This is a genomic window from Leeuwenhoekiella sp. H156 (genome assembly GCF_052218455.1).
GTDB classification, from domain to species: Bacteria; Bacteroidota; Bacteroidia; order Flavobacteriales; family Flavobacteriaceae; genus Leeuwenhoekiella; species Leeuwenhoekiella parthenopeia.
This window is the reverse complement of record NZ_CP197499.1, coordinates 3,441,200-4,363,945: the sequence shown is the minus strand read 5'-3', so window position 1 is coordinate 4,363,945 and position 922,746 is coordinate 3,441,200. Positions and strand designations below refer to the sequence as shown.

Annotated in this window: 742 protein-coding genes, 5 tRNA genes, 3 rRNA genes, 2 other RNA genes, 5 pseudogenes and 1 riboswitch (2 of these 758 only partly in view); of the genes and pseudogenes, 426 read left to right on the top strand and 331 right to left on the bottom strand. The window is 41.6% G+C overall.

The annotated features are described in order from the left end of the window. Positions 1-4,941 carry the 3' portion of a translocation/assembly module TamB domain-containing protein gene (locus ACSSS3_RS18355; RefSeq protein WP_442845864.1) on the top strand. 36 nt of this gene lie to the left of the window's left edge, so 4,941 of the gene's 4,977 nt are visible here — the last part of the coding sequence; its start codon lies off the left edge, out of view; its stop codon occupies positions 4,939-4,941. After that, positions 4,925-7,213, top strand: coding sequence for a translocation and assembly module lipoprotein TamL (gene tamL, locus ACSSS3_RS18350; RefSeq protein ID WP_442845863.1), 2,289 nt, complete (start codon positions 4,925-4,927; stop codon positions 7,211-7,213). Before ACSSS3_RS18355 ends, tamL begins: the two co-directional genes overlap by 17 nt. A 74-nt stretch (positions 7,214-7,287) precedes the next feature. Here the strand turns inward: tamL and ACSSS3_RS18345 are convergent, their stop codons facing one another. The 4 genes from ACSSS3_RS18345 to ACSSS3_RS18330 form a co-directional block, all read right to left on the bottom strand. Beyond that, positions 7,288-8,016, bottom strand: coding sequence for a phosphatase PAP2 family protein (locus ACSSS3_RS18345; RefSeq protein ID WP_442845862.1), 729 nt, complete (start codon positions 8,014-8,016; stop codon positions 7,288-7,290). Positions 8,017-8,123: 107 nt separating this feature from the next. Continuing rightward, on the bottom strand, positions 8,124-9,083 hold the full coding sequence (locus ACSSS3_RS18340; protein WP_442845861.1) for an ion channel: 960 nt from the start codon (positions 9,081-9,083) through the stop codon (positions 8,124-8,126). A gap of 270 nt (positions 9,084-9,353) precedes the next feature. Next, positions 9,354-9,533, bottom strand: a complete 180-nt coding sequence (locus ACSSS3_RS18335) for a YdeI/OmpD-associated family protein (RefSeq protein ID WP_442847440.1) — start codon at positions 9,531-9,533, stop codon at positions 9,354-9,356. A gap of 180 nt (positions 9,534-9,713) precedes the next feature. Further along, a complete protein-coding gene (locus ACSSS3_RS18330; RefSeq protein WP_442845860.1) occupies positions 9,714-10,064 on the bottom strand; it encodes a winged helix-turn-helix transcriptional regulator in 351 nt (116 codons plus the stop codon). Positions 10,065-10,170: 106 nt separating this feature from the next. Here ACSSS3_RS18330 and ACSSS3_RS18325 point away from each other — a divergent pair, with 106 nt between their 5' ends. The 4 genes and pseudogenes from ACSSS3_RS18325 (at position 10,171) to ACSSS3_RS18310 (ending at position 13,657) form a co-directional block, all read left to right on the top strand. Then, positions 10,171-10,800 (top strand): NAD(P)H-dependent oxidoreductase, encoded by a 630-nt coding sequence (locus tag ACSSS3_RS18325; protein WP_442845859.1) that lies wholly within the window; start codon positions 10,171-10,173, stop codon positions 10,798-10,800. A 2-nt stretch (positions 10,801-10,802) separates the two neighbouring features. After that, the gene (locus ACSSS3_RS18320; RefSeq protein WP_442845858.1) at positions 10,803-11,105 is read left to right on the top strand and encodes a putative quinol monooxygenase; all 303 of its coding nucleotides are present in this window, start codon (positions 10,803-10,805) and stop codon (positions 11,103-11,105) included. A gap of 626 nt (positions 11,106-11,731) precedes the next feature. Further along, a pseudogene (locus ACSSS3_RS18315) lies at positions 11,732-12,460 on the top strand (IS110 family transposase); the annotation flags it as partial. Positions 12,461-12,527: 67 nt separating this feature from the next. Next, a protein-coding gene (locus ACSSS3_RS18310) for an IS3 family transposase (RefSeq protein WP_442845689.1) occupies positions 12,528-13,657 on the top strand; the annotation gives its coding sequence in 2 pieces (ribosomal slippage) (positions 12,528-12,789 and positions 12,789-13,657; 1,131 coding nt in all). Here the strand turns inward: ACSSS3_RS18310 and ACSSS3_RS18305 are convergent. The 3 genes from ACSSS3_RS18305 to ACSSS3_RS18295 all read right to left on the bottom strand — a co-directional run bounded on the left by ACSSS3_RS18305 (position 13,635) and on the right by ACSSS3_RS18295 (position 16,678). Continuing rightward, positions 13,635-14,546 (bottom strand): lipoprotein N-acyltransferase Lnb domain-containing protein, encoded by a 912-nt coding sequence (locus ACSSS3_RS18305; protein WP_442845857.1) that lies wholly within the window; start codon positions 14,544-14,546, stop codon positions 13,635-13,637. The genes ACSSS3_RS18310 and ACSSS3_RS18305 overlap by 23 nt on opposite strands. 160 nt (positions 14,547-14,706) lie before the next feature. Next, positions 14,707-15,963: a redoxin domain-containing protein gene (locus tag ACSSS3_RS18300; RefSeq protein ID WP_442845856.1), complete on the bottom strand. Its 1,257-nt coding sequence runs from the start codon at positions 15,961-15,963 to the stop codon at positions 14,707-14,709. Between the two features lie 256 nt (positions 15,964-16,219). Next, positions 16,220-16,678, bottom strand: a complete 459-nt coding sequence (locus ACSSS3_RS18295) for a hypothetical protein (RefSeq protein WP_442845855.1) — start codon at positions 16,676-16,678, stop codon at positions 16,220-16,222. A 574-nt stretch (positions 16,679-17,252) separates the two neighbouring features. Here ACSSS3_RS18295 and ACSSS3_RS18290 point away from each other — a divergent pair. After that, complete coding sequence (locus tag ACSSS3_RS18290) at positions 17,253-17,516, top strand: hypothetical protein (RefSeq protein WP_442845854.1); 264 nt, start codon at positions 17,253-17,255, stop codon at positions 17,514-17,516. Between the two features lie 239 nt (positions 17,517-17,755). On the opposite strand, the gene ACSSS3_RS18285 is transcribed toward ACSSS3_RS18290, so the two are convergent. From ACSSS3_RS18285 to xerA, 5 genes are all read right to left on the bottom strand, one after another. Further along, entirely contained in the window at positions 17,756-18,337 is a 582-nt protein-coding gene (locus tag ACSSS3_RS18285) for a hypothetical protein (RefSeq protein WP_442845853.1), read from the bottom strand. A gap of 1,048 nt (positions 18,338-19,385) precedes the next feature. Next, on the bottom strand, positions 19,386-20,138 hold the full coding sequence (locus tag ACSSS3_RS18280; RefSeq protein WP_442845852.1) for a hypothetical protein: 753 nt from the start codon (positions 20,136-20,138) through the stop codon (positions 19,386-19,388). Positions 20,139-21,293: 1,155 nt separating this feature from the next. Beyond that, positions 21,294-21,887, bottom strand: a complete 594-nt coding sequence (locus ACSSS3_RS18275) for a hypothetical protein (protein WP_442845851.1) — start codon at positions 21,885-21,887, stop codon at positions 21,294-21,296. A 1,154-nt stretch (positions 21,888-23,041) separates the two neighbouring features. Then, the gene (locus tag ACSSS3_RS18270; protein ID WP_442845850.1) at positions 23,042-23,590 is read right to left on the bottom strand and encodes a hypothetical protein; all 549 of its coding nucleotides are present in this window, start codon (positions 23,588-23,590) and stop codon (positions 23,042-23,044) included. Next, positions 23,590-24,717: a site-specific tyrosine recombinase/integron integrase gene (gene xerA / locus ACSSS3_RS18265; protein WP_442845849.1), complete on the bottom strand. Its 1,128-nt coding sequence runs from the start codon at positions 24,715-24,717 to the stop codon at positions 23,590-23,592. The genes ACSSS3_RS18270 and xerA overlap by 1 nt, the downstream gene beginning before the upstream one ends. Positions 24,718-24,781: 64 nt before the next feature. Between xerA and ACSSS3_RS18260 the strand changes: the two genes are divergently transcribed. Continuing rightward, entirely contained in the window at positions 24,782-25,156 is a 375-nt protein-coding gene (locus ACSSS3_RS18260) for a hypothetical protein (RefSeq protein ID WP_442845848.1), read from the top strand. On the opposite strand, the gene cydB is transcribed toward ACSSS3_RS18260, so the two are convergent. Beyond that, a complete protein-coding gene (gene cydB, locus ACSSS3_RS18255) occupies positions 25,153-26,190 on the bottom strand; it encodes a cytochrome d ubiquinol oxidase subunit II (RefSeq protein ID WP_442845847.1) in 1,038 nt (345 codons plus the stop codon). The two genes, ACSSS3_RS18260 and cydB, sit on opposite strands and share 4 nt — an antisense overlap. A gap of 10 nt (positions 26,191-26,200) precedes the next feature. Beyond that, positions 26,201-27,583, bottom strand: coding sequence for a cytochrome ubiquinol oxidase subunit I (locus tag ACSSS3_RS18250; protein WP_442845846.1), 1,383 nt, complete (start codon positions 27,581-27,583; stop codon positions 26,201-26,203). A gap of 647 nt (positions 27,584-28,230) precedes the next feature. On the opposite strand from ACSSS3_RS18250, the gene ACSSS3_RS18245 reads away from it, so the two are divergent. Beyond that, on the top strand, positions 28,231-29,016 hold the full coding sequence (locus tag ACSSS3_RS18245; protein WP_442845845.1) for a transglutaminase family protein: 786 nt from the start codon (positions 28,231-28,233) through the stop codon (positions 29,014-29,016). A 5-nt stretch (positions 29,017-29,021) separates the two neighbouring features. Here the strand turns inward: ACSSS3_RS18245 and ACSSS3_RS18240 are convergent, their stop codons facing one another. Further along, a complete protein-coding gene (locus ACSSS3_RS18240; protein ID WP_442845844.1) occupies positions 29,022-30,362 on the bottom strand; it encodes an MBL fold metallo-hydrolase in 1,341 nt (446 codons plus the stop codon). 132 nt (positions 30,363-30,494) lie between these two features. On the opposite strand from ACSSS3_RS18240, the gene ACSSS3_RS18235 reads away from it, so the two are divergent. Then, on the top strand, positions 30,495-31,505 hold the full coding sequence (locus tag ACSSS3_RS18235) for a dipeptide epimerase (RefSeq protein WP_442845843.1): 1,011 nt from the start codon (positions 30,495-30,497) through the stop codon (positions 31,503-31,505). Then, the gene (locus ACSSS3_RS18230; RefSeq protein ID WP_442845842.1) at positions 31,502-32,554 is read left to right on the top strand and encodes an aminotransferase class I/II-fold pyridoxal phosphate-dependent enzyme; all 1,053 of its coding nucleotides are present in this window, start codon (positions 31,502-31,504) and stop codon (positions 32,552-32,554) included. Before ACSSS3_RS18235 ends, ACSSS3_RS18230 begins: the two co-directional genes overlap by 4 nt. Here ACSSS3_RS18230 and ACSSS3_RS18225 read toward each other — a convergent pair. The 3 genes from ACSSS3_RS18225 to ACSSS3_RS18215 form a co-directional block, all read right to left on the bottom strand. Further along, a complete protein-coding gene (locus ACSSS3_RS18225) occupies positions 32,551-34,035 on the bottom strand; it encodes a SusD/RagB family nutrient-binding outer membrane lipoprotein (RefSeq protein ID WP_442845841.1) in 1,485 nt (494 codons plus the stop codon). The genes ACSSS3_RS18230 and ACSSS3_RS18225 overlap by 4 nt on opposite strands. A 3-nt stretch (positions 34,036-34,038) precedes the next feature. Beyond that, positions 34,039-37,128: a SusC/RagA family TonB-linked outer membrane protein gene (locus ACSSS3_RS18220; protein WP_442845840.1), complete on the bottom strand. Its 3,090-nt coding sequence runs from the start codon at positions 37,126-37,128 to the stop codon at positions 34,039-34,041. A 139-nt stretch (positions 37,129-37,267) separates the two neighbouring features. Further along, the gene (locus ACSSS3_RS18215; protein WP_442845839.1) at positions 37,268-38,152 is read right to left on the bottom strand and encodes a sterol desaturase family protein; all 885 of its coding nucleotides are present in this window, start codon (positions 38,150-38,152) and stop codon (positions 37,268-37,270) included. Between the two features lie 114 nt (positions 38,153-38,266). Between ACSSS3_RS18215 and ACSSS3_RS18210 the strand changes: the two genes are divergently transcribed. Next, positions 38,267-39,220 (top strand): lipid A-modifier LpxR family protein, encoded by a 954-nt coding sequence (locus ACSSS3_RS18210; RefSeq protein WP_442845838.1) that lies wholly within the window; start codon positions 38,267-38,269, stop codon positions 39,218-39,220. 876 nt (positions 39,221-40,096) lie between these two features. Here the strand turns inward: ACSSS3_RS18210 and ACSSS3_RS18205 are convergent. After that, positions 40,097-41,812, bottom strand: a complete 1,716-nt coding sequence (locus ACSSS3_RS18205) for a SulP family inorganic anion transporter (protein WP_228229379.1) — start codon at positions 41,810-41,812, stop codon at positions 40,097-40,099. Between the two features lie 153 nt (positions 41,813-41,965). On the opposite strand from ACSSS3_RS18205, the gene tilS reads away from it, so the two are divergent. The 5 genes from tilS to ACSSS3_RS18180 all read left to right on the top strand — a co-directional run bounded on the left by tilS (position 41,966) and on the right by ACSSS3_RS18180 (position 49,877). After that, the gene (gene tilS, locus ACSSS3_RS18200) at positions 41,966-43,282 is read left to right on the top strand and encodes a tRNA lysidine(34) synthetase TilS (RefSeq protein WP_442845837.1); all 1,317 of its coding nucleotides are present in this window, start codon (positions 41,966-41,968) and stop codon (positions 43,280-43,282) included. Beyond that, positions 43,275-45,287: a cytochrome c biogenesis protein CcdA gene (locus ACSSS3_RS18195; protein ID WP_442845836.1), complete on the top strand. Its 2,013-nt coding sequence runs from the start codon at positions 43,275-43,277 to the stop codon at positions 45,285-45,287. The genes tilS and ACSSS3_RS18195 overlap by 8 nt, the downstream gene beginning before the upstream one ends. 16 nt (positions 45,288-45,303) lie before the next feature. Next, on the top strand, positions 45,304-47,151 hold the full coding sequence (locus ACSSS3_RS18190; protein WP_442845835.1) for a CocE/NonD family hydrolase: 1,848 nt from the start codon (positions 45,304-45,306) through the stop codon (positions 47,149-47,151). A 1-nt stretch (position 47,152) separates the two neighbouring features. Next, on the top strand, positions 47,153-48,979 hold the full coding sequence (locus tag ACSSS3_RS18185) for a DUF885 domain-containing protein (RefSeq protein ID WP_442845834.1): 1,827 nt from the start codon (positions 47,153-47,155) through the stop codon (positions 48,977-48,979). A 154-nt stretch (positions 48,980-49,133) separates the two neighbouring features. Then, the gene (locus tag ACSSS3_RS18180) at positions 49,134-49,877 is read left to right on the top strand and encodes a hypothetical protein (protein WP_442845833.1); all 744 of its coding nucleotides are present in this window, start codon (positions 49,134-49,136) and stop codon (positions 49,875-49,877) included. A gap of 779 nt (positions 49,878-50,656) precedes the next feature. Here the strand turns inward: ACSSS3_RS18180 and ACSSS3_RS18175 are convergent. Genes ACSSS3_RS18175 through ACSSS3_RS18155 form a run of 5 tightly spaced genes read right to left on the bottom strand, consistent with a single transcriptional unit; the run spans position 50,657 to position 60,564 of the window. Beyond that, positions 50,657-53,443 (bottom strand): alpha-amylase family glycosyl hydrolase, encoded by a 2,787-nt coding sequence (locus ACSSS3_RS18175; protein ID WP_442845832.1) that lies wholly within the window; start codon positions 53,441-53,443, stop codon positions 50,657-50,659. A 58-nt stretch (positions 53,444-53,501) separates the two neighbouring features. Next, entirely contained in the window at positions 53,502-54,938 is a 1,437-nt protein-coding gene (locus ACSSS3_RS18170; RefSeq protein WP_442845831.1) for a SusE domain-containing protein, read from the bottom strand. 5 nt (positions 54,939-54,943) lie between these two features. Then, positions 54,944-56,011, bottom strand: a complete 1,068-nt coding sequence (locus tag ACSSS3_RS18165) for a SusE domain-containing protein (RefSeq protein ID WP_442845830.1) — start codon at positions 56,009-56,011, stop codon at positions 54,944-54,946. Between the two features lie 19 nt (positions 56,012-56,030). After that, positions 56,031-57,635 carry a RagB/SusD family nutrient uptake outer membrane protein gene (locus tag ACSSS3_RS18160; protein WP_442845829.1) on the bottom strand — a complete coding sequence of 535 codons (1,605 nt, stop codon included), beginning with the start codon at positions 57,633-57,635 and terminating at the stop codon, positions 56,031-56,033. 10 nt (positions 57,636-57,645) lie between these two features. Continuing rightward, positions 57,646-60,564: a SusC/RagA family TonB-linked outer membrane protein gene (locus tag ACSSS3_RS18155; protein ID WP_442845828.1), complete on the bottom strand. Its 2,919-nt coding sequence runs from the start codon at positions 60,562-60,564 to the stop codon at positions 57,646-57,648. A 219-nt stretch (positions 60,565-60,783) separates the two neighbouring features. Between ACSSS3_RS18155 and ACSSS3_RS18150 the strand changes: the two genes are divergently transcribed. From ACSSS3_RS18150 to ACSSS3_RS18140, 3 genes are all read left to right on the top strand, one after another. Then, on the top strand, positions 60,784-61,809 hold the full coding sequence (locus ACSSS3_RS18150; RefSeq protein ID WP_442845827.1) for a LacI family DNA-binding transcriptional regulator: 1,026 nt from the start codon (positions 60,784-60,786) through the stop codon (positions 61,807-61,809). A 96-nt stretch (positions 61,810-61,905) separates the two neighbouring features. Further along, positions 61,906-63,759 carry a glycoside hydrolase family 13 protein gene (locus tag ACSSS3_RS18145; RefSeq protein WP_442845826.1) on the top strand — a complete coding sequence of 618 codons (1,854 nt, stop codon included), beginning with the start codon at positions 61,906-61,908 and terminating at the stop codon, positions 63,757-63,759. A 4-nt stretch (positions 63,760-63,763) separates the two neighbouring features. Then, positions 63,764-65,644 carry an alpha-amylase family glycosyl hydrolase gene (locus ACSSS3_RS18140; protein WP_442845825.1) on the top strand — a complete coding sequence of 627 codons (1,881 nt, stop codon included), beginning with the start codon at positions 63,764-63,766 and terminating at the stop codon, positions 65,642-65,644. Positions 65,645-65,655: 11 nt separating this feature from the next. Here ACSSS3_RS18140 and ACSSS3_RS18135 read toward each other — a convergent pair whose 3' ends face one another. After that, on the bottom strand, positions 65,656-66,510 hold the full coding sequence (locus ACSSS3_RS18135) for an MIP/aquaporin family protein (RefSeq protein ID WP_442845824.1): 855 nt from the start codon (positions 66,508-66,510) through the stop codon (positions 65,656-65,658). A 133-nt stretch (positions 66,511-66,643) separates the two neighbouring features. On the opposite strand from ACSSS3_RS18135, the gene ACSSS3_RS18130 reads away from it, so the two are divergent. Further along, positions 66,644-68,386, top strand: coding sequence for an FAD/NAD(P)-binding protein (locus ACSSS3_RS18130; protein WP_442845823.1), 1,743 nt, complete (start codon positions 66,644-66,646; stop codon positions 68,384-68,386). On the opposite strand, the gene ACSSS3_RS18125 is transcribed toward ACSSS3_RS18130, so the two are convergent. Beyond that, entirely contained in the window at positions 68,383-68,874 is a 492-nt protein-coding gene (locus ACSSS3_RS18125; protein ID WP_442845822.1) for a VOC family protein, read from the bottom strand. The genes ACSSS3_RS18130 and ACSSS3_RS18125 overlap by 4 nt on opposite strands. Positions 68,875-69,031: 157 nt before the next feature. Here ACSSS3_RS18125 and ACSSS3_RS18120 point away from each other — a divergent pair, with 157 nt between their 5' ends. The 4 genes from ACSSS3_RS18120 to ACSSS3_RS18105 all read left to right on the top strand — a co-directional run bounded on the left by ACSSS3_RS18120 (position 69,032) and on the right by ACSSS3_RS18105 (position 75,276). Next, positions 69,032-70,570 (top strand): YifB family Mg chelatase-like AAA ATPase, encoded by a 1,539-nt coding sequence (locus ACSSS3_RS18120; protein ID WP_442845821.1) that lies wholly within the window; start codon positions 69,032-69,034, stop codon positions 70,568-70,570. 13 nt (positions 70,571-70,583) lie between these two features. Further along, on the top strand, positions 70,584-71,153 hold the full coding sequence (locus tag ACSSS3_RS18115; RefSeq protein WP_442845820.1) for a hypothetical protein: 570 nt from the start codon (positions 70,584-70,586) through the stop codon (positions 71,151-71,153). A gap of 61 nt (positions 71,154-71,214) precedes the next feature. Then, a complete protein-coding gene (locus tag ACSSS3_RS18110) occupies positions 71,215-71,886 on the top strand; it encodes a hypothetical protein (RefSeq protein ID WP_442845819.1) in 672 nt (223 codons plus the stop codon). A 519-nt stretch (positions 71,887-72,405) separates the two neighbouring features. After that, complete coding sequence (locus tag ACSSS3_RS18105) at positions 72,406-75,276, top strand: M16 family metallopeptidase (protein WP_442845818.1); 2,871 nt, start codon at positions 72,406-72,408, stop codon at positions 75,274-75,276. A 601-nt stretch (positions 75,277-75,877) separates the two neighbouring features. Here ACSSS3_RS18105 and ACSSS3_RS18100 read toward each other — a convergent pair. After that, on the bottom strand, positions 75,878-76,306 hold the full coding sequence (locus ACSSS3_RS18100) for a lipocalin family protein (protein ID WP_442845817.1): 429 nt from the start codon (positions 76,304-76,306) through the stop codon (positions 75,878-75,880). Positions 76,307-76,500: 194 nt separating this feature from the next. Further along, positions 76,501-77,223 carry a hypothetical protein gene (locus tag ACSSS3_RS18095; protein ID WP_442845816.1) on the bottom strand — a complete coding sequence of 241 codons (723 nt, stop codon included), beginning with the start codon at positions 77,221-77,223 and terminating at the stop codon, positions 76,501-76,503. A gap of 227 nt (positions 77,224-77,450) precedes the next feature. Between ACSSS3_RS18095 and ACSSS3_RS18090 the strand changes: the two genes are divergently transcribed. From ACSSS3_RS18090 to ACSSS3_RS18060, 7 genes are read left to right on the top strand one after another with little or no spacing between them, the layout of a single operon-like run. Beyond that, a complete protein-coding gene (locus ACSSS3_RS18090; protein WP_442845815.1) occupies positions 77,451-78,569 on the top strand; it encodes a DUF2891 domain-containing protein in 1,119 nt (372 codons plus the stop codon). Continuing rightward, positions 78,569-79,792, top strand: a complete 1,224-nt coding sequence (locus ACSSS3_RS18085) for an Nramp family divalent metal transporter (protein WP_442845814.1) — start codon at positions 78,569-78,571, stop codon at positions 79,790-79,792. The genes ACSSS3_RS18090 and ACSSS3_RS18085 overlap by 1 nt, the downstream gene beginning before the upstream one ends. After that, positions 79,789-80,532: a 5-oxoprolinase subunit PxpA gene (gene pxpA / locus ACSSS3_RS18080; RefSeq protein ID WP_442845813.1), complete on the top strand. Its 744-nt coding sequence runs from the start codon at positions 79,789-79,791 to the stop codon at positions 80,530-80,532. Before ACSSS3_RS18085 ends, pxpA begins: the two co-directional genes overlap by 4 nt. Continuing rightward, a complete protein-coding gene (gene pxpB / locus ACSSS3_RS18075; RefSeq protein WP_442845812.1) occupies positions 80,529-81,257 on the top strand; it encodes a 5-oxoprolinase subunit PxpB in 729 nt (242 codons plus the stop codon). The genes pxpA and pxpB overlap by 4 nt, the downstream gene beginning before the upstream one ends. After that, positions 81,254-82,108 carry a biotin-dependent carboxyltransferase family protein gene (locus ACSSS3_RS18070; RefSeq protein ID WP_442845811.1) on the top strand — a complete coding sequence of 285 codons (855 nt, stop codon included), beginning with the start codon at positions 81,254-81,256 and terminating at the stop codon, positions 82,106-82,108. Before pxpB ends, ACSSS3_RS18070 begins: the two co-directional genes overlap by 4 nt. A gap of 57 nt (positions 82,109-82,165) precedes the next feature. Further along, positions 82,166-82,402: a hypothetical protein gene (locus ACSSS3_RS18065; protein ID WP_442845810.1), complete on the top strand. Its 237-nt coding sequence runs from the start codon at positions 82,166-82,168 to the stop codon at positions 82,400-82,402. Further along, positions 82,387-82,689 carry a type II toxin-antitoxin system RelE/ParE family toxin gene (locus ACSSS3_RS18060; protein WP_442845809.1) on the top strand — a complete coding sequence of 101 codons (303 nt, stop codon included), beginning with the start codon at positions 82,387-82,389 and terminating at the stop codon, positions 82,687-82,689. The genes ACSSS3_RS18065 and ACSSS3_RS18060 overlap by 16 nt, the downstream gene beginning before the upstream one ends. A gap of 51 nt (positions 82,690-82,740) precedes the next feature. On the opposite strand, the gene ACSSS3_RS18055 is transcribed toward ACSSS3_RS18060, so the two are convergent. Then, on the bottom strand, positions 82,741-84,192 hold the full coding sequence (locus ACSSS3_RS18055; RefSeq protein ID WP_442845808.1) for a serine hydrolase domain-containing protein: 1,452 nt from the start codon (positions 84,190-84,192) through the stop codon (positions 82,741-82,743). Between the two features lie 328 nt (positions 84,193-84,520). On the opposite strand from ACSSS3_RS18055, the gene ACSSS3_RS18050 reads away from it, so the two are divergent. Together ACSSS3_RS18050 and ACSSS3_RS18045 are read left to right on the top strand one after the other, a co-directional pair. Next, the gene (locus ACSSS3_RS18050) at positions 84,521-86,017 is read left to right on the top strand and encodes a SulP family inorganic anion transporter (RefSeq protein WP_442845807.1); all 1,497 of its coding nucleotides are present in this window, start codon (positions 84,521-84,523) and stop codon (positions 86,015-86,017) included. 333 nt (positions 86,018-86,350) lie between these two features. Next, positions 86,351-86,647 (top strand): STAS domain-containing protein, encoded by a 297-nt coding sequence (locus tag ACSSS3_RS18045; RefSeq protein WP_442845806.1) that lies wholly within the window; start codon positions 86,351-86,353, stop codon positions 86,645-86,647. Between the two features lie 23 nt (positions 86,648-86,670). Here ACSSS3_RS18045 and ACSSS3_RS18040 read toward each other — a convergent pair whose 3' ends face one another. The 10 genes from ACSSS3_RS18040 to ACSSS3_RS17995 form a co-directional block, all read right to left on the bottom strand. Further along, a complete protein-coding gene (locus ACSSS3_RS18040; RefSeq protein WP_442845805.1) occupies positions 86,671-87,537 on the bottom strand; it encodes a DUF5694 domain-containing protein in 867 nt (288 codons plus the stop codon). Positions 87,538-87,639: 102 nt separating this feature from the next. Next, on the bottom strand, positions 87,640-88,179 hold the full coding sequence (locus ACSSS3_RS18035) for a GNAT family N-acetyltransferase (protein ID WP_442845804.1): 540 nt from the start codon (positions 88,177-88,179) through the stop codon (positions 87,640-87,642). 26 nt (positions 88,180-88,205) lie between these two features. Continuing rightward, a complete protein-coding gene (locus tag ACSSS3_RS18030; RefSeq protein ID WP_189319461.1) occupies positions 88,206-88,526 on the bottom strand; it encodes a DUF6984 family protein in 321 nt (106 codons plus the stop codon). Then, positions 88,513-88,899, bottom strand: coding sequence for a hypothetical protein (locus ACSSS3_RS18025; RefSeq protein WP_442845803.1), 387 nt, complete (start codon positions 88,897-88,899; stop codon positions 88,513-88,515). Before ACSSS3_RS18025 ends, ACSSS3_RS18030 begins: the two co-directional genes overlap by 14 nt. Before the next feature lie 121 nt (positions 88,900-89,020). Next, positions 89,021-89,833 (bottom strand): metallophosphoesterase, encoded by an 813-nt coding sequence (locus ACSSS3_RS18020; protein WP_442845802.1) that lies wholly within the window; start codon positions 89,831-89,833, stop codon positions 89,021-89,023. 124 nt (positions 89,834-89,957) lie between these two features. Beyond that, positions 89,958-90,698, bottom strand: a complete 741-nt coding sequence (locus ACSSS3_RS18015; protein ID WP_442845801.1) for a DUF3307 domain-containing protein — start codon at positions 90,696-90,698, stop codon at positions 89,958-89,960. Beyond that, positions 90,699-91,292 carry a transcriptional regulator gene (locus ACSSS3_RS18010; RefSeq protein ID WP_442845800.1) on the bottom strand — a complete coding sequence of 198 codons (594 nt, stop codon included), beginning with the start codon at positions 91,290-91,292 and terminating at the stop codon, positions 90,699-90,701. Positions 91,293-91,791: 499 nt separating this feature from the next. Continuing rightward, positions 91,792-93,528 (bottom strand): gamma-glutamyltransferase, encoded by a 1,737-nt coding sequence (gene ggt / locus ACSSS3_RS18005; RefSeq protein WP_442845799.1) that lies wholly within the window; start codon positions 93,526-93,528, stop codon positions 91,792-91,794. After that, positions 93,525-94,145 (bottom strand): ACP phosphodiesterase, encoded by a 621-nt coding sequence (locus tag ACSSS3_RS18000; RefSeq protein ID WP_442845798.1) that lies wholly within the window; start codon positions 94,143-94,145, stop codon positions 93,525-93,527. The genes ggt and ACSSS3_RS18000 overlap by 4 nt, the downstream gene beginning before the upstream one ends. Positions 94,146-94,208: 63 nt before the next feature. Further along, the gene (locus tag ACSSS3_RS17995) at positions 94,209-94,844 is read right to left on the bottom strand and encodes an acyloxyacyl hydrolase (protein WP_442845797.1); all 636 of its coding nucleotides are present in this window, start codon (positions 94,842-94,844) and stop codon (positions 94,209-94,211) included. A gap of 153 nt (positions 94,845-94,997) precedes the next feature. Here ACSSS3_RS17995 and glmM point away from each other — a divergent pair, with 153 nt between their 5' ends. Further along, a complete protein-coding gene (glmM, locus tag ACSSS3_RS17990) occupies positions 94,998-96,386 on the top strand; it encodes a phosphoglucosamine mutase (RefSeq protein ID WP_442845796.1) in 1,389 nt (462 codons plus the stop codon). A 2,487-nt stretch (positions 96,387-98,873) separates the two neighbouring features. Here the strand turns inward: glmM and ACSSS3_RS17985 are convergent. Next, positions 98,874-99,743 carry a lysophospholipid acyltransferase family protein gene (locus ACSSS3_RS17985; RefSeq protein WP_442845795.1) on the bottom strand — a complete coding sequence of 290 codons (870 nt, stop codon included), beginning with the start codon at positions 99,741-99,743 and terminating at the stop codon, positions 98,874-98,876. A 133-nt stretch (positions 99,744-99,876) separates the two neighbouring features. Between ACSSS3_RS17985 and ACSSS3_RS17980 the strand changes: the two genes are divergently transcribed. Both ACSSS3_RS17980 and ACSSS3_RS17975 read left to right on the top strand, forming a co-directional pair. Beyond that, positions 99,877-100,527: a rhomboid family intramembrane serine protease gene (locus tag ACSSS3_RS17980; RefSeq protein ID WP_228231521.1), complete on the top strand. Its 651-nt coding sequence runs from the start codon at positions 99,877-99,879 to the stop codon at positions 100,525-100,527. 104 nt (positions 100,528-100,631) lie between these two features. Beyond that, a complete protein-coding gene (locus tag ACSSS3_RS17975; protein WP_442845794.1) occupies positions 100,632-101,318 on the top strand; it encodes an SIMPL domain-containing protein in 687 nt (228 codons plus the stop codon). Between the two features lie 42 nt (positions 101,319-101,360). Here ACSSS3_RS17975 and ACSSS3_RS17970 read toward each other — a convergent pair whose 3' ends face one another. Both ACSSS3_RS17970 and ACSSS3_RS17965 read right to left on the bottom strand, forming a co-directional pair. Next, positions 101,361-102,479 (bottom strand): GNAT family N-acetyltransferase, encoded by a 1,119-nt coding sequence (locus ACSSS3_RS17970; RefSeq protein WP_442845793.1) that lies wholly within the window; start codon positions 102,477-102,479, stop codon positions 101,361-101,363. A 35-nt stretch (positions 102,480-102,514) separates the two neighbouring features. Beyond that, positions 102,515-103,405, bottom strand: a complete 891-nt coding sequence (locus ACSSS3_RS17965; RefSeq protein ID WP_228231518.1) for a transporter — start codon at positions 103,403-103,405, stop codon at positions 102,515-102,517. Positions 103,406-103,638: 233 nt separating this feature from the next. On the opposite strand from ACSSS3_RS17965, the gene ACSSS3_RS17960 reads away from it, so the two are divergent. The 4 genes from ACSSS3_RS17960 to ACSSS3_RS17945 are packed head-to-tail and all read left to right on the top strand — an operon-like array spanning position 103,639 to position 109,151. Further along, a complete protein-coding gene (locus ACSSS3_RS17960; RefSeq protein WP_442845792.1) occupies positions 103,639-103,899 on the top strand; it encodes a DUF4834 family protein in 261 nt (86 codons plus the stop codon). 29 nt (positions 103,900-103,928) lie between these two features. Beyond that, entirely contained in the window at positions 103,929-106,367 is a 2,439-nt protein-coding gene (locus tag ACSSS3_RS17955) for a YfhO family protein (protein WP_442845791.1), read from the top strand. Between the two features lie 28 nt (positions 106,368-106,395). After that, complete coding sequence (locus tag ACSSS3_RS17950) at positions 106,396-107,679, top strand: glycosyl transferase family 1 (RefSeq protein ID WP_442845790.1); 1,284 nt, start codon at positions 106,396-106,398, stop codon at positions 107,677-107,679. Between the two features lie 2 nt (positions 107,680-107,681). After that, positions 107,682-109,151, top strand: coding sequence for an oligosaccharide flippase family protein (locus ACSSS3_RS17945; RefSeq protein ID WP_442845789.1), 1,470 nt, complete (start codon positions 107,682-107,684; stop codon positions 109,149-109,151). Positions 109,152-109,219: 68 nt separating this feature from the next. On the opposite strand, the gene ACSSS3_RS17940 is transcribed toward ACSSS3_RS17945, so the two are convergent. Continuing rightward, on the bottom strand, positions 109,220-110,542 hold the full coding sequence (locus ACSSS3_RS17940; RefSeq protein ID WP_442845788.1) for a hypothetical protein: 1,323 nt from the start codon (positions 110,540-110,542) through the stop codon (positions 109,220-109,222). A gap of 171 nt (positions 110,543-110,713) precedes the next feature. Here ACSSS3_RS17940 and ACSSS3_RS17935 point away from each other — a divergent pair, with 171 nt between their 5' ends. After that, positions 110,714-111,052, top strand: a complete 339-nt coding sequence (locus tag ACSSS3_RS17935) for a DUF4870 domain-containing protein (protein ID WP_228231529.1) — start codon at positions 110,714-110,716, stop codon at positions 111,050-111,052. Positions 111,053-111,119: 67 nt separating this feature from the next. Here ACSSS3_RS17935 and ACSSS3_RS17930 read toward each other — a convergent pair whose 3' ends face one another. Genes ACSSS3_RS17930 through ACSSS3_RS17920 form a run of 3 tightly spaced genes read right to left on the bottom strand, consistent with a single transcriptional unit; the run spans position 111,120 to position 113,887 of the window. After that, complete coding sequence (locus ACSSS3_RS17930; RefSeq protein ID WP_228231512.1) at positions 111,120-112,358, bottom strand: ammonium transporter; 1,239 nt, start codon at positions 112,356-112,358, stop codon at positions 111,120-111,122. A 29-nt stretch (positions 112,359-112,387) separates the two neighbouring features. Next, positions 112,388-112,726 (bottom strand): P-II family nitrogen regulator, encoded by a 339-nt coding sequence (locus ACSSS3_RS17925; RefSeq protein ID WP_442845787.1) that lies wholly within the window; start codon positions 112,724-112,726, stop codon positions 112,388-112,390. 18 nt (positions 112,727-112,744) lie between these two features. Beyond that, positions 112,745-113,887, bottom strand: coding sequence for a porin (locus tag ACSSS3_RS17920; RefSeq protein WP_442845786.1), 1,143 nt, complete (start codon positions 113,885-113,887; stop codon positions 112,745-112,747). A 473-nt stretch (positions 113,888-114,360) separates the two neighbouring features. On the opposite strand from ACSSS3_RS17920, the gene gltB reads away from it, so the two are divergent. The 3 genes from gltB to ACSSS3_RS17905 all read left to right on the top strand — a co-directional run bounded on the left by gltB (position 114,361) and on the right by ACSSS3_RS17905 (position 120,895). After that, entirely contained in the window at positions 114,361-118,869 is a 4,509-nt protein-coding gene (gene gltB, locus ACSSS3_RS17915; RefSeq protein WP_228231509.1) for a glutamate synthase large subunit, read from the top strand. 7 nt (positions 118,870-118,876) lie between these two features. Then, the gene (locus ACSSS3_RS17910) at positions 118,877-120,343 is read left to right on the top strand and encodes a glutamate synthase subunit beta (protein ID WP_442845785.1); all 1,467 of its coding nucleotides are present in this window, start codon (positions 118,877-118,879) and stop codon (positions 120,341-120,343) included. Between the two features lie 114 nt (positions 120,344-120,457). Beyond that, entirely contained in the window at positions 120,458-120,895 is a 438-nt protein-coding gene (locus ACSSS3_RS17905) for a hypothetical protein (protein WP_442845784.1), read from the top strand. Positions 120,896-121,028: 133 nt separating this feature from the next. On the opposite strand, the gene dnaN is transcribed toward ACSSS3_RS17905, so the two are convergent. From dnaN to ACSSS3_RS17885, 4 genes are all read right to left on the bottom strand, one after another. Then, the gene (dnaN, locus tag ACSSS3_RS17900) at positions 121,029-122,147 is read right to left on the bottom strand and encodes a DNA polymerase III subunit beta (RefSeq protein ID WP_228231506.1); all 1,119 of its coding nucleotides are present in this window, start codon (positions 122,145-122,147) and stop codon (positions 121,029-121,031) included. Between the two features lie 229 nt (positions 122,148-122,376). After that, positions 122,377-124,053: a gliding motility-associated ABC transporter substrate-binding protein GldG gene (gene gldG / locus ACSSS3_RS17895; protein ID WP_442845783.1), complete on the bottom strand. Its 1,677-nt coding sequence runs from the start codon at positions 124,051-124,053 to the stop codon at positions 122,377-122,379. Further along, entirely contained in the window at positions 124,054-124,773 is a 720-nt protein-coding gene (gene gldF, locus ACSSS3_RS17890; RefSeq protein ID WP_442845782.1) for a gliding motility-associated ABC transporter permease subunit GldF, read from the bottom strand. A gap of 15 nt (positions 124,774-124,788) precedes the next feature. Beyond that, complete coding sequence (locus tag ACSSS3_RS17885) at positions 124,789-125,754, bottom strand: Gfo/Idh/MocA family protein (protein WP_442845781.1); 966 nt, start codon at positions 125,752-125,754, stop codon at positions 124,789-124,791. 259 nt (positions 125,755-126,013) lie between these two features. On the opposite strand from ACSSS3_RS17885, the gene ACSSS3_RS17880 reads away from it, so the two are divergent. Next, the gene (locus tag ACSSS3_RS17880; RefSeq protein ID WP_442845780.1) at positions 126,014-126,655 is read left to right on the top strand and encodes a protein-L-isoaspartate(D-aspartate) O-methyltransferase; all 642 of its coding nucleotides are present in this window, start codon (positions 126,014-126,016) and stop codon (positions 126,653-126,655) included. Between the two features lie 210 nt (positions 126,656-126,865). Here ACSSS3_RS17880 and ACSSS3_RS17875 read toward each other — a convergent pair whose 3' ends face one another. The 3 genes from ACSSS3_RS17875 to ACSSS3_RS17865 all read right to left on the bottom strand — a co-directional run bounded on the left by ACSSS3_RS17875 (position 126,866) and on the right by ACSSS3_RS17865 (position 131,538). Next, a complete protein-coding gene (locus ACSSS3_RS17875) occupies positions 126,866-127,090 on the bottom strand; it encodes a hypothetical protein (RefSeq protein WP_442845779.1) in 225 nt (74 codons plus the stop codon). Positions 127,091-127,603: 513 nt separating this feature from the next. Next, the gene (locus ACSSS3_RS17870; protein WP_442845778.1) at positions 127,604-130,654 is read right to left on the bottom strand and encodes a WD40/YVTN/BNR-like repeat-containing protein; all 3,051 of its coding nucleotides are present in this window, start codon (positions 130,652-130,654) and stop codon (positions 127,604-127,606) included. Positions 130,655-130,821: 167 nt separating this feature from the next. Beyond that, positions 130,822-131,538 carry an outer membrane lipoprotein-sorting protein gene (locus ACSSS3_RS17865; RefSeq protein WP_442845777.1) on the bottom strand — a complete coding sequence of 239 codons (717 nt, stop codon included), beginning with the start codon at positions 131,536-131,538 and terminating at the stop codon, positions 130,822-130,824. Between the two features lie 246 nt (positions 131,539-131,784). Here ACSSS3_RS17865 and ACSSS3_RS17860 point away from each other — a divergent pair, with 246 nt between their 5' ends. Genes ACSSS3_RS17860 through ACSSS3_RS17850 form a run of 3 tightly spaced genes read left to right on the top strand, consistent with a single transcriptional unit; the run spans position 131,785 to position 134,529 of the window. Beyond that, on the top strand, positions 131,785-132,678 hold the full coding sequence (locus ACSSS3_RS17860; protein WP_442845776.1) for a DUF72 domain-containing protein: 894 nt from the start codon (positions 131,785-131,787) through the stop codon (positions 132,676-132,678). A gap of 12 nt (positions 132,679-132,690) precedes the next feature. Further along, positions 132,691-133,173, top strand: coding sequence for a gluconokinase (locus tag ACSSS3_RS17855; protein ID WP_442845775.1), 483 nt, complete (start codon positions 132,691-132,693; stop codon positions 133,171-133,173). Between the two features lie 9 nt (positions 133,174-133,182). Continuing rightward, the gene (locus tag ACSSS3_RS17850; RefSeq protein WP_442845774.1) at positions 133,183-134,529 is read left to right on the top strand and encodes a GntP family permease; all 1,347 of its coding nucleotides are present in this window, start codon (positions 133,183-133,185) and stop codon (positions 134,527-134,529) included. On the opposite strand, the gene ACSSS3_RS17845 is transcribed toward ACSSS3_RS17850, so the two are convergent. From ACSSS3_RS17845 to ACSSS3_RS17835, 3 genes are all read right to left on the bottom strand, one after another. Beyond that, on the bottom strand, positions 134,526-135,452 hold the full coding sequence (locus tag ACSSS3_RS17845; RefSeq protein ID WP_442845773.1) for a mechanosensitive ion channel family protein: 927 nt from the start codon (positions 135,450-135,452) through the stop codon (positions 134,526-134,528). The genes ACSSS3_RS17850 and ACSSS3_RS17845 overlap by 4 nt on opposite strands. 12 nt (positions 135,453-135,464) lie before the next feature. After that, complete coding sequence (locus tag ACSSS3_RS17840) at positions 135,465-136,553, bottom strand: endonuclease/exonuclease/phosphatase family protein (protein ID WP_442845772.1); 1,089 nt, start codon at positions 136,551-136,553, stop codon at positions 135,465-135,467. Between the two features lie 74 nt (positions 136,554-136,627). After that, positions 136,628-137,914 (bottom strand): mechanosensitive ion channel family protein, encoded by a 1,287-nt coding sequence (locus ACSSS3_RS17835; protein WP_442845771.1) that lies wholly within the window; start codon positions 137,912-137,914, stop codon positions 136,628-136,630. Between the two features lie 358 nt (positions 137,915-138,272). Here ACSSS3_RS17835 and ACSSS3_RS17830 point away from each other — a divergent pair, with 358 nt between their 5' ends. Both ACSSS3_RS17830 and ACSSS3_RS17825 read left to right on the top strand, forming a co-directional pair. Next, a complete protein-coding gene (locus tag ACSSS3_RS17830) occupies positions 138,273-138,542 on the top strand; it encodes a hypothetical protein (RefSeq protein WP_442845770.1) in 270 nt (89 codons plus the stop codon). Positions 138,543-138,879: 337 nt separating this feature from the next. After that, positions 138,880-138,953 (top strand) — tRNA-Arg (locus tag ACSSS3_RS17825). Between the two features lie 260 nt (positions 138,954-139,213). Here ACSSS3_RS17825 and ACSSS3_RS17820 read toward each other — a convergent pair. Continuing rightward, a complete protein-coding gene (locus ACSSS3_RS17820) occupies positions 139,214-143,149 on the bottom strand; it encodes a two-component regulator propeller domain-containing protein (protein WP_442845769.1) in 3,936 nt (1,311 codons plus the stop codon). 339 nt (positions 143,150-143,488) lie between these two features. Here ACSSS3_RS17820 and ACSSS3_RS17815 point away from each other — a divergent pair, with 339 nt between their 5' ends. The 5 genes from ACSSS3_RS17815 to ACSSS3_RS17795 are packed head-to-tail and all read left to right on the top strand — an operon-like array spanning position 143,489 to position 151,376. Beyond that, entirely contained in the window at positions 143,489-146,605 is a 3,117-nt protein-coding gene (locus tag ACSSS3_RS17815) for a SusC/RagA family TonB-linked outer membrane protein (protein ID WP_442845768.1), read from the top strand. A 29-nt stretch (positions 146,606-146,634) separates the two neighbouring features. Further along, entirely contained in the window at positions 146,635-148,170 is a 1,536-nt protein-coding gene (locus tag ACSSS3_RS17810) for a RagB/SusD family nutrient uptake outer membrane protein (protein ID WP_442845767.1), read from the top strand. 36 nt (positions 148,171-148,206) lie between these two features. Next, positions 148,207-149,280, top strand: a complete 1,074-nt coding sequence (locus ACSSS3_RS17805; RefSeq protein WP_442845766.1) for a glycoside hydrolase family 43 protein — start codon at positions 148,207-148,209, stop codon at positions 149,278-149,280. Positions 149,281-149,284: 4 nt separating this feature from the next. Continuing rightward, positions 149,285-150,310, top strand: a complete 1,026-nt coding sequence (locus tag ACSSS3_RS17800; RefSeq protein WP_442845765.1) for a glycoside hydrolase family 43 protein — start codon at positions 149,285-149,287, stop codon at positions 150,308-150,310. A gap of 4 nt (positions 150,311-150,314) precedes the next feature. Continuing rightward, positions 150,315-151,376: a cellulase family glycosylhydrolase gene (locus ACSSS3_RS17795; protein WP_442845764.1), complete on the top strand. Its 1,062-nt coding sequence runs from the start codon at positions 150,315-150,317 to the stop codon at positions 151,374-151,376. 538 nt (positions 151,377-151,914) lie between these two features. Here ACSSS3_RS17795 and ACSSS3_RS17790 read toward each other — a convergent pair. Continuing rightward, the gene (locus ACSSS3_RS17790) at positions 151,915-152,964 is read right to left on the bottom strand and encodes a hypothetical protein (RefSeq protein WP_442845763.1); all 1,050 of its coding nucleotides are present in this window, start codon (positions 152,962-152,964) and stop codon (positions 151,915-151,917) included. 683 nt (positions 152,965-153,647) lie between these two features. Between ACSSS3_RS17790 and fucP the strand changes: the two genes are divergently transcribed. Together fucP and ACSSS3_RS17780 are read left to right on the top strand one after the other, a co-directional pair. After that, a complete protein-coding gene (gene fucP, locus ACSSS3_RS17785; protein WP_442845762.1) occupies positions 153,648-154,967 on the top strand; it encodes an L-fucose:H+ symporter permease in 1,320 nt (439 codons plus the stop codon). 20 nt (positions 154,968-154,987) lie between these two features. Next, positions 154,988-157,033: a glycoside hydrolase domain-containing protein gene (locus tag ACSSS3_RS17780; RefSeq protein ID WP_442845761.1), complete on the top strand. Its 2,046-nt coding sequence runs from the start codon at positions 154,988-154,990 to the stop codon at positions 157,031-157,033. Between the two features lie 67 nt (positions 157,034-157,100). On the opposite strand, the gene ACSSS3_RS17775 is transcribed toward ACSSS3_RS17780, so the two are convergent. Both ACSSS3_RS17775 and ACSSS3_RS17770 read right to left on the bottom strand, forming a co-directional pair. Next, the gene (locus ACSSS3_RS17775) at positions 157,101-157,814 is read right to left on the bottom strand and encodes a gluconate 2-dehydrogenase subunit 3 family protein (RefSeq protein WP_442845760.1); all 714 of its coding nucleotides are present in this window, start codon (positions 157,812-157,814) and stop codon (positions 157,101-157,103) included. A 3-nt stretch (positions 157,815-157,817) separates the two neighbouring features. After that, on the bottom strand, positions 157,818-159,536 hold the full coding sequence (locus tag ACSSS3_RS17770; RefSeq protein WP_442845759.1) for a GMC family oxidoreductase: 1,719 nt from the start codon (positions 159,534-159,536) through the stop codon (positions 157,818-157,820). Positions 159,537-159,764: 228 nt separating this feature from the next. On the opposite strand from ACSSS3_RS17770, the gene ACSSS3_RS17765 reads away from it, so the two are divergent. The 17 genes from ACSSS3_RS17765 (at position 159,765) to ACSSS3_RS17685 (ending at position 187,729) form a co-directional block, all read left to right on the top strand. Then, entirely contained in the window at positions 159,765-162,779 is a 3,015-nt protein-coding gene (locus ACSSS3_RS17765; protein WP_442845758.1) for a SusC/RagA family TonB-linked outer membrane protein, read from the top strand. Positions 162,780-162,789: 10 nt separating this feature from the next. Then, the gene (locus ACSSS3_RS17760; RefSeq protein WP_442845757.1) at positions 162,790-164,409 is read left to right on the top strand and encodes a RagB/SusD family nutrient uptake outer membrane protein; all 1,620 of its coding nucleotides are present in this window, start codon (positions 162,790-162,792) and stop codon (positions 164,407-164,409) included. A gap of 10 nt (positions 164,410-164,419) precedes the next feature. After that, positions 164,420-165,220: a discoidin domain-containing protein gene (locus ACSSS3_RS17755; protein WP_442845756.1), complete on the top strand. Its 801-nt coding sequence runs from the start codon at positions 164,420-164,422 to the stop codon at positions 165,218-165,220. Between the two features lie 258 nt (positions 165,221-165,478). After that, on the top strand, positions 165,479-166,207 hold the full coding sequence (locus tag ACSSS3_RS17750; protein ID WP_442845755.1) for a GntR family transcriptional regulator: 729 nt from the start codon (positions 165,479-165,481) through the stop codon (positions 166,205-166,207). Between the two features lie 121 nt (positions 166,208-166,328). Next, the gene (locus tag ACSSS3_RS17745) at positions 166,329-168,125 is read left to right on the top strand and encodes a class I mannose-6-phosphate isomerase (RefSeq protein ID WP_442845754.1); all 1,797 of its coding nucleotides are present in this window, start codon (positions 166,329-166,331) and stop codon (positions 168,123-168,125) included. A 99-nt stretch (positions 168,126-168,224) separates the two neighbouring features. Then, positions 168,225-169,136 (top strand): ROK family protein, encoded by a 912-nt coding sequence (locus ACSSS3_RS17740; RefSeq protein ID WP_442845753.1) that lies wholly within the window; start codon positions 168,225-168,227, stop codon positions 169,134-169,136. Continuing rightward, positions 169,136-170,281 carry an MFS transporter gene (locus tag ACSSS3_RS17735; protein ID WP_442845752.1) on the top strand — a complete coding sequence of 382 codons (1,146 nt, stop codon included), beginning with the start codon at positions 169,136-169,138 and terminating at the stop codon, positions 170,279-170,281. The genes ACSSS3_RS17740 and ACSSS3_RS17735 overlap by 1 nt, the downstream gene beginning before the upstream one ends. Positions 170,282-170,284: 3 nt before the next feature. After that, positions 170,285-172,636, top strand: coding sequence for a GH92 family glycosyl hydrolase (locus ACSSS3_RS17730; protein ID WP_442845751.1), 2,352 nt, complete (start codon positions 170,285-170,287; stop codon positions 172,634-172,636). A 165-nt stretch (positions 172,637-172,801) separates the two neighbouring features. Continuing rightward, positions 172,802-175,888 carry a SusC/RagA family TonB-linked outer membrane protein gene (locus tag ACSSS3_RS17725; protein WP_442845750.1) on the top strand — a complete coding sequence of 1,029 codons (3,087 nt, stop codon included), beginning with the start codon at positions 172,802-172,804 and terminating at the stop codon, positions 175,886-175,888. A gap of 14 nt (positions 175,889-175,902) precedes the next feature. Next, positions 175,903-177,522, top strand: coding sequence for a RagB/SusD family nutrient uptake outer membrane protein (locus ACSSS3_RS17720; protein WP_442845749.1), 1,620 nt, complete (start codon positions 175,903-175,905; stop codon positions 177,520-177,522). Positions 177,523-177,560: 38 nt separating this feature from the next. Beyond that, positions 177,561-178,679, top strand: coding sequence for a SusE domain-containing protein (locus tag ACSSS3_RS17715; protein WP_442845748.1), 1,119 nt, complete (start codon positions 177,561-177,563; stop codon positions 178,677-178,679). 10 nt (positions 178,680-178,689) lie between these two features. Next, on the top strand, positions 178,690-179,859 hold the full coding sequence (locus ACSSS3_RS17710; RefSeq protein WP_442845747.1) for a glycoside hydrolase family 76 protein: 1,170 nt from the start codon (positions 178,690-178,692) through the stop codon (positions 179,857-179,859). Positions 179,860-180,018: 159 nt separating this feature from the next. Continuing rightward, positions 180,019-181,443, top strand: coding sequence for a glycoside hydrolase family 125 protein (locus ACSSS3_RS17705; protein ID WP_442847439.1), 1,425 nt, complete (start codon positions 180,019-180,021; stop codon positions 181,441-181,443). A gap of 12 nt (positions 181,444-181,455) precedes the next feature. Next, a complete protein-coding gene (locus ACSSS3_RS17700; protein ID WP_442845746.1) occupies positions 181,456-183,648 on the top strand; it encodes a GH92 family glycosyl hydrolase in 2,193 nt (730 codons plus the stop codon). Between the two features lie 15 nt (positions 183,649-183,663). After that, on the top strand, positions 183,664-185,610 hold the full coding sequence (locus ACSSS3_RS17695) for a glycoside hydrolase family 97 protein (protein WP_442845745.1): 1,947 nt from the start codon (positions 183,664-183,666) through the stop codon (positions 185,608-185,610). 29 nt (positions 185,611-185,639) lie between these two features. Beyond that, positions 185,640-186,461 carry an alpha/beta hydrolase gene (locus ACSSS3_RS17690; protein ID WP_442845744.1) on the top strand — a complete coding sequence of 274 codons (822 nt, stop codon included), beginning with the start codon at positions 185,640-185,642 and terminating at the stop codon, positions 186,459-186,461. Positions 186,462-186,586: 125 nt separating this feature from the next. Beyond that, complete coding sequence (locus ACSSS3_RS17685; RefSeq protein ID WP_442845743.1) at positions 186,587-187,729, top strand: ROK family protein; 1,143 nt, start codon at positions 186,587-186,589, stop codon at positions 187,727-187,729. A 53-nt stretch (positions 187,730-187,782) separates the two neighbouring features. Here the strand turns inward: ACSSS3_RS17685 and ACSSS3_RS17680 are convergent, their stop codons facing one another. The 17 genes from ACSSS3_RS17680 to ACSSS3_RS17600 form a co-directional block, all read right to left on the bottom strand. Beyond that, the gene (locus tag ACSSS3_RS17680) at positions 187,783-188,475 is read right to left on the bottom strand and encodes an SGNH/GDSL hydrolase family protein (protein ID WP_442845742.1); all 693 of its coding nucleotides are present in this window, start codon (positions 188,473-188,475) and stop codon (positions 187,783-187,785) included. A gap of 129 nt (positions 188,476-188,604) precedes the next feature. Continuing rightward, entirely contained in the window at positions 188,605-192,639 is a 4,035-nt protein-coding gene (locus tag ACSSS3_RS17675; protein WP_442845741.1) for an FG-GAP-like repeat-containing protein, read from the bottom strand. 16 nt (positions 192,640-192,655) lie between these two features. Beyond that, positions 192,656-194,971, bottom strand: a complete 2,316-nt coding sequence (locus ACSSS3_RS17670) for a GH92 family glycosyl hydrolase (protein ID WP_442845740.1) — start codon at positions 194,969-194,971, stop codon at positions 192,656-192,658. Between the two features lie 19 nt (positions 194,972-194,990). Beyond that, positions 194,991-197,297, bottom strand: coding sequence for a GH92 family glycosyl hydrolase (locus ACSSS3_RS17665; RefSeq protein ID WP_442845739.1), 2,307 nt, complete (start codon positions 197,295-197,297; stop codon positions 194,991-194,993). 54 nt (positions 197,298-197,351) lie between these two features. Continuing rightward, positions 197,352-198,323 (bottom strand): glycoside hydrolase family 43 protein, encoded by a 972-nt coding sequence (locus tag ACSSS3_RS17660; protein WP_442845738.1) that lies wholly within the window; start codon positions 198,321-198,323, stop codon positions 197,352-197,354. Positions 198,324-198,393: 70 nt separating this feature from the next. Continuing rightward, positions 198,394-199,515: an alkaline phosphatase gene (locus tag ACSSS3_RS17655; protein ID WP_442845737.1), complete on the bottom strand. Its 1,122-nt coding sequence runs from the start codon at positions 199,513-199,515 to the stop codon at positions 198,394-198,396. Between the two features lie 183 nt (positions 199,516-199,698). Continuing rightward, positions 199,699-201,147: a Gfo/Idh/MocA family protein gene (locus tag ACSSS3_RS17650; protein ID WP_442845736.1), complete on the bottom strand. Its 1,449-nt coding sequence runs from the start codon at positions 201,145-201,147 to the stop codon at positions 199,699-199,701. 12 nt (positions 201,148-201,159) lie between these two features. Next, a complete protein-coding gene (locus ACSSS3_RS17645; protein ID WP_442845735.1) occupies positions 201,160-203,436 on the bottom strand; it encodes a GH92 family glycosyl hydrolase in 2,277 nt (758 codons plus the stop codon). Between the two features lie 123 nt (positions 203,437-203,559). Next, positions 203,560-204,606 (bottom strand): Gfo/Idh/MocA family protein, encoded by a 1,047-nt coding sequence (locus tag ACSSS3_RS17640; protein ID WP_442845734.1) that lies wholly within the window; start codon positions 204,604-204,606, stop codon positions 203,560-203,562. Between the two features lie 499 nt (positions 204,607-205,105). Then, complete coding sequence (locus ACSSS3_RS17635; RefSeq protein ID WP_442845733.1) at positions 205,106-207,604, bottom strand: glutaminase domain-containing protein; 2,499 nt, start codon at positions 207,602-207,604, stop codon at positions 205,106-205,108. A 139-nt stretch (positions 207,605-207,743) separates the two neighbouring features. Next, a complete protein-coding gene (locus tag ACSSS3_RS17630) occupies positions 207,744-209,573 on the bottom strand; it encodes a discoidin domain-containing protein (protein ID WP_442845732.1) in 1,830 nt (609 codons plus the stop codon). Positions 209,574-209,631: 58 nt separating this feature from the next. Further along, on the bottom strand, positions 209,632-210,264 hold the full coding sequence (locus ACSSS3_RS17625) for a basic secretory protein-like protein (RefSeq protein ID WP_442845731.1): 633 nt from the start codon (positions 210,262-210,264) through the stop codon (positions 209,632-209,634). A gap of 32 nt (positions 210,265-210,296) precedes the next feature. Further along, complete coding sequence (locus tag ACSSS3_RS17620) at positions 210,297-212,102, bottom strand: RagB/SusD family nutrient uptake outer membrane protein (protein WP_442845730.1); 1,806 nt, start codon at positions 212,100-212,102, stop codon at positions 210,297-210,299. A gap of 56 nt (positions 212,103-212,158) precedes the next feature. Continuing rightward, positions 212,159-215,320: a SusC/RagA family TonB-linked outer membrane protein gene (locus ACSSS3_RS17615; protein ID WP_442845729.1), complete on the bottom strand. Its 3,162-nt coding sequence runs from the start codon at positions 215,318-215,320 to the stop codon at positions 212,159-212,161. Between the two features lie 221 nt (positions 215,321-215,541). Continuing rightward, the gene (locus ACSSS3_RS17610; protein ID WP_442845728.1) at positions 215,542-216,609 is read right to left on the bottom strand and encodes a LacI family DNA-binding transcriptional regulator; all 1,068 of its coding nucleotides are present in this window, start codon (positions 216,607-216,609) and stop codon (positions 215,542-215,544) included. Between the two features lie 820 nt (positions 216,610-217,429). Next, a complete protein-coding gene (locus ACSSS3_RS17605) occupies positions 217,430-218,659 on the bottom strand; it encodes an OmpP1/FadL family transporter (protein ID WP_442845727.1) in 1,230 nt (409 codons plus the stop codon). Continuing rightward, on the bottom strand, positions 218,646-219,959 hold the full coding sequence (locus ACSSS3_RS17600; protein ID WP_442845726.1) for a DUF4270 family protein: 1,314 nt from the start codon (positions 219,957-219,959) through the stop codon (positions 218,646-218,648). The genes ACSSS3_RS17605 and ACSSS3_RS17600 overlap by 14 nt, the downstream gene beginning before the upstream one ends. Before the next feature lie 227 nt (positions 219,960-220,186). On the opposite strand from ACSSS3_RS17600, the gene ACSSS3_RS17595 reads away from it, so the two are divergent. The 5 genes from ACSSS3_RS17595 to ACSSS3_RS17575 all read left to right on the top strand — a co-directional run bounded on the left by ACSSS3_RS17595 (position 220,187) and on the right by ACSSS3_RS17575 (position 224,218). Further along, positions 220,187-221,038 (top strand): hypothetical protein, encoded by an 852-nt coding sequence (locus tag ACSSS3_RS17595; RefSeq protein WP_442845725.1) that lies wholly within the window; start codon positions 220,187-220,189, stop codon positions 221,036-221,038. 5 nt (positions 221,039-221,043) lie between these two features. Continuing rightward, on the top strand, positions 221,044-222,036 hold the full coding sequence (locus ACSSS3_RS17590; RefSeq protein WP_442845724.1) for a Kelch repeat-containing protein: 993 nt from the start codon (positions 221,044-221,046) through the stop codon (positions 222,034-222,036). Positions 222,037-222,124: 88 nt separating this feature from the next. Next, positions 222,125-222,457, top strand: coding sequence for a DUF4907 domain-containing protein (locus tag ACSSS3_RS17585; RefSeq protein ID WP_442845723.1), 333 nt, complete (start codon positions 222,125-222,127; stop codon positions 222,455-222,457). Positions 222,458-222,470: 13 nt separating this feature from the next. Continuing rightward, positions 222,471-223,484 carry a sensor histidine kinase gene (locus tag ACSSS3_RS17580; protein WP_228230161.1) on the top strand — a complete coding sequence of 338 codons (1,014 nt, stop codon included), beginning with the start codon at positions 222,471-222,473 and terminating at the stop codon, positions 223,482-223,484. Continuing rightward, positions 223,484-224,218, top strand: coding sequence for a LytR/AlgR family response regulator transcription factor (locus ACSSS3_RS17575; protein WP_442845722.1), 735 nt, complete (start codon positions 223,484-223,486; stop codon positions 224,216-224,218). Before ACSSS3_RS17580 ends, ACSSS3_RS17575 begins: the two co-directional genes overlap by 1 nt. A gap of 12 nt (positions 224,219-224,230) precedes the next feature. Here the strand turns inward: ACSSS3_RS17575 and ACSSS3_RS17570 are convergent, their stop codons facing one another. The 4 genes from ACSSS3_RS17570 to ACSSS3_RS17555 all read right to left on the bottom strand — a co-directional run bounded on the left by ACSSS3_RS17570 (position 224,231) and on the right by ACSSS3_RS17555 (position 227,596). Continuing rightward, positions 224,231-224,875: a hypothetical protein gene (locus ACSSS3_RS17570; RefSeq protein WP_442845721.1), complete on the bottom strand. Its 645-nt coding sequence runs from the start codon at positions 224,873-224,875 to the stop codon at positions 224,231-224,233. Positions 224,876-224,980: 105 nt separating this feature from the next. Continuing rightward, positions 224,981-225,730 carry a dioxygenase family protein gene (locus tag ACSSS3_RS17565; RefSeq protein WP_442845720.1) on the bottom strand — a complete coding sequence of 250 codons (750 nt, stop codon included), beginning with the start codon at positions 225,728-225,730 and terminating at the stop codon, positions 224,981-224,983. 94 nt (positions 225,731-225,824) lie between these two features. Then, the gene (locus ACSSS3_RS17560; protein ID WP_442845719.1) at positions 225,825-226,514 is read right to left on the bottom strand and encodes a LytR/AlgR family response regulator transcription factor; all 690 of its coding nucleotides are present in this window, start codon (positions 226,512-226,514) and stop codon (positions 225,825-225,827) included. Further along, positions 226,511-227,596, bottom strand: coding sequence for a sensor histidine kinase (locus ACSSS3_RS17555; protein WP_442845718.1), 1,086 nt, complete (start codon positions 227,594-227,596; stop codon positions 226,511-226,513). The genes ACSSS3_RS17560 and ACSSS3_RS17555 overlap by 4 nt, the downstream gene beginning before the upstream one ends. Before the next feature lie 370 nt (positions 227,597-227,966). On the opposite strand from ACSSS3_RS17555, the gene ACSSS3_RS17550 reads away from it, so the two are divergent. From ACSSS3_RS17550 to ACSSS3_RS17540, 3 genes are all read left to right on the top strand, one after another. Then, complete coding sequence (locus ACSSS3_RS17550; RefSeq protein ID WP_228230155.1) at positions 227,967-228,917, top strand: hypothetical protein; 951 nt, start codon at positions 227,967-227,969, stop codon at positions 228,915-228,917. Between the two features lie 266 nt (positions 228,918-229,183). Then, complete coding sequence (locus ACSSS3_RS17545) at positions 229,184-229,363, top strand: adenylosuccinate synthetase (RefSeq protein WP_442845717.1); 180 nt, start codon at positions 229,184-229,186, stop codon at positions 229,361-229,363. Positions 229,364-229,419: 56 nt separating this feature from the next. Further along, a complete protein-coding gene (locus tag ACSSS3_RS17540) occupies positions 229,420-229,974 on the top strand; it encodes a toxin-antitoxin system YwqK family antitoxin (RefSeq protein ID WP_442845716.1) in 555 nt (184 codons plus the stop codon). A 202-nt stretch (positions 229,975-230,176) separates the two neighbouring features. Here the strand turns inward: ACSSS3_RS17540 and ACSSS3_RS17535 are convergent, their stop codons facing one another. Then, entirely contained in the window at positions 230,177-231,019 is an 843-nt protein-coding gene (locus ACSSS3_RS17535; protein ID WP_442845715.1) for a helix-turn-helix domain-containing protein, read from the bottom strand. Between the two features lie 195 nt (positions 231,020-231,214). Here ACSSS3_RS17535 and hxlB point away from each other — a divergent pair, with 195 nt between their 5' ends. Further along, positions 231,215-231,796: a 6-phospho-3-hexuloisomerase gene (gene hxlB / locus ACSSS3_RS17530; RefSeq protein ID WP_442845714.1), complete on the top strand. Its 582-nt coding sequence runs from the start codon at positions 231,215-231,217 to the stop codon at positions 231,794-231,796. A 24-nt stretch (positions 231,797-231,820) separates the two neighbouring features. Beyond that, on the top strand, positions 231,821-232,450 hold the full coding sequence (hxlA, locus tag ACSSS3_RS17525) for a 3-hexulose-6-phosphate synthase (RefSeq protein ID WP_442845713.1): 630 nt from the start codon (positions 231,821-231,823) through the stop codon (positions 232,448-232,450). A gap of 191 nt (positions 232,451-232,641) precedes the next feature. On the opposite strand, the gene ACSSS3_RS17520 is transcribed toward hxlA, so the two are convergent. Next, a complete protein-coding gene (locus ACSSS3_RS17520; protein ID WP_442845712.1) occupies positions 232,642-232,986 on the bottom strand; it encodes a DUF983 domain-containing protein in 345 nt (114 codons plus the stop codon). A gap of 93 nt (positions 232,987-233,079) precedes the next feature. Between ACSSS3_RS17520 and ACSSS3_RS17515 the strand changes: the two genes are divergently transcribed. Further along, positions 233,080-233,949, top strand: a complete 870-nt coding sequence (locus ACSSS3_RS17515) for a helix-turn-helix domain-containing protein (protein ID WP_442845711.1) — start codon at positions 233,080-233,082, stop codon at positions 233,947-233,949. A 107-nt stretch (positions 233,950-234,056) separates the two neighbouring features. On the opposite strand, the gene ACSSS3_RS17510 is transcribed toward ACSSS3_RS17515, so the two are convergent. From ACSSS3_RS17510 to ACSSS3_RS17490, 5 genes are all read right to left on the bottom strand, one after another. Then, positions 234,057-235,181 carry a PepSY-associated TM helix domain-containing protein gene (locus ACSSS3_RS17510; RefSeq protein WP_442845710.1) on the bottom strand — a complete coding sequence of 375 codons (1,125 nt, stop codon included), beginning with the start codon at positions 235,179-235,181 and terminating at the stop codon, positions 234,057-234,059. Between the two features lie 158 nt (positions 235,182-235,339). Beyond that, positions 235,340-237,760, bottom strand: a complete 2,421-nt coding sequence (locus tag ACSSS3_RS17505) for a TonB-dependent siderophore receptor (protein WP_442845709.1) — start codon at positions 237,758-237,760, stop codon at positions 235,340-235,342. A 200-nt stretch (positions 237,761-237,960) separates the two neighbouring features. Further along, positions 237,961-238,863, bottom strand: coding sequence for a cation diffusion facilitator family transporter (locus ACSSS3_RS17500; protein ID WP_442845708.1), 903 nt, complete (start codon positions 238,861-238,863; stop codon positions 237,961-237,963). 121 nt (positions 238,864-238,984) lie between these two features. Next, complete coding sequence (locus ACSSS3_RS17495) at positions 238,985-239,350, bottom strand: DUF2200 domain-containing protein (protein ID WP_442845707.1); 366 nt, start codon at positions 239,348-239,350, stop codon at positions 238,985-238,987. A gap of 58 nt (positions 239,351-239,408) precedes the next feature. After that, complete coding sequence (locus ACSSS3_RS17490; RefSeq protein ID WP_442845706.1) at positions 239,409-240,812, bottom strand: sulfatase; 1,404 nt, start codon at positions 240,810-240,812, stop codon at positions 239,409-239,411. Positions 240,813-241,069: 257 nt separating this feature from the next. Here ACSSS3_RS17490 and ACSSS3_RS17485 point away from each other — a divergent pair, with 257 nt between their 5' ends. The 3 genes from ACSSS3_RS17485 to ACSSS3_RS17475 all read left to right on the top strand — a co-directional run bounded on the left by ACSSS3_RS17485 (position 241,070) and on the right by ACSSS3_RS17475 (position 243,361). Beyond that, positions 241,070-241,843 carry a zinc-dependent peptidase gene (locus ACSSS3_RS17485; RefSeq protein WP_442845705.1) on the top strand — a complete coding sequence of 258 codons (774 nt, stop codon included), beginning with the start codon at positions 241,070-241,072 and terminating at the stop codon, positions 241,841-241,843. 159 nt (positions 241,844-242,002) lie between these two features. Then, positions 242,003-243,127 (top strand): formylglycine-generating enzyme family protein, encoded by a 1,125-nt coding sequence (locus tag ACSSS3_RS17480; RefSeq protein ID WP_442845704.1) that lies wholly within the window; start codon positions 242,003-242,005, stop codon positions 243,125-243,127. A 45-nt stretch (positions 243,128-243,172) separates the two neighbouring features. Continuing rightward, complete coding sequence (locus ACSSS3_RS17475) at positions 243,173-243,361, top strand: hypothetical protein (protein ID WP_442845703.1); 189 nt, start codon at positions 243,173-243,175, stop codon at positions 243,359-243,361. 191 nt (positions 243,362-243,552) lie between these two features. Here ACSSS3_RS17475 and ACSSS3_RS17470 read toward each other — a convergent pair whose 3' ends face one another. Continuing rightward, positions 243,553-243,801: a hypothetical protein gene (locus ACSSS3_RS17470; RefSeq protein ID WP_442845702.1), complete on the bottom strand. Its 249-nt coding sequence runs from the start codon at positions 243,799-243,801 to the stop codon at positions 243,553-243,555. A 686-nt stretch (positions 243,802-244,487) separates the two neighbouring features. Then, entirely contained in the window at positions 244,488-248,573 is a 4,086-nt protein-coding gene (locus tag ACSSS3_RS17465) for a hybrid sensor histidine kinase/response regulator transcription factor (RefSeq protein WP_442845701.1), read from the bottom strand. Between the two features lie 250 nt (positions 248,574-248,823). On the opposite strand from ACSSS3_RS17465, the gene ACSSS3_RS17460 reads away from it, so the two are divergent. The 13 genes from ACSSS3_RS17460 to ACSSS3_RS17400 all read left to right on the top strand — a co-directional run bounded on the left by ACSSS3_RS17460 (position 248,824) and on the right by ACSSS3_RS17400 (position 272,725). After that, a complete protein-coding gene (locus tag ACSSS3_RS17460) occupies positions 248,824-249,927 on the top strand; it encodes a glycoside hydrolase family 43 protein (RefSeq protein WP_442845700.1) in 1,104 nt (367 codons plus the stop codon). A 166-nt stretch (positions 249,928-250,093) separates the two neighbouring features. Then, complete coding sequence (locus tag ACSSS3_RS17455; protein WP_442845699.1) at positions 250,094-253,315, top strand: SusC/RagA family TonB-linked outer membrane protein; 3,222 nt, start codon at positions 250,094-250,096, stop codon at positions 253,313-253,315. A 15-nt stretch (positions 253,316-253,330) separates the two neighbouring features. Next, positions 253,331-255,283 carry a RagB/SusD family nutrient uptake outer membrane protein gene (locus tag ACSSS3_RS17450; protein WP_442845698.1) on the top strand — a complete coding sequence of 651 codons (1,953 nt, stop codon included), beginning with the start codon at positions 253,331-253,333 and terminating at the stop codon, positions 255,281-255,283. Positions 255,284-255,297: 14 nt separating this feature from the next. Next, positions 255,298-256,500, top strand: a complete 1,203-nt coding sequence (locus ACSSS3_RS17445) for a DUF5000 domain-containing lipoprotein (protein WP_442845697.1) — start codon at positions 255,298-255,300, stop codon at positions 256,498-256,500. Positions 256,501-256,509: 9 nt separating this feature from the next. Next, positions 256,510-257,733: a DUF4998 domain-containing protein gene (locus ACSSS3_RS17440; protein ID WP_442845696.1), complete on the top strand. Its 1,224-nt coding sequence runs from the start codon at positions 256,510-256,512 to the stop codon at positions 257,731-257,733. Between the two features lie 762 nt (positions 257,734-258,495). Further along, the gene (locus ACSSS3_RS17435) at positions 258,496-259,410 is read left to right on the top strand and encodes a hypothetical protein (RefSeq protein ID WP_442845695.1); all 915 of its coding nucleotides are present in this window, start codon (positions 258,496-258,498) and stop codon (positions 259,408-259,410) included. 134 nt (positions 259,411-259,544) lie between these two features. Then, positions 259,545-260,765 (top strand): hypothetical protein, encoded by a 1,221-nt coding sequence (locus tag ACSSS3_RS17430; RefSeq protein ID WP_442845694.1) that lies wholly within the window; start codon positions 259,545-259,547, stop codon positions 260,763-260,765. A gap of 325 nt (positions 260,766-261,090) precedes the next feature. Next, positions 261,091-261,897 carry a BNR-4 repeat-containing protein gene (locus ACSSS3_RS17425; protein WP_442847438.1) on the top strand — a complete coding sequence of 269 codons (807 nt, stop codon included), beginning with the start codon at positions 261,091-261,093 and terminating at the stop codon, positions 261,895-261,897. Then, positions 261,887-265,015 carry a glycoside hydrolase family 2 TIM barrel-domain containing protein gene (locus tag ACSSS3_RS17420; RefSeq protein WP_442845693.1) on the top strand — a complete coding sequence of 1,043 codons (3,129 nt, stop codon included), beginning with the start codon at positions 261,887-261,889 and terminating at the stop codon, positions 265,013-265,015. Before ACSSS3_RS17425 ends, ACSSS3_RS17420 begins: the two co-directional genes overlap by 11 nt. A 211-nt stretch (positions 265,016-265,226) precedes the next feature. Then, complete coding sequence (locus tag ACSSS3_RS17415) at positions 265,227-268,271, top strand: SusC/RagA family TonB-linked outer membrane protein (protein ID WP_442845692.1); 3,045 nt, start codon at positions 265,227-265,229, stop codon at positions 268,269-268,271. A 3-nt stretch (positions 268,272-268,274) separates the two neighbouring features. Then, positions 268,275-269,834: a RagB/SusD family nutrient uptake outer membrane protein gene (locus ACSSS3_RS17410; protein ID WP_442845691.1), complete on the top strand. Its 1,560-nt coding sequence runs from the start codon at positions 268,275-268,277 to the stop codon at positions 269,832-269,834. A 288-nt stretch (positions 269,835-270,122) separates the two neighbouring features. After that, the gene (locus ACSSS3_RS17405; RefSeq protein ID WP_442845690.1) at positions 270,123-271,172 is read left to right on the top strand and encodes a GntR family transcriptional regulator; all 1,050 of its coding nucleotides are present in this window, start codon (positions 270,123-270,125) and stop codon (positions 271,170-271,172) included. Positions 271,173-271,595: 423 nt separating this feature from the next. Then, positions 271,596-272,725 (top strand): IS3 family transposase gene (locus tag ACSSS3_RS17400; protein ID WP_442845689.1). Its coding sequence is split into 2 segments (ribosomal slippage): positions 271,596-271,857 and positions 271,857-272,725, totalling 1,131 coding nucleotides; the frame shifts between segments, so codons are not numbered across the junction. A 278-nt stretch (positions 272,726-273,003) separates the two neighbouring features. Here the strand turns inward: ACSSS3_RS17400 and ACSSS3_RS17395 are convergent. The 6 genes from ACSSS3_RS17395 to ACSSS3_RS17370 form a co-directional block, all read right to left on the bottom strand. After that, on the bottom strand, positions 273,004-276,501 hold the full coding sequence (locus ACSSS3_RS17395) for a family 78 glycoside hydrolase catalytic domain (RefSeq protein ID WP_442845688.1): 3,498 nt from the start codon (positions 276,499-276,501) through the stop codon (positions 273,004-273,006). Between the two features lie 163 nt (positions 276,502-276,664). Beyond that, positions 276,665-278,104: a glycoside hydrolase family 30 protein gene (locus ACSSS3_RS17390; RefSeq protein WP_442845687.1), complete on the bottom strand. Its 1,440-nt coding sequence runs from the start codon at positions 278,102-278,104 to the stop codon at positions 276,665-276,667. A 624-nt stretch (positions 278,105-278,728) separates the two neighbouring features. Continuing rightward, complete coding sequence (locus ACSSS3_RS17385) at positions 278,729-279,133, bottom strand: response regulator (protein WP_228230137.1); 405 nt, start codon at positions 279,131-279,133, stop codon at positions 278,729-278,731. Continuing rightward, the gene (locus ACSSS3_RS17380) at positions 279,126-281,327 is read right to left on the bottom strand and encodes a PAS domain S-box protein (protein WP_442845686.1); all 2,202 of its coding nucleotides are present in this window, start codon (positions 281,325-281,327) and stop codon (positions 279,126-279,128) included. Before ACSSS3_RS17380 ends, ACSSS3_RS17385 begins: the two co-directional genes overlap by 8 nt. Positions 281,328-281,825: 498 nt before the next feature. Beyond that, complete coding sequence (locus tag ACSSS3_RS17375; protein ID WP_442845685.1) at positions 281,826-282,695, bottom strand: helix-turn-helix domain-containing protein; 870 nt, start codon at positions 282,693-282,695, stop codon at positions 281,826-281,828. Positions 282,696-282,760: 65 nt separating this feature from the next. Beyond that, a complete protein-coding gene (locus ACSSS3_RS17370; RefSeq protein ID WP_442845684.1) occupies positions 282,761-283,501 on the bottom strand; it encodes an SDR family oxidoreductase in 741 nt (246 codons plus the stop codon). A 734-nt stretch (positions 283,502-284,235) separates the two neighbouring features. Between ACSSS3_RS17370 and ACSSS3_RS17365 the strand changes: the two genes are divergently transcribed. Further along, positions 284,236-284,760, top strand: a complete 525-nt coding sequence (locus tag ACSSS3_RS17365) for a BRCT domain-containing protein (RefSeq protein WP_442845683.1) — start codon at positions 284,236-284,238, stop codon at positions 284,758-284,760. A 311-nt stretch (positions 284,761-285,071) separates the two neighbouring features. On the opposite strand, the gene ACSSS3_RS17360 is transcribed toward ACSSS3_RS17365, so the two are convergent. The 4 genes from ACSSS3_RS17360 to ACSSS3_RS17345 form a co-directional block, all read right to left on the bottom strand. Beyond that, the gene (locus ACSSS3_RS17360) at positions 285,072-285,764 is read right to left on the bottom strand and encodes a hypothetical protein (protein WP_442845682.1); all 693 of its coding nucleotides are present in this window, start codon (positions 285,762-285,764) and stop codon (positions 285,072-285,074) included. Positions 285,765-285,997: 233 nt separating this feature from the next. Next, positions 285,998-286,513 carry a hypothetical protein gene (locus ACSSS3_RS17355; RefSeq protein ID WP_442845681.1) on the bottom strand — a complete coding sequence of 172 codons (516 nt, stop codon included), beginning with the start codon at positions 286,511-286,513 and terminating at the stop codon, positions 285,998-286,000. A gap of 820 nt (positions 286,514-287,333) precedes the next feature. Further along, positions 287,334-288,479: a DUF4932 domain-containing protein gene (locus tag ACSSS3_RS17350; RefSeq protein ID WP_442845680.1), complete on the bottom strand. Its 1,146-nt coding sequence runs from the start codon at positions 288,477-288,479 to the stop codon at positions 287,334-287,336. A 220-nt stretch (positions 288,480-288,699) separates the two neighbouring features. Continuing rightward, on the bottom strand, positions 288,700-288,873 hold the full coding sequence (locus ACSSS3_RS17345; RefSeq protein ID WP_442845679.1) for an adenylosuccinate synthetase: 174 nt from the start codon (positions 288,871-288,873) through the stop codon (positions 288,700-288,702). A gap of 196 nt (positions 288,874-289,069) precedes the next feature. Here ACSSS3_RS17345 and ACSSS3_RS17340 point away from each other — a divergent pair, with 196 nt between their 5' ends. Continuing rightward, on the top strand, positions 289,070-289,615 hold the full coding sequence (locus ACSSS3_RS17340; RefSeq protein WP_442845678.1) for a HipA family kinase: 546 nt from the start codon (positions 289,070-289,072) through the stop codon (positions 289,613-289,615). Between the two features lie 285 nt (positions 289,616-289,900). Further along, positions 289,901-290,761 (top strand): hypothetical protein, encoded by an 861-nt coding sequence (locus tag ACSSS3_RS17335; protein WP_442845677.1) that lies wholly within the window; start codon positions 289,901-289,903, stop codon positions 290,759-290,761. 525 nt (positions 290,762-291,286) lie between these two features. Here the strand turns inward: ACSSS3_RS17335 and ACSSS3_RS17330 are convergent. The 6 genes from ACSSS3_RS17330 to ACSSS3_RS17305 all read right to left on the bottom strand — a co-directional run bounded on the left by ACSSS3_RS17330 (position 291,287) and on the right by ACSSS3_RS17305 (position 296,271). Beyond that, complete coding sequence (locus tag ACSSS3_RS17330) at positions 291,287-292,183, bottom strand: NmrA family NAD(P)-binding protein (RefSeq protein ID WP_442845676.1); 897 nt, start codon at positions 292,181-292,183, stop codon at positions 291,287-291,289. Between the two features lie 11 nt (positions 292,184-292,194). After that, on the bottom strand, positions 292,195-293,121 hold the full coding sequence (locus ACSSS3_RS17325; protein WP_442845675.1) for an alpha/beta fold hydrolase: 927 nt from the start codon (positions 293,119-293,121) through the stop codon (positions 292,195-292,197). A 71-nt stretch (positions 293,122-293,192) separates the two neighbouring features. Beyond that, positions 293,193-293,756 carry a Crp/Fnr family transcriptional regulator gene (locus ACSSS3_RS17320; protein WP_442845674.1) on the bottom strand — a complete coding sequence of 188 codons (564 nt, stop codon included), beginning with the start codon at positions 293,754-293,756 and terminating at the stop codon, positions 293,193-293,195. Positions 293,757-294,499: 743 nt separating this feature from the next. Next, a complete protein-coding gene (locus ACSSS3_RS17315) occupies positions 294,500-294,679 on the bottom strand; it encodes a hypothetical protein (protein WP_442845673.1) in 180 nt (59 codons plus the stop codon). Positions 294,680-294,744: 65 nt separating this feature from the next. After that, positions 294,745-295,962 (bottom strand): site-specific integrase, encoded by a 1,218-nt coding sequence (locus ACSSS3_RS17310; RefSeq protein WP_442845672.1) that lies wholly within the window; start codon positions 295,960-295,962, stop codon positions 294,745-294,747. A 234-nt stretch (positions 295,963-296,196) separates the two neighbouring features. Next, positions 296,197-296,271 (bottom strand) — tRNA-Pro (locus ACSSS3_RS17305). 228 nt (positions 296,272-296,499) lie between these two features. Between ACSSS3_RS17305 and ACSSS3_RS17300 the strand changes: the two genes are divergently transcribed. Next, on the top strand, positions 296,500-296,943 hold the full coding sequence (locus tag ACSSS3_RS17300; RefSeq protein ID WP_228230110.1) for a hypothetical protein: 444 nt from the start codon (positions 296,500-296,502) through the stop codon (positions 296,941-296,943). A 4-nt stretch (positions 296,944-296,947) separates the two neighbouring features. Here ACSSS3_RS17300 and ACSSS3_RS17295 read toward each other — a convergent pair whose 3' ends face one another. After that, complete coding sequence (locus ACSSS3_RS17295) at positions 296,948-297,400, bottom strand: c-type cytochrome (RefSeq protein WP_442845671.1); 453 nt, start codon at positions 297,398-297,400, stop codon at positions 296,948-296,950. Next, positions 297,397-298,527, bottom strand: a complete 1,131-nt coding sequence (locus ACSSS3_RS17290; RefSeq protein ID WP_442845670.1) for a PQQ-dependent sugar dehydrogenase — start codon at positions 298,525-298,527, stop codon at positions 297,397-297,399. Before ACSSS3_RS17290 ends, ACSSS3_RS17295 begins: the two co-directional genes overlap by 4 nt. A 189-nt stretch (positions 298,528-298,716) precedes the next feature. On the opposite strand from ACSSS3_RS17290, the gene trxB reads away from it, so the two are divergent. Then, complete coding sequence (trxB, locus tag ACSSS3_RS17285; protein ID WP_228230107.1) at positions 298,717-299,673, top strand: thioredoxin-disulfide reductase; 957 nt, start codon at positions 298,717-298,719, stop codon at positions 299,671-299,673. Positions 299,674-299,747: 74 nt separating this feature from the next. Here trxB and ACSSS3_RS17280 read toward each other — a convergent pair whose 3' ends face one another. Further along, a complete protein-coding gene (locus ACSSS3_RS17280) occupies positions 299,748-300,080 on the bottom strand; it encodes a hypothetical protein (RefSeq protein ID WP_228230106.1) in 333 nt (110 codons plus the stop codon). Between the two features lie 74 nt (positions 300,081-300,154). Next, on the bottom strand, positions 300,155-301,234 hold the full coding sequence (gene aroB, locus ACSSS3_RS17275; RefSeq protein ID WP_442845669.1) for a 3-dehydroquinate synthase: 1,080 nt from the start codon (positions 301,232-301,234) through the stop codon (positions 300,155-300,157). Between the two features lie 89 nt (positions 301,235-301,323). On the opposite strand from aroB, the gene ACSSS3_RS17270 reads away from it, so the two are divergent. Continuing rightward, positions 301,324-302,496, top strand: coding sequence for a proline dehydrogenase family protein (locus ACSSS3_RS17270; RefSeq protein WP_228230104.1), 1,173 nt, complete (start codon positions 301,324-301,326; stop codon positions 302,494-302,496). 17 nt (positions 302,497-302,513) lie between these two features. On the opposite strand, the gene ACSSS3_RS17265 is transcribed toward ACSSS3_RS17270, so the two are convergent. The 5 genes from ACSSS3_RS17265 to ACSSS3_RS17245 all read right to left on the bottom strand — a co-directional run bounded on the left by ACSSS3_RS17265 (position 302,514) and on the right by ACSSS3_RS17245 (position 307,083). Then, entirely contained in the window at positions 302,514-302,897 is a 384-nt protein-coding gene (locus ACSSS3_RS17265) for a hypothetical protein (protein WP_442845668.1), read from the bottom strand. A 15-nt stretch (positions 302,898-302,912) separates the two neighbouring features. Beyond that, positions 302,913-304,109 (bottom strand): alanine dehydrogenase, encoded by a 1,197-nt coding sequence (locus ACSSS3_RS17260; RefSeq protein ID WP_228230102.1) that lies wholly within the window; start codon positions 304,107-304,109, stop codon positions 302,913-302,915. Between the two features lie 76 nt (positions 304,110-304,185). After that, entirely contained in the window at positions 304,186-304,758 is a 573-nt protein-coding gene (locus ACSSS3_RS17255) for a hypothetical protein (protein ID WP_442845667.1), read from the bottom strand. 350 nt (positions 304,759-305,108) lie between these two features. Next, a complete protein-coding gene (tsaE, locus tag ACSSS3_RS17250) occupies positions 305,109-305,516 on the bottom strand; it encodes a tRNA (adenosine(37)-N6)-threonylcarbamoyltransferase complex ATPase subunit type 1 TsaE (RefSeq protein ID WP_442845666.1) in 408 nt (135 codons plus the stop codon). A gap of 19 nt (positions 305,517-305,535) precedes the next feature. Then, entirely contained in the window at positions 305,536-307,083 is a 1,548-nt protein-coding gene (locus tag ACSSS3_RS17245) for a PglZ domain-containing protein (RefSeq protein WP_442845665.1), read from the bottom strand. Between the two features lie 78 nt (positions 307,084-307,161). Here ACSSS3_RS17245 and ACSSS3_RS17240 point away from each other — a divergent pair, with 78 nt between their 5' ends. The 11 genes from ACSSS3_RS17240 (at position 307,162) to ACSSS3_RS17190 (ending at position 318,365) form a co-directional block, all read left to right on the top strand. Next, entirely contained in the window at positions 307,162-308,391 is a 1,230-nt protein-coding gene (locus tag ACSSS3_RS17240; RefSeq protein ID WP_442845664.1) for an HD domain-containing protein, read from the top strand. 24 nt (positions 308,392-308,415) lie between these two features. Further along, positions 308,416-309,444, top strand: a complete 1,029-nt coding sequence (gene lpxD, locus ACSSS3_RS17235) for a UDP-3-O-(3-hydroxymyristoyl)glucosamine N-acyltransferase (RefSeq protein WP_442845663.1) — start codon at positions 308,416-308,418, stop codon at positions 309,442-309,444. Next, positions 309,434-310,843: a bifunctional UDP-3-O-[3-hydroxymyristoyl] N-acetylglucosamine deacetylase/3-hydroxyacyl-ACP dehydratase gene (locus ACSSS3_RS17230; RefSeq protein WP_442845662.1), complete on the top strand. Its 1,410-nt coding sequence runs from the start codon at positions 309,434-309,436 to the stop codon at positions 310,841-310,843. Before lpxD (ACSSS3_RS17235) ends, ACSSS3_RS17230 begins: the two co-directional genes overlap by 11 nt. A 4-nt stretch (positions 310,844-310,847) precedes the next feature. Continuing rightward, the gene (gene lpxA, locus ACSSS3_RS17225; RefSeq protein ID WP_228230095.1) at positions 310,848-311,633 is read left to right on the top strand and encodes an acyl-ACP--UDP-N-acetylglucosamine O-acyltransferase; all 786 of its coding nucleotides are present in this window, start codon (positions 310,848-310,850) and stop codon (positions 311,631-311,633) included. A gap of 44 nt (positions 311,634-311,677) precedes the next feature. Beyond that, entirely contained in the window at positions 311,678-312,244 is a 567-nt protein-coding gene (efp, locus tag ACSSS3_RS17220) for an elongation factor P (RefSeq protein ID WP_228230094.1), read from the top strand. 4 nt (positions 312,245-312,248) lie between these two features. Beyond that, positions 312,249-313,184, top strand: a complete 936-nt coding sequence (locus ACSSS3_RS17215; RefSeq protein ID WP_442845661.1) for a UDP-3-O-(3-hydroxymyristoyl)glucosamine N-acyltransferase — start codon at positions 312,249-312,251, stop codon at positions 313,182-313,184. Between the two features lies 1 nt (position 313,185). Then, complete coding sequence (locus ACSSS3_RS17210; protein ID WP_228230092.1) at positions 313,186-313,599, top strand: nuclear transport factor 2 family protein; 414 nt, start codon at positions 313,186-313,188, stop codon at positions 313,597-313,599. Positions 313,600-313,659: 60 nt separating this feature from the next. Continuing rightward, positions 313,660-314,532, top strand: coding sequence for a succinate--CoA ligase subunit alpha (sucD, locus tag ACSSS3_RS17205; RefSeq protein WP_228230091.1), 873 nt, complete (start codon positions 313,660-313,662; stop codon positions 314,530-314,532). 122 nt (positions 314,533-314,654) lie between these two features. Then, complete coding sequence (fabG, locus tag ACSSS3_RS17200; protein WP_442845660.1) at positions 314,655-315,401, top strand: 3-oxoacyl-[acyl-carrier-protein] reductase; 747 nt, start codon at positions 314,655-314,657, stop codon at positions 315,399-315,401. 20 nt (positions 315,402-315,421) lie between these two features. Beyond that, positions 315,422-317,461, top strand: a complete 2,040-nt coding sequence (locus ACSSS3_RS17195; RefSeq protein WP_442845659.1) for a VWA domain-containing protein — start codon at positions 315,422-315,424, stop codon at positions 317,459-317,461. A gap of 88 nt (positions 317,462-317,549) precedes the next feature. Further along, on the top strand, positions 317,550-318,365 hold the full coding sequence (locus ACSSS3_RS17190) for a prohibitin family protein (RefSeq protein WP_228230088.1): 816 nt from the start codon (positions 317,550-317,552) through the stop codon (positions 318,363-318,365). 48 nt (positions 318,366-318,413) lie between these two features. Here the strand turns inward: ACSSS3_RS17190 and ACSSS3_RS17185 are convergent, their stop codons facing one another. Together ACSSS3_RS17185 and ACSSS3_RS17180 are read right to left on the bottom strand one after the other, a co-directional pair. After that, positions 318,414-318,998 carry a hypothetical protein gene (locus ACSSS3_RS17185; RefSeq protein ID WP_442845658.1) on the bottom strand — a complete coding sequence of 195 codons (585 nt, stop codon included), beginning with the start codon at positions 318,996-318,998 and terminating at the stop codon, positions 318,414-318,416. Beyond that, positions 318,995-319,714 carry an OmpA family protein gene (locus ACSSS3_RS17180; protein WP_442845657.1) on the bottom strand — a complete coding sequence of 240 codons (720 nt, stop codon included), beginning with the start codon at positions 319,712-319,714 and terminating at the stop codon, positions 318,995-318,997. The genes ACSSS3_RS17185 and ACSSS3_RS17180 overlap by 4 nt, the downstream gene beginning before the upstream one ends. Before the next feature lie 275 nt (positions 319,715-319,989). On the opposite strand from ACSSS3_RS17180, the gene hisG reads away from it, so the two are divergent. From hisG to hisIE, 9 genes are all read left to right on the top strand, one after another. Continuing rightward, on the top strand, positions 319,990-320,850 hold the full coding sequence (gene hisG / locus ACSSS3_RS17175; protein WP_442845656.1) for an ATP phosphoribosyltransferase: 861 nt from the start codon (positions 319,990-319,992) through the stop codon (positions 320,848-320,850). 112 nt (positions 320,851-320,962) lie between these two features. After that, on the top strand, positions 320,963-322,255 hold the full coding sequence (gene hisD / locus ACSSS3_RS17170) for a histidinol dehydrogenase (RefSeq protein WP_442845655.1): 1,293 nt from the start codon (positions 320,963-320,965) through the stop codon (positions 322,253-322,255). Beyond that, on the top strand, positions 322,255-323,304 hold the full coding sequence (gene hisC, locus ACSSS3_RS17165) for a histidinol-phosphate transaminase (protein WP_442845654.1): 1,050 nt from the start codon (positions 322,255-322,257) through the stop codon (positions 323,302-323,304). The genes hisD and hisC overlap by 1 nt, the downstream gene beginning before the upstream one ends. Continuing rightward, positions 323,304-324,491, top strand: coding sequence for a bifunctional histidinol-phosphatase/imidazoleglycerol-phosphate dehydratase HisB (hisB, locus tag ACSSS3_RS17160; protein ID WP_442845653.1), 1,188 nt, complete (start codon positions 323,304-323,306; stop codon positions 324,489-324,491). Before hisC ends, hisB begins: the two co-directional genes overlap by 1 nt. 38 nt (positions 324,492-324,529) lie before the next feature. Further along, positions 324,530-325,165, top strand: a complete 636-nt coding sequence (gene hisH, locus ACSSS3_RS17155) for an imidazole glycerol phosphate synthase subunit HisH (protein ID WP_442845652.1) — start codon at positions 324,530-324,532, stop codon at positions 325,163-325,165. Positions 325,166-325,216: 51 nt separating this feature from the next. Continuing rightward, a complete protein-coding gene (locus ACSSS3_RS17150; RefSeq protein WP_442845651.1) occupies positions 325,217-325,609 on the top strand; it encodes a four helix bundle protein in 393 nt (130 codons plus the stop codon). A gap of 54 nt (positions 325,610-325,663) precedes the next feature. Next, positions 325,664-326,416 carry a 1-(5-phosphoribosyl)-5-[(5-phosphoribosylamino)methylideneamino]imidazole-4-carboxamide isomerase gene (gene hisA / locus ACSSS3_RS17145; RefSeq protein ID WP_442845650.1) on the top strand — a complete coding sequence of 251 codons (753 nt, stop codon included), beginning with the start codon at positions 325,664-325,666 and terminating at the stop codon, positions 326,414-326,416. 119 nt (positions 326,417-326,535) lie between these two features. Continuing rightward, the gene (hisF, locus tag ACSSS3_RS17140; protein ID WP_442845649.1) at positions 326,536-327,291 is read left to right on the top strand and encodes an imidazole glycerol phosphate synthase subunit HisF; all 756 of its coding nucleotides are present in this window, start codon (positions 326,536-326,538) and stop codon (positions 327,289-327,291) included. 30 nt (positions 327,292-327,321) lie between these two features. Continuing rightward, positions 327,322-327,915: a bifunctional phosphoribosyl-AMP cyclohydrolase/phosphoribosyl-ATP diphosphatase HisIE gene (hisIE, locus tag ACSSS3_RS17135; protein WP_228230077.1), complete on the top strand. Its 594-nt coding sequence runs from the start codon at positions 327,322-327,324 to the stop codon at positions 327,913-327,915. A gap of 3 nt (positions 327,916-327,918) precedes the next feature. Here the strand turns inward: hisIE and ACSSS3_RS17130 are convergent, their stop codons facing one another. Then, positions 327,919-329,322 (bottom strand): hypothetical protein, encoded by a 1,404-nt coding sequence (locus ACSSS3_RS17130; protein ID WP_442845648.1) that lies wholly within the window; start codon positions 329,320-329,322, stop codon positions 327,919-327,921. A 93-nt stretch (positions 329,323-329,415) separates the two neighbouring features. After that, positions 329,416-329,922, bottom strand: a complete 507-nt coding sequence (locus ACSSS3_RS17125) for a peroxiredoxin-like family protein (protein WP_442845647.1) — start codon at positions 329,920-329,922, stop codon at positions 329,416-329,418. Between the two features lie 240 nt (positions 329,923-330,162). Between ACSSS3_RS17125 and ACSSS3_RS17120 the strand changes: the two genes are divergently transcribed. Beyond that, positions 330,163-330,849 (top strand): C1q-like domain-containing protein, encoded by a 687-nt coding sequence (locus ACSSS3_RS17120; protein WP_442845646.1) that lies wholly within the window; start codon positions 330,163-330,165, stop codon positions 330,847-330,849. Here ACSSS3_RS17120 and recQ read toward each other — a convergent pair. Then, positions 330,846-332,966, bottom strand: coding sequence for a DNA helicase RecQ (gene recQ, locus ACSSS3_RS17115; RefSeq protein WP_442845645.1), 2,121 nt, complete (start codon positions 332,964-332,966; stop codon positions 330,846-330,848). The two genes, ACSSS3_RS17120 and recQ, sit on opposite strands and share 4 nt — an antisense overlap. 245 nt (positions 332,967-333,211) lie before the next feature. Here recQ and ACSSS3_RS17110 point away from each other — a divergent pair, with 245 nt between their 5' ends. The 3 genes from ACSSS3_RS17110 to ACSSS3_RS17100 all read left to right on the top strand — a co-directional run bounded on the left by ACSSS3_RS17110 (position 333,212) and on the right by ACSSS3_RS17100 (position 336,778). Further along, positions 333,212-334,099 carry a carbon-nitrogen hydrolase gene (locus tag ACSSS3_RS17110; protein ID WP_099644973.1) on the top strand — a complete coding sequence of 296 codons (888 nt, stop codon included), beginning with the start codon at positions 333,212-333,214 and terminating at the stop codon, positions 334,097-334,099. A gap of 3 nt (positions 334,100-334,102) precedes the next feature. Continuing rightward, positions 334,103-335,140: an agmatine deiminase family protein gene (locus tag ACSSS3_RS17105; protein ID WP_442845644.1), complete on the top strand. Its 1,038-nt coding sequence runs from the start codon at positions 334,103-334,105 to the stop codon at positions 335,138-335,140. A gap of 291 nt (positions 335,141-335,431) precedes the next feature. Continuing rightward, positions 335,432-336,778, top strand: a complete 1,347-nt coding sequence (locus tag ACSSS3_RS17100) for a DEAD/DEAH box helicase (protein WP_442845643.1) — start codon at positions 335,432-335,434, stop codon at positions 336,776-336,778. A 16-nt stretch (positions 336,779-336,794) separates the two neighbouring features. On the opposite strand, the gene ACSSS3_RS17095 is transcribed toward ACSSS3_RS17100, so the two are convergent. Genes ACSSS3_RS17095 through ACSSS3_RS17085 form a run of 3 tightly spaced genes read right to left on the bottom strand, consistent with a single transcriptional unit; the run spans position 336,795 to position 337,866 of the window. Beyond that, positions 336,795-337,166 carry a DUF2237 family protein gene (locus tag ACSSS3_RS17095; protein ID WP_442845642.1) on the bottom strand — a complete coding sequence of 124 codons (372 nt, stop codon included), beginning with the start codon at positions 337,164-337,166 and terminating at the stop codon, positions 336,795-336,797. 8 nt (positions 337,167-337,174) lie between these two features. Continuing rightward, on the bottom strand, positions 337,175-337,522 hold the full coding sequence (locus tag ACSSS3_RS17090; RefSeq protein ID WP_228230068.1) for a DoxX family protein: 348 nt from the start codon (positions 337,520-337,522) through the stop codon (positions 337,175-337,177). Next, positions 337,519-337,866: a DoxX family protein gene (locus tag ACSSS3_RS17085; protein WP_442845641.1), complete on the bottom strand. Its 348-nt coding sequence runs from the start codon at positions 337,864-337,866 to the stop codon at positions 337,519-337,521. Before ACSSS3_RS17085 ends, ACSSS3_RS17090 begins: the two co-directional genes overlap by 4 nt. Before the next feature lie 210 nt (positions 337,867-338,076). On the opposite strand from ACSSS3_RS17085, the gene ACSSS3_RS17080 reads away from it, so the two are divergent. Both ACSSS3_RS17080 and ACSSS3_RS17075 read left to right on the top strand, forming a co-directional pair. After that, complete coding sequence (locus ACSSS3_RS17080; RefSeq protein ID WP_442845640.1) at positions 338,077-339,339, top strand: NAD(P)/FAD-dependent oxidoreductase; 1,263 nt, start codon at positions 338,077-338,079, stop codon at positions 339,337-339,339. Between the two features lie 97 nt (positions 339,340-339,436). After that, a complete protein-coding gene (locus ACSSS3_RS17075) occupies positions 339,437-339,616 on the top strand; it encodes a hypothetical protein (protein ID WP_442845639.1) in 180 nt (59 codons plus the stop codon). A 25-nt stretch (positions 339,617-339,641) separates the two neighbouring features. Here ACSSS3_RS17075 and ACSSS3_RS17070 read toward each other — a convergent pair whose 3' ends face one another. Next, complete coding sequence (locus ACSSS3_RS17070; RefSeq protein ID WP_442845638.1) at positions 339,642-340,220, bottom strand: pseudouridine synthase; 579 nt, start codon at positions 340,218-340,220, stop codon at positions 339,642-339,644. A 127-nt stretch (positions 340,221-340,347) separates the two neighbouring features. Here ACSSS3_RS17070 and ACSSS3_RS17065 point away from each other — a divergent pair, with 127 nt between their 5' ends. The 3 genes from ACSSS3_RS17065 (at position 340,348) to ACSSS3_RS17055 (ending at position 343,932) form a co-directional block, all read left to right on the top strand. Next, entirely contained in the window at positions 340,348-340,917 is a 570-nt protein-coding gene (locus ACSSS3_RS17065) for a PepSY domain-containing protein (RefSeq protein WP_442845637.1), read from the top strand. Positions 340,918-340,934: 17 nt separating this feature from the next. Then, positions 340,935-341,978: an MBL fold metallo-hydrolase gene (locus tag ACSSS3_RS17060; protein ID WP_442845636.1), complete on the top strand. Its 1,044-nt coding sequence runs from the start codon at positions 340,935-340,937 to the stop codon at positions 341,976-341,978. 64 nt (positions 341,979-342,042) lie between these two features. Then, the gene (locus tag ACSSS3_RS17055) at positions 342,043-343,932 is read left to right on the top strand and encodes a hypothetical protein (RefSeq protein ID WP_442845635.1); all 1,890 of its coding nucleotides are present in this window, start codon (positions 342,043-342,045) and stop codon (positions 343,930-343,932) included. Between the two features lie 34 nt (positions 343,933-343,966). On the opposite strand, the gene ACSSS3_RS17050 is transcribed toward ACSSS3_RS17055, so the two are convergent. Further along, positions 343,967-345,010, bottom strand: coding sequence for a chemotaxis protein CheB (locus tag ACSSS3_RS17050; protein WP_442845634.1), 1,044 nt, complete (start codon positions 345,008-345,010; stop codon positions 343,967-343,969). Between the two features lie 284 nt (positions 345,011-345,294). Between ACSSS3_RS17050 and ACSSS3_RS17045 the strand changes: the two genes are divergently transcribed. The 3 genes from ACSSS3_RS17045 (at position 345,295) to ACSSS3_RS17035 (ending at position 347,800) form a co-directional block, all read left to right on the top strand. Beyond that, positions 345,295-345,744 (top strand): KTSC domain-containing protein, encoded by a 450-nt coding sequence (locus tag ACSSS3_RS17045; protein ID WP_228230059.1) that lies wholly within the window; start codon positions 345,295-345,297, stop codon positions 345,742-345,744. A 9-nt stretch (positions 345,745-345,753) separates the two neighbouring features. Next, positions 345,754-346,614 (top strand): DMT family transporter, encoded by an 861-nt coding sequence (locus ACSSS3_RS17040; protein ID WP_442845633.1) that lies wholly within the window; start codon positions 345,754-345,756, stop codon positions 346,612-346,614. Between the two features lie 130 nt (positions 346,615-346,744). After that, positions 346,745-347,800 (top strand): NAD(P)-dependent alcohol dehydrogenase, encoded by a 1,056-nt coding sequence (locus ACSSS3_RS17035; RefSeq protein ID WP_228230057.1) that lies wholly within the window; start codon positions 346,745-346,747, stop codon positions 347,798-347,800. Between the two features lie 74 nt (positions 347,801-347,874). On the opposite strand, the gene treS is transcribed toward ACSSS3_RS17035, so the two are convergent. Next, positions 347,875-351,183, bottom strand: a complete 3,309-nt coding sequence (gene treS, locus ACSSS3_RS17030) for a maltose alpha-D-glucosyltransferase (protein WP_442845632.1) — start codon at positions 351,181-351,183, stop codon at positions 347,875-347,877. A gap of 483 nt (positions 351,184-351,666) precedes the next feature. Here treS and ACSSS3_RS17025 point away from each other — a divergent pair, with 483 nt between their 5' ends. The 4 genes from ACSSS3_RS17025 to lpxD (ACSSS3_RS17010) all read left to right on the top strand — a co-directional run bounded on the left by ACSSS3_RS17025 (position 351,667) and on the right by lpxD (ACSSS3_RS17010) (position 356,179). Continuing rightward, positions 351,667-351,861 carry a cold-shock protein gene (locus tag ACSSS3_RS17025; RefSeq protein WP_228230166.1) on the top strand — a complete coding sequence of 65 codons (195 nt, stop codon included), beginning with the start codon at positions 351,667-351,669 and terminating at the stop codon, positions 351,859-351,861. Between the two features lie 105 nt (positions 351,862-351,966). After that, positions 351,967-352,533: a Crp/Fnr family transcriptional regulator gene (locus tag ACSSS3_RS17020; RefSeq protein ID WP_442845631.1), complete on the top strand. Its 567-nt coding sequence runs from the start codon at positions 351,967-351,969 to the stop codon at positions 352,531-352,533. A 108-nt stretch (positions 352,534-352,641) separates the two neighbouring features. Beyond that, entirely contained in the window at positions 352,642-354,957 is a 2,316-nt protein-coding gene (locus tag ACSSS3_RS17015; RefSeq protein ID WP_442845630.1) for a beta-glucosidase, read from the top strand. A gap of 229 nt (positions 354,958-355,186) precedes the next feature. Next, positions 355,187-356,179: a UDP-3-O-(3-hydroxymyristoyl)glucosamine N-acyltransferase gene (lpxD, locus tag ACSSS3_RS17010; RefSeq protein WP_442845629.1), complete on the top strand. Its 993-nt coding sequence runs from the start codon at positions 355,187-355,189 to the stop codon at positions 356,177-356,179. On the opposite strand, the gene ACSSS3_RS17005 is transcribed toward lpxD (ACSSS3_RS17010), so the two are convergent. From ACSSS3_RS17005 to ACSSS3_RS16995, 3 genes are all read right to left on the bottom strand, one after another. Beyond that, on the bottom strand, positions 356,176-357,078 hold the full coding sequence (locus ACSSS3_RS17005; RefSeq protein WP_442845628.1) for a DUF6268 family outer membrane beta-barrel protein: 903 nt from the start codon (positions 357,076-357,078) through the stop codon (positions 356,176-356,178). The genes lpxD (ACSSS3_RS17010) and ACSSS3_RS17005 overlap by 4 nt on opposite strands. Before the next feature lie 192 nt (positions 357,079-357,270). Next, positions 357,271-360,402 carry a VPS10 domain-containing protein gene (locus ACSSS3_RS17000; RefSeq protein ID WP_442845627.1) on the bottom strand — a complete coding sequence of 1,044 codons (3,132 nt, stop codon included), beginning with the start codon at positions 360,400-360,402 and terminating at the stop codon, positions 357,271-357,273. Positions 360,403-360,522: 120 nt separating this feature from the next. Continuing rightward, positions 360,523-360,801 carry a hypothetical protein gene (locus ACSSS3_RS16995; protein ID WP_442845626.1) on the bottom strand — a complete coding sequence of 93 codons (279 nt, stop codon included), beginning with the start codon at positions 360,799-360,801 and terminating at the stop codon, positions 360,523-360,525. 341 nt (positions 360,802-361,142) lie between these two features. Between ACSSS3_RS16995 and ACSSS3_RS16990 the strand changes: the two genes are divergently transcribed. The 12 genes from ACSSS3_RS16990 (at position 361,143) to ACSSS3_RS16935 (ending at position 374,977) form a co-directional block, all read left to right on the top strand. Beyond that, positions 361,143-361,679 carry an Hcp family type VI secretion system effector gene (locus tag ACSSS3_RS16990; protein WP_228230049.1) on the top strand — a complete coding sequence of 179 codons (537 nt, stop codon included), beginning with the start codon at positions 361,143-361,145 and terminating at the stop codon, positions 361,677-361,679. 131 nt (positions 361,680-361,810) lie between these two features. Further along, positions 361,811-363,373: a protein adenylyltransferase SelO gene (locus ACSSS3_RS16985; RefSeq protein ID WP_442845625.1), complete on the top strand. Its 1,563-nt coding sequence runs from the start codon at positions 361,811-361,813 to the stop codon at positions 363,371-363,373. Further along, positions 363,373-363,627 (top strand): peptide methionine sulfoxide reductase, encoded by a 255-nt coding sequence (locus ACSSS3_RS16980; RefSeq protein WP_442845624.1) that lies wholly within the window; start codon positions 363,373-363,375, stop codon positions 363,625-363,627. The genes ACSSS3_RS16985 and ACSSS3_RS16980 overlap by 1 nt, the downstream gene beginning before the upstream one ends. Beyond that, positions 363,620-364,126: a peptide-methionine (S)-S-oxide reductase gene (locus ACSSS3_RS16975; protein ID WP_228230046.1), complete on the top strand. Its 507-nt coding sequence runs from the start codon at positions 363,620-363,622 to the stop codon at positions 364,124-364,126. The genes ACSSS3_RS16980 and ACSSS3_RS16975 overlap by 8 nt, the downstream gene beginning before the upstream one ends. Before the next feature lie 98 nt (positions 364,127-364,224). After that, positions 364,225-364,896, top strand: coding sequence for an FAD-binding oxidoreductase (locus tag ACSSS3_RS16970; RefSeq protein WP_442845623.1), 672 nt, complete (start codon positions 364,225-364,227; stop codon positions 364,894-364,896). A gap of 118 nt (positions 364,897-365,014) precedes the next feature. Further along, positions 365,015-365,542 (top strand): hypothetical protein, encoded by a 528-nt coding sequence (locus ACSSS3_RS16965; RefSeq protein ID WP_228230044.1) that lies wholly within the window; start codon positions 365,015-365,017, stop codon positions 365,540-365,542. An 89-nt stretch (positions 365,543-365,631) separates the two neighbouring features. Further along, a complete protein-coding gene (locus ACSSS3_RS16960; protein ID WP_442845622.1) occupies positions 365,632-366,552 on the top strand; it encodes an EamA family transporter in 921 nt (306 codons plus the stop codon). 207 nt (positions 366,553-366,759) lie between these two features. After that, positions 366,760-369,567, top strand: a complete 2,808-nt coding sequence (locus ACSSS3_RS16955; protein ID WP_442845621.1) for a CHAT domain-containing protein — start codon at positions 366,760-366,762, stop codon at positions 369,565-369,567. Between the two features lie 43 nt (positions 369,568-369,610). After that, positions 369,611-370,363 (top strand): hypothetical protein, encoded by a 753-nt coding sequence (locus ACSSS3_RS16950; protein WP_442845620.1) that lies wholly within the window; start codon positions 369,611-369,613, stop codon positions 370,361-370,363. 172 nt (positions 370,364-370,535) lie between these two features. After that, entirely contained in the window at positions 370,536-373,418 is a 2,883-nt protein-coding gene (locus ACSSS3_RS16945) for a CHAT domain-containing protein (RefSeq protein ID WP_442845619.1), read from the top strand. Between the two features lie 9 nt (positions 373,419-373,427). Further along, entirely contained in the window at positions 373,428-374,165 is a 738-nt protein-coding gene (locus ACSSS3_RS16940; RefSeq protein WP_442845618.1) for a hypothetical protein, read from the top strand. Positions 374,166-374,230: 65 nt separating this feature from the next. Then, a complete protein-coding gene (locus ACSSS3_RS16935) occupies positions 374,231-374,977 on the top strand; it encodes a hypothetical protein (RefSeq protein ID WP_442845617.1) in 747 nt (248 codons plus the stop codon). On the opposite strand, the gene ACSSS3_RS16930 is transcribed toward ACSSS3_RS16935, so the two are convergent. Continuing rightward, positions 374,974-375,228, bottom strand: a complete 255-nt coding sequence (locus tag ACSSS3_RS16930; protein WP_442845616.1) for a hypothetical protein — start codon at positions 375,226-375,228, stop codon at positions 374,974-374,976. The two genes, ACSSS3_RS16935 and ACSSS3_RS16930, sit on opposite strands and share 4 nt — an antisense overlap. Before the next feature lie 52 nt (positions 375,229-375,280). On the opposite strand from ACSSS3_RS16930, the gene ACSSS3_RS16925 reads away from it, so the two are divergent. Both ACSSS3_RS16925 and ACSSS3_RS16920 read left to right on the top strand, forming a co-directional pair. Next, positions 375,281-376,294: a zinc-binding alcohol dehydrogenase family protein gene (locus ACSSS3_RS16925; RefSeq protein WP_442845615.1), complete on the top strand. Its 1,014-nt coding sequence runs from the start codon at positions 375,281-375,283 to the stop codon at positions 376,292-376,294. A gap of 21 nt (positions 376,295-376,315) precedes the next feature. Next, positions 376,316-377,077 carry a class I SAM-dependent methyltransferase gene (locus ACSSS3_RS16920; RefSeq protein ID WP_442845614.1) on the top strand — a complete coding sequence of 254 codons (762 nt, stop codon included), beginning with the start codon at positions 376,316-376,318 and terminating at the stop codon, positions 377,075-377,077. A gap of 263 nt (positions 377,078-377,340) precedes the next feature. On the opposite strand, the gene ACSSS3_RS16915 is transcribed toward ACSSS3_RS16920, so the two are convergent. Further along, complete coding sequence (locus ACSSS3_RS16915; protein ID WP_442845613.1) at positions 377,341-377,892, bottom strand: DUF4494 domain-containing protein; 552 nt, start codon at positions 377,890-377,892, stop codon at positions 377,341-377,343. A 193-nt stretch (positions 377,893-378,085) separates the two neighbouring features. On the opposite strand from ACSSS3_RS16915, the gene ACSSS3_RS16910 reads away from it, so the two are divergent. Beyond that, positions 378,086-378,685, top strand: coding sequence for a DUF6642 family protein (locus ACSSS3_RS16910; RefSeq protein WP_442845612.1), 600 nt, complete (start codon positions 378,086-378,088; stop codon positions 378,683-378,685). A gap of 529 nt (positions 378,686-379,214) precedes the next feature. Here the strand turns inward: ACSSS3_RS16910 and ACSSS3_RS16905 are convergent. Next, complete coding sequence (locus ACSSS3_RS16905) at positions 379,215-380,531, bottom strand: Na+/H+ antiporter NhaC family protein (RefSeq protein ID WP_442845611.1); 1,317 nt, start codon at positions 380,529-380,531, stop codon at positions 379,215-379,217. Between the two features lie 45 nt (positions 380,532-380,576). Continuing rightward, positions 380,577-380,674, bottom strand: a riboswitch (SAM-I-IV-variant riboswitch). Positions 380,675-380,901: 227 nt separating this feature from the next. Between ACSSS3_RS16905 and ACSSS3_RS16900 the strand changes: the two genes are divergently transcribed. From ACSSS3_RS16900 to ACSSS3_RS16885, 4 genes are all read left to right on the top strand, one after another. Further along, positions 380,902-381,375: a nucleoside deaminase gene (locus tag ACSSS3_RS16900; protein WP_442845610.1), complete on the top strand. Its 474-nt coding sequence runs from the start codon at positions 380,902-380,904 to the stop codon at positions 381,373-381,375. Positions 381,376-381,619: 244 nt separating this feature from the next. Next, on the top strand, positions 381,620-382,651 hold the full coding sequence (locus ACSSS3_RS16895) for a DNA cytosine methyltransferase (RefSeq protein WP_442847437.1): 1,032 nt from the start codon (positions 381,620-381,622) through the stop codon (positions 382,649-382,651). Next, complete coding sequence (locus tag ACSSS3_RS16890) at positions 382,648-383,856, top strand: hypothetical protein (RefSeq protein ID WP_442845609.1); 1,209 nt, start codon at positions 382,648-382,650, stop codon at positions 383,854-383,856. The genes ACSSS3_RS16895 and ACSSS3_RS16890 overlap by 4 nt, the downstream gene beginning before the upstream one ends. A 3-nt stretch (positions 383,857-383,859) precedes the next feature. After that, positions 383,860-387,516 carry an ORC-CDC6 family AAA ATPase gene (locus ACSSS3_RS16885; protein WP_442845608.1) on the top strand — a complete coding sequence of 1,219 codons (3,657 nt, stop codon included), beginning with the start codon at positions 383,860-383,862 and terminating at the stop codon, positions 387,514-387,516. Between the two features lie 1,418 nt (positions 387,517-388,934). On the opposite strand, the gene ACSSS3_RS16880 is transcribed toward ACSSS3_RS16885, so the two are convergent. The 5 genes from ACSSS3_RS16880 to ACSSS3_RS16860 form a co-directional block, all read right to left on the bottom strand. After that, the gene (locus tag ACSSS3_RS16880; RefSeq protein WP_442845607.1) at positions 388,935-389,489 is read right to left on the bottom strand and encodes a DUF4251 domain-containing protein; all 555 of its coding nucleotides are present in this window, start codon (positions 389,487-389,489) and stop codon (positions 388,935-388,937) included. A gap of 4 nt (positions 389,490-389,493) precedes the next feature. Then, a complete protein-coding gene (locus ACSSS3_RS16875; RefSeq protein ID WP_228229777.1) occupies positions 389,494-389,712 on the bottom strand; it encodes a hypothetical protein in 219 nt (72 codons plus the stop codon). A gap of 1 nt (position 389,713) precedes the next feature. Continuing rightward, a complete protein-coding gene (locus ACSSS3_RS16870; protein WP_442845606.1) occupies positions 389,714-390,568 on the bottom strand; it encodes a formate/nitrite transporter family protein in 855 nt (284 codons plus the stop codon). Between the two features lie 2 nt (positions 390,569-390,570). After that, on the bottom strand, positions 390,571-391,020 hold the full coding sequence (locus ACSSS3_RS16865) for a nucleoside deaminase (protein ID WP_442845605.1): 450 nt from the start codon (positions 391,018-391,020) through the stop codon (positions 390,571-390,573). A gap of 197 nt (positions 391,021-391,217) precedes the next feature. After that, entirely contained in the window at positions 391,218-393,185 is a 1,968-nt protein-coding gene (locus ACSSS3_RS16860) for an aconitate hydratase (protein WP_442845604.1), read from the bottom strand. Positions 393,186-393,406: 221 nt separating this feature from the next. On the opposite strand from ACSSS3_RS16860, the gene ACSSS3_RS16855 reads away from it, so the two are divergent. The 3 genes from ACSSS3_RS16855 to ACSSS3_RS16845 all read left to right on the top strand — a co-directional run bounded on the left by ACSSS3_RS16855 (position 393,407) and on the right by ACSSS3_RS16845 (position 395,284). Further along, entirely contained in the window at positions 393,407-394,384 is a 978-nt protein-coding gene (locus ACSSS3_RS16855) for a TerC family protein (RefSeq protein WP_442845603.1), read from the top strand. A gap of 102 nt (positions 394,385-394,486) precedes the next feature. Next, positions 394,487-394,792 carry a ribosome hibernation-promoting factor, HPF/YfiA family gene (hpf, locus tag ACSSS3_RS16850; protein WP_228229772.1) on the top strand — a complete coding sequence of 102 codons (306 nt, stop codon included), beginning with the start codon at positions 394,487-394,489 and terminating at the stop codon, positions 394,790-394,792. A gap of 9 nt (positions 394,793-394,801) precedes the next feature. Continuing rightward, complete coding sequence (locus ACSSS3_RS16845; RefSeq protein ID WP_442845602.1) at positions 394,802-395,284, top strand: arsenate reductase family protein; 483 nt, start codon at positions 394,802-394,804, stop codon at positions 395,282-395,284. A gap of 76 nt (positions 395,285-395,360) precedes the next feature. Here ACSSS3_RS16845 and ACSSS3_RS16840 read toward each other — a convergent pair whose 3' ends face one another. From ACSSS3_RS16840 to ACSSS3_RS16815, 6 genes are all read right to left on the bottom strand, one after another. Next, positions 395,361-395,729, bottom strand: a complete 369-nt coding sequence (locus ACSSS3_RS16840) for a hypothetical protein (RefSeq protein ID WP_442845601.1) — start codon at positions 395,727-395,729, stop codon at positions 395,361-395,363. Between the two features lie 3 nt (positions 395,730-395,732). Continuing rightward, positions 395,733-396,332 carry a nitroreductase family protein gene (locus ACSSS3_RS16835; RefSeq protein ID WP_228229769.1) on the bottom strand — a complete coding sequence of 200 codons (600 nt, stop codon included), beginning with the start codon at positions 396,330-396,332 and terminating at the stop codon, positions 395,733-395,735. A gap of 80 nt (positions 396,333-396,412) precedes the next feature. Then, positions 396,413-396,664, bottom strand: coding sequence for an acyl carrier protein (locus tag ACSSS3_RS16830; RefSeq protein WP_442845600.1), 252 nt, complete (start codon positions 396,662-396,664; stop codon positions 396,413-396,415). A gap of 85 nt (positions 396,665-396,749) precedes the next feature. After that, on the bottom strand, positions 396,750-398,024 hold the full coding sequence (locus ACSSS3_RS16825) for a beta-ketoacyl-[acyl-carrier-protein] synthase family protein (RefSeq protein WP_442845599.1): 1,275 nt from the start codon (positions 398,022-398,024) through the stop codon (positions 396,750-396,752). Beyond that, positions 398,011-398,466 (bottom strand): 3-hydroxyacyl-ACP dehydratase FabZ family protein, encoded by a 456-nt coding sequence (locus ACSSS3_RS16820; protein ID WP_442845598.1) that lies wholly within the window; start codon positions 398,464-398,466, stop codon positions 398,011-398,013. Before ACSSS3_RS16820 ends, ACSSS3_RS16825 begins: the two co-directional genes overlap by 14 nt. A gap of 3 nt (positions 398,467-398,469) precedes the next feature. Continuing rightward, positions 398,470-400,872 (bottom strand): zinc-dependent metalloprotease, encoded by a 2,403-nt coding sequence (locus tag ACSSS3_RS16815; protein ID WP_442845597.1) that lies wholly within the window; start codon positions 400,870-400,872, stop codon positions 398,470-398,472. Between the two features lie 197 nt (positions 400,873-401,069). Between ACSSS3_RS16815 and ACSSS3_RS16810 the strand changes: the two genes are divergently transcribed. The 6 genes from ACSSS3_RS16810 to ACSSS3_RS16785 all read left to right on the top strand — a co-directional run bounded on the left by ACSSS3_RS16810 (position 401,070) and on the right by ACSSS3_RS16785 (position 408,835). Then, the gene (locus ACSSS3_RS16810) at positions 401,070-402,542 is read left to right on the top strand and encodes a circularly permuted type 2 ATP-grasp protein (RefSeq protein WP_228229764.1); all 1,473 of its coding nucleotides are present in this window, start codon (positions 401,070-401,072) and stop codon (positions 402,540-402,542) included. A gap of 48 nt (positions 402,543-402,590) precedes the next feature. Further along, positions 402,591-403,538, top strand: coding sequence for an alpha-E domain-containing protein (locus ACSSS3_RS16805; RefSeq protein ID WP_442845596.1), 948 nt, complete (start codon positions 402,591-402,593; stop codon positions 403,536-403,538). A gap of 151 nt (positions 403,539-403,689) precedes the next feature. Next, entirely contained in the window at positions 403,690-404,682 is a 993-nt protein-coding gene (locus tag ACSSS3_RS16800) for a transglutaminase-like domain-containing protein (protein WP_228229762.1), read from the top strand. Between the two features lie 88 nt (positions 404,683-404,770). After that, complete coding sequence (gene prfB / locus ACSSS3_RS16795) at positions 404,771-405,877, top strand: peptide chain release factor 2 (protein ID WP_228229761.1); 1,107 nt, start codon at positions 404,771-404,773, stop codon at positions 405,875-405,877. A gap of 2 nt (positions 405,878-405,879) precedes the next feature. Beyond that, positions 405,880-406,224, top strand: a complete 345-nt coding sequence (arsC, locus tag ACSSS3_RS16790; RefSeq protein ID WP_442845595.1) for an arsenate reductase (glutaredoxin) — start codon at positions 405,880-405,882, stop codon at positions 406,222-406,224. 88 nt (positions 406,225-406,312) lie between these two features. Further along, positions 406,313-408,835 (top strand): TonB-dependent receptor domain-containing protein, encoded by a 2,523-nt coding sequence (locus ACSSS3_RS16785; RefSeq protein WP_442845594.1) that lies wholly within the window; start codon positions 406,313-406,315, stop codon positions 408,833-408,835. A gap of 151 nt (positions 408,836-408,986) precedes the next feature. Here the strand turns inward: ACSSS3_RS16785 and ACSSS3_RS16780 are convergent, their stop codons facing one another. Further along, on the bottom strand, positions 408,987-409,160 hold the full coding sequence (locus ACSSS3_RS16780; RefSeq protein WP_099645042.1) for a hypothetical protein: 174 nt from the start codon (positions 409,158-409,160) through the stop codon (positions 408,987-408,989). Positions 409,161-409,309: 149 nt separating this feature from the next. Here ACSSS3_RS16780 and fumC point away from each other — a divergent pair, with 149 nt between their 5' ends. Next, the gene (gene fumC, locus ACSSS3_RS16775) at positions 409,310-410,704 is read left to right on the top strand and encodes a class II fumarate hydratase (protein WP_442845593.1); all 1,395 of its coding nucleotides are present in this window, start codon (positions 409,310-409,312) and stop codon (positions 410,702-410,704) included. 203 nt (positions 410,705-410,907) lie between these two features. Beyond that, positions 410,908-411,135: a hypothetical protein gene (locus ACSSS3_RS16770; RefSeq protein ID WP_442845592.1), complete on the top strand. Its 228-nt coding sequence runs from the start codon at positions 410,908-410,910 to the stop codon at positions 411,133-411,135. Between the two features lie 141 nt (positions 411,136-411,276). Here the strand turns inward: ACSSS3_RS16770 and ACSSS3_RS16765 are convergent, their stop codons facing one another. Then, positions 411,277-412,422 (bottom strand): N(5)-(carboxyethyl)ornithine synthase, encoded by a 1,146-nt coding sequence (locus ACSSS3_RS16765; protein WP_442845591.1) that lies wholly within the window; start codon positions 412,420-412,422, stop codon positions 411,277-411,279. A gap of 553 nt (positions 412,423-412,975) precedes the next feature. Here ACSSS3_RS16765 and ACSSS3_RS16760 point away from each other — a divergent pair. Both ACSSS3_RS16760 and ACSSS3_RS16755 read left to right on the top strand, forming a co-directional pair. Next, positions 412,976-413,344 (top strand): DMT family protein, encoded by a 369-nt coding sequence (locus ACSSS3_RS16760; protein ID WP_442845590.1) that lies wholly within the window; start codon positions 412,976-412,978, stop codon positions 413,342-413,344. A gap of 5 nt (positions 413,345-413,349) precedes the next feature. Next, a complete protein-coding gene (locus tag ACSSS3_RS16755) occupies positions 413,350-413,907 on the top strand; it encodes a DUF4256 domain-containing protein (protein ID WP_442845589.1) in 558 nt (185 codons plus the stop codon). Between the two features lie 180 nt (positions 413,908-414,087). On the opposite strand, the gene ccsA is transcribed toward ACSSS3_RS16755, so the two are convergent. After that, entirely contained in the window at positions 414,088-417,333 is a 3,246-nt protein-coding gene (ccsA, locus tag ACSSS3_RS16750) for a cytochrome c biogenesis protein CcsA (protein ID WP_442845588.1), read from the bottom strand. A 113-nt stretch (positions 417,334-417,446) separates the two neighbouring features. On the opposite strand from ccsA, the gene ACSSS3_RS16745 reads away from it, so the two are divergent. Together ACSSS3_RS16745 and ACSSS3_RS16740 are read left to right on the top strand one after the other, a co-directional pair. Continuing rightward, positions 417,447-418,205, top strand: coding sequence for a Rossmann-like and DUF2520 domain-containing protein (locus ACSSS3_RS16745; RefSeq protein ID WP_442845587.1), 759 nt, complete (start codon positions 417,447-417,449; stop codon positions 418,203-418,205). After that, positions 418,195-418,728, top strand: a complete 534-nt coding sequence (locus ACSSS3_RS16740) for a KdsC family phosphatase (RefSeq protein WP_228229750.1) — start codon at positions 418,195-418,197, stop codon at positions 418,726-418,728. The genes ACSSS3_RS16745 and ACSSS3_RS16740 overlap by 11 nt, the downstream gene beginning before the upstream one ends. A gap of 4 nt (positions 418,729-418,732) precedes the next feature. Here the strand turns inward: ACSSS3_RS16740 and ACSSS3_RS16735 are convergent, their stop codons facing one another. The 5 genes from ACSSS3_RS16735 to ACSSS3_RS16715 form a co-directional block, all read right to left on the bottom strand. Further along, entirely contained in the window at positions 418,733-419,824 is a 1,092-nt protein-coding gene (locus ACSSS3_RS16735; protein ID WP_442845586.1) for a hypothetical protein, read from the bottom strand. A gap of 134 nt (positions 419,825-419,958) precedes the next feature. Beyond that, positions 419,959-420,477, bottom strand: coding sequence for a DinB family protein (locus ACSSS3_RS16730; protein WP_442845585.1), 519 nt, complete (start codon positions 420,475-420,477; stop codon positions 419,959-419,961). 1 nt (position 420,478) lies between these two features. After that, positions 420,479-423,064, bottom strand: coding sequence for a phosphoenolpyruvate carboxylase (locus ACSSS3_RS16725; protein ID WP_442845584.1), 2,586 nt, complete (start codon positions 423,062-423,064; stop codon positions 420,479-420,481). A gap of 85 nt (positions 423,065-423,149) precedes the next feature. Continuing rightward, positions 423,150-423,629 (bottom strand): Lrp/AsnC family transcriptional regulator, encoded by a 480-nt coding sequence (locus ACSSS3_RS16720; RefSeq protein ID WP_009780242.1) that lies wholly within the window; start codon positions 423,627-423,629, stop codon positions 423,150-423,152. Between the two features lie 67 nt (positions 423,630-423,696). Further along, complete coding sequence (locus ACSSS3_RS16715; RefSeq protein ID WP_442845583.1) at positions 423,697-424,860, bottom strand: M14 family zinc carboxypeptidase; 1,164 nt, start codon at positions 424,858-424,860, stop codon at positions 423,697-423,699. 290 nt (positions 424,861-425,150) lie between these two features. Here ACSSS3_RS16715 and ACSSS3_RS16710 point away from each other — a divergent pair, with 290 nt between their 5' ends. The 3 genes from ACSSS3_RS16710 to ACSSS3_RS16700 all read left to right on the top strand — a co-directional run bounded on the left by ACSSS3_RS16710 (position 425,151) and on the right by ACSSS3_RS16700 (position 428,018). Further along, on the top strand, positions 425,151-425,573 hold the full coding sequence (locus ACSSS3_RS16710; RefSeq protein ID WP_442847436.1) for a helix-turn-helix domain-containing protein: 423 nt from the start codon (positions 425,151-425,153) through the stop codon (positions 425,571-425,573). A gap of 39 nt (positions 425,574-425,612) precedes the next feature. Next, a complete protein-coding gene (locus ACSSS3_RS16705) occupies positions 425,613-425,990 on the top strand; it encodes a DNA topoisomerase IV (protein ID WP_442845582.1) in 378 nt (125 codons plus the stop codon). Between the two features lie 78 nt (positions 425,991-426,068). Continuing rightward, entirely contained in the window at positions 426,069-428,018 is a 1,950-nt protein-coding gene (locus tag ACSSS3_RS16700) for a tetratricopeptide repeat-containing sensor histidine kinase (RefSeq protein ID WP_442845581.1), read from the top strand. Here ACSSS3_RS16700 and ACSSS3_RS16695 read toward each other — a convergent pair. The 5 genes from ACSSS3_RS16695 to ACSSS3_RS16675 all read right to left on the bottom strand — a co-directional run bounded on the left by ACSSS3_RS16695 (position 428,015) and on the right by ACSSS3_RS16675 (position 436,108). Continuing rightward, entirely contained in the window at positions 428,015-430,081 is a 2,067-nt protein-coding gene (locus ACSSS3_RS16695; RefSeq protein WP_442845580.1) for a response regulator, read from the bottom strand. The two genes, ACSSS3_RS16700 and ACSSS3_RS16695, sit on opposite strands and share 4 nt — an antisense overlap. Before the next feature lie 152 nt (positions 430,082-430,233). Then, positions 430,234-430,686 carry a large conductance mechanosensitive channel protein MscL gene (mscL, locus tag ACSSS3_RS16690; protein WP_442845579.1) on the bottom strand — a complete coding sequence of 151 codons (453 nt, stop codon included), beginning with the start codon at positions 430,684-430,686 and terminating at the stop codon, positions 430,234-430,236. A 3-nt stretch (positions 430,687-430,689) separates the two neighbouring features. Further along, positions 430,690-433,329 (bottom strand): DNA gyrase/topoisomerase IV subunit A, encoded by a 2,640-nt coding sequence (locus ACSSS3_RS16685; RefSeq protein WP_228229741.1) that lies wholly within the window; start codon positions 433,327-433,329, stop codon positions 430,690-430,692. 35 nt (positions 433,330-433,364) lie between these two features. After that, positions 433,365-435,221, bottom strand: a complete 1,857-nt coding sequence (locus ACSSS3_RS16680) for a DNA topoisomerase IV subunit B (RefSeq protein WP_442845578.1) — start codon at positions 435,219-435,221, stop codon at positions 433,365-433,367. A gap of 209 nt (positions 435,222-435,430) precedes the next feature. After that, the gene (locus ACSSS3_RS16675) at positions 435,431-436,108 is read right to left on the bottom strand and encodes a DUF2461 domain-containing protein (RefSeq protein WP_442845577.1); all 678 of its coding nucleotides are present in this window, start codon (positions 436,106-436,108) and stop codon (positions 435,431-435,433) included. Positions 436,109-436,210: 102 nt separating this feature from the next. Between ACSSS3_RS16675 and ACSSS3_RS16670 the strand changes: the two genes are divergently transcribed. Further along, complete coding sequence (locus tag ACSSS3_RS16670) at positions 436,211-436,651, top strand: hypothetical protein (protein WP_442845576.1); 441 nt, start codon at positions 436,211-436,213, stop codon at positions 436,649-436,651. Here the strand turns inward: ACSSS3_RS16670 and corA are convergent. The 3 genes from corA to ACSSS3_RS16655 all read right to left on the bottom strand — a co-directional run bounded on the left by corA (position 436,646) and on the right by ACSSS3_RS16655 (position 439,317). Beyond that, entirely contained in the window at positions 436,646-437,761 is a 1,116-nt protein-coding gene (gene corA / locus ACSSS3_RS16665) for a magnesium/cobalt transporter CorA (RefSeq protein WP_228229737.1), read from the bottom strand. The genes ACSSS3_RS16670 and corA overlap by 6 nt on opposite strands. A gap of 75 nt (positions 437,762-437,836) precedes the next feature. Further along, positions 437,837-438,382: a type 1 glutamine amidotransferase domain-containing protein gene (locus ACSSS3_RS16660; protein ID WP_442845575.1), complete on the bottom strand. Its 546-nt coding sequence runs from the start codon at positions 438,380-438,382 to the stop codon at positions 437,837-437,839. A gap of 149 nt (positions 438,383-438,531) precedes the next feature. Continuing rightward, entirely contained in the window at positions 438,532-439,317 is a 786-nt protein-coding gene (locus ACSSS3_RS16655; RefSeq protein WP_442845574.1) for a tRNA pseudouridine(38-40) synthase TruA, read from the bottom strand. A 238-nt stretch (positions 439,318-439,555) separates the two neighbouring features. On the opposite strand from ACSSS3_RS16655, the gene epsC reads away from it, so the two are divergent. Genes epsC through ACSSS3_RS16640 form a run of 3 tightly spaced genes read left to right on the top strand, consistent with a single transcriptional unit; the run spans position 439,556 to position 442,077 of the window. Beyond that, positions 439,556-440,347, top strand: a complete 792-nt coding sequence (gene epsC / locus ACSSS3_RS16650) for a serine O-acetyltransferase EpsC (RefSeq protein ID WP_442845573.1) — start codon at positions 439,556-439,558, stop codon at positions 440,345-440,347. 19 nt (positions 440,348-440,366) lie between these two features. Beyond that, positions 440,367-441,251, top strand: coding sequence for a cysteine synthase CysM (gene cysM, locus ACSSS3_RS16645; RefSeq protein ID WP_442845572.1), 885 nt, complete (start codon positions 440,367-440,369; stop codon positions 441,249-441,251). Next, positions 441,244-442,077 (top strand): DUF1853 family protein, encoded by an 834-nt coding sequence (locus ACSSS3_RS16640; protein ID WP_442845571.1) that lies wholly within the window; start codon positions 441,244-441,246, stop codon positions 442,075-442,077. The genes cysM and ACSSS3_RS16640 overlap by 8 nt, the downstream gene beginning before the upstream one ends. 5 nt (positions 442,078-442,082) lie before the next feature. Here the strand turns inward: ACSSS3_RS16640 and ACSSS3_RS16635 are convergent, their stop codons facing one another. Continuing rightward, positions 442,083-442,547 carry a cold-shock protein gene (locus ACSSS3_RS16635; protein ID WP_228229731.1) on the bottom strand — a complete coding sequence of 155 codons (465 nt, stop codon included), beginning with the start codon at positions 442,545-442,547 and terminating at the stop codon, positions 442,083-442,085. Between the two features lie 318 nt (positions 442,548-442,865). On the opposite strand from ACSSS3_RS16635, the gene ACSSS3_RS16630 reads away from it, so the two are divergent. Genes ACSSS3_RS16630 through ACSSS3_RS16620 form a run of 3 tightly spaced genes read left to right on the top strand, consistent with a single transcriptional unit; the run spans position 442,866 to position 444,770 of the window. Then, complete coding sequence (locus tag ACSSS3_RS16630) at positions 442,866-443,471, top strand: hypothetical protein (RefSeq protein ID WP_442845570.1); 606 nt, start codon at positions 442,866-442,868, stop codon at positions 443,469-443,471. A 7-nt stretch (positions 443,472-443,478) separates the two neighbouring features. Next, positions 443,479-444,117 carry a hypothetical protein gene (locus ACSSS3_RS16625; protein WP_442845569.1) on the top strand — a complete coding sequence of 213 codons (639 nt, stop codon included), beginning with the start codon at positions 443,479-443,481 and terminating at the stop codon, positions 444,115-444,117. Between the two features lie 8 nt (positions 444,118-444,125). After that, a complete protein-coding gene (locus ACSSS3_RS16620; protein WP_442845568.1) occupies positions 444,126-444,770 on the top strand; it encodes a hypothetical protein in 645 nt (214 codons plus the stop codon). On the opposite strand, the gene ACSSS3_RS16615 is transcribed toward ACSSS3_RS16620, so the two are convergent. From ACSSS3_RS16615 to ACSSS3_RS16600, 4 genes are all read right to left on the bottom strand, one after another. Continuing rightward, a complete protein-coding gene (locus ACSSS3_RS16615) occupies positions 444,767-446,038 on the bottom strand; it encodes an MFS transporter (RefSeq protein ID WP_442845567.1) in 1,272 nt (423 codons plus the stop codon). The two genes, ACSSS3_RS16620 and ACSSS3_RS16615, sit on opposite strands and share 4 nt — an antisense overlap. A 107-nt stretch (positions 446,039-446,145) precedes the next feature. Then, complete coding sequence (locus tag ACSSS3_RS16610; protein WP_442845566.1) at positions 446,146-446,763, bottom strand: protein-tyrosine-phosphatase; 618 nt, start codon at positions 446,761-446,763, stop codon at positions 446,146-446,148. Positions 446,764-446,776: 13 nt separating this feature from the next. Further along, a complete protein-coding gene (locus tag ACSSS3_RS16605) occupies positions 446,777-447,238 on the bottom strand; it encodes a DUF6428 family protein (protein ID WP_442845565.1) in 462 nt (153 codons plus the stop codon). Positions 447,239-447,249: 11 nt separating this feature from the next. After that, the gene (locus ACSSS3_RS16600) at positions 447,250-447,585 is read right to left on the bottom strand and encodes an ArsR/SmtB family transcription factor (protein ID WP_442845564.1); all 336 of its coding nucleotides are present in this window, start codon (positions 447,583-447,585) and stop codon (positions 447,250-447,252) included. Positions 447,586-447,744: 159 nt separating this feature from the next. Between ACSSS3_RS16600 and ACSSS3_RS16595 the strand changes: the two genes are divergently transcribed. From ACSSS3_RS16595 to ACSSS3_RS16585, 3 genes are all read left to right on the top strand, one after another. Further along, positions 447,745-448,209, top strand: coding sequence for a ferritin-like domain-containing protein (locus tag ACSSS3_RS16595; RefSeq protein WP_228229723.1), 465 nt, complete (start codon positions 447,745-447,747; stop codon positions 448,207-448,209). Between the two features lie 141 nt (positions 448,210-448,350). After that, positions 448,351-449,541 carry a pyridoxal phosphate-dependent aminotransferase gene (locus ACSSS3_RS16590; RefSeq protein ID WP_442845563.1) on the top strand — a complete coding sequence of 397 codons (1,191 nt, stop codon included), beginning with the start codon at positions 448,351-448,353 and terminating at the stop codon, positions 449,539-449,541. 2 nt (positions 449,542-449,543) lie between these two features. Then, the gene (locus tag ACSSS3_RS16585; protein ID WP_442845562.1) at positions 449,544-450,698 is read left to right on the top strand and encodes a permease; all 1,155 of its coding nucleotides are present in this window, start codon (positions 449,544-449,546) and stop codon (positions 450,696-450,698) included. Here the strand turns inward: ACSSS3_RS16585 and ACSSS3_RS16580 are convergent. From ACSSS3_RS16580 to ACSSS3_RS16540, 9 genes are all read right to left on the bottom strand, one after another. Further along, positions 450,695-451,378 (bottom strand): hypothetical protein, encoded by a 684-nt coding sequence (locus tag ACSSS3_RS16580; protein WP_442845561.1) that lies wholly within the window; start codon positions 451,376-451,378, stop codon positions 450,695-450,697. The two genes, ACSSS3_RS16585 and ACSSS3_RS16580, sit on opposite strands and share 4 nt — an antisense overlap. A gap of 3 nt (positions 451,379-451,381) precedes the next feature. Then, positions 451,382-452,221, bottom strand: a complete 840-nt coding sequence (locus tag ACSSS3_RS16575) for a toll/interleukin-1 receptor domain-containing protein (RefSeq protein WP_442845560.1) — start codon at positions 452,219-452,221, stop codon at positions 451,382-451,384. Positions 452,222-452,238: 17 nt separating this feature from the next. Then, a complete protein-coding gene (locus ACSSS3_RS16570; protein WP_442845559.1) occupies positions 452,239-453,540 on the bottom strand; it encodes a toll/interleukin-1 receptor domain-containing protein in 1,302 nt (433 codons plus the stop codon). Positions 453,541-453,608: 68 nt separating this feature from the next. Next, positions 453,609-453,830, bottom strand: a complete 222-nt coding sequence (locus tag ACSSS3_RS16565) for a PGDYG domain-containing protein (protein WP_442845558.1) — start codon at positions 453,828-453,830, stop codon at positions 453,609-453,611. A gap of 71 nt (positions 453,831-453,901) precedes the next feature. Beyond that, positions 453,902-456,088 (bottom strand): caspase family protein, encoded by a 2,187-nt coding sequence (locus ACSSS3_RS16560; RefSeq protein WP_442845557.1) that lies wholly within the window; start codon positions 456,086-456,088, stop codon positions 453,902-453,904. A 6-nt stretch (positions 456,089-456,094) separates the two neighbouring features. After that, complete coding sequence (locus tag ACSSS3_RS16555; RefSeq protein WP_442845556.1) at positions 456,095-456,601, bottom strand: hypothetical protein; 507 nt, start codon at positions 456,599-456,601, stop codon at positions 456,095-456,097. A 53-nt stretch (positions 456,602-456,654) separates the two neighbouring features. Next, positions 456,655-458,655: a tetratricopeptide repeat protein gene (locus ACSSS3_RS16550; protein ID WP_442845555.1), complete on the bottom strand. Its 2,001-nt coding sequence runs from the start codon at positions 458,653-458,655 to the stop codon at positions 456,655-456,657. 273 nt (positions 458,656-458,928) lie between these two features. Then, complete coding sequence (locus ACSSS3_RS16545) at positions 458,929-461,391, bottom strand: zinc-dependent metalloprotease (protein WP_442845554.1); 2,463 nt, start codon at positions 461,389-461,391, stop codon at positions 458,929-458,931. A gap of 144 nt (positions 461,392-461,535) precedes the next feature. Further along, positions 461,536-462,492: an aldo/keto reductase gene (locus ACSSS3_RS16540; protein WP_442845553.1), complete on the bottom strand. Its 957-nt coding sequence runs from the start codon at positions 462,490-462,492 to the stop codon at positions 461,536-461,538. A gap of 184 nt (positions 462,493-462,676) precedes the next feature. On the opposite strand from ACSSS3_RS16540, the gene ACSSS3_RS16535 reads away from it, so the two are divergent. From ACSSS3_RS16535 to ACSSS3_RS16525, 3 genes are all read left to right on the top strand, one after another. After that, positions 462,677-463,825: a sensor histidine kinase gene (locus ACSSS3_RS16535; protein ID WP_442845552.1), complete on the top strand. Its 1,149-nt coding sequence runs from the start codon at positions 462,677-462,679 to the stop codon at positions 463,823-463,825. A gap of 130 nt (positions 463,826-463,955) precedes the next feature. Next, entirely contained in the window at positions 463,956-464,093 is a 138-nt protein-coding gene (locus ACSSS3_RS16530; RefSeq protein ID WP_228229710.1) for a hypothetical protein, read from the top strand. 11 nt (positions 464,094-464,104) lie between these two features. Beyond that, positions 464,105-464,404: a hypothetical protein gene (locus ACSSS3_RS16525; RefSeq protein WP_228229709.1), complete on the top strand. Its 300-nt coding sequence runs from the start codon at positions 464,105-464,107 to the stop codon at positions 464,402-464,404. Positions 464,405-464,557: 153 nt separating this feature from the next. Here the strand turns inward: ACSSS3_RS16525 and ACSSS3_RS16520 are convergent, their stop codons facing one another. Continuing rightward, entirely contained in the window at positions 464,558-466,879 is a 2,322-nt protein-coding gene (locus tag ACSSS3_RS16520) for an FdhF/YdeP family oxidoreductase (protein WP_442847435.1), read from the bottom strand. A 234-nt stretch (positions 466,880-467,113) separates the two neighbouring features. Between ACSSS3_RS16520 and ACSSS3_RS16515 the strand changes: the two genes are divergently transcribed. From ACSSS3_RS16515 to ACSSS3_RS16470, 10 genes are all read left to right on the top strand, one after another. Then, positions 467,114-468,289 (top strand): molybdopterin molybdotransferase MoeA, encoded by a 1,176-nt coding sequence (locus tag ACSSS3_RS16515; protein ID WP_442845551.1) that lies wholly within the window; start codon positions 467,114-467,116, stop codon positions 468,287-468,289. Between the two features lie 3 nt (positions 468,290-468,292). Then, positions 468,293-468,631, top strand: a complete 339-nt coding sequence (locus ACSSS3_RS16510) for a winged helix-turn-helix domain-containing protein (RefSeq protein ID WP_442845550.1) — start codon at positions 468,293-468,295, stop codon at positions 468,629-468,631. 6 nt (positions 468,632-468,637) lie between these two features. After that, positions 468,638-469,216 (top strand): molybdenum cofactor guanylyltransferase, encoded by a 579-nt coding sequence (mobA, locus tag ACSSS3_RS16505; RefSeq protein WP_442845549.1) that lies wholly within the window; start codon positions 468,638-468,640, stop codon positions 469,214-469,216. 1 nt (position 469,217) lies between these two features. Further along, positions 469,218-469,457 carry a MoaD/ThiS family protein gene (locus tag ACSSS3_RS16500; protein WP_442845548.1) on the top strand — a complete coding sequence of 80 codons (240 nt, stop codon included), beginning with the start codon at positions 469,218-469,220 and terminating at the stop codon, positions 469,455-469,457. 135 nt (positions 469,458-469,592) lie between these two features. Beyond that, on the top strand, positions 469,593-470,636 hold the full coding sequence (locus tag ACSSS3_RS16495; protein ID WP_442845547.1) for a ThiF family adenylyltransferase: 1,044 nt from the start codon (positions 469,593-469,595) through the stop codon (positions 470,634-470,636). A 347-nt stretch (positions 470,637-470,983) separates the two neighbouring features. Further along, positions 470,984-471,343, top strand: coding sequence for a four helix bundle protein (locus ACSSS3_RS16490; RefSeq protein WP_442845546.1), 360 nt, complete (start codon positions 470,984-470,986; stop codon positions 471,341-471,343). A 56-nt stretch (positions 471,344-471,399) separates the two neighbouring features. After that, on the top strand, positions 471,400-471,828 hold the full coding sequence (locus tag ACSSS3_RS16485; protein WP_442845545.1) for a molybdenum cofactor biosynthesis protein MoaE: 429 nt from the start codon (positions 471,400-471,402) through the stop codon (positions 471,826-471,828). Between the two features lie 204 nt (positions 471,829-472,032). Further along, the gene (moaCB, locus tag ACSSS3_RS16480; protein ID WP_442845544.1) at positions 472,033-472,950 is read left to right on the top strand and encodes a bifunctional molybdenum cofactor biosynthesis protein MoaC/MoaB; all 918 of its coding nucleotides are present in this window, start codon (positions 472,033-472,035) and stop codon (positions 472,948-472,950) included. Continuing rightward, complete coding sequence (moaA, locus tag ACSSS3_RS16475) at positions 472,943-473,950, top strand: GTP 3',8-cyclase MoaA (RefSeq protein WP_228229701.1); 1,008 nt, start codon at positions 472,943-472,945, stop codon at positions 473,948-473,950. The genes moaCB and moaA overlap by 8 nt, the downstream gene beginning before the upstream one ends. Before the next feature lie 92 nt (positions 473,951-474,042). Further along, positions 474,043-476,061, top strand: coding sequence for a tetratricopeptide repeat-containing sensor histidine kinase (locus tag ACSSS3_RS16470; protein ID WP_442845543.1), 2,019 nt, complete (start codon positions 474,043-474,045; stop codon positions 476,059-476,061). 165 nt (positions 476,062-476,226) lie between these two features. Here the strand turns inward: ACSSS3_RS16470 and ACSSS3_RS16465 are convergent, their stop codons facing one another. Next, positions 476,227-477,762 carry a glycogen synthase gene (locus ACSSS3_RS16465; protein ID WP_442845542.1) on the bottom strand — a complete coding sequence of 512 codons (1,536 nt, stop codon included), beginning with the start codon at positions 477,760-477,762 and terminating at the stop codon, positions 476,227-476,229. Between the two features lie 418 nt (positions 477,763-478,180). On the opposite strand from ACSSS3_RS16465, the gene ACSSS3_RS16460 reads away from it, so the two are divergent. Next, a complete protein-coding gene (locus ACSSS3_RS16460; RefSeq protein ID WP_442845541.1) occupies positions 478,181-480,046 on the top strand; it encodes a mechanosensitive ion channel domain-containing protein in 1,866 nt (621 codons plus the stop codon). A 1-nt stretch (position 480,047) separates the two neighbouring features. Here ACSSS3_RS16460 and ACSSS3_RS16455 read toward each other — a convergent pair whose 3' ends face one another. Continuing rightward, the gene (locus ACSSS3_RS16455; RefSeq protein WP_442845540.1) at positions 480,048-480,812 is read right to left on the bottom strand and encodes a YebC/PmpR family DNA-binding transcriptional regulator; all 765 of its coding nucleotides are present in this window, start codon (positions 480,810-480,812) and stop codon (positions 480,048-480,050) included. A gap of 129 nt (positions 480,813-480,941) precedes the next feature. Between ACSSS3_RS16455 and ACSSS3_RS16450 the strand changes: the two genes are divergently transcribed. Beyond that, on the top strand, positions 480,942-481,577 hold the full coding sequence (locus ACSSS3_RS16450) for a Crp/Fnr family transcriptional regulator (protein WP_442845539.1): 636 nt from the start codon (positions 480,942-480,944) through the stop codon (positions 481,575-481,577). On the opposite strand, the gene ACSSS3_RS16445 is transcribed toward ACSSS3_RS16450, so the two are convergent. Then, complete coding sequence (locus ACSSS3_RS16445) at positions 481,574-482,887, bottom strand: anthranilate synthase component I family protein (RefSeq protein WP_442845538.1); 1,314 nt, start codon at positions 482,885-482,887, stop codon at positions 481,574-481,576. The genes ACSSS3_RS16450 and ACSSS3_RS16445 overlap by 4 nt on opposite strands. 112 nt (positions 482,888-482,999) lie before the next feature. Beyond that, a complete protein-coding gene (locus ACSSS3_RS16440; protein WP_228229694.1) occupies positions 483,000-483,185 on the bottom strand; it encodes a CsbD family protein in 186 nt (61 codons plus the stop codon). A 116-nt stretch (positions 483,186-483,301) separates the two neighbouring features. Between ACSSS3_RS16440 and ACSSS3_RS16435 the strand changes: the two genes are divergently transcribed. Further along, on the top strand, positions 483,302-483,847 hold the full coding sequence (locus ACSSS3_RS16435) for a SixA phosphatase family protein (RefSeq protein ID WP_442845537.1): 546 nt from the start codon (positions 483,302-483,304) through the stop codon (positions 483,845-483,847). Here the strand turns inward: ACSSS3_RS16435 and ACSSS3_RS16430 are convergent. Continuing rightward, on the bottom strand, positions 483,844-484,584 hold the full coding sequence (locus tag ACSSS3_RS16430; protein WP_442845536.1) for a DUF6503 family protein: 741 nt from the start codon (positions 484,582-484,584) through the stop codon (positions 483,844-483,846). The genes ACSSS3_RS16435 and ACSSS3_RS16430 overlap by 4 nt on opposite strands. Before the next feature lie 297 nt (positions 484,585-484,881). Between ACSSS3_RS16430 and smpB the strand changes: the two genes are divergently transcribed. The 4 genes from smpB to ACSSS3_RS16410 all read left to right on the top strand — a co-directional run bounded on the left by smpB (position 484,882) and on the right by ACSSS3_RS16410 (position 489,975). Next, positions 484,882-485,346 carry an SsrA-binding protein SmpB gene (gene smpB, locus ACSSS3_RS16425; RefSeq protein WP_228229691.1) on the top strand — a complete coding sequence of 155 codons (465 nt, stop codon included), beginning with the start codon at positions 484,882-484,884 and terminating at the stop codon, positions 485,344-485,346. 83 nt (positions 485,347-485,429) lie between these two features. Beyond that, positions 485,430-487,898 (top strand): DUF5686 and carboxypeptidase regulatory-like domain-containing protein, encoded by a 2,469-nt coding sequence (locus tag ACSSS3_RS16420; protein WP_442845535.1) that lies wholly within the window; start codon positions 485,430-485,432, stop codon positions 487,896-487,898. Positions 487,899-487,978: 80 nt separating this feature from the next. Beyond that, positions 487,979-488,488 (top strand): DinB family protein, encoded by a 510-nt coding sequence (locus ACSSS3_RS16415; RefSeq protein ID WP_442845534.1) that lies wholly within the window; start codon positions 487,979-487,981, stop codon positions 488,486-488,488. Between the two features lie 62 nt (positions 488,489-488,550). Next, positions 488,551-489,975: an aldehyde dehydrogenase gene (locus ACSSS3_RS16410; protein WP_442845533.1), complete on the top strand. Its 1,425-nt coding sequence runs from the start codon at positions 488,551-488,553 to the stop codon at positions 489,973-489,975. Here ACSSS3_RS16410 and ACSSS3_RS16405 read toward each other — a convergent pair. From ACSSS3_RS16405 to ACSSS3_RS16390, 4 genes are all read right to left on the bottom strand, one after another. Next, positions 489,972-490,619 (bottom strand): response regulator, encoded by a 648-nt coding sequence (locus tag ACSSS3_RS16405; protein ID WP_442845532.1) that lies wholly within the window; start codon positions 490,617-490,619, stop codon positions 489,972-489,974. The genes ACSSS3_RS16410 and ACSSS3_RS16405 overlap by 4 nt on opposite strands. A 71-nt stretch (positions 490,620-490,690) precedes the next feature. Next, positions 490,691-491,485 (bottom strand): sensor histidine kinase, encoded by a 795-nt coding sequence (locus tag ACSSS3_RS16400; protein ID WP_228229686.1) that lies wholly within the window; start codon positions 491,483-491,485, stop codon positions 490,691-490,693. Positions 491,486-491,527: 42 nt separating this feature from the next. Next, a complete protein-coding gene (locus tag ACSSS3_RS16395) occupies positions 491,528-492,178 on the bottom strand; it encodes a hypothetical protein (protein WP_442845531.1) in 651 nt (216 codons plus the stop codon). A 43-nt stretch (positions 492,179-492,221) separates the two neighbouring features. Continuing rightward, positions 492,222-492,743: a hypothetical protein gene (locus ACSSS3_RS16390; RefSeq protein ID WP_442845530.1), complete on the bottom strand. Its 522-nt coding sequence runs from the start codon at positions 492,741-492,743 to the stop codon at positions 492,222-492,224. A 182-nt stretch (positions 492,744-492,925) separates the two neighbouring features. On the opposite strand from ACSSS3_RS16390, the gene ACSSS3_RS16385 reads away from it, so the two are divergent. The 18 genes from ACSSS3_RS16385 (at position 492,926) to ACSSS3_RS16300 (ending at position 520,737) form a co-directional block, all read left to right on the top strand. Next, positions 492,926-493,558: a DUF4255 domain-containing protein gene (locus ACSSS3_RS16385; RefSeq protein ID WP_442845529.1), complete on the top strand. Its 633-nt coding sequence runs from the start codon at positions 492,926-492,928 to the stop codon at positions 493,556-493,558. Beyond that, positions 493,558-494,409 (top strand): hypothetical protein, encoded by an 852-nt coding sequence (locus ACSSS3_RS16380; RefSeq protein WP_442845528.1) that lies wholly within the window; start codon positions 493,558-493,560, stop codon positions 494,407-494,409. Before ACSSS3_RS16385 ends, ACSSS3_RS16380 begins: the two co-directional genes overlap by 1 nt. 11 nt (positions 494,410-494,420) lie before the next feature. After that, the gene (locus ACSSS3_RS16375; protein WP_442845527.1) at positions 494,421-496,388 is read left to right on the top strand and encodes a phage tail sheath C-terminal domain-containing protein; all 1,968 of its coding nucleotides are present in this window, start codon (positions 494,421-494,423) and stop codon (positions 496,386-496,388) included. A 41-nt stretch (positions 496,389-496,429) separates the two neighbouring features. After that, a complete protein-coding gene (locus ACSSS3_RS16370; protein ID WP_228229680.1) occupies positions 496,430-496,867 on the top strand; it encodes a phage tail protein in 438 nt (145 codons plus the stop codon). Continuing rightward, the gene (locus tag ACSSS3_RS16365; RefSeq protein ID WP_442845526.1) at positions 496,867-497,298 is read left to right on the top strand and encodes a phage tail protein; all 432 of its coding nucleotides are present in this window, start codon (positions 496,867-496,869) and stop codon (positions 497,296-497,298) included. Before ACSSS3_RS16370 ends, ACSSS3_RS16365 begins: the two co-directional genes overlap by 1 nt. Positions 497,299-497,301: 3 nt before the next feature. Next, the gene (locus ACSSS3_RS16360; RefSeq protein ID WP_442845525.1) at positions 497,302-497,463 is read left to right on the top strand and encodes a DUF5908 family protein; all 162 of its coding nucleotides are present in this window, start codon (positions 497,302-497,304) and stop codon (positions 497,461-497,463) included. Next, on the top strand, positions 497,464-498,150 hold the full coding sequence (locus tag ACSSS3_RS16355; protein WP_442845524.1) for a CIS tube protein: 687 nt from the start codon (positions 497,464-497,466) through the stop codon (positions 498,148-498,150). 36 nt (positions 498,151-498,186) lie between these two features. Beyond that, a complete protein-coding gene (gene vgrG / locus ACSSS3_RS16350; RefSeq protein ID WP_442845523.1) occupies positions 498,187-499,935 on the top strand; it encodes a type VI secretion system tip protein VgrG in 1,749 nt (582 codons plus the stop codon). Positions 499,936-499,946: 11 nt separating this feature from the next. Then, positions 499,947-500,243 carry a PAAR domain-containing protein gene (locus ACSSS3_RS16345; protein WP_442845522.1) on the top strand — a complete coding sequence of 99 codons (297 nt, stop codon included), beginning with the start codon at positions 499,947-499,949 and terminating at the stop codon, positions 500,241-500,243. A gap of 140 nt (positions 500,244-500,383) precedes the next feature. Further along, positions 500,384-500,794 (top strand): GPW/gp25 family protein, encoded by a 411-nt coding sequence (locus ACSSS3_RS16340; protein WP_442845521.1) that lies wholly within the window; start codon positions 500,384-500,386, stop codon positions 500,792-500,794. Between the two features lie 5 nt (positions 500,795-500,799). Then, entirely contained in the window at positions 500,800-503,976 is a 3,177-nt protein-coding gene (locus tag ACSSS3_RS16335; RefSeq protein WP_442845520.1) for a baseplate J/gp47 family protein, read from the top strand. Next, entirely contained in the window at positions 503,970-506,702 is a 2,733-nt protein-coding gene (locus ACSSS3_RS16330) for a hypothetical protein (protein WP_442845519.1), read from the top strand. The genes ACSSS3_RS16335 and ACSSS3_RS16330 overlap by 7 nt, the downstream gene beginning before the upstream one ends. Before the next feature lie 12 nt (positions 506,703-506,714). Then, positions 506,715-511,937, top strand: a complete 5,223-nt coding sequence (locus ACSSS3_RS16325) for a hypothetical protein (RefSeq protein WP_442845518.1) — start codon at positions 506,715-506,717, stop codon at positions 511,935-511,937. Positions 511,938-511,940: 3 nt separating this feature from the next. Beyond that, positions 511,941-513,464 carry a contractile injection system tape measure protein gene (locus ACSSS3_RS16320; RefSeq protein ID WP_442845517.1) on the top strand — a complete coding sequence of 508 codons (1,524 nt, stop codon included), beginning with the start codon at positions 511,941-511,943 and terminating at the stop codon, positions 513,462-513,464. A 19-nt stretch (positions 513,465-513,483) separates the two neighbouring features. Next, entirely contained in the window at positions 513,484-518,004 is a 4,521-nt protein-coding gene (locus ACSSS3_RS16315) for an eCIS core domain-containing protein (RefSeq protein ID WP_442845516.1), read from the top strand. A 12-nt stretch (positions 518,005-518,016) separates the two neighbouring features. Continuing rightward, positions 518,017-518,844, top strand: coding sequence for an N-acetylmuramidase domain-containing protein (locus ACSSS3_RS16310; protein ID WP_442845515.1), 828 nt, complete (start codon positions 518,017-518,019; stop codon positions 518,842-518,844). Next, positions 518,837-520,156: an ATP-binding protein gene (locus ACSSS3_RS16305; protein ID WP_442845514.1), complete on the top strand. Its 1,320-nt coding sequence runs from the start codon at positions 518,837-518,839 to the stop codon at positions 520,154-520,156. Before ACSSS3_RS16310 ends, ACSSS3_RS16305 begins: the two co-directional genes overlap by 8 nt. 98 nt (positions 520,157-520,254) lie before the next feature. Further along, complete coding sequence (locus ACSSS3_RS16300) at positions 520,255-520,737, top strand: glutathione peroxidase (RefSeq protein WP_442845513.1); 483 nt, start codon at positions 520,255-520,257, stop codon at positions 520,735-520,737. A 16-nt stretch (positions 520,738-520,753) separates the two neighbouring features. Here the strand turns inward: ACSSS3_RS16300 and ACSSS3_RS16295 are convergent, their stop codons facing one another. From ACSSS3_RS16295 to ACSSS3_RS16280, 4 genes are all read right to left on the bottom strand, one after another. Then, complete coding sequence (locus tag ACSSS3_RS16295; protein ID WP_442845512.1) at positions 520,754-523,528, bottom strand: Npt1/Npt2 family nucleotide transporter; 2,775 nt, start codon at positions 523,526-523,528, stop codon at positions 520,754-520,756. Between the two features lie 58 nt (positions 523,529-523,586). Then, the gene (locus tag ACSSS3_RS16290) at positions 523,587-524,525 is read right to left on the bottom strand and encodes a serine hydrolase (RefSeq protein WP_228229664.1); all 939 of its coding nucleotides are present in this window, start codon (positions 524,523-524,525) and stop codon (positions 523,587-523,589) included. 157 nt (positions 524,526-524,682) lie between these two features. Next, positions 524,683-525,486 (bottom strand): lysophospholipid acyltransferase family protein, encoded by an 804-nt coding sequence (locus ACSSS3_RS16285; protein ID WP_228229663.1) that lies wholly within the window; start codon positions 525,484-525,486, stop codon positions 524,683-524,685. Between the two features lie 59 nt (positions 525,487-525,545). Further along, positions 525,546-526,193 (bottom strand): NUDIX hydrolase, encoded by a 648-nt coding sequence (locus ACSSS3_RS16280; RefSeq protein ID WP_442845511.1) that lies wholly within the window; start codon positions 526,191-526,193, stop codon positions 525,546-525,548. A 2-nt stretch (positions 526,194-526,195) separates the two neighbouring features. Between ACSSS3_RS16280 and ACSSS3_RS16275 the strand changes: the two genes are divergently transcribed. The 3 genes from ACSSS3_RS16275 to ACSSS3_RS16265 all read left to right on the top strand — a co-directional run bounded on the left by ACSSS3_RS16275 (position 526,196) and on the right by ACSSS3_RS16265 (position 528,346). Further along, positions 526,196-526,924 carry a peptidylprolyl isomerase gene (locus ACSSS3_RS16275; protein ID WP_442845510.1) on the top strand — a complete coding sequence of 243 codons (729 nt, stop codon included), beginning with the start codon at positions 526,196-526,198 and terminating at the stop codon, positions 526,922-526,924. A gap of 12 nt (positions 526,925-526,936) precedes the next feature. Then, the gene (locus ACSSS3_RS16270; RefSeq protein ID WP_442845509.1) at positions 526,937-527,740 is read left to right on the top strand and encodes a hypothetical protein; all 804 of its coding nucleotides are present in this window, start codon (positions 526,937-526,939) and stop codon (positions 527,738-527,740) included. Between the two features lie 468 nt (positions 527,741-528,208). Then, the gene (locus ACSSS3_RS16265) at positions 528,209-528,346 is read left to right on the top strand and encodes a hypothetical protein (protein ID WP_442845508.1); all 138 of its coding nucleotides are present in this window, start codon (positions 528,209-528,211) and stop codon (positions 528,344-528,346) included. A gap of 35 nt (positions 528,347-528,381) precedes the next feature. Here ACSSS3_RS16265 and ACSSS3_RS16260 read toward each other — a convergent pair whose 3' ends face one another. Genes ACSSS3_RS16260 through ACSSS3_RS16250 form a run of 3 tightly spaced genes read right to left on the bottom strand, consistent with a single transcriptional unit; the run spans position 528,382 to position 530,282 of the window. Continuing rightward, positions 528,382-528,924, bottom strand: a complete 543-nt coding sequence (locus ACSSS3_RS16260; RefSeq protein WP_442845507.1) for a pyridoxamine 5'-phosphate oxidase family protein — start codon at positions 528,922-528,924, stop codon at positions 528,382-528,384. A gap of 3 nt (positions 528,925-528,927) precedes the next feature. After that, positions 528,928-529,560, bottom strand: coding sequence for a trimeric intracellular cation channel family protein (locus tag ACSSS3_RS16255; protein WP_442845506.1), 633 nt, complete (start codon positions 529,558-529,560; stop codon positions 528,928-528,930). After that, positions 529,560-530,282 (bottom strand): RDD family protein, encoded by a 723-nt coding sequence (locus tag ACSSS3_RS16250; protein ID WP_442845505.1) that lies wholly within the window; start codon positions 530,280-530,282, stop codon positions 529,560-529,562. The genes ACSSS3_RS16255 and ACSSS3_RS16250 overlap by 1 nt, the downstream gene beginning before the upstream one ends. 171 nt (positions 530,283-530,453) lie before the next feature. Between ACSSS3_RS16250 and ACSSS3_RS16245 the strand changes: the two genes are divergently transcribed. The 22 genes from ACSSS3_RS16245 (at position 530,454) to rplT (ending at position 550,533) form a co-directional block, all read left to right on the top strand. Further along, a complete protein-coding gene (locus ACSSS3_RS16245; RefSeq protein WP_442845504.1) occupies positions 530,454-531,437 on the top strand; it encodes a stage II sporulation protein M in 984 nt (327 codons plus the stop codon). Further along, the gene (locus ACSSS3_RS16240) at positions 531,421-532,278 is read left to right on the top strand and encodes a hypothetical protein (protein ID WP_442845503.1); all 858 of its coding nucleotides are present in this window, start codon (positions 531,421-531,423) and stop codon (positions 532,276-532,278) included. The genes ACSSS3_RS16245 and ACSSS3_RS16240 overlap by 17 nt, the downstream gene beginning before the upstream one ends. Then, positions 532,278-533,030, top strand: a complete 753-nt coding sequence (locus ACSSS3_RS16235) for a DUF4129 domain-containing protein (protein ID WP_442845502.1) — start codon at positions 532,278-532,280, stop codon at positions 533,028-533,030. The genes ACSSS3_RS16240 and ACSSS3_RS16235 overlap by 1 nt, the downstream gene beginning before the upstream one ends. After that, positions 533,027-534,247 (top strand): DUF4350 domain-containing protein, encoded by a 1,221-nt coding sequence (locus tag ACSSS3_RS16230; RefSeq protein ID WP_442845501.1) that lies wholly within the window; start codon positions 533,027-533,029, stop codon positions 534,245-534,247. The genes ACSSS3_RS16235 and ACSSS3_RS16230 overlap by 4 nt, the downstream gene beginning before the upstream one ends. Further along, on the top strand, positions 534,247-535,332 hold the full coding sequence (locus tag ACSSS3_RS16225; protein ID WP_442845500.1) for an AAA family ATPase: 1,086 nt from the start codon (positions 534,247-534,249) through the stop codon (positions 535,330-535,332). The genes ACSSS3_RS16230 and ACSSS3_RS16225 overlap by 1 nt, the downstream gene beginning before the upstream one ends. Further along, positions 535,332-536,672: a DUF58 domain-containing protein gene (locus ACSSS3_RS16220; protein WP_442845499.1), complete on the top strand. Its 1,341-nt coding sequence runs from the start codon at positions 535,332-535,334 to the stop codon at positions 536,670-536,672. The genes ACSSS3_RS16225 and ACSSS3_RS16220 overlap by 1 nt, the downstream gene beginning before the upstream one ends. Before the next feature lie 173 nt (positions 536,673-536,845). Continuing rightward, positions 536,846-537,355, top strand: coding sequence for a hypothetical protein (locus ACSSS3_RS16215; RefSeq protein WP_442845498.1), 510 nt, complete (start codon positions 536,846-536,848; stop codon positions 537,353-537,355). Positions 537,356-537,581: 226 nt separating this feature from the next. Beyond that, positions 537,582-537,980: a hypothetical protein gene (locus ACSSS3_RS16210; RefSeq protein ID WP_442845497.1), complete on the top strand. Its 399-nt coding sequence runs from the start codon at positions 537,582-537,584 to the stop codon at positions 537,978-537,980. Between the two features lie 378 nt (positions 537,981-538,358). Continuing rightward, the gene (locus ACSSS3_RS16205) at positions 538,359-539,177 is read left to right on the top strand and encodes a hypothetical protein (protein WP_442845496.1); all 819 of its coding nucleotides are present in this window, start codon (positions 538,359-538,361) and stop codon (positions 539,175-539,177) included. A gap of 60 nt (positions 539,178-539,237) precedes the next feature. After that, the gene (locus ACSSS3_RS16200; RefSeq protein ID WP_442845495.1) at positions 539,238-539,504 is read left to right on the top strand and encodes a hypothetical protein; all 267 of its coding nucleotides are present in this window, start codon (positions 539,238-539,240) and stop codon (positions 539,502-539,504) included. Positions 539,505-539,664: 160 nt separating this feature from the next. Next, the gene (locus tag ACSSS3_RS16195; protein ID WP_442845494.1) at positions 539,665-540,234 is read left to right on the top strand and encodes a hypothetical protein; all 570 of its coding nucleotides are present in this window, start codon (positions 539,665-539,667) and stop codon (positions 540,232-540,234) included. Positions 540,235-540,238: 4 nt separating this feature from the next. Next, complete coding sequence (locus ACSSS3_RS16190; protein ID WP_442845493.1) at positions 540,239-540,793, top strand: hypothetical protein; 555 nt, start codon at positions 540,239-540,241, stop codon at positions 540,791-540,793. A 23-nt stretch (positions 540,794-540,816) separates the two neighbouring features. Continuing rightward, positions 540,817-541,200 (top strand): hypothetical protein, encoded by a 384-nt coding sequence (locus ACSSS3_RS16185; protein ID WP_442845492.1) that lies wholly within the window; start codon positions 540,817-540,819, stop codon positions 541,198-541,200. 188 nt (positions 541,201-541,388) lie between these two features. Further along, positions 541,389-541,970, top strand: a complete 582-nt coding sequence (locus ACSSS3_RS16180; protein WP_442845491.1) for an RDD family protein — start codon at positions 541,389-541,391, stop codon at positions 541,968-541,970. Positions 541,971-542,065: 95 nt separating this feature from the next. Continuing rightward, entirely contained in the window at positions 542,066-542,272 is a 207-nt protein-coding gene (locus ACSSS3_RS16175) for a (4Fe-4S)-binding protein (RefSeq protein ID WP_442845490.1), read from the top strand. Positions 542,273-542,276: 4 nt separating this feature from the next. Then, a complete protein-coding gene (locus ACSSS3_RS16170; protein ID WP_442845489.1) occupies positions 542,277-542,561 on the top strand; it encodes a GNAT family N-acetyltransferase in 285 nt (94 codons plus the stop codon). A gap of 114 nt (positions 542,562-542,675) precedes the next feature. Then, positions 542,676-544,244: a carboxylesterase/lipase family protein gene (locus tag ACSSS3_RS16165; RefSeq protein ID WP_442845488.1), complete on the top strand. Its 1,569-nt coding sequence runs from the start codon at positions 542,676-542,678 to the stop codon at positions 544,242-544,244. A gap of 211 nt (positions 544,245-544,455) precedes the next feature. Beyond that, on the top strand, positions 544,456-546,849 hold the full coding sequence (locus tag ACSSS3_RS16160; RefSeq protein ID WP_442845487.1) for an erythromycin esterase family protein: 2,394 nt from the start codon (positions 544,456-544,458) through the stop codon (positions 546,847-546,849). Positions 546,850-547,240: 391 nt separating this feature from the next. Next, on the top strand, positions 547,241-549,187 hold the full coding sequence (gene thrS / locus ACSSS3_RS16155; RefSeq protein ID WP_442845486.1) for a threonine--tRNA ligase: 1,947 nt from the start codon (positions 547,241-547,243) through the stop codon (positions 549,185-549,187). A 22-nt stretch (positions 549,188-549,209) separates the two neighbouring features. After that, a complete protein-coding gene (gene infC, locus ACSSS3_RS16150; protein WP_350355210.1) occupies positions 549,210-549,761 on the top strand; it encodes a translation initiation factor IF-3 in 552 nt (183 codons plus the stop codon). A gap of 124 nt (positions 549,762-549,885) precedes the next feature. Continuing rightward, the gene (gene rpmI, locus ACSSS3_RS16145; protein WP_009780460.1) at positions 549,886-550,083 is read left to right on the top strand and encodes a 50S ribosomal protein L35; all 198 of its coding nucleotides are present in this window, start codon (positions 549,886-549,888) and stop codon (positions 550,081-550,083) included. 105 nt (positions 550,084-550,188) lie between these two features. Next, positions 550,189-550,533, top strand: a complete 345-nt coding sequence (gene rplT, locus ACSSS3_RS16140) for a 50S ribosomal protein L20 (RefSeq protein WP_228230461.1) — start codon at positions 550,189-550,191, stop codon at positions 550,531-550,533. Positions 550,534-550,712: 179 nt separating this feature from the next. Here the strand turns inward: rplT and ACSSS3_RS16135 are convergent, their stop codons facing one another. The 3 genes from ACSSS3_RS16135 to guaA all read right to left on the bottom strand — a co-directional run bounded on the left by ACSSS3_RS16135 (position 550,713) and on the right by guaA (position 554,717). Continuing rightward, positions 550,713-551,117: an OsmC family protein gene (locus tag ACSSS3_RS16135; RefSeq protein WP_442845485.1), complete on the bottom strand. Its 405-nt coding sequence runs from the start codon at positions 551,115-551,117 to the stop codon at positions 550,713-550,715. 2 nt (positions 551,118-551,119) lie between these two features. Beyond that, the gene (locus ACSSS3_RS16130; RefSeq protein WP_442845484.1) at positions 551,120-553,099 is read right to left on the bottom strand and encodes a LysM peptidoglycan-binding domain-containing protein; all 1,980 of its coding nucleotides are present in this window, start codon (positions 553,097-553,099) and stop codon (positions 551,120-551,122) included. Between the two features lie 85 nt (positions 553,100-553,184). Further along, positions 553,185-554,717 (bottom strand): glutamine-hydrolyzing GMP synthase, encoded by a 1,533-nt coding sequence (gene guaA / locus ACSSS3_RS16125; RefSeq protein WP_442845483.1) that lies wholly within the window; start codon positions 554,715-554,717, stop codon positions 553,185-553,187. Positions 554,718-555,154: 437 nt separating this feature from the next. On the opposite strand from guaA, the gene ACSSS3_RS16120 reads away from it, so the two are divergent. Next, the gene (locus ACSSS3_RS16120; RefSeq protein ID WP_228230456.1) at positions 555,155-555,889 is read left to right on the top strand and encodes an XRE family transcriptional regulator; all 735 of its coding nucleotides are present in this window, start codon (positions 555,155-555,157) and stop codon (positions 555,887-555,889) included. 68 nt (positions 555,890-555,957) lie between these two features. Here the strand turns inward: ACSSS3_RS16120 and ACSSS3_RS16115 are convergent, their stop codons facing one another. From ACSSS3_RS16115 to ACSSS3_RS16095, 5 genes are all read right to left on the bottom strand, one after another. After that, positions 555,958-556,848, bottom strand: a complete 891-nt coding sequence (locus ACSSS3_RS16115; RefSeq protein ID WP_442845482.1) for an anti-sigma factor — start codon at positions 556,846-556,848, stop codon at positions 555,958-555,960. Positions 556,849-556,965: 117 nt separating this feature from the next. Then, positions 556,966-559,230, bottom strand: a complete 2,265-nt coding sequence (locus tag ACSSS3_RS16110) for an aconitate hydratase (RefSeq protein WP_442845481.1) — start codon at positions 559,228-559,230, stop codon at positions 556,966-556,968. 246 nt (positions 559,231-559,476) lie between these two features. Beyond that, on the bottom strand, positions 559,477-560,430 hold the full coding sequence (locus tag ACSSS3_RS16105; RefSeq protein ID WP_442845480.1) for an AAA family ATPase: 954 nt from the start codon (positions 560,428-560,430) through the stop codon (positions 559,477-559,479). Between the two features lie 4 nt (positions 560,431-560,434). Beyond that, positions 560,435-561,859 (bottom strand): peptidylprolyl isomerase, encoded by a 1,425-nt coding sequence (locus tag ACSSS3_RS16100; protein WP_350355209.1) that lies wholly within the window; start codon positions 561,857-561,859, stop codon positions 560,435-560,437. After that, complete coding sequence (locus ACSSS3_RS16095) at positions 561,843-562,754, bottom strand: peptidyl-prolyl cis-trans isomerase (protein WP_442845479.1); 912 nt, start codon at positions 562,752-562,754, stop codon at positions 561,843-561,845. The genes ACSSS3_RS16100 and ACSSS3_RS16095 overlap by 17 nt, the downstream gene beginning before the upstream one ends. Positions 562,755-563,009: 255 nt before the next feature. Between ACSSS3_RS16095 and ACSSS3_RS16090 the strand changes: the two genes are divergently transcribed. The 3 genes from ACSSS3_RS16090 to ACSSS3_RS16080 all read left to right on the top strand — a co-directional run bounded on the left by ACSSS3_RS16090 (position 563,010) and on the right by ACSSS3_RS16080 (position 564,389). Next, positions 563,010-563,456 carry an SRPBCC family protein gene (locus ACSSS3_RS16090; protein ID WP_442845478.1) on the top strand — a complete coding sequence of 149 codons (447 nt, stop codon included), beginning with the start codon at positions 563,010-563,012 and terminating at the stop codon, positions 563,454-563,456. A 2-nt stretch (positions 563,457-563,458) separates the two neighbouring features. Beyond that, positions 563,459-563,692 (top strand): hypothetical protein, encoded by a 234-nt coding sequence (locus ACSSS3_RS16085; RefSeq protein ID WP_442845477.1) that lies wholly within the window; start codon positions 563,459-563,461, stop codon positions 563,690-563,692. Positions 563,693-563,861: 169 nt separating this feature from the next. Then, on the top strand, positions 563,862-564,389 hold the full coding sequence (locus tag ACSSS3_RS16080) for an OmpH family outer membrane protein (protein ID WP_228230447.1): 528 nt from the start codon (positions 563,862-563,864) through the stop codon (positions 564,387-564,389). 136 nt (positions 564,390-564,525) lie between these two features. Here the strand turns inward: ACSSS3_RS16080 and guaB are convergent, their stop codons facing one another. Beyond that, positions 564,526-565,998, bottom strand: a complete 1,473-nt coding sequence (gene guaB / locus ACSSS3_RS16075; RefSeq protein ID WP_228230446.1) for an IMP dehydrogenase — start codon at positions 565,996-565,998, stop codon at positions 564,526-564,528. A 196-nt stretch (positions 565,999-566,194) separates the two neighbouring features. On the opposite strand from guaB, the gene ACSSS3_RS16070 reads away from it, so the two are divergent. The 4 genes from ACSSS3_RS16070 (at position 566,195) to ACSSS3_RS16055 (ending at position 572,413) form a co-directional block, all read left to right on the top strand. Next, positions 566,195-567,415, top strand: a complete 1,221-nt coding sequence (locus ACSSS3_RS16070; RefSeq protein WP_442845476.1) for a DUF4856 domain-containing protein — start codon at positions 566,195-566,197, stop codon at positions 567,413-567,415. Positions 567,416-567,502: 87 nt separating this feature from the next. Then, positions 567,503-568,627 carry an imelysin family protein gene (locus ACSSS3_RS16065; RefSeq protein ID WP_442845475.1) on the top strand — a complete coding sequence of 375 codons (1,125 nt, stop codon included), beginning with the start codon at positions 567,503-567,505 and terminating at the stop codon, positions 568,625-568,627. After that, entirely contained in the window at positions 568,627-569,976 is a 1,350-nt protein-coding gene (locus tag ACSSS3_RS16060; protein ID WP_442845474.1) for an HTTM domain-containing protein, read from the top strand. The genes ACSSS3_RS16065 and ACSSS3_RS16060 overlap by 1 nt, the downstream gene beginning before the upstream one ends. Beyond that, entirely contained in the window at positions 569,954-572,413 is a 2,460-nt protein-coding gene (locus tag ACSSS3_RS16055; protein WP_442845473.1) for a TonB-dependent receptor domain-containing protein, read from the top strand. Before ACSSS3_RS16060 ends, ACSSS3_RS16055 begins: the two co-directional genes overlap by 23 nt. A 95-nt stretch (positions 572,414-572,508) precedes the next feature. On the opposite strand, the gene ACSSS3_RS16050 is transcribed toward ACSSS3_RS16055, so the two are convergent. From ACSSS3_RS16050 to ACSSS3_RS16035, 4 genes are all read right to left on the bottom strand, one after another. Further along, positions 572,509-573,375 carry a hydroxymethylglutaryl-CoA lyase gene (locus ACSSS3_RS16050; RefSeq protein WP_442845472.1) on the bottom strand — a complete coding sequence of 289 codons (867 nt, stop codon included), beginning with the start codon at positions 573,373-573,375 and terminating at the stop codon, positions 572,509-572,511. Positions 573,376-573,515: 140 nt separating this feature from the next. After that, positions 573,516-575,465 carry a tetratricopeptide repeat-containing sensor histidine kinase gene (locus ACSSS3_RS16045; RefSeq protein ID WP_442845471.1) on the bottom strand — a complete coding sequence of 650 codons (1,950 nt, stop codon included), beginning with the start codon at positions 575,463-575,465 and terminating at the stop codon, positions 573,516-573,518. Between the two features lie 67 nt (positions 575,466-575,532). Continuing rightward, on the bottom strand, positions 575,533-576,549 hold the full coding sequence (locus ACSSS3_RS16040; protein ID WP_442845470.1) for a quinone-dependent dihydroorotate dehydrogenase: 1,017 nt from the start codon (positions 576,547-576,549) through the stop codon (positions 575,533-575,535). Between the two features lie 118 nt (positions 576,550-576,667). Then, positions 576,668-579,547 (bottom strand): TonB-dependent receptor, encoded by a 2,880-nt coding sequence (locus ACSSS3_RS16035; protein ID WP_442845469.1) that lies wholly within the window; start codon positions 579,545-579,547, stop codon positions 576,668-576,670. A 141-nt stretch (positions 579,548-579,688) separates the two neighbouring features. On the opposite strand from ACSSS3_RS16035, the gene pepT reads away from it, so the two are divergent. The 3 genes from pepT (at position 579,689) to ACSSS3_RS16020 (ending at position 582,261) form a co-directional block, all read left to right on the top strand. Then, complete coding sequence (gene pepT / locus ACSSS3_RS16030) at positions 579,689-580,921, top strand: peptidase T (RefSeq protein WP_442847434.1); 1,233 nt, start codon at positions 579,689-579,691, stop codon at positions 580,919-580,921. Positions 580,922-581,086: 165 nt separating this feature from the next. Continuing rightward, a complete protein-coding gene (locus ACSSS3_RS16025; RefSeq protein ID WP_442845468.1) occupies positions 581,087-581,674 on the top strand; it encodes a DUF3575 domain-containing protein in 588 nt (195 codons plus the stop codon). A gap of 107 nt (positions 581,675-581,781) precedes the next feature. Further along, positions 581,782-582,261, top strand: a complete 480-nt coding sequence (locus tag ACSSS3_RS16020; RefSeq protein ID WP_442845467.1) for an FKBP-type peptidyl-prolyl cis-trans isomerase — start codon at positions 581,782-581,784, stop codon at positions 582,259-582,261. Positions 582,262-582,341: 80 nt separating this feature from the next. Here the strand turns inward: ACSSS3_RS16020 and rocD are convergent, their stop codons facing one another. After that, positions 582,342-583,622, bottom strand: a complete 1,281-nt coding sequence (rocD, locus tag ACSSS3_RS16015; RefSeq protein WP_442845466.1) for an ornithine--oxo-acid transaminase — start codon at positions 583,620-583,622, stop codon at positions 582,342-582,344. 247 nt (positions 583,623-583,869) lie between these two features. Between rocD and rlmD the strand changes: the two genes are divergently transcribed. The 19 genes from rlmD (at position 583,870) to ACSSS3_RS15920 (ending at position 605,992) form a co-directional block, all read left to right on the top strand. Continuing rightward, a complete protein-coding gene (rlmD, locus tag ACSSS3_RS16010) occupies positions 583,870-585,282 on the top strand; it encodes a 23S rRNA (uracil(1939)-C(5))-methyltransferase RlmD (RefSeq protein ID WP_442845465.1) in 1,413 nt (470 codons plus the stop codon). Next, on the top strand, positions 585,282-585,776 hold the full coding sequence (locus ACSSS3_RS16005) for a DUF6452 family protein (protein ID WP_228230434.1): 495 nt from the start codon (positions 585,282-585,284) through the stop codon (positions 585,774-585,776). The genes rlmD and ACSSS3_RS16005 overlap by 1 nt, the downstream gene beginning before the upstream one ends. Then, positions 585,742-586,485 carry a DUF6048 family protein gene (locus ACSSS3_RS16000; RefSeq protein WP_228230433.1) on the top strand — a complete coding sequence of 248 codons (744 nt, stop codon included), beginning with the start codon at positions 585,742-585,744 and terminating at the stop codon, positions 586,483-586,485. The genes ACSSS3_RS16005 and ACSSS3_RS16000 overlap by 35 nt, the downstream gene beginning before the upstream one ends. A 12-nt stretch (positions 586,486-586,497) precedes the next feature. Continuing rightward, positions 586,498-587,406 carry a CPBP family intramembrane glutamic endopeptidase gene (locus ACSSS3_RS15995; protein WP_442845464.1) on the top strand — a complete coding sequence of 303 codons (909 nt, stop codon included), beginning with the start codon at positions 586,498-586,500 and terminating at the stop codon, positions 587,404-587,406. Between the two features lie 34 nt (positions 587,407-587,440). Next, on the top strand, positions 587,441-588,253 hold the full coding sequence (locus tag ACSSS3_RS15990) for a TrmH family RNA methyltransferase (RefSeq protein ID WP_442845463.1): 813 nt from the start codon (positions 587,441-587,443) through the stop codon (positions 588,251-588,253). A gap of 4 nt (positions 588,254-588,257) precedes the next feature. Continuing rightward, the gene (locus ACSSS3_RS15985) at positions 588,258-589,490 is read left to right on the top strand and encodes a M48 family metallopeptidase (RefSeq protein ID WP_442845462.1); all 1,233 of its coding nucleotides are present in this window, start codon (positions 588,258-588,260) and stop codon (positions 589,488-589,490) included. A gap of 82 nt (positions 589,491-589,572) precedes the next feature. Next, positions 589,573-591,789, top strand: a complete 2,217-nt coding sequence (locus ACSSS3_RS15980) for a RelA/SpoT family protein (protein WP_228230429.1) — start codon at positions 589,573-589,575, stop codon at positions 591,787-591,789. A 24-nt stretch (positions 591,790-591,813) separates the two neighbouring features. Continuing rightward, positions 591,814-592,302 carry a Fur family transcriptional regulator gene (locus ACSSS3_RS15975; RefSeq protein WP_442845461.1) on the top strand — a complete coding sequence of 163 codons (489 nt, stop codon included), beginning with the start codon at positions 591,814-591,816 and terminating at the stop codon, positions 592,300-592,302. Beyond that, positions 592,303-593,574 (top strand): adenylosuccinate synthase, encoded by a 1,272-nt coding sequence (locus tag ACSSS3_RS15970; protein WP_228230427.1) that lies wholly within the window; start codon positions 592,303-592,305, stop codon positions 593,572-593,574. A gap of 132 nt (positions 593,575-593,706) precedes the next feature. Continuing rightward, positions 593,707-594,759: a zinc-binding metallopeptidase family protein gene (locus tag ACSSS3_RS15965; protein WP_442845460.1), complete on the top strand. Its 1,053-nt coding sequence runs from the start codon at positions 593,707-593,709 to the stop codon at positions 594,757-594,759. A gap of 51 nt (positions 594,760-594,810) precedes the next feature. Next, positions 594,811-595,386: a CYTH domain-containing protein gene (locus ACSSS3_RS15960; RefSeq protein ID WP_442845459.1), complete on the top strand. Its 576-nt coding sequence runs from the start codon at positions 594,811-594,813 to the stop codon at positions 595,384-595,386. A 27-nt stretch (positions 595,387-595,413) separates the two neighbouring features. After that, positions 595,414-597,309, top strand: coding sequence for an OstA-like protein (locus tag ACSSS3_RS15955; RefSeq protein ID WP_442845458.1), 1,896 nt, complete (start codon positions 595,414-595,416; stop codon positions 597,307-597,309). Then, positions 597,299-598,489: an aspartate aminotransferase family protein gene (locus tag ACSSS3_RS15950; RefSeq protein WP_442845457.1), complete on the top strand. Its 1,191-nt coding sequence runs from the start codon at positions 597,299-597,301 to the stop codon at positions 598,487-598,489. Before ACSSS3_RS15955 ends, ACSSS3_RS15950 begins: the two co-directional genes overlap by 11 nt. Before the next feature lie 116 nt (positions 598,490-598,605). Further along, entirely contained in the window at positions 598,606-600,015 is a 1,410-nt protein-coding gene (locus ACSSS3_RS15945; protein ID WP_228230422.1) for a tetratricopeptide repeat protein, read from the top strand. A 104-nt stretch (positions 600,016-600,119) separates the two neighbouring features. Then, a complete protein-coding gene (locus ACSSS3_RS15940; protein ID WP_228230421.1) occupies positions 600,120-601,100 on the top strand; it encodes a DUF368 domain-containing protein in 981 nt (326 codons plus the stop codon). Further along, complete coding sequence (locus ACSSS3_RS15935; RefSeq protein ID WP_442845456.1) at positions 601,090-602,106, top strand: DUF368 domain-containing protein; 1,017 nt, start codon at positions 601,090-601,092, stop codon at positions 602,104-602,106. Before ACSSS3_RS15940 ends, ACSSS3_RS15935 begins: the two co-directional genes overlap by 11 nt. A 74-nt stretch (positions 602,107-602,180) precedes the next feature. Further along, positions 602,181-602,915, top strand: coding sequence for a shikimate dehydrogenase family protein (locus ACSSS3_RS15930; protein WP_434084781.1), 735 nt, complete (start codon positions 602,181-602,183; stop codon positions 602,913-602,915). A gap of 240 nt (positions 602,916-603,155) precedes the next feature. Then, positions 603,156-605,354 (top strand): DUF349 domain-containing protein, encoded by a 2,199-nt coding sequence (locus ACSSS3_RS15925; protein ID WP_442845455.1) that lies wholly within the window; start codon positions 603,156-603,158, stop codon positions 605,352-605,354. Positions 605,355-605,365: 11 nt separating this feature from the next. Next, positions 605,366-605,992, top strand: coding sequence for a class I SAM-dependent methyltransferase (locus ACSSS3_RS15920; RefSeq protein ID WP_442845454.1), 627 nt, complete (start codon positions 605,366-605,368; stop codon positions 605,990-605,992). A gap of 47 nt (positions 605,993-606,039) precedes the next feature. On the opposite strand, the gene ACSSS3_RS15915 is transcribed toward ACSSS3_RS15920, so the two are convergent. The 5 genes from ACSSS3_RS15915 to ACSSS3_RS15895 form a co-directional block, all read right to left on the bottom strand. Further along, entirely contained in the window at positions 606,040-607,056 is a 1,017-nt protein-coding gene (locus tag ACSSS3_RS15915; protein WP_442845453.1) for a hypothetical protein, read from the bottom strand. Positions 607,057-607,203: 147 nt separating this feature from the next. Next, positions 607,204-607,740 carry a 1-acyl-sn-glycerol-3-phosphate acyltransferase gene (locus ACSSS3_RS15910; RefSeq protein WP_442845452.1) on the bottom strand — a complete coding sequence of 179 codons (537 nt, stop codon included), beginning with the start codon at positions 607,738-607,740 and terminating at the stop codon, positions 607,204-607,206. After that, complete coding sequence (gene kdsB / locus ACSSS3_RS15905) at positions 607,740-608,492, bottom strand: 3-deoxy-manno-octulosonate cytidylyltransferase (protein ID WP_442845451.1); 753 nt, start codon at positions 608,490-608,492, stop codon at positions 607,740-607,742. Before kdsB ends, ACSSS3_RS15910 begins: the two co-directional genes overlap by 1 nt. Before the next feature lie 5 nt (positions 608,493-608,497). Continuing rightward, positions 608,498-609,067 carry a DUF4126 domain-containing protein gene (locus tag ACSSS3_RS15900; protein ID WP_442845450.1) on the bottom strand — a complete coding sequence of 190 codons (570 nt, stop codon included), beginning with the start codon at positions 609,065-609,067 and terminating at the stop codon, positions 608,498-608,500. 3 nt (positions 609,068-609,070) lie between these two features. Then, positions 609,071-610,504 (bottom strand): ATP-dependent DNA helicase, encoded by a 1,434-nt coding sequence (locus ACSSS3_RS15895; RefSeq protein ID WP_228230412.1) that lies wholly within the window; start codon positions 610,502-610,504, stop codon positions 609,071-609,073. A gap of 117 nt (positions 610,505-610,621) precedes the next feature. Between ACSSS3_RS15895 and ACSSS3_RS15890 the strand changes: the two genes are divergently transcribed. Genes ACSSS3_RS15890 through ACSSS3_RS15875 form a run of 4 tightly spaced genes read left to right on the top strand, consistent with a single transcriptional unit; the run spans position 610,622 to position 613,003 of the window. After that, a complete protein-coding gene (locus ACSSS3_RS15890) occupies positions 610,622-611,275 on the top strand; it encodes a hypothetical protein (protein WP_228230411.1) in 654 nt (217 codons plus the stop codon). Next, positions 611,268-612,059: a DUF3822 family protein gene (locus ACSSS3_RS15885; protein WP_442845449.1), complete on the top strand. Its 792-nt coding sequence runs from the start codon at positions 611,268-611,270 to the stop codon at positions 612,057-612,059. The genes ACSSS3_RS15890 and ACSSS3_RS15885 overlap by 8 nt, the downstream gene beginning before the upstream one ends. A 3-nt stretch (positions 612,060-612,062) precedes the next feature. Continuing rightward, positions 612,063-612,599 carry a 16S rRNA (guanine(966)-N(2))-methyltransferase RsmD gene (gene rsmD / locus ACSSS3_RS15880; protein WP_442845448.1) on the top strand — a complete coding sequence of 179 codons (537 nt, stop codon included), beginning with the start codon at positions 612,063-612,065 and terminating at the stop codon, positions 612,597-612,599. Between the two features lie 26 nt (positions 612,600-612,625). Then, positions 612,626-613,003: a hypothetical protein gene (locus ACSSS3_RS15875; protein WP_442845447.1), complete on the top strand. Its 378-nt coding sequence runs from the start codon at positions 612,626-612,628 to the stop codon at positions 613,001-613,003. Here ACSSS3_RS15875 and rnpB read toward each other — a convergent pair. Next, positions 613,004-613,324, bottom strand: an RNA gene (gene rnpB, locus ACSSS3_RS15870) — RNase P RNA component class A. Positions 613,325-613,495: 171 nt separating this feature from the next. On the opposite strand from rnpB, the pseudogene ACSSS3_RS15865 reads away from it, so the two are divergent. Together ACSSS3_RS15865 and ACSSS3_RS15860 are read left to right on the top strand one after the other, a co-directional pair. After that, a pseudogene (locus ACSSS3_RS15865) lies at positions 613,496-615,246 on the top strand (DNA polymerase III subunit gamma/tau). Then, entirely contained in the window at positions 615,246-615,827 is a 582-nt protein-coding gene (locus ACSSS3_RS15860) for a tRNA-(ms[2]io[6]A)-hydroxylase (protein ID WP_442845446.1), read from the top strand. Before ACSSS3_RS15865 ends, ACSSS3_RS15860 begins: the two are co-directional and overlap by 1 nt. A gap of 23 nt (positions 615,828-615,850) precedes the next feature. On the opposite strand, the gene ACSSS3_RS15855 is transcribed toward ACSSS3_RS15860, so the two are convergent. The 11 genes from ACSSS3_RS15855 to ACSSS3_RS15805 form a co-directional block, all read right to left on the bottom strand. Then, positions 615,851-616,393, bottom strand: coding sequence for a porin family protein (locus ACSSS3_RS15855; protein WP_442845445.1), 543 nt, complete (start codon positions 616,391-616,393; stop codon positions 615,851-615,853). Between the two features lie 72 nt (positions 616,394-616,465). After that, on the bottom strand, positions 616,466-617,365 hold the full coding sequence (locus ACSSS3_RS15850) for a Ppx/GppA phosphatase family protein (RefSeq protein ID WP_442845444.1): 900 nt from the start codon (positions 617,363-617,365) through the stop codon (positions 616,466-616,468). 3 nt (positions 617,366-617,368) lie between these two features. Then, positions 617,369-619,435 carry a polyphosphate kinase 1 gene (ppk1, locus tag ACSSS3_RS15845; protein WP_442845443.1) on the bottom strand — a complete coding sequence of 689 codons (2,067 nt, stop codon included), beginning with the start codon at positions 619,433-619,435 and terminating at the stop codon, positions 617,369-617,371. 17 nt (positions 619,436-619,452) lie between these two features. Further along, on the bottom strand, positions 619,453-619,938 hold the full coding sequence (locus ACSSS3_RS15840) for a SixA phosphatase family protein (RefSeq protein WP_442845442.1): 486 nt from the start codon (positions 619,936-619,938) through the stop codon (positions 619,453-619,455). Positions 619,939-619,949: 11 nt separating this feature from the next. Then, positions 619,950-620,594, bottom strand: coding sequence for a pyridoxamine 5'-phosphate oxidase (gene pdxH, locus ACSSS3_RS15835; RefSeq protein ID WP_442845441.1), 645 nt, complete (start codon positions 620,592-620,594; stop codon positions 619,950-619,952). A 143-nt stretch (positions 620,595-620,737) separates the two neighbouring features. Next, positions 620,738-621,652 carry a ribonuclease Z gene (locus tag ACSSS3_RS15830; RefSeq protein ID WP_442845440.1) on the bottom strand — a complete coding sequence of 305 codons (915 nt, stop codon included), beginning with the start codon at positions 621,650-621,652 and terminating at the stop codon, positions 620,738-620,740. Positions 621,653-621,730: 78 nt separating this feature from the next. Further along, positions 621,731-622,066 (bottom strand): ribonuclease Z, encoded by a 336-nt coding sequence (locus tag ACSSS3_RS15825; protein WP_442845439.1) that lies wholly within the window; start codon positions 622,064-622,066, stop codon positions 621,731-621,733. Beyond that, positions 622,063-622,995: an aspartate carbamoyltransferase catalytic subunit gene (locus tag ACSSS3_RS15820; RefSeq protein WP_442845438.1), complete on the bottom strand. Its 933-nt coding sequence runs from the start codon at positions 622,993-622,995 to the stop codon at positions 622,063-622,065. The genes ACSSS3_RS15825 and ACSSS3_RS15820 overlap by 4 nt, the downstream gene beginning before the upstream one ends. 25 nt (positions 622,996-623,020) lie before the next feature. Next, complete coding sequence (gene pyrR / locus ACSSS3_RS15815; RefSeq protein ID WP_442845437.1) at positions 623,021-623,560, bottom strand: bifunctional pyr operon transcriptional regulator/uracil phosphoribosyltransferase PyrR; 540 nt, start codon at positions 623,558-623,560, stop codon at positions 623,021-623,023. Positions 623,561-623,671: 111 nt separating this feature from the next. Then, a complete protein-coding gene (locus tag ACSSS3_RS15810; protein WP_442845436.1) occupies positions 623,672-623,824 on the bottom strand; it encodes a hypothetical protein in 153 nt (50 codons plus the stop codon). Next, positions 623,824-624,519 (bottom strand): DUF4294 domain-containing protein, encoded by a 696-nt coding sequence (locus ACSSS3_RS15805; protein WP_228230396.1) that lies wholly within the window; start codon positions 624,517-624,519, stop codon positions 623,824-623,826. The genes ACSSS3_RS15810 and ACSSS3_RS15805 overlap by 1 nt, the downstream gene beginning before the upstream one ends. A gap of 109 nt (positions 624,520-624,628) precedes the next feature. Here ACSSS3_RS15805 and ACSSS3_RS15800 point away from each other — a divergent pair, with 109 nt between their 5' ends. From ACSSS3_RS15800 to ACSSS3_RS15775, 6 genes are all read left to right on the top strand, one after another. Next, a complete protein-coding gene (locus tag ACSSS3_RS15800) occupies positions 624,629-625,714 on the top strand; it encodes a M42 family metallopeptidase (protein ID WP_442845435.1) in 1,086 nt (361 codons plus the stop codon). Between the two features lie 197 nt (positions 625,715-625,911). Beyond that, on the top strand, positions 625,912-626,988 hold the full coding sequence (locus ACSSS3_RS15795) for a DNA topoisomerase IB (protein ID WP_442845434.1): 1,077 nt from the start codon (positions 625,912-625,914) through the stop codon (positions 626,986-626,988). 105 nt (positions 626,989-627,093) lie between these two features. After that, positions 627,094-629,925, top strand: a complete 2,832-nt coding sequence (gene uvrA, locus ACSSS3_RS15790; RefSeq protein ID WP_442845433.1) for an excinuclease ABC subunit UvrA — start codon at positions 627,094-627,096, stop codon at positions 629,923-629,925. 28 nt (positions 629,926-629,953) lie between these two features. Then, on the top strand, positions 629,954-630,643 hold the full coding sequence (locus ACSSS3_RS15785) for a TIGR00730 family Rossman fold protein (protein WP_442845432.1): 690 nt from the start codon (positions 629,954-629,956) through the stop codon (positions 630,641-630,643). Positions 630,644-630,739: 96 nt separating this feature from the next. After that, positions 630,740-633,583 carry a metalloprotease gene (locus ACSSS3_RS15780; RefSeq protein WP_442845431.1) on the top strand — a complete coding sequence of 948 codons (2,844 nt, stop codon included), beginning with the start codon at positions 630,740-630,742 and terminating at the stop codon, positions 633,581-633,583. Positions 633,584-633,800: 217 nt separating this feature from the next. Then, positions 633,801-636,212, top strand: coding sequence for an alpha-ketoacid dehydrogenase subunit alpha/beta (locus ACSSS3_RS15775; RefSeq protein WP_442845430.1), 2,412 nt, complete (start codon positions 633,801-633,803; stop codon positions 636,210-636,212). On the opposite strand, the gene ACSSS3_RS15770 is transcribed toward ACSSS3_RS15775, so the two are convergent. The 8 genes from ACSSS3_RS15770 to ACSSS3_RS15735 all read right to left on the bottom strand — a co-directional run bounded on the left by ACSSS3_RS15770 (position 636,213) and on the right by ACSSS3_RS15735 (position 644,043). Continuing rightward, positions 636,213-637,754 (bottom strand): PH domain-containing protein, encoded by a 1,542-nt coding sequence (locus ACSSS3_RS15770; protein ID WP_442845429.1) that lies wholly within the window; start codon positions 637,752-637,754, stop codon positions 636,213-636,215. Next, the gene (locus tag ACSSS3_RS15765; RefSeq protein ID WP_442845428.1) at positions 637,738-638,259 is read right to left on the bottom strand and encodes a PH domain-containing protein; all 522 of its coding nucleotides are present in this window, start codon (positions 638,257-638,259) and stop codon (positions 637,738-637,740) included. Before ACSSS3_RS15765 ends, ACSSS3_RS15770 begins: the two co-directional genes overlap by 17 nt. A 143-nt stretch (positions 638,260-638,402) precedes the next feature. Then, positions 638,403-639,242, bottom strand: a complete 840-nt coding sequence (locus ACSSS3_RS15760) for a 1,4-dihydroxy-2-naphthoyl-CoA synthase (RefSeq protein WP_228230468.1) — start codon at positions 639,240-639,242, stop codon at positions 638,403-638,405. A gap of 38 nt (positions 639,243-639,280) precedes the next feature. Continuing rightward, a complete protein-coding gene (locus tag ACSSS3_RS15755; RefSeq protein ID WP_228230388.1) occupies positions 639,281-640,129 on the bottom strand; it encodes a CvfB family protein in 849 nt (282 codons plus the stop codon). A 133-nt stretch (positions 640,130-640,262) separates the two neighbouring features. Beyond that, positions 640,263-640,604: a DUF2853 family protein gene (locus ACSSS3_RS15750; RefSeq protein WP_228230387.1), complete on the bottom strand. Its 342-nt coding sequence runs from the start codon at positions 640,602-640,604 to the stop codon at positions 640,263-640,265. A 74-nt stretch (positions 640,605-640,678) separates the two neighbouring features. Beyond that, the gene (menD, locus tag ACSSS3_RS15745) at positions 640,679-642,397 is read right to left on the bottom strand and encodes a 2-succinyl-5-enolpyruvyl-6-hydroxy-3-cyclohexene-1-carboxylic-acid synthase (protein WP_442845427.1); all 1,719 of its coding nucleotides are present in this window, start codon (positions 642,395-642,397) and stop codon (positions 640,679-640,681) included. A gap of 103 nt (positions 642,398-642,500) precedes the next feature. Then, complete coding sequence (locus tag ACSSS3_RS15740; RefSeq protein ID WP_442845426.1) at positions 642,501-643,616, bottom strand: chorismate-binding protein; 1,116 nt, start codon at positions 643,614-643,616, stop codon at positions 642,501-642,503. Position 643,617: 1 nt separating this feature from the next. Continuing rightward, positions 643,618-644,043: a PaaI family thioesterase gene (locus tag ACSSS3_RS15735; RefSeq protein WP_228230384.1), complete on the bottom strand. Its 426-nt coding sequence runs from the start codon at positions 644,041-644,043 to the stop codon at positions 643,618-643,620. 104 nt (positions 644,044-644,147) lie between these two features. Between ACSSS3_RS15735 and ACSSS3_RS15730 the strand changes: the two genes are divergently transcribed. From ACSSS3_RS15730 to ACSSS3_RS15720, 3 genes are all read left to right on the top strand, one after another. Next, positions 644,148-644,816, top strand: coding sequence for an alpha/beta hydrolase (locus ACSSS3_RS15730; RefSeq protein WP_442845425.1), 669 nt, complete (start codon positions 644,148-644,150; stop codon positions 644,814-644,816). Between the two features lie 156 nt (positions 644,817-644,972). Further along, positions 644,973-645,704 carry a leucine-rich repeat domain-containing protein gene (locus ACSSS3_RS15725; protein ID WP_442845424.1) on the top strand — a complete coding sequence of 244 codons (732 nt, stop codon included), beginning with the start codon at positions 644,973-644,975 and terminating at the stop codon, positions 645,702-645,704. Positions 645,705-646,099: 395 nt separating this feature from the next. Next, a complete protein-coding gene (locus tag ACSSS3_RS15720) occupies positions 646,100-646,828 on the top strand; it encodes a Two component regulator three Y domain protein (protein WP_228230381.1) in 729 nt (242 codons plus the stop codon). Between the two features lie 86 nt (positions 646,829-646,914). Here the strand turns inward: ACSSS3_RS15720 and ACSSS3_RS15715 are convergent, their stop codons facing one another. Continuing rightward, complete coding sequence (locus ACSSS3_RS15715; RefSeq protein ID WP_442845423.1) at positions 646,915-647,922, bottom strand: hypothetical protein; 1,008 nt, start codon at positions 647,920-647,922, stop codon at positions 646,915-646,917. A gap of 180 nt (positions 647,923-648,102) precedes the next feature. On the opposite strand from ACSSS3_RS15715, the gene ACSSS3_RS15710 reads away from it, so the two are divergent. The 17 genes and pseudogenes from ACSSS3_RS15710 (at position 648,103) to ACSSS3_RS15630 (ending at position 668,566) form a co-directional block, all read left to right on the top strand. Beyond that, positions 648,103-648,606 (top strand): OmpH family outer membrane protein, encoded by a 504-nt coding sequence (locus ACSSS3_RS15710; RefSeq protein WP_442845422.1) that lies wholly within the window; start codon positions 648,103-648,105, stop codon positions 648,604-648,606. Between the two features lie 279 nt (positions 648,607-648,885). Then, positions 648,886-649,263, top strand: a complete 378-nt coding sequence (locus tag ACSSS3_RS15705; protein ID WP_228230378.1) for a hypothetical protein — start codon at positions 648,886-648,888, stop codon at positions 649,261-649,263. A 253-nt stretch (positions 649,264-649,516) separates the two neighbouring features. Beyond that, positions 649,517-649,981: a hypothetical protein gene (locus ACSSS3_RS15700; protein ID WP_442845421.1), complete on the top strand. Its 465-nt coding sequence runs from the start codon at positions 649,517-649,519 to the stop codon at positions 649,979-649,981. 73 nt (positions 649,982-650,054) lie between these two features. Further along, the gene (locus ACSSS3_RS15695; RefSeq protein ID WP_442845420.1) at positions 650,055-651,281 is read left to right on the top strand and encodes a hypothetical protein; all 1,227 of its coding nucleotides are present in this window, start codon (positions 650,055-650,057) and stop codon (positions 651,279-651,281) included. A 188-nt stretch (positions 651,282-651,469) separates the two neighbouring features. Beyond that, positions 651,470-652,027, top strand: a complete 558-nt coding sequence (locus ACSSS3_RS15690; protein WP_442845419.1) for a YeeE/YedE family protein — start codon at positions 651,470-651,472, stop codon at positions 652,025-652,027. Further along, a complete protein-coding gene (locus ACSSS3_RS15685; RefSeq protein ID WP_442845418.1) occupies positions 652,027-652,440 on the top strand; it encodes a DUF6691 family protein in 414 nt (137 codons plus the stop codon). The genes ACSSS3_RS15690 and ACSSS3_RS15685 overlap by 1 nt, the downstream gene beginning before the upstream one ends. Positions 652,441-652,555: 115 nt before the next feature. Beyond that, a complete protein-coding gene (gene udk, locus ACSSS3_RS15680; RefSeq protein ID WP_228230373.1) occupies positions 652,556-653,164 on the top strand; it encodes a uridine kinase in 609 nt (202 codons plus the stop codon). Positions 653,165-653,180: 16 nt separating this feature from the next. After that, entirely contained in the window at positions 653,181-653,516 is a 336-nt protein-coding gene (locus ACSSS3_RS15675; protein ID WP_442845417.1) for an FtsB family cell division protein, read from the top strand. Next, the gene (locus ACSSS3_RS15670) at positions 653,509-654,957 is read left to right on the top strand and encodes a methylmalonyl-CoA mutase subunit beta (RefSeq protein ID WP_442845416.1); all 1,449 of its coding nucleotides are present in this window, start codon (positions 653,509-653,511) and stop codon (positions 654,955-654,957) included. The genes ACSSS3_RS15675 and ACSSS3_RS15670 overlap by 8 nt, the downstream gene beginning before the upstream one ends. Then, positions 654,950-655,585, top strand: a complete 636-nt coding sequence (locus ACSSS3_RS15665; protein WP_442845415.1) for a hypothetical protein — start codon at positions 654,950-654,952, stop codon at positions 655,583-655,585. Before ACSSS3_RS15670 ends, ACSSS3_RS15665 begins: the two co-directional genes overlap by 8 nt. Positions 655,586-655,588: 3 nt before the next feature. Further along, positions 655,589-657,712: a methylmalonyl-CoA mutase gene (gene scpA / locus ACSSS3_RS15660; RefSeq protein WP_442845414.1), complete on the top strand. Its 2,124-nt coding sequence runs from the start codon at positions 655,589-655,591 to the stop codon at positions 657,710-657,712. A 188-nt stretch (positions 657,713-657,900) separates the two neighbouring features. After that, a complete protein-coding gene (locus tag ACSSS3_RS15655; RefSeq protein WP_442845413.1) occupies positions 657,901-659,826 on the top strand; it encodes a transglutaminase-like domain-containing protein in 1,926 nt (641 codons plus the stop codon). Between the two features lie 6 nt (positions 659,827-659,832). After that, positions 659,833-662,025, top strand: a complete 2,193-nt coding sequence (locus ACSSS3_RS15650; protein ID WP_442845412.1) for a hypothetical protein — start codon at positions 659,833-659,835, stop codon at positions 662,023-662,025. Positions 662,026-662,051: 26 nt separating this feature from the next. Next, positions 662,052-662,231 (top strand): annotated as a pseudogene (locus ACSSS3_RS15645) (hypothetical protein); the annotation flags it as partial. A 157-nt stretch (positions 662,232-662,388) separates the two neighbouring features. Beyond that, positions 662,389-664,629, top strand: a complete 2,241-nt coding sequence (locus tag ACSSS3_RS15640; RefSeq protein WP_442845411.1) for a TlpA family protein disulfide reductase — start codon at positions 662,389-662,391, stop codon at positions 664,627-664,629. Between the two features lie 85 nt (positions 664,630-664,714). After that, positions 664,715-665,596 carry an SDR family oxidoreductase gene (locus ACSSS3_RS15635; protein WP_442845410.1) on the top strand — a complete coding sequence of 294 codons (882 nt, stop codon included), beginning with the start codon at positions 664,715-664,717 and terminating at the stop codon, positions 665,594-665,596. A 129-nt stretch (positions 665,597-665,725) separates the two neighbouring features. Further along, complete coding sequence (locus ACSSS3_RS15630) at positions 665,726-668,566, top strand: M16 family metallopeptidase (RefSeq protein WP_442845409.1); 2,841 nt, start codon at positions 665,726-665,728, stop codon at positions 668,564-668,566. Between the two features lie 71 nt (positions 668,567-668,637). Here ACSSS3_RS15630 and ACSSS3_RS15625 read toward each other — a convergent pair whose 3' ends face one another. After that, a complete protein-coding gene (locus ACSSS3_RS15625; protein ID WP_442845408.1) occupies positions 668,638-669,810 on the bottom strand; it encodes a hypothetical protein in 1,173 nt (390 codons plus the stop codon). A 1-nt stretch (position 669,811) separates the two neighbouring features. After that, on the bottom strand, positions 669,812-670,624 hold the full coding sequence (locus ACSSS3_RS15620) for a hypothetical protein (protein ID WP_442845407.1): 813 nt from the start codon (positions 670,622-670,624) through the stop codon (positions 669,812-669,814). Between the two features lie 535 nt (positions 670,625-671,159). Between ACSSS3_RS15620 and ACSSS3_RS15615 the strand changes: the two genes are divergently transcribed. The 9 genes from ACSSS3_RS15615 (at position 671,160) to ACSSS3_RS15575 (ending at position 678,356) form a co-directional block, all read left to right on the top strand. Then, the gene (locus ACSSS3_RS15615) at positions 671,160-671,927 is read left to right on the top strand and encodes a ParA family protein (RefSeq protein WP_228231634.1); all 768 of its coding nucleotides are present in this window, start codon (positions 671,160-671,162) and stop codon (positions 671,925-671,927) included. Between the two features lie 2 nt (positions 671,928-671,929). Continuing rightward, positions 671,930-672,835, top strand: coding sequence for a ParB/RepB/Spo0J family partition protein (locus ACSSS3_RS15610; protein ID WP_228231633.1), 906 nt, complete (start codon positions 671,930-671,932; stop codon positions 672,833-672,835). Beyond that, positions 672,828-673,424 (top strand): DUF5683 domain-containing protein, encoded by a 597-nt coding sequence (locus tag ACSSS3_RS15605; RefSeq protein ID WP_228231632.1) that lies wholly within the window; start codon positions 672,828-672,830, stop codon positions 673,422-673,424. The genes ACSSS3_RS15610 and ACSSS3_RS15605 overlap by 8 nt, the downstream gene beginning before the upstream one ends. Before the next feature lie 2 nt (positions 673,425-673,426). After that, the gene (gene dapB / locus ACSSS3_RS15600; RefSeq protein ID WP_228231631.1) at positions 673,427-674,122 is read left to right on the top strand and encodes a 4-hydroxy-tetrahydrodipicolinate reductase; all 696 of its coding nucleotides are present in this window, start codon (positions 673,427-673,429) and stop codon (positions 674,120-674,122) included. A 110-nt stretch (positions 674,123-674,232) separates the two neighbouring features. Further along, complete coding sequence (lepB, locus tag ACSSS3_RS15595) at positions 674,233-675,807, top strand: signal peptidase I (RefSeq protein WP_442845406.1); 1,575 nt, start codon at positions 674,233-674,235, stop codon at positions 675,805-675,807. 130 nt (positions 675,808-675,937) lie between these two features. Then, positions 675,938-676,390 (top strand): FKBP-type peptidyl-prolyl cis-trans isomerase, encoded by a 453-nt coding sequence (locus ACSSS3_RS15590; RefSeq protein WP_442845405.1) that lies wholly within the window; start codon positions 675,938-675,940, stop codon positions 676,388-676,390. 153 nt (positions 676,391-676,543) lie between these two features. Then, positions 676,544-677,383 carry an OmpA/MotB family protein gene (locus ACSSS3_RS15585; RefSeq protein WP_228231628.1) on the top strand — a complete coding sequence of 280 codons (840 nt, stop codon included), beginning with the start codon at positions 676,544-676,546 and terminating at the stop codon, positions 677,381-677,383. 148 nt (positions 677,384-677,531) lie between these two features. Further along, a complete protein-coding gene (locus ACSSS3_RS15580) occupies positions 677,532-677,969 on the top strand; it encodes a hypothetical protein (RefSeq protein WP_442845404.1) in 438 nt (145 codons plus the stop codon). A 12-nt stretch (positions 677,970-677,981) separates the two neighbouring features. Then, complete coding sequence (locus ACSSS3_RS15575; RefSeq protein ID WP_442845403.1) at positions 677,982-678,356, top strand: hypothetical protein; 375 nt, start codon at positions 677,982-677,984, stop codon at positions 678,354-678,356. Between the two features lie 58 nt (positions 678,357-678,414). Here the strand turns inward: ACSSS3_RS15575 and ACSSS3_RS15570 are convergent, their stop codons facing one another. Continuing rightward, positions 678,415-679,158, bottom strand: coding sequence for an SDR family oxidoreductase (locus ACSSS3_RS15570; RefSeq protein WP_228231625.1), 744 nt, complete (start codon positions 679,156-679,158; stop codon positions 678,415-678,417). Positions 679,159-679,264: 106 nt separating this feature from the next. Then, positions 679,265-679,861 carry a Crp/Fnr family transcriptional regulator gene (locus ACSSS3_RS15565; RefSeq protein WP_442845402.1) on the bottom strand — a complete coding sequence of 199 codons (597 nt, stop codon included), beginning with the start codon at positions 679,859-679,861 and terminating at the stop codon, positions 679,265-679,267. Between the two features lie 129 nt (positions 679,862-679,990). Between ACSSS3_RS15565 and ACSSS3_RS15560 the strand changes: the two genes are divergently transcribed. The 3 genes from ACSSS3_RS15560 (at position 679,991) to ACSSS3_RS15550 (ending at position 685,711) form a co-directional block, all read left to right on the top strand. Next, entirely contained in the window at positions 679,991-681,790 is a 1,800-nt protein-coding gene (locus tag ACSSS3_RS15560; protein WP_442845401.1) for an SLC13 family permease, read from the top strand. 415 nt (positions 681,791-682,205) lie between these two features. Then, positions 682,206-684,719, top strand: coding sequence for a transglycosylase domain-containing protein (locus ACSSS3_RS15555; protein ID WP_442845400.1), 2,514 nt, complete (start codon positions 682,206-682,208; stop codon positions 684,717-684,719). Positions 684,720-684,844: 125 nt separating this feature from the next. Then, positions 684,845-685,711, top strand: a complete 867-nt coding sequence (locus ACSSS3_RS15550) for a sigma-70 family RNA polymerase sigma factor (protein WP_073097290.1) — start codon at positions 684,845-684,847, stop codon at positions 685,709-685,711. A 69-nt stretch (positions 685,712-685,780) separates the two neighbouring features. Here ACSSS3_RS15550 and ACSSS3_RS15545 read toward each other — a convergent pair whose 3' ends face one another. The 5 genes from ACSSS3_RS15545 to ACSSS3_RS15525 form a co-directional block, all read right to left on the bottom strand. Further along, positions 685,781-686,365: a type 1 periplasmic binding fold superfamily protein gene (locus ACSSS3_RS15545; RefSeq protein ID WP_442845399.1), complete on the bottom strand. Its 585-nt coding sequence runs from the start codon at positions 686,363-686,365 to the stop codon at positions 685,781-685,783. Positions 686,366-686,375: 10 nt separating this feature from the next. Continuing rightward, positions 686,376-688,784 carry a TonB-dependent receptor gene (locus ACSSS3_RS15540; protein ID WP_442845398.1) on the bottom strand — a complete coding sequence of 803 codons (2,409 nt, stop codon included), beginning with the start codon at positions 688,782-688,784 and terminating at the stop codon, positions 686,376-686,378. 107 nt (positions 688,785-688,891) lie between these two features. Next, entirely contained in the window at positions 688,892-689,212 is a 321-nt protein-coding gene (locus ACSSS3_RS15535) for a hypothetical protein (RefSeq protein ID WP_442845397.1), read from the bottom strand. Positions 689,213-689,221: 9 nt separating this feature from the next. Then, positions 689,222-689,911, bottom strand: coding sequence for a DUF2490 domain-containing protein (locus ACSSS3_RS15530; protein WP_442845396.1), 690 nt, complete (start codon positions 689,909-689,911; stop codon positions 689,222-689,224). A gap of 9 nt (positions 689,912-689,920) precedes the next feature. After that, positions 689,921-691,441, bottom strand: a complete 1,521-nt coding sequence (locus ACSSS3_RS15525; protein WP_442845395.1) for a DEAD/DEAH box helicase — start codon at positions 691,439-691,441, stop codon at positions 689,921-689,923. A gap of 264 nt (positions 691,442-691,705) precedes the next feature. Between ACSSS3_RS15525 and ACSSS3_RS15520 the strand changes: the two genes are divergently transcribed. Then, complete coding sequence (locus tag ACSSS3_RS15520; protein WP_442845394.1) at positions 691,706-692,086, top strand: hypothetical protein; 381 nt, start codon at positions 691,706-691,708, stop codon at positions 692,084-692,086. A 148-nt stretch (positions 692,087-692,234) separates the two neighbouring features. On the opposite strand, the gene ACSSS3_RS15515 is transcribed toward ACSSS3_RS15520, so the two are convergent. Next, complete coding sequence (locus ACSSS3_RS15515) at positions 692,235-692,954, bottom strand: SDR family oxidoreductase (RefSeq protein ID WP_442845393.1); 720 nt, start codon at positions 692,952-692,954, stop codon at positions 692,235-692,237. Between the two features lie 140 nt (positions 692,955-693,094). Here ACSSS3_RS15515 and ACSSS3_RS15510 point away from each other — a divergent pair, with 140 nt between their 5' ends. The 5 genes from ACSSS3_RS15510 (at position 693,095) to ACSSS3_RS15490 (ending at position 696,494) form a co-directional block, all read left to right on the top strand. Next, a complete protein-coding gene (locus ACSSS3_RS15510; RefSeq protein ID WP_228231641.1) occupies positions 693,095-693,712 on the top strand; it encodes a YqaA family protein in 618 nt (205 codons plus the stop codon). Position 693,713: 1 nt separating this feature from the next. Continuing rightward, entirely contained in the window at positions 693,714-693,995 is a 282-nt protein-coding gene (locus ACSSS3_RS15505) for a DUF3817 domain-containing protein (protein ID WP_228231614.1), read from the top strand. Between the two features lie 83 nt (positions 693,996-694,078). Continuing rightward, positions 694,079-694,687 (top strand): M15 family metallopeptidase, encoded by a 609-nt coding sequence (locus ACSSS3_RS15500; protein WP_442845392.1) that lies wholly within the window; start codon positions 694,079-694,081, stop codon positions 694,685-694,687. A gap of 204 nt (positions 694,688-694,891) precedes the next feature. Continuing rightward, positions 694,892-695,626: a ferritin-like domain-containing protein gene (locus ACSSS3_RS15495; RefSeq protein ID WP_442845391.1), complete on the top strand. Its 735-nt coding sequence runs from the start codon at positions 694,892-694,894 to the stop codon at positions 695,624-695,626. Positions 695,627-695,651: 25 nt separating this feature from the next. Then, entirely contained in the window at positions 695,652-696,494 is an 843-nt protein-coding gene (locus tag ACSSS3_RS15490) for a ferritin-like domain-containing protein (protein WP_442845390.1), read from the top strand. 71 nt (positions 696,495-696,565) lie between these two features. Here the strand turns inward: ACSSS3_RS15490 and yajC are convergent, their stop codons facing one another. The 3 genes from yajC to nusB form a co-directional block, all read right to left on the bottom strand. Continuing rightward, positions 696,566-696,862 carry a preprotein translocase subunit YajC gene (gene yajC / locus ACSSS3_RS15485; RefSeq protein WP_228231610.1) on the bottom strand — a complete coding sequence of 99 codons (297 nt, stop codon included), beginning with the start codon at positions 696,860-696,862 and terminating at the stop codon, positions 696,566-696,568. 9 nt (positions 696,863-696,871) lie between these two features. Continuing rightward, positions 696,872-697,336 (bottom strand): DUF1573 domain-containing protein, encoded by a 465-nt coding sequence (locus tag ACSSS3_RS15480; protein ID WP_442845389.1) that lies wholly within the window; start codon positions 697,334-697,336, stop codon positions 696,872-696,874. A 167-nt stretch (positions 697,337-697,503) separates the two neighbouring features. Further along, a complete protein-coding gene (gene nusB / locus ACSSS3_RS15475; protein ID WP_228231608.1) occupies positions 697,504-698,451 on the bottom strand; it encodes a transcription antitermination factor NusB in 948 nt (315 codons plus the stop codon). A gap of 366 nt (positions 698,452-698,817) precedes the next feature. Here nusB and ACSSS3_RS15470 point away from each other — a divergent pair, with 366 nt between their 5' ends. The 8 genes from ACSSS3_RS15470 to ACSSS3_RS15435 all read left to right on the top strand — a co-directional run bounded on the left by ACSSS3_RS15470 (position 698,818) and on the right by ACSSS3_RS15435 (position 707,375). Beyond that, positions 698,818-700,575, top strand: a complete 1,758-nt coding sequence (locus tag ACSSS3_RS15470; RefSeq protein WP_442845388.1) for an ABC transporter ATP-binding protein — start codon at positions 698,818-698,820, stop codon at positions 700,573-700,575. Between the two features lie 67 nt (positions 700,576-700,642). Continuing rightward, positions 700,643-701,014: a PUR family DNA/RNA-binding protein gene (locus ACSSS3_RS15465; protein WP_228231606.1), complete on the top strand. Its 372-nt coding sequence runs from the start codon at positions 700,643-700,645 to the stop codon at positions 701,012-701,014. A gap of 174 nt (positions 701,015-701,188) precedes the next feature. Then, positions 701,189-703,708 (top strand): M14 family metallopeptidase, encoded by a 2,520-nt coding sequence (locus ACSSS3_RS15460; RefSeq protein WP_442845387.1) that lies wholly within the window; start codon positions 701,189-701,191, stop codon positions 703,706-703,708. A gap of 152 nt (positions 703,709-703,860) precedes the next feature. After that, a complete protein-coding gene (locus ACSSS3_RS15455; RefSeq protein WP_442845386.1) occupies positions 703,861-704,601 on the top strand; it encodes a hypothetical protein in 741 nt (246 codons plus the stop codon). A 158-nt stretch (positions 704,602-704,759) separates the two neighbouring features. Further along, positions 704,760-705,272, top strand: a complete 513-nt coding sequence (locus ACSSS3_RS15450) for a TIR domain-containing protein (RefSeq protein ID WP_442845385.1) — start codon at positions 704,760-704,762, stop codon at positions 705,270-705,272. Positions 705,273-705,275: 3 nt separating this feature from the next. Beyond that, positions 705,276-706,160: a DUF4231 domain-containing protein gene (locus ACSSS3_RS15445; protein WP_442845384.1), complete on the top strand. Its 885-nt coding sequence runs from the start codon at positions 705,276-705,278 to the stop codon at positions 706,158-706,160. After that, positions 706,136-706,759 carry a toll/interleukin-1 receptor domain-containing protein gene (locus tag ACSSS3_RS15440; RefSeq protein WP_442845383.1) on the top strand — a complete coding sequence of 208 codons (624 nt, stop codon included), beginning with the start codon at positions 706,136-706,138 and terminating at the stop codon, positions 706,757-706,759. Before ACSSS3_RS15445 ends, ACSSS3_RS15440 begins: the two co-directional genes overlap by 25 nt. Positions 706,760-706,952: 193 nt before the next feature. Further along, positions 706,953-707,375 carry a hypothetical protein gene (locus tag ACSSS3_RS15435; RefSeq protein ID WP_442845382.1) on the top strand — a complete coding sequence of 141 codons (423 nt, stop codon included), beginning with the start codon at positions 706,953-706,955 and terminating at the stop codon, positions 707,373-707,375. 92 nt (positions 707,376-707,467) lie between these two features. On the opposite strand, the pseudogene ACSSS3_RS15430 reads toward ACSSS3_RS15435, so the two are convergent. Further along, positions 707,468-709,064: pseudogene (locus ACSSS3_RS15430) on the bottom strand (IS1182 family transposase). 233 nt (positions 709,065-709,297) lie between these two features. Here ACSSS3_RS15430 and ACSSS3_RS15425 point away from each other — a divergent pair. From ACSSS3_RS15425 to ACSSS3_RS15410, 4 genes are all read left to right on the top strand, one after another. After that, on the top strand, positions 709,298-709,813 hold the full coding sequence (locus ACSSS3_RS15425) for a hypothetical protein (RefSeq protein WP_442845381.1): 516 nt from the start codon (positions 709,298-709,300) through the stop codon (positions 709,811-709,813). Between the two features lie 245 nt (positions 709,814-710,058). Continuing rightward, the gene (locus ACSSS3_RS15420; RefSeq protein WP_442845380.1) at positions 710,059-711,198 is read left to right on the top strand and encodes a cytochrome-c peroxidase; all 1,140 of its coding nucleotides are present in this window, start codon (positions 710,059-710,061) and stop codon (positions 711,196-711,198) included. A gap of 163 nt (positions 711,199-711,361) precedes the next feature. Further along, a complete protein-coding gene (locus tag ACSSS3_RS15415) occupies positions 711,362-711,601 on the top strand; it encodes a hypothetical protein (protein WP_442845379.1) in 240 nt (79 codons plus the stop codon). Between the two features lie 9 nt (positions 711,602-711,610). Next, a complete protein-coding gene (locus tag ACSSS3_RS15410) occupies positions 711,611-711,964 on the top strand; it encodes an SMI1/KNR4 family protein (RefSeq protein ID WP_442847433.1) in 354 nt (117 codons plus the stop codon). 282 nt (positions 711,965-712,246) lie between these two features. Here the strand turns inward: ACSSS3_RS15410 and dnaK are convergent, their stop codons facing one another. Both dnaK and ACSSS3_RS15400 read right to left on the bottom strand, forming a co-directional pair. Beyond that, on the bottom strand, positions 712,247-714,163 hold the full coding sequence (gene dnaK / locus ACSSS3_RS15405) for a molecular chaperone DnaK (protein WP_228231801.1): 1,917 nt from the start codon (positions 714,161-714,163) through the stop codon (positions 712,247-712,249). A 341-nt stretch (positions 714,164-714,504) separates the two neighbouring features. Further along, positions 714,505-715,719, bottom strand: a pseudogene (locus ACSSS3_RS15400) (cystathionine gamma-synthase family protein). A 181-nt stretch (positions 715,720-715,900) separates the two neighbouring features. Here ACSSS3_RS15400 and ACSSS3_RS15395 point away from each other — a divergent pair. The 3 genes from ACSSS3_RS15395 (at position 715,901) to ACSSS3_RS15385 (ending at position 718,161) form a co-directional block, all read left to right on the top strand. Beyond that, a complete protein-coding gene (locus tag ACSSS3_RS15395; RefSeq protein ID WP_442845378.1) occupies positions 715,901-716,362 on the top strand; it encodes an Lrp/AsnC family transcriptional regulator in 462 nt (153 codons plus the stop codon). Positions 716,363-716,371: 9 nt separating this feature from the next. After that, a complete protein-coding gene (locus ACSSS3_RS15390; protein ID WP_442845377.1) occupies positions 716,372-717,061 on the top strand; it encodes a CPBP family intramembrane glutamic endopeptidase in 690 nt (229 codons plus the stop codon). 95 nt (positions 717,062-717,156) lie between these two features. Further along, complete coding sequence (locus ACSSS3_RS15385) at positions 717,157-718,161, top strand: alcohol dehydrogenase (protein ID WP_442845376.1); 1,005 nt, start codon at positions 717,157-717,159, stop codon at positions 718,159-718,161. A 351-nt stretch (positions 718,162-718,512) separates the two neighbouring features. Here the strand turns inward: ACSSS3_RS15385 and ACSSS3_RS15380 are convergent, their stop codons facing one another. Together ACSSS3_RS15380 and ACSSS3_RS15375 are read right to left on the bottom strand one after the other, a co-directional pair. Beyond that, entirely contained in the window at positions 718,513-719,793 is a 1,281-nt protein-coding gene (locus ACSSS3_RS15380) for a Y-family DNA polymerase (RefSeq protein WP_442845375.1), read from the bottom strand. Further along, positions 719,790-720,161: a S24 family peptidase gene (locus ACSSS3_RS15375; protein WP_442845374.1), complete on the bottom strand. Its 372-nt coding sequence runs from the start codon at positions 720,159-720,161 to the stop codon at positions 719,790-719,792. Before ACSSS3_RS15375 ends, ACSSS3_RS15380 begins: the two co-directional genes overlap by 4 nt. 116 nt (positions 720,162-720,277) lie before the next feature. On the opposite strand from ACSSS3_RS15375, the gene ACSSS3_RS15370 reads away from it, so the two are divergent. After that, entirely contained in the window at positions 720,278-721,711 is a 1,434-nt protein-coding gene (locus ACSSS3_RS15370; protein ID WP_442845373.1) for an L-serine ammonia-lyase, read from the top strand. Here ACSSS3_RS15370 and ACSSS3_RS15365 read toward each other — a convergent pair. Together ACSSS3_RS15365 and ACSSS3_RS15360 are read right to left on the bottom strand one after the other, a co-directional pair. Further along, positions 721,708-725,094: an ankyrin repeat domain-containing protein gene (locus ACSSS3_RS15365; RefSeq protein ID WP_442845372.1), complete on the bottom strand. Its 3,387-nt coding sequence runs from the start codon at positions 725,092-725,094 to the stop codon at positions 721,708-721,710. The genes ACSSS3_RS15370 and ACSSS3_RS15365 overlap by 4 nt on opposite strands. 86 nt (positions 725,095-725,180) lie before the next feature. Next, positions 725,181-725,630 (bottom strand): nuclear transport factor 2 family protein, encoded by a 450-nt coding sequence (locus ACSSS3_RS15360; RefSeq protein WP_228230762.1) that lies wholly within the window; start codon positions 725,628-725,630, stop codon positions 725,181-725,183. 69 nt (positions 725,631-725,699) lie between these two features. Here ACSSS3_RS15360 and panB point away from each other — a divergent pair, with 69 nt between their 5' ends. Then, positions 725,700-726,518: a 3-methyl-2-oxobutanoate hydroxymethyltransferase gene (gene panB / locus ACSSS3_RS15355; protein WP_442845371.1), complete on the top strand. Its 819-nt coding sequence runs from the start codon at positions 725,700-725,702 to the stop codon at positions 726,516-726,518. Positions 726,519-726,601: 83 nt separating this feature from the next. Beyond that, a complete protein-coding gene (locus tag ACSSS3_RS15350) occupies positions 726,602-727,306 on the top strand; it encodes an RluA family pseudouridine synthase (RefSeq protein WP_228230764.1) in 705 nt (234 codons plus the stop codon). A gap of 424 nt (positions 727,307-727,730) precedes the next feature. Here ACSSS3_RS15350 and ACSSS3_RS15345 read toward each other — a convergent pair whose 3' ends face one another. Together ACSSS3_RS15345 and ACSSS3_RS15340 are read right to left on the bottom strand one after the other, a co-directional pair. After that, positions 727,731-728,603 (bottom strand): DMT family transporter, encoded by an 873-nt coding sequence (locus tag ACSSS3_RS15345; protein ID WP_442845370.1) that lies wholly within the window; start codon positions 728,601-728,603, stop codon positions 727,731-727,733. A gap of 220 nt (positions 728,604-728,823) precedes the next feature. Beyond that, positions 728,824-730,386, bottom strand: a complete 1,563-nt coding sequence (locus ACSSS3_RS15340; protein ID WP_442845369.1) for a hypothetical protein — start codon at positions 730,384-730,386, stop codon at positions 728,824-728,826. A 127-nt stretch (positions 730,387-730,513) separates the two neighbouring features. Between ACSSS3_RS15340 and ACSSS3_RS15335 the strand changes: the two genes are divergently transcribed. From ACSSS3_RS15335 to ACSSS3_RS15280, 12 genes are all read left to right on the top strand, one after another. After that, positions 730,514-731,686, top strand: a complete 1,173-nt coding sequence (locus ACSSS3_RS15335; RefSeq protein WP_442845368.1) for a 2-isopropylmalate synthase — start codon at positions 730,514-730,516, stop codon at positions 731,684-731,686. A 192-nt stretch (positions 731,687-731,878) separates the two neighbouring features. Next, complete coding sequence (gene leuC / locus ACSSS3_RS15330; RefSeq protein ID WP_442845367.1) at positions 731,879-733,264, top strand: 3-isopropylmalate dehydratase large subunit; 1,386 nt, start codon at positions 731,879-731,881, stop codon at positions 733,262-733,264. A 1-nt stretch (position 733,265) separates the two neighbouring features. Beyond that, on the top strand, positions 733,266-733,850 hold the full coding sequence (leuD, locus tag ACSSS3_RS15325) for a 3-isopropylmalate dehydratase small subunit (RefSeq protein WP_442845366.1): 585 nt from the start codon (positions 733,266-733,268) through the stop codon (positions 733,848-733,850). Positions 733,851-734,067: 217 nt separating this feature from the next. Continuing rightward, the gene (leuB, locus tag ACSSS3_RS15320) at positions 734,068-735,183 is read left to right on the top strand and encodes a 3-isopropylmalate dehydrogenase (protein ID WP_442845365.1); all 1,116 of its coding nucleotides are present in this window, start codon (positions 734,068-734,070) and stop codon (positions 735,181-735,183) included. 358 nt (positions 735,184-735,541) lie between these two features. Next, positions 735,542-736,081 (top strand): DUF1697 domain-containing protein, encoded by a 540-nt coding sequence (locus tag ACSSS3_RS15315; RefSeq protein ID WP_442845364.1) that lies wholly within the window; start codon positions 735,542-735,544, stop codon positions 736,079-736,081. 415 nt (positions 736,082-736,496) lie between these two features. Continuing rightward, entirely contained in the window at positions 736,497-736,835 is a 339-nt protein-coding gene (locus tag ACSSS3_RS15310; RefSeq protein ID WP_442845363.1) for a hypothetical protein, read from the top strand. A gap of 241 nt (positions 736,836-737,076) precedes the next feature. Next, the gene (gene katG, locus ACSSS3_RS15305) at positions 737,077-739,371 is read left to right on the top strand and encodes a catalase/peroxidase HPI (protein ID WP_442845362.1); all 2,295 of its coding nucleotides are present in this window, start codon (positions 737,077-737,079) and stop codon (positions 739,369-739,371) included. Positions 739,372-739,602: 231 nt separating this feature from the next. Further along, complete coding sequence (locus ACSSS3_RS15300; RefSeq protein ID WP_442845361.1) at positions 739,603-739,833, top strand: putative signal transducing protein; 231 nt, start codon at positions 739,603-739,605, stop codon at positions 739,831-739,833. Between the two features lie 67 nt (positions 739,834-739,900). Continuing rightward, on the top strand, positions 739,901-740,737 hold the full coding sequence (locus ACSSS3_RS15295; RefSeq protein ID WP_442845360.1) for a hypothetical protein: 837 nt from the start codon (positions 739,901-739,903) through the stop codon (positions 740,735-740,737). A gap of 172 nt (positions 740,738-740,909) precedes the next feature. Then, positions 740,910-741,635 carry a phytanoyl-CoA dioxygenase family protein gene (locus ACSSS3_RS15290; protein ID WP_442845359.1) on the top strand — a complete coding sequence of 242 codons (726 nt, stop codon included), beginning with the start codon at positions 740,910-740,912 and terminating at the stop codon, positions 741,633-741,635. A 49-nt stretch (positions 741,636-741,684) separates the two neighbouring features. Continuing rightward, complete coding sequence (locus ACSSS3_RS15285; protein ID WP_442845358.1) at positions 741,685-742,092, top strand: hypothetical protein; 408 nt, start codon at positions 741,685-741,687, stop codon at positions 742,090-742,092. 168 nt (positions 742,093-742,260) lie between these two features. Continuing rightward, the gene (locus ACSSS3_RS15280) at positions 742,261-742,653 is read left to right on the top strand and encodes a DUF1398 domain-containing protein (RefSeq protein WP_442845357.1); all 393 of its coding nucleotides are present in this window, start codon (positions 742,261-742,263) and stop codon (positions 742,651-742,653) included. Between the two features lie 44 nt (positions 742,654-742,697). Here the strand turns inward: ACSSS3_RS15280 and ACSSS3_RS15275 are convergent, their stop codons facing one another. After that, positions 742,698-743,867, bottom strand: coding sequence for a hypothetical protein (locus ACSSS3_RS15275; RefSeq protein WP_442845356.1), 1,170 nt, complete (start codon positions 743,865-743,867; stop codon positions 742,698-742,700). A gap of 165 nt (positions 743,868-744,032) precedes the next feature. Here ACSSS3_RS15275 and ACSSS3_RS15270 point away from each other — a divergent pair, with 165 nt between their 5' ends. From ACSSS3_RS15270 to ACSSS3_RS15260, 3 genes are all read left to right on the top strand, one after another. Next, a complete protein-coding gene (locus ACSSS3_RS15270; RefSeq protein WP_442845355.1) occupies positions 744,033-744,251 on the top strand; it encodes a hypothetical protein in 219 nt (72 codons plus the stop codon). 100 nt (positions 744,252-744,351) lie between these two features. Further along, positions 744,352-744,564 (top strand): hypothetical protein, encoded by a 213-nt coding sequence (locus ACSSS3_RS15265; RefSeq protein WP_442845354.1) that lies wholly within the window; start codon positions 744,352-744,354, stop codon positions 744,562-744,564. A gap of 667 nt (positions 744,565-745,231) precedes the next feature. Continuing rightward, a complete protein-coding gene (locus ACSSS3_RS15260) occupies positions 745,232-745,552 on the top strand; it encodes a hypothetical protein (RefSeq protein WP_442845353.1) in 321 nt (106 codons plus the stop codon). 116 nt (positions 745,553-745,668) lie between these two features. On the opposite strand, the gene ACSSS3_RS15255 is transcribed toward ACSSS3_RS15260, so the two are convergent. From ACSSS3_RS15255 to ACSSS3_RS15245, 3 genes are all read right to left on the bottom strand, one after another. Beyond that, a tRNA-His gene (locus ACSSS3_RS15255) sits at positions 745,669-745,744 on the bottom strand. Positions 745,745-745,910: 166 nt separating this feature from the next. Next, positions 745,911-746,627 carry a bacillithiol biosynthesis deacetylase BshB1 gene (bshB1, locus tag ACSSS3_RS15250; protein WP_228230944.1) on the bottom strand — a complete coding sequence of 239 codons (717 nt, stop codon included), beginning with the start codon at positions 746,625-746,627 and terminating at the stop codon, positions 745,911-745,913. Positions 746,628-746,771: 144 nt separating this feature from the next. Then, entirely contained in the window at positions 746,772-747,947 is a 1,176-nt protein-coding gene (locus ACSSS3_RS15245; RefSeq protein ID WP_442845352.1) for a trans-sulfuration enzyme family protein, read from the bottom strand. A gap of 123 nt (positions 747,948-748,070) precedes the next feature. Between ACSSS3_RS15245 and ACSSS3_RS15240 the strand changes: the two genes are divergently transcribed. The 3 genes from ACSSS3_RS15240 to ACSSS3_RS15230 all read left to right on the top strand — a co-directional run bounded on the left by ACSSS3_RS15240 (position 748,071) and on the right by ACSSS3_RS15230 (position 750,771). Further along, positions 748,071-748,535: a GNAT family N-acetyltransferase gene (locus ACSSS3_RS15240; protein ID WP_442845351.1), complete on the top strand. Its 465-nt coding sequence runs from the start codon at positions 748,071-748,073 to the stop codon at positions 748,533-748,535. A 111-nt stretch (positions 748,536-748,646) separates the two neighbouring features. Continuing rightward, positions 748,647-749,447, top strand: coding sequence for an MBL fold metallo-hydrolase (locus ACSSS3_RS15235; protein WP_442845350.1), 801 nt, complete (start codon positions 748,647-748,649; stop codon positions 749,445-749,447). Between the two features lie 157 nt (positions 749,448-749,604). Beyond that, positions 749,605-750,771 carry a lactonase family protein gene (locus ACSSS3_RS15230; protein ID WP_442845349.1) on the top strand — a complete coding sequence of 389 codons (1,167 nt, stop codon included), beginning with the start codon at positions 749,605-749,607 and terminating at the stop codon, positions 750,769-750,771. Positions 750,772-750,803: 32 nt separating this feature from the next. Here the strand turns inward: ACSSS3_RS15230 and ACSSS3_RS15225 are convergent, their stop codons facing one another. The 5 genes from ACSSS3_RS15225 to ACSSS3_RS15205 all read right to left on the bottom strand — a co-directional run bounded on the left by ACSSS3_RS15225 (position 750,804) and on the right by ACSSS3_RS15205 (position 758,135). Then, complete coding sequence (locus ACSSS3_RS15225; protein ID WP_442845348.1) at positions 750,804-751,061, bottom strand: Txe/YoeB family addiction module toxin; 258 nt, start codon at positions 751,059-751,061, stop codon at positions 750,804-750,806. 4 nt (positions 751,062-751,065) lie between these two features. Then, positions 751,066-751,317: a type II toxin-antitoxin system Phd/YefM family antitoxin gene (locus ACSSS3_RS15220; RefSeq protein ID WP_442845347.1), complete on the bottom strand. Its 252-nt coding sequence runs from the start codon at positions 751,315-751,317 to the stop codon at positions 751,066-751,068. 238 nt (positions 751,318-751,555) lie between these two features. Continuing rightward, complete coding sequence (locus tag ACSSS3_RS15215) at positions 751,556-753,190, bottom strand: amidohydrolase (protein WP_442845346.1); 1,635 nt, start codon at positions 753,188-753,190, stop codon at positions 751,556-751,558. Between the two features lie 98 nt (positions 753,191-753,288). Continuing rightward, on the bottom strand, positions 753,289-755,040 hold the full coding sequence (locus ACSSS3_RS15210) for a TonB-dependent receptor (RefSeq protein WP_442845345.1): 1,752 nt from the start codon (positions 755,038-755,040) through the stop codon (positions 753,289-753,291). Between the two features lie 77 nt (positions 755,041-755,117). Continuing rightward, on the bottom strand, positions 755,118-758,135 hold the full coding sequence (locus ACSSS3_RS15205) for a tetratricopeptide repeat protein (protein ID WP_442845344.1): 3,018 nt from the start codon (positions 758,133-758,135) through the stop codon (positions 755,118-755,120). Positions 758,136-758,359: 224 nt separating this feature from the next. On the opposite strand from ACSSS3_RS15205, the gene ACSSS3_RS15200 reads away from it, so the two are divergent. Continuing rightward, the gene (locus tag ACSSS3_RS15200) at positions 758,360-759,043 is read left to right on the top strand and encodes a cell division ATP-binding protein FtsE (protein ID WP_228230953.1); all 684 of its coding nucleotides are present in this window, start codon (positions 758,360-758,362) and stop codon (positions 759,041-759,043) included. Between the two features lie 86 nt (positions 759,044-759,129). Here ACSSS3_RS15200 and ACSSS3_RS15195 read toward each other — a convergent pair whose 3' ends face one another. Then, a complete protein-coding gene (locus ACSSS3_RS15195; protein ID WP_442845343.1) occupies positions 759,130-760,233 on the bottom strand; it encodes a hypothetical protein in 1,104 nt (367 codons plus the stop codon). 61 nt (positions 760,234-760,294) lie between these two features. On the opposite strand from ACSSS3_RS15195, the gene ACSSS3_RS15190 reads away from it, so the two are divergent. Next, a complete protein-coding gene (locus ACSSS3_RS15190; protein ID WP_442845342.1) occupies positions 760,295-761,227 on the top strand; it encodes a glycosyltransferase family 2 protein in 933 nt (310 codons plus the stop codon). 105 nt (positions 761,228-761,332) lie between these two features. Continuing rightward, positions 761,333-761,851 (top strand): transposase, encoded by a 519-nt coding sequence (locus ACSSS3_RS15185; RefSeq protein WP_442845341.1) that lies wholly within the window; start codon positions 761,333-761,335, stop codon positions 761,849-761,851. A gap of 91 nt (positions 761,852-761,942) precedes the next feature. On the opposite strand, the gene ACSSS3_RS15180 is transcribed toward ACSSS3_RS15185, so the two are convergent. Further along, entirely contained in the window at positions 761,943-762,953 is a 1,011-nt protein-coding gene (locus tag ACSSS3_RS15180) for a glycosyltransferase (RefSeq protein WP_442845340.1), read from the bottom strand. Between the two features lie 111 nt (positions 762,954-763,064). On the opposite strand from ACSSS3_RS15180, the gene ACSSS3_RS15175 reads away from it, so the two are divergent. Beyond that, the gene (locus tag ACSSS3_RS15175) at positions 763,065-764,207 is read left to right on the top strand and encodes a glycosyltransferase family protein (RefSeq protein ID WP_442845339.1); all 1,143 of its coding nucleotides are present in this window, start codon (positions 763,065-763,067) and stop codon (positions 764,205-764,207) included. A gap of 2 nt (positions 764,208-764,209) precedes the next feature. On the opposite strand, the gene ACSSS3_RS15170 is transcribed toward ACSSS3_RS15175, so the two are convergent. Genes ACSSS3_RS15170 through ACSSS3_RS15160 form a run of 3 tightly spaced genes read right to left on the bottom strand, consistent with a single transcriptional unit; the run spans position 764,210 to position 767,560 of the window. Continuing rightward, positions 764,210-765,505 (bottom strand): O-antigen translocase, encoded by a 1,296-nt coding sequence (locus tag ACSSS3_RS15170; protein ID WP_442845338.1) that lies wholly within the window; start codon positions 765,503-765,505, stop codon positions 764,210-764,212. Beyond that, on the bottom strand, positions 765,498-766,601 hold the full coding sequence (locus tag ACSSS3_RS15165) for a DegT/DnrJ/EryC1/StrS family aminotransferase (protein ID WP_442845337.1): 1,104 nt from the start codon (positions 766,599-766,601) through the stop codon (positions 765,498-765,500). The genes ACSSS3_RS15170 and ACSSS3_RS15165 overlap by 8 nt, the downstream gene beginning before the upstream one ends. Further along, complete coding sequence (locus ACSSS3_RS15160) at positions 766,598-767,560, bottom strand: GNAT family N-acetyltransferase (RefSeq protein WP_442845336.1); 963 nt, start codon at positions 767,558-767,560, stop codon at positions 766,598-766,600. Before ACSSS3_RS15160 ends, ACSSS3_RS15165 begins: the two co-directional genes overlap by 4 nt. A 326-nt stretch (positions 767,561-767,886) precedes the next feature. Here ACSSS3_RS15160 and ACSSS3_RS15155 point away from each other — a divergent pair, with 326 nt between their 5' ends. Further along, positions 767,887-768,129, top strand: coding sequence for a hypothetical protein (locus ACSSS3_RS15155; RefSeq protein WP_442845335.1), 243 nt, complete (start codon positions 767,887-767,889; stop codon positions 768,127-768,129). Between the two features lie 329 nt (positions 768,130-768,458). Here ACSSS3_RS15155 and typA read toward each other — a convergent pair whose 3' ends face one another. Continuing rightward, a complete protein-coding gene (gene typA / locus ACSSS3_RS15150; RefSeq protein ID WP_228230964.1) occupies positions 768,459-770,255 on the bottom strand; it encodes a translational GTPase TypA in 1,797 nt (598 codons plus the stop codon). Positions 770,256-771,232: 977 nt separating this feature from the next. Between typA and kdsA the strand changes: the two genes are divergently transcribed. Both kdsA and ACSSS3_RS15140 read left to right on the top strand, forming a co-directional pair. Beyond that, entirely contained in the window at positions 771,233-772,048 is an 816-nt protein-coding gene (kdsA, locus tag ACSSS3_RS15145; RefSeq protein WP_228230965.1) for a 3-deoxy-8-phosphooctulonate synthase, read from the top strand. Between the two features lie 202 nt (positions 772,049-772,250). Continuing rightward, the gene (locus tag ACSSS3_RS15140) at positions 772,251-774,164 is read left to right on the top strand and encodes a redoxin domain-containing protein (RefSeq protein ID WP_442845334.1); all 1,914 of its coding nucleotides are present in this window, start codon (positions 772,251-772,253) and stop codon (positions 774,162-774,164) included. A 74-nt stretch (positions 774,165-774,238) separates the two neighbouring features. Here the strand turns inward: ACSSS3_RS15140 and ACSSS3_RS15135 are convergent, their stop codons facing one another. From ACSSS3_RS15135 to ACSSS3_RS15125, 3 genes are all read right to left on the bottom strand, one after another. Further along, a complete protein-coding gene (locus ACSSS3_RS15135) occupies positions 774,239-775,138 on the bottom strand; it encodes a hypothetical protein (protein WP_442845333.1) in 900 nt (299 codons plus the stop codon). Between the two features lie 17 nt (positions 775,139-775,155). Beyond that, on the bottom strand, positions 775,156-776,124 hold the full coding sequence (locus tag ACSSS3_RS15130; RefSeq protein WP_442845332.1) for a DUF6624 domain-containing protein: 969 nt from the start codon (positions 776,122-776,124) through the stop codon (positions 775,156-775,158). A gap of 102 nt (positions 776,125-776,226) precedes the next feature. Further along, positions 776,227-776,577 carry a DUF1801 domain-containing protein gene (locus ACSSS3_RS15125; protein WP_442845331.1) on the bottom strand — a complete coding sequence of 117 codons (351 nt, stop codon included), beginning with the start codon at positions 776,575-776,577 and terminating at the stop codon, positions 776,227-776,229. A 408-nt stretch (positions 776,578-776,985) separates the two neighbouring features. Between ACSSS3_RS15125 and ACSSS3_RS15120 the strand changes: the two genes are divergently transcribed. The 7 genes from ACSSS3_RS15120 (at position 776,986) to ACSSS3_RS15090 (ending at position 781,824) form a co-directional block, all read left to right on the top strand. Next, positions 776,986-777,648: a hypothetical protein gene (locus ACSSS3_RS15120; RefSeq protein WP_442845330.1), complete on the top strand. Its 663-nt coding sequence runs from the start codon at positions 776,986-776,988 to the stop codon at positions 777,646-777,648. A gap of 27 nt (positions 777,649-777,675) precedes the next feature. After that, entirely contained in the window at positions 777,676-777,975 is a 300-nt protein-coding gene (locus ACSSS3_RS15115) for a winged helix-turn-helix domain-containing protein (protein WP_442845329.1), read from the top strand. Beyond that, positions 777,968-778,477: a Coq4 family protein gene (locus ACSSS3_RS15110; protein ID WP_442845328.1), complete on the top strand. Its 510-nt coding sequence runs from the start codon at positions 777,968-777,970 to the stop codon at positions 778,475-778,477. Before ACSSS3_RS15115 ends, ACSSS3_RS15110 begins: the two co-directional genes overlap by 8 nt. A 10-nt stretch (positions 778,478-778,487) precedes the next feature. Beyond that, positions 778,488-779,864, top strand: coding sequence for a cell envelope integrity protein CreD (creD, locus tag ACSSS3_RS15105; RefSeq protein ID WP_442845327.1), 1,377 nt, complete (start codon positions 778,488-778,490; stop codon positions 779,862-779,864). A 27-nt stretch (positions 779,865-779,891) separates the two neighbouring features. Beyond that, positions 779,892-780,689 carry a DoxX family protein gene (locus ACSSS3_RS15100; RefSeq protein WP_442845326.1) on the top strand — a complete coding sequence of 266 codons (798 nt, stop codon included), beginning with the start codon at positions 779,892-779,894 and terminating at the stop codon, positions 780,687-780,689. Between the two features lie 102 nt (positions 780,690-780,791). Then, positions 780,792-781,469, top strand: a complete 678-nt coding sequence (locus ACSSS3_RS15095; RefSeq protein ID WP_442845325.1) for a DUF1361 domain-containing protein — start codon at positions 780,792-780,794, stop codon at positions 781,467-781,469. Beyond that, positions 781,453-781,824: a DUF2809 domain-containing protein gene (locus ACSSS3_RS15090; RefSeq protein WP_442845324.1), complete on the top strand. Its 372-nt coding sequence runs from the start codon at positions 781,453-781,455 to the stop codon at positions 781,822-781,824. Before ACSSS3_RS15095 ends, ACSSS3_RS15090 begins: the two co-directional genes overlap by 17 nt. A gap of 1,757 nt (positions 781,825-783,581) precedes the next feature. On the opposite strand, the gene ACSSS3_RS15085 is transcribed toward ACSSS3_RS15090, so the two are convergent. Then, entirely contained in the window at positions 783,582-784,787 is a 1,206-nt protein-coding gene (locus ACSSS3_RS15085; protein ID WP_442847432.1) for an NAD(P)-dependent oxidoreductase, read from the bottom strand. Positions 784,788-784,935: 148 nt separating this feature from the next. Here ACSSS3_RS15085 and ACSSS3_RS15080 point away from each other — a divergent pair, with 148 nt between their 5' ends. After that, positions 784,936-785,757: a GIN domain-containing protein gene (locus ACSSS3_RS15080; RefSeq protein ID WP_442845323.1), complete on the top strand. Its 822-nt coding sequence runs from the start codon at positions 784,936-784,938 to the stop codon at positions 785,755-785,757. Positions 785,758-785,865: 108 nt separating this feature from the next. Then, positions 785,866-786,267: a transfer-messenger RNA gene (ssrA, locus tag ACSSS3_RS15075) on the top strand. Between the two features lie 508 nt (positions 786,268-786,775). Here the strand turns inward: ssrA and ACSSS3_RS15070 are convergent. After that, positions 786,776-787,495 carry a hypothetical protein gene (locus tag ACSSS3_RS15070; protein ID WP_442845322.1) on the bottom strand — a complete coding sequence of 240 codons (720 nt, stop codon included), beginning with the start codon at positions 787,493-787,495 and terminating at the stop codon, positions 786,776-786,778. 708 nt (positions 787,496-788,203) lie between these two features. Here ACSSS3_RS15070 and ACSSS3_RS15065 point away from each other — a divergent pair. From ACSSS3_RS15065 to ACSSS3_RS15050, 4 genes are read left to right on the top strand one after another with little or no spacing between them, the layout of a single operon-like run. Further along, entirely contained in the window at positions 788,204-789,622 is a 1,419-nt protein-coding gene (locus ACSSS3_RS15065) for a hypothetical protein (RefSeq protein WP_228231744.1), read from the top strand. A 10-nt stretch (positions 789,623-789,632) separates the two neighbouring features. Continuing rightward, complete coding sequence (locus ACSSS3_RS15060) at positions 789,633-791,603, top strand: caspase family protein (RefSeq protein WP_442845321.1); 1,971 nt, start codon at positions 789,633-789,635, stop codon at positions 791,601-791,603. 39 nt (positions 791,604-791,642) lie between these two features. Beyond that, on the top strand, positions 791,643-793,184 hold the full coding sequence (locus ACSSS3_RS15055) for a trypsin-like peptidase domain-containing protein (protein WP_442845320.1): 1,542 nt from the start codon (positions 791,643-791,645) through the stop codon (positions 793,182-793,184). 24 nt (positions 793,185-793,208) lie between these two features. After that, a complete protein-coding gene (locus ACSSS3_RS15050) occupies positions 793,209-797,225 on the top strand; it encodes a caspase family protein (protein WP_442845319.1) in 4,017 nt (1,338 codons plus the stop codon). Between the two features lies 1 nt (position 797,226). Here ACSSS3_RS15050 and ACSSS3_RS15045 read toward each other — a convergent pair whose 3' ends face one another. The 4 genes from ACSSS3_RS15045 to ACSSS3_RS15030 are packed head-to-tail and all read right to left on the bottom strand — an operon-like array spanning position 797,227 to position 805,239. After that, positions 797,227-802,377 carry a caspase family protein gene (locus tag ACSSS3_RS15045; protein WP_442845318.1) on the bottom strand — a complete coding sequence of 1,717 codons (5,151 nt, stop codon included), beginning with the start codon at positions 802,375-802,377 and terminating at the stop codon, positions 797,227-797,229. Between the two features lie 24 nt (positions 802,378-802,401). Next, positions 802,402-803,172, bottom strand: a complete 771-nt coding sequence (locus ACSSS3_RS15040; protein WP_442845317.1) for a hypothetical protein — start codon at positions 803,170-803,172, stop codon at positions 802,402-802,404. Continuing rightward, on the bottom strand, positions 803,148-804,323 hold the full coding sequence (locus ACSSS3_RS15035; protein WP_442845316.1) for a CHASE2 domain-containing protein: 1,176 nt from the start codon (positions 804,321-804,323) through the stop codon (positions 803,148-803,150). The genes ACSSS3_RS15040 and ACSSS3_RS15035 overlap by 25 nt, the downstream gene beginning before the upstream one ends. A gap of 1 nt (position 804,324) precedes the next feature. Beyond that, a complete protein-coding gene (locus ACSSS3_RS15030; protein ID WP_228231737.1) occupies positions 804,325-805,239 on the bottom strand; it encodes a hypothetical protein in 915 nt (304 codons plus the stop codon). A 261-nt stretch (positions 805,240-805,500) separates the two neighbouring features. On the opposite strand from ACSSS3_RS15030, the gene ACSSS3_RS15025 reads away from it, so the two are divergent. Then, positions 805,501-807,405, top strand: coding sequence for a metallophosphoesterase family protein (locus ACSSS3_RS15025; protein WP_442845315.1), 1,905 nt, complete (start codon positions 805,501-805,503; stop codon positions 807,403-807,405). A gap of 486 nt (positions 807,406-807,891) precedes the next feature. On the opposite strand, the gene rrf is transcribed toward ACSSS3_RS15025, so the two are convergent. The 5 genes from rrf to ACSSS3_RS15000 all read right to left on the bottom strand — a co-directional run bounded on the left by rrf (position 807,892) and on the right by ACSSS3_RS15000 (position 813,282). Continuing rightward, positions 807,892-808,000: ribosomal RNA gene (gene rrf, locus ACSSS3_RS15020) — 5S ribosomal RNA — on the bottom strand. A gap of 223 nt (positions 808,001-808,223) precedes the next feature. Continuing rightward, positions 808,224-811,042 (bottom strand): 23S ribosomal RNA (locus ACSSS3_RS15015). Positions 811,043-811,269: 227 nt separating this feature from the next. Then, positions 811,270-811,343: transfer RNA gene (locus ACSSS3_RS15010), tRNA-Ala, on the bottom strand. Positions 811,344-811,545: 202 nt separating this feature from the next. Next, a tRNA-Ile gene (locus ACSSS3_RS15005) sits at positions 811,546-811,619 on the bottom strand. 135 nt (positions 811,620-811,754) lie between these two features. Further along, a 16S ribosomal RNA gene (locus ACSSS3_RS15000) occupies positions 811,755-813,282 on the bottom strand. The 16S, 23S and 5S rRNA genes sit together here with 2 tRNA genes alongside, the layout of an rRNA operon. Before the next feature lie 1,748 nt (positions 813,283-815,030). On the opposite strand from ACSSS3_RS15000, the gene ACSSS3_RS14995 reads away from it, so the two are divergent. The 5 genes from ACSSS3_RS14995 (at position 815,031) to ACSSS3_RS14975 (ending at position 818,660) form a co-directional block, all read left to right on the top strand. Then, on the top strand, positions 815,031-815,393 hold the full coding sequence (locus ACSSS3_RS14995) for a hypothetical protein (RefSeq protein ID WP_442845314.1): 363 nt from the start codon (positions 815,031-815,033) through the stop codon (positions 815,391-815,393). Between the two features lie 209 nt (positions 815,394-815,602). Next, on the top strand, positions 815,603-816,082 hold the full coding sequence (locus ACSSS3_RS14990; RefSeq protein ID WP_442845313.1) for a DUF6252 family protein: 480 nt from the start codon (positions 815,603-815,605) through the stop codon (positions 816,080-816,082). Between the two features lie 362 nt (positions 816,083-816,444). Next, positions 816,445-816,753 (top strand): hypothetical protein, encoded by a 309-nt coding sequence (locus ACSSS3_RS14985; protein WP_442845312.1) that lies wholly within the window; start codon positions 816,445-816,447, stop codon positions 816,751-816,753. Between the two features lie 1,072 nt (positions 816,754-817,825). Then, positions 817,826-818,161: a cyclic-phosphate processing receiver domain-containing protein gene (locus ACSSS3_RS14980; protein WP_442845311.1), complete on the top strand. Its 336-nt coding sequence runs from the start codon at positions 817,826-817,828 to the stop codon at positions 818,159-818,161. Between the two features lie 16 nt (positions 818,162-818,177). Next, entirely contained in the window at positions 818,178-818,660 is a 483-nt protein-coding gene (locus ACSSS3_RS14975; RefSeq protein ID WP_442845310.1) for a YqiA/YcfP family alpha/beta fold hydrolase, read from the top strand. 45 nt (positions 818,661-818,705) lie between these two features. On the opposite strand, the gene ACSSS3_RS14970 is transcribed toward ACSSS3_RS14975, so the two are convergent. The 14 genes from ACSSS3_RS14970 to ACSSS3_RS14905 form a co-directional block, all read right to left on the bottom strand. Then, the gene (locus ACSSS3_RS14970; protein WP_442845309.1) at positions 818,706-819,299 is read right to left on the bottom strand and encodes a hypothetical protein; all 594 of its coding nucleotides are present in this window, start codon (positions 819,297-819,299) and stop codon (positions 818,706-818,708) included. Between the two features lie 29 nt (positions 819,300-819,328). Then, the gene (locus tag ACSSS3_RS14965; protein ID WP_442845308.1) at positions 819,329-822,385 is read right to left on the bottom strand and encodes a type I restriction endonuclease subunit R; all 3,057 of its coding nucleotides are present in this window, start codon (positions 822,383-822,385) and stop codon (positions 819,329-819,331) included. Continuing rightward, a complete protein-coding gene (locus ACSSS3_RS14960; protein WP_442845307.1) occupies positions 822,378-824,318 on the bottom strand; it encodes a DUF262 domain-containing protein in 1,941 nt (646 codons plus the stop codon). Before ACSSS3_RS14960 ends, ACSSS3_RS14965 begins: the two co-directional genes overlap by 8 nt. A 4-nt stretch (positions 824,319-824,322) precedes the next feature. Beyond that, positions 824,323-825,762 carry a DUF262 domain-containing protein gene (locus ACSSS3_RS14955; protein WP_442845306.1) on the bottom strand — a complete coding sequence of 480 codons (1,440 nt, stop codon included), beginning with the start codon at positions 825,760-825,762 and terminating at the stop codon, positions 824,323-824,325. Next, positions 825,759-826,844, bottom strand: a complete 1,086-nt coding sequence (locus ACSSS3_RS14950) for a DUF4917 family protein (protein ID WP_442845305.1) — start codon at positions 826,842-826,844, stop codon at positions 825,759-825,761. The genes ACSSS3_RS14955 and ACSSS3_RS14950 overlap by 4 nt, the downstream gene beginning before the upstream one ends. A gap of 103 nt (positions 826,845-826,947) precedes the next feature. Beyond that, entirely contained in the window at positions 826,948-827,988 is a 1,041-nt protein-coding gene (locus ACSSS3_RS14945) for a toll/interleukin-1 receptor domain-containing protein (protein ID WP_442845304.1), read from the bottom strand. 2 nt (positions 827,989-827,990) lie between these two features. After that, positions 827,991-829,295: a restriction endonuclease subunit S gene (locus ACSSS3_RS14940; RefSeq protein WP_442845303.1), complete on the bottom strand. Its 1,305-nt coding sequence runs from the start codon at positions 829,293-829,295 to the stop codon at positions 827,991-827,993. A 2-nt stretch (positions 829,296-829,297) separates the two neighbouring features. Beyond that, the gene (locus ACSSS3_RS14935) at positions 829,298-831,766 is read right to left on the bottom strand and encodes a type I restriction-modification system subunit M (protein WP_442845302.1); all 2,469 of its coding nucleotides are present in this window, start codon (positions 831,764-831,766) and stop codon (positions 829,298-829,300) included. Beyond that, on the bottom strand, positions 831,766-832,071 hold the full coding sequence (locus tag ACSSS3_RS14930; protein ID WP_442845301.1) for a DUF6804 family protein: 306 nt from the start codon (positions 832,069-832,071) through the stop codon (positions 831,766-831,768). The genes ACSSS3_RS14935 and ACSSS3_RS14930 overlap by 1 nt, the downstream gene beginning before the upstream one ends. Positions 832,072-832,086: 15 nt before the next feature. Further along, a complete protein-coding gene (locus ACSSS3_RS14925; protein ID WP_442845300.1) occupies positions 832,087-832,422 on the bottom strand; it encodes a hypothetical protein in 336 nt (111 codons plus the stop codon). A gap of 121 nt (positions 832,423-832,543) precedes the next feature. Then, entirely contained in the window at positions 832,544-834,412 is a 1,869-nt protein-coding gene (locus tag ACSSS3_RS14920) for a sulfite exporter TauE/SafE family protein (RefSeq protein WP_442845299.1), read from the bottom strand. Further along, positions 834,399-835,301, bottom strand: coding sequence for a DUF4407 domain-containing protein (locus tag ACSSS3_RS14915; protein WP_442845298.1), 903 nt, complete (start codon positions 835,299-835,301; stop codon positions 834,399-834,401). The genes ACSSS3_RS14920 and ACSSS3_RS14915 overlap by 14 nt, the downstream gene beginning before the upstream one ends. Then, positions 835,298-836,563 carry a DUF4407 domain-containing protein gene (locus ACSSS3_RS14910; protein WP_442845297.1) on the bottom strand — a complete coding sequence of 422 codons (1,266 nt, stop codon included), beginning with the start codon at positions 836,561-836,563 and terminating at the stop codon, positions 835,298-835,300. Before ACSSS3_RS14910 ends, ACSSS3_RS14915 begins: the two co-directional genes overlap by 4 nt. Before the next feature lie 2 nt (positions 836,564-836,565). Continuing rightward, entirely contained in the window at positions 836,566-837,063 is a 498-nt protein-coding gene (locus tag ACSSS3_RS14905; protein WP_442845296.1) for a hypothetical protein, read from the bottom strand. A 1,329-nt stretch (positions 837,064-838,392) separates the two neighbouring features. Here ACSSS3_RS14905 and ACSSS3_RS14900 point away from each other — a divergent pair. Then, positions 838,393-839,553, top strand: a complete 1,161-nt coding sequence (locus ACSSS3_RS14900) for a hypothetical protein (protein WP_442845295.1) — start codon at positions 838,393-838,395, stop codon at positions 839,551-839,553. Positions 839,554-840,541: 988 nt separating this feature from the next. Here ACSSS3_RS14900 and ACSSS3_RS14895 read toward each other — a convergent pair. Continuing rightward, positions 840,542-841,549 carry a helix-turn-helix transcriptional regulator gene (locus ACSSS3_RS14895; RefSeq protein WP_442845294.1) on the bottom strand — a complete coding sequence of 336 codons (1,008 nt, stop codon included), beginning with the start codon at positions 841,547-841,549 and terminating at the stop codon, positions 840,542-840,544. A 260-nt stretch (positions 841,550-841,809) separates the two neighbouring features. On the opposite strand from ACSSS3_RS14895, the gene ACSSS3_RS14890 reads away from it, so the two are divergent. Both ACSSS3_RS14890 and ACSSS3_RS14885 read left to right on the top strand, forming a co-directional pair. Further along, entirely contained in the window at positions 841,810-843,213 is a 1,404-nt protein-coding gene (locus ACSSS3_RS14890) for an RtcB family protein (protein ID WP_442845293.1), read from the top strand. 197 nt (positions 843,214-843,410) lie between these two features. Then, positions 843,411-847,097, top strand: a complete 3,687-nt coding sequence (locus ACSSS3_RS14885; protein WP_442845292.1) for a DUF7948 domain-containing protein — start codon at positions 843,411-843,413, stop codon at positions 847,095-847,097. Positions 847,098-847,885: 788 nt separating this feature from the next. On the opposite strand, the gene ACSSS3_RS14880 is transcribed toward ACSSS3_RS14885, so the two are convergent. The 19 genes from ACSSS3_RS14880 to ilvD form a co-directional block, all read right to left on the bottom strand. Beyond that, positions 847,886-849,331: a TolC family protein gene (locus tag ACSSS3_RS14880; protein ID WP_442845291.1), complete on the bottom strand. Its 1,446-nt coding sequence runs from the start codon at positions 849,329-849,331 to the stop codon at positions 847,886-847,888. Next, positions 849,321-852,524 carry an efflux RND transporter permease subunit gene (locus tag ACSSS3_RS14875; RefSeq protein WP_442845290.1) on the bottom strand — a complete coding sequence of 1,068 codons (3,204 nt, stop codon included), beginning with the start codon at positions 852,522-852,524 and terminating at the stop codon, positions 849,321-849,323. The genes ACSSS3_RS14880 and ACSSS3_RS14875 overlap by 11 nt, the downstream gene beginning before the upstream one ends. 22 nt (positions 852,525-852,546) lie before the next feature. Beyond that, positions 852,547-853,629, bottom strand: coding sequence for an efflux RND transporter periplasmic adaptor subunit (locus ACSSS3_RS14870; protein ID WP_442845289.1), 1,083 nt, complete (start codon positions 853,627-853,629; stop codon positions 852,547-852,549). Positions 853,630-853,779: 150 nt separating this feature from the next. Beyond that, positions 853,780-854,166 carry a hypothetical protein gene (locus ACSSS3_RS14865; RefSeq protein WP_442845288.1) on the bottom strand — a complete coding sequence of 129 codons (387 nt, stop codon included), beginning with the start codon at positions 854,164-854,166 and terminating at the stop codon, positions 853,780-853,782. A 219-nt stretch (positions 854,167-854,385) separates the two neighbouring features. Then, positions 854,386-855,684, bottom strand: a complete 1,299-nt coding sequence (gene argH / locus ACSSS3_RS14860; RefSeq protein WP_442845287.1) for an argininosuccinate lyase — start codon at positions 855,682-855,684, stop codon at positions 854,386-854,388. Positions 855,685-855,867: 183 nt separating this feature from the next. After that, entirely contained in the window at positions 855,868-856,932 is a 1,065-nt protein-coding gene (locus ACSSS3_RS14855; RefSeq protein WP_442845286.1) for a M20 family metallo-hydrolase, read from the bottom strand. Then, positions 856,932-857,738, bottom strand: a complete 807-nt coding sequence (gene argB / locus ACSSS3_RS14850) for an acetylglutamate kinase (RefSeq protein WP_442845285.1) — start codon at positions 857,736-857,738, stop codon at positions 856,932-856,934. The genes ACSSS3_RS14855 and argB overlap by 1 nt, the downstream gene beginning before the upstream one ends. Next, complete coding sequence (locus ACSSS3_RS14845) at positions 857,728-858,723, bottom strand: N-acetylornithine carbamoyltransferase (RefSeq protein ID WP_442845284.1); 996 nt, start codon at positions 858,721-858,723, stop codon at positions 857,728-857,730. Before ACSSS3_RS14845 ends, argB begins: the two co-directional genes overlap by 11 nt. Positions 858,724-858,839: 116 nt before the next feature. After that, on the bottom strand, positions 858,840-859,973 hold the full coding sequence (locus ACSSS3_RS14840; RefSeq protein ID WP_442845283.1) for an aspartate aminotransferase family protein: 1,134 nt from the start codon (positions 859,971-859,973) through the stop codon (positions 858,840-858,842). After that, positions 859,973-860,773 (bottom strand): pyrroline-5-carboxylate reductase, encoded by an 801-nt coding sequence (gene proC / locus ACSSS3_RS14835; RefSeq protein WP_228230781.1) that lies wholly within the window; start codon positions 860,771-860,773, stop codon positions 859,973-859,975. Before proC ends, ACSSS3_RS14840 begins: the two co-directional genes overlap by 1 nt. A gap of 237 nt (positions 860,774-861,010) precedes the next feature. Beyond that, positions 861,011-861,988: an N-acetyl-gamma-glutamyl-phosphate reductase gene (argC, locus tag ACSSS3_RS14830; protein WP_442845282.1), complete on the bottom strand. Its 978-nt coding sequence runs from the start codon at positions 861,986-861,988 to the stop codon at positions 861,011-861,013. Continuing rightward, entirely contained in the window at positions 861,985-863,193 is a 1,209-nt protein-coding gene (gene argG, locus ACSSS3_RS14825) for an argininosuccinate synthase (protein WP_442847431.1), read from the bottom strand. Before argG ends, argC begins: the two co-directional genes overlap by 4 nt. An 83-nt stretch (positions 863,194-863,276) precedes the next feature. Continuing rightward, on the bottom strand, positions 863,277-863,933 hold the full coding sequence (locus ACSSS3_RS14820) for a GNAT family N-acetyltransferase (RefSeq protein WP_228230783.1): 657 nt from the start codon (positions 863,931-863,933) through the stop codon (positions 863,277-863,279). A gap of 389 nt (positions 863,934-864,322) precedes the next feature. Then, positions 864,323-865,918 (bottom strand): NADP-dependent glyceraldehyde-3-phosphate dehydrogenase, encoded by a 1,596-nt coding sequence (locus ACSSS3_RS14815; protein ID WP_442845281.1) that lies wholly within the window; start codon positions 865,916-865,918, stop codon positions 864,323-864,325. Positions 865,919-865,944: 26 nt separating this feature from the next. Beyond that, entirely contained in the window at positions 865,945-867,210 is a 1,266-nt protein-coding gene (ilvA, locus tag ACSSS3_RS14810; RefSeq protein WP_442845280.1) for a threonine ammonia-lyase IlvA, read from the bottom strand. Between the two features lie 77 nt (positions 867,211-867,287). After that, complete coding sequence (gene ilvC / locus ACSSS3_RS14805) at positions 867,288-868,784, bottom strand: ketol-acid reductoisomerase (protein WP_442845279.1); 1,497 nt, start codon at positions 868,782-868,784, stop codon at positions 867,288-867,290. A gap of 57 nt (positions 868,785-868,841) precedes the next feature. Further along, positions 868,842-869,369, bottom strand: a complete 528-nt coding sequence (ilvN, locus tag ACSSS3_RS14800) for an acetolactate synthase small subunit (protein ID WP_228230787.1) — start codon at positions 869,367-869,369, stop codon at positions 868,842-868,844. Between the two features lie 2 nt (positions 869,370-869,371). After that, positions 869,372-871,105, bottom strand: a complete 1,734-nt coding sequence (gene ilvB / locus ACSSS3_RS14795) for a biosynthetic-type acetolactate synthase large subunit (RefSeq protein WP_228230788.1) — start codon at positions 871,103-871,105, stop codon at positions 869,372-869,374. 7 nt (positions 871,106-871,112) lie between these two features. Then, a complete protein-coding gene (gene ilvD / locus ACSSS3_RS14790; RefSeq protein ID WP_442845278.1) occupies positions 871,113-872,795 on the bottom strand; it encodes a dihydroxy-acid dehydratase in 1,683 nt (560 codons plus the stop codon). A 461-nt stretch (positions 872,796-873,256) separates the two neighbouring features. Between ilvD and ACSSS3_RS14785 the strand changes: the two genes are divergently transcribed. Continuing rightward, positions 873,257-874,243 (top strand): aldo/keto reductase, encoded by a 987-nt coding sequence (locus ACSSS3_RS14785; RefSeq protein ID WP_442845277.1) that lies wholly within the window; start codon positions 873,257-873,259, stop codon positions 874,241-874,243. 146 nt (positions 874,244-874,389) lie between these two features. Here the strand turns inward: ACSSS3_RS14785 and ACSSS3_RS14780 are convergent, their stop codons facing one another. Further along, positions 874,390-874,863, bottom strand: coding sequence for a GNAT family N-acetyltransferase (locus ACSSS3_RS14780; protein ID WP_442845276.1), 474 nt, complete (start codon positions 874,861-874,863; stop codon positions 874,390-874,392). A 200-nt stretch (positions 874,864-875,063) separates the two neighbouring features. After that, positions 875,064-876,416 carry an NAD-dependent succinate-semialdehyde dehydrogenase gene (locus ACSSS3_RS14775; protein ID WP_442845275.1) on the bottom strand — a complete coding sequence of 451 codons (1,353 nt, stop codon included), beginning with the start codon at positions 876,414-876,416 and terminating at the stop codon, positions 875,064-875,066. Positions 876,417-876,633: 217 nt separating this feature from the next. Here ACSSS3_RS14775 and ACSSS3_RS14770 point away from each other — a divergent pair, with 217 nt between their 5' ends. Next, positions 876,634-877,041 (top strand): glyoxalase, encoded by a 408-nt coding sequence (locus ACSSS3_RS14770; RefSeq protein WP_442845274.1) that lies wholly within the window; start codon positions 876,634-876,636, stop codon positions 877,039-877,041. A 78-nt stretch (positions 877,042-877,119) separates the two neighbouring features. Here the strand turns inward: ACSSS3_RS14770 and ACSSS3_RS14765 are convergent, their stop codons facing one another. From ACSSS3_RS14765 to ACSSS3_RS14745, 5 genes are all read right to left on the bottom strand, one after another. After that, complete coding sequence (locus ACSSS3_RS14765) at positions 877,120-877,833, bottom strand: hypothetical protein (protein WP_442845273.1); 714 nt, start codon at positions 877,831-877,833, stop codon at positions 877,120-877,122. 276 nt (positions 877,834-878,109) lie between these two features. After that, on the bottom strand, positions 878,110-878,805 hold the full coding sequence (locus tag ACSSS3_RS14760) for a hypothetical protein (RefSeq protein ID WP_442845272.1): 696 nt from the start codon (positions 878,803-878,805) through the stop codon (positions 878,110-878,112). A 64-nt stretch (positions 878,806-878,869) separates the two neighbouring features. Then, on the bottom strand, positions 878,870-879,403 hold the full coding sequence (locus tag ACSSS3_RS14755; protein ID WP_442845271.1) for an NADAR family protein: 534 nt from the start codon (positions 879,401-879,403) through the stop codon (positions 878,870-878,872). Positions 879,404-879,890: 487 nt separating this feature from the next. Continuing rightward, the gene (ychF, locus tag ACSSS3_RS14750; RefSeq protein ID WP_442845270.1) at positions 879,891-880,985 is read right to left on the bottom strand and encodes a redox-regulated ATPase YchF; all 1,095 of its coding nucleotides are present in this window, start codon (positions 880,983-880,985) and stop codon (positions 879,891-879,893) included. Between the two features lie 300 nt (positions 880,986-881,285). Further along, on the bottom strand, positions 881,286-881,636 hold the full coding sequence (locus ACSSS3_RS14745; protein ID WP_228230797.1) for a 4Fe-4S dicluster domain-containing protein: 351 nt from the start codon (positions 881,634-881,636) through the stop codon (positions 881,286-881,288). A gap of 143 nt (positions 881,637-881,779) precedes the next feature. Here ACSSS3_RS14745 and ACSSS3_RS14740 point away from each other — a divergent pair, with 143 nt between their 5' ends. From ACSSS3_RS14740 to ACSSS3_RS14715, 6 genes are all read left to right on the top strand, one after another. Continuing rightward, the gene (locus ACSSS3_RS14740) at positions 881,780-882,838 is read left to right on the top strand and encodes an acyl-CoA reductase (protein ID WP_442845269.1); all 1,059 of its coding nucleotides are present in this window, start codon (positions 881,780-881,782) and stop codon (positions 882,836-882,838) included. Positions 882,839-883,022: 184 nt separating this feature from the next. Further along, positions 883,023-884,087: a 3-phosphoserine/phosphohydroxythreonine transaminase gene (serC, locus tag ACSSS3_RS14735; protein WP_442845268.1), complete on the top strand. Its 1,065-nt coding sequence runs from the start codon at positions 883,023-883,025 to the stop codon at positions 884,085-884,087. 29 nt (positions 884,088-884,116) lie between these two features. Next, a complete protein-coding gene (locus ACSSS3_RS14730) occupies positions 884,117-885,070 on the top strand; it encodes a D-2-hydroxyacid dehydrogenase (RefSeq protein WP_228230800.1) in 954 nt (317 codons plus the stop codon). Positions 885,071-885,188: 118 nt separating this feature from the next. Beyond that, a complete protein-coding gene (locus ACSSS3_RS14725) occupies positions 885,189-885,824 on the top strand; it encodes a DUF937 domain-containing protein (RefSeq protein WP_442845267.1) in 636 nt (211 codons plus the stop codon). Positions 885,825-885,914: 90 nt separating this feature from the next. Further along, positions 885,915-886,346 (top strand): DUF6146 family protein, encoded by a 432-nt coding sequence (locus ACSSS3_RS14720; protein ID WP_442845266.1) that lies wholly within the window; start codon positions 885,915-885,917, stop codon positions 886,344-886,346. A gap of 37 nt (positions 886,347-886,383) precedes the next feature. Then, positions 886,384-886,896 (top strand): DUF6787 family protein, encoded by a 513-nt coding sequence (locus ACSSS3_RS14715; RefSeq protein ID WP_442845265.1) that lies wholly within the window; start codon positions 886,384-886,386, stop codon positions 886,894-886,896. A 330-nt stretch (positions 886,897-887,226) separates the two neighbouring features. Here ACSSS3_RS14715 and ACSSS3_RS14710 read toward each other — a convergent pair whose 3' ends face one another. Continuing rightward, the gene (locus ACSSS3_RS14710) at positions 887,227-888,762 is read right to left on the bottom strand and encodes an NAD(P)H-hydrate dehydratase (RefSeq protein ID WP_442845264.1); all 1,536 of its coding nucleotides are present in this window, start codon (positions 888,760-888,762) and stop codon (positions 887,227-887,229) included. Between the two features lie 390 nt (positions 888,763-889,152). On the opposite strand from ACSSS3_RS14710, the gene thrA reads away from it, so the two are divergent. The 8 genes from thrA to ACSSS3_RS14670 all read left to right on the top strand — a co-directional run bounded on the left by thrA (position 889,153) and on the right by ACSSS3_RS14670 (position 901,436). After that, the gene (gene thrA / locus ACSSS3_RS14705; RefSeq protein ID WP_442845263.1) at positions 889,153-891,591 is read left to right on the top strand and encodes a bifunctional aspartate kinase/homoserine dehydrogenase I; all 2,439 of its coding nucleotides are present in this window, start codon (positions 889,153-889,155) and stop codon (positions 891,589-891,591) included. 98 nt (positions 891,592-891,689) lie between these two features. Continuing rightward, positions 891,690-892,619 carry a homoserine kinase gene (locus ACSSS3_RS14700; protein ID WP_442845262.1) on the top strand — a complete coding sequence of 310 codons (930 nt, stop codon included), beginning with the start codon at positions 891,690-891,692 and terminating at the stop codon, positions 892,617-892,619. 85 nt (positions 892,620-892,704) lie between these two features. Continuing rightward, positions 892,705-894,003 (top strand): threonine synthase, encoded by a 1,299-nt coding sequence (gene thrC, locus ACSSS3_RS14695; protein ID WP_442845261.1) that lies wholly within the window; start codon positions 892,705-892,707, stop codon positions 894,001-894,003. A gap of 53 nt (positions 894,004-894,056) precedes the next feature. Continuing rightward, the gene (gene gcvT, locus ACSSS3_RS14690) at positions 894,057-895,139 is read left to right on the top strand and encodes a glycine cleavage system aminomethyltransferase GcvT (protein ID WP_442845260.1); all 1,083 of its coding nucleotides are present in this window, start codon (positions 894,057-894,059) and stop codon (positions 895,137-895,139) included. Between the two features lie 12 nt (positions 895,140-895,151). Next, complete coding sequence (locus tag ACSSS3_RS14685; protein ID WP_442847430.1) at positions 895,152-895,985, top strand: sugar nucleotide-binding protein; 834 nt, start codon at positions 895,152-895,154, stop codon at positions 895,983-895,985. A gap of 10 nt (positions 895,986-895,995) precedes the next feature. After that, positions 895,996-897,069 (top strand): DUF3810 domain-containing protein, encoded by a 1,074-nt coding sequence (locus ACSSS3_RS14680; RefSeq protein ID WP_442845259.1) that lies wholly within the window; start codon positions 895,996-895,998, stop codon positions 897,067-897,069. A gap of 87 nt (positions 897,070-897,156) precedes the next feature. Beyond that, on the top strand, positions 897,157-900,135 hold the full coding sequence (locus tag ACSSS3_RS14675) for an amidohydrolase family protein (protein ID WP_442845258.1): 2,979 nt from the start codon (positions 897,157-897,159) through the stop codon (positions 900,133-900,135). A gap of 2 nt (positions 900,136-900,137) precedes the next feature. After that, a complete protein-coding gene (locus tag ACSSS3_RS14670; RefSeq protein ID WP_442845257.1) occupies positions 900,138-901,436 on the top strand; it encodes an amidohydrolase family protein in 1,299 nt (432 codons plus the stop codon). 78 nt (positions 901,437-901,514) lie between these two features. On the opposite strand, the gene ACSSS3_RS14665 is transcribed toward ACSSS3_RS14670, so the two are convergent. Together ACSSS3_RS14665 and gyrA are read right to left on the bottom strand one after the other, a co-directional pair. Beyond that, entirely contained in the window at positions 901,515-902,783 is a 1,269-nt protein-coding gene (locus tag ACSSS3_RS14665) for a tetratricopeptide repeat protein (protein WP_442845256.1), read from the bottom strand. 28 nt (positions 902,784-902,811) lie between these two features. Continuing rightward, positions 902,812-905,346 carry a DNA gyrase subunit A gene (gene gyrA, locus ACSSS3_RS14660; protein ID WP_442845255.1) on the bottom strand — a complete coding sequence of 845 codons (2,535 nt, stop codon included), beginning with the start codon at positions 905,344-905,346 and terminating at the stop codon, positions 902,812-902,814. A gap of 245 nt (positions 905,347-905,591) precedes the next feature. Here gyrA and ACSSS3_RS14655 point away from each other — a divergent pair, with 245 nt between their 5' ends. After that, a complete protein-coding gene (locus tag ACSSS3_RS14655; protein WP_442845254.1) occupies positions 905,592-908,138 on the top strand; it encodes an ATP-dependent Clp protease ATP-binding subunit in 2,547 nt (848 codons plus the stop codon). Between the two features lie 108 nt (positions 908,139-908,246). Further along, complete coding sequence (locus tag ACSSS3_RS14650) at positions 908,247-908,603, top strand: hypothetical protein (RefSeq protein WP_442845253.1); 357 nt, start codon at positions 908,247-908,249, stop codon at positions 908,601-908,603. Positions 908,604-908,634: 31 nt separating this feature from the next. On the opposite strand, the gene ACSSS3_RS14645 is transcribed toward ACSSS3_RS14650, so the two are convergent. The 3 genes from ACSSS3_RS14645 to msrA are packed head-to-tail and all read right to left on the bottom strand — an operon-like array spanning position 908,635 to position 910,163. Further along, positions 908,635-908,937, bottom strand: a complete 303-nt coding sequence (locus tag ACSSS3_RS14645) for a hypothetical protein (protein ID WP_442845252.1) — start codon at positions 908,935-908,937, stop codon at positions 908,635-908,637. A 43-nt stretch (positions 908,938-908,980) separates the two neighbouring features. Then, positions 908,981-909,580 carry a GTP cyclohydrolase I FolE gene (gene folE, locus ACSSS3_RS14640; RefSeq protein ID WP_442845251.1) on the bottom strand — a complete coding sequence of 200 codons (600 nt, stop codon included), beginning with the start codon at positions 909,578-909,580 and terminating at the stop codon, positions 908,981-908,983. Positions 909,581-909,611: 31 nt separating this feature from the next. Further along, positions 909,612-910,163: a peptide-methionine (S)-S-oxide reductase MsrA gene (gene msrA / locus ACSSS3_RS14635; protein ID WP_442845250.1), complete on the bottom strand. Its 552-nt coding sequence runs from the start codon at positions 910,161-910,163 to the stop codon at positions 909,612-909,614. A gap of 253 nt (positions 910,164-910,416) precedes the next feature. Here msrA and ACSSS3_RS14630 point away from each other — a divergent pair, with 253 nt between their 5' ends. From ACSSS3_RS14630 to ACSSS3_RS14600, 7 genes are all read left to right on the top strand, one after another. Beyond that, the gene (locus ACSSS3_RS14630) at positions 910,417-911,079 is read left to right on the top strand and encodes an ABC transporter ATP-binding protein (protein WP_228230821.1); all 663 of its coding nucleotides are present in this window, start codon (positions 910,417-910,419) and stop codon (positions 911,077-911,079) included. Further along, positions 911,060-911,851: a TIGR02757 family protein gene (locus tag ACSSS3_RS14625; RefSeq protein WP_442845249.1), complete on the top strand. Its 792-nt coding sequence runs from the start codon at positions 911,060-911,062 to the stop codon at positions 911,849-911,851. Before ACSSS3_RS14630 ends, ACSSS3_RS14625 begins: the two co-directional genes overlap by 20 nt. A gap of 106 nt (positions 911,852-911,957) precedes the next feature. After that, positions 911,958-913,166 carry a sensor histidine kinase gene (locus tag ACSSS3_RS14620; protein ID WP_228230823.1) on the top strand — a complete coding sequence of 403 codons (1,209 nt, stop codon included), beginning with the start codon at positions 911,958-911,960 and terminating at the stop codon, positions 913,164-913,166. A gap of 40 nt (positions 913,167-913,206) precedes the next feature. Next, positions 913,207-915,117: a BatA domain-containing protein gene (locus tag ACSSS3_RS14615; RefSeq protein ID WP_442845248.1), complete on the top strand. Its 1,911-nt coding sequence runs from the start codon at positions 913,207-913,209 to the stop codon at positions 915,115-915,117. Further along, a complete protein-coding gene (locus ACSSS3_RS14610) occupies positions 915,114-916,367 on the top strand; it encodes a dihydroorotase (RefSeq protein ID WP_442845247.1) in 1,254 nt (417 codons plus the stop codon). The genes ACSSS3_RS14615 and ACSSS3_RS14610 overlap by 4 nt, the downstream gene beginning before the upstream one ends. A gap of 3 nt (positions 916,368-916,370) precedes the next feature. Next, positions 916,371-916,700, top strand: a complete 330-nt coding sequence (locus tag ACSSS3_RS14605; protein WP_228230826.1) for a DUF4870 domain-containing protein — start codon at positions 916,371-916,373, stop codon at positions 916,698-916,700. A gap of 1 nt (position 916,701) precedes the next feature. Continuing rightward, a complete protein-coding gene (locus ACSSS3_RS14600) occupies positions 916,702-917,355 on the top strand; it encodes an alpha/beta hydrolase (protein WP_228230827.1) in 654 nt (217 codons plus the stop codon). Here ACSSS3_RS14600 and ACSSS3_RS14595 read toward each other — a convergent pair. Together ACSSS3_RS14595 and ACSSS3_RS14590 are read right to left on the bottom strand one after the other, a co-directional pair. Continuing rightward, positions 917,352-917,834: a hypothetical protein gene (locus ACSSS3_RS14595; protein ID WP_442845246.1), complete on the bottom strand. Its 483-nt coding sequence runs from the start codon at positions 917,832-917,834 to the stop codon at positions 917,352-917,354. The two genes, ACSSS3_RS14600 and ACSSS3_RS14595, sit on opposite strands and share 4 nt — an antisense overlap. A gap of 5 nt (positions 917,835-917,839) precedes the next feature. After that, positions 917,840-918,604, bottom strand: a complete 765-nt coding sequence (locus ACSSS3_RS14590) for an MBL fold metallo-hydrolase (protein ID WP_228230829.1) — start codon at positions 918,602-918,604, stop codon at positions 917,840-917,842. A gap of 109 nt (positions 918,605-918,713) precedes the next feature. Here ACSSS3_RS14590 and ACSSS3_RS14585 point away from each other — a divergent pair, with 109 nt between their 5' ends. Then, a complete protein-coding gene (locus tag ACSSS3_RS14585; RefSeq protein WP_228230830.1) occupies positions 918,714-920,174 on the top strand; it encodes a TonB-dependent receptor in 1,461 nt (486 codons plus the stop codon). Between the two features lie 37 nt (positions 920,175-920,211). On the opposite strand, the gene hisS is transcribed toward ACSSS3_RS14585, so the two are convergent. Next, the gene (gene hisS, locus ACSSS3_RS14580) at positions 920,212-921,585 is read right to left on the bottom strand and encodes a histidine--tRNA ligase (RefSeq protein WP_442845245.1); all 1,374 of its coding nucleotides are present in this window, start codon (positions 921,583-921,585) and stop codon (positions 920,212-920,214) included. Between the two features lie 155 nt (positions 921,586-921,740). Here hisS and ACSSS3_RS14575 point away from each other — a divergent pair, with 155 nt between their 5' ends. Beyond that, positions 921,741-922,746 carry the 5' portion of an ABC transporter permease gene (locus ACSSS3_RS14575; RefSeq protein ID WP_442845244.1) on the top strand. 236 nt of this gene lie beyond the right edge of the window, so only the first 1,006 of its 1,242 coding nucleotides appear in the window; its start codon is at positions 921,741-921,743; its stop codon lies beyond the right edge, outside the window.

Sequence of the window (922,746 nt, the reverse complement as noted above, 5' to 3'; positions counted from 1 at the left end):
CTGAAGATTATAGCTAAACTACTTGGGGTTTTAGTGCTTTTAATCCTTTTGCTCATCCTGTTTGTACGCAGTCCGTGGGGGCAGGGGATTTTGGTAGACAAGGCTGTAAACTACATCAAATCAAAAACCAATACCGAAGTTCAGATTGACAAGCTGTTTATAACGTTTAACGGAAATCTTTCCCTGGACGGTTTGTACCTTGAAGATAAGCAGGGCGATACCCTGGTTTACAGCAAACACCTGGAAGCCGATATTCCGCTGTGGTCTCTTATAAAAGGCGGTCCTCTGAGTATCGATGATGTAAGCTGGGAGGGACTCAAGGCAAATATCATTCGTAAGGATTCTGTTGCGGGATTTAACTATGAGTTTCTGGTTGATGCCTTTGCTTCAGACACCACAACGGTTCAACAAACACCACAGGATACCACAGCTTTTAAGCTGAATCTGGGTTCTTTCGATTTTGAAAATTTCGATTTAAAATTTCAGGATGATGTTGCCGGTATTGATGCCCGATTACGACTAGACCAATTGGAACTCGATGTCGATCAAACCGATTTGGATCAGTTTGTTTTTGATGTGGGAGATGTTCGCCTAAATAATACCAGCCTGTATTATAAGCAAACCAAACCCTTCCCGGAGCCTGAGGACACTACCGCGGCACCTATGCCTCAGATTAGCATAAGCAGTCTGACCCTAACTGATGTAAAAGTAGACTATGCTTCACTGCCAGATGGTATTAGCCTCAAGGCAGATGTGGGTAATCTCATTACTTCGGTTCCCCGTTTAAACCTAAAAGATCAAAATTACCGTATAGACGGTTTTTTACTGGAAAACAGTATCGTAAATCTCGACTTAAAAACGCAGCAGCCTTCTTCTGAAACGCCAGCAGAACCTGTTCCCTTTACCTGGCCCGAACTGGTGGTGAATGCTGAAAATTTAGAATTACACAATACCGATTTCACCTACACGCTCGATGGAGCGCAGGTTACCTCGGGTCAATTTAATCCTAATGCGGTTGCACTATCAAAGCTTAATTTTAAGGTTCCCAATCTGGATTTTAAAGACCAAAACCTGACCGCCATTGTTGCAGAGGCCAATTTTGAAGAAGCTTCGGGTCTTGATTTGAAGACCCTTAATTTTGAAGTCGAAGCAACTGATGAAAATTTAAATCTCAAGGGCTTAAATCTTCAGCTGAATGGAAACAAGCTTTCGGGATCTTCAAAACTTAGTTATCCTTCACTGGCAGATTTTATTGAAAATCCCGGAAATGCGCGCCTCAATCTCAATTTGGACCGAATCGTCGCAGATTTAAACACGATTTTTAAGTTTCAACCGGGGCTTCGGTCTAATGAATATCTTGCTAAACTGAGCAGACGCCCGGTTACCGGTAATCTTTCCGCAAGCGGAAACCTAAGCGCTCTTGATATTACCAGTGCTCAGGTTAACTGGGGTAATGCTACTAAAATACGCTTGCGGGGTACAGTTTATAACCTCACAAATCCTGAAGAATTAGCGTATAACTTCCCGGATTACCGCGTTAACAGTTCGAGAAGCGATTTGACCAAATTCTTAAATGAGGCCGAACTGGGTGTGAACCTGCCTCAGGAAGTAAAACTTACGGGTTCGCTTAAAGGAACAGACAGCAGACTTCTTACCAAAAGTGTCCTCCAAACCAGTGAGGGTGCTGTGACTTTAGATGGTAAGCTTAATTTTGAGAACGCGATTGAATTTGAGGGACAGGTGAGGGGTTCTCAAATAAGACTGGGTAATCTGCTTCAAAACGAGAGCCTGGGGCAGGTGAGCTTTAATCTGGATGCCCGTGGTTCGGGAGCTACACTTAACGATCTTGATGCGAGTCTTACCGCGCAAATAGACAGTCTGGATTACAATAACTATACGTTTAAAGACTTGAAGCTCGAGGGTGAGTTTAAAAACGGAAGCGGTGCGCTTACTTCATCCTATAAAGACCCCAATCTGAATATGAAGCTTAATGCCGATGTAGATCTGGATTCGGTTGCAAGCAGTGCGCGCGTTAACCTTGATTTAATTGGAGCAGATTTAAAAGATTTGGGTTTGGTAAAGCAAAACATAAAAGCTGCTTTTAATCTTCAGGCTAATTTTAAAGGAACTGCAACCGATTATGAGGTTCAGTCAAAAATAACCCGTGGTGTGGCGGTGTATGATGATGAGGCTTATCAACTGGGCGATCTTTCGGTAAACGCCTTTGTAAAGCCAGATACGACTTCGGTAGATATACAAAACCGAATTCTTCAGTTAGATCTGGAGTCTAATACCAGCCCCGGACATTTTCTTTCGGCAGTTCAGAATCATTTTAGACGTTATCTGGATACCAACCCCACTATGGATACCATTGCAGATCCTGTTCTGATACGTGTAAGGGGAACAGTTCACGAAGCGCCTATACTGAATGAAGTTTTTGTTCCCAATCTGCGCGAGCTCGATACCGTGCAAATTGCAATCAATTTTGACGAACTCAAGCGCGATCTCAATGCAGACATCAATTTACCCTACATCAATTATAACGGGTACACCATAGACAGTCTGGCATTTACGATGGATTCTGATGCTGAACATCTAAACTTTGACTTTGGGTTACGGGAATTAATAGCAGGCCCCGTTGATCTTCAAAATACCCGACTCGAAGGAGCCTTACAAAACAGCAAGCTCGCGCTTGATTTCAGTTCTATGCATAAAGAGGAGCGTCTGATGCATATCGCTTCAGAAATCGAATTACAGGATGACGTGGTAACCCTGCACATCTTACCCGATGAACTGATTCTGAATAAAAATTCCTGGGATGTCAACCCAAACAACCGGATTGCATTTAAGGAAAACAATACCGTTTTTACCGATTTTGTATTGAGTTACAACAACCAGCGGGTAGAAGCCGGCAATAATCTGCCCAGTTTGTCTAAAGAGCATCTGGGGGTACAATTTGATAATTTTAAACTTTCGACCCTAACCAGTTTCCTTAATCCTGATGAAAGTCTCGCAGATGGTAAATTAAGCGGAACCTTTGCCGTAGAAGAACCCACAACTTCCCCGGGAATGGTAACCGATCTTAAGATTGTAGATTTTGAGGTATTGGGGACCGATATGGGCGTACTTACCGCAAACGGAAAATCGATTAGCGCAACAGCCTACGATTTTGATCTGAGTGTAAAGGAAGGAGTTGCCGATCTGGACCTTACGGGAACCTATCGCACCAATGCTACCGCTGCGGAAATAGACCTGGATCTGGATATAAATTCCTTGCAGGTGAAAGCTTTGGAGAACTTTTCTTTAGGAGAAATCAGTAATGCTTCGGGTACGGTGAATGGTAAATTAAGTCTTACCGGTACCACTGCAGAACCCAATTATGAAGGAACCTTAAATTTTGATCAGGCCAAGTTTGAAGTTACCAAACTCAATGCGCCGTTTCTGTTAGCTGACGAAAGCATTAAGCTTGATAATACCGCTTTGTATTTTTCAGATTTCAAAATACAGGATGCCAGCTCCAATACCCTGGTTGTAAATGGGGAAGTGGGCACGGAAAGTTTTATCAATCCTACTTTTGATTTAAATATCAAAGCGACCAATTTTGAAGCGTTAAACTCAACCAAAGAAGATTTTGATCTGGTTTACGGAAGAGCGGTTTTTGATGCAGATGCCCGCGTAACCGGAGACCTCAATTTACCTGAAATTAAACTGGATCTTACCGTAAATCCCGAGACGAATCTCACCTATGTCTTACCACCTTCTGAAGTGCAGATCGAATCTAAGGACGGGGTAGTAATCTTTGTAAATAAAGAAAACCCAGATGCTATTCTTACCAATTCTGAAGAGGAATCCTATACCGTTTCGGGCTTTGGGGTAGATGCCAACCTGAGTATAGCAGAAGGAGCAACTTTTAATCTGGTTATTGATGAGCAAACCGGTGATAATTTTCAGGTTTCCGGTACGGGTGATTTTCAGTTTGATATGTATCCTAACGGAAGGATGACTCTGAGCGGGCGTTACGATGTCACAGACGGGCATTATGAGATGAGTTTGTATGGTTTGGTCAAGCGGCGGTTTGATTTGGCTCCCGATAGCCGCATAACCTGGTCCGGTGATCCTTTTGATGCAGATCTGGATATCAAGGCTTATTACAGCGTGGAAGCTTCAGCGAGCGGACTTATGGCCTCACAAACGAGTGGGGCAGACATCAGCACTCAGGGGCAATACCGTCAGGAAGTACCATTTAGGGTGTATATTAATATCAACGGCGAACTTATGCAGCCGGTTATTTCGTTTAATCTCGATATTCCGGAAGCCAGCCGTGGTGCGATAGGAGGACAGGTGTACAGCAGGGTGCAACAGCTTAATCAGCAGGAGAACGAACTCAATAAACAGGTTTTCTCATTACTTGTACTGAACCGATTTTTCCCCTCTGCATCCAGCGATGGTAGTGCGGGAGGTACTGCAACTATCGCACGGGATAACCTGAACGATGCGATTTCAGACCAGCTCAATCTGTTTTCAGATAAACTTTTGGGAGACACCGGTTTCGATTTAAATTTTGGTCTGGACAGCTACACCGACTATCAGGGAAGTTCTCCCAGCGAGCGAACGACATTGGATATCGCCGCACAGAAAAAACTATTTGACGACAGGGTGGTGGTAAGTGTAGGCAGCAATGTTGACCTGCAGGGCAGTAATACCAATGCAGATGGCGGCACGGCTCCGGTGGTGGGCAACGTAAGCATTGAGTATTTATTGACCGAAGACGGCCGTTACCGCCTAAGAGGCTATCGCCGCAGTCAGTTTGAGAATGTGGTTGACGGCCAAATCATCGTTAATGGTATTTCGCTTTTGTTTACGCAGGAGTTTAACAAGTTTACAGAGCTCTGGAAGTCGATGTTTCCGGCAAAAAAAGAAGAGGATGACGAGAAGAACTAATCATACACTACACTTATTGACACGGGTATCCGCTCTTCTGTTGCTGGGTTTGCTGCTTTACAGCTGCTCGGTTGAGCGCTTTATTCCGGAAGATAAATTTTTATACGTGGATCACCGGGTGGAGCTAACCCCAGATTCGGTAGTAAACGATATTGATAATATACAGCTTGACCTGGAGGCAGCGCTGCGACCAGATCCTGTGAGTGGTCTTTTGGGCGGTTATCCCGGTTTGTATTTTCATTACAAGGCCAGCCGTGAAAAGCCGGGTTTTATCAATCGCTTTCTCAATAAAAAATTCGGTCAGGAGCCGGTTTACGATACCGATGTACAGACCTATGAGATGGAACAAATTCTGTTGAACCGACTTGAAAATAAAGGTTTTTTCTACAGCGTGGCGACTTCAGAGATTGTGCGCGACACAACCCATAAGGAAGCCGAAGCCATTTACCGCTTGCGCATGTCAAAACCCTATCGGCTTAAAACCTATCAGCTGGATACCGATACGCTTCCGGTTTACAATTCCATTAAAAATTCTTTAACTGAAAGCCTCATCAAAAAGGATATGCGTTTTGATCTCAGTGCTATGAAAGCCGAACGTCAGCGTATAGACGGCTATCTCAAAGAACAGGGCTATTATAACTTCAACCCGGCATTTTTGATTTTTGAGACCGATACCAATCAATATAAAAACCGGCGCTTTGATCTGTATTTAAGGCTGAAAAAGGACGTACCTCCAAAATCGGTGATACCCTACAAGATTGCTAAAGTCAATGTCTATCCCAATAATACGGTAGAATTAGACAGTAGTGCTTTAGATACAACCCGCTTTGCTCAGAAGAGTTTTATTCAGGGCGAAACCTTTTTTAAACCGAAGCGTCTCGATCCTTTTATCCTGCTCGAAGAAGGCGATTTGTACAGTCCGTCAACCTCAAAATCCACCAGCCGTAGACTGGGTTCTATTGGTGCCTATAAGTTTGTGAACATTCGCTACAATGAGCTGGAAACCGATGCGGCAGATGACAGTCTGGGATTGCTGGAAGCCAATATTTTTCTTTCGCCCTTAAACAAACGTGCCGTGCGTGCTGAGGTAAAAGGGGTCACCAAATCCAACGGATTTACCGGTCCGGGACTGGGACTCACGTTTGTAAACCGCAATCTGTTTAAAGGCGGGGAGACGCTCAATATTTCCCTGGACGGAAGTTATGAAGTACAGGCAGGTGGCGCAGGCAATAATGCCGGGAGTTCGAGCATTCAATTGGGTTTAAACGGAACGCTGATTTTCCCCAGAATGTTATTTCCCGTTACCATCTCAAAAGACTATTTCAAATACGACATTCCCAAAACCAAGATGGAATTGGGCGTGGCTTATCTCAATCGCACCCAATTGTTTACGCTGGGTTCGGTGGAAGGGAAGTTTGGCTACGTATGGCAGGCCAATAAATACGTGACTCACGAGATCAATCCGGTAGCGATAAACTACGTTTCTTTGGCCAATACCACTCCAGAATTTGATGCCATTCTGGAGGCTAATCCTTTTTTACAAACCAGTTTTGAGCAGCAGTTTATTTCGGGTCTTACCTACTCGTTTATTTATAACGGGATGGTAGACGCGGGGAAAGCGCATCAGATTTATTTTAACGCCAATTTTGACACCGCCGGTAACAGCCTGAGCCTTATTGCAAGCGGAGACAAACCACAAAGTATTTTTGGCCTTGATTATGCGCAATACGCGCGTCTGGATGCCGATGTGCGGTATCATTTCAACTTCAGCAATCAAACCCTTGCAACACGGCTTTTTGCCGGTCTGGGTGTTCCTTATGGCAATTCTGAAGTGGTGCCGTACACCAAGCAGTACTTTTCGGGCGGACCCTATAGTGTACGGGCCTTTAGAACGCGCTCGCTGGGTCCCGGAACTTACGAGCCCGATAATGACAACAGTTACTATGATCAGACCGGTAATTTACGTTTAGAGGCCAATCTCGAATACCGCTTTCCGCTGATCAATGTGCTGAAGGGAGCCTTGTTTGTCGATGCCGGAAACGTTTGGAACACCACAGATAACGAGGCTTTAGATGGTGATACCTTTGGCAGTGATTTTATGAGTGAGCTGGGTATTGGAGGCGGTTTTGGGTTGCGTGTAGACATTCAGAGTTTTGTAATACGTCTGGATCTTGCAGCTCCTTTTCACGATCCCAGTTTGCAACAAGGCGAGCGCTGGTCGTGGGACGTGAGTAATCCGATTTTGAATTTTGCTATTGGTTATCCGTTTTAAGCTTTCGCGAAAGCTAAACATCAGGCATTAAAGCCTTTCAACTTATCAAGTAAACTAAGAGCCTTTTTAAAAGCTTATGTTTTAGGATCCCTGCGGAATAATTCGATTACATTAAAAAGCAGAATACAGAAAATTACCCAGATAAAACCGGCGATAAAGCCACCGGCGATGTCTGAAGGAAAATGCACACCCAGATAAATACGGCTTATACCGATGCTGAGAATAAAAAGCACCAGGGCAGTAATGCAGAGCGCTTTTAAAAACGTGTTCATCCTAAAACGGGTAACCAAATAGATGAGAAAGCCGTAAAAAGCCATTGCGCTCATTGCGTGTCCGCTGGGATAGCTAAGCGTTTCTACTGTAACCAGATGTTCTATACCGGGGCGTGCGCGGTCTATAAAGCGTTTTAAAATCACGTTTGAGATCGAAGCCAGGGCAAGTACCAGAACAATTTGCAAAACATACTTCCATTGCTTAAAAACAAAATACGATAAGATTGTGGCGATTACCAGAATAGACAGGTAACCGTACAGGTCGCCAATATCTGTGACGATAATGAAATAATTGGTAAGTGCAGGGTTGCGATACGAGAGAACAAACTCGGTAACGCGCGAATCCCAGGCGTTTAGGGTGTCAGACTCCAGCGTATCGGTAAGCTCAATAAACAGGTTGATGCCCAAAACAACAATGACTAAAGCCACAAGAATCGTGATGAGGTAGGGAAGACCGGGGTTGTACTGATGAAATTTATCGCGCAGCAGCCGGCCTAATTTGTAAATAAACTGAAGTAACGAATTTCTCATAGACACAATCTAAACAGCCGGAAGCATTAAGCGGATGAAAATACCAATTTTAGAATGCTATAGGTTTAATTTTATCTTAAGTTTTTCGATTTTGAAATTTGATCAGGTTACGAAGTGGTATTGAGTTCTGCGGTTTCAGACCTGCTAAGGCCACTCAGATCTACTGAAATCCTTCCGTTTTTGTGAGCCATTAAATACACGAATTTCTCTCCCCATTTGATTTCATCAAACTTATACGAAGAGCGGGAATAGACTGATTGCGAGAAGCTTTCGTCAAAAGCTTTAATGACTACAATGATCTCGATGTCACCCATCGCGAGTTCCTGCTTTTTAAATTTTATGAAGGGGCTGTCTCCGGAAATAGGGTGAACAATAGTCCAGACGGCAGGTAAAAATACCACCTTAGAGCGCTCCAGTTCGAGTTCATAGAAATCGCGCAGGCTTGAATTCTCACGCAAAATAGAGAGGGAAACTTGGGCTTCAATCTCAAGCAATTGATTCCCGTGCGGATTTGCCACCCGAAACATAAAGCCGTTGATGTCTTTGTAAGGCGCAACTACGGCGTGCTCGCTGTATTTAAGTTTTGCAGCCGGTTTTGAGAAGCGACCGTAAACCAGACCGGTAGCCAGAGCAAAACCCAATAGCCCCAACATAGACTCTATAGCGGCGACTACATTGGCCAGAATACCCAATGGCGCCACCTGCCCATAGCCTAAAGTTGTTATGGTTTGTGCACTGAAAAAGAAAGCTTCGGTAAAACGTTCAAATGGGGTGATGCCATTTATTCCGGTTAAATTTTCGGTACCGATGCCAACATAAATCGAGGCAAAGAGGAGGTTGGTACAGAAATAGGTGAGGCCCACAAGCAGCAAAAAGCGCGGCCAGGACATGGTAACCAGAGCGTGGAAAAAATTCAGTCTTTCTAAAAAAGGGACATTGTCTTTGTGAATATTGAAAGAACCATCCTTTTTAAGCACGCGGTAATGGCCGGAAGTGGCTTTTTCGCCCAGACCAAAGTCGTTGTATTCCTGTTTTTTATACGTTTCCGGGGGTTGCATTGCAGACATACCTTGGCTTTTAATCGCACTAAAATAGGGCTAAAATTTTTATTTGAAAATTAGGGCGTTCCAGCCAAAATGGGTAAAGGATGCGGGGCATGTTTTGGGAACTCAAAGCAAGATTAGAAAAAGGCATAAGAGCAGTTAGTGAAGAGTTGATTTACAGCTCATAAACGAAAAGGCTGCTCAATTCTGCGCTTTCGGAGGTTTAAATAAGCCTGATTTCTAAGAAGTAAGGGTTTGTAAAAAGCTCAGTACTGCCGGCTGAGGTTTTGTTTATTAACTTCCCGGCAACTTTTCTCCTTTTGCCGAAAGTTCAACAAGTTCCAAGATTCGATTAGTTCTTGTTTTTTCAGTTTTAGCAAGTTTAATCCACCTTAATACAAATCTTTTACTCGAAGGGTTGATCGAATTGAAAAATTCTAAAGCTTCATCGTTTTTTGAGAGTTCCTCGTGCAGTTTTGCATTCTGTTTTTTTTATTAAAGAAGGGTTTAAATCAATTCTAACGCACATTAACCTCCAATGTTTACCAACGGTCTAAAACTAGAAAACCGCTTAAAAGCAGCTAAAATTCTATAAGAATTAGAGTCTTTTGCAATGTCTAGCGGTGTTGGCTGAAGTGTGTATTTTCATTAGTTCTATTTATCAATTATCCTTTTTCTATGTTTTATACCCCATTCGGCAATAGTATGAGTCAAACTTTTAAGGGTTGAGCCGTATTCCGTTATTTCGTATTCCACAGTTACAGGTTGAGTGTCTAATACGTTTCTTATAATGAGTTGATTCATCTCCAGTTCCTTTAATTCTCGACTCAACATTCTGCCCGATATTCCTTTTACCTCTCGTAATAATTCAGAATAGCGCATTTTTTTATAGCAAAGACATGCGATAATAGATACTTTCCATTTGCCATTAAGTATATCCATTACATCGTGAATTGCTAAAATGGTTTGACTGCATTCTTTTATGAGTTCTTTTTCTGTTTCCATAATAAGTTACTTGGTTACTCGAATGTTACTATTACTTTTTGGCAGTAAGTTACAAAAGGTAACCATATAGACTTACTTTTGGCTCATCATTTTAAAGAAAATAGTAATGAAATTAATAGATGATTTGAATTGGCGGTATGCCACAAAAAAATTCAGTCCCAAAAGAGTTACAGATGATGATTTAGAACAAATAATTGAAGCAATTAATCTTTCTGCTTCTTCGACAGGTATACAACCCTATCGGCTGATAGTTGTAGATAATCCAAGCTTGAAAAAAGATTTGGCCGAAGGTTCATTTAATTCTCAAATTGCCGAAGCATCCCATCTTTTGGTATTTGCTGCCTTTGCGTCCATCAGAAAGGAAGATATCAGTGATTATATGGAGTTAATTTCCAAAGTAAGAGCTACACCTATTGAAGCATTAGCAAATTTTGAAAATGCCATCAGTAGCGTTCTTTTACCCCAAACTGATACTGATAACTTTATTTGGTCTGCTAAACAGGCATACATTGGTTTAGGAACTGCACTCATTGCTGCAGCCCAGTTAAAAATAGATTCTACCCCAATGGAAGGTTTTGATTCAGCAAAATTTGATGAACTATTAGGTCTGAAAGAAAGAAACCTCAAAAGTGTGGTAATTCTCGCTTTAGGCTACAGAGATGCAGAAAATGATTATTTGGCTGGCCTCAAAAAAGTACGATTACCGTTAGATGAATTTTTAACAAAAACAAATTAAACATGATTATTATAGCAGGAAATGTATATGTAAATCCGTTTGAAGTTGAAGCTTTTGTTTCAGAAGCTCGTACAACCATTCCTCTTGGGTTAAAAAACAAAGGGTGTATCTCAATTTCTTTTACTTTAGATGATAAAGATGCAGGAAGTATGCTCGTATTAGAACGCTGGAAAGACCAGGCATCATTAGATAAACACCTGGCTCAACCAGAAGTAGTTGCTCTTTTTACAAAATGGGGACCAAAAATGAGAAATGAGGTCAAAAAATACGATGCATTAAACGAAAGAGATCCAAGAGATAAATAAGCTTCTACCGAAGTTATGATATAGTAAACTTGCTGATATTTTAATGGAAAAAGATCTAAAAGTGCATTTTGCTTAATTAAGACTAAAGAAAATCAGAAAAGAGTAATTATCTCTAAACGTATTTGCTCTTAAAATAGAGGAGCAATTGACCTTTGATTTAATTAGAAATACTGACTGTAACTGGTCAGTATTTTTTTTGAGTAAATCCAAAAATTGAAGCCAAAAAGTAGAAATAGGGCAAGTTGTTTTTCTTTACTTTTTATTAGGTTTTTAGAGCCATTACCTAGAACGGGGGCCGCTATGGACAGCTGAGGATTTTATGTCCTAACTTTTCGGTTGAGAACTTACGTTAGCAATTCCGAGTGGATTCGGACGTAGTCTCCCGAAGCTTCGGGACGCCATAATTGCGGTTATACATCTTAAGTTTGATTCTCTTTAAATTAATAGTATAATCAGAAAGAACAAAGAGAGGATTAAGGTTAAGTTATACGGTGAAGCTTACGACTTCGTCAACATTGATAATCCCCTCTCTTTACTACTTCAAACACGTTCAGTTCTGTGAGGTTAGACCTCGTTTTCAAGTTGTTGTGATTTAGGTAGTATGCTCTTTCGTAAAATCAGTTCTTATGAATAAATATAAAGAAACTTTTGGAGTTGATATTAGTAAGGATGTCTTTGATGTTTATGGTAGTGTTTGTGGTCATTCTCAATTTAAGAATGATGAGCAGGGATTTAAATTATTTGTCAAGACACTAACTTCAGATTCTCTGGTAGTTATGGAAGCCACCGGCTATTACCACTATCGGCTTGCACAGTTTCTTTACAAAAACGGTGTTACCGTATCAGTAGTAAAACCTTTGTCAGTCAAACGTTTTATACAAATGAAGCTGGCCAAGGTAAAGACTGATAAGAGCGATGCTAAAGCTATTTGTAATTATGGGTTGTCTAACGAAGTACCGTTGTATAATGCCCTCAGCGATGTACAGGCAGAATGCCTGCAGCTGTTCAGACTTATGGATAGTTATCTAAAGAAGCGGACAGCCACCAAGAATAAACTTCACGGAGAGGAAGTGTTAGGTATTCCTTCGAAGTATGTTTACAGATCTTTAAAGCGTGATCTCAAACATTTAGACAAAGAGGTAAAAGGGATTGAAGACCGTCTACTAGATCTTGTAAAACAGGATCAGCAGCAGCAACTAACCTTATTGACCAGTATCCCTGGGATAGGGATCAAAACGGCCTTATTTTTAGTTGTGATCACAGATGGGTTCTCTAAGTTTGAAAGGGCTTCACAGCTTTGTAGTTATATAGGGATCACTCCAACAATACGGGAATCGGGAAGTAGTGTAAGGGGCATGTAAGTGTAAGCTTCCCCTAAAACCGAACTGTTTAGAAGTATAATAATTCTTAATTTTAAACAGTATGAGACGCAGTAAATTCACACCTACACAGATTGCAAAAATTTTAAAGGAGTTCGACAACGGTAAGAGTGTTGAAGAAATAAGCCGGGAATACGGTGTCAGCACCTCTGCCTTTTACAAATGGCGTACTAAATATGCTGGCATGAGCAGTAAAGAGCTCAAGCGTATCAAGGAGCTTGAGGCTGAAAATGCCCGCCTCAAGCAGATGTATGCTTCTTTGGCACTAGACCATCAAATGGCTAAAGAGGTCATTGAAAAAAAGCTTTAAAGCCCTGTCAAAAACGTATGATCGCCAAGGATCTCATTCACTATGGCATTAGCAGGGCGTGCCGTGTGCTTGATATGAGCAAGAGCGTTTACTATTATAAACCCTTACCTAAGGATGACACCCCTATAGAGAAAGCTCTCAGGAAAAAGGCGCAACAGCATTCAGAGGAAGGGTTTTGGAAAGCCTATTGGCGAATCCGTAATGAGGGAAAGCCTTGGAACCACAAGCGGGTACATCGCGTATATGTATCTTTAGGTCTTCCTTTAAGGAGAAAATCTAAAAAACGTCTGCCGCCGCGTATAGAGGAGCCTTTGGAGGTTCCTGAAGAATTAAACGATACCTGGAGTATTGATTTTGTAAGTGATGTCCTTGAAAATAAGAGGCGTTTTAGATCTTTTAATGTGATTGATGATTTTAACCGGGAGGCACTGCATATTGAAGTAGACTTTTCTTTAACCAGTAATCGGGTAGTCTGGGTACTCAATCACCTGATCAACCGCCGGGGAAAACCTAGCAGAATCAGAATGGATAACGGTCCAGAGTTCATAGCACACCTTACGGCTGAATGGAGTAAAATGCATAGTATTGATTTTAAATACATACAACCGGGCAAACCTACACAAAATGCTTTTGTAGAACGTTTTAATGGTTCCTACCGCAGAGGAGTCCTTAATAAATATATTTTTGAAAATATTGATCAGGTAAGGGCCCAAACTCAAATATGGATGGACGATTACAATAACTATCGCCCTCATGATTCACTGGGTAAAATATCACCGGTGCAATACGCAAAGCTTCATTCTATTGGGGCTAGCCCCAATAGAATGAAAAACAATAATTTTAAACAAGTTTTGGAAAATTAAGCAGTTCTAATCTAGGGAAGCTTACATTTACTTCTGGATGTTCTGAAAATATCCACATTAGTAGTAATATTAATCCAATAGTACCTATACATAAACTAAAAATTGTTTCTAATGGTTTATAGAATGTGAAAAGATAAATTATTAGTAAAATTGAAAATATTACAATCGGCGAAGTCCATTTATACAATTCACTTTCTTCTTTAGATTTCACATTGTTCAAAGATTTTCCTGACTTTACTAGCTTATGACCATTTATTGTAGAATTATTAATTTCTTGTTCTAAATACTTGGGAAGAAACATACTTTGAAATTTATTGCTTTTTTCATCTAATGATTTTCCTAACATCAAATTGGTTCCGAACCGAAGCCACGGTTTTGTTATGAGATGAGAATTTATTAAATCTCTGTTGCTTTTTTCTAAGTTCACTTTGGGAAATTTCACTCCATTTTCTATCAATAGATCACGAATTTCAGTAGAACAATTTTTTTCTATAAAAGAGTATGTGTAATATCTGTTTTCAGGTTTGTAAAGGAAGTTTAGTTTTTCTATTAATTCATTTTTTTGTTGCTTTTGAAGCTTTAATCTTTGTTCTGATACTTTTCTATTCTCATTTGAATAAATTTTGATGAAATTGTCGGTTTCTTGAATGCCTAATTGATATTTTAACCGACCAGTAACAAATTTTAAAGTAAAGTTTGGTGTATCAAAGTCAAACATTCCAAAATTGTATATAATATCTTTATCGTTATCTACAATTCTAATTGCTGAATGTCCGAAAACTGAATAAACTTCTTCGCCAGGAGAACAAGTCAAAATACTGATTTCAGGAGCATTTTGTGAAAAGCAAAATTGAGTTATTAAAAATATAAATATGATTATTTTCCTCAAATTTTCTCGTTTTAAAATTGGCTACAACGTCTCGGCTATGAGTAGTTGCGTGGGTTAGCACGAAACTTTGCAAGTACACACCAAACTGAAAATCCGCGAGGATTTTCAGAAGTAGGCGAGAACAAGCAATTACTGATAGCCATTGTTGTGCAAAGTTTTTTTAATTCAATCGAGATTCTAATTCAATTCTCACTTCCTCTGCTGTTGGGTCTTTAGCTAAAATAATTCCCTTTTCGTCAATTAGAAATATTCCACCTCCTCCGCCATCTACATTATATTTTTGCCATATATTATTTTGTTTATCCAGATCCACCAAGTTTTGCCAAGGCCATTTTTCTTTTTCAAGAAATCTGACCAATCTGTCAGTATTTTTTCTTTCGCCTGCAACTCCTATTATTATAAAGCCTTTGTCTTTAAACTCATCATATAGAGGAATCATCGTTCTGCTTTTAGCTATACAAGGTCCACACCAAGTTGCCCATAAATCTAATAATGCAATTTTTCCATCAATCTTATCGGAAAATTTGATTTCATTTCCATTTAAGTCAGGTGCAGAAAAATCCGTATATTTTTTTCCGACTTTAATGTTATCTATTGCATTTGTTAAGTTTGAAGCCAATTTATTGTAAGGATGATCAGGGTTTGCTTTTGAAAGTATTCGAAGATTATTTTTAGCCAAATTAATATCCATATTCTCTTTATCGTACATAAGGTTTTTTATAAAAAATGAATATGATACAATAGAGGGATTATTTTCTATGTATTCTTGCTGAAACTTTTTTTGCTCTTCGTAGATTGGTTTTAATTTGTTTTCTAATATTTCTGCTTTTGGACTTAAATGTTGATTGGCTTCCTTTAAATCATCAAGTTTTTCATAAATAATAATTTTTTCATCGTGGCTTTTGGTTTTTCTTAATTCTGCATAAAGTAATTTTGCCTTATCACTATGATATTGGTCATTTTCAAATAATAAACTTATACTATCTTGAAATGGTTTTATTCTTGAGTTGAATTTATTGTCATAATTTTCTTTATATTTTTTATATTCAGAATTTAACTCGCCACCAATAACTTGATTTTTGTCAAACTCTTCTTCAGAGTAAATAGTTAAATCAATTTTTTCATTGTTCAAAAATAATGGCATATATCTGCCTCCTTGATTTTTTGCTTCTCCCAAGAACAATTCAACAGATTCTGGGAAATCTAACTTTGTTTTATAATGAAATTTTCCATCTGTAACAGGTATTTCAATTATTGAATCAGAATCAAGGTATTGATCTGCTTTAATTAAAAGAATTGATTTTGTGTCGATTCCAACTGTTTTTCCGTTAATTTCAAGGAATTGGTCTTTTTCAGACGAACAATTGAAGAAAAATACAATTGTTAAGAACAGGATAAATTTTGTAATAAGTTTCATTATAGATTTCGGTTTTAAATTTTGCACAACGGCTCCGTATATAAAAAGTAGCGCTGAAAATAAGCTGTTACTTTTCGTATGAAACACAAGCCGAATTTTTAAACTTTACTATTTATCTTTTTTATTGGAAATCGTCAAATTTAAAAATTTGGCGACTTTCCAAAAATGCCCAAACCTTAGTGTTAGAAATGGCTTGCGCTATTTTTTATATACATTGTTACCACACGTTTTTTTCGCAATCTTGATAAGATTATGATTAAATTCCGTTTACTGAAAAATCAAAATAAGTTTCTTTTTCAATATCAATTTGAACTTGCCAAAAGCAGTTATATCCGTCATCAACATCAAACAGATGAGATTTCCATTCAATTTCTGTTTTTTGTTCTTTCGTATCTAAATTCGGAATAGGATTTTCAACGAAAGATTTACATAACGAATTTACGTAAATAATTTTTCGATTTTTTTTGTCTAAATAGGGTACAAGTTGGAAATAATAATCATCAATATTTTGATAAATTTCTTTCACGTCATATTCCGTCTTATTGTCCTCAATAATTTTAGGAATAATATTTTCCACTATGTCTATATCCGCTTGATTTGGTTTCCACATTTCCATTTCTCCATATCGAAACCATTCGCTTCCAGATTGATTTAGTAAAACGGCAACATTTTCAGATGTAGTTGTTTCTGCGCACGAAAAAACAGTAAAAATCAAAATTATAATGCTTAGACGAATGTTCATTTCAAATGTGTGGTAACGTTTAGGCTATAAATCGTTGCGGAAAAAATCCGCAGGATTTTTGGCTAAGGTGAAGATAGTAAAAGGTGTTGATTTTGCGTGATAAAAATCGGCAGCAATGCGTTTATAGCCCTTGTTGTGAACCGTTTATTAAAGCGCTGTCCAGAACTTCCAAATACACCAAAAATAAAAAAAACGAGTTTCATACGCGCGCTTGCGGTGCGCCTGTCAACGGGTGTACGCTTTTTTTGCATCCGGCAGGCAAGAAACCCCAAATGACCATCAGGAAAGGTGGCGTTGATTAGTCCGTCAACAGGTGATTTTAAGAGGCTTTAAAAGCGGGAAGGGTAACCAGGATTGAAATTAAAACCGACTTTATTCTGTCCGTTTTAAACAAGGAAATTGGGTTTAACAATCAGTTAGAGTAGTGGCAAGAGATTTGAGAATTGGACCGGAGTAATGGTTTACAACGTTTAGGCTATAAATCGTTGCGGAAAAAATCCGCAGGATTTTTGGCTCAGGTGAAGATAATAAAAGGTGTTGATTTTGCGTGAGAAAAATCGGCAGCAATGCGTTTATAGCCCTTGTTGTGAACCGTTTATTAAAGCGCCAACCGGAACTTCCAAATACACCAAAAGAAAAAAAAGCGAGGTTCATACGCGCGCTTGCAGTGCGCCTGTCAACGGGTGTACGCTTTTTTTTTGCATCGGTAGGAAAGAGACCACAAATGACCATCAGGAAAGTTGGCGTTGATCAGTCCGTCTACTGGCTTGAGGAAATCAAAACTCAAAGCGGGAAGGGTAATCAAGTTTGAAATTAAAACCGACTTTAATCTGTCCGTTTTAAACAAGGAAATTGGGTTTAACAATCAGTTAGAGTAGTGGCAAGAGATCTGAGAATTCGACCGGATCAATGGTTTACAACGGTTTTGTGTATGGCTCGTTGCGGAAAATCAGCTATGATTTTCCGCCGTAACCGAAAGATAGCAAATTGCAATGAATTCCGATTAGGAATTCAGCCGCAATGAGCTATACACGGTGTTGCCAACAGTATTTATTTTTTCCGATTATGAAATTCAGTCAGAATTTTTTGTTTTTCCAATTCCGAAAGTCCAAAATCAGGTATCAATTCAGGTCGAAAAGGTGGAATTCGGTCGTCAATCATTAAAACATTTTGAACCAAATATTCTCCAACTTTCAATTCATCTCCTAAACAACCAGATTGATAATAAACAGAATAAATCGTGTCATTAATCGCATTTGAAATCAGTTCAGCTTTGTTTTTGAAATTCTTTTTTCTTAATAATCCTTCGTAAGCAATTGCCTTTATATTTCCGTTTGGAAATTCCGTCAGTTTTAGAAGTTCAGATTCAGTTGCGTTTTCCATAATCCATTTACGGCTTTCAATTTCTTCAGGCATTGCTCTTCCGTTTCCTCCAATTCCGCTCGAAATTGATTTATATTTATACAGACTAATTGAATCTTTGATATTACTTTCAATTCCGTTCCAATTAAACGTCCAGCTTTTTTCGTAACCAGAAGTTAACACAGCAATAATTCCAATTCCGAGTATTGTCAGGATTGGAAATAATATCGAAAATCGACTTCGTTTGTTATTATTTCTGCGTTTTATCATATTGTTGGCAACGTTTAGGCTATAAATCGTTGCGGAAAAAATCCGCAGGATTTTTGGTTCAGGTGAAGATAGTAAAAGGCGTTGATTTTGCGTGATAAAAAATTGGCAGCAATGCGTTTATAGCCCTTGTTGTGAACCGTTTATTAAAGCGCTAACCGGAACTTCCAAATATGCCAAAAGAAAAAAAAGCGAGGTTCATACGTGCGCTTGCGGTATGCCTGTCAACGGGTGTACGCTTTTTTTACATCTGGCGGGCCAAAACCCTAAATGACCATCAGGAAAGTTGGCGTTGATCAGTCCGTCTACAGGCTTAAGTAAATCAAAACTTAAAGCAGGAAGGGCAACCAGGATTGAAATTAAAACCGACTTTAGTCTGTCCGTTTTAAGTAGGGATCTTGCGTTTAACAATAAGATAGAGTAGTGGCAAGAGATCTGAGAATTCGACCGGATCAATGGTTTACAACGTTTAGGCTATAAATCGTTGCGGAAAAAATCCGCAGGATTTTTGGCTCAGGTGAAGATAATAAAAGGTGTTGATTTTGCGTGAGAAAAATCGACAGCAATGCGTTTATAGCCCTTGTTGTGAACCGTTTATTAAAGCGCTGTTCAGAACTTCCAAATACACCAAAAAGAAAAAAAGCGAGGTTCATACGAGCGCTTGCGGTGCGCCTGTCAACGGGTGTACGCTTTTTTTGTCTCGGGCAGGCAAGAAACCCCAAATGACCATCAGGAAAGGTGGCGTTAATCAGTCCGTCTACAGGCTTAGGTAAATCAAAACTTAAAGCGGGAAGGGTAACTAGGATTTAAATTGAAACCGACTTTAATCTGTCCGTTTTAAACAAGGAAATTGGGTTTAACAATCAGTTAGAGTAGTGGCAAGAGATCTGAGAATTCGACCGGATTAATGGTTTACAACGGTTTCGGCTATGAGTAGTTGCGTGAACTAGCACTTAACTTTGCAAGTACACACCAAACTGAAAATTCGCGAGGATTTTCAGAGGTAGGTGAGAACAAGCAATTACTTATAGCCATTGTTGTAAAACGTTTTTTATTCAATTCCAATTACTATCGGAATTTGTGATTTAACTTCTTTTTCATTTACACAAGCTGGATACCAATCAGTAAATTCAATTAGCAATTCCTTAACTTGTTTTTGTGTTTCATCATTCAAGTTTCCGTAATCTCCAAAAAATCTAAATGGTTTATTTTCGATTTTTCCTTTTTCATTTATGATTACGAAAGCTCTTATTTTATTAGGCTTATAACCGTTAATCTTTTTTATTTTTTCAGTCAAAACTTTATGGTCAGATTTTAGTGAAGGCATTTTATCAGGTCGCAAGTAAACTCCATTTTCATTAGTTATTCCATAAAAGATTTTATTCTGCTCTAATGCCCATAGATATTCAGCAGATGATTTTTCAATTCCTTTGAATGATTTGAATTTTCCTTTAAATGTTATCTTCTTTAATGATTCTCCATTTTCATTAACCTTTTCAACTTTCATTTCATATTGTCCTCGTAATCCATCTGTTTTTTTAAATGGATTTTGATTTAATTTCAAGTCAACGTCAAGTACTTTGTATTTAGTTCCGATTTCGGGAACGTCTGTCCAATAATCATAGTTTGATTCTATGATGTTGAGATTATTGTCAATTTCAAAGGATATAGTGTGTCCAGTAAATCCAGTACTGTATTGATTTAGAATCTTAATATTTGAATTTTCTTTGAATTCTAAATTGAAGCTTTTGTATTTTTTTAATTCATTCGCTATGTTGTCAAATCGGTTGAATTCGTCTTTCATCTCATACTTCACAACGTTTTGGTCAATCGTAACCTTTTCTTGTCCGAAAGCAAATTTTGTAATTAAAATCAGTATGATAATTAGAATTCTCAATGTTCTTCTTAAATGTTTTACAACGTTTAGGCTATAAATCGTTGCGGAAAAAATCCGCAGGATTTTTGGCTAAGGTGAAGATAGTAAAAGGTGTTGATTTTGCGTGAGAAAAATCGGCAGCAATGCGTTTATAGCCCTTGTTGTGAACCGTTTATTAAAGCGCTAACCGGAACTTCCAAATACACCAAAAATAAAAAAAACGAGTTTCATACGCGCGCTTGCGGTGCGCCTGTCAACGGGTGTACGCTTTTTTTGCATCCGGCAGGCAAGAAACCCCAAATGACCATCAGGAAAGGTGGCGTTGATTAGTCCGTCAACAGGTGATTTTAAGAGGCTTTAAAAGCGGGAAGGGTAACCAGGATTGAAATTAAAACCGACTTTATTCTGTCCGTTTTAAACAAGGAAATTGGGTTTAACAATCAGTTAGAGTAGTGGCAAGAGATTTGAGAATTGGACCGGAGTAATGGTTTACAACGTTTAGGCTATAAATCGTTGCGGAAAAAATCCGCAGGATTTTTGGCTAAGGTGAAGATAGTAAAAGGTGTTGATTTTGCGTGATAAAAATCGGCAGCAATGCGTTTATAGCCCTTGTTGTGAACCGTTTATTAAAGCGCTGTCCAGAACTTCCAAATACACCAAAAATAAAAAAAACGAGTTTCATACGCGCGCTTGCGGTGCGCCTGTCAACGGGTGTACGCTTTTTTTGCATCCGGCAGGCAAGAAACCCCAAATGACCATCAGGAAAGGTGGCGTTGATTAGTCCGTCAACAGGTGATTTTAAGAGGCTTTAAAAGCGGGAAGGGTAACCAGGATTGAAATTAAAACCGACTTTATTCTGTCCGTTTTAAACAAGGAAATTGGGTTTAACAATCAGTTAGAGTAGTGGCAAGAGATTTGAGAATTGGACCGGAGTAATGGTTTACAACGGTCTCGGCTATGAGTAGTTGCGTGGTTTAGCACTTTACTTTGCAAGTACGCACCAAACTGAAAATCCGCAAGGATTTTCAGAAGTAGGCGAGAACGAGCAATTACTAATAGCCATTGTTGTGCGTTCGTTTTTTATTAGTTACATCCAATTTTTGGAACACATAACATTGGCGGCAAACCACCAAGTATTGAAATTCCAATTTTTTCAGATTCGTAATTAAAATATAATATCTCGTTTTCAATTCGTGTCGGTAATTCATCAGGCATTCCCATTCTGTAAATTATTGCTTTGTCCATATTTTCATTAATGAATGCAATATTGCTTATTCCACGCGGCGATTCCATTTCTCCAATTCCAATAATTTTAAAATTCGCAAGTACGTGATAGAAATTCTGATTATCCAAATCCATTAATTTACCCAAGTATGTAATTTCAGTTTTAGAATGTTCGTCAGTCAATATTTGCTTTTCCAAGATTTGTTTGTCAGAAATGAATTGTTTGTAAAAGTCTAATTCGGTTTGACCAAAATCATATTTTTCATTCAGTTCTTTTCCATTCATATTTTCATTAAAGACTAAAGTATCTAAAATTAAATCAGATTCAATTTTTTCCGTTTCTGTTTGATATTCCGCAATTCGGTTATTCCACGTGTCAATTTGTTTCTGTTTTTGATTACAACTAATCAACAGAATTAAAAAGAGAATTATATATATAAATTTTGTTTTCACGATAATTTTCTCAAATGACGCACAACGTTTAGGCTATAAATCGTTGCGGAAAAAATCCGCAGGATTTTTGGCTAAGGTGAAGATAGTAAAAGGTGTTGATTTTGCGTGATAAAAATCGGCAGCAATGCGTTTATAGCCCTTGTTGTGAACCGTTTATTAAAGCGCTGTCCAGAACTTCCAAATACACCAAAAATAAAAAAAACGAGTTTCATACGCGCGCTTGCGGTGCGCCTGTCAACGGGTGTACGCTTTTTTTGCATCCGGCAGGCAAGAAACCCCAAATGACCATCAGGAAAGGTGGCGTTGATTAGTCCGTCAACAGGTGATTTTAAGAGGCTTTAAAAGCGGGAAGGGTAACCAGGATTGAAATTAAAACCGACTTTATTCTGTCCGTTTTAAACAAGGAAATTGGGTTTAACAATCAGTTAGAGTAGTGGCAAGAGATTTGAGAATTGGACCGGAGTAATGGTTTACAACGTTTAGGCTATAAATCGTTGCGGAAAAAATCCGCAGGATTTTTGGCTAAGGTGAAGATAGTAAAAGGTGTTGATTTTGCGTGATAAAAATCGGCAGCAATGCGTTTATAGCCCTTGTTGTGAACCGTTTATTAAAGCGCTGTCCAGAACTTCCAAATACACCAAAAATAAAAAAAACGAGTTTCATACGCGCGCTTGCGGTGCGCCTGTCAACGGGTGTACGCTTTTTTTGCATCCGGCAGGCAAGAAACCCCAAATGACCATCAGGAAAGGTGGCGTTGATTAGTCCGTCAACAGGTGATTTTAAGAGGCTTTAAAAGCGGGAAGGGTAACCAGGATTGAAATTAAAACCGACTTTATTCTGTCCGTTTTAAACAAGGAAATTGGGTTTAACAATCAGTTAGAGTAGTGGCAAGAGATTTGAGAATTGGACCGGAGTAATGGTTTACAACGGCTCCGTATATAAAAAGTAGCGCTGAAAATAAGCTGTTACTTTTCGTATGAAACACAAGCCGAATTTTTAAACTTTACTATTTATCTTTTTTATTGGAAATCGTCAAATTTAAAAATTTGGCGACTTTCCAAAAATGCCCAAACCTTAGTGTTAGAAATGGCTTGCGCTATTTTTTATATACATTGTTACCACACGTTTTTTTCGCAATCTTGATAAGATTATGATTAAATTCCGTTTACTGAAAAATCAAAATAAGTTTCTTTTTCAATATCAATTTGAACTTGCCAAAAGCAGTTATATCCGTCATCAACATCAAACAGATGAGATTTCCATTCAATTTCTGTTTTTTGTTCTTTCGTATCTAAATTCGGAATAGGATTTTCAACGAAAGATTTACATAACGAATTTACGTAAATAATTTTTCGATTTTTTTTGTCTAAATAGGGTACAAGTTGGAAATAATAATCATCAATATTTTGATAAATTTCTTTCACGTCATATTCCGTCTTATTGTCCTCAATAATTTTAGGAATAATATTTTCCACTATGTCTATATCCGCTTGATTTGGTTTCCACATTTCCATTTCTCCATATCGAAACCATTCGCTTCCAGATTGATTTAGTAAAACGGCAACATTTTCAGATGTAGTTGTTTCTGCGCACGAAAAAACAGTAAAAATCAAAATTATAATGCTTAGACGAATGTTCATTTCAAATGTGTGGTAACGTACGTATAACACAACTGGTTGTGTTATATCTGTTTTATCAAGCACTAATCTAATGGATTTTTAATTGTTTTAAAAGTATTTGTTGCTACGTGCGTGTAGATTTCAGTAGTTTTAGTTGATTGATGCCCCAATAAAACCTGTATTTGTCTTAAATCTACACCGGCTTCCAGCAGGTGCGTAGCAAAGCTATGCCTTAATGTATGAGGGGTAACTTTGGTAGTGATTTTTGCTTTTTTGGCGGCATTTTTAATAATCTTTACTACTGCCTGACCGCTGTATTGCCCGCCGTTTTGACCTTCAAAAAGATATTCTTTCGGCTTAAATTGTTTGTAATACGTGCGTAAATCCAGTAACGCATTTTGAGATAAAATACTCAATCGGTCTTTATTGCCTTTGGCTTGCCTAATTTTAACGAGCATCCGCTTACTGTCTATATCTTCAATTTTTAGATTTAGCAATTCACTACGTCTTAACCCGGAACCATATAAAAGCGCTATTATACACTTATGTTTAATATTGTTAGTGTGTGCGATTAGGGAAAGAATTTCCTGTTTCGATACGACCTCAGGAAGTTTGTATTCCTTTCTGGGGCGTTCCAGTTCATAAAAGCGATTGGGCATTCCCAAAACCACCTCATAATAAAACTTGATCGCATTAATGCTTTGGTTTACGTAAGAGTTTGATTTTTTACGAGAAATAAGACGCTGCAAATACGCCCTTATATGACTTTCATTAAGGGTTTGCAATTCGTAATTCGGGTAATGATTAATAAACTTTTCAAACAGGTTTACGTAGGTGCGCACCGTATTACCGGCATAGCGTTTAAGTTCGAGTTTTAGTAAATACTCCTCGGGACAGCGTTGATAATTTTTGGGCAACGTACGCTTACGGTACCAGTCAACTTCGGGTAGATCCCCGCCCTTATTAAGTGGTCTGTTGGGTAGAAAACGATTATAATTGATAAATGCAACTCCTTTAAACGTGTTATAAATCTGTGCCAGATTAGCCGGGGTATTTGCAACATAGACCAGATTATGCACTTCACTCCATTTTGGGGAGTTGAGCGTTTTAATAAGAGCCTGTATGACCTTGTCGGGAACAAACTTGATCCCAATCATTTTTTGATTGTTGATCATCAGGTGATATAAGGTGATGGTCTTGCAGCTGCTCATAGTGCAATTTTACATGTTGTCATTACAATTAGCAGTATATTAGTCGCATAATATGCGTTTGTAAATGAATACTATACGACTATGTCCGGTATGTGATGAACCTCTAAAAGGGCGTACTGATAAAAAATTCTGTTCGGTGAAATGCAAGTCTATTCAGCAATACGAAAAGCGCCGGGAAAAAGACGTTTTCTTTTTGGAAGTTGACCGCCAGCTCAAACTAAACCGAAAGATTCTTAAGGCGCATAACCGCAGCGGCTATACTACGCTTGCCAAAATAGAATTACAAAGCGAAGGCTTCAATCCCAGGTTTTTTACCCACTACTGGAAAAACACGCAGGGCGATGTCTATCTCTTTGTTTACGACTACGGCTTTCTAGACCTTAAGAAAAACGGAAAGGAAAAATACCTTATCGTAGCGTGGCAGGAGTATATGCGTTAATAGCTGTGATCATCCAGTTGCACCTTGCCTCTAAAGGTTCGGTAGACAAAAAAAGTATAGCCCAGCACAAGCGGACCGCCAATAGCTACAAACAGCAACATAATGCCCAGCGATTTATCGGACGAAGCCGCCTCGTAAATATCCAGACTGTATTTAGGGTCCAGAGTTGAAAACAGCAGATTGGGATACAATTCTATGGCCACCAGAACCATAAGCAGGCTTACCGTAAGTGAGGAGAAGAAAAACGCCATTTTATAATTGCGCTTGCTGGCGAGGCGCGGTACATTGGCGATACTCATAAAGGTGAGCAGGGGCACGATAAACAGCGCGGGATTGCTCTTAAAATCATCAGACAGATGCGGAATGTACAATAGTGTATACAGGCTGGTAATGGCAAAACTTACCATAAAGAAGATCATGCCTTTCTTGAGCAGATAGGTAAGCTTGGCAAAAAGTCGGCCTTCGGTCTTTAGCAGTAAATAAATGGCACCATGCGCCATAAATAGTGTCAAAGTCGTAACACCGGTCATCAGCGCATACGGATTTAAAAATTCAAAAAAGCCCGATCCCGCGTACTCAAAATTGGGGCCTATAGCGATTCCCTGAAGCACATTGCCTAAAACGACTCCCAATAAAAACGCCAGCATAATGCTCGAAATGCTGTAGCACACATCCCAAAGCCTGCGCCACCATAACATCGGTTCTTTGCCACGAAATTCAATAGCAATCGCTCTAAATATGATAAAAACCAAAAATAGCATAAAGGGTACATAAAGCGACGAAAACAGGGTGGCATACATCACCGGAAAACCCGCAAAGAGCGCCCCGCCGCCAATCACCAGCCAAACTTCATTACCATCCCAAACCGGCCCCACGGCATTGAGCGCGATACGCCGGCTTTGTTCCTTTTTAAAAAACAGATGCCAGGCACCCGCGCCAAAATCGAAACCGTCTAAAATGGCATAGCCCGAAAAAAGTCCGCCTACAACCAAAAACCAACAGGTGGGGTAGTCTAATCCTAAAAATGTTTCCATAATCTGTTTTTTAACCGGTTACTGCTTTTGAAATTTCTTTAGTAAGCGGGCGGTTGTCGTCATCTTCCTCAGACTCCTCATAAGGGCCGTGCTTTATTTTTTTGTTCAGCAGGTACACAAACAGCACAAACAACAGGCTGTACACCAGCATAAACAGGATCAGCGAAAACAAAATCTGGTTGGCTGACACCGCCTGCGAAAAAGCCTGATCTGTGCGCAGCAGGCCATAAACCACCCAGGGCTGTCTGCCCATTTCGGCGGCAAACCAGCCTACCTGATTGGCGATCTGCGGAAGCAAAGCCGTAAACACAAATACCCACAACAACCAGCGCTTTTCAAATAGTTTTTTGCGCCACAATAAATAACAGCCATAAAGACTCAGGGCTATTAAAAACATACCAATGGCAATCATAAGATGGTAAAACTGAAACACCGCGTTAATTTGCGAAGGGCGATCTTCTTCAGGGAAGGCATTAAGCCCGGTTACCGGCGTTTCAAAGTTCTGATCTATCAAAAAGGAAAGTCCGCCGGGTATCGCCAGGCCGGTAACTTCCTGTTTTTCCTTATCTACCCAGCCGAAAAGATATAGATCTGCCGGAGCTTTCGTTTCAAAATGTCCCTCCAGCGCAGCAAGCTTTGCGGGCTGATTTTTGGCAACCCCGTCTGCACTTGCGTGACCGGCAACCAGCTGCCCAAGGGAAGTTATCGTGGCCACAATCAAGGTGATTTTAAAGGCTTTTTTGGAGATCGCCACATAACGCCCCTTTAAAATATAATAGGCGTGAACACTCAGTATCAAAAAAGCGCCTGCTAAAAAGGCACCGAGCCAAACGTGCATGATGCGCTCTACACTAGACGGATTGAAAACCATCGCCCAGAAATCGGTGATCTCAGCATGGGCATTCAGGCCTTCACCCACAATGTGATAGCCCGCCGGGGTTTGCTGCCAGCTGTTTGCCACCACGATCCAGATGGCGCTAAACATAGATCCCAGAAATACCCCAATGGTTGATACCAGATGCACCCAGGGCTTAACGCGGTTCCAGCCAAAAAGCAACACGCCCAGAAAACCGCTTTCGAGGGCAAAAGCAAAAATGCCTTCAGCTGCCAGTGCGCTGCCAAAAACATCACCCACATAGCGCGAGTAGGTCGCCCAGTTGGTACCAAATTCAAACTCCATCACAATTCCGGTAACCACCCCAATACCAAAAGTAAGCGCAAAGATTTTTGTCCAGAATTTGGCCAGAATGTGATACTGCTCTTTTTTGGTTTTGATAAACATACTTTCAAAAAAGACCATCAGCAGGCCAATCCCGATGCTTAGAGGCGGATAGATGTAATGAAAGGCAATGGTAAAGGCAAACTGGATTCGGGCAAGTAATTCGGTATCCATCTTTTACAGTTTTCGCAGCCGCGAAAGGATTAAAAACGCAGCCAGTTTAATATGCAAAACTACCTTTGGGCAGGCCCGAAGGCATTTTTAGTTTTTCGAATCAAAGCCAGATTTATTCCGCCTTAATTCACGAGTAAATTTACGACCCAAAAGCTTTATAAGCCCAGCAAGCACAAGGCTTTTAGTGTTAAATGTCTTTCATTTTAAAATGAAAATAAAACCGGAATAAAAACGTTTGTTTTCGGCTGTTTGATACGCTCCGAATCGTAAAAGATGAATCCCTGGCGCTACCTTTTCCGGTAGTTTACTATAAGCCTGCAAAAGTCCTGTTACCTCGTAAATAAATAAGAACACCTTGTCAGGATAAGGAGATTTTTTGAACTGAAAAATATGTGGGGTTGAATTTCCCTAACGGATGTAGAAGTTGGGATTGGAAGATCAACCAAACAAAACATGAATATGTTGTAGCGTGAAGGCTATTTTCTGTCTTTTATTCAATTAAAAGTCAGCTTTTAAGGAATGTGCTAATTATTTAAAATTAGTTGGATTTACCTTCCTAAAGCACCGCTTTTATTCGAAATTAGTACTGATTTATATCGATTTAAAAACCGAACCAACGCTTACTAATCCGGCTTTAATTTTTACCTATGCGTCTAAGAACAGGTTGTAATTTAAAATTTGAGATTGCCACGCCCACACCGTTTATTTTAATGTTGAGACCGCGTAGCGGAAGCCAGCAGTGGGTTGAACAACAGGAATATGAGATCGACCCGGGCACGCCGGTTTATGAATTTACAGATGATTACGGCAATCTTTGTCAGCGTTTAACGGCTCCCTGCGGTATGTTCTCAATCACGACTTCTTCCGTTGTCGTAACCTCAGATTATACGGATGAGGCTTATGGAGCCGAGTTTGTAGAAATTCAGAATTTACCCGATTCGGTGCTCAGTTACTTATTGCCCAGCAGGTATTGCGAGTCTGATTGTTTTAACGAACTGGCGGTGTCTATCACCCAGGGTGAGATCTTGGGATACAATCAGGTAGCCGCGATTACAAACTGGTTGCGGTCTAATATCAAATACATACCCGGCAGCAATAATGAGCCTTTATCAGCAATTCAGGTCAACACTAATGGATACGGGGTGTGCAGAGACCTCGCTCATTTGGGCATAGCCCTATGCCGAAGTCTCAGTATTCCGGCCCGGATTGTGGTTGGCTACCTATACAATTTACAGCCTATGGATATGCACGCCTGGTTTGAAGCCTACGTCGGAAACCGTTGGTACACTTTTGATGCCACGCAAATGGCTACCACCGGTGGTTATGTCATTCTCGGTCTGGGTAAAGATGCTGCAGATGTTGCCGTTTTTAACCAATTTGGGCCTTCAGTTTTCCCGATTGACCAGCAGGTTTGGGTTGAAAAAGTGGAATAGTAACCCTACTGAAAGTCTTTTACCGCGTCGCCCAGATCATAGACCCTAGCCTGAGTTAAAGCAGTCTCGAGCACGCTGCTACCGGCCGCACTGCGGTATCCACCTGCGCAATGCACCACAATGGGTTTATCAGTAGGGATTTCGCCGCTGCGTTCCCGCAATTCGTGAAGGGGGATGGTAAGCGCGTGATCAAAGAATGTTCCGGCTTCGGTCTCGCTGCGGTTTCTGATGTCAACTACGGTGTAGGCTTCCGGATTGGCTTTAAAGGCCTCCAAATCCAGTTTGGAAGAGCGTACTCCGGTAGGTTCCTGCAAAGTAATGACCCGCTTTACCTGACTTTCATAACCTATTTTAGCAATTCGGTTTAAAACCTCGTGAGCTGCTGCAGCATTAGCGACCACCACACTAAATTCTTCTTCAGGCTTCACAATGGCACCCAGCCAGGTTTCAAATTTATGAGCCTCCTTACCGGCCATAATGTTAATGCTGTTGCGCTTGTGTGCTTTTTTGTAAACGGCTTCATCGCGGGTATCAACAACCAAAGCATCGCCATTAACTTCGGTTTCAAACAGATTAAAGGGAATATCGGCTACAGCGCTTCTCAGGGAAGGGGCCCCTGTTTTGTTGAGATCTACGTTATAGCCGAAGTAATGCGGGATGAAAGGTTGTGAATCAAGCAACTGATTGATAAATGCTTCTTCTTCGTTCATTTTGAACGCCCAGTTGGTTTCCCGCTGTTCCCTTAAAGTACTGCTGGTTTGATCGGCACTCATACCTTTACCGCAGAGCGAGCCGGCACCGTGGGCAGGATAAACCATCGCCCCATCGGGCAGATTCTTAAATTTTGTGCTTATGGTCTGAAACATCGCTTTGGCCAGATCCCTGCGTTTCGCGGTCTGGTTTCCGGCTTTTTCACGCAGGTCAGGACGGCCTACATCCCCAATGAATAGGGTGTCACCGGTAAATAATGCGGTTTCGTCTTCCGTTTTTGCTACAATCGTAATGCTGTCCGGGCTGTGTCCCGGTGTATTTAAAGCGGTAAAAGCGATGCTTCCCATTTTAAAGTGATTACCTTCATCAAAATGCTGATGCGTATAGCCCGCACCGGTCTTTTCACTGTTATAAATCGTTGCACCGGTTTCTTTATGTATCTGCAGATGACTGCTGATGAAATCGGCATGAGGATGGGTCTCAAATACGGCTACGATCTGCGCATGGCGTTCTTCGGCAAAAGCATAGTATTGCGCAGGATCACGCTCAGGGTCAACCAAAGCTACTTTTCCTTCGCTTAAAATGGCATAGGAGAAATGGGCCAGTGGTTTATATTCAAATTGTTTAATAAGCATAGCTGAAATTTTATACGAAATTAAAAGCTTTAGGTTAGGATGGCTGTAACTTTTGATACAAAGGGAATTTACACGTATTGGACGATGTAAAATGCTATATATGCTTAATTTTAGCTCAAACAGCAAACCTTTATGCAACTTACTTTAAAAAAATACCAACTCCCTTTAAAGCATACGTTTACCATTTCCCGTGAATCTCATGATTTTCAGGACAGTCTGGTGGTTTGTCTTTCGCAGGATGGGAAGACCGGTTATGGGGAATCTACCTCCAACCCTTATTACCAGATCACTTTTGAAAGTATGCAGGCCGAAATAGAGGCGATTCGCACGGAACTTGAAGGCTTTGTTTTGGAAACGCCGGAAGCCTTCCACAGTTTTTTGGTGGAACGTAAACTGAGCAATTTTGCCATTTGCGCCCTGGACCTTGCGGCTCACGACCTCTACGGAAAGCTTCAGCACAAACCGCTTTTTGAATTGTGGGGAACCACTAACCAAAACTATCCCATAACCAACTATACCATTGGCCTGGCTTCCATAGAAAAGATGCTCGAGAAAATGCAGGAAATGCCCTGGCCTATTTATAAAATCAAACTGGGAACGCCCGATGATGTGCAAATCGTAAGCGAACTCCGTAAACATACCGATGCGGTTTTTCGGGTAGATGCCAACTGCGCCTGGGATGCGGCTACAGCAATCAAAAACGCCAAAGCCCTCAAAGAACTTGGGGTTGAATTTTTGGAACAACCCTTAAAAGCAGACGATTGGGACGGACTCCAAGCGCTTAAGGCTGAAAGCGTTTTGCCCATAATCGCTGACGAAAGCTGTATCGTTGAGGAAGATGTAAAGCGCTGCGCCGGTTATTTTGATGGCATCAACATCAAACTCACCAAGTGCGGCGGTCTTACCCCGGCACTTCGAATGATCAAAGAGGCCAAAAGTCTGGGCCTTAAAGTGATGGTGGGTTGCATGACCGAATCTACCGTGGGTATTTCGGCAATTGCCCAATTATTGCCCCAACTGGATTATGTGGATATGGATGGCGCGATGCTGTTGAAAGAAGATATCGCCACGGGGGTTCAAATTCTGGAAGGCGGAAAGGTAATTTTTCCGACAACCGGCGGCAGCGGAGTTGAATTGTTATGAGTTTTCTGCTGAATCACAATCCCGGTCGCGTGTTTACTCACGATGGTGTGGAGTACCGCTATTTTGGCGGAACTTCCTATCTGGGTTTGCAAACACATCCCGATTTTCTGAAGACATTTGCTGAAAACATTCTGCATTACGGAAGCAGTCACGGCGCTTCCCGCAACAGTAATGTACAGATCGGTCTTTACGAAAAAACCGAAAAGGTCCTTGCCCAATTTACGGGTGCCGAAGCCTGTTTGACCACATCGTCGGGGTTTATGGCAGGCCAGATTTTAAGGGATTATCTGGGGAGTGCGGGTTATGATTTATTTCACTTTCCCGGAAGTCACGCGGCGCTGCGAGTGGCTTCCGATTTTCAGTTTGAAGCACTTGAAGACTTACGGTTTTCCATTCTCAATTACCTCAAAAAGAAAACATCGAAACCGCCGGTTTTGTTATTTGACAGCATCTCTTTTTCATCAGATCATTTTCCCGATTATGCCTTTTTAAAAAGTCTGCCTTTAGATCAACTCATTTTGGTTGCAGATGATTCCCACGGCATAGGTGTGGTGAGCGAGGAGGGAAGCGGCTGCTATGCAAGTTTAAAGGCTTTAGGAGCCAAAGACGTGCTGGTTTGCGGTTCGCTGGCTAAGGCACTAGCCACTCCCGCAGGGTTTATTCTGGGCAGTTCAGATCGTATGGAAGCAATCAGACAACGCCCGGTTTTTGCCGGGGCGAGTCCGGCCAGTCCTGCGGCGGTTGCAACTTTAGGAAGTGCTGTAAAACACATTAGCCTTCAGCATCAAAAGCTAAAGGCTAACGTATCTTATTTTCTAAAAGATCTGAAAAACCCGGAGTTTTTTCAATTCAATCCGGGGCACGCCGGTTTCAATTTCAGTGACAGGCGTCTGGTTACTTATTTAAAAGATCATCAGATAATTGTAACTGATTTTGAATATGCGGGAGGAGGTGCTAACCGGCTCACCCGCATTGTGATTACTGCGCTTCATACCCGTGAAGATCTGGATCATCTGCTAGGAGTGTTGAAGCGGTATTTCAGCACTTAGTCCCTGTCCCACCAAACACCGGTATCAATCGTCTGCATAACCTTAGCGACTTCATCACCGTTGCGGGTCTGCTCTGATGAGGGATACTGAGCTCTACGCACCCAGCGTCCTGCAATATCAGGGTTTTGATCTACCGGAAGGCTTAGCCCGGGAAAAACAGCCGTACTAAAATCATAGCGACGCAAATCCACAAAAGATTCGGGATTGAGGAAGGTTGCGATAAACTTTTCGCGCATAATCAGGGCTAAAGTTAAATTCGAAGCTCCCACAGCTACTGAAGCATCAGCGAGGTAAGCAGTCTTGTCAGCAGCTGAAACGCCTACTTTATCCATATTAGCAGCGATACCTGCTAAATAAGCGTTATAGGCTGCTGTAGTACTTCCGGTTGAGGTAGGTGTTCCGCCATTCTGTAAAAAGCGCGCTTCGGCCTCTATAAACTTAAGTTCGCTGTAACTTCCTAAAATAATCGGAGCTGTTTGCGCCGAATAAAAATCTTCGGCTCCCAGATCGGCTGTTGCTGCGATACGCGGATCAACCTGATAAGCCCCACCGGTGCCGCTGATGGCTCCCAAATAATCAGTATCACTACTTCCAATACTTGAAATCAACGGAATACGCGGATCTTCATCAATTGTCGCAAATGGGAATTGGGTACCATCCATAGCGCTGATAAGCTGATCATTAAGTAAAACCGAAAAGTTACCGGTGTTGTTTGGCAAGACTACTCCTGCATACCAGGGATTGAAGTTTCGGGTATTGTATTCAAGTTCGTAATCATCTTCATTTGAGGTAAAAGAAGAAGAGAGGGCACTGAGTGCACCGCTTACTGCTGAATCCTGATCTACTTCAGTAAGGTGCAGGCTGTATTTGGCTTTAAGAAAATAAGCCGTTTTTAGCCATTTACTAAGATCACCGCCATAAATCAAATCATCACTGCCAACTGAGCTGTCGTTCTGTCCCAGCAATACGATTGCTTCATCAAGTAGGGTATTGATCTGCTCGTAAACAGCTTCCTGAGCATCAAGAGCCGGAGAAAAATCGCCCTCGCCTAGTGTTGCCTGAGAGGCGGGTACATCGCCCCAGTTATCTGTTGCCAGCCCCAGATTTGTAGCCTGGAGTACTTTTGCAATACCCTGATAGCCGGTGAGGTTTTGGCTTTCGGCAAGCTCAAGCATAGTCTGAATATCGGGAAGGGCTTGTAAGTAAATATTCGACCAGCCGCCTGCGAGCTGGGTTTCTTCCTGAGCATCGGTATTTTGCTGAAAATACGTTGCCAGTTGCTGTGAATACTGGCACATTCCTAAAGCAATATTGTAATGCGCAGAACTGGTATAATAAATAGACGTAGGCATTAAATCCTGTGGTGCCAGCTCCTCTAATCCGGATTTATTGGGGTCAATATTGTCTCCCAGGAACTCATCGCAACCGGTTAGCGAAAGCGCCGTTGCACATACCAGGGTATATCGTGTTAGTGTTTTCATCGTTTAGAAATTAAGATTTACAGAAAAGAGATAGGATCTCGTGTTCGGGATGTTGAGCCCGGCAAAGCCATAGGCATTGGTTCCGGCACTAAATTGGGAGCCCTCGGGATCATAGCCTTTATAGTCAGTAGTCAGAATAAGATTGTTTGCCGTAGCGCTAAAACTCACCCGGTCAAAAGGTAACTGATCTGTAATTTTAGAACCTAATTCATAACTGAGCGTGATGTTGCGCAAACGCCACCAGGACGCATCCTGTACCATAAGTTCGGGTGCCCGGTTAAAAGCGGTCGAGTTTCGGTAGTAGTCCTGATCTGCAAGCACAGGGATGTTATTTGGTGTTCCATCGGCCAAAACACCATCGATTATAATATCCTGGTATCGGGTTTCAGTAATAGCGATATTTCCGTTGCGAATACTGTTGCGCAGGCTGCTGTCATATAGATCACCTCCTTGCTTGCGTTCAAGCAATAACGACAGTGAAAGCCCTTTATAACTGAATGTATGCTGAATGCTACCGAGCCAATCTGGCATGGCATTGCCCAGAATTACCCGTTCGCCGGTATTTATGCTGGGTAGTCCGTTAGAACCGATAAGACGCTCCCCGTTTTCATTACGAGTCCAGTCGTAGCCATAAAGATCACCAATAGACCCTCCTTTTTCCAGTTTAGAAATAACTCCTGCAAAACCGGAGTCGGCAAAGATGATTTCATCAATTCCATCAGGAAGCGATAGAACCTCAGTATCTACTTTAGAAAAGTTGACCGTAAGATCCCAGTTGAAATTTTTAGTTTTAACCGGAGTAATGGTTATAAGGGCTTCAAGGCCTTTACTTTCTATTTCTCCTGCATTAAGTACAAAGGTGTTAAAGCCTGAAGATTGAGCTACAGGTACGGGTAAAATCTGATCAAAGCTGTTTTGTTTGTACAGTGTTAAATCAAGGCCCAGGCGATTCTGGAAAAAGCGAAGCTCAGTTCCTACCTCAAGACCCTTTGTACGTTCGGGTACCAGATTATCTGATGCACCGCCGCTCTCACGCGATACGCCATCAACAGTTCCGAACGGGAAATTTGTAGGTTGATCATAATACACTCCGGTATACGCAGGGGCATCTTTACCTACTTCGGCATAAGAAGCTCTGAATTTTGCGTAGCTGATAAAACCGGGCAAACTACCGGTATCTTTAAGTGTTTGTGATAGCACGTAACTCAAGCTTACCGATGGATAAAAAAAGCTTCGGTTTGCTTTAGGAAGTGTAGAGGACCAGTCATTACGTCCGGTAATATTCAGAAACAGGCTGTTTTTGTAATCCAGGCGGAGATCTCCAAAAAGACCTACAATACGGCGCTCAATACCCGTTATATCTTCAAAAAAGTTAGTAGCCGCAAAATAATTGTTTAGTCTTCCGCCCTCGGCAAGGCCTTCGCCGCGTTTGGTGTTTCGGTCCAGATCAATGATCGAAATCTGATTCCCTAGCAATAAGCTGGCATTAAAATCTTCGCTAAATGATTTTTGAAAATTCGCATAGAGGTTTGAAGTAATCTCGTTGTAATTGATGCCTTCGCGCACTATAAAACCATTTGTTGCACTACCTACGTCTACGTCTCCGGGTACATAACGATAGCGCTTGTCGTAGTAATTGTCAATCCCAAGCTGATACGAAACATTAAACCAGTCTGTAAACTCGTAGGCCAGCTTAGCGTTGGCCAGAATACGGTTCAATTCGCTGTTGAGGTAACTCTTTTCAGCAAAATAGCGGGGGTTATCGGTGGTGCCTACGGTATAGTTTTTTTCTTCACCGTTAGGCAATAAATAGTCGTTTACATCTATCGTGGGCGTCCAGTAGGATAGTGCGCTCATAACCGATTTGTCACCGCCATTCGCCAGATTTCCACCGGCATTGATATAGGTGATAGACGGCTGTATATTGAATTTATCGGTAATGTTGATAGTTCCGTTTAATTTGATGTTTTTACGCTCATAGTCGGTATTGGGAACGATTCCTTCTTCCTTGGAATAGCCTACAGAACCGTAAAGCGAAGCGTTTTCGCCTCCGGCGTTAATTCCTATGGTATTTTGAGAAACAAAACCTTTTCGGAACATATTTCTGAAGTTGTCGTAGTTACGGTCACCTGGTCCATATTCGGGGCCATAACTCCAAAAACCGAAAGTATATCCATCGGCATACGTATAGCCTGTGGGAGCATTTAGATTTTCGGTAGAAACAACTTCCTGAAAATATCCTTCGCGGTATTTATCCTGTGATTCGGGTGTTTTACCTACTTCGTTAAATCCTACCGTAGATTTTACGTCAAAACGCAAACCGTTTTGCGAACCTCTTTTTGTAGTGATCACGACCACTCCGTTAGCTCCGCGTAAACCATAAAGCGCAGTTGCAGCCGGACCTTTTAGAATACTTACGCTTTCGATGTTTTGCGGATTTAAGTCGGCACCGCGATTAGTAAATGAAAACTGTTCAGAACTTGAAGGAGCATTAGAGCCTGTACTGGGTAAAATGCTGCCGGTAGGTGCGTCGTTACTTATAGGAATTCCGTCTACTACAAAAAGAGGCTGGTTGTTTGCATTGGGATTGAGGGAAGTAATCCCCCTGATGATGATGTTTGAACCCCCTCCGGCAGCACCGCTGGTATTGGTGATGTTTACCCCCGCAACTTTACCCTGGAGACCGCCCAATACATCATTGTCGCTGTTACGGTTGAGCTCTTCGCTGTTTATTTCCTGCGCAGCGTAGCCTATGGCGCGCTTTTCTTTTTTAATTCCCAAAGCGTTAACAATGACCTCATTAAGCTGCTCGGTATCTTCCTGTAGTTGAACATCAATAACCGTATCACTGCCTACGGTGATGTTTTGGGTTTGCATACCCAAATACGAAAATTGAAGTACAGCGCCTTCTGAGGCATTTATACTGTACTTTCCGTCAAAGTCGGTTGTCGTTCCTTTGTTGGTGTTGGCAATTACGACCGAAACACCCGGAAAGGGATTGCCGTAACCATCAGTCACGGTTCCCGTAATAGCCTGTGCCTGGACCATTACAATGGAGAATAGGAACACTATTCCCAGTATTAGTTGTTTCATAAGATATTTTGTTTAGTTATACTAAAGTTCTTAAAAAAATACTAATACGCGCGTGTTTTGATGTAGTTTGTCGCTAAACTGGATAAAATAAAACCTTTAGTTGTTAAAATAGTAAATATTCTATGCCAGACTCCTAGGGTTATGAATCCCGTTGGGATGAAGAAAACGGATATTTAACCTGCCCGGCAAAATCTTCCGGAAACTGCTCATCTCCGTGAAAACCGATTTCGATGTCTTTTCCGCTATGCGGAACATAAGCGGTTTTAAACAGGTAATCCCAGATGCTGAGCGTAAGACCAAAATTCATCCCGTAACGATGCTGCGGTGGCAATTCTTTGGCGTGATGCCAAATATGCATCCGCGGATTGTTGAAAATATAGCCCAGCTTCCCGTAACTCCAGTCCAGATTGGCGTGATTGAGATGCCCTACAAATACGGCAAACATATGCACCACAAAAAACTGTTCGATCCCAAAGCCTATCATCGCCAGCGGAATGTACTGTATGCTTTTATAGACTAAAGTTTCCACAAAGTGGAAGCGAAACTGCGCAGCAAAACCCATTTCCTTCACGCAGTGATGTATCTGGTGAAATTTCCACAGCCAGGGCACCCGGTGTAAGAGTCGGTGCACATTCCATTGTATAAAATCGGCGATCACAAACATCAGCAGCAATTGCGCCCATACCGGAAGCGTGTTTACCTCAAAAGCTACGATATTGATGACGCCAAAAAGACCCAGAAAATCATTAAACAAAGCCACGCCCACGTTTGAAAGGGCATTGTAACCTATAAGCGAGAACAGGAAGAAATTGAACACCACATAAAAAGCGTCAAGCCAAAATCCTTTCCTGAAAACGGACTGCTTCTTCCGCCAGGGAATGACCACTTCTAAAGTAAAAACCAATAGCGAAAGCCCCAGCAACCAGTAGAAATAATTGGTCCAGCCCGGATTGGTGATTTCATCAACCAGATACTTGAAGTAACCGGTAAACGAATCGCTGATGATTTTTAAGTAGTCATTCATAAAACAAAGGTCGTAAGCATTTCAAAAGAATTACGTAACTAGCGTTACAAATTGAATGTTGCTTTTGAAGCATTTGTGAAATGTGTTATTGTGTCCCTATTTTAGATTCCCCTAATGAACCTTAGCCAAAGGATATTTTTCATTGCGGTCCTGCTTTTGAATTTTGTAGTAAAAGCTCAGGAAACCCCGGGTTATCGTTACGAAATCCTGCTGGGTCACGATAATGATTTTACCGTTTTTGGGGCACGTACAGACTGGCATTATACCTACGGCATTCACGCTGCGTTCAATTGGAAGCCTTTAAATGAAAATTTCCTTTCCAAAATTTTTCCGCAGAAAACAGCCTTCAGTCACGGGATAGGGGCTCACGTACAGGCTTATACGCCCGACTATGCCAGGACGTTTCAAATTGTACGAACCCGGCAGCCCTATGCCGGCTGGGGTTATTTTGATTTTGCGACCAATTATGCGTTTGAAAAGTCTTATGTGCAGTTTAAGCTCGATCTGGGTATTTTGGGACCGGCGGTTCAGGCCGGGGAAATTCAGAATTTTATACACGAGTATTTTTCGAAAGACATTTTTGTAGACAACTGGGAGAATCAGATTCCCAATACCTTTGGGATTAATATCCGGGCAGAATATGCTCAGGACTTAATTACTCAGGATTGGTTTAGTCTCTATGCACTCGGGCGCGCTTCGGCAGGTACGATCTTTAATTTTGCCGAAGCCGGACTTAATTTTCGTATCGGTAAATTTTTGCCCATTTCCCAATCTGTAGCCCGGCAGCAAAGTTTGTTCGGCAGGGGAGAAACCGAATTTTTCCTCGAAGCCGGGGTGAATATGCACTTTTCGGCCTATAATGCCACCATAGAAAAGGCCGATGCAAACGGGGTGAAAGTAGTACCTCAAGACCTCGTGAATCACAGTATTTTTAACGGGAATATCGGACTCTTTTTTGCCAGTAAACGCTATACGCTGGGGATGAAATGGAATTACACTGAAGGCGAAATCGAAGGCAACAAACCGCATCGCTTCATCATCGTCGCCGGTACGTATAAGTTTAATTAAGGGTTCCGGAGTTCCGTTTACAGTTTTCAGTCTCAGTCGGCAGCTTTTTCAAAATCAGAAAACGGAAAACTTTTAATAGAACGTAAGAGGTGAGTGGTAAGAGTTGAGAAGTTTTTGAATAATGCGATTCAACTATTTTTAACAGCTTAAGAAAACCGAAAACCGAAAACCGAAAACCGAAAACCGAAAACCGAAAACCGAAAATCGGGAAGTAAAAAGTAAGAGGTGAGAAGTGTTTGAATAATACGATTCAACGATTAAACTTTTTCACGATTAAACTTTTGTTTACAACTTTAGAAAACAGAAAACTTGTATTAAAAGTAAGAGGTGAGTGGTAAATGTTGAGCAAGTGTTTAAATAATGCGATTCAACGGTTAAACCTTTACACGATTCAACTATTTTTAACAGCTTAAGAAAACCGAAAACCGAAAACCGAAAACCGAAAACCGAAAACCGAAAACCGAAAATCGGGAAGTAAAAAGTAAGAGGTGAGAAGTGTTTGAATAATACGATTCAACGATTAAACTTTTTCACGATTAAACTTTTGTTTACAACTTTAGAAAACAGAAAACTTGTATTAAAAGTAAGAGGTGAGTGGTAAATGTTGAGCAAGTGTTTAAATAATGCGATTCAACGGTTAAACCTTTACACGATTCAACTATTTTTAACAGCTTAAGAAAACCGAAAACGGAAAACGGAAAACCGGGAAGTAAAAAGTAAGAGGTGAGTGGTAAGAGGTGAGAAGTGTTTGAACAATACGATTCAACGGTTAAACCTTTACACGATTCAACTTTTGTTTAAGATATTAGAAAACCGAAAACCGAAAACCGAAAACCGAAAACCGAAAACGGAAAACGGAAAACGGAAATTCCAAACTCAAAACGACTGCCGGGATACCCGGTCTTCAATTTCGGTGCGGGGGTGTATGCCATCAATAAACTCTACCGCCTCAACAACACGAACAAACAGATTTTCAGGACCCAGCATTTCGGTCACTCCGGTTTTAAAGAGAATATCCCGTGTAGGGCCTGTTGCGGCTGCAATCATCAATTGGATATCTTTTTCGCGAAGCTCTAAAATCAAATGCTTAAGAATATAAATCGCACTGCTGTCGATATAATTGATGGCTTCGGCATTGATGATTACGGTTTTTAGCTGAGGTCCCTTGCTCATAATGTGTTTATTGAGCTCGCTGTAGAAATAATCTTTATTGCCGAAAAATAACTGGGCGTCAAAGCGTACCACCAGAATATCCTTACGTTCAATGATGTCTGTTGCAAAACGGTTAACGTTTTTAAAATAGGTGGTGCCTTTAATCTGCCCCAAAACCGCCATATGTGGCTTTGAAGTTCGGTACACCATAAGCAGCAGGGAGAACAGCACGCCCAGAATAATTCCTTCCTGAATGCCCACGAACAGAGTAATCAAGAAGGTTACGATGAGCAGGGCAAACTCGTCTTTTTGATTTTTGTAGAGTTCTTTCGGGTATTTTAAATCGATCAGACTGGTGATTGCCAGCATAATGATTGAAGCGAGAATGGCATTAGGCAAATAGTAAAAAACCGGAGTTAGAAAGAGTAGGGTAAGCCCTACCAAAGCCGCACTAATTAATGCTGCCACGCCTGTTTTAGCCCCTGCCTGAAAATTAACCGCGGTACGGCTAAACCCCGCCGTGGTAGGATAACACTGAAAAAACGAGCCTACGATATTGCCGGTACCCAGCGCAATAAGCTCCTGATTTGGAACAAGCCTGCTGGTTTTCACTTTTTCTTCAAGGGCTTTGCCTATAGAAACCACTTCCATAAAGGCGATGAGCGCCATAGCCAGCGCCAGAGTGAAGAGTTGGCCCAGCTCAGACCAGGGAATTTCAGGCACCTGAAACCCGGGAAGCCCTTCAGGGATTTTACCTACCAATTGCAGACCATAATCGGTGATAGGCGTAAAATAAGCCAAAGCAATCCCCAGAATAACCACCACAATCGCTGTGGGAATCTGACTGTGTATGCGTTTGAGCAGGAGCATAATTCCAATTCCGCTGAGACCTACTACCACTGCCAGTGGATTGATCTGGTCTAGCTGCGAAAAAGTTTGTTTAAGAATGGGCAGGGTTTTGTTACTGCTTATGGAAATGCCCAGCAAATGCTTCAGCTGGCTGATCCCGATTATAAGTGCTGCGGCCGAGGTAAAGCCACTGATTACGGGGCGAGACAGAAAATTGACCAGAAACCCCATTTTCAGGAAACCCAGTAAAACCTGAATCGTTCCAATAAATAAGGATAGGAAAATTGCCATCGCGATGTAATTCTCAATCCCCGAAATCGAAAGCGCTCCCAGACCGGAAGCGATCAAAAGCGAGTCCATCGCCACCGGACCAATCGCGATTTGCCGCGAAGTTCCCATAATCGCATAGATGATTTGGGGAATCAGGGCAGCGTAAAGTCCGTAAACAGGAGGAAGGCCGGCGATCATCGCATAAGCCATACCTTGCGGAATAAGCATTATGCCTACCGTAAGCCCGGCAGAGATATCGCCGGAAAGATAGGTGCGTTTGTAGCGCGGCAGCCAGGTGAGTATGGGGAAGTAAGCTTTCAAATTTCGTTTTTTAAGACTGTAAAATTAACTGACGCCGGGCTGTTGACCGGTAACCTGAGTTACAAAGCTAAAAATAGCACTTTAGACTTAGAGCGCATAAATCCCAATTGCTAAATAAAAGTGCACCCGGCTAAAATTGTATATTTGGGGTCCATGAAAAAAGCTTTTGCCACGCTTATTGATTCCACGTTTTCGTTTTTGAAAGACAAACCCGTTTTGGTGGCGGTTAGTGGTGGTCTCGACAGCACGGTGCTTGCGCATCTGTGTCAGGAAACCGGGCTTGATTTTACCATTGCGCATTGCAATTTTAAGCTACGCGGAAGCGAAAGCGATGCCGATGCCGTTTTTGTATCGGAATTGGCTTCCGGCTTCTCCAAACCTGTTTTTATTCAGGCGTTTGATACCGAAGCCTTCGCAGCAGCGGAAAAGATTTCCATTCAAATGGCTGCGCGCGAACTGCGTTATTCCTGGTTTGAAGAGCTCTGCAACCGGCACGGTTTTGAATACATCCTGACGGCGCACCATGCGCAGGACGATCTGGAAACCTTCCTCATCAATCTGGGCAGGGGAACGGGCATCGACGGCCTAACCGGAATTCCGGAAACCAACAGGCGGGTAGTGCGGCCACTTTTAAACTTTTCGCGTGAGCAAATTAAAACCTATGCAGAAGAGCAAAGCATAAGTTGGCGCGAAGACAGCAGCAATGCTTCAGACAAGTACCTGCGCAATCACCTGCGGCATCACGCCATTCCGGCATTGACGGAAGCGAATGCCAATTTTTTAAACGGATTTCAAAATACACTGGCGCATCTTCGGGAATCTCAGGATTTACTTGAGGATTACACGGCCTTTTTATATTCGAAAATTGTAAATCAGTCTTTTAAAGGTTATGACCTGAGCATAACCGAATTGAAGAAAGTACCGCATACCAAAGCGGTTTTGTATCAATTGCTGAAGGGTTTTGGCTTTACCGCCTGGGACGACATTTATGCCCTGCTAGACGCGCAGTCCGGTAAATATGTGAGTTCGGGTGATTACCGGCTGATCAAAGACCGCGATGTTTTAATTCTTACCGAATTGAAAGCCGATACGCAGCAGGTTTATGAATTAGATTCTGAAGACAGCCTTTTGGCCCTGCCCGGTTTGACGCTCGTGCTGCAAAAGCCTGAAAATTTTGAGGATTGTAGTCCAAACGAGGCTATTTTTGACGCTAGCTTGCTTCACTATCCGCTTCGCGTGCGTAAATGGCAGGAAGGCGATGCGTTTTATCCCTTTGGGATGCAGGGCAAAAAGAAGAAGCTTAGTAAACTATTTAAAGATTTAAAATACTCTGCGGTTCAGAAAGAAGCCGTTTGGGTGGTGTGTTCCGGCGATGAAATCATCTGGGTTGTTAATGTACGCAGCGACGATCGTTTTAAAGTGACACAAGCTACCACCCGTTTTGTAAAAATAACTGCTCATTATGATTAAGCACATTACGTATCTTATTGCCTTTTTTTCTGTTTTAGCCATACAGGCTCAGGGTTTTGTACCCGGATCAGGAACACAGAATCCCGCTACCTGGGAGGCCAAAGTAAAACAACAGGATGCCACGCATTACCAATTGATTCTGGAGGCGCAGATAGAACCCGAATGGCACATCTACTCCCAGTTTACCGATCCTGCCGGGCCAATTCCCTTAGCCCTCGAGTTTCTAAAGGCCGGTGAAGATTTCACATTAGACGGTCCGGCTAAAGAAAGCGAAACCGAAGTGGTGTACAGCGATATTTTTGAGGTGGATGAAACTTTTTGGTCTGATACGGCCACAATAACTCAGGACATCACGCTAAAGAATGAAAATACCAAATTGGTCAAACTCATTCTGACCTATCAGGTGTGTAAGGAAGTATGCATCAACGAGGAGAAATACATTGTTTTTGATCTCGAAAACAAGAAAGGCACGGTGGTAGCCGATTTTAATGCTTTTGAATCTTTTGGCACCGCCAGCGAAGTCGAAAAGGAAGTAGACAAGATTGAGCCGGTTGAAAAAGTCGTGAAGCAGGAAGAGCAAAAAGACCTGTGGACGCTTTTTTTTGTAGCCTTTGCCTCGGGTTTTCTGGCGTTACTAACGCCCTGCGTCTTCCCGATGATACCAATGACGGTAAGCTTTTTTACCAAGCAAAGTAAAAATCTGGCCGTGGGTCGCCGCAATGCGATTTTATACGGAATCTTTATCGTGGTAATCTATGTTTTACTGGGCACCATCGTTACTGCGATTTTTGGCGCAGATGCCCTGAATGCACTTTCTACAAACGTCTGGTTTAACCTGATCTTTTTTGCATTGCTGGTGGTTTTTGCCATTTCTTTTTTCGGTGCTTTTGAGATTATGTTGCCCAACTCCTGGGCCAATGCCGTTGACCGTAAGGCAGATCGCGGCGGAATCATCGGTATATTTTTTATGGCACTGGCCCTGGCGATTGTTTCCTTCAGTTGTACGGGCCCTATCGTGGGTACGCTGCTGGTTCAGGCTGCTGCAGAAGGAGGTTTGGCGCCAATTATTGGTATGCTGGGCTTTTCGCTGGCCATTGCGATTCCGTTTGCGTTATTTGCCCTGTTTCCCGGTTTGCTGAATTCGCTACCGAAGTCCGGCGGATGGCTCAACTCGGTTAAAGTGGTTTTAGGCTTTTTAGAACTGGCGCTGGCTTTTAAATTTCTGTCGAATGCCGATTTGGTTTTACAGGCGCATATTTTGGAACGTGAAGTATTTCTGGCGATTTGGATTGCCCTGGGAATAGGATTGAGCCTGTATTTGTTTGGAAAACTTACCACAGCTCACGATTCACCATTACCTCATATTTCCACGGGAAGACTACTTCTGGGACTTTTTACGCTGACGTTTACGATTTACCTGGTTCCGGGTCTTTGGGGAGCTCCTTTAAAACTCATCAGCGGCTTTCCGCCTCCTATGAATTACAGCGAGTCGCCTTACGGCGTGGGGTATACCAAAGGAGGATCTGCCCTTCCGGACGGCGAGTTGCCCGAAGAGGCCGAGTTAGGACCCTATCAGCTTGTAACCTTTACCAATTATGAAGCCGGTTTGGCTTTCGCGAAAGCGGAAAACAAACCCGTACTACTCGATTTTACAGGAAAGGCCTGCGTAAACTGCCGCAAGATGGAAGAACGCGTTTGGGGTGAACCTCAGATTTTAGGGAAATTGCAACAGGATGTGGTGCTGATTTCACTGTTTGTAGATCTTAAGGAAAAATTACCGGAAGACGAACAGTACGTTAGTGAAACCACCGGAAAACGCATTCAGACGGTGGGCAATAAATGGAGTGATTTTCAAATTAGAAAATACCAGATCAACGCGCAGCCGTATTATGTGTTGCTTGATCCCAAAACGGAAACAGAACTGAATAAACCGGTGGGTTACACTCCCGATGTTGACGAATTTGAAGCCTGGCTTGAAGAGGGCATAGGTGCTTACACGAATTAATTTAAAAAGAAAATTTATGAATCATTTGCGATGTTTACTGGCTTTAGGCCTGCTTTTAGTAACAGGATCCCTGTTTGCCCAAACTCCCGAATATGTAAAGGAACATTACGACAAGCAGGAAGTCAGGATAAAAATGCGCGATGGTATAGCACTGCATACCACCATATATTCGCCAAAAGATAAATCTCAGGAATATCCCATCCTGATGATGCGTACGCCATACAGCTGCGCACCCTACGGAGCAGATGTTTTTAAAGGCCGAATAGGTCCCAATAAATATTTGGTTGAGGAAGGAAATATTTTTGTGCATCAGGATGTGCGCGGCCGCTGGAACAGTGAGGGCGTTTACGACAATATGCGCGCTTTTATCCCCAATAAAACCGGCGATCAGATAGATGAGGCCAGCGACACCTACGATACGATTGAATGGCTGGTGAATAATGTGGCAAACAATAACGGTAATGTGGGAACCTGGGGAATTTCGTATCCCGGTTTTTATGCGACCTATTCGCTATTGAGTGGCCATCCGGCGCTAAAAGCGGCTTCTCCACAGGCCTGTATTGGCGATTTCTTTTTTGATGATTTTCACCACAACGGAGCCTTTTTAGAAAGCTACTGGCGTGCGATTTCAGTGTTTGGTTATATGAAAACCGAACCTACAACCGAGGCCTGGTATCAATTTCCCGAATTGCCTTCCGAAGATCAGTATCAATTTTTTCTGGATGCAGGTCCGCTTACCAACCTTGATGAATATTACAAGGAAGACAACGTATTCTGGCAACAGATTAAAGACCACCCTAATTATGATGAGTTTTGGCGCAGTCGCGGAATCATTCAGCATCTAAAGGACATCAAACCTGCGGTAATGGTAGTGGGTGGTTTGTTTGATGCCGAAGATTTATACGGCCCCTTCAACACCTACCGAATGATTGAAGAAACCGGCGACAATTACAACATAATGGTTTTTGGTCCGTGGAGTCACGGCGATTGGAGCCGGACCAGTGAGCGTCAGGCTATTGGTAACGTCTATTTTGGAGATGGAATTTCAGACGATTTTCAGAAGAATTACGAGACCCGCTTTTTCAATCATTTTCTAAAGAATGACGGTAAAGGCAATTTAGATCTGCCCGAAGCTTCGATGTATGATACCGGTGCCCGCGAATGGGATAGTTATACCGAATGGCCTGCAGCAACTACTGAAAAAGTGCGTTACTTTTTGGGCGAAAATCAAACGCTGACGCAAACCGCCAATCCCGCTTTTGCCAATTCGTTTGTAAGCGATCCGTCAAAACCGGTTCCGTATTCCGAAGATATCAAAATGGTATTCACTCCCAGAAAATATATGACCGATGATCAGCGCTTTGCTGCCCGCAGACCTGATGTTTTGGTATTTGAAACTCCGGTTTTAACTGAAGATATGACTTTAAGCGGCGAGATTCTGGCAAAACTACAGGTAGCCACTACCGGTTCTTCGGCAGACTGGATTGTTAAGGTAATTGACGTGTACCCGTCAGACGCGCCAGATTATCCCGAAACTCAGAAATACCTCAAGATGGCCAACTATCATATGATGGTGCGCAGTGAGGTGATGCGCGGGCGTTTTCGCGAAAGCTTCAGCGACCCCAAAGCTTTTGAGCCGAATCAAAAAACTCCGGTTAACCTAACACTACAAGGTATTAACCACACGTTCTTAAAAGGGCATAAGCTGCAAATACAGATACAAAGTACCTGGTTTCCGCTTATAGACCGCAATCCGCAACAGTATGTGCCCAATATTTATAAGGCTGAAGCTAAAGATTTCAGCAAAGAGACCCATACCGTTTTTGGTGATTCAGAAATTGAGTTTAGCGTATTAAAATCTTAAAATGAAATCTACTTTTTTCTATTTACTATTCAGTTTTATCCTGATTTTTTCGTCCTGCAAAAACGAGCAGACTAATAATCTCACACCGGAAACCATCGCGCAAAACAGCCGGGAGCTTAATGCCTGGTTTGATGCCCAGTTTGATGCCGATGTTGCACAATCCCCACAATGGCAGACAGATCTGGGAATGAAAACCAACTACGGGCAGTGGGATGATATTTCGTCAAAACAAACCAGTGAAGAACTCGATCGCGCCAAAGAGCGTCTGAAATACCTGGAAAATGAGGTAGATCCTGAAGCTTTAGACTCGGCAACCACTTTGAGTTATAAACTCTACAAGCGCAATATGCAGCAGATTGTTGATGAGTATGAGTATCGTTTTTACAATTACCCGGTAAACCAGATGTACGGTCTGCATGCTGAGGTTCCTGCTTTTCTGATCAACAAACACCGTATTGATAGCATCCCAGATGCCGAAGCCTACATTAGCCGGATTAAAAATGTAAAACCCCTGTTTAACGAATTGCGCAATCAATTGGGCATACGGGAGAGCAATCTCATTGTACCGCCCAAATTTGTGCTGGATCACGTGCTTGAAGCCAGCAACAACCTGTTGAAGGGAAGACCTTTTGAAAAATCTTCAGATCAGATGCCGCTTTTGGCAGATTTTGAATCAAAAATCAACAAACTGGATATAGCAGAAGCTGAAAAAGCACGTTTGATGCAGGAGGTGACTGCAGCATTGGTAGACAGCCTGCAGCCCGCATATACCGAGCTGATTGCTTTCGTAGAAAATCAAAAGCAACGAGCGACCACAGATGACGGAGCTTGGAAATTTCCGCGAGGCGACAAGTTTTACCAGATAGCTTTAAACCGGGCTACCACGACCAGTATGACTGCTGAAGAAATTCACGAACTGGGACTTAATGAGGTTGCGCGTATTCACGGCGAGATGAAGGCGATTATGGAGCAAACCGGTTTTGAGGGTACGCTGCAGGAGTTTTTTGAGTTTATGCGTAACGACGACCGATTTTACTACGAAGATTCAGATGCCGGTCGCGAAGCCTATATGCAAAAGGCAACAGCCATCATAGACCAGATGCGGGGAAGACTTGATGAACTTTTCATCACCAAACCTGAGGCAGATATTGTCGTAAAACGGGTTGAGCCTTTTAGAGAAAAGAGCGCCGGTAAGGCTTTTTACAATTCGCCTGCACCAGACGGTTCACGTCCCGGAATTTACTATGCCAATCTTTATGATATCAAGGCAATGCCGAAATATCAAATGCAGGCATTGGCCTATCACGAGGGAATCCCCGGGCATCATATGCAGCTCGCCATCGCGCAGGAGCTGGACAGTCTGCCCAAGTTTCGAAAATTTGGCGGTTATACGGCTTATATAGAAGGATGGGGCTTGTATTGTGAGTATGTACCCAAAGAAATGGGGATGTATGATGACCCATATTCCGATTTTGGACGTCTTGCGATGGAATTGTGGCGGGCCTGTCGTCTGGTAGTCGATACCGGCATTCATGCTAAAAAATGGACCCGTGAAGAAGGAATTGCCTATTACAAAGAAAACACGCCAAATGCAGAAAGCGATTGCATTAAAATGGTAGAGCGGCATATCGTAATGCCGGGTCAGGCCACGGCGTACAAAGTAGGGATGAATAAAATACTCGAACTTCGTACCAAAGCTGAAGCTGAATTGGGAGAGGAGTTTGATATTCGGGAATTTCACGAAGTAGTGTTGGCCAATGGGGCAGTACCGCTTTCGGTTTTAGAAGATCTGGTGATCGAATATATCGGAACGAAAAAAAAGGAATAAAAAACCATACGTTTTAAAACGTTTAGGAGCAGGTCATTTTGACCTGCTTTTTTTATGCTTTAAAAAGAGTTCAAACCCCCTTGCGTAACTCATTAAAAGGCAGTTACTTGTAAAGAATTGATTTGCAGTCCTAAACCTTAAAACCACCTGACTTATGAAATGCTTTTATACTTTAATTTTTCTGGCATTTTGGAGTCAGATTTATGGACAAACCTTTTTTACTACAGATTATATCGCTTTGGCCGTACCGCAGCATTACGACGGGGATATTTATTTTATGAATTTAGAGACCCTGACTCAGGAAGTAAGGCCTATTTCTACCATACCCAATAACAGTGAGTTGTTATCGTCGTTTCCCAATTTGGTCTCAAACGTGACCGTGTATCAGGTTGAAAAGGACGGCGGTCTTACCATTGGCGGAATTGGGATTTCTGCGAAAAACGAAATTTATCAGGTGATTTATGATTTTTCGCAAACCCAGACTTTGGTATCCGAAGAGGAGGGGAAACCCAAATCGGTATTGATAGGAGTAGGGGTGCGTATGGTTGCCAAGGTCAAAACCCGAAAAGCAGGCATTAATCTTACCAACCCGTTTAGTCTGGTGGCCAATTCAAAAAACATAAGCGGCTCGCTTGAAGTGCGCGTGATAGGTCTTGCTTCTTCAAAAATCAATGATTTGATCCCTACAACGACCGATTTATCGCCGGCCTCAATTTCGGTGGCGCTGCAATCTATTGCGACCATCAAAACGCAGATGTATGCAGAAGAAACGATAGTCACCCCGCAATACATAGCCTTTAACCTGGGTGATGAAGCTTTGAAAAGAAACAATTTGGAAATCAATAAGCTCAACACCCTGCAACCTGCTGAAGCATCTTCTTCCAAAAAAGGGGATTGATTTACAAAACCTCCGCGGTCTTAGTCCCGCCTAAAATCTGTAGTTTTGAGGATTAACATCCCAAACTCCTGAATCTGGTTTGATTTATATTAGAATCTTATTTGTAGTACTGCTACTCTTTGAATTACGGTACAAAAAATTTAAATCCATACGCGATTTGATTTTTTGGATTGCCCTTGTGGCTATTTTTAGCTGGTTTGGGTATTTCATTTTTCTGATATTCAGAAAACGCATTCTCGTAAGACGCGATCGGTTCAATTTAGAATTTCCAAAACCGGGAAAGGATCAGATCGAATAGAGGTTAAGAATTTGCCGGGTAATTTTTATTTCCGGGAAGAAGGGTTTTAAAGCTTTAAAACCGATTTGCCCTAAAAAAGAAAAACACCTTGCTTTCGCAAAGTGCCTTTCACCCCTAAATTGTCAATGACGCTGTAAATATATTAAATAAACTTCACATCATTTTGGTCTATTTCCTACTAAATCGATTAATTTTATGGTATTTATATGTAAATCCCGCAATACTAGAAAACTATAAAAATTTTAAGATTGTGGGTGTTTGAATTTGCGATTTGTGTAAAAAAGAAAAACACCTTGCTTTCGCAAAGTGCCTTTCACCCCTAAATCATTAATCATTTAAAATCTAACTCCCCTATTAGTCAGATTAGAAATGGCATTAATTATTTCATTAATACAAAGTAAAAGTAGCTAATAGGTCTGCATGAGGAAAGGGGGAAATCCCCCCTTTTTTGATCTAAATAGGCTACTAAATCGTTTAATTTTTAATTTACGATTAATTTCGATGTCATTTTTGCCCCATCGCGCTCCATTTCAACAAGATAGAGACCGCTTTGTAGATTAGAAACATCTACTCGCTGCTCTGCTGGGTTTTCGAAAGACACTTCTTTAAGAAGAACTCCCTGAATACTGAATACGCGTACACGATCTACTCCCTGAGAAAGTGAAAAACTACCGTGGGTAGGGTTGGGGTAAATCATGAGCTTGTTAGTCTCTTTAGGTTCGGCAATACTTAGGTTTGCCGTTTTATTGCCATAAATACGATATTCCCCGGGTTGCAGGCTAATCGGGCTTGTGGTGTTTGTGACCTCATATTCTGCATTGGTCATTAAATTGTACCAGGTTCCTGTTTCCTGAAAGTTAGGGACGACAGACTGTGCTGTAACATTCAGATTTGCCAGTATGGTAATAAAATTAGGCTCTCCTTCTCCTGCTGCAGTAGTACTTAAATACACTTTTTTGGTAAGGTTTGAAGCCTGTTCTTCAATACTAAAGGTTGAGGTTTCAAAAATGGCAAGGCGCTTTTTAAGCAAAATCATACGCTGCCAGTTATCGTGCAGTGTCACGCGTTGTGCGTTGTCCAGATAATCCCATCCGTCTGGTTTAGGGCTCAGTTTGCAACTGTCGTTGCCGGGGACACTGCCGTCTTCACAGGTGAAAATGCTGATGTCATAACCCAGCTCTCCAAATTGCCAGATCATCTTGGGTCCCGGAACAGTAAAGAATACTGCTCCTGCGGCTTCCATTCGTTTAAGCGCAGTATTTACGTCTCTAACGGTATAGCTTCCGGAGCTGTTGCCGAATGCTAAATTCTTATACATCAGTCGCTCTTCATCATGGCTTTCCATATAGGTAACTGCAGCAGGATTGCTAAAGCCCTTACTTTTATAGGAAGAACCGCTTACGCCTGAATTTTCAGAATAACCCATTGTAGATTGATTGTAGGGGTCAGTTTGTTTATTCCAAAGCATAATGCCTTTTCCTTCAGACAAGCGGTAATCTGCCCATTGTTTTTCTTCGGTTGTACCGCCTAAATGCTCAAAAATGATGATAAAATCTTCATCTTTTTCCCATTGCATATCGGCATAGGTTTTCAATACGTCTACGCGGTCCTGCTGAAATGCATTGGTACAGCTTTCATCTGGAGCTGAACAGTTTTGGGTAAATCCTTTAGTCAAATCCCAGCGATAGCCGTCTATTTTAAATTCCTCAATCCAATACTGAGCAGTGCGCTTTACATAACTGCGAGTAGCTTCTTTACTGTGGTTAAAATCATTAAATACACTGTAGGAATGCGTGGCCGTTTGATTAAAAAACGGACTGTCGGCACTGGGTTGGCCACCTGTACCTCCATTACTGGTGTTATACATTCTAAAATAGGGGTTCTGACCTGTGGCGTGATTGTAGACCACGTCAATGATCACAGCCATTCCCTTTTCGTGGGCGGCATCTACCAGAGTTTTTAATGCATTTCGTGTACCGTAATACTTGTCAAGGGCCATATGAAACGCGGGATTGTAACCCCAGCTGTTGTTACCGTCAAATTCCTGAACAGGCATCAGTTCAATAGCGTTGATTCCCAGATTTTCGAGATAATCAAGACGATCGATCAGGCTTTGAAAGCTGTGAGCATCATCAAAATCCCGTAAAAGAACCTCATAGATTACCAGGTCTTCGCGTTTGGCCGGCGTGAAATCTGCGATCTTCCAGTTGTAAACGGCTTCATCACGTTCAATATAAGAAACAGAATTAGAAGTTTTTCCCACCGGATAAGCCGGAAGATCGGGAAATAGCGAAGCCTCAATGTATTGATCATCAAATTCATCAAGAATCAGTGTAGAGTAGGGGTCGGCTACGCTAATTGCATATTCAACCACATACTGATACAGTACATCCTGCGGTGTAGCCGAGTCAAAATTCAGTTTGATCCAATGTCGATCTGCTGCGGCATCATAGTTCATCAGATACGTGTTGTCTAATGACCAGTCATTCCCATTAAAATTACCTTTGACGTGTATAAATTCCTTGCCCGGTGCATAAAAGACCAGCGTGGCCTCATTTGGTTTTGAAGGATCAAAGTTAAAACCATCTTTCAATCCGGCAGGTACTGCTGCAGATGCGGGTGTAGGCTTTACCAGTGTTCTGAAGCTGCGTATCACAAGATTTGAAGTGCCGGTTTGGGTTACTTCAAGTCGGTAATCGGTATTGATATTGGGCGTTGTGGTAAACGAGTAGGAGGTCGTCGCATTTTGGGTATTAATCACTGTGCCGTTTGCCAGAAGCCTGAAATCTGCAGTCACTCCTGCAGTCGCTGTGATACTAAACGAAGCGCCTCCTTCAATACTGGTTGTGGTGTTTGCAGGAGCGGTAAGATTGACATTAAATGCACCTACATTTTTAATGATATCTGTTCCCTGTTGGGAACCATTCTGATTTTTTATCAAGTATCCAATTCGGGTTATTCCGGTAGCATCGTAGAATTCGGTAGGGGTAAGTGTATAAGAATACGTGCCGTCCCCATTATCAGTAAACCGGGCCGTTTCAGATGAATTGTTGAAGTTAGTACCCGTGGCATCGGGATTGTTGATTTGTTTACCGGTAGAATCAAAATGCCAGGCCCAGAGATAGACACCTCCTGTCCACGGAATATTTGAAGCGGTTAGCGTAATCTGCTCATTTTCTGCAAAAGGATCAGGGCTTATACTTACCGTCTGAGCGAGTAACCCCAGCGGTAAACAACCTAAAAGGAAGAGGAGTAGTTTTGTTTTCATAGTGTGGTTTTAAGCTAAAAAAAGGCCGTACGAGACGGCCTTTAATATGAAGTGGTTATTAGTTTCTGGGTATAAAAATATAGCCGCCTGTAAGGTCACTAAACCAAATATCATAGGTGCCGGCAGAAACCGGAATATTAGGACCGTTGTTTGAAGTCGCGAAGCCGCTTACCGCGGTGTTAGCTCCCCAACTTACATCCCATGCATTGTTAGCACGTATTTTAACCTGACCGTCAAACAGGGTGATATTATTTAAATACCACAGGTGCGGATCAAAAGTAGACTGTGTAAAATCGGTGTCATCACCTCCCCAGCCGGTATCATCACCTGTACGGCCAGAACCTATAAGACCCATAGCGCCATAGGTGGTTGCTCCGCCGGCATCATATGGAGTGATGCTGTATGTTCCGGTCTTGGTGTTTACATCCAAGGTGTAATAGCCTGTAGTAGAAACACTAAGTACATCAGGGTCAAACCCAAGTGCCTCGCTACTGGCAAAGTTGCCATTATTCAACCCCCATTGCGGTTGCCATTGGCCACGTACTTCAAGTAATTTAAAGGCATCGCCATTAAATTTACCGGTAAAGCGATACGCGTCTTTATTATCGGGAAGTCTTACAATTGCAGGGTTGTTGTTGTTGTTATCCCAGCCCGGAGCGGTGGCAGCACCTACTAAAAATAAGTCTGTAAAGGATTCATAAGTTGTCACCGTAAAAGGCACAACTTCTGATGTACGCACATTTTCGCCCGTATCTGTAGTGATTGTACCCACAATACGCATTTCCAAATCAAAATCTGCAGCTTCTTCAGCACCTAAGCTTAAAGCCAGATTATTCAATTGCACATTAGACAGATTATACTCACCGCCATTAGTGACACGGCCTACAGAAACAGGAGTTTCAAAATTGCTTCCGGCCGCAACCATTTGCAATTCATAAACTACAGAAACTTCAGTTCCTTCCCGTGAAAAATCGGTCCAGGCAACACTTAAAGCCTGCGCATCCGGATTTTCACCATCTAAAACAACAACAGCATCAGCCTCAGGGCTTGTGACTACAGGAGCCTCTACCGCATAAGGAGTGATGTTGTAGGTAAGGGACGAAGTCGTTTCGCCACCATTACTGATACGTACATAAACCGGACTTGGCTTGTAAGGCTCTAAACCTGCATCAAGTAGCATTTGGTTTAACTCCGAAACGCTTATTGTGAAATTGGTCTTGTCTGTTGAGCCCAGACTTACTTCGTTAGTGAATTCGGCATCAGTAGCCATAACCACCTCATAGGTAGCACCAGCATTTTCGGCAGTATTCCAGCTGATGGTTACAGCAGGGTTTTCCGGGAAAGAAGGATTCAAAACCAGATTTGCAAAGTTTGTGGCATTGATCTCAAAGGTACTTTCAGGTTCCGTAAGCACCAGATCTTCCGTATTATCACAGGCCATAAATGTGGTTGCTGCGAAAGCTATAAGGAAGCTGTATTTTAAAACTGTTTTCATACTTTTTATTTAGAAAAGTTAAGAGGAATCATCACATATTCTCCGGTGATATCATTAAACCAGATTTCATAATCATCTTTTACCGGCACCGGAATGCTTCCGCCATCAACTTCAGCAACACCCGAAAATTCAGTCGCACCACCATAGCTCATTCCATTTGCTGAAAAGGTAATCGAACCGGTTTCTAATGGAGTAGAGCGCACGTACCAGATATGTGGGTCAAAGGCCAATGCCGTTAAGACAACATTACCGCCTGTGTTTCCGGTAACGGTAACAGAACTGAAGGCATCAGGAACGTTTTCAACCTCTTTAAAGGAAAAGGTATTGTTTGCAAGATTTACCGTTAGCGTACGATATCCTGCTCTGGTAGATTCTATTGACGGAGGATCGGGCTGATCTTCGGTAGGTCTTAATTTAAGGTTACCGCCTTCAACACCATACTGTGGCGCCCAGGATCCACGCTGATCGAGAATTTTAAAGAAATCCTGATTGAATCTACCCGTGTACCGGTATAGGTTTTCATTAAAGGCATCTCTGAAAAGCACCGGATTGTTGTTGTCATTACTCCATCCCGGCGCAGTGGCAGCACCTACCAGATAGTAATCATCATAAGGATACGAGAAGTAGGGATACACCATAATTCCTATAGGCTCTGAATATTGAATTTCAGAATCACGGGTTCCTATTGACGACTGTACGCGTATATAGGCCTGTTGCCATTCAAAAGGTACAAAGCCCAGGTCATTTACGGCATTATTTACCGCGCTCATAGATAGTGTAGCCTCCTCTAAAGATGTGGTTGTAGCGTTTACAGAAGTTTCAAAATTCTGATTTGCCGCAAACTGAACCACATATTTTATGGGAGTGGGCATAGAATAAACAGCTTCAGACCAGCTGACGGTAACGGCAGGGTTACCTGGATTTGTCTGGTCTAACGCCACCCGGTTGATATCCAGATTGGCAACCAGTGGAGCTTCTTCTGAAGCTACACTTAATTTTTCATCTTCCTCACTGCACGAGGCTATGAGCAGCCCGGTGAGTAAAAACAAACTTCGTTTTAATGTTGTTATCATAGTTTACAATTTTCTAATTCTAATAGCCGGTGTTTTGCGAAAGGTTTGCATTGGAAGACAAACTCTGGTTGGGTACCGGAAAGCGATTTCTGAATTCAGGAATAGAAGTACCTGATTGGGGTCCGCCTTTGTAGGACCATAAATAGCTGCTGCCGGTATAGACTCCAAAGCGTATTAAATCCTGTCTGCGGTGACTCTCCCAGTATAATTCACGCGAGCGTTCATCCAGTAAAAAGTCTAGCGTAAGTTGTGCCTGGGTGATATTGCCCGAAGTATCCCCAAACGCACGCTCGCGCAGGTCGTTTACGTATTGCAGCGCCAGGCTTTCTGAACCACCACCTCCGCGCAGTACGGCTTCCGCATACATTAAGAGTACGTCTGCATAACGAAACAACGGATAATCAGTATCGGTAAAAGTACGGTCGCTACCAGAACCACCGGTTGAGGTACGGTTTGAAAACTTGGTGATCAAATATCCCTGTGCTGTATTGCCAATATTATCAATTTCTATAGGACGATCCTGAGTAATAAGGGTATTACGGGCATCATTTTGATACAAGGGGTTTGCAGTAAACAGACGTGCAAACTCGGGTCTTACGCGGAATAAACCACCAAAACCGGTTGGGTTTACGCCCAGGCTTTCCCCGTTGTTTTCAGGAATTCCCACCTCACCCTGAATGATGATCGTGGTACCACCATAATTCTGCGTTCGTGCACCATCATTAACTACAGGGAAAATGATTTCATTTTGAGCGCCGTTAGAATTGTTATCTGCCATAAAGTTAAACAGATAATTAGGGGTAAGGCTGTAGCCACTTCCAATAAGGGTCTCACATACTTCAACACAATCTGCATAACGCGCAGTACCTGTGTACACCTCGGCGTTTAGGTAAAGCTTGGCCAAAAGCATATTAGCAACACCCTGATCAACGCGTGCATATTCGTTTTGACGTGCAGCTACCAGATTAGGCAGCGCTTCGGTCAATTCGGTTTCGATATAAGTGAAAAGTTCGCTGCCGGTGATTTCAGGAACCTGATCAAACCCTACGGCGTCATTTTCGGTTACAAAAGGAGCTTTTCCAAACATATCAAGCAGGTGATAGTTAGCCAAAGCTCTCAAAACACGGGCTTCTGCACGGTAAACCTGAATGTCTTCGGCCAGGGTTCCACTAACCCCTCTGCTGCTTAGCTTTTCAGAAGTAGTTTGTCTAAGAAATTCGTTTGCCAAAGCGATCTCATAGGAGGCCCGGGCAAATACCCCAAGAATCAACGGATTGTCTGAACTCCAGGTGTTGCGCTGCATACCGCGTAATCCCGGGTCGTTTTCATAGGTCCAGATCACTTCATCGGTAGACAGGTTTTGCAGGTTAAACAAACCGCGTATGTACTGCCCGGTACCGGCGTCAAGACCGGCGATGTTAGAACCTCCCGGATCGGTGGTACTTGTTAAACTCAGGTTAGCGTAAACCCCGGCAAGCGCTTGTTTATAGGCTCCTTCGGTCTCAAAGAAACCATCAGCAAGCAGCTCATCGTCATCCTGAGGAGTAACGTCTAAGTCCGATTCGCACGAAAGGAATGCACCTCCCAGGAGAAGCAAACAGGCGAATGTTTTTAATTTGAGCATATTTTTTAGTTTAAAATCCATAATTCAATCCAAATAAGAAGGTGCGACCACGTGGGAAGATGGTATTGTCTACACCGTTGTTAGTTATTTCAGGGTCAAGACCTGAATAGTCTGTTATTACAAATACATTTTGAACCCCGGTCCATAAGCGTAAAGTTCCTTTACCCATTTTATCCTCGTCAAAAGTGTAACCCAGAGTGATGTTATCCATTCTAAGGAAATCTGCATCTTCTAAATAATAATCAGAAAGAATCACATCCGGAGTATTCACAAAATCAGATTCTAAAACCTGAGTAGGAACGTTGTTTAATACCGTTCTAAACACGTTGCCATACTGCGCATTACCTGAATTCACGTTGTTGTAAATATCATTTCCAAAGCTGGCACGCATATTAAAACTGAAATCCCAGTTCTTGTAATTCATAGAAGATTGAAAGCCCATGGTAACATCTGCACGGCCATTGCCGGCGATGTATTTATCATCATCGTTTAGGATGCCATCGCCGTTTACGTCAACATAAGCACCTTCTATAGGTTGACCTGCTGTATCGTAAAGCTGACGGTAAACAAAGAACGAGTTAGGAGCAAAACCCTGACGCTGAACCTGTATGGTGTTACCGGTACCTCCGGCAATACCCTGTACCAGAATGTCCTGACCAAAAGCAAGACGATCTATCTCACGGTCTATATAGGTTACGTTGTAATTGACATTCCAGTTAAAGTCTTCATTGGAAGCCAGATTATAATCCACAACAAATTCAATACCCTGAGTGGTAAATTTACCGATGTTCTGGAAGCCCTGATTAGAGAAGTTCACTCCATCAGGTACAGGTGCCTGAGAAAGCAAATCATCAGATTCTTTACGGAAGAAATCAAGCGAACCGCTTAGTTTTCCGTTTAAGAAGCCATAATCCAGACCCAGGTTGTATTCGGTTATTTCTTCCCATTTAATACCTGCATTACGGTAGAAGGGCTGACCAATGGTGTAATACTGATCACCAAACTGGTATTGCGAAATGGCGTTACCCAGACCGTATCGGGCAAGATAGTCATATGCAGAGCCAATGTCCTGCTGCCCGGTAATACCATAGCCCGCTCTTAATTTCAATAGACTGACTGTATTTGATTCTTTTAAGAAATCTTCATCAGATAGTTGCCACGCACCGGAGATCGCAGGGAAATACCCAAAGCGCTCATCCTCACCAAATCTTGAAGTACCATCGCGGCGTATCGAAGCGCTTAAGAAATACTTCTGTTTGTAGTTAAAGTTACCACGGGCGAAATAAGCCAGTAAAACCACATCCGGATCTAAAGTAAGCTCCGGTGGAGCGGCATTTGGGTCTCTTACGTTTCCTGTTGTAAAGTTTTCATTCTCAAAAATCTGATAGGAATAACCGGCAGTTATTTCGGTATTGAAATCTCCAAAAGCTTTGGTATGCACCAGATAGGCATCTAACAAGCGGTTAGACGATTTAAAGTCGGTATCTGAGCGATTTCCCAATTCTTCACCTTCCTGAGCGTTTGTTCCTAAAGCACTGTTTCGGTCTATTTCAAAAAAGCGGTCAGACTCACTGTTGTCGATCCCCAGGTTTACCACGGCGCGTAAGGGCTCATAAAACGGAAGCTTATAGTCTACTTTAAAGTTTCCGTAGTAGCGGCGTACGCTGGCAATATCCTGTGTTTGCATCAATTGGGCAACCGGGTTGCGCGGTACGTTTCCTAAAACGATACCATTTTCATCACGGTATTCATAGAAGCCTCCATAACGCGAAGTTGGATCATAAATAGGCTGAGTAGGGTTAAACTGAAAAGCATTTCCTTCCACACCCGGAGCAAAGCGGTTGCGCTCCCAGCTTAAGTTGGCATTGAAATCAATTTTTAAAGACCCGTCAAAAAAACGTGGGTTAAGCGAAAGCGATGTAGTGGTACGCTCAAAAGAAGAGGTTTTACGTAAACCTTCCTGATCGGCACGGCCTATTGAAAGTCGTGCAGGCAGATTACCTGCAAGATTACCACTTACCGAAAGGTTATGCTGAGAGGAAAACGCATCCTGATAGATTGCATCCTGCCAGTCTGTATTGGCATTACCCAGGAATCCGGTTTGATTGGGGAAACGCTCATTGATAAGGCTTCGGTACTCGTTCGCATTAAAAATGTCAATTTTATCGGTAAGACGGGCAACACTGGCCTGGCTGTCAAAATTTACTTTTAAGCCCTGTTTTCCTTTTTTGGTGGTAATAATAATTACCCCGTTAGCACCCCGGTTCCCATAAATCGCAGCTGCGGAAGCATCCTTTAAAACCGAAAAGGATTCGATATCGGCAGGGTTTATTGAAGACAGCACCGAACGTCCGCCACTGGCCACATTATTAATAGGAAGGCCGTCGATAACGATCAACGGGTTGTTTGACGCATTAAGAGAGGCACCCCCGCGGATTCGTATTTCAGAACCTGCACCCGGTGAACCCCCGGTATTGATGGTAAGACCGGCAACGCGACCATTTAAAAGATTTTCTGCGGTTACGTTATTCCCTTTGTTGAAGTCTTTTTCACCAACAAGAGAAACAGACCCGGTCAAATCTTTCTTGGTTGTAGTACCATAACCAACCACTACGACGGCATCAAGTTCTGCGGCATCTTCGGTCAGGGTTACATCAATGTTTGACTGGCCCGTAAACGGAATCGTTTGAGTTCTAAAACCCAAATACGAAAAACTAATCGTTGCTCCATCACCTACACCGGTTAGCGTGTAGTTACCATCAAAGTCTGTTGTTGTACCATTTGTTGTTCCTTCAACAAGAACATTCACTCCGGGAATTGGCATTTGCCCGGTAGCATCAACTACTGTTCCCTTCACTGTTGATTGCGCAATCGATGTAATTGGCAAAAACAGCAAGAGAAACAATACTCCTTTTAATAAAATTTTCATAAAATTGTTTGAATTGAACTGCGTTTTTGTGTTAGTTTACTCTATTTTTTCACTTCACATTGCGAATTTAGCAAATGAGGTTGTTAATATTGTATAGATTGCAGTTCTACAACTAACTCTAACGTTAGAGTGTTGAAAAGTTTTAAAATTCAGATAACCTGAAAAATTCTGGCTTTTTTCTAAAAATTGGGAAAGGTTTATGTTAACCCGAATGCAGCTATGAAACGAAAAATTACCTTAAAGGATATTGCTAAAGAACTGGATGTCTCGATCTCTACGGTCTCTAAATCGCTCAAAAACAACCCGGAAATAGGCGAGGACACCCGGCAGAAAGTTCAGGCTTTTGCCAAGCTTTACAATTATAAACCCAATAATATTGCGGTTAGCCTGCTCAATCAGCGCACCAAACACATCGCTCTCATCATCCCCGAAATTACCCACGACTTCTTTACCACAGTGCTTAAAGGTGTTGAGGAAGTGGCGCATCAACGCGGCTATAATGTTTTGGTGTGTGTTTCCAACGAATCTTTTGAGAAAGAGGTACTCAGTATGGAAATGTTTGCGCAGGGCGGAATTGTAGACGGTTTTATCATTTCACTTTCTAAAGAAACGCAGCTAAAAGACGACTATAAGCATCTGGTTGAGGTCGAAAATCAGGGAATGCCTCTGGTAATGATAGATCGCGTTACCGATAAGGTCATAAGCGATAAAGTGATTGTAGACGATATGCGCGGAGCCTATACTGCCGTGAGTCACCTGGTCGAAAAGGGATGCCGCCGCATCGCGCTGATCACAACACAAGACCACATCAGCGTAGGGTATCTGCGAAAAGAGGGCTATAAAAAAGCGCTGGCCGATCACGATCTTGCAGTGGCAGACGCGCTCATCGTTACGGTAGATCACGTTGATGAAGCAGAAGATAAGATACGTCAACTCGTTACTAACGAAATCTTTGATGCGGTTTTGGGAGTAAATGAAATCTTTGCGGTTATTGCGATGAAACTGCTTCAGGAAGCCGGTAAGACTATACCTGATGAGGTTGCCATTATTGGGTTCTCAGACGGAAAATTGCTAAAGTATGCAACCCCCAGTATAACAGCGGTAGACCAGCACGGGGTTGAGATTGGTAAAGCCGCTGCCGGTATGCTTATAGAACGTTTAGAATCTGACGTTACCGAGGAAAATTTCAGAACCACCGTAATCACCACTTCACTGGTAGAGCGGGATTCAACCAACCTCAATTGAAATCCTGAGCAATACGTATAATTGTTTATATTTACGCTCACTTTTCATTTCACACACGAATTTTAGTCTAAACCCTACTGGGGTAAAACGGTGTATATGAAAAACTTTTCTTTAGGTATTCTCTTAGTATTTTCGGTAATGGCTCAGGCTCAGATAGCACGTGTTGAACCGCCCTTCTGGTGGGAAGGTATGCAACGCGACAGTTTGCAGCTTCTGGTGTACGGTAAGGATATCGCTTCGTACGAGGTGGAAGCTTCGGCAGAAATGCCCATTCTTGAAGTAACCAAAACCGAAAATCCCAACTACCTTTTTGTAACCATCAACAGTGCTTCGGTCGGAGCAGGCGATTACGAGCTCCGCTTTCAAAAGGAGGGAAGCCCACAAATTAAACAGCCTTATTCCTTTAAAAAACGGCGGGAACATTCCGCTTTGCGAAAAGGTTTTGACAATGCAGACCTGATCTATTTACTGATGCCCGATCGGTTTGCAAACGGTAACCCGGCAGGCGACTCGCATCCTAGAATGGTCGAAAAGGCAGATCGCACCAAACCCGGCGGCCGTCACGGTGGCGATATCAAAGGAATCATAGACCATCTCGATTATTTAAAAGATCTGGGCGCGACTGCGATCTGGAGTACGCCGCTTTGTGAAGATGATGACGAGGCTTATTCCTATCACGGCTATGCCCAGAGCGATGTTTACGCTATAGACCCGCGTTACGGCAGCAACGAAGACTATGTGCAGCTTTCTGCCGAATTGCACAAACGCGGAATGAAGCTCATTCACGATTATGTGACCAATCATTGGGGCCTGCAACACTGGATTATTCAGGATTTGCCAACGCGAGACTGGATTCACCAGTTTGATGCGTTTACCAATACCAACCATCGTATGACCACGCAATTTGACCCCTACGCGGCGCAAATTGATCAAAAAATCTATGAGGAAGGCTGGTTTGTACCCACAATGCCCGATTTGAATCAAAACAATCCGCTGGTGCTCAACTACCTCATTCAGAACGCCATTTGGTGGGTTGAATATGCAGATTTAGACGGCTTGCGGGTAGATACCTACAGTTACAATCACAAGCAGGGCATCGCCAAATGGACCAAAGCTTTGATGGATGAGTACCCCAATTTTAATATCGTAGGAGAGGTCTGGCTACACGATTCCGCTCAAATCGCCTATTGGCAAAAAGACAGTAAAATAGGGGCCTTACAGGATTACAACACCCATTTACCTACCGTGATGGATTTTACCCTGCATGACGCGCTAGACAAGATATTTGTGGAAGAGGAACAATGGGATCAGGGCGTCACCCGCGTCTATGAGAATTTTGTAAACGATTTATTCTATCCAAATCCCAACAACATTCTGGTCTTTGCCGAAAATCACGACACCCAGCGTTTCAACACCCGCGTAAAGGGCGCTTTTGAAGATTATAAACTGGCGATGAGCCTTATCTGCACCACCCGTGGGATCCCGCAGGTGTACTACGGCAGTGAGATTGGCATGCAGGGCGATAAAAATAAAGGCGATGGTGATATACGGCACGATTTTCCGGGAGGGTGGCCGGCAGACAAGCAAAACGCCTTTCTTCCGCAAAGCGAAAAAAACGGCCGTAATGCCTATCAGGAGCAGTACTTCAACTTTTCGAAGAAGTTGTTTAACTGGCGAAAAGCCAATCCTGTAGTACATACCGGTAAACTGCTGCAGTATGTTCCCGATAAAAATCTATATGTTTATTTCCGCTACAATGCGGAAGGAGACCGGGTGATGGTGATCTTAAACCTGAGCAGAAAAAAGCAAACGCTCGATTTAAAGCGTTTTGCCGAAGGACTGGCGGGGCATAAGCAGGGTCTCGAACTGCTTACGGGAAAAGCGCTTCAGCTGACTGATACGCTTTCGGTGATGCCGCGAACGCCAATGATCATCAATTTAACGCGCTAGTTCTATGAAAAAACAACTGCTACTGCTTGCTTTTGCTGTATTTTTCAGCTGCAAAAACCAAAATCAAACCGACACTACAGAACCTAAACCTACTATGAAAACTGAAAATGCACCCAAAAAGGAAGTCGTTTATCATGTGTTTACCCGTCTTTTCGGAAATACCAACACGACCAATAAACCCTGGGGAACCCTTGAAGAAAACGGGGTAGGGAAGTTTAACGATTTTACACCCGAAGCTTTACAGGCGATTAAAGACCTGGGGACAACTTACATCTGGTACACCGGCGTTCCGCATCACGCGGTAATAACCGATTATACCCAATACGGAATTTCGAATGACGATCCCGATGTGGTTAAAGGCCGCGCCGGTTCGCCCTATGCCGTGAAAGATTACTATCAGGTTGATCCCGATATGGCGGTTGATCCCGCAAAGCGTATGGAGGAATTTGAGGCGCTTATCAAACGCACCCACGAGGCCGGAATGAAAGTCATCATTGACATAGTACCCAATCATGTGGCGCGCAAATACGAAAGCCTCAATACGCCCAAAGGTTCTGTTCCTTTTGGTAAAAACGACGATACATCGGTTGCGTATGCTAAGAACAATAATTTTTACTACATCCCGGGTGCAGCTTTTGAAGTTCCCAACTGGCAAAACGGATATGTGCCCTTAGGTGGCGATCAACATCCACTCGCTGACGGGAAATTTGATGAATCTCCTGCGAAATGGACGGGAAATGGTAGTCGGGCTGCACAACCCAATCAAAACGACTGGTACGAAACGGTAAAAATAAATTACGGGATTAGTCCTGACGGGCATAAGGATTTTAACCTATTGCCTATGGATTCTGGAGATTGGGATGCTCAGAAGCACGCTGATTTCTGGAAGGATAAGGAAATCCCTGCTTCATGGAAACAGTTTGAAGACATAGCTCATTTTTGGTTAGCCAAAGGGGTTGACGGCTTTAGATACGATATGGCCGAAATGGTTCCTGTAGAATTTTGGAGTTATTTGAATTCGTCTGTAAAGATGAAAAATCCGGATGCGTTTCTTCTGGCAGAAGTCTATAATCCGTCGCTTTACAGAGATTATATTTTTAAAGGAAAGATGGACTACCTCTACGACAAGGTAGAACTTTATGACACCATCAAGCGGGTTATGCAGGGCCATTGCAGTACAGATCAGATTGCACCCATCATCTATTACCACAAGGATATAGACCGCAATTTGCTGCATTTCCTGGAAAATCACGACGAGCAGCGTATTGCCAGTCCGGACTTTGCAGGTGATGCCCTGAAGGGTAAGCCGGCGATGGTGGTTTCTACACTGATTAGCACGTCGCCCACGATGATTTATTTTGGTCAGGAACTGGGAGAGCCTGCAAAAGAAGACTTGGGTTTTGGCGATCCTACGCGCACATCCATTTTTGATTACGGCAGTGTGCCATCGGTAGTGCGCTGGGTGAATGATAAAAAATTTGACGGGGGTAAATCTACCGGCGCCGAAAAAGATCTCCGGGACTTTTACAGGCGTTTATTGACTTTCAGTACTCAAAACTCTGCAATAATGGGGGAGTATGCAGATATTCACTGGCACAACCGCCAGAATACCGAGTGGTACAACGACCGGGTACATTCTTTTGTACGCTGGTCTGACACCGATAAGCTGGTTGTGGTAACTAATTTTAGTCCGTTTGATACCTATGGTTTTGAGCTTCAGATTCCGCAGGAAATTATTGAAACCTGGAATTTGAAGAATGGCGATTATAAGATGGTCGACCAACTTTACAAGGAGACCAAAACGACTTTGAAAGTAGAAAATGGCCAGGGCCAAATGCGTGTAGATCTAAAACCGTTAGAGTCTTTCGTTTTTAAATTAGACTGAAAACCTTCAGCCTAAATGGTATCTGACCCGTCTTTACGTAAGGCGGGCGCCATGATACGGTCAAAAAAGAGGGCTGCGGTTACCGCGCCCAGAAAGGGTCCGCAGATATACACCCAGAAAAATCCGCCCGAATTATCAGGGAACGCGGCATCACCCCAACCCATTATCCAGGCAACCATACGCGGACCAAAATCCCGTGCGGGATTGATTCCGCATTGCGTTAAGGGAGCGATCAGGCAAATGATTATGGTTACCGAAATGCCTATAAAAACCGGCGCCATCGTATCGTGGGGACGGCCTACGTTTGCATCTTCGGTAAAGCCCAGTACAAACAATAACAGTAAAAAAGTACCGAATGCTTCCGCGATTATCGCCAGCGGCAGGTTTACCACTGCCGTGTTTCCCGGCATCATATAGAATTCTCCAAACATTTTTGCAGTAGTGACGCTTTCGTAGGTACCCCGCACAATGCCTTCACTTTCCTCAAAAGCCTGTATAGACGGGTTAAATAAGAAATACAGCATCAGGCCGCCCAAAAAAGCACCCAAAACCTGTGCAAACCAGTAGGGAAGCAGCTTTTTTGCAGGCATGCGTCCGCTGATTACCATAGCCAGGGTTACGGCCGGGTTGATGTGCGCATTAGAAAGATGGCGGGTAAGGTAAACGGCCAGCATCACCGAAATTCCCCAGGCAATGCCTATTTGCATAATACTTTGGTATCCGCCGAATAAAACGGCGACAGCGCCGGCACTCAGACCAAAAATAATCAGGACAAAAGTTCCCAGTATTTCACCAATTAATTCGCGGCTGGTAATCATAAGAAAGCATACTTTAGAAACGATCTCGGCGATCGCTGTTTTACGCATTTAAAGATACAGTTTCTGGCAAAAGATTTAGATTTAAGACAAGCTTATGACTAGAAATGTAGGGCTTGCAGCCTGAGTCGTAACTTTGCAATGTCCCGTAAGTCGCTATTGCCGCTGACCTGAACCACTAGTTATGACCAAAAAAAATCAAAGTATTGCAATTGTTGGGATTGGACCTCGCGGTCTTGCCGCACTTGAAGCCCTATTTCTGGCATTGCAGGATGCTGCTGTACCAAAAATCCCAAAGCTCCTGCTTTTTGAGGCTTCCGCGCATTTTGGGGCGGGTCAGATCTGGTCACCGGAGCAGGTGGCCACAAATCTTTCGAATATTCACGAGCGGCATCTGGCAAACGGACTTGCAGGCAGACCTGAAATCCGCTTGGATGGCTTGTACATTCCTGCTTTTCAATCCTACCGCGAATGGATCAACTATCCCGAAAATCACAATCCGCAGGAAAAAGATCACTTTCCGTCCCGGTCAAAAATAGGAGCTTATTTAAATGCACGTTTGGAAAGCATTGCCCGTGTTTTGGCAGATGCCGGTCTTGCGGAATGCCTGCAAAAGGCAATCGCTTCGGTCGAAACGACGGCAACAGGTTGTTTGCTTACGGACGCGGAGGGTACGCAATATGAGGTAGCCGAAACCGTCCTGACTATAGGGCATCAGCCGGTTTACGATTCAGACCAATTGCAAAGTTGGGAAGCGCACGCCCGTGAGCACGAGCTTCTCTTGTATAAGGATCCCTATCCTGTAGGTGCTTTGGAAACCGAAGCCATCACACCCGAAACCCTTGTTGCGATGCGGGGTTTTGGTCTGTCTATGGTAGACCAGATGCGCGCCCTGACGCTGGGTTTTGGCGGAAGCTTTACCGAAATACCCGATGCGGACCGTTTTCAGTATGCTGCTTCAGAGCAGGCGCCGAAAACTTTGATTGCATTTTCTCTGGATGGCTTGCCGCCGGCACCAAAGCCTAAAAACGCCAAGATTGATGGCTGGTTTGAACCTTCAGCGGAAAGTATGCTGCGGTTTAAAACCCAAATTGAGGAGGCAAACCAGCATCCGGATCAAATCAATGACGCCTCCTTTTTAATCGAAGCTTTGGGCGAAATGACCGCTTCGGTTTATCTGAATTTAAAAACCAAAGCCAGACCTACAACTTTAGACAAACACGAGCTTGCTAAACTCACCGAGAGTCTTATTCGGCAACCGAAAAAGCTTCAGCACGAATTGCTTTTAAGTCACGACATACCGGCGATTGAAGCTTTAAATGCCCTCCTCGATATGGCTTGCGGCCGCGAGAAAATCAGTCTTGATTATTGCCTGGGTCAGGTATGGCGCTATGCACTCGGTATTTTATACCACGAGTTTACGCATTTTGATTTTGGGGATGCGGCCATGGTAGATATGGTAAAGTACATTGAAGCCAGTAAACGCTATTCCTACGGGCCGCCCATCGCCAGTGTGCAACAATTGATCGCTTTGGTGGAAGCCGGAGTGCTACAACTCGATTTTGTGGATAATCCGCAGATTGAAGAGGTCCCATCAGGCTGGAAAGTGTATAAAAATGGAAAATCGGTTACTGCTGATGTCATGGTTAATTCGGTTGTAGACCCGCCACAACTGCTGAAGGTAAGCAGTCCCCTGATTCAAAACCTGATCGCCGATAAGAAAGTGAGTCCGGTAAATTACAAACTGGGTTTGCATACGCTTGAAGATGGTCGTATCATCAGTAAAGCTGGCAACACGCATCAGCCCATAGCTTTATTGGGCCGTTTGGCAAAAGGCAGTGTAATTGGCGTAGACGATCTGATTGAGTGTTTCGGTAAACCCGCAAACAAATGGGCCGCAGGCGTACTTTCGCGAATGCGGGATTAAGACAGTTCCTGCAGTAGATTGTTCAGGTCAAGTCTGTGGGTGTACATCTCGATCTCTCCGGCTTCATCACGAGGCCAGTCTTCCCGGGGACGATCCCAATACAATTCCACGCCATTTTCATCGGGATCATTCAGGTAGAGCGCTTCAGAAACACCGTGATCTGCCGCGCCCGTTAATTGTATTCCATTTTCCAAAAGGCGTTTGAGTATTTGTGCCAAATCCTTACGGGTGGGATAGACGATTGCGGTATGGAAAAGCCCGGTGCTATGCTGCGGCGGAGCACTTCCGCCTTTACTTTGCCAGGTATTGAGACCTATATGATGATGATAGCCCCCGGCCGAAATAAAGGCAGCGGCATCGCCTAAACGCTGTATGATTTCAAAACCCAAAATCCCGTGATAAAACTGAAGCGCGCGTTCCAGATCAGAAACTTTTAAATGCACGTGACCAATGCGGGTCGATGTCGGAATGGAGTAGGAGTCAGCCATAACTAAATTTTTGTCAAAAATACACTATGCAGGTTTAATCTAAATAAAATGTTAAATAATACCGGCGATTCCCTTTTATATATGCTGTTTTTCAGTTAATTTCCAACCCAAATAAAAAGCCGAAGGCCCTACCCGGATGGCGAACTAACGGATCACTATGCTTACAAAAGTGTATGGCTCGGCTGTTTTTGGGGTAGAGGCAACCACGATTACCGTCGAGGTCAATATCGATAAGGGAATAGGCTATCACCTGGTGGGTTTGCCCGATAATGCTATTAAGGAAAGCAATTACCGCATCGCGGCGGCCCTTCAAAACAACGGTTATAAAATTCCGGGTAAAAAAATCACGCTCAATATGGCTCCGGCCGATATGCGTAAGGAAGGCAGTGCCTACGATCTTACCCTCGCCGTCGGGATTCTGGTTGCCAGTGATCAAATCAAAGCCGAACATTTAGACGAATACATCATTATGGGCGAGCTTTCGCTCGACGGAAGCCTGCAACCCATACGCGGCGCTTTGCCCATTGCGATTAAGGCTCAGGAAGAAGGTTTTAAAAAGTTCCTACTGCCCAGCCAAAACGCCAAAGAAGCAGCGATCGTAAAAGACCTTGAAGTGTATGGAATCGACTCCATCGCGCAGGTCATTGATCATTTTGATACCGGTGCACCGCTGGAGCGCACCATCGTAGATACCCGAAGCGAATTCTTCAACGCCCTGGAGCATCCCGATTTTGATTTCGCCGATGTAAAAGGGCAGGAGTCCATCAAACGCTGTATGGAAATCGCTGCTGCGGGCGGACATAACATCATCTTAATAGGTCCGCCGGGAGCCGGTAAGACGATGCTGGCCAAACGCCTGCCTTCCATTTTGCCGCCAATGACTTTGCGCGAGGCGCTTGAAACGACCAAGATTCATAGTGTTTCGGGGCGTATGCGCGAAAACGTAGGCCTGATGGCACACCGCCCGTTTAGGAGTCCGCATCACACCATTAGCGACGTCGCCCTCGTAGGCGGTGGGGCGTATCCGCAGCCGGGGGAAATTTCGCTGGCGCATAATGGTGTGTTGTTTCTGGACGAGTTGCCTGAGTTTAAGCGTACCGTGCTGGAGGTGATGCGGCAGCCGCTGGAAGACCGCGAAGTGACCATATCCAGAGCCAAATTTACCGTGACCTATCCCAGTAGTTTTATGTTAGTAGCCAGTATGAACCCCAGTCCGGGCGGCTATTTTAACGATCCCGGCGCGCCGGTGACCAGCACTCCGGCAGAGATGCAGCGCTATCTGAGCAAGGTGAGCGGACCGCTTTTAGACCGGATTGATATTCATATTGAAGTGACGCCGGTACCTTTTGATAAACTTTCAGACGAGCGTAAGGCCGAAAGCAGCATCGACATACGCAAGCGGGTGACCGAAGCCCGTAAACTGCAAACGGAACGTTTTCGTGAAAGCGAAAGCATACACTACAACGCACAGATGAGCGTCAAACAGATTCGCAAATACTGCGCACTCGATGAGCACTCCAAAAGCCTGCTTAAAAACGCGATGGAAAAACTCAACCTATCTGCCCGGGCCTACGACCGTATTTTAAAAGTGGCCCGCACCATTGCCGATCTGGAAGCCGCCGAAAATATCGCCGGGCATCATATCAGCGAAGCCATACAATACCGAAGTCTGGATCGGGATGGGTGGTTGGGCTAGTAAAATTTAATCTATGAAAGAAAATTTTGAATTTAATGATCTAAAGTCTGTCAGGAAATCTCTTCTAGTATCGTGTATATCGTTACTCTTTTTGACTTCTATGAAACAGTATTATACAGGAATGATAAAACTTTTAGGTTTTGAAATTCCGATTTCAGATGTTGATGTAATCCAAGTATTCCTTGTTTTATTAATAGTATTCTATTTGATAGCCTTTTGGATAAGACTTAATGACGAAAGATATCAAGATATAAAAAGAAAACTGGATGACCCTTATTTTGGTTCCGACTCTCAATTTTATCGAGATTTCATTTCTGAAGCTGGGGTTCTAAATAAAATGTATTTAGAGAAAAAAGATTTATTGTCAGAAGCTGAAAAAAAGAAACACCGAATTCATCAGAAGAAAGTAAAAAAAATTCTAAAAGAAAGAGAAATACTTAGGTCAAAGATTGAATCTTATTCATACAAAAAATATACAAACATTTTAGATGAGTTGTTTCCGCTAATTTTTGGCGTTGTAACAGTTACTCTGATCTTATTCGATTTATTTCTGTTTCAATGGATTCATTCTTTAATTTTTTGAAGGAAATCGATTTTTGGGCTAATAAGCAAATGAAGAATTATTAATTATTTATACTATATCAATGACACGTGATGCACAATTGGCGTTTTGCAAGAAATGCACCAACCGAAAAATGGATTTACAAACCGGAATTTTATGCAGTCTTACCGACCGAAAAGCAGATTTTGAAGGAACCTGTGGGGATTTTCAGGAAGATCCGGAGGTTCAGGCTCTGGCCATTCAATCTGAAGCCTTAACCATAGATCAAATACACCAGAAACTTTCAGAAGAGGATTTAAAAGAACTCAAAGAAGAAGAAAATCTGATTCCGGCGATTGTTATGGGTGCCACGGTTGGTCTGGTTGGCGCTATTCTTTGGGGAACCATCAGTGTGATGACCGGTTTTCAGATAGGTTATATGGCTGTGGCCATCGGAGCCGGAGTAGGTTATACCATACGTCTGGTAGGCAAAGGGATCAGTCAGATTTTTGGGTATTGGGGCGGAGCGCTCGCGTTCTTATCGGTTTTGCTGGGAAATATTCTGAGTATTTTGGGATTTGTTGCCAATGAAATGGATGTAAGCCTTGTGAATGCCATTTTGTATTTCGACTACAGTTATTTGCCGCAGCTTATGGGCGAAACCTTTAGTGTTATGGATTTGCTGTTTTACGGTCTGGCGATTTTTGAAGGCTACAAGTTTTCCTTTAGAGTTGTTTCGCAGGAAGATTTAGACCGCATTCATACTAAGGCCTGATTCCTTTTTCGAATTTCAGTCGATAGAAAACTGAAACGCAATCTTACAATTTACAATTACCCCGGTTAGCAAACATCTTGTTGACCGGGGTAAATTTTGTTTATAGGTCAAGCACGGAGGGATCAAGATTTAGATGCAAGATTTCTAACAAAAACAAAACCTGTTCTAATTTCTTTTCGGAATAACAATATAAATCTTTCGTTTTGAGACTAAAAACCGATCGCATTCCATAAAATTTAAAACTTGCTTATAATCAGTATTTTAAATTTAAGCCTGTAAAGTTTACCCAACCCGCTTCAAACAAACCCTTTTTTTAATAGCCTTTGAAGCTTTTTAGCCTATTGAAAAGATAAATTTTAACAATTCCGTTTTCAGGTGCTTTTTGCGATTTATTCAACGATTTTACAAAAACACTTAAAAGAACTAACTGAAATCTGTAACATGGGGGTGTTTTTTGCGTCATTTAGGCTGAAAACATTTCTGTATATTTAAACTTTACTAATTAAAATTAACAATTCTATGATCAGAACTAAATGGACACCGATGGCGGTTATGCTGTCGTTTTTTGTGGCCACCTTTGTTTCCTGCGATAAAAAGGCAGATTCAGACGGTGATGTTGCAGAAGCCAAACTATCAATCGATTACGAAAAGTATGAGCTGGAAAACGGCTTAAACGTTGTTCTTCATCAGGACAAAAGTGACCCCATTGTGTCTGTTGCGATACAATATGGCGTAGGATCTAACCGCGAGAAAAAGGGACGTACCGGTTTTGCCCACCTTTTTGAGCATATGTTGTTTCAGGAATCTGAAAACGTGCCGCAGGATCAATTCTTCAAAACCATTCAGGATGCCGGTGGTACGCTTAACGGGGGTACCTGGCAGGATGGAACCATTTATTATGAGGTAGTGCCCAACAATGCTTTAGAAACCGTGTTGTGGCTGGAGTCTGATCGTATGGGCTTTCTCATCAACACGGTAACCGAATCTGCATTTGCCAATCAGCAGGAAGTGGTTCAAAACGAAAAGCGCCAGCGTGTAGATAACAATCCGTATGGGCACACCAGCTGGGTGATTGACAAAAACCTGTTTCCTGACGGACATCCGTACAGCTGGCAGGTAATTGGCGAACTGGAAGATCTTCAGAATGCGACGGTAGCAGATGTGAAGGAGTTTTACGACAAGTTCTACGGCCCTAACAACGCCACGCTGGTAATTGCCGGGGATTTTGATGAGGCCAAAACCAAAGAACTGGTTGAAAAGTATTTCGGCGAAATCAAAAAGCGTCAGGAAGTGGAGCCTTTAGAAGTACAGAATGTGACTCTTGATGAGACCAAGAGATTGTATCACGAAGATAATTTTGCCACGGCGCCTCAATTGAATATGGTATGGCCAACGGTTGAAATGTACACCGATGATGCCTATGCCCTTGACTTTTTAGGCCAAATCCTTTCAGACGGAAAAAAAGCGCCTTTATACCGCGTTTTGGTGGAAGATATGGAAGTGACTTCGCAGCCGTATGCCTACAACAGCAGCGATCAGATTGCAGGTAAATTCAGTATTTCGGTAACTGCAAATGCCGGGGTAGACCTCGATAGCGTAGAAACCGGTATCAATAAAGCTTTTGCGCTTTTTGAAAAAGAAGGCATCAAGGCCGAAGATATTGAGCGTATCAAAGCCGGTCTGGAAACCGATTTTTATAACGGAATCAGCAGTGTTTTGGGCAAATCGTTCCAATTGGCACAATACGATGTGTTTGCCGGAGATCCCGGTTTTATTGAAAAGGATATCGAAAACATCAAAGCCGTTACTACCGATGATGTGATGCGGGTGTACGAAAAGTACATCAAAGGCAAGCCTTTCGTCTTAACCAGTTTTGTGCCTAAAGGAGAAATGCAACTTATCGCAGAGAATTCCGAAAAAGCCGAAGTTGTCGAAGAAGAAATCACCGAAAATGTAAAAACCGAGGTTGTAGATGCGGAGAAGGAAATCGAAAAAACCCCTTCCAGTTTTGACCGTTCGGTTCCTCCTGCGATGGGAGAGAGTCCTAAACTCAATATCCCGGAATCGTGGACGGCTGAATTGCCTAACGAAATGGAAGTATACGGTATCGTTCAGGATGAGTTGCCTTTGGTAAACTTCAGCCTCGTACTAGACGGCGGCCACCTGCTTGATGATTTAAGCAAAAACGGTGTGGCAAACCTGATGACCGATATTATGATGGAAGGTACTGCGACCAAGACTCCGCTGGAGCTGGAAGAAGCTATAGACCGTCTGGGTGCCAGCATCAATATGTACACGACAGATGAGTCTATTGTGATACGAGGGAATACGCTGGCTCGTAATTTTGATGCGACTATGGCTTTGGTAGAAGAAATCTTATTGCAACCGCGTTGGGATGAGAAGGAATTTGCCCGTATCAAAACGAGCACCATCAACTCTATTAAGCGCTCTGACGCAAACCCTAATGTGATTGCAAACCGGGTGTATAACAAGGTATTGTATGGTGAAAACCATCCTTTGGCGCATCCTACCAGCGGTACGGTTGAGTCTGTAGAGGCGATCACCATTCAGGATTTAAAAGACTATTACAACAATTATTTTTCACCTTCTGTAAGCCGTTTCCATGTGGTGGGTGACGTGTCTAAAGACAAGGCGCTTGCTGCACTTGAAGGTTTAAAAACCAAATGGGAAGCTAAAGAAGTGACGATTCCTGAATTCCCGGTTGCAAACAACCGTGATAAAGCTTCGTTGTATTTTGTAGATATCCCAAATGCGAAACAGTCGGTGATCAATATCGGGTATATCGCAATGCCACGTACCGACACCGATTTCTATCCTGCAGAAGTGATGAACTACAAGTTAGGAGGTTCATTTAGCGGAAACGTGAACCTGGTTTTACGTGAAGAAAAAGGTTATACCTACGGTGCGCGTTCAGGCTTTAGCGGAACCAAAATTCCGGGAACCTTTACTGCATCTTCAAGCGTACGTACCAACACCACGGGCGAGTCGGTTGAAATCTTTAGAGATGAAATCGCCAAGTACAAAGAAGGTATCACACCTGAAGATCTGGAGTTCACCAAGAATGCGTTGATCAAATCAAACGCACGTCGTTTTGAAACTCAGGGTTCCTTGTTAGGAATGCTTCAGGAGCGCAGTTCGTATGATTTAGATCCTAATTACATCGAGAAAGAGGAAGCCACGATCAACAATATGACCTTGGAGCAGCACAAAGAGCTGGCTAATAAATATCTGGACGAATCAAAAATGGCCTATCTGGTTGTAGGTGATGCGGCAACGCAGTACCAGCAGTTTAAAAAGATGGGCTTTGACGAAGTGAAATTATTAGATAAAGACGGAAACGAGGTAACACTCGAGGAAGTTAAAAAGTAGGTTTTTTTTGAAAGGTTAAACCGAAAAAACCCCAAAGTTCTGCGGAGCTTTGGGGTTTCTTTTTTGTCACTTCGAGTGGTTTTTGAGAGCCTGAGCTCGAAAAAATTGTATCGAGAAGATGTTGTGGTTTACCGTTTGCTGTTTTGTCACTTCGAATGAATGCAAACGGGGGCCGAGAATGGTTTCAGTTGTATCGGGAAGATGTTTCGGTTTACCGTTTTCTGTTTACGGTTTTTGTCACTTCGAGTGGTTTTTGAGAGCCCGAGCTCGAAAAAAGTGTATCGAGAAGATGTTTCGGTTTACCGTTTTCTGTTTACGGTTTTTGTCACTTCGAGTATTTTTTGAGAGCCTGAGCCCGAAAAAAATGTATCGAGAAGATGTTGCGGTTTACAGTTTGCGGTTTTCAGTTGAATTGAATTCTTTAAAACAAGAAACAAGAAACAAGAAACAAGAAACAAGAAACCAGAAACAAGAACTTTTTACCTGCAACCTGCAACCTGCAACCTGTAACCTGTAACTTGCAAATTGCAACTCCATTTAACTAGCAGTCTACGTTTTCAGGAGCCAGAAACCAGAAACCAGAAACCAAAACCTCCGAATATCATTCCACCCGTACATATTTATAACTGCAGCCTTCGACGCAGATAGGTCCGCTGGTAGGTGTGAGTATAAAATAGGTTGTAAACTGTTCAATGGAGTAGGTGATTAAACCCTCCTCGTTTTCGGTATTGGGATTAAAATCGGGACAATCGTAGTTCAGGCTGAGGACATTTTCTTTTACGGTGAAATTACCCGTTGCGCATTCGGCATAGCGGTCTGAAGAAAAGCTTCCGTTGTTTTGAAAGGTAATGGTTTCGCCCTTTTCCGCATCAACCCAATATTGCGGTCCTCCGGAACTGATGTAGGCTTCTGTTTTTTTCCATTTTCCGGAAATTAAAAGAGCCGTAGCATCCCGTGGTTCCTCAACTGAGGTATCCTCACAACCGATTAACACGATAAGGCAGAATAGCAAGCTTAGTTTGGTTTTCATAATTAGATTGTTTGCTAAATAGATACCTCTCCATCAAACAGGTTGCGCCAAACTTGATAATTTTTTTCTGCAACCTGCAACCTGCAATTTGCAACTTGCAACCTGCAACCTACAACCTGCAACTAAATTTAGCTAGCAGTCTACGTTTTCAGGAATCAGCAACCAGGAACAAGAAATAATAAATTACAAACCCTCTAACTTCTATCCCCCATCAGGGCTTCCCCCTTAACCAGCCAGCTAAAACCAAAAGCCTCCACGGCAACCGCTTCCATCCAAAAGGTCAGTCTGAGTTCGTCATAGCTAGTTTCAGGAATCACACCCGTCAGCCCCAGAACAACAACCAGCAGAGCAGCCAGCATCAGGGAACCACAAATACGATACATGCGATTGCGCATAATCTTTTTCGGACTGCGCTGTGCTTTCGGTTTGTCTGATTTCACAAACAAAAACAGCGACATATAGGCAAGAGCCAGTAGAAATACGGCCGCAGCGATATAGTGAAACAGCGAGCGCCAGCCTTCTTTCGACTCCTCAAAATAGGTGACTGCATACGGCATATCGAGATCGCAGCACATGGTAGCCAGATTGCTGGTAGGGAAAAACGCCACACAAAGCGCCGCAACCCCCGCGATGTTCGAAACCCAAAAATCTACCCGCTCTTCGCCGCTGTAAACAATCAGAAAGGTGCCAATAAGCCCCATACTGCCCGTAAACAGGGTAGAAGCCCTCGTGAAATAATAATGACTGATGGACTCCAGCGGTGCGTTGAGGTCAAAAAACGTGAGTGAAATAGCCAGCAGCAGCACCGGCAAAAGCATTCCCAGCGTACCTACAATTTTGCGGAGGGTTTTGGCCTTTTGCAGCCAGATTCCATGGTCTTCGGGATTGTTGAGGTTGGTTTTCTCAATTTTTGACATAGCGAGCAGGTTTCATTTGTTTTAAAATTAACCTGTAAACCTTCGCGGAGCAAGCGCAGGAGGTATTCGTTGTAAAGAAAATTTAATGCTGAGGCGTGTTTTGGAGTATTATAACTTTGCCTCGCCTTTAAAAGTGAGAGCTGCATCACTTTTCAAAGCCGGTTTTCAGTGGCTTTCTTTATCTTTAACTCGATAAGCGTTCCACAGAACTGTCTAAAACCGCCTGAATGAAAAAATTCTATCTACTGATTTTCGCAGCCTGTGCTGCCTGCAATACCCAACCCGATCAAAATCAAAAAACTCCGGAACCCGAAACGAAAACCGTGCAGCAAACCTATACCACCCCGCAACTCAATCTCGATCAGGCCAATAATCTGGCCCAGTTGCCGCTGGCATGCGTCAATCAGGAGTATCCCAATAAACTGAGTCAGACGCTGGGTGAAGCCGGGGATTTAAAGGAGCCTTCGGTTTTGCATCCCGCGTTTTACGGCTGTTTTGACTGGCACAGTGCCGTTCACGGGCATTGGAGTATGGTGTATATTTTAAAGACCTTTCCCGATTTGGCAGAAGCCGAAACCTTAAAAACCTATTTGAAAGAACATCTTACACAAGAAAACATAGAGACGGAAGTGGCCTATTTTAATGGCGAACACAACAAATCCTACGAGCGCACCTACGGCTGGGCGTGGCTCCTGAAACTGGCGGAAGAACTCCATACCTGGGACGATCCGTTAGCACGTGAACTCGAGCAAAACCTGCAACCGCTTACCGATTTGCTGGTGGAGCGTTATGAGGAATTTTTACCAAAACTGAATTATCCCATTCGTGTGGGGGAGCATCCCAACACGGCATTCGGACTTTCGTTTGCCTATGAATATGCCGAAACCGTGCAGGATACTACGTTTCAGAACCTGATCGCAGCGCGTGCGAAAGATTTTTACAATACAGACGAAAACTGCCCGATGAGCTGGGAACCGGGTGGGACTGATTTTCTTTCGCCCTGCCTCGAAGAACTCAACATTATGCGCCTGGTATTACCCGAAGCGGAGTTTCTGGACTGGGCCGATGCATTTCTACCCCAGTTGAAAAATACCGATTATGAGTTGGCCGTGGGTGAGGTGTCAGACCGTACCGACGGTAAGCTGGTGCATCTGGATGGCGTCAACTTCAGCCGGGCGTGGAATCTGTATGCGCTGGCCAAACAATATCCGCAATACGCACACCTGAAACAAACTGCGGACAAACATCTGAATTATTCGCTACCCAATGTAGTGGGTGACGATTATGAGGGCGGACACTGGCTGGGCAGTTTTGCGCTTTACGCTTTAAAAACCGCGCATCGCTAATGCGCAATCCGTTTAAAAATATAGGTCCGGGCGCCCTTATCGCCGCGGCATTTATCGGTCCCGGGACGGTAACCGTGTGTACGCTGGCGGGCGTGCAATTTGGCTATGGCCTGCTCTGGGCAATGACCCTGTCTATCGTGGCAACGGTGATTTTGCAGGAAACCGCAGCGCGCATTGGTCTGGTTTCGGGAAAAGGCCTTTCACAGGTCTTACGCGAACAATTGCCGGACGGAATACTTCGAAAATTGATTCTCGGCCTCGTGCTCGCTGCGATTGTGGTGGGAAATGCGGCGTATGAGGGCGGAAACATCAGCGGTGGTGTTCTGGGTTTACAGGCACTGGGAAACGACGGGATAATCGATTTAAAGGGCTTTCAGCTCAACGGTTACAGCCTGCTCATCGGAGCAGTAGCCTTTGTATTGCTGTACATCGGCAATTATAAAGTGCTCGAAAAAGTATTTCTGGTGCTGGTGATTTTGATGAGCCTTTCGTTTGTGATCACAGCAATCCTGACCGGGCCCGATCTCTTCGATCTCCTGAAAAATGCTTTTATCCCGGGGGTTCCGGAAGGCAGCCTCCTGATGATCATCGCTTTGGTAGGTACCACTGTAGTGCCGTATAACCTGTTTTTACACGCTTCTCTCGTCAATCAGAAATGGAAGGACAAGCGTGAGTTACCCGCAGCCCGAAAGGACACGATTATCGCTGTGGTTTTAGGCGGAATCGTCTCCATGTGCATCATCATTGCCGCTGCGGCGATCAATGGAAGCACCGTTGATGGCGCGGTAGGTCTGGCACAAAGCCTAGAGCCGCTTTACGGTGAGGCAGCCCGTTATTGCATCGGTTTGGGCTTGTTTGCCGCGGGGATTACTTCGGCGATTACCGCACCGCTGGCCGGGGCATACGTGGCGCAGGGTTGTTTAAATCTGGGTGGGAACCAGCAGTCCAAACCCTTCCAGGCCACCTGGATGCTCATTTTGTTTACGGGAGTGCTTTTGGCAACGTTTGGCATCAAACCCATTGCGATCATTCAGTTTGCACAAATCGCAAACGGGATTTTGCTTCCCGTCATCGCGGGCATCCTGATCTGGCTGGCCAACCGGTCGAATTTTCTCGGGTCGCATAAAAATTCCACCTTAAAAAATGCGATCAGTCTGGTTATTTTAATCATAACCCTTATTTTGGGCGGAAAGGTAATCCTAACGGTGATCGGTAGCTTATGAATGCATTCTCCATAGACATCAATTGCGATCTGGGCGAGGGCTTGGGCAATGAAGCAGCCCTGATGCCGCTCATCAGTTCGTGCAACCTCGCCTGTGGCGGTCACGCCGGTGATGCACAGACCATCAGGCAGGTGGTGGAGCTGGCGAAAGAACACGGGGTTGGAGTAGGGGCGCATCCTTCTTTTCCCGATAAAGAACATTTTGGGCGTAAGAAACTTGAAATGCCCTTTGCAAGCCTCAGCGCATCGCTTCAGGAACAACTAGAAATGGTTGCCGAAGCCTGCCGCATTGCAGCCCTGCCCTTGCACCACATCAAGATGCACGGAGCCTTGTACAACCTGTGTGCAAGTAATGCGGTTTATGCCGAAGCCATCACCGCGTTTTTAGAAACCCACTATCCCAAAACCCCGGTTTATGTGCCTTATAATTCGGAGATGGCGCGTGCAGCTTCGGGACGTTTAAAGCTGTTTTATGAGGCCTTTGCAGACCGCAATTATGAGGAAGACGGCAGCCTGGTTTCACGGGTTCAAAACAATGCCCTGATCACCGATAAAAACCAACTCGCAGCACACGTAATTCGTATGGTAAAAGCGGGCGAAATCAAAGCGGTTTCGGGTGCTGTTTTTAAACAGAAAGCAGACACGATTTGTGTACACGGTGATACCGAAAATGCGGTGGAATTACTGAACTTTTTGCGCCAAAAATTAACCGAAGCATCCATTCAAATCAAGTCTTTATGATTCCCCAAAAACCGAAGATATCCAGACTGGGAGAGCGGGCTGTTTTGTTGCAATGGGACTTCGCCATCAACCCCGAAAACCTGAACTGGCTGCTTTCGGTAAAGGATGTTTTACTTCAAAATGCAATTGAATCAAAAGTTGAAGTAATCAACACATACAATTCATTGTTAATTACTTATATATCCGGTATAGATTCTGTTTATGGTGATTTGGAGCGTCTCCAGGCGGTGGATTTTTCGTCTATACCCGCTAGCGATCTGCAGCGTAAAACCTACCAATTGCCGGTGTGCTATGATGCGGAATTCGGTCTCGATCTGGAAGAACTTTCGACTACAAATAAACTTAATATTCCTGACATAATCGAGTTGCATACCCGGCCAATTTATACCGTGTATTTTATAGGTTTTTTGCCCGGCTTTTTATACCTGGGAGGAATGGATGAACGGCTCCGCATTTCGCGTAAAAAAACACCGCGTCAATCGGTTGCAAAAGGCGCTGTTGGCATAGCCGAAAATCAAACCGGAATCTACCCAAATTCGAGTCCTGCTGGCTGGCAAATTATTGGGAATTGTCCGGTGGAATTGTTCAATTCGCAACTGGAAATTCCGTGTCCGTTTCAGGCCGGGGATCGTATTCAGTTTTATGCGGTTTCCAAAGCCGAACATCAGGAAGTCCAAGAGCAAATGAAATCCGGAAGCTTTCAATTGAAAACGGAAAAACGATGAGTGAAGTCGAAGTTCTAAAACCCGGTTTGTACACCAGCATTCAGGATTTGGGAAGAATGCAAAGCACCGTGTATGGGGTGCCACGCAGCGGGGTGATGGACAGCCTTGCCGCCCGAAAGGCCAATTTACTGCTCAACAATCCACCCGATGCGGCGGTACTCGAAATCACCATGACCGGTCCACAACTGCGTTTTCATGCTGATGCGCAGATCGCGGTATGCGGGGCAACATTTGAACTTAAACTCAATGACAAGGCTTTGGAAGGCTCAAAAGTCTATAGTTGTGTAACGGGCGATGTTTTGACATTTGGCGGCTTAAAACGGGGTTTTAGAGCGTATCTGGCTATAAACGGAGGCTTTCGGTCGCCTGAAATCCTGCACAGCCGCAGTCAGTATCCCGGGATTACCCCAAAATCCCGAATCGAAAAAGGCGATCGTTTGCCGTTTGTTGCTGCAACCAAAGAGAAAAACTCCGGCGCACGGGTACAGTTTCCCGAAACCGGTATTTATAAAAACAACATCGAGGCCTTTCCGGGACCGGAGTGGGACTTGCTGGACGTTTCGATATGGGAGCAGTTGACAAACGGGAGTTTTACGCTTCTGCCCACGTCAAACCGTATGGCTATTGGTTTTAAAGAAGAAGTAGACAATAAGTTAAAAGGCATCACCACCGGCCCCGTAATTCCCGGAACCGTACAGCTTACACCCGGCGGAAACCTGATCGCCCTGATGCGCGATTGCCAGGTAACCGGCGGTTACCCACGGGTATTGCAATTAAGCGAACTCGGGATTTGTACTTTAGCGCAAAAACGGCCGGGGGAAGGGATTCAATTCAGCTTAGCCTTAGAGTAACTGATGGAATGAAGTTTTGGAAGAATAATTATATCTTTAGAGTAATAAAAGAATATTATGAGTGTACAGGCAGATTTAAAATGGATTCACGAGGAGCTTGATAAGGTAAACGATCCTTTGTTTATCGAAGCCATCAAGAATATGCTGAAATACAATAAGAAAGTATCGTCCCAGCGTATTAGTATTGAAGAATACAATAATGAACTAGATACATCTATTGCTCAGATAAAAAGCGGCGAAACCTACACGCATGAACAAATGCGAGAACGCATCAAGAAATGGGGAGAGCAATAATTTGGACGCATCAGGCAGCTGCTGAACTGAACGAAGCCTTTTTGATGCTTTTAGAACAATCCAAATCTCTTGAAATCACTGAGAAAATCATTTCAGAAATATACGATTCCACTTCAATATTGGCTACAGACCCTGAGATCTATAAGCTGGATTCCTTAAAAGCAAATAATCCGGGTACTGTAAGGGCCTATGAAAAACACACCTACCGAATATCTTATTTGGTTGAAAAGGAAGCTGTTTATATTCTTCGTGTGAGGTATGCCAGAAAAGAACCATTAGAATATTAGATGACCCATCGATAAAATATTCAGTTTTAGAATTCCACAACATTATTCGTCCTATTCCCCCTCCGAAACATAATCCTCCGGAAGCGCCTTAACTACCTCCCGTGTAAGATCCCAAACGTCAAATCCCTGACGGCCATAATCAAGGCCGCGTCTTACGATCACCAGATCCCGGGAAGGCACCACAACCACATACTGCCCGCGGTTGCCCCGTGCGGCATAGGCATCTTTAGGCACATCATCGCGGGAGTCGTCTACCAGCCACCATTGACCACCGTATAGCGAATTGACCTGCCCCGCAGCCGTGGTGGGTGTACGTACAAAATCAATCCACTCTTGAGAGAGCAGGCGTTTGCCGTTCCACATTCCGTTTTGCTCGTAAAGCAGACCAAAACGCGCCAGATCGCGCGCGGAGGCATACACCTGACTGCTAAAGATAAAATCGCCAAACCGGTCTGTACCTACCAGGGTATTCCGCATTCCGATTTGGTCAAACAGCGCTTTCCGGGGAAATTCGAGATAGGCAGTGGCATCACCCAGCGCGTTTTTCATCGCCAAAACAGCCAATAGGGTGTCGTAGTTTTCATAATCCCAATAGGTCCCGGGATTGCGGATGAGTCCGCGGTCGCGTGCGCCGTTTGCCGAACTCGCGCCCGCCCAATAGGAAAGCCCCGAGCCGGTGGCATATTCCATCCCGCGACTATCCACCGTGTAGAGTCCGCTAGACATATTAAGCACATTCCGTAAGGTGATCGCACCCCTGGGGTCATTTGCTGAACTGCGTTCTTTCGGCAGCCATTCGATACCCAAAGGCGCGTCGAGCTCCATTTTACCGGCATCAACCAGCATACCGATCAGGGTCACGGCAATACTTTTGGCAACAGACCAGGTGCGTGTTTTGGTATGCGGATCAACCCCTTCAGCATAGCGCTCGTGAATGATTTGACCTTTATGCAGCACAAGCAGGCTGAGGGTGACCTGCTCTTCGCTTTCCCTGTTAAAACACCAGTCTGAAGCCTCTTGCAGGAGCTTTTTATCGATGTATTTAGGGAGTTTTTGTTTTTTGACGAGATCCCCATCAGGCCAGGGAATGCCGGCCGCATCTCCCGAAAGGGGCGCAAGCTGTTGCTCGGGGAGTTCTTCGATGATTTCAAAAGTTTGATTGGGCGCAAGAATCACACAACCAATGCCTGCCCGATACGCCGCCCGCATAATCGAAGTACTGTCGCTGGCCGCGATGGTAACGGTTTTGTTTTCATAATCAATGACATAATCCCCACCCGCGGCTGTGCCCACAGGCTCTTTTAAATAAGCAAGTTCCTGATCATAAACCTGCTCAAGTGTGCGGTTTGAAGTAAAAAGCCCGTTGCAGGTAAGAATCGCCTGCACGCCATGCTGAATGAGTTTTCGGCTTGAAAGCGCATAATCATAGGTTTCGGTCTGTTGTGCGCTTGCGGAAACGGTAGTTAATAACAGTAGGAGAAGGAATGCAACGGGTTTGTTCATAGTCTAGGTATTTTTTAAGGAAACGGACCCAACCGGCACGGCAGCTTAGGTCTGCTGATTGAAGTTGAGTATGTAAAACCAATTTAGTGATTAAAACTGAAGTAAGCGGGGAGGCGGAATACAATACCCTGTATTTCCGGAATCCCGTTTTTAGATAACATGCAGAAAATCATTTCTTTATAACGTTTTCGTACTCCAAAGCTTTAAACCTTTGTCTAACGGCTTTTTATAACTAGTTTTGCGGCTTGATTAAAAAATGTCGCCCCAATCGGGTTCGGCAACCGAATTTTGATGGCAGTTTTGGCTGCTGTACAACCCTAATTTTGTTATGCAACAGTATTTAAAATTGTTTGATTTTACCCAAAAAGTAAACTACCGCACCGAAATTCTTTCCGGTCTTACCGTGGCGATTGCTTTGGTTCCGGAGGCGGTGGCGTTTGCCCTGATCGCCGGTTTATCGCCGTTAACCGGTTTGTATGCTGCTTTTATGATGGGCTTAATCACGTCGATTTTTGGCGGAAGACCGGGTATGATTTCCGGGGCAACCGGAGCTGTGGCCGTGGTGATTGTGGATCTTGCGGCAGATTATGGCGTGGAGTACGTCTTTGCCTGTGTAGTTCTTGCCGGTCTTATTCAGGCAGCTGCCGGAATTTTAAAACTGGGGAAACTGATGCGCCTGGTGCCCTTACCGGTGGTTTACGGCTTTGTAAACGGTCTTGCGATTATCATTTTTACCTCACAACTGGTGCAGTTTCAGGATGCTTCGGGCAACTGGCTTACAGGTGAGGCGCTTTACAAAATGCTGGGTCTGGTCGTGTTAACCATGCTGATTATTTACGCTTTGCCAAAGGTAACCAAAGCTTTTCCGGCCTCGCTGGCGGCGATTCTGGTGATTTTCGGGATTGTGGTTTTCTTCGGAATTGACACCAACACTGTTGGTGATATCGCATCGATAGAAGGTGGTTTTCCGCCCTTTCATATTCCTGATGTTCCCTTTAGCTGGGAAACTTTGAAAATTATCGCTCCGTATTCAGCAATTGTAGCTGCTGTTGGGCTTATTGAAAGTTTACTGACGCTGGAATTGATAGACGAGATCACCGAAACCCGTGGTCGTACCAATAAGGAAGCGGCTGCTCAGGGACTTGCCAATGTGCTTTCCGGATTTTTCTCGGGGATGGGAGGCTGCGCGATGATCGGCCAAAGTATGATCAACATTTCAAACGGTGCCCGTGCCCGGCTTTCAGGGATTATTGCGGCTATTGTATTGCTGCTTTTTGTGATGTTTGGCGCTCCGCTTATTGAACGCCTGCCGATGGCAGCGCTTACCGGTCTGATGATTATGGTTTCGATAGGTACTTTTGAATGGGTGAGTTTTAGAATCATCAATAAATACCCGAAATCAGACATTCTGGTGGGGATTTTGGTTGCTGTGGTGACCGTGTTCCTGCACAATCTGGCACTTGCCGTATTGGTAGGGGTGATTATTGCCGCACTGGTATTTGCGTGGGATAGTGCCAAACGCATACGCGCCCGTAAACATATAGATGAAACCGGAATGAAACACTACGAGATCTACGGACCTTTGTTTTTCGCTTCGGTTAAGATGTTTAATGAAAAGTTTGACGTGCTTAATGATCCCGAAGAGATCACCATTGACTTCAAGGAAAGCCGCATCGCGGATATGTCTGCCGTTGAAGCGGTAAACAAAATCACCGAACGCTATCACAAGGTGAATAAGAAAGTGTACCTCACAAACCTAAGCAGCAGCAGTCATAAACTGCTGTTGAGAGCCGATGAGATGATCAATGTCAATGTGGTGGAGTAAAGCGGATCGGTTGGAAGATCTACAAGCGAGGCTGTCCAAAAAGTTGTTCTATATTGAGCTGTCAGTCTGAGCCTGTCGAAGACCATATTATCTATAAATAGCTTAAGAAGTTCGACTCTCGAAAGACTTGGGATATTTTTCACAGCTTAAGATTACTTTTCAGACAGTCTCATTTTTTTGAATGGTATTTCTGAAATGGATTTAATCAAACCAACTCACCGACACGAAACTCCCTTTCATCTAAGGCTCGTTTCAGTTAGACGATTGCGGGAATAGCACCCTGTTTTTTTGGTACATCTTTGTTTCAGGATTAACACCAAAACCCCAAAAGCTATGTATACTTTTATCAAAAATCAGAACTCTTTAGTAGTACGAGGCGAATTGACTTTAAATGCCGTTGGCGAACTTGCCGCTACCTTAAACGATGCGTTTAAATCGCAAAATGAGATCGTTCTCGATCTGAGCAAATTGCAGGAATTAAACCTTAGTACCGTGATGAAACTGGCCCAGCTTCAGGCGAATTATGCAACCTGCGGGAAAAACGTGGTCTTTTTGGGGCTCGAAAATGCTTCGGTACGCAGCACCTTTGGCCTTGCCGGAAAACGCCAGTTGTTGCAAAACGCAGCGTAAGAACGATTCAGCTTTGATTTGGCCTACAGATAATCGAGGGTGTTGACCATCTCAAACTTAGGGCTGCGTTTAAAGAATTCCCTTAAAAAAGCGGTGTGTGCGCCTCCCATCAGAATGAGTACCCGGTCGTCTTTTTTGAGTCTGACGCGATTGAGGTTTGAAAAGATGCGCATATTGCGCTGGTAGAAAATTGCCGCGTTATCTGCGCCTTCAAAGCCGTCTTCGAGACCTACATAAAGGAGTTTATCTGCATTGGCATTGATGAGAAAATCGAGGTAGGCCGGTTCGTTGATGAGCCTGAATTTCTCCGGTAAATCACTTTGCTCGTAACGGTTCACACGCGCAGCAAGCCCGGGATGGTCTTTAAAAGGCGCGTTAGTGAGTTGCAGGTAGGTCTCCGGGTCGATGGAATTCTCAAGCTCGGGACTCGATTCTATAAAATCACCCACCGAATAGTTGTAGCCCATATGATTGTCGATGCCGTAAAGGCAGTCTACCTGAGCCAGGCGGCCTATTTCAAAGGCCAGCATACTGATCTCGCCATCGTAGGTGGGCAGGTGTTCCGGGTTCTTTAAAAAGTTTTGGTAGGCGGTATTGAGCGTGTCGTTTTTAGACGGAATTTTTTCCACGCAAATCACTGTGGGTTTAAAAGCCGCGAGTTTTTGAGCCAGTTCGCGTACCTGCTGCTGGTTTTGAGCCGCATTTTCATCAAAATCGGTCGCGTGCGCGTCTGAAGTTGTGCCAAAGTGAAACGTACCCACATTAAGCACCTGAATTTTAGCAGTTGCAGACTCTGTCTGTGGCATGGTCTCCGGCGCGGGATTTTCAGGAGTTGAACTGCAGGAAGTAATGCTAATTAAAACGAGGAGCAAAGCCAAAAATCGAATCATAAAAAGCGGAATTTATGGGCGCTAAGATAGGGAAGTAGGAGTGTGTTTTGAATGGTCTTAATAATTTGATCAGCCGGAATCTGGAATTCCCAGGAAACAGTTTTAATCCTTCTTAAGCAGGGCATATACGTCGAGATCGATAGATCTGCCGTTTTTTACTTCATATTCGTGCATCGTTCCTTCCTTTATAAAATTCATTTTTTCAAGGACTTTTTTGCTAGAGGTATTTTCAGTTTCCACAAAAGCTTCAATCCGGTTTAAGTGCAGCTTTTCAAATGCGTAGGTAGAGATTGCCGGAAGAGCTTCGGTTATAAAGCCTTTTCCCCAAAATTGAGGCAGGAGCCAAAAACCTATTTCGGCTTTTTGTTGTGGGGCGTTTTTGTCGTTAAAGCCGCAGGCACCGTAAAAGGTCTGGTCTTTGAGGTCACAGATTGCCCACCAAATCCCCGATTGCGTTTCTTCCTGATTTTTAAACCAAAGCATTTGCTCCTGAGTTGCCTCTAAACTGTCGTAACTAACCCCATACTGTTTGATCACTTGCGGGTTTGAAAGGCCTTTGTAGATATTTTCAAGATCTTCCTGTATAATCTGACGCAGAAGTAGTCTTTGGGTTTTTAATATGGGGAAGGGAAGTGGAAGCATTTAAAGTGATGGTTTTGAAAAGGAAATTAGCCTTCATCAGGAATTCTAACTTTAAGCTTATCAAAAGTGGGGTATTCTTTTAACTCGCTAAAATCAACTTTCCAAAAATCAAGCTCAAATAAATTACCTTCTTCATCAATGCTTAGCTCTATATCAACCAAAACCCCATCAATATCTATGTACTCTGCAGCAGCTATAGATTTTTGTCTGGCTTGCTTATTTTCGATGTCAAAAGAGATTGATCCCATATGATTATCATTCAGATTCCTAATCAGCTCGGGTATCTTGAACTGATTATTGCATAACTTCTTAATTATTTCTATTTCTTTTTGTTTAATGGGTCTCATTTTCAAAATATTCATCATAATAGTGTTTGAATTCCCTTTGCATTAATTCAGGTGAGATTCCACCAAATTGGATTTCGTATTCTTCACTATCCATTCCCGTTATTGCCGCGCCCCAACCGGTCAATTCAATTCCGTTTTCGAAATAAACTTTAAGTTGGTGAATAACAATGGTATCTATGAATTTGTACATTGGTTCGTCCTCATTTATTTGAACTTTATGCCTTTTACAATGATTTCTGAAAAGGGCATAGGGGGATTCTATATTTAAAAAATTGATTTTTCCATGGAGAACCCCCATTGGCACGTCAGCATATTCAAATCGGGTTGTACCGATTTTGGTTGCGTCCAGATATATCGAATAGGCTTTTTCCATTTTTCTTCTTTATTACATTAATAAGCTTAATACCTGTTATTGTATACCTGTATCTTTCAAAAAGTCAAGAAACCGTATTGTTCGCAAAGATGTGAATTGCAACTCTAGCTTAGAGATTTTTTTAAATGTCCATCTGGACTATTTCTGCTCTTGATCCAAATCGAATGGGCAACATACTTGTTCCTATCCCTTTAGATACATACATTTTCGGGTCTGATTCTGTATACCAACCTTTTAAGTAATTTCCACTTCCCTGAGGTTTGAATGGAACGAATCCTAGAAAGGTGATTTGACCTCCGTGTGTGTGACCGGAAAGTACTAAATCAATCAGGATGTTTCCCTTTTGTTTTGCGATGATATCCCTGTGTTCCGGACAATGAGATAAAACAATGGTAGTATCTGCTTCTTTAAGACCTTCAATTGCCTCCTCAAAATCTGCATTACCTCCAACAAAATCGTCAATTCCGATTATCGCTATTTCCCTGTTTCTAATTGAAAAAGTCCTATTATCGTTAATTAGCAGTTCGCAATTATTCTTGTAATAAACTTTTTCTAATTCTACCAGATCAACATTTCCCCAATATTCCCAATTTCCGGTTATTGCATATTTTTTAATAGAATTATCAATGAGTTCAAGGAATGCATTAAGCGGTTTTATCTTTTCTGTTTTGTCAACAGAATCCCCGGTGATAAAGATTAAATCAGGTTGTAAAGCGTTTATCTTTCTGGCAATCGATTTGTGAACAGACCTTAATTGATCCAGGTGCAAATCTGAAATCTGGATTATTTTTAGTTTGTCTTTTTCCGATTTTGAGATGTCGAAGTAATTCCAGTCAATCACATATTTCTCAAACCAAAGTGAATCCAAAAGAACTAATCCAATTGCCGCAAAAACTCCTGTTTTAATAAATTTTCTTCTGGTAAATTTTATCATCTCTAAAATTTCTGCGTGTTAGCTTTACTTTAGTTCTTGGTAGACAGCAAGCAAACGATATTAACCTTCATTTCCGTAAATATACCTGTTCATTTTATAAGTTTTTTCCGGAATACCAGATTTTCTATAAATACGGGAGCAGGTAGTTAAAGAGCAATCCGGCGCCAATGGCCAGGCCAAAGCTGAGGAGGGTTCCTATCAATACATATTCGGTAAGCTGGCGGTTTTTACCTTCGGTAAGATCTCCAAAACGAAAAACCGACTTAGCCGTGATCAAAAAGCCTATTGCAGACCAGGCGTTGAGCAGGATAAAAGCGAAAACAAACAGGCGCTCAAGCATCCCGATGATTTTTCCGGCACCGGCCAGAGAGGTGTTTTTGACTTTGAGTTTCTCTTTTTTAGAAGGTTCGATGGCTTCCTGCCAGGGTTGTAAAATAAGGCGCATTAAAATCCCGGCGACATAGGTTACAAAAAACAACAGGGTGAGCACCAGTAAAACTAGAGGCTGGTACAGCGCATCAAAGTCTATCGTATAAGGCGTGTAGTAATACACCACCAGATTAAGCACCAGCAGATGCGCAACCTGATCTGCAATGAACAATGAGGTACTGTTCTTTTTGGTCGTGTATCTGATCTTAAGCAGGTCTATAGCGTAGTGGGTTATACCTATAAAGGCGATGCCTAAAAAATAGCGGCTGTCAAACTGCAAAAGCACCAGCAAAGCCAGCAGATGTACGCCGATGTGCGCCAACAGATACGGCGAGCGAAATCCCTTTTTGCGCTTGTCTTTTACCCAACGGGTGGGCTGCAGTACAAAGTCTCCCAGAATGTGAGCGAGCAGCAATTTTAGAGCGAGTGCGAGCATTTAGTGATTGTTTAAGGTTTGGCTGTAGTACTGAAGCATTTTGGTGAGTTCGTCATATCCCGCGCGGTGCAGGGTAGCGCTAATGGTGCTTTGCGATTTGCCCAGCATCTCGCTCAGTTCGGTTTGATTGAGCTGCGGGTGCAGCAGCTTTTGGTGAAACACCTGCGCGCTCACCGGCGTCCAGTTGTCCATCGTCAGGCAGGCCAACTCAAGAATGAGATTGAATTGCGTGTCAAGATCAGTATGCTCGCTTTGCAGGGCGAGGGTTTGTTTTTTGAGTCGGTCAAAACAGGTGCCGCTGTTTACAAAAGCGCTTCCGTTAGCTTCTGTGATTTTAGCCGCGTCGTGAGTCTTCTCTCCCAGACCTATGGCGATGCGCACATCTACACCATCCAGACTTTTAACAGCACTTTTGATTAGTAAGGCGGAATACAAAGCTTCTGTAGGTTTTACCTCAAGCTGAAAGCTGTCGCCGCGGTAAATCTCCCAGTCTTTCGGTTCGTCACCCAGGCGGTTAAGCACGGCTTTCAATACCGGAAGCCAGTTTTGCTGCGTTCGCGAATTGATGATATCTGCGGTTAATATAGCGGTCATAAATGTTCGGTATCGTATTTAGAGACGATAATGGTAAATATCGTATTATAATGCGATAATTGCAATTTTTTCTAGTTCTCAGTTTTCAGTCTCAGTGGCCAGTCACAGTTGGCAGTTTTAGGTTTTCAGCCGTAGTTCTCGGTTTTCTGTTTTCTGTTTACCTTTTTTTAAATAACTGAATAAATCAATAATCAATTCAGAATTAAGAATGCAGAATTATTTAAAACAAGAAACAAGAAACTACTCAATATCTCAATAACCAATTCAGAATTAAGAATGCAGAATGCTGAGTTATTCTAAACAAGAAACAAGAAACAAGAAACAAGAAACAAGAAATAATAAATAAGAAACTACTCAATAACTCAATAACTCAAAAACCAATTCAGAAGGCAGAATTTTTTAAAAAACCCATTAACGCTTAACCATTAACAAATAACACAATCACATTATCGTATTAAAAGACAATAAATTAAATTATCGTATTAAGAAGCGATAAAAATCAATATCCCACGGCGGTATCGTCACCGCGACGGTCTGCGCCGCCTTCCAGAGTTCCGTCAGGTAATACGAGTACACCGTCTACCTTTCCTAGAATAACGCTGTTTTCCTGGCGAATTTGGTATCCTTTCGCCGCCAGGCTATCTAAAAGAGGTTTACCAAAGGCATCGGGTTCAAAGGTAACCACATCGGGCAACCACTGATGATGGAATCGGGGTGCATCTACCGCTTCCTGCATACCCATTTCAAAATCGGCTACATTCAGAATCGTTTGCAACACCGAAGTTATTATAGTTGAACCGCCCGGGGTACCCACCGTCATCCAAAGTTTACCGTCTTTTTCTACAATGGTAGGCGTCATCGAGCTCAGCATGCGTTTTTGAGGTTCGATTTTATTTGCCGCCGCGCCAATAAGGCCAAACATATTAGGAACTCCGGGTTTTACGCTAAAATCATCCATCTCGTTGTTCAGGAAAAAGCCGAGTTCGTCTGCATACAGCTTAGAACCGTAGGCCCCGTTCAGGGTAGTGGTGAGGGCAACCGCATTACCATATTGATCAACAATCGAGAAATGGGTGGTTTCCATAGACTCATAGCCGGGGATCAAACCATGTTCCACCTCAGAAGAAGGCGTTGCCTGCTCAAAGCTGAAATTCTCCATACGTTCTGTTGCATATTCGGTGCTGATAAGCGTTTCGATAGGAATATCGTTAAAGTCGGGATCGCCCAGAAAAAAGCTGCGGTCGGCATAGGCGCGACGTTCGGCTTCCGTAATCACCTGAATGCTTTTAAGCGAATTGTGACCATAGGTGCTCAGTTCGTAGGGTTCAATCATTTTAAAGATCTGTGCCAGACAAACGCCTCCGCTTGAAGGTGGCGGCATCCCGATGATTTTCAAATTTTTATAGCTGGAAACGATGGGTTTCCGCCAGACTGCTTCGTAGTTTTTAAGATCCTCGAGCGTGATGATTCCGCCATGTTTTTGCATAAAGTTGACCAACTTCTGAGCGGTCTCTCCTTCGTAGAATTCGCTTTTGCCGTTTTGCGCAATGCGTCTCAGCGTAGCGGCCAGTACGGGGTTTTTAATGGTGTCACCCGCTTTGATTTTAAGGCTGTCGCTTTCGCGAAAACCTACCGAATAGAGGGTTTCCCTCCCGTTAATACTGTCAAAAACCGCTGCGTAATTGCGATAGCGGTTCCATTGATTTTCGGTTATTACATAGCCTTTTTCGGCCAGAGCAATAACCGGTTCAAGGATCTCGGCCATCGGCATAGAACCCAGCTTTTCGTGAATGGCAAACATCCCGGCAATGGTTCCCGGAACGCCCACAGCCAGCGCTCCTTCACGGCTCAAAGAGGCAATGGCATCGCCGTTTTCATCCAGATACATATCGTGCGTGGCAGCCATAGGGGCTTTTTCGCGGTAGTCGATGCTGCCAATCTCGCCGTCGGCTTTGCGGTACACCATAAAGCCACCGCCGCCCAGGCTTCCGGCAAAGGGATAGGCGACGTTAAGCGCCATATCTACGCCTATGAGCGCATCAAAGGCGTTACCACCTTTTTTCAGGATTTCGGCGCCTATACGCGAAGCTTCTTCACGGGCCGAAACCACCATAATGCTGTCTGCAAGTTTTCCGCGTTGAATGCTGCGTGGCTGTTTTTGTTCGGTTTTGCAGGAATTTAAAACCAGAATAAAAGTCAGTATAAATCCTAAAGGTTTCAGTAGTTTAAAATTCATAGTTCGGTAGTATTGGTATCGGGAAATTCAGTATTAAGTTCTTCTAAGCGTTCCGCAGAAAAGGCGCGGAGCTCTTCAAAAAAGCTGGTGAATTCGTGTTCAAAATCGGTATAATGCTCCTGTAAATCTTCAACGGCACGATCCATGCCGCTTCGGTTGCGGGTACGGCGGTTCATATTGTGCAAAACCGTGGCGATACCGATTATTTTGGCATAACTCAGCAACCAGTTGTCTGCAATCATATGCGGAATCATATGCTGTATCGGGTTGGTCAACACATCGTAATGCCGGTCAAGACTGTCGTAGAAATCGCTTACAAATTGCTCTAAAGGAACTTTTGAATATTGCTGCCAGTTTTTGGCCAAAAAATGATCGTAGAGAATATCTACAATCACCCCGCTGTAGTGGCTGTACTTAGCGTGCAGGCGGCGGGTGCTTTGGCGCACCGTGGGATGGGCGTCTGTGAAGGTATCTATACTGCGATGCAGCAAAATGCCCTTTTTAAGCCGTGGACTAAACTTTTTATACTGCTTACCTTTTATGCCGTCTGCCATAAAATTGCCCAGCGTGACCAGTTCGTCATCACCCGAAAGATAAATGTGTGCCAAAAAATTCATCGGTTTAAAATACAAATTACCTTTTAAATCCCGGCTGAATTTGCTGGCCGATTACCTTAAGATTTAAAGGCGATAGGCCAGACCTAGGTTGTATTCAAGGGCATCATAACCCGCATTGGGTTGTTTAATTTCTGCATTTGACACATGGCGATAGCCCAATCGTACATCCAAAACCCATTTTTCATAAAAATTATAATGCAAACCTGTTGCTAAATTATCTGAAAAACCTATGCCTTTTGCCATGCGCTCGGTTCCTTCATCAAAATACCCGGGGCCTAAACTCGCTAAAGCATATAATTCTAAAGACGTATTTAAATGGGTTTTTAGTAAAACCCCGCAATTGAAAATATATTCGTTGATGTACTTAAACCGTTTCCAAATCTCTCTTTGTTCACTATAAACATCGGGATTTCCGGCAAACCAGGGATTGAATAATTTATGTTGCGCGCGATTTACTTCGGGTTGAAATATAAAATCATAGTTTATTTTGCCAGATTTAATACGATAGAGTACCTGAATTTTATTAAAATAAACCTCATAGTAGTAGTCATCGTCTTTAAAAATAAAATTATCTACCGATGCATAACCGGTGTTATACCCGATTTGATAAAATCGCCCCTGAAGGGAATCTTTTTGTGCGGGTAAGGTAGCGGGAACTAAAAGAAAAAGGCCTAAAGTAATAAAGAGTAATTTACTCATAAAAACCGGTTTTAAAGTGTCTAAAATCACTTGACTGTTCTTATTAAAGTTGCCAAAGATAGAACTCTTTGGATAAATATTTTTCAGGTTATTTATTTTCAGGGCATGGCTTAAGGAGTATTCTGGTTATCTTGCAGCTTTTCAAGTACATTCATGACATTAATAAAATCCATATCCGGAATACGCGGAACCATAGGCGGTAATCCCGGTGATAACCTGACCCCAATTGATGCTGTAAAATTTACTTCGGCTTACGGAAGTTTTATCAAACAGCAGCGAACTAAAGACGAATACCGCGTCGTGGTAGGTCGTGATGCCCGCCTTAGCGGCGAAATGCTGCAGCAACTCGTAATGCAAACCCTGGTGGGAATGGGAATTCACGTGATTGATCTGGATTTATCGACCACGCCTACGGTTGAGCTTGCAGTAAAACTGGAGCACGCCGATGGCGGAATAATTCTTACCGCATCACACAATCCTAAACAATGGAATGCCCTGAAATTGCTGGATAAAAATGGAGAATTCCTCAATGCCGAAGCCGGAGCGAAAATCCTCGAACTGGCAGAATCAGCAGAACTGAATTTTGCAGATGTAGATGATTTGGGCGAAATACATAAAAACGACGCCTATATCGATATTCACATCGATGAGGTTTTAGATCTTGAACTCGTGGATGAAGACGCGATCAAAGCGGCCGGATTTAAGATTGTGGTAGACGGTGTTAATTCAACGGGAGGGATCGCGATCCCGATGTTGCTCAACCGTCTGGGGGTGCATACCGTAAAATTGTATTGCGAGCCTAACGGAAGATTTCCGCACAATCCCGAACCTTTGAAAGAGCATTTGGGCGATATCTGCGCTTTGGTAAAAGAAGAAAACGCCGATTTGGGAATCGTGGTTGATCCTGACGTAGACCGGCTGGCATTTATTGACGAGACCGGTGAAATGTTTGGAGAAGAATACACGCTTGTAGCCTGTGCCGATTACGTTTTGGGTGAAAACCCCGGTGCAACCGTTTCTAACTTGAGTTCGTCGCGGGCTCTGCGTGATGTCACTTTAAAGCACGGCGGCACGTATCACGCGGCTGCTGTTGGTGAGGTGAATGTGGTTGCCAAAATGAAAGAAGTGGGTGCCGTAATCGGTGGTGAGGGCAATGGTGGTATCATTTATCCCGAGTCGCATTACGGTCGGGATGCCCTCGTGGGTGTAGCTTTATTTCTGACGCATCTCGCAAAGCAAAAAGTTAAAGTAAGCGAGTTACGCGCGAGCTATCCCGCATATTTTATGAGTAAAAAGAAAATTGAACTTACGCCCGGTTTGGATGTAGACGGCATTTTAAAAGCAGTTGCCGAAAATCACAAAACCGAAGAAATCAATACTATTGACGGCGTTAAAATCGATTTTGAAAAGCACTGGGTACACCTCAGAAAATCAAACACCGAACCCATCATTCGCATTTATACCGAAGCTCCGTCACAAACCGAAGCAGATCAAATCGCCGATGATATGATCGCTGAAATTAAGCAGATAGCGGGGATTTAGTTGACAGCTTTCAGTTGCAGTAGGCAGTTTTTTGAAATACGAAATACAAAATCGGGAATTTGCAATTGGTTTTTCATTTCGACCTTTGGGAGAAATCACATCAGCCATTAACGAGAGATTGTTTATTAAATAATAGAAAACTAAGTAGGATGTGACCTCTCCTATCGTCGAGGTGACATTTGCGTTCAATTCGATCTTTTGAAAAATTAAATCCCAAATCTTGAATATCAAACCTTGAATCTTGAATTTTTCAGCGGCGGCTGAGTGGATTTTGCGAAGCCTTGCGGAGCAAAATTTGTATCGAAGCCAAAGCCTTTTTAAATACGAAAAAACATCCCTCTAAATCTCCCTTCAAAGGGAGACTTTTGATTTTGGTATGATTTGGAATTGGTTTGTCCTTTCGACCTTTAGGGAGAAATCACATCAGCCATTAACGAGAGATTGTTTATTAAATAATAGAAAACTAAGTAGGATTTGACCTCTCCTATCGTCGAGGTGACATTTGCGTTCAATTCGATCTTTTGAAAAATAAAATCCAAAATCTTGAATTTCAAACCTTGAATCTTGAATTTTTCAGCGGCGGCTGAGTGGATTTTGCGAAGCCTGGCGGAGCAAAATTTGTATCGAAGCCAAAGCCTTTTTAAATACGAAATACGAAAAAACATCCCTCTAAATCTCCCTTCAAAGAGAGACTTTTGATTTTGGTATGATTTGGAATTGGTTTGTCCTTTCGACCTTTAGGGAGAAATCGCATCAGGCATTAACGAGAGATTGTTTATTAAATAATAGAAAACTAAGTAGGATGTGACCTCTCCTATCGTCGAGGTGACATTTGCGGTCATTACGTTTTTTTAAAATTCAAAACTTTGAATTTTCAACCTTAAATCTTGAATTCTTCTAGCGGCGGCTGAGTGGATTTTGCGAAGCCTGGCGGAGCAAAATTTGTATCGAAGCCAGAGTGTTTTTTAAATTAGAAATACGAAATACAAAATCGGGAATTTACAATTGGTTTGTCATTTCGACCTTTAGGGAGAAATCACATCATCCCTTCTGAAAATTAGAAATTAGAAATACGAAAAAACATCCCTCTAAATCTCCCTTCAAAGGGAGACTTTTGATTTTAGTATGATTTGGAATTGGTTTGTCCTTTCGACCTTTAGGGAGAAATCACATCAGCCATTAACGAGAGATTGTTTATTAAATAATAGAAAACTAAGTAGGATGAGACCTCTCCTATCGTCGAGGTGACATTTGCGGTCAATTCGATCTTTTGAAAAATAAAATCCAAAATCTTGAATTTCAAACCTTGAATCTTGAATTTTTCAGCGGCGGCTGAGTGGATTTTGCGAAGCCTGGCGGAGCAAAATTTGTATCGAAGCCAGAGTGTTTTTTAAATTAGAAATACGAAATACAAAATCGGGAATTTACAATTGGTTTGTCATTTCGACCTTTAGGGAGAAATCACATCAGCCATTAACGAGAGATTGTTTATTAAATAATAGAAAGCTAAGTAGGATGAGACCTCTCCTATCGTCGAGGTGACATTTGCGTTCAATTCGATCTTTTGAAAAATAAAATCCAAAATCTTGAATTTCAAACCTTGAATCTTGAATTTTTCAGCGGCGGCTGAGTGGATTTTGCGAAGCCTTGCGGAGCAAAATTTGTATCGAAGCCAGAGCGTTTTTAAATACGAAAAAACATCCCTCTAAATCTCCCTTCAAAGGGAGTTTTTTGATTTTGGTATGATTTGGAATTGGTTTGTCATTTCGACCTTTAGGGAGAAATCACATCAGTCATTAACGAGAGATTGTTTATTAAATAATAGAAAACTAAGTAGGATGTGACCTCTCCTATCGTCGAGGTGACATTTGCGTTCAATTCGATCTTTTGAAAAATTAAATCCCAAATCTTGAATTTCAAATCTTGAATCTTGAATTTTTCAGCGGCGGCTGAGTGGATTTTGCGAAGCCTTGCGGAGCAAAATTTGTATCGAAGCCAGAGCGTTTTTAAATACGAAAAAACATCCCTCTAAATCTCCCTTCAAAGGGAGTTTTTTGATTTTGGTATGATTTGGAATTGGTTTGTCATTTCGACCTTTAGGGAGAAATCACATCAGTCATTAACGAGAGATTGTTTATTAAATAATAGAAAACTAAGTAGGATGTGACCTCTCCTATCGTCGAGGTGACATTTGCGGTCATTACGTTTTTTTAAAATCCAAAACTTTGAATTTTCAACCTTAAATATTGAATTCTTCTAGCGGCGGCTGAGTGGATTTTGCGAAGCCTTGCGGAGCAAAATTTGTATCGAAGCCAGAGTGTTTTTTTAATACGAAATTAGAAATACTAAATACGAAATCGGGAATTTGCAATTGGTTTGCCATTTCGACCTTTAGGGAGAAATCGCATCAGTATCTCCAAATCAAAAATTTTGAATTTTTAACCTTGAATTTTTAACCTTGAATTTTTAACCTTGAATTTTGAATTCTTAAAGCTTGTGCTTAAACCGCTTGTGCGTCCAAAGATAGTATTGCGGGGCCTGGCGGATTTGTGTTTCCAGGTTTTTGATAAAAACATCAGTAATCTGATAATCGGGCAGGGAAGTGGGGTCTTCGGTGATGACTTTAAAGCTGGCTTTGTAATAACCACGCTTTACTTTGTCTACAGCCAGATACAACACAGGCATATTTTCAGATTTGGCTAAACGCTCAACACCCGTAAAAAAGGGTACATTCTGCCCCAGAAAATCGGTGCAATATTGGTTTTTACGGGATTTTGGAGACTGGTCTGCAATAAACGCATAGGTCGCCATCTCGCCTTTACGTTGCTTTTTACGAATGATAAAAGTAGCTTCCTTGTTATTGATGAGTTCGGAGTTCCATTTTTGACGGATCTCCCGTATCAGATTATCAAATCGCTTGTTCTTGATGCGTTTATAAATACCGTAACCGGTGTAGTCAAAGTAGAACTGCAGGGCCGTAAGCCATTCATAACTGGCATAATGTCCCATCATAATAAGCGAACTGCGCTTTTCGGCTTCCAGCTTGTAGATGATGTCGAGATCTTCAATAACAAAGCGTTTCTTTAATTCTTCCGCAGAAATGGAGATTGACTTGATCATCTCCAGAAACATATCACACATATGCTTGTAAAATTCTTTTTCAATCTGTTTTAATTCGGCTTCCGATTTTTCAGGAAAAGCTGTTTTGAGATTGAAACTTACTGTTTTTCGGCGATAGCCCACTATATAATACACCAACGCAAATACTCCGTCTGAGACCAGATAAAACAGCCTCCATGGGAGCTTAGAGATGCACCATAAGAGCGGATAAACCAACCAAAACACAAGTCCTTGCATCAGCAGATCATTTTAAAGATAAAGACAGCAGAAGCGTATTTAAAAGTTCTATAAACCCGCAGGAAATCGCTGCTGTTCTGCTCACTTTTAGTGCGCAAATATAGGTATATTTGAAGCTTAAACTCGAGCATTTATGGGGGATTTAAACCTGGTAACCTTAATCGTGATTGGTATTAATGTACTTATCTCAATGAAAGGCTTTAACGATTATTCATTTTTTGAAAAATACAAATTCAATACCGGCGCAGTGCGTCGTGGAGAGCAGATACGCATTCTTTCTTCCGGATTTTTGCACGTAAGTACGGCGCATTTGTTTTTCAATATGCTAACCCTGTATTTTTTTGCGCCTCTTGTGGTGAATTTACTGGGCAATTGGGAATTTGCGATAATCTACCTTGGCAGCCTGATCCTGGGTAATTTACTATCCTATTATTTCCATAAAGATGAATACCATTATTCGGCAGTAGGAGCGAGTGGGGCGGTCTCAGGGATCTTATATTCGGCGATTTTACTGCAGCCCGATATGAGTCTTTATATGTTCTTTATTCCCATCCCCATACCGGCCTATATATTTGGTATTGGCTATTTACTGTATTCCATTTACGGAATGCGCGCCAATAATGACAATATTGGCCACGACGCCCATTTTGGCGGTGCAGTAGGCGGATATGTTATTACTTTGTTAATGGCGCCCATACTGCTACAGATTAACACGTTGATGGTGGGATTGTTAGCGATTCCCATCATTGTTTTATTTGTGTTAAACAAGACCGGAAAGATTTAGTGGCATAGCTCTTGCTTTTACCTTTGTTGTCAAACAACCGGCAATTTTAAAATTCTAAAAAGGAATTTGGAATTGCTTAAAACTAAAAACAAAAATTTAAAAGCATGAAAACGATTCTAATTTTAGCATTAACAGCTATGACCACCGCAGTAAGCGCTCAGCATATTCAACCTACCGTTAGTGTTACGGGTGAGGGCAAAGTAATTGCCGTACCTGATGAAGTAACCATTCGCATGGGAGTTCAAAACGAAGGGAAAGACCCTAAAGCGGTTAAGACGGAAAACGATGCGGCCGTTGATAAAGTGCTCGATTACCTATTAAAAATGGGTATCCCTCAAAATCAGGTTCAGACAGAATATGTAAATCTGAATAAAAATTACGATTACAATACCAAAACCTATAGCTACAATGCAAGTCAGACTATTTCGGTAGAACTGAAAGACTTAACTAAATACGATAAATTAATGTCAGGCCTGGTAAGCTCAGGAATCAACTCGATTAATGGGGTGAGTTTTTCGTCTTCAAAAATGGAAGAATACGAAGCTGAAGCTCGTAAAAAAGCGGTTTTGGATGCTAAGGAAAAGGCTGAAGCTTATGCGGCAGTTTTAGGGCAGAATATTGGTAAAGCCTTACTAATCGCAGAACAGGGATCCAGCAGTCCACAACCACAGCCTATGTTTAAAATGGCTGTTGCTGAGTCTATGGATATGGATGGTGGTCGCACTACCATCGCTCCGGGTGAGATTACTGTAACCTCTTCAATCCAGGTAAGTTTTGAACTTTTAGACTAAATACATTGCATTTGGCATAAGCCAAAAAATATCCCGAGGGACCTATAAATCACGTTTATAGGTCCTTCTTCGTTTATGCAGTTTGTGGTCGTATTTTTTCCAAAGCTGTTGAATGGCTTTGTTTTCTTCCAGTTCGGGATTGGTTTCTACCTGCGTGATTCCGTTGGCTGAAAATAAATCCTGCATCGCCTGAAATATTGCGGCTGTAACTCCTTTTCCCTGATATTCGGGATCTATGCCAATAAGGTAAAAAGCAGCAGTATCGTTCTTGTTGCGGGCTTTTAAAAGATGAATAAATCCAAAAGGCCACAGGCTGCCGTTTGCCTTTTTAAGGGCTTTGCTAAAGGAAGGCATAGTAATAGCAAAAGCGATCAGTTTTCCTTCGGCATCTTCAATACATTTAATGTAATGCGGATTGATGTATTTAATGTACTTATCCTTATAATGGTCAATCTGGTATTGCTGAATAGGAACAAAGGTGCTGAGCTCATTATAGGTTTTATTAAGCAGCCCAAACATATCATCTACATAAGGTAAAATCTCTTTGCTGTTGTTGAAATGTATGAGTTTCAGCTTGTAGCGCTCTACGATTATACGTGCAAATTTCTCTACTTTTTCAGGAGACTTTTCGGGAATCTGAATTTCATATTCTACCCATTCTGAAGCTTTCTCAAAGTTGAGTTTTTCAAAATGGTCCTTATAATACGGGTAATTGTACCAGGTAATCATCGTATTGAGGTAGTCAAAACCTTCAATGAGCATCCCGGCTTTTTCCATATTGCTAAAACCTACAGGACCTTCGATCCACTTGAGGTTATTTGCACGACCTATTTCTTCAATCCTGGAAATCAGCGCTTTGGTTACCTCAAGATCGTCAATGGCATCATACCAGCCAAAACGCATTTTGGGTTTTCCCTGCTCGTTAATTTCAATATGATTGATGATAGCCGCAATGCGCCCTACCGGTTTTCCATTCTTTAAAGCCAGAAAAAATCGGGCTTCCGCATTTTTAAACACGGGGTTTTTATCGGGGTCCATACTTTCCAGCTCATCGTTGATTAACGGCGGAACCCAGTTGCTTTCTTTTTTATAAATAGAAAACGGGAATTTGACGAATTCTCGCAATTCCTTTTTCGTTTTCATTTCTTTAATTGTAATCATCTTGTATACTCTAGGGTGTAAAAGTATGGGTAATTTTAGTTTTTGGGAAGCAGTTCATCATTTCGATGAAAATCCAGGCGATACGACAGGCCCAGACCCAATTGCCTGCGTCGCGGGGTTTCCTTAAAGTTTATAAGGGCATTTACATCAACCTGTAAATCTTTAGTGATTAGATAAGCACCGCCAAAACGAAACAGGTCATCAGCATAAATGTCACTTATAATAACCTGTACTTCAGCAAAAGCTGCGATTTTAGGGTTAAATGAATGCGTCATAGTGGTGATCCAGGCTTTGGTGGGGTAGTCCGTTAAAAACTGATCGTAGATGAAGTTATTCACCCATACCCAACGGCCCCAGTTGTGCTGGGTAATTGCCATAACTTTAGGTGAAAAACCGGCCTGACTTTCGGGCAAAAAGGGGTTGTTGTTTCGATAAACGTAATTGGCTCCAGAGAAAATTGATACTGCCGGAATAAGCGTACGCCATTTAAAAGCGCGATTGGCGTGGTAGCTGTATACGTTTATTTTTTCGGTGTAGTTTTTATAGGGGTCGTAAAGCAGGTATTTAACGCCCGCATTGATAATGGGAAAACCGCTGTGGCTATACGGTTCTGCATTTCCGGCAGTGGGCGTGATGTTTTCATACAAAAAACTGCCCGAAAAATTAAATTCAAGCTGCTCGCGTATGGCCCCGTAACGCAGTTGAAATTCGGTTCCCCAGTTTTCGGTTTCGGTAAAAAGCAGGTTGTGGGCTTCCCGGCCTAAAGTTGCACCCACTTCAGCCTGAAAAACTCCTGTACCCACAGCAAATGCCCCTTGTGACTGGCCGGGACGGTTGGAGTTAAGGGTTTCGGTATACTGCGCCTGCGCCGTTAAGGCCGCAAAAAACAACAGCACACCCGTCACATAACTATATTTCACCTTCATTAGAGAGGTATATTTAAGAATTTGACAAAAATAGGTGCTAATCTCACAAACATACTGTAAAAATTACAGATAGCCTAAAGCCTGCAGTCTCTGTTTGCCATCCATTTTTAGTCTTTTTTTAAGCCTAAACAAAAGCCTAATAGTTACTTTTACACCTCGTGTAATGAAACTTAAAGCCTGATTAGGCAATAACTTTTGCACAGTTTTGGTTAGCTATTTTAAAATTCCTAAGGATGAAATTTTTACAAACCATTCTCATCATACTGCTTATCTTTTTTGCTCTTCGCATTATAATGCGCCTTGCAGCGCCCTATATAATGCGGTACATAGCTAAAAAAGCCGGGGAGCGTTTTCAAAATATGGCAGGAGGTTTTCAGGGACGTCAAAATCCGCCTCAGCGTGAAGGAGAAACCGTGATCGATAAGGTGCCCAGACAAGACACCCACACAAATAAAAACGTGGGGGAATATATCGATTACGAAGAAATTGACTAATTTCCACCCTTTAGTTTTAGCACTTCAATATGACTTTTTCGTTTAAAAAAATACTACCACACCTCGCTGTGGTTTTGGTTTTTATAGTTACTGCACTTTTGTATTTCAGTCCGGTTCTTTCCGGGAAGAAAATGTATCAGAGCGATATACAGCAATACCGCGGTATGGCTAAAGAATTGATGGATCACCGGGAGCAAACCGGGGAGGAGTTGTACTGGACCGATGCTGCTTTCGGGGGAATGCCCACCTATCAACTGGGAGCTAAATATCCACACAACTGGATTAAAAGTCTCGATCTGGGAATACGCTTTCTACCCCGACCTGCAGATTATCTCTTTCTCTATTTTTTAGGTTTCTATATTCTTTTACTCGTTTTAAAACTCGACTGGCGTTATGCCGGCCTCGGTGCGTTAGCTTTTGGGTTTAGCAGTTATCTCATCATTATTTTGGGCGTGGGGCATAATGCCAAGGCGCACGCCATTGCCTATATGCCGCTGGTTTTAAGCGGAATTCTACTCACCTTCCGAAAAAAATACATCTGGGGGTTCTTGCTCACCGCAGTGGCTATGGCGCTCGAGATTGTGGCAAACCACGTGCAGATGACCTATTATCTGATGCTGCTCGTGATTGTATTAGGTATCGCGTATTTTATAGATGCTATTCTTAAAAAAGAACTGCCCCACTTTTTTAAAAGTGTGGGCATTTTGGTTTTAGCCGTAGGTCTGGCGATAGGATCTAATGCTGCGAGTCTGATGGCTACTTCTGAGTATAGCAGTTTTAGTACCCGCGGAACCAGTGAACTCACAATTAATCCCGACGGGACTCCAAAAGAAGCCGTGGCGGGTCTCGATAAAGCCTACATCAACCAATACAGCTATGGCATATCTGAAACCTTAAACCTTTTTATTGCCGGTTTGTATGGGGGTTCAAATTCTGAGCCTTACGATAAAGACAGCGCCTTTACCGAATTTTTAATGCGCCAGGGAGTGCCTCCCGCTCAGGTAGAATCTATTTTTGGGCAGTTTGGTCTGTATTACTGGGGCAGTCAGCCCGGGGTTTCAGGACCTGCCTATCTGGGTGCTGTCGTGGTTTTTCTATTCGTTTTAGGTTTATTTCTGGTTCGTGGCCGTATCAAATGGTGGCTTACCGGGGGTACGGTATTGGCTTTATTGTTGAGCTATGGCGGAAATCTGGCGTGGTTCACCGATTTGTGGATTGATTATTTCCCGCTTTACAACAAATTCAGGGCGGTAACTTCGATTCAGGTGATTGCCGAATTGTGCGTGCCTGTTTTGGCTATTTTCGGACTTTATAAAGTTCTGCAAAAGACCGAACCTCTTGACCGGAAGCTGAATGCTTTAAAATGGACAACCGGTATTACGGGCGGACTCGCACTCATCATTCTGCTATTTAATGGCAGCCTGTTCTCGTTTGCCGGTGGAAATGATGCGTATTACATTCAGAATTTTGGAATGGAATTCATTACCGCAGTTAAAGAAGACCGAAAGGCTTTATTGGTAAGTGATACCATTAAGACGCTGGTTTTGGTCTTGATTGCCGCCGGTTTGATTTGGTTTTACCTGAAGGATAAACTGAAGGAAACTCAGGTGATTGTTGCCATTGCGGTATTGATTGTTTTCGATCTGGTAAACGTAGATCGTCGTTATGTAAATACCGAAAACTTTATGAGTGCCCGTCTGGTGGAGCAGCCGTTTCAGCCAACGCAGGCCGACAAAGAAATTTTAAAAGATACTACGCGCTATCGCGTGTATGAGCAAAGTGTAGGACTCAATGGGGCGCGTACCAGTTATTTTCACAATTCGATTGGCGGTTATCACGGGGCTAAACCTGCTCGTTTACAGGATCTGATCGAATTTTATTTGTACGAGGGCAATCTGGTTCCGCTTAATTTATTGAATACCAAATACATCATTACGCAAAACGAAGAAGGGCAGGAGCAGGTGCAGATCAATCCACAGGCAGCCGGTAATGCCTGGTTTGTGCAAAATGTAAAGGTTGTACCTGATGCAGATGCCGAAATATTGGCTTTAGACAGCATTAATGTACGCCAGACTGCAGTGATACAGCAGGAGTTTGCCGGTTTATTAGAGCGCAATGTTTTTCCACAAGATTCTACTGAGTCTATAAAATTGGTAGAACATCGCGGCGATTATTTGAAATATCAATCACAGGCTTCGGGTGATAAGCTGGCTGTATTTAGCGAGGTGTATTATCCGAATGGCTGGCAAGCCTATCTGGATGGAAAGCCTACGGAACATTTTAAAGTAGATTACATCCTGCGCGGTATGAAAGTACCAGAAGGCAAGCACGTGATTGAGTTTAAGTTTGAACCCCAGGTAGTCAGGACCGGTAGTACCATAAGTCTGGCCAGCAACGTTATTTTGGTAGTCTTACTGTTAGGAGCTCTGGCTTTCAGCATTAAAAGGTCCCGGGAGACCGAAGCATAAAAGCGAATTAAACGACACACGCATTGCATTGAAAAAGGCGCTGATCATCTGTTATTATTGGCCTCCCGCAGGTGGACCGGGGGTGCAGCGCTGGCTAAAATTTGTAAAATACCTGCGGGATTTTGAGATCGAGCCTGTAGTTTATGTGCCTCAAAATCCGCATTATCCAATACAGGATGAAAGCCTGCTGGCGGAAATACCGGAAGGAATCGAAGTCATTAAACAGCCTATTTTTGAACCCTATGCTTTAGCTTCGGCATTTTCTAAGAAAAGCACAGAGCAATTGAGTTCCGGGATTATCAGGGCTGAAGAAAAACAGTCTGCACTTCAGAAGCTGATGCTTTTTGTACGGGGCAACCTGTTTATCCCGGATGCGCGTAAGTTTTGGATTCAGCCTTCCGTACGTTTTCTGGAGCAGTATCTTAAAAATAATCCGGTTGATTGCCTTATAACTACCGGACCTCCGCACAGTTTACATCTTGTAGGCCTTCGGCTGAAGTCAAAAACAGGTTTGCCCTGGCTGGCCGATTTTAGAGATCCCTGGACGCAGATCGGCTATCAGAAAAAACTGAAGCTTACCCGTGCTTCTCAAAAGAAACACAGCGAGCTTGAATCAAAAGTACTTACCGGTGCAGATCATCTTTTGGTCACCAGTTATGCCACCCAAAAATTATTTGAAGCCCAAACTTCAAAACCGGTGAGCTGCATTACAAACGGCTTTGATGAGGAGCAAATGCCTCAAGTCCATCTCGATAAATCATTTAGCCTTTCGCATATAGGATCGCTGCTTGAAGACCGAAATCCAAAGGTTTTGTGGGAAGTCCTGCGGGAACTTAAAACAGCATTACCGGAATTTGGAACCGATTTGAGAATCAATCTGGCCGGGAGAATCAGTGCTTCGGTTGTAGAATCAATTAAGGCGGAAGGCTTAGAAGAAAACCTGAAGTTACACGGCTATATTTCGCATCAGGAGGCTTTGCAGATGCAACGCGGCAGCCAGATTTTGGTTTTGATCGAAATAGATTCCGCAGAGACCCAATTGATTATTCCCGGGAAATTATTTGAGTATCTTGCGGCCCGAAGACCGGTTTTGGCCATTGGGCCGGCGGAATCAGACGTTAGAAAGCTACTGAAGGACACCGATGCCGGCTCGTATTTTGAATATGCTCAAAAAGCACAACTTAAGCAGACTTTAATGGCGTGGTACAGGGCATACAAAGAAGGGGGTTTATCAACTCCTAATGCAGATTTAAAAGCATTTACACGCAAGCAATTAACGGCAGAACTTGCAGCTATTTTACACCGTTTATAAGTATGGGAATTGTTGCGTCACAATCGGTTAAGAACCTCATTACAACTTACCTGGGTTTTGGTATTGGAGCGATCAATACTCTGGTGCTGTACGTAAAATATTTTGAAGATGAGTATTACGGTCTTGTTGGGTTTTTATTGAGTACTGCCACACTGGTAATGCCTTTTGCTTCGGTAGGAGTTCAAAACACGCTCATCAAATTTTACTCTAAATATTCGGGCAGGCAACAGGATGTTTTTTTGAGTTTTATGCTGATTTTGCCCTTGCTGGTAATTCTTCCTCTACTATTTGCCTTTAGTTTATTCTACGAAACGATAAGTGATTTTTTAGCTTCTGAAAACGAGATCGTACGGCCCTATGTATATTTAATAGCAATTATTGCAATCGCAATGGCTTATTTTGAGATTGGTTATGCGTGGGCCAAAACCCAGTTGCAAAGTGTTTTTGGAACCGTGATGAACGAAGTATTTCACCGCTTTGGGGTGATGGTCCTATTAATTCTTTTTGCTGTTGATTTATTGACCATTCCGCAGTTTTTATATGGGGTTACACTGGTTTATCTATTACGAATGATTATCATGCTCAGCTATGCCTTTCATTTAAGAATGCCCCGATTTAAGATTGCTATTCCTGAAGAGTTTACTGTAATTCTCAAGTATGCTGTACTCATTATTCTTGCAGGATCTGTAGCGGTGATGATTCTGGACATCGATATGTTTATGTTGAATATTCTGATTCCAATAGAAAATGTAGCCTATTACGCGGTTGCGATTTACATCGCTGCGGTGATTGCTGTCCCTGCGCGGGCGATGCATCAAATTCTTTATCCACTTACAGCGACCTATTTAAATGACCGGCGGTTCTTAGAACTTAAAGATCTATACAAGAAAAGTTCACTCACTCTTTTTGTGATTTCAGGTCTTATATTTTTATTAATCATCTGCAATATCAAAAGTCTGTATTTAGTTCTGGATCCTTCTTACAGTAAGGGATTGTATGTGGTTTTGCTCATTTCTCTTGCAAAACTGGCCGATAATATACTGGGTAACAACAATGCGATTCTTTACAATTCAGATTACTATAGGCTGGTGTTGGTTTTGGGGATAATTCTGGTTGTTGTAGCAGTAATTCTTAATTTGATTTTCATACCCACTTTAGGCGTTAATGGAGCTGCAATTGCGACCTTTATAGCTTCGGTAGGATATGTGATTGCAAAGATTGTTGTCGTTTATTCCAAATTCAAGATGCAGCCTTTTACCCGGGAGTCATTAGGAGTAGGGATTTTACTTTTGGTTTTGGGCTGTGGTTTTTACTTCTGGGATTTTTCGATCAATCCCATTCTCGCGATTGCTTTAAAATCTACACTTTTAGCGCTTATTTATGGCGCCGCGATTTACCTGTTTAAAATGTCTCCGGAAGTAACGGGCTGGGTTGATCGGGTAGTATTCAAAAGAAAATCCCGCTCTGAATAAATCAGAAACGGGACCTTCCAAACTAACCAACCAAAAAATCAATCTTAATCCAACTTGTGGATCTTATTTTATCCTCTGCCTCTTTCGGAGTTTCCTCCAGATCGGCCTGCATCAGAACTGCGGGTTCTGCCAGAGTTTGAGCTTCGTGCAGCGTTGCTGCTGCGTGAGCTTTGTGAACGTTGTTGTACACTGCGCTGCGGTGTGGTGTTTCTTTGACTCACCTGACGCTGCGGAGCTGCACTCCTGGTTTGTACATTTTGGTTTGAACTGCTGCGCTGAGCAACTGAACGTTGCGGTGCAGTGTTTCGTACCTGTGTGTTGCGGTTAGGAGCAGAGCTTCTAGTCTGTATTTCACGATTAGCACTACGACTTTGAGTCATCTGGCGCTGTGGTGTTGCGTTACGCTGTCTGGCATCTGTATTTTGAGACCTGCTTTGCACGTTACGGGCATTATTCTCATAGCTTCGGGCCTGGCTGCTTCGGCTTACAACATTACGGTCAGATGATCGCGAGTTAATAATTGCATTGTCTGAACGACCAGAGCTTGATCTCGAATTAATAACATTTCGATCATTTGAAGATCTTCCGTTTGAAACGCTTCTTACATTTCGATCATTAGAACTTCTGCTGTATGCTGAATTTCTAGATGAAGAAGATCTGCTGTAATCGCGGTCTGCACTTACGCGCTGACGTGCATCATAATAACTACCTCTTCGCGCATTATTGTGCGCCACACGACCACTGGGACGTTTAAAATCATGGTATGCATTGCGGTATCCGTTGCGATAGCCTAATTCATAATGACTACGGTGGTAAGCATAATCATAACGTACGGGTGAATAGTATCTTCTGTACGGTCTGTTATACACCAAACATCTGTCGAAATAAGGTCTGTAAAAGAAATTATGATAGGGATGGTACACATAATTTCTATTATAGATGTTGATAAAACCGGTCACGTGAGAGAATCGCGGACCATTATAAAAAACATGTAACCCACCAACATTAACGATTCGGTTGTTATTATAATTTATATAAACACTACCGGCCTGAATTATACGACCCCAGTTATCATAATAAACGGGAACATTTTCTACCTGAATTACGGCTCCAAAATCATCATACTGCACAAAGGGATCGTAGTTGTATCCTGAGTTGTAACTTATATTGACAGGGCCGGCGTTTACATTGACGTTTACATAATTTTGAGCGACCTGTGGTAATACAAAATCAAACTCACCGTCTGGGTATACCGAAAATTCTACACCACCCTCAACAAAGATATAGCGGCTGCCGTCGTAATAGTTTCTATATACGCCATCCAGAGTCTCCGCTTTCATCGGAGCAAGGCCTGTAAGCAGACCAACGAATAAAAAGATAAGATTTTTCATAATTAAAGGATTTAGATTGTTTGTACTCTTTTTAACTTTTTGGATGGTACAGTTAGTATATTACAAGGAGCGTGCCATAAATTTTAAATGGGCCTTTACCCGTTTGTAACAATTGATCAAAAAAAGCTACCAATAAGCGTAATCAATCAAAAAAATCAACCAATTATGATGATGAGAGAAGACCGAAATTTAATTGTTATAACTCACCTAAGTCAACTTTTAGACTTAATAACGGGTTTTGGTGGGCTAATAGTGCCTTTAGTTATTTGGTTAACCCAAAAAGACAAAGTTTTAGGAATGGACGAGTCGGGAAAACAAATCCTGAATTTTCAAATCAGTTTATTTCTATACTCTATAATATGTATTCCTGCGATTTTATTATGTGGTCTGGGAGTTTTCGGAATAATAGTAATCGCTATTATCGCACTGGTACTTCCTATCATAAATGCGATTAAAGCGGCTAATGGAGAACCTACTTATTATCCGGGAACCATTCAGTTTTTAAAATAGCTATTGCCAGAAATGAAAAAACCGCGCCAGAAGCGCGGTTTTAACAATATATAATTAAATCGACAAATTAGTGCTCGTTTAGACCAAAGTCCGGGTATGCACTCATACCATGCTCGTGCTCATCAAGACCTTCAAGTTCTTCTTTTTCAGAAACACGAAGACCTATTGTTGCTTTAAGGGTAAACAAGATAATAAAGGCAGTTACACAGCAAAAAGCGCCAACGATACCAACACCGGTTAACTGCGTAAGGAATTGCTCCATACCAGCCATTGCACCAAAAATACCTACGGCAAGTGTACCCCAAATACCACAGATTAAGTGTACTGCAACAGCACCTACAGGATCATCCAGTTTAAGTTTATCAACTAAAGCAACACCAAATACGATGATCGCACCGGCGATAACACCAATAAGAACGGCATCATTAGGTGACATTTGATCTGCACCTGCAGTAATACCTACAAGTCCACCCAAAATTCCGTTTAAGAACATGGTAAGATCGTAGTTTTTATACATAAGTGTAGAAACGATAAACGCACTAACACCACCTGCAGCTGCAGCTAAAGATGTTGTAACCAGGGTTAAAGAAGTCAATTCAGGATCAGCTGAAAGTACAGAACCTCCGTTAAAGCCAAACCAGCCTAACCAAAGGATAAGTACACCAGCAGCAGCAAACGGGATGTTGTGACCCGGGATTGCTTTGGGCTTTCCGTTTTCATCAAATTTACCAATACGTGCTCCAAGAAGGTAAATCGCGATAAGTGCGGCCCATCCGCCTACAGAGTGAACCAGGGTAGAACCTGCAAAGTCATAGAAGCCCATAGCATCTAAGAACCCGCCACCCCATTTCCAGGAACCTACGATTGGATAAACCAGACCTACATAGATCACGGTAAAAATCATAAAGCTTCCCAGTTTAATACGCTCGGCAACTGCTCCAGATACAATAGTAGCTGCTGTAGCGGCAAACATTCCCTGGAAAAGGAAATCGGTCCACCAGGTATAACCACCGTCAGCATATTCGGGAGTCATTCCGTTTTCAGGAGGAGCGATACCAAAACCTGCAAAGCTGAAAATACCTGAAGAATCTTCGGCAAAGCCAGGGTACATAAGGTTAAATCCACCTATATAGTAAACCAAAAGGCCTACACAAATGATAAAAACGTTTTTAAATAAAATATTGATTGTGTTTTTCTCACGGGTAAGTCCGATCTCAAGAAAGGAGAAACCCAGGTGCATAAAAAACACCAGCCCGGTACAGATCATCATCCATACGTTGTTTGCTGTAAATAATCCTGCTTCCATATATTATAAAATTTTGATTAGGTTAATTTTTAGTTTAAAGTGTCTCCACCTTTCTTTCCGGTTCTGATTCGGTAAGCTTCCTCTACGTTAGAGACAAAGATTTTACCATCACCCACTTCACCGGTAGCTCCTGCTTCAAGTATTGCGCTTATGGTCGCCTGCTCAAAGTCGTCGTTAACTACTATAGAAAGGTATCTGCGCTGAATGTCGCTGGTGCTGTAAGAAACCCCGCGGTAAACGTGACCGTGTTTTTCGTTTCCTAAACCGGTAACATCCCAGTAAGAAAAGAAGTTTACTCCTTTTTCGTGCAAAGCTTTTTTAACGGCTGAGAACTTAGATTTTCTAATAATTGCTTCAATTTTTTTCATTGTAAATGTGATTTTAGATTAAAATGAATATACGGCCGCAAGAAGGAATGATCCCAGACTTCCTGAGTATGATGGTGTCCCATCAAAATCATCCAGGAATACATCCTCGCTAGCAGAATCTAATCTAAATTCGGGAATAAATGTTAAAGGACCAACTTTTGCGTTACCTGATAATGTCACAGCAAATACATTTGCATCGCCTTCAGCGTCATATCCACCTATAGCACCTGCACCGCCAGCAAATTCGCTGAAATATTCAGGACGTAATCCTATAGAAAATGAATCGCTAAGTGCAGCCTGTGCATATAAAGCAACTCCGTAAAAACCAAAACTGTCACCGCCAAGATCACCGGCATCAGTAGTATTGTAAGTTGCATTAAGACCTAAGTAGAATGCATCAGAAACGTCGTAGCCGGTAGTAAGATCAACCTGAAATGTTGACCCTTGACCGTCAGCACCACCTTCGTCGGTATAATTTCCATTCTGATCTCCATAAAGTACATTTAGGAAGGTGCTGCCCGAATCTGTAGAATAGCCTAACTGCCCCCCAAAGGTATAGCTACCTACAGGATTGAATTCTGTAAAATCTGTTGGGTTCATTACAGCAAGCATAGCGCTCCAGTTGTCATCAATAGCAAAGTCTGCTTTAAGACCACTGTGAGAGAACGGTCCGTAAGAGAACATATACGATGTAGAGTAGTTGAAATTTGAAGCAGGAGAGATAACCTCGTATCCTAAAAAAGTATTCCAGTTACCAAAAGTTAATTTAACACTTTCGCTCACATTCCAATAAACATAAAGTTGATTTACAATACTTGAATTTCCCATAGAGTTGAAAACAGCCTCTTCTCCGCGAGGACCGTAAACAAGATCAGCTACAGCACCTACGCTTCCTTTTTCATAAGAAAGAACCAGGTTAGCCATACCAAGGGCAAAACCAGGGCGGTTCGCAAATGAAGTACCGGGCTTTACATAATCATTGTCTTCTCCATCTCCATCTAGATCTATTGGCAATAATTTATTGGGAGCAGTAATGTTTTGTCTAAAATAGGCATCAACAGATCCCGATAAAGTAAAACCATCAGTCCATGAAGTTTCTTCTTCTTGAGCAAAAGCAGTTAAGCTTAAACATAGCATAAAGGGTACTAGTAATTTTCTCATTTTAAAATTGATTAATTGGTGAGTTGCTAAACTAGACATTATTTGAAGTTACCCCCAAATATTTTGGGGGTCACCCTTTAATTTTTGCTATTTATGTAAATATACCCCCTATTTTTTTAGGGTATGTTATACGAAAGCGATTGCGAAAACTCAAAATTGCCATTTCCATTATGGATAATGTGCCATTTTGATTGATTTTTAGTAATTTTTAGGATAAAAAAGCACCAAAAACGTCGAATCTTAACATTGGCTTAAGAAAAAGATAATTTCTGCTTTTTACTGAAAACGCCATTTTTTGCCAAAAATGCGTTTCATATTCAATAAAAAGGACCCATTTATTTTGAGTTCTTTATAATTTAAAGTCAATATTTTGCTAAAAATGAAATAATAAAAATCTTATTCTTGAAAATTATTGGCATTTGAGTTTATTGAATAGCTTTATCATTCTTACGTTAAAAAAGAGCTTAAATTTTATGGAAAAACAGGGTTTATATTCACCAGAATGGGAGCACGAAAATTGCGGTGCCGGGTTCATTTGTAGTCTTGAAGGAAAGCAGTCTAATGATATCATTCATAAGGCTCTTGAAATTCTCGAAAAACTGGAACACCGTGGTGCAGTAAGTAGTGATGGGAAAACAGGAGATGGTGCGGGTATTCTTATAGATATACCTTACGATTTTTTTAAAGACAAATGTGATTTTGAACTCCCTGAGGCACGGGAGTATGCTGTAGGTAATGTGTTTTTGCCTAAAAAAGAAAATCAAAGAGCCTATTGTAAAAAAATATTTGAAGAGCAGCTTAAGGCTAAAGGTCTTGTTTTGCTAGGCTGGAGGAAAGTTCCGGTTGATGCCGGTTACCTGGGCAGTATTGCTGCGAGCGTAGAACCGCACATAGAGCAAATCTTTATAGGTAAGCCAGATGCCAAAATGGAAGAGCAGGAGTTTATGATTAAACTCTATACCGCCCGTAAAATTACCGAGCATACCATATTAAAGAGTAAACTATCGGAGCGTTCCTATTTTTACCTTCCAAGTTTGTCTAATAAGACCTTAATATTTAAAGGGCTTCTGATGCCTGAAGATATTAAGTATTACTATACCGATCTTTTAGATCCTAAGCTTACGACACGCCTGGCATTGGTTCACCAGCGTTTTTCGACCAATACCTTCCCAACCTGGGACTTGGCTCAGCCGTTTAGATATATGTGTCATAACGGGGAGATCAACACCCTGCGCGGTAATGTTTCGCGTATGCGCAGCCGTGAAGAATTGCTTCAATCCAAATGGTTTGGTGAAGAGATTCAGGATTTATTCCCAATAATTCTTCCGGGCAAATCAGATTCTGCTTCTATGGATATGGTGGTAGAGCTGTTGCTGATGTCTGGCCGTTCATTACCCGAGATTATGATGATGCTGGTTCCGGAAGCCTGGGAAAAGCATAAAGAGATGAGCGAGGCTAAAAAAGCTTTCTATGAATTTAACAGCTGTATTATGGAACCCTGGGATGGTCCGGCGTCTATTCCTTTTACAGATGGTGATTATATCGGTGCGGTTTTAGACCGAAACGGATTGCGTCCTTCACGCTATACGGTTACCAAAACCGGTTACGTGATTATGTCTTCAGAAACCGGAGTTCTCGAAATAGAGCCCGAAAATGTAGAGTTTCACGGAAGACTGGAGCCCGGTAAGATGTTTTTAGTAGACATGAAAGCGGGACGTATTGTAAACGATGAAGAGATCAAGGAGCGCATCGTAACTCAAAATACCTACGGTAAATGGCTTGATGAACACAGAGTACATCTTAGAGACATTCCATACCGTGATGTGGAAATCGAAAAAGAGGACACTATATTCGACTTACGCAAGAATGCTTTTGGTTATACTCAGGAAGATATACGTACCATTATCTTGCCTATGGCAAACAAAGGTAAAGAGCCTATTGGCTCGATGGGGTCAGACACGCCATTGGCTGTACTTTCAGACCGGCCTCAGTTGCTGTACAACTATTTCAAACAGTTGTTTGCTCAGGTAACAAACCCACCTCTAGATGGTATTCGCGAAGAATTAATTACCGATTTGAGCCTCACTTTGGGTCCTGATACAAACCTTATGGAGATTGTTCCTGAGTATTGTAAAAAAATCCGAATCCAAAATCCGGTAATTTCTAAAGAAGATTTAGATAAGATCAAAAATTTTGATCATCCGCACTTTAAAGTGCGTACAATCCCGATGCTTTATGAAGCAAATCGCGGTTTAAACGGACTTGAAGATGCCTTAAACGATATGGTTGCTCAGGCTTCACAGGCTATTGATGAAGGACATACGATCCTGATTCTTTCAGACCGTGGTGTTGATGAGAAGATGGCACCTATACCCGCACTACTGGGAACCTCGTATATGAACAGCGGACTTTTCCGCAGTGGGCAGCGTTCTAAGATGAGTATAATCATCGAGTCTGCTGAGCCTCGTGAAGTTCACCATTTCGCTTTGCTGTTTGGTTACGGAGCCAGTGCGATCAACCCGTATATGGTAAATGAAATCATCAGAGAGGAAATCGCAGACGGAAACCTTGAAAATATCGAATTCCAGCAGGCTGTTGAAAACTACAACAAGGCCGTAGGTAAAGGAGTGATCAAGGTTATGAACAAGATTGGTATTTCTACCCTTAACTCGTATCGTGGATCACGTTTATTTGAAGCTCTTGGTTTAAATTCTTCGTTGATTAACAAATACTTCCCAAATACGCCCAGCCGTATTGAAGGTATAGGCCTTTATGAAGTAGAGCAGGAGATAGCCAAGCGCCACAACCGCACGTTTAAAAGACAGGATATTTCCGGAAATCTGGAAATGGAAATTGGGGGTGACTACCGCTGGCGTCGTAACGGAGAAAAACATATGTTTAATCCGTTAACCATAGCAAAACTACAGGAGGCTGTACGTCAAAACGATCCAAAAACCTATAAGGAATATTCAAAACTCGTAAATGAGCAGTCTAAGCAATTGATGACTATTCGTGGACTCTTTGAATTTTCAAATTACGATCCTATTCCAATTGAAGAAGTAGAGCCCTGGACTGAAATCGTAAAACGTTTCAAAACCGGAGCTATGTCTTACGGTTCTATCAGTAAGGAAGCACACGAAAACCTCGCTGTTGCGATGAACCGTATTGGCGGTAAGAGTAACAGTGGAGAAGGAGGTGAAGATGCAGAGCGTTTTTATAAGAGTCCAAACGGTGACTGGAAAAACTCGGCCATCAAGCAGGTAGCTTCCGGTCGATTTGGAGTAACCAGTAACTATTTGACCAGTGCTTCTGAGATTCAGATTAAAATGGCTCAGGGTGCAAAACCTGGAGAAGGTGGTCAGTTACCGGGTGAAAAGGTTAATAAATTTATTGCCAAGACCCGTAAGAGTACACCATACGTAGGTTTGATCTCACCACCACCACACCACGATATTTATTCAATTGAAGATTTAGCTCAGCTAATCTATGACCTGAAGTCTGCAAACCGCGAAGCACGTATTAACGTGAAACTGGTTTCAGAAGTTGGTGTAGGTACAGTTGCTGCCGGTGTTGCTAAAGCAATGGCCGATGTAATCCTGATTTCGGGATACGACGGTGGTACGGGAGCTTCACCGCTAACTTCATTGCGTCACGCCGGTCTACCCTGGGAATTGGGTATTGCCGAGGCGCAACAGACTTTGGTACTTAATGATCTGCGTAGCCGCATTCGTCTGGAGTGCGACGGCCAGCTTAAAACAGGTCGTGACGTGGCAGTAGCTTGTTTATTGGGAGCCGAAGAGTTTGGTTTTGCAACCGCACCATTGGTAGCTTCGGGCTGTATCATGATGCGTGTATGTCACCTAAACACCTGCCCGGTAGGTATTGCTACTCAAAATCCTGAATTGCGTAAGAAATTCAAGGGTCAGCCGGAACATGTGGTAAACTTTATGTATTTCATCGCTGAAGAATTGCGTGAAATTATGGCTCAGCTTGGTTTCCGTACCGTTGATGAAATGGTAGGTCAGGCGCATAAGTTAGATCGAAATAAAGCAATCGAGCACTTTAAGGCAGCAGGTGTTGATTTATCACCTATTCTGCATCACATTCAGGTGCCGGAAGGAGTTAAAATTTACAATACCGAAACCCAAAATCATCATCTGGAGAAATCCATCGATTTTGAAATTATAGAACTGGCGCACACGGCTTTATTCCGTAAGGAAAAAACCACTTTAGATTTAGATATCACAAACCTGGATCGTGCTGTAGGAGCTATTTTGAGTAACGAAATCTCAAAAATCTACGGTGAACAGGGATTACCCGATAACACCCTCAAGGTAAACTTTAGAGGTTCTGCCGGTCAGAGTTTTGGAGCATTTGCCACACGTGGTTTAACTCTTAAAGTAGATGGTAACGCTAATGATTATGTAGGTAAAGGTCTTTCCGGAGCCCGCCTGATTGTTAAGGTTCCTGAAGAAGCAACCTTTGTGGCTAATGAAAACATCATTATTGGTAACGTGGCACTTTATGGTGCGACCAGTGGGGAAGCCTATTTTAACGGTGTAGCCGGTGAGCGTTTCTGCGTACGTAACAGTGGTGCTGTTGCCGTTGTAGAAGGTATAGGTGATCACGGTTGTGAGTATATGACCGGAGGTGTTGCCGTAATTCTGGGTAAAACCGGACGTAACTTTGGTGCCGGTATGAGTGGCGGTATTGGTTATGTTCTGGATATGGACGGAACCTTTAAATCGAAGTGTAATGCCGAAGATTTAAATCTGGATCCGGTGACCGAAGAAGACGATATCAATCAGCTTCGTGAACTCATCACAAACCATTACAACTACACCCAAAGTTCGCTGGCGCAGCGTATTCTTGAAGATTGGAATACCTACCTGCCCAAGTTTGTTAAGGTACTGCCTGAAGAATACCGCAGAGCTTTAATAAGACTGGAAGAAGAAGAAAAATTAACAGATTTAACGGAATAATAGAATCATGGGAAAGACAACCGGATTTTTAGAATACGAAAGAAAAAATGAACCGTACAAACCTGTTGAGGAACGGATTCAGAAATACGAAGAATTTACCATCCCGCTCGATAAATCGGAATTAAAAAAACAGGGAGCACGTTGTATGGACTGTGGAATTCCATTTTGCCACAGTGGTTGCCCGCTGGGTAACCTCATTCCAGACTTTAATGACGCGGTTTATCGCGAGCGTTGGGAAGAAGCTTCACAAATTTTACACGGTACCAACAACTTTCCTGAATTTACGGGAAGATTGTGTCCTGCACCTTGTGAAGAAGCCTGCGTACTGGGTATTAATGAAGACCCCGTAAGTATTGAGAATATTGAAAAAAATATTGCTGAAGAGGCTTTTAAAAACGGCTGGATTAAAGCAAATCCTCCACAAAAGCGCACCGGTAAAAAAGTCGCTGTTATCGGTTCGGGACCTGCAGGTCTTGCTGCGGCTCAGCAGCTTAACCGTGCCGGTCATCTGGTAACCGTCTATGAGCGCGATGAGAAAGCAGGTGGATTATTACGCTATGGAATTCCTGATTTTAAAATGGAAAAGCATGTCATCGATCGTCGCCTTGCTGTTTTAGAAGAAGAAGGCATAAGCTTTAAATGCGGTGTGCACGTTGGTAAAGACGTAACTGCAGACCAGTTAAAGTCAGAGTACGATGCCGTTGTGCTTTCAACAGGAGCAACCGTAAGACGTAATTTGCCTATTCCGGGTTCTGATCTAAAAGGAATTTACCAGGCGATGGATTTTCTTCCTCAAAACAACCGTCGTGTTGATGGTTTGCAATGGGAAGGTGAAGAAATCAAAGCCACCGGAAAAGATGTTATTGTTATTGGTGGTGGAGACACCGGAAGCGACTGTATAGGTACTTCTATCAGACACGGGGCGACCAGCGTTAAGAACTTTGAGATTATGAGTAAAGGAACGCCAGATCGACCTGAAAATCAGCCCTGGCCGTATTGGCCTATGCGTCTGCGTACCAGTTCGTCGCACAAGGAAGGTGCAGAGCGCTTTTTCTCTATTTCTACCAAAAAATTTGTTGGGGACGAAAACGGTAACCTTACCGGTCTGGTCACTACCGAAGTAGAATGGACACACAAGCCCGGAGAACGCCCTAATCTTTCTGAAGTTCCCGGAACAGAAAAAGAATGGAAGGCAGATATGGTTCTCTTAGCTCTTGGTTTTACCGGAAGCGAGCCTACTATCGCCGAACAGTTGGGTATTAAGATGGATGCGCGTACAAATATTGAAGCGTCTCCTGAAGATTATATGACTAATGTACCCGGCGTTTTTGCCGCAGGAGATACCCGCAGAGGACAATCCTTAATCGTATGGGCCATTTCCGAAGGCCGCCAGGCAGCTCATTACGTAGATAAATACCTGATGGGGAAATCAGATCTTCCGCTTAAAGGAGATGGCGATTTGCCTCGCGTTTAAATACTTAAACAAATTCAGATAAAAAGACCGAATCTATTTCGGTCTTTTTTTTGTTTCTAACGCAACCTTCGCACGGTTATTGAATCTATAAAGACAAAAGAATCGATTAAACCTATGAAAAGACTAAGTCCCATTATTTTATTTGTATTCATCACGTTGTTCTCCTGTAGTGATGAAGAAGAAAAATCTTCAGATTTACAAGCCCAATCAGAACCTGTAAAATTGGAGCTCGTAGCGATGAGCGGCCAGATGCGAGGTTCTCAAACTACCGGCGAGGAGATGGAATGGCAGGAATATTTTCTGTTGAAAAACGACATGAAATTTGAAAAGGTTCAACAGCGCGATGATAAAGAGTATCGCTCTACCGGAACTTTTGAAATCGTGATGATCAACAGTGATAAGCATCTGCGGTTTACACACGATACTAAAAACGAAGCTTACGGCAATTGTACCGGTGATAACATCGAGCTTCTGAGATACACCAGTTCTAACGAATTAACCGGAAGCTGGAGCGCCTGTGACGGTCCCGGTTTAGAATACGCTTTCAACTAAAATCAAAAATCGAAACAGTTAAAAAGGATTCCGCCATACGACGGAATCCTTTTTTTTATAAATAAAAACGCCTTTCTGAAGGCTCAAAAAGACGTTTTCGGAAAATAATAAAAGGTACTTACTTACTCTTATTTTAATTATTAAGCATTACCGGCATAACCAGCATGGTAACTGCTTCGCCTTCATCAAGACCATCAACCGGAGTAAGAATTCCGGCACGGTTAGGAAGTGACATTTCGAGGGAAACATCGTTGGCGTTTAGATTATTCAGCATTTCTACCAAAAAGCGACTGTTAAAGCCTATTTGCATGTCGTCTCCCTGATAATCACAGGTAAGACGTTCTTCGGCTTTATTGCTGTAGTCGATATCTTCAGCAGAAATATTAAGCTCAGCACCTGCGATTTTCAGGCGGATCTGATGCGTTGTTTTGTTTGAGAAAATAGAAACCCTGCGCACCGAGTTCAAAAACTGGTTGCGATCTATAGTCAGTTTATTTGGATTCTCTTTCGGGATTACCGCTTCGTAATTGGGGTATTTTCCGTCGATAAGACGACAAAGCAATTCTACGTTGTCAAAGCTGAACTTTGCGTTAGAATCGTTGTATTCAACCGTAATATCATCATCACTGGCAGCCAGAATTCCTTTTAGGAGATTAAGAGGCTTTTTAGGCATAATAAACTCTGCGGTTTGTGACGCCTGTACGTCAGATCTTTGGTATTTAACCAATTTGTGGGCATCAGTCGCCACAAAGGTCAATCCTTCGGTACTAAACTGAAAGAAAACCCCACTCATTACCGGTCTTAAATCGTCATTACCGGTTGCGAAAATCGTATTGCTCACCGCAGTAGCTAAAACCGCAGCAGGAATCGTTACTTTACTGGGATCATCCAGTTCTACAGCATTGGGGAATTCTTCACCGCTGGCATAAGCCAGAGCATATTTACCGTGATTTGAGCTGATCTCAATCGTATTGGTATCTCCGGCAACAAACGTAAGCGGTTGCTCAGGAAATGTTTTTAAGGTATCAAGAAGCAGACGTGCAGGTACGGCAATACTGCCGCTATCTTCAGACTCTACTTCAAGATTTGCAATCATGGTAGTCTCCAGATCAGAAGCAGAAACTTTGAGAACGTTTTCGTCGAGCTCAAATAAAAAATTGTCAAGAATGGGTAGTGTGTTACTGTTATTGATGACCCCTCCTAAAACCTGTAGCTGTTTAAGCAGGTAAGAACTTGATACAATAAATTTCATTTATTTAGAATTTTACCAACTCTACAAAATCAGTAATTAACTGTAAAAGCCGGTATTGGTTATTATGCTTTAAATGCCTTTTCTGGCGTTTTGTAAACTTAGCCTCAGCTGATGTTACATTGGTGTCAACACGAGCATTTAAGGCTGTTTGTTTAGGTTTTATGGCTGATTTTTCAGCTAAACAAAGATATCTTAATCGTATTTTTTGCCGAAACAAACTTATTAACACTTAGCCCTTGTATTTACGACGGCGCAGGTAGGTGTAGAGGAGACCAAAAATCATGAGAATACCCAGCGGAAGCCCTAATGTCAAGGCTTGCCACGTGAAGCGTTCATTTGAAGTTTTTAAAGAATCAAGCGCGGGCAGGACGATTGTCTTGCTGCGTATGTTAATAAGACCTGAATCGTCCAAAAGATAATTCACGGCATTCAGTAAAAATTCTTTATTGCCGTACTCTTTAAAGGTAAATTTATCGAAGCCCAGTTCAAGAGGTCTTCCGTTTTGATCCAGATCATTTTTAATGACATCACCGTCTGCTATGACCAGCATCGCATTTGGTTTTGTTGCGCTCTCGCGAAAAGGAATGCTGCTGTTTTCAACCGGAAGAATTCGGTTTTTAAAGGCAGAGGTAAACTGTCCTTCTACCAAAACAGCAAGATTTTGAGGCCCGGCGGCATAGCGTTCAGGAGATGGTTCTGTTGTGATTGATTCCAGAGTTATAGGAAAGGGTACTCCGTCAATTTTTGAAAGTTGAGAGCTTTGCAGCAAAACGGTCTGCTTTAGTCCGTTATTCAGTAAATCAATTTGATTGACGTATTCAAAAACCACCGGATTGTCAATATTGGTATTGATTGGGTGATTTTCTTCCGGCGTAACCAGAGGATAATAAAACCAGGGCAATTGCGTGTACTGCGACTCGCTGCCTTCTCCGCTGGCCAGGACCAAAGGAGCTGCATACAGATCTTCTACCAGAACCGGATTTATACGCAAGCCATAATTGAAAAAGAAGTCGTTTAGATTTAAATCCCGGGCGGTTGCGAGGGCCATTCCGTTGCGTTTGTAAAGACTATCGGTCTCCATCGCCACCTGATCGATTAAAAACAAGGACTTTCCACCGTTTATGATGTACTGATCCAGGGCATATTTTTCGACATCGGTAAAGGCACGGGTAGGTTTAGCAGCGACAACCAAATCAAATTTCTGAAGGGCAGTCATTACCGTATCGGCCTTTAGATTTACGGAGTCAAGCGGAAAAGGCGCGATAAAATAACTTTCGCGCAGCGTTCTAAACAAATCGGCAATATACCGGTCCTGCAATTCGCCATTACCTTTCAGCACCGCTATGCGCTTGCTTTTAGGATTTAAAAGTTTAAAAAAAGCATCACTAAAGGCATATTCTAAATTTTGTACAGACCTGCTTATGAATGTTTCGGGATCTGCATCCAGAGTTTTCTTTAAAAGTGGAACAGGAACCGTTTTACCTTTGTATGAAGCCATTGCCCAGGGGAAAACAAATTCCTGGCTCGTTTTGCCATTATCGCGAAGTTGAACCTGTTGAGGCCGCATTCCGCGGTTATTGAAATCCTGAGCGATCTGTTCTACAGGTGCTCCCTCTGGTATCGGGTTTATGAAGGCAAACTTGATGTTGGGGTTTTCTGATGCATATTCCTCAAGCAATTGACGGGTTTCGAGTTGTAGCTTTTTAAAGGCATCGGGGACATTACCTTCCAGAAAAACATCAACAATCAAAGGTTCGTTGGCTTTAGAGATAATGGTCTCTGAGGTTTCCGAAAGGGTATACCGGCCATCAGCGGTAAGATCTAGCCTAAAGTAAAACTGCTGAGCTAAAAACCAGAGGGCTGCAAGAGCTCCGCTAAAAATCAGAATCTGGAATTTGATTTTCATTTAGTTGTTTTTAGATTGAAGTTTCAAATAGGTTAAACCTATAAAAACAGCGCTAAGCACCAGAAAATAAACAAGGTCACGACTGTCTATGACGCCCCGGCTTATACTTTCAAAATGGGTTTTAAGACTGATGTTGCTCATAGCTTCAGCATTTAAAAAGCCGGAAAGCGCATCAAAACCAAAGTAAAACAGGAAGCACAGAAAAACTGCGATCAAAAAGGCCACTATTTGATTTTCAGAAAGCATAGATGCGAAAATGCCTATCGCGGTATAGGACGCCGCCAGAAACAAAAGGCCCAGATACGAACCTATTAAAATCCCCGAGTCAAAATTTCCAGGCGGATTACCCAGTTGGTCGATAGCGTACACATAGACCAGAGTAGGGATCAGTGCTAAAATAATCAGCGTTAGCGCGCCCAGAAATTTACCTAAAATAAGCTGTAGCGGACTGATGGGCCGAGCCAGTAAAAGCTCAAGAGTTCCCAGTCTGAGTTCGTCACTAAAACTGCGCATGGTCACCGCCGGAATCAGGAAAATAAAAATCCACGGTGTGAGTTGAAAAAAGGGCGTTAGGTCTGCAAAACCGTAATCAAAGATGTTGAAACCGGAGTCGAACACCCATAAAAACAAGCCGTTGAGCACTAAAAACAGCCCGATCACAAGATAGCCTACCGGCGAAGCAAAAAAGGAATGAAATTCTTTTTTTAAAATGCTAAACATAAACGCTGTACCAGATTATTTTTCGAGATCTGCAATGATTTTCATCGCGACCCGCAAGGCTTCGGTTCCCTGTGCCAGACTAACGACAGGCGTCTCATCTTGTTGTATCGCTTTCGCGAAAGCGTTAAGTTCATCGAGAATCGCGTTATTCGGCTCTACCTCAGGGTTATCAAAATAAATTTGTTTTTTAACTCCTTCTGCATTTTGAAGAATCATCGCAAAATCATCCGGATTTTCAGGAGCGTCCTTCATACGCACCACCTCACATTTTTTCTCCAGAAAATCTACTGAAATGTATGCATCACGCTGAAAGAACCGGGCTTTACGCATTTTTTTCATCGAGATTCTGCTGGCCGTCAGGTTAGCCACACAGCCGTTTGCAAACTCAATACGCGCGTTGGCGATGTCTGGGGTGTCACTAATAACCGCAACGCCCGAAGCCGAGATGCTTTTAACCTCGCTTTGCACAACGCTAAGAATCGCGTCAATATCGTGTATCATCAAATCGAGCACCACAGGCACATCGGTCCCACGCGGGTTGAATTCTGCCAGGCGATGCGCTTCGATAAACATAGGATTGTCAATAAGGTCGTTAACGGCAGTAAACGCCGGATTGAAACGTTCTACATGACCTACCTGCCCGCGTACACCGTGTTTTTTGGCGAGTTCGCGTATCGCAACAGCCTGCTCAACGGTTTGGGTAATGGGTTTTTCAATAAACAAATGTTTACCGGCTTTGATTACCTGCTCTGCGCAATCAAAGTGATGGGTGGTTGGCGTCACCACATCAATCATATCACAGGCTTCTATGAGTGACTGCATCGTGGGAAAACGCTTGTAACCAAATTCTTCTGCCACAGCTGCGGCTACAGATTCAGACTCGTCGTAAAATCCTACGAGTTCATAATATTCAGATTGTTGTAATAATTTCAGGTGTATTTTACCCAGGTGACCTGCACCCAGAACGCCGGCTTTAAGCATAAATTCTTTATTTAACTCAACTGGTGAGCGTGAAGTTTCCGCAAAGGAAACGGTGTTTCTTTAATTTCATCAAAAGCTGATGATGCATACAAAAATAGGTTTTCTGACCGACAATATAGAGGAAACTGCTAAGCAGCAGTGGCATTAAGTTTAAAGTGATTCATTTGGAACATCGAATTTATCTGAAACAGCTCTTACTGTTGAAAAATTATAGTTTAAAGACTGGCAGGAGTGGGGCTGCTTTGCTTATTTTAGCGGTATGAATGATACTACACGTCACCAGGGAAAGCGCCGTTTACTGGCTCAGATTGTAGAAAAAAAAGGAGTCAAAGATCCGCGGGTACTTGAGGCTATACGCAAAATTCCGCGTCACTTTTTTATGGACAGCAGTTTTGAAGATCACGCCTATCAGGACAAGGCATTTCCTATTGCCGCAGATCAGACCATTTCGCAGCCGTATACCGTAGGATTTCAAACCGAATTGCTTGAAATCAAAAAAGGAGATAAAATTCTGGAAATAGGCACCGGAAGCGGGTATCAAACCGCCGTGCTTTGTGAAGTGGGAGCTAAGGTGTACAGTATAGAACGCCAGCAGGAATTGTTTAAGAAGACCAAAAATTTCCTGACCAAATTGGGATATCGACCCAAACGCCTGAGTTTTGGTGACGGGTATTTGGGAATGCCCGAGTTTGCTCCGTTTGACGGAATCATTGTAACCGCAGGAGCTCCCTATATTCCAAAACCGCTTTTAGCACAATTGAAAATAGGAGGGAAGCTGGTCATTCCGGTAGGAGACGAGGTGCAGACCATGATACGCATCATCCGAAAATCAGAAACGGAATTTGAGAAAAGGGAATACGGAGAGTTTCGATTTGTACCCTTGTTGGAGGATAAAAACTAAATTTTCTAAAACTTGATTTTTTCAATCGGTTTAAAATCGATGACTTTAAGGCGAGGTTTTCAGCATGATCAATGTAGTTATTGATTATTGAGTTATTGCTTTTAACCGATTTTACATACTAGCTGACATTGTTCGGATTTGAGCCAATAGACTTAAATAGCGGGGTAGTGAGTAAAATTAGGTTGTTATGCTTTCGCGAATGCGAAAAATCTATCCCCGTAATTGCTGGTAGGTGTAGTAATACCAGCCAAGGCCAACAGCTGAAAGTAAGGCCACCGCATATACCGGTATAAATTTCAATTCAATCAGTTCTACCGGCTTTACCTGAGTAAGTGCAAATCCTACCAATGCCATACCGGTGATCCAGGCGATACTGACGCCTAATAGTTGTTTTGCTATTCGTTTGCGGATGTTTCTTTTGCGTTGCTCATTCATAATCATATTTTCTTAACTTTTAAAATTTACAAAACGAAACGCAAAACGCCAAAAAACCAATAGTTGGAAGTCAATATCGTACCAAATTAGATCTGTTTCATAAAGAACAGTTTTTCTTAGAATATAATTTTGAGTTTTCAGTTTCAAGCCTTATTGGTAGTATAGGCATAGGTTTAATATGATGTTTGTTCATTTTCTTTGCTTGTCCAAAGAAAACGAACCAAAAGAAAGGACACTTTTTCTTAGGCGTTTTTGACTTATCAGTCAAAACCACAAGAAGCCCCCTAAATTTTCTGCAAGGCTTCGAAAATTTTTAACGGAGACTTCTTGCTACGCTGAAGAAAAAGAAGATTAAAGAATAAAATAGTCCTTTCATTCAAATTTGATTGAAAACAGTAGGATTTACTGGTTTTTGCCTATCTAACAAAAAGCGTTTAGTAAACGATTGGCTGTACTACAAAAAAGCCCCGTAAAAACGAGGTTTTACGGGGCTTACTTTAATTCCGGAAAAAACTATTCTGCTAGAAAATCTTCTTTCGTTTTAAAAGTCACCGGTTCTTTTTCTGCTTTTTGAATTTCCTCGTTGATAGTCTCGAGGTATTTCTTTTCAATTTTAGAATAGGTTTCCCACGCATTTTTAATTTGCGCCTCGTAGGTTTCTGCATTGCGGTAAAATACCGGAGCGGGTTTTTCAAAAGCACCGGCCACGTTGTTGTAGAGTTCGCTCAACTTTTCACGCAGTTCGGATTCGGCTTCCTGTACATAGCGGTCACCGGTGGTGATCACCAGAGTTTTCTTCAAAGCAGTGAGTTCCTCAAGGGCCTTAGTCGCTTTCTTGGATTCCACGCCCTCTAGTTGTTCAACCCAATGATCGATGCGGTATCCCAAATAGGCGAGATCCTCCACATCATTAAACAGACGCTGGGTTAACTCACGCTGTGCCTTGCGGTCTGCTTCACTCAGTGTGGTATTGGGATCATTTTCAACCCTAATGCTGTGCTCGTAGGTATCTTTACCTTTTGTGATAATGACTTTGTAAGTGCCGGCTTCGGCTTTAGGAGCCGCTACAAATGAAGGTATTTTACCCACCGCAACTTTAGGTGCCTTTTTCAGCTGATCCCAAAGCACAATATTCAGACCTTTAGATTTTCCGGGAGCAGGCTCTGCTATAAGATTGCCTTCCATATCTCTGATTTCCATCGTCATTTTACCAAAAGTGTGACGCTTTTTAAGGTAATACATAATCTTAGCCTGTTTGCTCGGGTTTGGACCCACAAACTGCGTTTCGGTACTGGTGCTGCCAAAGCCCGAGCTTTCATCAATAATTCCGGCAGGAGTTTCAAAAAAGTGCAGTTCTTCCGCTAAAACATCCTGATTGATTTGTCGTAAAGGCGAAATGTCATCGATGATGATCACACCCCGACCGTGAGTTCCCAAGACTAAATCGGAAGTTTGCTTTTGCAATTCAATATAATGCACCGCAACCGGCGGAAGGTTGTTGGTGAAATGCGACCAGTGTTTACCGCCATCAACGGTGATAAACAGACCAAATTCGGTTCCCAAAAACAACAGATCTTCACTTTCGTAATCTTCCTGAATGTTTCGGGCGAAACCTTTTATTTCATCCGTTACCAAAGAATTCCAGGTTTTACCGAAATCGGTGGTTTTATACACATAGGTATTCATATCGCCGGTAGCGTGACCGTCAAAAACCGCATACGCCGTGCCCTTGTTGTGAACGCTGGCTTCAATATGATACACCCAGGTATTTGCCGGTAAATTTGGAATGTTTTCGACCAGATTAGTCCAGGTTTTACCGCCGTTTTGAGTGAGTTGTACGTTACCATCATCGGTCCCTACCCAGATGATGTTTTCATCCAAAGGAGATTCAGCAATGGTAAAAATGGTCGTGTGCGTCTCAGCACCCGATTTGTCAAGTGACAATCCGCCTGATTCCAGTTCCTGCTTTTTAGGATCGTTTGTGGTCAGGTCCGGCGAGATTTTAACCCAGGTATCACCCATATCCTCACTTTTGTGCAGATACTGACTTCCCATATAAAAGCGATCCGGAGCGTGTGCTGACAGGGCCATTGGCGCATTCCAGTTAAAACGCAATTTTTCATCGCCTTCAGGCTGTGGAGCTACATTTTTTGTTTGGTTACGCTCGGGATTGTAACGCCATACCACTTGTGCGCCCTGCATTTCCGAATAGATATAGGGCTTGGTAGGGTGTTTCAATACACGGAAACCATCTCCTTCACCAATACGATCCCAGTCGCGGGCTTCAATGCCTCCGGGAGAGGCTGAAGGGCCGTACCACGAACCGTTATCCTGCAAACCACCATAGATATTATAAGGCGTTGCGTCGTCAACTGAAACCTGATAAAACTGCGAAACCGGTAAATCTTCAACCATTTCAAAGGTTGCCCCGCCATCCCAGCTGCGGTAAACGCCGCCGTCTGTTGCGGTAAACATACGGTCACTGTCTTTCAGGTCAAAAACAATATCGTGAATGTCTGAGTGCTGGTAGCCCAAATCGGTAAAGGTCTTTCCGCCGTCGCGTGATAACGAACCGCTTAAACCACCTTTGACCACGATATCGGGATTTTTAGGATCAACCACCAGACGTGCGAAGTAGAAAGGACGCACCGTAAGACCGAAGTCGTTGTTTAAATGTTCCCAGCTTGCACCGGCATCGGTAGACTTGTAGAGTCCGTTTGTTTTTTCGCTGGCCGTTTCTACAGCAGCGTATAAAATAGTAGGTTCTGAAGGTGCAAGAGCAATCGCTATACGGCCCAGATCTCCTTCAGGAATGCCGTTTTGAATTTTATTCCAGGTTTTTCCGGCATCGGTGCTTTTGAAAATTCCGCTTGTTGCTCCACCCGAATCAAAACCCCAGGGCGTTCTGCGGAATTTCCACATCGAAGCATAGAGCACATTTGAGTTTTCAGGATCCATAATCAAATCTGCCGCTCCGGTTGCAGTATCGGTGTACAGCACTTTTTCCCAGGAAGACCCGCCATCGGTACTTTTATAAATGCCGCGTTCTTCACTGTCGCTCCACAGCGCGCCTAAAACAGCGACGTACATTTCCTGATTATTTTCGGGGTTGATCACGATAGCGCTGATGCGCTCTGAGTTTTCAAAACCTACATTCTTCCAGGTAGCGCCACCATCGGTAGATTTATAGAGTCCGTCGCCAAGGCTTACCGAGTTGCGGGTCCAGATTTCTCCGGTGCCCACCCAAACGGTTTTATCGGGATCTGTGGGATCAATTTCAATGGCACCAATAGATTGCGCGTGTTCGTCAAAAACCGGTTCAAAGCTGGCTCCGCCGTTTTCGGTTTTCCAGACGCCGCCACCGGCAGCACCGGCGTATAAAATACGATTGTTGGTAGGATGGGCTTCCAGGTCTATAAAGCGGCCGCTCATCAGAGCCGGACCAATCTGACGGGCTTTGAGATCGCCAAAGAGTTGCTTACCCGTGAGTGTGATTTCTTCCTGAGCCTCTACAGACGCAAGCGTCATCAGGGCACCGGTAAGACTGAGTAGTATTTTTTTCATCTTCGTTTGTATTATGCACTGGCGGACTTGCATCCGGTAAGCACGGTTTAATTCGATATAGGAAGTAAGATTTTTAACTAAAAAAGGTGCCAAAACATTGTAAAGGCACCTTTTGGGATTTTAATTAAGCTCTTAGATTCCTTTTTAAGGATTTTAAGTTCTGGAGTTTACTCTACAGGGAAGTCAAAAATGGTTTCGTCGATCTCAGGATTCACCACGATCTCGCTCATTTGAAAAGGCTGACCGGCCTGGCTCATCGCAAATGGAAAGTATAGACCTTCCACTTCCTGATAATCACTCATTGTGATGTTGATAGGCTGTCCCATTTGGGTTGTTTCGATCGCGATAGGCACATACGAGTCCATATCAAAATAGTAGTAGCTGATGCTTGGCGTTTCAACACCATTCATCATTACCGGCTCCTGAACAACTTTAACTTTATAGGTTTCTGCACCGTCTTTGGTTTCGGTACCTATATATTCAACCTCATATCCGTTTTCCTTATAATGTAATAGAGGAGAAGGGAAGTCGTTGTTGTTGAGCTTCATATTGTTGCTCATTTCTTCCGAAGCTTTTTCGGGCTTCATAGACATAAAATTGGTAGTCCATAACGTCTCTCCGTCAAAAGCCATTTGGGTGATTTTTTGACCGTTAAACTCAATGACCACCGCTTGTTTTCCGTCTTTAGTATTGTAAACAGTCACCGGGATCGACATTCCGCCCTGATTAACCGTAGCACTCATTTTAGTAGCCTGTACATCATTCCAGGCATCACCGCCGGTATTTTCGATGTAGGTGCTGATGATTTCATCTGCCGTTTGTGCAGAAAGGGGCATGGCTATCGCCACAAAAGCAAGAATAAATAAGGTTTTAACGAGTTTCATAAATTTCTGTTTTAGATTCTTTGCGAGTAAGACATCAATTGTGCCAATGTGTTACACAATCTAGTCATAAAAATTAAAAGTAAAGGATTTTCCAAAAACCTACTGATGTGAACCCTTTGTTTCTGTTTGGGATTTATATCTTTAAAGACCCAACTATTAAGGAGATTCCAAAATGGGCATTTAATAGACAAGACCCGGCATTAGGATAAAAGCAAGCTAAATAGGTGGATTTTTAAAAACGAATAAATGAAATTTGGTAAAGTAGATAACCCGGAAGCGATAGATTTTACACTTCCTCCAGATCACCCAGATACGCAGGTGATTTTAAACAGCAAGGCGAATAGTCAAAAACCGCAACTGTATGTGGGTTGTGCCAAATGGAATAAGCAGGATTTAAAGAATTTTTATCCGCGAGGGACTAAAGATGAATTGGGCTACTATTCCCGCCAGTTTAATTCCATAGAATTGAATGCTACCTTTTACCGGCTGTTCCCGAAAGATCAGTTTGAGAAATGGCAGGAAAAAGTGCCGGATGGGTTTAAGTTTTTTCCGAAAATCACGCAGACCATCAGTCACCTGAAACGCCTGATTGATGCCGAAAAGTTACTTCCTGAATATCTGGATCATACCCTCTTGCTTAAAGAGAATCTGGGTACTGTATTTTTACAGATGCATAACAACTTTGCTCCCAAAGACTGGGATCGCGTGGTCAATTTTGTCAATGCATGGCCTCGTGAAGTCCCACTCGGAATTGAGTTTAGACATACCGATTGGTTCAATACTCCTGAAGTTTCCAATAAACTGTATTATTTGCTGGAAGAGCACAACATCAGTAATGTGCTGGTAGATACGGCCGGAAGAAGGGACATCATGCATATGCGTATGACCAGTGACGAAGCCTTTATCCGTTTTGTAGGTGCTAATCATCCCAGTGATTATGAGCGTCTGGATGCCTGGGTAGAGCGTCTGGATATCTGGATGGAACAGGGACTGCGCCAGATCGATTTTTTCATTCATCAAAATGTGGAGAAAGAATCACCCCTGTTAGCGACCCATTTTATAAAACAGATGAACAGCCGTTTTGGCTTTGATTTAAAAATACCCGGAAAAGATACGGATGCGCCTACTCTGGACCTCTGAAATAAAAAATAAATGAAAGAAAAAGTAATAGTAGTTTTCGGTGTATCCGGAAGCGGAAAAAGCACTATAGGTAAATTATTAGCAGAACGGCTTGATATTCCCTTTAAAGATGCCGATGATTACCATCCGCAGGCTAATGTAGATAAGATGGCTGGAGGCAATCCCCTCAACGATGCCGACCGAAAACCATGGCTTGAAACCCTGGCTCAGGAGATGGAAGCGTGGAGTAAAAACTCTGGTGCAGTACTGGCCTGTTCGGCGCTTAAGGAGTCTTATCGCAAGTTACTTTCTCAAAAGGTGACGCCACAATGGGTTTTTTTAGAAGGTTCCTTTGAATTATTAAAATCCCGTTTAGACAATCGTAAAGGGCATTTTTTCAATTCGGAATTGCTGCAATCACAACTGGACACGCTTGAAGAACCTGACTACGGCATTCACGTGTCTATTGAGCCCAGCCCGGAAGCTATCGTTGATGAGATTGTAAAAAAACTTTAAGGGCAGTTTATGGATTATCAGTTGCTGTTTGCCGTTTTTGCGGGTATTGGTCTGCTGCTTTTTCTCATTTTACGATTAAAACTTCAGGCATTTTTAGCTCTTTTGATTGTCTGCATTGCAGTGGGCGTTTTAAGCGGAATGCAGCCACAGGCGATTTTAAATGCAATCACCACCGGTGTAGGAGGTACGCTGGGTTTTGTTGCCACTGTTGTAGGTTTGGGCTCCTTATTTGGCGCGGTACTGGAACATTCAGGAGGGGCTCAGCAACTGGCTAATTTTCTCTTATCAAAATTTGGAATTAAAAGAGCGCCCTGGTCTATTATGCTCGCCGGTTTTTTTATCGCGATCCCGGTATTTTTTGACGTGGCGTTCATCATTTTAATTCCGCTGATTTATGCGTTACAGCGCGATACTAAAAAATCCTTATTGCTTTACGCTTTGCCTTTACTGGCCGGTCTGGCTGTGACTCACGCTTTTATTCCGCCCACACCGGGACCTATTGCTGTTGCAGATATTTTGCAGGCTAATCTGGGCTGGGTGATCGTTTTTGGTTTTATAACGGGCATTCCCGCAGCGGCTGTTGCCGGACCGTTTTTTGCCCGTTTTATTTCGGCACGAATTCACATCGATGCGCCCTTCGAATCTCAGGAAAGTACAAATCTGCCCGAAAATCTGCCTTCTGCTTCGGGCATTCTGGCCATTATCTTTTTACCAATTGCGCTTATCGTTTTCAATACGGTGCTTACGAGTCCACTGGCCGCAGACTGGTCAATTCCTGATGGAGTGATCTATACAGCCCAGTTGCTTGGGCACCCGTTTACGGCATTGATTCTGGCCAATCTGATCGCGTGGTATTTTTTAGGCATTCGCCGAAAAGTTTCCGGTGAAAAATTGCTTCAGGTTTCTACAAAAGCCCTGTATCCTGCCGGAGTGATCATTTTGCTTACCGGAGCAGGAGGGGCATTTAAACAAATATTGATCGATACCGGTGCCGGAACGATGATCGCCGAGTCGTTGACCAGCGCCTATTTTCCGCCTGTGGTGTTTGGGTTTCTGGTCGCTGCGGTCGTTCGGATTATGCAGGGTTCATCTACAGTAGCGATGATCACCGCTGCCGGAATCACCGCTCCACTTTTAGAAACCGGTAGTTACAGCGAGATGCAGCTGGCCATTCTGGTCGTAGCTATTGCAGCAGGAGCTTCTATTTTCTCCCACGTAAATGACAGCGGCTTCTGGCTGGTAAAACAATACCTGGGTTTAAGCGAAAAGCAAACCTTTAAAACCTGGTCTGTTCTTACCACACTCATTGCGGTGGTAGGTCTTGTGGTTTCGGTTATTTTGTGGTTTTTGGTTTAAGATTTTTTAGAATCAGCATTTGAAGTGTTATCGATGCTTTGTGTTGTTTGCTCAAAACGCAGCGGGCTGTCTTTGGCAGCACCATACAACTTGATTTCCTGAATATCTGCAGGCATATAGAAACCGTTATCTTCTAAGGCTTCTTTGACCTTGCGTACGACGCTACCTTTGGTGATAAGCGCCATTCTGCGGAAGTCTTTGGTATCAACCCAAAAGAATACTTTCAGGTTTACGGTGCTGGTTGCGAGCTCATCTTCAATCACAAAATTCTCGTGCTCTTCATCCTCAATAACATTTGGTTCTTGGCGCAAGGCTTCCATTACAACCTTTTTAGCCCCGTCAATATTGTCTTCATAGGCAATACCAATGGTAAAATTCCAACGGAAGAATCCGTCTTCGGTATAGTTGGTAACAGGAGTCGTGAGCACATCGCTATTTGGGATATACACATCTTTTCCGTCAAAGGTTTTAAGCTTGGTATAGCGAAATTCTAAGGCTTTTACCTTTCCGAAGTTATCCCCAATCTCAACCGTATCGTTTACGTTAAAGGGTCTGTTGAAGGCTAATATAATTCCGGCGATAAAGTTTTCGCCTATATCTTTAAAAGCAAAGCCCAAAACCACTGCACTGGCACCCGCAGCAGTAAGAATACCGGTAGCAATTGCCCCCAGGCCGGCAGCTCTAAGTGCCAGCATTACTGCAATTATAAAGAAAGTAATGCGAATGGCTTTACCCAAAAACCGGCTCATAAGTGGGTCTTGCGTGCGCTGAGAGATGCGTTGACGGGCAAAATTACCCACCCAGGCGCCGATAAGGGTTCCCAGAATAATGATGAGCACACCCAGACCTATTCCCGGTAACTGATCGATAAAGCTATTGTAAAAATTTTGAAAGGATTCTGATAGCGTAGCGGTTTTTTCCATAACTGAGGGATTTTAGTTGGTTTCTTTACGGGTATCTTTTTGAGTGGCTTCTTTTTTAATAATATCGTAGGCCCGGTTTAGCTGGTTTTCATTAGGTAGAGGCGGAGTTTGTTCGGCCTTGTTCCCGGGCTCCAGACTCAATTTTACGTAAGCCGGGAAGTGATCTGAACCTATTTTGGCTCCGCGATCTAATTCAACAACTCTAAAGTGTTCTGAGACAAAAATATGATCGAGTGGCCAGCGCATAAACCAATTTTTAGCGTTAAATGTATTGTAGAGACCGCGGCCTAATCTCGGGTCGAGCAACTCGCTTACCTCTTTGAACAATTGAGTAGACTCAGACCAGGCAACATCATTAAAATCCCCAAGTACCAAAACGGGTAGGGAAGACTCCCTGCTTTTAAAAGCGGTTTTCATCATCTCTGCATCCCGGTCTGTAGACCGTGGGTTATGCTGTGGCATGGGCGGCGTGGGGTGTATGGCAAATATCTGTACCGTATCACCCGATTTTAGCGTGACACGCGTATCAATAGAAGGAATACTATCGTCTACCAGATAATGTACGTGTGCATTTTGCAGAGGCAGTTTAGAATACAGGAGCATTCCGTAGGTATTGCTAAGCGGTGCACCTTCATAATAAGGATATTCGCTTTTTAAAGAAGCGTTAACTGCATTAAGCCATTTAGTATCTGCTTCCAGGAGTACCAGGATATCGGGATTTTTAGCTTTGACTTCCTGTAACAGGCTGTCGTATTTTTTATTTTTCTGGAGCACATTGGCAACCAAAATAGACAACTGGGCTTCGGGTTTTTCAATTTCAGCATCAAGAACCTCGTAAGGAGCAACACCGGTGTACGGATAAATTTTTAGAACCTGAAAAACCAGACAGGCGATCATCACGGTCATAAATACATAATCTTTGAACCATTTGATGTCAAAGCGCATAAAATACGCCAGAGTGGCTATAGCGGTAAATACCGTAAGCTGAAGATGTGGGAAATCAAAAACACGAATCCACCAGTAATCGGCAGCTATAAACGGTAAAAGCGTAAGTACTATAGCAGTACCGCCAAGGATTTGGAGGAATGTTTTAAAGGTCATAGGTTGGTTGTTTGATCCTTTCGTCAAGGATGTTAATCACTTTTAGAAAATCTAAAAATGATTTTAACGGCAACCTAATCGTTTTTTATTTGCCTTTGCGTTAAGAAGTTGGTAATATCTTTAGAAGAGGGTTCTTCAAAAATCTCGAGATCAAAATACGATACTGCGGCGATTACATGATCAAAAATATCAGCCTGAATGTGCTCATAATGCTCCCAACGCTTGTCTTTACTAAAACAAAATATCTCCAGAGGAATCCCCTGAGCCGTAGGCGGTAAATGACGAACCATGAGGAAGAGGTCTTTGTTAATCGCAGGATTTTCATACAAATACGCGTCAATATACTTTCTAAAAACACCCAGATTGGTTTGATTAAGACCATTAATGGGCAGGCTGTCATCAACCTCGAGTTTGCGGTTTGTGCGCAGGACTTCTTTTTGCATATGATCTATATAGGGAGCGACCAGTTGAATGCGCTTCAGACGTTTCAGATCATCATCGGTAAGGAAGCGCACCGTATTTTGCTTGATGTAAACGGCACGTTTGATGCGTCGGCCATCACTTTCCTGCATTCCCCTCCAGTTTTGAAAAGAGTCTGAAATAAGGCTGTAAGTAGGGATAGTGGTGTAGGTGTTGTCCCAGTTTTGAACCTTAACCGTAGCCAGGTTTATTTCGGTCACGTTACCGTCTGCACCATATTTACTGAAGGTAATCCAGTCGCCAATGCGTACAATATCGTTTATAGAAACCTGTATCGAAGCTACAAACCCCAAAATGGTGTCTTTAAAAATGAGCAGAATGATTGCCGAAGCGGCTCCCAACTGTACAATAAAATCATCGGCTTTTTGATCAAAAAGCTCCAGAATGAAGAAGAAAATACCCAGGGCCCATAAAAAAAGCATAGTAACCTGAAGGTAGCTTTGCAGAGGCTTATCGTGGTATTGCTCTTTGGTCTGAAAGTAATCGCGCGTGGTGCGCAGAATACTGCGTATGATTTTTACCACCAGCAGAATGACATAGATCTTGAGGAGTTTGTTTAACCAGTAGAGCGTGGTTTCATAATCGTCAAGCAATTGGGTGAAAAACCAGTTGAATAAAACAAGTGGAATTATGTGCGCGATGTAGCGCGGAAAATTGGTAAGTACCAGAAAATCGTCAAATGAGGTTTTGGTTTTATTGCTAAAAATCTTGAACGCTTCAATAATAATGCGTTTCAGCAAACGGTCAAGAATGGCCAGCAGAACCAGAAAAATAAAACCATTTAAAAAAACCGATAGCATTTCGGCATAAATCCCGGAAACGCCTAATTCTTTTAAATACCTTGTAAAGTGTCTTAGATAGCGGTCAATGTCCAGATTCATTACTGTTTTGGATTGGTGTTGTAAAAGTAAGTATATGATTAAGAATTGTGAGAAAAGTTAGAAAGAATTGCAGACGGAAGTGGAGATGAAGCATTGCGCAATTTGGAGTTGCTAATTTTAGCATATTGTAATATAAAACCTACAATTTAAATCGTTTTGATTGGCGGATCTCTATGAAGATGGTGTTGAAGATAAGCTTCGAAAACCTTGATTTGTAGGAAAAAAAGTACTTTTTATCTTGTGATAGAAGTTGTAAATGTTAAAATTTAAAAATTATATGTTTTTCAACGATTATTTTTGTTTTTAATAGATGAAAGTATCTATATTTACGTCGTAATACAAAATCAACCCCAAGTTCATGAAAAAATCAATTACACTTTTAGGCGCTCTCTTCGTGACGTGCTTAATGCAGGCCGAAACCAATCCGGTTTCTGAAAACCAGAAGAAACCTGCTCCCAAAACAATTTCTACCCTAAAACCAATTGAAACCCCTCAGGTTGTCGTTGAATTACCGGAAGCTGTACTTCGTCTTCACGATTTAGAAAAGAGCGAGTACAAGGGAGAAACCATCTATAAACATATCCCTCTTGAATTAGCTAAAATTAAGAGTCCTGTTAAGACCGTTTAGTGCCTCTAACCCCATTAATAAAGCCCAAACTTTAAACTTTAAAACCCCAAATCATATTGATTATACCTTTACAACAAAATACCCCTAAACCTTTTTAATTAGCAGATTTAAGCCCCAAATCATAGTCTGACTACTAATTAAAAACCCGATTTCCCCAAATCGTAGTTGGTTAAAAGTTTAAGTTGGGAGAAAGGCCCGTTGCGCAAGCGCGGGTTTTTCATTTTTGGTAAATTATTAGATTTCAGAGAATTACAATTAATTTGTATGAAAAGCGCATTTTTTAAGGTGTATAGCTTTCACTTTTTGGCTAAAGCGTTATATTTGCACCCGCAAAACAGGTCGCGTAGCTCAGTTGGATAGAGCATCTGCCTTCTAAGCAGACGGTCAGGGGTTCGAATCCCTTCGCGATCACTTGTAAAAACGAAAACCTTCAAGTTTTAGACTTGAAGGTTTTTTTGTTTTAGGCTATTACTATATTCAGAACTTTTGTTGGTATATATGATTCGATCAAACGCTAGGTCAACGAAAAACTCTTAAAAATAAACAGATGGAAAGTTCTGTTTTTGCTTTTTCAAACAATCAATACTTACATACTTCTTAAATAAGTTCTGGATCTATGCGTAATAATCGAATTCAAGTAGTTTTATCAAGCTACAAAGTTCAAACTGTGCTCACTCACCATCATTCATAAACTCCGAAGGACTTTTTTTAAACTGCTTTTGAAAGTTACGTCCAAAACTGGTCTGGGAGCGATAGCCAACCTCTTCTGCTATTTCAAAGATTTTTTTGTCTGTTGTTTTTAAAAGGAATGCTGCTTTTTTGAGTCTGCTGGTATTGATCAGTTCATTGGGACTTACAGCGGAAAGCTCTTTGATTTTTCGATATAAAGTAGATCTGCTCATATTCATAAACTGAGCAAGGGACTCCACATTAAGATCAGGATCTTTCATACGAGACTCTATGATTTGGTCAAGTTTAGCGATAAAATCCTGATCTGATGCAGATAGGGACAGAGACTTTAAATGGGCGAGGGGACTGTTGCTGTAATGGTCTAAAATGGTCTTTCGGTTTTCCAGGAGGTTTGAAATTTGTACCAAAAGATGATCCATAGAAAACGGCTTGGTAATATAGGCATCTGCCCCGGACTCGAGTCCTTCAATCTTTGCGTTTAAGGCACTTTTTGCAGTTAGAAGAATTACCGGAATATGTTTGGTTTTGGGATTTTCTTTAACCTGTTTACATAGCTCGATGCCATCCATAACCGGCATCATGATATCACTAAGAATCAGTTGAACGTTATTTTTTTCCAGATATTCCAGGGCCTGTGCACCATTCGCAGCCGAAATAACATTATAGCTTTGTGCCAGTTCAGAATAAATGAAATCTGAAAGCTCCGGGTTGTCTTCAGCAATAAGCAGGCAGGGGGTATTCTTTCTAAAGTTTTCCTTGAAGGGGAGATCTCCGTGGTTTTCTGAGGAAGCAGGTTTGAGTTTTGTTTTTAAGGCTTCCGGTTGATCTAAAGGGAGTCTTAAAACAAAAGTATTCAGGTTATTTTGAGTTTCAAAATGTAGTTTTCCCTGGTGCAATTGAGTCAAGGAGTAAGCCAATGACAAACCTATACCGGTCCCAAGATTTTTAGCTTCGCCTGGAACTCTATAAAAAGGTTCAAAAATGCGTTGCTGTAAGTGTGAAGGTATCAACCTTCCGTCATTGGTAATTGTTATACGAAAATGAGTGTCATCCCGCTCAAGTTTCAGACTTACCTCGTGATTGGAATATTTTACTGCGTTACTGTAGAGATTGCTTAAAATTTTCTTGATAGCCTCCTCATCTACCTGAGCTATGAGGGCTTCAGCCGGCTTTATGATCGTAAAATTTAAACCGCGTTCCTGAATCACAGGACTAAAGCGCAGATAAGTCTCTTCTAAAAGCTCGCTGATGTTTACCGTTAAAAAATTGAGCTTTACGTGCTGCATTTCGGTTTTTCTAAAATCGAGTAACTCGTTTATCAGATTGAGCAGGCGGGAGGTGTTTTTCTCCATAATCCCAAGATTTTTGGGGATTTCAGGAGATTTATAGGTGTTTTTTAAAAGTTTTTCGAGCGGACTTTTAATAAGCGTAAGGGGTGTTCTGATCTCGTGGGCGATATTAGTGAAAAACTCAATTTTTGCCTGGTAGATTTCCTTTTCCTTGGCATTTTCCAGTTGCTGTATGCGCCGGTTATTTTTATCTCTGTTGTAGATGTGATAATATCTCAAAAGCAGAAAAATCAGCAGGAGCAGGCACAGGATATACAGCGTGTAAGCCGTTTTACTAGCAAAAAACGGGGGCAGAACCTCCAGATTGAGTGCTACTTCTGCTTCGCTCCAGATCCCGTCGCTGTTTAAAGCTTTTACCTTAAAAAGGTAATCTCCTGCAGGCAATTCGGTAAAATTCACTTCGTGGTTTTCGCCAAGACTTATCCAGTTGTCATTTAAACCTTCAAGTTTGTACCAGTATTTGGTCATTTCGGGGGCAGTATAGCTAAGAGAAGCAAAAGCGAGGCTAAACGTAGACTGCTTGTCTGTAAGTTTCAATTCCTCAGTAAAGGAAATGGATTTTTTAAGCGGAGATTCAGGTGCATCTACAGCTACGTTTTCGTTATTGATTTGAATATCGGTTATATAAATAGGTGCCTTATAGGTGTTTTTAGTAAATGAGGAAGGATTAAAACTTATCAGACCATTTACGCTGCCAAAATACATCTCGCCTGATTCATCCTTAAAAAACGAACTGTAGTTAAACTGATCGCTGAGCAGTCCGTTTGACTTCGTAAAGGTTTTGAGTTCGCCACTTTCGGGATCGTAATCAACAAGACCGTTTGATGTGCTGATCCAGAGATGCGCGTTCTCATCTTCAAGCAGGGCGTAGGCTACATTGCCCGGCATGCCCTCACTTTTGGTGATTCGTTTAAAGGCACCGGTTTTACGGTTTAGCAGGTTAAGTCCGTTTTCAGTAGTAATCCAAAGCCTGTTTTTTGAATCTTCAAAAATGCCGTTGATCACATTAGAACTTATGCTGCTTTCGTCGTTTCGGTCGTATTTAAAGTGGCCTTTTGCTTCCGTCTTTGGATTATAATAATAGAGTCCGTCCCAATAGGTGCCGGCCCAAAGGGTCCCGTCATGATCTTCCAATAGAAAGGTATAGTGATACACTTCGGGAAAGCCTTTCAGGATTTCAAATGCATCTGAAGCCTTAAGATACTTATAAACACCCTGCGAGGTAAGTATATACAAATCACCTGCTTTGGTCTCGTAAATATATAAGACGAAATCACTGCGAAGTCCGCCATCTCCTGCTTTGGTCCCGTAATGCCGGATGATTTTACCTGTTTTAATATCCATTACGTCAAGGCCGTGCTCAAATGTTCCTATCCATAATTCAGATTCACGGGCCAAAAGGCCGTGTATGTTGTAATGGCTTAGAATGCCTCCCTCAGTTTTGGGCCTGTAATTTTCAAACTTTCCGGTTTTGGGATTCAACCGGTTTAGGCCGGAATCTTCGGTACCTATCCAGATATTACCATACTTATCTTCTTTAATTTCGCGAACCGCATTACCGCTTATTGAGTTTTCACCCACCCGTGGAAAATAGCGTTTAAAGGGAGTATAAGGTTTTGGATAATAATTGACTCCACCAAAATAGGTGCCCAGCCATACTCCGCCTTCCAGATCTTCTACGAGACAGTAAATAGCATTGTCTGAAATGGAGTAGGGGTTATTATAACTCTTTTTAAAGTTCTGATAATTCTGCCTTTTAAGATCATAAATAAACAGACCCGATTCACTAGCCACCCAGAGCTCCGCATTGTTTTTTATTAGAAAGTCCCTAACAAAAAGGGGTTTATTGTCTTTATTAAATAGTGAACTAGTTTTTTGCTTGGTTAAGGAATATACCAGGACTCCCTGATCTTTTGTGCCTATATAAAGCTGATCTTTAAACAAGGATGCATCAATCTCGGTAATGATAGGTTCAGAAACATTTGGGGGGCTTACTGCTAATTTCTGAAAAGAATTATTGGCAGGAATATACATATAGACAGCATCCTGGCTTGAGACAAAGAGTGTTCCTTCTGAATTTTTCGTAAGAAATGAGAAATAGGTCTGATCGTAGACTTCAGCATTCAAAGAATCTGAAGAATACCGGTATAGCTTTCCGGAAGCAATAAACCAGATATTACCTTCATTGTCACTTTCAATGTCTAATATAGGCTGATCTTTTGTATTGCTAACAATGCTGAAAGCTTCTGTTTTCTCATCGTAGGTAAATAATCCCGTATCTGTACCTACCAGTATATTGTCTTTATACTCGTACAGACATCGTATAAAATTACTGCCTATACTCTTGGGATTTTCAGGATCGTGCTGAAAGATCTTATAGTTGTACCCATCAAAACGATTGAGGCCATCTTTTGTGCCAAACCACATAAATCCTCTGTGGTCCTGTAACATGCTAATAACCGCATTGTGAGACAGGCCGTCCTCGACCTGATAATTGCGGAACGATCTGTTCTGGCAGTATCCTGAAAGCAGAATAAAATATATAAGTACAAAACAAAATCCTCTCATAGTACAAAGCACGTTATTAAACGTATATCCACTAAAATCATATCGTCTCATTCTTCTACAATATGGTTCATTCTAGCTTTCAATTTAACCTTTTATTAATGTTGACCCATTTTGTAGAAAGATTGAAACACAGCCTTAACGTTTCTTTAAATTAAAATAACCTCCTTTGTACAACAACAAATCGGCAATAATCACTCGGTTATATTGAAGAATTAGCAAAAGGAAGCTTTCAATTTAGGATTTTAAAAATCCATTAGTAAAGACCTAAATAAATCAGCCGGGAAAGATCATTACAATTTGTTGCAAACACAATTAATCAAAATTTCTAATCGAAATTCTATGAGAACTAAATTACAAGTACACTTTAAAACATTTGGGCTACTGCTGTTTTTTTTGCTATGCGTAACTCAAACGTTTGCGCAAACCAAAACTATTACCGGAACTGTGACCAACACAGAAGGAGAACCCATCCCTTTTGCAAACATTATGGTTGCCGGTACCTCAACAGGAACTGCTGCAGACATGGATGGTTTTTACACAATTGAAGCCAATGCTGATGATACTTTGGTCTTCAGTTATGTGGGTTTTAAAACACGGGAAGTTCCCGTTGACGATCAAAGCAGTATTTCCATTCAACTCGAAGAGGATATTGCTGCACTTGACGAAGTAGTGGTAATTGGATACCAGAGTGTTAGTAAAAAAGACCTTACCGGAGCTACCGGACTGGTTGATACCGAAGCTACAGAAAATGTTGTAAAACGATCTGTTCCGGAAGCACTGCAAGGCCTTTCACCGGGTATAAACGTTCGCAATGGTGGTGCTCCCGGTCAGAATGCTGTAGTTAACATTCGTGGTTTGAGCACCTTTTATGGTAACGCAAGTCCGCTGTATATCATTGATGGTATGTTTGCAGACCCTAACATTACGATTAATCCTAATGATGTTGCCAGTATTCAGGTATTAAAAGATGCTTCTGCTGCTGCCATTTACGGTTCAAGAGCTGCAAACGGGGTTATTATAATTACCACAATCAAGGGTAAGGCAGGAAAGCAAAAATTTACACTCAATACCCGTTACAGTATTTCTTCAATACCAAATGAGTATGATATGATGAATGCTTCAGAGTATGTAATTACCAACACCAATGCTTATAACGCCGCAGGTTATACCCTACAGCCGGCTGTAGCCAATTATGATGGTAGTGTAGATACTAATTGGAGTGATGAAAGCTTGCGTACCGGTTTTGTTCAGGATATAAATGCTACACTTTCTGGAGGTAGTGAGACCCATACCTATGCATTTTCTGCGGGATATTTTAAGGATCAGGGTACTTTGATTGATCGTAAATTTGATCGTATGTCTTTGCGCATCAATAGCGAGACGGAAAAAGGACGCTTTACTTTTGGAGAGAACCTTTCTTTAACAAACAGTAGAAATACGAGTCCGTTTACAGGCGGTTTTGCCGTGGGGAATCCCTGGTTTGACATGTGGAGCAATGTGCCCATTATTCCGGTACAAAGCGACGATCTTATTTCGGACTCTAATCCAGGAGGATGGGGCTATGGCTCTACCAATACAGTAAATACATTTGCACGTAACCCCGTGGCCATTGCAAACATAACTTCATCTTCAGCGAATTATGTAAAAATATTAGGTAATGCATTTGTTGATTTTCAAATTGTAGACGGACTTAAATACCGATTTAATGCAGGTTTGGAAACGAGTTTTGATAAGACTAAAAATGTGCGTAAAGAGGGTTCGTGGTATCAAAACCAATCCCCTGAAAACAGCAGTGTAAATGAATCACGCTCACAGTTTCTAAGTTATCTTTTTGAGCATACTCTTAATTTTGACTACACTATTGGCAAACACAGTTTTAATGGCGTTGCCGGGTATACCCAGCAAACCTATCAATCTGATTACACTTCGGGAAGCGGATTGTTTTTAGCTCAATTTGGCGACAGTTATTTTACGACTATTTCATCTACCAGTAATTTACCGGGTGACCGTAATGCTGCCGGTGAGTTGACTAAATATCTTATAGATTCCTATTTAGGGCGTTTGAACTATACGTTTGATGATAAGTACTTATTAACGCTCACCTTTAGATCTGATAAGGACTCCAGATTTTCTCCTGATTTTAGAAGAGGTAATTTCCCATCAGTAGCGGGAGCATGGAGAATTTCAAACGAAAACTTTTTTGATGTATCCTGGGTTTCTAATTTAAAACTTAGAGGATCGTATGGGGTATTGGGATCTGCAAATCTGGGAGTTTATCAGTATACCGGTTTTCTCAATCAGGGGCCTAATGCAGTATTTGGGCCTAATCAAACCGGGGTTCCCGGAGCTACACAGGCCAGACTGGCTTCCGGAGATTTGCGCTGGGAGGAAAAGAAGACTACCAACCTGGGTTTTGATGCTTCCCTTTTCGATAATCAGTTTAACATCGCTTTTGATATCTACAGAGCGGTTTCAGAAGATGTATTGCTGCCACAGCCATTGCCTTCTTATTTGGGGAATTTACAGGGAGATCCTATAGTAAATATTGGTTCTATTGAAAATAAAGGTCTGGAGTTAGATCTTAATTATCGACCCCGTTCTACCGGTTCTTTTACCTGGGATATAGCGGGTAACATCAGTTTCATTCGCAATAAGATTCTAGCCTTGGGTAACCTGGGTATTGATGAACAAACCGGTTTACCACGAGATTACATACAGGTTGGTAACACCCGTTCGCAGGTGGGACGTTCCATAGGTGAATATTTTGTACTTAAAACCGATGGAATTTTTCAAAACCAGCAGGAAGTTGAGGATCACGGGGCTCAGGCCGATTATGCTCAACCCGGTGATATTCGTTATGTCAATGCAGTTGATGATGGCACAAATGATGACATTAATGATAAAGACCGTATGTATGTAGGTTCTCCATGGCCCGATTTCACTGCAGGTTTACAGTTTAATTCTGCGTACAAAAATTTTAATCTGAGTGTACAGCTTTACGGCTCATTTGGAGGCGAGTTGTACAATGACGTTAGAAGGGATCTCGATAGTTATGGCTATTCTAATTACCGCAGAGCAATTAATCCCTGGAGGCCCGATAATACCAACACCTCAGATCCCAGACTTGGTGTTGCCTATTCTTATGGCGGACAACCGGCTGACCGGGGTATTATTTCTAATGCCCGCGGAAATTCTGATCGTTGGATAGAAGATGGGTCTTACCTCAGATTGCGAAATGTCGAGTTGGGCTACAACTTGCCAACCAGCTTTTTGAACCAATACGGCATTGATAACACTCGTATCTATGTAAGTGGACAAAACTTACTTACGCTAACCAGTTATTCCGGTCTTGATCCTGACGTAGTTGGAGCAAACATTAATCTGGAGCCTGGAGTAGATGCCGGAAACTATCCTTCGTCACGTATATTTTCAGTTGGACTTAACGTAGGATTTTAAGTATGAATCATTTCAAAACTATAAGAAATATGAAAACGATATATAAATTAGGACTGCTACTTTTATTGGGTTTCACAGCCTGTGATAGAGATTTTGACGAGCCTAACCCCAATTCACCCACCATTGCCAGCTTTTGGCAAAATGCCGAAGATGCACAAAAAGGTGTCAATGCGATTTACAGTACTTTTTACAGAACAGCATCTACCTATTCCCGTTGGATGTACTACCACGGCTCTTTACACGCCGATGAGGGCTTCGGTTCGGGCGGGGATATAGGTCTGAATAATCTGATGAGTTTTAACCAAAATGATTACAATCAAAACCTTACAGCAGAAACCTGGCACAATATGTATGTAGGTATTTTTAGAGCCAATCAGGTAATTGCCAATGTTCCCGCTATTGACATGGACGAGGAATTGAAAGCACGTCTGGTAGGGGAGGCCAAATTTTTAAGAGCACTTTTTTACTTCAATTTAACTCTTTATTACGGTAGACCGCCTCTGATGCTTGAACCTTCTCAGCCTCTAGACACGCCTCCAAACGCTACTACGGCTGAAGCCTATGCTCAGGTGGCTTTAGATTTGGAGCAGGCCATACCTGATTTACCGGTTTCTTACAGCGGAATTGATCTGGGAAGAGCTACGCGTGGAGCTGCCTATGCATTACTGGGTAAAACCCACCTTCAGCAACAACAATATACTGAAGCAGCCGCCGCATTTGAATGGCTGGTTGAAGGTCCGGGAGCCGGTGTTTATGACCTTACCGAAAATTACCGGGATAATTTTCTGATCTCAACCGAAAATAATGTGGAATCGGTTTTTGAAATTCAGTTCCAGGAAAATCTCTCAGAAACTACCGATAATGATGTAGATGAAAGTCGTGTAAATAACACAGGTACTTCAATATCACAATTTTATGCACCTCCGGGAATAGGTTTTAATGATGGTGCGGCCCGCAGATGGCTAATCGATGAGTTTTTAGAGGAAACTACGGTTACTGGAGAGCGTGATCCACGTCTTGCGGCTTCCTTTATATTTGATTTTACAAATCCGGCCGGTCCTGATGCAACTCAGGTTTATGGTCAAAGCTTTAGCAGCAGATTTGGAAATGGTCCTAATGCCAATGGTGTTTGGTTTAGAAAATTGCTGAACGATCATTGGAAGAACTTTGAAGGTTTTCGCTCACCGAATAATTACAGACTCATTCGTTATGCAGACGTGCTACTCATGTATGCCGAAGCATTAAACGGATTGGGCAGAACTCAGGACGCATACCCATACGTTGACCGGGTTCGGGAACGTGCAGGTCTGGCTCCACTTTCGACGGCTAAACCTAATTTAAATCAGGATGCATTTCTTGAGCAACTTAAACATGAACGTATTACCGAACTTTCGGGAGAAGCATGGCGTTTTGCAGATCTCAAGCGTTGGGGTGATCTGGGCCCTGCATTAAGCTCAAGAGACCCGGAATTTCAGAATTTTGTAGTAGGGAAACATGAGAATTATCCTATCCCACAACGGGATATCGATTTGAATCCAAACCTCACTCAGAATCCTAATTATTAATGTACGCCCTGCGTAGCGGGGCAAAGTAAAAAATTTATGAGAAGAATAAATAGAGAAAAAGATTTATCGATATTAGGGATATTTTTGACCCTTTTGTTTGTTGCAATGTCGTGTTCAAAAAGTGATAATCCCCCTGTAGAAATCATAGAACCTGTAGAGGAAACCACATTTACCAATCCGTTGGTTACCGGTGCAGATCCCTATGTATTTCAAGATGGTGACACCTATTATTATATGCATACCGTAGGTAACGCAATACGTCTTTGGGAAACCGAAGCGCTTGAAGATCTTGCCTCTGCAACTTCCAAAGAGGTTTTTAGACCTACATCCGGAACCCCCAATTCGCGAAACATTTGGGCTCCGGAGATTTTTAAACTGGATGGAAAATGGTATATCTATTACACGGCGGGTGATGGTGAAGACATCAACCAGCGTACCTGGGTTTTAGAGAATTCAAATGCTGATCCTATGCAGGGTACTTGGGTAGATAAAGGTAAGATTTATAACGCTCAGGCAGATTTTTGGGCTATTGACGGCACCGTTATGGAACACGAGGGAAAAAGATATTTTCTATGGTCTGGGAGACCCGACAGAACAAATGCCGATCTAACTCAGAAAATTTATATTTCTGAGATGAGCAATCCCTGGACGCTTACCGGTGATGTTACTTTATTAACCGAGCCCGAATTTAGTTGGGAGCGTAATGGCTTCGGGGTAAATGAGGCTCCTGAAGTTTTAAAAGGCCCGGACACTTTTTTTATGATTTACTCTGCAAGCTTTTGTGGTACCGATGATTATGCCCTGGGAATGTTAAGTCTGAAAGAAAATGGCAATCCAATGGTTGCTTCAGACTGGGTGAAATCAGATCAGCCTGTATTTACCAAAAAGCCATCGGCTAATGCATATGGACCTGGACATAACGGCTTTTTTAAATCACCAGACGGTTCTGAAAATTGGCTTATTTATCATGCAAATCCAAATTCAGGTATGGGTTGTTCGGTAAACAGAACGGTGCGTATGCAGCAATTTACTTATGACTCCGGTGGAAAGCCCAATTTTGGAGAGCCGGTGGCCACAGGTTTGGAAATCGAACAACCTGCAAAAAATTAATTTAATGAGAATACTACTTACTGGTTTAATAACCTGTTTGCTGAGTTGTGCAGTTTATGCTCAAAGCTTTCAAAATCCGGTTTTGGATTCGGGTGCAGACCCCTATAGTATATACGTAGACGGTTTTTATTACTACACGCATACCGTAGGGGATCGCATCGTGCTTTATAAAACAAAAAATCTCGCAAATCTTCGTGAAGCAGATTCCAGGACGATCTGGATTCCGCCTAAAGGAACAGCCTATAGTCATGAAATTTGGGCTCCAGAGATACATTTTATAGATAATGCGTGGTACGTTTATTTTGCTGCAGACGATGGGGATAATACCAATCACAGGATGTATGCCATTCAGAATACCACCAAAGACCCTTTTAGTGAAAATTGGGAATTTAAAGGCAAACTTGCGGCATATCCTGATCGTTGGGCTATAGACGGTAATGTTTTTAAGTTTAAAGATCAGTTGTATATGGTTTGGTCTGGCTGGGAAGGCGAGATTAATGAACAGCAAAACATCTATATCTCAAAAATGTCGAATCCCTGGACTCTTGAAGGAAACAGAGTTCTTATTGCCGAACCTGTACATAATTGGGAAAAGCAGGGAGATTTAAACGATGTTAACAATCCGCCTCACGTTAATGTCAATGAAGGTCCTCAGTTTTTAGAGCATAACGGAAACGTATTTATTGTGTATTCGGCCAGTGGCTGCTGGACAGACTACTACGCTTTGGGTCTTATCGAATTTGATGGTGATGATTTATTAAATCCTGCAGCCTGGTCGAAAAAAGCCAGGCCTGTATTCGCGAAATCTGAAGAAAACGGTGTTTATGCTCCCGGGCATAACTCATTCTTTAAATCTCCTGACGGGACCGAAGACTGGATTTTATATCACGCTAATGCCAATCCCGGAGACGGTTGTGGTGGAAAACGATCACCCAGAATGCAAAAAATAAACTGGAATGATGATGGTACACCCAATCTTGGGATACCGGTATCTACCGAAACTTTATTGTCAATACCCTTAGAAAATTAATAGTATGAAAAATTTTAAACTAGCATTGATCTGTCTTTTTGCAGGTCTTTCAACTTTAAATGCTCAGGAACGCTGGAGCAAAGAAAAAGCCGATGCCTGGTATGCCAGCCACGATTGGATCACGGGGGCGAATTTTATTCCCAGTACGGCTATCAATCAGCTTGAAATGTGGCAGGAAGATACTTTTGATCCGCAAACCATAGATCGGGAGTTGGGATATGCCGAAGGCATAGGTTTTAATACCATGAGGGTTTATCTACACAGTTTGGCCTATAAGGCAGATCCTAAAGGTTTTAAAGAGCGCGTAGACACCTATTTAGGTCTTGCTGACAAGCACAGTATCAAAACCATACTGGTAATCTTTGATGATGTATGGGATCCTAATCCTGAAATTGGTAAACAGCGTGATCCAAAACCCGGGGTACACAACTCAGGATGGATGCAGGATCCGGGTTATCCCGCATCAAAGGACAACGCAGATTCAGCAGAGCTGAAAATCTATGTTCAGGATATAATCAAAACCTTTAAAGATGATGACCGCGTTTTGCTATGGGACTTATACAATGAGCCCGGGAACAGCGGAAAGAAAACAGAAAGTCTTCCATTACTTAAAAACGTTTTTTCCTGGGCACGTGAGGTTAACCCTTCACAACCCTTATCTGCCGGGCTATGGGATTGGAGTTTCATCGAACTTAATGCGTTTCAGGCTCAACATTCAGATATTATAACCTATCATGATTATGAAAGTCCGGATTGGCATCGTAGAGTTATTGAATTGCTGAAATCGCACGACCGTCCTATGATTTGTACCGAATATATGGCTCGTACCCGAAATAACCGTTTTTCAAACACCTTACCCATGTTGGCCGAGTATACTATAGGAGCTATCAATTGGGGTCTGGTTAACGGTAAAACCAATACGATTTATGCCTGGGATACTCCTATCGAATCAGGAGCGGAGCCGGTAGAATGGTTTCACGATATTTTCAGAAAGGACGGAACACCATACAGACAAGACGAGATAGATCTTATTAAAAAGTTGAATAATCAAAACAAGAAAAAATAGAAAGTATTTAATATCTAGCCTAAAACTTTCTATTAGCAACGCCGAATTTAGATATTCGGCGTTTTCTTTTAATAGTGCTCATTTTTACATTAATTATTTTAAAGAAAGAATTACTCTTTAATTTTAAAATATCAATAATAAATTGGATAACATTAATATTCAAAATAAGTATGATCGAGACGATTTATCAGTATCAATAAAAATGAAATTTCAGTTAAAGGAAGTGTGTAGTTCATAAACATTATCCCTGAAAGCATTCAGGCTGTTAAATTTGCAAATTAATATGAAGACTTAATTCAATTTCTTGCAGATCTGGCGGAAATAATAACGAGAAATAGGAGATTCTTTTTAAGAAGTATAGATTAAGCAATTACGAATTCCTAATTTAAATGCTTTAGATTATTTTATTTATGCAGATCAGTAGAATTTAATAATAGAGATTTAATTAAAACCGGAAGCATTACTCTTTTATGATAACGCCCGTCCAGCTAGCTGGACGGGCGTTTAGGTTTATGCAAAACTCATTTTACTAAATTCTTTAATCCCAGCGGTTGCTCATTTGATTTTTAGAGTCTTCATGGTAGACATAGATACCCTGATCAAGATATTTTCTGTGTTTTTCTCCAGAACACATTACATAACCTTGAAGTGGGTCGCAATGAGGAGAGCCAAACAGATGGCTGGTTTCGTGAATCATTACGATCTGTGCACGATTTATGGAAAGGTCAAAATCAAACAAACCAGATATTTGCACATTGATCCATCCACAAGCAACTCCCCCAAAAGAATCTGGAGTAGCAACCATTAGATAATCAAAACCGTGATTTTCAGGTTGTGTTCCCACAGGACCTTTCCAGTCATCAAGTAAGCCAAGGGTCTCACCACCAAGGGCAATAGCTTTTTCACACAGTCCATCATCAAGAGGATGGTCAGAAACGTTTATAGTTTGTATGGGGTAGAATAATTGTTTTACGCCCATCATTTCATCGAAACCACCGTCGTAATCGGTGTATGTGTCAGATTTACTGTATAACTCAACTCTGCGGGTGAACGCATCTTCGAGGTATTTCTTCATAGAAACATTTGCATTGGTTTTATTGAGATAGGAAGCATTGTAAAGCACAGGAACGAGAAGCACATTACTCGAATTAATTTTAAATACACGTCCAGAATAATCGGTATCAGGAACATCGTTTACATTAACAGACTCTATAAAATATTCACCTCGTCCCAGCGCATAGTGCTTACCATTATAAGCATCTTGAAAAAAAGGTCCAACATTAAGCGTTAATGTGGCAGTCTCTCCGGCAGCAATTTGTTTCTCAACAGTAGGTAGTGTAACATTTTTGTAATCTGAAAACCTACTGCTAGATAATTTAGGAGAAACGATAGCTTTACCGGATTTGGAACTGGTATTTTGAATCTGAATTTTAATGGCGATCTCATCGCCTTTAATAGGAGTTTCATTGTTTAAATTTGACACGTCAATCGCAATAATGTCAAAATTGGCGACGCTTTCATCGGGAGAATCATTTCCTGAGGAGCAAGAAAGGAGAACAGCAATGGCTAAAATAGATAAGTACTTCATTATATTTAAGTTATATTAAGTAAAACGTTTTACTAAACTAAGTTTTATTTTCTTAATAACAATGGTGTTTGTAGAATAGATTAAGGTTTTAACTTTTGAAGTTGTACTAATTATATTGATTGTTTTACGAAGAAATAACCAATACATCATTATGAGTACTCCATGTTGGAGGTATTATGAGTCGAAAAACAATTGCATAAAAAAAAATCATCAGGATTAGCAGTGATGTAAAAGAGCATAGAAAATGAATCTGTGTACTCAGGTTTTTTAAATGTTTAAATTAATATTAAGGGAAGGCATTAATTAGGTTGAAAGTCGCTAGTAAATCGTTTAATAATTTATAGCCTTAACTATATCGGTGATAGTAAAGAATTTATCTAGGCTATGAAATTGCCTTTATTCTCTAATTAAAAAGCCTTGGGCTGATTTAGATTTCAACAAAACAGTATAACTTATAAATGCCAAAAATTTTAAATTGTCCTGGTTCTTTATTACAAAAAGTCTATTTTAAATTAACTCAAAAACGTGGCATTTTAATTTTTGTATTCCTGAAAAACCTTTAGATTTACAAAGTAAAACGTTTTAGTAGTGTTTTAATTATATTTTATTTCAGCACTAAAGTTTTTATAATTTTTTTTAGCAAAATAATCATTACAACCATTCATAATTATAATTAATAACCTATGAAAACATCTGAAAGAATACCTGTAGTACCTATGAAGCTATTAGTGCCTTTTGTTTTAGTAACATCTCTTTTTGCTTTGTGGGGGTTTGCCAATGCGGTAACAGACCCGATGGTACAGGCATTTAAAAAAGTACTTGAACTTTCTAATTCACAGGCTGCCTGGGTCCAAATGGCATTTTACGGTGGATATTTCTGTATGGCACTACCAGCTGCCTTATTTGTACGTAAGTTCTCCTATAAATCTGGTGTATTAGTTGGTCTTACTTTGTATTCTGCAGGTGCACTATTATTTTATCCTGCTGCAACAACCGGACTATTTTGGTTTTTTTGTCTCGGTTTATATATTCTAACTTTTGGATTAGCATTTCTTGAAACTACTGCGAATCCTTATATATTGGCAATGGGAGATCCTAAAACGGCTACGCAGCGTCTCAACCTCGCTCAGGCCTTTAATCCGTTAGGGCTTATTGCAGGTCTTATGGTTGCAAAATTTTTCGTGCTTGATTTGCTTCAATCTGATGATGTAGCGAATTTCTCTGCACTACCAGAAGCACAAAAACTCTTGATCAAATCTGCCGATCTTATGGTCATCCGTAATCCTTATGTGATATTAGGACTTGTTGTACTGGCCATACTTATTTTGATTGCTGTAAATAAAATGCCTCAGGCAAAAGGCGAAGGTGAAATACCAGGTGTTAAAGAGACATTTCGACAATTATTCAAAAACAACCGTTATACTTTTGGTGTGCTGGCTTTGGTACTCTATATGGGAGCTCAGATTATGTGCTGGACCTATATTTATCAATATGCAGAAGCGCAAGGAGTGTCAAATTCTACTGCGGCAAACTATCAGTTGGGAGCATTTATCCTTTTCACGGCAGGTCGTGCTCTTGGGACATACCTGCTAAAGTTTATGAGTTCCGGTAAATTACTGTTTTATTTTGCGGCGCTAGGCGGACTGTTTACTTTGGGAGTTGTGGTACTTGAAGGTAGTATTGGGTTATATTGCTTAATAACAGTATCTCTCTTTTTATCTATTATGTTCCCTACAATATATGGGATTGCTCTAGAAGGTTTGAAAGAAGAACAATCAAAAATTGGAGCAGCAGGTTTGGTTATGGCGATTGTAGGTGGTGCATTATTGCCGAAACTTCAGGGTATGTTGATTGATTTAGGTGGAGTAGGTGTAGACGACATTCAGGTAATGGGAATTTCAGAAATGAACTTATCTTTTTTATTACCGGTGATATGCTTGGCACTAGTTGCGATGTATGGTATATGGATTCATAGAAAAGATAAGCAGTTACAACAAGCTTAATTCATACAGAACAAATAAGAATGCAAAGATTACTTTTACTACTTCTTGGGGTTTTAATTGCTCATCAGAGCTATTCACAAAAAAAAACTAGCGATTATGTAAATGTTTTTTTGGGCACCAGTGGAGATCATGGGCAGATGTCTCCATCTGCAACCACGCCTTTCAATATGATGAATTTGGGACCTCAAACCAATCCTCACCAACATACTGGTTATGAATATTATGCAAACCAATTTTATGGTTTTACGCACACCCGTATGGAAGGTGTAGGTTGTACCGGAAGCGGAGGGAACATTCTAATCAAACCCATTCTAGGTTATGATATTGATACTCCCCTTATTAAAAATAGTCAGGATGGAGAGCCTGGTTACTATCACGTTGATTTTGAAAATGGTATAGACGCAAAACTTACAGTTGGTCCAAATTTAGGCTTACACCAATATGAATTCCCGAACACAAATAGCGGTTTGTATATAGATCTGGGCTTTGCACTTAGTAATCGCTTTGTGTCCGAAAACCATGAGATTGAAGGTAATGTAATTTCCGGCTTTGTAGATACTAAAACAACCTGTCATGCCGGTACTTATCGTATTTACTTTGCTATTCGGATTCCTCAAAATTCTGAAATAAAGATTAAAGGAGATCACGGCTTATTAATAAATACCGGGCGTAAGCGTGTTGATGTTCAGGTGGGTTTTTCTTCGGTAAATGAAGAATACGCCAAAAAAAGGCTTAGCCGTAAGTCTTTTGCAGCTGTAAAAGAAGCAGCTGATGCAAGCTGGGACAAACATTTGAGTCGTATAGAAGTGAAAGGGGAGAAGGAGCGTGTTAAACTCTTTTACTCTCTCTTGTATCGAACTGCACAATCTCCATTTTTAATTTCTGAAGATGATGGTACTTTTAAAGCCACAGATGGAAATAATTATAACGAAGAGTATAAATTTTACAGTGGCTGGGCAATTTGGGATAATTATCGGGAGCAGTTGCCACTATTATCCCTAGCCTATCCTGATACTTTTCAGGACATAGCAACCAGCATTTCAAATCTTTACCACTACGGGAAGAAAGATTGGGCAACAGAAAATGAACCCGCCCCAACTGTGCGCACCGAGCATGCTATGGTTGTTTTACTTGACGCTGTGCGTAAAGGTTATTACGTAGATTTTGAAGATATCAGAGAAGGTCTTGAAGAAGAGGCCGGTTCACTTGATTTTGGTGCTCCTGATAAAGCCCTGGAGTCTTCTTATGATTTATGGGCAATGAGTGAAATTTTAATGGATTTAGGCGATGTTCAGAAAAGCCGGGAATACCTTGAAAAGGCACTTAATTATAAATCGTACTGGAATAAAGACTTTAAAGACTTGTCAAAAGGAGATGTAGATCGAATGCAGGCAAGAGGACTTTATCAGGGGACAATATGGCAATATCGCTGGTTTGTGCCCTGGGATATTAAAGGTCTTAAGGAACTTGCAGGAGGTTCTGATGCTTTTGCATCACAATTAGACCGCTTCTTTGCAGATTTTAATTATAATCACGCTAATCAGCCTGATTTGCAAGTCCCCGGGTTATATAACGCTACAAATCAGCCCTGGAAATCACAGGAATTGTTCAGAAATATTCTTTTAGAACCTTTTGTACAAACCTATTTTAATGATAACAGCAAAGGTATAGACCCCTACGTTGGGCGCATATATCAGAATAAACCCAGGGCTTATTTGCGCACGATGGATGACGATGCAGGTACTATGTCGTCGTGGTTTGTACTTCATAGCATCGGTTTATCTGCTGCTAATGTAGGAACCCCGGTTTATTACCTGACTGCACCCATTTTTAAGGAGGTAAGCCTCCATATTAATGAGGAAACAACATTCATTATTAAAGTGAAAAATTATGATGAGGATCATTTTTACGTACATTCTGCAAAGTTGAATGGAGAAGCAATAAAAAGAAACTGGTTACATCAGGAGGAGATTATGAAAGGAGGAGAGTTGATTATTGAAACAGGACCTAAGCCAAACAAAACCTGGGGAACTGATTCTTTTGTTACTGAAGTGCGAACAGAATAAAAACCTTTCACTTAATAAAAAAACCTCCTGATTTTTCAGGAGGTTTTTTTATTAAGCTTTCAGGCAATTAGGTAATGAGGTTACCTTCGTTATCCCACTCTGCTGTGATTCCTCGTTTATCCTGATCGACACATTTTGCAATCCATTCCGGGTCATAACTAACCCCGTGTTTTTGAAGAACTTCTTCTGGAACACCATCCCAGATGTTAGGCTGGTTTCCTTTGTAGCCTAAATCTTCAATACCCATTTTAGAAGTGTAGTACCCGGTCATCGTTAAGTTGCGCATAAGCGAAAAGAACTTCACTTCAACCGGTTGTTCCCAGCCCGGTTTATTAGGGTCTGGGAATGCTACCGTATCTAAAATAGCTTTCTGATCTGATTCTGAGGCTGTAATAAATTCGGTGTTATAATTTGTATTTGCTGTATGGTCGAGCCACATAAGCCCTCCTCTTATGGGGGTCTTCATATAAGGCATGTCTTTTACAATAAATTCAATAAAATCTGGTACACCGGCATCTGTAGCGCTGCCGTACTCCTCATTTGCAGGAAGAATAAGCGCGCATAATACGTTTAGCGTATTCATTTCGTGCTCATTAAAAAACTGTTCTGATTTTAGCTCTTCAATAAGTTCAAGTTCTTCAGGTGTTCTGCCGAAATATTCCTCTGCAGCTTTAGCTATTTCGGGTTCCGGAGCTGCAACATCTGTATTACAGCCGGTTAATAAGAGTCCTGTTCCTAAAGAACCTAAAAACATAGACTTTAAACTATCTCTTCTGTGCATAATTTAGATATTTTGCTGTTTTAATTGTTCAATGATGTAATCTGATGCTCTCCAGGATAAGGCAAGAATGGTCCACGTTGGGTTTTTGTCTGCTTGCGAAACAAAAGGTCCTGCATCAACTATGAAAACATTGTTTACCTCGTGTAATTGTTGAAATTTATTTACAACAGAAGTTTTAGGATCGTTCCCCATGCGGGTAGTACCTACCTCGTGTATAATACGCCCCGGATTTTCTAAACCATAGTTGGATTCTTTTGACGGAGCATTCTGAAGCATAATACCGCCCATGTTATGAACGATTTCCTCGAAACTGTCATTCATGTGTTTCGCCTGATTTACTTCATGTTCAGACCACTTGTAATTAAATCTCAAAACAGGAATGCCAAATTCATCAACAGTAGTAGGATCTATTTCACAATAGTTGTCTTTCATAGCAATTGATTCACCGCGGCCGGCCATACCAATTGTAGAGCCGTAATATTTTTTAACATCAGATCGCAGACTATTACCATAGCCACCTACTGTTTGATTAAAAAAGCGATTCAAATCGTTTGGATTAAATCCAAAGCCATAACTAGGCATTCCTAAGCCACCCCAAACTTCAATATGATATCCACGAGGGAAGTTAAGTTTCTTATTATCTCCCCACCAGGGTGTGTATACGTGCATTCCACCCACACCATCTTCATTGTAAGTGTCACGATTCATTAAATCTGGAATAAAGGCAGATCGGCTTGCTCCTGTAGAATCGTGTAAGTACCTGCCAACCATATCACTACTATTGCCTAAACCGTTAGGATGCTGTTTACTTTTAGAGTTTAAAAGAATTCGGGCAGAACTACAGGCTGAAGCTGCTAATACGACCACTTTGCCTTTGAGTTTATATTCTTTGCGGTCTTCCTTACTTATGTAGGATACTCCGGTGGCTTTTCCTTCCTCGTCTGTGGTGACTTCACGTACCATTGCATTTACAAAAAGATCGATCTGACCTCCATTTTTTTGAGCAGGGAAAATCAAGCAGGTACCTGAAGAAAAGTCTGCATAGACCGCGCAGGCTCTCGAGCATTGACCGCAATAGAAACAAATGCCACGGTCATCATTAATTTTTTTTGTAAGCATAGACATACGGGATGGTATTACCGGTATGTTTGATTTCTTTGCTCCTTTTATATAAAAAAGTTCGTGTAGTCTTGGTTTCGGTGGTGGAAGGAAAAACCCGTCGGGTTCGTTTTCGATGTTTTCTTTTGTTCCAAAAACACCAATAAGCTTATCAACCTTATCGTAATAAGGTTTAACATCTTCATAACCAATAGGCCAGTCGTCTCCAAAGCCATCATAACTGTAGTGTTTAAAATCACGCTCTCCAAATCGAAGAGAGATACGTCCCCAATGATTGGTACGACCCCCTAGCATACGTGATCTAAACCAGTCAAAGCGGGTACCATCTTTCTGGGTGTAGGGTTCACCTTCAATTTCCCATCCACCATAGGCACTGTCGAAGTCCCCAAAAGGTCTTCTGTTTGAAGCTCCGCGTCGAGGCGATTCATAAGGCCATTTCAACTGAGTGCGTTGTTTACGGTCTGCAGGGTCAAAATGTGGGCCTGCTTCTAAGACAGCTACTTTAAGTCCGGCTTCAGATAAAACTTTAGTTGCCATGCCACCACCGGCACCTGAGCCTACTATAATGACATCGTAGACTTTTGATGATTCTTTAATTTGCATAGGTATTATTTAGTGTGAAAAATTAAAAATGTATTAAGGAGGTTATGTAGTAAGTATTTTCTTAGAAGAACCACGTTAAGTTAATTTATCAAAATTTCAACTTAATCCTTGCAATTATAGTAAAACGTTTTATTAATATTGCTAAAACGTTTTACTTTTAATTAATAAAATCAACAGCAAATCAAATTATTAACCAAATGAAATTCTAATTCAGAAAATCAAATATTTATGAACAACCAATTCAAAAAGCGAGCATTATTTCTGTTTTTGATTATAGGTATGGCTTTGGCCCAATCTATTCAAGCACAGGAAACTAAAATTGTAACTGGAAATGTAACAGATCCAAGCGGTGTGCCTTTACCAGGTGTTAATGTTCAGGAAAAGGGAACGAACAACGGTACTTCAACGGATTTTGATGGAAATTTTAGTATTGATGTAACATCTAACAATGCTATACTTGTATTTAGTTATGTAGGTATGAAGCCTGTAGAGCAACAGGTAGGAACTCAATCTAATTTCCCAATAATTTTGCAATCTGACGAAGAGGCATTGCAAGAAGTTGTATTGATAGGTTACGGTTCTCAGGAAAGAAAAGCGGTTTCCACTGCTGTGACTAAGGTCGATACTGAAGATTTTAATCAAGGTGTGGTGCAATCGCCATTAGAATTGATTCAAGGTAAGGTAGCGGGCTTGCAAATCACAAGAGCAGGTGGTAATAACCCCAATGGAGGAACTGCGATACAGTTACGAGGAATTACTTCTTTAACTGGATCCAGATCCCCCCTTATCGTTATAGATGGTATTCCTGGAGGTAACTTAGATTTAATACAGCAAAATGATATTGAGTCATTCAATGTGCTTAAAGATGGTGCAGCTGCGGCAATTTATGGAACTAGAGGAACCAATGGCGTGATTCTTATTACGACCAAAAAGGGCCGTAAGGGAGCTGCGGCATTTACCTATTCAACATTTGTCTCAAGAGATTATGTAAACAGTAAACCAGACTTCTTATCCGCAAGTGAGTTTAGAGCAGCTATTGCTGATGGAATTATAGGTGAGAATAATGATTTAGGAGGTTCTACAGATATTTTTGACGAACTCATAAATGAGTCAAACCTTACACAGTATCACAATTTTGTTGCGTCTGGTGGAGGGGAGAAAAGTAATTACAGAGCTTCACTCTATTATCGGGATGCTCAGGGTATAGCCCTGGAGAATGGTCGTGAAGAGTTTGGCGCACGAGCAAGTTTTAACCAAACGGGTCTAAATGATAAATTGACATTCTCATCAAGTTTGGCAGTGAATCTAAACGATGCTAATCTTCTTGGTGGTGGTCAATTTGGTGCTGTAACAAGCTGGAATCCTACCGCGCCAATTTACGCTCCATATAATGTAACTGAAGAAGGCCAGTTGTTCAATCCTGGGCAATACGGATTCTACCAACCAGAAAATGGTTATAATCCATTTTCTGAATATGAAAACCGATTTAACGAGCGTAAGCAATTGACCTTTTCAGGTGATGCAAAATTATCATATGAAATTGCTTCAGGATTTGTTGCTTCTGTATTTGGATCGTATCAGAGAAACACATGGAACGATCGTTACTATAGAACTACTCAAGATTATGCTCAGTATAATAGTGGTAGTCCCTATTTTGGAACTGGGTATGCCTATAAGGGAAATCATCTGGATTATACTCAAACGGCAGAACCCACAATAACTTTCAATAAAGAATTCGGGGATAACAATTTTGAGATTTTAGGAGGTTACAGTTATCAGTACTCTACTACAGAAGAATATTCAATGGATAACTCAGGTTTTACTACAGATGGGTTTGAGGATTGGAATTTTGGTGCAGGTAATGCAATTACTGATACAGATTTGCCAAGGCCTAATCTTTCCAGCTTTAAAGAGGATAATACCTTGATTGCTTATTTTACACGTCTAAGTTATAATTATAAGGATCGCTATTTCCTTCAGGCTTCTGTAAGGCATGAAGGTTCTTCGCGTTTTGGTACAAATAATAAGTGGGCGAGCTTTCCGGCAGTTTCTGGTGCATGGTTACTTTCTGATGAAGAATTTGTGAAAAATTCAGGCTTTATAAACAACCTGAAGTTAAGAGCGGGTTATGGTGTTACAGGTAATCAGGGCATTCCTAACTATCAGTCTATTGTAACGCTTGGGACAGGTGGTAAATATCCCGTTTTTTTAGATAATGCTGATGGGGCAACCTATTATCAAACTTATGGTCCGGTAAAGAACCCAAACCCAGATCTTAAATGGGAAACCAAAAAAGAATTGAATATAGGTCTGGATTTTGGACTCTGGTTTAATAAGTTAAGCGGTTCTATCGATTACTATACCCGCCGTACCGAAGATCTGTTATTAAGTTATGACGTGCCTCAGCCTCCATTTGTTCAGGGAAGTATTTATACTAACGTTGGTAATATCACTAATAATGGTCTTGAACTTGCCTTAAGTTACAGAGTTTTGGAAGAAGGAGAGTTTACTTGGAATGTTGATTTAGTTGGAAGTTACCAAAGTAACGAATTGACAACTCTTTCCAACCAAGTGTTCTCTGTAAGCGAACTTTACGGTGGCAATATTGGTAACCCGGGTAACTTAGGTAATGCAATCCGTAATACAGAAGGCGGTCCTATTGGAAATTTTTACGGTAAGCGCTTTGCTGGATTTACAGTTGACGGCCAATGGTTGTTCCACAAAGCAGATGGTACAATTGGTAGAGCGAGTGATATGACTGAAGAAGATAAAGCTATAATAGGTAATGGTTTACCTAAATATTATGCTTCGTTAACCAATACTTTTCGCTATAAGAACTTTGATCTTACGGTATTGCTACGGGGTAAATTTAAGTACGATATCTTAAACACAGTTGATTTATTTTATGGTAATCCAAGCCTGTTACCGGGTAATGTACTTACCTCTGCTTTAAATCAATACAGTAATATTACTGAAGCGCCACAGTACTCAGATTACTATTTAGAGAACGGAAATTTTATCAAATTAGACAACCTTACTTTAGGTTACAATTTTAATCTTGGTGAAAAAAGTCCTTTTAGTGCTCTACGTGTATTTGGTAGTGCTAGAAATCTGGCAACCTTTACAGGTTATACAGGTCGTGATCCTGAAGTCCAGGACACCGGACTATATCCGGGAATTGATGATAGAAATTTCTACCCGAGAACTGCTACAGTAACCGCTGGGGTAAATGTTAACTTTTAATATTTAGAAAATGAACAAGATAAACTTATATCAGAAAGCTGTATGTGCGATTGGAATCTTATTTACTGTCGGGTGTACAGATCTTGAAGAAACAACCTATTCAGAACTTTCGGAATCTAATTTTTATAAAACAGAATTAGAGTTAGTTCAAGCTAATTTAAGGCCTTTTACACATATGCAAGCCTGGTTAGCATGGTCCGGTCAAAACGGCTATTACTATCATAATGAACTTTCTGCAGATCAAACGGCGTGGCCACAAAAAGGTAGGCACGGTTATGATAACGCAGACCACATTAGACAACATTACCATACTTGGACTTCTCAGGAAGGTCGTCTAAATAATGCCTGGAGATTGATGTGGACTGGAGTAGGCTTTGTAAATACAGCAATTGAAAGTATTGAGGCTGTAGATGCGAACGCCATAGGAGTAGAGCCAGAGCGTTTGGCTTCTATTATTGCAGAAGCCAAAGTATTAAGAGCTTATCATTATATGAAAATTATGGATATGTGGGGTAATGTGCCTATCGTAACCACTGTAGGTGAGCCTAATAATCCGGCTACGGCATCAAGAGAAGAGGTTTTTTCATTTATTGAACAAGAATTGTTAGATAATGTTGAGAAATTACAGCCTTTATCACCTAAGTTAATTGGTCGTATGAGTAGAGCTGTAGGATATTCAATTCTTTCAGAACTCTATCTAAATGCTGAGGTTTGGTCAGGTACACCGCGATGGCAGGATTGTATTACATATTCTGATAAAGTGATTAATGGGGATGGAGGTTCATTAACTGGCACTATTGCCTTGGATCAAGATCCTCTTGGGCCGTTTAATAACACCAATGAAGATTCACCAGAGAATATCTTCCAATTTCCATTTAGTCGCAAGAATGATTTTGGATACAGTTGGGCTTCATTCTATATGGGTTTCACAAATATGACTGCAGCTCTTGACGTAAATTATAGTGGAAACAATGCCTTTGTTGTAGTTCCAACAGCCTTTAATGCCTATAAGGAGAATGATATTCGTAAGCAGGAATGGTTCTTGTTTGGTCCACAATACAGATTTGGTACTAATGAGCCTATTTTAGGTTCAGAAGAATACAATGGTCAGCCATTTGTTTACGTTAATAATATTCGTAGAAATACGGAGGGTCAGACGGGAGAAGGTTCAATGACGGACGGTGAGGAGAACAGCGGAGCTCGTTTTCATAAGTATCGTTCAGGTACTCAGGACGATCCGAATTACTTGGAAGGAGATTATGTCATCTACAGACTCACCGAAATTTACTTTAATAAGGCAGAAGCACTGATGCGTTTAAATAATGGCAATGCTACACAGGAAGCTGTTGATCTTATTAATGAAAGTAAAATGCGCTATTTTACTGAGGAAGACTGGGAGTCAGAAGCTTATACAACCAACACACTTACTTTAAGTGAACTACTTGCTGAGCGTGGTAGAGAATTTATTTTTGAGGGAATGCGACGTACAGATCTTATTCGTTTTGGCGTGTTTACAACAGGTTCTTGGTGGGATCACGAGCCATCTGGGGATGAAAACTTGATCATATACCCTATACCATTTAGACAATTACAAGCAAACCCCAACCTTGTTCAAAACCCTGGATATTAAATAGCACACTATGAAAACACTTATAAAATATTTAAAACCAACGGTATTTTTATTAACCCTCGTGCTTTCGGCTTGTGAGGGAAGACGAGAATTTGATGATATTATAGAAACAGGCGTAAATCTTGATACTTATGATATTATCTTACTTGAGTCCGGTAATACGCTAGATGTTACAGCAACTTTTGAGCCTAACGTAGTGCCTCAGCGTAATTATGTCTGGGAAGTTGAAGATCCTAGCGTTGCAGATTTACAGAAAAATGAAGATCAATCTGTTACTTTAACAGCAACAGGTTCTGGAGAAACTATATTGCGTATCACTGCTGCAGATGATGAATCAATTACTGCTACAGCTCCGGTAAAAGTAATAGCTGGCCCTCCAGTAGATATCACTGATCAAAGTACTATCTCTGTTAATCGTGAATACAGTGGTGGAGCTACCGGTCGCGAAGGTTCTACTAAGCTTATAGATGGTGATCTAAATACAAAGTACCTCTCAGGTTTTGTTACTCCGTTTTGGATTAATTTGGAGTTTGATGAACCTGTAGTAGCCGGGTATTATTCATTCACATCAGGTAACGATGCCCCGGGTAGAGATCCTAAAAATTGGGAAATTCAAGGTTCTCAGGATAGCACAAACTGGACTACATTAGACTCAAGAACAGACTTCAGATTTGCAGACAGGTTGGAAACTCGTGAATTCTATTTTGATAATGATACCGCTTATAAATATTACCGTTTGAGTATTACAAGTAATAATGGAGATGGTTTATTTCAAATGACTGAATGGAGACTTTTCTTATTACCATTTTAATCTGTCTTTTGGTTTAAGCAATAATTACTCATTAGTCACCCTTATTAATTTTAAATTAGTTGGGGTGATTTTTTTTCATCTAATAGTTTCGAGTTTTTTATTTCATTTAATTATTAGGTTTTCCTTTTAAAAAGGAACTGAAAGGTTTTACTGAGTATTTAAACAAATAGCTAAGCATTTCTATGCTTAGCTATTTGTTTAAACTGCCACTATTTTTATTGTTTTTTTTATACATATTTTTAAGGATAAATAGATTTAATGAAATTTAGTATAAATCATAAAAGTCCCATACCCTTACATGCTCAGGTTGAGGATTTATTAAGAGAGCTTATAAAGGAGGAAGAGTATCAAAATGGAAAAACTTTGCCTAGTGAAGTTGAAATAAGTAATCGATTGGCGATTTCCAGATCAACGGTGAGGCAAGCCATTAAAAAATTGGTGTTTGAAGGATTACTGGTGCGCAGGAAAAAAGCAGGAACTAAAGTTGCTCCTAAACCTGTGAGCTCTAAATCAAATAATTGGCTCAGCTTTTCTCAGGAAATGAAACTCAGAGGGATTCCTATAAAAAATTTCGAGCTGAATTTAAGTTGGGTAAAACCTTCAGATGAAATTGCTCGTTTTTTTGAAATACCACTAGATAAAGATATTCTTAAAATGGAGCGGGTAAGAGGTAAGCCGGAAGAACCTTTCGTTTTCTTTGTATCGTATTTTCATCCCCGAATAGGCTTAACGGGTGAAGAAGATTTCACTCTTCCGCTATATGAAATGATAGAACAGGAGCATTCAATCATCGCTTCGTTATCTAAAGAGGAAATTAGTGCCAAAGCTGCGGATGAGGTAATTTCAAAGAAGCTTAATATTAAAAAGGGTACACCTGTTTTGTTTAGAAAACGTTTTGTGTTTGATCAGGGGGAACGTCCAATAGAATACAATTTGGGTTACTATAAATCAGATAGTTTTATTTATTCTGTAGAAAGTAGCAGATAACATGCTTCTACTTTAATTTCCAAAATAGACCTGCTCTTTTCTAAAAAAGGTATTTTACTTTAGATTTAATTATTATGTTTGTACATAAGTACATTAAAAATAATTTTTAAAATTATTTATTTTGAGGAATTCTATAGAATACAACAAGCCTGAATTAGCAAAACGCAAGACGAAACAATTCTTAATGCCTCAAACTAAAAGTGAAAAAAATCATGATTCAGCATTTGATTTGTATCCTTCATTTGATTTAGGGTCAGGGAAAATCAAATTAGGTTACGAGAGATTGACGGAATATTTGACTAATAAAAGGATTTTATGCCTTGAGGGATTTTCAGGAATTAACTGGGAATTTATAGCTGGCAATATAGAATCTGAATTGCAAAGAAAAGGTTTAAGTGTCAACCTCATCAATATAGCAACCTGTTTAAAGCCTGAAGCATCTCTAGAAAATCTGGTTGCTCCATTTTTAGGTGAGAAGGAATCGGTTTGGGGAACCCGGACAGATTTAAGTCTTATCGATTTTTTTAATGATTCCAAATTACAAGCGCTTAAGCTGGCTGAGGATTCAGACGTAAACATCGTTTATGGATGTGGAGCCAGTCTAGCCAATTTAGATTCCTTATTGGTCTACTTTGATTTACCCAAAAATGAATTGCAATACCGCATGCGAGCTCGTTCTGTCACCAACCTTGGTATTTCGACTCAAAAAGAAGATTTTAAAACGTACAAGCATTTCTATTTTATAGATTGGGTGGTGCTCAATGCTGAAAAGAAAAGATTAGCGTCAAAGATAGAGGTTATAGTAGATGCGCAATTTGAAGAAAATCCTTCCTGGGCGTTGATGTCAGACATCAAGGAAGGGCTAATTGCGATGAGTACTTCTATGTTTAGGGTAAGGCCCTGGTTTGAACCCGGTGCCTGGGGAGGTGAGTGGATTAAAAATAATATACCCGGACTCAATCCTAATGTACCTAATTACGCCTGGGCGTTTTCCTTAATAGTTCCTGAGAATGGATTGATTTTTCAGAGTGACGATACACTTTTAGAGATCTCATTTGATTTTCTAATGAATCAGGAAGGGGAGAATGTTCTTGGTGCACATCATAAACGCTTTGGTAATGAATTTCCCATTCGGTTTAATTTTTTGGATACTTTTAATGGAGGTAACCTTTCCATTCAGTGTCATCCCAGTTTAGAATATATACGCCGTGAATTTGGGGAAAATATAACCCAGGATGAATGTTATTATATATTGGATTGTGAAGAAGATGCAGGTGTTTATTTAGGCTTTCAGGATGATATAAATCCCGATGAATTCCGATCAGCACTTGAAAAAAGTCAGGAGGAGGGAATCGAACTAAACATAACAGATTACGTACAACGCCATAATTCTAATAAGCACGAGCTTTTTCTTATTCCCAACGGAACGATTCATAGTGCAGGGGCAGGTAATATGGTTCTCGAAATAAGTGCTACGCCCTATATTTTTACATTTAAAATGTACGATTGGCTCAGACTTGATCTTGATGGTAAACCGCGTCCTATAAATATAGATCATGCTTTTCAGAATCTTAAATTTCATTTGAAGGGAGATCGTGTTCCGGAAGAGTTATTTTCTAAAAGGAAGACTCTTAAAAGTGGAGCTGGTTTTGAAATTTTACACTATCCCACACATCCAGAACATTTTTACGATGTAAGGCGATTGGACTTTGAGAAAAGTATAGAATTAGACACGCAAGAATCCTGTCAGGTTATGATGCTTGTGGAAGGTGAGCAAATACGTTTGGAAACCAAAGGAGGTTATATTCAAAACTTGAGTTACGCCGAAACCTTTGTGGTGCCTGCAGGAGCAGAGCGTTTTACGCTTACAAACCTGGGCTCAGGGCAGGCTAAAGTTATTAATGCATATTTAAAATAAGGAAGGAGACCAGGCTATTTGATTAGTCTGCTTGCAACCTACAACGATTTAGTTTGAGAAGGTGTTACAGCAGATGCAAAATTTATCTAACAGTATTTCATGTATAGTTTAGGAGTAGATATAGGAGGGAGTCATATAACGGCAGGTGTTTTCAATCTTGAGAAGAAGAATTTGATAAGGGAAACAATTAGCCATGAAAAAATAGATCCTTACGCTTCAAAAGAAGAAATTCTTGAGATCTGGACTGCTACTTTGCGTGCATCATTAAAAAAACAAACTAATCCCATAGCTGGTATTGGCATTGCAATGCCTGGCCCGTTTGATTATTACGAAGGGATTAGCCTTATTCAGGATGTTGATAAATTGCAATCCTTGTTTGGAGTAAACCTTAAATCTGAATTAGCCTCAAGATTACATGTTCATCCTTCTAAAGTACGATTTATCAATGATGCCTCTGCGTTTTCAATTGCTGAAGCGCTAATCGGTGAGGCTGCTGCTTACGATAACGTAGTGGCAATTACTTTAGGTACCGGGCTGGGAGCGGGTTTTACACGTAATGCAAAACCCATTGTAAAAGATCCAAATGTACCACCAAGTGGGTATCTCTATAATCAATATTACAAAAATGAATTGGCAGACGATTTATTCTCTACCCGCGGTATAGTAAAGGCTTATCTGGACCGAACCGGGGAAGATTTAAAGGATGTAAAAGCAATCTGCGATCGTGCAAATAGGGAAGAAGTCGCCAGACTTATTTTAGTAAATTTTGGAAAAAGACTTGGTAATTTCTTAAAGCCGTACTTAAACGATTTTGATGCTCAGGTACTCGTTTTGGGCGGTAATATTTCTAAAGCGTTTGAATTTTTTAAGGAAGAACTGAAAGCCGAACTTGATTTCCTGGATAAAATATATGTTTCAAAGTTGGGAGAAGAGTCTGCGCTCATAGGCAGTGCCCTTTTACTGGAAGATCAGTATTACTCAGACCTTGAAGACACCCTTAAAATGATGTGATGAGAAATACAGCTTCAAAATCTAAAGTAATTATACCTGTGCTGCTGTGTTATGTAGTGATGGGCTTTGTAGATATTGTGGGCGTTTCAACCGGTTTTGCAAAACGCGATTTTAATCTTTCGCCCGAAATGTCCCAGCTTTTACCTTCCATGGTTTTTATATGGTTTTTTATTCTTTCAATTCCTATTGCTGTTTTGCAACACAATATGGGTAAAAAGAATGTCTTGCTTTCGGGAATAGCATTTACGGCAGGTGGAATGTTTTTACCTTTTGTGATCTACTCGTATCCCATACTACTGCTCAGTTTTGTGCTTTTAGGAATAGGAAATACAATCATTCAGGTTGCTTCAAATCCGTTGCTGCAAGACGTGGTAAGCGAAAAACGCTTTTCAAGTTATATGAGCTTATCACAATTTATAAAGGCAATAAGCTCCCTGTTAGGTCCTCTCATCACTACATTTATGGTCGCTAATTATGGGGATTGGAAACTGGTATTTCTGGTATATGGGATTACTTCTGTAATTGTAGGTAGCTGGCTGTTTCTAACACCTGTTGAAGAGACAACATCAGAAGTGAAGGCGACTTTTAGTTCTTCCTTACGTCTTTTAAAAAATCCATTTGTTGCCCTTGTGGTTTTAGCCATCTTTTTGATTGTAGGAATAGATGTAGGCATGAATACGAATATTCAAAATCTGCTAACGCAACAGTTTGGAGTAAGCCTGGAAAAGGCCTCAATAGGCATTAGTATTTATTTCGCCGCACTGATGATCAGCCGTTTTTTTGGCGCCGTAATTTTTTCAAGAATAAATACGTTGAAGTTTTTGGTAGGGTCTTCATTAATTACCGCAGTGCTGATTGTTGGTCTGCTTTTTTCAGTTTCTCTGGAAGTATCTTTTGCCTTGATTTTTCTGATCGGATTAAGTTCGGGAAACTTATTCCCGCTAGTCTTTTCGCTAAGCGTAAGTAAAATGCCTCAACGTGCCAACGAACTTTCCGGTCTAATGATTATGGCTGTGGTGGGCGGCGCCATTATTCCGCCACTTATGGGGCTAATCACAAATGTATATGGTATTCAATGGAGTTTCCTGGTGTTGGTGATTTCAGCTGTTTACGTGTGTACAACTTATTTTAAACTTAAAAACTAAAGCATGTTTAAGTTATTATTTATTTGTCTGTTAGTAATTGTTTCGTGTCAGAATCCTGAGAATGCTAATGAGCAGGAGAATGAACAGGATACGTATTCGCAATATGTTGATCCAAATATTGGTACAGCGCATAGCCGTTGGTTTTTCTATACGCCTGGGGCATTACCTTTTGGAATGGCAAAATTGGGCCCTTCTACTAACGGAAGCCTGGGAAATGAGCAGGGATGGGAAGCAACCGGTTATGACTCCAGAGATACTACGATAGAGGGATTTGCAAATCTGCACGAATTTCAGATAGGTGGATTCTTATTTACTGGCATCACCGGAAAATTACAAACCATTCCGGGCGCTATTGAGAATCCTGACTCAGGTTATAGAAGCCGCTTTGATCGGGAAGATGAACTTGCGAGTCCGGGTTATTACAAAGTAAGGCTAAAGGATTACGAGGTTACCGCCGAACTTACCGCAACCAGGCGTGTAGGTTTTCATAAATACACGTATCCTGCCAGCGATAGTTCTTACGTTATTCTGGATATTGGAAATGAATTGGGTGAGAGTGGTGACGTCAAAAACGCGGAAGTAAGTTATAATCCCGAAAACCAAACCTTCACGGGTTGGGTCTCTACCTATCCCAAGTATGTTCAAAAATACCAGGAGGGGGCCGAAGTAAAAATGTTTGTTGCCGGTAAGGTCAATAAAAAACCGGTAGAAGCCGGGACTTTCATTCACGAAAAGCACTTTAAAGACGTGCTTCAAAATAGTGGTGAGGGTGTTGGACTTTATTTACGTTTTAATACCGAACAAGATGAATCTATTGAGATCAAAGCAGGATTTTCATATACTTCCCTGGAAAATGCAGAAGCAAATATGGAGGCTGAAGCAAAAGATTTATCCTTTGATGAAGCTCTTGCCAGTGCACGTGAAATTTGGGAAGGCGAACTTTCAAAAATTAAAGTAACAGATTCTTCACAAACTAATAAAGTAAAGTTTTATACCGGCCTTTATCACGCTCTTTTGGGAAGAGGACTTGCCAGTGATGTAAATGGTCAGTTCCCTGAAAATGATGGAAGTGTTGGGCAAATTCCATTAGATAATTCAGGTAATCCTACCTTCAATTTTTACAATACCGATGCAATTTGGGGAGGTTTTTGGAATTTAACTCAATTGTGGACAATTGCCTGGCCGGAATACTACAATGATTTGGTTCAAACCCACTTAGCTGTATATAAAAATTCCGGATGGTTAGGCGACGGCCTTGCCAATTCCCGATTTGTGTCGGGAGTAGGAACAAATTTTGTTAGCCTTATCATCGCTTCAGCGTATCAGTCAGGAATACGCGATTATGATGTGGAACTTGCCTTCAAAGCTGCCTACGAAAATGAAGTCCGTTATAAAGACCGAATTGAAGGTGCTGGTAAGACCGATCTAAAAGGATTTATTAATGACGGCTACATTGTCTATCAGCCGGGATGGGACACCACACCTGAAGGTTCTGCTTTTTCAGTATCGCATACTTTAGAATACTGTTACAGTTCCTATGCTGTTGCCCAGTTTGCTAAAGCTTTAGGAAAAGAAAAGGAGTATCAGGAATTGATGCAACTAGCAGATAATTGGAAAAATCTATATGATGCGCAAACTGATTTTATTCGTCCGAAGGATACCGAAGGCAATTATTTAAACAATTTTGATCCATTTGAACCTTGGGTAGGTTATCAGGAGGGGAATGCGTGGCAATATACTTTTTATGTACCTCATCAACCGGATCAGTTAGTAGAAAAGATGGGAGAGGAGAAATTTGTAAAGCGCTTGGATTCAATTTTTACCGTATCAGAAAAGACCAAGTTTGGAGGTGAGGATATTGATGCTTTTGCCGGGCTTAACTATCTATACAATCAGGGTAATCAACCCAATTTGCACATCCCGTACCTTTTTAATTTTACAAACAAGCCATGGCTAAGTCAGAAATGGGTGCGTAGAATTTGCGATGAATTTTATGGTACTGAACCCGTACATGGTTATGGCTACGGTCAGGATGAAGATCAGGGGCAGCTAGGCGCCTGGTATAATATGGCTGCGATGGGCTTATTTGATATGAAAGGACTTGTGGAGATAGACCCATCCTTTCAACTAACCACTCCATTATTTGACGAAGTAGAAATTACCACCGGATGGGGCAGTACCGTTACGATTGAGACCGATAACAATCGGCATAATAACTATTACATTCAGGAATTATTGCTTGATGGAAACGCGTATCATAGTAACAGCATCAGTCTTCAAAAACTAAAGAAAGACATTAAGTTAAAGTATAAGCTTGGTAAGGAGCCTAACACAGCTTGGTTTCAAATTGATTGATGCTACCTCCTAAATTTTTATAACTACTCCAAATAGATTGAAATAATAAAAGAATATTATATTGTAAATATGTACGAACAAAAAAAAGATGAATTCATTTTATAGGTAAAACGTTTTACTTATATTTACGCAATGTTAATGAGGTGTTAAACCAATTAGTAATCAATGAAAAAAAACAAATTATTAGATGTGCCATTTGTAGGCATTAGTACAAGGAATCGTTTTGCACTCATCGCTTTTCTAATGCTGTTTGTGCATTACACATATGCTCAGGAAAAAACAGTTCAGGGTGTAGTGACAGACGCAAACGCCGCGCCCATACCAGGCGTAACCGTTTTGGAAAAGGGTACGAGTAATGGAACCCAAACTGATTTTGATGGTAACTTCTCATTGTCAGTATCTGGTCCAGAAAGTGTTCTCGTTTTTTCTTTTGTTGGAATGAAAACGATTGAGTTGGAAGTTGGTGCGCAAAGCGATATCGATGTCGTTCTAGAAGATGATGTCGCAAGTCTCGAAGAGGTTGTAGTGGTTGGTTATGGAACACAGGTACGTTCTAAAGTGGCCGGTGCAGTTGATCAAATTACTCAGGAAGCTTTTGATGGTCGTTCTTCAGCCAACGTTACGCAATCGTTACAGGGGAAAGCTCCGGGTCTGACTATTCAGCAGCGTAATTCTGAACCAGGTGCTCCTCTCAATATCAATATACGAGGGATCAGTACTTTGGGTAATAACAGTCCCCTAATTGTTATTGACGGTATAGTAGGAGGTGACCTCAACAGCTTAAATCCTTCAGATATTGAAAGTGTATCGGTTTTGAAGGATGCAGGTAGTGCCGCAATTTATGGTTCGCGTGCTAACAATGGTGTAGTATTAATTACAACTAAAAAAGGAAACAAGGGAAGAGCGATGACCGTTCAATACAATGGATTGAGTGGGATTAATAATCCACACTTTTTTACCAGACCTGTTGAGGGTTATGAGAATGCAATCCTGCGGAATGAGGCAGCATTTAATTCTGATGGAGTAAGCAGTGCTGTTTTTACTCCTGAACAAATACGTGAATTACGTGAAAACGGTTCTGAAGAATGGTTTGCAGAAGAAATTGTACAGCCTGCTTTAATGCAAAATCACAGCTTTGCTATTTCGGGAGGAAACGAGAACACCACATATAGAGCTTCCATAGGTTATACAGATGAGAAAAGCATATTTGTGGGACCTGAAAAAGGGCTAAAACGGTACAATTATAGAATCAATCTGACCAGTGAGTATGAGAAATTTAGAATTGAGACAACACTTGCCTACGCTAAACAAAAGATAAAAGATCATTCATTTAGCACCGGGACTCTAATGGTTGATGCTTTTAGGACTCCGCTTTATTATAGACAAAAAGATGAAGAGGGTAATTACCTGACAAATGATGTGCTTGGGCAATTTAACCCTTTAGGAATTTTGGAACAGGGTGGATTTAGACATTATGATAATGATGACTTATTTGGATCACTTTCTTTGCAATACGCTATTACTGATAAATTTAAAATACGTGGTGTTTTTGGTGGTCGCCTGTATAACAACTCCCTGTATTCAAGAACCAAGAGAGTAGATTTTATTCCCGGGGGTGTATATGGTGAAAACAGAGATACGCGGGATGAAATGCGAAAAAGTCTGGATTTAAATACCCAGTTGATTGCAGAGTACACGAATACTTTTGCTAATAAACATGATTTAAATGTTTTGTTAGGAGTGTCTAATGAAAACCATAGCGACAGAGGAATAGGAATTTTTAGAATTAATACAGATCCCGACTTAGGAACACCTGTAAGTGAGACCACAATTAGTGAAGGTTCATATAACTCTAATCAGAGTTCATCAAAAAATAGTTTGAATTCTGCCTTTGGAAGGGCATCATATACATTTGATGACCGGTATACTGCTGAGTTTAGTTTTAGATATGATGGTTCTTCAAAATTCAGAAAAGATCTGAGATGGGGATTCTTCCCTTCAGCTTCATTAATTTATAATGTTACCAATGAAGATTTTCTTGAGAATTATAAGGAAAACTATGGAGGTGTAAAATTTAGAGGATCGTATGGAGTGTTAGGAAACCAGAATGTGGGTGATTTTCAATATCAAACAACCTATTTTACATTTCAAAACGCATACGCTTATAATAATGAAGCCGTAAGTGGTACGGGTTACAATTTTGCCAACCCAGACTTGCAATGGGAGCGAGCAGCGACGCTGAATTTAGGTGTTGATCTTGATTTCTTCAATAAGTCACTTTATGTTTCGTTTGACTGGTTTAATAAAATCACAAGAGATATTCTTGTAGCTCCGGCAGTGCCTGGAGTTTACGGTACGGGACTTCCTGATTTTAATGCCGGTGAAGTTAGAAGTTATGGATGGGAACTTTCTGCAACATACCGTCATACCGGGAAACTGTTTAGTCATACGCTTACCGCAAATATTGGAGATACGCAAAACGAGGTTCTGGATTTTCAGGGCAATGAGATTTTAAGAGGTGTTGAAGAATTACAAGTAATACTTAGAGAAGGCGTACCCTACAGATCTTATGTAGGTTTGAAGCGCGCAGGAATCTTCCAGAGTTTTGAAGAGATTGAAAATAGCGCGGTACCTGTAGGGCTTTCTCCGGTTCCGGGAGATAACAAATATGTAGACCTTAATGAAGACGGGGTCATTGATGATGATGATAAATTCATTTTCGGAAACCCATTTCCGCGATACACATTTGGTCTTACGTATAATGTAGAAGTTAAAGGCTTTGACTTAAGTGTTTTCGTGCAGGGCGTAGGTAAGCGTACCATGATGGTGCGTGGTGAGCAGGTAGAGCCTTTCCACTTTAATTACGGCGCAACTATGTATACGCATCAATTAGATTACTGGACTCCTCAGAACACTGACGCGTACTTCCCACGCCTGGCCAATAATGGTACACAATCAATCACCAACAATTATAGACGTGGATCTGATATGTACCTTTTCGACGGTGCCTATGCCCGTTTAAAAAATGTGCAGTTGGGATACACTATACCTCAAAGCAGTACAGAGTCTGTAGGTATACAAAAAGCACGTTTTTACCTGTCTGGCTCAAACTTACTCACTCTGGCAAAAACAGACTGGCTTGATCCTGAACTTTCAGAATTTGATTCAAACCTGAATAACGGTGGTGCTAACAGTGCCCGTGCTTATCCTACTTTGATTTACTATGGTTTAGGATTAGATATTACCTTTTAATACAAGCGACAGATATGAAAAAATACAGTTACAGAATACTTTTTGGACTCAGTTTAGCCTTGCTGTTCACGAATTGTGAAAAGCTGGATCTGGTTCCTGAAAATACATTTACAGACGAGACCTACTGGACTTCAACAGAGAAAGCGCAAACATTTCTTAATACAGCCTATTCACAAATGATGAATAGTCAGTATTTCTTTTATAATGAAGCGCTATCTGATAATGCCTATAATGGCAGAGGAGATATTGCGGGGGCAGCTTCCATTGCTTCAGGAACGTATGATTCTTCACTTGGCAGAATGCAGGCAGAATGGGATGGGCGTTATGCCGGGATTAAGACGACCAATTTAATATTAGCAAATATAGACCGGGTTCCTGATATGGATGAAGATGTAAGGGCACGGATGAAGGCTGAAGCACGTTTTCTGAGAGCCTGGCAACACTTTTATTTGATGACCTGGTTTGGAGATATTCCGTTGCTTGAAAGTGATCCTTCACTTGAAGAAGCTCTTAGCATCACACGTACTCCTCGCGAAGATGTACTAACCTTTATTCTGGATGAGCTCACAGATATTATGGATGATATTCCGGTCAAATCCAGTTACTCTAATGCAGAACGTGGACGCATCAGTAAAGGGGCGGTTGCAGCTTTTTTGGCAAGAGTTCATTTATATGAAGGCAACTGGTCTCAGGTTGTGACCTATTGCGAAATGATAATGAATGGAAATGTAGGAGATTATGAACTTTTCAATTCGTATTCGGGTTTGTTTTCAAATCAAAACCAATACAGTTCAGAAGATATTTTAAGTCTTCAATATGCACCTATAGATAGAACCTGGGGTGAACTTTTTGATATGGTTCCCATATCGGTTGGTGGACGTGTAAATTCACTTGCTCCAACGCAAGAATTAGTAGATAGTTATTTAACCCTTAACGGAAGCGCTATTGATGAGCCGGGAAGTGGGTGGTCTGAAGATAGTCCCTATGAAAACAGGGATCCCAGGCTTATAGCAACCATAGTCTATGACAACTACCAGTGGCAGGATTTAGAGGGTACGAGCACCATTTATATAGAACCGGGTTCAGATCCTGACGATGCAACAGATGAGTATGCTCCAGGCGGATCAACAACTTCTACCGGCTACTATGTTAGAAAATATTTTGATCCCAACCACGAAGCAGGCCTTGCAATAAGCACCAATCTTATGCTTATTCGCTATGCTGATGTTTTGTTAATGTATGCTGAAGCGAAACACGAACTGGGTGCGTTTTCTGAAACCGTTTGGGATGAAACCATCGCTTTATTAAGAGAACGTGCGGGCTTTACTGATCCTGCTGCACTAAATTATCCTTCCGGATTAAACGATCAGGAAATGCGTGAGGAAATTCGTAATGAGAGACGCGTTGAACTTGCACTAGAAGGACTACGCATATTCGATATACGCAGATGGGAAACAGCTGAAGATGTATTAAATGGATATGCTCATGGTGCACAATTTGGACCAGATGATATAGATGACGGTTATTTAAGGGTCAATTTAAGAACTTTTGACGCCTCAAGACATTATCTATGGCCCATACCGCGAGATGAGCGACTCATTAACCCAAATCTTAGTCAAAATCCCGGATGGTAATCCTTTAAAAAGTATTAAAACAATTAAATATTCTAGTTATGAAAAATATAATAACCAAAATGACCGCTCTAATTGCTTTTGTAGCCGTTTTTACAGCTTGTGAAGATGATGAGTCGTTGAATGTAGCAGAGGTTTCTGAAGTGGAAGCATTGTATACGCCTGAGAACAACAAATTTTTTAATCTGGGTGCTTCAAGTTCTACAGTATTTGAATGGCAGGCTTCAAAATCTGCTGATAATGGAGTTGTTATGTATGAAGTGGTATTTGATGAGGAGGGAGGAGATTTTTCAGAGCCTCTGTATGTAATCCCATCAAACGGTAAAGGCTTTGATAATAAACTCACATTATCATTTACCAAACTCAATGAAATAGCCGGTATGGCTGGTATAGCTGCTGAAGAAACTGGAAAACTGCAATGGAGGGTTTGGAGTTCTAAAGGACTTGATATCAAGGAATCTGCAGAAATACGAACAATTGAAGTAGAACGCCCGGCTGGTTTTCCTACGCCGGATGAATTGTTCCTTACAGGATCTGCAACTGAAGGAGGTGCAGATTTGTCTGCTGCACAGAATTTTGTAAAAACAGGTCCTTCCACTTTTGAAATATATACCCGTTTAGAATCAGGTTCTTACAAATTTGTAACGCGCAACACCGGGGAGCCTGAGAGCTTTTACATTGGTACAGATGATAAAATTAAAAAGGATGGAGAAACTACTTTTACAGGAACAGCAGCTGTTTACCGAATTCGAATGGACTTCAGTGATGGTACTACCTCAATGGCAACTATAGATAAGGTTGAACTATTCTTCTCTCCGACCGATCAATATTTATTTTCTTTTGATTATACAGAGAATGGATCCTGGGAAGCTCTTAACAAATTAATTCAATTTAATGGATCTGATGAAAGATATAAGTTCAGATTTACAGTTACAACAAATGGCGCAACACGTGAAGAATGGTTCGGAAGTATTAATAAAGATAATCAACGACCTAACCAAAATACTGCTGATTCATTTTGGTATATGTTTCCGGTCGATAACTCACGTTGGGATTTTACCTATAAATTTATTGGAGAAGCAAATGGTGCCAACGTAGATGTAAATATATATCTGAACTCTGATCTACCTGAATATACTCACGAGATTACGGTGCTTTAAAAAAATGAATATGACTTATATAAAGAAAGAAAGTTTAAAATACGTAACGCTGGTTTTAATTGTATTGTCATCGATTTCCTGTAGTGAAGATCCTATTCCTTTAAGAGATCCTGCTTTAACCGGAGGAGAGGATGCAGCTATAGAATGGGAAGCGGTCGCAGACTCTATTCAGGAGGCTACGTACACAGTTTATTTAGGTTCTGAAGGTACTTTTGTAACCGATAATCAGGGAGATGCCACGTTTCAATACTGGCCTAACGCGCACGTATTGCATATTTTGGTAGATGGATATTTGCGTACTGATGATGGTTCTTATGTTCCAAAAATGAAAGCATTGGTGCGAGGTATTAAGTCCAAAAATGGAGGTACTTATACCAATGTATTTAACGATGATATGTTATGGTTGGGTAACAGTTCTATGCGTGCCTATAATGCCACTAATGATGAGGAATACCTTGATGTAGCAAAATTTCTTTGGGATGACGTTCTGGAAAGTTACAGCGATGTAATGGGAGGTGGAATTGCCTGGAAAAAAGATACACCCTTTTCTAAAAATGCGGTCTCCAATGGACCTGCTATAATATTAGGAATGCGATTGTATGATGCGACCGGCGAAGAGAAATATCTTAACCGTGCTAAAGAACTTTATGAATGGCAAAAAGAACATTTGGTGAATCCTGAAAATGGAGTCGTATGGGATAACATACAGTTGATAGACGGTAATGAGGTTATTCAGAAAGACTGGGTGTTCACCTACAATATGGGAACCTGGATCGGAGCGGGACTTAGATTATATAACGAGACCGGAGAACAGGGGTATCTGGATGATGCGCTGCTTTCAGCAAGAACAACATTAACCAGCCCGCAACTTACCAGTTCTGGGATTTTACGAAATGAAGGTCAGGGCGATGGAGGTCTTTTTAAAGGAATTTTTGTGCGCTATTTTACCGAAATGATCTTAGAAGAGGATATTACCCAGGACAATCAGGAAGATTTTCTGGATTTCCTAATATTTAATGGGCAAACTTTTTACAGAAATGGACTTAGTCATCCCGGAATGTTGTCAAGTCCTGATTGGAATAGCGCTCCAGGAAATCGAGTTGATTTAAAAACTCAGTTGAGTGGTGTTATGCTTGTAGAGGCAATGGCCAAACTTGAAGGAGAAGGTTTAGTTGAATAATGTTTGAGTTGTTTTCAGTTGGAGGTCAGTCCTTATTTAAGGCTGACTTCTTTCTTTTTAAGTTGAAATACTAAAACGTTTTATTTAACTTTCCACTCTTTAAAATATTCATTAATGCCTGCCTAAATACGAATATGTATGGCAGTTTACGTTATTCCTATGCAAAGAAGAAAATTTATACAGAATACAGCTCTGGCCGGAAGCTTCACATTGGCAGCTCCTACAGCCTTATTTAGTAATGTCCTATCTAATAAGTTTCCGGTAGTGAGAGTGCCTGAGGGCCAGCGAAATTTTGAAAGTAAAGCAATCGAAAAGGCGATTAAAGAATTCAGTAAACATACAGACGATAAAGAATTAGCCTGGCTATTTAACAACTGTTTCCCGAATACGTTGGATACTACGGTAACCTATAAAAAGGTCAATGGAGAACCGGACACTTATGTAATTACCGGTGATATTGATGCGATGTGGTTGCGTGACAGTTCTGCGCAGGTATGGCCGTATATGCAGTTTGCTGACGAGGATAAAGACCTGAAAAATCTTATAGCTGGTGTTATTAATCGCCAAACTTCACAAATTTTGAAGGATCCTTATGCTAATGCATTTTACAATGATCCAAATAAAAAAGGGGAGTGGACTTCTGATAATACCGATATGCTTCCGGGCGTTCATGAGCGTAAGTATGAGATAGATTCCTTATGCTATCCTATACGCCTGGCCTACAACTATTGGAAAACTACGGGAGATACAAAACCATTTGATAGTGAATGGGTAAAGGCTATTAAGACCATTCTCAAAACCTTTAAAGATCAGCAGGAGAAAGACGGTACCAATCCATACACATTTAGTCGTAATACTTCAAACGGTACAGATACCCGATTCCTAAAAGGTAAAGGATACCCTGTAAAACCTGTTGGACTTATTTGCAGTGCCTTTAGACCCAGCGATGATTCTACAGTATATTCCTTTTTAATTCCCTCGAACTTTTTTGCGGTTGTGAGTCTGAATCAGGCAGCTGAAATGATTGAAGTGCTTAAGGACGACAAAACACTTTCTAACGAATTAAGAGCTCTTGCTGTTGAAGTGGATGAAGCAATAGCTAAATATGGGGTGACAGAACACGAGAAATACGGTAAAATTTATGCATTTGAGACTGATGGTTTTGGCAACCATTTAATGATGGATGATGCAAACGTACCGAGCTTATTGTCGTTGCCTTACCTTGATGCGATCAATGTAAACGATCCTGTCTATCAAAATACCCGTGATTTTGTATGGTCTTTAGATAATCCGTTCTTTTTTAAAGGTAGTGCTGCCGAGGGCATAGGAGGTCCGCACGTAGGTATGGATATGATTTGGCCAATGGCAATCACTATGAGAGGTCTAACCAGCACTTCAGATGCGGAGATTAAAGAATGCATTACGATGCTTAAAAATACGCACGGAGGTACCGGTTTTATGCATGAGACCTTTCATAAAAATGATCCTAAAGACTTTACACGGTCCTGGTTTGCCTGGGCAAATACACTATTTGGAGAGTTTTTATGGAAAACCTACAAAGAGCGTCCTGAACTATTAAGTTAGGCATTTGAACATATGATCAGAGCAAAGTATATAAAAGGTTTTCAGCTTATACCGGTAATCTTAGCAGTTGTAATTGCTTTCCCAGGCTGCAAACCTACCGGGAGTAAACAGGAAACAGCAATAATCTTAAATCAACCCCTTGATTACGTAAATCCGTTTATCGGTACTGCGCCGCTAACTGATCCCGATTTTATAGGTTATACCCCTCCTCCGGGATGGCGGGTATGGGCAGGTTTGACGTATCCTGGTGCTACTTTACCCAATGCGATGGTACAGTTAAGTCCTATTACAGAGTACGGAAGTGGAGCGGGCTATGAGTATGAAGATTCTGAGATAATAGGTTTTACCCATACTAATAAGGGGCATTGGAATTTATGTCACATTCCGGTTTTACCAATTACTGCAAACACGCAAGCTCCTTTCAAATCGAGTTTTAAAAAGGAAAATGAAAAGGCTTCAGCCGGTTATTATAGTGTTTACCTGGATGATTATAAGGTGAAGGTAGAGTTGACCACCTCATTAAGATCTGGTTTTCATAGATATACTTTTGATAATAATACGGAGCATAAAGTACTTTTCGACTTATCCCGTGCCAATAACCGTGTTGATGAATGGAAAATCAGGAAGGCTGAAGCTAATGCAGTGGAGGGCTATCAGAGAACCGGCGGTGATAAAGTTCACTTTTATGCTGAATTTAGCGAATCGATACAGAATTTAGAAACCACTGGAGAAGGGAAGCGGGATGGTTATTCAATTGTGGTTTTACAGGCTGAAGATAAACCGGTGACTTTAAAAATTGGGTTGTCTTTTGTAAGCGTAGCAAATGCTAAAGAAAACCTTCAGAAAGAGCTTGGAAATCGGGATTTTGAGACCGTACATCAGGATGCACAGGATATCTGGAATGCTGTTTTAAACAAGATTCAGGTTTCCGGAGGTAGTGAAAAGGAAAAAGAACTTTTCTATTCATCACTCTACCGCAGTATGCAGTGGCCTGCCCTGCGCAGTGATGTGAATGGTGACTTTTCAGATGAGAAAGGAGAAATTCAGAATAAGGGCTTTAGATATTATACCAATCCATCATTGTGGGATACCTATCGCAACAAATTGGTACTACTGAGCCTGCTTTCACCAGATGTTACCGGCGACATCATTCAATCTTTAGTAGATAAGGGTTCGTATAGCGGTTTTATGCCCACTTTTTTTCACGGGGATCACGCTGCTCCCTTTATTGCTCAGGCTTATGGTAAGGGAATTACCAATTTTGACGTTAATAAAGCTTATGAATTGCTACTGAATAATGCTTACAAAGAAGGTGGTACGCGACCTTATATCAAAGAGTATATCGAGAAAGGTTTTATTTCTGATCCGGATGTCGAAAATCCTCAGGTGGAGACCAAAGCGAAAGCCGGAGTTTCAAAAACACTTGAGTTTGCACTAGACGATCACAGCCTGTCAATCCTAGCGAATGCTTTAAATGACAAAGAACACGCTGATGATTTGGCCAAAAGAGCGAAGAACTATATAAATGTATTTGATCCTAAAACGCATTTTATGCGTGGTAAGCTTGATGACGGTACATTTATAACCCCATTTGATGCAGAATACCCTTATTATGAGTATATGTACCGGGAGGCAAACGCATGGCAATTGTCTTTTTATGTGCCTCACGATATGCCGGGATTGGTCGGGCTTTATGAAAACGAACAGGCTTTTGAGGAAAAGCTCGATTCGCTGTTTTCTCTACCGTGGAATCCTAAACATATAGCCCGAAACGTCAGCGGATTTTTAGGTCAGTATTGTCACGGCAATCAGCCTGATCACGAGGCGCCATATGCCTATTATTTCATAGATAAGCCCGAAAAGTCTCAGCAAGTCATAGATATATTACTAAAAGATTATTATGGAGTAGGAGCAGAGGGCCTTGCTTTAAGTGGAATGGATGATGCCGGAGAAATGAGTGCCTGGTATGTTTTTGCAGCTTCAGGACTATATCCACTCTCACCCGCAGATAATGAATATATTGTTTCGCTTCCCATTTTTGACACTGTGAAATGGAATTTAGGAAATACCAGTTTTAGCATTGAGAAAGAAGGCACATCCCGTGAATTGAAGTCAATAAACTTTAACGGGAATGAAGTTTCAGGTTATTTTATCACTCAGGAGCAATTATCAAAAGGTGGTACGCTTAAGTTGAAGACTAATTAAAATCAAATTTAGACCATGATAAAAAAAGTATTCTTAGTAATTAGCCTTCTAACCTTAGGCCTGAGTTATGCTCAAAACTATAGTTTGAAGTCGCCTCAGGGAGATTTAGAGCTTAAAATTTCAATAGACGAGTCTATAAACTATAGCGTCTTTAAGAACGACAAACCTATCTTTGAAAATAATACAATAGGTTTAGAATTATCAGATAAAATGCTGGGTGCTAGGCCAAAAGTAATTTCAAAAAAAACGAAGAGTGGGAATGAAGACTATAAGTTGCCTTTCGCATTAAAATTTAGCAGAATCAATTACAGCTATGAGAGTCTGGAACTAAAGTTTAAAGGAGGCTACGCTCTTGAATTTAAGGTGATGAATGATGGTGTGGCCTATCGTTTTATCACAGATTTAAAAGGGGATATTGAAGTGCTTTCAGAAGTGTTTGAGGTCAATATGGCTGAAGAGTTCACAGCACATTTGCAGCAGACCCCTTGGTTTAAGACATCTTACGAATACCCTTATACACATATAAAAACCGCACAGTTTAAAAGCGGAAACCACAAGTCTACGCTACCGGTATTGTTAGAAAATGATTTTGTAAACGTGCTTATTTCGGAAACAGATCTCTATGACTATCCTGCTATGTTTATCAACACCGAAGAAGCAAATACATTGTCTGCGGAATTTCCCAAATATCCGTTGGAGTTTGGTGATGATGGTGACCGAAGCGTAAAGATTTTAAAAGAAGCAGATTATATCGCGAAAACCTCAGGGAAGCGAACCTTTCCTTGGCGCTATTTTCAAATTACAACTAACGATGAAGATATTTTAACAAACACCCTTACTGCAAGGCTTGCTACGCCTACTGTTCTTAAAAATCTCGACTGGTTGAAGCCGGGTCAGGTAAGCTGGGAATGGTGGAATGGTGCATCGCCCTACGATGTGGATTTTAAAGCAGGGTATAATGAGGATACTTATAAATATTTTATTGACTTTGCTTCTGATTATGACATACCTTATATCATTATGGATGAAGGTTGGGCAAAATCAACAACCGACCCGTATACACCCAATCCTACCATCGATCTTTTTGAATTGATAGAATACGGAAAGAAACGTAATGTCAAAATTGTATTATGGCTTACCTGGCTAACAGTAGAAAAGAACTTTGAGCTTTTTGAAAAGTTTAGTGAATGGGGAATCGCTGGTGTCAAAATAGATTTTATGGATCGAAGCGACCAGTGGATGGTTAATTATTATGAGCGTGTTGCTGCTGAGGCTGCAAAGCATAAGTTGTTTGTAGATTTTCACGGTTCGTTTAAACCGGCCGGACTCGAAATCAAATATCCTAATGTAATCTCTTATGAAGGCGTTTTGGGACTTGAACAAATGGAACGTGCGACAACAGATAATAGCCTTTATTTGCCTTTTATACGCAATGCAGTAGGGCCTATGGATTTTACACCGGGTGGAATGATAAACATGCAACCCGAGATCTATTACAGCAGAAGACCTAACTCTGCTGCCATGGGAACACGGGCTTTTCAAATGGCACTTTTTGTAGTTTTTGAAAGCGGCTTGCAAATGCTTGCCGATAATCCTACAAACTATTATAAGAATGACGAGTGTACGCAATTTATTACCGATGTACCTACAACCTGGGGTGAGACCGTAATTCTCGATGCGAAAATAGGAGAGTACGTGGTTTTAGCAAAGCGAAAAGGAGACACCTGGTATACCGGGGCTATCACTAATAACAATGAAAACGAGCGTGAATTTGAGGTTTCCCTTGACTTTCTAGGAAAATCTGAGAATTATGAAATGACATCCTTTGAGGATGGAGTAAATGCCGCACGTCAGGGTTTAGATTATAAAATGATCACAAATTCTGTAGATGCGAAGCAAACTTTAAAAGTTAGGCTTGTTAGAAACGGGGGATGGGCTGCGGTTTTCAAACCGAAATCTTAATCAAAAGCTTTAAAATTTATAACCAAAATATGAAATTGAAGTTTTACCATATTGCCATGATTTTATTTCTATGCTTTCAGGCCATAGGGCAGGAGCAGGGCTATAAACTCGTGGAGAACATTGCATACTATCCGGAAGCAATGCAACAAAAGGATGCCTATTTGGCTTCGCAAAGTCGTCTGGATATTTACTACCCGGAAGGAAAAAAGAATGTTCCTGTGATTGTTTGGTTTCACGGGGGTGGACTTACAGGTGGCGGCAAGGAAATTCCTCAGGCTTTAAAAGATAAGGGATATTGCATAGTTGGGGTAGGCTATAGGCTTTCTCCAAAAGTAAAAGCTGAAAAATGTATTGACGATGCCACTGTGGCTATTGCATGGGTTTTTAAAAACATTGATAAATATAACGGTGACGCAGAATCAATTTTTGTAAGTGGTCATTCTGCCGGTGGTTATTTGGCATTGATGAGCATTATGGATGAAAGCCGATTAGCGAAATATAATCTTGATGCTAATGATGTTGCGGGCCTGATACCGTTTAGCGGCCATACCATTACACATTTTACGATTAGAGCAGAGCGCGGTATTCCTGGCGAAAAACCGATAATTGATGAATTTGCCCCCCTCTACTTTGTGAGAAATGACGCTCCACCTACATTATTAATAACTGGCGATCGCGAGTTGGAAATGTTGGGTCGCTATGAAGAAAACGCCTATTTCTATCGTATGATGAAAGTGGCCGGTCAGCAAGAGATTCAGATTTATGAAATGCAGGGATATGGTCACGGGATGACGCATCCCGCCTTTCCGCTTTTGATTGAGTTTGTAAGGCAACACAGTAATAAGCAATGAGTTAATTTAAGAGCCAGAATAAACAGACATTAAAATTTAATTTGAGGTCTACTAAATCCTTTTAGTTGTTTATTTTTGCAGAATAATTGACATTAAACAGGTATGAATTAAGGTACCTAAATATTATGAAAAATATCCTTGAAGATGAACGGATTGTGATGACCCTTGATGCAGGAGGTACAAATTTTGTTTTTTCAGCATTACAGGCGGGTGTAGAAATAATAGAACCTATTACTTTACCATCACATTCAGAAGATTTAGAATATTGTTTAAAGACTATTATTTCAGGATTTAAGCAGGTTGAAACAGTGCTTGAACACAGAATTCCTGATGCTATAAGCTTTGCATTTCCCGGCCCCGCAGATTATAAACAGGGCGTTATTGGAGATTTAATAAATTTACCCTCGTTTAGAGGTGGCGTTGCGTTGGGACCTATGCTTGAGGAAATTTTTGGCATTCCCACACTCATCAATAATGATGGAGATTTATTTGCCTATGGGGAGGCAGTAGCCGGTTTTCTTCCTTTCCTAAATCGACACCTGGAAGGTGCAGGATTATCTAGACGCTTTAAGAATTTAATAGGGGTGACTTTAGGAACCGGTTTTGGAGGTGGTATTGTAGTTAATAATCAGATTTGTTTGGGTGATAATTCCGCAGCAGGCGAGATATGGCTAACCCGAAACTTTCTAAAACCGGAAACAATTGCCGAAGAAAGTGTAAGTATACGGGCCATTCAGCGTGTGTACGCTGAAAAATCCGGTAAACCTACTAATCATACGCCGCTGGAAATTTATCAGATTGCGAGTGGAATTATTGAAGGAGATAAGCAGGCTGCTGTTGCTGCCTTTGAAGAAATGGCTGTTGCAATAGCGGAATCTCTTGCGAATGCTGTTGCATTGCTTGATGCTCCAATTGTTATAGGTGGCGGTATTGCCGGAGCTTCCAAGTTCATTATACCCAAAATTATCGAACACCTTTCAGGAAGTATACACGATTTAAGTGGTAAAGCAATACCTCGATCTATTTCTTCAGTATACGATGTGGATGATAAGGATGAATTAAAAGCCTTCATTACTAATTCTCAACACGAAGTGATCATACCTTTTAGTACAAAAAAGGTTATTTACAACAAAGAAAAACGAATAGCCATAGGCACTAGTAAGTTAGGAACCAGTGCCGCTGTTTGTCTTGGAGCTTACGCACTGGCTTTAGATTACCTTGACAAAACAAATCATTATGAGGTAGCCATTAATAAAGAAATGAACTAATTAAAAAGCCCGCTCTACTAGCAGGCTTTTTTTAATTGATGGGTTTGAATATTTTAATTCGCGACGGCTTTATCAATAGCATCGAGTACCATCGGTTCCATTAATTTGTAACCCGCAGCTGTGGGATGTACCCCGTCACTGGCAAGTCCTTCTTTCATTCCGTTATTTTCATCAGCCATTGCCGAAAAGTAATCCAGATAAACCAAATCTTTTCCCAGACAATAATACTCGAGCATCGTATTCAATTCTGTAATAGGGCCAACAGAATCAACTTCGGGTTTCCAGGGGTATTTTGCTGCAGGCAGGATAGAAGCAACAATGGGTTTGATGCCGTTAGCCTCCGCCAACTCAACCATCGAAACAATATTACCAAAAATCTGTTCAGTAGTCATTGGGCCCGTGTTTCCCGCAATATCATTAGTCCCGGCAAGAATCACCACCGCTGTAGGATTTAAGTCGATTACATCCTGTCTAAAACGAAGCAGCATTTGAGGCGTTGTTTGCCCGCTGATTCCTCGGCCAATGAAGTTGTTTGAAATAAAGAAATCGGGGTTTGCATTTACCCAGCCTTCGGTAATAGAGTTTCCCATAAAGACTATCCGGTTATCTTTCGCATTAGTTATATCTATCTGCGCATTAGCTTCAGTATAACGCTGTAAATTTGGCCAATCCTGCGCTGTTGATTTAAAAATACTACCCCAAATCATGACTATGATAATTACCAAAAGTTTAAAAAAATTGCGCATAAATCAACTTTACATATTCTTGTTAGATGTTCTATAAAAGTAAGTTTTCTGTCACTCTTAAGTTATCTGGGTATTGTGAAAGCTTACTGAGCTTTTTTAGTTTCTTAGGTGTTGACAGCAAACTATTTTTTACTTTATTATTACGAGCTTAGATACATTGTTTTTTTTCAAAGTATAAATACCAACTGAAATTGCGTTCGGAAAAACAACTGTTGCTGTTTGGTTTGTTACATCAAAATTAACTTCAATAAGCAAATTCCTCCCGCTTATGTCATATACATTAAAAAGATCAGTAGGTTTACTATTAGTCACAAAAAACACTTTAGAGGTATTGGGATTTGGGAATACGGAAAAGCCGTCATTGTTATTCTCATAGTGGTCAGAGGTGAAGTAGGGTAGTGCAAAATTAAAAGCTTCTTCACCAACCTGTTTACCAATTAATTTACCTGGAATATCGTCTGCAGGTGGGTGAATACCTCCCCATATTCTTGACAGACTACACTGGTCAGAAGCATCCCGGTAAGTTGCCCATTGTAAGGTTAAATCAACAGAAGGACCCTTTTCGAAAACCAAAAACTCATTTTTATTAGCTCTAAATTCTCCCAATCCGCCTGGGAAAAATTCACTGCCAGTCATTAAGGTTAATACTTCTGCAGCAGCTCTTGAAAATGTAGAATGCCCCGATACATAACCGGCAAACGGGGGTGTTACAAAAGAAATTCTTTGATAGGGCCACCAGTTTTCAGCAAGTATCCAACCCACACCTGCTACATCTGCATGAGGATTATCTATATAATCGTGACCTTTCCACGAATAGAGCTTTATTTTACCTACATTTTTATGGTTCAAACCAGCTAAAGGATCATTTTCTGTAATTAATTCTATATAACCCTGCATTAAAGGAATGCCGCCTACGTTGTAATTTGGCAAGCTGGCATCAGAAGACTGGCCGAGTTCGCACATATACCGAATAGCTGAAATGGGTCTAATATAATCATAGCGACCTTTTATTCCCCAAGCTGCAATGGCAGCGTCATGCATTGCACCAGATAAGATGAAATAGGATTTTACATCCCACTCCAATGGCGAAAGTGTATCACCTTTACCTTCAAACTTTCGTTCAAAACGGGGATGGTCATTCACATAGTTTAAAATGGTAAACCAATGGCCCGGGGGTGTTTCAGAATCTGGCCCATCAGCCCAAAACTCTGCCAAAACCCTTAAATAGTCACCTCTTGGCACCTTTTGCGCTTCGTACGCCTTACCCGTAATAGGATTGAGACTATGACCTGTGCTTATATCACCTCCATTGTATAAATCATAGAAATCTGGATATGCATAAACTGATTTAGGAAAATTTTCAATCTTTATATTTCCTATAGTATTTGGAGAAATGTCCCAAAGCACTCCATCTGTAGCATCCAATTGTGAACTCCATAGCGATACCAGAGAAAAATTCCATTTGTACGCATCACTTATGGGAGTTCGTTCATTTTCATTAAGATAGGGGGGAGATCCGGGATCGTGGTACACCTCATAAATGAATCCGTCTCTCTGAAAAGTGGATTTATCTTGATCAGATAATGAAAAAGGTTTAACACTACCCCATTCAGCTCCCAAAAATTCTGGAGTTAACCCTCTAATCAGGTTTCCACTTTGATCAATAAAATTATTAAAAGAAAGGGGTTGCCATCTGTTTGCATCTGATAGGGCTATATTCTCGTCATTTATTTTATTCAGAATAAGAGCTGGGTTAACAGGCTCATAGAATTCATTATCGTAATTGCTGGATTCTCGTGCACCATCCTGCTTACCGTAATCTATAATTGTTTGAGCTATATAGTTTCCTAACGCGGCAGCATTTCCAGATTTATAATCAATAGATGTATCATAACTGGTATAACCCAGTTGGTTCATAATCATGTTGAAGCGTTTTAAGGTGCTTTCACCCCCCGGGGAGTTCTTAAAACGATGTGTTAACAATCGATAAGCGGCAAAACTTATGGCTTTATCTATAGACGCACTTAGCGTTTCCTTTGGAGTAAATGGCTCTAATTTACTTTCAAAACCGTGCACTTTTTTTCCCATTAGATACGGATGAGCTTCCTGATCATAAATAGCCCACGCATCAAACATAGCTACAGATGTGTGGAATAGATTACGGGCGTGTACCGTAGGTCTTGCATAATCATTCCGTATGGCTTCCAACAAAGCTTCATTCCATATTCTGGCTACTGATATATGTTCAAGCGTGTTCTTTACACTTAAATCTACCTCCACAGAAACCGGCAAACTAGAGCAATTGTGGGCTCTAGTTGAGGAGTTAACTTTTCCGCTTTCTTCTAAACCCCATTTGACTGAGATTGTATTAGTGCCTTGACCACTTATAATTTCACCACTTTCTACACTCCAGGTAACTTGATCTCCAATTCCCGAATTATATTGATAACTTTCTATTTTGCCAAAACCAGATTGTTCAGGACCAGAAATAGCGCCCGATGGAATGTACTCGCAACTATTATCGTTAATGGTAGCCAATGGGTTATAGTTGCACGAATTTTTATCTGTGCATCCAAAAATCTTGGGAACTGGAGCCAAATCGATAATCTCAAATCCAATTCCTTCTGTAGCTTTGATTAGCACATTGGATTCTAGGTTTGAAAAGGATTCAACCAAACCGGATGGCCAAAAGATTGTCAACTCATCCACCTTATCTGATGCTGCAAGCCCAAAATGAACTGGTATCAAATTTTGCGACAGCATTCCCACACCACTAAAATATCTTATGTAATTTCCTCCACTGGTCTTTATGGCCACCTTTGTTCCGTATGCATTTCTATTTGAAACGGTTCCTTCTAAAGCTACTTTAAACCACTTGTGAGCGCTATTCTGACCATAATTAATGGTCCTGTTTTCATAAAAAAAGGAAGGCCTGTCATTACAGGCAACAAAAATGTCTAAATCCCCATCATTATCATAATCAAACTCAACGGCCTCCAGACTCTTAGATAGGTCATCTAGATTAGCTTCACCTGAACGATCTTCAAATTTACTTTGACCTTCTTTATATAAATTTTTAAAATAAACATTGGTCTGGGGATCTGTATCAACAAAGCCATTTACGATAAACAGGTCTTCGTCTCCGTCTAAATCAAAATCGGCAAATCGTGTAGCCCAGGACCATTTTGATGTTTTTGAAATCAATCCATTTTCCCTGGATTTTTCAATAAAATGGTTGCTGCCGTTGTTTTGATATAGCGCATAGATATTGATTCCTGATATAAGAAAGTCAAAGTCTCCGTCCAGATTAAAATCCCCAACAGTTATCCCCATATCATCAATGGTACTGTTTAAACCATAATCGATAGCTTTTTCTTCAAAACTGCTACCATTTTGGTTTATATAAAGCAGATTTTCCTTCTCAAAGTCATTGGTTATATAAAAATCTTTAAACCCATCATTATTAAAATCGAAAGGTAACATATTGAATGTTGAACCCGTATTTGGAAGCCCAATGGCTATTTTTGAAAACGTACCGTTTTGGTTGTTTTTATATAAAATCTCTTCATCACATCTTCCCCAGTCATTAATAAATAGGTCTAAAAAGCCATCATTGTCATAATCGGTCCAGGTAGCCCCGGTCAAAAAACAATTTGTATTTTGATCGATTCCTGATTTTTCTGTTACTTCAACAAAATAGCCGTTGCCTCGGTTTTGAAAAAGTTGAACTTTTAAATAATGTACAAGAAAGAGATCAGGTAAACCATCGTTGTCATAATCGCCCCAAAAAGAACCCAATTTATGGCCTCCCAAACCAGGGTGTATATCAGAAATTCCATCTTCGGGTAATAAATCTACCAACCCGGATGTAGCAGTAATATCAGTAAATTTGCCATTATCATTCCTAAAGAGACGGCTATGAGATTTTTCAACTCCCGGTTTGTCTTTTGCTTTCGCAACTACAAAAATGTCTAGATCATAATCCCCATCTATGTCAGCCACGGAGACCGAATTGTTTTCTTCCAGATTTCCCAAACCAACTAAGGTTTCAACACGCTCAAATTGCTGCGATAAAATTATATTGCTTGAAAATAAAGCTACAAGAACAAGTATTAATAGATACTTATTCGCTTCTTTACTTTTAAGAATATAGTTTTCCTTCATCTATTTGGGAGCTATTTTAATTATAAAGATTCCTGTTTGGTTTACTGCTCATATAAAACCTAAGTGTTCCGCCATTCATAATCTGATCGTGTGAGATAAATGGTTCAGTAAGTTCTTCACCGTTCAATTCTACCTTACGCACATATACATTCTTTTCAGACTGATTTTTGGCTTCAATTTTAAATGTATTGCCATTATCGAGATTTATGCTTGCCTCTTTAACAGCAGGGCTTCCCAACGCATAATCTACAGATCCGGGAGCCACAGGGTAAAAACCTAAACTGCTGAATAAATACCAGGCACTCATCTGACCAAAATCATCATTACCGCTCAACCCGTCAGAACCGGTTTGATATTTGTCTCTTAAAATCATTCTGATTTTATCCTGAGCTTTATAGGCATCATTGGTCCAGTTGTACAAATAAGCTACGTGATGTGAGGGCTCATTGCCGTGTACATAGTTTCCTATGATTCCCTCTCTTGAAATGTCTTCTGTATTCTCAAAATATTTATCAGGAAGTTCCATGGTGAATAAAGAATCCAGATGAGTACTGAATTTTTCTTTTCCACCCATAAGATCGATCATTCCGGCAGGATCGTGAGGTACATACAAACTGTAGTTCCAGCTGTTGCCCTCAATAAAACCTTGTCCGTGTGTGTTAAGTGCGTCAAATTCTTTTTTAAAGCTTCCGTTACTTAATCTGGGGCGCATAAAGCCTATAGATTTGTCATAAACGTTTTTCCAATAGGTAGAACGCTCCATGAACTCATCATAAATTTCGTCACGGCCTAATTTTTTAGCGGCCTGAGCAATCGCCCAATCATCATACGCATATTCTAAGGTCTTAGAAACAGAAGAACCACTTTTATCTTCGGGTACATACTTCATATGAATATAATCGCCAATCCCGTCAAAATAGCGTACCCGGGCTGTCTCTACACAGGCATCGAGGGCAGCGTTCTGATCGAAGTCTGCATTGCCTTTTACAATAGCATCTGCGATTACAGAAACTGAATGGTAACCAATCATACACCAGTTTTCATTGGCGTAATGCGACCAGATAGGGAGCATATGGTGAACACTTTGTTCCTGATGCACCATCATAGACTGCACCATATCCTGATTGCGTTGTGGTTGCAATACATTGAATAAAGGATGCAGGGCTCTGTAGGTGTCCCAAAGTGAGAAGCTGGTATAATTTGTAAAACCATCAGTCTCGTGCACATTGCGATCTAGTCCCATATATTTACCGTTAACATCCATATAAACCGTAGGACCTAAAAAGGCGTGGTACATTGCCGTATATAGGTTTACTTTATCAGATTCTTCTAAAGTCTCTACAGTAACTTTTTGCAATTCTTTATTCCAGGCATCACGAGCTTGTTGCTTAATAGCGTTGAAGTCCCATCCCGGAGCTTCTGCCTGCAGGTTTTTAAGAGCACCTTCAGTACTTACCGGAGATAGGGCCAATTTGACCTGAATCTTTTCATTTTCTTCGGTATCAAAATCAAAGTAAAGTCTCAGGTCTTTACCTGCCATCTGCGGGAAATTGCGGGTTTGATCAAATCGCCCCCAGAAACCACGGTATACCTGTCCGGGTTGTTTCTCCTGACCATAGCCTTTAAAGGATTTGCTGAACGTCATTGCAAAATACACTTTACGCGTACGTGCCCATCCACTGGTTTGACGGTAACCGGTGATGGTTGAGTCGTTTTCAACGCGAACAATCGTCCACACGTTTTTATCGTCGTAATTATAAATTCCGGCTTTTAGGTCAAGGATGATATGGGCTTCTTCACTTTTTGGAAATGTATATTGATGTACACCCACACGGGTAGTGGCAGTCATTTCAGCCTTGATGCCATAATCTTTAAGATTTACAGCATAGTAACCCGCTTCTGCAGTTTCCTCATCGTGAGAGAATCGAGAACGGTAACCACTATCGGGATTGGTTTCAGTACCTGGGTTGAGTTGTAATTTTCCAACCGTTGGCATTACCAGTAAATCTCCCAGGTCCGAGTGACCCGTACCGCTAAAATGCGTGTGGCTAAATCCAACAATTGTAGAATCTTCATATTGATACCCTGCGCAATATTTATAAACATCCGGATTGTAGCGCCCGTTCACAGCATAGGGAATAGTATCTGTATCCGGGCTTAATTGCACGCTTCCAAAAGGAACTGTGGCACCGGGGTAGGTGTGGCCCATCTTTGCAGTACCAATCATTGGGTCCACATATTTCGCGAGGTCTTGTTGTGCCTGGACGCTAAAAACACCAGCCGCAAGTAAACCTGCGGCGGTGATTAGGGGTTTAAAATTAAATCGATTCATTGAAATTATAATATCCTGATTATTTGTCATTTGTAAGGGAGTATGGGTAGTCAGATTTATCTGTACCTCGATCCGTATTCGGCTCATTGCTCATCTCATACGTAATGGTCATCCCCTTAATTAACTCACTATGGCTTAGCCAATTTTTGTCATAGGTTTTGCCATTAACCTTTATAGATTCGATATAGCGGTTCTCATTGCTGTTTTCAGGAGCATTAATTACAAGTTCCTTTCCGTTTTCAAATTTGATAGTCATATGTTTGAAAAGAGGAGCTCCCAACACATATTGATCTGTAGCTGGTGCAACGGGATAGAAGCCCATGGCCGAGAACACATACCAGGCAGAAGTCTGACCGTTATCTTCGTCACCACAATATCCATCTGGAGTTGGCATATACATTCGATTCATAGTTTCACGTGCCCAGTATTGCGTTTTCCATGGAGCACCAGCATAATTATACAGGTAAATCATATGTTGAATAGGCTGGTTACCGTGAGCATATTGACCCATATCGGCAATTTGCATTTCGCGGATCTCGTGAATCACACCACCATAAACGCTTTCGTCAAAAATAGGAGGCATAGAGAATACCGAATCCAGTTTCTTAACAAAATTCTTTTCCCCACCGATTAAGTCGATTAGACCCTGCACATCGTGAAAAACCGACCAGCTGTAGTGCCAGCTGTTACCTTCGGTAAAGGGATTACCCCATTTAAACGGATTGAAATCCTGTTGCCAGCTTCCGTCCTCATTCTTACCACGCATCAGACCGTAGCTTGGATCAAAAAGATTTTTGTAGTTCATACTACGCTCCTTATAAATCTTGATTTCTTTTTTCGGCTTTCCGATAGCTTTTCCAAACTGATAAATTGCAAAGTCATCATAAGCATACTCTAAAGTACGTGCAGCACTTTCATTAACACCTACATCATAAGGTACATAACCTAGTCTGTTGTAATATGGAGCACCTGCACGACCTACTGCAGTTATAGGTCCTTCATTATTTGCACCATTTACAAGAGCTTTCCAAAGTGTTTCTGTATCATAACCTCGCAGGCCTTTAATGTATGCATCGGCAACTACAGAAGCTGAATTGTTACCCACCATAATATTAGCATAACCGGGGCTGGACCATTCGGGTAACCAGCCACCTTCTTTAAAGTCATTGGCAAGACCTGCTTGCATCTCCTTATTGATAGAAGGATATGCGAGGTTTAAGAACGGGTACAGCGCTCTAAACGTATCCCAGAAACCGGTACCTGCAAACATATAACCGGGTAAAATTTCGCCTGTGTATGGACTCCAGTGTACAATTTCTTCTTTTTCGTTAATCTCGTAAAGTTTATTTGGGAAGAAAAGGGTACGATAGAGACAGGAATAGAAGGTTCTGATTTGGTCAATAGTTCCACCACCTACTTCGATACGACCTAATTTTTCATTCCAAAGTTCACGTGCATTTTCTTTGGTTTGTTCAAAATCTTCATTGCCTATCTCACGATTGAGATTTAATTGAGCCTGCTCAAAACTGATAAAGGAAGAAGCTACTTTAGCATTAACCACCGCACCGTTTTTTGTGTTAAAACCTACGATAGCTCCTGCGTGATCTGCTTTCATCTCTGCCTGACCTTTCGCAAGCGTATTGCTTTCCCAGGTATTTACATCGCTAAAAGGGGTATCAAACTGAATGATGAAGTAATTTTTGAAATTGGTCAGTTTACCACGCGCATATTTGGTTGTATAGCCAATAATCTTGTTTTCTTCTGGAATTACTTTTACATACGAACCCTTATCGAAAGGATCTATCACCACATACGAACTGTCTGCTTTGGGAAAGGTCATTCTAAATTGAGCAGCACGTTCTGTTGGTGTAAGCTCAACCGTCACATCGTGATCTGCCAGATATACTTTGTAGTAATAAGGAGTAGACTCTTCAGCTTTATGAGAAAACCAGCTTGCGCGGTCTTCCTGATTAAATTTCATTCCACCGGTGACGGGCATCAATGCAAACTGACCGTAATCATTCATCCAGGGAGAAGGCTGGTGTGTTTGTTTGAAACCACGAATTTTATTAGCATTATAGGTATACGCCCAACCATCACCCATAGTACCGGTTTGAGGTGTCCAGAAATTCATGCCCCAGGGAACGGCCACAGCGGGGTAGGTGTTACCATTAGATAGACCGGGGCTAGAGTCGGTCCCCATTAATGGATTAACATAGTCTACAGGGTTGTCTATAGAGTCAATGATTTCAGTTTGAGCAAAGCTAAACTGAGTAAAGACTAATAAAAACAGATAGCTCAATGATACTCTTTTAATATAAAACATAATTAAAGGGTTTGCGATCGGATTAATTTTTTGGTTAAGCAGGGTGAAAATATTTTATTTTAAAGGGTTTGCCTTTACCCCTTCGTTTGTGATTTTTACGGGTGTGATAAATCCGTTTTCGTCAAAATACATTTTATCAATACAGGTCTCACGCGAGTTCTGATCGGTTTCATCAAGAGGCCTGCGATGGTAAACCATATAATAGTCATCAGATCCTTTAGGATGAATCACGCTGTGATGCCCCGCACCTGTGGCGATAGCCGGGTCTTGCTGTAGAATTTTGTCTACACGCTTAAATGGGCCAAATGGAGAGTCTGAAATGGCATAAGCAACACTATAATCGGGACCTGTCCAACCACCTTCAGACCACATGAAGTAATACTTTCCGTCTTTGATAAACATAAATGGACCTTCAACATAACTCTCAGGAGTGATTTCCTTGAAAATAGTACCGTCTTCAAATGGGATAAAACCTGTAAAATCATCATTTAGCTTAGCTACATTACAATGTCTCCAACCCCCGTAATACAAATAATAGGAACCACCTTTATCTCTAAAAACAAACTGATCTATAGGTTGAGCCCCGTTGTGAAATTTATCGATGAGTGGTTTACCTAAATGATCTTTAAAGGGGCCTTCAGGAGAATCGCTCACTGCAACTCCAATTCCACCTAACTCGTCATCACTCTGAATATCATTAGCTCCGAAGAATAAGAAATACTTATTATCTTTTTTAATAATGGAAGGAGCCCACATGGCTCGTTTAGCCCATTTGATAGCCGAAGTATCTAAAACACTCGTGTGCTTGGTCCATTCTACCAAGTCAGGTGAGGAGAAGGCGTCAAGGTAAACCTGTTTGTCATAGGGAGCAGAAAAAGTAGGGTAGATGTAATAGGTGTCATCAAAAATAATTCCCTCAGGATCTGCGTACCATCCCGGGAATACCGGGTTATTATTTGCGATTTTCTTTTGCGCACAGCTGCTGGCGATGCTTATTAATGCAAGTAGAGAAGCGAGTTTTTTCATAATTTTAAATTAAAGTTATAAATATAAGCATAGCTTACATAAAACGTTTTAGTTTAGTCGTTATTTTAGTTTATTTTTTCCAGTTTGTGAGTGCCAGTATTTTTTCAAATAGTTCGTTATTTTCATAAATACCTGTAAAATTTTTAGAACCAGGACCATAAGCAAATACCGGGATAAGAGTAGCAGAGTGTCCTCCTGTTGAAAATGTGGGCTCTATTTCTTTATAATCACTATACTGGCTTCCATCTTCGCGTGTTTTTGTTTTAGAAGCAAGAGTAAAACCGCCAGTCTCATGATCTGAAGTGACGATAACTAAAGTGTTGCCGTCTTTTTCTGCGAAATCAAGTGTCTTCCCAATGGCTTGATCAAAGTCTATTAATTCGGCAATTAGATACGCTGCGTCATTATTATGACCACCCCAGTCAATCTGTGATCCTTCTGCCATCATAAAGAAATTTGAGCCGTCTTTAGTTAAGAATTCGGTTCCTGCTTCAATGGCTTTAGCAAGAAAATTACCACGGCCTTCCTGCATTTTAGGCATAGCGTTCGCTGCCAGAAGAAATCCTAATTTATCCTTAGACTTGAGTGCATTATAATTACTGAATGAGGTTGTGTCAACTGTAAAATTGTTAGCTTGTAATTGCGCTATGAGATCCAGATTGTCTTTACGCCCAGAGAAAAACTGAAAACCTCCACCTGCAAAAAAATCTATTCCAGATTTCGGCAGAAATTCTGCGATTTCATATTCCATTCCTCTGCTTTTAGCATGGGCATAAAAACTCGCCGGGGTCGCGTGAGTTAGTGAAGAAGTTGCAATTACTCCCGTTTGAATTCCATTTTCTGAAGCGATTTCAATAAGGGTTTTAGGGGCTGAAAAATCATCGTCAAGACCTATCGCCCCGTTGTATGTTTTAACTCCACTTGCAAAAGCAGTTGCTCCTGCTGCAGAATCGGTCACATCTTCCTGTGAAGAAGAGGTGTTGATTAAGCCAATATCTTCAAAACGGGTGTAATTTGAGACTTTATCCTGAAAATAAAATGCGGAAGATATCTGTGAAAGACCGGTACCATCGCTAATAAGGAGAATCACATTTTTAGCTTTTTTTGAGTTTGTTGTAATGCGGTTTACAGTTTTGCACGAAAAAAGCGACAAGCATACGCAGGAAATCAATCCTAATTTAAATAATTTCATTTTTTAAAGTTTGATCTTTTGCCCGACCTAGGGGTATCCTTTTAAAGGAACTAAGCCTAAAAGGCTGTTTTATAGTAAAGTTTTATAAGAAAAATCCGGGTAGTTTATTAACTCTTTTGAGAGTAAAGAAAACAACCCGAATTTTTAATTTATAGCTATTATTTTAAGGAAATTGCAGAAAGATTATAGAGAATAACCGTCACGGTACGTGCGTCTTACAAATTGATTAGCCTCATCAAAGTTGGTGACGCGCATTTTCTCAGCATCCCAAAGCATTTCGATATAGCGACCGGGGAAGTCAAAACCACCACCTTCACGTTCTTTGCGAACGTCAAAACCTCTAATGGCAAGATTTGCAATAAGTAGTGTTTCGGTTAATGGGCCTGCTACGCTAAAAGGCGAACTCACTTCTTTCTTTCCATAACCGGCAAGGACTGCTTCAACCCACTGCTTGTAATGACCGTTTGATTGCTCAGGTACACGTTCGTACTTTTCAGCAACTTTGGTTTGTTCTGTTTTTGACGTAGGTAATAACTGAGGATTTTCAGAATACGTACCGCACATCATCTTGCCTTTTGTACCTATGAAAAGCACCCCGTTACCACCGTCTCCAAATACTTCGTTTGGTCCTAGTTCTTCTGGTCGAGCAGGTTGAATACCACCATCCATCCAGTGCAGTTTGATATCTCCTTTGGTCTTATCCGTTTTTGGGAAGGTCATAGTAACATGGCTTGAAGGCGGACAGCTATCCGGGAAATAACCGCGTTTAAATTCGTCTACATAAACACTTCCAACACTGCACTGAACATCTTTTGGATACTTTAGATTAAGCACGCGTACTGGTACTTCTACCAGGTGACAACCCATATCACCCAAAGCTCCAGTGCCATAATCCCACCATCCCCTCCAGTTGAATGGTACTAAACCATCAACATACTCTTTATAAGGCGCGGTGCCTAGCCATAAATCCCAATCTAATTCGCTGGGTATAGGAGCTGATTTTTGTGGCCAGGGTATTCCCTGCGGCCATACAGGACGGTCTGTCCAGCAATATACTTCTTCTATTTCTCCAATAAGTCCGGCATCATACCACTCACTCATTAGACGGGTACCATTATTAGAAGCACCCTGATTACCCATCTGCGTGACAACCTTGTATTGATCCGCGGCTTCTGTTAGCGCGCGAGCTTCGTAAATGTCGTGCGTAAGTGGTTTTTGTACATAGACGTGTTTGCCCATTTTCATTGCGGCCATTGCCTGAACCGCGTGATTATGGTCTGGGGATGAAACAGAAACAGCATCTATTTTTTGACCTTCTTTTTCTAACATTTCCCGATAATCCTTATAGTATTTAGCCTTAGGAAACCGAGCGCGGGATGTTGCTGCACGACGGTCATCTACATCGCATAAAAAGGCAATCTCAGCAAGACCAGAATCTGCAAAACTCTTAATATCGCTTTCTCCTTTACCACCTACGCCTATACCGGCAACCACAAGTTTATCACTAGGTGCAGTGAAACCAACACCACCTAAAACGTGGCGGGGAACTATAGAAATACCCAGAGAAGCAATTGAAGTCTTCTTAATAAAGTCTCTGCGGGGACTTGAATGTTTGCTTAAGTTTTTTTTCATATCTCGTTTTGTTTAATTTTTAGTAAGAGAGAAGGGTTTGTCGACTTCGTCAATACCCCTATTTCGATTTGGAGAATTACCCATTTTTAATTGAAGTTGTCCGCCATTTAAAATTTGACTATATGTTAAATAGTTTTTAGTGAAATTCTCAGAATCGAGGGTCACATTTTGAATATAAACGTTATCGGCTGAGTTGTTGTTTGCATTTATTACAAATTCATTACCATTTTCCAGAGTAATCGTAGTTTTCTGAAAGACAGGACTACCCATAACATACTCATCTGTTCCCGGGCATACGCTGTAAAAACCCATAGCACTCAATACATACCATGAAGATGTTTGGCCCTGATCTTCATCACCAGGATAACCATTCTCTGTGTAATCGTATAGTTTGCTCATAACATCGCGGGCTCTGAATTGAGATTTCCAGGGTTTACCTGAGTAGTTGTATAAATAAATCATATGTTGTATCGGTTGGTTGCCGTGAGCATATTGTCCCATATCGGCCATTTCCATTTCAGTCATCTCGTGGATTTTGCCACCATAGGTCCCTACGTTAACCGTATTGGGAACTGTAAAAACAGAATCCATTTTTGCATTAAAGCGCTCCTCGCCACCCATAAGTTTTATTAAACCATTAGGATCCTGAAACACAGACCATACATAATGCCATGCATTTCCTTCGGTGAACGGTCCTCCCCATTCATAAGGATCAAAGTCGGGTAACCAGCTGCCATCTGCACGGCGGCCGCGCATAAAACCTACCTCGTTATCCCAAACGTTTTTGTAGTTGTACATTTGCCTTGCAAACACTTTTTGGTAAAACTCATTTCCAGACATTTTTGCCAGGTTATAGGCGCAAAAATCATCGTATGCATATTCTAAAGTTTTAGCAGTTGCCTCCCCATATTTGGGATAGGGTACATACCCCAGCGTGTAATATTCTTTATGACCGTGACGTCCGTTTGCGGGTCCCCAGGGACCTTTTTCTGTTGCCTCGTGATAGTAGGCTTTTAATGCTTTTTCAGGATCAAAGGTCTTTATGCCTTTTGCCCAGGCATCTGCAAGAAGTGAAATCGCATGATTCCCAATCATACTGCCTGCTTCGCTAGGGAATGACCAGGAAGGTAACCAACCGCATTGATCGTAGGCATCCAATAATGCCGAGACATAACGCCCATGCATGTCGGGATACAACAAAGCATTTAACGGAAACTGTGCTCTAAAGGTGTCCCAAAAACCGGTGTCGGTATACATATATCCTTTATGAACAGTACCATCGTAGGGACTAAAATAATAGGGCTCTCCATTTTCATCAATCTCATAGAACTTTCGAGAAAATAAACTCGCTCTGAAAAAACAGGAATAAAATGTTTTAAATTGTTCTTCGGTGCCACCCTCAACTAGGATTTTGCTCAAATGAACATTCCAGATTTTTTTGGCTGTAGTTTTAGTATCTTCCAGATTTTTGTCTTCACCTAACTCTTGTTTTAAGTTGAGGACGGCCTGTTCTGCACTAATATAAGAGGAAGCAATTTTTGTCTGAACCTTTGCACCCTGAGCAAACTCGATATAAGCCCCTTTGCCTTTACCTTCTGCGGAAATACTGTTTTCCTTTTTTTCTCCATTTGTATTGTCCCAGGTGCCGTAAGCCTCAAAAGGTTTGTCAAACTGAATCACAAAGAAATTCTTGAAATGATCAAAACGTTCCATACCGCGACCATTATGAACGTAACCTGTGATGCGATTGTTTTTTTTATCTATTTGGATACCACTATGACCGGTATACCCATCTAAAACCAGAAATGCTTTTTCTTTTTTCGGAAAGCTAAAACGAATATGCACTCCACGTTCTGTAGGCGACATCTCGGTATTTACGCCATTTTCTAATTTTACTTGATAGTAGTATGGCTTTGCGGTCTCCTTATCGTGTGAAAAACCAGATTGACGTTCGTTCTCATTTAACTTTAAACTTTTAGTAACCGGCATTAAGGAAAAAACCGCATAATCATTGCTCCATGAACTACATTGGTGTGCCTGTTGAAAGCCTCTAATAGTTTCCTTAAAATACTGATACTTCCATCCGTCTCCATTATTTCCTGTCTGAGGTGACCATGTATTCATCCCAAAGGGCAGGGCAGTGGTGGGATAGGTGTTTCCTCGAGTAAGTTCATGTTTTGAATTTGTTCCTTGAAGCGTATTTACATAATCTGCCAGGTCGTGCTGGGCACTGACCGAAGTAAAGGCTAAAACGGTCGTAATAGTTAGGAGCGTGGATTTTACTTTCACTGTTTTACGAATATGCTTTAAAAGAATAAATAAAAGTTAAATATAGTAAAACGTTTTACTTAAAACCAGTATTATCTTTTTAAAATACAGATTTGTAGTTCTTACCAGAACTGAATGAAACATTTATAATTTAACGGCTTTTCCTGTTTTTGCAGATTTTTTAGCTGCTTCAAGAATTTCAACTACAATAAGATTATTTTCAAGTGAAGACAGGTCATTTTTTGTTTTAATCTTTCCACTCAAATAATCTTTGAGATACTCTATGTGATTATTATAGTATTTAATAGTGGTTGCAATCGTATCTGATTTGATATTTTTTTCAGAAAAAGTTAGGGTGTTTCCGTCCTTAGCATCATACGATTTACTGGTTGTAAAGACCTCGAAACTTTTGATGCTATATGGCCAACTCCAACTCGCTTCAATTATTCCGGTAGCATTTTTGTAGGTTAAAATAACCGTTGCATCATCATCTACTTCGGGATACATTTTTGATTTTAAATGTTGAGTGGTTGCTTTGACTGAAACAGGCTTTTCTCCATTTTTAAAGTATGTCATCAGGTTTGCGCCATAACAGCCAAAGTCATATAAAGCACCAGCTCCATTGGTTTCTTCCTGGGTTAACCAGTTTAAAAACTCGGTGCTGCAACCTATTTCTTTTGGACCTTCATGTCCGTCACGCGCATTCATGCGCATGATGTTTTTCCCTGAGGTATCAATTAATTTCTTTTGCTTCTGAATGCTGTTGTACCAGCTAGTTTCATAATTGGTGAGTAGCGTAGTTTTGTATCTTATGGACAGTGCCGCCATTTCTTTTGCTTGTTTGACAGTCGTAGCCAAGGGTTTTTCTACCATAACGGGAATATGCATCTGCATACAAACACGTGCGACATTTATATGCTCTGAAACGGGATTGTAGGCAAGAACCGCATCGGGTTTGGTTACAGCCAGTACTTCTTCTAAGCTGTTAAATACGAATTCGCTGGGGAAGTTGTAAGACTTCTGATAACGTTTAACCAGTGCACCATCGGCCTCTGCGATCCCTAAAAGTTCAATACTTTTATTTTTATACGCATTCATAATGATGTGGGCGTGGTCGTGACTTAGATCAGCAACTACAACTTTGAGTTTTTCCTGAGTATATGAGCTGAAGTAGCAAGTAAAGTCAGGCAAAGAATCAGATAATTTTTAAAGGTGTTTTGCATTACCAGAATATTGAGGTTATCAAGGGAGTACCCATATTATGGAATTGAAGCAATTTTGTATTTTATTCCAGTGTAATTCTATAGATGAAATTTTCCTGAATTCAATCAAACTTCGTGTCTGATTGTGGTTGCTGGGATCGGCAATCTATTGTGTACGAGTATTACTATCGTAAACTTCAGTGCTATTGTTAAGCCTATTACTGTTATAAAGTTTTACAAAAATATCGGATATCTATTTTGTTTAATTAATCAGGCCTGATTTTGACATCTTGCATTTGCTTAAGATAAAAAAGAGGAGCAGGATAATGGGTAAAATTATCACCCATTATTCTGCTCCTTGTTCTTTAGGTGATTCAACACATTTTTGTGTATTTTTTGAGAAAAACCATTTTAAGTTAGTTCTGAAGTGAAAAATATCAGCTTTGTTTTTCAAATTAAAGATTTGAGGATGATATAATTACAATTTCCTAGTTTAGGGATTCTTCTTTCAACATTTTGATGAAATAACCACCTACTACAGATCGCGCTTTAAAACCAACTTTTCTTGAGTTGGTTGTTTCGTGCCAGTCAGTAAGGGGTACACGATCTGGGGTGGTATTAGCAAAATCCCATATAGGATTTATAAGTGCTTCAAAGTCTTCCTGAGTTTCTGCTAATGTTGCAGTCCATAAAACCCAATCAGATTTAGTATAGGTTTTTCTGCTGTCTAATGGCAATCCGTAATCTTCCTGTTTCGTCAGGTAGTATTTAACTTCAGTTTTCTGCACATCATCAGGGAAGATGTTAAGCTCTAAAATGTCATCCCATACCAGATTATACTTTTGACTCCAGGTACCTGCACTTTCAAAAGCAAGAACATAGTGGTCATCATCTGCTGCGATATCTTTCCATTTAATAGCCATATCTTTTGCTGCGGCGGTATATTTTTCTGCAGTTTCAGTCTCGCCAAGCATCTCTGCGAGCTTACCATAAGATGCAATAGCCATAATAGCTTTAACCGAAAGGTTTGCATTACGGGCAAGATGACCGGCAAAGTCATCAGTTGAAAGTTGATTAGCCGGGTCAAAGCCGCTTTCCATAAGGAAATCTGCCCAGATGGTAAGAGTCTCCCAATTTTGTTTAGCATAATCAGCATTGCCTTCCTGTTGAGCGATGGCTGCAGTAAGGATAATCATGTTTCCGGCTTCTTCAACTGGCATATCCTCTCCATAGGTCTGACCGGTCGCGATAGGGTAGGTACCTAAATCGTGTGCCGGGAAAGGTTTTTTCCATCTTCCGCTTTCACTGTATTCAAAAATACCATTAAGCATTCCCTTTAATAAATCTGGATTGTAAACCAGGAATAATGGTGCTGAAGGATAGGTGACGTCAACGGTATTGATCGAACCGTTACTATTGTTTTCTTTTGACAGGAACAAGATTTCACCCTTAGGTGACTCTACTAAAATATGAGCTGCAATGGCCTGTCTATAAGCGAGTACACACAAATCAGCGTACTTTTCACCTCCTGCTTCAAGAGCGTCGTTGTACAATTCCTTATCAAATGACCTTACTTCATCTATAATCGCATTGTATTCCGAATAAGCATTAGCAAGAGTCTGGTCAAAAGATTCAGTTTCTTTTTTATACCAGGGTTTTAGCGATTCACCAAAGTAGTTCACGGATACTTCCTCGTCATAACCTAATAAAAACAGATGCTCTGAACTTTCAGTAACCGCACCAAGATCTGCAACAGTGTTTAGCATAATTCCTGTTGTTGGCAATTCTTCAGAAGCAGCTTCTCCGGTAGTTAATTCTGATAGGGAAGAGGTATAATCGCTAAGGTATTGTTTAGTGTTATTATCTGGAGAAGCGACATAGAAATAACCCCAGTCTACGCGTAAATCATCACCTTTTTTTTCCAAAACAGGTTGCTCCTGAGTACCCACTTTTAATGTAAATAATCCGTTTTTCTCGTATTGTTCAGTTGTTAATTTCTGACTGGGTGTATTAGCAGCTATAGTACCCGATGCTCCGAGATATATTTTTACATTATGGACCTCTCCATCTTTTGAAGCCGCCGCAACGTTAAGATAGGTTACAGGTCTTGCGTATACTTTTAAATCTTCGATAAGCAATGGTGAAGTAAATGTTGCGGTAATTGTTGAACCACCACAATCAAAAGTATAAATGGTTTGATTTGCTGTCAAATCTACATTGGTTTGCTCTGCTTTTTTGATCTTATCAAGACCAGGTATCTTAGCTACGGTGACAATACCCGCATCAAGCCATCTTCCACCAGCAGTATTTTTAACGTGAATAGCTAAAACATTGCCGCTAGGTTTGAGGGTTTTTAAGGCCTCGTCTGTAAGAGGAATATATTTAAAGCTGTGTTGCCATCCTATAAAGTCATAAATCTGAACTCCGTTTACGAATACTTTTACATCGTCATCGTGGCGCAATTTTATATATAGCTCATCAAGGTTAGTTTCTGCAAGATCAAAAGTTCTACGGTAGTATAAGTTATCGCTTTCCCATAATGTCTTTGCTTGAGATTTATCATCACTGAACGGCGCTTCGCCCTTTTTCCAGGAAGAAGCATCAAAATCTGCATTTAACCAGTTTGCATCTGGAGTTTCTTCAGTATAGTCTACCGTGTAATTTTCTTCGTCGCTAGCCGGGATAATGGTCTCATAGACTTTTGATTCCATCCCCAAAAAACGATATAGTTCGCCGTCAACTTCGGCTATACCTACCAGTGAGTGATCTTGTTCAGTCCAGTGCTTTGTAGGAGATGCATTTAGCTCGTCTCCCATCGACCAAATACTGAAGTTAGGGTTGTGTGTAATAAGAGGATAGGAGGGAGCTCTAAGAGAAGTGCTTACCTCAGAGAAGTCGTTTTTGTCTTCAATAGAAACTCCAGTTTCTTTACAGGAGATAATCGATAAACATAATAGGATTAGTAAAAGTAAATTATTCGAGTTCATGATTACTTTTTAAGTTTTTCTTTTTAGGTTGTACTTTAATTAAAATAGTAGTTCAAGACTTTGCATTATTGACCTAAAGTAAATATCCTGAACCTTTTATAGTGATTCAGGATATATTTAAAAACCATTTAATTAAAGGTTATTCAGCGAATAGTCGCCATTCAGCTAATTGGAAGAGTCCGTCACCTCCATTAGCAAGAATTTCTAATCTGTAATATTTGTAACTGTTTTCGTTTGTAATCAAAAAGTTACGAGTTTGTCCTCTAGAATCAAAAGACTGGCTAGATTTTGAATCTACTTCAGTAAATGTGGTACCATCGTTTGATCCGGAAAGTGTCCATTCGACAGGATCTCTGCCTGGGGCATCATTTGCAGACGTAAGAGTGTACTTAGTCACACGTACTGGATTCTGAAATTCCTGCTGAATCCATTCAGGACTATTGAAATCAAAAAGTAAAAATTTGGTACCTGTATCTCCATCTGTAACACGGAACGATGCTTCGTTTGAAGTAGCACCATTTCTATTTTCTCGACTTACAGAAGTATTAGCAAGATCAGTAATGTCTTGTGGACCAAATGTAATTAACTTCAGATTCAGTAACCTCCATTCACTTAGTTGTATGTTTCCGTCGCCATTATTAGCTTCAACAACAATCCGGTAATGTCTGTAGGCTTTACTATTTTGAAATTCATAAGATTTAGTCAAATTTCTAGAGCTAAACGTCTCATCGCTCACACTGTGAAGCTCTTCAAACTGAACGCCATCAAGTGATCCCAGAAGCCTCCAGTCTTTAAGATCTCTTCCAGGAACGTCATTACCAGAGGTCAAGGTATATCTATTAACGACAACAGGAAATTCAAAATTTTGTTGCATATAAAAGTCCTGTGGGAATCCGCCCGTGAGAAATTTGTTATTTCCTTCAGCAATATTGTCAATCAGTTTTAAAGAACCCTCAGCAGCTGTTGCACCCCCGTCATTATCTTTAGAAACTTCTATCGTTGCCATACCTTCACTAGTTACATCAATTAACTCTGAAGCTGGGACAAAAGGGTAATTAAGGTTAGGATATCTCCCTCTTGCTATTAAAAGTTCCTGTTCATTTTGCTCACCAAAGTCAAAAGCTTGCATTGCAAGAGGCTCAAGATCATCTCCTGTTGCTCCGCTAAAAAAATGAACAAGTTCACCTAATGTCATATCTCCCTGATAAGTGACCCCATTTATTGGGTAGTTTGCAGCTACCAGATTAAAAAATCTTCTTAAAGTTGCAGCACCCCCATAGTTTTCGTAAATAGGAAGAAACCAGTCTCTAAACCAGAAGGAATCTGGATTCGGATAATCTACTGAGGTTTCTGAGAATTCAGCCTTGACACGATCTGCATCAGATTGCATATCATTAGCGAGATAAAAGTCATACAAGAATATTTCCTGAAATTTAGTTTGCCAAAGTGCTGCTGCCGGTGATCGAAATACACCATTACTTCCAGTTTCTACAAGCTCACCCATAAGGCTTATAGAGGTATCTTTAACTTCTGGAGTAATTTCAGTATTTAGTATAGGAAAGTCGATAATATTCCGCTTTCCTGCATCCTCTTCTAAATAGGTTTTTATAAATGTAGATTTATCTTCCCCGTGACCAACTACATATAAGTAGTTATTAGGCCCAAAAGATCCGTAAGTACGTGTTACGTATCCCCAGGCATTTGTGTAAAATTCAAAGGGCCAAGTTATTTCCCTGTTTACTTCGGGATCATAATAAACTGCAACTGGGGTCGTAAAGTTCTGTCTAATTAATTCTTCATCGTGGCCATTCCAGTTTTCTGTAAGTGCTCTTGGCGGAGATCCTTCTGGGTCGGTATTGATTATGGAATCTGGTAACCCATCGATGAGCGAGGCATCATCCTCCCCACAAGCGTGCATGAGCACAACCACAAAAGCAAGAAAGAGATATCTTAAAGTTTTATATTTCATGATTTTTGATTTTAAATCCTTAAAAGCGGTTATTGAAGCGATTTTTTAATTCGCGTGATTAGCTAATTTTTGGGTCTTGAGTATATGCCTCCCAGAGTTCATCCAGAGTAGACCCGGTATATTTATTCCAAAGAGAATCAGAATAAGTTTTATTCCTTAGGTGGTCGTCTAGCTTGTAAACAATCGTATCGTCATAATGCTGACTTACCCATTCTAAGAATCTAGCGGTTATACGATAGCTGTTAGTGTAATGATGCTTAGCATCAAAAGGAGTCAAACTCCATCCTGCACTTTCATTGTCTAGACCATATTTAAAACGTACATAGTCTGCAATTCCTTCAGTTAACCATCCCGGTCCGGCTCCTCCCGGATAGGATTGAATAATGTGCATGATCTCATGAGTCATAAGATCAAGGTCTTTAGGATTGCTGTGCATCCATTTAGAACTTACAACGACTTGCCCGTTATGTGCATAAGCAACTCCATTATAGGCAGTGTCGATTTTTATTTTTAAATCGGTACGAGCTTTAGGATTAAAGTCTTTCATCAGTTTAGGATAGTTGGTATAGACTATTTTCTTAAAGCCTACTTCAATATCATTACTCAATGTCGTATCATCATTTTGATAACTTATCGTGAGTTTGTTCTTTTGGGAGAACCCAAAAGAACATATCACGAAGGCTAAACTCAAACAAATAAAATTTTTATACATATCAATATTTTTTACCATCCTGGATTTTGAATAAGAGAAGGATTTGCATTTAATTCATCTTGGGGAATAGGCCATAAATAATCCTGAGGTCTGAAAACTCGCGTTTCAAAAACGACTCTGTTGTAGAAGTCTGCTTCATTACGTGCATTAATATCCATTCCATGAAAAGGCCCATCTAATACTTCATCTGCAATTTTCCAACGACGTACGTCAAAGTACCGTGCGTTTTCTGCAAAAAGCTCAACGCGTCGCTCCTTACGTATGGCTTCACGCATTGCTGTCTGATTTGCTGGAGCAGCAAGGCTTGTTGAGCCATATAATGGAACTCCTGCACGTGTACGTATACGGTTTAAATACAGTAGTATGTCTGGATTGCCAGGATCATATTCATTAAGTGCTTCTACATAATCCAGATACAACTCTGCCAGTCTCATCATAGGAAAGGTTCTATCACTAAATGGCCAGCCTTGTCCCACAGGAAAGTTTTTACGAACGATATATCCGGTGGGTGAGTAGTCATTGGTACCTGCTCTTCTACCAGAGTTTCCTTCATACCATGTCTTTGTTATGAGATCACCACTACCTCGGTTTAACCATAAAGAACCATTATAAGTTACGCACGCATAAAAGCGAGGTTCTCTATTTGCCCACTGATTATATGTGGTGCGTGGTGTAAAATCATAAGGAGCCTGAAAATTTGAAAAGCCATCTTCCACATAGTTAGCCTGTGGATCGTCAATAGACCTTCCATTCGAAGTAAAAAATCCATCAACAGCCTCTTGAGTTACGGCAAGACCACCAGCCCCGCGGTTACCCGGGTCTGCAGCACCTAAATGATAAGGTGTTATATCATAATGATATAACTGGCCGCCTCGTGGGCGTGCATAAATGATTTCTTCATTATAATCAGTAATCATTACATCTCTTACCGATAAATAAGGATTTAAAGAACCATCATCATTTTGTACAGTAAAAAGACTGAATCGAGTAGGGACATAAGTGTCAATGAAATCTTTGCAAGCATCTGCAGCAGCTTTCCATTTTTGCTGATCATAAACTTGTGCGATTAGGTTCTCTCCATCCTGCCCGACAAAGTCGGCATAGTCTGTATTACCGTTAAAAAGTGGACTCGCTGCAAAAAGAAGAGTTTTTTCTTTAACAAACATAGCAAAAGGAGCCTGTAAGCGACCGTCATCACTAGTAATTTCAAATCTAATGTCAGGATAAGCCTGTAGAGCAAGATCGATCTCAGAAACTATATAGGCAGAAACCTCATCAATTGAATTTCTTTTTAAACCAAGCTCATCAAGATTAGCATCAGGTGGGATTGGGGAATCACCCAATAAAATTACAGGACCCCAGGTACGCATGAGGTTATAGTAATAAAATGCTCTCAAAACACGAGCTTCTGTAGTATATTGTAAAATATCCTCTGGTGTACAGTCCTGACATTTTTCAACATTTGCAATGAAGGTTGATGCGGCTCTAATACCTCTGTAGAAATTTGTCCACAGACGGCTTACTTCAAAAGAGGTGGCATTCCAGTCCCCTGTATTAAGACGGTTAGCAAAATTAGAATTGAAAACGTATTCTCCTTCATCAGATCCTGCAATCCAAGGGCCTGAATTTGCCCCAAGACTTCGTTGTTGAAACTCATTCGGAATGCGGGAGTAAATATTTGCCAGATATTGCTGTACGGTATTTTTTTTGTTAAACGTATCTTCAAAAGTCAAGCGATCATCAGGGACCTGATCCAAGAAATCATTATTGCATGATAGCAATATTAGACTCGTAAAGGCTATAAATAATTTTTTCATATTAAGTTTTTTATCATTAGTGTATATTCCTATTCTAGCTGTCATAGTAAAAAACTTTAGAATTGGAAGGTTCCGCCTAGTGCGACTACAGATATGTTGGGATACACACTTCCGTTGCTTGTATTAAGCTCCGGATCCCAAATGTCAAATTTACTTAGTGTAAAGACGTTTGTTGCTCGCATATAAATTCTAAGATTGTTAATGCCAACTTTATCTGTAAGACTAGCAGGAAGAGTATAACCTATTTCAGCTGTTTTAAGTCTTAAAAAATCTATATCGCGAAGCCACCAGGTACTTGCTTGTCTGTTATTAGTAGATCCCGTAGATGAGGAACCAAAAGAAAGTCGTGGAGTAGTTGCATATGGATTATTATTTTCTGGGGTCCATCTATCTAATGCAGCCACATAGAATGTACCTTCTCCACCGTCTCCTAAATAGGGTTGAATACCAGCTCCACCTATAAATCGATCTGAAAAACTTTGTCCCTGAAAGAACAAGCTTAGATCAAAGCTTTTATATTGAGCAGTAATACCAAAACCATAAGTAAGTTTTGGAACATCTCCGTCACCTATGACCTGTTGATCAAATGCATCGATCTGACCATCTCCATTGAGATCTTTATATTTTATATCTCCAGGTTGGATTTGACCAAATTGTGTAGGAAAACCATCTTCTTCTTGTGTAATAAATCCATCTCCATCAACATCGTCTTCAAGAGTAAATAACCTTTCTGCAACATATCCGAAATTGGCTATTAAACCAGTACCACGTCGATCTAACCAGGGGAACGGCTGTTTTGGAACACCATTTTCAATTATTTTGTTTTCATTGTACGTAAATGTGCCTCTGAAACCAAGCTTCAAATCCTGACCTATACGAGTATTATAACTTATAGTACCATCAAATCCTTTATTTTCTACAATACCCAGGTTGCCAAACGGATCTGAGTTAAGACCAATGTAGTTTGGGATATCACTACGATTAAGAAAAGCACCCTCAGTACGTTCTTTAAAGAGGTCAAAAATCACACTTAAATCATTATTGAATGCATTAAATTCAATACCCAAATCCTGTTTTCTGGCTTCTGCCCAGCGTACATCTACTCCGATAAAAGTTTCAGCAATCCCTCCTATGAAATTTCCTCCGTTAGACCCATAGGTGTAACCTCCAGAACCCTCCACACGGCTTAGGTAAGAAAATCTTCCTGCTCCAGAATCTGATCCAACAAGACCGTCAGAATATCTAATTTTTAAATAGTCGATAGTGTTCTTAACAGGCTCAAACCATGTTTCGTTTGAAATCACCCATCCTCCGGCGACAGAAGGGAAAAAGCCATAACGGTTATTTGGTGCGAAATTTTCAGAACCATTGTAACCTGCATTGACTTCAAAAAAGTAGCGATCATCATACGAATACGTTGCTCTACCTGCAAGGCCCTCATTTCTAAAAGGAATAGCATCTGTAAAGTTTCCGGCAAATGCATTAGAAAAATCCGAACGGTTAGCAAGAAGTAAACCACTTACCGAATGCTTACCAAATGTGCGGTCGTAGTTTATAGAAACTTGAGAGTAAAACCTTCTATTACCTCCATTGGCATTAGAGTAGCCTAAAAATTCACTACCTGATGTAAAGGTTTCATTTAAAACAAGTTCTCCATTTTCAGTAATTGGAAAGTCCTGATCAACAAAATAAGTACTTTCTCTTTTTTCTCTCCTCAAATCCTGTGCATTATATGTATCAAATGCAAACAATCCATTAAAAGACAGTCCTTCCGTAATGAAACTTAATTCCTGTGTTAAGTTTAAATTGGTATTAAGTTGATTACGGGTAAGAGTTCTGTAACCTCTTAAAGCAACATCGGCATACGGGTTACGCAGGCCACCATTAGCACTTTTACCAGGAACAAATCCACCTGGATAAAGTACAGGATACTCTACAGGGTTTACCTCAAGGGCGGCACTAAAAATAGTTCCTACATCAACTCCAGGGTAGTTTCCTTCGGAAAGATAACCTTGAATACCTACATTGATTTTTGTTGTTTTAGTAACATCTACTGTAAGGTTAGAAGTAAAATTATAGCGTTTAAAACGAGTTCCAGAATCATAACTCTCGAGACCATCTGTAACGAAAAGACCAGTCTCGTCATAGTAACCTAAAGATACATAGTACTGTGCATCTTGTGATCCACCATTCACATTTACTAGCGCTTGCCTATTACGGCCATAATCTTCAAACACCTCGTCTATCCAATCTACATTAGGATATAACAGCGGGTTAGTTCCTGCAGCTGTATTGTCTATATATTCCTGACTATACTTAGGTACCTCTCCTCTTGTCGTTAAAGCTTCGTTGGTAAGATTCATATATTGAACGCCATCAACAACTTCAGGGATCTTGGTAAAATAACTTAGACCCTCATAATAGTCTAGAGTCACTTGTGGTTTTCCTAACTTACCTCTCTTTGTTTCTATTAGAATTACGCCATTTGCACCGCGTATACCATAAACAGCGGTAGCAGAGGCATCTTTAAGGATTGAGAATGAAGCTATGTCACGGGGGTTAATATTGTCCAATGAACGTTCAACACCATCAACCAACACTAAAGGGCTTGCATTACCAAAGGTTGAGATACCCCGTATCCATAAGTCTGCACCATCGAATCCCGGAAGCCCATCTCGCTGAACTCCTGTAATACCTGAAATTCTTCCTGCGAGCATAGTTCCTAAGTTAGCTACGGGGAGTTCCAGTTCTTCAGCTTTAATAGTGGATTGCGCACCTACAACGCTTATTTTCTTCTGTTTACCGTAACCTACGAGAACAATTTCATCCAAAGATTGAGCATCGTTAGCCATTTGAACATCAATTTTTGTTTCATTGTTAACCGGTATCTCGGCAGTTTTCATACCTACATAAGTAAAGACTAAAATTGCATCTCCACTTTCAACAGTAATAGAATAATTTCCATCAAAATCTGTTTGTGTACCGTTGGTGGTATTGAGTTCTTGAATGTTCACACCAGGAAGAGGGACGCCTTGTGAATCTGTTACGTTACCCGTTACAGTTATTGTATTTGATTGTATTGCAAATACTGTATTGGTATGAGCAATACAAAGGACTAAAGTAAGTAAGAATATTATTTTTTTAAACAATACGTGCTGCCGAGCATGAGCATCATCTGTAAAATAACACTTCTCATCATTGAGGAATTTTTTTTTCATCCAAATTTCTGATTTAAGTTAATTTTAATACTAAAACGTTTTGCCAAATTAAGTAAAACGTTTTACTTAACAAGGGATTAACTTAATTTTTTATTAATTAATCTAAAATTAAGTTTTTAGCTTAAGGAAGCATGCTTTTAAAACTCAATAACCTTTTGGCGAAATGATCAAGATGAGAATGGCTCTAGTCCTGTTTTTATAATTGATTTTATTGAGGAGAATTAGAAATTTTTCTTTCTTTGACTTGAGTCTCTAGCAATTAAAAGAGCATCCAAAACAACTTTTGTTTTTGTGGTATTTCTACGATCCTTATCTTTTAACAGTTTAAATATAATTCGCATACATTCTTCACCAATCTCTTGTAGTGGTTGTGCGACAGATGAGATTGAAGGAGTGTTTATCTTAAAAAAGGGATCGTCATCAAAAGTAATTATGCCTAATTCGTGCATTAAAGAAGGACTAATCTCGTTAAATAGTTCCAGACTATTCTGAGTTAAATAATTAGTAGAAAATAATACTGCATCTATATTAGAGGATTTACTACTGAAAGCTTCTCTCAAAATTATCTTTCCTTTTTCTGTATTGGTCTCGCTGAATGGAATGGACACTACGTTGACCGGGAGTCGTGCAGCTTGAACTGTATCTATATAACCTTGTGCCCTTTCTATCATTTGATTCTGTTCGGTATCAATTGTAATGAATGCAATATTCTTATAGCCATTTTCTATTAAATGATCTGTAGCTCGCTTAGATGCACCATAATTGTTTAGCATAACGTAGTTGGAATCGAGATCCTTGAAATGCCTGTCACATAGTACTACTGGAATGTCTGAAGCTATTAATCGTTCTATATCTGTTTTAATTCCTGGTGAAGGAACAATAATGAACCCATCAACCTGTCGTTCGTGAAAAACATCTATGAGTTCTCTAGACCTAACGTCATCATTATCTGTGCTTGCAAATAAGACTTTATATCCTTTTTTGTAGGCTATGTTTTCGATGATTCTTCCAATTTTCGCAAAAAAAATGTTTCCAATATCTTCTGCCATAAAAACCAAAATCTTACTTTTTCCAGTTCGCAAACTTTGAGCTACTTGATTTGGTCTATAGTTTACTTGCTCAGCATAATCTTCAATCTTCTTTATAACTTCTTTCGATATTTTTCGTTCTTCACCTTTTCCATTAAGTACAAATGAAATAGTTGTTATAGATACATTGAGGGCCTTTGCAATGTCCTTAATAGATGTTCTTTTATTCTTCATATAAAAATCTTGGTTTTCTTGTGCCATAATTAGGATTCAATAACCAAAAAAGATATAGATCCTATTTCGGATAATGATTGCATTTACTTTAATAGATAATCTAACTTAAATCTTAGAAATAGCTTCAGGTTAAGCTAAAGTACTTTGTAAAATTATTGATTAGTTACTTAATAAGTTTTAACTTTTAGACTAAAAGCATACCCCAACGTATTAACGTAATAAAAACTAGTTATGGATATAGAATAATTTATGATTTTCTTTTGAAGAGAAATCCAAATCTCAGTAAGTCTTAGTAAAGTAATTGTGATTAATCTTCTGAAAGTTAACAACTTATAAATATAAAATGGAAATAATTTGTAATTTCTTTCAAGTCTAATTTTTTTAAGTTTTATTGCGACCCTTATAATTAGTTTTGAATATATTTCTGAGAATTAATTAGACGTTGGCCATTTAATAAAACTGGTTCACAATTCGGTTAACAAATGCAGGGTTAACTTTGGTAAAGACAATAAATACGGGTGATTTCAGATGGGTTCGAATCCCTTCGCGATCACTTGTAAAAACGAAAACCTTCAAGTTTTAAACTTGAAGGTTTTTTTGTTTTTTTAAATTATACCGGAAATAGTTAAAGACTTCTGCAATTCGATCAAAAGTTTAAAAACGGAAAAGTGTTTATCGAATAAGCCTTTTAGGTGTAAGAAGACCTTGCAATCTTAAATGAAAAGCTGAATTGTTGGGTATCTAGTTCAACAGTTGCTCAGCAAATTTACTTTCCTGATTTTCTTTTCCTATCTGCAGAGCTCTTGCTGTCATTTTATTATAAATCAAAAAGCTGTTTTTTAACCTGTTAATTGTACTTAGACTTTACAAACCAAATCCCGTCTAAACTGAAATTAATAGAAAGGCTGTGTATTTTTTCAAATACGAGATTGTTAGAACGTGTTCCGTTTTGCCCATAAGAGTACATTAAATTCAGTTTTGAACCGCTACGGCTTACGGGTAAACCCAGCCCCAGACTTAGGGAATATTGATCGATATCTGTTCCTTCAATAGTTAGGTAGCCGGTATCGTAATTTATTCCGGCGCGGTATTCAATATTTTGCCAGTAATAAAGTCCTCCCGGATGTGGTGTAAAGGTAATACCTGCTTTAAATTCTTCCTGATCCTTATAATAATCCAGGGCATCGGCCTGTTGGGTATTTGACCAGGACTTGCGGATGTAATCGGTATAGAATGCATAGTTTTTACCGAATTTAAACTCGAGACCAAAGCCTATTTCCAGAGGCAAATCAAAATTATCAAGACTGGTTTCGTCGGTTATATCATCATCATAATCCTGAGATATAATACTTTTTTGGTTTGTTTCGAGCGTAGCAGGTAGTTTTAGAGTAGAACCAAGGGAGATATTTTGATTTAAATCAAACTGCAGACCAGCACCCAGGCGATAGCCCGTATAGCGGCTTTCTTCCTGTATGTCTAATGAGTAACCCAAAATATCGTTATAGGTAGTCTGTTCTGTTTTACCGAAATAATAGGTCCCTGTAACTCCAAGGCGCAGTTTATCCCAAAAACTATAGCCGTAATTTAAATCGAGACTGTTAACGCCGCCGTTTGCTTCCACATCTGAAGTATAAAAGGATGTAGACCCCTCGATACTAGTGGTAACACCGCTAAGATTATAACCCACTTTACTGTACGGAGCCAGGATCAGACTCACAGCAGATTCTTTGGTTACCGGAAATGCCATCGCCAGATTTGAAAAGCTCGAAATGCTTTGGGTTCCATTGCGGGAGCCCTGACTCAAACTCGTGTACTGTGAAGTATAGCCAATATCAAAGAAAAAATGTTTGACAGGCATTGCTCCCAAAGATGCCGGATTGAGTGCATTAAGTGAATTATCAGACTTTAGAGCGATGCCCGCTCCTCCCAATGCATTGGTTTTACCGGTACTAAATGCATTGGGAATACCTATTCCAAATACCGAATAAGGAGAGTCTGACAAGGCGTTGCTCTGTGCGCTTAGCCTGACGACTGTGAGTAAAAATAAACCGTACAATAGTACTTTAGTCTTGGTCATATACTGCATAAATAAGTTGAATTTGTAATCTTAGGTTATCATTTGAAGAGTCCTGACCAAACAGGCCATACCGGTTTACCGATTGGGACTGTTCTGTACCGGTAAGTGTTAAATACCAATTGTCACCATTGGTTGCCGAGCGCTTTTGATCCAGAAAATAATGAATGGGGAGGCCGTAAGTGAGTTGGGAAAACTCTGAAGATTGAGTTGTTACACTGGCAATAACCTCGTTGCCTTCATAATCATATAAAGTGCCTAAAATCTCATTTTTGTTATCGAGTATGTATGCAGAAAGGCTTTCACCTGCCGGTAAGAGGCTGGTTTCTGTATCTGTATTTAAAGAGATAAAAAGGTTTGCGCTTAATAAAGTACCCTTGCCCTCAATATAATCTAAACCCGAAAGATTTGGGATTTCAATGCGGGTAGCCAGTCCCACTCCGCCCTGTACATAACTCATGCCACCGGCTTCAGTCGAGGAGACTACATTTTCCTGATCCTTTAAGGTTTCAAAATAGGTCCCTGTACGATCGCTGCTTATAGCATGAAAACTATAACTGCTGTTAAAATCCATGTCAAAGTAGTTTAGAGTGTCATCTTCCAGCTCATCGGGCAGGGAGTAGTACAGACGTACGGAACTTGTGGGTAGAAAACCTAAAATCACCGTGTTGTTGGCTCCCGGACTTAGAAGCAGACCACGGTGGGCATTTAGAAACTCATCAGAATTATTAATTTCGTTATCTCTAAGCTCCGAAAAGAGCAAGCGCCCGTAAGAGTCGTTAAGGCGCAAATGCAACGAATCTTCGCGAGTTGGTTCCGGTATAAAAACTAACTCACCTACAGGGTTTTCATCATAATCGAAAGAGGTAGTCGTATAAAAAGACCCGTCATCACTGGGTTTTATGCTCTGAAGTAACTCATAAACCTTCAGGCTTTGTACCTGGGTAGTATCATTGTAATAATAGTCATCAAAGTGGAGTATTAAAGCGATAGAGTCAAAAACGGCATCACGGTCAAGCGTATAGGTGCTGTTAGCTAATTGAGTGAATATCTTACTTTCGGTCTTACCAAAAATGGGATCTTGATAGGATCCCAAAAGTAAACGGTCTGTTGAAGAAACGGCAAGCGAGTCAAATTTAAACGTACTGCTGTTTACTTCTATAGTGTCAATATAAATGACCCGCGTATCACTTTGTATCCAATCTTCCCCCACTGTAATACTCGCATCTTCTTCAGAACACGACATAAACAGAAGTAGTGCTATTATAATGGCAGTAAGAAGTGTCGACTTATTTCTAGACATAGCTTTTAAATTTTGAGCAAACCTAAAAGCCAGCACGCTGCTGTTCAAATGCGATAGACAAAACCTGAAATAAAGCCCACTAAAGCTCATTTTTAATCTACCAGTCCAATAAGGCCCTGTTTATAGATAAAAATCAGGTATAGGCAGACATAAATGCACTACCTATCTAATCAATTTGGAATGCATAGGCATCCAAATCTAGTTTTGGCTCAAATTAAAAGCGCATAATGTTCAGGTTTATAAGTATGATTATTTTTTTAGGGCTTGGTACTGTGGTTTTCGCTCAGGATAGCACACTGGTGGGAACATTGGATTATCAGCTCATTCCTGCCTCAAAAGAGGTTGGCTCCACCAGTCAGCTTCAGGTAGCTTTAAATGTACCTGTTGATTTGGGAAACCTAAAGCTCGCATTCACTCCGGGATTACGCCATTATAATTTTGACTACTGGGATAACGCACCTTTCGATTTCACCCTTTTTGAACAGGTAAATAATGCATTTGTAAGTATGACCGCAGGCTATTCCTTCAATTCCAATTTAAAACTGCAAACAACTGCCGAAGCATCCTGGGCTTCCGGAATCAATGCAGATGAAATGGTTGTTACGGGTAGCTCATCACTGATTTATAAATGGGGTCTGGTGAATCCTGCACGATTGCGTTTAGGACTTCAGTATGACTCGCCTTTGGGTAACCTAAGTTTGCTCCCTTTGATTGAAATAGCCTTTCAAACCTCTAAATTCAAGGTCAACTTAGGTTTTCCCAATAGTCAAATAAGTTATCCCCTTTCAGCCGCCGGAACACTAAGCACTTCCTTCAGCTTTACCGGCGACTACTTCTACATCCCCAAAGAGGTTGCGCTAAATGGCTATACAATGACGAAAGCCGGGCTATCCCGCCAACAGCTGGGGCTGGACTATACTTATAGGGTAGACGATTCGTGGGGTTTTTCACTGGGCGGCGGCTATTTGTTTACAAACGATTTAAGGCTTTATGAAAGTCAAAGCGATACAGATTATAAGCTAAATATGGGTGCCGGCCCCATTTTCTCAGCCGGAATTAAATTCAATTTTCCAAAATAAAAATTATGAAACGAATGACTTACAATCAATTAGGTTTAACCTTGATCATCCTGCTTTTTGTGACAAGCAGTTGTAGTTCAGATGATGATGACAGCGATCGGGGAAACTGGCAGGAACGATCGGTTTTTGATGGTGTGCCGCGTAGCAATGCTGCTGCATTTACCATTGGGGATTATGGTTATATGGGTACAGGTTATGATGGGGATGATTATCTGTCCGATTTCTGGCAATATAATATTGACGGGGATTACTGGGTTCAAAAGGCAGATTTTCCGGGAACAGCCAGAAGTTCGGCAAAGGCCTTTACCCTTAATGGATTGGGGTATCTGGGTACCGGTTATGACGGGGACAATGAACTGGCAGATTTTTGGTCTTACGACCCCGATACCAATCAATGGATCCAAAAGTCTGATTTTGGCGGAGGTGTGCGCAGGGCAGCCACAGCTTTTAGCGGCAATGGTTATGGATATATAGGTACGGGCTATGATGGTGATAACGACCGCAAGGACTTTTGGAAATATGATCCGGTTGCAGATACGTGGGAGGAACTTGTAGGCTTTGGCGGAGATAAGCGCCGGGATGCAACAGCTTTTGAAATTAACGGTCTTATCTATTTTGGTACAGGTGTTACAAACGGGCAATACCTTACCGATTTTTGGAGTTTTGACACCGCATCAGGAGATTGGGCGCGTCTCACAGATCTTGATGAAGAAGATGATTATGATATTACCCGATCAAATGCGGTAAGTTTTGCAGTAGATGGCCTGGGTTATATCGTTACGGGTTACAAGTCTGGGGCTTTGGCAAGTACCTGGGAATATGACCCCTTACTTGATGAATGGGAAAATATTACAGCACTTGAAGCTACAGCAAGACAGGACGCCGTAGGTTTTAGCACCGGGCTTAAAGGTATTGTCTCTTTGGGCAGAACCGGAAGTTTATACCTTGATGATACTTATGAACTTTTTCCTCAACAGGAATATGACGATGAAGATTAATAGTTGAGTTTTGTTTCCCCCGGGGTGTTTAAATATACAGATGTTCGGCATCCCGGGTTTTTTTAAAAGACGTTTAGACTGCTGAAATATGAATTATAAAGGCACAATTTTATACCTGGGGATTTCATTAAATATAATTCTGTTAGTGATAGCCATTTGGCTTGTATATAGAGAAGATAAGGTCTATACGCATGTTTTTGAGACCGAGCAGGGCTATGGATATGCCATCGTAGATCACGGCCATATTTTAATAAAACAGGCGTTTATACCGGCTGTAACCAAAGAAAGGGCATTCTGTACAAAACAGGATGCAGAAAAGACAGCCAGGCTTGTCCTTAAAAAATTAAACGATCATCAAAACCCTGCAGTTTCAGAACCCGAGTTGAAGGCTTTGGGGATCGATTTAGATTGTCAAAAATAAAGATACAGATACCGTGACCAGAAAATTAGTATTGCACGCAGGAGTTTGGCTCCTGTTTTTATGCCTCTTTACAGTTGAGGTCTTTTGGAATACCGATAGGTTCCCGGCTCTGTCGGCTACAATTCTTTTGGTCAATCTGCTTCTTTTTTACATCAATTACCTCGTACTGGTTCCCTATCTTTTACTGAGAAAAAGAACCTGGCTTTATATATTGAGTATTCTCATCCTGCTGGTTCTTATTTTGGGACTAAGAGAATTGGTCTTGCACCAGCCCCGTGGCGGAGTCCCTAAGCCGCCCCGGGGATTTGGTCCAGAACCTCCTTTTTTCAGCATTTTAAAATACCTGTTTCCTCTTTTAATCTCTTTAAGTTTCATTGTAGTTGGCACTGCCGTAAAAGTTTATGAGCAATGGAGTCGCACGCTTGTCGAAGAAAAGGAAATAGAAGCTTTTAAAACCCGAACAGAATTGCATTACCTTAAAAATCAATTAAGTCCGCATTTTTTGTTCAATTCGTTAAACAGTATTTATTCCCTCATCAACAAAAAATCTGAAGAAGCTTCAGAAGCAGTGATCATGCTTTCAGAGCTTATGCGCTATATGCTTTATCAGGCAGACAATGAGTATGTGTCTCTCGCAGATGAGCTGGCCTATATGCAAAATTATGTGCGCCTGCAGCGCCTGCGCATCGCAAATAATGAAAATGTGTCCCTCAATATTCATGGAACGGTGACCCACCAAAAAATTAGGCCCTTGCTGCTCATTTCGTTTATAGAAAATGCATTTAAATACGGTACAGATTATAAAGGCAATACCGAGGTGCGCATTGTTATCACAGTAGAAGGGAGTGAACTTCTTTTTGTTTGCCAAAACCTTATTGGTACCCGCAAAGCAGACCTTCACAACTCGGGTATCGGACTCAAAAACACCACAGATCGTATAAAGCTGCTCTATCCGGAAAGCCATCAGCTCAAGGTTTATGAGGAAGACTCAAAATTTATAGTACATTTGAGACTAAACCTTAATTGATGCGTTGCATTATTGTAGATGACGAGCCTCTGGCATTAGATGTATTGTCTTCCTATCTCGAGAAGATTGAAGGAATCGAACTGGTCGCTCGCTGCACCAGTCCTTTAGACGCCGTCAATATCTTAAGCAGTGATGAGGTTATAGATCTGGTTTTTTTAGACATTGAAATGCCAAACCTCACGGGAATAGAACTCGTAAAATCTTTAGACCGCTTACCTCAATTTATCTTTACAACAGCATACCCGCAATACGCCCTCGAAGGCTTTGACCTCAACGCGACAGATTATCTCGTTAAACCGGTTCCATTTCATAGATTTCTAAAAGCTGTAAGCCGGGCCAGGGAGAAGTACGACTCCATAAGCAAACAAGCAGAGCCTAAATCTCAGGTTTCAGGTATTGTACAGGAAAATGTGCCTGATTTTATTTTTGTTAAGTCTGAATATGAAAATATCAAAATCGATACGGCAGACATTAAATACCTGCAGGGATTGAAGGATTATATCAAAATATACACCTACAGCCAGACTAAGGCAATCTTAACGTTAAGCAGTTTTAAGGAGCTTCTTGATAAATTACCGGCAGCCAGTTTTATACGGGTACACCGAAGTTATGTTGTAAATATCAATGCTATAAGGGCTGTTCAGAAAAGCAGGGTGATTATAGGAGAAATGCGCATTCCTATTGGAGAAACCTATAAAGACGAAGTGCTCAAAAAGCTTCATATTTCAGGATAGGGAACTCAGGTTTTAGAATTCAAGCACCAGCAAATACGCGTTATTGGAAAGGGCCTCCAATTCAAGCTCTGTTTGATCCCATAAGTAGATCGCTTCCCCCGCTTCCAGGAGACGTTCCTCAACTTCAAAAGCTCCCTGAATGACATAGACAAAAAAGCTTTTGTCTGGCTTCGAACGGGTATATGCTGCTTCCGTTCGGCCTGTAAACTGTCCCAAATTTAAAATGCTGAAAGTGTCTTTATAGATTTGCTGAAGCCTGTTTACGGAGGAAAAAGTATAATTTTCAGTTTGAGGCCTTTTTACATCCTCACCTTTCCGAAAGATCATTATAAACCGAATAGAATCATCAGTATAGACGTTTTTAAATTCCATTTTAGTCCCCGCTTTTACCGGAAACGTGGCAATCTGGTTGATGTGAATAAACCCGGTTTTATTGTTTTCCCTGACTTCAAGTGCCCCAAAAAGCGGAAGGATCAACACGTTTCCGGATTCTGAAAACCAGTTGCTGCTTCTTTCGGTTTGTTTCAATACGACATCAGAAAAAAGTTCGATAGAGCCGAGGTCATTAGAATTGCCTATTGCGCGTATTTCGCGTCCGGGTGTAAGATTTCCTTTTTTGGGGTAAAACTGAGCGGGTGATTGTTCTTTAATATCCATGAGAAGCATTGTTTTAAAACTGAAGGGGATATTAACAGGATAGGGGACCTTTAATGTAAAATACCCCCAACAGCTTTCTTATTGATAAAATGTAAAGGTTCTGGTTTAGGCCCTCACATTGATAATGTGATCCAGGGTGTACCCATCTTCAATAGAGCCACTCACTGTCGAGAGTTCATTAGCTACACCGTCGCCAAATACATTGTCATTTGCATTATACGTATAGCCAGACATCCCTTTGGTATAACCATATTCTGATGCGGCATTTACTGCGTTGACGGCGCTGTCGCTGCCTTCGGGAAATGCGATTTGAGTCACCAGCAATGAGCTGCCGGTAGCGCTGTATACGTGAACATGTATGTGTGTTGCCCTGCCGTTATACCATCCCGGAAAGATAGACTTGAACTTGACCACACCATTGGCGTCACTTACCTGCCTGCCTCTTAAAAAATGATAGTTTTGGTAATTGGTACTTTGCATACCGGTGCCTCCATATTCCGAATAATTACCATCAGCATCACAATGCCAAATATCTACGATGGCATTTTCAAGTACCGCACAGGCTTCATTTACATTTCTGATCACGATATTGATGGCCAGATCAATACCCGTACGATCACCTGTGATGTCAATGCGTTCATAGGAAGCCGGGTTTTTGGTAGGAAATGGGCCTTCGGTTTCAGAATTGGTTACTGCACATTCAGAACTGGTAGAATCGGGGTTAGATACAGCCGTATCCCCGTCTTCTGATACAGAGGTTTGCGCGTCAGAGTCAACAGTACAGGCAAATAGTGTTGCTCCCGTTGCAGCCAGGCCCATAAGACCTATGCCTTTTAAAAATTCTTTACGATCCATAATTCTCTTTTTTACAGAACTAAAAGTAGTAGTACCCTGTAAATCCAAAAAAAAGATGCGGTAAAGACCGGAAATTTTGCGGTATATACGTTTTTTAAACGGAGAATTGGCTTAAAACCTGCTCTTTATAGGTGTTCCCGATAGGTAATTCTGTACCGGCTATTTCGATGCAGTTAGCTTTAACAGCCTCAACTTTTGAATTGTTTACGATATACGATTTGTGAATGCGGGTAAAATTTGCTTCGGGCAATTTTTCTAAAATGCCTTTCATCGTCGACCTTGCAACAACAGTAGGTTTGCCTAATCGCTTTACTTTTACATAGTCGTCCATCGCTTCAATAAAAAGGATTTGCTCGAGAGGTATTGTATACAGTTTATAATCTGCCCTTAAACTTAAATGGGTATTGAAGCGTACGTTGTTGAGCTCAAGCTGAAGCTCTTGCTTCACACGCTCTACGGCTTCCTTAAAACGTTCAAAGCTTATGGGTTTTAATATATAATCACTGGCTCTTACCTCAAAACCTTCAACAGCAAATTCGCTGTGCGCAGTGGTAAATATGACTTTGGTTTCCTGCTTTAGGGATTTGTAGAGTTCAATTCCATTTTGGCGGGGCATCTGTATATCTAAAAAAAGCAGGTCAACTTCAAATTTATTGATGTAGCGCTGAGCTTCGTTTTGGCTCGTAAACTTTTTTTCAAGCTTTAAACCGTCTATACGTTCACAGAAGGACTCGAGGATTTCAAGAGCCAGGGGTTCATCATCTATGGCAACAGCTTTGATCATACCAGTTCAAGATAAAGTTTTACCTCATAAAAGCCATCAGCCTCTTTTAGAAATAATTCGTATTTGGAAGGGTAGAGGTGATCTAAACGCTTTTGTGTATTTCTTTGACCTTCACCGGAGTCTGCCGAAAGGGTATTTTTAGTTATCACAATACGGTTGGTAACCCGGAGTTCAACGCCCTTTTCGCTCACGTCGATCGTTATGTTTATTTCAGAATTCTCGTCGGGATTTATGCCGTATTTAAATGCGTTTTCAATGTAAGTAATCAGAATAAGGGGGGCAATCTCGAGGTTTTTGGGCTCCCCTTTTACTTTAAACGAAAGCTTTACGTTTGCCGCAAGTCGCAGTTTTTGTAAGGCCACATAATCGTTTAAATAATCCAGTTCCTTTTTTAAGGCTACCCTGGTGTGGTTGCTTTCAGTCACCACATAGCGCATCATCCCCGATAATTTTAAAATCGCTTCCGGTGCTTCGTCAGATTTGCGAAGGGCCAGTGCATAGAGACTGTTAAGGGTATTGAACAAAAAATGCGGATTGATCTGCGCTTTGAGGTAAGAAACTTCAGCTATCAATTTTTCCTTTTGTATTTGTTTTAAGTGCGTATTAAGGCGCATCAATAATGAAAGTCCTGTAACAAGGGCAAATTGTAAAATGTAGCTTTCCCTAAATTTAAACAAGGCCTGTTGCGAAATAAACGCATTTGCCGGTCTCTGCTGTGGTCCTTCCTGAAAGGGAGGAAAGGAAGGTTGGGGAGTATTTTCAGGCGGTTTTATCGCTGAGTTAAAATCGGGTCCGGCAGACAGGTCGAATAATAGGTTAGGTAAAAGCGATATTACCGCATAACAACCAATAAGGAGCACCAAATAGATACCGTATTTTTTAGAAATGTAAAATCTGGGGATAAGAATGTAATAGTTACTGTAAAAAAATACGAGCAGTAAAAAATAACCGGTAAAATGATATTGAAAGGGTTTTATCTTCAGCAGTTGAAGTCCCGACTCCAAATCTGGCGAAGTGATAAACGGAATGCTTAAAAGCAGAATTCCTATAATTAACTGAATAAAGACCGTACGGAATTTCAATCGCTTCACTTTAAAAGATAGTCCAAAACTACTAAGAATTAAAGTCCTAAGCGGCATCCCAAAGGGGATTTATCTCTTAATCCCGTGCTCTGTGAGATTGGGCAGGTATTTTTTGATGATGAGTAAGGAAGTCCTATTCGTTTAACTTTCTTTAAGTTAGGATAAAATCAACTTGAGCTAACTAATGCTCAATACACGAAGAGCTTTTTCTCATTATAGATCGAATCCCGAGATTATATACATTAGAAAGCACAAAAAATAAGTAAAATGAAGAATTTTTTACGTGCTAAATAATTGATGACAGATTGCTAAAAGCGTTCATTTTTCTACTCCATTTTCCTGTACATTTGCGCGATTTTATTTTTCAACTGTGGAGCTAATCATAGGTTATCTGGGTTTTATTCTTTCTGCTTATTCTGTTATAGCCAATGATGTTATACAGACCCTGGGCACTTTTATAGCTTCCAATCATAAAGTGAAATGGTGGTTGCTTTGTCTTTTTGCCACAAGCATATTGGCGGTAACCCTATGTTACGGCTGGTATATAAATGAAGGAGATGTTTCCTACGGAAGGTTAGCCAATATCCCCTTACCGGAATCGATGAAATGGTGGTATCTGCTTGCTCCAATAGCGCTATTGGTTATAACCCGTTTTGGAATCCCGGTGAGCACCACCTTTATGATTTTAAGTATTTTTTCGACAGGCGTTATCATTGAAAAAATGATTTTAAAATCGGTTTATGGCTATGCTATTGCTTTTGTTTTTGCGGTGGTTATTTATATTGTCATTTCCCGAACCTTCGAATCCAAAGGTTCACTTGATAAGCTGGAAAAACATAAAAGGAAAAACTACTGGCTAATCGCACAGTGGTTTAGCACCGGATTTTTATGGTCACAATGGCTTATACAGGATTTTGCCAATATCTATGTTTTTCTGCCCAGAAAGCTAAGCCCGGAGCATCTGTTACTATCCCTGGGGTGTATTGTTTTAATAATGGCCTATATTTTTAGAAAAAGAGGGGGTAAAATACAGGAAATAGTCAATCAGAAATCAAATACAAAAAACATAAGATCGGCTACAATAATCGATATCATTTATGGAGTATTCCTGTTTGTTTTCGGGAATTTAAACTCGATACCCATGAGCACGACCTGGGTTTTTGTAGGGATTTTGGCAGGAAGAGAATTGGCTATAACCTACATTTTAAATAAAAGGAATATCAAATACACCTACATCATTATAGCTAAAGATTTTGGTAGAGTAAATGTGGGACTTGCGGTTAGTTTAATGATAGCCTTTTTGATTCAGTATCTTAAATAATGCACTAGAATTTTTTTCTAAAGCTTCGTTTCGTATTAGGAAATTCATATTCCTTGAAGGCCTTTTAAACCAAACAATTTTTGAAGCGAAATCAGATAGGTTTGGGTTTAAGTCTGTAAAAATCGTTTAGAGGCAAGCTAAACTGATCTATAGAAGCCCTGGTTGTAAGCCGGTATTTTTAGCTTATAAAATACACATCTGATACTGCCTCTAAATTTGTGCTTTCGTTAATAGGGGTTTGTACTTATAAATTTTAATTTAACGTGATGATTAGTAACTTCCTTTTCGCAATCCTGCAATTACCTCCGGGCACTCAAAACCCCGATGATAATCTTCCCGTAAACCTGAAAGATCCCTTTGACCTGATCGTCTTTGTGATCCTGCCTGTTGTTCTCCTTGTTTTGTATGTTCTTTGGAGAAGGAAACGCAAAAAAAGGAATAATTGAGCCTTAAAATTGAGTTATTTTACCGTAATACACGATTGTGATATCAAACCGTAGCAGTGACTAAGAATCTTTTATTCTTCTTTTTTATTATTACTCTATCCTGCAGCACGACTAAGGAGTATTATGACAGTGGTGTGCTAAAGGCTAAGGGGACAATAGTAAACGGAGAGCGAACTGGAAAGTGGAAACTCTTTTACGAAAACGGTAAACTATTTCAGATAGGTGCGTATGTAAATGGTAAAGAAGAGGGTAAATGGAAAATTTTTCACGAGAACGGTCAGTTAAGGCAATCAGGAGAATTTTCTAATGGTTTTCAGATAGGTGAATGGAATTTTTTTCATCCAAATGGAAATAAAGAAGGTAGAGGGTCACTCGTAAATGGAAAGCGTCAGGGAATCTGGACATGGTACCATCCAAACGGAAATCTATTTACAGAGCGTATATGGGAGAATGGTAAACTTATAAGTATTCTGTCTTGTTTTGATGAGCAGGGGAATAAGCTAGACACGGGCACTTTAAAAAATGGTACGGGAACAATGAAGTTATACAACAGCGAGGGTAAATTGCTGGAAACGTTTAGTTACTTAAACGGAGAATACATTGAAAACTAATTAACTAAAAGCAGACTTAGTCCGTACCCTTATTTGTTCATACAGTTCGGTTATTTTTAATCCCTAAATCGACCATTGGCCTATCAAAATAAGATTTTACATCAGTCATTTCTACACCATCCCTTGGATAGATACAAGATCTTAGTAAAATCGGTTTTAAAAAGGCTGAATTTTAGAGTTTTTTCAGTTCGGTTATTTAATATCAGGAATACAGGGTATTGTGATTTATGCGTACATGTTTTTTTACCTTTTCCTGAAATTCTAGAGGCGTCTGTTCTTCGTGACTTTTAAAAAAACGGCTGAAATAGGAGGGATCTTTAAACTGAAGCTGATACGCGATTTCTTTTAGCGTTATTTCACTGTGAATGATCATACGCTTGGCTTCGAGAATGATACGGTCGTGTATGAGTTGTACCGCCGTTTTACCTAATTTTTCCTTTAAAATTTGATTGAGGCGTTTTGAACTGATATCAAGTTTTTGAGCATAAAAGGCCGCTTTACGCTGCTCATAAAAATTTACCTCAATAAGCATCATAAACTCATAAATACGTTTTTCATTGAGGTCCTGCATAGTAAAATGCTGCTCTTTTAATTGAATTAATTTCAATAAAAAAACTTTCAGTAGGGCTTTAATCATAATGAGGTTTCCATCGGCCTCTTCATAAGCTTCGTGCATTAACTCATAAACAGCATTCAGGCCCTTTTGACTCTCGGGGGTGATCTGAAGACACGAAAATTCACCCTGAATATTGAAAATTCTAAAAACATCCAGTAAAAACTCCTTAAGATCGTCTTCGAGCAATTCCTGCTTAAAAGAAATAAGCACCCCATTCTTACCGGCCTTGTTGAGTTGATGTACGCGGTAGGGTGGTATTAAGTAGATCCAATCGCCGCGTAAGCGCTGAAAATCGTGTTTCGGCGTATGAAGGGCCTCTTCATTTCTTAACCATACAATCTCGAAAAATTCTTTTCTAGCCGGGTCTTCCAGGTAAGCAGGAGGACAGTTTGCCAGATCACGCATAAAAATAGGGGTATCGCTTAACATACAGATCAGTTTACGAGCAGCTTACGAAGCTCCAGAGTTCGCAAAGAGAATGTAATTTCCATATAGTACCACAAATCACTTCCAAATTAACAAAAGATTAGGCTTTACTGGCAAATTGTACCAGACATCTAGCACATACTAACACTGCTACACCATGCTTGCCAGTACCTTTGTAAAATAACAAAGCAAACAAAAATGGAGGATAGTAAAACCGAAATAACAAATGCTACCCGGGAGGCCTTAAGCGCAATTTTAAAGGAACATATAGCCCTTCAGGAACGGGTTGATGCACAGGAATTACAGGCTTTGGTTAAACCTATAACTAGCGCCAATTCTATTTTTTTAATCGGAATGGGACGCAGTGGTCTTATGATGCAGGCAGCTGCTATGCGGTTGATGCATTTGGGTTTTGAGGCTTATGTCGTGGGAGAGACGACCACCCCGGCAATTAAAAAAGGAGATCTGCTTATAGCCGGTTCAGGTTCGGGAACAACGGCCACGGTCATAAGAGCTGCAACCAAAGCTCTTGATCTGGGTGCCGAAGTAGCCTGTTTTACCACAGATAGCAATTCAGAATTAGCAGAGTTAAGCACCTATAGGGTTATTATACCTGCAGCAGAAAAGCAGGAACACAACAACAGCATTTCAGAACAATACGCAGGCAGTCTTTTTGAACAGGGGCTTCTGCTGGTTTTTGATGCTTTAATACAAAGTCTTTGGAAACTGGACGGCAGTAGTGCCGAGACCTTATACAAGCGTCATTCCAACTTAGAATAAACTAAAAATTAAAAACAGAAAATTATGATTAAGTTACAAGTAGCAATTGATTTATTAAAAACTGAAGATGCACTTGCTTTGGCAAAAAAAGTTGCACCTTATGTTGACATTATAGAATTGGGTACCCCACTTATAAAGAGCGAAGGTGTTGCCGTAATACGGGCGATGAAAGACGCTTTTCCTGATAAAGAAGTTTTTGCCGATTTTAAAACGGCAGATACCGGAGAGCTCGAAGCAGGACTGGCTTTTGATGCAGGTGCTGATTACGTTACCATTTTAGGATCTGTAGACGATGCTACCATCGAAGGCGCTGTAAAAGCGGCTAAAGAACATGGCAGAGGAGTAGTTGTAGATACCATAGGGGTGAAAGACCGCGTAAAACGTGCTAAAGAAGTTACCAAACTTGGGGTTTCATTTGTGGAGTTACACGCCGGTCTTGATGAACAGGCTCTGGAAGGTTATTCCATTCAGGTGCTTATTGATGAAGCTAAAAAAGCAGGAGTGCCGGTTTCAATAGCCGGAGGGGTAAATAAAGATAACATTGGTGCGGTTAAAAACTCAGGAGCTGTTGTGGCTGTTGCAGGTGGAGCCATCTACAGTGCCGAAGATCCCGCTGCTGCCGCAAAAGAATTACACGATCTTATAAATGCCTAGGAAGTAAACCCGTTGCATTTTACAATTCGAAAGCCTGTAAGTTTTAAAATTTACAGGCTTTTTTGTTTGAAACTTTTTAGCAGAGACAAGCACTCCTGTTCATCAGCTAAAAGACTTATTAGTTCATTGCAAATCACAGCATCTGGCGTTTCATAAACTAACCGAGCAGCCCTCCAAAAATGCAATTGGCGTTAATTGAACAGGTAAATCCAGATTGTTCTTGAAAGCCTGAAATTAAAGGTGCTGGTGATGAATGCGATGACCGTAATGATTACAAATACGATTAAAGGTGAAAGATCCATCAAAAGCCAGAAAAGAATCAGGCTGGCAATCATTTCAGCTACGGCAAGGGCATAGCTTACAAACATCGCCCCAAAGAAAAATCCCGTTTCTTTTTCAAATTTAAGATTACAGGTTTTACAGCGTTCATTCATTTTAGGCATACGCAGTAAGAATATATTCCCTTTGGTTTCAAACACATCGCCCTTTTTACAATTAGGACATTTACCTTTTAGAATACCAACAACTTTACTCATGTTTTCTAGAATTTGCTGGCACAAAGTTAAAGTTACTTTGCAGGGTGAACCATAACTTATTGACGCCAGTTTTTGTACTTTTAAGACATCGCTATGAAAACACCGGTGTTAAATATAGAGGAATTTAAAACCTCAGACCTGCTGGATAAATTCTATGTAAACAGGTTTTCAGCTCATTTGAGGGCAAACAAAAACCTCATAAGTCATCCGCACAGTCATAACTTTTATCTGTGTGTGTTATTTACGGAAGGTTCCGGAACTCACGAAATAGACTTTAACAGCTATACCATTTCTCCGGGAAAAGTCTTTTTTTTAAAGCCGGGTCAAACCCATTCCTGGAAGTTTGATCACAGTCCTGAAGGATTTATCTTTTTTCATTCGAGGGAGTTTTATGAGATGCATTATGTGACGCACCGGCTGCAGATTTTCCCTTTTTACTATTCGTATCAAAATGCGCCCGTGCTTGATATCGCTCCCGACTTGGAACCGTTTTCAAACCTGTTTCAAAATCTTTATGAAGAGTATGGCAATGCAGAACCTTTACGGGAATTGAAACTCCTTAACAACATTAATGAAATATACATCAGACTTACCCGAAACTATACTTCAACAATTGATCTTGCCAATTATTCAAATCCCACGTATTTAAAAATTCTCGGACAGTTGGAGCATCATATCGATGCGTATTTTGAACAGGAGAAGTTGCCTAAATTTTATGCAAACCTGCTCAGCATTACTACCAAACACCTCAATCGGGTGGTAAACGAGACCTTAAATAAAACGACCAATCAGCTCATTTCAGAACGGGTAATTCTGGAAGCCAAACGTTTAATTGTACATTCCACAGACTCGCTGGCCGGCATTGCCGAAAATCTGGGCTTTGCTGATTATGCCTATTTTTCCAGATATTTTAAATCAAAAACCGGAAGTACCCCATTAGATTTTAGAAAAAAATACCTTTAAAATTAATAGGCTTTGCACTTCTTGAATGAAAGTAGTAAGGCAAGTACTTCTGGTTAAATCTTTGAAAATTAATAGAATAATCTACTTTGTTGAAGATCTTAACCAGTTTAGTTACGCTTCTTTTTATACTTGCGGCCGTACCACAATAATACCCCGGTAACCGGAAGACTGGCCGTGATCAAACTGGCCAGAAACGCGATGATCTTTCCGGCGATACCACCTATGGCTCCCACGTGAATGTCATAATTCATACGAAGCAGTTTTTCGGCAAATTCGGCATCTTCATACTTACCGTATACACCGGGTGTTTCCAGTTCTTCCAATGTGTTTTGGTCAAAAAACCGGTAATCGTTATTGTAATATACACCCTTGCTGTTTGTGATTTCAACGTAGATGCTTTCGTCCGGCGTATTGGGATAATGCAATTCGTAAGCTGTAGCTTCAGGCGACTCCCGTTTGAGTTTTACCATCAGGGTGTCAATAGGAGCAAAGGTGTTTTCAGAAACCCGGTTGGGCTCCTGATTTTCCGGAATGATAAAAGCTGCCACCTTATCGCCGCCGGCCGTTTTATATACCACATATTTAAGCCAGTTGTAGGATACTACGCATCCGGTAAAGGCGAGTACCAATGCAAAGGTGCAAATGTAAAAGCCCACAACGGTGTGCAGGTCAAAATTTTTGCGTTTCCAGCGGGTGGTTTTCTTCCAGTCAAACTTTAAGCGCTGCCTGAGGTTTTTACGTTTTTTGGGTAACCAAAGAATAAAACCCGATATGATGATGAGTATAAAGAGTAAAATGGAAGTACTTACCACGTGTTCCCCAATTCCTTTTGGAAACCAAAGCCGCATATGTCCTTTAAGGATGAAAGCAAAAAAACCGCTTAGGTGATCGTTAATTTTAATGACTTCGCCCGAATAGGGATTGAGAAAAATACTCTGATAAAATTCAGGTTCTCCATCGTAAAAAATGACCTCAATTGCCTCGTCGGCTTTACCGTACACAACACCGTGAATGGTATTTTCCGGAAAAATAGCCGAAGCTTCGGTCTTAACCATTGTAGGAGTAATCATTGCCCGGTCTTGTGGTGCTACGGTCTTGTAATCGTCGTACAGACTTTCTACCTCATCTCTAAAAACCCAGCAACAACCCGTTACCGCTACAATAAAAACGACAATACCCGTGACGAGGCCGAGTATTTTATGAAGCTGAAAAATAAATTTTTTAAACGTCATGTATAGAAATTTTAAAACGAGACTGTCTAATAAGTCTTAGTAGCTTGAGTTGTCAGGTTGAGCCTGTCGAAACCGATCTTGATAATCAGTAAGTTGAAACTATTTCGACAAGCTCAATATGACATTACCTTGCTTTTTAGACTGCCTCGTCTGAGAATTTAAAAAGTATAGGAAACATTGGCCAGAAGCGCTCTGGGTTGTTGTGGATTAATAGTCGTCCATCCTTTATAATACTCTTCATTAAAAGCATTATTCAGTTTTAATGCGATGCGGTATTTATTGGCCTGGTAAAAGACTGATGCATTGGCAACGGTGTAGGCAGGTAGCACAAATTCGGTAGAAGGACCGTAGATAATGGTAGGACGTTCACTGGCTCCGTTAAACCCAAATCCCAGACCAAAACCGTCGAGTTTACCTTGCTGAAATTCATAATTAGCCCAAAAATTATAAAGTGTCTCAGGACCGGCTTCTAAAGGTCTTAGGTTTACAAGATTTTCAGTATCAGATTTTATGATCTTACTGTCGTTAAAGCTGTATCCACCTCTGATATTTAAACCTTTAACAGGGTTGGCATTAATTTCTACTTCAAAGCCTTTGCTGTTAACTTCACCCCCCTGAATTCGGTTAAAAGGGGATTCAGGATCGGTTATTACCCGGTCTTTTACCGTGATATCATAATAGCTCAGCGTGGCATTCAGGCGATTATTAAAAAGATTGGTTTTGACACCAAATTCAATCTGGTTCGCCTGCTCAGGATCAAAGACTTTTAACGTTTGCTGTCCTTCTGCGGGATCACCTACCAGCTGCGGGGCCACATTGGTAAAACCATTTTGGTAATTAGCAAAAACAGAAAGCTGGTCTTTGATAGGCTGATACACGATTCCTGCCTTGGGCGAAAAGGTAGTTTGATTGTAATCATCGTCAGCAACGTTTAGGTTACCTTCATTATCAAAATGATCGAGGCGTAAACCTACCATTGCAGATAACCGGTCTGTAAAATTAATTACATCAGAAGCATAAAGACTATATATGTGGTAGGTAGATTTTATGTTGTTTACCCCGGCATTTGCCAGCGCAGCATCAACAGCTGCTGTAGAAAGTGGATAGGCCGTAGTTTCGACTTCAGGGGTAAAGGGGTTGTCACCACTGGTCTCGCCATTGGCTTTTACGTTCCCAAAAAATGCGTAACCGGTGCTGTTGTCGGTTTGGGTTTCATTAAAGTAGTCTATACCCAAAAGTACCCTATTGCGAATGCTGCCCAGTTTGAAATCCCCATTAAAATTCTGTTGAATATCGGTGGTTTGGGTATTTGCATTCTGCTTATTGATCTGTCTGGAAAACGTTGTTCCTTCTAAGCGACCATAATCAAAAAGGTACGAGTAATACCCATTAGTTGATGTATTACTTTTTGACAATAAGGTCTGCGACTGCCAAGCATCAGACAATTTGTAGTCCATTTCAAGACGGTAGTTCTGAGTAGGATTTTTGAGCGATAAATCATTACTGGTAAAGGAGAGCTTGTTGTTGTAGCCCAACTCTTCCAGATTTGCGGCTCTGGAAGGAGCGCTTCGGTTTAAGAATAAAAAGGTAGGATTGGTTTGTTCAGCCTGCGTGATTTCACCATAAAATGAAAACGACAAGCGGTTATTTACCCGGTATGAAAGGGAAGGAGCCACAAAGAAGGATTTTCTAAAGCCGGCATCCTGAAAGCTTTGAGAAGTGGTATAAGCAGTATTCAGTCTAAAATAGATTTGATCCTTTTCGCTTAAAGCGGTGTTGAAATCTCCCACTACCTGATTGAATCCGTATGAGCCGGAGGTGAAGGATAGTTCCCCGCCGGTGCCTGCGTAAGGTTTTTTGGTCACCACATTGATGAGGCCGCCATACGAGCTTACCGCGTTTCCAAACAGCGTTGCAGAAGGGCCTTTAAGAACCTCGATGCGTTCGATATTTGCAGGATTAATGGTTCCATTAGTAAGACCAGGAAGGCCATTAACAAGCTGTGGCTGCACCGAAAACCCGCGCAGCGAATAGTAACCTGCGCCATCACCACCTCTTCCGGTAGAAGTCCATAATTGTTCGACGCCCGTTGCATTTTTAAGTGCATCGTCAAAATTAGTCACTACCTGAGATTGCAGTAACTCGTTGGTTATAGTGCTGTAAACCTGCGTGTTTTCAAGGTCTTTGAGCGGTAGTTTGGCAACATAAGCGGTTTCTCTTCGCGAAAACTTATTGCGGCGCTCACCGTCAATCACCACTTCATTGAGGATTTCGTTTCCTTCATATAAAACGATGCTGCCCAGATTACCCGATTGCGCATCAGTAATCCTGATGTTGAGTTCTTTGGTACGATACCCCAGATAAGACAGTACCAGTGTGTAATCTGCAGCTTTAAGGTTTGGGATGCTAAAAGTCCCATCAGTTTGGGTTTGAGTTCCGGTTGTGGTGTTTTTAAGAAATACATTCACACCAGATAGTTCTTTACCTGTGTTATCGGTAACAGAGCCCTGTAAGGTGATATTTTGAGAATAGCACCAACTGCTTAGAAAGAGCATTAAGGTTGGAAAGAAAAATTTCATCAGTTTTTATTTAGACTTGTTATAGATAATAAATTTGGCAAATGTATCATCTACGCTTATTCAATCCAAATTATTTAGATGAATTCTAAATAGAAATTAATAAGACAGTTTAGTTTAAGGAAGGACAAGAGGTCGCAGCTTATTTGGTGTCAGGTATTTAAGCTCAACTACTAAGTCGAAAAAAATTTAAAATAATCTGACTACCGAAGGTTTTTAGTGTGCGGTTTCTCACAGGCGGGTTCTATGTGAATGGTGATATGAGAAATTTCGGGGAGTTCTTCCTGTAATTTATCCTGGAGTTTATGAGCCAAAACGTGCCCGCTGTCTACGCTGATTGTACCGTCAACAATAGCGTGCAGCTCCACCAGATACTTCATACCCGCTTTGCGCACAAAACACTTTTCGGTTCCTTTAATCCCTTTGACGGTAAGTGCGACCTCACGTATGTTTTCAACCACGTCGTCATAGCGGTGTTCGTCCATAATTTCACCTAAAGCAGGCCTGAAAATCAGATAGGCATTGTACAGGATAAAAGCCGAAGCGAATAAAGCAGCCCAGTCATCTGCTGTCTCAAATCCTTTCCCAAATACCAGCGCGATCGAAATACCAATAAATGCAGTAACCGAAGTAACCGCGTCGCTGCGATGATGCCAGGCATCTGCGCGAAGCGACGAACTGTTGGTCTCTTTACTCTTGCGGATTACATAGCGATAGGAAGCTTCTTTCCAGATGATAATAACCGCCAGGACAATAAGCGTCCAGGCTTCCGGCACTTTATGAGGTGTTCTGATGTTTTCAATACTCTCGTAGGCGATTACGGTTGCCGAAGTAACCAGAAACGCCACCACCAGAAAAGTGATCAGGGGTTCAATGCGGGAGTGACCGTAAGGATGATTTTCGTCAGGTGGGCGCTGGGCATATTTAAACCCAATCAGCACAAAAAAAGAAGAAAAGATATCTGCTGTAGATTCAATACCGTCTGCGATAAGCGCATAGGAGTTGCCAAAAATACCCGAAAGAAATTTTATCGCAGCAAGTAATGTGTTACCTATAATGCTGAAATAGATTGCTTTAATAGCCGATTTTTCCGGAGTATTTGCCATAAATCCTGAAGATAAAACTGCCTGGCAAACCTATTTTATTTATTTCAGGAAGGCTCAGGAAATTTGTTAATCTATCTAAAAATACGCTCTGATTTCTAAAACGGAGATTTAAGGTCAGAGTCTAAGGCTTCCGCATAATTTTTTCAAGGACTTTGCCTTTGGCCAGTTCATCAACGAGTTTATCCAGATAACGCACCTTTTGACTTAATGGGTTTTCAATAGATTCTACGCGGTAGCCGCAAATGACACCGGTAATTAAATGAGTATTTGGGTTCAAACTCGCCTGATCAAAAAACATTCGGAAATTAGACTTTTGGTTGATGTGATGGCTTATTGCCGCCTCATCATATCCCGTCAGCCAGCTAATCACAGCATGCAGATCTTCACGGGTTCTTCCCTTTTTTTCTACTTTGGTCAAATAGTGCGGGTATACCGATGCAAAAGACATATTGGCTATGCGCTCATCGGTTTTTGTGGGCTGATTCATCGTTTTACTTTAAACTCTAAAGAACAATTATTCGGTATAAAGGTCTTGAGCTAAATAATTAGTAATCAGGATTTAGATCTTTCATTCGCTTTTTGATCATACCGGTCATTTTTTCAACGGTTTCGGGCTTATCAGCAGCTCTATTTTTAGATTCTTCTTCAGGTGAATTCATAGCGTACAATTCTTTTAAACCATCTTTGTGAATGATAAGGCGATATTCCTCTGTGCGCAGGCTTAGATTTCCGTTGAAATAGGCAATCGCAGGATGACCTTTTTTCTTCGGTTTACTTAAGACGGAATAAAAAGAATGACCCTGAGCAAATTGAGGAATGCTCAGATTAGTGAGTTGGCACAGGGTAGGGAAGAGGTCAATACTTTCGACAAGGGCTTCCGTTTTGATCCCGGCTGCTAGAACACCCGGATATTTTACAATTAGTGGGGAATGCAAAGCCTCTTCAAAAAGCGTATGTTTTCCCCAAACACCATGTTCGCCTAAATGCCAGCCGTGATCTCCCCAAAGCACAACTATGGTGTTCTGGTCAAGACCAGATTCTTTGAGCGCTTCCAGAATTTTGCCAACCTGGGCATCTGCATAACTTACACATGCGGCGTAATGTTTACGTACTTCGGTTGCAAAGCTTGGGTCTGTCACAGGATCTTTTCCCCAAAGATTGTATTGCCTAAATTCGCTGGACTCGTGCCAGGTTGTTCTGCCTTCCGGTTTCTGTGGATTTTTCACATGAGGCAGGTTGGCATCTGCGTATAAATCGTAGTATTTTTTTGGAGCACCAAAAGGCAAATGGGGTTTCAAAAGTCCTACCGCCATAAAAAAGGGTTCCTTTTGATTTTTAAGGTTTTTCAGTTGAGTAACCGCTTCTGAAGCGATAAGACCATCGGGATAAATACTATCATTTCCTGTGGCAGACTGGTAAACGTCCATTTCTGAAGCCTTTTCACGTATTTCACCATGTGCAAGTCCGTGCATAATCCCTCGGGGATGCTGCCATTCTCCTGTGGGAACCAATTGCCGGCTCCAGGCCCCGGGCATTTCTACCTGAGCAGGATCGTTCCAGTCCGGTCCTCCCAAACCGCCGGGATGATGGGAGACCTTACCTATTGCAATAGTAGTGTAACCCTGGCTTTTAAAAAAGCCGGGCATACTGGAGACCTCGGGATTTTCATCCTTTAGTTGAGCAGCCCGTTTAAACAAAGCGTCATTTGTTGAAGGTCCGTATTTACCTGTGAGGAGCGTATACCTTGACGGACCGCAACTGGGAGCGTTTACATAATGCCGGGTGAACATCACACCGTCTTTGGCCAGATTATCTATATGGGGACTGTGTATATAATCTTTACCAAAACTATTGAGTTCAGGCCTTAAATCGTCTATGCATAACAGCAGTATGTTCGGTTTTTGAGTGGAATTGTTCTGGGCAATCAAGGGATTCAAGCCAACTAGCAAAAGACAAAAGTTTACCAGAATTTGATTTATAAACCGAATAGATTTCATTTGCGGCGATATTAAACTTAGGTACTGAATTCTTAAAATTACAGTCAAAAACCCGATTTTAAAGAAATTATTTTCTCAATGTGTGGGTTAATTCAGTCAAAAAAAGCTTTATGATCATTTATTTACTTTTCTGAAAGCCGAAAAGACAATATCAAAATCAGGATTTAGTAAAATTTATCACTAAACTTGTTTCTTTTTGATTTCCACCTATGAGTCTGGCATTACCTATCGCTCTTGTTTTAATTGTTTTCGTGATTTACGCTTTTACCCGCACACGATCCCGAAAAAAAGAAGCTTTTCCTGCAAATTGGCATCAACTTCTACTTGAACATGTACATTTTTATAAACAACTGTCTGAGACCGAACAAAAGCGTTTTCAACAACGCGTGATGACTTTTTTGAGTGAAACCTATATTGAAGGTGTTGATTTTGAGCCGGATGAGCTGGATACCGTTTTGGTTGCTGCCAGTGCCGTTATACCGGTATTTGCATTTAGTGAATGGCATTATACCAATCTAAGCACCGTGTTAATTTATCCCGATCATTTTAATGAAGATTTGGATTTTGACGCCGATCATAAAGAGCGTTTTATAGCCGGTATGATTGGGACAGGTCGCTTTGAACATCAGATGATTTTATCCCGAAAAGCCCTGCACGAGGGTTTTGACCGCAAACGCGATATGCAAAATACGGGAATTCACGAGTTTGTACATCTTATAGATAAGGTTGATGGGGTTACAGATGGAATTCCCGAGCGTTTAATAGAACATAGCTATGTTGTGCCCTGGTTAAAACGCATTCACAAAGAGATGGAAGAAATTAACGCCGATCAGTCTGATATACGAAGTTATGGTGGCACTAATGAAGCTGAATTTTTTGCCGTGGCTTCTGAGTATTTTTTTGAGCAACCAAACCGAATGCGGGTTCAGCATCCTGAGCTGTATAAAATGCTCACGGCGTGTTTTCATTTAAAACAGAAGTAAATTAAGGACTTATATCTTGTTGAACATAGTGCGTACAGCAAAAAACCTTTTTGACTAGATTTGTCATTTGTACATTTCGCCTGTAAATTCTTGCATTGTTTTTATCCTGGGTGTGCAACACATCCTATTTTTTAAATACCTAAAATCCTAATGCATACTATGCTTTTCAATAAAAACAGACTTGTTCAAAGCGTTTTAATCTGTGTTATTCTGGTATGTTTTTCGTGCAAGAATGAGCGTAAAGAGGCTAACACCTCAGAAGAAATTTCAGAAACTCCACAGAAAGTGGGGCATGAGCTAGTTGTGGAGCAGCCCGATTCAATACCCACTCCCGAAGGCATGGTTTGGGTTTCGGGTATTCGGTTTACGCAGGGAGCCGATGCAGGGGATGCCTTAGCCCTGCCTCGTGAGCAACCGGCACATCCGGTTGCTGTAGATGGTTTTTTTATAGATAAGACCGAAGTAACCAATGCTCAATTCAGGAAGTTTACTGCCGAAACCGGTTACGTAACCGTAGCAGAACGTCCTATAGATTGGGAAGAAATGAAAAAGGATTTACCGCCGGGAACACCAAAGCCCGCAGATAGCATTTTGCAACCCAGATCACTCATTTTTAACCGCAAAGCGGAAGACATTACCGATTTAAGAAATTATGCGCAATGGTGGGAATGGAAAACGGGAGCGAACTGGCGACATCCTCAGGGACCGGATTCTACCATTGAAGGAAAGGATAATTACCCCGTGGTTCATATCGCTTGTGAAGATGCTCTGGCCTATTGCGAGTGGGCCAATCGCAAACTGCCTACCGAAGCTCAATGGGAGGCTGCAGCCCACGGAAAAATGCACGGCGGGGTCTATACCTGGGGCGACGATGAGTCTCAACTGACTCAAAAAGCCAATACCTGGCAGGGAAATTTCCCCAATACCAATCTCGCAGAAGATGGCTTCTCGTATGTGGCTCCTGTAGCTTCGTTTGAACCCAACTCACTGGGAATTTACGATATGGCCGGAAATGTATGGGAACTTACTCAGGACTGGTTTTCTGTAAATTATTACGAGAGTCTGGCCGGTAATGAAACGCTCAATCCACAAGGTCCCGCCCAATCTTATAATCCAGAAAATCCCTACCAACAGGAAAAGGTTATAAAAGGAGGCTCATTTTTATGCGACAAATCGTATTGCGCCAGTTATCGTATCTCTGCCCGAATGGGACAAACTCTGGATTCCTCTTCAGATCATACCGGCTTTAGAACCATAGCAACACCTGACCAACTTTCAAAATGAATTTTGATACGAATTGAAAATATGAAACTGCCTAAATCCTGAACTATGATTAGAAATCTGATACTTATATTAATTATAGTGGCGATGCTTCTCACTGTTTTTAATTTTGATTTGGCCGGTTTTGATTTGAAATCTAATCAAACCCTGATATTTCTGAGTGCCGTGGTAATTGCCGTTATTGCTTTGGTTTTAGTGGTATACAATACCCTAAAAACCTCCAAGGGTGAAGAATAAATTTTGGGTAGAGCAGTTTAATAAACACACTAGAAACCTGCGATTCCAATAGGCTTAAGCAGATTTAAAATCAGTCTTAAAGCAATTGGGATCTACAAAACCAGTTATCCAGTAAATACTTCCCATACAGAAAAGTGTACGCAGGATTTCCGGTACAGATATGAAGTAGTAAAATAAATTTGAATGCCGCCTTAACTCAGCGCTTTTGCTATGTCAACATGGATTATCTGTTTTCGTAACACATAAACCAGTTGCATGTTTGTTGCGCAGCCTTGGCTTTTGCGCATTGCTTTCAGCTTTTTCTCAATACTTCCCATCGAGTGGGCACTAAATCCAAAATAGCCAAGAATAGCAGGTAAATCTGAAACTTTGGCTCCGTGAGCTAAAGCACTAATAAGGTATAGCTCGTAATCTGCGAGTGCTTTTAATTTTTCTGACATTTTTATTTGTATAGGGATACCACAAATATAGGTTAAGCAGTAGTCAATCAGACATTAACATAAAGGATTTTTCAATCCTTTGCGTTAAACAGGACTAATCTCTTGTAAAAGATCATATTGAGGATGGTATTCCTGGACTTTATTCAAAACCTGTAAGAGCATTACAAATCAATTTTTGGTACAATTATTTCGCTCCTAAGGTGCAATAGCAGTTATTTATAGTGATTTGTTTTACCTTTTAAGTCTTTTTTTAATTGATAGATGTAGTTTTTCTGTACAAAACTTATACGATTTTTCATTGCGTCGTAGAGCTCTTCAAGCAGGCGCAAATCGTGATATTGCAGGTATCTTTTTCAGGCTACCGGTATAACTGACTGCTCTGGTTACTTAAATTTCCACGCGCTCGCTTCTTATTTGGCTCTGAAATAAGGGCTACTCACTTCAGAAACTTGTAAATTCAGCACAAGTTTCTGAATATTCATAAGTGTTTAAAAAAAGACTGGTTAAAAATTCATCTTTGGATTTTAAGAAAAGTAACCTAATGTTATTTTTACTTTATAAAACTATTATAGAGGTAAGGCTGGAATTTTTTATCCCAATTTATCCGCTTGCTAACCAGTTTAATTTAATAGCCTTTTTTAGTATCAATAGACGATCAAGATACTCTGCAGGGGACATTTACCCCCTTAAATTTTCTGACTAGGCTTGATGGTAGAAGGCGATTTCCCATATTTTTCCTTGAATATTTTTCTGAAATATTTAGTACTTCCAAAACCTACTTCATAAGCTGCTTGTGAAACACTATATCCTTCATTTTTAATGAGATGAGCTCCGTGCTCAATTTTAATATTTCTTATATATTCATTTATACTTTGATCTGTTAATGCTTTTATTTTCCTGTAAAGGGAAGAACGGCTCATCCCTATCTCTTTGGATACAATTTCGACAGTACTAATTCCCTGCTGCATATTCTGAAGAATTATTTCGTTGAATTCAAGAAGGAATTTCTTTTCAACATCTAATAGATTGTTGTCAGCTTCATCAATTTCTGAAAAATCAGACTCAGAAAATAGTTTAAGTAGTTTAGATCTACTTTCAATAAGATTGGAAATTCTAGCTTTTAATAAGTTGACATTAAAAGGTTTGGATATATAATCATCTGCACCTTCTGTATATCCCTTTTCAATAATTTCAAAGTTGCTCTTCGCTGAAAGTAAAATAATAGGAATGTGAGAAGTCTCCTTTTTATTTTTGAGGTGATGACAGAGGTCTATGCCATTTTTAACAGGCATCATTATATCACTAATGATTAAATCTGGTATATTCTCTGTTGCTTTATCTATACCTTCCTCACCGTTTTGTGCGCATATTATATTGTATTCTTGACTTAAAGCTTTATTTAAAAAATTCAATATATCTAAATTATCATCAATGAGTAAGACGAGTTTTTTTGAAGTATCTTGTTTGCTGTTGATAGCTTGAACGTCGAAATCTTTAAATAATTCGAAATCAATATTATTTTGATTTTCAATAACTTTTGTATTTACTGTATCAAGTGCTTCTTCCTCTGGATATTTGTTGACAATCAAATTAGTAGGAATTGAAAGATTGAAAAAGCTACCCTGCCCTTCGGTGCTGGTGACGGTTAAATTCCCCTGATGTAATTCTGCAAAACGTTTTGATAGAGCCAGACCAATCCCGTTACCTTTCTTATTAATGTTATTATCAGATTGATAGTACCATTCGAATATATGTTCTTTGTCCTGAGCATTAATTCCTTTTCCGGAGTCTCCCACTCTTAAAAGTACAGCACTATCATTTTGTTCCAGTATTACTTGAATTTTCCCAAATTTTGGACTAAACTTAATCGCATTAGACATAAGATTGTTAAATATTATCTGCACCTTTTCTAAATCACAATTGATATGTATTGATTTTTGAGGTAATTCTGTAAAGAGCTCAATACATTCTTTTTTCAAAATGGGATCGTAACTTGCTAACCAATTTATTAAATTCTTAGTCAGATTATAGTTCCCAATCTCTAATTCGCTAAGACCCTTTTCACTTTTTCTATATTCGAGATGCTTGTTTATGAATTGCTGTAATTTATAGGCATTTTTCTTTATTATCTTTAAGTGAGACCTAATTTCTTTATCAGGCTTGGATTCTAACAAAATCTCTAGAGGTGCTAGAATTAATGTTAAAGGTGTTTTTAGTTCGTGAGAATAGCTGTTGTAAAATTTAATTCTTTCTTCGTTTAGTTCACTTTCAAGTTTGCGATGCTTTTTTTCAAAATAGAGTGAATTCTTAAGATGAATACGTTCTGAATAGATTTTATGGGCGATCCATAACATGGTCATAAATAAAATGCAGTATAGGACATAGGCGAAATTAGTACGCCAGAATGGAGGAGGTATCACAATCTTAAGCTCTTTGTATAATTGTGAATTTGAAGAACCTGTACCCCTGATTTTTAAAGTGTAATCGCCAGGTGGAATATTACTGAAATTTATACGATTTGAATTCTTCAAGTCAATCCAATTCTCATTAAAACCTTCAAGGATGTAGGAATAGTTTGTTAACTCAGAAAATGGATATCTAAGACTGGAAAAATCGATCGAAAAAACGGTATTATCTACAGGGATGGTAATCTCATCTTTATATAAGATTGAGCTATCAAGAATCGCATCTTCATTATCTGATATTTCAACGGACTTATTATAAACCAGAAGATCCTTTATAATAATAGTTTCTTTGACCGGTGAATTTTTGAGTCTCGATGGGTTGAATTCCAGTAAACCTTTATTACTCCCGAAATATAAATTTCCCCAGCTGGATTTTAGAATTGAACCAATATTGAACTCTGTAGCCTGTGAAATTTTTGTAGAAGTAAATTGTTCAATTTTATTGGTTTCAATATTGTATTTACTTAATCCTTTTGAAGTACCCAGAAACAAGTGTTTTGATTTCCATTTCAATATACTTGTAACGGTATTATTGCTTAAGCCTTCATCTTCGGTAATATTTTTGGCAATTGTGTCACCATGTTTAAAACGAACTATCCCGGAGTCATAGGTACCAGCCACAACTTCATCCGGACTGAGAGCTGTAATACTATATATTACATTGCTATAAAGATTTTTTAAGTTTGCCATGTGATAGGAAACGAAAGTGTTGTTTGAAGTATCATATCTGGCTATACCATTACCCCAGGTTGCAAGCCATAAAACACCATTTTGACTTTCACAAATCCCACGCACATCGATCTTTCCAAACATATCGATATACTCAAATTTATCTTGCTCAGGAATATATTTATATAAACCGCCTCTGTTTGTTCCTACCCAAATCGTATTATTAAAGCTTTCGAATATAACCCTTACATCACTTCCTTCTGAAACAGATCCTTGTAAGTAAGAGTTCCATACACCGGTATCGTAATTGTATTTAAAAAGGCCGCCTTGATAGGTGCCAATCCAAATATTGTTTGAGTGATCTTTTAAAAGAGTGTTCACATAGTTAGTTGATAGTTTATTGTTTGAAGAAAAAACGGAGTATTCAAATTTTCTTGTAGACGGGTCATAAATATCAATTCCTGCACCATCTGTGGCAAGCATTAACTTTTTATTAGGCAATTCTTCTATACCCGTTATTCGATTGTGAATAATCTTATCAGAATCATGAAGGTCATTGCTTAAAAATGAAAAAGCCTCACCGCGTGGATCTACAAAACTTAGACCAGATGAAGTCCCAATCCAGATATTACCTGAACTGTCTTTTTTAAGAGCTAATACCGTCGGGTTTGGAATGCTGGAATTGTCTTCTTTGGGCAGATACCACTTTACTTTAAAATCAGGACTATTATTTAAAAAATCAGTTTTCTTTATAACATTTAAACCTCCAAAAAATGTACCTATCCACAATTGACCAAGATCGTCTTCTTCGATAGCCGTTACTCTTCCATTAGATAATCCTAGGTTATTATATGAATAATTTAGTGACCTTTCGACTCCATTTTTAGCAACAGATTTAAGGCCATCGTTTGAGCCTATCCATAAATTACCTTCTTTATCAAATAATACTGAGTTTATATAAGCTTCATCCTTTGTTGAATAGGGAATCCTTTTGATTTTTTTGGTACTAAGGTCTAATCTATTTAATCCTCCGTCAAAAGTGCCAATCCAAATGATGGAGTCATTTTCTTTTGAAATACATGAAATCTTATTCGAAGATAATGTGTTGGGGTTTTCATCAATACTATTGAAAAATGCATATTCATTTTGATTGTCATCCAATACGTGCACCCCCTCCCCATATACTCCGACGATAAGATGACCATTATTTAATTCTACAATAGAATTGGTGCTGTTTGATAGTCTGCTATTTTTTGATTGGTAAGAATTAAATGTATTTTTTCTTGGGTTAAAAATATTTATCCCGCCATTTGTGGCAATATACAAGTTACCATCTCTCGATTTTTTTATTTGCTGAATAAAGTTATCTGTTAAAGCTGTGCTTCCCTGTTTATAGACTTTAAATTGATTTCCATCATATCTATTAATTCCTTCAGAGGTGCCAATCCAAATAAAACCTAGCTCATCTTCTTCGATTGTTTTGATGATGTTATTAGATAAGCCCTTTTCTACATCAAAATTGAAAAAGGTCAATTTTCTGTCTCCATTCAAATCTTGTCTTTTTGTTTGTTGACTCTGAAGATTCAGGCTTGTCAACAATACAAATAAGTAGATGAATTGTTCTTTATGAATTAACATGTTTAAATTTTTTATTTAACAAATAATTAAACCAAAATGTTTGCTTTTTAAAAAAAATGATGCTCAGCATCCAATTTGGGCGATGAGTACCCTATAATTTCATCATGAGTTACCCATCAATGGGATTGATAATCAGGAATATTGTAGTGTAAATGTTAAAAGAGCCTTAGAAATCCTTTTAATGTTGGTGAAATTAAAAAATTATTTAGGAATGGCGACAAATAATAAAATTCTCTTAATTACTGTATGCTTGGTTTCGACTTTGGTCTTTGCTCAGGAAAATCTAGAGTACAATTCATTTAGCCCTGGTAGCATATGGAATGATACCGATGGGAGTCATATTAATGCCCACGGTGGAGGATTTTACTATGAAGACGGTACCTATTATTGGTACGGTGAGCATAAAGATAGTCATAGCCTCGCTAATGTTGGCGTGCGCGTCTATAAATCGAAGGATTTGTACAATTGGGAAAATTGTGGAGTTGCACTAGCAGTAAGTAATGATCCAAACTCAGAAATAACCAAAGGTTCAGTTATTGAAAGACCTAAGGTAGTGTATAATCGCAATACTGATAAATATATACTGTGGTTTCATCTGGAGTTAAAAGATCAGGGTTACGCTGCAGCCAGGACAGGAGTAGCTATTGGTGATTCACCTCTGGGGCCCTTTACCTACATAAAGTCGTTCAGACCAAATGCCGGGGTTTGGCCGCAAAATTTTTCTGAAGAACAGAAGAACTTCAATTCCGAAGAGTCTAAATATGAATGGTGGACACAGGAATGGTCAGAAGCTTTAGAAGATGGTTTGTACACGCGCAGGGATTTTGAAGGAGGACAAATGTCTCGTGATATGACTGTTTTCGTGGATGATGATGGGAAAGCCTATCACATACGCTCTTCAGAAGAGAATCAAACTTTACATATAGCGCTATTGACAGACGATTATTTAGACTTTACCGACACGTGGGTGCGTGTTCAACCCGGCGGACAAAATGAGGCTCCTGCTGTATTTAAAAGTGGCGATTATTATTATATGATTACATCTGGTCTTACCGGTTGGGATCCTAATGCTGCCAGATCGTTTAGGTCAAAGTCAATGTTGGGCCCCTGGGAGAGTCTCGGTAATCCGGCAAAGGGTAAAGGGGCTAATCTAACATTTAATTCCCAGAGCACCTATGTCTTATCGGTGCAGGGCCTTAAGGATGCCCATATTTTTATGGCTGATCGTTGGAATCCTAAAAATCATCAGGATGGAAGATACGTTTGGCTACCAATTAAAATTTCTGACGGAAAGCCCGTGATTAATTGGATAAATCAGTGGAATATCAAGGATGAATTTTTGAATAACTTTTAAACAAAGAATTATGTAGAAATAACCAAACTAACCCTTAATCGATTTCGTAAAATCAATTTTTAAACAAAACTCAAAAATGTATGATTGAAAAATTATTCTTAAAACCTAAGAATCAAATAAAAGTAGCTATGGAATATAAATCATCACGAGACAATAACTTAAACTTATGAAAAAATATTTTATCAGAAATATTAGACATTTTCTTTGCCTTTTACTGCTTATTCTGAGCGCATCTTTTACCACTACTTATGCTATTGAAGCAAAAGATATTATTATACAAAATATCGTTTCTGGTGTAGTTAAAGCAAAAGATGATGGTCAGCCTATGATTGGAGTGACCGTTGTAGAAAAAGGCACACGTAATGGTACCAGTACAAACTTTGATGGGGAGTACTCATTACGCGTCCCTGAAGGAGCAACACTTGTATTTTCATTTGTAGGCTTTGAATCACAAGAAGTAGTTGTAGGTTCAGAAAATGAAATAAATATCAGTTTAGAACCTAACCTTGAATCTTTAGAGGAAACCGTGGTTATTGGTTTCAACACCAATCAAAAGAAAAGCAGTCTGGTAAGTTCAATTACTTCTATCAACCCGGCAGAGCTGAAGGGGCCAACCAGTAACCTTACTACTATGCTTGCGGGTCGAGTAGCGGGTATGATTGCTTTTCAAAGAAGTGGAGAGCCCGGTGCAGACAACTCTGATTTCTTCATTAGAGGTTTGGGTACTTTTGGTTCCGGGAAACGTGATCCTCTTATACTTATTGATGGTATTGAATCAACCAGTACAGACATGGCGAGATTACAACCCGATGATATCGATTCATTCTCTGTGCTTAAAGATGCGGCGGCTTCTGCTGTTTATGGTGCACGCGGAGCGAATGGTGTGGTTGTAATTCGAACTAAAATGGGTAAACAGGGTAAAACCAAGTTTCATTTTAGATCGGAGACCCGTGTTTCTTCAAACACCCGAAACTTCAATTTTGCAGATAACATCACGTATATGGAACTCGCAAATGAAGCTGCTCTTACTCGGAATCCTAACGCAATCTTACCTTATTCTCAAAATAAAATAAATCGCACGGCAGCAGGAGATAATCCGTTATTATATCCAAATAATAACTGGATCGATAAATTAATTTCTGATTACACTGTAAATCAGGGAATTAATTTAAGTGCAAGTGGTGGAGGGGAGAACGCCCGATATTACATATCAGGAACCTATAATGTGGATAATGGATTGCTCAATGTGGAGGGTATCAATAATTTTAATAATAATATTAAACTTAGAAATTACTCATTACGAAGCAATGTCGATATAAATTTAACATCGACAACAGTGGGTATTGTGCGTTTGTACGGGCAATTTGATGATTATAATGGGCCTATCGGTGGTCCTGATCGATACGCTCCTTACGGCAGGGTTTCTGGGGGAGCCTATATTTTCAATGCTGCGGTTTGGTCTAACCCTGTTGCTTTTCCAGCAATTTATCCTTCAGATTTGAAACCATTTATTGATCATCCTTTGTTTGGAGGTGCACGTGCAAGACAAGGTCAAAATACATTGCTTCTCAACCCATATGCCGAGATGGTTAAGGGTTATGAGACTGCAAAAGCTTCAACAATACAACCACAAATTGAGATTAAGCAGGATCTGAACTTTATTACAGAAGGTTTGAGTGCCCGTGCAATGGGTTATTTGAGAAGATACAGCTATTATCAGGTGGCCAGAGCATATAATCCATTTTACTATGAGTCACGTATAAGCCCGGAGACAGGAGAGTTAACTATAAATGTACTTAATGATGGTGGACCAACTTCGATAGGTTTAACTGGTACTGAATTCTTAGATTATAGCGAGGGTGCAAAAAATCTTGATTCAAGGATTTACCTGGAAACAGCTGTAAGCTATGACAGGACGTTTAATGAAAAGCATGCTGTATCGGGAATGTTGATTAACCTGCTTTCCAGTTTTGAGCAGGGTAATGCGGGAAGCGTTCAAAACTCATTGGCCAACCGAAACCACGGTCTCTCAGGTAGATTTACGTATGGTTATGATGGCAAATATTTAGCCGAACTAAATTTTGGTTATAACGGTTCTGAGCGTTTTGCTTATGGAAGCAGATATGGTTTCTTCCCTTCTTTTGGTCTTGCATATCGCATTTCAGAAGAAAAATTTTGGGAGCCAATTAAAGATGTTGTAACAAACTTAAAGCTTAGAGGAACTTACGGGCTGGTGGGTAATGACCAGATAGGTGATGTAAGAGATCGATTCTTTTATCTTTCAAATGTTAACTTAAACGATCCCGTTTATGGGGCTACATTTGGGGAACAATTTGGAAACTCCAGACCGGGAGTATTCACTTCAAGATATGCCAACCCAAATATTGGTTGGGAAAAATCTGAGCAAATCAACATAGGTATGGATGTTGAGCTTTGGAAGTCTCTTAACTTTACTGTTGATGTTTTCAGACAACGCAGGGATAATATTCTTCAGGAACGTGCTAACATAGGTTCTGTACTGGGTTTAACAGCTATACCACAAACCAATTTCGGAGAAGTTGAAAGTAGAGGTATGGACTTATCTTTAAATTATGACAAGCAAATAGGTAAATACTGGTTTGCCCAGTTGCGTGGTAATATGACTTACTCAACAAATGAGATACTTCAATATGATGAAGTAAGTTATCCTGATAATTTGGCTTACAGATCAAGGGTAGGTCAGAATGTTAGTCAGGTGTACGGTTATATAGCAGAACGCCTGTTTGTAGACCAGAATGAAGTAGAAAACTCGCCGCAACAGTTTGGCGAATACACTGCAGGTGACATTAAATACCGCGATGTAAACGGAGATGGTATAATCACAGTTAATGACCAGGTTCCTATTGGTAATCCCACAATTCCTAAAATTATTTACGGTTTTGGAGGTACAGTTGGTTACAAATCATTCGATTTAAGCATATTCTTACAAGGAGCCGCCGGAACCTCTCTTTTTATTGATCCCGTGCGTATATCACCTTTCGTAATTGAAAATAGATATCAAAATGGCTTACTTAAAGCTATTGCAGACGATTATTGGTCAGAGGCAGATCGAGATTCTTATGCCTTTTGGCCTAGACTTAGTGACAACATGGTTGAAAACAATAATCAACCCTCAACGTGGTGGATGCGTGATGGAGCTTTTTTAAGACTTAAAACGCTTGAAGCCGGTTATACTTTGAGTGAGTCATTAACAAATAAATTAGGTCTTAAAGCAGCTCGTTTCTATTTAAGTGGAACTAACCTTGCAGTTTGGAGTTCTTTCAAACTTTGGGATCCTGAAATGGGTGGAAACGGACTGGGTTATCCTGTACAATCTGTTTATAACCTTGGACTTCGTGTAGATTTTTAAATAAAAAAAATGAATATGAATAGTATTAAAAGAAAATTCAAAAGTCTAAAGACTGGTCTTGTACTTTCCTTTTTAGGGATTGCAACTTTTGGTCTGCAATCCTGTGAGGATACATTTCTGGATGTTGTACCAGATAATGTTGCAACAATAGAACAGGCTTTTAAGCTTCGTAATGAAGCAGAGAAATATTTATTTACCTGTTACTCCTATATTCCAAAAAATGGAGATGCGGTTTACAACATAGCTTTCTTGGCAGGTGATGAAACCTGGATTCCTCCTCAGGATGCATCGTTTAACAGCTTTGCCTTTGATATAGCGCGTAACCTGCAACGTAGTACAGACCCTTATATGGATGCCTGGGAAGGCCGTTATCAGGGAGGTGGTCCAGGTGACCGCTATCAACTTTGGGACGGGATTCGCCATTGCAATATTTTTATTTCCAATCTGGAAGATACTTCCAAAGTACCTGATATAGGAGAAGCTGAGCGCTTACGATGGATTAGTGAGGCTAAATTCTTAAAGGCTTATTATCATTATTATCTTATGAGGATGTACGGGCCTATTCCTATTATGAAAACAGCAATCCCGATTGACGCGCCTGAAGATCAAATTCAGGTACCCCGTGAGGCTATTGATCCCAGTATTGATTATCTGGCTGAATTATTTGATGAGGCTGCTGTTGGTTTACCTCCTATGATTACCGATACTCAGGAAGATCTGGGGCGTATAACCAGACCTATAGCCTTAGCTGTTAAGGCCGAAATGCTCACAATGGCTGCAAGTCCTCTTTTTAATGGCAATCAGGATATGAGTGGTTTTGTAGGTAATGATGGGACTCAATATTTTAATCTTAATTATGAGCCTGCAAAATGGGAACGAGCACTCACTGCAATCAAAGAAGCTATAGACGTTGCTGAGGCAAACGGAGCTGAACTTTTTTATAAGGAAGATGTAAGTTTTGATATTGAACCCATAACCCAAACCAAGTTAGATATCAGACAGGCAGTTACTGAGCGTTGGAATCGTGAGATCATCTGGGCTAATCCAAATAGTAGGACCTATCAGCTACAGAGTTTGGCAATGAATGCAGTAGACGATAAAACAAACGCTCAAACAGCAAGAAGAGCACTCTCTCCCACATTAGAAACTGCTCAAATGTTTTATACCAAAAATGGAGTGCCTATTGAAGAAGATAAAACGTTGAGTTTTGGTGATATTACAACCTTGAGAGAGGCCGGGGAAGAAGATCAGTATAATATCTCCCTTGGTTATAGGACTTCAATTTTGAATTTTGACAGAGAGCCACGCTTTTACGCAGATCTGGGCTTTGATGGTTCTATTTTCTACAAGTTTGATAGTGGTTCAAACGATACGCGTTGGCATTATGAAACCAAGTACAAAGATTACGGAGGAAGCTCGGATGCCTTTAACTATAATGTGACTGGTTATTATATCAAGAAATTAATCAACTGGGAACAGACTTTTACAGGTGGTACACCTTACAAAGATTATGCGTGGCCTGAAATTAGATTGGCAGATTTGTATTTATTATATGCAGAGGTGTTAAATGAAGTAAACGGTCCCACCCCTGAAGTTTTTGAATACCTGGACGCCGTTCGTAAACGCGCAGGTCTTGCCGGTGTAGAAGAGTCCTGGACCAATTTTTCAAACAACCCAAATAAATTTGCCACTAAAGATGGTTTAAGAGAAATTATACACCGTGAACGCAACATCGAAATGGTTTTTGAAGGTAAAAACTATTGGGATGTGAGACGCTGGAAAAAAGCAGCCTCAGAATATAATGAGCCCATACGTGGCTGGAGTGTTTTTGAGTCAACTGAGCAAGCCTATTATCAGGTAAGAACGCTTTACCAACAGCGATTTATTGCTCCTAGAGATTATTTCTGGCCATTAAATATAAATACATTAATTCAAAATCCCAGTCTGGTACAGGCTCCGGGATGGTAAAAAAAGAAATGATTATGAAAAAAATAGTTAATTACTGGTTTTTGTTTTTAGGGATTTTCGCGTTGATCATAACTACATCTTGTTCTGAAGATACGGGCCATGATCCCTTAGAAAAGAATGGAAACGCTCCCGGAGAGGTTTCAAATATAGCAATACAGAATCTGAGCGGTAAGGTAAGACTTACTTATACTGCACCTTCAGATGAGGATTTACTTTATATAGTTGCCGAATACACATTAGAAAATGGCAGAGAAATGGAAGTGAAGTCCTCATATTACAGCAATACCATGCTTTTGGAAGGTTTTTCCGGCTTAAGTGAAATTACTGTCAATGTCTATGCTGTTAATCGTAGTGAAGTAAAATCTCAACCCGTTACTATTACTGTAAAACCGAAAAAAGCAGCCATTTTTGCTATTAAAGAGTCACTAACGGCTCAAACTGATTTTGGAGGCTTGCGAATACGGGCTCAAAACCCAGATACAGAGGATATCGCCATTTTGGTGATGCAAAGAAACGATCAGGGAGATTTTGAACCAATCCCGAATAGTATCTACACTTCTGCTAGTGAGATCGATCAGGCATTGAGAGGTTTTGATACCATTAATCAGGAGTTTGCAATTGCTGTAAGGGACCGATGGCTTAATGTAACCGATACCATATTTACACAGATTAAACCTTTATTTGAACAACTGATACCCAGAGCTCAGTTTAAAGGTCTAAAGCTTTCTAATGATGCCAAAGCTGATTATCCTGTTTCTAATTTATTTGACGGTCAGACTTTTTGGTGGTGGGGATCTTATTTTACAAGCAGAACTGTTGATACAGAAAATCATCTTGTAACATTTGATATAGGTCAAATCACAAAGCTTAGCAGGCTTCACATTTGGAACTTTTCAGAACCTATCGGTGGACAACAATTGTATTATTACCTGGGTGCTATGAAACAGTTTAGAATTTGGGGAGCAAATGAATTGAATGATGGCGACTTATCAGGATGGACATTGCTTGGTGAGTATGAGGTTGTTAAACCTTCAGGTTTACCTTATGCTCAGGAAAATAATGATGATTTAGTTGCCGCTCGTGATGGAGCAGACTACGAAATTCCTATTGATGCTCCTGCTGTAAGATACCTTAGAATTCAGTGTCTGGAAAACTGGGCAGGAGGAGAATTTATGGCTGTATCGGAAGTTCAGGTTTTCGGGAATCCTAATTTTTAAAAACACATTATGAAAAATATATATTTGAAAATAGTTAGTCTCCTTATTGTTTTTGCAAGTGTAGGTTTCTATTCCTGCTCTGATGGAGAAGATTACCTAAAATATACCGAAGGAGGAGAAATTTCCTATACCGGGAAAATAGATTCACTTAAAATTTACCCCGGTCGAAATCGGGTAAAAGTGGAAGGTTTAATAATTTCAGACCCAAAAGTTACGGAAGTACGTATTTACTGGAATGTTAAAAACGATTCGATTGTAGTCCCTGTAAACCGTACTGCAGGAGTTGATACCATATCTGTAGAAATTGACAATTTACCGGAAAACGTATATAATTTTGAAATACGCACTTTCGATAAAAATAACAATAAGTCTATAGGGGTTTTTGAATCTGCCGAAGTATACGGTGACCGTTATCAAAATTCGCTTTTTAATAGACCTGTTCTTTCTAATGATCTAATTAAGGCCAAGGATAGTTTGTCAATAAAGTATGCTTCAATGGATTTGACGACCGGCGTTATCGGTACCGAGATTTATTACACGAGTACTGATGAAAAGGATAAGATGATTTTTGTGCCCATTAATAACGAATATGGTGTAATTGAAGATTATAAATATGCATCGACTTATAAGTACAGAACCGTTTTTCTTCCAGAAAAAACAGCCATAGATACTTTTTATACTGACTTTGTTAATTTCACCCCTATAGCTAAGCCAATAATAGTAAATGCTGCAATACCTTTCAAAGCCAGCTCACGATCTACCCGTTGGGGGATCCTAGCAGACTGGATTACTACAAATCCTATAAAAGTTCACAATGGTTACGGCGGTTGGGATGAATGGAATGGTAATATTTTTAATGTTGAATCAGGTTGGGGAGCAGCGGCTATAAACAATGGTAAAATTTATCAAACCATTACCGATGTTCAGGTTGCTACATACGTACTAAACGTACGTATAAGAGATACAAACCATAAGCTGTCAGATGCTGGCGGGTCCTATTTTGTAGTGGCAAAAGGTAATAGCTTACCAGATGTATCTGATGTTACAACATCAAGTAATGTTTTAGCCTTTAAACGTATCAATTCTGATTTGGGTACAGAATATACCTATAAGTTAGAGTTTACAATTGAAGGTGAAACAACAGATATTACAGTTGGCCAGATCACCACGCAGGCAGACGGTGACCCGGGGCGTTACTGTAATGTTAGGTCTTGGGATATTGTAGTAAAATAATTTCCAAAATGTTTCAGAAGTTTTAAGATCAAATTATATCTGAGAGTATCAAATCTTACTCTCAGGTATAATTCGATTTTAAACTTAAAACGTAAGTAATATTTACAGGATTTTTAGTTTGAGATGTTTAAACCAAAAAATGCTTAAGAACATTTGATTACTCAGGCAAGTATTTCAATTATACCTGAATAGTAAAATAGGTGATTTTAATGTTTCAAGTAACTCGTGGTCTTAGGATTAAGGTTTAAAGTTGCTTCAATATTGAATAGAACTTAATTTCTTGAGTAAGATGGCTCTATACCGTAAGTCTTAGATTCATTCCCTTCAGTTAATTTTTTTTTAAGAGAAATAAAACTTTTGTTGCAGCCCAAAATGATGAATTCAAGTCAGGGTTACCTACAACTCTTTTACAAGAAATAGGTGTTAGTGCGGCTTTAGATCTTTTTTGTATAGATCACTATTAAACTTGGCCTCTTAGTAGATAAAGCACAGTTTTATTATCAAAATCTTTAAAGTATGAAAGTTTGCTTTCAAATTTCGAATGGGTGATTTCATTGTAACTACAACCTAATTCTGAAGGCCGTAAATACGTAGCGGATTATATGAAGGTCTCCGTACAAATAATGTCAAAAAATGGGATTATTTGTTTAAACCATTGACAGCGTGATATTTATTTGAGGAACAATATTGAATTGCGTAAATACTTAGAACACGTTCTGAAACAGTAATTAAGATTAATAATATCTCTAAAAACCTAGAATTATGAAAAATTATACAAAACTTTCAAAACTAGCTGTTCTATTAGTTTTGATTTTAAACTTGCAATGTTCTTCAGATGTAATTGTTGAAGATATTTCGCTTGACTTAAAAGGATCACGAAGTGCTGGTTTTAGTATTGGAGAGACTGTTATACGTGCACCACACGATATTTGGATTGATATAAGCATTCCCTCACAATGGAAGGGGCGGGTTAGCGAAATAGGTATTGTATATGGTGAATACCCATATGTTGATTTACAAACGGGGCTAAAGTTAAAACAGGCAGGATTAGAATCTCCCTACAAATACCGTTTGACTGGTTTAAATGCTAATACAGAATACTTTATACGTCCTTACATAATTACAACTAATAATAAAGAACAATATGGGGATATTATACAATATACTACACTGGTGCAAGGTGATTTTACCTGGTCATTCAATGGAACTTTAGATCCTAATGATGAAAACCATCAGCGTATAAAGCAAGCTTTTGATACTGCAACCTGGTATTACAGCAATTATACCTCCATCCAGAAACATGTAACAGTTAACTATTCTCCGGGTACTCCTACGGCTGATGCCAATTTTGATGGATGGATTAATATGGGGTCTAACCCGAGTTATCAACGCGTAGGGACTGCCCTTCATGAAATGGCACATACGGTTGGGGTAGGCACCCATTGGATCTGGAAATTTATCATAGATAACGATGACTCCTATTATAGTTCGGCAAACGCAGATGCAGTTGTAAGGATGATGACTGATAATTCGTTTACTCAAATATATGGTGATGGTGCTCATTTTTGGCCTTTTGGTATAAATGGCGCTCATGAAGACTCAGGAAATGACTTTGACTATATGATGAATGCCCTAATAGTTCAGGGTTTTAAAAATGATGGCTTGCCTTCAAATTAGATATCTTTTCTTCGATTTTTAAGTAAAATAGGATTTCAAGCCTCTGTCGATTAATAATTAAAAGTCATAAATACTTGAAAGTACTTTTTCAACAGAAAATTTAAATCATAAAATAAATTATAAAAAAATAGATCATGAATAAAGTTTATAAAATATCGCTAATACTTTTGTTTTTCTGCATGCTTTTTAATCAAAGCTGTTCATCCGATAGTGATAGTGAAACTATCGAAACAGAAGAACCTAATAAAGAAACTTTTTTAGCTACATTAAATACAGTTGAAGCCAAGGAAATAACTGCTTTTTCTGCTGTTGTAGTAGGTAAAGTTGAAGATAATGGAGGGAGCTCGGTGAGAGAACAAGGTATATGCTATGCTTTAACCCCAAATCCAGATTACAATTCCGATAAAGCACTACCTTCTTCAGTTAAAGGTTCAGGCGAGTACGAAGTTAAATTAACAGATCTTACTGAAGATAAAGTATATTACGCGAGAGCCTTTGCCAAGAATTCTAAAGGTATTTCGTACGGTAATGAAATAACTTTTACTACAGCCGTTGTAGTACCTCCTAGTTCTAAAGTGAAGGATATCAAAGTAAGTGGTGCGCACGATATTTGGGTGAATTTGCAATTTCCTGTAATTGGAGAGGCAGAGCTCGTAGAAACCGGAATGGTTTATGGCCTCGAAGAAGAATTGACTATAGAGAAGAATTCTAAAGCCGTAAGTGAGCAGGTTATTTCCAACGGTCTTTTGCGTATAAAAGAGTTGGAAGCTGATAAAGTTTATTTTATGAAACCGTATGCTATTACAAAGCAGGGACGGGTTTATTATGGCGAACTTACATCTTATGCTACTATCAAAGAAGGTAATTTTACATGGTCTTTTAATGGAACTTTAGATCCGGCAAATGAAAATCATAGCCGTATCAAAGAAGCTTTTGAAACGGCTATGTTTTATTACAATAATTTTACTTCTATAACCAAACATGTAACGGTTAACTATTCTCCCGGAACACCTACTGCAGATGCTAATCTTGATGGATGGATCAATATGGGCGCCAAACCTTCTTACCAGCGAGCAGGTACCGCAATGCATGAAATGGCTCATAGTGTTGGTATTGGTACCCATGGAAAATATTGGGAATTGATGACCGATGGCACCTGGGATGGAAAGAGAACCTTGGAAATTTTAGATTTTATGACAGAGGGTAAAAATACCATGCTTTATGGAGATAGAATGCATATTTGGCCGTATGGTATCAATGGAGCAAATGAAGATTCAGGTGATGATATGCTATATACTATGCATGTTCTTGTACTTCAGGGTATGAAAAGCGATGGGCTTCCTTCAAGCAGATAGTCTAAATTTTAAAAATACATCAGTTTGATTCCTGCAATTTAGTACACAGGTTACATTGATCAGCATAGTTAAAATACCTGGCACACGATTAAGGATAGGTTGATTTTTGTTTCTGCGGTAAATTAAATTTGATTTTGAATAGCCTAAATATAAAGTCTATGCGTAATTAAATCTGGTGTTTGTTAAATCTAGCCTCAATACGATTTTAACCTTATTTTTTGATTTCTAAGGTTAATACTATTGAGGTTTAGATTTTATCATTAGTTAATAAAAGATAACGATCTATTATGGGACAAACTCAATTTACAGCCTTTAAAGATTAGTTATCAACCACTACGATATCGCTGAGGCAAAGTGGTTTGCGTTGCACAGCAACCTTATAGATGGTGAAGAAAAGCGTAATGCCTATTGGCAGTCGTACGTAGATCATAACGGAACGATTCACCTCTCCTGGGTATGGCGTGAAAGCTGGGACGTTTCCACTAATCACGATATCGCTTACGCGCAGTCTAAAGATGGCGGTAAAACCTGGCAAAAATCAGATGGGAGCCTTTATGACTTACCCATTACGAAGGGTAGCGCAGAATATGCGGCTATCATTCCGCAAAACAGTTCGCTCATCAATCAGACAGCGATGACTACCGACAGTCAGGACAATCCCTACATTGCTAATTATTGGAATGAGGGCGATACAACCCAATTTCACGTGGTTTACCTCAAAAACGGCCAATGGCAAACAGAGAATACCGCTTTCAGAACAACAGTTTTTCAATTGGGCGGCGGCGGAACAAAAAAAATACCCATTTCGCGACCTGAGATTTTTATCGGTGAATCTACGGGCAAGAGGCTTTACCTGCTCTTTCGCGATGCAGAACGCGGATCAAAAATAGTCCTCGCTTCGCGGGATTTCAATAAAGAAGAATCCTGGAAGCTAACCGACCTGACTGCAGTATCAGTTGGGGATTGGGAACCCAATTTTGACAAAGAATTATTTAAAAAAACAGGAAAACTTCACCTATTTGTGCAACAGGTGAATCAGGTGGATGGCGAGGGGCTTCAAAACAGCGCTCCCACACCCATAAAAATTTTAGAGTACAATACATTACCAGAATTCACAACACATGAAAATTAACAACAGATCACGACTAATCATTTTTTTATCGGTATGTTTTTTACAGGCATACACCGCTTTTTCACAGGCGATCAATGAATGGGAGAACCCCACAATCATAGAGCGCAACAAAGTAGAAGGGCGCAGTTCATTTACCCTTTATCCCAATCTGGAACAGGCGCAAAGCCTCAACCCGGAGAATAGCAACCTGCAAAAAAGCCTGGACGGGGAGTGGAAGTTCAACATTGTCAAGAATCCGGGATTACGCCCTCAGGATTTTTATAAAACCGATTTTAATGATGCCGGTTGGGATCAAATCACGGTTCCTTCCAACTGGGAGACCGAAGGATTTGACATTCCAATCTACACCAACGTAGCCTATCCCTTCGAAAAAAATCCGCCTTTTATCAACGGCGACTACAATCCGGTGGGCACCTATCGTACTGCGTTTACTATTCCTGAAAACTGGGAAGATAAAGAGGTTTTGTTGAGTTTTGGTTCGATCTCCGGTTACGCCCGTATTTATGTAAACGGAAAAGAGGCCGGTATGACCAAAGCCTCAAAAACCCCGGCCGAATTCGATATTACAAAGCTTATCAATCCCGGTAAAAACCAGCTTGCCGTACAGGTAACGCGCTGGCACGATGGCAGCTATTTAGAAGATCAGGATTTCTGGCGTCTTAGCGGTATTGAGCGTTCGGTTTTACTAAAAGCGATGCCTAAAACTACGATCTGGGATGTAAAAGTTGCAGGGGGACTAGACTCCAACTATAAAACCGGAACCTTTTCGGCAGCAGTAGACATCCGCAATTTTGGAAAGGCAGAACTTAAGAAAGCCCGTTTGGGAATTTCGCTTTACGATGCAAAGGGCAATCTGGTTTATGCCGAAAAGAAACCCGTTCCTGCACAGGGGGGAAGCATTGATTTTTCGCGGGAAGTTCCTCAGGTTAAGTTATGGAGTGCCGAAACACCGTATCTCTATACCTATGCACTGAAGCTTGAAGACAAAAAAGGCAATGCCGTGGTTGCTACCTCCGGACGTGTTGGTTTCCGTAAAGTCGAAATCAAAAACGCACAGCTTTTGGTAAACGGAAAAGCCGTTACCGTACACGGGGTAAACCTGCATGAACACCATCCCGATAAAGGTCACGTACCCGATCTTGAGATGACGCGTAAAGATTTTGAATTGATGGCGCGCAACAACATCAACGCGGTGCGTATGAGTCATTATCCTCACGGACAGGAAGTTTACGATCTGGCCGATGAATTTGGTTTTTATATTGTAGACGAGGCCAATATTGAGACCCACGGCATGGGTGCAGAATGGCAGGGTAATTTTGATAAATCAAAGCACCCGGCGTATTTACCCGAATGGGCACCGGCACATTTAGACCGCATCAAACGTATGTACGAGCTCAATAAAAACCACACTTCGGTAATCATCTGGTCTATGGGTAACGAGTGTGGTAACGGTCCTGTGTTTTATGATGCTTACGACTGGTTAAAAGAAACAGACCCCGCCCGCGTGGTTTCGTTTGAACAGGCCGGTCAAAACCGCAATACCGATATCGTGGCGCCTATGTATCCGGGAATGGATTATATGATAAAATATGCCGAAGATAATACGGTTACCCGCCCCTTTATTATGTGTGAGTACTCGCACGCGATGGGAAACAGCAGCGGTAACTTCCGCGCGTATTGGGATGTTATAGACAGCAGTCCGCATATGCAGGGTGGTTTTATCTGGGACTGGGTAGATCAGGGTTTACGGGCAGAGACTGCAGACGGTCGCGAATTTTGGGCCTACGGTGGTGATTTGGGCGGAAAGAACCTGCAAAACGATGAAAACTTCAACGCAAACGGATTGGTTACCGCAGACCGAGTGCCGCATCCTTCCCTGGCGGAAGTGAAAAAAGTGTATCAAAACATCGAGTTTGATTTTGACGGAAGCAACCTTACGGTTCAAAACAAATACAACTACACCAATCTGGATGCGTTCAACTTCAAGTGGAAGTTGCTTAAAAATGGTGAGCAAATCGATTCCGGAAGCTTTGAAGTTTCGGCTTTGCCAAATACGTCTCAGACTGTGGCCTTTAATCTTCCTGAGACTGATGACGCAGAGTATTTCTTGAGTGTTCATGCTTTCACAAAAGAAGGAAGTGCATTAGTTCCTGCGGGTTACGAACTTGCCTACGAGCAGTTTCAGTTGGGCGAAAAAGACTTCTTTGCAGACAATACCGGTTCTTTGACCAAAGATAAACTGGTTTATGAGGTACAGGGCGACTCCTTACTGGTTTTCAGCACGGCTAAGACTCAGGGTGTTTTAAATCTGAAGGCCGGTAAATTGGAGCAGTATCAGCTTAAAGACGGAAGCAGTGTGCTTAACACCTTCCCTGAGCCTTATTTTTGGAGAGCTCCTACCGACAATGACTTTGGTAACGGAATGCCCAGAAAATTAGTAGCCTGGAAAACAGCAACCCAAAACCCGCAGCTGCTCTCAGCAGAGGTAGGAACGCAGGAAGATAATGGCTTACCTGTGACATTTACCTACCAGCTTGCAGGGGTTGAATTGCCGTACACCGTGACGTATTTGATTGATGCAGTTAATGGAATTACTGTAAACGCAAGCCTGGACACTTCGGTTAAAGAAACACCCGAAATGCCCCGCTTTGGGATGCGTATGATCCTGGAGGGGAAGTATGACAATCTGGAGTATTACGGCCGTGGTCCCTGGGAAAATTATTCAGACCGAAAAGAGTCTGCGTTTATGGGTACCTACGAAGATAAGGTAGCCAACCAGTTTACGTGGACGTACATCCGCCCGCAGGAATCCGGTTATCACACTGATACGCGCTGGTTAACGCTTACTGACGATGCCGGTAACGGACTTAAAATTGTAGGCGGGCAGCCGCTTGGTTTTAGCGCACTTAATATTTCAACCGAAGATCTGGATCCGGGTATGACCAAAGATCAAAGACATCCTACAGACCTTACGGTACAGGATAAGGTGTTTTTACACGTGGACTTAAAGCAACGCGGTCTTGGCGGACTTAACAGCTGGGGGCAGTATCCGTTTAAAGAATACAGACTCGAAGACGGAAACTACAGCTACAGTTACACGATTTCACTGTTAGACTAGTTGTTAAAAAATTTACTGCAAATCCTAAATACTTTAAAGTTTTAAATTATGTAATCGATTGCATTATTTTCATTAAATCGATACATTATAACCTGTTTATTGTATAATATTAACCTTTGTATTGCTTTTTTTGAGAATACATCACAGTACAGGATACTCTTTGAGAAATTGTTAAATAATTTTATTCAACTAAATTTTTAACATTTGATTTATGATTTATTCAACTTATGAAAGTGTGCACAGGAGGTGGGTACCCCTCTTAATAATCATGTTCTTTTTATGTTTTATGAGCTTAAGTGCTCAAAAAACGATTACAGGAACAGTTGCTGATGAAAACGGTACTTTCCTGCCTGGTGCAAATGTCATTGTTCCAAATACTTCTATTGGAGTAGTTACTGATTTTGACGGACAGTATTCTATTGAAATTCCGGAGAATGCAGAAAGGCTTAAATTTTCTTATTTAGGTTATATCTCCCGCGAAGAACAGATTAATGGCCGTAGTGTTATCAATATTAAACTTCAATCTGATGCTACGGGTTTGGATGAAATTGTTGTTGTAGGATATGGTACTCAAAAAGCTTCCGAAATCACAGGGTCTATTTCAACTGTAAAAGCTGAAGAAATGGCAGATATACCGGTACAACAGGTTACCCAAAAAATTCAGGGTAAAGTATCTGGTGTTCAAATCTCTCAAACTTCTGGGGTGCCGGGTAGCGGACTTTCTGTGCGTATTAGAGGGCAGGCATCCATTTCAGCAGGTAATGGGCCGTTGTATGTTGTAGATGGATTCCCAATTAATGGCGGTATAGGCTCTTTAAACCCTAATGAAATTGAAAGTATTTCAATATTAAAGGATGCTGCTTCCGCTTCACTATATGGTTCACGTGCCGCAAATGGTGTCGTTTTGGTTACTACAAAGTCCGCGAAACTAGGAAAATCCAGTCTTAGTGTGAATTCTTACTGGGGTATGCAAACTGTTCCTCAACGTGGAAGACCAGACCTTTTAAATGCCAGAGAATTTGCGCAATTTAAAAAGGAGATTGCCGAAGAAAACGGTCAGACCGTGAATCCGGCTTATGAGAATCCGGAAATTTACGGTGAAGGCACAGACTGGTTTGATGTACTGCTTCGAAATGCAGAAATTCAGGAACATACCTTATCTTTTTCATCACGAAATGATTTTGCCGGTGTTAGTGTAGTAGGAAGTATTTTTGATCAGGAAGGTGTTCTTTTAAATACCAAATACAACCGCTATTCCATTCGTGTAAATTCTGATTTTAAAATTGGTGACCATATCAAATTTGGTTTTAATGTTGCGCCAAGTGTTGAAAGTGATCGTAATTTTAATACCGATGGTTCCTGGCTGGGAGGAAGTATTATTCAAAGTGCCTTATTAACCACCCCTATCGCCCCTCATATTAATCCCGATGGTACAATTCCTCTAACTGCAACTGGCCCCGGTTTATTCCCTAATCCAAACTGGTATAACGTTCTCAAGCAGTCACAAGGACGGGCAGAGAATTTAAATTTACTATCCAACTCTTTTGTCGAAATTGAATTCTTGCGAGGTCTGAAACTTAAATCATCTATTGGTTTTGAGTTGAGAAGGAGTAATGGCAAAACTTTTAGGAACAGTCAGTTAGGAAGTCTTTTTGCGCCACCACCAAATGTTATAAGTGCAAGCAGGTCTTTTTCAAGTTACAATTCTTGGTTGACAGAGCAATTACTTTCTTATACCAGGACTTTTGGAAAACATAATATCGATGCCTTAATAGGTTTTACAGCGCAAGAGGCTAAAGAAGAGGGCTTATCTGGTAGTGCATCTCAATTTCCAGATGATCTTATAAAGGATTTTAGTGCTGCTCCCAGAGACCAGCGGGATGCAGATGACTATCTTACCGAATGGTCGCTGGTTTCTTATTTATCCAGAATAAATTATAACTACGACAATAAATATTTCTTATCGGCTTCCTTTAGAAGGGATGGTTCTTCACGATTTGGGGTTGAAAATAGATATGGTAATTTCCCGTCTTTCTCCGGAGGTTGGACCCTGTCAAACGAAGATTTTTTCCCCGAGGATAGTAAAATTTCTTATTTAAAACTGCGAGGCTCTTGGGGTATCGTGGGAAATAATAACATTGGAAATTATACCCATAGAGCATTAGTAGGAACGTCAAATACTGCATTCGGGAATTCAATTGTTAGCGGACGTACAGTTTTCGGTATCGGGAATTCTGAATTGAGCTGGGAACAAACAGCTGCATTAGATCTTGGTGTAGACCTTGGTTTTTTTGATAATCGATTAAATTTAGAGTACAGTTATTACAATAAGAATACTCAAGATCTTTTATATAGTATCCCCATTCCTTTAGCTTCGGGCTATGGCAGCATTTTAACAAATATGGGTGAAATTAAGTTTTGGGGTCATGAATTAGCCCTAAATACTGCTATAGTGGACAAAGATGACTTTAAAGTCAATCTTAATTTGAATTACACATTTTCTGATAATGAAGTACTTGCTCTGGATACGGGTGATCGGGAACTTATTAGTGATGCTCATATTACACGTATTGGAAGTCGTTTGGGTCAACTTTACGGTCTTGATTTAATTGGGGTTTATGTGGATCAGGAAGACTTCGATAGTGGTCCTACACCACATAGCCCTGCAACAGTGGGTAGTGAAAAATTCAGAGATGTTGATGGCGATGGAGTAGTGGAGCGTTTTGATGATAGAACGGTATTAGGGAACCCCATTCCTACGAGTTATTATGGCTTTACTCTTAGTATAGATTATAAACGTTTTGATTTTTCAGTAGTTGGCTCTGGAGCTGCAGGGCACAGTATTGTGAATGCTATAGAAACCTATACAGGAAATCTGGATGGGGTATTTAATGTTAACAGAAGAGTCTTAGACAGATGGAGATCTCCTTCAGACCCAGGAGCAGGATATTATGGCAATACGCTGGCGGGATATACTTTTCCGGGAAGAGACTGGTTTAATGACCGGGCAATTTACAAAGGTGATTATTTGGCCATAAGAAATATTACCCTGGGTTACAGTATTCCTGTAGAACGTATCGAATACCTTAACAAACTACGTATTTATGCGAGTGTTCAGCAGGCATTTATGTTTACCAAATATCCAGGGGCAAACCCTGAAGTAGGTGGAGCTGGAAACCCTCTTTATCAAGGTTTTGATAATACAACATACCCCGTTCCAAGAACAGTAACCTTAGGACTTAATTTAAACTTTTAAGCAATGAATAATCGAAATATATATATGTATAGTAAGTCGAGTTTACTCAGGATTTATAGAAACAGCAAGTGGGTAGCGCTATTTGTAGTCATATTATTTACCTCCTGTAGTGATGATTTTTTAGATAAATTCCCATACAATGCTATTGCATCAGATGAATTTTACAGCAATCAGCAGGAATTAGAACAAGGTATAAATGCTGCATATGGATCTTTAAGAGATGTTTACGGTTCAGCTTGGATTATGGGGGAAATGCGTTCAGACAATACCCATTTTATTTTTGATCCATCAGACCGCGGTACTGCTCCATTAGAAAATATACCTGATTTTCTGAATGATGCAGGAAATGGTTATACCGCAAGTAAATATTATGCTAACTACGGTTTGATTAATGATGTAAACCAGGTACTCGCTAGGATCGATAATGTAGAACTTAGTCAGGAGGTTTATGATAATTTAAAGGGACAGGCTTTGTTTCTTCGTGCTTTTGCTTATTTCGACTTGGTAAAGTATTTTGGAGGTGTACCTATTTATCTTGCACCGGTAACTAATGCCAATAGTGCTTTTGTCAATCGTTCGACAATTGAAGAAACTTATGCTCAAATACTTGAGGATGCTAATGAGGCTGCACAGCTTTTACCCGGAGTGAATGAGCAGCAAGAAGGACGGGTCACTAATGGAACCGCCAATATGCTTTTAGGGGATATCTACATGAATTTAAAACGTTATGGAGAAGCTGAAGCCGCATTAAAAAAGATAAGTGGTTATTCTCTGGTTCCCAATTATGCAGATATTTTTAATACTAAAAATACACAGGAATCCCTTTTTGAAGTGCAATACCTGCAAAACCAATTATCTAACAATTTCTTTTACCGCTTTCTGCCTAAAATGGATAATACGGCTCTAGTTACCGGTGTAGATGGCAGATTTAATGGCGGTCAGAACGCTATGAATGTGGCAACTCCAGACCTTATAGACAGTTACGAAGAGGGAGATACTCGTTTTGAAGCCTCTATAGGATTTGTAGACGCTTCAACTGTAAGCCTGGCCAATTATAGTGTAGAAGAATTTCCATACTGTAAAAAGTACCTCATTCCCCATACGGTTTATAACGATGTGGGTGCCAACTGGCCAATTTACAGATATGCAGAAACCTTGCTTTACCTTGCCGAGGCCATCAACGAGCAGGGAGGTAGAAGCGGTGAAGTACTTCCCTTAATAAATCAAGTTAGGGATAGAGCCCGCGAAAGTGCAGGGCTTTTACCCGCGATCACAACTACAGATCAGCAGGAATTGCGTGAAATCATAGCTCACGAAAGAAAGGTAGAGTTCGCATTTGAAAATAAGAGATGGATAGATTTAATACGCACCGGTCGCGCTGTACAGGTAATGAATGCCTACGGCCAAAGGCTGAAGGCTAATCCGGAGGATTATTATTATTCGGTAGGGGATGCGCCATTGTCATCAGCATATATGGTTACAACAGACGATTTGCTATTCCCCATCCCACAACGCGAACGCGATGTGTATCCGGAACTTGAACAAAATCCGGGATATGAGTAAAAATAGATTTATTGTTATCTCCAACAAGAGACAATATCTCTATGATAAACTTTAATCAGGAGTTAAGAAATTCTAATAAAAACAGATGTTTTTAATTCAGTAAGTAATTTTACTTCTGTAAAGCATATTACATCCTACTATTCTTAGAGCAGACTTTTTTAGCTCATTTTCAAATTCAAATATTAAAAAGCTAAAACGCAATTAGTTTAAAGAGTGATTAATAACTGAATATATCTTATGATTTTTCAAAAAAATCACTTTAGCCTGTACTATTAATTAAAATTTATAATGATCTATTTAGAGGATTTAAATTTTAGAAATCATCCGAATAAGCTAAAATATCAAGTAATAGTAGAAAGTATAATTTCTAATATTGAAAATGGTACGATTAAAAATCTTGAAGTTCTACCATCTATTAATGAATTTAGCAAAACGTATTCCATTTCTAGAGATACCGTTGAAAAGGCCTATAAAATTTTAAAGAGGAGAAATTTTATTGCTTCACGTAGAGGTAAAAATACGTTCGTTACAAGTAAGGAAAATCAAGGTATATTTAAAATACTTTTTATTGTAAGTGAGCTTAACAGTTATAATTTAAAAACTTTCAATGCATTTGTGGATCGTATAGGAAGGGATCATCAGGTGAAATTGGAAATTTATAACGGGGAAGAAGAAAAACTTCTGAATATTCTTATTAAATATCAGTTTAAAGACTTTTACTATCTTTTAATTCCAGATTTTAATAGAAAAAATACTGAGAATCAGTTTTTATTGAAGGAAATCCAAAAGAATTTGAATAAAATTCCAAGAAAAAAAATCATTTTTTTAGAAAATAATGATTACTTCGGTAATGGTAATTTTCAACAGATTTATCAGGATTTTGAAAAGGATATTTATGAAGTTTTACAAAATGAATTTAAAGTAATTTCAAAATATAGCAAGTTAATTCTTCAAATTCCAAAGACTTTTGATACTCATTCAAGGTATTTCAAAATTCAAAATGGCTTTAAACGGTTTTGTAATGATTTCTCATTAGACTTTGAGATTAAATACAGCATTTCAGATAAACAGAAAATAGAAGAGGATAATTTATATATTGTTGTCGAGGACGACGATTTGGTGAAAATTATAGATCTCTTTTATTCAAAAAATGTTGAAATGGGTACGGATGCCGGATTAATATCCTATAATGATTCTTCTCTTAAAAGACTTTTAGGGATCTCAGTTTTTTCTATGGATTTGGAACAAATAGGCCTCTTAGCATCGGATATGATAAAAAATGATAAAACATTGATGTTGAGGAATTCTTGTAAACTTATTTCAAGAAAATCTTTATAAGTTTTTTACGACCATGAAAATAAGATGTTGATAATATTTTTTTGAAGGATGAGTTAAACGTAATAAAGGATACTCGATATTTTTGATTACGTTTATTAATTATAACGGGGGTTGACTTATTTAAGTTCAACCCCTTTTTCATGAGTCCTTAGCAGCTTTCTATGTGTTAAGTCTCAATTCTTCAATAGGGTCGACTATTTTTTCGTGGCTTTTTACAGATTAGGATACAAATTTACTTGCCTTAAGGTAAGTAGGAAAGGAAAGTTTATTTTCGGGATGGATTCTAATCTATCAATTAATGTTTACGATCAAGGGTTGGTATATAGGATTTTCCTAACCGCAATCGAGAATTTGAAGAACCAGTGTAAGCTTCCCCTAAAACCGAACTGTTTAGAAGTATAATAATTCTTAATTTTAAACAGTATGAGACGCAGTAAATTCACACCTACACAGATTGCAAAAATTTTAAAGGAGTTCGACAACGGTAAGAGTGTTGAAGAAATAAGCCGGGAATACGGTGTCAGCACCTCTGCCTTTTACAAATGGCGTACTAAATATGCTGGCATGAGCAGTAAAGAGCTCAAGCGTATCAAGGAGCTTGAGGCTGAAAATGCCCGCCTCAAGCAGATGTATGCTTCTTTGGCACTAGACCATCAAATGGCTAAAGAGGTCATTGAAAAAAAGCTTTAAAGCCCTGTCAAAAACGTATGATCGCCAAGGATCTCATTCACTATGGCATTAGCAGGGCGTGCCGTGTGCTTGATATGAGCAAGAGCGTTTACTATTATAAACCCTTACCTAAGGATGACACCCCTATAGAGAAAGCTCTCAGGAAAAAGGCGCAACAGCATTCAGAGGAAGGGTTTTGGAAAGCCTATTGGCGAATCCGTAATGAGGGAAAGCCTTGGAACCACAAGCGGGTACATCGCGTATATGTATCTTTAGGTCTTCCTTTAAGGAGAAAATCTAAAAAACGTCTGCCGCCGCGTATAGAGGAGCCTTTGGAGGTTCCTGAAGAATTAAACGATACCTGGAGTATTGATTTTGTAAGTGATGTCCTTGAAAATAAGAGGCGTTTTAGATCTTTTAATGTGATTGATGATTTTAACCGGGAGGCACTGCATATTGAAGTAGACTTTTCTTTAACCAGTAATCGGGTAGTCTGGGTACTCAATCACCTGATCAACCGCCGGGGAAAACCTAGCAGAATCAGAATGGATAACGGTCCAGAGTTCATAGCACACCTTACGGCTGAATGGAGTAAAATGCATAGTATTGATTTTAAATACATACAACCGGGCAAACCTACACAAAATGCTTTTGTAGAACGTTTTAATGGTTCCTACCGCAGAGGAGTCCTTAATAAATATATTTTTGAAAATATTGATCAGGTAAGGGCCCAAACTCAAATATGGATGGACGATTACAATAACTATCGCCCTCATGATTCACTGGGTAAAATATCACCGGTGCAATACGCAAAGCTTCATTCTATTGGGGCTAGCCCCAATAGAATGAAAAACAATAATTTTAAACAAGTTTTGGAAAATTAAGCAGTTCTAATCTAGGGAAGCTTACACAGGTAGTTTTAGATGTTTTTATTTAAGTAGAATCATTTAGAACGGTTTAAATTAAACCGTTTGTTGATCGATTTCCGATTGCGCTTGTTTCAAATTAGATAAAGTCGGCTTTATTCTATTCAGGCATAGGAATAGGAAAGAATAAGTAATTAGCAAAGCAGTTATTTGGATACCTGAATAGATAGTGATAGTAATAAAAAAGGGCTGTATTGAACATTCAATACAGCCCTTTTTTATTGAATAGCCTTTCTCTAGTTGTCAGTAACCAAAACTTCATAGCTTCCGCTGCCTAGCTCATAGACTTCATTTCCTGAAGTATTTCCGATATAGGTCACTCCGGTTTTATCAGAAAAATGAACACTATCCTTATTCCCTTTGATCTTTAAGGTCGCAGAGGTATTTGCAGGGATAGTGAACGCGTATTTGGTTCCCTTATCGCTATGGGCCCAATCACTTTCAATCTTTCCGTACATAGAATTATAAAAGCCTTTGGCATAAGTCATCTGCCCTGTAGGATCTGGCTTAGGTTGTAGTATAAAATGCTGAAAGCCCGGATGCTCTTCATCCCGTTGTATTCCCAGTGAGTGGGTGTACATCCACGCACCAACAGCACCAAATGAATAGTGATTAAATGAATTCATGCGATTATTACCGCCAAAACCATCCTCTTTGGTGTACGAATTTAAACGTTCCCAAATGGTAGTAGCACCTTGTTCTATGGGGTAAAGCCAGGATGGATAACTGGTCTGCTGTAAAAGCGTATACGCCATATCGGTATGCCCTGCGTCAGACAATGCATCGTTAACCCAGGCAGTACCTATAAAGCCTGTCATTAATGAAAACGGGGGAGCTGTTTTTCCCTCATCAGTAAGGCTTTCATTTTGAATACTTTTGACAAAGTTTGCGATAAAGTCTGATTTATAGGACTCCTTAACGGCATTGAATGAAAGGGGAAGTACATACGAGGTCTGTGTATTGATAACTGTACCTTCTTTTCCGGTAAAAGATGAGTGTATGGTTTCTTTTGAACCGGGATCAATATAAACAGCATTAAACAGGTTAAAGCGCTCGTCATATAACTGATTAAAACCTTGCTGATCTTCTTCCTTGTCTAAAACTGCTGCTATTTTTTGCATAAGACTTAGGTCATAAAGAAAGTACGCTTCCCAAAGTAAGGATTTATCATTTTTGCTTTGTTCCGGCGCCAACCAATCACCCAGATCAGACCATGCCCTGTTTTGCACAATAAGATTGGACTGGGGATCGATGTAGTTTTTCTGTACAAAACGGATGTAATTTTTCATTGCGTCGTAGTGCTCTTCAAGCAGGCGCAAATCGTGATATTGGAGGTAGCTTTCCCAGGCTACCGTTATACCTGCACTTCCCCATAAAAGCCCACCAAATCCGTAACCTGTAGGGGCAACATCAGGAAATCTCCCGTTTTGATCCTGAACATCCCGCATCGCAAACATATGCTTGCGTAAAAATTGAGGCATATTTGAAAGATAAGATGCAGTTTTAGCAAAAACCGAAATATCACCGCTCCAGCCTAAACGTTCATTACGCTGCGGACAGTCTGTAGGTAAGGAAAGGAAATTGCCATACGTCGACCAGGTGATGTTTTCCCACAGCTTGTTAACCTTAGGGTTAGACGTTTCATAATAAGAGTCCAGAGCGTCTATAGAACTCAATACCGTAGCTTTTACTTTTTCTAAAGGTAAAGGCTTGTCCAGACCTGTTATTTCGAGATAACGAAAGCCATGAAAGGTAAACCTTGGGGCAATTAAATCATTTTGGCCTTTTGTGATATAAATATCCTGAGCCATAGCCGCCCTGATGTTTTCTAACATCAACATTCCTATCATTCCTTTATATTCGGGAAGATCAGGATATTTTACTTCGGCATATCTCAACATAATGGTCTTGCCGGGATTCATCTCGGGTAGGTTGATGTGAGGTACACCTACCATATTTTGGCCCATATCATAAATAAAAACACCGGGTCTTATTTCTTCCACACCTATAGCCTGAAGCTCTGTGAGTTTTTTAACGGGGTCTTCCAATTGACTCAGGAGGGCATAATCTTCATTTTCCCATACCGGACCGGATTGAGATGACAGTTTTTGTTCTTTAGCTTTCTTCCAGTCTTTAGGGTTAAAGTCAGGGGTACTCCAACCTTCAATAGCCTGTTGTTCGAGGGCATTGTAAACCTCTCCCTGAAAAAAACTTCCATAACGTAACGGACCCTGATCATAATACTGCCAGGTATCCGGTTTGGTCACAATAGTTTCTGAAGAACCATCTTCATAGGTTATGACCAGTTTTGCCAAAAAGGATTGACGGTCTCCAAAGAAATTCCAGTTTTCCCCACTAAAGGTGGCTGCGCCGCTCCACCAGCCTTCTCCAAGAATTGCACCGAGGGCATTTTCACCAGAGCTTATAAGGGAGGTAACATCGAAGGTTTGGTAAAAATGTGTTTTGTTATATTGGGACGAACCCGGGTTAAAATAGGCCTCATTTACCCGTTTTCCATTGAGATAAACGTCATAAACACCTCTAGCCGTCGCGTATAATCTTGCTTTTTTGACTGTGCTTTTTTTAGTGGGAAATGTGGTGCGCAGCATAGGCATAGCAGAACCTTTTGGCTTTGCCACATTAAAAAAACCTTCCTTGCCTGCTTTTATAGAAAATGTTCCGTTTTTTAACTTTAACCCCGGTGTTTCAGAAAAGGTATCCCGAAAATTCAATTCGTTTACACTTTCAGAAAAAATAGGGTTTGACGGGCTGCGAAAATGAGAGATTGTTAAATCGGAAAATGATGCGTCTGTTTTCTTAGGAACCTTAAAACCGATACTTCCTACAACCGGAAATGCGATAAAATCACCTCCTGCGCCTAATGGGTTGATGGTGAAATCTGCGATCTTATTCTCTGAAGATTCAGATTTTATGAAAATTTGCGTAATGCCCAGATTTGAGCTTAAAAAAAGCGCATGTGCGTCCAGAAAGTTAGATTTATTGATAAATTTTTGGGGTATTTCAAATATTTTAAAAGGGATTTCAGGATTGTCATCGGGATGATAGCCAGCTCTGAAAACACGCAGCACGGCATTTTTACCCTTGGAAATTGGGGTAATATCAAGCTCGATGGCGATGTAGGATTCCCCTGGGTCACTTTTTATCTGGTACAGGTTTTTATACGGGTTCATCAATCGTGGATCATCTGCACCATAGACAAACGCCGCTTTGCTCTTAGTTTTGATCTTGTAGCTAAGTTTAAAAACCGGCAGGTAGTCGGGGTAGAAGACCATGGTATCACCGGCGCCTATCCATTTTGCACCTTCCCAGGATGCAATGGATGAGCTCAGAAGAGCGGTTTCAAACCAGGACTTTGAAGTGTAGCTGGCAGCAGTAGTATCCCAGACTTCTACTTGCCAGGCGTAATGCTTTTCGGGCTGAAGCGGCTTTCCCGCATATACGATGTTTAAAGAAACTTCAGAATTCACTTTTCCGGAATCCCAAATGGCTACTCCGTCCTCATCCCAAACCTGTATTCTGTAAGCGGTCTGTTTCTGGCCACGTGAGTGGTTTGGATCATACATTTTCCAGCTGAAACGGGGTTTTTGAACATCTATGCCTAATGCTTCAGATTGGTATTCAACCATCAAATCTGTAATTTCAACAGAAGATCCGGCAGAAGCCGCCAGCAGTGTAAATAAATTAAAGAAAAATAGGGGAAGAAGTGTTTTCATTTTTAGAGGGTATTCTGGTTTTAACTTTAAAAAAATCCAAATGAGAGGAAAATTTAATATAAATGTAGGTAATTGAAAATTTGTAATTAAACCTATTCTATAATCAACTACATGCAGTTGTGATTGCGCAATATTTATGTTTTGCGGGATACTTATCATTATCTCATTTCATCTCAAATGTATTTAATGAATGTGCGGCTAGCTGGACATCTAAGTAGTTTTTATCCAGTTTTAAAGAAAGGTCTTGAATGGTATCACTAAAATTTCCAGCCAGTACGATTAGTTTACCCTGAGGATTTTTGGCAATCATAACAGGATTCTTTTTTGATTGATCATTAGTACTTGCTATAATTTTGCTACCCGGACTTATAAAATGCGTATAATGCTTAACGGCATAGTATTCAGGGGTATATGTAACTGTATTGTTTTTAGAATCAACCTGAATCAATGCATTTTGTTTCCATCCCCATCCACTAACACCATTATCGGCTAAAATGGCGTTCCAAAACGTATATTGTTCGCATCCATTACCTAAATAATGATTTATTAGTTGAAAAGTATGTTCTGCAGCACTCCAGTCAAAAGAACCCCAGCCACATTCACTTTCGGTTTGAACATGTTTATAATTAGGATATTTTTCACGTAGTTCGGGCAATATTTGCCCACCTTCCCATTGAAAGCCAAGTCCCTTGATACTTTGAGACATTAGAGGGTCGCTGAGTACTTCATCGATAACATCAAACCGATTGGTATTTATTGTCCCAAGATATATATCTACATCGGGATGTTCCTGATTGATTACCGGGGCCAGATATTCTGCATTGAAGCGAACGATACCCTCTGGGGTCCAGGCGCAACCGGGATAGGGGGTATAGCTCCATGCTTTATTCTGAAACATCACCATATTGATAGGGATACCTTCATTTTTATAAGCATCTATGAATTTTGAAAAGTAGTTGGCATAGGTTTTTAGATATCTGGGGTCTTGAATGAAGTAGTCGTTTACCGCGAGCCTTTTCGGAAAAAGGTCTTCGTTGACTTGATTCGTTCCCTCAAACAATAAATAATCAAGCCGGGGGTCAAGATTATTATATTCCTTGTTACTCACTACCGAATAATAGTTGTTTATCTTCATCCATGATGGTGGCGACCAGGGAGAAATCCAGAATTTTAAGTCTGGATTGTACTTTTGTGAGGTTTTTATATAAGGAATTAACGTTGTTTTATCCCTTTCGATGTTGAAATATTTGAGTTCAAAATCACCGGCTACTTCATCACTACTATACCAATCCCGTGCATAGTCATTTGCATTCATAGAGAATCTACCCATAGTAAAACGCAGATCTCCATTAGCCGAAAAGAGTTTTTCGAAGATCGCGTCTTGTTGTTCTTTAGGTACCAGTTGTATTGCATCCCAGCCTAGTTCGTTAAAACAGGTTCCCCAGGCTTTAAAAGTTACAATAGGCTCATTCCCGGCAAAGGTCAAAACAGGGGCTATGAAGGGGGCTTTTGATAGTATAACTTTTGATTGTTTCCAAGGGCTTTGTTCAGTTGTGGAAGTCCAGACAAATGCTTGCGCAAAAGAACTGGATGCTAGTAGCATCAGCAAAAGAGTTGATATGAATATTTTTATTTTTCCAGCCATAATTTAACTAACAATATTGCGGATTATGAATTCGCTATAGAGGTTGCTCACGATGAAATTATAGGGTACTAATCGTTCAGAATATGATTTATGTAGCATTTTATTCTTAGAAAATAAAAGCTTTGGTTATTCGCTTAATAAATGCGGTGACCATTTTGATGGTTGGTTTACGATTTTTTGATGAGCACTAATGATAACCTACCAATAAAGCGTAATGAATAGTATGACTTAATTTTAATTGTTATTCTAAAAGCGGCATTGCTTAGTACAGGATACATTATTTGGAGGAGGAAACGCCGGAAAACTAAATTATTTCAGCTAATTCTAATTGGAAAGCAACAGAAATTTGTGGGTAAACTACAATTGGATTTTGCCTTGAAATCAGCCAAAATCAAGGCAAATGCGACCCAACTCCCAGTCAAATCCTACTCAAAGCCTGGGATAGAGCATCAGAGTGTATGAGAGTCGACCTAAAAAAGACAGGATTTAAGAATTTCCTGTCTGTGCGAGAATTCTATATTTAGATAACCAATATCCAGATTTAGCCAATAGCAATTATTAAGACCCCTATAGCTTATTAAACTAGTTGTTTTTAATAATTTCCTTAAGCCTTACCGGAGTGATAGGTTTGATAACGTATTCTTTCACCGCCTCGGCATATTCTTTAGCTTTTTGCTTATCAAAGTTGCTAATTGAAGAGGTAACGATATAAACTTTCATGATTTTTGGAGGGTCAATTTTGGTGAACTCATCCAGAAAACCCCAACCGTCCAATACCGGCATATTTAAATCCAGAAAGATCAAATCTGGAATCGTGTCTAAATTTTTAGACTCCATAAGCGGTTTCAAATGATCTAATGCCTCCCTGCCGTTGGTGTAGACAACAATAGACTCACTAAAATCATATTGCTTCATAAGACGCGTAGCGCCAAAAACAAAGATGGGATCATCATCTATGATGCAAACTGTTTTAAATTTTTTATTCATAAGGAAAAAGTATATCGAAAGTAGTACCTTTTCCTACAGTACTGCTAACTTTTATATGACCGCCCATGGCTTCAATTTGATTTTTTGTTATAAAAAGGCCAATGCCTCTGGCATCTTTATGACTGTGAAAAGTATTATACATGCCAAACAATTTATCACCGTACTTATTAAGATCTATTCCCAAACCGTTATCTTCAATAGACAAAAGGATTTCGCCATTTACCTTTTTCGTTGTAAATCGTATGTAAGAGGCTCTGTCAGGAGATCTGTACTTAATGGCGTTTGTGGTGAAGTTAAGCAATATACTTTCCAGATACGCAGGAATAGCATGTATGATTATTCCGGGTTGGGTATTATCAATGACATTCACTCCTGTTTCCTTTATGAGGGCAGCCAGAGTATTTTCTGTAAATTTAATATAGTCTTTAAGCCTTACGGGCTTTAATTCAGCGTCATCGTTGATTTGAAGTTCGGTTACCTCATTTAAATGATCTATAGTTTCAGCAAGCTGACTTGAGGCAGAGTCCAACATTGTAATGAGTTCTCCTTGTCCTCCTTTCAGTTCTTCTTTAAGAAAAGAGACCAGCATACTTAAATTACCCGAGTGCGACCTGAGATTATGAGAAACGATGTGTGAAAAATTCTTTAGGCGTTCATTTTGATTTTTGGTCAATTTTAAAACCCTGTTTAAGTCTTCTTCAGATTGCCGTTGCTTAGTAATATCTGTTATCTGTTTGATCAAAAACAAAGGGGTATCCTGTTCGTTCTGTACAATACTTACTGAAAGAATTCCCATTACCAGACTTCCATTTTTGTGAAAATAACGCCTTTCTACCTGATGATTAACTTTTTTGTTTTGAAGTAGCTTATCGAGTAAAATCGAATCAGGCTCAAAGTCATCCGGATGAACAATGTCCTGAAGTTTCAAAGCGACTAGTTCTTTTTTGGTATAGCCTAATATTTCTGAAATGCGATGATTAATTTGGAGCCATTGACCTTCAGGTGAAACCAGTGCCATCCCAATAGGAGCGTTCTCAAAGCTTGATTTAAAAATGGTCTCGCTTATAATTTTCTCCTTATTTGATTTAATGATTTCTGAAATGTCGTGCATGGCCACCACAGCACCAATCAAATTATTCTTTTCGTCAAAAAGTTGATTGCCGGTTACCCTCACGTATCTATCCCGATCAGAAGTTTTTATTACGATAATTTCATTATCACCCAATTGCCGACCCTCTAAAACTTTTAAAAGAGGAATATCCTTTTCAGGTAGCAGCGTTTTGGCATTTGCCTGGTACAAGCTGTAATATTTAGAAAGCTGAGATGCAGGCACAGGTTCAGACGGCAATCCATGCCATTCGCGACTGGTATTATTAAAATAGGTCAATTCCTTTTTTTCATTGCAGGCAACAATACCTACATCTATGGCATTGAAAACGGTTTCCTGAAAACGACTCTGTCTCAGACGCTCTATCTGCAGCTTCTTAAAAGTGGTCAGGTTGGAGGTTTGCATAAGCACTCCCCCAACTTCACCATTGCGATACCAGGGTTTTACCTGCCACCTTAGGTAAAATGGATTTCCGGTACGGTCAAAGAACTCGTCTTCCTCGGCCTGATGGGTTTCACCGGCAAGACATTTTTTGTGAATTTCCTTCCAGCGCTCGGGGATATCAAAGAGATCGTAGTGATTTTGGCCCTCAATGTCTTCCGGTAGGTTATAATCAATTATCCATTGTTTGGAGGCAGCCAGATAGTTGAGTTGAGTATCAAACATGGCAATGGCACCCGGAGCCTGATCAATAAAAGTGCGTTTGATTTCAGCATCAATTTTTGCCAGAGTCGTTTCCTTATGAAAACCGGTCATCCATTCGGGATTACCGTCTTTCCAGCTTACTACTTTTCCCTGATCTTTAACCCAGATATAACGCCCATCTTTATGTCGCATACGCACTTCGCTCTCATAAAATGAACTTTCCCCCTGAAGGTGCATTTCAAGCAATTGTTGAGATTTTTGATAATCCTCAGGATGGCACAGGTCTTCCCAAAGCGTTTCAGTATGCGTAATCTCATCTGCTGTGTAGCCAAGAACTTTAGCCCATTCTTCACTAAAGATCACCTCTTTGGTAAGGATATTCCATTCCCAAAGTCCAATTGCGGTTCCTTTTAAAATATGTGCGTAGCGTTGTCCGGTCATATTTGTTCTTTATACATAGCTGAGACAAATTAGGTAAAAAGGAGCAATATAAAATAGAGATTAGGGCTTATTTGCAACTGAAATTGAAAATAGCATTTCACAGCAAAACTTGAAAAAATAAGTCTTCCAGCTAATTTGTTGATTTTTACTAAACATAGCACATATGAAGCCCTGGAGTTATTTGCCCGAACTCGGATCTTTAATTTGGGTGGACGTAGCTATACAAACAGCTTCAATTTATATTGAAAGTCAAGCGTTTGATCATCAGGATATCTTGATATGAAAAAATAATCACTTCCATTTTGAAATATCAAAAGAATTGACCAAAGATAATTTAAGGATTTGAATTCCATACATTTGCAGTCGCTTCTAAGTTCAATAAGTGCGTGGACTAATTATTAAAAATGAAGGTTTTATTTCAAAATTGAGCTAAAATGATTTGATTTTTAACTCAGATCTTTGGTGGGTTCTGGGCTTTTGTTTCCCCCCGTTACGTTTTTAATTAAATGACCGTCTAAACTCCAAAGGCGAAATATCCATTTTCTTTTTGAAAAGTTTGCTGAACGATTGTGAATGTTCAAAGCCTAATTTGTAAGCAATTTCTGATACGGAAAGATTTGTTGTAGATAATTTTTCTTTTGCTTTTTCTATGATAGCGTTCTGAATGTATTGTTGTGTGTTTAGTCCCGTCAGTGAATGCAACATATCAATCAAATAACGTCGCGATAGTTTTAATTCCGTGCTGATATATTTCACGGACGGCAATCCGTTTTTAAAGCTTTCTTCTCCTTCAAAATAAATGTCTAAAAGTTTGTCTAAAGAGGTTATAATATCGTGATTGATTGCTTTTCTTGTAAGGAATTGTCTGTTGTAAAACCTATTACTATAATTCAATAACAATTCTATTTGAGACACCAAAACATCCTGGCTGAAGCTGTCAATATTATTATTCAGTTCGTTGGCTATTGAAGCAAATAGATTGGATATAGTTTCCTTTTCTTTTGCTGATAAAAACAAGGCTTCTAAAACATCGTAAGAGAAAAAACCATATTGATTTATAGTGTTTCCTAATGGATGATTTTGGATTAAATCAGAATGAAAATACAAGGCAAAACCTTCATAATTTTCTATATTTTCAGGCGAGACAACAATTTGTTTGGGTTTTAAAAATGCCAATCCGCCTTCTTCAAAATCGTAATATCCTTGCCCGTATTTTGTTTTCCCTTTAAAAGTAAGCTTAAAGGAAATTTTGTAAAAGTCCATACTGATTTTTTGTCCTTTCGGAAGCATTTCAGCCGTCACATTATTGTAATCAACCAATGCAATCATTGGGTGCAAAGGTGCAGGAAGTCCCAATTCCCGCAGCAATTGCGATATGCTTTTAATGTGATTTATGTTCGATTGGTGTTGCATTCTTTCGTGAACTAATCTAATCAATTTTGTTTCGACGGACGAATAACAATGTCGCCAATTTCAACATCTTTTGGCTGACTGATTGCGTATATTACTGCATTTGCAATAGTTTCGGGACTTATCGCTATTGCTTCAACCGCTTTAGATGCGGCATCTTTCTTCTCTTTAGTATTTACACTTTTTACTGCAAAATCCGTTTTGATATATCCGGGCGAAATACTTGTTATTCGTATGCTTCCGTCCGATTCCTGCCGAAACGCTTCCGAAATAGTGCGGATGGCATTTTTTGTACCTGCATAAACGCCTTGTGTTGGAACAATTTTTATTCCCGAAGTCGAAATGATATTGATGATGTGACCCGATTGTTGTTGCTTAAAAACAGGAATTGCGGCTGCTATTCCGTACAATGTTCCTTTGATGTTGCTGTTAATCATTTCATCCCAAGCGTCAATGTCTAATTCGTCAATACGACTAAGTCGGGCGACACCTGCATTATTTACAATAGCGTCCATTTTTCCGAATTGCTCAACAGCAACATTTACCAACTGAATCAAATCGTTTTTGTTGCTTACGTCAGTTTTTACAAATGCAGCATTGCCACCGTTATTTTTAATTTCTTCAACAATCTTTTCTAATAGTTCTGTATTTCTTGCACCCAAGATTACTTTTACACCATTTTCTGCCAATCTTATTGCAATGGCTTTTCCAATTCCTGCACTTGCTCCTGTAATAACAACTACTTTTTCTTTAAGATTTTTCATATTCTTTTTGTTTTAATTCTGTTGCAAAATTCTTGATAGTCGTTTTATGAAAAGTAGTCGCATTGGTATTTGTTGTAGTCAAATTGCTTTTTTGCTAATCACCAGGACGTTAAAGGTTTGTCCTAATCTCGATTTATACCATAGTAAAGCAAGAAGCACATTTTACAACCCATCGCGATTGCTACCCATTCATCTCTGTAAAGAGCCCACTTTGCTTATTGGTTTCTTCCAATTTACGCACAGGCATCTTCTAGGTGCTACCACACTGCTACCATAGTGAACCCACACTCCAACCACACTTTACCACAGTTTTTGTGATTGAATACGGCACCAAAGTCGTTAGAGGGTAGTATAGCCCAGACTGATCTCAGAACGACTCTCTAAGTAAATCGGAGCTTAACCAGAGGGGGAGGAGCCCCCATATCCAACTAATAAAATACATAGATGGAATTACAGATTACCCCTTCAATTCAGGAGGGGATATGAGCTAAACGGGCATTAACTGTGATTCTTTACAAAATTTTAATGCTGCATTTTAAAAAGGCAATTTTATCCACTATTCCGGGGTAAGCGTAGGCGAGGGGAGTAGGGTGGTATTTGCGGGGTTATTTGAGATAAAGTAGCAGGGTTTGACCGATACGCCTGGCACTGTCACTTCGAAATAGACACAAGATTTTGTGATTTTACGTGATAGGTTTTAACTACTTTAGTGATTCACTACTAATGTATTCTTTATGGGTCACGTATCTAAACGCATTTCTATGCGCGCCTGTGATGTTTTGTTTAAAAACTTTACGCCTCAGGACTACCTGAATAACCTCCATAATTTACTTGATGATCCGGAATTTGAAAAGTTCAAAGACGAATTGTCAATCGTTCAATTCCAGTCTTTTCTTGAATACATTCTGCTGGAGCAGGAAGTTGCTTCAGAGGCTATAGAAACCTTCTCCGGATACTATGAGAAAAACAGCAGTGGCGAATATGATGAGTTTAACCCGGAACCGAAGTATGAAGACACTGTTTTTACAGATAAAGTGGTACTCTTTACGGGAGATTTTAATCAGGTTGCAGATCGTCAAACGTATAAAAAATGGATATGGCTGGCAGGTGGCAGATCGCAGCCTCGCTTAGTAAAGTCAATTGACTACGTTATTGTGGGTGAAAATCCCGGACCGTCTAAAATGATTAAAATTAAAAACTGGGAAATACCCACGATGACAGAAGCCGAATTCGTCAAGTTTTTTCCTGAAGAACACTAGTGAAAATTACCAATAGGATACTGGTCAAAATGCCCTGTTGCTTCCAGGTGTTAAACGCGTGATTTCCTAAAAGCCCGACCTGAATTTCCTTTTGAAAATATCCATGTTGACGAGTGTAGAACATTTATAAGTGTTTTAATTTATTAACCCGCTGACGCTCTCTAATCTCAGGATCAGGCTCTTGTAACGATTTAGGCTTTACCTGGAGGATACCAAGGAAATTGCTACGTATCGGTCCGGAATTTAAATAGTATTGAGTTCAACAGAAGGCGAAACTATTTTTCAGTAATTCAGGTAGTGTATTCAAATCCTCAAAAATCAACAAAATCATCATTTGAAATGTAAATTTCAAATTCAGTTAGTTCTGTCGTGTTTGTAGCCGGTAAACTATAATTGAATTCCTGATAGTTTTTTCCGTCTGATTTTGTTCTTATAAAACGAATACGTTCTTCCCGATTCTTATCGGTCAGGATTGTTCGGGTATATTGTTTATCAACTTCAGTCAACCAATCCGTACTTCTAAAGTTTGTAAAATAGGGACTAATTCGAATGGGTAGATTTTCAACATCCGGAGCAAGAGTGATTCGTAAATTCACCGGATATAAGTGTAAGAAATTATAGTTGACCTCTGTGGTATCAGTTCCCAAATTTTGAATTTCAACCCGGCTCTGGTAGAAATTCCAATAGGATTCATCATATTCATATTCCAGAAAATATAAATCTCCTTTACCTGTTGTAGTAAATGTTAGTTCGTAATAACCGTTAATATCTGTGTAGGTTGAATCTAAGTATTGAACAAAATCGTCATTAGGCCCCGGACTGAATTGAGGTACGGAGTTCCATTCGCTTACCAAAAGTTTTTGATTTGCTATAGGCAGCTCATTTGCATCGTCGTAAACCCTACCAAATACCCGCGTCTCAATACCAGCTGGTTCAAATGAATCTTCGCAGGCCAGAAAAAATACTAAAGGCAGTATGCTTAGGTATTTGATTATAGTAATCATTGTGTTACGTTTTTTATTAAGATGTTGGAGACTTGAAATGGTTGCGTTTAGAATTCCATATAAATATTATTGAAATAGGGGTTCCAGATGCTGAAATTCGCATCAAAAAAGTATCCCCATTTGATATCTACTTCAAGAGTTTTTAGGTTAATCCTATTCGTTCCGAAAAGTTAAGCCCGTGCCCTAGCATACTCGCATATGTAGAGTATAAATCCGTTTAATTGAAATCTGTATTAATACTTGAAGACATTGCTTATATCCTTTGCCTTAAAGCGTGTGTGAAGCTCCAGGTATTCTAAGAACTGGTCAAAACCAATAGTATGCCTGTTAATAGTCACTTTTTCTTTTGGCGTGACAAGTTTTAAATATGCTGTGATCGAGTTAAAGCTTACCTTTTCAACAGCAGTCCATTCAATTTGTTTTGTTTTTCCGAGTGCGCCGGTTACCTGAATCTTCCGGGTATCAAAAAGGACTGTGTATCTGTAATAGGGAATAAGCAGTAGCAAGCCCATTAGCAGGAACATAAGACATGTTAAGGGGCCCAGGATTACAATTTCCGGGTTCCAATTTAGAAGGGTTTGACTTACTAATACCGAACAGATAAAACAACAGATTATGCCTAGCCACTTAAAGCTTTTGTTTAATTTAAGCAGGTATTGACCCTGAATGTTTTTCTTCAGTTTCTTTTTGGACTGCAGATCTGCATAGCCTAAAAGTATAGCGGTTATAATAGGTAGGATAAAACCCATAAGTAAAGACTCCAGTTTTTTATAGGAACCTAAACTACCTATTTTAATTTGAATTCGTCAACTGAATTAGGGCAACTCTCAAAACTCTTAACAAACTCTTAAATTTTTACTTTTTAAAACCCGTTTTCATACTCTCTTCATACACTATCCTAGGGGATGCCTAGGCTTTGAGTAGGAGTTGCCGTGCTGGAGGCGTGATTTTCGTAGAGCATTTCCCGGTATTCCAGTATAATCCTCGCTAGCGCTCTATAAGCCCAGTAGTAGGGCTTTTATCGCTTTTCTGAACGTTATCTTAGCTGCGGCCGGTCAGGTCTCAGAGGTCGGTATTTTTCCAGAGGGAATATGAAATTAAATGGTCTATGGCATAGCTGCGGATGTGTTTCCCGGTTTATATACAGTACACTTCAAACGGTTTGTCTGGCAAAAAATACTATAGATTTTTAGATTGCGCGATACAATCGCGCGGCAACAGGGAGGGGATTGAGACTTATTCGTAAGATGTGATTGCTGTTATTTTAAGTCATGCGCTTTGATGCTCTCTCTCTCTTGAATATAGGTCTAAGAATAAAGAAGTATTTGCCTTGATTTTGGCTGATTTTTGAGGTGATCCTTAAGGCTTATTTGTTAATATCTAGAAGGAATCGGCTCAAGATGGGTAGGTGAAGTCTAATAAGCATAACTTTAGGCTATTTTTAGAATTTTTTAAAAACCTAGCATAAAAATTGGTTCAACCCACTGTTAAAGAATAGTAGCTTAACGCAAATTTTCATTTCCTGATTGCACACTACCAGAATCAGAATCACGTGCTGATCTACACGTTTTACTGTATTAAGGTTTTTTCGCCTAATTGTTTAATAAATTCTGGGTACCATTCTTCAACGCTTTGATCAGGATATTGATCACTAACGTCAAATAGAACGTCTGTAAATTTCTTCATTTTTATAAAGCCTCGCTCTGTCATTAAAGCGATAACCTCTTTAGTTGTATTTGCAGTAGTATTTTCATCAAAATGATCTTTACAGTATAAAAGGAATACGCCATAGGTAGCATATTCATTAAAAATGCGTTCCGGATCAGGATAGTATTCTGTACCGTATTGATCTGTGTCAACCCAATTCTCTCTAGTTGCAAAAACCTTATTTATGCTATCGACATGTTCTTCTGTTGGCTTTCCCACATAATTATGATCTATTTCCGTAAACATCGTTCTGGTGTTAAAAACCAATTTTTCAGTTTCAGTTAAATTGGGCAGCTCGTCTAATGGAGGCAAAACCATCATAATTTGTTTAAAATTCTTATCTGTATAACTGGTTGTATAATTTAATCCATTAATCAGTGGTGAACACATTATTGTATAATTGTTTACCCTTGTACTGAATTGGTTCTCTAACCAGATCCATTGTTCTTTGAGGTTGGCAAATTTGTTATAATCTGAAGTAATCTTATTATAATAGTCGTGATGCTTTTTATAGAACCTTCTAAAATTGGATTTCCTAGCAAAAGCTTCAATATCCTTTTTATAGGTTGTAATAGGGTTTACAGTAATTTTCGTGTGAGAAGAAACACTTTGTGCAGGAAAAAGATAATAATTATCTGCTATTAAGCGGTTTCCTTTAAAATCATAACTCAAGGCATTACCCGATAGAAAAATATAGTTTAATGGGTTTACTTTAATGAGTGAATCAAAGGTTTTTATAATTTTCTCATCCTTATACGGTTTGAAGTCTTGAATGACCTCTTTGTAATAAGCCCCGGTCTGAGCAACCATATCATCATTTTCTAAACCAATTTCGGTAATTGCAATCATGATATGAATCAATTCTTTTACTTCGTGGATTTCAACTTCAGCCTTTCCCTGATGTTCATTTTTAAATTTCTTATCAAAATCTACTTTTTTATATTCTTCCTGCGCATATATATTGAAAGCGATCAGACAGAGTACTATTGAAAAGAAAATTTTTCTCATATATTTTTCAGCAAAGTGTTTTTTAAGATAGTTACTAACCCATTATAGCGCGGCAAATATAGCAGATAATTACAGTCGTTTAGAGGATATAATTTTTTTAAAATTATTTTTATTAGTCCTCTTTGGAATCTCCCTGAATTACAGATTATTTCCTTTTCATAAAATTTTGAAATCTCTCTGATGATTGAATGTTATTGTTGCGCGCGATACCTAGAAAGGATTAAGGTTTCCTGCGTTTTTTTCTCCAGATGAGATAAAGTATAATAAGGATTACCGGCAGGATAACAAATACAACCAGATCAAAAGGAACTTTAAGGTTTACCGGAAGATTATCATCAGGATTTTGAGTGCCCAGAGGAAGTTGCAGGATTGCTAAAATGAGGTTTGTCATCATATTTTTAGTTTAAAGCTCCACAGGATTACATCGTATAAAAGAAGGCATAACCTAAATACTGTTATTTAATTTTTGAAACGGGACTGAAGAACTTATCTCATTAATATGTAGACTGGATGGTTGTGGAAGAAAATGGCCTGAATTATATTAAAGTGCATCAGTCTTTTTTTTTATATTTATTAGGTGAATTTAATAAATGATACAGAGGCATCGCACTTTATACAAATCTGAACGTATTTACGATAGTGGTGACAAGCCTATTTTGGTTACGTGCGCTGATTTTCAAAATTGGGTTTGTAAACACGGTAGATTAAGCCCGTCTGTATTATTAAATGAGGTGATAGGGTCAAAGTTTGCAGAATGCTGGGAGCTTAAAACACCACAAATATCATTAATTGATGTAGATGAAGAGCATTTACCCGATTCGCCCCAAAATTCAATTCAACCTGCCTATTTTAAAAAACCTTGTTTTGGTTCTCTCTTAATTAAAGATAGTTTGGTAATTGATAATACCGTGTTGCCTTCCTTTAAAAAAGCCAGTTACCGAAGAAAAATCATAAATAAAACGGACTTACTTAAAATAGCTCTATTTGATATCTGGTTAGGAAATGAGGACAGGCATCACGGCAACTCAAATTTATTATTAGACATGACTGAAAATGCTCATTTTTATTTTAGTGTTTTTGATCACGGAGCCATATTTAATACCAATAGTCTGAGGTACGGAATGAATTTAATTTAATCAGTTATAATGAATCACTTATTTATTCTGACTTATATAAAATAATGTTTGGTAGGATTAACAATTTGTCAAAAATTGTTGATAACATTGTAACAGAGTTTTACCTTTGCACAACGAAATGTGAGGGTGAATTATCTGATATTCTTGAAGATATTCCTAAAGAGTGGAACATTGGTTTGAACTCTTTTGAAAAATTAATTCGGGATAATGTATTCAATCCGGAATGGTATACTGCTTGTGTAAATCATTTTAAAACCTTAATCCAAGAGCACATTTAAAAAACTCATGAAGTCTTTTTTTAGCATATTATATCTACCCTTGAGAGCTGATTTGCAGGAAAAAATTAGTGTGGGGTTATTTATGTTTAATGAGCACGTAAAGATTTTTAAATTCTCAGAAGAAAAACTTCATCTACTCAAAGGATTTCTTTCTTCGCAGCGCTATGGCCATCTCAAAAGTTATTTAACTAATTTAAAAAATGACATTGATCCCGGAGCGAATGAATCAGAACTGGGTTTAAACTTTGAAAATAAAACAGACTGGATTAATGAATCTTATTTCTCTTATTTAAACAGATATTCTAATAACTTAGTTTATTTCTCTGAACCTAAGAGCATCGATTTAAAAGTTTCAAATGATACATTTAAATTATTGTTCGAACAGTTTATTTTCCAGTATTCTGAAGAAATATTAGATGCTAAAGAGAAGGATATTTTAGATGAAGTAAAAACACGACTTTACTCTAAAATTGAGAACAATGTTAACCTAAATGTGACGGTCAGATCCAAGGATTTTAACGAATTGGTTACGCCGGTGGCTGTTAATTTCTTAGGTAAAAATGGGGTAGTGGTTTCTGGCCAGACAATAGACTTTAGCAAAAGACTTTATAATTTGGAACACGATCTAACCAGTTATATTTCATTTACTAAAGCAGTAGATTTTAAAGAAAAGAATAAAGGCAAATATTTTCTTGTGGGTGAAGAACCCAGTAAAAAAGATCATCCTAAAAATCACCGAACGTGGAAACACGTGAGCGAAAGTCATTTGGTAGAATATGTTGATATAGGAGAGACCGAAAAGATTGAAGAGTATATTTTTTCGAATCAGGTTACTCCATTTTTCGAAAAGGAAATACCTACTGAATAATTCCAATTTCACCTCACATCCCACGCCTCAAACCCCGGGGTTTCTATTAGGTAGTTACACGAGTTTTGTAGTTGTAAAATGCCCTGTACTTTCCAGAAGAGAAAGGTATTATTGCCTAAAGGCGCGACGTGAATTTTTTTGAAAGCGTTTGTGTTGATGCTAGTGCAGCAGTTCCCGGTATTCCAATAAATGTCCTCGCTTACGCTCTATAAGCTTTGTAGCAGTTATCTTATCGCGTTTACGGGTATTGGTATGCGCATCTGACAGTAGAAGATTCCAGAGGTCGTTATTTTATAACACTGAAAACGGAATAATGTGGTCTATAGCATAGTTACTGATGCGTTTTCCGGTGCATACACAGGTCATCTGACGATTAGTGCCATTCAAGAAATACTATAGATTTTTAGATTATGCGATACATTCGCTTGGCCACGGGGATGAAATGCTTAAAAGTAGTTCAACAGCCCAGGTTTGTAGCCCAATGTAACTTATATGGGTTTGCTACTAAGGTGTGAGACCAAAATACTATCTCAGAAAAGATTGTAAATAAGTTAAAGCTGAAGTCCAGGTAAGGTTTTTATACCGCCCGTTAGCTAAGTGCTGATGCTGTGTTGAAAACATAGCATACATATATTGATTTTGCTGCCATTTAGCATACAATTCCATTTCTCCTGCAGGATTATCTGCTCTTTGTTTTTTAATGAATTCTGCAAAATTTTCCATACTCGATAGCTGCCTAAGATTAAAACTTTTACCTGTTAGTTCTTTTACAGAAGCCTGTAGCATATTAGGGCTTATTTGAAAACTTGCAATCTGCAAGTCTCTGGGAGCCTTATCGTCCAATGCCACTTCCGCAGTAAATGCAGCGGTATCATTTATCGTCGTAAAGTCCAGTTTCCAGTCGGCTTTCTCCCCCCAATAACCAATGCTTTCATCCTTCCGGTTTAAAATCGGAGTATTGTATTGAAGTATATCTGCAAAGGCACCATTAAACACGGAAGATGCCTGTATGGAAGTGCTATCCAGATAGGTTCTGAATATGCTTCTTAGATCAAAGTTGCGGTTTTCGCCCGGTACTAAATCTGTATAATCGGTACAGAAATCGGAAGGAATGAATCGCTTCACTTTTGCTTCCAGGGCAGCATCCAAGATTCGTTTTTGTAAATCTACAATCACATCCTCCAAACCTGCCAGAGCCGAAATAACCAGGTCTTTCCCCTCGCACGCATCGGCTATTTCTTCGGTACTGTCTAGATCTACCCTATGAATTAGTACACCCATTTTTGAAAGTGCTTCTATTTTTTGAGGTTCGGTAGTGGGACGTACTATAGCCGTCACGATGGCCTCTCTGTTTAACAGCTCCCGGCATATTCTCATTCCTAAATTACCGGTAGCACCTGCCACTAAAATCGATTTCTTCATAATATATCTCCTTATTTTTTATTTTCAGTTAAGAAGTTTAGCACCGCTTCAATAACCTGCTCCGGCTGTTCCTCGTACATATAATGGCCGCTATCCAGAATTCCTATCACCTCCAAATTGTTTGCTAGGTAAGGCAAAGCCATTTTCATATAATTATAGCTTACATAACTGCCGATGCCTAATACGGGCATCTGTAGTTGCTGATAGGATTTGGAATCCTCTATATCTTTTGCAAAAGCCTGATACCAGGCATTAGATGCCCTAATGCTCTCGGGATCGTTGTAAACGGCAGCATAAATTTCACGCTCAAATGAACTCATTTTCGTTTCATCGATCATCACGTATTCAAAAAGGTAATCAAGCAGGAATTGAAAACGTCCTTCCAATAATTTTTCGGGTAAGGCCTTAACCTGATTAAACGCCATCCACCAGGGGTAAGGCATGTTAGCATCCATCTTACCTGCAAAAGTACCTTCGGCCGGGATGAGTGGCATGTGCAGCATTCCCTCTCCGGGATGTGCTCCATCCAGTACGATAAGCTTATCACAAAATTCCGGATAGTTAAAAGCGAAACTCATGGCAACCATTCCGCCTATGTCATGCCCCATCAGATTTACTTTATCTAAACCCAGATGCTTAACCAATGCTAAAATATCGGCTGCCATAGATTTTTTATCATAACCCGATTCGGGTTTCTCAGAGCTGCCCATTCCTCTAATGTCTACTACAAACACCTGAAAAGATTTGGAAAGCTCCTGAGCAACAGGATGGTAAGAATACCAGGTTTGTGGCCATCCTGGAAGGCAAATCAGGGGCTGACCCTTGCCTCCTGTAACATAGTGCAGCTCTAACCCGTTTACTGTGGCATAATTATTCACAAAGCCGGGCCAATTTTTTATCAGCTCAGCATCAGCATATTGATTTTGCGTTTTCATCATTTGTAATTTTAAATTTTTACAAATGTATAGTGGTAAAATCCTGCAAAAACTACCAATTGGTAGGTAATGAATTACTTGATTTCTTTGCGGATTCTGCTCAGTGCATTGGGAGTGATACCCAGGATAGAGGCTAACTGTTTGATGGGTATTTTCTTTACAAAATCAGAATTTTTGAGTAGTTCGAGGTAGATCTGTTTGGCAGATAAGGTTTGATAATTCAGGTTTTGGTCTACCTGTCTGATACACATCTCTTCCCAGATTTTTCTTCCAAACTCCTGCCATACCGGAAGCTTTTTGTAAAGCTGATCCATTTCAGCTTTGCTGATTACCAGAAGTTCTGTGTTTTCTATGGCCTCAATATTGAAACGGGAAGGTACCTGCGCGTGTAAGCTTGTGATCTCGGTAAAGAAGTCATTTTCAAAAAACACCCATGACGTATGTTGTTCCTCAAATGCGCCGTAATGAAGACGCAAGCCTCCTGATTTTATAAAATAGTATTGATTGGCAATTTGTCCTTTTCTCAATACAAGCGCTCCTTTCTTAACAGGTGTACTCTTGAATTTTGAGAGAACTATAGCAAGGTCGGCTTCGTTAATAAGCACCCGGGATTTAATAAAATTTGTAAACTCATTCATATAATCTCCTTAGTGCTAAGCTTTATGAATTAAAAATTGGATTTTAACTACTATTGAGACCCAACCTAAAACCCCTTATATATTCTTTAAATGATCGTTGTTGCGAAGCTATCCTAATATATTTAATTCAGGAAAGTCTAGAAACTTTTTTGAGTTCCCTTAAACTCTTCTCAAATCCCACGCCTCAAAACCCCGGGTTTCTATCAAATAATTACAACTGCATTGTGGTTGTGAAATGCCCTGTTGGGTCCAGGTATCAAAAGCGTGATTTCCTAATACCGCGACCTGAGTTTCTTTTTGAAAGCGTTTGTGTTGATGCTCGTGAAGTAATTCCCAGTATTATAGCATACTCCCTAGCTGGCGTGCTATAAGCACCGGAGCAGGGATCTTATCGCGTTAACGGGCATTGATATGCGCAGCTGAAAGTAGCAGATTCCAGAGGTCATTATTCTTTCATACGGAAAATGGAACAACGTGGTTTTTAGCATAGCTGCTGATGCGCATACCGGTTTGAACAAAATACCTGAATACAATCTTTAGTGGTACGAGAGGTTTAATGGATCATCTTAGCTTTGTAGTAGCTTAATCCCAGGGATATGTATGCTTAATCGTAGCCTTGTACTCGAGTGAAGTACGGGGAAGTTCTTATGTTCCTTCGTGTAAAATAATATCCAAGTATCGTAGCTATAAAAGTAAAAAATACGCCGGTGAGGATTATATAGTCTTTAGGTAGTAACTCCATTTTATCTTCTGATATTTTTACGTTGTCTTGTCCATCTATCTACATCACTAATTTTTATTTTACTTTTATCTAAAGTTATGTAATACTGTTTTCTATCATCATCTTCATAAATTTGGGTAAATTCCAAAAGAGCTCCTCTAATATGATTTTCAATTTTTTGTGTTGTCTGAGCACCCCCCATTTGTAGGGCAGTTTTCAGTTTAAATTAAGGCCCGGTTATATTGACTAAGCTGCTATTGTTCTTGCCTATCCAAGCCGGGATCTCAAAATTTCGATATCAGAACTTATTTTTTCTTCTAAGACCCTGGCGTATATTTGAGTTGTTGAGATTTTTGTATGTCCAAGCATTTTAGAAACGGTTTCTATAGGAACTCCGTTTGCTAGTGTGACACTGGTAGCAAACGTATGCCGTGCCGAGTGAAAGGTTAAATGCTTGGGGATTTTTAATAAAGTGGCTATGTCCTTTAAATACGAATTGACTTTTTGATTTGAATAAATAGGAAGCAATTTCCCATTATTGAACTCAGCATGTAGTTTGTATTTGTTTAGGAGTCGGAGGGGAGTGGGAAGCAAAGGAACTTTAACTACCTGCTCATTTTTCGCTCTCTGAGTGAAAATCCAATCACTACCGTCTATCCCTTTAACAATATTATTTTGATGGAGATTCTTAATATCAATGTAGGACAGTCCGGTATAGCAGGCAAAAATGAAAATGTCTTTGACAGTTTGAAGTTTAGAATTCTTTAAATCTGTGGTCTCAATCTTTTGGAGTTCGTCCCTAGTTAAAAACTGCTTTTCAATTTTTCTAAATTTCAATCGATATCTGGCAAAAGGATTTTTTTCTAACCATCCAAGATCCAAAGCAAAATTCATCAGTTTACGAAGGCGCTCCAAATGCTTCATTATTCCATTATTGTTTAAAGAATTTGAATTTTGTAATGAAGAACCTTTGCGAAAATAATGCTCAAAATCAATAATGAAACTATAATTGATCTGTTTAAGTAATAGATCGGGAGTCTTCTTTTTATTAATTAAGAAGATCTTTATGTACTTCTCTGTAGTATAATAATTTTTTAATGTGCCTGGCTTGAGAATGCCTTCCATTTTCTCATTGTGATAGGAGACTAATTCCAAAAGTGTTTTATTACTTTCATCAAGACCTAAAAACCGGGCTTTAACTGATTGCGCGGTAACTACATTAAACTCATCAGATAGCTCAGTGTTGCATGTTAATAATTTAGTGTAAACCTGATCCAGATACGTATTTAAGGCTTTTCCCTCTGTGGACCTTAAATTAGTTTGTTTTAGTTTGGTATCCCAAAAGGTAACCGAAGTTTGCTTTTGTAGACTGATTTCTGAACGTTTTCCGTTAACAGTAATACGTGCATAAATAGGTGCTAAATCTCCATTTCTTTTGGAAAGATTAAGCCAAAAATGAATGTTAAATAAGTTTGAAGTGCCCATAAACTCTCGCTTTAGGTTAATAATCGATTTGTTTACGAAAGTCAAATCGAAGCGAAAGTCAAACCTGATCAGTAGTTCAGATCTTTATTAAAATCAACTTTTTTGAGGTAACCGAATAGGTAACCGAATTGGTCACTTTTTGGTTGATTTTAAAGCTAGCTAAATAGGGTTAAAAACAAAAAGCCTGCTAATCAATGATTAACAGGCTTTTTAATATAAACCAAGTTTGGTTCGTCGGGATGAGAGGATTCGAACCTCCGCTCTCGCGCCCCCCAGACGCGCACTTTAACCGGACTAAGCTACATCCCGAATTTTCAGGGTGCAAATATAAATAATTAAGACAGACTGCAAAGTCTTTTAAAATTTAAGTGACTCAGATAAAATAGGGAATACTTTGAATTTGGTATGAAAACTTAAATAGTATTCATAAAATAGGGGTAATTAATGATTAATAATAAAACTATAACGTTTTCATTTTGTGATATCATATTTTTTGTAACTTAAGATTGCAAAAAAGTCTTATTAATCCTCTTTATTATGAAACTTAAACATTACACTCTCGTACTTTTATCAATAGTACTATTCAGCAGCCTCAAACTAAACAACATACGCCCTGATCATTTAATTAAAGGGACCTGGGAGTTGGAAAGCTTTTACTATTACGACAACAACGAAATTTCGGACACTTTACCTACTACTGATGGTTATAGACAAATAAAAATGTACACGTCAGATAAGGTCATGTGGACACGCTACGTGCCCAAAGACTCAGTAGAGTGGTTTGGCTATGGAAATTATAAGGTAAAAGACGGTATGCTCATCGAAACTTTAGAATACGGTTCAGAAAGTATGATGGGGGCAATAGATACCTTACGCATTTTTACCTTTGAACTTCAGATTTCTGAAGATGCATACAGCCAAATCAGTATTGACGAAGAGGGCAATCGCATTTCATCAGAAAATTACAGGCGTATCGAGTAATTTACTATTCTTTTATTGCAGCTACTTCAGCTTCTGTTACCATTTTCGGGCTTGAATTACCCCAGGAATGTAAAATATAGTTCATTACATCTGCGACTTCATTATCATAAAGTCCTGGAGCAGTCATTACACTATTGTAGGTGCTGCCGTTAACCGTTATCTCACCTTTAAGACCGTATTTTACAGCGTGAATAGCCGCTTTACGGTTTTTTAGTAAATAATCTGCCTTGGCGAGTGGAGGGTAAACACCTGCAACACCTTCGCCGGTAGGGAGGTGACACTGCATACAAAAGTCCTCATATACCGTTTCACCACGTTCGATACTTTTCTTTAGTTCATCCTGAAAATCAGCATTTTTAGGAATTATAGAGTACGATTCCTGATGGGATTTTAAAGTTGTCAAGTAACCGAATCCACTTAGTATGAAAACGGTTAATGTTGCTAAGGTTATTTTCATTTTTTGATCAGTTTTACAATTCCTACTCCTTCAACTCCTGCATAAATCATACCATCTGGTCCTTGAACCACATTGCGTACACGACCTATACCGTCAAGAAGCTTTTCGCGTTTTACAACTTCATTATTAGAATTGAGATAAAGAGCTTCTAAATACACAAATTTTAAAGATCCTACCAAGAGATTTCCTTTTAAGTCAGGATAAGAGTCCCCGGTAACCAACGCAAACCCGCTGGGAGCTATAGAGGGAACCCAATAATAGAGGGGTTGCTCCATTCCTTGTTTTTGAGTTTCATCGGTTATAGGAGTACCGGAATAATTGATCCCGTAAGTAATTACCGGCCAGCCGTAATTGGCACCTTCTTTTATTACATTAATTTCATCACCCCCTCTTGGTCCGTGTTCGTGAACCCAGATTTCATTTGTATTTTCATTGTAAATCATCCCCTGTGGATTGCGATGTCCATAAGACCAAATGGCTTCTTTAGCATCTTTAACACCAACAAAAGGATTATCCTGAGGTATACTACCGTCGAGGTTAAGCCTGTAAACTTTCCCGTTATCGCGGGTAATGTCCTGCGGATTTATATCTCGTTCACCGCGTTCACCTGCTGTGAAAAATACGTGGCCGTTCTTATCAAAAACGATTCGGCTACCAAAATGCTGACCTTTAGTCGTATTTGGACTTGCTTTATAAAGAACCTCCTGATTTGTCAATTGGTTTCCAGAAAGTTTTGCGCGCATCAAAGCGGTATTTGCCCCTTTCTCTTCACCTTCGGTAGAAGAGTACGTGATGTAAATCCATCCACTCTCCTGATAATCGGGTGCGATTTGTACGTCTAAAAGTCCGCCCTGACCTCTGTTTGAAAGTTCGGGAAGCCCTGATATTTCTGTTTTTTCACCTGCCTTAAAATGAATGAGTTTACCTTCTTTTTCGGTAATGAGAATACTGCCATCTGGCAGAAAAGACATTCCCCAGGGATTAATCAGATCCGGGACCACTGTTTCATAGGTATAGGCCTCAGACACTGTAATAGGCACATCATTTTCTTTGACTTCCTGTTGATCCTGTCCGCAGGAAGAAAGACTTACTAGGAGGAAGGTTAAGACACTTATATAGTTTTTCATAGCTTACAAATTTGCCTAAAAATAGAAAATATAGAACGATTATGGGACTTATAATCTCCAAGGCGTAAATTTTTGTTGTTAATAACGACTTATAACTGGCTTTAGGTAATTTTTAGAATGCGTTTTTATTGATGTACTTTTGCATTTCATAGAAAATGATCTAAATCCCAAAGGATTAAATTTAAATTTATGGCAGTAGAACGAATTAAATGTTTGATTATAGGGTCTGGACCCGCGGGTTATACAGCAGCAATATATGCTGCAAGAGCTGATATGAAACCTGTGCTATACACCGGTCTGGAGCCCGGAGGTCAGTTAACAACAACTACAGAGGTAGATAACTTTCCGGGGTATCCTGATGGAATTGATGGGCCCACCATGATGGTACAATTACAAAAACAGGCAGAGCGTTTTGGTACAGAAGTGCGCATAGGTATGGTGACTTCGGTAGAATTTGCCAAAGAGGCCGGAGGTATTCACAAAGCTGTGGTTGATAATAAAACGGAAATTGAGGCAGAAAGTGTAATCATAAGCACCGGGGCGACAGCAAAATATTTGGGATTGCCCAGTGAGCAGCGTCTAAGAGGCGGAGGAGTTTCTGCCTGCGCAGTTTGTGATGGTTTCTTTTATAAAAACCAAAAGGTTGCCATTGTAGGTGGTGGTGATACTGCTGCTGAAGAAGCAACCTATCTGGCTAACATTTGTGAGCACGTGACTATGCTGGTACGTAAGGATGAAATGCGTGCTTCAAAAGCCATGCAGCACCGGGTAAATTCCAGAAAAAACATTACGGTATTGTACAATACCGAAGTAGAAGAAGTAATTGGAGAACAGGTTGTAGAAGGCTTGAAGATGATTAATAATGAGACCAAAGAAACCAGTCAAATTGATATTACCGGTTTGTTTATCGCAATTGGGCATAAACCAAATACAGACATTTTCAGGGATCAGATTGATATGGACGACACAGGTTACATCATAACCGAACCCAAAACAACCAAAACCAATATTCCAGGAGTTTTTGCCTGTGGTGATGTACAGGATAAAGATTACCGCCAGGCCATAACTGCGGCCGGTACGGGTTGTATGGCGGCTTTAGATGCAGAGCGCTATCTGGCTTCAATAGAGCAGGAGGTAGAAGCTTAGTGCGATAAAATTCTATATGATGTAAAAACAAAAAAAGCTCTCCGGTTTGGAGAGCTTTTTTTATGGGATTATAATTAATCTTCGTCTTCTTCTTCAGTAGGTTCATCAATCAGTTCATCGTCATCATCATCCGGCAATTTGCTCGGCATTTCGCTGATTGGTTCGTTCAAATCATCATCGTCGTAATCATCAACGTCATAATTCTCCATTGTATTTTCGAGTTTCTTGCTCACTTTTACCAGATAGATTGTATCAGCTGTACGAACCTCAACACATTCTATGAGTTCATTTTTTGCATTTTTAAAAGATATGATGTGATCATCATCATATCCGTAGGGGTACTTGTCCACGAGAAGTGCGAGAATCTCCGGAGTAAGTTTTTTAAAATCGACAATAACGCGACGCATAAGTATAATTTAGTTTAAGTGCAATGAGTGGTTAAATGTAAAAAAAAACGTTTTGCTTCTGCAAGGCATTTTACTTATTTATTACTTAAATTTTTATAATAATCAAATGCCTTATATATCAGTTCATTTGAAACCTCCTGATTTAAGACCGGGTTCCCAATTTCCTGAAGTAAGACAAAATATACAGTTCCGTGACTATTCTTTTTGTCATACTTGAGTAATCTGATGATTGCTTCAATATCTCGGTCTTCAAATGCAACCTTTTTGTAGTAATTCAGTATGACTTTTGAGCTATTATCACATACAGAAGCATCTAAACCTGCGATCTCCTGAGATAAAAAGTTGGCCAAAATCATACCGATGGCAATGGCTTCCCCGTGCAGCAGGCGTGTTTTAGATTCTTCCTCCATGAAGTAAGATTCTATTGCATGACCCAGGGTATGACCATAGTTGAGGCTTTTTCTGATGTTTTGTTCGTAAGGGTCTTCTAATACTACCTCATTTTTAATAGCTACAGATTGTCTGATTAAATCTCCCAGAGTTTCAAAGCTTGTATAGTCGTAATCTTTCACGGCATCCCAATACGATTGCGAATGAATGAGGCCATGCTTGAGCATTTCGGCATAACCGCTTCGTAGTTCTTCAAGCGGAAGAGTTCCCAGAAAATAAGGATCAACCAATACCAGACCGGGATTGCTTATCACTCCAATCTGATTCTTTAGAGCACCCAGATCCACTCCCGTTTTTCCGCCCACAGAGGCATCAACCATTGCCAGTAGGGTAGTGGGTATGTTGATAAAATCAATTCCTCTTTTAAAACAGCAGGCCACAAAGCCTCCCAAATCGGTCACCACACCTCCGCCTAAATTGATGATAAGGCTCTTACGGTCTGCATTGAGTTCAGACAAAACATTCCAAACTCCCGTACAGGTTTCCAGGTTTTTAAATTCTTCTCCCGGATCGATCTCGACGATCTCAAGAGGTCTGTTGGTTTCCAGATTTTGCAAGAAATGCGAAAGACAATACTCGTGCGTATTGCTGTCTACAAGTACAAAAATAATGCTGTGATTCTTTTCCCGGAGAAGGTTGTTTAGGGCGGTGTATCCTGAATTTCCAAATACAACCTGATAGTCCTTTGCCTGTACTGACTGCATGTTAAAACTTCTTTAAGGGAGCGAAATTAGTACCTTTTTGTTAAACTCCCGTTGCGATTCTAATTATATTTGGCGCCAAAAATTACTTTATGTTAGAGCAAAAAATATTTGACGATACCAAATGTGCATTTTCCTTAAAATCAGACAGTGAGTTAGAAAGGGCTTATTTTCTGTTTAAAATGATATCTGTACAGCCTTTGGTTAAAATTGGTACCGCCGTAACTCGATTTGCTCTAAATGCCAGTTTGCCGGTAGAAGGTCTTATCAGAGCGACTGTTTTTGATCATTTTTGCGGAGGAGTTAGCGAGAAGGATTGTGAGCCTACCATAAAGGCTATGTATAGTAAAGGGGTACATTCGGTTCTTGATTTTTCGGTCGAAGGTAAGGAAACCGAATCCCTATTTGATGAAGCTTTAGAACGGGTTCTTAGTATTATCGAGTTTGCCAAAGAAAAACCGGGAATGCCCTTTTCGGTTTTCAAACCAACGGGTTTTGGGCGCTTTGAAGTGCTTCGAAAACTTACCGAAAACGAAGCCCTTAATGAGAAAGAGCAAACGGAGTGGGAGCGTATTCAGGAACGTTTTGACCGTGCCTGCCAAAAAGCAAAGGATTGTGACATTCGTTTGTTAATAGATGCCGAGGAAAGCTGGATGCAGGGTGCTGTAGATGATCTCGTACAGCGGATGATGAAAAAATACAATACCGAATACCCTGTTGTATATACCACCTTACAATGTTATCGCTGGGATAGGCTTAATTATCTCAAAGAAATGCACGCCGATGCACTTGAAAATGGGTATAAGCTGGGTGTAAAAATTGTGCGTGGGGCCTATATGGAGAAAGAGCGGGAGCGTGCTGAAGAGAAGGGATATGATTCACCTATTTGTAAGGACAAAGCTGAGACTGATGCCCATTTTAATGCGATGTTGGTTTATATTCTGGATAATCTGGATTCGATTTGGGCTTTTATAGGAACTCACAATGAAGAAAGTAATTACCTGGCGATCGAAATAATGGCGCAAAAAGAGATCGAAGCGAAAGATGAGCGTATTTGGTTTGGCCAGCTTTACGGAATGAGCGATCACATCAGTTTCAATCTCGCGGACCACGGCTATAATGTTGCAAAATACCTGCCTTTTGGACCTGTGAAAGACGTGATGCCCTACTTAATACGCAGAGCAGAAGAAAATACTTCGGTTGCCGGTCAAACTAACAGAGAATTAACCCTGATCAAGCAGGAACGTAAGCGCAGAAACCTTTAGACTTACAAAAGTATGGATCATTTTTTGGATACGCTAAGTACCTCAAAGGCTTCATCACAACGCTCCACTTTTGCTACAAGTGGAACCGGCATAGTTTCCTGAGATGTGATAATATAAAATCCACAGGGTTCTTTTCGGGGATCACTATTTTTGAAATCAACTTCGCCCTCTAAAAAAACCGTATTAAGATCTGTAGTGTCTAACGACAACTCTTTTAATTGTTTTTCGGCCTCTGGAGAAAGCGCGTAGCCATTATTTCGAATGGTTTTAAGAAGGCGGGCATTAGGTAGATAATCGCAGGAAGGTAATTCAACCCCACTTCCTTTGATAAAAACGGCTAACAAAATAAGACCTATAGAGAAACCTCCAAGGTAAAAGCCCAGACGATATAAAATTTTCATGAATTGCGTTTGTGTCTAAAAAAACAGCAGATTGATGTCTCTAAATGGAAGATCAAACCAATCTGCTACAGATTTACTGGTTAGAATTCCGCGGTAAAAATACAACCCGTTTTTTAAACCCTTATCCATTCTCAGGCTATTTTCAAGACCGCCGTGTTCACCAATTTCGATAAGATATGGGGTGAAAATATTGCTGATAGAGATTGAAGAGGTACGCGCATACCTGGATGGAATATTTGGTACGCAGTAATGAATAACTCCGTGTTTTACAAATGTGGGTTTATCGTGAGAAGTGACCTCGCTGGTTTCGAAACAGCCGCCCATATCGATACTTACGTCAATTATAATAGATCCGGGTTTCATATATTCGAGCATGGCTTCTGAGACAATTACCGGAGAACGCTCTTTACCCCTAACCGCACCAATAGCCACATCACACCTTCTCAGAGCTTTTAGCAGGTTTTTAGGTTGAATAGTTGAAGTATATAAGGGCTGTCCCACATTAACCTGAAGGCAGCGCAATTTGGTTAAGGAGTTGTCAAATACTTTTACATTAGCACCTAAACCCAGTGCAGATCGTGTTGCAAATTCACCCACCGTTCCGGCACCAATGATTACAACCTCAATAGGAGGTACGCCGCTAATGTTACCAAACATCAGGCCGTTGCCCTGCTCAGGTCTCGACATTATCTCAGAGGCTATTAGCACAGAGGCTGTTCCTGCAATTTCGCTCAAGGCGCGTACGGCAGGGTAGGTGCCATCGGCATCTTTTATAAACTCAAATGCCAGTGCCGTAATGCGTTTAGAGGCCAGAGCTTTAAAATATTCTTTTTTCTGTGTTTTGAGCTGAATAGCAGAAATGATTACGGTCTGCGGATTGATCATTTCAAGCTCCTGCATAGAAGGCGGTTCTACTTTGAGTACCATAGGGCAACCAAAAACACGTGCACGATCGGCAGTTATTTCGGCACCGGCCTCAGAATAGTCGTGGTCCGAAAATCGTGCATCAGCTCCCGCATTAGATTCAATCAACACCCGATGACCATGCGCAGTAAGGGCGCCTACAGCATCCGGAGTAAGACATACACGCTTCTCCTGAAAGTGATTTTCTTTTGGAATTCCTATAAACAGGGATCCTTTTTTCTGTTTTATTTCGAGTTTCTCTTCTTGTGGAAGCAGTTCTTCGCGTGAAAACGGACTGTTTGAAATCATATACTAGGTTTCAAGTGCTAGACTTCAAAGTACGTATAAAATATATAATGAAAAAAGTAAGAAGGGACATTAATAATTAGCCCATAAATAAAGGCTCTTCATCATCGTCATCGTAGCTGTCGGAATAAAGTTTCTTGGACTTCTCATCCTCATCCTTAATTTCACCTTTTAAAGTAACACGCTCCAGTTCGGATAAGTCAATATTATGGATGCGATCAAAAATTTTCATCCGAATGGTATAGAGGAAAATAAGGGCAATAAAAATTAGCGGGCCAAGATAGATTATATCAAATGTATTGTCTTTGAATCTCATATCGTCTGCTATGGTTCCATAGATTTGATATCCATACATAAAAATGGGTATCAAAAGGGAATGGTACCACCAGTGTTTGCAAGTAAAAAACCAAATTATCAGAAATATTAAAGGGAATGCTTTTCCGAAGATTATCCAGGCAGCAACATTCGCACTTTCGTAAAAGCGACTAGAGTATGATAACTCAATTCCTAAAAAAGAAAAGTTCCAGACTTCTATGTCTGGAACTCCTTCATATAAATAAAAAAAATAAGGTGACGCAACGATAAACGCTGCAATCAAGCTACCCGCGAGTAGGGACTTTGATCTTTGTTGAGTCAACTTTTTTTGCTGCATAATCTGCATTATCATCTAGAGTAGATGTGTAAGTAACCGCGGTTGCACCTGCAATTAAAAGGCCTAGGAGTAAAGCTTTGATTTTCATAATGTTAATTGTTTTTGAGTATTATTAATGATTTGTTGAAACAAAGATCAAAAACATTAAACAAAAACCACTATTTCATGAAATCGCTACATTTGCATTCCTTCTAAATTCCTTAACGCGTTTTAACGACATCTTATTAAGAGCACAATTTAATAATAATTAACTTACTCGTATAATTTAAATCTATAACTTTTATTTCGATCTCGATTTGTAGGATATTTCTTCAAACCTAAAGTTTTTATTTAACACAATATTAACAAATCTAATTGAATTCTAAGTGGCGAAAATTTTCCTTAGTCGAGATTATTGTCGCTGAATGGTAATCTGTCCCTAGTAAACTGTTAATTTTATCGGGCCACTCAATAAATTTCCAGGAGTCATTCTCTAAAATTTCTTCCAAACCCATATCAAAAGCTTCAATCTCATTTTTTAAACGGTACAAATCCATATGATATATGGTTTCTCCATCTTCTGTTTTGTATTCATTTAAAAGAGAAAATGTAGGACTTGACACATAATCTTCTGAGCCTAAATTTTTAACCAGGGCTTTAATAAGTGTGGTTTTTCCAGACCCCAGATTTCCTTGGAAAAGAATAGTTTTATAATTAGATAACTCCAGAATTTGTTTAGCAATCTGGTCTACTTCCTTTAAGCGGTACTCTACTGTCATCTTTTTATCGCCTTTTTTACTATCGCGGATTTAAAACTACAAAAGGAATAATCATTTCTTCAAGGGATACCCCCCCATGCTGGTAGGTATTCCTGAAATAACTCACATAGTGATTGTAATTATTAGGATATGCAAAAAACAAATCTCCTTTAGCAAAAATAAACGAGCTGCTCATATTTATTGTCGGCAGGTGTATGCTCTTAGGATCTTTTGCTGCCAGCACATCTTTATCTTCATAGGTTAAGCTTCTTCCGGTTTTATAGCGCAGATTAAGGCTTGTATTTTTATCACCTATTACCTTCGAAGGATTTTTTACATTGATGGTGCCATGGTCTGTTGTAAGAATGATTTTAAAACCCAGTTGCTGAGATTTTTGAATCATTTCTAATAGCGGTGAATTTTTAAACCAGCTTTCTGTAAGTGAGCGATAGGATTTGTCATTAGATGCCAGTTCCTTAATGACTTCCATCTCGGTTTTAGAATGACTAAGCATATCTACAAAGTTGTAAACCAATACTGTCAGGTCATTATTTTTAAGTGAATTAAAATTTTCCACCAGTTTTTTGCCGCTCTTTAAATTGGTAATCTTATGGTATTCCCATTTTAAATTAAGCCCCAGGCGTTTTAATTGGGCTTCCAGAAATTTATCTTCATTCAGGTTTTTACCTCCGTCATCGGTGTCATTAAGCCATAAGTCGGGATGCTTTTTCTCCATATCGCTGGGCATCAACCCCGAAAAAATCGCATTTCGCGCGTACTGTGTCGCGGTTGGCAGAATACTGTAATAAGGTGTTTCGCTTTCCTTTTTATAATAGTTGCTTATAATTGGCTCAAAGGATTTCCATTGATCGTAGCGCAGATTGTCAATAACTACCAGTAGCACAGGAGCATTCTTGCTTAAGTGGGGTACCACTTTGTCTCTAAACAAGGTATGGGACATGACAGGTTTTTCATACTCAGAAAACCAGTCTTCATAATTGCGCTCTATAAATTTGAAGAACTGATTATTAGCCTCAGTTTTTTGAGATTCCAGTATTTCCTGCATACTTTGATCTTCAATATTCTCAAGCTCAAGTTCCCAGTAGATAAGTTTTTGGTACAATTCGGCCCATTCTTCAAAGGAATTAACCTGAGCCATATCCATCGCAATTTTGCGAAACTCCTGTTGATAATTCAACGTTGTTTTTTCAGAAATAAGTCTGCTGGTATCGAGATTTTTCTTCAGGCTAAGGAGAATTTGATTGGGATTTACCGGTTTTATAAGATAATCGGCTATTTTGGAGCCTATGGCTTCTTCCATTATATATTCTTCCTCACTTTTGGTGATCATAATCACGGGCAGGGTGTCCCGTTTAGATTTTATTTCACTTAGCGTATCCAAACCGGTTAACCCCGGCATGTTTTCATCTAAAAAAACCACATCAAAATTTTCCTTTTCAACAAGTTCGATGGCTTCAGTTCCACTTTGACATGTAGATACTTCATAATTTTTTTTCTCTAAAAAGAGTATATGGGGTTTTAATAAATCGATTTCATCATCTACCCAAAGTATTTTAATAGCACTCATATATAGTATATTTGTTTATCGGCAGGCATAAGCCCGCGACTATGCTTAAGCATATTTTAATTCAAAAAGATTTCTTGTTTGAAGATTCCTCACAAACTTACGATAATTAACGACCCTATTTATGGCTTTATTACCATCCCAAAGGGGCTCATTTTCGATTTAATACAGCATAATTATTTTCAGCGACTAAGGCGCATCTCTCAAATGGGAATGTCGTATCTGGTTTATCCCGGTGCACATCACACGCGTTTTCATCATGCCATCGGCTGTTTGCATATCATGCAAAAAGCTTTAGAAAAGCTTCAGCAGAAGGGCGTTATGGTAAGTCTGCAGGAAAAGGAAGCGGCGATGGCTGCAATCTTGTTGCACGATATTGGTCACGGGCCTTTTTCGCATGCGATGGAAAATAGCATAGTAGAGCACATTAATCACGAGCAAATAGGTTTGCTGTTTATCGAAAAACTGAATGAGGAGTTTAACGGAAGTTTAACCCTGGCCATTAAAATTTTTAAGGGAACCTATCACCGTCCTTTTTTGCATCAATTGGTTTCCGGGCAATTGGATATGGACCGAACAGATTATCTTAAGCGCGACAGCTTTTATACGGGGATGGCTGAAGGAAATATCAATACCGATCGTATTCTGGCTATGCTTAATGTAAAGGACGATCAGCTTATGGTTGAAGAAAAAGGCATTTATACCATTGAAAAATTTCTCGTCGCACGCAGATTGATGTACTGGCAGGTTTATCTTCATAAGACCAGTCTGGTTGCAGAACAGGTTTTAGTACGTGTTTTGATGCGGGCCAAAGAGCTGACAAATAAGGGAGTTGAATTGCCAGCCAGCAGACCTCTTGGGTTTTTTCTTAAAAAGACCAATGCAGAAGGTAAATTTGACGACCACGCACTGGAGGTGTTTGCTCAACTGGATGACTATGATGTAATCTCGGCTATGAAATCCTGGTGTGATCACGACGATTTTGTTTTGAGGAAACTTTCTCAAATTATTATAAACCGAAAACTTCCGCGTATAAAAATCAAGAAAAAGCCATTTGCTTCAGACTTTATACAGGAGCAAAAAGAGGCTGTCAAAAAACTCCTGAATCTTTCTGATAATGAAGCAGATTATTTTGTTTTTACCGGGACAATTACCAATCAGGCCTATACTTTAAAAAAGGAGGCGATAAATATTTTGACCAAAAAAGGAAAAGTTGTTGACGTTGTTTCGGCCAGTGATCAATTGAGCCTCAAGGCTTTATCTAAGGTTATCACCAAAAACTATATCTGTTATCCAAAGCATTTGATTTAAGCCTTTTTTGCTATTTTTGCCAAGATGAAATTTACAGCCGAACAGATTGCTGGGATTTTAGATGGTACTGTTGACGGCAATCCCGAAGCAGAAGTATCTAAACTTTCAAAAATTGAAGAGGGAACAGAAGGCTCCTTAACCTTTCTTTCCAATCCTAAGTACACGCCTTATATCTATAAAACCGGTGCTTCAATTGCTATTGTTGACAAAAGTTTTAAACCCGAGAAAGAGCTAAATATAACGCTTATTCGAGTTGAAGACGCTTACAAATCCTTTTCTAAACTACTGGAATATTACAATCAGGTCAAGCTGAATAAGACAGGGGTCGAAAACCCGGTTTTTATATCAGAGTCGGCCAGTTATGGTGACAATGTCTATATTGGGGCATTTTCCTATTTGGGCAATAACGTAAAGATTGGCAACAACGTCAAGATTTACCCCAATGTTTACATAGGAGACAATTGCAGTATTGGAGATGATTCAGTCATCTTTCAGGGAGCAAAAATATATTCAGATTCTGTAATTGGTAAAACCGTATACGTACATAGCGGCGTTATCATTGGAGCAGATGGTTTTGGTTTTGCACCAGATGAAAAAGGCGAATATACACGCATACCGCAAACGGGAAATGTGATTATCGAAGATAATGTAGATATTGGTGCAGGAACTACTATAGACAGAGCAACTTTAGGCTCTACCATTATCAGAAGAGGGGTGAAGCTCGACAATCAAATACAGATTGCTCATAATGTGGAAATAGGCGAGCATACAGCAATCGCTGCTCAAACCGGTATTGCAGGCTCTACCAAAATAGGCCGAAACTGCCTTATAGGTGGCCAGGTGGGAATAGTAGGGCATCTTACCATTGGTGACCGGGTGCGTATTCAGGCACAATCCGGTATTGGTCGTAATCTTAAAGATGATGAGGCGGTTCAGGGTTCTCCGGCTATCTCTTACAGTGACTACAATAAGTCTTATGTACATTTTAAAAACCTTCCCGATTTAGTCAAACAAATAAATAATTTGGAAAAACAAAAATCCAATGATAAGTAAAGCTGAAGGAAAGCAATATACAATCGCCGGTGAGGTTTCCTTAACCGGCGTTGGTTTACATACAGGTAAGAATGTTACTCTTACTTTTAAACCTGCCGATGAAAATACAGGGCACTTTTTTAAGCGCGTAGACCTTGAAGGTCAGCCCATTATTGAGGCAAATGCAGATTATGTGGAAAATACCCAGCGAGGCACCAACCTTGAAAAAATGGGTGTTTATATCCAGACCAGTGAGCATGTTCTCGCTGCCTGCGTTGGCCTTGGGATAGATAATATTTGTATTGAACTCAATGCCTCTGAGCCTCCTATAATGGATGGTTCTTCTAAGTTTTTTGTGGAAGCCCTCGAAAAAGCCGGACTTAAAGAGCAGGAAGCACAGCGTGAAGAATACGTTGTAACTGAGGTTATCAGCTATCTTGATGAAAAAACCGGGAGTGAGATCATTCTTATGCCGGCAGACAACTACCAGTTGACTACTATGGTCGACTTTGGCACAAAAATTCTGGGAACTCAAAACGCCAGTATTAAAGATATTTCAGAGTTTAAAGACGAAATTTCAGATTCGAGAACCTTCAGTTTTCTACATGAAATTGAAATGTTGCTGGAGAATGGTTTAATAAAAGGAGGAGATCTTAATAACGCCATTGTTTACGTAGATAAGGAATTGTCTCCTGAAACGATGAAAAAATTGCGTTCGGCTTTTAATAAGGATTCGATTTCGGTTAAACCAAACGGAATTCTTGATAATCTTACCCTGCATCATCCTAATGAAGCAGCCAGACACAAACTGCTTGACGTTATAGGTGACCTTGCTCTGGTAGGAATGCCCATACGCGGTAAAGTGATCGCCAATAAACCCGGGCACTATGTGAATACCCAGTTTGCTAAAAAACTGAAAAAAATAATCAAGCTTGAGAAACGTAACAACGTTCCTACTTTCGATTTGTCAAAACCCCCGGTAAAAGACATTAATCAGATTATGGCAATGCTGCCGCACCGACCTCCGTTTTTGCTGGTCGATAAAATTCTTGAAATTTCAGATACCGGAGTAGTTGGGCTTAAAAACGTAACGATGAATGAGCCTTTTTTTGTAGGCCATTTTCCGGGAGCTCCCGTTATGCCTGGAGTTTTACAGGTTGAAGCGATGGCGCAAACAGGAGGTATACTTGTATTAAGTACCGTACCCGATCCTGAAAATTATTTGACGTATTTTATGAAAATTGATAATGTACGCTTTAAACAACAGGTTTTACCGGGAGACACACTTATTTTTAAACTAGATTTGTTGTCCCCAATACGCCGGGGAATTTGCCATATGCAGGGAAGCGCTTACGTTAACGGCAAGCTGGTTTCTGAAGCAGAACTTATGGCCCAAATCGTAAAAGTTAAGAAAGACTAGATTTATGAATCAACCTTTAGCATACGTACACCCCGGAGCAAAAATTGCCAAGAATGTGGTAATTGAGCCTTTTACAACCATCAACAACAATGTAGTCATTGGAGAAGGAAGTTGGATAGGCTCAAATGTAACCATCATGGAAGGTGCACGCATCGGTAAAAATGTAAATATTTTTCCCGGAGCAGTAATTTCTGCAATTCCACAGGACAAGAAATTTGACGATGAAGATACAGTAACCATTATAGGAGACAACACCACCATCAGAGAGTGTGTAACTATAAACCGTGGTACTTCAGATCGCATGAAAACTCAGATTGGTCAAAATTGCTGGATTATGGCTTACAGCCACATTGCTCATGACTGTATTGTAGGAGATCATTGTATCTTTTCAAATAACAGCACACTGGCCGGTCACATTGTGGTAGGAGATTATGTTGTTTTGGCCGGAATGGCCGCAGTACAGCAATTTTGTACCATAGGTAGTCACGCTTTTGTTACCGGTGGTTCTCTGGTGCGTAAAGACGTACCCCCTTATGTAAAAGCAGGTCGTGAACCCCTTTCGTATGTGGGTATAAACTCCATTGGATTAAGACGTCGCGGTTTTACTACCGAAAAAATCAGGGAAATACAGGATATTTACCGCATCTTGTACCAAAAGAATTACAACAATACTCAGGCAGTAAATATCATTGAAGCCGAGATGGAAGCAACTCCCGAACGCGATGAAATCCTTCAGTTTATACGTAATTCTCAGCGCGGAATTATGAAAGGATATTTTACTACCAACTAACAGATTTTTTTAAAAGCATTATCTAAAGATTATAACTTAATAGTATGGCAACTACTTCAGACATCCGCAACGGGATGTGTATTCATTACAATCACGATATTTATAAAATTATTGAATTTTTACACGTTAAGCCGGGTAAAGGTCCCGCTTTTGTTAGAACAAAATTAAAAAGTGTCACCAACGGAAAAGTTTTAGATAACACCTTTTCAGCCGGACATAAAATTGACGAGGTACGTGTAGAAACCAAAGGATATCAATTTTTATATAACGATGGTGAATGGTATCACTTTATGAATACCGAAGATTACACTCAAATACGATTGATGGAGTCTGCTCTTGACCAACCCGGTTTATTAAAGGAAGGCGAAGTGGTAACCATTGCAATAAATACCGAGGATAATATGCCCCTTTCAGTAGATATGCCGGCACACGTTATTCTTACGGTAACGGCCACAGAGCCCGGTGTAAAAGGAAACACTGCAACTAACGCAACCAAACCAGCAACCGTTGAAACCGGTGCAGAAGTAAACGTACCCTTGTTTATCAATGAAGGGGATAAAATTAAAATAGAGACCGAAAAGGGGACCTATAAAGAGCGTATAAAAGAATAAGCGTTTGAAATTTCCGCAAAAACATACCCTGGCTCAGATAGCTGCATTGCTCAATGATATTGAGTATGTAGGTGATGGTGATTTTCCGGTAACCGGAATGAATGAGATTCACGTGGTTGAACCCGGAGATATCGTTTTTGTTGATCATCCCAAATATTACGATAAAGCCCTGGAGTCTGCTGCTACCGTTGTATTGATAAACAAAAAGGTAGCCTGTCCTGACGGAAAGGCACTTCTCATTTCAGATGATCCGTTTCGGGATTTTAATAAGTTAACGCGCTATTTTAAACCTTTTCAAAAAGCAAATGCGTCAATCGCTGAAACGGCCGTTATAGGTGAGCACACCATAATTCAGCCTAATTGCTTTATTGGCAATAATGTGAAAATTGGTAAGCATTGTATCATTCATCCCAATGTAACTTTGTATGATGATACTGTGATTGGAGATCACGTGATCATTCATTCGGGTAGTATTCTGGGAGCCGATGCATTTTACTATAAAAAGCGGGAGACGGGTTTTGACCGCCTTCTTTCGGGAGGGAAAGTGGTGATAGAAGATTATGTAGAATTGGGAGCATCCTGTACTATAGACCGCGGAGTTACCGCAGATACCCTTATCGGTTGGGGTTCAAAACTCGATAATCAGGTACACGTGGGTCACGATACACGTCTTGGAAAACGGGTTCTGGTCGCTGCCCAGTCCGGTATTTCGGGCTGTGTCGTTGTTGAAGACGATGTGGTGATCTGGGGTCAGGTAGGTATCGCGAGTGGCATAACAATCAAAGAAAAGGCTGTGATTTTTGCCCAAAGTGGAGTAGGGCGTACCCTTGAAGGCGGAAAATCCTATTTAGGAAGTCCGGCAGAAGACAGCAAGAAGAAATTCAGGGAAATGGCATCAATCAGACAGATTCCTTATATTTTAGAACAAATAAAGAAATGAAATGAGTGCATCAGCTAAAGAACTTGTAAAAGGCTTATACGAATCCGATTTTTTTAATGATCCCACTGTTCTCAAAAAATACCTGCATAAAGAAGCAGAATTATATTGGAATGCTTCAACAGGCTTTTCTAAAATGACTTATGACGACATTTCTAATATGTCTAAGGAAATGGGCAAATCATTCATCTCGCTGCGCTCTTCCGTAAGTCATCTGATTGAAGAAGGAAATACGGCGAGTATACGCCTTACCTATTATATTAAGACCGTAGAAAATCCGGAAGAAGAAGTGGGTATTATTCATTTTATGGCGATGTGGGAGCTTAAAGACGGACTCCTGTATCGCGGGTATCAAATAAGCCAGCCCAGTGATGAAGACCCGCTTAATATCGATGCCCACATTCGCATAAAATCTTAATATTCCTTTAGGTTTCGTCTTTAAAAAATTACTTTTGCTTTCACAAAAATTAAACAACTCATGAGCGTTTTAGTTAATAAAGATTCCAAAATAATTGTACAAGGTTTTACCGGTAGTGAAGGTACTTTTCACGCGGGTCAAATGATAGAATACGGCACTAATGTAGTAGGTGGTGTGACTCCGGGTAAAGGAGGACAGTCCCATCTTGACAAACCGGTTTTTAACACCGTTGAGGATGCTGTAAAAGAAACCGGCGCAGATGTTTCAATAATTTTTGTACCACCAGCTTTTGCTGCTGACGCTATAATGGAAGCTGCAGATGCCGGCATTAAAGTAATTATTGCGATTACTGAAGGTATTCCTGTATCAGATATGATTAAAGCTGCAGACTATATCAAAGACAAAGATTGCAGATTAATAGGTCCTAACTGCCCAGGAGTTATTACTCCCGGCGAGGCTAAAGTGGGTATTATGCCAGGCTTTGTATTTAAAAAAGGAAAAGTAGGCATCGTTTCTAAATCAGGAACCCTTACTTATGAAGCTGCTGATCAGGTTGTAAAACAAGGTTTAGGAATCACTACTGCGATAGGAATAGGTGGAGACCCAATCATTGGTACTACCACAAAAGAAGCTGTAGAATTGCTTATAAACGATCCTGAGACCGAAGCTGTAGTGATGATCGGAGAGATCGGTGGTCAGCTTGAAGCTGATGCTGCACGATGGATTAAAGCCAGCGGCACCAAAAAGCCGGTTATCGGGTTTATCGCGGGTGAAACTGCCCCGGCAGGAAGAACAATGGGTCACGCAGGTGCTATTGTTTCTGGAGAGGGTGAGTCTGCCGCAGATAAAAAGAAGATTTTAAGAGAAAACGGAGTACACGTTGTGGACTCTCCTGCTGAAATCGGCAAAAAAGTAGCAGAGCTTTTAGCCTAATAGGTTCAGAATAAAATTAAAAACCGACACGCCACAATGTGTCGGTTTTTTTATGCCCAAACATTTCAAGTTTCCTATATTTACCGCTCTTCAAACTAACTAATTATTGATACCCGATTAGAATGAAACTTTTAGAAGGAAAAAACACAATTATCACCGGAGCAAGCCGCGGTATAGGCCATGGTATTGCTAAAGTATTTGCACAAAACGGAGCCAATGTGGCTTTTACATACAGTTCATCTGCCGGTCCTGCCGAAGAACTGGAAAAAGAACTAACGGCAATGGGGGTTAAAGCCAAAGCCTATAAGTCTAACGCAGCTTCATTTGAAGATTGCCAGGAACTTATTAAACAAATAAGCGAAGACTTTGATACTATCGATGTTTTGGTAAACAATGCCGGAATCACCAAAGATAATCTGCTTATGCGTATGAGTGAAGAAGATTTTGATCAGGTGATTGAGGTAAACCTGAAGTCTATTTTTAATATGACTAAAGCGGTGCAGCGTACCATGCTTAAGCAGCGTTATGGCAGTATCATCAATATGAGCTCTGTTGTTGGCGTAAAAGGAAATGCCGGGCAGGCAAACTATGCAGCTTCAAAAGCCGGTATTATTGGATTTTCAAAGTCTATGGCCTTAGAATTGGGTTCGCGTAACATACGCACCAATGTGGTGGCTCCCGGTTTTATTGAGACCGAAATGACTGCAAAACTGGACGAAAAAATAGTTGCCGGCTGGAGAGATGCTATTCCTCTTAAACGCGGTGGTACTCCGGAAGATATTGCCAATGCCTGTGTGTTTCTTGGCAGCGATATGAGCGCCTACGTTACCGGGCAGGTATTGCAGGTTGATGGCGGAATGTTAACCTAATTTTTCAACTTAACTTATTTATGGCAGCATCCACACTACTTTATATTATCCTGTTTGGGGTAATAGCTTTGGGTGCTGCCGTATTTTTTTACTTTTACAGGCCACAGGGTTCGCTGAGACTGCGTATCCTTCTTGCAGGACTTCGGTTTGTAGCTATTTTTGCGCTTTTAATACTGCTGCTCAATCCTACCTTTAAACAGGCAACCTATACCACGCTAAAACCAAAACTGGCTCTTGCCGTAGACAATTCAGCTTCTGTAGCTCATTTAGGATATTCAGATTCTGTACGGGAAATACTTCAGGAAATTCAGAATTCAGAAGATCTGGCGAAGCGTTTCGATATTGACTTCTACACATTAGGAGCTACGCTCGAGACCTATGATTCTTTAGCGTTTACGGAAAATCAAACCAATATTTCCAAAGCACTTTCGGGCCTGTATGCCATTTATAAAAACGAAAATTTTGCGCCTGTTCTCATTACCGATGGGAATGCCAATTTGGGATCAAACTACGTGTACACGGCAAAGGAGCAAAGTCAAATCCCACATTATTTTATAGCTGTTGGTGACACCACCAGTTATGAAGATTTGAGTATAGATCGCGTCAATGTGAATAAATACGCGTATCTCAAAAACCGTTTTCCGGTTGAAGTTCTGGTTTCCTACTCTGGAACTTCAGAAGTAAACACCACACTTTCCATTCGTAAAAACGGGGCTGTTCTGTTCCGGGAAACTATTTCACTAAGCAAAGACGAGCCAGCCCGGCGCGTAAATACGTTTTTGGAAGCTTCGGCTATAGGTACCGAAACCTACGAGGTGATTGTTGGCGAATTAGCCGATGAAAAAAACACGGCTAATAATGCGAAACGTTTTGGTATTGAAATTATAGACCAGCGCAGTCAGATTTTGATTGTATACAGCACGCTGCATCCCGACCTCGGAACACTGAAGAAAGCTTTTGAGAGTAATCAACTGCGAACCGTTACACTAAAGAAAATTAGTGAAGTTAAGTCCGTCGAACTGGATGATTATAATCTGGTGGTACTTTTTGAGCCCCAGCGCTCATTTGCGGAATTGTATAGTAAATTGAATAGGCTGAATAAAAACAGGTTTACGCTGGTTGGTCCGGCTGCAGACCGAAGGTTTCTCAATGGAATTCAGGATTTGTATCAATTGCCTCTTAACAATCAGACGGAAGGAGTACAATCTGTATATAACTTAAGCTTTTCCAGTTTTCAATTGGATGACAATGATTTTTCAGGTTTTCCGCCGCTGGAAGCTCCCTTTGGCGAAATCGAATTAACGGCTGCAGCCGATGTGATTCTCAATCAACGCATAACCGGTATTGAAACAGACAATCCATTGCTCGCAGCTGTAGAAGCCGGCGGTAGGAGAGAGCTGGTGTTATTCGGCACCGGAATCTTTAAATGGCGCAGTCAGGCATTTTTAGACACCCGAAGTTTTGAATCTTTTGATGTCTTTATCGAAAAATTAGCTCAGTTTTCGGCTTCAGATACCAAACGAAGCCGTTTGCAGGCCGAATATGAGCGTTTTTATTACGGAGGCAGTGGTATTGTCATTCGCTCTCAATTCTTTGACAAGAACTATGTTTTTGACTCTGGAGCTTCATTGCAATTTGAGCTTAAAAACGCAGACACCGGTGAGACTTATCAAAGCCCAATGGCTCTCACCAGAACAAATTATACCGCAACACTCCCGGCACTGGAGCCGGGGAGTTATAGCTTTCAAATTTTGGAAAGCGGTTCTAATATACGTATCAATGGAGCTTTTACGGTAATTGAATACAATATCGAGAATCAGGTCATACAGGCTGATTTTGTCAAAATGAAAACCGCTGCAGCAGATACAGAAGGTATGGCTGTAACAATACATGAGTTAGACCTACTTATAGAGAGCCTGCTTGAAGATGAACGATTTATTCCTGTTCAGCGGGAAACTATAAAAAACACGCCGCTTCTTGAGTTCTGGTGGTTATTGCTTATTATCGCCATAGCTGCCAGCGCCGAATGGTTTATACGTAAATACAACGGTCTTATTTAAGCTTTTGCGTAAGAGCTTTAAATGTGTTAGATTATCAAATGTCACATCCTGAATACTTCAGGATGCTTTTAAATTAAATTTTAGTATCATGGATAAATTTCCTAAAATCGGAATACCCCTTATTATCGGTCTAATCATCGTTCTTATTCTCGTTTTTAAATCTGCAGTAACCATAGATTCCGGTGAGGCAGGCGTTCTGTACCGTCCCTTTGGAGGAGGTGTGGTCACCGAAGAACCACCACTGGGCGAAGGTTTTCACATAGTTGCCCCCTGGAATAAAGTATATATCTATGAAGTGCGTCGCCAGGAGCTCAAAGAAATCATGAACGTATTGTCATCTAATGGTTTAGATATTAAACTGGAGGCATCGGTGTGGTATCAGCCAGATGCATCCCAGTTGGGTAAATTGCATCAGGAAATTGGGGAAGATTATTTAAACCGTATTCTTTTACCTACCATACGCTCTGCAGCACGATCTGTAGTTGGCCGTTATACTCCGGAGCAGTTGTATTCTTCAAAACGGGATGCCATTCAGGCTGAAATTTATGACGAAACCAAAAAGATTATCAAAGATCAATATATACAGCTTGATGAAGTTTTGGTACGAGATGTAACCCTTCCGGCTACGATAAAAGAAGCTATTGAGCGCAAATTAAAGCAGGAACAGGAATCATTGGAATATGAGTTTCGCTTGATTTCTGCACAGAAAGAAGCAGAGCGTCAGGTGATAGAAGCTCAGGGTAAATCTGATGCCAACCGCATTTTAAGTCAATCCCTGAATGATCAGATCTTAAGAGACAAAGGGATTGAAGCTACCTTGCAGCTAGCTAAATCCAATAACACCAAAATAATTGTAGTGGGTTCCGGAGAGTCTGGTTTACCCATCATACTGGGCAATAACTAGTATTTCCGTAAAAAAAAGAAAGCCGGTCATATTGTTGACCGGCTTTCTTTATGCTCGCTTCATACGCGGGCCTTCCCGACGCGCCTGAGAACGCCTTTTAGATTCCGAAAGCATTTTGGCTTTACTTACCCACTGATCGTTCTTTATGCGATCCGGGAAAAATTGAATCAATTCGGTAATCAGTTCAATATCACTTTCATTAAACCGGCTTATCTGTTCAAAAGTATATATACCAATTGTATTGAGCTTTTCTTCTGTATACGGGCCTATTCCTATTATTTTTTGAAGGTCATCAGCCTCATCGGGATCTGCTGTACCAATACGTTCAAAATCTAAAGCACCAGATTTAGGTTTACTTTTTGATCTGTATGGCTGTTCCTCATTTTCGGCTACTACAAATTCTTCCAAATCTTCTTCCGTATCATCAAATAACAATTCCTCTTCCGTTTCGCTAAGATCGCTGCGTTTTTTGAGGAATTTTAATTTTTTAAGGTATTTCGATTTCTGTGCAAAATAGGCGAAGAAGTATCCTATAAGAAATGATGATAGCATCAAAAAAAATACTTCGATATAGATAAGCGGCACTGAAACTGCGTCGTCTGCTTTTTGTAATATGATGCTAAATACTGTCATTCAAAATAAATTTCTATACGGTGATTGAGTTCCCGGTTTTCAGAATCGCGGTCATAAATAGGCTCTGTCTCTCCGCTAGAATATGCAGAAACCTGATTATCAGGCAATTTAAGGCTTTTTATGAGAAATTCGCGTACTTTTTTTGCCTCATCTAATGCAAGCATATAGTTATCTTCCTTATCCCCAATATAATCGGTATGCCCTACCACTTTAATGTGGAGATTTGCGTCAGCAGCTAATTTTTGTTTTACAAAACTCAGAAAGCTGGTTGCTTTTTGGTCAACAACAAAACGTGCGTGCTTAAATTCCGGATAAAAAAGGGCATCAAAGGTACGTGGAGCAACCTCAGTAGCGTTTGTATTCTTTTTTACATTGCGCAATTTTTCTAAATCTTCGGCAAGCTCTCGTTTTTTTTCCTGAATACTTCTGGTTAAATCCTCCACCAGCTGCTCGTTTCCCCGGCTTAAATTATTTACCATAAACGTATCGGTCTCTTGAAATACGGTATTGGTATCGTTTTCTCGGGGATCCTCTTCTATGAAGGGAACAAATTCTGTTGGTATGGTATCACCGGGTGCAGAATCAAAATTTTTTGGTTTTACAACTTTTGATGCAAAAAGGCTGCTCTGGTCTACCGCTCCTGTTGTGTTCATAAAGAGAACACCCAGAAAAAACCAGCAGCAAAAAACTCCCAATGCAATTAAAAATCGTTTCATCTCTAGTGATATGCCTCAAAAGTAACACTTTAACTTATATTAGTTATATTACATCGAAAAAAAACATTTATATTATTTTGGGCTCAAGAGCAATTTTTTAATTAAATTCGCTTCCGCATTATGAAAGCAACATCTTTACATCATCATCATTTTTATTTACGCGCTCAAGCGAGGTAAGAATGTTGTGTATGTATAAAGCATAATTTACAATAACCCGTTTGAGTCATTCAAACGGGTTTTCTGTTTTGAATGGTTCAAGCTTAACAAACCAAAAAATGACTAAAAAAATTAGAATTGCTATTCAAAAGGCCGGAAGGCTTAATGAAGATTCCCTTCAAATCCTAAAAGACTGTGGTGTAAGTATCGACAACGGCAGAGACCAGCTTAAAGCCAGTGCGGCCAATTTTCCACTGGAGGTTTTTTACCTGCGTAACGGCGATATCCCGCAGTATTTAAGAGACGGGGTGGTTGATATCGCGATTATAGGAGAAAACGTACTTATCGAAAAAGGTTCAGACATTGCCATTGTACAAAAGCTCGGCTTTTCAAAATGTAAGGTGTCATTGGCTGTGCCAAAAGGTACTAAATACGAATCTGTAAAAGATTTCGAAGGTAAAAAAATCGCTACTTCCTATCCCAATACGGTGCTCGACTATCTTTCGAAATACGGCGTAAAAGCGGATTTACACATCATCAACGGTTCGGTAGAGATCGCTCCAAATATCGGACTTGCAGATGGTATTTGTGATATCGTTTCCAGCGGCAGCACTTTATTTAAAAACGGGTTAAAAGAGGTGGAAGTGATGCTTAAGTCAGAAGCGGTTTTGGCGGTTTCGCCCAAAATTGACAGCGAACGTCAGGAGATTCTAGACAAACTTATATTTCGTATAAAGGCAGTTTTAAAAGGACGTGATTATAAGTACGTGCTTCTAAATGCTCCAAACGACAGACTCGAAGCAATAATCGCTATGTTACCGGGTATGAAAAGCCCTACGGTGCTTCCGTTAGCCGAAGAAGGGTGGAGCAGTGTACACTCGGTTATCGATAAGAATGAGTTTTGGGAAGTAATCGACAAGCTGAAAGACTCAGGGGCTCAGGGCATTTTGGTAAGCGATATTGAAAAGATGGTTTTGTAGCGTCTGATCGATACATAACCATTCCGACGCAGGTCGGAATCTTATAAATATATGTTTTCCGAAAGACTAAAGGTTATAAATCAAAATCAAAACGGCTCCAAAAAAGAAAAGAATGAATAAAATAAGTAATCCGTTACGGGAAGATTGGGATCAAATCCTCAAACGACCCACGCAGACCTACGATCAGATCGAAGGTACGGTGCTCGAGGTCTTTAAGGCCATTCAGACGGAAGGCGACGCTGCTGTTGCCCGATATACCGAAAAATTTGATGGAATTGCTCTGGATAATTTGGTAGTAACTCAATCTGAAATCGACCAGGCAATTACCAGCCTGGATTCAGATTTAAAAAAAGCCATTGAACTGGCAAAAAGAAATATTGAAGCTTTTCACAAAGCCCAGAAAACCGATCCTGTATGCGTGGAAACTGCTCCCGGCGTTTTGTGCTGGCAGGAAAAACGTCCCATACAGAAAGTGGGACTGTATATTCCCGGAGGGACAGCACCTTTATTCTCCACAATTTTGATGCTGGCTATTCCTGCAAAAATAGCAGGATGTAAAGAAGTCATTCTATGCACTCCACCTGATAAGCAGGGCAACATTAACCCCGCGATTTTAGTTACCGCGCAGCTGTGTGGTATCGATAAAATCTATAAGGTTGGGGGTATTCAGGCCATTGGTGCGATGACCTTTGGTACCGAAAGTATTTCCAAAGTCTATAAGATTTTTGGTCCTGGTAATCAGTTCGTAACTGTCGCCAAGCAAATGGCTACCAAATACAATGTGAGTATCGATATGCCTGCCGGTCCATCGGAACTTCTGGTAGTCGCAGACGATACAGCAGATGCAGCATTCGTCGCTTCAGACCTCTTGAGTCAGGCCGAACATGGTGTGGACAGTCAGGTGATTTTGGTTTCTACTTCAAAAGCACTTATTGCAGCAGTGGAAGAGGAGATCGCCAGCCAACTGGAAGCCCTTGCCCGTAAAGCTATTGCTGAAAAAGCCATCGCAAACAGCAAGCTCATTTACGTGGAAACACACGAAAAAGCTTTGGAACTCATTGATGAATATGGCCCAGAGCATTTTATTGTTGCTACTGACAGCAATGATTTTTACGTGGATAACATCGCCAATGCAGGTTCTGTGTTTATCGGGAATTATACGCCCGAGAGTGCCGGGGATTACGCTTCCGGGACAAACCACACTTTGCCGACTAACGGTTATGCCAAGCAATACAGTGGGGTTAATCTTGATAGTTTTATGAAAAGTATGACCTTTCAAAGACTCTCTGAAGAAGGCATTCAAAACATTGGTAACGCAATTGAACTTATGGCTGCCGCCGAAGGGCTTCAGGCACATAAGAATGCAGTTACCCTACGTCTTAATAAACTCGCAAAAAAGAACTAATGCCAACAACATTTCACTTAGAAAAACTGGTGCGCGAGAATGTAGCGCGACTAAAACCCTATTCTTCGGCCCGTGATGAGTTTAAGGATTTTCACGAGGATATGGTTTTTTTAGATGCCAATGAAAACCCATATAACAATGGGGTAAACCGCTATCCCGATCCGCAGCAAATCACGCTGAAGCAGCATTTATCAACCGTGAAGCGTGTTCCGGTAGATCAGATTCTTTTGGGTAACGGCAGCGACGAGGTACTCGATTTGTTGTTTCGGGCGTTTTGCGAACCCAAAACCGATAATGTAATCACATTACCGCCTACTTACGGGATGTATAGTGTGCTTGCAGCAACTAACGATATTGCAAACCGCGAGGTGGTATTGACCAAAGATTTTCAGCCTGATGTACACGCTGTACTGGAGCAGATAGATCACCAGACCAAAATGATTTTTTTGTGTTCGCCAAACAATCCCACAGCAAACAGTTTTGAGGCAGATTCCATTGAAAAATTGTTGAAATCCTTCCGCGGACTCGTAATTGTGGATGAGGCGTATATCGACTTTGCTAAGGGCGAAAGCTGGTCAACCCGGCTTCAGGAATATCCCAATCTGGTGATCATCCAAACCCTGTCTAAAGCTTACGGCCTAGCCGGAATCAGGCTGGGAATTTGTTATGCTTCCGCAGAAATTATTGCGATACTCAACAAAATCAAACCGCCTTATAATGTGAATGAACTCACACAAAAAAGAGCATTAGAGCGCGTTTTGGACAGCGAAAAAGTTGAGACTGAAATTAATTCTATTTTAAAGGAAAGAGATGTGTTATCTAAAGTGTTACTTCAAGTAAATTTTGTGCAGCACGTTTTTCCTTCTGAGGCGAATTTTATTCTTGCACGGGTAGACGATGCCAATAAACGCTACGATCAGCTCATTCAAAAAGGTATTGTGGTACGCAACCGAAGCACGCAGGCATTGTGTGAAAACACCCTACGTTTTACGGTCGGGACACCAGAGGAAAACAAAAAATTAATCGCCGCTTTAAACGAATTAGACTAATGAATAGTTCAAATACAAAAAATCCTAATGCAGTTCCCCCTTCGGGGGCCAGGGGGCAAAAAGTGCTTTTTATAGACCGTGACGGTACTATTATTCAGGAGCCACCGGGTTATCAGGTAGACGCTTTTGAGAAAGTCACTTTTTATCCGAAAGTATTTACCTACCTAAGTAAAATCGCTAAAGAACTCGATTACAAACTCGTTATGATTACCAATCAGGACGGTTTGGGCACCGACTCGTTCCCTGAAGATACGTTCTGGCCGGTGCATAATTTCATTATAAAATCCTTTGAAAATGAGGGGGTTGTTTTTGATCGTGTATTCATCGACAAGACCTTACCCGAAGAAAACGCCAATACGCGCAAGCCGGGAACCGGTATGTTGACCGAGTTTTTTTCGGAAGATTATGATCTCGAAAACAGTTTTGTTCTCGGTGATCGTATTACCGATATCGAACTTGCTAAAAATCTGGGCGCTAAGGGCATTTTCATAAGCGATCATACCGATTTGGGGGCAGACGAAATCACGACAAAACGGGAAGATCTTGACGCCTATATCGCGCTTGAGACTATAGACTGGCAACAGATTTACGAGTTTCTAAAACTCAACGCGCGTACGGCTTCCATCTCTAGAAAAACCAACGAAACCGATATTGAAATCGAGCTCAATCTTGACGGAACAGGCAAAAGCGATATCAAAACCGGTCTGGCGTTTTTTGATCATATGCTCGATCAGTTGGCACGCCATGGCTCAATGGATCTAAAAATACACGTAGATGGTGATCTTGAGGTAGACGAGCACCACACCATTGAAGATACCGCTATCGCATTGGGCGAGGTGTTTGCGAAAGCTCTGGGTAACAAACTGGGTATTGAACGTTATGGCTTTTGCCTGCCGATGGATGATTGCCTAGCGCAGGTTGCTATTGACTTTGGAGGCCGCAACTGGCTGGTTTGGGAAGCCGATTTTAAACGCGAAAAAATAGGGGAGATGCCTACTGAAATGTTTTACCATTTCTTCAAATCCTTTACAGACGGGGCCCGCGCAAACCTAAATGTAAAAGCCGAAGGCACTAACGAACACCACAAGATCGAAGCCATTTTTAAAGCGTTTGCGAAAGCCATAAAAGTGGCTGTTAAACGCGATCCTGATAAAATGGTATTGCCCAGTACGAAAGGGATGCTCTGATCCCCCTAACCCCCGAAGGGGGAATTAAATCAATAGAAATGAACAACAATACTATAAAGGAACAAAAACACTCCCCCTTTGGGGGAGCCGGAGGGGGACTCGTAATCATAAACTACGGCGCCGGAAACATACAAAGTATCAAATTTGCCTTCAAGCGTTTGGGGATTGATGCGGTCCTGTCTGACGATGCTGAAGAAATTAAAGCCGCAGATAAGGTGATTTTTCCCGGAGTGGGCGAGGCCAGTAGTGCAATGGCCAAGCTACGGGCTACCGGCCTAGACCGGGTAATTCCTACTCTAAAACAACCTGTATTGGGCATTTGCCTGGGGATGCAATTGATGTGCAAACACTCAACAGAAGGAGAAACCACCGGACTCGGGATTTTTGATACCGATGTGATCAAGTTTTCAAATGCCGTAAAAGTTCCGCAAATCGGCTGGAATGAAATTTCAAACCTGGAAGGCCCTCTATTTAAAGGAATTCCCGAAAATTCACATATGTACTTGGTGCACAGTTTTTATGCTCCCCAATGCACTGAAATGATCGCCACCACGCATTATGAAGTTGATTATGCTTCGGCTTTGCAAAAAGACAATTTTTACGGTGTGCAGTTTCATCCGGAGAAAAGTGGTAAAGTTGGACAGGAAATTTTGAAAAATTTTGTGAGCTTGTAGAGCAGAATTCATTGTTTATGATTTATTATTTCTTGTTTAATATTTTGAAAAATGGGAACTATAAAAAGGTTTGAAGAACTTGACATATGGCAACTCGCAAGGGATTTATGCCAAAATATTGAGCGACTTTTTCAGAATACAGGAGTTGGATCAAATTATGTATTAAGAAACCAAATGGAAAAGAGCTCTGGTTCAATTATGGACAATATTGCGGAGGGATTTGATCGTGGAGGAAATAAGGAATTTATAAACTTCTTGAGTTATGCTAAGGGTAGTGCTGGAGAGTTAAAATCGCAATTTTACAGATGTATGGATAAAGGATTAATTTCGAATGAACAGTTTGAAGAGAATTCTATAAAATGTCAGGAAATACAAAACAAAATTGGTGGTTTTATAACATATCTGAAAAAGTCAGAATTCAAAGGTCCAAAATTTCAGCGCTAGAATTGTATAGAAACCAGCAACAATAAACAAGAAATAAGAAACAATAAATAACCAATGCGAATAATCCCCGCCATAGACATCATAGACGGTAAGTGTGTACGCCTTTCAAAAGGTGATTACGATACCAAAAAAATATACAACGAGCACCCGCTGGAGGTTGCAAAGGAATTTGAAGCCCACGGTATTCAATATTTACATCTGGTTGATCTGGATGGGGCTAAAAGCAAGCATATTGTAAACCATAAGGTTTTGGAGCAAATCGCTTCACAAACCAGCCTAAAAATTGATTTTGGGGGCGGACTCAAAACCGACGAGGATCTGCGTATCGCTTTTGAAAGTGGTGCCAATCAAATCACCGGTGGAAGTATTGCCGTCAAGGATCCGGAAACCTTTAAGAGCTGGTTGTCTAAATTTGGTCCCGACAAGATTATTTTGGGAGCAGATGCGAAAGATGAAAAAGTAGCCGTTAGTGGATGGCTGGAAGAATCTAAAGAAGAATTGATTCCGTTTATCAAGAGCTATCAGCAGGAAGGCGTGTCGTATGTAATTTGTACAGACATCAGTAAAGACGGGATGTTAGAAGGTCCTTCTTTTGATTTGTACCGAAAAATTCTGGAAGAATGTCACCCTGAGCTTGTCGAAGGGGCAGTCGAGAACATTAAACTCATCGCCTCCGGCGGAATCTCCCATTTTGACGAATTACCAAAGCTGGCTGAACTGGGCTGCGAAGGAACCATTATTGGGAAAGCGATTTACGAAGGACGCATTTCCATGAAACAATTGGAAGATTTTATATTGAATTCTTAACTAAGTAGACCTCACAGGTTTTATAAACCTGTGAGGTCTGAACTCCTGATAAAAAATTAGTTTTCTGCCGAAGTTTATGCTGAGTGCATCCAAGTGCGGAAAAGACAAAAAATAAAAATATGCTTACCAAACGAATCATTCCCTGTCTCGATATCAAAAACGGAAGAACCGTAAAAGGGGTCAACTTTGTAGATCTGCGCGATGCCGGTGACCCGGTAGAACTCGCAGCTAAGTATGCCGAAACGGGTGCAGACGAACTCGTTTTTCTGGATATTTCGGCAACGGAAGAACGCCGAAAAACCCTCGCTGATCTGGTTTTACGAGTAGCCGAAAAAATAAACATTCCTTTTACCGTGGGTGGCGGAATTTCATCTGTTGAAGATGTAGATATTCTATTGCAAAACGGGGCAGATAAAGTTTCTATCAATTCGTCGGCGGTTAAAAATCCGCAACTGATTAATGATCTTGCGGCTAAATTCGGTTCGCAGTGTGTAGTGGTTGCTATTGACGCGAAACAAATTGAAGGTAAATGGACTGTACACCTTGTGGGTGGTAAAGTACCTACCGAACTCGATCTGTTTGAATGGGCTCAGGAAGTAGAACAACGTGGTGCAGGAGAAATCCTCTTTACTTCGATGGATCATGACGGCACCAAAAACGGCTTTGCAGACGAGGCCCTGGCAAAACTGAGCGGTATGTTGAATATTCCCATTATCGCTTCGGGCGGGGCAGGGACGATGCAGCACTTCACAGATACCTTTAAAAACGGAAAATCAGACGCAGCTCTGGCTGCCAGTGTATTTCATTTTCACGAAATAGACATCCCCGAGCTAAAACACGAATTGAAAAAACAAAATATCCCGGTACGGATTTAATACTTTCGCAACCGCGTAAAAAAAGATACCATGACAATCAACTATAATGAACAGGGCCTGGTGCCGGCAATTATACAGGACGCTAAAACCAAAAATGTTTTGATGCTGGGCTATATGAATGAAGAAGCCTATCTCAAAACCAACGAGACCAAAAAAGTAACTTTTTACAGCCGTAGTAAGCAACGTTTGTGGACCAAAGGCGAAGAAAGCGGTAACTTTTTACACTTGGTTTCCATTAAAAATGATTGTGATAACGACACCTTATTGATAAGCGTGAATCCGCAGGGACCAACCTGCCATAAAGGAACCGACAATTGCTGGGGCGAGGATAACGAGCAGTCGTTTGGTTTCCTAACCGAATTGGAACACACCATTTCGGAACGTAAAGCCAATCAGGATAACGAAAAAAGCTATGTTGCCGATCTGTTTCGCAAAGGCATTAATAAAATCGCCCAGAAAGTAGGGGAGGAAGCCGTTGAAGTGGTTATCGAAGCTAAAGACGACAACGACGATTTATTTCTCAACGAGAGCGCAGACCTCTTATTTCACTATCTGATTTTGCTGAAAGCCAAAGGTTACGGATTACAGGATATTGAGCAGGTTTTGATAAATCGAAAGAAATAAGACTTAATTATAATTGCTAAAGCGCAATTCCAGAATATCATTGTCTTTATCCAGATAAATATAGCTGTATCCTTCTTTAAGGAATGCAGCTGATAGTTCGCTGAAGCTTCGTACTTTTTTCAGGGATTCGGTATAGGATTCCTGATCAATTTGTGCATAAGTAGTTTCAACGCCGGTTGCGCTTTTCAGTACGCCTGATGCATCCAAAACAAACGAGATTTCCTCATCAGAATCATAGAAAGGAGCATCCCCGGGAGCAGCCGGGCCAAATCCTGTAGGTACAGATTGCATCATTTGATTCATATTTTGCTGCATCATTTGCTGCTGCCACATCATTTGATTTTGAAACATCCAATGGTGAAACCACCAGTTGTATTGATATGCCTTTTTATCTACATAGCTTAAAGTAACCAAAACTGCGCCTTCCTTTGTGGCATTAGTAGTTATTGTAGTCGCATTTCGGGATCGTGATGCTTCCGAGATAAATTCATCTAAATCTGAGGAAATTTCGGCTTTAGCTAATTGCACACGATCATACGTTACAGATTGCTCATCTGCATTTTGAATGGGTAAAACATCTAATTTAAAAGACTCTTTACTTAACGAAATAGCCAAAAGTTGTTCTGGGTTAAGAAAGGAATTGTAATCTTTTAGTTTTTGAATACCATCCTGATTAAAAACCCTGACTTCAGAGACAGGACCGGTCTCTTCGAGGTTCACACTTACAACCGCCGTTGATGAAGCCTTTGGATCATCTTTGGTAAAAGAGATTACCTTGTCGTACAAATAGGCTTTAGCGTTTGAAATCGAGCCTTTATCTACAAAATCCATAGTCTCGATGGCCTGTAGATTATCCTTGAACAATTCTTCCAGTAAATCGGCCGTTCTTCCGGTTACGGGGCGATCCTGAGTAGTAATGCTTTTGGAATTTTCAATACTTGCGATATGAAGCGTGTTGTCCTCATAGTTGATCATATGCGTAACACCATCGCTGCGAAGTTTCAGTTTGTAATCTTCAAATTTATCCTTAAGCTCCAGTTTAGCACTCGATGAGCCGTCTAAAGCGAAATCAAGCACTTCCTGACCATCTTTTGTAGTTACCAAAAGCGTCACGAGATCATTAGAAAAGTGTAACGATTCGATTCTCGGTTCTTGGCTAAGCGAGAGTGCGGCTAATTTCTGTAGGTTCTGAGCCTTATCTAACAGAAAGGGCAGGACCTCATACATTTTAGTATCCTTATTTTTTAAAACTGCAATGTGAATAGATTGCTCCTGTTTCCAATCTGCAGAAAAAGTCTGAACCAATTTTTGATTATCCTGAAGTTTAATACTTAAGGGATCGATTCCGGCAACTAGAAAATTAGAAAAAAGAAGAAATACTAAGGCAAAAGAATAATGGCGAATCATTTAAAAGTTTTGCTGGCAATATAATAATTTAAATTATTTCGACTCCCAAAACCCTAAAGATCCGCCCGAATTGGTATTTGATCACGTGGAAACCTAATTTCCTCCCCGCGCCGGATACTCCTCTTTTTTGATAAAATCAATTCCCTTTAGGAGTCCGTCGAGATCAGGCCGGGCAAAAGGCATGGTTTGTATTATAGAGCTGTAAAGTGTTCCGTCGGTGTTTATTAAAAAGAGTCCGGGTTCTGAAAAAACTTCGGGTTCCCCTTCTTTTATAGCGTGTGAAATATACAGTCCCCATTCGCGTGCTTTGTCTTCGGTCAACTCATAAGCGATGGGTAAATTCCCGGTTTCCCATTTTTCAGCTGAAAGTTTTGCGCGTTTTTCTGAATCCATACTAACTGCGATTACATTAACGCCGCGTTCTTCAAAATCGCTGAGTTTTGAAGTGAATTCTTTGAGTTGTTTCTTGCAGATAGGGCAGTGCAAACCTCTGTAAAATAATACCAGCATAAAACGTTCCGGTTTTTGTTTACTCAACTCCCAGCGGGTCCCATTTATAAGGTTTAAGTCTAACTGGGGTACTTCCTGATTTGGTTTCATAATTTTTGTTTTCAAGTTAAGCTTAAGACTAGCAACAGCGACACAATAAACTGGTAAAAAAGGTTAAGGTGTTCCCAACTAGATTTTACTTGTATATAAGTCTTAAGGCTTCTCAGGCTGAATAATTTTACAAGTAAAGTTTGATTAATCGGCTAACTATCAGTGTATTTTGTCGCTTTTTTGTTTATTTCAGCGGATGAATATTTATTTTCAAAGTGCCATTCAAAACGAAGTCTTCTTATGCGTTGGGTATTTTATCTCTTAGTTCCGGCTATATCCTTTGCCGGTTTTTCACAGGTAGGATTTGGGACTACAAATCCACATCCGGATGTCTTGGTTGACATTAATGGAGCATTACGTGTACGGCAATATATAGAGGGCAGCGGCACTGCAGCACGGGATTCTATTGCTGTTTTTGATGGTAGAGGTGTCGTTATGAGCGTTCCTTCACGTATTTTATTAGCCAATATGGATAAGTCTTTAGTAAAAGCCAAGCTAACCTCAAATTTTAGTATTGCCTTATTATCTAATGTGATTGTAAAATTCAATTCGGAAGATTTTGATCTAAAAGATGAATTTGATCCTACGACGGGATATTTTACTGCGGAATATGCGGGAATCTACAGAGTGAGCGCGCAAATAAAAACGAACTCTTTAAGTGCCGGTGATCTTGGGCTTTCCATTTATAAAACCAATATCGCAGGAACCGTTGAGACCAAAGTTGCTGAAGAGAATTTTATAAATGTATCTATTCCTCTAGGACTGTCAACAATCAATGTATCACCTCCCACACGTTCGGTTTCTACATTAGTTCAATTAGAAGCCGGGGAAAAAATCAGTTTTAAAGTATATTCTGCCGTAGGCTTAAGCCTCTCCGGCAATACAAACGGTTATGATTCCTTCTGTACCATTGAGCAGGTGCGCTAGTTGTTGTTTTCAAGTTCAATTATGGTTAAGGCCAGACGAATTTTGTGATAGGGTACTTTTTCTTCCAGAAAATCGAAGTAAGCCTTTAAGGTATCGGGACTGTTTAATTCTTTCGCGGCAATTTTAACCTGAGATACTTCGTCCTCACTCACATAATCATACAGATTTGTTTTTTCACCATCAAGAGCAAGCTTTGCCAAATGCGAATACACGGTAGTATCTTTTAAATCACGCTTTCGCGAAATTTCCTCAATGCTGAGTCCGTCTTGAAGCATTTGATAGGTGACCTTATGCGTAGCTGTTTTACTGCCCTTTTTCTTGATTTTAGCAGCCTGAAACTCGAGTATTGCATCGATAAAGGCATCTCCGTAAACCTCAAGTTTGCGCTGGCCTACACCGCTTATTTCCAGGAGTTCCAGCTCACTCATAGGGCGTACCCGTTCCATTTCTTTTAGGGTGGCATCGCTAAAAACCAGATAGGCCGGAATGTCTTCTTCCTTAGCAATATCGGCTCGCAATTGTCTGAGTTTTTCAAACAGATCGTTGCCCTTTTTAATTTTAGGTTCTTTGGCAACGACTGGTTCAGGCTGAATCGCTTCGGTAGGATGCGTAAGTAAAACTTTTTTTCCATTGAATAAAACCTCCTTGCTTGACGGAGTTAAATGCAGGGCATTATTCAGATGAAAAGCGATTTCGCAATAACCCTGATTAATCAATTGCAAGACATAATGCTGCCAGTCTTTCCAGGAAGTGTCTTTGCCAATCCCAAAGGTTTTGACCTCTTCCAAACCTTTATCAATGATCATAGCGTTTTTGGCACCGCGCAGAATATCGATAATAACGCCTATGGGTTCGCTGTTTTTAACCCGGGCAATGGTAGATAATGCTTTTTGGGCAAGAATGGTTCCGTCAAAAAACTGGGGCGGATTTTTACACACATCACAGTTACCGCAGTCTTTTTCTAAAAACTCTCCAAAATAACTCAGCAGTATTTTACGCCGGCAGGTCAGGGCTTCGGTGTACTGCTTCATACGATCCAATTTGGCATTCTGCACCTCCTCATTGGCAGCACCCTGAGTAAAACGCCTCAATTGAATCACATCTGCATAGGTATGAAAAAGCAAAGCGTGCGCATCGAGACCGTCGCGCCCGGCCCGGCCAATTTCCTGGTAATAGCCTTCCAGATTTTTCGGCATATTGTAATGGATCACCCAGCGCACGTTTGACTTATCGATCCCCATTCCAAAAGCGACCGTGGCGCAAACCACCTGGGTTTTATCGTAAATAAAATCTTCCTGTACGCGGGTGCGTTCTTCAAAACTCAGCCCCGCGTGATAGGATTCGGCTTTAATACCTTTGTTTTGCAGGGATTGGGCAACAGTCTCGGTGGTTTTGCGGCTCAGACAATAAATGATTCCGCTGGAATCGGGACGTTTGGCCAGAAATTTTTTAATCTGATCGAGCCGCTTGTCTGCCGCACGCACTTCGAGAGTGATATTTTTTCGGTCAAAAGAGCTGATGAACTGCCTGGCGTGCGTGATGTTAAGCTGCTCTGCGATATCCTGTCTGGTGGCTTTATCAGCGGTTGCGGTAAGTGCAATAACCGGAACAGCGGGCAGGGATTTCTTTAAAAAACCCAATTGCTGATACGAAGGCCTGAAATCGTGTCCCCAGGAAGAGATACAATGCGCCTCATCTATCGCGATACAACTGATGTAGTTTTCGGTAAGCAGGGGCGATAATCCCGAAAGACTTTCAGGCGCAACATAAAGTAGCTTTAATTCGCCATTTGCAGCTTTGGCCAGTATTTCCTGTTGATCTTGAGCCTGCTGACTGCTGTTGTAAAAATCGGCTTTGATCCCGTTTGCATTGAGTCCGTCAACCTGATCTTTCATCAGGGCAATCAAAGGCGAGATGACCAAGGTAAGTCCTTTAAAATGCATAGCGGGTAACTGATAGCAAATAGACTTTCCGCCACCTGTAGGCATAATAACTATGGCATCATTTCTGGAGAGTACCGTTTCTATAATTTCCTGCTGATTGCTTCTAAAACTGTCGTACCCGAAATAGGTTTTCAAGGAAGTGAGCAGTTCGGTATGATCAACAGATTGGGCCATGTTAGAAACTTTTTTGCAAAAAACGGCATTTTTAGGCAGATAGCTCAGGACCATCTTATTTTTAACCTAATTGGACGCTGCACGTGTTTTTAACATTATAAATTTTACAAAAACGGGTTTTGCTTTTTAAACATTATGCATTTTTACAATCTCAAAATGAATATTAAATAATTCTTGGTAATTCAATGAACAAAGCCCTTATTTTACTGGGTTTTGCTTAGAATTTATCTGTAAAATTGTCTCGTATGAAAGCAAGAAAATACACCATCGCAGTCCTGCAACTCAATTTAAACAACACCCCCGAAAACAATCTGGAGAAGTGTAAAAAGTGGGTGCGTGATGCCGCCGCTCAGGGAGCAGAGGTTATATCGCTGCCCGAACTGTACAGCAGTCATTACTTTTGCCAGGATGAAGATGTAGACAATTTTAAATACGCAGAACCCCTCTACGATATTTCGTTTACCGCTTTTAGCGCCCTGGCGAAAGAGTTAGGCGTGGTGATTATTGTTCCGTTTTTTGAGAAACGTATGAGCGGTATCTATCACAACAGTGCTTACATCATTGATACAGACGGAAGCGAAGCCGGTTTATACCGAAAAATGCACATTCCGGACGATCCGCATTTTTATGAGAAATTTTACTTTACGCCGGGGGATTTAGGTTTTAAAACCATAAAAACCAAAAAAGCCAACTTGGGTACACTCATCTGCTGGGATCAGTGGTATCCCGAAGCTGCCCGATTAACTGCTTTGCAGGGAGCCGAAGTTTTATTCTATCCCACGGCAATAGGCTGGCATCCCCAGGAAAAAGTGCAATACGGGGTTAACCAGCATGGGGCCTGGATGAATGTGATGAAAGGTCACGCTGTCGCCAATGGCGTGTATGTTGCAGCCGCAAACCGTATCGGACTTGAAAAATACGTGCCCGATACCAACGGAATTGAATTTTGGGGACAGTCGTTTATTTGCGGACCCCAGGGTGAAATTCTCGCACAGGCCTCTGTGGATCAGGAAGAAATTTTAATGGCAGAAATCGACCTGGATTTACAGGAAAACGTTCGCCAAAACTGGCCATTTTTCAGAGATCGGCGCATCGATTTCTATGGCGAAATAACTAAACGCGCACTCGACTAATCTATGAGAAAAGAACGACGTCTACCTGCAGAATGGGAACAGCAACAAGGCATTTTACTATGCTTTCCGGGAAATGGCAACGACTGGCCGGGTAAGTACCAGACCATTCAGTTTGCGTTTGCCGAGTTTATTAAGAAAATTGCAGCGACCGAGACCGTTTTTGTTCTGGTAGGTAGCGAAAGCATTCGGGATAAGGCCATTAGCCTGCTCGAAGCTGCTCACGTAAACCTCAGTAAAGTCACATTTATTATTCAAAAAACCAACCGCAGCTGGATGCGCGATGCAGGCCCCATCATTGTAAAAACAGATGCCGGCCGCGAAGCACTTAATTTCAACTTTAACGGCTGGGCCAAATATGGCAACTTCAGGCTAGACAAGCAGGTTCCTAAACGTATAGGTGATTTTCTGGGAATTCCCATCAAGCAGGTCATGCACAACGGCGAACCTGTGATTCTGGAAGGTGGCGCAATTGATGTAAATGGGAAAGGCACCTTACTTACTACCGAAGAATGCCTGCTCGACCCCGAGATTCAGGTGCGCAATCCAAACTTTACCAAAGCCGATTACGAACTCATTTTCAAAAAATACCTGGGTGTTACTAACACCATTTGGCTGGGCGATGGTATTGCCGGTGATGATACGCATGGTCACGTTGATGATTTATGCCGCTTTGTAAACGAAAAGACCATTGTGACGGTTGTGGAAGAGGATCAGCAAGATGCCAATTACAAGCCTTTACAGGACAATTTAAAACGCCTGAAACAAGCAAAGCTTGAAGATGGAAGTAGTCCGGTGATTGTGACGTTACCTATGCCAAAGGCGATCAATTATGAAGATCTGCGCGTACCCGCCAGCTATGCCAATTTCCTTATTCTGAATAAAACGGTGTTGGTACCAACATTTAATGATGCTAAAGACCGAATCGCACTGAATACGCTAGCCGAACTTTTCCCCGACCGCGAAGTAATAGGTATCGGGGCAATAGATCTGATATGGGGTCTGGGAACCCTCCATTGTCTGAGTATGCAGTTGCCGGAGTAGTTGTGTTAGATTTTAGGTATGAATGTGAAAAGTAAGAAGTAAGAAGTAAGAAGTAAGAAGTAAGAAGTAAGAAGTAAGAAGTAAGAAGTAAGAGGTGAAAGGTAAGTGGTGAGAAGTAGGAGGTGAGAGGTAAGGGGTATTAGGTAAATCTTGTAATGCTTTTCATCACGTTTCAAACAGCAAACAGCAAACCGCAAACCGTAAACTGGTAACTGGTAACTGAGACTGCCAACTGCGAACCGAACACTGCCAACTGAATTAAAAACGTACCTTTGCCGCAAATACGCGCACATGGCATCTTTTGAAGATTTTAAAATAAATAAACAATTGCGTTATGCGATTGAAGACCTGGGTTTTACTGAAGCTACACCCATACAGGAACAGGCTTTTTCGGTTATACGTTCGGGTAGGGATGTGGTAGGTATTGCACAAACCGGTACCGGAAAAACCTTTGCTTACACCTTGCCGTTATTAGAAGGTCTTAAATTTTCAAAACAGGTTAATCCGCGTATTTTGATTTTGGTTCCTACCCGCGAACTTGTTTTGCAGGTGGTAGATCAAATCAAAGAATACGGTAAATACAGCTCCATTCGTGCTTTGGGCGTTTATGGCGGCACCAACATCAACACCCAGCGCCAGGAAGTTGCGCAGGGCTGTGACATTATCGTAGGTACTCCCGGCCGTCTTTACGATTTGGCCGTAAGCCGCACGCTTCAGCTTAAATCGATCAAGCATTTGGTTATTGACGAAGTAGATGTGATGCTCGATCTGGGCTTCCGGTTTCAACTGGTAAATATTTTTGATTTGCTTCCGCAGCGCCGTCAGAATATCATGTTTTCGGCAACCATGACAGACGAGGTTGACGAACTCATGGATACCTTTTTTACCGCCCCAGAGCGTATTCAGGTGGCTTTAAGCGGTACACCTTTAGAATCTATCGATCAAAAGTATTACGAGCTGCCTAATTTCTACACCAAGGTAAATCTGGTTATTTACCTGCTGGAAGACAAGGATACCTATCAAAAAAACCTGATTTTTGTATCGAACAAAAAGCACGCAGATCGCGTCTATGCCGAGCTGGCTGAAGTTTTTGGCGATTCGGTTGGGGTAATTCATGCCAATAAAACCCAGAATTACCGAATCAATGCCATCGAGCAGTTTGATAAAGGCACCTATCGCATTTTGGTTACCACCGATGTGATGGCGCGCGGACTCGATTTAGACCAAATCACCCACGTCTTCAATCTGGATGTACCACGTTTCCCGGAAAACTACATGCACCGTATAGGCCGTACCGGTAGGGCAGATCACAAGGGAAACAGTATCCTGATGGGTACCGAAGCCGAACTTGAAAAGAAACAGGAGATTGAAGAGTTGATGAATAAGAGCATTCCGCAGCAGGAATTGCCCGAAGGACTTGAAGTTTCTAAAAAACTACTTCCCGAAGAACAGCCCGATTACGTTGAGATCAATAACCCGATTAAACGCGATGAAGATCGAGGGGCCAGTTTCCACGAGAAAAAAGAGAAGAATAAAAAGGTCAATCTGGGAGGTAGTTACAGAAGGGAAATTGCTAAAAAGTACAAGAAACCCAAAACCCGTGGGGATAAGGGCTATAACCGCCGTAATAAAAAATAGGACAACATTTTTCGCATCATTCCGGTAAGGCATACTGTTCGAGCAACTCAAGACGGGTATAGTTTAGCGTTTCCTGATGACAGGCCTCGAGCTTAAGTTTTGGAGCAACGCCTGCTTTTTCCGCTTCAAGCCATCTGCTCACACACAAACACCAGAAATCACCGGGTTTTAGTCCGGGGAAATTCCATTGCGGGCGGGGCGTGATCAGATCGTTTCCGCGATTAGCAGAAAAATTCAGGAATTTTTCGGTTACATGAGCGCACACCACGTGAGTACCCGTATCTGCATCAATTGTTTTGCAAAATCCGTCTCTAAAATACCCGGTTAAAGGTTCATAGCAGCACGCAATAAGCGGTTTTCCGTAGACATTAAGCGGATTTTCTTCCATATCAAGTATTAATTTTTAAAGAAATAGATAGCCAAAAAAAGATTCACCAGCATAAAAACAAACGCCGGGGACGATGCCAGTATGCTGTCTTTGATTCGCAGGCGTGTTAGAAACCCAAGCAACATCAGTACAGCAAGACCTGCGGCGCTCAGGGCAAGCAGATTGGTGTTAAAGAACGTGCCTGCCAGTAGGCCTGTTCCGCCCAGCAATTGTAAGTACCCAGTGGTTCTGCGCCATTCACTCAGACCAAAACGGGTGAATTCTTCCTTCATTTTTTGGGTAAGCAAACAACTAATGCCATAAATGACAAAAGCAATACCGGTAAATAGAGCCAGGGCCTTTAGTAAGAGTATCAATTGAAGAATCCGTAGTGATATGCGGCGATAAATAAGCTAAGTACCAGTAAAGCCAGGGAAGGAAGGTGCTTAACAAATGGATTTTTCACCTTAAAATGGGCAAATTGCGCACAAATCATCAAAAATGCCATTAATAACGCCGGGATTGCTGCCAAACCGGGATACCAGATGCTCGTAATGAGCAAGGTAGAAAGGGCGATCTTAGAAGCCCCCACAAAATTACGGGTGAGGTCTGCCAGGCCATATTCATTAAACTCCTTAACGATATTGTCCCAGCGAAAAACCCAAACAATCACAATAGAAATAGCAATAATAACTTTAGAGAGGGTAACGATTAGTTCCATAGTTTTTCTTTTCAAGTTAAGGTAATGCGGGGATTGAATGCTGCCTTGCGCCACTAATATTTAGTTAAAAAACTTTCATAAATTTTGAATGTTCACTTCAAATGGTTGTGCTAGTGGCTTAGATATTAATGTTTTCTAAAAGAAGTTATTTCCGGTTAATCCTTTTTTTCTTTTACATATCTTGAACCGCGATAAGCGTTTATAATTACTATGGAATCAACTAACGACAAACCAATTTTTATTGTAGGAGCAGGGGTAAGCGGTCTGGTAGCGGCCCGCGTACTGGAGAATCACGGGTATAGCCCTATTGTTATCGAAGCCGGTGATCGCGCAGGCGGTCGCGTAAAAACCGATATTGTAGAGGGTTACCAGCTCGATCAGGGCTTTCAGGTTATGCTTGACGCCTATCCTAAAGCTCAGGAATACCTCAATTACGATAAGCTCGATCTTCAAAAACTGATTCCAGGAGCGATACTTTTTAATAACGGAAAGCGTAAAGTGCTGGGTGATCCTACCCGCGAACTTTCGATGGCATTACCCACTATGCTAAGCAGTGTGGGATCATTTTCAGATAAACTGAAGGTTTTAAAGCTCAATTTTAAACTCCGAAAAAAATCGCTTGAAGCTGTTTTTGCTTCCGAAGAAAAAACCACCTTACAGTATTTAAAAGATTACGGGTTTTCTGAAGGGATGATCAATGGCTTTTTTAAACCCTTCTTTACAGGAATTTATCTGGAAGACAGGCTTCAGACTTCAAGCCGTATGTTTGAATTCGTCTTCAAAATGTTTGGCGAAGGCGCTGCGGTCATTCCCCGTGGTGGAATAGAGGCTATTTCCAGACAACTGCAGGATCGCCTAACCCAGACCGAGTTTCGGTTTAATACACGCGTTAAACAGGTAACTCAGGACGCGGTGACCCTCGAAGATGGTAGCACGCTTGAAAGCCTGGGTACGATTATCGCAACAGAAGCCGGTGATCTGGTCGCCAATCTAAACCAACAACAACTTCTCTGGAAATCAGTTGACAATCTGTATTTTGAAGTGAAGGGTGCGCCTGTTTACAACAAGCCTATTATCGGACTTTTTAATGCGAAAGACACTTTGGTCAATAACATTCATTACGCTACAAATATCGCCACGCACAGCGAAGGGCGCTATGGTTTGCTTTCGGTTTCGGTGGTAAAGGAGCACGAATACAGCGAAGAAAAACTCGTAGAACGGGTACAGGAAGAACTGGCAAAACACGCCAAAATTAAAAATACCCGCTTTTTAAAAAGGTATCGAATTAAAAAAGCATTGCCTCAACTGGATAATCTGCGTTATGAGATGGCACCTTCTGAAACCCAGCTAATCAACGGAATTTTCCTGGCCGGGGATCAGCAATTAAACGGTTCGCTTAACGCCGCAATGATGGCCGGCGAGCGCGCAGCTCTGGGACTTATTCAGACGATTGAGGGTGGGGTTGTTAGATGAATTTTTTGATGATATTCTTTTAATTTTCCAAATCCATATATTATTTAAACCTTTGATTCTTAAAAATGGTAAATTTAAAAACCTAAAAATTAAACATATGAATAAATCAAAAATTGTATTAACCCTCGTAATTAGTGTACTTTTTGCAGGGATAATTTTGTATTTTACTGATATTATAAATTCAGAATTAACTATTAAAGCCTTTATGATTCCGGCATTTTTGATTTTAGCAAGTCAATTTCCAATAAGTGCGTTGTTTAATAAAAGTAAGGCGTAAATTTTTAATTGTTTAGCAATAAACACTAAACCTCCCCATCCCATTCCACAACCGCTCCGAGTTGCAGGTTACCTACTTTCAGGTTTCCAACCCGAACCCGAACCAAACGAAGGGTAGGGCAATTAATAGCTGAAGTCATCTTACGCACCTGCCTGAATTTACCCTCTTCAATCGTAATACTCAGCCAGGTTACCGGCCCATGCCGCGCATCCCGTATTTTCTTAGCCCGGTTAGGTAAATCCGGAGAAGTTTCCAATCGTTGTATTCGCGCGGGTTTGGTTTCATATTTGGCCCCATTAAGCCCAATTTTGATACCCTCCCGCAGTTGATCAAGTTCGTTTTCGGTGGGATCTCCATCTACCAGCGCATAATATTCCTTTTCGATACCGCTTCGGTTGATGAGATCGCTCAGCTTTCCATCGGTAGTCAGCAGCAGCAGACCTTCAGACTTTTCGTCCAGACGGCCTATGGGCATAATACCTTCGGGCCAGTCGCAGAGTTCGTCCAGAAATTTTTTCTTCCGCCTTTGCCGCAAATCATTACTGCCCAGCTGGCTGATGTAGCCGTAGGGTTTGTAAAGCAGAAAATGCCGGTGTGTAGTCAAACTGTGTCTTTTTCGCCTGGCGAAAATACTAAAATCAAACCGCCTTCAGACAAAAGCTTTAACAGCAGCACAGGCAGCCATTTGCCGGAATACTTTATTTTTGGGCGTTTAAACGCTTTTACCAGTAATGTCCACGCAAAACAAACGAAAAAAACAAGCCAAAATCCTAAGACAATTTCGCAGCATACACCGGGCAATGGGTGCTGTGTTGTTTGTGTTTTTCTTTGTGATTTCAATTTCAGGGGCATTGCTAGGGCTAAAAAAGAACAGTGGCGATTTGCTGTTGCCCAAAACCCGGGAGGGCACCACCAGCGATTTGTCTGAGTGGCTGCCGTTACCTACGCTTCAGGACAAGGCTATCGCCGTTTTGCGCGACTCGGTCTCTGCAGATCTTTCGCCCAGGCTAGACCGCATAGACGTGCGCCAGGAAAAGGGAAGTGTCAAGTTTATTTTTGCCGACCATTACTACGGCATTCAGCTCGATGGTGCTACCGGTAAGGTGCTTCATTTAGGGAAACGCCGCTCTGATGTGGTCGAAAACATCCACGACGGTTCTATTATCGATACCTATCTGGGAACCGAAGGTTATTTTAAGCTGATTTACACGGTTATTATGGGAGTGGCCCTGCTATTGTTTACCATAACCGGTTTTTGGCTGTGGTACGGGCCGAAACGTATGCGAAAAAACCGCGACTAACGCAAAAATGAAAATCTATGTTCAAGCAATTTGGCGGTAAAATCACTCCCGAACTTCAAAAGCGCTATGCGCAATCGCCCAACTGGAAGGATGGGAAGTTTGAAAATACTATGGAAACCGGAATGGATTTTAGTTTTAAAGACCTTCCGGGGATGCTTTATAAACTCTTTTTTCAAAAAGGAAATACCCTACCCAATGAGGATTTAGCCATCCTTCCGCTTGATGTTGAAGCTTTTTTAGAACCGTCAAAGTCTATCAAATACGTTTGGTACGGTCACGGCGTGTTTTTAATGCGCGTCAATGGCAGGACTTTGCTCATTGACCCGATGTTTGGCCCTGATGCAGCACCCATTTCGCCTTTTGGCTCCAAACGTTTTTCTAAAAATACGCTCGATCTAATCGATACCCTGCCACCCATTGATCTGATGCTGCTAACCCACGATCATTACGACCATCTGGACCTTGCCAGTATTCAAAAATTAATTCCGAAAATCTCGAATTGTTATGTTGCTCTGGGAGCCGGCAGACATCTGGAAGCCTGGGGTGTTGATGCCGGTGATATTACAGAATTTGACTGGTGGGACAGCACCAACTTTGAAGGTATTGAAATCACGTTTACGCCAAGCCGGCATTTTTCGGGACGGGGTTTGGGTGACCGGGCCAAATCGCTTTGGGGCGGCTGGGTTTTTAAAACAAAAACCGAATCTTTATACCTCACCGGCGATGGCGGGTATGGTCCTCATTTTAAAGAAATAGGGGAGCGGCTGGGGCCTTTTGACTTTGGCTTTATTGAATGTGGACAGTATGGTGAAAAATGGCGGCAGATTCATATGTTTCCTGATGAAAGCATTACAGCAGCTCTTGATGCTCAAATTAAAATGGGAATGCCGTACCACTGGGCTGGCTTTAAACTCGCGCTTCACGACTGGACAGAACCCGCTGAAGAATTTGTGAAGTATGCAACCCAAATGGACTTTGACTATACACTGCCCGGGCTGGGCGAACTCAACAGCCTACAGGACTCCCCAAATAAACAGAAATGGTGGGTTGCCCTTTCTTGATTTCCTGCTTTTTATAATCCCAAAAGTTTCTATATTGCCGGTTTACCCCAAATCTGCTGATGCTATGCACCCATTCTTTTCCTGCCTGCTTCTGTTTCTTTGCCTGACCACGGCTGGTCTTGCTCAGGACGATACCTACGGTATTGTAATGCCCAATAATGCAAGTACGCGAGCCAACTGCCAGCGCTGTCTGCAGCTATTTCGGCAAAAACCGAAAGAAGTCCAGTTTTCGGTTGAAAAGGATGAAAACAATATTTTGTGGTTCGTCATAACCGATAAACGCTGGTTTGAGCAGATGTTTCAGCAATCTGGAGACGGCATCGCCCTCGATATTGTAAATAAGAAGCGCTACGACTGCAAGGCTACGCCAACAGAAGCCAAACAAATACGGGGCCTTTTACAAAAACCGGTTTATGCTGATGTATTGCGACGGGGTTTAAAACCTTACGAAAATAGCTTTCGGGTACGTGTAGGCCAGCTTCCTGATGAACTTCAGGGTCAAACGCTTGAGTACAATGTTTTGTTTTTAAATAACCGGCACTTGTGTATGTACTACACCGTGTACAACCTGGAAGCCTACAACTGGAAACTCCTCGATATGGGGGTTTATCTGGACACCATCACTTTCGAAAAAGCGGAAAAAGCAGGGCAGGAGCTGGTTTCCAAATCCTACAAAACCCTCAATTTCAGGATTCCTTTTGAGAAAAATAAGTCTGAATATCTGGCGGAAGACATCAGACCCGTTTACGATTCGTTGCGGCTTACCGATTTCGATATCAAAGCTATAGAAATACAGGCCTACAGCAGCGTTGAGGGCAATCTGGAACGCAATATTGAATTGCAGGAACAGCGCGCAGCCAGTATTGTAAGGGCTTTACAGAGTTTTCAGGAGCCTCAGATAGAAACCAGGGTAAATTCGGCTGAAAACTGGGTCGAATTTCTAAAGGATATTCAGGGCACTCCCTATGCATCCTACAGGGATTTGAGCAAAGCCGAGGTAAAAAACAAACTGGCCGGCCCCGATGGCACAAAGCTTGAACCCATTTTAAAAAACCACCGCAAAGCGCTGATCAGGCTTTCGCTCGAAAAGAAGAGCAGCTATAAAACCATGACTACCCAAAGCCTCATTCATGAATTCAACGCTGCGCTGCAAAACGAAGAGGTCATCAAAGCTCAGGAAATTCAAAACCTGCTGCTGGGGCGGGTGCGCGACAAATTAGTAGACCCTAATTCGCTTAAAGAACTTCAAATACCTCGGCAGGAGAACTATGCCGATTTTTTAAACAACAATGCTGCTGTACGCTATCTGGTGGATCAGGCTTATTTGATAATTGCCTATAACGAACTCGAGAAACTGCAAGATCTTGATTCCGATAACTACAAAATCAAATACAACCTGGCCGCTCTCAAATTTGTGATCTGGAAGTTTGATTTACAACCGGTAGATCCTGCGGCGTTTTTAACGCAAATCAGGACTTTGAGATCCTACGACATTGAAGAAAGTCTCATTGGCCGAATGCTTACCAATTATTACATCATTCAAAGCGAAAAGTATGCACGGGCTCGCGATTATGCCCGAAAAGACGGCGTTGTACGACAGGTCTTATCGCTTTTAAAAAGTGTAGCCCTGCGCGATGAAGATTATTTGAGTATGGCGCAATACCTTACCTATTATTCAGATATGGAGCAGGCTACTGCCTTGATCGAAGACCGGGTAAACCGAATTGATGTAGACGAAGATTTACTGTTTTACTACCTCAATCTTACCATTATAGACGATGAACTTACTCAGACACCGGAGTATCGAAGTATTATGTTAAACGCCTTCAACCGGAATAAAACCCGTTATTGCAGGCTTTTTAATGCTTCAAATGACGGGGGTGTGACTTTTCAGCTGCTGGAAGATGATTATTTAAGGGATTCCTATTGCGAGAACTGCGAGAATGGGGAATAACCGAAATCTGTGATAAATTACTTCGTTCTCGTAATTAGCAGCTTTCAGACTGCAAACTGGAAGCCACATCAGGATTAAATTCAGGCGGCTCGATGTCCATAGCCTCTTTGAGTGTGCTGATATTTTTTTGGGTTTCCTTAATTTTTTGGCGGGTTGATTCTATCAAAAACCGGGATTCGTTGCGTTCAAAACGTTTCAGAGAGCGCTTAAGCAGATTGAGTTTTTCTTCAAACATGCGCAATGCGATCCACAGGCTTTCTTCAACCTTTTTCTTTTTGGCTTCAATAAGCGCATCCTCGGTAAACCCGTGGCCGGTATGACACCGATAGCGATCCTGATTTTCATCATTTTTCATAAGCCAAAGCGGCCCTCCACAATCGGGACAGCCGTAGGGTACTTTTTCGCCCAGATCGTTTTCAAGATCAACCCGGCTTCCCATAGTTTTAGAAAGTAAAGCTTCGGTCTTGATATACTGCGGTATTTCGCCTGCAGGCGGAATTTCAGTATTTACGAGACGGGTGATTTCTGAAGCCATATCTTCCATTCCACAGCAAAAATCGGGTTGCAGCGAACTCAGTGCAAAACCGGGCATTTCGGGATAACTGGCCTCTGCAGGATCCTGAATACCTATAAGACCCTTGCATGCCTTGATGGCGTGTAAACCGCTGGTTCCGTCGCTCAGCATTCCACTCAAAACCACACCAATTACCCTGTTTGAATAAGTGGCCGCCGCAGAGCGAAATAACGGATCGATAGCCGGGCGCGCCATATTTTCGCGTGGCCCGCGGGTAAGCAACATAACTCCCTCGTCTATAAGTAAATGATGGTCTGGCACCGCGAGGTACACAACCCCGGGTTCTATTGGCGCAGCATGCCGGGCATACTTAAAATCGAGTGTGGAGTTTTGTTTTAAACCGGAAGCATAATCTATATGCAAATGAGACTGCATATGTTGCACCACAAAAAACGCGGCGTTTATTTCTTTATCAAAACCCTTCAAAAGCTTGCGCAATGCGTCAAAACCGCCTGCTGAGGCACCAATAACTACTATTCGGGTCTGCTCATTGAAGGTTTTCAAAATAGAAAGGCTTTTAAAGATTTTTAAAATTATAAAACACAAGCATTTAGCCTTCACAAGAAATCCCTAAAATAAACAGACATGCTGCAGCTAAAAAGGAAATCCATTTTCAGGGAACTTGGTGAAAATACCGGAAGTGTTTACTAAAGTTAAAGGTTGAAGCGGTTATAAATTAGATATTAACCAATTCGTAATCTGATACTTATGTAGATTTAGAATAAAAGCTGCTTTCAGGTTTTTGGTAGCCAAAATAACCTAACTTCGCGCCTTCTTAAAAAAACGCTATGAAACGTATTACCGCTTACCGCAAACTGTTTAATACCGATAAAGATGCAGACCTGAAGCAGCTTAAATCGGCTTACCGCAATCTGGTTAAAGAATGGCATCCGGATAAGTTTCAGGAAGGAGATGCGCGTAAGGAGGAAGCCGAACTGAAAAGTCGCGAGATCATAGACGCCTATCATTTTTTGGTAAGTATTGCTCCAGAGACTCACGCGGCAAACAAAGAGGTGTATACAGAGACCATCACACAATCGGGTATCGCAGATTACCAGCATAAAGGTTTGGTTCTTGAAATTACCTTTACCGATGGCAGCACCTATGAGTATTTTGGTATCGCAAAACCTGTATTTCTAAAATTCCACAATGCGGGGAATCAGGTGCGTTTCGCAAAGCGAAATATTTACAACTCCTTTTTATACCGAAAATCAAAGCGTTATTTGCAGGAAGCCTAACAGATTGTAATGGCTAAAAAAGCGATTTATGCGGTTATTCTGGCTGCGTGCATAGCCGGGCTTAACGGTATTTTGATCAAAAAAATGCCCGCTTTGTCTACCGGAGCGATCGGCTGGTTTAGAGCGGGTATTCCGGTGCTGTTTCTGCTTCCTGGTCTTATACGGGCTAACGATTTTAAGGTTAAGGGCAATTACAAAATGCTCCTTTTGGCTTCCGGTATCAATGCCCTGCGGATGTACTTTTACCTTATCGCTTTTATTTACACCTCTATAGGCAATGCGGTCGTACTGTTCTACATCTATCCGCTTTTTGTAACCCTGATAGAATCGCTAATCTATAAAGCACCCATCAAAAAGGCTCAGATTTACCTGATGCTTCTTGCTTTTACGGGTATTGTATTTACCTACTTAAACAAGCCCTTCAGTTTTGAATCTAAAGATTTTATTGGGATGCTCGCCGCTCTTGCAGCCGCTGTGGGTTACGCCTTTTTTGTAAGCCTGTTTAAGAGACAAACTGTGCACTGCAACCGCAATCAATTGCTGTTTTATCAAAATATAGCAGGAGCCGTTGTGTTTCTTCCATTTTTGTTTGGTATTGAAAATCCGGTGCCGGAACAATTGGGCATTGCGGTGTTTTACGCACTTTTCATTGGGATTGTGGTATTCAGCCTGTTCTTTTTCGGCTTAAAACACCTTAACGCAACCACGGCTGCTTCGCTGATGTATCTGGAGATTTTGAGTGCCATTATCTACAGCTATTTTTTGCTGGGCGAAGAACTAACCTGGAATACCTATCTGGGCGGAAGCCTGATCCTCATCAGCAGCTTTTTCATCTCAAGGATCAATAAAACGGTGACTTCAAAATCTTAAGCTTTTAATACATCGTCATTGAAAAATTAACCTGAGTTAATCACCCGCGTTAAACTTAGTTTAAAACCCCCGTTGCTACTTGCCAAGGCTTTAATATAAGCGTAATTTAATGCTCAAAGTAAAAATAATTATGAGCGAAGTAAAAGCATACGGGGCAGCAGATCCCAAAGCAGATTTAAAACAAATAAATATTGAACGCCGCGAGGTTAAGCCGCGTGACGTCAAAATTAAAATTACCTATTGCGGTGTATGCCATAGTGATATCCACACGGTACGCAACGACTGGGGCAATTCTAAATATCCGGTAGTTCCTGGACACGAGATCATAGGTGAAGTGCTTGAAGTGGGTAGCGAGGTAAGCAATTTTAAAGTTGGTCAAACCGTAGGCGTAGGCTGTATGGTAGATTCCTGCCGCGAGTGTGAGCCTTGTAAGCACGATCTGGAGCAATTTTGTGAAGAAGGAATGGTAGGTACTTATAACGGTAAAGACAAACATCTGGGAGGTCATACCTTTGGTGGTTATTCTGAAGAAATTATTGTAGATCACTATTACGTGTTAAGTGTACCGGACAATCTGGATACTAAAGCAGTAGCTCCTTTACTTTGTGCCGGTATTACCACGTTTTCTCCGTTAAACCACTGGAAAGTAAGTAAAGGCGATAAAGTAGGCGTGATTGGTCTTGGCGGACTGGGGCATATGGGAATCAAATTTGCTCACGCAATGGGAGCTCACGTGGTGATGATCACCACCAGCCCTGAGAAAGCCGAAGATGCCAAGCGTTTAGGTGCAGACGAGGTATTGATTTCTAAAGATAAGGATGCCATGAAAAAACATCAGGGCAGTTTTGACTTTTTGCTGAATACCGTTCCGGTTGGGCACGATATTAATCCGTATTTACAATTGTTGAAAATAGATTCAACGATGTGTATGGTGGGAGCAATAGAGCCTTTACCTGATGTTCACGGCGGTAACCTGATTATGGGACGTAAAAATGTAGCAGGATCCCTTATTGGTGGTATCAAGGAAACTCAGGAAATGCTTGACTTCTGTGGAAAGCATGACGTGGTAAGCGATATCGAACTGATTGACATCAACACCATAAACGAGGCTTACGAACGTGTGGTTGACGGCGACGTTAAATACCGTTTTGTGATTGATATGGAATCCTTACGCAACGCAAACTAATAGAAGGTTTATATCCATTAAAAAACCCCGTAAATCAACTGATTTACGGGGTTTTTTCTTTTTAAAACTGAAATTTATTTGCAGGCATCCAACACCGCCTGAATACCACGGAGGGGCACCAGCGACCAGTGCGGACGATTATTGAGCTCGTAATTGAGTTCCATAATGGCTTTTTCAAGCATAAAGGTTTCCAAAAGAACGGTAAAATCACGCGTATTTGAAGGAATCAAATTTGAATTCTCAAGCGTATCGCAATAGCCTTTCAGGAAGAAACGGGTCATATAATAAAACCAGAGCTCGGCCCATTTTTCCAGCTCAGACTCACGGTATTCATCGGCATAATTGATTTGCATAAACGGCGTATAAGCCGCATAATGAAGGGATCTTATCATCGAGGCCACATCCCGCAGACCTGACCGTAGAATACGCCGCTCGCTAAAGGGTCGGGTAGGCTCACCTTCAAAGTTAATGATGATATAATCTTTACCCGTCCACAGCAATTGCTCCAGATGGTAATCGCCGTGTGTGCGTATTTTTAGCGTATCGAGCTTGTGATCAAATACCCGTTTAAAGCAGGCTGAAATTTCACTTTTTCGCTTTAAAACAGCTTCAGCTTCCTGCTGAATGCCTTCGGGAAGACTGGGTATTGATTTCTTTAGATTTTCAAAAGTCTCCCGGGTAAGACTTTGTAACGAGGAGTAGAGCGAGCGCTGATAGTGCAGCGAAAACTCTTCGTGTTCAAAGCCCTTTTGATTTTTATTACTGGCCAAAGCCTGATGCATTTCGGCACTACGCTGGCCCAAAAGACTAATGCGTTCGGGCAATAAACTATCTACTAATTCCTGATCGCGCTCATTCAATTCTTCAAAAGTGAGTTTCTCGAGTCGGGATTCGATCTTAAACTCAGGTTCGTCTTCCACAGCCGTGGTTTCTACACGTTCCATATAGCGATGGGCTGCATCTTTGGCATTTTCCCAGGCAGTACCGGTGTTGGTTACCAAATCCTGCATCATACCCAAAACCGGATCGCTGTTACGCGGTGTTTTGTACCGAATACTGCCCATATATAAAGGCGTATTGTCAAATTGTACGGTTTCGGTCAGGAATTTTGAAATCTCCGCATCGGGATTGATCGTGCTGTCTAATCTGCGGTATAATTTTAAAAAGTACCGGTGATCATAAATGATGGAAGTATTGCTGCGGCGGCTTTCGATCAAACGCGAGGCAACCTCTTTGATATCAGAGTCCGGTGCGGTTTTTCCCTTATCAAAAATCATTGCTTCCTTACCGGATTTCAGGGTTTTGCCCTGTTGCAGACTGTAAAACAAGAACTCGCGATAGGCAGGTACGTGAACGGCATCGACTAAGAACCCTTCCTCTTTACCCAGTTTTAATTGGGCGACCCGGCCTTTTTCCGGAATTTCTTCAAGTATTTTCTCGTGCGAACTCGCCACAAAAGCCAGTGGAAACTGGTAAATTTCCGGCAGACCTTCATTATAAGTAACGTCTACGATTAAATTTTTAACCGGAATTTCGTCTACATCCAGATCTATTCTATTGGCAACGCTAATGCCCTGAATGATGCGGTTGCGGTCTGTAAACCAATACTTTCCTTTAAAATAGCGTGGGAAAACTTTAGTCTCAAGTGCCTGAAGCACTTTGGTCTCAAACAACTGCTCCCAGCTGTTCGCTTTGATTTCGGGCAAGGGCCCATCCTGAATTTGCACATCTGCCTTGGTCAGCGAAAACCAGTAATAACCGTGTGGCGCCAGGGTGAAGAGATACGGTCTCGAGCTTATACGCGGAAATTTATTATGGCTAAAGACTTCCACCGGAATATAATCTTTAAACTCATCAAGTTCCAGCTCTACCGCTTGTGAAAAACGCGAGAGGTTTGCGATTACCAGAATGTTTTCGTCCCCATAACTACGCGTAAAAGCCAGAATTTTAGAGTTGGAAGGAGAGAAGAACTTGATATCACCCCGTCCAAAGGCTTTAAAACTCTTACGCATATTTAAGATACGCTTCATCCACCACAATAGCGAGGATGGATTGATTTGTTGGGACTCTACATTAACCGTTTGGGAATTGTACTGTGGGTCTATGATTGTAGGCAGGTACAGCTTTTGCGGGTTTGCCATTGAGAAACCGGCATTGCGGTCTGCCGTCCACTGCATAGGTGTGCGTACCCCGTCACGGTCACCCAGATAAAAATTATCACCCATCCCGATCTCATCCCCATAATACATCACGGGAGTTCCCGGAAGGGAGAAAAGCAAAACATTCATCAACTCAATCTTGCTGCGGTTGTTATCGAGCAAGGGAGCCAGACGGCGTCTGATACCCACGTTGATTTTTGCCTTGGGATCCTGAGAATACACCTTGTACATATAATCCCGTTCCTCATCGGTCACCATCTCGAGGGTGAGTTCGTCGTGATTTCTCAGGAAAATCGCCCACTGGCAACTTTCTGGAATATCGGGAGTCTGGTCTATGATATCGATAATGGGATAGCGGTCTTCCATTTTTACCGCCATAAACATACGCGGCATAATGGGGAAGTGGTAGTTCATATGACACTCGTCACCTTCTCCAAAGTAGGCCGCAGAATCTTCGGGCCACATATTGGCTTCTGCCAGAAGAAGCTTATTGTCGTATTTATCGTCAATGCGCTTGCGCAGTTTTTTTAGGAAATCGTGTGTTTCCGGCAGGTTTTCACAATTGGTGCCATCACGTTCAAAGAGATAGGGCACGGCATCAAGCCTAAACCCGTCAACGCCCAGGTCGCACCAGAAATCCATTATATTAAAGACTTCTTCCTGCACATCGGGATTGTCAAAATTCAAATCGGGCTGGTGGGCAAAAAAGCGGTGCCAGTAGTACTCGCCTGCAACCGGGTCCCAACTCCAGTTTGAAGGTTCGGTGTCTGTAAAAATAATTCGGGCGTCCTTGTATTTTTCAACACTATCACTCCACACATAATAGTTACGGTATTTAGAACCTGCCGGAGCTTTTCGCGCCCGCTGAAACCACTCATGCTGGTCTGAAGTATGATTGATTACCAGTTCGGTAATAACTTTAAGACCACGATTGTGCGCTTCCTCAACTAAACGTTTAAAGTCTTCGATCTCGCCGTAAGAGGGATTGATGCTGTAATAGTCTGCGATGTCATACCCGTCATCACGCAGGGGTGAGGGGTAGAAGGGAAGCAGCCAGATGGCCGTAATACCCAGTTCTTCGAGATAATCTAATTTTTGAAGCAAGCCTTCAAAATCCCCAATTCCGTCGCCATTACTATCAAAAAATGCCTTAATGTGCAGTTCGTAAATTACTGCGTCTTTATACCAGTTTTTCTGATCGTGCGGAAGAATAGGGTTTGTCATAAGTTTAGATTGTATTTAATTATTAAAAAATATGCGAAAGCAAAAAAGCTGCAACAACTTTAAATTTAACAAACAGGAGGCAAAAAGGTCGTTAAATAAAGAATAAAGCTTTGCGGGGGATAGTATGAAGGGCTCTTTTTAGGCTGTTTTTAAGATATTTAAAAGATAATCAGGTATTTTGACGTTAAGACCAATAATTAGTCTACCTTTACCCCAGTAAACGCAGATAGGTTTTCTGTGTATTCTATAAGTTCAGTACTTTTTTTAAGTTATTACCGCTCTCGAGGCAAGTTTCCATTCTGAAACAGGTGAATTTTTTCACACTATTCTTCACAATACTACTTCTTCTTTAACTGTATTCTAAGATTCTTATCAAGTACCTGTAAACCCGGTTTCAGGACTGTTTTGCCTGAAGTCTAATAAGATGATATGAATAAAATAAAACGCTTTTTAAATAAATTAATTAATAATAGAGTAACTACAATGAAAGAAGGAACAGTAAAATTTTTCAATAATTCAAAAGGATTTGGATTTATCAATCCTGAGGGGTCTAACGAAGATATTTTCGTACATTCAAGCGGCTTAATTGACGAAGTACGTGAAAATGACCGCGTAGAATTTGAAACTGAAAGAGGTAAAAAAGGAATCAATGCAATCAACGTTCGCGTTATTGACTAAGTCCATATTTTATAAATTTATGAAAGCCTTCCTTGTGAGGGCTTTTTTTATGCGCTATTTTAACCCTTCAACAACACCGGTTGTTAACCGGGCAACAGGCAGACCGTGATTCCGCAATTTTTAAAAAGACTTCAGGAATTTTCTCCCCTTAGTGAGGCCACTCAGGCCGAACTACAGCAATACCTTTCGGTCGTAGAAATTCCTAAAGGCGAATTCATTTTAAAGTATCACGAAGTTTGCCGGTATATTTTTTATATCGAAAAGGGATTTGCACGTCAATATTATTTTAGGGACGGAAAGGAAATCACCGAATGGTTTGCAGGCACACACGAGTTTTGTTTTTCAATAAGCAGCTATTTTGACGCTACGCCCAGCAACCTGCTTATCGAAGCCGTTGAAGAAAGTACCGTAATACGCCTGCATCGCGATGGAATTTTGCAACTGAGCAAGACCAATCCCGAAATCGCGCAGTTAGCTTTGGGTATGTTTGCCCGGTCGCTTAAATTCTCCCAGCTACGCACCGAAAGTATTCTTTTTCAATCGGCACGCGATCGCTATTTACATCTTTTAGAAACCAAACCCTACGTGATTCAGAAGGTTTCACTTGCGCACATCGCTTCTTTTTTGGGTATTTCGCAGGAAACCCTGAGCCGCATCCGTGCAAAAATTTAAGTTTTATCCTGAGAATTCCACATTTTAAGAGCTTCATTTTGATTATTTGACAAATGTCAAAGGATTCCTAGTATTAGAATTTCATATTTGGTTTTAAATATACCTCTTATGAAAAAACAATTTTTATACCTCCTGCTTTTGAGTTGTGCAGCACTTTCTGCTCAAAAGAACACGCAGGAACTTATTGATGAACTCACCCTTGATGAAAAAATCTATTTCTTAATTGGAACCGGCATGGAAGTTCCGGGGCTCCCGGAAGATTCAAAACCGGCAATGGCCGTAGTAGGTGCTACAAAAAACGAAGTTGCCGGTGCTGCCGGAACGAGTTATGCTGTGCCCAGATTAGCTATTCCGGCAGTGGTATTTGCCGACGGTCCTGCGGGAATTCGCATCAGTCCGCAGCGCGATACCAATCCCGGGCAAACCTTTTATGCTACTGCCTTCCCAACAGCGAGCAGCCTTTCATCAACCTGGAATACCGGTCTTGCCGCTCAGGTAGGCGAAGCTTTTGGTATTGAAGGCCGCGATTATGGGGTTGATTTCCTCCTGGCACCTGCGCTTAATATTCACCGGAATCCGTTAGGCGGACGTAATTTTGAATATTATTCTGAAGATCCCGTGCTTGGCGGAATGATCACAGCCGGATTTGTAAACGGCGTACAAGCAACAGGCCTGGGTGCGACCATCAAGCATTTTGTGGCAAACAATTCGGAAACCAATCGTACGGCTCTTAACACCGTAGTAAGCGAGCGAGCCTTGCGGGAAATATACCTGCGTGGATTCAAGATTGCTCTGGATCACAGCGATCCCTGGGCGGTTATGTCTTCCTATAACAAGATCAACGGAACCTACGCTTCTGAAAATGAAGAACTGCTTACCCAATTACTTCGCGAAGAATGGGGTTACCAGGGCTTTGTAATGACCGATTGGTTTGCGGGTACAGACGCTGTCGCTCAGGTAAAAGCAGGTAACGATCTGCTGATGCCGGGAACCGGCGCTCAGTTTAAAGCCCTAAAAGCTGCTGTTGAAGCCGGCGAACTGGACGAAGCCATTATAGACCGTAATCTAACGGCCATCTTAAATACCTATCAAAAGACTTTTGCCTTTAAAGGATATGAACCTTCGGGAATTACAGATCTGGAAGGACATAAAGCCATTGCCCGCCAGGCAGCAACTGAAGGTATGGTTTTACTGAAGAATGAAAAGGAAAGTCTTCCGCTGGCAACCGGACGCAAGGTGGCTCTTTTTGGATCGGCTTCTTACGAAACCATCGCCGGAGGAACCGGTAGCGGGGATGTGAATAAAGCCTATAGTATTTCGGTATTGGAAGGCTTAAAGGCTGCAAATGTGAAATTAGATGAACAACTGGTTTCTGATTATGAGATTTATATGAAAGCCGAACGGGCTAAAATTCCACCTAAAGCGCTATTTTTTCTGAAAGATGAGCTGGTTCCTGAAAAATCCTTTTCGGCAGCAGAGCTTAACAAGCTGGCCAAAAATAATGATGTGGCAGTATTCACGTTGGGTAGAACCTCAGGCGAGTTTCAGGATCGTGCAGAAGCCGATGATTTTCTGCTTACCGAAACTGAAAAAGAACTGCTCACCAATTTGAAACGCGCTTTCTCCGGGCCCGGGAAAAGTCTTGTTGTGGTTCTCAATATTGGCGGGGTCATCGAGACCGAATTTTTAAAAGAAACAGCAGACGCAATCTTGCTGGCCTGGCAACCGGGACAGGAAGGCGGTAACGCGATCGCAGATGTACTTACCGGTACGGTTAATCCTTCCGGGAAATTGCCGGTGACTTTTCCTGTACAACTTGCCGATGTGGCTTCATCAAAGAACTTTCCGGGTAGCGTGCTCGATCCGGATGCCGAAAAACCTGCGAATCCGCTACAGGGTGTGCCTTCCGAAGAAATCTATGAAGAAGGGATTTACGTGGGTTACCGCTATTTCGACTCCTTTGAGGTGCCGGTTTCGTATCCTTTTGGTTATGGACTTTCGTACACCAGCTTCGCGTATGCTGATTTAAAGGTTACAGAAACTGCTGAAGGTGTACAATTACAGTTTAGCATCACCAATACGGGAAAAACAGCCGGAAAGGAAATCGTGCAGGTTTATGTTGCAGCTCCGCAAACCGGTCTGGAAAAACCTGCAAAAGAATTGAAAGCTTTTGCGAAAACAGGCTTACTCAATCCTGCGGAATCAGAAACGGTGACACTTACAATCAACAGGGATGACCTGGCTTCATACGATGACGAGGCTCACGCCTGGATTCTGGAAGCAGGTGACTACACCTTTAACATCGCGGCATCGGTAACCGATTTAAAACTACAGACCACAGTAAACCAACCCGAAAAAGTGCTTAGAAAAACAAAAGCCCTTCTCACTCCTAAAGTGTCAATACCTGTTTTTTCTAAGAACTAGACATCTGTTTCAAAAAACGATTGTCGTTTTTGGTGAACCGGTTTTGTGCAAAAAGCAACTCGTATCGAGTTGCTTTTTTAATTTTGGCTCATTTTCAACTTTTTATATTTACCTTTCGCGCACTTCAAACGGGTTAGCACCTGCTTTTAGACAACACTGGTTATCTACCTTGAGCAGATTTGCAAGGCACTTAGCTTCAATTTTGAACTACCGCTTAAACCCTTTAATCATGAAAAATTTTTCACTAAACCAGCTTGCAGCTTTGCTCAACGCCGAAATTTCTGAAAACAGCACGCAACAATTTACCGGCTTAAACCATCTGGATGCTGCCACATCAGACCAGGTCAGTTTTATCGGTTCATCTAAATACACGAAGAATTACGCGACCTCAGGAGCGGGAGCGGTTGTAATCAACGAGAATCTGAAACATTTGGTTTCCGGTGCTATTCCGCTTTTGATTGTAAAGAATGCTGATTTGGCAATGGCCAAATTACTAAGCCTTTATGAACCCGATGCTCCCGAATTTGAAACCGAAATCAGCGACCGGGCTTACATTCATCCCACAGCACAAGTCGGATCCGGTTGTAAAATAGGCCCGGGTTGTTACGTGGGTGCGCGTACCGTGCTTGCCGAAGGCGTAACACTCTATCCAAACGTTACGATTCTCGATGACTGCAGCATTGGTACCAGGACTACCATTTGGTCCGGAACTGTAATCCGGGAACGTTCGGTCGTTGGTGCCTTTTGTATCTTTCACAACAACGTGAGTATTGGGGCAGACGGTTTTGGATACCGACCGGCAGATGACGGCAGCGGTCTGGTCAAGATTGTTCATATTGGTAATGTGATCATTGGGAATGGAGTAGAAATTGGTGCCAACTCGTGTGTAGACCGAGCAAAATTTGCTTCAACCATTGTGGGTGACGGTTGTAAGATTGACAATCTGGTACAGATCGCGCACAACTGTATTCTGGGAAGGTGCTGCATTATGGCAGGTCATAGCGGACTCGCCGGTTCGGTGACGCTGGGCGATGGTGTTGTTATAGGCGGAAGCGCTTCGATAAAAGATCATACTACCATTCACAGCGGGGCAGTGGTTGCAGCAGGCTCGGGAGTGATGGGCGATGTGGCAGCCGGAAAAACGGTTTTGGGATATCCGGCAACAGATTCACGCGATAAACTTCGCGAATGGGCTGCCGTACGGAAACTGGGTAAAGCTTAAAGCGGAAAACGATAGAGCAATTCCAGCTTAAACAAAGCCCCTTTAGCAAGAGGCGTATTCAACTGATTGCGATCATCACCCAAAAAGAACAGACTCAATCCCAAATCAACCTGATCACCTTCTTCAAAAGCTTTATACGTTCGCGTAATGCTATACCCGGCTTTGGCTTTTAAAAACAGATTTTTGGCCACCGGATAGCGCAGGTAGGCAAAAAATTCCGTGGTGTTTTTGACGAAATAAACGTTTTCGGTATTGAAAACAGGATCACCCAGGGCGTAACTGGAGGTAAGGCCGTTTACATCTCCGCCAATATTCAATTTATCGCTCAGCATATAGTTTATATCCCCGTTTATGGTCGTGATATAGGCTTCAAAGCGCTTGCTGGGGCTCAGATAATAAAAACCAGCATAAGGGACCAGAAACGGACCAAATTCTTCGGTATTGGCATACAAACCAAACTTCCAGCTGAAGTTTTCATTCTTCTTTAAAGTAGCCAGTGCGAGCCCGCCCAACTGAAAACCTCTGCCTGTCATCGCATCGAGTTGCGTTGCCAGTTTTGGAATCACCAGATACGTAATGGCAAGCCGGTCTGAATACCGGTGATTAAAGCCTAAAGCAAGTCCCAGAGAGGCAAATGTGTATTCCTGTGGAATTGTGGGGTCTATGCGAAGCGTATTCGATTCGACCAAAAGCGTACTGATAAAGGTATTTTTTTCGTCTAAAACCTTGGGAAAGGTAAACTGAAACTCCAGTTCGCTCACCGCTGTAGACTGGTTGCTGTTTTCAAAATCGTTTTGCGGCGTGATGCTGTAAGACAGATTGGCGATATCCACATAGTTTTGCGCGTAGCTCGTAAACGAAATGGCAAGTAGCAAAGCAAACGGAAGGTATTTTCTCATTTGACGAATATAACTAAAAATAAAAACGGCTGACTAAAAAGTACAGGCTAGATATCAAACTGCCCACATGCTTCAGGAATCGAAGTTTGTGAGGGTAATTATCAAACCGTCTTCGACAGGCTCAGACTGACAGTCAAACAGCTTTCAACTTTTAGAAAATCATTAAAATAATTATCAATCCAAATCAACGTTCTACTTCACCCGAATAGCACCAATCCCGGCCTCCCAGAGACTGGTATTATATTGTGGTATACGTGTATTAAGCAGCGTATTTCCTGCTGCTTTCAGTTCCTGCCATTCGGCATTTAAGAGTTTTAGTTGTTCCAGATTTGAGGCGTTTACGCGGGGAATACTGCTTTCGGTTTGATTGAGTAAAAACATATAATTTGCGGTAAACTTGTTTTCGAAATTCTCCACATCATCGTAAGCTTTTGACTTGCGTTGCACCATTTTTTCATCCCATTCCTCCAGATCGGCGATCAGCTTTTTACCGGTTTCCTGAACTTCCTCAGGAAGGCTTTCTCTGGTTTTAAGCAAAGCGGAAAGTTGATCCTGAGCGCTTTTTAGCCTATTCACCAGTTCGTGCATTTCGGTGACCTTAGCTTCCATTTCGGTCATTACGCGGTCGTATTCGGCAAATTGTGCGGCAGGAATATCGAGATTGGGATTCGGCTGAATCACCGCAGCAACAGTTTCGGTTTGACCACCATAGTCTAAAGTGATGTTATACGTACCCGGCGCTACCTTGTGCCCCGAATAACCGGCTTCGATATACACCTCTTCAACACCCGGAATACCTGAGTGTCTGCCATCCCAGACAAAGCGATTCAATCCTTTGTGCTTGCTAAGAGTTGGGACGGGTGAAGGGCCGCCTGCATAGGATTTAAAGTTTTCGTCCGCTTCCGAAGAAAAACGCGTGATAAGTTTGCCCTGAGCATCGCGTATGCTCAGTTGCAGTGCTGTAGTATCGGTCACTTTAGGCAGGTTGTAATACAATACCACTCCGTTTGCAGGATTGACTCCGGCGTCATCGGTGGTTCCGTCAAAGTCCGGATTACTCCCGTTTAAAGCGCTGTACCAGCTTCCATAAACCGATGCTTCGGGTTCGTAAAGCTGAAAGTCAGCCGTTTTGTTTTCATAGTTGGCTAAAAGCTTGAGGTCATCAAGTATCCAGAACGAGCGGCCTGAAGTGGCAACAATCAAATCTCCGCGATGCACTTTCAAATCGGTAACAGGCGTCACCGGAAGGTTTAACTGCAGGGATTTCCAGGTTTTCCCGGCGTCAAAAGATACGTAAACACCCTGTTCAGTCCCGGCATAAAGCAGGCCTTTGCGGTCTGCATCTTCGCGCACCACTCGGGTGTATGCCCCATAGGGAATCCCGCTGCTGATGTTTGACCAGCTTTTACCGTAATCTGTGGTTTTATAAATCGCCGGGGTATAATCATTAAACTTGTAGCGGGTGGTGGCGATATAGGCGGTAGCAGGATCGTGTGGCGACACCTCAATTGCGTTAATCAGGGTTTCCTCAAGGCCTTTGGGCGTAATATTCTGCCAGCTTTTGCCATTATCCCGTGTGAGGTGCACCAGACCGTCATCACTTCCGGTATAGAAAACACCTGCTTCGTGAGGCGATTCGATCAGGTAGCTGATGGTCCCGTAATTTTCGGCACCAACGGCTTCAACCGTGTAAGGACCTCCGCCTTTCCCTTGTTTAGCGTCGATATTTCGGGTAAGATCAGGTGAAAATTCAGTCCAGGTTTTTCCCATATCGCTGGTTTTTAAAACCAGTTGGGCGGCGTGGTAAACGGTTCCGGGTTCGTGCTGTGACCAGATGATGGGGGCATTCCAGTTGTACAGGTATTTCATATCGCGCGCGGCTTTCCCCAAATACTGAATAGGAGCCGCCATGATGTTTGTACTCATTTTGGTTTCGGTATCCAAAACTTCAATGGTTCCCAGATAGCTTCCACCATACACATATCGCGGATCATCGGGATCGAAAGCCAAAAAGGCGCTCTCACCACCCGCTGAAGCCGACCAGTTTTCGCGACCAATGCCTCCGCTTCCCGGAGCCATACTGGCAATTTTTACCGAAGAATTATCCTGCTGCCCGGCATAAATATTATAAGGATACAGGTTATCGGTATTGATGCGGTAAAACTGCGCGGTAGGCATATTGTCCTGAGTCGACCAGCTTTCACCGTAGTTATAGGAGATCGCAGCGCCACCGTCGTTACCAATCACCATATTTTTAGAATTTGCCGGGTTGATCCACAAATCGTGATAGTCGCCGTGGGTACCGGAGAGGCTTTCCCAGGTTTTTCCGCCATCGGTTGAACGTAAGGCAGGAGCACTCAACACATACACGGTGTTTTCTGCGGAAGGATCTGCAAAAACCTCAGTATAATACCAGGCGCGCTGGGTAAGACGGTTATCGCCGCTCACCATATTCCAGCTTTTACCGGCATCATTTGAAACGAAAAGTCCGCCTTTATCCTGCTGGCTGTCGCTTTCAATAAGCGCATATACCTTATCGGGATTGGCCCGGCTTACTGCAATCGCCATTTTCCCTTTTTCTTCAGGAAGGCCGTTGTGAATGGTATCCCAGGTTTTTCCGGCGTCGGTAGATTTGTAAAGTGCGCTGCCCGGGCCACCGCTGATCATTTTCCATGGTGTGCGCTGATGCTCCCACATCGAGGCGTACAGCACATTGGGATTGTGAATATCCATAGAAAGTTCGTTAGCTCCCGTTTGCTCATTTACGAATAAAACCTGTTCCCAGCTTTCGCCGCCGTTTGTGCTTTTGTAAACCCCGCGTTCGGCCGTTGGGCCCTGCATAGCGCCCTGAGCAGCCACGTAAACCACATCCGGATTTTTAGGATCGATCACGATTCGCGCGATTTGCTGGGTTTTGGTAAGACCTATATGCTTCCAGGTTTTTCCGGCATCGGTTGATTTATAAACCCCATCCCCGTAGGAAGTCATCACCCCGCGAATGGCGTGTTCGCCCATTCCCACATAAATCACATTAGGATCAGACTCCGATACCGCCACAGCACCCACCGAACCGGTCTTAAAGAAGCCGTCTGAGATGTTGTACCAGTGCTGCCCGGCATCGGTGGTTTTCCACAAACCGCCACCGGTGGTTCCCATATAATAGGTGAGGGGATCGCCCACCACACCGCTAACCGAATTGCTGCGCCCGCCTCTGAATGGACCTATGCTTCGGTATTTTACGGGTTTAAAATAATCGTTAAGTTCCTGCGCTGCCGCGCTAAAGCCAATGAGAAGGAGTAGGGAGAAATAGTATTTGATTTTCATAAGATCAACCGGTTAAGGATTCGTATTAAAAATAGAATTTATTAAAGTTCCTAAAGGTTGCATCCATAAAAAAAGCGACCCAAGTGGATCGCTTTTAAAAATGCTGTGAAAAAAGAGGTCTTAGTTTGCGATTTTCTCAACTTCGCGCTCTACGTCTTTCTTAAATTTCTTGGTATCATTACCGGTAATTTTATGCTCTACTTCATCGTAAGCTTCTTTTACCTTGATTTCAGCGTCGGTATAGGTTTCTTTTAATTTGCTACCCAAATCATTGATCTTTCCTTTGATTTTAGCTTTTTCTTCTTCGCTTGCGTTTTTATATTTCCACCATGCAAAAAGTCCACCGGCTAAACCTAAAACTGCTGCTGCTATTCCTGTATTCTGTTTTCTAATTGTCATAATCAAGTGTTTTAATGTTACACACTAAAATAGGCAAAGCTTGTTCCAACCGCCTAGTTGTCAGTCAACTTTACAATAACTTTAATAGTTGCATCCCTCAATTCAATGATTCTCTTAAATTTTTAAGATTCGATTTCAGGACTAGTGTCATTTTAGGTACTGACACCTCGTTTTTTAGACAGGTTCTTGCTGCCTGGCCTGTATACAGGCATTTTATTTGGTAATTTCAGGAAATTTCCCCTGTAGGAAAGGGTTAAGTAGCCGCTGTTTTCATCAACATAAGCCCGTATTTTTAATTCCTTTAGAAATAACCTGACCAACTAACAACTTAAAAACTCCTTATGAAGACTTGCTTAACACTTTTCCTGCTGATTCTGGCAACTGTGACCCTTCAGGCACAAACTCAGATGTATTTAGAAATTCCCGGTATTGAGGGAGAATCTTCGGTAAACCGCTTTGAAGATCAAATTGTGATTGATGCCTTTGTTTTTTCGGCTGAAAGCCCAAAATCAAAAGTAGTGTCGGGCAGAACGCGCAGTACGGTGCAATTTTCAGGAATGAATATCGCCAAGAAAACCGATGCAGCTACAAATCCTATGCTTCAGGCGCTTACCCGCAATCAGCGATTTGACGAGATGGTACTAAGCCTCATCAATACATCCGGTGCTCAGGGTGCGGCTCCGTATTTGGTCTATACCTTATCTAACGTGGTGATTTCATCTTATGATGTAGAAGTTACTCTGGAAGACTCAAAACCCCGTGAATCCTGGATTTTAGAATATGAAACCCTCAACGCCGTTTACACAAAAATGGAACGGGATGGCTCGGCGGGAGACACTAACGAGTTTGAATACAAAATCAAAACCGCACAAAATTAGTCCTAAACCGAAGACGCTGATTGAGAATCCCTGCCAGAAACCTGACAGGGATTTTTTAGTTTTTAAGACAGGAATGGGTGCGATGACCGACAACCCTTTTAAAACCTGTAGTTTTGCATAAAACCTTCGCAATGGATTTTAAACTCAACAATCGCTTTTCACAAAAACTTCCGGCTGATCCCAATACCGAAAATTCACGACGTCAGGTTACTGAAGGTTTTTACTCCTTTGTAAACCCAAAGAAAACCGGCAAGCCACAATTACTGCATGTTTCTGAAGAAATGCGGGAAGAATTGGGCCTTTTACAATCTGATGTTCAGTCTGATGAATTTTTAAATCTGATGACCGGTAACAGCGTTTTGCCTGAAACCAAACCCTATGCGATGCTTTATGGCGGACATCAGTTTGGGAACTGGGCCGGCCAGTTAGGCGACGGGCGAGCCATCAATCTTTTTGAAACGGAAGGTAAGACCGGTCACTGGGCGCTACAGCTCAAAGGAGCAGGGGAGACGCCTTACTCGCGCAGTGCAGACGGTCTGGCGGTTTTACGCTCTTCTATACGCGAATATTTGATGAGTGAAGCGATGTATCATCTGGGCGTTCCTACCACGCGGGCTTTGTCGCTGGCACTTACCGGTGACCCGGTACTCCGCGATGTGATGTACGACGGAAATCCCGCTTACGAAAAAGGGGCGGTCGTTTGCCGCGTGGCAGAATCCTTTTTGCGCTTTGGTAATTATCAAATCTTTACCGCCCGAAATGATATAAAAGGTCTTCAACAGTTGGTCGACTACACCATCGAAGCGCATTTTCCGCATTTGGGTAAACCTTCTAAAGACGTGTACCTTCAGTTTTTTGATGAAGTAACCCGGCGCACGCTCGATTTGATGATACACTGGCAGCGTGTGGGTTTTGTTCACGGCGTTATGAATACCGATAATATGAGCATTTTGGGACTGACGATAGATTACGGACCCTACGGCTGGCTCGAAGGTTTTGACTGGGGCTGGACGCCCAATACGACAGACCGGCAGCATAAGCGGTATCGTTATGGCAACCAGCCGAATATAGGGTTGTGGAATTTATACCAACTCGCCAATGCGCTCTATCCGCTGGTGGATGAATCTGAAGGTTTTGAGGAAATCCTTGACCGTTATAAAAGCGGTTACGCCACAAAATCGCTCGAAATGATGGCCGGTAAACTAGGATTGCAAAATCCCGGTGAAGCCGATTTAGAACTCATTGCTGATCTCGAAGCCTGTCTGCAGCTTACCGAAACCGATATGACGATCTTCTTCCGCAAACTGGGTGATTTTAAAAAGGATGCTTCCGTAAACGGGTTTGATTTGATTGCTGATTCTTTTTATAATGCCGAAGAGCTTACGGAAGCTGTCAAAACGCAATGGAACGCCTGGTTTTCCGCCTACGCGAAAAGAATTCAAAATCAAAACCTTACCGATGAAGCCCGAAGTGCGGCCATGAACCGGATGAATCCCAAATACGTGCTGCGCAACTACATGGCTCAGCTTGCGATTGATGCCGCAGATGAGGGCGATTACAGGCTGATTGATGAATTGTATGAGCTGCTTAAAAAGCCCTACGACGAGCAGCCCGAAAACGGAAAATGGTTTGCCAAAAGACCCGAATGGGCACGGGATAAGGTAGGTTGTTCCATGCTTTCGTGCAGTTCGTAATGAAGCTTAAATCCCTGATATCCCGTATTCCTGAAGGTTATTCGGAAGGCAGCTATAAAGGCCGGAAATACGGCATTACCCGTACCGGCTTCAATGCCGGAAAAAGCTTTAAAGTCTATGCGGAAGAGTTGGGCGGCACCGATTTTATAAGTCTGAATTTTTATGAAACTAAAAGCGGAGAACTGCTTAAACCCTGCGAAATGCCCGAGGCTAAAGTGATCGCGTTTTTAAAGGAAGTAAAATGGAATGACTGACTCTCTGCAAAAAATAGCCCTTGGTGGTGGATGCCACTGGTGTACTGAAGCGGTATTTCAGTCCCTGCTTGGTGTAAGCCGGGTAGAGCAAGGCTACGTAGCAGCCACAGAGGATGAAGCCTGGTTTTCGGAAGGGGTGATCGTGCATTTTGATGCCGAAAAACTTCCGCTTCCGGTTTTGCTGGAAGTGCACTTGCGTACGCACAAAAGCACTTCGGCACACAGTTTTAGAGACCGGTACCGCTCTGCGATTTATACATTTTCGGCTATACAAAAAACGAAAGCACAAGGTATTCTGGAAGAACTGCAGCAGCATTTTGAAGCCCCGCTTGTAACCCGGGTTTTGGATTTTTCGGCCTTTAAAGCATCGCGGGAAAGTCTGCACAACTATTACCGTTCTGATCCCGATAAACCTTTTTGTATCAATTACATAAACCCGAAACTTAAACTGTTGCTTCAAGAGTTTAGCACGTACTTTAATGCTTCGTATCTGCGCTAAGATGGATTATGCTTTTGGTAAAATTTTAACGCAGACATTAAGAAAACCTTGGTAGTCAGGCCCGCTTTGAGTGTGTATTTTTAAGAAAAAACTATACTATGAGCACTGTAAAAATCAAGGAAATTCATTTTATAAATCACGATGTCCTGCACATCGCAACCGAAAAACCTGAGAATTTTAGTTTTGAGCCGGGGCAGGCAACCGAGGTAGCCATAAATAAACCCGATTGGAAAGATGAAAAGCGCCCGTTTACATTTACCAGTCTTCCCGAAAACGAAAATCTGGAATTTACCATTAAAACCTATCCCGAGCACGATGGCGTAACCGAGCAACTTGGCAAACTTACTCCGGGAGACGAGTTGATTATTGGTGATTCCTGGGGAGCCATAAATTATGAGGGGCCGGGTGTCTTTCTTGCCGGTGGAGCGGGTATTACGCCTTTTTTGTCCATTTTCAAAAAGCTGGATAAAGAGCAGAAACTAGCCGGAAACAAGCTGATTTTCGGCAATAAAAAGAAAGAGGATATCATTTACGCAGCAGAACTCGAGAAAATGCTGGGCGATGATTTTATCAATATTCTTTCAGACGAAGAAGATTCCCGCTATGCCAGCGGTTATATCGATAAGGAGTTTATCAAAAAACACATCAATACCACCACGCTCAAGAAATTTTATGTGTGCGGACCGCCACCGATGATGGATGCGGTTCTCGAAGATTTAAAAGCTCTGGGAGTCACAGAAGATCGAATCGTGATGGAGGCCATGGAATAAGGATTTTCTTAGTTTCACAGCGAAAATCTGCCTCATTTTATCAAAAGAAGGCAGATTTTTTTGGTTTAAAACCGAATAGTACCGATTTACGTAAATTTTAAAAATTATATATACCCCTATGAAACGAATACTTCTACTGTTAAGCCTTTTAGCAATGACTGCCTGTGATAAGATTGATGACCTCACCAAATTTGATTTAGATTACAACAGCAGTGTCACCATCGAGTCCGGAACCCTGATTAACCTTCCGTTTGTGGTGCAGACGCCGCCTGTGCAAACCAATAGCGAGTCTGAATTTGAATCAAACAATACCCAAAAAGACCTCATTGAGTCCATCAAACTCAGTCGTATGCGCCTCATTATTACGAGTCCTACTGATGCAGATTTTAGCTTTTTAGAATCTATTGAAGTTTTTATCAAGGCAGAAGGTCTTGAAGAAATACCTTTAGCTTCCTTAAATCCGGTCGCAGGAGACGCTTCGGGTACGATAGAGCTTAATACCAGCAATGCAGAATTGAAAGAATACATCAAAAAAGACCGCTATACCCTGCGTGTTGAAAGTATTACCGATGAGGCCATTGACCGCGATATTGAACTAGATATCAGGAGCGTTTTTCGGGTAGATGCGCGTATTCTCGGTTTGTAACTCATACCGAGTAAGCAGCAGATTAGTAACCAAAAACTGACGCGATTTCGCCCAAAAAGCAGAGCTTTGCCTCCGCTAATTTTTTTGCCGTGCTATCCCGAAAAAAAACCTTTATCATCCTGTCATTTATTGCCATTTACGTCTTTTGGGGGTCTACTTACCTCTGGAATAAAATGGCGGTTACCGAGCTTCCTCCGTTTATGATAGGCGGAATGCGGTTTTGCACGGCAGGTCTGCTCATTTTTGGTTTAGCAGCTGCCCTGGGACACTCCCTGCGTATCAGCTGGAAGCAGTTGGGAAATTCTATTTTAGCCGGAATTCTGTTTTTATCTTTGGGCAACGGAGTCTTTGTATGGGCGCTGAAATACATCGACAGTGGTTTTGGCTCGCTCATAGCCTCAATGTATCCCTTATTTACCATTTTGATTATGATGCTCGTGCAGAAGCGTAAGCTGAAAAAGATGACTGTTTTTGGCGTTATTTTAGGCTTATGCGGAATGATTTTATTGATCAGTCAGCGGGAACTGGCGGTAGAGCCCAATTTCTGGTTGGGCGTGGGTCTTGCGGTAACGGCCATTTTTAGCTGGAGCTGTGGCAGCCTGATGGTCGCTCAGGTAGATACCCCGAAAAATCATTTTGTAAGCACGGCGTATCAGATGACCGCTGCCGGTCTCATTTTAATCCTTGCCAGTCTGGTGATCGGCGAGGAGTGGAGCAATCCGCTAAACTGGCAATCCCGTACGCAAATTGCGATGCTTTGTTTGGTATTCTTTGGGAGTATCGCAGCATTTTCGGCCTTTAATTATCTGCTAAAAAATGTGGCTACCGAAAAAGTGACCACTTCAGCCTATGTAAATCCGGTTATCGCGCTGTTTCTGGGCTGGTATTTTTTGGGCGAAAAACTCACGACGCAGTCTGCTGTTGCAGCAGCCATCCTGATCACCGGCGTCTACTTCATCAACACCGGAAGAAGTAAAAACAAAGTTGAAAATATGCGGTCTGGGAAGTGATTTCTTGATTTCCTGATTTTTTGTTTCTTATTTATTATTCCATGTTTCTGATTCCTGATTTTGTCATAACGATAAACGGTAAACGGCAAACCGTAAACCAACAGAAAACAGAAAACGGCAAACCACAAACCCACAAATACGTCAATTGCCCTATTGATTACAGGTGCTTCCCGGCCCTACTTTTAGATCGTAAAAACCACACGATCTATGAGAATTCTAGTACTGATAGTCCTGTTTTGCAGTGCGCTCAGGGCACAACAGCCTTTTTCCAGAAAAATAGAGCAAAATTTGCTTTATACCGAGGCAATTAATGCAGCCGGTAAAGATTTGAACAGATTATGTAATATATCTGAATTTCTTCTTAACCAATACCCCTTCCCATACAGGATACCGGCTATTACCGGATATAATCTGATCGCGACGCCATCCTCAGATCAGGCTCTTTTTTATACTTCAATGGCTGTTTACCTTGCTCCGCTAGATGAATATTCGGCAAAACTGAATTATATAGCCGCGTTGATAACAGGATCTGATTTTCAGCGAAATGAAGCCTTTTACAATTATGTATTCACGTCTCAGCTAAATCAAAACGAAACTGAGGTTTCCAAAAGTTTAATGGCTTATCTGGACTTCTATAAAAACCAGCCGGATCTGCTGTCTAAAATAGAAACAGACCTGGCCGCTATATCTGCTTTAAAAACCAGATTTCAAGGCGGGATAGAAACTGCAAATACAGCTTTTAAATATGCAGAGCTGAATACTGATGTTTCCGCTACACAAATCGAAAGTCTGAATGTTGAGTTGCAAAATGCACGAAAAAATGGAGCCATCCCAAATCTGGCATATTCCTGTTTACTTTCAAAACTCGGCGATGCACTCTGGTATCACGATTTAAAAAGTACTGCCGTTCGCTCAACTTTTGAAAGGTATTTAACAGAGCAAAACCTGAATCCATTTACGGGGTTTTTATTGGTACATAGTTTCGGTAATACCTATTCAAGCCAGGAAAATCAAAGGCTAATAGAAATTCTAGATGTTTTACTAAGCAGAAGAGGTGATTTATTCAAACCTCAGATTACCTGGCTACTAAATAAAAAAGCTAAAGCGCTGCGAGAACTGAATAACTATGCAGCCTATACAAACGTGTTAAACGAAATCACCCCACTTATTAAAGATCTTCAAAATCCGGATTTGCTGATCGATTCCTATCTGGTTTTGACACCTCCCGAGATTGCGAAGAAAACCGAAACCGGCACAAATTACCTCCAAAAAATGCAACGACTTATTGATTTAAATCCCCATTTGAGCGGTGGATACCAAAAAGTCGTTACTGAACTGATGATTTTAGCCGGACTCAAAAGCGTTGAGGAATCTGTTGCAATAAGACCGGCAGATTATTTTAACAGAGCTATGTTGGCTTTACAGGAAATGGATTATGAGGGCATGATAGGCTCATTAGTTCAGGCTAAAAACCTTCTGGATGCCGAAAGAAAACAAGCTGATGCAGCCGTTCGAAAAGAAACAGAACTGGTTTATACAAAAGTACTTACCAATTTGGCGGGTGCTTATATCAAAACGGGACGTCCTGCAGAAGCTCTGGAAACAGCAGAGCTAATTAAAAACGCTGAGCTCAACACACTTTTAAATTCCAATTCAACCAGTTCAAGAACGGTTAGGGAAATACAGGCAAGTCTCGCAACTGATGAGGCCATTATCTACTATTTATCTCCGGGTTCATTAGATGACACGGGATATTTCAATTTTTTGGTTACTAAAAACAATGTAGAAGCTACATTTTTTGACTTTACCAAAATTGTAGCCGATCTGTTTACCGAAAATCCGTCGATTACGAGTTACGTGGAATCAAAACTGGCAAAAAAAGAATTGCGACGGCCAAATAATACAGAGCGCCCTGCATTTTCTGCAAACTATATGGCACAACCGGGTGATGCACGTATCTTTTTTGAAACGTACCGCACTTATCTGGAAGCTGCTAAAGAAGACAGGCCGTTTTTAAAAGCCGGAGAATTTGCCAGACTATCTGCCAATATTTGGTATGTATTATTCCCCAACCTAAACTTTTTGCGTGATATTAAAAAAATCACAATCGTACCTACCGGTGAGTTAAGCTTTATTCCGTTTGAAACATTGATTAACCCGGTCACTAAACGCTATCTCATTGAGGATTTTGAAATAGGCTATGCTCCCAGTGCAAGTGTGCTTGTATCCTTAAGACAAAAACAAAAGACAAGTTACAAAAAGAATGTGCTGGCTTTTGGGGATGCCAAATACAGCCTTAGAAACAACACCCATTCTAAAATAGCTTCTATAGCAGATATCAAACGGCTGCAATTAGAAGTAAATGAAGCCATTGAATCAGGAAAAGATCTGGATTTTGCCTATGGGGCTTTTCAAACCGAAAAACCTATGAAATATCTGATAGGTACAAAAAATGAAGTGGAAGCCATAAAGCAAATCGTTCCCATGACTGATGTGCGGCTAGATAAGCAAATGACCGAAAATGAAATAAAAAGTATGTCTGACGCAGGTTTACTAAAGGATTATAAGGTGATTCATCTGGCCAGCCATGCTTCGGTAAATCCTTACATATTTGAAATGAGTGCCATTGCTATGAGTGTTCTTCCAAGTCCTGTAAACGGAGAAGATGGTATGCTCACCGTAAACGAAATCAAAGCATTAAAAATGAATCCGGACCTGGTTATGCTTAGTGCCTGCCAGACCGGCCTGGGGCGCATTACTACAGGAGATGCCGTTCAGGGGTTAAACAACTCCCTGTTTCAGGCCGGTGCTAATGCCAGCCTGACATCACTTTGGTCTGTAAATGATTACACGACCAGCATTTTCGTTCAGGAGTTTTACAAAAAAGTCTTTCAGTCAAATATACCTTATGTAACAGCGGCGACTGAGATTAAACGTGCCTTTATAGCCGGAGCCTATGGCGATGAATTTAAGCATCCCACGTATTGGGCTCCATTTATCTATTACGGCAAATAAACAACGCTATTAAACTTTAATATAAACCTTAAATCAGATCATTATGATACGAATAGTTCTAATTACCTTTTTGTCATTACTAAGTTTATTTGCCAAAGCTCAGGAAGGAGATTCCTGCCAGGCAGGAGATTGTAAAAATGGATATGGATATAGTTTTAATGTAAATTCAAAAGACATGTATCACGGTTTTTATAAAGATGCCGTGTTTGAAGGAATAGGATATCACCAGCTACCCGGAGGGAACTGGTACTTTTCAAACTTTAAATCAGGAATGCCAAATGGATTTACGGTATATAACGAAGGGGAAGGTACAGTTTGCGGTGTTTTTGAAAACAATCAGAAAATCGGGCCACATATAAAAATTCTTAATTCTGCAGATAAGGTTGAAAGGGAACTGCTTATTTATACTAAAGGTCAGCTTACCGCAAGTAAACTTTTTGTCGGTGAGGCAAACACAGAAAACCCTTGCCTTGCCGGCAACTGTGATACGGGTTTTGGAATACTTAAAAGCGACGATACCCTAATGTCAGGGATTTTTAAAGACGGTTTATTTGTGCAGGGTGAGGTTCAGCTTCTTGCCTATAACGTTAGTGAATATTATAAACCACCAACACTAGACCAGTCGCTGGAGCCTTATTTTAAATACTTCAAAAGGTTGACGCCAAATGGTGTCGAAGAAGCTGCACATATGACCAGGGGTTCGCGAGCAGATGGTCAGTTTATATTAATTAATGCCAGTACAAATGCTTTAAAAGCTGCCCTTTTTGAAGATGGAGAACCCGTAAAAATCTTTTAAAACCAGGTCTGTTGGCAAACACTGTTTTGGGTTAATCGTTAATTGGGTTTTTGCAGAAACGGTAAACGGAAAACCGTAAACAGAAAACGCCAAACCCATAAATACGTCAATTGCCCTATTGATTACAGGTGCTGCCTGGCCCTACTTTTAGATCGTAAAAACCGCACGATCTATGAGAATTCTAGTACTTTGGCTGTTCTTTGGCGCTTCGCTATGGGCACAACAGCAGGCCGTACCCGTTGACATCAACAAAAATCAAAATTTCCAGAAATTTACCGCTCTTAAAAAGGCAGGTAATAATCTGGAAGCATTTAAACTTGGCTACGAACTTCTGGACGCGTATTATACCCATACCGATCTGTATTTCGATTTGGGTCTAGCCCGCGCGGCTTTGCCTAATGCACCCCAGGAAGGTGCCGCAATGGTACAAAAGGCTTACGATCTGGAGCCCATTTACGACCGTTTGGCTCAGGCGGCTATTTCGTATGCCTTTTATACCAAAGATTTAGCACGGGCCAAACAGTTGTTGTGGGAGTACAGTTTTTACCCGCGTCCACCCGAAGATTTTACTGCCGCGATGAATTACCTCAAGGGCTCACTGGAGTATTACAAATCTTCCTTTACCGCTGATCAGGCCAATACCGCGCAGCAACTGCTTAATATGCACCGCAGCGAGGCCACACAAAATATGAAGTATTTCTGGGAACATTTCAATCCCGTCTACAGCGCTTCTCCTGAAGAAATGGTTCAAAAGGGCCCGGCCCACTATCTCAACCTCCTTGCACCCGTCAAAAAGCAGATGCAGGCCGGGGCATTTCCGGTGAGTTATTACAATCAAAGTCTCGAAACCCTTGCCACACGCACGTTTTGGAACAACTGGAAACAGGCAGCAATCCTGATTCCCGAGCTTAAAGAGCAATTTTCAAATGCGCGTACCACACCGATGATGAAGCTTAAGATTTACGATATCCTTTCAAAAATCAACGAAGTAAACCGCAATTATGAAGATAACCTTAGCCTTGCAACCATAATGCTTGACGAGTTGCCGAAATACTCCTATTCCAATTCGGCAATAATGCTCGCTGCAAACAATTATTTGTTTTCCCTTATTCAGCGCGAGCAATTTAAAGAGGCTTATGCCTTTGCTAAACAGGTAGAAAGCCTTTTCGAGAAAGTAACCCAGCCCGAAGTCAAAATGAACGGGTACTACAACCTGTCACGGGCTTACTCCTATGGAGGGGATAAAGCCAAAGGAATACAGCTGGCCGAGGCCGGAGTCGCGTATATGAAAAACACCGGCAATGAATCGCATCCGCAGTTTGGCAAGACCTTACCGGAAAATCTTCAGGCTTTGAACGTGTTTCAGGATAAAAGCACCCTTGTTGAAACAGATCTTAATTCAAATGATGTGATTGAGCTCTACGATTATGGGCAACAATTGGGGATGCAGAAAAAATATGCCGAAGCGGTTCCATTTTATGAAAAAGCCTTTCAGCTTTATAAACCCAAAGTTAAAGCTGCAACCGGCAGTGAACGCAGCAATTTGCTGGATCTGTATACCAAAATAGGAGGGAACCTGATCGCCTGCCTTTTTGAAAGTAAGCAAACCGATAAGATTTTTCCGTTCATGGAAGAACTCAAAGCCAACGGCTTACTCACCTCTAAATCTGGCGCAACACCGGTAAGCCTGCCTGCACTACAAAAAAGCCTTAAGCCGGACGAAGCACTCATTTATTATAGTGACGTTATGCGTGGTAATACCCATGAAGGGGTTTATATGGCCGCTGTGATTACAAATAATACCATCAATTACCGCTATGTTAACGCTGCAGGTGCTCTGATGCGGGTGTATGTAGACCGCAATGCAGATATCGGTGAGATCGAAAAGAAAATGGCACAGCGAGAGCTGCGACAGCCACACTATACCGTTTATCGAAATCTGGAAGAAGCCGGCTATAATCAGTATAAAAAAGGGGATTTTGTTCTGCTGGCCGAATTGTACCGAAGTTTTCTCAATCCTTCTGAAGGCGGCGAGGTACAGCAACAGTTTACCGATTCAGCCTATAGAGATTACATAGCCGGCGCTTTCTATACCGATCTTGTAAGCCGACTCGAACCCTGGTTTGAAGGTAAAAAACGCCTGTATATAAGCGCAGACGGAATACTTAATTTTTTGCCTTTTGAAAGTTTTAAAAACCCCTTAAATCGATATCTGGTCGAAGATTATGAGATAGGCTATGTGCCCAGCGGCAGTCTGCTGGCTGACCTGCGCCAGCGTACCGCTTCGGCCTATGAGAAGAACGTGCTCGCTTTTGGTGATGCCAAATATGAAAAGTATGCCAGTGTGGGTCGCGAACTGAAATCAGGAGCAGACATCAAACGCCTGGAACTTGATGTAGAAAAATCACTACAGCTTAAAGAACCGCTCGATTATGCGTTTGCCACCTTTTCTAAAGAAGCTATGAAGTATTTAAAAGGCGCTAAAGCCGAAGTTCTGGCAATAAACGAACTCGTCCCCAAAACCGATTTGTTTCTGGATACCCAAATGACCGAAAACCATTTTAAAAAACTCCATGCAGCAGGAGCCCTTCACAAGTATAAAACCATTCATTTGTCGAGCCATGCTTCCGTACATCCCTACGTTTTCGATTTAAGCGGTATCGCATTCTCGGTCTATGCCAATCCGCGCGAAGGGGAAGACGGGATACTAACTGTTGCAGAAATGGGCGCTTTAGACATTGAGACAGACTTTATGTTCCTCAGCGCCTGCCAGACCGGCCTGGGCAAACTGGTGCCCGGAGAAGGCGTGCAGGGGCTTAATCAGGCGATGCTAATGGCAGGAGCCAATTCGACCCTCACGACTTTATGGTCGGTAAACGATTACGGTACCAAGATCTACACCACCCAATTGTATAATAAGATTTTTAACGAGAATAAAGAGTATCTAACTGCCAGTACCGAAGTAAAACGGGCCTTCATCCGTGGTGATTACAGCAAGCAGCTTGATTTATCGCATCCGCAGTTTTGGGCACCGTTTATTTATACCGGCAAATAGATCGTGATTATGACACGGGTTTTGAGAACACAGCTGATTTTTCTGTTTTTGTTCGGTTACGCTTTCGCGAAAGCGCAATGCCTTCAGGGAAATTGTGAAAATGGTTTTGGAGAATACAAGACCGAAAGCGAAGCCTATAGCGGTTTTTTTAAAGATGGAAAGTTTAACGGAAGCGGAATGCTTCAAAGTACACTTGGCGTGTATTGGGGTGCTTTTAAAAACGGAATCAAACATGGTTTTGGCGTATCACGCAACGGAAAGGAATATCAGGCAGCCCACTGGGTAAACGGAAAAATCACCGATTACGAATTATATGTTTTTGAAAACAGAGATTTTCAACTCGCGCATTATAACCCGGACGGAAGCTTTAAAGGAATACTGGTTTTCCCCTCGATGCCGCTTAATGCAGACGGTTCGGGCTGCAAAATAGGAGATTGTAAAAACGGCTGGTCCCAACGTATTTTTCCGGATAAGGGCTACGCTATCATTTCGAAGATGAGCGAATATCAGTTTAGCGAGATTATGGTATTGCAGGAAGATAATGGGAATGTGGGTTTTTTGAGCTACCGGCCTGATGACACCGGGCATCGTATGGCGGTGATTTTAAATGCCAATAACTGGTACATCGGGATGTTTAATAACTCGAGTGCTAAAGACGGTGCGGGAGCCGAATACGCGAACGGGCAGCTTAAACAGGCAGGAATCTATGCTAATGGCAAAATTCAGGAAGTAATGCTCAAAAAATAGGGCAATTGCCCTATAGACTACAAAAGCCCTGTCCACTAGTTTTGATAATGTAAAAAACCTCAATTATGAAAACACTTCTATTCAGCAGCTTATTGCTATTTGGTGCGCTTAGCTTTGCACAGACCGGTCCATGTTCCAAAGGCGATTGCCAAAACGGCTATGGCTTTTATTACAAGAAAGAAACCGGTGATCTGTACCACGGCTTTTATAAAAACGGAGCTTACAACGGCGTTGGATATACCCAAAATGCCAAAAATGACTATTACTGGTCTCAGTTCAAAGACGGAAAAGTAAATGGTTTTACGGTCTATGATGAGGGCCAGGGCAGAACCTGGGGTACTTTTGTAAATGGAGTCAAAACCGGCGATCACGTGCGTGAGATTCGAAAACAAGGCGGGATACAACGGGAGTTAATCACTTATGAAAACGGTGCCGAAATATCCCGAAAAATGCATTCCCCTGCAGAAATAACCGAAGCAACCTGCATCAGCGGTGATTGTACTAACGGTTACGGAATTTATTATCAAAACCGGACGCTGATATCGGGCAAGTTTGAAGACGGATCTTTTAGAGCCGGGGAAATGGTACATATAGACACCAACACCTCAGACTTCTTTATGCCTCCCGTCGAGACCACCTATACCAATTCCTACTTTAAATATTCCATCACCGGAACCGATAACGGAACCAACGAAGCCGGCTATATGTCAATCGGTCCCAAAGCAAATGGAGAATATGTAATGCTCAACCTCAAGCAAAACCTCTTTGCAGCGGCTCTATTTAAAGACAATCAAATGATCGAAAGGTTTTAAATAAGGGGATAAAACCATTTTTGATCAAAACCTGCATTCAAAAGGAGTGCGGGTTTTTTGTTTTCCTTCAACGGATTTTTTGTTTCTGGTTTCTTATTTGGTATTCCTTGTTTCTGATTCCTGATTTTGTCATAACGGTAAACCGCAAACCAACAGAAAACAGAAAACGCCAAACGGCGAACCAATAAGAAATAACAAATCACAAATAAGGAATTGCCTGCGTACATTAATAACAATTTAACCTCTTTCATTCTGTAAGCTTGCTGCGAAGCCCGTAACTTTAGCCAAAAGCAAACAGACACTATGAAAGCAATCGGATTTAAAAAATCACTCCCCATAAGCGAACCCAACAGTTTTATCGCCTTTGAAACCGAAAAACCAAAGCCTGAAGGTCACGATCTTTTGGTACAGATTCAGGCGATTTCAGTTAATCCCGTAGATTATAAAATACGCCAGAATGCCGCTAAAGATCAGAAACTGGACACTCCTAAAATCATCGGTTGGGATGCCGTGGGTATTGTAGAGGAAGTAGGCGAGGAGGTAAGCCTGTTTAAAGCCGGGGATGCCGTGTATTACGCAGGGGATTTAACTCGTAGCGGTTGTAATGCTGAATACCAACTCATAGATGAACGCATTGTAGGCCGTAAACCTAAAAATTTGAGCCTGGCTGAGGCCGCAGCAATGCCGCTGACAACCTTAACGGCCTGGGAAAGTATCTTTGACCGCATCAAGTATAACGAAGCAACAGATAAGGGTAAGAGCATTTTATTCCTAAACGGAGCCGGCGGAGTAGGTTCTATCGCGATTCAGTTGGCTAAAAAACTCACCGGTCTTACCGTGATCGCCACCGCTTCGCGTGACGAGACCCGGGACTGGTGCCAAAAAATGGGAGCAGATTTTGTAGTAAATCATCACAATCTAAAAGAAGAACTTGAAGGCATTGGCCATACGCAGATTGACTACATCCTCGATTTTGTTGATTTAAAGGAATACTGGCAACAACTGGCTGACCTGATCAAGCCTCAGGGCCATATACTTTCAATCACCGGAAGCAGCGATCCGCTCAATCTCAACCTGCTCAAAAACAAAAGCGTCACGTTCTCATGGGAGTTGATGTACACCCGATCAATGCATCAAACACCCGATATGCAACGCCAGCACGATATTTTGAACCGGGCAGCAGATTTGTTTGAAGACGGAACCCTGCAACCCACCGTTACCACCGTATTTGAAGGCTTTAGTGTAGAAAATCTCAAAAAAGCCCACGAACTTCAGGAAAGCGGAACCAGTATCGGGAAGAATGTGATTGTGTATTAAAAAACTATAAAAGAAAAACCGATGCGTAGTACAGCTCCCTCCCTTATAAAATTCCTTCAAGCCTTTGTTGTAATGCTTGTGCTATTTCAAGTGACAAGCTGCAAAGGCCAGAATACCGAAAGCAAGCAGGAGGGAAGTGACACTGCTGCTTACACCTACAGGCCGGGAAGTGTAAACGGAATCGGAAAATGGTTTATGGGGCGTGAGATTGCCCACGTTATGGGTTTTCAGGGGATGGAATGGCTCAACCGACCTGAACGCGAACAGGAAGAAAACGTTTCGCGACTGCTTAAAAATATGAACATTCAGGCTGATGATGTCATTGCCGATATTGGAGCAGGCTCCGGCTATCACGTGTTTAAAATGGCAACACAGGCACCCGAAGGAATGGTGTATGGCGTAGATATTCAGGAGGAAATGCTTGCCGAAATGAAACGCGTGCAGCTAAAAACCGGCATTACCCATGTTACTCTGGTCAAAGGAAGCGCGCAAAGCGTTAATCTTCCCGAAAATAAAGTGGACAAAGTACTTATGGTTGATGTGTACCATGAGTTTGAATTTCCGCTGAAAATGCTGGCATCCATTAAAAAGGCGATGAAAGCCGATGCTAAACTTTACCTGATCGAATACCGCGGCGAAGATCCCAACATTCCCATCAAAACCATTCATAAAATGACCGAGGGCCAGGCCGTTAAAGAACTCCGCGCTGCCGGTTTTACCTTGGTTGAAAACATAGCTAATCTGCCCTGGCAGCATTGCATGGTATTTCAGAAAGGAAGTTAAATGTTAATCGTTAATTGGAATTTAAAAAACAGTAAACCGAAAACTGAAACAACATCCCTCTAAATCTCCCTTCCAAGGGAGACTTATATTTAGTGTTTAAAATATAATCTTACGTGAAAAATCAGCTCCCTGCTTTCCCGAACCTTCGGGAGGAGAAGGGTTGGGGATGAGGAGAAGACTTCTTTTTTGCGTTAATTGGGATTCTGCAAAAACCGAAAACGGAAAACCGTAAACCGAAAACGCACCTCTAACATCTAAAAAACCTACTCCGTCAGTGAATCCTCCAGCTCCAGGGCTTCGTCTTCGGTGTTGAAAGTAGGGACAGATTCTTTCAGGCGGTTAAATTCTTCAATACGCTCGGCATCTTCTTCTTCGCCGGTAAAGTATGGAAATACGTCAACCACCGGTGACTCGGCGATAGCCGGAATGCTGTATTCACCCATCGTATCGCGCATGACATGCTGCGTGTTTTCATAAGCTTCCTTGACGTCGTTAGCCTGTACCAGCAGATACTGGTTCATTTTGCGCTCTTTTCCGCTGTTTTCGTCGTAGGCAATAAGCGCCACTTTAGATTTAAACCAGCGATCGGCATTTTCAAACGGATGCACTTCTGCGAAATTAGCCACCTTGATGTTGGTGATCAGCATACCTTCCCCTTCATTGAGAAACGGACGCATCTCCTCGGTAATGCGCTTTTCAGCTTCGGTATAGGATACCGCATCTACCAGAAAAGGCTCGGTTTTTAGCTTTCTCAGGCCGGAAGCTTCATCAAATTTGGCATATTTTACTTTGCATTCGTACCAGGTTACGCTCATAATTTTTCAAATTTTAGGACGCCAAAAATAGGATTTCGCGAAGGCCATTCAAGCTTTTAAAGCAGATAGATATTCACAATTTAAAGCAGAATCACTTAGAGGTTTCAAACTGAATGGCTTAGCTCTTTTAGGCATCAGGAAAAAGAATCCCGTGAATTTTTAACTTTGCCGATGCCAAAAAAAAGTTTTAAAAGTGCTGGAAAAAAGAACACAAGTACCCCGGGAATATGATCCCGATCCTGACAAGTTTATTTATTGTTTAGAAGGCGTTGCCGATGTAGATGCAGATCAAATTACCGAAGTTCAGAAAAGTCTGGAAGAACTGGCGCTTCAGTTTGGTGTAGCCAGCATTTACCAAACCTGCGATACCATTGAAGGTCTGGAAGCGAGTTTAAACACGCTAATCGTGGACGATCACCATTTTAAGGAATACGAAATCATTTACCTGGTAATGACCGGAGAAGCCAATAGTATTTGTTTAAATAACTACTATTACAGTTTTCAGGAAATAGCAGAGCTTTTTGAAGGAAAATTAAGAGGAAAAATCCTGCATTTTTCAAATGCCAAAGTGCTGGATCTCGACGAGGAAGAAGCGCAGTATTTTCTGGATATCACAAACGCAAAAGCGGTTTCCGGCTATGGAAACGCCGTTGACGGACTGAGTAGCTCTAATCTGGATAAAGTCTTCTTTAACCTGTTTAATGAAGACGACGACCTCTTTAATGTGGTAGAGGAGCTGCACCAAAAGCATTACACCGCTTGCAAGGTCCTGGATTTTAGAATGTATTATTAAGGCTTTGCCTGCTTTTGGACTAACTAACCGGATTTTAGAATCTCAATTTTGCCATTAGAATTGAACACTATATGTTTTGAGGAATGTAGATCATTACGTCAGTACCGGCCTACAAAAATTTATCGTAAAATTTGAAATGAGTGAGCGTAAAATTTTAGACTGTTTGAGCTTCACGAATTTTGATATTAAGTACATCTATACAAGCGAGTTTCTAAAATTTAGCGAGGGAATGATAAATTTAGATAAAGTTTTGTCAGCCTTGATCTTTTGGTTCTTTGGCATCAAGGCAAAAGAACAGAAACTTGAATTGAAGTTGAAGTTTCTCAATTTTCCTGCCCGCCTCAATAGACGGGTTGGTTCTTTGGCATCAAGGCAAAAGAACAGGAATACAAATAGAAGTTAATGTGTTTGTACTCCCAAAACAGAAATCACCTGGTTTCAAGAAAACACCTTTTAAACGCAAAAAATCTAATGCTGAAACACTTCGTGATTTTAAAATCAGTAAAATTCCGGTTAAAAAAAAACCGAATTAAACACTTTGAGATTTCGCTTTGCGCATAGGATTAAACAGGATAAAAAGCAGCGTGTAGAGGAGCAACAGGAGTAGATACCAGGTGTTTGACATCAGGTCTAAATAATCGATATTTCCGTTTGAAAAACTCAGAATCATCAAAACCTGAGCTCCATAAGGCAACAATCCCTGCGTGATACAGGCAAAAATATCAAGTATAGAAGCTGTTTTTTTAGGGTCTAATGCGTACTCGTCGTTGATGCTTTTGGCAATAGGTCCGGCGATAATGATCGAGACCGTATTGTTTGCAATGGCCATATTGATGCTACTTACCAAAGTAGCAATGCCCAGCTCTGCCGTCTTTTTATTTTTAATCAGCTTTTTAATGTTTTCCAGAATAAAAGCAATCCCGCCGTTAAGCGAAACCAATGCCGCAAGACCTCCGGTAAGTAACGACAAAAGGAAGATTTCGGTCATATTGGTAAAGCCTTCATAGGCAATTTTGGTAGATTCCAACAGCGTAAAGTCCCCGTAGGCAATACCCAGAATGGCTGCTGCCAGGACACCTAGAAAAAGCGTGATAAACACATTAAGCCCTGCTATAGAAAGTACTATAACCAAAATATAAGGGCTTATTTTGAGTACGTCATATTCATAATTCACGGCAGTTTCGGCGGCAATGCTAAGATCCAGTCCCTGAAAAACCAAAATAGCAACCGTACCCAGTGCTGCGGGTATCGCGATTTTAATATTCTGTCGAAATTTAGCACTCATTTTAGTCCCCAGCGACTGGGTAGCCGCAATGGTCGTATCGGAAATCACCGATAAATTATCTCCAAACATACTTCCGCCCAGAAGTGCCCCGCATAGAATCGCCAGGTCTGCGCTGCTGTTGGCCGCAAAACCCACCACAATAGGAGCCAGGGCAACAATCGCCCCAACCGATGTCCCCGTAGAGACCGACAGGAAGCCCGCAATAACAAAAATCCCCACGTAGATATACTGTATCGCAATAGCATCGAGACCCAGATTGACAATGGCATCGACACTGCCGGTGGCGTTGGTGATCGCTGCAAAAGCACCGGCAAGCAGATAAATCAAACACATGGTGAGTATTTTATCATCCCCACAACCCTGTAAAAGGCTCGCTATTTTGGTGTTGATGGGTTGCCTGAATTGGATAAACGCGACTACAATACCCGCGATAACGGCAATGGGAGCAGGAAGTGCATAAAAATCATTTTGATAGATGCCCACACCCAGAAAAGTGCCCACAAAAACAAATAAAGGGAATAGTGCTGAAAATTTGGGAATAGGCTGCGCAGTCTGTGCCATAGCTGTTTTTTAGCTCAATACAGGAAATAGCAGGAATTACAAAGAGGTGTTAACAAGGTTTCCAGGTAATTGGCTTATCTATTTTAGCACCTTGCTCGTTAATGCAGGTTGCTATCTCCCTTATGAGATTCTGGATAATTTATTTAAGGCGGCAAAAGTACTTTAGGAAAGTCTATTAAAAGATCCTGAAAAGTTAATCTTTTGATAAGGTAAGCCCCGGCCCGTTTGCGCGCACAGGGGATGGGAGGGAAGTGGGCTTTTTATGGAGCAGGGCGTATAAAACCACAAAGCGTATAAACTACTGCGTGTTTACCGGACTTTGGAAACTAAAAATAAGATTAACCCTTATATTTACACCAAACGACATGAGATGATGACAGACGAAAACTTTATGCAGGAAGCGGTAAACGCGGCTTTAAAAGGAATGCAAAACAACGAGGGCGGACCCTTTGGCTGCGTGATTGTGAAGGACGGAAAAATCATAGGAAAGGGCAACAATAAAGTGACGTCAACCAATGATCCCACGGCGCACGCCGAAGTCACCGCCATACGCGATGCCTGTAAAAACCTCAATAGCTTTCAGCTTACCGGCTGTACGATTTATACCTCCTGCGAACCCTGCCCGATGTGCCTGGGCGCGATCTACTGGGCACGCCCCGATAAAGTGTATTACGGCAGTACCAAAACCGATGCGGCAAACATTGGCTTTGACGATGCCTTTATCTATAAGGAATTGGAGTTACCCTACAACGAGCGCAGTATCCCTTTTAAACAGTTGGCTCCCGAGATTGCCATCAAGCCTTTTGAGGAATGGACGGAAAAAGGGGATAGGGTGGAGTATTAATATTTATGTTGAAGAATAAGTGCTTTTCATTTTAAGCTCAACTATAAATTATTTTTCAATCAATTAAAAGCTGAGTAGAGGGGAGTTGCTCAAAAATTTAAAAGTATGGATGAATAGAGCTGGGGTTTGGTATTCAGTATTTTAAACATTTTAGTATCATATTGTTAAATAGGTCAGAGAAGCTGATCACTTCTTTTAAAAAATAAAATCATATTTTCGTTTTTAAAACTCTGTAAAGTTGGTAGTGAAAAAAAATAGATTAAAAGCTGTTGACTTTTTTTGTTCAGCTGGAGGTGTTACATGTGGTTTTAAACAAGCTGGAATCGAAGTTCTAGGTGGCATCGATATAGATAAAAACTGCAAAGAAACTTATGAAATTAACAATAGCGCAAAATTTCTAAACGCAGATGTTTCTAAATTAGATAAAAAGCAAATTGGGAAATTTTTCAAAATTAGAAGAAATCAAAGAAACCTAATATTTGTTGGCTGTAGCCCTTGTCAGTATTATTCTAATATCACTACTAATAAGTCGAAGTCTAAGAAAACGAGACTTCTTTTAGAAGATTTTCGAGAATTCGTAGAGTTTTACAGACCAGGTTATGTATTTATCGAAAATGTACCAGGATTTGATAAAAACCCAAAAAGCCCCATCGAGCGATTTAAATCCTTTCTAACTGATGAGGGATATGTTTTTGATGATGGCATATTGAATTCAAAATATTTTGGTGTACCTCAAAGTCGAAGAAGGTATGTTTTAATGGCTACCAGGATAAAAAAGAAAATATCCATTCCGAATGAAGATCGATCATATGTTAAAACTGTAAGAGAAGCAATTGGTAACTCTGAAAGGTTTCCAGTAGTAGATGCGGGAAATTTTGATACAACTGACTTTCAGCATACAACGGCTAGACTAAGTAAAGTGAATTTACAAAGGATTCGATTAACAAAACACGATGGAGGAGATCGTAGGGACTGGCCACAAGGTATAAAGCCGAAATGCTATAACACGCACAAGGGTCATTATGATGTTTATGGCAGAATGTTCTGGGACAAACCTGCCCCAACTATTACTACTAGATTCAATAGCTACTCGAATGGAAGATATGGTCATCCAGTGCAGGATAGAGCAATTTCATTAAGAGAGGGTGCAGTTTTACAAAGTTTTCCAATAGACTATAAATTTTATTCATCAAGTAATGTAACTATTGCTAAAATGATAGGAAATGCCGTACCTCCTTTACTTGCTAAAAATGTTGGAAAAATCTTTAATTCATGAAGCATATTGAATTAATAAATGAATTTACTTCCACTTTAAGTGAAATGAGTATGAATCAATTAATTGATTCAGCTCAAAATGATTTGTTGGAAGATACTGATATTCTTTATTTAGCTAATAAATTGGCAAATTCGGGAGATCAGATAGTCCTACCACATGATATTATCACTGCGGATATTCCATCAACTGGTGGTCCATCATCACTTTCTACTCTGATTTGTCCTTTAGTATTACGAGAGATTGGCTTTATTGTTCCTAAATTGGGAGTACCAGGCAGACCTGCTGGAGGTATAGATATCCTTAATCAAATTCCTAACTATAAGATTGACTATAATAAAGCAGAACTTTTAAAGTGCCTAGAAAAAAATGGTTATTGCCATTTTATTGCAAATGAACACTATACACCCGCTGATGCTAAACTTTTCCGGCATAGAGTCAAATTAAATGCTACTGCAGTTCCTGCTTTGGTAATTGCAAGTATTCTTTCCAAAAAAATTGCTGTTGGATTGAAAATAACTGGATTAGATATCCGGGTTTCTAAAAATGGCAATTTTGGAAATAATCTTAATCAAGCAATAGAAAATGCAAATAGATTTATCAAAATTGCAAAAACAGCAGGGGTTAATGCCATCTGTCTAATAAGCGACTTAAATTTCTTACAACAACCATACATTGGTCGCGGAGAATCTTTACTTGCTCTTGCTGAACTATTTGATGGAAAACCTTGTGATTTATTATATAATCATTTTCAGAGATGTATTTCTATGTCTCTAGAGTTGTCAAATGTTAAAAGAAGCACCTTTTCGATTGAATTAAAACAAATAAGGTCTCATTTTAAAACAAATATTTTATCTCAAAATGGTTCCTGGGAAGGATTCATAAATAAGAGTAATGACATAAAGGAGAAACATTCCAATTTCATATACGCTTTATCAACAGGTTATTTAAGGATTGATTTATATCAATTAAAACTTTTAATTGTAGGTTTTCAAAATAAATATAATTCGCCCGCAAACAAATTCTCGGATCCGTGTGGAGTTATATTTATTAAAAATGATAATGAACTGGTTGAAAAGGGAGAAGCTGTATTAACATTTAGATTTAATTATTCAGAGGACTTCGTGAAATTCAGAAATGGTCTTTTGAGTTGTTTGATATATAAAGAAACAAAAGACCACCAATTTGAATACCAAGTAATAAGATAAAAAATGGCAAAACTAGGATGTTTCAATTGTCCTGAAATTGGACACGATAATACGAGAAAACTTGATGGTATTTGCCCAACTTGTGGACAAAAATATGGTTTTCCTTTAGATTTTTTTCCAGAGTTTATAGATAGTTATAAAGTAATAAAACCGCTAAGTAGAGGATTTTATGGCGCTACATATGTTGTAAAAAATGAATTACTAGATACCGAATTTGTAATAAAAATAATACCTAAAAGTATTTATGAACTTCATAATAAAGATTTTCAACAAGAATGTAGAGATCATGCTCAATTAGCAAGGGGCAGTCAACATATTGTTGGTATTACTGCAATGGGTAGTGATTTAATCAAATTTAGTAACGGACAGAAAGTTGATTGTCATTACCAAGTGTTGGATTACATCTCTGGACAAGTTTTGAAAGAAGTTTTAGAGGGCGAAGAACAATTAAGTGCTACAAATGTGGCACAAATAGCTATTGACTTATTTAGGATATTAGATGTTTTGAGACAAAAGAAAAAAAATCATAATGATCTTCATCCTGAAAACTTATTAATTGAAAAATTACCTGTCCAAAACCGGCGGGCTGATGAGATTGATAATCAAATTAGAATTGTCGCTATTGATATTGGCTCTCTCACCTCAATTAACAAAGCTGGAGATTCACCAGATAGACAAGGGGATGTACATTGGGTTGCCAACTATCTTGTAATTTTAAGCGAAAAACTGTTGAAACGCCCAGATGAAGTGTCGGATCAAGATTTTCGTTTGGCTTCATTATTAGAAGATAGAGCTAGGCTTTTATTCCCTGCGGCTGAATTCGTCAGATCACCTAATTTTGATGAAGTAATTGATGACATAAAAAGTTGTTATAGACAACAAACTTTTCCTTGGGAAGAGCCTTTAAGATTACTAAACTTTAATGATACCTATAATGCTCAGACATTAGATCCTTGGTATGTCCCATCGCTATTAGTGGACCCAAATGATCAATGGTTATCTAAAATTTCTGGAAAGGGTCCACTTGTTATAACTGGCATGAGGGGCTGTGGAAAAACAATGATGCTAAGGGCTTTGCAATTTCACGCTAGAGCAGCCTCAACAAAAGCTTCTTTACCTAATGTGACTGATCAACTCAAATCCTTTAAAAATGAAGGATATGTTGGTATTTATGTTTCGTGCAACAAATTGTTGGGGGAAGCGGGTCCGGCACCAGAAAACAAAATCCAAAATCCATTTTCTAAACTTTTTATTAGGTATGGGATTGAAGTTATTAAGGCATTACGACACTTAAAATCTATTTCTTACGATTCCGTCAAGAGTGATTTTTACACCGATTTGACAACTATTTATAAAGAACATTTATCAACTGTCGACTTATTAGATGGCATATATAGCGAACAGCAACTTGAGCAACGACTTTTAAGTATGCTATACTCTCTTAATAGAGGTGAAGATAAATATATTGTGAAGGTCAATCCAGCAAATTCATTTCCTGCACTTGCTCAAGCTATTCGCAAATGTTCAAATATTTGGGCCAACACTCACATTTTATATCTTTTAGATGATGTCTCAACTAGATATTTAAATGAAGAAAATATTAAGAGTCTTCTCTCGTCTTTAATTTTTCAAAGTGAGGACTGTGCTTTTAAAATAACTAGTGAGATTCAATCAATAAAATTTGGACTCTTTTCGCCAGGTATCGTTGAAAGAGCTAAGAAAGGAAGGGATTTTGAAACTTTTGATTTAGGTGGTGCTGTAAATGATAAAATTCGTAATAAAGGTGGTAAACAGTTTGTAATTGATATTTTAAATCGAAGAGCAGAAGGTAATATTAAACACCCGAAAAAAAATCCCATAGATTTAATAGGAGATGTTTCTCTTAAAGAAATTGCTGAAAAAATAGTTAGTTTAAAAAATAGTAAAACTCTAAGACAGCAAATTTATCACGGTTTATCCGCTTTAAAAGGAGTTTGTGTAGGAGATATAGGTGATATAATTAATTTATATGATTTGATAATTCGTCACTATGATTTTGACAAAAAAACAACTCCAATTCCTTCAAATCTTCAGAATGAATGTTTTTTACAACTATGCAGTATAAGACTGCATGAGGTTAATACTCGAGGTAGTGATAAAAAAGATTTCGCATTAGCTTTTGCTGAGGCTTCTCACGAATTACTAATAAGATCTTCAAAAAATGGGGATTCGAAATTACGCCAATATTATTCAGTCTATGTGAGAATAACTACGGGTGACCAAGAATGGCAATATAATAAGGTCAGGGAACTTCTTGACGCAGGTATTTTTGTTTACTCGGGTGGAGCAAATGCTCCAAGATCATTAGGAAACGACAGTAATCCTATAAGGCAATTCAAGTTAAATTATAGGAAACTTTACGGTGTCTCCTCGCTAATTGGGTTAACTCAAGGCGATAGGTTTGAATTAACGGGAGAACAAGTTGAAAAATGGCTAAGAAATCCTTCTGATGGGAAGCAAATATTGATGGAAAATTTAGGGGGTTCTAGTTCAAATGTGGATGAGGGAGAAGATTTCGACGAAGAACTTATCGAAATTAGAGAAAAAGAAAAAATATTAGTAAAACCAAAACAAGATTCACAAGTATCTTTAGATTTCGGTGAAAATATTGAAGATAATCACTACGAGAATGATAAAATAAAACAACTTATTAATAGTAAGTCGCCTAAAGCAAGCGAAATTGATTTTTTAGAACTTAAAAAAGTACAGTTTGATGCAATAATATGTGGTTTAGGCTTTGAGGAAAGAGCTTTAGAGTCCTTTAAATCTTTATTAAAATTAAATACATCAAAATTTTTATTTGTTCAATATGATGAAAAGGGAAAAGGGGATGAAATAATCGATCTTGTACAAAAAAGTGGTGTTGACTTTGAAATAGTACCGTACGATAAGGTAAAAACAAGCTTCACATCGTATAATGGTAATATATTATGTGACGTATCTGGAATGTCTAAGGCTATTATATTTAACACGATAAGAGATACACTAAAAAAAAATAAAAAAGTATGGGTCGTTCATACTTATGCAAAGAAATATTATCCACTCAATAAAGAAATCAAAAAGGCATTAAATAACTTAACTCAAGAAAATGATAATGCTAATAAATTAGACTTAGTAACATCACAAGTAATGAAAGGCGAATCGGGCCCATATGAGGTTTTTGATTTATTATTTTCAGACTCAGATGATTCGAAAAGAAATGTTTTAATTGGATTTTCGAGTTCAAAATATGAAAGATTGTTTAAAATTCTGTCTTTTAGAAGCTTTGATAAACTACAAATAGTAACTCCTAAAAGAGATACCATGCGTGGCAAACTTGCAACTATAGCATCTGAAGTAATATTTAAATCGAATTCTAGTACTGAATTGCATGAATATAGCTCTGATGATTTAAATGGAGCTCTGCTTTATCTAACAAAAATCTACCAACAATTATATATAGATCAAAACTTTAATTTTGAAATAGCTTTAACAGGCTCAAAACGTAATACTATAGCTGCTGCAGCAATCAGTGCTGCGTTTAAAATCTCTCATTGCTGGTATGTAAAACCTGCAAAATGGGATATGGATTCCTTTTCAACAGGATTTGGTCAAAAAACTTATTTCAAAATTGAATTATAAAAAAACGATAATGTTCTTCTATGAGAAAAGAATAGTTATATATGAACTATAATTTATATTATGTAAAATAGAATTACACTAAAGTCAAATAGCTCCATAACACCGCTACCCTCAAATCAATGAAATCTGTATTTGTACACTTTGCTTCTACTCGGTTATGCTATGTCTCTGTTTCTCGTCTTGGCTTAAGCTTAGCCTTACAAACCCCAAATTGCCATTAGTTGTCATTTCGAAGGAGCTTTTTTAGCGAATGAGAAATCGCATCTGTCATTGCTGTTAAATTTACCGGCTGGTGTGATTTCTCCTTAGCAGTCGAAATGACTTTCAGAATAACTTTGAATCCTAAACCTTAAACCTTAAATCTTGAATTCTTGCAATCGCTGAGAATCGCGTATTTGAAAATTTTCTCACCTAAGAGCAAAGGGATTTTAAAGACTTTTTAGCTCGTTTCTCGACTGGGCTTCGACAGGCTCAGCCTGACACGCTCGAAATGACATTCGGAATATCAACTGATCTGAAGCTTCGGGACAGTCTGATACATCTGGTTTCTTTTAGTCATTTCGAAGGAGCTTTTTCAGCGACTGAGAAATCGCATCCATCATTCCGGTATAATTTACCGGCTGGTGTGATTTCTCCTTATCAGTCGAAATGACTTTGAATTTTGAATTTCGTGTTTGATTTCTCGACTGGGCTTCGACTCACGAAATTTAGGGACAGCCTGACACGCTCGAAATGATATTCGGAAAATCTTGAATTTTCAACTTTAAACATTGAATTCTGTAATCACTGAGAATCGCGTATTTGAAAATTTTCTGACCTAAGTCCCGAATACGCGAATTTTGAGCAAAGATGTTTTTTAGGAATTTTCAGCTAGTTTCTCGACTGGGCTTCGACAGGCTCAGCCTGACAAGCTCGAAATGACCGTAAGTTCATCTGCCGTAAAGATGCATTTAAAAGATTTTGAATTTCAAACTTTAAATGTTGAATTTCTAGTGTGATTTCTCTTTATCAGTCAAAATGACTTTCAGAATAACTTTGAATCCTAAACCTTAAATCTTGAATTCCCGCAATCGCTGAGAATCGTGTATTTGAAAATTTTCTGACCTAAGTCCCGAATACGCGAATTTTGAGCGAAGGGATTTTAAAGACTTTTTAGCTCGTTTCTCGACTGGGCTTCGACAGGCTCAGCCTGACACGCTTGAAATGACCGTAAGTTCATCTGCCGTGAAGGAGCATTTGAAAGATTTTGAATTTCAAACTTTAAATCTTGAATTTCTCAATGACTTTGAATTTCGAACCCAATAAACTAAAATGTTAGTTTGTTAGATGTAAGCTCCGCAACAAGCAATCAGAAATAACAAATCCGAAATCCCAGACAAGCAATCAGAAATAATAAATCAGTAACCCGGAATCCCGAACTACAAATCTGCTTCCGGTTCCTGCACCGCCTCTACCGTTCCGCGATACTGCATATTAGTACGTTGGGTACTGTTTACAGACATATTTGCACTCAACCCCGGACTTAAATTGACCACAAAATCATAGGCCTCGTTTCCCTGCGTGTCATTAGCTGAAAACCGAATGATGTACATACCGCGTTTGGTTTCAACGCTGTAATTTTTCATGAGCCCGTCTATGGTGATTCCGTTATCGCGTGTGCCATAGCCCCCACCCATACGGCGCTCGCCAAAAAATGGCAGATTGGCACTGATGCTGTCACCTTTAATAGTGAGGTGATTGGAGTTTCCTATCAGGCTTATTTGTGCGCCGGTGTTTCCGGGACCTAAAATACCCGTGTTAAGTACCGCATTTACAGCTGTAGTTGCCATAGGCATTGCAAAATTAGATTCTACCGTAAAATTGCGGTTGTTCACCCAATCGTTGAGTTCGGGATTGCTGGTGGCATCGGCTTGTGAGGCGCTTCCGCAGGAAATTAAAACCAGCGTAAGCATCGTAAATACAAGTGTTTTCATAATTCTATTTTTTTAATTCGTTATTAATAATTCCGGCTTTAATCAGCAAAACCACGCCGCTCAGGCAGAGGCCTAATCCGGCTGTTCCACCCGCAATCCAATACCAGTTGGGTAAATCGGAATGCTTCCACCAGCTGCTTTCGATAGCCAAAGAAAGGCCACTACCGAGTAAAACAGCTCCAAAAGCCCCGTAAAACCACCATTTTTTGCGTTTGGCTTCCACCCTAATAGTCTTTTACATTAAAGACAAAGGCACGGTACTTCAATAAGGCCACAAAAAATGCGCCACCTATGGCGTTGCCCAGTAATGCGAGGCTTTGCACCCGTAAATACTCGGGAAACGTAACCTCAGAGCCTACAATCATGGCCGTAAAAATCTCAATATTTCCTATGATACTGTGATGTAAACCGGTAAAGGCCATGGTTGCGGTTATGATAAAAATGATAACGATGCGGCTGATGGTATCTTTTGAAGAGGTAATAAGCCAGGAAAGCAATCCCATCATCCACCCGGCTAAAATGGCGCTTACCACAATCACCCAACTTTCATAATGCGCAACGTGCTCGCCTATGGCTCTGATGGTTTCGTGGTCAAAAATACCCAGTTTGGGACCTATCCAGATCAAAACCATTCCTATAAGATAACCGCCTATGAGGTTTCCTAAAATTACAAGTCCCCAAAGCCGCAACAGGCTCTTCAGATCACGCTGGCGGTTGAGTACCGGTAAGGTAAGCAGCGAGGTCTGTTCGGTAAACAGGATCGATTGTCCCAAAACCACCAGAATAAAGCCCAGCGGATAAACAAATGCCAAAATTTTAAAAAGCCCTTCTTCGGGCATTTTACCGGTGTAGTAATAGAACATACTGCACATCAGCAGGTAACTGAAGCCAATCTCAAGCCCGGCGGTTAGCGAACTCAGCAAAATACTGCTGGTGCTGCGCTTGTACACCTCCTGCCCTTCGCAGATTTGCTCTTTGAGAATCTCCCCATGACTTTTAGCCTGTGACTCTTCACTGGGAGCCTCCTTTTCGAGCTCCTTGTCTATATTTTGCTGTTTTTTTTCTTCTTCTTCGCTCATAATCAGGAGTTCCAGATGGCTACGGCTTCATCGCGCAGCAACTGTTTTAAGTTAAATTCTACGTGACGTTTGCCGGTATGCGAGTTGTAAAAGAGGTCGCTGTACACATAACCGGCTGCTTTGGCATCGGCTGCCGAAGCGCCATAATACGCCATGTCCAGCTCAGCCCAGCGGGTGCTTCCCAGGCACATCAGGCAGGGTTCGCAACTGGTGTACAGGACGCAGCCTTTCAGACTCTTTGATCCGAGTTTTTTACAGGCTTCCTGTATCATAGCGAGTTCGGCGTGCTGGGTACAGTCTGTAGTAGCCCCTACCCGGTTATGGCCTTCGGCAATGATGCTTCCGTCTTTGACGATCACCGCTCCAAAAGCGCCACCGCCTTCGGCAGCTTTACCCTTACCGGCCCAACTGATGGCCTTTCGCATAAAATCCTCGTGTTGGTTTAGTTTCATTAACATTTTTTGGTCTTATATATAAAGACGGACACTAAAATACGCCAGGTTTTTCAGCATCCGTCCCTAAATTTTGTTATCAAATAATTTTATTGGCACCGCCAAAGGATGTTTCAGTCGATCCCGATAGCGATCGGGATGCCTCGACATCAAGGCTTCGTTTCCTTTGTATGCCTGGTGTGCAAGCCTAAGCTCGTTTACGCCGAAAGTTTTTCTTTAAAATCATTGATAATACCTCCTTTGAGCAACACACGAATCTGACGATCACTTAAAGTATGTTTGGTAGGAATCGAAATTTCACCGGTTTTCTTTTTAATGATTACCTCAATCGTATCCCGGTTTTCCACCAGTTGACGCAGGTTTTTAAACGCTACGGTATCGCCCTGTTCGATTTGCTCCAGATCGTCGGGATTTTCAAATTCCAATGGAAGAATACCGAAATTCACCAGGTTTTGCCACGCGATACGCGCATAGCTTTTCGCGATTACGGCTACCTGTCCTAAATATTTGGGGGCCAAAGCGGCATGCTCCCGGCTACTGCCCTGGGCGTAATTCTCTCCGGCAACCACAATATGGCCTCCCTCCTGCTCTTTGGTTTCCATAGCCCGGTCGTAGAAGGTTTCGTCAATTACGGTATAGCTATACTTGCTGATTTCAGGCAGGTTAGACCGAAACGGAAGTACCTCGGCACCGGCTTTTAAAATTTCGTCAGTAGAAATATTATCTCCCATTTTTAATAAAACAGGAATTTTATAGTCATCCTGAAGCGCGTCTATATGCGGTAAGGACTTGATATTCGGGCCTTTTTTGAGTTCGACTTTACTGCCATCTTCAGCCGGCGGCACCAGCATATCCATATTGATGATGTGCAGCTCAGGGTCCTCGTACTGCGGGTATTTCATGTCGTAAAGCTTTTCCAGATCCCGTGGATCGGTAATTTTACCCGTCAGTGCGGAAGCTGCAGCGGTCTCGGGGCTGCATAAATGCACCTGATCATCTTTGGTACCCGAGCGGTCGGGGAAATTACGCGGCATCGTACGCAGACTTATGGTACCGCTGGCGGGCGCCTGCCCCATCCCGATACAACCCATACATCCACTCTGGTGAAAACGGGCACCGGCGGTAATGAGATTGGCAAAAGCCTTGGTGTCTATCATATTCTGAATGATCTGGCGGCTGGTAGGATTGATATCAAAAGAAACATCGGGATTAACCGATTTGCCTTTTACAATCGCACCGGCAATCCAAAAATCGCGTAATCCCGGGTTCGCCGAAGAGCCAATCACCACCTGAGAAATTGATTTTCCGGCCACCTCGCTTACCGGAACCACATTGCCGGGGCTGGTAGGCAACGCGATAAGCGGCACCAGCTTGTCAAGCTCGATATGATCGTGCAGCTCGTATTCACAGCCTTCATCGGCTACCAGTTCAATCCAGTCTTCTTCACGTCCCTGAGACTTTAAAAATCGTTTGGTTTCCTGATCACTGGGGAAAACGGTAGTCGTAGCGCCCAGTTCGGCACCCATATTGGCAATCACATGACGGTCCATCGCACTCAGATGCTTCAGACCTTCACCATAATATTCTATAATTTTCCCAACGCCTCCTTTTACATCATGACGGCGCAGCATTTCGAGAATGACGTCTTTGGCACTTACCCAATCCGGTAATTTTCCGGTGAGTTTTACGCCCATTACTTTCGGCATTTTAACGAAATAAGGCTCACCTGCAATGGCAGCTGCCACGTCAAGACCTCCTGTACCAATGGCCAGCATCCCCAGCGAACCGGCTGCACAACTATGACTGTCACTGCCTACAAGGGTTTTTCCGGGTTTGCCGAAACGCTCCATATGTACGGGATGGCTCACCCCATTACCGGGACGGCTAAACCAAAGTCCAAATTTTTGAGCGGCGCTGTGTAAAAAGGCGTGGTCATCGGCATTTTTAAAATCGGTTTGCAGCAGGTTGTGGTCTACATATTGCACCGCAACTTCGGTCTTGGCTTTTTTAAGGTTCATCGCCTCAAGCTCCAACTGTACCAGTGTTCCGGTAGCATCCTGAAGCAAAGCCTGATCGATTTTTAATCCTATTTCCTTGCCGGGCTCGAGTTCGCCTGCAACAAGATGATCGTTGATGAGTTTTTGAGTAACGTTTAAGGGTTTCATAGATTAGATTCTTTATTTTGGTTGTTAAAAATTAGAGAGAAAGCCCTGAAGCCACAATTATTTAACAGCAATTTAGAATCTATTACGCCATAAGGCTTTTAAACTATAGTATATTTAGACCTGATATAATTCAACCGGATCAGAAGCCGCAACCCCTTTAATATCAAGGCTCTGATGCTTCATGAATACTTCAGGCATTTTAACCCTAAAATTATTTTTTTATGCTTATTTGGGCTCTTTTTATAGCTTTCATTCTCATCTGTCTTGCCCTTGACCTGGGTGTTTTCAATAAAAACGATCACGTCATAAAAAGTAAAGAGGCCGGTATCTGGACCGCAGTTTGGTTTACGCTGGCAATGGCTTTTAGCGGCATTATTTACTGGTTGTTTAACGCAGAGATGGTAGATAATCCCACGGGTATTTCAGCAAACACCGCCGTGCTCAAATACATTACCGGTTATCTCATCGAACTCTCCCTGAGTATTGACAACGTATTTGTGATCGCAGTGATCTTTTCCTCTTTTGCCATTCCGCCAAAATACCAGCATCGGGTGTTGTTCTGGGGAATTTTAGGAGCCATCATTTTCAGGGCACTCATGATTGTTTTTGGTGTGGCGCTTATCAACAAGTTTGAATGGATTATCTATGTGTTTGGCGCGTTTCTGCTGTATACGGCCTATACCATGTTTAAGTCAGATAATGATGAATACGATCCGCAGGATTCTAAGATTTATAAATACATCAAGAAACTCTTTCCGGTTACCAACCGTATAGAAGGACACGCGTTTTTTCTTTTAGAAAACGGAAAAAATGCTGCCACTCCCCTGTTTCTGGCATTAATTGTTATTGAACTTACCGATATTTTATTTGCTCTGGACAGCATCCCCGCGATTCTGGCCATAACGGCAGATCCGTTTATTGTTTTTACTTCAAACATTTTTGCCATTCTTGGACTTCGGTCTATGTATTTCCTGATTTCAAGAATGATTCAGAAATTTCGTTTTATCAATTACAGCCTGGTGGTGATTCTCGCTTTTGTGGGACTTAAAATGATTTTCTCGCATATGATTGAAGTGCCCGAATGGTTGTCCCTGGCGGTGATTGTGGTTTCACTGGTAAGCGGGATTTTAGCTTCCATTTACATCAAACAGGACGAAAATCCTGAAAATCACACACCTGAGGCTGAAGAACTTCCCTAAAGTGTTAAGGCTTCGCTAACAGAGGTTATAAAGAAAGCCTAAAGTGCATTGAGTAGGCCCCACTAATGTGTAACTTTAAGATAAATCAAAAAATTTCTATATATGAACATTAATTTTGAATACCACGATGTAACGGCCAGCGGTGCCCTTGAAGAATTTGCAAAAGAGCAGATTGAAAAACTCGTGCATAAATATGACTTTATCATACGCGCAGATGTTTTCTTTAAAATGGAAAATACCTCCAGCGATGAAACCGGAAAAATTGCCGGTATACGTTTAAGTGCTCCCGGCCCTCGCCTGTTTGCCGAACACAGTTCAAAAGACTTTTACGAGTCGGTAAAAACTACGGTACGCGAACTCGACAGCCAGTTGAAGAAGCGTAAAGAAAAAATGAAGTCTCACCACTAAACCGGGAATATGAAATCAATTGCAAGAGATGAAAATCAAATAACGCTGATTTACAACAGTGAGAATCACGTGGGTGAGCGTACGTTTGCACACGCATCTGCGATCAAGGATAAAGAGCTTCAGGCGATTGATATCGCCAAAACGCCCCTTACCGGAACCCAATGGGCCGAACTGGCTGATGGTTTAAATACCGATGTAAAAGGCTTGTTGAGTTTTGAAAACGTGTCTGATGATGACGAAATCAAAACTGCAGATTATGATGAGAATGATTATATCAAAATCATCGAGCACAGACCGGAGTTACTGGCGCATCCTATTCTTATTCACGGAGATGCGATGAAGCAAATCGTAAATCCTACCGAAGCTCAGGAATTTTTGGGTGTTGACAGCGCAGGCTTAGAAAAGAAAATGATGCACGAAGAGCCTACCATAAGCAGTACAACCAAAAAAGAACACTTTATAGAGAAGCCCGGAAAAGGCGATCACAATTAATACTGTTGATTGTTAGCATATAAAAAGCCCCGTATAGATTTTATACGGGGCTTTTTTATAGATAAAACAGAGGAAGTCAGTCCTTCTCTACAGTGTCGATAGGCTGAATTCCCGGTTTTATTTTTTCGTACAATTCAAATTGATACTCGGTGAGAATTTCACTCATCTTGCTACTTTCCTCAACATAAACACGGGTCAGATCTTCGAGTTTGGCCTTTCCGGATTTCTTTTGACTCACTTCCTCGCGCAAAAGCAGAAAGTCTTCCAGACTCGATTTGAAAAGCAAGTCCTGCTTGGGAGTCATCCCCAGTTTGGCGGAATAAATCTGGGTCAAAGAATCTGCTGCCTTCTCAATATGTTGGGGCTTGATCTCATAATGCTGCACCTGAGCAACGGTGCTAAGGCTGAAAAAAACCAGCATCAATCCAAATACGATACGTTTCATAATCTAGCTTTTTGATTTAAAGTTTCCGTTAAAGGCAAAGTCTTCGATATCCATACGCGAACGTTTGGTTTCCAGCTCCTGTTCTCTCAACGATTCCGGAAGCTTCTCTACATCGCCCCCGTATCTGCCAAAAGCAACCGCGGTAGCAATGCCGTAATCATCGGTAAATTGAAATTCGCGATGGGCTTTTTCCTGATCAATACCACCCATTTGATGTGCGGCAATCCCGGTATGATTGGCCTGAATCACTACGTTGCCCATAAACAGACCTAAATCGTGAAGCGCGTGAAAATACTCCTCCCCATCTTTATTGGTTTTCTTATAGGCCGTTACCATCAGTACCTGAGCATTTTTGGCCCAATCCTGATTAAAAGGAATCAAACATTCCATAATGCGATCGTAAACCGCATCTCCCTTGAGGCCATAAATAACGCGCCAGGGCTGCTGATTGTAAGAGCTTGAAGCCCATCTTCCGGCTTCCAGCAGTAATTTTACTTCAGATTCTGAAATGGGTTCGTCATCAAAAGCACGCGGACTCCAGCGTGTTTTGATGTCTTCCATAATGTCATATTGGGTAGGTGTCGTTTTCTTGATTTTTTCCATGGTTACTTTTTATTGAAAGATAACCGATTTAAGGAGCTTTGCAGCGGTTTTTAACGACCCTTAACGCAGTGGCGGTAATTTTAACGAGTCGCTAACTTTTCGTCAATAAGCGCAATAGAGGCAGCAACCGTATCCATTTTGTTGAGTTCATCATCCTCAATGGTGATATCAAATGCATCTTCCACATCCAGCACAATATCTACCAGATGGGTAGAGTTGATGTTTAAATCATTCACCAAATGGCTATGTGGTTCAATGCTTTCGGGATTTACATCTTCCGGCAGATAGGGTTTAATGATGTCTTTAAGTTTCGAATAGATTTCCTGATTCATAAGATTTTTAGTTTTCGCTGTTGCGAAATTTAGGGTGTTTGTTTCTAATTCAATTTGGTTTTTTTTTCAGCTTCGAAAAAATCGCTTAAGACTGAAAGGTGCTAAAAATAAGACAACAGTTTACATCCCCAAAACCAAAACTGGCTTTTGCCAGAATATTAAACTGCAGATCGGTTTTGGTTCTGGGAATACGCGTCTCCGAAATTTGAGCTGCGATTGCAGGATGCACCTGCTCCAGATTGATGTTGGGGAACAAAAACTGATGCTTCAATTGTAATACCGAAGCCACACACTCAATACTGCCGCTGGCGGCCAGACAATGCCCGGTCATTCCTTTTAGCGAGTTGATATAAGGAAAATCTGCCCCCTTGCGCCCCAGAGCTTCACTCCAGTTTTGTATTTCCAGATCGTCTTTAGTGGTAGCCGTAAGATGCCCGTTGATCACATCTACGGCTGAAGCTTCAACACTGGCATTAATTAGCGCATCACTGATGCAACGCTTCACCGCAATGGGATTAGGAGCCGTCATCGAGCCCTCCTGCCGCTGCCCGCCGCTGTTGCTGTGGCCACCCAAAATTTCGGCATAAATGCTCGCACCGCGCTGCTGAGCACTTTCCAGGCTTTCTAAAACCAAAGCGCCCGCACCGCTTCCCGGTACAAAACCGCTGGCGTCTGCCGCCATAGGTCGGGAAGCTTTTGCCGGTTTGTCGTTGTATTTAGAAGGTAAAATGCGCAGGGCGTCAAAACCACACCACACATAAGGGCCACCATCGCTGGTGCTTCCGGCCAGCATACGCTTTGCCTTCCCGTCTTTGATACGCTCGTAAGCCAGTAAAACCGCCTCGGTACCGGTAGTACAGGCAGAAGAATTGGTAGTGACCAGATTGCCCAGACCGAGCATTCCGCCTAAATATGCGCTTACCCCGCTGCTCATGGTTTGCTGCACACTGGTACTGCCCAGGCGCCGGGTATTGCCCTCATCGACTTTATAAATGCTCTCCCGGTATTTGTCTACCCCTAAGGTGCCCACGCCAAAGATGGTCCCGCTGTCAAAATCGCACTGCTCATCATCAATCTTCAGGCCGGCATCCTGCCAGGCTTCAATCCCTGCAGCCACCCCATACAGAATACCTGCAGCATTAAAATTGCGCAGCTGTAAAGGCGTAAAATACCTGGATTTCACCGCTTCTGAAATAAGCGGCATCCCTCCTATCTGACAGGAAAAATTCAGTTTTTCGAGTTCGCTGTAAAAACGTATTCCGCTTTTACCGTTTTCAATCGCTTCTTTAAAGGCCGGTACACCCACCCCGTTAGGAGCACAAACGCCCAGACCTGTTACTACCACTCTATGATTTTGCATCGCCGGGTTTTAAAATTCCTGAAAAAACACCCTGACAAACCACTTCTCCCGCAGCGTTGAGCATCTTAACCTGTGACTTTAACTTATGAAACCTAAAATATTCTAAATCAGAAACAACGGTAACATTTTCATTAGGAAAAACCGGCTTTAAAAACCGGGCCTGATGCTCAACCACAGCCACGGTTGCATTTGATTTTAAATCGAAATTTTTATCGCGAAGCAGGTAAATGCCCAGGCTCACAAGTCCTATTTGCATCATACACTCAATCAGGATTACACCGGGTGTAACCGGAAAATTTACAAAGTGACCTTTGTAAAAATCGGAGGTATCTTTAAACATATACTCCCCTTTGATGTGCTTTTGAGAAACCTCGGTAATGCGGTCTACAAACAAAAACGGAGGTCCATAGGGTAGTTTCTGTACAATTTCTTGGTGGGTCATGAATTAATTATTTAGGCATTCAAAACTGCCAATAGGTGAACCATCGGGAATCTTAGGAGCCGAAACCGGCTTAAACTCGTCCGGATCTTCGATGAATTTTCCGATCTGCCAGGCCAGATAACGCACATCTGCATCTTCAAATTTTAAATTTTGCATTGCCAGGTCAGAAAGACTTTTCAATACTGCTGCTTTTACCTGCGGAATCGCTTCAGGATTCACCATCAGTTGCTTCAAATGCTCTAAAACCCGGTAATTGATGCTGCGTTGCACTTCTGCCAGATAGGAATCATTCGGTTTTTGACCAAAGGTTTTAGCCGTCAGGGCATCTAAAACTTCCTGAAATGCCGGAAGCTCTGCATCTACCGCATGCTGTGCTACCAGACGGTTTGCCCGCTCCGCATTCAGCAGAAAATCAAGTGTAAAATCGGCTGCGGTTTCAGCAGCACCCAGCGGATCAAAAGTGACACCGGTATTGCCCTTAAAGCTTTCGCGGGTGCGATTATACCCAAAAGCCCTTGGCGGAAACAAATCCAATTTGGACTTCGGGATGGCAAGCACTTCAGCATCAAGGGTTTTAAGTACCCCGTCAAGTGCTTCTTCCTGCTCTTTTGCCGAAACATAGCTTCGTATTTGCTGCTGTTCATCACCCCGTACCGCGTAGGTATAACGCAGGCCACCAATACGTTTTACCGCTGCTTCGGTTTGATACCTGTGGTAAAAATAGAGCGGCACAAACACATCCTCCAGAACCGTAAGCGGCTCCCCGCTGCGAATATTTGCTATGCTGAAATTTTGAATGGCTTTTTCGCGAAGCGCCAATACCGATTCGAGCTCTTTAGCCGCATTGGCTCCGTTATCCCATAAATGGGCGTCAGGATGGGCACCATCTGCAGCCCGGGCATCGCTGTCTGTGATAAAGCGCAGTCCCTTAGCCTCAGCATCTTCCAAAACTTTATTTAGATACCAGGATTCAGTCATGCCTTTAGGAACATCGCCATAACTGTAAGCCACGGTTACTTTATCCCAAACCCCTATTCCGGTAGCGTAAGCATCGCTAAAATCAACTACTCCATTTTTAAGCCGAATGGCAGGATGCGGATAATCCATCACCGAAGCGCGGTCGTTAACACTGGCGGCAAAATTGTGCGCAAAACCAAGGGTGTGCCCTACTTCGTGTGCCGAAAGCTGGCGAATACGGGCCAAAGCAAGCTCGAGCATAGGTTCATAATTATCATCAGATTCGGCAAAAGGTTGATTCATCAAAGCCTGGGCGATCATAAAATCCTGACGGATGCGCAAACTTCCCAAACTTACATGCCCCTTTAAAATCTCTCCGGTACGCGGATCGGTAACGCTGGCCCCATAACTCCAGCCGCGGGTGCTGCGGTGCACCCATTGAATGACATTGTAGCGCAAATCAAGCGGATCTGCATTTTCCGGCAGCATTTTAACCTGAAACGCATTCTGGTATCCTATACTTTCAAAAGCCTGATTCCACCAGCCTGCACCTTCCAGCAAAGCCGATCGCACCGGCTCGGGAGTTCCGGGGTCCAGATAGTAAATAATGGGTTCTACCGGCTCACTGACTTCAAGTTCGGGGTTTTTCTTTTCAAGCCGGTGTCTGATGATTAAGCGTTTGTCAATAGGTTCCTGAACCGGAGAAGCATAATCTTTGTATTGCGTGTAGATCGCACCGGAGCGCGGATCAAAGGCCCGAGGTTCATATCCCGCTTCAGGTAATTGCACAAAAGAATGGTGTTGAACTACCGAAATCAAGGAAGCATCTGGGGCAACACTGCGAAGCAGGCGCCCCTCAGGGCTGCCTTTAAATGTAAGCAAAACCTCAAATTCCACATTTTTAGGGAAAGCTTTGGTATTCTCTAAAGCCAAAGCGCTTTTTTCCTTGTCGTATTTATAGGTACCCTCTTTATTGGCTTTAATACGATCTGCAACGCCGTGTGCGTCTTCCATTAAAAAAGGCGTAAAGTCTATTATATAGGTACTGCCCTGAGTTTCTTTAATCTCAAAACCATATAAAACCGATTTAGCAAAGGCCTCCTCAACCGATTTTCGCTCGGCTTCGTTTTCTGTTACGGCACGGTAATCCTGATTGGGCTGCACCAGCAGCAGCTTGTTGCCCGCTTTAATGAATTTTACTATGGCTGTACCGCCCAACTGCCCACGATCGAGACCTATGTCGTTAGAACCCAGTCCGCTTTTAAGCGCATGGACATAGATAAATTCTTCATCGAGTTTGTCGACTTCCAGATAAATCGCATCGTTTTTTTCGTCGTAATGAAACTTAAAAAACCCATCCTGGGTCCTGAGATTTTTTTTGGTTTCCAAAAATTGCGCAGAGAGCGTATTCAGACAAAGCAGCAGTAAAACAGGAAGGAGTTTTTTCATTCTTTAGATATATGGGTTTAAAAATAACCAAAAAAAGCTGTAAAACGGCAGCAGCATATAGCTTCCTAAAAATTGCCGAATTCCGATTTACAAAAGAAAAAATTGTATTTATCTCAAAAAAAAGCAGTTATAAATATGTGAATGGTATGAGCTCTTTTGCTTTTTAATCCTTATTTTAACAACAAACTAATCACTACATGTCACAGTCACAAACCCAATCCATTTTTTCGTCCTACGAAAAAGACCCTAAGTTTTATGATGAAATTTTCGACGAAGACGGAAATGTAAAAAAGGTCTACCAAACCTTATTTGATTTATATAGTGGGCATTCCAGTCAGGATTATGCCCGGCTTAACGATAAGGCTAAAGCTTCCTTCTTCAATCAGGGAATTACATTTCAGGTTTATAGCGAGAATGAAGCCAAAGAAAAAATATTCCCTTTTGACCTCTTTCCCAGAATCATAGACCCCAAAGAATGGGAAGTCATAGAACGCGGTGTTCTGCAGCGCAGCAAGGCGCTCAACCACTTTATATGGGATATTTACCACGATAAAAAAATCATCAAGCAGGGTATTGTCCCGCTCGATCTCATTACATCATCAGCAAATTACCTGCATCAGATGATAGGAGTTGATCCTCCGGGAGGTATATACAATCACATTTCGGGAACCGATCTGATCAAACACAGTGATGGTAAATATTATGTGCTTGAAGACAACATACGTTGCCCAAGCGGGGTGAGTTATGTGATTTGTAACCGTACGGCCTTAAAACGGGCTTTGTTTGGCGTGTTTAATCATTATAACGCCCATACGGTCACCGATTATGCGCAAAACCTGCTCGAAATGATGGAAACCGTTAAGCCGCGAGGAGTAGATGAGCCCAACTGTGTAGTGATTACGCCGGGTGTTTACAACTCAGCTTATTACGAGCATTCGTATCTCGCAAAAGCTATGGGTGTTGAGCTGGTTGAAGGCCGGGATTTGTTTGTGGAGAATGATTTCGTTTATATGCAAACCATCAAGGGTCCCGAGCGTGTAGATGTGATTTACAGACGTATTGATGATGCATTTCTCGATCCGTTAGAGTTTAGACCCGATTCTGCTTTGGGTGTACCGGGCTTGTTTTCGGCCTATAAAAAAGGAAATGTATGTCTGGTTAATGCACCGGGTACCGGTTTTGCAGACGATAAGGCCGTATATACCTATATGCCGCAAATCATTAAGTATTACCTCAATGAAGAGCCTATTCTCAATAACGTACACACCTACCACTGCAGTCGCCCTGACGAACTGAAATACGTGCTGGAAAATGTAGACAAGCTGGTGATCAAGCCGGTAGATGAAGCCGGAGGTTACGGCATCTCCATTGGTAACAGACTTACTAAAGAGGAGATTGAAAAAGTAAAGAAAACCATTCAGGCGAGTCCGCGTAAGTATATTGCACAGCCCATTATGAGTCTTTCGGTACACGCGACCTATATTGAAGAAAGCGAGTCTTTTGAATCGCGGCATGTCGATCTGAGAACTTTTTGCCTGCTGGGCGCCAATAAAGAATTTGTCTTAAAAGGAGGACTCACCCGTGTGGCACTTAAAAAAGGCAATCTTATTGTAAACAGCTCACAGGGCGGCGGCTCTAAAGATACCTGGGTTTTAAAAAAGAAATCCTAAAAAACGAATTACACCACTAACCAAAAATCTTCTTAAAACTCATAACTTATGCTTGCACGAGTCGCTAATAATTTATTCTGGATGGGGCGCTATATTGAACGTTCTGAACATCTTGCGCGCTATCTAAACGTAAATTATTTCTCATCACTGGATGCTCCCAACGATAAATCTCAATCCCGAAACCACGTTCTTCACAGTTTGTTGTTTATGGCCAATGGTCCTGTTGATGAGGATTATAAGTTAACCGAAGAAAATGTATTTTACGATATAGGTTTAAATCCGGAAGCTCCCTACTCGATCATCAATGCGGTTAAGTATGCCCGGGAGAATGCCAATGGGGCGCGGGATCTTATCTCTACAGAACTGTACGAATCCCTGAATAAATTCTATCATTTTGTACTGCGCTACGACGCCGATTTTTTCGTAAGAAAAGGCCTGTATGACTTCACAACCCAGGTCACCGAAGCCACGGCGGTTTTACGCGGAAAAATTAGAGGTACGCTGTTGCATGACGAAGTTTATGCCATTATAATGCTGGGTGTAAATATCGAACGGGCTACTCAGGTAGTGCGTATCATTCAGGCAAAATATTACGATGCGCTAAATGCTCAGGGCGGGTATGATGATAAGTTCAGCAAGAGTTATGAATGGACGACACTGCTTAAATGTATCGAATCTTACGATATGATGCGTCGGCATTACCGTAAAACCCCTACGAGCATTACCACACTTGAATTTTTAATCCTCAATGACGATTGCCCGCGTTCGGTAATGAACAGTCTCGTACAGGTTAAAAAACACATTGAACAACTCAATCTGGATAAAAACCCACGAAAGGATTCCGCTGCATTTTTAATCGGAAGGACACACGCCGAATACTGCTACAAAACCATTGACACTATTGAAGGTAATATCGAATCCTTTATAGAAGACATTCAAAACACCTTATTTGAAATTGCCAAAAAAATAGAAAAAGAATACTTCCAGATTCGGTAATAAAAAACAGGTAATACGTGTATTTTCAAAGAGCTATAGTCCCTCTGACTGAATTGTTTATAACTTCCGTCTTCAGGTAGTTGCCGTTGGTCGAATTAACTAAAAGAGAGCCATTGTTTTCTGTATTTTTGTATACTCTAAATCCCATAAAGTGGAATACACCATAAAATATAAGGCCAAAAATAGCTACGAGACTGAGGTTACTGATGCCTTGTGGCAATTTTTAATCGCTCCGCAGGACAACGAATCGCAAAAACTGCGTCTCGCTGAGTTTAAAAACTCCCTAAACGCGGCTACCGAAGAGTCTACAAATTCGCTAAACTTCAATATCTACCGCGTCATACAGCGCAAAGCCTTTAAATCAATTGATTTTGAAGCCAATTTTATTGTTCGTAAAGAAGAAGTAAACCCTTTTTCGGCCTTAGACAGTATTTACAATGCGGAGCATTACGAGCTGATCAACAGTCTGGATTTTAGAATTACCCATGAGCAATTCCTGAATTCGACCGAGCTTACCGGCTATCCCGGTGCCGGACTGAGTTTTGAATTTGAAGAAAACCGTTCGGTTTTTGACAATCTGCAACAGCTCAACAACTGGTTGTTTACAAACTTTAAATTCAAACAACAGGTTACAGATATCCGAAGCACCCCTGAAGATTTCGTAGCTCGTGGCGCAGGCGTTTGTCAGGATTTTACACACTTGTTTTTGGCCATTGCCCGAAAAAATAAAATCCCTACACGGTATACTTCCGGGTATCTGCATCAGGGAAATGGGTATAAAGGCGATTCTCAAATGCACGCCTGGGCAGAATGTTATATTCCCGAAAAAGGCTGGCTGGGCTTTGATCCCACTAATAACCTTATCGCTCTCGAAAACCACATCAAAGTGGCTCACGGCAAAGACTACAGCGATTGTTCACCCATTAAAGGCGTCCTGTACACCTCGTCTTCTACCAATTCTACCGAATACAGTGTAGAAGTGTTTGCCCGTGAAGAAAATGCGCCTGATGTTTTTACACAGTCTCAATCTCAGGGTTTTGACGATCGTGCAAATCAGCAGCAACTGGACTTTCAGATGCAATGGCAGCAGCAACAGCAACAGCAGCAACAACAACTACGCAAGCAGTTTAGCGCTAAATTCTAATCTATTTTACCGGTTTTGCAGAAGCTTCGCATTTTGTTAGGCCAGCTTTTGTACGGAAAATAGTAACTTTCGCAAAAGAGTATATACTATGACTACAAGCGATCAGGTCAAAGATCTTAAGCAACGCTTAGAAGCGTTACGCGTGCATTTAGGTATTGACCAGAAACGTATCGAAATACAAAACGAAGAGGAAAAAACCTTTGATCCCAATTTTTGGAACGACCCAAAAGAAGCCGAAATTTTTATGCGCAATCTGCGTGAAAAGAAAAATTGGGTTCAGGATTATGAAAAAGGTATTATCCTGACTGAAGAGCTTGAGGTTTTACTGGAGTTCCATAAAGAGGGAGAAGCTTCCGAAAGTGAGGTTAACAATCAGTACGAAAAAGCCAGCAAGCTTATTGAAGGTCTTGAATTTAAGAACATGCTTTCCGAAGAGGGTGACGATTTAAGCGCCGTGCTTCAGATTACTGCCGGTGCCGGTGGTACCGAAAGTTGTGACTGGGCTTCTATGCTGATGCGTATGTATCTGATGTGGAGCGAAAAAAACGGTTACAAAATCAAAGAACTCAACTACCAGGGAGGTGATGTAGCCGGGGTAAAAACGGTAACGCTCGAGATCGACGGACCTTTCGCCTTTGGCTGGCTAAAAAGCGAAAATGGGGTGCACCGTCTGGTACGTATATCACCCTTTGACAGTAACGCCAAGCGGCATACTTCTTTTGCTTCGGTTTATGTTTACCCGCTGGCAGATGACAGTATTGAGATAGACATCAATCCGGCAGACATCAGCTGGGACTTTGCGCGTTCATCGGGCGCCGGTGGCCAAAATGTGAATAAGGTGGAAACCAAAGCTATCCTGACCCACCACCCTACCGGAATCGTTATTCACAACAGTGAAACCCGCTCACAGCTTGAAAACCGGGAAAAAGCCATGCAAATGCTGAAGTCTCAACTTTATGAGATTGAACTTAAAAAACGTCAGGCCGCACGTGATGAAATTGAAGCCGAGAAAAAAGCCATAGAATGGGGTTCTCAGATCCGCAATTACGTGTTGCACCCTTACAAGCTTATAAAAGACGTGCGTACCGGGGAAGAAACCGGAAACACCGATGCGGTTTTAGACGGTGATATTGACGCGTTTCTTAAAGCCTATCTAATGATGACCGGTCAAAAGGAAACCAGTAACGAATTGTAATTATGCTTAAAATCTATCATAACCCCAGATGCCGAAAAAGCCGTGAAGGACTTGCTATTGTTGAAGCTTCCGGTGAAGAATTTGAAATTGTAAAATATCTGGATAACCCACCCTCCTATCTGGAGCTGGCTGCAATTTTGGGAAAATTAAACCTAAAGCCCATTGAGCTCGTTCGTAAAAACGAAGCTGTTTGGAAAGAACAATTCAAAAACAGAGAACTGTCTGACAAGGAAATCATTCAGGCGATGGTAGATCATCCCAAGCTCATCGAGCGACCTGTTGTTGTAAAAAACAATGAAGCTGTTGTAGGCCGACCTCCCGAAAACATTAACGAGCTGTTCAAATAATTTGAAACTCCTTTAACAGAATTTTAACCGCATCCCGGTTAAACCTATCTTATTATTCTAGTCTAACTAGCGAAACCAAAAATTGACTATGAATAAATTTATTTTGCTGACACTACTGTGTCTAAGCTCTTATGCCCTTTTCTCACAGCAAGGAAAAGATTTTGCCATTACCGGTAAAGTCGTAGATAAAGCTGCAGGAGTTCCTCTGGAATACGCTACCATTACAGTAAAAGATAAGAACAGCGCTCAGGATGTTGAAGGAGGAATTACAGATATGTCCGGTAATTTCAGAATCGAAGTGCCCGCCGGGACCTACACCTTAAAAATTGAATACATTTCCTTTCAGCCTCTAAATATAGAGCGTACCATTAGCAGCGATTTAAATTTGGGTACGATTCAGCTCGAGTTTGCTGCTTCCGATCTGGAAGAAGTTACCGTAGTTGCCGAAACCACAACTGTTGATGTACGTCTGGACAAAAAGATTTACAACATTGGTAAAGATCTTACCACAGCCGGTGGTACCGTAAGCGATGCGCTTAATAATGTTCCTTCGGTTTCGGTTGACGTTGAAGGCGGTATCAGTTTACGCGGAAATGAAAACGTACGTATCCTCATTAACGGGAAGCCTTCTGCTCTTGCAGGTTTTGGAAGTACCGATGTTTTGGGACAGCTTCCGGCAGATGCCATAGAACGAGTAGAAGTAATCACTTCACCTTCTGCCCGTTACGATGCCGAGGGTACAGCAGGTATTTTAAATATCATTTTACGCAAAGAAAAAACGCTGGGCTTTAATGGCTCATTTCAGTTAAGCGGGGGTCATCCTGACAACGCCAGTGTTTCTTCCAACTTAAACTACCGTACTCAAAAGTTCAATATTTTCAACACTCTGGGTTATCGCTATCGCGAAAGTCCGGGTAATGCTTTTTTCGACACACGTTATTTCGAAGCACGTGAAGATGCTTTTCTGGACAATGTGCCTTACGACCGTAACGTGGAAGACCGAAAGTATGATCGTATAAACCGCGGCTTTAACGGAAACCTCGGACTTGAATATTACCTTAATGATCAGTCTTCTGTAACCGGTTCGGTTTTTTACCGCACAGGAAATGACGACGATTTAACCACAAACCAAAACGATTATTTTCTGGGTAACGACCCACGGGTAGGTACAATACGTCGTGAACTTCAAAATGAAGATGACGAGAGTTATCAGTTTGCCCTTAATTACGTTAATCGCTTTAACGATGAAGGTCATGAACTTACTGCAGACGTGCAGTATGACGTAGATCGTGAAGATCAACGTACGTTTATTAACGAGCCTGTACGCTACAACAATTCTTCGGAAGCAGACATTGCCTTACCCCGTGAGGAAACCAATACGACCGAAAAACAACGGGAATATCTGTTTCAGGCAGATTATGTGCTGCCCATAGGTGACGACTCGCAATTTGAAGCCGGATACCGTGGAAATCTGGAAAATGAGGTGACTGATTATGAGTTGCGTCAGGAAGATAGCAATGGAAATTTGGTGATCAATGAAAACCAGACCAACATATTTGATTATACCCAGAACGTTCATGCACTTTACACCCAGTACGGAAGCAAATTTTTTGGAATGCTAAACGTATTGGTTGGTCTGCGTATGGAAAACACGACTATCAAAGGGAATATCACCTCGTTACTCAGCGAGCAGGAATTGCAGGAAGAATTTTCGTTCCCTATTGATACCGATTTCAATAATAATTATTTAGGCCTCTTCCCAACAGTCAATTTAATTTTAGAATTTGGAGAAGAAGAAAACCTTTCTTTTGGATACAACAGAAGGATCAACAGACCTAATGGCTGGTTTGTAAACCCTTTCCCTTCCCGCGATAGCCGTAATAACGTATTTCAGGGGAATCCCAATTTGGAGCCGGCTTTTTCAAATGCCTTTGATGTGGGTTATTTAAAACGTTGGGGAAAAGAAATTACATTCACTTCTTCTGTGTATTACCAGCGTGAGAAAGATGCATTTCAGCGCGTTCAGGAAGATGTTACCATTACCGGTCCCGGAGGTAATCCTACTCAGGTGATACGCAGTATTCCTATTAACCTGGCTACAAACGATCGTTTTGGTGCCGAAGCAGGCGTGCTTTACAATCCGGCAAAATGGTTGCGTCTTAATGGTAGTGTAAACTTCTTCCAGTTTAAACTGGATGGCGATTTTAACGGGCAGGATTACAGCCAGAAAAATACCAGCTGGTTTGGTCGTTTCAGTTCTAAAGTTACCCTTCCGGGAGCGATAGACTGGCAGACCAATATGTTCTACCGCGGTGCTTCTCAGGAAATACAGGGACGTCAGGACGGAATCTTATCTATCGATCTTGCCTTAAGTAAAGAACTTTTTGATGGCAGCACGACTATTTCTGCTAATGTAAGTGACTTGCTGAATTCCAGAAAAAGACAAAGCTTTACCAGCACAGAATTCTTTGAACAGGATAGTCAGTTTCAGTGGAGACAGCGCCAGATCAATGTTTCGCTGATTTACCGTTTTAACCAACAGCGTGAAGAGCGTAAACGCGGAAGAGGCGATTCAGAATATGGAGATGAAGAAGGCGATTTTCAGGGATAGCTAATTCCTATAAGACACTTGAAAAAAGGTCATTTCATTCATTTGAAATGACCTTTTTTAGTTGCATTAACTATCTGAATGTAACCTCTATAAAAGAAAAAGTCCATTCAATTACTGAATGGACTTTCAAACTTAAAATTATAATTGAATATTAGGAATTCTCACGTTTAAGACGTCTTTCCTCACGCATTTCTTCTAAACGTTCTTTGGCTGCGCCAAAAATCCAGTACGGAAGAATAGAAACTAAAAAAATCATCAACCAGAAACCGATGGTTAAAATGGTTAAAAAAGCAAGGAAGCCTAAGTATTGATCAAATTCAAACATAATATGGTTTTTGTCTTGTCGCAAATTTAGGGATTCTGTATTTAAAAATGCAAGACTTATTTTAATTTATAAACATTTTTATAACGAGCGGCAATCATCGTATTTAAAGCGAAACCGTTATTTTTGTTAGACTAAAAAACTACCGAAAAATGGAATATAGAATAGAAAAAGACACCCTGGGAGAAGTTAAGGTGCCTGCAGATAAAATCTGGGGTGCACAAACCGAACGTTCCCGCAATAATTTTAAAATTGGTAACCCGGCTTCTATGCCTATTGAAATCATCTACGGTTTCGCATATCTTAAAAAAGCAGCAGCCTACACCAATTGTGAATTAGGTGTCTTATCGGAAGAAAAAAGAGATTTGATCGCGCAGGTTTGCGATGAAATCTTAGAAGGGAAACACGATGAGCAGTTCCCACTCGTGATCTGGCAAACCGGCTCAGGAACACAGAGCAATATGAATGTGAATGAAGTGATTGCAAACCGTGCACACCTTATCGCCGGTAAAAAACTGGGTGAAGGAGAAAAAACCCTTCAGCCTAACGACGATGTTAACAAGTCGCAATCTTCTAATGACACCTTCCCTACCGGCATGCACATCGCAGCCTATAAAAAGATTATGGAAGTAACCCTTCCGGGAGTAATCAAACTTAGAAATACACTTAAGAAAAAATCAGATGATTTTCGCGAAGTCGTAAAAATAGGGCGTACACACCTTATGGACGCTACTCCCCTTACCTTGGGACAGGAATTTTCGGGCTATGTTTCCCAACTGGATCACGGGATTAAAGCAGTTGAACATACGCTTGATCACCTTTCTGAACTGGCATTAGGCGGAACCGCTGTAGGAACCGGATTAAACACCCCTAAAGGATACGATAAACTGGTTGCAGATTACATTGCAAAATTTACCGAGCAACCCTTTAAAACCGCTGAAAATAAGTTTGAGGCCCTTGCAGCTCACGATGCGATTGTAGAGTCTCACGGCGCTTTAAAACAACTTGCCGTTTCTCTAAATAAGATTGCCAATGACATCCGTATGCTGGCCAGCGGACCTCGCTCGGGTATTGGAGAAATCAACATTCCTGCAAATGAGCCCGGCTCATCGATTATGCCCGGTAAAGTAAATCCTACCCAGTGTGAGGCCATGACTATGGTTTGCGCTCAGGTAATTGGTAACGATATGGCTATCGCCGTTGGCGGGATGCAGGGACAGTATGAATTGAATGTTTTTAAACCGGTTATGGCGGCAAATCTGTTGCACAGCGCTCAGTTGCTGGGAGATGCCTGCGTCTCTTTTGAAGAGCATTGCGCTGCCGGAATAGAGCCCAACCATTCCCGTATTAAGACCATGCTCGATAATTCGTTAATGCTGGTTACGGCTTTGAACACTAAAATTGGATATTATAAGGCCGCCGAAATTGCAAATACAGCGCACGAAAACGGCACTACCCTTAAAGAAGAAGCGGTTAACCTGGGTTACGTTACCGCAGAAGAATTTGACGAATGGGTAAATCCTAAAGATATGGTGGGCGAACTCTAAGAGTTTACCAACACAATGCTAAAGGCGGTCTTTTTAGATCGCCTTTTTATTTGGATGTCTTTTTTTTAATAGTCTCCTATATACTAAAAATCAGGATTGCTAAAACTGCTGACTTTCAAACAGGTTTTATTTAAGTTAATCCGGAGAAGTTTTTTAGATTAATACACACCCATTGAACTACCTTGTAAGACCAATCGTAAACTATGAAATTGAAATTACTTGCCTGTACTGCGCAACGCCCGGACAGGCGCGCCATAGCAAACTGTATTTATGAAATCGCAACGGGTATTAATACAGTATTAGCTCAGGAGTTAACCGAAATCCTGCTCGAAGGTGATTCCATAGATCTTGAACTCACAGATAAAAATTCGGGTTCTGCATTACGAGCACTGCGAAAACTTAACATCGATTATGAGATTCAGGAATCCTGATAAAATTTAAGCCCTCCTCAAATTACCTTTAACGTGCAGGTCTTATGTGATTTTTGAAGAAAGCTTAATAATAGACATTGGTTTCAATATACCATTAGTATCTATTTTTTCTGCTTGAAAAAAACGTACAAGCTTTAGAATTTAACCTAAAATAGCATGTGGGTAGGCAGATGCTCTATTCTGGAATCTCAGTATGTTATCTTTTACAACCACTCCCCCATCTATATTTATGGCATTTTCAAGGGTTTTATTTAATTGCCACTGCTTCCCGCCGCCCAGAAAATCGGGCAGATGCTCAATAAGTGCCGCAGAAATGGATCGTGATGCACTTTCCCAGTAATAGCTGGGCGTATGATCTACCGCGTAATAATCTATGCCATCAATTGCAATCATTGGATTTTTGAAAGTGCTTGGTTTAGCAAAATAAAATCCCATTCCTTCATCGCAACTCACATCAATGATAAGGGTTCCCGGTTTAAGTATAGATTTCTCTTCTTCAGTTACGTAATCGATGGGATCATCGGTATCCTGATAGGTACCATTTATAATAATATCAGATTCCTGAATAAGCACACTTAAAGGTTTTTGTAAACCATCGTGCTCTACCACCATCATTCTGGGTTCACCTGGTTTACCTTTTTTCAAACGCGTATAATGCACGTCGAGCACTTCTTCGCGCACCTCGTGATCCGGTCGTTGTATACAGATGGTTATGTCTCTAAAGCCCATCGCTTTTAAGGCATAAATAGCCCCACGACTAACCGCTCCAAAACTGAAAATTATCACCTTGCGTTGATTGCCATAGTGCCCGTTAATACCTCGAAGTTGCAAGGCGTGTACAACTGCACAATATCCTGCCATTTCATTATTCTTATAAAAGGTATGCCTTCCCGCCTGCCCTTTGGGATTCCACACATACATATCCTCAAAGGCTATAAGGGTAAGTTTGCGATCTATGGCGCATTGCGTAATTAATTCCTGTTGCGCACAATGCGGGTAACCCCAGAGCAAACCACCTTCACGCAGACTTTTAAGGTCAGACAATACGGGCTTTGCTATTATTACGGAACCCAGGTCTTCCAATAGTTCTTCACGACTGGCAAACCCGCTGATGATCTCGCTAAGTTCTGCATCAGACACTTTAAAGGGCTCCCCATAGCCCTTTTCAAATATAAGCCGGCGGCAGATTGCCTCGGGTAAACGCTTAAGATGATCGGGATGTATGGGTACGCGGCGTTCATCTGCTTTATGAGAAGTAGCTATTACACCAAGGTAAGGTATTGTCATTTTTGAATAAGTTATAGGAGTCTGTTTTAAAACAAACAAATAAGTTAAAGGCTAAGCCGGCTCGTTGCCGGCAGTAGGTAAACCGGAGAAATACTCCGGGATCTCAAAAAGAAGTAGCAAGAGCGCTGCTATAAAAATTAGCGCCTGGTTTTTAATAAGGTAAGCCATTAGCACTGCAGGCAGCAAGACATGGGAACGAATTGGGAAAGTAAAATCTGTTGAAAAGACCAACTTTCGCTATTTAACAACCTGCAAAAAACACAGCCTACAGGTATAGAATCTCTTTTGAAAGGAAAAAACTCGACGTTTCACACCCTACGAGAGTACTGGTAATTAAGATACAGTACAGTAAATCGGCTAAATCCGGGGGCTAAACCCAAAATATATAAAGGGCGAACTCAAAGAGTTTACCAACACAATGCTAAAGGCGGTCTTTTTAGATCGCCTTTTTTGTTTTTGAGACCAAATATGTTGCAAATCCTATACGCTCAAACTACATTTATAATCGATATCTAAACCTAATTTCTACGCTTACGTTGATTACTTGCGTCCTATGAAAGCACTAACTACCATAGCTTTACTCATTTTAAGCAACTCCTTTATGGTTGTTGCCTGGTATGGCCATCTCAAATTTTCAGAATTAAAATGGTTCAGCAAGCTGGGCCTTGTAGCAATCATTCTCATCAGCTGGGGCATTGCGCTCTTTGAATATATTTTTCAGGTGCCGGCAAACCGAATGGGTTTTAAGGAAAACGGCGGACCCTTTTCGTTAATTCAGCTCAAGGTTATTCAGGAAGTGATTACGCTGGTGGTTTTTGCAGTATTCACCCTGCTTGTTTTTAAGACGGAAACCTTCCGCCTTAATCACATTATTTCTTTTCTGTTTTTGATTGGGGCAGTTTATTTCATGTTTAAAAAGTAATAACTATGGCATCACCAAAGATTCTTAGCGATACCAATTCGTTTCTGGAGCTTCTGCAAAAGCGCTTTGAACGTAATTCCTCACATTTTGAAGGGATTAAATGGGATAAAATTGAAAACCGACTGCTTCAAAATCCCGAAAAACTAAACTGTATTTTCCAAATGGAGCAAACCGGCGGCGAACCTTCCCTGCTGGAATACGATTCTGAAAAGGATATCTGCACTTTTTGCGATTTTGCTGCGGAAAGTCCGGCAGAGCGTCGCAGTCTATGCTACGATGACGAAGCTCTCGAATTCCGGAAGAAATTTAAACCGGCCGGAAGCGCTAAAGCGAAAGCAGAAGAAATGGGTGCCGAATTGATCAGCGAACAGGAATACCTGAAACTGCAAATTATACAGGCAGTCGATATCAAAACCTCAAGCTGGATCAACACGCCTGGCGAAATGCGTAAACTGGGCGGAGCCTTATTTGGGGATAACCGCTACGGGCGTGTGTTTTTCTACCACAACGGCGCAGAATCCTACTATGCCGGACGCGGCTTCAGGTGTGTCGTCCGCGTGTGAATTGGGATATTTTTTAATGGTTAAAAAGTTATTAGGTTATTGGGTTATTTGAAATGGTTTATCCGAAGCGGTATTTCAATACAACACAGAAACGTTCAACTTATAACTTAAAACGGCCCACTCCTAACCCATAACCTTTTTACCCAATAATAATAACAATAGTAATAACCAATAAACTACCTACTTCTTATAAAATTTCTTGTATTTAGGATAGGCGATTAAGGCAAACAGAATCACTCCTCCAAAAATCATCAGCGCCCGGTTCAGGTTTAAAATATTATCCCCACTGGCATAACTGTGCAGACCTGCCAACCAGAAGTTTACCCCAAAATAGGTCATTAAAATACTGCCGTAGGCTAAAACAGACATCAGGTTAAACAACCATTTTCCACGTAAGCCGGGTACCAGTCGCATGTGAATGACAAAAGCGTAGATCATAATACTGATGAGCGCCCAGGTTTCTTTAGGATCCCAGCCCCAGTAACGTCCCCAACTCTCATTGGCCCACTGTCCACCCAGGAAATTCCCGATGGTCAGCATCACAAGACCTACCGTGAGAGACATCTCATTGATGATGGTAAGCTCTCTGATATTGAGATCCATCCGGGTTTTGTTTTTAGTATTGGTAAGCAAAATTAAAAGTAAAGACACCAGTCCCAGAATCATTCCGAGTGTTAGGGGTCCGTAACTTCCAACAATAACTGCCACGTGTATCATCAGCCAGTAACTGTCAAGAACCGGTTGCAGGTTTGAAATTGCAGGATTTAGCCAGTTCATACTCGCTCCCCACAAAATAAAACCGGCCACAAAAGCGGTACTCGCGATGGTAAGCGAACTCTTTCGGCCGAAGGCCAAACCAAAAAACATGGTTGCCCAACCCACATACAATACCGATTCGTAAGCGTTACTCCAGGGTGCGTGACCCGAAATATACCAGCGCCAGATGAGACCCAGTGTGTGCAGACCAAATAAAATAAGAATCGCCACGGCACCTACACCCACCATACTTTTGATGAAGCGATTGTCTTTAAATATGCGTACGATAACGAAAACAAACATAAACACACTGGCCAATAGGTACATCCAGTACAGCTTGGTGAAAATATCGTGTTCGTTGTAGAATACTTCGGCATCTATTTTATCTTCAGAAGGCATAACCTCGCTCCCGTATTTCTGCTGAAAGCTCTTGATACTCTTGATAAAGGTATCTGCTTTAGAAAAGTCTCCGGTTTGGTTTCCTTCCCGCAAGGCGGAAAAATACAGCGGAAGAATTTGTTTGGTATACAGCGAATCCATACCCTTAAACCCGGCTTCATTGAGTTCGGGATAGGAAACCCATTTGTTGTTTTCATCGCCGATTAATGGGAATATTTTCAGGATTTCACCACTTACTGCACGATTTAATAAGCCTAAACGTTCTGCGATGTCAATAAAATCTTTATCGAAACTGTTTTTGACTTCGGCCTGATACGCGCTGGTGATATAGGGATCTAATTTGTTGCGCCCCATTTCATCAATAAAATCTAAGGCACTTACATACTTTTGATCTTTTGGCACCCCAATGATCCCACGAATACTATCATTAGCAGGTTTCAGGTAAATAAAATCTACGTTGTACCAAAAAAACGGAGTCTCAACCATAGAGAGGAAAACCTGATCTGCGGTAAGCCCTTCGTACTTGTCGCTTCGGCTTAGTTTACGCAGCAGGAGACTGGAAAAGGTGTTTACCGGCATCATACGCCCGCCATCATCCTGAATAACCAGTTTTCCAAATTTGGCCGCTTCTTCCGCCGGTACTTTATTGGCCATCAAAACCGAGTCAATCTCTGCCTTTGTAGGCAATTGATGCGCTTCTTCTTCCTCTGCCAGAGTCGCGGTACCCGGTATAAAATCCTTTGGCTGCTCATCAACAACCTTGGTATTTCCGTTTTCAACGATTACTTTTTGTTCCTGCGCGTTAAGCGTTCCGCCCAAAGCAAAAAGAACTGCGAGTACACTAAGTTTAGCTTTTTTAGCTTTAACCTTATCTAAACGCACTTTTAAGTCGCCAAAACGGCTTCCTTTATCAAACAAAATAATCATCAGACCCAGATACAGCAGAAAATACCCGATGTATGTAATCCAGGTGCCCACTGCATCGTGATTCACAGAGAGTATGGTACCGAGCTCGTCGGGATCAAAACTGGCCTGGAAGAACCTATAGCCTTTGTGATCTAACACATGGTTCATATAAATCTCGTAATCAAACTGCTCTTCGGGTGTGTCGATTACGGTAATTTCGCTTTCATAAGAAGAATACGCATTGGTGGTACCCGGATAGCGCTCGGCAATAAAATCATTCAGTTTGATCGCAAAGGGCAGCTCAACCGCCTGACTACCATAAGCCAGGTGAAACTTAAGATCGCCTATTTCGGCATCAACCATTTGATTATTATAGCCTTTACCGCCTAACAGGCCTACGGTTTCTTCCCCGTCTGGCGTTTTAATGTTTACAAACAAGGCGTCCTGCTGTCCTTTCTGTTTTGGAAATGCCTCAACAATGCCATTCTTACCCTTTAGCACCGGTTCAGGAAATACAAACTGCATCCCGGCAACCTGATACAAGGCACGAAGTTTTAATTCCTGCACGCTGTCTTTGACCACTTCAAAATCCTCCTGAGTAGCCATTACCCGTGTAGAACCGGCAAATGGCGTTTTAATGGTATAGTTTTCACCATCGTAACCAATGTTAATGGCTCCTTCTGTAGGGTTATTTAGGGCAAAAAGTACATTGTGAATACTGGCAACCTGACCCTCCTCGATATAGTGCTCATGGCGCGTACCATCACCGGCTTCTACGATTTTCAATTGGGCAATTCCGTCAGGATCTTCAATAAGCCCCTCTTCTGCCCCGTCAATAAACTTAGCGAACGATATAGTCACGGGTTTTCCGTCAAAATCAGTTTCCCAGTCAAAGCTGTTATCGAGACGTGTAGAAAGATTTAAACGTTTGGGTTCAAGCTTGCGGCGCATCGGTTCACCATTGCGCTCCCCGTCAATAAACACCTGCAGATAGGTTTTTTCACTTAAAAAGGTATTTTGAATCTCGCCTTCGCGAATGGGCATTACCCCTTCAAAACCCATATAACGCGTCCACGCGGCACCAAAAATGATCAGAATAAAAGAAAGATGAAAAACCAGTGTAGACCATTTTTCTTTGCGCCAAAGTTTAAAGCGCCAGATATTACCCACAAAGTTTACTATAAAGAGGAGATGAATGAGTTCAAACCACCAGGCTTCGTAAACCAGTTCTCGGGTGTAAGGTGTTGGGGAAGTTTCCTGGCCGGCATCGAGTATGGTACCTGTAGCCATGGCTACAGCATAAACAATAAATAAAACGGCCATTAATCGGGTAGAAAACAGGAAATCTGCGATGCGTTTTTGCATGATACGTATTGCAATTTTTTTATGGCGCGAAGTTACGAAACAAAAGCCCATTAATAAAGCTTTAACGACTTCTATTGCCCAGAGAATATGATGTTTTTGTTTACTTTTGAATCGTGATAAAACTGGCAATCATAGGTACCGGAAATGTGGCTTTTCATCTGGCAAAAGCCTTCCAGAATTCTGAAAATATTCATTTAGAAGCTGTTGCAGGCAGAAGCCCCGAAAAGCTCGAAGCCTTTACGACTATCCCTCATCGTATTACAGACCTTAAACACCTGCCACAGGTAGATATAGTAGTCATCGCAGTAAGTGATGCAGCGATTGCCGAAGTATCGCGCCAGTTATCGGGCTATACGGGACTAATTGTACACACTTCGGGAAGCAGCTCTATGCAGGTTTTGGAATCACATAAACATCACGGCGTATTCTATCCCTTGCAAACCTTTTCAAAATATAGTGAATTGAATTACAGGGAAATACCTTTTTGTATTGAAGCAAAGCTTGAAGCCGATTTTCAAACCCTTGAAGATCTGACTTCAGCATTAGGTGCCACATCCTATTCTGTAAATTCAGACCAAAGAGCTGCTTTACATCTGGCAGCCGTATTCGCTAATAATTTTGGAAATCATATTTTAACCGAAGCTCAGCAGATTTGTGAAGAGCGCAAGGTTTCCTTTGAATTATTAAAACCGTTGATGGAAGAAACCATTCGAAAGGCTTTTAGCATTGGCCCCGAAGCAGCGCAAACCGGTCCGGCTAAACGCAGAGACACCAGTACTATTGAAAAGCAATTGAATGCCCTGCACGATCCCGAACAAAAAAAACTATACACCAGCCTTACCGAGGCCTTATTAAAACATTATGAGCGATAAAAGTTATAAAGAATACCTCAATCAGATTACCACCTTTATTTTTGATGTGGATGGCGTGATGACAGACGGCTCCCTCCTTATTGATTCGCAGGGCGAAATGCTGCGCACCATGAATGTAAAAGATGGTTACGCTCTCAAAACAGCGATCAACAAAGGTTTTAATATGTGCATCATAAGCGGCGGAACCAATGAAGGAGTGCGCAGTCGCCTGGAAGCTCTTGGTGTAAGCGATATCCATCTGGGCGCACATGCTAAAATTGAATTTCTCAACGAGTATCTGGCTAAAAATAACATCAAGGCCGAAAATGTACTTTATATGGGCGACGACATCCCCGATTATCCAGTGATGCAATTGGTAGGTCTCCCCTGTTGTCCTCAGGATGCGGTTAAGGAAATCAAGGAAGTAGCCAAATACGTTTCACACAAAAAGGGCGGGAAAGGCTGCGTACGCGATGTTATTGAGCAGGTACTTAAGGTACAGGGTAAATGGATGCAGGATTTTGATGCTGCTTTAAAAAAATAATTACTTACTCAACATCATAAGCTACACGCAACGGATTCAGATAAATATAAAATACAGGAGCAAAAGTCAAAGCTTTAACAGGCCCGGCAACTTCGGTGTAGGGCGCAATACACAGAAGCCTGTCATTTTCAAAATCGGTTTTTAAGACTGTGGGACCAAAAAGATTATGGTCTCCCAGAATTTTGGGTCCGCAGGATTCCCAGGGTCCGTCAATTGATTTTGATTTATAGACATTGATCCCTTTGCCCACCTCAGACTCCGGCTGACTTTCATCGACCCGATTACAAACCGAAATAAGCAGGTAATAGGTATTTGAGTTTTTATCAAAAACCACTTTAGGACATTCGAGTTGAGTAAAAGACTCTTTGTCCGGCATAGCCACAGCGGGCATCAACTCATCCAGTTCATAGGAATTACCGGCTTTTTTAAGCTGGGCCCGTGCTACAGCCCCTCTCAGCGGGCTCACTTTTGCGGCCCACAACAAACTGACCGTTTCATCTTCGTGTACAAATACAAAAGGATCTCTCCATGCCAAAATAGGACCTCCCTCCTCGCCTTCATCATTTCCCAGCTCTGCTTCCGGACCTAGATAATATCCCTTGTCAAGGATTTCCTTGCGATCTTTTACCGGCGAAGAAATTTTAGTTTTAATCTCAGAATCCAGTTGAAACCCATCAGCAGAAACAACCAATCCAATATTCTGAATAAACGGATGCTTAGCATCGGTTTTGTCGAGAGCAGTAAATGCCGCCAATTTGTTTCCGTCAGGCAATAATTCAATCCCGCCGCTCCAAACGGTATAGGATTCAGATACGTTCCGCCAGTCTTCCGGACTTAAAAAGCAGCCTTCATCCTTCCAGCTCACACCTTCATCTGTTGACGTAAAATGACGTATGTGAAAGGGATACACGTTGCGATCACTGCTTTCGAGAGGCATCCCATCGGCTTTTGCACGCGATAAAGCCAGGCAGTACAGATGGTAAGTTCCATCTTCAAAATAGGACCAGGAGTCCCATAAATATAAAAGCGGATGAGCTATTCCGCTTGTAAAAACTTCAGGGAAAGCCGGTGGAATTAAAAACGAATGATCGTGCATATTTGGGATTTTAAAGTTCTAAAATACCAATTTTATATGGTTATGCAGAACGAAAAATCAGCGCCTCCAGGAAATGCAAAAAAAAAAGGCCGCATTTAAATTGCGGCCTTTACTTTAAAATATTGATGTTTAGGCTATAAATAGCGCTCCTGAATAACATTAGCGTGATGCTGGTCGTGACCGCAAATAATGAATCCCGCTGCACGTGCAGAAAGACCGCTACCGCTTGCCATACCTTTAGTAAGCAATGCCTCGTCGCTCAAACTTTTGAAGAGACTCAACGTTGCTTTTCGAATAGACTCATACTCTTCGAGCATATCGGTCAAGTCCCTTGCGTTTGCATTGGAAGGCAATACGTAATCGTCCTGCTCAAATCCCGGTAAGGGAGTCTGATCTCCACGACCGATGCATAATGCCCGGTAAGCGAAAATACGTTCGGTATCCATCACATGCTGTAGAATCTCCAAAATCGTCCATTTACCCGAAGCATACGCATAATTCCATTTTTGTTTAGGAATCGCACTGTAAAAAGACAGGCTTTTAACCAGTCCCGTTTCTAAAGCACCGGTAAGATTTAAATCAGGCTGAAGCAGCTCAATATAATTCCGGTAATAGGCATTATACTCGTTATGATCCAGGTCTTCGCGCGTCATATTAAGCAGAATTTCTACTGGCGTTGATATTACCAAACAGCGAGCGAGTCACCATTTTTTCAAACATCTCCAGTTTTTTCTGGTCAGGATTCTCTTCACGCTGCATTTCCTGAATTTTCTTCAAAGCAAACTGCTGAATCGTTAAAAGCGGTAACACAATACGTTCACGCTCCTGGATCGAAGCTTTACCTGCCGGTTCTTCCTGCATCAGTTCGTCATAACCGGTAAGTTTTAATAAAACACGTTTGGTGCGCTCAAACTCTTCGTGAATCAAATCCCAGAAGGCTCCAAACTCCGGATCGTCCTGCATATACGCGGTAAGTCCAAAGAACGATTTAGTGAGGCTCATCATACTGTTTTCAAGCAGCGTTCTAAAAAACAAACTATTATCATACAATGATTTAACCTTATCGAATTCACCTTTTTGTTCAAAGGTTTCAATAGCGGTACCTACACCATAAAATCCGGGAACATTTTGCTTAAGTTGTGACCATGATCCTACAAAAGGAATCGCACGCAGATCAGAGAAATTGAGCTTATCGCTACCTCCACGCTTGCTGGGACGGCTACCAATATTGGTTTTTGCGTAAAACTTCAGCGTACTCATACGCTCCAAATAGCCTAAAAAGTTAGGATGAGCCTTAAAGTCTGAATAGGTTTTATAACTTATTTCAGCCAGATCCTCCATCGTCTTGCGATCGGCATCAGGAAATGCCTTTTTCTTTGGATGGAAAACCCCATTTACAATACCCGAACTCAACAACTGCTCCAGGTTGTACTGGCAGGAATCTGTTGTTCCAAAGTTAGAACTGATGGTTTGCCCCTGAACTGTAAGCTGAATTTCCTCGTCTTCAATGGTTTCACCCAAAGAAGCATAGAATTGATGCGTTTTACCACCACCACGAGCCGGAGGTCCTCCACGACCGTCAAAGAAAATAACTTTGATACCAAATTCGCGCGATACTTTAGTTAGCTCTTCTTTAGCCTTGAAAATACTCCAGTTAGCCATTAAATAACCTCCATCTTTAGTACCATCACTAAAGCCGAGCATAATGGTTTGTTTCATTCCACGCTCTTTAAGATGCGCTGCATAAACCGGATTGGAATACAACTTACGCATCACCTCGCCTGCAATTTTTAAATCGGGTACGGTTTCAAATAGCGGCACAATATCAACTGTAGGATTATCCCAACCGGCAAGATGGAACATGGAGAAAGCCTGCATCACGTTAAGACCGGTCTGATTATTACTGATGATGTAGCGGTTACAGCCACGCTCGCCGTTGTATTTCTGAATATCGCGCATCGCATAGATGCTTTCAAGAGTTTTACGGGCAATATCGTCTTCTAAAGTCGCAGGATCTACAGTGCCGCGCACTTTGTCCAGAATTTCAATCTGCTCGGCTTCATCTAACTCTAAATAATTATCCGGGAAGATGCCCAAATTATCTTTTTGGCTTTGCTTAACGATTTCCTCCATCACGTGCATGTGAACCCGACTGTCCTGACGGATGTCAAGCACTGCGAAATGATAACCAAACATGCGTATTTTGTTCAGCAAATCATCTATATCCTCCACAAACAAGCCTTCGTGTCGTTCTACTACTAAATTGCGGATGCGTCTAAGGGTAGACTCAAGCTCTTCAAGCGAAATCTTAAGCTGATCGCCCTCCAGGAAAATACTGTCGTAAAGACGACGTTCGAGATCTGAGAGCGGCGCTTCGGTACCTACAAAAGTGATACGACGACGCAGATTGCGAATATCGCGGTAATAATTTTTGATGATGGTGTTACGTAAACGAGAAGCCACTTTTAGAGTGATCTCTGTTGTTACAAATGGATTTCCATCACGGTCTCCCCCAGGCCAAAAACCTAAATCAATCACATGATTATCGAGGGTTTCTCCTTTGTAGATATTTTGTTGTAAATAGTTGTAAATAAAACTGGCCGACTTGTAAAACACATTCTCCAGATACCAGATTAAACTCACAGCCTCATCGTACGGTGTGGGTTTTTCCTTTTTATAAAAAGGAGTTTTACCCAGCTGAGAAAGGAGTTTTTTGATCATTTCCAGATCATTGTCGTTTATCGCCTTGCTCAGGTCATTGATGATCCCCAAAACAGCACCCGGATAAAATTGGGTAGGATGCGCAGTAAGTACGGGACGAATTTTAAAATTTTCCAGATAAGCCTTGAGTTCTTCCGTTTTAGATTGCGCCTCAGCTTCTTCCTTGATGTTACGCAGCGTACCCCTACCGTCCATATTATTTACGATACGATATGCAGAATCTTCAATAGCATCAAATAAAACCACCTGGCGCTCGATGTATTGAATAAAACGAAACAGCAAATCATAGCGCTCAGACTCGGTAACGTCGCGCTGATACTTTTCAAAAAAGTAGTTTACAATTTTTTCGGGATTGTATTTTTTGTCATAACCACGTATGCAAATACGGTCAAAAAGCGGTAAAAGCACACCGGTATCGGTTATTCCATTAAAAGGTAAAGTCATAAACAGGCTATTATAAACCTGGTATTTTGACTTCACAAGATTATTAAAACGTTCAAGTTTCGGTTGTCTTGACATAAGTTAGTTGGTATTTAGAATAAAAAACCCTTTAACAAAATTGCCAAAGGGTTCATATTATTTTACAATAGTTCTTTGGTCTTCATTATAGATCTTGAAAAATACTGTGCATCAAACGCTTTTTATCGTTTATGCTCTCGTCAAGAGAAATCATGGTTTCGGTACGATATACTCCTTCGATATCATCAAGCATAAAGATGATGTTTTTAGCATGCTCGGTATTCTTGGCACGCACTTTACAGAAAATATTGAATTTTCCGGTCGTAACGTGAGCTACAGTAACATAAGGAATTTGGTTGATACGCTCCAAAACAAATGTAGTTTGACTTGTTTTATTGATATAGATACCTACGTAAGCTATAAAAGAGTAGCCTAGTTTAGCATAGTCAAGTGTCAACGAGGACCCAACGATAATGCCGGCTTCTTCCATCTTCTTAACACGTACGTGAACGGTACCTGCAGAAATAAGCAATTTTTTTGCGATATCGGTAAATGGTGTGCGTGTGTTTTCGATCAACATATCCAATATCTGATGATCAACCTCGTCTAATTTGAATTTTGCCATTATTAGTTAATTTAATTATATATAAATCAAAAATAACACAAAATCACTGAATAATTCACAATAAATCTTAGGATTTTAGCGAAAACGTTGTAGGTAATTTGCCTTTTACTTCTAATTCTTCAAGAATTGCCCCTTCCTGAAGTACAAAATCGGAAGAAAAAACAGGTTCAGCACCTTGAAAATCCAACTCCTTATGACCTGTAAATTTTTCTAAATCAGATATTTGAGCAATTTTAGGCACAAAATGTATTGCAGAATTGTGCAACTGCTCTTCGTATTGAATCGCCAGATCTGTAATCCCTTTTTCAGGCAGCTTGAGACCTCTTAAAATGATATCGTAAAAGCATTTTTCATTCTCGGGAATCGAAAAATACGGTTTATAATCATCGTTTTCTTCCCAATTCTTCAATATTACCGATTCCAAAACGCCTAAAAGTGATAAAAACATAAAGGCCCTGGTTTCTTCCCGGTCATAATCTTCGTGAAAATGCCCGGCTTCAAATAATAGCGTAGGAATGTTAAGCTGTTGAAGCGTATCTCCGACACAATTAATATTAAATCCGTCATCATAACGTCCTATTTGACCCGGTATAAACGTATTGAGAATTTCAGCAAGTCGTACTATAATCGCCATCCCTTTTTTACGGGATTGGGTTACGGTGCGCAGCTCATCCTGAGACGGTGATAGAAACGATACCGTGGCACTCCTGGCAGGATTACCCACCCCAAAAATTGTACGCTGCCCATGTAAATTGAGGCATAGATCCGGTTTAAAGCCGGTATATAACTGATGCAGTATGCGGCTTTCGGGCTGAGAACGGTCCTGAGCATCGCGATTGAGGTCAACCTTATTGGCATTTACGCGCGTGTAAGCCTCTGCCCCGTCCGGATTAAGCATGGGAACAAGCTTTAATGTGATTTTAGAACTCAGGTTAGCAAGCGCCTTCACTTCGCTATTATCGCTTAACCACTTAAAAAGATCAAATACAGCCTTTGTAGTGGTACTCTCATTACCATGCATTTGAGACCAGCCCAAAATTTTAAAAGCACCTTTTCCCCAAGTCACAGCATGCACAGGGCGACCCTGAACAGAATCCCCTAAAAGGTCAACCTGGAAATCGCCGGAGAGATTTTGAATTAAGGGAAGTATATGTGACTGGGTTATATATCTCCCGTGAAGTCTTTTTTCCCTGGCGTTGGTATGCCAGGTTTTCAAATGTGAATAATCCATAGTAGCTATTGAATTACAAATGTAAACAATGCAATATTTACAAATGTAAACAGGTTTTTGGAATCAAGTTGTTTATTGATGTAAACACTTATTTTCTATTGTAAACTCACGCCTCGGAAAGATTCCTTACACCTTTCTTTCTGTAATTAATTGTTTATTTTACAGATATTTAGGTACATTTATATCAATACTAAGTTTAATACTGAATCGGCTTGTTTACATTTGTAAAAACCGATTCTCCTTTTTATTTGTTACATTTGTAACTTCAAAGGGAATTGACAGATGTTACAATGGTAAACAGTGAGAAATTCGCAGAGCGACTTCAGAAAATAATGGATGAATATGATTTAAACGCTACTTCATTTGCAGATGCTATTGATGTAGGCCGCTCTTCCATTTCCCATATCGTATCCGGAAGAAACAAACCCAGCCTGGAATTTGTGATGAAAATTGTGGAAGCATTCCCCGAAGTAGAATTGTACTGGTTGCTCAACGGTAAGGGCAGTTTCCCAAAAAAGGCTGCTGTGCAGATGAAAGCTCCCCCTGCAAAAACAAATTATGAGATCGATTTTGATCAGGCTACAAATACAGAGAGTATCCCGCCCAAACCTGTTTTGGAGAAAACAATTCCCGAAGCCTCTTCTGCCGACCTTGAAATTGAACGTATTGTTATCTTTTATAAAGACGGTACGTTCAAAAGCTTTTTACCCTAAAATAAATGCTTTGAATGAATAGTTGTAATTTTACGCATTATGAGTCGTAGCCTGTTTTATTTATACATTTGCTTTCTTTTATCCTCCTGTTACGATACCACGAGGGATTGCACTTCTTTTCAAAATGGTACTTTCGAATTTGAGACGTATTTAAATGGTGAGCTTGTAAAAACCACGTTTGTACGCAACGACACTTTAGAAGTTGATTTTTTTGAAGGAAAGGCCGATAGTTCGAGTATTCGCTGGATTAATGATTGCGAGTACATCGCAAATAAACTCAATCCCAACAGTATGATGGAGCGTAAAGCGCTGCATTTTAAGATTCTTACTACTTCTGAAGATTCTTATACATTTGAATACGGGATTGTGGGCGAAAGCAAAAAACAGAAGGGTTCGGTAAAAAAAGTTTCCAATTGAAGTGAATTTTGATTTAAATCAACCATCTTCGTGTAGGTGATTCAATATCAGTATATTTAGAACTTCAATCAGATTTTTATGTTCCGAAATACATCGATCTGCTCTAATCTCTTTACCGTACTTTTCAGTTCAATAGCCCTTTTCGCTTTAGAAATTAAGGCTCAACAGCCTTCCGGTACAAAAGATCCCGCTAATTACCTTTTAGAAAAGCGGTTTACTCACTATGATTCCGTCCAGAACTACCTGCGCACTTTTTCTAGAGACTCTGTTGCGCTCAAACAATTTATTCAGAACAGCAGACAAATAAATTATGCGTACGGTGAAGCTTTCGCCGAAAATAGCCTGGGTGTTCTATACCGTGATATTTCCAAATACAATCTTGCCTTAAATCATCATGATAAGGCTCTGGAAATCGCCCGTGAACTTGATGATGTTGAGCTTGAAGTTTCTGCTCTTAATATGACCGGGGTGGTCTACCGGCGCATCGATGCCGTGCGTTCTGCGCTGGATAAGCATAATGCGGCACTCGAGCTTGCAGAACGTGAAGAAAACCCTTCTAAAACACTGCTCAAGGGTATCGCCATTTCCCTTAACAGTATAGGTAATATTTACCTGCTGCTGCGCGACTACGACATGGCTGAGTCCTATTTTAAAAGAGCTATCATTCGGGAAGAAGAGCTGGGAAGTGATCTGGGACTCGCTATTAATTTTGCCAATTTGGGCATAGCCTACGAAGAGCGTGAACAATTTGATGAAGCCTTAGTGAATTACCGCAAATCGCTTGCGTACAACAATAAAATCAACAGCGATCTGGGTCGGGTCATTTGCAACAACAGCATTGCTCAGGTTTATCTCAAACAAGGCAGAGCCCGGGAAGCCCTGGATCTCATTGAGGCTTCTATGGATGATGTAAACACTATAGGCGATCAGTTTTATATCGCTCTGGCAAATATAAACCTGGGTTGGGCTCATAGCGAACTCAAAAATTACCCGGAAGCCGAACGTTTCCTGCTTAAGGGAATGGAGCTGTCAAAAGAAAAAAACTACAAGCAATTTTTAAGTATGGCTTACATGCACCTGTCCCAGCTTAACGAAGCTCGTCTTAATTATGAGCAGGCTCTTGAGTATCAGCGTTTATCTCAGGACGTGCAGGCCGAATATCTAAATGAGGCTAACCATAAATACGTTTCTGATCTCAATTTAAAATACGATAGTGAGCAAAAGCGCAATATGATAAGCCTTCTTGAGCAAAAGAATAAGCTTGCGGAAGTAAAACTCAATCAGGCCCGAAAGAACAACATTTTTATTTTGGTACTTTTTTCCCTGATTTTTCTGCTCCTGTTTTTTGGTTACAGGCAATACCGCTTAAAGAATCAAAAAGAGCAACTCAAGGCCGAACAAAAGCTTATGCGTTCTCAGATGAATCCGCATTTTATATTTAATGCCTTGTTATCTATACGCATCTACCTGCAAAATCATAACGTTGAAGAAGCCATTGATTATCTGGGGCAGTTTGCAAAGCTTATACGCTCTATTTTATCGAGTTCTCTGGCAAAAGAAAACACGCTTCAGGAAGAACTGGAAACCATGCAATTGTACATCAATATCGAAAACATTAGATTTTGTAATGAAATAGAAACAAAGCTTCATATTGATGATTCCATTAATCTGGAAGAGGTAAAAATACCTGCTCTAATCTTACAGCCTTTTGTAGAAAATGCATTGTGGCATGGCTTACAGCCCAAAGAGGGCAAAAAGGAGCTCGCTATTGATGTGACCAGAAAAAATGATAAGTATGTAAACATCAGTATTACCGACAATGGTATAGGTCGCGCCAAAACTATGGAAATCCCCAAAGACAAACGCAACACTCAGAAAAAGTCTATTGGTATTGATCTTACGTTAAGCAGATTACAGTCCTTTTCCAAAAATTTGGACAACAACTATAAACTGCACATCGTCGATTTATATAATGATCAACAACAGGCTCTGGGGACCCGGGTGCTTTTAGATTTACCCTTACGTTAAATCGCGGTACGGGAAGGTGGTTTTTGAAATTTCTCCCTGAGAATCGCAAGCAACTTGGTTTTGTCTATGGGTTTGGTTAGGTAGTTATCCATTCCGCTTTCTAGACCTTCTGATATGGAAAGTGATGTTGTATCTGCCGAAAGGCCTAAAACCACTACATCAGGATGATCTTCCTTAATTTTACGCGTAGCCTCAAAACCATCCATTTCGGGCATATGCACATCCATAAAAATGAGGTCGTAGGTTTTGGTCTGGCATTTTTGAACCGCTTCGAGCCCATTTTTAGCACTGTCGGAATGAAGCCCCAAACGCTTTAGCAACTCACTGAGTATTATAATATTCAGTTTATTGTCATCAACGATAAGCACGTCTAAAGGGGGTAAATCTGCCAAAATCTTGCTGCTCAGGTGAATCTCTTCTTTTTTGTGAAGGCCATTAAAAGCCAAATGAATTATAAACTCTGAACCCGTTCCTTCTTCGCTCATCACTTCAATATTGCCACCTAAAAGCTGTACCAGTTTGCCTGAAATAGCCAACCCGAGTCCGCCACCGGAATGCTTTTTACGAATTCCTGAATCCAGCTGTGTAAAGCGGTCAAAAATGGTGTCTATTTTGTCTTTCGGGATTCCAATTCCGGTATCTTTTATGCTTATCGCCACATATAGCTGCTCTCCCTGTTCGTGTTCCGAATAGGTAAGTGTTATGTTTCCGCTTTGCGTAAATTTTATGGCGTTGAGCAGGATGTTGCCTACTATTTGCTCAAATTTACTGCGATCGCCATTTACATAGTTTTTTGCTTTGGTCTGTACATCTACAATAAATTTCAGTCCCTTTTCCTCAATCGCCTTACGGTTGAAGGAGGTGACATTGGCGATCACCGATACCGGAGAAAACTCAACGCTGTAAATACCTGAAGAACCCGATTCGAGCTTGTCCATACGCAGTAAATCGTTTATCAAGCCCAATAATTTCCTTGAATTTTCGCGTAACAGAGCTTTATATCTTGGATCCTCAGCTTTTTCGGGATCGGTTTCCATAAGATCTGCAATCCCTACAATAGCATTGAGCGGGGTGCGTATTTCGTGACTCATATTTGAAAGAAACGAAGCCTTTGCTTCAACGGCGTTTTGTGCAATTTCGGTTTGCTGCTGAAACTCCCGGTTGAGTATCATTAAGTTTTGGTTGGCCTCAAGTGCAATCCTGGTTGCACGACGCGACTTGCTGTGTAAAAATTTGAGTAATCCAATCGCCAAAGAGAGAAAAATACCACATATCAATGCATAGTTGGCCACTCTCGAAGAATCTGCAACGACATCCGGATTGGCAAATGTGAGGTTGAAACTCCAGGATTCATTTTGATCTGCATCTAATACAAGATTGGTTTCAAAGATATACTCCGGGTCCTTCTGCGCTAAATCGTAATTATTAAAATCGTAGAAGCGCGTCCCCTGCTCGTCCTCAATTTTTATGGAATAATCTCCCAGATACGAACTGAGCCTGTTAAACTCATCATTAAAATCCATCCCTCCGGTTATGGTTCCCTGAAATTCACCATTGTAAAATACGGGGACATCAATGAGGAACGAGAACCCACCCTGGGTAAGACTGGTCCACTGAGAAATGTTAATCTCGTGCGCATTACCCATATTTCGCCAGTCTTCATACCGCCAGTCAAGATTTTTGATATCAAGCCCCTTAACCGCTTTATTTTCGTTTAGAGGGACGACCTCTTCAATGATCCCATTATTGTTGATGAATTCTACAAATTCAAGCGATTCGTTTTGAATGAGTAATCGCTGTGCATCATCTTTCCAGTAATCAAAGTACAAACCTTCTGTTTCTTCAATACGCTGTGCAATGTCCCGCAATGACTGAACATTTTTTTCAACCGTACGTTTAAAATCCTGAGCGGCAAGACTACCGCTTAATTGAATCTGATTTGTAAGGCGTTCGGGCAGTTGCTTTTTGAAATAGCTGTATAGCGTAAGGCAAATTAATGCAGGTATTAAAAAGAAAACACCCGCCAACCAGTATGATCTTAATGAAGGTTTGGGTGTGGTCATAAAAACATGTATAGTTTAGGCTTACTAAAATATTGAATTTTAACGCATTTTAGCAAAAATAATCTATCATTTACCGATGAACTACACAACTAATTGAAATTTCCAAGTAAAAAAAAGTATAAAAAGGAGTTTTTGGAGAAATTGGGATGCTTTTATTCCCTGCGGATGGTCTTTTCTTTTAGAATGCGGTTTTGTTCTTCAAGCAATTCATTCATTCGCGCCATAAGCTGAATCTCTTTAGGAGTCTCAACCGTAGGGTTGTTTTCGTCCTCGCTTTTAGCCTTAAGGGCATTCATTAATTTCATAACAATAAACACGACAAAAGCTATTATGAAAAAGTCTATAAATACACTTATAAGCTCTCCATAACCAATAGACACGACTTCTACGTTTGTACCATCGGCCTGTGTATAGGCTTCTCTTAAAACAATTTGTTTATCTTCAAAATTGACCCCATCGGTGAGTAAAGTTAACGGGGGCATCATAACCTGTTTGACCAAAACGTCAATGACTTTTTGAAATGCAGCACCAATAATCACCCCAATGGCGATGTCTACCATATTGCCTTTTACGGCAAACTTTTTAAATTCCTGAATTAATCCCATAGTTTAAAAAAGAGATCCCTGTGTGCCGTCGCCTTTAGGTGAATCAGGATCAGTCGTATCTGCGTCTGTATCAGTCTCTGAATGATCATCTGCAGCATCGTAGGTCTCCACTTCTTCTTCCTGCTCTTCCTCGTAAGGTAAGGGTTCCAGTAAATTGATTTGTTTGAGTTTTTCGGTGTAAAATTGGTTTCCAAGAGCGGTAATACCCTTAACGGCTATAAAGTCTTCAATATTTACGGTTTCATTAGGCTTTTGATCTTTGCCGCGTTCTTTGTAAAAGACCATTTCGACCACCGGTCTGTAATCTGTAGAAACAATCTCGAGCTGGGTATCTTTATGTTCAGAAACAAAACTTTCTTCCTTCTCGGGATTTTCAATTAAAAAGCGTTTAACATAATAGCGCTCCCGGTTCCCGTCCCAGTAAATTGCCGATATGGGTTTTTCGGGAATCCATTTTTCAAGAACGATGATTTTGTCATCAAATCGCGTGGTGAGTTCGGGCACAATAGTTTTGGCAACCCCATCCTGAGTTACGATTAACAGGCGATCTTCTCCTTTAAACTCGCCTAAAAGTTCACCCCGGCCGTCTACATTAAGACGCTGTACCGAATCGTCAAACCAGACTTTGCGCGGTTTTAAGGTTGAAACTCCTTTTTCTTTAAGCTCAATGGTACGTACAGCGTGCTTGGTTACAATATTACCATTGGCGTTGCGCCCTTTGATGAGAATTTCTGAAAAATCCAGATCAAATTTGAGTTTTTTGACATTTCCTATTGATCGTAAATAAACGGATACTACTTCCGCTTCCCCATTGGGGTTTGCCGAAAAATACCAGACATGCGAGCCTTTTTTACCTTTGGTCATATCGTACTCGCGATCCCGCGTCGTACTGGTAACGTTGAACCGTTTTACATAGGTCGCGCCTCCTTTTCCGTCCCGGTAAATCATATTGTAAATGGTGCGCTTGTCTTTTTTCTTATAAACAGCAACGTGAATAATGTCTTTACCTATAAAGGTTTTGCTGTCTACCTTGGTCACCATCATTTTACCCTCTTTGGTAAAAACAATAATGTCGTCTATATCTGCACAATCTGTAACATATTCGTCCTTTTTAAGTGCTGTACCCACAAAACCTTCTTTACGATTTACATAGAGTTTGGTATTGCGAATGACCACTTTAGAGGCTTCAATATCATCAAAGAGTTTAATTTCGGTTTTACGCTCGCGACCTGCGCCGTATTCCTTTTTTAAACGCTTAAAGTAATCGATGGCAAACTCGGTGAGATGAGCCAAATGATGTTTTACCTGAGCGATCTGATCTTCGAGAGCTTCAATTTTTTGCTGCGCTTTATCAATATCAAATTTAGAGATACGTTTGATACGTATTTCGGTAAGGCGCACGAGATCTTCCTCTACAACAGGACGCTTTAAGTGTGCGATATGAGGTTTTAAACCTTCATCAATAGCTTTAAGTACCCCTTCCCAGGTTTCTTCTTCTTCAATTTCCCGGTAGATGCGGTTTTCAATAAAAATACGCTCAAGTGACGCGTAATGCCATTGATTCTCCAACTCTTCCAGCTGAATCTCGAGTTCCTGACGCAGCAAATCTTTGGTGCGTTCGGTTGAAATACGCAACATTTCGCTTACCCCCACAAAGAGCGGCTTGTTGTCTTCAATAACACAGCCCAATGGCGAAATGGAAACTTCGCAATTAGTAAACGCAAACAATGCACCTATGGTCTTGTCGGGAGAAAGGCCGGGTGGCAGGTGAATAAGGATTTCAACCTCGGAAGAGGTGTTGTCCTCAATCTTTTTTATTTTAATCTTTCCTTTATCATTTGCTTTTAAAATACTGTCTATCAGCGATGTGGTGGTGGTGCTAAACGGTATTTCGGTAACAACTAAAGTATTCTTATCCAGCTGATTGATTTTGGCTCTGACCCGTACTCTTCCGCCACGTTTTCCGTCTCTGTAATCGCTGAAATCGGCTTCACCGGCAGAGGGAAAATCGGGTAAAAGCTTGAATTTTTTCCCCTGTAAATGCCTGATGGAACCGTCAATGAGTTCAATAAAATTATGGGGTAAAACTTTGGTACTCAAACCTACCGCAATACCTTCGGCTCCCTGAGCGAGCAATAATGGGAATTTAACCGGAAGATTTATGGGTTCTTTACGCCGCCCGTCATAAGAGGCCTGCCAGCTCGTGATTTTAGGGCTAAAAAGTACTTCAAGTGCAAATTTTGAAAGCCGTGCCTCAATATAACGCGAAGCTGCTGCACTATCGCCGGTAAGGGTATTCCCCCAGTTACCCTGAGTATCAATGAGCAAATCTTTTTGCCCCATTTGCACCATCGCGTCAGCGATACTGGCGTCTCCGTGGGGATGGTACTGCATGGTATGCCCTACGATATTGGCAACCTTGTTGTAGCGCCCGTCATCCAGATCTTTCATCGAATGCATAATACGCCGCTGCACCGGTTTAAAACCGTCTTCAATTGCAGGAACCGCACGCTCCAGAATTACATACGAGGCATAATCGAGAAACCAGTCTTTAAACATGCCCGTAACACGGGTGATGGTCTCTCCTGAATTAAGCTCTTCAGATGGGTCTAAATTAGGATCTTCGTAATTTTCTTCGCTCATAATGATCTGACTGGCAGAATATTGGGGATTATCGTTTAATTCTCTAAAACCGGATCGAGTTCTACTTTCAGGTTATTGATGATAAACTTTTGACGGTCCGGGGTGTTTTTGCCCATATAGAATTCGAGGATTTCTTCGATAGACATGGTCTCATCAAGCATAATAGGCGCCAGACGAATACTATCGCCAATGAAATGTTTAAACTCATCTGGGGAAATTTCACCTAAACCTTTAAATCGTGTAATTTCAGGTTTACCGCTCAACTCCTCAATCGCATCCCGGCGCTCCTGCTCGCTGTAGCAATAAATGGTTTTTTTCTTGTTACGTACCCGAAATAAAGGCGTTTCTAAAATATAGAGATGCCCTTCTTTAATCAACTCCGGGAAAAACTGCAGGAAAAAGGTAATGAGCAGTAACCGGATGTGCATCCCGTCAACATCGGCATCGGTTGCGATTACAATGTTGTTGTAACGCAAATCTTCCATCGACTCTTCAATGTTGAGTGCCGATTGTAACAGGTTAAATTCTTCATTCTCATACACGATTTTCTTGGTCATGTTGTACGAGTTGAGCGGCTTTCCGCGTAAGCTGAACACCGCCTGCGTATTTACATCACGGGATTTGGTGATCGATCCCGAAGCCGAATCCCCCTCAGTGATAAAGAGTGTACTCTCCAGATTACGCTCTTTTTTACTATCTGTTAAATGGATGCGGCAATCGCGTAGTTTTTTGTTGTGCAGACTTGCTTTTTTAGCCCGTTCTTTGGCCAGTTTACGTATTCCGCTAAGTTCGGTGCGCTCCCGTTCTGCCTGTAAAATCTTGCGTTGAATCTTATCTGCGGTTTCGGGATTTTTATGCAGGTAATTATCAAGATTGGTTTTCAAAAAATCGTTGATATAGGTACGCACTGTTGGAAGGTCGCCGCCCATATCGGTTGAGCCCAGTTTGGTTTTGGTCTGCGACTCAAAAACAGGCTCCATAACCTTGATGCTTATCGCCGAGACAATAGATTTTCTGATGTCTGAAGCATCGTAGTTTTTATTGAAGAATTCGCGTATGGTTTTTACTACCGCTTCGCGAAAAGCCGCCAGATGCGTTCCTCCCTGAGTGGTGTTTTGACCGTTAACAAAAGAGTGGTATTCTTCAGAATATTGTGTGCGGCTGTGGGTCATTGCCACCTCAATATCATCACCGCGCAAGTGAATTATGGGGTAAAGTACGTCGTTCTCCGCAATACGGTCTCCCAATAAATCTTTAAGACCGTTTTCGGAGTAAAACTTTTCACCGTTAAACACAATGGTAAGACCGGGATTGAGATACACGTAGTTTTTAAGCATACGCGCCACATACTCGTTACGGTATTTGTAGTTTTTAAAAATGGTTTCATCAGGCACAAAGGTTACTTTGGTTCCCTTTCTGCGTGAGGTTTCCTCTAAAAACTCCTCGTCTTTGAGGTTTCCGCGTTCAAACTCTGCAGCTGCCGATTTACCATCGCGGGTAGATTCTACCCTGAAATATTCAGAAAGAGCATTTACCGCTTTGGTACCTACCCCGTTAAGACCTACCGATTTTTTAAAGGCCCGCGAATCGTATTTACCCCCGGTATTCATTTTAGAAACCACATCTACCACCTTACCCAGCGGAATCCCACGACCGTAATCGCGTATGATTACCCGGGTTCCCTGAATACTCACCTCTATGGTTTTACCGGCACCCATCACATACTCGTCAATCGAGTTGTCAAGTACTTCTTTTAGCAGAATGTAAATCCCGTCATCGGCGCTTGAACCATCTCCCAGTTTCCCAATGTACATACCGGGACGCATACGAATGTGTTCCTTCCAGTCAAGGGATCTGATATTATCTTCGGTATATTTAGTTTCTTCTGACATACGTGTATTGCCTTAAAAGCCGGTTGTAAGGCGTTAAAAATGCATTAAGTTAAACCTGGCGAGGTGTACCTCAACCTGTTTAGTCTCGATTATCGAGAAGCGGGATGATTGCTAATATAGGACTTCAAGGACGGTTTTTAAAGCCGAAAAAATCAAAGTAATTAACAAAGTTTTCAAGAATTGAAAAATGACTTCTTATGAATTGAAAATCAGATAATAGGTTCGCCGTTAAGATCAGTGGTTAAAACTTCGGTCATATAATCAAAAAAGGGAAGCATTAACCGGAAATAGCTCAGCACCTGATCCTGAAAATCAGGGTGAAGCACTTCCTCATCTGTAAAATCGTGCTTTATGGCAAATTTCTTGTTGCGTATCAGGTCAATATTGGGATCTTCCTTGCTAAAGCCTTTTGGAGCGGTTTTAACGACATCATCCTCCATAAAACCTCCAAATGCTTTTTCAAATTCCTTTTGTGAAAGTATATCGCGTATGGGCTGCGCGTCAACTTCAAATTCTTTACGAATACGCAATAAATCTGCCGGTTGCGGGGCGAAAAAGCCACCTCCTACAAAACTTTTTCCGGGTGCGATCTGCAAATAATAACTTCCTCTTCGCGTCACGCCTTCCCGGTAGAAAATTACACTTCTATTTGTTTTGTAAGGCTGTTTATTTTTACTGAAGCGCACATCTCTGTAAATACGAAACACCTTTTCGCGCTCGATCCCATCAAACTGCTGCATGCGCTCCCGCGTGTCCTTGCAAAAGGCTTTAAACTCCTGCTCCAGTTTTTTAAATCGGCTTTTGTGCTCGTCAAACCACTCGCGGTCGTTGTTTTGTTTTAACTCGTTTAGAAAATCAAAATAGGCGGCAGGTAGCTGCTTTGCCATAACTTGTATTTTTTAGGTGTTTATTTTAGGGTCTAAACAATGCTTTTTAAACATTTAGTTTTAAAATTGGTATTTTTAGTACTACTCAAATATAACCTAATTATGGGTACAACACGCCCCTCCCAACGTTATTGGATTATTGCCGCACTGGCTGTTTTGTGGAATTTGATCGGTTTATTTATGTATACCAATCAGGTCTTCATGAGCAATAAGCACCTTGCCGAATTACCTGCAGAACAGGCTCAGTTAATTACCGAAATCCCGCAATGGGTAAACGGAGTTTATACCGTAGCTGCAATTACCGGATTGTTGGGGAGTGTTTTCTTAATTATACGCCGGGGTACTGCTGTTACTTTATTTGGAATCTCTTTACTTGCAATACTTGTTCAAATGGGATACTCCCTTTTTAGCATGGATTCCATAGAGGTGTATGGAATGGTACAGGGCCTTATAATTCCTGTTTTACAACTGGGTGTATCTGTTTTTCTGGTAATATTCAGCAAAAGAAGTGCTCAAAAGGGCTATTTGATTCCCGCATCATAGCCATTTTTTCCGCTTAAAATAATAGAGCAACAGAAAAAATATGACGATCATAAGACCCCACAGGTAAAAATAACCATAGCGCCAGCTTAACTCTGGGATGTATTCAAAATTCATCCCATAAATTCCTGCCATAAACGTAAGCGGTATGAATATACTGGAGATGATGGTAAGTACTTTCATAACCTCATTCATACGGTTGCTTATCGTAGTCATATACATATCCATAAGTCCCCAGGTCATCTCCCGGTAGATATCAATACTATCAGAAACCTGAGTGACGTGATCGTACAAATCCCGGATGTAGGTTACCGTGCGCTGGTCTATAAGCTGACTATCCATTTTTTCCAGACGGTTTACGACTTCTCTAAACGGAAAAACCGCCTTTCTAAGACGTAATACCTCGCGTTTTAAATCCTGAATATCCTGTGTAATGTCTTGTTCGGCCTGGTTCGCAAATAAAACATCCTCCAGCGTTTCGATACGATCGCTCATATTTTCAATCAACGTAAAATAATGATCCACCACAGCATCCATGATTGCAAACATCAGGTAGTCTGCACCCGCGTTACGCACGCGGCCTTTACCGTTTGTTATACGCGTACGCAGGGAATCGAGCACGTCTCCGTCTGCTTCCTGAAAGGTAATCAGGTAGTTTTCGCCCAGCACCAGACTGATGTGTTCATTCATAAATTCTCCCTTCTCATTAAAATAGAGCATCTTAAATACCACAAACAAATAATTGGGATACTCGTCAATTTTGGGACGCTGGTTGGTGTCTACAATATCCTCAAGAATAAGCGGATGCAGATCATAATGCTGCCCGAGTTTCTCGATCTGATCGGTAAGTGCAAGACCATTAACATTGATCCATGAAATCTCGCCGGGATTGTGTTTATCAAAAGCTATCGAGACATCACTGCCCTGCTCTACTTTATAAGTATCTGGTGTGTATTCGATAAGCTCAACAGACACGTGCTTCTGCTCTTTACTCCCGGTATACGTAAGTGTGCCCGGCACATCATTCTTCAGCAACTTGTGTGCACTCTTAATTTTAGGGATTCTGGGTAGTCTGGGAAGTTTTGGCTTCTTCAGCTTTATGTTTTTGGCCATATTTAGATTCTAATAAATTTAAAAATAGAAAAAGTCCGTCAAAGACGGACTTTCCCAATACTATTTTAAATCAATTTAGGCATGTTGTAACTCGTGCTTACCTTCTTTAATCTCTTCGATTAATTTGGCATTAAATGCCGGTAAATCATCAGGATTTCTACTGGTTACAAAGCCCTGATCTACAACAACTTCTTCATCTACCCATTCAGCTCCTGCATTGATGAGATCATCTTTAATAGAGTTGAAAGAGGTCATTTTTCTGCCTTTTACCACTCCGGCACTAATTAATGTCCAGGGTGCGTGGCAAATAGCTGCTACGGGCTTATGTTGCTCGAAGAAATCCCTTACAAATGATAAGGCATCTTCATTTCTTCGTAATTTATCTGGATTTATTACTCCGCCCGGAAGTACCAGTGCGTTATATTCGCTTGCTTGTACTTCAGACAAAGTTTTATCTACCTTATATTCATCACCCCAGTCTGTGGACGCCCAGGCTCTGATTTTTCCGGCTTCTTCACTTATAATATGTACTTCAAAACCTTCTTTTTTCATCGCTTCTAATGGAGAAGTTAATTCAACTTCTTCAAATCCGTTTGTGGCTAATATTGCTATCTTTTTCATATCTGATTAAATTTTTTGGTTATTAATTTCTACTGAAGCAAAGATAACAGACACCCCTGTTTATCGGGGTTAAGGTCGGGTTAAACCTTTGAGGAAGAGGGTTAATCTTTGTTAAATGAAGGATGCTTTAAGTTAATTTAGCACAGGTTTTAGTCTTTCAAAAAAATACTCTGGAGAATAAGTCCCGAAGCCTGAGCGATATGAGTTAATTTAAACTCCCGGCTACCATCGAGACTGCGTTTAAAATCTTCCATACTAAGTACCCCCGACCCGAGATCGAATAAAGCTCCCATCATTAAGCGCACCTGATGCCGCTTAAAACCTTCGCCCACAACCCGAAAAACATACGATTGATCCGGAAAAAAGCTGGCCGAATAAAGTGTATTGACCTCGACCACGGCCTTCTCAACAGTCATCAGGGTTTGAGTCTCGGGATTTGCCTTGTAGGCATAATTTCTAAAATCGTGCGACCCTTCCATCAGCTTTGCACCTTCCTGCATCAAAGGGATGTCTAAATCCTCCCGAAAATTAATCATATACGGAGCACAAAAAGGATGGTTTTTTGAGCCAAAGGAAAAAAGATAGATGTATTCTTTCAGCTTTGGAGCCTGAATAATATTGGTTTGCTCTTCGAGTTCGGCGATTTCAAGCAGGCGTATATCCTGCGGAAGGTTGACATTGAAGAGGTCAAAAAACGTTTCCAGATTTAATGGTTCGTCACGCAAAATCAGCTCGACATACGTTTCGTTGACCGAAACCTTCGCGTCAGTACGACCGGCGGCAATAAATTTAAAATTGCCGTGATTGAGCACATACTTTAAGGTGCGCTGCATCATCCGCTCTACCGTAAGCAACTCTGGCTGTTTCTGCCAACCGTGATACCTAAAACCCAGGTATTGTATTTTTAAAAGGTAGTAATATTCATTTTTAAACATGCTTCAAAAATAGTAATCTTCGAACAGGCAAATACTATCTGGCTGTATATAGATCATCGAAAAATTAAATTGAGGGATTAAATCTCCGATGTGAATTTGGGGAATTTCCCTGCCGAAAAGGGGAAGTATTACAACAACATTTATCTAAATTTGAAATGTCTCAAAGTTAAGACGACAAACAACGCTCGAATAGTCTTTAAAAAGGGTTGCATAAACCCAAAAAAGCTTAGACCTATTTATGGTAAATAAACTCACCATCATTCAGCAAATAAAGGCACATAAAAAAAATGCCAAGCTCAATTATAAATTAAAGCAAGACGCACAGCTCTTTACCAAAGAACTCTTCAACACCTTATTTAACTATCCTAACGATCTGGATGCTGATCTAGACAGGCTTGAGAAGTTATTTGAAGATTTAGTAGAGCTGGCCTGCTGGGAAATTGATAAAAAATGCAGCAAGGTCTGGGATGACTATGTCGCAGAACTTCCGGAGATCCTGCGTATGCTCAACCTCGATGCTGAGGCGATATATAAAAACGATCCTGCCGCAGAAAGTATCGAAGAAGTTTACCTGGCATATCCCGGTTTTTATGCAGTAGCCATTTACAGGCTAAGTCACGCCCTCTACCAAAAGGGCTTTCCTATTGTACCCCGACTGATGACCGAATATGCCCATCACGTTACCGGTGTTGATATCAACCCCGGAGCAACCATTGGAGAACATTTTTTTATGGATCACGCCACGGGTATTGTAATTGGAGAGACAGCTGTCATCAAAAATCACGTAAAACTGTATCAGGGTGTAACACTTGGAGCCTTAAGCGTGACCAAAGAGCTGGAGTCGGTTAAACGTCATCCTACCATTGAAGATCACGTGACAATTTACGCAAACGCAACCATTTTAGGCGGTGAAACGGTAATAGGATCTAACAGTATTATAGGCGGTAACGTCTGGTTAACAAAGTCGGTCCCACCCTATTCTCTGGTATCCCACAAGCCCGAGATACTCATCAGAGAACTCGAAAAATAATCTGCAATCAAAAAAACTCATGAATTTTTCTATAGAACGCCTCATAGGTAATACGCCACTTGTTGAATCAAAAGTTTTAAATACCAATCCTAACGTAAAACTGCTCTTTAAGCTTGAAGGCCAAAATCCCGGCGGTAGTGTTAAAGATCGCGCTGCGTATAATATGATTACGGCAGCCCTGGAACGGGGTGAAATAACCAAAGACACCAAATTGATTGAAGCGACCAGCGGAAACACGGGTATAGCTTTGGCTATGATTGCAGCGATGTACAAACTGGACCTGGAGATTGTTATGCCCGAAAATGCTACAAAAGAACGCGTACAAACCATGCGGGCTTATGGAGCTACCGTCATCCTCACACCTACAGAAGTAGGCATAGAAGGTGCCCGCGATTTTGCTGAGGCTAAAGTGAAAAACGAAGGCTACTTTATGTTTAATCAGTTTGGAAATCCTGATAACTGGAAAGCCCACTACAAAACCACAGGCCCTGAAATATGGAGAGATACCGAAGGAAAAGTCACGCACTTTGTCTCATCAATGGGTACTACGGGCACCATTATGGGAACTTCAACCTATTTAAAAGAGCAAAGTTCAAATGTTCAGATTGTGGGCGTACAACCTACTGATGAATCCAGTATTCCCGGAATACGCAAATGGCCGCAGGAATATCTGCCCAAAATTTTTGATGCTACAAAAGTAGATCAGATTCTCGAAGTTAGTGAGGCTGATGCCCGGGTGATGGCCAAAAGACTGGCAGAAGAAGAAGGTATTTTTAGCGGTATGAGCAGTGGCGGAGCAACTGTAGCAGCCTTACGTCTTTGCGAAAAACTGAAAGAAGGTATAGTCGTTTCCATTATTTGTGACCGGGGAGATCGCTACCTATCGTCAGATCTCTTTGATTAATCTAAATAGTCATACTAGTCTGCAAAGGCAGTATCTGGGTTTTCTGGAAACCCCGCAATTGCATTTTGCTCCTCTTGATTTTGAGTACGCTCACTTTGAGCTAACGGGAGCTTCCCGGCAACTACCAGAAGATTTTGAGATGCCGCATCCCATTCGTTTAGGGCAACGCATGGAAGTTTTTATGGAAACAGCCCTGCAACAGGATTTTGAAATTCTCGCCAAAAACCTTCAGATAATTGATCATAAGCGCACCCTTGGAGAATTTGACTTTATTCTAAAGCCAAAAAACAGTGCCGATGTTATTCATCTGGAAATGGTTTATAAATTTTATTTCCTGAGACCCGAAAGCGGAGATTATTGGATAGACATGTTACAGGGGCCTAACGGAAAAGATCACCTGAAACTGAAACTCAAAAAAATGCGTGATCAGCAGTTTCCCTTACTTTACAAAACCGAAACACAAGCTTACCTTAATAACCTGGGGATTACAGCTCAACGTATGAAGCAACATCTGTTTTTCAAGGCTCAGGTTTATATCCCTGCCGGTTTTGAGAAAGAACGGGCACATGAGGCTTTTGTAAATACAATACAGGGTAATTACTATACGCAGGAACAACTTTACCTGCTAAATAAACCGGTTAACCGCTTCTACATTCCGTTTAAAAATGATTGGGTTTCAATACCTGATTCTGCAGCTGGTTTTGAAGACTTCGAGAGTTTTTATAAAAAAATAAGCGTTGCTCTACGTGAACAACGCTCTTCCCTGTTTTGGATTTTCAATTCTGAAACAGTAGTGTTTCAGAGGCATTTTGCCAGCTGGTGGTAATTGCCTTAGATCTTACTAACGCGCACGGCGTTCATCCCTTTTTGACCACGCTCGAGTTCAAATGAAACCTTGTCGTTTTCATTGAGTTCACCTTCAAGAATTCCGCTTACGTGAACAAAGTATTTTTCCTGGTTTTCTGAATCGATTATAAAACCAAATCCTTTAGAATGGTCAAAAAACGAAACTTTTCCGTTTCTGAATTTAGCCTCTTCAGCTGCCAGTTTATCTGCTTCGGTGGTCTTGGGAACACTGATTTGAATATCTTCAATGTCAATTTCAACCTTCATAGAAGGATCTGGCGGGGTATCGGTAAGATTTCCATTATGATCAACATAAGCGATCATATCTTCAAAATTTCCACCGGTAGAATTTGCCTTACGGGCTTCTTTTCGTTTTTGCTTTTCTTCTCGTTTTTTTATGCGCTTTTTTTCGCGTTCAGTCTTACTATAAGTTTGTTGTGATTTTCCCATTTAATGTTTTAAGTGAATAGATACTGCGCCTGAGTCAAGATCAGAAGTATACTACACGTGGGATACGAAGAAATGGAGAAGCTTATCTTATATCAGGCGTTTCGAGTACGGCTTAAGCGGGTGGCTTTGACTAGACTGCTGTAAAGGTACGCATTTGTAATGGATAATCCGCATAATTCTTGCTCCAACCCAATGCACTTCATCGGTAAGTTCATTGTACTTAAAAAATATATTCTTACAACACTAAATACAAGTCTTAAATATGTGTATTTTAACCGATTAATGATTACATTTGCCGTGTAAACAAACCCCAACAAGTTGAAAATAACAGTACTCCTCTTTTTTTATGCCTTGAGCTTTACAGCTTTCAGTCAAACTGATGGAGTTGGTATTGGTACTACTCAACCCAGAGCGAAGTTAGAAGTTGCCGGCGATGCAAAAATATCTCAAGGAATTTCCATCGGTGTGATAGATAATCTTGAGGATGCAGATACTTCTACATTTTTAATTCAAGAATCCTCAGACCAAATAAAATCTTTAGATGTTAGTAATCCTACAGGCGCAGCATTGGGATATATTCAGGTTTATGAAATTTATAACCCAAATGAAGATTGGGTATTAGATTTTGATACCGGAATTGACGCGAATGATTTCGTTCTAAATACCTTATCCGCCTCTTACGATAGAGAGCTTGATATAGATAATAATGCAACTATTCCCTATTATTCAGCATTCATAAATAATGGTACATGGCATATTACAGCAGATTTTCCTGCTGCTAATAACCTTTACCCATCTGAACTGGGTACCTGGACTATAACGACATTAATCTATTCGAAAGATTTGTCAAAACAGTTTGGTAATGTTGTCATTGACATGAGCGGAGGTTCAACCGGAACAGCTACAAATCCTATAATTAACTAATATAGATATGAATAAACAGATACCTATTCGGTTATTTATGATAATAATACCGATGATACTTTCTGCCCAGGTTGGAATAGGTACAACACAACCTGAGGCTGATTTACACGTAGCGGGTTCGATGATAATTCAGGAAGCATTTGAGTTAGGTGCATTACCAACCGTTCTAAACAGTGATGAAGACTTTAAATTACTTACTCGGACAACGAATTCTACTCCAATAAATGGAGAAATAACCCGCTTGGATGTAAATGTTTTAACAGTAGCACCCATTAATATAGTGAAATACCGTTTTCATAATTTAGACGGAGATAACTTAGTAGATGTTGATTTAGGTTATGAAACTTCAAAATACATTGTAGGTATTGCAGACTTTAGATATATTGGAGATCCTGTAAACAAGAATATTATTAGTGGAACTTACGGCTCAATAGGAGCATTTGTTTTACGATCTTTTGAAAGTGGCGGCACTTGGCATTTAGAAATTAGAAACAAGTTTTTGGATGTGGATCCCAGTGATAATGTTGAGTACCAGTGTACTCTCATAATTTATGATACTTCCTTCTATCGCAAAATGCCAGTTATCAGAACCAATTTAAATGGTTCCAATCAAGGTACTGCAATAACTGTCCCTAATCTGTATTAAGCTAAATCATGAAAATATTTCTCATACCATTTGTACTCTTATATTCGGGTTTTGCTCTAAGTCAGGTGGGTATAAACACAACGACGCCTGTAAGAGCACTGCACGTAGAGGGTAATACAATGACAGATGAGAAGCTTTATTTAGAAAATCCCGGTAATTCAACTCAGATAAGGGGTTCAAAATTAATCATTGAAAAAACAGATAAAGCCATTGTTCAATACGATATAAATATTAGTAAATACGGCCCCATTAATTACGCTCAGCTTATCTTCAGAAATACTTCAAGAAATGGCGTTACAGAATATGACACTAAAATTAGTACTCTTGACTACGCTGTTACAATTCAGGGATATTATTTTAGAGAGTACAGTACAAATAGTACTAGTGTGATAACAGCAAGTAATTCCGGCAACGGTGTTGTTGAGGGTTTTCAGGTTTATGCTTACAAGAACCCTTCAACAAATACTTGGTTTATAAAAGGTATTGTGAATAATGGTTTTTTCCTTGTTGGCACAAATACCAACACAAAAATTGATCTATATTTAAATCTTATTATTTATAGAAAAGGATTTATTTCTAAAGAAATTCCTGACGTTTCTTTAGATCTTAATGGAAATCCTACGGGTTCTGTTGCAAAACCCCCAGGATTTTAAGCTTCAGCATTCTCGTGCTCTTCCAGATCTTTTCTAAGGTCTAGTTTTCTGAATTTAGGCGAAAGGATTCCGGTTGCGACTACTGTGATCAGCGTCATACTTCCACCAAAAACCACGGCAGTAACCGTTCCCATAAGTTTTGCTGTTAAGCCGCTTTCAAAAGCCCCCAGTTCATTAGAACTACCCACAAACATAGAATTTACCGAAGCTACCCTGCCCCGCATAGAATCTGGCGTTTTTAATTGAAGAATGGTTTGTCTGATAATCATAGAAACACCATCGGTGACACCACTCATAAATAAAGCAAAAACCGAAAGCCAAAAACTCGTTGAGAGTCCGAAAACAATAATACAAAGCCCAAAACCGAAAACTGCCGCCAGCAATTTCATCCCCGCGGCTTTGTACAGCGGAAAATAAGCAGAAGTAAACATCGTAATCAAAGCTCCAACCGCTGGAGCCGCACGCAAAATCCCAAAGCCCTGTGGCCCCACTTTTAGAATATCCTGAGCGTAAATAGGCAGTAAGGCTACTGCTCCACCAAAGAGCACCGCAATCATATCGAGACTTAAGGCCCCTAGTACTGCCTTGCTGTTGCGCACAAATTGAATACCCTCTTTTAAACTCTGCAATACGGGTTCTCCTATTTTTGGGTTCATTATAGGTTTACGCTTAATTCGTGTCAAAACACCCAGCGCCATTAATGAGAAACCAAAAATCACGCACATAGACCAGTGAACCCCTATAAGATGTATTAAAAAACCTCCAACAGCCGGACCTACCACTCCGCCCATTTGCCAAACGCTGCTACTCCAGGTCGCAGCATTAGGATATATTTTTTTTGGTACGATGAGCGCAAATAAAGAGAATATGGTAGGACCAAGAAACGCCCTAACGATACCGCCTATAAATACCAAAGCATAAATAAAATATAAGGTTAGTGAGGTAGTAATGTGTTGGGTTACCACGGGCCAGGTCAATAAAAACAGACCCACGCTCACTACCGAAAACCCAAATATGCACTTAAAGAGCAAACTGCGCTTTTCGCGCTGGTCAACGATATGACCTGCAAAGAGTGCCAGAGAAACCGCCGGAATTACCTCCATAAGACCTATAATCCCCAGCGATAAGGGATTCTTGGTTATGCTGTATACCTCCCACTCGATGACCACAAATTGCATAGACCAGGCAAAAACCATAGCAAAGCGCACCAAAAGAAATAGGTTAAATTCCCTGTACCTCAGGGCTGCATACGGATCATTTTTTGCCATAGAATAATGCCTAAAACAGATTTGGTTTCCGCTGCAAAAGTAAGTTTTTGGACCGCTTTTCTTTTAAAAATAGAAAGGAATATATGCTGGTGTTGCTTTTAAAAAGATCAGCCTTGCACCTGGCTAAAAACATATTTCATTTCGGTCGCGATCTCCTTACTCCGCGCGGCATAAACTTCCGCTTCCTGTGGTGTGCCGTCTGCAATTTTAGGATCTTCATAACGCACCGGAATACGCGCTTCAGCTCCCGGAATAAACGGGCAGTTTTCATCTGCGTGCGAACAGGTCATTATTGCCGCGAAGTTTTTGGAAGGATTATCAGGATGATCATACAGTTTTGAGAAAGCTTTAATCTCCGGCAGATTATCGGCAAGACTTAAGTTGTAAACCGGATTTTCAGCACCTTCATTTTCAGCCTTAAAACCTTGTTTAATTAAAGTATTTACCGCGGTTTTATTAAAAACCGTAACTTCTACTCCACCAGAAAAAGTTTTCGCCTCAACATCAAAATATACGGCCATCGCCTGAGCCCAAATCTGAGAAAGCTGGCTGCGTCTGGAATTGTGAGTACAAATAAAGTTAAGCTGTATCGGTAAAGCCTGAGCTTTTTTAGCCAGGAGATAATCAATAAGAGTCTGAAGCTCTTCTTTCCGGGATTCTTCAATAGTTTCCAGTTGCAAAGCATCAATAAATGCCTTTAAATCGGTATACATATAGTTAGACAAATTAATTATCTGATTAGCAACAACCGTTTCCCGGTATACAGGGATCTGAGGCTGCATTAATAAGCGGTGTGGTTTGACGCTGTGGCACTCCACAGGCATCTTTCGCCAAACAGTCTGTTTGTAAAGAAGTTAGTTTAAAATATTTCCCGTCGTAATCAAGACCATAAATTGCAATAGTTTCTGCCTGATACTCAACCTCAAGTTCTAAATCTTCCAAATCAAGCGCCTTTTCAGAAAGCTCAAGAATGCTTAAAAGTTTCTCCGGGTGTAAACGGTGGTTGTAATCCTGTGCATTCCACAATTGCATAACGATTGTTTCTTTATTGCGTAAGGTCCCGCCACAATCGATAAATCGTTTAGTGCTCTGCCCTACTTCGGTCACGTGAAAGTGCGCAGGCACCAGTTTTCCATCAGGCAATTCAAAGCCTATTTTATGAGCTTTGGTAATGATTTTTTTTAGTTCAGATAGTTTCATAGTATTTCGTTTTAGCAGCATTCGGTTGATGTGCAACTTTGCAGCGAATCAAATAACAGATTCAATTCCTTTTTTAAAATGGTTAGAGCTTCGGGATCAATACAGTAACAGACTCGCACACCTTCAATGGTTCCCTGAATTAAACCGGCTTTCTTCAATTCCTTTAAATGTTGGGAAACGGTGGCCTGAGCCAGACCAATATCGGTTACCAAATCGCCGCAAACACAACTGTCAAACTTTGAAAGTTGCTGTAATATGGCAATACGAGCCGGGTGCGCAAGCACCTTGGCATAAGCCGCAAGCCTGGTCTGATGATCTGTAAACAATTGTTCTTTAGTTGCTCCCATAATATTAATCGCAATATTACGATTAATAAATAAACCTGACAATTCTAATGGAGTAAAAGTGTTAACCTCGTACTAAAAGCCCCTGTATATCTACCACATACGCTAAAGGAAAACTAACTTTACAAAACTGATCAGCATGTTTAATTCAGTTAATACACTATGGAAAAGACTTCAAGTCACGACACAATTACCGAAGGTTTACAACGTCTTCTGGTAAAAAACTATGATGCAGAGAAAGGATACATTAAAGCGATGCAGGATATTGATCACGCAGCTTTGCGTGGTTTTATGCAAAGGCAGGCCGCAAAGCGGAATGGTTTTGCTACCGAATTGGATCACGAGTTGCATTTAATCAATGAAAAACCAAAGTCTGACGGGAGTTTAGCCGGCGATCTGCATCGTACCTGGATGGATTTGCGCGATGTACTCAACCTCAATGATAAATCGGCTATTCTTGAAGAGTGCCTGCGTGGGGAAGAAACCAGTGCCAAAGAATACGAGCAGGTGCTTGAGGATATTCAGTTTCCGCAGCATTTACGCACGGTCATCAATAATCAGCTCTCAAAAATTTACAGGACTATAGAAGACCTTCATCAACTCGAAGACATTACCAAACTGCAATAAATTCCCAAAAAGGGTTTCGAATTAGGTGAAATTTGGTCTTAAAAATTACCAGATAATTAATTTATTGAGTTGTTTTTTAGCAAGTCCACACCATAACAACGATTTGATTTTCATAAATTTAAAGAAATCAAATCGTTTTTTATGACATCTTCACAACTTCCCAGAAGAGACTGGATCAAAAAATTGGCTCTGTCTATAGGAGCAGTAGCCGTAGCACCCACAGCGCTTTGGGCAGATACCGTTGAAACAGCAAGACGCAACAACCAAAAATTCTTATACCGCAATCCGGTTTTTGACGAATTTACACCTCCAAAAATCCCCGACCTAAGCACAGTTAAAGCCCGTTTGGTTTGGAATGAAAATCCGCATGGCCCTTCTAAAATGGCGGCTGAAGCATTTCAGAAAGCAGTCTGGGACGGCAATCATTACTCATGGTCTACCCTGAATGATTTGGTTGAAAAAATTGCAGTTTTTGAAGGGGTAAGCCCCGATCAGATTATGATGGGTCCCGGTTCTTCAGACCTTCTTGAAAAGACAGCTTTAGTGCTATTTCAGGATGGAGGAAATGTCATCAGTGCAGACCCCAGTTACATGTCTTTAGTGAGCGTGGCCAAAGCTGCCGGCGGTTCCTGGAAAGCAATAAAACTTACCGATGATTATCAGCATGACCTCGATGCAATGGAAGCTGCGATAGATGCCGATACTAAACTCGTTTACATCACAAACCCGAATAATCCCACAGCCACAATCACCAATACCGAAAAACTCAAAGACTTTTGCTCCCGTGTTTCAGAACGGGTACCGGTTTTTGTAGATGAAGCCTATCTGGAACTGGCTCCGGGCGGACTCGAAGGCAGTATGGCTCCCCTGGTTGCCGAAGGTAGAAACGTTTTTGTGACGCGTACTTTTTCTAAAATTCACGGCATGGCCGGCTTGCGTATGGGCTATATGCTGGGGCATAAAGACTCTCTGGCGGCCATAAACGAAATTACCCGTGGCGGGATGGGCATTAGCGGTCCCACAATTGCCGCTGCTTCTGCCAGTATGGACGATAGCGAGTATCTGGAAATGTGTAAAACCAAATTTGATGAAGCCCGAAATTACACCATGGCGTTTCTGGATAAAAAGGGAATTACTCCTATGCCTTCTACCACAAACTTTATCATTTTCCCCATCGAGATGGAAGGTGATGCTTTTCTGGAGCAAATTTACGAACGCAAAGTAGTCGTCAGGGCCTTTAAATTCTGGGATCAGAACTGGTGTCGGGTAAGTTTGGGCACGATGGAAGAAATGAAGCATTTTACAGATGCCATTGATGAAATTTTGGTTTAAGTATGGATCACAATCTGCAAAAAACCGTATTGTTTCTGGTTTTTATTCTATTGGGATTACTGCTTAAGGTAAAACTTAAAAACAAGCAGGAACTCGCCGGGATCAAGATGATCATTCTCAATCTTGCGCTTCCTGCTACCATATTTATAGCGCTCCTGAGTATAAACGTCGAGTTATCCCTGCTCATTTTACCCGTAATGGCCTTAGCGCTAAATGTTGTGCTGTTTGCCGTTGCTCCGGGTATTTTGAGCTTTACAGGGCTTAAGCGCGGTACGGCAAACTTTAGGACCGCCCATTTACTTATTCCTTCTCTGGCGCCGGGGCTGAGCTGTTTTCCTTTTATTCTCGAGTATCTGGGCGAAAGCTATCTGGCCAAAGCTGCGATGGCCGATTTAGGGAATAAGGTTTTTGTCCTTTTGGTTTTATATCTGATCGCTATGCGCTGGCATTATAAAACTCAGGAAGTAAAAGGAACATCTAATAGCAGTAAACTGAAGAATTTAATGCTTGCTATGGTCACCGAACCGGTAAATCTCTTTATCGCCGCAGCCTTAATCCTGTTGTTTGCAGGATTTAGACTAGACACGTTACCTTTTGTCTTTTCGGAAGGATTATCAAAGCTTAGTTTATTAATGACACCATTGGTGTTACTGTTTATAGGGCTTTCGGTAAGTGTGAAACGCAATCAGTTTTTACAAATTCTTTCGCTTCTCTTAATACGCGCCGGAATCGTAACCTTTTTTGCACTTGCTGTTTGTTATTTGGGCAACATTTCAATTGCCGAAGATCGCCTGTTGCTTCTGGCTTTTGGACTAAGTGCCTGTAGTTTCTGGCCTTTTGCACACATCGCAGCGGTCGCTTCTCAGGAGAAAGAGCTCAATAATTTGCGAAAAACCTTCAACCAAAATTATGCGATTAATATTTTGGCGATTTCCTTTCCGCTTTCGGTGGTGCTTATTCTGGGGATCTTAGCTACAGGAACTCAATTTGCAGGCTTATCAGGCCTGTTGGTATTGGGGTCAAGTCTTGTGCTATGCGGTTCTGCTTATCCTGTCGCGCGGTATTTCTACCGTAAACGAAAATACAGCAACTCAGAAATCGAAATTTCAGTTCCCAAAAAACCTTCTATACGCGTTAGACAAATCCACGAGAATTAATCCTGGGTAATATAAATATCAAACCTACTCGACCTGTATTCTTTAGCCAGATTTGAGTCTCTTCCACGAGCAACTTTCAGGTCAATAACATTTCGAATTCGGTTTGCCAAACTATCTGCCCTGGATTTTAAATCGTCGTCGTAATAATAAAGCGTTCGGTTTTGACTATCTAAATACACGGGATTAGCGCGTATTAACGTATCTTCTTCTACAGCATTTAAAAGTTTCAATTCCTGTGAAGCATTCTTTTTATCAAATAAAAAGACCACCTGAAAATCCCGATCCCTTTTAAAATCTAACCCTAATTCGTTGGCTTTTATTTTCCAGTTATCGAGCTTTCTCAGGGTGTCTAATGGCAATTGACGCAATCGGGAAATGCTGTCAAAATACAGCCCTATAGCGTCGAGATTACGGGTTAATCGGGTGTTGTTAAGCTCCATTTCACTAATCGAATCGTAAATGGTATCAATCATAGACACATAGCCTATGGTCTGATTATCTATGATTTGCAAACTGTCTTTAGTACGCTCCAATCGTTCATTGGAGCGCGAAAGCTTATGATTCAAACTAAAAGTCAGCGCTAGTAACAAAGCGATAATAATACCAGCGATGATGTAGAAAATCTTGCTTTTCTTATCTCTTCTTTCAACTTCGGCAATGGCCTGGTCTAGTGTTTTCATAGTTTAAATGCTGGCTAGTCTAATAAAATCGGAATTCATATTCTCAATATCAGCTTCGGTAAGCTTTGAAATGGCCCGCTCCAGACGGTTTCTTTTCAGTTCAAAAAGTTCAATAAGCTGAATGCGGCTGTCCCTGTCCCCTATTTTTCGATAGACAAATAAACCGAGCATTGCTAAAATGGCCAACACGCTTATTAAAATCTGCTGCTGTGTATCCTGAAAATCAAGATTTTTGGTTAAAAAATTGATCATAAAGATTGCACTAACTCCAAGGCTCAATACCCCAAGACCAATGAGCAAGTGGTACAAACGTTTTACCCGGGACAGGTGAAGGCTCTTTGCCTTGGCGATCTCTTCCGGTGAAATGAGGCGCTCCTCTAAAAAGTCAGACTCTGAAGGCGATTGAAAAATAGAAGTTACTACTTCGGCTGTTCCTTCCAAACGATCTGTATCTACCTCCCTGCTTTCCTTTAAATCCTGAAGTAATATCAAAAATCCTTCTTCCAGAGATTTACTGCAGTCTATATATTGTACCCTGCGAAGCAATAAGGGAATGCGGCAGTCTTCAAGCAAAAGCGGCACTATCTTTTTCTTCTGTTCAAGCGCGCAGTCTATTTCGCTCAAAACATAGGTAGAGGCTACAGCAGGCGGCGATAAAAGCACCAGTACAGCGTTAGCTTCTTCCAGGGCATTTTGGATCGCAATATCCCAATGCGTACCCGGCTCGAGATTGAGCAGATCAAGCCAGACCGCCACGCCCTGTCCCTGAAGGCGTTGCGCCAAATCGAGAGCAATCTCTTTATTCTTACGCGAATAGCTGATAAAAAGCGTTTTAGAATTCATTTAAATAAGTAGGCCAGTTAATTAACAACATGTTCATTTGAAAATTTAATTTTAATCCAGTACGAGCTGCCACTCTCGATAACTTCTTCAACCAGGACTAATGATTTTGATTTTGTAGAACCCACTACAGGAGAATTAGACTTACTCCCGCCTCTTATGGTTCTTGCCTGCGTCGCAACATAAAATTTATCAACCAACGGTACACCGTCTCCAGGAGGTTCAAATGCCAAATCAAAATAGTTACTATACTTACTACCGTAATACACATAGCCGGTCTGGTCCAGATAATCTATCAATTTTGTCTTTGCCGCTTCTCTAAATTCAGATTCGGTATGGGTTTTATAGAAATTGAGATAATTAGCATAATGATTAAGCAGTTTTACGGCTTCCCATTCTTTTTGTTGCTGAGCCAGTGCCAGTTCTTCGGGTGTTGGTTCCGGTTCGGGCTCGGGCTCAGGTTCATCAATAAGCGCTACATCGGGCGTGGGTTTAAGACTATCCAGCTTAGTTTTTACCAAAGCCATATGTTCACAGGAATCAAAATTTGCAATATGTGCTTCAAAAAGTCGCGCATCGCTTTGGTTTTGAATTAGTTTCCAGTCGGTTTCATCTGCGGTTTCGGCAATCTGGGTATTTTCATCAGGCGGTGATTGAAATTGCACTAAAGACCAAATCGCAATCCCAATGGCAAAAACTGCCGCTATGCTGTAGAAGATGGTGTTTTTTGATGTTTTTTGAGCTGCAGAAGTCGAAGTCTGAGCTGTCGAAGAGGGTATTTCCTGATTCTTTTCTTCAACAGTTGCATGCGTCGTGCTTTTAACCCCAGTGGTGTTTTCCGCTTTTTCAATCAATTTATGGTCTGCTGCAGTATCTGAAAGTTTAGAAGCCACCCGCTCTTCAAGCCCTAAAGACGCAACAAGCGTATTCAAAGCCTGATTCCGGTTTCCTGTAAAATCAGCAAATTGGAGCCTTCGCAGTCTAAACGGAATATCACATTCTTCCAGCAGAATGGGTACTACCCGTTTATTTTCTTCTAAGGCAAATGAAACTTCATCCATTACATTTGCAGATTCTACAGAAGTCCTGGAGAGTATCACCAACAGCGTATCGCTCTTAAAAAGAGCCTGCTCGATGCTTTTATCCCAGCGCGAACCGGGCTGAATATCCAACTGATCGAGCCAGACCTTTGCTCCTGCTTCGCGAAGGCTTTGAGCAAGATGAATCACAAAATCGGAGTCCTGCCTTGAATAACTAAAAAAAATAGTACCGGTATTCATAATCGTCTTTTTTAAAGAATGCTTCAGGTTTAATGAACGCATTCCGAAAACACGTGTTTATAGGGAGACACGTATTTATTATTTTGATTATCTGATTTAGGGGTACTCTTTTATTTTAAATCATAGGTTTTCTTAAAAATGGCGTCATCACAGGCATAGAGCTCACCCTGAATGCCTTCCATTAACCAATCGCCTGGTTTGCCCTGCATCATTCCTTCAAGGGTTTTAACCTGAAACGCTTCATGAATCTGCACGCAGTTTACCGGTATGGGTTTTTTAACCGCTTTTTGCCAGTTCCCAGCAACATCAGACTTTTTACTGAAGGTTTTCATTAGATATTCCATTATTAGATTAAGACTGATGTTCTCGCCTACAAGTTCATAAAACTTTAGGCACTAGTAAATTACAATAAAAAATTTGTATCCAGGAATTGAATAAACGGGTCTTTCGGATTATTCGTTTCCATAAGCTGGGTATAGGCCGCATACGCATTAGTGTAAATGGAATGTTTTTCGCGCGGACCTGCCAACACCACAGCCTTTTCATAAAAACTTCTGGACTCTTCAAAATTCCCTAAATAAATATGCGCTTCGCCTAGAGTGGCAAGTTTCCAAAGACTGTCAAAATGATCTTCATCGCAGGATTTTAGGGCCTTCCGGGCATAATCTGTCATTTTTGTATGATCGTCATTAACAATAAGACTTAAAAATGCCAGATTGATCGCGTGGTAATAAATCTGACGGCAATCCTGATTGGCTTCCGCGAGCTCCAATGCTTTTTTATAATATTTGGTTGCAGCTTCGCCGTCAGCCGTTTTAAATTCCTTCAAATACTTACGTTTAAAACGACCTCCTAAAACGCCCATAACATCAGAATCTGCCTGAGACAGGGGATGTTTACTCAAAATGGAAATGGCATCGTCTGTCCTTCCTAATTCTTCTAAAGCGTAAACCAACTGCTCCAGGCCGCGCTTATCGAGTTCCTGTGCTTTGGGTTCAAATTTCTCAACTACAGCCTGAAACTCGCCCGTCACCAGATTTTTATCAATAGCATCGGTTTGATCAGAAGTGGCATCTGCCGTAAAAAGACTAGTCACGAGACTCATCACCTCGTCGTCTTGTGATTTCGGCTTAATCATAGAAAAGTGTGAGCCCTGAATCATTAGCGTATGCTCTTCCGGAAAAGGACCGAAAACAGATTCGTTTGTAACATACTCATCGTTAACTGCGGCAATCACCTTAAAATCAAAAGGATATTCTTCAAAACGCCGGGACCAATCTGCCCGTAAACCCGTTATAAATTCGCCTGAAGCATCCAGATCCCTGTATTTTTTATTGAAGATTCGGTCGAGAAAGCCCGATTTCAATCCTGCGCTGGGCGTGCCAAAAAGCAAGACGTGACTAATATCTTTGAGTCTGTTTTCCTTTAAATCAATCAGGGCCTTTTGCACGACGAGTCCGCCGGTGCCGTGAGCCAAAATCGCTATTTTCCCGTATTGTCTAAAGCGGAATTTGAGGCAGGTGGCTAAATAATCGGCAAGCTTTTCAATATCATCAGCATCTGCCCAAATGCTTTTGCCTAAATGCGGAGCTACATATTCTGAAAAACCAAAAGGAAACAAATCCCATTCTTCAAAACGCGCATCCTGCATCAAAAACTGAGGCATTTCGCCAAAACTTGAAGCACCTTCACCAACAAAACCGTGAACAAAGAGCATCGCAGCCCGGGCATCATCCCGTTTTCTAAAAGCGGTAATTACCTCAGGTTTGTGCGATTTGTCTACGGTACGCTTCTGTAAAGCAGCCTCCCTATTTACTTTAGTTCGCAGCTCCTGAGGAATGTAACTCAATACAAAATCATCGTAAATCTGAAGATTTGCATACGGGCGTTGTTCAGGCTTGCGCTCAGGCACTTTTTTAAATATGTATTGAAAGACTTCAGAGATACGCACAAATTCTTCCTCAAAAGATTCTTTATGTCTTCCTTTTAGAACTTCGATTAAACATTTGGTAAACAAACTGTTATGATCCCCATCCAAAATCCATGAAAGCTGATCTTCGCGGCAGGAAGATAAGATAGACATGCCTTTACCGTCGTCAACCTCCTGAGCCAGACCTTCCAGATTTTGAAGTTTGCTAACGGTATTAGACACTCCACTACCCACCTCTCCCCGGGTCATTCCGGCCGCGTGACAACTGTCTAAAAAGAATATAAGCCTGCGGGAGTTTATCTTATTTATTTTTTCTTTGAGTTCTTCAGCCTTTACCCAGGTCGTATCGTAGTTATCCGGGTCAAAATCATTGGGAACCAAATAAAATTGATTCCAGGGTTCGTAAAAACCTCCGTGACCGGAGTAAAACAGCATCACCGAAGAATCTTCATCAATCTTCCCAATCAGTTCATCGAAGCCTTTAAGAATGCCCTCACGCGTTGCATTTTTTTCGGTGAGTAAAATGATATTTTCTTCAGGATACCCCGCCAGTTCCTCATCTACCAGAATATTATAAATAGCTGTGGCATCAAGAACGGTGGTAGGTAAATCATTACCTACTCCTATGAGTAACGCGTAGGCTTTAGAAAGTTTACTCATAGCTGCTTATTTTACAGTGGCGTACAGTTGTTCAATTACCTGTGCCTGTTCATCGGTTATTGCGGGGTTTGCAGAATTTGCCAGATCAAGGGCCGCGTTAATCACTTTTTGTTGCTGAAAGGTAATTAAGCCTATTTCAGACAATTGCGAAGAGAGGTTACTCGGGTTATGGTTTGAGGCCTCAATGCCGTGATTACGGGCTTTTTGATTTAAAAACTCCTCAAGCTCTTTTTTAACTTTAAGCACCCGCTCGTATGGAAATCCCTGTGCTGAAACTGTCACAGACTTTGCAGAATCTCGCAGTTGTGGCGCCATCTTGCTTAAAAGTGCTTTTGCCTCATCTAGTTTATTTTGAAAGGTCATCGAGATTCCCGAGGCACTGGCGTCAAGCGATTGCATCCGGTTGATCGCCCCGCCAAAAAAGCTTTTAAACTTAAAAACGATTATCAAAAGCGTTAGTGGCCAGATGATTACACTAATCAGCTGTACCAAATCTCCAAAAGTCACAGTCATACTAAAGTTGGTTTTTAATTTTTTGACTTGTTTTCTATTCCGGTTTAGCCGGTTTAATGCCAGTAGGTCAGAATCGCTTTAAATTCGGGGGTATTGAGATAGGGTTTAAAGTGGGGGTCGTATTGATATTTTGAAGAGGTATACAGATAGCCTGCAGCTACTGCACGTTTCATATAATTAAATACCTGATCTTTATCGCCAATGACGGCGTAGTATCTGGAAAATAAGTAATCAATTTGTCCAAATTGATACTCGCCTCTTAAACTGTTGAGTAATTCCAGCTCCTCTTTCGCAGCTGCGGGATTGTCCTGTAACGCGTGAATATTCGCTAAAAACCCTATGACTACTAAATCTTCAGGATCCTTCTCTTTTAGTTTTTCAAATTGCTCCAAAGCTTTAATATACGCTTTCGAATAGTAGTAAGCTCTTGCAATATCAAAATCAGCAGCCTCACCTTCGGGCATTTTTAAAAGCTGTTTGAAGTAAACCGAAGCTGCAGCCTCTCCTTGAATCACCAAACTCTGTATTCCGGTGTATAAAAGAAAATCACTTTTTTGCTCCCCACTGAGTCTTAGGCCGGGAGCCGTCAATAATTCCAACGGATCTTTACCTTTAGCCAGGTATGCGACGGCCAGAGGTTTCAAGAAATATTCCTGATCATTATACCGGTACAGTGCGCCTGCATACTTAATGACGGAGTCAAAACGCTTTAAAGCAAGATCGGAGTAGGTTTTAATATAAACGCGGTTTGAGCAGTAAAAGCAATTTTCGGCATCAGAGTCTTTCATGTCAATTTCCTGAAACACCGTATCTATGATTTCAGGACGATTGATGTACTGCAAACCTACAGTGAGCATCGTCGCATTTGTGTTCAATTCAAAAGGAGCCAGATCATACTCCCGCTTTAAATGCCGATATACCTCCCGGTTATTTCCTTCCAGCAAAGAAGAATACATTTGTACTATGTTCTGCTGTCTGGGATTTGAACTGAAATTTTTAGTAATAATCTTTAAAATGGAATCTGCTTTTCGGTATTGAAGCTGATCGTAATAATAGGTAAGCTGAAACAGGCGAGGTTCAAAGTACTTAGGATCAATTTCAATGGCTTTTTCAATCAGCTCAAGAGTGCTATCGTCATAAACTGCTGCGTTCTTTGCCTCCAAAAAAGTTTCATAGGCCGCATATTTTGGAGGTGTTTCTTCAATATCCGTATCTTTTTCTTCCGCAGTTATCAGGAAACCTAACAAACGTTGCTTGAGTTCTTCAATACAGTCCAAGGGATTGTTGCTATCGCATTCAACAGGGTCAAGCGAAATAAGCGTTTTATCTAGTTTACCATCTGTAATGCTACTTTGAAAGATGAGCCGGTTGCCATTGAGAAAGAAATTACCAATTATAATCTGGGCTGGTTTAAAATAATCTTGTAGAACCGTATTCTTTTTATTTCCGCTGAGCTGAGATTTAATAATGTTTGAATAATCTTCTACAACTTGAGGGGTTATCACCTGAGCAATATCTTTTTGGGTGATTCCGTGGGTGATCCAATCTGCCGCCATTTTTCCAACAATATCAAGCGTGTCTTTGCCCGTATTATTTTCAAATTTTAAAACTCCAATTTTATCCGTGTTTTTAAGTGTTATAGAACCGGCCAGGCCTGCCTCATTGGGTACCTGATTTTTAAAGAAGTTGTTGCGCACTACAAAGAATAACACCAGTGTGATTAAACAACTCACAATAAATATGGAAAGAAAGTAGTAGCGTTGAAAGGGAGTTTTACTGCCGAAAAAGCCTCGTTTAGAGGGCAAACTGCCTGCTTCAGCCATATTTTTTTTATGGATGGGAGCAATCTGAAATTTCCAAATGTAGAAGATATACACAGGAAACCCTATAAGTAAAAGAATGAGCGTGTAGGTTACCACACGGGGCGATAAACCCATAGGTTGCTGCAAGGTAGAAATCACCTGAATTGCCAGCCAGCTGAATACCGCATAAATAGAAAGCTTCTTGAAAACTTCCTTATCCTGACATTCCTTTAAAAATGCATTGAACCTCATTTGTTAAAAATAGGAAATAGATTTGTTAAAATATATCTTTAAATTATTGAATTTTAACAATTTATTTAGTAATATACAGGGTATAACAATTAAAATCCAACACTATGTCAAAAGATCCAAAGAAAGAAAGCAAAGCTTCCAAAAGCGCGGAAGCAGGTAAAGATCAAAAACCTAAAAAAGACAAACCAAAAGGAGGGGTAACTATTAATCCCAGAAAAGACTAAAAAAAAGACCGGCGATTGCCGGTCTTTTTAATTTAAATGAAATTCTGATTTATCGAGGATCAAGAATTAAGTCAATACGCTTATTCAGATCCTGTAAGTGATAACGGCTCAAACTGTCACCGGTACGGTTTGCAGCACTTGCAGTTAAACGCTGAAGCGTGTTTAATTCTGCTCGGGCGATCGCTCTGATATCAGATTGACTCACGTTTACATCAGTCGCATTACGACGTCCCTCCTGCTCTTTGGTAAGCAGATACTCCAGACGATCAACATAAGCACGTTGTAAATTACGTCTATAGGTATCAATTTTAGATCCACTACGCAATTCACTGAATATTCCGTTTCTCAGGTCGTCCATCATTGAAGTCAGCGTGTATGCTTCTTTCCCGTTAAGCGTTTCATTCTCTATCATACGAGCCATTCTTCCAAAATCAAGCACGTTATTCAACGTACGAGACTGTGTGCTGCGAATGCGCTCAACCATACCGTCGTGCTCAATTCGGTTTAGAATTTCGGTATCGATCATCCATTCCGGAGTATCAAAAAGCTCATCGTTTAAGAATTTTAAGCTTTCCTTTTGACGCTCCTTTGGCACCGGAATAAATACCGGACCTTCCTGATCGTAAGTTTTGTAGTACTCATAGACGCCGCCTATATTGTTGCTTACGTGCCCCATATAACGGTTGTACTGTCCTAAAACCTGACCGTATAAGGTTTCTAAATCGTCGTAATTCTTGCCATCTTCTGCGGTCCAGGTGATCAGGTTAGGTACGATGCGTTTTAAGTTTGCGATACCATAAAGACTCGCTTTAACCGCATCATCTCCCAGATCTTCGGTCTGTGCGCTAGGGTCAACAACCTCCCATTGTTGTGCTCCAAAACGATACATAGGATCACCGGCGTGTTCTAAAATCCACTCATCAAGAATAGCTTTCTCCTCTTTTCCTTCCTTATCAAGAATGGGTTTGTATCCCCATTTGATAGCATAATTGTCGTAAATACCAATATTTGGCATCATAGAAACGCCTTCATCACCCGGCTGAGCAATGTAATTAAAACGGGCATAATCCATTATGGAAGGTGCCGTACCGTATTTTTCGGTAAAGCTCTTAGAACGTAACGAATCTACAGGATAGGCAACACTGCTTCCCATATTGTGCGGTAGTCCAAGGGTATGACCTACTTCGTGAGAAGATACAAAGCGAATTAAACGCCCCATAATCTCATCTTTAAAAGCTACACCACGAGCATCCGGATTGATCGCTGCGGTTTGTACAAAATACCAGTTGCGTAATAAGGTCATTACGTTGTGGTACCAGTTTATATCAGATTCTAAAATCTCACCACTACGAGGGTCGCTTACGTGCGGTCCGTTAGCATTCGGGATTGGAGAAGCTAAATAACGTACAACAGAATACCGTACATCTTCCGGAGACCATTCAGGATCTTCCTCTTTTGATGGGGGATCTTTTGCGATTATCGCATTTTTGAAACCGGCTGCTTCAAAAGCTACCTGCCAGTCTTCAATACCTTGTTTGATATAGGGTCTCCATTTTTCAGGAGTCGCACGATCTATATAATACACGATTTGCTTTTTAGGCTCTACCAGTTCTCCGGCTTTGAATTTTTCTACATCTTCCGGTTTAACCTCAAGTCTCCAGCGATCCAGATAACGCACAGTTTTACTTTCCTGAGCATCCAGACCATAATCTACCTGCCCTCTGGCAAACCAGCCTACGCGCTCGTCAAAATAACGTCGCTCCATCGGCTCTTTAGGCAGTAAAACCATACTGGCATTCATCTCAACAGTAATTGAGCCTACGCTTTCGTTACTGGGCGGATTCTTAGAATTATAGGTTTTTACATGACGTGCTTCGATATTCAGCGGATAACTCTTGAGGCTTTCGATATAGCTTCGGCCTTTATCTACCGAAGAAACTTTATACTCCTCCCGATAATATCCCGGTAAGCCTAAAGACTGAACATCATCACTATACAGATCATTAACCTGAATAACCGTTTTTGTTGAATCTTTACTAATAGTCTTGATATCAAATGAAAACAGTACGGGCTCAAAGTTAGAGTTGGTCACCGCCTCGTGAATGGGTAACGAGTCTGCAGCAAAAATTTGATGCGATACAACTCTAAGCAGTACTTTTTTATCTCTTTTTTCCCAGCGCAATACCTCGGTATTGGCTTTACCTCCACCAAAACCAAGTCCTGTGGCTGTTTTGGCGATTCGACTCACCATCAGCATCTCGCGGTTAAACAAACTGTCAGGAATTTCGTAGAAATAATCGTCGTCTACCTTATGAACGGTAAACAATCCCTCATCAGAAACAGCATCTTTGGTGATTACCTTATCATAAGGCTTAAGACCGTTTTTAGATTTTTCTTCTTTTTCAGCAGAAGCCGTAGCGCTTCCTTTTTTAGCTTGCCTGGTCGTTGCACACGAGACCACCGTCATCAGTGTGAACGCAAAAGCAAAAACCGGGTAAATTTTTATCTTCATAGTTTATTTTTAGAATGCCCCAATTTAAAACACACGCAAAAGAAAACCTGTTAAGAAAGTCTTAACAGGTTTTGTTAAAATTTAGAAAAAGTAAAGTCAAACCGCCTTTTAGAAGTTTTTACAGACTATTTGATAAGGTTTAGCTTAAATCGTTGATTTTTTTTCAAGACTCGCTGCGTCTAATCGTTCTAAGTCTTCCTGATCCAATTGAAGTTTTAATGCCTCGTCAAAAGCTTTTAACTGAGACTCACTGGTTGCACTTACAATGGGTGCTGAAATACCCGGTTGAGCCATCGTCCAAGCGATAGAAATCCCTGCCTGTGAAACTTCGTGCTTTTTAGCTGTTTGTTTCAATGCCTTGAGCACAGCCTCACCTCGTTCATCAAAATACTTCTTTACAAATCGCTCGCGTTCTTTACCTGAGGCATCAGCTGCATCGGTGTATTTACCGGTAAGAAAACCACTGGCAAGGGTAAAATAGCTGTTCACCTTAAGATTATTTTCCATACACAAATCCCTGTAAGCGCCTTCAAAACCATCACGTTCCATCAGGTTGTATTCGGGTTGTATAAAAGTATATTTGGGCAGATTTTCCTCTTCTGCAAGTTTTAAAGCTTCCCGCAAAATAGCCAGAGGGAAATTTGAAGCTCCTATTTCCCGAACCTTACCGGCTTTTATAGCATTGCGATAAACCGCCAGCGTCTCGTGTTGCGGGGTGCTGTCATCGTATTTATGACTGTAATAGACGTCAATATAATCGGTTTGCAGGCGTTTGAGGCTCAGATCGAGCTGCTCTGTTATATACGGAATAGAAAGGTCGGGGCTTCCCTTGCCCATAGGACTTCCTCCTTTGGTTGCAATAATAACCTTATCCCGGTTTTTACGTGCCTGCATCCATTCGCCCAGCACGGTCTCGCTTTCTCCCCCGCTGTTCCCTTCGGCCCAATAGGAATACACATTAGCTGAGTCTATATAGTTCAGGCCGCGATCTATAAGGGCATCCAGAAGTCTGAAGGAGGTTTTCTTATCTGCTGTCCAGCCAAAAACATTTCCACCAAAAACAAGGGGTGGCATTTTAAAGCTTTGCACATCTGTAGTCATATCTTTTTATTTTCGGGTTTTACTAAAAATACAAAAGACCACGGGCGCTATGCTTATTCGACACCTAAATTTCTGTTAAGTCCCCGGGGATTTTTCGCCCTGAAACTCCTGAAACCTGATATCAAATTTTTTGTATTCCATTTAAAAATTGAATTATCTTTAGGTTACCTCAAAATCAACATCGATGAATTACCTCAAAAAAGAACTCTACCAATTGGTAGCAGATGATCCCCGAATTTTTGAGTTTATTCAGGAATCATCTCTTGATGGAATGTGGTACTGGGATCTTGACAATCCCGAAGAAGAGTGGATGAACGCCAAATTCTGGACCACCCTTGGCTATGACCCTGCAGAAATGCCGCATAAGGCAAACGCCTGGCAGGGTATAATTGATCCCGAAGATCTGGAACTTGCCATCGAAAACGCCCAACGTCATTTTAATGAACCTGATTATCCTTACGATCAGGTCGTGCGTTACAAGCACAAGCTGGGACATACCGTATGGATACGTTGCCGCGGTATCGCCATCAGAGATGAAAACGGTATTCCCAAACGCATGCTTGGCGCCCATACCGAAGTAACCGATCTTAAAGAAAAGGAAGAAGAACTGCGTAAAATTGTCGAGATCACGCGTGAACAAAACGATAAGCTTCAGAATTTTACCCACATCGTTTCTCATAATTTACGGGCACATTCAGGTAATTTTGAGATGCTTTTGCAAATGGCGGCTCAGGAAATTCCGGGTATAGAAGAAAACGAATTATTTCAGCATCTCAAGACCACCTCTGAAAATTTGATGGAAACCATCACTCATTTAAATCAGGTAATCCTGCCCGGAACCCGACTTAAAGATTGTCTGAATCCCATAAAACTTCACGAATCTGTAGAGAAGACTATTAAAAACCTAAGTTTTTTGGCTCAGGACACGAAGGTGCAGCTTATTAATGAAATAAGTACTGATATTGAAGTTATGGGAATACAATCCTATATCGATTCCATCATCTATAACCTGATTTCAAATGGTATCAAATACCGCGCTCAGGATAAGGAAAGTTATGTACGTATTAGTTCGTCACAAATCAATGACTCGGTTCACATAAGCTTTGAAGACAACGGTTTGGGAATGGATCTCGATAAAATGGGTACTAATTTATTCGGAATGTATAAAACCTTTCATGGCAACAAAGATGCTAAAGGGATAGGTTTATTCATATCGAAAAATCAAATCGAAGCTATGGGCGGAAGCATCAAAGCGCGCAGCAAGCCCGGCCAGGGATCAACTTTTACGGTTATATTGCCCTATCAACCCGTGCAGATAGCTGCTGTGTCTTGAATAGGCGCTCAAAAAATTAATAAGCAAGTCCTGAAGCATACCTAAGCTAAAGTTCTGTTAAGCTGTTACTAATCAAAAAATCCCTTGATTGAAATGGTGTAATTTAGTTGTAACAACCAACCAAATTACCATGAAAAATTTACTGCGCGCCATCCTGGCGGGATACGGAGCAAAAAAAATAGGAGGCGGCCGCTGCGGCTGCATAGGAACCATTGTCGTATTTCTGATACTTTACTGGCTACTGGGCTATGTTTTTAAGGTCTTTTAAACCTATAACCTATGAATCAACTTATTATTAAAAACATCAGATTGTGTATACTGCTTGGTGTAGTTGTACTGTTATTGCTCATTCCGGTGGTCGCGATGCAGTTTAGCAGAGATGTAAACTGGACGGGCTTTGACTTTGCCGTTATGGCTGTTTTGCTCTTTGGGACCGCGATGGCGTGTGAATTTATCCTGCGAAAGGTAAAAACTTTTAAAAATCGCGTTTTGATTTGTGGAATTGCCCTGTTTCTGTTTTTCGTGCTTTGGGCCGAAATCGCGGTAGGTATTTTTGGCAGTCCTATTGCCGGAAGCTAAAATTAAATGTAAACGACTTAGTATAAATCAACGAGCCATCTAAAGGAAAAATAACCTGAATGTGAGTCAAGCCTTGTGGTATACTACACATTGGTGATACCAATAAATACATAAAAAAACTCCGAAGCTTTAAGACTTCGGAGTTTTTTTGTTTTAGGCGGTTTCTACAATCGCATCCTGTCGTTTATGTATGCGCACCCGAACCGATTTACTAATTGGTGTTTGACTGCGTTCTGCGAAATGATTGTAAGGTACCAGCACATTGGTTTCCGGGAAATAGGCAGCTACGTTACCTCGGGGAATTTCATAAGGAATCATCAAAAACTTACGCGCAGTACGAATTTTGGCATCATACTCACTGGTAATATCTACAACGTCCAGCTTTTGCAATTGCAATTCATGCATGTCCTTTTCATTCATAAACAATACCCGGCGCTCGTTGTAAACCCCGCGATACCGGTCGTCAAGGCCGTATATCGTAGTATTAAACTGATCGTGTGAACGTATGGTCATAAGCATAAACTCATCTTCTGCTAGCTGGTGATCGGGCAATTTGTTAATCGTAATTTGTGCTTTCCCCGTGGGCAACATGCTAAAGTCCAGATTGCGCACATTATTGGGCAGGTAATAGCCGTGACCTTCAGAGCGCTTGCTGGTTTCCTCAAATCCTTTGGCGACCTTATCAATATGTTCTCTGATAATATCATAATCACGGCTCCAGGCTTTCCAGTCTACCGAATGATTTCCTCCAAAATAAGCATCTGCCATCTCTGCAATAATCTGTGGTTCGCTGCGTACCTGATCGGAAGCCGGTTTCAAAATTCCTTTAGACTGGCTTACTTTACCCATACTGTTTTCAACCGTAAAATAGCGTTTGGTACCATCTATTTCATCTTTTTCTGAACGTCCTATCGTAGGCAAAATCAAAGCCGTTTTGCCGGTAACCAGATGCGTTCGATTCAGTTTTGTGCTTATCTGAACGGTGAGTTCGCAGTTTTGTAGCGCTTCTGCCGTGTACTGCGTATCTGATGCAGCCATCAGGAAATTTCCGCCCAGACACATAAAAACCTTGGTTTTGCCATTATGCATTGCTTCCATGGCTTCGACCACATCTACCCCGCGTTTTGTGGGTGGATCAAATTGCAAATGGGTTTTTATGCGTTCATTCATCTCTTCATCCACAAAGTGCTGAATACCCACACTGCGGTCTCCCTGTACATTACTGTGGCCACGCACGGGGCAAGTCCCGGCGCCGGGTTTCCCTAAAGCCCCTTTGAGCAATAACAAATTCACAAACTCGCGAATGTTCTCCACTCCGTTTTTATGCTGCGTCAATCCCATAGCCCAGCATACGATGATACGATTCGATTTGCGCAGCATCGCCACAGCCTTATTTACGTCAGACTCCTGAACTCCTGCCCTGCGCAACAAATCGCCTTCGTCATAACGCGCCAGATCTTCCAGAAAAGCATCATAACCCGCAGTGTATTTGGCTATAAATTCGTGATCAAAAACCGAACGATCAATGGTATCAAGCGTTGCCAGTTTTTTCAGAATCAGTTTCATCAAAGGGATATCCTGATTGATGTTGACAGGCAGGTGTAAATCGGCCATTTGTACACCGCTTCCAAGGGTTCCGCTTAAATGCTGCGGATTCTTGAAATTCACCAATCCCGGCTCCTCCAGCGGATTGATACTGATGATTTTTCCGCCATTATTCTTACATTTTTCAAGTGCAGACATCATCCGGGGATGATTGGTCCCGGGGTTTTGGCCTGCGATGATGATGACTTCGGCTTCGTATAAATCTTCAAGCACTGTTGATCCTTTTCCAATTCCGAGGGTCTCGCCCAAAGCTACCCCACTCGACTCATGACACATATTGGAGCAATCGGGCATATTGTTGGTTCCCAAAGCACGGGCAAACATTCCATAGGTAAAGGCGGCTTCGTTGCTGCTTCGGCCCGAAGTATAGAAAATCGCTTCGTTAGGATTATCCATTTTATGCAGGTGCTTAGCGATTAAACCATAAGCTTCCTGCCAGGTAATGGGTTCGTAATGCAAACTGCCCGGACGTAAAACCAAAGGCTCTACCAGACGACCAAATTTATTGAGTTCATAATCAGAAAGGTGCGAAAGCTCTTCAACCGTCCATTTGGCAAACATCGTTGAACCTACGTGAGACGTGGTCGCTTCATCAGCAAGCGCTTTGGCTCCATTTTCACAGTATTCGGCTACAGGCGAGCGGTCTTCAGGATCTGGCCAGGCGCAACTGGGACAGTCAAAACCGTCTTCCTGATTCATTTTGAGCAAAGCACCCATAGAGCGCAACACGCCCATTTCCTTAAACCCGTGCTTCAGCGCTTCTTTCACGCCCAGCATCCCCGCGGCATCTGTTACCCGCGGGCCAAGCTTAATATTGGTGAATTCTTCGGCACCGGTTATAGAAACGTTTCTTTTAAAGGAATCAGACATGGTATATAAAATCTTAGGATGATTAGTATTGTGATCGTTACTGAAAATTGGCGTTATTCCATTTTCTAGCGTCAAGTTACCGAAACTTTAAGGCAGCATCTATTAATAAAAATCTAAAACTGCTATATATCTTCCATTTGGTCTAAAAAGACTAAAAAGCTGTTAATCTGCCGTCTTTAAAGCTTTCGTTTAGACTGCATTTCGTTATATTCGCTAAGACATAACGCATTTTGTATGATAGCTGTTTCTGAAGCCCAAAAACTTATTGAAGCCCATTCACTAACACTTCAGGTAATCGAAGTGAATTTAGAAGAGGCTTTTGGGCACTATTTAGCGGAAGATTTAAACGCTCCGATCTCGCTTCCCTCCTTTCGCCAATCGGCGATGGATGGCTATGCAATCATACATTCGGAAGCTAAAAATTTGAAAATAACCGGACAGGTTCAGGCGGGAGATGTAGAGGTTCCCGCGCTTAATCCCGGGGAAGCCATACGTATTTTTACAGGTGCTCCGGTCCCTGAGTTAGCAGATACCGTAATCATTCAGGAACATACGACTCGAGAAGGAGACAACCTGATTTTAAATCAAATTCCCGCAAAAAACGCAAATGTGCGGCCTGTGGGCGAACAATTGAAGGCCGGTGACCTGGCTTTAACTAAAGGACATCGTATAAACGAAGCCTCAATAGGTTTCCTTGCCGGGTTGGGATTTACCAGCATAAAGGTTTATAAAAAGCCCTGCGTTGCGCTATTGACTACCGGAAACGAACTTCAGGAACGTGGAGCTCCGCTCAAGCCCAATCATATTTATGAAAGCAACGGCATTATGCTGGAAATGGCTTTAAAGCGCATTGGCATTAGCCAAATTGAAAAAATTAAGGTTCCCGATACGCTGGAAGCCACAGTAAAAGCGGTAAAAAAAGCTTTGGAACAGGCCGATGTGCTGCTGATTTCCGGAGGAATTTCTGTGGGCGATTATGATTTTGTTCAGGAAGCGCTCAGCGAAAACGGCGTGCAGGAACATTTCTATAAAGTAAATCAAAAACCCGGAAAACCCTTGTGGTTTGGTACTCAGGCAGACCAATCGGTTTTTGGTTTGCCGGGTAATCCCGCTTCAAGTCTGACTTGTTTTTACGTCTATGTTCTGCCGCATTTGCGATTACGAATGGGAAGCAAAAAGCCCTTTCTCGAGGAACGTGAGGCGATTTTGCAACAGGATTTGCGCAATCCGCACGATAAAACACTGTTTCTCAAAGCCGGTGTTGACCAGAATCGCATTATGCCGTTTACCGGGCAGGCGAGTTCGATGCTCAATACCTATGCGGTGAGCAATGCCCTCCTGATCATAGAGCCGCATCAAACGGAAGTAAAACAAGGGGATACAGTCACCTATCTCGATTTAAATTTTTAAACCATGCAGCAGGTAAAAAGCAGAATTTGGATTGAAGAGCAAGGCGAAGTCTTTTTGGGTTTTGGCCGAATCGAACTGCTTAAAAAAGTAGATGAAACCCAATCGATAAGCGCTGCAGCCAAAGCCATGCAGATGTCTTATAAGAAGGCCTGGAAATTGATCAATGCGATGAACAGCTGTTCCGAGATCCCTTTAGTTATAACGAATACCGGCGGAAAAGATGGGGGCGGCACATTTTTGACCGAATACGGCAGGAAGATGATCATCAAATTTGAAACGCTGAATAATACCTGTGAGGCATTTTTAGACGAACAATTTAACGCCTTAAAACAAAGTCTGTAAATATTTATGAGCGCAAATTATAACATACCGGCATACATTCTTTGTGGAGGAAAAAGCTCCCGGATGAAGCGCGACAAGGCTTTAGTTTTGCTTCAGGAAGAACCATTTATCAAACACGTTGTCAATGCATTAAATAAAACAACAACTACTATCTGTTTGGTAAGCGAAAACCGGAATTTCGAGCAATTTGGCTTACCATTGGTTGCAGACATTTATAAAGATAAAGGTCCGCTGGGAGGCATTCATGCGGCATTGAACCATACACAGGAAGGACGTGTGTTGATTTTAAGTTGTGACATTCCGCTGATCAATTCACAGACCCTGACCCGGCTTGTAGACGCCGCGCTTTCAAATCCCGATGCAAACATTCATTTCGCAACAGCGAACGAAAACTGGCATCCGCTAATAGGAGTCTATTCTAAAGCACTTTTACCTGATTTAGAATTCGCCTTGCAGCAAAACCGTTTAAAACTGATTGATTTTATTAAAACTCAAACCTATAGAGAAATAGCCATTGCCGATACGCGTAGCCTGACCAATGTCAATACGCCCGAAGCTTTGGCTGAAATACAAAAGAATATTTAATATGGAAGTAACACTGAAATACTTTGGCCAGCTGGTTGACGTGATGGGCAGTCACGAGGAAATCCGCAGCATCAAAGCTCAAAACACTCAGGAATTACTGGAACACTTACAGGCGCAGTATGCCATAAGTCACATCCCCTTTCAGCTTGCGATCAATCAAAAGCTGGTGGATGCCGAAGAAAATGTGAATTTAAATGAAGGCGATGTGGTAGCCCTGCTTCCACCTTATGCCGGTGGATAAAATTTCCCGGCTCTAATGCATAGAGCCGGGAAATTTTACCCCACCCGAAATTAACAAAGTAATTTCGACCTCCCCAAAAGGGAGGTGAACTAGAGAATCACAAGACAGCGTCTTGTTATAGTAATTTAAGCACCTATGAGTCGTTATCAACGCCAAATCATTTTACCTCAAATCGGGGAAAGCGGGCAGCAAAAACTGGCTGAATCCCGCGTGCTCGTTATTGGCGCCGGGGGGTTGGGTTGTGCGCTCCTGCCCTATCTGGCCGCTTCGGGTGTGGGAACACTGGGGATTGTAGACGGCGATCGTATTGAAGAAAGCAATCTGCACCGGCAGGTTTTGTATTCCGCAAAAGATGTAGGAAGGTTTAAGGCCGAAATCGCAAAAGAACGTTTAGAAGAGCAAAATCCGGACTGTGTAATTGAAGTTACAACTGAGTTTCTAAGCGGAAAAAATGCGTTAGCGTTGTTTGCTGATTTTGATGTAATTGTAGATGCTACAGATCGTATAAGCGTGCGTTACCTGATTAACGATGCCGCGGTAGTTACACAAAAGCCCGTGGTTTACGGAAGCATTCACCGTTTTGAAGGTCAGGTTTCGGTATTTAATTATCAAAACGGACCAACCTATCGCTGTTTATTTCCACAGGCTGTTGAAGCGCCCAGTTGCGCTGAAGCCGGAGTATTGGGAACTGCTGTCGGCCTGATTGGAATGCTTCAGGCGCAGGAAGTGATGAAGATTATTTTAGGAACCGGAAGGGTGCTTTCAGGTGAATTATTGATTTACAATTGCCTGAATGCAACTCAGGAACGCTTTCAGTTTACAAAAAAAGAAACGCCGCAGATCACAGAGGCTTTTTACAAGGAAAAGCATTTAAAAGAAGAAATTCAAACCCTGAATTTTCATCCGGAACTGCTTGAAACGGGGGTTTTCATTGATGTACGACAACCCGATGAACAACCGCGATTGCAAATGCACAGGCTTATTGAAATTCCGCTAGGCGAACTCGAAACCGCACAACAGCAACTGGATCCTGATGAAACCTTTTATGTGTTTTGCCAAAGTGGAAAACGGGCGAAGCTTGCGGTGGAACAGATGAGAGATTCAGGTTTTACCGGAGTAAAGGCATTACAGGAAGGAGCGCGGGAATTGAATCAGTTGATAAGAGTTGAAAAGTTATGAATCGTGGAATCGTGGAATCGTGGAATCGTGGAATCGTGGAATCGTGGAATCGTGGAATCGTGGAATCGTGGAATCGTGGAATCGTGGAATCGTGGAATCGTGGAATCGTGGAATCGTGGAATCGTGGAATCGTGGAATCGTGGAATCGTGGAATCGTGGAATCGTGGAATCGTGGAATCGTAAGATGTTTTTTCTGAAATAGAAATCAAATTAAAAATGTTAAAACCAGAGCTTAAAAGAGCACAACTAGCTTATAATCAGCGCTAAGTATATTTGTATCCATTTTTTTTACGATTAAACGCTTCAACACATAAACCATTAAACATCAATAACTAAAACCAAAAAAAATGTACGTATTCTCCTTCGAAAAATTGACTGCCTGGCAAGAGTCTATTAAAATGATTAAAGAACTCTATAAACAAACTCAAAGTTTTCCCGCAGATGAGCGTTTCGGTTTAACGAGTCAAATGCGCAGAAGTTCAGTATCTGTGGCTTCTAATCTGGCCGAAGGGACATCGCGTCAAACTAAAAAGGATAAATCGCATTTTACAACACTATCCTATTCGTCTTTGATGGAGCTTCTTAACCAACTCATCATTGCAAAAGAATTAGAATTTATTGCAGAAAAAGAATATTTGGAATTGCGCAAAATGATCGAAAAAATAGCAAACCTTACAAATGCGCTCCGCAAATCCCAGGTAGATTAACGATTAAACGCATCAACAGTTCAACGATTAAACGATCAAACAAAAAAAGCTACAAAATGAAAAAAGTATTTATAGAAGGTCCCATCAGCAGTGCATTTATAGGAGATGCTATCGCCAAGCATCAAAGCAAAACCAGCATAGGCGCGCACAATATCTTTTTGGGTCAGGTACGGGCAGATGAAATGGAAGGCAAAGCCGTTGCTGCAATTGAGTACACCTGCTACGAAGAATTGGCTAACGAAAAATTACACGAAATACGAGAAGAAGCCTTTGAAAAATTTGATCTGATCTGTATGCACATTTACCACAGCCTGGGTACGATCAAAACCGGGGAAGTATGCTTTTTCGTTTTTGTTTCCGCGAAGCGCAGAAAAGAAGTGTATTCTGCCACAGAGTGGATTGTTAATCAGGTTAAAGACCGCACACCCATCTTCGGAAAAGAGATTTTTGAAGACCAAAGCCATCAGTGGAAAGTGAATTCTTAGTTGAGCCTCAGTTGGCAGTCTCAGTAAGCAGTTGGCGGATTACAAGTTGCAGGTGAGAAGTGAAAAGTAAAAGGTTAAAAGTCAGTTATAAGTGATTTCAAATAACTCATTAATCTATTAACGTTTAACCATTAACAGTTACAAGTAGGAAGTCTCAGTTTCCAGAGTGTCCAATAAAAATAATAATAGCAATAAAAATAAAACATGGTAGACATTACCCATAAAATAAACACCCTACGCAGCGCGACAGCTCAGGCAATTGTAAAGCTTAGCAAAGCCGAAACGGTTGAGGCGCTTCAAAAGAATACAGTACCTAAAGGGAACGTATTTGAAATGGCCAAAACCGCCGGACTTTTCGCAGTAAAAAATACCCACACCAGCATTCCCGATTGTCATCCCCTGCCCATCGAGTACACGGCTGTTGATTATAAAATCGAAGGTCTTTCGGTTTTTATTGAGATCACGGTAAAGACGGTTTATAAAACCGGGGTTGAAGTTGAGGCGATGCACGGCGCTTCGATTATTGCGCTTACGATGTACGATATGCTCAAGCCCATCGATAAGGAGATTGAAATAAGCACCGTAAAACTGCTTCATAAAAAAGGCGGAAAAAGCAGCTTTAAAGACCAAAATCCGGCCCGGTTGAGCGCACACATTATTGTGTGTTCCGATTCGATTTCTGAGGGTAAAAAAGAAGATCGTGCAGGAAAGGCCATTATTGAAAAGCTGCAACAACACGACGTGCAGATTCAGGGTTATGAGATCATCCCCGATGATCTGGAGACCATACGCAGCAAGGCTTTTGAACTTTCAGACACCGTAAACCTGCTTATTTATACCGGTGGTACGGGTTTGAGTATGCGTGACGTTACGCCCGAAGCGCTGGAGCCTATTTTAGAACGGCGTATTCCCGGTATTGAAGAAGCTATACGTAAATACGGTCAGGATCGTATGCCCTATGCGATGCTTTCGCGTAGCGTTGCCGGTACGCTGGGCAATTGCCTGGTACTTGCCCTGCCCGGTTCGACAAACGGAGCAAAAGAATCTATGGATGCGGTTTTTCCGCATTTATTACATGTTTTTAAAATATTAAGAGGTGCCCAGCACAATGCCAATGACTAAAATAACTCCCATACTAACCGACTCCCACGGCCGAACGCACAATTACCTGCGCATTTCACTCACCGAAAAGTGTAACCTGCGTTGCACCTATTGCATGCCCCACGATGGGATTGCACTAACACCGCGTGCGCATTTGATGACGGCAGACGAGATTGAAGCCATTGCAAAAATCTTTGTCGCTAACGGGGTTGACAAAATTCGGTTGACGGGCGGTGAACCTTTGGTACGCAAAGATTTCTCTGCTATTCTTGAAAGGCTGGCAAAGCTTCCGGTGAAATTATCGATAACCACAAACGCGCTCCTTACCCACCGGTTTATTGACGATTTTAAACGTTTTGGACTCAACGCGATCAACGTAAGTCTTGATAGCTTAAATCCCGAAAAGTTTAAGTTTATCACGCGCCGTGATGAGTATAAGCAGGCTTTTGACAACATCAATCAGCTTCTGGATGAAGGTTTTGATGTAAAACTGAACGCGGTGTTGATGAAAGATTTTAATGAAGATGAAATCGTGGACTTCGTAGCGCTCACCAAAGACCGAAACATCAACGTGCGCTTCATCGAGTTTATGCCTTTTGACGGAAACCTTTGGAACAAAAACAAGCTCGTGAGTCAGGCCGAAATTTTAAATCGCGTAAACGATCATTTTGGGGTCAAAGCCCTGCAACCACTTCCCAATGAGCAAAATTTTACGGCCAGAAACTTCAGGATTGAAGGCTATCGCGGAAGCTTCGGCATAATCAGTTCGGTGACCAATCCGTTTTGTGACAGCTGCAACCGCATCAGGCTCACCGCAGATGGCAAACTCAAAAACTGCCTGTTTTCTAACGAGGAAACCAATTTGCTGAAACCCTTTCGCGCAGGCGAAAACCTGGAAACACTTATCGATGCAGCCCTAAATAAAAAGAAAGCGGTACGCGCCGGAATGACCGATTTTGACCAACTTACCAATCCCGACTTGCACAACAACAACCGCAGTATGATTGCCATAGGCGGCTAAACAGGATTTTAGCTATAATAACAGGTTTATAAAGCGCCCCAAATCGTTCTCCTTATCAGGAACATGATATATTTGGTGTAAATTATAAGTTTATGGTTTTCAAAGCCTTTACGCTGTTTCTCCTCTTTTTACCTCTTGCATTTTTTGCTCAGGATTCTGGAAAAAAGGAGCGCATCGGGTTTCGTGAAAAACTCCAAACAGTTCCGCCCGGAGAACGCCTGCGCCTTTTGGATAGCCTGAGCGGTGCTTTGGACTACGATGCTTCAGCAGGATATGATTCGATTTCTGATGCGGCTTACCGGCTGGCTTTAGAATTGGATTCGGTTAACAAAGCTACAGAGCTTGCCGCAGATCGTATCTATTTCAAAAACAGTATCATTTCTCTTCCTGATCAGGGTAAAGCAATTTATCAAAATGCATTAAAGGTCTTTCCAAAAGTCACAGATAATCACGCAAAAGGGCGCTTATTGCTCAATGCAGCAGACAGTTACTACTTCCTATCTGAGACGGGAGAAGCCTTAAAACTTTATGATTCTGCGGGATATTTTGCACGGCAATTGGAGAATCAAAGGCTTAATGGTTTTGTAAACCTCTACAGGGGTCAATTATTCGAAAAGCTGGGCAACTTTAATGACGCGGTAACCAATTACCAAAAAAGCCTGGATATTTTTGAACAGGTAAAGGATACGTTCAACATTCAGGGTTCTTTAAATTCTTTGGCTGTGATTTTTGCCAAGAATGATTTCTTTGATGAAGCAAATCTTTACCGCAAGCGCTCTAAGGTTTTGGCTGAAAAAACCCAAAATTACGGAAGTCTGGTGCCGCTGTATTTCAACCAGGCTTATGACTATTCTTTGTTAAACCTTCATAAACAGCGTATTGCCAGCCTTAAAAAAGCCGCTTATTACGCCAAAAAGTCTAAATACAACGATGTTTTTGAGCCGGCTCTTCTTGCCGCATTTACTACAGCATACGCTGAAACCGATTCACTTGACCTGGCAAAAAAGTACTTTGATAAGTTAATGTCCGGCCCAGATTATTACCGGAAAGAACCCAATGAAATTGAATTTTTGTACGCAAAAATGTCCTATAATTTTGCGGTAAACAATCTTGCTGAGGCGCTGGAAGCCGGGAAGGCTTTTGAAAGTCTTGCTATAAAATCTGGTGCATTTTATGAAAATTACCGGGCAAAGAAGGCTCTATCCAAAATACTTAAAAAATTAGGCCGTACGGGGGAATCGCAGGATTACCTGCTGGAATATTACCAAATGCGGGATTCTATAAGCTCGGTCAAGAAAGTACAGAATTTCACTTACCTGCAAACACAATACGAAACCGAAAAAAAAGAACAGCAAATAGCTCTGCAACAAAAAGACATCGACTTACTAAACGCCAAAAATAAGGCGCAGAAGCAAAGGATTACCTTGGGAATACTCATAAGCGCAATACTAATCGTGGCGTTGTTTTTATGGAATTCAAGACGAAGAGCAAAACAAAAGCAGAGAACACAACAGGAGTTTTCTCATAAATTACTGGTCGCTCAGGAAGAAGAGCGCTCACGCCTCGCTCGCGAATTACACGATAGTCTAGGCCAAAAACTGGTTTTATTGAAACGCCGGCTTATAGACCAGTCTGATAATGAAGACGATGAACAACTTGCAGATGATTCGATTAAAGAACTTAGGGCAATTACCAAAAGTCTGCATCCCGCAAGCCTTGACTTAAATGGTTTTACCGCAGCAGTCAATGCCCTGATCCGGGAAACAGAAAAAAATACCAAAATACGTTTTGAAACCGACATCAATTTTGTTGACGATCTGGTAGATCGGGATCGTGCCCTTCACCTCTACCGGATGATTCAGGAATCGATTAATAATATGGTGAAGTATTCAAATACTCAGGTAGCCCAGGTTATTATAAAACGGGACGCCAAAGAAATTCAGGTATTTATTCACGATCAGGGCACCGGTTTTGATCTGAATTCAGACACATTCACGAGCGGTCTTGGGATGAAAACTTTACGCGAGCGCAGCAAACTCATTGGCTCTAAACTTTCCATTCTTTCGCAACTCGGCAAGGGTTCAACTGTTGCGATTAGTCTTCCTGTTTAAGTTGAAAATTAAATGCTTGCTATAAAACGCATTTGTTAAACAACAGATCCAAAACTTCGGGTGTATAGGTAATCCTACAAAATGACTTTGAACTGTTAGAATAATAACGGTGAACTTAAAATTTAAAAATCCCCGAAGTTTGATGCTTTGGGGATTTCAGTTTTATTAATAGGTATAAAGCTTTGCATAGTATTCATTCACCGAGTCTTCCCAGGAAAAACGGGCTGCTTTGGCTTTCTTGCGCATCTTCTTCCATGTGGTTTTATCTTCATTAAAAACGCTTAAACACCTGTCAAATGCAGTTACCATATTGTTAATCGTCTCGTTGATGCTTTCGCCCTTAAAAGCAAAACCATCTACACCGTCCTGAACGGTATCAATGAGACCACCGGTATGGTGCACCAGGCAAAGCACGCCATTGCGCATAGCCAGCATTTGGCTTATGCCACAAGGCTCAAAAAGGCTGGGCATAAAATATAAATCAGACTCCAGGTAAATGGAATCAATGATATCTTCGGACTGCCCGTTTATAAAAATAAAATTGGAATGCTGATAGCTTATTTCACGCATCAGGACCTCATATTCCGGTTCACCGGTACCTAACAAAATGAAAATGGCATTATTGGCCTTCAGCTTCTCTAAAATGGTTTTCAGGGCCAAAGGATTTCGTTTAAAGAAATAAAACTTTTGCTCGGTCATACGAGCCACGCTCGAAGCGATAAACGAAGGCGGATTATCTAACAATTCGACTACCTTTTCGCCCGTATTGGCTAAAATATCGGCCTTATATTTTTTAGACTCCTCCTGAATCCATCGGTAAATCTGCTTTAAAATGTTTGTGTACAGTTTACCTTTTTGAGCGACCCGCATATTGGCATAATTCACCCCGTTAAGAATACCGTGCAACCTGCCCTGCTGATGGGCTGCAATCAGATCATGTTCAAGTCCCTCACCGCCAATGAACTCAGGCTTATTACTGGGCTTCATAATATCCTGCATATACGACGGACTCACGGTATGCACCTGATCGCACAGTCGTATGCCCACCGCCATAAGATTGATACAATCGGGATAACGGGTATCGCTCACCTTATGATAGTCGTATGGTATTTCAGGAAAAAAAGCTTCAACCGAAGCATAATTGTCACGAAGCGGACGAATACCCTGAAGACTCAGATTGTGAATACTGTAGACAAAATGCGTTTGCCTTAAGACCTCATAGGCCGGGTTAAATGCACGATGAAAAACCAATAGTGCCGTATGCCAGTCATGTAAATGGGCGATATCTACGTGATCAAAAATATTTTGCTTTACCGCCTGAGCAACTGCTGTATTAAAAATAAAATACTTTACCGCATCTGTAAAAAAGGGCTCTTCAGGATCATCATTATAGATATGGGCAATATTCCCTTCCACAATTTGTGGATGGTGTATGACGTAGTGTGTGATCCCGTTATAGTGCGTTTTGGGTGCTACCTCATAGATCTCAGCGACAGTCTCCTGGCCCTGAATGCGTATTTTTAATTGGGTAATAAAACGACCCTTCTTATGGAGTCTGTTGTAGGCCGGTACCACCACGTGTACCTGATCGCCTGCTGCTGCTAATTGTCTGGGTACATCACGCACCACATCAGCCATTCCGCCGGCTTTGCAATTTGCCAATGCATCGTTCTCGGCCGAAACAAATAAAAAATTCTTCATAAACTAACAATTGCCCTAATTGGCTTCCGCTTTGCTTTATAGCTTCCTTAAATAGACCTCCTTTTTCTCAATTAATTACCATTTAGAAAACGGATGCAGGGTTCTGCTTTCTTTAAAAGGGCAAAAATGACAGGTCAACTTGTAAAATGGTAAACCTAATAAATATCAATAAACTAAAAGGCTAATCTTAAGCGATTAATGCGACTAATTTGAAACTATTTAACCACAAAATCATTAATTAAATGTTAATTATACATTTAATTTAAGGTACTGATACTTCAGTCGACCAATACCTTTTACTGAAAATTAAAACGATTCTTTAAATTACTACAAATTATAATACATCTGCCCTGCAAATCAGTTTCTTTTAACGAAATGCTAATACTTCATCAGATTGATCCTTGGTATCTTTCAATCTATGAAAACAAAACAGGCTGCCACCCTACTATTTTTAGTATTTATATTCCCATTTTTGTCTGCTCAGGAGTCAGACAGTACCGCCACTACGAATGGCAGATTGTTACCTTCAAGTGATGCTACGGTGCCTGAAAATGGCGATTATGGTGTAAATGCCCTGCAGGAATACAATGAAGCCTATTATGTTGTAAACCGCCTCAATGAAGCAATAGGGCTACCGCCCAATAAATTCAACTTTCAATCACCGCAGGCTACTCTTGAGCATTTTGTGGTGAGCGCCCGAAGCGGAAACTACGAAGATGCCGCTTACGCTTTAAACTTAAACCTGTTACCAGACAGCCTGACTCCGGAACAGGCCGCTACCCTTGCCGAAAAACTGTACTTTATTCTCAATCAGCGGGTGAGTATTGACTGGGGAAGCCTTTCAGACCGTCCCGACGGGCAAATTGATATCAGCACTGCAACGAATAAAGCTATTTCCGGAAAGCCCTTGCGCAGTGTCGTATTTGGGGAAATAGGTCTCGATGGCAGAGACATCGTACTGCGGCTGCAGCGGGTTAAATACAAAGAATTTGGTGCCTTCTGGCTGATATCTGCAAACACAGTCGAAAATATAGATGCGCTTTATGAGCAGTACGGTCCGCGGCAGCTCGATCGTATGATGCCCGACTGGGCCCGTATCAAATGGCTCAATATGCCCGTCTGGAAATTTGCGGGTACCTTTCTGCTTATTTTTATCTCTTATCTTATTGGGAAATTCAGCCTTTTTATTTTGCGGCGTTTGTTTCGGAAATCAAAACAAATCTGGGTAAAAACCATCGCAAAAAAACTGGCGACTCCTGCCGCCTGGGCCATTGGGGTACTCTTCTTCTACATCACGCTTAACAAACTCATATCCTTTGGCGGCTCATTTGCCAGCACTTTATACGCCATTTTGCTTATAGCCGTTATTGGCACCATTACCTGGTTTATAATGCGTTTTATTGACTCGTTTATGGTCTATGTCGCAGAAACCAAAATTGGGGATGCTGATCCTGAAGAAAACAGCGAGGCGCGTATGATGATGACCTACATATCGGTGGCGCGTCGCGTAATCACGTTTATTGTAATTATCGTGGGGATTGCAGTCATTCTCTCCCAGTTTAGAAGCCTCGAAAAACTGGGCATTTCCCTGATTGCTTCCGCCGGACTTGCTACCGTTATTTTAGGGGTGGCTGCCCAAAGCACCCTGGGTAATATTATCGCGGGAATTCAAATCGCCATCACCCGCCCCGCCCGCATTGGGGACACTGTGATCATCAATGACGACTGGGGTTATGTAGAAGATATTCGGTTTACCTATATGGTGGTGCGTACCTGGGATCAAAGAAGACTCATTGTTCCGCTGAAGCACATCATTTCCAACACCTTTGAAAACTGGTCGATGACCAGCGCACATCAAATACGACCTATTATTCTGCACGCCGACTATGAGATTGATGTTTCTAAAATACGGACGAAATTTGAGGAGATTTTAAAAGACAATGAAAACTGGGATGAGGAATACCCTCCAAAAGTACAGGTGGTTGAAACCACCGAAACCGGCATCAAAATCAGAGCCCTGTGCAGTGCCAAAGACGCTTCAACGACCTGGGATTTACATTGTGAGCTTCGCGAGGAACTGGTGCGTTTTATTTGTGAGCTTGAGAATGGAAAACACCTTTCAAAAACCCGGCTTCAGTTTGAAAATGAGCCCGAAGTAGAAAATTCAGAGAAGACCAAGAAGAAGAAAAAATCAAAGGCTAAAAAGAAATCGAAAACGAAAAAGACCAAACAAAATCCGGAGACTAGGGAAGCTGATCAAAAAGAAGAAAAATCTAAAGACTAACTTATTCTTCCTCGTCTAAAGCGAGTTCCAGTTCTTCGGTAAATTCTAAGGTGTGAAAGACGTTTTGAACGTCATCATCATCTTCAAATTTTTCGATCAAATTGAGGATTTGGCGGGATTCTTTTAGCGGAAGCTCAATGGTATTCAGCGGAATGCGCTGCAATTCGGCATTTTTGGTTTCAATATTCAATGCTTCCAGATGTTGCGCCATTTTTCCGAAATCGGTAAACTCGGTATAAATCACAAAAACATCCTCGTGATTTTCGAAAGATTCGGCACCACCTTCTATAAGTTCAAGCTGCAACAGCTCAAAATCCCGCTCTATTTCGGTTTTATCTAACGTAAAAACCCCTTTTCGGTCAAAAAGAAACTCCAGCGAACCATTAGTACCCAGGCTTCCGCCATTTTTACTAAAAATAGAACGCACCGAAGAAATTGTGCGGTTGGCATTGTCAGTGGTACATTCTATAAAAAAAGCGATTCCATTTGGACCATAGCCTTCAAAAGTCATTTGCTCATAACTATCTGCATCTGCCCCACTCGCCTTTTTAATCGCACGTTCGATGGTGTCTTTAGGCATATTAACCCCTTTGGCGTTCTGAATCGCATTGCGCAATGCCGGATTCGAATCAGGATCGCCATTTTGGTTGTTTTCTTTAATAGCGACTGTAATCTCTTTTATTGCGCGGGTAAACTGTTTTGCGCGCTTCTTATCCTGTGCGCCTTTGCGGTGTTTGATATTTGCCCATTTACTGTGACCAGCCATATAAATTCAATTTGATTTCATCTTAATATAAAATTTTGGAGCTTTTTTGCCAGTACTTTAACCCTTTTTTAAAATTTAAGACGAAAAAAATTCAGCATATATCAACACATTCACCTTATTTTTACCCTTATGGAAGAATTGCTACAACTGCATTACGGACACATTTTTGAGCCCGAATTACTGAAAGAAATCAATGAAGCCGGAAGCTTGCGCGAGGTAAAAGAAGGCGATAAACTGATGGATATAGGTCAGTATATTACCGCGATGCCGCTGCTCATTTCCGGGGCGATCAAAATATTACGCGAAGATTCCGATGGTGACGAACTCCTGCTTTATTTTCTGGAAAAAGGCGATACCTGCGCTCTCACGCTTTCCTTTAACCGTGGGCAGCGCAAAAGTGAGATTCGTGCCATTGCAGAGCTGGATACCGTTTTGATTATGGTTCCCATCCAAAAAATGGAGGAATGGAGTTCTAAATATAAAACCTGGCGCAATTTTATATTTGATAGCTATCAAAACCGCCTGAAAGAAATGCTCGACACCCTTGACAGCATCGCTTTTATGCGAATGGATGAACGCCTGTTGCGCTATCTGCGCGATAAGCAAAAACTCACGCAGAGTGACGAACTCAACAGCACCCATCAGGATATTGCGTACGAACTGCATACGTCGCGCGTGGTGATTTCCAGATTACTCAAAAAACTGGAATTGGAAGGGCGCATCAACATACAGCGCAATAAAATACAGTTGCTTAATCTGGATTAGGATTCCAGTGTTTTACACATAGCCTTGGCCTTAATGAGGCATTCTTCGTACTCATTTTCGGGAACGGCCCGGGCCGTTATGGCACTTCCCACCGTAAACGACAGGTATTTTTGTTCTGCATTGTAAAGAATACTGCGTATCACCACGTTGAAATCAAAATCATCCTCAGGTGTAAAATAACCTATTGAACCGCTGTACAAACCGCGCTTTCGGTTTTCAAGTCTTTCTATAATTTGCATTGCCGAAATCTTGGGAGCTCCGGTCATACTGCCCATTGGGAAGGTATGTTTCAAGCACAAAACGGGATCTGTACCCGATGGAATCTCAGCGCTAACGGTGGTAATCATTTGATGCACCTGCTCAAAGGTGTAAATCCGGCACAATTCTTCTACCTGGACACTGCCTTTGCTGGCAACCCGTGAAAGATCATTACGCACCAAATCGGTAATCATAATATTCTCAGAGCGCTCTTTAGGATCGTTTTCCAGAGTCTGCTTAAGTCTAAAGTCTTCTTCAGGAGTCCGGCCCCGTCTGGAAGTACCTTTTATTGGCTGGCTAATAAGCGTAGTTCCTGCCTTTTGTAAGTAGCGTTCAGGAGAAGAACACAGGGCATACTGCTCCCCCAGCCTGAAATAAGCCGCAAAGGGTGCCCGGGACATCGCATTTAGCTTCAGGAAACTTTTGATGGGATTGATTTGGGCTTCCGCGTAAAATTCCTGGCAAAAATTAGCCTCGTAAATCGTGCCGCGTTTAATCTCTTCCAGCATTTGCGAAACCTGAGCACAGTAGGCATCTTTATTGAAACGCACTTTAATTTTAGGTGTTTCTAAAGCTTCGGTCTGTAAATCCTGGAAATCTGCGGAAAAAATGGTCTCGTAGTCAGTATCTATTTCGTGCGCCACTTCCGGTAAATACAAAAACTGAAGCCCTTCCGCTTTAAGTTTCACAAGTTTTAAAGGTTGAAAGAAATAGAGATCGGGAAAATAAAGTGCATCAGGATTATCAGACTGAAGCATTTCGACTTCATTTTTTAAGTCATAAGTCAAAAATCCCAGAATCCAATCCTGAGTTTGCAAGCGGTACTCTGAAAGTTGTTGAAATGCGTTTGAAGCCGTGCAGCTTAAATCGGTTTTAACCCCTACTCCCAGAAGCAATTCAAACCTGCCGTAGCGGCTTTTGTGCGCATTTGAAGTAAGTAAACAGCTTACGGAATCCTGCGATGCCCAGTGAAGCAGACGCTCCGGGAGATCATCATTTTGGGGAACCGAAAAAGTTTTAACCGCGCGCATAATGCTGCGAAAATACAGCATCAAAACCAATAAAAACGAATGAGATCGGCTGCAATTTAGTCATAAAAAGCCTGCACGAAAAAGGGCTGCCTTAACAGACAGCCCAATCACCAATTATAATAAGAGGATTAACCTATTGTTTGTCAATCCATTCTTTGATTTGCTCTTTGGTTTTTCCGGTTTTTTCCTGAAGTTTTCCAAGCATTTGTTCAAATTTACCTTCGGCGTGTGTGGTATCGTCGTCAGTGACATCACCATACTCCTCTTTAAATTTTCCTTTTACCTGTTTCCACTTTCCTTCTAATTGATCACTATTCATAGCTTTAAGTTTATTGATTAGTACTAGAATAAAATTACCCTGAATAATGAAGTATTTGCGCCAACAAAAAGCTAATCTTTGCGGGACAAGCGTTAATTTTACTTAAAACAAGAACTATGCGATCGTCGACAACTCTACTCATCTTATTCCTGGCAGCCCTTTTAAGCTGTAAAGATACCTCTCCAAAAACGGCAAAGGCTGAGATCCCGGTAACGGAAGCGACCTATTATCTTATACGCCACGCAGATAAGGAGCGAGGTCCTGATGCCGGTACAGATCCTGATCTTACTGCCAAAGGACTGGCGCGTGCCGAGTTCTGGGCGCAGACTTTGAAAGATATTGATTTTGACGCGGTGTACAGTACCGATTTTGTGCGAACCCGTAAAACGGCAATACCGGTAGCCGAGGCTAATGATTTAGCATTAACTATCTATGACGCGCAAAATCTTTATGATGACAAATTTAAGCAGGAAACTGCAGGAAAAACGGTTTTGATTGTGGGCCACAGCAACACCACTCCGGCTTTTGTAAACAGTATTTTGGGCGAAGACCAATATGGTGAAATTGACGACAGTTTATTTGGCAATCTCTATATCGTAAAAATCAAGAATGGTGCGGCACAAGCCGAATTGCAGGACTACAACGACTGGTCTTTTGATTAATTGACCTGCACATCTTCCAGTATGATGCGCGAAAGCTCTTTAAGTTTTCCGGCCTGAAAAAGGCTGTCTAAATCTTCTAAAGGAGGGAATGTGGTTTCGGGCTCGTAATTGATGTAATCTACAAAGCGAACGCCGTTTACAATCCGTGGGTTTATAGCTTCCCGAAAACGGGTTCCGCCTTCATTCACATGATAATTGTACGCCAGATAATCAACCTCAAAATTTTCGGTATTAAACCAGTACATATACTCGTCTTCAAAATCTTCTCCGCCACCGTTTTCGGCAAAACTTACGTGCACCTCATAATAGGTCTTTCCATTTATGGTATCTACCCCTATTTTTTTAGCCTGAACCGCTTCGGCATCTAAACCATAAGGCAATACTGAAAAATAGTGCACAGAGTTGACGCTTCCCGAAAGCCCTGCCACAAGACTATCTGCCAGCTTAACCTGTTTCTCGTTAATAAAACGCTTAAAATCTGAGTTGGTAAGCTGATCTAGCGTGTCTTTGCAGGCAGCATCTGTACAACGCTCCAGTTCGTAAAGACCATTATCCCGTCTGGCACGGTAAAATCGATCCCGAAAGCGAAAAGAAACTGTTGCCGTATCCAGGATTTTTCCTCCCGCCTTTTCAATAGCATTATCAATAATTACTGATGCCGAAAGGTCTTCGGCAGGTTTCTGCTCTTTACAGGCGCTGATGCTGATTATCAAAAGAATGAGAAAAATAGGTTTCATCAATTTCAAATAGTGTTAACCTCAAATAATCTGTGTTGTAATTATTTTGATGGCAATTAATTTGTTAATGCTCATTATGAGCTTTCATAAACACACGTTAAACCCGCAACTCAAGTGCTGCAGAGGGTTTAGATTTAGGTCTTTTAAACCAAAAATTTCAACACCACAAAAGTAAAGGATTTTAAAGCAACGACCTCAGACCTTGTTAAAATCGTATTTTTGTGTGTATTTTAGGCTGCATCACGGGATATATACTCAGAAAAGCAGTTTAGAAGCCTGTATTATCAATTTGCAAAGATGAAACAAACGAATACCATAAATATAAAAAACAAAAAGGCCCGCTTTGAATATGAGATTCTCGATAAATACACCGCGGGAATCAAACTGGCAGGAACCGAAATTAAATCGATACGCGAGGGGAAAGCTTCAATTGCAGAAAGCTTTTGCGAGTTTGAAGGCAATGAATTGTTTGTAATCAATATGACCATTCAGGAGTATTCACACGCCACTTACTTTAATCACAATCCCAAACAAAGCCGGAAGCTTTTGCTCAACCGTCGCGAGTTGAATAAATTGCTGAAAGAAGTACGCACCAGTGGTCTAACCATTGTGCCGCTTCGGCTTTTTATTAACGACCGCGGTCTGGCCAAAATGCAGATTGCCCTGGCAAAAGGTAAGAAGCTTTACGATAAGCGCGAGGCTATTAAAGAACGGGATAGTAAGAAGAGACTGGGGCAAATTAAAAAGGCATTTAATAATTAATTGCAACCCATACCTGAGGCAGACGTCTTTAAATTAGAGATTTAACTTAATTACACCTTCCTAAGGGTGCCTAACAGGTATTTATGATTCAAAAACTACTTTTCTTCGCGCTGCTGCTTTTCAGTTTTACGCTGCAGGCTCAGGTTACCGGTCTGGTTACCGATGCAGACAACAACAGCCTGCCTTACGTAAATGTGTACGTCAAAGACGCCACTCTGGGCACCACGACAAATGCTTCGGGAACCTACCAGTTGCAACTTGACAAACCGGGAACCTATACGCTGGTTTTTCAGTTCTTAGGTTTTACCAAACAGGAAATTGAAATTAAGCCGCAACGCTTTCCCTATGTGCTCGATGTGACTTTAAAGCCTGAAACTACGTCACTTGATGAAGTGGTTGTAGACGCTCAGTCTAATCCTGCAGATCGTATTATACGGGCTGTAATTGCCAAAAAACCTCAAATTCTTGAAAAGAAAAACGCCTATACCGCAGATTTTTATTCCCGCGGAATCTGGCGCGTAGAAAATGCCCCTGAAAAATTCTTCGGGCAGGACATAGGCGATTTGGGTGGCGGGCTCGATTCTACCCGAAGCGGTATTGTCTATTTGAGCGAAACCCTTTCTAAAATCGCTGTGCGAAAGCCGGACGATTTTAAAGAAACTATCACAGCCAGTAAAGTAAGTGGGGATGATAACGGTTTCAGTTTTAACAGCGCTCAGGAAGCCGAATTTTCATTCTACGACAATACCCTTGAAATCAATACCGAACTGGTCTCACCTCTGGCCGACAATGCCTTTAATTACTACACCTATAAACTGGAAGGTGCCTTTCGCGAAGGCGCCAAACTCATCAATAAAATTAGCGTCAGCCCAAAACGGGAAAACGACCGCATTTTTAGAGGAACGCTTTACATCGTAGAAGACGACTGGCAGCTTTATGGTGTTGACCTTACTACCAATGGAGCAGCGATTCAGGTTCCATTTATTGAATCCTTGGGATTTAAACACAGTTTTAAGTACGATGCCAATCTCGAATTGTGGGTTAAAATTTCCCAGAATATCGACTTCAGTTTTAAAATGTTGGGCTTTGGCGGTAACGGAAGATTTACCGCAGTGTACAGCAATTACGATTTAAATCCGAATTTTGAACGGGGCACCTTTACGCGTGAAGTCCTGAGTTTTAAACCCGAAGCCAATAAGAAAGATTCGGTTTTCTGGCAACTGGCACGCCCGGTGCCGCTTACGCTTGAGGAGCGCAACGACTACACCTTTAAAGACAGCTTGCAGGAAAAGCGCAACTCAAAACCGTATAAAGATTCCGTAGACCGCGTAAGAAACCGTTTTAGTCTTGCCGATCCTATTTTGGGTTACAGTTATCAAAATTCGTTTAAGAGATGGAGGCTGAGTTATGATAGCCCCATTAAGACGATCAATTTTAATACGGTTCAGGGCTTTAACGCCTTTGCGGGCCTGTCTTACAACAGCTGGACCGAAGATTATAAGCAGGCCTTTAGTGTATCTGCACAAGCCAATTACGGTCTGGATGATGACCGTTTGCGGCTTACGGGGCGTATTGCCAAACGCTTCAACAGAACCAGCAGAAGTGTGCTGTCACTTACAGGAGGTATCAAAGCGCAGCAATTTAATGCCGAAGAACCCATCACCAGACTGGGTAACTCCTTCTCTACCCTCATCTGGAAGCGTAATCACATAAAACTCTATGATCTGGAGTTTGTGCGTCTGGCCTATAGCGAAGAATTGGTAAATGGATTGCAATTGAGCGCCCAACTGGGTTATGAGCAGCGCTGTCCGCTGTTTAACACCACAGATCAGACCTTTTTTGACTGGGATTTTGGGTACACTTCAAACAATCCGCTGGCACCTGATGATTTCAACACTGCGGCTTTTAGCAAACACAGTCTGGCGAAGTTAAATCTGCAGGCGGTGATTCATTTTGACCAAAAATATATGAGTTATCCTGATGGTAAGTTCAATCTGGATGAGTCTAAATACCCTACTTTAATCGTGGGTGCTGAGCAGGCATTTGCAGGTAGCGACAAGCAGTACAATTTCACCGAAATAAAAGCCGAACTACGCCAGGAACTCAGTCTGGGAAACAAAGGGATACTGGGATATGCCTTTAGCGGCGGCACCTTTTTTAATGCAGATGGAATCCCTTTTATAGATTATCAGCATTTTAATGGCAACCGCACTTATCTCAATTTCAGGGATACGCGTCTTACCGGTTTTAACAATATGCCCTATTACGAATACAGCACCAGGAACAGCTTTTTTGAAGCACACGTAGAACACAACTTTAAAGGTTTTATCCTGGGTAAGATTCCGGGAATACGCGCGTTAAATCTTAATCTAATTGGAGGGGTGCACACGCTTTCCACTTTAGAAAATAAGCCCTATACCGAATTCAATCTGGGCTTAGACAATCTGGGTTTTGGCAAATTCAAGTTTTTCAGGCTTGATTATGTGCATTCTTTTTTTGAAGGCGGAAGTGAGCAGGCGGTTGTTTTGGGCTTTAAACTTTCAACGAATTAATTCGAAAAGCCCATAAAGGGCATTACATCACGAAAAGCATTCAAAAATTGATGATTGGTATAAACTAAAATCTTATTTAGATGAAAAAGAACCGGCAACCTGAAGTCTGGCTGCGTGGGCCTGTCCCAGACATACCCCAACTTCTGCAACCAGCAGCGCATGCTTTATTGCAGACTTGTGAAGAATTACCGGTGTGGCTTGAAGACTTTGATGAGCAACACTTGTGGTCAAAACCCGCTGGAAGAGCCAGCGTGGGTTTTCATCTGCAACACCTCACCGGAGTTTTAGACCGAATGATGACCTATGCCAAAGGGGAATCCCTCACTGAAGCCCAGTTTGAGTATTTAAGAAACGAAGGAACTGAGCAAGAAAATAGCAGTGTTGACATATTGATTGCGGCTTTTGAGCACAAAGTAACCGAAGCTCTGGCTTATTTTAAAACGCTTAACACTGCGATTCTACTTGAGGAACGAAAAGTTGGCCGAAAAGCTTTACCTTCAACAACATTAGGACTTTTATTTCATGCTGCTGAACACAGCCAGAGACATCTGGGGCAAGTTTTAGTTACGGCCAGCCTATTTAAAAAGTAAGATTAAAACCAAAGCTTCCGTTTGAACGTATATGAAAGACCCTAAATTCTTAAAATAACAATTTGACCACAAGTTTTCAAAATTCCCCAAACGATCTACAGGCCATTTCTGCGAGACAAAGGCTCTTTTTCAATAAAGGATTAACCCGTGATGTTCATTACCGCATTCAGCATTTAAAACGCTTAAAAGATGTGCTGCTGCGTTATGAAGAAGAAATTTGTGATGCGTTACACCGGGACTTTAGAAAACCCGCTTATGAAACCGAACTCAGTGAATTCCTGATCGTTCTGCTGGAATTAAAAAGCCTGATTAAAAACTGTAAAAGCTGGGCAAAACCCCGATATGTTTTGCCAAGTCTGGTGAATTTTCCTTCGCTTTCAAAAATTTATAAGGAGCCTTTTGGTAATGTACTCATCATTGCTCCCTGGAATTATCCGTTTCAGCTGGTAATGGCGCCACTAATGTCGGCAATCGCTGCTGGTAATACGGCTGTAGTAAAACCCAGTGAACTCACGCCGAATACGGCTTCCGTTTTAGAAAAAATAATAACCGAAGTTTTTGAACCCGGCTATGTTGACGTCGTGCAGGGAGATGCCGGGGTTGCTAAAGCTTTGCTCAACCTGAAATGGGATTATCTGTTTTTTACCGGAAGCTCTCGCGTAGGTAAGATCGTGTATGAGGCGGCAGCAAAGCATCTTACGCCCGTCACATTGGAGTTGGGTGGTAAAAACCCATGTATCGTAGACGAGACTGCGCCTCTCGAACTCAGTGCTAAACGCATTGTTTGGGGCAAAATCGTAAATGCAGGGCAAACCTGTATCGCTCCAGATTATCTGTTGGTTTCTGAAAACAGCAAAGATCAACTTCTCGCTGCGCTAAAAACAGAACTGCAAAGAGCTCTTGGTCCAGCTCCCAAAGAATCACCGGACTATGCCCGAATCATTAATCAATCAAACTTTGAACGTCTCAAGAGCTTGATTGAGGATCAGCAGGTGGTATATGGCGGAGATGCCGATGCTTCAGAAAACTACCTGGCTCCCACCATTCTCGATATGGGAGTACTTGATCCAAAGATTCCGCTAAGTGAATTGCCAGAAGTTTTACAACAAGAGATCTTCGGTCCCATTTTACCTGTTTTAAGCTATAAAACCCATCAGGATATACAGGACTGGATCGAGAAATACGATAAACCACTGGCAGTATACCTGTTTTCAAAGAATAAAGCTTTAAAAAACAAGGTATTAAACGAACTTTCATTTGGCGGTGGGGTAATTAATGATGTCGTATCGCAATTTTTAAATCCCAGGCTTCCCTTTGGAGGTGTAGGAAACAGTGGTCTGGGTGCTTATCATGGACGACACTCATTTGATACCTTTTCACACCAAAAATCTATGGTTTACAAAGCCACCTGGCTCGATTTGAACATCAGGTATGCCCCCTATTCCAAAAAGTTGAAATTCTTAAAACGGTTTAAAAAATACTTCTAGGTCTCTACGATTTTATGCTTCAGGGCATAAAGTACCAGACCAATACGGCTGCGCACTTCGAGTTTTTTAAATAAGGTATCGCGGTAATTATCTATCGTCTTTGGGCTCAGGCACATTTCGCTGGCGATTTCCTTATAGGTTTTATCTGAGCAGGCCAGCTCCATAAACTCCAGTTCCCGTTCAGAAAAAGATGCGATACCATCCTCATCATCCTTTTTAGAAAAACCGCTAAGCAAAGCTGAAGTGACATTGTCTGTATAAAAATGTCCTTTGACCACCACTTCCTTTAATGCGCTGTGCAGCGTATCGGGATGTATGTCTTTAAGCAAATAGCCTTTGCTGCCTGCCTTAAGCATTTGAATGATGGTTTCCTCATCATCATCCATAGACAGGGCGATGGTTTTAATATGAGGTTTATGATTGTTGAGCCAGTTGATGGTTTCGAAGCCATTCATAACTGGCATATTGATATCCAGGAGGATGATATCAGGGTCACGAGGATTGGTGCTTAACTTGTTGATCATATCATTCCCATTGCGGGCCATAAAGGCGACATCAAAACCTTCAAAACTGTTTATAAGGCCTTGAAGGGATTGCGCAAATAAAACGTGATCATCAACAACACCTACTAGGTGGTTAGTCATCGTTTGTATTTTGTTAGTTGTTGGTTGCTGGAACATCAAATATAGTCATAATTCACGTTCAAAATACGATTCTATTTTCTCAAATAATTGATTATAAGCGAGGTGCCTTTGCTTTTTTGTGATGTAAGATTGAAGTCTGCATTTATGAGAGCTGCTCTGCTTCGCATATTTATAAGCCCGGAACTTGAGGCAACCTGCTCGATGTTAAAGCCGATGCCGTCATCCTTTGCTGCGATATACAAACGGTCTATGCTAAACTGAAAAAGCACCTGTAAATGTGCTGCTTTTGCGTGTTTGATTACATTGGTCAAAAATTCCTGAATGATGCGAAACAAAATTAAAGCGTCATTTTGAGGAGGTTTCCAGTTGTCACCTTCAACGATTAGGGAGGTTTTAAGAATACCCAGTTTGTCTAGTCTGTTTAACTCGTAACGCACGCTTTCGGCCAAACCTACCTGCGTGATTACCTCGTTATTTAGATTGCGGGAAACAGCGCGAATCTCCATAAGGCACCTGCCTACCAGGCCGCGTATATCTTCGAGGGTACGCTCGCGTTCTTCCTCGTTTTTTTTATGCAGCATATTCAGTTCCAGATTAGCCACAGAAAGCAGCTGGCCTATGTTGTCGTGTAATTCCCAGCTCACATTTTTCAGCGTAGCTTCCTGAATCTCAAGCTGTGTACGGGTAAGCTCTTCCTGATACCGCATTTCGGCTTTATTGCGTTCTGTGATGAAAAGAATTTTTCGCTTTTGAAAAATGGAAAATAAAACAATGACCAGTATCAACAGCAGGAGCAGTACCAGTGAGCATACTACAACCAGCAATTCCATAGTAGGCAATACATCCTGTTCTGTATAGAGGTTCATAGCGGGGAAGGATTATAGTTGGGGTGCATTGGTCAGGTGATTTCAAGATTTATGCTCCATACGATTCCGGTTGGCTTGTATAAAAGCTATCGAGAAGCAACAATACTGTATACAATTAATCAGGAACAAGGTTACGTTAAGTATGATTGGGTTTTCGCGGTTGATAAAACTCAGGGTCAGGTAAAAAGGTAAATAGGTTACGCAATAGACCAGAATACCAAAGGAAATCCAGAAATAAGGAGATTGGGTGATGTGTAAAACGACTTCGCGCGTGAGCATTTCCATAAAATAAAAGCCTACCGCCACGATTAAAAATAAGACGCCAAGCGTAAAGGACAGGGTTACATCTTCACCCGTAAAATTGTCCAGATAAAAACTCTCAAACGACCAAAACACGAGATAGAAGAAAAAAAATACCTTGAGCAGCTTTTTGCGTAGCTCTGATTCTAAAAGCGAATGATACCAGGCGATAAAAAAACAAAAATGCAGCAACACATAAACGTTATACAGCGCATAATTTGGAACTCCAAATACAGGATAGGATATACCCTTTAAAAATTCATTGATTACCACATAAATAAGAAAGTAAAAAACATACTTTAACTGATAGTTTTTAAACTCCCTGTATTTAACAACCCCAATTATGACCGCAATCAACTCAAGGTATTGTGAATAAGAGCCTAATTCTTTCATCAATTGATAGAGATAAAAATTACGGGGGTTTTGTGTGATATAATTAATAACCTGTACTGGGAGGTGTACGGCTATGCCCCATATTTAGCGGATCTATTTCTAAATCTGTTTTTTCCTCCTGAGAAAAAGGAAACAACATAAAACCAGCCTGTTGAATGGTTGAGTTTCCGGTGGGTACAATAAACATAGTTGCAAACCCGGCCATTTTTTTGTCGCTATGAGATTTAGGGTAAGCCCCGGTATAAATACGTAAGCCGCTTAGCTCATAACCCTGGGCTAAAGCTTCAGCACGCGCATAGGCTATATAGTCTTCCAGATCATCAATAGACCACCAGCAGGACCGGTTATCCTCTACCCCTAATTTTTCAGCCAGGGCAGGTTGTCTGGTTTCTTTAAAAGTTCGATCTAAAAGTTTGGCTTGTTTAATAGGTATAACACCATTTGGCCGTCTTAGGGCTACAGAATTCATTTCTAAATCAGAATCTGTGTCTGGTTCCACACACGCCTGGCTAATACCAAAAAGTATTGCGGCAATAACAAAAATATTCCTCTTAAAAAGTCCCATAAACTAAATCTTAAAATTGGCTGTTCTAAAGTACCCTTTTAAACATCAGGCTGTACCTCAATTTCCCTAAATAGGGGGAAATACCCCCTGATTTAAAGGAATTTACACTTTTAAAAAAAGGGAAATCAGATATTGAATTTCAGGTATTTCCATCCTGCGGGCTTTAGCATTCCTAAATACATTTGAAAAGACAAAAAATCTTATTCTCCACAAATATGCTTTACGAAGCTTTAGAAATAGTTCGGGAACAACTATCTGAATATTTAAACGATACAGGTCTGGGCAGCAATACGGTCATACTCGATTCTATTGCTCATTTTGTAGACAACCCGAATAAGGATAATGAAGCTTTAGATAATAAGGTGATTGTGTCGTTGGTGAGTCTTCAGGAAGAAACCAGCCTCAAAAACCAGCGCAATATGAAATTCCGGGACGGGAACCCCGTTTACCTTAACAATCCCGTAAATGTACACGCTTACATTCTGTTTACTTGCAACCGCAGCGATTATGCTTTTTCGCTTCGATCCCTTTCTGCGCTCATCGCATTTTTTCAGGGGAAGCGTATTTTCAACCATAAAAACACGGTGTTTTCACGCAATACACAGGTTATGCGTGAAGTGAAGGAATTCTACTTTACGCTGGATCTCTACACCCCCACTTTTGAAGAACTCAACTACATCTGGAGTATGCACGGTGGCAAGGCCTACCCGGCAGCACTCTACAAGCTCAATTTACTCAGTCTTGAACGCGACCATCTGTTAGATCAGGGTGCTCCGCTTTCTCAGGTGAGCACACAATACAAAAACATCAACTAATGGCTGTACCGTATACCTATCGAATTCTGGCAGAAGTGCTCGTATATCACCGCTATTTTCTGGATGACGGCAACACCCCTTTTGATCAAAACCCCGCACTTAAACAACAGCAACTCCGTGATTATTACTGGACCGCATTTGCTTCGGTAAAACCAACTGCGCAAACGAATGCTCATTTGCGTAATCACAGACTTTTTTTAAAGCAAACACCACACGGTTTCAATATTGCAGTTCAGGCGTTGGCCCAAAACCCCAATGCTACGGTCTTTAAACCGGTTATTGATTTAGACGAAAACCTTCAGCTTGATTTTGTCATTAACGTGCACGATGCACTTTTTGCCAACTATTCAAATCTCGATGCGGTAACCCATTACCCCTTACTTTTTAGAAATTACAACGACCTGATTGAACCGGCACTGCCACTCATCAACACGGCCTCGGGTACTACCGAAGCCGCACAGTACGGGATAAGCACAGGTACTCAAAAGTCTTTAATTGAAAATAATCCGGACGATCAGCTCCTGCGAGCTAAAGCACTGGTTTCTCTAAAAATGCGTGGAGAAGGTAACGGTCGCAATCTCATTTTGGCCAGTGGAAACCTGCCACAGGAACACCCGGTATTCAGCATTCGTTTTGACAACCGCAATACAATCTGGAATTACTATTCCGGCAAAAATCAAAATTTAATTCACTCTACAGATCCCAACACCAAACCTTTGGTAAAAAATGGCGTTGTCGAAGTCAGCCAGGGAAATACCGATTATCCTGCGGCATCACCCAATACCGTGGTATGGGAGCGAGATTCGGTGGGCACACTTATAAAAACCTATTCTAAAATCTATATTAACTAAATACTCTAATTATGGCATCTGCATACAAAACACCGGGAGTCTATGTCGAAGAGATTTCCATCTTCCCTCCTTCTGTTGCTCAGGTTGAGACTGCTATTCCTGCTTTTATAGGCTATACAAATATGGCCAAAGATACAAATGGGAAAGAGCTTGAATTTAAACCTGCCAAAATCACGTCTATGCTTGATTTTGTCTCTTATTTTGGCGGTTCGCCCAAAATACTGGTCACTTCGGTTACCCTCAACAACCTCAACCAGGTTACCGATATCCAACTGGAGGACAATTACTACCTCTATGAAGCCATGCGGCTGTTCTATGCAAATGGGGGCGGAAAATGTTATGTAGTGAGTGTGGGCAAATCAGACGGAGCAAACATTACCCTCACGGCGCTTAAAAAAGGCCTTGATGCCATTGCCAAAGTAGATGAGCCTACCTTACTCGTGGCTCCAGATGCCTGTCTTTTAAATCAGAGTGACATGAACAGCCTGTATCAGGCTATGCTGGCCCAGTGCGGAAAATTGGGCGATCGCTTTGCGATTTTAGATCTTAAAAATGACGGAACCAAAACTCTGGATGAGGAAATTCAGGATTTCAGAAACGGTATCGGCATGAACAACCTGAAATACGGTGCAGCTTACACACCCTGGCTTAAAGCAAATCTTCCTCGGGAGGTGAGCTATGCAAGCCTTAAAGACAAAATAAAGCGAAACGGAGTTCCGGTAGGTCTTGCCGATCTTATTGACGACGCCGCAGCCAAAGCCCTTGCAAATCAATTAGACCAACTTGTGGCTGACCAGGCTGTTGTAGATGCTCAACTCACCGCGCTTGCAGCTGGTACCAACTCGGCAGACGCCCGTTTTGAAAATTTGGTCACCACACTAAGACAGGATACCACCAAAGCCAAATTTCAGGATTTACTGGATTTTTACATCGAAGGCATTGACTTTGTTCGCGATACCCTCGAAATTGGAACCAGCAATTTTGCCCTGACGCATACCACTGCTACCCCACCCAATCAGGCTTTGCTCACACACCTTAAAGCCCAGCTGGATGCCAATGTAAACAGCGGTTCAATAAGTACGGTTATCGCAGCGATACAGCAAATGAAAGCCGACTTTGAAGATGAATTCTCAACCACCTTGACACTTAATGCATCTGTTACCGGTTTGGATTATGCTACAGGAACCGCAAACGCAACTTATTTTAGCGGTGCGACCAATCAGGGAGCGGGAATCACCAATCACTTCCCGGCGATCATAGGGCTGTATTCCGAAATTAAATCGGCTGTAGATTACATCAAAACCACAGTTACAAGCTATGTAAGCATATATGAAAATTCAGTCGTAGAGAGCATTCCTGCACTTAAAACAATCAAAAATGCTATTGCCGGTGAATACCTCACCCTTCCGCCCAGCGCAGCAATGGCAGGTGTTTATTCCCGTATTGACGAAAACCGCGGAGTCTGGAAAGCGCCCGCCAACACAAGCCTTAGCAGCGTTGTAGGTGTCACCGAACTCATTGATCACGACCAGCAAAAAGACATCAATGTAGACGTGGTTGCAGGCAAGAGTATCAATGCAATCCGCCCGTTTACCGGGAAAGGCATTATGGTCTGGGGAGCCCGCACCTTGGCCGGAAACGATAACGAATGGCGGTATATCTCGGTTCGCCGCTTTTTCAATATGGTCGAAGAATCGGTTAAAAAGGCTACAGAACAATTTGTTTTTGAAGCCAACGATGCCAACACCTGGGTAAAAGTGCGTGCGATGATCGAAAACTTCCTAAATCTGCAATGGCGTGCCGGGGCTTTGGCAGGGGCCAAACCTGATGACGCCTTCTTTGTGCGTGTAGGTCTGGGCGAAACCATGACCGCCGAAGATATACTCAACGGAATTATGAATATCGAGATCGGAATGGCCGTAGTGCGACCCGCAGAATTCATAATCCTGAAGTTCTCGCACAAAATGCAGGAATCTTAGACTTTGCAAGCTTTAAAAATCAATAACCAAAAACACATAAAATGGCAGCTACATATCCATTAGTAAAATTTCATTTCCTGGTAGACTGGGGAGGTACAAACGTGGGCTTTACCGAAGTTTCAGGGCTTGATATTGAAACCGAACTCATCGAATACCGTCACGGTGCAAGCCCCGAGTACAGCAAAATTAAGATGCCGGGAATGCAGAAATACAGTAACATCACGCTTAAACGCGGTACTTTTTTAGCCGATAACGAGTATTACAACTGGTGGAATACCGTAAAACTCAACACCATTGAACGACGCGATATCACCATAAGCCTACTCAACGAAGAACACGCACCCGTGGTGGTCTGGAAAGTCAAAAACGCATTCCCCATTAAGGTTCAGTCTACAGACCTAAAAGGCGATGCCAATGAGGTCGCCATTGAGTCGATGGAAATTGCGCATGAAGGCCTCACCATTCAAAACGGAAGCTAATGGCAACCTACTATCCGCCGGTTGGTTTTCACTTCAAGGTAGAATTTGGAGTCACACAGGACAGTGAGTTTGAGTTTCAGTCTGTGAGCGGCCTTTCGGTAGATATCGAGACCGAAGAGTTTGCCGAAGGTGGTGAAAACCGCTTTAAACACAAGCTGCCGGTACGTACCAAATTTCCCAATCTGGTTCTCAAAAGGGGTTTGGTCACAAACTCTAATTTGATCGCCTGGTGCCGGGATGCCATTGAAGATTTTCAGTTTAAACCCACCGGGGTAATGGTCAAGCTACTCAATGAAAAACACCAGCCTTTAAAGACCTGGAACGTGGTACACGCCTACCCCGTAAAATGGAGCGTGAGCGACTTTAATGCCGAAGAAAACAGCCTGGTGATTGAGACTATAGAGCTCGCCTATAATTACTTTAAAAGTTAAACCATGCCTATAGAAATCAAAGAACTGCATATCAAAATCAATGTAAGCGATGATGCGCAGTCCACGGCTTCAGTCTCTCGTTCACCCGAAGCTAAGAAAGAGGCGATTATACAGGCGTGCCTGGAGCAGGTGATGCAGATTGATAAACGTAAAAACGAACGCTAAATGACAACCGGAGCACACGATAAGCTTAAGATTACGGCATTTAAAGATCCCGAGTTTACAGACAAGGTGGGCGACGGCCAGTTTACCTCCTTGCTCAACCCGGAAAAGTATGTGCTCAATTATCAAATCGAGTACAAAGAAGAACAGGCCTCGGGCAGTAGTGCCACCGCTCCTGTTTTTGACAAAATCACACCTAAAGAGCTGGACCTGGAATTTCTCTTTGACCGCACCGGGATTATTGCTCACGACGATCAGGGTTCTGAAAATGGGATTATAGACGACATCAAACTCTTTAAAAAAGTGGTGTTTGACTATGCCGGTGAAGAGCACAAACCCTACTATCTCGAGCTACGCTGGGGCAACCTCATCTTTAAATGTGTAATGCTCAATATGAGCATCGAGTTTAAACTCTTCAGCCCTGATGGTACACCGCTTCGGGCCGTGATTAAAGCCAAATTTAAAGAGACCGTTGACGAAGAGTTACGCCTGGCTCAGGAAAACAGCAGTTCGCCAGACCTTACCCATATGCGCACTGTTGCAGATGGCGATACGCTTCCGCTGATGACCTATCGCATCTATGGGGACAGCAAATATTATTTACAGGTCGCACGCGTAAACGGGATAACCAACTTTAGAAAACTAACAACCGGACAGCAGTTATTTTTTCCGCCTTTGGCGAAAGCATAACACTTCCGCAAAGCGAAAAAACGAAGTATAGAATTTATGAACACCTCCCGAAGCATAGCAACCGCACAAAACCCGGATCTGGTCACCACTACCCTTTTGGTAAATGGCGAGCAGCTCTCTGCGGCCTATTCGGTAAAATCCATTGTTGTAAACCGGGAGGTAAACCGCATTCCCTATGCCCAATTGGTCATTTTAGACGGCGAGGCGGCATCACAGGATTTTGAACTCAGCAATACCACGCTTTTTGAACCCGGTAGCGAGATCGAGATCAAAGCCGGTTATCACAGCGATGAAGAAAGCCTCTTTAAAGGCATTGTCATTCGCCACGGCATCAAGATACGCGATGCTGCCTCTGCACTTATAGTAGAATGCAAAGACCCGGCGGTTAAAATGACCGTGGGCACTAAAAGCGCTTATTTCTACGAAAGCACAGACAGCGATATCATCGAGCAACTTATTTCTAAATACACCGGCCTTTCAGCAGCTGTTGAAGCTACCCGCGTTACCCATAAAGAACTGGTGCAATACCAGACTTCAGACTGGGATTTTATGATGCTTCGGGCGCAGGCCAATGGTAAACTGGGTTTTGTTGAAGATGGAAGCATTCAGATCAAAGAACCCAACCTGACTCAGGCACCCGTTGAGACAGTTGCCTATGGCGCCACTATGCTGGCTTTTGACGGCGAGATTGACGCCCGCGACCAACTCAAAAAAATTACCGCCTACAGCTGGAATGCCGCCGATCAGGAACTCACAGAGACCGAAGCAGCCGAAGCAAACATCAACCTTAACGGAAATCTTTCAAAAAACGAACTCGCAGCGGTAATCAATCTCGACAATTTAAGCCTCAAACACGGCGGACAGCTCGATACGCCCCAACTGCAACAATGGGCCGATGCCAAAGCCAAAATTCAACAACTCGCCCGCAACCGCGGCAGGGTACAATTTATAGGCATCCCAAAGGTCAAACCAGATACCATCATTAAACTTGAGGGCGTGGGCGACCGTTTTAATGGCAATGCCTACATCACCGGAGTACAGCACGAGATAGCAGACGGTACCTGGACGGTACATGCGCAGTTTGGTCTTGATCCCAAATGGTTTAGCGAGACGTACACGGTGAATTCCCAACCCGCCGCCGGTCTCGTCGCTGCGGTGCAGGGCCTGCAAACCGGAATTGTCACCCAGCTGGAAGAAGATCCGCAGGGTGAAGACCGCATTTTGGTTAACATTCCCATTATCGATGCGGCTTCAGAGGGAATCTGGGCACGTGTAGCTACTCTTGATGCCGGTGAAAACCGCGGCAGCTTTTTCAGACCCGAAGTGGGTGATGAAGTTATCGTAGGCTTTATTAACAGCGATCCCAATTATGCTGTGGTTTTGGGCGCGGTAAACAGCAGTAACAAACCGGCACCGCTTCCCGCATCAGACGACAACCACGAAAAAGGCTTTGTCACCCGCAGCGGAATGAAATTGCTTTTCAATGACGAGAAAGCTTCCGTCACCATCGAAACGCCTGCGGGACGTATTGTGGTGATAGACGATGAAGCCGAAGAAATTAAAATAGATGATGCCGGGGCTAACAGCATCATTCTCGATTCAGACGGGATTGAAATCAGCAGCAGTGCAGATATCAACATCAAGGCTTCCGGCGATCTCAACCTGGAAGGAACCAACGTAAACATAAAAGCCAATGCAGAATTTAAAGCCGAAGGCAGTGCGGGAGCCGAGCTCTCTACCAGCGCCATTGCCGTGCTTAAAGGTTCTTTGGTACAAATAAACTAAAAAGAAAAACTATGCCACCAGCAGCACGTATAAACGATATGCACGTTTGCCCTCAGGTAATCCCGGGGCCTACACCCGTGCCTCACGTAGGCGGCCCCATTTTACCTCCGGGAGCACCCACGGTGCTTATAGGAAACTTACCGGCTGCTCGCGTGGGAGATATGGCCGTCTGCACCGGTCCGCCGGATAGCATCATCGCAGGCTCAGCTACGGTTTTAATAGAAGGAATGCCTGCCGCCCGTTTAGGAGATGCTACCGCACACGGAGGAACTATAATGGCTGGTGATTCCACGGTTTTAATTGGGTAAACCCTTTGTTGTGAGTTAATTAATTTAAAGAACATAACCTACCTCCGGGCAAAACCGCGAGGCTTTTAAAGGAAACAAAACCTTGATTTCGAGCTAAGCCTGAGAGTATTATACCCCCTGGCGAAACCAATAAAAAAACAATGAAAGACAATCTGGCATTTTTAGGTACAGGATGGGCATTTCCCCCGCACTTCGATAAAGAGTCGGGTAAAACGCAAATGACTTCAGGGGTTGAAGACATCAACGCCAGCCTTCACATTTTGTTGAGTACTAAGCTTGGGGAGCGCGTGATGCTGCCTAAATACGGTTGCGCAATGCAGGATCTGGTTTTTGAATCGCTGGACCTCTCCACCCGCACTTACATTGAAGAACGCATTCGCACCGCGATCCTGTATCACGAGAAACGCATCGACCTGCTGGGGGTGAGCTACGACCGCAGCCGGGAACTGGAAGGCGAAGTGCGCCTGCTTATAGAATACAACATCAGGCAGACCAATGCGCGGGGCAACATGGTCTACCCTTTTTATAAAGAAGAAGGTTTTAATAATTAGAAACGATGGCAAAAAAATGCGACACGAGCTTCTTAACCGGCAGGGCGGGCACTTCGCAGGCCGCGCGATGGGCTTCTGCGCTCAATCCGGAATCCTTTGAATTACAGGATCTGGATGTGGCGCAGTGGTTACAGCTGGCACGCGATTTTGCCGTTCATATTCAGTATTTCAAAATTGACAATCCGGATGTGCCTAATGGAAACTGGCAAAACTTTTTCCCAAAAGGCGATTTGGATACCCTAAAAAACTTTTTAGCCAAAGCCCAGCTGGAGCAAAACATGGAGCCTCATCTAACGCTTTTTGTGTGTTTTCTCAAACTGATGGAATTTTCGCGCAGGCGTTTCAACCGGCTTACCGCAAGGCATTTGGAGTTTTATTATGTCGAAATTTTACAGATTCCGCATAAAGAGGCACAACCCGATCAGGTGCATATTTTATTTGAACTTGCCAAAACCTTCACGGAAGCCCCCGTATTCAAAGGAAGTTTATTAGATGCCAAAAAAGATGCAAACAATAAACCCAGACAATACGAAACATCTGCAGACCTCGTCGTCAATAAAGCTAAGGTTGAAAGTTTGAAAAGCATCTACCACGACCCGGCGCTAAACGTGATAAAGGTGGCTCAAAGCACCAACACGGTAGACGGAGTCGAAAAACCTTTAAAAGACAATAAATCCTGGTGGCCTTTTGGATATCCCGAAACCTACGACAAACGCCCGGCGCTTGCAAATGCTGCCCTGGGTCTGGCTATAAGTGCACCCCTGCTTAAACTTCAGGAAGGTAACCGCAATGTGGCCGTGAGCTTTACGGTTAGTAAACCGGGTGATCTTACGATTGCCAATCTCATCCGGTATGTAAAGGTGTATGCCTCCGGCGAAAAAGGCTGGATGGGTCCGTTCTCGTTAGTAGAAAGCGTTTCTGAAAGTCTTCCGGGAACCGAAATCAGTTCGACTTCAAACCCTGCTGTTTTTAGCCTTGCTTTTAACATTCCAAAGGAAGAAAAGGCGGTTGTTGCCTACAATAAGGCTATTCACGACACCGGTTTTGAGACCGAACATCCCCTGATCAAACTGATGATTGATTACAGTACTGCCGAAGCCTATGCCGTGGGACAGGCTTTATCAGAACTCGAACTGCTCAAACTGAAGCTTGAGGTAGAAGTTACCGGCATCACCGGCCTGAAACTGGAAAACGATCTGGGTGCGATCAATACTAAAAAACCCTTTTTACCCTTTGGCCCCAGACCTTATAAACGCTCGCATTTTAAAATCGACTACCCGGAACTTTTTAGCAAACGCTGGTCTGCGATAGGTTTACAGTTGAGCTGGCTGAATCTACCCGAAAGTTTCCGAAAGCATTATGAAGCCTATCGAAGAGACCTTTCGGGCTATGTAAGCAGCAATTTACAGTACCTCAAACTGTTATACGATTTTAAAGAGATCACGGCTGCGGGTAAATCATCAGATTTACTCAAACTTCGCGAAGGTACAGATCTTTCAAACCTGAATAAAGAGCTTACCAACCAGGCTCCGCAAAAAGTGTATAAAGTTGACAATCTTATTGTTCAGAATGCGGCACATTTCAGCGTAAACCTGAGTTTAGAAAATGCTCCTGAAGCGGTATTAAACCCGGCTTCCGCCCCGCTTTTTGAAGAACAGAACGCCAAAACGGCAGAGACTTCAAGCCTCCTGATTACCAGTCCCCTGCAGGACGGGCAACAACCCCATAGCGGTCCGCTGGAACTGAGCCTGACGCATTCGTTTTACCACGAGCTCTATCCGCGTTTGTACACTCTGGCCATTACCAGTACCGAAGATGATGTGATCATTCCCAATGAGCCCTATACGCCGTTTCTGGAAGCTATGAGCCTGTCTTACCGTGCGGCTCAGGAAATCAGTTTTATAAATGGAGAGGTAACAGGAAGCCGGGATCTTGCGCCCATTACGCTTTTTCACGTACATCCCTTCGGAAAAGTACCCGCTCAAAAGTTATTTCCTAAATACGACAGGGGCGGCACGTTATTTATTGGACTCCGCGATGCCCTGAGCGGTCAAAACATCAATTTGCTCATTCAACTTCTGGAAGGCACCGAAAACACTCAGAAACCCGGTTTCGCGCTTAACGAACGCATTTCCTGGTCGGTTTTAAGCAATGACACCTGGCTGAAACTTCCCGAAACTTCCATTCTGGAGGATAATACCGGCAATTTTCTGAAGACCGGCATTGTGAGCATCGCGATTCCTGCCGAGGCGAGTACCCAACACCATCTGATGCCTTCAGGCATGGTCTGGTTAAAAGCCCACACGCCCCGGGATTTTGATGTGGTTTGCCGCTTTCTCGACGTACGCGCTCAGGCGGTTCTGGCCCGTTTCAAAAATCAGGAGAACACCCCTGAACATTTGCAAAACGGACTTGAAGCCGAAACCATATCCAAGCTCGTAAACCGCGAAGCCGGGATTAAAAAAGTGCAACAACCCTACGCCAGTTTTGGCGGTAGCCCAAAGGAAACAGACGAAGCCTATTACCGCAGGGTAAGTGAACGCTTGCGCCACAAAGACCGGGCTGTAAGCCTTTGGGACTATGAGCATCTGGTTTTGGAGCAGTTTAAAGAAGTCTATAAAGTAAAATGCCTCAACCATACCTGCGGTAACCGGTTCACGGCTCCGGGTAAGGTCACAATAGTGGTCATACCCGATATCATCAATCAAAATGTGTTTGACATTTTCGAACCCCGGGTAAGCGCCGCTAAACTCAGGGCTATTCAGGAGTTTTTGATCGCACGCACTTCCCTTTTTGTGGTTCCGCAGGTGATCAATCCCGAATACGAAGCCGTGCATCTTGCACTTAAAGCCCGAATTAAGCACGGCATGGATGAAAATTTCTACCTCAAACGTCTGGAAGAAGATCTTAAAAAATTCCTGTCTCCCTGGGCCTATGCCGAGACCGCAGGGATTGTCTTTGATGTTGAACTGCATCAGCATACGCTGGTAAATTATATCGAAGCGCTGGACTATGTAGATTTTATTACCGATTTGGTGATCACCCATCAGGGGTTGCAAAAGAAACGGGTAAAACCTTCTAATCCCAAAGCTATACTGGTTTCGGCCAAAACGCACAGCATAACCCGCGCACCCCAATATTGCGCAGCTACTACTTCAAATACGACCGAAAGTCTATGCTAGGTTTTAATGAACATATCAGCATTCCTAAAAATACGGCCAGCCGTGATGATCTGGATTTTGAGTTCCTAAGACAACAGGGCATTGCCTATATCGAAAAACTGGCCGGTAGTTTATGGACCGACTTTAACAGCCACGATCCCGGTATCACCATACTCGAGGTGCTCTCCTATGCCATAACCGATCTGGCCAACCGCCTGGATCTTCCTATGGCCGATTTGCTCACCGAAGGTCAAAATGCGTTCGGCAACCAGTTTCACGAGGCTCACGAGATTTTAAGTACAAAGCCCGTCACCCATCTGGATTACCGCAAACTCTTCATCGATATTCCCGGGGTGCGCAACGCCTGGTTGCAGCGCTATGAAAAGAAAGTCTATGTAAATTGTAAAGACCGTTTGCTCAATTACGACTCGTTTCTCGAGAAAGAAGGTTTTGAACACCTTAAAGCTGAAGATGAAAAACAGTTTTACCTCAATGGGCTCTACAGGCTTTTGCTTGATCTGGAGGAAGGTTTAAAGCTGGAAGATATCGAAAAAGAGGTGCGGGCCAAATACCATCAAAACCGAAACCTCTGTGAAGATCTTATTCAGATTAAAGAGGTAAATGAGCATCCCGTAAAAGTTTGTGCAGAGATTGAGCTGGAGTCTGAAGCTGATGAAGATGCGGTTAAAGCCCGAATCCTTCTTGCCGTTGAAGCCTATTTCACGCCTGAAATCAAACCTAAAACCCTTGCAGAACTTACCGCTTCCGGGAAATCACCGCTCGAAATTTTTAACGGTCCACAGCTCGAAAACGGCTTTCTGGACGACGATGAGGTGCTCAAAGCGGCTCTAAAAACCGAAGTGCGCCAGTCTGATCTCATCAACATCATTAGCAATGTGGAAGGTGTGGCTAACATTCGGGATATCGTCATGGGTGCATGTACCGAAGCTACCCCGGATGGCAGTTCGTGGGTCTACTGTCTGGACCCCGGCAAGAAACCGGTGCTTTGCGACAGGAGTTCGTGGAGCTTTTTTAAAGGTTTTATCCCGCTGAATATAGATGACGCGCGGGTAGATCATTTTAAACAGCAAATACGCGATGCCCGGGCTGCAGATCTGAAAGGGATACGCGACAGCTTGCGCACACTAAAACTACCCAAAGGTGAGAAATACCAGCTCGGCGAAACCACCAGTATACAAAACGAGTTTCCGGAAGTTTATGGTATTGGCCCTTACGGTCTCAAAGCCAACGCAAGCCCGGCAGAACGTGCTAAAGCTAAACAACTCAAGGCCTATCTGCTGTTTTTCGATCAGATTCTGGCCAATTACTTCAAACATCTGGAACAGGTAGGCACCTTATTTTCGGTTACGGGAAAATCACGCCATTACTATTTCGCACAGGCGGTACGTGATCTTAAAGGGCGTGACGAACTTTTTAAATTCCCGGACACCAGTTTTGCTCCCAATAGCGATGAGGAGCTTACGGCGCATTTCTATCCCAATTTTGAAGACCGAAATCTAAAAAAGCGCAATGAAATTCTGGATCACCTGCTCGCGCGCTTTGCAGAGAGCTTCGGGGATTATGCCTTTTTAATGCGAAGCATATACGGACAGTTTGCCGAAGAAGCCATCATTGGCACCAAAGAGCGTTTTCTAAAAGAATATGCGCTAAGCGGAAGCGCACGGGCTTTGAGCTTTAATTATTTCAATCAGAAACCGAAAGACTTATGGGATACCCCAAATATTTCGGCCCTGCAAAAACGCCTGTATCTGTTGCTGGGCATTACAGACATCAACCGAAGAAACCTCTCTGAAGATTATATCGAGATTTACGAGGAACAAGACACCGATGACCTCCTCGAATACCGCTGGCGTATCAAAGACGGGTCTAAAACCATCCTGTCTTCGGCTACCAAACACTACAAAAATCTGGAGCAGTTGCATCAGGAATTGATGCTGGTAAAGCGCTATGCTCAGGATTCAAAAAATTTCAAGTTTTATCAAACCAAACCCAAAGATCCCAACAAAACGCCCGAGTGGTATTTTGTCCTGATCAATCCCAACGAAAAGGCTGACAGCGAAGCCTACATCATTGCCCGCCGCATTGCCACGTTTAAGAGTGAAGAAAATGCTGTAAAAGCGAGCAATGCCGTGCTTAATTTCATCAATGCGCTCAAAGGAAATGAAGGTATGTACCTCATCGAGCATATTTTGCTCAGACCCGATGTAAATCTGCAAACTACTCATACGCAAACTTTTATGCCCGTATGCGCCGAAGCCTGTGCGGGTGATGCCTGCGAGCCTCTTGACCCCTATAGTTTTAGGGTGAGTATTGTGTTACCGGGCTGGACCGAGCGCTTTAGCAATATTGACTTCAGACGTTTTGTCGAAGATTTGATCAGACGCGAGCTCCCTGCGCATATTGTAGCTAAAATCTGCTGGATAGGCTATGCCAAAAACTACACCGATGAAAACGGGAAACCACCAAAAGAAAATGAGATGGTAATCCTCGAAGAAGCTTACAAAGCCTGGTTGCTCAGCCGTACCCAAAACGAGCAGGCTCAGGACGAGACTGCATTGATCAATCTCAACAAGGCTATGGGCAGTCTGCATACCATTTACCATCAGGGCAGATTACACAGCTGCAGACCTAAAAATCAAAACGAAGCGCCTAAAGCCGGCGAGTCAAAAGAGAAACAAACCAATCGAAATGTCATACTGGGTAGAACCAATCTTGGCAAACTCTAAAAAAACACAATCATGCAAGCACTTTTAACCAAAATAACACCAGATTACCGCGCGTTTGTAGATGATCAGGTATTGACCGCGGGCCAGCTTAACGAGTTTCTTGACTTTTTTCAGGATCAGGACCGGCTTTCGCGCACGTGCTTAAGTGGTGTAGGAATTGTTTGTGGCTTTGAAGTCACCACTTCCGGTACTAAGGTGAGCATCACGCCCGGCTGTGCTATAACCACAGACGGCGACCTCATCAAACTACTGGTTGATGTGTCTCAAACTACAGATGGCGAACCCATCACCCCTGCAGACCCTTATAAAAAACTGGCAAATGAGGCTTTACAATACACGCACTATCGGGTATTTGAAGATGCCTACGCAAACTATCCATACTTCCGGAATGCCGAGGATTCCGGTTTGCTAAATCTCCTGGAGCTAAAAACTGAAGCTACCCGGGAAAGCGGAAAAGACAAGGTGCTTACCGAAGCCGAACTCAAAGACAAGGTCGTTCTGCTTTATCTGGAGACCTATCCTCAGACACCCGATATCTGTACCGAAACCAACTGTGACAGTCAGGGCGAGCGTCAGGTGGCTAATCTTCGGGTTTTGCTTGTAAATACCGGTGATGTTTCGGTAATTACCCGCAACGATTCGGTGTATCGCGATCACAACAATTTAAGTGCCTACCAAAATCTGCCTGAAGTAAAAATGCCCCGCCTGCTGCTCAAAACTGCAGCCCGGGAAGTAAAAGCTCCGCCTAAACTCGACGCTTCTGCCCTGCTCGATTTCATCAATTTGCGAAAAGATTTGGTAATCAGTGATTCCCTCAAAAAAATACCGGATAATCTGTTTGCTCTCGACCTTTCAGCAGGCAATTCAATCTCCGAAAAAACAGCCCTCGGGCGGAATACCGATTTTGGTATGACCGGGGAAATTTCGGTCCTCAAAACCAATTTTACGGGACTCAAAGACCTTTCCGGCTTACGCATCAACACCAATCTAAAACCGGTAAACACCAGGACCTATGCGGCACTGGCAAACAACTACAGAAGCATTTGCGCAGGTGTGGCCAATGAACTGGCTAACGCCTTCCTGAATATCAAAAATGGATTTTCAAAATTACTTGATATTCAAAATATTAAAATTGATTACTTAATTGAAAGCTTATACCAGTTAAGCAAAGAAACCCCTGTGTTTCAGGTACAGTATTATTACGATCACCTAGCCGATCTGGCAGCTATTTATAACGAGGTTCGCGATCTGTTGCTTCACATTCAGCACGTGTGCTGCCCACCGGTTGAGGCCTTCCCAAAACACATCCTGCTGGGTGCTCCCAATGCTCCGCTTCGGTTTACCGCAAACCGGCATCGTTTTTACGATTCGCCCATTACGGCAAACGGGGATAAGGCGTTTCAAAAGGCGCGTTTTCTGCTCAACAAAGCCGTGATTCTTCGGGAATCCTTCAGCCTTCCGGTAGAACCCGCTTTAGTCATAACCCCATCAAACAACCCGAGACAGCAACCTCAGGATGCGCAGGCCATTCCGTTTTACTATAGTCCCGGTGAAGCCCTTGTGTATCATTGGGATTTCATCAAAACTTCGATCTACCGGGAGAAATTCAATCTGGGCTATCATAAAAAGTATTTGGACAGTGATCTTAGCATACGACAACCGCTGGCTTACGACCTTAGCGGTTTTAACTTCCTGCGTATTGAAGGCATTCAGGGAAAAACCTACACCACGGCCCTTACTGATTTAGAACGCCTTAAAAAAGACTACGGTCTTGCTTTTGACATCAAGACCATAAACATCAATGCTACGCTTGAAGATATTGATCTGGACGACTACTCCTGCCATTTTGATTATCTGGCTACGAGTCTTAAATCCTGGACTGCCGAGCAGGACTGCCTTAACAGTGAAGTCAGCGCATTTTTCAGCGGTTTTAACATCAAAGATCTGGGCAGTCACAATTACAGCTTTGAGCAGTTTGACCGAAGCGATTTGCTGGAAAAAGAAGTGCTTACCAAACCCGGAATTCAGGATACCAAAACCCCTGATGATGACCGCCAGCGCATTATAGCGTATTACCAGCTTGATATGGAAGCCCTGGGTAAACTGCCTTCGGCTCAATCCAAACAATTGAATACGCTGCTGGAGCAAATACGCAAACAACTGCTCACGGCTAAAGATCCTGAAGCGGTGCTTAAGGCCAATCAAAAAGAGGTTTTAGCACTGGTAAAAAAAGTAAGCGGTACCACGGCTGAAAATTTAAGTGAAGCCAAAGCGGAGGACACCTCGAAAATACTGGACTACTTTACCAGGGCGTCTGCTGCCACAAAAACTGAAACCTATCGCAGTTTTTATGCGATGAGCGAAGCTACCGAGTATAAAAAGGCTACCACCAACAATACCTTGAACGCGGTTAAAGACACCACCGTGCGCATGAAGAGTCCGTATCTTACCATTGCGCCCTTAACCAAAGAAGTCAGCCTCAATAAAACGGTTACCGCAAGCCTGAATACCAAACCCCAGGATTTGGGATACGTGGTCGATTTTGTTTCCAAAGACCGTATGAATGCCAGCGCTGTCGAACTGATACGGGATATAATCCGCAAGCAAAAAGAACTTTTCCCTAAAGAAACTCCGGTCAACCCGAACGATCTTAAAGTAGGACTTGAGATCCCCGCAGGCATCCTGTCGCGGTTACAGCTCGCGGCCTCGCACATTCCGCCAGACCTGGAATCGGTTACCAAAGAAGGCAAGCAAAACTTCATCAAGGCGATGCAGGATCTCTGTGATTTTGTGAAAGAAGCACGTGCTGTGGTAAATGAAATCTTCAACAATCCGCAGGCCGATTATACACATTACGGCTACGAGACCATCTATACGTTTATGCTAGACCGGCTTCAGGAAAACTGCTGTGCGGCGGAGCAACTGGAAGTGATTTTGGATGAAATCGAGTCCAAAAAAGCACAAATTCTTGACGAACTCATTTTTGAGAATTTTGTGCGAAAACATCCCGGTCTTGAGCACAAAGCCGGGGTGCCTATGGGTGGCACCTTTGTGATGGTGTACAGCGGCATCAACCGCGAAACCGAAGATGCCCAAATCGCTCCTAATACCGTGGTTGCCGATTTTGCCCTGCCCTACATGTGTTGTTCAGACTGTGCCCCTATTGGCTTTATCGTGCCGGAACCGGTTGACAGCGCTTCTTTGGTTTTAAATCCAGATCGTATTTGTGTCGACCCCGAAAGCAAAGATCCGGTTGAGGTAAGCCTCACTGTGAGCCCACAGAATGCTCAGGTGAGCCTTATCAACAAAACCATTAAAGGTGTTACAATACAGGGAACTTCCCTGGTGATCAGTCCGCCGGAATACAACGCCTACGACAAACCGATACAGTTTGCTGTAAATGGTATACTCACTACCGCAACGCTGAGCGTTTTCAAAAAACCCGCTTTTGAGATTGTAAGTCTTCCGCGCGAGCTGACCGCAGCTCCGGGAGAATCAGTTGAAATCAGGCTTGATATTGAAAACACCAATGATTTTAATGTACAGGAGTATAAGTTCAGCTGGAAAATTGGCGAGAAAAGCGAGGAGGGATTTAATCCGTATTATCGTTTTACCGTTCCCAAGGAATTTGACAGCAGTTTCTTTGAGATTCCGGTAATTCTTACACTAAAAGGTTCGGTATGTGAGGAGGTTACGCAGGAACGCAATCTTTTAGTCGAAATCAAACAGGCCCAGGAAACCTTTATCAACATTGAACCCCGTGCGTTTTGCGAAAATGATGAATTGGCCTACCCCATTATGGTCATTCCCGAAGATGCCGCAGTTGAACTTGCCGGAGCCGGAGTTGAACAAACCGAGAAAGGCTGGACGTTTATGCCGGCTAAAGCAGGCCCGGGAATTCATCAGATTAATTTAAAAGACGGAAAATCCATTAGCGTTACAGTGCAGAAGCTTCCTGAAGCATTTGGTCTGAATCAAAGCTTTGATCCCGATAAAAAACAGCTTAGCATTAAAGTAGAAAGTCCCGAAGCCAAAGCTCCTTTTGAATGGTTTATAAACGGCAAATCGCATAAAACCACCGAAGAAGGTCTGCTTATTATTGAGCAAAGCGAAAGCGCCCTCACTGCACGGGTTTTTGCAGATGCTGTGATAGAACCTTGCGGCAGCATACGATCTGAAATCATCAGTGTTGAAATACCCCCGCTGGAAACCGATACGGTAGAAACGCCGGTCATTGCGATGGAAGAAAAGCAATTCTGCAATACCGATCAAAGCACGTATTTAATCACGATTATATCGGGAGATCCTAAAACCAAAATAAGCGGTGAAGGCGTGGTCTTTCAAAACGAAAAATGGGGTTTTATCCCGCTGGGATTGGTACCTCAGGACTATCAAATCACTCCCGAAGGCGGGCAACCCATCACGGTAAACGTGGGTGCGCCATCAGGACGGGTTTTGCGCATCAGTTCCAAAGATGAAGACGGAAAGCGCATTTTTACCGGCAACATCACCGATGCCAAGGCAACCTATACATGGCTGATAAACGGAAAGGTTCAGGAAGCGTTTAAAGAGAATCAAATCGCCTTTGCATTGGACAAAGCCTTTTCAGGCGAATTGGTATTGCAGGTAAACATTCCGCCTTGCGATAATTTACAAACCAGACCAACTCTGGTCGATATTAAGGTCGATGAGGTATTAGATCCTCCGGCGGATGATACATTATGTACCGATAAAACCACCCAATACCTGAAGAGTCAGCTTCCTGCGCTAAACCTGCTTTTGAAGGAAACACAGGATACGAGTCTGGCTCAGGCAGGCGGTCTGGTTAAGGTATTATACCGCGATGTTCTGGCCGATCCTGCAATTCTTACAAATGGATTGAGCAGCGAGCTCGGTCTGCAGATTCAGCAGGCGCTAGATCGTATTCACGAAGCCTGCCTGGCCGCAAAAAGCACCCAAAAACCCGCGTTTGTAAAGCTTTACATTTTCGCTCAGGATTTATTTTACGGCGTGATGCGTTGTAAGAAGTCGACCTTCTGGAGTACAACGGTGGTCGCTCCCATTCTCACAACTATTGAAAAGCATTTTGACCGCAAGGAAAATAACGCTTTTGGCAATCAGGATGGGGTAAACTTCCCCGATAATCTGGAAGCCAATTATCTGGATATGCGGAAGCATTTTGCGACCCCACGCTACGAGGCGCACTTTGACTTGTTAATCGAAAACATCAAATAAGTTATGGAAGCAGCGCGTAATCATTGTATTGATAAGGTTTTTGTAGAAGTAGACTGCAATTCTATGGAGCAAGCGCTGTTTTTAAAAGATCACCTAAGCAGGATGCTTAACGAACAGGTTTTTCCGGAGATTGAAAGCTGGATCGCCCAATTGCAACTGAACCCAAAACTGTTTTACCGTCTGCCAAAATTGGATCTCGAACTCCAAACTTCAAAAAATGGTCTGGTGTACGATGCCCCTGTTGTTTTGGTCGAAAAGATTAAAAACCAGCTTCAACAGGCGATCAGGACCGGAACAAGATCCCGGGTAGAATCAGATGTACTGAAAGTTACCGAAGAAAATGAAAGACAGCCTGAAGCTTTTCTGCACTTCCTAAAAACCGGAAGCCTGCCCTGGTTTTTTACTAAAAATGAAGAACTGCAGCTTAAAACCTTACTTGCCGCACCACAGTCCTTTAAAATTGCTTTAAAAAGCCTTTTGAAAGAAAATCCTTCGGCACGCAAACGTCTGGTTTATCAATATGCAGATGCTGTCGAGTTGTGGAAATTCATCAGCCAATTGCGCGCTTCGGATGGTGAAAAGGTATTCCGGGCCTTCCAAACGCTGTCTAAAAAAAGTAGTTTCCCTGAGTATCGGGAAAGCCTGCTTATGCTGTTTACAGGTTCATGTATTGAGGCAGCTGAAAGTCAAATGAACTTTGATCTCACCACATTTTTCAGGCAACTGGTTTTAACCCCTAAAACCACCGCTAAAGACCTGACCCTACTGGCAAAACTGTCTCAAAACGAACTGGTTTTACTAAAATTAAAAGATAAAGTTTCGGTCGAGATAATCAATAACAATACCTTAAAAACCAATAATTTAATTCTAAAAATAAAATACGAAAAAATTCAAAATATTTTTCACAAGGAGACTCCTGTTTCCTTAAAATCCAATCTTCATGAACTGCTGAAGCCCGTCACGGATTTGAAGGTTTTTCGCCCAAAGAACAACCCGAAACATTTAGCGGACTTAGTAGATCCTGAAGTAGATTCAGCACTTATGCCTCAGGCCGGTTTGGTTTTACTGCATCCGTTTTTACCCGCACTTTTTAGCGAATTACAGTTCATTGACGAAACCAAACAGCTAAAAAAATCAAAACGGGATGAAGCGGTTCACCTGCTCCATTTTTTGGCCACCGGTAACTTAAAACCTCACGAGGCAGAGTTGGGTTTTGAAAAGTACCTCTGCGGTCTTCCGTCCCAATATCCAGTGCGTAAAGACATAAGCCTTTCGCCAAAGCAGCAAGAAGAAGCTATTCATTTACTGGAAACCGCCATCAGCCACTGGTCTGTACTCCAAAACACCACTCCGGCCGGTTTGCGCGGACAATTTTTAACCCGAAGCGGGAAACTGACTTTTGAGACCGAAAAAGACCATCTGCATCTGCAGCGCGAGACGGCAGATATTCTGCTCGATCAGCTTCCGTGGGGCCTGACGCTGATGCGCTTACCCTGGCTTAAAAAACTAGTGTACATCAACTGGTAAAATTTAAAAATTACAACCCATGCCTGTATTTGCTAAAAATAAACCCGCTCTTCAGAAGACTTCCGGCAAAGCTGCGAAAACACCTTTTTTTGGCCTACAGGCAAAGCTGAAAACCGGTACGCCGGGCGATCGCTATGAGACTGAGGCCGATAATGTGGCTGCACGTGTGGTGCAAAACACCGGAAATTCGGGCACCAAAACCCCTGCCGTACAGGCTAAACCTTTGGCTAAAAGCATCAGTACCGGTGTGCAATTGAAACCTTTGGAAGAAGAATCGGTTCAGGCTAAAGCCGATGACGAACTTCAAATGCAGGAGGAAGAAGAAAGCATTCAAGCTAAGGCCGAAGACGAAGAGACAGTTCAGTCTAAAGAAGATGAAGAACTTCAGTCTAAAGCTGAAGAGGAGGAATCTGTTCAAACCAGGGCAGAAGAGGAAGAAGTACAAATGCGGGCGGGGACAACGCCGCGCAATACTGATATCAATAGTGAATTGCAAAGTTCCCGTGGCGCCGGTTCTGCACTTCCGGAGGCTTCCCGAAATCAGATGGAAGCAGGGTTTGGTACTGATTTAAGCGATGTGCGCGTACATACCGATCAGCGGGCGCAACGTATGGCTCAGGACATAGGAGCTCAGGCCTTTACCAGCGGCAGCGATATTTATTTTAATCAGGGGCGCTTCAATCCCGGTACCGCGCAGGGTGATGCGCTTCTAGCTCACGAATTAACACATACCATCCAGCAGGGTGCTGTCGACCCGCAACAAACACCGCAAAGCACCGCAAACGGTAGTACTTCGGCGACTGCGACTTCAACTACAGAAGTAGATTCGGTCTCAGAAAATGCAATTACCAGCCCAAATTCCGAAACTCCTGCAAACGCAGAAACTGCTGTTCATCATCAGGAGGAAAAACCGCAAAATGCAGAAGCACAGACCGGTGAGGCTCAAACTGCCGCCACGCCCTATCCGCGCAGTCCGCAGGAAGACCCTGCTTTTCAACAGGCCGAAAATCAGGTAGAAGACCGGGCGGAAACCGCCCAGACCACCCAACCTGCCTCGCAGGCAGCTGCGGCAGCATCTGCAGCTGCACCTGCTGCATCCAATGAACAACTGAGTGAAGCACAGGCCGGTCAGGTTGCCGTGATGGAAGAGCAGGAACCCGGTACTTTTGACGCGGTTGCTTTTAAAGCCCGCCTGATGGAACGCATCGCGGCTATGCAGCTTCCGGCAAACGAAGAAGAAGCTGATGATTTTGAAAATAACAATAACATTGATGAAGTAACGGCAGACGGTACCGCTATGGCTTCCGCAGAACGGCAACAGGCTGCCGGGACTATTGATCAGGCTACACAAACCGAACCCAACCCGGACGCTGTTCCGGCGCGTGAAGTGCAACCCCTACCCGAACCCGAGTTTGGCTCCCCTCCTGCTCCTGTGCGGGCAGCTCAGGCGATGCCTGCTCCCCGTCCCGAAGATCAGGTAAGTGCTCCGCTACAGGAGAATATGCAAAGTATCGATTCGGAGATGGCCAATAATCAGGTTACCGATGAGATGCTGGCAAACAGTAATGAACCCGGTTTTACGCAGGCTTTAGACAGTAAACAGGAAGCTCAAACACATACCGAGCAGGCTCCGCAGGAATTTAGACAAACCGAGCAAAACAGTCTTGCCGCTACCCGCGAGCAGGCGCAAACCAGCAGCAGTGCCGAGCTGCAAGCTATGCACAACAGCCGTACCGGAACATTGGGTACGATGCAGACGCAGCAGGAAACCGGCGCGCAATCAGACAGTGCAGAGCGCGAGCGCATCGCGGGGGAAATCAACCGAATTTTTGAAGCCACCAAAACCGATGTGGAAACCTTGCTGGCCGATCTGGAGGCCGAAGTGGAAAGGCGCTTTGAAGCTGCTGCCACACGGGCTAAAAAAGTCTTTGAGGATTATGTCGAGCGAAAGATGGATGCCTACAAAGACGAGCGTTACAGCGGCGTGGGCGGAGCCCTTACGTGGGTTGGCGATGCTTTTACCGGTTTGCCTGATGAAGTCAATGCCTTTTTTGAGGAAGGCCGAAACAAATACATCGAAGCGATGGATGGCGAGCTTACTACAATCGCCGAATATATCGCTCAAAAACTCACCGAAGCCAAGCAGCGTATTGCACAGGGCAAGCAGGATGTAGCCACTTTTGTAGAATCACAACCGGAAGCTTTACGCGGTATTGCTCAGGAAGCCGCCGAAAACATTCAGGAGCAGTTTGACAGCCTGGAAGAAGATGTAAACAGCAAGCAGGACGAACTCATAGACTCCCTCGCACAGCAGTATCAGGATAGTCTGGCCGAAGTAGACGCGCGTATTGAAGAAATGCAGGCCGCAAACCGCGGACTTATTGATATGGCAATGGGACTGGTGATGGGAATTATAAACACAATCATCGCCATTAAAAATATGCTGACCAATTTACTCAGCGCTGCGCTGGAAGCTATCGGCGCAATCATTTCAGATCCTATCGGATTTTTGAGCAACCTTATTCGGGGCGTTAAAGAGGGCTTTGTCAATTTTGGCAATAACATTATGAGGCATTTGATGAGTGGTCTCGTCACCTGGCTTACCGGCGCCCTGGGTCCTATGGGTATTACCATCCCCGAAGATATTTTCAGTCTTAAAGGCATTTTTAGCCTGGTGATGCAGGTTTTAGGACTTACCTGGGATTATATGCGTCAAAAAGCGGTAAAACTTCTCGGCGAGCCCGTGGTACAGGCACTCGAGACAGGCTTCGAACTCTTTCAAATCATACGTACCGAAGGGATAGCGGGTATCTGGGAATACCTCAAAGAGCAATTTAACGACCTTAAAGAGACCGTCATTGATAGCATTCAGGAAATGATCATTTCTACCGTTGTCGACGCCGGTATCAAGTGGGTATTGGGTTTGATGAGCCCCGCCGGAGCCTTTGTCAAGGCTGCAATGATGATTATAGACATCGTAAAATTCTTTATCGAGCGCGGCAGCCAGATTATGGAACTCATCAAAGCCTTTATTGACGGCGTTAAGGCTGTTGCGGCTGGTAATGTGGGTGTGATTGCTACCAAAATCGAAACGGCCCTGGGCAAGGCCGTACCGGTAATCATTGGCTTTCTGGCCTCCTTACTCGGTATTAGCGGTTTGGCTAAAAAGGTGCAGAAACTCATTGGTAAAATCAGAAAACGTATTGATAAAGCGATTGATAAACTGATTTTAAAGGCGAAGAAGTTTGCGCGTAAAATTTTGGGTCGTGGTTCTGCTAAAGGTCAAAGTGGAAAGGATGCCAGAAGCGATCAGGAAAAGAAAAAAGACCTCAATGATGGGCTAAAACATGCTCAAAAACTAGCACAAAAAAGCAACTCTATAGAAGACGTAAAAAATGGAATCCCAGCAATTAAACAAAAGTATGGCTTAATCAGTCTTGAACCGGTCATTGATCGCTCAAAGATGGATTCGACGAAGCTTCATTTTAAGGCCAAGGTTAATCCCGAAGGAGAATCGGCAGCACAAGAAACAACTATAGATCATCCCTTAAAGGCCTATTTAGGAATGAAATTCGTTAAAGAAAATAATACCAGTGTCAGCGCTTTAGGTGAACGAAAACGACAAGAGGTTTTAGACGCAGGATATTACTACAGAACGGTTGGCGGCAAGCAGGACATTGTAAGAAAGAATGCAGACGACAGTAAATTCCCGGAAGTACATTTTAATGACGAAGGTAAGTTAACAGAGGGACCCAATCCGCGAGGGGAAAATTCGGAACACGTGGATTACATACCTATCAAGAAGAATGTTAAGGAATTAGATAATAAGTATATTGTTGAATACACTACTGAAAAGCGAGGCGCAGATCGTAAGCGTATTCCAGGGAGTGAAGATCGAAAGTTTAAAATTGATATTACGTACGACCAGGCACTGGCCTTCAGTCCAAATGAAACCGAAACACGTGTGGTTTCAGGATCAAACTTAGAATTGAAAGAAACCGGAGGAGCCCGTGGAAAAACCGATAGTGCACAGAGTGGATTTCATAACGCCCATTTAATCGCCGACCGCTTCGGTGGTTCCGGAAAAAACTCATCTATGAACATATATCCAAGCTCACCCAATTACAATACCTCAAGTATGAAAGGCAAAGAAGATAGTATCGCTTCAATCTTAAGTAATTCTAATACTAAAAACAATCAAAATAATTTCAGCCTTAAAGTAACCGCAACTATCAAGGGAGAAACGGCAAACAGGTCTGCCCTGCAGCAAATGATAAACGAGGAAGCATTAAGAGATAACAGTTTAGAAGTGAAAAATATTAATAATAGTATGGCTACTGATTTGACTGCCTTAGTTCGTAAAGACATTTTGGGAAAACCCGGGCAGTTTCAAAATGTTCTATACGAACTTGATGGTAAAATACTGGACAAAGATGTGGGTTCTAAAGAAAATCATGAAAAAAGTGTAAGTCTCGATAAAAGTATTGGTCCTGATACAGGCTATAGGGACTTGATTAAAAAATTACTAAAAGAAAAATAATAATTACAACCTATGAAAACACTACGCTACCGCTCACAGGACCCCGAAGTTTATTTCCTCGAAGAAGTTTTACAACAACTAGGCTATTCGGTTTACGTCTCCACTTATTTTGGGAAAGATACCGATGCCGCAGTACGCGATTTTCAAAAGAAGAACGATCTGGTTATAGATGGTGTTGTTGGGTTGAAGACCTGGTCCAAATTGCTTTCGGCTCGCGATAACCTCTTCAGTTTTAGCGACAAATTGTTAAGTGAAGCCGATTTAAAACAGTTTGCCGAAGACTTTGATGTGGAACTGGCTGCGGTAAAAGCGGTGAATGAGGTTGAAAGCAGCGGTAAAGGCTTTTTAATTGACGGCAGGCCACGCATTTTGTTTGAAGGCCACATTTTTTGGCGACAGCTTAAAAAGCGCGGACTCAATCCGGCTGATTTTGTGACGGACTACACGAAAGACGTGCTCTATGAAAGCTGGACCCGGTCGCATTACAAAGGTGGAGCTGAAGAATATGAACGCTTGGAAAAAGCTGCGGGAATAAGCGATCTCGATGCCGTACACAATGCAGCCTATGCTTCGGCTTCGTATGGTTCGTATCAAATTATGGGTTTTCATTACGAAAGCCTGGGCTATCCCAGCGTTGATGCCTTTGTGGCGCATATGTACACGCACGAGCGCGCACATCTGGAGGCTTTTGGTAAATTTTTAAAAGCCAATAACCTGCTTAGGCATCTGAAGTCTAAAAACTGGGCTGCCTTTGCCAAGGGCTATAACGGGCCGGGTTACGCACAAAACAAATACGACATCAAACTGGAAAAAGCCTATCAAAAATATAGTAATGCCTGAATTTAAAGCTTTTGATCTGGCCATACAGCATTTAAAAGAACTGCTGCTTTGGCGTTTACACAATCCCGATGTTCCATTTAAGTCGGCACCGCGTTTTGATGTAAACAGCCTGCCTGATTCGTATTTAAAAAAACTGATCGGCATTTTAGAATTACAGGCTGAAGAGCAGAGTATCCTTTTTCTGGCTTTGGCGCCTTATCTCGCTCCTGGCCTGCTTAAAACCTGCGTAAATGAAGTCTATCCCGAAGGTGCCGAATTACCTGAACTGGGCGGAACCAAAGGCAACACCCATCGCGGGATTCTCCCTACCGGTGAAACCGTACTTTTTCTTCTGGCCGGCAATAACATAACGGAACGATTGCAAAATCTGAGTTTTTTGCTTCCGGAAGCGTCCCTGCGATCGAATAAAGTCATTCAGCTTGAGAAAGTTGCGGCTCACGAACCTTTTTTAAGCGGAAATCTGGTGTTGCAGGAAGATTATGCACAGCTTCTGCTCACCGGAAGCATTCCCGATCCGGAGCTGAGCATCGATTTTCCTGCTCAAAAACTGAAAACCAATCTGTCGTGGGATGATTTGGTCTTAAACAAGCAAACACTTAATGAGATCAAAGATTTGGAAATCTGGCTTAAGCATCAGGAGGTTTTGAGAAAAAAGCACGATCTCACCGGAAAATTTAAATCCGGCTACAGGGCTCTTTTCTACGGTCCGCCGGGGACCGGAAAAACGCTTACCGCAAGCCTTTTGGGCAAATACACCGGCCGCGAAGTCTACCGCGTTGATCTCTCGGTTGTGATTTCAAAATACATCGGGGAGACCGAAAAAAACCTGTCTAAACTCTTTGACAAGGCCCGCTATAAAAACTGGATCCTCTTTTTTGATGAGGCCGACGCCATTTTTGGAAAGCGTACACAGGTGCGCGATGCCCACGATAAATACGCCAATCAGGAAGTTTCCTATTTGCTTCAGCGTCTCGAAGAACATCCCGGACTCGTCATTTTAGCCTCCAATTTTAAATCGAACATCGACGCTGCATTTACCCGTCGGTTTCAGGCAATAGTACAGTTTACCAACCCTAATGTAGAGGAACGCCTCAAACTCTGGAATCTGGCACTTCCGGAGGGTTTCCGCTTTGCGGAAGAGATTGACCTTAAATCGCTGGCTAAAACCTACGACATCACCGGCGCTAACATCAACAATGTGGTGCACTACAGTTGCCTAAACGCCCTGAATCGCAAAACCTTTGAAATCGACAGTCAAAACCTGATCAAAGGGCTGAAAAGGGAGTATCAAAAAGAAGAAAAAATGTTTTGATCAGGCGCTGCTTCCTGCTTTTTGCCTAAAACAAAGAAGTCTTAATCGTTCTGAGAATCGTATTTTTACAGGAATCATCCCTAAACTCAGAAAATCCTATGACTTTTTACGATTTTGAAGCCAAAACCTTAAAGGGCGAAAGTCTTTCTATGAATGCCTATGCCGGAAAGGTAGTTGTTGTCGTGAATACCGCGAGTAAATGCGGACTCACTCCACAATACGAAGGACTCGAAAAACTGTATGAAAAATACAAGGATGCAGGTTTGGTTATTTTGGGCTTTCCCTGCAATCAATTTGGCAAGCAGGAACCCGGAAGCGCAGAAGAGATTGATTCGTTCTGCCAGGTAAACTACGGTGTAAGTTTCCCAATGTTTGAAAAAGTAGACGTTAACGGCTCTGATGCGCATCCCCTATTTAAATGGCTTAAAGGAAGATTGGGTAGCATTCTGGGCAGTAAAATTAAATGGAACTTCACCAAGTTTGTAATCGATAAAACCGGAAGACCGGTAAAACGCTTTGCCCCGACTACTAATCCTAAAAAAATGGAGAAAACACTCCAGGAGCTCTTAGGAAAGAGCTAGGATCTTGAAATGATTTTCAGGAATTGACCTCTTTCTGCATCAGGGCAGGCTGCAATTTCTTTAAGGCTAAAGAAGCAAAAGAGCGTACATCCTTGCTTTTAGCTGTGATTTGTAATTCGGCAAGAAGCGGTGAGAAACTGGTATCTCCCAAAAATTGAATCAAATAAATCACCGGAAGTCTCAGGTTACCATCTCCCACTTTAATCAGGTTGATGAGCGCCCGGTTAAAACTGATGTCGGTGTCTTCCAAAATTTCCTGATAGACGTCAGCATCTTCAATAATCGCTAATTCCAGCAAAGGCAAAAGCACGTGCTTTAGTTTTGGCGCAAGGATGTTGTCTAAAAATTCAATCGCATTGGCCCGCGTATCGCGATCTTCGCTTTTAAACCCCTTATAAGCCACGTCCAGATCTTTATGGCTGTAGTATACCGCCAGCAAATTAAAAATGGTGGCAATACGCTTACTCAACTGAATATCTAAAATTTCAAGCAGGCCTTCCCGTGCCTGAAAGAGTTCGGTTTTATCATCTTCAGAAAGAGCCGTGTAATTTTCTGCCCTAAAATTGCTTTTAATCACTTTCCGGCAGCTTATGATATCCCGATATTCAAACGAATAGGTTAAAATAAAACGGAAAATACTTTTAGGAAAAAAGTTGAGTTTCGGGTTTTTATTTTTGAGGCGTTTCAACGATTTGGCACTGGCCAGCCTGATCAGGTTATCCCTACTCTGCAATAAACGCAGCAACACCCGCACAGAGGTTTGGGTTTCAAACTTCTGAATAACCTGAGGTATGTATTTTTTCACGTCATTGCGTAAAGTTCTCGCGGCCTCGCGCGCCAGAAGGAGTTCGCTTATAGATTCCCCATAAGCGATAAGCGCCTGTATGGCATCTTCCCGGTATTCCTTAACCTTAAGAAAGTCGATCAGGGCATCTACAAATAGCTCTTCCCCCGAAATTCCGGCTGCAATAATCGCATGCCGCACGATCATAGGGTTTCGGTTATTGAAGTTGGCCGAAATAAAAGACAGAAATCTTGGAAAACCTGCATAACCTATTGATTCCAGCAAAAACGACAATTCCTCGGGGCGGTGCTCGCTGTTGGGCAATTCAAACTCGGCCATCCAGAGTTCCAGACGCAATTCTAAATTATATCGGGCAGCGATTTTTTTATTGGTACGGCCTTCTTTAGCCAAACACAATAAGGCCGCGTGAGCAATATAATCACTGCTGTGATTGAGGTACGAATCAAAAATACGGTTGTCGTTGAGCGAGGTATGTAAAATAAGGTAATTCATCGCCGCATAAACCACCTCGTCATCCTTGAGGTAGACCAGTTGACGCACGGTTTCGAGGGCGGTACCTTCGGGATAATGATAGAGTTGGTTTATCGCTTCAATCTTAACCGCATCATCGGGATGTTCCAGCAGCGGAAGAATTTTCGCTTTTAAAAGCCGTGATTTCCTTCCGTTTAAGCCGCTCAGGTATTTAACAATTTGCTCCGGATTGTTGGAAGACAGGATGCGCTTTCCTATTTCTATAGGTGATTTCTGCTTTCTGCGTGAGATGTCGTCTGAATGTTCTACCGCTTCCCGAAGACTTTGTCTAAAACTTTTGAAATAGGAATCCCGAACTTTAAAAATGCCCACCATCCAGATAAAAATCAAAAACAAAATAATCACCGTGACGTAACTTGAAGGCAGGTCTAATCCTTTGATTACAAAAATCAGCAAACAACCCGCAACCCCTGTGGCAATACTATCTACCACCACATCGATGAAGGATTTGGTTTTATTCTTTATTTCAAGCGAAATGGGAACCATCACCAGCTCTGTCGCCGCTTTATTCACAGATTGTTTGAGACTGCCGTCGAGGCCTTTAATAAGAATGAGCACCCACAATTCGGGAAAGGTTAAAAACAGTAGGGAACCTATTGCTATGCCCAGCGGTAAAATGAGTAACGAACTGTTTACACCCAGTTTTTCTACCACGCGATTGGTTAAAAACAGTTGAATTCCCAGGGAGACGAGATTGAATGTCGAAAACCAAAATGCAAAAAAGGAGGCCAGACGGTCTGCATCGGGTATGGCCTTACTCGCAAAATCGCTGAACTGAAAATCGATGAGTTTAGCCACGATCACCCCTATACCAATGATTAAAGCCAGGTAGGTAAGGTGTTTTGACTTTAAAACCAGTTTGAAAGCGGTTTCCCCACCAATACTTTCTTGAGCACCGGAGCGGGAAGCGCGGCTTACATATCCTTTCTTATAAATCATAGAAAGCAACGGAATACAGGATAAAATAAGTGCTGCTGCGATAAGCAGCATATTTCCGTTACCTATATAGGGTACCAAAATCGTGGTGAGGTATCCCCCAAAAATACCGCCTGCAATGGCCCCGCTACCTATAAAACCAAACAGACGCTTGGCCTCCCGGGCATTGAAAACCATATTGGCAAGCAGCCAAAACTGACTGGTGGTTAATACAGCAAAAATACCGCTGATTACATAATACACATACAGAGCCGCTGCATCGATAAGACCGAGTTTATAAAGTAAGCTCAGTACTGCAAAAGCTAAAGCGAAAAAAGACAGCGAAACCACTATAATGCGCCGCAGGGAGTATCTGCGCACCGCGCGGTTGTAAAAATAGGTGGTTGCAATTGCGGTTGCCGCAATTAAAAGATAGCCGTAAGCGAGATTGTCTGCTCCCAGACCTTCGAGAAAGAGGGCGTTTACAATGGGTTTAACTATGAGCAGTATCGTAATTATCAAAAAGACGTATAACTGCATGAAAAAAGAGATGGTTATTTCACCATCTCTTATATTAAACGTTTTTTTGAGGAACTTTCTAATCACCTACATACCCGGCGCCTTTTGTGGCACTCGCAAGTAAAGTTCGAGATTTTTGAAGAGCTTTCTCAACCGGAAATACTAAATTTCTGATAATTTGTTCGCCGTTAGGGTCTTCAACCAAAGCTACAAGAATGTACTTGCGGCCGTCTTCACCCCATACCAGGATGGAGTCTGAATGGTAGGTTTTCCAGGAACCCGATTTACGGAATAAACGTGCGTTAGGCGCTATACGCTCTAATGTGTTTACAAACTTATGATGCAATGAAGGGTTCTCCATTATATCAAGCATTTGCTTGGAGCGCTCGGGACTTACCAGTTTACCGGTTACCAGTTTGTAATAAAAACGGCATACCTGTTCTGCAGTAGCTGCGTGGCTTAAGCCTTTAATAGGATCGGGTCTGCGCTCTCCGGCGGCAGCATAGCGCTTACCTACCCAGAGGCCACCACCGTGAGCCTTATCGTATAATTTGTATTTATCGCTGGTTAGAACACCGGCAATTTTATCATAACCCAGACGGTCTATCATACGCGTACTGGCCTGATTGTTTGACTTACTGATCATCAGCCACATATCTTCGCGAACAGTGGCAGTTTCTTTAAGTTCACCTTTTTCAATTGCGTCCATAGCGGCAAGCAAAATGGCAATTTTAGGTAAACTTGCGGCATACATCATTTCTTCACCGTTGATTCCGGCGTATTGTATGGCTTTAGGGTCATCGAGACTTACGATACCTACGGCCATTTTCTTGCGATCAATCAGACTTTTCATCTGAGGATCTTTAGCAATTTGATTGTAGAGTTGGGTTTTTAAAACAGAGCTTTCAAAATCTTCGAGCGGGGCGTCGATGCAATCTTTAAAAGGTAATTCCTGAGCTTGTATTTTTGAGAACAGTGCCAGAGTAAAAAGTACTGCGACAAAAGTGAGTTTTTTCATATATTTTTTTGGTCTTAAGGGGTTTGGGGCTCTAACGCTTTAAGTACCTACAAAGTATATAAAAGTTGCATTAAATTTCACCGAAACCCAAAGTTTAACAATTTTCCACCCTAAAAGGTCCAAACACTATGCCAAAGAAATGTTAATGAAAATGGATTTAGTACTCCCACCTGCGGGTTTTATTGAGTTCTTCCTCTTTGCGTAATTCTTCCTGAGGAATCACTTTGAGGAAAGAAGGATGTTGCTCTATTGCATATTCGATCTGTTCTACAATATCCTCGATGCTGTCGTTTTCATAATCAATCTGCAATGGTTTTTTGATTTCCATAGACTGAAGAATACCGCGCTTTTTAATGCGTATGCCCTTCTTATCAAATGAGCGTCTAAAACCATCAATTACAATAGGTACAACAACCGGTTTATATTGCTTGATGATGTGTGCGGTTCCTTTTCTGATGGGTTTCCAGGGTTTGGTAGTTCCCTGCGGAAAGGTAATCACCCAGCCGTCGTGTAGTGCAATCCCAATGTTTTCGGTATCGCTCAGGTTTACCGGGCGGTCTACCTCCTTTCCTTTTTCCCTCCAGGTACGGCTTACCGTTATAGCCCCGGCATAAGCCATAATGCGCGGTAAAAGACCGGCCCGCATGGTTTCACCGGCGGCCACATAATAAATATTGAGTTTCGGTTGCCAGAGATAGCCTATGTTTTTAATGCTGTCTACCCTACCACTCAAGCTTGCATTAAAGACGTGAAACATCGCTACCACATCGGCAAAATAGGTCTGGTGATTGGAGACAAACAACACACCGGTATCGGGAAGTTCTTTAATGATTTCAGAACCGTCAATTTGCAATTCGTTAAAACCGCGATAACGCCTGTGGGTCATCATACCCGCAATGCGTATCAGCCATTTCTTCAGAATATTATAATGCCCAAATGGATTGGTCTTGAAAAGTCCCATAATTAAAGCCAAGGTTTTGCCAGAGGCGAAATATAAATTAAATGTAAGGAATATGTGTCTTAAAATGTATCTATTTGCCGCAGCACCCACTTGATCTCGCTCAGCATCATTGCGGTGGCACCCCAGACTACGTGCCCGGCCAGTTGAAATGCAGGTACGTCTATCATGCTGCCATACGAGGTGTCAATCTGTCGCCTGATGAGGCTGTTATCTGAAAGAAAGGCCGTTAGCGGTACTTCAAGTATAGCCGCGACTTCCGCCTCTTCCGGAATAAACTCTGGCGTATAATCAACCACGCCAATAAAAGGTTGTACCCAAAAATTGCTGGGCGGAATATAAAGACGGGTGAGTTTTTTTAGTACACGAATGTCTGCGCCTTTAAGGCCTACCTCCTCTTCGGTCTCCCTGCGGGCGGTATCTTCCAGATCAACATCTACAGCCTCTGCCTTGCCTCCCGGAAAGCCCACCTGGTTGCTGTGCACCCCTTTATAGGTGCGGCGTAAAATAAGCACCAGCGTGGTTTCGCCCTTAGAATTGGGATAAAACACCGCCATCACACCGGCTTCCCGGGGTTTGCGCTGTTCAACATCAAGTGCAGAAAGTTGTTGTATGCGCTCTGCCGGTGCCATTAGATAATGCGCTTCTTGCCCGGGTAAGTCCAAATTGCTTAATTTTGAGACTCGTTTTACAAATTCTTCAAACTGCATCTATGCGTCAGTATATACGTTTAAGTCTTCTTGCTTTAGTGCTTCTTTTTGCCGGCTGTGAAGATAAAAAATCTAAAGAGAAAGCCACAGAGCCTGAAGTTGTCGAAAAAACCAAAGACAGCACGGCCGAAGATAAGGCCAAAGCTCAGAACGAAAAACTCAGGAAAAAGCCGGGTTCTATCGTAGAATCACAGGCCGATCTTATTCCCTTTCTCACCGAATACGGCAAGAAGAATCCCGAAAACCGCGTGCGCATCAACACCAAATACGGAGATATCGAACTAGAATTATTCCGCGATACGCCTTTACACAGGGCCAACTTTATTCTTTTGGTAAAGCAGGGCTATTTTGAGAATACCATGATACACCGCAACGCTATTGATTTTGTAGTACAGGGTGGTAACAGCGACGGGTATGAAACCCCGCGTAAGCGTATGCGTATTGGAAATTATTTGATCCCAAACGAAGCGTCTGCGGCGCATCCTCACGTACGTGGAGCCTTTTCTGCAGCAAAATACACCGAACAAAACATCAGCGATGCCTCCTCTCCTTTTGAATGGTTTATCGTAGTGCCCGAACGGGGTGCCCATCACCTGGATGGCGAACATACGGTGTTTGGCCGTGTGACCAAAGGCATGGATGTGGTAGACCGTATCAATAAAGTAGATGTTGACGATAATGAATGGCCTATTGAAAATATTTATTTGGAAAAGGTTGAGTTGATCAAATAAAACAGAGTTGAATTGAAGTTTTTAAAATTTTGTCTGCACTTCATTCTGGTAGTGCTACTTAGCATTCTTACTCAGGTAGGTGGTCTTCTCTATTTAATTGTTGTTCTCGCTACGGGAAAAATTCACCGTTTTAAACTTATCAAGCAGATTGTAGTCTTTTTACTGGTCTATCTAATCTGTTCATTACTTCTGATTCCTAAGATAGCTCCCTATTTTGGACGCGAAAAGCTCGAAACAACAGAGCATCTTCAAGCCCAATCTTTATTTTACGTGCTTGCTAATCGGGATTATGTAAAGCCGAAATTAAAAGAAACTTTACAAGAAATTGCCCGTGATTTTTCGAAGTATGACCCGAATTTGACCGTCGTTTATCTGGATGCCAATTTCCCTTTTTTTGATGGTTTCCCGCTTTTGCCGCATTTGAGTCACAACGACGGCAAGAAAATAGATCTCGCTTTAATCTATAAAGATGAAAAAGGTCGGGTTACTAATGAAAAACCCTCACGAAGCGGTTATGGTATTTATGAAGCTCCAAACTCAGGCGAACTTGATCAGACTCAAGCCTGCAAAGAAGCCGGATACTGGCAATATGATTTTACGAGGTATGTGAGTTTTGGTAATCGTAATCCCGAACTCACACTTTCAAATGATGCTACAAAACAGCTTGTTAAACTGATTTTAAATCAAAAAGAGACGAGCAAGCTGTTTTTAGAACCGCATTTAGTACAGCGAATGAACCTTTCTGATCCCAAAATTCGTTTTCACGGGTGCCGTGCTGTACGCCATGATGATCACATACATTTCCAGATCAACTGATTTCGATTTTATAATACTACTTACTTTTCTTTAGCTCGATGTTGCATACTGGCTTTAGATCTCGTGAATCTCCTCACGTCGATTTGCTTGTCCAAAGAAAAGTAACAAAAGAAAAGACACTTTTTTATCTATATCACTTATTTTTTTTTGTCAGATATAATGTGCCTATAGCAATTTGAGATCTTTCTCAAGATTGTTTTAGGCACATTTCTTAGGCATTTTTGCCTTATCAGGCAAAACCGCAACAAGCCCCTAAATTTTCTCCAAGGCTTCGAAAATTTTTAACGGGGACTTTTTGCTATGCTGAAGAAAAAGAAAACCAAAGAATATTATTTTATACTCTTTATAAACGTCGATATTTCAATTTAAAATCCCCCAACAAGCCACAAATTATAGGCCCCTATTTGTTCTTAGATAAAACCTACTTTTCACTCAAACAAGTGTATCTTAGAAGAATAGAATAAACGAATGAAATCAGCTTTTCAATCACATAAACAAGTCCGGCAAAATTGGGAAAAAGCCTTTGAAAACATGCATCAGGAAGGTGACGATTCACTAATCATAGATGCTGTTTTTGAAAATGAGGAATTTGAAAAATGGGACTAAATCACTAATCAAAGAAATCTTCGTTGATTAAGTAATCACTCAAAAATCCCGGTTTTAAAACCGTCAATACTTGTTTGGTTTTTCTCGGTCCAATAGTCTTTGATTCCGGTGTCGCCTTTTTCTGTAGCCCAGGTTTTTAGGGTTTCGCGTTCTCCTTTGTATTCCATAAAGGGCACTGCAAAACCGCAGGAAGTTTGTACGAGATCGATGTTGAGTTTATAAATCTGGCGGGCACCTTCGGTATCACCAAAATGCTTTAAATAGGATTCAAACGATGCATCCCGCGGATGGTACATTTCGGCTTTGCCGTATAAACGCAGAATAAGGGGTTTGCGGTCAAACGAACAAAACATGATCGTCATCCGCGAATCCTTCAGCAAATGCGCGGCCGTCTCATTACCGCTTCCGGTCATATTGAGCCAGATTACCTCATTTGCATTGAGCACTGCAAACGTATCCATTCCTTTAGGGGAAACATTTACACGCCCTTCGGCAGCTGCAGTACCCACAAAAAAGAGATGCTGCTCCTCAATGAATTTAATAAGCTGATTGGTCAGCTCCGGTAGTTGCTTTCCCATAGTTTAACTGTTTTGCTCGCGCTCGGCCTGAGTATATATACTGGGCAATTGCAATTCATACACCACCGCCAGGGTGCGTACCACAACCACGGTAATCCCGGCCATTACCGCAGTAAGACCGGCCGTTACCCCGAGGTGAATAAGCCCTATATAGACCACACCTCCTAAAATACAGGCACTGGCATAAATCTCTTTTCTAAAGATCACCGGGATTTCATTACACAAAATATCGCGTATCACGCCTCCAAAACAGGCCGTTATCGTTCCTAAAGCCACGCAAATTACCGGGTTCAGATCGATGAGCAGTCCCATTTGCACACCGGTAATGGTATACAGGGCAATCCCAATGGTGTCAAACAAAAACAAAGACTTGCGCACGTAATGCAATTGCTTTCTAAAAATAACACCCACCACGGTTGAAACCAGTATGGTATACACAAACGTCGTGTTGAGCAGCCAGGTTACCGGTGACTTCCCAATGAGCAGATCGCGCAAGGTACCACCGCCCACAGAAGTCACGGTAGCAACAATGAGAATCCCAAAAAGATCCATTCGCTTTTTGGTTGCCGTGATTACGCCCGAAATTGCAAAAGCGATGGTTCCCAGAATGTCGATAATATCTACAATGGGCTCCATTAATTTTGGGTATAAAAATTATAATCCTTGAGTACGCGGTCTACAAAGGCGTAGGGCGTCTCATCTGGCGTCACCTGCATGGTTTTGCTCAGCTTTTCGCTCAGTTTTAAAATGACGTTATGCTTCCCATCACGTTTGGCCTTGCTGTAAACCGTTTTGATTTTCTGCATATCTGCATCGGTAAAAACGGTTACCTGTGGGTATTTTGGCACATAATCTTCAGGAATGGTTTCGAGCAGGGTCTGGCCCAGGGTAACTCTCTTGCGCTCATTGATCACCGTGGTCCCGGCTGCGATATCCCCCAGACGCTGCCCTTTTCCGTTAAGCAAAATGGTAAAAACGGCAATCCCGCCACTGCTGAAACTGATGTCTATAATGCGCATCAGCCAGCGTACAAAATAGCTTCCAAAACCCGGTTTTGAGCCGTCTAACTTCACCACGCGCAAACCAATGGCCGACTTGCCCGGCGTGCGCCCGTCCCAAAAGGCTTCAAAAAGCAGGAAGTACAGAAAAGAAGGTATCCCGATGATCATAAAAAAGATCATAATCGAACTGCTTTCGTTAGTGTCTAATCCGAAGGCAGATACCAAAAACAAGGAAATGATCCAATACCCTATTAAAATCAGAGCGTCAATGATATAAGCGAGTATGCGATCGCCAATGCCCGCAACCTGTTGCTGAATGCTGATATTTTGTGCGGTTTCAATTTGAAAGTTATCCATGAATTCTTTTTCTTTACTCGAAAATCGGGATTTTTAAGTCCCAAAGCTTGCCTCAAAACAGTATGTTAGCTTAAATTACTGCCCTACGGTTATTTAAAATTTGAGAAAGCTGTTCTGAATGGTTTTGGCAGAGTCCGAAATGCTTCAGAATTCATTTTAAAACCCAAAACTATGCGCGAGGCTGCTTTCGTCAGGCAAAATAAGGATAAATGGTTAAGATTTGAAAACGTATTGCTGGGTAATAACAACGCACTTACGCCCGATGAACTTTCGGCCCTATATCTTGAAGTAACAGATCATCTGAGTTATGCCCGTACCTTTTATCCCGAAAGCAAAACCACCCAGTATTTAAACCATCTCGCGTCACGCTCGCATCAGAAGATTTATAAGACCAAACGCGAGTCGAGCCGCCGCTTTATCACCTTTTTTACGGAAGAATTTCCGCTGCTGATGTACCGCTATCAGCGTGAACTCCTGCTGTCTTTTCTGGTTTTTGCCCTGTTTTGCGTTGTGGGTGCTTACAGCGCTGCTACAGACGGCGCCTATGTGCGCAGCATTATGGGCGACGCCTATGTAAATATGACCCTTGAGAATATTGCGCAAAACGACCCGATGCGGGTTTATAAGGAAATGAATGAAGTCGAAATGTTTCTGGGGATCACCGTAAACAACATCAAAGTAGCCCTGATAGCTTTTATTTATGGCGTGCTCTTCAGTATTGGTTCGCTGTTTATTATGATGCGCAACGGAGTAATGCTGGGCTCGTTTCAATATTTCTTCTACGACAAGGGACTTTTGTGGGAGTCTGTGCGCACGATTTGGATTCACGGTACCATCGAGATTTCGGTGATTGTGATTGCCGGTGCGGCCGGTCTGGTTTTGGGTAACGGTATTTTATTTCCCGGAACCTACAGCAGACTCGAATCCTTTAAACGAAGTATGAAAGACGGACTCAAAATCGTGGTCAGTACCATTCCGTTTTTTATTATTGCAGGATTTCTGGAAGGTTTTGTGACCCGCCATACCGAAATGCCCGACTGGCTTGCGATTGTAATCATCAGCCTTTCGCTGTTACTAATTCTGTTTTATTACGTCCTATACCCCCGAATAGCTTACAAAAAACACCAAATACAACTCCATGAACGATTACATTAACTTTAAAAGGCAACGCGAACTCGGCGAAATCCTCTCGGATACTTTTAAATTTTTACGCCAGGAATACAAAGGCCTGTTTAAGGCTTTGGTGCGCAATGCGGCAATCCCTTATATTCTTTTGATCGCCGCAGCGGGCTATTACGCCACGGTTTCTTCAGACATTTCTCTTTTTGACGGCGGAATATTCCGTATGGCTAATTTTCTGCTTCCGGCACTCATCCTGTTTCTAACCGTTCTTTTTTATTACGCGGTGATGTACGGGACGGTGCTTCAGTACATCAGATTGTATATCGAAAACGGAGGTGTGGTAGATCAGGAGCTTTTAAAAACCGCTCTGCGAAAGCAATTGGGTTCGCTGGTAGGGACCACCTTTCTAATCGCGATCATCGTATTTTTTGGTCTGATGCTGTGTATTCTTCCGGGAATCTACCTGGCAATTCCGCTTTCTTTGGGTTGGGCGGTACTGGTTTTTGAAAACAAATCGGTAGGCGATGTTATTGCAGATTCGTTTAAGCTCATCAAAGGTGAATGGTGGATGACCTTTGCGACCTTGTTTGTGCTGGGCCTGCTGTTGTACGTTGCCAATATCGTATTCTCCTTACCCGTTATCATCTATACCTTTGTAAAAGCCTTTACCTCTGCCGCAGAAATTTCAGAAGGAGACATAAGCAGCTTATTTGACTGGGTGTATTTAACACTAAGTGTACTCTCTTCGGCAGCGCAATACATTCTGGCCGTGATTTTTCCAATCGCGATTGCCTTTATCTATTACAACCTAAACGAAAAAGCCAATCAAACCGGTACTTTTGAAACTATAGACAGTATAGGTACAGACTCTTAATGCATCGATTTTTCTTCTACATATTTGTATTTCTGACCCTGCAAAGCATTGCAGGTCCGCAGGATTCTACTGCTGTTGAAAAACCAAAAGTTGTTCAACAGGTTCAGTACGACCGGGCACCGGCAACCCCGGTGGAATTTGACACCGATCAAATTAAAAAGTATACCGCTCAGGACGAATTTAATTATGTGGAAGAAGAAGCGCCAGACAACATCTGGACGCGTTTTAAAACCTGGATCAATGATATCTGGAGGCGATTTATAAACTGGATTCTTCAGGGAGAGGAAGCCACCGGCTTTCTGGGCTTTCTGGTACGCGCCCTACCCTACTTACTCGTGGCCGGAGTCGTAGCCCTATTGGTGTGGCTCTTTTTAAAAGTAGATCTGGGTGGCTCGCCGCTTAAAGGCCCCGATCTCAGCAAAGTCATACTCACCGATGAACAGGAAATCATCGAAAATCAAAATATCAACGAACTCATTGAAGCCGCGCTACGCGAAAAGAATTACCGCCTGGCCGTGCGCTTCTACTATTTATTATTGCTGCAAAAACTGGCGCAAAAAGAGCTCATTGACTGGGAAGTGCAAAAAACCAATGCCGATTATGTGTACGAACTCAAAGACGCCGGCCTGCGCAATACCTTCACCCGACTCACACGTGTGTATGATTTTATCTGGTACGGGAATTTTGAAGTAAATGAAATCGATTTTGCCAAAGCAGAAACCGAATTTAAAAAGAGCATTAACGCCTTATGAGTAAACGCTATAAAATACTCGCCGGGCTGCTCATCCTCTTTTTAGTGATTCTGGTGGTTGCCGAAGCTTCTCAAAAAGAGCCCTTAAACTGGTATGAGTCGTATGGGAAACAGGATAAAATTCCTTTTGGCACCTACGTCTTTTACGAGCAGCTCTCCTCGCTCATTGAAGAAGACCGGCTCGAGGAAGTCAAAATTCCGCCCTATGAGTTTTTGATGGACAGCCTCAATCAGCCCAAAGGCACGTATTTCTTTGTAAACTCCTTCATCTATAACGATGAGTTTGAAACCCGAAAGCTGCTCAACTGGGTAGCTCAGGGCAATACGCTGTTTATGGCTTCTGATGGTTTTAGCGAAGTTTTGGAAGACACCTTAAATCTGAAAAGCGATTATACTTACGACAACGACGATCTGATGAAGAGACCGCTTGTAAACCTGAGCAATCCGGCGCTACGCGGCAAGCTTCCGTATATTTTAGACAAGGATTATTCTGTAGCCTATTTTAATAAAATCGACACTTTAAATACCACCGTTCTGGGGTTTGCAGACATCATCCGCGATGAAGATTCCACCCGCATTAAAAAACCCAAAGTCAATTTTATCAAACTGCCTTTTGAAAAAGGCGAGATCATTCTGAGCACCTTTCCGCAGGCATTTACCAACTATTTTATGCTGAATGGCAACAATGCGGCCTATACCGCAAATATGCTGTCGTATTTGCCTAAAGACGGGACTGTTTACCTGGATATGTATTATAAAAACAGTAAGGCCGTAGCCGTATCGCCGCTGTTTATAATTCTGAACAACAAATACCTCAAATGGTCCTGGTACACGCTTTTGCTGGGCGCCCTGGTCTGGGTGATCTTTGAAGGCAAGCGCAAGCAGCGCAGCATCCCCGTGATCAAACCTTTGCCTAACAATACGCTTGACTATACCCGCACCATTGCCGGGATGTATTTAGATAAAAAAGAAAACCGCCAGATCGCCACGCACCAGATCAACCATTTTATGGAATACCTGCGCAGCACTTATGTTTTGGCGACAGACCGACTTAACCGTGATTTTATTGAGCGCCTCACGGCGAAAAGCGGAAAGCCTCTGGACATGGTTCAAAATACTATAGATTATATCGTAACCATCAGGCAAAAGGCCGAATTGAGTGAAGACGAACTCATACGCCTCAACAGCCTGATTGAAAATTTTAAAACTACCCATTGATGGAAGATTCAACGCCTTTAGAAAACGGGCAAACGCCTGATCATAACCCGGAAGAAACCCCGCAAAACACGCCGGAGCAAGCTCCGGTAGCTTCACAAGAAACACCGGAGTCTGAAAATCTGGAGTTTCAAAACCGCATTCCGCTAGACGCATTGCGCGACTCGGTTGCCGCACTTAAAGCCGAACTGGCCAAAGTGATCGTAGGTCAGCACGAGTTTGTAGAACTGCTTATCGTCGCCCTGCTTGCCGATGGTCACGTACTCATTGAAGGCGTTCCGGGAATCGCCAAGACGATAACCGCCAAGCTGTTTGCCAAAACCCTCAGCACCGGGTTTAGCCGTATTCAGTTTACGCCCGATTTGATGCCGAGCGACGTTTTGGGAACTTCGGTGCTCAATATGCAAACCAGCAATTTCGAATTTAAACACGGGCCTATTTTCTCAAACATTGTGCTTATTGACGAGATCAACCGCGCACCGGCCAAAACACAGGCTGCGCTTTTTGAGGTGATGGAAGAGCGCCAGATCACCATAGACGGTACCCAGTACGATCTGGAAAAGCCCTTTATGGTACTCGCCACCCAAAACCCCATTGAGCAGGAAGGTACCTATGCCCTTCCTGAAGCCCAGCTCGACCGTTTCCTCTTTAAAATCAAGGTGACCTACCCTGATCTGGAAGATGAGATTGCGATTCTAAAAAGTCAGAATCAGCTGAGTGGTGCGGCCACTGCTGTAATCGATGCGGTTCTCACTCCGGCGAAGCTTCAGGAATTCCGGGAGCAGACGGGTCAGGTTTTGGTAGAAGAAAAAATACTCAACTACATCGCGCAGATTACGGTAAAATCGAGAACGCATCCGCATTTGTATCTGGGTGGTTCGCCACGTGCCTCCCTGGCGATTTTAAAGTCGGCCAAAGCTTTTGCGGCCATCAACGGCCGCGATTTTGTAACGCCCGAAGATGTAAAACGCTCGGTAACGCCCGTATTGCGGCATAGAGTAATCCTTTCGCCCGAACGCGAAATGGAAGGGATGACACCCGAAACGGTGATTGATATGCTTGTTCAATCTGTAGAAGTACCCCGCTAGTGCGCCTTATAGCCTTCATAAAAAGTCTGTATTTTGACCTTAGGGTCTTTTACGTGCTGAGCGCGCTGGTGGTGCTGTTCCTGTTTTCGTACTGGTACCACAACCTGTTTCCCATCGCTTCGGTAGGGATGCTGCTGCTGGGAATCGCCGTGCTTTTTGACGCGATCACCCTCTACAAGAAAAAGGAAGGCCTTAGCGCTACGCGAAAACTCCCCGAGAAATTCTCCAATTCAGATGTAAACGAGGTGCCCTTGCAACTCACCAACCGCTATCCGTTTAAAGTCGCTTTTGAAGTGATTGACGAGATCCCGGTGCAGTTTCAAAAACGGGACTTTCTCAAAACCGGAAGCATTGCAGCCGGTGAAAAAACCCGTATTACCTACGGCCTGCGCCCGGTAGAACGCGGGGTGTACACCTTTGGGCGGTTGAATGTTTTTGTGACGAGCCCCGTGAAGCTGGTGAAGCGCCGCTATGTGTTTGACAACGGGCAGGCGGTAAAAGTCTATCCGTCGTTTATACAGATGAAAAAATATGCCTTTCTGGCCATAGACAACAAGCTGACGCAGTTTGGCCTTAAGAAAATACGCCGTATAGGGCATACGATGGAGTTTGAACAGATTAAAGACTACGTAAGCGGCGATGATGTGCGTACCATCAACTGGAAGGCGACTGCCAAGCGTGGCGATCTGATGGTCAACCAGTTTCAGGATGAGAAATCCCAGCCCATCTACTCGATCATCGATGCCAGCCGGGTGATGAAAATGCCTTTTGAAGGCCTTACCCTGCTGGATTACGCTATAAACTCGACTTTGGCCTTTAGCAATGTGGCGCTTAAAAAGAACGATAAAACGGGGCTGATTACCTTTAGCAACATGATTATCAACCATCTGGCCGCCAGCAGCAAAAAAACCCACCTCAATACTATTCTCGAGGTGCTGTACTCCATACATACCCGTTTTTTGGACAGTGATTTTGGCCGTTTGTATGCCGAAGTTAAACGCAAAATCACCCACCGCAGCCTGTTGTTGTTGTACACCAATTTTGAACACGAAAGCGCTCTGCAGCGCCAACTCCCCTACCTCAAAGGCCTGGCTCAAAAGCACGTACTGGTCGTGATCTTTTTTGAAAACACCGAGCTTACCGAACTGATCGCTAAAAAGGCCGCAAACACCCCCGAGATTTACCACAAGACCATCGCCCAGAAAATGGACTATGAGAAAAAACGTATGGTTAAAGAACTGGAACGCCACGGTATACAAACCGTCCTCACCAAACCCGAAGACCTTACCGTAAACACCATCAATAAATACCTGGAAATCAAAGCCCGGGGGATTTTATAGGTTTTTAGGTTGGAATGAGGATTTCCGTAAGGGGAAGTTAGTGGGGATGGGTATATTTACGCTTAGAATGTTATAAGTATCTGTTTATTAATTTAATTAAAGATGCTAAAAAGAATATAACGGTACGAAATGTACTGTTGCCCTATTGTTGGCGTGCATTTGAACAGAACGTATTGAACGAGAAAGAAAAAATAGGACACTTAATACGATTCGGACTTTCTCTGAAAAAAATTCAATTTGAGGAAATAAGCAAATGGGCTGATTTCCAAATTGAAAGAGGAAAGAATGATAATCTATATCTTGATTTATCCTTTGCGAAATCAACCAACGAAGTAATTGAATTATTGAATAAAGAGATAAAGTGGAATTTTAGATCTCCAGAAATCAATGATTTAATTCTTGCTTATTACAATGAATCCCTAAAATGCGACAAATCAAATTGGAGAAAAATTCAAAAAGAACTTATGGATTTTTATAACTATTTCGAATTTGAAGATGCAAATGAAATGATTGAAAATTTTATTTATTTTCTATTTGATGATTATCATTTGAGAAACGAAGGTCTTGAACCCACTTTAAATATGCCTGATTTTTTAATTAAAAATCTGTCTAATTTTAATAAGTATCAGGAATTACTAAAATTGCTGGATCGAAATAGAATTAATGGATTTGAAATAAAATAAACGACACGCCAACACCGGCTATAGTTCATTGCTTCTGACTTTCCTCGCGATTAGTCCTAGCAAATTTGCTATCATAGGTTTACGTCGAAAAATCCTCGCGGATTTTTACGCAACGAAACCACAGGCAAGACCGCTGTAACACATTTTGAGAAACCTATTAACTTACATATTGATATTTACTATTTGTTTCGGATGTTCTGACAAAAACTCTGAATGGAAATCTGAAATGAATGCAACAATATTCTTTGTAGCAGAACCGAAAAATGAAAAGTTTAATTTGACTTTCAAAAAAACGAAAAATACACTGAATTTTAGATACGTAAATCAAATTGATACAACAAAAACGATAGCGATAAGCAAAATAATTAATGCTGACACTCTTCTTTTTGGATTAGACAAGTTTCTAAAAACTAACAAAAAGCCTTTCACAAATGATGAACTTCAAGGATTGGAGTTTGACTATTATGACACAATAGATTATGCAGATGACGCAACTGGACCGATTTTATTTAATGAGAAATATGGACTTCTCGCAATTAACAATGTATTCGGACCGACAATCATATTTCTGGATAAAAAAAATGATTATCTGACTGAATATATAATTGATAAGCTAAATGAATAAAAAACGTTTTACAACAAAGATGTATAACCGCAATTAAGGCGTCCCGAGGCTTCGGGAGACTATTTCCGAATCCAGTCGGAATTGCTAAAGTCTGTGCCAAACCGAATAATAACGCATATTAACCCGTAACTGACGGTTATACTAACCGTTACCAGAATTTCTAAACGCGCTAAAAGCCAAATGAAAACCTACAAAGCAAAAAAGAAAAGATTAAGCCATGGATGCTTATCGCTTCGATGATTTTGCCGGTAGCCCTTTTCTATTTTGGTCAAAATACATTCATAGAGAAACCCTTACTACTCTTGCCGGTATTAAGTACATTTTTGGTACTATTTTCGGTTTATAGGAACACATCATTTAAAATTAAAACTCACTATAATGCACAGATTATTCCTTTTCGTAGTATTTCTTCTAAGTCACCTCACTTATAGCCAGAGTAAAGAAGCTGACGAAATTTTAAAGGAAGGTAAGTTACTTTTTAGATTAGAAAAGGGCTCCTGGTATGGTACAGATGACCTTCTAGCTCGATTTAAAACGAAAATAGACTCTGTTGGAGGATATCTCTCTTATGAGACCGATGAACACAAAATCAAAACGATATTTTTCAGTCGCTTTAATCCTGAAGAAATTCTTGTAAGATACGAGTTTGACAGCCTGCCGAAACCACAGCCTATTAAAGTAGATACGCTCAATCCATTGGCAACTAATCTGGAAAAAGACCTGATTACAATAAGGCAGGATGCCAAAGATCAAGCTGCCTTAAATGAAGATGGTTTTTTTAGTTTCTACGAAAACACCTCATTAAATTTTATACCGCTTATCGATCAAAATGAGAGAAGCGTTTTTGTGCTTACCGGACCTCAAACCAATGGTGTAGTGCTCATTGGTAACGACTACAAACTAAACTATACTAATACTAATGAGTTTGTTAAGAAAGAGCGCATACACAAAACTATGTTGCAAATTCCGTATGCATCCTCTGAGAATCCGGAAAAAATACTTACAACAATGCATTCCCATATTGTAACGAAGCATATATCATCAACTGACATCTGCACCTTATTACTCTATAAAAATTATGTGGAATGGAATCAACATATTGTGATGAGTAAGAAAGCGGTCTCGGTATTTGATTTACAAAAGGAAACTTTATTGATTATGAGTAAAAAAGCCTGGGATAAAATTTATAATAGATAAATACAGATTGGTTTTGGTAGGGCTGAGAGTTCCCACTCTGAACCTTTAAATATAAAATTCATGTTTGCTGATTCACTCAAAACCAAAATCAAAGAATTAACCAAAGAGATTTTAACGGATGATTGGAAAACTAACTATTCAATTAAGAATACCAAAAGCCTCGGAATTCAAGACGCCGAATTGATTATCTCAGATTTTTTAGAGCACCGGGAATATGCTTGCGCATTTGAGCATCTGGAGTATGTTATTTCGGAGACTGAAACCCAATTGACCGCTGAGCAGGCTCAAAAAATGGAAAAACTGGGTCTAATCCTGAAGATGAAATAGTGTTATGATTAAGAAAACTACTCATTGTAATTTTGGATACCGGCTTATGCCAGTCTTCGATACACCTTCTATGTTCATCAATCCCCGTCTGCTCAAAACCTGTATCCTTTATTTTATGCTGCTTTGCAGTCAAATCAACTTCTGCCAAAGCAATGATATCTTGAAAACATATGAAACCGCAGATGGTAAAATCATAATGTTGTTAGCTGACCAGCGCGTCTTACTTGAAGTTTCAGAGAAAGTAAGCTATCCCGACAGTACTAACATCATTAGTATAACAAAAGACGGCAAGGCAATATGTGGGCTTCGAATTTCAGAGGTTATTTATCAAAATTATGGGTTTTATAAATATGAGAATCAGAATCTGATACTACTTTTTAGGGATGAAAACCCAATCGAAGACATAGCTGTTAAGTTTGCAGATACAGATATTAAAGGGCAATCGATTCGGGTATGCTTCACTAATAACTACCATCCTGTTTTTGATCTAAAGGTTTTTCAAAAAGACCAACTGCTTTGTTCCATTGACTTTTTTGCAGAAAATTGCAGCTTTACGACTTCAGACTTTGTTTCTCCACTTGTTTTCAACTATAATGGTAACCTGAAAACACTTCCATTAACTTCTAAACCAATTGAAGAACTCATTGTCACCATAAACGACTTAAAGGGCGATAACCAAATAAAAATCGAAAAGATCGCTTATAACCTCAAAGACTTAATTGAAAAATAGAAACATGAAATTAAAACACATCACAACCAGCCTTTTTGTCCTGGTACTTACAGTATTTCTCACGTCATGCACTACTGATGATGCTGACACCGGGAATTCGGTAAATTATGAAACGGAAATTCTGGGAAAATGGACCCTGGTTAGCCACAGCGGGTCTTACGAGGTATCACAAAGCGGAATTTCAACTAAGGAAACCGGCAGCGATTATAACTACAGTATTGAGTTTACAGAGGAACCTCAGGTTATCAACACAAGCGGAAGCTATACCGTAAATGTAGCAGAAACAACCACTCAAAATGAGACCAGTAGCTTTAGCTATGTCATAAATTCCAATCAAAATCAGCAGGAAGGGGTATTTATTGGTACCTGGAGTATAGAACGTGGCAATCTCATTACCAGAGTTTATGATAATGAACCCAACGAAGAAGGATCGTATACACTAACAACCGACATTGTAGAACTTACCGATACCAGACTGGTACTGAAAACCGATGAATCAGCGTCCAGCTCTGCAGATTATACCATCACCGGTAGTACAACTCTTATTTTTGAGAGGTAATAAGAACTTTAAAAATTAAACCAATGATGAAAAAAATTATCTTCCTAACATTTATTGCAATCGTATCTTATACGCATTTACAAGCGCAAAAAACAAATGAATTTGAATTAATAACATCCGGAAAATGGCATCTTGAATACATGGAAATGGGCGGGAAGAAAATGGAATTACCAGCAGAAATACAAAAAATGAACTGGGTAATCTTTCATCCCAATGGAAAACAAGAAGGAATGGAACAGGGAACTAAATATGTTGGAAAATGGGAGTTTGATGAATCCACTAAAACCATACGTACTAATGATTTGGATGGAAAGGGGGAACAAAAAGTAATTTCAGTAACCGATAAAAAATTGATTGTTTCCGTAAAAGAGCAAGGATCAGTAATGATTATAGGGTTAAAAAAGTAACTTTTTAAAAGTACTGGGGTGTATTTTTCGACCTCCCTAAGGCTTTATTTTTTCATCAATTACAACAATGAACCGCAAAGAATTCTTAAAAACAGACAAAATAGGATATGAATTTGCAAGTTTTGCTTCATTATCAGGGCTTAAACTACCCTACTCTTTGATATTGAATACTATTAAGGTCTGAAGCTGTGAACAATCCTGAGGAAATTAAATACAAAGGTCTTCTGCATAAAGAAGTTAAGCAGCTAGCCGGGATTAGTCTGAAATTTCACCGAATCGCCAGTATGTTTTTTGATCATTTTATCATGTCTGCAATTACATTGATTCCTGTCTTCCTGGTAACATTTTTAGTTTTAAACGATATTCTGCACCTCACCTTCTTAAAACCTTTGTACGCTTTCTTTTTTCTGGGATTTATATATCTCAATAAAGACTTTTTTAGGGCTAAAAGTCCCGGAAAACGGGTACTGGGTTATCAGGTAATTGACGTTAAGACCCTGGAACCGGCATCAGAGCTTCAATGTTTTATACGAAATATGCCTATCATTCTTATTTGGCCAATAGAAGTGCTTGTTTCCCTTATTAATCCGCAGAGGCGCATCGGAGATTTTATAGCGCGTACCCAGGTTGTTAGAGCTCCACAAGAAAAATTGAGCAGCTTTAGAAAAGACTTTAAAAACATAAGCCTGAAAAGGAATTTCGTTTTGATCGTAATTATATGGGGTGTTTACTTTTATGTATTCAGCCTTCTATTTCCTAACCTGAATTAAACCCGGTAAGGAAAAACCATTACCTCTCAAAAGCTAGAAAATCGGCTTTTAGTGGTAATTTAATGCAGTCTAATCCTTACCTTAAAAATCGCGTTATGGCATCTAAAACCTATACCAACGGCGACGTCACCATCCTGTGGCAACCCGAAAAATGCATCCACTCCGGCGTTTGCGTAAAAACCCTGCCGCAGGTGTACAATCCCAAAGAAAAACCCTGGATCAAACCCGAAAATGCCACTTCGCAAGCATTGATCAATCAGGTTGCCTTGTGTCCTTCCGGAGCCTTGAGCATAAAAAACTAATGCGATGACTAAAGTAGAATACGAACAAAACGAGCGCAAAGGCCGCTTTGTCATTTACGAAGACGCTGTTTTTGCGGGAGAAATGACCTACACCTGGGCCGGAACCGGCAAATTTATCATTGATCACACCGGTATTGAAGAAGGCTTTAACGGCAAAGGTTTTGGTAAAAAATTACTGGAACAGGCAGTCGCTTTCGCCCGGGAACAAGAAGTAAAAATCCTGCCCCTCTGCCCCTTTGCCAAAGCTCAATTCGACAAAGACCAGAACCTTGCAGATGTGCGTTATTAACCGCCTTCAAAAACATGATTTGTTGAAATACAGACATTAAGATTTCCGGAATGTGGGTATCTGATTTTTTAGTGTTAATTTAACACTACTTAATTCATTCACCGGAAACACATTATGAAATCAACACCTATTAAAATAATTCTGTTCATCTTCTTTACAGGATTCGGTTTAACTGCCTGCAAAACGGAAGCCGAGAAACCGAAAGAACAAAGTCTGGTTGTACAAACCACCAATGGCAAAATCAAAGGAAGTTTAAACGACAGCGTTTATGCCTATAAAGGCATTCCTTATGCTCAGGCGGAACGCTTTATGCCTCCGCAGGATCCTGAGGCCTGGGAAGCGGTACGGGAAACCACCGAGTTTGGACCGGTAGCCCGGCAGGTTGTGCCCTGGTATCCCGATTCGGTACAAAGTGAGAAAGAACTGTATAGTTTAAACGTCTGGAGCCGTGGCATAAACGACGGTAAAAAACGTCCGGTGATGGTGTGGCTGCACGGTGGCGGCTTTTTTGTGGGTGCCAGCAACGACCCCATGACCTATGGCGAAGCTCTGGCTAAAAAAGGAGATATCGTTGTGGTTTCTGTGAATCACCGCCTGAATATTCTAGGCTTTTTAGATCTTTCGGCTTATGGAGATGCGTACGCAAAGTCGGCCAACGTAGGTATGCTCGATATCGTGAAGGCTTTAGAATGGACTAAAAATAACATCGCCAATTTTGGCGGGGATCCCGCAGATGTAACTATTGTAGGCGAATCAGGTGGCGGCGGAAAAGTGGGCACCCTGATGTGTATGCCTGCGGCGAAAGGCCTATTTAATAAAGCCATCATTCAGAGCGGTACGCTAATCAATTCGATGACTAAAGAAAAATCTCAGGCACTGGCAGCAAAAGTTTTGGAAAAACTGAACATCACTCCCGACGAACTCAATAAGCTTGACACGCTAGATTACAAGGCGCTGGTAAAGGCGGGTAATGAAGCGGTAGCCGAAATGGGGGGAGCCCGAACTCCGGGGTCTGCGGGTATGTTTGGCTTTGCTCCTTCCGCCGATGGAGATGTATTGCTACAGCAGCCGTTTAGCCCCGGTTTTGCAGATATCTCCAAAGATATTCCGGTGATGATTGGTTCTACTTTAAACGAAATGATGCCGGTCGCTTACGGCAATAAAAGCCTGACTTTAGAACAGGCCAAAGATACTTTAGCTCAGCAATACGGCGACCGCACCGACGAATACGTTGAACTGTACGCAAAAGCCTACCCTGATTTTACACCGCAGGATTTGCTTTCAATTGACAAGACCTTTCGCCCCTACACCATTCGTACCGCAGACGCAAGAGCCGAAGAATCAAGCGCGCCGGTATATGCTTATATACTCACCTGGAAAAGTCCGGTGGAGGATTACTCCAAAGGTTCGTTTCACGGTTTAGACATTCCGCTGGCCTTTAATACGGTTGATCTCAGACCCGATTGGACCGGAGAATCAAAAGAAGCCTGGGAACTGGCAGACAAGATGAGCTTGGCCTGGATCAACTTTGTAAAAACCGCAAACCCGAATGTCGAAGGTGTACTTCCACAATGGGAGCCTTACACGGCAGAAAACGGAGCTACGATGTACTTTGATAACCAATGTAAAATTGTTTACAACCACGACCGGGAATTGATGAATTTCATCAGACCCCTGGAATAAAAAACCAGACAATAGTTTAATACAAGGGTTTTTAATAAAAATGACAAAACGGGCCGTAAAATGGCTCGTTTTTCTTTTGAAATGTGTCGACATATCTTCTAAATACTGCAACATTAAAATTTAAAACGAGTAATTATTTCAAGTCTTAGTAAAGACCGTGTCATAAAAGCCAGTTGTTGCCTCGCTTCTACTTTGCACCATATATCTGCGTATGAAATTAAAATACACCTTCCTTTTTTGCATACTTAGTCTAATCACTCGCGCTCAGGATTTGAAAATTCATGAGCTTCTTCCTCCCGAAACCAATCAGATTTCAGATTTGTCATTTCTTGAGACTGAATTGAAGAACAGGCAGCTCGTTATGCTGGGGGAACAAACCCATATGTACGGAAACATATTTGAGATGAAGGCACGTATTGTAGAATACCTGCATCAGCAACTGGGATTTAAAACCATTGCAATAGAATCTCCGATGTACGATATCTGGAAAATAAATCAGAGTGATTTTGATTCAAAAAAATTGAATGATGCAGTCTGGGGCGTTTGGTCAAACACAACAGAGTTTCAGCGACTGGTCAACTACATAAAAGATAATGATCTAAAAGTAATAGGTTTTGACACGCAGATAATAAATACCCAGCAATTTATAGAAGACTTTTTTGATTTCCTGGAAAATCGGGAACTTGAATTGAAACTGGATGAAGATGATATGGGTATCATCATCGAAGGGGTTTTAGATAATGGGGCTTTTGATGAGGAGGATATAAATTTTAATCTCTATGAAAATGAGCTCAAACGAATCCTTCGCGAACTGGAAAAATCAGAATCTGATGAAACCAACTATTATTGGAATCAATTTATAAAAAACCTTCTGGCCTGCTCCCGGGACGCTTATTACAATACCGAAGAAATCCTGACTACAGATTTCGCCAATAAAAACTACAATATACGCGATGCGCAAATGGCAGATAATCTGCTGAGCTACTTAGGTCGTAATCCTGATGAAAAGATCCTGGTTTGGGCAGACAACATTCATATCATTAATGATATGACAAGCATTAAAAAGCCGGTCGTAAAGGAATTTCTTCCTATGGGTTCCTACATTCATAAGGCTTTACGCGAAAAGGCATACAGCCTGGCCACACTTCACGCCAATGATTCCCTTTTTGATCTGGGAACCAAAAAATGGGAAGCTACGCCTGTTAAAAAAGGTTCTTTTGAGTACGAACTAAGTTCCTTTACCCATCCGTATCTGTTTATTACCTCAAGTCAGGAGGCCATGCACAGAACCCGGGATACGCGCCTGCTCAACTTTATCGATTTTACAGAAGCACGGTTGGATGAGCTCTACGACGGCTACGTATTCCTCAAAAATGCGAAATTACCTATCGGTGAAACGCCAAAGGATACCGTCAATATTCCGAAAAGACCTTTGGTTAATACCAAGAAAATTAACCCAGTTAAAAATGGCGAAAATCTTATTCTTAAAGGACAGGTTTTGGATACTAAAAGTGGAAAGCCTGTGCCCTTTGCAACCCTGATTCTCAAAAGCGAAGAAGTATACCGGGTCGCCGATGAAGAGGGGTATTTTGAACTCCCTGTTAAAAAAGAGGCGATGCAGACTGCTCTATTAGAACTCTCTTCTCTGGGTTTTGAAACCCGAAAAATTGCGCTTAAGGATCTAAACGAACAAGTTTATCTGGAACCCAAATTTGAAGAATTAAACGAAGTTGTGATAACGGGTTACCTTTCTCCACTTGCGGTTCTTAAAAAAGCGATCTCCAAAAAGAAAACCAATCATCCTGTAGATCCTTTCAATTTTCAACGGTACGGCAAGGTGATCTTAAATACCAATGACACTAATGAACTGGACTTCGAGGTAGTAACCAAGGATTACGATAGGGGTTATTTATCCCCTTACGTTATCACTCAAAAAGTGGAACAAATTAAATGGAATACCAATCGAAATCCTGAAAAGTACCAAAATACAGGTCAGTTCTTTTCATACAGACAAAATGCAATAAGATATTCCAATATCCTGCATAAAAGAAAATATAAGAAGTTTGAATTGAATTTTATCAAATCCAATCAGCCCGAAGACGAGAATACCTTTATTATTGCCTTTCAGACTGAAAGAAACAAATGGAATTATACCAATCGAGGTTATCCCACCAGCTATTCCGGGAGGGTTTATATTGATAAACAAAGCTTTGCTATAGTAAAGGTTGTGGAAAACTGGGAAACGACTCTCAACCGGGATGAAATAAAAATCTATTACAAAGGCTATCCCGGTTATGATGATATACAGGAAACCACCATCAAGGAGGAAAACGTGTGTACGTATTCCCCTATTAGTGACGACGGTAAGTACTACGCCAACCGTTATTTTAACAGAAAATACAGTGAATTCTTAAATACCGAAAACAAAAGAAGTCATAGAATATTGGAATTAGACTCGTATTTATTCGATTTTGAATTGAATGATGTGGAAACTATAGAATTTGAGTGGAAACAAAAAGATCAAAGCCTTCTAAATCGTGTTAACTATAACCCGGCTTTTTGGGACTCCTTTTATGAAAAGCTTAGGCTAAGTAAGATAAATTAAGAGAGTAAACCTGCTCAACCCGACTCTTCTAAATTACGCAGCTCTAAACTCCCTAAAACCAGTCAATCAGAGTATCTGACCTTAAATCTGATGATACTCTTGGTTATTCCGAATTTATAATTCTAAAACTGCTGTAAACAGGTTGCGGTGTTCAACGGATCGTATGCCAGGCCTATTCCAGATTTGTCAGGAGCATATTCGGAAAGTAATCACGATGAAACACCTGTATATTTCATAAAAATCCAATTGCTAATTTCAATCATCTGAGAAGCTGATTTTTGATGGGAATTGAGGTTCGTTGCCTGTAGTTAGGGCTCCATTTTAATTTTTAAAAACAGGCATCCGTTTTTCGCCCGAAAGCCCTTATCTTTGCTGCCTTAAATTTTGTACTATGATCCAGGTTACTTTGCCAGACGGCAGTGTAAAAGAATTTGAAAGCGGCGTCACTCCTTTTGACGTGGCAAACAGCATCAGTGCAGGGCTCGCGCGCAACGTGATTTCTGCCAAATACAACGGGCAAACCGTTGAAATCACCACTCCCCTTACCACGGATGGTGCGCTGGTTCTTTTTACCTGGAACGATGAGGAAGGAAAAAAAGCCTTTTGGCACTCTTCGGCACACATTCTCGCTCAGGCGCTTGAAGAATTGTATCCGGGAGTTAAGCTAACCATTGGTCCCGCCATTGAAAAGGGTTTTTACTATGATGTTGATCTGGGAGATCGTTCGCTAAGCGAAAACGACTTTAAAAAGATCGAAGACAAAATGCTTGAAATCGCACGCGGCAAGCACGAGTTTAGCATGCGCAGTGTTTCTAAAGCAGATGCACTTGATTTCTACAAAAAACAGAATAACCCGTATAAGGTTGAATTGATTGAAAACCTGGAAGACGGAAGCATCACTTTTTGCGATCACGATACCTTTACCGATTTGTGCCGGGGTGGTCACCTGCCCAACACGGCTTTTGTAAAGGCGGTTAAACTGATGAGTGTTGCCGGTGCCTACTGGCGTGGTGATGAGAACAAACCGCAGCTTACCCGCGTGTACGGTATCTCCTTCCCCAAGCAGAAAGACCTTAAAGAATACCTCGAATTGCTTGAAGAAGCTAAAAAACGGGACCATCGCAAACTGGGGAAAGAACTTCAGCTTTTCACGTTTTCGCAGAAAGTAGGTCAGGGACTGCCATTATGGCTGCCTAAAGGTGCCGCTTTGCGGGAGCGTCTGGAAAACTTTTTAAAAGCTGCACAAAAAAAGGCAGGTTACGAAATGGTGGTTTCTCCGCACATCGGTCAGAAAGAATTGTATGTTACCTCCGGGCACTATGCCAAATACGGGGAAGACAGCTTTCAGCCCATTAAAACTCCTGCTGAAGGAGAAGAATTCCTGCTAAAACCTATGAACTGCCCACATCACTGCGAAATTTACAATTCGCAACAGTGGAGCTACCGCGATTTACCCAAACGTTTTGCTGAATTTGGTACCGTGTACCGTTATGAGCAAAGTGGTGAACTACACGGTCTTACCCGTGTACGTGGCTTTACGCAGGATGATGCGCACATATTCTGTACTCCAGATCAACTGGATGAAGAGTTTATGAAAGTGATTGACCTGGTACTGTATGTATTTGGCTCTCTTGGCTTTGAAAACTTTACTGCGCAGGTATCTTTACGCGATCCCGAGAATAAAGAAAAATACATCGGCTCTGATGCCAACTGGGAGAAGGCTGAAACTGCAATTATCAATGCTGCCAAAACCAAAGGCCTTAATTACGTTATAGAAACCGGTGAAGCCGCATTCTATGGGCCAAAGCTTGACTTTATGGTGAAAGATGCATTGGGAAGAAGCTGGCAGTTAGGTACTATTCAGGTAGATTATAACCTGCCCGAACGTTTTGAACTCAGCTATAAAGGCAGTGACAATGAAGAACACCGCCCGGTTATGATACACCGTGCGCCCTTTGGCAGTATGGAACGCTTTGTAGCCATTTTACTGGAGCATACAGGGGGGAACTTTCCGCTGTGGCTTATGCCTCAGCAGGCCATCGTACTCACGCTCAGCGAGAATTATGAGAAATACGCTCAAAATGTTTTAGAATTATTAGAAAATCACGAAATTCGCGCTACCATTGACGACCGTGGAGAAACAATGGGTCGTAAGATTCGGGAGGCCGAAATGCAAAAATTACCCTATATGTTGATCATTGGTGAGAAAGAAGCCAAAGATGGTACGGTTTCTGTACGTAGACATGGGGGTGAGGATTTAGGCACGATGTCAGTAGCAGATTTTGCAGGCGTGATTGAAACCGAAATCAGCAAGACCTTAAAAAAGTTTGAAGTTTAATTAAAATTTTATAGCCATAGCAATACGTAGAAAAAGATCAAAAGGGCCCGCAAGAGTCCAGAAACAAGACCAGCACAACATCAACCAAAAAATACGTGCCCGTGAGGTACGGCTTGTTGGAGATAATGTAGAAATGGGGGTTTATCCTACCAGTAAGGCATTAGAAATCGCTAATGAACAGGAATTAGATTTGGTTGAAATATCACCAAATGCAGAACCACCTGTTTGTAAGGTGATGGATTACAAGAAATTTGTTTACGAGCAGAAGAAGCGTGAAAAAGCCATTAAGGCAAAAGCTTCTAAAGTTGTCGTTAAAGAAATTCGTTTTGGTCCGAATACCGATGATCACGATTATGAGTTTAAAAAGAAGCACGCTCAGAAATTCCTTGAAGAAGGAGCAAAATTAAAAGCCTATGTATTCTTTAAAGGACGATCAATCATATATAAAGATCAGGGACAGATTTTGCTATTAAGATTAGCTCAGGATCTTGAGGATTTTGGGAAAGTCGAGCAGATGCCTAAGTTAGAGGGTAAACGTATGATTATGTTTATGGCTCCTAAAAAGACAAAATAGCCTAACGGCAATTTATAAATTTAAATCCCGTCCTTTTTTAAAGGCCGGGATTGATTTTGATAGTAAATTCGCTTTGCTTCAAAATCAAAGACAATAAGCGGAATAATTAAATAAACTAGGAATTATGCCTAAAATGAAAACAAAAGGCAGTGCTAAAAAGCGTTTCAAGCTTACAGGTACTGGTAAAATCAAAAGAAAGCATGCGTTTAAGAGTCACATCTTGACCAAAAAGTCTAAGAAACGTAAGCTTGCGTTAACTCACGATACTTTGGTACACAAAGCGGACGAGAATAACGTAAAAATTATGTTACGTCTTAAATAAGACCGTAACCGGTTCAAATTATTTTATAAACCCTGGAGTTGGGCAAAACGGTAATACGTTTTGAAAGTGACCGTAAGGTTCGCCTGCTACAAAAACAATTAAATTATGCCAAGATCAGTAAATTCAGTTGCTTCAAGAGCCCGTAGAAAAAAGGTAATGAAGCAGGCCAAAGGTTACTTTGGAAGACGTAAAAACGTCTACACCGTTGCTAAAAATGCGGTTGAAAAGGCTATGCTTTATGCATACCGCGACCGTCGTCAAAAGAAGAGAAACTTCCGTTCGTTATGGATTGCCCGTATTAATGCAGGTGCCCGTATGCACGGTTTGTCTTATTCTCAGTTTATGGGTAAAGTTAAAGCTGCAAACATCGAGCTTAACCGTAAGGTACTTGCAGATTTAGCAATGAATCACCCGGAAGCTTTTGAAGCAATCGTAAATAAAGTAAAATAGGGCTAACGCCTAATTAATTAACAATACTCCGCTTAGAACAAAAAACCCGGTCAATCGACCGGGTTTTTTATTGGTTGCGCTAAAAGCTGAACTATTTGAAAGCCAGACCAGCGACTAATTAAATAACTGCTCCTTTCCTGAACAATTACAGCTTGGCTTGAATTTGTATGGATTCGGTTCTATTTCCAATCAAAGAAAACCACTTTTTCCATATCTGGGTGTAAGCTTTGCAGCACCGGACATGTGCGCGCAGTATTCTCAAGAATCTTACGCGTCTTTTCTTCGGCTATGCCATACAACGTAAGCTTTACCTCAATTTTAGAGATTCTGCGTGGCTCTGCTGCCATAATTTTAGTGACTTCGGCAATAGATCCTTTAAGGTCTGGTGCGCCCATTTGATTTGCCTTAATTCCCATTACCGTAAGCATACAACTGGCTAAAGCCGTAGCAACCGTGTCTGTAGGTGAGAATGCCTCACCCTTGCCGTTATTATCAACAGGAGCATCGGTGATAAAGGTATTGCCCGATTGTACATGCTCACAAGAAGTGCGCAATTCACCAAGATAAACTACTTTACTGGTCATTTTTAGTCTTTTAAATAAGTACTGCTAGCCGTTTCCGGAATTTCTACCACGATCTCCTGCAAATCTTCTCCAAACTTTAGAATATAGGCCGAATTGTTATAGTATCCCGAAGAAACCGGATCCTGTATATAATGAAACTTATTCTCTACGTACTGCGTACTGTAACCGGCTTCTGCGGCCTCATATAAACTTTCAGCTGCTGCCAGTCTAAGCAGGGTATCAAAAGTAAGATCATACCCCCTTACTGCATAGCTGCTGGGCTCATAACCGTATTTCGCTTTGTAGGCATTGATAAATGAAAGCTGCTTTTCGGTATACGCGCGGTCAACAGACGGAAAGTGAAAATTAAGCTTCATCAGGCTTATGTTTGAAACATCATCGCTTTCGTACGCCGAACCTTTATCGGTAGTGAGCAGGGTGATGCGCTTACCTCCCAGTTGCGTGGAAAGGCTGGTGGTCACATTACTGATGAGTGCCACATCATTGCTTTCTAAAATCACCCAGTTCTCAATAGTCGAAGACAATTTTAACGCGAGGTTTGAGGCACTCACGTAGCCTGCGCCATTTTCACCTTTAGGAAAAACGACCTTAGCATCGGGATACAATGCCAATAGCTGGTTTTTGGTAGCCTGATTTTTACCGTCTGCAACGATCACTATATTCTTACCTCTTCCCTCCTGTTTGATGTAACGCAACATCTGTTCTTTCAAAATTTTATCGGCCGGTCTGGACTGAAACAAATTGGCCTGCATTTCAACTTCGGGAACAATAGGCGATACTACCGGGATGGCACGATCTCTTAACAAACGACTGGTTTTTTCTACATTGCTGGTTAACAACGGACCAATTACCACATTCATTTTTGCAAAGTCATTACCCCGCAAAATGCTTTCTATTTTACGATCATTGGCAGCCTGGCCATCATTGCGATCATACTGCGTGTCAAAAACGTGCAGATTGGTTGATATACCTAAAGCTTTTGCCGAATCTGCAGCCATAAGGACGCCGCTGTAAAAATCCAAAGCGATATTCATCACCCGGTCCCGTTTTAAAACCTGGCGCGCGATATCACTGGTATCGGTTTTGGTTTTGCCCAAATTAAAAGGCAGCATCACCGCTACATTTTTTGTACTGAGATTGGTGAGGTTATCTGAAAGTTTTACTGCCCCGCCGCTAACATCAAGACTTACCTCTTCAGAAAGCTTGCCCTTGGGCAATTTTAGAATCATTCCGTTTTTAAGACCTTCCTTCAAGGCAGGATTGAGTCGTACCAGCTGCTCTTCACTCATATCCCATCTGCGGGTTAGACTGAAAAGCGTTTCCTGTGGCTTTACTTCATAAAACGCATAGGTTCCCTCTTCAAGAACCGCATCGTTAGTGTACGATTTATCGGGTACATTGAGAATTGCGCCTATCTGCAGTCCGTTTTTGATTTCAGGATTCATAGACTCAAGCTCCTGAATCGTAATCCCATACATCGCAGCCAGACCATATTTGGTTTCTTTAGGCTTGACGATGTGCTTTCGGTTTGTAACCGCAGGTTTGCCAGTATCTTCAGAAACCTCGGTCCGGGTTTTGGTATTCGGTACTTTAACCACCTCGCCGCTTCGCAGTTCGGCAGTATACAAATGCGTGTTATAGCGTTTGATATCGGTTTCAGACACCTCGTATTTTTTGGAAAGCTTATACAAGGTTTCACCTTTAGCAACAGTATGCAGGATAAACTTACCGTCAGCACTTAGTTCTGAGTTTCCGGGATCAGACTGACCGCCGGGTAAAATAAGAACAAGACCGGGATAAATTCGGTTTTTAGCTTCCGGATTCAGGCGGTAAATCTCGTAAACCGTAACATTGTATTTATTGGCAATAGCCGAAATGGTTTCCCCGTCCTGCACCCGGTGACTCGAGTAGGTCTGCTGACCGATACTGGAGCAACTGAATACCATAAAAAGGAATAGAAATAGAACACTTAGGTTTCTCATTATTTTTAAATTATTTCTAAAAATCAATACCAATACCATACCCAATTGTGTTTGAAGGAAGTAAACTAAGGCTTTCTGCCGGTTCTTATTCCCATTCTATTGTAGCAGGCGGTTTTGAACTGATGTCATAGACTACTCTATTAACGCCCTTTACTTTATTTATTATATCATTTGATACTTTTTGGAGGAAGTTATAAGGCAGATTCACCCAGTCTGCAGTCATTCCGTCTGTACTTTCAACAGCCCGCAAGGCTACACATTTCTCATAGGTACGCTCATCTCCCATCACCCCTACCGAATCTACCGGTAAAAGCATGGCACCTGCCTGCCAGACCTGATCGTAAAGACCCCAGTCGCGAAGACCATTGATGAATATCGCATCAACTTCCTGCAGGATACGTACTTTCTCTGCGGTGATATCTCCCAGAATTCGAATGGCAAGGCCGGGACCGGGAAACGGATGTCTCCCTAGCAACATTGGATTCATATCCATACTGGCGCCCACACGGCGTACTTCGTCTTTAAACAGCATACGCAAGGGCTCTACGACCTGCAACTTCATAAAATCGGGTAAACCTCCTACATTGTGGTGTGATTTTATGGTTGCTGAAGGGCCGCCGGTTGCAGAAACCGATTCAATAACATCGGGGTAAATGGTACCCTGAGCGAGCCATTTTGCATTTTCTACCTGATGGGCTTCATCGTCAAAAACCTCGATAAACACACGACCGATGGTTTTACGTTTTTCTTCAGGATCACTCTTGCCGGCAAGGGCATCGAGAAAACGTTTGGAAGCATCAACGCCCTTAACGTTAAGCCCCATTCCTTCATACTGTTTAAGTACTTCTGAAAATTCGTTTTTACGGAGTAACCCGTTATTTACAAAAATACAGTGCAGGTTTTTACCAATTGCCTTGTGCAGCAACATAGCAGCAACCGAGCTGTCTACGCCTCCAGAAAGTCCCAGAATAACCTTGTCGTCACCCAGCTTCTTTTTTAACTGATCTACGGTGGTGTCTACAAAACTATCTGGTGTCCAGCTTTGCGCAACCCCGGCAATGTTAACCAGAAAATTTTCCAGTATACGTTTACCGTCTGTAGAATGATACACCTCGGGGTGAAACTGAATGGCATAGGTTTGCTCACCTTCAATGCGGTAAGCCGCGTATTCCACATCGTGGGTACTGGCCAGTTTTACCGCTCCGGTTGGTAATTTTTTTATGGTATCACTATGACTCATCCAAACCTGGCTACCCGCTTCAACGCCTTCAAAAAAGGCTTCATCTTCCTTAACCATAGAGAGGTTAGCCCGGCCATATTCGCGGGTATTGGATTGCCCTACTTCACCTCCGTGAAAATGGGCCAGATATTGTGCACCATAGCAAACCCCAAGCATCGGCTTTTTACCGCGTATCTGAGATAAGTCTGGATGTGGAGCGTCTTCTGCTCTTACAGAACTGGGTGATCCCGAAAGTATAACAGCCTTGTAGCTGCTTAAATCTTCGGGTAATTTGTTGTAGGGTTTAATTTCGCAGAAGATGTTGAGTTCCCTGATGCGCCTTGCGATCAATTGGGTGTACTGCGAACCAAAGTCTAGAATGAGTACGTTATTTTGCATAGGCAAAAATAGTATTTCTATCTAATCTGAAAGTCTGAAAATGCCGTCAAATTTTCAATAATATTTTAACAAAATGTCTGGTTTGGTTTGTCTCTAAGTGTCCAAACGAAGACATGTCTAATCAACGACCTCCCTGCAATTTATCGTACAAATAAGCCAAACAACAGATTTTCAGAAGATAAAAACCTCCATTCGGCCTGGCACAGGATTATAAAATCCTGAATGAGGTTTAAAAAACATATTGCATTATCATATTTATCCGTGAAATACTGAATAATTATCGGTTTTTAAACAAAAAGCCATTAAATACGCAAAAGTATCTTTGTTTTTTTCATTTAATAGGAATAAACAGCAGAAAATATAATTATAAACAATACAACCGGTTAAAAAAACTATATTTGTTAAGATATAAACTAACAGTCCCTAAGCTAACTTAAATGTCTATTTCCAAACAACTTAAATCCCTCCGGGAACAAGCCGCACTATCACAGAAGAAAGTGGCTGCTGAACTGGGTATCACCCAGGGAGCATACTCCCTAATCGAAAACGGTCAGAATTCTATTACCACAGATCACCTGCTTACCTTGAGCCGCCTGTATAGTGTTCCTACAGATCGTATTCTAAAGGGTTCACACAATTCGGTGATGATTAATATTTCAAACGGTTTTGTTCCGCTAATTGATGTTGAAGCCCGAGCAGGCTTTATTGAGAACAGAGACAATGAGCAATGGCTCTCTACCCTGGCTATGTTTAAATTACCCGGGTACGAACCTGTTGAAGGTCAAAAACTATTTGAGGTTGAAGGCGACAGTATGATGCCCACGCTGATGCACGGAGACATCCTGATTACGCAACATGTTGACGATCTTAGCGAAATCCTTGACGGATCTGTTGCTGTGATTGTAACTCCAAAATCGGTACTTACCAAACGTATTAAAAAAGACCTTCCTAACGATGCACTTATTCTCATAAGCGACAACAGTAAATACGAAAGTATTTCTTACCAACTCGAGAATATCCTGGAAATCCTTATCGTTCGCGGTAAAATCACCAGTTCGCTAAACGTGATTGATATGGATGCCAACAACCGCGTGAAACACCTGGAAAGTCAGGTAGATAAGCTGCAAAGCGATATGAGTAAGCTTATTGAAAAAATCAATAAAATTGTTTAATACTTCGATTTTAATCCAATAAAAAACCCGGCAACTTGCCGGGTTTTTTATTGGATTATTATTTCACGTTATTGTCTGGAAACAACCGCTCTAGGAAAAGAGAGCGTGTTCAGTTGCATATTTTGAACCTCAGGGTAGAGTTTATTTGAGGAGGGATTAGTTACCAAAGGCTGCATAACGAAGGGCGCTGTTCTGTCAAAATCTGGTTCCGGCTCAACTGAGATAAATATTTTCGTAAAAGTTAAGTTAGGTGCACTATTGAATCCTATTTGAGACAGAAAAGTCAATTCCACAAAATCTTCTCCCGGAAATTGAGGAGGGTCATTTAGTGTAGAACTATATCCTCCAAACATATCCTCTCCCGAAGATCTAGCAAATCTGCCTGTACTCAATAATTTGGTTTGGTTTGAAGCATTATCAACCTCCACCCATCCTTCGTACACCCAACCAGAGGGTAACGTAGGTAAACTAAGACCAGCTTGGGGGTTTCCTCCGTTAGGTCTTAAAAACCAAACTCCATTTTGATTATTATTGACATTGTTATCAGTAGGTGTCCATAAAGTAAAAACACCTGATGCATTTGAAAAACTTCCAAGAGATCCTTCAATAGATAAATCTGCTGAATTACCATTAAAATTACCCGATAGGATAACTGTATTGCTTATTTCAGGAGATGGGTCATTACCCGGCTCAATGCTTATTTTGATTCCGGATGCGTTGTCAACCTGACCGGTTAATGCTGAAAATTGCTGTCCATTACTCAGGTTTCTAAAACGCCCAAGAGAAATATTTTCCCCTCCCGAAACCAGCCAAACCTGATATTCGGCTCCTGGCGGTAATTGCTCAAGACGGGTAACAGACTCCAAAGTAACAGTAGTACGATCAATAGTATCATCGCTTCCTGAACAGGCTGCCAGCAGGCCGGCCGCGCATAAAGCGATTAAGTTCAATTTTTTCATGAGTAGTTTTTAATTTAAGTTGTTGTGTTTGTTAACGCAAAGAGCGCTTAAAAATTTCAATAAAAAAACCAAACTACCCGAAAGTAGTCTGGTTTTAATAAAGATTTAGCAAAATGACTAGGCGTTCTGCTTCTTGATCAGATTTAATGCAGAACCTTCACGATACCAGGTAATCTGCGCATCGTTATAGGTATGATTAGCCTTGATGGTGTCTTTACTTCCGTCTGCGTGTGTAACTTCAATAGTTAACGGCGTATCCGGCGCAAAGTTTTCGATATCTACAAAATTGAAGGTATCATCTTCCTGAATCAGGTCGTAATCATTTTCATTTGCAAAGGTCAGTGCCAGCATACCCTGCTTCTTCAGGTTTGTTTCGTGAATACGGGCAAAAGATTTTACCAGTACTGCCGCAACACCTAAGAATCTGGGCTCCATTGCCGCGTGCTCACGTGAAGAACCTTCGCCATAGTTATGATCTCCCACAACAATAGTTTTGATTCCTTTGGCTTTATATTCCCGCTGTGTATCGGGCACTCCGCCATACTCACCGGTAAGCTGATTCTTTACAAAATTTGTTTTCTTATTGTATGCATTTACAGCCCCTATCAAACAGTTGTTAGAAATGTTATCGAGGTGACCGCGGTAACGCAACCATGGTCCGGCCATAGAAATGTGGTCTGTTGTACATTTACCGAAAGCCTTAATCAGTAACTTGGCATTTTTAAGTTCGCTGTCTTTAATAGGCTCAAACGGAGTCAATAATTGCAAACGCTCGCTGTCTGGAGCAACTTTAACATCTACAGAACTACCATCTTCGGTAGGTGCCAAATAGCCGTTTTCATCAACCGCAAACCCTTCAGGCGGAAGTTCTAATCCTACCGGTACATCGAGTTTCACTTCCTGACCGTCCTCATTTAATAAGGTATCGTTCATTGGGTCAAAATCCAAACGTCCTGAAATTGCAATTGCCGCAACCATTTCGGGAGAACCTACAAATGCGTGGGTATTTGGGTTACCGTCTGCACGCTTGGAGAAGTTCCGGTTAAAGGAGTGTACAATAGTGTTTTTCTCATCCCCTTTACGGTCGCTACGATCCCACTGACCAATACACGGTCCGCAGGCGTTTGTAAATATAGTAGCTCCCAGATTTTCAAAAACTTCCAGCAAACCATCGCGCTCTGCTGTAAAACGTATTTGCTCAGAACCCGGATTGATACCGAAGTCTGACTTTGGCTTTAATTTTTTGTCAATGGCCTGTTGTGCAATTGAAGCTGCACGTGATAAATCTTCATAAGAAGAGTTGGTACATGAACCGATTAAACCCCAGTCAACTTTTAAAGGCCAATCGTTTTCTTTAGCTTTCTTGCCCAATTCTCCTACAGGGGTCGCTAAATCCGGAGTAAAGGGACCGTTAAGGTGTGGACGTAATTCTGAAAGGTTGATTTCGATCACCTGATCAAAGTACTGCTCAGGATTAGCATATACCTCGTCATCACCGGTTAGGTATTCTTTGATTTCGTTTGCTGCATCAGCAACATCGGAACGGTCTGTAGCTCTAAGGAAACGCTCCATAGACTCATCGTAACCGAAAGTAGAAGTGGTAGCACCAATCTCGGCCCCCATATTACAAATGGTTCCTTTACCGGTTGCAGAAAGATTACGCGCACCCGGTCCAAAATATTCTACAATCGCTCCGGTTCCTCCTTTTACGGTAAGAATACCGGCTACTTTAAGAATAACGTCTTTTGAAGCCGTCCAGCCGTTAAGCTCTCCGGTTAATTTAACTCCGATCAGTTTAGGAAACTTAAGTTCCCATGGCATACCGGCCATAACGTCTACTGCATCGGCACCACCTACTCCGATAGCTACCATTCCCAGACCACCGGCATTTACCGTGTGACTGTCTGTACCTATCATCATACCACCGGGGAATGCGTAGTTTTCTAAAACAACCTGGTGAATAATCCCGGCTCCTGGTTTCCAGAAACCAATACCGTATTTATTTGAAACCGATTCCAGAAAGTCAAAAACTTCATTACTGGTCTCGTTTGCACGTTTTAAATCTTTTGCCGCACCTTGTTTTGCCTGGATCAGGTGATCACAATGCACGGTAGTAGGTACCGCTACCGTTTTTTTACCCGCCTGCATAAATTGCAAAAGAGCCATCTGGGCAGTCGCATCCTGACAAGCGATACGATCTGGAGCAAAATCTACATAGTCTTTACCTCTTACAAAGGCTTTATCTGTTTTACCATCCCATAAGTGAGAATACAATATTTTTTCTGCCAGAGTTAAAGGTTTGCCAGTAACTTCGCGGGCTGCATCAACGCGCTCAGCAATCTTACTGTAAACCGATTTGATCATATCGATATCAAATGCCATATCTAAAGTTTAGTTTAATAAAAATTGAAATTAATGTATGCCCGAAAGCGCGGGAAAATTACGAAAAACCCCTCAAAATAGGAAACCCGCAAGCAGATAACCCGTTTTTAATCAAATGTGCCCAATCCTTTCGATTTACTGAAAAATATATCGATTTCGTTAATTGATTTTCAGTATTTGTCAATGAGACCATTAAGTTCTCACCAAGTCTGAAAAACACGTCTATTTAGAGTGACTCTATATTAATTACAGAAGTACCTTAATGATGTCTTCAAGCGTCAAACCTTCGGCCTCTGCCTTATAATTTTTAATCAGACGGTGTCCTAAAACACCCTGAGCCACGGCCTGAACGTTTTCGATATCGGGAGAGTATTTTCCGCGCATAGCGGCGTGGGTCTTTGCCGCAAGAATTAAATTTTGAGAAGCCCGTGGTCCCGCTCCCCAGTCTATATAATCTTTTACGATTTGAGGAGCTCCTGCTGCATGAGGTCTGGTCTTACCCACCAGCTTCACGGCATATTCAACCACATTGTCTGCCACCGGTATACGGCGTATCAATTGCTGATAGTCTATTATTTCTGAAGCGTTAAACAACGCACGTATGGAGTTGTTTTGATCTGTTGTAGTGGCCTTAACAATGGCTACCTCCTCCTCGTAGGAAGGGTATTTCAGGTTTATGGCAAACATAAAACGATCCAGCTGCGCCTCGGGCAAGGGGTAGGTTCCCTCCTGCTCAATGGGGTTTTGCGTTGCCAAAACAAAATACGGAGCATCCAGTTTGTATTGCTTACCGGCTACTGTCACTGCTTTTTCCTGCATCGCCTCGAGCAGGGCCGCCTGAGTTTTGGGAGGCGTACGGTTAATCTCGTCTGCAAGGATGATATTTGAAAATACAGGACCTTTTAAAAATTTAAAGGTTCGGTTTTCATCTAAAATCTCTGATCCCACTATATCGCTGGGCATGAGGTCCGGAGTAAACTGAATACGCTTAAAATCGAGCCCAAGGGCCTGAGCAATTGTATTCACCATCAAGGTCTTTGCCAGACCGGGAACCCCAATCAACAGTGCGTGACCACCCGAAAATATAGAGATGATTATTTGCTCAACAACCGTTTCCTGACCAATGACTACCCGGCCAATCTCTTTTTTTAGGTCGTTAAAACGGTTTACAAGGGCATCAATAGCCTTGGCATCAGACATAAAATTAATTTTTTAACCAGTTACTGCTGTATTCACACGTTCTGTAATCGCCGTTTAATTTAATATAGGTTTCGGCGATTTTTTCATTTTGCCATTTCTCAATCGCTTTGATTTGTTTGGCCTGCAATGCAAAGTTTTTGATTTTCACATAATCAATAACAAAATCGGCCTCGTGCTCATCAATACGGTCAGATACGGTATAAATCTCGTAACGGGTTTTACCGGTACGGGTAGGATTGTTAAAAGGAATGGAAACTTCCCCTTCTTTAAGGTTTTGCACTTTGGGATACAATTCTGTAGGCAGGTTTTTCAACTCAAACATACGATCCTGAGTAACCGGATTGATCATAATACCGCCGTCGCTAGCCGTCTCCTTTTCATCTGAAAACTCTCTGGCAGCCTCTTCAAAAGTGATTTCGCCAGCTTCAATACGCGCCTTAATTTTATCTATTTTTTCCTTAGCATCAGCCTCTGCCTGTGCCGTCACTTTCGGAATACGCAGAATGTGTCTTAAATCAATTTTCTGACCGCGTATTTTTTCAACTTTAATTATATGATAGCCAAACTCGGTCTCAAAAGGCTTACTTACTTCACCTTCCTGAAGACTGAACGCCACATCTCTAAATTCTTTTACAAACTGAGACTTTCGGTCTACATCGCGTATAAGACCACCATCACCACGGGTTGACTCATCTTCAGACCATAATACGGCTTTAGTGGCAAAGCTGCTTCCATTTTCAACGATATCTTCACGATAGCCATTAAGCTGGTCTATAACTTTTTGCTTTTCTTCCTGAGGAACTTCCGGAATGATTTGAATTTTAGAAATCTCGAGCTCTACGCCAAACTGCGGCAAACCATCTTTCTCAAGCTGCTTGTAGTATTCCCGTATTTCTTCTGGAGTAACTTCAATTTCTTCTACAATTTTTTGCTGCATGGCTTTAGCCAATTCCTGATTGCGGTTAAGTTCAAACAAATCTTTGCGCAGATCAGACATTTTTTCTTTTCGGTAAAACTGAAGCACTTTTTCTTCCGATCCCAACTGATTGATGAAGTAATCGATTTGTTGCTGGGTGTACGAACGCACCTGATCTTCTGAAATGCTCACACTGTCTACTACCGCATGATGAGCATAGAGTTTATCTTCCATCAGCTTATCAAGCACTTTACAGTTTGATAAATCCTGAGTTTCTACCTTTTGCTGCTTTAGAGACTCTATGGCCTGATCAATGTCACTTTCCAAAATAACATACTCCCCCACAACTGCGGCAACACCATCTACTTTAAAAGTGGTTCCCGTGGTAAGTGGCTTATCTGCAGCCTGCGCGATTTCTTCCTGAGCCTGGGTATTGATGATTTCCTGAGCGCTCAAGGAGCCTGCAGTAAGGAAAACAAGGAGACTAAACGATAGGTTAATTATAGACTTCAAATTGTTTATTTTTAATTGCATCTTTAGTAATATTTTTTTCTAAATCTTTAATCAGTTCGAGCTTTCTACGGTTGAGTAAAATTTGCTTAACTGTAGGTTTTACGTACTCTAAGGGCGCTTCCTGATTACGCTTAAGGCGGTCATTTACCGCGATCAAATATAGCCCTAATGAATCACGCAGCTGAATAAAATCAGTTTTATTTAAAACCCGGTCGCTGTTTTCAAGATTGACTGCGGGAATGGTAGCCACTACTTTATCGAGACGTATCCAGGTAGAATCGTTCAAATAATGTGCCTTAAACTGTACCGCAACAGAATCGAGATAGCGCCTGTCTTCCTTATTAAAGCGAATAAACCTGCTTTTGATGGTCTCTATATTGTAATCATTTTCGCTGAGATGAATGTAACGCAATTTGAGTAATTCCTCATTCAGCTTAAAATTCCCGGGATTGTTATCATAAAAGGCTTTTGCCTCTGCGTCGGTAACCGTACTGTCCATATTGCGCGCCACCAATGCATCTTTGTAGGCCTGTGCGTATAAGTCTGATTTGTATTGCGCTACAAGATCTTCAAGCCGTTGCTGTTCCTCCACGGGAATGTTGAGTTTTGCACCTTTCATTAGGAGTTTTTGTGTGGCCCAGCGCGTAATAAAGCTAGAAACTACCAGCGTGCTGTCTTCTGCACTCATACCCGGCACGACCAACTCTTCAACATCGGTTTTGTATAAATACTCGTCTCCCACACGTGCCACAGGTTCACCCGTAGGATTTGTGGTCTTGAAGTACTCGCAGGAAGTTAGCAAACCTGCGATCATCAATACGAAAATACCTGGTTTAAAACGATGTATCATAAATATAGAGCAAACCCAGACTGTCCCGGCAATTCTGATTTTCACTAAAAGACTTTTAAGAAAATCAGCTGTTGCACAATTTTTTTTGAATTGCCAAAATTAAGCAATATCTGCAAGTTAGCGTCACTAAAGCAAATCTGGCAGTATTCTTCAATCATAGGCTCGAACAGATCCTCATTAGTACTCTGATTGCTAGATTATTACTTAAAATGAAACGAATTCTAAAACTGCTGTTAAAAGCAAAATCTGCTAGAGCAAGCCACAGGTAAGACTTACCTTTGCAACTCCAAAAACCAAATTATGCAGTATACACATTCTATACTTATAGACCTTCCCCTGAAACAAACCATTGCAAAAATGGATAGTCTCGAAAACCTAAAAAAATGGCAGGATGGTCTGGTTGAGGCCACCGTGATCTCGGGTAAATTTGGAGAAGAGGGCGCCAAAACACGCCTTAAATACGATTTTGGTTCCCGTAAAATGACACTCATAGAGACCATCATTAAAACCAATATGCCCCACGAGCTTGTAGCTTCTTACACCACAAAAGGCGTCTACAATGAGCAACACAACCGCTTTAAAGCCACCGATGACGGCAAAACAATCTGGGAATCTGATAGCACCTTCAAGTTTGAAGGATTAGGGATGAAACTGGTAGGTCTTTTGTTTCCCAAAAGCTTCGAGAAGCAATCCTTAAAATATATGAAAGCCTTTAAAGCTTTTGCAGAAGGTAATCCAACCCCTTAACTATGGAAAAAATAAAACTTATCTGGGATTTTAGAGGCGCCGATGCGCATCAAATCGCTGAACACCACGTAAAACATCTTCAGGAATATGCTGCTGCAAATGGCCTGAATGAACATGCAACAGGAGTTGAAAAAAGGAGTCCTTTGTATAGTTTGGCATTTTTTGTGGTAGAAAAACAAAATATGCCGGCAGTTCGTGACGCTTTGCGACCGCACCGCGGCGAATTTATAGATTAGAACCGGGGATTTTCCTAAAAGGCTCAATTAGAAAGGCTCATTCCGTATTTTCGATTCTACCGAAAAAAAACTTTGATAGGTAAGCTCCTTTTTTATCTTTGCGCGTGGTTTTTGAAAAAGCCCTGATAATTAGAAACAAAAACGCCTTTAAAGGCAAAAAAACAGAAGAATGAAAAAATTTATTTTACCTCTGGTAGTATTTTTTGTGAGTTTGAGCGCAATGGCTCAGTCTAAAGTAGGTACTATAGACAGTGATTTGGTTATCGCCAGTCTTGATGAAGTGGCACAGGTACAAAAAGATCTTGAGGCTTATGGAGCCGATCTTGACAGACAATTTAAAGAACTGGTAACCAAATATCAAAATGCGGTTAAAGCCTATCAGGATGCTGAAGCAACAGCTACAGAAGAAGACAAAGGCAAAAAGCAGGAAGAGATTGTGGAAATGGAACAGGATATTCAGCGTTTCAGACAAAATTCTCAGGGCCTGATTCAAATTAAGCAAAACGAATTGATGCAGCCGCTTTACCAAAAAGTTGGTCAGGCACTTGACGCTGTAGCCCGTGAACAAAACTACACTCAGGTTTTAACTTTAAATGCAGGTGTTGCTTATTTTGACCCTGCTTTAGACATTACCGATGACGTAGCCAAAAAACTTGGAGTTACCCTTAAAGCAGGTGAAGAAAACGGAGGACAGTAGTTTTCCCGATATTCTAAAAAGCTAAAAGACCGCGGTTGCGGTCTTTTTTTTGGCTTGGTATTCAGATTCAACCCAAATAAAAAATCCGCCTCTGATGATAAGGAGACGGATTTTTTATTTTATAGAATCAGATTAATTATCTGCTGTAATTAGGAGATTCTTTAGTAATAGTCACATCGTGCGGATGGCTCTCGTGAATACCGCTGGCGGTTATTTTAACAAAGCGACCGGTTTCTTTGAGGGTTGCGATGTCTTTCGCCCCGCAATATCCCATTCCGGCTCTGAGTCCTCCGATAAACTGGTGAACACTTTCATAAAGTTCGCCTTTATACGGTACACGCCCTACGATACCTTCGGGTACCAGCTTTTTAATATCGTCTTCCACATCCTGAAAATAGCGGTCTTTAGAACCGGTTTTCATAGCTTCAACAGAACCCATACCGCGATAGGTTTTATATTTTCGACCTTCATAAATTATGGTTTCTCCGGGAGATTCTTTAGTTCCTGCAAGCAGTGAACCCAGCATTACGCAATCTGCACCTGCTGCAATCGCCTTGGGAATATCACCGGTATAACGTATACCACCATCTGCAATCACCGGCACTCCGGTACCTTTTAAGGCAGCCCCTACTTCAAGCACTGCGCTAAACTGTGGGAAACCCACACCGGCAACCACACGTGTGGTACAGATTGATCCGGGGCCAATACCCACCTTAACGGCGTCTGCACCGGCTTCAACCAAATATCTTGCAGCCTCTGCGGTCGCGATATTACCCACAACCACATCGAGTTTTGGAAATTTATCTTTCACAGCCTTTAAAACCTTAACAACACCCTGGGTATGACCGTGTGCCGTATCAATTACCACAGCATCAACCCCGGCATTTACTAGAGCCTCTACACGCTCCACAGCGTCTGCAGTAACACCAACAGCAGCTGCAACACGCAATCTTCCGTACGTATCCTTGTTTGCAATAGGCTTTTGGGTAAGCTTGGTAATATCTCTAAAGGTGATCAACCCGATGAGTTTGTTATCATCGGTCACCACCGGTAATTTTTCAATTTTGCTTTCCTGCAGAATAACTTCGGCCTGTCCTAAAGAAGTTCCTTCAGCAGTGGTTACAAGATTTTCGGAAGTCATGACCTCTACAATAGGACGCTGATTGTCTTTTTCAAAACGCAAATCACGATTGGTAACAATTCCTACCAGACGACCTTCGTCATCTACAATAGGGATACCGCCTATGCTGTGTTCGGCCATAAGACGCTTGGCATCCTTAACAAAAGCATCGCGCTTCAAGGTAACGGGGTCTATGATCATCCCGCTTTCAGCACGCTTAACGCGGCGCACCTTAACTGCCTGTTGCTCGATCGTCATATTTTTATGCAACACACCAATGCCGCCTTCCCGGGCAATGGCGATAGCCATACGCGACTCGGTTACCGTATCCATAGCAGCAGATACAATAGGCACATTTAAAGTAATGTTTCGTGAAAATTTTGACTGAATACTGACTTCGCGGGGAAGCACTTCAGAGTAAGCAGGGACCAGGAGTACGTCGTCGTAGGTAAGACCTTCTCCTAAGATTTTTGTTTCGTGAGCAGTCATTGCAATTAAGATTTAATTGCGTGCAAATATACTGCTAAATTCTCAAACCTCAAGCACTGTGGGCACTTAATAAAAATTGATTCCCTACTTCGCTGTTTTTATTTGAAATAAGTCTAAATAAATTTGGAAGGTTTGACTCTGGCAGTTATTTTTGCCGGAGTAAAATTATCGATATTCAGTCTAAATAAGATTAATAATGTTCAAACCTCTTTCTATCTTACTAACCGTAACCGTGATTTTGAGTTCTTGTTCCTCAGACGACGATGCAGGTAACACAAATCCTACTCTCGAAGTACCCGAAAATTACACCTTCAGCCGCGAAGGGAGCTCCACAGTTGATTTCAACGGACAAACGACACGCATAGCTATGGCCGAAGCCATCTCGTCAAGTCTGCTCGACTTTGACAATGCTACCGAAGCTTCGATAATGGCGCAATTTACGCACACAGCCGGGGATGCAGATTTTGAAGATGCTGCACTTAACGCTTCCGACAAAAATGTAAGAAGCAAGGTGGCTGCATCTGTAGATTATTTTAACACCAACGCGGTGCAAAGCCAGGCCATAAAAAGCACTTTTGACGAATATATTGCAAAACAGGTTTCAGAAGTATTTCCCAATCAAAACATCGTAGCAATTGCCGGAACCGCCGGTCAAATCACAGACGGAACACGTACCCGTTATGTTTCGGCTACCGGATTAGAATACAATCAGGCTTTTGCCAAAGGAATTCTTGGAGCCCTGATGACCGATCAAATGCTAAACAACTACCTGAGTGTAGCTGTCCTTGATGAAAGTGACAACCGCGCAAATAACACGGCAGGTATTACCGAAGAAGGTTCAAACTACACCACGATGGAGCATAAATGGGATGAGGCTTACGGTTACATCTACGGTGCTTCTCAGGATCCTGCAAACCCCAATGCCACTATTGGTGAGGATGACGGCTTCTTAAATGAATACGTGGGCCGTGTAAATGACGATGCCGATTTTAATACCATTGCCGAAACTATTTTTAACGCCTTTAAAACCGGTCGTGCCGCTATCGTGGCCGGTGACTATGTAACCCGTGACGAGCAGGCTGCAATCATTCGCGCCGAAGTATCTAAAGCTATCGCAGTACGTGGCATCTACTACCTGCAACAAGCCAAAACAAAAATCGCAGCCGGCAATCAAACCGGAGCGTTCCACGGTCTGTCTGAAGCTTACGGATTTATATACAGCTTACAATTTACCCGTAATCCACAAACTGACGCTCCTTATTTAAGTGGTGCTGAAGTAACCGGCTTGTTAGACCAGCTTATGGGCGATGGAGCTAATGGCTTATGGGATCTTACCACAGAAACCATTGACGCCATTTCAGAAAGTATTGCTGCAGAATTTGATTTTACCGTAGCTCAGGCTGCAAGTGTAGACTAGTGATTTACACGCTTTAAAGTATCTTTGCATTCAAAAAAAATGAAAGTTCACAAATGGGCATAGATTAGAAAAAGAAAAAAAGAAAAGATGAAAAGAATTATTTCCGTTTTTACCCTAATTGCTCTGGTCAGCTTTATGAGTTGTACCTCAGATAGCACAGATGATTCCGGACAGGGACAAACCGATCAGTTTGACCGTTCTGCGATGCTCGTGAACTGGGCCGATAATATCATCATTCCGTCTTACGAGGGCTTTGATGTTGAAGCTAAAGCGTTGAATGCTGCTGCAGCCGCTTTTGTTGCGACTCCGGATGCCAGTACACTTGGTACACTGCGCACAGCCTGGGAATCTGCTTATTTTTCGTTTCAAAATGTTGAACTGTTTGATATAGGCAAAGCCGAAGAACTACGTTACAGTTACAGGCTAAACACCTACCCTACCAACGCTACCGAAATCAATTCGGCTGTAGAAAGTGGAAATTACGATCTGGCGCTACCTTCTGCAGTTGATGCACAGGGTTTCCCGGCGCTTGATTACTTGCTTTTTGGATTGGGAGATAGCGACGCTGAAGTTCTTGCTTTTTATACCACAGATGTAAACGCTGAAAATTATAAGAAGTACCTAAGCGATGTAACAGCGAGTATCGAACAGTTAACCGCGACGGTACTGGCCGATTGGAAAAACAGTTTCCGCGGAAGCTTTGTGAGCAATACATCGTCTTCGGCTTCTGGTTCTGTTGATAAACTGGCTAACGATTACATTTTTTATTACGAAAAACTTTTAAGAGCCGGAAAAGTGGGGATTCCTGCAGGAATTTTTTCAAACGAAGTATTACCACAAACGGTAGAGGCCTACTATAAAGAAGATTTATCTAAGGCGTTATTGCTTGAAGCTCTAAATGCAACCCAGAATTTCTTCAACGGGAAAGCCTACAAGGGTTTGGCCACCGGAGCTTCTTTCAAAGCCTATCTCGATTATCTAAATACCATTAAAAACGGCAGTGACCTTAGTAGTCTTATAAATGCCCAGTTTGACGCCGCACGGGCGAAAGCCAACGCGTTAAACAGCAGCTTTGTGGTACAGATTGAGACCAACAATAATGCCCTGTTGGAGACCTACAACGAGCTGCAGCGCAATACGATTTTAATGAAGATCGATATGTTGCAGGCACTTGACATCAATGTCGATTACGTAGATGCAGACGGTGATTAATGCAAAAGTCAATCTCCAAATATCTTACTAAAAATACAGAGGCCGCTCCATTAGCGGTCTTTCGTATTTTGTTTGGTGTGATGATGCTGTTGAGCATAATCCGTTTTTGGAGCAACGGCTGGATTAAAAAACTCTACCTCGAGCCCGATTTTCACTTTACCTATTACGGCTTTAGCTGGGTACAGCCTTTAGGCAACTTTACCTACGTGATTTTTGGCATTTGTGCCCTTGCTGCTCTGGGTATTGCGCTGGGCTATCGCTACAAATGGTCTGTACTCCTGTTCTTTCTGAGCTTTACCTACATTGAGCTGATGGATAAAACCACTTATCTCAATCACTATTATTTCATCAGCTGCCTGGCATTTTTAATGTTGTTTTTAGAGGGTGGCGCTTATTTTTCTCTGGACTCATATCGCAGAAAACAAGCATTTACCCACATCCCAAAGTGGAATATAGACAGCATCAAACTGCTGCTGGGTATCGTCTATTTTTATGCCGGCCTTGCAAAACTGAACAGCGACTGGCTTCTACGAGCGATGCCACTTAAGATCTGGCTGCCTTCCAAATACGATTTACCGCTTTTAGGAAACCTGATGCAGCAGGAATGGGTACATTATAGCTTTAGTTGGTTTGGCGCGATCTACGATCTCAGCATTCCGTTTTTATTGCTGTACAAACCCACACGTAAACTGGGCTTTGTGCTGGTAGTCATTTTCCACGTGCTTACCCGGGTGCTCTTCCCCATTGGAATGTTTCCATACATCATGATTGTAAGCGCGCTTATTTTCTTTGACGCCGGTTTCCATCAAAAAATCATCAACTTCCTGCGTAAATCCTTCCGCATAAAAACTCTTGTGACGACAGAACGGGTTTCCAAGATGAGTTCGAAACCGGCGTTAATTGCAGTTGCGGCATTTTTTGTAATTCAGCTCCTGCTGCCCTGGCGCTACCTCGCCTATCCCAGCGAACTCTTCTGGACCGAAGAAGGCTATCGCTTTTCGTGGCGGGTAATGCTGATGGAAAAAGCAGGCTATGCGCAATTTAAGGTGGTTGATGAGCAAACGGGCAAGAATTTTTACGTGGATAATAGTGATTTTTTGACGCCCTTTCAGGAAAAACAAATGAGCACCCAGCCCGACTTTATTCTCGAATACGCGCAGTATCTTGCAGCGCATTTTTCAGCTCAGGGGCATAAAAACCTGGCGGTGTATGTAGAAAGTTATGTTGCACTTAACGGCAGACTGAGTCAGCCATTTATAGACCCTAATGTAAATTTGCTTGATGAGCCGCGCTCGTTTAAGCCCAAAACGTTTATACTCCCTTTTGATGATACCATACAAGGACTTTAAATTTTTCGCTTTGCTTATTGTTTTTTTCGCCTTCGCGAAAACTACACAGGCGCAACAAACGCAGTACAATCTTACCGGCACCCTGACTGCCGCAACTACGGGAGAGCCTATCTCCAATGCCGAAGTATTTTGTCTTGAAATTGGCCGAAAGGTCGAAACCGATGCACGCGGTACGTACACCTTTAACGGATTGTCTGAAGGAAGTTATACCCTAAGTGTGTTTGCCCTCGCTTTTGAACTGGCTGAAAAAAGTATCACGCTTTCGGCAGATGCGCGCCTTGATTTTGCGCTTGATCCTTTGGGCGAAAACCTGAACGAGGTGATGATCACTGCCCGCAAACGGAAGATTTTCGCTTTGCGACAACTCAAACCCGTTGAAGGCACCGCCATTTACGCCGGTAAAAAGAGCGAGGTGGTACAGGTAGAAAACCTCACTGCCAATTTATCGTCGGGAACTGCCCGGCAGATTTACGCACAGGTGGTAGGTCTTAATATTTACGAAAATAACGACGCCGGCCTGCAGCTCAACATCGGCGGGCGTGGTCTGGATCCCAACCGTTCGGCGAATTTTAATACGCGTCAAAATGGTTACGATATTTCGGCAGATGTTTTGGGCTATCCCGAGAGTTATTACACACCACCCGCCGAGGCTTTAGAAAGTATAGAAGTGGTGCGTGGTGCTGCCTCTCTGCAATACGGTACGCAGTTTGGCGGACTCATCAATTTTAAACTGAAGCAACCCAACTCCGACAAAAAACTGGAGTGGACTTCAAGGCAAACTTTAGGCAGCTATAATCTGTTTACATCGTTTAACAGCCTGAGCGGCACGGTAGACAACACCGGCTACTATGCCTATTTTAATTACAAAAAGGGAGATGGTTTTCGACCCAACTCCGGTTTTGATTCTTATAATGCCTATTTGCATCTCGATCAAAAAATCGGCGATAAAACCAAGCTAATTTTTGAAGGCAGTTACCTGTATTACCTGGCGCAGCAGGCAGGCGGACTCACCGACTCACAGTTTGAAGAAGACCCCACCTTTAGCAACCGCAGCCGTAACTGGTTTGCGGTAGACTGGAAACTTTTTGCCCTGCGTCTGGAACATGCCTTTTCTGAAAAAACCGATTTTAGCCTGCAGTTATTTGCCCTTGACGCTTCGCGGAAAACAGTTGGTTTCCGGGTAAACCGGGTAAATCAGGCTGATGATTTTGATGAGCCCCGCGATTTGATTGTGGGCGATTTTAAAAACTGGGGCGCCGAAGCCCGATTTCTTACGCGATACAACCTGTTTGGCAAAGAGCATACGTTTTTAGTAGGTAGTAAATATTATCAATCCAGAAACGAAAGCCAGCAAGGTCCCGGAACAACGGCAAGTGATGCTGATTTCAACTTTGCCACGGCAGATTTCCCTAATTACGAGCGTCAGTCAGACTATACGTTTCCTAATCTCAATCTTGCGGCATTTAGCGAGACCATAATCAACCTGAGTAAAAAATTCAGTGTAACTCCGGGTGCCAGACTAGAATATATAAATACACGTGCACAAGGTAGTTTTAAACGTATAAATACCGATAACGCCGGAAATGTGATTCTGGATGAGGATATTGAAGAGGATAGAAATTTTGAACGTACGTTTGTTCTACTCGGTGTGGGTATGAGTTATAAACCATCAAAAGCTCTGGAATTTTACGGTAATATCAGTCAAAATTACCGGTCAGTTACTTTTGATGATATTCGTATTGTAAACCCTACATTTCAGATAGATGAAGGTATTACTGATGAAGATGGTTATACTTTTGATCTGGGTGCACGAGGAAGAATAGGCTCTTTACTCAGCTATGATGTAGGCGCGTTCTTTTTACGCTATCAGGACAGACTGGGTATAGTTCTGGAGGAAGAGAGTGATATACTTGTCGTTCAAAGAAGGGGAAACATTGGGGATGCTTCCATTTATGGGATCGAAACGTTTGCAGATTACAACATCTGGGACAGCTTTAGCAGGAATAAAGATTTTAGCCTTAGACTGTTTGGAAATTTGGCACTCACCCAATCGGAATACACCGCTTCCGAAAAAAACAATGTTACCGGCAAACAGGTGGAGTTTATACCGGATGTAAATCTAAAAACCGGAATTAATTTTGGCTTTAAAAACCTCCTGGGAAGCCTTCAGTACACCTACCTCAGCAAACAATTTACTGATGCTACCAACTCAGAACGTGATTTTAGCAATACCTCAGGAATTATAGGAGAAATCCCGGCTTATGATATTTTGGATCTTTCGCTGTCGTATACCTATAAGAAATTCCGTTTAGAAACCGGTATCAACAACCTGCTAGACAACTCGTATTTTGTGCGCAGAGCCACCGGTTATCCGGGTCCCGGTATCATCCCGAGTCAGCCCAGAACCTGGTACGCGACCCTTCAGTTTAAATTGTAATAGTTAACCTTGGGGCAAGCCCGGGAGGCTTTCGTTTAAATAAATTATGAATTTCGAGAAATGCCTTGAGAAATAATGCCTTTTGGCGGTGCCAATTAATGGTAGTTGTGGAAGATTTTTGAAGCCTCGTTGTGCGCCGACTCAAAGCTCATAGGGCGTATGCCACTATCTTCCTTAACCGTATTGAAATAGGAAAGCATCTTTTCGGTAGGCATATTGCCGGTGAGTTCGTCTTTAGCCATCGGGCAACCTCCAAACCCCTGTATGGCACCGTCAAACCTGCGACAGCCCGCTTTATAAGCTGCATCTACTTTTTCAAACCACTTATTGGGCGTGGTGTGTAAATGCGCTCCAAACTCGATATGCGGATATTTAGGAATCAGATTGCTGAACAGATAATCAATAGTTTCAGCATCTGAAGTTCCCACAGTATCTGAAAGCGACAGGATGGAAACACCCATTGCTGCTAATTTTTCGGTCCACTCCCCTACAATCTCCACACTCCACGGATCACCATAAGGATTTCCAAAACCCATTGAAATATAGGTAACCACCTGTTTATTGTTTTTGTAGGCCAGGTCAAGAATATCCTGAAGCAAACCAACAGATTCTGCTATGGTTTTATGCGTATTCCGCATCTGAAAGTTCTCCGAAATACTGAAAGGATAACCCAGATAATCTATTTGGTCGTGCTTAACAGCATCTTCGGCACCGCGCAGATTGGCGATGATGGCTAATAGTTTGGTTTGCGTACGCGACAAATCTAAAAGGTCTAAAACCGCTGCCGTATCTACCATTTGCGGAATAGCTTTAGGCGATACAAAACTCCCAAAATCTATGGTGTCAAAACCACAGCGCAAGAGTGACTGTATGTATTGCGCTTTTTGCGCTGTAGGGATAAAAGCTTTGATCCCCTGCATCGCATCCCGCGGACATTCTATGATTTTGATTTTTGAACTCATTAAATACAAATTACCCTGAACAATGCCTTAAGGTTTTTAAAACTGTTTTTTAATTTGAGGCAAGCCTCAGCAACTGTATTCCCGATTTCGGAAAAACAGGAGTTAAAGATACAATTAAAAAAATGTGAGCATACAGCCAGTTAAATCTTCCCGGCCTGTTCTGGTTTAGGAAAGACAAAAACAAAGGTTGAGCCCACGCCGGGAGTGCTTTCAATCTCGATGCGGCCTCCAGTTTGTGCTGCGATTTCCTGGCACAAAATAAGCCCAATCCCATTGCCGGGCTCGTCTTCGGTGCCTTTAACTGAGAAGCGCTTTTGATCAACAAGCACTTTTTTAATTTCTTCCGAAGTCATACCTCTACCCGTGTCTGTAACGCTAATATGGTAAAAGGATTTTTCTTCTTTGAGACCAAAACTGATCTTTCCGCCTGCCGGTGTAAACTTGATGGCATTACTCAGGAAATTGCGCACAATAACCTGCAAAACCTGATAATCGGTTTTAATTATTTGATCCTCTTCGATTTCCCTAACAATTTGAAGATTTTTACGCTTTATCGCAGATTCTTCGGTTTTTAGGGTATCAGTAAGAAACGTATTCAGCTTTATTTCCTGAATGTGAAAATTGAAACCGTTCATCTGAGATTTTGCCCAGACTAAAACTCCAAGAATTAAATTGTTGAGCGTTTCGGCCTGATCTTCGAGCTGCCCTAAAAGTTGTTTAAATTCATCGACGCTAAACTCATTAAAATGCTTGTTTAAAAACTGGGTACTGCTCAATATGGAAGCGATAGGGCTGCGTACATCGTGAGCAACAATTGAAAACAAATTATCCTTCTGCGTATTGATAAGCTCCAGACTGCGGTTATTTCTATTCAAAATCTCCTGCTTCTCTTTCAGCATTTTATTTGCTTCCGATTTATAGCTGTACATATGGTATATAATCAAAAACATAATGAGGAACAAAAACACCAGAATAGCTACCGCCCAGATGGCATAACGCTGGTTTTGCAATTGCAGGCTTTGCAGATTAGCTTCCTGATGTAAAAGTCTGTTTTCAAGAATACGCTCCTCGGTTGCATATTTTACTTTAATATTCTGAAAAATTGTTATTTGCTCCCGATTGTGAATCTCATCATTTAATTTAATGTACTTCTGAGCATATTCAAAAGCTTCCGCTATGCGCCCTTCGGACTCTAAATACTTTTGTTTTGCTTCATATAACCTCAGCGTAACGTATTGATCATTTATTGCCAGGGCCTGTTGCTCAAGCCCCTCCAATGCGGCTGCCGCCAGTTCCTTGTTTCCAAGAACAGTATAGCTGAGAGACTTGTAGGATTTCGCTAAAATGGAAAACTGAACCGGAATACGATCAAGTTCTAGGGCCTTATTCAGATTAGCGATAGCCTTGTCATAATCCTCTAAAAAATAATAGGCGGTACCCAAATTAAAATACGAAACAGACGACAGGCGTTTATCGTCAAGCTTTTGGGAATAGTCTAAAGAACGCCGCGCATAATACAGGGCACTATCTAATTGCTTTTTCTCGCGGTGTACCCCGCTTAAATTGGCTAAATACTTGGTGTACGTTTCAAACTGACCCACCGTGTCGAGATAGGTAATCGCCTGCTGAAAATTTTCAAGAGCCTCGTCATAATCCCTCAAATAAAAATCAAGAATACCAAGATTTCCTAAACTTTCACTTATCCCGGTACTGTCTCCGATTTTTTTATAAAAGGGTAAAGCCTTTTGAAATTCTTCAATTGCCTGCGAATACTGTGATTTTACGATATAATAGGTTCCTTTGCGGTTGTGTGCTTTTGCAAGGCCAAGCTCGTATTCATTTTTTTTAGAAAGTTCGAGCGCCTCATCGATGTAGAACAATGCAGAGTCGGGCTTGTAATACAGATACTCATAACCCAGACGCTCGAGAATATGAACCCGGCTCGAGTCTGATTTGGTTTGTGATAATTTCTGTAAGAGTGAATCTATGGGACGTTGCTGTCCGGAAACAGACAGACATAAAACAAGTGTAAAAAAAAGAAATATCTTCCCTTTAGCAATCCTGTGATATGCGTTACAATTGAAATTCACGTAATTTTAAATATGAAAGGGGTCGCTTTACGCTGTTTTAAATTTAGATGAATTTCAACAACTGTGATTATAGTTTCTCTACTATTTTACGATTAATACGTTTAATAAGCGACGGACCCTCATAAACAAAGCCGGTATAAAGCTGAATAAGGCTTGCACCCGCCTCCAGTTTATCAATGGCATCCTGAGGAGAATGTATACCTCCCACCCCGATTATTGGGAAAGCTTTCCCGCTTTTTTCAGACAAAAACCGAATGACTTCGGTAGAACGCTGTCTAAGGGGTTTCCCACTCAGACCTCCCATTTCAGATTTTGCTTCAGATTGAAGCCCCTCACGGCTTATGGTCGTATTTGTAGCAATTACCCCGGCGATTTTGGTCTCTTTTACAATATCAATTATATCGAGCAACTGAGAGTCTGTAAGGTCTGGGGCAATTTTGAGCAGAATGGGTTTTTGCTTTGGCTTTGCCGTATTTAGGGCCTGAAGTCCGCTCAGTAATTGCGTTAGCGGTTCTTTGTCCTGTAATTCGCGTAGATTCGGCGTATTAGGCGAGCTTACATTAACCACGAAGTAATCTACATAATCATAAAGGGCTTCAAAACAGATTTCATAATCTCCAAAAGCTTCGGCATTGGGAGTTACTTTATTCTTGCCGATATTGCCCCCTATTAAAACATGTGTATTCGATTTTAAACGTGCTACAGCGGCTTCGACACCACCATTATTAAAACCCATTCGATTTATGATCGCGCTATCTTCTTTAAGGCGGAATAATCGCTTTTTCGGATTACCGGGTTGGGGTTTTGGAGTCAGCGTACCTATTTCAATAAAACCAAAACCAAGACCTGCAAGCTCCCGATAGCGTTTAGCATCTTTATCAAAACCCGCTGCAAGCCCCACGGGATTTTTAAATTTTAGACCGAAAACCTCCCGTTCTAATCGCGGATCATTAAGCTGAAACTGATTTTTAAAGATTTTGGTAATTCCCAGCTTGTGCATCAACCCAATGCTCTTAAAACTAAAATGATGAACCGCTTCGGGGTCAAATTTAAAAAGCAGGGGGCGAATGAGTGATTTGTACATAGGTATCGGCTAAAACTGCTCCAAAAATACAGTGCCGCGACTAGAATCAAAAAGAAATACACACATAAAAAAGGCTCCCTGAAGGGAGCCTTTAAAAAATGATATCAAAATTAAAATCTTAGTCTAAAACAATATTTAAACGTGCAAACAAATAGCGCCCGTCTATACCAAACTGCGTAGATCTGCGCGAATACAGAAAGCGTCCTTCAGACTGAAAAGCCGGGTCTGCCATATCGGGATACACATCAAGCAGGTTGTTTGATCCAACGGTAATGCGCAAAGCTTTAGAAAATCTATAGCTTGCACTTAAATCGGTCACCACCTTCCCTGAATAAATACGGTCGATACCTTCTTCCACATTATTTGTGGCCTCTTCAACCTCTCCAAAGTAGGTGTTACGTAAAAACACATTCCACTTTTCACCAATAAAGAGACTGTTTGTTAAACTACCTTTTGTACGCGGTACCGCAGCTTCAATATACAATTCACTGGTTCGGTCAAAATAGGTCTCTGCAAGATCTGCATCACGCACCGGGCCGGGAATATTGATGTTCTCTATGCTTGTTTTTGACAGGGTGAAAGAAAGGGTACTCTTAAGTCTCAGATCTGTTCCGATATCGGCACTATGATCTGCGACAAAATCAATTCCCCTGGTTTGTGTATCTACCGAATTCACGAAGAAGGCTGCCTGCGTGGCGTTTGCCTGACTGAATAAACGTTGCAATTCCGGGTCTCCATTGGGACCGAATTGACCGGTTAAAACCACGCGATCATCAATATTGATTAAGTATCCATCTACTGTAAAGGAAAGATTTGCATCAGGTATTTTTGCCGTAAATCCGGCAGTGTAGCCCAGAGAGGTTTCTTCTTTTAGCTCTGCTATGTTGAGCACACGGGCAACTCGGGAGGTATTGGAGAAAATACCAACTTCCTGAGGTACCCCATCTACAAATAAGGTAGATGTGGAATTGTAATAAATCTGGTGCAGCGACGGAGCTCTAAAGCCCGACTGTACCGAACCTCTAAGGTTGAAGGTTTCGTTAAGCTTCCACAAAAAGGAAGATTTAAAATTTAAGGTTCCGCCAAAATCAGAGAAATTCTCATAACGCAAAGCACCGGTCATACGAAAGGTATCGGTAAAATCTGCTTCCACATCCAGATACCCCGCAACTGAGTTTCGATAGGCATCTACCACGTTGTTCGGCGCAAAACCGGGAAACACCTGAATCCCGCCGGGACGACCGCTACCAAAAAAGTCTACAGGAACAACAGAATTAGGATCGGTAGGATCGTAAACATTTCCCTGGGTATCATAACGGGCATAAGAAACCTCCTTACCGGGGATGATGTCATAATTTTCCACACGGTATTCAGCACCAAACGCAATACTTAAACCAGACATCACATCTTCATAAAAACGGCTTACGTCCAGGTTTGAAGTGTTTTCCTGATAGCTGTAACCTCCCGCATCTGCTTCAAAGGGTGTTGAATTGAGCAAGGAAGCATTAAGCGAATTGCTAATACGGTAGGTAAATTCATTAATACCGGTATTGTTGCTTAAATCAACATTCCACGCTCCTACTTTACCGCGGATTCCTACTGCAACAGCTTTATCCTTGATATTCGAGTTAATCTCCGGCAAAAACCCGTTTAAATAAACCGAAGTCACGTTACGGGACTGAAACGGAAGACGGTAAAAACCGGCAGCATTACCATTTTTAAAGCCTAATCCCCCAAAAGAGTACAATTTAAAATCTCCTTCTCCTCCCAAAGGGATTTCAAGATTTCCGAAAAACTGACCTCCGCGCAACTGGGAATTACCCACACGCATATTAAAATCGCTGCGATCAAGACCTCTAAAGCCAAGTTCGGTATCTGTGTTGTCATAATTGAGAGCTGTTCTCAAATCAGGAATTCCGGTTGCTGCATTCACCTGTGCCAAAACATCTGAAGGTAATCCTGCATTTTGTGCATAGGTTTTAATCGCATCTACATCAGTTTGTAAATCTAAAAGATCAAAACCATCGTTATTTGCTACGCGTTCAATGGAATTGTAACCTGTGAATATTTGACCTTCATAAGAACGCATCCGGTTTGTTGCGCCTCTAAAGTTGAAGTTACCCGTAAAGTTTACAAATCCGCCTTTTTCGCCGATAGGCAAACCATAATTAGCGCCAATATTGATTTTTTCGCCATCAACACTATCGTCATAATTTTCACTGGTGAAGTTTGCACCGGTGGTCATATCTATAGCAAGCTGATTGGTCGCTTTTTTAAGCACAATATTGATCACCCCTGCAATGGCATCTGAACCATACTGGGCAGCTGCACCGTCTCTTAAGATTTCGATACGTTCAATAGCATTGGTTGGTATCGCAGATAAATCTGTACCTACTGAACCCCGGCCAAAAGTACCGTTTGTATTTACCAATGCCGTTTTGTGACGTCGCTTTCCGTTGATTAATACCAAAACCTGATCAGGTCCCAAACCCCGTAATGAAGCCGGTGCAATGTGATCTGTACCATCAGAAATGGTTTGTGGGTTTGATGAAAAGGAAGGTGCGGCGTAGTTCAATATTTCGGTTACCGTAATCTGCGGCGAGCTTTCCGCAATTTCTGAAACACTCAGCACATCTACCGGTACTGCCGAGTTTACTGCTGTTCGGCTGGGATTACGGGTACCAATAAGTACAACCTGGTCAAGAGCCACCCCGGAGGTCAGCGTTACATTGAGAACCGGCCCGGTTACACGAAGGACCTGAGTCTCAAAACCCACATAGGAAAATACCAGATTAACCCCGCTGGTTACATCGAGGCTGTAGTTTCCGTCAAAGTCGGTGATGGTTCCTTTATCTGTGCCTTCAACCTGAACCGATACGCCGGGCAAGGGAGTAGATTGATCATCAATCACCGTCCCGGAGACTTGAATTTCCTGCGCAAATCCTGTAATTAAAATAAAGCAAGAAAAGAGAATTGTAAACGTGTAGTTTCTTTGCATAATCATAATTTTGTGTTAGTTTAAAATAGAGTAGAATCAAGTTAATCTATTTCTTAAAAAAATTAAGGAATAGTTACTCTTTTAACACAATCACATATTAAAGTAAGTCAAAAAATAAAATTTGGTGTGAAAAATACATTTATAATAGACAAACAACCACTCATTGATCGTTTTATCAGTTATGTAACTATAGACACGCAAAGCGACCCCGAAAGTTCTGCAACGCCAAGCACCGAAAAACAATGGAATCTGGCCCGTAAACTGCATCAGGAACTTTTAGATATGGGCCTTAGCGATGCACGTATTGACGGTAACGGTTACATTATGGCCACCTTACCGGCTACCAGTTCAAAAAAGCTTCCCGTAATTGGGTTTATTTCACATTACGACACCACACCCGATTTTACAGGGACTAACGTAAAACCAAAACTTATAGAAAATTATAACGGCAAAGACATTATTCTGAATGAAGATCAAAATATTGTCTTGAGTCCGGATGATTTTGAGGAACTCGAAAATTACAAGGGACAAACTCTCATCACTACAGATGGAACCACCTTGCTGGGCGCCGATGATAAAGCCGGGATTACCGAAATTATGGAAGCTGTAAAATACCTGAAAGCCCATCCTGAAATCGAACACGGTACTATTCGTATTGGGTTTACACCTGACGAAGAAATAGGTCGTGGCGCCCATAAATTTGACGTAAAGCAATTTGGTGCTGACTGGGCGTACACAATGGATGGAAGTGAGATTGGTGAACTGGAATTTGAAAATTTTAATGCTGCAGGCGTAAAAGTATTTGTAAAAGGGAAAAGTGTGCATCCGGGTTATGCTAAAGGCAAAATGATTAACAGCATCTACATTGCACAGGACTTTATCAACTCCTTGCCCAGACTCGAAACACCGGAGCATACCTCAGACCGGGAAGGTTTTTTTCATTTAAACGGAATCAAAGGCGATGTGGAAGAGACCGTTCTCGAATACATCATTAGAGACCATGATCGAGAGCATTTTGAAGCCCGCAAAGAAGTTTTAAATAATCTTGCCGCAGAAATTAACAGTCAGTATGGTCTAGAATTGATTTCGCTTGAAATAAAAGATCAGTATTTTAATATGCGCGAAAAGATTGAACCGGTCATGCATATTGTAGATCTGGCTGAAGAAGCGATGATTGCCGCAGGAGTCGAACCCATCATAAAACCCATTCGCGGTGGCACAGACGGTTCTCAACTTTCATTTATGGGCCTTCCCTGTCCCAATATTTTTGCCGGAGGCCACAATTTTCACGGAAGATTTGAGTATGTACCGGTTGAAAGTATGCTAAAAGCAACCGAAGTTATTATCAAAATAGCCGAATTGGCTGCAAAATAATTCAGACTACACAAAAGCAGATATCAACTAAACTTCTTGATTATTTGACAGATAATCAAGAAGTTAACTAACCTCAACAATAAATTGCCTTTTTTAACTGACTAAATAAGAGCAACCTATCCCTTAGTTGAGCATCTTTACAGCAAATTAATCAATCAAAAAAAGATGCATTTAAAACTAAAAACGGGATTGCTGGGGCTTTTCCTTTCAACAGCGATTTTCGCACAAGAAGATTCAAACGCGTTTTTCAGCAAAAAACACGAAATCAAAATTGACGCTATAGAGCTTATTGCCGTGGCAAATATTGAAATCACCTATGAATACCTCATCAGCAAGTATTCCGGAGCCGGAGTTTCGGTTAGTATTGATGGCGGCGAAAGCAGTGATGATATTCTAAAGTGGGCAATAACTCCTTTTTACAGACAGTATTTCTTTAACCGTCAGGAAAAAAGAGCTCAGGGACTTTTTGCAGAAGGACATTTAAATCTGGGTAGTTTTGAAGATAATTACTACGAATATACTTACGATCCAGATACTGATTTTATCATTAATGAACGGTACGTTGAGCAAAACAATACTGCTTTTGGGGCAGGTTTTGCAGTGGGTTATAAATGGGCAAGCAACAATGGATTTGTAATCGAACCTTCAATAGGTGTAGGACGTAATTTATTCGGTAATACTAAAGATGATGACAATTTCAGTTCTGTTGATATTTACTTTAGAGGAGGCATACAGGTAGGCTACCGTTTTTAAAAAATTTTCAAATCAAAGCAACCATTTTAAACTTCGGGTATCTAGAGGTTAGTTATTCCAATTTTGACGGAATACTATTCAACCTATTTTAAAAACTAAATGTATTTATGAAACCATTTTTAGGATTACTTTTTATCAGCTTATTTGTTTCCTGCTCAATGAGTGATGATGCCGGGCCTACACTACCTACAGAAACAGAAGCCGAAGCATTTGCCCGCAATCAGGAAGAAATTGAAGCTTATCTGGAAGCAAATACCATTATTGCACAAACTACCAGCAGTGGATTACATTATACGATAACTGAAGAAGGAACAGGTGAATCTCCTGCTGCTAATGCTACGGTTAAAGTTAAATTCAAAGGATATTTTTTAAATAAAACGCTATTTAACCCGACCACAACCGCAGATTTTAATTTAAGCAATGTCATTACCGGTTTCAGCGAAGGCATCAGATTGATGAAAACCGGAGGAAAAGCAACTTTATTTCTACCAGCAAGATTAGGCTATGGGGTCTATGGTTCGCAGGGAGGAATTCCACCAAATACCGCTCTAATTTTTGATGTGGAGCTTCTCGAGATTGTAGATTAAATTACACGATAATAGATATTTAAAACAAAAAAAACAGCGCCATCGTGGCGCTGTTTTTAGTTATATCTAAACTGTAACACTTACTTTTCAAAAGCTTTAAGCGTTTTTGTAATAATTGCAACGCACTCGAGCAATTGCTCTTCGGTCATAACCAATGGAGGAGCAAAGCGAATGATATTACCATGAGTAGGTTTAGCCAGAAGTCCGTTTTCTTTTAGCGCCATACAAATATCCCAGGCCGTGCTGCTGTCTTCGCTATCGTTAATCACAATTGCATTGAGCAATCCACGACCACGCACCAGCTTTACAATCGTACTTCCTTTGATATAGTCATTCAGTTTGTTACGGAATAACGTTCCCAGTTTACGGGCATTTTGCGCTAAGTTTTCGTCTTTGACCACATTCAAAGCAGCCATAGCTACGGCCCCTGCCACAGGATTACCCCCAAAGGTAGAACCGTGCTGTCCGGGTTTGATTACATTCATTACAGCGTCGTCAGCCAATACCGCAGATACCGGGTAGGCTCCTCCGGAAAGGGCTTTTCCCAAGATCAGAATATCGGGTCTGCTATACGTTTCCTGACGCTCGCAGTGACCTTCGCAGGTACAGTTTCCACATACGGCCAGCAAAGCACCGGTACGGGCTATTCCGGTCTGAATTTCATCGGCTATAAATAAAACATTGTGTTCATTACACAAAGCCTTGGCCTGTTTCATAAAATCATCTGATGGTGTATACACTCCTGCTTCTCCCTGAATAGGTTCTACCAGGAATCCGGCTACATTGTCATTTTCCTGAAGGGCACGCTCCAGCGCCTTTGGATCATCGTAAGGTATTTTGATAAATCCGGGAGTATAAGGACCAAAGTTCTTGCGGGCACCCTCATCGTTAGAAAACGAAATGATCGTTGTGGTTCGTCCATGAAAATTATTTTCACAAACAATGATTTGAGCATCCTGTTCTTTAACTCCCTTTTTTTCATAAGCCCACTTGCGGGCTATCTTAATCGCAGTTTCTACAGCCTCTGCACCGGTGTTCATAGGCAGGAGCTTGTCAAACTTAAAATAATCTGTAGCAAAGGCTTCATACCTGCCGAGCATATCGTTGTGAAATGCTCTTGATGTAAGTGTGAGGGTTTGAGCCTGTTTGTTCATCGCATCAACGATTGCAGGATGGCAATGCCCTTGGTTTACGGCAGAATAGGCAGATAAAAAGTCAAAATACTTTTTACCTTCTACATCCCACACATAAACACCTTCACCGCGGTTCAAAACCACAGGCAACGGATGATAATTGTGCGCGCCGTGTTTGTCTTCGAGGGCAATAGCCTCCTGTGAAGTAAGTTGATCTTCAGTAATCATGTTGTAAAAAATTTTAGGGTAAGCACTCTATGATTCCTGCTTGGCAATGTCTTCTTTTGGTTTCTGTAAAGATTCAGAAGTAATTCCAGTATAAAGAAGCATTCTTAAAAGGAGAGAAATCATCCTGTTTAAGAACTTGCAATTTATTAAAAAATCCATAACTCCTTAACCTACTTAGTCCTAAAGCTTACTTAAATGCGGGGCTTAAGCTTGATGCAGATCATCATATTTATACTATTTTTGCCGCGTGTCAAGAAAAAAGAAAACCAGAAAAGTCTTTTCAAAAGTAACGGTGACAGACGCCGGTGCAAAAGGAAAAGCCATCGCAAAAGCTCCTGACGGGCGTGTTATTTTCATCAATAATGCCGTTCCCGGCGATGTTGTAGACGTACAAACCAACAAGCAGCGCAAAGCCTACTACGAGGGTACTGCCATACAGATTCACGAGGAATCGCCAAAGCGTACTCAGCCCGTTTGTAAACACTTTGGCACCTGTGGCGGTTGCAAATGGCAAAATATGCAGTATGAAGCTCAGCTTGAATACAAGCAGCGCGAGGTTGAAAATAACCTGAAACGCCTTGGGAAACTTGAGCTTCCTGCCATCACACCCATTTCCGGCAGCGAGGAGCAGTATTTCTACCGCAACAAAATGGAATTTAGTTTTAGCGACAGCAAATGGCTTACCCTCAAGCAGATCAAAAGCGATGCGATTATTGAAGACCGCAATGCCCTGGGCTTTCACATTCCCGGAATGTGGGACAAAATTCTGGATATCGACAAGTGCTGGTTGCAGCGTGATCCCAGTAATGCCATACGCAACGGGGTCAAGGAGTTTGCTACCAAAAACAACATTCCGTTTTTTAATACCCGCAATCAGGAAGGACTTTTAAGAACCTTAATGATACGTACCAGCAGTACGGGTGAACTTATGGTATTGGTTCAGTTTTTTGCTGACGAAAAAGAACCCCGTGAGTTGGTACTTGATTATTTAAAAGAAAGCTTTCCGGAGATAACATCATTGCTTTATGTGATTAATGAGAAAGGAAACGATACCATTTACGATCAGGAAGTGATCTGCTATAACGGAAGAGATCACATCTTTGAAGAAATGGAAGGCCTGAAGTTTAAAATCAATGCTAAATCGTTCTACCAGACCAATTCTGAACAGGCTTACCAACTGTATAAAATAACGCGTGATTTTGCAGACCTTCAGGGATCTGAGACTGTATTTGACCTGTATACCGGCACAGGAACCATCGCTCAATTTGTCGCAAAAAATGCCGGAAAAGTGATTGGAGTTGAAGCTGTCCCAGACGCTATTATTGCCGCACGTGAAAACGCGCAATTAAACAGCATTGAAAACGTTGAGTTTTATGTAGGGGATATGAAAAATGTCTTTAACGAGGCTTTTGTAGCAAAACACGGTAAGCCCGATGTGGTGATAACCGACCCTCCGCGCGATGGTATGCATAAAGATGTGGTCGAACAACTAATCAAAATTAAGGCTCCCCGTATTGTTTATGTAAGTTGTAACAGTGCAACACAAGCCCGTGATTTAGCTTTGCTCGACCCGTACTATAAGATTAAAAAGGTGCAGCCTGTAGATATGTTTCCGCAGACACACCATGTAGAAAATGTTGTTTTATTAGAACTCCGCTAATGCTCAGAAACGGTATTATCCTTATTTTGCTTATTGTACTCACCACCTACTCTTGTGAGCGTGATGATATCTGTGCAGCCAGCACCCCCACCACTCCCGGTCTTACCATAGGCTTTAGAAGCAATGAAAACACGCTGGAGGCCAAACCGCTCAATTTAGACGTGTATAATATAGACCGTACAAAAGTTATTCAATTTAGAAATGCTTCCAGTATTAGCATTCCATTACGCACCGATACTACCACAACGGTTTTTCTTTTTGAGAAAAATCCGGGAAACCCCGATGCTAATGAAGACCCTGAAGATATAGACACGTTAATCATCAACTACACGCCCCAGGAGGTATTTATCAGCAGGGCGTGCGGCTACAAAGTTATTTTTACCAATCTGGAAATTCGACCCCGGCCCGGTGCTACCCGCTGGATTGACGATATCAACATTAACTTGAGAACTGTAGAAAATGAAGATACTACGCAGGTATATATTAGTCATTAGTCTGTGCACATTCGGCTTCGTTTCAGCAATCGCTCAGGATAATCAGGGGATTGTAGTTGAAGAGCCGCTTGAAACCCGGGCTTCAGATACCCTGGCAGATAAAAAACCTGCCGAAAAATACGGTTTACGTGCCGGGATAGATTTGAGCAAAATTTTGCGAAGCTTTCTCGAAGAGAACTATGAGGGTGCCGCGATAGTAGGCGATTTCAGAATCAAAGACCGCTACTATATAGCAGCAGAAGTAGGCCGTGAATCCAAAAGCTTTGAAGAAGGCGTATTTGACACTAAAACTCAGGGAAGCTACCTAAAAGGCGGGATCAATTATAACGCCTATAGCAACTGGGCCGGTATGTCAAACCTTATATACGTAGGGTTACATATAGGCGTAGCCAGCTTTAAAACCGATTTAAACAGCTATACCATCTACAACCCCAATACCTTCTTTGAGCCCGATACCCGGGTGGTATCTCGCGAATATTCGGGCCTCAATGCGATCTGGGGAGAACTGCAAATGGGGATTCAGGTAGAGGTTCTTAACAATCTGTATTTAGGGATGAACGTGCAGCTGAAGCGGATGCTTTCTCAAAAAGCGCCCGATGATTTCACCAACATTTACGCTCCGGGATTCAACAAGGTAACCTTTGATAATGTGTATGGCGCAGGTTATGGTTATTCAATAAGTTATCTGCTGCCCATTTTTAAGAAATAGAACCCCAAGCCTATGAGTTTTGCTTCACGCGTAGGCATAATAAATGAGTTTATTAAAAAGCCTGACGACCGGGTTCTACCCCTTTCATTCTGGCAAAAAATAAAATTTCTCTTCAGTAGTATAGTCTACGATATGGCAATAGCTATGGGCTTTGTCGTGCTGCTTACTTTTCTCGAACCGCTCACTGCCGAGTATGAAAACCTGCTCAACAAGGATTTATACCCATTCTGGCAGGCCATTCTCTACATGACCATATTACCTCCGTTAATTGAGGAAACGATCTTCAGATTTCCGCTTAAATACAAACGCAATTATCTGCTGCGCGGACTGGCCTATTTGTTTAAAACCGATTTTTCAACATTCTGGAGGAAACATCTGCGTGTAATCGTTTACCTGTTTTCGAGCGTGTTTGGACTGGTTCACCTGAGTAATTATGAAAATGTTGACTGGATCTTTTTTGTTTTGGCTCCCATTATTACAGGTCCGCAACTGGCAGCAGGCTTAATTTTCAGTTTTCTAAGGCTGAAACTGGGATTTGTTTGGGCACTTCTGGGACATTTTCTGCATAATTTCAGTCTGATTATGCTTTCCTTTTTAGCTTTTCACAATGTGGAAAGACCTCTGGTAGATAATGAGCAGGTTTCTATAGAAACCACCGGCATCGCTTTTGAAGTAGAGCGTTCAACCCGTATGGTTTACGACAGTGCTCCTAACGGGAATTTGCTGTGTCTCGAAGCTCAAAACTATGAACTTCAAAACCTGATAGATCACTTTTATACGAAAGATTCAATACAGGTACGCGATAATGACCGCCTCGACCTGAAGCTTTACAGCAAGACCGATGAAGGCTATTCCCGGGAAGACCTTTTAGAAGTTTTAGAAGAGCATTATACCCTAATTAAGCCTACCTCAGATAACTAGTTGGGCTCAAGTCTGGTTTTCTATCTTTGCACCTATGTATAAACTCATCAGCAGCACCCAAAATCCTACGATAAAGAAGCTTGTCGCCCTGCAGGAAAAGTCCCGCGAGCGCCGCAAGAGCGGTCTATTCTTGATTGAAGGGTTACGTGAAATCAATCTGGCACTTAATGCCTGTTACGATTTTCAACACGTGTTTTTTTGTAAAACTATTGTCGAAACGCAGCTTCTGGAAGATTTACTCGACACACTTTCAGGCAAAGCCGAAGTAATTGAACTGACTGAGGAAGTGTACCGTAAAATCGCCTACCGCTCCGGAACCGAAGGCGTTATCGCTTCCGCAAAAGCGAAACCCCACGCATTAACTGATCTGCAATTACCTGAAACACCTTTAATTTTAATTGCTGAAGCGCCCGAAAAACCGGGAAATATTGGCGCTTTATTGCGTACCGCAGATGCCGCGGGCGTTGATGCTTTTATTTTGGCCAATCCGCTTACCGATCTTTACAACCCAAACATCATACGATCTAGTGTGGGTGGTGTTTTTACTGTTCCGGTCGCAACAGGAAGTACTTCAGAAATCATTGACTTTCTGAAAAACAAGAACATCCACATTTTTGCAGCTATTTTACAGGAAGCGATTTCCTATGAGAAACAAAATTTTAAAGAAGCCTCAGCAATTGTTGTAGGTACTGAAGCAGACGGGCTTTCGGCTGCCTGGCGGGCAGAGTCAAAGCAGAACATCATCATCCCCATGCAGGGCAGTCTCGACTCGATGAACGTTTCGGTAGCAGCTGCAATACTCATTTTTGAAGCCCGAAGACAACGCGGTTTTACCCCAAATTCTTAGAACTATGACCCCACAACTCGTTTTTTACATCATTATCGCTTTTATAATTCTAAGCTTTGCCATAGATCAAATTCTCGACTGGCTCAATGCCAAACATTTTGACGATCCTATTCCAAAAGAACTTAGTGATGTTTACGATGCAGACACCTACCGTAAATCTCAGGATTATAAAAAAGCAAATGCCCGGTTTTCGGCACTCACTTCCTCTTTTATGCTGGTTGTGACCCTACTTTTCTTTTTTGCAGATGGCTTTGGTTTTGCAGATCAACTGGCACGTAGCCTTAGCAACAACGAGATTGTTGCCGGACTTCTCTTTTTCGGAATCATTATTCTGGGAACCGATATTTTGACGACTCCTTTTAGTTATTATAAAACCTTTGTGATTGAAGAACGCTTCGGTTTTAATAAATCTACTCCTGCCCTGTTTTTTATGGATAAATTAAAAGGCTGGCTTATGACCATTATCGTAGGCGGTGTTTTGCTGGCTCTGGTCATTTGGTTTTACCAAATAAGTGGTGCTCTCTTTTGGCTCTATGCCTGGGTGCTTTTTGCTGTATTTGCTGTGGTGACCAATATGTTCTACGCCCGGCTTATTGTACCCCTTTTCAACAAACAAACGCCCTTGAGCGAAGGCGATCTGCGCACTAAAATTGAAAGTTATGCCAACTCGGTAGGCTTCAAACTAAAAAATATTTTTGTGATAGACGGCTCGAAACGCAGTACCAAGGCCAATGCGTATTTTTCGGGTTTTGGTTCTGAAAAACGTATTACCCTTTACGATACCTTAATCAATGATCTCGAAGATGAAGAGATTGTGGCTGTGTTAGCTCACGAAGTGGGGCATTACCGCAAAAATCATATTATTATCAATTTGTTTGTTTCCCTGTTGCTTACCGGTTTTACCCTTTGGCTTTTGGGATTGTTTATTAGTCAGGAGGTCTTTGCACTTGCCATTGGGGTTGACCAGCCCAGTTTTCACGCGGGTCTTATCGCTTTCGGCATTTTATACGCACCTATTTCTGGGATTACCGATTTTTTAATGAGTGTCCTCTCGCGCAAATTTGAGTATCAGGCAGACAATTATGCAAAAGAAACCTATGCAGCACAACCGCTCATTACCTCTTTAAAAAAATTATCCCGCAACAGTTTGAGCAACCTTACCCCACATCCGTTATATGTAAAACTGCATTACTCGCATCCTACCCTGCTTCAGCGTTATAAAAATCTAAAAGCCTAGTTTGTAAAAAACCGCTTATCTTTCGACTAAGAGATGACCTGATTGCATTTGCTTTTTTGGGATATAATTGTACTTTTAGAATATGACTGCTGTTGAATTAGAAGAAGAAAATAAAGAGCTCACCCGGCAATACAAGGAGCTGCTGCGCATAAGTTATCGCACCCTTTCTGATGACGATAAAAAAATGATCAGAAAAGCCTTTGAGGTTGCGGTAGATGCGCATAAAGATCAACGCCGTAAATCGGGGGAGGCTTATGTTTTTCACCCGCTTGCCGTGGCTCGTATTGTCGCCAGCGAAATTGGTATGGACGCTACTTCAATTGCTGCGGCGCTCCTTCACGATGTCGTTGAGGACACTTCCTATACTCTGGATGATCTGGAAGATTTATTTGGCCCCACCGTCGCCCGAATTGTTGATGGTCTTACCAAAATCTCTAACCTGAAAAAACACCGCGATGTTTCGTTACAGGCAGAGAATTTCAGAAAAATGCTGCTTACCATAAACGACGACGTTAGGGTAATCATCATCAAGATTGCAGACCGCCTGCACAATATGCAGACCATGGATTCTATGCGGCAGGATAAGCAGGTAAAAATTGCCAGCGAAACCCTGTACATCTATGCTCCGCTCGCGCATCGTATAGGCCTGTATAACATCAAGACCGAACTGGAAGATCTGGGCCTCAAATACACCGAACCCGAAGTGTTTAAAGACATTTCGCGTAAGATGAAGGAGACCAAAGAGCAGCAGGATCAATACATTGAAGAGTTTACCAATGCCGTTAAGCAATCGCTTGACAAAGAGGCTCTAGATTATGATATAAAAGGGAGACCTAAATCTATTTACAGCATACGTCGTAAAATGCTGAAGCAAAACATACCCTTTGATCAGGTTTACGACAAGTTTGCCATTCGTATCATTTATAAATCAACTCCCGAAAACGAGAAATTCCTCGCTTGGAAGATTTATTCCATCATAACCGATCACTTCAGGCCCAATCCTACCCGACTACGGGACTGGATCTCGTCTCCCAAATCAACGGGTTACGAAGCTTTGCACATTACCGTTATGGGGCTGAAAGGGCGTTGGGTTGAAGTTCAAATTCGGTCTGACCGGATGAATGAGATCGCCGAAAAGGGTTATGCCGCGCATTACAAATACAAGCAGGGCACCACAGAAGAAAGTGAAGAAGACCGCACACTCGACCAGTGGTTAAACCGTCTTCAGGAAGCTCTTGAAGGTAATGAGACCAATGCCATTGAGTTTGTTGAGCAATTCAAACTGAATCTGTACAACAAAGAAATTTTTGTATTTACGCCTCAGGGAGATTTAAAATCCCTGCCTAAAGCTGCCACGCCACTTGATTTCGCTTTCAGCATACATACCGAAATAGGAATGCATACGCGCGGCGCACGGGTAAATGGCAAGCTGGTTCCACTAAGCCACGAACTCAAAAGCGGAGATCAGGTAGAGATCATCACGAGCGAGCATGCAAGACCTAACAATAACTGGCTTGACTATGCCACCACTGCTCGTGCGCGGGCAAAAATTAAATCTTCGCTTAAAGACGAGAAGAAAACTATTGCTGAAGACGGTAAAGTGATTCTTACCCGTAAACTGCGCTCTCAAAAAATCACACTTGATGAGGGAGTGATCAACGAGATGGTGATCTATTTTAAACTGAAAACCAGCCTCGATTTGTTTTACCGGGTGGGTATAGGTACTATAGATAATAAAATGATCAAGGACTATGCTGCTTCACGCAGCAATGCCTTTGTGAGTTTCTTTAAAAACAAGATTCGCAAGCCACCGGTTGCTGAACATGTTGATAAAGATGAAATCACCGATAAATACGACTTGCTCGTTTTTGGCCGGGATGAGCAAAAGCTCGATTATACACTTGCTCCGTGTTGTAATCCCATTCCGGGAGATAAAGTATTTGGTTTTACCACTGTCTCCGAAGGAATACGGGTTCACAAGCAAAATTGTCCTAACGCATTATCCCTGCAGAGTAATTATGCCTATCGCATCATTCCGGCAAAATGGATAGACTCGTCGGCGCAGGACTTTCAGGCGGAGCTTGAACTCACCGGAATTGATACCCTGGGTCTTGTAAATCACGTTACCCGTGAGATTTCAGAACACATGCATGTGAATATGCGCAACCTTAATTTTACCACAAATGACGGTGTGTTTAACGGAAAAATCACGGTTATCGTTAAAAACAAAGAGCATTTACGCAGACTTATAGAAAACTTGAAAAAAATAAACGGTATCGACAAAGTCATACGTTTGTAATTGCGTAAATTTGCACCCTCTATTATGGTACCTAAAGCAACAATAAATAAAGATCAGGAAGTCGTAAAAAACGTCTTCACCAAGTTTCTGGAAGAAAATGGGCATCGTAAAACTCCGGAGCGTTATGCAATTCTTCAGGAGATTTACAATTACAATGACCATTTTGACATTGAAACGCTGTACATCAGCATGAAAAATAAAAAATATCGGGTGAGCCGCGCTACGCTGTACAATACGATAGAATTATTGCTTTCATGCGGTTTGGTGCGTAAACATCAGTTTGGCCAAAACCAGTCACAATACGAAAAATCGTATTTTGACAAACAGCACGATCACGTGATTTTAACCGATACCGGTGAAGTGATTGAGTTCTGTGATCCGCGTATTCAGTCTATTAAGAAAACTATCGAAGAGGTTTTTAATATTCAGATAAACAAACACTCCCTTTATTTTTACGGTAACCGCAAACCGGAGGATTCAACAAAAAACACAACCGAAGACAACAATTCATAGATGGCAGTAGATTTACTTCTGGGTCTCCAATGGGGAGATGAAGGAAAAGGCAAAATAGTTGACGTACTTACTAAAAATTACGATATCATCGCCCGCTTTCAGGGAGGTCCCAATGCAGGACACACTCTAGAATTTGACGGCATTAAGCACGTTTTACACACCATACCCTCAGGGATTTTTCACGAAAATGCGATCAATCTGGTAGGAAATGGCGTGGTGATAGACCCCGTTATTTTTAAAAAAGAACTTGACAACCTATCCAAGTTCAAACTAAACATAAAGGATAAACTGCTTATTTCGCGTAAGGCACACCTTATTCTACCCACGCACCGCTTGCTTGATGCAGCTTCCGAGGCTTCAAAAGGCAAAGCAAAAATAGGCTCTACCCTCAAAGGGATTGGACCTACTTATATGGATAAAACCGGTCGTAACGGTATTCGCGTAGGGGATCTGGAGCTTGACGACTGGAAAGATCGTTATTCCGCTTTGCGCGACAAGCATATTGATATGATCGATTTTTACGACGCCAAGATTGAATATAATCTGGACGAACTGGAAACCGAATTCTTTAAAGCTGTAGAAGTATTGAAGTCTCTTACCTTTATTGACTCTGAAGAATACCTGTATCAGGCACAACAAGCCGGAAAATCAATTTTGGCCGAAGGTGCACAGGGTTCCTTACTCGATATCGACTTTGGTACCTATCCTTACGTTACTTCGTCTAATACCACCGCTGCAGGAGCCTGCACAGGTCTGGGCATTGCTCCCGGGCAAATTGCTGAAGTTTTCGGGATTTTTAAAGCCTATACCACTCGAGTGGGATCTGGCCCCTTCCCTACTGAACTTTTTGACGAGGTAGGCGCTACAATGGGTCGTGTAGGTAATGAGTTTGGCGCCACAACGGGAAGACCACGTCGTTGCGGCTGGTTAGATCTTGTTGCGCTCAAATATGCTGTACGCGTTAATGGCGTTACCCAATTAATGATGATGAAAGGCGACGTTTTAAGCGGTTTTGACACCCTTAAAATCTGTACCCAATACAAATACAAAGGTCAGGTAATTGACCACCTGCCTTACAATATTGAGCCCGAAAACGTAGAGCCTATCTATACTGAAATGAAAGGCTGGGCAGAAGATCTTACTAAAATGCAGAAAGATGGCGAACTGCCGAAAGAGCTTAATGATTATATAGATTTTTTGGAAAAAGAGCTCAATGTGCCTATTAAAATTGTTTCGGTAGGACCCGATCGTACCCAAACAATTCACAGATAGATTGTCAAGACCTATAAATCTAAAGCCTGAACTCGCGAAGTTCAGGCTTTTTTTTTGGCTTGATTTTGAGAGCATTTTGGCAGTAAGCTAACACAGATACCGCTACATTTACTATATCCTAATCAACCTATTATGAAAATATTTCAGTGTACCCATTGCAAGAATCCTGTTTATTTTGAAAACACCAGCTGCGAAAAATGCGGTAATCAACTTGGCTATCTATTCAAGGAAGAAGAAATGCTTTCATTTCCCTATACTGAAAAACACCAACTAACAACTCAGGCTTCCGGCAAGAGTTATACCTATTGTTCAAACCAGCAATTTCACGCCTGCAACTGGCTGGTACCGGCTGAAGGAACAGACACCTTTTGTGAAGCCTGTGCTACTAATAATATGATTCCCGATCTCAATTTTCAGGAAAACAAACTCGACTGGCAAAAGATCGAAGCAGCAAAACGAAGACTGTTTTACAGTCTCAAAAAGCTTAATCTGCATGTTTCCTTTGAGCTGGCAGACCAAAATCTCGAACTGAGTTTTGATTTTTTAGCCTCAGACCCTAATAATCCGGGGTCGGTCAAAACCGGCCACGCAAATGGCAGAATAACCTTAAACATCAATGAAGCCGATGCCGTGCATCGGGAATATATTAAAGAGCAGCTTTCAGAAAGATACCGTACCCTTTTGGGACATTTTAGACACGAGGTCGGGCATTTTTACTGGGATGCGCTTGTCAAACCCAATCCTAAGGTGCTTCAGGAATTTAGGGCATTATTTGGCGATGACAGCCTCGATTATGGCGAGGCTTTAGAAAAACATTACAAAGAAGGCCCGCCTCAAAACTGGCGTAAAAATTACATCAGTTCGTACGCCACTATGCACCCATGGGAAGATTGGGCAGAAACCTGGGCGCATTATTTACACCTTATGGATATGCTTGAAACCGCGTATCACTTTGGGCTGGAAATTGATCCCGAACTTAAGAAAAACAACAACCTCGATGTCAGTTGTGATTTTGATCCCTATGAGGGTGCGTCTATGCGCAAAATCATCAAACACTATCTGCCACTTACCTACGTCGTAAATTCCCTCAGTCGAAGTATGGGCGCCCCGGATCTGTATCCTTTTGTGATTTCAGAACCGGTTATTAAAAAACTGGATTTTATTCACCGCCTGGTGCTTGATTAATGTTTTTGCCCGGCGGCGAAAACATTAACTTTATTCATTAAAGCAGTCCTTATGTATGAAGTAGAACTTACAGCCCGTCTTAAAAATTATCAGGAAACACGAAATCAAATCCTTCAATTTGATATTGAATCTCAGAAACGGCTGGATTATGATGACCGATATTACGATCAAAACAATTTGCTTACGGAAGCAGATCAGGAATTTAGATTACGCACCAAAACCAATCTGGATACCGGCGAAGCAGCGCATTACCTTACTTTTAAAGATACAGCCTTTGAAAAACTCACCCGTTCAAAACCGGAATACGAGACTCTGGTAACCGATCACAGCAATACCGAGCAAATTCTTTTTAAGCTGGGATACAAAAAAACGGCTCATTATACCAAACATTGTGAAATTTTCAATCTGCATTATAAAGAGATAGATATTGAAATAGCTCTGGTGCGCTTTGAAGAATTAGAAGACTCGTTTATTGAGATTGAAACCCAGACCGCTCAAAAGGCAAAAACCGATGCCCTCTTTGACATTCTTTACAGCCTTCTTGCCGAACTTCAAATTTCGAAAGCTCAACTTACGGAAGATTTCTATATCGAAATGATCAAAGAAGCAAAGGCAGGAAAATCCTGATTTGAGATAAAATTCTCCGGTCTAATTTTGAACGGAAGCTATACTTTAAGCGGAGGTTTTTCCGTTATATTTGCATCAAAATACGCTATGCCCGGTTTTTTAAAACACTTCTTTTTACTCGCAGGTCTTCTTCTTTCGTTTTCGGTTTTCGCCCAGGAAGGAAATGAACTCGATATCACTTCAGACATTTCACAAATCGACGAGGCTAAATATCCCGGGGCTCTGGTAATGTATAAAAACACCAATCAGGTTTATATTGTACACAAGGGTATTGAGATGTGGTGTGATCTGGCCTTTCATTATAAGAATGAAAATTTTGTACGTGCTATAGGTAATGTGCGTATGAACCAGGGTGATACTATAAGTATGCGTAGTAATTATGCCGAGTACAATGGTAATACCCAATTTGCCTGGGCTTCGGGCAAGGTAAATCTACAGACGCCTACAGCCACACTCGATACAGACACCCTTTATTTTGACCGTATAAAGCAACAGGCATATTACCGCAACAACGGGACTTTAAGAGACACCGCAAGTGTAATAACCAGTAAAATAGGCCGCTATTTTCTGGATCAGGATAAATATTCATTTATTCAAAACGTAAAGGTCACCAACCCGGAATACGTGATCGATAGTGAGCAGCTGGACTATTATTCAAAAAGCAAAATCGCCTATTTATACGGTCCGTCAACCATTACCAGTGAAACCAGTACGGTTTATTGCGAACGGGGCTATTATGACACCCGCAATGACAACGGGTATTTTGTAAAAAATTCCCGTATAGATTATGACAACCGCACCGTTTTTGGAGACAGTCTGTATTTTGACCGTCCTACCAATTTTGCTTCGGCTACAAACAACATTAGGGTAATAGACACGGCAAACAACAGCATTATTAAAGGGCATTATGCCGAAGTTTATAAGGCTAAAGATTCTGTTTTTATAACTAAAAGAGCGGTGGCTATTACGGTTCAGGATCAGGACTCCATCTACGTACACGGCGACCGTCTAGTAGTAACGGGAGTTCCCGATAAACGAATCGTTCGCGGGTATTACAACGTGCGTTTGTTTAAAAGCGACCTGAGCGGAAAATGCGATTCTATTCACATCAATCAGGAAAGCGGGCTTACCCAAATGATTGGAAAACCTGTTTTATGGAGTGGTCTCAGCCAGATGACTGGCGACAGCATTCATTTAAAAAGCGATACCAAAACTGAGCAACTCGACTCGCTTCGGGTGTTTGAGAATGCCTTTTTGGCTCAACAGGACACCATCCCCCTGTATGATCAACCCGATAAATTGGGGTATAATCAGGTAAAGGGAGTGACGCTTTTTGGCACCTTTAAAGACAATGCCCTCCACCAGATCGACATTGTGAAAAATGCAGAAAGTATAAATTATATGCGTGGTGAAGACGGGGTTCTTCAGGGCGTTGACAAAAGTAAATCGGCATCTATTACCGCGATTTTAGAAAAAAATGCACTTGTTGAAGTCACTAAATGGCGGCAGGTAGATGGTGAAGTTTTTCCGTTAACCAAATTCCCAAAAGATCAACGAGAGTTTCCGGGACTCAACTGGCGCGGAGCAGAACGCCTGCTCACCAAGGAAGATATTTTTAAAGGCGAAGCTCCTTTTACACTAACAAAGATTCAGGGAATCCCGCTTCCTCAAATTGAAGAAGACTTTTTTGATAACAGTATTCCAGATAACGAACTTGATATACCCGGTGCTTCACGCCTTAAACCTTCTGACTTTAAAAACCGGGAAGAAGATGCGCCCGGCATAGGTATTCCTGTAAACGACAAAGCAACTTTACAGCCCGGCGCAAATGACGAGGAGAACGACAATACCGGTACTCCACAACTGCGCGAATTACCTCAGGAAAAAGTAAAGGACTCCCTAAATGGCACTAATGAAGGCTGATTTTTTAAAATATCAGGCACAGACCACACCGCATCCGCTCGCAATGGAGGTATCTCACGCAAAGGGATCCTACATCTACGATACGAGCGGCAAAGCCTATCTTGATTTTGTAGCAGGAGTTTCTGCAACCAGCGTGGGTCACGGGCATCCCAATGTATTAAAAGCACTTCGTGAGCAAAGCGAAAAGTACCTGCACGTTATGGTATATGGCGAGTATGCGCAAAGCCCTGCCGTACAATTAACCCGCCTGCTGGCCGAGCTTCTCCCCGCCCCACTGGAGCAAACCTATCTGGTAAACAGCGGGACTGAAGCTATAGATGGCGCAATGAAGCTTGCCAGACGTGTAACCGGCAGACAGGAGATTATTTCTGCAAATCAGGCTTATCACGGCAATACCTTTGGAGCGCTAAGCCTGATGAATTATGAGGAACGTGTTGCGCCTTTCAGGCCATTAGTGGGTGGTATACGCCATATTGATTACAACAGTTTTGAGCATTTAGAGCAGATAACTTCTCAAACTGCCGGTGTTGTGCTCGAGACCATTCAGGGCGGAGCAGGATTTATACAGCCCGTGGAAGGCTGGCTTTCAGCAGTAAAAAAACGCTGTGAAGAGGTGGACGCCCTGTTGATACTTGATGAAATACAACCGGGTTTTGGTCGTACGGGAACATTTTTCGGTTTTGAGAATTATAATGTGCTACCCGATATTGTCGTGATGGGTAAAGGTATGGGCGGCGGTATGCCTATTGGCGCCTTTACCGCCTCAACGGCTCACATGCAACTGTTATCAAACAATCCTAAACTGGGTCATATTACCACCTTTGGCGGTCATCCTGTCATTGCGGCAGCTGCCCTGGCGACCGTGCAAACTATTCTGGACGAAAAACTTATGGAGCAGGCTTTAGAAAAGGAAAAGCTCATGAGAAGTCTGCTAATACACCCATTAATTGAAGAAGTACGCGGTAAAGGTTTGATGCTTGCTGCAATGACGCCCTCTGCTGAAATCACCTCTCAAGCCATATTACAGGCTCAGGACGAGGGGCTCATTTTATTTTGGCTGTTGTTTGAAAGCCGTGCAATACGCATTACACCACCATTAACAATTTCTAATGAAGAAATTGAAAAAGGTTGTCGTACCTTAATTCAGGTTTTAGATAAAATAGCGTCTAAGCTATCCTGAAAGTAGAGTTTAGGCCTGATTGTTGATTAATTTGTTAACAACAATATCTAAGCCTCCAAGGTCTGCCTGCTATCCTTGTTAAATTTATAAAGGCAGAAATTTAAAAAGCAACGTGTATGAAGTTTAATCAAGAACACGAAGAAGACAATTTCCCGCTCACCCGTTTTGAATCTATGTTAAAGACCAATCATGTTCTTTTTTTCGATTCGGATGAATTTGAGAATATTGTAAACCATTATCTCGAGAATGGGAAAATTGCTTTGGCTAAAAAAGCTGTAAAATTGGGTCTGGATCAGCATCCTTCCTCCTCAAATCTCAAGTTGTTTAAAATTGAAATTCTCATTTTTGAAAACAAACTCGATGAGGCAGATCGTATGCTCGCAGCGCTCTATGAGCTGGAGCCACAGAATGAAGAGGTATTTATTCAGAAAGCAAATATTTACTCCAAAAGAGACGATCATAAGAAAGCCATTGAGCTGCTTGAAATGGCTCTCGAAATTACCGAAGACGATGCCGACATCTATTCTCTGATCGGGATGGAATACCTGTTTCTGGATGATTTTCAGAATGCCAAATTCAACTTTATGAAGTGTCTTGAAGTTGATGATGAGGATTATTCTGCCCTTTATAATGTGATTTATTGCTTCGACTTTCTCGAGCAGCATGAGGAAGCTATAGATTACCTGAATATGTTTCTGGATAAAAATCCGTATTGCGAAGTTGCCTGGCATCAGGTAGGCAAACAGTATTTTGATTTAAAGGAATATGAGAAAGCCCTCGCTGCCTATGAGTTTGCTATCATAAGCGACGACACTTTTATCGGTGCCTATTTTGAAAAAGGAAAGGTTCTCGAAAAACTGGGCAGATATAACGAAGCCATTGAAAACTACCAGATCACCTTAAGTCTGGATGACCCCACTTCATTTGCCTATTTAAGAATGGGTAAATGCTATCAAAAACTGGCTTGCGACGATCTTGCCATTAAGTATTTCCTGAAAACGGTAAAAGAAGATCCGCTTTTGGATAAAGGCTGGATAGCCATTACCGATTTTTACACCCGTAAAATGGATTATCAGAATGCGTTGTATTACATCAACAAAGCGATAAATATTGACGGGGATAATGTGCTGTACTGGAAGCGCTATGCCAAGATCAATGCCCGTCTTAAATTCTACGAGGAAGCCGAACGCGGCTATCGCAAAACTTTGGAACTAGGCAATTATGAGCTCGAAACCTGGCTTACCCGGTGTGATATTCTCATAAATCTCGGGGAACCTGAAGCAGCCATCACAAATTTGCTTGAAGCCGTCGAATTTTATCCGGATTCCGCGCAGGTGGAATTTCGTCTTGCCGGTCTGTATTTTTCCACAAACGACGATCATAAAGGGCATTTCCATTTAGAAAATGCGCTTAAACTTGAGGCGGATTACGATATCATTTTAGAAGAATTGTTTCCGTTTGTTTATGCAAAAAAATCGGTGCTTGACAAAATCAAAAAAGCAAGGAACAAAACCTCAGGCAAATAGATTTTACTACGTCTCATAGCTTCTTTTCATACGCGCACTTACAACAAGTATAGCCTGCCTGTTATAGATTTGTTTAGTACATTTGAGACCTAACCAATGAATTCATGTCTCAAAACAGATCACTGCTCAATTATGCAGTTATTACCCTAAAAGGTCTGGCCATGGGAGCAGCAGATGTTGTTCCCGGTGTCTCAGGTGGTACCATTGCCTTTATTGCGGGCATCTACGAAGAACTTATAACGACTATTGATAATCTAGACCTCGGCATTTTTAAGGTCTGGAAAAAGGAAGGCTTTTCAAAAGTTATTGAAGTTTACAACTTAAAATTTTTAGCAGCCCTGTTTTTAGGAGTACTTATAAGCATACTCTCTCTGGCAAAACTCATTACTTACCTTCTGGATCATCATCCTTTACTCCTTTGGGGCTTCTTTTTCGGATTAATCGTAGCCAGCATTGTTTATATCGGCAAACAAATCAATACCTACAGTGCGGGAGTTGTGATTGCTGGAATTATAGGTATAGCGGTTTCCTATTATATAACCATTGCCGAACCCCTGAGTACTCAGGCCAGTTACTGGTTTATTTTTCTTTCGGGATTTGTGGCTATTATCGCAATGATTCTTCCCGGTATTTCAGGATCTTTCATCTTATTACTTCTGGGTTCTTACTCTATTGTTTTGGGTACGGTGCGTAATTTCCTGGACGCCCTGATCAGTTTTGATTTTGCTGCTCTTAAAGATGCAGTAATCAAACTGCTTTTGTTTGTCCTGGGTTGTGTGGTTGGCCTTAAGGCATTCTCAAGGGTTCTTACCTATTTGTTCAAAAACTTTCAGGATCTTACCCTTGCCTTGTTAACCGGTTTTATGATTGGGGCCCTCAACAAAGTATGGCCCTGGAAAGAAGTACTATCCTACCGCGTCAACTCAGAAGGACACGAAGTTCCTCTTATTGAAAAGAGTATACTGCCCAACTATTATGACGGTAATCCTCAGGTAATTTTAGTTATAGTGCTCATGATTGTCGGGTTTTTGACTATTTTTCTGCTTGAACGATTTGCAAAAGCGAAAAACGAGCATGGAATTTAAACACCGCTCCCTTTCTGATAAAATCTGGCTGGTGCTCAAAGGTCTCGCCATGGGCGCAGCCAATAAAGTGCCCGGTGTTTCAGGAGGTGTGGTTGCTTATGTTGCCGGTTTTTATGAAGAATTTATTTATTCCCTGCAACGCATTAATAAAAATGCCTTTAAACTTCTTTTAGGCGGTCGTTTTCGAAGCTTTGTAAGATATACCAATGGACGATTCCTTGTTTTGTTGGTATTTGGCATGGTCATCAGTTATTTTAGCGTCTCTAAAGTGCTTGATCTGGCTATAGAAAACTTCCCATTACAGGTGTGGAGCGCGTTTTTCGGGATGATTATAGGCAGTATTTATTTTATTGCTAAAGATTTTGACGACTGGTCAAAACGGAATATTCTAATCCTGTCTCTGGGGGTAATAACGGGTGTCGCCATAAGTCTTCTGGAACCGGCCACTCAAAATGACAACCTCATTTTTGTGTTTTTCTGCGGAATCATCGGTGTTTCAGGGATGACCCTTCCTGGGCTTTCAGGCTCATTTATTCTTATTCTTCTTGGAAATTATGTGCTGCTCCTGGTGGACTCGGTAAATGCGCTTTACGATACTTTGACAGATCTTGTACAAGCCGATTTCTCGTTTATAAATGACCCTCATCGTGTACGCCTTCTAAAGGTTCTTACCATGTTTACACTAGGGTCTGTAGTGGGGCTTGTTACGCTTTCTAATTTTTTGGGCTACCTGCTTAAACATTTTAAAAACGAAACCAATGCCGGGATAATTGGCTTTATTGCCGGTTCACTCGGAGTTGTATGGCCCTGGAAGACTCCCATTTTGGAGCGGGATGTACTGGGTGTTATCCAATACGACCGCGTAGGAGATCCTATACTTAAAAATTACGATCGCTTTATCCCCGATGAGTTATCTTTAAATAATATTACTGCAATACTATTTATATTTCTAGGAATAATAAGTGTGATCGCGTTGAGCAAATACGGGGAAAACACCCGTGTATGATTTCTTAAAATTTCTGAGTTTTACGTAAATATTTTAATATTTTCGCAATGCACTTAGAACAACCCCAAACCCTTATGCTAAAATTCGGTCTCATTGGTAAAAACATTGAGTATTCTTTTTCAAGGAAATATTTCTCCGAAAAATTTGAAAAAAACGATATTGATGCTTCTTATGTCAACTTTGATTGCCAAAGTCTTCAGGATGTAAGAACAGTACTTCAGCAAAAAGATGAAGATCATCTGGGCTATAATGTTACCATTCCTTATAAGCAGGCCATCATTCCCTATCTCGATGAGATGAATAAACACGCGAGCGCTATCGGCGCGGTTAATGTTATCAAACGTCTCAACAACGGCAGACTTAAGGGATATAATACAGACTATATAGGCTTTAGGAAATCGCTTAAACCCTTTCTAGACAAACAGAATCACAAGTGTGCCCTCATTTTAGGCACCGGTGGTGCTTCAAAGGCTGTGGCCTATACCCTGGAATTGGAAGACATTTCATTCAAGTACGTTTCCCGGAATCCTAAAAAGGGACAACTGGCCTATGAAGACCTGACTCCGGCGATGATCAATAAGTACACCTTAATTATAAATACCACCCCGTTAGGGACATTTCCTAACGTAACTGAATGTCCTAAAATATCTTACCGTCAAATCAGTTCAAAACATCTGCTCTACGATTTGGTTTACAATCCCGAAGAAACGCAGTTTTTAAAAAATGGAAAAGCTCAGGGTGCGATGACCACAAACGGTTACAATATGCTCCGTTTACAGGCCGAAGCTGCCTGGAGAATCTGGAAATAACCTCCACTAGTATAACATGCCTCAGCAATTTACGTTAGTCTTTAAAAGATAGAGGGCTGCGGGTTTTAGATTATAGAATTACTTGTCGTTTGCACAGTTAATGGTATCTTTAGCGTCCCGGCAGCTTAAGACTGTTTCCGCTTGTTATTTAGCGAAATGGGCTTACAAGACCGAAAAATTGATGCTTTACTAATCAATTTGGCTTTACTTAAACCAAAATGAACCTTAACATTGAAACAGATGTCTGAAGAGAAGAATAATACCCAGGATACCAAGGCCAAAGAGCCTGAAAATAATAAAAAACAGGAAGCGCATTCTGAAATGCCTGAAGCTCAATCTGTAGAAGAGCAGGATCAAACAGGCGTAGATGAGCAACTGGTTACCGAATCTGTAGAGGTAATCGAGGATGCCAAAGATGTAGAAGAGCCTGAGACCCTAAAAGAATATACAGATGATGCCGCTCTGCAGGAAGCTGAAGCCCTCGAGTCTTCTGCAAAAACGGAAGCATCTGATGAACAGGAAAAGCCTGAAGATACAGCTCTAGTAACCGATTCTGTAAAAACTGTTGAGCAGGCAAAACCTGCTGATACCGGGAATGAGGAGGACGAGGAGTTTCTGGCAGAAGATGACAGTGAAGAAGGTACCGCAGTAGACCTGGACGAGGTTTTAAGTGAAGAAAGCGAGGATGAATCTGTTGCCGAGCGTCACAGCATTCCCAAAAAGGATTACGAAAAGATGAGCAAGGAACAGCTCATCAAAGAATTTAAATACCTGCTCAACAACCATAAAATTCAGGCCATTAAAGAACATGTGTCTGAACTTAGAGCTGCTTTTATATCTAAATTTGAAGACGAGCAGGAAGAGGCTAAAGATCGTTTTCTTGAAGATGGCGGTAATATTATTGACTTCAGATATTACAGTCCGCTTAAAAAAGAATTTAATTCGCTTTACTTCGAGTACCGGGATAAACGCAACCAGTATTACCAGAATCTGCGTAAAGACCTGAGCGCAAACCTCGATACGCGCACTGCGTTAATCGAAGAACTCAAAGAACTCAAAAACGAGTTGGGTGGTGAAGAGAGTATTAACACCACTTTTGAAAAGTTTAAGGACATTCAGGAGCGCTGGCGCAATGCAGGTAATATTCCACGGGATCGTTATAATCTGATCTGGAATAATTACCATCACCACATTGAGAACTTTTACGATTTTCTGCACCTAAACCGGGAATTCAGAGATAAGGATTTTAAAGAGAATCTTGATAAAAAATTGAAGCTGATTGAGCAGGCCGAAGAGCTTACTCAGGAACAGGACGTAAACCGTGCCTTTAAAGAGCTTCAGATGCTTCATAAAATCTGGAAAGAAGAAGTTGGCCCTGTTTCGCGCGAATACCGTGAAGAAATCTGGGAAAAATTTAGCGCCGCTACGCGAAAAATTCATGATGCCCGCCAGGAATACTTCAAGAATATTGATAAGATTTACGAACAAAACCTGGAGAAAAAACAGGAAGTTATTGCAGCTATTGAAAAACTGGTAGCAAATCCTGCAACAAACCACAAAGAGTGGCAAAAGCAGATGAAGACGGTAAACGATCTGCGTGAGGATTTCTTTAAAATAGGAAAAGTTCCCCGAAAAGATAACGAGCCTACCTGGAAAGCCTTTAAGAAAGTGACCCGCGAGTTTAACCGCGGTAAAAATGGCTTTTACAAAGACCAGAAAAAAGAGCAATATGCTAATCTGGAAAAAAAGATGGAGCTTATCAAAATTGCTGAAGAACACAAAGACAGCGACGATATTAAGGCGACCATCGATCTGATGAAAAAAATTCAGTCTGACTGGAAAAAGATAGGACACGTTCCGCGCAAGGATAGTGATAAGATCTGGAAACGCTTCAAAAAAGCTTGCAATCACTTCTTTGATAAATTACACGCAGAGAAGAAAGAAATACTGGAAGAAGAGAAAAACAATCTCGACGATAAAAACGCCCTGCTTGAAAAAGTAAAAGAACTCAAGTTAAGCGGTGAACCTCAGGAAGACCTTAAAACGATAAAAGCGGTTATTAAAGAATGGAAAGACACCGGCCGTGTACCCCATTCTAAGAAAAACATCGAACAGGAATTTAATAAAGTACTTGATGGGCTCTTTAAAAAGCTCGATTTAAGCCGAAAAGAGTCTGAACTCATCAAATACGACAATCGCGTAGCCGCAATTGCAGATGAAGATGGTGATCAGGCCTTAAATAAAGAACGCTATTTTATAACGAAAAAGATAGATGAAGTCAAGGCTGAAATTAACCAGCTTGAAAATAATCTCGGCTTTTTTCAGCATGTGCCTGACGATAACCCGATGGTAAAAGAGGTGCACAAAAACATAGCTGAGCACAAAAAAACACTTGAAATCTGGAAAGCCAAGCTTAAAAAACTAAAATCTCTTTACTAATTAATCTGGCTATGGTTTGCACCCTGTGTAAACATCCCGCTGTTCATTTTGGAAATTTTCAAAACAGAAATTACAACCGATGTACGTATTGTGCATCGGTTTTTTTGGATTCCATCGATTTGCCTTCCGCTTCGCGGGAAGAAAAGCGCTATCAACAACATCAGAATTCTACATCAAACAGCGGATATATTGATTTTTTAAGTCCGCTTATTACCGTGGTGACCAAAAATCACGGCAAGGCAGAAACCGGTTTAGACTATGGCTCGGGTCCTAATCCCGTGCTTACTAATTTGCTTAAAAACCGGGGTTTTGTGGTAACAGCCTATGATCTGTTTTTCAGTAAAAATCCCGATGCATTGCAGCAAAGCTATGATTATGTACTGTGTTGTGAGGTGATCGAGCATTTTCACAAGCCTGCAGAATCCTTCAGGGAACTCTTCGACCTTCTTAAGCCTGGTGGTAGTTTGTACTGCAAAACCAACCTGTTAACACCAGACATCAATTTTAAAGACTGGTGGTATAAAAATGACTTTACACACAGCTTTTTTTATACAACAGAAGCTTTAGCATACATCAGAAGTCATTTTGGTTTTACAAATTTGATCCTGAAATCTGATTATATTCAGTTTATAAAATAAAAAAGCGGTCCTAAGACCGCTTTAATAATTCAGTTCTAAAAAAACGCTTATCCTTTATAAAAGTATAGTGAAGAAACTCCTGCCAGACTGTTATTAAGTGCCGGGCTTGCGTTACCACCACCGGCGGTAGACACATTACCGAATGCCAACACACGGCCACCTCCATTTGCTAATTCAGCCACATAAACGGTGTCTGACTCTGCATCATATTCTACATTTACAGGGTTACCCATAAGTGTGGCAGAACCGGCGTAGCGTATTTGCTGACCCACGGCTAAAGTTCCGCCATTAGCTGTAGCATTAAATTTTGACAGGAAATTGGTTATTACGTGAAAGCCGCCATCTGCATCTGCTCCCGTTCCTGATGCAGCTGCGATATCACTCATTATCAGCGTACCTCCGTCAAAAGCAATTCCGTGCGTTCTTACAATGCCTTCGATAGCGATGCGTTTTGAAGCGCTAACGGTTGCATTTGCCGGGTTGCTGCTTAGAAAATTAGTAAAAACAGCCAGTTCATTTGTATTATCAACAACGGCATAAAGATCGTTACCTACAAACTCAATACCCCAAACCGAAAAATCTGTGGTAATGGTTCTGCTTAGTGTCATAGAGCCATTTGATTTTTCAAAGACAAAAAACCGACCAGCATTGGCGTTTTGGCTGTCTGCAACTACATAAAAATCTCCACTTACAGCAAGGTCTCTGGGGTTTTGTAAAATAGCCTGGCTTGAAAAATCTACTGATAGATTAATCGTTGCGGTAATCATATCACTGATGCCTACATAGGTTTGCAATGAAGTCTGTGTCATACCTCGTGTAGCAATAGTAAAACTGTCACTCTCAGGATCGTAATAAATACCTTCTGAATCTGATGCCGAAGTATTAAATGTAGTTACCGAATTTGTAGTAAGATTATACCGGGTTACATTTCCGTTAGCATGACTTGTGGCATACAAATTTGCTGAAGCATTTTCCTGCATCATGTCATTTGAATCGTCATCACTGCAAGAAGACAATGTGAAAATTCCTATTAGGCCTAAAGCTACTATGTTTTTAGTATTCATAATTAATTGGTGTTTGTTAAACATTTAATTTTTGAATATCTACGTACACAGCGCGGATTGCGGTTTTCTATAAGTTAGTTTTTAACGGAATTTTAGCTTTATTGAAGATTATTGAAGTCCGGATTTGAAGCTCTTAAAACAGCGTATCTAACTGTTTTCCGGTATTTTACCCTCAACTCCCTCAAAAAACTGACGCAATTTTTTAATATCAGCTTCAACAGCTCCTGTAGGATAAAAAAGTTCTCCTATATGATGTTTTTTGCGACCAAAGTCCATAGTTATAGGAAGAATAGGTACTCCTGCTTCCAAAGCAATGTAGTAAAACCCGGTTTTCCATTCTACTACTTTTTTACGTGTACCTTCAGGGGAAAGCGCAAGTCTAAAGATCTCCTTTTGTTTAAAAAGCGAAGCGATATAAGCCACCTTGTTTTGACCGGGTGTTCGGTCTAGCGGCGTCCCTCCCACTCTTCTAAAATACCAGCCAAAAGGCGGTTTAAACAATTCTTTTTTACCCAGAAAATTGATTTTAATGCCAATACAATTCCTAAAAAGCAGCGCCATATAAAAGTCGTGCCAGCTGGTATGTGGTGCCGCTATTACAACCATTTTCTGAACCTCCTTCGGGAATCGGCCTTTGATTTTCCACCCCAATGATCGGTAAATGGTTTTTGCCAGGAATCCCATTAACTGGCACGTTGCTTCAAAATAGCACGCGCTTCCTCCAGATCCTGAGGGGTATCAATACCAATTGCCGGGGTCTCTGAGTATACCATCTTAATGCGTTTGCCATACTCAAGATAGCGTATCGCTTCAATCTTTTCTGAAGCTTCCAGATTGCGCATGGGCAGTTTTGCAAAATCAAGAACCGCCTGCTTTCTAAAAGCATAAATACCCTTATGTTTATAGTAAGTCACCTCAATATCCTGATCACGGGGATAGGGTATTGGAGCCCTCGAAAAATATAAGGCGAAATTTTCCTGATCGACTATTACTTTTACGTTGTTTGGATTTTCTATCTCGCTCTGTATGTTCATAGGAGTCATTAAAGACGCCAGATCTATGGTATCTGCTCCTTCCTCGTAAAAAACCTGCAATACGTTACGCATATCATCTTCATTGGTAAAGGGCTCATCCCCCTGCACATTTACAACGATATCAATATCCAGATTTGCAACGGCTTCAGCAATGCGGTCACTGCCACAACTGTGCTCTGCAATACTCATAATTACTTTTCCGGATACCTGCTCGACAGCCTGCCTGATGTCTTCACTATCAGTTACTACATATACCTGGTCAAACAGCCCTGTAGCCACAGCAGCTTCGTAAGTGCGTACGATTACCGGTTTACCTTCCAGATCTTTCATAAGCTTCCCGGGAAATCTGCTCGCTTCATAGCGCGCCGGAATCATAGCAATCGTTCTCAGTTTTTTATTCATAAAATCTAAAGCTTTGTGTCTGAATTTCTTTTTCGCTTTCTAAAAAAGCGCCCCAAACGGTAAATTATGTAAATCACCAGAATGAGCGCAAGAATAGGAAATATAAGGGCCAGTATAGATAAAAAAGTAGAAAAAACAGCTTCTAGTGTAGCAAATACGGGATTTGCAAACCCCATTGTTGTTGTGGTTGATGCCGCTCTTGCAGTAGCTGTAGAACCGGCGATAAGCCCCGCTGTGCCACCTCCTCCAATAATGGCAAGAGCCCATGAAACCCAGGGATCAAAATTTCCCAAAGTGACAAAAAATAAAATGGTTCCGGCGACTGTTGCCAAAGGTACTGCAATGGTATCTAGCGCATTGTCAAACCAGGGAATGTAATAAGCCAGGAGTTCAAGTACTGTAGCTAAACCCAAAAGTATTAAAGTTTGCCATCCCCCCAGCCAAAGCCAGTTTTCGTTTAAATCAACCCAGCCTAAATAAGCTGCGACACTCAAAGCCAGCAGGGGTAAAAATATTCGGAAACCCGCAGCCGCAGCTAAACCTATTCCCAGACAAACACTAAGTAGTACATCCATAAATCAGAGGTCTAAAAACATTTCATCTTTAAAACCTATAAGATACAGTTTTTTCTGAGCACGGGTAACGGCAGTATAAAGCCAGCGCAGGTAATCTTTGTTCATCCCGTCTCGCAAGTAGGGCTGTTCGATCATAATGGTATCCCACTGCCCACCCTGTGATTTATGGCAGGTTATGGCGTAAGAAAATTTAACCTGCAAGGCATTGAAGTATTTATTGTTTTTTACTTTCATAAACTTCTTATACTTGGAGGTTTCGTCCTCATAATCTTTCATCACTTCCTGATAGAGCCTGTTTGAGTCTTCATAAGGCAATGATGGGGTTTCTGAAGTAAGCGTATCAAGGAGCAATACGGTTTCAAAGGCAGGTAAATTGGGATAATCGGTCATTTTTACGGTGACTTCCGCAAAGCGAAAACCATACAATTCTTTGATACTGTAAATTTCGAGGATTTCGATAATATCACCATTTGCAATAAAACCCGCATCACTTTTGGTATCAAGCCAAAAATAATTGTTTTTGACCACCATAAAATAATCGCCGGCACTCACCTCTTCTTCTTTAAACAAAATACGAGACCGAATCTGCTGGTTGTACAAATTTGCCCGCTTGTTTGACCGCACTATGATTGCGGTACCTTCATTACCGTACTCGCGATAAGAGTCACTAAGGGCATCTAAAATTTCGTGTCCGTCAATAAGACGCACAACATCGCTTTGACCACTTAAGTCAAACCTGAAATCTTCATATAGTGCATCATTCATAAACTCCCGTATGCGTGTGGCATTTTTTAAAATCCCGCTGGTTTCTGCCTGCCGCATAACTTCATCAAGCTCTATCGTCTGAATGGTTTTATTATACTGAAGTCCAAGACTTTTGGTGTCGAGAGCCGGGCTAAGTTCCATTTTAACCGGTGGTAGCTGGGCTTCATCTCCTATCAGCAAAAGTTTGCAGTTATGACCACTATATACATAAAGCATAAGATCATCTAGCAATGAGCCGTTTTCAAAAAGCTTTGACTCAGAAGCATTGTCTGATATCATGGATGCCTCATCAACGATAAATAAAGTATCGCGATGCTTGTTGCGCTGCAAAGTGAATGAAACACCCCCTCCCCGTTCTTTTTTTGGATAATAAATCTTACGGTGTATGGTCTGTGCAGGTTTATCACTGTAGCTGGAGATCACTTTTGCAGCACGTCCCGTAGGTGCCATTTGTACCGAAGACATTTTAATTTTCCACAGATTTTTCACCAAAGTACCTATGAGTGTGGTTTTTCCGGTACCCGCATATCCCTTAAGTACAAATAGATTATCTTTTTTAGCATCAAACAAAAAACTACTCAGTTGCATTAGCAAAAGGTTCTGTTTTTCGGTAGGCTGAAAGGGAAAATCCTGAAGTAAAAGCTTATAAAATACGTGCTCGTCTAGCTTCATGTCTGGTTATCTTGAGGGTAAAGATACTAAGGAAATTTAGGGGGATATCCTTTAACGATTAAAAAAAAATTGTAGATTTGCTTATAACCTTAATTAAAATCAAAAACCACACATCGAATGAAAATAGTATTTCAGTTAGTACTTTGGGTAATTATCGGGGTATTAGGATATTTACTTTTTAACTCTGTTTATGGCGAAGTAAAGTTTAACGATCTTAAAGTCGTTCGCTACCAAAAAGCAGTAAATAAGCTTAAAGATATTCAGAAATCTCAATTAGCCTACAGACAGCTAACCGGTAAATTCGCCAAAGATTTCAATCAATTAATTGAATTTATTGATACTGCAGAATTTGTTCTAACTGAACGCCGCGACACCTTGGTATTAGATGAAGAACTAACCAGAAGATACCGAGTAGACACAAACAAAGAAATCACCATTATCGATACTTTAGGTTTCCGCTCTGTAAAAGATTCACTTTTTCAAGGTACAGATCGTTACAAGACCATGATGAATGTTCCCGGTCCTGTTGCTGATGCAAAATTTGAAATGGATGCAGGTACTATTCTTAAGAGTGATGTGCCAATCCCTGTTTTTGAAGCTAAAGTTTCAAAAGATATTCTTCTTGCAGATCAGCCAAAAGATTATGTAGCTAAAGAGAAGCAGGTTGTTTCTGTAGAAGGTGTAAATGGTGCCTATCTTACTGTAGGTTCAATGACCGAAGTTAAAACAGCCGGTAACTGGCCTAAGAGTTACGGGGATGCGGATGAATAAAAACATTCAAGATCCTGAAAATCACATACTATCCATCCAAGTTAGCTTGGATGGATTTTCTTTTTATGTCAAAAGTGATTCAGACTCCACGTGTATTGAATCAGACTCGTTTCAATTTGACCATATACAGGCTCCCGAGCAGGCTTTGATCAAAATCAAAGAAATTTTCGCAGCGCTACCATTGCTCAACAACACATTTAAAGAGGTTGTGGTGATTTACGACAACGAGCTTTTTACTCTGGTACCCGAAAGCCTTTTTGATCAAAACAACCTTGCCGACTATCTAAAATTCAATACCAAAATTTTAAAGACCGACTTTACAGTCTTTGATGAACTGGATGATTTTAAACTCATAAATGTTTACATCCCGTTTTCTAACATCAATAATTTCTTTTTTGATCATTTTGGCACTTTCACCTTTTTTCATAGCCAAACGGTATTTTTGAGCTCCATTTTAAGCAGCGAAGACCAAAACGACGGGGTAAAACAAGTTCATGTGCATATATCTGAAACTTCAATTGCTGTAATCGCGCACAAAAATGATCAACTCCTTCTCAATAATAGGTTTAACTATGAGAATGCAGCAGATTGTGTGTATTATATTCTATATTGTTATGAGCAATTACAGTTAGATCCCGAAGTAAACCCAATAGTCCTGCACGGAATAGTCAGCGAGAACGATGCGATCTATAACCTGATTTATGATTACATCAGAAACGTGCGCATAGAGCAAGCTAACACCCAATCTACTGCGCTTAAAAACACCTACCTGCAATACACCTAAACTATGAGAATCATTAGTGGAATTCACAAAGGAAGACGTCTTATCGCACCAAAAAAACTACCGGTAAGACCTACAACAGATATGGCCAAAGAATCGCTTTTTAATATTCTCAGAAACCGTTATCAGTTGAGTAGCCTTAAAGTACTCGACCTTTTTGCGGGTACAGGCAATATCAGTTATGAATTTGCCTCCAGAGGAGCAGAAGCCATTACAGCTGTAGATGCACATTCCGGCTGTGTAAAATATATAAATGAGACTGCATCAACTTTAGAAATGCCCATAGAAACACTAAAGTCTGATGTATATGATTTTTTAGGTCGTGAGACAGCAGCCTACGATCTTATTTTTGCAGATCCTCCTTATGATTTTGAGGACACTCAATTTATAAAAATTGTAGAATTGGTTTTTGACCGTAATTTGCTGAAGGCTGAAGGTTCCTTAATTTTAGAACACAGTAAACACACTGATCTACAGAATATTCGTAACTTTAAAGAACTCCGTAAGTATGGAGGTAGTGCATTTAGCTTCTTTCAACACTAAATCCCGTTTTTTAAGTCTTACTATTTATGAATACCGAAGCAAAGAAATACGATTTAAGTTTTTGTATACTCAGTTTCTTTGATAAGTATGTCATTTCTGAAGTTAAGGAAGGAAGCTATGTAACTCGGGAACTTTTTATGGAAGCTCTCGTTCTAATAGAAGAACACTACGGTTCAAACCAAAAATTTGTTTACATCTCAAATCGTAAGACAGACTACAATGTTAATCCCATAGACTATTTAAACTGCATCAGCAATGACAATATGGTTGCGGTGGCGTTGGTAACTGAGACTGAAGCAAAATTGAAAACTGCACAGTTTGAGAAGAACTTTATGACCAAAAATGTTCAGATTTTTGCAACGCTGAAGGAAGCTATCGACTGGGCCGAAAAAACAGTAGCATAAATAAAAAGCAGACCTGTAAGCCGGATTCTGTTCTTACCGAAGTAATACCTTATCATTTATCTGGACTTTTGATTGCTCAAAAGCTCTATCTGTCTACCCTCCGGCATCGCACGGGACGCACTTAATTGCCGGTTTACATGACATTGCACCGCATAGAGTTTACCTGATTTCACTACAGCATTACCTGTACATCCTTTCTGTTGCACTGGTCCTTGACTTAAACTAAGCCCGACGGCCGTTAGCCGCTATGCCTCCCTGTGGTGTCCGGACTTTCCTCCTTAGAGCTGTTTACAGATCTAAAGCGATAAGGCGGTCTGCTTGCGGTAAAAGTACGCTTTCTATAGAATACCCTGCTGCTTATCGCTGTAGTTTTAAATTGAATTGTTGATAAGACGTTCGCAAAAATACCGTGTACCTATGCATTTTGGTATTGGTATCTTTATCTTTGCTTACAGACCTGAACACAGGTCTTCATTCTCTAAAAAAGTATTTGTGGAACAATTTATCGTATCAGCCCGAAAATACAGACCTGCGACGTTTAAAGACGTGGTAGGACAACAGGCTATTACAAATACGCTGGAGAATGCCATAAAAAATAATCACCTCGCTCAGGCATTGCTTTTTACAGGTCCGCGAGGAGTAGGCAAGACCACCTGCGCACGTATTTTAGCTAAAAAAATAAATCAGGAAGCTGATGAGGAGGTTGACGAGCACGAAGACTATGCCTTCAATATTTTTGAGCTCGATGCTGCTTCAAACAACTCGGTTGATGATATACGTAACCTTATAGACCAGGTACGTATCGCTCCTCAGGTAGGTAACTACAAGGTTTATATTATAGATGAGGTTCATATGCTGTCATCGGCAGCTTTTAATGCCTTCTTAAAAACGCTGGAAGAACCTCCGAAACACGCCATTTTTATTCTGGCAACTACCGAAAAACACAAGATAATTCCAACGATTTTATCGCGTTGTCAAATATTTGATTTCAAACGAATAACCGTTAAAGATATTCGGGAGCATCTTGTGGATATCGCAAAACAGGAAGGTATCACCGCCGAAGAAGAAGCCTTACACATTATTGCTCAAAAAGCAGACGGGGCTTTGCGAGATGCGCTATCAACCTTTGACCGTGTTGTGAGTTTTTGCGGAGATAATCTTACACGAGCAGCAGTTACCGAAAATCTCAATGTTCTGGATTATGACACCTATTTTGAGATTACCGATTTATTGGTAGAAAATAATATCCCGCAGCTGCTTTTAAACTTTAATGAAATTTTATCCCGCGGCTTTGATGGGCATCATTTCATAGCCGGCCTGGCTTCTCACTTCAGGGATCTGATGGTTTGTAAAAATCCTGCTACAATTGCCTTGCTTGAGGTAGGTCAAGGAACTCAAAAAAAGTACAAAGAACAAGCCGAAAAAACCAGTTCAGGCTTTCTTATGCAGGCACTCGATAAAGCAAATGACTGCGACTTAAAATATCGAACCAGCCGCAATCCCCGCCTTCTGGTTGAATTATGTTTGATGCAAATGGCCTCTATCACTTTTGATGGAGAAAAAAAAAAGCCTCTGATTTCATAATTCCTGCGAGTTATTTTAAGAACGCCGTTCCGGTGCGTCCGGCAAACACACAGAAGGCCGAAGCCGCAACCATACCTCAAAAACAAGCTCAAGAACCGGTAGCTGCTTCAGCACCAATAGAAGAAAAGGTCGTAAGCAGTGCTGAACAAACGCAGCCAACTGAACCCGTTAATACGGCTTCTGCACCCATTTTAGCAAAGAAACCCGTATCGGGCCTTTCGCTTAAAGGTTTAAAACGCAAGAAAGAAATACTTGAGAAGCAAACGGCTGAAGAAGTTGATATAAGTAAATTGCCCAGGGAACCTTTTACCGAAATTGCCATGCAGGCAGCCTGGAAAGACTATGTAGCCCGCTTGCAAAAGAAAGGCGAAAAAATACTCGCCTCCAATCTGGAAACAGACACTCCAACACTTGAAGGAACCACCATTCATCTGGAATTTCCAAATGAGACGATGAAAATTGAACTGGAACGGGCACAAGGTGGTTTACTTGAGTTTTTAAAAAGAAGACTTCGCAATTATGATATCGTTATTGAAATAACGGTCAATGAAACTGCAGAACGCAAATATGCCTACACCACCCGCGAAAAATATGAGAAGCTGAAAGGTAAAAACCCCGACCTTGAATTGTTACGTAAAACTTTTGATCTAGATATCTGATGTTAGGACTAAAACTACCCACAGACCCCAGATGGGTCAATATTGTCGAAATGAATATCGATGATATTCTCACAGACCACGCTTTTTGCGAGCAAAAGGCAGCCTCTACCGCTATTTCACTTATCGTTTCGTTTCCCGAATATACAGAGCTTGTGCAGGAAATGATCGCTTTGGTAAAAGAAGAAATAAGCCACTTTAAATTGGTGCACGATAAGATTATAGCTCGTGGCAACACTTTGGGTTATGATCGTAAAGATTTATATGTAAATAAGTTGCTTCAGTTTTTTCCCAAAGGCGGAAGCAGAACAACCCAACTGGTACATCGTTTATTGTATGCTGCCCTGATCGAAGCCCGCAGCTGCGAACGTTTCAGACTTTTATCTAAAGAACTGGAAGATCCTGAGCTGCGTACGTTTTATCATAATTTAATGGTAAGCGAAGCCAATCACTACACCATGTTTTTAAAATTTGCGCGTAAATACGGTGACGAAGAAGAAGTCAACACAAAGTGGAACGACTTACTCTCTTATGAAGCCGAGATTATGAAAGATCTTGGTAAGGATCAAACCATACACGGGTAAATCTCATAAAACAAATTCTGTTCTTACAGACGGTAAGCAGCCATAATTGCAAAGTAGCTGTTCTTTCCTTCAGCAGGCCCGTTAACCACATCCATAAAGCCCATACTGTAACGCGCTTCAAGTGATAAGCCATCCATTATTTGGTAACCAATACCTCCCAGTCCTGAAATGTCATAATTTTTATATTCTTCATTGTTGAATGAATTCCAGATTCCCAATCCAACCTGTGGACCTACCTGAAAATAAACTTTTCCTGCGTTAAAGCTAAGCAGTAATGGCAATTGTAAATAATCTAGCTCTGCGCGCTCTGCATACACACTACCTGGTAAGGAGTTTGGCTTGATTCCCTGACCCGAATACAAAAGTTCAGGCTGAAATTTAAGCGACTCACTTAATGGTATTTGAGCAAAGAAACCTGCAGCAAAACCATACCTTCCGGAGGCGTTATCAAAATCATCACCTTGTAAGGTAGAAAAATTAATTCCCGCTTTCACCCCGTATCTTACGCTCTGTGCAAACGAACCTACGGCAAAAAGGAGTGCAATCCCAAGTAAAAGTCTTTTCATAATTAAAGTTTTAAGTTTATTGAAATTCAATAAGTTGGGCGAAACAATATTAGTATAATTTTTAGTTTCTTACTAAACAACCTGTCTTTTATCGTTGTAGAGCGATTTTATAATGCCATCTGACAATCCTATCTTTGGAACGTGAATATTTTTGGCCCTGCTCCATTTCATAGCCGACAGGTAAATCCTTGTAGCCGGGACGATTACGTCAGCCCGGTCGAGATTTAGCCCCAACTCGATTACACGCTCTTCGTAGGTGTACGATTGTAGGAATTCATAGAAGCTTACCATATAAAAGTACGTAAGCGGCTTGCCCTCTTTCTTACCGCTTAACTTAAAGATTTTATTGATGTTTCCACCAGAGCCTATGAGGTCAATTTTAGTATGTCCTTTGGTCACTTCCTTGATCCAGTTCTCCACCTCTTCCCAAATGGTATGACCTACAAGACCTTCTAAAATACGCACAGTTCCAAGTTTAAAGGAGCGCGAAGCCGTTACCTCTCCTCCGCTGTACAGCGTAAATTCGGTACTTCCTCCTCCTACATCCACATAGAGATACGACCGGTCTGAGGTTATCAGCGATTGCAGGTCAGTATTGGCTATGATAGCTGCCTCATCGTTACCGTTAATGATGTTGATGGTTACACCGGTTTTCTTTTTAATGATTTTGACTACTTCATCTCCATTTTCAGCTTCCCGCATTGCGCTGGTAGCACAGGCTCTGTATTCACTTACACGGTGTGATCGCATCAAAAGCTTAAAAGCTTCCATAGTGTCTATCATTCTCGTGATGTTTTCTTCGGAAATACGTTTTTCTTTAAAAACATCAGCTCCCAGACGTATGGGCACCCGTACCAAAGAGTTTTTACGAAAGACAGGTTCATTGCCTTCAGATTCTATAACATTTGCCACCAGCAGGCGAATTGCGTTTGAACCAATGTCAATGGCGCCGTATTTTTTTAATTGGAGCATGTACTAATTAAGTTTATTTAGGTAGTAATCATAAGTAGCAAACTGTGACCGAAGCGGTACTTCATCATTCTTACGGTAGGCATTATCCTGAGCTGCGGTTATTTGTCTTGCCTTCACATTATCATTCCAGCAAATGGTGTAGGTCTCAATAATTTCCTGTTTAATATCCTCATCATAAATGGGGCATGTTACTTCTACACGGTTATCGAGGTTACGCGTCATCCAGTCTGAAGATGAAATAAACACCTTCTCATCACCTTCTTCTCCAAAAATCATCACGCGTGGATGTTCCAAAAATTTATCAACGATACTGATGAGCTCTATATTTTCGCTCATCCCCTTTACGCCGGGAATCAAACAACAAACGCCACGCACGATAAGATCGATCTTTACACCCGCCTGACTGGCAGCGTACAAACGATCTATGATTGCATAATTAGACATGCTGTTAAGCTTCAGCCTAATATAACCTTTGCCGCCACTTTTAACCTTTCTAATCTCATTATCAATTAGTTTATAAAAGCTATTACGAGCGTAATGCGGAGAGATAATAAGATGTTGATAGGTATTTACGATATAATTGGTATCGAAGAAATTGAAGAGTTTAGACAGGTCTTTAAGTATTTGCTTATTGGCTGTAAACAAGGTATAATCTGTATAAATACGCGCGGTCATCCCATTAAAGTTTCCGGTACTGATGAAGCCGTAGCGCTTAAGTCGGCCTCCCTCAAGACGCTCAATCACACAAACCTTACTGTGAACTTTGAGTCCGGGAACCCCAAAAATGAGTTTCACACCTTCATCCTGCATTTGTTTCGCGTAGCGCATATTGGACTCCTCGTCAAACCGCGCACGCAATTCTATTTGTACCGTTACTTCTTTTCCGTTCTTGGCTGCATTGATAAGTGCACTGGCTACATGGCTCAGTTTTGCCAAACGGTAAATGGTTATTTTAATGGTTTTTACCTTGGGGTCAAGCGCAGCTTCCCGAAGAAATTTAATAACGTAGGCAAAGGTATGATAGGGCGTGTACTGCAAAAAGTCCTTTTCTGCAACCCGTTTAAACATGCTGTCGTTAAGACTGATTCCGTTTATGAGCAGCGGTTTTTGTTTGGCATAAAGCAAATCGGTTCTGCCCAGACTGGGAAAATCCATATAATCCTTGCGGTTGTGATAGCGTCCCCCGGGAATGATACTGTCTGACTGTTCGATTCCCAGTTTGGTCAACAAAAACTGAAGGGTTGCATCGTCTATGGTCTGGTCGTAAACAAAGCGTACCGGCTCTGCATCTTCCCTGCCTTTTACACTTTTTGAAAGTTTCTCGATAAAACTTTTACCCAAATCAGACTCTAAATCGAGCTCCGCATCACGCGTGATTTTAATCATATGAGCCGAAATGTCATCGTACTCAAATATGCTGAAAACCGAATCCAGATTATACCGAATTAAATCATCAAGCAGCATAATATAATCTGTACCATCTACCTGTGGAAGCACCACAAAACGGTCTAATTCACTGGGTATTTCTACCAGAGCATAGATGGGTTTTCGCATACCCTTTTTACGCATTTTGATGGTAAGATAGGCTTCAAGATCCTGAATACGCGGTAACTCCAGATCGTCGCGAAGCACAATCGTCACCAGAGCAGGGCTTACTTTTTCGGTAAAAAAGTTTTTGATGTACTCGGAGTGTTCGGGAAAATGCACTTCGTTTTCTTTAATAACATAGATGCCTTCATCCTTCAGTCGCTGGTGGATATCATCCAGTATATTAAGGCTTTCTTCCTGCTGTTTAATAACTATTTTAGTGATTTTCTCCAGCAACTCATCTGCCGCATAAACGCCCAGGGCTCTTCGCCCCTTTTTTCCGGCTTCAACAATGCGTTTTACGGTTGCATATCGTACTTTAAAAAACTCATCCAGATTATTAGAGAAAATCCCTACAAAACGTAAGCGCTCAATGAGCGGTACAGTCTCGTCTGCAGCTTCTTGTAAAACACGGGCATTAAACTGTAGCCAGCTGATTTCACGGTTGATATATCGGGATTCATCTGCTTCAAGACTTGACATATTGATTCGGTTATCCATTATTTAAGTTGCTTGGGTTTGACATACAAAATGGTTTTACCATTACTTATATCAGACCAGCTTTTTGCTTTGAATTGAATTGCGGTAAAGGCGGCGGTTGAAACGTTTTCGATTTCCAGATTCCCATATCGGTTTACCCAGTAGGTTAAGGCATTATTATGACCAAAAACCATCAAACGATCTACACTATCATCACAGGATTTAATCACTTTGTCCAGCTTTGTACCTCCAAAATCATACAAACGGTTATCTAACTTCAGCTCTTCTTCGGGAATACCCAGTTCCTTTAAATACAACATAGCCGTTGTTTTTGCACGTACCGCATCACTGCTTAGAACGAGCTGAGGAAGCTCAATCCGTTCCCGTATATAAGCTCCCATAAGCGGAGCATCGTGCAATCCTCTGTCATTTAAAGGACGTTGATGATCCTCAAGTTCATATTCCCACGATGATTTGGCATGACGTACCAGATAGATGGTTTTCATAATTAGTCAATTTAAGGAGCCAGGCGATTGCAGTCCCAATCTGAGTCCCGGCGCGTGTACAGTAACCGGTCGTGAAGGCGGTTTGGCCTACCCTGCCAAAATTCAAAAGACTGGGGAGCTACCCGATACCCACCCCAATGTGGAGGCCTGGGTATCTCCTGATTTTTAAACTCTTCTTCATATTTTTCCTGACGCTCCTCCAGAAAGGTCCTATTGGGTATTATTGCACTCTGAGGAGAAACCCAGGCGCCCAGCTGGCTGCCTTTTGGTCTGCTATGAAAATACTGTGTTGACGTCTCTTCATTAACACGTGTGGCAGTACCTTTTATTATAACCTGACGCTCCAGATTGGGCCAGAAAAAAGACAAACAAATGTTAGGATTTGCGGCTAGTGCCCTGCCCTTTTCACTGTCGTAATTGGTGTAAAAAATAAAGCCGTCCTTGTCATAACTCTTCAGGAGTACCACCCGGTTCTTAGGAAAGCCATCGAGACCAATTGTGGAAATGGTCATAGCATTGACCTCATCAACGCCCTCCCGCTGCTCTACTTCTTCAAACCACTTTTTAAATTGATCAAACGGATTTGATTCGCTCTGTTCGCGCGTTAACTCGCTATATTCATACGATTTTCTATAGTCGCTTAAATCTTCGGCCATATCAGGATTTTCCAGCAATTTACATGAATGCACTAAAGTTATAAAGCAGAACGGAATCTTTTACGTGAAAATTACAAGTATTCCTAAAAGTGATTAAAAAACTAATCAAAAATGCACCTGTAAAGTATAAAAGCAAAGAATTTTTAGTCTTCGTCAAAATCAAAAACCTTCCCGTCATCTGCCGTAAGCACGTTATCAAATACCGTTTTAGCCTCATTGGCAAACAAGGTTAAATCAGGATAGCGGGTACTGTAATGACCTAAAATAAGATATTGAGCTCCGGCATCGCGGGCCATTTTTCCGGCTTCAATAGCTGTAGAATGACCGGTAGGCAAAGCCAGTTTGGCGTGAGCTTCCAGAAAAGTTGACTCGTGATACAGCACGGTTACCCCTTGTAGTTGAGGCAGATTATCTGGCTTATAAATCGTGTCGCTGCAAAAAGCGTAGCTGCGTGGCGGTTTGGGATCAAAAGTAAGTTCTTCATTAGGTATAACCGTTCCGTCTTCGAGGGTCATATCCATTCCGCGTTTGAGCTTTTTGTAATACACCACATCTATTTTACGCTTCAAGACGGCACTCATATTCAATTTACGTTCTCCCGGCTTTTCTTTAAACAGAAATCCATTAGCATAGATTCGGTGTTTTAAAGGAATGGTTTCTACCGAAACTTTCTCGTCCTCAAACAACAATTGAGGCTCCTTGCTATCGAGTTCGTGAAAATAAAGTGGATAATTGGTCCAGGAATTGGCCAACTTTAACTGAAGCGTTATAGCTTCTTTGATGCCTTTTGGGCCGTAAACATGCAATTCGTTTTCACGATTCAACAGTCTGAAAGTACTGATCAGGCCCACTAAACCAAAGAAATGGTCGCCGTGCAAGTGGGAAATAAAAATATGTTTGATTTTAGAAAACTTCACCTTATTTCGACGCAGTTCTACCTGAGTGCCCTCACCACAATCAATCAAAAAAAGATGATTGCGTATTTGCAGGACCTGAGAAGTAGGATTAGTAAACGTACGTGGAGTGGCTGCATAGCAACCTAGAATGGTAAGCTTCATTTAAAATTAGCACTTGTTTTTAGGTAAGTTAAGGCATCACGAGTTCTCTTACAAAAAAATCGTATTTCCTCTTGTGGCTTAGAATCCCAGATCGCGCTGTATTTCTTCAAGCTCAATAACGTCTTTGGCTTCGCCCAAAGTAGGCACAACCATAATTTCTTCGGGAACCCGGTCAATATGCACCGCCTTATTTACAATAACAAAAGACTTATTATCAGCACGCTGTTGATTAGAAACAGGTAAAAACAATAATAAATCTTCCAGACTTAGTTTTTCATATTTGAGTAAGTCAATCACGAGATTTTCTGAAGCGTAGGCTTTAGGAATAATAAATTCCAGGAAGGAAGCGAAGCTTTTGATCCCGTCTTCCTCATCGCCCAGAATGGTATACGTGTCTTTTTTGGTTACAATCATTGTTGTTTAATTTTTGAAGCCAACAGGTAGATAACGGCCATACGTATCGCCACACCATTTTCAACCTGATTGAGAATAATAGATTGGCTGCTGTCTGCCACATCACTGGTAATCTCAACACCACGGTTAATAGGTCCCGGGTGCATTACTACGATCTCCTTGTTGAGTGAGTCAAGCAATTCTTTATCTAAACCGTACTGCTGGGTATATTCGCGGGTTGACGGAAAGTAGCTGATATCCATTCGTTCATTCTGAACACGAAGCATATTGGCCACGTCACACCACTCCAAGGCTTTTCTCAGGTTTAATTCTACTTTAACCCCAAGAGACTCAATGTATTTAGGCATTAGCGTTTTAGGACCGCACACCTTCACTTCTGCTCCTAGATGTTTCAACGCAAAAATATTGGAAAGCGCAACCCTACTGTGTAAAATATCGCCTACAATGACGATTTTTTTACCGGCAATCCCACCCAGTTTTTTAGTTATGGAATAGGCATCAAGCAATGCCTGAGTAGGATGCTCGTGTGCACCATCACCGGCGTTTACAATACTGGCCTTAATATTTTTAGACAGAAATACCCCGGCTCCGGGATTGGGATGCCGCATCACAACCATATCTACTTTCATAGACAAAATATTGTTTACGGTATCTATGAGTGTTTCTCCCTTCTTCACAGATGAAGCTCCCGCAGAAAAGTTAATTACATCTGCACTGAGGCGTTTTTCGGCAAGTTCAAAAGAAAGTTTGGTACGGGTACTGTTTTCGAAAAAAAGGTTGGCAATCGTGATGTCCCGAAGCGAAGGCACTTTCTTGATTGGACGGTTAATGACCTCCTTAAAATGATCTGCGGTTTCAAAAATGAGATCAATATCTGCTTTTGTGATGTACTTTATTCCCAGTAAGTGATTGACACTAAGCTCGCTCATTTTTAATTATCTCTTTAGGCTTAAATTATTTATTAACCAGGTAAACCGCATCTTCGCCTCCGTTTTCAACCCATTTGACAAGGACTTTTTCTTCATTAATCGCATCAACCTGCCGCCCCCTGTAAGTAGGCTGAATGGGCAGGTGCCTGCTAAAACGCCGGTCTATCAGAGTAAGCAGTTCAACATTTTTGGGTCTGCCAAAGCTTTGTACTGCTGTTAACGCAGCATTGATGCTTCGGCCGGTGTATAAAACGTCATCAATAAAGACCACGTTTTTATCCTCAACCACAAAATCGATACGGGTTTTATTAGCTTCAAGAGGTTTATCCCCTCTTCTAAAGTCGTCTCTAAAGAAAGTAATATCCAGATAACCCAGCTTGATGCTTTCTATCTTATACTCGCCCTCCAATAGCTTTTTGATGCGCTCGGCCACATAAATTCCCCGGGGTTGAATCCCAATAAGAACGGTTTGTTTAAAATCTTTGTGATTTTCAATGAGTTGACAGGCCAGACGATTGAGAATGATATTGATTTCTTTTGCGTTAAGCAGCGTTTTCTGGCTCATAGTACGGTCAACGGTGTTTGGAAGCGCAAAGGTATTTATTTTTTTATTGAAATTTTACCGCTTAGGCGAGTTTAAAGAAGGAATGTGAGAAATGGCGCTCAGACTTTAAATTCAGGCATCTTCATCTTTTTTTTCGCTTCTAAAAAAATTGAATCCAAATGGAATCACCAAAAACAGGAAGAAATACTTACCGGTTACAAGGCCAATCAAGGTGATGAGTGCTGCAACAATGTAAAGCCAGTTTTCTTTTAAGATACGCATCATCAGTCAATACCTTGCTTCGGCTTCGATTTATACCATTTATTAGTTAACTCCAGAAAATTCAATTCAATCGCAGGATCCTGAGGCTCCAGTATTTTCTGCTGAAAACTACGCTGTAAAATATCTTCTATCAGATAATCTTCTTCCACATTAACCGGATCGTAAATTTCCTTCAGGGAAATATCAAAAAAACTGGCCGTGGTATTTAGCAAAAACGCTTTTAAACCACTTCTGTAGTTTTTGATCAGCTCAAAAGTAGTCTGACCGGTTTGACGATACATCAGTTTCACTAAAATCTGACCTTCGGTGCGGGTAAGTTTTTTGAGTTCTTCCTTAAATTCATCTTCCACATACCGCTGAATAATCTTGGTATAACGCTTTTTGTCGCGCTTGGATTTCATAGCATCAAGACGGGCATTGAGCTCCACCAGACGTTCACCTGCCAGTTTTGCATAGGGCCATACTTTTCGGGTTTTACGTCTCAAAATCAAATACCTGCGGCGGGCATCATCATCATTGAATTTTAAACGCGCCAGCACCACCACATCATCCAGAAAGATCGCTGAGCGTGCAATACTGTCACCTTCCACATAATAGTAGAGTGGTTCTACAGTATCTGTTTCAACTTCGGGAGGAGTGGTCTGAGCTCGTGTCACAAAGCCTAAAAGCAGAAAGAGTATGTATACAGAATTCTTCAAATTTTCTTTTTCTCTAATTAGATCGAAAACCATTCCAAAAGTACACAATCGCTCAGATTGCTTTATGCTTTTGGCATGAATATTCTTACTTTCGTACAAAATTGAAATTATGTCAAAAAGCATTTTAAACGATAAGTCCCTCGACTTTTTAGAATCCTATCTCAATAACGCCGCCCCCACAGGTTACGAGTGGGAAGGCCAGAAAATATGGATGAACTATCTTAAGCCGTATGTAGATACTTTTATCACCGATAACTATGGTACTGCGGTAGGTGTTATCAATCCGGACGCAAAATACAAAGTGGTGATTGAAGGTCATGCTGATGAAATCTCCTGGTATGTAAACTACATTACAGACGATGGTTTGATCTACGTAATACGTAACGGCGGTAGCGATCATCAGATTGCCCTATCAAAGCTGGTTAACATTCACACTAAAAACGGAATCGTAAAAGGCGTTTTTGGCTGGCCGGCAATTCACACCCGCGACAAAAGTGATGAGAAAGCTCCAAAACAGGACAATATCTTCATCGACACCGGATGCAAAACCAAAAAGGAAGTAGAAGAACTGGGCGTTCACGTAGGTTGTGTGATCACCTACCCGGATACCTTCACCATCCTCAATAAAAATAAATTTGTTTGCCGCGCGCTTGATAACCGTATGGGTGGCTTTATGATTGCTGAAGTAGCCCGTTTAATCAAAGAAAACGGCAAGAAATTAGATTTCGGACTCTACGTGGTAAACTCGGTACAGGAAGAAATTGGGCTTCGCGGAGCGGAAATGATTACCCAGACCATTAAACCCAACGTGGCCATTGTAACCGATGTGACCCACGATACCACTACCCCAATGATCGAGAAGAAAACTAACGGTCACGCTGCTATAGGCGATGGTCCTGTTATTTCTTATGCACCGGCAATTCAGCAGAAGCTGCGCGATTTAATTATTGAGACAGCCGAGGAGAAAAATATTCCGTTTCAACGCGCTGCGTGTAGCCGTGCCACCGGTACAGATACCGATGCTTTTGCGTACAGCAACGGTGGTGTGCCTTCGGCTTTGATTAGTTTACCGCTTCGTTATATGCATACCACTGTAGAAATGGTGCATCGCGATGATGTGGAAAATGTGATTAAAATGATTTACGAAAGCGTACTTAAAATTAAAGACGGTCAGAGTTTTAGTTATTTTGACTAAATTAGGCTTACGCTAACCATCAATGCTAATACCCGAAGTCACAACTCGTGCTTTGGGTATTTTCATTTTTAGCGAAAATGACCGGGCCTCAACTTTCAATTTTACTGAAAGTTATTTCACAGTTTCTTAGCAGAAGAGCCGGTTTTATTATCATTTCATTAGTAACGCGAGGCTCTAATTGATGCTATATTTGGGTTATGACCATTACCCAAGATACCCTTCAGGATATTCTCGACAGCCCGCAAGAGGCTGCTAAACTCGCCAATCTCATCTACGTGACCGATGAGCACCTTACCATTTGCCGTAAAAAGCACGGCAAGGGTTTTCGCTATTGCAAAAACGATATTACTATAAAATCAAAGCCGCTATTGCAGCGTATAAAAAAGTTGGTGATTCCGCCGGCCTGGCAGGATGTGCTGATCTCAGAACCTGAAAACGGACATTTGCAGGCGGTAGGTCGCGACGAAAAAGACCGTAAAGTCTACCTCTATCATGAGAGCTGGAATAAGTTGCGCAACGAAACCAAATTCTTAAAACTCGCCGCTTTTGCCAATGTTTTGCCCCAATTGCGTAAACAGGTTGATGCAGACCTTGATGCTCCCGAAATGACGCGGCGTAAAGTTCTGGCACTGGTCATTCGGCTTATGGAAGAAACACATATACGCGTGGGAAACGCCTACTATGCCAAGCATAATGAGACCTACGGACTTTCAACCCTGCGCACCCGGCACGTAAAAACAACCGAAAGCGGTATGCGCTTTAAGTTTGTAGGCAAAAAAGGAAAAGAGCACGACATCGCCATTACCGACGAACAGCTTATCGAGCTGGTCAATCAATGTGAGGATATACCCGGCTGGGATTTGTTTCAGTTCTATGACGAAAACGGAAACAAAGATCACATCGACAGCGGGATGGTTAATGAGTACATTCACGAGCTGAGCGGCGACCTGTTTTCAGCAAAAGACTTCAGAACCTGGGCAGCGACCAAGATCTTTTTTGAATCGCTCAGAGATCTGGGTTACGTTGAGGATGAAAAGCAAAACGCTAAAAACCTGATCACCGCCTATGATGCCACAGCAGAGGGATTAGGCAATACCCGCAGTGTGTGCCGTGACTACTATGTACATCCGGTAATTCCGGAAGCTTATCAGGACGGAAGCATCACCAAATCTTTTGATAAACTCAAAGACAAATCCCTCAGAAACCGGAAGAATTTCTCCAAAACCGAACAGGTTATAGCAGAAATGCTCAGCAACTACGAGGTTTCTATTTAAACTACATTTTTAACCTATTCGTAACACGGATTTCTACTAAGTCCGTTTGGGGTTGACTACTAAATTTCACGCAATTACAGTACCTTTGCACACTTGAAAAAGAAAATGGCAGAAACACAAGAATATATTGAGGTTTATGGTGCCCGCGCCCATAATCTTAAAAATATCGATGTACAGATTCCGCGGGAAAAACTAGTGGTGATAACCGGTTTATCGGGCAGCGGAAAGAGTTCGCTCGCTTTTGACACCATCTATGCCGAAGGGCAACGCCGCTATATCGAAACATTCTCAGCATACGCCCGCCAGTTTTTGGGTGGACTCGAGCGACCTGATGTTGATAAAATTCAGGGGCTCTCCCCCGTTATTGCGATTGAGCAAAAAACAACCAGTAAAAGTCCGCGCTCTACCGTAGGTACCATAACAGAGATTTACGACTTTTTACGCCTGCTCTACTCGCGCGCCAGTGACGCGTACAGTTACGAGACCGGTGAAAAAATGGTAAGCTACAGCGATGAGCAAATAAAAGATCTTATCAAAACCGAATATCAGGGCAAACGCATCAATGTGCTGGCACCGGTTATTCGCAGTCGTAAAGGTCATTATCGCGAACTTTTTGAGCAAATCGCCAAACAGGGCTTTGTGAAAGTTCGTGTAGACGGTGAAGTGCGTGATATTGTAAAGGGCATGAAAATTGACCGTTACAAAACGCACGATATCGAGATTGTAATTGACCGTTTAAAAATCGAAGACAATCAGGATATTGACAAGCGCATCCTGGAAACCATCAATACCGCGATGTATCACGGGGAAGATGTGATGATGGTGCTTGATCACGATACCAATGAAGCGCGCTATTTCAGCCGTAGCCTGATGTGTCCTACTTCCGGAATATCCTATCCCAACCCCGAGCCGAATAATTTTTCCTTCAATTCACCCAAAGGTGCCTGCCCTAAATGTAATGGCATAGGTACTTTGCGCGTGGTAAATGTAGATAAGATTATTCCGGACCCTAAACTTTCAATCAAAGGAGGCGGTCTTGCACCCCACGGAAATCAAAAAAGCAACTGGATTTTCAAACAGCTGGAAATCATCGCACAACGCTTCAACTTTAAATTGACTGATCCCATAAAAGACATCCCAAAAGAGGCGATGGATATGATTCTGTATGGCGGAAACGAAAAGTTTACCGTAGAATCAAAAACTCTGGGGGTCACCCGCAATTATAAAATTGATTTTGAAGGGGTTGCAAATTTTATAGAAAGCACCTATCACAAGAATGATTCGGCATCCCTCAAACGCTGGGCAAAAGAATACATGGAAAAAGTGGTTTGCCCCGAGTGTGAAGGATCGCGACTGCGTAAAGAGTCGTTATACTTCCGCGTACGCGAAAAAAATATAGCCGAGCTTGCAAATATGGATATTCTGGAGCTCAAAGACTGGTTTCTGGAACTTCCCAAACATTTAAGCGAAAAGCAAACCGCAATCGCTACTGAAATTTTAAAGGAAATCAATACTCGTATTCAGTTTTTGGTAGATGTGGGCCTTACGTATCTTTCCCTAAACCGAAGCTCCAAATCCCTTTCGGGCGGTGAGGCGCAGCGTATACGCCTGGCGACGCAAATTGGTTCGCAGCTCGTAGGTGTGCTGTATATTTTAGATGAGCCCAGTATAGGTTTGCATCAGCGCGATAATGAAAAGCTGATCAATTCGTTGATTTCACTTCGGGACATAGGTAACTCTATTATCGTAGTAGAACACGATAAAGATATGATTGAGCGTGCCGATTATGTGATTGACATTGGCCCTTTTGCGGGTAAACACGGTGGGGAAATCATCAGCGAGGGCACTCCAAAGCAACTTTTACAACAGCATACGCTTACCGCACAATACTTAAACGGCGAAAAAGAAATCGCTGTTCCTGAAAAAAGACGAAAAGGCAACGGCAAGAAAATAGTGCTCAAAGGCACTACAGGTAACAACCTTAAAAAGGTAGATGTTGAATTTCCGCTTGGCAAAATGATCGTGGTAACCGGTGTTTCGGGCAGTGGTAAGTCTACGCTCATCAATGAGACCCTCTACCCTATTATGAATGCGCATTACTTTAACGGCGTCAAAAAACCGGAGCCGTATAAAAGCATCAAAGGCCTTGACGAGTGTGACAAAGTGATAGACATCAACCAGTCACCCATAGGTAGAACCCCGCGTTCTAACCCGGCGACCTATACCGGTGTATTTAGTGAAATACGCAATTTGTTCGCTAAAATCCCGGAATCGCTAATACGTGGTTACAAACCGGGACGTTTCAGCTTTAATGTGGCGGGAGGACGCTGTGAAACCTGTAAAGGTGGCGGACTCCGCGTGATTGAAATGAACTTTTTACCCGATGTGTATGTGGAATGTGAGACCTGCCAGGGGAAACGCTTCAACCGCGAGACGCTTGAGATTCGGTATAAAGGCAAAAGTATTGCCGATGTGCTGGAGATGACCATTGACGAGGCGGTACCGTTTTTTGAACACATCCCGAAAATCTTCCGGAAACTGAAAACCATTCAGGATGTGGGATTGGGATATATTTCGCTAGGACAGCAGTCTACGACGCTTTCGGGTGGCGAGGCACAGCGCATCAAACTGGCAACTGAACTGTCTAAACGCGATACGGGAAATACCTTTTACATTCTCGATGAACCCACAACCGGTTTGCATTTTGAAGATGTACGCATCCTGATGGATGTTTTAAATAAACTGACCGATAAGGGCAATACCATGCTTATCATCGAGCATAATATGGATGTGATAAAAATGGCAGACCATATTATCGATATAGGTTACGAGGGCGGAAAAAACGGCGGACAGCTCGTCGCCAGCGGTACTCCTGAAGAAGTCGCAAAAGATAAGAAGAGCTACACGGCAAAATTCCTTCGAAATGAATTAAATTGAGCCGCTTTAAAATTGAGATTATCGTATTATGAGAAATGAAAGTAAGCCAAAAGGCTGGAATGAAATAAAAACAAACGACTCGTGGGCCATTTTTAAAATTATGGGCGAGTTTGTAAGCGGATTTGAAAAACTAAGCCGTATAGGGCCTTGTGTTTCCATTTTTGGTAGCGCACGTACCAAACCTGATGAAAAATATTATAAGCTGGCTGTGGATATCGCCGAAAAAATCGTCGAAAACGGTTATGGCGTAATCACCGGCGGCGGTCCCGGTATTATGGAAGCCGGTAATAAAGGAGCTCATTTAGCCGGAGGAACTTCGGTGGGACTAAACATAGATCTGCCTTTTGAGCAGCACGACAACCCGTATATCGACAGCGACAAGAGTATCGATTTTGATTACTTTTTTGTGCGTAAAGTGATGTTTGTAAAGTATTCACAGGGATTTGTGGTGCTTCCGGGAGGTTTTGGTACGCTTGACGAATTGTTTGAATCGATCACACTTATCCAAACTCACAAAATTGACCGGTTCCCAATCATTCTTGTAGGCACCGAATACTGGCAGGGCCTTTTTGACTGGATCAAAAACACACTGCTTGATACCTTTCAAACCATAAGCCCGGGAGATGTTGATCTGTTATATTTAGTAGATACGGAAGACGAAGTTCTTGAAGTGCTCAATAATTTCTACAAGGAGTATAAATTGAGTCCAAATTTTTAAAATTAAAACCAAAGACTCCCGTTTTGCGTTAGGTATACTAATTGATACATAATCTGAAACTCTATTGTTATTCTGATAACCCCAAACTTCTGTTCTATGCAAAAATCCTTTAATGCGTTTTCTTTGACGTTATTACTGGTATTGCTTGTGCTGCCTGAATTTGGGATAGCCCAGAACAAACTGAATATCGCGGTGCGCCTTGATGAAGAGAATCGGCTTTTAACCATCCAACAAGATGTAAGCTTTGTCAATACTTCTTCAGATACCCTTGAAGTTATTTATTTTAATGACTGGGCAAACAGTTTTGCTTCTAAGCGCTCCGAACTTGGGGTGCGTTTTGAGGAGAATTACGACCGAAGATTTCATTTGGCTCCTGAGGAAGACCGCGGTTCATCAAAGATCAACAACATCATTGATGAAAATTTCAGAAATCTGGAATTCAAAAGACTCCCTAAAGCTGAAGATATACTGGTAGTAAACCTGAATAAGCCGCTGTTGCCCGGCGAGTCTCAGAAAATCAAAATGCACTATAACATACGTGTACCGGACAGCAGGTTTACAGGTTATGGTGCATTGAACAACGGAGATTACAATTTAAAATACTGGTTTATTGCTCCTGCAGTTTACGACGGGGAATGGCAGTACTACAGCAACAAAAACCTGGATGACCTGTATATGGCTCCTACCGATTTTTCGATTGACTTCTCCTTTCAGAGCGACTTTCAATTAATCAATGAACTCGATACCAAGCCCGAAGAGCTTTCGGCTAATACCCAGTTTAAAACCGTACATCTGGAAGGTGACAACCGCAACAATACCACCATTTACCTTCGGAAAAAATCAGAATTTGATATCACCGAGACCGACGCGTTTACGGTAATTACCAATATCAAAGACAAAAAAGTCATCCCGGAACGTGAAGCCATCATCATCGATAAGATTACGGGCTTTTTGACCGAAAAGCTGGGCGACTATCCGTTCGACAAACTGGTAATTTCGGTTATTGACTATCGCGATAATCCGGTTTACGGTCTCAATCAGCTTCCCGATTTTCTGAGTCCGTTTCCTGAAGATTTCAAGTACGAACTCAAAATTCTAAAGACTACCGTAGATAATTATATAGATCGTACGCTCTACATCAATCCGCGTAAAGACCGCTGGATCTCCGATGCCATCAAGATGTACACTATGATGCAGTATATGGATCATTTCTACCCCAATCTTAAAGTAGTGGGTACCTTAAACCGGTATTGGGTCGCCAGACAATTTCATCTTTCTGAGATGGAATTTAATGAGCAGTTCAACCTGTTGTATTTGCATATGGCACGTATGAATCTCGATCAGCCCTTGACAACCCCAAGTGACTCGCTCATCAAGTTTAATAAGAATATTGCTAACGCCTATAAGGCCGGAAGCGGCTTCAATTATCTATCAGAATACCTGTCTGATGAAATCGTTGAAGAGAGTATCGATGCGTTTTACAGTCAAAATAAACTCAGGCTTACCTCTTCAAAAGCATTTGAAGCCATCCTGCGTGAAAAAGCACCAAAAAATCTGGATTGGTTTTTCGACGATTTTGTAAGCACGCGCAAAACCATAGATTTTAAATTTAACGAAGTAAAACGTCAGGGCGATTCCATCGCAATTGAGGTGCGCAATAAAACCAAGGCTAAAGTTCCTGTACCGGTTTATGCCATGTATAAGGACAGTATCATCTCAAAGACCTGGGTTGAGCCTTTTGTTGGAGAAAAAGACACTGTGATCTATGCTCCAGGAGCAGATCGGGTGGTTTTAAATGAGGAAGGTTTTATACCTGAATTTAACAGACGGAATAACTATAAAAAAATAAATCCCTTTTTAGGAGTAAATAAGCCTTTTCAATTTAAGCTCTTTCAGGATCTTGAAGACCCGGCTAAAAACCAGGTATTCTTTATGCCGGTTGCAGAATACAACTTTTATGACGGAATAAAGCTGGGAGCCAAGATGTATAACAAAACCATCCTGCAGAAGCCTTTTAGTTATAAAATAGAACCCCAGTATGGCCTTAAATCCAATCAGCTAACCGGTAGTGCCGGTTTTAGCTATACTCAGAATCTGGACGAAGGCAATCTGTTTGCCATTCGTTTTGGTGCGGGAGGCTCCCTTTCGTCCTATGCTCCTGATGCCTTGTACAAGACTTTAAGTCCGTTTTTGACCTTTGCGTTTCGGGAGTCCGATTTCAGGTCAGATCGCAGGCAATACCTTACGATAAGGAATATAAATGTGTATCGCGACGAATCTAATGTAATACAGAACGACGATCCCAACTACAGTGTATTTAATTTTCAATATACAAACAGCAGTCCGGGAATCATTAATTCTTTGAGTTACAATGCAGATTTTGAGCTGTCTCAAAAGTTTAGCAAATTCTCGGTTACGGCTAAATACCGAAGGGTATTTTTAAACAACCGCCAACTGGATCTTCGGTTTTTCGGTGGAACCTTTCTTTACAATGATACCCGATCTCAGGGAGATTATTTCAGCTTTGCTTTGGACCGTCCTACCGACTATCTTTTCAGTTACAATTATTACGGACGCTCTGAGGATACCGGTATTTATAGTCAGCAACTTATTATCGCCGAAGGTGGTTTTAAATCAAAACTCGATACCCCTTTTGGAAATCAATGGATTACTTCTGTAAATGCCAGTACTACCCTTTGGAATTTCATACACGGCTATGTAGACTTCGGTTTGGTTAAAAATGAGGGTGATCCTGCCCGTTTCTTATACGATAGCGGTATACGAACAGTTTTGGTGGAAGATTACTTTGAATTATTCTTTCCCGTTTATTCTTCTAAGGGTTGGGAAATCGCGCAGCCCGACTACGACCAAAAGATTCGTTTTATTGTAACGCTCGATCTGCGCACGATGCTAAAGCTTTTCACCAGAAAGTGGTATTAATACACTTATTTTACAAGCTGCTCTAAATCCCCTGTTACCCCGTTTAGCGACAGACGCTTAATTTGCATTATCGCATTAAAAACTTACCCAAACCTGTTAATATTGATTAAAAATCATTTTAATTGGTTTTTATTGAAAAATTATCATTTTATTAAAAAATTATTGAATTGTATGTAGTGGGATTTTTCTGTACTTTTACAAAAACGACATCATCCATATGCAAACAACGCCAGAGCCTATTTCAGAACTTTCTTTTGAAGACTTTAAAGCTACTGTAATAAACGATTATAAGATTGCTGTCACCAGCAGGGAATGTAGTTTATTGGGACGTCGCGAAGTACTCACGGGTAAGGCTAAATTCGGGATCTTTGGCGATGGTAAAGAAGTGCCCCAGCTAGCCATGGCAAAGGCTTTTAAAAAAGGAGACTGGCGTTCGGGCTATTACCGCGACCAGACCTTTATGATGGCGATAGATGAGTTTACCATAGAGAATTTCTTCGCAGGTCTTTATGCTCATACTGATATCAATTGCGATCCTATGAGTGCAGGTAAGCAAATGGGTGGTCACTTTGGAACGCACAGCCTTGACGATAACGGAAAACTTAAAAACCTCTTAGAGCAATACAACAGCAGTGCAGACATCTCTCCTACTGCAGGTCAAATGCCCAGATTGCTTGGGTTAGCACAGGCCTCCAAGATTTTTAGAAATGTGGAAGGCATAAATCAGGAAGGCTTATCGCAAGGCGGAAACGAAGTTGCCTGGGGAACCATAGGTAACGCCAGTACTTCTGAAGGTATGTTTTTTGAAACCATAAACGCAGCCGGAGTTTTACAGGTCCCTATGGTAATTAGTATCTGGGATGACGATTATGGTATTTCGGTACACGCAAAACACCAGACTACCAAAGAAAATATATCTGAAATCCTGAGTGGTTTTCAGCGAACAGAAAATGAAGCTGGTTTTGAAATCATTCGGGTAAAAGGCTGGGATTATCCGGAACTGGTTGATGCTTTTGAACAGGCAGGTAAAATCGCTCGTGAAGAGCATGTACCTGTTCTCCTGCACGTTACCGAACTAACCCAGCCTCAGGGACACTCCACCTCAGGATCTCACGAGCGTTATAAGAGCAAAGACCGCTTACAGTGGGAACGCGAGCACGATTGTAATGTAAAGATGCGCGAATGGATGATTGATAACCAGATCGCCACAGACGATGAGTTACAGGAACTGGATAAGCAAATTAAGCGCAACGTGCGTGAAGGCAAGCGCAAAGCCTGGGATGCTTTTCTTAACCCGGTGAAAGACGAAAAGAAAAAAGTAGTTAAACTCCTTGACAATCTTATCAAAGAAAGCTCAAATGGTCAGTTTATAAATCCAATCAAAAAGACTTTAGTAGACGAGAAAGACGCGCTTAAAACAGATGTACTGGTCGCAGCACGCAAAGCACTGCGCTTTGTAGCACATGAGCAAAGCGAAAGTATCACCGCACTCAAAGACTGGGTAAATAATTACATTGCAAAAGAGCAAAAAAATTACAGCAGTCATCTCTACAATGAATATGAGAACAAAGCCACGCAAATTGAAGCGGTAGCACCACGTTATGATGCCGAAGCCAAAACTGTTGATGCGCGTATCATACTCAGAGACAACTTTGACGCCTTATTCACCAAATATCCGGAGAGCCTGGTCTTTGGAGAGGATACCGGTACTATTGGAGATGTTAATCAGGGATTAGAAGGTTTACAAAATAAATTTGGCAGCCTGCGGGTAGCTGATGCCGGGATTCGCGAAACCACCATTGTAGGACAGGGAATAGGTATGGCGCTTCGCGGACTGCGTCCTATTGCCGAAATACAATATCTGGACTATATTTTATATGCTATTGCCACATTAAGTGACGATCTGGCAACTTTAAGATACCGTACCCATGGTAAACAGACTGCTCCGCTTATCGTGCGTACGCGCGGCCATCGTCTGGAAGGTATCTGGCACAGTGGCTCACAAATGGGTGCTTTGTTAGGACTGCTCAGAGGGGTTTATATTCTAACGCCCAGAAATATGACTAAGGCAGCCGGATTTTACAATGCGCTGATGAAAAGCGACGAACCTGCGGTAATCATAGAGTGCCTTAACGGATATCGTTTAAAGGAAAAATTGCCCAGTAATGTAGGTGAGTTTACTACGCCTATAGGTGAGGTTGAAGTAGTACGCGAAGGAAATGATATTACTATTCTCTCTTACGGAAGCACCCTGCGTTTGGTAGAACAGGCTGCGAAGGAGCTTCAGGCTTCGGGAATTAGCTGTGAGGTAATTGATGCACAATCCCTCCTGCCCTTTGATCTCAATCACGATACCGTTAAGAGTATAGCTAAAACCAATCGTATTCTTGTTGTTGATGAAGATATGCCGGGTGGTGCTTCAGCTTACCTGTTGCAGCATATTCTTGATGAGCAAAAAGCCTTCCGATATCTGGATAGTGCCCCGCAAACGCTGAGCGCCAAACCCCACAGACCGGCTTATGGAACAGATGGAGATTATTTCTCTAAACCTTCCACAGAAGATATATTTGAAAAGGTTTATGAGATTATGCGCGAGGTAAATCCGCAGCAATACCCTGCAATTCGATAATTACATCCAGGCCTTTTTATCAATTTCTACCCTGTATAAGGCATAATTGATATAGCGCTGCATTTTTGAAGTGGTAACCGGAAACGAAATATCGCCACCGGCAGTATGAAAGGTATAGTTATACAAACCTCTGCGTTTGTACCAAAAGGGCTGGGTTACGCTTACAGATTGCAACTTATACAACTCCAGAATTTCGGTTTTTTGCGTCCATACCCCTTTGCGTTTAATTACAAATTCAGGCGTGATTTCTAATGAAAGCGCTTTGTACCAAAAAAATTGATAGGGTACAACGAGTCCTGCATAAATCACAAGAAGCACCAGACCTATTTCTACCATATAATTAGGCACTACAACAGAGCCTACAATAGCCGTAAGCACCAGTGGAAGACCGGCTATAATAATAAGTCGTAAATAGAGAATATAAGCCGGTTTAAACACCCGGCCGGGACGCATGCGATAGGTAAACAGAAATTTTTTAACCCGTTCCAGCTGCATGCGTTCCATTCCCGGAATACTAATTTGAGATTTTTGAAGGTCATCACGACTGCTTGCAATTGCAATCTGAGCCTCATTAAGATTGAGACGCTTTTGCACGGGATTAGTCACTATGCGCATCAATTGCACCCTTCTGGGTTTTAAGCTGACTTTGGTATTGGTCTTAAGACCCATCTCAAGCTCCAGAGAATCTTTGGTTTGCTTCAAGGTCAGGTCAAAATACTTTATAAAGATCTCGATGCTCGAGATAAAAATTCCCAAAATGAACATAGCTACAAAGACAAGAGCGGTAAGCACCAGTAGTTCTACAGGTTTACTGTAGGCTTCAAAATAACCTCGTATGCCCTCGCGATACTGCGATTCTTCAATAAGTTGAAATTCCCCAAACTGCTGATAAAGTGATCCCAGAAAAATGAGGATGAGCCAGACACCTCTGAAGTAGTTGCTGGTAAGACCCAATTTGAGTAACGCGAGTACCGAAAGCTTATGAACGGCAACCGAATCCTCCCCTGATTTATGATCTGCCGTGGCTTCAACATCATTAGTTTCCTGCTGTTTTTGGGCAGTTACTTCTTCCATAAGGATTTGTTGTAAATCTTTAGCCTCAGATTCGGAGAGCGCTTTGATATTGATTTCCTGTGCACTGCTTCCGGCAGTATCGAGAATAACACTGTACACTCCTATCAAACGTTGTAGAAGCGATCGTCTAAAATAAACCTGTTGAATTTTTGAAAAGGGAAGACTTATTACTTCAGTATTAAAAACCCCTTTTTGCAGAATAAACTCACGGTTATCATAATCTATATAAAAGCGGAATCGCTGAAACGACAAATAACTAAAGCCCAGCAACAGGAGCAGAACACCTATCAAAACGCTTAAGGCAATGCTTACAAGCTCTGAATTTGCTTCAAAACCTTTTAAGAAGAAATAGATTACCGCTGCACCAAAAATGCGTACAAATTTTACAGACTGCCCCAGAAATATGAAAATAATACCCAGTTTTGACTGTGTTTGCGGCTGTGAAAAAGGCTTATGCATCATCTTCATCAATAATATGATTGGCGACCTTATCTTTTAGACGGGCAGCAAGCTCCGGCGTTAGCCCGGGGATGTCAATATCGCTACCCGAGCCTCCTGCGGTAAAAATATTGAGGTTTGAAATTTTAAAAATTCGGTCTAAAGCACTCGCAGATGTTGAAATATGCTGTATACGGTTAAAAGGAATAACCGTTGTTTTCTCAAAAATAAACCCCCTGCGATACGCAATATCCCGCTCGCGTATTGCATAACCTAAAGTTTGCTGTAATTTATATTGATACCCGGCGGCAGACAAAACAAACAAAATAATACCTGCTCCCAGACCCGGAATCAGATAAGGAACATCGGTCACTTCACGCAGGAAAAATAAGCCCACCGTCACCGCAATAAAAAAAATAAGTTGAATACAAAGTACTTTGTATAAGCGCTTTACAGAAACTCCCGTATAATGTATCTCCTGATAATCAGGCAAGCTATCAAGATCAATTTGAGTATTGGTAAAGGTGGTATTCATAGGTTAAATGGTCTTAGGGTAAACCGCTGCCAAACCGATTTGACAGCAAGTTTTAGATACAAGAAAACACTTTAGAAATCCCGGTAATCGGGTAAAAGTGAATTTGATCTCTTAAAAATACCCGAATCAAACCAATTTCTTACCTATGGAATCCATTTTTTATCAAAATTAGGCTTCCTTTTTTCAAGAAATGCATTGCGACCTTCTTTAGCTTCCTCTGTCATATAGGCAAGTCGGGTAGCTTCACCGGCAAATACCTGTTGGCCAACCATGCCGTCATCGGTAAGGTTCATGGCAAACTTGAGCATTTTGATGGAAGTAGGCGATTTAGCCAAAATTTCCTGAGCCCACTCGTATGCGGTAGCTTCCAGCTCGTCGTGAGGTATCACGGCATTGACCATCCCCATTTCATAGGCTTCCTGAGCGGAATAATTGCGGCCTAAAAAGAAAATCTCCCGGGCCCGCTTCTGCCCTACCATTTTGGCTAAATATGCAGATCCGTAACCCCCGTCAAAACTGGTTACATCGGCATCGGTTTGTTTAAAAATAGCGTGTTCTTTGCTGGCCAGGGTTAAATCGCAAACCACGTGCAGGCTGTGCCCACCTCCTACTGCCCAACCCGGAACAACTGCGATTACCGCTTTGGGCATAAAACGAATAAGACGTTGCACATCAAGAATATTGAGACGATGATACCCATCTTCGCCTACATAACCCTGATCCCCACGTGCTTTCTGGTCACCTCCACTGCAAAAACTATAGACGCCGTCTTTGGGCGAAGGGCCTTCAGCAGAAAGCAGAATCACCCCCACAGAAATGTCTTCCTGTGCGATGTGAAAAGCATCCAGCAGTTCTGAAGTGGTTTTGGGTCTAAATGCATTACGCACTTCCGGACGGTTAAATGCAATTCGGGCGACACCATCAGCCTTTTTAAAGGTGATGTCACTGTATTCTTTAACGGTTTTCCAATCGGGTTGCTGCATGATCGTATAGCGCTTTAGTTTTCGCAAAAGCGAAAAAATTAATCGTTTTGAGAGTTTCCGGTAAGTTTGATTCCGGTTGGGGTAAGTTCTATCTGCTTGTCTTTATACAAAGCGCCGATGGCTTTTTTAAATAGCTTTTTACTGATACCGAAGTAGGCGTTGATGTCTTCTGGCGAGCTTTTGTCGTGAACCGGCAGACTCCCGCCGTTGCGCTTAAGTTCATCATAAATAAACTGTGCATTAGGCTCAACGCTTTTGTAGCCTTCGGGCTGAAGCAAAACATCAATCTTATTATCTTCCCTAACCCGTTTTATATAACCGGGCAGGCGGTCTCCCACCCTGATGTCTTCAAAAATGGTGTTTTTATGAACGAGACCCTGGTATTTTTCATTGATGATGACGTGGGCTCCAAATTCTGAAAAGTGAGAAACCATCAGATCTACCTTATCAAATTTGGCCACATCAACAGCTTCATTCTTAAGATACGTATTGAATTTTGATGAACCTACCAGGCGGTTTGTTCGCTCATCGAGATACATATAAATAACGTACCAGCTGCCTTCCCGCATTTCAGTTACCTGATTGGAAAAGGGTACAAAAAGTTCTTTGTCAAGACCCCAGTCTACAAACGCGCCAATTTTAGTTACTGAAGTACACTCCAGATAGGCAAATCCGTTTTTTAGAATATAAGGCTGCAGGGTTGTTGCAACAGGACGTTCTTCATTATCCAGATATACAAAAACATTGATCTCGTCTTCAAGTTCAAAACCTTCGGGGGCATATTTACCGGGTAACAGCACCTCATTTCCTTCTGCATCGCGTAAATATAATCCGGGACTTACATCGCGGTCAATAATCATAGTGTGGTATTCTCCCAGTGCCAGCATACTCTTTATTTAGGTTGTCAAAATTAGGAAAAAATGAAGGATTAACGACCGGCACCCTGCATTATGATGCTGAGAAGCCGTCATAAAAAAACCGCCCAAAAAGGGCGGCTTCCTATATATGTTGAAATGCGGCTTAGTTATAAACGCTTTCTTTACCGAAATGCTTGGTCAAAAGATAGTAAACTACCGCGCGGTATTTGTTGCGGTTTGATTTGCCGTAGTCCTCTAAAACTTTATGAATACCTTCCATCAATTTTGGACCATCGCTCAATCCTAACTTTTTAATGAGAAAATTATTTTTTACGGTTTCAAGCTCGCTTTCGCTACCTGCTGAAATCGTCGAAGAGTCTTTATTGTAAATTGAAGGACCACAACCAATGGTAACTTTGGTCAACAAATCCATGTCGGCATCGTGATTTAGTTTTTCTTTTAAATCAGCCGCATATTTTGCGATCATTTCATCTCTTTTGCTCATACTAATGTGAAGTTTTTAATTATTTAAGTTTAAGGATTTTAAATATACAGAAAAATCGAAACTTAATCCAAAACTTATCTGATGTAATCAAAATATCCTAAAAGCACTTCATCATTTACCGTACGCGGAGTTTTTATCTCCAGTAAAGCCGGTTTATTAGTCTCCCTGTAAAAATCCTCCTGAGCCTGAGCCAAAGAAACCTCAGAGTCTGCGTAGAAATATTCCAAACCAAACATAGCGCAAAGATGCGAAGCATTAAGGTCATGAGTAGTCTCAAAATAGGTCTCAAAGGCATTAGACGATTTGTCTCCCGGCAAAATCCTGAAAATTCCTCCCCCGCTGTTGTTGATGAGTATTATTTTAAAATCTCTGGGGATATATTGATTCCACAAGCCATTGCTATCGTAAAAGAAACTGAGATCGCCGGTAATAAGTGTTGCAGGTAATGAGCTTGCCACGGCGGCTCCTACCGCTGTAGAAGTACTGCCGTCAATACCACTGGTACCCCGGTTACAATAGACCTTGAGGCTTTTATCAATATCAAAAAGCTGAACATAACGCACTGTAGAACTATTTCCCAGCTGAAGCATACTTTTAGGACGCAAACGCGATAATATAAGATCAAAGGCTTTAAAGTCGCACCAGGGCATCTCGTTAATATACTTTTTATGCATCAGATCCCGACGCTCCCGTATGTTAAGCCAATAATGCTGGTATTCATTTTCTGTCTGGACCCGGGTATTTGCCAAAAACTGCTTCCAGAAATGATTTACCGGGACTTTAAAATGCTTATTCAAACAAAAATAGGTATCATAAGCTTTTTTAGGATCTACGTGCCAATGCTCTTTAGGCTGATAATTTCTAAGGAAAGCCTTTACTTTTTTGGAAATCACCATTCCTCCCAGGGTTACCAGAATATCGGGTTGTAAAGCCTTAAAACCGGTTGCATCCAGAGAACCAATAATGTTGTCTATACGGGTAAAGAAGTTGGGATGATCGAGATTTGAAGTGGTTTCGGTAAATACCAATACGCTGGGATCAGACCCTAGTTGGTCTAAAAAATGCTGCTCAATAGTATCGGGTTGCAAAACGCCAACCAAAACAATTTTTCGCTTTGCAGCATTCCATTTTTCGGCAAATGGAGTTAACTGCTCTGTAGTAAGCTCCTGGATCTTAACTTCCTTATCAACGATTATGGGATCTACCAGACGTTTGGTCGTGGTATTGTAAAGAGGCTCATAAAACGGAACATTAATATGCACAGGACCCTGATTCACAATAGCTTCATTAAGTGCCTTATTGATTTCCTGCTGGTTATGCTTGGTCGCCTCGCGCTGTTTCTGATTGAATTTACTGTCCTCAATGGTAAATTCGGCAACAAATTCAGAATACAAATTAGCTGAGTATAAAATGTGGTTTTCAAACACATTGCGCTGGCGTATGGTTTGCCCATCGCCAATATCAATACGTTCAATAGGCCGGTCTGCAGATATAACCACCAGCGGAATATCACTGTAAAAGGCTTCAGAAACCGCAGGATAGTAATTGAGTACCGCACTTCCTGAAGTACAAACCACAGCTACCGGTTTTTGTAACTGCTGAGCCAGACCCAAAGCAAAAAAGCCTGCAGCCCGCTCATCTACGATACTATAGGTTTTAATGTCGGGATGCTGCGTGAAACCAATGGTTAAGGGCGCGTTACGTGAACCCGGTGAGATCACAACATGGTCTACGCCTTTTTCAAGGCATAACAAAACTACAGACTGGGCGATAGGTATACTTGAGTAATTCATATAAACAGATTAATCTGCCGGTAAAATTTAAGGCAACAGGAATTTTCTGATCGTTCTTAAAAAATCAGAAAACCAGTAACAAATTTACAACAAAGCAAAAGCTCTAGAGAATACTGGCAATGGTTTGTGCTTTATTTACCGTTTCCTGCCATTCATCCCAGGCTATAGAATCTTTGGTGATCCCTCCACCCACATAAATTAGGCTATCTGGAGCCTGATATTGCATACAGCGTAAATTCACAAAAAGTCGGGTTTCGGGAGTAAGTGCTTTATAAGCCAGGTTTTCTACATTACGGCGGTTACGAGGCTTCGATTTGTCTTTCAGGATATTTAACTCCCCTAAAAAACCCGTATAAAATAAACGGTTGTAACCTTCATAGTGCTCTATAAAAGTTTGCGCTTCAGCACGGGGCAATCCGCACACTGCAGGGGTGGGATGCAGCGCATTTATGAGTTTTGATAAATCGAAATCAGCACGATTAAAGCTTCCGGATATGCAGGTTCTTAAATGCAGAAGATTACCGGCTCTATAGGTTTCCCGCTCCCGGATTTCTATATTCTTAAGATCAAATGTGTTCAGTCTTGAAACCAAATCCTGAGTTACCAGCTCCTGCTCTTCCTGCTCCTTAAAACCCCAGTTTACATCAAGATCGCCCTCGTACTTCTGGGTACCGGCAAGCGCCATGGTTTCAAAATGATAGCCGCTAAGAAATACTAAAGTTTCGGGCGTAGCCCCAAGCCATGTACCTACCTGGGGATGACTCCATAAATACACAAAGGCATTGGGATATTTTTGAAGCAATCTTTTAAACAAAGTTACCGGAGATGTATCTGCAACAGTTGCCTTCTGCCTGCGTGACAACACTACTTTTTGCAGACCGGTTTCACGTATTTTTTTCACCGCTTCTTCCACAATACCTATATGCTGCTCCTGTTCTTTAAGCGAAAAGTTTAATGGTAATGGTATTTCCGGCAGGCTTTCTTCAAAATCTTCTAAAGCAATTGTAGCAGGATTCCCTGCAATCAATACCGCCTTGTCATTTGAATTAAAGGGAGCAAAGACAAAACCTCTTTCGGTGAAATCTTCTGTATAATGCACCTGATCATCTTCCTGAGACAGGTAATTGATACTTGAATCTGAAGGTTTGCGATATGCCACAAACGGCTTTTGCTCAAGAACGTTTTCCTGCAATTGACTGAAGAGCACTGTGATGTTCATATCAGGATTTGGGTAAAGCAATTGTGGTAAGTTTTACCAGAGAAATCAATTGATCTTCTTCATTGGTAATGCGTATTTGCCAGAGTTGTGTCGTACGGCCCTTATGCAGTATTGAAGCTTTAGCATAAACAAAACCTGTTTTGATACTTTTTACGTGATTAGCCGAAATCTCAAGACCTCTTATCATAAAGTTTTCGGCGTCGAGAAACATAAAACTGGCAGCACTGCCTACACTTTCTGCCAAAGCTACCGAAGCACCACCGTGCAACACCCCATCAGGCTGATGCACACGCGCATTTACGGGCATTCGGGCAACTAAAAAATCTTCAGCTGCATCTACGAAAGTAATTTCAAGGGTTTCCATAAGAGTATTTCGGCAAATGGCATTGGCCTTCTCTAAAAGCAATTCTTTGGTATCCTTATTCATAAAGCAGATAAATAATTTAAAGCTATGGGGTTATACACAAGCGGCGCTCAAAAATCAATTTTTAGTAACTTGCGCAGGCAGGTAAAGATACTTAATCATACAGGATGAGCGAAGAAAAAACCGTTAGCTACAGGACGACCAACAGTTATGAGACATGCAACACGTTTACAACAGATACACAGAATATCTGGTTGGTTTTTCACGGTCTGGGACATTTAAGCCGCTACTTTATTAAGCATTTTAAAATGCTTAATCCTGCCGAAAACTATATCATTGCACCACAGGCAACCTCCCTATATTACCAGGATAAACGCTATAAATATGTGGGCGCCTGCTGGCTTACCCGAGAAAATCCGGAGCAGGGTATAGACAACAACCACGCCTATCTTAACGCTTTGTACGAAGAAGAGTTAAAGCCTAAACTTAAGGCTAACAGGCGTCTGATTATTATGGGTTTTTCTCAGGGTGTTTCTGTAGCCATGCGCTGGCTGCATTCCAGAAATCTGAATTGTGACCAAATCATTTTACATTCGGGCAGCATTCCCAGATCCTTTTATTTAAATGCATTTAAAGAATTAGTTACTTCTACTCCCGTATTGGTATATGGAGCAAAAGATCCGCTCATTACCGAAGATCGATTGAAATCGGAAATGGAGTATGCACGGGAAATTTTTGGCCGAGAACCCAGGGTGATTCGTTATGACGGCGGTCATGAGGTTGACGAAAACAGTCTTAAGAGACTGGCTGAAGAAACAGGCAGGGCTGAAAAATAATTCGGTTTCCTTTTTTAATTGGTACTAACTCAGAGATACCCTAATAGTTAGAATTCAGGGATTTAGTTAAATGTTTGTGCGTTTCGTCGATTTTATTTGCAGATAAAAGATATATCCACGTATCTTAGAGGAACATAACAAACCCACCCAACTTGAATGAACCGATACCTACTTATGCTTACGGCATTTTTTATGTCTGTAAAGCTGGTTGCTCAAATTCCCAAATCTGAGCACGCAGCACTTCTAGATCTTTACCATGCAACTGACGGCCCTAACTGGTTTATAACCTGGGATACTTCCTTACCTCCTGCTCAATGGCACGGAGTTAGTATTGTAAATAATCACGTTACCGGACTCAATCTTAGCCGCAATAACCTCACAGGCAGCTTACCGGAAAGCATGGGTAACCTGTCAAACCTGTTTTTTCTTGAATTGTATTTTAACAAGCTTGAAGGCGCATTGCCTCAATCATTGTATCGACTTCAAAATTTGAGACGTCTTGTTTTAAATGCAAATCATTTTGACGGAAAAATTCCGTCATATATATATGATCTGACAAATCTTGAAGTTTTATTACTGGCCAGTAACCATTTTACGGGTACGGTAAGCAACAACATACTTAAGTTAAGAAAGCTCAGAGTGTTCAATGTATTTGATAATTGCCTTAGCGGAAGTTTTCCTGCTGCCCTGCTTCGTTTAAAAGAACTTCAGGAACTGAATATAGCAGCCAATAACTTTACCGGAAGCTTACCCGGTGATCTGGCTGAAGCATCATACTTAAAATCACTTATTCTTTTTGATAATAATTTTCAAAATCAAAGCGAATTTCAAAAACTCCTTAATGAGCGTCCGCAAAAATCTCACGCGATTATAATGGCCTCGTACTAGATTAGTTTTTTTGTTTCATGTTAGTTTTTAGTTGGTTGAAGAGTCCGGGGTGGTTGCCGGACTCTTTTTTTTTTGCGAATAACAATCCACAAGAGGTACGTTTATAGATTAGCTTAATTTAAATTGTAAGAATATTCTTATTTTAAGTAGAAAATTTAAATATTTTGTAAGTTTTTTCCTAAATAAAAAGCGCGTTAATCTATTTATAGTTGTCGTACGTCGGCTATTAGAAAAGCTGAACTTCTAAAAAAACCTAAAAAATAATATCTTTATACTTGTACTAATTAACTAAATTGAAAAAATCGTTCTCAGATTGTGTATTTCAACGAATATATTTGCATTTAAAGGTTAAACGGTATTATATTTACGCCATAGAACAATTAAACAAGTCCAATATGAAATCAATTATTACTTTTATCGCAGTTGCTTTTCTAAGTTTAAACGCTGTTGCTGAGGTTAATAGCTCTCAAAAGCAAGCTTTGATTGATTTATACAATGCTACAAATGGCGCCGAGTGGAATAAAACCTGGGATTTGAATGCAGATGTTTCTACCTGGTATGGTGTGCGTGTTGTAAATAACACTGTTGTAGGACTTAACCTTAGTATGAACAATCTTAACGGAAAACTACCTGAGTCTCTTGGTAATCTGGAGTCTCTTGTAACACTTGAAATGTTCTTCAATAAATTACAGGGTACTATTCCTTCTTCAATAGGCAATCTTAAAAACCTTAAAGTTTTAGTTTTAAATGGCAATCATTTAGAAGGTGAGTTACCAGAGTCTATTTACCAATTGAATAAATTAGAGCAGTTAATGCTTACCAGTAATAATCTGAGCGGTGCTTTAAGTGATAAACTTTCAAACCTTGCCAGCCTTCAGGTTTTAAATCTTTTTGATAATAACATTGGTGGTCAGCTTCCTGTAGAAGTTTTAAAACTTCAAAATCTTAAAGAGTTGAATTTATCTAATAACGAAATGTACGGGGCTATCCCACAAGGTCTTGATGCTATGGCCAATTTAGCTACCATTGCATTAGCTGACAATAATTTTGAAAAAGATACTGACGGTTACGCTTTTAACAACAGCACTTTTGAAACCAAAGCTTCTATAGCTTCAAACGAATAAAACGATACCCCAAATCATAATTATTTAGTTTTAAGTTGGTCAAGTAAGCCTGTCACGCAAGTGCGGGCTTTCTTATTTTAGGCATTTTACTTTTCTTCAACCTGTAATTTTGTTGGTTTGATAACAAAAGGTGTAAACCAATCCCAGGTGAGACCTACAGAAAATCGCGGATAACTGTCTACAAAACGGTAGTTATAATCATCATAACCAAATGCAAAGCGTGCCATCAAACCAAAATCAGAATCCCAGGGATATAATGATACGCTGGTTTCTGAACGAAAAGGATCTGCAGAAGGATGTACATCAGGATGCCAGTAAAGTCTTTGGGTTACACTATACCTCCATTGATTAAAATGTGCGGTGTATTCATAACCTGCTTCAATCTGATGCCTGCCATAAATAGCAATGTCTTCAGGATTGTATCCTCCGAAATTAAAAGCTCCTAAGAATCTATTGTGATAGAGCTGATAGGTAAGCGTAAACGAACTTGACTTTTGCATATAGTTACGTGCGTCAAAAGTATTGATGCGGTAATTAACCGACAGGCGGGTAAGATTGGTTGAAAAATTACCGGACTCCCGATTCAGCAGGGCCGACAGATCAGTATCATTGGTAATATCGTCATACAATGCGCTGCTTTCCGGACTATTATCTGCAAACTGCGTACTGAAGGCCGATTTACTCTGTCCATTAGAATAATGACCTGATTCTATTGCAGCCGTAAGAAAATTGTCATTTTCGGTCTTTATGATCGATTGCCAGCCGATGAAAAACTTATAAGAGGGTGTCTTAACCGGTTTTGAATTTTCATCATAAATACGCAAATGCGGCTGTATGCTCAGGTAAACCGCATCACCATTAGTAATGGTATCCCTGTTAAGCGCACTACGAATGTCATTATAAATACTGTAATACACGACAGGCTTGGCTTCCAGCAAAATACGTTCATACGCATTGTTACCACTTCCTCCGGCGAGAAAGGGTCTTTCGGCTATAGGAAAGTAATCCTTAAAACCTTTAGATTCCAGCTTCTGTGCTGTTATCGAGCTTACCATTAGAGTAAAAAGGCCTAAGAGATGTAATCTTAATTTCATAATGTCCGGGTTTAGATTGTAAAATTGCGAAATGCATATGCGAAGTCGTTCTTTTTAAGAAAACTTTGTTAAATGGTACAGTTTATGAAACCTTATAGATTTAAAACAGTCTATTAAAGAGATCAAACTAATAGCTGTATTTTTACGGGTATTAGTTTGATCTCTGATTAAAACCTCAATATGAAACAATTTATTATTGCCCTTTTTGTTGGGCTTTTGAGTCAGTTCTCTGTAAACGCGCAAGGTACCGTTGCCCATATCGATATGGAACAATTATATACCCTAATGCCCGAAAACGATCAGGCAGAACTCGAGCTTAGCCGTCTGCGACAGGCGTATCAACAAAATTTTGAAACCTCTTATCGCGAATATCAGGCTCGATTTGTAAAGTATGAGGATGAAGCCCCTACCCTGTCTCCTGAAGAAGACGCTAAACGTAAAAGCGAATTGGAACTGATGGAACGCAATTTGGCACAATCACAACAGAATATTGAAAAGCAAATCGCCGAAAAGAAAGAGCTCCTCTACGGTCCTATTCGCATTAAGGCCCGCGAACTGGTTACTAAAATCGCAGAAGATCTCGGCTTTCTTTATGTTCTCGATTCATCAAAAGACAACGCTTTGGTGATGGCTAAAGGCAAAGATTTGATGCCTGATGTGAGACGATCTCTTGGTAATCGATAAAAAATCAAGCGTATTAACTAAATAACCGGTATTTAAACCCCGATGCAAGTAGCTTCGGGGTTTATTTTTAACAGCGTATTCCGTTAAAATTAAATGACTGATTTATGAAACAACTGCTGCTTCAGGCACTATGAATTAAGTTTATTTAAATTGTTTTTTCTGGAATTCGTAAACGCTGCAACTTTTTGTGGGTGTTCTCCTTTGGTAAACCAAAAAAAGGATTCACGCAACCTTTTCAAGGTTTTAGTATCTTGTTATTCAATAAATAACACTATAATCGTGAAAAAATTACTTCTCCTTTTTATGGCTCCCCTTCTTATGGCAACCCAATGCGATGATGAAGATCCCTTGTTTAGAACCGAATATTTCATTCAAAACAGCTCATCAGTAGAATTGGTATACACTTCTGAAACTGCCGGTGAAGTGGTAATCCCTGTAGGTCAAAGCCAATTTATTGCTGTGAATACCAATTCTGACACCTTTGTTGCTCCCGGTTCTGTTGTTGATGAGATTCAATTATACGTTGAAGATAGTGCCGGCGAACTGGTTTTAGTCTATCAACAGCAACCCATAGAAAATGAGGTTTGGACATTTGAAGAACTGGAGACTTACGATGCGCAGTACACGCTGGTCATAACCGATATAGAACTTAATTAGAGACACAACCTCTAAATTCCTTTTCATTTTAGTGCATTACCTGCCAGTAGCATCTATCTAAGAAAGAATTCTGGCTTCTTCAAGTTCTCGTTTCAATTTATTGGGATTGTCTTAAACGAGTCTGCTATTTTAGTGAAAACATTTTAGAACAGGTGGTTAAGTAAAAATGATTTTCATTTTTATGGATTTCCGTAATAAACTTTCCATTCTTAGATTTATTTTTAACAAACCGCTAACACAAAAGTGTTTCATTATGAAAAAACTGCTCATCATTGCATTTATTTTTTGCTATTCTTTAAAAGGCTTTACTCAAGACTACAACGATTTAGGAAACTTTAAATTTGAAACTCTAGAATCCTACAAGACTGCTGAACCGAAGGTTTTAGAAGCCGCAAACTTTTTATTCGAAAACCCCTCAAATATAGCTGAACTTAAAAGAGTCAATGCCATAAGATACATTATAAACTGGATGCAGGGTACCCCAGATTACACATTTGAAATCAGCAGTGAAGCAACAGATTTAGCAAAAGGAAATTCTGATTTATTAAGCCTTTATATGGCTGCTATGACCAAGGTAGTTCTTGATAATCCTGAAAAAGTCTTAACTAATAAGGAAATTTATGACCATTCAGAAGAATTGCTCATTTCCTATTGCGCAAAGCCTGAGAATAGTATTAAGCCTTCTCGGAAAATTAAAAAATTAATGAAATCCCAATAGCATTAATTAAAACAGGATTAAAGTCTGAAATAATGACGCCATTTTTAAATCTATTCTCTATATCAAAGCCATTATGAATAACCAGATATATAAGCTTTTAATACTACTTTTAACATTTTCTTTTGCGGTACATGCCCAGATAACCTTCGAACCGGGTTATTATATTACAGATCAGGGGCAAAAAGTAAATGGTCTCATTCAAAACGAAGATTGGGGAAATAATCCGTCTGCCTTCGAATTCAAAACAGATGCTTCTTCAAAAGCCCAAACAAAGGACATTAATACAGTAAAGGAATTTGGTGTTGACAATGTATCAAAATATATACGTGCTACCGTTGACATCGATAGGTCTGCCAATGATATTGCTAATATGAGCATGGACAGAAATCCGGCATTTCAGAAAGAAACACTCTTTCTGGACGTATTGGTCGAGGGAAGCGCCACTCTCTATAAATATAAAGATGGTCAATTAACGCGCTATTTTTTTAAGGTTAAGGATTCTGAAATATCACAACTGATTTATAAAACTTATCTTTTTGAAAGCCGAAAAACCCTGGAAAACAAAACTTTTCAGCAACAATTATTTAATGAAGTTAATTGCAAGGGAAAAACCATAAAGCAATTCATAAATCTTGATTACACGAATAGCGACTTAACAGACTACTTTCTTGAACAAAACATATGTTCGAACGTGCCATTTGTAAATTATGAAATCAAAGGAACAAAGTCAGATTTTAACCTTTCTGTACGAGCTGGTATTAACTTCACCGACCTGGTAGTTTTAAATCCGGTATCTAGTAGTCGAAATATTGAATTTGGAACTAGTACAAACGCTCGTTTCGGGCTTGAAGCTGAGTGGTTATTACCATTCAATAAAAACAAATGGGGTATTACATTAGAACCCTATTACGAATCCTATAAAGGAGATTATTTTAGAGAAGGAAATTCAGGGCCTTCAAGTGACTTTTTCAGCACTATTGATTATCAATCCTTGAGTGTACCAATTGGTATTAGATATTACTCATTTTTAAATTCAAATTTTGCAGCTTTTTATAACATCGGTTGGCAATATCATTTTGATTCAAATGATGAAATCATTAACTCACGAGGTAATACCACACAAGGCACACTTGAAATAAGGGCAAGTCAAAGTTTCTTTCTTGGTGCCGGTCTTAAATACCGGGGACGCTATTCATTAGAATTCAGATATAACACTACTCGTGATCTAACAACCAAACTTATGAGTATCTCTAGCGACTATAAAGTAATGAGTCTTATGTTAGGTTATAAACTCTTCTAGTTTAGAAGTTTAAACTGATTATAAAAACAATTCATACCAAAAGGCTTTGATAATCAATTCCTTTTAAGGCGGATGCAGGTATTTTTCGCTAAGTGTAACACGTGTTACGTAACCTTCATGCAAGTTTTTGGTTCTTTGCCAGACTAAGAAGAAGCATTGAAAAAGAAACCCCTTAAAACCCCCTGTACATGAATTGGATTTATGATCCCTGGCCCTGGTATGTGTCAGGCCCCCTGATTGCGCTTACCATGTTTATTTTACTTTTTGCCGGAAGGCAGTTTGGCATGTCGTCTAACCTTCGAAACCTCTGTGCGGCTTCGGGTGGCGGTAAAGCTGCAGATTTTTTCAAATTTGAATGGAAAAAAGAACGCTGGAATCTACTGGTTATGGTAGGTGCTGCTTTGGGAGGTTTTATTGCCTCGCAATACCTCTCAAACAACACAGTTGAAATCAATCCTGATGTCGCTCAAAAACTGGAGACTTACGGTATTTTTTCGGCTAATGAAGCCTATATGCCCACCGAGATATTTAGCCTGGAAGCACTGAGCAATCCGGCTAATATCCTTATCCTTATCGTGGGTGGCTTTCTGGTAGGTTTTGGCGCACGTTATGCGGGCGGTTGTACTTCAGGGCACGCGATTTCAGGCCTGAGCAATTTACAGCTCCCCTCTCTCATCGCCGTTATTGGTTTTTTTGCCGGTGGCCTGGTGATGATTCATTTAATTTATCCCTTAATATTCTTATAATGAAAACTGTATTTTATTTAGTTGTAGGAACTTTTTTCGGAATCCTAATGTATAAGTCTGAAGCCGCCTCGTGGTTTCGCATTTACGAAATGTTTGAATTTGGCTCCTTTCATATGTATGGGATCATTGGCTCCGCTTTGATTTTAGGTATTTTGGGTATACAACTCATCAAACGTTTTGATATAAAAACACTAAAAGGTCAGGACATGCATTTGAAGCCTAAAAATAAAAGCTTCTACCGGTATGCTATTGGCGGAACTCTTTTTGGTTTGGGCTGGGCATTGGCAGGTGCCTGTCCCGGACCTATGTATGTACTTGCAGGTGCAGGCTACGTTTCCATCCTGATTGTAATATTTGGTGCCTTACTGGGTACCTTTATTTACGGTTTGTTACGAAATAAGCTTCCGCATTGATAATTAAGATTGGTCCCTAGCCTTTCTGATTTTGTATTAATGTTGATAAAGCCTCCTTAACGGGGGCTTTTTTAATGCACGAAGTTTCCTATTTTTACCCCCTAAAGTCACAAAAATGCTCATTATTGGTATCGCCGGGGGGACCGGCAGCGGTAAAACAACGGTAGTCAATCAAATTGTACAGGAACTTCCCGAAGGTGAGGTAACCGTTATCTCGCAGGATTCGTATTACCGGGACACGTCGCATTTAAGCTATGACGAGCGCGTAAAAATCAATTTTGATCATCCTAAAAGCATCGATTTTGAATTGCTTTGTGAGCATCTCGAACAATTGCGCAGGGGTGAAACCATAGAACAACCTGTTTATTCGTTTGTAAAGCACAACCGCACCAGCGATAAGGTAATCACGCATCCGCGAAAAGTCGTAATTGTAGAGGGTATTTTAATTTTGACCCATCCTGAAATACGGGATCTTTTTGATGTAAAAATTTACGTTCACGCAGATTCAGATGAGCGCCTTATACGTCGCCTGAAGCGGGATATTGCAGAACGCGGTCGGGATTTAGAAGAAGTGCTTACGCGCTACCAGACCACTTTAAAACCCATGCACCAGCAGTTTATAGAGCCTACCAAAGAGTATGCAGATATTATCATACCTTATAACCGTTACAATACCGTGGCAATAGATATCGTTCGCAGTATTATCAACGAGCGTCTGGTCTAAACTAAATACGAACACCGTGTCAATCCTTAAAAAACTTCGTCAAAAAAAATGGTTTCGTATTTTAGGGAATAAATACGTGCTGTTTCTAGTGATTTTTACCGTTTGGATGGTCTTTTTTGACACCAATTCCTGGTTTATTCACGAAGAACTGGACGATGAGATCGACAAGCTTGAGGGAAACCGGGCTTATTTTAAAGAGCAAATTCAGCAGGATCGCAATCAAATCAATAAGCTTAAAGACAGTCAGGAACTGGAGCGATTTGCCCGCGAAGAATACCATATGAAAAAAGAAGGCGAAGAAATTTTCATCATCGAGTATGAAGACAGCCTTAAACTCAAAGAAGATGAATAACCAACCGGACGAAAATTCGAGTAAAAAACCCAAATCTGCCATTGACGCGGTTTTTGAAGCCAGTCAGGAGGCGCAAGACAAGCTAACCGGACTGTTTGCCGAATTTGATCCCGTAAGCGAAAAAGGGTTTAAGCAACAGATTCAATACGATCTTAAAGGCGCTGATTATAACGACGCTTTGGTTTGGAAAAGCCCGGAAGGCATTCACGTAAAGCCTTTTTACCATCGGGAAAGTACTACGGTCACCTCTATTCCCGGACAGCCGCAATCCTGGCAGATCGCTGAAGAAATTTATGTTCTTGATGAAAAGCAAACCGCCAAAACTGCTCACGAAGTGCTTCAGAAGGGTGCCGAAAGTTTAGTTCTAAAAGCTGATAAACCTTTTGACAGTAAAAAGTTACTAAATGCGCTTCCGGCGGAATCCTTCAGCCTGTATTTTAACCTGAGTTTTTTCGACCCTGAATTTATGCTTTCGCTTTGCGAAAATTTAAAGTCAAAACCCTTTAAATCTTTCCTCAACATAGATCCGGTGGGCAATCTGGCCTTTACCGGAAACTGGTTTTCAGATCAAAAAACCGATTTTAAAGGCCTGGAACGGCTTTTTTTAAATACTGCGCACGATAACGTTATAGGTATTGATGCGACGGGATATCACAATTCGGGAGCTACGGCTGTTCAGCAATTGGCCTATACTCTTGCTCACGCCAATGAATACCTCAATCATTTTGGCGACCAACTCAAAAATCAAACACTCACGTTTAAAGTAGCCGTTGGCTCTAATTATTTCTTCGAAATTGCAAAAATCCGTGCCCTGCGCCTGCTTTATGCAAGCCTGGCATCAGAATACAAGCTACCGGAAACATGTCACATTCTTGCAACTCCTGCCCTGCGCAACAAAACGCTTTATGATTACAATACCAATTTACTACGCACCACGACTGAAGTCATGAGTGCGGTTTTGGGCGGCGCAAACGCAATTTGTAACCTGGCTTATGATGCCATTTACCACAAGACCAACGAATTTGGCCAACGAATAGCCCGCAATCAATTGCTTATTTTAAAACACGAAAGCTATTTTGATCAGGTAACAAATCCTGCAGAAGGCGCTTATTATATTGAGGCATTGACCACACAGCTGTCGGAGCAGGCGTTGGCCCTGTTTAAAGAACTCGAAGCGGGCGGCGGACTCGTGACTCAACTCATTGAAGGTAAAATTCAAAATAAAATTAAGGAAACTGCGAAAAAGGAACAGGCGCTTTTTGATGCGGGCGAAAAAATTCTGGTAGGGACAAACAAATACCAAAATGCAGAAGATCGTATGAAAAACGAACTGGAGCTGTATCCTTTTCTTAAGGTCAAATCCAGAAAGACGCTCATACAACCCATTATCGTGAGACGTCTTTCGGAAGCCCTGGAGCAAAAACGCCTGAACTATGAGTAGACTGCTATTTTTTGTATTGATTGTACTTCTTGTTTCGTGCAAAGAAGTTGTTCAAACCGCAACCAGCTTATCAAAAGCACCTGAACAACCCGAGCTTGTAGCTGATCAGGGTAACTATTTTAGCCTCGATAAAGATGCGGTATCGATCTACCTGCCCAATACTTTTGAAAAATATTCGATCAGTCAGTATGAGTACGAGGCAAAACAGCTTAACGATAGTATTACTGATCCATTCGTAGCCTTATTTACCAATTTAAGAGATAATTTAAAGGGTAATTTCTACCTGCTCTACGATAAGGAAAATTACTCGTTTTGCGCAGTAAATAGTATTCCCTACTTCGATTTTAAAAGGCAGGATGCCAAGTATATGCTTGCGATGATTAGGAAAAATCAACAGGATGCTTCAGGCCCTGATCTGTTCTTCGAAAAGCAAACTGCAAAATACAGTGCCACAGATGATGTAAAGATCTTTAAGGCTGTTTTTAAACTTTCCAATTTTGAGGAGACCCTAATGAATTACAGGCATATTTACCTGATAAGTACCCGGAATAAACAAACGTTTCAGTTCATTTTCAACACCCCTTTTGAAGCTGATTTTGATCCGTTTATTCGCCGAATGAAAATTTAAACTATGCGCAAAAACCTGCAACATCTTAAAATTAAAGCGTTTCAAGCGGATAGCATTTCGAGCGATTCTCAGCTTACCGCCGAAGAAATCACGGTTAAAAAACAGTACACCGCTCGGGATCTGGAGAACCTGCAACATCTGGATTTCGCAGCCGGGATTCCGCCCTATTTGCGCGGTCCGTATAGCACGATGTATGTGAGTCGACCCTGGACGATACGTCAGTATGCCGGTTTTTCTACCGCCGAAGAAAGCAATGCGTTTTACCGCCGCAATTTAAAAGCCGGGCAAAAAGGACTTTCAGTTGCTTTTGACCTCGCCACCCATCGTGGTTATGACAGCGACCACGAACGCGTGGAAGGTGATGTGGGTAAAGCCGGCGTTGCCATTGATAGCGTTGAGGATATGAAAATCCTTTTTGACCAGATTCCGTTAGATGAGATGAGCGTCTCGATGACCATGAACGGCGCAGTGCTTCCCATTATGGCGTTTTATATTGTTGCTGCTGAAGAACAAGGCGTAAAACCCGAACAATTACAGGGAACCATACAAAATGATATTTTAAAGGAGTTTATGGTGCGCAACACCTACATCTACCCTCCTGCCCCGTCGATGCGCATCATTTCAGACATTTTTGAATTTACGGCCAAAGAGATGCCGAAATTCAATTCGATCTCCATTTCGGGTTATCATATGCAGGAAGCCGGTGCAACCTGTGATATCGAACTCGCTTATACGCTGGCAGACGGACTCGAATACCTACGCACCGGTATTGCCGCCGGAATGAGTGTAGACGACTTTGCGCCACGGCTGTCGTTCTTTTGGGCGATTGGGATGAACCATTTTATGGAAATTGCCAAAATGCGTGCGGCGCGTATGCTCTGGTCGAAAATTGTGCAGCAATTCAATCCTAAAAATAAAAAGTCGCTTTCCCTGCGCACCCATTGCCAGACCAGTGGCTGGAGCCTTACCGAGCAGGATCCGTTTAACAACGTGGCGCGCACGACCATAGAAGCGGCTGCGGCAGCTTTTGGCGGAACACAAAGCCTGCACACCAATGCGCTCGATGAGGCGATCGCCCTGCCTACCGACTTTTCGGCACGTATTGCCCGCAATACACAAATCTATTTACAAAAAGAAACCGAAATCACCCGAACGGTAGATCCCTGGGCGGGAAGCTATTATGTAGAAAACCTGACGCACGAAATCGCCGAAAAAGCCTGGGCTCACATTCAGGAGATTGAAGCGCTTGGCGGGATGACCAAAGCCATTGAAAAGGGAATTCCCAAACTGCGTATTGAGGAAGCGGCTGCGCGTAAACAAGCCCGTATAGACAGCGGTCAGGATATCATTGTGGGCGTCAACAAATACCGCCTGGACAGCGAGGATGATATCGTTACCCTTGAGGTTGACAACGATGCCGTGCGCAAATCTCAAATAGAACGCCTCAAAACCCTAAAAGCAACCCGGGATTCTAAAGCCGTTGAAAAAGCCCTGGCTGATTTAACAACCTGTGCCGAGACCGGCGAGGGGAATTTGCTAACTTTAGCAGTAGCGGCAGCCCGTAAACGTGCTTCTTTAGGTGAAATTTCGTCTGCACTGGAGGAGGTTTACGGCAGGCATAAAGCACAAACCAAATCTTTTAGCGGCGTGTACAGTAAAGAAATTAAAAAAGATCCCGCTTTCGCAAAAGCCCGGGAACTGGCAGATCGTTTTGCGAAACTCGAGGGGCGTCGACCCCGTATTATGATCGCCAAAATGGGCCAGGATGGCCACGACCGCGGAGCCAAAGTAGTCGCAACCGGCTATGCTGATGTAGGCTTTGACGTTGATATTGGTCCACTGTTTCAAACTCCAAAAGAAGTCGCCCGTCAGGCGGTTGAAAATGACGTGCACATCCTGGGCGTTTCTTCCCTGGCGGCAGGTCACAAGACCTTAGTGCCACAGGTGATTGAAGAACTGAAAAAACTCGATCGCGAAGATATTATGGTAATCGTGGGTGGCGTGATTCCGCGAAAGGATTATCAGTTTCTGTTTGACGCAGGTGCCGTGGCGGTTTTTGGACCCGGTTCAAAAATCAGTGAGGCCGCGATTTCGATTTTAGAGATTTTGTTGAAGACTTTTGAGTAACCAATTATAGGATTGCAATACAGGTTTTAACCAGAATTGAAATAAGATTCAACATTTTGAAATCCAAAGCAGATTGCAACTAAGCTTTTAGTAGTTTCATTCTAAATAGCTAAACAAACACTCTTTTTTTTACTTAAAAATTTATTAAAATAATTTGATGGTATATATTAGTAGCTTTTAAAGCTGCTATGTTTAAACCAGTTACTTGCTTATTCCTTTCCGTATTCAGCTCTCTTTATTCGTATTCTCAAATTGATATCGAGCCCACAACCGAAGATGTAATTTTCGCCAAATCCCTAAAAGAACAATATCCCGAAGCTTCCGTTGTGTTAGAACAAAGTGAAGATTTTTTCGCTTTTGGCGTAAATAGGAATACTCATAAAGTAGAGGTTATTCAGGAAATTCAGGAATCTTTAATAAATATTGATCCACGTTCAGATATTCAAAAATATAGCTTTTATGACTCCCAGTCTTCCGTTGATCGGTTTGATATTAAGGATTTGAAAGGTAGACGGATCGACACTCCTGTAAAAGAGGAAGCTTATAAAAGTAATGAACTGTTTTACAATGATGCCAGGGTAAAATATGCCAATATTAACTTTCCCGTTATCGGCTCAAGGGCAACCAGTTACATCAAAAAAGAATACAAGGATATTAAGTACCTGACTAAGGTATTTTTTAATGATGATCATCCCATTTTAAAAAAGGTAATAAGGTTTGAGGTGCCTTCCTGGTTAGAATTAGAGTTGAGAGAGATGAATTTTGATAATCTTTCCATTACCAAAGAAGTTGTTCAGGGAGAAAAAAATAAAACTACTACCTATATTTATACCTTAGAAAACGTACCCGCTTTTTACAGGGAATCAGGTACACCGGGGCCGACGCATATTTACCCGCATATATTAGTACTTGCTAAATCTTTTCAGGATGAAGATAATCAAAAGCAAGTATTGTTTGAATCTACAAAAGACCTGTACGCGTGGTACAAAATTCTTGTCGAAGATCTTAAGAACGACAACACCTCTTTAAAGGAAAAAGTTGCCGAATTAACTCAGGCTGCTGCAACTGATGAAGAAAAAATAAAAAACATCTATTATTGGGTACAGGACAACATTCGCTACATAGCTTTTGAAGATGGCATCGCAGGTTTTAAACCCGATGAGGCTTCAAATGTTTTTGAAAAAAGATATGGCGATTGTAAGGGAATGGCAAATTTGATTAAGCAAATGTTAATTGAAGCGGGCTATGATGCCCGACTTACCTGGATAGGGACAAATAGGATTGCTTACGATTATTCTATCCCAAGTTTAGGCGTAGATAATCATATGATTTGTACACTGTTTAAAGATGGTGAAATGATCTTTTTAGACGGTACAGAAAAATTCAACCCCCTGGGAGAATACGCGTTTAGAATTCAGGGTAAGCAAGCATTGATTGAAAATGACGAAGACTTCATTCTTAAGGAAGTGCCTGCAATCAATTCAACATTTAATAAAGAAATTCAAAATTATACGTTTACAATCGTAGGTGATAAACTAATTGGAGACGCCACCAAAGTCTTTAACGGTGAAAGTAGAACCAGTTTACTTAATTTTTTTGATTCCTTTAAAAAGGATAATAAAGATGAGTTTCTAGGTTATTACTTAATGAATGGAGACAATAATATTGTTGTGGACGATATCGTAACAAATGACCTCTCTGACCGTGAAACAACCTTAAATATCGCCTACAAGATCAATGTCAAAAATGCGGTCTCCTCCTTTGATAATTCGGTATATATTGATTTGGACATTAATAAAGAGTTGAAAGACTTTTTGCTGGAAGAAAGAAAAACAGATTATCTCTTTGACTACAAAAAGAATTTAGAATCTACGACAATCCTCGAAATCCCGTCTGAATATCTAGTTGAACATATTCCTCAGGATTTAAGTGTTTCATCACAAAACTTTGATGTGCAGGTTTCTTTTGAAAAACTTGAAAATAGCATCGTGTATAAAAAATCCTTTAATATCAAGAATGCCAAAATTGAAACCTCAGATTTTGAGCAGTGGAATGAATTCATTTCAAATTTAAGGGCTATCTACAATGAACAAATCGTACTCACTCACAAGTAACATTTAATGAAAATTAACTTTTTTTGCCTCGCTTTACTCCTGCTTTTTTATTCCGGTTTTGCTCAATCTAAAGATGAACTTAGAGTGAGAGACTTTTTTTGGGGAGCAAATGATATACATAGCAATACACTTGAAATTCCCGAAAAATGGAAAAATGAGTCTGCCGTGGTTTTATTCAAGAACGAGAATTACGATTTCAATAAATCTGGCATGAATATCAACTATACTACTTCAACCAGAAAACGTATAAAACTACTTGATAAGAACGCAGTACTCAGGTTCTCTGAATTTACATTTGACGATCTGTTTACAAGCCCTACAAAGGCCTACATCTACTTTGTTCCGGTCACTATAAAAGCGAAGCGTAAAAAAGGTTATTACGTAGGAATTAAAGTTATAAAACAGGATGGAACCGAGATTGTGATTGATTTCGAAAACGAATCAGTTCAGCAGGACGAGGAAACAAAAATTGCCATCTCAAATCTTGAAGTAGGAGATATCATCGATTATTATATTTATAAAGAAGAACCCTTCAGGTCTAAAATAGCTTACGGCTTTGACCCGGTTGAGAGTATACTCTCTGATGAATACCCAATAGTAGATTATAAACTGTTTTTTGAAACTGAAAATGACTTTTTTATCAATTTCAACTCATTTAATGGAGCACCAAAACTTAAAGAGATAAAAACCGAAAAAAACAATACCAGACGCTATTCTCTGGAAGCTTCAGATATTGAAAAATACGATTCTAAAAACTGGTTTTATCCACTCGTAGAATTACCAACGTATAAATTTCAGGTTTTCTTTGCCAGATCAGGTAGATATGAAGAGACTGCAATGGCTTTTTTACCGGAAAAAGAAAATATTATCAAAAACAACGTAAGTCAGGATGAAGTTTTAAAACTTTATGATGAGCGCTTTAAACCCAGTTATAAAATCAAAAGTGTCGATAGATTTTTAGAAGATAAAAACATTACAAATGATACGGAGAAAGTAACAGCAGCGTACTATTATTTAAGACATTACTATCTTACCAGGTATGTAGAAGCCTATTATATAAGGGAGGCCGGTATAATGAATTATCCATTTGGCTATTATAACTTTTCGCCTTTAGATCTGGATGATCAAAAGGAGTTTATAATACGCTTTGGGAAATTCCTTAAAGATGAAAAAATCCCATACGAAATTGTAGTTGCGAAAAAGCGCTTTGATGGTAGTATAGACGATTTGCTAATTGAACAAAATGTAAATGTAGTTTTGAAAATCAATCTGCCCAATCCCCTTTTTCTGGAATATTTTGGCCCCTATACATCGGTTAACGAAATTTCTCCTTTTTTAGAGGGAACTGATATCTACACCCTATCTGCATCTAAAAATAACTTAGACCGTATTGAAAAAAGTAAATTACCTACGAGCAGCTATCTTGATAATGAATCACGTAAAGAGATTACATTTTCGTTAGATAACAACCTTTCGGAAGCTACAGTAAACATAAAATCCAGACATAAAGGTCATCAGAAAAATGATCAGTTTTACGGGAAATTAATCTATACCGATTATGTTTATGAAGACTACGAAAAGTACCAAACAGAATCGTTTATAGAGCTTTTAAGCAAAAAAACAAGGGCAGAGTATGAGCCAAAAATCGAAGCACTCAAAACTCAGCTTGAAGAAAAACGCTTAGAAGGATTACAAAAGTTAACCGAGAGCGAGTTTGGTATAGATAAAATAGAAGACTACGTCTTTGAAATACAGGAAACTGGCCGATATGGTTTTGACTCCTACTTCTCGTATGAAGAGTCTTTTAAGGTAAAAGATGCTTTTGTTAAAAAAGCAGGTCCTAACCATATTGTAGAACTCGGAAAGCTGATAACCGATCAGATAGATCTCACGGAAAAAGACCGTGAACGCACAGAAAATATTTATATGACCTATCCCAGAAGTTATTTCTACAAAATAACTTTTAAAATTCCAGCCGGGTATGAAGTTGCAGGTCTTGAAAAATTCAATATAAACGTAGATAATACAACCGGCTCATTTGTAAGTGAGGCAGTATTGAAAGGCGACGAAATAGAACTTTCCGTTAATAAAAACTACAAACACAATTACGAGCCCAATTCTAATTGGCCTTTAATGGTAGAATTTTTAGATGCTGCTAATCAATTTACTAACGAAAAAATGCTTTTAAAAAAGCTCTAGCCCGCTAAACGCTTCGCAGAAAACATTACATCCTGGGTGTTTCCTCTCTCGCGGCAGGTCATAAAACCTTAGTCCCGCAGGTGATTGAAGAACTTAAAAAACTCGATCGCGAAGATATTATGGTAATCGTGGGTGGCGTGATTCCGCGTAAGGATTATCAGTTTCTGTTTGACGCAGGTGCCTTGGCGGTTTTTGGTCCGGGCTAAAAGATTAGTGAGGCGGCCATTTCGATTTTGGAGATTTTGCTGAAGACTTTTGAGTAAGGTTTACCGTTAAATGTTGTAGATACACGTATTTTGTTATGAATTGTTATTCTACTTAAAATGAATTGACTAAATTTCTATTTTAACAAATTCGTCAATCATGAAAATCAACAATTACAACTTAGTATTCTTACTCTTTTTTAGTGTCGCAAGTCTCTGCCATGGACAGGTAAGTTCTAAAGCAATTGATAATCCTTCTTATGAAGTTACAACGAGCGGAATCACGCATGTAAGCCGAATAGAAAGGACTCCTGAAGAAACCCGAGTCACCATTCATTCTAAATTTATTCCCGGTTGGTGGGTCAACTTTACCAAAGACACGTATCTGAGGGATGTAGCTACCGATAAAAAGTACAGGATCAAAGAAGTGATAGGTGCTCAATTTGATGAAAAACTCTGGACACCAGAGTCTGGCGAACAATTCACCGAACTCATTTTTGAACCGCTTCCACTTTCCACTCAAAAAATCGATTATGTGGATGCTTCCAAGACTATTTTTGGAATTTCTCTTATACAAACAGATTCCCAAACTCGTAAAGAAGTACCATCAGAGGTGATGACCTGGCTGAAGCAAGAGGTAGCAAAATCTGACCCGGCATTAGAAAGTTTTGATTCTGATAGCTTTTTCAGTCGAAAAATGGGGCGTGTTGTAGGTTATATCAAAGGTTATGATCCCAGACTGGGTTTTGAAACCGGTATGATTTACATCGGTAACGAGCTTACCCGGGAAGAATATCCCACTGTAATAGAAATCGCTCCTGATGGACGATTTGAAGCCGAAATACCTTTGGTACATCCCACAGAGACCTTTTTTGTAATTTATAAGAAAAACTTTACCATTTATCTGGAACCCGGTACTACCCTGGGGCTTATAATAGATTGGGAAGAGTTTTTACTCGCAGATCGTTATCGTGACCGTCGTTACGAATTGGAAAACATAGAATTCTATGGTCCGCTAGCTCAGATAAATAAAGAATTACGAACCTTTAAGCCGGAGCGGTTTGATTACGGTAAAGATTTTCCAAACCTGGTTAAGACCTTGCCTCCACTTGATTTTAAAGCTGAGGTATTAAAGCAATACCATACCAACGAAGAAAAATTAGCTGCGTATTTATCTGAAAATTCAATCACACAAAAAGCGCAAGATCTTTCCAGGATTAATATTAAGTTGATTTCGAGTAGTGATTTGTTTGACTACGTATCGAACCGGACGTATTATAAAACACAGGATACTACAAATGTTGTACTTAAAATGGAAGTACCCGATTCCTACTACCAAGACATACAGGATTTATTGCCGGTTAATGAACCTGGCGCTTTAGCAACGAATCAGTATAAAGTTCTAATAAACCGTCTGGAATATGCAGATCCTCTTCAGGAAGTGGATCGCAATTCTCAAAGGGCCAAATATCGTCAATCTGAAAAAACCTTGCAGGAGTACTTTGACGAAGAAGGAATCGTTTTGGAAGATAAATTCAAAGAATACCTTAAACCAAAATCCGAAGATGAAATTTCAAAACTAGACTCATTGGAGCTTAGGAAACTATCGAAAGAGTTTAATGAAAAATACTTTGTGGAGTTACAGAATTTTAGTAAAAAATACACAGAGCCCCTCCCAAAAGATAAAGCCCCAATTGAACTGGAAAAATGGAAGCAAAAAGACAGCTTGCTTGTGAATTTTTTTGGTGTTGAAAAGGGTCTGGCAAGTGATATTATTAAAGTAAGGAGTTTAAAATTTTGGTTCGATTTCTGGGGAAAAGAAACTTCAGATCTGGTCTGGACGAACCTTAAAAAAGACATAGATAACCCATTTTTAAAAGCTGAAGGACAGCGTATGTATGACCAGATCTATCCTCAAGTGTCCGATAACGAAGAGCTGGTTGATGGAGATCTACCTGCATCCGAAGTCTTTAAAGAAAATACCCTAGTACTTCCCGAAGGTAAGGGTACCACGGCCTTTCGTAAGATTACAGACTCATTTAAAGGGAAAATCCTGTTTGTTGATTTTTGGGCTACTTCTTGTGGTCCCTGCGTGGCAACCATTAAACATATGAAAGAAACCCGTAAAAAGTATAAAGACAATCCTGATTTTGAATTTGTCTTTATCACCGATGAATCCCAGTCCCCCCAGAAAACCTATGATAAATTTATCGCTGAACAGGAGCTGGAACATGTATATCGGGTAGATCAGAGCACCTATCACCGTTTCAGGGATTTATTCAGTTTTAATGGAATTCCTCAATACATTGTTTTAGACAAAGCCGGTAATGTGGTTGATGCTGATTTTAAGATGTATGCGTTTGATTTTGAGTTACCAAAAATTCTAAAAAAGTATAAGTAGTTAAGAAAAAATAGGATTTGGTGATTGAATCGTTTGCTGAAAAATGTACATTTAAAAAAAGCAATACGAATTACACGAAACTCTTATGAATTACACCGATAAAATGCTGCGCGATGATGCGCTTAAAGGAAAAACAATTGTAGTCACCGGTGGTGGCAGCGGTCTGGGAAAATCAATGACCAAATACTTTCTGGAACTCGGAGCCAACGTGGCAATCACCTCCAGAGATCTCGATAAACTTAAAAAAACCGCTCAGGAACTTGAGGATGAGACCGGAGGCACCTGCTTTGCCGTGCAATGCGATGTACGCCACTACGATCAGGTTGAAGCGATGCGGGATGCGGTTGTAGAACGTTTTGGCCGTGTTGACGTGCTTCTTAATAATGCCGCAGGTAATTTTATTTCACCTACCGAGCGACTCTCAGCCAATGCCTTTGATGTAGTAATTGATATTGTACTAAAAGGAAGTAAAAACTGTACGCTGGCATTTGGTAAACAGTGGATTGACAAGGGCGAAAAAAACAAAACCATCCTGAATATCGTGACCACCTACGCGTGGACAGGTTCAGCCTATGTAGTGCCCAGCGCGACCGCAAAAGCCGGTGTACTGGCGATGACACGCTCCCTTGCAGTAGAATGGGCGAAGTACGGCATACGCTCTAATGCGATTGCACCCGGCCCCTTCCCTACCAAAGGCGCCTGGGAACGACTGCTTCCGGGAGACCTGGCGGAAAAATTTGATCTGTCTAAAAAAGTACCGCTGCGTCGCGTAGGCGATCATCAGGAACTGGCTAATCTGGCAGCTTATCTCGTTTCTGACTTTTCAGCTTATCTCAATGGCGAAGTTGTGACCATAGACGGTGGCGAGTGGCTTGAAGGAGCGGGACAATTCAACCTGCTTAAAGACATCCCTGAAGAATTATGGGATCAGCTTGAAGCTATGGTTAAGGCCAAGCGCAAGAGCTAAATCTTTTCGATTTTTTTTTGAAATTAAAGTCCCTTTTTATGGCTTTTAAAAAACTAAAGTATTAGTTTTAAATATCCCTATATACTGCCTGTTCAGGCAACTACTTACACTAACATTAAATACGTATTAATGAAAAAGCACAATTTTTGGATTTTTGGCCTCTGTCTGTTTCTTCTGGGAACGGTACAAGCTCAAAATGTGGAGAGCAAAGCCAATTCGGCAAACATTCCGCAAGGTCAGATCCCAACAGATCCCAATGTAAAAATAGGAAAGCTCGATAACGGCCTCACCTATTACATTCGCAACAACGGCAAGCCCGAAGACAAAGTAGAACTACGTCTGGTTGTCAATGCAGGTTCCATTCTCGAAAATGATAATCAGCAGGGTCTGGCGCATTTTATGGAGCATATGAACTTTAACGGTACAACCAATTTTCAGAAAAATGAACTGGTAGATTACCTGCAAAGCATCGGTGTTAAATTTGGCGCTGACCTTAACGCCTACACCAGTTTTGACGAAACGGTATATATCTTACCCATCCCCAGTGATGATCCTGAAAAGTTGGAAAAAGGATTTCAAATTCTGGAAGATTGGGCGCACAACACGACCCTTACTGAAGAAGCCATTGACGGCGAACGCGGCGTGGTACTTGAAGAATACCGTCTGGGCTTAGGACCTGACAAGCGTATGCTTCAGGAGTATTTACCTAAAATGCTTTACGGTTCAAAATATGCCGAGCGTTTACCCATTGGTAAAAAAGAGGTTTTAGAAAACTTTGATTATGAAACCCTTCGGAAGTTTTACAATGACTGGTACCGCCCCGATTTAATGGCGGTAGTCGCTGTGGGTGATCTCGATGTAGCCACTCTGGAGCAAAAAATTAAGGATCATTTCGGTAAAATTGAACCTAAGAAAAATGCTCCTAAACGTGAGGAATTTGACCTTCCTAACCACGAAGAGACGTTTGTTACCGTAGCTACAGACCCGGAAGCCCCTTTCAGCCGCGTTCAGGTGATGTACAAAGACACCTTTAAAAGTCCGGCCACAAAAACAACTCAGGATTATAAAGATTTAATAGTTCGCAGTCTGTTTTCTACCATGTTAAACAACAGACTTAATGAATTGCGTAATGAAGCCAATCCGCCCTTTATTTTTGGATACAGCTACTACGGTGGTACTTATGCCCGTGACAAAAACGCCTACCAATCTATGGCAAATACCAGTGAAACCGGTCAGCTTGACGGATTAAAGGCCCTTCTCGTAGAAAATGAGCGTGTAAAGCGTTTTGGCTTTCAGGAAGGTGAATTGGAGCGTGCTAAAAAAGAACTTTTGGCACGTATGGAAAAAACCTATAAAGACCGCGATAAGATTGAAAGCGGCCGTATTGTAGGCGAATATGTAAACAATTTTCTGGAGGAAGAGCCTATTCCCGGTATTGAATGGGAATATGATTTCTATCAAAAAGTGTTGCCAACGATTGATCTTAAAGATGTAAATGGTCTTATTCAGAATTTTATTCATCCTGACAACCGCGTAATCATACTTACAGGACCCGAAAAAGAGGGCTTAGAACCTGTACAGGAAGCTGAAGTACTTGCTCTACTGGAAGAAGTTGAAAATTCAGAATTAATTGCTTACGAAGACGAGGCCGTGCGTAGTGAACTCCTTGAAGCCAAGCCTGAAGCCGGAGAAATTGTTTCTGAAGATGTAAATGCTGATCTGGATTTTAAAAGCTTTACCCTGAGCAATGGGGCTAAAATCACTTACAAAATCACCGATTTTAAAAATGATGAAATCCTCTTCAGCGCATATAGCTATGGCGGAACCAGTCTGTATTCCGATGAGGATTATCTGGCAACAGCTTTTGCTAATAGTGGTTTGACTCAGGCCGGAATTGGCGGTCTTTCACTCAATGATATGAATAAACTGATGAGTGGGAAAATTGTACAGGTATCTCCTTTTATCTCCTCTACTACCGAAGGTTTCAGAGGTCAGGCTGCGCCAAAGGATTTGGAAACCCTTTTTCAGGAAGTCTATCTGTATTTTACCGATCTAAATAAAGATGAGGAAGCCTACAACTCGTTTATCACCAAGCAAAAAAGCTTCTTAGGTAACCTGATGGCTAATCCTAATTTCTACTATCAAAACGAAATTGGAAAAATTCGTAACGAAGGAAATCCCAGATACAATGGCTTCCCAACTCCTGAAAAACTGGATGAGGCAGATTACGATTTGGCGTATGCCAAATATCAGGAGCGTTTTGCAGACGCAGGGGATTTCAATTTCTATTTTGTAGGCAATATTGATGAGGCACAACTTAAAGAGTTTGCAAAAATGTACATCGGTAGCCTACCGGGTAAAAACAGTAATGAAACTTTTGAGGTATCTGATTTCAGACCGAAAGACGAGCAGCAAAAAGTGGTAGTTAACAAAGGTACCGACCCTAAGAGCCAGGTGCAGATTGTTTGGGTTGAAGAAACTACTTACGATGCAGACGAAGCTCTTGAACTGGATGCTTTAGGCGAGGTGCTAACCATTAAGCTTATCGAGCAGTTGCGTGAAGAAATAGGCGGTGTTTATGGTGTAGGTGCAAACGGCGGTATACGTAAATACCCTTACGGAAATGCAACATTCAGCATCAGTTTCCCCTGCGGACCTGATAATGTTGAAAAACTTACAGAAGCTGCACTTGCTGAAGTAGAAAAACTTAAAGAAAACGGTCCTACTGCAGAAGATCTTGCAAAAGTTAAAGAAACTTATCTTCAGGAACGTAAAGACGAGATGCAGAAAAACAGCTTCTGGCTTGCGGCCTTACAGGATAGCGATGAGGAAGATAAAGACATCGCCATCATGATGAGTTTTGAAGAACGTGTACAGGCGCTTACTGCAGAAGAACTTCAGGAAGTTGCAAACAAATATCTGGATGATAACTATTTTATGGGTGTATTAATGCCTGAAGAAACCGAGTAAACCGGTTGCTATCATTTTAAAAACTCCCTTTTATACCAAGGTATTTAAGGGAGTTTTTTTATTCCAAAGTTTTACTTGATAATAGCAGATTGCTGTTGCTTTTTCGTTTTAAAAACAGAATCAAAAATGCGCTTGAGCATTTGAAAGCTTAAGATGTAAAATAAAATTACGGGGAAATAACTAAAGTCAAAAGCCACCGGTTCCAGCTGAATTAAATGCTTTAACACATCGAGCAAATACTCCGGAAAATGAAGCAGGGCATGCCGGTTACGCAAAAGCTGGAGCGTGATAAAATAAAGAATAAGCGCATTGTTAAACACCGAGTACAGCAATAAAAAGGTTCCCTTAGATCGCTTATCCTTTGTAAAATATGCCAATGGTGATTTTAAAAAGTCTCTCAAGGATTCATTTGCTTTTGACAGCAGATTGGGCGTATTGCTTAAATCAGACAAAAGCCAGTACCCGTCAGATCTTATAAATGGAATGAGCTGTATCAAACTGTACAAAGACAGCATAAAAACGATTTGATTAAATAAAACAACATCAGGATAAAATTGATGCAGTAAAAAGAAAAACAGCAAACACCACAACTGCATATAGACTCCGGCCAGATTACCAATTACCCGCTCAGATTTACCGGCCTGCCATAAAGCAGTGATATTTGAAAACAGTACCGGAAAAATCAAATACAGGCCTCCCCCTATCTCACCGTTTTTCCCGGTAAATTTTCTACAGGCAGCAATATGACCCAGTTCGTGAAGGATGATGGTTACCAGATACAATGCCATTAAAGCAAATACTGAAAAACCCAGGCTTTGAAACGAAACTGTAAACAAACTGTATATCGCGAGTATTAGCAGCAGACTGAAGGTGATATAAAAAAAGCTTTGGTTAAATAAAGGCTGTAAAGGTCTCCCGAGCCGCGCTGCAAGAGCAGGTTTAAATATGACAAATTGCAGGTTGATAAACTTATGCTCTTTTTCTACCTCAGGTTCAAAACCCGCTATAAGACCCGTAAAACCGAGCCGGTTAATGATAAATTCCCAAAATTGACTTTCAGAAAACTGGTAACCATATCTGTTGTTAAAAGCATCGCAAGCTTGTGAAAGACTTTCCGATTCCTTTAGTAGTTCTAAAAGTTCTTTTGCAGGAGCCGAAATAATGTAATGCATTCCCCGGCTTTCTAAAACCCAGGAGTTCTTTTCGTAATGCGACAGGGAATAGCTTTCTTTTAAGACCGACATATTAGTTACTTACCTCGTCAATAATATTTTGGTTGTGTTTCAGCATTTGAAACATCGAATCAATCCATGAAACTAACTCGTCTAACTGAAGATCTCGGGCCAGTTCCTGAGCCTGTCTAAATTGAGCTTCTGCAAAGTCGTTGCACTCCCGGGCAATACCCGACATATAAAATACACGCTCTTCAAAGCGTTCCAGGTTGTTTGGGTTTTCAATTTGGTTTTCCTCAATGTAAATTCGAGTACGGCTGATGCAATAGGTCAATTGTCCTGAAATGATATCGCGATTAAAATCTTCCATATCGTCAAGCATCTGCATACCGTAAAACAAAGGAGTAAGCAACTGCTCGAGCCGCTCCTGAGTTATCTGAGAATCAAAAAGCAAAATCAAGCCTCCGGATGGTACAAATGCGGGTGCGTGTTTGGCCAAAGCATAAGATTTAAAGCTGTTTAGGTCGTGAACAAACGCATTTGTATTACACTGTTTTTCAACAACCAAACCGGAATAATAGGTGCTCATGTATTTTTCCATCAAAGACCAAAACTCAGAACTCGATCCAAAAAGACCCGTTAGAATTTGTAGTGAGCGGGTGTTCCTAAGATTTGCTTTAACCAGTTTATGATCAGCAGGATTTGAAGAAGTCTCAAAGTCAAGCTCGCCATCTATTAGGGCATCTATGGTAAATGTATAATAGGTATAATAATCAACAGCATTCTTAAAATCGCTGAAGGTTTCAGTGTTCCTGATATCACATAAAGGGTTTATGAAATCAAGAAGGCGAGTAAAAAAATAGGTAGAGATTGTTTTTTGAGACATATCTAAAAATGTAAAAAGTTCAAATTAAAAATTTAATTTGAACTTTTAGTTTTAAATGAACCTTACGGTGCCACGCAACCAGTACTTATTTTAGACTGGCGTACCGCCACATGGTGGTGGAGGTGGTGCGCAAGGATCACAAGAACTGTGTGTTTTGGCACATCCATAATCGTGTGTGTAGTAGAACGTAAACTCTTTACGCTCCTCCAACTTCTCAAAAGAGAACTCTTCCAGCTTTAGTTTGTTTTGACTCATAATAATTAGTTTTTGATATGATTAGCACTAATGAAAATACAGGTAATAAAAACATCAAAAAAATAAAATCGATTAAACCCCTACATATCAGACGTGAGTGACAAGCTAAAAAGCCGCCTCTTATTATTCAAAACAATGCTTTGCATTTGTAAACTAGTGAATATTAAATCCTTTCGATTCTTTAAAACGAGAAGTCGTTTGTCAACCTCTACTGTTAACAAAAAGCATTTTATATGCGGGTTATATATTGTATTTTCGCCTAATAATTCTCACAAAACCTATGGGTAAAATAATTGCAATTGCAAACCAAAAAGGGGGCGTTGGTAAAACAACCACTTCCGTAAACCTGGCGGCCTCACTGGGTGTTCTTGAAAAGAAAGTGCTCCTAATTGATGCTGATCCGCAGGCGAATGCCACTTCCGGCCTAGGTATTGACGTAGAATCTGTGGAGTTAGGCACATACCAGTTGCTCGAACACTCAAGCTCTGCTGAAGAAACGATTATAAAAACCGAATCTCCTAACCTGGACCTCATTCCTGCTCATATTGATCTGGTTGCTATTGAAATCGAATTGGTAGAAATGGAACAGCGAGAGTATATGTTGCGTAAAGCCATTCGCCACTTAAAAGATCAATACGATTATATCTTGATCGACTGTGCCCCTTCTCTGGGTCTTTTAACGCTTAATGCGCTGACAGCCTCAGATTCTGTTATCATTCCTATACAATGTGAGTATTTTGCGCTGGAGGGTCTGGGTAAATTGCTCAACACCATTAAAAGCGTTCAGAAAATTCACAACAACAGCCTTGATATAGAGGGACTATTACTTACCATGTTTGATTCCCGACTGAGATTGTCTAATCAGGTAGTTGAAGAGGTTCAAAAGCATTTTGACGAAATGGTTTTTGAAACCATAATACAGCGTAACGTGCGTTTAAGTGAGGCGCCCAGTTATGGAGAAAGCATAATAAACTACGATGCGGGCAGCAAAGGTGCTGCAAATTACTTAAGTTTAGCCCAAGAGATAATTACAAAAAATGACGCGTAAGCATGGCTAAAGCAATGAAAAAACAAGCTCTGGGTCGTGGTCTTTCAGCCTTGTTGAAAGATCCTGACAACGACATCAAGTCTGCCGGAGATAAGGGAGCAGATAAGGTAGTAGGCAATATTGTCGAGTTAGAGCTTGATCAGATCGAAGTTAACCCGTTTCAACCCCGTAGCAGTTTTAACGAAGATGCTCTTAAGGAGCTGGCTTCCTCAATTCGCGAATTGGGAGTTATTCAGCCTATTACTGTGCGTAAAATTGAATTCGGTAAATACCAGCTGGTATCGGGAGAGCGTCGTTTTAGAGCTTCAAAACTGGTAGGCCTTGAGACCATCCCTGCTTACATACGTATTGCCAACGACCAGGAATCACTTGAGATGGCTCTGGTTGAAAACATTCAGCGGGAAGATCTCGATCCTATTGAAATCGCATTATCCTACGAGCGGCTTATTGAAGAAATAAACCTTACTCAGGAGCAAATGAGCGAGCGCGTAGGCAAAAACCGCTCTACAATTGCCAATTACCTGCGTCTTTTAAAGCTTGACCCCATCATTCAAACCGGGATGCGCGACGGATTTTTATCTATGGGACACGGCCGGGCGCTTATAAATATTGACAGTACATCAGACCAGCTTGATATCTACGAAAAGATCATTGAGAATGCCTTATCTGTTCGGGCCACAGAGGCTTTGGTAAAAAATTATAAAGAAGGTAAGGGCATTAAAACTGCACCAAAATCTAAAGCACCTAAAGTACCAGACTTTATCGAGGATGGTAAAAAAGAGTTTGCTTCCTATTTTGGGGCTAAAGTTGATGTAAAAGTTGCCGCTAAAGGCAATGGAAAACTCATTATACCGTTCTCTTCTGAAGAAGACTTTAAACGTCTTAAAAAATTAATCTCCGGTGCCTAAACTGTTTCCGCTTATCATAGGTCTTTTTCTGACCGGTACTTTTTATGCTCAGGTTTCTGACGGGCAGGAAGAAGCACCTACAGTCAAGGCGGAAGAAATAGACGAAACCTTTCAGGAATATGATGCCTTAAAACCCTCCCGGGCTGCTTTTTACGCAGCTGTACTTCCGGGACTGGGCCAGGCCTACAATGGTGATTACTGGAAAATACCTCTGGTTTATGGGGCTATTGGTACCGGTGTTGGTATCGCCATTTATAATCACGATTTATTTCAAACGTATCGCACGGCCTATAAAGACCGCATAGCCGGTCGTATTGATGAATTTACCGAAATTGATGAAGAAGGCAACATCAATCAGATATTTACCGAAGATCAATTAATACGGGCTCAGGATTTTTACCGAAGAAACAAAGAGCTTTCCATCCTCATTACAGCAGGGATTTATGTTCTTCAAATTCTGGAAGCAAACGTTGATGCTCACCTGTCTCAATACGATATCGAAGATCGCTTGAGCTTTTCACCCTATATACAACGTGACGATATTGATTTTTCCAATACGTTTGGGATGCGTATTATATACACCTTTTAATTATGAAAATTGCACTCTTAGGCTATGGCCGAATGGGAAAAACCATAGAAAAACTTGCGACAGACCGCGGTCATCAGATCGTGAAAACCATAGATCAGGACGATGATTATGACTTTAACGGCGCAGATGTTGCCATAGATTTTAGTATTCCTGATGCTGCCGTAAATAACATTTCGGCCTGCCTGGAAGCCGGGATTCCGGTTGTTTCGGGCACTACGGGCTGGCTCGATCATTATGATGAAATGGTTTCGCTTTGCGAAAACAAAAAAGGCGCATTTATTTATGCATCTAATTTTAGCGTGGGAGTCAACATCTTTTTTGAGCTGAATAAACAATTGGCGCAAATGATGAAAAACCTTCAGGAATATGACGTTTCAATGACCGAGGTTCATCACATACACAAACTGGATGCGCCCAGCGGTACCGCTATCACTCTGGCCGAAGGAATTCTCGATCATTCGGATAAAAAAGATTGGGTTTTAGACGAAAAAGAGACCGGTAAATTGACGATTACTGCTAAACGCGAAGGTGAAGTGCCCGGCACCCACATCATCAATTACCGAAGCGAAGTAGATGAAATCACAATAGAGCATAAGGCACACAGCCGCAATGGTTTTGCTCTGGGAGCCATAATCGCCGCCGAATGGTTAAAGGATAAAACCGGAGTTTACAGTATGAAAGATGTTTTGGGTTTATAAAACGCAGAGCTTTTTTCACTTTAATACAATGTAACAGAACAACTGTTTAATTGACTTACTCAAAAATGGCCGCTGCCATTTTTATAGTCGACTTTTAAAAATAAAGACCTATGACACTAATGCAATGGTTTATTTTTTTCCTGCTGGTACAGGTTATTCACTTTTTGGGAACCTGGAAATTATATAAAAAAGCCGGCAGACAGGCCTGGGAAGCTCTCATACCCGTTTATAATGCGGTCATTTTAATGAAAATTATAGGTCGCCCTTGGTGGTGGACGATTCTTCTTTTCATCCCTATCGTAAACCTTATTATGTTTCCGGTTATATGGGTTGAAACGGCACGCAGTTTTGGTAAAAACACGACTACCGATACCCTTCTCGCCATAGCTACACTTGGTTTTTATTTATTCTACATCAACTACGCCGCAGACGTAAGTTATAAAGAAGATCGCTCTTTAGTCCCTAAAAGTGCATCGGGAGAATGGATAAGCTCCATTCTTTTTGCGGTCGTAGCAGCAACTATTGTGCATACCTATGTTATGCAGCCCTTTACCATTCCTACAGGGTCTTTAGAACGTACCCTGCTTATTGGAGATTTTTTGTTTGTGAGTAAATTCCATTACGGTGCCCGTACCCCAATGACCACGGTAAGTTTCCCAATGGTGCACGATACCATCCCGGGATTGGGCATCAAATCCTATTTAGATAAACCCCAACTCCCCTATTTCAGGCTTCCCGGATTTCAGGATGTGGAGCGCAGTGATATTGTTGTTTTCAGCTGGCCGGTAGATACTGTAAACGCATTTTACGGCCTTGATGATGGTAAATACTATCATAAGCCCATAGATAAAAAGTCAAATTACGTCAAGCGTGCAGTAGGCTTGCCGGGTGACAGCCTCAAGGTTGTAGACGGTAAGGTGTTTGTAAATAATAAACCGCTCGAGTTACCAGACCGTGCTCAATTGCAATACGCATACACCGGTGTTTCAAAAAGCGGAGGTTTTAATGCATCAAACCTGTATAATGAATACAAAATAAAAAGTTTACAGTTTGTTCAGGGCAAGCAGTTTTTTATCTCAGAACTTTCTGAAGAAAACGCAGAACGCTTTAAAAATCATCCTAATGTTGAATCGCTGGAGCGTTATGTAAGACCTCAGGGTGAAAAGGAAGCCTCTATCTTTCCAAAGGGATCTGCAAGTTTGGGTAATGTAGATCAGATCGCATCCGTTTATATTCCTAAAAAAGGAACGTCTACTGCAATTACCCCCGAAAACATTCCACTTTATAAGCGTCTTATTGAGGTTTATGAGGGTGAAGAAATGGGAGAGCCACGGGAAATTACCGTAAGCGGCAATCAGGTAATGCTTAATGGCCAGCCTCTTACCTCCTACACGTTTAAACAGGATTACTATTGGATGATGGGCGACAATCGCCACAATAGTGAGGACAGTCGTTTTTGGGGCTTTGTACCTGAAAATCATATCGTAGGTAAGCCGGTATTTATCTGGTTTAGCTGGGATAGTAATGGCAAGGGAATTATGGAGAAAATTCGCTGGGAACGACTGTTTACTACAGTAGGCGGCGATGGCAAACCGGTGTCTTATTTCCTCTACTTTGTAATTGCGCTAATTGCTTACCTGGTTATTTCCAAAATTGTTAAAAACAAGCGCGCAGCGAAGTCCTAATAGTTCAAGAAATCGCATCTAAAAGCATCAATTCCTCAGGTTTTGATGCTTTTTGTTTTTAGACCCCTAAAAATTCAGATTTTAACACTTTTACTTAGGTATTACACAGCCTGTTTTTTAGCTTGTTCCTATGGAAACACAGGAAAAAAACACAAAACGTAAAGTAAAAAATAACGATACCGTAAAGGTACACTACACCGGAAAGCTTACTAATGGTCAAATATTTGACAGTTCAGTAGACAAGCAACCCCTTGAATTTCAATTAGGACAGGGTATGATTATACCGGGCTTTGAGCAGGGATTGATCGATATGGCCGAAAAAGAGAAAAAAACGGTTACTATCCCTGAAGCTGAAGCCTATGGCGAAGTACGAAAAGAACTTTTTCAGGAAGTACCCAAAAGTGATCTGCCTTCAGAAATTGATCCTCAGGTAGGAATGGGCTTAATGGCTAAAAATCCCGACGGTACAGAACGTCAACTTCGTGTAGCCGAAGTGCGTAGCGAAAGTATCGTGATTGATGCCAATCACCCGCTGGCAGGTCAGGATCTGGTATTTGATCTGGAGCTTGTAGAAATAAAATAATTAGTTCAACATAAGCTGTTAACCAGCTTTAAATCAGGAATCCTGCCATTTATCGAATGGCAGGATTTCTTTTTTTAACAGAAAAATAAGAACTTCAGGGCACTATTGGCCATTTTTCAAGGTTATAGAAACCTAACTATAATTTTTTGAAAAATGAAAACTTTAAACACCGTTGCGGCCCTGGGCGTAACCATACTTACCGTTTCTTGTGTATCTAAAAAGAAATACACCGAATTGCAAAGCCAGTACGACAATACCCGGGTAACACTTACCAAAACTCAGGTTGAAAAGGAAGAGCTGGAAGCCAGGTACAACGCTATCGAAAATCGTGTAGCAGATTACAACACCAAAATCAACTCGCTTAGAGATGAGAATTATCAAAAATTAGACCTGGTTGAAAATCTGGCTGTAATGTCTGAAGCTTCAAAAGCCAAAATGCGTGAAACGCTTAAGAATGCAGACCAGCAGGAGTTAGCCCAAGCGCGTTCTTTAGAAGACTCTATGAACCTCGCAATCTCTTATAATCTGAAAAAGAATCTGGACGAAAACGTCACTGCAGATGATGATATTCAGGTTGACATTGATGAGACTGTGGTTATGATTAACGTGTCCGACAAATTGCTTTTTAACAGCGGAAGCTATCGCGTAAGCAAAAAAGCAGACGATCTTTTAAAGCGCCTTGCCGATGTTATCAATTCTGAACCTGCCATTGAAGTAATGGTTGAAGGGCATACAGATGACCAAACCGTAAAACCGGGGGCTTACATCAAGGATAACTGGGAATTAAGTGTACAACGTTCTACAGCAATCATTCGTGAGCTGCAGGATAAATATGATGTTGATCCGGCAAAATTAATAGCTGCGGGGCGTAGTAGTTACTTACCGCTTGTTGACAATGCTACCAAAGAAGACCGCGCAAAAAACCGAAGAACCCGAATAGTAATTCTGCCTAATCTGGATAAATTCTTATCACTGGTTAGCAGTACAGACTAACTTTTAACCCCTAATTACTTCTAAAAAGCTGCCTACCGGCAGCTTTTTTTATTTCAGGTGATTTAAAAGTCTGATAAACTGACCTATAGACCACTTTTTTTCATTTGAGTTTTTTAAAATAAATCTTTCTTTAGCTAACTTTAGGGGTATGAGAGTACGGGATACACCACTTATACACCATGTTCTGGAAGAGCATAAGCTGCCGTTTGGGGTATTCTATTTCTTTGATAGTTTTATCATATCAGAAATTGCAGAAGGTGTTTTGTTTGATTGGGAAAAAGCCTTTACAGTAATCAATTTAGGTATACAATTCTACGGAACTGAAACCAATCACCTCAACTACATATCTAACAGAATCAACGACTATTCGATTAAACCTCAGGATTGGCTCAAGTTTTTAAAAATGGGCAAGACTTTTAAATTATTTGCAGCAGTTACCTACAGAGAAAAGTCTATGCTTAATCTGGTCATTGAACGTTTTTTTTATAGAGATGCTATTCTATCCTTTGATAGCCTGCTGGAAGCTGTTAATTTTATACGCGAGCAGGAAGAACTCGTGCCGCTTCAGAATTTTGATGAATTGTAAACTTCAGCCGTTATGCATATACTTTATGAACTGGCCCTTATTTGTGCCGGAATCCTTCTGGCAATCGCCACACTGGATAAATGGGATGGTGATGCTCAGGTTTTCACAAAAATCGCAAACGCTTTACGCCCCTTTGCTGCAGTTATAGGTGGAATTTGTCTGATTTTGGGAATCTGGTATTTGCTAAAACCCTTTTGTTTTTTCAGGGATCTGGTAAGCATTTTAGCTGGCCTTACCCTGCTCGGCGGAACGCTTGAGAACCAACCCGGCCTGCATAACTTCTTTAATAAAACCGCTTCAGTGCTCAATCCCTATAGGGCGATCATTGGTCTTACAGCACTCATTCTGGGAATATTGAGCCTTTTAAATTTTAGTTTTATTTGCTAAAACAAAAAAGCTTCACCGAAAATCGATGAAGCTTTGATTATTATAATTAGAAAAGATCTTATAATTCCTGAGTTGTAGGTCTTATTAAAATCTCATTCACGCTGCTATGTTCCGGTTGTGACAGGGCATAGTAAATAGAGTTGGCTATATCCTGAGCCTGAAGTGGAGTAAGGTCTTCAAACTGAGACATCATATCTTGTACATCTTCATCAGTAATCGTATTGGTCAGCTCTGTAGCAACAAAACCGGGTTCGATTGCTGTTACTTTTGTATTGTATTTGGGTCCCATTTCCTGACGAATACCTTCACTTAGGGCACGTACCGCATATTTTGTAGCGCAATAGACGGCTCCTGCGGGCATTACTTTTCGCCCTGCAACAGATGATATATTAATGATGTGTCCATTTTTGGTTTCTTTCATATCGGGCACTACGCTGGCAACCCCATTTAAAACACCTTTAATATTCACATCTACCATTTTGTCCCATTCATCTGTTTTTAGGTTTTCAACAAATGATAGCGGCATTAATCCGGCGTTATTGACCAGTACATTCACCTTTCCGAATGTCTTATGTGTTTCGGTCATTACTTTTTTCCAGTCTTCCTTACTGGTAACGTCAGCAGTTACAACGAGTGCCTTACCACCCTCCTTTTCAATTAAATCTTTAAGTTCCTGAAGACGTTCTGTACGTCGTGCTGTAATCACAACATTAGCGCCTGCAGCGGCAAGGGTTTTAGCTGTTGCTTCGCCTATTCCACTTGAAGCACCGGTTACTATAATAGTTTTATTTGATAAACTCATATTATTAATTTTTTGGTTCAGGTAAAATTAACTAACAGCCATAGGCAATTTATTCACCTATGTGAGCGTAACCTGTTAAGCCTGCATTAAAACCTGTTAAGCAGTGTTAAGTTGAAATATCGGAACCCGAAGTCTGGATCTCTTTTCGAATGCGACTTAGTGATTGAGGCTGAATACCCAGGTAGCTGGCGATTTGATAGTTGGGTACACGTCTTTCAATATTGGGATAGGTTTGACAAAAATCCAGATAGCGCTCTTTACTGTTTTTATCAAGACCGCTCTGAATGCGATTTTTTAAACTAAGAAAAGCTTTAGTGACCTTGATACGGAAAAAACGTTCAAATTTGGGTACCCGTTCATAAAACTCCTCCAGATGCTGCCTGTGCAGCCCCAATACCACGGTATCCTCTATACACCGCACGTTTAAAACTGCCGGAGTATTGTTATAAAACGCAGAAAAATCACTGATCCACCAATCTTCTATAGCAAATTGAAGCACAGAGCGATCCCCGGTTTCTGAGGCATAATAGGCCTGTGCACAACCTTCAAGAACGTAATACTCTTTTGTAACGGCATCCCCCTGTCTGATTATAAACTCGTCCTTTTTAAATTTCTCAAGAGAAAGGATACTTACAAACTCTTCAAATTCGCTATCGGTAAGGGAAACAATTGCTTCTATATGACTACGGAGTGCAGAATACATTAAACTAAACTTATAGAAAATTAAAGATAAACTTATTGCAGCTCACTTCAATTTTAGGTTACAGGTTTAAGTTTAATTTAGGAATAGCGCTTTAAGTTTCAACATACTTTTATAAAAAAGATTGAATCTATGGATCTGGCGATTATTGAAGTATTTATCATACTGGGATTAACTATTGTATTTTTTGTCACCGAACTCTTCCCGGTTGATAAAATCGCCATTTTTATTATCGTTGCTCTGGTTTTACTGGGTTTGGTCTCTCCCGAAGAAGGTATAAGCGGCTTCTCCAATACCGCAACCATTACCGTGCTGGCACTTATGATTCTGGCCATAGCCCTTGAGGATAACGGCGTAATTGCCTGGCTTGCCCAGGGCCTGCAGAAACTCAGCATTCTCCCTATGATCCTGCTGATTCCGGTATTTATGTTTATAACCGCAGGTATTTCGGCATTTATAAGTACCACAGCAGTGGTTATTGTGTTTATCAAAATTATATTTCAATTGTCTGAACGCTTCGGAATCCCTTCCGGAAAATTACTACTTCCGGTATCTTTTGCCGGTATTCTGGGCGGAAGCTGCACATTAATGGGTACTTCTACAAACCTCATTGTAAATTCTATTGCACAAAACAGAGGCGTTGAAAAACTGGCTTTTTTTGAGTTTGCCTGGCTCGGAGGTATTTTTCTGCTTATCGGAATTATCGTGGTCAGTATTGCATCGCGCTTTCTCCCGAAAGGTAATGCTTCAGAAAACCTGGAAACAGCTTATAAGCTCGACGAACTCATCACTACACTGAGCATTACAAAAGATTCAAAACTCATAGGCAAATCTATCGATAAGTCCTCCCTGCTCAACAATCCTAATGTTACCTTATTAAAATTGGTTCGAAATGGAATAGTGACCAATGCACCGGGCAAGTACATCACTCTTGCGGAAGGGGATAAACTGGTTTTGATGGCCGATCTGGAAACTATAGGGCGCATATCAAATGAAGAAGGAATTTCGGAACGTAAAACCGGACTAACCGACTCAGAAACTAAAGAATCTGATGATACAGGCATTCAACTGGTCGAAGTACTTGTACTGCCCGGATCTTCACTTATAGGAAATTCTCTTTCCAGTATAAAACGCTACAAGCTTGAAGGGGCTTTGCCGGTGGCTATTAAAAAACGAAAAAACATCCGCAATACTACCGAAAGACTCATTCGAAAGGATCTGGATCAAATCCGCATCAAATCAGGTGATCGTATTTTGCTGGAAATCACTCAGGCGGAAATTCAAAATCTCGAGCGCGTAGAAGGTATAGCTGTTCTTAAAACGCACGAATCGCTTCAAAATACCGATGTAAAACGCAAATACATTACCGCAGCAATCCTCATTACCGTTATTGGCCTTGCGGCTTCGGGCTTGTTGAGCATTTTGGCGAGCTCCCTCACCGGAATTGCTTTGCTATTGCTGACAAACAGCCTGCAAATGGATAAAATGTATCATAAAGTAGACTGGCAAATTTTCTTCCTGCTTGCCGGTATGATTCCATTGGGAGTTGCCATGACAAACAGCGGCGCCGATGTCTGGTTATCTGAAAAATTACTGCTGTTTTTTGAAGGTAAAAATCACCTCTTTATTTTGGGCGCATTGTTTAGCATAACGATGATTTTGAGCGGTTCAATATCCAATAATGCTACCGCGGTAATTATGACCCCAATTGCCATCACTGTAGCATCTGGTCTTGATCTTTCTGCGAAACCATTTATTCTTGCGGTCTTATTTGCGGCCAGCTTTAGTTTCTTTACACCCGTGGGCTACCAGACCAATACGCTGATATATAATCTGGGTATTTATAAGTTTAAACATTTTCTTATAGTAGGCGGCTTGCTTTCGCTAATACTGTGTGTAGTGGCAACATTCCTGCTTTCGGGCTTACTTTAAGTAGACTTTCAACACAAGCTTATGCGGCATCAAAAGGAAACAAAGCCAGAATTCTAGGCGATCTTCGGAGTTTTATATCCTTTGGCGGTGCCAAAAAAAAAAAAGCAGCTATCTAAAAGAATCAGATAACCGCTCGTTTGTGATTGATGAATGTGGCTTTTAAATTCGGTTTTTTCACCATCGGCACATTCCCCATTTAAAAGGAACAAGCCCACTGTCTTGTATACTTTCCGCTGCCTCGGCAGCCGTTAGTCTAATTTTAAACCTGAATAGAAAAGAACGTTTTTGATTGATGTTATATAAATAAGACGCGACAGAAGTTTTTTTGTTACAGTGCTTATAAAATATTTTTCGTGTTAAACTAATGTAAACCCCCATAGCTATCTTTCTGTAGAACTGTTACCTTTGTATTTTTATGAGAAATCCCTTGAAAAACAAGCCCAACACTTCTTTAAAACACAAGGCATTTAAGCTTTTTATCAAAACTTTAAAGTACGTTGAAATTGGGTTTCGTTTTGCCGCCCTTAAATTTCATACGGCTATTAAACGCAAGTGGGTGCGCTATCCGCTAATGGCAATGGGATCTCTATTTTTTTTGTTCTCCCTTTTCTTTTTAAGTATTTATCTGGGATTGTGGGGGAAACTTCCAACCAAATACGAACTTACTCATCTGGAGCAGGCTCTGGCCACTCAATTAGTGGATCGCAATGGCGAAAACATTGGCAATTATTACATTTTTGATCGAAGACCTATAGGCTTTGACGAGATTCCCGTACATCTTAAAAACGCACTGATTGCTACTGAAGATGCCCGGTTTTATAAGCACGACGGAGTTGATAAACTAAGCCTGATGCGTGTTTTCTTCAAAACCCTGCTTATGCGTGATGAATCTTCCGGAGGAGGAAGTACCCTTACGCAGCAGCTGGTCAAGAATATTTACGGTCGTCCTGATAGTGGGACTATGGGGCTTGTTATTTCCAAATTTAAAGAGTTTATAGTGGCTCAGCGTATAGAGCAGGTCTATACTAAAGAAGAAATTATAAACCTATATCTTAACACGGTACCCTTTCCTGATAACACCTATGGAATTGAAAGCGCCAGCCAAAAGTTTTTCAATAAAAGTACTGAACTCCTTACGCTTAACGAAGCCGCAATACTAGTAGGATCTCTTAAAGCCAATAACAGTTACAACCCACGTGTACATCCGGAACGGGCTAAAAAACGAAGGGATGTGGTAATCAATCAAATGTTGCGTTACAAATACCTGAAGCCTCAGGACACAATTGGGATGGAGCGTGATACCATCGTTCTCAGTTATCAGGAACGCAGCGATCTGGGCATCGCTCCTTACTTTAGAGAACTTATACGCAAAGAAGCCCGCGAACTCCTTAAAAACTACTCTAAGGAAGATGGCAGCTCGTACGATCTGTACAAAGATGGGCTTACCATTCACACCACCCTCGATAAAAAAATGCAGCAATATGCAGAAGCTTCAATGCGCGAACATATGGCAGCGCTGCAAACGCAATATGAAAAAGCCTACGGAAATTACGCCCCGTGGAATCAAAAATCAATCCTTCAGCCCTCTTTAGAACGACTGCCATATTACCAAAAACTTATTAAAGACAGTATTAGCGGGCAGGCTCTGGAAGATTCTCTGAATGTAAAGAAAGAACGTACCATTTTTGACTGGAACACCGACGAACGCAGACAGCTCATCTCGGTACGCGACAGCCTTTCACATTATCTTTCCCTTCTCAATTGCGGTTTTATAGCCATGGATCCTCAAACCGGCGGTATACTGGCTTACGTAGGAGGTATCGATTTTCAAAATTTTAAATACGATCACGTAAGTCAAAGTGAGCGTATGGTGGGGTCTACCTTTAAACCCTTTGTGTACACCACTGCCCTTGAACAACAAATGGACCCCTGTACTTATTACGATGGTGCCAAACAGGTATATCATTTTAACGAGAAAGTCTGGTCGCCGTCAAATTCAGGTGGTGAGGGCGAAGATCTCAAGTATTCCTTAAAAGGGGCTTTGAGCAACTCTATAAATACCGTTGCCGTTAAAGTGTTACTCGATGTAGGTATTGGTAAGGTGATTTCGCAGGCCAGACGTATGGGGATAGAATCAAAATTACCCTATGTTCCTTCATTGGCATTAGGTACAGCACAGATAAAAATGCGCGATTTGGCCTCTGCCTATACTTCATTTGTAAATCAGGGTAAACCCGCAAAACCATATTATATCACAAAAATTGTAGATCGCAGTGGCCGGGTCATAGCAAAATTTGAACCTCAAATCGCTGAAAAACCGGTGATGCGCAGCAGTACCAGACAGGCAATGATAGAAATGATGAAAGCTACTGTAAGTGAAGGTACAGCTACCCGACTAAGGTACACGTATAAGCTCAAAAATGACATTGCCGGAAAGACCGGGACCACTCAGGATAATAAAGATGGCTGGTTTGTGGGGATTACACCAACAATTGTTGCCGTAACCTGGGTAGGTAATGATGATTATCGTATTGGCTTTAGCAGTACAGGTCTGGGCGCAGGAGCAAATTCGGCTTTGCCTATTTATGCTAAATGGATGCAAAGACTTAATGCCGATACAACCTATGCTTCTTTGACCTCACAGCGATTTAGAAGTCCGTCTCAGGAAGTAGCCAGCTCATTAAATTGCCCGCCTGTAGTGCGTGACAGTACAAGTTCTGGAGTTCAATCATTTTTTGAGTCCATTTTTAACGGTCAGGAAGAAGAGTCTGTAGAAGAGGTTTACCTGGATGATCGGGGTAAAATATTAAAAACCGTAGAGCAGGTTGTTGAGCCTGACCCTGAAGTTCAGGAAGAAGAAGAGGAAGGCAACAATGGGGGTTTCTTTTCGTTCTTAAAACGGAAGAAAAAGAAAAAAGACGATCAATAACCCCGTAATTAAGCAATTTCCGGGCAATCAAATGTTAAATTACTATTAAAGATGGTTAATTAATTTGATTTGATAGATATCCATGTTATAATACATTCTAATTACTTTAAAAAACAAATTTATATATGAGACAACTCAAAATCACCAAGCAGGTAACCAATCGGGAATCAAAATCTTTAAACACGTATTTACAGGATGTAAGCAAACTCGATATGATTACCGCTGATGAGGAGGTCGAGTTGGCACAACGTATTCGTGAAGGCGATCAGGTTGCTTTAGAACGATTGACGAAGGCTAATTTGCGTTTTGTGGTTTCTGTTGCAAAACAGTATCAAAATCAAGGCTTAAAATTGCCCGATTTGATTAACGAAGGTAACGTAGGTCTTGTAAAAGCCGCTAAGCGTTTTGATGAAACCCGTGGTTTTAAATTTATTTCCTATGCTGTATGGTGGATTCGCCAATCTATTTTACAGGCGATTTCAGAGCATTCCAGAACCGTGCGTTTACCACTTAACAAGATTGGTACAATAAGTAAGATCAACAAAGCTTTTTCTTATTTAGAGCAAAGTTTGGAGCGTCCGCCATCTGCAGATGAGATTGCAAAAGAACTTGATATGACCGTTGCCAAGGTAAAACTGGCAATGAAGAATTCAGGTCGTAATCTATCGATGGATGCACCGTTTAAAGAAGGTGAAAACGACTCTAACCTGTACGACGTATTGAAGTCTGGTGAGTCTCCAAATCCGGATGCAGATTTAATGCAGGAATCTTTGGGTACCGAGATTGAGCGTGCTCTAGAAACCCTGTCACCTCGTGAGTCTGACGTTATTAAATTAAACTACGGTTTGGGTGGTGAGCAGCCGCATACCCTTCAGGAAATTGGTGAGATGTTTGATTTAAGCCGTGAACGCGTACGTCAAATCCGTGAAAAAGGAATTCGCAGATTACGCCACACCTCAAGAAGTAAAGTGCTAAAAACCTATTTAGGTTAAAATATTTACCTGGTAAATAAAAAAATGCCCTGCTTTCGCAGGGCATTTTTTATACTTTAAAGTTGACTATTATTCAATAGTCAGGTCAAAGGTTTGAGCAACATCGGTCTCTCCACCTGCATTAGTTAAGTTACCTTCACTTACACCTTCTGCATCTTTATTAGGCTCGTGACGCAGGGTAACGGTAAACTGACCGGTTGATGCAGCCCCGGCTTGCATAGTAAAAGAAAGCCCCACAGGATTTGTACTACCATTAGTTAAATAATCATTTTCTTCATCAGCATAAACAGCCGTAGCATCTAATCCTCCGGTAACCTGATAGAAAAACTGATGCTCATCTGCTTCTTCCTCGATCTCTTCATTAATTACTTCTGCAGGAGAAACAGTCTCATTTTGAAGAACAATACTTCCTGAATACTGCATACCAGCCTGCAGGTTGCCCGAGACCGTTCTTACAGGAGCATCGGGGCCATCCCCATCTAAATCTCTTGAAGTTAATGTTACCGTGCTTCCGGTTTGAGGCACAAGAGTTACCGTTACCGTAGTTATTACTTCTTCCTCGTTTATGATTTCCGGTGTTCCCTCATCGTCTGAACAGCTTGAGAAACTGATTAGTGCTAAAAGTAAAAGGCTTGAGATTTTTAAATTTTTCATGATTTGATATTTAATAATTAAGTTTTATTTGAATTTTAAAATTTCGTCCCAAATCATCAGCGAAATAGCGCTGACGATTCAGGTAATCGCGATAGGCCGTATTAAAAATATTATCTACAAAGAGGCCTAGAGTCAGTGTAGATTTATTAAGCACCTTAAATTCTGCTGAAGATGCCAGGTTAAATAAACTGTATGCTTCGGGAGATTCACTTACACGTACATTTTCGGTCACTTCAGATCCCGAATCGTTGATATAGGTTACCTCAAAATCAGTATCGGGAAATCGCGTTTGTTTAAAAACACTTTGATTACGTAAGGAAACATTTAGATTATTCCATTCCGCTTTGCGAAAGGAAAAAGTGGTGTTCACATTAGGCGCCGGCATATCAATTAAGGGTCTGTCACGATCCAAATCCTGCCCGTTTACATAAGCAAATGCGGTTTTTAGATCAAACTGATCATTAAAATAATAGGCTGCCTGAAGATCTACGCCAAATAACCGCGCATCCACCTGAGAATACTCGTAAACAGGAAATGCACCGCGATTGGTGTACTGAAGCCCTGTTGGCTCAAGAATTATAAAATCGTTGATCTGATTGTAATAGGGATTAATCCCAAAGCTGAACCCTCCGGTCTGACCATTTAATTCAAGACTGGTTTTATAGGATTGCTCCTGTTTGATACGCAGATCTCCCAGTTCGATAATCGCAGCTGAATGGTGCAGGCCGTCACTAAATAATTCTGCAGGATTTGGAGCTCGCGAAGCAGAGCTGAAATTGAGTTTCAAATCCCAGTTGTTTGCAAACTGATACCTACCTCCCAGCGTTCCCGAAAAGTTATGATAATCAAATACCGGATTTATCAGCAATTGGTTGTCAAAACGCTCAACGATTAAATCTGAAAAATCGGCATCATAATCGCGATCTTCCCAGCTGCTGTTCAGATAGTATTTTTGAGCGTCAATCTCATTGAAATCATACCTGAAACCACCATCTATTTTAATGCTGCTATTGATGTCATACGAGGCTGTTGCATAAGCTCCAAGAGTGTACATCGCATAATCAGGTATCAGACGTCTAATGTCTGTTTCCGGATTCGGGAAGTTTTCCTGATAGGAAGCTTCAACCCCAAAATCTGCCTTAAAATCAGACCGCGCGTCATAAGCAAAATTACTTTGCAGCGTATGCGTAGTTAGTTTTAAGTCAAGACTGGGTTTATCGCGGTTTTCTCCCCTTCTGATGTCATACTCTAATCGGTTGTTTTGCTGAAACGAATAATCAAGAGTGAGTTTTCCGGCTTTCTCAAAGCGCTTAAACAGACCTAGTTTGGCTAAATGATGCCTCACATCCTGTTTTGGTGCATTGATATCGTAGGTAAAATCCCTGATGACATCAGGCTCTCCGCTATTGATCGCTCGTATAAGGTCACTCACATTACCAATATGACTGGCTCTGAGAATACCTATTTCAGCATCATACATACTGTAATAGGCGTCAAAACCATAGGTGAACTTATCTAGCCCCACACCTACCGAAAAATCATTTTCAGAAACTCCGGTATTCGATAAAACATAATCTGGTGCTTCACGATCGCCCGAACGCTTTCGGGTTCCCTGACCCTGAAGGTAAAAGCCGCTTTTATAAGCTTTCATCAGGGTTGTAGTAATACCGTAGCCACGGCCATTGGAGGCACCGCTAAGAATTGTTTTTCCATACAGGGTGTCCTTGGCCGGCGCCTTGGGGGATTCGGTTAAAATCACTCCTCCTACCGCATCGCCACCGTAGCGCAGGGCACTCGCTCCTTTTACAACAGTTACGTTTGCAGCAGTATTTAGATCCAGGTTTGGAGCGTGCTCTACTCCCCACTCCTGATCTTCCATACGCGTACCGTTATTGATTATCAATACACGGCTGCTGTGCAATCCCTGAATAACCGGCTTTACGACCGTACTCCCGGTATTAAGTGACGAAACACCGGGTATTTCCCGGAGTGCATCTCCCAAACTGGCGTTGCTATAGCTTTCCAGATCTTCGGTCTGCAGTACCTGAGCAGCACTGGATGAAGAACCCTTTGTCGTGTTTTGCCCCTTTACGGTAACGGCATTTAGCTCTTCGGTATGATGCTCGAGTTTAAAATCGCGCTTTACATTACCATTTAGCTCAATTGTAAAATCGGCAACCTCACACTCCGGATGCGTGATCGTAATGACATAGGTACCTTCGCAAAGACCGTTAAGTATGTATTTCCCATCAAAATCTGTCAGGGCATATTTTTGATATCCATTTATACTTAAAGTAGCATTGGGTAATACCTGGCCATCGTGAAAATCGCGTACCACACCGCTAATGCTGTATTGGCATTCCTGTGCCTGCATAGCTATACTAAATAGGCTTGCGAGCACTAAAGTGAAAAATTTCATAGTGAATCTATATTTCAGTTCATCCGAAAGGAGAACTGATTTTCAGTTTATAAAATCAACCCATTCTATTGCTTAAAAACAATAGGATAAAGGTTGCAAAGCTTGTATTAAACTGATGCAGACGGGGGTGCTTTATTAAGAGATTTCCCGGTAAGAACGGGAATATTTTGAATAGTTGTGTAGAAAAAAGTCTTTTGAATACGGGTAATGACAACTACCGGAGACTGCACCCCATCATAGGCCTGTGGCAAATAAAAATCAGTCTGATTTTTCTGTTTATGGCTTAAAAGACATAATTCACAATGATGGTTGTTTAAATCATCCTTATCGTGAACGTATTTGTGTAAATCGGCAACTTTAAAAGCAAAAACAGCCAGTACCAAAAAGATACTGAGCAGCAGTTGTATGTTTTTACTTTTAAAAATCATTAACTATCGTTAAAAAGTTTGAATCAAACTTACTATAAGCTGGCCTTTGGTTTGGGTATTTGTAATTTCACGCATATAACCCAATTCTGTAGTAATACCAGGTGTAAATTTATAACCTGTACCGCCAAAAAACCAAAGCCTGTCAAATAAATTTGGCGTAACTACCGTCTTTTTCCCATTTATGAAAACTTCACCGGCAGTCCACAAATAAAAGGTTTTTGGGGCAATTTCCTTGGCGTTTAACGCAATTTTTGCATTTAGCATATAGCGATAACGCATTCTAAAATCCTGATTTTCGATAATACGCTCCTCAAATCGTATGCGGTGTAGAAAATACAATCTGGATGCCATCTTTTGATTCCAAATCACATCCTGATACGGTCTGTGCTCGTAAAATGTCTCTTCATTTTCCCCAAAAAAGCCGGAAGTAAAATAAGAATAACCTGCAAGCAGCTTTAAAGGTGTGTCCTTGGGTTTATAAAACAAGCCTGCTCTTAAAATGGATTGCTGAAAATCGCCGGCAACTTCAAAATTACGAAGCTGTACATCCCCCATTAGTCCAAACTGAGAGTCTTTAAAGTTTGTTGTAAAAAAATAACCATACCAGGCCCCCAAAGTGGAGTTTCCTTCCTGAGCTTGTAATTTGCCTGTTATTATTAAACTTAAAATGGCAAAAAATAGAAAAAAGCCTTTATTCAAAATTGAAAATTATTGCGCAGGAACATTGGCATACATCTGACTCAGTTTTAAACGTAGCTTTCGCATATAATCTTCCTCGAGCCAGTCTTTATAGTTTTTGGTGTTCTTCATAATACAGTAAGAATACTGTCTGATACGGTATTGTATTTCTTCCTTAAGTTCCCGCGCAAGAATACGCGCATCAAAAATGTCTTCGGTATTCTCAAAAACAATTTGAGCGTGCTGATTTATAGATCGTTCTAAAGCTTCCTTAGATTTTAGACCTTTGGCAAAAACTTCCTCGTACTCCTTTTTGATATCAAAATCAATATTGGTGCTGTTGCTGAATTGTGCCCGAAGCTCAGGTGGCATAACGTATTCAAAATTACGCTCTATTTCCTCGTCACTTATCAGATTTTCCAGATAAAAATCAGGATACAGGAAGATATCATTCCAGTCCATCGGAGCATCCCAAAGTCCGAAACGTGCCATGTTATTCCCCAGATCAATGACCTGAAAACTCTTTTTGTCCGGCAAAATACGTGAACCCCGACCTATCATTTGAAAATACAGCGTGAGTGAACGTGTTGCCCGGTTTAGAATAATGGTTTCGACGGTAGGTTCATCAAAACCGGTAGTAAGAATACTTACCGAAGTAAGTATGGCATCGGGTGTGTTTTTAAACCATTTTAAGATCGCCTTTCGCTCTTTATTGGTATGCGTATTGTCTAAATGACGCACGTCGTAGCCGGCTTCTCTAAAGGTTTCGTACACATATCTGGAGGTATTGATCCCGTTATTAAAGATCAGCGTTTTGGTGCCTTTAGCGCGCTCCTCGTAAGCACTCAGCAGCTTTTCCTGCATACTGTGGTTGGTATACAGTATTTCTGATGACTTCACGGTGTAATCCCCGTTAATCCCAACCTGCAGCGTTTTAAGCCCCACATCATAAGAATGCACGTGAGCTTTAGCTAAAAATCCTTTCTCAATTAATGAACCTATACTCTCACCAATAATAAGCTTGCGGTAGTTGTCTTTCATAGGCAACTTCACATTAGAACTCAGCGGAGTAGCCGTAACACCAAGTATAAAGGCATCCTTAAAATAACTGAAGAGTTTTCTAAACGAATTGTAATGCGCTTCATCTATAATGACCAGCCCTACATCATCAATATCTATCTTCTCATCCTGAAGCCGGTTGTTAAGCGTCTCTACCATCGCCACATAACACATATAATTTTCATGACCCTCAAGGTTTTTAACCTTGGAGTTAATGATCATATTTGGTACGTTAAAGGTTTTGAGCATTTTTGAGGTCTGTGAGGACAACTCAATACGATGGGTAAGAATCACGACCTTCTTTTGCTTCTGCTCTATATATCTGCGTACGATTTCAGAAAAAATAACCGTTTTACCGCCACCCGTGGGTAGCTGGTAAAGCAGATTAAAATCATCGGCCTCTTCTTCCATACAGGAAAAAATCCGGTCGAGATCATTTAACTGGTATTTGTATAATTCTTTTCCGCTATTTGAATCCTGCTCTTGCGCCATACTGCTTTTTAGTAGCTCTGTGTAATTATGAATTTTGCAAAAATAAGGGATTTAAAGGGCTTATCGTAAGATTCTGCGTGGAATTACCAATTTGGCAATAAAGTCTCTTTATTCTGAAAAATCTACAAAGTCTCAAAGTCTAATCAAAAGACCTTATAGTCCAGATCCTAAGCTTCCGCACATATTAAAAAAAAATGCCCGTTTGAATTTGAAAAAAAAAGCTTCAAACCGTTACCTTTGTTTTCTAAATAAAACCCATCAATTTTGAAGAACCCGAAAGCACAAAAACTTATAAATAAGCTCATAGAAGAAGTTGAGTTGAACGGCATCATTACCAATACGATCGTTGCCGACCTAAAGGATCTGAGACCTTTCGCTGTTGAAGAAAAGCGTCCCCTTTTAGCTAAAACCATACGTTTAACCTTTGAGCACATTGAAGAATACCAAACTTTTGATATCCCAATCCCTGAAGAAGAACCCATTGAGGGCTATGAAGAACTGCTTGAGGATCAGGAAAATCAATCAACACCTGAAGAAAGCCTGCTCTACTTACTCAACCTTATTGCCGAACCTGAAAATAAAGCAAACAGACTTGATTTAAGGACTTACGTTGAAGCGCTACAGGAATATGCTGAAGAAAACTAAATTCTCTTCAGCCTTATAGAAATAAAAAGGACCGTCTGATAAACAGACGGTCTTTTTGTTTGATACTAATTTACCTGATAAGCCTTATGATTTTCTAATAGTACAGTGTACCCTGAAGGAAATGGGCCAAATCAGGCTTTATAGTAGTTTAATTCTTTGGTGGTTTAGAAGGTCGCACCTCGATTTTACTTGGCAGGGTACGCGGATTCATTTTGAGCAGATCTACAATAAGCTCACCAATGTCTTCACTTTGTATCTTCCACGCATCCTCTTTCGAAGGTTCGTTACCATTAAAATGGGTAGCTACAGAACCCGGCATTATTGTAGAAACCTTAATATCGTCCTGTCTCAGATCGAGCATAACGGCCTGCGTAAATCCGGTAACCCCAAATTTACTGGCATTATACGCTGCTCCTCCAGCAAAGAAATTGGTACCTGCCAGACTCGAAATGGTGAAAATATAACCTTTAGATTTCTTCAGTTCGGTTAATGCGGCTTTTACGCTGTAAAAAACACCGGTCAGATTTGTATCTATGGTTTCCTGCCATTGGTCTACGGTCATATCCGAAATTCCGGCAAAATGGCCCAATCCTGCGTTGGCGACCAGTACATCCAGCTGGCCGAACTCTTTTAGAACCGTATCAACTGCCTGAACCTGACTGTCCATTTTACGCACATCAGCTTTCACACCAATAGCCTTTCCTTTTCCTTTTTTGTTTAATTCGGTAGCCGCTTTTTCAGCAGAAGTGAGATTGCGACTGGTTATGGCCACATTCATTCCCAGTTCTAATAGGGCCTCTGCGATGCCTCTACCTATTCCTTTGGTTCCCCCGGTTATGAGGGCAACCTTATCTTTAAATTTATCCATATGTTAAAATTAAGGGTATTACCGCGGATGCTAAAACCCGAACTTTTAAAGTTTTCCCAATTCTTTCTGTTTTGATACAGATTGTAGTGCACATCTTTGTAAGCCGCCAAAGCATAGGATATATTTGCAAAAAAATTACCATGTCCCAACAGCGCAAAACCGAAAAAAAATCACGCTTAAAGCTGCTGCACCAATATTATAAGTATACCGGTTTTTACAGCTTTCTCGCAGGAAGTCTCAAAAAGGCTATTACTCCGTTACTGGTTTTTGTCGCAATCCTTCTGGGCATTCATTATTTTGTTATTGACATCAATGACCTGCTGATCAAAATGACAAATACCTTCCCTCCTTTTTGGGTGCTTACGGTATTTTTTATTTCAGAAAGTATTCTTGGACTCATACCGCCCGAAATTTTTATTGCGTGGAGCGATAAAATGCCCGATCCCATTCTTTACCTGTCTCTTATAGCCGTGCTTTCCTATGCCGGCGGCATCGTAAGTTATTTTACCGGAAGAGCCGCAACCCGCATACCTGCTGTTCACGATTATCTGGAGGTTAAGATGGCAAAGCATCTTAAAAATGCACGTAAATGGGGAGGATTTTTAATTATTGTAGGCGCAACACTGCCCGTACCTTTTGCAGTGAGCAGTCTGGCTGCAGGTATGATCAAATACCCGTTTACAAGTTACTTACTATTTGGTTTGCTGCGTTTTGTTCGCTTTGCAGTGTACGGTGCTGCTATTTTTAATATGGTCTAAAATGATACAATCTTTTAAATGGATCGCAATTCTGGAGGGTATATCCTTCCTCCTGATACTATTTGTAACCATGCCGCTTAAATATATTTTTGATGAGGGACAGCCCAATCAAATCATAGGTATGGCCCACGGCTTTTTATTTCTTGCTTACGTGGTTATGGCTTTTCTGGTCAAATCTGAATTAAAGTGGAATACTAAAACCCTATTGATCGTTTTGGCGTGTTCTATAATCCCTTTCGGTACGTTCTGGATGGAACGCAAATATCTTGAGCCTTCTAAATAACCTCTTCCTTTTTTGTATTTTCAAACCTAATTAGCTGTATTGAAATACGGCGTAAAGACTTTTGTTCTCAAATAATACCAGACATGAAATACCTTACTCTCATTTTTATATGCGGTGTTTTTTTCGCTAATGCGCAAAGCGAAAGGGCTCCACTGGTAAAGTTAGATACTCTTAAAGACGGCTTTACCTATGATATCAGGTATGCAAGCACCAATAATTTTTTGAAAGAAGCATTTTACGATTGTGCTGCCTGTTATTTGAGACCGGAAGTTGCAGCGGCACTCAAGGAAGCCAATCACTATTTCTGCGAAAAGGGCTATCGCATTGTACTTTTTGACTGCTACCGGCCGGTAAGTGCGCAAAAAAAGATGTGGGCGGTGTACCCAAATGCGCAGTATGTTGCCAATCCCTATACCACCGGTTCTGTACATAATCGCGGTGCAGCAGTTGACATCAGCTTAGAAAAATTAGACGGCACTCCGGTAGATATGGGTACAGATCACGATTTCTTCGGCCGTGAGGCGCATATTGATAATACCGATTTACCTAAAAAAGTGCTCGAAAACCGAAAATTGCTTCAGGAAGGTATGATACGTTTTGGTTTTGAAACCATACGTACCGAATGGTGGCATTTCAACTACAAAAAGAATTATAGTTTTGAAATCATCAATTTTGATTTTGAGTGCGAATAGGCTTGTAATCAACAATTACCGCGTCTAAACCCTGATTTTAAAGCCTCTATCTTTTCCTCTTTTCTTTAAATTATTTTCAAAAAAGCTCGTTTAACATTGTAAAAAAATTATCCGCGAAGCCAATATACTGTTAAAATCCTAATTTAAAAATCCGCAACCCGCTTTCTCCCGTATGTATTAGCAGATAACCAAAAACTAAACATTATGGGAAAGAAAAAATCAATCGACGCCACAGCACAAAGTGTGGCTAGAAACCGCAGAAACTTTTTAAAAGTGAGCGGCCTCGCACTCGCCGGAACCGGTCTTTTACTTGCTTCCTGCGACAATGATGACGACGGGATGAAACAGATGGGCGGCGTTTTTGACCTGGGATCAGGAGATACCGGCGTACTCAACTACGCTTTCGCCCTGGAACAATTGGAAGCTGCCTTTTATACCAATGTACTGGATGGGTCTTACTGGGCCGGTGCAAATGCCGAAGAAAAAGCTATCCTTGAAGATTTATACAATCACGAAGTTAATCACAGAGACTGGTTTAAGGCAGCAATTGATGCAATTGTGACCAACTCGTCTCAGCGCTTACCTGCTAATCTTGAATTTGATTTCAGCAGTGTAGACTTCAGTAGCCGAACTTCAGTTCTTCAAACTGCACAGGCATTAGAAGATACTGGTGTAGGTGCCTACAACGGGGCCGGTATTTATATAAAAACACCCGCATACCTTACTCTTGCCGGCAAAATTGTTTCTGTTGAAGCCCGGCACGCAGCAGCTATTCGCTCGCTTATTAATGGAGATTCAGACTTTAAGGCGTTTGCCGGAGATGATATTGTTACTGAAGATACCGGTCTGGATGTGGCATACACACCTGCCAAAGTATTTGAAAATGCAGGACCGTTTATCAAAACTCCGTTTACATACTCAGACCCAATGGGCTCGTAAGTACTAACCTTTAAAGAAAATCATCATGAATATCATAAAATTTTTAGACGAATTCACAACTGAAAAACTACAGGCTCCTATGTCATCCAGACGCGAGATGTTTGGCCAACTGGGAACTATTAGTAAAAAAGCAGCAATGCTCGCCGTTCCGTTTGGTCTGGCTACCGCCGGTAATAAAGCGCAGGCTCAGGAGGTAGGCGATGTCCCCGCAATATTTAATCTGGCACTTACTTTAGAATATCTGGAAGCCGAGTTTTATATGAAAGCGCTTGAAAGCGGTGTGCTGAGCAGTAATGCCAAAGCACGTGCGATTTACGAGCAAATCTCACAACACGAAGATGCCCACGTAGCCTTTTTAAAACAGGCCTTAGGCAGTGCCGCGATAGATAAACCTACCTTCGATTTTACAGCGGGTGGAAATTTTGATCCTTTTATGGAAGATACGTCAACATCTGTTGATACCGCCTATACTCAACTCCTTATTTTGGCTCAGGCTTTTGAAGATACGGGCGTTCGTGCGTATAAAGGTCAGGCCGCAAATCTTATTGGTCAGGGTAACCTGCTTACCGCAGCTCTACAAATACACTCGGTTGAAGCGCGCCATGCTTCTGAAATCAGAAGACTTAGAGGCCTAGAAGGATGGATTACCCGTAACATTACAGGAATACCCGATTTAGGTGTTCAGGCGGCAAATGAAGGAGTGGCTTTAGTATATGAAGGAGAACAGAATACAACCCAAGGAGGAATTGACGTAACCACGCTGGGATCTGGTAATCCTTTCTCTTTAGATGCTTCCACCCAGGCTTATGACGAGCCTATGAATGGAGAAACTGCTTCAACAATAGCAAGCCTGTTTATAGTAAGTTAATACTGGTCGCTGATCGTAATAAAAAAACCCGATGTTTTAGGACATCGGGTTTTTTAGTTTATTGAAAATTCTTATTTCTTCTCCTTTTCTGTCTTTTCAGGCTCATTGAGCTTTTTAGAAAGCTCTAATGACAGGGCAGAACGCTCAAAACGCATCTTCCCGGCGCCTGCATCAAGCAAAACGCTATCATCATTAAGCTCCAAAATTTTACCGTGCAGACCGCTTTTAGTAATCACACGATCTCCACGTTTTAAGGCTTCAGAAAACTTCTTTTCTTCCTTTTGACGCTTCATTTGTGGGCGAATCATAAACAGATACACCACAGCGATCATCAAAAGAATAGGTAAAAAACTGGTTATTTGTTCCATTGTAGGGGATTATCCTTGTGCTGCAGGTCCTTCAGTAGGTTGCACAAAAGCGGTTATTTTTACAGTTTCAGTACCTTTTTCAGTATTCGATTTAACAGTTACAACCTTAGTAACTGCATTAAGGCCACTACCGTTATATTTTACCAAAAGTTCTCCGGTCTCACCTGGCTGAACGGGTTCTTCAGGAAAACTAGGTACTGTACAACCACAGGTGCTCGTAGCATCTACGATTACCAAAGGAGCTTTCCCGGTGTTTTTAAATTTGAATACGTGCTCCACTTCGGTACCTCTGGCGATATTACCAAAATCATAAGCCGTTTCTTCAAATTCTAAAACCGGAAAAACCGTTGCATTCTCATCGCGAGTTGCAGCCATTTCTACGTTTTCACCTTTAACTTTATCAGACGCATTGTCTTTACAGCCTGTAAATGCCATTGCAGCAACTATACCTGCAATAAAAAATACTTTTTTCATATTCATCAAATTTTTAAAAGTTCAAAAATACAATTTTATTGGCAACGCCAAAGGTATAACACCTTCAAGCTTTGCTTAAAACTAAATTTCAAACAACGCCCCGGGCCTGACCCGAAGCAGCTGTTTTAGCGGAGATTCTATAATCCCCACTCAAATCTCTGCAAAAGCTATTCCATAAGACCACGACCGGCCTTATTTAAACGGCCTTCCTTTTTATATTTTTTGACCAAACGGTCTAAAACCCCGTTTACAAAAATGCTGCTCTTGGGGGTTGAATATTCTTTAGAAAGCTCGAGGTATTCATTTATGGTTACTTTAACCGGTATTGACGGAAAACGCAAGAATTCACAAAGAGCCATCTTGATAAGTATTTTATCTAAAACCGCAATACGATCCTGATCCCAGTTTGGTGTATTCCCTAAAATTTCAGATTCAAATTCGGCATCGTTATGAGCGGTTCTCCTCAATAAATCACGGGCAAACTCCTGATCTTCATCGTCTTTATACAATTTGGGAAGGATGGTGCTTTCCGGTGAGTTGGGTTTCAATTTACCCAAACGCTTTACCAGTGTGGTATTTACAACCGGTAAATCATCGAGCCAGGTAATGCGGTAATCCTCCAGGTAATCGTAAAGCTTATCGTTTGGCGCAACAAATTCGGTAAACATATCGATCACAAACTGGCGGTCTTCTTTGAAACCGGTTTCGGCCTGCATCATATACTGCTCATACAGATCACTCTTAACGACTTCATCATAAATGAGCACGACATACTCGTTATCCAAACGCCAGTTTTTCAGCTTGGCTTTTTTGAGACTTTTGGCCAAAGTCTCATTTTCAGCGAGACGCACAAGAACCTCATTATTTACAAAACGTAAATTGGGATTGCGGTCTTCTTCTGTTGCGAGAATTTTTTGCTGGGAACGCTCGAGCATATCCTTTGCGTGAGCGTGAATTTCGGTTAGTAAATCTACGAGAACCAGATACAGGTCATACATCTGGGCAGTACTGGCATTGAGAAACTTTTCTTCTTTTTGTAAATCGGGCTGTTCGGCCTGACTTAAAGCATAAAGCGCCTGCATTACCTTAATGCGAATGTGCCTCCTGTTGAGCATAGCGTTAATGAACTTAAAGTGTTAATACCCGAAGGTATTTTAGAGCTTGGTTTGGCGAGCGGCCTTGATGATCCTGATTATCCTTTACGAAAATTAGACCCGGAGCCGAACGCTCAAAAACGCTGCAAAAATACATGATCTCTAAAAGTTCTGAGCCCAAAAACTGCTTTTTTATCTTAAAAATACCTGCGGGGCTTTTCTAAGCTGAATCGCGTATCTTTGTCGGCCGTCTTGAGCCTTCAATTTTCTGTCAGGACCACCAATTACAACTCGTTATGACAACCCATAATGGGTATTAGAAAACTAAAAATGCTTAACCATAAAATTAAGGCATTGATTATCTGCGGATAACAAAATTTTAAACAGATGAAGGAATTACAGCATCTCAATAAATATTTTAAAAAGTACAAATGGAAGCTCATTTTGGGGTTCTTCATCGTACTGGTTGCGCGCATATTTGCCATTCTTACGCCTAAGTTTAGTGGTGATATGATCAACCTGGTAGAGAATTATATGAGCGATGGCGGGGAGATGAGCGAATTACGGCATGATCTCCTTATGACCCTGCTTCTGCTTCTGGGAGCTGCGCTGCTTTCGGCCTTCTTCACCTTCTTAATGCGGCAGATGTTTATTGTAGTTTCCCGTTATATGGAAGCCGATCTTAAAAACGAGGTTTACGAGCAGTATCAAAACCTTTCGCTCAATTTTTACAAGAAAAACCGCACCGGCGACCTTATGAACCGCATTAGCGAAGACGTAAGCAAAGTACGAATGTATCTGGGACCGGCCATTATGTATGGGGTAACCACTTTTATACTTTTTGCGACGGTTGTTCCCTATATGTTTTACACCGCTCCCGAACTTACGCTTTATGTCATTATCCCCCTGCCCGTACTCTCGGTCGCGATTTATCAATTAAGCAAGCTTATACACAAACGCAGCACGATCGTGCAGGAGTACCTCTCGCATCTGAGCACCTTTACTCAGGAATCGTTTAGCGGGATTGGCGTTATAAAGGCATACGGGATTGAAAAACAAACCGCTGAGGGATTTGAAAAACTCAGCATTACCAGCAGGGATAAAAACCTCGATTTAGCAAAGGTGCAGGCCTTTTTCTTTCCGCTTATGATTGCTTTGATAGGCGTGAGTAACCTGCTCGTGATTTATATAGGCGGAAAAAAATACATTGACGGCAGCATTCCCGATCTGGGCGTGATTGTCGAATTTTTGATCTACGTAAATATGCTCACCTGGCCGGTTGCTTCTGTAGGTTGGATTACCTCTCTGGTACAGCAGGCCGAAGCTTCCCAAAAACGGATCAACGAGTTTTTAAATGAGGTACCCGATATTAAGAACCATACCCAGGCTCACACTCCCGTAACCGGAAAGATTACATTTAAGAACGTGAGTTTTACCTACGAAGACACAAACATTACAGCTCTTAAAGACATATCATTTGAGGTTAACAAAGGAGAAACCCTTGCGATTATAGGTAAAACCGGTTCCGGAAAATCTACCATTTTAGAACTTATAGGCCGTTTATACGACACTACAAGCGGCACTATACTCATTGATGAAACCCCCATAGCCGATCTTAACCTGAAAGACCTGAGAAGCAGCATTGGTTATGTACCTCAGGAAGCCTTTCTTTTTAGCGACAGCATCAAGGAAAACATCAAATTTGGTAAGAAAGACGCTACCGATGCAGAGGTGACTCAGGCTGCCAAAAACGCTTCGGTACACGACAATATCATTGACTTTTCTAAGGGCTATGATACGGTCCTGGGTGAACGCGGCATCACGTTAAGCGGTGGCCAAAAACAACGGGTATCTATCGCAAGGGCGATTATTAAAGATCCGCAGATCCTGCTCTTTGACGATAGTCTTTCAGCCGTAGATACGGAGACCGAAGAAGAAATTCTGGAGAATATTAAACGCATAGCGGCGACTAAAACCACCGTACTGGTAAGCCACCGTATTTCTTCGGCTAAAAATGCAGACAGGATAATTATCCTTGAAGATGGAGAGATCATTCAGCGTGGTACACACGAGGAGCTGGTGAATCAGGAAGGTTACTATCAGGAGCTGTATCGCAAGCAGCTGGAGGAAAAAGAAATGGAATAATTTTTTGTACACCATTTAATTTTTTTCCATTTTTGACAGCGTAATGCATATTAATTAAACCAAGAATATGAGCAATACTGAAATGAGGGGGAATGACGAGATATTCTCTAAAGTGTTAAGAGCAGGGCGCCGCACCTATTTTTTTGACGTACGTTCTACCCGTGCAGGAGATTATTACCTAACTATAACCGAAAGCAAGAAGTTTACCAATGATGATGGATCCTTTCATTACAAAAAACACAAAATCTACCTGTATAAAGAAGATTTTGAAGGGTTTTCTGAAATCCTGAACGAAATGACCGGTTATATTCTTGATGAAAAAGGAGAAGAGGTCATTAGCGAGCGTCACCAGAGTGATTATACCAAAGATGACGATGCTGAGCTGGTTGCTGAAAAACCTGCCAAAGCTTTCACCGATGTAAGCTTTGAAGATATTTAAAAATTAGGTCCAGTTATTAAAGCCGCAACTACTGCGGCTTTTTTTATGCCCAAAATTCAGTTTTAATAAAAGAACATCCGCGGGTAATGCTGTGGGTAGGGTATCTGCACATAAATCAATATCTTTAAAACCGAAGCATTTAATCAAAAGCATACAAGCTGCAAGTTCCCTATTATGAAACACCTTTTCGTTATTTTTCTCTGTATTGGATTTACCCTTTCTGCACAAAACACCACATCAAAACTTTCGCTCGATTATTACCTGCCCGATCAGGTTACCTACAATCCCGAAATACCAAAACCGCAGGACCTTTTGGGTTATATGCCCGGGGAATGGCACGTAAGCCATGACCAGCTCATCGGCTACATGCAGCGACTGGCTGAAGCCTCACCGCGTATACGTATTGAGCGTCGTGGCAGTACTTTTGAAGGTCGCCCTATCTTGTTGCTTACCATCACTTCGCCCCAAAATCAGCAAAATTTAGAGGAAATACGCGAGCGGCACGCAGCATTAACGGAAGAAGGCGGCGCCAATTTAGACACTTCAACTATGCCGGTTGTGGTATATCAGGGCATGAGTATTCACGGTAATGAAGCCAGTGGTTCTAATGCCGGTCTGCTGGCAGCCTATTACCTTGCAGCAGCCGAAGGTCCCGAAATTGAATCCCTGCTTAATGATGTGGTTATTCTTTTTGACCCGTCGTTTAATCCCGATGGTTTACAGCGCTTCTCCTTCTGGGCCAATACCAATAAAAACCAAACCATAACTGCCGATCCTCAGGACCGCGAGTATGACGAGATCTGGCCCGGCGGCCGCACCAATCACTATTGGTTTGACCTGAACCGCGACTGGTTACCGGCAGAATTACCCGAATCGCAGGCGCGTATAGAAACCTTTCACCAGTGGCATCCCAACATTTTGACCGATCATCACGAGATGGGCAGCAGTTCGTCTTTTTTCTTCCAACCCGGAATCCCAAGTCGTACGCACCCCCTCACTCCTGCCCTTAATCAGGAGTTAACCGCCGAAATAGGAACCTATCACGCAAAAGCTTTTGACAAAATTGGTTCGCTGTATTATACCGAAGAAGATTACGATGATTTTTACTACGGAAAAGGATCTACTTTCCCCGACATTAACGGAAGCATTGGTATTCTCTTTGAACAGGCCAGTTCGCGGGGGCACCTTCAGGAAACTGAAAACGGACTGCTCAGCTTTCCGTTTACCATTCGCAATCAGTTTACCGCCTTTTTATCTACACTTGAGGCAGCAAAGGCTATGCGAAACAAACTGCTCAATTACCAGCGTGATTTTTACACCAATTCAAGAGCTGAGCGCGGTAAGGATGCCTATATCTTTGGCAGTACAAACGATCCTGCACGTGCCGCGCATTTAGCCAAATTGCTCAAAAGACACCATATCGAAGTATATAAACCGGCACGGGAATATGAAGCTGACGGAAAAAAATTTGGTACAAACAGTAGCTATGTAGTACCCAAAACGCAAAAGCACAGCCGCTTGCTAAAAGCCATGTTTGAAACCCGTACCACGTTTCAGGACAGTTTATTTTACGACATTTCGGCGTGGAGTTTTCCACTGGCATTTAACCTCGATTTTAGTGACACTGCTCCTGCCGGTCTTCTCGGCGAAAAACTGGATAGCATCACATTGCCTCAACCGCTCACCCTGCGGCAAAGCAATTATGCCTATTTAATCCCATGGGGAGATTATTACGCCCCCAAAGCTTTAAACGCCATACTCAATAAAGATATTCGGGTTAAAATGGCCATGCAGCCCTTTACGCTTAATGGAAAAACCTATGATTACGGGACTTTAATGATCCCCGTGCAAAATCAAAAGCTGAATGCCGAAGCATTGCAAAGTTTCTTAGATGGAGTGGCCAAAAACGCACACGTAAAAATGGATGCCGTCTCAACCGGATCTACACAAGGTATTGATTTGGGAAGCCGGCAGTTTGAATCCTTAGAAAAGCAGCACATCGCACTTTTAGTGGGTGAAGGCATCAGTTCGTACGATGCCGGCGAGATCTGGCATTTGCTCGATACGCGTTTTGACATTTCGATCACCAAGTTAGATACCCGCAATTTCAGCCGATCAGATCTTAACCGGTATACAACAATCATTATGCCCTCAAGCTGGGGTAGCGCTCTTACAGACGAGGATGCCGAAAAACTGAAAAACTGGGTTCGTGAAGGAGGTACGCTTATCGGTTTTAAAAATGCCGCAAAATGGATGAAACGCCAGGGACTAGTCGATTTTACAGAAGTAGAAACCGAAAACCCGGCAACAGGAATACGTTTTGAGCAACGCAGTGATTTTAACGGCGCACAGGTTATAGGTGGTGCCATTTTTAAAGCCAAACTGGACCGCTCCCATCCTATCGCGTTTGGTTATGACCGGGATGAAATAAATCTTTTTAGAGATACTACCCTATTTATCGAAGCCGATGAAACCAGTTATAAAAATCCCGTTTTATATACCGAAGAACCCTTGGCCAGCGGTTACATTAGCGATATCAACCTTGAAGCCTTAAAAAGTACTCGCCCCTTTGTATATCAAAGCCTGGGCAGAGGTGATGTGCTTGTGTTTACAGACAACACCAACTTTAGAGCGTTCTGGTACGGAACCAGCAAGTTGTTTATGAACGCCATTTTCTTTGCCGGAGCGATGTAGGGTAACGGTTTGCGGTTTGCGGTTTGCGGTTTGCGGTTTGCGGTTTGCGGCAAAATATTTTGAAAATCTGGAATTCCGTATAAAACCTATAAATCGAAAGGGTATATTTACGAGAACGTAATCGTATAGTATACGCTTACAAACGTTTGTAAATGAATTATAAAACAGGTATAACACAACCAGTTGTGTTATACGTACGTTCTACACCATTTAAAAAAACATATCGATTGAAAAAAACACTTCTGATTTTAGCAATTATAATTGTATCATCTTGCAATTCGCAGTCTAGAAATGAAATGAAAATTTCAAAGGAAGAAGTTGTTGACAACATCGAAATTTTACGAAGTGCAGGTTTTTTTGAAAACTATAAAAAAATGACTGACTTGGAGGTTTTTGATACCATTCATTCTTTACGAAAAAAAAGGTATTCAGAAATTTTTGAAAAACCTTACGACCCAAGAATGGATTTAGATGCAATCCAACTTGCAGGATATGATAGAACCAAACTTCTATTTATCGATTTGGAGGCAGACGTTGCAATGGATAATAATATTTATGTAGAAGTAATAAAAGCATTTGGAATTCTGTCTAATAACCAATTTGAACCAACCGAAATAGAAGAAAAATGGAAGTCCGAAACTGGACCAATCGAAGTTTCTTTCAAATCTGACAGCTCGTTTATTAAATTTAAGCCAGAATACCAAGATGACTGGCTTCACGAAAGTGTCTTTAAAATTTGCCAAGAAGAGTTAGAACGTAAAAACATTCGAATTGCGGACTGTTTGTCTGATGACGGATACGGATATGGACAAGCTATTGCAATTATGAGATTAACAGAAAAGGAACAAAAAGTCCTAGAAAAAAAACTGAATTGGAAATTTACATCGGAATAAAAACGGTGTAGAACACTGTATAACCGCAATTACGGCGGATTCGAATACGTCCGAATCCACTCGGAATTCCTAACGCCAGTGCTAAACCGAAAATTAACGATATTAATCCGTAACTGCGTTTATACGAGACCGTTGGCAACAAGCTAAAAAAACAAGAAATGGGACATAAAAACAAAACATACATAATTTTTGACGGAGATAATGACAAATGGGCTTATGCACGAATGAAAGGCTGGAAAGCATTGGAGCATATCGATTTTGATTTCGAAAATGCTCACGATGAATACACTCTTACAAATAATGCTAGTAATGAAGATTACATCAAGGGTAAACTGCGAAAAAGGTTTCAAAATGCAAGTCAGGTAATTGTCCTAGTTGGTGAGTCAACAAAAAATTTATATAAATATGTCAGATGGGAATTAGAAATTGCTCAAAATTTGAATATTCCAATAATTGCTGTAAATCTCAATGGAGATAGAAAACAAAATAGCAATACTTGTCCGCCAATTATCAGAGATACATATGTTGTTCATATTCCATTTAAAATGAGAATAATAAAATATGCATTGGATAACTTTCCTTCTGAGTATAGAAAAAGAACTACAAACAGCTCAATAGGTGGAAGATATTATAACGATTCAGTTTATTCGACCCTTGGCTTAAATGACTAAATAATGGAAGAAAAAGACTTTCCTGGATTATATCAAGCTTCAGACGCTGCTTCATTAAAAGCTCAAAAAAGTTATAAGGGAATAATAGCCTATGATTTAATTTCAATGATTATTGCATCGGCACTAGCAATATATAATTATCAAGATACAGAACCTAAACTATGGATTTATGTGATTTCTGGGATTTTCCTTTTGGTCAGTTTTACATTGACTTTAATAATTCGAGCAAAGAAATTTGAAGACACTTGGTATCAAGGTAGAGCATTAGCAGAATCTTGCAAAACTTTAACTTGGAGATTTATAACCTGTGCAGAAAGTTTCGAAGTAGACCTTGAAAAAGAAGTTGTGAAAGATAAATTTATATCAAGACTAAAGGAATTTAGCAATGAATTCAAAGATTTAAATGAATCTTTAAATGCTAAAACGATTGTACTTCCAGTAATAACAGAAAAGATGTGGGAAGTTCGTAACTTAAATACATTAGAAAGGAAGGACTTCTATATTCAGAATAGAATAAATGACCAGAAAGATTGGTACGCGAATAAAGCAGAGTTTAATAAGAAAAAATACAGTAATTGGTTTTTAGTAATAATTATATCACAACTTATTGCAATTCTAAGTATAGCATTTTTAATAAAATTTCCAGATTCCAATTGGAATTTGGTTGGTTTTTTCACAACAATATCTGCTTCAGCTTTAAGCTGGCTGCAACTTAAACAGCATCAAGAATTAAAACAAGCCTACACAACAGCAGCACAGGAATTAAATTTTATTCAAGCTTCATTTGGCAATGTGAATTCAGATAATGAATTAGCTGAATTTGTTTTGGATTCAGAAAACGCAATATCCAGAGAACATACACTTTGGCTTGCTCAAAAGAGAAAATAATGGTTAAAGGGTATAACAAAGCAGATGCCTTTGACAAACTTTATTGGTTATTAGAATCAAAAGAGATTAAGGAAAGACCTTGTGTTTTTCTTAGTCATAAAAGAGAAGATAAAAATGAATGCAGAAAAATAGCAGAGTATCTAAAAGAAGCTAAAATTGATTACTATTTAGACGAGTTAGATAAGGATTTACAACAAGCAGCTGCTCAAGGTAATTCAGAATTAATTACGGAAAGTATAAAAAAAGGAATTAGAGAAAGTACGCATATGTTAGTTGTTGTTTCTGAGAAAACATATAAATCTCAATGGGTTCCCTTTGAAATTGGATACGGACATTCTGCAATCTTGGACAAAGGATTACAAGAAGGAATCAAAGAGAATAAAATTAAACTCTCAGTTTTAACTTTGAAAGATATTTCTGAAAAAAATCTTCCAGATTATCTTCAAGTTGCCTATATCATAAGGGGAACTAAAAGCTTAAACAATTACATTTCTAAAGTTACTAATAGATTAGAAAAGTCGTTAATCAATGAAACGAGATTGTTCTCAAATAACCAAATGAATCACCCATTAGACGATGTTTTAAATTGGAAATTGTAAAAGCCAGTTGCCAACAACGTATATAAAAAATAGCGGTTAAGTCGCTTAAACGAAACAAAATGAATAAATTAAAGGTCATTGTTAAACTGAAAAGTTAGTGCGTAAAATCCGCTACTTTTCATATACAAGACCGTTGTGCAACATTTGACCAAAAATGAGACTATTCCGATTTTTAAAGAAAAAACTGAACAAGTTGGATAACATTCCAGAAGAAAAACCGGCTGAAAAGATTACGGAAAAAACTACTTTGGAAACTGAACGAAAAGCGGAAAAAAATACTGAAAATATTAACCGAACAAATTGGACTGGTGAGAATTTCGAGTTTTTAATAACAGGAGTTGATAAAATTCCAGACGAGAAATATGACATAATAATGACACCGAATTCATTTGAATGGAAAAAAGTAATGAAAGACGACTGGCCTTATTATGTTGTTGGAGATGATGAGTTTAGTTTTTCGTGGGAAATGCCCGGAATTCAATTCACTTTTAATAATGAAGTGAAATATGAAAAAGCAAAAAAGATTGCGGACGAAATTATTGAGAATATTAACTCAATCGGACAGAAAGCGGAATTAATAATTTTGGAAAAAAATAAAATTTACCGATTTGAATAAAAAACGTTGCACAACAATGGTAACCGTTGCACAAGTCCATAATTTCTAAAAAAATCAATCTATTTAAACTGCTTTTAAGCGGTTTTCTAGTTTTAGACCGTTGATAAACATTGGAAGTTAATGTGCGTTAGAGTTGATGTAAATGCTTGTTCTACGGTCGTTTTTACTCTAAAATACAAGCCGAGCATCCCTGCCCCACTTTTGGTACGTTTTTCAATAAACTTCAGGTACTTTTTAATGTTGTAGGCAATGGCGGCAAGCTGCATACACTTGTTGGCCTGCTTTAATCCTATGGTATTTACCTTTCTTAACCCCATAAACTGAGTCAAGGTACCAAAAACAGGTTCTACCGTGCTTTGGCGCTTAGCTTTCATATACCGGCCCTGTGGGCTTTCTACCCGGGCGATGTTACGCTGGTATTCTGCCCGATAATACGTGACGCTAAACTTTTTCTCCTGAGCACTTTTACCCAGACAGCTGCTGCGTATGGGGCAATCCATACACACATGTTTGCGGGCGCGGTATTCCTTCTTGCGGGTATCCGTTCTGTAATCGTTGAACTCCTTGGTAAACGGGATTATTTTGCCCTTTGGGCATAGGTAATGATCTTTATTTTCAACATACTCAAAGCCTTCGGGACCGCCTTTAAATGTGCCGTGAGCAGGTATAAAACTCTTGATTCTCTGACGCTCTAAAAATGCATAGTTTTCGCCGGAGCTGTAGCCCGTGTCTGCAACACAGTTCTCCCAGACCAGACCCTGCTGCCACAGGCGGCGCTTTACACGCTTTACAATATCGGGCAATTGCTGGTTATCCTTACCGTCTGCGTGATAAGCTTTAATGTCGGTGATCACATGATGACCCGTATCTACACTTAGCTGGCTCAGGTAATTGAGTTTTCTGGCCTTGCCCGGTTTCACACTAATACGAGCGTCAGGGTCAGTAGGACTATAGTGGGTTTTATTGCTGGTGTATTTACTGCCTTTGTTACCAGCGCCGGGTCGCTGGTCCTGATCTTTGCTCCAACGCTTGTTGCGGGTAGTTATAGCTTTTAACTCCTGCTCATTAGCGGTTATGCTGCGCTGGTCTTTATTTGATTTATCCTCTTTGCTTTTGCGAAAAGGCTGCTCTTTATCCATCGTACTGATGTGACGAACCCTGCGCAGGTGAGACTCCAGTTCTTCCTCAGGCACTTTAAGTTCCAGAGTGTCCATCGAAGCGTTGGCCTTTACCGGGGCGCTGTCAATAGCCTGGGTATGACCGCTCACCATACCTGCTTCTACACAAAGAATGAATACTTTTGTAAAAACCGATTCAAACACCTCTTCCGGGAACAACTGACGCGTTCGGCTGATGGTGGAATGCCAGGGTAATTCTTCATCAATATCATAACCTATAAAATACAGGATATCAAGTCGCATACTACAGTGCTCGATAAGCTTGCGGTCGCTGATGATGCCTGCCTGCCGGCAAAGGCAGGTTTTCTAAATAACCCACTAGGCAAAGTTTGAAAAACACCACAGGATCTATACTCTTTTGACCGCTGCTGCCATAAAAGCCGCGTGTAAGATCATAGAGAAAATCTAAGTTTAAGGCTTCTTTCAATCGACGGTAGAAATTAGTAGCCGGTACCCGCTCACTAAGCTGAAAACTATTGAAGAGCTGTTCTTGATATACTTTTACTTCGATAAACTCAGCACAGGTTTTCCTTGCATACCGTGAAATTACAACTCAATTGTAAATTACAGGTAAACCGTATGTTAGCTTTTTACTAACTTGTGCAACAGGCACACCGTATATAATTTATTGCTAGTTCTAGCCTACTTACGAAAATCCTCGCGGATTTTCTATTCGGCCTGTATTTGCTAAATTAGGTGCTTAAACCACGCAACAAACCATATACAAACACGTTAGCCACTATTATGAAAAAACTCAAACCTATATTGACAATTTTAGGAATTGCGATTGGAATATTTCTCATTTTAGGTTTTGCTAATAGTTTTTTTGGATGGTATGGATATGAAAAATGGAAATATAGAAGGGCAACACGCGGAGATTTCGCAGAATCCAAAGGACGTGATGTATTCGTCAAAAATTTGGAATTTGAATTTACACCAAAAAATGATTCATTAAAGTTCAATGCATTCATAGAAAAGGGATTTATTTATGGAAAACATTGTGCTAAAGAAACTGACTTAATCAAAAATAAAACGGATTTTCCATACCAAGTCTCATTTTCGCAAAATGACACTCTCAATAAAGTTACATTTGACCTTTTAACAATTACGGAAATGGATTCTCTAGACAAATTTACTGTCTATTTGCAAAAACCAAAACTAAAAGACACCATATATTTAAAAATCACAAGATGGGAGAAAAAAATTGGAACTGACTCAATTGGATTTATTAAAATTTGGGATAAAAATAACAGTGGCTAACAACGGTAACCGTTGCACAAGTCCATAATTTCTAAAAAATCGATCTATCTAAACCTCCCGAAGCCTCGGGATAGAGCGCTTTTCTAGTTTTAAAATGTTTAGGAATACGTAACTCACACAAAAGTTTTTCCAGATCTGCATCCCAAATAAGCCCTTATTAAACCTTTCAAAAATTTTAAAGTCCTAACAGAGAAACCTCAACCTGTCAAAATATGGTTAATCTGAATTTTAAACCGCTTCTGTTCGTGCTACTCGTTGGTTTGGTTTCCTGCAGTGATGATGAAAACTACGTTCCCATTGAGGCTAAAATCATTAATCTTCCCGAAGAAGCCTTCGATTATATCAATCTAAACTTACCCGGTCATTTTACAACCAATGTCCCGGGACAGCCTTTACCCACATCCATAAACGGGTTAGACAATACCCCAAACGATAATCCCATAACCAATGAAGGGGCAACTTTAGGTCGCGTGCTTTTCTATGACAAAAAATTAAGTGCTAACGGGACTATCGCCTGTGCTTCGTGCCATAAACAGGAAAACGGTTTTTCAGATGATGCTCGGTTAAGCCCTGGCTTTGATGGCGGTCTCACGGGTCGCCACTCTATGACTTTGATCAATTCAAGATTTTATCAACGCGGACGTTTCTTTTGGGATGAACGGGCAGGTACTTTAGAAGAGCAGGTGCTTCAGCCCTTTCAAGACCCGGTTGAAATGGGAATGACTTTAGAACAGGTCGTAAGCGCAGTTCAGCAACAGGAATTTTATCCTGAATTATTTGAAAATGCATTTGGCGATCCCGAAATTACCAGTGATAGAATCTCAAGAGCCTTATCTCAATTTGTTCGAAGTATCGTAAGCTTTTCGAGTAAATACGATGAAGGAAGAGCTTTATCCAATTCGCCCGGAGCAAATTTCACCAACTTTACAGATGAAGAGAATTTGGGCAAAAACCTATTCTTTCAAACCATACCCAATGGTGGTGGCGCTTGTTTTGGTTGTCATACCACAGAGGCATTTGTAAGTGCAAATCCGGGGCCGCAAAACAATGGCCTTGATTTGGTAACAACAGATTTTGGTGCCGGCGCTGTTTTTACCAATCCCATTTTTGAGAGTCGTTTTAAAACGACAAGCCTTAGAAACATTGAGCTTACAGCACCCTATATGCACGATGGCAGATTTGCAACCCTGGAAGAAGTTGTGGAGCACTACAACAGTGGAATACAGGCGCATCCTACCCTGTCTGCAGCATTAAGGGATGATAACGGTAATCCTGTTCAACTCAATTTTACAGATTCTGAAAAAGCGGCTTTGGTAGCCTTCTTAAAAACATTGACAGACAACAGCGTTAGCTCCGAAGAAAAATGGAGTGACCCATTTCAATAAAATAGCGTACAACGCTATAAACACGCAATTACGGCTTCCTCAGGCTTCGGGAAGCTATGTCCAAATCCATTTATAATTACTAATTTATATTGCTTAGCCGAAAATTGTTAATTTCAAACACGCAACTGACGCGTATACAAGAGTGTTGTGCACAATTTTTAAAATGACCGCAAATAACAAACTAACTTTCGGAATACTATTTTTTTTGCTGTCTTGTGGAGCTTCAAAGAATTTGGAAAAACAGACCTCAAATCAAACAAGTGAAATGAAAAAAATACTGACTGATTTATTCCAAAAGTCATTGAACACGAGAGACACTAATTATTTTACTCCCGAGCAAATAAAAAATAATTGGATTGGAAATCTTCCAGCAACCCGGAAAGAAATTGAGGAAACGGAATAAAGGCTTGTAATTAAATTACCTGCTTATTACAAAGAATTTCTAAAAATAGCCAACGGATATCCGACTTATAATGATGCAGTTGAACCGAGTTTTGAGAAAATAAGTGAAATTCAATATTTAAGAGATTTTGATCCAGAAACAATTCAAATTTGGATAAAAACTGGTAACGCTGAAATAGGAAAAAAATTAAACCAAAGCATAATTATTGTTGGAAAGCAAGAAGAACAATGGTTTCTTTTAATACCGCCAATTGACGAAAATGATAACTGGAAATATTGGAAATTTGCAAGTTGGATTCCGGGAGAAATTGAATATAAAAATCTGACAGAATACTTTTTAGACACATCAAAGGGAATTGAATGAAAACTGTACAGAACAACGATAATCGTTGCAAAAACCTGTAATTCTCATAAGATCTCAATTAGTTAAACCTCCACCTCAAAGGCTTCCACTCCATTTTCCCCATAAAAAAAACCCGATGCTATCCGCATCGGGTTTTCTAATTAAAGAAGCTACTGTTTACACTTGAGCAGTGCTTTTTGCTTCGCTTATTTAAGCTTATAAACTTCTGTGGTAAAGATTCCAAAACAAGTTTGGGATAAGTGATTCACACGCATTCGCCTGGAGGCGAATGCGGTTCTCTGCTTACTTCACCTCTTCAAAATCTACATCTTCCACATCGCTGCTGGCGTTGCCTTCAGCTTTGCCTCCGGCTTGTCCTGCGTCAGGTCCCGGTTGTGCACCACCCTGAGCACCTTCAGCCTGTGCTTTATAGATCTCTTCAGAAGCAGACTTCCAGATTTCGTTTAAGTTGTCTAATGCAGGCTGCACTTTTTCAACTTCTCCGGTAGCATGTGCTTTCTTCAATTCTTCAAGAGCACCTTCAATTTTCGATTTGTTATCGGCAGAAAGCTTATCGCCAGATTCTTTCAGAAGCTTTTCAGTCTGGAATACCATCTGATCGGCCTCATTCAATTTATCTACACGCTCTTTGGCTTTCTTATCTGCTTCAGCATTAGCTTCCGCTTCCGCTTTCATCTTTTTGATTTCTTCTTCGGTAAGACCTGAAGAAGCTTCAATACGGATGTCCTGTTTCTTACCGGTCGCTTTATCTTCGGCACTTACTTTAATGATACCATTAGCATCAATATCAAAAGTTACCTCGATCTGTGGCGTACCGCGCTGTGCCGGTGGAATACCGTCTAAGTGGAAACGACCAATAGTCTTGTTATCGTTCGCCATAGGACGCTCACCTTGCAATACGTGGATTTCCACACTTGGCTGATTGTCTGCCGCGGTAGAGAATACCTGAGATTTTTTAGTAGGAATAGTTGTGTTGGCCTCAATTAATTTGGTCATCACACCACCCATAGTCTCAATACCTAATGAAAGCGGAGTTACATCAAGTAACAATACATCTTTCACATCACCGGTAAGTACACCACCTTGTATCGCAGCACCTACAGCAACTACCTCATCAGGATTCACACCTTTACTTGGTTTTTTACCAAAGAACTTCTCAACAGCTTCCTGTACTGCAGGGATACGGGTAGAACCACCTACTAAGATGATCTCGTCGATATCGCTCTTAGAAAGTCCGGCAGCTTTAAGTGCAGACTCACAAGGCTCAATCGTTCTGCGTACCAGATCGTCAATCAATTGCTCAAACTTAGAACGGGTTAAAGTACGCACCAGGTGTTTTGGTCCGCTGGCAGTAGCCGTTACGTAAGGCAGGTTGATTTCAGTTTGGCTTGAAGATGATAATTCAATCTTCGCTTTTTCAGCAGCTTCTTTAAGACGTTGTAAAGCCATTGGGTCTTTACGCAGGTCCATATCTTCTTCTGCTTTAAACTCCTCAGCTAACCAGTTGATGATTTTGCTATCTACGTCATCACCACCCAAGTGCGTGTCACCATCTGTAGCCAATACTTCAAATACACCGTCACCCAACTCCAGGATAGACACGTCATGCGTACCACCACCAAAGTCAAATACCACGATTTTCTGATCGCTGTCTTTTTTATCAAGACCGTAAGCCAAAGCCGCAGCAGTAGGCTCATTGATAATACGCTCTACTTTAAGACCTGCAATCTCTCCGGCTTCTTTAGTTGCCTGACGCTGCGAGTCATTAAAGTAAGCAGGTACGGTAATTACCGCGCCGGTCACATCCTGACCTAAATAATCTTCAGCAGTTTTTTTCATTTTCTGAAGAATCATTGCAGACAATTCCTGCGGAGTATATAAACGACCATCCACATCTACACGTGGCGTATCGTTATCTCCTTTTACTACTTTGTATGCAGAGTTATCTACTTCTTTAGAAGACTCGCTAAACTTGTTCCCCATAAAACGCTTGATCGAAGAGATCGTTTTGGTTGGGTTAGTAACCGCTTGTCTTTTTGCAGGATCCCCTACTTTGATTTCGCCACCTTCTACAAATGCAATTACCGAAGGTGTAGTTCGTTTTCCTTCACCGTTAGGTATTACCACAGGCTCGTTACCCTCCATTACGGCAACGCACGAGTTTGTAGTACCTAAGTCGATTCCTATGATTTTACTCATTATATATAATTTTAAGTGTTATTAAATTTTGTTCGCACACTTAAAGTCAATCTTTGTGCCACCACAAAATCACTGACAAGCTGTCATAATTTCAAGTTGGGCAAGTCAGCAATCGCCAAAAAAGGGCGCTTGCTGTCGGGCTATACGCTGCAATCTTGTGGGGCTAAAGACCCCACAAGGATTTCCGCTGCTATCCCTCTTGCTTAATTAGGCGAGAGATTTTAGATATCATACTTGAGACCTGAGAAGAGTAAAGAACAAAGAGAATAGAAAACAGAGAACAACAAATCCCATAGTGTGAACAGCCATCTTCAAAAAGAAGAAATAAAAAACCGAGAACCCTAAACCAGACTCAGTGCATTTTCGATATCGGCAATAAGATCTTCCTCGTGTTCCAGACCTACAGACAGCCTAACGAGGCGCTCATTGATACCCATGAATTCTTTCATTTCAGGATCAAGGCCCACGTGCGTCATCGTGGCGGGATGTTGCCCCAGGCTTTCGGTGCTGCCCAGACTCACCGCCAGTTTTACCAGTTTAAGACTGTTGAGAAATTTAAAAGCTTAGGCCTCTTTACCTTTTACTTCAAAGGCAATCATAGCTCCGGGAGAAGTGTACTGTCTTTTATACAGCGCGTAAGCTTCCGAACCTTCCGCAAGGCAGCCCAGATAATGCACTTTTAAGATTTTAGGATGCGTCTTGAGATACGCGGCGACCCGCTCTGCGGTGTGTGCCTGTTGTTCCATGCGTACTTTTAGAGTTTCCAGACTGCGCAACAACAACCAGCAGGTGTGCGGGCTCGCCATATTCCCTAAAAATGTACGCAAGACCTTAATGTTTTGCATAACCGCAGCATAACCCAGCACCGCCCCGGCAATCAGGTCGCTGTGTCCGCCCAGATATTTGGTAGCCGAATAAATCACGATATCTGCACCGTGCTCTAGCGGACTGCACCACAACGGCCCCATATAGGTATTGTCAGTCGCCAGGTGTACCTTTTTGTCACTCCTGCTGTAGCGGTCTGCCAGTCTTCTGCACATCGCGATATCAATCAGCTCATTGGTGGGGTTAGCGGGGGTTTCAATATAAATTAAGCTCAGCTTATGGGCTTTACCGCTTTCGTCAAGCAGTTTGGCAATATCCGCCTCATCCTGATCGGGTCTGAAACCAATAGCCTCTACTCCTATTTCATTTAAAAAATGATTGATAAAATGATCGGTTCCGCCATAGGTAGGTCGGCTGTAGAGCAACAGATCACCGGGCTTTAAAAACTCGAGCATCACCGTGCTTATGGCAGACATTCCGCTTTCAAAAACCGCACACTGCTCTGCCTTATCCCAAAGCGACAATCGGTCTTCAAGAATCTCCAGATTGGGATTATTGATGCGACTGTAAATAAGCCCCAGTTCTTCCTGATCTGCCTTTTCACGTAGCCCGTAAGCCACTTCAAAAAAAGCCTTTCCGGCTTCTGCAGTTTTAAAGACAAAAGTAGAAGTTTGAAATACCGGTGGTTTGATCGCACCTTCAGAAAGTTCGGGTTTGTAACCGTGGGTCATCATTAAGCTTTCGGGATTCATAGGAGTCTAATTTTAATTGTTTGGTAAAACTACCAATAACCAGACTCAGATTTGGAATACTTTAAAAAATCCATAATTTTTCCTATTTTTAAAAATAAAACAGGAAAATAAGAACTAATCTCCCATATCCATAAGTGGTATAACGGAAAAATTCCCCTTTATGAAACTCGACGACACCGATAAAAAACTGCTTGCCATCCTGCAGGAAGACAGTAAAACCCCAATAAAAGACATTGCGTCTCACCTTAATCTGACTAAAACGCCTATTTACGAGCGTATCAAGCGTTATGAGCAGGAAGGTATCATCAGCAAATATGTTGGCGTACTCGACCCGTCTAAGCTAGACACGGTTATGGTCGTCTTTTGCTCCGTTTCTCTGGAAAGTCAAAAACTGGACGCCCTAGAGTCTTTTGATAAAGCCGTCGCAGACATTCCTGAAGTGGTAGAATGCTATTTGATGGGCGGCGCTAACGACTTTTTACTAAAAGTGGTGGTTAAAGATTTACAGGCGTATCATACCTTTTCTTCCGGAAAACTGGCCGCTCTGCCCAATGTTTCTCAAATAAAAAGCACCTTTGTATTAAACGAAGTTAAACGTGCAACGGTCATACCCTTGTTCTAAACCCTGCTTGTGCCGGCAAACCTACATTCTTCTTCTAAAAAACAGATTTTATACCGCAGCCTGCTGTGGCTTTTTGGTTTGTACCTGCTTATAGCTCTGATCAAAACACTGCTTTCCACTATGTTCCAGGAAGTAGAAACTTCCGGCTATTCGCAAAGCGGAATCACCGAAATGCTGCGCAACAATCCCTTTAAAGCAGCAGTGATGATACTCATCGTCGCACCCGTAGTTGAAGAATGTATGCACCGCAGCCTGCTAAAACCCTCGCATCTGGATGTCATACTCTTCTGCTCCTCGTGGATCGTTTACGCTACCAACCTGTTTATCCCTGAAGACGTAAACTGGCTGTTACGAGTCTTTTTTTTGTTCATTTTTCTGGGCTGCCTGACGTATATCGGCGTTCAGCTTTTCAATCCCTATAAATTGCGGCATTTACGGGTTTGGCTCACCAGGCACTACAAATGGATTTGGATAGTCACATCGATAAGCTTCGGATTGATGCACATCACCAACTATGTGGCTGTTTTTACCCTAAACCTTCCCTTATTTTTCAATATTCTGCCGCGCATTGCTTCGGGTTTCATCTTTGGTTACATCAAACTTAAAAACCGGCATATCCTGTGGTCAGTCGCCGCACACGCACTAAACAACCTGGTTCCGTTTATCATTCTCGTGCTGCTCTATCAACTGAATTCGTAAGCATTTCGCTTTGCGCCATCCTGCTTTAACAAAGCCTTGACGCATAATAAGCAAGGGGTTTTGTACTTTGTAAGTAAACCAAAAAAAATATATTTATGAAGGCGATACAAGTCCCTAAACCGGGTGCCGACTTCAACATTGTTGACGTTGACATCCCAACCCCAAAAGAAAATGAAGTATTAATTAAAGTAGAAGCCTGCGGTATTTGCCACAGTGACAATATGGTAAAGGAAGGACACTTCCCCGGTATTGAATATCCACGGGTACCCGGTCACGAGGTCGTAGGTATTGTTGATGCGGTAGGTAGCCATGTCAAACAATGGAAAAAAGGACAGCGTGTGGGTGTAGGCTGGCATGGCGGGCATTGTTTTGAGTGCGAGCCTTGCCGCCGCGGTAAGTTTATCAACTGCGAAAATGCCAAAATTGCGGGTATCTCCTACGATGGCGGTTATGCCGAGTATATGACCGCTCCGCAGGAAGCCATCGCAGCCATCCCCGAAGAATTAAAGTCGGAAGAAGCTGCTCCTTTGCTTTGTGCCGGTATTACGGTGTACAATGCGATGCGTAACAGCAATATCAAAGCTGGAGACGTGGTTGCCGTTCAGGGAATAGGCGGTTTGGGTCACCTGGCTGTTCAGTATGCGAACAAAATGGGCATGCGCACCGTGGCGATTTCTACTTCCGAAGACAAGAAAAAACTGGCTCACGATCTGGGGGCGCATCATTTTATTGCCACAGACAATCAGGATGCGGTTGAAGAATTGCAAAAACTGGGTGGTGCCAAGCTTATTGTCGCCACAGCACCACACGCCGATGCCATTACTTCAGTAATTGACGGTCTTGGCATTGATGGCGAACTCATTTGTATTGGTGCAACCGGCGATCCAATAAAAGTATCTCCTATGCAATTGCTTATGGCCCGCAAATCGGTTTCCGGATGGCCTAGTGGTACTGCCATTGAAAGTGAAGACACGCTTAATTTCAGCGCCCTCACCGGTACCAAACCGATGATTGAAACCTTCAAATTTGATGATGTGGAGGAAGCTTTCAGTAAAATGATGAACAACAAAGCTCGTTTCCGCGTGGTTTTGGTTCCTTAATTCAGATTTAAATCTAATATTTAAACGACCGTCCGGTATATTCCGACGGTCGTTTTTATGTTATTTAAGGTTCAAGATTTAAAGTCCAAAATTCAAGGTCTTCCTTCAAACTTCCAGATTTTATATTCCTGATTCTAATTTTACTTCGCATTGCAAACCGACTAATACGATTTCTCCCTAGCGGTCGAAATGACTAGAGCATTCAAAATTGAAAATTCAAGATGAGTTTGTATTACTTATTTCTCATTTCTCATTTCTCATTTCTGATTTTGTATTTCTAATTTCCAATTTTGTCTTTTGTCTTTCGTCTTTCGTCTTTTCTCTTTTGTCTAAAGTCTCACATCTACTATCTCAAGTCCAACCCGCATCAATCGTAAGCAGCTCACCCCACTGCGTGGTATACCGCGGACTACGATCCTTTTTAATCAATTCCCACTGATTCATTCGGTTACCTACCAAAGCCGAAGACACCGTTGATTTCCCAAACTTCTGATTGATCTTGTCTATGGTTTTCATCAGATCAGACCGGCAGGCCGGGATTTCGGCATCAAACAAACTGGTCTGCACATATTCCTGAGGGATGAGTCCGCACAGGTTCACTCCTACTTTTTTATAGCGGTAACCGGGTTTGTAGATGCTGTGCAGAGCCTTTTTGGCTTCCCGTGTAAGTATATAGGTATTGTTTGAAGCAGTGGGCAAAGTGACCGTCACACTCTTAGAATACTGCTTGTCACGCTCGCTGTGGTAATTGGTTTGTAAAAACACCTGAACGTACTGCGCACACGAATTTTGTTTGCGCAACACTTCGCTTACCTCAGCAATATAATAGGCACAGGCTTCTTCAATCAGATCGAGACTGGTCAGTTTAGATCCAAAGGATTTTGCGGTACCAATGGCCTTTTTAGCCCGGGGCAGCATCTCGAGTGATAGGCAGGATTCGCCCCGCAATTCCCGCCAAATGCGCTCACCAACCACGGTCATATGTTTACGCACCCAATCTACCGAAACCTCGTAAGCAAAATCATAGGCCTTAAAAATCCCCCTGTTGTGCAATCGCTGCCGGTGCTTTTTCCCGATTCCCCAGATGTCTTTGAGTTCGGCCGCCTGGAGTGCCTCTATACATTTCTCCTGCGTGTCCAAAACACAGACGTGGTCATACTTCTTGATTTTTTTAGCCATTTTGTTGGCCAGTTTCGCCAAAACTTTGGTGGGTGCGATCCCCACACCTACCGGTAAGCCCGTATGCCTGAAAATAGTTTCCTTGATGTTTACACCGTGCTGGCGCAGATCTACAAAACGCATATTCGACAGATCTACAAAAGACTCGTCAATACTGTAAATCTCTACCTGCGGCGAGAAGAGTTTCAGTGTATTCATCACCCGCTGAGACATTTCGCCATACAGGGTATAGTTTGACGAAAAGAACTCAACCCGGTTTTCAATCAGCAGTTTTTTGATTTTAAAAACCGGTTCAAACATAGGTATTTCGGTAAGGGCTTTGGCTTCTTTGTTGGCCGCGATCACACAACCGTCGTTATTGCTGAGCACCACCACAGGCTTGCCCCACAAATCAGGCCTGAAAACCTGTTCGCACGAAGCGTAAAAACTGTTGCAATCTACTAAGGCAATCATGTGACATCGTGAATTATAAACGTAATCATTCCCCAAAGCGTGAGTTCGTCCCGGTCTTTAAGGTTTGAGGCCAGACGTTCGATTTTAAAGTTACCGTCCTCGACCACAACGGCCAACTTCCCCACGCGTGCAGGTAGCGAGCGGTCCACAATAAGCACATCCCGATCCAGGATGTGGTGCTCGCGATACCCATCGCCCTTTACCCGAATAAAAAAGGTGGCATCCCGGTTTTTCGTAAGTATACGATTAAGGTCAATACGACTTTCAAGGTAATGCGTTGCCGGACTCGGAAAACCGGTCTGATCTGAGGTTCCGGCCTGATGAACCTCATCGGGTACTGTTATTGGGGCTACAAAATCAAATTCCATAATTCAAAAATATGGAAATAATCCATTTTAATGGAAATAATCCTGTTAATTAACAACCTGTAGAAACAGCGCTGAGCTCTTCAAAAAAACCTAACTTAGCGGCCCAAATTGAAGTTATGCGTAAGATTGAAAGCATCAGTGTTTTTGATATGTTGAAGATAGGCGTTGGTCCTTCAAGCTCTCACACGCTCGGTCCCTGGCGGGCAGCAATGCGGTGGATTGAGAAGCTAAAAGACAAAGGTCACTTTGATCAGGTAAGCGAAATCCAGGTAGAACTTTACGGCTCTCTCTCGCTCACCGGTAAAGGCCATGCTACAGACATAGCCGTTTTACTGGGTCTTGAAGGTTTAGATCCGCAACAGTTTCCGGTGGAAGAGATTCCGCAGATTACCGAACGTATTCAAAATAAAAACGTTTTGTTGCTCAATTCGGAGCGGGAAATCGCCTTCAACCCTTCTGAGCAAATCGTTTTCAATAAAAAATTTAAAGAGTTTCACCCTAACGGAATCACGTTTCGCGCACAGCTTTCCAGCGGAAAACGCACTTCAGAGACCTACTACTCCATCGGCGGCGGCTTTGTGGTTCAGAAAGAACGTTTAAACAGTAAAAAGCAGCAGCAAAAACTGAAAGAGTTTCCCTATCCTGTTCAATCGGGTAAAGAACTTTTGGCGTTTTGTGCGGAACACAAGCTTAAAATTTCGGAGCTGGTTTTGGCTAACGAAAAATCCCTGCGCAGTGAGGAGGAAATCAACTCACGCCTGAAAGACATCTGGAATGTGATGCTCGATTCGATGTACACGGGTTGTCACACCGAAGGAAAGCTTCCGGGTGGTCTCAACGTTCGCCGAAGAGCCTTTGATACACATAAAACCCTTATTGGCGACTCGTCCTACTCCAACGCCGAAGAGTGGATTACCGCCATTCGCGGCACCGAAGTGAAGTTCAGACAGATTCTGAAATGGGTTTCCTGCTTTGCACTTGCCGTTAACGAGGTAAACGCATCGCTGGGCCGTGTGGTTACGGCGCCTACAAATGGTAGCGCCGGGGTGATTCCTGCCGTGATGATGTATTATATGGTGATCGAAAATCACGATGCCAATTTTGAAGATGTACGCCAGTTTATGCTGGTTGCCGGTGAAATTGGTAGCCTGTTTAAAAAAGGAGCGACCATCTCGGCAGCGATGGGTGGTTGTCAGGCCGAAATCGGCGTATCGAGTGCAATGGCAGCCGGTGCACTCACCGAATTGATGGGAGGTTCTCCCGAGCAGGTGCTTATGGCCAGCGAAATCGCGATGGAGCATCACCTGGGGCTTACCTGTGATCCTATTGGCGGACTCGTGCAAATTCCCTGTATTGAACGCAATGCGATGGGTGCCATTAAAGCTATTAACGCCTGCGAAATGGCTCTGGACACCGATGCCCGTAATGCGAAAGTACCTCTGGACAAGGTGATTGAGACCATGTGGCAGACTGCCAAAGACATGAATTCTAAATATAAGGAGACCAGTGAGGGTGGCCTGGCGATTAATGTGGCCATGAGTGATTGCTAGCGCACACTTGTAGTTTTCAGCAATTGACGCATCTCGCGGTCTTCAGCATAATCGAGTACGCTTTGACGCTTTGAGGTTCGCGCTTCAGGCAGGGCGCCAAGCCGCAAAAGGGTTTTAACCGACTCAGCACCATCCATTCCTGCTTTTGCAGCCCAATGCAATGGGGTTTCTCCGATCTCGTTCCTGGCGTTTACATCAACACCGGCTTCCACCAGCTTTTCAATAAGACGCACATCACCGTCATCATAGCGATACGCTACAAAATGCAGAAGCGAGTTGGCCTCGTTATCGGTCACCGTAGGATCGAGTCCCGCTTCAATAAGGGGTTGCAGCGCCTCGTTAAAATGGGCTTTTACGGCGGTGATGAGATCCTGATTTTGGGGTTTGGCACCCAATTCTAAGGCCAGTTTTAAAGCTTCAGTATTTTTTACTTCAAAAGCCGCCTGCAAAGCATAATCAGGATTTTGAAGTTGTACTATCAAATAACGTGTGGCCGCCGTCAGCTCGTTCTTAACAGCGTTGAACAGGAGGCTTTTGGTAATCAATTCTGCATCTGCCTGTTGTAAGAGATTGAGTGCCAAACTGTCCTCTTTGGTGTCTAAAGCGGTACGCAAAGCAGTAGCATCTACGCGGGCGCCATAGGATAGGTTTTGATCTATCAGTTTTTGATTTTTAAGCTGAATGAGATCGAGCATAATCGCATCAGGATCAATTTCTTTGGTATCTAAAAGCACTCCGGCCAGCGCAACATTTTCGGCCTTAACCGCCCTGCGTATGAGCTCGGGGTTTTTAACCGAAGCCCCCTGCCCTATTAAAAACTGCGTGATGGGCACACTGCCAATACTCACAGATTCTTCAAGTGCCGTTTGTGGCCTCGCATCATTGGTAACCAAAAGCTTAACCAGCTCTAGGTTTTCATTACTTGCAGCCAGTGCCACCTGCGTATCGGCATCGACCTCATTCTTATTCTTTTTAAGCACATAAGCCGAAAAATCCAGATTGTTAGCCGCTACCGCCTTACTCAACGCAAGCTGCGGATTACCGGAAAAGTCATCCAAAGCGTCTTGAAACAAATCGAAATCCTGGGTATTCAATGCATACTCAAAAACAGGGTCTGCCTGCGCTCCTTTTTTAAGACTGAGCCTAACGGCCGGCGTATTTTTTTCTAAAATAGACTTCGATAGCGCGAAATTGGCCGAACCACCGGCGTCTAAAGCTAAACCTAAAAGCTCCAGATTGTCATTTAAGATCGAACTGCTTAACACCGCATCGGTAACAGGGACTTTCTCCTTTTCCAGAAAATAACGGAATAAAGAAGTGTCACTGGCATCTGCAACCACTTCGAGCGCTTCGGGAGAAGCCGGGGTTACCGCTTTAACGCGGTCAATTACCTCCTGATTTTTAGTCCCGGTAGCCAGCTTCAGAATGCGCGGGTCTGCAACAGCCCCATAATCAATAAACTTTTCGGTAAGGGAGGTGTCTGCATTGGTAACCGCCAGAGCGAGCATTTCGCCATCTGCTTTAAATTCGGCATACTCCAGACTCATCAATGCTTTAGTCACTTCATAATTATTGAGTTCTACAGCAAAGGCCACATCATTATTGCGCGGTTCTGCACCTTCACGCAGCAGTGCGTAAATCACCTCGGGCTCCTGATAAGCCACCGCCTTGTAAATCATATTGTTTTTTGGCTTAGCGCCCCGCTCCAGCAAGGTGAGTGCTTTCGCTTTGCTGAATACCTCAGGATCAAAAGCCACATCCAGATCTTCGGTGGTGGGTTGTACTCCAAAATCAAAAATGGTATTGAGCACCTGCGCATCGTCAAAGTTTTGAACAGCCGCTTTTACCACGGCCTCAGTTCGCGTAGAAACCCCCTGAAAATACAAATCCCGCAACAAATCAAGATCTCCGCGGGCCGCAGCCGACACTACTTCTGAACTCAACGCATAATTATAGGAGTTGGGTCGCGAGCCCAGAGGCTGCTGTGCTTTTTGCTGCTCAAGACTGTAGGTTATTTTAAACACATCGCCGTCAATGGTTGTAATTTCCACTTCTTTTTGCACCACTCCCACCAGGGCATCTTTAAAATACGCGTGGGCTTCGGGCGGACCGGATACAAAAAGACTTGTGCGCCCCTGCCCTTTCTCGAGCTTTTTGGTATCATCCCAAACACTTACGTAAGCCGCTTTTAATTCTTCCGGTGAAATCGTAAAATCCAATACTTTATTTAATGTAATTTCTTCATCGGTGAGCAGGGTGTTAAGGTCAATACCCTGATATTCGATCAAAGCTGTAGTACGCATAGGTTCGCCACTGGCATTAAAGCTGCCGTAGAACAAATCGCCGATGTAGTCTGTGCCTTGCTGCTGTTCAGCCTTGCCTTCGCTGGCTTTAACAATCGTATGTACCTTTTGCCGAAACTGCAGACTGTATTTTTTAAAAAAGTCGGAGGTTTCTTCCTGCGCCTGCCAGGAAACAGACTGCTTTTTAGCACGATCTATCGCAGCCTGAAGCAGGTAGCGCCGGTGATCCAGATCTGGAACATCGGGAAAGTTTTTAGTAGAAAGCAAATTAGTAAGCTCGACCAGATTGGCATCTAAAATCACAGCATTGGCTTTGGTCACGGTCTGCGCCCAGCGCTCATCCCAGATTTCATTGACATCACCTCCGCGTGTAAATCGCTGAGGATGACCCAGGTTGATATACGGATTGGTAAGCGAATCGCCGCGTTGTTGCCGCCCAACCTCTTTTAAAAGTTCTTCTTTAAATGCGTCTTCGGTATAGGGCGAATTGATAAAATCTGCATTGCTAACGAAGTTTCGGGTAAGAAAAATTCCGCCATAGGTCACATGATCGGTGTAATGCGTGCCAAACCAGGAGATAAAACCTTCGGGCGAAAGATCTCTGCCCAGACGTTTCACCGCATCTGTAAAAGCTTCTGAAAGCGTATTGTTTGAAAGGCGTAAATCGTAGAGCGGTACTTTCCGCAGGGTATAAACAAAAAGGAGTTTGTCTTTTTGCGCAGCATCAACATTGGTGTTGTAAGCTTTGGTATACTGTGCCGAAAAAGCCCGGTCTGAAGTATCGACCTGAAGAATTTGTTGCTCAAACTCCTGCGTTGTGTTGAGCAGGTAGTAATTAAGACTTGAAGGTGTTTGAGTTTTTAATTTTAATGCTGAAAGTTTCTGGTTTTTAGTTTCGGCAAAAACCGAAAAACCCCGGTCTGAAATCACTGAACTTTTATCCAGGTCAAAACCATCTGTAAACCGAATGTCAACCGTAAAACCGGGCTGTAAGGATGTAAAGTCTTTCGCTTCTTGCGAAAACAGCTCTGAAACTGAACAGACAGCCAGAAAAATAAAGAAACACAAGCGTAGCCCCACTCTTAAAGTTGGTTTTAAAAATTATTAAAATAGGGGAACTTGCTAAGGGAGTCTGAAGATAGGGAATAGTTCTAAAATGCAAAAACTTATTCGCAACCTTCGCCCCTGCGGGTATCTACAATGTAAAAAATCTTCCAGCGGTCTTCTTCAAACAGCATTTGAAAACTATTAGCACCACAATGGCTCAGCTCATCATTGATGTAAAATTCATAAGGTGTCCACACATTAGCCATCAGACCGTCTGATTGGGTTTTGTAATCCAAAATACGCTCTTCAAAAACCATATCTTCGGGGATGGAAGCAATAGATTTTAGAAAATCATCGAATGCTGTTGTACTCAAGCGTACCGCATCGTCCTTTACACCAAGCGATTGCATTTTAATACGACTGTGTACGAGCTCGCGCATCGCCAGCGTGTCCTGCTGGTGAAAAGCGTTGAAGAATGCAATGACAACTTCCTCAGGTTCAGAAAAGAACTGAGCCTGCGCCTGAACAAGTGAAAAAAGCAATGCTAAAGTTAAAAAGCCGGTACGCATCTGTATGTGTAGTTTTATGGTGAATGCGTGAGTAATTTACTACTTTTACCCGCATTTTAAAATTGGCATATGTCTGCAGCAAAAAAAGAATACAAAAGAATAACGGTAAAATCCCTTACCGAAATGAAAAGCCACGGTGAAAAAATCGCGATGCTCACGGCATACGATTACACGATGGCCAAGATTGTAGACCGTGCCGGTATTGACGTGATTTTGGTGGGTGATTCGGCTTCTAATGTGATGGCCGGGCACGAGACCACACTTCCTATTACTTTAGACCAAATGATTTACCATGCTTCATCGGTAATACGGGCTATAAAGCGCTCTCTGGTGGTAGTAGATTTACCTTTTGGAAGCTACCAGAGTGATCCTAAAGAAGCTTTACGCTCAGCCATACGCATTATGAAAGAAAGCGGTGGCCATGCCTTAAAACTTGAAGGCGGTTCAGAGATCAAAGAATCGGTAAAACGCATTCTGAATGCAGGTATTCCGGTGATGGGACATTTGGGTCTTACTCCGCAATCTATTTATAAATTTGGCACCTATACCGTACGCGCTAAGGAAGAGGCAGAAGCCGAAAAACTAAAACAAGATGCCCTGTTACTTGAAAAACTGGGTTGTTTTGCATTGGTACTTGAAAAAGTGCCCAGCGCCCTGGCCAAAGAAGTCGCAGAGAGTCTTACCATCCCGGTTATAGGCATTGGTGCCGGAAATGGGGTTGACGGGCAGGTACTCGTAATGCACGATATGCTGGGAATGAGTAAGGAGTTTAGTCCGCGCTTTTTAAGACGGTATCTCGATTTGCATACGTTGATGACCCGCGCTTTTGAGCAATACATTACCGATGTAAAAGCTGTGGACTTCCCGAATGAAGAGGAGCAGTATTGAAAAATGCAAAATGTGAAATACACGATACCAAATAGTGTTTCGAGGTATAAAATGACTATCTGCTAATCGCTTAAACAATACCATTGAATTCATCCGACCATAGTACAAAAGACAACCTGCAGGTTCTTTACGAAGACAACCACATCATTGTGGTCAACAAGCGGGCGGGAGATATTGTGCAGGGTGACAAAACCGGCGATAAGCCGTTAAGCGAGGTGGTCAAAAGCTATATCGGCGAGAAATACAACAAACCGGGAGCGGTTTATCTGGGTGTTGTGCATCGGCTGGACCGCCCTACCAGTGGGATTGTGATTTTCTCACGAACATCAAAAGCATTGCCCAGACTCAATAAATTGTTTGCGCAAAAGGAAGCTAAAAAGACCTATTGGGCTGTGGTGAAAAATGCGCCGCCAAAACTTCAGGATACCCTCGTGCATTATTTAAAACGCAATCCCAAGCAGAATAAATCCTATAGTCACATTAATGAGGTGCCCGACAGTAAAAAGGGCATTTTAGAATATAAGGTTATCCAGGAACTGAATAATTATTACCTGCTGGAAATAGACTTGCATACCGGCAGACATCATCAGATTCGTTCGCAATTATCGGCCATTGGTTGCCCTATAAAGGGTGATTTAAAATACGGCTTCGACCGAAGCAATCCGGACGGAAGTATACACCTCCACTCCCGAAAACTGGTGCTCACCCACCCGGTTCAAAAAGAAGAGATGATCTTTGTGGCCCCGCCTCCGGCAGACGATGCGATCTGGAAGGCCTGCGTCAGCTAATAAAAAAGCCCGCTCAATAGCGGGCTCTTATAGTTTATAGATACACGTACGATTTAAGCCATATTGTTATTAGGAGCCCATTGTGAACAAAGCATTTCTGGTGCTGCCTTTTGGGGGTTTGCACAGGTGGGTCCGTGAAAGCGTGCACAATTTGCACAATTAGGATCATTTTTCAGTGCTGCTTTCATTCTAAAGCTGTCACAAGTATACCCTGCTGTTACGTGTACGCCGTGTAATTTACATTCGCTTGATGCCGTCAAATTATCACAATTTGAACAACTATTTCCGAGTCTGATTGCCATAACATTATTTTTTTAAAGAGTTCTTTTAAATGTAAAGACAACTAAACAAAGAATGAATTTAAATTACTGACTATAAGCTATTTGAATTTAGAATGAATAAAAAGAATAAGAAGATCAAAGGCTTATCCCGTTTTCTTTGCACTGCGCAAACTTTCTACAACCACTGCACTAATAATCAGTAATCCACCTACAATGGTCATTACCTGTGGCACTTCTCCCAGGAATAAGATACCCAGCAAAATCCCGTAAACCGGTTGAACGCTGCTGATGATACTTGCAGTTGTGATGGAGAAATACCGGAACGTAAGCAAAAACAGGGTATGCCCTAAAGCTGTAGTAAGCAAAGCCAAAGCCAGAATCCAGATGCTATTTTCCAATAAAGCTTCAGAAGAAATCTGAGTGCTAAACGGAAGTAGGGCCACCCCAATAATCAACGCCTGATACATCATCAACAAACTGCCGTGGTAACGGGCCACCTGCTTTTTCATCAAAATATTCCGCAAGGCATAGGCTAATGCCGAACCCAATCCATAGGCTACTGCCTGTGTATATTGATTTTCAAAATCCAGATCGGGGATTAAAAACGCGATTCCGGCTAGAACCAAAAGGCCCAGAAACAAGTGTATTTTTTGAAAAGGTAATCGTAGAATCAGGGGTTCGAGAATACTCGTCAAAGCCGGATAGGTAAAAATAGTGAGCATGCCAATAGCGACATTACTCAGCTGCAGCGCTTTAAAATATGCCACCCAGTGAATTCCCATTAAAATCCCACCCAGAATTACCTGTAACCGGTCTTCCTTTTCAATTTTAAACGAGATGCTTTTCCATTTTAAAAACAGCACAAGAAATCCTACCGCCAGTATGGCTCTCAGACCAATAGTCACCACCGGAGCCAAAGTCACCGCCCTCCCAAGAACACCACTGGTACTTACCAGGAGCATGGCCAGATTGAGTTGAAGCAAATTTTTTACAAAAGAGTTGGATTGGTTTGGCAAAAGGAAGGGGTTTCTGGTTTCTGGTTTCTGGTTTCTTAAGCTTTAAAAAGGTTGAATTGTTGAATCGTTGAATCGTTGAATCGTTGAATATGGAAGGTACTTTTCACTTTTCACTTTTCACTTTTCACTTTTCACTTTTCACTTTTCACTTTTCACTTTTCACCTCTTTTTTCTCTATTCTATATTCTTTTATCTCAAGTCTAAAATCTCACATCTAAACCTACCTGTTCAACAACAAGGCCTTTTCCCGAATGATTTCAGCTACCGGGCGGTTTTTAATACGACTGTCGAGCCAGGATAAAATATCAAGATACAGGAAAGCGCGACGTTCATAAGGATCTTCCTCATACACCTCGAGTCTGCTCCGCAGCTTTTTAAATTCGGCTTTAAGTTCACCGGGAAAGATTTCGCCCAAATTCCTTAAAAATTTGATCATTTCTTTCTGTACCTCGTGCAGGTCATCCATCTTAATCAGGAATTTATAAGTACTTTTTAGCAGGGTTTCCAGATGATAATCCATACCCGCTTCATAATGCGCGACTAAATTGAGAATTCGCGCAAAGCACATCAAATCTTCCCGCATTTTAAGCGATTTATTATTGATGATTTTCCCCAGATACTCAATACATTTTTTATACTGCCCGTTACCAAAATACAAACTGGCGATCTTATAGTAAAACACCATAATGTGGTGCTCATCCATACGCTGACCGTTTTGCTTGAGGTACTTCTCAATTTTGGTAATCAAACCATCATCGGTACTGAAATCCCCCACCATAAATTTAAGATTCAGCTTATGGGAATAGACGTAAAGAAACTCCAGAATATCCAGATTATCGCTGTTCGGGAAATCATCTGAAGCCAGGCGCGCTTCAAGCCGCTCCAGGCTTTCCTGAAATTTGGTATGGTGTTTCAGAAAAAACAGCGATTCGAGCAAATAATGATTCCCTTTCAGATAAAAAACGGGGTTTCGGGCAATCATCGCCGGACTTTCCTCAAAAAGCTCCACATAACGCGTAGCGTATTTAAAACAGGATAAAAAGTCCTGAACCAGGAAACTGTACCACAAATAGGCTTTATTCAGCCATAATTTTTCACGAAAACCGAGTTCGTTTAAATCGTATTTAGGCATCGACTTGTTGAAAAAAGTCGTGATTTCCTGTTTTTCGGCATCACTACGCACATAACCGGTTTTCAGCATCAATCCGTACAACTGCAAAGACAGATTGGATAATTTGCTGGTCATGAGGTTTTGCCGACTTAAGGTTTTAGCTTCCTGCGCCAATTCTTCGGCGCGCGTACTCATACTGCGTGTGATGTATTGCGTCTCGATTACCTTTTCGAGCTCGACAATCTCATAGGCAACGTTTTTCTCTTCGTTTTCAATTGCCATATGCTTAGCCTTCTCGAGGAGTTTCAGGCTTTGCTGGTAAAGTCCTTTTTGGTACAAAACAGTAGCAAAATCAAGCTGTTCCCGTATTTGCACGCGTATATTCTGATGCGCAGGGCTTAAGCGAAGCGAAATGAGAATCTGTTTATAGAGGTGCGCTTTCAGGTTAGAAAGCTGCTGCTTCTTAACAATGTTGTTTTTAAAAATCTCGTTTTCGTCATACGAATTCATTTTGTCAAGCAGATTGAAAAGCTGCAAATACTTAGAATCTGCATTTCCATCCAGACGGCCCACGTAAAGCTTGAACTGACGCTTTTCGGACTTGGACAACGACTTGATCAAAACATAAAGTGAATCTTTTGAATCATTTGCTGTTGTAATGATTTTACGCATAAAAAACTGAATATCAACAATTTGAATAACGACAAAATTAATTAAACATCGTAGGTTTTCTGCCGTAGGTTACATCAAAAGTACTACCAATATCTATATTCACACTTAAATTGAGAAAAAAAGCATTATGACTGATAACAAAGTCCAGATTTTTGACACCACACTAAGAGACGGGGAACAGGTTCCCGGCTGCAAATTAGACACACAGCAAAAGCTGATTATTGCAGAACGTCTCGACCTGCTGGGCGTCGATGTTATTGAGGCCGGCTTCCCGATCTCAAGCCCCGGGGATTTTAAATCTGTTGAAGAAATCGCCCGTTTAGTAAAAAATGCTACGGTTTGTGGCCTTACCCGCGCCGTTAAAAAAGACATTGAAGTAGCTGCAGAAGCGCTCAAATATGCTGTAAGACCGCGTATTCACACCGGTATTGGCACCAGTGACTCACACATTCAATACAAGTTTAAGTCTAACCGCGAGGAGATTATTAAACGCGCTTATGATGCGGTGGCTTACGCCAAAACCTTTGTGGAAGATGTAGAGTTTTACGCAGAAGATGCCGGTCGTACCGACAATGAATATTTGGCTCGTGTTTGCGAAGCTGCTATTAAAGCCGGTGCTACGGTATTGAATATTCCGGATACAACGGGATATTGCCTTCCTGAAGAATACGGGGCAAAAATGAAATACCTCAAAGAGAACGTAAAAGGCATTGAGAAAGCGATTCTTTCCTGCCATTGTCATAACGACCTGGGGCTTGCAACTGCAAACTCCATTGCCGGGGTGATTAATGGTGCCCGCCAGATTGAATGTACCATCAACGGTATTGGCGAGCGTGCCGGTAACACGGCTCTTGAAGAAGTAGTGATGATCCTGCGTCAGCATCCCGATTTAGGTTTAGACACGGGCATCAATTCGCGTTTGTTGTGGGATACCAGTAAGATGGTAAGCGACAAGATGGGAATGCCGGTACAGCCTAATAAAGCTGTGGTAGGTTCAAATGCTTTTGCTCACAGTTCGGGTATTCACCAGGACGGCGTGATCAAAAACCGCGAGACTTACGAAATTATGGATCCTGAAGAAGTAGGTGTAACCGAAAGCGCTATTGTTCTTACTGCGCGCAGTGGCCGTGCTGCTTTGGCTTACCGCTCTAAAAAAGTAGGATACGAGTTAACCAAGCTACAATTAGACGAGGTTTACGATGTCTTTCTTAGCTTTGCAGACAAACAGAAGGAAATTCATGATGAAGACATTCATGAGATTATGAAAGTCGTAAATATTCAGGCTCAGGTAGAAGCTTAATACATTATAAATTAATAGTTTAAATAAGGATTCTTCGTTTAGAATCCTTATTTTTTGAATAGAATACCTTGTGGCCAGCCCAAAAGGTATTCATTAAAACAAATTTTTCAATTTAGCGGCAACCCTCGAGGTATTAAAACCTTTGGCGTTGCTAATAAACACAGAAAGTTCGAGAGAACCAATTGCAATAAAATGGCAGGAAAAACTTTATTTGACAAAGTATGGGACGCGCACGTGGTTGACACCGTGCCTAACGGCCCGCAGGTATTGTATATAGACAAACACCTTATTCACGAGGTGACGAGTCCGCAGGCCTTTTCAGAGCTTGAAGAGCGCGGTATCCCTGTGGCACGTCCCGATCAGATTGTGGCAACAGCAGACCACAATACCCCTACAGTAGATCAGCACTTACCGGTGCGCGATTTGCTTTCCAGAAATCAGTTGAAACAACTTACTGAAAACTGCGAAAAACACGGCATCACGCTTTACGGATTAGGACACAAATACAACGGAATTGTGCACGTAATGGCTCCCGAGCTTGGGATCACCCAGCCCGGAATGACAATGGTTTGCGGCGACAGCCACACCTCTACGCACGGGGCGTTTGGTACGATTGCTTTTGGAATTGGCACCAGCCAGGTGGCGCAGGTTTTTGCCAGTCAGTGCTTGTTATTGACAAAGCCGAAAAGTCTTCGGGTGAATGTAAACGGAAAATTAAAACCCAATGTACTGCCTAAAGACGTAATCCTTTATGTGATCTCGCAAATAGGAACCAACGCCGGTACCGGATATTTCTGCGAGTACGCGGGAAACGTTTTTGAAGAAATGTCTATGGAAGGGCGTATGACCGTTTGCAATATGAGCATCGAAATGGGTGCCCGCGGCGGAATGATCGCTCCAGACCAGACTACGTTTGACTACGTGAAAGGTCGTGAGTTTGCACCTGAAAGTGCCGAGTGGGAACAAAAACTGGAATACTGGAAAACCCTTCCTACCGATGCAGATGCTGTTTTTGATAAGGAATACTCCTTTGATGCGGCAGACATCGAGCCTATGGTAACCTACGGAACCAATCCGGGAATGGGAATCAAAGTAACCGGAAGAATTCCGGATAAGGATGATGTCAACCTCGAGAAGGCTTTGGCTTATATGAATTTCAAAAAAGGCGAAAGTCTGATCGATAAACCCATTAACTATGTGTTTATAGGCAGTTGTACCAATTCGCGTATTGAAGATTTCCGCATTGCGGCAAACTACGTGAAAGGCAAGCAGAAAGCGCCTAACGTAAATGCGTGGCTGGTTCCCGGATCACAACAGGTTGCCAAACAATTAGTAGAAGAAGGGCTGGATAAAGTATTTACCGAAGCCGGCTTCGCCCTCAGACAGCCCGGTTGCTCGGCCTGTTTAGCGATGAACGACGATAAAATCCCGGAAGGCGAATATTGCGTTTCTACCTCAAACCGAAATTTTGAAGGAAGACAGGGACAGGGCGCCCGTACCATTTTAGCGAGTCCGCTTATGGCAGCAGCCACTGCCGTTGCCGGAAAAATCACAGACATTACCAAACAATTGAATTAAAATGGAAAAGTTCACAAAACTTACCGATACCGCAGTCCCCTTACCTATTGAAAATATAGATACCGATCAGATTATACCCGCACGTTTCCTAAAGTCAACCGATAAGCAGGGCTTTGGAGACAATGTGTTTAGAGACTGGAGATACGATCACGAAGGCAATAAAAATCCGGACTTTGTATTGAATGATCCTACGTACAGCGGTTCAATCCTCGTCGCAGGAGACAACTTTGGTTGCGGGTCAAGCCGGGAGCACGCGGCCTGGGCCATTGCAGGCTATGGTTTTAAAGTGGTGATCAGCAGCTTTTTCGCAGATATCTTTAAAGGAAACGCGCTAAACAACGGGATTCTTCCCATTCAGGTAACTCCCGAATATTTAAAGGATTTGCTTCAAACCATAAAGGAAAAACCGGAAACCAAACTCACTGTAAATCTGGAAAATCAAATCCTCAGCTCTCCCGCAGGCGAACTGGAATTTGAGATAGACCCCTATAAAAAGGTGTGTATGATTAACGGCTATGACGACATCGACTTTTTAATCAGTAAAAAAGATAAAATCGAAGCTTTCGAGCGTGAGCGCAGCTTCTAATGTCACTTCGAGGGTTTGATTGAGGCCTGAGCCGAAATCAAATGTATCGAGAAAAAATAAAAGTAATTTTTGGTTTAATACATACTATATTGTCAAACTGCCCCGACGTTTCGGGGGTCGAACTTTTATTCCAATAAACTTTGAATGGTCTTCGACAGGCTCAGACTGACATCCGTAACGTACTCTAGTTTTAAACCAGATTGATAAAATAAAAATTATGAAATTTAATATAGCTCTTTTAGCAGGTGATGGAATTGGCCCGGAGGTCACAGACCAGGCGGTTAAAGCTTTGGATGCCATTGCAGACGTTTACGATCATACGTTTAAGTTTACCAAAGCTCCCGTGGGAGCTATTGCGATTGACCAGACCGGAAATCCGCTACCCGATGAGACGATTGAACTGTGTAAAAACAGTGATGCGGTATTGTTTGGTGCTATTGGGCATCCTAAATATGACAACGACCCATCAGCTAAAGTAAGACCCGAACAGGGCCTATTAAAGCTTAGAAAATCGCTCGGACTTTTTTGCAACATCAGACCGGTAAAGGCTTTTGACCGGTTGATTGATCGTTCTCCGCTTAAAAAAGAAATCATTCAGGGAACTGATATTTCGATCTATCGCGAATTGACCGGCGGAATTTACTTTGGGGATAAACACCTTAGCGAAGACGGTCAGGTAGCCAGTGATGGCTGCTCCTATTCGGTAGAAGAAATCAGCCGTATCGCACATTTGGCTTTTCAAGAAGCTCAAAACCGAAGAAAAAAATTAACGCTGGTTGATAAGGCTAACGTTTTGGAAACTTCACGCCTGTGGAGAAAAACCGTTACCGAAATCGCGAAAGAATACGACGATGTTCAACTCGACTTCCTGTTTGTAGACAACGCGGCGATGCAAATGATTTTGAACCCCAGTCAGTTTGACGTGATTCTTACCGAAAACCTGTTTGGTGATATCATTTCAGACGAAGCTTCGGTGATAGGTGGTTCTATTGGTTTACTGGCTTCTGCTTCGGTGGGCAGTACGGTAGGCATGTTTGAGCCTATTCACGGCTCCTTTCCACAGGCAACCGGTAAAAACATTGCAAATCCGCTAGCTTCTATTCTTTCAGCAGCAATGATGTTACGCCATTTGGATCTGCATAAAGAAGCAGACGCGATTGAAAAAGCAGTTGAAAAATCTCTGGAATTGGGAATAACCACCGGTGATATCAATCCCGAAAAACCTTTTTCCACTTCAAAAGTGGGCGACTTTATCGCAGACTTCCTAACGCATCCTGATGATACCAATCGCAACTTTAAGAACATCCATATGGGGCAGAGCACGATTATTTAGATGTGAGATGTGAGATGTGAGATGTGAGATGTGAGATGTGAGATGTGAGAATATAGAAAAAAGAGAATAGAAAAAAGAGCGACTCGCCTGAGATCGCTCTTTTTTATTCTTTTAGTAAAAACAGTCGTTTGGAAGAAAATCCTCTCTATCACAAAACACTTAATTAAACCGCTACATTCAGAGCCTCAATTTGCTCTTTATAATCTTTGGGAAGCAGCAGTGTTTTGATCAAACTGTAGTTTCTTAAATAGAGTTGGCCGCTTTTTATTATTTGATTGTTAATCATATTAAAGTGCTCAATTTATATCATGGAAAAACAAGTAAAAAATCGTTAAGTTTAAATCTTGAATTAATTTTCATGTCTCAAAAAATAGCCCTGCTTCGCGGAATTAATGTAGGCGGTCATCGCATCATCAAAATGGCCGATCTTAAAAAGCTGATGACCGATCTGGATTTTACTTCTGTTAAGACCTACATTCAAAGCGGAAATATTGTGTTTGAAGCCGCCGACCAAATCAGTGAAGCGCTTTCAACCCAAATAAAAGAAGCTATTGCAGCCCGGTTTGGTTTTGAGGTTCCGGTTTTGGTGCTGAATGGTGCGGAGCTGGAAGAAGCAGTAAATCAAAATCCGTATTTGAATACCGAAATAGACCTGAGCTCTCTGCACCTCACCCTGCTTTCAAAAACTCCTGAGACCAACAAGATAGTAGACCTTATGGCTTTCGATTCGGAACCTGATGCGTTCACAATCAAAGACCGCTTTATCTATTTAAAACTGGATACCCAATATCACAAAACCAAGATCAGCAATGCCTTCTTCGAAAAAAAGCTGGGTGTTGAAGCTACTACCCGCAATCGGAAAACGATTTTGAAGTTAATGGAGTTGTCTAAAAGTTAAAGCTGAAAATCTATTGCTTTCATTAAATCATCTTTAAAAATGAATGAAGTTTTCGACCTCATATATAGATTTCTGAAATGGTTATCTACAATCACGGGGTTAACGTATCACGAAGTCAATATTGTTGTTTATTTTATTCTAATACCCGCGTTTGCGATATTCCTGGTAAGCCTTGTATTTAGAAATAAATATTTGATTCTGGGTTATTTGGTGATTGTCGCATTACTTCTTTTAATTATCCCTGACTTTCAAACTTTCTCAGATCATCTTTTTGATAAATCTGTATCACTTTTGAACTGGTTTGATAATCTGGGATTGAATTACGTTCAGGCATCAGTTCTGATTTGTGTCATTCTACCTTTATTACTATTTACTATATTGGCATACCTAAGTTTCAAGCGCAGCTCTTATTAAAATGAAGACGCAAACCCTATCAATTACATTAGCACTAGTCGGGATTGTATTCGTGATTTGGTTCAATTTTCAGACTTCTGAACTTTTCATACAAGAATTACATAAAATGCATCCTAATTCTGATTTGAGTCCAACTCTTGTTTCAAACGGAATAATGCACAAATTATCTGCTATCGCTATTGGAATTATCGGTATCTTCTTTGGCTTTAGATCAATTTGGAAAAAAAAATGGTGGGGAATGTTGGGAATAATTTTATCGCTCATTTTAATTTTTCTGGCCTGGATTCCATTATGGGTGTATATGGTTTCCGATACCGTAGATATCAATATACATTACTAACAATTACTCTTCAATTTGTAATTGCTTAGAAATGTGTTACGATTACCCCTACTCTTTACAATACCAACTTTAATTAAAGTTTAACGCGCTTTCAAAGCCCTCTCCCTCCAAGAACCGATAACTTTAAAGACACTTTAAAAATTCCTAAACCTCACCGCACGCAAACCTTGTATTCAAAATACACGGCACGGAGATTAGGAGTTATTTTCGTGAAATTCTAAAAACTAAACCAAAAATTGTTATGAAAGACATTGAGAATCCGCAAGGGCTTAGCGAATGTCCCTTTCGGGGAACGCGTATTGGCGGTGCACTGGGCACCGCACCTCAAATTGATGACTGGTGGCCAGACCGCCTTCCGGTAGATCTACTGCATCAGGAACAGCCTGTGGCAAACCCGCTACGCGACAAAAACTACAAGGAGGCTTTTAGCAAAATAGACTATGAGCAACTCAAAAAAGATATAAAAGAATTACTGGTCTCCTCTAAAGACTGGTGGCCTGCCGATTATGGCAACTACGGTCCGCAGATGATTCGTATGGCCTGGCACTCTGCCGGTACCTACCGTATCGCAGACGGTCGCGGCGGAGCTTCACAGGCAATGCAGCGCTTTGCTCCTATCGGTTCGTGGTGGGATAATGGTAATATTGACAAGTCGCGCAGACTCATCTGGCCGATTAAGAAAAAATACGGAGCAGCGCTTTCGTGGGCCGATCTTATTGTGCTTACCGGTAACTGCTCTTTAGAGATTATGGGTTTCCCTACTTTTGGTTTTGGCGGAGGGCGTCGTGACGCCTGGGAACCGGACCGCGGTACCTACTGGGGGCCGGAATTCTGGGAAGGAAAACCAATCAATGAAGTACCTAAAACCAGTGATCACCTAGGGCATCCGGGCGAAATGGTAAACGAAAAAATACGCTGGGTTGGCGGTCCTAAAGAGGATTACCACGATTTGGAAAATCCGCTGGCGGCCACACATCAGGCGCTTATTTATGTAAACCCTGAAGGACCGGGCGGCAATATGGATCCTATAGATTCTGCCCGAAACATTCGTGAGTCATTTAAACGCATGGCAATGAATGACGAGGAAACCGTTGCACTCATTGCCGGTGGTCATGCCTTTGGTAAAAGCCATGGTGCCGTACCTGCAGATAAAATTGGCGCAGCGCCAGAAGCCGCTCCGATGCATCAGCAAGGTTTTGGCTGGCACAATCCAGTAGGAACGGGTAATGCCGAGTTTACCTCAACTAATGGAATTGAAGGTTCGTGGACCCCAAATCCTACGCAGTGGGACAACGATTACCTCACAAACCTCTTTAAGTTTGAGTGGAAACAAAAGAAAAGTCCGGCCGGTGCAGGTCAGTGGACACCTGTAGATCCACATGCGCCCAAAACACCTGATGCGCACTTAGATCAGCAGGAAGATCTGATGATGATGACTTCAGACATCGCTCTTAAAATGGACCCCGAGTATCGTAAAGTCTGCGAGAAGTTTATGAATGACTTCGACTACTTTACCGAAGCTTTTTCAAAAGCCTGGTACAAGCTTACGCACCGCGATATGGGGCCAAAAGACCGCTATCTTGGTCCCGAAGTTCCTGAAGAAGATATGATTTGGCAGGATCCCGTTCCGGTAAGAGATTATGAACTTATTGATGCTGTGGATATCGCAGCTTTAAAAAAGGTGATTCTTGACAGCGGATTGAGCGTTTCGGCACTGGTAAACGCTGCCTGGTCTGCTGCTTCGGTATACCGTCACAGCGATAAGCGTGGTGGAGCCAATGGTGCCCGCATCGCTTTAGATCCACAGAATAACTGGGATCTTAACCGTCCGGCTGAGCTTAATCAGGTTTTAGATACTCTAAAAGGAATTCAATCTGATTTTGCGAGCAAACTTCCCGGAAACAAGCAGGTTTCGCTTGCTGACCTTGTGGTTTTAGGCGGTTGCGCTGCCGTAGAAAAAGCGGCTAAAGACGCCGGTTTTGATGTGAAAGTGCCTTTTACCCCCGGTCGTACCGACGCCACGCCGGAGCAAACCGATGTGGAAAGCTTCGACTGGCTGAAACCGGTATCAGACGGATTTAAAAACTATCACAACGACAAGGTAGGTTATAAGATTCCGGCAGAGCGCATTTTCTTAGATCGTGCGCATTTGCTCAATCTTTCGGCACCGGAATGGACCGTGCTAACCGGCGGACTTCGCGTTTTGGAACAAAACTTTGATCATTCGAAGCACGGGGTGTTTACTGAACGTCCCGGTCAATTGACCAATGATTTCTTCCAGGTACTCACAAGTATGGATTATGAGTGGAAACCTCAAAACTATGAGGAAACCCTCTTCAACATCAACGACCGCGCTACCGGAAGCACCAAATATACCGCGACACGTTGCGATTTGGTTTTTGGTTCTAACGCGCAGTTGCGCAACCTGGCCGAAGTTTATGCCGCAGACGACGCTCAGGAGCGTTTTGTAAACGACTTTATCAAAGCCTGGGACAAGGTAATGATGCTGGACCGTTATGACGTAAAAGACGAATAAGACCTTAAAAGCCTTTTAATTAAATTATGCCCGATAGCTGTAAAAGTTATCGGGTATTTTTTTGCTCGATCTCTTCTATAAATTGAAAATAGGGAAAGCCGTAGGATAAGGCGTTTAATTCGCTATCTTTAAAAACAACCTGAATTAATTTCGATAGTAAAAACTTCTCTTTGCTTTATTTTAAAATGCAAACGAAAGACATTAAATCAGACCTTAACAAAAACTGAAATTATGAGCGATTACCAAAAACTATTGACCAGTAGCTCCATCATCATTAATAGAGCCGCTTTTCTGTTAGATCAGGAAAATATTCAAACGCGTATTAAAGACCATGTTGAATCTGCACGCCTGGGTGGTTTTGGAGTACCCCAAAATGACGTGGAATTATATGTACAACAATCAGATTTTGAAAAAGCTCAGGATATTATTGAAAAATCCGATTTAGATACTGAATTCAATTAACTCAATAAAAGTAGCTTCTCCGTTGTCGCACGATACAAGTGCTCAAAAAAAAGAGGAAATTAATTAAATGGCTATACAAGATAAAATCACGCAAATTTGGGTAAAAGCTACTGGTCGAAGAATAGATCCAAATGAATTTGAATGGCTTATAGCACCTAGCGGAGGCACTACAATAATTGGCGATAGATTCGTTTTTGACCTCGCCCAAAAAGAAGATTTAGAACTTCAGAAGAATTTACCTAATTCCGGACTTCTGGAGAGTTTAGAGCAAATAGGCATTTCAAAAGATGAGCTAAACCCAAAGGTTGCTGACTTTTATGAAAACACTTCAAATTATGATTTTGAGATCTGGTCAGAATGGAAAGGTCCATTTCGTCCATTTGGAAAACTTCTTTCCATAATTTTTAGCAAACGACTCCAACAGCTTAATCTACCCTTAAATTCCATTGATACTGCAAAAGGACTAAAAAGTGAGATTATTAAACTAAAGGATAAACGTACTAAAAAAACAAAATGGACCATCTGGTACCGTATAATTAAAAGTACTAATGACGTCATCTATTCCGGGATTTACACAACCTGTTCTAATCCCAAATATGATCAACCGCTTCTTAAGGTTGTTTTTCCCCTTCCCAATGGCAACGCCTCCGTTATAATGACTGAAACGGTAGAGGCTGATGGGTCTTTGCTCCTTAGTTCTAATGGTAAAAAATTTGGGGATAATGGGTTTTACTTTACACTTACTGATGGTAATGGAAACTATTGGGCTCGTTTTGTTCGACCAATGCACGAATGGATAAGAGTTTATGAAGACGAGGAAGAAGTATTACGAGCAGATCATAATCTCAATTTCTATGGAATGCGCTTTCTGAACTTACATTATAAAATGAATAAAAAAAGTTAATACTTCGATCAAATCTTAAACGTCCTTTTTTTACCTCATTACCGCAAGAGTGCATCTTAAGATAGTTTGAGTCTTCCAGCAGCCTGATACAATCTCTCAAAACAGGAGTATTTATAAAGAAGCTAAGTAAGTATTTGTATAGATTTACCTTGAGTCATTTACTTGAATTGATATGAACTACGAGCAACAAAAAACTGAGCTGGCGAACAACGGGTTTTCAATCATAAATAACTTCTACACCGCAGAAGAGATTGATGAAATTCTAAATTGTATTGAGACCAATGAGCAAACTGGTGATTCATTTATGAAAACCAGGGATTTATTTGCCATCAGACAACTCATTAACAATATTCCTGATTTAAAAAAGCTCCTATTTAATTCAAATTTATTGAGCCTGTTGGGCTCTGACTATTTTCTAACCAAAGCAATCTATTTTGATAAACCCAGTGAATCCAATTGGTTCGTTGCCTATCATCAGGATTTAAGCGTTTCAGTTACTGAAAAGGTTGTATTGCCTCATTACACAAACTGGACCTACAAAAAAGAACAATATGGCGTTCAGCCACCCATTCATATCTTAGAAGATACTGTGACGCTTCGCATTCATCTAGACAAAACCAATAGCGAAAATGGCGCATTGAAGGTTATACCAAAGTCGCATCTTAATGGAGTTATTCGCCCCGAAAATAAAGAACGGAATCTTGAAAACGAATCAATTTGTGAAGTAGATCAAGGGGGTGTAATGCTGATGAAACCATTAACCCTTCACGCATCGAGTAGAACTACAAACGGAAAAAGAAGAAGAGTCATTCATTTAGAATTCAATAAACATCCTCTGCAAAAACCACTTATCTGGCTGGAATACTATGATTTTAAATCAAGTTACCACAGCGTTTAATCGTATCATACTTCATTAGAATTTTATCAGTACAAGAACAGAACAATAAATGAAAGTTAGTATCAAAAATTCTGGTCAAAATCAAAAGCTTCTTTATCTGCTTATCGAAAACAGGATTTACGATGGGTATGTTTACAACAACAGTTTTGAAATGACTTCTGATAAATTCATCAATTATTACCGTTTAGTAGGTACATTAAATAATTCAGGTCGCTATGATGTGAAATTTGGATATAAATTTCCTCTGAATAAGCTGGTGCTTATCGCAACGCCATTGGCAATCGCAACCGCTTTGGTCCTGATTTTTACTGAATACTGGGAGTTATCTCCTGTTATTTTCATCGTAATAGGTATTAAGTTCTCCGTTTTTAAATATCACGAAAGAAAGGAACTCAATCGTTTTGAAACTGAGTTTTTAAAGCTCTATAAAACTCAGGAGTCAAAGTATGAGTTTTAGTTTCATAGCAAAAACAGAAAACATATATGGCTATCTATTGCCATATATGTTTCATCTGATTGTAAACAGTAACAATTATATTAGCAGTGTATAATTGTTCCGGATCAGTAAAAAAGATTAAGAAAACAAAATGTCGAAAGGCCTCTGTATAAAACCACAACTCAAACCATGTTTACACTAGAACAAATTGAATCTGCACATCAACAAGTAAAATCAGGTGCTGATTTCCCCAATTATATTCAGGAATTAAAAAAACTGGGAGTTTTGGCTTTTGAAACCTGGGTTTACGACAGTCATACCAAATACTTTGGGAAAGATGGATTTCAAGTCAAATCAAGCCCGAAATATGAAAGTTTAACCATCCCAGTCACTTCAGACCAAGAGCAATTCGCAGAATATTTAAAAATTCACCAAAAAGGAAAAACAGATTACCCTACCTTTTGCAAGCATTGTGCAGAAACGGGCATTGAAAAATGGAACGTAAATCTGGAAGTTATGACCTGTACCTATTATGATAAAGCGGGGAATCAAATTTTAGTTGAAATCGTTCCCGGCGTGTAAGAGTTTATTTCAATTTTTACTAATTGCAGTAACATTACAAATCACTACTGCACCCGAATCTCGTTAACCAAAATATCTTTAAAAAGTAGTTTTAAGCTTTCGCCCGAGTCGTAAACCATTTGTTCATTAGTAGGGAAAGGCACCGGCCGGTTGCCCAAAAGCGTTAGCATTTTAGGGTCGATCGCTTCTTTATCACCCGTATAGGTTGCGTAAATGTGGTTAAAAATAAAGCCATCATTCAGCGGAAATGTAGCCTCCAGCTGGCTTGTATTTAAATCGATCAGGTCTACCTGAGCTGTGATCTGCGTATTCTTAGACTGCGTAAACTCGTGAATATCGGCACGCAGGGTTTTAAATTTATCAACCTTGATATCATTGCCCAGGCTGTCCTTTTTTACGTTTCCGTTTTTGTCTAACACATAGTCAAAACCATCTTTCACCTTTTTTTCCTGTTTTAAAATACGCTCCGTCACCAGCTCGGGACTGATCTGAATCCCTCTAAAACTAAGGATCAGGTCATAATCGTAAGCTAGATTTTCGATCTCGCGGTTGTGGTATTGCACCCAGGGTCTGTTGAGTTTATAAGTGTCTATATTCAGTAAATCGTTTTCTAGCCGCGCGGGAATCGCCATCTCCGTTTCATTGACCAGCGCCAATCGTACAAACGTGGTGCCTTTATAGCGTGCATCTTCCAGTAAAGCCGCAGTATTGGCATAACCGGGGTTGATTTCTTCCAGATAAGCGAGGTCGTCGTAGGCCAGACGGGCATCGGCTTTGGTTCCGTTTTCGAGCAGTTGCGTACTCGATTCAATCAGCTGTTTAGAAAGGTCATTTTTGATGCTGATAATTGCATCCGAATAGTCTGTAAAACTGAATTTCGTGCCCGGTAACGGCAAAATGGGGCGTATACGATCCTGTCTCAGACTCAAACCGGTAACGAGGGCATAACGTTCCCGGAGTGTATTGGGATTACCTTCCTTTTCCAAAAAATCCAAACGGCGCTCATCGCGGTCCACAGCTTTTACAAAAGCATCTTTCAATAAAGCGATATAGGGTTCTTTACGTTCCGCCGATTTATTAACGCGCAGGTTATCAAGCATTTGTATAATAACCTGATCGTAATTGCCACGGGCGAGGTCTTTTTCAGATTTCCGCACGCCTCCACAAGCGCCAAGCAAAAGCGCAGTTACCAGTAATAGGCCAACATTTTTCATGAATTGCAGTATTTGGGAGGCGCCAAAGTACTAAAAAATGTTAAAACAAAATGTTTTGAAATGCTTTATGCTGTAGACTACTGCTCGTTTCCATTGAATCAAAACCCTTTGAAGCGCTCATCTAATAATGCTGGAATTTGACTAAATTTGATAAAAACCAAAACGATGGATTTAAAAACTTCTAAAATTGAGTTAGTTAAATTGATTCTAAACATTGATAATGAAACGTTTATCAAGAAAGTCACCGACTTTATCACTGATGAACAATCAGATTTTTGGAATGATTTAAGTCTTGATGAGCAGGAGGAGATCAAAACAGGTTTGACTCAACTTGAAGCCGGTGCTCGTTCCTCTTTTGAAGACGTTTTTAGAAAAATCTCTTAAACCGGTGCAGGTCTTTTTCTCTGAACTTGCTGAAGAAAAATTAATTTTTCTCACCGAATACTTACTCGAGAATTGGGGGCAACGGGTTAAAACTAATTTTTTGATCGTATTTAAAGAACGGATTGAGCAAATTAGCATTAACCCCGAAAGTTGCCCAAAATCGAATGAATTTGGTGGTATTTACAAATGTGTAGTATCAAAACAAACCAGCTTTTATTACCGAATTCTTTTCAATAGAAGAGAAATTGAAATCATCACTATTTTTGATACACGTCAAAACCCGGATAAACTTAACAAGCAATTAAAGCCTTAAAAATGGTGTCTGCAATTAAAATAACTTCCCTCATCTTTTGCTATTGCTTTCCTTAACCGATGATTCGCTTTGCGAGTGCCAAATCTATCCACACACAAATAATAAAACTAACTAGATTACAGCATTAAAACTCTAATCTTATTTTCTATGGGAAATATTTTGGGGATAGAAAATTTAAACTCTTAAAGATTTACAGGGGTGATTCACTTATTCATTCCGAAAAAATATTAGAAGAACAAACCAGAACTCCTTGTTCAATTACGACTTTAGAGTTGAAAAATACTATCACGTTTTTGCTAATACAGCTAAAAGCGAAAAATTACTGAACAATGAATGCTTATCAAATACACTCATCAAAACTTCAGAGGAACTTGCCTTTTTGAATCATTATTTAAACGAATAAAAAATTAAAATTCGCAGTACGAGTAAATGCTATATTGTCAAATGTTACCGCAGAATTTAGATATCTAAATACGATTCGCGCGAGAACTATGGAAGAACAGTAGGAAACAGAGGCAAATATTGATAAAAGCTAAGAATGAGGAAATCTGTAATAATTACGCCTTTGGTTTGTATATCTTTAGAAAACACTTGCTTTACCAATATTTAAACTCATATTGGGTGCGTATAAAAATTAATCAAAAGATAGAATTTTAATTAACATCATATGGCTTGGTATTTTTGGATAATCATTTTTGTCATAGTATTTATAATTATTTCATATTTGAGCTATACTGCTAAAGAAAAGCGCTTGATGAAAAAATATAAAGATGAAAACCTTGTGGAAAAATTGATGCAAAGAACTTATTGGCAAGGACAGACCATGGGACAATTAAAAGACTCACTAGGGAAGCCTTCGGACGTTCAAAGACAAGTTTTAAAAACCAAGACAAAAGAGACTTGGAAATATCATAAAACTGGAAACAACCGCTATGACTTAAAAATCCATTTAGAAAATGGATTTGTTACTGGTTGGGATGAAAAATAAATTTTATCAAATATGCAAGAATAGTACAATCGCGCGAGAACCGTCGATTCTTTGAAAGCTCCCAGAAATTTCCTAAACGAAAAAATCCCCACGTTTCAGTGAGGATTTTTCTTTCCGGGTGGAAGATCGGTCTCGAACCGACGACCTCTTGAACCACAATCAAGCGCTCTAACCAACTGAGCTACAACCACCATTTAAAAAGCATATTTCGCTAGCGATTTATGCGGCTGCAAATGTAATGCAAATCCATATTATGAGCAATATTTTCTGATAAAAAAATAAAAGCTCATTTAACTTTAAGCCAGATCGTCTACTTCTGAGATTGAAACAGGCTCCAATTTCAAACTCGCAATGCGAGTTAAATCAGGTCAAAAATAGAATCAACCGCGGGATAACGCTCTACCGTAAAACCTTCGGCATAATCAGTGCCTATGAGTCGGCCCAGATCCCGTGCCCGGTATTTGATGCTTTCCTGAAAGTTTTTACTGCTTATAGGGGTATTGTCCTCCCCTTTCGACGGATCATAAAACTGAGAGGAATAAGCCATCACAGCTTCCATTTTTTGATCAATAAAACCGGTGATATCTACCACCACATCGGGCTGCAGGTTTTTCCATTGTATGTAATGGTACACGTTTTTCGGTCTCCAGGGTTCCTGCGGTTGTCCGTCGAGGCTGGTTTCAATCTTCTTGAGGCCGCTGAGAAAACAGGCGTCACTGGCGAGCTTGCTCCCGCGACCGTGATCGATATGCCGATCATCAATGGCGTTGCACAACACAATCTCGGGTCTGTATTTGCGTATGATTTCAATAATACGCAATTGCGACTCGCGGTTGTTTTCAAAAAAGCCGTCAGCCAGAGCGATATTTTCGCGGGCACTAAGCTTTAATATTTTCGCAGCATCTGCGGCTTCCTGGTCCCTGATCTCCGCCGAACCGCGTGTACCGAGTTCACCCCGCGTCAAATCAAGCACTCCGGTTTTCTTACCGCGACTTTGTTCTTTGGCCAAAACACCCGCACAGGACAATTCTACATCATCAGGGTGTGCGCCAATGGCAAGTATATCTAATTTCACTATACGTTACGTATTATCGGTTAATGCTTATTTGGTGGAATCGTGGAATCGTTGAATCGTTGAATCGTTTAATCGTTTAATCGTTTAAGTATAATCTTTTCACTTTTCACTTTTCACTTTCTACTTTTCACTTCTCACCTCTCTTTAGAGACTAAAATTCAAACTATCCTTAACTACCTTTTCCAGTGCCTGCTCGAGGTCTGCGATCAAATCCTTTCGATCTTCAATACCTACCGAAAAGCGAAGCAAACCATCATTTATGCCCTGATGTGCACGTTCTTCTGCACTCAACAAGGCGTGCGAGGTTTGCGTGGGAGACAAAATGGTAGATTCCACCCCGGCAAGGCTCATAGAGGGCTTAATCAGTTTCAATTCCTTTAAAAAAGCTTTAGCATCCAGCTCGTCTGCGAGTTCAAATGAGAGCATTCCACCAAAACCGCGCATCTGCTTTTTAGCCAGCGCATAATTGGGGTGCGACTTTAAACCGGGATAATACACCGCTTTTACGTGACCATTTTGCTCCAGCCACTTTGCCAGTTTTTTAGCGTTCTTATTCTGCTGCTTTACTCGAAGCACAAGCGTCTTAAGACTCCGCTCCAGCATCCAAACACTAAAATCACTCAGGCTACCGCCCAGGTTTTTGGCTTTATGCCAAATCTGCTCCATATGTGCGTTTGAAGCTGCAACAGCACCCGCCAGAATATCACTGTGCCCACCCATATATTTAGTCGCCGAGTGGATGATGATATCAATACCAAATTCCGCCGGATTCTGATTTACCGGCGAGGCAAAGGTGTTATCAATCATAGTAATTATTCCTTTTGATTTAGCCAGATCGGCAATCATTTGCATATCGGTCACCGTCATTAACGGGTTTGACGGGGTTTCGATATATAGCACTTTGGTGTTTGGCTTCAGTGCTTTTTCAAAATCTGCGCGCTCAAGACCTTCGGTAAAACTGTACTCGATTCCCATCTTAGAAAATTCCTCTTCTACCAGATTGAAGGTTCCGCCATAAAGGGTTTTCTGCAACACAATGTGATCCCCTGCATTTAAAAAGGCCAGAAGCGCGGTGCTCACTGCCGCCATCCCGCTGCCAAAAATCATTCCGGCTTCAGTACCTTCAAGAGCCGCAATTTTTTTTGCGAGCATTTCCTGATTGGGTGTATTAAAATATCGTGGGTATCGCTTTACTTCAACATCTTCATAGGCGTAAGAAGTCGACATATAAAGCGGCGAAATCGCGCCTTTAAACTGCTTGTCTTCTACCTCGCCCACGTGGGTGCAAATGGTGTTTTTTCCGAATTTTGAGTGATTCATAGCCTTTTTAATTGAAGCTGTGAATTTACAAAAAAGCCAAAGGAATACGTTTGACTTTGCGCTATAAATCGGCTGGAAAGCCGGCTCTATTGATACTATATTTGCAAAACCGAATTCAACACGATGTCTACATTAGTATTTGATACCTATAAACCCGACTATGCAGAAGCTTTTAAAGCCCTCAATTTGCACTGGCTAAAGCAGTATTTTGTGGTGGAACCCCACGACGAGGAAGTTCTGAGCGATCCTGAACGCTTTATCTTAGAACCTGGCGGAGAAATTCTGGTCGCAAAAATCGCAGATCGGGTAGTCGGCGTTGTGGCCCTGATGCCCGATGAAAACGGAACTTTTGAACTCACCAAAATGGCGGTGGATAGTGACTTACGCGGTCAAAAGATCGGTCAGCAATTGCTTCAGCATACGCTGAATTTTGCCCGTCAAAAAGGATTGGACAGCCTCATTCTGTATTCAAACCGAAAACTTGAAAACGCGATTTACCTGTATCGAAAGTATGGTTTTGAAGAAATCCCGCTGGAGCAACCCAATCCCTACCTACGGGCAGATATCAAAATGAGAATCAGTCTTTAGCAGCTATTTGACTCGAATAGCTTCCGGACTTGCAGTTTACCATTTCTTTAATACGCTTTCTTTCAATTTCTTAGTTTCTTTAGGGTATTCTAAACCTAAAATGCATTAAAAATGAAAAAATTAGTACTAACGGCTTTGGTGGTTACGGCGCTATTCAGCTGTAAAAACGAGGCCAAAAATCAGGAAGAAGCTACTACCGAAAATGAAGAGATGGCTATGACTGAAGAATCTGAAATGGAAGCCGCTTTTGATATCACTCCTATTGAACATGCTACGGCCGTGTTTACGCTGGGAGATGCCGTTTTTTATATTGATCCCGTAGGCGGCGCCGAAGCTTTTGAAGGCCAGCCAGCTCCCCAGTATATTTTGCTTACCGATATTCACGGCGATCACTTAAACCAGGCTACGCTTAAGGCTGTGGCTAAACCCGACACCAAAATTTTTGCTCCTCAGGCGGTTTTTGATCAACTAGAAGGCCCCATTCGTTCGCAGGTTACGGTGATGAATAACGACGATACGCAAAGCTGGGATGGATATACCCTGACTGCTATCCCAATGTATAACCTGCGTGAAGAGGCTAAGCAGTTTCACGTAAAAGGCCGTGGTAATGGTTATGTGCTGGAAAAAGACGGCACGCGCATCTATTTATCTGGCGATACCGAAGACATTCCTGAAATGCGCAATCTGGAAGACATCGACAAAGCTTTTGTATGTATGAACCTGCCGTACACGATGACTGTGGAAAGTGCCGCGGATGGCGTGATTGCCTTTGCTCCAGATGAAGTATATCCGTATCACTTTAGAGGTCAGGGAGGTCTTAGCGATACCGATACATTTAAAAGCATCGTAGACTCGGCCAATGTAGGCACCGAGGTCATTATGCTCGATTGGTATCCCAATAAATCAGAATAAACCACTTCGTGGCAAATCTACAAGGCTTCCGTAGAAAAGAAACCTTTAATTCCAAGGCAAACCTCTCAGTAGTAAACCCTTTGGCGGAGCCAATAAGATCCCAATCGCACCGGTTGGGATTTTTTGTTTTGGGCCAAAGGATGGCGAAACCGTGCAAATGCGTACTTTTAAAATCGATAAACAGAACTACCTTATGAAAGCACCTCTTTTCGCTTTAAGCTTTATACTTTTCTTCTCGTGTAAAAACACCGAAACCAAAACCGAATCTGTTATGACCGAAACTCCACAAGAACATTCAGAAGGAATGCCTTTTTATATAGGAACTTATACTAACGGCGACAGTAAGGGTATTTACAAAGCGGTTTTAAATGCTGACGGAAGCCTTACTGAACCGGTACTTGCTGTCGAATCTGAAAACCCATCTTTCCTGGCTTTTTCTAAAAATAAGGACATCCTTTTAGCCGTAAACGAAAATGAAAACGGCAGTATTGAATCGTTTCAGGTTGATGGTGATCAATTACTTGGAGTTAACCAAAGCCCTACCGGCGGAGCCCATCCCTGTTTTGTGGCGGTTAATGACGATGAATATGTGCTGGTTGCCAACTATACCGGAGGCAATATAGGCCTGCTAAAACTCGACCCCAAAGACGGAAGCCTTTCTGATCTACTGGACGTGGAACAGCACGAGGGCAAAGGCACCACTGAACGGCAGGAAGGTCCGCACGCGCACTCCGCATGGTTTATTCCCGATAGCAGCGGCATCATTTCAGCCGACCTGGGGACCAATCAATTGTGGTTTTCAAAAATCAATACAGAAACCAACAAACTGGAACCGGCTACCACTCAAAAACTCGATTTACCAGAAGGTGCAGGCCCACGACATTTGGTCTTCCACCCCGATAATGGTTTTATCTACGTGCTAAACGAACTCGATAATACCATCAGCCAGATTGAGAATAAAGATGGAAACTACAGCGTGCTAAGCTCTTTCTCTATCCTTCTGGAAGGTTTTGCTGAATACAGTAAAGCAGCAGATATTCACGTAAGTGCAGATGGTAAGTTTATTTATGCGTCAAACCGCGGTCACGACAGCATCGCCATTTTAGAAGTTATGGAAGATGGAAGCTTAAAACTTGTCGCTAACGAACCTACAAAAGGAAAAGACCCGCGTAACTTTCAGATCTCACCGGACGGAAACTTTATTCTGGTTGCCAACCAAAACGGAAACAACCTGGTTTCCTATAAACGCGATGCCACAACCGGATTAATGAACTTTATTGCTGAAGTTGCAGCGCCTGCACCGGTTTGTATTTTGTTTGAATAAACTTTGTAATGGAAAGAAAAATTATTCGGTAGTTAATCGTAATGAAATCTGCATTTGGCTATCAGAATTTCATCTTCGGTATATTTATAGATTAAGCGATGTTCACTGTCAATTCGCCTGGACCAAAAACCCGAGTATTTGTGCTTTAAAGGCTCAGGCTTACCCAATCCTTCAAAGGGATTTCTGGCAATATCCTTCAATAACTGATTGATTTTCTTAAGCTTACTTTTATCAACACGCTGCCAATAGAGATAATCCTCCCAGGATTCATCGACAAAAACGTACTTCATGCTTTTAGTCAATTAATTCTTTTGGAAACGATTGACCACCAGTTAATTTTTCAATAGCTGCATCTAACCGAGTCTCATTTTTACGTGATGAAAGTTCGTGATTGGTGGCCATCAAGGAGTTGTATTCATCTAAAGACATCACCACAATCCCGGAATCTTTCCCCCGGTTTATAATCAAAGTCTCAAAGTTCTTTACAACCTTATCTAAATACGACTTAATATCCTTTCTGAATTCTGAAACAGTAGTTACCAGCATAACTCTCAAACTTAATTATGTACAAATATATGTACACTATTTGAATATATTCAGAACTATTTTTCAAACGCTGAAAAAGATTTGAACCCAAAACCGAATTACACTTATCTATGCTATGAGTAGATGTACTATTGAAATACTTTGGGAAAACATAATTGCAGCTCAAAACCCCAGAAGTTCCAAACTCTTATAATCCTGAATAGCAATAATAATAACAATGATAATATCCTCCCAGACGCTACTTCACCTGCTTCCCGCCTAGCCAGGTTTGATTTACTTTTAAATCAGGAATCTCATCTTCAGGAATGGTCAACAAATCGGCATCCATCACGATAAAGTCTGCAAATTTGCCCGGCTCGATGCTTCCTTTCTCCGCTTCTTCAAAGTTGGAAAAGGCCGCCCAAATGGTCATCCCACGCAAAGTTTCTTCGCGGCTCAGCGCATCTTTCATTTGAAAACCACCTTCGGGGTATTGCATCAGGTCCTTTCGGGCTACCGCAGCATAAAAGGTATAAAACGGATTCACCTGCTCCACCGGAAAATCAGTTCCCAAAGCGATGATTCCGGCTTCATCAAGCAGTTTTTTGTATGCATAGGCGCCCTTCATTCGGCGCTCACCCAAACGATCTTTTGCCCAGTACATATCGCTGGTAGCGTGAGTAGGCTGTACCGATGGTAAAATGTTTTCGTCAAAATAATTGAAATCTTCAGGCGAAATCACCTGCGCGTGCTCAATCTTCCAGCGACGGTCTGACTGATCTTTTAAGGCTTCGGCGTAAGCTTTTAAGATCACCGTATTTGCCGAATCTCCAATAGCGTGCGTATTCATTTGAAAAGCCGAAGGGGCTAACTTTTGCGCCAGGCTGTAAATGCTGTCAACCGGAGTCACCATTGCCCCGTAGTGACCTGCCCGGTCTGAGTAGGGTTCTCGTAAGGCTGCACCGCGTGACCCCAAAGCCCCGTCTCCATATACTTTTACCGAACGCACATTGAGTTTATCAGTCTTTAGAATACCGTGTTTGAGGAAATAATCTACATCTGCGGGCGTGTTGCTGATCATCGCATACATACGCATATCGAGTGCGCCTGCTTTCTGTAAACTGTCAATTAAAAAAATAGTCTCCTTATCCAGACCGGCATCATTAACCGTGGTCAACCCGTAATCAAAACAGTATTCCTGAGCATCCTGAAGGGCGGCAGTTGCCTGTTCACGGGTCATTTGTGGCATAATGGACGTGATCAAATCCATAGGATTATCAACCAGTACGCCGGTGAGTTCGTTGTTTTCCTTCACAATCTCCCCACCTTCCGTGATGGTGGTGTTGTCTATTTTTGCCAGATCCAGAGCCTTTTGGTTTACCAAAAGCGCGTGCCCGTCAATGCGCTGCAATACGACCGGAGTATCGGGAAAAAGTGAATCCAGCTTGCGTTTGTTAGGAAATGCCTTGTCTTCCCAATCGTTTTGATCCCAGCCTCTTCCGTAGATAAAATCAGAAGGTTTTTGAGCCTGAAATTCCTGCACCCGCTGCACTACTTCATCAAAACTTTTAGATCCAACTAAATCCACATTTTGCAATGAAGCGCCAAACCTAAAAAAGTGGCAATGCGCATCGATGAAACCGGGATATACGATTTTGCCCTGAAGATCTATAGTTTCAGTCGCCTGGTATTTCGCCTGAATCGAATCGGTAAGGCCAACAGCTACAAACTTATCTCCCCTAATCGCAAAGGCCTGAGCTTTTGAAAACTCGGCGTCTACCGTGTAAACCGTGGCATTTATAAAGATTTTATCTACCGCTGTTTTGGCCTCAGGCTTGTCCTTACAGGCAGTTAGTAAAATAGAAAGGAAAATCAAAAACAGGAAATTGCGCATAGCTGAAATTTTTACCGAAAGTACAAATTAAGACATCAAAGCCTAAAACAAAAAAACTCCTTTTTACAGGAGTTTCTTTTATGATTAATTAAGATTTTTTACCAGTCAAAGCGGTACGTGGCACCGGCCATTCCCTGAATACCCTGCACCGGGTAATTGACCCAGCGCTGGTAATTGTTACCCAAAGCATTGTTTACGCGCACAAAAAACGACAACTGCTCGTTGAAGCGGTATCCCGCGTGAGCATTGGCATCAAAAAATGAATCGAGAGTTACCAACTGTGGGTTACCAACCGTGTTAAACGGTCCCACCACATTAACCTCATCATTGCGCTCGCCCACATAAAACAGGGTGACACCGGCAAACCAGTGCTCGTCAATTTGATAATCTGCAAAAAACGAAGCTTTAAAGTCGGGAAGGTTCCAGGCTTCAGCCTCTGTTTCGGTCTCATAAGTAAAGACTTCCCCGTTAACGCGCATTTTCAGATTGCTGTTTACGTCAAAGTTGAGTTCACCAAACAAAGACAAGGTGCGCAAATCGTCATTGATTACGCCAAAGGAGTTCCCGAACTGATAATTATCTGTACCCAGATTGCCGTTATTGTCATCAAAACGCGCATTGTTTTTATACAATAAGCGGTTGTTCTGTGACAGATAGCTGGCGCGCAGGTTATAGCTCATCGCGCTGCTCAATTTCCCTTTAATCCCTGCGTACAGATCGTATTTCTGATCGGTAGGAGAAATGGAATCCAGCGTAGGAGATACAAACGGATTTTCGGTTGCAAGTTCCTGATAGCTGTTTTGCATCAGCCCCCCTTCAAGCCCACCGTAAGCGATGAAGTACTCATCAACCACACGATAGGAAGCACGTACTGCCGGGTAAATATTTATATCGGTTTCCGGTGCATTTGGAGTAAAATGCGCTGCTGCATTGATACCTAAATCAAGCGTTAAATCATCTTTCAACACCTGAATGCTGGGATTGGCGCTTACGATTAAATGGCTGTATTCTATTCCTGCGGAATTTTGATAATTGCGATCAAAGCTGCCATCTACATAATCCAGTTTCAGATCTAGACTCAGTTTTTGACCGGCAACGGGCAACTTAAATTCAGGTTTAACGATTGCTCTGATTTCACCTGACTCATAATTATCACCAAAATAACCCACACGAGCGTAAGCCTTTTCGAAGAAACCGTCATTAAAAGCGATGGTTCCGCTAAGCCCTGCCTGAAAATAATTATGCGTAGGGTTGATCAAATCGAGCATAGTAGGCATTGCCTTGACATCATCGGCCACACCATACCAGTTGTAGGATTTATGACCCAAATCCAGATCGGTATTTAGCGTAAAATCACGGGTATTAGACGTGTAGTTTAGGTTCAAATCGGTATCGTAAAAGAAATCGTCAAGCACTACGCCTTCTATATCCCCTTGCGACGAATTGTGATTGAGGTACACTCCAAAATTAGAATCGCGGTCTATCTCCCAATTGCTGTAAAATTCAGCCAATGCCGTGGTATAGGTACCGAAGCCCAAACGCACGTAATTGTCATACAGCTTGATTCTCTTTGATTTTTCAATCTGCGCCGCCTGCCCTTTCGCCGGAGTAAAAGTCGAAGCTACCGGCACCGAAAAAATACCGTAAGTCACTTTCTTCTTGACCGTATTCACCGAATCATTCAGCATAGGGGTTGCCTTGACCTTAAAAGCATCACCAATCTCGGGCGTGTAGGGTTTCACCACATTTACCACTTCGGTGCCCAGGTTGTCTTTGTCCTGAGCGGTTGCCATTTGTAGTCCTAAGAAGAATAGGCTCAAGTAGAAGATTGTATATTTTGTATTGATCATTTTCGTTTTGTTAGGTTTCTTATTCAAGGTTCAAAATTCAAAATGTTGAATCTTGAATTTTAAATTTTGAATCGCGATTAGTTTCCATCCAATGAAGAATTGGTCTGCGCCTCGGCGGCTTTGATGCGGGCGAGTTCCTGCCTGGCTTCGGCAACTACTTCGGGATAATCGGTAAAGTTGGTAATTACGTTATCCAGAATATACGTCGCCTGATAAGCGTCTTTAAGTTCGTAGAAATTTTTAGCCATCAGCACCAAACCTTTAGCTCCGTATTCTTTATAACCACTAAAGTCTTTCGCCAGTTTCTGTACCGAAGCATTAGAACCTTTGTAATCGCCGTTTTGGTTTTTGAAATAAGCATCATAGTACAGCGCCTCGGCTCCGAGTTCACCTGTCGCGATTTTTGAAACCTCAGCATACGCTTCGGCAGCGCGGCGCTCGTTACCGGTTTGCATCGCACTACGTGCGATGATCACCTGAGCATCACTCTTCACATTGTTGTCAATTTTGGAGTTTGCCAAAACTTTTTCGGCGTATGCCACCGCATTATCATACTGCTTGAGCTCGTAATACGACTTCATCAGGTTACTCTGCGCAAAAATGGTATTCTGCGGAATGTCTGACTCGTTTTCCAAACGTTGCAGAACTGGGACCGCTTCAGCATATTTGCGTTCGCTCAGGTACACCTGTCCCAAACGGGCCAGCGCCTGCTCGGTAAACTCGCTGCGTTCTTTTTCGATCACATAGTTGTAATGTGGAATGGTCTTGAGGTATTCATTTTGACCAAAGTACAACTGACCAAGGTAAAAGTGTGCTTCCATCGCACGTTGTCCGTTAGGATATTCGCGCAGGTATTTTTCAAAATTTTGAATCGCCTGAGGATTGTTGCTTCCTACCAGTTGTTTTTCTGCGGAAGAAAACGCAGCATCATCCAGTTCTGAATCTTCCACCGAAATATAATCGAGGCTGTTTGCCCAACGTCCGTAGGCATCTACCTGGCCGTTATCGATATAAATCAGTTTTGCGGAAGCAACCGCCTGAACGCCTTCGGGAGTACCGGGATAGTTTTCGGCTACACTTTTAAACAAGCGTAAAGCTTCATCGCTACGGCCGGTATTGTCATAAATCAAAGCTTTTTTAAGCTGGGACTTGGCGGCGAACTTGCTTTTTGGAATTTCGCGTACCAGACGATCATACGCCTGAATACCGCGCTCATTGTCGCCTGTGGCCACATAGGTATTTCCGAGTTCGTAAAGCGCGTCATCACGGTAACTCGACTGAGGAAACTGATTGGCAAAATTGCTCAAAGCTTCTATTTTTTGGGCGTTTCGGTCTACGAAACCGTAACTGATCGCCTTCTGAAACGTAGCATAATCACGCTCCACACCGGGCATCGCGATAGCCTCATTATAGGCTTCCATCGCAGGCCAGTACTTACTGTTGATGAAGTAGCTATCGCCCAGACGCATATAGGCATCAGCCTTACGCACATTATCATTGGAGCCACTCTTCACATAACGCTCAAAATAACTGGCCGCCTGATCGTAATTTTTCTTTTTGAAATAAGCATAACCCAGATTGTAAGCCAGATCACCATATTCGGGCAATGAGCGGGCTGCACTGCTTTGCTCAAACTGCTTAAAGGTAAGCAGGGCCTCGTCAATACGATTGATGGTGTACTCACTTTCGGCTTTCCAATACAGGGCGCGGGCGGTAAATTCCGGCGAAGCCGAAGCCTTCAATGATTTTTCAAAATTGGCAATCGCTTCCTGATAATCCCCGTCATTATACAATTCGATCCCACGATAAAATGCTACTTTTTGATAGGCTTCCTGATCCTGATAATTGCGGTTGCTTTCCAGCAGGTCCATCGCAGCTTTATAGTTTTTGGAAGTGATATAGGAATCAATCAGCAGGGTTTCCAGTTGCTGACGCTGGGGTGCATTAGGATAAGCTTCCAGGTAATTACCAATCGCCTGTGGAGCCGGCTCGTACGCATTACCAATCTCGTAACTCAGTTTGGCGTAGTTGAGACCGCTATCTTCTTTGATTTTGGGCTCAAAATCCATTTGATAGGCATTGCGAAATGCATTCAACGCTTCCTGCTTTTTGCCGGTTTGTAAATACGCATCGGCTAAATGATAATAGGCGTTTTGGGCAACGCTGTTTTTACCGTCTATAATTTTGTTGAATTCGCTAATGGCATTATCAAAATCGCCCTGCTTGTAATAGGCATAACCCAGCTGATAGTAATCGGTATTGCTCCATTTGCCGCGTTTTCCTTTATATTCTTTAAGATAGGGTAAGGCTTTGTCAAACTCCCCCAGATTGAAATAACTCTCGCCGATAATTTTGTTGAGTTCAGACTGCTCATTGCGGTTGGCTGTGGGCAGTTGCTCTTCCGCCAGGCGGATGGCTTCTCTGAAATTCCCCTGTTTAAAATTAAGGTCGGCTTTAAAATAACTCAGGTCTTCGCGGGTACCTTCTTCGGCCTCCACTTCTTCAAAAAGCTGACTCGCCTCCTCATAATCGTCGTTTTCGTAAGCCATAAAACCTTCGTAATACTTGGCCTGAGCTCCGTATTTTTCAGAATTGCGCACGCGATTGAAATACACTTTAGCCTCTTCCGGACTATTAGACTTCAGGTGCACATACCCCATATTGAAGTTGTACTTTTCCATTTCGGCCCAACTTAAACGGCTGATATCTACCTGCTCATACCAGCGCTTGGCAGCCGAATATTTTCCATTTTCGAAGTAATAATCAGCCACATCTTTGTAAGCCGAATTGCGCTTGGTGCTGGTAGGGTACTCTTCCACAAACTTCTGCATACGCGCATCTGCCCCACTCTGATTGAGTCGCACTGCGGCGTTTGCGATATAATACGCACAATCGCCCTCAATCGTCGGGTCGGTTGTCTCCTGCTTGATTTCGTTAAAAAGTGTCTGAGCGGCCAGATATTGCTTGCTGTTGTAGAGCGTAAGCGCCTTGTCGTATTTGGCCAGATCGTTTGTAAAAGCTTCAGTCTGCTGGGCTGCAGCCGTTGCGCCGGTTAGAAGGATTACCAGAGCGGTAAACACATATTTTTTAATCATAAATATCAGATTTGATAGCAAAGAGCCGAGTTTCGGGTATCTGAAACAAAAGCCTGCTTCACATACTAACGCTGCAAAACTAGGATAATTATATCTAGCGCAAGGTTCTTAAAAAGAAGTTCTGCCCGCTTATTTTGAACGACTTTTCAACAGATTGATTTTTTATCAAACACAAGAAATAGTGTACTTTTGATTGCGTACACCACGTTATCTTAGAAAAAACTATGTCACAACCGGTCTTAAAGCTGCACAACGCTTCTATTTTTCAACGCGAAAGCCTTATCCTTTCAGATGTAAGTCTTACCATCAACAAAGGCGAGTTCGTGTACCTCATTGGGAAAACCGGAAGCGGAAAAAGTAGTTTTATGAAAACCCTTTACGGTGATTTGCCCCTGCAACAGGGAGAGGGTACGATTGTAGACTACGATCTCGCAACTCTAAAGGAAAAGCAAATTCCTTTTTTGCGCCGAAAACTGGGCGTAGTATTTCAGGATTTTAAATTGCTGAATGACCGCACGGTTAAAGAAAATCTCAAGTTTGTACTGAAAGCGACCGGCTGGAAAGATCATTCGCAGATGGACACGAAGATTGACGAGGTACTCGATAAAGTGGGCATGAAGACCAAAGGTTTTAAATATCCCTATCAGCTGTCTGGTGGTGAGCAGCAACGCGTTGCAATTGCCCGCGCACTGCTCAATGATCCTGAGTTAATTTTAGCTGATGAGCCTACCGGAAACCTGGATCCGCAAACTTCGGTTGAAGTGATGGGCGTTTTACAGGAAATCAACAAAAACGGAAACACGATTCTGATGGCCACGCACGATTATGCACTGCTCTTGAAATACCCTTCTAAAACCCTGAAGTGCGACGGCAATAAGATTTTTGAAGTGGTGCAAAAAACCATTTAGCCCGGTAACCGGAATTTAAAATTTATTGCTTCAGACCATTTTATTCTCATTAAGTAGTTCAGAATATTATTAATTCAGCATGCTTACTAAAAAATGCTTTGCTTAATTTTTTTAGCATTCTTTCGATTGTTAAAAATGCCGTCCAGGAGCTTTTGGCGCTTTTCAAATTCGGTAAAGGGTTCAGAACGTAAATCCATCACTTTTTCCTGAATAGCTACTGCCGAAGTACACAGATGACTGGCGGCCAATGTTTCCGGCTCATCAATCACATTTTCATTAACGATACAATGCCTGCTCTTAAACAGCGCGTTCATCACTTTTAATTTGGTTCCCGATCGCTGAAAAGACAGATTTAAAGTAATGTGTGCACGAGCTAGAAGAGCATCGAGTTTTTGGGCAGTTTCAATAGGCTCAAAGCTTATATGTTTATAATTTTTAATCTTTTTTTGAATTACTTCCTGACGAAAACTCCCTGCAATAACCAGCGGATAATCGACCTCTTTAAATACGTCAATTAAAAAACAGGCGGTTTTCAAATTATCAGCTACGGAAAGATTACCATGGTACAGGGCAAACTCACCAAACTCAGAACATTTTTGAACAATTTCATTTTCGTGAAAAACGGGGACATATACCGAAGTATTCAATTGAGAATAGTAATGCTGCTCGTGATGGGAAAGGGTAAACAGGGTCTGTGGAGTCTTAAGATAAGGTTCAAAATCCTTAAATTTACGGGCTTCCCAGTTATAGATCAGGGCTTTCAACGGATTATTAATCGCATTTGCCAACCCCCGATAATACTGCTGTTCGATATTTTGAATACGCAGATAAACCGCTTTGCTAGTGCCTAAACCATTCACAAGCATTGCCGCAGATTGCAAACCCTGAAGCAAAACCGGTGCGTCAGATTGCGACAATCTTTGAGTAAGCAGCCGGCTTTCCCGGGTTGCCAGTGCAATGGGTTTTTTGGAAAATAAGGCCTTAAAACGCGATGTTTTGGGATAGCTATAAACCGCATCACAAATAGACTCCACCACTTCAAAATCCCGTCTGGTATCGGTAAAACAATGCAATTCGATCCCAACTCCCAGACTTGCAAGAGCCTTGATTTGATAAAATACATCAATGACTCCGCCATAGTTGGGCGGAAACGGATTATCAAAAGCGACAATTTGCAATTTTTGAGTCATCGGCGATCCGGAATGCTTTGGGCGTGGTGAGAATCCCTATTTTTGATTAAAACTAAAGCTTTTGATCCGGTTTTCTGTTATCATCCCCGTTTATAACAAGGCTAATTTTGTAGCCCAAACCATCCAGTCGGTACTGGCGCAAAGCTTTACGGACTATGAAATCATTCTGATCAACGACGGCTCTACCGATAAGAGTCTGCAAGTTCTTCAAACTTTTAACGCATCAAATATCAGACTGATCAATCAGGAAAATCAGGGCTTAAGCGCAGCGCGCAACAAGGGGATTGCCGCAGCCAAAGGTAAAATCATCGCTTTACTCGACGCAGACGATCTTTGGGAACCGCAACATTTGCAAAGCCTTTATGAGTTGAGTCAAAAATTTCCGGAAGCCCAATTATACGGCACAGCCTACGCTGAGCTATTCAGCGATGGAACACGAGTGCCCCCTAAAATCAACCTCAAAACAGCAGAGCCTCAACTTTTGATTCCTGATTTTTTTGAAGCCTCCCTTTTTCAGCCTCTGGTACCTCCCAGCAGTTTTGCCTTTCAAAAAAACATAATCGATTCTACTGGTGGTTTTGACACTCAAATCACCTGTTTTGAAGATGTTGATTTTTACATCAGAGCGCATCTAAAATTCAAAATGGCTTACACAACGCAGGCCACGATGCTTTACCGCCTTGAAAGTGAAAACCAGATCACAAAAGGCAGGTTGCACAGGATGCAAATGCCGAATCTGCAAAGCTATCTCAACGAAAATCCCAATCACAAAAGTTTACATACCTACATTCACCGGCATTGGTATTTCACCTGCAACTATCTTAAAACGGAAGGTGCACAAGAACATTATAAAGCGATGCGCAACAAACTGGACACGCGATACCTAAACCCACAACAACGTCTGCTACTCGCTCTCCCCGCCCCTTTCTTACGAGGCTTACGAAGCTTTAAAAACCGGTTGCTTAAAAAAGGATTTCGGGTTACGAGTTTCTAGGTTGTATTCGAATATTCAGAAATGGACAAGGCAGTGGATTTTTTTATTAATTTCAACGTAAATAATTCATCGATAATTATTTAAATCGATTTGACTTTATTTAAAATGGATAAATACAAAGGCAAATACCGCAATGAATCTGCACGCCATCCTACCTGGGATTACGCGAATGCAGGTCTTTATTTTATTACCATTTGCACCCGTGACCGTAAACATTTTTTTGGTGAAATCAATCTGGGAAAAATGGAATTGTCAGACATTGGAAAAATTGCCAAACAGGAATGGTTAAAAACATTTGAAATGCGTCCCGATATGAATTTATGGATGGGTGAATTTGTGGTGATGCCCGACCATTTTCACGCCGTTATCGGAATTGGCAAAAATGAATTCAATACCCAAAACACATCACGCCCGAATAAATTTGGCCCACAATCGAAAAATCTGGCATCCATTATACGTGGATTTAAAATTGGGGTTACCACAAACGCACGAAAAACCAATCCCGATTTTGCGTGGCAATCCCTATATCACGATCGCATTATCCGAAACGAAAAATCGCATCTTGCCATTTCAAATTATATTGAAAACAATGTACGTAATTGGAAAAAGGATAAATTGAACTAGCGCAATGCGCTATTAAAAATGTACGGTCGCAATGCATTGCGACCCTATTTCTGGATGCAAATCATTGCATCCCTTCCAAATCGAATGCAAATCATTGCATCCCTTCAATAAACGCCTTCCACAATTTATTGACCTCCTGATGATCGTAACGGGCAATACTGGCCTGTGCGTTTTCGCGGTATTGGTTTAATAAATCGGTATCGCCTGATAATTGATTTAACGCGTTTTTAAACGCCTCAAAATCCTGATGGGGTACGAGGATTCCGTTGGTACCGTCTAACAATTCGGCCGGACCTGTAGGGCAATCGGTAGAGACCACCGGAGTGCCGCAAGCCAAACTTTCGAGCAACACGCGAGGAAAACCTTCAAACTTGCTGCAAAAGGCAACAAACAGCGCGCCGGCAAAATAGGCTTCGGGCTTTTTGACAAAACCTTCAAAGTGTACGCGATCTTTCAGTTGTAGTTTTTCAACCTGCTTTTGAAGCCTTTTTAATTGAGGACCCTGACCCAAAATACGCAGATCAATTTGTTTACCGGGCAGTTCACTTTCGGCGTAAGCCTTAACCAGCTTATCAAACTGCTTGTGATCGCACAGTCGACCTGCGGTTACGATGTATGGATTATCAAATTTTTTGGCCTTTACCTTTTTGTATTTTTCAACCGAAATACTATTCGGAATCACATGAACATGTTGAAGACCATAACGCTGCTCAACCAGCCGCTTCATAGCTTCGGTGAGTACACAAATGGAATCATTTTTAAACAGTAAGCGAGTCGCCGAAGCACTTTTGGGAAAGTAATAATGGAGATTGGCGCTGCGCACCATATAAACCGGTTTAAAGTTTCGGTACAGCAGTTTTTTGACAAAATATTCCTTTACCGCACTTTTACGAAAGCGAAAATCAAGCACATAATCAATCGCTTTTACCTTCAGAAATTCACGCGTAATGCGCAACCTTCGGTATTTATCTAACGGATCATTCAACTTGTTTTTATACAAACCCAAATTGAAAAGTTCGCCGCTATGCTCGTAACCAATCTGATCTGTTATCGAGATGATAAACACTTTATTCCCTATTTGGGTAAGCTGTGTGCTCAGCAAGGCAGCCGAGCGTTCTGCTCCTCCCCCGGCGAGGGATTCAACCAGAATAGCGATATTTTTAGGGATGGGTTTCAGGGATTATGTATAATTTCGGCTTAAGATACTAAATAGATGAGAATTTTACTCGTAGGCGAATACAGTAACCTGCATAACAGTCTGAAAACGGGTTTACAAAGCCTGGGGCACGAGGTTACGCTCGTGAGTACCGGTGATGCCTTTAAAAAATACCCTTCAGATATACTGTTACAAGCCCGGCGTATCGAAGGTTTTACTCCGCTCAACTGGTATAGGAAAGCCTTGTTTCGGTTTACAGGTTTTGACATCGCCAATATGGAAATAGGCTATCGGGCGATGGATTTTCTCTTTGATCAAAAACCGTATGACGTCATCCAACTCATCAACGAATACCCGTTTAAGAGTCCGTATTTTATGGAACGCCGCGTCATCGAACGTCTACGTGCCCTGACCAAAAAACTGGTGATTTTAGCCTGTGGCGATGATTATGTGTACCTGAATAACCTTGACAAACTGCCGCATCATCCCGCATTGCAAAACCCGGAAATTCATTTTCCATACAGCGAAAAATACCTCACACCTGCCCATAAAAAATACCACGAGTTTGTCTTTGCTAAAAAAGATGCGATCATCAGCACCGATCTGGATTATCATCCTGCCTACGCAGGCAAAACTGATTACATGGGAATGATCCCAAACCCGGTTTGTGTGGAAAAACTGGAGTTTAAACCCAACACCAGTCTAAAGCAAATCGTTATTTTCCACGGGATCAATCAGACCAACTACTATAAAAAAGGCAATGACTTATTTGAAGCCGCTTTAGAACAGATTCAGGAAAAATATGGGAATCGCGTTGAGGTACGCACCGCTCGCAGCCTCCCTTACACCGAATATTTAAGGACGTACGAAGATGCACATATTGTGCTCGATCAGGCTTACGCACTTGATCAGGGCTACAACGCGCTTGAGGCAATGGCGCGGGGCAAAGTTGTGTTTACCGGAGCCGGTAAGGCATTTTGCAAAAACTATAATTTAAATGAAAACGAAATCGCCATACATACCGTTCCTGATGTAAGCAAAATCGTGAAGAATCTGGAAGCTTTGATCGAAAACCCAAAGCGCATTTTGGAAATAGGCCAAAACGCCAGAACTTTTATCGAAAAACATCACGATGCTAACGAAGTTGCGGGACGATATGTCAAAGCCTGGGAGCAGATTAAAGAACGAACGAAAACATAAAATTACTGAGTTGCCCTGTCGAATAATTTCTTTCTAAATAGAATCACCACCACCAGTAAATACAGGGAATAACTCAGTAAATGCGCTATCCCGGCACCTACAAATCCGTAGCGGGAAACCAGCCAAACGCTGCTAAAATAAATGATGCTAAGCGAAATCAGTTGGGTAATCACAAAGGTTTTCACCATGCGTTTAGCAATGATCTCATAAGCGATTACCAGACTCGCCACACGCACCAAATCCCCTGCCAGTTGCCAGATAAAAATAGGCTGCATCTCCAGAAATGAGGCATCATAAACCAACCTGATGATAAAGCCTTTTAGCAAAAAGATTACAAGAAGCCCCAAAGCAAAAAAGGGCAAAATACTCCTGTAAAAGTCGGTCGTGACTTTGCGCAGGTTCGTTTGGGTTCCGGAAGTCGAGAGTTTGGGTAAAACATACAACGTGAGGATACTCGTGGCAAACATCAGATAATAATCAGAAAGTCGCAGCATCGCGTCCCAGTATCCCGCATTTTCGATTCCGTCTGTCTCAATGATGTATTGCCGTATCGCAATATACACCCAGGGCGCGGCAACGGCCGAAAACAAACTCATAAACGCATAAGAACCCAATTTCTTAAGAAGGGAAGCGTCTATTTTTAGAAGGAATAACTCTTTCGCCTTCGGGAAATACTTCCTTAGAAAAAGCAGTGTAATACCTAAAGCCAGTACGCCACTTAAAATAAGAGCCAGCATCGCTCCCCAGATTGAAAACCAAATAATCAAGACTGCTGACAACAATACGCCTGAAGCATTGATACTCATGTTTATGAAAATCACCTTACGGAAATATCCCAGCCCGTTGAGGATGTTCAGTAGTAAAGTTTGTAAAGTAAAAAGAGGCAATACGATTCCTGCCAGACGTAGGATTAACGTGAAATCTTCCGTATTTTCAAAAATTAAGGCATTAAGATCCGGAGCGGCAATCACCACGATTAAACCTAAACCTAACGAAACTAAAAAAGGGAGTTTCAGTACCGTGGCGACGAGTTTATGAAGTGCTTCGGGTTGCTCTTTATACGTGGCGGTATATTTAATCACCCCATTGCTAACGCCCAATTGCCCCAGGCTTTGCAACGAACTCATAAAATTGCGCAGATCGCCCAGCAAGGCCATCCCTGAAGCACCCACGTACACCGCGATGAGTTTAGACGTGATGAGACCGCAAACCACCCGTACCGCAATACCCGCACTATTGAGCGAACCCACTTGCAATAGGATATTTTGGGCGAAAAGTTTGCGAACAAACCTAAGCATGATATGCGTTTAGAACGGTAATCACCCGGTTTATTTCTGCTTCAGTTAGGGCTGGATTAAGCGGAATACTCACACAGCTTTTTGCAATTGCTTCGGTGACCGGAAAACTCAAATGATTATAGTTTTTAAGTGCTTCCTGTTTATAAGGAGGCACTTCGTAATGAATGGCAGAACCTATTCCGTTTTGGTTTAGATACGCTAAAAAATGAGGCCGATTGTTAACCAAAACTACAAAGACATAAAACACGTGACCTGCTGAAAAGTCAAAAAAAGGTAACCTGATTTCGGGATTTTGAATCTCTCTGAGGTACCGGGATGCAATCTGACGGAGCCTGTTATTCTGCGCATCGAGATCGTTTAGTTTTTCATTTAAGAACAAGGCCTGCAGCGGATCAAGCCGCGAATTGAACCCAAGACTTGCGTTATGCTGAGCATCCTTACGGCCGTAATTGCGTAAACTTTGAATGGTGTTCGCCAGTCGCTCATCTGAAGTAGTAACCGCCCCGGCATCACCCAGGGCTCCGAGATTTTTAGTGGGATAAAAACTGAAGGCTGCGGCATCGCCAAAACTGCCGGCTTTTTTAGCGTTCACTACTGCCCCGTGTGCCTGGCTGGCATCTTCAATAAGCAGCAATTGGTGTTTTTCAGCATAGGCTGAAAATGCTTCAATGGGTCCCAACTGTCCGTACAAATGCGTCACCACAAGTGCCTTTACCGAAGCTTCCGGCTTCCCGATTTTATCAAGATTTATATTGAAGAATTGGGTTTCGGCTTCCACAAAAACAGGCTTTAATCCGGCCTGAATGACCGCAAGCACCGTTGCGATATAACTGTTGGCCGCAAGCAGGACTCCATCTCCCGAAACCAGTTTCCCTTCCACTTTATAAGCCTCAAAAATGAGCCGAAGCGCATCAAAACCATTACCCGTACCCACGCAAAAATCGGTGTCGCAATACCGGGAAAAAGCAGTTTCAAAATCGCTCACCGCCTTACCCAATATATAGGTTCCGCTACCCAAAAAATCTTCAAACCGCTTTTTAAAACGTTGCTCGTAAGGTGCATTGACCTGCTTTAAATCTAAAAACGGAATGTTCATAAATCGAGCTTTAACGTGTGTTGCAAATAAACCTGAGCGCCCAGTTCTTCCTTCTGTTTGATGAGTCCGAAATTGTATGCTTCATCACGGCTGCCCTGCACGGTCCCCATATCAAAAAAACGATATCCCGCGTCTTTATAATCCTGAATCAGGTTCACAAACAGAAAATCCATCGCGCGCAGCTTTTCACCTTCGGGCGTGGTCGCGCCGTACTGGGATTTTACCACGTCTTCCGTTAGAAACAAGGTAACCCCGGCAAGCAGGGTTTCGCCCTGATAACAATTAATCTGCTTGATGTTGTAGGGAAACTGCTTTTGAAGCAGCTCTATTTCGCCCAGACTGTGCACGGGTTCAGTATCAAATTTAGCAGCCAGGCGTGGTTTTAATACGCCATTCCAAAATCCGGCAAAATCGGCTTCCGCATAACGTAAACCGCGATCCTCTGCCTGTCGTGCACGCCGTTCTTTGGTAGCATGAATAAAATAAGGGCGGTTATAATCTATTCCAAAATTCAACTGACTTCTAACCACCTGCGCACCGGCTTCCAGCAAAAGATGCTCGAGTTCGTAAGCCGGCTGCTGAATATAAAACTGCGGAATAAATTTGATTTGGAAATGCTGAAATCTTTCCGTTTTTAAGTATTGCAGCAAAGCTTCCACAACCTGTTTTGTTTCCGCGAAAGCGATACCTTTTTCCAAAACCAGTGCGCCATAGGTAAGCCCCTGATGACTATACAGGTTAGCCCCTTCCCGGTTAGCCGGAAGCACCGCAATCACTTTTTCATCCTTAAAAAAAAGGAGGCTGTGATCTTCAAAACGCTCGCCATGATAGGCAATAAAAGCACGTGAAAATAAAAAGCTGGTGTTTTTAACGCCTTTGTTTTTAGAGCCCATCAATGAGGTCACAAAGCGATCCCAGCGGGATTTATAATCGGGAGTGTATTTAGTTACGCTTATCAAGTTTTAGACTTTGGTATGGGGAAAGTACAAAATTTAATGCGAGAAGTTTATTTCAAAAAAAACACCTCCCGGAGGAGGTGTTCGTGACCTGTATAACACCCTAAAATCATACAGATCGTAATTTTTCGTAAACCAATCGACTCATCGCATTTCTTCAGTAAAACGGCTATGTAAATGGTGTGTTTAACTGTATAGACTACAATTAATCAAAAAGGTTGCGTGAGATTTTAGATTTTTTCTAAAAAAAGTTGAAATAACTAATAAGGGCAATTCTCAGGCGCGCTCTAGGAGATTAAAACTTTTAGTTAACTTTATAAAAAAATGACATGGGAACGCAGGAACTTAAAAAACGTATTAAGTCTTATGTAGAAAGAGGCGATGACAAAGTACTCGCAATCGTACATGGGGTTTTCGAGAATTATTATCAGGATGAAACTATGGCTTATTTTCCCGATGGAAGCCCAATGTCGCGCAAAGAATACAATCTGCAGCTTGAAAATGCAGAGGATCAAATAGGACGTGGAGAATTTAGTTCTATTGAAGATGTAGAAAATCAAATTCCCGATTAATTATGTCCCTCCAAGTTGTCTGGCTTATACAGGCCATTGATTCCCTGAAAACATTTTAGATTATCGTTATAAAGATATTCCGTCTGCGAGAGCGGTTGTAAAAAGAGATATTTAAATGCTTCCAGCCCAATCACATTTCCTGAATAATATCAGCAAGACGAAATTAATGCAGATTACAGAAAGATACTAGTTCGGGATTATAAGCTACTTTACAAAGAAAAAGATGGCGTGATTTACATCAGTAATGTCATCTGCACTAAGGCTTCACTCCAATAAAAAAGCACCTCCTCACGGAAGTGCTTTTTTACAATAAACAAAATCTCAGACGGTTAAACCGACTTGTTACGCTTACGTTCGTTTTCGGTTAACAATACCTTACGCAGACGCAAATGGTTTGGAGTAACCTCAACATATTCATCTTTTTGTATGTATTCTAAAGCCTCTTCTAACGAGAATTTGATAGCCGGTACAATTTTGGCCTTATCATCTGCTCCAGAAGAACGTACGTTTGATAATTTTTTGGTCTTGGTAATATTAACGGTCATATCATCCTGACGGCTGTTTTCACCAATTACCTGACCTTCGTAGATATCCTCACCCGGATCAACGAAGAACTTACCACGATCCTGAAGTTTATCAATCGAATATGGGATTGCAGTACCCTTTTCCATAGAAACCAGCGAACCGTTGTTACGACCCGGGATATCTCCCTTAAGCGGCTGGTATTCTTTAAAACGGTGAGCCATAATCGCTTCACCTGCAGTGGCAGTAAGCAACTGGTTACGTAAACCGATAATCCCTCGTGAAGGAATTAAAAACTGGCATACCATACGATCACCTTTGGCTTCCATACTCAACATCTCCCCTTTACGGATAGACACCATTTCTACCGCCTTACCTGAAACTTCATCCGGCAGGTCAATAGTCAATTCTTCAATAGGTTCGCATTTAACCCCGTCAATTTCCTTGATGATTACCTGCGGCTGTCCAATTTGCATTTCGTAACCTTCACGACGCATCGTCTCGATCAATACCGAAAGGTGTAATACTCCACGGCCAAATACCATAAACTTATCTGCACTGTTCGTTTCTTCTACGCGAAGTGCCAGGTTTTTCTCAAGCTCTTTCCATAAACGGTCTTTGATGTGACGCGAAGTCACAAACTTTCCGTCTTTACCAAAGAATGGCGAATCGTTAATGGTAAATAACATACTCATCGTAGGCTCATCGATCGCGATGGTCTTTAATCCTTCCGGATTCTCAAAATCGGCAACGGTATCTCCAATTTCAAAACCTTCAATACCTACAAGAGCACAAATATCACCTGCCTGAACTTCGGCTACTTTCTTACGACCAAGTCCTTCAAAGGTGTGTAATTCTTTAATTTTTGCTTTTTTGATGCTTCCGTCACGCTTAACCAGCGATACGTTCATCCCTTCTTTTAAAATACCGCGTTGTAAACGTCCTATGGCGATACGCCCGGTAAATGAAGAGAAATCCAGAGAAGTAATCAGCATCTGGGTGGTACCCTCTTGAATTTTAGGAGAAGGAATATGCTCCATCACCATATCTAGAAGTGGCTCAATGTTTTCCGTTTGATTTTCCCAGTGGTCACTCATCCAGTTGTTCTTAGCCGAACCGTAAACCGTAGGGAAATCTAGCTGCCATTCTTCGGCACCCAATTCAAACATCAGGTCAAAAACCTTCTCGTGAACTTCTTCAGGAGTACAGTTTTCTTTATCTACTTTATTAATAACCACGCACGGTTTAAGACCCAGGTCTATAGCCTTTTGCAATACAAAACGCGTTTGTGGCATAGGCCCTTCAAAAGCATCAACCAGCAATAACACGCCGTCAGCCATATTGAGTACCCGCTCAACCTCACCACCAAAATCGGCGTGACCCGGAGTATCAATAATGTTAATCTTGGTGTCTTTATAGATAACCGAAACGTTCTTAGAAGTAATAGTAATACCGCGTTCACGCTCCAGATCATTATTATCCAGAATCAAATCACCGGTGTTTTCGTTCTCACGAAACAACTGGCAGTGGTACATAATTTTGTCTACCAGGGTGGTTTTACCGTGGTCAACGTGCGCGATAATCGCAATGTTTTTAATATTCATAAGTAGCCCTTATTTTAAGGGCGCAAAGATACAGTTAATTCGCGGACTTTTAAGCACTTATTTCAATTATAATTTGGGCGGCTTGCTGCTTGTGTAAAATCCTCTAAAAAATTGAAAATCAACCACAAGCAGCAACCGGGCTATACGCTCTATCTTTTTTGTCAGCAGCTTTACCTAATACGCCAAAAGGCGCAGGAAGCCTCTCCTAACAAAAAAGGATGCCGCTGCTATCCCTGCCGCAAGCGGTTGCAGGCTACAGGTTCAAGGTTTGCTTGTTTCTTGTTTTCTTTTTTCTTTTTTCTTTTTTCTTTTAAAAGTTAATTGGAATTTATTTTACTTCGGTTTCTGTTTATTCCCGCTTTGTAATTTGTATCTGGTAGTTGTCATCAACAATAGGTTCTCGACTGCGCTCGAACTGACAACGCGTTTTACTTCCTGCTTTCTATTTTCCACTTTTTACCTCTTACCTAGAAAACGCTGCCCTCGAACCGACAAACCGTTTTACTTTCTACTTTTTATTCTCCACTTTTTACTTTTTACTGTGGAATCGTTTAAGAAAAAACCACAAAAAATTACCTTTTTTACAATCCTTGAATTTTGAACCTTGAATTTTAAATTCTACAAACTGCCCACTGAGACAGCCAACTGGTACTATATGCGTCCGAACCCTGAGTGCCGCGACCTAAGAAGCGGTGTATCGGAGGGTTACTTTTTACTTTTTCCTGTGGAATCGTGGAATCGTGGAATCGTTTAAGAAAAAACCACAAAAAATTACCTTTTTTACAATCCTTGAATTCTGGACCTTGAATTTTAAATTCTACCAACTGCCTACTGAGACTGCCAACTGGCACTATATGGATCCGAACCCTGAGTGCCGCGACCTAAGAAGCGGTGTATCGAAGGGTTACTTTTAACAATTAACCCATAACACCTAACTATTCCCAAAGACTTATCTTTGCAGTTTTAAATAAGAACCGATGAAACTTTCCAATATTCCCCAGATTAAACATACAGACACCAATAACTTTTTCCTGCTTGCCGGTCCCTGCGCCATTGAAGGCGAGGAAATGGCGTTACGCATTGCCGAAAAAGTAGTGGGCATAACCGATAAACTGGGAATCCCCTACGTTTTTAAAGGAAGTTTTAAAAAGGCAAACCGCAGTCGTATCGATAGCTTTACCGGTATTGGTGACGAAAAAGCGCTTAAGATCTTGCGTAAGGTTTCAGAGACTTTTAAAGTCCCAACGGTGACAGACATTCACGTAAACGAAGATGCAGCTATGGCTGCCGAATATGTAGATGTGTTGCAAATTCCGGCATTTTTGGTACGTCAAACCGACCTCGTGGTCGCCGCTGCTGAAACCGGCAAAGTAGTCAACCTCAAAAAAGGACAGTTTATGAGTCCGGAGGCGATGAAACACGCCGTTACCAAAGTCACCGACACCGGCAACGAGAACGTCTGGATCACCGACCGCGGAACGATGTTTGGCTATCAGGATCTTATCGTAGATTTTAGAGGCATCCCCACCATGAAGCAATACGCGCCAACCGTACTCGATGTCACGCATTCCTTACAACAGCCCAATCAAAGCAGTGGCGTAACCGGCGGCCGACCTGAACTTATAGGTACTATGGCAAAGGCCGGTATCGCGGCAGGTGTTGACGGTCTATTTATCGAGACCCATTTCGACCCCGCAAATGCCAAGAGCGACGGTGCCAATATGCTCGACCTAAGCTTACTGGAAGGATTGCTTACCAAACTGGTAGCAATACGCAAGGTGGTTGCCGGGTAAAATTTAACAGACTGAGAATAGTTCAAATTAAAGGATTGCCAAGACTCTTGTTTTAGCAATCCTTTAATTTTTAATAGCAAATTTTGCCGCATTTACGTTCTGCTCTGCTCGTCCCGTTCGATTTAAGTTTTCTTCTCAGGTATCAAAAACAGCTATGTGAAGAATTCTTTTTATTTTTAATCACAATCAAAAAACATTTAAAATGAACTATTTACGCATCTCCGCACTAGCCTTAACCACCCTGGCTGTACTTTCCTGTAAAGACGAACCTGAAAAAACTCCATTAACAATGGGTAATCTCGAACTTTCAGAAAGCAAGCCGATGCCCGGCGACAGTTTGATCCTTTGGTATACACCTGAACAAACAGAAGATTCGCTCGATATAGAAGCATTTTACGCCTATACCGTAAATACTAAAAGTTATCCCCAGGATATTGATCTGGTTAAAGACGGAGAGCGCTATAAGGGCAGTATTGCCATTCCCGATTCGGCACAGGGTCTTATTTTCAATTTTAAAAATGGAAAGGACTATGACTCCAATGAAGAGCAGGGATATACGCTAAGCCTGTATAACGAGGCAGGTGTACCCGTTGCCGGCTCTGAAGCCGGAATCGCCTTTTATAAACTCGCTCAGGGCAGTTATTACGGTATGAAAACAACACCAGACTCTACTTTGGCTGCCATTAACCGATCTCTTGAAAAGAATCCCGAACTTAAAAACGATTGGTTCACGATACAAATGCAGGTAATGAATCAGGCAGATGCTAAAGCTGCCGGAGTGAAATTAGATGAAGAACTCGCCGCATACTCCCAAAAGCAGGAGCTTACAAAAGAGGAGTATCAAAACCTGATTACGATATATCAGATCAAAAGGGATCAGTCCAAAACCGATTCGATCCAGGCGATTTTCATTGAAAAATATCCTAAGAGTCAAATCGCTCAAAACGCTTATGTTTCTAAAATGCGTGGTGCTCAAACTCCCGAAGAAAAGCTTGCAGTACTTGAAGAATTCAATGAAAAGATAGGAACAGACGGTACTCAGAAAAATTTTCTATACCGCAGTTTAGCTGAAGCATACCTCAATGCAGGGGATACCAAAAATTTCAAAAAATATATGGAGATGGCCGGTGACGATTCGTCTAAAGCCTCAACCCTGAATAATATTGCCTGGGGCTACGCCGAAAGCGGAGAAAACCTCGCACTGGCGGAAGAATTGTCTAAAAAATCCCTTGCTATCATTGAGACTGAAAAATCAAAAAAACCGGAGTATTATACGGCCCGCCAGTATGCGAACAACATGAAATCTACCCGGGCTATGTACTCAGACACCTATGCCCTGATCCTGTTCAAGCAGGGTAAAGTTAAAGAAGCTATCGCTGTTCAGGAAGATGCCGTTGCAGATGGTGTTGCCCCTGATGTTAGTGAGCGCTACATTCAGTTTCTGGCAGCAGATGAGCAATATCAAAAGATCGTTGAGAAAGCCTCAGAGCTGGTTAAAGAAGGTAATGCTACCACAAAGACCAAAGAATATCTGGCTACTGCCTACACCAATACCGAACAAGAAGCAGATTTTGACAGCTACCTCAGCAGTCTCGAAAAGGTCGCTCACGATAAGGCTTTAGCCGAACTGAAAAAAGAAATGCTTGATGAAGAAGCGCCTCAGTTCCGCCTTAAAAATCTGGAAGGTGAAGAAATCGCTCTCGCCGATTTAAAAGGAAAAACCGTGGTACTCGATTTCTGGGCAACCTGGTGCGGACCGTGTAAAGTTTCCTTTCCCGGGATGCAAAAAGCGGTTACCAAATATGCCGATAATGAAAATGTAGAATTCCTCTTTATAGACACCTGGGAAAGCACCAGCGGTGAAGCCCGTGAAAAAGGAGTAAGTGATTTCATCAAGCAAAACAACTACACCTTTAATGTATTGATGGACACTCCTGAAGAAGAAGGCAGTCGCAAATACGACGTGGTTTCAGCCTATGAGGTTGACGGTATTCCCACTAAGTTTGTGGTAGGCCCCGACGGAAAAATCAAATTCAAAGCCGTAGGTTTTGATGGCAATACAGACGGTCTGGTTGAAGAACTTGATATGATGATCGCACTGGCTGCGGGGCAGTAGTTCGTAGACGTTAGGAAACTAAAAAATCCGTGTTTGAATATCAGACACGGATTTTTTTATAGCTTAATTACTTCTTAATCAAGTATCCAGTGCAGCAGGCCTTCCTGATCAACAATAGACCAACTGTGCGGATTTCTGCTTCCGTCTGCCCTATATCCCTTATTCTCAGTCGTAATAAGTTCTACGTTATCGTAGCCTTTAGCGGTCAAAAACTCAGATAGCCGCTCCAGATGAAAAGCATTCATTTGCTCATAATCAACTCCCATATTCTCTTTCCACCAGGTTTTATCGGGCTCTGTATAAAAACGGATTTTGGTGTTTTCTAAAGCTTTCAAATTCTGAAAGTTTTCGGTTTCATAGACAAAAGCGCTGTACGTTTCGTAAGGACCGATCTCCTCATCAGGATTTCCCAATTGCGCATTAAAAAACTGAAGCATAAAGGCGCTTTCTCCGGCCGCAGCGGGTGAGAAATTACGCGCTACATTTTGTTTGGCAATACGATAGAGCGCTGCAAGATCTACCGGAGCATCCACAGCAAATACTCCGGCAGGTTTAATTCCATAGGATTTATTTTCCGTTAGATAGTTACTTATTATCAATGACAAGGCTCCGCCGCTAGACAATCCACCGATATAAACCGCATCGTCAGGCAGGTTATTTGAAGTGATTAGATTCTGAAGCATCTGTGCCAATTGCGCCTTTTCTTCCTCCTGTAAAAAAATCTTACGATTATAGTTCAGATAGGCCACTGCTACATTTTTAGACAAGGCTAAATCGGTTATGGGGTACTCGTTTTCAATACCCACAGCGTTTTCTCCAAATCCACCAAACAAAACAAAAACGGCATCCGTTTGTTGGGGTTTGTAGAGTGTATAATCTGCAGTAGTTAAAGCTTCGGCTTCCTGCGCTGTACTTAAAGCTGTAGTTAAAATCAGACACAGAACCGGGAGTAGATTTTTAAAATGTTTTTTCATTATTCGTTTATTTAAAATTATTCGTTTTTATCCGGAGATTTCAAGCTCCGTTTATAGGCCTCTAAATCCCATTCCATATCAAAATTAGAAAGGTAAGACGCCATCGGATCAAGCCCTATTGAAGCTCTTCGCTCATCTACGTGATCGGGGTCAATCATCGGAGCGACAAAAGACTCTCCGGTTTCTGTGCGGCCCACCTGACTGCCGTAAATTTGAGGCCTGTCGTTACGTATCTCAATGCGATCCTGTAAAAGAGCTAAAAAATGAGGCGGAGTGTTTCCTTCTAAAACAGCTTTTTGCAGTAAGGGCAGGTAGTTTTCCTGTATTTCAAGATCAGAATGCTGAATAACCAAAAACAAGGTCATATTACCTTCGTCGCCCAGCACATCAGAGCCTAGCCAACCCCGTTCATCCAGAATGCGTTTCACTTTGATCAAATTAATGGAGTCTACCCGGTCTACTGTTTTCCATTGAGATTTTACTTCTTCTGACTGCCAGCCGTATTGATCTCCCAGTTTTCCAAGCTTTTTTCTGACGCTTTGATCACTTTGATGAACACTATCTAAGACAGCTACCAGTGGTTTATCCCAGTATTGCTCTACCTCTTCCCTATTTTGCTTCACACGTGCAAGAATTTCATCCCAGCGGGTATCACTATGTAAATTGGCTAGGTCAGTATCCTGAGAGATATGAGCATAGTTTTTATACCCATCCGGTTTAGAAATGACAAATAAGTGTTCAAAAGCTTTATCTACCTGATTTGCCAGCGCCCATGAACATGCTGCATTATACCGATCAGCAATCTGTGTATCATCTCCGGTCAGATTAAAAGCCTTTTCATAGGTAACGCCAGACTCCGAATAATTTTGGGACTGATAAAGCCTGTGTGCCTCTAGAATTAAATCATCATAGTTTTTTGTTTCCTGACTATACGATGCAAAAAAACTTAAAAACAGCGCAGTAATTTGTAATCTAACAATTCTCATATTTCTTAATAGGTAAACCCAAATGATATAGGTTAATAGGAGTAAGTTAGAACATTCCGGAGTTAAACGCTTACGGTTTTCCTTATTTTCTCAAAAAAAATCTTAACTCTCCAAAATAGCCCTGAGCTGCTTCAAAAACACAATCACTAGTTCAGCATCAATATCTTCCACCTTATGATACCTCAAAGAGCGTAGCCGTTTCCGGTTTTCACCTGCTATTAAATGATTGTCGGGATCATCAAGGTCTGTTCCATAAACAAAGCTCAAATCCACAAAACGCTTCCTAAAATTCAAAAAGCAGAACATTTTTCCATTCAAATAATAAAACGGCAAATGCCATTTATACAGCAACTGAGCTTCGGGAGCTGTATGCTCGATAATCACCTGCAGCTCCAATAAAATGCTTCTAAAAGGCTCGGGTTGAGAAAGGATATAGTTTTCTGCAGGATTCATAGCTGTAATTTAAGACTTGTTTCGGGTTTTCGGTTTTCGGTTTTCGGTTTTCGGTTTTCGGTTTTCGGTTTTCCTAAGTTGTGAAAAAAAATGGAATCATGGAATCGTGGAAGAAAAAACAAGAACTCCAAGTAAATACAAATTCTTGAATTTTTTAACCTTGAATCTTGAATCAATCCAAATCCCCTCTGAGACTGCTAACCAATATTATATTCATCCGGACCCTAAGTGCCGCGACCTAAGGAGCGGTGTATCGAAGAGTCACCTCTTACCTCATATCACCAACCGATTTGTTCTCTGTTCTCTGTTCTCTAAATCAAAAATTTCGTATTTCGTATTTCGTATTTCGTATTTCGTATTTCGTATTTCAACTATTTTACGTTACTTTGCAATTCAAAGTACTTTTGTATGGAAACCAAAAACTACCTTCAGGATATAGCGCACATCAAAATCATGATGAGCCGGTCATCCCGTTTTATGTCTATCAGTGGTCTTTCCGGAATTTTAGCCGGAATTTATGCGCTTGTGGGAGCAGCACTGGCTTACGTACACTTAACCTCTTACACCCATTCGGGCTATCAGGGATACGACCTTGTATCTGATGATTTACGTTCTACACTATTCTTTAATTTGTTAGAAATTGCCCTAGTTGTTCTCGCAGCAGCTCTGGTAACAGGTGCCATCCTTACCTACCGGAAAGCCAAAAAACTCAACGAAGACATCTGGAATCCGGTTTCGAAGCGGCTTCTGGCCAATTTCACTGTTCCATTAATCACAGGCGGACTTTTTTGCCTGGTGTTGCTCCAATACGATATCGTAGGTCTTGTCGCACCGGCTACCCTAATCTTTTACGGCCTGGCACTCATTAATGCCAGTAAGTTTACGGTGGGTGACATCAAATATCTGGGTTTGGCCAATGTTCTAATCGGTCTCGTAGCAACCCAGTTTGTGGGATATGGTTTGTACTTTTGGGCGCTGGGTTTTGGTGTGTTTCACATCATTTATGGCGCTATTATGTACCGCAAATACGACCGTCCCACCCCTAACCCCTCCCAAAGGGCGGGGAACTAGTAAGCTCTAAAACCGAATCATTACACCTTGAAAAACATCATTCAACATATCAACAAAGCCTTTGACCATCGCATACGCCTGGGTATTATGAGCGTTCTCATTGTGAATGATTTTGCCGATTTTAATATGCTGAAGGAATTGCTGGGCGCCACAGACGGCAACATTGCCAGCCACACCAAAGCCCTTGAAAAAGAAAATTACATCAAGGTCGAAAAATCATTTATTAACCGAAAGCCCAACACGCGCTACATCGCCACTCCAAAAGGTCGCGAAGCCTTTACCAAACACATTGAAGCTTTAGAAAAACTGATCAATCCAAATGACTAAATCTATTTTTTTATCCATTTACTTTGAATTTCAAAGTACTTTATTAATTGCAAGAGAACTTGTGGTTGGCGCCTCATTCGATCTTACCAGTCGGGTTTACGTGCTGTTTAAGCGTAATGAACCCTGGGGTATTTCGCGAAGCGAACTCCTTTTGTATCCGCCGGAAAGTCTGGGTTTTCATCTGGGATGTTTTCTCCTCAGACAGCATTTTGAACCTCAGCCGCATTGCGAAAACCACGACATTTTCCACATACTCACCGGTTATGAGACCGATACGGCTCAGGAGATCGCGCTTCAGTTTTTCCTCTATGGTAACGGCAAACGCAGTCCGTTTCTCCACCTAGCCATGTTTGCCGGCATCATCCTTTTTCCCGATCAGTATGCGCTTTTTCGCGAAGCCTATCACAAAGGCACCCAGGCTAAACGCCTGTTTGATCTGGACTATAAACCGCTTTTGACCAACTCCATTTATCAATTCAAAAATCAATACCTCAACACTTAAAAATCATCTTATGAACACACCAAATTCACAGCCGCCCAACAAATTCATCCAATGGATCAAAAGCTCCATCACCGCCCGAATGTTTATGGTGGGCTTTCTCACGCTCATCTTACTCATTCCGTTATTTTTCGTTCAGAACCTGATCGAAGAACGCGCCCAGCGGCAACAGGAAGTGGTTGCGGAAATCAATGAAAAATGGGGAGAGGAAGTATTGGTTTACGGCCCCGTTCTCAAAATCCCATATACCTTACCGGTCAAGAAAACAGTGCAAAACCCCGGAACCAAAACCTTTGAAACGCTTGTAACTGAAGAAGAGCATATCGCTTATTTCTTTCCCGAACAACTCAATCTGAAAACGCAGGTAAATCCGGAAATTAAATCCCGAAGTATTTATAAAACCACGGTTTATAATTCAGAGACGCATTTTGAAGGCAGTTTTTCCGTACCCGATTTTAGCGATGCACCCGGAGAGCCGGTACAAATTCTATGGGAAAAGGCGCGGGTGCTTTTCCAAACTTCCAATTTAAAAGGCGTTAACAAGCAGGTAAAGATTAACCTCAACGGAACTTCCTATTTATTTACATCGAAATTTGAACAGCGTATTGGAAAAAGTCAGGATACGGTTGAACTGTTTATGATGGAAAGTACGGCGATCAAACCCGAAAGTCTTCCGCAGGAATCAAAAGTGAGTTTTACGATGGACCTTCACATTAACGGAAGTCAGCAAATACAATTCATCCCCATTGGTAAAACCACCGAAGCGCAAATCACTTCAGACTGGGAAACCAATAATTTTACCGGAAACTTTTTGCCCTACAATCAGGATAAACTGGAGGGCAAAGGCTTTGATGCCAAATGGCGGGTGCTTGATATCAACCGCCCCTTTCCGCAGGAATTCTTTATCAGCCTACCCACATTAAACGCCTATGCTTTTGGGGTGAACTTTATGATTCCGGTAGACGAATACCAAAAAAGTGAGCGTACGGCTAAATACGGTTTTCTGGTGATAGGACTTACTTTTCTGATTTTCTTCCTCATCCAGACGCTGAGCAAAATAGGGATTCATCCGTTTCAATACCTGATGATTGGGCTGGCGCTTATAATGTTTTACACGCTGCTGATTTCGATTTCAGAACACAGCAATTACCTCAACGCCTATCTGGTTGCGAGTGTGGCCGTGGTACTGCTGATTTCTCTTTACGCCCGAAGTATTCTCAAGAATATCAAGTTCCCGGTTTTTATAGGGCTATCGCTTACGCTCCTGTACAGCTTCATCTACGTGATCATTCAGCTTGAAAGTTATGCACTGCTGGTAGGAAGCATCGGCCTGTTTATCATTCTGGCGCTGGTGATGTATGTCTCGCGCAAAATTGATTGGAATTCTTAATTTAATTCCACCGAAACCAAACAGCTTATGAACGGTCCATTCCTTCATTTTTATAAAAAGGTGCGTGTCAATTTTTGGCACGCCCTCTTTTACCTCTTTTGCAGATGCACCCTGGCTCTGGGTTTTATAGTTGCCGGATACGTTAAGATTATCGGCGAACGATTTGCCAGCGGCCTGGACATCAGGCATCCTATGGGCGCGTACCTGGAGGCTTTGCACCATACGGAATTTTACTATCCCTTTATTGGTGTGTCCCAAATTCTCGCCGGTATTCTGCTGGTCATCAGACGCACAGCACTGCTGGGAGCTCTACTCTATTTTCCGATAATAGTCAATATTTGGGTGCTCTCCTGGGCGGTACGTTTTGAAGGTTCGCTGGTTACTTCGACCCTCATGGTTTTGGCAAATCTGTATATTCTGCTCTATAATTATGACCGACTTAAATTTATGTTGCCATTCAGCGAAAAAGCCCTGAACTATATACCGCGCATTTCACTCAATGAAGCTGAAAAACGTAATGCAGCCGGGAAGCAAGTGTCGTTTCGCTATAACCTGAATCTGGCCAGCTTGAAATCACCTTTGGTTTCCAAAAAGTTTCCGTGGGGATTTTTGTTGGTAGTAATCGTAACTTTTGTAATTACCGTCTTCGCTTCTAACCGCCTTTTTGAACTGATGCCGCGTAACAATTATTATGATTGCGTAAGCCGACTCGAAAAGCGAACTCCTGAAAAAGCCGGTTTCGATTTTTGCAATTGCATTCACAATCAGGGAAAAACCCTTGACACCTGTTTGGAAGAGTATGAAGCCGTAAAAGCCAAAAATTGAAATGGGGTTGGCTCTTTGCTCTTTGCTCTTTGCTCTTTGCTCTTTGCTCTTTAAAAAATCAATAAGGAATAACAAATCCGTAATAATGAACATTAAACAACTATGAAAGATTTCATTCTCAAAAAATACACCACACTCAAATACCTGCTTGCCGCACTGTTATTGTGCTTTTTCCTTTTGGTATTTCGCATCAAAACCACACACGACTATTTCGGTTTATTCCTGGTATGGAACCTCTTTCTGGCCTTTATTCCGCTCGGTATTGCCTGGTATATGGAAGCGCAGGAACGGCTTGAAAAGCAGAAGCTTCAACTTTTTACAGCTTTGGCTGTCTGGCTGCTGTTTCTACCCAATGCTCCTTACGTGATTACCGATTTGATTCACCTGTCGTATAGTCCGAAAGATTGGCTCTGGTATGATCTGGTTACGATTAGTGTTTTTGCACTGCTGAGTCTGTATTTTGGTTTTGAATCCATTCGCGTCTGGCGCAGATTGTTGGCAACACAAATCGCGGCTAAATGGCTCAATCCAGCGACTGTTGCAGTGCTTATCCTGTGCGGTTTTGGCATTTATCTGGGTAGATTTATACGCTTTAATTCGTGGGATGTGGTGACCAATCCGCTCGAGCTTTTATATACCATTGCGCAGTATCTGATCAATCCCATTCAAAACCACCGGGTATGGATTTTCACTTTGAGTTTTGGGCTATTGCTTAATGCGGGCTACTTTAGTTTTCAGTTTTGGTTAACCAAAAAACAAAACTATGATTCCACGTGCTAAGCGACATTATTATGTGATTGGTTTTGCGATTCTTTTTGGTGTGGAAGCGGCAATTGCTATGTACTTGAAAGGAGGATTCATTCGCAGTTATCTGGGTGATTTACTGGCAGTCATTTTAATCTATACCTTATTAATGGCCTGCTCGCGGCTTTCCGTCAAAACAGGATTGGTTCTTACCGCATCAATCGCCTTACTGGTCGAAGTGCTGCAGCTTATAGATCTGACCCAGTTTTTTGAAGGCACTTACAAACAGGTAGCCACTTTGGTTTTTGGCAGTCACTTCTCCTGGCTTGACCTGTTGATGTACGGGTTAGGGATTTTAGTGGTTTATGGGTTGGAACGGGTGAAAGAATGAATTATCATTTTTATTGTTATTGAAAGAAGTTTTCGGTTTTCGGTTTTCGGTTTTCCTAAGCTGCGAAAAAAGTTTAATCGTTCAACTGTGTAATCGTTAAATCGCTTGACGGTCAAGATTCCTCGCCATAAATTCTCAACTGATTGAAAGCTGAGACGACCTTGTAAATGCAGAATTACGAATGCAGAATTAAGAGTTATTGCTGGTTTTGAATTTTCAACCCTGAATCCTGAACTCAACTAACTGCTAACTGTGACTGCCTACTGAGACTGCTCGAAAAATTCTGAATGTAGAATGCAGAATTAAGAGTTATTGCTGGTTTTGAATTTACGACCCTGATTCTAGAACTCAACTAACTACTAACTGTGACTGCCTACTGAGACTGCTCGAAAAATTCTGAATGTAGAATGCAGAATTAAGAGTTATTGCTGGTTTTGAATTTTCAACCCTGAATCCTGAACTCAACTTACTGCTAACTGTGACTGCCTACTGAGACTGCTTGAAAAATTCTGAATGTAGAATGCAGAATTAAGAGTTATTGCTGGTTTTGAATTTTCAACCCTGAATCCTGAACTCAACTTACTGCTAACTGTGACTGCCTACTGAGACTGCTCGAAAAATTCTGAATGTAGAATGCAGAATTAAGAGTTATTGCTGGTTTTGAATTTACGACCCTAAATCCTGAACTCAACTAACTACTAACTGTGACTGCCTACTGAGACTGCTCGAAAAATTCTGAATGTAGAATGCAGAATTAAGAGTTATTGCTGGTTTTGAATTTACGACCCTGATTCTAAAACTCAACTAACTACTAACTGTGACTGCCTACTGAGACTGCTCAAAAAATTCTGAATGTAGAATGCAGAATTAAGAGTTATTGCTGGTTTTGAATTTTCAACCCTGAATCCTGAACTCAACTTACTGCTAACTGTGACTGCCTAATGAGACTGCTTGAAAAATTCTGAATGTAGAATGCAGAATTAAGAGCTATTGCTGGTTTTGAATTTTCAACCCTGAATCCTGAACTCAACTAACTGCTAACTGTGACTGCCTAATGAGACTGCTTGAAAAATTCTGAATGTAGAATGCAGAATTAAGAGTTATTGCTGGTTTTGAATTTTCAACCCTGAATCCTGAACTCAACTAACTGCTAACTGAGACTGCCTAATGAGACTGCTTGAAAAATTCTGAATGTAGAATGCAGAATTAAGAGTTATTGCTGGTTTTGAATTTACGACCCTAAATCCTGAACTCAACTAACTACTAACTGTGACTGCCTAATGAGACTGCTTGAAAAATTCTGAATGTAGAATGCAGAATTAAGAGTTATTGCTGGTTTTGAATTTTCAACCCTGAATCCTGAACTCAACTAACTACTAACTGTGACTGCCTACTGAGACTGCTCGAAAAATTCTGAATGTAGAATGTAGAATTAAGAGTTATTGCTGGTTTTGAATTTACGACCCTGATTCTAAAACTCAACTAACTACTAACTGTGACTGCCTACTGAGACTGCTTGAAAAATTCTGAATGTAGAATGCAGAATTAAGAGTTATTGCTGGTTTTGAATTCACGACCCTGATTCTAAAACTCAACTAACTGCTAACTGTGACTGTCTACTTTCTACTTTTCACCTTTTACTTTTCACCTTTTACTTTTCACCTTTTACTTCCCACTTTTTACTTCCCACTTTTTACTTTCTACTTCCCACCTCTTACCTCATACAATTAACATTAACCTTCAAACCCCGCAAGGACCTACTCCTTCCCATCCACATAATCCTGAAGGTAGCTAAAGCGTTTGGTGAGTTTTCCGTTTTGAGTCATTCGGGCGCGTTGCAGGATGCCGTCTTTATCGCCGTTGAAAAATGCCGGAAACACGTGCTCAATAAACATTTGACCAAATCCTTCACTGGCATCCTTCGGCAATTCGCAAGGTAAATTGTCTACCGCCATAACGGTTATCGCTCCGGGAGCATCCATCGCGACTTCGCTTTCGCTTTGCGCATCATAACCGTAAAACGGATCTTCAATTGTCGAAGCGCGCAAGGTAGAAGCCACCGGTCCGTCGATATCGCAGGAGATATCGGCAATGACTTCAATATTAAAATCGTCATGTTTGGCATCTTCGCGGGTAAATAAATACGGAGCGCCCTGCCCGTAAAAATGCCCCGCAATAAAATACTGAGTCACTTTCGCGAAGCGCATAAAATCAGACTCGTAACCACTGGGATCACTGAAAAATTCTTTGGCACTGGGTTTTTGCCCGTCTTTTCTACGGTTATAATCAGTTACGCCGATTTTGCAATACACTGCAGTTTTAAAGTTTTTATTTAGATAGTCTGCCACCGAAACCTTTTTGACTCCCATCGCATCCAGAATTTCCTGCGCACCGCCGGCCACTTTCCCGGTACCCGTAAGTAAGATTTTAATCGCGGGCAATCCAATTTTAGCAAGTTGTGCATGAAGCGCTTCAATCCCGGTCAGGCTGTTTGCAGGCGGCAGATCAAAGCTTTTGTATTTTTTACCCAAAGCTCTAAACCCATTATAAGCGCCTACAATCCCGGCATAGCGGCCAAAACCAATAAGTCGCAATCCGCTGGCTTTGGTGATTACCTCATGATCGTAGAGTTCTATGTTTTTAGCCAAAACAGCGCGCAGCAAGTCGCGGTTATAGGGCTGTTTTTTGATGGTATGGCTAAAGAAAAAATACTTCTTATTTGGAATCAATGCATCCGCAGGTACCTCTTTAACACCCAGCATTACATCTGCCGCGCTCACATCGGTTACCACATCAAACTCTGCCTTTTCATAAGCCACATCAGGAAACACCCTGATGTCTGAAGCTTCCACTATAAAACGGGCTTTAGGAAAACGTTCCTGAGCCTCGAGCATAGAAGTTGGAGACAAAACTGCCCGGCGGTCCGGTGGGTTTTTTCGTTCTTTTAAAAGCGCAAAGGTGATGGGATGCATAGAATTCAAAATTTACGCGGAAGATACAATTTTCGGGATTTTTAGGCCTTGCCATTTTGGGGCATTCTTATCAAAGTTTTAATAGTTTATTGACACAAAAGCCTTTAGTTTCGCCTTATATTACTAGTAAAACATAACTATGAAACTACAAATAGTATTTGCATTTGCACTGGGTATTTTAACTTCATGCAGCGCGCAGAAAAAGATTAAAGGAGATAAAGACGTTATTTCGGTAAACGGAAATCTCACTACCGGCATAAACACGGTTGAGGTTGGCGAAGGCATTGAGCTCGAACTGGCACAGTCAAACATCAATAATTATGTGCTCACTACAGATCGCAATCTTACGAGCGTCATCCAGTTTGAAGTGCGCGACAGCGTTTTGCGTATTATGCCTTCTATGCGCATCACCCGCTCCAAGGAGTTACACGTGTATTTAAAATTGCAAAACCCTCAGCACATCATTCTTAACGACGATACCGAGTTTGAATCTCCCGGCATTATAAATGTACCCGACTTTTCGCTCACAGCGCGCGAAGACTCTGAGTTTGAATTCAAATTGAGAAGCGAGCAGACGCATTTTAATTTAAGCGGAAACGCCAAAGGCGATGTAACGGTATCTACCGGTAAGCTTAATGTTAAAATGAATGGTCGTACCGATTTACAGGGAGATTTTGATGCTTCTGAAAGCTTTATTACTCTTGACGACAATGCCGAATTTGAAGCGGATGGGAAAACCAAAACTTTAAACCTTACCAGTTCAGATCGCGGAGATTATAAAGGCCGAAAATTTGAAGCCGATGAAGCCAGCGTAACCCTAAGCGGACGCACTGCGACAGCAATTAATGCCAATGACAATTTAACGGTTTTCGCTCAGGATAAGGCTTCAATTGAATCCTACGGAAAAGGAGAAATTTCGATCAATGCGCTTAAAGACGACGCGGCAATCGAGAAGAAATAATTCTAAATTACTAAATACCTTTACGGCCTGCAGAAGTTTAGTATCTTTGCAGGCTCGAATTCAAGATTCAAAATTTTAAATCTTAAACTTTGAATTTTGAATTCGCTCGGGGTCGATTTGGTTTTGACAGCGGGTCTAATTGAATAGTAAGCACGTCGAGCGCTGGGACATAGCTCGTTAATCTCAGGTTTCACACTTTTTTAAACGGCGAGTCTAACTACGCCTTGGCTGCATAATCCGAATCACAGTAGGATATGCTTAATGCCGTACGAGGTACGGCACCAAGATACCCCTGAAAAGCCCTGGTTTGCGGCGTTTCGTCAAGGGGTACCGAAAAAGTAGACCTAGTTTTGGCAGGATCCTGATGCCCTTACGAAATCTAATTGGGAATAAGGTAGCAGTTGGTAGTTGCCGACCGGCTGTTGCACGAAAATCAAGTGGCAAATAAACGTGTAGAAAGCTATTGAGTTGCCCGTTTGGACGGCGGTTCGAACCCGCCCGACTCCACGATCAAATGCAAAATTCCGCAAGGGATTAAAACTTTAAAATCCTGCCAGGTTTACCTGAGCAGGATTTTTTGTTTTTAAGACCTCTGAGCGGTAGCAAAGGGAATTTTGTATTTGCAGGACTGGAGTCACTGCGGTGAAAGGCCAGAGGACTTAGCCCGCCTTTTCGAGTTAAAAATTGAAACTTAAGTGCAAAAGGGTTGATGCTCCTAAAATTTTTCTTGCAGGACTGGAGTCACTGCGGTGAAGCGAAGCTAGCCCGCACTATTTAGTTAAGTGTTACTGGTTAGGAGTTATTGGGATCAGAACTACTGAATCTGGCAGAGGGAGTTTGCCATTTGCAGGACTGGAGTCACTGCGGTGATAGGCCAGAGGCCTTAGCCCGCCTTTTCGAGTTGAAAGTTGAATGCAAAAAGGTTTATGCTCCTAAAATTTTTCTTGCAGGACTGAAGTCACTGCGGTGGAAGGTTTTATGACCGTAGCCCGCCCGACTCCGCAATTTTCAAACCTGATTAATTTAATATGGAAATAGTAACCGTAGGGTAAGCCGTTCCATTTGCTGCATCTCCAACAGTTATATTGGTATTATTAGGGGCATAAACTCTCACCTGAACATTTGTATTAACCGTAGGCGAAATTATCGCTATCGCAGTACCACCACCCCCTATTCCGTAGGGTGATGTTGCATATTCAATATGCTGATTTGTGCCTAACCATGAATTCGTGGTTGTATTATACCACCTAAATCTTACAAAAGTACCACTCCCACTCGCAACCCATTTTGCATCAAACTCAAGTTTATAGGTTTTGTTTGCTAATAATGTAAAAGTGCTATTTGCTCCGTTTATTGTAACAAATCCCTGTGTATTATTAAAAGACAATTGTTGAAAAGCAAGCGGTGTACTAATGTTAGGAATAGTTTGACTTGCACTTGCGATTCTTAAATGGGAGGTATTAATCGTAGATGAAGTCACAGCCAGATTAGACCATATGGGGTTTACATCAGTACCGGAATTCATTTGAATGGCAGTAACATCTGTATTAAACAGGAGCGTTCCGGTAGGTCGCATAGCAATGGTCAAATTATCTCTTTCATTGGAAGTCATTCGTGGTATTAAGAGACCTCCCGTTTTGCTCTGAACTTCCAGTGCTCCTCTGGGTGCTGTTGTACCTATACCTACCTGAGCCTGAAGAAAACTGATGCCCAGCAGAAAAAAAAGTAAATATTTCATGGAAGATTAGGGGTTTGGGTTTAGGCTGATTAATAGCGAAATACTAGTGCTTCGGTTTTACTGCTTATCGGGTATTGAACCCTCAATTTTTCTGGTTTTCTAATTTTCCACTATTTAAGATCAAAATTATTAAAAAATAATTTTTCTCCGACGAAATGTTTAAAAAAAACGTTGTTCAACTACTCGCTTGAGCTAACCGGCAATACATTCTCGCAGTTTCAGCAGTATAAATCTGTGTTTCACGCATCTGATTTCACCCTATCCTGTTTCTAATTTAAAAAGCCTGAATAGGCGATATTAAGACTGAAATGACGAATACTTGAAATACAGGGATAGTATTTAATGAAAAATACGAAGTGTAATATTTAACATTTCTTGAATTTACCCCACTCTAATCAATACACAGAAGCCAAGGCAGCAGGTCTTATTTGATTGCAGGTAACAACGTAAATCTGGGCGGTTAAATACAAAATTACCTGCCGAAGTTTTGTACCGGAAGAATTCCTCATTAGTCTACAGAAAACCAGTCTCACGCAATCCACTCCTCATACTACCCTACTAGCGGTTAGAAGTTGCTTGGGCTTCCTAAGATTTCGCAGAAAAAAGGAATTAATCTCAGAATCTATTAAAATAATTTTTCTTTGAGAAAATGTTAATATATTTAAGATTATAAAAATCGCACCCAATCCCAGATTAACCTTAATCCTTATGGCCAAACTACTTACGCCTGTAATTATTTGTTTTTTATGCCTGATTGCTCCAATCACGGTTCATGCACAACAGAAATACAGGGTGTTGTACGACTACAATACCGAGGCGACCACCTATCTCGCACTCGACAATACCAATACCGTGATCGACACGCTGATAAAACCACGCCTTAGACGCAACAGCCTGGTCGAGATCAAACTGGTCAATGTAAATCCGTTTGCGGTAGATGTAGTTGCAGAAATTAAGGAAGAAGATTTACAAACCTCAGGCTCCGGTTTTAACTTTACTTCCCTGCTGGGAGGTATCAGCGGGATGGGTGGTGACAATCTGGGGCTTAATGTAAGTCAGTCTTCACTTACCAATTCCAAATTCTTTGATTCGGCCTCGAGGGGCGCCAGTGTGAGCAATGCCTTTACCGAACTCTCAAACAAAATGACCGCTGTACGCGCTCTTGAAAATACGCTGAAGGCCAACTTACTCAATCCCAATCTCGATAAAGAAGCGATTTTACAAAACCTAAAGGCACTCGCACGAGAACAGGCAGATGCACGCCTGAGCGACCCGAACGCTAATTTTTACCTGTACCTTTCTAATCTGGATAAAATTATAAATGCAGACAGGCAGCAGCTTTCTGATGATCTTGACCAAATGGCCAATCAGGTTGAAGCGACCACGGCTTCAGACGCTGCCCTATCACGTGGAGAACTGGTAGAACGAAACAGAGCCATAGGTAACCTCGAAGCTTTAAAGGCTACCTTAAGCAATACGGTAGAACTTACCCATTTGTCTATTGACGAAATACGATCCCTCTACACCCAGCTCGAGGCTGCATCTTTTGAACGCACTTACGATTACCAAATGGACGGTGACGAGGTAAACATCAACCTCAAATTTGTACAAAGCAGTTTTTCTGAAAGTCAGGATACCGATGCCGAAGTTACCACCCTTAAAACACGAAGCCTTAAGTTATTTGCTACGGGAGGATTTAAGATTAACAGCAGCGTGGCTCTTACACTCAATAACTTTGGAGATAAATCAAAGGATTTTTTCATCAGTGACGACGGAGTTATCGGTGCTACAGCAAATGATTACTTCATCCCCAACCTCAGCACCATGATCAATTTTTACCCCGTAATAGGCGATAACTTTAATGTGGGCGGAAGCTTTGGCCTTTCAATTCCTCTGGCTGATGACATCAGTGGGGTCAACTTTTTACTTGGGCCTTCCATTTTCTTAGGCAGCAAAAGCCGGCTTTCGCTATCCGGAGGAATAGCCTACGGCCCCGTTGACCGGTTGACCGACGGTCTCGAACCGGGCCAGACCACCAACCTGAGCAGTCTGGATAATTTCACCAAAAGCGTGTACGATTTTGGTTATTTCTTTGGGATCTCGTTCAGCTTATTTGACATTAACTAATCTCACGCGTATGCTAAGAATACTACTTCTTTCCTTATTCTTCGTTTTTTCGTTTTCGCTTCAGGCTAAAAAAATAGCCCTGATTATTGCCGTTGGCGATTACCCTGCAAGTACGGGCTGGAGCCCTATAAGTTCGGCTAACGATGTGCCCCTCATCAAATCAGCTCTTATCAAACAGGGCTTTACCGAAGAAAACATCAGTATTCTGCTCAACAGTGAGGCCACACGCGCCGGTATCATCAGCGCTCTTGAAAACCTAAATAAAATCCTCGAACCCGGGGATATTGTGGTCATTCACTATTCGGGCCACGGCCAGCAAATTGCAGATGACAATGGCGAAGAGATAGACGATAAAGACGAAGCCCTTGTTCCGTATGATGCTTTTGTACGGCCCAGCTACAATTACAGTGGACAAAATCACATACGAGACGACGAACTCGGGAAACTCATCACCAACTTTAGAAATAAACTGGGCAAAGACGGCCAACTGATGCTGTTGCTAGACAGTTGCCACTCCGGCTCGGCCACACGAGGTGGTAAAGCCCGTGGCGGTGCTCCCACTTTTGCTCCCGAGGGCTGGTCTCCTTCCGAAAATAAAACCAAAAGCGGCAGCGATATGCTCGAAACCGCACAAATCAAACCGGATGCGGCTCCTTTTGTTCTGTTCAGCGGTGCTTCGGCAAACGAACTCAATTATGAATATGAAGGTGTGGGTTCTTTAAGCTATGCCTTCAACAAAGCCATGACCGATTTGGGCTCTGATTTTACCTACCGCCAGTTGTACAATAAAATGGCGGCTACCATGAACGTGATTTCGCCCAACCAAACCCCAACCATTGAGGGTAATCCCGATTACAAGGTTTTTAAAGGAGAATACGTAAAACAGGAACCTTATTATGAGATCCTTTCCCTGCCCCGCCCTGATGTTGTAAAAATTCAGGCCGGAAAATTACAGGGTATCTTTCCCGAAACAACCGTGGCCATTCTTCCCGCCGGGACTACCACCTATGACCCGTCTAAGGTTATTGCTAAGGGAACCGTAAAACTGGCCAGATTTAATGAGGCAAACATTGTTTTAGATAAAGCCCTGCCGGGTACTAATGCCAAGGAATATTGGGTATTTATCGATAACAGGACCTACGGCGATATCAGCCTGCAGGTTTATCTCGATGCCTCAACCAAAAATTCAGGTATTCAGGCTGCTCTTGAAGATTTTTTAAGCGAAAATAATCTGGGCAAGCTGGTTCAGGACTCCCTGGAATCATCGGTAATCATCTCTGAAAATCAGGGTTCATTCCTGCTGAAGGCTACTAACGGCGAGATGACTGTAGACCAGACTGAAGATTCCCGCGGAAGCGCAGCCTTTGATGACCTCAGGCAAAAGCTTTTCAATTATGCGCAGGGTCAGTACTTAAAGGACTTGCAGATGAACAATCCTGAGTATGAATTCAGCTTTAGATTGCTTCCGGTCTCCTATGATGTGGTGATGGAAATTTACGGTGAAAACCTCGATCCCAACGCATATATAGATGCCAACGGCATGTTTAGCGTGGTCCCCGAAGTAGATCATGTAGTGCTCGAAGTTACTAATGAAAGTGATCGCGAGTTGTACTTCAGCATTATTGAAATAAACAGCAGGGGCGAGATTACGCCTTTTATGCCCAATGATCAGTTTAGCCTAAACGACAATGAGCGTAAGTTGGCACCCGGCCAAACCATGGTTTTTAAAGACTATGTGTTCACCTTTGGCCCTCCTTACGAAAAGCTGATGCTCAAAGGCTTTGCAGCTCCCAATCCTATAAACTTTAAAGCTACGGTTCAGAGCCGGGGAGAAAGCAGCCGCGGCAGTACCAATCCTCTGGAATCCTTTCTGGCCAATACCTATACCCAAAGTCGCGGGGGCAATGGCGCCGCGGTAAGCGGCAAACTAGACGGTTTTGCCACCGAATTTATCTATCAAATTGTAGAAGAGCGAAAGTAACCCCTACACTAAAAGTCTCTAAACCCTAAAAATTAAAATATGAAACCCTACACCTACATTCCCGCAATCCTTTTGCTTTTAGTAACAAGCCTTTCCTTTGCACAGGACAGTCTGCAAGGCCCTGCAATTCAATACCCCTTTGGAGAACCCGGTGCCGCGACAAGAGGCGTATTTGGCCCCGATGACCGCAAGGAAGCTCAGGATGCTGTGGGCTATCAGGATTTTGTAAGAGCCACTGCTGTGATGATCAGCAAAGAGAGTTTACTGGGCAATACCGCATATTCCTGGTCTTTACGCCAACGCCTGAGCCAGATGTTTGGTACCGATAAATTTGATGATAACGTAAAGTTTCTCGAGCAGCCGGCACTGGCCAATTGCACCGGTTTTTTAATAGCTCCCGATATTCTGGTAACTGCCGGCCATTGTATTGAAACCCTTGATGATGCCGAGGGATACGTCTGGGTTTTTGATTATACCAGCACTATGAAATTTGATCCCGCCAACGGCGCGCTTAATCTGGATCCTAATGACGTCTATGAGGTGGCAGAAGTACTCAGCGCCAAACTGGATGAATTTACAGACGATGATTATTCGGTTTTAAGACTCAACCGAAAATCAAACAGACGCCCCTATCGCTTTAGAACTGGAGGGGATATCGCCGAAGGTACCGGCATCAACACCATAGGCTCTCCCACAGGTTTGCCTTTAAAGTTTTCGGAGAATGCCGAAGTGGTAGATGCCTCACCGGTGAACTGGTTTAAAAGCGATATCGATTCGTTTCCCGGTAACTCAGGCGGACCCGTTTTTGACGATTACGGCTGGATTGAAGGTATTCTGGTTAGGGGTGCTGTAACCTATTTAAACGGGGATTACAGCGGCGATTATTACTACGATGCCGACTGCGACTGCGTAAAAACAGTAACTTTTGACAGTGCGGTTTATACCGCCGGTTGCCAGGCCCATAAAATCACCAAAATACCGGTCGATCTTATGTATCGCAGCATCTATGACAATATCGTCTATGCCATCGAAAACAATATGGAGGATCGCTTTGACGCGTGGGCGGTTTACAAATGGATTTTCACCAATGCCTACACCCAAAACCGCGGCTTACTGGAAGTTGTTGCACTCAGTAGAAACAACTACAAAATCTATGATAAAATTCTCGACTATACCTTTGAGACTTACACAGACGGCCAGCGCAGACAAATACTGGATTATGCGGTAAACAACAATAACAACACCCTGTATAACTTACTGCTGAAAAGGGATATCTACATAGATGCCGGTGCAGATAAACCCTATACCGCACTGCAGGAGACCATAAGTAAACCCAATCTGGTATGGGCACAAAAATTAATAGACGCCGGGGCTGACACTTCCGTACAGGATGCCGGTAAAAATAACCTGCTGCATCTCGCTGCAGCAACCGGAGATTTAACCGTCATCAATTATGTGCACAACCTAAACCCAAACTGGGTAAAAGAGTCAAACTCCAGAGGAGAATTACCGGAGACTCTTGCCAAAAATAAGGGTAATAAATCAGTCTTTAAATACTTAAAAAAACTGCGTAAAGGCTGAATCAAATCAGACCCTTAAGCCTGTATGCTCACAAATCTGAAATACCTTCTTTTACTTGCGGCCTGTACCTGTTTCGCACAACAGGCAAGCCTGCATACCAATTTTGGCCTGAGTATCTGGGATTACCATCAGGGACCCGTAAGCACGCTCAACGCCCAACAAAACCGACTGGTACTTAACAATTTTATGGAACTCAGCGTATGGGATCTGGAGCATTTTGTGGTGTTGAAAAACATCAGTCTTGAGGGTCGAATCAAAAATGCCTCGGGTTCTGATGCTCAGGATTATCGCATTCAGGGAGCTAGTATCAGTGCGTCAGGTAAGATTCTGGGATACCAGCAAATTATTAATACCGAAGACGAGACCTTGCCCGATGCCTATTACATTCTGGTAGACCTGCAAACCGGAAAGGAAATTCAGCGTGTGGTATTGGAAGAGCCTGTGCGAGCTGCCTATTTTGATTCGGAAAGCCGTATTATCATCAGGAGCTGTATCAACTACTGCGAGCAACTGCGCATTCAGAGTTACGACCTTGAAACCGGAAAACTAAATCCGTATGAGCCAAAGGGCCGTGAAGACCTCATCTATTCCGAAAGTCTGGCAGGTATAGACACAGGCGGCATACGCAAAGAGGTATTTTTAGACCGCGAAGCGCTTTTTCTGGTTGATTATAATTCGCAAAAACGGGTAAACCTCGAGAAGCCTGCAGCCTTTGATCCCAACGAGACCTATGCAACCGACGTTTCATTTGGCCCTTACAATACCCTGATTTTTAAACATACTTCGGCTGTTTCACTGCTCGATGCCAATAGCGGAGCCTTGTTGCTTAACTCGTTTCCGACTGCGGTGCAGGATCATTTTAACCTGAACGGCAACCTCAATCCCGATGCCGCCTACATGCTCTACATGCAGGAGAATGCCGAAAAACAACTCACGCTTTACCTCTACCATTTAAAAACAAAAACGAGTACACCTCTGGGTTTGCTGGATGCCAATGCGCAAACGGTTTACAACACCCTGACGCACCCCTTACTGCAGCAACAGGGTTTTAATCTGGAACGAAGCCTCTTGCAATTGCGTTTTCAACAACGTGCTGCGGCACTACAGGCTAAAAATTATGTATTCGGAGTAAACCGGTCTAAACTGGTGACCGTTTACAACGACGGCAGTCTTCTTATTTTTGATGCTAAAACCGGTAAACAAAGCCGCTTCAATGCTCTGGATACGATCAAACCGGCCTACTCCGGTATTTCGCACCTCGGTTTTTTTGAAGATCTGCTGCTGATGGTCTTTATCACATCTGCAAACCAAATCGAACTCATTTCTTTTGATCTGGAAGAGCTCCAGTTCAGGCAGCGGCTTAGCCTGCCAGAAACCAATGCCTGCGATGCCTTTACCATCATTCCGGAAGAACAAAAAGCGGTCTTACAAATCAATTCGTATGTCGAATCAAACGGCTGGAATTTTGGCTCCAAAGGACGTAAAGATGTGGTCATAGACCTCAACACGTTCAAAGTCTTGCCCGTAAGCCGCTTTGAAGACCAGCTCTACGATGTGCTGTATTACACCAATTCCGGTACCGAAGTCGTGGGCTATAAAGCAAACAGAGGAAGCGCAGTTTATGAAGCGGAAAGCTTTAAGCCGCTGAAAAACTACCCCAATCAGCTCTATTTAAAAGAGGCCGGCAAGGTCTATTTTCTCGAGATCCTTAAAGACAGCATTCAGGAAGAACGGATAACAGATTGCTGGGAATGTGAAGATTTTTTTAAGACCGATACGGTTTCGGTCATACGCCCAACCGGTTTAGCCTTACGCTCCGCGAAAAAATCAGTTAGGCTTGGTCTTTCTGAAGACCTGCTTGCAGATTTGGAAACCCGCAACACCTTTTTTTATGACCTGATTCAGGAAGGGTCCTTGGTTCACTTTCAGCGCAACGGAAACATCCTGTTTACCGTAGATTTAAAAAAAGAAAAACTATCTCAAACTAAAAACCCCAGCCTTCTGCCCCAACTTAAGACGGATACCGGCAGGTTCTATTTGCAGGATATTCAGGAGAATGCAAATACCTTTAGCTTTGAAGGTGAAGAATATACCTATGGGTCGTCAATACGCTATACCTCTTCCCCGGAAGCAAAAGACTACAGGTTTCTCGAAGTAAAAAACGCTTCGCTGTTTTACGATTTTGAATACCTCTCAGACCGCTATATCGCTACCCGCCGCGTAGGCCGGGGTCAGATTTTTTCGATAAATTCTGAAACCGGTTTACCCCAGGTTCTTACTCAGGATCCCGAAATGCAGGATATGTATATGGAAGCCGATTTGACCAAAAACCGGAGCTTCAGCTTTATCAATTTTGAAACCCAAACCGAAAGTTCGCTGATACTCGACGACCGATGGTTCGGCACTCCGCCTCAAAAGCTTTTCTTACGCCTGGGTGATCAGGTATTTTTTAATGACAGCCTTACCCATCACCTCCACCGAATACATTTTGAGGCCTCCCCGGCAAAGATCGAATCCCGAATCACCCCGCTGCAAACCTATCTGAATTTTAAACCCGATGCCTCTGAAAAAACCGACTTTACATACGGGGAAAACGACGGCCTGGTAGTGCTCAAAATTAGGCAAACAGACAGCTTGCAGCCTGCTGTATTGATGCTTCCGGAAGGCGATTTTATCATTGCCTATCCCGACAATTACTTTATGGGTACACGTAATATCTTTAAATACACCTGGTATGCCGAGGGCGAAAAGATTTACCGTCCCGAACAATTTGACCTCCGTTACAACCGGCCCGATATTGTATTAGAACGCCTGGGGTATGCTGACAGTACCACCCTTGGTGCTTATAAAAAACTTTACGAGAACCGCCTGAAAAAAATGGGATTCAACAACAGCTCTCCTGTAAAAACGTTATTACCCGAACTAACTATTTTAAACCGAAGCGCCATTGCCGGGATCAACACAACCGGGAAACTTCAACTCGATCTGAGCGCGGTTGCAAACGGCAGCGCGCTGGCAACCCTGCACGTGTGGATTAATAATGTGCCTATTTATGGTGTTGATGGTATAGCTCTGGCTGAAGCTGAAAAGCAAGGTTTTGCAAAAGAATTGCATATCGATTTAGCCGAAGGTTCAAACACCATTCAGGTGAGTGTGCGCAATACAACAGGTATCGAAAGTACCAGAGAAACCCTAAGTATAGACTGTTTTAAACCTCAAAAAAGCAAAAACCTCTATCTGGTGAGTTTAGGTGTGAGCAGTTTTATCGATTCCGGTTACAACCTGAAATACGCGGCTAAGGATGCCCGTGACATCGTACAGCTGTTTCAGGAAAATCCGGTATTTGATCAGGTTCAGGTGCTTCAGTTTTTAAATGAAGAAGTTACACCGGCCGTGCTTCCTAAACTACGCGACTTTGTAAGTAAGGCCGGACGGGATGATGTGGTGATGGTTTTTCTGGCCAGTCATGGCCTTTTAACTTCCGATTTTGACTATTACCTCGCGGGAAATAAAACCAATTTTGACAATCCCGCTCAGGGTGGGATTTCATACGAAGCCCTGGATGCCGGTCTTGACGGCATTGCCGCACTTTCTAAAATTCTTATTCTCGATGCCTGCCACAGCGGCGAACTCGAACCCGAATTTACCAGCCTGAGCACTGCTGAAAACCCAGATAAAGACGGAGTGGTTAAATCAAGGGGTGCTATTGTGGTGAAGACCAAAGCGTCTAAACTCGAGGAATACGAGCGCCTCAATCTGGATATTTTTACCGACCTCAGACGCGGCTCGGGAGCTTTTGTGCTTTCCTCAGCCGGAGGTGCCGAGTTTGCCTACGAGGGCGATCAATGGAATAATGGTCTGTTTACCTACAGTTTTATAAACGGTATCAAAACCCGCAAAGCCGACCTTAACGCAGACACGGCTATCATGCTAAACGAACTGCAGGAATACGTCTCCCGGGAAGTGAAGCGACTTTCTGAAGGACGACAAACCCCGGCATTCCGCTCTCAAAACATTGCGCTCGATTACCGCCTGTGGTAACCTACCAGACTTTAAAATCGTACTCCAGATTTTCTTTCCGGGAGGTAGGATTCTGCTTGCCGTTTGTGAGTTCAGAAACCCGGTCAAACACATAGCTCTTCAGTTCTGAAACCTGAACGTCACCGTCTTTATTGAGATCACAATTGCCCGATTTAAGTCCCTCAAGCATGGCATAGGTAAACACACCGTTCTGCCAGGCTTCTCCTTCGTAAGCATATTCCAGACCACTTGCCGAACTGATCACCGTGGCACCTGTACCCCTTCTTAAATCGGAAAACAGCAGCTGCATGAGTTCAAACGAATTTTTAAGTCCCAGTTGCTTGCTTTTTGATTTGACCACAATAGAGCCCCGTTTTCCGGTTATACCTTTTGAGTTGCTTAGTTCCTGCTCCGCCAGGGCAGTATCTTCCTGATCTACTTCCCCACTATGACAGGCATCAATGATGAGCAGTTTGTTGAGTGCCGGAATACCATCCAGCAGGTTCTCGAGTCCGTCGTAGGCAAGACCCTTTTGCTGGGGATTTTCAAAATCCATATCGTAGGTGCCCAGATAATAATTCATTTCTGCGTCAAGCACCCCATGTCCCGCAAAAAACACGATCACCACATCGTTGATGCGCGATTGACTCAGGCTGTCTTTGAGTTGGGCTATACCGGCTTTGGTCACCTGCTCATCCGTAAGGTTATACTGATGAGTTTTTCCGTAACCGCCAGTATTTTCAAGGGCATAGGCAATCAAATCCCGCGAATCTTTCGCAGCATACTTCAGGCTGTAACCCGAGTCCTGATAGGTAGAAACGCCTATGCTCACCACATACAAATCAGGCTGTGGTGCAGGAGCTGTAGAATTGATCACAAAGGTTTTCTTTAAACTTTCAACCCCCGAAGTATTCACCACTGCCAACTGTACCTTATTGCTTCCGCCGACCAGATTTAGACTGATGTTTTCTGAAAGACTTCGCGTATTTTGGGCACGAACGCTTCGGCCCTTTGAGCCATAGACGGGCACATCATTAATCCAGACCAGAATACGATCCAGATTGTGGTTTTTATCGGTTGCGCGGATATCAAAACTCAGATTATTGGTAGTTGTGGTGGCCGGTATATCTTTGGTGAGCAGTTCCAAAACCGGAAGCTCAAAGTCACCGGAGAGCCGCTCCTCCATAAAGCCCATTTTAGACAGGCGCTTTTCATAAGCCATCTCATAGCCCTGCTGTAAAAGCGAATCGGTAATTCCCAGATTCACCAGATTTTCAATCGCCTTATCGGGACGGTTATAAAACAGGTCAAACTGCTCAAAGGGGTACACCGCGTCACCCTTTTTAAAGGCCACGGCCTCCCGCGCATCTTTAGAAGCATAGTAAAATCCGTTTTGATCAGAAAGTATAAACTCCCCGTCTTTTAAAAACGTAGCAGAATACAACAAGCTGTAATCGGCTTTACTGTCAAACACATTGATAAGATTATCACCCCCCAGAACCACCAGAAAACGATTGGTAAATTCCATATTGGATATCTGCGAGGCACTGCCTGCAAAGGAATAAACCGTCTTCATCCCCGGTAGGCTAAGGATTTCGACAGCGCCGTTTTCGTAGCCTAAAATCAGGTTTTTACTGTCTTCGGTAAACAGGCCTTTTACGATATTCATATCCTTAACATAGCGGTCGTACACCACCTTACCGGCAATCAGATCTTCAATCTTTAAATGAAAATCTTCCAGATACGCATAATAGCGACCGTCTGCGGCATACGCGTCTAATGCCCCATGATACCGAATACGGTACTCCAGAAAGCCCTTATCTTCCTTGAGGTCTATGCTGTGATCGCCAGATTGTACCGAAAGTTTCCGGGTTTCGGGCGTGTACGTGATTTTGTTAAAAACCAGGAGTGAATCTGCTGTGCGTTTGATGCCCGTTCCGGTTACCTGAAAGCTTCCGGAGGCATCGCGCAGGGCAGACTTCGGCGTCAGGGAAAAGTAGCCCGGCACTGCTTTTAAATCAATAACAGTAAGGGCAGCTTTGGTCTTTAAATCATAGGCGTGCAAAGCATCGGTAGCCGTGTTTTTAAAACTCAGCACACCTCCATCCTCAGAAAGCAGACTGCCACCGGCATCTGTTGCTGCTACCGGCGTGCTAAACAGCAAGGCATCTGCTTCATTTTCGGCCCGGAACACCCGGTAGTCCTTACCATCCCGATAGTAGAACAGATTGCCGTCTTTAGAAAATTTACCGAAATACGGATAGTTATTCCCTTTGAGCTTGCGCATATTAAACTGCCTGAAGTCAAATAAAAACAGGCCGCTTTTGGTATTAAAAGCCATCTGATCGCCGCTGGTATTGAGCTCCACATGGTAAATGTCATTTTCAAAACGATCTATTTGCCACAAGGGCGTTTTGGCCTCTGCATCCCAGGTGAAGAGATTTCCCCAGATATCGGCACTGGCATAGAGTTTATTTACGGGATCGTAATCCAGACTGGAAATCAGGTTTAGATGTTCCTGCTCGGCAAGCATAAATTTCCACGAGTCAGATCCGGATGCCAGATAGGACAGGCTCACATCGCCGGGCACCATACCTACCAGCTCGTTGTTTAACCCGTACACCGCAAGTTTGCCGCGTGTTTCGTAAGCAATGCTGCCCGTAGCAACATCCAAAATCTTCAGCTTGTTGGGACTGTCCATTTCTACGAAAGCCAAACTACTGCCCTGTTCGTTAAAACTCATCAGATCGTTCCAGTAGGTATTGCTTTTATCTGGAGCACTACGCGGATACGCGACGAGTTGCTGAAGCTTCAATTGCTCATCTATCGAAAAAACCTTGATATAGCTGTTGCCGTAAGTCGCGATACGCTTCCCGTCGCGCGATAGGATCAGGTTGATGATTTGCCGGTCTTTTTCCACACCGGGATTCACGTCAAGTGTGGCTACCACAATACCCGAATTGCTGTGAATCATAAGCGGATAATGCCAGCCGTGAACATTAAGCCCTACCACTGTGTTTAAATTGGGAAAGGCCTTAACCTGATGAATGCTGCGGTTGCGGGTATTGAAATCCAGATATTTTTTGGACTCCCCGGTATAGGCATCAAAAAATTCAACCGCATCGCCCGAGGCGACCACGAGAGTCCCACTATCCGGTAAAAAGTCAAGATCGTTAATCGTGTTATTCCGGGTGGCGAATTCACTGATTAAAAAACCGGTTTGCACCTCCCGAACTTTAATAACCGAGCCGTCGTCGCTGGCGAGCAGTTTACCGTCCCGGCTAAAAACCACCTGCCTAATGGCACTGGTATTGGCGCTCTGCACCAGCAGTCTGGGTCTGGGATCAGTGATTTTCTTATAAACCACAGGATTGTAAAAGTTGGCGGTAAGCACCCCGGGACCCGATGCGGTTACATACAGACTATCGTGCAGCTTCAGGTTTTTGACCCAGGCCGAATCCAGATGTATACGGTGTACCAGACGCCCCTTTTCGGCTTCCCAAAAATGCAGGTCTCCGCCTACATCGGCGCTTGCCAGATAAGTGCCTGTTTGATCATAATCCAACCCGTGAATAAAGCCCGAATGCCCTACAATCACATCCTTGTTTTCGATGGGATCGCGTTGGTCCAAAGCTACTTTTACGATGCGCCCCAGGCTGCTCAGTGCCGCTTTGCTTCCGGCTATGCTGATTCCCGTAATTGCATTAGAAAGTGCCGGAGTATAATCCCGTTTCAGCCTAAACGCATCCCCTTGCAACTCATATACAGCAAAATTTCCCGACCGGGTTCCCAGAAGAAGCTGCTTTCCGTCAAAATCAAGGGAGCTCAGCTGCTGATCGCCGGGAATGTCGAGAACCGCCTGTTCCTTTCCGGTTTTGGCATCATAGGCAATAAGCCTGTTAGTTCGCGGAAATGCTGCAAGAACAACCCCTGCCTCCGCATTTAAGCTGATGAATTGCGGCGCGGTTTTTTGATGGTGGGCGAACGCACGACGTTCCTTCTGACTGTCTAAATTCCAGAGTCGTAAAAAGCCGTCAAAAGTACCAAAAGCAACAAGATCCCGGTCGCCGGCAATGCCATTGACCAGCCCGGCCTCTAAACTTTTTTGCGTGGGAGCACCTGCCCCTCCGTCACCCATAAAGAGTAAACTGTCTATCACCACGGCGACCTTACCCGTATCCGGATTGATAAAACTGCCTTTTGACAGGAAGTCTTTAGCATAAAACCTGTTGATCAGATTGCCTTCCAAATCCCGAAGCTCCAAATGCTTCTTGAAATTGAGCGCAAAACCCAACCCCCGTTCAAATTGAAAACCGGCCAGATTGGACTCAAATTCAAAGGTATCCTCCCCGCCCGTATCGTTAAGGAGGCAGATTTTATTAAAAGACTCATACCATACCATCTGATCGGTAAGCATCTGCATCCCGGCATTGAAGGTTTGAAAGGCCTTTTCAGGCTGAATGGTTTCACTGGTTTTTTGGCCCTGATAATTGTAGAAACTCAGCCGCACATCAGACCCGTTTGCAGCTGCCGGGGCCGTTTGCTGTACGGCAAACCGGCCGTCACCCAGTGCAAAATTGTTGACATCAGGTAATTTATAATCGATTTCGGCATTGGGATCGGCCAGGCTAAAAGCCTTTAAAAATCTGCTTCCCCGTGCGAAAAGCAGTTTTCCGTCGGGCGTGAATTCTAAACGGTTTACAGGCGCGTCTAAAGCGGTTTGTCGCGTTACAGCCCGATTGATATCCTTAAAAATCAGGTTTTGATTTTCATAGCTTACAAAACTTTGGTTTTTAAAGGAAAATGCCCGCGCGGCATACAGGTCTGTGCTATAGGAAACGCTCTTCTCGAAGCGGATTAAATCCCAAACCTCGGTTTTATCGGGATAATGAATGAGAAGTTGTTCGCCGTTTTCGTCAAATACCAGTGCCGTTGCGGTATAGCTGTTTCCGCTTATTTGAAAAATAACCGCTGCCGAAAACAGGTCGTAAACCAACACGTTTGTATGGGGATATACCGCCATTGCAACCATACCCGATTTTGCATTGACGGCAAAAGCGCTAAGCCTTTCGATACCCGCAGGTGTGTAGGCAATGTCCTGTTTTTGACTAAAAACACCTGTAGTGGCCAGTAAAAAAAGGCACCAACAACTTATTATTTTGATACATCGCATAGAACCTGTTTTAGAGTTATCGGGCTATTTGCAAAGCCCGTATTCTTCACACAGCAGGGTTTCGAGCTCTTGTTTGGAAAGCCCGGCCAGCAGAGTCTTGTTTAATTGAGATACCTGCGCTTCACGCAGGACGGCGTATTCCGCTTTAGTAATGTGTTTAAAGCTGAAAAAACGCAGGTTGTTCAAATTGGGAAAAGCTTCAGTAGTAACCGCCCATTCGTAGGTTTTTCCTTCCTCAAAAAAGGGATGCTCGTAAAACGCCAGACTGCTGCCGTTGCTTTCCAGTTTTAAGACGGCCTCACCTTCCGCTTCGCGAATAAATAAATAGCCTGAAGCTTCCGGAGCATCCTGCAACCATCGGAATTCCAGACGCGTACCGGCAATATGTGAACGGTCTGCCGGAAACAACATCAGGCTTTCGCCCCTAAAAACACCGCCTATTTGGGTGGCTTTACTGCTGTTTCCCAGCAATTCAGACCAGATGTATTTAAAATAATTAGCCGACAGATTTTTGGGATACCGCTGCGTCCTGCGCTTCAGCAGCATGGCATGGGTGTACAAACCGGGATCGGCCGTGGTATACAGCAAGCCCTCTTTGCTGATTGCGGTAAGACTGGCCTGAGGTTGTAATTCTACCTTTACCCGGGAGGTAAGCAGGCTGCCCTTTTGCACCCGGGTTTTGGCATTGGGTTTTCCCTGCAGTACGATCCCTTCCGTCTGATACACGTACAAACTGTCCTGCGCATGTGCATAGGAAGCCAACAGGCAAATCAGTCCAATAAATAGCTTTTCCATCTGTATTTTTTCCAAATATATCCTTGTAAATAAGCGTAAAAATCAATGCATTCTAAACCTAGAATAACCAAAACCACCGCAGGCAAAACCGCGATATAAATGCCCCGGTCCATCAGGATCAGAGCCAGATAGAGCAAGAGTACGGGAATCAGCAGTTGCAGGATTTTAATGCTCAGGTCAAATACCACATCGCTTTTTTTATGGATGCGCATTCCCGCCAAAATGGCCAGAAAACAAAACAAAACTGCGATACCCAGCGACAGTGCCTTTGGTGCTTTATAAAATCCTTTACCTGTTTTAAGGTTCTGCAAAATCGTGGCGTGAATGTAAACACCGAAGGTATCGGGGACGCTTCGGCCGGTGAAATTAGGATTGAGCGGGGTAAAATGCCGGTCTTCAATATCGTAGGGATTTCCGGTAGGGGTCCCGGCATAGCCCAGCAAAACCACCGCGTCAGTTAAAACCTGAAGGTCTTCACGCGCGATTACCTCTTCGATAGTCAGGGTTAAAAAAGAAGCCGAACCTCCCGAATACCGGATGGGGATTTCGGTATCGTAATGTTGCTTTAATGCAGATTCATTCAGGTATCCCGCTTCAACAGCCAGCTTCCCGGCAAAAGAGGGCCGGGTGACCGAAGCCTCTTTTAAAACTCCGCTAAACTCGCGTACGACTCGCGATTTTCCGTCGAGATTGAAATTGATAAAACCGCCTTGCTCGCTGTCGAGTTCAAAAAAAGGATGAGACTCCTTCAAACTACCATCCTCCAGATACACGGCATGTACCAGATTTTGGGTCTCTGCCAGAGCCAATCGCAACTGTTCATCGGGAAAATCGGCCTTGCGCTCTTTAAAAATGAGATCTACACCTATCGCTTTGGGTTTAAATGGATTGATTTTTTGAAGCGCCTGCGCGATGGCAAAGCGATCGGCCTGCCCCACATTGACCACGATGATTTCAGGATCTGCCTGCTTGCTGTAGAAATTTTTAGAAAAATACAGATCGGTAAACTCAAAATCCTCAAAAGCTCTTGAAAAGGGATCGAGTATCGAAATATTCAGGACCAAAACATACAGCAACCCGCTAACGATGCAGGTAAACAGGGTACACAGCAACGCGTCGATAACCAGAACCTTGGGGAATGTTTTTTTCACTTTAATCCTTACCTAAGATTTTTTGAATGGTGCTTGAGCCGTTTTTAATAATGGCATTTTTATTGTCTGAAAGAATACTGGGCAATTGATTGATGTATTTGCTTTTACCGCCTTCATACTCCTGAAGCTGCACATTGACCTGCACTACCCCGTATTTGCCAAAATCGGCATCTTCAGCCAGATACGGGATGTCGTAATACCAGGGTGACAGAATGGGTGTTTCAATTTGATTTTCGGTGCCATACTTCAGGTTTCTTAAATCGTATTCCTGCTCAATCAATACAGCTTCCATCGGGGTGTTATCGGTACTGCGCCACTGTCCGGTTATAGAAACCGAAAGCCGTGCGTTCAGATTTTCATCTTCGTAGATCTTGGTACGAGAAAACAAAATGCGCAGTTCGTTAAAACTCAGCCGGGAAACGCCCGGGTTTTCCGGGTCGCTCTCAATAGCGATAACGGCTTCAAAATTGAGCAGATCTTCTTTACTGTCCTGCACCCTGATGACATCATTCATCGTCATTGCTCCCGCAGCACCCCGTGATTTGGGCATCGTCTGCAGATCGGTTTCTATATAACCTTTAAGCCGTTGCTCATCTGCTTTGGTCTCCGGAGCCGCGTATTTTTTGATACGGATCTCCGAATAGGTTTTCTCTACCGCTCCCAGATCGGTATTGTAATAGTCGTTGACAGACAGGGATTGCGAGTAACTGCTGGTAAGGGATTTCGCCGTCTTTTCGGCCAGATAATCGGCTCCAAAAAACAGGCCTTGCAGGGCGACTTCCACCAGTCCACCGCGGCTTGTGGGTTTACGCAGTTCAACAACAAATTCTTCCTGCCCTTTTATAGCAGCGCGTTTATGAACGCCGCAGGAATTTAGTAAGACCAAAAGAACAATCAGTAGGGTAGTTTTTGCCATAGGGATTTATATACGTTATCAAAATGTTAAAATACATGATTTTGGCCAAATACCGAATCCCTAACCGCAATCTAATTTCCTCAAAACAGGCTTTTTGTATGCCTTAGACCCTTGCAAACAAGCGCTTCTGAGATTAAAACGCGTGTAACAGCCGTCAAACCCGGTCTGTATTTACAAGTTTAGATATCCTACTGCTGCGTTTTACGTTTGAGAATGTATAATTTCACAAAATCGTACAGCCCGCTGTTTGTAACCGGACAAATGAAAAATTATATGCACAATCTGTTTTCAAAACTTCGTAAATCGGTCTTTCTGCTGCTTCTGGCCTTTTGGTGTATAAAGCCGCTTCAGGCGCAGGAAGAAACCACGAGCATTGCGTTTCTGGCCGATGTACACCTGCAGGATGTGTTTGGTAAACTTTCAGAAACCGATTTTCAGGGACCGCTTTTACCGGGTACGACAGATCACTTCCTGATGCGTACTATGGAAGCGCAATTGCACTCTACACGCCTGTTTAACGAAAATTACTTTGCCTTTACCGCCGCCCTTGAAGACCTTGCCGCACGCGGTATACATTGGGTGGCGCTTCCGGGTGATTATACAGACGATGGGCAGCCGTTAAATCTTAAAGGCTTATACCGCCTGCTCCGAACGTTTGAAACCCAATACGACCTGCGGTTTTTTATCACCACGGGAAACCACGATCCCGCTGTTCCTTTTGCGACCCCTGCGGGTAAAACCGATTTTCTGGGTGAAAACGGCAAGCCTCAACCTGTTTTCAGTGAGGAAGGCATGTACACACCCAAAGCAGATGAGCATCCGGTGATCGTGAGCCCCGATATAGCCAAAATGGGCTATTCGGGTGTTCTTGATGCACTGGGAAGTTTTGGCTTTATGCCGCGACCGGAATATGCCTACTGGGCTACCCCTTTTAGCACATATACACCAATGGAATACACCTACACTAAAGCTTTACAGGCTGCAAACCTCAAAGAGCGTCAATACCCCGTAACTCCAGACACCCTCCTGCCCGATCTGAGTTATGTGGTTGAACTGAACAAAGACATCTGGTTGTTGGCTCTGGACGGCGATGTGTTTGTACCTGACGGAAAAGGAGGTTTTGAAGGCGCAGGAACCGGCTACAACCGGGTTTTGAGTCATAAAAAGCACCTGATTGCCTGGGTTGAAAAACTCAGTAAACAGGCCGATGCGCTGGGTAAAAAACTCATCGCGTTCAGTCATTTCCCAATGATTGATTTTAACGATGATGCTTCAGGCCAAATCGAAGCCCTGATGGGAGCAAATAAGTTTCAGTTGTACCGGGTACCCGATGAGGCAGTAGCCGAAGCCTTTGCCGATGCCGGACTAAAAATACACGTTGGGGGACATATGCATATCAACGATACCGGAAGACGAACCACCCCAGCCGGAAACACACTGATCAACATTCAGACTCCTTCTCCTGCGGCTTATTTTCCCGCTTACAAAATTTTGCATATTGGCGAAACAGGCGTTGAAGTGGAAACTGTAAAGCTGAATAAGGTTACCGGTTTTAAAACCCTCTTTCCGCTCTATAAAACCGAATACCGGCATCTTAAACAAATCCGGAATTCCGAAGTGTGGAATCCCGCCATTTTAGAGGTATCCGATTATAACGCATACACGGCCTGGCATTTACGCGAACTCATTCGCCTGCGCTTTCTGCCCGGGGACTTTCCCCAAACCCTGCGCAATTTCCTGCCCGAAATGAGCTTAGAGCATCTGCTCCTGCTCGCATACCAGACTCAGGAGGAGCCCGAAACTTATCTCAAACGCTTGCAAAACCAGCCCGGCTTTGCCAAAAAAGAATGGAAACGCCTCCAACCCCAACGCAACACTCCACTGAAGCGAAGCATCTTAAAGAAGCTTAGCGGCGCAGACCTTATCTACGATTTTTACCGTCTGCGAGGTGGTGACGACCTGGCCAAACCGTACATCACGGCAAACCAGTTGGCGTTGTACGAACACCTGTATAAAAGCTTTAGCGAAAACCGCGATAAGTATCCAAATTCTGAACTCGGCCAACAGCTTCAACTCCTGATGCACATCCTTCACCGTTTTCACAACGGGCAGCCTTCAGATCATTTTAAAATAGATTGGGAAACGGGGAAGCTGGAACGGTTATAAGAAGGAATTTTCCGTTTTCCGTTTTCGGTTTTCGGTTTTCGGTTTTCGGTTTTCGGTTTTCGGTTTTCGGTTTTCTTAAGCTGTAAAAATGTTTAATCGTTGAACTGTGTAATCGCTTATTTATAAATACTTTACACGTATATTCCTCATTCTTTATTCTTTATTCTTTGTTCTTTGTTCTTTGTTCTAAATCAAAACTCATCACTCCTCATTCTACACCCTGCCAACTGCCTACTGCGACTGCTTACTGATCTTGTATTTCTAATTTCGTATTTATTTTTTCAGGGCGTTCCCTTCGGGCAGGCTTTTCGTTTCAATCTTTTAAACACCTGTTGTGTTTAAAAGGATTTCAACTACAATCCCTAACGCGGATTTGATTCAAAGTTGAAGGTTTAAAATTCAAGGTCTGGTCTTAAATCTCATATTTCAGATCTGAGTTTAGTGCAAAAAAAAAAGTCCGCATCATAAACTGATGCGGACTTTAAAACAAGGCGGCGACCTACTCTCCCACGAGATGCAGTACCATCGGCGCTAACGGGCTTAACTACTCTGTTCGGAATGGTAAGAGGTGAGCCCCGTCGCTATAACCACCTTAAATCTTTAGCCCCCTAGCCCCCAAAGGGGGAACTAGCTTCTCCTCCGATTTATTTCTCTCCCCTAAAGGGGGAGACGGAGGGGGCTATAATATTGTTGACATATTGGTAAATTATAAAAATAATAGAAGAACAAACAGAACCATACATACTCTATAAGAGTTGCACACTCCCCCGCAACTTAGAGTTGCTCCCCTCCTTATGGGAGGGGTTGGGGGAGGGCTGTACATAAGCTTACGGGTTATTAGTACCACTCGGCTATGACATTACTGCCTTTACACCTATGGCCTATCAACGTGGTAGTCTCCCACGGCCCTTTAAAGAAATCTCATCTTGTGGTGGGTTTCGCGCTTATATGCTTTCAGCGCTTATCCCTTCCCGACATAGCTACCCAGCAGTGCCCCTGGCGGGACAACTGGTGCACCAGCGGTCGGTCCAACCCGGTCCTCTCGTACTAGGGTCAGATCCACTCAAATTTCTAGCGCCCACTATAGATAGAGACCGAACTGTCTCACGACGTTCTGAACCCAGCTCGCGTGCCACTTTAATGGGCGAACAGCCCAACCCTTGGGACCTTCTCCAGCCCCAGGATGTGACGAGCCGACATCGAGGTGCCAAACCCCCCCGTCGATATGAGCTCTTGGGGGAGATCAGCCTGTTATCCCCGGCGTACCTTTTATCCTTTGAGCGATGGCCCTTCCATGCGGAACCACCGGATCACTATGCTCTACTTTCGTACCTGATCGACCTGTATGTCTCTCAGTCAAGCTCCCTTATGCCATTGCACGCTACACACGATTGCCAACCGTGTTGAGGGAACCTTTAGAAGCCTCCGTTACTCTTTTGGAGGCGACCACCCCAGTCAAACTACCCACCAAGCACTGTCCCCATCGCTGGGTTAGGCTTCAAACAAGTAAAGGGTGGTATTTCAACAATGACTCCACCACGCCTGGCGACGCAGCTTCAAAGTCTCCCACCTATCCTACACATCACTTGTCCAAAGTCAATACTAAGCTATAGTAAAGGTGCACGGGGTCTTTTCGTCCCATAGCGGGTAATCGGCATCTTCACCGATACTACAATTTCACCGAGCTCATGGCCGAGACAGTGTCCAGATCGTTGCACCATTCGTGCAGGTCGGAACTTACCCGACAAGGAATTTCGCTACCTTAGGACCGTTATAGTTACGGCCGCCGTTTACCGGGGCTTCAATTCAATGCTTCGCTAAAAGCTAACATCTCCTCTTAACCTTCCGGCACCGGGCAGGTGTCAGGCCCTATACTTCATCTTTCGATTTCGCAGAGCCCTGTGTTTTTGATAAACAGTCGCCTGGACCTCTTCACTGCGGCCCCACCGAAGTGGGGCGACCCTTCTCCCGAAGTTACGGGTCGATTTTGCCTAGTTCCTTAGCCATGAATCTCTCGAGCACCTTAGAATCCTCATCCCAACCACCTGTGTCGGTTTACGGTACGGGCTGCTTCACTCGCTTTTCTTGGAAGGATCTCCTCTGGATTATCACCGTGGCCGTAGCCGTAGTGTACTATCACAACCTTAACAGTTGCTTCAACGTGCTATTCCGTCAGCACGCACCAAACTTAATCCTCCGTCACTTTTAACGTGAGCAGGTACAGAAATATTAATCTGTTGTCCATCCACTACCCCTTTCGGGTTCGCGTTAGGTCCCGACTGACCCCCGGCTGATTAGCATGGCCGGGGAAACCTTGGTCTTTCGGTGTGCGGGTTTCTCGCCCGCATTATCGTTACTTATGCCTACATTTTCTTTTGTAACCAATCCAACATACCTCACAGTACATCTTCAACTTTGTTACAATGCTCCCCTACCCATCTTAAAGATGCCATAGCTTCGGTAGTATGTTTATGCCCGATTATTATCCATGCCGGACCGCTCGACTAGTGAGCTGTTACGCACTCTTTAAATGAATGGCTGCTTCCAAGCCAACATCCTAGCTGTCTGGGCAGTCCAACCGCGTTTTTTCAACTTAACATACATTTGGGGACCTTAGCTGATGGTCTGGGTTCTTTCCCTCTCGGACATGGACCTTAGCACCCATGCCCTCACTGCTGATCAACATTTTATAGCATTCGGAGTTTGTCAGGAATTGGTAGGCGGTGAAGCCCCCGCATCCAATCAGTAGCTCTACCTCTATAAAACTATAAATCAACGCTGCACCTAAATGCATTTCGGGGAGTACGAGCTATTTCCGAGTTTGATTGGCCTTTCACCCCTACCCTCAGGTCATCCCAAGACTTTTCAACGTCAACGGGTTCGGTCCTCCACTATGTGTTACCACAGCTTCAACCTGCCCAAGGGTAGATCACACGGTTTCGCGTCTACTCAACCTAACTAAACGCCCTATTCAGACTCGCTTTCGCTACGGATCCGATGCTGAACATCTTAACCTTGCTAGATAAAGTAACTCGTAGGCTCATTATGCAAAAGGCACGCCGTCACCCCAATGGGGCTCCGACCGCTTGTAAGCGTATGGTTTCAGGGTCTATTTCACTCCCTTGTTCAGGGTTCTTTTCACCTTTCCCTCACGGTACTGGTTCACTATCGGTCTCTCAGGAGTATTTAGCCTTAGCGGATGGTCCCGCCAGATTCATACAGGGTTTCACGTGCCCCGCACTACTCAGGATACCACTATCTATTACGCTCTTTACCTATACCGGGCTATCACCGTCTATGGCCACGCTTTCCAACGTGTTCTAATTCATCGCGCATAAAATGTTGTGGTCCTACAACCCCGGTCCTGCCGTAACAGAACCGGTTTGGGCTAATCCGAGTTCGCTCGCCGCTACTATCGGAATCACTTTTGTTTTCTCTTCCTCCGGGTACTTAGATGTTTCAGTTCCCCGGGTTTGCCTCCTTGCGGATACTATACCTTCAGTATAGTGGGTTGCCCCATTCGGATATCTGCGGATCAATTTGTATGTGCCAATCCCCGCAGCTTTTCGCAGCTTATCACGTCCTTCTTCGCCTCTGAGAGCCTAGGCATTCCCCATACGCCCTTATTTAGCTTATTGTACTTCTTGCTCTTATAAGGACTATAGTATTGCTACTAAGCCTTTTATTATTGTATTCTAATGAGTTCTATCTATAATATATAATTAACTATCGCTAGCTAACTAAAAATTTGTTTCTCTCGTATTCTTATTATTTCCCAATATGTCAATGAACGTTCTGCCCCCTAGCCCCCAAAGGGGGAACTAAGCTTTAAACCCTCCCCCTTCGGGGGTCGGGGGGCTTTTGTGGAGAATATCGGAGTCGAACCGATGACCTCCTGCGTGCAAGGCAGGCGCTCTAGCCAGCTGAGCTAATCCCCCATTTCTTATAGCCGGCAGTTTCAGTATTCAGTACACAGTCTATGATTACTGCTAACTGTTGCTGCTTACTGCAAACTGGGTTACCCAACTTCTAAAATTTCCTTCAATCTGTGTGTATGAACTTCCTCTAAAACCAAAGTCTGTGACTTTAATCTTAAAGATATCCGCCTGCGCGGATATACTTCGTACCTTCGGTACTCAGTAGTCTCAGGCAGACTCGAACTGCCGACCTCTACATTATCAGTGTAGCGCTCTAACCAGCTGAGCTATGAGACTGTCCTATTGATCAATTGAATGATCCCGATTTGTATCGGGACCATCAACTGAAAAATATCTTGAATTGACAACTAAAACCAAAACGAGTCCTTTCCTTATAGTCGTGTCTTTGTCTGCTAAGCAGCAAAGCTCTAGAAAGGAGGTGTTCCAGCCGCACCTTCCGGTACGGCTACCTTGTTACGACTTAGCCCCAGTTACCGGTCTTACCCTAGGCCGCTCCTTGCGGTGACGGACTTCAGGTACCCCCAGCTTCCATGGCTTGACGGGCGGTGTGTACAAGGCCCGGGAACGTATTCACCGCATCATGGCTGATATGCGATTACTAGCGATTCCAGCTTCACGGGGTCGAGTTGCAGACCCCGATCCGAACTGTGATAGGTTTTATAGATTCGCTCCCCCTTGCGAGGTGGCTGCTCTCTGTACCTACCATTGTAGCACGTGTGTGGCCCAGGACGTAAGGGCCGTGATGATTTGACGTCATCCCCACCTTCCTCACAGTTTGCACTGGCAGTCTGGCTAGAGTTCCCGACTTGACTCGCTGGCAACTAACCACAGGGGTTGCGCTCGTTATAGGACTTAACCTGACACCTCACGGCACGAGCTGACGACAACCATGCAGCACCTTGTAATCTGTCCGAAGAAAAAGGTGTTTCCACCCCTGTCAGACTACATTTAAGCCCTGGTAAGGTTCCTCGCGTATCATCGAATTAAACCACATGCTCCACCGCTTGTGCGGGCCCCCGTCAATTCCTTTGAGTTTCATTCTTGCGAACGTACTCCCCAGGTGGGTTACTTATCACTTTCGCTTGGCCACCCAGCTCTCAATTGAGCCGGACAGCTAGTAACCATCGTTTACGGCGTGGACTACCAGGGTATCTAATCCTGTTCGCTCCCCACGCTTTCGTCCATCAGTGTCAATATATTGTTAGTAACCTGCCTTCGCAATCGGTATTCTATGTAATATCTATGCATTTCACCGCTACACTACATATTCTAGTTACTTCACAACAATTCAAGACTAACAGTATCAATGGCAATTCTACAGTTAAGCTGCAGACTTTCACCACTGACTTATTAGTCCACCTACGGACCCTTTAAACCCAATGATTCCGGATAACGCTTGCACCCTCCGTATTACCGCGGCTGCTGGCACGGAGTTAGCCGGTGCTTATTCTTACGGTACCGTCATCGTGCTATACATAACACTTATTCTTCCCGTATAAAAGCAGTTTACAACCCATAGGGCCGTCTTCCTGCACGCGGCATGGCTGGATCAGGCTTTCGCCCATTGTCCAATATTCCTCACTGCTGCCTCCCGTAGGAGTCTGGTCCGTGTCTCAGTACCAGTGTGGGGGATCTCCCTCTCAGGACCCCTACCTATCGTTGCCTAGGTGTGCCGTTACCACACCTACTAGCTAATAGGACGCATGCTCATCTTGTACCGTAACCTTTACTATATAAATGATGCCATCAATATAGACTATGGAGGATTAATCCAAGTTTCCCTGGGCTATACTCCAGTACAAGGCAGATTGCATACGCGTTACGCACCCGTGCGCCACTCGTCAGCAGAAAAGCAAGCTTTTCCCTGTTACCGTTCGACTTGCATGTGTTAGGCCTGCCGCTAGCGTTCATCCTGAGCCAGGATCAAACTCTTCATCGTAGTGTCTTATATAATATCCCACGATATAAGGAAATTTAATCACCTTCTTATCTCTAAGAAAGCTCAAAATGGTCGTTCTAGTTTTAATTCAATCCCGATATAAAATCGGGACGCGTTGTCAATTCAATATGTCAAATAACTTTTCTCCTAATATCTCAAGAAGAAATTTTCTTGCTAAGTGTTAGGGAATCGAACCCCATTTCTAAATCACCAAATCACTCTATTTCATTGTGCGTTGCTCTCTGCGAAAGCGGCTGCAAATATACAACCTTTTTTCTTTGCCAAACAAGAATAAAAATGTTAAAATTTTTACCCCGACAAATGCACATTTTTCAAGAACTTCACCGCCCTCGTTGCCGAAAAAGCGGAGGGCAAAGATACTACCCTTTTCCCTTTACTAACAAACTTTTTTTAAGTTTATTTTTTGAAGCCTTTTAATGAACGTAAAACCGTTTTTTATACCCGATTTTGGAGGCGCAAATATAGAACGATTATCTAACCCTGCAACAGCTTTACTCCACTTTTTGAAATCTTTTTTACCAAAGCCTAATTGCCAATCACTTACACCCAAAAGTTTTTTTAAAGTTTTCTAAAAACCCGGCTCTCAATCTCAAATTACTCCTGAAACAAAAAACTTAAAAACCGCGAATCCACTGATATTCCCTAAAAAAAACGTTGAAATGCAGGTTCTACCTATTTTAAATCAAAAGTTCTTTCTTATCGAAAAGCTGAAATGAGGGTTATTGGGTTATTGGGTTATTGGGTTATTGGGTTATTTAAAAGAAACAACAACTTTACTATATAAGACTGCTTGCTCTCAAAACCCATCTGCCTGAAATACGGCTTAGCGATGGAGCGGCATGTGTGAGCTCTTTTTTACGACCGAAGGGAAGTGAAAAAAGCGAGTAGCGACAGCGCGGTGATTGCAAAAAGCAATCAAATCTCCATAAGAAGAACTGCCACTGCTTCATCAATTCTGAATGTGGAGTGCAGCGTTCTGAGTTATTTTGTATTTCTAATTTCTGATTTCGTATTTAAAGACCCAGTGATGCGACCCTCTCAGCATGGTATCGAAGGGTCAACCTGCAAGCTCTGGCTTAGACACAAATTTTACTACACTAAGCTACCAAGTTCGAGGGCGATTGTATCGCGTACCTTCAGTTTATATTATAAGTATTGGATTAATCTAAACCATAGTCAGCGTGCACAATTAAATTCTGAACGCTCAAAATCCCTCCAAACCTCCCCAGAGGAGGCTTATCCTTATCCCCCCGCCCTTCTCCTCCCGACGGTTCGGGAAGAAGGGAGCTCATTTTAAATTGACTAGGGATATATATAACTTGTGATTTGTACTCACAGCTTTATTCTGCAAAGCACAGCCCTCTTGACTCCTAATGCTCCATTCTGAAAACGGCACACTAATTCGGAATGCAGCATGCTGAGTTAAGAGTTATTTTGAATTTTCAACTTTAATCCTTGAACCCGACTCCACACGCAGAACTTTAAACCGATTTCTTACCTCTTAATTCCTACTTCTCACCTCCTACCTGCAACTTGCCTCCTGCAACTGTTCGTGCGCGATTGTAGCGCTTAGCTTTATTTTTCATTCCCCATACTCTCACGGCATAAGCTTGATCCAGTGATATACCAGCACTAGTGAGCAACTAAACAGTGTCGATATCCCACCAATTTTAAAGGGATATTGATATATTTAATGTTGATATAACAAGTTGACGTGCATTTGAAAAATGAAGAAACTCATAGTCGTATTTTCAATTATAGTTATCGGATTGACTGCCTCCTGGTATTTCGACATTTGGAACAAACCAGTCGAGACAATTGACGAACTGATCGGACATAATTACGACTATGCTCACAAAATTTATTTTCGGACAGACCCAGACAGAAACTACACAATTAACATCAACGACAATTTAAACGAGTTTGATGGTGGAATTTTAAATAAGAAGGAAATCCTGACTGACTCGATAGTTCACTTTTTTACTTGGGACTACCCTAATCACAAAAAATCAATTTGGGTCGGACAAACAGAAAAAATGGAAAGTCAGGTAATTGATGCCATTCGATACAGCAACAACGTTGAATTTTGAAAGAAGAAGAAAAACGACACGCCAACATCGGCTATAGCAAATGCGGGTTGACTGCTTAAATATGAAGACATTACCCCTAAACAAACTTACGGTAGGCAGACAAGAAAGCGGCTTCGAAATCCCGCACTTGCCATAGCCACGACCGTTGTAAATAATTTTTACGCAACCTTTTCGATTAAAATACATCTACTTTATAAAGTAATCCTATTATGAAAAATTTTATTCAAGTTTTAATATTGTGTGTGACAATATCATTTGTAATTAGTTCGTGCCAAAAAGATGATGCCATAGAAGAATCTGATTTTATATCTGCATCTATAAATGACGAGAATTGGAAAGGCACTCCTGAAATTTATATTGATACTCCTACTGATAGTTTAACTATCCTGGGATACGGTAATGAGCAGCATATTTTTATTAAAACAAAATTTAAAGGTGAAGGAACTTATAATTTAGAAAATTCCAAAACTAATTACTACACTACAATAGGAGGAGATGTAATCACTAGTAATTACACATTTGATGCAAATTCAACCTCACAATTAAAAATTACCGATTACGATTCAGAACTTAATATCATAAAAGGAGAATTTCAAGTTTCTCTGCTTAAAAAGTGGAGTAATCCAGAAAATGATATTGACAAAACAATTTTCAAGAATGGTAAATTTAGAGGTACTATTCGTGATTGAGAAAGTAAAAACTAATTACAACAACGGCTCATCGCAAATAACAGGTAGTTTGCTGAAAATTTCTATTTTAGAGATCAATTAAAAAAAAACTAAGCGGACAAATTCGCATCATTACTACCGCAACTTGCGATAATCACGACCTTACCTGCAAGCTTAAAATGACATTCGAAGAATTTAAAATATTGCATCAAAAAATCCCCGGTTCGTGCGCGACTATATCGCGTACACGGCTATTTCAGCGTGGCGACAGTGCATAACCGAAAAGTAAAATAAAAAATCAATCTTGATTTCTCTTCGGAATAGTCCCGCGGACGATTCCACGCCGAAATCATAGCCAAACCGCTGGATTGCATTAAAAGAAAATGACCTCTAAAGAGTACATAAAAACCCATTTAAAAAACATTAGAAACATTCGTGTAACAATGCATGAGCAGGAATGGGATTTCGAAATATGGCCAAATGAAAAGTTAGACGAATGGAATAAAGGATATAATGTTGAGGAAAATATTCCTGGATATTATGCCATTGGTTCTGACGGAGGATTAGAAATGCTGACGGTTGAGATTTTGACCGATAAGGTTTACTCAATACCCTTTATACCGATGGACGCAAATGACCGAATAAAAGTATCTGACAACTTTACGGATTTGATAAAAAAAACTAATAAATAAAAAACGCACGCTGTCATTACATATAGCTTGGGGGAACTGCTGCCAGCAAGGTTTTCCTCCGGTTCGTGCACGATTGTATCGCGTACCTTCAGTTTATATTATAAGTATTGGATTAATCTAAACCTTACTCTGCGTACACCATTAAATTCTAAACGCTCAAAATCCCTCCAAACCTCCCCAGGGGAGGCTTTCGATTTGGTGAAAATCAGACTCCCTTCCTTCGATGGGCAAGCTTGAACCAGGCGGATGTGATTTCTCAGTCGCTCTGGCTCCTTCGAAATGACTGCACCTTGCTAACGGATACTGCTTACTAATGCCGAATTCTGAATGCAGCATGCTGAGTTAAGAGTTATTTTGAATTTTCAATTTTAAACCTTGAACCCGACTCCACACTCTGAATTCCTAACTCAGAACCTGTCTGCAACTTCTTACTTCTCACCTCCTACCTACAACTTGCCTCTTGCCACTTTTCGTGTGAGATTGTATCGCGTATCCTGATTCTACATTTCAAACAGGCCTCTAATTAATCTAAACACCTCCCGCCCATCTGAAGCAAATCTTTGATTGAGGCCTTGAGCCGAAAGCAAATGTATCGAGAACTGTCAGTTCGAGTATTTGATGGAGGCCAAACGCCGAAAGCAAATGTATCGAGAACTGCCATTTCGAGTGCCGGACGAGGCTTGAGGCCATGATCGGTTTATCGAGAACACCTTTCAACTTGATAATTCCAGCTTGTTTAGCCATAATAAAAAGATTTAAATTAGGCCACAAAGAAAGCAGGCTTGTGAGCTGAAAACCAGCACCTCCGTACATCCACGCCGATTCTGTCGAATCAGTTAGTTTTTGCCAAAGCTGCCGCTGAGCTCAAAATAGAAGCCCCGCTCAACCCCTGTAAAACCGGGCCTCCAGCACGGCAACTCCTACTCAAAGGCATAGCAAAGCCTAGGATAGTGTATGAAGAGAGTATGAAAACGGGTTTTAAAAAGAGAAAAATTAAGAGTTTGTTAACATTTTAATAGGTGAAAGATTTTCAATATGTTCTTGTATTTTCGCACAAACCTAGTATAAATCCATGTACCACTTATTTCTAGACGATATACGCACACCCGATATGATCTATGAGCCCAAACAGGCTCAGGAATTTATCGTGGTGCGCAGTTATACCGCTTTTGTTGCATATATACAGGAAAACGGACTGCCTCAATACATCAGTTTTGATAACGATCTGGGACTGGATGCGAACGAAAATCTGGCGCCTGATGGACTTGCTGCCGCCAAATGGCTGGTGTATGAGTCCGGGCTTGATTTAAAGAATTTGCAGTTTTACGTACATTCGGCTAACCCGGTTGCTGCAGAACAAATAAGGGGTTTGTTGAACAACTATATTGCCTTTTTAAAACAGAACTAACATCTGCCTTTTTGATATGATCCTCCTCTACCTCCACGGACTTGAAAGTAAACTCAATGCTGCTAAAAAGGCGGTATTGGAACAGTACGGCAGCGTACTGGCGCCTGATCTGGATTATCACAACAATCCCGATGCGGTACAGCAGGTTTATGAGATGTATAAAGGGCAACCTATAGACTATGTAATAGGCAGCAGTATGGGTGGTTTTGCAGCCTTTCACCTGGGCCGGGCTTTTGATAAACCGGTATTACTCTTTAATCCTGCCCTGGTCAAGCGCTCGGTGCCTCAAAACATACCGACATTTAAAACGCCAACTTCGGGATTTGGCCAGGTGGTTTTGGGCGGAAAAGATTCGGTTGTTGACCCGGCTGATACGCTGCGTTTTTTAGGTGACCAACTTAAAGCCGGTTTTGATTACCACCTCCGCGCCGAAATGGGACATCGTACCTCGCTGGAAGTGTTTGAGGAGGAAGTGCAGGAGTTTTTTGAGTATCAGTAAGACAGACAAAAGTAGTTTTAATATAATAGGTGTCTATCTATAAACCTACTGTTTTCCTACCATTGGACTAAATTCTTGTCGCAGCCTAGTCTCTAAAAATGAAAGGACTAATTGTTGTAAATACTTATCTTCATTGCCTTTAATACTTAATTCTGAAAGGGCTTCCTTTGGAAGGATAAAATAACTCACAAAAATGTTATCCTGCCATTCTGTTTTATTTCTATATAGGTGCAGGCCATACGTGCTCTTAGAACTTTTAAAGGCGTGTTCTTGAATTCGCTTAACTACATCTTCCCTCTTTCCCATATAAAAAGGGCGTAAACCATTTTTTGCAACCTGATTCTTGCTGTACCATTTTTGAGTGGGCTGCGTGATTTTATAAGTTCCTTTGGTCTTATTCCATACGGCTTTAAAATTTTTCAAATCATCCAACTCTTTTTGCTCTAACCAAAAACAATAAATACCATAGCCACTATCTAAATTATTATACTTTTTAAAATCTGCAAGTGAAAGTGGTTTTAAAAGCTCCTCTCTTGCTTCTTGTAACAGCTCTTCAAAGGGCGTGCTTCCCCATACACTTGCTAATTGCTTGCAAAATTGAATAAAGGCCGATTTGTCTACTTTACGGTTACTGGTCATAGAATTAGTGATGAAATTATACTTATAATTTAGGAGGCGTTATAACGCCCTTGATCTATCATACGCTTCATCGTATCGAAAAAGGCCTGATAGAAGGATTCGTCTTTAGCTGACAGTCGATACAATTCCATTTCCTGTTTGCGCTGGCGGTTTAAAACCTCTTTAAACATTTTATGCAATGCCAGTTCTTTATTTTGTGTGTCCGGATTATTGAGGTATTTCTCTTCAAAATCAGGATGCTGCTGAACCCTGCTCGATACCGTCAATAGCTTCACCTTCTGCTCTTCAGGTGTTGCTTCCCAGCCGTGAAACCAGCGTTCATTAAAGGTTCTGATAATTTCTTCGAGCTCATCCTCTTCACCTCCTCCTCCGTGTGCTCCACGTGGGGTTGCCTTTTGAGGGTCTAATTCTGAATCGGCATCATCAAGACCTATGGTTTCGTTAAGCTTGGTTCGTTCTAAACCATAAGAGGAAAGGTCTACGGCCTCTAACAATTCATCAATTAAATCGATGTCAGGATCTTTTACAATAAGCATTGGGATCAAAAACTTCAGAAACCAAAACAGTTTTTCCCAAACCAACATTTCATAGGGCATAATCGCTGCCATTTGCCCGTAAATCTTCACAAACTGCTTCGCCTTAATTTTAAAATCGGCTTTCGCTGTGTCTTCTAAATCCAGGTCATTATTAAAACGTTGTGCTGCTACTGCCACCAGCGGACTCAACTGTTGCGCGTCTACTCCATCAAAATACAGTTCAACAAACTCCTCTATTTCACTCCATTCGTAAACCCCTACTTCATCCAAATGCTCTTTTAGATCGTGAAGTACATTGATATCTGTGGCACTGTTGAGACTCGTAGCCGTGTAAAACGGATCAAAAGCTTCTTTGATCTCCTCTACCTTATTGAAAAAATCCAATACAAAAAGATCTTCCGTTTTCTTACCGTACTTGCCTGCCGAACGATTTAATCGGCTTAATGCCTGCACCGCTAAAACACCCTGTAGCTTTTTATCGACATACATCGTGCTTAGCTTGGGTTGGTCAAAACCGGTAAGGTATTTATTGGCCACTACCAGCATACGGTAATCATCGGTATCAAAATGATCCTTGGTTTCTGAATCTGCAAAACCATTAAGATCGGCTTCGGTATATTCAACTCCGTCAACCGCTTTCTTCCCTGAAAAAGCAATGATGATTTTAAACGGATTGCCTTTACTATCTAAAATACTATTGATCGCCTGGTAATAGCGTATGGCCGACTCAATACTTTGAGTAACCACCATGGCTTTGGCCTTACCTTTTAATTTCTTCTTTTTGACTACGTGGGTAATAAAATGATCCATCATTACCTCAGCCTTGGTTGCAATGGTGCGCTTGTCTTTTTCTACAAAAGCTTTCAGTTTCTTTTGTGCTTTGGCGGTATCAAACAGCGGATTATCTTCTATAGAGCGCTCAATCTCGTAGTAGCTTTTGTAGGTGGTATAGTTTGCCAAAATATCAAGAATAAAACCTTCTTCAATAGCCTGTTTCATAGAGTACAGGTGAAAGGGTTTAAACGTACCATCTTCCTGTTTGGTGCCAAAACGTTCAAGGGTAGTATTTTTAGGTGTGGCGGTAAAGGCAAAATACGAGGCATTACCTTTCATCTTACGCGCTTTCATCGCTTTTAAAATCTTGTCCTGCCCGTCTTCCTCGTCTTCATCTGTTTCAGTCATCCCACCCATAGCCTGATTCATTTTGCCGGCATTACTGCCACCCTGCGAACTGTGGGCCTCATCAATAATTACGGCAAAACGCTTATCACTAAGATCTGCAATACCATCTATGATAAAGGGAAACTTCTGAATGGTCGTTACAATTACCTTTTTGCCCTGCTCCAGACTGTTTTTTAAATCCTGAGAAGAATAAGCCGGGGCGAGTATGTTTTTGACTTCTGAAAATTCGCGTATGTTATCCCGCAATTGCTTATCTAAAATTCGGCGGTCTGTCACCACAATTACCGAATCAAACAAAGGATACTCCATACCACGTGCCCCCGGTAATTGCGGATGCTCGGGATAGGCTTCAATAAGTTGATATGCCGCCCAGGTTATGGAATTAGATTTTCCTGAACCGGCAGAATGTTGAATCAAATAGGTCTTACCCACACCCCGACGCGAAACATCATCAATAAGTTTACGCACGACATCAAGCTGGTGATAACGGGGAAAGAATAAAGTTCGCGTTGCCAGCTTGTCTGTTGACTTGCCATCAAAGCGCACAAAATGCTGAATGATATTGACCAGACTTTTTGGCTGAAAAACATCCTCCCAAAGATAGGCAGTCTTGTGCCCAAAGGGATTTACGGGGTTGCCCTTCCCATTATTGTTGCCCTTATTAAATGGAAGAAAAAAAGTACTCGCCCCATTGAGTTTGGTAGTCATATACACCTCCTCAGTATCTACTGCAAAGTGTACCAGACAGCGGCCAAAGTTGAGTAAGGGCTGCCTGATGTCCCGGTCAAATTTATATTGCTTGATACCATGTGTGAGCGCATTTTGACCCGTCCAATGGTTTTTAAGTTCTAAGGTAGCGATAGGCAGACCGTTTATAAAAACAACCATATCGATTTCTTCCCTAAGATTCTCAGGATTATAACGTACCTGACGGGTGACGCTAAAACAGTTCTTTTTAAAATTCTCCTGAATGCTTTTACCACTGCTGGCTAAAGGCAATTGATACAGTAGGCTAAAATGCGCGTCTTCTACCTCAAGGCCTTTACGCAACACGCGTAACAAACCGTATTTTTTGACCATACGATCAAAACGCTCCAGGATTTTTAACTGCCAGTCTGAGGCGCGTTTGAGTTTATTGAGTTCCTCTTCCTGAGTGCTTTCCAGAAAATGCCAAAAGTAGCGGGTATCTAATGCGTATTTGGGATCAAAATCCTGAGCCGAACCTATTAAAAACTTACCGGGTGTATGATAGGTTTCTGCAGCCTCCTGAACCGAACCTCCTGCAGCCTTGATTTCCTCCAGGGTAATCCCGGTCAATGTTTTTTCTATGGCTGCCTCTAAGGCTTGTTCGTTGGTTTGGCTAGGCATTTCGATAATGTTTAAGTATTACTGCGATCATCTTATTTTTATGGCGCTCAATTTCAAAAGATGACCATTGGCTACTTGAAAATATATCTACTGACTTTAAAGCATCGTAGGTCTCCCTTTTTTCTTCAAACATAGATTTCTTTACTCTAACAGACTTATTACTGTATTCGCTGTTTTGAGAAACACTTAGTAAAACTAAATTTCCAAAAGAATGTAAGTCTTGTTCAGCTATTTCAGGATGTTGTATTCTATTTTCAGGATGTTGAGGGTATATATGTTCTATTGAGTTTTTAGAGGTAATTCTATAATTTTTAAAAAGTTCATTCTCTCTATGTTCCCAATTTTTCCAGAGTATGTATTCTAACTTTTGAAACCAATAATGCTTGTATGATGTACCAATACTTTGATTTAGATAAGCTTCAATATTAAAATCTATTTCTATTAAGGCATTTAAGTTTAGTAATTCCCAAGATAACTCTTTATCTGTTTTCTTAGTTACCAAAGAGAATGTGTTATCTATCTTCTCCAGATAATTTAAATGACCTAAATGAGTTGCTGATTCATTTGAATGATTTTGAAGCAAATATCCCAAATATGTTGTTAACCAATATTGTCTAAGGTAGTCTCCCGTAAAATATAGTACACTTTGAAGCATAAGACTACTTGATTTTACATATTTTGATCGAGAATAATTACTCTCTTTATTTTTATTATAATTAACCAACTCGAGATGCTCTTGTTTAGTTTCAACATCTGAAATCCATTTAATTATATACTTATCAAATAAATATCGTACATCCCATAAAAGATGAAAGAATCTTTTTATTTCCTCGGGATTATTTCTTTTTTCTAGTGACTCAAATATTTGTATAAGTCTTGATACGTGAAAAGTTCCTTCGAAATCAGGTAAGCCTTCTTTATGTAAATGTAATCTGTAAGTATGTAAAAGTAGTTGGCTGAAGCTAATGATTGAACGGCAGTAAATTTCTTGTGACTTTCTACCATCCTCGTTGTCATTCTTTTTTTCTGGATTTTTATAATCTTCAAGACTGTTTAAATCTAGACCATCAACACTAAAGATTTTAGTTTTATTATCCTCAGACTTCTCTTGATCTTCAAATTGAAATATCTCTGGATTAAATGAAATATGGCTACTCAAATCCACAGACTTCCAATCTGTGTCAGGAAAAGAGATTCTAGCATTGCGCTCAAAGAAATTGGACATATTCTCACAGGTTTCCCAAATCTTGCTGTACCTAACCTTATTGTCAATTAATTTCAAAAGGTTAGCTTTTACAATATCCGTCTGTTCTAGTTGTACACCTGCACTGTTTATAGTAGAAAAAAGCTTATTAAGATCTGTTTTATAAGGCGTTGTATTTTTTATGAGATGAACATTGTAATATATATAATTGCCAAATTCTGTCAACTTTTCATCAGGGATAGACTGCTTGATATGACTTTTTATAAATACTAAGGCAGCAGCGATATTTTTTAGATAAGGTTGTTCTTCGATATAGGTATCATCTTTAATTTTATTAAAAGAGGTATTATCCTTTAAGAGTAACACTAAATACTCCCGTACCTCTTTTCTTATTTCAAAATCAAGCCTTAACTCTTCATCCTTTTCCAAAAATTGCGATATATCAGAATTGGGACACATCCTGCTCAATATCAAAGAGATCAACCATAAGGTAGTGAAACGTTGTTGCCCATCTATCAGCTCTGCTATATTTCCTTCTTCTTTAGTCAAGAATGAACTAATGTAATAGATTGAATCAGAATCATTTTTAAAACTGAGGTAAAAATCATCTAACAACTTCTTCAGCTGTTCATTACCCCATACATAGGGTCGCTGATAGGTTGGTATACTAAAGCCTAATTCATTTAATGACCTCAAACTAACAATACTAGTTTTAAACATATTACTCATAAGATCATCCTTTTATTCTGTTAGCAATACTTTGCATAAAGTCCTTATCAAAATCTCTTGGACTTTCACGATAATAATCAACAGGTTTTAAACCTTCAAAATAACCGTTCAAGGTATTAAGATGATGTCCTTTTGATTTGTTTTCTTCAGCATTATCTGTGTTAAACTCATAATGAAATTTCTTTAGGAACAACAACAATTCGTCAACCGTATATACCTCTAGGATATTATCAATGAATTGATTATCGTATACAAATTTGTATACACTATCTTCTCTAACATTTCTTCCCATCGAAACTCGCATAGAGTAAATAACACGATATAACCAAAGGGCTGCTTCAAACAATCTATAAAAACCAAAACGACTTACATAAGCAATAATAGCTACCTGATAAAGTTCCTTTAAAAATAAAGTGCCATACCAGCCGTGCACTACTTTTTCATTGAACTCAAAAAAAGAATCATCAATACGATAGTCGTTGGCCTTTTTAAATAATACTTCATACAAATTAATGTAATCAGAAATATAATCTAGAGTATTATTACCATTTGAAAGTGGCTGTTTAAGTTGTTTATAACTACTTTCGTGCATTTGCAGTAAGCGACCGTGTTCTTTTTTCACTGCACTGTAATAAAAAGAAATATCTTGAAAGTCATTCTTGGTATTTACTGTGAATTCTTCAATCAATGCTTCTTTTATTCCGTCTCTATCTCTATAGAATGGAAAGTTCTTCCAATGCCTGTTGTCCCAAAAACGAATTTTAGTTAATTGCTGCACAATATTCTCAACATTCTCACTAGCTATCGACTCCCACCTTTTTGCTTGATAGTTGACTATCTTTTTTGAGGTTATAGCTCGTAAATGATGAGCTTTAAGAATGTCGCTACCATCTAGGCGTACACCACCAGTGTTTTGCGTTTCAAAAAATGTATAAGCCAGATCTTCTGTTGATGTTACAACTACAGTTATATTGATTTTATCAAAGTCTGTCTGGGAGATGACTTCACAGTCGCGAAAGTCAAATATTTCTTTGTTATGTACACTTTTAAGGTAAGATAGATTGTATTTTATATTCTTAATGCTGAGCGAATTATTAAATACAATACCGCTTTTGTAAGCGGGTTGATTTATTTTTTGAAGTAACAGAGCAGTTGTAATACGTTGCTGACCGTCAATTATTTTTAATCGATCACCATCTTGATGTAAAATAATACTTCCTAAGTAATACAGCGGTTTATCTACAGCTTGGTCTGCTTGATATTCAGCCATATCATTCAGCAAGCGATTTAATTGCTTTTCTCCCCACACATAAGGGCGCTGATACTCCGGTATCATTAACTGCCCTTTTATATTAGTAGAAGGTATTGCCACTCTCGTGGTGTCTAATAACTGCTGAAGCGTACAACTTGCAACTTGTAGATCATTACTAATTAGTGTTTTCATCCCCATATATTAGCAGTCTGGGAATTGTACACGTTTACTTTACAGTCAAATTTTCCTTGAATAATTTTAATGTATTCAAGATCTTCTGGTGAATACACGCCTATATAAATACTAAATAATTTATCTCCAGATTGTGCACCTCTTTTAGCTGCTTTGTTTACGGCTTCAATTATATGGTAATCATATTCTCCAAAATTAAAGCCAAAAGAAACTAAGTATCCCGTTATGCTACTCAACTTCTCATAACAAAAGGTCAGATATCTATTATGGTAAATATGGTTGAGTTTTTCGTTTCCATCTCCTGCCGTAACAAATACAGGATAATCCTTATTATTCATTCGCTCTTTAATATTTGTTAACAAATAGTGGCGATCTCTATATACTTCCTTTTCAATTTCAGTACCTGTATCAAAAATTGGTAAGGTGCCATGAACGTGAAATACTTTCTGGTCTTCTTTATGTTTACCCCAGTATAGCTCTCCATACTCTGCATCTTCTTGACCTCTTCTAGTTTCTACAGGGTTAAGATGCTCTCTTCCAAAACCGTCATTTGCTTCTTTAGATTCGTTTCGTAATAATACCCAGTAAAGCAATAAATCATAATTTGTAGAAAATACTTTACCATTATTTTTTAAAAACTCATTTAAAAAATTAAAACAAGCCTTACTTCTATCCTCTTCAACTTCAAAAACATGTTCTGGATGTAGCTCGCTAACCGCATCAATTAAACTGGTTTGTAGGAGTTTATTTGCGTCTTCCAAAGCCTCTATAAGTTTAGTATCCGTATCAAACGCTTTGGCTATTTCAATGAAGCTATCCAATTGACGCATTATCAGCTCAAAGTTTTTTGTATTGATGACCTCAAATAATTTTGAGAGAGTGGGGTCTTTCAAGTTATCTATAAAATCATACAGAGCATTGTAGGAAAATATTTTGTGATCGTATGACATACTAAAACCATTTCCCATAATTAAATGCTTCGCATACCTACTGTGGCTCCTGTCGCCAAGTTTTTTCAATACATCTTGATATGAGGGTATATCTTCAAATTTTAAATCTTGACTTATGTTTCCTGATGCCATACTTTTTTAACTTTTATCTTACAAACTATTAAGTCTAAATCGAACAAGTCTTTTTTGCGTTGCCTTTCCTAGTTACAGCAGTATTTTTTTCTAGTATCAAAAACTATTTTCGTTTCTTACTCATTTCATCCAAAAGCATTGTAAAAAAACTGCTTACTAGATCATCTTCATCATATTCAATTTCACCTGTCTTCCATCCCACAGTTTTATCATCGTTGAAGTATGGAAAATATTTATTGTCATCTCCATTAGCATTTAGCAATGTGATAAAGTGACTCATTTGATTAGACTTTGGTTTGTAGTATTTATCTTCCCCAGATCTAAATTCTATAGATATCAATCTAACCTGGTCGTCCGTATATCCTGTGTAGTCTGCAATTGCATAAAAATCTCCAGCTTGTACTCTTAATGAATTATTATTATTGAAACGTTCTGTAAAAAGTATGATCCCCATTTTTAAAGAATATGCCCTTGCTTTGCGTTCTATGGCCTCAAATATCTTTGTGGCAGACTCAACAGCTAAAAGTACACCGGCTTTTGATTTATATAAATTATCTAGTTCTTTCTCTAACTGTTTTGCTTTTAAAATTTTTGCTGCACTAGCCGCAAAGCCATCATCAAAATTAGTTTCTAAGGCATTTGGACTGGGATTTGAAAAATCTGGTAAAATACCACGCTTAGGTTTTACTAAATGAGGTTGCTTATGTATTATTCTTAATAACTCAAAAGCCTTTTTATCAAACAAAAGATCATTAGTCATATCATGATAAATAGTAGTCTGTATATAAACTGGCGCACTACTCTGTAAAGTACCATTTCTCAGAACTGGCAGAAATTTATCATTATCATTCTGCATCTGGTATAAACTTTGGGAAATCATTGAGTATTCCATACCTACACCACCTTGGCGTTGATCTGCCTTCACTTTGTAGTTAGGAGTCATTATTAATAATACTTTATCAGCTTCTTCAACACCTCTCTCCATAAAATGTGTCATATTACCCCCAGCACTTAAATCATATTGATCCAACGTAACATCACAGCCGCCCGTTTCTATTAAGTAATTTGCAAGTTTAATCACCCATTGCTTATGTGATTCACTGTCCCAGGAATAACTGATGAAAATTTTTGTGATTTTCTCCATACTTAACAAACCTTAATTTTCCCCGTCACACAACTATCTACCAACACCCGTTTATACTCCTGTAACTTCACTATTTGCTGTTGCTGTAAACCAATAGCCTTGTCTATTTTTTGGTTTTTAGCATATATAAATTCTAAGATTTCCTTTTGTTCTCCTTTTGGCGGAACTGCAATATGTAAGCTAAATAGATCAGATGTGTATAAACGTATTAATCCCTCAACAATGCCGGTAGCTTTACATATAAACTGTTCAATGTAGTTGGGATTTCGAAATAGTAATTCCAAAAATTTTAAATCTTCTATCAAGTCTTTTGTATAATAAACTGCGTAGTCCGGACTTACTAAACCATCTGTATCGATTGTACTTTTAAAAAAAACTCCTAAATGAGCTTTAAGCTTATTAAAAACTAAATCATTTTTCTTTACAATTTTATTTCCTTCATTGTTTTGAGCCACTTCAGCTTTATCGTGATAGTCCGCTCTTACAACAAGGCCGTGAACTTGGCTCATCATAAATAAAGGTTCTTGACCACTCATAGATCGCTCAGTTCTTTCTTCTAAAATATGTTTAACACGCTTCACCTCCCAATGCTCCGGGATCTCACCTATCCACTCTACGCCTGAATCTTTTAGCTTGACATTAGGATTAAGCCCTTTAGTCACCGCATTTTGTATGAGGATTTGCTTGCGCTCTTTTAGCAGGGTAATGAGTTTTTCTTTTTGAGCAATGGCGGTGTCTATCTTGGCGGTCTTTTTATCCAGATAGTTGGCAATGGCGGTTTGTTCTGGGAGTGGTGGAATTGGCATTATAGAATAAGACAATTCATCAAAACTTATATTCTTTCCTTGTCTAATACCTACGACACTCGTTTGAAGTTCAGATATGAACGAACTACTTTTAAATAAATATTTATAATACTTATCTAACAAATCCTCCCTTCTAGATTTTAAAACAGTATAAGCTGGTGATATAATTCCGTTATGATAACAATATTCCAAACCACCTTCAAAAGATCTTAGACTTATTGCAAAATCACCTTCTTCAATGAATTTAAAAGATTCAAGATTCCCTGAGGGCATTACCATTCTATTTTCTATCCAATCTCTTGGAATAACTCCTCTATCCTGTGTGACAGATAGAAGTTCCTCAGTTGGTTTATTTTTCTCAGAATAATCTCGATATAGAAATTTCATCCTAATTATCATCCAACTTTCAGGAACCTCCCCTAACCATTCCACGCCAGAGTCTTTATAAGCATCATAACTTCTAGCAGGTTTGGCAACCTGTGTTTGTTCTGCTGTTGCCATCTCTATGTGTTCAAAATTTCCAGTATTAAACCCTCGTTTTCCTGCTCCAGTTGCAGGATCTCCTGTGCTACGGTTTCCAGCGGGCGTAGGGGCGTATGCCGGTAAAAGTATTTATTAAAGCTAATTTCATAACCTATCTTCACGGCATCCAGATTAATCCAGGCTTCGGGCACGTGAGGCAATACTTCTGCTTTAAAATACTCGTGTATGTCTTGTTTTAAAGGCACACTTTCATAATCGCGGAGGTTGGTTTCGGTCTCGTAGGTAAGGTATTCTCCGGGTTTAAGACTCTTCTCGCTTTTCGACTGTGACACGGTTCTCGACTGCCCCTTCGACAAGCTCAGGGTGACATCTCGAACTGACACATGAGCTTCTTCATCTAAACTGGCTTGAGAGAAATAGCCAAAGTGCGCAAGATCTGCTTCTTTACACCCCAGGTGTGCTAAAAGGTTACTCAGCTTTTCGCCGCTTAGTTTTTCCTTTTTCTTAATGACCTTAGCGGCGTTCTCATCATACACGCTTACCGCAGCATAAATAGCTTTCTTCTGGGTAGCGCTTGGTTTTAGCTTGAGTTCTTTAAAGACTTGATCTGCTTCTTTAGTAAACACATTAAAATCCATATACTTCTGCTCACCCAAAGAACCGTGAAGCTTTTGAGCCAGCTCCACAAGTTCGCGTTGCTTTTCCCAGGTTGCCGGGCTCAGCAACTTCTTTTTATGCTTGGTACTCAGGTCAAAATCATTGGTTTCACACCAGTTCAAGATTTCCTCTTCAAGGGAGGCCAGGTCGATATACACCTTATCGCCAAAGCTGGTGTAGGCATACTGCATAGGCGCTTCCAAATAGTTGTCATAGCGAAGCGTTTCGATCTTGTCTGGTGTCAATTGTGTTCTTAAACGTTGTGGGCGCTCAATGGTAACTTTATAATAGCCAAAATCTGCATTATCAAAAACCTGTGCCGCCAGGCCTTCTACTTCGGCGTTCGTCTCCGGGTCTATTGTTCGGGAAACTTCGGCAAGCTCCGCGTAACTCGAAGTAATTTCACGTATGTGATCCTGTGAAAACTCACAGTTTTTATTCCCCAGGTTCTTACGCAGTTTTTGATAAAGCTGGCTGGCGTCTATAAGCTGTACCTTACCCTTACGTGCTGCAGTTTTATTGTTGCTTAACAACCAGATATAGGTAGTAATCCCGGTGTTGTAAAACAGGTTATTGGGCATCTGGATGATGGCTTCGAGCAAATCGTTTTCAATGATATATCTCCGTATATTGCTTTCCCCTCCACCGGCATCGCCCGTAAACAGGCTGCTCCCGTTATGTACCGAGGCAATACGGCTACCTGCCGGACTTTGATGCAGGGGCTTCATTTTGTTTACCATTTCCATCAAAAACAACAACTGCCCGTCGCTGCTGCGTGGTGTTGCATCTACTTCTTCTTCCTTACCCCAGTAGTCCTTTAGCACCACCTTAAAACGGGGGTCTATTACATCCTTGCCGTCTTTGATGTATTTGGTCTCGCTGCTCCAGGATTTTCCATACGGCGGGTTAGACAACATAAAGTCAAAAGCCGTCCCCTGAAACTCATCAACAGACAAGGTAGAACCCACGCGAATGTTTTCGGGGTTGTTACCCTTGATCATCATATCACTTTTACAAATGGCATAGGTCTCATCGTTGATTTCCTTACCATAGAGATAAACATCGCCCATCGCCTTGATAATGCCTTCTTCATCCTTGATAAAGTTTTGCGATTCGGTAAGCATCCCACCACTTCCACAAGCGGGATCGTAAATGGTCATAACCGGAGGGAGCTTGTCTTTTATAGGTTCAAAAACCAGATGGGTCATCAGGTCAATCACCTCACGCGGCGTAAAGTGCTCCCCGGCCTCCTCGTTATTCTCTTCATTAAACTTTCTGATGAGTTCTTCAAACACATAGCCCATCCCCAGATTAGATAATCCGGGAAGTTTTCTGCCTTCCGGATCTTCCTTGTCGTTAGGCGTTACGTTGATGTAAGGCGAAGTAAATTTTTCCAGGACATCAAGCAGCACGTCTTTATTAGCCATATGGGCAACCTGACGTTTCAGGTTAAACTTGGAAATAATTTCCTTTACATTATCACTAAAACCGTTGAGATAGTCTTCAAAGTTTGCCTGTAAAATCTGCTGACTGTTGGTCGCGGTATTGTGCAAGCTCTGTAAAGTCCATTTACTGGTATTGTAAAACACATAGCCCGAAGCATCTCGCAAACCACCGTCTTCAAACTCGGTAAACTTCATTTCCTCTTTCTGGAAGCGTACTTCCTCAAGAACGGCTTCTTTGGTTTCTTCAAGCAAAGCATCCAGACGACGCAGAACGACCATAGGCAGAATCACGTCTCGGTATTTACCGCGTACATAGACATCGCGCAGGCAATCGTCTGCAATAGACCAGATAAAGGAAACTAATTTATTATGGGTAGTGTGGTTCATTAATTTTTAGATTTTTCTGTTCCTAAAAATAGGGAAGCTAGCAGACCTACAGCAACTAAAACATCAACTATATTCCATAAAGTACGTCCCAGTGCGATTTTAAGCAAGGGTTGAAACAAAAGTGCCAAAGCTCCATAGACAAATGCAGCTTTAAAATTTCCTTTTTGATAAGCCCTATATCCCAACCAGGCAAAGCCTACCAAAGCAGCAAAACGCACAAATTCATAGTATCCATAGGGTAATTGAAATAGGCAAATCAGGAAAAGAATTGACAGTATAAGTTTTATGATTACAGATGTATACATTAGTAAATATTGACTTTAATAAATGGAAAACGTGTTGCTATTGATAAAAACCTCATAGGCATTGATGGTTAAATGCAGGAGGCACAAATTAATGGTTATCCAAAATACAGGCTTTAAAAAATCCAGATCTGTTCGCTTCATCATTCCTCCCATTACCTCCGCAAACAGATAGGAAATTACAATCACAACGCCGTTCGCTACAATAACCAATGAGGTACTTGCAATCATTATAAACGTGTCGCTGTTCTCTGCAATCAGGAATGTTATGTAATTCATCACCCATTTATGGGTTAGGAACACAGCTGTAACAAGATTGAAGTTAAGCGCCAGAATAGTGTAGACTAGAGGCATATTTTCTTTGTTTAGAAATGCCTCATTGCTGTACTTTTTAAGAATAATTCTATTTCCGATATAAATAAGGACTAAATAAAATACGAAGGTTAAAATGCTGATGTAAAACATAATACTGAGTTTAATTGAGATTTAGGTTCCAAAACGAGGTATTACTCATAGTTGGTTGTATATATCCGGGTTTGAAACCGGTATTGGTAGTCTCCCATAAATAATATTTTGTGTTGTTGACCCACTTATAATTTGGTGCAAGAATAGGAAGGTTGATTCCTAAAACAGAATGCTTGTATTTTTCACTGCCGAATATAACTACATCATAACCTTCCTGCTTGAGAAGACCGTAAAGAAATAAAGTTCGCGTATCGCAATCTCCCTTAAGATTCATTAGGAATTCGGCAGGTGCTTTAATTCCGTGTTTAACATTTGGCTCACACGGGCTGGTTGACAATAAATCCCTTAAAAATGGATCCTGATACGAAAACGGATTGCAGGTGTTTGAAATAATAACGTAATAGGGTATACTTTGAACCATACTTACAATCATATTGGCGTACTCCACCGGATTAAGCTTTTTAGTTTCCCGTATCCTATGAAGTTCAGGAATTACAAGATTGTAAGAATTTACAGAAGCCTCCTGACTAAGTCTTAGAAGCAGGTTGTCATATTCATTTAAAGTGGTTATTTCGGGAATGCTGTTTCGCAATTGTGACGCTGCAATAACTTCGCTGCCGGGTATTGAAAGTGTTGCCGTGTAGCTATTATCCTGATAATCGTTCCAGTTTAAGCGGTGTGAATAGATTTTCTCTGTGAACTCTGTAGCTTCTTCAACTATAGGAGGTGCAATACGGCCTGATTCTGCTTTTCTATTTTGAAAAGATGATGCGTTTTCTGCAAATTTTAATATACCTACAATTAAAAATAAGCCAACTACTACTCCCAGCATCCATTGCATCAATCTCCAAAACGTAGATAAAATACGGGTGATGAACCGGGGAAGATAGGATAAGAGCCAAAAGCCTACCCCAGCTAGAGCTAAGACAATAAACCATTTACCAAATAGGAAAATTAATAACATCAGTATGTAAATACCTATGATTGCCGTAAATATTCCTCCTATAATATCCCAGCAGCCAGTAGCCTCATAATTGAGTCTGTTGCTTTTAATATGGGTATTATCCCAGTAATCCTTTGCTTTTTCAAAAGATTCAGAGCCCCTCTTAACTAATTCCACATAGGCTCCCTTTAAACCATCTCGCTTAGCAGTACCACCTATATTATTACCCTTTTGTAGACCTCTATTATTTAAGCCTCTATCTTCAACACCAATATCTACTATGTAGTCTGTAAAATCAGCCTCAATAAAATGATCTTCCTGAACTTCCAATTCAAATTCCTGAGGATAATTTTTATAGGCCTCTCCCCATCCGAGAAAGTCCTGGTATGCATCTGGAACAGCTTTTACCACTACCCGCTCCCCTGCTCTATAAAATTCCTTTTTTGGATTTAATTCTATTTTTCCTAAACCATAACTGGCTGTGTGTATTTCAAATAAATAATCCTGCTCAATACGTTCTTTGGGTATTTTAATCAAACCAAAGGCTTTAACCCTTATGGTAGAGCTGAGCTCGTTACCCGCTTTTGTACTGTTAAAGCGTTTACCTGTGATATTACCCAATTTATCTACATAAGCATCATCAATAATAATTTCATCATATTTCAGCCGGTATGGCTTACTAAAATCATTATCAACGAAAGTCAGTATTTCTTCCGGCAGCGTAAGTGTCGAAACTTTATTTTTATTAATGGTAGGTGGTATTTCAGGTGCAAGATACTTCTGAGTAACATGTAATTCCACTCCGGCAATACTTTTGATGTCAAATAACTCGCTGTGTACTGTTGCAGCAGATTTCCTGCCGTATGCTTTAAACTGGAGAAAACCTTCAACGTAGTTATAGTCCTCATACGGAATAATTTTTTCAATGACCTTCATCCAGTAACCACTTTAAAAATTCATCCTTATTTCGTTCTTCCGGTCTGGGCTTTAGTATTGTATTATAAGGCGGATCAAGAAATGCTGTTTTATAACGGTAATTCGTATCAGAACTAAAGCCGCTAAGTATGGCATTATACTCTTTTACAAATGTTGTGTGATGCTGATCAATGACTTTAGTATGAATTCTTCGTTTAACCTTGTAATAATTTGAGGAGATACTTATAAATCTTTTGAGGAACACTGGGGTAATAAATAAAGAAATAATACCTATAGAGACCAAAAGAGATAGACTTACCATAAGATAATCCACAGGTCTTTGGTCAGAACGGTCTAAATAAAAAAGCGTATTTAAAATGATCACTTTTTGAATAAAGTAATTATTTCTATCCTGTTCCTTTTGAAATAACGCCAATTCATCCTTGTTCTGAAAATCAAAATGACGCTCGTATTTTTTTAATTCCAGGTCTTTGTAGTGTGTTATTTCATTTTTTAGATAGGACTTGAAAATTAGAGTATTTATGGGTTGGGCAACTAAATATCCTAATGCTATCAAAAATAAGATTCGAATCAGAAAGGATATTCGTTTGCCAGTTTTAGAATCCTTTGCCTCAGGTAATACATTTCGACTTAACGTATGTAATAAAAACAGATAAAGGATCAGAATAAATAGACCACAATAGGCACCAACTAAAAAATCAGCAACGGCAGAATCAAGTATTTGATCGATACCATAAGCTATACTTAGCGTTGAAGAAATACTAATTACTAACACAAGTAAACCTATGAGTCCAAACCTAAAACCGATTTTAGAACTACACTGGCTTAGTATATAAGGATCTACACCTGCAAACCACCATAGTATGGAGTTGTTGATGAGCTTGCTCATGACTCATAGGATATAAAGCTTTCTGGATTTTCATCGATTTTTTTCTTCTCCTGCTCCTCAAATTTTTCAATAGCATATTTGGTAATACGCAACTGAGCATCCAGAAACTCTTTCTTCTCATTGATATGCTTTTCAGCCGCCAGATATCTAACCAGTTCACGCTGAATACCCTCCTTATCTTCATAATAATCCTCTTCTACATAAATACCATTTTCTGCCAGTTCCAGCTGTTTGTAATTATCAGACATATAATCATAGGGAGATTTGATCAGCATCAGTTTAAAAAATATGGGCGTTAACTCGATGGCTAAAAATAGAAGCGTTAAAAACCACGATACCGCCGGATATTCTTCTTCGGCTAAACCTATTCGTATTGCCAGTCCGTCAAGTAATTTAGCTTCCTTCTCAATATCTTTAAATTTATCCTTCTCATCAGCTAATAGATTTTTCCGTTCATCAAGAAGACTTTGATAACTAAGATCCCCTTTAATTTCATTTATTTTTTCTTGAATCTTTGCCTGCTGCCTTTTGAATTCATCACATTTTCCTCTACACCCTCCATTTGAATTTTCATACTCAATTTTTTCCTGTAGTCTATCATAATCATCCTGATACTCGTTTAATCTTTCTGTATAGCTAGCAATATCGCTATCCAGCTGTACCAAAGTCGCTTTATCTGCCTCTTTGACTTTTTCAATTTCATTTTTATAAAAATCCTTTTGAATTGAACTCAAATGCCTATCGATTTCGCCTTTTAAAATCCGAATCTCTAATGGTTTGGAAATAGATACCGCGATTATTATTCCCATGATCAATCGAGGTAAGGCTCCCTTGAGTTCGCCCCAGGTAATCGCTTCTGTACCATCACCCTTTCCCGTACTTGTTACAATAAACCGATCTATATTATAAATTATGAGGCCCCAAATTATACCAAATAAAATAGCAGTTAAAACGGTTGGTATATCTGTAACCTCCTGTATTGCTGAAGTATTTTCTATAGCCTGGTTTGCGGTAGTAAAACCTGTTTCTACATATTGATTTTCGGTAATGTCTTTAGGTCTAAAAATGGTATAAAAAGCATAACCGCCGCTTAGCCCGGCCATAATTGCTGTTGCAACTACGATACCTCCCAGACAGAAATATTTAATTTGATCACTGTAAGTTGCTTGAGAGAGAATGAATGCATCTCCTCCGGCTGCTTTCCAAAACAACTTCATTATTTTAGAGGGTTTGGAAGGCTGATAGGTTAATGGTTTTTCCATATTTAAGAAAGATTGGTTAGTGAATAGTTGTGGGCTATTTGTTGATACACTTTATGCTGCTTCAAAGTTTTATGCTCAAGACTATATTCAGTGCCTTTAACTTTCATTAAAGAGTCTAGCTTACAATGAATGTCTTTCTGAACCAATTGTGATTGTGCAATGATTATCTTAGAAGTAAATGCATTATTTACAGAAGCAAGAGGTACATTAACCCTATTGGTTTTTAGAGGAGTAGACTTAACGCTTTCAAAATGCGTGCGTTTCGTGATGATCCCATTTAATTCAAATTTTATATAATCTGTATTCTTATAGCAACTACACAAATAAACATCCTGCCACTTCACCGGGCAATCATTTATTTTAAGTTTATAAGCCCCAAGAGCTTTTAGGTGTACCCTGTATAATTGACCAGAATGTTTGCGTATTCCATAAAGATTGACAGATATGAATCGTGGACTAAAAAGCCCCAGTAAGAATCGTTGTATAAATCTGAGCTTCATAAGCTTTAATAGGAATCGACTACTAAAATAAAGTATGCTACTTTCTGGTTTTTACAGAATTCCGTAAAAAAGGTAAATTTCTTGTCTAGAAAAGGCGTTTTGAGGTAAAATTGTAGTCTATGATTTTACAATGAAATACCTCTTTATCTGTTCAGCCAATAAGCAGCGTTCTAAAACCGCTGAGAAAAAATAAAACCTACTGAAAGCAGTATTCGTATTCCGAAACCACTATAGACTGGGATCGCTTTAGCATCACACCCCAAAGCAACGGCGAGTTTTATGCGACCTATCCGCTGGAGTATAAAGTGCGTTCCAAAGAAACAGGCCCCTGGCGCACCTACGATCTAAAACTGATCACGGTTTGGGACAACGCGTATAGACTGGTGAGTATTCAGGAGGTGAAGTGAGTTTATTTTAAAATGCTGAATGCGGAGTGCAGAGTTATGAGTTATTTGGCATCTTAAAAGAAACTCCACACTCAGAATTCTTAACGCTTCATTCTGAAAACTGCCCACTGAAACTGCTTGCTAGTTCTGAATGCGGAGTGCAAAGTGATGAGTCCTGCACGGAAACATCCCTCCTAACCTACCTCCGACTACAAGAAAGGAGTCAAGGGAGGAATTTTATACTTACTAAAAACTTCCCCCTTCCTTTGAAGGGCTCTCCTGAGTGATGCGAGCCAAATAACATCGTATCGAAGAAAGGGCCGGGGATCGATGTAATTTTGAACTTTAAACCTTGAATTTTAAACCACCCAGATGTGATTTCTCAGTCGCTCTGGCTCCTTCGAAATGACTGTTTGCTAATGATGAATGCTAAATGCAGAGTCCGGAGTTATTTTGAACTTTAAACTTTGAACCTTGAATTCATATAACTGCCCACTGAGACTGCTGGCTAATTCTGAATGCGGAGTGCAGAGTGATGAGTTGGGAGTTATTTTGTATTCCGTATTTCCAATTTCGTATTAAAGGACCGGGAGTGATGGGACCTAAGGAGCATCGTATCGAAGGGTCAACCTACAAGCTCTGGCTTCGATACAAATTTCACTGCGCTACGCTGCGCAAAATTCACTCAGCCAACGCTTTGGTAATGCTGAATGCAGAGTGCTGAGTTATTTTGTATTTCGTATTTATCAGGTTGTTCTATGTTCTTAAATTTTGAATTACCCAGATGTTATTTCTCAGTCGCTCGGGCTCCTTCGAAATGACTAAATAGTATATGCCTCAACTGATTGATACTCTTACCACATTGAAAGAAATATACCCATTACTAGGTATTGTTATGGAAGTCTATATTAGATTGCTTTACATATAACTAAATCCCGGAACCATGAAAAATTCTGTTTACTTTATTTTGCTCCTGCCGTTTTTATGTTTTGCTCAGAACAGGACTCCCAGAGCTAAAATTGATTCAATTTTTAAAAGTTATGAATATCAGATCATTAACCCAGGTTTTATACATAACAAAACCCTCAATATTCTCATAGGAGACGTATTAAATCAATTCCTCCCAAGTGCCAAAATAAGTACCCAACGCCTCAGTTTTATTTTAGACGACGAGGATAATTCATTCAGTTTAATGGGTAATTTTGACCCCCGTTTTTCTAAAACCAGCTATCAAAGTTTTATAGCATCTGCGGGTTTAAAATTAAAAGGCGAACCATCCGGTTCTTTTTACAACTTTAAAGATTCAATTTGGGCAGAAAATATTGGCGCTCAAATTAAAATCACCTGGTTTGTACCCGGTACGCTTAGTAAGAATGCTGATCAAAACTTACGTACCATTTTAAAAGACTACAGAGAAAAAGCCATTAAAAATCAGGTTCTTGAAACGCTCGAAGCCAAGTCAATTACAGATAAGGAAATTCTGGAATTAATAGCTTCCCAGGAGGCTGAATACATTCTTAAAAACGACCTCTACGTTTACATGCGGAAATATTGGTTTACGATTCAAGGGTATATTCCACTAACCAAAAGCTCCAAAACCTTTACAAATACACCAAATGCCAGTATGCTATCTAAGCATCAGTTTGAGGCCTGGGATGCGTCAATCAGTGGGAATGCATTTTTTAAGTTTAAAAATATATCCTTTAGCGCCTCGATCTCATCACGAATATATCAAAACAACAACATTCTAACTAAGACGGTAAAAAAACGAACATTTACCACTTTTGACGTATCTCCAGAAGAACAACCCGCGCTTACCCAAACAGACACTTATTATTATGGTAATTACGAAGAGTTTACGTCTGGCCAGGTAAAAGCTGAAGGAGCATTTTTGGTAAATGAACTTGTTGGCCTTAGTGCCGCAATAGAACAAAACTTTTGGAATGGCTATGATGCGCTAAACTGGAAATTGGGCATTCCCCTGAATCTTAAAAACAAAGACGGAGAATCAAGCATAGCCTTCGAGCTCCAATGGCGCGAGTTTAATAAACAACATTATCTTGGAATAAGCGTGGGTAAGGCGTTTGGTAAATTTCTGAATTAAAAATTCTTATTACTATACTTCAATAGTGCTCTGGCACCTTCGAAATAACTATTTACCAATGCTAAATGTAGAGTTCTGTGTTATTTTGAACTTTAAACTTTGAACCTTGAATTCATATAGGCGCCTACTGATTTCGTATTTCGTATTTCGTATTTCTAATTTCTGATTTTCGGGACGGGGAGTGATGCGACCTAAGGAGCATCGTATCGAAGGGTCAACCTACAAGCTTTGGCTTCGATACAAATTTCACTGCGCTATGCTGCGCAAAATTCACTCAGCCAACGCTTTGGTAATCCTGAATGCAGAGTGTAGAGTTATTTCGTATTTCTAATTTCGTATTTATCAGGCTGTTCTTTGTTCTTTGTTCTTTGTTCTTTGTTCTTTGTTCTTAAATTTAGAACCTAACAGATGTGATTTCTCATTCGCTCTGGCTCCATCGAAATGACTGTTTGCTAATGATGAATGCTAAATGCAGAGTCCGGAGTTATTTTAAACTTTGAACCTTGAATTCATATAACTGCCCACTGAGACTGCTTACTGTTTTCGTATTTCTAATTTCTGATTTCTGATTTTCGGAACCCTGAGTGATGCGACAAAGGAGCATCGTATCGAAGGCTCAACCTACAAGCTATGGCTTCGATACAAATTTCACTACGCTACGCTGCGCAAAATTCACTCAGCCAACGCTTTGGTAATTCAGAATGCTGAGTGCTGAGTTCAGAGTTATTTCGTATTTCGTATTTCTAATTTCGTATTTATCAGGCTGTTCTATGTTCTTAAATTTTGAACCTATCAGATGTGATTTCTCAGTCGCTTGGGCTCCTTCGAAATGACTGCTAACTGCAAACTGTGACTGCCTACTGTTTTCGTATTTCTGATTTCTGATTTTCGGGACCCTGAGTGATGCGACAAAGGAGCATCGTATCGAAGGGTCAACTTCTTACCTGCAACCAGAAATAACAATAGCAATAGCAAATAATAATAATAATCACAAATACAACCCCGCCGCACTGCTCAGCTTCCGCTTGATATTCCGTCTTAAAAGTTTCGGTTTTAATACCTCCAGGCTATCCCCAAATCCCAAAAGCAAACGCTCCAGTTCAAAGTTGTGGTGTACCTGCATACTAAAGCTCACACTGCCATCGGCATGGCGTTCCAGAAGTTGCTGCGAACTGTGGAAGGGTTTGGTTTCCACATAGGGTGCGTTATACCGGTCTACCTTAAATTTCACTTCCTGAGGCCGGCCCTCAATGACCGTCACCCCAATGGTATGCGCATAATGCGTATCGGCATCATAGCCTATAGGTATATAGTCGGTTTTAAAATCGTAATCAATACCCAAAATCCGGTCTAGGGCAAAGGTCAGCACCCGATCGCTTTCGGTCTTTCGCCCTATTAAAAACCAGCGGTTGTTGTACTCCTTCAGCAAATGCGGATGAAAAATAAATTCAGAAGGATATTGCGCCTTAAACGACTGGTACATCACCTTCAGCACCACTTCTTTCAGAATGGCCTGATAGAGTTCGTCAAGCCATTGCAGTCCTTTAAGGTCGGTATTCTTATCCAGGTGAATAATGGCCTGCTTGTGGTTTTTTTCGGTATAGATCTTATCCTCCAGCTTGTTGAGAATCCCTTTAAATTCCGCAAACAACGAAAAATCCTGAAACTGCTTCAGCATATTCATCGTTTCTGAAAGTACGTTCATATCGGTTTCCGTCAGCGGAATATCGGTAATCGTATAATTGGGATCGCTATACCGGTAGTACTTGCGTTCATAAACTTCAATCGGGGCACTATACCCCAGCTTATCGCTGCGCATCACCTGCAGGTCGAGTTGCACCGTGCGCTTGCTCACATTCACATCCCGGCCTTCAAACTCGTAAAGCGCATCGCTACAGGCTTCCATCAGATCTTGAAGCGTCCAGTTGCGATAGGGATTCTGCAGGCATTTATCGATGGTTTTGTATCTGATCAGAGCGTTTTTGGTAATGGCCATAGGCGAAATTTTCAGGAAAAATAGATTAATTAATTGACTACGCAAAAAGGTTGCGTAGTAGTGCGTGCATATTTGTAGGGTAAAACAACGAACCCTGTCTTTGGAATCACGGTTCAGGTAGTGCCCCGCCAAACGAGGAGTTGGCGGGGCTTAATAAAGGCCCTAAGAGCCATTTAAAAAGGTTCAACCAAAATGGGTTTTACAATTTTGAACCGGAACTCAAACTCAAGCACCGGGTTGGTGCCAAAAAAATGAATACAATGGAAAACTTTACACACATTAGCGGTCACGATCTAAAAGCCATGGGATACCCTCCTGCAAAATGGTACCGTCGTGCGCTCGAACACATCAACAACAACCGACTTTCTAAAGCAGAGCTGGAAGCCTACCTGGAGCAATTTAAACTTCCCGATCCTGTAGGGCTGTTCGACCAGCCGGTTGCGTATAGCTTAAACATCGCTGCCGAGAATGAACTGGAAGTAGATAATGTGGCTAAAGTAAAAGCGACTATGGATGCGGTGATGCGCACCCCTACCGTCCTTGATGGTGCGGTAATGCCAGACGCCTGCCCCGCAGGTCCCGAAGGGACCATTCCCGTAGGTGGTGTGGTGGCTACTCATAACGCCATCCACCCCGGAATGCACAGTGCAGACATTTGCTGCTCGGTGATGTTGACCGACTTTGGAACGGCAAATCCTAAAGCCGTGCTCGATGCAGCGTACGCCAGCACCCACTTTGGGCCCGGAGGCAGACCCCGCGGACAGCAGTTTCAACTTCCCGAAGCTTTGCTGGAGGCTTTTAAAACCAACGAGTTTCTGTTTGACGAAAAGTCCATCTCTGTAGCCCGGGAGCATCTGGGTACTCAGGGTGACGGCAACCACTTCCTGTTTGTGGGTACTTCTGCAGCCACCGGTAACACCATGATGATCACCCATCACGGTTCCCGCGGACCCGGAGCGCGTTTGTACACCAAAGGGATGACGATTGCAGAACGCTTTAGACAACTGCTTTCGCCCGAAACCCTGAAGCAAAACGCCTGGATTCCCTTCGATACCGAAGAAGGTCAGGATTACTGGGAAGCCCTGCAAATCATCAGGGAATGGACCAAACTCAACCATACGCTTATTCATGAGGGCGTAGCCGAAAAGTTGGGCGCAGGCGTCGAAAACCGGTTTTGGAACGAGCATAACTTTGTCTTTAAAGACGGAAACACCTTTTACCATGCTAAAGGGGCGACCCCGCTCGACAGCAAATTTATGCCCGATATTACGGGGCCTCGTTTGATTCCTTTGAATATGGCCGAGCCCGTGCTGATTGTAGCAGGCGATACCACCGAAAGTAACCTGGGCTTTGCCCCTCACGGTGCCGGACGTAACATGAGCCGCAGCCAGCACAAGCGTAACCTGGCCGAGCAGGCCGATGAAGCGATCTTTAAAACAGAAACGGCCGGTCTCGACATCCGGTTTTTCTCAAACGAGATTGATATTTCCGAACTGCCCAGCGCTTACAAACCGGCTGCCACGGTACGTGGGCAAATGCAGGAATACAACCTGGGCACCGTACTCGACGAGGTACTGCCCTACGGCTGCATCATGGCCGGCGACTGGCAAAAAAACGCGCCCTGGCGTAAGAAGAGACGCAGAAACAGACGTCAGAATTTTTAACGCTGTACTTCTTAAAACGCCTTCTCAATTATAGGAGAAGGCGTTTTGTGTTTATAACTACTCAGAATGCGATGCAAATCCACTACCGTATAGACGTACTAGTCGAGACCTGTATTTTTAGTTAATTCATTTTAGAAAATTTTAAGATTTAAAGGAAAAACGTATTTTACGCAGATTAATTCCTGCTTATCAGGTGTATGAAACAAAAACTACTCTTCCTATTATTATACTGCTCTCTTGCAGGTATTGCCCAGCAAAACCCCGATGCCGGGTTAAAAAAAGCAGATAAGGGCTTTATCAAAAACTACGGGCAGGTGGTTGATCAGAACGGAGTGTCTAATGACCGGGTACGCTATCTGCTTAATACCAGGGGGCTGAATGTACAGTTACGAAGCACCGGTTTTTCCTATGATGTGTATGAGCGAAAAACACTACCCGCATCATTCAATTGGTTAAAACATACTGAAAAATTATTCAAGCCTAAAAATCGGTTTGAGCATCATGACAGTATACAAACAAGTCTTTCGTTTCATCGGGTGGACATTGATTTTTTAAATACTAGTACAGATTTAAAAATTGAGGAGTACGAGCGGGGCAGTGCCTACTACAACTATTACAACGTACCTAATTGTCAGGAAGGAATAACCCACGTACCCTTTTATCAACGTATCGTTTATAAAAATCTCTATAAGGGTATTGATCTGGAATTTATAATCCCGGAAGATCAGGGCAAACCGGTTGAATACAATTTTAAAGTACAGCCTGGAAGCAATCTTGCCGATATCAAAATGCGGGTTGCAGGCGCTCCCGTAGTCCTAAAAAACAACAGGCTTGAGCTCAGCCTAGCTCAGGGGATCTTACAGGAAACCATTCCCAAAAGCTGGATTCAGGAAAATAAGGCGGAAGAGGAAGTTCAGGTAAATTACACCCAACTGGCTGCAAACACCTTTGGTTTTGAAGTTGCACATCCATTTAATTACAAAAAGCCTTTAATAATCGATCCTACACCGGTAAGGGAATGGGGAACGTATTTTGGGGGTGACTATATTGATGGAAGTGACTTTGCGGAAATGTCACATGATGAAAATGGTAACACAGTATATGCAGGCAATACAACTAGCGATAATATGGCTACATCAGGAAGTCACCAAACTTTTCACTTTTGGCCAACTATTGGAAGTGTATGGAATACAGGTCTAATGATGAAATTTGATAAAGACGGTGACTTAAAATGGTGTACCTACTATGGGGGTATGCTTGTAAGCTATTTCCATTCAATTAAATATGATAACAAAAATAACATAATCGCTGTTGGTGAAACATATAGTGATACAAACATCACTACTATAAATGCCCACCAGGAGTTTAAAGAAGGTAATGGAGCGGATGGTTTTATTGTAAAATTAAATAATGCCGGTGTTCGTTTATGGGCAACGTATTACGGAGGTGTTCAAAACGATAGGATATTTGCTGTAACTGTAGATAATGACAATAATATTTATGCTACAGGTGTAACTAATAGCCAGGAAAATATTGCCTCACCAGACACCTTTAAACCAACAATTAGCAAAACAGCTTATGGTAATTCAACAGATGCTTTTATCGTCAAATTTAATCCTGACGGTAATAGAATTTGGGGTACTTATTATGGAGGTAATAGTTTAGACATATTTCATAATATTGAGATTAGTAGCGATCAAAATCTTTATTTGGTAGGTTATTCTAATAGTTCCGAAGGCATTGCCACATCCGGTACTTTTAAAAATACATTATCCGAAAGTCCATATGATGATGCTATTTTGGTCAAGTTTACACTTAACGGAGAAAGATTATGGGGAACTTATTTTGGCGATAAATATGATGATCACGCGTTTGACGTAGCTATAGATAATTTAGGCGATGTAGTAATTTCCGGAGGTACAGGAAATTTAACGGGTATTGCCTTCAATGCACTTCATCAATCAACTATGGTTGGAGATTACGATAACTTTCTTGCAAAATTTAACAATTCTGGCAACTTGATATGGAGTACCTATTATGGAGGAGATGAACGAGAAACTAATGTAAATTGTTCGGTAGCTATTGATAGCTACAATAATATTTACCTAGCAAGTAGAACTTCCAGTAAAAATAATATCAGTACTCCTGGGAGCTATCAGGAAACAGGTGATGATTTTGTAGCCTACTTCGCAAAATTAGATCAGTTTGGTAATCGTTTATGGGGAACCTATTATGGTGATTTTGGTTCTTATGCTAGTGATATAGATGTATTTGATGATATTATCTACGTTTTTGGAAGTGCAGACTACTCAACCTCCATGGCTTCAGAAAATGCGTACCAAACGCAAGCATTAGGAGCTGACTATTTTATTGGAAAGTTTTCTAATTGTAAATCTGAAATCACAGTCAACGGAACTTCAAACCTCTGTCCTGGTGAGGATATTATCTTAACAGCTTCTGGAGGAACCTCATATAGGTGGAGTGGCCCTGATGGTTTTGTTAGTACACTTCAAAACCCGGTGATTACCGAAGCCACACAAGAACAATCAGGTACTTACTTAGTTTTTGTAACCAATGATACAGGTTGCGAAGATTCCCGTAGCTTTCAGGTAAATGTAACTCCGCCTCCCATGGCCAACAACCTCCCCGATCTCGTCGGTTGCGACGATAACAACGACGGCATTTCCGAATACTTTGACACCTCACAAATCGAAACCCTGGTGCTCAACGGGCAAACTGGAATGCAAGTAAGCTATTACGATGCTTCGGGTAACCCACTGGCAAGTCCGCTGCCCAATCCCTACACCAATACAAATCCAAATACTGAAACTTTAACCCTTCGGGTAAGTAACATACAGTCGGGTTGCTATGCCGAGACTTCATTAAACCTCATTACCTCCGCCCAACCCCAAATAAACCAACCCGCTACCCGCTTTGCCTGTGATGCCGGGAATGGCTATTCCAGCTTTGACCTCACCAATCTCGAACAGGAAGTCACAGGTTCTCAAGCCGGACTCACAGTGACCTACACCGATGAAACCGGAGCGGAATTAACCAGGCCACTAACGGCTGCATTTCAAAATACCACGGCCTGGTCCCAGCGTATCACTATTCGGGTTGAAAATGCAACCAATGCGCTTTGCTTTAGCGAGACCTATCTGGATTTGGAAGTCAACCCGCTCCCTCAGGTCAGCATAGACAATACCTTTGTCATCTGCGATAGCGAACCGGGATTGCAACTTTCCCGCCCGGAAACTTTCGATTCCTGGGAATGGGAAGACCCTACAGGTACTATCATTTCAACCACAGCTGAAGTTTACCTGACTCAGGAAGGCAGCTACAGGCTTACGATTGGCGAAATCCAAAACGGCATCATGTGCACCAATACCTATGCCTTTGCTCTGGAGCGCTCTGCACCACCCACCATTACCAAAGTTGATTTTTCTGACTGGTCAGACAACAATTTTATAGAAGTGACCGCTACCGGCGATGGGGAGTTTGAATACAGTCTGGATGGCAGCAACTGGCAGGACTCCAACCGCTTTGACTTTATCAAAGGCGGCGTTTACGAGGCGCGTGTTCGGGATAAGGCCGGGTGTGGCTTTGCCAGTGAAGAAGTCATCCTGGTAGATTATATGAAGGTATTTACCCCAAATGGCGATGGCTTTAATGACTATTGGCAAATTGAAGGTGTGGCAGGCTTCCCCGAAGCCAAAATCTACATTTTTGACCGCTACGGCAAACTGCTCAAAGAGCTCAGTCCTCAGGAAACCGGCTGGGATGGCAGCTTTGCAGACCGCAATCTACCTGCAGACGATTACTGGTTTCACGTTGACCTGGGTGATGGCCGCGTTTATAAAAATCACTTTACGCTAAAACGCTGATGTAATTCAGAATTAGGAATGTGGAATGCAGAGTTCTTTGTTCTTTGTTCTTTGTTCTTTGTTCTCGGTTCTTTGTTCTCGGTTCTTTGTTCTCTGTTCTCTGTTCTCTGTTCTCTGTTCTCTGTTCTTAAATTATGACCCTTGAATTTTCAACTTTGAATTTTGAACGCTCGAGTCATTTCGACCGCAGGGAGAAATCGCACCAGCCGGGTGCAAATACAAAAACGAAAGTGGAAATACGAAATCAGTAATACAAACTAACCTTGAATTTTCAACTTTGAATTTTGAATGCTCGAGTCATTTCGACCGCAGGGAGCAATCGCATCAGCCGGGTGCAAATACAAAATACGAAAGTGGAAATACGAAATCAGTAGTACAAATTAACCTTGAATTTTCAACTTTGAATTTTGAAAGCTCGTGTCATTTCGACCGCAGGGAGAAATCGCATCAGCCGGGTGATAAATACGAAAGTAGAAATACGAAAAAATCACAATAGGATGCGACCTCTCCCACCGTCGAGGTGACGAAAGCGGTCATTTCCACCGCAGGGAGAAATCACAGCAGCCGAGCTCTGCAAATACAAAATACCAACGTAGATATACGAAATCAGAAATACGATAAGTAGTACCTGTTAAGCTCCCTTCTCTCCCGATAGCTATCGGGATGGAGAAGGATTGGGTATGAGGCCAAAAAAAACCGCCCGGGACATCACATCCGGGCGGTTCAGGTTTATTGACTTCTATTTTTAGGGGTGAAAAGTCAACAACCTCCTCAACACTAATCAAATTTTAGTTCCAGCCACCGCCTAGTGCCTGATACAACTGTACATAGGCATTAAGCTGGGCGACTTTGGTCTCAACCAAATCAAAATTGGATTCTAAAGCATCGCGCTGGGTCATCAATACTTCCATATAATCTGCACGGGCAGAGCCAAAAAGCTGCCCCGCGATATCCACCGAGCGGTTAAGCGCTTCTACCTCTTGCGTCTTTAAATCATAACTTTTCTCCAGATTGGAAACTTTTGCCAGCTGATTGGCCACTTCGATATACGCATTCAACACGGTTTGCTCATACTCATAAACCGCCTGAACCTGCTTCGCATTGGCTCCTATATAGGCAGCTTTAATCTCATTCCGGTTGATCAACGGAGCGGTGAGTTCGCCTGCTATCGAGTATAACAGCGACTCGGGCGAATTCAATAAAAATTGAGGTTTAAAAGCTTCAAAACCCACTCCTGCCGAAATCCCCAGAGAAGGATAAAACCGAGCCTTGGCAACCTTAACATCGAGTTTAGCCGCTTGTAAAGCGAGTTCGGCCTGTTTTACATCGGTTCGGTTTTCAAGCAATTGGGCAGGAATACCGGCGTTTAGCATCGCGGGCCTGATGTCCATAAATGAAACCGCAGTCCGCTCCACAGGTTGTGGAAAACGGCCTACCAGAAAATTGATTCGGTTTTCCGTTTCGGTAATTTTTTGCTGAATTTCATACTGCAGACTGCGTGTGGAAAGCACTTCAGCTTCAAACTTACTTACGGCCAGTCCGGTCGCTTTAGCCGCTTCCTTCTGAAGTTTTACAATTCGAAAGGCGTTACCCTGAATTTCAATGTTTCGGTTTACGATTGCCAGCTGATTATCCAACGCCAGCAGCTCGTAGTACGACTGTGCGATCTCACCTACCAGCTGGGTAACCATAAAGTTTCGACCTTCAACACTGGACAGGTAATTGAGTACCGCCGCTTTTTTTGCATTGCGTAACTTACCCCAGATATCCAATTCCCAGGTCGCCTGAAGACCAAATTTATAATTAGGCAAGGGCTCCGGAAATTCAACACCTTCTTTGATCTCAGTATTGGCATCATTAGCTCCCTGACTGGTGTAGCGACCCACTTTTTCAGTTTCGGCGGCTGCGCCAAAACCTACAAAAGGCAGGTATTCCCCTTTCCGGACCCGAATTTCAGACTTCGAAATCGCGATTTCCTGAAGCATCATATTCAGTTCCTGATTGTGTACCAAAGCAGAATCAATCAGCTTCGCCAAATACGGATCGGTAAAGTACGCCTTCCAGTTTATAAGCGCAGTATTGGTCGTATCGCGCTGCATTTTCCCGGCGTATTGCTTCGGAAGCGCGCTCAGATCAACGTCTTTTTCTATCAGTCCCGGTGCTTTACAGCTTGAAAAAGCTAAAATTAAAAGCAGGATGGGAACGTATAGGGATTTATAACGATTACTTATCATAATTATCATCTTCAGATTTTGTGAATGTGTCTATTTCGTGAACGAAACCTTCGGTAAGCGAATGATCTTCTTCATCTCTGATGAGTTTTCGCCCGTCGGCAAGAGAAGCAAAAATGAAATACAAACCGGGAACGATAATCACCCCGAAAATAGTTCCAAACAGCATCCCTCCCAAAGCCGAAGCCCCGATGGTATGGTTACCTATCGCTCCGGCTCCACTTGCTAAAATAAGCGGGATCAACCCGGCGATAAAGGCAAACGAAGTCATCAAAATAGGTCTGAAACGCACCCGGGCTCCTTCTATAGCTGCTTCCATTATGGAGGCCCCTTCCGAACGTTTCAGCACAGCAAATTCCACGATAAGCACCGCGTTTTTACCCAGCAGACCCACCAGCATGATAAGACCGATTTGTGCATAAATATCATTTTCGAGTCCCATCAATTTCAGCAAAAAGAACGAACCAAAAACTCCCACAGGCAACGAGAATACTACCGCCATCGGGATGATAAAACTCTCGTATTGTGCTGCCAGTACAAAGTACACAAACACCAGTACGATGAGGAATATGAACACCGACTCATTACCGCGGCCGGCCTCGTCATAAGACAAACCTTCCCAGGCGATGTCATAACCTCTTGGTAAACTGGTAGCGGCTACTTCTTTGATCGCGTCAATCGCATCTGCGGTAGAATAACCTTTTGCAGGCAAACCTCTGATTGCGGCAGAATTGTACATATTGTACCGGGTAACCTCGTTGGGTCCCTGGGTCTTTTTCAGCTTCATAAACGCCGAATACGGAACCATCTCGCCCTCATCATTTTTCACATACATATTGAGTACATCGCTGGGCAATCTTCGATACTGGGGGTCAGATTGCACATAAACCTTAAAGAAGCGGTTAAACTTGATGAAACCCTGCTCGTAAGTACTACCAATCATGATATCCAGATTCTCCATCGCCTTACCAATGGTCACCCCTTTTTGCATGGCCAGATCGTTGTCTACCTCGAGTTCATACTGGGGATAGTTGGCTGCGAAAAAGGTAAACAGACCGGTCAATTCGGGACGGGCTTTTAAATCGTCAAGAAACTTTTGGTTTATTTTGTCAAAATCCTGATAATCGGTCTCTGTGTTTTTATCTAAAAGACGTAAGGAGAAACCACCTGATGAACCAAAACCGGGAATCGCAGGGGGTTCAAAAAACTCGATTACCGCACCCAGACCTTTTGATTTTTCTTCGAGCTCTTCCATGATTTCTTTCACGTCGTGATCCCGATCATGCCAGGGTTTGAGGTTGATCAAACAGGTACCGGCGTTAGAACCGCGACCTTCGGTCATAATCTCATAACCCGCAAGGGATGAAACCGACTCTACGCCCTCAATCTCCTCACAGATTTTCTGAAGCTCCTGAGAAACCTTGTTGGTTCGCTCTAAAGTCGCACCGGGAGGCGTCTGAATAATTGCGTAAATGGTACCCTGATCTTCACTGGGGATAAAGCCCGAAGGCAATACCTGACTCTGCCAGTAAATTCCCGCACAAAAGACCAGAAGTACCGCAAAGGTGAGCCATCTCAGGCTTACAATTCGGTGGAGTAAAGCCACATACTTTCCGGTGAGCTTGTCAAACACATGGTTGAACTTGTCAAGCGAACGGGTGAGTATATTCTGTTTATGCGGTTTGGCATGGTGGTTTTTAAGCAACATCGCACACAATACCGGCGTAAGCGTCAACGCGATCAATGCCGAAATAACAATCGAACTCGCCATCGTGATCGAGAACTGCCTGTAGAAAGTCCCCACAGGGCCAGACATAAACGAAATGGGCAAGAATACCGAAACCATCACCCCGGTAATTGCGATAATCGCACCGGTGATTTCGCCCAAAACCCGCTTCACCGCCTGATAGGGCGTAATCGTTGGGTACTGCTCAAACTTGGCGTGCACCGCCTCTACCACCACAATCGCATCATCTACCACAATACCGATGGCGAGTACCAAAGCAAACAGCGTCACCAGGTTAATTGAGAGTCCAAAAAACTGAATCACAAAGAAGGCTCCGATAAGCGATACCGGCACTGCGATGATCGGGATCAGTGTAGAGCGCCAATCGCCCAAAAATATAAATACCACCAGGGCAACCAGAATAAACGCGTCACGCAGGGTATCTACCACCTGCTCTATCGAAGAATCGAGGAATTTGGATACGTCATAACTGATGCTGTATTCCATTCCGGGAGGGAAATCGGCTTCCAGTTCCTTCAGTTTTTCCTTTACCTCTTCAATAACTTCACTCGCGTTACTGCCGTAGTTTTGTTTCAATACAATCGCTGCGGAAGGATGCCCGTCCTGATTGGAATAAATATCGAAGAATTCGCTACCCAACGCAACGGTACCTACATCTTTTAAACGAATACTTTCGCCTTCGGCATTAGCTCTTAAAATGATATTCTCGTATTCTTCGGGCTCGTTGAAACGCCCTTTATAGGTCAATACATATTCTAAAGACTGGGCTTCAATACCCGAACTCTGTCCCAAACGACCGGGACGACCTACCACGCTCTGTTCCTGCATGGCTTCCATTACATCTTCCACCGAAATATTATAAGCCCGCATACGATCGGGGTTTAACCAAACCCGCATCGCATAACGACGGCTACCTAAAATCTGTGAACGCGCGATCCCTTTAAGACGGTTGATCTCCGGGATCATCTTTACATCAGCATAGTTGTAGAGAAATTTTTCATCCATACTCTTGTCTTTGGAGTACAGGTTTACGTACATCAACATACTGGGCTGAATGGGCGTAATGATCACCCCTTCGCGCTGCACCAGTTCGGGCAGCAGCGGCATAACCTGGTCAACCCGGGTTTTCACACGAACCACCGCATCGTTGGGGTCAACGCCGGGTTCAAAAATGATACGCAGGGTGGCTTCACCGGCACTGGTCGCATCGGTAGCCATATAGCGCATATCCTGCACCCCGTTGATCGCATTTTCGAGGGTGATAAGTGTTGATTTTACCAGTACATCTGCACTCGCACCGGGATAGGCGATAAAGATGTTTACTGTGGTAGGGGCAATCTGCGGAAACTGCGAAATAGGCAGTTGTTTTATAGATAACGCACCTACAAAGACAATCATAATCGAGATTACGATCGCAAATACAGGTCGTTTTATGAATTTACTAAACATGTTTTGTGTTTTTGGGGTGAGATTACTCGGCGTACAGCTCTAAATCGGTTAGTACCGATTTGGGATCTTTTACCTCAAATGCTATCTGCTCATTTTCACGAACCAGTCTTAGACCTTCAAGCAGGATTTTATCCTTTGGAGCAAGACCGGAAGCAATAGCGTACAGGTGCGGCATTTCATTTGCGATCTGCACTTCCCGTGATTTCACGATGCCTTCATCGGTTATTACAAAAACATATTTTTTATCAAGTACCTCAAAGGTTGATTTCTGCGGAATGATCAACGCATCCTTCAGTGGGATGGTTACGTGCACATTACCGGTTTCCCCGTGTCTCAGCAGACCATCCGGATTTGGGAACGTCGCCCTAAACGGAATGTTTCCGGTTTCGTTATTGAAATCGGCTTCAATGGTCTCAACAATACCGGGATATTTGAAATAGGCATTGTTTGCCATCAAAAGTTTTACCTCGGGCTTATCGGTAGACTTCAAGTTGCTCTGATAATCCAGATATTCGGCTTCGGGAACATTATAATAGACCCACATAATGTTATTATCTGAAAGACTGGTGAGCAACTCGCCTTCATCTACAAGACTTCCCAGTCGTACGTGAAAGCGGTCTACGATACCGTCAAAGGGTGCTCTGATCTGCGTGAACTCGAGATGTACCTGGGACAGGGACAATTCGGCATTAGCCTTTTGCAGTTTGGCTTTGGCCATTGCCAGTTCGTTTGGCGCAACAATATTGCTGTCTGCAAGCTTTTTGGTGTTTTCATATTCAATCTCTGCGAAACGCGCTTCGGCTTTTGCTTTTTGCATTTCGGCTTCATACAATTTGGGCATAATTTGAAACAGCAACTGCCCTTTTTTAACGGCCTGACCTTCATCTACAAATATTTTCTGAAGGTAACCGCGCTCCTGAGCACGCAGTTCAATGTGGCGGCTTGATTGTATTTGGGCCACGTAGTCTTTGGTGACTACCGTATCCAGTTTAATGGGGTTGGTGACTAAAAAAGTGGTTTTTTCTTCTTCTTTGTGGTGTTCAGATTTGCAGCTTACGTGCAACAAAAGCGCACCCAGGCCTAGCATCATGAGAATTTTTTTCATGAGATTTTTAGTTTTACGATAAATGATTTGATGTGAGGTGCTCTTCCGGGATGGAAAAGACACAGAATTCCCTGCCTGGTCTGCTATAGTGTGAGGTAAACCAGTTACAGGAAATGCGTTTAGCCCGCGAGCGCGAGCTTAAGTTTTAAATCAAAGTCTGAATACCTGAAAAAGGATATACGGCTTGACGGCACCGGCAAGATTTGCACGGGCCCGTGTTGGAGTAAAGGGAAGGTTTAGGTGAAAATTACAAACCCCTTCCAGTTGAGAACCGGTAATGACCGGTTGGGTAAATCGTACCTGTTTGGATCGGGAAACTTTTTCTGAATCTTCCTCGATCTCAAACTCGGCAACTTTGTATTCGGTATGTTCTTTATGATTGGGGTTGTAATGAAAACCGGCATCACTGGCATATTCCTGAACCTTCTCTTCAAATGTACAGGATGTATCTGATGCCTGCTGAGGTGTAAGAGCCCATCCGGAAAGATTTAAAATCCCGGCCAGAAGTAAACTGAAAATAGAAAGGGCTACCTTCATAATATCTTGAAAAGATGCAGCAAATGTATGGGAAGGAATAATCTCCTACAATGAACAGACTAAAAAAGTTTATCGATTTAGTTGGCTGAGTAGCATTTTTATTAAAGAAACAAAATACACCGTTTCAAATTGACAAAAGCACAAAATAAAACAGGCCTTTTCGATAATAAAAAGGCCTGTTAAAGAATTTATTGAAATATCTGTGACAGCGACTTCCGCTTATTTGATATTCAAAGCGGTTGAAACCTTCCGCATTTTAGCCCTGATTTCATCGAAACCGGGGTTGTGAATGCTGCCCAGGTGCGTATGCTTTTTACCCGGCTCTGGCTTATAGGTACCGGCCTGCACCTGTCCTCCTATTTCCTGATAGGCTTCGCGAAACGACTTGCCTTCAACCACCAGGTCATTAATACTGTCTACGGTAAACAGGTATTTGTACTTCTCGTCATTTAAGTCAATCTCTTTAACCTGCACCTGACTGATGGCATAATCAAAGATTTCGAGAATGTCTTTCATAGACTCCACCGCATTGATGGTGTTTTCTTTGAGCAACTGATAATCGCGATGGTAACCGCTGGGCAGGTTGTTGGTAATCAAAATCATTTCGGTACTCAAAGCCTGAATTTTATTGCACTTACCGCGTATCAATTCAAACACATCGGGATTTTTCTTGTGCGGCATAATGCTGCTGCCGGTAGTTAACTGCTCGGGGAAGCTTACAAAGCCAAAATTCTGGCTCATATACAGGCATACATCCATCGCAAAGCGCGAAAGCGTGTTGGCCAGGCTTCCTAAGGTAGAAGCCAGCGTACGCTCGCTTTTACCACGTGCCATCTGCGCGGCTACCACATTGTATTTCATCGTGGCAAAGCCTAATTCTTTGGTGGTCATCTCGCGGTCTATGGGGAACGAACTCCCGTATCCCGCCGCAGAACCCAGGGGATTTTGATCTACAATATCCTGCGTGGCATTGATGAGGATGGTATCGTCGATAAGCAATTCGGCATAAGCGCTAAACCAAAGTCCGAAACTGCTGGGCATCGCCACCTGCAGATGTGTATACCCCGGAAGCAATTTATCTTTGTGTGTTTCGCCCAAATGCATGAGTGTTTCAAAAAGCGAAACCGTACGCGCCTTGATTTGCTGCAACTGCTCTTTATAATACAATTGCAATGCCACCAGCACCTGATCGTTACGCGAGCGTGCCGTATGTACTTTTTTCCCGGTTTCGCCCAGAATAAGCGTTAATTCGGCTTCCAGCTTCGAGTGAATATCCTCGTATTCCGGTTCGATAAAGAAATCGGGGTTTTGCGTATGTGCCTCCAGAATATCGAGCTGGGGCAACAAATCTTTAAGCTCCTGATCAGTCAGAATGCCAATTTTATTCAGCATTTTCACGTGTGCACGTGATGCCTGAACATCGTATTTCGCAATATGCGCATCGATTTCCCGGTCATTACCTACCGTAAAACGGATGATCTTATCGTCTATGTTTGCTCCTTTATCCCAAAGTTTCATAATCTAATTTTTACATTCCCGTGAAGGCGGGAATCTTGTCCTCCCCTGACCCCGAGCCCCCTAACCCCCAAAGGGGAGACGAAAGCACCAAGAATTAAATTTAATATTCAATCGCCAGCGATTGAACCTGTGTTAGTATTTTTCTTTTCCCGCTAGTCATTCCCCCTTCGGGGGCTAGGGGCTTTACAGAATGCTTTTCAGCAAATCTATATAAATCTGAATGCCTTCTTCGATCTCCGCGACGTAAATAAATTCGTTTGCGCTGTGCGAACGCGTGCTGTCGCCAGGCCCGAGTTTGAGTGACGGACAGCTCAAAACCGCCTGATCGCTCAAAGTTGGCGAACCGTACGTACTTCTACCCAATGCAATACCGGCTTTTACGAGTTCGTGATCTTTTGGTATGGAAGAAGAATTCAACCGCAGACTACGTGGTACAATCGAATCGCAAGGCGCTTCAGCCTGCAGCAAATCGGCTATTTCCTGATTGCTATATTGATCGTTAACCCGAACATCAATAACCAGTTCCACATCTGCCGGAACTGCGTTGTGCTGTTTTCCGGCTTTGATCTGCGTCACGGTCATTTTTACCGCTCCCAGGGCTTCCGAGACTTTCTCGAAAGTATACTCTTTAAACCACTGCAATACGGAGATGCAATTGTAAATCGCATTGTTTTCGTTGGGATGCGCGGCGTGTGACGGAGTACCCAGCACTTTCGCATCAAATACCACCAGACCTTTTTCGGCGATAGCCAGATTCATCAAAGTAGGTTCGCCCACAATCGCCACATCAACAGGAGGAATCACCTTAAGCATACTGTTGAGCCCGTTAGGCCCGCTGCTTTCTTCCTCGCCACTAGCAACGATAATCAGATTGTATTTTGGGTTTTCCTGCGCGTAGAAATACGTAAACGTTGCGATTAGCGATACCAAACATCCTCCTGCATCATTGCTTCCTAGCCCATACAACTTGCCGTCTTCTACATCCGGACTGTAGGGATTTCGGGTATAGCCGTTATTGGGTTGCACGGTATCGTGATGGCTGTTAAGCAGTAAAGTCGTTTTACCTTCCGTAAAATGCTTGTTGGTCGCCCATATATTGTTTGCCTGGCGTTTAAAGGGTATGTCGTGCGCTTTAAACCAGTTTTCAATAAGTGCAGCCGTGCCTTCTTCTTCTGAAGAAAAAGACTGCGTTGAAATCAGGTTTTTTAATAATTCTATCGCCTCTTGCGTAAGTCTTTCTATGCTCATTACAGTCGTAAGGTTGTAAAATTAGTAGTTGTATGGTGCAGCATCTCAGGCTTGCCCAGTTGCACTTTGTAAACGCCGCCTTTTAGGGCGTAAAAGCAGTTTTCCAGTTTGGGCAGCATGCCGTCTGCGATAATACCGTCTTTTAGCAAATCGGCATATTTCTTTGTATCTATATCTTTGACAACCGAGTTTTCGTCCTGAATATCCAGTAAAACACCTGCTTTTTCGAAGCAATAATTGAGCGTTACCTCATAATATTCAGACAGCCCGATTGCGAGTTCACAGGCAATGGTATCGGCATTGGTATTGAGCAGCTGTCCTTTACCGTCGTGCGTGATGGCACAGAAAACCGGGGTAATCCCTATTTGGGTGAGCTCATGGATTAGTTTGGCATTTACACCTACAACATCCCCTACAAAGCCAAAATCTACCTCTTTAACCGGCCGCTTAACCGAAAGAATTGTATTTCCATCAGCTCCCGAAAATCCAATCGCATTGCAATCCCGTGCCTGCAGGCCGGCTACGATGCTTTTATTGACTTTACCGCCGTAAACCATGGTGATGACCTCAACCGTCTCGGCATCGGTGATGCGACGCCCGTTAATCATCTTTACCGGGATCTCGAGACGCTCTGCCAGTTGAGTAGCCAGCTTTCCACCGCCGTGAACCAGAATTTTAGGTTCGGGCAAAGCCGAAAACGCATCCAGAAAATCCTGTAAATCTTCTTCTTTCTCGATGATGTTTCCACCTACTTTGACGACGTTAAGCCCCCTAGCCCCCGAAGGGGGTACTGATTTAGTTTTCATAACTAGTGGCTTTTAACTCCCCCTTTGGGGGTTGGGGGGCTAAATTTTCCAATATCCTTTTCAGCACCACCTGTGCCGAAAACGTACGGTTGTTGGCTTGCTCAATAACCACCGACTGGTCGCCATCCAAAACCTCATCAGCCACAATGACATTGCGACGCACCGGCAGGCAATGCATAAATTGCGCAGTTCCCAATTTTTCGGAAGTGATCATCCAGTCCGAATGGGTTTCCGGGGTGGCGACAACTTTTCCGTATTCTTTATAATTACTCCAGTTTTTTACGTAAACGAAATCGGCATCCTTGAGCGCTTCATCCTGATCGTAAACCACTTTAGAATTCTTAACCACATCAGCACTCAACTCATAGCCTTTGGGATGTGTGATGGTAAAATCCACGTCCATCTTCTGCATCATCCCGATAAACGAATTGGCCACCGCGTGCGGCAAGGCCTTGGGATGTGGCGCCCAGCTGAGGACCACTTTAGGTTTGGATTGCTGCGAAAGTTCGGTTATCGTAATCGCATCGGCCAGCGCCTGAAGCGGATGCGCCGTGGCACTTTCCATATTGACAACAGGCACCGAAGCATATTTTTCAAAACTTGAAATCACATACTCGCTTTCGTCCTTGGCCTTATCGGTAAGGGTTGGAAAGGCGCGCACTGCGATCACATCTCCATATTGAGAGATGACCTGTGCGGCTTCTTTAATGTGCTCGGAGGTGTCTGCGTTCATCACCGTACCATCTTCAAACTCGAGCTTCCAGGCATCGCTGTTAAAGTTCATCACCGTAACATCCATCCCAAGATTGCAGGCGGCTTTTTCTGTACTGAGACGCGTGCGCAAACTGGAATTGAAAAACAACATTACTAAGCGTTTGCGTTTTCCTAAATGCTCAAAAGCATATGGGTTTTTCTTGATTTCGCGGGCTTCCGCGATTAATTCTTTTAGATCGGTAATGTCGTCTAATCCGGTGTATTTTTTCATTTGTTGATTCCTGTCAGGTTTATAATGTGCAGCCGAAATCTCTGCTTCTCCCCACCCCTAACCCCTCCCCAAATGGGGAGGGAATTCGGGTAGTGTATTAATTAAAATCTCTTGTTTTACAATTTATCCAATTCTATTTTTAACGCTTCAAAAAACTGATCGATTTGTTCGTTTTGAAGCGTCAATGGCGGTAGAATACGAATCAGGTTTTTGTTTTTAGCGCTTCCGGTAAAAATATGCTGATCGTAAATCAGTTTTTTGCGGATGGCAGCCGTATCAAAATCAAATTCCAGACCCAGCATCAGGCCGCGGCCTTTTACGTTTTTTATCTGCGGAATATCTAAGGTTTTGGCCTTAAAATGATCGGAAACACGCAGGGCATTAGCCATCAGATTTTCTTCTTCCAATACTTCAAGCACGGTTAAAGCTGCGGCACAGGCCAGGTGATTTCCGCCAAAAGTGGTACCCAGCATTCCATATTCAGCCTTTATGGATGGGTGAATCAAAATCCCTCCTACCGGAAAGCCGTTACCCATACCTTTGGCCATTGAGATCAGCTCCGGCTCTACGTTGTACTCCTGAAAAGCAAAGAACTTTCCGGTACGGCCAAAACCGGCCTGTACTTCATCTGCAATAAGGCAGGTTCCGGTTTGTTTACACAGTTTGTCAACACCTTCGTAGAATTCAGCCGTGCTGATATCCAGACCGCCTACACCCTGAATAAATTCCACAATCACCGCACACACATCTTCCTTAGCCAAAACCGCTGCCAAAGCATCCAGATCTCCAAGAGGTAAAAATTCGACCTCCTGCTGCGCGTTTATAGGCGCTACAATTTTAGGATTATCGGTGGCTGCAACTGCTGCTGAAGTTCTTCCGTGAAAGCTGTTGTTAAAGGCCACTACTTTTTTTCTTCCCGTAACGAAAGAGGCCATTTTCAGGGCATTCTCGTTTGCTTCTGCCCCACTACTGCACATAAACAACTGATAGCCGGGTGTATTGGCCTGAGCGGGTAGTTTTTCGCCCAAAGCCTCCTGCAAGGGGTTGTGCACCGCGTTGCTGTAAAAACCGATATCGTGAAGTTGCTTGGTAAGATTCTCCACATATTTGGGATGCCCATGACCGATGGAAATCACCGCGTGACCCCCGTACAAATCCAGATATTTAGTGGGTGTGGCATCGTAAACCCAAACATCCTGAGCCTTAACCGGAGTTACATCGTATAACGGGTAAACATCAAATAAACTCATTATTTCTGGTCGGTTTTAATCACGTTAATTTTATTGAATGAGGCCACCATTCCCTGAATGAGTGATGAACTGAGGCCTTTATGTTCCATCTCGTTAAGTCCTTCTATCGTACAGCCTTTTGGAGTGGTTACACGGTCTATTTCTTCTTCCGGGTGATTTCCCGATTCGATAAGCAATTTTGAAGCACCGTTACAGGTATGCATCGCCAGTTCCTGAGCTTCGTGCGCATCAAAGCCTAATTGAATCGCAGCCTGTGTCGTTGCGCGTATAAGGCGCATCCAGAAAGCAATTCCGCTTGCGCAAACCACAGTCGCTGCCTGCATTTGATTTTCGGGAATGATCAGACTATTTCCCAAACGATTAAAAATGGCTTCAGCCACCTTAATGCGTTTCATTCCCTTTTCATTACTGGCCAGGCAGGTCATCGAGGCTCCAACAGCAATCGCGGTATTCGGCATTGCTCTAATGATAAACTGATCGGTACCCACAATGGCTTCAATCTGCGAAATTGCGTAGCCGGTGATGGTCGAAATCAGCACGTGCTTATCGGTAAGTTCGTCTTTGATATCGTGAAGAATCTTTGCCAATTGTGCCGGTTGCACTGCAAAAATGAGAATGTCTGATTTCTGCACCGCCTCCAGGTTATCTGAAGTCACAAAAACATTCTTATACTCGGCATACGACTCAATCGTAGCCGGATTACGCCGGGTCATATACAGCGTGGTAATCGCGTTATTGGTGATTAAACCTTTGGCTATTGCCAAACCCAGGTTACCGGTTCCTATAATTGCTATTTTCATAATCCTCACCCCCAGCCCCTCTCTCCCGAAGCTTCGGGAGAGAGGGGAGTTGGATTTATTTTTAAAATTCTATTTTCATTTCCGTGAAGACGGAAATCTTTCAATCCTCATCCCCAACCCTTCTCCCAAAGGAGAAGGGAGTTTGGTTCATTTCTTATTTCAAAATTCTTATATCTCTGTTTTATTTTTTGTAATAGTAAAACAGATTTAAAATCCCCCCTTTGGGGGTTTGGAGGCCTAAAAATAACTCCCTTTTAAATTTAAGCCTTCGGTTTGCGGAAGACCGAAAATCAAATTCATATTTTCTACCGCCTGTCCTGATGCTCCTTTAAGCAGGTTATCGATGCAACTCGTGATGAGCAACTGATTGCCATGCTTATGCAGGTGAATCAGACACTTGTTTGTATTCACCACCTGTTTCATATGTACTTCAGAATCTGAAACAAAGGTGAATGGTGCATCGGCATAAAAATCCTCGTAGATCTTTTTCGCTTCAGCCAGATCGCCCTCAAAAGGGGTGTATGCCGTTGCGAAAATCCCACGTGAAAAATTTCCGCGATTCGGCAAAAAGAAAATTTCGTTATCAAACGCTCCCTGTAATTGCTTTACCGTCTGGTTGATTTCGCCCATATGCTGATGCGTAAAAGGCTTATAATACGAAAAGTTGTTATCACGCCAGGTGTAATGCGTAGTTGCTGAAAGCGAAGTTCCTGCCCCGGTGGCACCGGTTACCGCATTGATGTGCACGTCTGACTTTATTTTTTTGGCATCGGCCAAAGGAAGCAAAGCCAACTGAATAGCCGTTGCAAAACAACCCGGATTTGCGATGGAACCGGCTTGCTTAATAGCATCGCGGTTTAATTCGGTGAGACCGTAAACGAACTCGCGGCCTTGAAACTCCGCATCGAGTTTGAGGCGAAAATCATTGCTTAAATCAATGATGATAGTGCTTTCGGTAAACTGGTTTTCTTCTAAAAAAGCTTTAGAATTTCCGTGACCCAGGCATAAAAAAACCACATCCACGTCAAAATCAATAGTTCCCGAAAAACGCAGGTGTGTACTTCCCAGTAAATCCTGATGCACGTCACTCAACAGATTTCCTGCATTTGAGGTACTGTAGACAAAGCTCAATTCAACATATTGATGGTTGAGCAAAATACGCAGCAGTTCTCCTGCAGTGTATCCGGCTCCTCCAACTATTCCGGCTTTGATCATGAGTTTCCGTTTACGTGGTTGTAAATCTTATTCTGGTTACCGGTGATTTTGATAAAACCTTTGGCATCTTCGGCGGTCCATCCTTTGTTCATTTCGCCGTAGGCTCCAAAAGAAGCATTCATCAAATCATGTTCAGATTTAATTCCTTCCAGCGTAAAGCGATACGGCTGCAGGGTTACGTACACCTCACCCGAAACATTTTTCTGACTATCGGTCAAAAAGGCTTCCATATTGCGCATTGCCGGGTCGAGATACTGCCCTTCGTGCAGGTGCATTCCGTAGAAATTAGATAAATAATCCTTGTGCTGCATTTGCCATTTGGTAAGCGTATGCTTCTCCAGCAAATGATGCGCTTTGATGATGATCAGGGGCGCAGCAGCTTCAAAACCTACCCGACCTTTGATCCCGATAATGGTATCGCCTACGTGAATATCCCGGCCAATTCCATAAGGAGCAGCCAGCTTTTGCAGGGCTTCAATATTTTCTACCGGAGTTCCGGTCTTGCCATTTACGGCTTTGAGTTCTCCCTTTTCAAAAGTCAGAGTCACCTGCTCAGCTTCACTTTTTTGAACTTGCGATGGGTAAGCCGATTCCGGCAGGCCTTTGTGTGAAGTCAGGGTTTCACTACCGCCAACGCTGGTTCCCCAAAGTCCGCGGTTTACCGAATACTTGGCTTTCTCCCAGGCCATTTCTACGCCGTGGCTTTTTAAGTATTCTATTTCCGCTTCGCGCGAAAGCTGTAAATCCCGTATAGGGGTGATGATTTCTATTTCGGGGGCCAAAGTTTGAAAGATCATATCAAAACGCACCTGATCGTTACCCGCGCCGGTACTGCCGTGTGCCACATATTTGGCACCGATTGATTTGGCATAATTGATAATCTCAACGGCCTGAATGATACGCTCGGCACTTACCGAAAGCGGATAGGTATTGTTTTTAAGGATGTTTCCATAAATCAAATACTTCACCACCTTATCGTAAAAGCGGTCAACCGCCTGAATGTTTTTATAGGTCTTAGCTCCGATTTTTAGAGCCTTTGATTCAATTTCGTTGATTTCTTCCTGCGAAAAGCCTCCGGTATTGATGCTTACCGCGTGTACTTCGTAGCCTTTATCGGCAGAAAGGTATTTGGCGCAATAGCTGGTATCAAGACCACCGCTGTAGGCCAGTACGAGTTTTGCTCCGGCAGGGTTAGCCGCCGGTATTTTTGTGTCTATAGCTTGTGAATGCGTTGTTGAATCCAAAACGTATTAATTTGAGGTTTTTAATGTATTGAGTAAAAAACGGGTTAATCTTGTTCCTTTTTTTCTTTTTTCAAAAAGAGATGTTCCTTGATGCTCTTGAGACGTGTAAAAGCCTTCGGATTTAGCTTTTTGTCTTTTTTTTTAAGCTCTTCCGGATTTTCTGCTTTCTTCTTTTCCTCCTTGGCCGGATCGTAAAGCATCCCGGTGCAGAGGCACATCTTCTGCTCGGTTCGCTGCAGTATATCGTAATTACGACAGGTTTGACAGCCTTTCCAGAAGGTAGGATCATCGGTAAGCTCCGAGAAGGTAACGGGTTTATAGCCCAGTTCCGAATTGATTTTCATCACTGCAAGACCGGTCGTGATCCCAAAAACTTTGGCATCGGGATATTTTGTGCGCGAATGTTTAAAAATGGCTTCTTTAATCTGCCGGGCAAGACCGCTGCCCCGGTAATCAGGATGTACGATAAGACCGCTATTGGCTACAAATTTACCGTGTCCCCAGGCCTCGATGTAACAAAAACCGGCAAACTTATCGCCATCAAGAGCGATAACGGCGTTACCGTTTTCCATTTTGGTAATTACATATTCTGGAGTGCGTTTGGCGATACCGGTACCGCGTACTTTAGCAGATTCTGCGATCGTGTCGCAAATGTATTGTGCATATCCCGCATGGGATTTATTAGCAATGGTAATTTCCATATTCTTTAGAATTGGAAGTTAGAAAAAAAGTGAAATTGAAATTTGATTTGAAGACGGAACCGGACTCACCTAAGTTCCCAATAAAACTGCACCCACTAGGGGCGACGACGCTCATGGCGACGCACGGGGATAAATACTAAAGAACTGTGGGTCTCTCTAGCAACAGGATATAAAGAATGGAACAAGGCGCTTACGGCTTGTTTGAATTCTTCCATATGTAATACTATTCCCTTCATTTGTGGTGCTAAAATACAAAGTAGATTTAAATGACAGCCCCTTTTTAAAGGTAAATATCACATAAATCTACTTTTTTTATGATTTCTTCAGATTTTCTTCCAAATTCCAATAATCACTATTGATTTTTTAATTAATCTTCCATTATTAACGGATTACAACAAGTAATCGGTACTTACAAAATTTGATTTTTTAGTGTCTAAAAGTTCATTTAAAATGGCATTGTTGTAGGCGTTGTCTTTTGAAGCCACAAAAGTGCGTATCGAAAACGAACGCAAGGCATCATGAACGCTCAGGGTTCCCACAGCAGAATCCTTTCTTCCGGTAAACGGATACACGTCAGGACCACGCTGGCAGGAGCTGTTAAGATTCACACGGCATACCAGGTTCACCAGCGTATCGATAAGCGGTGCAAGTGCTTTGACCTCTTTACCAAACAAACTCACCTGCTGCCCGTAATTGGACTCTGCCATATCATCAAGCGGCTCATCAATATGCTTAAAGGTGAGCACAGGGATTACCGGCCCGAACTGTTCTTCTTTGTACACTTCCATATCTTTGGTCACCGGAAACAATACTGCTGGCCAAATGAAATTCTCTGAATGCGTACCGCCTTTTTCATTTAAGATGGAAGCGCCTTTGGCTTTTGCATCGTCAATCAATCCCTGAATATAAGCCGGTTTTGAGGGTTCCGGAAGCGGAGTAAGGCTTACTCCCTCCTCCCAGGGTAAACCAAATTTCAACGCATCTACCGCCTGTGCAAACTTACGGTTGAAGGTTTCCGCGATATTTTCATGTACATAAATCACTTTAAGCGCCGTACAACGTTGCCCATTAAAAGAGAGCGTTCCCGCGATACACTCTGCCACTGCAAGGTCCAAATCAGCATCGGGAAGAATAATCGCCGGGTTTTTAGCTTCAAGTCCTAAAACCAAACGCAGTCGGTTTTGTTTGGGATGCAATGCCTGTAGCGCGTTTGCAGACGAACTGTGACCAATTAAAGCCAGAACATCTACTTTTCCGGTTTTCATGATGGGAGTAGCTACCGCCCTGCCTCTACCAAATAAAATATTCACAACTCCCGGAGGAAAACTTTCCTGAAAAGCTTCGAGCAGAGGTGTGATCAACAAAACCCCGTGTTTTGCCGGTTTAAACACCGCCGTATTTCCCATTATCAGGGCCGGAATCAGCAAACAAAAGGTTTCGTTAAGCGGATAGTTATAAGGTCCGAGACATAAAACCACGCCCAATGGCCCGCGGCGGATGTGTGCGTGAATACCGGCTTCCTTGTGGAATTTGGCACTGTCGCGATCCATATCCTTATAATCTTCAATGGTATCGAGAATGTACTCTACGGTACGGTCAAACTCTTTTTGAGAATCGGGATAGTTTTTACCTATTTCCCACATCAGCAGTTTTACGATCAGCTCGCGCTTTTCTTTCATTTTGGCAACAAAAGTCTGCATACACCTGATGCGGTCTGCGACTTTCATGGTTGGCCAAAGCCCCTGCCCGCGTTCATAGGCCTGATGCGCTGCTTCAACTGCAGCAACAGCCTCTTCCTCACCCAGACTTGGGATGGATCCCAGACGGGTAGGTTTACGCTTTCCGTCAACTTCGGTATGAATGCTTGAAAAAACATCAGCCGTCTCTCCTTCCCAGTTGAGCAGCTTTCCGTTGATGAGATAGGCTTTTTGTTCTATGGGCTGCACGCTAAACTGTGCAGGTATTTCTGTAGTTAATGGTTTCATGGTTAGGTTGGTTGTCAAACGAACTATCAGATTAAAAATTCAAACAAGTCGGGTTTATCATTTAAGTATTCCCCGAAAAAGTTGCGCTTTTTCATGCGCGCGATTAAAGGATCGAGGTCTGCACGGTCTTTGATCTCAATACCTACGACGGCAGGACCATCTTCGCGCGAGGTCTTTTTCTTGTATTCAAAAAAGGTAATATCATCCTCAGGCCCTAAAATCTCATTCAAAAACTCCCGTAAGGCACCCGCGCGCTGGGGAAACCGAATGATAAAATAATGTTTTAGGCCGCGGTATAAAAGCGCACGCTCCTTGATCTCTGCGGTACGGGTGATATCGTTGTTGCTTCCGCTTACGATACACACCACATTTTTACCTTTGATCTCCTCGGCAAACTGATCTAAAACCGAAAGGGTCAACGCCCCGGCCGGTTCTACCACTATCGCGTCTTTATTGTATAAATCTAAGATGGTCTGGCACACTTTACCTTCGGGCACCGTTACCATTTTATGAAGGTTTTCTTTACAAATTGCAAAGTTGCGATCCCCTACCCGTTGTACGGCCGCCCCGTCTACAAATTTTTCGATTAACGAAAGTGTAGTGTTTTCTTTATTGAATATCGAAGTACTCATCGAAGGCGCACCTTCAGGCTCTACCCCGATTACTTTAGTATTGGGCGACAACAGGCTAAAAACCGTACTTAAGCCGGAGGCTAATCCACCTCCGCCCACAGGAACAAAAACATAATCAATCTCTTCGGTGGCCTGCTCAATAATCTCCAGTCCTACGGTAGCCTGCCCCTCGATGATTTTTTCGTCATCAAAAGGATGTACAAAGACCTTACCCAGCGCGTCGCACTCAATTTTTGAAGCTTTATACGCATCATCAAAGGTATCGCCGGTAAGCACGATCTTGGCATATTCACCGCCAAACATCTCAACCTGCTCGATCTTTTGCTTGGGTGTAGGCGCAGGCATAAAAATAGTCCCGTTTATTTTTAGTTTTGCACAGGCGAAAGCTACGCCCTGCGCGTGATTCCCGGCGCTGGCACAAACGATTCCTTTGGCGCGGTCTTCCTGGCTTAACGAACTAATTTTATTGAAAGCCCCCCGTATTTTGTAGGATCGCACCTGCTGCAAATCTTCACGCTTGAGCAGGATGTTTGCCCCGAGTTTTTTAGAATAACTCAGGCTGGGCAATAAAGGCGTTAAGGCTGCAACACCCTTAAGGGTTTGTGCAGCCTTTTTAACGTCTTCTAAACTGGGGAAATAGGTGGTTTTTAAGTCGCTCAAAATGCATTTATTTTGATTGACTGCAGGGCTTCAGGCTTTTCACTAAAGCCCGGCAGTTAAACTCAGTTCTGGGTTGATTAGGCAGTAACCTCTTCAGCGGCTACGGTCTTAATCTCCTTCATCGCAGTCATAGACTCACGCAACCAAGCACCCACTTCTTCTACAGTGTGTGAGCGGATAGCGTCATTAACAGCGATTAAGGTTTTGTTGTCTACGCCATTATCGGTAGCGTAAGCTTTACCAATTACGTTAGTATCTATTTTCTTCATAAAGTCGGTAAGCATAGGCTTACAGGCATGATCAAACAGGTAACATCCGTATTCAGCAGTGTCTGAAATCACACGGTTCATCTCAAACAATTTCTTACGTGCGATGGTGTTTGCGATAAGCGGAGTTTCGTGCAAGGATTCGTAATACGCAGACTCCTCGATGATTCCGGCTTCGGTCATAGTTTCAAAAGCAAGTTCAACCCCGGCTTTAACCATGGCAACCATAAGCACCCCGTGATCGAAGTATTCCTGCTCGCTGATTTCCATACTTCCGGCAGGAGTCTTCTCAAAAGCAGTCTCTCCGGTTTCGGCACGCCATTTTAATAAGTTGGCATCATCATTAGCCCAGTCTTCCATCATCGTTTTTGAGAAATGACCGGAGATGATATCGTCCATATGCTTGTGGAACAGCGGACGGGTGATGTCTTTAATTTCTTCTGCCAGTTCAAAAGCCTTGATTTTAGACGGATTGTTCAGACGGTCCATCATATTGGTAATACCACCGTGCTTTAAAGCTTCAGTGATGGTTTCCCAACCGTACTGAATCAATTTTGAAGCATAGCCTTTGTCAATTCCTTTTTCAATCATCTTGTTGAAGCACAGGATCGAACCGGTTTGCAACATTCCGCAAAGAATGGTTTGCTCACCCATAAGGTCACTTTTCACTTCGGCAACAAATGAAGACTCTAAAACACCCGCGCGGTGACCTCCGGTTGCTACAGCATAAGCCTTAGCTTCCTCAAGACCTTTTCCTTGTGGATCGTTTTCCGGGTGAACCGCGATCAGTGTTGGTACACCAAACCCACGCTTGTATTCCTCACGAACCTCAGAACCGGGACATTTAGGCGCACACATAATTACGGTAAGGTCTTTACGGATTTGCATACCTTCTTCAACGATGTTGAAACCGTGGCTGTAGGCCAAAGTCGCTCCTTCTTTCATCAAAGGCATAATCGCGTTGATTACTGAAGTGTGCTGCTTATCTGGTGTAAGGTTACATACCAGGTCTGCAGTTGGGATGAGTTCGTCGTAAGTACCTACGTTAAACCCGTTATCTACCGCGTTCTTATAGGAAGCGCGTTTGTCTTTAATGGCACCTTCACGCAATGCATACGAAATATCCAGGCCGCTGTCGCGCATATTTAAACCCTGGTTCAAACCTTGTGCACCGCAACCCACGATAACTACTTTTTTATCGCGTAATGCTTCGATCCCGTTTGAGAATTCATCAGACTCCATAAAACGGCATTTTGCCAGCTGAGCCAATTGCTCTCTAAGAGACAAGGTGTTAAAGTAATTTGACATTTTGATTCTGTTTTTATTGATTATGATTCGTTAATTTCTGTTGGATAGGGAATTGATTTACTCTGCAAACTCTTTTAAAAGCGCAGAGATTTTCATTTCATCTTTAGTCACCGCAATGCGCCCACTGCGCACAAACTGCATTATGCCGAAAGCACTGAGCTCGCGGTACAGCAATTCGATCTCGCTGCGACGCCCGGCTTTTTCCAAAACAAAAAACTCTTTGTTTACAGTCACGATGCGCGCGTTGCTTTCTTTGATGATATTCTGAATCTGACGTTCTTCAAAAAGCAAATCTGACTTGATTTTAAACAGGCAGGTTTCCAGAAAAATCGTCTCTTCATCAGTATGATAAAAAGCTTTGATCACTTCAACCTGCTTTTCAAGCTGACCAATGATCTTTTTCATACGCTCTTCGGTCAGGTTGATCACAATGGTAAAGCGTGATACGCCTTCAATCTCAGAGATCGAAGTGTTCAGGCTTTCGATATTGATTTTTCTACGCTGAAATATGGCCGAAATACGGTTTAGCAAACCGATATTATTTTCGGTATAAATAGATACGGTATAGGTTTTTGTCTCGCTCATCACTATTCTAATCTTATGTCTGAAACGGATGCTCCTGTTGGGATCATCGGGAATACGTTATCTTCTTTTTCTACTTTAACCTCGAGGAAATACGGCCCTTCTGCTGCCATCATTTCTTCAATCGCACCGGATAGCTCCTCACGCTTGGTCACGCGCTGGGCATCGATGTAATAACCTTTTGCAATAGCCACAAAATCAGGATTGATCAACTCTGTGGAAGCATAACGACGGTCAAAGAACAACTGTTGCCACTGGCGTACCATCCCTAAGAAATCGTTGTTTAATACCACGATTTTTACCGGAACTTTAGTCTGGAAAATAGTTCCCAGTTCCTGAATGGTCATCTGGTAACCCCCATCGCCTATGATTGCAACAACAGGACGCTCGGGAGCTCCCATTTTTGCACCTATAGCCGCCGGAAGCGCAAAGCCCATGGTACCTAAACCTCCTGAGGTCACGTTACTCTTAGACTTGTTGAATTTGGCATAACGACAGGCGATCATTTGATGCTGCCCCACGTCTGAAACGATAACCGCTTCACCTTTTGAAACGGCATTGATCCCTTCAAGAACCTCACCCATGGTAAGGCCTTCTTTTTCTGGTTTCAAATCGTTTTTGATGATTTTATCGTACTCAATCTTATACATTTCCTTAAAGCGGTTGTGCCACTCCGGATATTCTTTTTGCTCCAGCAAAGGAAGTAATGCAGCAAGGGTTTCTTTGCTATCGCCCAAAACCGCGATATCTGCATTTACGTTTTTATTTACCTCAGCAGGATCAATCTCAAAGTGGATCACTTTCGCCTGTTTCGCATAGGTTGCAAGATTCCCGGTCACCCGGTCATCAAAACGCATCCCGATTGCGATCAATACATCGCATTCGTTAGTAAGCACGTTTGGCCCGTAATTTCCGTGCATCCCCACCATACCCACGTTAAGCGGATGCTCGGTTGGGATTGCAGAAACACCAAGGATGGTCCATGCGGCAGGAACTCCTGATTTCTCAACAACTGCCTTAAACTCTTCTTCAGCTTTACCTAAAATCACACCCTGACCCCAAACGATCATAGGTCTTTTTGCTGCGTTAATCATAGCTGCGGCAGCCTGTACCGACTCCGGATTCAACTTGGGAATCGGCTTGTAGCTGCGTACCGCAGTACATTTTTTATAAGCGAAATCAAACTCCTCGAACTGCGCATCTTTGGTGATGTCAATAAGAACCGGACCGGGACGGCCGCTACGCGCGATGTAAAACGCCTTAGCCATCACTTCAGGAATTTCGGAAGCTTTGGTAATCTGGTAATTCCATTTGGTTACCGGAGTCGAAATACCGATGATATCGGTTTCCTGAAAGGCATCACTTCCCAGCAAATGTGAAGCTACCTGCCCGGTAATACATACCATGGGTGTAGAGTCTATTTGTGCATCGGCAATACCGGTAATCAGGTTGGTCGCACCGGGACCTGAAGTCGCGATCGCCACACCCACTTTACCGCTTACGCGCGCATAACCCTGAGCTGCGTGAGTAGCCCCCTGCTCGTGGCGGGTAAGCACGTGATGCAAGCGATCCTGGTATTTGTACAACTCGTCATAAACCGGCATAATTGCCCCTCCCGGGTAACCGTAAAGGGTGTCAACGCCTTCTGCAAGTAGACACTTGATGATCGCCTCTTTACCGGTGATGCGCTGTGTAGCTTCTACAGCTGTGTCCTGCAATTTAATTGTTTGTGTTTCCATAAGCCTTCTACATTTCGTCTGTCACACAACCTTTAGAAGCTGACGAGACCGTTTTAGCATATTTATAAAGTGCCCCGCGCTCAAATCTAAGTTTTGGAGCTGTCCATTTTGATCTTCTTTTTTCTAACTCTTCGTCAGAAATTTCAATATTGATTGTATTCTTAACCGCGTCGATAGCAATGATATCGCCATTTTCAACCAGTGCGATGTTACCCCCTACCTGAGCTTCGGGAGATACGTGACCCACCACAAAACCGTGAGAACCTCCCGAGAAGCGACCATCGGTAATCAACGCCACGTCTTTACCTAAACCGGCTCCCATAATGAAGGAAGTAGGTTTCAGCATTTCGGGCATACCGGGTCCGCCTTTTGGCCCTTCGTAGCGAATGATAACCACATCACCTTTTTTAACCTTCCCGTTTTTGATGCCTTCATTCACCGCTGCTTCACTGTCAAAAACATTAGCAGTCCCTCTGAACTCCAGACCTTCTTTTCCGGTGATTTTAGCAACAGCACCTTCGGTGGCGAGGTTACCAAAAAGAATACGGATGTGACCGCTATCTTTTATTGGCTTGTCTAAAGTGCGTACAATGTCCTGACCGTCCATCAGATTGGGTACGTCTTTCAGGTTTTCGGCTAAAGTCTTTCCGGTTACGGTAAGACAGTCGCCGTGCAGCATATCGTTATCCAGCATATACTTCAGCACACCGGGAATTCCGCCTACTCCGTGTAAATCTTCCATCGAGTATCTTCCGCTAGGCTTTAAGTCAGCCAAAAGCGGGGTGTTATCGCTGATTTTCTGGAAATCTTTCAGCGTAAATTCAACCTGTGCTGCTTTGGCTATTGCCAAAAAGTGAAGAACCGCGTTTGTAGAACCTCCCAAAACAGTTACCAGCCTAAACGCATTTTCAAGCGATTTGCGGGTAACGATATCTGAAGGTTTGATATCCTTTTCCAAAAGTAGTCGAAGCGCCTCACCAGCCTTTACACATTCCTGCTCTTTAATATTACTGTCTGTAACCGCAGGGTTTGAAGAGTTAAACGGAAGCGACATTCCTAAAGCTTCAATCGCTGAAGCCATCGTGTTTGCCGTGTACATTCCGCCGCAGGCACCTGCACCGGGGCAAGCTTTGTGTACCACTTCCTTGTATTCGTTCTCGTCGATGGTTCCGGCTACTTTTTGACCGTAAGCCTCAAAAGCCGAAATGATGTCGAGTTTTTTTCCGTTATGGCAACCGGAAGCGATGGTACCACCGTACACCAATATCGACGGACGGTTTAAACGCAACTGCGCCATCAGTGCACCCGGCATATTCTTATCGCAACCTACCACAGTCACCAGACCGTCGTAGCTCATCGCCTGCATCACCGTCTCAATAGAGTCTGCAATGATGTCGCGTGAAGGCAGCGAAAAACGCATTCCCGGAGTCCCGTTTGAGATCCCGTCGCTTACGCCAATTGTATTAAAAATTAAGCCCACCATATCGGCCTGCTCAGCACCTTTTTTGACGTGAGTCGCCAAATCATTGAGGTGCATATTACAGGGATTGCCCTCATAACCGGTACTTGCGATACCGATAAAGGGTTTTTTCAAATCTTCATCGGTCAGACCGATGGCGTGTAGCATTGCCTGTGCTGCCGGCAATGTGGGATCCTGAGTAACAGTTTTACTGTATTTATTCAATTCCATTAGTATAATTCTAAGTCGAAATTAGTTATTCATTCATTTTAATAGCTTTAGTCTTAAAAACCTTTGGATATACCAAAAAATCTTAAAAACTAATTAAAAAACTGATTTACAGATACTTGAATATAAAATACTACTATGTTCAATACTGCAAAAAAGCTTGTTTTGGTTTGAAAAAAAGCGGTCAAAAAAAAACCTCCCGGCCGGCGGAAGGTTTTGAGTTAATATACACCGTTCCGCATCAAGCTTGCTTGATGACACGAATAGAACGGATGATTACCACTTGTTTTTTCATACGCTGTAAAACTATTTATTAATTGGCGTTTAGCCTTGGCAAAAGCCGAAAAAGAGCGCTATCGACGTAATTTTTCAAAATCCACTATTTTAAGACCGCTTTAAGAGGATTCTGTTAGCAGAACTGAAGTGGTTTTGTACTTTTAGTGCAAATTTTAAAACACATTTTCATGAACTATCGCACATTAGGTAAAACCAACCTTAAAATTTCTGAACTATCACTGGGTACATGGCAGGTAGGCGGTAAATGGGGCTCGGGTTTTGACGACGCTCACGCCGAAAAAATAATAAATAGTGCAATCGATAGCGGAGTTAATTTTATTGACACCGCAGACGTTTATGAAAACGGAATGAGCGAAGCCGCTGTAGGCCGTGTGGTACGCAGCAGAAAAGAAAACGTTTATGTGGCGACCAAGTGCGGGCGGCAGATCAATCCGCACGTGGATGCAGGTTATACGCCAAAAGCGCTACGCAAATTTGTGGAAGACAGTCTTAAAAATACGGGGCTGGAACGTCTGGATCTCATACAACTGCACTGCCCTCCTACCGACACCTATTACAGACCGGAGATTTTCGGACTTTTTGACGATTTGAAAAAGGAAGGAAAAATCGCAAATCTGGGCGTTAGCGTTGAGAAAGTAGAAGAAGGTATCAAAGCGATGCAATACGACAACGTCACCACCGTGCAAATCATCTTTAACCTGTTTAGACAGCGTCCGGCGGAGTTATTTTTTCGCGAAGCGGAAAAAAATAATGTAGGCGTAATCGTGCGGGTGCCTCTCGCCAGCGGTCTCCTTACCGGTAAGTTTGATAAAAACACTTCTTTTGAGGCGGAAGACCATCGTAATTTCAACAGGGATGGTGAAGCTTTTGATAAAGGCGAAACCTTTTCAGGTGTTGATTACGAGAAAGGAATCGAAGCGGTAAATGAATTGAAACAACTATTTCCGGATACTGACAATCTCGCTCCAATCGCATTGCAATGGATATTACAATATCCGGAAGTAAGCACCATCATCCCCGGTGCCTCTAAAGAAGAGCATTTGATGTCTAACCTTTCTGCCCTAAACCGAAAAAAATTGACTCAGGCGCAAATCAAAAAGATGAATGCTATATATAAAGAGTACATCAAAGCCGATGTGCACCAGAGGTGGTAAATTCAAATATTATTATTTCTATTTTTATTAATATTAGGTTTAAAGCTGAAGTTTGAATAGTTGGAAGGTGGACAAATAAATGCATTGTTTATTGTCCTAAATTCTCAAAAACAGCCTCATGTTTCTAATTTCGTATTTCCGATTTTTTACTCCAGGATTTTGCCATATTTGGTTAAATCGGGAGAAAAGCCCAGAGACTTGTAGAGTTTTCGGGCTTTTTTGTTGTCGTCAAAGACGTTAAGGGTAAGCAGTTTGTAACCGCAGTCTTTGGTCCATTCTTCGGCTTTTGCCATTAGCATTTTACCAATTCCCCGACCGCGGGCATCAGGCGAAACGATGATGTCCGCAATATGACCGTGGGGTTCGCGATGGTAATAATCGGTACCTATTTCCAGAAAGATAAAACCGAGTTGCTGTTTGGTTTCGACATCTTCAGCAATAAAAATGGCATTGTCTTCACTCCCGTCGTGAATCTCCGATTTTAATATTCGCTGATCAATATCAAGCATCACATCGGGATCGCGCCAATGCGGCAGCTCCGGGTCGGCCAGGCTTGGCAATAAATTGAGGATAAAATCGGTATCGCTTTTTTGAACGCGGCGTATGTTAATATCGGGCATGCTTTTTAGGTTTAGGGTGTTTAATGGTTAAAAGATATACTTTTTAGGGAAGAGTTAAAAGGAGGAATCGTTGAATCGTAAGAAATGAATTCCTTATTCCTTATTCCTTATTCCTTATTGCTTATTCTATGTTCTTTATTCTTTGTTCTATATTCTTTAATTCTCCTGAGAAAATAACTCCTCCTTCAACTTTCATATTACTATTTAAAATAAACCGTTTTTTTATTGACAAACTCCTGAATTCCGTCTGCGGAGAGTTCGCGGCCATAACCGGAAATCTTGGTGCCGCCAAAAGGCAAACGCGGATCGCTTTTCACGAGTTCGTTGACAAACACGGCCCCGTCTTCAAATTGAGGAACGAGTTTTTTAGCGCGTTTTTTATCTTCAGTAAAAATGGAAACACCCAGACCAAATGCGGATTGATTGACCAGGTCTACCGCTTCTTCTTCGGTTTTAAAAGTCGTGATGCCAATTACCGGACCGAAAGTTTCCTCTTTAAACAGGGACATTTGGGGAGTAACACCCGTAACAACGGTAGGTTCAAAATAAGCCTTATCCCGTTTCCCGCCAATGAGGATTTTAGCTCCGGCTTTAACGCTAGCCTGCAGTTGTTCTTCAAGTTCCTCAGCGAGATCGGGTCGCGCCATCACCCCGATAAAGGTATCTTCAGCCATCGGATCGCCGCTTTTAAGTTCGCGTACGGCTTTAACGTATTTTTCGGTAAATGCTTCGGCAATATCCTCGTGTACAAGCAAACGCTTACCGGCGATACAGCTTTGTCCCGTATTCTGAAAACGTGCCTGTACCGTGGTTTTCAGGGTTTCGTCCAGATCACAATCCTCAAAAACCACCAGAGCATTACTGCCGCCGAGTTCGAGAACCGACTTTTTAATTTCGCTTCCGGCAGTTGCCGCAACAGCGCTACCGGCCGGTTTGCTTCCGGTAAGGGTAACCGCTTTGATTTTGGGATTTTTAATCACGTCGTCAATCTTCGAACTGCTTAACGGCATATGCGTAAAACAACCCTTGGGGAAGCCCGCCCGTTCAAAAACCTTTTGAATATTATCTGCACTGCGCATTACATTACTGGCGTGTTTCAGCACCCCAATATTGCCTGCCATAAGAGCCGGAGCCGCAAAGCGGAAGACCTGCCAAAATGGATAATTCCAGGGCATTACCGCAAGCACCACACCTATAGGCGCATAACTCACATAGCTTTCTGAAGCATCGGTTTTAATGGTCTTGTCTGCCAGATGACTTTCAGCGTGCTCGGCATAGTATTCACAAACCCAGGCGCATTTCTCAATTTCGGCGACAGACTGACTGATGGGTTTTCCCATCTCGAGCGTCATGGTTTCGGCATATTCCTGTTTGTTTTTCTTGAGTTCGTCTGCCGCAGCCTGCATTAATTTACTGCGTTCAGTAAACGATGTTTTCCGCCAGGATAAGAACCGCTCGTGGGCGGCATCTATGGCATCTTCGGTTTGCTTTTTAGTGAATTCTTTGGTTTCAAATACAACCTCCTGATTGTAAGGATTTATAGACTGAATCATAGTATTTATGCGAATATTTTCCTTAAAGTTAGCAAGCGCAGGCTAAAGCCGGGGCCGGATTAAGAGCACTTTAACGGAACATCCCTTCCCCGCCTTCCCTTCAAAAGAAAGCAGATTGAATGTCAAGGAGGTTAGTTTGTTTATAAGTCGTTTACAACTCTTTTGGCATCGTACTTGAAGCGTTTGATATAATTGTAATTTTAGAAAACTTCACTTTATGGAAACCCGGGATAACCAGTTACTTGCATTAAGACCTTCAATTCCATCGGCTCAGGTAAATGACTCGATGAGCGCTGACGAGCAATTTCAAAACGGTACACTCAGACCGGTGGTTAAATTGCAAAACGACCTGCTTCTGGAAGCCTTTCGCAACTACATCGCCAAACATAAAAATGTGTTTTACAATCTGACCATTGAGCGCCGAATGAATTACATCGAAAATGCCATTCAGAAAGACATCAAGTTTAGAAACAGTTTAAAAGGAATGGTGATTGGCCAGTTTACGGTTGAAGAATATCGCAGCTACATTCAAAATTCGTCTGCGCTAAACAAACGTATGATGAATCTGGTTAAGGAGCGTATTCAAAGTAATATTCAGTTGCTGGAACGAGAGATGGCGGTGTAAACCTGAGTTCTCGCTTAGTTTAAGATTAATCTTTTGCTCCTAATGCGTTTTGAGCCGGCTGTGCTATTTATTCGGATTTTACCTGAGCTTTTCAAATAACTCAAATTGTTGTTTTAGTTCTTCGGTTGGCACAAAACTAAGCGTATGCGGATTTGGGATATTATCCTGAATCTCATATTCTACCTGATCGCAACCTAGTTCCAACAGGAACTCGTTCAATAGTTTCGCTTTGCTAACCGAATTTGAAACGCGTATTTGATATTGGGAATCGTTTTGTGAGCCATATCTAAAGTAGGCTCCGGTAATAAAAGACAGCTTTTGGGTATGGGTTTTAAAGGCTTCCGGTTTTAGTTTACCCGTATAAATGGTATCAAAATTCTTTGCCAAAAATTCCTGATCATTAGCCAGTGAATCAAGATTTAGTTCGCTCATACTTTGTTCCCCGGTATACTCCATTCTACCGGAAGCTTCAAAATCATAGAACGTGTTTATACGTTCGGTTAATTCTTTGGAATAAAGGCCGTAGTGCGTTTGATCTGTATTTCCCAAATCTGAAGAGCTGAATTCTAAATCTGCGTAGGTGGTTTTAAAAATGGAATCGATGGTGAGACCTAGCTGTTTTTCAGATAAAGCGAAATAATCAACAAGGTCTTCTTTATTTTGAAATTTCTCACGCCCCATATAATCATCTAGAGTTCCGACTAAGAATGCGTCTTTATCCAAAACAGCATCCTTATGCTCTTCACAACCAAAAAGACTTAAAACGAAAATAAATGCAAGGAGATTTCTCATAATTGGAGTGTTAGTTTGCCCGCGATGTGATTCTTTAAAGGGGTAAAATACCGAATTTTTATCTATAAAGCTCTAAGTTAGACAAATACACGGCTTTAAATGAAAAAATGAACTCGTATTTACAGTATAAAATAAAAACTCGCCTGCCCTTAACAAACGTATGATGAATTTGATTTAGGAGCGTATTCAGAGTACTTTTTAATGGTTGGATCAGGAGCCGGTGGTGTAAGGCGGTTTGTAGTTTTCAATTATAAACTTTTGAAGAAAGTACTAGCACTAGTAGTCAAAGTATCCTTTTAAGTCATTTTTATTACCCGAATAGGAATTGAGAAACAAGATGATGTCAGGAGATATTTGCTTCACCGGCTCTGTATGATCATGAATAATTCGGTAAACTGCGCAATTCTCGTCAATAGTTATATAATTTCCGTCTTGCATATCTAAAATAACATAGAGTATCTTCTCTTTAAACTCTATTTCAAAAGTATCACGAAGGCCTAATAAGTCTTTTTTTTTGTGGTTCAAATCTTTTAAAATTCTTCGCACCTTTTTCTCTGTTAGATTATTGTCGCCCTCAGAAAACTCCACTTTCAAATGATCAATATCTATGTTTTTTAAATCCAGCATTTTAAAGGGATTATTATCAATATCCAGGTAAATCTTACTTATTAGATTCTTAAAAACGACAAGTTTTACTTTGATCCTTCTATTGGTCTTTTCATTATAAATTTTTAAGCCTGAGATCCTAAAATTCTGAGGTATCCTATTTTCATTAAAGTCAAGATTTTTTCTAGTAATATTTTCGTGTAAAAGCTGAATGAATTTTTCCTGATGATCAAAATAGTAAGCTGCAGAAAGCTTCCAGTTTTTTTGATTTTCTAAAAGAAGAGGAAATTGCTTACCCAAAATGGTTACAAGAGATTTTTCAACTTCTCGAACATTTGCTATAAACCTCCTTTTCTTAAAAAACATAAAAATTGGCAACTTTAAAGGTGTCACTGAAATGCCAAAAATATAGTATTTGGGCGCAATTGATTTATTTAAGCTGATCCCGAACCTCCATCAACGCATAACCCAATAAATTTTGACCTTTCCAAAGATTTGGATTGAAAGCCCGTTCATCATCCTGAGCTAAACCAATGCCCCAAATGGTATCAACCGGACTGGCTTCTACTAAAATGCGGTCTTTCGTATTTGTCAAAAAAGTTGAGAGCTCTTTGTTTTGAAAAAACTTATGATAATTACCCCGTACCACAATATCAAAGCGATTGTCTTCCCAGACCTGCTGGTCAAAATTACGCACCTGCCTGCCTAATTCTTTTACTTTACCCGGTTTAGAGCTGGAAATGATCTGGTTATAAATGTCATGGTCCTTAAACAATAACGCCTTCTGCGCCATCATAAACTGCTCTGCATTATAATAGGTTATACCCTCAATTTCGAATGAAATTTCATACCACTGACTAAAACAAGACTTGGTGACCGAATCGGATTTCTGATGTCCCCAGAAAAAGAGAAACTTGAGATTCTCATCAGAATCAAAACGTTTGATAAGTTGGGCGTTATCCATAATTACAAAAAAACTTAATCACCAAATAGTTATAACGAATGAATTAAAATACCCCCAAACAATGCAAGTGCAAAAGCTCCGAAGGTGACTTTTTTCCACTTAACCGGAATCGTTTCGCTTTTATAGACCCCGTATAGGCCAAGTGGAGGTACTAATATTAATAAGTATCCTACAATATATCGGTTATACCATTTTTGCTTTGGTTCCATATCTCGCTATTTATTTTTCTATTACCTATAATCTAGGACTTTTCCGGAAAACATTACTCTCGATGATGAAGTAATCTCAAATAATTTTTATTTTCCCTCTATAATTATCACTCGAAACAGGAATCGACAATCGGAAATAGAAGAAAAAAACGATTCCACAATTCAACTTTTAAACGGTTAAACATAAAAAAATCCCTCCGGCATTGCTACCACAGGGATTCTTCAATTTTTATCAATTTCAGTATACTGCCAACTGCGACTTCAGCCTGCAAACTGAATTATACGTTAAACAGGAAGTGCATGATATCGCCGTCCTTTACAATGTAATTCTTTCCTTCAACGCCCATTTTACCGGCTTCCTTTACTTTGGCTTCGCTACCGTATTTTACGTAATCTTCATAGCCAATTACTTCGGCACGAATAAATCCCTTTTCAAAATCGGTATGAATCACTCCGGCAGCCTGTGGCGCGGTAGAACCGATGTTGATGGTCCAGGCACGCACTTCTTTGACACCTGCGGTGAAATAGGTTTGTTGCTTTAGTAATTTATAAGCAGCACGAATGAGCTTTGCCGAACCTGGTTCCTCAAGACCGATGTCCTGTAAGAACATTTGGCGTTCCTCGTAATCGTCGAGTTCGTTTATGTCTGCTTCGGTACCTACCGCAAGCACCAAAACTTCAGCATTTTCATCCTTAACCGCTTCGCGTACCTGCTCTACATAAGCGTTTCCGCTTACGGCAGAACCTTCGTCTACATTACACACGTACATTACCGGCTTATCTGTGATAAACTGCAAGGGCTTTACAAAGTCGGCATAATCATCATCTGAAAACTCCAGCGCACGAATGGATTTGCCCTGCTCCAGACCCTGCTTAATTTGGGTAAGCACGGCTTCTTCTTTCTGGGCATCTTTGTTTCCGGTTCGCGAAGCTTTCTTAACTTTTTCCAGCTTTTTCTCTACGGTTTCAAGATCTTTAAGCTGCAGCTCGATATCTATAGTTTCTTTATCGCGAATGGGATTTACCTTTCCGTCTACGTGAACAATATTGTCGTTATCAAAGCAACGCAATACGTGCAGGATGGCATCGGTCTCCCGGATGTTAGCCAAAAACTGGTTTCCCAGACCTTCTCCCTTGCTCGCTCCTTTTACCAGACCGGCAATATCTACAATATCTACTGTAGCCGGAACCACACGCTCGGGTTTAACCAGCTCTTCAAGCTTAGACAAACGCGGATCAGGCACATTCACCACTCCTACGTTAGGCTCAATGGTACAAAACGGAAAGTTTGCACTCTGCGCTTTGGCATTAGACAAACAATTAAATAGTGTTGATTTACCTACGTTAGGCAATCCTACGATACCTGCTTTCATGTCGCTCGATTTTTGAGGCGCAAATATAGGAAGCTTCGTTAAAACTCAGCCCTATTAATTTAATAAGTGTTTTAAGAGGTTTGAAGTTGGATTTTGAGCAAGCTTTTCAAAGGTTTCGGTACTTCACATCATTGTACAAAATATCCATATAAATCGCTCTCAAATCTTTCCTTTCAGTCAGAGGAGACTATACCCGGTGTTACATATACGAACTCTGCTTAATCCTTTGGTTTTTGCTATGCCTCCAGGCATAAAAAAGCCCGATAAAACCGGGCTTTCGATATAAATTTCAAATAAATTCTAATTGTGGTGCATAAAGGCTTGTTTGCCAAGCAACTCTTCTTCGGTCTCCACATGATCTTCATCGGGCACACAGCAATCTACCGGGCAAACCGCGGCACACTGAGGCTCTTCGTGGAAGCCCATACATTCGGTACACTTATCTGGTGCGATGTAGTAGACCTCATCGCTTATAGGCTCCTGAGCCTCGTCTGCATCAACTTCCTTTCCGTTAGGCAATACAACTTTGCCTTTCAAATCAGTCCCGTCTGCATAACGCCAGTCATCTGCTCCTTCATAAATAGCGGTGTTTGGGCATTCCGGCTCACAAGCTCCGCAGTTGATGCATTCGTCTGTTATTATAATTGCCATAGTATAATCGTTTTCTAATGTGTAATTTTGGCGTCTCAAGACGCATTAAAAACCTGTAAATCTAAAATCCTACTAATTAAATAGACTTTAGCTTTTTCAGGTGTGTAAAATTAAGACCTGAGTAGAACTCTACCAAACCATTTATGGATTTAAAACAAAGAATTACCGCATTCGCAAACCTCGGACAATTTTTAACCGATTTTCTGTCAAAGGACGAAAAAACAGGGCTCAAGTTAGCAGATTACAACCTGTTGACCGAAGAATTTGAAGCGGTAATTGATGCGGCTTACCGTGCAAATTCCTGGTTTACGCCAGAGCATATAAACCTCGCCTTGAATTCCTGGGCCGATGCATTAAAGCAGGAAAACCTTAAGAACTGGCTCGAGCCCTATGCTATAAATACTCAAAATCCAAAGACCGTTGCCGTAATTATGGCCGGCAACCTGCCACTGGTGGGTTTTCATGATTTTGTAAGCGTCTTGCTGAGCGGGCATCATATTTTAGCCAAACTTTCAAGCGACGATAAGCTACTGATGCCATTTCTGGCGAAAGTCTTAATTCAGCTTGAACCGGCCTTTGCGGAAGCCATAAGCTTTACCGACAAAAAACTCACCCATCACGATGCGGTTATCGCCACCGGAAGTAACAATTCTGCACGCTATTTTGAGTACTACTTTAAAGACAAGCCCCACATCATCCGCAAAAACCGAAACGCCGTAGCCGTGCTTACCGGTAATGAGACTCACGAGCAACTCGTAGCGCTGGGCAACGATATTTTCAGCTATTTTGGAATGGGTTGCCGCAGTGTTTCCAAACTGTTTGTACCAAAAGCGTATAACTTTGATGCCTTCTTTAAAGCGATGTACGAGCATAAAGAGGTGATACACCATCACAAATATGCCAACAATTACGATTACAATAAGGCGGTGTATTTAATGAGCCTCTTCCCTATCCTGGACAATGAGTTTATGGTTTTGAAAGAGGACGAAAACTTCTCCTCACCCATCTCGGTAGTCTTTTATGAATACTACGAATCCCAGGATAGTCTAAAGGCCTATTTAGAAGCTAAAACCGAAGAAATACAGTGCATTGTGGCATCGGGTTTTGACGCCGGTGAAATCGCTTTTGGGCAGGCTCAAAAACCCAAACTTCACGATTATGCAGACGGTGTGGATACCGTTGCATTTTTATTAAAAATATAATTGAATTGCCTACATAATTTATTGATTTCTTAAGCTGTTTTGACAAGCTTTTCCACATCTTTGCATGGCTTTTTAAAACGCAGTTGCGTTTGCGGAGATTCCCTTTAAATTCTCACGCATTGTGTGCAAAAAGCCGTAATTTTTCGACCTGAAAACTAATTGGATCAGACCAAATATTCAACCCATGAAAAAACATAATTTCAGTGCCGGCCCAAGTATACTTCCACAGGAAGTTCTGAAGCAGGCCTCTGACGCCGTATTAAATTTTAACAATCTCAATCTTTCCCTTTTGGAAATTTCACACCGCAGCAAGGACTTTGTGGATGTGATGGAAGAAGCCCGCGAACTCGCTCTTGAGCTTATGGGTCTTGAAGGTAAAGGCTATAAAGCCCTTTTCTTACAGGGAGGTGCGAGTATGCAGTTTGTTATGGCTGCCTACAATCTTCTAGAAAATAAAGCCGGTTACCTAAACACGGGTACCTGGAGTGATAAAGCCATCAAAGAAGCCAAGCTTTTTGGCGAAGTGGTAGAAGTAGCGAGTTCAAAAGACAAAAACTTCAACTACATTCCTAAAAACTACAGCGTTCCTTCAGATTTAGATTATCTGCACGTAACGACTAACAACACTATTTTTGGTACCCAGTTGAAAGAAATTCCACAAACCGATGTACCTCTTATAGCCGATATGAGTAGTGATATTTTCTCACGTAACATCGACTTTTCAAAATTCGGAATCATTTACGCAGGAGCTCAGAAAAATATGGGACCTGCAGGGACTACTCTTGTGGTAATCAAGGAAGACCTTTTGGGTAAAGTAACCCGCCAGATCCCCAATATGCTCGATTATGCGCAGCACGTTTCTAAAGGAAGTATGTACAACACACCTCCTGTTTTTGCCGTTTACGTTTCCTTATTAACCATGCGTTGGTTAAAAAGCAAAGGCGGTATCAGCGCGATTGAAGAAGAAAACGAGAAAAAAGCCACGCTTATCTATTCCGAAATTGACCTGAACCCACTATTTACAGGTTTTGCAGCTAAAGAAGACCGTTCTTTTATGAACGCGACCTTTAATCTTACCGAAGACAACCTGAAGGAAACCTTCGACGCAATGGTAAAAGAAGCCGGCATCAGTGGTGTTAACGGTCACCGTAGCGTAGGCGGTTATCGTGCTTCTATGTACAACGCATTACCACTTAAGAGTGTAGGTGTACTGGTAGACGTGATGAGCGAATTAGAGCGCAAAGCCTAAAAACCAACTATTAATTTCAAAATATAAACATGAAAGTTTTAGCAAATGATGGGATTTCTCAATCTGGCGTAGACGCTCTTGAAGCAGCCGGTTTTGAAGTAATCACCACAAAAGTTGCACAGGAGCAGCTGGTAAATTATATCAATGAGCATAAGGTAGACGCGCTGTTAGTGCGCAGTGCTACTAAAGTGCGCAAAGATCTTATCGACGCGTGCCCGGATCTTAAGTTAATAGGTCGTGGTGGTGTTGGTATGGATAATATTGACGTACAATACGCTAAAGACAAAGGTCTAAGCGTGATCAATACGCCTGCTTCTTCTTCAGCTTCTGTAGCCGAACTTGTTTTTGCACACTTATATGGTGGGGTGCGTTTCCTATATGATTCGAACCGCAATATGCCTTTGGAGGGCGAGTCTAAGTTTGGTGACCTTAAAAAAGCCTATGCTGACGGGGTTGAGCTTCGCGGAAAGACTTTAGGTGTTATTGGTTTTGGCCGAATTGGTCAGGCGACTGCTAAAGTAGCTTTAGGTGCCGGAATGAAGGTGATCTACTCTGATCCGTATATGGAAAAAGCCGAAGTAAAACTCGATTTTTTCGACGGCCAGGAAGTGACTTTTAAATTTGAGAGCAAATCGAAAGAAGACGTTCTTAAGGAAGCCGACTTTATTACCCTACACGTTCCTGCACAAAAAGAATATGTAATTGGCAAAGCCGAATTGGAACTGATGAAAGACGGTGCCGCTCTGGTAAACGCTGCCCGCGGCGGTGTGGTTGATGAGATCGCACTTATCGATGCATTAGACAGCGGTAAACTGGCCTTTGCTGCTTTAGATGTATTTGAAAGCGAACCCAAACCTGAAATTAGAATTCTGATGCATCCTAAAATTTCGTTATCCCCGCACATTGGTGCTGCGACAAACGAAGCGCAGGATCGCATTGGTACCGAACTTGCTGAACAGATCGCTTCGATCTTAAAAGACTAGTTCACAACGTATAAAAGCAAAAAGCCGAATAGTTTTATTCGGCTTTTTTTATGCGCCTCTGTTAATTTTTTAACGATTATAAGTATCTTTAAAAGAGTAACTAAAACCAATCGAAAACATGTCAGGATTATTAGATTTATTAAACAGCGATCTGGGTAAAAAGCTCATCAGTGGAGCCAGCGCAGAAACCGGCGCTTCCGAAAGTAAAACAGCAGACGTACTCAGCATGGCCCTGCCTGTATTACTGGGTGCCATGAAAAAAAATGCCTCTACTCAGGAGGGTGCTTCCGGACTTATGGGTGCGCTCAGTAAAAAACACGACGGCAGCATTCTCGACAATCTGGGAAGTATTTTAGGCGGTGGTAGCGTAGACCAGGAGGTGATGCAGGACGGAGCCGGGATTTTAGGTCACGTTTTGGGCGGAAAGCAACCCGTTGTAGAAAATACCCTTAGCCAAAAAACCGGATTGGACGCCGGCACAGTGGCACAAATTTTAAAGATTGCAGCCCCGGTACTTCTGGGTATAATCGGTAAACAGACCAAACAGAATAATGTAAACGACTCAGACGGTCTTACCGGGATTCTGGGCAGTATGCTGGGTGGTCAACCCCGAGAAAACCAAAGCCTTATTGAAAAACTCATAGATGCTGACGGCGATGGCAGTGTACTGGATGATGTGGCAGATATGGTCTTGGGATCTAACAAAAAGAAAGGCGGCCTGGGCGGTATGCTGGGCGGACTTTTCGGTAAATAAAAAAACTTGGTTGTTAGAAGCCGCTCCAGTAGCGGCTTTTTTTATATCCGGACTTTAAATCCAATTTTTGTACATTTAAAAGAAAAAGAGATGAGAATTTTTATATACTTCCTTGTAGCAGCAGCATTTGTGTACGGCTGTGCCAGTACCCAAAATGATAAACAAATGGGCTCTTCAGACCCGGTTGCAACCGCTAACGATACGGTGCGTATAGCAAACGACAGTCTGGAGTATGAAATCATCATCATAGAGCCCGGTTTCAACACCTTTCTTAATTCTATCGCGCGGCCGGAAGGTTATTACTCGCAATCTTATCTGGAGAACAAAAACCAGTTCCTCGTTGTAGAATACAACCAACGGGTACAGCAGCCCTTCCGCTTTGATCCCAATCTATATCCGCAGCAAATTGATTACAACAGCCAGATTGACTATGGTTACGAAGTAAATTATAAACTCTACAATTACTTTGTGTATTTCAGCCGGCAGTACAATCAGCGGTTTGGAGTTCCCACCCGCATTTAGGCAAGGCTATTCGAAGACAGAATAGTATATTTGCCGCGTGAAAAAATTCAAAGAAAACTGGGAGATTACCCAAAACTGGCAACTCATATATCCTGTATTGGGCATCTTGCTCGCTTTGGGATTTGGTTTACTTATCGCCACGCGTTTTGACGGCTTTTTGGTTGACAAACCCGTTCAGCAAGGCATTTTTCTGGCCGTTGTTACGTTGATCCTGACCTACATCTTTATTGTAATCAGTCTTTTTTGTTTTAGAAAACTGAAAAACCGCTGGATTTTAGAATACCGCTGGCAGTTTATTGCGGTTTTTATGGTATTTGCAATAACCGGAAGCACTGCAGGCCGCATTTCAAGTCCCGTGATGCAATTTCTGGGATTGGGCAGTGATGCTATTTCAGGTTGGCTCTACTGGCCTCTGCGTATTTTATTGATTTTCCCCCTCTATCAAATACTCCTGCTCATCGTAGCCTGGATTTTTGGTCAATACAAATTCTTCTACCGGTTTGAAAAGAAAATGCTCAGCCGTATGGGGCTTGGGTTCCTTTTTAAGTGATTTGTGATTTCTTATTTGTTTTACTGTTTTCTGTTTGCCGTTTGGGGTTTTCAGTTTACCGCTTTAAATATTGAGCTTAGAGCAAGTGTGATTTCTCGACTGCGCTCGAAATGACATTTGAGCCTGGTTTAAAGATTTTGATTAAGATGAAAATGAAAGGTTTGTATGCCAATTGTCTTTCAACTTTTTTACATCTTACCACTTACTTCAACTTAAAACCTGCCCACTGCTACTGCCAACTGTATTCCACCATTAACTTTTAACCTTTTACTTCTCACCTCTCACAACTTACTTCACATTCAAACCTCTCCACTGTAATTCAAATTACCATTAACCTTTACCATTTTCCTTCCCGGGTTGTTCAAACAAATCAAGCACTGCTGCCCCTAGGAATTCAATAATTGTCCCGGCGGTTAGCGCTTCGTAGGCAGTATGATTTACAGCAAGATCTCCTGCTTTACCGTGTAAATAGGTGCCAAAAATAGCCGCGGTAAGCGGATCGTATCCCTGAGCGATGAGTCCCGTGATTACTCCGGTAAGTACGTCTCCGCTGCCTCCGGTGGCCATTCCGGGATTGCCGGTGTTGTTCACGTAATAGTTACCTTCAAAAACCACGATGGTATGTGCGTCTTTGCACACCAAAACGCAATTGTATTCCGCAGAAAAAGCTTCAGCCTTCTCCAGTTTTTCAAAATCATCATTCCACTCCCCAATCAGGCGCTCCAGTTCTTTAGGATGCGGAGTCAAAACGGAATATTTTGGCAGGAATTTCAGCAAATCACGGTCTTTTGCCAGCATATTCAGCGCGTCTGCATCAACAACCAGGGGCGTTTTATTCGACTTTAAAAAAGCTTTGAACGCCTCTTGCGTGGCTTTTTCGGTTCCCAAACCGGGACCAATCCCAATCACATCAGGTTCCAGGTCAAACTTCAGTTCTTCTAAATAAGTACCGTCGTGACGATCGGTAACGACCATCACTTCGGGCAGGGCAGTTTGTAAAATGGGTAAGCCCTGGCGCGTGGAATAAGCCGTGGTAAGTCCGGCACCGGCGTGCAGGCAGGCTTTGCTGCTCAGGACAGCTGCTCCCATTTTACCATAGCTTCCGGCGACGATGAGTGCGTGACCGTAAGTTCCCTTATGACTGAATTTCTGCCTTGGTCGGTACATTTGTCGGGCTTCGGTTGTATCAATCAATTGGGCTTTGGTCTTTACCGAATTGAGATAATTTCGGTCTAAACCAATATCGAGCACATCCCAGTTGTTGATGTATTTTCCGCTTTGCGGAAGAAAAAACGCAAGCTTCGGCGTCTGAAAGCTGAGCACCACGGTGGGATGTACCATTGTATCTATGGGAAACTGCCGGTTTACCGCCATCCCTGAAGGCACGTCAATAGACAGCACATAAGCACCGCTGGTATTTATTTTCTGAAACAGCTCCTGCACCCAGCCGTCTGCGGGACGGTTAAGACCAATCCCAAAAATGCAATCCACAACCAGATCTTCACGGGCGATTTCCGGGAAATCATCGGTAGATTTCACTACTTGCGGCCAGTTTTTGGTCTTTCCTTTTAAAGCTTCCAGAGCCTGCAAAAAATCTTTGCTACGCTTGTCGCTGTAATTGACCACGTAAGTCGTAACGCTGTAGTTGTGTTCAATGAGGTTACGGGCAATGACGAGACCGTCTCCCCCGTTATTTCCTATTCCGCAAAAGATCTTGATATTAACCCGTTGGCTCTGCAAACGCTGGTGCAAATATTCAAAAGCATAGCCTCCTGCGCGTTCCATAAGATTAATTGACGGGATTGCTTCGGCTTCTATAGTTGCTTTATCGGCTTCATAAACCTGATCTTTACTCAGTATTTTCATTTATAAGATTTTAGTATGAACAGCTAATCTATAAACTGCCTGCTTCGGGCTTTCCTAGAAAAGTGTGACGGATTAAAAATTTCGTAAGGATAAGCGGCAAGTCTGCATTTAATTACGGATTATTCGGTTTAAATGGATATCCTTGTAAAATCCCTAAAAATGACAGTTTAAGCTTGTGCTTACCCGTAAAAATAATACTTTTGAAACCAACAGTTAAGCACTTATGAAAGCAATTAACACAACGTTTACTTCTACCATCGCGGCCACCGGTCTTGCGATTGCTTTCATTATTATTACCCCTTTGGGGTATCGTAATAACATATAACCTTCTCAACTGCTCGTGTTTACACGAAAAAAACTCATTTTTAAAACCTTTCAAACACAAAAGCCATGCGTGTTTTAAAATTTGGCGGTACTTCTGTAGGAAGCGTCGCAAACATCAATCAAGTCATAAAAATCGTTTCACAGGAAGCTAAAAACGACCGCATCTGCGTGGTTGTGTCTGCAGTAGGCGGCGTAACCGATATGCTTATGCAATGCGGCCTGCAGGCAGCTAAAAAAGAAGATTATAATCCGGTTTTTAAAGAACTTGAAGCCAAACATCTTCAGTTTGTGAGCGAACTCGTTCCCAACGACACCGAAGCTGTTGAAGAAACACAGGGACTTCTCAACGACCTCAACTCGCTACTGAACGGGATTTACCTGATAAACGAGTTGTCTCCCAAAACGGTAGATAAACTTTTAGCCTACGGCGAAATCCTGTCATCATCGATCATTGCCCGCGCCATGTATGCGCAGGGTCTCGATGCTGCCCGTAAAGACAGCCGCGATTTGATCACCACAAACGACAAGCACACCAAGGCCGGAGTTAACTATAAAGTAACCAACAGTCAGCTGGACTATTATTTCGCAAAAGCCAAACAGCAAATCACCGTATTACCCGGGTTTATTGCAAGTTCGGCCACCGGTGAGACCACTACCTTAGGACGCGGAGGTTCTGACTTTACGGCAGCCATTGTTGCTGCAGCTCTCGACGTAGATCAGGTTGAGATTTATACAGACGTAAGCGGCATGTACACCGCAAACCCAAAACTGGTAAAACAGGCCAAACCCATCGAAAGCATTTCGTATCACGAGGCGATGGAATTGTCACATTTTGGGGCTAAAGTCCTCTACCCGCCCACTATTGTGCCGGTAATGAGTAAAAACATTCCCATTCGCATTAAAAACACGATGGCTCCCGAAGATGCCGGAACTTTAATCCACAACAAGGAAGGCATCAGCGACAACCCGATAAAAGGACTCAGCAATATCAACAACATCGCTTTGCTCACGCTTGAAGGCGGCGGAATGGTAGGCATACCCGGAATCAGCAAGCGTCTGTTTGAAACTTTGAGCAATCAGGGCATCAACATCATCCTGATCACGCAGGCCTCAAGCGAGCACAGCATTTGCCTGGGCGTGATGGAAGAAGACGCCGGGAAAGCCAAAAACGCAATTGACGAGGAGTTTCAGTATGAGATTTCACTCAATAAAATTGACCCCTTAAGTCTGGAAATTGGTTTGAGCATCATCGCATTGGTTGGTGACCAGATGAAGAGTCATCAGGGAATCAGCGGGAAGATGTTTAGCACTCTGGGCAAAAACAACGTAAACATACGCGCTATTGCACAGGGAGCAAGTGAAAAGAACATCTCTGCGGTTATCGCGCAAAAGGACGTTAAAAAGGCTCTAAACAGCCTTCACGAGCGTTTCTTTGAGGCGCAGCGCAAGCAGCTTAACCTGTTTATTACAGGTGTGGGTAATGTGGGCGAAAAATTGCTCAACCAGATCAACCAGCAACAGGAGTATTTAAAGAAACACCTCAACATCAATATGCGCGTGCTGGGGCTTAGCAACTCCCGAAAAATGCTTATTGATGAAAACGGAATCGACCTGGACAACTGGAAAGCCCTACTGGAAGCAGGAGAACCTGCTAATCTAGATGGTTTTCACGAGGCGGTGGTTAACCAGAATCAGCGCAACAGTATTTTTGTGGACATTACCGCAAATGCAGATGTGGCCGATATGTACGGCAAATACCTGAAACAAAGTGTGGCCGTGGTGGCCTGCAACAAGATCGCTGCCTCATCTGAATTCAGCAAATACAGTGAACTCAAGCGCCTGAGCAAGGCGTATAACGCTCCGCTGCTGTTTGAAACTAACGTGGGTGCCGGTTTGCCTATTATTGACACGCTTAACAACCTGATCGCTTCGGGTGACCGGGTCAATCGCATTCAGGCGGTGTTGTCCGGAAGTTTGAATTTTGTGTTCAACAACTTTAAGTCGGGCGAAAGCTTTCACGATGTGGTTCAGGCTGCAAAAGCCGAAGGATATACCGAACCCGATCCGCGTATCGACCTGAGCGGTGTGGACGTTGCCCGAAAGATTTTGATCTTAGCACGCGAGAGCGGACTCAAAATAAATCTGGAAGATATTGCCAACGAGCCTTTCCTAACCGAAAAGAATCTCAACAGTACCGATGTACCGCATTTCTTTGAAACGCTTAAGGAAGATGCCGCGCATTTTGAAAAACTGGTTGCCAATGCCGAAGCTAAAAACCACCGCCTGAAGTATGTGGCACAGCTTGATAATGGCAAAGCCAGCGTTGGTTTACAAAGTGTACCCGAAGGACATCCGTTTTACGATTTGAAAGGGTCTGACAACATTGTGTTGTTCTTTACAGACCGCTATCCCGAGCAACCCATGCAGATTAAAGGTGCAGGCGCCGGTGGCGACGTTACTGCATCAGGTTTGTTTGCAGACATCATCAGAACAGCGACTTATTAAAATTGGAAAAAACAAAATCAGAAAATACGAAGTCCTGGTAGTAGTACTTAATCATTGCTACGGACTTTAAATTTTGATTTTTCAATCTTGAATTAACAATGAACGAAATACGTGTTTTTTCACCGGCAACGGTAGCCAATGTAAACTGTGGTTTTGATGTTTTGGGTTTTGCGCTGGACGGTCTGGGCGACGAGATGGTTTTAAGAAAGGTTCCTCAAAAAGGAATCACCATCACCAGGATTGAAGGCGCAGACTTGCCTTACGAAGCTAAAGAAAATGTGGTGGGTGTCGCCGGTCTTGCTATGATCGAAGCTTTAGATCTCGATTTTGGTTTTGAAATTGAAATTTACAAAAACATCAGACTGGGAAGCGGTGTGGGCAGTAGTGCCGCAAGTGCCGCCGGAATCGTTTTTGGAATCAATCAATTTTTGGAAAAACCGCTCACCAATCTTGAACTAACCGCTTTTGGGATGAAAGGCGAAGCGGTTGCCAGTGGCAACGAGCACGCAGACAACGTGGCTCCGTGTATCTATGGTGGCTTTACGTTGATAACCGGTTATGAACCGCTTAAAATTGTTTCGCTTCCGGTGCCCGAAGAATTATATGTGACCATCATCCACCCGCATATTACCATCAAGACCAAAGAAGCCCGTGCGATTTTACCTAAAGAAGTTTCGCTGCAAAATGCGATCAAACAAACCGGAAATCTGGCCGGACTCATCGCCGGACTTTACGAAGCCGATTACGAATTGATCGGGACCAGTACGCAGGATTTTCTGGTAGAACCCTACCGCAAAAATCTGATTCCTGATTTTGATTTTTACAAGGAAACTGCCCTTAAAAATGGTGGTTTAGCTTTTGGAATCAGCGGCTCAGGACCTTCAATGTTTACCTTAAGCAAAGGAAATAAAAACGCTGGTAATGTTGAACTTGCGCTTAAAGAAGCTCTAAAAACTAAAAATATGAAAAGCGACAGTTATGTTTCGCCGGTTTCTAAACACGGAAACCGAATTTTAGAACAAAACTAATCGCAATCTTTTGTTGATTCGGAAAAATTCCTAGTTGTAGGAAAACCGATAAACAACAACCAAACAACCTGAATAATACAGCATCATGAACTATTACAGTTTAAACGGAAAAGCCCCAAATGTAGGATTAGAAGAAGCCGTGGTTCGCGGTATCGCCCCGGATAAGGGATTGTACTTTCCTGAAGAAATAAAGCCTTTACCGGCTTCCTTTTTTGAAAACATCGAGCAGCTTTCTAATAACGAAATCGCCTTTGAAGCCATCCGGCAATTTGTGGATGGCGTGATTCCGGACGAAGCCCTCAAAGACATCATCGCCGATGTGTTGTCTTTTGAGTTTCCGGTCGTAGAACTGGAAGAAAATGTAGCAACCTTAGAGTTGTTTCATGGCCCGACAATGGCTTTTAAAGACGTTGGTGCTCGTTTTATGGCGCGCTGTCTGGGGTATTTCTCAGCGCAAAAAGAAACTCAGGAACCGGTTACCGTTTTGGTAGCGACCAGTGGCGACACCGGTGGCGCCGTTGCCCGAGGATTTCTCAATGTGGAAGGTGTAGATGTAGTAATCCTCTACCCCACCGGCAAAGTGAGCGACATCCAGGAAAAGCAATTGACCACGCTGGGTGCAAACATCACCGCTCTGGAAGTAGACGGCGTTTTTGACGATTGCCAGGCCATGGTAAAAACTGCTTTTCTGGATGAAGAAATCACTTCGAAGCGTAAGCTTACCTCAGCCAACTCGATCAATATCGCACGCTGGTTACCGCAATTATTTTACTTCCTGTTTGCATATAAACAAGCGAAATCAAAAGGAAAAGAACTCGTATTCTCGGTTCCCAGCGGGAATTTTGGAAACATCTGTGCGGGAATGGTAGCCTATAGACTGGGGATGCCGGTAAAACATTTTGTGGCTTCGGTAAACCGCAACGACATCGTGCCCGAATATCTCAAAACCGGGGAATACAAGCCAAAACCTTCGGTAGCAACGATAAGCAACGCGATGGATGTGGGTGATCCTTCCAACTTTATCCGTATTCAAAAACTGTTTAATAACGATCTGGAAGCTCTTTCGCAAAAATTATCCTCATTTTCTTATGATGATGCACAAACTAAAGAGGCCATGCAGCGCATTTACAAAGAGACCGGTTATATCGCAGATCCGCACGGGGCAGTGGGTTATTTAGGACTAAAAAACTATCTGAAAGACCATCCTGATGCCTACGGAATCTTTTTAGAAACCGCACATCCGGTCAAGTTTTTACCGGTTGTCAACCCCGTGATCGATGCGGAGATTGCCATTCCACCGCAAATTGAAGCCGTGATGCACAAGGAAAAGCAGGCTATCGCGATTAAGAACTACGATGAATTTAAAGCCTTTTTAATAGGCTAAAACACTCGGTTTTCTGTGCAGTTTTGATACATTTGTGCTCCTAAAAAACAGAGATGAAGACAACTGCACTTACTAAAATTCACGAAAGCCTTGGGGCTAAGATGGTTCCGTTTGCCGGGTACAATATGCCGGTTTCTTATGAAGGCGTAAATGCCGAACATGAAACCGTACGCAAAGGCGTCGGGGTTTTTGACGTGTCGCATATGGGTGAGTTTTTAGCCATTGGCGAAAAGGCACTCGATCTACTTCAGAAAGTATGCAGCAACGACATTTCTAAGATTCAGGTGGGTGGTGCGCAGTATAACTGTATGCCTAACGCCGAAGGTGGTATTGTTGACGATTTAATCGTATATCGCATTCGCGAAAACGAATATTTGCTGGTTGTAAATGCTTCCAATATTGAAAAAGACTGGGATTGGATCAGCAGTCACAACAGCTTTGGTGTAGAACTGAAGAATATTTCAGACAACTTCTCACTTTTGGCTATTCAGGGACCAAAAGCCATTGAGGCGATGCAATCCCTTACTGACACCGATCTTTCAGCCATTAAATTTTACAACTTTGAAGTCGCTCCGTTTGCAGGAATTGATCACGTGATCATCAGCGCTACCGGTTACACGGGAAGCGGAGGTTTTGAAATCTATTGCCACAACGAGTATGCAGAGCAACTTTGGAACAAGGTATTTGAAGCCGGAAAAGATTTTGGCATTAAACCCATAGGCCTTGCCGCGCGTGATACATTACGTTTAGAAATGGGGTATTGCCTTTACGGAAACGATATTAATGATACCACCTCGCCTATAGAAGCCGGTCTAGGCTGGATTACCAAATTCACTAAAGATTTTGTCAATTCTGAAGCTTTAAAAGCCGAAAAAGAAAACGGACCTGAGCGCAAACTGGTAGGTTTTGAACTTACCGAACGCGGTATCCCCCGTCACGATTATGAAATTGTAGATGCAGAAGGCAACAACATTGGTATTGTAACTTCAGGGACGATGTCACCATCCCTTTCGAAAGGAATTGGTTTGGGTTACGTCAAAACTGCATACAGTAAGCCGGAAAGCGACATTTTTATCAAAGTACGTAACAAAAACATACCGGCTAAAGTGGTTAAACTTCCTTTTTATAAAGGATAATCTTTAAGATACATCGCACAGGCGCAATCACATAGAATCCTCATTCTGGGAGCCAGCGGCTTTCTGGGCGGTACCCTGTATAAAGAATTACACCGGTACTACGACACCTATGGCACCTACCATACCGGTAAAATCTATTCAGATAACAAGCATTTTATACACTTTGATGTAACTCAGGACAGTATTTACGAAGTGCTGAACCAGGTACGTCCCACGCTGGTTATTTCCGCTTTGCGGGGCGATTTTGAAGGTCAGGTTGAAGCGCACGAAGATTTGTGTGATTTTGCTTTACGTACCGGGATTTTTGTGATTTACCTGTCTTCAGCCAATGTATTTGATGCGTTTACTAATTATCCCAGCTATGAGTTTGATAAAACGCTTTCCGACAGTAAATACGGAAAGCTTAAAATTCGCTGCGAGAATTACTTTTTAAACTTTTTGCCCGAAACTCAATATGCCATCATCAGGCTTCCTATGGTTTTTGGAGCCAATTCGCCACGTGTTCGCGAAATCAAAAATGCCCTGTTGTTGCACGCGCAGATTGAGGTGTTTCCACACTTGATTATGAACACCACAACAGACAAAAAGCTGGGGCAGCAGATACACTATATCATCAACCGGAAGCTGAGCGGCATTTTTCACCTGGGCAGTAATGACCTTATTCACCATCAGGAATTTATTCAGGAGATTGTGCGCAAAATCAATCTGAATATCAAACCCCAATACAAGATGGTGTATACCTCAAACTTTGACCGGTATCTGGCGGTTTTGCCCAAAGACAACAAACTGCCGCAGCATCTTGCGATAACCAATGAAGAAGTACTGGCAGAATCTCAGGTGTTTTAAAGTTTAGTTTATGAAATTTAAAAAACCGGTACTATACGTTTTTCTGCTGATTTTTCAGATACTGGTTTTAAGGGTTATTGCCCGGTTTCCACAAGTTGTAGAAAACTGGTACAGCAATGGGATTTATCTGTACATCTCAAAGCTTTTCCGATTTAGTTTAGGCTGGATTCCTTTTTCTTTTGGAGATGTGATGTATGCGATTGTGATCGTTTACGCATTTGTTTCCGTTTATAAGCTGATCAAAAACCGATTTAGAACCTTTTTGAATTTCTTTACCAAAGCCCTGCTTTTCGCCAATCTGATTTATTTCAGTTTTCACCTTTTATGGGGGTTGAATTATTACCGGTTGCCCTTACACGAGGCGCTTGAGATTGATAAGGAGTATACGACCGAGGAACTCATCAGTCTCACCCAGCGACTGATCAAAGAATCGAATAAGTTGCATAACGAGCTTCAAAAAACAGACAGCCTGCCGGTGGAGTTTAGGTATTCACTTCACGAAATCTTTAAAAAGTCGCCGGAAGGTTACGCGATTGTGGAAGATAACTTCCCAAAACTGAACTACAATCCTACCAGTATTAAAAACTCGCTTTTCAGGCTTCCACTTACCTATATGGGATTTGGTGGTTATCTCAACCCCATTACTCAGGAGGCACAGGTAAATGGTATGCAACCGGCGCACCGTTGGCCGCTTGTAAGTTGTCATGAAGAAGCACATCAATTGGGTTTTGCCAAAGAAAACGAAGCTAATTTTATCGCTGTTATGGCCACAACAAACCATCCGGATCCCTACTTTAAATACTCCGGCTATATTTTCGCTCTGCGCTATTGTTTAAGCGATGTATATATGCGTAATCCGGATGCAGGAGAACTCCTTAAAAATCAAATACGCCCTGGAATTCTCGCCAATTACCGGCAATCCAATGACTTTTGGCTTGCCTATCAGAATCCGTTAGAGCCCATTTTGGCCGAATTTTATGGAGGTTATTTAAAAGCAAATAACCAACCCGGGGGTATGCAGAGTTATAGTTATGTGGTAGCTCTTTTGGTCAATTATTTTAAAAATAAAAGCGATTTGCCGTAATCGTTAAACATTTCTTAAACAATCTTAAATTTTCTTAAAGAAACGTCATAACAGTTATTTTTAGACAAAGTCTAAATTTAGCTAACTATGAACAAAAAACTATTCCTTTCCGGATGGTTATTCCTGATGTGTTTTACACTCGCTGCACAGGAATACTTCCCGGTCAATGACGGTGTAAAAACAGTCAATTCTAATTACACGCTCTTTAAAAATGCCACGCTACATCCCACTCCCGGAAAAACAATTACCGGAGGAAGTATGCTGGTTAAAGACGGAAAGATCGTTGCCGTTGGCAAATCTGTCAAAGAGCCCGAAAATGCAGTAGTAATTGATTTGGGTGGTAAGCACGTCTACCCTTCTTTTATTGAAATGTATTCCTCTTTTGGGGTAAAAACTCCTGAACGATCTGGCGGCAGCCGCAGTGGTGAGTACGAAGCATCTCGCTCAGGTTACTACTGGAATGATCACGTTCGGGCAGAAACCGATGCTCTTGCGGATTTTGATTACGACAGCAAAGCGGCCAAAGAAATGCTTGAAGCAGGTTTTGGCGCCGTAAATACTCATAAAGCAGATGCAATCGCACGTGGTAATGGTATTCTTGTGGCTCTTAATACAGATGGCAACACGGCAGATCGTTTAATAGACACCAGATCAGCTCAATTTTTCTCTTTTGACAAAAGTAACCTTTCTGCACAGGCTTATCCTTCTTCTAAGATGGGTGCTACTGCCCTTATACGTCAGCTTTTTGAAGATGCAGCATGGTATGCACAGGGAAATGTAGAAACCAGAGACCTTGCCCTGGAGGCTCTTAATGCCAATATGGATCTGCCTCAGATCTTTTACGGCGAAGATCTTTATGACGACCTGCGCATTTCAAACCTGGCAAAAGAAACCGGAGTACCCTTCATTATCGTGGGTGGCGGTGACGAGTATAAGCGTATTGACGAGATCAAAGCAACCGGAGCACACTATATTATTCCCATTAATTTTCAGGATGCTTATGATGTGGAAGATCCCTTTCAGGCAGATTATGTGAGCCTGAGTCAAATGCTTGAATGGAATCAGGAGCCTACCAACCCGGCAAAAATGCAGGATGCGGGACTTACTTTTGCCATCACCACCCATTCGCTTAAATCTCCTGACAAGCTTATGGATATGCTTAAAAAAGCATTTAAGTACGGTCTGAGCGAAGAAACCGCACTCAAGGCCCTAACCACAGTTCCTGCTCAGCTTTTGGGGAAAAGTGAGGAATTAGGCTCTCTCAAAGAAAATGCCTGGGCTAATTTTCTGGTTACTTCAGGACCTTTATTTGAGGACGAAACCGTACTCTACGAGAACTGGGTGCAGGGAAATCAGCACGTGATTAAAGATTCTAATGTACTGGATATTGACGGCTCCTATGCCTTGAGTCTGGGTGGTTCTACTTATGACGTAAGTATATCCAAATCAACCGAAAAACCTTCAGTAACCGTTAAAAGTGGTGATACTAAATTGGGTTCTAAAATCAATTACGATAACGGCTGGTTAAACCTGATGTTTACCGCTGTTAATTCTGAAAGTAAAGATTTTACACGTATTGTAACACAGGTTTCTGATGCTCAATCCTGGAGTGGTAAAGCTATTCAGCCTAACGGAAGTGAAACTGCTTTTAGTATGACTAAAAAAGAAGCCGGTGCAACGGAAGACGAAGAAGACAAGGAAGAGGAGGACAAAGAAGAGGATGAACCCTTTGTAATGCCGCTCACCTACCCCAACATTGCTTATGGTTATGATGAAAAGCCTAAACAGGAGACGATTCTGTTTAAAAATGCAACGGTTTGGACTAATGAAGAAGCCGGAATCCTGGAAGAAACAGATGTGTTGGTCAAAAACGGTAAAATCGCAGCTATTGGCAAAAATCTGAACTCTGGAGGTGCTAAAGTGATTGACGCTACCGGTAAACATCTTACCAGTGGTATAATTGACGAACATTCGCACATTGCTGCTTTCTCAATCAATGAGGGAGGTCAAAACTCTTCTGCCGAAGTACGTATGAAAGATGTCGTGAATCCGGATGACATTGACATTTACCGCGATCTTGCAGGAGGTGTGACTACCATCCAGCTACTTCACGGTTCAGCTAACCCAATTGGCGGGCAATCTGCCGTGATGAAACTCAAGTGGGGTTCAAGTATTGATGAGATGGTTTTAGATGACACCAGGTTTATCAAGTTTGCTTTGGGCGAAAACGTCAAGCAATCAAACTGGGGTAGCTACAGCCGCTTTCCACAAACACGTATGGGCGTGCAACAAATGTATACCGATTATTTTCAGCGGGCGCGTGAATACGAAAAGGCAAAGAATAGTGGTCAGCCATTTCGCAAGGATTATGAGATGGAAACACTGGTTGAAATTCTCAACGCAGACCGCTATATCTCATCACACTCCTATGTACAAAGTGAGATCAATATGTTAATGAAAGTAGCGGAAGATTTTGATTTTAGAATCAACACATTTACACACATACTTGAAGGTTACAAAGTAGCTGATAAAATGGCAGAGCACGGCGTAGCCGGTTCGACCTTTAGCGACTGGTGGGCTTACAAATATGAGGTGAATGATGCCATACCTTACAACGCTGCAATTATGTGGAGTGAAGGTGTACTTACCGGAATTAATAGTGATGATGCCGAAATGAGCCGCAGATTGAATCAGGAAGCTGCCAAAACCATGAAATATGGGGGAGTTCCTGAAGAGGAAGCCTGGAAGTTTGTAACGCTAAATCCTGCAAAAATGCTTCATCTGGATGATCGCACCGGAAGTATAAAAGAAGGTAAGGATGCTGATTTGGTTCTTTGGTCTACATACCCCATGTCTGTAAGCGCAATTGCCGAAAAAACGCTTATCGAAGGAGCGGTATATTTTGATCTGGAAAAAGATAAAGAACTACGTAAGAGCGTTCAGGAAAAGAAAAATAAACTCACAACGATGATGCTTCGCGATAAAAATAAAGGGCTGAAGACTCAACCGGCCAAAAAAGAAGAGAAACAACGTCTGGATTGTGACACCTTAGAAACACTTAACTAATTATGAAAAAACTTAAAAACCTATATATACTGTTTTTATTGCTTGCTTCGAGTCTACAGGCTCAGCAAACGCCTGCGCCTTCTGCAAGTGGTGAAATAACCCTGACCGGTGGAATTGCCCACATTGGTAATGGTGAGGTTATAGAGAACAGCCTTATTTTCATTAGCGACGGAAAGATAACCGGTGTTTACGACGCCTTAACCACTAAAAGACCTTTACGCGGGGAAGTTATAAATATTGACGGACAGCACGTATACCCGGGCTTTATTGCTCTTGATACCACTCTTGGTCTTGTTGAAATTTCAGCTGTACGTGCTACAGAAGATCAGGACGAGATAGGCGAATACAACCCGCATATTGAAGCAATTATCGCTTACAATGCAGAATCCAAAGTTGTAGAAAGTATGCGTCCAAATGGCGTTTTATTAGCCCAAACAGTTCCTCAGGGTGGTACTATCTCAGGAGAATCTTCACTGGTGCAACTGGATGCATGGAACTGGGAAGATGCCGTTGTTAAACGCGGCGATGGTATTCACCTCAACTGGCCAAGCAGTTACAGACGCGGTCGCTGGTGGCTGGGTGAAGATCCGGGCTACAGCCCTAATAAAGATTACCCTTCAGATATTCTCGAAATCAAAGATTTTATGAAGCAATCACAAGCTTTTGATGCTGGCGATGAAAACATTATGAATTTACCTTATGCGGCCATGCAGGATGTTCTTGATGGAAGTCAAAATCTGTACGTTCATGTAGATTCAGAAAAAGAAATTCTGGATGTATTGAAATTCAAAAAGGATATGAATCTGGATAAAGTTGTTTTAGTAGGAGCCTACCGCGGTTATAAAGTAGCTAAGGAGATTGCGGAAGCGGGTGTGCCTGTTATTTTGACACGGGTACACAGCCTGCCCGGAGCAGAAGACGATGATTACGACATCAGTTTCAAAATGGTTAAAGACCTAATTGATGCAGGTGTTACTGTTGCCCTGGGAAACAGTGGAGAATACTGGCAGTCTCGTAATATACCCTTTTATGCAGGTCAAACTACTGCTCACGGTTTGAGTTTTGAAGATGCACTGAAGCTCATCACACTCAATGCCGCACGTATTTTAGGCGTAGAAGGGCAACTCGGAACTTTAGAAGCCGGTAAAGATGCTACCTTATTTGTGAGTACCGGAAATGCTTTAGAAATGAAAGGAAACAACCTAACAAAAGCAATGATCTCCGGACGGGATATAAGTCTTGAAAGTCATCAAACCGAACTCTGGAAGCGTTACATGGAAAAATATGAACGTACCGAGTAATTGAAGATTTAAATTTAAAGTATAAAAAAAGTCCGGTTCAAAATTGAACCGGACTTTTAATTTTATAAGGCTTTTTGATTATTTACCTTCCAAAGCATCTAATTGAGCTTTGTACTTATCAGCTTCAGCAGTGTTACCTAACTGAATGTGGATGTTGTAAAGTGTACGAACAGCCTCTACATTTGGCTCATCACCTGCAATTGCTTTTTCAAGGAAAGGAACTGCATCAGCATATAGCTTTAAACGCTCTTTCTTTAAAGTTTCATACTTGGCATTATCTGCCTTGGTATTACCAAGAGAATTCATTTGCTCGATAATCTCTTTATCTTTAGCTAACATCAAAGCAGCAATGTTTAGGTTAGCTGCAGAATAATTAGGATCAATTTCCAGAGCTTTGTTGTAATAACCCAAAGCTTTCTCATTGTTTCCGGCTTTTGCGGCACCTACACCAAGGTTGAAATACAATCCTGGATTGTTAGGATCTTTAGCGATAACCTTATCCATAGCAGCTTCATATTCTTCAGTCATATCCATTTTAAGGTAAACATCAGCAGCAGAACGTAATAAAGCATCATCATCGGGATTTTCAGCAAGAGCGTCCTGAATTGCAGATAAAGCCTTATCATTTTCACCCTCCTGAACATAGATCAAAGCGATGTTTTTTGCGATCTCACCTGCTCGGGACTCGGTTACAACGGTTTTAGGATCTTCGTGTGAACCAGCTTTAACAAACAAATCTCTTTGTTGTTTAGAGTTGAAGTTCTCTACTTTACCATCTTCTTTGTTTACGGCAGTGTATTGCGTCTCAATACCGGTATACCCCATATCTTTCAATTGAGTATAGTATTTTAGTGCAGTGGTAAAGTCCTGACCATTTACTGCGTTAGAAGCTGCAAAATAAAGATAAGAGGTATCTTTAGGAGTAAGCGTGTACAACGTATAAAGCTTATTGGCTGCCTCACCATACTTCTCTGCATTCTGATCATCCACAGCAGAAGAAATAACAGCGTTCATCGCCTGTTGCTTAAACTGCTTGGCCTCTTCTCCGTATTTGCTACCGCCATTGAATTCGTTTACTGTTGTAAACGCTTCCATTGCTTTTAGAAGCTCATCGGCATTTTTATTATCCTCTCCACCAAGATATGCTCTACCTTTTACGAAGTAATAATATTCTTTTTCTTTATCGTCCATCTGACCCATCATCCCGGAAACCGCTTCAATTTCGGTTTTGGCCTGGGCATAACTTCCAGATTCAACGGCTTTTTCTGCAGACTTGATTTCCTTTTTCTGCGCAAAGGTTACGGCTGTAAGGGAAAGCGCCGCAAAAACTATTGACTTAGTTTTCATTATCTACTTAATTTATATTCAACTTTAATTATTCCTCTTCATCAGAAGAAGGCTTTTCAATATTTTGGTTATCTATTTTTTCATCTTCTTCAGCGACAATGCCGTCTTCATCTTCTATATCATCTTCATCTTTCTTCACTTTTGTCACTGCTGCGATGGTGTCTCCATTTTTCAGGTTAATAAGTCTTACACCCTGAGTGGCTCGACCCATAACCCGAAGTTCTGAAACTTCCATTCGGATAGCGATACCCGACTTGTTAATGATCATCAAATCATCCTCATCGGTAACATTGTTTATAGAAACTAAGCTTCCGGTCTTTTCGGTGATTGAAATAGTCTTTACACCCTTACCACCGCGGTTTGTAACCCGGTAGTCTTCAACCAGTGAACGCTTACCGTAACCATTCTCTGAAACGACAAGTACATTAGACTCGGGATCGTTAACAGCTACCATTCCTATAACCTCGTCATTATCGTCTGCAAGAGTTATGCCACGAACTCCGGAAGCACTTCTACCCATAGGTCGGGTCTTCTCTTCTTCAAAGCGAATGGCCTTACCAGACTTCACGGCAAGCATTACCTGACTGTCGCCTGTGGTAAGCTTAGCAGCCAGTAATTCATCACCTTCTTTAATGGTAATCGCATTGATACCATTAGTACGTGGGCGTGAGTATTGCTCAAGAGATGTTTTCTTAACCTGACCTTTTTTGGTTGCCATAATGACATATCGGGAATTTATGTATTCCTCATCTTTCAGGTCATTGGTACAAATAAAGGCTTTGACTTTATCATCCGGATCAATTGCTATTAGATTTTGAATTGCTCTACCTTTTGAGGTTTTGCTTCCTTCAGGAATTTCAAAAACCCGCATCCAGAAACATTTTCCTTTTTGGGTAAAGAAGATCAAATACTGGTGGTTGGTTCCCACAAATAAGTGCTCGAGGAAATCCTCGTTACGCGTTGTAGATCCTTTTTGACCTACACCACCTCTGTTTTGCGTTTTGTATTCCTGCAGGGAAGTACGCTTGATATAACCGGCGTGAGAAATTGTAAGAACCACTTTTTCATCAGGTATCAAATCGGTTATGGTAACATCTCCACCGGCATAGTCTATGTCGGTTCGGCGCTCATCCCCGTATTTCTCTCTAATCTCAATGAGTTCGTTCTTAATAATTTCCATTCTGCGCTCTTTTTTAGCCAGAATATCCTTTAAATCTTCAATAGTTTTAAGTAACTCGTCATACTCCTCGCGCAACTTATCCTGCTCCAGACCGGTGAGTTGACGTAAACGCATTTCGACAATAGCTCTGGCCTGAATTTCAGTAAGCTCAAAACGCTCCATCAATTTTGCCCGTGCCTCTTCGGCGTTACTACTCGCACGTATCAGCGCAATTACTTCATCAATGTTATCGGAAGCGATGATTAAACCTTCAAGAATGTGAGCTCTATCTTCGGCCTTCTTAAGCTCAAACTCGGTACGACGCACCACTACTTCGTGACGGTGCTCCACAAAATGATGAATCATATCTTTAAGATTCAACATTTCAGGTCTTCCTTTTACAAGAGCTATATTATTTACGCTGAAGGAGGATTGCAACGCAGTATATTTATATAAGGTATTGAGAACGATATTGGGAATAGCATCTCTTTTCAATACATAAACGATACGCATCCCGTTACGGTCAGACTCATCACGTATCGAGGCTATACCGTCTATTTTCTTCTCGTTTACAAGATCGGCGGTTTTCTTAATCATATCGGCCTTATTGACCTGATATGGAATTTCACTTACGATAATACACTCGCGACCTTTAACGTCTTCAATAGTCGCTTTGGCGCGTAAAACAACACGACCCCTACCGGTTTTAAATGCCTCGCGCACACCTTCATAGCCGTAGATTGTTCCTCCAGTAGGAAAATCAGGAGCCGTCACGTGCTGCATGAGTTCGTCTATTTCGATGTCGTGGTTTTCGATATAGGCAATGATACCGTTAACGACTTCGGTAAGGTTGTGAGGAGGCATATTTGTTGCCATACCCACCGCAATACCGGATGCACCATTTACCAAAAGACCCGGAATACGAGTAGGAAGTACCGTGGGTTCTTTAAGGGTATCGTCAAAGTTGAGTGTGTGATCTACCGTATCCTTATCGATATCGGCAAGCATTTCTTCAGAAATCTTGCGCATACGGGCTTCGGTATATCGCATAGCTGCAGGGCTGTCACCATCAACCGAACCAAAGTTACCCTGACCGTCAACCAGCATATAGCGTAGACTCCATTCCTGAGCCATCCTTACCATGGTATCATACACGGATGTATCACCGTGCGGGTGGTATTTACCCAATACCTCCCCTACAATTCTTGCTGATTTTTTATGAGCTGTATTCGACCGAACTCCAAGTTCATGCATGCCGAATAAAACACGCCTGTGTACAGGCTTCAAACCGTCTCGTACATCTGGTAATGCACGTGACACGATGACCGACATTGAATAGTCAATGTAGGCTGATTTCATTTCATCTTCAATGTTGATAGGAATTAACTTCTCTCCTTCAGCCATATGTATTTCTATTTAAATATTGGTTTAAACACTGAGGGGCAATATACGCATTTTGACAGTGTTTTCGGGCAATCTCCTATTTACCTGCCTCGGTTTTTATTAACAAAAATTAGTTTTCGTTTTTGATAAGTATGCTTAACTTCCATTGTAGCTTTAAAAGTAATTTTGTCAATTTACTAACAGCATTGCAAACGGAACGGTTTTTGACTTAATTATAAAAAACCCAAGAAAAGACAGGAGCGAATATGGATGATAATTTTTCACCCCGAGTTAAAGATGTAATCGCCTACAGCAAGGAAGAAGCCTTGAGGCTGGGTCACGATTTTATAGGTACCGAGCATTTGATGCTGGGCTTATTGCGTGATGGCAGCGGGAAAGCTATTGAAATACTTCAGGCACTAGATGTTGATTTGAACCATCTGCGTCGTAAAGTTGAGATTCTGAGTCCCGCGAATCCCGGTACCGGTTTGGCAAGTAATGAAAAGAAAAATCTGCACCTCACCAGACAGGCAGAGCGTGCTCTCAAAACCACATTTTTAGAAGCAAAACTTTTTCAAAGTTCTTCTATAAATACAGCTCATCTGTTACTTTGTGTGTTGCGTAATGAAAACGATCCTACGACTAAATTACTCAACAAGCTCAAAGTAGACTATGACAATGTAAAAGATCAATTTAAGCTTATGATGACTAGTGAAGACGACTATATAGAGCCTATTAAAAGTGAGTCTTTCAGCGATGACGACAATACCGCAGATTCGCAAAAAGAAAATCCTTTTAATACGCCCGGAAATAAAACAAATAAAAAATCTAAGACTCCGGTTTTAGACAACTTCGGTAGAGACTTAACTGCAATGGCCGAAGAAGACAAACTGGATCCTGTTGTAGGACGCGAAAAAGAAATAGAACGTGTATCTCAAATCCTGAGCAGACGTAAAAAGAATAACCCCTTACTTATAGGAGAACCGGGTGTTGGTAAATCGGCAATCGCCGAAGGCCTTGCCTTGCGTATTGTAAAACGCAAAGTATCCCGTATTCTTTTTGACAAGCGCGTGGTTACACTCGATCTTGCAAGTCTTGTTGCAGGAACGAAGTACCGCGGTCAGTTTGAAGAGCGTATGAAAGCGGTGATGAATGAACTGGAGAAAAACTCAGACATCATTCTTTTTATTGACGAAATACATACCATTGTAGGTGCCGGTGGTGCTACAGGATCTCTGGATGCCAGCAATATGTTTAAACCTGCGCTTGCCCGTGGTGAAATTCAATGCATCGGTGCGACCACTTTAGATGAATACAGACAGTATATAGAGAAAGATGGTGCATTGGAGCGTAGATTCCAGAAGGTAATCGTAGAGCCTACCAATGAGGAAGAAACGATTGAAATACTTAACAACATAAAAGATAAGTATGAAGATCACCATAATGTGATTTACACCCCTGAAGCGATCAAGGCTTGTGTAACGCTTACCAGCAGATATATGACAGACCGGTTTTTACCGGACAAGGCGATCGATGCATTGGATGAAGCAGGATCACGGGTACACATTGTAAATATTGATGTACCTAAAAAGATATTAGACCTGGAGCGTCAACTTGAAGAAGTTCGTGAACGCAAAAATTCTGTTGTTAAAAAGCAGAAATATGAAGAAGCTGCAAAACTGCGTGACGACGAGAAAAATTTAGAAAAAGAACTGGCGTCTGCACAGCAGAGCTGGGAAGAAGATTCTAAACTGCATCGTGAGACCGTGACTGAGGATAACGTGGCAGATGTGGTCTCGATGATGAGCGGCATCCCTGTAAATCGTATTGCAAAAACGGAAAGCAACAAGCTGGCAGAATTACCGCAATCTATACGATCTAAAGTAATAGGTCAGGACGAAGCAGTTGCTAAAGTAGCCAAAGCGATACAGCGTAATCGTGCAGGTCTTAAAGATCCGCAGAAACCCATTGGTTCATTTATCTTCTTGGGTCAGACCGGTGTGGGTAAAACCCAGCTCGCTAAGATTTTAGCTACCGAATTGTTTGATAACGAAGATTCGCTCATCCGAATAGATATGAGTGAATACATGGAGAAATTTGCGATTTCAAGACTCATTGGAGCACCTCCGGGATATGTGGGTTACGAAGAAGGCGGACAGCTAACTGAAAAAGTTAGAAGAAAGCCCTATTCTGTTGTATTGCTTGATGAGATTGAGAAGGCACACCCGGATGTATTCAACATGCTGCTTCAGGTATTGGATGACGGTTATATCACCGATTCTTTAGGTCGAAAAATAGACTTTAGAAATACAGTTATCATTATGACCTCAAATATCGGGGCGCGTAAGATCAAAGATTTTGGCCAGGGTGTTGGTTTTGGTACCGCTGCCCGTAAGGAGCAGGCTGATGATAATACAAAAGGAATCATTCAGCAGGCGCTTAAAAAAGCATTTGCACCCGAGTTCCTGAACCGTGTTGATGATGTGATTGTATTCAATGCTCTTGAGCGTGGAGAAATTCACCAGATTATTGATATTGAACTTAAAAAGCTTTACAAACGTATTGAAGCTTTGGGTTACAATCTGCAACTTTCAGATAAAGCCAAAGACTTCATTGGGGATAAAGGCTTTGACAAAGACTATGGGGCCAGACCTCTTAAACGAGCCATTCAAAAATACATTGAAGACGCTTTAGCCGAAGAGATCATTGCTTCAAACCTCAATGAAGGAGATACCATCTATATGGATATCGAAGACGGAAAAGAAGAACTCAGCATCCGAATTGAAAAGACTGAAAATTCTGCTCAATCCTAGTTCTGAATTTAATATTATATCAAAAGCTGCTTCAGGGCAGCTTTTTTTTTTGCGACGCTATCAGATTTTTGAATTAACTTCGATTTTGTACTATCTACCTCGCATAGAATGATTTCATTTGAATTTGGCGAACTTTATTTTGAAGGTTCATTGGCTTTAGGCACGATGAACCCCGGCATTTGCATCAATGAAGATTTAGCGCTTGATGTTTTTAATGCCTGTCTGGAGCATTTTCAGCAACTTCCCTTTGCATACATCGCAATACGTACCGCATCCTACAGTGTAGACCCTTTGGTTTATAATACGCTGTCCAGGCTACAAAACTTTATGGCAATGGCTGTTGTGGTGACTTCTGAGATTGGCCTATCGAGTACTACTGTGGAACAAGAATTTCTTCAGAAACCTTTTAAAGCTTTTACCAGCCTATTGGAAGCTAAAAAATGGGCTCTTGAAGTACTCCAATAAAAAAAAGATGTCTTTCGACATCTTTTTAAAACTAGTTTTTTACGCGTATTGGGATCGTTCGTACCTCCTTTTCAGTTTTGATGAGATAGGTATAGACCCACATTAAAGTAAACGAAGGAATAATATCAGTAAATGGTAGTAGCTCTTCAACAAAAACAAGTACCGAAGCTATTTTTCCATTTCTCCCGGGATACATTTCGCTCATCTTTTTTGCGGCGTAAGGAGCCCAGGCCAGATCAAGAAAAGGACCCACAACCGGTATCGCCATCGTTGCCATACCAATTAAATCGAAAAGAACTCCCTTGATTAATAAGTTATAATTAAGTACTCTCATAGTCTCGTTTTTTGTTTATATGTACCAAAAAACCTGCCAAAGTCTAAGACAAATCATTTGATATCAATTTAAGGAATTCGTTGCGCGTTTCGCTATTCTCAAATTGTCCTCTAAATCCTGAGGTTGTCGTCGTTGAGTTTTGCTTCTGTACGCCACGCATCATCATGCACATATGTGAAGCTTCGATCACAACTGCAACGCCCTGCGGTTTTAGCGTATCATTAATGCACTCCAGAATATTGTGCGTAAGCCGTTCCTGCACCTGTAAACGACGCGAAAAAACATCTACGATACGAGGTATTTTGCTTAAACCTACAATGTAACCATTGGGTATGTAGGCAATATGTGCCTTACCAAAAAATGGTAAAAGGTGATGTTCACAAAGCGAATAGAGTTCAATGTTTTTGACAATTACCATTTCATTGTAATCCTCCTTAAACATTGCGCCACTTAAAATTTCAGAAGCATCAACGTCATAACCACTGGTTAAATACATCATTGCTTTTGCAGCGCGCTCGGGAGTTTTGAGTATTCCTTCACGATTAACGTCCTCGCCCAGATCTGTAATGATTGATTTATAACGGTTTTTGACATCTTCTTTAACTTCAATATTATACTCTTCAAATTTTCGGTACGGGGACATAATGGGTGGGTTTAACTATTAAAATGAATGATTAGCGGTATTCGGGAAGTAGTTTATGCTGATACAGCTTTTTGATTTTATTGATCTTAGGATTTATGATAAACTGGCAATAGCCCTGTAAAGGATGGTTATTGTAAAACTCATGATGCTCATCCTCGGCATAATAAAAAGGTTTGGCTTCAGTCACCTCAGTAACTATTTTACTTTCAAAAACCTGCTCCGCTTCAAGATAATTTATGTAGTCAATAGCTTCTTGCTTTTGGGATTCAGAATGGTAAAAAATAGCGCTACGATACTGCGTGCCTACATCATTACCCTGTCTGTTTAAAGTAGTTGGATCGTGTGTTGTGAAAAATACCTGTAGTAAGTCTTTATACGAAATCAATTCGGGATCGTATTCCAGTTCTATTGCTTCAGCGTGGCCGGTACGTCCCTGACACACTTCACGGTAGGGTGGGTTTTTGATTTGACCACCGGTATAACCGCTACGCACATTATAAATTCCGGTAAATCGTTGAAATACAGCTTCGGTACACCAGAAACATCCACTGGCAAACGTAGCTTTAATTAAATTTGTTTTCATAGCTAAACAAAGATAGAATCTGATCAACAGGTTAAATCGAGTTTAACCTTTTGTTAATACATTTCTTTAAAAGATTAAACAAAATACCATAAAAACCGCATTTGCATCTGTAATTCTTATGCCGAATAGTATCTTTGGCTCCAATTTAAAAGCGGCTTAAACAGTCAAGGCTAAGTCGTATGCAGTTGTGGTAACTTACTCTTATAATAAGGAGAAGCACAAACAACAACAGATTCCTAAAAACGCGTATTGGATGATTGTAGCAGAACACCTGTATAAATCCTATGGAGATGTACAAATACTTAAAGGAGTAGATTTAAAAATTTCTGAAGGCGAGGTCGTATCTATAGTAGGTGCCAGCGGCGCCGGTAAGACCACGCTGTTGCAAATATTAGGCACACTTGATAAGGCAGACCAGCACGCGGGTACACAACTACGTATTAACGATATCAATGTGCATGCGCTGGGACAGAAGGAGCTGAGCAAATTCCGCAACCTGAATATTGGTTTTATTTTTCAGTTTCATCAGCTTTTACCCGAGTTTACAGCCCTTGAAAATGTTTGTATACCGGCTTTTATCGCCCGAAAGAGCAAAGCAGAAGCCGAAAAGCGCGCCAAAGACCTCTTAGGTTTTTTAGGCTTGGCGCATCGTATTGAGCACAAACCCGGTCAACTCTCGGGCGGTGAACAGCAACGGGTGGCCGTTGCGCGGTCCCTTATAAATGAACCGGCACTTATTCTGGCCGATGAGCCTTCGGGTAACCTGGACAGCGAATCTGCCGAAAATCTGCACAAATTGTTTTTCAAACTGCGCGACACTTACAATCAGACTTTTGTAATCGTGACACATAATGAAGATCTGGCTGCAATGGCAGATCGTAAACTTACTATGGTAGATGGCAAAATCATCACTTAAACTTAAAAAAAGTGAACTAAAAGAATTTCTGGACGAAAAAGCCGCTTACTATGAGAATCCAAAATTTATAGGCACCGATCCCATTCAAATTCCGCATCAGTTCAGCAAAAAGGAAGACATAGAAATCATTGGTTTTCTTGTCGCCACTATTGCCTGGGGCAATCGCAAAAGCATCATTACAAACAGTAATAAACTGGTTGAACTTCTCGAAAACAATCCTTACGACTTTGTCATCAACCATTCCGCCGAAGACTTAAACACACTTCAGCATTTTGTTCACCGTACATTCAACGGGGAAGATCTTGCAACCTTTATCGTCGCCTTAAAGCATATTTATTCAAAATATAACGGGCTGGAGGCTGTATTTCATAACAATCTGGAGCAGGGCGATCTTCAACTTGCTATTCATCATTTCAAAAAACGCTTTTTTGAAGTAGAGCATCTCCCGCGCACCCGTAAACACGTGAGTGACCCTTTAAAGAAATCAGCCGCCAAACGCATCAATATGTTTTTAAGATGGATGGTTCGACCGGCTGATGCCGGAGTGGATTTCGGGATCTGGAAAAGCCTCTCTCCTGCTCTGCTCTCGTGTCCGCTTGACGTACATTCCGGGAGAGTCGCACGCCAGCTGGGTTTACTCAAACGCAAACAAAACGATGCGACAGCTTTAGCCGAGCTCGATAAGAACCTGAGACGATTTGACCCGAAAGATCCCGTTAAATACGACTTTGCGCTTTTTGGCCTGAGCGCCTTTGAAAAAGAACTTTTTTAGCTTTTAATATTAAAGCCTTAAAAAGAAAAGTGTGTCACTATGGCTCTAATTGGTTTAAGTGGCATAATTTTAGAAAGAGACCAACTGTTTTTAACCAACCAACATCATGCAAATACCGGCCTTACCTACTTTTGAATCTGAACGCCTTATGGAACTGGAAGAGCTTCAGCTTTCCTACGAGCCTGATGCCAATTATGATGTAATTACCCGTCTGGCCTCTGCGATCTGTGAGGTGCCTATAGCGCTGATAACTCTTATAAAGGCAGAAAAGCAATTTTTTAAGTCAAAAATAGGTACAGACTTCTGTGATACCGAGCGGGATGTTTCTTTCTGTTCTCATGCGATTTTGAATCCCCGGGAAATTACAATTGTAAATGATGCGCGTAAAGATCCCCGATTTAAGGATAATCCCTTAACAAGACTCGAGACGCCCGTTATTTTTTATGCAGGTGTGCCTCTGCTTACCAAAAATGGCCATCCGCTGGGTACACTTTGTGTGATTGACAGTAAACCAAGAACGCTCTCTGCAACTCAGATCGAATCGCTGAGAGATCTGGCAAGTCAGGTTGAAAATCTTTTTGAACTGCGGCGAAACAATCTCAAACTGCTTGAAATCGAGCAGTTGCTTCAGAAAAAAAATGAACAATTACGCAAGTTTGCAGGCACGGTATCACACGATATGAAAATGCCTTTGGCCAATATGATAATCACAACAGATATTTTAAGGGCTAAATATGCTCCTAAACTCGATGCGCAGGGAAATGACTATTTGTCTTATCTCAAGCAATCTTCATTTTCGCTCAGTGATTATATAGACAATTTACTTTCCTATTACGAAAGCGAAGAACAGTCAGCAGAAAAAGCCGAAGCTTTTGATCTTCAGGATTTACTTGAAGAACTTATAGATCTCCTTAATATTAATGAGGATTACATCATAAACCTGCCGGAAAACCCGATGGAACTGATTACCAATAAATCTGCGGTAAACCAGATTTTATTGAATTTGATTACCAATAGTTTAAAGTACAACGATAAGGAAACGGGTATCATCAACATCAAATGTACTCAGGACCACGCGTATTATTACATTCAGGTTTCTGATAACGGAAAAGGCATACCCAAAGACAAGCAGGAGATGATTTTTGACCTCTTTAGTACTGCTACAGATGCTGATAACAAAGGAAAGAAAGGAAACGGTATAGGCTTATCTACGGTAAGAAACCTGGTTCAATCTCTCGGTGGAATCATCAGTGTAAGCAGTGAGGAAGGAAAGGGAGCTACTTTTGATTTTACCATCAAAAAAGTAAGTTCCTAAATCAAAAACCGCTAATTTAGGCCAGCTAATTGCCAGCACTATGCAGTTTAAAAACCCCGAAATTCTTTACTTCCTTTTTTTACTGCTTATCCCTGTTATCATTCACCTGTTTCAGTTAAGGAGATTTAAGAAAACAGCCTTTACTAACGTGGTTTTTTTAGAACGCGTGGTGCAAAACACCCGCAAAAGCAATACCCTAAAAAAATGGCTTATTCTGTTAACCAGGCTCTGTGCCCTGGCAGGATTAATTTTGGCCTTTGCCCAGCCTTTTATACCGGAAACAGGCGCTGCACTGCAGGAACAGGAAACCGTTTTGTTTATTGATAATTCATTCAGCATGCAGGCTCAGGGCGACAAAGGCACTTTGCTTAATGAGGTCAAACAGGATTTACTCGCTAACCTGCCTAAAGGCAAAACCCTTACCCTGGCTACCTGGGACAACCAGTCAAAAGATTTTGATCCGGCTAAAGACCGCTCGGTTTTGCAGGATCTGGATTATACGTCTGCCACCCTATCGCAGGAAAATTTAATGCTGCAACTCAAATCCCTCTTTTCAAAAGATCGTACAAAAAACAAACGATTAATCCTTGTAAGTGATTTTCAGGATTTACAACCCGAAAAAAACCCGGATTCCGGCAGCTTAAATCTATACAATGTAATGCTTAAACCTATTGATTACAGCAACATTGCTTTAGACAGTCTGAGCTCGGAGCTTGAGTCGGCCGGAATGAAATTCCGGGTTTGGTTATCAGCTACAACACCTTTAGAAAACCAGGTTCCGGTTTCGGTATATAACGGCGATCAATTGCTCACTAAGGCTACCGCAAATTTTAATAACAGCGATACGACCTCGGTTTATTTCAGTCTGGAAACACAAAATCAAATAGCCGGAAAACTTAGCATTGAAGATCCTAATCTCAACTACGACAACCAGTTTTATTTCGCCGCAGGCGCTCCCAGACCTTTAAAAGTCTTGGCTATATCCAATACCGATTCAGATTTCATTTCGCGTCTGTACCGGTCTCCCGACTATGAGCTTACAATTGTTCAATCTGCCGAACTGGATTACAGTTTACTCGCAGATCAAAATTTAATAGTCCTAAATGAGCTTTCAAACATTCCGGAAGCTCTTATTAATCAGCTCAGGTCAAACACAGCGCAAGGCGGCACGTTAATCCTTATTCCTGCTGCCGATGCCCGAAGGGAAATTTACACTCCGCTACTGGGTGCTTATGGTTTTCTGCCATTCGGCGAAAAGAACACGACTGCACAGCGCATTACGAGTATCAATTATGATCATCCACTCTATCAAAATGTATTTAGCGGCAGAACATCTAATCTGCAATCGCACGTACTGCAATCTTATTTTCCGCTCACCGGAACCGGGTCTATACTTGGGCTGGAAAATGGAGCCGTATTCCTCGCTGAAAGTAACGGCCTTTACGTTTTTACAGGAGCATTGAATGCGGGAAACAGCAATTTTATAAACGGACAGCTTATTGTACCTACTTTTGATAAAATCGCCGTCGAAGCTTTAAAATCGCCCAGGTTGTATTATACGTTTGGCGACAATGCTACTTATGAGATTGAAGCTACGCTGCCGGAAGATGCTGTACTGGTACTCGAGAATAAGGGCGATCAGATCATTCCCTTACAGCAGAAACGCGGCTCAAAAATCACCATCTCCGAAACGCCGGGACTTGATAAAGCAGGCGTTTACGCACTTAAACATAAAAATGACACACTAGCTCTGGTAGCCTATAATTACAACCGCTTAGAAAGCGCATTGCAGGAACAAAACTTTGAAGAACATGAGCTTTACGATGAAGTGGGCAGCCTGATCAATGAACTGCAGGAAGCCTCAAATCTTAACCTCCTTTCCAAATGGTTTGTTATTTTTGCACTGTTTGCATTCCTATCAGAAATGCTTATCCTAAAATTCTTTAAATGAACGCACGCATAGTCCAGGCAAAGCTTATAGACGACAACCACTCCTTGAATGGAAAATTAGTTGACCTGCGCATCGAAAATGGAGTACTCACAGAGATCGCCGAATCCCTCTCCGCTAAAAATGACGAAGAAATCATTGAGCTTAAAGATCTCCACGTATCTGCAGGCTGGTTTGATTCCAGTGTTAGTATGGGCGAACCGGGTTATGAAGAACGGGAAACGCTTAAAAACGGACTTCAGGTAGCGGCAAAAAGTGGTTTTACCGGCATTGCGGTCAACCCGAATACCAAACCGGTTGCAGATGACAGCGCCGTGATTAACTTTTTAAAAACGAAATCTTCCGGTCACGCGGTAGACCTCTACCCCATTGGCGCACTCACCCAAAACGGTGCAGGTATTGATCTGGCTGAGCTGTACGACATGCAGCAGGCCGGTGCGGTGGCTTTTGGCGATTATCAGCACGCGATTAAGAATCCCAATTTATTAAAGCTAGCCTTGCAATATACACAGGGCTTTGACGGCCTGGTTTTATCATTTCCTCAGGAAAATGATTTAGTTATTAACGGGATGGCAAATGAAGGAGAAACCGCCATTCAACTGGGTCTTAAAGGAATTCCTGCTCTGGCCGAGCACTTGCAGATAGCCCGTGACCTATACCTGCTGGAATATGCAGGGGGTAAACTACACATCCCTACAATTTCTACAGCACAGAGTGTGGCGCTTGTTAAAGCAGCCAAAGAAAAAGGGCTGGATGTGACCTGTAGTGTTGGGATTACCAATTTGTTTTACACCGATGCGGCCCTTCATGATTTTGACACACGCTATAAAGTCTTACCTCCTCTGCGCACCGAGGAAGACCGAAAAGCGCTTGTTGCCGGTCTTGAAGATGGTACCATTGACATGGTGACCAGTGACCACAATCCATTGGATATCGAATTGAAAAAACTTGAATTTGATCACGCCAAATTTGGAACTATTGCTCAGGAAGCAACGCTTGGTGCTCTGCTCCAACTCGTTTCTGCAGAAGTAGCTGTAAAAGCCCTTACCAAAGGCAGGGAGCGCTTTACCGGTGTCAGGACTCAGATCAGGACGGGAGAAACCGCCAATCTCACGTTATTTACTACCGAAGGCACAAACACCTTCACTAAAGAACAGATACGCTCAAAATCTAAAAATGCGGCATTTTTAGGTGCGGAACTCCGGGGAAGTGTTTACGGCATAATCGCAAATAATCAATTTATAGCTTCCTAAATCATGACAACAGAAGAAATACAGGAGGGTAAAACCCGGGCAATTGTTGCTTATATAACCATTGTAGGGGCGATCATCGCAATTTTCATGAATCTGGAATCCAAGAATCCCTTTGCACGTTTTCACATCAGGCAGGCATTTGGCATATTTATTACTTTTTTTGCCCTTGGATTTATGGTTTCTTACCTCAATAACTGGGGTGCAACCGCCGGCTTTTACCTGTTTATTTTTGTGTTATGGGGTTATGGTGTGGTTAATGCCTTTCAGGGCAATGCCATCCCGGTACCACTATTGGGTAAATATTTTCAAAAATGGTTCACATTTATAGAATAGCATGAACAATTTCTCTCTAGAACACCTTATTCAAAAACCAAAAATACAAACCGACTCAAAACCGCCTCTTTTGCTGCTTTTACACGGGTACGGAAGCAATGAAGAGGACTTGTTTTCATTCGCTCCCGAGCTGCCTGAAACGTATTTTATCATTTCTGCGAAAGCACCATTAGCTATGCAACCTTATGGCAATGCCTGGTACACCATTCACTGGGATGCTACAGACGGAAAATGGTCTGATGACGAAGAGGCTTTAGCAGCCCGTGACCTGCTCGTGAAATTTATAGACGAAGTAGTCGACGCTTACGATCTGGATGCTTCAAATGTGACACTACTCGGCTTTAGTCAGGGTTGTATTTTGAGCTATGCAGTGGCACTCACCTATCCTGAAAAGGTGAAAAATTTAATTGGTCTTAGCGGCTACATTAATGAGGCCATAACAGACCCGAAATCTGATTTGAGTGCTTATGAGCATCTTTCGGTTTTTAGCTCGCACGGTACGGTAGATCAGGTTATTCCGGTTAGCGCTGCGCGGAAAGTACCCGCGTATCTTGAAAAACTGGGGATTAAAGGGAGATTACGCGAATATCCTGTGGGACACGGGGTGGCTCCGCAGAATTTCTACGATTTACGGGACTGGCTACTGAAGCATTAAGGATAAATCACGCTCTGCAGGGTTTCAAAACTGATGCTTCCGTCTTTGTCAACATCATAAAGCAAGATTAATTCGCCCCAGCGTTTTCCGTCGCTGAAATCGGCGATCACCCATTTGTGATTCAGCACTTCCACTTTATTAATTTGAAAAACTCCGGTGGCGTTCTCATAGGGAATAAGCGGGTTACCTGAAGTTGAATTCTTAGAAACCAGAGCGGTTTCGATTCGGCTCTCAAGACCACCGACTTCTACACCAAAACGTTCAAAGTAATCGTAGGCATTTTCATTACCGGTTAGTTTAAAATAACGACCGGCATTGAGATCAATTGAAGCAAGAGAATCGTTCACTTCTGCAAGCTCAACTTCCAGACGCTCAATTTTATCTTGTTGTCTATCAAAAGATTTGCTGGCGTTTACGTATTGAAAAACAATCCATAATGCTGCAAATAAAAAAAGGTACATAAAAATGCTACGGCGCATGGTAGTTATAATTCTAAAGTTAAGCCATCATAAGCCAGGTGTACGTTTTCAGGAAGTTTATCTTCAACTTCTGCGTGAAAACCCAACAAATGGCTGATGTGGGTAAAATAGGTTCTTTTGGGTTTTATTTCGGCAACAAAATCAAGCGCTTCCTCCAGGTTAAAATGCGAATAGTGTGGTTCTTTGCGCAAGGCATTTACAACCAGAACATCAAGACCTTTCAACTTGGCCTTTTCTTCTTCGGCAATGGTTTTAACATCGGTAAGATAAGCCAGGTTTTCAAAGCGGTAACCAAAAACCTGAAGATTGGCATGCATCACATTTACAGGAGTTACTTCAAGATCATTCAATTGAAAAGATTCATTATTCACAACCTCGTTGATGGCTACAGCCGGGGCTCCGGGATAGCGGTCTTCGGTCTTAAAAATATAATCAAAACGTTTTTTGAGTTCGCCCACAACCCGTTTGTGTGCATAAATAGGGATATCGCCCTGTCTGAAGAAAAACGGACGTATATCATCGAGTCCCGCAGTATGATCTGCGTGCTCATGGGTAAAAAGTAAAGCATCCAAATGATCAACCTGGTGAGTCAGCATTTGCTGCCTAAAATCTGGCCCGCAATCAATTACATAATTATAGCCGTTTACTTCAATAAGTGCCGAAACCCGCAAGCGTGTATCACGGGGATCTTCACTTTTGCAAACCGGGTGATTACTGCCAATAATGGGGATTCCCTGCGATGTGCCTGTGCCTAGAAAAGTGATTTTCAAACCTGTGAAATTTAACACAAAACTACACTTTATTTTTTCTAAGCCCTACCATTTTGGTATCTTTAACCCGTCAATAATATGACCAGTACTCACCCAAAACCTACGCAATATGCCTATCACAATTCAAGGTGACAAAGAGTTTGAAAATATCCCTTCGATTAACAATAAAGCCCTACGTATTAACCTGAATGAAAACATCTACGGTACTTTTGCCGAAATAGGTGCCGGTCAGGAAACCGTAAGGCATTTTTTTAGAGCGGGGGGTGCCAGTGGTACTATCGCAAAAGCTATGTCTGCTTACGATAAAGACTTTAGCGACGCAGTGTATGGTGTGGAGGAAGATCAGCGCTATGTCACTGAGTCCCGACTCAAAAAAATGCTGGCTCACGAGACCAATTTGCTGGAGAATCGTATTTCCCGCGAAAAGCATCCTAACAAGATCTATTTCACGTATGCCAACACCGTTGCCACAATAGATTTTGCTAAAAAATATAAAGGACACGGTTGGGTAGGAATAAAATACCAGACCAAACCGGGTGGCGATTTTAACGAGATTATCCTGCACGTGCGCTTTCACGAGACCGATGCACGCCTGCAGCAACTCACACTGGGTACGCTGGGTGTAAACCTGATTTACGGAGCCTACTACAAGTATGATTCTCCTAAAAAATTACTGCGCTACCTCTACGATCATATCGATAAGGATCAGATCGAGATCGATATGATTAACTTTTCGGGGCCTGAGTTTGCAAAGGTTGACAACCGTCTGATGAGTTTACAGCTGGTTAAAAACGGATTTACAGATGCCGTAATGTTTGGCCCTGATGGAAACAACATTCTGGCTGCAAAAATCCTTTACAAAAAGAATATTCTTGCGCTACGCGGAAGCTTTAGACCGGTAACCAAGGTGAATACCGATATGTACCGCAAATCGCTTCAGATCTTCTTAAATGAAAACCGGGTAAGCGAAGACAATACCGAAGTTATTTTTGAAATTACCCTTTCAAACCTTCGGGCAGAAGGAGAAATCGACGAAGAAGATTTTATGGATCGTGCGCGTCTGCTGTGTAATCTGGGGCATACCGTAATGATTTCAAACTTTCAGGAATATTATAAACTGGTTGAGTACTTCTCACGTTACACCAAAGAACGTATGGGTCTTGCGATGGGTGTCAATAACCTGATCGATATTTTTGACGAGTCGTATTACCGCCATCTCAGCGGTGGAATTCTGGAGGCTTTTGGCAAGCTATTCTTTAAAGATTTACGCGTATATCTGTATCCTATGCGTGATCCCGAAACCGGTGAATTCTTTACCAGCGAAAACCTGAAGGTGCATCCGCGTATGAAAGAATTGTACAAATTCTTCAAATATAACGGTCGTGTGGTAGATATTGAAGATTACAACCCCGATATCCTCAATGTATTCTCCAGACAGGTACTTAAAATGATTTCAACCGGTGAGCCGGGCTGGGAAGCTATGTTACCTAACGGAATCGCCCAGCAGATCAAAGATCAGCGGCTTTTTGACTACACGCCACCGGCTGTGGAACAGGAAGAAGCTCAATAAAATAAAAAGGCGGGATCAAATGATCCCGCTTTTTTATTTAAGATATAGCCTTTATTAGAGCCTGCAGATTTAAAGATTGCTGCTCGCCCGTTTTCATATTTTTTAGGGTATACACCCCATCTGCCATTTCCTGAGTACCCGCGAGTACTACAAAGTTGATGTTACGCTTATCGGCGTGAGACATTTGCTTTTTCATCTTGGCACTGTCCGGATAAAGCTCTGCAGTGATGCCCGCTTCGCGTAAACTTTGAACGGCTTTTAAACAATACAGCGCTTCGTTTTCGCCGAAATTGAGGAATAAAAGACGCGTACCTTTAATGGCTTGTTCAGGAAATAGATTTAACTCTTCGAGCACCAGGTAAATGCGGTCTAAACCGAAAGAAATCCCGACGCCGCTAAGTGGTTGGTTAGATCCAAAAATACTAGTCAAATCATCATAGCGACCACCACCGCCAATACTTCCCATTTGCACGCCTTTTGGTGCAGCCACTTCAAAAATCGCTCCCGTGTAGTAATTGAGTCCGCGGGCTAAAGTGACATTCAGATCGAGGGTTACGGTTTTAAGGCCTAAAGCTTCAATCTTCTCGTTGATGTATTGTAATTCTTCAATTCCCTGTTTTCCGGTTTCTGAATCAGCTAAAAGTTCTTTTAAAACCGAAAGTTTCTCCGCAAAGCTTCCGCTTACCTTAAAAATGGGCTTAACGCGCTCAATCGCTTCAGCAGTAATTCCTTTGGAAAGCATTTCGGTGATCACACCTTCCTCCCCTATTTTATCGAGTTTATCAAGCGCTACGGTAAAATCAATGAGTTTATCTGAAGCACCTATGGTTTCGGCAAGGCCGGAAAGGATTTTACGGTTGTTCATTTTAACCGTGGTGCCTTTCAGTCCCAAATCGGTGAAAACCGCATCATACAATTGTACAAAAGTGACTTCCTGAAGCAGCGATTGCGAACCTACCGCATCTGCATCACATTGAAAAAACTCACGAAAACGACCCTTTTGCGGACGGTCTGCACGCCATACCGGCTGTATCTGATACCGCTTAAACGGAAACTCAATCTCATTTTGATGCTGAACCACATAACGTGCAAATGGCACGGTAAGGTCGTAACGCAGGGCTTTTTCTGAGATTTCTGATGTCAATGCATTGCTGTCCTTTGCAGCATAGTTTTCCTCCGAAACTTTACTCAAATAATCACCGCTATTCAGAATCTTAAAGATCAACCGGTCGCCTTCATCGCCGTATTTACCCATCAGCGTGCTGCTGTTTTCAAAAGACGGAGTTTCAATAGGCTGAAAGCCGAACAGCTCAAAATTATGACGCAACGTATTGATGATGTAATTGCGTCTCGATACTTCTTCCGGGGAAAAATCACGGGTTCCTTTAGGTATACTGGGTTTTTGAGCCATATTATCTGTTGTTATTAGGCTTTGAAATTATAAACTATTTAATTCCCCCTTAGGGGGCTGCAAATATCTTAAAAAATGAGGGTTTGTGCTTCTTTATTTTATAAAACGGTAACTTTTTAGAACTTTAGCAGACCTATGGTTACAAACTAACATTTATGTTTTCACTTTTTCGCGAAAATGTGCGCATCGCTTTTGATTCTATACGTACGCAATTGTTGCGCACCATACTTACCGTATTGATTATCGCAATAGGTATTACGGCTCTTGTGGCCATTTTAAGCCTGGTTAAAGCGCTTGAAAACACCATAAGCAGTGATTTCTCCTCTATGGGTGCCAATACGTTTAATATACAGCGGTATGAGTTTAATACCCGCAGACGCGGAAGCGGTGAAGATCAAAAAATAAATCCTGTGATACGCTACACACAGGTGAAAGCCTTCGAAGAAAACTATGTTTTTCCTACGTCTCAGGTTTCGGTTTCCTTTACCGGTACCTCGACCGCCGAGGTAAAATTTGAAAATGAAGAAACAGATCCAGAAGTCACCGTACTTGGAGCCAATGAAAACTTCCTTGAAAACTCCGGCCTGGATTTAGCTTTGGGCCGTGATTTTACGCAGTTTGATATTCAAAACAACAATAGGGTTTGTATTTTGGGAAGCGATTTTAAAAACGGACTGCTCAAAAACGTAAATCCCATCAATAAAACCATCAGCATTCGCGGCTCGCGCTTTAAGGTCATAGGAGTGCTTGAAGAAAAGGGTTCAACTTTTGGAAATAATCAGGATTTACGGGTAATTATCCCTATTCAGGTTGCGAGGTCCCTATTTACACAACCCAACATCAATTATTCGGTAAGTGTGAAAGTAGATAATAAAGATGCTTTTGAAGGAGCTCTCGATGAAGCGATCATCACCTTTAGAAATATCAGACAACTCGCGCCTGTTGAAGAAAATGATTTTGGAATAGGCAGAAGTGATGACCTAATCAACCAAATTAGTGAAATAAGCGGTTATCTCTCTATTGCCGCCTGGGTTATAAGCCTGATAACGATATTGGGTTCATCGATAGCCCTTATGAACATTATGCTGGTTTCGGTTACTGAACGTACCCGCGAAATTGGTGTACGTAAAGCGTTGGGAGCCAAAAAGAGCACCATTGCAG

Coding starts and splice junctions, on each gene's coding strand:
- ACSSS3_RS17855 (WP_442845775.1), top strand. CDS start 132,691: ATGAAAGAAAAAGTAATAGTAGTTTTCGGTGTATCCGGAAGCGGAAAA.
- ACSSS3_RS15780 (WP_442845431.1), top strand. CDS start 630,740: ATGCAAAAATCCTTTAATGCGTTTTCTTTGACGTTATTACTGGTATTG.
- ACSSS3_RS15610 (WP_228231633.1), top strand. CDS start 671,930: ATGGCTAAAGCAATGAAAAAACAAGCTCTGGGTCGTGGTCTTTCAGCC.
- ACSSS3_RS15730 (WP_442845425.1), top strand. CDS start 644,148: ATGAGCGAAGAAAAAACCGTTAGCTACAGGACGACCAACAGTTATGAG.
- ACSSS3_RS17495 (WP_442845707.1), bottom strand. CDS start 239,350: ATGAATCAGCCCACAAAAACCGATGAGCGCATAGCCAATATGTCTTTT.
- ACSSS3_RS17620 (WP_442845730.1), bottom strand. CDS start 212,102: ATGAAAAAATTATTTATAGCCTTTACGAGTCTAATATTGCTATCATGC.
- ACSSS3_RS17775 (WP_442845760.1), bottom strand. CDS start 157,814: ATGCACAGAAGAGATAGTTTAAAGTCTATGTTTTTAGGTTCTTTAGGA.
- ACSSS3_RS14720 (WP_442845266.1), top strand. CDS start 885,915: ATGAGAATTTTTATATACTTCCTTGTAGCAGCAGCATTTGTGTACGGC.
- ACSSS3_RS17570 (WP_442845721.1), bottom strand. CDS start 224,875: ATGGATATTAAAGAACAATCACCCGCTCAGTTTTACCCCAAAAAAGGA.
- ACSSS3_RS18210 (WP_442845838.1), top strand. CDS start 38,267: ATGAACCTTAGCCAAAGGATATTTTTCATTGCGGTCCTGCTTTTGAAT.
- ACSSS3_RS17265 (WP_442845668.1), bottom strand. CDS start 302,897: ATGAAAATTTTATATCGTCTGGGCTTTTACCTTGGAGGTTTCTCTATA.
- ACSSS3_RS16500 (WP_442845548.1), top strand. CDS start 469,218: ATGGAAGTAACACTGAAATACTTTGGCCAGCTGGTTGACGTGATGGGC.
- ACSSS3_RS14930 (WP_442845301.1), bottom strand. CDS start 832,071: ATGTATACATCTGTAATCATAAAACTTATACTGTCAATTCTTTTCCTG.
- ACSSS3_RS15335 (WP_442845368.1), top strand. CDS start 730,514: ATGACTGATAACAAAGTCCAGATTTTTGACACCACACTAAGAGACGGG.
- ACSSS3_RS17865 (WP_442845777.1), bottom strand. CDS start 131,538: ATGAAACTCGTTAAAACCTTATTTATTCTTGCTTTTGTGGCGATAGCC.
- ACSSS3_RS15185 (WP_442845341.1), top strand. CDS start 761,333: ATGGATAAATACAAAGGCAAATACCGCAATGAATCTGCACGCCATCCT.
- ACSSS3_RS14990 (WP_442845313.1), top strand. CDS start 815,603: ATGAAAAATTTTATTCAAGTTTTAATATTGTGTGTGACAATATCATTT.
- ACSSS3_RS17470 (WP_442845702.1), bottom strand. CDS start 243,801: ATGTCAGAAAAATTAAAAGCACTCGCAGATTACGAGCTATACCTTATT.
- ACSSS3_RS15210 (WP_442845345.1), bottom strand. CDS start 755,040: ATGATCAATACAAAATATACAATCTTCTACTTGAGCCTATTCTTCTTA.
- ACSSS3_RS17300 (WP_228230110.1), top strand. CDS start 296,500: ATGAAACTTAAACATTACACTCTCGTACTTTTATCAATAGTACTATTC.
- ilvD (WP_442845278.1), bottom strand. CDS start 872,795: ATGGAATTGAATAAATACAGTAAAACTGTTACTCAGGATCCCACATTG.
- ACSSS3_RS17510 (WP_442845710.1), bottom strand. CDS start 235,181: ATGACGTTTAAAAAATTTATTTTTCAGCTTCATAAAATACTCGGCCTC.
- ACSSS3_RS17610 (WP_442845728.1), bottom strand. CDS start 216,609: ATGGCACAAGAAAACCAAGATTTTTATATGAAGAATAAAAGAACATCT.
- ACSSS3_RS15090 (WP_442845324.1), top strand. CDS start 781,453: ATGATTCCACGTGCTAAGCGACATTATTATGTGATTGGTTTTGCGATT.
- ACSSS3_RS15785 (WP_442845432.1), top strand. CDS start 629,954: ATGAGAAATGAAAGTAAGCCAAAAGGCTGGAATGAAATAAAAACAAAC.
- ccsA (WP_442845588.1), bottom strand. CDS start 417,333: ATGCAAAAACGCATCGCAGATTTCCTGTTTTCTACCCGATTAATGGCC.
- ACSSS3_RS14995 (WP_442845314.1), top strand. CDS start 815,031: ATGAAGAAACTCATAGTCGTATTTTCAATTATAGTTATCGGATTGACT.
- ACSSS3_RS18250 (WP_442845846.1), bottom strand. CDS start 27,583: ATGGATACCGAATTACTTGCCCGAATCCAGTTTGCCTTTACCATTGCC.
- pxpA (WP_442845813.1), top strand. CDS start 79,789: ATGAATGCATTCTCCATAGACATCAATTGCGATCTGGGCGAGGGCTTG.
- arsC (WP_442845595.1), top strand. CDS start 405,880: ATGCTTAAAATCTATCATAACCCCAGATGCCGAAAAAGCCGTGAAGGA.
- ACSSS3_RS18245 (WP_442845845.1), top strand. CDS start 28,231: ATGCGTCTAAGAACAGGTTGTAATTTAAAATTTGAGATTGCCACGCCC.
- ACSSS3_RS18085 (WP_442845814.1), top strand. CDS start 78,569: ATGCGCAATCCGTTTAAAAATATAGGTCCGGGCGCCCTTATCGCCGCG.
- ACSSS3_RS18010 (WP_442845800.1), bottom strand. CDS start 91,292: ATGACCGCTATATTAACCGCAGATATCATCAATTCGCGAACGCAGCAA.
- ACSSS3_RS16760 (WP_442845590.1), top strand. CDS start 412,976: ATGAAAGCACTAACTACCATAGCTTTACTCATTTTAAGCAACTCCTTT.
- ACSSS3_RS14845 (WP_442845284.1), bottom strand. CDS start 858,723: ATGAAAAAATACACCGGATTAGACGACATTACCGATCTAAAAGAATTA.
- ACSSS3_RS17350 (WP_442845680.1), bottom strand. CDS start 288,479: ATGAGAAAAATTTTCTTTTCAATAGTACTCTGTCTGATCGCTTTCAAT.
- ACSSS3_RS17605 (WP_442845727.1), bottom strand. CDS start 218,659: ATGACCAAGACTAAAGTACTATTGTACGGTTTATTTTTACTCACAGTC.
- ACSSS3_RS18190 (WP_442845835.1), top strand. CDS start 45,304: ATGAATCATTTGCGATGTTTACTGGCTTTAGGCCTGCTTTTAGTAACA.
- ACSSS3_RS17420 (WP_442845693.1), top strand. CDS start 261,887: ATGAAAATTAACAACAGATCACGACTAATCATTTTTTTATCGGTATGT.
- typA (WP_228230964.1), bottom strand. CDS start 770,255: ATGAATATTAAAAACATTGCGATTATCGCGCACGTTGACCACGGTAAA.
- ACSSS3_RS16315 (WP_442845516.1), top strand. CDS start 513,484: ATGCCTGTATTTGCTAAAAATAAACCCGCTCTTCAGAAGACTTCCGGC.
- ACSSS3_RS15890 (WP_228230411.1), top strand. CDS start 610,622: ATGAAAATAGTATTTCAGTTAGTACTTTGGGTAATTATCGGGGTATTA.
- ggt (WP_442845799.1), bottom strand. CDS start 93,528: ATGAATTTTAAACTACTGAAACCTTTAGGATTTATACTGACTTTTATT.
- hisD (WP_442845655.1), top strand. CDS start 320,963: ATGAATAAAATAAGTAATCCGTTACGGGAAGATTGGGATCAAATCCTC.
- ACSSS3_RS17930 (WP_228231512.1), bottom strand. CDS start 112,358: ATGGAAGCAGGATTATTTACAGCAAACAACGTATGGATGATGATCTGT.
- ACSSS3_RS15830 (WP_442845440.1), bottom strand. CDS start 621,652: ATGAAGCTTACCATTCTAGGTTGCTATGCAGCCACTCCACGTACGTTT.
- ACSSS3_RS16890 (WP_442845609.1), top strand. CDS start 382,648: ATGAAGCATATTGAATTAATAAATGAATTTACTTCCACTTTAAGTGAA.
- ACSSS3_RS16440 (WP_228229694.1), bottom strand. CDS start 483,185: ATGAATAGTGATCAATTAGAAGGAAAGTGGAAACAGGTAAAAGGAAAA.
- ACSSS3_RS16730 (WP_442845585.1), bottom strand. CDS start 420,477: ATGACGCGCGAAGACCTGGATCATAACGAGTATAATGCCTATTACCGG.
- ACSSS3_RS16930 (WP_442845616.1), bottom strand. CDS start 375,228: ATGAAAGAGGTTAAATTGTTATTAATGTACGCAGGCAATTCCTTATTT.
- treS (WP_442845632.1), bottom strand. CDS start 351,183: ATGACAAACCCTATTCTTCCGCACGATCAGAAAAACTGGTATAAAGAC.
- ACSSS3_RS14655 (WP_442845254.1), top strand. CDS start 905,592: ATGGATGATAATTTTTCACCCCGAGTTAAAGATGTAATCGCCTACAGC.
- ACSSS3_RS15450 (WP_442845385.1), top strand. CDS start 704,760: ATGGGACATAAAAACAAAACATACATAATTTTTGACGGAGATAATGAC.
- ACSSS3_RS15545 (WP_442845399.1), bottom strand. CDS start 686,365: ATGAAAAATTTAAAAATCTCAAGCCTTTTACTTTTAGCACTAATCAGT.
- ACSSS3_RS15750 (WP_228230387.1), bottom strand. CDS start 640,604: ATGAGCAAAAGAGATGAAATGATCGCAAAATATGCGGCTGATTTAAAA.
- ACSSS3_RS16725 (WP_442845584.1), bottom strand. CDS start 423,064: ATGTCAAGACAACCGAAACTTGAACGTTTTAATAATCTTGTGAAGTCA.
- guaA (WP_442845483.1), bottom strand. CDS start 554,717: ATGCAAAATAACGTACTCATTCTAGACTTTGGTTCGCAGTACACCCAA.
- ACSSS3_RS16755 (WP_442845589.1), top strand. CDS start 413,350: ATGGCATCACCAAAGATTCTTAGCGATACCAATTCGTTTCTGGAGCTT.
- ACSSS3_RS15855 (WP_442845445.1), bottom strand. CDS start 616,393: ATGAAAAGACTTTTACTTGGGATTGCACTCCTTTTTGCCGTAGGTTCG.
- ACSSS3_RS17280 (WP_228230106.1), bottom strand. CDS start 300,080: ATGCGTCGCGTTATTGTCGATTTTAAAAAACTTACTCCGGAGATTCTC.
- ACSSS3_RS17770 (WP_442845759.1), bottom strand. CDS start 159,536: ATGCAAATTAAAGAATCATCAAAAGTCTACGATGTCATTATAGTAGGC.
- ACSSS3_RS16670 (WP_442845576.1), top strand. CDS start 436,211: ATGGGTACAACACGCCCCTCCCAACGTTATTGGATTATTGCCGCACTG.
- ACSSS3_RS17330 (WP_442845676.1), bottom strand. CDS start 292,183: ATGAAGAAATCGATTTTAGTGGCAGGTGCTACCGGTAATTTAGGAATG.
- ACSSS3_RS17320 (WP_442845674.1), bottom strand. CDS start 293,756: ATGAATGAGTTTACAAATTTTATTAAATCCCGGGTGCTTATTAACGAA.
- ACSSS3_RS15535 (WP_442845397.1), bottom strand. CDS start 689,212: ATGATTTTTAAAAGTAAAAACATACAACTGCTGCTCAGTATCTTTTTG.
- ACSSS3_RS15965 (WP_442845460.1), top strand. CDS start 593,707: ATGAAAATATTTCAGTGTACCCATTGCAAGAATCCTGTTTATTTTGAA.
- ACSSS3_RS15735 (WP_228230384.1), bottom strand. CDS start 644,043: ATGAATAAGGATACCAAAGAATTGCTTTTAGAGAAGGCCAATGCCATT.
- ACSSS3_RS18125 (WP_442845822.1), bottom strand. CDS start 68,874: ATGGCTGACTCCTACTCCATTCCGACATCGACCCGCATTGGTCACGTG.
- hpf (WP_228229772.1), top strand. CDS start 394,487: ATGAACATTAATTTTGAATACCACGATGTAACGGCCAGCGGTGCCCTT.
- ACSSS3_RS16710 (WP_442847436.1), top strand. CDS start 425,151: ATGGTAAACAGTGAGAAATTCGCAGAGCGACTTCAGAAAATAATGGAT.
- ACSSS3_RS14675 (WP_442845258.1), top strand. CDS start 897,157: ATGAACAAAAAACTATTCCTTTCCGGATGGTTATTCCTGATGTGTTTT.
- ACSSS3_RS15940 (WP_228230421.1), top strand. CDS start 600,120: ATGTCTCAAAACAGATCACTGCTCAATTATGCAGTTATTACCCTAAAA.
- ACSSS3_RS16815 (WP_442845597.1), bottom strand. CDS start 400,872: ATGAAAAAACTCCTTCCTGTTTTACTGCTGCTTTGTCTGAATACGCTC.
- ACSSS3_RS18055 (WP_442845808.1), bottom strand. CDS start 84,192: ATGAACAAACCCGTTGCATTCCTTCTCCTACTGTTATTAACTACCGTT.
- ACSSS3_RS15690 (WP_442845419.1), top strand. CDS start 651,470: ATGAATTGGATTTATGATCCCTGGCCCTGGTATGTGTCAGGCCCCCTG.
- dapB (WP_228231631.1), top strand. CDS start 673,427: ATGAAAATTGCACTCTTAGGCTATGGCCGAATGGGAAAAACCATAGAA.
- ACSSS3_RS17665 (WP_442845739.1), bottom strand. CDS start 197,297: ATGTTTTATATTAAAAGAGTATCATTGAGCTATCTGTTTTTATTAGTC.
- ACSSS3_RS18095 (WP_442845816.1), bottom strand. CDS start 77,223: ATGTCAAAAATTGAGAAAACCAACCTCAACAATCCCGAAGACCATGGA.
- ACSSS3_RS16455 (WP_442845540.1), bottom strand. CDS start 480,812: ATGGCTGGTCACAGTAAATGGGCAAATATCAAACACCGCAAAGGCGCA.
- tsaE (WP_442845666.1), bottom strand. CDS start 305,516: ATGACAGTAGAGTACCGCTTAAAGGAAGTAGACCAGATTGCTAAACAA.
- ACSSS3_RS16035 (WP_442845469.1), bottom strand. CDS start 579,547: ATGCAAAGAAACTACACGTTTACAATTCTCTTTTCTTGCTTTATTTTA.
- ACSSS3_RS16515 (WP_442845551.1), top strand. CDS start 467,114: ATGATAGCTGTTTCTGAAGCCCAAAAACTTATTGAAGCCCATTCACTA.
- ACSSS3_RS15925 (WP_442845455.1), top strand. CDS start 603,156: ATGTCTGAAGAGAAGAATAATACCCAGGATACCAAGGCCAAAGAGCCT.
- ACSSS3_RS17780 (WP_442845761.1), top strand. CDS start 154,988: ATGCAAAGATTACTTTTACTACTTCTTGGGGTTTTAATTGCTCATCAG.
- ACSSS3_RS17585 (WP_442845723.1), top strand. CDS start 222,125: ATGAATTATAAAGGCACAATTTTATACCTGGGGATTTCATTAAATATA.
- ACSSS3_RS16545 (WP_442845554.1), bottom strand. CDS start 461,391: ATGAAGATAAAAATTTACCCGGTTTTTGCTTTTGCGTTCACACTGATG.
- ACSSS3_RS16365 (WP_442845526.1), top strand. CDS start 496,867: ATGGCAACCTACTATCCGCCGGTTGGTTTTCACTTCAAGGTAGAATTT.
- ACSSS3_RS14670 (WP_442845257.1), top strand. CDS start 900,138: ATGAAAAAACTTAAAAACCTATATATACTGTTTTTATTGCTTGCTTCG.
- argH (WP_442845287.1), bottom strand. CDS start 855,684: ATGAAACTTTGGGATAAAGGAGCAAACATAGACGATAAGATCATCCGT.
- ACSSS3_RS16400 (WP_228229686.1), bottom strand. CDS start 491,485: ATGAACCTCTATACAGAACAGGATGTATTGCCTACTATGGAATTGCTG.
- ACSSS3_RS16465 (WP_442845542.1), bottom strand. CDS start 477,762: ATGAAGAATTTTTTATTTGTTTCGGCCGAGAACGATGCATTGGCAAAT.
- ACSSS3_RS14700 (WP_442845262.1), top strand. CDS start 891,690: ATGAACGAAATACGTGTTTTTTCACCGGCAACGGTAGCCAATGTAAAC.
- thrA (WP_442845263.1), top strand. CDS start 889,153: ATGCGTGTTTTAAAATTTGGCGGTACTTCTGTAGGAAGCGTCGCAAAC.
- ACSSS3_RS15900 (WP_442845450.1), bottom strand. CDS start 609,067: ATGGATGTACTACTTAGTGTTTGTCTGGGAATAGGTTTAGCTGCGGCT.
- gldG (WP_442845783.1), bottom strand. CDS start 124,053: ATGAAAATCAAATTCCAGATTCTGATTTTTAGCGGAGCTCTTGCAGCC.
- ACSSS3_RS15570 (WP_228231625.1), bottom strand. CDS start 679,158: ATGAGTTTATCAAATAAAACTATTATAGTAACCGGTGCTTCAAGTGGA.
- ACSSS3_RS16245 (WP_442845504.1), top strand. CDS start 530,454: ATGCGCGAGGCTGCTTTCGTCAGGCAAAATAAGGATAAATGGTTAAGA.
- ACSSS3_RS17845 (WP_442845773.1), bottom strand. CDS start 135,452: ATGGAAAAAACCGCTACGCTATCAGAATCCTTTCAAAATTTTTACAAT.
- moaA (WP_228229701.1), top strand. CDS start 472,943: ATGACTAAAATAACTCCCATACTAACCGACTCCCACGGCCGAACGCAC.
- ACSSS3_RS18165 (WP_442845830.1), bottom strand. CDS start 56,011: ATGATAACAACATTAAAACGAAGTTTGTTTTTACTCACCGGGCTGCTC.
- ACSSS3_RS14960 (WP_442845307.1), bottom strand. CDS start 824,318: ATGAGTAATATGTTTAAAACTAGTATTGTTAGTTTGAGGTCATTAAAT.
- ACSSS3_RS16240 (WP_442845503.1), top strand. CDS start 531,421: ATGAACGATTACATTAACTTTAAAAGGCAACGCGAACTCGGCGAAATC.
- ACSSS3_RS15775 (WP_442845430.1), top strand. CDS start 633,801: ATGCAAACAACGCCAGAGCCTATTTCAGAACTTTCTTTTGAAGACTTT.
- tilS (WP_442845837.1), top strand. CDS start 41,966: ATGAAAAAAGCTTTTGCCACGCTTATTGATTCCACGTTTTCGTTTTTG.
- ACSSS3_RS15515 (WP_442845393.1), bottom strand. CDS start 692,954: ATGGATAAATTTAAAGATAAGGTTGCCCTCATAACCGGGGGAACCAAA.
- ACSSS3_RS17045 (WP_228230059.1), top strand. CDS start 345,295: ATGAAACGTATTACCGCTTACCGCAAACTGTTTAATACCGATAAAGAT.
- ACSSS3_RS17130 (WP_442845648.1), bottom strand. CDS start 329,322: ATGATTCGCCATTATTCTTTTGCCTTAGTATTTCTTCTTTTTTCTAAT.
- ACSSS3_RS15285 (WP_442845358.1), top strand. CDS start 741,685: ATGAAAGTTAGTATCAAAAATTCTGGTCAAAATCAAAAGCTTCTTTAT.
- ACSSS3_RS15375 (WP_442845374.1), bottom strand. CDS start 720,161: ATGGAATTTGATTTTGTAGCCCCAATAACAGTACCCGATGAGGTTCAT.
- hisB (WP_442845653.1), top strand. CDS start 323,304: ATGAATAGTTCAAATACAAAAAATCCTAATGCAGTTCCCCCTTCGGGG.
- udk (WP_228230373.1), top strand. CDS start 652,556: ATGCTCATTATTGGTATCGCCGGGGGGACCGGCAGCGGTAAAACAACG.
- ACSSS3_RS15740 (WP_442845426.1), bottom strand. CDS start 643,616: ATGAACATCACAGTGCTCTTCAGTCAATTGCAGGAAAACGTTCTTGAG.
- ACSSS3_RS16395 (WP_442845531.1), bottom strand. CDS start 492,178: ATGAAAGAATTAGGCTCTTATTCACAATACCTTGAGTTGATTGCGGTC.
- yajC (WP_228231610.1), bottom strand. CDS start 696,862: ATGGAACAAATAACCAGTTTTTTACCTATTCTTTTGATGATCGCTGTG.
- ACSSS3_RS15670 (WP_442845416.1), top strand. CDS start 653,509: ATGAATAACCAACCGGACGAAAATTCGAGTAAAAAACCCAAATCTGCC.
- ACSSS3_RS14595 (WP_442845246.1), bottom strand. CDS start 917,834: ATGCGCCGTAGCATTTTTATGTACCTTTTTTTATTTGCAGCATTATGG.
- ACSSS3_RS14745 (WP_228230797.1), bottom strand. CDS start 881,636: ATGGCAATTATAATAACAGACGAATGCATCAACTGCGGAGCTTGTGAG.
- ACSSS3_RS15040 (WP_442845317.1), bottom strand. CDS start 803,172: ATGGAAAAGCTATTTATTGGACTGATTTGCCTGTTGGCTTCCTATGCA.
- ACSSS3_RS15935 (WP_442845456.1), top strand. CDS start 601,090: ATGGAATTTAAACACCGCTCCCTTTCTGATAAAATCTGGCTGGTGCTC.
- ACSSS3_RS17670 (WP_442845740.1), bottom strand. CDS start 194,971: ATGAATCGATTTAATTTTAAACCCCTAATCACCGCCGCAGGTTTACTT.
- ACSSS3_RS16325 (WP_442845518.1), top strand. CDS start 506,715: ATGCAAGCACTTTTAACCAAAATAACACCAGATTACCGCGCGTTTGTA.
- ACSSS3_RS16135 (WP_442845485.1), bottom strand. CDS start 551,117: ATGACCAGTAAAGTAGTTTATCTTGGTGAATTGCGCACTTCTTGTGAG.
- ACSSS3_RS15065 (WP_228231744.1), top strand. CDS start 788,204: ATGGCCAAACTACTTACGCCTGTAATTATTTGTTTTTTATGCCTGATT.
- vgrG (WP_442845523.1), top strand. CDS start 498,187: ATGAACACCTCCCGAAGCATAGCAACCGCACAAAACCCGGATCTGGTC.
- proC (WP_228230781.1), bottom strand. CDS start 860,773: ATGAAAATAGCAATTATAGGAACCGGTAACCTGGGTTTGGCAATAGCC.
- ACSSS3_RS17615 (WP_442845729.1), bottom strand. CDS start 215,320: ATGAAAAAAAAATTCCTCAATGATGAGAAGTGTTATTTTACAGATGAT.
- ACSSS3_RS16390 (WP_442845530.1), bottom strand. CDS start 492,743: ATGGGACTTTTTAAGAGGAATATTTTTGTTATTGCCGCAATACTTTTT.
- msrA (WP_442845250.1), bottom strand. CDS start 910,163: ATGAAAACAAATTTAATTAAAGCTACGTTTGCCAGTGGATGTTTCTGG.
- sucD (WP_228230091.1), top strand. CDS start 313,660: ATGAGCGTTTTAGTTAATAAAGATTCCAAAATAATTGTACAAGGTTTT.
- ACSSS3_RS15070 (WP_442845322.1), bottom strand. CDS start 787,495: ATGAAATATTTACTTTTTTTTCTGCTGGGCATCAGTTTTCTTCAGGCT.
- hisS (WP_442845245.1), bottom strand. CDS start 921,585: ATGGCTCAAAAACCCAGTATACCTAAAGGAACCCGTGATTTTTCCCCG.
- ACSSS3_RS16420 (WP_442845535.1), top strand. CDS start 485,430: ATGATTCAAAAACTACTTTTCTTCGCGCTGCTGCTTTTCAGTTTTACG.
- ACSSS3_RS15240 (WP_442845351.1), top strand. CDS start 748,071: ATGTCTACATTAGTATTTGATACCTATAAACCCGACTATGCAGAAGCT.
- ACSSS3_RS16620 (WP_442845568.1), top strand. CDS start 444,126: ATGAAAATATTTCTCATACCATTTGTACTCTTATATTCGGGTTTTGCT.
- ACSSS3_RS16090 (WP_442845478.1), top strand. CDS start 563,010: ATGCAGTATACACATTCTATACTTATAGACCTTCCCCTGAAACAAACC.
- uvrA (WP_442845433.1), top strand. CDS start 627,094: ATGGCAGAAACACAAGAATATATTGAGGTTTATGGTGCCCGCGCCCAT.
- ACSSS3_RS17075 (WP_442845639.1), top strand. CDS start 339,437: ATGAATAAATCAAAAATTGTATTAACCCTCGTAATTAGTGTACTTTTT.
- ACSSS3_RS16580 (WP_442845561.1), bottom strand. CDS start 451,378: ATGAAAACACTAGACCAGGCCATTGCCGAAGTTGAAAGAAGAGATAAG.
- kdsA (WP_228230965.1), top strand. CDS start 771,233: ATGAAACTTTCCAATATTCCCCAGATTAAACATACAGACACCAATAAC.
- hisIE (WP_228230077.1), top strand. CDS start 327,322: ATGACAATCAACTATAATGAACAGGGCCTGGTGCCGGCAATTATACAG.
- ACSSS3_RS16525 (WP_228229709.1), top strand. CDS start 464,105: ATGAATCAACTTATTATTAAAAACATCAGATTGTGTATACTGCTTGGT.
- ACSSS3_RS17705 (WP_442847439.1), top strand. CDS start 180,019: ATGCAAAGAAGAAAATTTATACAGAATACAGCTCTGGCCGGAAGCTTC.
- ACSSS3_RS17345 (WP_442845679.1), bottom strand. CDS start 288,873: ATGATGACAAACCTCATTTTAGCAATCCTGCAACTTCCTCTGGGCACT.
- ACSSS3_RS14605 (WP_228230826.1), top strand. CDS start 916,371: ATGACAACAGAAGAAATACAGGAGGGTAAAACCCGGGCAATTGTTGCT.
- ACSSS3_RS17475 (WP_442845703.1), top strand. CDS start 243,173: ATGATTAGAAATCTGATACTTATATTAATTATAGTGGCGATGCTTCTC.
- ACSSS3_RS16520 (WP_442847435.1), bottom strand. CDS start 466,879: ATGTCTGATTCCTTTAAAAGAAACGTTTCTATAACCGGTGCCGAAGAA.
- ACSSS3_RS16600 (WP_442845564.1), bottom strand. CDS start 447,585: ATGGGAGCAACTAAAGAACAATTGTTTACAGATCATCAGACCAGGCTT.
- ACSSS3_RS15055 (WP_442845320.1), top strand. CDS start 791,643: ATGAAACCCTACACCTACATTCCCGCAATCCTTTTGCTTTTAGTAACA.
- ACSSS3_RS18240 (WP_442845844.1), bottom strand. CDS start 30,362: ATGCTTATTAAACAATTTGAATATAAACCACTGGCCCATTTCTCCTAT.
- ACSSS3_RS16000 (WP_228230433.1), top strand. CDS start 585,742: ATGAAGATACTACGCAGGTATATATTAGTCATTAGTCTGTGCACATTC.
- ACSSS3_RS16130 (WP_442845484.1), bottom strand. CDS start 553,099: ATGAGAAACCTAAGTGTTCTATTTCTATTCCTTTTTATGGTATTCAGT.
- ACSSS3_RS17840 (WP_442845772.1), bottom strand. CDS start 136,553: ATGACCTTTAAAACATTCCTCCAAATCCTTGGCGGTACTGCTATAGTA.
- ACSSS3_RS14945 (WP_442845304.1), bottom strand. CDS start 827,988: ATGGAGAAAATCACAAAAATTTTCATCAGTTATTCCTGGGACAGTGAA.
- ACSSS3_RS16320 (WP_442845517.1), top strand. CDS start 511,941: ATGGAAGCAGCGCGTAATCATTGTATTGATAAGGTTTTTGTAGAAGTA.
- ACSSS3_RS17430 (WP_442845694.1), top strand. CDS start 259,545: ATGAATAAAGTTTATAAAATATCGCTAATACTTTTGTTTTTCTGCATG.
- lpxA (WP_228230095.1), top strand. CDS start 310,848: ATGAATCAACCTTTAGCATACGTACACCCCGGAGCAAAAATTGCCAAG.
- ACSSS3_RS16070 (WP_442845476.1), top strand. CDS start 566,195: ATGTTCAAACCTCTTTCTATCTTACTAACCGTAACCGTGATTTTGAGT.
- ACSSS3_RS18000 (WP_442845798.1), bottom strand. CDS start 94,145: ATGAATTTTTTGGCACACATTTATCTTTCGGGTGATGACGAACTGGTC.
- hisF (WP_442845649.1), top strand. CDS start 326,536: ATGCTTACCAAACGAATCATTCCCTGTCTCGATATCAAAAACGGAAGA.
- ACSSS3_RS17150 (WP_442845651.1), top strand. CDS start 325,217: ATGGGAACTATAAAAAGGTTTGAAGAACTTGACATATGGCAACTCGCA.
- tamL (WP_442845863.1), top strand. CDS start 4,925: ATGACGAGAAGAACTAATCATACACTACACTTATTGACACGGGTATCC.
- ACSSS3_RS15125 (WP_442845331.1), bottom strand. CDS start 776,577: ATGAATCCTGCAGAAAACTATATCCTTTCTCAACCCGAGCCTTTTAGA.
- ACSSS3_RS14815 (WP_442845281.1), bottom strand. CDS start 865,918: ATGAAACCATTAACTACAGAAATACCTGCACAGTTTAGCGTGCAGCCC.
- ACSSS3_RS15205 (WP_442845344.1), bottom strand. CDS start 758,135: ATGATTAAAAAATATGTGTTTACCGCTCTGGTAATCCTTCTAACCGGC.
- ACSSS3_RS17185 (WP_442845658.1), bottom strand. CDS start 318,998: ATGACAGTATTTAGCATCATATTACAAAAAGCAGACGACGCAGTTTCA.
- ACSSS3_RS17520 (WP_442845712.1), bottom strand. CDS start 232,986: ATGAGTAAAGTTGTTGGTATTCTAAAAGGTAAATGTCCTAATTGTAAA.
- ACSSS3_RS16495 (WP_442845547.1), top strand. CDS start 469,593: ATGAGTCGTTATCAACGCCAAATCATTTTACCTCAAATCGGGGAAAGC.
- ACSSS3_RS18220 (WP_442845840.1), bottom strand. CDS start 37,128: ATGAAACAACTAATACTGGGAATAGTGTTCCTATTCTCCATTGTAATG.
- ACSSS3_RS17575 (WP_442845722.1), top strand. CDS start 223,484: ATGCGTTGCATTATTGTAGATGACGAGCCTCTGGCATTAGATGTATTG.
- ACSSS3_RS16025 (WP_442845468.1), top strand. CDS start 581,087: ATGCATTTAAAACTAAAAACGGGATTGCTGGGGCTTTTCCTTTCAACA.
- hisG (WP_442845656.1), top strand. CDS start 319,990: ATGACTAAAAAAATTAGAATTGCTATTCAAAAGGCCGGAAGGCTTAAT.
- thrS (WP_442845486.1), top strand. CDS start 547,241: ATGATCCAGGTTACTTTGCCAGACGGCAGTGTAAAAGAATTTGAAAGC.
- ACSSS3_RS16720 (WP_009780242.1), bottom strand. CDS start 423,629: ATGGCAAAATTCAAATTAGACGAGGTTGATCATCAGATATTGGATATG.
- ACSSS3_RS16705 (WP_442845582.1), top strand. CDS start 425,613: ATGAGTCGTAGCCTGTTTTATTTATACATTTGCTTTCTTTTATCCTCC.
- ACSSS3_RS16585 (WP_442845562.1), top strand. CDS start 449,544: ATGGATCACAATCTGCAAAAAACCGTATTGTTTCTGGTTTTTATTCTA.
- ACSSS3_RS15060 (WP_442845321.1), top strand. CDS start 789,633: ATGCTAAGAATACTACTTCTTTCCTTATTCTTCGTTTTTTCGTTTTCG.
- ACSSS3_RS15720 (WP_228230381.1), top strand. CDS start 646,100: ATGAAATCAATTATTACTTTTATCGCAGTTGCTTTTCTAAGTTTAAAC.
- ACSSS3_RS14610 (WP_442845247.1), top strand. CDS start 915,114: ATGAACGCACGCATAGTCCAGGCAAAGCTTATAGACGACAACCACTCC.
- thrC (WP_442845261.1), top strand. CDS start 892,705: ATGAACTATTACAGTTTAAACGGAAAAGCCCCAAATGTAGGATTAGAA.
- ACSSS3_RS17650 (WP_442845736.1), bottom strand. CDS start 201,147: ATGAAAAAAAACTTAAGCAAACATTCAAGTCCCCGCAGAGACTTTATT.
- ACSSS3_RS16820 (WP_442845598.1), bottom strand. CDS start 398,466: ATGACCCACCAAGAAATTGTACAGAAACTACCCTATGGACCTCCGTTT.
- ACSSS3_RS15640 (WP_442845411.1), top strand. CDS start 662,389: ATGAAAATCAACAATTACAACTTAGTATTCTTACTCTTTTTTAGTGTC.
- ACSSS3_RS15560 (WP_442845401.1), top strand. CDS start 679,991: ATGGATCTGGCGATTATTGAAGTATTTATCATACTGGGATTAACTATT.
- ACSSS3_RS16965 (WP_228230044.1), top strand. CDS start 365,015: ATGAAACGAATACTTCTACTGTTAAGCCTTTTAGCAATGACTGCCTGT.
- ACSSS3_RS17365 (WP_442845683.1), top strand. CDS start 284,236: ATGGGTCACGTATCTAAACGCATTTCTATGCGCGCCTGTGATGTTTTG.
- ACSSS3_RS17035 (WP_228230057.1), top strand. CDS start 346,745: ATGAGCGAAGTAAAAGCATACGGGGCAGCAGATCCCAAAGCAGATTTA.
- ACSSS3_RS16305 (WP_442845514.1), top strand. CDS start 518,837: ATGCCTGAATTTAAAGCTTTTGATCTGGCCATACAGCATTTAAAAGAA.
- ACSSS3_RS15765 (WP_442845428.1), bottom strand. CDS start 638,259: ATGAATACCACCTTTACCAATACTCAAATTGATCTTGATAGCTTGCCT.
- ACSSS3_RS16805 (WP_442845596.1), top strand. CDS start 402,591: ATGCTTGCACGAGTCGCTAATAATTTATTCTGGATGGGGCGCTATATT.
- ACSSS3_RS15850 (WP_442845444.1), bottom strand. CDS start 617,365: ATGCTCCAATTAAAAAAATACGGCGCCATTGACATTGGTTCAAACGCA.
- ACSSS3_RS15985 (WP_442845462.1), top strand. CDS start 588,258: ATGACCCCACAACTCGTTTTTTACATCATTATCGCTTTTATAATTCTA.
- ACSSS3_RS17355 (WP_442845681.1), bottom strand. CDS start 286,513: ATGGGTTTTATCCTACCTATTATAACCGCTATACTTTTAGGCTATGCA.
- ACSSS3_RS17635 (WP_442845733.1), bottom strand. CDS start 207,604: ATGAACTCGAATAATTTACTTTTACTAATCCTATTATGTTTATCGATT.
- ACSSS3_RS15635 (WP_442845410.1), top strand. CDS start 664,715: ATGAATTACACCGATAAAATGCTGCGCGATGATGCGCTTAAAGGAAAA.
- ACSSS3_RS17180 (WP_442845657.1), bottom strand. CDS start 319,714: ATGAAACGATTTTTAATTGCATTGGGAGTTTTTTGCTGCTGGTTTTTT.
- ACSSS3_RS15505 (WP_228231614.1), top strand. CDS start 693,714: ATGATACAATCTTTTAAATGGATCGCAATTCTGGAGGGTATATCCTTC.
- ACSSS3_RS18015 (WP_442845801.1), bottom strand. CDS start 90,698: ATGCTCGCACTCGCTCTAAAATTGCTGCTCGCTCACATTCTGGGAGAC.
- ACSSS3_RS17720 (WP_442845749.1), top strand. CDS start 175,903: ATGAAAAAATACAGTTACAGAATACTTTTTGGACTCAGTTTAGCCTTG.
- ACSSS3_RS15800 (WP_442845435.1), top strand. CDS start 624,629: ATGTCAAAAAGCATTTTAAACGATAAGTCCCTCGACTTTTTAGAATCC.
- ACSSS3_RS16905 (WP_442845611.1), bottom strand. CDS start 380,531: ATGGCACAGACTGCGCAGCCTATTCCCAAATTTTCAGCACTATTCCCT.
- ACSSS3_RS15170 (WP_442845338.1), bottom strand. CDS start 765,505: ATGCTTAGGTTTGTTCGCAAACTTTTCGCCCAAAATATCCTATTGCAA.
- ACSSS3_RS18115 (WP_442845820.1), top strand. CDS start 70,584: ATGAAAGAAAATTTTGAATTTAATGATCTAAAGTCTGTCAGGAAATCT.
- ACSSS3_RS16915 (WP_442845613.1), bottom strand. CDS start 377,892: ATGAGCGTAACCTGGTACGAATGCAAAGTAAAATATGCCAAATTTGAT.
- ACSSS3_RS17995 (WP_442845797.1), bottom strand. CDS start 94,844: ATGAGTAAATTACTCTTTATTACTTTAGGCCTTTTTCTTTTAGTTCCC.
- ACSSS3_RS16605 (WP_442845565.1), bottom strand. CDS start 447,238: ATGAAACTATCTGAACTAAAAAAAATCATTACCAAAGCTCATAAAATA.
- ACSSS3_RS17735 (WP_442845752.1), top strand. CDS start 169,136: ATGAGAAATACAGCTTCAAAATCTAAAGTAATTATACCTGTGCTGCTG.
- ACSSS3_RS17740 (WP_442845753.1), top strand. CDS start 168,225: ATGTATAGTTTAGGAGTAGATATAGGAGGGAGTCATATAACGGCAGGT.
- pyrR (WP_442845437.1), bottom strand. CDS start 623,560: ATGAGCCAGAAAACGCTGCTTAACGCAAAAGAAATCAATATCATTCTC.
- ACSSS3_RS17000 (WP_442845627.1), bottom strand. CDS start 360,402: ATGAAAATCAAATACTATTTCTCCCTACTCCTTCTCATTGGCTTTAGC.
- trxB (WP_228230107.1), top strand. CDS start 298,717: ATGGCAGTAGAACGAATTAAATGTTTGATTATAGGGTCTGGACCCGCG.
- ACSSS3_RS14980 (WP_442845311.1), top strand. CDS start 817,826: ATGTACCACTTATTTCTAGACGATATACGCACACCCGATATGATCTAT.
- ACSSS3_RS16260 (WP_442845507.1), bottom strand. CDS start 528,924: ATGGGAAAGCAACTACCGGAGCTGACCAATCAGCTTATTAAATTCATT.
- ACSSS3_RS15200 (WP_228230953.1), top strand. CDS start 758,360: ATGTCACAACCGGTCTTAAAGCTGCACAACGCTTCTATTTTTCAACGC.
- ACSSS3_RS17505 (WP_442845709.1), bottom strand. CDS start 237,760: ATGAAATTTTTCTTTCCAACCTTAATGCTCTTTCTAAGCAGTTGGTGC.
- ACSSS3_RS18050 (WP_442845807.1), top strand. CDS start 84,521: ATGCAACAGTATTTAAAATTGTTTGATTTTACCCAAAAAGTAAACTAC.
- ACSSS3_RS16860 (WP_442845604.1), bottom strand. CDS start 393,185: ATGAAACCCTTAAACGTTACTCAAAAACTCATCAACGATCATCTTGTT.
- ACSSS3_RS15540 (WP_442845398.1), bottom strand. CDS start 688,784: ATGAAATTTTTCACTTTAGTGCTCGCAAGCCTATTTAGTATAGCTATG.
- ACSSS3_RS17390 (WP_442845687.1), bottom strand. CDS start 278,104: ATGCTACTAGCATCCAGTTCTTTTGCGCAAGCATTTGTCTGGACTTCC.
- ACSSS3_RS17885 (WP_442845781.1), bottom strand. CDS start 125,754: ATGCTTAAAGCCGGCGTTCTGGGTGCAGGTCACCTGGGTAAAATACAC.
- ACSSS3_RS18160 (WP_442845829.1), bottom strand. CDS start 57,635: ATGCTCAAATTAAAAACATTCGCCTGTTTGCTTCTCCTGGGAGGTGCA.
- ACSSS3_RS18285 (WP_442845853.1), bottom strand. CDS start 18,337: ATGATAAAACGCAGAAATAATAACAAACGAAGTCGATTTTCGATATTA.
- ACSSS3_RS15755 (WP_228230388.1), bottom strand. CDS start 640,129: ATGCTGGCACTGGGAGAATACCACACTATGATTATTGACCGCGATGTA.
- ACSSS3_RS15995 (WP_442845464.1), top strand. CDS start 586,498: ATGAGTTTTGCTTCACGCGTAGGCATAATAAATGAGTTTATTAAAAAG.
- ACSSS3_RS15175 (WP_442845339.1), top strand. CDS start 763,065: ATGAGAATTTTACTCGTAGGCGAATACAGTAACCTGCATAACAGTCTG.
- glmM (WP_442845796.1), top strand. CDS start 94,998: ATGACATTAATAAAATCCATATCCGGAATACGCGGAACCATAGGCGGT.
- ACSSS3_RS15370 (WP_442845373.1), top strand. CDS start 720,278: ATGCGTAAGATTGAAAGCATCAGTGTTTTTGATATGTTGAAGATAGGC.
- ACSSS3_RS15465 (WP_228231606.1), top strand. CDS start 700,643: ATGAGCAATACTGAAATGAGGGGGAATGACGAGATATTCTCTAAAGTG.
- ACSSS3_RS15275 (WP_442845356.1), bottom strand. CDS start 743,867: ATGAAAAATGTTGGCCTATTACTGGTAACTGCGCTTTTGCTTGGCGCT.
- ACSSS3_RS15725 (WP_442845424.1), top strand. CDS start 644,973: ATGAACCGATACCTACTTATGCTTACGGCATTTTTTATGTCTGTAAAG.
- ACSSS3_RS15950 (WP_442845457.1), top strand. CDS start 597,299: ATGAAGGCTGATTTTTTAAAATATCAGGCACAGACCACACCGCATCCG.
- ACSSS3_RS18345 (WP_442845862.1), bottom strand. CDS start 8,016: ATGAGAAATTCGTTACTTCAGTTTATTTACAAATTAGGCCGGCTGCTG.
- hxlA (WP_442845713.1), top strand. CDS start 231,821: ATGATTAAGTTACAAGTAGCAATTGATTTATTAAAAACTGAAGATGCA.
- ACSSS3_RS15195 (WP_442845343.1), bottom strand. CDS start 760,233: ATGACTCAAAAATTGCAAATTGTCGCTTTTGATAATCCGTTTCCGCCC.
- ACSSS3_RS17795 (WP_442845764.1), top strand. CDS start 150,315: ATGAAAAATTTTAAACTAGCATTGATCTGTCTTTTTGCAGGTCTTTCA.
- corA (WP_228229737.1), bottom strand. CDS start 437,761: ATGGCCAAAAACATAAAGCTGAAGAAGCCAAAACTTCCCAGACTACCC.
- ychF (WP_442845270.1), bottom strand. CDS start 880,985: ATGAAAGCAGGTATCGTAGGATTGCCTAACGTAGGTAAATCAACACTA.
- ACSSS3_RS16985 (WP_442845625.1), top strand. CDS start 361,811: ATGGATTTTAAACTCAACAATCGCTTTTCACAAAAACTTCCGGCTGAT.
- ACSSS3_RS17800 (WP_442845765.1), top strand. CDS start 149,285: ATGAGAATACTACTTACTGGTTTAATAACCTGTTTGCTGAGTTGTGCA.
- mscL (WP_442845579.1), bottom strand. CDS start 430,686: ATGGGATTAATTCAGGAATTTAAAAAGTTTGCCGTAAAAGGCAATATG.
- ACSSS3_RS16335 (WP_442845520.1), top strand. CDS start 500,800: ATGGCAAAAAAATGCGACACGAGCTTCTTAACCGGCAGGGCGGGCACT.
- ACSSS3_RS15960 (WP_442845459.1), top strand. CDS start 594,811: ATGTATGAAGTAGAACTTACAGCCCGTCTTAAAAATTATCAGGAAACA.
- ACSSS3_RS18065 (WP_442845810.1), top strand. CDS start 82,166: ATGAGTGTACAGGCAGATTTAAAATGGATTCACGAGGAGCTTGATAAG.
- ACSSS3_RS17485 (WP_442845705.1), top strand. CDS start 241,070: ATGAGTCTGGCATTACCTATCGCTCTTGTTTTAATTGTTTTCGTGATT.
- ACSSS3_RS16870 (WP_442845606.1), bottom strand. CDS start 390,568: ATGAGCGAAGAAGAAGAAAAAAAACAGCAAAATATAGACAAGGAGCTC.
- ACSSS3_RS14760 (WP_442845272.1), bottom strand. CDS start 878,805: ATGTTTTTTAAGAAAAGGAGGTTTATAGCAAATGTTCGAGAAGTTGAA.
- ACSSS3_RS16835 (WP_228229769.1), bottom strand. CDS start 396,332: ATGGAAAAAATCAAGAAAACGACACCTACCCAATATGACATTATGGAA.
- ACSSS3_RS15910 (WP_442845452.1), bottom strand. CDS start 607,740: ATGGGATTCCTGGCAAAAACCATTTACCGATCATTGGGGTGGAAAATC.
- ACSSS3_RS17040 (WP_442845633.1), top strand. CDS start 345,754: ATGGCTAAAAAAGCGATTTATGCGGTTATTCTGGCTGCGTGCATAGCC.
- ACSSS3_RS15120 (WP_442845330.1), top strand. CDS start 776,986: ATGGAAACCAAAAACTACCTTCAGGATATAGCGCACATCAAAATCATG.
- ACSSS3_RS18330 (WP_442845860.1), bottom strand. CDS start 10,064: ATGGAAACAGAAAAAGAACTCATAAAAGAATGCAGTCAAACCATTTTA.
- ACSSS3_RS16845 (WP_442845602.1), top strand. CDS start 394,802: ATGAAATCAATTGCAAGAGATGAAAATCAAATAACGCTGATTTACAAC.
- ACSSS3_RS17880 (WP_442845780.1), top strand. CDS start 126,014: ATGAATGATACTACACGTCACCAGGGAAAGCGCCGTTTACTGGCTCAG.
- ACSSS3_RS14905 (WP_442845296.1), bottom strand. CDS start 837,063: ATGAAGCTCAGATTTATACAACGATTCTTACTGGGGCTTTTTAGTCCA.
- ACSSS3_RS16375 (WP_442845527.1), top strand. CDS start 494,421: ATGGCATCTGCATACAAAACACCGGGAGTCTATGTCGAAGAGATTTCC.
- ACSSS3_RS15810 (WP_442845436.1), bottom strand. CDS start 623,824: ATGATGCGTATCTTAAAAGAAAACTGGCTTTACATTGTTGCAGCACTC.
- ACSSS3_RS16345 (WP_442845522.1), top strand. CDS start 499,947: ATGCCACCAGCAGCACGTATAAACGATATGCACGTTTGCCCTCAGGTA.
- ACSSS3_RS16825 (WP_442845599.1), bottom strand. CDS start 398,024: ATGCAAAATCATAGAGTGGTAGTAACAGGTCTGGGCGTTTGTGCTCCT.
- ACSSS3_RS18130 (WP_442845823.1), top strand. CDS start 66,644: ATGACCAAAAAAAATCAAAGTATTGCAATTGTTGGGATTGGACCTCGC.
- ACSSS3_RS15385 (WP_442845376.1), top strand. CDS start 717,157: ATGAAGGCGATACAAGTCCCTAAACCGGGTGCCGACTTCAACATTGTT.
- ACSSS3_RS16625 (WP_442845569.1), top strand. CDS start 443,479: ATGAATAAACAGATACCTATTCGGTTATTTATGATAATAATACCGATG.
- ACSSS3_RS15490 (WP_442845390.1), top strand. CDS start 695,652: ATGAATATCATAAAATTTTTAGACGAATTCACAACTGAAAAACTACAG.
- gldF (WP_442845782.1), bottom strand. CDS start 124,773: ATGTTTAGCATTTTAAAAAAAGAATTTCATTCCTTTTTTGCTTCGCCG.
- ACSSS3_RS15555 (WP_442845400.1), top strand. CDS start 682,206: ATGAGAAATCCCTTGAAAAACAAGCCCAACACTTCTTTAAAACACAAG.
- ACSSS3_RS15795 (WP_442845434.1), top strand. CDS start 625,912: ATGACCATTACCCAAGATACCCTTCAGGATATTCTCGACAGCCCGCAA.
- recQ (WP_442845645.1), bottom strand. CDS start 332,966: ATGGCCCAATCTGTTGATCATACCGAACTGCTCACTTCCTTGAAAACC.
- ACSSS3_RS16635 (WP_228229731.1), bottom strand. CDS start 442,547: ATGGGAAAATCACAACAAACTTATAGTAAGACTGAACGCGAAAAAAAG.
- ACSSS3_RS15445 (WP_442845384.1), top strand. CDS start 705,276: ATGGAAGAAAAAGACTTTCCTGGATTATATCAAGCTTCAGACGCTGCT.
- ACSSS3_RS16080 (WP_228230447.1), top strand. CDS start 563,862: ATGAAAAAATTTATTTTACCTCTGGTAGTATTTTTTGTGAGTTTGAGC.
- ACSSS3_RS16980 (WP_442845624.1), top strand. CDS start 363,373: ATGAAGCTTAAATCCCTGATATCCCGTATTCCTGAAGGTTATTCGGAA.
- ACSSS3_RS14940 (WP_442845303.1), bottom strand. CDS start 829,295: ATGGCAACAGCAGAACAAACACAGGTTGCCAAACCTGCTAGAAGTTAT.
- ACSSS3_RS17085 (WP_442845641.1), bottom strand. CDS start 337,866: ATGGAACTAATCGTTACCCTCTCTAAAGTTATTATTGCTATTTCTATT.
- serC (WP_442845268.1), top strand. CDS start 883,023: ATGAAAAAACATAATTTCAGTGCCGGCCCAAGTATACTTCCACAGGAA.
- ACSSS3_RS16740 (WP_228229750.1), top strand. CDS start 418,195: ATGAGCGATAAAAGTTATAAAGAATACCTCAATCAGATTACCACCTTT.
- ACSSS3_RS17965 (WP_228231518.1), bottom strand. CDS start 103,405: ATGAAGGTGAAATATAGTTATGTGACGGGTGTGCTGTTGTTTTTTGCG.
- ACSSS3_RS14740 (WP_442845269.1), top strand. CDS start 881,780: ATGGATTTAAAACAAAGAATTACCGCATTCGCAAACCTCGGACAATTT.
- ACSSS3_RS15840 (WP_442845442.1), bottom strand. CDS start 619,938: ATGAAAACCATCTATCTGGTACGTCATGCCAAATCATCGTGGGAATAT.
- ACSSS3_RS17385 (WP_228230137.1), bottom strand. CDS start 279,133: ATGAATAAAAAATTTAAAACAGTTTGCATCATAGATGATGATCCCATC.
- ACSSS3_RS17970 (WP_442845793.1), bottom strand. CDS start 102,479: ATGATTACAATTAAAGAAATGAAAACGAAAAAGGAATTGCGAGAATTC.
- ACSSS3_RS16055 (WP_442845473.1), top strand. CDS start 569,954: ATGATACCATACAAGGACTTTAAATTTTTCGCTTTGCTTATTGTTTTT.
- ACSSS3_RS17100 (WP_442845643.1), top strand. CDS start 335,432: ATGGCATCTTTTGAAGATTTTAAAATAAATAAACAATTGCGTTATGCG.
- ACSSS3_RS16275 (WP_442845510.1), top strand. CDS start 526,196: ATGCGTCAGTATATACGTTTAAGTCTTCTTGCTTTAGTGCTTCTTTTT.
- ACSSS3_RS16925 (WP_442845615.1), top strand. CDS start 375,281: ATGAAAGCAATCGGATTTAAAAAATCACTCCCCATAAGCGAACCCAAC.
- ACSSS3_RS15760 (WP_228230468.1), bottom strand. CDS start 639,242: ATGCAGCAACCCGATTGGAAAACCGTTAAAGAATACAGTGACATCACC.
- ACSSS3_RS16540 (WP_442845553.1), bottom strand. CDS start 462,492: ATGACTACAGATGTGCAAAGCTTTAAAATGCCACCCCTTGTTTTTGGT.
- ACSSS3_RS16595 (WP_228229723.1), top strand. CDS start 447,745: ATGGAAAAGACTTCAAGTCACGACACAATTACCGAAGGTTTACAACGT.
- ACSSS3_RS18175 (WP_442845832.1), bottom strand. CDS start 53,443: ATGAAAACAAAACTACTCCTCTTCCTTTTAGGTTGTTTACCGCTGGGG.
- ACSSS3_RS16255 (WP_442845506.1), bottom strand. CDS start 529,560: ATGGAGCCCATTGTAGATATTATCGACATTCTGGGAACCATCGCTTTT.
- ACSSS3_RS17710 (WP_442845747.1), top strand. CDS start 178,690: ATGACTTATATAAAGAAAGAAAGTTTAAAATACGTAACGCTGGTTTTA.
- ACSSS3_RS16840 (WP_442845601.1), bottom strand. CDS start 395,729: ATGAAACGTATCGTATTTGGATTGATGCTGGTTTTTTTCAGCCTTAGC.
- ACSSS3_RS17015 (WP_442845630.1), top strand. CDS start 352,642: ATGAAAAAACAATTTTTATACCTCCTGCTTTTGAGTTGTGCAGCACTT.
- ACSSS3_RS16975 (WP_228230046.1), top strand. CDS start 363,620: ATGACTGACTCTCTGCAAAAAATAGCCCTTGGTGGTGGATGCCACTGG.
- ACSSS3_RS15130 (WP_442845332.1), bottom strand. CDS start 776,124: ATGAGAATTGTTAGATTACAAATTACTGCGCTGTTTTTAAGTTTTTTT.
- ACSSS3_RS17925 (WP_442845787.1), bottom strand. CDS start 112,726: ATGAAAAAAATTGAAGCAATTATTAGAAAATCTAAGTTCTCAGCCGTT.
- ACSSS3_RS16175 (WP_442845490.1), top strand. CDS start 542,066: ATGGCATCTAAAACCTATACCAACGGCGACGTCACCATCCTGTGGCAA.
- ACSSS3_RS15975 (WP_442845461.1), top strand. CDS start 591,814: ATGGTACCTAAAGCAACAATAAATAAAGATCAGGAAGTCGTAAAAAAC.
- ACSSS3_RS15550 (WP_073097290.1), top strand. CDS start 684,845: ATGAGACAACTCAAAATCACCAAGCAGGTAACCAATCGGGAATCAAAA.
- katG (WP_442845362.1), top strand. CDS start 737,077: ATGAAAGACATTGAGAATCCGCAAGGGCTTAGCGAATGTCCCTTTCGG.
- ACSSS3_RS17630 (WP_442845732.1), bottom strand. CDS start 209,573: ATGAAATATAAAACTTTAAGATATCTCTTTCTTGCTTTTGTGGTTGTG.
- ACSSS3_RS17920 (WP_442845786.1), bottom strand. CDS start 113,887: ATGAGAAAATTACTAGTACCCTTTATGCTATGTTTAAGCTTAACTGCT.
- ACSSS3_RS15620 (WP_442845407.1), bottom strand. CDS start 670,624: ATGTCTCAAAAAACAATCTCTACCTATTTTTTTACTCGCCTTCTTGAT.
- ACSSS3_RS16265 (WP_442845508.1), top strand. CDS start 528,209: ATGAAATCAGCTTTTCAATCACATAAACAAGTCCGGCAAAATTGGGAA.
- ACSSS3_RS17560 (WP_442845719.1), bottom strand. CDS start 226,514: ATGATCAAAGCTGTTGCCATAGATGATGAACCCCTGGCTCTTGAAATC.
- ACSSS3_RS14975 (WP_442845310.1), top strand. CDS start 818,178: ATGATCCTCCTCTACCTCCACGGACTTGAAAGTAAACTCAATGCTGCT.
- ACSSS3_RS16285 (WP_228229663.1), bottom strand. CDS start 525,486: ATGGGACTTTTCAAGACCAATCCATTTGGGCATTATAATATTCTGAAG.
- ACSSS3_RS16405 (WP_442845532.1), bottom strand. CDS start 490,619: ATGACTAACCACCTAGTAGGTGTTGTTGATGATCACGTTTTATTTGCG.
- ACSSS3_RS17750 (WP_442845755.1), top strand. CDS start 165,479: ATGAAATTTAGTATAAATCATAAAAGTCCCATACCCTTACATGCTCAG.
- ACSSS3_RS16995 (WP_442845626.1), bottom strand. CDS start 360,801: ATGACAATTAGAAAACAGAATACAGGAATAGCAGCAGCAGTTTTAGGT.
- ACSSS3_RS16735 (WP_442845586.1), bottom strand. CDS start 419,824: ATGCACGATCATTCGTTTTTAATTCCACCGGCTTTCCCTGAAGTTTTT.
- ACSSS3_RS17455 (WP_442845699.1), top strand. CDS start 250,094: ATGAAAAAATATTTTATCAGAAATATTAGACATTTTCTTTGCCTTTTA.
- ACSSS3_RS17850 (WP_442845774.1), top strand. CDS start 133,183: ATGGATTATCAGTTGCTGTTTGCCGTTTTTGCGGGTATTGGTCTGCTG.
- ACSSS3_RS16695 (WP_442845580.1), bottom strand. CDS start 430,081: ATGACCACACCCAAACCTTCATTAAGATCATACTGGTTGGCGGGTGTT.
- ACSSS3_RS16380 (WP_442845528.1), top strand. CDS start 493,558: ATGGCTGTACCGTATACCTATCGAATTCTGGCAGAAGTGCTCGTATAT.
- ACSSS3_RS14880 (WP_442845291.1), bottom strand. CDS start 849,331: ATGATAAGTAATCGTTATAAATCCCTATACGTTCCCATCCTGCTTTTA.
- ACSSS3_RS18025 (WP_442845803.1), bottom strand. CDS start 88,899: ATGGAAAAAGCCTATTCGATATATCTGGACGCAACCAAAATCGGTACA.
- ACSSS3_RS18100 (WP_442845817.1), bottom strand. CDS start 76,306: ATGAAAACCAAACTAAGCTTGCTATTCTGCCTTATCGTGTTAATCGGT.
- ACSSS3_RS18040 (WP_442845805.1), bottom strand. CDS start 87,537: ATGATTCGATTTTTGGCTTTGCTCCTCGTTTTAATTAGCATTACTTCC.
- ACSSS3_RS15340 (WP_442845369.1), bottom strand. CDS start 730,386: ATGCGTAAAATCATTACAACAGCAAATGATTCAAAAGATTCACTTTAT.
- ACSSS3_RS16185 (WP_442845492.1), top strand. CDS start 540,817: ATGATGAAAAAAATTATCTTCCTAACATTTATTGCAATCGTATCTTAT.
- ACSSS3_RS18105 (WP_442845818.1), top strand. CDS start 72,406: ATGATCAGAACTAAATGGACACCGATGGCGGTTATGCTGTCGTTTTTT.
- ACSSS3_RS15415 (WP_442845379.1), top strand. CDS start 711,362: ATGACCGCAAATAACAAACTAACTTTCGGAATACTATTTTTTTTGCTG.
- ACSSS3_RS17435 (WP_442845695.1), top strand. CDS start 258,496: ATGAAAAATTATACAAAACTTTCAAAACTAGCTGTTCTATTAGTTTTG.
- ACSSS3_RS16655 (WP_442845574.1), bottom strand. CDS start 439,317: ATGTTTAAAAATGAATATTACTACCTTTTAAAAATACAATACCTGGGT.
- ACSSS3_RS15245 (WP_442845352.1), bottom strand. CDS start 747,947: ATGAATCACTCAAAATTCGGAAAAAACACCATTTGCACCCACGTGGGC.
- ACSSS3_RS16040 (WP_442845470.1), bottom strand. CDS start 576,549: ATGTACAAATCACTCATTCGCCCCCTGCTTTTTAAATTTGACCCCGAA.
- ACSSS3_RS17255 (WP_442845667.1), bottom strand. CDS start 304,758: ATGCAGCAAAAAAAGTTGACTCAACAAAGATCAAAGTCCCTACTCGCG.
- aroB (WP_442845669.1), bottom strand. CDS start 301,234: ATGCAGTCAGTACAGGCAAAGGACTATCAGGTTGTATTTGGAAATTCA.
- ACSSS3_RS15395 (WP_442845378.1), top strand. CDS start 715,901: ATGAAACTCGACGACACCGATAAAAAACTGCTTGCCATCCTGCAGGAA.
- ACSSS3_RS16005 (WP_228230434.1), top strand. CDS start 585,282: ATGCTCAGAAACGGTATTATCCTTATTTTGCTTATTGTACTCACCACC.
- ACSSS3_RS18035 (WP_442845804.1), bottom strand. CDS start 88,179: ATGCTTCCACTTCCCTTCCCCATATTAAAAACCCAAAGACTACTTCTG.
- ACSSS3_RS15360 (WP_228230762.1), bottom strand. CDS start 725,630: ATGCGTACCGGCTTTTTAACTTTAGCATTGCTTTTTTCACTTGTTCAG.
- ACSSS3_RS14645 (WP_442845252.1), bottom strand. CDS start 908,937: ATGAGAGTACTTAATTATAACTTATTAATCAAGGGAGTTCTTTTCGAT.
- ACSSS3_RS17600 (WP_442845726.1), bottom strand. CDS start 219,959: ATGTCTAGAAATAAGTCGACACTTCTTACTGCCATTATAATAGCACTA.
- ACSSS3_RS17660 (WP_442845738.1), bottom strand. CDS start 198,323: ATGAAAAAACTCGCTTCTCTACTTGCATTAATAAGCATCGCCAGCAGC.
- ACSSS3_RS17060 (WP_442845636.1), top strand. CDS start 340,935: ATGTTCAAGCAATTTGGCGGTAAAATCACTCCCGAACTTCAAAAGCGC.
- ACSSS3_RS17765 (WP_442845758.1), top strand. CDS start 159,765: ATGAACAACCAATTCAAAAAGCGAGCATTATTTCTGTTTTTGATTATA.
- ACSSS3_RS18325 (WP_442845859.1), top strand. CDS start 10,171: ATGAAATTAATAGATGATTTGAATTGGCGGTATGCCACAAAAAAATTC.
- folE (WP_442845251.1), bottom strand. CDS start 909,580: ATGTCCCCGTACCGAAAATTTGAAGAGTATAATATTGAAGTTAAAGAA.
- ACSSS3_RS16990 (WP_228230049.1), top strand. CDS start 361,143: ATGAAGACTTGCTTAACACTTTTCCTGCTGATTCTGGCAACTGTGACC.
- ACSSS3_RS16770 (WP_442845592.1), top strand. CDS start 410,908: ATGAAATTGAAATTACTTGCCTGTACTGCGCAACGCCCGGACAGGCGC.
- ACSSS3_RS17875 (WP_442845779.1), bottom strand. CDS start 127,090: ATGAATGAGCAACGCAAAAGAAACATCCGCAAACGAATAGCAAAACAA.
- ACSSS3_RS17450 (WP_442845698.1), top strand. CDS start 253,331: ATGAATAGTATTAAAAGAAAATTCAAAAGTCTAAAGACTGGTCTTGTA.
- ACSSS3_RS14820 (WP_228230783.1), bottom strand. CDS start 863,933: ATGGAAATTACCATTGCTAATAAATCCCATGCGGGATATGCACAATAC.
- pdxH (WP_442845441.1), bottom strand. CDS start 620,594: ATGGCCGAAGATTTAAGCGACTATAGAAAATCGTATGAATATAGCGAG.
- ACSSS3_RS17095 (WP_442845642.1), bottom strand. CDS start 337,166: ATGGAAGAAAATCCGCTTAATGTCTACGGAAAACCGCTTATTGCGTGC.
- ACSSS3_RS15770 (WP_442845429.1), bottom strand. CDS start 637,754: ATGAAGATGATGCATAAGCCTTTTTCACAGCCGCAAACACAGTCAAAA.
- ACSSS3_RS16660 (WP_442845575.1), bottom strand. CDS start 438,382: ATGAAAAAGATAGCAATATTAGCCACAAACGGATTTGAAGAAGTTGAA.
- ACSSS3_RS16065 (WP_442845475.1), top strand. CDS start 567,503: ATGAAAAGAATTATTTCCGTTTTTACCCTAATTGCTCTGGTCAGCTTT.
- ACSSS3_RS16945 (WP_442845619.1), top strand. CDS start 370,536: ATGAGAATTCTAGTACTTTGGCTGTTCTTTGGCGCTTCGCTATGGGCA.
- ACSSS3_RS16190 (WP_442845493.1), top strand. CDS start 540,239: ATGAAATTAAAACACATCACAACCAGCCTTTTTGTCCTGGTACTTACA.
- fabG (WP_442845660.1), top strand. CDS start 314,655: ATGAAACTTTTAGAAGGAAAAAACACAATTATCACCGGAGCAAGCCGC.
- ACSSS3_RS15480 (WP_442845389.1), bottom strand. CDS start 697,336: ATGAAAAAAGTATTTTTTATTGCAGGTATAGTTGCTGCAATGGCATTT.
- kdsB (WP_442845451.1), bottom strand. CDS start 608,492: ATGAATAAAAAACTGAGAACGATTGCTATGATTCCGGCGCGCTATGAA.
- ACSSS3_RS18070 (WP_442845811.1), top strand. CDS start 81,254: ATGAGTGAAGTCGAAGTTCTAAAACCCGGTTTGTACACCAGCATTCAG.
- ACSSS3_RS15685 (WP_442845418.1), top strand. CDS start 652,027: ATGAAAACTGTATTTTATTTAGTTGTAGGAACTTTTTTCGGAATCCTA.
- ACSSS3_RS17690 (WP_442845744.1), top strand. CDS start 185,640: ATGAAATTGAAGTTTTACCATATTGCCATGATTTTATTTCTATGCTTT.
- ACSSS3_RS15710 (WP_442845422.1), top strand. CDS start 648,103: ATGAAACAATTTATTATTGCCCTTTTTGTTGGGCTTTTGAGTCAGTTC.
- ACSSS3_RS14615 (WP_442845248.1), top strand. CDS start 913,207: ATGCAGTTTAAAAACCCCGAAATTCTTTACTTCCTTTTTTTACTGCTT.
- ACSSS3_RS17675 (WP_442845741.1), bottom strand. CDS start 192,639: ATGAAGGAAAACTATATTCTTAAAAGTAAAGAAGCGAATAAGTATCTA.
- ACSSS3_RS16955 (WP_442845621.1), top strand. CDS start 366,760: ATGAGAATTCTAGTACTGATAGTCCTGTTTTGCAGTGCGCTCAGGGCA.
- ACSSS3_RS15470 (WP_442845388.1), top strand. CDS start 698,818: ATGAAGGAATTACAGCATCTCAATAAATATTTTAAAAAGTACAAATGG.
- ACSSS3_RS16575 (WP_442845560.1), bottom strand. CDS start 452,221: ATGAATTCTAAAACGCTTTTTATCAGCTATTCGCGTAAGAATAAAGAG.
- ACSSS3_RS17025 (WP_228230166.1), top strand. CDS start 351,667: ATGAAAGAAGGAACAGTAAAATTTTTCAATAATTCAAAAGGATTTGGA.
- ACSSS3_RS17110 (WP_099644973.1), top strand. CDS start 333,212: ATGAAAGCAAGAAAATACACCATCGCAGTCCTGCAACTCAATTTAAAC.
- ACSSS3_RS15915 (WP_442845453.1), bottom strand. CDS start 607,056: ATGAATACTAAAAACATAGTAGCTTTAGGCCTAATAGGAATTTTCACA.
- hxlB (WP_442845714.1), top strand. CDS start 231,215: ATGGAGGATAGTAAAACCGAAATAACAAATGCTACCCGGGAGGCCTTA.
- rocD (WP_442845466.1), bottom strand. CDS start 583,622: ATGATTACTGAAGATCAACTTACTTCACAGGAGGCTATTGCCCTCGAA.
- ACSSS3_RS17940 (WP_442845788.1), bottom strand. CDS start 110,542: ATGAAAAATCTTATCTTTTTATTCGTTGGTCTGCTTACAGGCCTTGCT.
- ACSSS3_RS15155 (WP_442845335.1), top strand. CDS start 767,887: ATGGGAACGCAGGAACTTAAAAAACGTATTAAGTCTTATGTAGAAAGA.
- ACSSS3_RS14920 (WP_442845299.1), bottom strand. CDS start 834,412: ATGAAGGTCATTGAAAAAATTATTCCGTATGAGGACTATAACTACGTT.
- ACSSS3_RS16970 (WP_442845623.1), top strand. CDS start 364,225: ATGAGCACTGTAAAAATCAAGGAAATTCATTTTATAAATCACGATGTC.
- ACSSS3_RS18300 (WP_442845856.1), bottom strand. CDS start 15,963: ATGAAACTTATTACAAAATTTATCCTGTTCTTAACAATTGTATTTTTC.
- ACSSS3_RS14765 (WP_442845273.1), bottom strand. CDS start 877,833: ATGAGAAATCTCCTTGCATTTATTTTCGTTTTAAGTCTTTTTGGTTGT.
- cysM (WP_442845572.1), top strand. CDS start 440,367: ATGAATTTTTCTATAGAACGCCTCATAGGTAATACGCCACTTGTTGAA.
- ACSSS3_RS16940 (WP_442845618.1), top strand. CDS start 373,428: ATGACACGGGTTTTGAGAACACAGCTGATTTTTCTGTTTTTGTTCGGT.
- ACSSS3_RS18235 (WP_442845843.1), top strand. CDS start 30,495: ATGCAACTTACTTTAAAAAAATACCAACTCCCTTTAAAGCATACGTTT.
- gcvT (WP_442845260.1), top strand. CDS start 894,057: ATGAAGACAACTGCACTTACTAAAATTCACGAAAGCCTTGGGGCTAAG.
- ACSSS3_RS15460 (WP_442845387.1), top strand. CDS start 701,189: ATGAAACACCTTTTCGTTATTTTTCTCTGTATTGGATTTACCCTTTCT.
- ACSSS3_RS18340 (WP_442845861.1), bottom strand. CDS start 9,083: ATGTCTGCAATGCAACCCCCGGAAACGTATAAAAAACAGGAATACAAC.
- ACSSS3_RS16250 (WP_442845505.1), bottom strand. CDS start 530,282: ATGGATAACTTTCAAATTGAAACCGCACAAAATATCAGCATTCAGCAA.
- ACSSS3_RS15140 (WP_442845334.1), top strand. CDS start 772,251: ATGAACTATTTACGCATCTCCGCACTAGCCTTAACCACCCTGGCTGTA.
- ACSSS3_RS16935 (WP_442845617.1), top strand. CDS start 374,231: ATGAAAACACTTCTATTCAGCAGCTTATTGCTATTTGGTGCGCTTAGC.
- ACSSS3_RS17955 (WP_442845791.1), top strand. CDS start 103,929: ATGACTTTTTCGTTTAAAAAAATACTACCACACCTCGCTGTGGTTTTG.
- ACSSS3_RS17340 (WP_442845678.1), top strand. CDS start 289,070: ATGATACAGAGGCATCGCACTTTATACAAATCTGAACGTATTTACGAT.
- ilvN (WP_228230787.1), bottom strand. CDS start 869,369: ATGAGCGAGACAAAAACCTATACCGTATCTATTTATACCGAAAATAAT.
- ACSSS3_RS16700 (WP_442845581.1), top strand. CDS start 426,069: ATGTTCCGAAATACATCGATCTGCTCTAATCTCTTTACCGTACTTTTC.
- ACSSS3_RS18260 (WP_442845848.1), top strand. CDS start 24,782: ATGAATACTATACGACTATGTCCGGTATGTGATGAACCTCTAAAAGGG.
- ACSSS3_RS15295 (WP_442845360.1), top strand. CDS start 739,901: ATGGCTATACAAGATAAAATCACGCAAATTTGGGTAAAAGCTACTGGT.
- ACSSS3_RS17985 (WP_442845795.1), bottom strand. CDS start 99,743: ATGCAAGGACTTGTGTTTTGGTTGGTTTATCCGCTCTTATGGTGCATC.
- rplT (WP_228230461.1), top strand. CDS start 550,189: ATGCCAAGATCAGTAAATTCAGTTGCTTCAAGAGCCCGTAGAAAAAAG.
- ACSSS3_RS14585 (WP_228230830.1), top strand. CDS start 918,714: ATGCCTATCACAATTCAAGGTGACAAAGAGTTTGAAAATATCCCTTCG.
- ACSSS3_RS16450 (WP_442845539.1), top strand. CDS start 480,942: ATGGAAGAATTGCTACAACTGCATTACGGACACATTTTTGAGCCCGAA.
- ACSSS3_RS18135 (WP_442845824.1), bottom strand. CDS start 66,510: ATGCGTAAAACAGCGATCGCCGAGATCGTTTCTAAAGTATGCTTTCTT.
- ACSSS3_RS15030 (WP_228231737.1), bottom strand. CDS start 805,239: ATGGCAAAAACTACCCTACTGATTGTTCTTTTGGTCTTACTAAATTCC.
- lpxD (WP_442845663.1), top strand. CDS start 308,416: ATGAAATTTACAGCCGAACAGATTGCTGGGATTTTAGATGGTACTGTT.
- ACSSS3_RS16485 (WP_442845545.1), top strand. CDS start 471,400: ATGAAAAAAGTATTTATAGAAGGTCCCATCAGCAGTGCATTTATAGGA.
- ACSSS3_RS15615 (WP_228231634.1), top strand. CDS start 671,160: ATGGGTAAAATAATTGCAATTGCAAACCAAAAAGGGGGCGTTGGTAAA.
- panB (WP_442845371.1), top strand. CDS start 725,700: ATGTCTGCAGCAAAAAAAGAATACAAAAGAATAACGGTAAAATCCCTT.
- ACSSS3_RS17810 (WP_442845767.1), top strand. CDS start 146,635: ATGAAAACGATATATAAATTAGGACTGCTACTTTTATTGGGTTTCACA.
- ACSSS3_RS15110 (WP_442845328.1), top strand. CDS start 777,968: ATGACTAAATCTATTTTTTTATCCATTTACTTTGAATTTCAAAGTACT.
- ACSSS3_RS14985 (WP_442845312.1), top strand. CDS start 816,445: ATGACCTCTAAAGAGTACATAAAAACCCATTTAAAAAACATTAGAAAC.
- smpB (WP_228229691.1), top strand. CDS start 484,882: ATGAAACAAACGAATACCATAAATATAAAAAACAAAAAGGCCCGCTTT.
- ACSSS3_RS14665 (WP_442845256.1), bottom strand. CDS start 902,783: ATGAAAACTAAGTCAATAGTTTTTGCGGCGCTTTCCCTTACAGCCGTA.
- ACSSS3_RS16615 (WP_442845567.1), bottom strand. CDS start 446,038: ATGGCAAAAAATGATCCGTATGCAGCCCTGAGGTACAGGGAATTTAAC.
- ACSSS3_RS15825 (WP_442845439.1), bottom strand. CDS start 622,066: ATGATTGTAACCAAAAAAGACACGTATACCATTCTGGGCGATGAGGAA.
- ACSSS3_RS17105 (WP_442845644.1), top strand. CDS start 334,103: ATGAGAAAAGAACGACGTCTACCTGCAGAATGGGAACAGCAACAAGGC.
- ACSSS3_RS16435 (WP_442845537.1), top strand. CDS start 483,302: ATGCGATCGTCGACAACTCTACTCATCTTATTCCTGGCAGCCCTTTTA.
- ACSSS3_RS16105 (WP_442845480.1), bottom strand. CDS start 560,430: ATGTCTGATGCCAAGGCTATTGATGCCCTTGTAAACCGTTTTAACGAC.
- ACSSS3_RS18150 (WP_442845827.1), top strand. CDS start 60,784: ATGAAACGAAAAATTACCTTAAAGGATATTGCTAAAGAACTGGATGTC.
- ACSSS3_RS17975 (WP_442845794.1), top strand. CDS start 100,632: ATGAAAACGATTCTAATTTTAGCATTAACAGCTATGACCACCGCAGTA.
- ACSSS3_RS16530 (WP_228229710.1), top strand. CDS start 463,956: ATGAAAAATTTACTGCGCGCCATCCTGGCGGGATACGGAGCAAAAAAA.
- ACSSS3_RS15080 (WP_442845323.1), top strand. CDS start 784,936: ATGAAACTACAAATAGTATTTGCATTTGCACTGGGTATTTTAACTTCA.
- ACSSS3_RS15920 (WP_442845454.1), top strand. CDS start 605,366: ATGGTTTGCACCCTGTGTAAACATCCCGCTGTTCATTTTGGAAATTTT.
- ACSSS3_RS14730 (WP_228230800.1), top strand. CDS start 884,117: ATGAAAGTTTTAGCAAATGATGGGATTTCTCAATCTGGCGTAGACGCT.
- ACSSS3_RS16170 (WP_442845489.1), top strand. CDS start 542,277: ATGACTAAAGTAGAATACGAACAAAACGAGCGCAAAGGCCGCTTTGTC.
- ACSSS3_RS14600 (WP_228230827.1), top strand. CDS start 916,702: ATGAACAATTTCTCTCTAGAACACCTTATTCAAAAACCAAAAATACAA.
- ACSSS3_RS16570 (WP_442845559.1), bottom strand. CDS start 453,540: ATGCGTTCATTAAACCTGAAGCATTCTTTAAAAAAGACGATTATGAAT.
- ACSSS3_RS17500 (WP_442845708.1), bottom strand. CDS start 238,863: ATGGCAAATACTCCGGAAAAATCGGCTATTAAAGCAATCTATTTCAGC.
- ACSSS3_RS16020 (WP_442845467.1), top strand. CDS start 581,782: ATGAAACCATTTTTAGGATTACTTTTTATCAGCTTATTTGTTTCCTGC.
- ACSSS3_RS16370 (WP_228229680.1), top strand. CDS start 496,430: ATGGCAGCTACATATCCATTAGTAAAATTTCATTTCCTGGTAGACTGG.
- ACSSS3_RS16785 (WP_442845594.1), top strand. CDS start 406,313: ATGAATAAATTTATTTTGCTGACACTACTGTGTCTAAGCTCTTATGCC.
- ACSSS3_RS15820 (WP_442845438.1), bottom strand. CDS start 622,995: ATGAGCGAGCTTAGTGTCAATCACTTACTGGGAATAAAGTACATCACA.
- ACSSS3_RS15695 (WP_442845420.1), top strand. CDS start 650,055: ATGAATAACCAGATATATAAGCTTTTAATACTACTTTTAACATTTTCT.
- ACSSS3_RS14935 (WP_442845302.1), bottom strand. CDS start 831,766: ATGAACCACACTACCCATAATAAATTAGTTTCCTTTATCTGGTCTATT.
- ACSSS3_RS17445 (WP_442845697.1), top strand. CDS start 255,298: ATGAAAAAAATAGTTAATTACTGGTTTTTGTTTTTAGGGATTTTCGCG.
- argB (WP_442845285.1), bottom strand. CDS start 857,738: ATGAAAACTAAATCAGTACCCCCTTCGGGGGCTAGGGGGCTTAACGTC.
- ACSSS3_RS17730 (WP_442845751.1), top strand. CDS start 170,285: ATGTTTAAGTTATTATTTATTTGTCTGTTAGTAATTGTTTCGTGTCAG.
- leuC (WP_442845367.1), top strand. CDS start 731,879: ATGGCAGGAAAAACTTTATTTGACAAAGTATGGGACGCGCACGTGGTT.
- ACSSS3_RS15630 (WP_442845409.1), top strand. CDS start 665,726: ATGAAAAAGCACAATTTTTGGATTTTTGGCCTCTGTCTGTTTCTTCTG.
- ACSSS3_RS16950 (WP_442845620.1), top strand. CDS start 369,611: ATGATACGAATAGTTCTAATTACCTTTTTGTCATTACTAAGTTTATTT.
- leuB (WP_442845365.1), top strand. CDS start 734,068: ATGAAATTTAATATAGCTCTTTTAGCAGGTGATGGAATTGGCCCGGAG.
- ACSSS3_RS14970 (WP_442845309.1), bottom strand. CDS start 819,299: ATGACCAGTAACCGTAAAGTAGACAAATCGGCCTTTATTCAATTTTGC.
- scpA (WP_442845414.1), top strand. CDS start 655,589: ATGCGCAAAAACCTGCAACATCTTAAAATTAAAGCGTTTCAAGCGGAT.
- ACSSS3_RS18120 (WP_442845821.1), top strand. CDS start 69,032: ATGCTTACAAAAGTGTATGGCTCGGCTGTTTTTGGGGTAGAGGCAACC.
- pxpB (WP_442845812.1), top strand. CDS start 80,529: ATGATTCCCCAAAAACCGAAGATATCCAGACTGGGAGAGCGGGCTGTT.
- ACSSS3_RS16920 (WP_442845614.1), top strand. CDS start 376,316: ATGCGTAGTACAGCTCCCTCCCTTATAAAATTCCTTCAAGCCTTTGTT.
- ACSSS3_RS16675 (WP_442845577.1), bottom strand. CDS start 436,108: ATGGCAAAGCAGCTACCTGCCGCCTATTTTGATTTTCTAAACGAGTTA.
- ACSSS3_RS16765 (WP_442845591.1), bottom strand. CDS start 412,422: ATGACAATACCTTACCTTGGTGTAATAGCTACTTCTCATAAAGCAGAT.
- hisC (WP_442845654.1), top strand. CDS start 322,255: ATGCCAACAACATTTCACTTAGAAAAACTGGTGCGCGAGAATGTAGCG.
- ACSSS3_RS15580 (WP_442845404.1), top strand. CDS start 677,532: ATGAGAGTACGGGATACACCACTTATACACCATGTTCTGGAAGAGCAT.
- ACSSS3_RS17310 (WP_442845672.1), bottom strand. CDS start 295,962: ATGGGCACTTCAAACTTATTTAACATTCATTTTTGGCTTAATCTTTCC.
- ACSSS3_RS17515 (WP_442845711.1), top strand. CDS start 233,080: ATGAAAACACCGGTGTTAAATATAGAGGAATTTAAAACCTCAGACCTG.
- cydB (WP_442845847.1), bottom strand. CDS start 26,190: ATGGAAACATTTTTAGGATTAGACTACCCCACCTGTTGGTTTTTGGTT.
- ACSSS3_RS14755 (WP_442845271.1), bottom strand. CDS start 879,403: ATGGATAACGCCCAACTTATCAAACGTTTTGATTCTGATGAGAATCTC.
- ACSSS3_RS16510 (WP_442845550.1), top strand. CDS start 468,293: ATGCAGCAGGTAAAAAGCAGAATTTGGATTGAAGAGCAAGGCGAAGTC.
- ACSSS3_RS14710 (WP_442845264.1), bottom strand. CDS start 888,762: ATGAAAATACTGAGTAAAGATCAGGTTTATGAAGCCGATAAAGCAACT.
- ACSSS3_RS18195 (WP_442845836.1), top strand. CDS start 43,275: ATGATTAAGCACATTACGTATCTTATTGCCTTTTTTTCTGTTTTAGCC.
- ACSSS3_RS15500 (WP_442845392.1), top strand. CDS start 694,079: ATGAAATACCTTACTCTCATTTTTATATGCGGTGTTTTTTTCGCTAAT.
- ACSSS3_RS16680 (WP_442845578.1), bottom strand. CDS start 435,221: ATGTCAGAAGAAACTAAATATACCGAAGATAATATCAGATCCCTTGAC.
- ACSSS3_RS18225 (WP_442845841.1), bottom strand. CDS start 34,035: ATGAAAACACTAACACGATATACCCTGGTATGTGCAACGGCGCTTTCG.
- ACSSS3_RS18060 (WP_442845809.1), top strand. CDS start 82,387: ATGGGGAGAGCAATAATTTGGACGCATCAGGCAGCTGCTGAACTGAAC.
- ACSSS3_RS16550 (WP_442845555.1), bottom strand. CDS start 458,655: ATGAGGTTCAATGCATTTTTAAAGGAATGTCAGGATAAGGAAGTTTTC.
- ACSSS3_RS17465 (WP_442845701.1), bottom strand. CDS start 248,573: ATGTTAATTCATAAAGAACAATTCATCTACTTATTTGTATTGTTGACA.
- ACSSS3_RS17820 (WP_442845769.1), bottom strand. CDS start 143,149: ATGAGAGGATTTTGTTTTGTACTTATATATTTTATTCTGCTTTCAGGA.
- ACSSS3_RS16110 (WP_442845481.1), bottom strand. CDS start 559,230: ATGGCATTTGATATCGATATGATCAAATCGGTTTACAGTAAGATTGCT.
- rsmD (WP_442845448.1), top strand. CDS start 612,063: ATGAGAATCATTAGTGGAATTCACAAAGGAAGACGTCTTATCGCACCA.
- ACSSS3_RS14780 (WP_442845276.1), bottom strand. CDS start 874,863: ATGCCCGATATTAACATACGCCGCGTTCAAAAAAGCGATACCGATTTT.
- ACSSS3_RS15970 (WP_228230427.1), top strand. CDS start 592,303: ATGGCAGTAGATTTACTTCTGGGTCTCCAATGGGGAGATGAAGGAAAA.
- fumC (WP_442845593.1), top strand. CDS start 409,310: ATGGAATATAGAATAGAAAAAGACACCCTGGGAGAAGTTAAGGTGCCT.
- ACSSS3_RS16235 (WP_442845502.1), top strand. CDS start 532,278: ATGCATCGATTTTTCTTCTACATATTTGTATTTCTGACCCTGCAAAGC.
- ACSSS3_RS15045 (WP_442845318.1), bottom strand. CDS start 802,377: ATGCGATGTATCAAAATAATAAGTTGTTGGTGCCTTTTTTTACTGGCC.
- ACSSS3_RS16830 (WP_442845600.1), bottom strand. CDS start 396,664: ATGAATCAGGAAATCTATTCGAAACTTAAAGACATCATTAAACCCTAT.
- ACSSS3_RS17210 (WP_228230092.1), top strand. CDS start 313,186: ATGAGTGCATCAGCTAAAGAACTTGTAAAAGGCTTATACGAATCCGAT.
- ACSSS3_RS16590 (WP_442845563.1), top strand. CDS start 448,351: ATGACATCTTCACAACTTCCCAGAAGAGACTGGATCAAAAAATTGGCT.
- ACSSS3_RS17695 (WP_442845745.1), top strand. CDS start 183,664: ATGATAAAAAAAGTATTCTTAGTAATTAGCCTTCTAACCTTAGGCCTG.
- ACSSS3_RS16430 (WP_442845536.1), bottom strand. CDS start 484,584: ATGAAACCTATTTTTCTCATTCTTTTGATAATCAGCATCAGCGCCTGT.
- ACSSS3_RS17945 (WP_442845789.1), top strand. CDS start 107,682: ATGGGAATTGTTGCGTCACAATCGGTTAAGAACCTCATTACAACTTAC.
- epsC (WP_442845573.1), top strand. CDS start 439,556: ATGGTAAATAAACTCACCATCATTCAGCAAATAAAGGCACATAAAAAA.
- ACSSS3_RS15095 (WP_442845325.1), top strand. CDS start 780,792: ATGAAAGATTTCATTCTCAAAAAATACACCACACTCAAATACCTGCTT.
- ACSSS3_RS17260 (WP_228230102.1), bottom strand. CDS start 304,109: ATGATTTCAAACAGTCCGTTTTCACGCGAAGAACTGCTTCCACAAGAA.
- ACSSS3_RS17595 (WP_442845725.1), top strand. CDS start 220,187: ATGTTCAGGTTTATAAGTATGATTATTTTTTTAGGGCTTGGTACTGTG.
- ACSSS3_RS17120 (WP_442845646.1), top strand. CDS start 330,163: ATGCGTTGGGTATTTTATCTCTTAGTTCCGGCTATATCCTTTGCCGGT.
- ACSSS3_RS16780 (WP_099645042.1), bottom strand. CDS start 409,160: ATGTTTGAATTTGATCAATACTTAGGCTTCCTTGCTTTTTTAACCATT.
- ACSSS3_RS17125 (WP_442845647.1), bottom strand. CDS start 329,922: ATGAAACCAAATCAGGAAGTACCCCAGTTAGACTTAAACCTTATAAAT.
- ACSSS3_RS15280 (WP_442845357.1), top strand. CDS start 742,261: ATGTTTACACTAGAACAAATTGAATCTGCACATCAACAAGTAAAATCA.
- ACSSS3_RS16810 (WP_228229764.1), top strand. CDS start 401,070: ATGTCACAGTCACAAACCCAATCCATTTTTTCGTCCTACGAAAAAGAC.
- ACSSS3_RS17295 (WP_442845671.1), bottom strand. CDS start 297,400: ATGAAAATAACCTTAGCAACATTAACCGTTTTCATACTAAGTGGATTC.
- ACSSS3_RS18230 (WP_442845842.1), top strand. CDS start 31,502: ATGAGTTTTCTGCTGAATCACAATCCCGGTCGCGTGTTTACTCACGAT.
- ACSSS3_RS18155 (WP_442845828.1), bottom strand. CDS start 60,564: ATGAAAATTTTATTAAAAGGAGTATTGTTTCTCTTGCTGTTTTTGCCA.
- ACSSS3_RS17910 (WP_442845785.1), top strand. CDS start 118,877: ATGGGAAAGACAACCGGATTTTTAGAATACGAAAGAAAAAATGAACCG.
- ACSSS3_RS17370 (WP_442845684.1), bottom strand. CDS start 283,501: ATGAAAAATCTTAAAGAAAAAGTAGTTGTTATTACAGGAGCAAGTGCA.
- ACSSS3_RS17360 (WP_442845682.1), bottom strand. CDS start 285,764: ATGATTACTATAATCAAATACCTAAGCATACTGCCTTTAGTATTTTTT.
- ACSSS3_RS15135 (WP_442845333.1), bottom strand. CDS start 775,138: ATGAAAAAACATTTTAAAAATCTACTCCCGGTTCTGTGTCTGATTTTA.
- rpmI (WP_009780460.1), top strand. CDS start 549,886: ATGCCTAAAATGAAAACAAAAGGCAGTGCTAAAAAGCGTTTCAAGCTT.
- ACSSS3_RS16470 (WP_442845543.1), top strand. CDS start 474,043: ATGGTTTTCAAAGCCTTTACGCTGTTTCTCCTCTTTTTACCTCTTGCA.
- ACSSS3_RS17565 (WP_442845720.1), bottom strand. CDS start 225,730: ATGGATCGTAAAGAATTTTTAAAAGGCATAGGTCTTATGGGCCTGGCT.
- ACSSS3_RS17655 (WP_442845737.1), bottom strand. CDS start 199,515: ATGAAATTATTTAAATTAGGATTGATTTCCTGCGTATGCTTGTCGCTT.
- ACSSS3_RS15895 (WP_228230412.1), bottom strand. CDS start 610,504: ATGAAGCTAGACGAGCACGTATTTTATAAGCTTTTACTTCAGGATTTT.
- ACSSS3_RS14650 (WP_442845253.1), top strand. CDS start 908,247: ATGATTTCATTTGAATTTGGCGAACTTTATTTTGAAGGTTCATTGGCT.
- ACSSS3_RS17685 (WP_442845743.1), top strand. CDS start 186,587: ATGAAAAATATCCTTGAAGATGAACGGATTGTGATGACCCTTGATGCA.
- ACSSS3_RS18180 (WP_442845833.1), top strand. CDS start 49,134: ATGAAATGCTTTTATACTTTAATTTTTCTGGCATTTTGGAGTCAGATT.
- dnaK (WP_228231801.1), bottom strand. CDS start 714,163: ATGAGTAAAATCATAGGAATCGACTTAGGTACTACAAACTCGTGCGTT.
- ACSSS3_RS17270 (WP_228230104.1), top strand. CDS start 301,324: ATGTTAGAGCAAAAAATATTTGACGATACCAAATGTGCATTTTCCTTA.
- ACSSS3_RS16060 (WP_442845474.1), top strand. CDS start 568,627: ATGCAAAAGTCAATCTCCAAATATCTTACTAAAAATACAGAGGCCGCT.
- ACSSS3_RS17245 (WP_442845665.1), bottom strand. CDS start 307,083: ATGAGTGCTATTAAAATACTTTGGGTAGATGATGAAATCGATTTATTA.
- ACSSS3_RS15220 (WP_442845347.1), bottom strand. CDS start 751,317: ATGCTGGTAACTACTGTTTCAGAATTCAGAAAGGATATTAAGTCGTAT.
- ACSSS3_RS17005 (WP_442845628.1), bottom strand. CDS start 357,078: ATGAGAAAATACCTTCCGTTTGCTTTGCTACTTGCCATTTCGTTTACG.
- ACSSS3_RS15590 (WP_442845405.1), top strand. CDS start 675,938: ATGGAAACACAGGAAAAAAACACAAAACGTAAAGTAAAAAATAACGAT.
- ACSSS3_RS17080 (WP_442845640.1), top strand. CDS start 338,077: ATGGAATCAACTAACGACAAACCAATTTTTATTGTAGGAGCAGGGGTA.
- ACSSS3_RS16225 (WP_442845500.1), top strand. CDS start 534,247: ATGGAAGATTCAACGCCTTTAGAAAACGGGCAAACGCCTGATCATAAC.
- ACSSS3_RS16360 (WP_442845525.1), top strand. CDS start 497,302: ATGCCTATAGAAATCAAAGAACTGCATATCAAAATCAATGTAAGCGAT.
- ACSSS3_RS16415 (WP_442845534.1), top strand. CDS start 487,979: ATGAAAAAGAACCGGCAACCTGAAGTCTGGCTGCGTGGGCCTGTCCCA.
- fucP (WP_442845762.1), top strand. CDS start 153,648: ATGAAAACATCTGAAAGAATACCTGTAGTACCTATGAAGCTATTAGTG.
- ACSSS3_RS14630 (WP_228230821.1), top strand. CDS start 910,417: ATGATTGTAGCAGAACACCTGTATAAATCCTATGGAGATGTACAAATA.
- ACSSS3_RS14680 (WP_442845259.1), top strand. CDS start 895,996: ATGAAATTTAAAAAACCGGTACTATACGTTTTTCTGCTGATTTTTCAG.
- ACSSS3_RS17960 (WP_442845792.1), top strand. CDS start 103,639: ATGAAATTTTTACAAACCATTCTCATCATACTGCTTATCTTTTTTGCT.
- argC (WP_442845282.1), bottom strand. CDS start 861,988: ATGATCAAAGCCGGAATAGTTGGAGGAGCCGGATACACTGCAGGAGAA.
- hisH (WP_442845652.1), top strand. CDS start 324,530: ATGAACAACAATACTATAAAGGAACAAAAACACTCCCCCTTTGGGGGA.
- ACSSS3_RS16355 (WP_442845524.1), top strand. CDS start 497,464: ATGACAACCGGAGCACACGATAAGCTTAAGATTACGGCATTTAAAGAT.
- ACSSS3_RS14855 (WP_442845286.1), bottom strand. CDS start 856,932: ATGAGCATAGAAAGACTTACGCAAGAGGCGATAGAATTATTAAAAAAC.
- ACSSS3_RS16330 (WP_442845519.1), top strand. CDS start 503,970: ATGCTAGGTTTTAATGAACATATCAGCATTCCTAAAAATACGGCCAGC.
- ACSSS3_RS16715 (WP_442845583.1), bottom strand. CDS start 424,860: ATGGATTATTCACATTTGAAAACCTGGCATACCAACGCCAGGGAAAAA.
- ilvB (WP_228230788.1), bottom strand. CDS start 871,105: ATGGAAACACAAACAATTAAATTGCAGGACACAGCTGTAGAAGCTACA.
- ACSSS3_RS15700 (WP_442845421.1), top strand. CDS start 649,517: ATGAAAAAACTGCTCATCATTGCATTTATTTTTTGCTATTCTTTAAAA.
- ACSSS3_RS15495 (WP_442845391.1), top strand. CDS start 694,892: ATGGGAAAGAAAAAATCAATCGACGCCACAGCACAAAGTGTGGCTAGA.
- ACSSS3_RS15260 (WP_442845353.1), top strand. CDS start 745,232: ATGGCTTGGTATTTTTGGATAATCATTTTTGTCATAGTATTTATAATT.
- ACSSS3_RS17230 (WP_442845662.1), top strand. CDS start 309,434: ATGATAAGTAAAGCTGAAGGAAAGCAATATACAATCGCCGGTGAGGTT.
- ACSSS3_RS17055 (WP_442845635.1), top strand. CDS start 342,043: ATGCACCCATTCTTTTCCTGCCTGCTTCTGTTTCTTTGCCTGACCACG.
- ACSSS3_RS15270 (WP_442845355.1), top strand. CDS start 744,033: ATGGATTTAAAAACTTCTAAAATTGAGTTAGTTAAATTGATTCTAAAC.
- ACSSS3_RS17715 (WP_442845748.1), top strand. CDS start 177,561: ATGAAAAATATAATAACCAAAATGACCGCTCTAATTGCTTTTGTAGCC.
- ACSSS3_RS17935 (WP_228231529.1), top strand. CDS start 110,714: ATGAGAGAAGACCGAAATTTAATTGTTATAACTCACCTAAGTCAACTT.
- ACSSS3_RS17195 (WP_442845659.1), top strand. CDS start 315,422: ATGGCAGCATCCACACTACTTTATATTATCCTGTTTGGGGTAATAGCT.
- ACSSS3_RS15665 (WP_442845415.1), top strand. CDS start 654,950: ATGAGTAGACTGCTATTTTTTGTATTGATTGTACTTCTTGTTTCGTGC.
- ACSSS3_RS16300 (WP_442845513.1), top strand. CDS start 520,255: ATGACTTTTTACGATTTTGAAGCCAAAACCTTAAAGGGCGAAAGTCTT.
- ACSSS3_RS15455 (WP_442845386.1), top strand. CDS start 703,861: ATGAATTATAAAACAGGTATAACACAACCAGTTGTGTTATACGTACGT.
- gltB (WP_228231509.1), top strand. CDS start 114,361: ATGGAAAAACAGGGTTTATATTCACCAGAATGGGAGCACGAAAATTGC.
- ACSSS3_RS17410 (WP_442845691.1), top strand. CDS start 268,275: ATGAATAATCGAAATATATATATGTATAGTAAGTCGAGTTTACTCAGG.
- ACSSS3_RS15235 (WP_442845350.1), top strand. CDS start 748,647: ATGAAAAAATTAGTACTAACGGCTTTGGTGGTTACGGCGCTATTCAGC.
- ACSSS3_RS15650 (WP_442845412.1), top strand. CDS start 659,833: ATGAAAATTAACTTTTTTTGCCTCGCTTTACTCCTGCTTTTTTATTCC.
- ACSSS3_RS14725 (WP_442845267.1), top strand. CDS start 885,189: ATGTCAGGATTATTAGATTTATTAAACAGCGATCTGGGTAAAAAGCTC.
- ACSSS3_RS18145 (WP_442845826.1), top strand. CDS start 61,906: ATGAAAAACTTTTCTTTAGGTATTCTCTTAGTATTTTCGGTAATGGCT.
- ACSSS3_RS17725 (WP_442845750.1), top strand. CDS start 172,802: ATGAAAAAAAACAAATTATTAGATGTGCCATTTGTAGGCATTAGTACA.
- ACSSS3_RS17870 (WP_442845778.1), bottom strand. CDS start 130,654: ATGAAAAAAATACTACTCAGTCTTACCGGTGCCCTGATGACGCTTGCG.
- ACSSS3_RS14955 (WP_442845306.1), bottom strand. CDS start 825,762: ATGAAAACACTAATTAGTAATGATCTACAAGTTGCAAGTTGTACGCTT.
- ACSSS3_RS16210 (WP_442845497.1), top strand. CDS start 537,582: ATGAATGCAACAATATTCTTTGTAGCAGAACCGAAAAATGAAAAGTTT.
- ACSSS3_RS17395 (WP_442845688.1), bottom strand. CDS start 276,501: ATGAAAACACTTCTTCCCCTATTTTTCTTTAATTTATTTACACTGCTG.
- ACSSS3_RS14890 (WP_442845293.1), top strand. CDS start 841,810: ATGGAAAACTTTACACACATTAGCGGTCACGATCTAAAAGCCATGGGA.
- ACSSS3_RS15290 (WP_442845359.1), top strand. CDS start 740,910: ATGAACTACGAGCAACAAAAAACTGAGCTGGCGAACAACGGGTTTTCA.
- ACSSS3_RS14870 (WP_442845289.1), bottom strand. CDS start 853,629: ATGAAAAAAATTCTCATGATGCTAGGCCTGGGTGCGCTTTTGTTGCAC.
- ACSSS3_RS16685 (WP_228229741.1), bottom strand. CDS start 433,329: ATGAGCGAAGAAAATTACGAAGATCCTAATTTAGACCCATCTGAAGAG.
- ACSSS3_RS14925 (WP_442845300.1), bottom strand. CDS start 832,422: ATGCCTCTAGTCTACACTATTCTGGCGCTTAACTTCAATCTTGTTACA.
- ACSSS3_RS16885 (WP_442845608.1), top strand. CDS start 383,860: ATGGCAAAACTAGGATGTTTCAATTGTCCTGAAATTGGACACGATAAT.
- lepB (WP_442845406.1), top strand. CDS start 674,233: ATGACACTAATGCAATGGTTTATTTTTTTCCTGCTGGTACAGGTTATT.
- ACSSS3_RS15930 (WP_434084781.1), top strand. CDS start 602,181: ATGCTAAAATTCGGTCTCATTGGTAAAAACATTGAGTATTCTTTTTCA.
- ACSSS3_RS14775 (WP_442845275.1), bottom strand. CDS start 876,416: ATGATTCAGTCTATAAATCCTTACAATCAGGAGGTTGTATTTGAAACC.
- ACSSS3_RS16205 (WP_442845496.1), top strand. CDS start 538,359: ATGCACAGATTATTCCTTTTCGTAGTATTTCTTCTAAGTCACCTCACT.
- ACSSS3_RS15980 (WP_228230429.1), top strand. CDS start 589,573: ATGACTGCTGTTGAATTAGAAGAAGAAAATAAAGAGCTCACCCGGCAA.
- ACSSS3_RS15655 (WP_442845413.1), top strand. CDS start 657,901: ATGTTTAAACCAGTTACTTGCTTATTCCTTTCCGTATTCAGCTCTCTT.
- ACSSS3_RS14950 (WP_442845305.1), bottom strand. CDS start 826,844: ATGGCATCAGGAAACATAAGTCAAGATTTAAAATTTGAAGATATACCC.
- ACSSS3_RS14910 (WP_442845297.1), bottom strand. CDS start 836,563: ATGGAAAAACCATTAACCTATCAGCCTTCCAAACCCTCTAAAATAATG.
- ACSSS3_RS16855 (WP_442845603.1), top strand. CDS start 393,407: ATGCTTATTTGGGCTCTTTTTATAGCTTTCATTCTCATCTGTCTTGCC.
- ACSSS3_RS16880 (WP_442845607.1), bottom strand. CDS start 389,489: ATGAAAACACTTGTATTTACGATGCTTACGCTGGTTTTAATTTCCTGC.
- ACSSS3_RS17755 (WP_442845756.1), top strand. CDS start 164,420: ATGAAAACACTTATAAAATATTTAAAACCAACGGTATTTTTATTAACC.
- ACSSS3_RS15300 (WP_442845361.1), top strand. CDS start 739,603: ATGAGCGATTACCAAAAACTATTGACCAGTAGCTCCATCATCATTAAT.
- ACSSS3_RS15525 (WP_442845395.1), bottom strand. CDS start 691,441: ATGGCGCAAGAGCAGGATTCAAATAGCGGAAAAGAATTATACAAATAC.
- ACSSS3_RS15165 (WP_442845337.1), bottom strand. CDS start 766,601: ATGAACATTCCGTTTTTAGATTTAAAGCAGGTCAATGCACCTTACGAG.
- ACSSS3_RS16120 (WP_228230456.1), top strand. CDS start 555,155: ATGTCTATTTCCAAACAACTTAAATCCCTCCGGGAACAAGCCGCACTA.
- lpxD (WP_442845629.1), top strand. CDS start 355,187: ATGAAAAATTTTTCACTAAACCAGCTTGCAGCTTTGCTCAACGCCGAA.
- ACSSS3_RS17590 (WP_442845724.1), top strand. CDS start 221,044: ATGAAACGAATGACTTACAATCAATTAGGTTTAACCTTGATCATCCTG.
- ACSSS3_RS17790 (WP_442845763.1), bottom strand. CDS start 152,964: ATGAAGTACTTATCTATTTTAGCCATTGCTGTTCTCCTTTCTTGCTCC.
- ACSSS3_RS15875 (WP_442845447.1), top strand. CDS start 612,626: ATGAATACCGAAGCAAAGAAATACGATTTAAGTTTTTGTATACTCAGT.
- ACSSS3_RS16310 (WP_442845515.1), top strand. CDS start 518,017: ATGAAAACACTACGCTACCGCTCACAGGACCCCGAAGTTTATTTCCTC.
- ACSSS3_RS17415 (WP_442845692.1), top strand. CDS start 265,227: ATGATTTATTCAACTTATGAAAGTGTGCACAGGAGGTGGGTACCCCTC.
- ACSSS3_RS14895 (WP_442845294.1), bottom strand. CDS start 841,549: ATGGCCATTACCAAAAACGCTCTGATCAGATACAAAACCATCGATAAA.
- ppk1 (WP_442845443.1), bottom strand. CDS start 619,435: ATGTCAAGTCTTGAAGCAGATGAATCCCGATATATCAACCGTGAAATC.
- ACSSS3_RS16865 (WP_442845605.1), bottom strand. CDS start 391,020: ATGAAACTAAACCAACACGAGGATTTTATGCGAAAGGCCATCAGTTGG.
- ACSSS3_RS15225 (WP_442845348.1), bottom strand. CDS start 751,061: ATGAAGTACGTTTTTGTCGATGAATCCTGGGAGGATTATCTCTATTGG.
- ACSSS3_RS17905 (WP_442845784.1), top strand. CDS start 120,458: ATGAAAAGACTAAGTCCCATTATTTTATTTGTATTCATCACGTTGTTC.
- prfB (WP_228229761.1), top strand. CDS start 404,771: ATGACTACAAGCGATCAGGTCAAAGATCTTAAGCAACGCTTAGAAGCG.
- ACSSS3_RS17065 (WP_442845637.1), top strand. CDS start 340,348: ATGTCCACGCAAAACAAACGAAAAAAACAAGCCAAAATCCTAAGACAA.
- ACSSS3_RS14915 (WP_442845298.1), bottom strand. CDS start 835,301: ATGAGCAAGCTCATCAACAACTCCATACTATGGTGGTTTGCAGGTGTA.
- ACSSS3_RS17290 (WP_442845670.1), bottom strand. CDS start 298,527: ATGAAAAACTATATAAGTGTCTTAACCTTCCTCCTAGTAAGTCTTTCT.
- ACSSS3_RS18170 (WP_442845831.1), bottom strand. CDS start 54,938: ATGAAAACAGTTTTAAAATACAGCTTCCTTATAGCTTTCGCAGCAACC.
- menD (WP_442845427.1), bottom strand. CDS start 642,397: ATGAATTACTCAAGTATACCTATCGCCCAGTCTGTAGTTTTGTTATGC.
- ACSSS3_RS18045 (WP_442845806.1), top strand. CDS start 86,351: ATGTATACTTTTATCAAAAATCAGAACTCTTTAGTAGTACGAGGCGAA.
- leuD (WP_442845366.1), top strand. CDS start 733,266: ATGGAAAAGTTCACAAAACTTACCGATACCGCAGTCCCCTTACCTATT.
- ACSSS3_RS15715 (WP_442845423.1), bottom strand. CDS start 647,922: ATGAAATTAAGATTACATCTCTTAGGCCTTTTTACTCTAATGGTAAGC.
- xerA (WP_442845849.1), bottom strand. CDS start 24,717: ATGAGCAGCTGCAAGACCATCACCTTATATCACCTGATGATCAACAAT.
- nusB (WP_228231608.1), bottom strand. CDS start 698,451: ATGCTCAACAGGAGGCACATTCGCATTAAGGTAATGCAGGCGCTTTAT.
- moaCB (WP_442845544.1), top strand. CDS start 472,033: ATGGTAGACATTACCCATAAAATAAACACCCTACGCAGCGCGACAGCT.
- ACSSS3_RS14885 (WP_442845292.1), top strand. CDS start 843,411: ATGAAACAAAAACTACTCTTCCTATTATTATACTGCTCTCTTGCAGGT.
- ACSSS3_RS17325 (WP_442845675.1), bottom strand. CDS start 293,121: ATGATGAAAACGCAAAATCAATATGCTGATGCTGAGCTGATAAAAAAT.
- ACSSS3_RS17535 (WP_442845715.1), bottom strand. CDS start 231,019: ATGTTAAGCGATACCCCTATTTTTATGCGTGATCTGGCAAACTGTCCT.
- ACSSS3_RS15565 (WP_442845402.1), bottom strand. CDS start 679,861: ATGTATTCTGCACTCCGTAGTCATATAGAAGCAATTGTTTCCCTTACC.
- ACSSS3_RS15315 (WP_442845364.1), top strand. CDS start 735,542: ATGTCTCAAAAAATAGCCCTGCTTCGCGGAATTAATGTAGGCGGTCAT.
- ACSSS3_RS18020 (WP_442845802.1), bottom strand. CDS start 89,833: ATGATAAAATTTACCAGAAGAAAATTTATTAAAACAGGAGTTTTTGCG.
- ACSSS3_RS17835 (WP_442845771.1), bottom strand. CDS start 137,914: ATGAATCTGGACATTGACCGCTATCTAAGACACTTTACAAGGTATTTA.
- ACSSS3_RS15510 (WP_228231641.1), top strand. CDS start 693,095: ATGTCCCAACAGCGCAAAACCGAAAAAAAATCACGCTTAAAGCTGCTG.
- ACSSS3_RS17760 (WP_442845757.1), top strand. CDS start 162,790: ATGAACAAGATAAACTTATATCAGAAAGCTGTATGTGCGATTGGAATC.
- ACSSS3_RS17545 (WP_442845717.1), top strand. CDS start 229,184: ATGATTAGTAACTTCCTTTTCGCAATCCTGCAATTACCTCCGGGCACT.
- guaB (WP_228230446.1), bottom strand. CDS start 565,998: ATGACTGCTCACGAAACAAAAATCTTAGGAGAAGGTCTTACCTACGAC.
- ACSSS3_RS18090 (WP_442845815.1), top strand. CDS start 77,451: ATGAAAAAATTCTATCTACTGATTTTCGCAGCCTGTGCTGCCTGCAAT.
- ACSSS3_RS15310 (WP_442845363.1), top strand. CDS start 736,497: ATGAAGACGCAAACCCTATCAATTACATTAGCACTAGTCGGGATTGTA.
- ACSSS3_RS14875 (WP_442845290.1), bottom strand. CDS start 852,524: ATGTTTAGTAAATTCATAAAACGACCTGTATTTGCGATCGTAATCTCG.
- ACSSS3_RS15025 (WP_442845315.1), top strand. CDS start 805,501: ATGAAAAATTATATGCACAATCTGTTTTCAAAACTTCGTAAATCGGTC.
- ACSSS3_RS16560 (WP_442845557.1), bottom strand. CDS start 456,088: ATGAGTAAACTTTCTAAAGCCTACGCGTTACTCATAGGAGTAGGTAAT.
- ACSSS3_RS18140 (WP_442845825.1), top strand. CDS start 63,764: ATGAAAAAACAACTGCTACTGCTTGCTTTTGCTGTATTTTTCAGCTGC.
- ACSSS3_RS16565 (WP_442845558.1), bottom strand. CDS start 453,830: ATGAAAACCTTCAGTAAAAAGTCTGATGTTGCTGGGAACTGGCAAAAA.
- ACSSS3_RS14840 (WP_442845283.1), bottom strand. CDS start 859,973: ATGAGTTTATTTGATGTTTACCCGTTATACGATGTAACTCCGGTTAAG.
- ACSSS3_RS15100 (WP_442845326.1), top strand. CDS start 779,892: ATGAACGGTCCATTCCTTCATTTTTATAAAAAGGTGCGTGTCAATTTT.
- dnaN (WP_228231506.1), bottom strand. CDS start 122,147: ATGAAATTTATTGTATCAAGTTCTTACCTGCTTAAACAGCTACAGGTT.
- ACSSS3_RS18320 (WP_442845858.1), top strand. CDS start 10,803: ATGATTATTATAGCAGGAAATGTATATGTAAATCCGTTTGAAGTTGAA.
- ACSSS3_RS16160 (WP_442845487.1), top strand. CDS start 544,456: ATGAAATTAAAATACACCTTCCTTTTTTGCATACTTAGTCTAATCACT.
- ACSSS3_RS18030 (WP_189319461.1), bottom strand. CDS start 88,526: ATGAGACCCATTAAACAAAAAGAAATAGAAATAATTAAGAAGTTATGC.
- ACSSS3_RS16295 (WP_442845512.1), bottom strand. CDS start 523,528: ATGCAGTTATACGTCTTTTTGATAATTACGATACTGCTCATAGTTAAA.
- ACSSS3_RS14965 (WP_442845308.1), bottom strand. CDS start 822,385: ATGCCTAGCCAAACCAACGAACAAGCCTTAGAGGCAGCCATAGAAAAA.
- ACSSS3_RS16050 (WP_442845472.1), bottom strand. CDS start 573,375: ATGAGTTCAAAAATCAAAATCATAGAATGTCCGCGGGATGCGATGCAG.
- creD (WP_442845327.1), top strand. CDS start 778,488: ATGAACACACCAAATTCACAGCCGCCCAACAAATTCATCCAATGGATC.
- hisA (WP_442845650.1), top strand. CDS start 325,664: ATGCGAATAATCCCCGCCATAGACATCATAGACGGTAAGTGTGTACGC.
- ACSSS3_RS17315 (WP_442845673.1), bottom strand. CDS start 294,679: ATGGGGGGTGCTCAGACAACACAAAAAATTGAAAATCATATTAGAGGA.
- efp (WP_228230094.1), top strand. CDS start 311,678: ATGGCAACTACTTCAGACATCCGCAACGGGATGTGTATTCATTACAAT.
- ACSSS3_RS16200 (WP_442845495.1), top strand. CDS start 539,238: ATGTTTGCTGATTCACTCAAAACCAAAATCAAAGAATTAACCAAAGAG.
- ACSSS3_RS16280 (WP_442845511.1), bottom strand. CDS start 526,193: ATGCAGTTTGAAGAATTTGTAAAACGAGTCTCAAAATTAAGCAATTTG.
- ACSSS3_RS16340 (WP_442845521.1), top strand. CDS start 500,384: ATGAAAGACAATCTGGCATTTTTAGGTACAGGATGGGCATTTCCCCCG.
- ACSSS3_RS17860 (WP_442845776.1), top strand. CDS start 131,785: ATGAAATTTGGTAAAGTAGATAACCCGGAAGCGATAGATTTTACACTT.
- ACSSS3_RS16165 (WP_442845488.1), top strand. CDS start 542,676: ATGAAATCAACACCTATTAAAATAATTCTGTTCATCTTCTTTACAGGA.
- ACSSS3_RS14625 (WP_442845249.1), top strand. CDS start 911,060: ATGGCAAAATCATCACTTAAACTTAAAAAAAGTGAACTAAAAGAATTT.
- ACSSS3_RS15575 (WP_442845403.1), top strand. CDS start 677,982: ATGCATATACTTTATGAACTGGCCCTTATTTGTGCCGGAATCCTTCTG.
- ACSSS3_RS16490 (WP_442845546.1), top strand. CDS start 470,984: ATGTACGTATTCTCCTTCGAAAAATTGACTGCCTGGCAAGAGTCTATT.
- ACSSS3_RS16445 (WP_442845538.1), bottom strand. CDS start 482,887: ATGCTGTATTTTCGCAGCATTATGCGCGCGGTTAAAACTTTTTCGGTT.
- ACSSS3_RS17700 (WP_442845746.1), top strand. CDS start 181,456: ATGATCAGAGCAAAGTATATAAAAGGTTTTCAGCTTATACCGGTAATC.
- ACSSS3_RS16230 (WP_442845501.1), top strand. CDS start 533,027: ATGAGTAAACGCTATAAAATACTCGCCGGGCTGCTCATCCTCTTTTTA.
- ACSSS3_RS17815 (WP_442845768.1), top strand. CDS start 143,489: ATGAGAACTAAATTACAAGTACACTTTAAAACATTTGGGCTACTGCTG.
- ACSSS3_RS17440 (WP_442845696.1), top strand. CDS start 256,510: ATGAAAAATATATATTTGAAAATAGTTAGTCTCCTTATTGTTTTTGCA.
- ACSSS3_RS15945 (WP_228230422.1), top strand. CDS start 598,606: ATGAAGTTTAATCAAGAACACGAAGAAGACAATTTCCCGCTCACCCGT.
- ACSSS3_RS16115 (WP_442845482.1), bottom strand. CDS start 556,848: ATGAAAAAATTGAACTTAATCGCTTTATGCGCGGCCGGCCTGCTGGCA.
- ACSSS3_RS17380 (WP_442845686.1), bottom strand. CDS start 281,327: ATGACCGGACAACGCTACGCACATATTTTAAAAGGAACCGCAATTGGA.
- ACSSS3_RS15215 (WP_442845346.1), bottom strand. CDS start 753,190: ATGCGCAATTTCCTGTTTTTGATTTTCCTTTCTATTTTACTAACTGCC.
- ACSSS3_RS15585 (WP_228231628.1), top strand. CDS start 676,544: ATGAAAACTTTAAACACCGTTGCGGCCCTGGGCGTAACCATACTTACC.
- ACSSS3_RS15425 (WP_442845381.1), top strand. CDS start 709,298: ATGAAAAAACTCAAACCTATATTGACAATTTTAGGAATTGCGATTGGA.
- ACSSS3_RS15625 (WP_442845408.1), bottom strand. CDS start 669,810: ATGTCGGTCTTAAAAGAAAGCTATTCCCTGTCGCATTACGAAAAGAAC.
- ACSSS3_RS16535 (WP_442845552.1), top strand. CDS start 462,677: ATGAATTACCTCAAAAAAGAACTCTACCAATTGGTAGCAGATGATCCC.
- ACSSS3_RS18215 (WP_442845839.1), bottom strand. CDS start 38,152: ATGAATGACTACTTAAAAATCATCAGCGATTCGTTTACCGGTTACTTC.
- ACSSS3_RS17335 (WP_442845677.1), top strand. CDS start 289,901: ATGAAGTCTTTTTTTAGCATATTATATCTACCCTTGAGAGCTGATTTG.
- ACSSS3_RS17680 (WP_442845742.1), bottom strand. CDS start 188,475: ATGCGCAATTTTTTTAAACTTTTGGTAATTATCATAGTCATGATTTGG.
- ACSSS3_RS17480 (WP_442845704.1), top strand. CDS start 242,003: ATGCTTTTCAATAAAAACAGACTTGTTCAAAGCGTTTTAATCTGTGTT.
- ACSSS3_RS15990 (WP_442845463.1), top strand. CDS start 587,441: ATGTATAAACTCATCAGCAGCACCCAAAATCCTACGATAAAGAAGCTT.
- ACSSS3_RS17830 (WP_442845770.1), top strand. CDS start 138,273: ATGAAAAAATCAATTACACTTTTAGGCGCTCTCTTCGTGACGTGCTTA.
- ACSSS3_RS15050 (WP_442845319.1), top strand. CDS start 793,209: ATGCTCACAAATCTGAAATACCTTCTTTTACTTGCGGCCTGTACCTGT.
- ACSSS3_RS14770 (WP_442845274.1), top strand. CDS start 876,634: ATGGAAACCCGGGATAACCAGTTACTTGCATTAAGACCTTCAATTCCA.
- ACSSS3_RS17405 (WP_442845690.1), top strand. CDS start 270,123: ATGATCTATTTAGAGGATTTAAATTTTAGAAATCATCCGAATAAGCTA.
- ACSSS3_RS14900 (WP_442845295.1), top strand. CDS start 838,393: ATGAAAAATTCTGTTTACTTTATTTTGCTCCTGCCGTTTTTATGTTTT.
- ACSSS3_RS18185 (WP_442845834.1), top strand. CDS start 47,153: ATGAAATCTACTTTTTTCTATTTACTATTCAGTTTTATCCTGATTTTT.
- ACSSS3_RS17805 (WP_442845766.1), top strand. CDS start 148,207: ATGAGAAGAATAAATAGAGAAAAAGATTTATCGATATTAGGGATATTT.
- ACSSS3_RS16900 (WP_442845610.1), top strand. CDS start 380,902: ATGATGACAGACGAAAACTTTATGCAGGAAGCGGTAAACGCGGCTTTA.
- mobA (WP_442845549.1), top strand. CDS start 468,638: ATGAGCGCAAATTATAACATACCGGCATACATTCTTTGTGGAGGAAAA.
- ilvC (WP_442845279.1), bottom strand. CDS start 868,784: ATGTCAAATTACTTTAACACCTTGTCTCTTAGAGAGCAATTGGCTCAG.
- ACSSS3_RS18280 (WP_442845852.1), bottom strand. CDS start 20,138: ATGAAAGACGAATTCAACCGATTTGACAACATAGCGAATGAATTAAAA.
- ACSSS3_RS16085 (WP_442845477.1), top strand. CDS start 563,459: ATGGAAAAAATAAAACTTATCTGGGATTTTAGAGGCGCCGATGCGCAT.
- ACSSS3_RS15885 (WP_442845449.1), top strand. CDS start 611,268: ATGAATAAAAACATTCAAGATCCTGAAAATCACATACTATCCATCCAA.
- ACSSS3_RS16290 (WP_228229664.1), bottom strand. CDS start 524,525: ATGAAAAAACTCACTTTTGTCGCAGTACTTTTTACTCTGGCACTGTTC.
- ACSSS3_RS17980 (WP_228231521.1), top strand. CDS start 99,877: ATGGGGGATTTAAACCTGGTAACCTTAATCGTGATTGGTATTAATGTA.
- ACSSS3_RS15230 (WP_442845349.1), top strand. CDS start 749,605: ATGCGTACTTTTAAAATCGATAAACAGAACTACCTTATGAAAGCACCT.
- gyrA (WP_442845255.1), bottom strand. CDS start 905,346: ATGGCTGAAGGAGAGAAGTTAATTCCTATCAACATTGAAGATGAAATG.
- ACSSS3_RS17190 (WP_228230088.1), top strand. CDS start 317,550: ATGGATAAATTTCCTAAAATCGGAATACCCCTTATTATCGGTCTAATC.
- ACSSS3_RS14785 (WP_442845277.1), top strand. CDS start 873,257: ATGAACTATCGCACATTAGGTAAAACCAACCTTAAAATTTCTGAACTA.
- ACSSS3_RS14865 (WP_442845288.1), bottom strand. CDS start 854,166: ATGAAGGTAGCCCTTTCTATTTTCAGTTTACTTCTGGCCGGGATTTTA.
- ACSSS3_RS15380 (WP_442845375.1), bottom strand. CDS start 719,793: ATGATTGCCTTAGTAGATTGCAACAGTTTTTACGCTTCGTGCGAACAG.
- ACSSS3_RS14620 (WP_228230823.1), top strand. CDS start 911,958: ATGCAAATACCGGCCTTACCTACTTTTGAATCTGAACGCCTTATGGAA.
- ACSSS3_RS16555 (WP_442845556.1), bottom strand. CDS start 456,601: ATGACTGTGACTTTTGGAGATTTGGTACAGCTGATTAGTGTAATCATC.
- ACSSS3_RS16460 (WP_442845541.1), top strand. CDS start 478,181: ATGAAAACAAAACAGGCTGCCACCCTACTATTTTTAGTATTTATATTC.
- ACSSS3_RS15860 (WP_442845446.1), top strand. CDS start 615,246: ATGTTAGGACTAAAACTACCCACAGACCCCAGATGGGTCAATATTGTC.
- ACSSS3_RS18110 (WP_442845819.1), top strand. CDS start 71,215: ATGACACGTGATGCACAATTGGCGTTTTGCAAGAAATGCACCAACCGA.